This window comes from Pseudomonas sp. R2-37-08W (assembly GCF_003851705.1).
Lineage (GTDB): Bacteria > Pseudomonadota > Gammaproteobacteria > Pseudomonadales > Pseudomonadaceae > Aquipseudomonas.
On the sequence record NZ_CP027728.1, the window covers coordinates 1,383,144 to 2,287,063 of the forward strand.

General features: G+C 59.6%; 853 protein-coding genes, 13 tRNA genes, 3 rRNA genes and 32 pseudogenes (2 of these 901 cut by a window edge). 497 read left to right on the top strand and 404 right to left on the bottom strand.

Annotated elements, in window-relative coordinates; genetic code table 11:
• From C4J93_RS06230 to rimO, 4 genes are all read right to left on the bottom strand, one after another.
• Positions 1-451, bottom strand: partial view of a DUF1456 family protein gene (locus C4J93_RS06230; protein WP_124361554.1) — the 5' portion only. It extends 11 nt beyond the left edge of the window; the window shows 451 of its 462 coding nt (coding positions 1-451); the start codon lies at positions 449-451; its stop codon lies off the left edge, out of view.
• Positions 452-521: 70 nt separating this feature from the next.
• Positions 522-1,232, bottom strand: a complete 711-nt coding sequence (locus C4J93_RS06235) for an rRNA pseudouridine synthase (RefSeq protein ID WP_124366042.1) — start codon at positions 1,230-1,232, stop codon at positions 522-524.
• Between the two features lie 109 nt (positions 1,233-1,341).
• Entirely contained in the window at positions 1,342-1,812 is a 471-nt protein-coding gene (locus C4J93_RS06240) for a GNAT family N-acetyltransferase (protein ID WP_124366043.1), read from the bottom strand.
• 100 nt (positions 1,813-1,912) lie between these two features.
• Positions 1,913-3,253 carry a 30S ribosomal protein S12 methylthiotransferase RimO gene (gene rimO, locus C4J93_RS06245; protein ID WP_124406428.1) on the bottom strand — a complete coding sequence of 447 codons (1,341 nt, stop codon included), beginning with the start codon at positions 3,251-3,253 and terminating at the stop codon, positions 1,913-1,915.
• Between the two features lie 289 nt (positions 3,254-3,542).
• Here rimO and C4J93_RS06250 point away from each other — a divergent pair, with 289 nt between their 5' ends.
• From C4J93_RS06250 to C4J93_RS06260, 3 genes are all read left to right on the top strand, one after another.
• Positions 3,543-5,444: a potassium transporter Kup gene (locus tag C4J93_RS06250; RefSeq protein WP_124361561.1), complete on the top strand. Its 1,902-nt coding sequence runs from the start codon at positions 3,543-3,545 to the stop codon at positions 5,442-5,444.
• Positions 5,445-5,610: 166 nt separating this feature from the next.
• Positions 5,611-6,717: an NADH:flavin oxidoreductase/NADH oxidase gene (locus C4J93_RS06255; protein WP_124366074.1), complete on the top strand. Its 1,107-nt coding sequence runs from the start codon at positions 5,611-5,613 to the stop codon at positions 6,715-6,717.
• A gap of 220 nt (positions 6,718-6,937) precedes the next feature.
• Complete coding sequence (locus C4J93_RS06260; protein WP_124403273.1) at positions 6,938-7,123, top strand: hypothetical protein; 186 nt, start codon at positions 6,938-6,940, stop codon at positions 7,121-7,123.
• Positions 7,124-7,274: 151 nt separating this feature from the next.
• Here C4J93_RS06260 and C4J93_RS06265 read toward each other — a convergent pair whose 3' ends face one another.
• Positions 7,275-8,900, bottom strand: coding sequence for a glucan biosynthesis protein D (locus tag C4J93_RS06265; RefSeq protein ID WP_124366076.1), 1,626 nt, complete (start codon positions 8,898-8,900; stop codon positions 7,275-7,277).
• Between the two features lie 302 nt (positions 8,901-9,202).
• On the opposite strand from C4J93_RS06265, the gene C4J93_RS06270 reads away from it, so the two are divergent.
• The 16 genes from C4J93_RS06270 (at position 9,203) to C4J93_RS06345 (ending at position 26,209) form a co-directional block, all read left to right on the top strand.
• Positions 9,203-9,910: a tellurite resistance TerB family protein gene (locus tag C4J93_RS06270; protein WP_124403274.1), complete on the top strand. Its 708-nt coding sequence runs from the start codon at positions 9,203-9,205 to the stop codon at positions 9,908-9,910.
• 191 nt (positions 9,911-10,101) lie between these two features.
• Positions 10,102-11,724: a methyl-accepting chemotaxis protein gene (locus C4J93_RS06275; protein ID WP_124428867.1), complete on the top strand. Its 1,623-nt coding sequence runs from the start codon at positions 10,102-10,104 to the stop codon at positions 11,722-11,724.
• Positions 11,724-12,236 (top strand): chemotaxis protein CheW, encoded by a 513-nt coding sequence (locus C4J93_RS06280; protein ID WP_124428868.1) that lies wholly within the window; start codon positions 11,724-11,726, stop codon positions 12,234-12,236. The genes C4J93_RS06275 and C4J93_RS06280 overlap by 1 nt, the downstream gene beginning before the upstream one ends.
• Positions 12,233-13,492: a protein-glutamate O-methyltransferase CheR gene (locus C4J93_RS06285; RefSeq protein ID WP_124428869.1), complete on the top strand. Its 1,260-nt coding sequence runs from the start codon at positions 12,233-12,235 to the stop codon at positions 13,490-13,492. The genes C4J93_RS06280 and C4J93_RS06285 overlap by 4 nt, the downstream gene beginning before the upstream one ends.
• Positions 13,489-14,190, top strand: coding sequence for a chemotaxis protein CheW (locus tag C4J93_RS06290; protein WP_124428870.1), 702 nt, complete (start codon positions 13,489-13,491; stop codon positions 14,188-14,190). The genes C4J93_RS06285 and C4J93_RS06290 overlap by 4 nt, the downstream gene beginning before the upstream one ends.
• Positions 14,187-16,448 (top strand): hybrid sensor histidine kinase/response regulator, encoded by a 2,262-nt coding sequence (locus C4J93_RS06295; RefSeq protein WP_124428871.1) that lies wholly within the window; start codon positions 14,187-14,189, stop codon positions 16,446-16,448. The genes C4J93_RS06290 and C4J93_RS06295 overlap by 4 nt, the downstream gene beginning before the upstream one ends.
• Entirely contained in the window at positions 16,445-17,455 is a 1,011-nt protein-coding gene (locus C4J93_RS06300; protein WP_124428872.1) for a chemotaxis response regulator protein-glutamate methylesterase, read from the top strand. Before C4J93_RS06295 ends, C4J93_RS06300 begins: the two co-directional genes overlap by 4 nt.
• A gap of 52 nt (positions 17,456-17,507) precedes the next feature.
• The gene (locus tag C4J93_RS06305) at positions 17,508-18,509 is read left to right on the top strand and encodes a diguanylate cyclase (protein WP_124369850.1); all 1,002 of its coding nucleotides are present in this window, start codon (positions 17,508-17,510) and stop codon (positions 18,507-18,509) included.
• A gap of 643 nt (positions 18,510-19,152) precedes the next feature.
• Positions 19,153-20,248, top strand: a protein-coding gene (gene prfB, locus C4J93_RS06310; RefSeq protein WP_100226016.1) for a peptide chain release factor 2 whose coding sequence is annotated in 2 segments (ribosomal slippage) — positions 19,153-19,224 and positions 19,226-20,248 — 1,095 coding nt in all. Because the reading frame shifts where the segments join, the coding sequence is not laid out codon by codon here.
• A 96-nt stretch (positions 20,249-20,344) separates the two neighbouring features.
• Positions 20,345-21,847, top strand: coding sequence for a lysine--tRNA ligase (gene lysS, locus C4J93_RS06315; protein ID WP_124369851.1), 1,503 nt, complete (start codon positions 20,345-20,347; stop codon positions 21,845-21,847).
• Between the two features lie 165 nt (positions 21,848-22,012).
• Complete coding sequence (locus tag C4J93_RS06320) at positions 22,013-22,729, top strand: TetR/AcrR family transcriptional regulator (RefSeq protein WP_124428873.1); 717 nt, start codon at positions 22,013-22,015, stop codon at positions 22,727-22,729.
• A 36-nt stretch (positions 22,730-22,765) separates the two neighbouring features.
• Positions 22,766-24,043: a flavohemoglobin expression-modulating QEGLA motif protein gene (locus C4J93_RS06325; RefSeq protein ID WP_124361575.1), complete on the top strand. Its 1,278-nt coding sequence runs from the start codon at positions 22,766-22,768 to the stop codon at positions 24,041-24,043.
• Positions 24,044-24,084: 41 nt separating this feature from the next.
• Complete coding sequence (locus C4J93_RS06330) at positions 24,085-24,990, top strand: alpha/beta hydrolase (RefSeq protein WP_124428874.1); 906 nt, start codon at positions 24,085-24,087, stop codon at positions 24,988-24,990.
• The gene (locus C4J93_RS06335; protein WP_124428875.1) at positions 24,987-25,313 is read left to right on the top strand and encodes a hypothetical protein; all 327 of its coding nucleotides are present in this window, start codon (positions 24,987-24,989) and stop codon (positions 25,311-25,313) included. Before C4J93_RS06330 ends, C4J93_RS06335 begins: the two co-directional genes overlap by 4 nt.
• A 166-nt stretch (positions 25,314-25,479) precedes the next feature.
• On the top strand, positions 25,480-25,869 hold the full coding sequence (locus C4J93_RS06340) for a hypothetical protein (protein WP_124428876.1): 390 nt from the start codon (positions 25,480-25,482) through the stop codon (positions 25,867-25,869).
• Between the two features lie 145 nt (positions 25,870-26,014).
• Positions 26,015-26,209: a hypothetical protein gene (locus tag C4J93_RS06345; protein WP_124428877.1), complete on the top strand. Its 195-nt coding sequence runs from the start codon at positions 26,015-26,017 to the stop codon at positions 26,207-26,209.
• 28 nt (positions 26,210-26,237) lie between these two features.
• Here C4J93_RS06345 and C4J93_RS06350 read toward each other — a convergent pair whose 3' ends face one another.
• The 3 genes from C4J93_RS06350 to C4J93_RS06360 all read right to left on the bottom strand — a co-directional run bounded on the left by C4J93_RS06350 (position 26,238) and on the right by C4J93_RS06360 (position 28,122).
• On the bottom strand, positions 26,238-27,023 hold the full coding sequence (locus C4J93_RS06350; protein ID WP_104501912.1) for an OmpA family protein: 786 nt from the start codon (positions 27,021-27,023) through the stop codon (positions 26,238-26,240).
• Positions 27,024-27,079: 56 nt separating this feature from the next.
• Entirely contained in the window at positions 27,080-27,505 is a 426-nt protein-coding gene (locus C4J93_RS06355) for a DUF4398 domain-containing protein (protein WP_124361579.1), read from the bottom strand.
• Between the two features lie 272 nt (positions 27,506-27,777).
• A complete protein-coding gene (locus C4J93_RS06360; protein WP_124366088.1) occupies positions 27,778-28,122 on the bottom strand; it encodes a pilin assembly protein in 345 nt (114 codons plus the stop codon).
• 163 nt (positions 28,123-28,285) lie between these two features.
• Here C4J93_RS06360 and ppc point away from each other — a divergent pair, with 163 nt between their 5' ends.
• The 7 genes from ppc (at position 28,286) to C4J93_RS06395 (ending at position 35,485) form a co-directional block, all read left to right on the top strand.
• Positions 28,286-30,913 (top strand): phosphoenolpyruvate carboxylase, encoded by a 2,628-nt coding sequence (ppc, locus tag C4J93_RS06365; protein ID WP_124361581.1) that lies wholly within the window; start codon positions 28,286-28,288, stop codon positions 30,911-30,913.
• A gap of 280 nt (positions 30,914-31,193) precedes the next feature.
• Positions 31,194-31,841, top strand: coding sequence for an adenylate kinase (gene adk / locus C4J93_RS06370; RefSeq protein WP_124369856.1), 648 nt, complete (start codon positions 31,194-31,196; stop codon positions 31,839-31,841).
• A 90-nt stretch (positions 31,842-31,931) separates the two neighbouring features.
• Positions 31,932-32,618 carry a tRNA (adenosine(37)-N6)-threonylcarbamoyltransferase complex dimerization subunit type 1 TsaB gene (tsaB, locus tag C4J93_RS06375; RefSeq protein WP_124428878.1) on the top strand — a complete coding sequence of 229 codons (687 nt, stop codon included), beginning with the start codon at positions 31,932-31,934 and terminating at the stop codon, positions 32,616-32,618.
• A gap of 160 nt (positions 32,619-32,778) precedes the next feature.
• On the top strand, positions 32,779-33,069 hold the full coding sequence (locus C4J93_RS06380; protein ID WP_124361584.1) for a hypothetical protein: 291 nt from the start codon (positions 32,779-32,781) through the stop codon (positions 33,067-33,069).
• Positions 33,069-33,929, top strand: coding sequence for a DUF72 domain-containing protein (locus tag C4J93_RS06385; protein ID WP_124428879.1), 861 nt, complete (start codon positions 33,069-33,071; stop codon positions 33,927-33,929). Before C4J93_RS06380 ends, C4J93_RS06385 begins: the two co-directional genes overlap by 1 nt.
• A gap of 26 nt (positions 33,930-33,955) precedes the next feature.
• Positions 33,956-34,783, top strand: a complete 828-nt coding sequence (locus C4J93_RS06390) for an oxaloacetate decarboxylase (RefSeq protein ID WP_124428880.1) — start codon at positions 33,956-33,958, stop codon at positions 34,781-34,783.
• Positions 34,784-34,804: 21 nt separating this feature from the next.
• Positions 34,805-35,485: an extensin family protein gene (locus tag C4J93_RS06395; RefSeq protein WP_124430844.1), complete on the top strand. Its 681-nt coding sequence runs from the start codon at positions 34,805-34,807 to the stop codon at positions 35,483-35,485.
• A gap of 3 nt (positions 35,486-35,488) precedes the next feature.
• On the opposite strand, the gene C4J93_RS06400 is transcribed toward C4J93_RS06395, so the two are convergent.
• Complete coding sequence (locus C4J93_RS06400) at positions 35,489-36,109, bottom strand: energy transducer TonB (RefSeq protein WP_124428881.1); 621 nt, start codon at positions 36,107-36,109, stop codon at positions 35,489-35,491.
• Between the two features lie 96 nt (positions 36,110-36,205).
• Between C4J93_RS06400 and C4J93_RS06405 the strand changes: the two genes are divergently transcribed.
• A complete protein-coding gene (locus tag C4J93_RS06405) occupies positions 36,206-36,988 on the top strand; it encodes a class I SAM-dependent methyltransferase (protein ID WP_124428882.1) in 783 nt (260 codons plus the stop codon).
• Between the two features lie 38 nt (positions 36,989-37,026).
• Here the strand turns inward: C4J93_RS06405 and C4J93_RS06410 are convergent, their stop codons facing one another.
• Entirely contained in the window at positions 37,027-37,680 is a 654-nt protein-coding gene (locus tag C4J93_RS06410) for a TetR/AcrR family transcriptional regulator (protein ID WP_124428883.1), read from the bottom strand.
• A gap of 93 nt (positions 37,681-37,773) precedes the next feature.
• Between C4J93_RS06410 and C4J93_RS06415 the strand changes: the two genes are divergently transcribed.
• The 3 genes from C4J93_RS06415 to C4J93_RS06425 all read left to right on the top strand — a co-directional run bounded on the left by C4J93_RS06415 (position 37,774) and on the right by C4J93_RS06425 (position 42,284).
• On the top strand, positions 37,774-38,874 hold the full coding sequence (locus C4J93_RS06415) for an efflux RND transporter periplasmic adaptor subunit (RefSeq protein ID WP_124428884.1): 1,101 nt from the start codon (positions 37,774-37,776) through the stop codon (positions 38,872-38,874).
• Between the two features lie 6 nt (positions 38,875-38,880).
• On the top strand, positions 38,881-41,940 hold the full coding sequence (locus C4J93_RS06420; protein WP_124428885.1) for an efflux RND transporter permease subunit: 3,060 nt from the start codon (positions 38,881-38,883) through the stop codon (positions 41,938-41,940).
• Between the two features lie 128 nt (positions 41,941-42,068).
• A complete protein-coding gene (locus C4J93_RS06425; RefSeq protein ID WP_124366099.1) occupies positions 42,069-42,284 on the top strand; it encodes a hypothetical protein in 216 nt (71 codons plus the stop codon).
• Between the two features lie 61 nt (positions 42,285-42,345).
• On the opposite strand, the gene C4J93_RS06430 is transcribed toward C4J93_RS06425, so the two are convergent.
• Genes C4J93_RS06430 through plsB form a run of 3 tightly spaced genes read right to left on the bottom strand, consistent with a single transcriptional unit; the run spans position 42,346 to position 46,016 of the window.
• Positions 42,346-43,035, bottom strand: a complete 690-nt coding sequence (locus tag C4J93_RS06430) for a DUF4197 domain-containing protein (RefSeq protein WP_124361593.1) — start codon at positions 43,033-43,035, stop codon at positions 42,346-42,348.
• A 22-nt stretch (positions 43,036-43,057) separates the two neighbouring features.
• The gene (locus tag C4J93_RS06435) at positions 43,058-43,459 is read right to left on the bottom strand and encodes a YbaY family lipoprotein (RefSeq protein WP_124428886.1); all 402 of its coding nucleotides are present in this window, start codon (positions 43,457-43,459) and stop codon (positions 43,058-43,060) included.
• Between the two features lie 46 nt (positions 43,460-43,505).
• Entirely contained in the window at positions 43,506-46,016 is a 2,511-nt protein-coding gene (plsB, locus tag C4J93_RS06440; RefSeq protein WP_124369868.1) for a glycerol-3-phosphate 1-O-acyltransferase PlsB, read from the bottom strand.
• A 178-nt stretch (positions 46,017-46,194) separates the two neighbouring features.
• Here plsB and C4J93_RS06445 point away from each other — a divergent pair, with 178 nt between their 5' ends.
• Positions 46,195-46,404: a cold-shock protein gene (locus tag C4J93_RS06445; protein ID WP_124366102.1), complete on the top strand. Its 210-nt coding sequence runs from the start codon at positions 46,195-46,197 to the stop codon at positions 46,402-46,404.
• A gap of 135 nt (positions 46,405-46,539) precedes the next feature.
• Here C4J93_RS06445 and C4J93_RS06450 read toward each other — a convergent pair whose 3' ends face one another.
• The 4 genes from C4J93_RS06450 to C4J93_RS06465 all read right to left on the bottom strand — a co-directional run bounded on the left by C4J93_RS06450 (position 46,540) and on the right by C4J93_RS06465 (position 51,747).
• Entirely contained in the window at positions 46,540-46,917 is a 378-nt protein-coding gene (locus tag C4J93_RS06450) for a hypothetical protein (protein ID WP_124409221.1), read from the bottom strand.
• Positions 46,918-46,971: 54 nt separating this feature from the next.
• Entirely contained in the window at positions 46,972-47,781 is an 810-nt protein-coding gene (locus C4J93_RS06455; protein ID WP_124428887.1) for a putative RNA methyltransferase, read from the bottom strand.
• Complete coding sequence (dapE, locus tag C4J93_RS06460) at positions 47,781-48,932, bottom strand: succinyl-diaminopimelate desuccinylase (RefSeq protein WP_124428888.1); 1,152 nt, start codon at positions 48,930-48,932, stop codon at positions 47,781-47,783. The genes C4J93_RS06455 and dapE overlap by 1 nt, the downstream gene beginning before the upstream one ends.
• A 223-nt stretch (positions 48,933-49,155) precedes the next feature.
• A complete protein-coding gene (locus C4J93_RS06465) occupies positions 49,156-51,747 on the bottom strand; it encodes a glycosyltransferase (protein ID WP_124366105.1) in 2,592 nt (863 codons plus the stop codon).
• Between the two features lie 217 nt (positions 51,748-51,964).
• Between C4J93_RS06465 and tcdA the strand changes: the two genes are divergently transcribed.
• Entirely contained in the window at positions 51,965-52,774 is an 810-nt protein-coding gene (gene tcdA / locus C4J93_RS06470; protein WP_372237484.1) for a tRNA cyclic N6-threonylcarbamoyladenosine(37) synthase TcdA, read from the top strand.
• A 100-nt stretch (positions 52,775-52,874) separates the two neighbouring features.
• On the opposite strand, the gene C4J93_RS06475 is transcribed toward tcdA, so the two are convergent.
• The 25 genes and pseudogenes from C4J93_RS06475 to C4J93_RS06595 form a co-directional block, all read right to left on the bottom strand.
• Complete coding sequence (locus tag C4J93_RS06475) at positions 52,875-53,282, bottom strand: SufE family protein (protein ID WP_124361600.1); 408 nt, start codon at positions 53,280-53,282, stop codon at positions 52,875-52,877.
• Positions 53,279-54,484 (bottom strand): aminotransferase class V-fold PLP-dependent enzyme, encoded by a 1,206-nt coding sequence (locus C4J93_RS06480; RefSeq protein ID WP_124428889.1) that lies wholly within the window; start codon positions 54,482-54,484, stop codon positions 53,279-53,281. The genes C4J93_RS06475 and C4J93_RS06480 overlap by 4 nt, the downstream gene beginning before the upstream one ends.
• Positions 54,485-54,551: 67 nt before the next feature.
• Entirely contained in the window at positions 54,552-55,586 is a 1,035-nt protein-coding gene (dapD, locus tag C4J93_RS06485) for a 2,3,4,5-tetrahydropyridine-2,6-dicarboxylate N-succinyltransferase (RefSeq protein WP_124428890.1), read from the bottom strand.
• A gap of 31 nt (positions 55,587-55,617) precedes the next feature.
• Positions 55,618-55,980, bottom strand: a complete 363-nt coding sequence (locus C4J93_RS06490) for an ArsC family reductase (RefSeq protein ID WP_124428891.1) — start codon at positions 55,978-55,980, stop codon at positions 55,618-55,620.
• Between the two features lie 50 nt (positions 55,981-56,030).
• The gene (locus tag C4J93_RS06495) at positions 56,031-57,134 is read right to left on the bottom strand and encodes a phage integrase Arm DNA-binding domain-containing protein (RefSeq protein ID WP_124428892.1); all 1,104 of its coding nucleotides are present in this window, start codon (positions 57,132-57,134) and stop codon (positions 56,031-56,033) included.
• On the bottom strand, positions 57,115-57,357 hold the full coding sequence (locus C4J93_RS06500; protein ID WP_057975987.1) for an excisionase: 243 nt from the start codon (positions 57,355-57,357) through the stop codon (positions 57,115-57,117). Before C4J93_RS06500 ends, C4J93_RS06495 begins: the two co-directional genes overlap by 20 nt.
• Positions 57,354-57,581: a hypothetical protein gene (locus C4J93_RS06505; RefSeq protein ID WP_124428893.1), complete on the bottom strand. Its 228-nt coding sequence runs from the start codon at positions 57,579-57,581 to the stop codon at positions 57,354-57,356. The genes C4J93_RS06500 and C4J93_RS06505 overlap by 4 nt, the downstream gene beginning before the upstream one ends.
• Positions 57,569-57,889 (bottom strand): hypothetical protein, encoded by a 321-nt coding sequence (locus C4J93_RS06510; protein ID WP_124428894.1) that lies wholly within the window; start codon positions 57,887-57,889, stop codon positions 57,569-57,571. Before C4J93_RS06510 ends, C4J93_RS06505 begins: the two co-directional genes overlap by 13 nt.
• Before the next feature lie 50 nt (positions 57,890-57,939).
• Complete coding sequence (locus tag C4J93_RS06515; protein ID WP_124428895.1) at positions 57,940-58,281, bottom strand: hypothetical protein; 342 nt, start codon at positions 58,279-58,281, stop codon at positions 57,940-57,942.
• Complete coding sequence (locus C4J93_RS06520; protein WP_124428896.1) at positions 58,278-58,613, bottom strand: hypothetical protein; 336 nt, start codon at positions 58,611-58,613, stop codon at positions 58,278-58,280. Before C4J93_RS06520 ends, C4J93_RS06515 begins: the two co-directional genes overlap by 4 nt.
• 49 nt (positions 58,614-58,662) lie before the next feature.
• A complete protein-coding gene (locus C4J93_RS06525) occupies positions 58,663-58,854 on the bottom strand; it encodes a hypothetical protein (protein ID WP_124428897.1) in 192 nt (63 codons plus the stop codon).
• Between the two features lie 50 nt (positions 58,855-58,904).
• The gene (locus tag C4J93_RS06530) at positions 58,905-59,405 is read right to left on the bottom strand and encodes a hypothetical protein (protein WP_124428898.1); all 501 of its coding nucleotides are present in this window, start codon (positions 59,403-59,405) and stop codon (positions 58,905-58,907) included.
• 10 nt (positions 59,406-59,415) lie between these two features.
• A pseudogene (locus C4J93_RS06535) lies at positions 59,416-59,972 on the bottom strand (hypothetical protein).
• A gap of 46 nt (positions 59,973-60,018) precedes the next feature.
• Entirely contained in the window at positions 60,019-60,798 is a 780-nt protein-coding gene (locus tag C4J93_RS06540) for a DUF2786 domain-containing protein (RefSeq protein WP_124428900.1), read from the bottom strand.
• 68 nt (positions 60,799-60,866) lie between these two features.
• Positions 60,867-61,244 carry a hypothetical protein gene (locus tag C4J93_RS06545; RefSeq protein ID WP_124428901.1) on the bottom strand — a complete coding sequence of 126 codons (378 nt, stop codon included), beginning with the start codon at positions 61,242-61,244 and terminating at the stop codon, positions 60,867-60,869.
• A 4-nt stretch (positions 61,245-61,248) separates the two neighbouring features.
• Entirely contained in the window at positions 61,249-61,560 is a 312-nt protein-coding gene (locus C4J93_RS06550) for a hypothetical protein (protein WP_177413527.1), read from the bottom strand.
• 63 nt (positions 61,561-61,623) lie between these two features.
• Positions 61,624-62,781, bottom strand: coding sequence for an RNA-directed DNA polymerase (locus C4J93_RS06555; RefSeq protein WP_164485234.1), 1,158 nt, complete (start codon positions 62,779-62,781; stop codon positions 61,624-61,626).
• A 211-nt stretch (positions 62,782-62,992) separates the two neighbouring features.
• The gene (locus tag C4J93_RS06560) at positions 62,993-63,346 is read right to left on the bottom strand and encodes a four helix bundle protein (protein WP_014717870.1); all 354 of its coding nucleotides are present in this window, start codon (positions 63,344-63,346) and stop codon (positions 62,993-62,995) included.
• Between the two features lie 58 nt (positions 63,347-63,404).
• Complete coding sequence (locus tag C4J93_RS06565; protein ID WP_124428902.1) at positions 63,405-63,992, bottom strand: DUF1566 domain-containing protein; 588 nt, start codon at positions 63,990-63,992, stop codon at positions 63,405-63,407.
• A gap of 118 nt (positions 63,993-64,110) precedes the next feature.
• The gene (locus C4J93_RS06570) at positions 64,111-64,587 is read right to left on the bottom strand and encodes a hypothetical protein (protein WP_124428903.1); all 477 of its coding nucleotides are present in this window, start codon (positions 64,585-64,587) and stop codon (positions 64,111-64,113) included.
• A 57-nt stretch (positions 64,588-64,644) separates the two neighbouring features.
• A complete protein-coding gene (locus C4J93_RS06575; protein WP_124428904.1) occupies positions 64,645-65,010 on the bottom strand; it encodes a hypothetical protein in 366 nt (121 codons plus the stop codon).
• An 81-nt stretch (positions 65,011-65,091) separates the two neighbouring features.
• Complete coding sequence (locus C4J93_RS06580; RefSeq protein ID WP_124428905.1) at positions 65,092-65,406, bottom strand: hypothetical protein; 315 nt, start codon at positions 65,404-65,406, stop codon at positions 65,092-65,094.
• Entirely contained in the window at positions 65,403-65,765 is a 363-nt protein-coding gene (locus C4J93_RS06585; protein WP_124428906.1) for a hypothetical protein, read from the bottom strand. The genes C4J93_RS06580 and C4J93_RS06585 overlap by 4 nt, the downstream gene beginning before the upstream one ends.
• Positions 65,766-66,016: 251 nt before the next feature.
• Positions 66,017-66,529: a DUF1566 domain-containing protein gene (locus tag C4J93_RS06590; protein ID WP_256660157.1), complete on the bottom strand. Its 513-nt coding sequence runs from the start codon at positions 66,527-66,529 to the stop codon at positions 66,017-66,019.
• A 393-nt stretch (positions 66,530-66,922) separates the two neighbouring features.
• On the bottom strand, positions 66,923-67,612 hold the full coding sequence (locus tag C4J93_RS06595; RefSeq protein WP_372238162.1) for a S24 family peptidase: 690 nt from the start codon (positions 67,610-67,612) through the stop codon (positions 66,923-66,925).
• Between the two features lie 194 nt (positions 67,613-67,806).
• Here C4J93_RS06595 and C4J93_RS06600 point away from each other — a divergent pair, with 194 nt between their 5' ends.
• The 36 genes from C4J93_RS06600 to C4J93_RS27085 all read left to right on the top strand — a co-directional run bounded on the left by C4J93_RS06600 (position 67,807) and on the right by C4J93_RS27085 (position 89,235).
• Positions 67,807-68,010 (top strand): Cro/CI family transcriptional regulator, encoded by a 204-nt coding sequence (locus tag C4J93_RS06600; RefSeq protein ID WP_124428908.1) that lies wholly within the window; start codon positions 67,807-67,809, stop codon positions 68,008-68,010.
• Between the two features lie 73 nt (positions 68,011-68,083).
• Positions 68,084-68,506, top strand: a complete 423-nt coding sequence (locus C4J93_RS06605) for a phage regulatory CII family protein (protein WP_124428909.1) — start codon at positions 68,084-68,086, stop codon at positions 68,504-68,506.
• A gap of 149 nt (positions 68,507-68,655) precedes the next feature.
• Positions 68,656-69,321, top strand: coding sequence for a phage regulatory protein/antirepressor Ant (locus C4J93_RS06610; protein WP_124430847.1), 666 nt, complete (start codon positions 68,656-68,658; stop codon positions 69,319-69,321).
• An 11-nt stretch (positions 69,322-69,332) separates the two neighbouring features.
• Positions 69,333-70,109 (top strand): helix-turn-helix domain-containing protein, encoded by a 777-nt coding sequence (locus tag C4J93_RS06615; RefSeq protein WP_124430848.1) that lies wholly within the window; start codon positions 69,333-69,335, stop codon positions 70,107-70,109.
• Positions 70,109-70,870, top strand: a complete 762-nt coding sequence (locus C4J93_RS06620; protein WP_124428910.1) for a replication protein P — start codon at positions 70,109-70,111, stop codon at positions 70,868-70,870. The genes C4J93_RS06615 and C4J93_RS06620 overlap by 1 nt, the downstream gene beginning before the upstream one ends.
• The gene (locus C4J93_RS06625; RefSeq protein WP_124428911.1) at positions 70,842-71,138 is read left to right on the top strand and encodes a DUF1364 domain-containing protein; all 297 of its coding nucleotides are present in this window, start codon (positions 70,842-70,844) and stop codon (positions 71,136-71,138) included. The genes C4J93_RS06620 and C4J93_RS06625 overlap by 29 nt, the downstream gene beginning before the upstream one ends.
• Positions 71,135-71,566, top strand: coding sequence for a VRR-NUC domain-containing protein (locus C4J93_RS06630; RefSeq protein ID WP_124428912.1), 432 nt, complete (start codon positions 71,135-71,137; stop codon positions 71,564-71,566). The genes C4J93_RS06625 and C4J93_RS06630 overlap by 4 nt, the downstream gene beginning before the upstream one ends.
• Positions 71,563-71,880: a hypothetical protein gene (locus C4J93_RS06635; RefSeq protein WP_124428913.1), complete on the top strand. Its 318-nt coding sequence runs from the start codon at positions 71,563-71,565 to the stop codon at positions 71,878-71,880. The genes C4J93_RS06630 and C4J93_RS06635 overlap by 4 nt, the downstream gene beginning before the upstream one ends.
• Complete coding sequence (locus C4J93_RS06640; protein WP_256660158.1) at positions 71,877-73,157, top strand: site-specific integrase; 1,281 nt, start codon at positions 71,877-71,879, stop codon at positions 73,155-73,157. Before C4J93_RS06635 ends, C4J93_RS06640 begins: the two co-directional genes overlap by 4 nt.
• 2 nt (positions 73,158-73,159) lie before the next feature.
• On the top strand, positions 73,160-73,339 hold the full coding sequence (locus C4J93_RS06645; RefSeq protein ID WP_124428915.1) for a hypothetical protein: 180 nt from the start codon (positions 73,160-73,162) through the stop codon (positions 73,337-73,339).
• Positions 73,340-73,418: 79 nt separating this feature from the next.
• Complete coding sequence (locus C4J93_RS06650; protein ID WP_124428916.1) at positions 73,419-73,700, top strand: hypothetical protein; 282 nt, start codon at positions 73,419-73,421, stop codon at positions 73,698-73,700.
• On the top strand, positions 73,697-74,014 hold the full coding sequence (locus tag C4J93_RS06655) for a hypothetical protein (RefSeq protein ID WP_124428917.1): 318 nt from the start codon (positions 73,697-73,699) through the stop codon (positions 74,012-74,014). Before C4J93_RS06650 ends, C4J93_RS06655 begins: the two co-directional genes overlap by 4 nt.
• 3 nt (positions 74,015-74,017) lie before the next feature.
• Entirely contained in the window at positions 74,018-74,371 is a 354-nt protein-coding gene (locus C4J93_RS06660; protein ID WP_124428918.1) for an antiterminator Q family protein, read from the top strand.
• A gap of 226 nt (positions 74,372-74,597) precedes the next feature.
• Positions 74,598-74,915 (top strand): phage holin, lambda family, encoded by a 318-nt coding sequence (locus C4J93_RS06665; RefSeq protein WP_124430849.1) that lies wholly within the window; start codon positions 74,598-74,600, stop codon positions 74,913-74,915.
• On the top strand, positions 74,912-75,289 hold the full coding sequence (locus tag C4J93_RS06670) for a hypothetical protein (RefSeq protein ID WP_124428919.1): 378 nt from the start codon (positions 74,912-74,914) through the stop codon (positions 75,287-75,289). The genes C4J93_RS06665 and C4J93_RS06670 overlap by 4 nt, the downstream gene beginning before the upstream one ends.
• Positions 75,261-75,446, top strand: coding sequence for a hypothetical protein (locus tag C4J93_RS06675; RefSeq protein ID WP_164485220.1), 186 nt, complete (start codon positions 75,261-75,263; stop codon positions 75,444-75,446). The genes C4J93_RS06670 and C4J93_RS06675 overlap by 29 nt, the downstream gene beginning before the upstream one ends.
• A 63-nt stretch (positions 75,447-75,509) precedes the next feature.
• A complete protein-coding gene (locus C4J93_RS06680) occupies positions 75,510-75,689 on the top strand; it encodes a hypothetical protein (RefSeq protein WP_124428920.1) in 180 nt (59 codons plus the stop codon).
• Complete coding sequence (locus C4J93_RS06685; RefSeq protein WP_124428921.1) at positions 75,680-76,054, top strand: HNH endonuclease signature motif containing protein; 375 nt, start codon at positions 75,680-75,682, stop codon at positions 76,052-76,054. Before C4J93_RS06680 ends, C4J93_RS06685 begins: the two co-directional genes overlap by 10 nt.
• A gap of 159 nt (positions 76,055-76,213) precedes the next feature.
• On the top strand, positions 76,214-76,699 hold the full coding sequence (locus C4J93_RS06690; RefSeq protein ID WP_124428922.1) for a phage terminase small subunit P27 family: 486 nt from the start codon (positions 76,214-76,216) through the stop codon (positions 76,697-76,699).
• Complete coding sequence (locus C4J93_RS06695) at positions 76,699-78,420, top strand: terminase large subunit (RefSeq protein ID WP_124428923.1); 1,722 nt, start codon at positions 76,699-76,701, stop codon at positions 78,418-78,420. The genes C4J93_RS06690 and C4J93_RS06695 overlap by 1 nt, the downstream gene beginning before the upstream one ends.
• Positions 78,420-79,691, top strand: coding sequence for a phage portal protein (locus C4J93_RS06700; RefSeq protein WP_124428924.1), 1,272 nt, complete (start codon positions 78,420-78,422; stop codon positions 79,689-79,691). Before C4J93_RS06695 ends, C4J93_RS06700 begins: the two co-directional genes overlap by 1 nt.
• Positions 79,692-79,709: 18 nt before the next feature.
• On the top strand, positions 79,710-80,372 hold the full coding sequence (locus C4J93_RS06705; RefSeq protein WP_078466894.1) for an HK97 family phage prohead protease: 663 nt from the start codon (positions 79,710-79,712) through the stop codon (positions 80,370-80,372).
• Between the two features lie 3 nt (positions 80,373-80,375).
• On the top strand, positions 80,376-81,539 hold the full coding sequence (locus C4J93_RS06710; protein ID WP_124428925.1) for a phage major capsid protein: 1,164 nt from the start codon (positions 80,376-80,378) through the stop codon (positions 81,537-81,539).
• A gap of 35 nt (positions 81,540-81,574) precedes the next feature.
• The gene (locus C4J93_RS06715) at positions 81,575-81,760 is read left to right on the top strand and encodes a hypothetical protein (RefSeq protein WP_124428926.1); all 186 of its coding nucleotides are present in this window, start codon (positions 81,575-81,577) and stop codon (positions 81,758-81,760) included.
• Positions 81,757-82,095 (top strand): head-tail connector protein, encoded by a 339-nt coding sequence (locus C4J93_RS06720; RefSeq protein ID WP_124428927.1) that lies wholly within the window; start codon positions 81,757-81,759, stop codon positions 82,093-82,095. The genes C4J93_RS06715 and C4J93_RS06720 overlap by 4 nt, the downstream gene beginning before the upstream one ends.
• A 71-nt stretch (positions 82,096-82,166) precedes the next feature.
• Complete coding sequence (locus tag C4J93_RS06725) at positions 82,167-82,424, top strand: phage head closure protein (protein ID WP_372238170.1); 258 nt, start codon at positions 82,167-82,169, stop codon at positions 82,422-82,424.
• Complete coding sequence (locus tag C4J93_RS06730) at positions 82,417-82,908, top strand: HK97-gp10 family putative phage morphogenesis protein (protein ID WP_124428929.1); 492 nt, start codon at positions 82,417-82,419, stop codon at positions 82,906-82,908. Before C4J93_RS06725 ends, C4J93_RS06730 begins: the two co-directional genes overlap by 8 nt.
• Positions 82,905-83,273, top strand: a complete 369-nt coding sequence (locus tag C4J93_RS06735; protein ID WP_124428930.1) for a DUF3168 domain-containing protein — start codon at positions 82,905-82,907, stop codon at positions 83,271-83,273. The genes C4J93_RS06730 and C4J93_RS06735 overlap by 4 nt, the downstream gene beginning before the upstream one ends.
• A gap of 59 nt (positions 83,274-83,332) precedes the next feature.
• Positions 83,333-83,824, top strand: coding sequence for a phage tail tube protein (locus C4J93_RS06740; protein ID WP_124428931.1), 492 nt, complete (start codon positions 83,333-83,335; stop codon positions 83,822-83,824).
• Positions 83,825-83,833: 9 nt separating this feature from the next.
• On the top strand, positions 83,834-84,181 hold the full coding sequence (locus C4J93_RS06745; protein ID WP_124428932.1) for a phage tail assembly chaperone family protein, TAC: 348 nt from the start codon (positions 83,834-83,836) through the stop codon (positions 84,179-84,181).
• Between the two features lie 77 nt (positions 84,182-84,258).
• Positions 84,259-84,465, top strand: coding sequence for a hypothetical protein (locus tag C4J93_RS06750; RefSeq protein ID WP_177413528.1), 207 nt, complete (start codon positions 84,259-84,261; stop codon positions 84,463-84,465).
• Between the two features lie 25 nt (positions 84,466-84,490).
• The gene (locus C4J93_RS06755; RefSeq protein ID WP_124428934.1) at positions 84,491-87,199 is read left to right on the top strand and encodes a phage tail tape measure protein; all 2,709 of its coding nucleotides are present in this window, start codon (positions 84,491-84,493) and stop codon (positions 87,197-87,199) included.
• 5 nt (positions 87,200-87,204) lie between these two features.
• Positions 87,205-87,543, top strand: a complete 339-nt coding sequence (locus C4J93_RS06760; RefSeq protein ID WP_124428935.1) for a phage tail protein — start codon at positions 87,205-87,207, stop codon at positions 87,541-87,543.
• A 9-nt stretch (positions 87,544-87,552) separates the two neighbouring features.
• Entirely contained in the window at positions 87,553-88,305 is a 753-nt protein-coding gene (locus C4J93_RS06765; RefSeq protein WP_124428936.1) for a phage minor tail protein L, read from the top strand.
• A gap of 2 nt (positions 88,306-88,307) precedes the next feature.
• On the top strand, positions 88,308-89,120 hold the full coding sequence (locus C4J93_RS06770) for a C40 family peptidase (protein ID WP_124428937.1): 813 nt from the start codon (positions 88,308-88,310) through the stop codon (positions 89,118-89,120).
• Entirely contained in the window at positions 89,098-89,235 is a 138-nt protein-coding gene (locus C4J93_RS27085; RefSeq protein WP_164485235.1) for a hypothetical protein, read from the top strand. The genes C4J93_RS06770 and C4J93_RS27085 overlap by 23 nt, the downstream gene beginning before the upstream one ends.
• Before the next feature lie 22 nt (positions 89,236-89,257).
• On the opposite strand, the gene C4J93_RS06775 is transcribed toward C4J93_RS27085, so the two are convergent.
• Positions 89,258-89,479, bottom strand: a complete 222-nt coding sequence (locus tag C4J93_RS06775; RefSeq protein ID WP_124428938.1) for a hypothetical protein — start codon at positions 89,477-89,479, stop codon at positions 89,258-89,260.
• Between the two features lie 197 nt (positions 89,480-89,676).
• On the opposite strand from C4J93_RS06775, the gene C4J93_RS06780 reads away from it, so the two are divergent.
• The 5 genes from C4J93_RS06780 (at position 89,677) to C4J93_RS06805 (ending at position 97,154) form a co-directional block, all read left to right on the top strand.
• Positions 89,677-89,976 (top strand): hypothetical protein, encoded by a 300-nt coding sequence (locus C4J93_RS06780; RefSeq protein ID WP_124428939.1) that lies wholly within the window; start codon positions 89,677-89,679, stop codon positions 89,974-89,976.
• A 416-nt stretch (positions 89,977-90,392) separates the two neighbouring features.
• Positions 90,393-90,980, top strand: coding sequence for a tail assembly protein (locus tag C4J93_RS06790; RefSeq protein ID WP_124430851.1), 588 nt, complete (start codon positions 90,393-90,395; stop codon positions 90,978-90,980).
• A 58-nt stretch (positions 90,981-91,038) separates the two neighbouring features.
• Complete coding sequence (locus C4J93_RS06795; RefSeq protein ID WP_124428941.1) at positions 91,039-94,764, top strand: phage tail protein; 3,726 nt, start codon at positions 91,039-91,041, stop codon at positions 94,762-94,764.
• A gap of 1,000 nt (positions 94,765-95,764) precedes the next feature.
• The gene (locus C4J93_RS06800; protein WP_124428942.1) at positions 95,765-96,688 is read left to right on the top strand and encodes a hypothetical protein; all 924 of its coding nucleotides are present in this window, start codon (positions 95,765-95,767) and stop codon (positions 96,686-96,688) included.
• Between the two features lie 40 nt (positions 96,689-96,728).
• Complete coding sequence (locus C4J93_RS06805; RefSeq protein WP_124428943.1) at positions 96,729-97,154, top strand: cell wall hydrolase; 426 nt, start codon at positions 96,729-96,731, stop codon at positions 97,152-97,154.
• 52 nt (positions 97,155-97,206) lie between these two features.
• On the opposite strand, the gene C4J93_RS06810 is transcribed toward C4J93_RS06805, so the two are convergent.
• A complete protein-coding gene (locus tag C4J93_RS06810; protein WP_124428944.1) occupies positions 97,207-97,560 on the bottom strand; it encodes a hypothetical protein in 354 nt (117 codons plus the stop codon).
• Positions 97,561-98,059: 499 nt separating this feature from the next.
• Here C4J93_RS06810 and C4J93_RS06820 point away from each other — a divergent pair, with 499 nt between their 5' ends.
• Positions 98,060-99,703: a Na+/H+ antiporter gene (locus C4J93_RS06820; protein WP_124428945.1), complete on the top strand. Its 1,644-nt coding sequence runs from the start codon at positions 98,060-98,062 to the stop codon at positions 99,701-99,703.
• Here the strand turns inward: C4J93_RS06820 and C4J93_RS06825 are convergent.
• From C4J93_RS06825 to map, 4 genes and pseudogenes are all read right to left on the bottom strand, one after another.
• Complete coding sequence (locus tag C4J93_RS06825) at positions 99,696-100,436, bottom strand: M12 family metallopeptidase (protein WP_124428946.1); 741 nt, start codon at positions 100,434-100,436, stop codon at positions 99,696-99,698. The genes C4J93_RS06820 and C4J93_RS06825 overlap by 8 nt on opposite strands.
• A gap of 116 nt (positions 100,437-100,552) precedes the next feature.
• The gene (dapC, locus tag C4J93_RS06830; protein WP_124366112.1) at positions 100,553-101,752 is read right to left on the bottom strand and encodes a succinyldiaminopimelate transaminase; all 1,200 of its coding nucleotides are present in this window, start codon (positions 101,750-101,752) and stop codon (positions 100,553-100,555) included.
• 158 nt (positions 101,753-101,910) lie between these two features.
• Positions 101,911-104,612, bottom strand: a pseudogene (locus C4J93_RS06835) ([protein-PII] uridylyltransferase).
• A gap of 65 nt (positions 104,613-104,677) precedes the next feature.
• The gene (gene map / locus C4J93_RS06840) at positions 104,678-105,460 is read right to left on the bottom strand and encodes a type I methionyl aminopeptidase (RefSeq protein ID WP_005785707.1); all 783 of its coding nucleotides are present in this window, start codon (positions 105,458-105,460) and stop codon (positions 104,678-104,680) included.
• A gap of 376 nt (positions 105,461-105,836) precedes the next feature.
• Between map and rpsB the strand changes: the two genes are divergently transcribed.
• The 23 genes from rpsB to ispD all read left to right on the top strand — a co-directional run bounded on the left by rpsB (position 105,837) and on the right by ispD (position 132,017).
• Positions 105,837-106,574 carry a 30S ribosomal protein S2 gene (gene rpsB / locus C4J93_RS06845; RefSeq protein WP_048719953.1) on the top strand — a complete coding sequence of 246 codons (738 nt, stop codon included), beginning with the start codon at positions 105,837-105,839 and terminating at the stop codon, positions 106,572-106,574.
• 203 nt (positions 106,575-106,777) lie between these two features.
• Entirely contained in the window at positions 106,778-107,641 is an 864-nt protein-coding gene (gene tsf / locus C4J93_RS06850) for a translation elongation factor Ts (protein ID WP_124361608.1), read from the top strand.
• A gap of 211 nt (positions 107,642-107,852) precedes the next feature.
• On the top strand, positions 107,853-108,596 hold the full coding sequence (gene pyrH / locus C4J93_RS06855) for a UMP kinase (protein WP_003172271.1): 744 nt from the start codon (positions 107,853-107,855) through the stop codon (positions 108,594-108,596).
• Positions 108,593-109,150 carry a ribosome recycling factor gene (frr, locus tag C4J93_RS06860; protein WP_124428947.1) on the top strand — a complete coding sequence of 186 codons (558 nt, stop codon included), beginning with the start codon at positions 108,593-108,595 and terminating at the stop codon, positions 109,148-109,150. Before pyrH ends, frr begins: the two co-directional genes overlap by 4 nt.
• Positions 109,151-109,167: 17 nt before the next feature.
• Entirely contained in the window at positions 109,168-109,923 is a 756-nt protein-coding gene (gene uppS, locus C4J93_RS06865) for a polyprenyl diphosphate synthase (RefSeq protein ID WP_057723202.1), read from the top strand.
• Entirely contained in the window at positions 109,924-110,730 is an 807-nt protein-coding gene (locus tag C4J93_RS06870) for a phosphatidate cytidylyltransferase (RefSeq protein WP_124428948.1), read from the top strand.
• Positions 110,727-111,932: a 1-deoxy-D-xylulose-5-phosphate reductoisomerase gene (ispC, locus tag C4J93_RS06875; RefSeq protein WP_124403305.1), complete on the top strand. Its 1,206-nt coding sequence runs from the start codon at positions 110,727-110,729 to the stop codon at positions 111,930-111,932. The genes C4J93_RS06870 and ispC overlap by 4 nt, the downstream gene beginning before the upstream one ends.
• 38 nt (positions 111,933-111,970) lie before the next feature.
• A complete protein-coding gene (gene rseP / locus C4J93_RS06880) occupies positions 111,971-113,323 on the top strand; it encodes a sigma E protease regulator RseP (RefSeq protein WP_124428949.1) in 1,353 nt (450 codons plus the stop codon).
• Positions 113,324-113,397: 74 nt separating this feature from the next.
• Positions 113,398-115,785 carry an outer membrane protein assembly factor BamA gene (gene bamA, locus C4J93_RS06885; protein WP_124369883.1) on the top strand — a complete coding sequence of 796 codons (2,388 nt, stop codon included), beginning with the start codon at positions 113,398-113,400 and terminating at the stop codon, positions 115,783-115,785.
• Positions 115,786-115,830: 45 nt separating this feature from the next.
• A complete protein-coding gene (locus C4J93_RS06890) occupies positions 115,831-116,334 on the top strand; it encodes an OmpH family outer membrane protein (RefSeq protein ID WP_003172279.1) in 504 nt (167 codons plus the stop codon).
• Between the two features lie 3 nt (positions 116,335-116,337).
• The gene (gene lpxD / locus C4J93_RS06895) at positions 116,338-117,393 is read left to right on the top strand and encodes a UDP-3-O-(3-hydroxymyristoyl)glucosamine N-acyltransferase (RefSeq protein ID WP_124369884.1); all 1,056 of its coding nucleotides are present in this window, start codon (positions 116,338-116,340) and stop codon (positions 117,391-117,393) included.
• A gap of 111 nt (positions 117,394-117,504) precedes the next feature.
• Complete coding sequence (fabZ, locus tag C4J93_RS06900) at positions 117,505-117,945, top strand: 3-hydroxyacyl-ACP dehydratase FabZ (protein WP_003172281.1); 441 nt, start codon at positions 117,505-117,507, stop codon at positions 117,943-117,945.
• Positions 117,942-118,718 (top strand): acyl-ACP--UDP-N-acetylglucosamine O-acyltransferase, encoded by a 777-nt coding sequence (lpxA, locus tag C4J93_RS06905; protein WP_124361615.1) that lies wholly within the window; start codon positions 117,942-117,944, stop codon positions 118,716-118,718. The genes fabZ and lpxA overlap by 4 nt, the downstream gene beginning before the upstream one ends.
• 2 nt (positions 118,719-118,720) lie before the next feature.
• On the top strand, positions 118,721-119,860 hold the full coding sequence (gene lpxB, locus C4J93_RS06910) for a lipid-A-disaccharide synthase (RefSeq protein ID WP_124366118.1): 1,140 nt from the start codon (positions 118,721-118,723) through the stop codon (positions 119,858-119,860).
• Positions 119,857-120,489, top strand: a complete 633-nt coding sequence (gene rnhB, locus C4J93_RS06915; protein WP_124428950.1) for a ribonuclease HII — start codon at positions 119,857-119,859, stop codon at positions 120,487-120,489. The genes lpxB and rnhB overlap by 4 nt, the downstream gene beginning before the upstream one ends.
• Before the next feature lie 77 nt (positions 120,490-120,566).
• A complete protein-coding gene (gene dnaE / locus C4J93_RS06920; protein ID WP_124366120.1) occupies positions 120,567-124,088 on the top strand; it encodes a DNA polymerase III subunit alpha in 3,522 nt (1,173 codons plus the stop codon).
• A 152-nt stretch (positions 124,089-124,240) separates the two neighbouring features.
• Positions 124,241-125,188 carry an acetyl-CoA carboxylase carboxyltransferase subunit alpha gene (locus tag C4J93_RS06925; protein WP_016976871.1) on the top strand — a complete coding sequence of 316 codons (948 nt, stop codon included), beginning with the start codon at positions 124,241-124,243 and terminating at the stop codon, positions 125,186-125,188.
• 162 nt (positions 125,189-125,350) lie between these two features.
• Complete coding sequence (tilS, locus tag C4J93_RS06930; RefSeq protein WP_124428951.1) at positions 125,351-126,661, top strand: tRNA lysidine(34) synthetase TilS; 1,311 nt, start codon at positions 125,351-125,353, stop codon at positions 126,659-126,661.
• Positions 126,662-126,934: 273 nt separating this feature from the next.
• Positions 126,935-128,566 (top strand): CTP synthase, encoded by a 1,632-nt coding sequence (locus C4J93_RS06935; protein ID WP_124361620.1) that lies wholly within the window; start codon positions 126,935-126,937, stop codon positions 128,564-128,566.
• A gap of 5 nt (positions 128,567-128,571) precedes the next feature.
• Positions 128,572-129,417 (top strand): 3-deoxy-8-phosphooctulonate synthase, encoded by an 846-nt coding sequence (gene kdsA, locus C4J93_RS06940; protein WP_124366122.1) that lies wholly within the window; start codon positions 128,572-128,574, stop codon positions 129,415-129,417.
• A 156-nt stretch (positions 129,418-129,573) separates the two neighbouring features.
• Positions 129,574-130,863, top strand: a complete 1,290-nt coding sequence (gene eno / locus C4J93_RS06945) for a phosphopyruvate hydratase (RefSeq protein ID WP_017844757.1) — start codon at positions 129,574-129,576, stop codon at positions 130,861-130,863.
• Positions 130,864-131,034: 171 nt separating this feature from the next.
• Positions 131,035-131,313, top strand: a complete 279-nt coding sequence (ftsB, locus tag C4J93_RS06950) for a cell division protein FtsB (RefSeq protein ID WP_057723188.1) — start codon at positions 131,035-131,037, stop codon at positions 131,311-131,313.
• A complete protein-coding gene (gene ispD / locus C4J93_RS06955) occupies positions 131,310-132,017 on the top strand; it encodes a 2-C-methyl-D-erythritol 4-phosphate cytidylyltransferase (RefSeq protein WP_124428952.1) in 708 nt (235 codons plus the stop codon). The genes ftsB and ispD overlap by 4 nt, the downstream gene beginning before the upstream one ends.
• 119 nt (positions 132,018-132,136) lie before the next feature.
• Here the strand turns inward: ispD and C4J93_RS06960 are convergent, their stop codons facing one another.
• Positions 132,137-133,033: a LysR substrate-binding domain-containing protein gene (locus tag C4J93_RS06960; protein ID WP_124366125.1), complete on the bottom strand. Its 897-nt coding sequence runs from the start codon at positions 133,031-133,033 to the stop codon at positions 132,137-132,139.
• 109 nt (positions 133,034-133,142) lie between these two features.
• On the opposite strand from C4J93_RS06960, the gene C4J93_RS06965 reads away from it, so the two are divergent.
• The 8 genes and pseudogenes from C4J93_RS06965 to rpoS all read left to right on the top strand — a co-directional run bounded on the left by C4J93_RS06965 (position 133,143) and on the right by rpoS (position 140,264).
• Positions 133,143-134,255 carry an S-(hydroxymethyl)glutathione dehydrogenase/class III alcohol dehydrogenase gene (locus C4J93_RS06965; protein WP_065880066.1) on the top strand — a complete coding sequence of 371 codons (1,113 nt, stop codon included), beginning with the start codon at positions 133,143-133,145 and terminating at the stop codon, positions 134,253-134,255.
• Between the two features lie 8 nt (positions 134,256-134,263).
• Positions 134,264-135,109 (top strand): S-formylglutathione hydrolase, encoded by an 846-nt coding sequence (gene fghA / locus C4J93_RS06970; RefSeq protein ID WP_124403316.1) that lies wholly within the window; start codon positions 134,264-134,266, stop codon positions 135,107-135,109.
• Positions 135,110-135,163: 54 nt separating this feature from the next.
• Complete coding sequence (gene ispF / locus C4J93_RS06975) at positions 135,164-135,637, top strand: 2-C-methyl-D-erythritol 2,4-cyclodiphosphate synthase (RefSeq protein WP_124428953.1); 474 nt, start codon at positions 135,164-135,166, stop codon at positions 135,635-135,637.
• Positions 135,634-136,691 (top strand): annotated as a pseudogene (truD, locus tag C4J93_RS06980) (tRNA pseudouridine(13) synthase TruD). Before ispF ends, truD begins: the two are co-directional and overlap by 4 nt.
• Complete coding sequence (gene surE, locus C4J93_RS06985; protein ID WP_124361626.1) at positions 136,679-137,428, top strand: 5'/3'-nucleotidase SurE; 750 nt, start codon at positions 136,679-136,681, stop codon at positions 137,426-137,428. The pseudogene truD and the gene surE overlap by 13 nt, the downstream one beginning before the upstream one ends.
• Before the next feature lie 41 nt (positions 137,429-137,469).
• Positions 137,470-138,105, top strand: a complete 636-nt coding sequence (locus C4J93_RS06990; RefSeq protein ID WP_170827533.1) for a protein-L-isoaspartate(D-aspartate) O-methyltransferase — start codon at positions 137,470-137,472, stop codon at positions 138,103-138,105.
• 209 nt (positions 138,106-138,314) lie between these two features.
• Positions 138,315-139,151, top strand: coding sequence for a peptidoglycan DD-metalloendopeptidase family protein (locus C4J93_RS06995; RefSeq protein ID WP_124361627.1), 837 nt, complete (start codon positions 138,315-138,317; stop codon positions 139,149-139,151).
• Between the two features lie 105 nt (positions 139,152-139,256).
• Positions 139,257-140,264 carry an RNA polymerase sigma factor RpoS gene (rpoS, locus tag C4J93_RS07000; RefSeq protein WP_124361628.1) on the top strand — a complete coding sequence of 336 codons (1,008 nt, stop codon included), beginning with the start codon at positions 139,257-139,259 and terminating at the stop codon, positions 140,262-140,264.
• A 208-nt stretch (positions 140,265-140,472) separates the two neighbouring features.
• On the opposite strand, the gene C4J93_RS07005 is transcribed toward rpoS, so the two are convergent.
• The gene (locus tag C4J93_RS07005; protein ID WP_002554837.1) at positions 140,473-140,682 is read right to left on the bottom strand and encodes a cold-shock protein; all 210 of its coding nucleotides are present in this window, start codon (positions 140,680-140,682) and stop codon (positions 140,473-140,475) included.
• 387 nt (positions 140,683-141,069) lie between these two features.
• Between C4J93_RS07005 and dcd the strand changes: the two genes are divergently transcribed.
• Both dcd and C4J93_RS07015 read left to right on the top strand, forming a co-directional pair.
• Positions 141,070-141,636 carry a dCTP deaminase gene (gene dcd, locus C4J93_RS07010; RefSeq protein ID WP_048719838.1) on the top strand — a complete coding sequence of 189 codons (567 nt, stop codon included), beginning with the start codon at positions 141,070-141,072 and terminating at the stop codon, positions 141,634-141,636.
• A 108-nt stretch (positions 141,637-141,744) separates the two neighbouring features.
• On the top strand, positions 141,745-141,945 hold the full coding sequence (locus tag C4J93_RS07015; RefSeq protein WP_124366130.1) for a hypothetical protein: 201 nt from the start codon (positions 141,745-141,747) through the stop codon (positions 141,943-141,945).
• A 21-nt stretch (positions 141,946-141,966) separates the two neighbouring features.
• Here the strand turns inward: C4J93_RS07015 and pdeM are convergent, their stop codons facing one another.
• The 15 genes and pseudogenes from pdeM to C4J93_RS07090 form a co-directional block, all read right to left on the bottom strand.
• On the bottom strand, positions 141,967-142,617 hold the full coding sequence (pdeM, locus tag C4J93_RS07020; protein WP_124428954.1) for a ligase-associated DNA damage response endonuclease PdeM: 651 nt from the start codon (positions 142,615-142,617) through the stop codon (positions 141,967-141,969).
• A complete protein-coding gene (locus tag C4J93_RS07025; RefSeq protein WP_124428955.1) occupies positions 142,617-145,097 on the bottom strand; it encodes a ligase-associated DNA damage response DEXH box helicase in 2,481 nt (826 codons plus the stop codon). The genes pdeM and C4J93_RS07025 overlap by 1 nt, the downstream gene beginning before the upstream one ends.
• 57 nt (positions 145,098-145,154) lie before the next feature.
• The gene (locus C4J93_RS07030) at positions 145,155-145,919 is read right to left on the bottom strand and encodes an ABC transporter ATP-binding protein (protein ID WP_065951958.1); all 765 of its coding nucleotides are present in this window, start codon (positions 145,917-145,919) and stop codon (positions 145,155-145,157) included.
• A 13-nt stretch (positions 145,920-145,932) separates the two neighbouring features.
• The gene (locus tag C4J93_RS07035) at positions 145,933-147,051 is read right to left on the bottom strand and encodes a succinylglutamate desuccinylase/aspartoacylase family protein (protein WP_124428956.1); all 1,119 of its coding nucleotides are present in this window, start codon (positions 147,049-147,051) and stop codon (positions 145,933-145,935) included.
• 9 nt (positions 147,052-147,060) lie between these two features.
• Positions 147,061-147,771, bottom strand: coding sequence for an ABC transporter permease (locus C4J93_RS07040; protein ID WP_124361632.1), 711 nt, complete (start codon positions 147,769-147,771; stop codon positions 147,061-147,063).
• Entirely contained in the window at positions 147,768-148,496 is a 729-nt protein-coding gene (locus C4J93_RS07045; RefSeq protein WP_124369896.1) for an ABC transporter permease, read from the bottom strand. Before C4J93_RS07045 ends, C4J93_RS07040 begins: the two co-directional genes overlap by 4 nt.
• 57 nt (positions 148,497-148,553) lie before the next feature.
• Positions 148,554-149,333 (bottom strand): transporter substrate-binding domain-containing protein, encoded by a 780-nt coding sequence (locus C4J93_RS07050; protein ID WP_122683522.1) that lies wholly within the window; start codon positions 149,331-149,333, stop codon positions 148,554-148,556.
• Positions 149,334-149,643: 310 nt separating this feature from the next.
• Entirely contained in the window at positions 149,644-151,278 is a 1,635-nt protein-coding gene (locus tag C4J93_RS07055; RefSeq protein ID WP_124428957.1) for an ATP-dependent DNA ligase, read from the bottom strand.
• Positions 151,275-152,279: a ligase-associated DNA damage response exonuclease gene (locus C4J93_RS07060; RefSeq protein ID WP_124428958.1), complete on the bottom strand. Its 1,005-nt coding sequence runs from the start codon at positions 152,277-152,279 to the stop codon at positions 151,275-151,277. The genes C4J93_RS07055 and C4J93_RS07060 overlap by 4 nt, the downstream gene beginning before the upstream one ends.
• A gap of 188 nt (positions 152,280-152,467) precedes the next feature.
• Positions 152,468-153,400 carry a transposase gene (locus C4J93_RS07065; protein ID WP_124369104.1) on the bottom strand — a complete coding sequence of 311 codons (933 nt, stop codon included), beginning with the start codon at positions 153,398-153,400 and terminating at the stop codon, positions 152,468-152,470.
• Between the two features lie 423 nt (positions 153,401-153,823).
• Positions 153,824-156,264, bottom strand: a pseudogene (locus C4J93_RS07070) (penicillin acylase family protein).
• Between the two features lie 221 nt (positions 156,265-156,485).
• Complete coding sequence (locus C4J93_RS07075; protein WP_124361637.1) at positions 156,486-156,692, bottom strand: SEC-C metal-binding domain-containing protein; 207 nt, start codon at positions 156,690-156,692, stop codon at positions 156,486-156,488.
• Positions 156,689-157,171 (bottom strand): LEA type 2 family protein, encoded by a 483-nt coding sequence (locus tag C4J93_RS07080; protein ID WP_124361638.1) that lies wholly within the window; start codon positions 157,169-157,171, stop codon positions 156,689-156,691. Before C4J93_RS07080 ends, C4J93_RS07075 begins: the two co-directional genes overlap by 4 nt.
• A 22-nt stretch (positions 157,172-157,193) precedes the next feature.
• Positions 157,194-157,664 carry a YchJ family protein gene (locus C4J93_RS07085; RefSeq protein ID WP_124361639.1) on the bottom strand — a complete coding sequence of 157 codons (471 nt, stop codon included), beginning with the start codon at positions 157,662-157,664 and terminating at the stop codon, positions 157,194-157,196.
• A gap of 4 nt (positions 157,665-157,668) precedes the next feature.
• Complete coding sequence (locus C4J93_RS07090) at positions 157,669-158,166, bottom strand: DUF6231 family protein (protein ID WP_124369902.1); 498 nt, start codon at positions 158,164-158,166, stop codon at positions 157,669-157,671.
• 187 nt (positions 158,167-158,353) lie between these two features.
• Between C4J93_RS07090 and C4J93_RS07095 the strand changes: the two genes are divergently transcribed.
• Positions 158,354-159,112, top strand: a complete 759-nt coding sequence (locus C4J93_RS07095) for a collagen-like protein (RefSeq protein WP_124366140.1) — start codon at positions 158,354-158,356, stop codon at positions 159,110-159,112.
• Between the two features lie 79 nt (positions 159,113-159,191).
• Here the strand turns inward: C4J93_RS07095 and C4J93_RS07100 are convergent, their stop codons facing one another.
• Positions 159,192-159,656, bottom strand: coding sequence for a CopD family protein (locus C4J93_RS07100; RefSeq protein WP_124403325.1), 465 nt, complete (start codon positions 159,654-159,656; stop codon positions 159,192-159,194).
• 99 nt (positions 159,657-159,755) lie between these two features.
• Between C4J93_RS07100 and dinG the strand changes: the two genes are divergently transcribed.
• From dinG to C4J93_RS07130, 6 genes are all read left to right on the top strand, one after another.
• Positions 159,756-161,900 (top strand): ATP-dependent DNA helicase DinG, encoded by a 2,145-nt coding sequence (dinG, locus tag C4J93_RS07105; protein ID WP_124366142.1) that lies wholly within the window; start codon positions 159,756-159,758, stop codon positions 161,898-161,900.
• A gap of 89 nt (positions 161,901-161,989) precedes the next feature.
• Complete coding sequence (locus C4J93_RS07110; RefSeq protein ID WP_124428959.1) at positions 161,990-164,299, top strand: beta-galactosidase; 2,310 nt, start codon at positions 161,990-161,992, stop codon at positions 164,297-164,299.
• Between the two features lie 82 nt (positions 164,300-164,381).
• Positions 164,382-165,527: a serine hydrolase domain-containing protein gene (locus C4J93_RS07115; protein ID WP_124430852.1), complete on the top strand. Its 1,146-nt coding sequence runs from the start codon at positions 164,382-164,384 to the stop codon at positions 165,525-165,527.
• 143 nt (positions 165,528-165,670) lie between these two features.
• Positions 165,671-166,825 (top strand): OmpA family protein, encoded by a 1,155-nt coding sequence (locus C4J93_RS07120; RefSeq protein WP_124428960.1) that lies wholly within the window; start codon positions 165,671-165,673, stop codon positions 166,823-166,825.
• A 27-nt stretch (positions 166,826-166,852) separates the two neighbouring features.
• Entirely contained in the window at positions 166,853-167,500 is a 648-nt protein-coding gene (pdxH, locus tag C4J93_RS07125; protein WP_124361646.1) for a pyridoxamine 5'-phosphate oxidase, read from the top strand.
• Positions 167,501-167,756: 256 nt separating this feature from the next.
• The gene (locus tag C4J93_RS07130; RefSeq protein WP_065886131.1) at positions 167,757-168,221 is read left to right on the top strand and encodes a glycine zipper 2TM domain-containing protein; all 465 of its coding nucleotides are present in this window, start codon (positions 167,757-167,759) and stop codon (positions 168,219-168,221) included.
• A gap of 713 nt (positions 168,222-168,934) precedes the next feature.
• Here C4J93_RS07130 and nhaA read toward each other — a convergent pair.
• Positions 168,935-170,119: a Na+/H+ antiporter NhaA gene (gene nhaA / locus C4J93_RS07135; RefSeq protein ID WP_124428961.1), complete on the bottom strand. Its 1,185-nt coding sequence runs from the start codon at positions 170,117-170,119 to the stop codon at positions 168,935-168,937.
• Between the two features lie 217 nt (positions 170,120-170,336).
• On the opposite strand from nhaA, the gene C4J93_RS07140 reads away from it, so the two are divergent.
• The gene (locus C4J93_RS07140) at positions 170,337-171,431 is read left to right on the top strand and encodes a PLP-dependent cysteine synthase family protein (RefSeq protein ID WP_124366146.1); all 1,095 of its coding nucleotides are present in this window, start codon (positions 170,337-170,339) and stop codon (positions 171,429-171,431) included.
• A gap of 110 nt (positions 171,432-171,541) precedes the next feature.
• Here C4J93_RS07140 and C4J93_RS07145 read toward each other — a convergent pair whose 3' ends face one another.
• The 3 genes from C4J93_RS07145 to C4J93_RS07155 form a co-directional block, all read right to left on the bottom strand.
• Entirely contained in the window at positions 171,542-173,155 is a 1,614-nt protein-coding gene (locus C4J93_RS07145; RefSeq protein WP_124366147.1) for an NAD(P)/FAD-dependent oxidoreductase, read from the bottom strand.
• A gap of 108 nt (positions 173,156-173,263) precedes the next feature.
• On the bottom strand, positions 173,264-173,935 hold the full coding sequence (locus C4J93_RS07150) for a COG3650 family protein (RefSeq protein WP_124361650.1): 672 nt from the start codon (positions 173,933-173,935) through the stop codon (positions 173,264-173,266).
• A gap of 95 nt (positions 173,936-174,030) precedes the next feature.
• Positions 174,031-174,630: a short chain dehydrogenase gene (locus tag C4J93_RS07155; RefSeq protein WP_124428962.1), complete on the bottom strand. Its 600-nt coding sequence runs from the start codon at positions 174,628-174,630 to the stop codon at positions 174,031-174,033.
• Between the two features lie 104 nt (positions 174,631-174,734).
• On the opposite strand from C4J93_RS07155, the gene C4J93_RS07160 reads away from it, so the two are divergent.
• The gene (locus tag C4J93_RS07160) at positions 174,735-175,652 is read left to right on the top strand and encodes a LysR family transcriptional regulator (RefSeq protein ID WP_124361652.1); all 918 of its coding nucleotides are present in this window, start codon (positions 174,735-174,737) and stop codon (positions 175,650-175,652) included.
• On the opposite strand, the gene C4J93_RS07165 is transcribed toward C4J93_RS07160, so the two are convergent.
• The 9 genes from C4J93_RS07165 to C4J93_RS07205 form a co-directional block, all read right to left on the bottom strand.
• Positions 175,640-176,125, bottom strand: coding sequence for a DoxX family protein (locus tag C4J93_RS07165; protein WP_124428963.1), 486 nt, complete (start codon positions 176,123-176,125; stop codon positions 175,640-175,642). The genes C4J93_RS07160 and C4J93_RS07165 overlap by 13 nt on opposite strands.
• The gene (locus C4J93_RS07170; RefSeq protein WP_124428964.1) at positions 176,122-176,898 is read right to left on the bottom strand and encodes a DUF2063 domain-containing protein; all 777 of its coding nucleotides are present in this window, start codon (positions 176,896-176,898) and stop codon (positions 176,122-176,124) included. The genes C4J93_RS07165 and C4J93_RS07170 overlap by 4 nt, the downstream gene beginning before the upstream one ends.
• Positions 176,895-177,773, bottom strand: a complete 879-nt coding sequence (locus tag C4J93_RS07175; RefSeq protein ID WP_124428965.1) for a DUF692 domain-containing protein — start codon at positions 177,771-177,773, stop codon at positions 176,895-176,897. The genes C4J93_RS07170 and C4J93_RS07175 overlap by 4 nt, the downstream gene beginning before the upstream one ends.
• Positions 177,774-177,796: 23 nt before the next feature.
• Positions 177,797-178,093, bottom strand: a complete 297-nt coding sequence (locus C4J93_RS07180) for a DUF2282 domain-containing protein (protein WP_124361656.1) — start codon at positions 178,091-178,093, stop codon at positions 177,797-177,799.
• Positions 178,094-178,267: 174 nt separating this feature from the next.
• Positions 178,268-178,969 carry an ABC transporter ATP-binding protein gene (locus C4J93_RS07185; protein ID WP_065932826.1) on the bottom strand — a complete coding sequence of 234 codons (702 nt, stop codon included), beginning with the start codon at positions 178,967-178,969 and terminating at the stop codon, positions 178,268-178,270.
• Position 178,970: 1 nt separating this feature from the next.
• On the bottom strand, positions 178,971-179,738 hold the full coding sequence (gene livG / locus C4J93_RS07190; RefSeq protein WP_027604424.1) for a high-affinity branched-chain amino acid ABC transporter ATP-binding protein LivG: 768 nt from the start codon (positions 179,736-179,738) through the stop codon (positions 178,971-178,973).
• On the bottom strand, positions 179,735-180,988 hold the full coding sequence (locus tag C4J93_RS07195; protein ID WP_124428966.1) for a high-affinity branched-chain amino acid ABC transporter permease LivM: 1,254 nt from the start codon (positions 180,986-180,988) through the stop codon (positions 179,735-179,737). Before C4J93_RS07195 ends, livG begins: the two co-directional genes overlap by 4 nt.
• The gene (gene livH / locus C4J93_RS07200) at positions 180,985-181,908 is read right to left on the bottom strand and encodes a high-affinity branched-chain amino acid ABC transporter permease LivH (RefSeq protein ID WP_003231100.1); all 924 of its coding nucleotides are present in this window, start codon (positions 181,906-181,908) and stop codon (positions 180,985-180,987) included. Before livH ends, C4J93_RS07195 begins: the two co-directional genes overlap by 4 nt.
• 229 nt (positions 181,909-182,137) lie before the next feature.
• The gene (locus C4J93_RS07205; RefSeq protein ID WP_124428967.1) at positions 182,138-183,265 is read right to left on the bottom strand and encodes a branched-chain amino acid ABC transporter substrate-binding protein; all 1,128 of its coding nucleotides are present in this window, start codon (positions 183,263-183,265) and stop codon (positions 182,138-182,140) included.
• Positions 183,266-183,605: 340 nt separating this feature from the next.
• On the opposite strand from C4J93_RS07205, the gene C4J93_RS07215 reads away from it, so the two are divergent.
• Positions 183,606-183,908, top strand: coding sequence for a DUF2288 domain-containing protein (locus C4J93_RS07215; protein ID WP_124369912.1), 303 nt, complete (start codon positions 183,606-183,608; stop codon positions 183,906-183,908).
• 204 nt (positions 183,909-184,112) lie between these two features.
• On the opposite strand, the gene C4J93_RS07220 is transcribed toward C4J93_RS07215, so the two are convergent.
• Complete coding sequence (locus C4J93_RS07220) at positions 184,113-186,377, bottom strand: bifunctional diguanylate cyclase/phosphodiesterase (protein ID WP_124369913.1); 2,265 nt, start codon at positions 186,375-186,377, stop codon at positions 184,113-184,115.
• A gap of 137 nt (positions 186,378-186,514) precedes the next feature.
• Positions 186,515-186,883 (bottom strand): YkgJ family cysteine cluster protein, encoded by a 369-nt coding sequence (locus tag C4J93_RS07225; protein ID WP_124361661.1) that lies wholly within the window; start codon positions 186,881-186,883, stop codon positions 186,515-186,517.
• Positions 186,884-187,134: 251 nt separating this feature from the next.
• Here C4J93_RS07225 and C4J93_RS07235 point away from each other — a divergent pair, with 251 nt between their 5' ends.
• A complete protein-coding gene (locus C4J93_RS07235) occupies positions 187,135-188,478 on the top strand; it encodes an MFS transporter (RefSeq protein ID WP_124366156.1) in 1,344 nt (447 codons plus the stop codon).
• 165 nt (positions 188,479-188,643) lie between these two features.
• On the opposite strand, the gene rapA is transcribed toward C4J93_RS07235, so the two are convergent.
• The gene (rapA, locus tag C4J93_RS07240; RefSeq protein ID WP_124361663.1) at positions 188,644-191,490 is read right to left on the bottom strand and encodes an RNA polymerase-associated protein RapA; all 2,847 of its coding nucleotides are present in this window, start codon (positions 191,488-191,490) and stop codon (positions 188,644-188,646) included.
• Positions 191,491-191,739: 249 nt separating this feature from the next.
• Here rapA and C4J93_RS07245 point away from each other — a divergent pair, with 249 nt between their 5' ends.
• The 3 genes from C4J93_RS07245 to ccoM all read left to right on the top strand — a co-directional run bounded on the left by C4J93_RS07245 (position 191,740) and on the right by ccoM (position 192,576).
• A complete protein-coding gene (locus C4J93_RS07245; protein WP_124361664.1) occupies positions 191,740-192,081 on the top strand; it encodes an aspartate-semialdehyde dehydrogenase in 342 nt (113 codons plus the stop codon).
• A 73-nt stretch (positions 192,082-192,154) separates the two neighbouring features.
• Complete coding sequence (locus C4J93_RS27090) at positions 192,155-192,316, top strand: hypothetical protein (protein ID WP_090408332.1); 162 nt, start codon at positions 192,155-192,157, stop codon at positions 192,314-192,316.
• 143 nt (positions 192,317-192,459) lie between these two features.
• Positions 192,460-192,576, top strand: a complete 117-nt coding sequence (gene ccoM / locus C4J93_RS27555; protein WP_034096309.1) for a cytochrome c oxidase subunit CcoM — start codon at positions 192,460-192,462, stop codon at positions 192,574-192,576.
• A gap of 247 nt (positions 192,577-192,823) precedes the next feature.
• Here ccoM and C4J93_RS07255 read toward each other — a convergent pair whose 3' ends face one another.
• Both C4J93_RS07255 and C4J93_RS07260 read right to left on the bottom strand, forming a co-directional pair.
• Positions 192,824-194,299: an inorganic phosphate transporter gene (locus C4J93_RS07255; RefSeq protein ID WP_124361665.1), complete on the bottom strand. Its 1,476-nt coding sequence runs from the start codon at positions 194,297-194,299 to the stop codon at positions 192,824-192,826.
• A gap of 334 nt (positions 194,300-194,633) precedes the next feature.
• The gene (locus tag C4J93_RS07260; protein WP_003189295.1) at positions 194,634-194,834 is read right to left on the bottom strand and encodes a hypothetical protein; all 201 of its coding nucleotides are present in this window, start codon (positions 194,832-194,834) and stop codon (positions 194,634-194,636) included.
• 513 nt (positions 194,835-195,347) lie between these two features.
• On the opposite strand from C4J93_RS07260, the gene pcaR reads away from it, so the two are divergent.
• The 11 genes from pcaR (at position 195,348) to pcaC (ending at position 206,310) form a co-directional block, all read left to right on the top strand.
• On the top strand, positions 195,348-196,190 hold the full coding sequence (pcaR, locus tag C4J93_RS07265) for a pca regulon transcriptional regulator PcaR (protein ID WP_124428968.1): 843 nt from the start codon (positions 195,348-195,350) through the stop codon (positions 196,188-196,190).
• A 142-nt stretch (positions 196,191-196,332) separates the two neighbouring features.
• Positions 196,333-197,673: an MFS transporter gene (locus tag C4J93_RS07270; RefSeq protein WP_124366158.1), complete on the top strand. Its 1,341-nt coding sequence runs from the start codon at positions 196,333-196,335 to the stop codon at positions 197,671-197,673.
• 446 nt (positions 197,674-198,119) lie between these two features.
• The gene (locus C4J93_RS07280; protein WP_124366160.1) at positions 198,120-198,977 is read left to right on the top strand and encodes a CoA transferase subunit A; all 858 of its coding nucleotides are present in this window, start codon (positions 198,120-198,122) and stop codon (positions 198,975-198,977) included.
• Positions 198,974-199,756 (top strand): CoA-transferase subunit beta, encoded by a 783-nt coding sequence (locus tag C4J93_RS07285; protein WP_177412742.1) that lies wholly within the window; start codon positions 198,974-198,976, stop codon positions 199,754-199,756. Before C4J93_RS07280 ends, C4J93_RS07285 begins: the two co-directional genes overlap by 4 nt.
• Entirely contained in the window at positions 199,753-200,955 is a 1,203-nt protein-coding gene (pcaF, locus tag C4J93_RS07290) for a 3-oxoadipyl-CoA thiolase (protein WP_177413547.1), read from the top strand. The genes C4J93_RS07285 and pcaF overlap by 4 nt, the downstream gene beginning before the upstream one ends.
• Positions 200,956-200,972: 17 nt before the next feature.
• Positions 200,973-201,677, top strand: a complete 705-nt coding sequence (gene pcaH, locus C4J93_RS07295) for a protocatechuate 3,4-dioxygenase subunit beta (protein ID WP_124369914.1) — start codon at positions 200,973-200,975, stop codon at positions 201,675-201,677.
• 1 nt (position 201,678) lies between these two features.
• A complete protein-coding gene (pcaG, locus tag C4J93_RS07300) occupies positions 201,679-202,245 on the top strand; it encodes a protocatechuate 3,4-dioxygenase subunit alpha (protein ID WP_124428970.1) in 567 nt (188 codons plus the stop codon).
• 186 nt (positions 202,246-202,431) lie between these two features.
• Positions 202,432-203,727 (top strand): MFS family transporter, encoded by a 1,296-nt coding sequence (locus C4J93_RS07305; protein ID WP_065886164.1) that lies wholly within the window; start codon positions 202,432-202,434, stop codon positions 203,725-203,727.
• Positions 203,728-203,737: 10 nt separating this feature from the next.
• Positions 203,738-205,102, top strand: a complete 1,365-nt coding sequence (locus C4J93_RS07310; protein WP_124428971.1) for a 3-carboxy-cis,cis-muconate cycloisomerase — start codon at positions 203,738-203,740, stop codon at positions 205,100-205,102.
• 10 nt (positions 205,103-205,112) lie between these two features.
• On the top strand, positions 205,113-205,904 hold the full coding sequence (gene pcaD, locus C4J93_RS07315; protein WP_124428972.1) for a 3-oxoadipate enol-lactonase: 792 nt from the start codon (positions 205,113-205,115) through the stop codon (positions 205,902-205,904).
• A gap of 10 nt (positions 205,905-205,914) precedes the next feature.
• Complete coding sequence (pcaC, locus tag C4J93_RS07320) at positions 205,915-206,310, top strand: 4-carboxymuconolactone decarboxylase (protein ID WP_124366168.1); 396 nt, start codon at positions 205,915-205,917, stop codon at positions 206,308-206,310.
• Between the two features lie 116 nt (positions 206,311-206,426).
• Here pcaC and C4J93_RS07325 read toward each other — a convergent pair whose 3' ends face one another.
• The 5 genes from C4J93_RS07325 to C4J93_RS07345 form a co-directional block, all read right to left on the bottom strand.
• Positions 206,427-207,326 carry a polysaccharide deacetylase family protein gene (locus C4J93_RS07325; protein ID WP_124428973.1) on the bottom strand — a complete coding sequence of 300 codons (900 nt, stop codon included), beginning with the start codon at positions 207,324-207,326 and terminating at the stop codon, positions 206,427-206,429.
• An 84-nt stretch (positions 207,327-207,410) separates the two neighbouring features.
• Positions 207,411-208,661, bottom strand: coding sequence for an OprD family porin (locus tag C4J93_RS07330; RefSeq protein WP_124428974.1), 1,251 nt, complete (start codon positions 208,659-208,661; stop codon positions 207,411-207,413).
• Positions 208,662-208,842: 181 nt separating this feature from the next.
• Complete coding sequence (gene adeC, locus C4J93_RS07335) at positions 208,843-210,300, bottom strand: AdeC/AdeK/OprM family multidrug efflux complex outer membrane factor (protein ID WP_124361680.1); 1,458 nt, start codon at positions 210,298-210,300, stop codon at positions 208,843-208,845.
• Positions 210,297-213,458, bottom strand: coding sequence for an efflux RND transporter permease subunit (locus C4J93_RS07340; RefSeq protein ID WP_124428975.1), 3,162 nt, complete (start codon positions 213,456-213,458; stop codon positions 210,297-210,299). The genes adeC and C4J93_RS07340 overlap by 4 nt, the downstream gene beginning before the upstream one ends.
• 3 nt (positions 213,459-213,461) lie before the next feature.
• Positions 213,462-214,610, bottom strand: coding sequence for an efflux RND transporter periplasmic adaptor subunit (locus C4J93_RS07345; RefSeq protein WP_124361682.1), 1,149 nt, complete (start codon positions 214,608-214,610; stop codon positions 213,462-213,464).
• Positions 214,611-214,896: 286 nt separating this feature from the next.
• Between C4J93_RS07345 and C4J93_RS07350 the strand changes: the two genes are divergently transcribed.
• Positions 214,897-215,529, top strand: coding sequence for a TetR family transcriptional regulator (locus C4J93_RS07350; RefSeq protein WP_124369923.1), 633 nt, complete (start codon positions 214,897-214,899; stop codon positions 215,527-215,529).
• A 303-nt stretch (positions 215,530-215,832) separates the two neighbouring features.
• On the opposite strand, the gene C4J93_RS07355 is transcribed toward C4J93_RS07350, so the two are convergent.
• The gene (locus C4J93_RS07355; protein ID WP_124361684.1) at positions 215,833-216,888 is read right to left on the bottom strand and encodes an alkene reductase; all 1,056 of its coding nucleotides are present in this window, start codon (positions 216,886-216,888) and stop codon (positions 215,833-215,835) included.
• A 26-nt stretch (positions 216,889-216,914) separates the two neighbouring features.
• Positions 216,915-217,256 carry a helix-turn-helix transcriptional regulator gene (locus C4J93_RS07360; protein ID WP_124361685.1) on the bottom strand — a complete coding sequence of 114 codons (342 nt, stop codon included), beginning with the start codon at positions 217,254-217,256 and terminating at the stop codon, positions 216,915-216,917.
• A 154-nt stretch (positions 217,257-217,410) separates the two neighbouring features.
• Here C4J93_RS07360 and C4J93_RS07365 point away from each other — a divergent pair, with 154 nt between their 5' ends.
• A complete protein-coding gene (locus tag C4J93_RS07365) occupies positions 217,411-217,995 on the top strand; it encodes an ACP phosphodiesterase (protein WP_124428976.1) in 585 nt (194 codons plus the stop codon).
• Between the two features lie 107 nt (positions 217,996-218,102).
• Here the strand turns inward: C4J93_RS07365 and C4J93_RS07370 are convergent, their stop codons facing one another.
• Both C4J93_RS07370 and olsB read right to left on the bottom strand, forming a co-directional pair.
• On the bottom strand, positions 218,103-218,894 hold the full coding sequence (locus C4J93_RS07370; protein ID WP_124428977.1) for a 1-acyl-sn-glycerol-3-phosphate acyltransferase: 792 nt from the start codon (positions 218,892-218,894) through the stop codon (positions 218,103-218,105).
• Positions 218,894-219,649: an L-ornithine N(alpha)-acyltransferase gene (gene olsB, locus C4J93_RS07375; RefSeq protein ID WP_124366177.1), complete on the bottom strand. Its 756-nt coding sequence runs from the start codon at positions 219,647-219,649 to the stop codon at positions 218,894-218,896. The genes C4J93_RS07370 and olsB overlap by 1 nt, the downstream gene beginning before the upstream one ends.
• Before the next feature lie 185 nt (positions 219,650-219,834).
• On the opposite strand from olsB, the gene C4J93_RS07380 reads away from it, so the two are divergent.
• The 4 genes from C4J93_RS07380 (at position 219,835) to C4J93_RS07395 (ending at position 223,132) form a co-directional block, all read left to right on the top strand.
• Positions 219,835-220,908 carry a serine hydrolase gene (locus tag C4J93_RS07380; protein WP_124430853.1) on the top strand — a complete coding sequence of 358 codons (1,074 nt, stop codon included), beginning with the start codon at positions 219,835-219,837 and terminating at the stop codon, positions 220,906-220,908.
• On the top strand, positions 220,905-221,219 hold the full coding sequence (locus tag C4J93_RS07385) for an amidase (protein WP_124428978.1): 315 nt from the start codon (positions 220,905-220,907) through the stop codon (positions 221,217-221,219). The genes C4J93_RS07380 and C4J93_RS07385 overlap by 4 nt, the downstream gene beginning before the upstream one ends.
• A gap of 172 nt (positions 221,220-221,391) precedes the next feature.
• On the top strand, positions 221,392-221,973 hold the full coding sequence (locus C4J93_RS07390) for a YceI family protein (RefSeq protein WP_124428979.1): 582 nt from the start codon (positions 221,392-221,394) through the stop codon (positions 221,971-221,973).
• 1 nt (position 221,974) lies between these two features.
• Positions 221,975-223,132, top strand: coding sequence for a phosphatidylserine/phosphatidylglycerophosphate/cardiolipin synthase family protein (locus C4J93_RS07395; protein ID WP_124369930.1), 1,158 nt, complete (start codon positions 221,975-221,977; stop codon positions 223,130-223,132).
• Between the two features lie 31 nt (positions 223,133-223,163).
• On the opposite strand, the gene C4J93_RS07400 is transcribed toward C4J93_RS07395, so the two are convergent.
• Entirely contained in the window at positions 223,164-226,106 is a 2,943-nt protein-coding gene (locus C4J93_RS07400) for an autotransporter domain-containing protein (protein ID WP_164485236.1), read from the bottom strand.
• Positions 226,107-226,371: 265 nt separating this feature from the next.
• Complete coding sequence (bglX, locus tag C4J93_RS07405) at positions 226,372-228,663, bottom strand: beta-glucosidase BglX (RefSeq protein WP_124366183.1); 2,292 nt, start codon at positions 228,661-228,663, stop codon at positions 226,372-226,374.
• 237 nt (positions 228,664-228,900) lie between these two features.
• Between bglX and C4J93_RS07410 the strand changes: the two genes are divergently transcribed.
• The 4 genes from C4J93_RS07410 (at position 228,901) to C4J93_RS07425 (ending at position 232,379) form a co-directional block, all read left to right on the top strand.
• Positions 228,901-229,512: a LemA family protein gene (locus C4J93_RS07410; protein ID WP_124361693.1), complete on the top strand. Its 612-nt coding sequence runs from the start codon at positions 228,901-228,903 to the stop codon at positions 229,510-229,512.
• Between the two features lie 18 nt (positions 229,513-229,530).
• Entirely contained in the window at positions 229,531-230,292 is a 762-nt protein-coding gene (locus C4J93_RS07415) for a YgcG family protein (protein ID WP_124369932.1), read from the top strand.
• A gap of 31 nt (positions 230,293-230,323) precedes the next feature.
• The gene (locus C4J93_RS07420; protein ID WP_124366185.1) at positions 230,324-230,941 is read left to right on the top strand and encodes a TPM domain-containing protein; all 618 of its coding nucleotides are present in this window, start codon (positions 230,324-230,326) and stop codon (positions 230,939-230,941) included.
• Between the two features lie 220 nt (positions 230,942-231,161).
• Positions 231,162-232,379 (top strand): SAM-dependent methyltransferase, encoded by a 1,218-nt coding sequence (locus C4J93_RS07425; protein WP_124428981.1) that lies wholly within the window; start codon positions 231,162-231,164, stop codon positions 232,377-232,379.
• 125 nt (positions 232,380-232,504) lie between these two features.
• Here C4J93_RS07425 and C4J93_RS07435 read toward each other — a convergent pair whose 3' ends face one another.
• Positions 232,505-233,521, bottom strand: coding sequence for a DUF4917 family protein (locus C4J93_RS07435; protein ID WP_124428982.1), 1,017 nt, complete (start codon positions 233,519-233,521; stop codon positions 232,505-232,507).
• A gap of 123 nt (positions 233,522-233,644) precedes the next feature.
• Here C4J93_RS07435 and yiaY point away from each other — a divergent pair, with 123 nt between their 5' ends.
• The 3 genes from yiaY (at position 233,645) to C4J93_RS07450 (ending at position 236,844) form a co-directional block, all read left to right on the top strand.
• Positions 233,645-234,793, top strand: a complete 1,149-nt coding sequence (gene yiaY / locus C4J93_RS07440; RefSeq protein WP_124428983.1) for an L-threonine dehydrogenase — start codon at positions 233,645-233,647, stop codon at positions 234,791-234,793.
• A 91-nt stretch (positions 234,794-234,884) separates the two neighbouring features.
• On the top strand, positions 234,885-235,559 hold the full coding sequence (locus C4J93_RS07445; RefSeq protein WP_124369937.1) for an NAD-dependent epimerase/dehydratase family protein: 675 nt from the start codon (positions 234,885-234,887) through the stop codon (positions 235,557-235,559).
• Positions 235,560-235,635: 76 nt separating this feature from the next.
• On the top strand, positions 235,636-236,844 hold the full coding sequence (locus tag C4J93_RS07450; RefSeq protein ID WP_124430854.1) for a CaiB/BaiF CoA-transferase family protein: 1,209 nt from the start codon (positions 235,636-235,638) through the stop codon (positions 236,842-236,844).
• Between the two features lie 86 nt (positions 236,845-236,930).
• Here the strand turns inward: C4J93_RS07450 and C4J93_RS07455 are convergent, their stop codons facing one another.
• Positions 236,931-237,419, bottom strand: coding sequence for a DMT family transporter (locus C4J93_RS07455; RefSeq protein ID WP_124428984.1), 489 nt, complete (start codon positions 237,417-237,419; stop codon positions 236,931-236,933).
• Positions 237,420-237,486: 67 nt separating this feature from the next.
• On the opposite strand from C4J93_RS07455, the gene C4J93_RS07460 reads away from it, so the two are divergent.
• Positions 237,487-238,404 carry a LysR substrate-binding domain-containing protein gene (locus C4J93_RS07460; RefSeq protein ID WP_124428985.1) on the top strand — a complete coding sequence of 306 codons (918 nt, stop codon included), beginning with the start codon at positions 237,487-237,489 and terminating at the stop codon, positions 238,402-238,404.
• A 7-nt stretch (positions 238,405-238,411) separates the two neighbouring features.
• On the opposite strand, the gene C4J93_RS07465 is transcribed toward C4J93_RS07460, so the two are convergent.
• A complete protein-coding gene (locus C4J93_RS07465) occupies positions 238,412-238,696 on the bottom strand; it encodes a type II toxin-antitoxin system RelE/ParE family toxin (RefSeq protein WP_124428986.1) in 285 nt (94 codons plus the stop codon).
• Positions 238,686-238,925: a CopG family ribbon-helix-helix protein gene (locus C4J93_RS07470; RefSeq protein ID WP_124428987.1), complete on the bottom strand. Its 240-nt coding sequence runs from the start codon at positions 238,923-238,925 to the stop codon at positions 238,686-238,688. The genes C4J93_RS07465 and C4J93_RS07470 overlap by 11 nt, the downstream gene beginning before the upstream one ends.
• A 100-nt stretch (positions 238,926-239,025) precedes the next feature.
• Between C4J93_RS07470 and fos the strand changes: the two genes are divergently transcribed.
• From fos to C4J93_RS07485, 3 genes are all read left to right on the top strand, one after another.
• Complete coding sequence (gene fos / locus C4J93_RS07475; protein ID WP_124428988.1) at positions 239,026-239,460, top strand: fosfomycin resistance glutathione transferase; 435 nt, start codon at positions 239,026-239,028, stop codon at positions 239,458-239,460.
• A gap of 29 nt (positions 239,461-239,489) precedes the next feature.
• The gene (locus C4J93_RS07480; RefSeq protein ID WP_124428989.1) at positions 239,490-240,131 is read left to right on the top strand and encodes a LysE family translocator; all 642 of its coding nucleotides are present in this window, start codon (positions 239,490-239,492) and stop codon (positions 240,129-240,131) included.
• A gap of 120 nt (positions 240,132-240,251) precedes the next feature.
• Positions 240,252-240,779 (top strand): DUF4142 domain-containing protein, encoded by a 528-nt coding sequence (locus C4J93_RS07485; RefSeq protein ID WP_057723086.1) that lies wholly within the window; start codon positions 240,252-240,254, stop codon positions 240,777-240,779.
• Between the two features lie 70 nt (positions 240,780-240,849).
• Here C4J93_RS07485 and C4J93_RS07490 read toward each other — a convergent pair whose 3' ends face one another.
• Entirely contained in the window at positions 240,850-241,275 is a 426-nt protein-coding gene (locus C4J93_RS07490; RefSeq protein WP_124428990.1) for a low affinity iron permease family protein, read from the bottom strand.
• Between the two features lie 218 nt (positions 241,276-241,493).
• Here C4J93_RS07490 and C4J93_RS07495 point away from each other — a divergent pair, with 218 nt between their 5' ends.
• Entirely contained in the window at positions 241,494-242,234 is a 741-nt protein-coding gene (locus tag C4J93_RS07495) for a GNAT family N-acetyltransferase (protein ID WP_305955294.1), read from the top strand.
• Here the strand turns inward: C4J93_RS07495 and C4J93_RS07500 are convergent, their stop codons facing one another.
• The 6 genes from C4J93_RS07500 to C4J93_RS07525 form a co-directional block, all read right to left on the bottom strand.
• Positions 242,235-242,735, bottom strand: coding sequence for a methylated-DNA--[protein]-cysteine S-methyltransferase (locus C4J93_RS07500; protein WP_124428991.1), 501 nt, complete (start codon positions 242,733-242,735; stop codon positions 242,235-242,237).
• A gap of 99 nt (positions 242,736-242,834) precedes the next feature.
• A complete protein-coding gene (locus C4J93_RS07505) occupies positions 242,835-243,167 on the bottom strand; it encodes a hypothetical protein (protein ID WP_124406521.1) in 333 nt (110 codons plus the stop codon).
• Between the two features lie 196 nt (positions 243,168-243,363).
• Positions 243,364-243,437, bottom strand: a tRNA-Gly gene (locus C4J93_RS07510).
• A gap of 134 nt (positions 243,438-243,571) precedes the next feature.
• Positions 243,572-244,456, bottom strand: a complete 885-nt coding sequence (locus tag C4J93_RS07515; RefSeq protein WP_124369943.1) for an alpha/beta fold hydrolase — start codon at positions 244,454-244,456, stop codon at positions 243,572-243,574.
• Positions 244,457-244,760: 304 nt separating this feature from the next.
• Positions 244,761-245,453: a pseudouridine synthase gene (locus C4J93_RS07520; protein ID WP_124428992.1), complete on the bottom strand. Its 693-nt coding sequence runs from the start codon at positions 245,451-245,453 to the stop codon at positions 244,761-244,763.
• The gene (locus C4J93_RS07525) at positions 245,443-245,655 is read right to left on the bottom strand and encodes a cysteine-rich CWC family protein (RefSeq protein ID WP_124366203.1); all 213 of its coding nucleotides are present in this window, start codon (positions 245,653-245,655) and stop codon (positions 245,443-245,445) included. The genes C4J93_RS07520 and C4J93_RS07525 overlap by 11 nt, the downstream gene beginning before the upstream one ends.
• A gap of 293 nt (positions 245,656-245,948) precedes the next feature.
• On the opposite strand from C4J93_RS07525, the gene C4J93_RS27325 reads away from it, so the two are divergent.
• Together C4J93_RS27325 and C4J93_RS07535 are read left to right on the top strand one after the other, a co-directional pair.
• Positions 245,949-246,302: a hypothetical protein gene (locus C4J93_RS27325; protein ID WP_124361718.1), complete on the top strand. Its 354-nt coding sequence runs from the start codon at positions 245,949-245,951 to the stop codon at positions 246,300-246,302.
• Between the two features lie 145 nt (positions 246,303-246,447).
• On the top strand, positions 246,448-246,882 hold the full coding sequence (locus C4J93_RS07535) for a DUF3757 domain-containing protein (RefSeq protein ID WP_124428993.1): 435 nt from the start codon (positions 246,448-246,450) through the stop codon (positions 246,880-246,882).
• Between the two features lie 4 nt (positions 246,883-246,886).
• Here the strand turns inward: C4J93_RS07535 and C4J93_RS07540 are convergent, their stop codons facing one another.
• Complete coding sequence (locus C4J93_RS07540) at positions 246,887-247,999, bottom strand: enoyl-CoA hydratase/isomerase family protein (RefSeq protein ID WP_124428994.1); 1,113 nt, start codon at positions 247,997-247,999, stop codon at positions 246,887-246,889.
• A 136-nt stretch (positions 248,000-248,135) separates the two neighbouring features.
• Between C4J93_RS07540 and ung the strand changes: the two genes are divergently transcribed.
• On the top strand, positions 248,136-248,828 hold the full coding sequence (gene ung / locus C4J93_RS07545; RefSeq protein ID WP_124369947.1) for a uracil-DNA glycosylase: 693 nt from the start codon (positions 248,136-248,138) through the stop codon (positions 248,826-248,828).
• 14 nt (positions 248,829-248,842) lie between these two features.
• On the opposite strand, the gene C4J93_RS07550 is transcribed toward ung, so the two are convergent.
• From C4J93_RS07550 to C4J93_RS07565, 4 genes are read right to left on the bottom strand one after another with little or no spacing between them, the layout of a single operon-like run.
• Entirely contained in the window at positions 248,843-249,880 is a 1,038-nt protein-coding gene (locus C4J93_RS07550; RefSeq protein WP_124428995.1) for an AbrB family transcriptional regulator, read from the bottom strand.
• Entirely contained in the window at positions 249,873-251,387 is a 1,515-nt protein-coding gene (locus C4J93_RS07555; protein WP_124428996.1) for a tripartite tricarboxylate transporter permease, read from the bottom strand. The genes C4J93_RS07550 and C4J93_RS07555 overlap by 8 nt, the downstream gene beginning before the upstream one ends.
• 1 nt (position 251,388) lies before the next feature.
• Positions 251,389-251,847: a tripartite tricarboxylate transporter TctB family protein gene (locus C4J93_RS07560; RefSeq protein WP_124428997.1), complete on the bottom strand. Its 459-nt coding sequence runs from the start codon at positions 251,845-251,847 to the stop codon at positions 251,389-251,391.
• 60 nt (positions 251,848-251,907) lie between these two features.
• Positions 251,908-252,897, bottom strand: coding sequence for a tripartite tricarboxylate transporter substrate binding protein (locus tag C4J93_RS07565; RefSeq protein ID WP_164484579.1), 990 nt, complete (start codon positions 252,895-252,897; stop codon positions 251,908-251,910).
• Positions 252,898-253,290: 393 nt separating this feature from the next.
• On the opposite strand from C4J93_RS07565, the gene C4J93_RS07570 reads away from it, so the two are divergent.
• Positions 253,291-253,962, top strand: coding sequence for a response regulator (locus C4J93_RS07570; RefSeq protein WP_124366210.1), 672 nt, complete (start codon positions 253,291-253,293; stop codon positions 253,960-253,962).
• Entirely contained in the window at positions 253,955-255,346 is a 1,392-nt protein-coding gene (locus C4J93_RS07575; RefSeq protein WP_124428998.1) for a sensor histidine kinase, read from the top strand. Before C4J93_RS07570 ends, C4J93_RS07575 begins: the two co-directional genes overlap by 8 nt.
• Here the strand turns inward: C4J93_RS07575 and C4J93_RS07580 are convergent.
• Both C4J93_RS07580 and C4J93_RS07585 read right to left on the bottom strand, forming a co-directional pair.
• The gene (locus C4J93_RS07580; protein WP_124428999.1) at positions 255,340-256,161 is read right to left on the bottom strand and encodes an HDOD domain-containing protein; all 822 of its coding nucleotides are present in this window, start codon (positions 256,159-256,161) and stop codon (positions 255,340-255,342) included. The genes C4J93_RS07575 and C4J93_RS07580 overlap by 7 nt on opposite strands.
• A gap of 37 nt (positions 256,162-256,198) precedes the next feature.
• Positions 256,199-257,140: a folate-binding protein YgfZ gene (locus tag C4J93_RS07585; protein WP_124429000.1), complete on the bottom strand. Its 942-nt coding sequence runs from the start codon at positions 257,138-257,140 to the stop codon at positions 256,199-256,201.
• 140 nt (positions 257,141-257,280) lie between these two features.
• On the opposite strand from C4J93_RS07585, the gene C4J93_RS07590 reads away from it, so the two are divergent.
• Both C4J93_RS07590 and C4J93_RS07595 read left to right on the top strand, forming a co-directional pair.
• Positions 257,281-257,535, top strand: coding sequence for a succinate dehydrogenase assembly factor 2 (locus C4J93_RS07590; RefSeq protein ID WP_003189444.1), 255 nt, complete (start codon positions 257,281-257,283; stop codon positions 257,533-257,535).
• A complete protein-coding gene (locus C4J93_RS07595) occupies positions 257,519-257,965 on the top strand; it encodes a protein YgfX (protein WP_124429001.1) in 447 nt (148 codons plus the stop codon). The genes C4J93_RS07590 and C4J93_RS07595 overlap by 17 nt, the downstream gene beginning before the upstream one ends.
• Here the strand turns inward: C4J93_RS07595 and nadB are convergent.
• Positions 257,934-259,550, bottom strand: coding sequence for an L-aspartate oxidase (nadB, locus tag C4J93_RS07600; protein ID WP_124369955.1), 1,617 nt, complete (start codon positions 259,548-259,550; stop codon positions 257,934-257,936). The genes C4J93_RS07595 and nadB overlap by 32 nt on opposite strands.
• A 463-nt stretch (positions 259,551-260,013) precedes the next feature.
• Between nadB and rpoE the strand changes: the two genes are divergently transcribed.
• From rpoE to C4J93_RS07620, 4 genes are all read left to right on the top strand, one after another.
• Positions 260,014-260,595, top strand: a complete 582-nt coding sequence (gene rpoE, locus C4J93_RS07605; protein ID WP_003172477.1) for an RNA polymerase sigma factor RpoE — start codon at positions 260,014-260,016, stop codon at positions 260,593-260,595.
• A gap of 32 nt (positions 260,596-260,627) precedes the next feature.
• The gene (locus tag C4J93_RS07610; protein WP_057723059.1) at positions 260,628-261,215 is read left to right on the top strand and encodes a sigma-E factor negative regulatory protein; all 588 of its coding nucleotides are present in this window, start codon (positions 260,628-260,630) and stop codon (positions 261,213-261,215) included.
• A 16-nt stretch (positions 261,216-261,231) separates the two neighbouring features.
• The gene (locus tag C4J93_RS07615) at positions 261,232-262,191 is read left to right on the top strand and encodes a MucB/RseB C-terminal domain-containing protein (RefSeq protein WP_124369957.1); all 960 of its coding nucleotides are present in this window, start codon (positions 261,232-261,234) and stop codon (positions 262,189-262,191) included.
• Between the two features lie 235 nt (positions 262,192-262,426).
• A complete protein-coding gene (locus C4J93_RS07620) occupies positions 262,427-263,866 on the top strand; it encodes a DegQ family serine endoprotease (protein WP_124361734.1) in 1,440 nt (479 codons plus the stop codon).
• 67 nt (positions 263,867-263,933) lie between these two features.
• Here the strand turns inward: C4J93_RS07620 and C4J93_RS07625 are convergent, their stop codons facing one another.
• Positions 263,934-265,367 carry a M48 family metalloprotease gene (locus C4J93_RS07625; protein WP_124369958.1) on the bottom strand — a complete coding sequence of 478 codons (1,434 nt, stop codon included), beginning with the start codon at positions 265,365-265,367 and terminating at the stop codon, positions 263,934-263,936.
• A gap of 95 nt (positions 265,368-265,462) precedes the next feature.
• Between C4J93_RS07625 and C4J93_RS07630 the strand changes: the two genes are divergently transcribed.
• Positions 265,463-265,702: a sulfurtransferase TusA family protein gene (locus C4J93_RS07630; RefSeq protein WP_124361736.1), complete on the top strand. Its 240-nt coding sequence runs from the start codon at positions 265,463-265,465 to the stop codon at positions 265,700-265,702.
• Between the two features lie 19 nt (positions 265,703-265,721).
• Here C4J93_RS07630 and C4J93_RS07635 read toward each other — a convergent pair whose 3' ends face one another.
• Together C4J93_RS07635 and C4J93_RS07640 are read right to left on the bottom strand one after the other, a co-directional pair.
• Complete coding sequence (locus tag C4J93_RS07635; protein WP_124429002.1) at positions 265,722-266,195, bottom strand: peroxiredoxin; 474 nt, start codon at positions 266,193-266,195, stop codon at positions 265,722-265,724.
• Positions 266,196-266,205: 10 nt separating this feature from the next.
• A complete protein-coding gene (locus C4J93_RS07640; RefSeq protein WP_003189463.1) occupies positions 266,206-266,766 on the bottom strand; it encodes a glycine cleavage system protein R in 561 nt (186 codons plus the stop codon).
• A gap of 262 nt (positions 266,767-267,028) precedes the next feature.
• Here C4J93_RS07640 and dapA point away from each other — a divergent pair, with 262 nt between their 5' ends.
• The 7 genes from dapA (at position 267,029) to C4J93_RS07675 (ending at position 271,667) form a co-directional block, all read left to right on the top strand.
• Positions 267,029-267,907: a 4-hydroxy-tetrahydrodipicolinate synthase gene (dapA, locus tag C4J93_RS07645; RefSeq protein WP_124429003.1), complete on the top strand. Its 879-nt coding sequence runs from the start codon at positions 267,029-267,031 to the stop codon at positions 267,905-267,907.
• 17 nt (positions 267,908-267,924) lie between these two features.
• Positions 267,925-269,040, top strand: a complete 1,116-nt coding sequence (gene bamC / locus C4J93_RS07650) for an outer membrane protein assembly factor BamC (RefSeq protein WP_124361739.1) — start codon at positions 267,925-267,927, stop codon at positions 269,038-269,040.
• 4 nt (positions 269,041-269,044) lie between these two features.
• Entirely contained in the window at positions 269,045-269,803 is a 759-nt protein-coding gene (locus C4J93_RS07655) for an MBL fold metallo-hydrolase (RefSeq protein ID WP_124369961.1), read from the top strand.
• Positions 269,804-269,830: 27 nt separating this feature from the next.
• Complete coding sequence (gene purC / locus C4J93_RS07660; protein ID WP_003172493.1) at positions 269,831-270,544, top strand: phosphoribosylaminoimidazolesuccinocarboxamide synthase; 714 nt, start codon at positions 269,831-269,833, stop codon at positions 270,542-270,544.
• A gap of 83 nt (positions 270,545-270,627) precedes the next feature.
• Positions 270,628-270,717: transfer RNA gene (locus C4J93_RS07665), tRNA-Ser, on the top strand.
• A gap of 121 nt (positions 270,718-270,838) precedes the next feature.
• On the top strand, positions 270,839-271,234 hold the full coding sequence (locus C4J93_RS07670; protein WP_124429004.1) for a nucleotidyltransferase domain-containing protein: 396 nt from the start codon (positions 270,839-270,841) through the stop codon (positions 271,232-271,234).
• Positions 271,224-271,667 carry a DUF86 domain-containing protein gene (locus C4J93_RS07675; protein WP_124361742.1) on the top strand — a complete coding sequence of 148 codons (444 nt, stop codon included), beginning with the start codon at positions 271,224-271,226 and terminating at the stop codon, positions 271,665-271,667. The genes C4J93_RS07670 and C4J93_RS07675 overlap by 11 nt, the downstream gene beginning before the upstream one ends.
• Before the next feature lie 424 nt (positions 271,668-272,091).
• Here the strand turns inward: C4J93_RS07675 and C4J93_RS07685 are convergent, their stop codons facing one another.
• From C4J93_RS07685 to C4J93_RS07695, 3 genes are all read right to left on the bottom strand, one after another.
• The gene (locus C4J93_RS07685) at positions 272,092-273,318 is read right to left on the bottom strand and encodes an MFS transporter (protein WP_124429005.1); all 1,227 of its coding nucleotides are present in this window, start codon (positions 273,316-273,318) and stop codon (positions 272,092-272,094) included.
• A 219-nt stretch (positions 273,319-273,537) separates the two neighbouring features.
• Positions 273,538-273,855 (bottom strand): type II toxin-antitoxin system RelE/ParE family toxin, encoded by a 318-nt coding sequence (locus tag C4J93_RS07690; RefSeq protein WP_124406536.1) that lies wholly within the window; start codon positions 273,853-273,855, stop codon positions 273,538-273,540.
• On the bottom strand, positions 273,852-274,133 hold the full coding sequence (locus tag C4J93_RS07695) for a type II toxin-antitoxin system ParD family antitoxin (RefSeq protein ID WP_177412808.1): 282 nt from the start codon (positions 274,131-274,133) through the stop codon (positions 273,852-273,854). The genes C4J93_RS07690 and C4J93_RS07695 overlap by 4 nt, the downstream gene beginning before the upstream one ends.
• A 333-nt stretch (positions 274,134-274,466) precedes the next feature.
• Between C4J93_RS07695 and C4J93_RS07700 the strand changes: the two genes are divergently transcribed.
• Positions 274,467-275,369 carry a LysR family transcriptional regulator gene (locus C4J93_RS07700; RefSeq protein WP_065886461.1) on the top strand — a complete coding sequence of 301 codons (903 nt, stop codon included), beginning with the start codon at positions 274,467-274,469 and terminating at the stop codon, positions 275,367-275,369.
• On the opposite strand, the gene C4J93_RS07705 is transcribed toward C4J93_RS07700, so the two are convergent.
• Together C4J93_RS07705 and C4J93_RS07710 are read right to left on the bottom strand one after the other, a co-directional pair.
• Complete coding sequence (locus C4J93_RS07705; protein ID WP_124366227.1) at positions 275,361-276,119, bottom strand: substrate-binding domain-containing protein; 759 nt, start codon at positions 276,117-276,119, stop codon at positions 275,361-275,363. The two genes, C4J93_RS07700 and C4J93_RS07705, sit on opposite strands and share 9 nt — an antisense overlap.
• Complete coding sequence (locus C4J93_RS07710) at positions 276,116-277,423, bottom strand: MFS transporter (RefSeq protein ID WP_124369999.1); 1,308 nt, start codon at positions 277,421-277,423, stop codon at positions 276,116-276,118. The genes C4J93_RS07705 and C4J93_RS07710 overlap by 4 nt, the downstream gene beginning before the upstream one ends.
• A gap of 455 nt (positions 277,424-277,878) precedes the next feature.
• Here C4J93_RS07710 and C4J93_RS07715 point away from each other — a divergent pair, with 455 nt between their 5' ends.
• Positions 277,879-278,802 (top strand): LysR substrate-binding domain-containing protein, encoded by a 924-nt coding sequence (locus tag C4J93_RS07715; RefSeq protein ID WP_124429006.1) that lies wholly within the window; start codon positions 277,879-277,881, stop codon positions 278,800-278,802.
• Between the two features lie 81 nt (positions 278,803-278,883).
• On the opposite strand, the gene C4J93_RS07720 is transcribed toward C4J93_RS07715, so the two are convergent.
• The 4 genes from C4J93_RS07720 to C4J93_RS07735 all read right to left on the bottom strand — a co-directional run bounded on the left by C4J93_RS07720 (position 278,884) and on the right by C4J93_RS07735 (position 282,910).
• On the bottom strand, positions 278,884-279,825 hold the full coding sequence (locus tag C4J93_RS07720) for a LysR family transcriptional regulator (protein WP_124366229.1): 942 nt from the start codon (positions 279,823-279,825) through the stop codon (positions 278,884-278,886).
• Positions 279,826-279,963: 138 nt separating this feature from the next.
• On the bottom strand, positions 279,964-281,151 hold the full coding sequence (locus C4J93_RS07725) for a cyanate transporter (RefSeq protein ID WP_124429007.1): 1,188 nt from the start codon (positions 281,149-281,151) through the stop codon (positions 279,964-279,966).
• A gap of 243 nt (positions 281,152-281,394) precedes the next feature.
• Positions 281,395-282,009 carry an NAD(P)-dependent oxidoreductase gene (locus C4J93_RS07730; protein ID WP_124409292.1) on the bottom strand — a complete coding sequence of 205 codons (615 nt, stop codon included), beginning with the start codon at positions 282,007-282,009 and terminating at the stop codon, positions 281,395-281,397.
• 34 nt (positions 282,010-282,043) lie between these two features.
• Positions 282,044-282,910, bottom strand: coding sequence for an MBL fold metallo-hydrolase (locus C4J93_RS07735; protein ID WP_124429008.1), 867 nt, complete (start codon positions 282,908-282,910; stop codon positions 282,044-282,046).
• Positions 282,911-283,015: 105 nt separating this feature from the next.
• Between C4J93_RS07735 and C4J93_RS07740 the strand changes: the two genes are divergently transcribed.
• The gene (locus C4J93_RS07740; protein ID WP_124429009.1) at positions 283,016-283,921 is read left to right on the top strand and encodes a LysR family transcriptional regulator; all 906 of its coding nucleotides are present in this window, start codon (positions 283,016-283,018) and stop codon (positions 283,919-283,921) included.
• Positions 283,922-284,019: 98 nt separating this feature from the next.
• Complete coding sequence (locus tag C4J93_RS27095; protein ID WP_164484515.1) at positions 284,020-284,196, top strand: hypothetical protein; 177 nt, start codon at positions 284,020-284,022, stop codon at positions 284,194-284,196.
• Positions 284,197-284,224: 28 nt separating this feature from the next.
• Here the strand turns inward: C4J93_RS27095 and C4J93_RS07745 are convergent, their stop codons facing one another.
• Positions 284,225-285,103 (bottom strand): helix-turn-helix domain-containing protein, encoded by an 879-nt coding sequence (locus C4J93_RS07745; protein WP_124361755.1) that lies wholly within the window; start codon positions 285,101-285,103, stop codon positions 284,225-284,227.
• A gap of 187 nt (positions 285,104-285,290) precedes the next feature.
• Between C4J93_RS07745 and pobA the strand changes: the two genes are divergently transcribed.
• Positions 285,291-286,475, top strand: coding sequence for a 4-hydroxybenzoate 3-monooxygenase (pobA, locus tag C4J93_RS07750; RefSeq protein ID WP_177413548.1), 1,185 nt, complete (start codon positions 285,291-285,293; stop codon positions 286,473-286,475).
• 66 nt (positions 286,476-286,541) lie between these two features.
• Positions 286,542-288,055 (top strand): annotated as a pseudogene (locus tag C4J93_RS07755) (MDR family MFS transporter).
• 792 nt (positions 288,056-288,847) lie between these two features.
• Here the strand turns inward: C4J93_RS07755 and C4J93_RS07765 are convergent.
• Both C4J93_RS07765 and C4J93_RS07770 read right to left on the bottom strand, forming a co-directional pair.
• Positions 288,848-289,687 (bottom strand): cache domain-containing protein, encoded by an 840-nt coding sequence (locus C4J93_RS07765; RefSeq protein ID WP_124429011.1) that lies wholly within the window; start codon positions 289,685-289,687, stop codon positions 288,848-288,850.
• 71 nt (positions 289,688-289,758) lie between these two features.
• Positions 289,759-290,532: a transporter substrate-binding domain-containing protein gene (locus C4J93_RS07770; RefSeq protein ID WP_124429012.1), complete on the bottom strand. Its 774-nt coding sequence runs from the start codon at positions 290,530-290,532 to the stop codon at positions 289,759-289,761.
• Positions 290,533-290,739: 207 nt separating this feature from the next.
• Here C4J93_RS07770 and C4J93_RS07775 point away from each other — a divergent pair, with 207 nt between their 5' ends.
• The 4 genes from C4J93_RS07775 (at position 290,740) to C4J93_RS07790 (ending at position 293,926) form a co-directional block, all read left to right on the top strand.
• Positions 290,740-291,339 (top strand): class I SAM-dependent methyltransferase, encoded by a 600-nt coding sequence (locus C4J93_RS07775; RefSeq protein ID WP_124361761.1) that lies wholly within the window; start codon positions 290,740-290,742, stop codon positions 291,337-291,339.
• 122 nt (positions 291,340-291,461) lie between these two features.
• The gene (rnd, locus tag C4J93_RS07780; RefSeq protein WP_124370012.1) at positions 291,462-292,595 is read left to right on the top strand and encodes a ribonuclease D; all 1,134 of its coding nucleotides are present in this window, start codon (positions 291,462-291,464) and stop codon (positions 292,593-292,595) included.
• The gene (locus tag C4J93_RS07785) at positions 292,592-292,885 is read left to right on the top strand and encodes a YcgL domain-containing protein (RefSeq protein WP_124361763.1); all 294 of its coding nucleotides are present in this window, start codon (positions 292,592-292,594) and stop codon (positions 292,883-292,885) included. The genes rnd and C4J93_RS07785 overlap by 4 nt, the downstream gene beginning before the upstream one ends.
• A 108-nt stretch (positions 292,886-292,993) precedes the next feature.
• Entirely contained in the window at positions 292,994-293,926 is a 933-nt protein-coding gene (locus C4J93_RS07790) for a D-2-hydroxyacid dehydrogenase (RefSeq protein WP_124370013.1), read from the top strand.
• 107 nt (positions 293,927-294,033) lie between these two features.
• Here C4J93_RS07790 and C4J93_RS07795 read toward each other — a convergent pair whose 3' ends face one another.
• Positions 294,034-294,618, bottom strand: coding sequence for a nitroreductase family protein (locus C4J93_RS07795; RefSeq protein ID WP_124429013.1), 585 nt, complete (start codon positions 294,616-294,618; stop codon positions 294,034-294,036).
• A gap of 153 nt (positions 294,619-294,771) precedes the next feature.
• On the opposite strand from C4J93_RS07795, the gene C4J93_RS07800 reads away from it, so the two are divergent.
• The gene (locus C4J93_RS07800; RefSeq protein WP_003172524.1) at positions 294,772-295,221 is read left to right on the top strand and encodes a YcgN family cysteine cluster protein; all 450 of its coding nucleotides are present in this window, start codon (positions 294,772-294,774) and stop codon (positions 295,219-295,221) included.
• Between the two features lie 13 nt (positions 295,222-295,234).
• On the top strand, positions 295,235-296,455 hold the full coding sequence (locus tag C4J93_RS07805; RefSeq protein WP_124429014.1) for a hypothetical protein: 1,221 nt from the start codon (positions 295,235-295,237) through the stop codon (positions 296,453-296,455).
• Between the two features lie 144 nt (positions 296,456-296,599).
• Here the strand turns inward: C4J93_RS07805 and C4J93_RS07810 are convergent, their stop codons facing one another.
• The 4 genes from C4J93_RS07810 to C4J93_RS07825 all read right to left on the bottom strand — a co-directional run bounded on the left by C4J93_RS07810 (position 296,600) and on the right by C4J93_RS07825 (position 298,774).
• On the bottom strand, positions 296,600-296,950 hold the full coding sequence (locus C4J93_RS07810) for a DUF2892 domain-containing protein (RefSeq protein ID WP_124366245.1): 351 nt from the start codon (positions 296,948-296,950) through the stop codon (positions 296,600-296,602).
• Between the two features lie 67 nt (positions 296,951-297,017).
• Positions 297,018-297,485 carry an RNA methyltransferase gene (locus C4J93_RS07815; RefSeq protein ID WP_053136646.1) on the bottom strand — a complete coding sequence of 156 codons (468 nt, stop codon included), beginning with the start codon at positions 297,483-297,485 and terminating at the stop codon, positions 297,018-297,020.
• A gap of 168 nt (positions 297,486-297,653) precedes the next feature.
• Positions 297,654-298,028, bottom strand: a complete 375-nt coding sequence (locus tag C4J93_RS07820; protein WP_003210675.1) for a YajD family HNH nuclease — start codon at positions 298,026-298,028, stop codon at positions 297,654-297,656.
• Positions 298,029-298,087: 59 nt separating this feature from the next.
• Positions 298,088-298,774, bottom strand: a complete 687-nt coding sequence (locus C4J93_RS07825) for a spermidine synthase (RefSeq protein WP_058419598.1) — start codon at positions 298,772-298,774, stop codon at positions 298,088-298,090.
• Positions 298,775-298,852: 78 nt separating this feature from the next.
• Between C4J93_RS07825 and C4J93_RS07830 the strand changes: the two genes are divergently transcribed.
• The gene (locus C4J93_RS07830; RefSeq protein ID WP_124429015.1) at positions 298,853-299,131 is read left to right on the top strand and encodes a hypothetical protein; all 279 of its coding nucleotides are present in this window, start codon (positions 298,853-298,855) and stop codon (positions 299,129-299,131) included.
• Here the strand turns inward: C4J93_RS07830 and C4J93_RS07835 are convergent.
• Together C4J93_RS07835 and C4J93_RS07840 are read right to left on the bottom strand one after the other, a co-directional pair.
• Positions 299,128-299,601 carry a cyclic nucleotide-binding domain-containing protein gene (locus C4J93_RS07835; RefSeq protein ID WP_124361771.1) on the bottom strand — a complete coding sequence of 158 codons (474 nt, stop codon included), beginning with the start codon at positions 299,599-299,601 and terminating at the stop codon, positions 299,128-299,130. The genes C4J93_RS07830 and C4J93_RS07835 overlap by 4 nt on opposite strands.
• A gap of 68 nt (positions 299,602-299,669) precedes the next feature.
• Entirely contained in the window at positions 299,670-301,712 is a 2,043-nt protein-coding gene (locus C4J93_RS07840) for a S9 family peptidase (RefSeq protein ID WP_124370018.1), read from the bottom strand.
• A gap of 24 nt (positions 301,713-301,736) precedes the next feature.
• On the opposite strand from C4J93_RS07840, the gene C4J93_RS07845 reads away from it, so the two are divergent.
• The 3 genes from C4J93_RS07845 to C4J93_RS07855 are packed head-to-tail and all read left to right on the top strand — an operon-like array spanning position 301,737 to position 303,624.
• A complete protein-coding gene (locus C4J93_RS07845) occupies positions 301,737-302,264 on the top strand; it encodes an MFS transporter (protein ID WP_124366250.1) in 528 nt (175 codons plus the stop codon).
• 30 nt (positions 302,265-302,294) lie between these two features.
• On the top strand, positions 302,295-303,071 hold the full coding sequence (locus tag C4J93_RS07850; RefSeq protein ID WP_124361774.1) for a class II glutamine amidotransferase: 777 nt from the start codon (positions 302,295-302,297) through the stop codon (positions 303,069-303,071).
• Between the two features lie 10 nt (positions 303,072-303,081).
• A complete protein-coding gene (locus tag C4J93_RS07855) occupies positions 303,082-303,624 on the top strand; it encodes a DUF2937 family protein (RefSeq protein ID WP_005786113.1) in 543 nt (180 codons plus the stop codon).
• Between the two features lie 107 nt (positions 303,625-303,731).
• On the opposite strand, the gene C4J93_RS07860 is transcribed toward C4J93_RS07855, so the two are convergent.
• A complete protein-coding gene (locus C4J93_RS07860) occupies positions 303,732-304,646 on the bottom strand; it encodes a LysR family transcriptional regulator (RefSeq protein WP_124429016.1) in 915 nt (304 codons plus the stop codon).
• A gap of 177 nt (positions 304,647-304,823) precedes the next feature.
• Here C4J93_RS07860 and C4J93_RS07865 point away from each other — a divergent pair, with 177 nt between their 5' ends.
• From C4J93_RS07865 to C4J93_RS07875, 3 genes are read left to right on the top strand one after another with little or no spacing between them, the layout of a single operon-like run.
• Positions 304,824-305,564, top strand: coding sequence for a 5-oxoprolinase subunit PxpA (locus C4J93_RS07865; protein WP_124429017.1), 741 nt, complete (start codon positions 304,824-304,826; stop codon positions 305,562-305,564).
• Complete coding sequence (pxpB, locus tag C4J93_RS07870; RefSeq protein WP_124429018.1) at positions 305,561-306,265, top strand: 5-oxoprolinase subunit PxpB; 705 nt, start codon at positions 305,561-305,563, stop codon at positions 306,263-306,265. The genes C4J93_RS07865 and pxpB overlap by 4 nt, the downstream gene beginning before the upstream one ends.
• Positions 306,262-307,170, top strand: coding sequence for a biotin-dependent carboxyltransferase family protein (locus C4J93_RS07875; RefSeq protein WP_124429019.1), 909 nt, complete (start codon positions 306,262-306,264; stop codon positions 307,168-307,170). The genes pxpB and C4J93_RS07875 overlap by 4 nt, the downstream gene beginning before the upstream one ends.
• Before the next feature lie 134 nt (positions 307,171-307,304).
• On the opposite strand, the gene C4J93_RS07880 is transcribed toward C4J93_RS07875, so the two are convergent.
• From C4J93_RS07880 to C4J93_RS07890, 3 genes are all read right to left on the bottom strand, one after another.
• The gene (locus C4J93_RS07880) at positions 307,305-308,483 is read right to left on the bottom strand and encodes a VWA domain-containing protein (protein WP_124429020.1); all 1,179 of its coding nucleotides are present in this window, start codon (positions 308,481-308,483) and stop codon (positions 307,305-307,307) included.
• Positions 308,483-309,328 (bottom strand): MoxR family ATPase, encoded by an 846-nt coding sequence (locus C4J93_RS07885; RefSeq protein ID WP_003189627.1) that lies wholly within the window; start codon positions 309,326-309,328, stop codon positions 308,483-308,485. The genes C4J93_RS07880 and C4J93_RS07885 overlap by 1 nt, the downstream gene beginning before the upstream one ends.
• A gap of 98 nt (positions 309,329-309,426) precedes the next feature.
• Positions 309,427-310,503, bottom strand: a complete 1,077-nt coding sequence (locus C4J93_RS07890; protein WP_124429021.1) for a DUF748 domain-containing protein — start codon at positions 310,501-310,503, stop codon at positions 309,427-309,429.
• A 126-nt stretch (positions 310,504-310,629) separates the two neighbouring features.
• Here C4J93_RS07890 and cysK point away from each other — a divergent pair, with 126 nt between their 5' ends.
• Together cysK and C4J93_RS07900 are read left to right on the top strand one after the other, a co-directional pair.
• Positions 310,630-311,604 (top strand): cysteine synthase A, encoded by a 975-nt coding sequence (gene cysK / locus C4J93_RS07895; protein WP_124429022.1) that lies wholly within the window; start codon positions 310,630-310,632, stop codon positions 311,602-311,604.
• A 139-nt stretch (positions 311,605-311,743) separates the two neighbouring features.
• Positions 311,744-312,679: an aspartyl/asparaginyl beta-hydroxylase domain-containing protein gene (locus C4J93_RS07900; protein ID WP_124429023.1), complete on the top strand. Its 936-nt coding sequence runs from the start codon at positions 311,744-311,746 to the stop codon at positions 312,677-312,679.
• 505 nt (positions 312,680-313,184) lie between these two features.
• On the opposite strand, the gene acnA is transcribed toward C4J93_RS07900, so the two are convergent.
• A complete protein-coding gene (gene acnA, locus C4J93_RS07905) occupies positions 313,185-315,926 on the bottom strand; it encodes an aconitate hydratase AcnA (RefSeq protein WP_124429024.1) in 2,742 nt (913 codons plus the stop codon).
• A 191-nt stretch (positions 315,927-316,117) separates the two neighbouring features.
• Between acnA and rlmM the strand changes: the two genes are divergently transcribed.
• Positions 316,118-317,194 (top strand): 23S rRNA (cytidine(2498)-2'-O)-methyltransferase RlmM, encoded by a 1,077-nt coding sequence (rlmM, locus tag C4J93_RS07910; RefSeq protein ID WP_124429025.1) that lies wholly within the window; start codon positions 316,118-316,120, stop codon positions 317,192-317,194.
• Between the two features lie 21 nt (positions 317,195-317,215).
• Positions 317,216-317,461 carry a sulfurtransferase TusA gene (gene tusA, locus C4J93_RS07915; protein WP_124370025.1) on the top strand — a complete coding sequence of 82 codons (246 nt, stop codon included), beginning with the start codon at positions 317,216-317,218 and terminating at the stop codon, positions 317,459-317,461.
• 107 nt (positions 317,462-317,568) lie between these two features.
• On the opposite strand, the gene C4J93_RS07920 is transcribed toward tusA, so the two are convergent.
• A complete protein-coding gene (locus C4J93_RS07920) occupies positions 317,569-318,972 on the bottom strand; it encodes an MATE family efflux transporter (protein WP_124429026.1) in 1,404 nt (467 codons plus the stop codon).
• A 196-nt stretch (positions 318,973-319,168) separates the two neighbouring features.
• On the opposite strand from C4J93_RS07920, the gene pdxB reads away from it, so the two are divergent.
• A complete protein-coding gene (gene pdxB / locus C4J93_RS07925) occupies positions 319,169-320,311 on the top strand; it encodes a 4-phosphoerythronate dehydrogenase PdxB (protein WP_124429027.1) in 1,143 nt (380 codons plus the stop codon).
• Between the two features lie 54 nt (positions 320,312-320,365).
• Here pdxB and C4J93_RS27100 read toward each other — a convergent pair whose 3' ends face one another.
• Positions 320,366-320,539, bottom strand: a complete 174-nt coding sequence (locus C4J93_RS27100; protein WP_164485237.1) for a PA1571 family protein — start codon at positions 320,537-320,539, stop codon at positions 320,366-320,368.
• Positions 320,540-320,784: 245 nt separating this feature from the next.
• On the opposite strand from C4J93_RS27100, the gene C4J93_RS07930 reads away from it, so the two are divergent.
• A complete protein-coding gene (locus C4J93_RS07930; protein WP_124429028.1) occupies positions 320,785-322,551 on the top strand; it encodes an ABC transporter transmembrane domain-containing protein in 1,767 nt (588 codons plus the stop codon).
• Positions 322,552-322,666: 115 nt separating this feature from the next.
• On the opposite strand, the gene C4J93_RS07935 is transcribed toward C4J93_RS07930, so the two are convergent.
• Complete coding sequence (locus tag C4J93_RS07935) at positions 322,667-324,595, bottom strand: transglycosylase SLT domain-containing protein (RefSeq protein WP_124361789.1); 1,929 nt, start codon at positions 324,593-324,595, stop codon at positions 322,667-322,669.
• Between the two features lie 213 nt (positions 324,596-324,808).
• Here C4J93_RS07935 and C4J93_RS07940 point away from each other — a divergent pair, with 213 nt between their 5' ends.
• Positions 324,809-326,728, top strand: a complete 1,920-nt coding sequence (locus C4J93_RS07940; RefSeq protein ID WP_124429029.1) for an ATP-binding cassette domain-containing protein — start codon at positions 324,809-324,811, stop codon at positions 326,726-326,728.
• Between the two features lie 183 nt (positions 326,729-326,911).
• Here C4J93_RS07940 and C4J93_RS07945 read toward each other — a convergent pair whose 3' ends face one another.
• Entirely contained in the window at positions 326,912-327,352 is a 441-nt protein-coding gene (locus C4J93_RS07945) for a universal stress protein (RefSeq protein WP_104502144.1), read from the bottom strand.
• A 105-nt stretch (positions 327,353-327,457) separates the two neighbouring features.
• Here C4J93_RS07945 and C4J93_RS07950 point away from each other — a divergent pair, with 105 nt between their 5' ends.
• The 7 genes from C4J93_RS07950 (at position 327,458) to C4J93_RS07980 (ending at position 335,844) form a co-directional block, all read left to right on the top strand.
• Positions 327,458-327,895: a hypothetical protein gene (locus C4J93_RS07950; RefSeq protein ID WP_124361791.1), complete on the top strand. Its 438-nt coding sequence runs from the start codon at positions 327,458-327,460 to the stop codon at positions 327,893-327,895.
• 474 nt (positions 327,896-328,369) lie between these two features.
• Entirely contained in the window at positions 328,370-330,517 is a 2,148-nt protein-coding gene (gene fadB / locus C4J93_RS07955) for a fatty acid oxidation complex subunit alpha FadB (RefSeq protein WP_124429030.1), read from the top strand.
• A 29-nt stretch (positions 330,518-330,546) separates the two neighbouring features.
• Entirely contained in the window at positions 330,547-331,722 is a 1,176-nt protein-coding gene (gene fadA / locus C4J93_RS07960) for an acetyl-CoA C-acyltransferase FadA (protein ID WP_124429031.1), read from the top strand.
• A gap of 95 nt (positions 331,723-331,817) precedes the next feature.
• Positions 331,818-332,054 (top strand): DUF1653 domain-containing protein, encoded by a 237-nt coding sequence (locus tag C4J93_RS07965; protein ID WP_124361794.1) that lies wholly within the window; start codon positions 331,818-331,820, stop codon positions 332,052-332,054.
• Between the two features lie 114 nt (positions 332,055-332,168).
• The gene (topA, locus tag C4J93_RS07970; protein ID WP_124366269.1) at positions 332,169-334,790 is read left to right on the top strand and encodes a type I DNA topoisomerase; all 2,622 of its coding nucleotides are present in this window, start codon (positions 332,169-332,171) and stop codon (positions 334,788-334,790) included.
• Between the two features lie 235 nt (positions 334,791-335,025).
• Positions 335,026-335,547 carry a DUF6586 family protein gene (locus tag C4J93_RS07975; RefSeq protein ID WP_124370033.1) on the top strand — a complete coding sequence of 174 codons (522 nt, stop codon included), beginning with the start codon at positions 335,026-335,028 and terminating at the stop codon, positions 335,545-335,547.
• 63 nt (positions 335,548-335,610) lie between these two features.
• Positions 335,611-335,844: a hypothetical protein gene (locus C4J93_RS07980; protein ID WP_124361797.1), complete on the top strand. Its 234-nt coding sequence runs from the start codon at positions 335,611-335,613 to the stop codon at positions 335,842-335,844.
• A 23-nt stretch (positions 335,845-335,867) separates the two neighbouring features.
• On the opposite strand, the gene sulA is transcribed toward C4J93_RS07980, so the two are convergent.
• Complete coding sequence (gene sulA / locus C4J93_RS07985) at positions 335,868-336,341, bottom strand: SOS-induced cell division inhibitor SulA (RefSeq protein WP_065886339.1); 474 nt, start codon at positions 336,339-336,341, stop codon at positions 335,868-335,870.
• A gap of 10 nt (positions 336,342-336,351) precedes the next feature.
• Positions 336,352-336,960 (bottom strand): transcriptional repressor LexA, encoded by a 609-nt coding sequence (gene lexA, locus C4J93_RS07990; RefSeq protein WP_003172575.1) that lies wholly within the window; start codon positions 336,958-336,960, stop codon positions 336,352-336,354.
• 263 nt (positions 336,961-337,223) lie between these two features.
• Here lexA and C4J93_RS07995 point away from each other — a divergent pair, with 263 nt between their 5' ends.
• The 3 genes and pseudogenes from C4J93_RS07995 (at position 337,224) to C4J93_RS08005 (ending at position 342,491) form a co-directional block, all read left to right on the top strand.
• Positions 337,224-337,931: a TetR/AcrR family transcriptional regulator gene (locus C4J93_RS07995; RefSeq protein WP_124370034.1), complete on the top strand. Its 708-nt coding sequence runs from the start codon at positions 337,224-337,226 to the stop codon at positions 337,929-337,931.
• Positions 337,932-338,066: 135 nt separating this feature from the next.
• Positions 338,067-339,077 carry a beta-N-acetylhexosaminidase gene (gene nagZ, locus C4J93_RS08000; protein ID WP_124370035.1) on the top strand — a complete coding sequence of 337 codons (1,011 nt, stop codon included), beginning with the start codon at positions 338,067-338,069 and terminating at the stop codon, positions 339,075-339,077.
• A 109-nt stretch (positions 339,078-339,186) separates the two neighbouring features.
• A pseudogene (locus C4J93_RS08005) lies at positions 339,187-342,491 on the top strand (SNF2-related protein).
• 211 nt (positions 342,492-342,702) lie between these two features.
• On the opposite strand, the gene C4J93_RS08010 reads toward C4J93_RS08005, so the two are convergent.
• From C4J93_RS08010 to mfd, 3 genes are read right to left on the bottom strand one after another with little or no spacing between them, the layout of a single operon-like run.
• The gene (locus tag C4J93_RS08010; RefSeq protein WP_124429032.1) at positions 342,703-345,393 is read right to left on the bottom strand and encodes a DEAD/DEAH box helicase; all 2,691 of its coding nucleotides are present in this window, start codon (positions 345,391-345,393) and stop codon (positions 342,703-342,705) included.
• Between the two features lie 9 nt (positions 345,394-345,402).
• Entirely contained in the window at positions 345,403-345,969 is a 567-nt protein-coding gene (locus C4J93_RS08015) for a CsiV family protein (protein ID WP_124370038.1), read from the bottom strand.
• A gap of 11 nt (positions 345,970-345,980) precedes the next feature.
• On the bottom strand, positions 345,981-349,430 hold the full coding sequence (gene mfd, locus C4J93_RS08020; protein ID WP_124370039.1) for a transcription-repair coupling factor: 3,450 nt from the start codon (positions 349,428-349,430) through the stop codon (positions 345,981-345,983).
• Between the two features lie 340 nt (positions 349,431-349,770).
• On the opposite strand from mfd, the gene C4J93_RS08025 reads away from it, so the two are divergent.
• Both C4J93_RS08025 and sthA read left to right on the top strand, forming a co-directional pair.
• On the top strand, positions 349,771-351,234 hold the full coding sequence (locus C4J93_RS08025; protein ID WP_124361805.1) for a glyceraldehyde-3-phosphate dehydrogenase: 1,464 nt from the start codon (positions 349,771-349,773) through the stop codon (positions 351,232-351,234).
• 431 nt (positions 351,235-351,665) lie between these two features.
• A complete protein-coding gene (gene sthA, locus C4J93_RS08030) occupies positions 351,666-353,060 on the top strand; it encodes a Si-specific NAD(P)(+) transhydrogenase (protein WP_003189670.1) in 1,395 nt (464 codons plus the stop codon).
• A gap of 42 nt (positions 353,061-353,102) precedes the next feature.
• Here sthA and C4J93_RS08035 read toward each other — a convergent pair whose 3' ends face one another.
• On the bottom strand, positions 353,103-353,825 hold the full coding sequence (locus C4J93_RS08035) for a glycerophosphodiester phosphodiesterase family protein (protein WP_124361806.1): 723 nt from the start codon (positions 353,823-353,825) through the stop codon (positions 353,103-353,105).
• Positions 353,826-353,869: 44 nt separating this feature from the next.
• A complete protein-coding gene (locus C4J93_RS08040; RefSeq protein WP_124370040.1) occupies positions 353,870-354,448 on the bottom strand; it encodes a PilZ domain-containing protein in 579 nt (192 codons plus the stop codon).
• Positions 354,449-354,542: 94 nt separating this feature from the next.
• Here C4J93_RS08040 and C4J93_RS08045 point away from each other — a divergent pair, with 94 nt between their 5' ends.
• The 3 genes from C4J93_RS08045 to C4J93_RS08055 are packed head-to-tail and all read left to right on the top strand — an operon-like array spanning position 354,543 to position 357,789.
• The gene (locus C4J93_RS08045; RefSeq protein WP_124366280.1) at positions 354,543-355,793 is read left to right on the top strand and encodes a lipoprotein-releasing ABC transporter permease subunit; all 1,251 of its coding nucleotides are present in this window, start codon (positions 354,543-354,545) and stop codon (positions 355,791-355,793) included.
• Between the two features lie 7 nt (positions 355,794-355,800).
• On the top strand, positions 355,801-356,484 hold the full coding sequence (gene lolD, locus C4J93_RS08050; RefSeq protein ID WP_164484517.1) for a lipoprotein-releasing ABC transporter ATP-binding protein LolD: 684 nt from the start codon (positions 355,801-355,803) through the stop codon (positions 356,482-356,484).
• Positions 356,485-356,544: 60 nt separating this feature from the next.
• Complete coding sequence (locus tag C4J93_RS08055) at positions 356,545-357,789, top strand: lipoprotein-releasing ABC transporter permease subunit (protein WP_124366282.1); 1,245 nt, start codon at positions 356,545-356,547, stop codon at positions 357,787-357,789.
• A gap of 99 nt (positions 357,790-357,888) precedes the next feature.
• On the opposite strand, the gene C4J93_RS08060 is transcribed toward C4J93_RS08055, so the two are convergent.
• On the bottom strand, positions 357,889-359,235 hold the full coding sequence (locus tag C4J93_RS08060) for a heavy metal sensor histidine kinase (RefSeq protein ID WP_124370041.1): 1,347 nt from the start codon (positions 359,233-359,235) through the stop codon (positions 357,889-357,891).
• Positions 359,232-359,912 carry a heavy metal response regulator transcription factor gene (locus C4J93_RS08065; RefSeq protein WP_124361811.1) on the bottom strand — a complete coding sequence of 227 codons (681 nt, stop codon included), beginning with the start codon at positions 359,910-359,912 and terminating at the stop codon, positions 359,232-359,234. The genes C4J93_RS08060 and C4J93_RS08065 overlap by 4 nt, the downstream gene beginning before the upstream one ends.
• A 330-nt stretch (positions 359,913-360,242) precedes the next feature.
• Here C4J93_RS08065 and C4J93_RS08070 point away from each other — a divergent pair, with 330 nt between their 5' ends.
• Both C4J93_RS08070 and queF read left to right on the top strand, forming a co-directional pair.
• Positions 360,243-360,695, top strand: coding sequence for a plastocyanin/azurin family copper-binding protein (locus C4J93_RS08070; RefSeq protein ID WP_372238171.1), 453 nt, complete (start codon positions 360,243-360,245; stop codon positions 360,693-360,695).
• A gap of 66 nt (positions 360,696-360,761) precedes the next feature.
• Positions 360,762-361,592: an NADPH-dependent 7-cyano-7-deazaguanine reductase QueF gene (queF, locus tag C4J93_RS08075; RefSeq protein ID WP_124429034.1), complete on the top strand. Its 831-nt coding sequence runs from the start codon at positions 360,762-360,764 to the stop codon at positions 361,590-361,592.
• A gap of 136 nt (positions 361,593-361,728) precedes the next feature.
• Here queF and C4J93_RS08080 read toward each other — a convergent pair whose 3' ends face one another.
• Both C4J93_RS08080 and C4J93_RS08085 read right to left on the bottom strand, forming a co-directional pair.
• Entirely contained in the window at positions 361,729-361,995 is a 267-nt protein-coding gene (locus C4J93_RS08080; protein WP_124361814.1) for a DUF4404 family protein, read from the bottom strand.
• Between the two features lie 111 nt (positions 361,996-362,106).
• The gene (locus C4J93_RS08085) at positions 362,107-362,715 is read right to left on the bottom strand and encodes an HAD family phosphatase (RefSeq protein ID WP_124429035.1); all 609 of its coding nucleotides are present in this window, start codon (positions 362,713-362,715) and stop codon (positions 362,107-362,109) included.
• A 196-nt stretch (positions 362,716-362,911) separates the two neighbouring features.
• Here C4J93_RS08085 and C4J93_RS08090 point away from each other — a divergent pair, with 196 nt between their 5' ends.
• Complete coding sequence (locus C4J93_RS08090) at positions 362,912-363,601, top strand: VacJ family lipoprotein (RefSeq protein WP_057722960.1); 690 nt, start codon at positions 362,912-362,914, stop codon at positions 363,599-363,601.
• A gap of 62 nt (positions 363,602-363,663) precedes the next feature.
• Here the strand turns inward: C4J93_RS08090 and C4J93_RS08095 are convergent, their stop codons facing one another.
• The gene (locus C4J93_RS08095; RefSeq protein ID WP_124361816.1) at positions 363,664-363,960 is read right to left on the bottom strand and encodes a PilZ domain-containing protein; all 297 of its coding nucleotides are present in this window, start codon (positions 363,958-363,960) and stop codon (positions 363,664-363,666) included.
• 276 nt (positions 363,961-364,236) lie between these two features.
• Between C4J93_RS08095 and rssB the strand changes: the two genes are divergently transcribed.
• Both rssB and rssC read left to right on the top strand, forming a co-directional pair.
• On the top strand, positions 364,237-365,418 hold the full coding sequence (gene rssB, locus C4J93_RS08105) for a two-component system response regulator RssB (protein ID WP_124361818.1): 1,182 nt from the start codon (positions 364,237-364,239) through the stop codon (positions 365,416-365,418).
• Positions 365,418-365,900, top strand: a complete 483-nt coding sequence (gene rssC, locus C4J93_RS08110; RefSeq protein ID WP_003172602.1) for an anti-sigma factor antagonist RssC — start codon at positions 365,418-365,420, stop codon at positions 365,898-365,900. Before rssB ends, rssC begins: the two co-directional genes overlap by 1 nt.
• Positions 365,901-365,975: 75 nt before the next feature.
• Here the strand turns inward: rssC and C4J93_RS08115 are convergent, their stop codons facing one another.
• The 4 genes from C4J93_RS08115 to dusA form a co-directional block, all read right to left on the bottom strand.
• Positions 365,976-366,818 carry an IS3 family transposase gene (locus C4J93_RS08115; RefSeq protein ID WP_305955298.1) on the bottom strand — a complete coding sequence of 281 codons (843 nt, stop codon included), beginning with the start codon at positions 366,816-366,818 and terminating at the stop codon, positions 365,976-365,978.
• On the bottom strand, positions 366,815-367,123 hold the full coding sequence (locus C4J93_RS27330; protein WP_256658866.1) for a transposase: 309 nt from the start codon (positions 367,121-367,123) through the stop codon (positions 366,815-366,817). Before C4J93_RS27330 ends, C4J93_RS08115 begins: the two co-directional genes overlap by 4 nt.
• Before the next feature lie 223 nt (positions 367,124-367,346).
• The gene (tal, locus tag C4J93_RS08120) at positions 367,347-368,273 is read right to left on the bottom strand and encodes a transaldolase (RefSeq protein ID WP_124414132.1); all 927 of its coding nucleotides are present in this window, start codon (positions 368,271-368,273) and stop codon (positions 367,347-367,349) included.
• Between the two features lie 281 nt (positions 368,274-368,554).
• Positions 368,555-369,541: a tRNA dihydrouridine(20/20a) synthase DusA gene (gene dusA / locus C4J93_RS08125; protein ID WP_124429036.1), complete on the bottom strand. Its 987-nt coding sequence runs from the start codon at positions 369,539-369,541 to the stop codon at positions 368,555-368,557.
• 208 nt (positions 369,542-369,749) lie between these two features.
• Here dusA and C4J93_RS27615 point away from each other — a divergent pair, with 208 nt between their 5' ends.
• Positions 369,750-369,881: a BrnT family toxin gene (locus tag C4J93_RS27615; protein WP_372238172.1), complete on the top strand. Its 132-nt coding sequence runs from the start codon at positions 369,750-369,752 to the stop codon at positions 369,879-369,881.
• Between the two features lie 53 nt (positions 369,882-369,934).
• Positions 369,935-370,243, top strand: coding sequence for a BrnA antitoxin family protein (locus C4J93_RS08135; protein WP_124429037.1), 309 nt, complete (start codon positions 369,935-369,937; stop codon positions 370,241-370,243).
• Between the two features lie 144 nt (positions 370,244-370,387).
• On the opposite strand, the gene C4J93_RS08140 is transcribed toward C4J93_RS08135, so the two are convergent.
• The 3 genes and pseudogenes from C4J93_RS08140 to C4J93_RS08150 all read right to left on the bottom strand — a co-directional run bounded on the left by C4J93_RS08140 (position 370,388) and on the right by C4J93_RS08150 (position 373,780).
• The gene (locus C4J93_RS08140; RefSeq protein WP_164485238.1) at positions 370,388-372,784 is read right to left on the bottom strand and encodes a nuclease-related domain-containing DEAD/DEAH box helicase; all 2,397 of its coding nucleotides are present in this window, start codon (positions 372,782-372,784) and stop codon (positions 370,388-370,390) included.
• 635 nt (positions 372,785-373,419) lie between these two features.
• Positions 373,420-373,513, bottom strand: a pseudogene (locus tag C4J93_RS27335) (type II toxin-antitoxin system RelE/ParE family toxin); the annotation flags it as partial.
• 25 nt (positions 373,514-373,538) lie between these two features.
• Positions 373,539-373,780: pseudogene (locus C4J93_RS08150) on the bottom strand (CopG family ribbon-helix-helix protein).
• A 453-nt stretch (positions 373,781-374,233) separates the two neighbouring features.
• On the opposite strand from C4J93_RS08150, the gene C4J93_RS27215 reads away from it, so the two are divergent.
• The gene (locus tag C4J93_RS27215) at positions 374,234-376,228 is read left to right on the top strand and encodes an S-type pyocin domain-containing protein (RefSeq protein ID WP_218566851.1); all 1,995 of its coding nucleotides are present in this window, start codon (positions 374,234-374,236) and stop codon (positions 376,226-376,228) included.
• Positions 376,225-376,497, top strand: coding sequence for a colicin immunity domain-containing protein (locus C4J93_RS08160; RefSeq protein WP_124429039.1), 273 nt, complete (start codon positions 376,225-376,227; stop codon positions 376,495-376,497). The genes C4J93_RS27215 and C4J93_RS08160 overlap by 4 nt, the downstream gene beginning before the upstream one ends.
• A gap of 496 nt (positions 376,498-376,993) precedes the next feature.
• On the opposite strand, the gene C4J93_RS08165 is transcribed toward C4J93_RS08160, so the two are convergent.
• A complete protein-coding gene (locus C4J93_RS08165) occupies positions 376,994-377,755 on the bottom strand; it encodes a hypothetical protein (RefSeq protein WP_124429040.1) in 762 nt (253 codons plus the stop codon).
• A 695-nt stretch (positions 377,756-378,450) separates the two neighbouring features.
• Here C4J93_RS08165 and C4J93_RS08170 point away from each other — a divergent pair.
• Together C4J93_RS08170 and C4J93_RS27340 are read left to right on the top strand one after the other, a co-directional pair.
• Positions 378,451-378,816 carry a DUF6124 family protein gene (locus C4J93_RS08170; protein WP_124429041.1) on the top strand — a complete coding sequence of 122 codons (366 nt, stop codon included), beginning with the start codon at positions 378,451-378,453 and terminating at the stop codon, positions 378,814-378,816.
• 146 nt (positions 378,817-378,962) lie between these two features.
• Positions 378,963-379,181, top strand: a complete 219-nt coding sequence (locus C4J93_RS27340) for a hypothetical protein (RefSeq protein ID WP_124429042.1) — start codon at positions 378,963-378,965, stop codon at positions 379,179-379,181.
• Positions 379,182-379,281: 100 nt separating this feature from the next.
• Here C4J93_RS27340 and C4J93_RS08180 read toward each other — a convergent pair whose 3' ends face one another.
• Complete coding sequence (locus C4J93_RS08180) at positions 379,282-380,469, bottom strand: MFS transporter (RefSeq protein WP_124429043.1); 1,188 nt, start codon at positions 380,467-380,469, stop codon at positions 379,282-379,284.
• 482 nt (positions 380,470-380,951) lie between these two features.
• On the opposite strand from C4J93_RS08180, the gene mqo reads away from it, so the two are divergent.
• A complete protein-coding gene (mqo, locus tag C4J93_RS08185; RefSeq protein WP_124409328.1) occupies positions 380,952-382,598 on the top strand; it encodes a malate dehydrogenase (quinone) in 1,647 nt (548 codons plus the stop codon).
• Between the two features lie 63 nt (positions 382,599-382,661).
• Here the strand turns inward: mqo and C4J93_RS08190 are convergent, their stop codons facing one another.
• Complete coding sequence (locus tag C4J93_RS08190) at positions 382,662-383,498, bottom strand: LysR family transcriptional regulator (protein ID WP_124403444.1); 837 nt, start codon at positions 383,496-383,498, stop codon at positions 382,662-382,664.
• 97 nt (positions 383,499-383,595) lie between these two features.
• Here C4J93_RS08190 and C4J93_RS08195 point away from each other — a divergent pair, with 97 nt between their 5' ends.
• Both C4J93_RS08195 and C4J93_RS08200 read left to right on the top strand, forming a co-directional pair.
• Positions 383,596-384,495, top strand: a complete 900-nt coding sequence (locus tag C4J93_RS08195) for a DMT family transporter (RefSeq protein WP_124429044.1) — start codon at positions 383,596-383,598, stop codon at positions 384,493-384,495.
• A gap of 132 nt (positions 384,496-384,627) precedes the next feature.
• The gene (locus C4J93_RS08200; protein ID WP_124361829.1) at positions 384,628-384,957 is read left to right on the top strand and encodes a YXWGXW repeat-containing protein; all 330 of its coding nucleotides are present in this window, start codon (positions 384,628-384,630) and stop codon (positions 384,955-384,957) included.
• 26 nt (positions 384,958-384,983) lie between these two features.
• On the opposite strand, the gene C4J93_RS08205 is transcribed toward C4J93_RS08200, so the two are convergent.
• The 4 genes from C4J93_RS08205 to C4J93_RS08220 all read right to left on the bottom strand — a co-directional run bounded on the left by C4J93_RS08205 (position 384,984) and on the right by C4J93_RS08220 (position 388,151).
• Positions 384,984-385,379, bottom strand: a complete 396-nt coding sequence (locus C4J93_RS08205) for a PIN domain-containing protein (protein ID WP_124361830.1) — start codon at positions 385,377-385,379, stop codon at positions 384,984-384,986.
• The gene (locus tag C4J93_RS08210) at positions 385,376-385,633 is read right to left on the bottom strand and encodes an AbrB/MazE/SpoVT family DNA-binding domain-containing protein (protein WP_124361831.1); all 258 of its coding nucleotides are present in this window, start codon (positions 385,631-385,633) and stop codon (positions 385,376-385,378) included. The genes C4J93_RS08205 and C4J93_RS08210 overlap by 4 nt, the downstream gene beginning before the upstream one ends.
• A gap of 170 nt (positions 385,634-385,803) precedes the next feature.
• Positions 385,804-387,177 (bottom strand): nucleotide 5'-monophosphate nucleosidase PpnN, encoded by a 1,374-nt coding sequence (gene ppnN / locus C4J93_RS08215; protein ID WP_124361832.1) that lies wholly within the window; start codon positions 387,175-387,177, stop codon positions 385,804-385,806.
• A gap of 149 nt (positions 387,178-387,326) precedes the next feature.
• On the bottom strand, positions 387,327-388,151 hold the full coding sequence (locus C4J93_RS08220) for an aspartyl/asparaginyl beta-hydroxylase domain-containing protein (protein WP_124429045.1): 825 nt from the start codon (positions 388,149-388,151) through the stop codon (positions 387,327-387,329).
• A 274-nt stretch (positions 388,152-388,425) separates the two neighbouring features.
• Between C4J93_RS08220 and fabV the strand changes: the two genes are divergently transcribed.
• Positions 388,426-389,619, top strand: a complete 1,194-nt coding sequence (gene fabV / locus C4J93_RS08225; RefSeq protein WP_124361834.1) for an enoyl-ACP reductase FabV — start codon at positions 388,426-388,428, stop codon at positions 389,617-389,619.
• A gap of 60 nt (positions 389,620-389,679) precedes the next feature.
• On the opposite strand, the gene C4J93_RS08230 is transcribed toward fabV, so the two are convergent.
• Entirely contained in the window at positions 389,680-390,882 is a 1,203-nt protein-coding gene (locus C4J93_RS08230) for an anthrax toxin-like adenylyl cyclase domain-containing protein (protein ID WP_124429046.1), read from the bottom strand.
• A 210-nt stretch (positions 390,883-391,092) separates the two neighbouring features.
• Between C4J93_RS08230 and C4J93_RS08235 the strand changes: the two genes are divergently transcribed.
• Positions 391,093-391,716: an HAD family phosphatase gene (locus C4J93_RS08235; protein ID WP_124429047.1), complete on the top strand. Its 624-nt coding sequence runs from the start codon at positions 391,093-391,095 to the stop codon at positions 391,714-391,716.
• Here C4J93_RS08235 and C4J93_RS08240 read toward each other — a convergent pair.
• The gene (locus C4J93_RS08240; RefSeq protein ID WP_124430856.1) at positions 391,713-392,618 is read right to left on the bottom strand and encodes a LysR family transcriptional regulator; all 906 of its coding nucleotides are present in this window, start codon (positions 392,616-392,618) and stop codon (positions 391,713-391,715) included. The genes C4J93_RS08235 and C4J93_RS08240 overlap by 4 nt on opposite strands.
• Before the next feature lie 103 nt (positions 392,619-392,721).
• On the opposite strand from C4J93_RS08240, the gene C4J93_RS08245 reads away from it, so the two are divergent.
• On the top strand, positions 392,722-393,891 hold the full coding sequence (locus C4J93_RS08245; protein WP_124429048.1) for an aspartate aminotransferase family protein: 1,170 nt from the start codon (positions 392,722-392,724) through the stop codon (positions 393,889-393,891).
• 318 nt (positions 393,892-394,209) lie between these two features.
• On the opposite strand, the gene punR is transcribed toward C4J93_RS08245, so the two are convergent.
• Positions 394,210-395,115, bottom strand: a complete 906-nt coding sequence (gene punR / locus C4J93_RS08250) for a DNA-binding transcriptional activator PunR (RefSeq protein WP_124429049.1) — start codon at positions 395,113-395,115, stop codon at positions 394,210-394,212.
• A gap of 122 nt (positions 395,116-395,237) precedes the next feature.
• Between punR and punC the strand changes: the two genes are divergently transcribed.
• Positions 395,238-396,416: a purine nucleoside transporter PunC gene (gene punC / locus C4J93_RS08255; protein ID WP_124429050.1), complete on the top strand. Its 1,179-nt coding sequence runs from the start codon at positions 395,238-395,240 to the stop codon at positions 396,414-396,416.
• 128 nt (positions 396,417-396,544) lie between these two features.
• Here punC and C4J93_RS08260 read toward each other — a convergent pair whose 3' ends face one another.
• On the bottom strand, positions 396,545-397,378 hold the full coding sequence (locus C4J93_RS08260) for a nucleoside-binding protein (RefSeq protein ID WP_124429051.1): 834 nt from the start codon (positions 397,376-397,378) through the stop codon (positions 396,545-396,547).
• A gap of 157 nt (positions 397,379-397,535) precedes the next feature.
• Between C4J93_RS08260 and C4J93_RS08265 the strand changes: the two genes are divergently transcribed.
• On the top strand, positions 397,536-399,038 hold the full coding sequence (locus C4J93_RS08265; RefSeq protein WP_124429052.1) for a nucleobase:cation symporter-2 family protein: 1,503 nt from the start codon (positions 397,536-397,538) through the stop codon (positions 399,036-399,038).
• 99 nt (positions 399,039-399,137) lie between these two features.
• On the opposite strand, the gene C4J93_RS08270 is transcribed toward C4J93_RS08265, so the two are convergent.
• Positions 399,138-400,070 (bottom strand): proline iminopeptidase-family hydrolase, encoded by a 933-nt coding sequence (locus C4J93_RS08270; protein ID WP_124366314.1) that lies wholly within the window; start codon positions 400,068-400,070, stop codon positions 399,138-399,140.
• A 92-nt stretch (positions 400,071-400,162) separates the two neighbouring features.
• Positions 400,163-400,927 carry a LuxR family transcriptional regulator gene (locus C4J93_RS08275; RefSeq protein WP_124370070.1) on the bottom strand — a complete coding sequence of 255 codons (765 nt, stop codon included), beginning with the start codon at positions 400,925-400,927 and terminating at the stop codon, positions 400,163-400,165.
• Between the two features lie 183 nt (positions 400,928-401,110).
• On the opposite strand from C4J93_RS08275, the gene C4J93_RS08280 reads away from it, so the two are divergent.
• Genes C4J93_RS08280 through C4J93_RS08305 form a run of 6 tightly spaced genes read left to right on the top strand, consistent with a single transcriptional unit; the run spans position 401,111 to position 407,263 of the window.
• Positions 401,111-401,998, top strand: coding sequence for a proline iminopeptidase-family hydrolase (locus tag C4J93_RS08280; protein WP_124429053.1), 888 nt, complete (start codon positions 401,111-401,113; stop codon positions 401,996-401,998).
• Between the two features lie 3 nt (positions 401,999-402,001).
• Positions 402,002-402,949 carry an ABC transporter permease gene (locus C4J93_RS08285; RefSeq protein ID WP_124429054.1) on the top strand — a complete coding sequence of 316 codons (948 nt, stop codon included), beginning with the start codon at positions 402,002-402,004 and terminating at the stop codon, positions 402,947-402,949.
• Positions 402,946-403,797: an ABC transporter permease gene (locus C4J93_RS08290; protein ID WP_124409339.1), complete on the top strand. Its 852-nt coding sequence runs from the start codon at positions 402,946-402,948 to the stop codon at positions 403,795-403,797. The genes C4J93_RS08285 and C4J93_RS08290 overlap by 4 nt, the downstream gene beginning before the upstream one ends.
• The gene (locus C4J93_RS08295; RefSeq protein WP_124429055.1) at positions 403,794-404,750 is read left to right on the top strand and encodes an ABC transporter ATP-binding protein; all 957 of its coding nucleotides are present in this window, start codon (positions 403,794-403,796) and stop codon (positions 404,748-404,750) included. Before C4J93_RS08290 ends, C4J93_RS08295 begins: the two co-directional genes overlap by 4 nt.
• Complete coding sequence (locus C4J93_RS08300) at positions 404,747-405,733, top strand: ABC transporter ATP-binding protein (RefSeq protein ID WP_124429056.1); 987 nt, start codon at positions 404,747-404,749, stop codon at positions 405,731-405,733. The genes C4J93_RS08295 and C4J93_RS08300 overlap by 4 nt, the downstream gene beginning before the upstream one ends.
• Positions 405,734-405,748: 15 nt before the next feature.
• Entirely contained in the window at positions 405,749-407,263 is a 1,515-nt protein-coding gene (locus C4J93_RS08305; RefSeq protein WP_124429057.1) for an ABC transporter substrate-binding protein, read from the top strand.
• A 138-nt stretch (positions 407,264-407,401) separates the two neighbouring features.
• Here C4J93_RS08305 and C4J93_RS08310 read toward each other — a convergent pair whose 3' ends face one another.
• From C4J93_RS08310 to C4J93_RS08325, 4 genes are all read right to left on the bottom strand, one after another.
• Positions 407,402-408,142 carry a YciK family oxidoreductase gene (locus C4J93_RS08310; RefSeq protein ID WP_124366321.1) on the bottom strand — a complete coding sequence of 247 codons (741 nt, stop codon included), beginning with the start codon at positions 408,140-408,142 and terminating at the stop codon, positions 407,402-407,404.
• 183 nt (positions 408,143-408,325) lie between these two features.
• Positions 408,326-408,997 (bottom strand): N-acetylmuramic acid 6-phosphate phosphatase MupP, encoded by a 672-nt coding sequence (mupP, locus tag C4J93_RS08315; protein WP_124361852.1) that lies wholly within the window; start codon positions 408,995-408,997, stop codon positions 408,326-408,328.
• A 4-nt stretch (positions 408,998-409,001) separates the two neighbouring features.
• On the bottom strand, positions 409,002-409,700 hold the full coding sequence (gene ubiG, locus C4J93_RS08320; RefSeq protein ID WP_124361853.1) for a bifunctional 2-polyprenyl-6-hydroxyphenol methylase/3-demethylubiquinol 3-O-methyltransferase UbiG: 699 nt from the start codon (positions 409,698-409,700) through the stop codon (positions 409,002-409,004).
• 29 nt (positions 409,701-409,729) lie between these two features.
• Positions 409,730-411,061: a TRZ/ATZ family hydrolase gene (locus C4J93_RS08325; RefSeq protein WP_124370076.1), complete on the bottom strand. Its 1,332-nt coding sequence runs from the start codon at positions 411,059-411,061 to the stop codon at positions 409,730-409,732.
• Positions 411,062-411,170: 109 nt separating this feature from the next.
• Here C4J93_RS08325 and mtnA point away from each other — a divergent pair, with 109 nt between their 5' ends.
• The 20 genes and pseudogenes from mtnA (at position 411,171) to C4J93_RS08425 (ending at position 436,348) form a co-directional block, all read left to right on the top strand.
• Positions 411,171-412,241 (top strand): S-methyl-5-thioribose-1-phosphate isomerase, encoded by a 1,071-nt coding sequence (gene mtnA / locus C4J93_RS08330; protein ID WP_124429058.1) that lies wholly within the window; start codon positions 411,171-411,173, stop codon positions 412,239-412,241.
• A 425-nt stretch (positions 412,242-412,666) separates the two neighbouring features.
• Positions 412,667-415,321: a DNA gyrase subunit A gene (gene gyrA / locus C4J93_RS08335; RefSeq protein ID WP_124370078.1), complete on the top strand. Its 2,655-nt coding sequence runs from the start codon at positions 412,667-412,669 to the stop codon at positions 415,319-415,321.
• A 231-nt stretch (positions 415,322-415,552) separates the two neighbouring features.
• The gene (gene serC, locus C4J93_RS08340; RefSeq protein WP_124429059.1) at positions 415,553-416,638 is read left to right on the top strand and encodes a 3-phosphoserine/phosphohydroxythreonine transaminase; all 1,086 of its coding nucleotides are present in this window, start codon (positions 415,553-415,555) and stop codon (positions 416,636-416,638) included.
• Entirely contained in the window at positions 416,638-417,732 is a 1,095-nt protein-coding gene (pheA, locus tag C4J93_RS08345; RefSeq protein WP_094952927.1) for a prephenate dehydratase, read from the top strand. The genes serC and pheA overlap by 1 nt, the downstream gene beginning before the upstream one ends.
• A 9-nt stretch (positions 417,733-417,741) precedes the next feature.
• Positions 417,742-418,854, top strand: coding sequence for a histidinol-phosphate transaminase (hisC, locus tag C4J93_RS08350; RefSeq protein ID WP_124429060.1), 1,113 nt, complete (start codon positions 417,742-417,744; stop codon positions 418,852-418,854).
• A gap of 28 nt (positions 418,855-418,882) precedes the next feature.
• Positions 418,883-421,093, top strand: a complete 2,211-nt coding sequence (locus tag C4J93_RS08355) for a bifunctional prephenate dehydrogenase/3-phosphoshikimate 1-carboxyvinyltransferase (protein ID WP_256660185.1) — start codon at positions 418,883-418,885, stop codon at positions 421,091-421,093.
• Positions 421,090-421,779, top strand: a complete 690-nt coding sequence (gene cmk, locus C4J93_RS08360; protein ID WP_124403470.1) for a (d)CMP kinase — start codon at positions 421,090-421,092, stop codon at positions 421,777-421,779. The genes C4J93_RS08355 and cmk overlap by 4 nt, the downstream gene beginning before the upstream one ends.
• Positions 421,780-421,898: 119 nt before the next feature.
• Entirely contained in the window at positions 421,899-423,584 is a 1,686-nt protein-coding gene (gene rpsA / locus C4J93_RS08365) for a 30S ribosomal protein S1 (protein ID WP_124361860.1), read from the top strand.
• A gap of 158 nt (positions 423,585-423,742) precedes the next feature.
• Positions 423,743-424,027, top strand: coding sequence for a hypothetical protein (locus C4J93_RS08370; RefSeq protein WP_124403471.1), 285 nt, complete (start codon positions 423,743-423,745; stop codon positions 424,025-424,027).
• 132 nt (positions 424,028-424,159) lie between these two features.
• Positions 424,160-424,456 carry an integration host factor subunit beta gene (gene ihfB, locus C4J93_RS08375; protein ID WP_003189779.1) on the top strand — a complete coding sequence of 99 codons (297 nt, stop codon included), beginning with the start codon at positions 424,160-424,162 and terminating at the stop codon, positions 424,454-424,456.
• 24 nt (positions 424,457-424,480) lie between these two features.
• Positions 424,481-424,717: a lipopolysaccharide assembly protein LapA domain-containing protein gene (locus tag C4J93_RS08380; protein ID WP_124429062.1), complete on the top strand. Its 237-nt coding sequence runs from the start codon at positions 424,481-424,483 to the stop codon at positions 424,715-424,717.
• A 421-nt stretch (positions 424,718-425,138) separates the two neighbouring features.
• On the top strand, positions 425,139-426,419 hold the full coding sequence (locus C4J93_RS08385; RefSeq protein ID WP_124429063.1) for a Wzz/FepE/Etk N-terminal domain-containing protein: 1,281 nt from the start codon (positions 425,139-425,141) through the stop codon (positions 426,417-426,419).
• 294 nt (positions 426,420-426,713) lie between these two features.
• Positions 426,714-427,934: a hypothetical protein gene (locus C4J93_RS08390; RefSeq protein WP_124429064.1), complete on the top strand. Its 1,221-nt coding sequence runs from the start codon at positions 426,714-426,716 to the stop codon at positions 427,932-427,934.
• Position 427,935: 1 nt separating this feature from the next.
• Positions 427,936-429,183 carry an oligosaccharide flippase family protein gene (locus tag C4J93_RS08395; protein ID WP_124429065.1) on the top strand — a complete coding sequence of 416 codons (1,248 nt, stop codon included), beginning with the start codon at positions 427,936-427,938 and terminating at the stop codon, positions 429,181-429,183.
• On the top strand, positions 429,180-429,965 hold the full coding sequence (locus tag C4J93_RS08400) for a glycosyltransferase family A protein (RefSeq protein ID WP_124429066.1): 786 nt from the start codon (positions 429,180-429,182) through the stop codon (positions 429,963-429,965). The genes C4J93_RS08395 and C4J93_RS08400 overlap by 4 nt, the downstream gene beginning before the upstream one ends.
• A gap of 127 nt (positions 429,966-430,092) precedes the next feature.
• Positions 430,093-431,064, top strand: a complete 972-nt coding sequence (locus tag C4J93_RS08405; protein ID WP_256660186.1) for a glycosyltransferase — start codon at positions 430,093-430,095, stop codon at positions 431,062-431,064.
• 115 nt (positions 431,065-431,179) lie between these two features.
• On the top strand, positions 431,180-432,193 hold the full coding sequence (locus tag C4J93_RS08410) for a glycosyltransferase family 4 protein (RefSeq protein WP_256660159.1): 1,014 nt from the start codon (positions 431,180-431,182) through the stop codon (positions 432,191-432,193).
• Between the two features lie 88 nt (positions 432,194-432,281).
• Positions 432,282-433,229: an NAD-dependent epimerase/dehydratase family protein gene (locus C4J93_RS08415; protein WP_124429067.1), complete on the top strand. Its 948-nt coding sequence runs from the start codon at positions 432,282-432,284 to the stop codon at positions 433,227-433,229.
• Positions 433,230-433,267: 38 nt separating this feature from the next.
• The gene (locus C4J93_RS08420) at positions 433,268-434,284 is read left to right on the top strand and encodes a glycosyltransferase family 4 protein (protein WP_124429068.1); all 1,017 of its coding nucleotides are present in this window, start codon (positions 433,268-433,270) and stop codon (positions 434,282-434,284) included.
• A gap of 76 nt (positions 434,285-434,360) precedes the next feature.
• A pseudogene (locus C4J93_RS08425) lies at positions 434,361-436,348 on the top strand (polysaccharide biosynthesis protein).
• Between the two features lie 28 nt (positions 436,349-436,376).
• On the opposite strand, the gene C4J93_RS08430 reads toward C4J93_RS08425, so the two are convergent.
• Positions 436,377-436,565 carry a hypothetical protein gene (locus tag C4J93_RS08430; protein ID WP_124429069.1) on the bottom strand — a complete coding sequence of 63 codons (189 nt, stop codon included), beginning with the start codon at positions 436,563-436,565 and terminating at the stop codon, positions 436,377-436,379.
• A 15-nt stretch (positions 436,566-436,580) separates the two neighbouring features.
• Here C4J93_RS08430 and C4J93_RS08435 point away from each other — a divergent pair, with 15 nt between their 5' ends.
• The 3 genes from C4J93_RS08435 (at position 436,581) to C4J93_RS08445 (ending at position 439,361) form a co-directional block, all read left to right on the top strand.
• Positions 436,581-437,762 (top strand): acyltransferase, encoded by a 1,182-nt coding sequence (locus C4J93_RS08435; RefSeq protein WP_124429070.1) that lies wholly within the window; start codon positions 436,581-436,583, stop codon positions 437,760-437,762.
• 286 nt (positions 437,763-438,048) lie between these two features.
• The gene (locus C4J93_RS08440) at positions 438,049-438,381 is read left to right on the top strand and encodes a ComEA family DNA-binding protein (protein ID WP_124429071.1); all 333 of its coding nucleotides are present in this window, start codon (positions 438,049-438,051) and stop codon (positions 438,379-438,381) included.
• A gap of 131 nt (positions 438,382-438,512) precedes the next feature.
• Positions 438,513-439,361: a DUF1989 domain-containing protein gene (locus tag C4J93_RS08445; RefSeq protein WP_124429072.1), complete on the top strand. Its 849-nt coding sequence runs from the start codon at positions 438,513-438,515 to the stop codon at positions 439,359-439,361.
• A gap of 7 nt (positions 439,362-439,368) precedes the next feature.
• Here the strand turns inward: C4J93_RS08445 and C4J93_RS08450 are convergent, their stop codons facing one another.
• Together C4J93_RS08450 and eat are read right to left on the bottom strand one after the other, a co-directional pair.
• Positions 439,369-439,536 carry a DUF2897 family protein gene (locus C4J93_RS08450; RefSeq protein ID WP_124361874.1) on the bottom strand — a complete coding sequence of 56 codons (168 nt, stop codon included), beginning with the start codon at positions 439,534-439,536 and terminating at the stop codon, positions 439,369-439,371.
• A 111-nt stretch (positions 439,537-439,647) separates the two neighbouring features.
• On the bottom strand, positions 439,648-441,012 hold the full coding sequence (gene eat, locus C4J93_RS08455) for an ethanolamine permease (RefSeq protein WP_124366347.1): 1,365 nt from the start codon (positions 441,010-441,012) through the stop codon (positions 439,648-439,650).
• A gap of 411 nt (positions 441,013-441,423) precedes the next feature.
• Between eat and kdpF the strand changes: the two genes are divergently transcribed.
• The 6 genes from kdpF to C4J93_RS08485 all read left to right on the top strand — a co-directional run bounded on the left by kdpF (position 441,424) and on the right by C4J93_RS08485 (position 449,495).
• Positions 441,424-441,513, top strand: coding sequence for a K(+)-transporting ATPase subunit F (gene kdpF / locus C4J93_RS08460; RefSeq protein ID WP_003218754.1), 90 nt, complete (start codon positions 441,424-441,426; stop codon positions 441,511-441,513).
• Positions 441,514-441,522: 9 nt separating this feature from the next.
• On the top strand, positions 441,523-443,217 hold the full coding sequence (kdpA, locus tag C4J93_RS08465) for a potassium-transporting ATPase subunit KdpA (protein ID WP_124429073.1): 1,695 nt from the start codon (positions 441,523-441,525) through the stop codon (positions 443,215-443,217).
• A 9-nt stretch (positions 443,218-443,226) separates the two neighbouring features.
• Positions 443,227-445,290 carry a potassium-transporting ATPase subunit KdpB gene (gene kdpB / locus C4J93_RS08470; protein ID WP_124429074.1) on the top strand — a complete coding sequence of 688 codons (2,064 nt, stop codon included), beginning with the start codon at positions 443,227-443,229 and terminating at the stop codon, positions 445,288-445,290.
• A 41-nt stretch (positions 445,291-445,331) separates the two neighbouring features.
• Positions 445,332-445,877: a potassium-transporting ATPase subunit KdpC gene (gene kdpC / locus C4J93_RS08475; protein WP_124409370.1), complete on the top strand. Its 546-nt coding sequence runs from the start codon at positions 445,332-445,334 to the stop codon at positions 445,875-445,877.
• Positions 445,878-445,961: 84 nt separating this feature from the next.
• Complete coding sequence (locus C4J93_RS08480; protein WP_124429075.1) at positions 445,962-448,613, top strand: sensor histidine kinase KdpD; 2,652 nt, start codon at positions 445,962-445,964, stop codon at positions 448,611-448,613.
• Positions 448,614-448,805: 192 nt separating this feature from the next.
• The gene (locus C4J93_RS08485) at positions 448,806-449,495 is read left to right on the top strand and encodes a response regulator (RefSeq protein WP_124429076.1); all 690 of its coding nucleotides are present in this window, start codon (positions 448,806-448,808) and stop codon (positions 449,493-449,495) included.
• Between the two features lie 41 nt (positions 449,496-449,536).
• Here the strand turns inward: C4J93_RS08485 and C4J93_RS08490 are convergent, their stop codons facing one another.
• Positions 449,537-450,574: a patatin-like phospholipase family protein gene (locus C4J93_RS08490; protein WP_124361881.1), complete on the bottom strand. Its 1,038-nt coding sequence runs from the start codon at positions 450,572-450,574 to the stop codon at positions 449,537-449,539.
• Between the two features lie 217 nt (positions 450,575-450,791).
• Here C4J93_RS08490 and C4J93_RS08495 point away from each other — a divergent pair, with 217 nt between their 5' ends.
• The 3 genes from C4J93_RS08495 to C4J93_RS08505 all read left to right on the top strand — a co-directional run bounded on the left by C4J93_RS08495 (position 450,792) and on the right by C4J93_RS08505 (position 452,764).
• Positions 450,792-451,070 (top strand): hypothetical protein, encoded by a 279-nt coding sequence (locus C4J93_RS08495; protein ID WP_003238638.1) that lies wholly within the window; start codon positions 450,792-450,794, stop codon positions 451,068-451,070.
• 45 nt (positions 451,071-451,115) lie between these two features.
• Positions 451,116-451,877, top strand: coding sequence for a CHAD domain-containing protein (locus tag C4J93_RS08500; protein ID WP_124429077.1), 762 nt, complete (start codon positions 451,116-451,118; stop codon positions 451,875-451,877).
• Positions 451,878-451,966: 89 nt separating this feature from the next.
• Entirely contained in the window at positions 451,967-452,764 is a 798-nt protein-coding gene (locus C4J93_RS08505) for an acyl-CoA thioesterase II (RefSeq protein ID WP_124429078.1), read from the top strand.
• Between the two features lie 3 nt (positions 452,765-452,767).
• On the opposite strand, the gene C4J93_RS08510 is transcribed toward C4J93_RS08505, so the two are convergent.
• From C4J93_RS08510 to C4J93_RS08535, 6 genes are all read right to left on the bottom strand, one after another.
• Positions 452,768-453,130: an Mpo1-like protein gene (locus tag C4J93_RS08510; protein ID WP_124429079.1), complete on the bottom strand. Its 363-nt coding sequence runs from the start codon at positions 453,128-453,130 to the stop codon at positions 452,768-452,770.
• A gap of 119 nt (positions 453,131-453,249) precedes the next feature.
• Positions 453,250-453,675, bottom strand: a complete 426-nt coding sequence (locus tag C4J93_RS08515) for an Imm50 family immunity protein (RefSeq protein ID WP_124429080.1) — start codon at positions 453,673-453,675, stop codon at positions 453,250-453,252.
• Between the two features lie 86 nt (positions 453,676-453,761).
• Positions 453,762-454,169, bottom strand: coding sequence for a hypothetical protein (locus C4J93_RS08520; RefSeq protein ID WP_124429081.1), 408 nt, complete (start codon positions 454,167-454,169; stop codon positions 453,762-453,764).
• On the bottom strand, positions 454,166-458,905 hold the full coding sequence (locus C4J93_RS08525) for an RHS repeat-associated core domain-containing protein (RefSeq protein ID WP_124429082.1): 4,740 nt from the start codon (positions 458,903-458,905) through the stop codon (positions 454,166-454,168). The genes C4J93_RS08520 and C4J93_RS08525 overlap by 4 nt, the downstream gene beginning before the upstream one ends.
• Positions 458,906-459,139: 234 nt before the next feature.
• On the bottom strand, positions 459,140-460,621 hold the full coding sequence (locus C4J93_RS08530) for a methyl-accepting chemotaxis protein (RefSeq protein WP_124429083.1): 1,482 nt from the start codon (positions 460,619-460,621) through the stop codon (positions 459,140-459,142).
• 96 nt (positions 460,622-460,717) lie between these two features.
• Positions 460,718-461,524: a TatD family hydrolase gene (locus tag C4J93_RS08535; protein ID WP_124429084.1), complete on the bottom strand. Its 807-nt coding sequence runs from the start codon at positions 461,522-461,524 to the stop codon at positions 460,718-460,720.
• Between the two features lie 237 nt (positions 461,525-461,761).
• Between C4J93_RS08535 and C4J93_RS08540 the strand changes: the two genes are divergently transcribed.
• The 3 genes from C4J93_RS08540 (at position 461,762) to C4J93_RS08550 (ending at position 464,287) form a co-directional block, all read left to right on the top strand.
• Positions 461,762-463,183, top strand: coding sequence for a transglycosylase SLT domain-containing protein (locus C4J93_RS08540; protein ID WP_124429085.1), 1,422 nt, complete (start codon positions 461,762-461,764; stop codon positions 463,181-463,183).
• A gap of 103 nt (positions 463,184-463,286) precedes the next feature.
• On the top strand, positions 463,287-463,721 hold the full coding sequence (locus C4J93_RS08545; RefSeq protein ID WP_124429086.1) for a DoxX family protein: 435 nt from the start codon (positions 463,287-463,289) through the stop codon (positions 463,719-463,721).
• Between the two features lie 257 nt (positions 463,722-463,978).
• Positions 463,979-464,287, top strand: coding sequence for a class I SAM-dependent methyltransferase (locus C4J93_RS08550; RefSeq protein ID WP_124366363.1), 309 nt, complete (start codon positions 463,979-463,981; stop codon positions 464,285-464,287).
• Between the two features lie 17 nt (positions 464,288-464,304).
• Here the strand turns inward: C4J93_RS08550 and C4J93_RS08555 are convergent, their stop codons facing one another.
• From C4J93_RS08555 to C4J93_RS08565, 3 genes are read right to left on the bottom strand one after another with little or no spacing between them, the layout of a single operon-like run.
• Positions 464,305-466,044: a Gldg family protein gene (locus tag C4J93_RS08555; protein WP_124429087.1), complete on the bottom strand. Its 1,740-nt coding sequence runs from the start codon at positions 466,042-466,044 to the stop codon at positions 464,305-464,307.
• 15 nt (positions 466,045-466,059) lie between these two features.
• Complete coding sequence (locus tag C4J93_RS08560) at positions 466,060-466,785, bottom strand: ABC transporter permease (protein WP_124370113.1); 726 nt, start codon at positions 466,783-466,785, stop codon at positions 466,060-466,062.
• A complete protein-coding gene (locus C4J93_RS08565; protein WP_124429088.1) occupies positions 466,782-467,708 on the bottom strand; it encodes an ABC transporter ATP-binding protein in 927 nt (308 codons plus the stop codon). Before C4J93_RS08565 ends, C4J93_RS08560 begins: the two co-directional genes overlap by 4 nt.
• A gap of 239 nt (positions 467,709-467,947) precedes the next feature.
• Here C4J93_RS08565 and C4J93_RS08570 point away from each other — a divergent pair, with 239 nt between their 5' ends.
• Both C4J93_RS08570 and greB read left to right on the top strand, forming a co-directional pair.
• Positions 467,948-468,961: a hypothetical protein gene (locus C4J93_RS08570; protein ID WP_124429089.1), complete on the top strand. Its 1,014-nt coding sequence runs from the start codon at positions 467,948-467,950 to the stop codon at positions 468,959-468,961.
• Positions 468,962-469,086: 125 nt separating this feature from the next.
• On the top strand, positions 469,087-469,560 hold the full coding sequence (greB, locus tag C4J93_RS08575; RefSeq protein WP_065892558.1) for a transcription elongation factor GreB: 474 nt from the start codon (positions 469,087-469,089) through the stop codon (positions 469,558-469,560).
• 45 nt (positions 469,561-469,605) lie between these two features.
• On the opposite strand, the gene C4J93_RS08580 is transcribed toward greB, so the two are convergent.
• Together C4J93_RS08580 and C4J93_RS08585 are read right to left on the bottom strand one after the other, a co-directional pair.
• Complete coding sequence (locus tag C4J93_RS08580; protein ID WP_124429090.1) at positions 469,606-472,116, bottom strand: ABC transporter permease; 2,511 nt, start codon at positions 472,114-472,116, stop codon at positions 469,606-469,608.
• Positions 472,116-472,799, bottom strand: coding sequence for an ABC transporter ATP-binding protein (locus tag C4J93_RS08585; protein ID WP_065885127.1), 684 nt, complete (start codon positions 472,797-472,799; stop codon positions 472,116-472,118). Before C4J93_RS08585 ends, C4J93_RS08580 begins: the two co-directional genes overlap by 1 nt.
• 10 nt (positions 472,800-472,809) lie before the next feature.
• Between C4J93_RS08585 and C4J93_RS08590 the strand changes: the two genes are divergently transcribed.
• The 3 genes from C4J93_RS08590 (at position 472,810) to C4J93_RS08600 (ending at position 474,812) form a co-directional block, all read left to right on the top strand.
• Positions 472,810-473,415 carry an arylesterase gene (locus C4J93_RS08590; RefSeq protein WP_124366369.1) on the top strand — a complete coding sequence of 202 codons (606 nt, stop codon included), beginning with the start codon at positions 472,810-472,812 and terminating at the stop codon, positions 473,413-473,415.
• Positions 473,416-473,472: 57 nt separating this feature from the next.
• A complete protein-coding gene (locus C4J93_RS08595; protein WP_057722836.1) occupies positions 473,473-473,766 on the top strand; it encodes a hypothetical protein in 294 nt (97 codons plus the stop codon).
• An 80-nt stretch (positions 473,767-473,846) separates the two neighbouring features.
• Positions 473,847-474,812, top strand: a complete 966-nt coding sequence (locus C4J93_RS08600; protein ID WP_124370118.1) for a L,D-transpeptidase family protein — start codon at positions 473,847-473,849, stop codon at positions 474,810-474,812.
• A 114-nt stretch (positions 474,813-474,926) separates the two neighbouring features.
• Here C4J93_RS08600 and oprI read toward each other — a convergent pair whose 3' ends face one another.
• Positions 474,927-475,178 carry an outer membrane lipoprotei OprI gene (gene oprI, locus C4J93_RS08605; protein ID WP_003172710.1) on the bottom strand — a complete coding sequence of 84 codons (252 nt, stop codon included), beginning with the start codon at positions 475,176-475,178 and terminating at the stop codon, positions 474,927-474,929.
• A gap of 612 nt (positions 475,179-475,790) precedes the next feature.
• Between oprI and C4J93_RS08610 the strand changes: the two genes are divergently transcribed.
• Positions 475,791-476,072 (top strand): GNAT family N-acetyltransferase, encoded by a 282-nt coding sequence (locus C4J93_RS08610; protein ID WP_003233387.1) that lies wholly within the window; start codon positions 475,791-475,793, stop codon positions 476,070-476,072.
• Positions 476,073-476,134: 62 nt separating this feature from the next.
• On the opposite strand, the gene C4J93_RS08615 is transcribed toward C4J93_RS08610, so the two are convergent.
• Positions 476,135-477,211 carry a 3-deoxy-7-phosphoheptulonate synthase gene (locus tag C4J93_RS08615; protein ID WP_124429091.1) on the bottom strand — a complete coding sequence of 359 codons (1,077 nt, stop codon included), beginning with the start codon at positions 477,209-477,211 and terminating at the stop codon, positions 476,135-476,137.
• Positions 477,212-477,342: 131 nt separating this feature from the next.
• Positions 477,343-477,777, bottom strand: a complete 435-nt coding sequence (locus tag C4J93_RS08620; protein ID WP_124429092.1) for a PilZ domain-containing protein — start codon at positions 477,775-477,777, stop codon at positions 477,343-477,345.
• On the opposite strand from C4J93_RS08620, the gene C4J93_RS08625 reads away from it, so the two are divergent.
• The 5 genes from C4J93_RS08625 (at position 477,776) to cysB (ending at position 481,700) form a co-directional block, all read left to right on the top strand.
• Positions 477,776-478,162, top strand: a complete 387-nt coding sequence (locus C4J93_RS08625) for a thioredoxin (RefSeq protein ID WP_124361899.1) — start codon at positions 477,776-477,778, stop codon at positions 478,160-478,162. The two genes, C4J93_RS08620 and C4J93_RS08625, sit on opposite strands and share 2 nt — an antisense overlap.
• Positions 478,159-479,121, top strand: coding sequence for a putative 2-dehydropantoate 2-reductase (locus C4J93_RS08630; protein ID WP_124429093.1), 963 nt, complete (start codon positions 478,159-478,161; stop codon positions 479,119-479,121). Before C4J93_RS08625 ends, C4J93_RS08630 begins: the two co-directional genes overlap by 4 nt.
• 15 nt (positions 479,122-479,136) lie before the next feature.
• Complete coding sequence (locus C4J93_RS08635) at positions 479,137-480,054, top strand: 5'-nucleotidase (protein ID WP_124361901.1); 918 nt, start codon at positions 479,137-479,139, stop codon at positions 480,052-480,054.
• A 65-nt stretch (positions 480,055-480,119) separates the two neighbouring features.
• Positions 480,120-480,626 carry a universal stress protein gene (locus C4J93_RS08640; protein WP_124403512.1) on the top strand — a complete coding sequence of 169 codons (507 nt, stop codon included), beginning with the start codon at positions 480,120-480,122 and terminating at the stop codon, positions 480,624-480,626.
• Between the two features lie 99 nt (positions 480,627-480,725).
• On the top strand, positions 480,726-481,700 hold the full coding sequence (cysB, locus tag C4J93_RS08645; protein ID WP_124429094.1) for an HTH-type transcriptional regulator CysB: 975 nt from the start codon (positions 480,726-480,728) through the stop codon (positions 481,698-481,700).
• Positions 481,701-481,739: 39 nt separating this feature from the next.
• On the opposite strand, the gene C4J93_RS08650 is transcribed toward cysB, so the two are convergent.
• Both C4J93_RS08650 and C4J93_RS08655 read right to left on the bottom strand, forming a co-directional pair.
• Positions 481,740-482,222 carry a GreA/GreB family elongation factor gene (locus tag C4J93_RS08650; protein WP_124370122.1) on the bottom strand — a complete coding sequence of 161 codons (483 nt, stop codon included), beginning with the start codon at positions 482,220-482,222 and terminating at the stop codon, positions 481,740-481,742.
• Between the two features lie 5 nt (positions 482,223-482,227).
• Positions 482,228-482,596 (bottom strand): hypothetical protein, encoded by a 369-nt coding sequence (locus tag C4J93_RS08655; RefSeq protein ID WP_124366375.1) that lies wholly within the window; start codon positions 482,594-482,596, stop codon positions 482,228-482,230.
• A gap of 132 nt (positions 482,597-482,728) precedes the next feature.
• On the opposite strand from C4J93_RS08655, the gene earP reads away from it, so the two are divergent.
• Both earP and C4J93_RS08665 read left to right on the top strand, forming a co-directional pair.
• Complete coding sequence (gene earP, locus C4J93_RS08660) at positions 482,729-483,862, top strand: elongation factor P maturation arginine rhamnosyltransferase EarP (protein WP_124429095.1); 1,134 nt, start codon at positions 482,729-482,731, stop codon at positions 483,860-483,862.
• A gap of 49 nt (positions 483,863-483,911) precedes the next feature.
• On the top strand, positions 483,912-484,484 hold the full coding sequence (locus tag C4J93_RS08665; protein WP_003172723.1) for an elongation factor P: 573 nt from the start codon (positions 483,912-483,914) through the stop codon (positions 484,482-484,484).
• Between the two features lie 65 nt (positions 484,485-484,549).
• Here C4J93_RS08665 and C4J93_RS08670 read toward each other — a convergent pair whose 3' ends face one another.
• The 4 genes from C4J93_RS08670 to C4J93_RS08685 all read right to left on the bottom strand — a co-directional run bounded on the left by C4J93_RS08670 (position 484,550) and on the right by C4J93_RS08685 (position 487,729).
• Positions 484,550-485,566, bottom strand: coding sequence for an alpha/beta hydrolase (locus tag C4J93_RS08670; protein ID WP_124429096.1), 1,017 nt, complete (start codon positions 485,564-485,566; stop codon positions 484,550-484,552).
• Between the two features lie 25 nt (positions 485,567-485,591).
• Positions 485,592-486,011: an organic hydroperoxide resistance protein gene (locus C4J93_RS08675; RefSeq protein WP_124429097.1), complete on the bottom strand. Its 420-nt coding sequence runs from the start codon at positions 486,009-486,011 to the stop codon at positions 485,592-485,594.
• A 233-nt stretch (positions 486,012-486,244) separates the two neighbouring features.
• Positions 486,245-486,697, bottom strand: a complete 453-nt coding sequence (locus tag C4J93_RS08680; protein ID WP_124429098.1) for a MarR family winged helix-turn-helix transcriptional regulator — start codon at positions 486,695-486,697, stop codon at positions 486,245-486,247.
• Between the two features lie 81 nt (positions 486,698-486,778).
• Entirely contained in the window at positions 486,779-487,729 is a 951-nt protein-coding gene (locus tag C4J93_RS08685) for a LysR family transcriptional regulator (protein ID WP_124409390.1), read from the bottom strand.
• Positions 487,730-487,837: 108 nt separating this feature from the next.
• Here C4J93_RS08685 and C4J93_RS08690 point away from each other — a divergent pair.
• A pseudogene (locus C4J93_RS08690) lies at positions 487,838-488,580 on the top strand (sulfite exporter TauE/SafE family protein).
• Here the strand turns inward: C4J93_RS08690 and C4J93_RS08695 are convergent.
• Complete coding sequence (locus tag C4J93_RS08695) at positions 488,570-489,451, bottom strand: LysR family transcriptional regulator (protein ID WP_124429099.1); 882 nt, start codon at positions 489,449-489,451, stop codon at positions 488,570-488,572. The pseudogene C4J93_RS08690 and the gene C4J93_RS08695 overlap by 11 nt on opposite strands.
• 70 nt (positions 489,452-489,521) lie before the next feature.
• On the opposite strand from C4J93_RS08695, the gene C4J93_RS08700 reads away from it, so the two are divergent.
• Together C4J93_RS08700 and C4J93_RS08705 are read left to right on the top strand one after the other, a co-directional pair.
• Positions 489,522-489,728, top strand: coding sequence for a DUF1127 domain-containing protein (locus C4J93_RS08700; RefSeq protein ID WP_256660160.1), 207 nt, complete (start codon positions 489,522-489,524; stop codon positions 489,726-489,728).
• Positions 489,729-489,773: 45 nt separating this feature from the next.
• Positions 489,774-491,003, top strand: a complete 1,230-nt coding sequence (locus C4J93_RS08705) for a winged helix-turn-helix domain-containing protein (RefSeq protein ID WP_124429101.1) — start codon at positions 489,774-489,776, stop codon at positions 491,001-491,003.
• A 95-nt stretch (positions 491,004-491,098) separates the two neighbouring features.
• Here the strand turns inward: C4J93_RS08705 and C4J93_RS08710 are convergent, their stop codons facing one another.
• Positions 491,099-492,445 (bottom strand): class II 3-deoxy-7-phosphoheptulonate synthase, encoded by a 1,347-nt coding sequence (locus C4J93_RS08710; RefSeq protein WP_124429102.1) that lies wholly within the window; start codon positions 492,443-492,445, stop codon positions 491,099-491,101.
• 125 nt (positions 492,446-492,570) lie between these two features.
• Between C4J93_RS08710 and C4J93_RS08715 the strand changes: the two genes are divergently transcribed.
• The 3 genes from C4J93_RS08715 to C4J93_RS08725 all read left to right on the top strand — a co-directional run bounded on the left by C4J93_RS08715 (position 492,571) and on the right by C4J93_RS08725 (position 495,111).
• Positions 492,571-493,326 carry a spermidine synthase gene (locus tag C4J93_RS08715; protein ID WP_124370132.1) on the top strand — a complete coding sequence of 252 codons (756 nt, stop codon included), beginning with the start codon at positions 492,571-492,573 and terminating at the stop codon, positions 493,324-493,326.
• Between the two features lie 637 nt (positions 493,327-493,963).
• Positions 493,964-494,272, top strand: coding sequence for a transposase (locus tag C4J93_RS27345; RefSeq protein ID WP_256658866.1), 309 nt, complete (start codon positions 493,964-493,966; stop codon positions 494,270-494,272).
• Between the two features lie 8 nt (positions 494,273-494,280).
• Entirely contained in the window at positions 494,281-495,111 is an 831-nt protein-coding gene (locus C4J93_RS08725) for an IS3 family transposase (protein WP_256660187.1), read from the top strand.
• A 112-nt stretch (positions 495,112-495,223) separates the two neighbouring features.
• Here the strand turns inward: C4J93_RS08725 and C4J93_RS08730 are convergent, their stop codons facing one another.
• A complete protein-coding gene (locus C4J93_RS08730; protein ID WP_124429103.1) occupies positions 495,224-496,015 on the bottom strand; it encodes a crotonase/enoyl-CoA hydratase family protein in 792 nt (263 codons plus the stop codon).
• Positions 496,016-496,438: 423 nt separating this feature from the next.
• On the opposite strand from C4J93_RS08730, the gene C4J93_RS08740 reads away from it, so the two are divergent.
• Positions 496,439-498,112 (top strand): DEAD/DEAH box helicase, encoded by a 1,674-nt coding sequence (locus tag C4J93_RS08740; protein WP_124366387.1) that lies wholly within the window; start codon positions 496,439-496,441, stop codon positions 498,110-498,112.
• A gap of 88 nt (positions 498,113-498,200) precedes the next feature.
• Here C4J93_RS08740 and C4J93_RS08745 read toward each other — a convergent pair whose 3' ends face one another.
• On the bottom strand, positions 498,201-498,968 hold the full coding sequence (locus C4J93_RS08745) for a class III extradiol ring-cleavage dioxygenase (protein WP_124370134.1): 768 nt from the start codon (positions 498,966-498,968) through the stop codon (positions 498,201-498,203).
• 103 nt (positions 498,969-499,071) lie between these two features.
• Between C4J93_RS08745 and C4J93_RS08750 the strand changes: the two genes are divergently transcribed.
• Complete coding sequence (locus C4J93_RS08750) at positions 499,072-499,728, top strand: thiopurine S-methyltransferase (RefSeq protein ID WP_124429104.1); 657 nt, start codon at positions 499,072-499,074, stop codon at positions 499,726-499,728.
• 57 nt (positions 499,729-499,785) lie between these two features.
• Here C4J93_RS08750 and htpX read toward each other — a convergent pair whose 3' ends face one another.
• Together htpX and C4J93_RS08760 are read right to left on the bottom strand one after the other, a co-directional pair.
• On the bottom strand, positions 499,786-500,673 hold the full coding sequence (gene htpX / locus C4J93_RS08755; RefSeq protein ID WP_124361920.1) for a protease HtpX: 888 nt from the start codon (positions 500,671-500,673) through the stop codon (positions 499,786-499,788).
• Positions 500,674-500,977: 304 nt separating this feature from the next.
• Positions 500,978-502,189: a pyridoxal phosphate-dependent aminotransferase gene (locus C4J93_RS08760; RefSeq protein WP_065885153.1), complete on the bottom strand. Its 1,212-nt coding sequence runs from the start codon at positions 502,187-502,189 to the stop codon at positions 500,978-500,980.
• Between the two features lie 202 nt (positions 502,190-502,391).
• Between C4J93_RS08760 and msrB the strand changes: the two genes are divergently transcribed.
• Together msrB and C4J93_RS08770 are read left to right on the top strand one after the other, a co-directional pair.
• Positions 502,392-502,784: a peptide-methionine (R)-S-oxide reductase MsrB gene (msrB, locus tag C4J93_RS08765; protein WP_124429105.1), complete on the top strand. Its 393-nt coding sequence runs from the start codon at positions 502,392-502,394 to the stop codon at positions 502,782-502,784.
• A 150-nt stretch (positions 502,785-502,934) separates the two neighbouring features.
• On the top strand, positions 502,935-503,420 hold the full coding sequence (locus tag C4J93_RS08770) for a glutathione peroxidase (RefSeq protein ID WP_124429106.1): 486 nt from the start codon (positions 502,935-502,937) through the stop codon (positions 503,418-503,420).
• On the opposite strand, the gene C4J93_RS08775 is transcribed toward C4J93_RS08770, so the two are convergent.
• Entirely contained in the window at positions 503,413-505,725 is a 2,313-nt protein-coding gene (locus C4J93_RS08775; protein ID WP_124430857.1) for a response regulator, read from the bottom strand. The two genes, C4J93_RS08770 and C4J93_RS08775, sit on opposite strands and share 8 nt — an antisense overlap.
• 167 nt (positions 505,726-505,892) lie before the next feature.
• Here C4J93_RS08775 and C4J93_RS08780 point away from each other — a divergent pair, with 167 nt between their 5' ends.
• Entirely contained in the window at positions 505,893-506,783 is an 891-nt protein-coding gene (locus C4J93_RS08780; RefSeq protein WP_124370138.1) for an ATP-binding protein, read from the top strand.
• Positions 506,780-507,262, top strand: a complete 483-nt coding sequence (locus tag C4J93_RS08785) for a GAF domain-containing protein (RefSeq protein ID WP_124361924.1) — start codon at positions 506,780-506,782, stop codon at positions 507,260-507,262. The genes C4J93_RS08780 and C4J93_RS08785 overlap by 4 nt, the downstream gene beginning before the upstream one ends.
• Positions 507,263-507,292: 30 nt before the next feature.
• Here the strand turns inward: C4J93_RS08785 and C4J93_RS08790 are convergent, their stop codons facing one another.
• The 7 genes from C4J93_RS08790 to C4J93_RS08820 form a co-directional block, all read right to left on the bottom strand.
• A complete protein-coding gene (locus C4J93_RS08790) occupies positions 507,293-510,928 on the bottom strand; it encodes a transporter substrate-binding domain-containing protein (RefSeq protein WP_124429107.1) in 3,636 nt (1,211 codons plus the stop codon).
• Positions 510,929-510,936: 8 nt separating this feature from the next.
• Entirely contained in the window at positions 510,937-511,563 is a 627-nt protein-coding gene (locus C4J93_RS08795; protein WP_124366395.1) for a response regulator transcription factor, read from the bottom strand.
• A gap of 253 nt (positions 511,564-511,816) precedes the next feature.
• Entirely contained in the window at positions 511,817-512,212 is a 396-nt protein-coding gene (locus tag C4J93_RS08800) for a response regulator (RefSeq protein ID WP_124429108.1), read from the bottom strand.
• 167 nt (positions 512,213-512,379) lie between these two features.
• Positions 512,380-513,711 (bottom strand): deoxyguanosinetriphosphate triphosphohydrolase, encoded by a 1,332-nt coding sequence (locus C4J93_RS08805; protein ID WP_124429109.1) that lies wholly within the window; start codon positions 513,709-513,711, stop codon positions 512,380-512,382.
• 162 nt (positions 513,712-513,873) lie between these two features.
• Positions 513,874-514,215 (bottom strand): hypothetical protein, encoded by a 342-nt coding sequence (locus C4J93_RS08810; RefSeq protein ID WP_124429110.1) that lies wholly within the window; start codon positions 514,213-514,215, stop codon positions 513,874-513,876.
• Positions 514,212-514,601: a phage holin family protein gene (locus C4J93_RS08815; RefSeq protein ID WP_124429111.1), complete on the bottom strand. Its 390-nt coding sequence runs from the start codon at positions 514,599-514,601 to the stop codon at positions 514,212-514,214. Before C4J93_RS08815 ends, C4J93_RS08810 begins: the two co-directional genes overlap by 4 nt.
• Positions 514,602-514,605: 4 nt before the next feature.
• Complete coding sequence (locus tag C4J93_RS08820; RefSeq protein ID WP_124361931.1) at positions 514,606-514,920, bottom strand: YqjD family protein; 315 nt, start codon at positions 514,918-514,920, stop codon at positions 514,606-514,608.
• Between the two features lie 345 nt (positions 514,921-515,265).
• Between C4J93_RS08820 and C4J93_RS08825 the strand changes: the two genes are divergently transcribed.
• The 4 genes from C4J93_RS08825 (at position 515,266) to C4J93_RS08840 (ending at position 518,153) form a co-directional block, all read left to right on the top strand.
• Positions 515,266-516,474, top strand: coding sequence for an ammonium transporter (locus C4J93_RS08825; protein WP_124429112.1), 1,209 nt, complete (start codon positions 515,266-515,268; stop codon positions 516,472-516,474).
• A 67-nt stretch (positions 516,475-516,541) separates the two neighbouring features.
• Positions 516,542-516,778, top strand: coding sequence for a glutaredoxin family protein (locus C4J93_RS08830; protein WP_124361933.1), 237 nt, complete (start codon positions 516,542-516,544; stop codon positions 516,776-516,778).
• Positions 516,779-516,853: 75 nt separating this feature from the next.
• Positions 516,854-517,189, top strand: coding sequence for a transcriptional regulator (locus C4J93_RS08835; protein ID WP_124370143.1), 336 nt, complete (start codon positions 516,854-516,856; stop codon positions 517,187-517,189).
• A 73-nt stretch (positions 517,190-517,262) separates the two neighbouring features.
• Positions 517,263-518,153 carry a pseudouridine synthase gene (locus tag C4J93_RS08840; protein WP_124429113.1) on the top strand — a complete coding sequence of 297 codons (891 nt, stop codon included), beginning with the start codon at positions 517,263-517,265 and terminating at the stop codon, positions 518,151-518,153.
• Between the two features lie 53 nt (positions 518,154-518,206).
• On the opposite strand, the gene C4J93_RS08845 is transcribed toward C4J93_RS08840, so the two are convergent.
• Both C4J93_RS08845 and mobA read right to left on the bottom strand, forming a co-directional pair.
• A complete protein-coding gene (locus C4J93_RS08845) occupies positions 518,207-518,428 on the bottom strand; it encodes a YgdI/YgdR family lipoprotein (RefSeq protein ID WP_003189935.1) in 222 nt (73 codons plus the stop codon).
• A 79-nt stretch (positions 518,429-518,507) separates the two neighbouring features.
• On the bottom strand, positions 518,508-519,110 hold the full coding sequence (gene mobA, locus C4J93_RS08850) for a molybdenum cofactor guanylyltransferase MobA (protein ID WP_124429114.1): 603 nt from the start codon (positions 519,108-519,110) through the stop codon (positions 518,508-518,510).
• A 76-nt stretch (positions 519,111-519,186) separates the two neighbouring features.
• Here mobA and moaB point away from each other — a divergent pair, with 76 nt between their 5' ends.
• Both moaB and glp read left to right on the top strand, forming a co-directional pair.
• Positions 519,187-519,726 carry a molybdenum cofactor biosynthesis protein B gene (gene moaB, locus C4J93_RS08855; RefSeq protein WP_048729884.1) on the top strand — a complete coding sequence of 180 codons (540 nt, stop codon included), beginning with the start codon at positions 519,187-519,189 and terminating at the stop codon, positions 519,724-519,726.
• Positions 519,710-520,936: a gephyrin-like molybdotransferase Glp gene (glp, locus tag C4J93_RS08860; RefSeq protein ID WP_124429115.1), complete on the top strand. Its 1,227-nt coding sequence runs from the start codon at positions 519,710-519,712 to the stop codon at positions 520,934-520,936. The genes moaB and glp overlap by 17 nt, the downstream gene beginning before the upstream one ends.
• Positions 520,937-521,186: 250 nt before the next feature.
• Here the strand turns inward: glp and C4J93_RS27350 are convergent.
• Positions 521,187-521,454: pseudogene (locus C4J93_RS27350) on the bottom strand (short-chain dehydrogenase); the annotation flags it as partial.
• Between the two features lie 201 nt (positions 521,455-521,655).
• On the opposite strand from C4J93_RS27350, the gene C4J93_RS08870 reads away from it, so the two are divergent.
• Positions 521,656-521,925: a hypothetical protein gene (locus C4J93_RS08870; RefSeq protein WP_164485239.1), complete on the top strand. Its 270-nt coding sequence runs from the start codon at positions 521,656-521,658 to the stop codon at positions 521,923-521,925.
• Positions 521,926-522,093: 168 nt separating this feature from the next.
• Positions 522,094-522,342, top strand: a complete 249-nt coding sequence (locus C4J93_RS08875; protein WP_124366405.1) for a CsbD family protein — start codon at positions 522,094-522,096, stop codon at positions 522,340-522,342.
• A gap of 289 nt (positions 522,343-522,631) precedes the next feature.
• Here C4J93_RS08875 and C4J93_RS08880 read toward each other — a convergent pair whose 3' ends face one another.
• A complete protein-coding gene (locus C4J93_RS08880; RefSeq protein WP_124366406.1) occupies positions 522,632-522,961 on the bottom strand; it encodes an EscU/YscU/HrcU family type III secretion system export apparatus switch protein in 330 nt (109 codons plus the stop codon).
• Positions 522,958-524,535, bottom strand: coding sequence for a flagellar hook-length control protein FliK (locus C4J93_RS08885; protein ID WP_124429118.1), 1,578 nt, complete (start codon positions 524,533-524,535; stop codon positions 522,958-522,960). Before C4J93_RS08885 ends, C4J93_RS08880 begins: the two co-directional genes overlap by 4 nt.
• Before the next feature lie 200 nt (positions 524,536-524,735).
• Here C4J93_RS08885 and ccmA point away from each other — a divergent pair, with 200 nt between their 5' ends.
• The 13 genes from ccmA (at position 524,736) to C4J93_RS08950 (ending at position 533,725) form a co-directional block, all read left to right on the top strand.
• Positions 524,736-525,371 (top strand): cytochrome c biogenesis heme-transporting ATPase CcmA, encoded by a 636-nt coding sequence (gene ccmA, locus C4J93_RS08890; protein ID WP_124429119.1) that lies wholly within the window; start codon positions 524,736-524,738, stop codon positions 525,369-525,371.
• The gene (gene ccmB, locus C4J93_RS08895) at positions 525,368-526,036 is read left to right on the top strand and encodes a heme exporter protein CcmB (RefSeq protein ID WP_124361944.1); all 669 of its coding nucleotides are present in this window, start codon (positions 525,368-525,370) and stop codon (positions 526,034-526,036) included. The genes ccmA and ccmB overlap by 4 nt, the downstream gene beginning before the upstream one ends.
• A gap of 84 nt (positions 526,037-526,120) precedes the next feature.
• Entirely contained in the window at positions 526,121-526,876 is a 756-nt protein-coding gene (gene ccmC, locus C4J93_RS08900) for a heme ABC transporter permease (RefSeq protein WP_124429120.1), read from the top strand.
• On the top strand, positions 526,873-527,049 hold the full coding sequence (ccmD, locus tag C4J93_RS08905; protein ID WP_057722744.1) for a heme exporter protein CcmD: 177 nt from the start codon (positions 526,873-526,875) through the stop codon (positions 527,047-527,049). Before ccmC ends, ccmD begins: the two co-directional genes overlap by 4 nt.
• Positions 527,046-527,513, top strand: coding sequence for a cytochrome c maturation protein CcmE (gene ccmE, locus C4J93_RS08910; protein WP_124429121.1), 468 nt, complete (start codon positions 527,046-527,048; stop codon positions 527,511-527,513). The genes ccmD and ccmE overlap by 4 nt, the downstream gene beginning before the upstream one ends.
• Positions 527,514-527,516: 3 nt before the next feature.
• A complete protein-coding gene (locus tag C4J93_RS08915; protein WP_124429122.1) occupies positions 527,517-529,502 on the top strand; it encodes a heme lyase CcmF/NrfE family subunit in 1,986 nt (661 codons plus the stop codon).
• A complete protein-coding gene (locus C4J93_RS08920; RefSeq protein ID WP_124429123.1) occupies positions 529,499-530,035 on the top strand; it encodes a DsbE family thiol:disulfide interchange protein in 537 nt (178 codons plus the stop codon). Before C4J93_RS08915 ends, C4J93_RS08920 begins: the two co-directional genes overlap by 4 nt.
• Entirely contained in the window at positions 530,032-530,505 is a 474-nt protein-coding gene (locus C4J93_RS08925) for a cytochrome c-type biogenesis protein (protein ID WP_124429124.1), read from the top strand. Before C4J93_RS08920 ends, C4J93_RS08925 begins: the two co-directional genes overlap by 4 nt.
• Positions 530,498-531,682, top strand: coding sequence for a c-type cytochrome biogenesis protein CcmI (ccmI, locus tag C4J93_RS08930; RefSeq protein WP_124429125.1), 1,185 nt, complete (start codon positions 530,498-530,500; stop codon positions 531,680-531,682). Before C4J93_RS08925 ends, ccmI begins: the two co-directional genes overlap by 8 nt.
• 15 nt (positions 531,683-531,697) lie before the next feature.
• A complete protein-coding gene (locus C4J93_RS08935) occupies positions 531,698-532,093 on the top strand; it encodes a hypothetical protein (RefSeq protein ID WP_124370154.1) in 396 nt (131 codons plus the stop codon).
• 283 nt (positions 532,094-532,376) lie between these two features.
• Positions 532,377-532,943, top strand: a complete 567-nt coding sequence (gene phnN, locus C4J93_RS08940; protein ID WP_124429126.1) for a phosphonate metabolism protein/1,5-bisphosphokinase (PRPP-forming) PhnN — start codon at positions 532,377-532,379, stop codon at positions 532,941-532,943.
• Positions 532,944-533,120: 177 nt separating this feature from the next.
• Positions 533,121-533,309, top strand: a complete 189-nt coding sequence (locus C4J93_RS08945) for a type II toxin-antitoxin system HicA family toxin (RefSeq protein WP_057722727.1) — start codon at positions 533,121-533,123, stop codon at positions 533,307-533,309.
• 11 nt (positions 533,310-533,320) lie between these two features.
• On the top strand, positions 533,321-533,725 hold the full coding sequence (locus C4J93_RS08950) for a type II toxin-antitoxin system HicB family antitoxin (protein ID WP_048729935.1): 405 nt from the start codon (positions 533,321-533,323) through the stop codon (positions 533,723-533,725).
• On the opposite strand, the gene C4J93_RS08955 is transcribed toward C4J93_RS08950, so the two are convergent.
• The 9 genes from C4J93_RS08955 to gcl form a co-directional block, all read right to left on the bottom strand.
• The gene (locus C4J93_RS08955; RefSeq protein WP_124429127.1) at positions 533,722-534,918 is read right to left on the bottom strand and encodes an MFS transporter; all 1,197 of its coding nucleotides are present in this window, start codon (positions 534,916-534,918) and stop codon (positions 533,722-533,724) included. The two genes, C4J93_RS08950 and C4J93_RS08955, sit on opposite strands and share 4 nt — an antisense overlap.
• 239 nt (positions 534,919-535,157) lie before the next feature.
• Positions 535,158-536,162 (bottom strand): sulfate ABC transporter substrate-binding protein, encoded by a 1,005-nt coding sequence (locus C4J93_RS08960; protein ID WP_124429128.1) that lies wholly within the window; start codon positions 536,160-536,162, stop codon positions 535,158-535,160.
• A gap of 96 nt (positions 536,163-536,258) precedes the next feature.
• Entirely contained in the window at positions 536,259-537,083 is an 825-nt protein-coding gene (locus C4J93_RS08965; RefSeq protein ID WP_124429129.1) for an ion transporter, read from the bottom strand.
• Positions 537,084-537,114: 31 nt separating this feature from the next.
• Entirely contained in the window at positions 537,115-537,990 is an 876-nt protein-coding gene (locus C4J93_RS08970; protein WP_124429130.1) for an urea transporter, read from the bottom strand.
• Positions 537,991-538,095: 105 nt separating this feature from the next.
• On the bottom strand, positions 538,096-539,511 hold the full coding sequence (pyk, locus tag C4J93_RS08975; RefSeq protein WP_124429131.1) for a pyruvate kinase: 1,416 nt from the start codon (positions 539,509-539,511) through the stop codon (positions 538,096-538,098).
• A complete protein-coding gene (locus tag C4J93_RS08980) occupies positions 539,501-540,781 on the bottom strand; it encodes a glycerate kinase (protein ID WP_124429132.1) in 1,281 nt (426 codons plus the stop codon). The genes pyk and C4J93_RS08980 overlap by 11 nt, the downstream gene beginning before the upstream one ends.
• Before the next feature lie 191 nt (positions 540,782-540,972).
• Positions 540,973-541,863, bottom strand: a complete 891-nt coding sequence (locus tag C4J93_RS08985) for a 2-hydroxy-3-oxopropionate reductase (RefSeq protein ID WP_124361963.1) — start codon at positions 541,861-541,863, stop codon at positions 540,973-540,975.
• Positions 541,864-542,038: 175 nt separating this feature from the next.
• Entirely contained in the window at positions 542,039-542,821 is a 783-nt protein-coding gene (gene hyi / locus C4J93_RS08990) for a hydroxypyruvate isomerase (protein ID WP_124429133.1), read from the bottom strand.
• 10 nt (positions 542,822-542,831) lie between these two features.
• Complete coding sequence (gene gcl, locus C4J93_RS08995; RefSeq protein WP_124429134.1) at positions 542,832-544,607, bottom strand: glyoxylate carboligase; 1,776 nt, start codon at positions 544,605-544,607, stop codon at positions 542,832-542,834.
• A gap of 254 nt (positions 544,608-544,861) precedes the next feature.
• Between gcl and C4J93_RS09000 the strand changes: the two genes are divergently transcribed.
• Positions 544,862-545,302, top strand: coding sequence for a heme-binding protein (locus tag C4J93_RS09000; protein ID WP_124403553.1), 441 nt, complete (start codon positions 544,862-544,864; stop codon positions 545,300-545,302).
• 135 nt (positions 545,303-545,437) lie between these two features.
• Here C4J93_RS09000 and C4J93_RS09005 read toward each other — a convergent pair whose 3' ends face one another.
• The gene (locus C4J93_RS09005) at positions 545,438-546,043 is read right to left on the bottom strand and encodes a TetR/AcrR family transcriptional regulator (RefSeq protein ID WP_124409418.1); all 606 of its coding nucleotides are present in this window, start codon (positions 546,041-546,043) and stop codon (positions 545,438-545,440) included.
• Between the two features lie 135 nt (positions 546,044-546,178).
• On the opposite strand from C4J93_RS09005, the gene C4J93_RS09010 reads away from it, so the two are divergent.
• Positions 546,179-547,093, top strand: coding sequence for a DUF808 domain-containing protein (locus C4J93_RS09010; RefSeq protein ID WP_124429135.1), 915 nt, complete (start codon positions 546,179-546,181; stop codon positions 547,091-547,093).
• Positions 547,094-547,197: 104 nt separating this feature from the next.
• On the opposite strand, the gene C4J93_RS09015 is transcribed toward C4J93_RS09010, so the two are convergent.
• Positions 547,198-547,986 (bottom strand): VacJ family lipoprotein, encoded by a 789-nt coding sequence (locus tag C4J93_RS09015; RefSeq protein WP_124366425.1) that lies wholly within the window; start codon positions 547,984-547,986, stop codon positions 547,198-547,200.
• Positions 547,979-549,277: a serine/threonine protein kinase gene (locus tag C4J93_RS09020; protein WP_057722697.1), complete on the bottom strand. Its 1,299-nt coding sequence runs from the start codon at positions 549,275-549,277 to the stop codon at positions 547,979-547,981. The genes C4J93_RS09015 and C4J93_RS09020 overlap by 8 nt, the downstream gene beginning before the upstream one ends.
• Positions 549,278-549,512: 235 nt before the next feature.
• Here C4J93_RS09020 and C4J93_RS09025 point away from each other — a divergent pair, with 235 nt between their 5' ends.
• Positions 549,513-549,881: a hypothetical protein gene (locus tag C4J93_RS09025; RefSeq protein ID WP_124409419.1), complete on the top strand. Its 369-nt coding sequence runs from the start codon at positions 549,513-549,515 to the stop codon at positions 549,879-549,881.
• A gap of 119 nt (positions 549,882-550,000) precedes the next feature.
• Here C4J93_RS09025 and C4J93_RS09030 read toward each other — a convergent pair whose 3' ends face one another.
• Entirely contained in the window at positions 550,001-551,554 is a 1,554-nt protein-coding gene (locus C4J93_RS09030) for a glycosyl hydrolase family 17 protein (RefSeq protein ID WP_124429136.1), read from the bottom strand.
• Positions 551,555-551,887: 333 nt separating this feature from the next.
• Here C4J93_RS09030 and C4J93_RS09035 point away from each other — a divergent pair, with 333 nt between their 5' ends.
• The 3 genes from C4J93_RS09035 (at position 551,888) to C4J93_RS09045 (ending at position 554,967) form a co-directional block, all read left to right on the top strand.
• Positions 551,888-552,739, top strand: a complete 852-nt coding sequence (locus C4J93_RS09035) for a glycine betaine ABC transporter substrate-binding protein (protein WP_003233255.1) — start codon at positions 551,888-551,890, stop codon at positions 552,737-552,739.
• 261 nt (positions 552,740-553,000) lie between these two features.
• Positions 553,001-553,312 (top strand): DUF485 domain-containing protein, encoded by a 312-nt coding sequence (locus C4J93_RS09040; protein WP_124361973.1) that lies wholly within the window; start codon positions 553,001-553,003, stop codon positions 553,310-553,312.
• Positions 553,309-554,967, top strand: a complete 1,659-nt coding sequence (locus tag C4J93_RS09045) for a cation acetate symporter (protein ID WP_124429137.1) — start codon at positions 553,309-553,311, stop codon at positions 554,965-554,967. Before C4J93_RS09040 ends, C4J93_RS09045 begins: the two co-directional genes overlap by 4 nt.
• Before the next feature lie 243 nt (positions 554,968-555,210).
• Here the strand turns inward: C4J93_RS09045 and gltA are convergent, their stop codons facing one another.
• Positions 555,211-556,500 (bottom strand): citrate synthase, encoded by a 1,290-nt coding sequence (gene gltA / locus C4J93_RS09050; RefSeq protein ID WP_124361975.1) that lies wholly within the window; start codon positions 556,498-556,500, stop codon positions 555,211-555,213.
• Positions 556,501-556,864: 364 nt separating this feature from the next.
• Between gltA and sdhC the strand changes: the two genes are divergently transcribed.
• The 11 genes from sdhC to C4J93_RS09105 all read left to right on the top strand — a co-directional run bounded on the left by sdhC (position 556,865) and on the right by C4J93_RS09105 (position 570,875).
• Positions 556,865-557,239, top strand: coding sequence for a succinate dehydrogenase, cytochrome b556 subunit (gene sdhC, locus C4J93_RS09055; RefSeq protein WP_124361976.1), 375 nt, complete (start codon positions 556,865-556,867; stop codon positions 557,237-557,239).
• The gene (gene sdhD / locus C4J93_RS09060) at positions 557,233-557,601 is read left to right on the top strand and encodes a succinate dehydrogenase, hydrophobic membrane anchor protein (protein ID WP_003233245.1); all 369 of its coding nucleotides are present in this window, start codon (positions 557,233-557,235) and stop codon (positions 557,599-557,601) included. The genes sdhC and sdhD overlap by 7 nt, the downstream gene beginning before the upstream one ends.
• A 3-nt stretch (positions 557,602-557,604) precedes the next feature.
• A complete protein-coding gene (gene sdhA, locus C4J93_RS09065) occupies positions 557,605-559,377 on the top strand; it encodes a succinate dehydrogenase flavoprotein subunit (RefSeq protein WP_124370170.1) in 1,773 nt (590 codons plus the stop codon).
• Positions 559,378-559,388: 11 nt separating this feature from the next.
• Positions 559,389-560,093, top strand: a complete 705-nt coding sequence (locus C4J93_RS09070; RefSeq protein ID WP_124429138.1) for a succinate dehydrogenase iron-sulfur subunit — start codon at positions 559,389-559,391, stop codon at positions 560,091-560,093.
• A 256-nt stretch (positions 560,094-560,349) separates the two neighbouring features.
• The gene (locus C4J93_RS09075) at positions 560,350-563,181 is read left to right on the top strand and encodes a 2-oxoglutarate dehydrogenase E1 component (protein WP_124361978.1); all 2,832 of its coding nucleotides are present in this window, start codon (positions 560,350-560,352) and stop codon (positions 563,179-563,181) included.
• 44 nt (positions 563,182-563,225) lie between these two features.
• A complete protein-coding gene (odhB, locus tag C4J93_RS09080; protein WP_124429139.1) occupies positions 563,226-564,452 on the top strand; it encodes a 2-oxoglutarate dehydrogenase complex dihydrolipoyllysine-residue succinyltransferase in 1,227 nt (408 codons plus the stop codon).
• A gap of 108 nt (positions 564,453-564,560) precedes the next feature.
• The gene (gene lpdA / locus C4J93_RS09085; protein WP_065949127.1) at positions 564,561-565,997 is read left to right on the top strand and encodes a dihydrolipoyl dehydrogenase; all 1,437 of its coding nucleotides are present in this window, start codon (positions 564,561-564,563) and stop codon (positions 565,995-565,997) included.
• A 204-nt stretch (positions 565,998-566,201) separates the two neighbouring features.
• A complete protein-coding gene (gene sucC, locus C4J93_RS09090) occupies positions 566,202-567,368 on the top strand; it encodes an ADP-forming succinate--CoA ligase subunit beta (protein ID WP_003190011.1) in 1,167 nt (388 codons plus the stop codon).
• Complete coding sequence (gene sucD, locus C4J93_RS09095; RefSeq protein ID WP_048729999.1) at positions 567,368-568,249, top strand: succinate--CoA ligase subunit alpha; 882 nt, start codon at positions 567,368-567,370, stop codon at positions 568,247-568,249. Before sucC ends, sucD begins: the two co-directional genes overlap by 1 nt.
• A gap of 428 nt (positions 568,250-568,677) precedes the next feature.
• The gene (gene brnQ / locus C4J93_RS09100) at positions 568,678-569,991 is read left to right on the top strand and encodes a branched-chain amino acid transport system II carrier protein (protein WP_124361981.1); all 1,314 of its coding nucleotides are present in this window, start codon (positions 568,678-568,680) and stop codon (positions 569,989-569,991) included.
• A 143-nt stretch (positions 569,992-570,134) separates the two neighbouring features.
• A complete protein-coding gene (locus tag C4J93_RS09105; protein WP_124403559.1) occupies positions 570,135-570,875 on the top strand; it encodes a DUF599 domain-containing protein in 741 nt (246 codons plus the stop codon).
• An 83-nt stretch (positions 570,876-570,958) separates the two neighbouring features.
• On the opposite strand, the gene C4J93_RS09110 is transcribed toward C4J93_RS09105, so the two are convergent.
• Positions 570,959-571,216: a hypothetical protein gene (locus C4J93_RS09110; protein ID WP_124361983.1), complete on the bottom strand. Its 258-nt coding sequence runs from the start codon at positions 571,214-571,216 to the stop codon at positions 570,959-570,961.
• A gap of 154 nt (positions 571,217-571,370) precedes the next feature.
• On the opposite strand from C4J93_RS09110, the gene C4J93_RS09115 reads away from it, so the two are divergent.
• The 4 genes from C4J93_RS09115 (at position 571,371) to C4J93_RS09130 (ending at position 575,055) form a co-directional block, all read left to right on the top strand.
• The gene (locus C4J93_RS09115) at positions 571,371-571,817 is read left to right on the top strand and encodes a PaaI family thioesterase (RefSeq protein ID WP_124366432.1); all 447 of its coding nucleotides are present in this window, start codon (positions 571,371-571,373) and stop codon (positions 571,815-571,817) included.
• On the top strand, positions 571,814-572,266 hold the full coding sequence (locus tag C4J93_RS09120; protein ID WP_124429140.1) for a PaaI family thioesterase: 453 nt from the start codon (positions 571,814-571,816) through the stop codon (positions 572,264-572,266). The genes C4J93_RS09115 and C4J93_RS09120 overlap by 4 nt, the downstream gene beginning before the upstream one ends.
• Positions 572,267-572,355: 89 nt before the next feature.
• Complete coding sequence (gene htpG, locus C4J93_RS09125) at positions 572,356-574,260, top strand: molecular chaperone HtpG (protein ID WP_124429141.1); 1,905 nt, start codon at positions 572,356-572,358, stop codon at positions 574,258-574,260.
• Positions 574,261-574,326: 66 nt separating this feature from the next.
• Positions 574,327-575,055, top strand: coding sequence for a dienelactone hydrolase family protein (locus C4J93_RS09130; RefSeq protein WP_124429142.1), 729 nt, complete (start codon positions 574,327-574,329; stop codon positions 575,053-575,055).
• A gap of 100 nt (positions 575,056-575,155) precedes the next feature.
• Here C4J93_RS09130 and C4J93_RS09135 read toward each other — a convergent pair whose 3' ends face one another.
• Positions 575,156-576,022, bottom strand: coding sequence for a pirin family protein (locus C4J93_RS09135; protein ID WP_124429143.1), 867 nt, complete (start codon positions 576,020-576,022; stop codon positions 575,156-575,158).
• 64 nt (positions 576,023-576,086) lie between these two features.
• Positions 576,087-576,503, bottom strand: coding sequence for an OsmC family protein (locus C4J93_RS09140; RefSeq protein WP_124361989.1), 417 nt, complete (start codon positions 576,501-576,503; stop codon positions 576,087-576,089).
• 170 nt (positions 576,504-576,673) lie between these two features.
• Between C4J93_RS09140 and C4J93_RS09145 the strand changes: the two genes are divergently transcribed.
• Positions 576,674-577,666, top strand: a complete 993-nt coding sequence (locus tag C4J93_RS09145; RefSeq protein WP_372238173.1) for an amidohydrolase family protein — start codon at positions 576,674-576,676, stop codon at positions 577,664-577,666.
• Positions 577,667-578,355: 689 nt separating this feature from the next.
• Here C4J93_RS09145 and C4J93_RS09150 read toward each other — a convergent pair.
• From C4J93_RS09150 to C4J93_RS09175, 6 genes and pseudogenes are all read right to left on the bottom strand, one after another.
• Positions 578,356-579,687: pseudogene (locus C4J93_RS09150) on the bottom strand (IS4 family transposase).
• A gap of 122 nt (positions 579,688-579,809) precedes the next feature.
• Positions 579,810-581,030, bottom strand: coding sequence for a beta-ketoacyl-ACP synthase I (gene fabB / locus C4J93_RS09155; protein WP_124366438.1), 1,221 nt, complete (start codon positions 581,028-581,030; stop codon positions 579,810-579,812).
• An 11-nt stretch (positions 581,031-581,041) separates the two neighbouring features.
• Entirely contained in the window at positions 581,042-581,557 is a 516-nt protein-coding gene (gene fabA, locus C4J93_RS09160; protein ID WP_003210552.1) for a 3-hydroxyacyl-[acyl-carrier-protein] dehydratase FabA, read from the bottom strand.
• A 249-nt stretch (positions 581,558-581,806) separates the two neighbouring features.
• The gene (locus C4J93_RS09165) at positions 581,807-583,708 is read right to left on the bottom strand and encodes an ATP-binding protein (protein ID WP_124429145.1); all 1,902 of its coding nucleotides are present in this window, start codon (positions 583,706-583,708) and stop codon (positions 581,807-581,809) included.
• Positions 583,705-584,634, bottom strand: a complete 930-nt coding sequence (locus C4J93_RS09170) for an ABC transporter substrate-binding protein (RefSeq protein ID WP_124429146.1) — start codon at positions 584,632-584,634, stop codon at positions 583,705-583,707. The genes C4J93_RS09165 and C4J93_RS09170 overlap by 4 nt, the downstream gene beginning before the upstream one ends.
• Before the next feature lies 1 nt (position 584,635).
• Entirely contained in the window at positions 584,636-586,768 is a 2,133-nt protein-coding gene (locus C4J93_RS09175; RefSeq protein WP_124429147.1) for a TonB-dependent siderophore receptor, read from the bottom strand.
• 195 nt (positions 586,769-586,963) lie between these two features.
• On the opposite strand from C4J93_RS09175, the gene C4J93_RS09180 reads away from it, so the two are divergent.
• The 8 genes from C4J93_RS09180 (at position 586,964) to C4J93_RS09215 (ending at position 593,116) form a co-directional block, all read left to right on the top strand.
• Positions 586,964-587,989, top strand: a complete 1,026-nt coding sequence (locus C4J93_RS09180; RefSeq protein WP_124361996.1) for an NAD(P)H-dependent glycerol-3-phosphate dehydrogenase — start codon at positions 586,964-586,966, stop codon at positions 587,987-587,989.
• Between the two features lie 10 nt (positions 587,990-587,999).
• Positions 588,000-588,347 (top strand): DUF4389 domain-containing protein, encoded by a 348-nt coding sequence (locus tag C4J93_RS09185; protein ID WP_124429148.1) that lies wholly within the window; start codon positions 588,000-588,002, stop codon positions 588,345-588,347.
• Positions 588,344-588,793 (top strand): phosphohistidine phosphatase SixA, encoded by a 450-nt coding sequence (sixA, locus tag C4J93_RS09190; RefSeq protein ID WP_124403569.1) that lies wholly within the window; start codon positions 588,344-588,346, stop codon positions 588,791-588,793. Before C4J93_RS09185 ends, sixA begins: the two co-directional genes overlap by 4 nt.
• A 72-nt stretch (positions 588,794-588,865) precedes the next feature.
• Positions 588,866-589,309: a hotdog fold thioesterase gene (locus C4J93_RS09195; protein WP_124361999.1), complete on the top strand. Its 444-nt coding sequence runs from the start codon at positions 588,866-588,868 to the stop codon at positions 589,307-589,309.
• Positions 589,310-589,406: 97 nt separating this feature from the next.
• Positions 589,407-590,210: an alpha/beta fold hydrolase gene (locus C4J93_RS09200; protein ID WP_124370184.1), complete on the top strand. Its 804-nt coding sequence runs from the start codon at positions 589,407-589,409 to the stop codon at positions 590,208-590,210.
• Positions 590,207-591,061 (top strand): alpha/beta hydrolase, encoded by an 855-nt coding sequence (locus C4J93_RS09205; RefSeq protein WP_124429149.1) that lies wholly within the window; start codon positions 590,207-590,209, stop codon positions 591,059-591,061. Before C4J93_RS09200 ends, C4J93_RS09205 begins: the two co-directional genes overlap by 4 nt.
• A 102-nt stretch (positions 591,062-591,163) precedes the next feature.
• Positions 591,164-591,982 (top strand): DUF4892 domain-containing protein, encoded by an 819-nt coding sequence (locus C4J93_RS09210; RefSeq protein ID WP_124429150.1) that lies wholly within the window; start codon positions 591,164-591,166, stop codon positions 591,980-591,982.
• A 72-nt stretch (positions 591,983-592,054) separates the two neighbouring features.
• On the top strand, positions 592,055-593,116 hold the full coding sequence (locus C4J93_RS09215; protein ID WP_124362003.1) for an AI-2E family transporter: 1,062 nt from the start codon (positions 592,055-592,057) through the stop codon (positions 593,114-593,116).
• On the opposite strand, the gene C4J93_RS09220 is transcribed toward C4J93_RS09215, so the two are convergent.
• Positions 593,113-594,147, bottom strand: coding sequence for a HAMP domain-containing sensor histidine kinase (locus tag C4J93_RS09220; RefSeq protein WP_124429151.1), 1,035 nt, complete (start codon positions 594,145-594,147; stop codon positions 593,113-593,115). The two genes, C4J93_RS09215 and C4J93_RS09220, sit on opposite strands and share 4 nt — an antisense overlap.
• Positions 594,147-594,962 (bottom strand): response regulator, encoded by an 816-nt coding sequence (locus C4J93_RS09225; protein WP_372238174.1) that lies wholly within the window; start codon positions 594,960-594,962, stop codon positions 594,147-594,149. The genes C4J93_RS09220 and C4J93_RS09225 overlap by 1 nt, the downstream gene beginning before the upstream one ends.
• A 208-nt stretch (positions 594,963-595,170) precedes the next feature.
• Between C4J93_RS09225 and pyrF the strand changes: the two genes are divergently transcribed.
• The gene (pyrF, locus tag C4J93_RS09230) at positions 595,171-595,869 is read left to right on the top strand and encodes an orotidine-5'-phosphate decarboxylase (RefSeq protein ID WP_124366448.1); all 699 of its coding nucleotides are present in this window, start codon (positions 595,171-595,173) and stop codon (positions 595,867-595,869) included.
• Between the two features lie 165 nt (positions 595,870-596,034).
• Here the strand turns inward: pyrF and C4J93_RS09235 are convergent, their stop codons facing one another.
• A complete protein-coding gene (locus C4J93_RS09235) occupies positions 596,035-597,042 on the bottom strand; it encodes an NADP-dependent oxidoreductase (RefSeq protein ID WP_124429153.1) in 1,008 nt (335 codons plus the stop codon).
• 229 nt (positions 597,043-597,271) lie between these two features.
• On the opposite strand from C4J93_RS09235, the gene C4J93_RS09240 reads away from it, so the two are divergent.
• The 4 genes and pseudogenes from C4J93_RS09240 (at position 597,272) to C4J93_RS27625 (ending at position 601,729) form a co-directional block, all read left to right on the top strand.
• A complete protein-coding gene (locus tag C4J93_RS09240) occupies positions 597,272-598,033 on the top strand; it encodes an SDR family oxidoreductase (RefSeq protein ID WP_124362008.1) in 762 nt (253 codons plus the stop codon).
• Between the two features lie 202 nt (positions 598,034-598,235).
• Positions 598,236-599,648: a PLP-dependent aminotransferase family protein gene (locus C4J93_RS09245; protein ID WP_124429154.1), complete on the top strand. Its 1,413-nt coding sequence runs from the start codon at positions 598,236-598,238 to the stop codon at positions 599,646-599,648.
• Positions 599,649-600,643: 995 nt separating this feature from the next.
• A pseudogene (locus C4J93_RS27620) lies at positions 600,644-600,868 on the top strand (HAMP domain-containing protein); the annotation flags it as partial.
• 18 nt (positions 600,869-600,886) lie between these two features.
• Positions 600,887-601,729 (top strand): methyl-accepting chemotaxis protein, encoded by an 843-nt coding sequence (locus C4J93_RS27625; RefSeq protein WP_372238175.1) that lies wholly within the window; start codon positions 600,887-600,889, stop codon positions 601,727-601,729.
• A gap of 36 nt (positions 601,730-601,765) precedes the next feature.
• On the opposite strand, the gene C4J93_RS09255 is transcribed toward C4J93_RS27625, so the two are convergent.
• Together C4J93_RS09255 and C4J93_RS09260 are read right to left on the bottom strand one after the other, a co-directional pair.
• A complete protein-coding gene (locus tag C4J93_RS09255) occupies positions 601,766-602,578 on the bottom strand; it encodes an alpha/beta fold hydrolase (protein ID WP_124429156.1) in 813 nt (270 codons plus the stop codon).
• A 159-nt stretch (positions 602,579-602,737) separates the two neighbouring features.
• Entirely contained in the window at positions 602,738-603,508 is a 771-nt protein-coding gene (locus C4J93_RS09260) for a hypothetical protein (protein WP_164485240.1), read from the bottom strand.
• 358 nt (positions 603,509-603,866) lie between these two features.
• Here C4J93_RS09260 and C4J93_RS09265 point away from each other — a divergent pair.
• The 4 genes from C4J93_RS09265 (at position 603,867) to C4J93_RS09280 (ending at position 604,281) form a co-directional block, all read left to right on the top strand.
• A tRNA-Glu gene (locus C4J93_RS09265) sits at positions 603,867-603,942 on the top strand.
• A 3-nt stretch (positions 603,943-603,945) separates the two neighbouring features.
• Positions 603,946-604,021: transfer RNA gene (locus C4J93_RS09270), tRNA-Gly, on the top strand.
• Between the two features lie 105 nt (positions 604,022-604,126).
• Positions 604,127-604,202 (top strand) — tRNA-Glu (locus tag C4J93_RS09275).
• A gap of 3 nt (positions 604,203-604,205) precedes the next feature.
• Positions 604,206-604,281 (top strand) — tRNA-Gly (locus tag C4J93_RS09280).
• Between the two features lie 69 nt (positions 604,282-604,350).
• Here C4J93_RS09280 and C4J93_RS09285 read toward each other — a convergent pair.
• Positions 604,351-605,841, bottom strand: a complete 1,491-nt coding sequence (locus C4J93_RS09285) for a PLP-dependent aminotransferase family protein (RefSeq protein WP_124429157.1) — start codon at positions 605,839-605,841, stop codon at positions 604,351-604,353.
• Between the two features lie 80 nt (positions 605,842-605,921).
• On the opposite strand from C4J93_RS09285, the pseudogene C4J93_RS09290 reads away from it, so the two are divergent.
• Positions 605,922-607,576, top strand: a pseudogene (locus C4J93_RS09290) (M24 family metallopeptidase).
• A 67-nt stretch (positions 607,577-607,643) separates the two neighbouring features.
• On the opposite strand, the gene C4J93_RS09295 reads toward C4J93_RS09290, so the two are convergent.
• The 3 genes and pseudogenes from C4J93_RS09295 to C4J93_RS09305 all read right to left on the bottom strand — a co-directional run bounded on the left by C4J93_RS09295 (position 607,644) and on the right by C4J93_RS09305 (position 610,802).
• The gene (locus C4J93_RS09295) at positions 607,644-609,383 is read right to left on the bottom strand and encodes a dipeptidase (protein ID WP_124429158.1); all 1,740 of its coding nucleotides are present in this window, start codon (positions 609,381-609,383) and stop codon (positions 607,644-607,646) included.
• Positions 609,384-609,479: 96 nt separating this feature from the next.
• A pseudogene (locus tag C4J93_RS09300) lies at positions 609,480-609,722 on the bottom strand (phospholipase D-like domain-containing protein); the annotation flags it as partial.
• Between the two features lie 453 nt (positions 609,723-610,175).
• On the bottom strand, positions 610,176-610,802 hold the full coding sequence (locus C4J93_RS09305) for an alanyl-tRNA editing protein (protein ID WP_124429159.1): 627 nt from the start codon (positions 610,800-610,802) through the stop codon (positions 610,176-610,178).
• Between the two features lie 92 nt (positions 610,803-610,894).
• Between C4J93_RS09305 and C4J93_RS09310 the strand changes: the two genes are divergently transcribed.
• On the top strand, positions 610,895-611,827 hold the full coding sequence (locus tag C4J93_RS09310; RefSeq protein WP_124429160.1) for a LysR family transcriptional regulator: 933 nt from the start codon (positions 610,895-610,897) through the stop codon (positions 611,825-611,827).
• A gap of 129 nt (positions 611,828-611,956) precedes the next feature.
• On the opposite strand, the gene C4J93_RS09315 is transcribed toward C4J93_RS09310, so the two are convergent.
• The gene (locus tag C4J93_RS09315) at positions 611,957-612,364 is read right to left on the bottom strand and encodes a PA2817 family protein (protein WP_124362017.1); all 408 of its coding nucleotides are present in this window, start codon (positions 612,362-612,364) and stop codon (positions 611,957-611,959) included.
• Positions 612,365-612,439: 75 nt separating this feature from the next.
• Positions 612,440-614,887: an acyl-CoA dehydrogenase gene (locus C4J93_RS09320; RefSeq protein WP_124429161.1), complete on the bottom strand. Its 2,448-nt coding sequence runs from the start codon at positions 614,885-614,887 to the stop codon at positions 612,440-612,442.
• Positions 614,888-614,972: 85 nt separating this feature from the next.
• Here C4J93_RS09320 and C4J93_RS27355 point away from each other — a divergent pair.
• The 4 genes and pseudogenes from C4J93_RS27355 to C4J93_RS09340 all read left to right on the top strand — a co-directional run.
• Positions 614,973-615,135, top strand: a pseudogene (locus C4J93_RS27355) (cysteine protease); the annotation flags it as partial.
• Between the two features lie 108 nt (positions 615,136-615,243).
• Positions 615,244-615,861 carry a glutathione S-transferase family protein gene (locus C4J93_RS09330; protein WP_124403585.1) on the top strand — a complete coding sequence of 206 codons (618 nt, stop codon included), beginning with the start codon at positions 615,244-615,246 and terminating at the stop codon, positions 615,859-615,861.
• A 134-nt stretch (positions 615,862-615,995) separates the two neighbouring features.
• On the top strand, positions 615,996-616,928 hold the full coding sequence (locus C4J93_RS09335) for an ABC transporter ATP-binding protein (RefSeq protein ID WP_124366461.1): 933 nt from the start codon (positions 615,996-615,998) through the stop codon (positions 616,926-616,928).
• A complete protein-coding gene (locus C4J93_RS09340) occupies positions 616,925-617,704 on the top strand; it encodes an ABC transporter permease (protein WP_124370200.1) in 780 nt (259 codons plus the stop codon). The genes C4J93_RS09335 and C4J93_RS09340 overlap by 4 nt, the downstream gene beginning before the upstream one ends.
• A gap of 133 nt (positions 617,705-617,837) precedes the next feature.
• Here C4J93_RS09340 and C4J93_RS09345 read toward each other — a convergent pair whose 3' ends face one another.
• Positions 617,838-618,377, bottom strand: a complete 540-nt coding sequence (locus C4J93_RS09345) for a TetR/AcrR family transcriptional regulator (RefSeq protein WP_124429162.1) — start codon at positions 618,375-618,377, stop codon at positions 617,838-617,840.
• A gap of 91 nt (positions 618,378-618,468) precedes the next feature.
• Here C4J93_RS09345 and C4J93_RS09350 point away from each other — a divergent pair, with 91 nt between their 5' ends.
• The 3 genes from C4J93_RS09350 to C4J93_RS09360 all read left to right on the top strand — a co-directional run bounded on the left by C4J93_RS09350 (position 618,469) and on the right by C4J93_RS09360 (position 622,818).
• On the top strand, positions 618,469-619,653 hold the full coding sequence (locus C4J93_RS09350) for an MFS transporter (protein ID WP_124429163.1): 1,185 nt from the start codon (positions 618,469-618,471) through the stop codon (positions 619,651-619,653).
• Between the two features lie 84 nt (positions 619,654-619,737).
• Entirely contained in the window at positions 619,738-620,886 is a 1,149-nt protein-coding gene (locus tag C4J93_RS09355) for a TDT family transporter (protein WP_124429164.1), read from the top strand.
• Between the two features lie 57 nt (positions 620,887-620,943).
• Complete coding sequence (locus C4J93_RS09360; protein WP_124429165.1) at positions 620,944-622,818, top strand: MFS transporter; 1,875 nt, start codon at positions 620,944-620,946, stop codon at positions 622,816-622,818.
• Between the two features lie 107 nt (positions 622,819-622,925).
• On the opposite strand, the gene sugE is transcribed toward C4J93_RS09360, so the two are convergent.
• From sugE to rdgC, 3 genes are all read right to left on the bottom strand, one after another.
• On the bottom strand, positions 622,926-623,240 hold the full coding sequence (gene sugE / locus C4J93_RS09365; protein WP_124362026.1) for a quaternary ammonium compound efflux SMR transporter SugE: 315 nt from the start codon (positions 623,238-623,240) through the stop codon (positions 622,926-622,928).
• A 105-nt stretch (positions 623,241-623,345) separates the two neighbouring features.
• Positions 623,346-624,311, bottom strand: a complete 966-nt coding sequence (locus C4J93_RS09370; protein WP_124429166.1) for a bile acid:sodium symporter family protein — start codon at positions 624,309-624,311, stop codon at positions 623,346-623,348.
• A 147-nt stretch (positions 624,312-624,458) separates the two neighbouring features.
• Entirely contained in the window at positions 624,459-625,379 is a 921-nt protein-coding gene (gene rdgC / locus C4J93_RS09375) for a recombination-associated protein RdgC (RefSeq protein WP_124357762.1), read from the bottom strand.
• Between the two features lie 158 nt (positions 625,380-625,537).
• Here rdgC and C4J93_RS09380 point away from each other — a divergent pair.
• The 9 genes from C4J93_RS09380 (at position 625,538) to C4J93_RS09420 (ending at position 631,301) form a co-directional block, all read left to right on the top strand.
• A tRNA-Val gene (locus tag C4J93_RS09380) sits at positions 625,538-625,613 on the top strand.
• 19 nt (positions 625,614-625,632) lie between these two features.
• A tRNA-Asp gene (locus C4J93_RS09385) sits at positions 625,633-625,709 on the top strand.
• 177 nt (positions 625,710-625,886) lie between these two features.
• Positions 625,887-625,962 (top strand) — tRNA-Val (locus C4J93_RS09390).
• Positions 625,963-625,981: 19 nt separating this feature from the next.
• A tRNA-Asp gene (locus tag C4J93_RS09395) sits at positions 625,982-626,058 on the top strand.
• 158 nt (positions 626,059-626,216) lie between these two features.
• Complete coding sequence (locus C4J93_RS09400) at positions 626,217-627,128, top strand: LysR family transcriptional regulator (RefSeq protein ID WP_124370206.1); 912 nt, start codon at positions 626,217-626,219, stop codon at positions 627,126-627,128.
• 107 nt (positions 627,129-627,235) lie between these two features.
• Positions 627,236-628,165, top strand: coding sequence for a hydroxymethylglutaryl-CoA lyase (locus C4J93_RS09405; protein WP_124429168.1), 930 nt, complete (start codon positions 627,236-627,238; stop codon positions 628,163-628,165).
• A 25-nt stretch (positions 628,166-628,190) separates the two neighbouring features.
• On the top strand, positions 628,191-629,381 hold the full coding sequence (locus C4J93_RS09410) for a CaiB/BaiF CoA-transferase family protein (RefSeq protein WP_124429169.1): 1,191 nt from the start codon (positions 628,191-628,193) through the stop codon (positions 629,379-629,381).
• A gap of 12 nt (positions 629,382-629,393) precedes the next feature.
• Positions 629,394-629,918: a gamma carbonic anhydrase family protein gene (locus C4J93_RS09415; protein WP_124429170.1), complete on the top strand. Its 525-nt coding sequence runs from the start codon at positions 629,394-629,396 to the stop codon at positions 629,916-629,918.
• A gap of 66 nt (positions 629,919-629,984) precedes the next feature.
• Positions 629,985-631,301: an MFS transporter gene (locus C4J93_RS09420; protein ID WP_124429171.1), complete on the top strand. Its 1,317-nt coding sequence runs from the start codon at positions 629,985-629,987 to the stop codon at positions 631,299-631,301.
• 59 nt (positions 631,302-631,360) lie between these two features.
• Here the strand turns inward: C4J93_RS09420 and C4J93_RS09425 are convergent, their stop codons facing one another.
• From C4J93_RS09425 to C4J93_RS09435, 3 genes are read right to left on the bottom strand one after another with little or no spacing between them, the layout of a single operon-like run.
• On the bottom strand, positions 631,361-632,227 hold the full coding sequence (locus C4J93_RS09425) for a GNAT family N-acetyltransferase (RefSeq protein WP_177413529.1): 867 nt from the start codon (positions 632,225-632,227) through the stop codon (positions 631,361-631,363).
• Between the two features lie 13 nt (positions 632,228-632,240).
• Positions 632,241-633,374: a catalase family protein gene (locus C4J93_RS09430; protein ID WP_372238163.1), complete on the bottom strand. Its 1,134-nt coding sequence runs from the start codon at positions 633,372-633,374 to the stop codon at positions 632,241-632,243.
• Positions 633,375-633,403: 29 nt separating this feature from the next.
• On the bottom strand, positions 633,404-635,212 hold the full coding sequence (locus tag C4J93_RS09435) for a cytochrome c (RefSeq protein ID WP_124429173.1): 1,809 nt from the start codon (positions 635,210-635,212) through the stop codon (positions 633,404-633,406).
• Between the two features lie 245 nt (positions 635,213-635,457).
• Here C4J93_RS09435 and C4J93_RS09440 point away from each other — a divergent pair, with 245 nt between their 5' ends.
• The 4 genes from C4J93_RS09440 (at position 635,458) to C4J93_RS09455 (ending at position 637,803) form a co-directional block, all read left to right on the top strand.
• Positions 635,458-636,198, top strand: a complete 741-nt coding sequence (locus tag C4J93_RS09440; protein WP_124429174.1) for an FKBP-type peptidyl-prolyl cis-trans isomerase — start codon at positions 635,458-635,460, stop codon at positions 636,196-636,198.
• Positions 636,199-636,544: 346 nt separating this feature from the next.
• Complete coding sequence (locus C4J93_RS09445) at positions 636,545-637,000, top strand: YkvA family protein (protein WP_124362037.1); 456 nt, start codon at positions 636,545-636,547, stop codon at positions 636,998-637,000.
• A 96-nt stretch (positions 637,001-637,096) separates the two neighbouring features.
• Entirely contained in the window at positions 637,097-637,435 is a 339-nt protein-coding gene (locus tag C4J93_RS09450; protein WP_124429175.1) for a helix-turn-helix transcriptional regulator, read from the top strand.
• The gene (locus C4J93_RS09455) at positions 637,432-637,803 is read left to right on the top strand and encodes a hypothetical protein (RefSeq protein WP_005786715.1); all 372 of its coding nucleotides are present in this window, start codon (positions 637,432-637,434) and stop codon (positions 637,801-637,803) included. Before C4J93_RS09450 ends, C4J93_RS09455 begins: the two co-directional genes overlap by 4 nt.
• Here C4J93_RS09455 and C4J93_RS09460 read toward each other — a convergent pair.
• The 8 genes from C4J93_RS09460 to C4J93_RS09495 all read right to left on the bottom strand — a co-directional run bounded on the left by C4J93_RS09460 (position 637,800) and on the right by C4J93_RS09495 (position 647,500).
• Positions 637,800-639,563, bottom strand: coding sequence for a bifunctional diguanylate cyclase/phosphodiesterase (locus C4J93_RS09460; protein WP_124429176.1), 1,764 nt, complete (start codon positions 639,561-639,563; stop codon positions 637,800-637,802). The two genes, C4J93_RS09455 and C4J93_RS09460, sit on opposite strands and share 4 nt — an antisense overlap.
• A 118-nt stretch (positions 639,564-639,681) precedes the next feature.
• On the bottom strand, positions 639,682-641,763 hold the full coding sequence (locus tag C4J93_RS09465) for a carboxy terminal-processing peptidase (protein ID WP_177413530.1): 2,082 nt from the start codon (positions 641,761-641,763) through the stop codon (positions 639,682-639,684).
• A gap of 365 nt (positions 641,764-642,128) precedes the next feature.
• Positions 642,129-642,782, bottom strand: coding sequence for an HAD family phosphatase (locus tag C4J93_RS09470; protein ID WP_124366475.1), 654 nt, complete (start codon positions 642,780-642,782; stop codon positions 642,129-642,131).
• A 30-nt stretch (positions 642,783-642,812) separates the two neighbouring features.
• Positions 642,813-643,802 carry an ABC transporter ATP-binding protein gene (locus C4J93_RS09475; protein ID WP_124370218.1) on the bottom strand — a complete coding sequence of 330 codons (990 nt, stop codon included), beginning with the start codon at positions 643,800-643,802 and terminating at the stop codon, positions 642,813-642,815.
• The gene (locus C4J93_RS09480) at positions 643,799-644,599 is read right to left on the bottom strand and encodes an ABC transporter permease (protein WP_124429178.1); all 801 of its coding nucleotides are present in this window, start codon (positions 644,597-644,599) and stop codon (positions 643,799-643,801) included. Before C4J93_RS09480 ends, C4J93_RS09475 begins: the two co-directional genes overlap by 4 nt.
• On the bottom strand, positions 644,586-645,422 hold the full coding sequence (locus C4J93_RS09485) for an ABC transporter permease subunit (protein WP_164485241.1): 837 nt from the start codon (positions 645,420-645,422) through the stop codon (positions 644,586-644,588). Before C4J93_RS09485 ends, C4J93_RS09480 begins: the two co-directional genes overlap by 14 nt.
• Positions 645,423-645,427: 5 nt before the next feature.
• A complete protein-coding gene (locus C4J93_RS09490; protein WP_124429179.1) occupies positions 645,428-646,234 on the bottom strand; it encodes an alkaline phosphatase family protein in 807 nt (268 codons plus the stop codon).
• Positions 646,235-646,423: 189 nt separating this feature from the next.
• On the bottom strand, positions 646,424-647,500 hold the full coding sequence (locus tag C4J93_RS09495) for an ABC transporter substrate-binding protein (protein ID WP_124366480.1): 1,077 nt from the start codon (positions 647,498-647,500) through the stop codon (positions 646,424-646,426).
• Between the two features lie 347 nt (positions 647,501-647,847).
• Between C4J93_RS09495 and C4J93_RS09500 the strand changes: the two genes are divergently transcribed.
• Positions 647,848-648,561 carry a UTRA domain-containing protein gene (locus C4J93_RS09500; protein ID WP_124362047.1) on the top strand — a complete coding sequence of 238 codons (714 nt, stop codon included), beginning with the start codon at positions 647,848-647,850 and terminating at the stop codon, positions 648,559-648,561.
• 2 nt (positions 648,562-648,563) lie between these two features.
• Here the strand turns inward: C4J93_RS09500 and C4J93_RS09505 are convergent, their stop codons facing one another.
• From C4J93_RS09505 to C4J93_RS09540, 8 genes are read right to left on the bottom strand one after another with little or no spacing between them, the layout of a single operon-like run.
• Entirely contained in the window at positions 648,564-649,532 is a 969-nt protein-coding gene (locus C4J93_RS09505) for a metal ABC transporter solute-binding protein, Zn/Mn family (protein WP_124429180.1), read from the bottom strand.
• The gene (locus C4J93_RS09510) at positions 649,532-650,431 is read right to left on the bottom strand and encodes a metal ABC transporter permease (protein WP_124409453.1); all 900 of its coding nucleotides are present in this window, start codon (positions 650,429-650,431) and stop codon (positions 649,532-649,534) included. Before C4J93_RS09510 ends, C4J93_RS09505 begins: the two co-directional genes overlap by 1 nt.
• Positions 650,428-651,171 carry a metal ABC transporter ATP-binding protein gene (locus C4J93_RS09515; RefSeq protein ID WP_124429181.1) on the bottom strand — a complete coding sequence of 248 codons (744 nt, stop codon included), beginning with the start codon at positions 651,169-651,171 and terminating at the stop codon, positions 650,428-650,430. Before C4J93_RS09515 ends, C4J93_RS09510 begins: the two co-directional genes overlap by 4 nt.
• Entirely contained in the window at positions 651,168-652,088 is a 921-nt protein-coding gene (locus C4J93_RS09520) for a metal ABC transporter substrate-binding protein (RefSeq protein ID WP_124429182.1), read from the bottom strand. Before C4J93_RS09520 ends, C4J93_RS09515 begins: the two co-directional genes overlap by 4 nt.
• 19 nt (positions 652,089-652,107) lie before the next feature.
• Positions 652,108-652,668, bottom strand: a complete 561-nt coding sequence (locus C4J93_RS09525; protein ID WP_124429183.1) for a DUF6162 family protein — start codon at positions 652,666-652,668, stop codon at positions 652,108-652,110.
• Positions 652,665-652,976 carry a hypothetical protein gene (locus C4J93_RS09530; protein WP_256658985.1) on the bottom strand — a complete coding sequence of 104 codons (312 nt, stop codon included), beginning with the start codon at positions 652,974-652,976 and terminating at the stop codon, positions 652,665-652,667. The genes C4J93_RS09525 and C4J93_RS09530 overlap by 4 nt, the downstream gene beginning before the upstream one ends.
• Positions 652,977-652,990: 14 nt before the next feature.
• The gene (locus tag C4J93_RS09535; RefSeq protein ID WP_124429184.1) at positions 652,991-653,527 is read right to left on the bottom strand and encodes a thiamine pyrophosphate-binding protein; all 537 of its coding nucleotides are present in this window, start codon (positions 653,525-653,527) and stop codon (positions 652,991-652,993) included.
• Entirely contained in the window at positions 653,527-654,726 is a 1,200-nt protein-coding gene (locus C4J93_RS09540) for a PepSY domain-containing protein (protein ID WP_124429185.1), read from the bottom strand. The genes C4J93_RS09535 and C4J93_RS09540 overlap by 1 nt, the downstream gene beginning before the upstream one ends.
• A gap of 667 nt (positions 654,727-655,393) precedes the next feature.
• Between C4J93_RS09540 and C4J93_RS09545 the strand changes: the two genes are divergently transcribed.
• Genes C4J93_RS09545 through C4J93_RS09560 form a run of 4 tightly spaced genes read left to right on the top strand, consistent with a single transcriptional unit; the run spans position 655,394 to position 659,920 of the window.
• Positions 655,394-656,548 carry a KamA family radical SAM protein gene (locus C4J93_RS09545; protein ID WP_124429186.1) on the top strand — a complete coding sequence of 385 codons (1,155 nt, stop codon included), beginning with the start codon at positions 655,394-655,396 and terminating at the stop codon, positions 656,546-656,548.
• Between the two features lie 30 nt (positions 656,549-656,578).
• Complete coding sequence (locus C4J93_RS09550; protein WP_124429187.1) at positions 656,579-657,946, top strand: acetyl-CoA carboxylase biotin carboxylase subunit family protein; 1,368 nt, start codon at positions 656,579-656,581, stop codon at positions 657,944-657,946.
• A gap of 4 nt (positions 657,947-657,950) precedes the next feature.
• Positions 657,951-658,676 (top strand): 2OG-Fe dioxygenase family protein, encoded by a 726-nt coding sequence (locus C4J93_RS09555; protein WP_124429188.1) that lies wholly within the window; start codon positions 657,951-657,953, stop codon positions 658,674-658,676.
• Positions 658,673-659,920, top strand: coding sequence for an MFS transporter (locus C4J93_RS09560; protein ID WP_124429189.1), 1,248 nt, complete (start codon positions 658,673-658,675; stop codon positions 659,918-659,920). The genes C4J93_RS09555 and C4J93_RS09560 overlap by 4 nt, the downstream gene beginning before the upstream one ends.
• A gap of 47 nt (positions 659,921-659,967) precedes the next feature.
• Here C4J93_RS09560 and soxR read toward each other — a convergent pair whose 3' ends face one another.
• A complete protein-coding gene (gene soxR, locus C4J93_RS09565) occupies positions 659,968-660,408 on the bottom strand; it encodes a redox-sensitive transcriptional activator SoxR (protein WP_124414296.1) in 441 nt (146 codons plus the stop codon).
• Between the two features lie 99 nt (positions 660,409-660,507).
• Here soxR and C4J93_RS09570 point away from each other — a divergent pair, with 99 nt between their 5' ends.
• Positions 660,508-660,873, top strand: coding sequence for an antibiotic biosynthesis monooxygenase (locus C4J93_RS09570; protein WP_124429190.1), 366 nt, complete (start codon positions 660,508-660,510; stop codon positions 660,871-660,873).
• Here C4J93_RS09570 and C4J93_RS09575 read toward each other — a convergent pair.
• Positions 660,862-661,965: a sigma-54-dependent Fis family transcriptional regulator gene (locus C4J93_RS09575; RefSeq protein ID WP_124370233.1), complete on the bottom strand. Its 1,104-nt coding sequence runs from the start codon at positions 661,963-661,965 to the stop codon at positions 660,862-660,864. The genes C4J93_RS09570 and C4J93_RS09575 overlap by 12 nt on opposite strands.
• Before the next feature lie 338 nt (positions 661,966-662,303).
• Here C4J93_RS09575 and C4J93_RS09580 point away from each other — a divergent pair, with 338 nt between their 5' ends.
• From C4J93_RS09580 to C4J93_RS09590, 3 genes are all read left to right on the top strand, one after another.
• A complete protein-coding gene (locus tag C4J93_RS09580; protein ID WP_124366498.1) occupies positions 662,304-662,573 on the top strand; it encodes a hypothetical protein in 270 nt (89 codons plus the stop codon).
• 233 nt (positions 662,574-662,806) lie between these two features.
• Positions 662,807-663,967: a cysteine desulfurase family protein gene (locus C4J93_RS09585; RefSeq protein ID WP_124429191.1), complete on the top strand. Its 1,161-nt coding sequence runs from the start codon at positions 662,807-662,809 to the stop codon at positions 663,965-663,967.
• Between the two features lie 49 nt (positions 663,968-664,016).
• Positions 664,017-665,825, top strand: coding sequence for an aminopeptidase P family protein (locus C4J93_RS09590; RefSeq protein ID WP_124429192.1), 1,809 nt, complete (start codon positions 664,017-664,019; stop codon positions 665,823-665,825).
• A 69-nt stretch (positions 665,826-665,894) separates the two neighbouring features.
• Here the strand turns inward: C4J93_RS09590 and C4J93_RS09595 are convergent, their stop codons facing one another.
• Positions 665,895-666,176, bottom strand: a complete 282-nt coding sequence (locus C4J93_RS09595; protein ID WP_124366501.1) for a hypothetical protein — start codon at positions 666,174-666,176, stop codon at positions 665,895-665,897.
• Positions 666,177-666,343: 167 nt separating this feature from the next.
• Positions 666,344-667,231: a threonine/homoserine exporter RhtA gene (rhtA, locus tag C4J93_RS09600; RefSeq protein ID WP_124429193.1), complete on the bottom strand. Its 888-nt coding sequence runs from the start codon at positions 667,229-667,231 to the stop codon at positions 666,344-666,346.
• Positions 667,232-667,852: 621 nt separating this feature from the next.
• On the opposite strand from rhtA, the gene C4J93_RS09610 reads away from it, so the two are divergent.
• The 6 genes from C4J93_RS09610 (at position 667,853) to mrdA (ending at position 675,228) form a co-directional block, all read left to right on the top strand.
• Positions 667,853-669,389 (top strand): 16S ribosomal RNA (locus C4J93_RS09610).
• Positions 669,390-669,471: 82 nt separating this feature from the next.
• Positions 669,472-669,548: transfer RNA gene (locus C4J93_RS09615), tRNA-Ile, on the top strand.
• Between the two features lie 30 nt (positions 669,549-669,578).
• Positions 669,579-669,654: transfer RNA gene (locus tag C4J93_RS09620), tRNA-Ala, on the top strand.
• A 249-nt stretch (positions 669,655-669,903) separates the two neighbouring features.
• Positions 669,904-672,795 (top strand): 23S ribosomal RNA (locus tag C4J93_RS09625).
• 165 nt (positions 672,796-672,960) lie between these two features.
• A 5S ribosomal RNA gene (gene rrf, locus C4J93_RS09630) occupies positions 672,961-673,076 on the top strand.
• The 16S, 23S and 5S rRNA genes sit together here with 2 tRNA genes alongside, the layout of an rRNA operon.
• A 259-nt stretch (positions 673,077-673,335) precedes the next feature.
• Positions 673,336-675,228, top strand: coding sequence for a penicillin-binding protein 2 (gene mrdA, locus C4J93_RS09635; RefSeq protein WP_124362069.1), 1,893 nt, complete (start codon positions 673,336-673,338; stop codon positions 675,226-675,228).
• Position 675,229: 1 nt separating this feature from the next.
• On the opposite strand, the gene C4J93_RS09640 is transcribed toward mrdA, so the two are convergent.
• Complete coding sequence (locus C4J93_RS09640; protein ID WP_124429194.1) at positions 675,230-675,631, bottom strand: GFA family protein; 402 nt, start codon at positions 675,629-675,631, stop codon at positions 675,230-675,232.
• A 99-nt stretch (positions 675,632-675,730) separates the two neighbouring features.
• Between C4J93_RS09640 and C4J93_RS09645 the strand changes: the two genes are divergently transcribed.
• Entirely contained in the window at positions 675,731-676,198 is a 468-nt protein-coding gene (locus tag C4J93_RS09645) for an SRPBCC family protein (protein WP_124429195.1), read from the top strand.
• A gap of 46 nt (positions 676,199-676,244) precedes the next feature.
• On the opposite strand, the gene C4J93_RS09650 is transcribed toward C4J93_RS09645, so the two are convergent.
• Positions 676,245-678,446, bottom strand: a complete 2,202-nt coding sequence (locus C4J93_RS09650) for a TonB-dependent siderophore receptor (protein ID WP_124429196.1) — start codon at positions 678,444-678,446, stop codon at positions 676,245-676,247.
• Positions 678,447-678,653: 207 nt separating this feature from the next.
• Here C4J93_RS09650 and C4J93_RS09655 point away from each other — a divergent pair, with 207 nt between their 5' ends.
• From C4J93_RS09655 to C4J93_RS09665, 3 genes are all read left to right on the top strand, one after another.
• On the top strand, positions 678,654-681,011 hold the full coding sequence (locus C4J93_RS09655; protein WP_124429197.1) for a DNA polymerase II: 2,358 nt from the start codon (positions 678,654-678,656) through the stop codon (positions 681,009-681,011).
• Between the two features lie 48 nt (positions 681,012-681,059).
• Positions 681,060-681,692 carry a glutathione S-transferase N-terminal domain-containing protein gene (locus tag C4J93_RS09660; RefSeq protein WP_124362074.1) on the top strand — a complete coding sequence of 211 codons (633 nt, stop codon included), beginning with the start codon at positions 681,060-681,062 and terminating at the stop codon, positions 681,690-681,692.
• 151 nt (positions 681,693-681,843) lie between these two features.
• The gene (locus tag C4J93_RS09665) at positions 681,844-682,416 is read left to right on the top strand and encodes a DUF4174 domain-containing protein (protein ID WP_124429198.1); all 573 of its coding nucleotides are present in this window, start codon (positions 681,844-681,846) and stop codon (positions 682,414-682,416) included.
• A gap of 147 nt (positions 682,417-682,563) precedes the next feature.
• On the opposite strand, the gene C4J93_RS09670 is transcribed toward C4J93_RS09665, so the two are convergent.
• From C4J93_RS09670 to C4J93_RS09730, 13 genes are all read right to left on the bottom strand, one after another.
• On the bottom strand, positions 682,564-683,607 hold the full coding sequence (locus C4J93_RS09670) for an acyltransferase family protein (protein WP_124414307.1): 1,044 nt from the start codon (positions 683,605-683,607) through the stop codon (positions 682,564-682,566).
• 22 nt (positions 683,608-683,629) lie between these two features.
• Entirely contained in the window at positions 683,630-685,039 is a 1,410-nt protein-coding gene (gene murJ / locus C4J93_RS09675) for a murein biosynthesis integral membrane protein MurJ (protein WP_124429199.1), read from the bottom strand.
• The gene (locus C4J93_RS09680) at positions 685,039-686,472 is read right to left on the bottom strand and encodes an O-antigen ligase (protein ID WP_124370244.1); all 1,434 of its coding nucleotides are present in this window, start codon (positions 686,470-686,472) and stop codon (positions 685,039-685,041) included. The genes murJ and C4J93_RS09680 overlap by 1 nt, the downstream gene beginning before the upstream one ends.
• The gene (locus C4J93_RS09685; RefSeq protein ID WP_124429200.1) at positions 686,469-687,572 is read right to left on the bottom strand and encodes a glycosyltransferase family 1 protein; all 1,104 of its coding nucleotides are present in this window, start codon (positions 687,570-687,572) and stop codon (positions 686,469-686,471) included. The genes C4J93_RS09680 and C4J93_RS09685 overlap by 4 nt, the downstream gene beginning before the upstream one ends.
• A complete protein-coding gene (locus C4J93_RS09690) occupies positions 687,563-688,780 on the bottom strand; it encodes a glycosyltransferase family 4 protein (RefSeq protein ID WP_124429201.1) in 1,218 nt (405 codons plus the stop codon). Before C4J93_RS09690 ends, C4J93_RS09685 begins: the two co-directional genes overlap by 10 nt.
• An 8-nt stretch (positions 688,781-688,788) precedes the next feature.
• A complete protein-coding gene (locus C4J93_RS09695; protein WP_124429202.1) occupies positions 688,789-690,117 on the bottom strand; it encodes a cellulase family glycosylhydrolase in 1,329 nt (442 codons plus the stop codon).
• Complete coding sequence (locus C4J93_RS09700) at positions 690,107-691,297, bottom strand: glycosyltransferase (RefSeq protein WP_124429203.1); 1,191 nt, start codon at positions 691,295-691,297, stop codon at positions 690,107-690,109. The genes C4J93_RS09695 and C4J93_RS09700 overlap by 11 nt, the downstream gene beginning before the upstream one ends.
• On the bottom strand, positions 691,297-693,288 hold the full coding sequence (locus C4J93_RS09705) for an exopolysaccharide transport family protein (RefSeq protein WP_124362083.1): 1,992 nt from the start codon (positions 693,286-693,288) through the stop codon (positions 691,297-691,299). The genes C4J93_RS09700 and C4J93_RS09705 overlap by 1 nt, the downstream gene beginning before the upstream one ends.
• Positions 693,289-693,302: 14 nt before the next feature.
• On the bottom strand, positions 693,303-694,079 hold the full coding sequence (locus C4J93_RS09710; protein WP_124370249.1) for a polysaccharide biosynthesis/export family protein: 777 nt from the start codon (positions 694,077-694,079) through the stop codon (positions 693,303-693,305).
• A 29-nt stretch (positions 694,080-694,108) separates the two neighbouring features.
• Entirely contained in the window at positions 694,109-695,020 is a 912-nt protein-coding gene (locus C4J93_RS09715) for a glycosyltransferase family 2 protein (RefSeq protein ID WP_124370250.1), read from the bottom strand.
• 1 nt (position 695,021) lies between these two features.
• Positions 695,022-696,482, bottom strand: a complete 1,461-nt coding sequence (locus tag C4J93_RS09720; protein WP_124429204.1) for a mannose-1-phosphate guanylyltransferase/mannose-6-phosphate isomerase — start codon at positions 696,480-696,482, stop codon at positions 695,022-695,024.
• Positions 696,482-697,921, bottom strand: coding sequence for an undecaprenyl-phosphate glucose phosphotransferase (locus C4J93_RS09725; protein ID WP_124362087.1), 1,440 nt, complete (start codon positions 697,919-697,921; stop codon positions 696,482-696,484). The genes C4J93_RS09720 and C4J93_RS09725 overlap by 1 nt, the downstream gene beginning before the upstream one ends.
• Before the next feature lie 412 nt (positions 697,922-698,333).
• Positions 698,334-699,014, bottom strand: a complete 681-nt coding sequence (locus C4J93_RS09730; protein ID WP_124370252.1) for a DJ-1/PfpI family protein — start codon at positions 699,012-699,014, stop codon at positions 698,334-698,336.
• A 91-nt stretch (positions 699,015-699,105) separates the two neighbouring features.
• Between C4J93_RS09730 and C4J93_RS09735 the strand changes: the two genes are divergently transcribed.
• Complete coding sequence (locus C4J93_RS09735; protein ID WP_124429205.1) at positions 699,106-700,071, top strand: GlxA family transcriptional regulator; 966 nt, start codon at positions 699,106-699,108, stop codon at positions 700,069-700,071.
• Here C4J93_RS09735 and C4J93_RS09740 read toward each other — a convergent pair.
• Genes C4J93_RS09740 through C4J93_RS09750 form a run of 3 tightly spaced genes read right to left on the bottom strand, consistent with a single transcriptional unit; the run spans position 700,060 to position 703,578 of the window.
• Positions 700,060-700,971 (bottom strand): alpha/beta fold hydrolase, encoded by a 912-nt coding sequence (locus C4J93_RS09740; protein WP_124429206.1) that lies wholly within the window; start codon positions 700,969-700,971, stop codon positions 700,060-700,062. The genes C4J93_RS09735 and C4J93_RS09740 overlap by 12 nt on opposite strands.
• A complete protein-coding gene (locus C4J93_RS09745; RefSeq protein WP_124429207.1) occupies positions 700,959-702,785 on the bottom strand; it encodes a glycoside hydrolase family 15 protein in 1,827 nt (608 codons plus the stop codon). The genes C4J93_RS09740 and C4J93_RS09745 overlap by 13 nt, the downstream gene beginning before the upstream one ends.
• Positions 702,778-703,578 carry a glucose 1-dehydrogenase gene (locus tag C4J93_RS09750; RefSeq protein WP_124429208.1) on the bottom strand — a complete coding sequence of 267 codons (801 nt, stop codon included), beginning with the start codon at positions 703,576-703,578 and terminating at the stop codon, positions 702,778-702,780. Before C4J93_RS09750 ends, C4J93_RS09745 begins: the two co-directional genes overlap by 8 nt.
• Before the next feature lie 413 nt (positions 703,579-703,991).
• Between C4J93_RS09750 and C4J93_RS27360 the strand changes: the two genes are divergently transcribed.
• Together C4J93_RS27360 and C4J93_RS09765 are read left to right on the top strand one after the other, a co-directional pair.
• The gene (locus C4J93_RS27360; RefSeq protein WP_256660161.1) at positions 703,992-704,789 is read left to right on the top strand and encodes a hypothetical protein; all 798 of its coding nucleotides are present in this window, start codon (positions 703,992-703,994) and stop codon (positions 704,787-704,789) included.
• Between the two features lie 610 nt (positions 704,790-705,399).
• Positions 705,400-706,344: a hypothetical protein gene (locus C4J93_RS09765; RefSeq protein WP_256660162.1), complete on the top strand. Its 945-nt coding sequence runs from the start codon at positions 705,400-705,402 to the stop codon at positions 706,342-706,344.
• A 55-nt stretch (positions 706,345-706,399) separates the two neighbouring features.
• Here C4J93_RS09765 and C4J93_RS09770 read toward each other — a convergent pair whose 3' ends face one another.
• Positions 706,400-707,551, bottom strand: a complete 1,152-nt coding sequence (locus C4J93_RS09770; RefSeq protein WP_124362094.1) for an MFS transporter — start codon at positions 707,549-707,551, stop codon at positions 706,400-706,402.
• Positions 707,552-707,997: 446 nt separating this feature from the next.
• Here C4J93_RS09770 and tssI point away from each other — a divergent pair, with 446 nt between their 5' ends.
• Genes tssI through C4J93_RS09790 form a run of 4 tightly spaced genes read left to right on the top strand, consistent with a single transcriptional unit; the run spans position 707,998 to position 713,778 of the window.
• Complete coding sequence (gene tssI, locus C4J93_RS09775; RefSeq protein ID WP_124429209.1) at positions 707,998-710,016, top strand: type VI secretion system tip protein TssI/VgrG; 2,019 nt, start codon at positions 707,998-708,000, stop codon at positions 710,014-710,016.
• A complete protein-coding gene (locus tag C4J93_RS09780; protein WP_124430860.1) occupies positions 710,016-710,852 on the top strand; it encodes a DUF4123 domain-containing protein in 837 nt (278 codons plus the stop codon). The genes tssI and C4J93_RS09780 overlap by 1 nt, the downstream gene beginning before the upstream one ends.
• A complete protein-coding gene (locus C4J93_RS09785) occupies positions 710,845-711,624 on the top strand; it encodes a hypothetical protein (RefSeq protein ID WP_124429210.1) in 780 nt (259 codons plus the stop codon). The genes C4J93_RS09780 and C4J93_RS09785 overlap by 8 nt, the downstream gene beginning before the upstream one ends.
• A gap of 15 nt (positions 711,625-711,639) precedes the next feature.
• A complete protein-coding gene (locus tag C4J93_RS09790) occupies positions 711,640-713,778 on the top strand; it encodes a lipase family protein (protein WP_124429211.1) in 2,139 nt (712 codons plus the stop codon).
• A gap of 9 nt (positions 713,779-713,787) precedes the next feature.
• On the opposite strand, the gene codA is transcribed toward C4J93_RS09790, so the two are convergent.
• The 4 genes from codA to C4J93_RS09810 form a co-directional block, all read right to left on the bottom strand.
• On the bottom strand, positions 713,788-715,023 hold the full coding sequence (gene codA, locus C4J93_RS09795) for a cytosine deaminase (protein ID WP_124429212.1): 1,236 nt from the start codon (positions 715,021-715,023) through the stop codon (positions 713,788-713,790).
• A gap of 65 nt (positions 715,024-715,088) precedes the next feature.
• Complete coding sequence (gene codB, locus C4J93_RS09800; RefSeq protein WP_124370262.1) at positions 715,089-716,357, bottom strand: cytosine permease; 1,269 nt, start codon at positions 716,355-716,357, stop codon at positions 715,089-715,091.
• 238 nt (positions 716,358-716,595) lie between these two features.
• Positions 716,596-716,952: a 6-carboxytetrahydropterin synthase QueD gene (gene queD, locus C4J93_RS09805; RefSeq protein WP_017736453.1), complete on the bottom strand. Its 357-nt coding sequence runs from the start codon at positions 716,950-716,952 to the stop codon at positions 716,596-716,598.
• Between the two features lie 76 nt (positions 716,953-717,028).
• On the bottom strand, positions 717,029-718,108 hold the full coding sequence (locus C4J93_RS09810) for a patatin-like phospholipase family protein (protein WP_124429213.1): 1,080 nt from the start codon (positions 718,106-718,108) through the stop codon (positions 717,029-717,031).
• A 183-nt stretch (positions 718,109-718,291) separates the two neighbouring features.
• Between C4J93_RS09810 and C4J93_RS09815 the strand changes: the two genes are divergently transcribed.
• The 4 genes from C4J93_RS09815 to C4J93_RS09830 are packed head-to-tail and all read left to right on the top strand — an operon-like array spanning position 718,292 to position 720,883.
• Complete coding sequence (locus tag C4J93_RS09815; protein ID WP_124403649.1) at positions 718,292-718,594, top strand: PepSY domain-containing protein; 303 nt, start codon at positions 718,292-718,294, stop codon at positions 718,592-718,594.
• Positions 718,594-718,905 carry a PepSY domain-containing protein gene (locus C4J93_RS09820; protein ID WP_124429214.1) on the top strand — a complete coding sequence of 104 codons (312 nt, stop codon included), beginning with the start codon at positions 718,594-718,596 and terminating at the stop codon, positions 718,903-718,905. The genes C4J93_RS09815 and C4J93_RS09820 overlap by 1 nt, the downstream gene beginning before the upstream one ends.
• The gene (locus C4J93_RS09825) at positions 718,905-719,573 is read left to right on the top strand and encodes a response regulator transcription factor (RefSeq protein ID WP_124370264.1); all 669 of its coding nucleotides are present in this window, start codon (positions 718,905-718,907) and stop codon (positions 719,571-719,573) included. The genes C4J93_RS09820 and C4J93_RS09825 overlap by 1 nt, the downstream gene beginning before the upstream one ends.
• Positions 719,570-720,883 carry a sensor histidine kinase gene (locus C4J93_RS09830; RefSeq protein WP_124429215.1) on the top strand — a complete coding sequence of 438 codons (1,314 nt, stop codon included), beginning with the start codon at positions 719,570-719,572 and terminating at the stop codon, positions 720,881-720,883. The genes C4J93_RS09825 and C4J93_RS09830 overlap by 4 nt, the downstream gene beginning before the upstream one ends.
• A gap of 62 nt (positions 720,884-720,945) precedes the next feature.
• On the opposite strand, the pseudogene C4J93_RS27630 reads toward C4J93_RS09830, so the two are convergent.
• Positions 720,946-721,041: pseudogene (locus C4J93_RS27630) on the bottom strand (N-acetyltransferase); the annotation flags it as partial.
• Between the two features lie 524 nt (positions 721,042-721,565).
• Here C4J93_RS27630 and C4J93_RS27365 point away from each other — a divergent pair.
• A complete protein-coding gene (locus tag C4J93_RS27365; protein ID WP_256658866.1) occupies positions 721,566-721,874 on the top strand; it encodes a transposase in 309 nt (102 codons plus the stop codon).
• Between the two features lie 8 nt (positions 721,875-721,882).
• Complete coding sequence (locus tag C4J93_RS09835; protein ID WP_256660183.1) at positions 721,883-722,713, top strand: IS3 family transposase; 831 nt, start codon at positions 721,883-721,885, stop codon at positions 722,711-722,713.
• Between the two features lie 144 nt (positions 722,714-722,857).
• On the opposite strand, the gene C4J93_RS27635 is transcribed toward C4J93_RS09835, so the two are convergent.
• Both C4J93_RS27635 and C4J93_RS27640 read right to left on the bottom strand, forming a co-directional pair.
• On the bottom strand, positions 722,858-723,613 hold the full coding sequence (locus C4J93_RS27635) for a methyl-accepting chemotaxis protein (RefSeq protein WP_372238176.1): 756 nt from the start codon (positions 723,611-723,613) through the stop codon (positions 722,858-722,860).
• A 150-nt stretch (positions 723,614-723,763) separates the two neighbouring features.
• Positions 723,764-725,032, bottom strand: a pseudogene (locus C4J93_RS27640) (chemotaxis protein); the annotation flags it as partial.
• A gap of 213 nt (positions 725,033-725,245) precedes the next feature.
• On the opposite strand from C4J93_RS27640, the gene C4J93_RS09845 reads away from it, so the two are divergent.
• The 3 genes and pseudogenes from C4J93_RS09845 to C4J93_RS27650 all read left to right on the top strand — a co-directional run bounded on the left by C4J93_RS09845 (position 725,246) and on the right by C4J93_RS27650 (position 728,422).
• Positions 725,246-726,565 carry a Na+/H+ antiporter family protein gene (locus C4J93_RS09845; RefSeq protein WP_164484581.1) on the top strand — a complete coding sequence of 440 codons (1,320 nt, stop codon included), beginning with the start codon at positions 725,246-725,248 and terminating at the stop codon, positions 726,563-726,565.
• Between the two features lie 177 nt (positions 726,566-726,742).
• Positions 726,743-727,564, top strand: a pseudogene (locus tag C4J93_RS27645) (cache domain-containing protein); the annotation flags it as partial.
• Positions 727,565-727,666: 102 nt separating this feature from the next.
• Positions 727,667-728,422, top strand: a complete 756-nt coding sequence (locus C4J93_RS27650; protein WP_370004746.1) for a methyl-accepting chemotaxis protein — start codon at positions 727,667-727,669, stop codon at positions 728,420-728,422.
• 1 nt (position 728,423) lies between these two features.
• On the opposite strand, the gene yegQ is transcribed toward C4J93_RS27650, so the two are convergent.
• Positions 728,424-729,737 (bottom strand): tRNA 5-hydroxyuridine modification protein YegQ, encoded by a 1,314-nt coding sequence (gene yegQ / locus C4J93_RS09855; protein WP_124429217.1) that lies wholly within the window; start codon positions 729,735-729,737, stop codon positions 728,424-728,426.
• Positions 729,738-729,912: 175 nt separating this feature from the next.
• On the opposite strand from yegQ, the gene C4J93_RS09860 reads away from it, so the two are divergent.
• On the top strand, positions 729,913-730,980 hold the full coding sequence (locus C4J93_RS09860) for an AI-2E family transporter (protein ID WP_124362109.1): 1,068 nt from the start codon (positions 729,913-729,915) through the stop codon (positions 730,978-730,980).
• On the opposite strand, the gene C4J93_RS27105 is transcribed toward C4J93_RS09860, so the two are convergent.
• The 3 genes from C4J93_RS27105 to C4J93_RS09870 form a co-directional block, all read right to left on the bottom strand.
• Complete coding sequence (locus C4J93_RS27105; RefSeq protein ID WP_164484521.1) at positions 730,977-731,153, bottom strand: hypothetical protein; 177 nt, start codon at positions 731,151-731,153, stop codon at positions 730,977-730,979. The genes C4J93_RS09860 and C4J93_RS27105 overlap by 4 nt on opposite strands.
• A 91-nt stretch (positions 731,154-731,244) precedes the next feature.
• Entirely contained in the window at positions 731,245-731,439 is a 195-nt protein-coding gene (locus tag C4J93_RS09865; protein WP_033899765.1) for a hypothetical protein, read from the bottom strand.
• A gap of 231 nt (positions 731,440-731,670) precedes the next feature.
• On the bottom strand, positions 731,671-732,030 hold the full coding sequence (locus tag C4J93_RS09870; RefSeq protein WP_124362110.1) for a hypothetical protein: 360 nt from the start codon (positions 732,028-732,030) through the stop codon (positions 731,671-731,673).
• Positions 732,031-732,186: 156 nt separating this feature from the next.
• Here C4J93_RS09870 and C4J93_RS09875 point away from each other — a divergent pair, with 156 nt between their 5' ends.
• Positions 732,187-733,005, top strand: a complete 819-nt coding sequence (locus C4J93_RS09875) for a shikimate 5-dehydrogenase (protein ID WP_124429218.1) — start codon at positions 732,187-732,189, stop codon at positions 733,003-733,005.
• 148 nt (positions 733,006-733,153) lie between these two features.
• Here C4J93_RS09875 and C4J93_RS09880 read toward each other — a convergent pair whose 3' ends face one another.
• Positions 733,154-733,804: a YceH family protein gene (locus C4J93_RS09880; RefSeq protein ID WP_124366536.1), complete on the bottom strand. Its 651-nt coding sequence runs from the start codon at positions 733,802-733,804 to the stop codon at positions 733,154-733,156.
• 115 nt (positions 733,805-733,919) lie between these two features.
• On the opposite strand from C4J93_RS09880, the gene C4J93_RS09885 reads away from it, so the two are divergent.
• Positions 733,920-734,429, top strand: a complete 510-nt coding sequence (locus C4J93_RS09885) for a DUF1993 family protein (RefSeq protein ID WP_124362113.1) — start codon at positions 733,920-733,922, stop codon at positions 734,427-734,429.
• Positions 734,430-734,493: 64 nt separating this feature from the next.
• Here C4J93_RS09885 and sstT read toward each other — a convergent pair whose 3' ends face one another.
• Positions 734,494-735,714 carry a serine/threonine transporter SstT gene (sstT, locus tag C4J93_RS09890; protein ID WP_124429219.1) on the bottom strand — a complete coding sequence of 407 codons (1,221 nt, stop codon included), beginning with the start codon at positions 735,712-735,714 and terminating at the stop codon, positions 734,494-734,496.
• Positions 735,715-735,875: 161 nt separating this feature from the next.
• The gene (gene nhaR / locus C4J93_RS09895) at positions 735,876-736,778 is read right to left on the bottom strand and encodes a transcriptional activator NhaR (RefSeq protein WP_124362115.1); all 903 of its coding nucleotides are present in this window, start codon (positions 736,776-736,778) and stop codon (positions 735,876-735,878) included.
• A gap of 134 nt (positions 736,779-736,912) precedes the next feature.
• On the opposite strand from nhaR, the gene C4J93_RS09900 reads away from it, so the two are divergent.
• The 4 genes from C4J93_RS09900 (at position 736,913) to mnmH (ending at position 740,173) form a co-directional block, all read left to right on the top strand.
• Positions 736,913-737,164 carry a hypothetical protein gene (locus tag C4J93_RS09900; protein WP_124362116.1) on the top strand — a complete coding sequence of 84 codons (252 nt, stop codon included), beginning with the start codon at positions 736,913-736,915 and terminating at the stop codon, positions 737,162-737,164.
• Between the two features lie 28 nt (positions 737,165-737,192).
• Positions 737,193-737,942 carry a TerC family protein gene (locus tag C4J93_RS09905; protein WP_124362117.1) on the top strand — a complete coding sequence of 250 codons (750 nt, stop codon included), beginning with the start codon at positions 737,193-737,195 and terminating at the stop codon, positions 737,940-737,942.
• A 93-nt stretch (positions 737,943-738,035) separates the two neighbouring features.
• Positions 738,036-739,070, top strand: a complete 1,035-nt coding sequence (selD, locus tag C4J93_RS09910) for a selenide, water dikinase SelD (RefSeq protein WP_124429220.1) — start codon at positions 738,036-738,038, stop codon at positions 739,068-739,070.
• Entirely contained in the window at positions 739,070-740,173 is a 1,104-nt protein-coding gene (gene mnmH / locus C4J93_RS09915) for a tRNA 2-selenouridine(34) synthase MnmH (protein WP_124429221.1), read from the top strand. Before selD ends, mnmH begins: the two co-directional genes overlap by 1 nt.
• A gap of 244 nt (positions 740,174-740,417) precedes the next feature.
• Here mnmH and C4J93_RS09920 read toward each other — a convergent pair whose 3' ends face one another.
• Together C4J93_RS09920 and C4J93_RS09925 are read right to left on the bottom strand one after the other, a co-directional pair.
• The gene (locus C4J93_RS09920; RefSeq protein WP_124429222.1) at positions 740,418-741,473 is read right to left on the bottom strand and encodes a permease; all 1,056 of its coding nucleotides are present in this window, start codon (positions 741,471-741,473) and stop codon (positions 740,418-740,420) included.
• A gap of 57 nt (positions 741,474-741,530) precedes the next feature.
• The gene (locus tag C4J93_RS09925; RefSeq protein ID WP_124370275.1) at positions 741,531-742,232 is read right to left on the bottom strand and encodes a histidine phosphatase family protein; all 702 of its coding nucleotides are present in this window, start codon (positions 742,230-742,232) and stop codon (positions 741,531-741,533) included.
• A gap of 254 nt (positions 742,233-742,486) precedes the next feature.
• Here C4J93_RS09925 and C4J93_RS09930 point away from each other — a divergent pair, with 254 nt between their 5' ends.
• The 3 genes from C4J93_RS09930 (at position 742,487) to hemB (ending at position 745,111) form a co-directional block, all read left to right on the top strand.
• Positions 742,487-743,185 (top strand): glutathione S-transferase N-terminal domain-containing protein, encoded by a 699-nt coding sequence (locus C4J93_RS09930; protein WP_124370276.1) that lies wholly within the window; start codon positions 742,487-742,489, stop codon positions 743,183-743,185.
• Positions 743,186-743,188: 3 nt separating this feature from the next.
• Complete coding sequence (locus C4J93_RS09935) at positions 743,189-744,019, top strand: PhzF family phenazine biosynthesis protein (protein WP_124406814.1); 831 nt, start codon at positions 743,189-743,191, stop codon at positions 744,017-744,019.
• A gap of 117 nt (positions 744,020-744,136) precedes the next feature.
• Positions 744,137-745,111, top strand: a complete 975-nt coding sequence (hemB, locus tag C4J93_RS09940; protein WP_049709018.1) for a porphobilinogen synthase — start codon at positions 744,137-744,139, stop codon at positions 745,109-745,111.
• 88 nt (positions 745,112-745,199) lie between these two features.
• On the opposite strand, the gene C4J93_RS09945 is transcribed toward hemB, so the two are convergent.
• The 5 genes from C4J93_RS09945 to C4J93_RS09970 form a co-directional block, all read right to left on the bottom strand.
• The gene (locus tag C4J93_RS09945; RefSeq protein WP_305955626.1) at positions 745,200-745,649 is read right to left on the bottom strand and encodes a hypothetical protein; all 450 of its coding nucleotides are present in this window, start codon (positions 745,647-745,649) and stop codon (positions 745,200-745,202) included.
• Between the two features lie 235 nt (positions 745,650-745,884).
• Entirely contained in the window at positions 745,885-746,271 is a 387-nt protein-coding gene (locus C4J93_RS09950; RefSeq protein WP_124429223.1) for a hypothetical protein, read from the bottom strand.
• Positions 746,272-746,979: 708 nt separating this feature from the next.
• Positions 746,980-747,414: a hypothetical protein gene (locus C4J93_RS09960; RefSeq protein ID WP_124429224.1), complete on the bottom strand. Its 435-nt coding sequence runs from the start codon at positions 747,412-747,414 to the stop codon at positions 746,980-746,982.
• Between the two features lie 282 nt (positions 747,415-747,696).
• On the bottom strand, positions 747,697-748,011 hold the full coding sequence (locus C4J93_RS09965; RefSeq protein WP_124429225.1) for a contact-dependent growth inhibition system immunity protein: 315 nt from the start codon (positions 748,009-748,011) through the stop codon (positions 747,697-747,699).
• The gene (locus tag C4J93_RS09970) at positions 748,008-752,723 is read right to left on the bottom strand and encodes an RNase A-like domain-containing protein (protein WP_124429226.1); all 4,716 of its coding nucleotides are present in this window, start codon (positions 752,721-752,723) and stop codon (positions 748,008-748,010) included. Before C4J93_RS09970 ends, C4J93_RS09965 begins: the two co-directional genes overlap by 4 nt.
• Positions 752,724-752,958: 235 nt before the next feature.
• Here C4J93_RS09970 and C4J93_RS09975 point away from each other — a divergent pair, with 235 nt between their 5' ends.
• The gene (locus C4J93_RS09975; protein WP_124429227.1) at positions 752,959-754,044 is read left to right on the top strand and encodes a DUF1615 domain-containing protein; all 1,086 of its coding nucleotides are present in this window, start codon (positions 752,959-752,961) and stop codon (positions 754,042-754,044) included.
• Between the two features lie 141 nt (positions 754,045-754,185).
• On the opposite strand, the gene C4J93_RS09980 is transcribed toward C4J93_RS09975, so the two are convergent.
• The 3 genes from C4J93_RS09980 to C4J93_RS09990 are packed head-to-tail and all read right to left on the bottom strand — an operon-like array spanning position 754,186 to position 756,770.
• A complete protein-coding gene (locus C4J93_RS09980; protein WP_124429228.1) occupies positions 754,186-755,367 on the bottom strand; it encodes an acetyl-CoA C-acetyltransferase in 1,182 nt (393 codons plus the stop codon).
• Positions 755,368-755,378: 11 nt separating this feature from the next.
• Entirely contained in the window at positions 755,379-756,038 is a 660-nt protein-coding gene (locus C4J93_RS09985) for a CoA transferase subunit B (protein ID WP_124429229.1), read from the bottom strand.
• Between the two features lie 33 nt (positions 756,039-756,071).
• Entirely contained in the window at positions 756,072-756,770 is a 699-nt protein-coding gene (locus tag C4J93_RS09990; protein ID WP_124362130.1) for a CoA transferase subunit A, read from the bottom strand.
• A gap of 188 nt (positions 756,771-756,958) precedes the next feature.
• Here C4J93_RS09990 and C4J93_RS09995 point away from each other — a divergent pair, with 188 nt between their 5' ends.
• Positions 756,959-757,861 carry a LysR family transcriptional regulator gene (locus C4J93_RS09995; RefSeq protein ID WP_124429230.1) on the top strand — a complete coding sequence of 301 codons (903 nt, stop codon included), beginning with the start codon at positions 756,959-756,961 and terminating at the stop codon, positions 757,859-757,861.
• A 59-nt stretch (positions 757,862-757,920) separates the two neighbouring features.
• Here the strand turns inward: C4J93_RS09995 and C4J93_RS10000 are convergent, their stop codons facing one another.
• The 6 genes from C4J93_RS10000 to C4J93_RS10025 all read right to left on the bottom strand — a co-directional run bounded on the left by C4J93_RS10000 (position 757,921) and on the right by C4J93_RS10025 (position 765,651).
• Positions 757,921-758,250, bottom strand: a complete 330-nt coding sequence (locus tag C4J93_RS10000) for a hypothetical protein (protein WP_057725643.1) — start codon at positions 758,248-758,250, stop codon at positions 757,921-757,923.
• Between the two features lie 527 nt (positions 758,251-758,777).
• Positions 758,778-759,620 (bottom strand): NAD-dependent protein deacetylase, encoded by an 843-nt coding sequence (locus C4J93_RS10005; RefSeq protein WP_124429231.1) that lies wholly within the window; start codon positions 759,618-759,620, stop codon positions 758,778-758,780.
• 8 nt (positions 759,621-759,628) lie between these two features.
• Complete coding sequence (locus C4J93_RS10010) at positions 759,629-760,069, bottom strand: CBS domain-containing protein (RefSeq protein ID WP_124370285.1); 441 nt, start codon at positions 760,067-760,069, stop codon at positions 759,629-759,631.
• A 132-nt stretch (positions 760,070-760,201) separates the two neighbouring features.
• Complete coding sequence (locus C4J93_RS10015; protein WP_124430862.1) at positions 760,202-762,151, bottom strand: DNA topoisomerase III; 1,950 nt, start codon at positions 762,149-762,151, stop codon at positions 760,202-760,204.
• Positions 762,152-762,316: 165 nt separating this feature from the next.
• Entirely contained in the window at positions 762,317-763,939 is a 1,623-nt protein-coding gene (locus C4J93_RS10020) for an MFS transporter (RefSeq protein ID WP_124429232.1), read from the bottom strand.
• 65 nt (positions 763,940-764,004) lie between these two features.
• Positions 764,005-765,651: a GMC family oxidoreductase gene (locus C4J93_RS10025; protein WP_124429233.1), complete on the bottom strand. Its 1,647-nt coding sequence runs from the start codon at positions 765,649-765,651 to the stop codon at positions 764,005-764,007.
• A 129-nt stretch (positions 765,652-765,780) separates the two neighbouring features.
• On the opposite strand from C4J93_RS10025, the gene C4J93_RS10030 reads away from it, so the two are divergent.
• Positions 765,781-766,671 (top strand): LysR family transcriptional regulator, encoded by an 891-nt coding sequence (locus C4J93_RS10030; RefSeq protein ID WP_124429234.1) that lies wholly within the window; start codon positions 765,781-765,783, stop codon positions 766,669-766,671.
• A 151-nt stretch (positions 766,672-766,822) separates the two neighbouring features.
• On the opposite strand, the gene C4J93_RS10035 is transcribed toward C4J93_RS10030, so the two are convergent.
• Both C4J93_RS10035 and C4J93_RS10040 read right to left on the bottom strand, forming a co-directional pair.
• The gene (locus C4J93_RS10035) at positions 766,823-768,169 is read right to left on the bottom strand and encodes a glutamine synthetase family protein (RefSeq protein WP_124429235.1); all 1,347 of its coding nucleotides are present in this window, start codon (positions 768,167-768,169) and stop codon (positions 766,823-766,825) included.
• Between the two features lie 11 nt (positions 768,170-768,180).
• The gene (locus C4J93_RS10040) at positions 768,181-768,738 is read right to left on the bottom strand and encodes a helix-turn-helix domain-containing protein (RefSeq protein WP_124429236.1); all 558 of its coding nucleotides are present in this window, start codon (positions 768,736-768,738) and stop codon (positions 768,181-768,183) included.
• 298 nt (positions 768,739-769,036) lie between these two features.
• Between C4J93_RS10040 and C4J93_RS10050 the strand changes: the two genes are divergently transcribed.
• From C4J93_RS10050 to C4J93_RS10060, 3 genes are all read left to right on the top strand, one after another.
• Positions 769,037-769,495: a transposase gene (locus C4J93_RS10050; RefSeq protein WP_124430863.1), complete on the top strand. Its 459-nt coding sequence runs from the start codon at positions 769,037-769,039 to the stop codon at positions 769,493-769,495.
• Positions 769,496-769,735: 240 nt separating this feature from the next.
• Entirely contained in the window at positions 769,736-770,044 is a 309-nt protein-coding gene (locus C4J93_RS10055) for an RcnB family protein (RefSeq protein WP_124429238.1), read from the top strand.
• An 89-nt stretch (positions 770,045-770,133) separates the two neighbouring features.
• Positions 770,134-771,327 (top strand): MFS transporter, encoded by a 1,194-nt coding sequence (locus C4J93_RS10060; protein WP_124370292.1) that lies wholly within the window; start codon positions 770,134-770,136, stop codon positions 771,325-771,327.
• On the opposite strand, the gene C4J93_RS10065 is transcribed toward C4J93_RS10060, so the two are convergent.
• Together C4J93_RS10065 and C4J93_RS10070 are read right to left on the bottom strand one after the other, a co-directional pair.
• Entirely contained in the window at positions 771,290-771,562 is a 273-nt protein-coding gene (locus C4J93_RS10065) for a DUF1652 domain-containing protein (protein WP_124370293.1), read from the bottom strand. The two genes, C4J93_RS10060 and C4J93_RS10065, sit on opposite strands and share 38 nt — an antisense overlap.
• A gap of 102 nt (positions 771,563-771,664) precedes the next feature.
• Entirely contained in the window at positions 771,665-773,161 is a 1,497-nt protein-coding gene (locus C4J93_RS10070) for a helix-turn-helix transcriptional regulator (protein WP_124370294.1), read from the bottom strand.
• A gap of 214 nt (positions 773,162-773,375) precedes the next feature.
• Between C4J93_RS10070 and C4J93_RS10075 the strand changes: the two genes are divergently transcribed.
• From C4J93_RS10075 to C4J93_RS10110, 8 genes are all read left to right on the top strand, one after another.
• Entirely contained in the window at positions 773,376-773,996 is a 621-nt protein-coding gene (locus tag C4J93_RS10075; RefSeq protein WP_124429239.1) for a hypothetical protein, read from the top strand.
• 200 nt (positions 773,997-774,196) lie between these two features.
• Positions 774,197-774,541, top strand: coding sequence for an FKBP-type peptidyl-prolyl cis-trans isomerase (locus C4J93_RS10080; RefSeq protein ID WP_124366566.1), 345 nt, complete (start codon positions 774,197-774,199; stop codon positions 774,539-774,541).
• Positions 774,542-774,552: 11 nt separating this feature from the next.
• A complete protein-coding gene (locus tag C4J93_RS10085; protein ID WP_124429240.1) occupies positions 774,553-775,152 on the top strand; it encodes a GNAT family N-acetyltransferase in 600 nt (199 codons plus the stop codon).
• Between the two features lie 561 nt (positions 775,153-775,713).
• Positions 775,714-778,419, top strand: coding sequence for a magnesium-translocating P-type ATPase (gene mgtA / locus C4J93_RS10090; protein ID WP_124429241.1), 2,706 nt, complete (start codon positions 775,714-775,716; stop codon positions 778,417-778,419).
• 28 nt (positions 778,420-778,447) lie between these two features.
• Positions 778,448-779,164, top strand: coding sequence for an MgtC/SapB family protein (locus C4J93_RS10095; protein WP_124362147.1), 717 nt, complete (start codon positions 778,448-778,450; stop codon positions 779,162-779,164).
• A gap of 302 nt (positions 779,165-779,466) precedes the next feature.
• The gene (locus C4J93_RS10100) at positions 779,467-780,093 is read left to right on the top strand and encodes a response regulator transcription factor (protein ID WP_124429242.1); all 627 of its coding nucleotides are present in this window, start codon (positions 779,467-779,469) and stop codon (positions 780,091-780,093) included.
• Positions 780,094-780,099: 6 nt separating this feature from the next.
• Positions 780,100-783,714, top strand: a complete 3,615-nt coding sequence (locus C4J93_RS10105) for a transporter substrate-binding domain-containing protein (protein WP_124429243.1) — start codon at positions 780,100-780,102, stop codon at positions 783,712-783,714.
• 133 nt (positions 783,715-783,847) lie between these two features.
• Positions 783,848-784,270: a chemotaxis protein CheY gene (locus tag C4J93_RS10110; RefSeq protein WP_124429244.1), complete on the top strand. Its 423-nt coding sequence runs from the start codon at positions 783,848-783,850 to the stop codon at positions 784,268-784,270.
• A 42-nt stretch (positions 784,271-784,312) separates the two neighbouring features.
• Here the strand turns inward: C4J93_RS10110 and C4J93_RS10115 are convergent, their stop codons facing one another.
• Positions 784,313-785,392 (bottom strand): 3-deoxy-7-phosphoheptulonate synthase, encoded by a 1,080-nt coding sequence (locus C4J93_RS10115; protein ID WP_124429245.1) that lies wholly within the window; start codon positions 785,390-785,392, stop codon positions 784,313-784,315.
• Between the two features lie 616 nt (positions 785,393-786,008).
• On the opposite strand from C4J93_RS10115, the gene C4J93_RS10120 reads away from it, so the two are divergent.
• The 8 genes from C4J93_RS10120 to C4J93_RS10155 all read left to right on the top strand — a co-directional run bounded on the left by C4J93_RS10120 (position 786,009) and on the right by C4J93_RS10155 (position 793,120).
• On the top strand, positions 786,009-786,758 hold the full coding sequence (locus C4J93_RS10120) for a carbon-nitrogen hydrolase family protein (protein WP_124429246.1): 750 nt from the start codon (positions 786,009-786,011) through the stop codon (positions 786,756-786,758).
• On the top strand, positions 786,759-787,196 hold the full coding sequence (locus C4J93_RS10125; protein ID WP_124429247.1) for a GNAT family N-acetyltransferase: 438 nt from the start codon (positions 786,759-786,761) through the stop codon (positions 787,194-787,196).
• 141 nt (positions 787,197-787,337) lie between these two features.
• Positions 787,338-787,703: a helix-turn-helix domain-containing protein gene (locus tag C4J93_RS10130; RefSeq protein WP_124429248.1), complete on the top strand. Its 366-nt coding sequence runs from the start codon at positions 787,338-787,340 to the stop codon at positions 787,701-787,703.
• Between the two features lie 151 nt (positions 787,704-787,854).
• On the top strand, positions 787,855-788,496 hold the full coding sequence (gene uvrY, locus C4J93_RS10135; RefSeq protein ID WP_017530522.1) for a UvrY/SirA/GacA family response regulator transcription factor: 642 nt from the start codon (positions 787,855-787,857) through the stop codon (positions 788,494-788,496).
• A 1-nt stretch (position 788,497) separates the two neighbouring features.
• Positions 788,498-790,321, top strand: coding sequence for an excinuclease ABC subunit UvrC (gene uvrC, locus C4J93_RS10140; protein WP_124429249.1), 1,824 nt, complete (start codon positions 788,498-788,500; stop codon positions 790,319-790,321).
• A gap of 32 nt (positions 790,322-790,353) precedes the next feature.
• The gene (pgsA, locus tag C4J93_RS10145) at positions 790,354-790,914 is read left to right on the top strand and encodes a CDP-diacylglycerol--glycerol-3-phosphate 3-phosphatidyltransferase (protein ID WP_034119069.1); all 561 of its coding nucleotides are present in this window, start codon (positions 790,354-790,356) and stop codon (positions 790,912-790,914) included.
• Between the two features lie 59 nt (positions 790,915-790,973).
• Positions 790,974-791,049: transfer RNA gene (locus C4J93_RS10150), tRNA-Gly, on the top strand.
• Between the two features lie 235 nt (positions 791,050-791,284).
• Entirely contained in the window at positions 791,285-793,120 is a 1,836-nt protein-coding gene (locus C4J93_RS10155) for an integrase arm-type DNA-binding domain-containing protein (protein ID WP_124429250.1), read from the top strand.
• 82 nt (positions 793,121-793,202) lie between these two features.
• Here C4J93_RS10155 and C4J93_RS10160 read toward each other — a convergent pair whose 3' ends face one another.
• From C4J93_RS10160 to mobH, 4 genes are all read right to left on the bottom strand, one after another.
• Entirely contained in the window at positions 793,203-793,874 is a 672-nt protein-coding gene (locus C4J93_RS10160; protein WP_124362157.1) for a hypothetical protein, read from the bottom strand.
• A complete protein-coding gene (locus tag C4J93_RS10165) occupies positions 793,871-795,007 on the bottom strand; it encodes a hypothetical protein (RefSeq protein ID WP_124429251.1) in 1,137 nt (378 codons plus the stop codon). Before C4J93_RS10165 ends, C4J93_RS10160 begins: the two co-directional genes overlap by 4 nt.
• The gene (locus C4J93_RS10170) at positions 795,000-795,977 is read right to left on the bottom strand and encodes a hypothetical protein (protein WP_124362159.1); all 978 of its coding nucleotides are present in this window, start codon (positions 795,975-795,977) and stop codon (positions 795,000-795,002) included. The genes C4J93_RS10165 and C4J93_RS10170 overlap by 8 nt, the downstream gene beginning before the upstream one ends.
• A 223-nt stretch (positions 795,978-796,200) precedes the next feature.
• Entirely contained in the window at positions 796,201-797,928 is a 1,728-nt protein-coding gene (gene mobH / locus C4J93_RS10175) for a MobH family relaxase (RefSeq protein ID WP_124430864.1), read from the bottom strand.
• 240 nt (positions 797,929-798,168) lie between these two features.
• Here mobH and C4J93_RS10180 point away from each other — a divergent pair, with 240 nt between their 5' ends.
• Positions 798,169-798,363: a hypothetical protein gene (locus C4J93_RS10180; protein WP_124429252.1), complete on the top strand. Its 195-nt coding sequence runs from the start codon at positions 798,169-798,171 to the stop codon at positions 798,361-798,363.
• 133 nt (positions 798,364-798,496) lie between these two features.
• On the opposite strand, the gene C4J93_RS10185 is transcribed toward C4J93_RS10180, so the two are convergent.
• Positions 798,497-799,459 (bottom strand): ArdC family protein, encoded by a 963-nt coding sequence (locus tag C4J93_RS10185; RefSeq protein ID WP_124362160.1) that lies wholly within the window; start codon positions 799,457-799,459, stop codon positions 798,497-798,499.
• Between the two features lie 132 nt (positions 799,460-799,591).
• Positions 799,592-799,921, bottom strand: a complete 330-nt coding sequence (locus C4J93_RS10190) for a hypothetical protein (protein ID WP_124429253.1) — start codon at positions 799,919-799,921, stop codon at positions 799,592-799,594.
• A 450-nt stretch (positions 799,922-800,371) separates the two neighbouring features.
• Between C4J93_RS10190 and C4J93_RS10195 the strand changes: the two genes are divergently transcribed.
• The gene (locus C4J93_RS10195; protein ID WP_164484522.1) at positions 800,372-800,782 is read left to right on the top strand and encodes a DUF3742 family protein; all 411 of its coding nucleotides are present in this window, start codon (positions 800,372-800,374) and stop codon (positions 800,780-800,782) included.
• Here C4J93_RS10195 and C4J93_RS10200 read toward each other — a convergent pair.
• The 5 genes from C4J93_RS10200 to C4J93_RS10220 all read right to left on the bottom strand — a co-directional run bounded on the left by C4J93_RS10200 (position 800,775) and on the right by C4J93_RS10220 (position 805,341).
• A complete protein-coding gene (locus tag C4J93_RS10200) occupies positions 800,775-802,313 on the bottom strand; it encodes a conjugal transfer protein TraG N-terminal domain-containing protein (RefSeq protein ID WP_124429254.1) in 1,539 nt (512 codons plus the stop codon). The genes C4J93_RS10195 and C4J93_RS10200 overlap by 8 nt on opposite strands.
• A 10-nt stretch (positions 802,314-802,323) precedes the next feature.
• A complete protein-coding gene (locus C4J93_RS10205; protein WP_124362163.1) occupies positions 802,324-802,632 on the bottom strand; it encodes a hypothetical protein in 309 nt (102 codons plus the stop codon).
• A 3-nt stretch (positions 802,633-802,635) separates the two neighbouring features.
• Entirely contained in the window at positions 802,636-804,018 is a 1,383-nt protein-coding gene (locus C4J93_RS10210; protein WP_124362164.1) for an integrating conjugative element protein, read from the bottom strand.
• On the bottom strand, positions 804,015-804,971 hold the full coding sequence (locus tag C4J93_RS10215) for a TIGR03756 family integrating conjugative element protein (RefSeq protein ID WP_124362165.1): 957 nt from the start codon (positions 804,969-804,971) through the stop codon (positions 804,015-804,017). The genes C4J93_RS10210 and C4J93_RS10215 overlap by 4 nt, the downstream gene beginning before the upstream one ends.
• A gap of 115 nt (positions 804,972-805,086) precedes the next feature.
• Complete coding sequence (locus C4J93_RS10220) at positions 805,087-805,341, bottom strand: helix-turn-helix domain-containing protein (protein WP_124362166.1); 255 nt, start codon at positions 805,339-805,341, stop codon at positions 805,087-805,089.
• Between the two features lie 158 nt (positions 805,342-805,499).
• Between C4J93_RS10220 and C4J93_RS10225 the strand changes: the two genes are divergently transcribed.
• From C4J93_RS10225 to C4J93_RS10235, 3 genes are all read left to right on the top strand, one after another.
• Positions 805,500-805,757 (top strand): LasR-specific antiactivator QslA, encoded by a 258-nt coding sequence (locus C4J93_RS10225; protein WP_124362167.1) that lies wholly within the window; start codon positions 805,500-805,502, stop codon positions 805,755-805,757.
• A gap of 185 nt (positions 805,758-805,942) precedes the next feature.
• On the top strand, positions 805,943-806,191 hold the full coding sequence (locus C4J93_RS10230) for a hypothetical protein (RefSeq protein WP_017529804.1): 249 nt from the start codon (positions 805,943-805,945) through the stop codon (positions 806,189-806,191).
• On the top strand, positions 806,188-806,934 hold the full coding sequence (locus C4J93_RS10235) for a zeta toxin family protein (RefSeq protein WP_124362168.1): 747 nt from the start codon (positions 806,188-806,190) through the stop codon (positions 806,932-806,934). The genes C4J93_RS10230 and C4J93_RS10235 overlap by 4 nt, the downstream gene beginning before the upstream one ends.
• Before the next feature lie 24 nt (positions 806,935-806,958).
• Here the strand turns inward: C4J93_RS10235 and C4J93_RS10240 are convergent, their stop codons facing one another.
• The 9 genes and pseudogenes from C4J93_RS10240 to C4J93_RS10280 all read right to left on the bottom strand — a co-directional run bounded on the left by C4J93_RS10240 (position 806,959) and on the right by C4J93_RS10280 (position 814,419).
• Entirely contained in the window at positions 806,959-809,706 is a 2,748-nt protein-coding gene (locus C4J93_RS10240) for a conjugative transfer ATPase (RefSeq protein WP_124429255.1), read from the bottom strand.
• Positions 809,706-810,122: a TIGR03751 family conjugal transfer lipoprotein gene (locus C4J93_RS10245; RefSeq protein WP_124429256.1), complete on the bottom strand. Its 417-nt coding sequence runs from the start codon at positions 810,120-810,122 to the stop codon at positions 809,706-809,708. Before C4J93_RS10245 ends, C4J93_RS10240 begins: the two co-directional genes overlap by 1 nt.
• A complete protein-coding gene (locus C4J93_RS10250) occupies positions 810,085-811,602 on the bottom strand; it encodes a TIGR03752 family integrating conjugative element protein (RefSeq protein ID WP_124429257.1) in 1,518 nt (505 codons plus the stop codon). Before C4J93_RS10250 ends, C4J93_RS10245 begins: the two co-directional genes overlap by 38 nt.
• Positions 811,592-812,404, bottom strand: a complete 813-nt coding sequence (locus tag C4J93_RS10255) for a TIGR03749 family integrating conjugative element protein (protein ID WP_124429258.1) — start codon at positions 812,402-812,404, stop codon at positions 811,592-811,594. The genes C4J93_RS10250 and C4J93_RS10255 overlap by 11 nt, the downstream gene beginning before the upstream one ends.
• Positions 812,401-813,041, bottom strand: a pseudogene (locus tag C4J93_RS10260) (PFL_4703 family integrating conjugative element protein). The gene C4J93_RS10255 and the pseudogene C4J93_RS10260 overlap by 4 nt, the downstream one beginning before the upstream one ends.
• Positions 813,038-813,451: a TIGR03750 family conjugal transfer protein gene (locus tag C4J93_RS10265; RefSeq protein ID WP_124429259.1), complete on the bottom strand. Its 414-nt coding sequence runs from the start codon at positions 813,449-813,451 to the stop codon at positions 813,038-813,040. The pseudogene C4J93_RS10260 and the gene C4J93_RS10265 overlap by 4 nt, the downstream one beginning before the upstream one ends.
• A 7-nt stretch (positions 813,452-813,458) precedes the next feature.
• Positions 813,459-813,830, bottom strand: coding sequence for a TIGR03745 family integrating conjugative element membrane protein (locus tag C4J93_RS10270; RefSeq protein WP_124429260.1), 372 nt, complete (start codon positions 813,828-813,830; stop codon positions 813,459-813,461).
• Between the two features lie 17 nt (positions 813,831-813,847).
• A complete protein-coding gene (locus C4J93_RS10275) occupies positions 813,848-814,087 on the bottom strand; it encodes a TIGR03758 family integrating conjugative element protein (RefSeq protein ID WP_124429261.1) in 240 nt (79 codons plus the stop codon).
• Complete coding sequence (locus C4J93_RS10280; RefSeq protein ID WP_124430865.1) at positions 814,084-814,419, bottom strand: RAQPRD family integrative conjugative element protein; 336 nt, start codon at positions 814,417-814,419, stop codon at positions 814,084-814,086. The genes C4J93_RS10275 and C4J93_RS10280 overlap by 4 nt, the downstream gene beginning before the upstream one ends.
• Before the next feature lie 328 nt (positions 814,420-814,747).
• Between C4J93_RS10280 and C4J93_RS10285 the strand changes: the two genes are divergently transcribed.
• The 4 genes and pseudogenes from C4J93_RS10285 to C4J93_RS10300 all read left to right on the top strand — a co-directional run bounded on the left by C4J93_RS10285 (position 814,748) and on the right by C4J93_RS10300 (position 817,466).
• Entirely contained in the window at positions 814,748-814,966 is a 219-nt protein-coding gene (locus C4J93_RS10285; RefSeq protein WP_124429262.1) for a hypothetical protein, read from the top strand.
• Between the two features lie 244 nt (positions 814,967-815,210).
• Positions 815,211-815,539 (top strand): annotated as a pseudogene (locus C4J93_RS27370) (hypothetical protein).
• 192 nt (positions 815,540-815,731) lie between these two features.
• Positions 815,732-816,670, top strand: coding sequence for a restriction endonuclease (locus tag C4J93_RS10295; protein ID WP_124429263.1), 939 nt, complete (start codon positions 815,732-815,734; stop codon positions 816,668-816,670).
• A 94-nt stretch (positions 816,671-816,764) separates the two neighbouring features.
• Entirely contained in the window at positions 816,765-817,466 is a 702-nt protein-coding gene (locus tag C4J93_RS10300) for a hypothetical protein (RefSeq protein WP_124429264.1), read from the top strand.
• A gap of 271 nt (positions 817,467-817,737) precedes the next feature.
• Here C4J93_RS10300 and C4J93_RS10305 read toward each other — a convergent pair whose 3' ends face one another.
• From C4J93_RS10305 to C4J93_RS10360, 12 genes and pseudogenes are all read right to left on the bottom strand, one after another.
• The gene (locus C4J93_RS10305; RefSeq protein ID WP_124429265.1) at positions 817,738-818,469 is read right to left on the bottom strand and encodes a TIGR03747 family integrating conjugative element membrane protein; all 732 of its coding nucleotides are present in this window, start codon (positions 818,467-818,469) and stop codon (positions 817,738-817,740) included.
• A gap of 85 nt (positions 818,470-818,554) precedes the next feature.
• Positions 818,555-820,660, bottom strand: coding sequence for a type IV conjugative transfer system coupling protein TraD (gene traD / locus C4J93_RS10310; RefSeq protein ID WP_124429266.1), 2,106 nt, complete (start codon positions 820,658-820,660; stop codon positions 818,555-818,557).
• Between the two features lie 9 nt (positions 820,661-820,669).
• On the bottom strand, positions 820,670-821,185 hold the full coding sequence (locus C4J93_RS10315) for an integrating conjugative element protein (protein ID WP_124429267.1): 516 nt from the start codon (positions 821,183-821,185) through the stop codon (positions 820,670-820,672).
• Positions 821,182-821,730 carry a lytic transglycosylase gene (locus C4J93_RS10320; RefSeq protein WP_124429268.1) on the bottom strand — a complete coding sequence of 183 codons (549 nt, stop codon included), beginning with the start codon at positions 821,728-821,730 and terminating at the stop codon, positions 821,182-821,184. Before C4J93_RS10320 ends, C4J93_RS10315 begins: the two co-directional genes overlap by 4 nt.
• Positions 821,712-822,431 (bottom strand): TIGR03759 family integrating conjugative element protein, encoded by a 720-nt coding sequence (locus C4J93_RS10325; RefSeq protein ID WP_124429269.1) that lies wholly within the window; start codon positions 822,429-822,431, stop codon positions 821,712-821,714. Before C4J93_RS10325 ends, C4J93_RS10320 begins: the two co-directional genes overlap by 19 nt.
• Before the next feature lie 9 nt (positions 822,432-822,440).
• Positions 822,441-823,112: a chemotaxis protein gene (locus C4J93_RS10330; protein WP_124429270.1), complete on the bottom strand. Its 672-nt coding sequence runs from the start codon at positions 823,110-823,112 to the stop codon at positions 822,441-822,443.
• Positions 823,109-823,651: a PilL N-terminal domain-containing protein gene (locus tag C4J93_RS10335; protein WP_124429271.1), complete on the bottom strand. Its 543-nt coding sequence runs from the start codon at positions 823,649-823,651 to the stop codon at positions 823,109-823,111. The genes C4J93_RS10330 and C4J93_RS10335 overlap by 4 nt, the downstream gene beginning before the upstream one ends.
• Before the next feature lie 106 nt (positions 823,652-823,757).
• Positions 823,758-824,495, bottom strand: coding sequence for an ABC transporter substrate-binding protein (locus tag C4J93_RS10340; protein ID WP_124429272.1), 738 nt, complete (start codon positions 824,493-824,495; stop codon positions 823,758-823,760).
• Between the two features lie 52 nt (positions 824,496-824,547).
• Positions 824,548-824,898 (bottom strand): annotated as a pseudogene (locus C4J93_RS10345) (JAB domain-containing protein); the annotation flags it as partial.
• Between the two features lie 244 nt (positions 824,899-825,142).
• Entirely contained in the window at positions 825,143-825,400 is a 258-nt protein-coding gene (locus C4J93_RS10350; protein ID WP_124429274.1) for a hypothetical protein, read from the bottom strand.
• Positions 825,401-825,470: 70 nt separating this feature from the next.
• On the bottom strand, positions 825,471-826,052 hold the full coding sequence (locus tag C4J93_RS10355; protein WP_124429275.1) for an STY4534 family ICE replication protein: 582 nt from the start codon (positions 826,050-826,052) through the stop codon (positions 825,471-825,473).
• A 911-nt stretch (positions 826,053-826,963) separates the two neighbouring features.
• Entirely contained in the window at positions 826,964-827,305 is a 342-nt protein-coding gene (locus C4J93_RS10360) for a helix-turn-helix domain-containing protein (RefSeq protein ID WP_093122754.1), read from the bottom strand.
• A 208-nt stretch (positions 827,306-827,513) separates the two neighbouring features.
• On the opposite strand from C4J93_RS10360, the gene C4J93_RS10365 reads away from it, so the two are divergent.
• Positions 827,514-827,771, top strand: coding sequence for a hypothetical protein (locus C4J93_RS10365; protein ID WP_093122749.1), 258 nt, complete (start codon positions 827,514-827,516; stop codon positions 827,769-827,771).
• Between the two features lie 41 nt (positions 827,772-827,812).
• Here the strand turns inward: C4J93_RS10365 and C4J93_RS10370 are convergent, their stop codons facing one another.
• The 14 genes and pseudogenes from C4J93_RS10370 to C4J93_RS10435 all read right to left on the bottom strand — a co-directional run bounded on the left by C4J93_RS10370 (position 827,813) and on the right by C4J93_RS10435 (position 841,362).
• Complete coding sequence (locus tag C4J93_RS10370) at positions 827,813-829,780, bottom strand: DNA topoisomerase III (RefSeq protein ID WP_124429276.1); 1,968 nt, start codon at positions 829,778-829,780, stop codon at positions 827,813-827,815.
• Between the two features lie 226 nt (positions 829,781-830,006).
• Positions 830,007-830,462 carry a single-stranded DNA-binding protein gene (locus tag C4J93_RS10375; protein ID WP_124429277.1) on the bottom strand — a complete coding sequence of 152 codons (456 nt, stop codon included), beginning with the start codon at positions 830,460-830,462 and terminating at the stop codon, positions 830,007-830,009.
• Complete coding sequence (locus C4J93_RS10380) at positions 830,459-830,977, bottom strand: DUF3158 family protein (protein ID WP_124429278.1); 519 nt, start codon at positions 830,975-830,977, stop codon at positions 830,459-830,461. The genes C4J93_RS10375 and C4J93_RS10380 overlap by 4 nt, the downstream gene beginning before the upstream one ends.
• Positions 830,974-831,729: a PFL_4669 family integrating conjugative element protein gene (locus tag C4J93_RS10385; protein WP_124429279.1), complete on the bottom strand. Its 756-nt coding sequence runs from the start codon at positions 831,727-831,729 to the stop codon at positions 830,974-830,976. The genes C4J93_RS10380 and C4J93_RS10385 overlap by 4 nt, the downstream gene beginning before the upstream one ends.
• A 221-nt stretch (positions 831,730-831,950) precedes the next feature.
• Positions 831,951-833,137 (bottom strand): annotated as a pseudogene (locus tag C4J93_RS10390) (STY4528 family pathogenicity island replication protein).
• Complete coding sequence (locus tag C4J93_RS10395) at positions 833,134-833,682, bottom strand: DUF2857 domain-containing protein (RefSeq protein ID WP_017530160.1); 549 nt, start codon at positions 833,680-833,682, stop codon at positions 833,134-833,136. The pseudogene C4J93_RS10390 and the gene C4J93_RS10395 overlap by 4 nt, the downstream one beginning before the upstream one ends.
• Entirely contained in the window at positions 833,679-835,265 is a 1,587-nt protein-coding gene (locus C4J93_RS10400) for a ParB family protein (RefSeq protein ID WP_124429280.1), read from the bottom strand. The genes C4J93_RS10395 and C4J93_RS10400 overlap by 4 nt, the downstream gene beginning before the upstream one ends.
• Positions 835,266-835,279: 14 nt before the next feature.
• Positions 835,280-835,489: a hypothetical protein gene (locus tag C4J93_RS27560; RefSeq protein ID WP_124362213.1), complete on the bottom strand. Its 210-nt coding sequence runs from the start codon at positions 835,487-835,489 to the stop codon at positions 835,280-835,282.
• Positions 835,490-835,573: 84 nt separating this feature from the next.
• Positions 835,574-836,419, bottom strand: coding sequence for a ParA family protein (locus C4J93_RS10410; protein WP_124362214.1), 846 nt, complete (start codon positions 836,417-836,419; stop codon positions 835,574-835,576).
• 4 nt (positions 836,420-836,423) lie between these two features.
• Positions 836,424-836,648 (bottom strand): AlpA family transcriptional regulator, encoded by a 225-nt coding sequence (locus tag C4J93_RS10415; protein ID WP_124362215.1) that lies wholly within the window; start codon positions 836,646-836,648, stop codon positions 836,424-836,426.
• Between the two features lie 115 nt (positions 836,649-836,763).
• A complete protein-coding gene (locus tag C4J93_RS10420) occupies positions 836,764-837,513 on the bottom strand; it encodes a hypothetical protein (protein ID WP_124362216.1) in 750 nt (249 codons plus the stop codon).
• A 317-nt stretch (positions 837,514-837,830) separates the two neighbouring features.
• A complete protein-coding gene (locus tag C4J93_RS10425; RefSeq protein ID WP_124362217.1) occupies positions 837,831-838,394 on the bottom strand; it encodes a cytochrome b in 564 nt (187 codons plus the stop codon).
• A gap of 98 nt (positions 838,395-838,492) precedes the next feature.
• A complete protein-coding gene (locus tag C4J93_RS10430; RefSeq protein ID WP_124362218.1) occupies positions 838,493-839,947 on the bottom strand; it encodes an aldehyde dehydrogenase in 1,455 nt (484 codons plus the stop codon).
• A 38-nt stretch (positions 839,948-839,985) separates the two neighbouring features.
• On the bottom strand, positions 839,986-841,362 hold the full coding sequence (locus C4J93_RS10435) for an aspartate aminotransferase family protein (protein WP_124362219.1): 1,377 nt from the start codon (positions 841,360-841,362) through the stop codon (positions 839,986-839,988).
• A 212-nt stretch (positions 841,363-841,574) separates the two neighbouring features.
• Here C4J93_RS10435 and C4J93_RS10440 point away from each other — a divergent pair, with 212 nt between their 5' ends.
• Positions 841,575-842,537 carry a helix-turn-helix domain-containing protein gene (locus tag C4J93_RS10440; protein ID WP_124362220.1) on the top strand — a complete coding sequence of 321 codons (963 nt, stop codon included), beginning with the start codon at positions 841,575-841,577 and terminating at the stop codon, positions 842,535-842,537.
• A 66-nt stretch (positions 842,538-842,603) separates the two neighbouring features.
• Here C4J93_RS10440 and C4J93_RS27655 read toward each other — a convergent pair.
• The 3 genes and pseudogenes from C4J93_RS27655 to C4J93_RS10450 form a co-directional block, all read right to left on the bottom strand.
• Positions 842,604-843,128 (bottom strand): annotated as a pseudogene (locus C4J93_RS27655) (methyl-accepting chemotaxis protein); the annotation flags it as partial.
• 381 nt (positions 843,129-843,509) lie between these two features.
• Positions 843,510-844,742: pseudogene (locus C4J93_RS27660) on the bottom strand (chemotaxis protein); the annotation flags it as partial.
• Between the two features lie 102 nt (positions 844,743-844,844).
• Complete coding sequence (locus C4J93_RS10450; RefSeq protein ID WP_124362222.1) at positions 844,845-846,335, bottom strand: MFS transporter; 1,491 nt, start codon at positions 846,333-846,335, stop codon at positions 844,845-844,847.
• A gap of 263 nt (positions 846,336-846,598) precedes the next feature.
• Between C4J93_RS10450 and C4J93_RS10455 the strand changes: the two genes are divergently transcribed.
• From C4J93_RS10455 to C4J93_RS10465, 3 genes are all read left to right on the top strand, one after another.
• Positions 846,599-848,047, top strand: a complete 1,449-nt coding sequence (locus C4J93_RS10455; protein ID WP_124362223.1) for an APC family permease — start codon at positions 846,599-846,601, stop codon at positions 848,045-848,047.
• Between the two features lie 97 nt (positions 848,048-848,144).
• Positions 848,145-849,566 (top strand): aldehyde dehydrogenase family protein, encoded by a 1,422-nt coding sequence (locus C4J93_RS10460; protein ID WP_124362224.1) that lies wholly within the window; start codon positions 848,145-848,147, stop codon positions 849,564-849,566.
• 92 nt (positions 849,567-849,658) lie between these two features.
• Positions 849,659-850,981, top strand: a complete 1,323-nt coding sequence (locus tag C4J93_RS10465; RefSeq protein ID WP_177412824.1) for a hypothetical protein — start codon at positions 849,659-849,661, stop codon at positions 850,979-850,981.
• Between the two features lie 26 nt (positions 850,982-851,007).
• Here C4J93_RS10465 and C4J93_RS10470 read toward each other — a convergent pair whose 3' ends face one another.
• Positions 851,008-851,766, bottom strand: coding sequence for an IclR family transcriptional regulator (locus C4J93_RS10470; RefSeq protein WP_124362225.1), 759 nt, complete (start codon positions 851,764-851,766; stop codon positions 851,008-851,010).
• 291 nt (positions 851,767-852,057) lie between these two features.
• Between C4J93_RS10470 and C4J93_RS10475 the strand changes: the two genes are divergently transcribed.
• From C4J93_RS10475 to C4J93_RS10515, 9 genes are all read left to right on the top strand, one after another.
• A complete protein-coding gene (locus tag C4J93_RS10475; RefSeq protein WP_124362226.1) occupies positions 852,058-853,599 on the top strand; it encodes an acetolactate synthase large subunit in 1,542 nt (513 codons plus the stop codon).
• Positions 853,600-853,610: 11 nt separating this feature from the next.
• Positions 853,611-855,101 (top strand): aldehyde dehydrogenase family protein, encoded by a 1,491-nt coding sequence (locus C4J93_RS10480; RefSeq protein ID WP_124362227.1) that lies wholly within the window; start codon positions 853,611-853,613, stop codon positions 855,099-855,101.
• 27 nt (positions 855,102-855,128) lie between these two features.
• On the top strand, positions 855,129-855,923 hold the full coding sequence (locus C4J93_RS10485) for an SDR family NAD(P)-dependent oxidoreductase (protein ID WP_124362228.1): 795 nt from the start codon (positions 855,129-855,131) through the stop codon (positions 855,921-855,923).
• 12 nt (positions 855,924-855,935) lie between these two features.
• Positions 855,936-856,976: a YCF48-related protein gene (locus C4J93_RS10490; RefSeq protein ID WP_124362229.1), complete on the top strand. Its 1,041-nt coding sequence runs from the start codon at positions 855,936-855,938 to the stop codon at positions 856,974-856,976.
• Positions 856,977-856,987: 11 nt separating this feature from the next.
• Positions 856,988-857,455 carry a VOC family protein gene (locus tag C4J93_RS10495; protein ID WP_124362230.1) on the top strand — a complete coding sequence of 156 codons (468 nt, stop codon included), beginning with the start codon at positions 856,988-856,990 and terminating at the stop codon, positions 857,453-857,455.
• A 15-nt stretch (positions 857,456-857,470) separates the two neighbouring features.
• Positions 857,471-858,073, top strand: a complete 603-nt coding sequence (locus tag C4J93_RS10500) for an amino acid synthesis family protein (protein WP_124362231.1) — start codon at positions 857,471-857,473, stop codon at positions 858,071-858,073.
• A 60-nt stretch (positions 858,074-858,133) separates the two neighbouring features.
• A complete protein-coding gene (locus tag C4J93_RS10505) occupies positions 858,134-859,741 on the top strand; it encodes a bifunctional 3-(3-hydroxy-phenyl)propionate/3-hydroxycinnamic acid hydroxylase (protein WP_124403729.1) in 1,608 nt (535 codons plus the stop codon).
• Positions 859,738-860,517 (top strand): 2-keto-4-pentenoate hydratase, encoded by a 780-nt coding sequence (locus C4J93_RS10510; protein WP_124429281.1) that lies wholly within the window; start codon positions 859,738-859,740, stop codon positions 860,515-860,517. The genes C4J93_RS10505 and C4J93_RS10510 overlap by 4 nt, the downstream gene beginning before the upstream one ends.
• 75 nt (positions 860,518-860,592) lie before the next feature.
• Positions 860,593-861,534, top strand: coding sequence for a helix-turn-helix domain-containing protein (locus C4J93_RS10515; protein ID WP_124362234.1), 942 nt, complete (start codon positions 860,593-860,595; stop codon positions 861,532-861,534).
• Here C4J93_RS10515 and C4J93_RS10520 read toward each other — a convergent pair.
• The 6 genes from C4J93_RS10520 to C4J93_RS10545 all read right to left on the bottom strand — a co-directional run bounded on the left by C4J93_RS10520 (position 861,523) and on the right by C4J93_RS10545 (position 865,907).
• A complete protein-coding gene (locus tag C4J93_RS10520; RefSeq protein ID WP_124362235.1) occupies positions 861,523-862,443 on the bottom strand; it encodes an ABC transporter six-transmembrane domain-containing protein in 921 nt (306 codons plus the stop codon). The two genes, C4J93_RS10515 and C4J93_RS10520, sit on opposite strands and share 12 nt — an antisense overlap.
• Entirely contained in the window at positions 862,431-862,793 is a 363-nt protein-coding gene (locus tag C4J93_RS10525; RefSeq protein ID WP_124362236.1) for a hypothetical protein, read from the bottom strand. The genes C4J93_RS10520 and C4J93_RS10525 overlap by 13 nt, the downstream gene beginning before the upstream one ends.
• A gap of 42 nt (positions 862,794-862,835) precedes the next feature.
• A complete protein-coding gene (locus C4J93_RS10530; RefSeq protein WP_124362237.1) occupies positions 862,836-863,045 on the bottom strand; it encodes a hypothetical protein in 210 nt (69 codons plus the stop codon).
• A 48-nt stretch (positions 863,046-863,093) separates the two neighbouring features.
• Positions 863,094-864,185 carry an ATP-binding protein gene (locus tag C4J93_RS10535; protein WP_124362238.1) on the bottom strand — a complete coding sequence of 364 codons (1,092 nt, stop codon included), beginning with the start codon at positions 864,183-864,185 and terminating at the stop codon, positions 863,094-863,096.
• Positions 864,182-864,910 (bottom strand): response regulator, encoded by a 729-nt coding sequence (locus C4J93_RS10540; RefSeq protein ID WP_124362239.1) that lies wholly within the window; start codon positions 864,908-864,910, stop codon positions 864,182-864,184. The genes C4J93_RS10535 and C4J93_RS10540 overlap by 4 nt, the downstream gene beginning before the upstream one ends.
• Before the next feature lie 169 nt (positions 864,911-865,079).
• A complete protein-coding gene (locus C4J93_RS10545) occupies positions 865,080-865,907 on the bottom strand; it encodes a helix-turn-helix domain-containing protein (RefSeq protein WP_124365135.1) in 828 nt (275 codons plus the stop codon).
• Between the two features lie 185 nt (positions 865,908-866,092).
• On the opposite strand from C4J93_RS10545, the gene C4J93_RS10550 reads away from it, so the two are divergent.
• The 10 genes and pseudogenes from C4J93_RS10550 to C4J93_RS10590 form a co-directional block, all read left to right on the top strand.
• Positions 866,093-867,232: a tyramine oxidase subunit B gene (locus C4J93_RS10550; protein ID WP_124362240.1), complete on the top strand. Its 1,140-nt coding sequence runs from the start codon at positions 866,093-866,095 to the stop codon at positions 867,230-867,232.
• Positions 867,233-867,265: 33 nt separating this feature from the next.
• Positions 867,266-867,688 (top strand): RidA family protein, encoded by a 423-nt coding sequence (locus C4J93_RS10555; RefSeq protein ID WP_124362241.1) that lies wholly within the window; start codon positions 867,266-867,268, stop codon positions 867,686-867,688.
• Positions 867,689-867,746: 58 nt separating this feature from the next.
• Complete coding sequence (locus C4J93_RS10560) at positions 867,747-869,039, top strand: FAD-binding oxidoreductase (RefSeq protein ID WP_124362242.1); 1,293 nt, start codon at positions 867,747-867,749, stop codon at positions 869,037-869,039.
• Between the two features lie 34 nt (positions 869,040-869,073).
• A pseudogene (locus C4J93_RS10565) lies at positions 869,074-869,918 on the top strand (alpha/beta fold hydrolase).
• A complete protein-coding gene (locus C4J93_RS10570) occupies positions 869,915-871,195 on the top strand; it encodes a multidrug effflux MFS transporter (protein WP_124362244.1) in 1,281 nt (426 codons plus the stop codon). Before C4J93_RS10565 ends, C4J93_RS10570 begins: the two are co-directional and overlap by 4 nt.
• Positions 871,134-871,295, top strand: a complete 162-nt coding sequence (locus C4J93_RS27665) for a hypothetical protein (RefSeq protein ID WP_372238177.1) — start codon at positions 871,134-871,136, stop codon at positions 871,293-871,295. The genes C4J93_RS10570 and C4J93_RS27665 overlap by 62 nt, the downstream gene beginning before the upstream one ends.
• 64 nt (positions 871,296-871,359) lie before the next feature.
• Positions 871,360-871,593: a hypothetical protein gene (locus C4J93_RS27115; RefSeq protein ID WP_164485243.1), complete on the top strand. Its 234-nt coding sequence runs from the start codon at positions 871,360-871,362 to the stop codon at positions 871,591-871,593.
• Between the two features lie 233 nt (positions 871,594-871,826).
• A pseudogene (locus C4J93_RS10580) lies at positions 871,827-872,324 on the top strand (RraA family protein); the annotation flags it as partial.
• A gap of 59 nt (positions 872,325-872,383) precedes the next feature.
• Positions 872,384-873,607, top strand: a complete 1,224-nt coding sequence (locus C4J93_RS10585; RefSeq protein WP_256660164.1) for an MFS transporter — start codon at positions 872,384-872,386, stop codon at positions 873,605-873,607.
• 26 nt (positions 873,608-873,633) lie between these two features.
• Positions 873,634-874,366, top strand: a pseudogene (locus C4J93_RS10590) (LysR substrate-binding domain-containing protein); the annotation flags it as partial.
• Between the two features lie 204 nt (positions 874,367-874,570).
• Here the strand turns inward: C4J93_RS10590 and C4J93_RS10595 are convergent.
• From C4J93_RS10595 to C4J93_RS10635, 9 genes and pseudogenes are all read right to left on the bottom strand, one after another.
• A complete protein-coding gene (locus C4J93_RS10595) occupies positions 874,571-874,750 on the bottom strand; it encodes a hypothetical protein (protein WP_124362246.1) in 180 nt (59 codons plus the stop codon).
• A gap of 272 nt (positions 874,751-875,022) precedes the next feature.
• Positions 875,023-876,438, bottom strand: a pseudogene (locus tag C4J93_RS10600) (amino acid permease).
• Between the two features lie 147 nt (positions 876,439-876,585).
• Positions 876,586-877,245, bottom strand: a pseudogene (locus C4J93_RS10605) (ornithine cyclodeaminase); the annotation flags it as partial.
• Between the two features lie 124 nt (positions 877,246-877,369).
• The gene (locus tag C4J93_RS10610; RefSeq protein WP_124406850.1) at positions 877,370-878,221 is read right to left on the bottom strand and encodes a ParA family protein; all 852 of its coding nucleotides are present in this window, start codon (positions 878,219-878,221) and stop codon (positions 877,370-877,372) included.
• 12 nt (positions 878,222-878,233) lie between these two features.
• Positions 878,234-878,449, bottom strand: a complete 216-nt coding sequence (locus tag C4J93_RS10615; protein ID WP_124362248.1) for an AlpA family transcriptional regulator — start codon at positions 878,447-878,449, stop codon at positions 878,234-878,236.
• Positions 878,450-878,563: 114 nt separating this feature from the next.
• Positions 878,564-879,298, bottom strand: coding sequence for a hypothetical protein (locus C4J93_RS10620; protein ID WP_124429282.1), 735 nt, complete (start codon positions 879,296-879,298; stop codon positions 878,564-878,566).
• A gap of 517 nt (positions 879,299-879,815) precedes the next feature.
• Positions 879,816-880,166, bottom strand: a complete 351-nt coding sequence (locus tag C4J93_RS10625) for a DUF3085 domain-containing protein (RefSeq protein WP_124362250.1) — start codon at positions 880,164-880,166, stop codon at positions 879,816-879,818.
• Positions 880,167-880,398: 232 nt separating this feature from the next.
• The gene (locus C4J93_RS10630) at positions 880,399-880,584 is read right to left on the bottom strand and encodes a hypothetical protein (protein WP_124362251.1); all 186 of its coding nucleotides are present in this window, start codon (positions 880,582-880,584) and stop codon (positions 880,399-880,401) included.
• Between the two features lie 1,333 nt (positions 880,585-881,917).
• The gene (locus tag C4J93_RS10635) at positions 881,918-883,057 is read right to left on the bottom strand and encodes a hypothetical protein (RefSeq protein WP_124362252.1); all 1,140 of its coding nucleotides are present in this window, start codon (positions 883,055-883,057) and stop codon (positions 881,918-881,920) included.
• A 1,015-nt stretch (positions 883,058-884,072) separates the two neighbouring features.
• Here C4J93_RS10635 and C4J93_RS10640 point away from each other — a divergent pair.
• The 20 genes and pseudogenes from C4J93_RS10640 to C4J93_RS10735 form a co-directional block, all read left to right on the top strand.
• Entirely contained in the window at positions 884,073-884,840 is a 768-nt protein-coding gene (locus tag C4J93_RS10640; protein ID WP_164485244.1) for a helix-turn-helix domain-containing protein, read from the top strand.
• 11 nt (positions 884,841-884,851) lie between these two features.
• On the top strand, positions 884,852-886,477 hold the full coding sequence (gene sctC / locus C4J93_RS10645) for a type III secretion system outer membrane ring subunit SctC (protein WP_124429284.1): 1,626 nt from the start codon (positions 884,852-884,854) through the stop codon (positions 886,475-886,477).
• The gene (gene sctW, locus C4J93_RS10650; RefSeq protein ID WP_256660165.1) at positions 886,477-887,637 is read left to right on the top strand and encodes a type III secretion system gatekeeper subunit SctW; all 1,161 of its coding nucleotides are present in this window, start codon (positions 886,477-886,479) and stop codon (positions 887,635-887,637) included. Before sctC ends, sctW begins: the two co-directional genes overlap by 1 nt.
• On the top strand, positions 887,630-889,684 hold the full coding sequence (locus C4J93_RS10655) for an EscV/YscV/HrcV family type III secretion system export apparatus protein (protein ID WP_124429285.1): 2,055 nt from the start codon (positions 887,630-887,632) through the stop codon (positions 889,682-889,684). The genes sctW and C4J93_RS10655 overlap by 8 nt, the downstream gene beginning before the upstream one ends.
• Before the next feature lie 9 nt (positions 889,685-889,693).
• Positions 889,694-890,098, top strand: coding sequence for a hypothetical protein (locus tag C4J93_RS10660; RefSeq protein ID WP_124362256.1), 405 nt, complete (start codon positions 889,694-889,696; stop codon positions 890,096-890,098).
• Positions 890,095-891,385: pseudogene (sctN, locus tag C4J93_RS10665) on the top strand (type III secretion system ATPase SctN). The gene C4J93_RS10660 and the pseudogene sctN overlap by 4 nt, the downstream one beginning before the upstream one ends.
• Before the next feature lie 86 nt (positions 891,386-891,471).
• A complete protein-coding gene (locus C4J93_RS10670; RefSeq protein WP_124362258.1) occupies positions 891,472-891,927 on the top strand; it encodes a hypothetical protein in 456 nt (151 codons plus the stop codon).
• The gene (locus C4J93_RS10675; RefSeq protein WP_124362259.1) at positions 891,915-892,913 is read left to right on the top strand and encodes a hypothetical protein; all 999 of its coding nucleotides are present in this window, start codon (positions 891,915-891,917) and stop codon (positions 892,911-892,913) included. The genes C4J93_RS10670 and C4J93_RS10675 overlap by 13 nt, the downstream gene beginning before the upstream one ends.
• Positions 892,910-893,827, top strand: coding sequence for a FliM/FliN family flagellar motor switch protein (locus C4J93_RS10680; RefSeq protein ID WP_124362260.1), 918 nt, complete (start codon positions 892,910-892,912; stop codon positions 893,825-893,827). The genes C4J93_RS10675 and C4J93_RS10680 overlap by 4 nt, the downstream gene beginning before the upstream one ends.
• Entirely contained in the window at positions 893,817-894,488 is a 672-nt protein-coding gene (locus C4J93_RS10685; RefSeq protein ID WP_124429286.1) for an EscR/YscR/HrcR family type III secretion system export apparatus protein, read from the top strand. The genes C4J93_RS10680 and C4J93_RS10685 overlap by 11 nt, the downstream gene beginning before the upstream one ends.
• A gap of 11 nt (positions 894,489-894,499) precedes the next feature.
• Positions 894,500-894,763 carry an EscS/YscS/HrcS family type III secretion system export apparatus protein gene (locus C4J93_RS10690; protein ID WP_124362262.1) on the top strand — a complete coding sequence of 88 codons (264 nt, stop codon included), beginning with the start codon at positions 894,500-894,502 and terminating at the stop codon, positions 894,761-894,763.
• A gap of 3 nt (positions 894,764-894,766) precedes the next feature.
• Positions 894,767-895,542 (top strand): annotated as a pseudogene (gene sctT / locus C4J93_RS10695) (type III secretion system export apparatus subunit SctT).
• A complete protein-coding gene (locus C4J93_RS10700) occupies positions 895,543-896,574 on the top strand; it encodes an EscU/YscU/HrcU family type III secretion system export apparatus switch protein (RefSeq protein ID WP_124362264.1) in 1,032 nt (343 codons plus the stop codon).
• Between the two features lie 89 nt (positions 896,575-896,663).
• Entirely contained in the window at positions 896,664-897,155 is a 492-nt protein-coding gene (sicA, locus tag C4J93_RS10705) for a type III secretion system translocator chaperone SicA (protein WP_124362265.1), read from the top strand.
• Positions 897,148-898,935 carry a type III secretion system translocon subunit SctE gene (sctE, locus tag C4J93_RS10710; RefSeq protein WP_164485245.1) on the top strand — a complete coding sequence of 596 codons (1,788 nt, stop codon included), beginning with the start codon at positions 897,148-897,150 and terminating at the stop codon, positions 898,933-898,935. The genes sicA and sctE overlap by 8 nt, the downstream gene beginning before the upstream one ends.
• Positions 898,936-898,947: 12 nt before the next feature.
• Positions 898,948-900,159 (top strand): IpaC/SipC family type III secretion system effector, encoded by a 1,212-nt coding sequence (locus C4J93_RS10715; RefSeq protein ID WP_124362267.1) that lies wholly within the window; start codon positions 898,948-898,950, stop codon positions 900,157-900,159.
• Between the two features lie 44 nt (positions 900,160-900,203).
• On the top strand, positions 900,204-901,274 hold the full coding sequence (locus tag C4J93_RS10720) for an IpaD/SipD/SspD family type III secretion system needle tip protein (protein ID WP_124362268.1): 1,071 nt from the start codon (positions 900,204-900,206) through the stop codon (positions 901,272-901,274).
• An 8-nt stretch (positions 901,275-901,282) separates the two neighbouring features.
• A complete protein-coding gene (locus tag C4J93_RS10725; RefSeq protein ID WP_124429288.1) occupies positions 901,283-902,986 on the top strand; it encodes a hypothetical protein in 1,704 nt (567 codons plus the stop codon).
• 50 nt (positions 902,987-903,036) lie between these two features.
• Complete coding sequence (locus C4J93_RS10730) at positions 903,037-903,297, top strand: phosphopantetheine-binding protein (protein WP_124362270.1); 261 nt, start codon at positions 903,037-903,039, stop codon at positions 903,295-903,297.
• A gap of 237 nt (positions 903,298-903,534) precedes the next feature.
• Positions 903,535-903,920, top strand: the 5' portion of a protein-coding gene (locus C4J93_RS10735) for a winged helix-turn-helix domain-containing protein (RefSeq protein WP_256660166.1). It continues 226 nt past the right edge of the window; 386 of the gene's 612 nt are visible here — the first part of the coding sequence; the start codon lies at positions 903,535-903,537; its stop codon lies off the right edge, out of view.

Below are 903,920 nucleotides of genomic sequence, written 5' to 3' on the forward strand. Positions count from 1 at the left end.
CCCGCAGCGTCAGCCCCTTGAGGAAGTTGCGCAGCAACTGGTCACCACAGGTGCGGTAGTTGGTGTGACCGAACTTGCGGAACAGCGCGCTCAGCTCCGGCTTGGACACTGGGAACTCGGCAGCCTTGAGGATGGCGTGCATGTCGTCTTCCTTCAATTCGAAGGCCACGCGCAGTTTTTTCAGGATGATGTTGTTGGTCACCGGGGTTTCGATCGGCTGCGGTGGACGGCTTTCGTCCTTGCCGCGCTTGAACATGACCAAGCCATCGAGGAAATGCGCCATCACCTCATCCGGGCAGAACACAAAGCCTTCTTCCTCATCTTTCTTGAGGTAAGTCAGCACGTCTTCCTTGGTTACGTCCATGCCGCCGAGCTTGATGATCTCGACCATCTTGTTGTCGCTGATGTCGAGCATGTAGCGCACGCTGCGCAGTACGTCGTTGTGAATCATGGTGGGCAATCCTGGTTTTCAACGGGGTAGACACTGCCCAGTCAGGCAGTGTCGGGAAAAGGGCACCGGCTTAGAACTTCTCTTTGCCGGACAGGTAACGCCATTGGCCCACGGGCACCTTGCCAATGGAGACGCCACCGATGCGAATGCGCCGGATGGCGACGACTTTCAAGCCAACGGCTTCGCAGAACAGCGCTATCACCCCCGGCTGCGGGTTTTTCAGCGCAAACCGCAGGCGGTTTTCGTTCTGCCAGCTGGCTTTCACAGCCGGCAGCTCCTTGCCTTTGTAGGTCAGGCCGTGGTTCAGGCGGTTGAGGCCGTGGGCCACGATGTCGCCCTCGACTTCCACCACGTATTCCTGCTCGATCTTGGCGGCATCGGCGGTCAACTTGCGCAGAATCTTCCAGTCCTGGGTGAATACCAGCAGGCCGCTGGCCTTGGCTTGCAGGTCGGCACTGGCGGTCAGGCGCAGGAAGTGACCCTTGAGCGGGCGCTTGCTGAAGCGGTGTTCTTCCGACAGGGTCTCGGCGCTGATCGACGCCATGGCCGTCTCGGCATCCATGCCCGCCGGAGCGTGCAGCAGGATGGTCACCGGCTCCGGCACCGTGGCTTTAGCTTCGGGGTCCAGCTCGACCTTCTGGGTGGTGACCTTGAACTGCGGTTCGTCGATCACTTCACCGTCCACCGAGACCCAGCCGCCTTCGATAAACAGCTCAGCCTCCCGACGGGAGCAACCGACCAGTTCGATAAGGCGTTTGGAGAGGCGTATGGGGTCAGTCATGACAAGGGCCGTAACAAAAGGGGGCGGCTATTGTACCTGTGTGGGGCCGGTTAATCCCGGCCCCATTTCAGCGCGGTGCTTTATTGATAAAGCGCGATTCAAAAGGTGGTCAGCCACTGCCTATGTGCTGCTGCTGGCGCAGGCGCATATGCAGCAACGGATAGGGCTGGCCCAGGCCGTCGTGTTCCGTGCGTCCGACCACTTCAAAGCCTTGCTTGAAATAGAACCCCAGCGCCTGGGGGTTCTGCTCGTTCACATCCAGCTCATCGGCATTCATGCACTCGATCGCATAGCGCAGCAATTGCCGGCCCAGGCCCTGGCCTCGAAAGGGTGGGTCGATAAACAGCATTTCGACCTTGCCCGCAGCCACTCCGGCGAACCCGGTGATGCGTTGGCGCGCGTCCTTGGTGCAGATCAGCATCACGGCGTCCAGATAGCGAGTCAGCACCTGGTTTTTCAGGCGCAGGATGTAGCTGTCCGGCAAGAAGTCGTGGGTAGCCCGCACCGAGGCCTCCCAAATGCGTGTCAACTCTGGGTAGTCGCAGGTTTTAGGTGTGTGGATGACCGAATGCTGACGCATGCCCGCGACCCTTTGCCTTATTGGGAGTGATGGGCAAAACGATAGACGTAAAAAAGCCCCGCATCCTGTTCAGGAGCGGGGCTTTTTCATTTTTTTACAATCAATCGCGCTTTTCAGCCCACAAGTCGTACTCGTCGGCGTCAGTCACCGTGCACCACACCTTATCGCCGGGTTTCAAGCCGCTGGCGTCGTCGATAAACACGTTACCGTCGATTTCCGGCGCATCGAAGAAGCAACGGCCAACCGCGCCTTGCTCGTCGACTTCGTCGATCAGCACTTCGATTTCCTTGCCGATGCGCAGTTGCAGGCGCGCCGAGCTGATCGCCTGCTGGTGCGCCATGAAGCGCTCCCAACGGTCTTGCTTGACGTCGTCCGGCACCACGGCCAGGTCCAGCAGGTTGGCCGGGGCGCCTTCAACCGGCGAGTACTGGAAGCAGCCGACGCGGTCCAGCTGGGCTTCGGTCAGCCAGTCCAGCAGGTACTGGAAGTCTTCCTCGGTTTCGCCAGGAAAACCGACGATAAAGGTCGAGCGAATGATCAGGTCCGGGCAGATTTCGCGCCAGTTCTTGATGCGTGCCAGGGTCTTGTCTTCGAAGGCCGGGCGTTTCATGGCCTTGAGCACCTTGGGGCTCGCGTGCTGGAACGGGATGTCCAGGTACGGCAGGATCTTGCCGGCGGCCATCAATGGGATCAGCTCGTCAACGTGCGGGTACGGGTAAACGTAATGCAGGCGCACCCACACGCCCAGGCTGCTCAAGGCTTCGCAGAGTTCGGTCATGCGGGTTTTCACCGGCGCGCCATTCCAGAAACCGGTGCGGTATTTGACGTCGACGCCATAGGCGCTGGTGTCCTGGGAGATCACCAACAGCTCTTTCACGCCGGATTTGACCAGGCGCTGGGCTTCGTCCAGCACGTCGCCGACCGGACGACTGACCAGCTTGCCGCGCATCGACGGAATGATGCAGAAGCTGCAGCTGTGGTTGCAGCCTTCGGAAATCTTCAGGTAAGCGTAGTGACGCGGGGTCAGCTTGATGCCTTGCGGCGGCACCAGGTCGATCAGCGGGTTGTGGTCCTGGCGCGGCGGCACCACGGCGTGTACGGCATTGACCACCTGCTCGTACTGCTGCGGCCCGGTCACCGCCAGCACGCTTGGGTGGACGTTGCGGATATTGCCTTCTTCCACGCCCATGCAGCCGGTCACGATGACCTTGCCGTTTTCCTTGATGGCTTCGCCGATCACTTCCAGGGATTCAGCCTTGGCCGAGTCGATAAAGCCGCAGGTGTTGACCACCACCACGTCGGCGTCCTGGTAAGTGGACACGACGTCATAGCCTTCCATACGCAGTTGCGTGAGGATGCGCTCGGAGTCAACCAGAGCCTTCGGGCAACCCAGGGATACAAAGCCGACCTTGGGGTTGGCTTTTGCGATGGTGGTGGACATGTCTAACCTCGGTATTGAATGACGCCGCCAGTCGGGCACGACACGGCGGTACACGGGCGTTTGTGACGCCTCTGATCAAAAAGTGCGCAATTCTAGCGGCGGGCCACGCACTTGACCAGCTTTATGCAGGGAAATGCGACGAGTGCTGCGCTATGCTTCGCGCCGTTGCGCGTAGGTAAAATCCTAAGGTCAACAAAACGTCTGTTACGTGAAGTAAAACAGCGCATGCTAGGGGCCGTTTGGGCACGTTGTTTATAAAAGACCTCAGGTCAAAGGGCAGGAGTGGTTGATGGGTCAGGCAAGTAGTCAGGCAGCGGGTGCCGAGCATTCAAATGCCAAGCCGATTGGCATGCTGGTGGCAGCGGTTGGGGTGGTGTACGGCGATATCGGCACCAGCCCGCTCTACACCCTTAAAGAGGTGTTCAACGGCGGTTATGGGGTGCAGGTCAACCATGACGGTGTATTGGGGATTTTGGCGCTGATCTTCTGGTCGCTGATCTGGGTCGTGTCGATCAAATACATGCTGTTTGTGCTGCGCGCCGATAACCAGGGCGAAGGCGGCATCATGGCACTGACCGCCCTGGCACGCCGGGCGGCAGGGGAGCGCAGGAAGTTGCGCAGCTTCCTGGTGGTGTGCGGCTTGTGCGGTGCCGCGCTGTTCTACGGCGACAGCATGATCACCCCGGCTATTTCGGTGTTGTCGGCCGTGGAGGGCCTGGAACTGGCTTTCGATGGCCTGGAACGGTGGGTAGTCCCTATCGCGCTGGTGGTACTGGTGGCGCTATTCCTGATCCAGAAACACGGCACTGACCGCATCGGCAAGCTGTTCGGCCCGGTGATGGTGACCTGGTTCCTGGTGCTCGGCGGCCTCGGCGTGTATGGCATCACCCTGCACCCTGAGGTGCTCAGTGCCATGAACCCGATGTGGGCCGTGCGCTTCTTCGAGGCGCACCCCGGAATTGGCGTGGCCATCCTCGGCGCAGTGGTGCTGGCCCTGACCGGGGCGGAAGCGCTGTATGCCGACATGGGTCACTTCGGCCGCAAACCCATCGCCCGCGCCTGGTTCATCCTGGTGCTGCCGGCGCTGGTGCTCAACTATTTCGGCCAGGGCGCCATGCTGCTGGGCGATCCGGAAGCGGCCCGCAACCCGTTCTACCTGTTGGCGCCGAGCTGGGCGCTGGTCCCGCTGGTGGTGCTGTCGACCCTGGCCACGGTGATTGCCTCCCAGGCGGTGATTTCCGGTGCGTTCTCGTTGACGCGCCAGGCGATCCAGTTGGGCTATATCCCGCGCATGCACATTCAACACACCTCCAGCGCCGAACAGGGCCAGATCTATATCGGCGCGGTGAACTGGTCGCTGATGGTCGGCGTGATCCTGCTGGTGCTGGGCTTCGAGTCTTCCGGTGCGCTGGCGTCGGCCTATGGCGTAGCGGTGACCGGCACCATGCTGATGACCACGATCCTGGTGTCTGCGGTGATGCTGCTGCTGTGGAAATGGCCACCGGTGCTGGCCGTGCCGGTGTTGCTCTGTTGCCTGTTGGTGGACGGGCTGTACTTTGCCGCCAACGTGCCGAAGATCATCCAGGGCGGCGCCTTCCCGGTATTGGCCGGGATCGTGCTGTTCGTGCTGATGACCACTTGGAAGCGCGGCAAGCAATTGCTCGTCGAGCGCCTCGACGAAGGCGGCCTGCCGCTGCCGATATTCATCAGCAGTATCCGCGTGCAGCCGCCCCATCGCGTGCAGGGCACGGCAGTGTTCCTCACGGCGCGGCCCGACGCCGTGCCCCACGCGCTGTTGCACAACCTGCTGCATAACCAGGTGCTGCACGAGCAGGTGGTGCTGCTGACCGTGGTCTACGAAGACATCCCGCGTGTGCCTGCGACGCGGCGTTTCGAAGTAGACGCCTATGGCGAAGGGTTCTTCCGGGTGATCCTGCACTTCGGCTTTACCGATGAGCCGGACGTGCCCGAGGCGCTGAAGCTGTGCCATTTGGACGAACTGGATTTCAGCCCGATGCGCACCACCTACTTCCTCAGCCGTGAAACCGTGATCGCCTCGCGCATCAAGGGCATGGCGCGTTGGCGCGAAGCGTTGTTCGCGTTCATGCTGAAGAATGCCAACGGCAACCTGCGCTTCTTCAAACTCCCGGTCAACCGGGTGATCGAACTGGGCACCCAGGTCGAAATGTAAGGCGCTGCAGGGCGGGAGCCGGCAATTGGCTCCCGGTTTACTTCTGAACCGTTTACCTCTGAACCGTTTACCTCTGAACCCTGTGCGATCCGTCGTTGTCGACTAGGCTCTAAGCACCATGAAAGAGAGCCTTGGAGCTTGCCCACAGAACCCGAAGAGGTGCGCCATGAGTCAGCTGCTCGAACCCTACACCCTGCGTCAACTCACCCTGTTGAACCGCATCGCGGTCTCACCGATGTGCCAGTACTCAAGTGAGGATGGCCTAGCCAACGACTGGCACCTGGTGCACCTGGGCAGCCGCGCCGTCGGTGGCGCCGGGCTGATTTTCACCGAAGCCACCGCCGTGACCGCCGATGGCCGCATCACCGCCCAGGACCTGGGCCTTTGGAAAGACGAACAGATCGAACCCTTGCAACGCATTACGCGCTTCATTGCGGCTCAAGGCGCGGTGGCCGGTATTCAGTTGGCGCACGCCGGGCGCAAGGCCAGTACGTATCGGCCCTGGATCGGCAAGCATGGCAGCGTCAAGCCGGCAGACGGGGGCTGGGTGCCGGTCGGCCCATCGCCTATCGCATTCGACCCCCAGCACACGCAACCCACGCCGCTGGACGAAGGGCAGATCCAGCAGGTGATCGCCGATTTCGTCGCCGCCGCCAAGCGTGCCTTGACTGCCGGCTTCGAAGTGGTGGAAATCCATGCTGCCCACGGTTACCTGCTGCATCAGTTCCTGTCGCCCATCAGCAACCAGCGTCAGGACCAGTACGGCGGCTCGTTCGAAAACCGCATCCGCCTGGTCCTGGAGGTCACCCGCGCGGTGCGCGACGTGTGGCCCCAGGACTTGCCGCTGTTCGTGCGCGTGTCGGCCACCGACTGGGTGGAGGACGGCTGGAACCCCGATGAAACCGTCGAACTGGCGCGCCGCCTGAAAGACCTGGGCGTGGACTTGATCGACGTGTCCTCTGGTGGCACCGCCGCCAACGCCGAAATCCCCACCGGTCCCGGCTACCAGACGCGCTTTGCCGAGCGTGTGCGCAAAGAGTCGGGCATCGCCACCGGCACGGTCGGCATGATCACCGAACCGGCCCAGGCCGAACACATCCTGCGCACATGCCAGGCCGACCTCATCTTCCTCGCCCGTGAATTGTTGCGCGATCCGTACTGGCCGCTGCATGCCGACGATGACCTGGGCGGGCGCAAGGCGATCTGGCCGGCGCAATATCAGCGGGCGACGCACCGCGACCAGCCGATTCATGAGTCCGATCTCAGGGATTGATCCTTAGCGTATGCCTGCAGAGCCCACCCTGATCCGGTGGGTTTTTTTGCTCGCCTATATGAAGAAGGCGGATTTAAGCGACGAATGCATGGGAATCGACTGTAGGTATTTATTACCGATCTAATTATTTAAGTTAATACTCTAAAAAAATCCCACACGTAACTGGATTCTTTCTAAGCTTAAGGCAGGAGTATTGGATCGATATCAGGAGAAGTAGTCCATGGCCAAGTCCTATGGTGTAGCGGGTGGGGTGTTATCTTTTCTGACCCGCAGGATGTCCTTGCGTGGCCGCAGATTGAGTTCGGATGAAGTTGAATTGCTGGCGCATTATCGCGCCCTGACCGAGAGCGACCAGGTAGCGATGCGCTATCTGATCGGGGCGATGAAAACCGTGTCGCGGTTCTGAATGACGAAACGGGCTCGCCACGATGCCCGTCAGGCAAGGCGAACACGGTACCTGTGGCGAGGGAGCTTGCTCCCGCTGGACTGCGAAGCAGTCCCATCGTTTGGGGCCGCTTCGCGGCCCAGCGGGAGCAAGCTCCCTCGCCACAGATGGTTCAGGTGTATTTGCGTTTGTCCGGCGCAGGCGGGAAATACTGATACAGCCAGGTTTCGCTCAAGGTGCGGTCCTGAGTGCGGATAAACAAGCGCAGCTCTACCGGCTCCACGCTGTCGCTGGTGGGGTACCAGTCGAACAGAATGCGATAGCCCTTGATGTTATCGAGCACCAACACGCTGAAGTCTTTCACCTCGCCGTGGGAGCAGGTGACCACCGGCTCGATGCCCGTGCCGGGTGGCAAACGGTCCAGGCCGCCGCCCTTGAAGTCCACGGCAAAGCGGCGTGCCCACACCTCAGGGTAATGCTCGCCCGGAGCCCAACCTTCGGTGAACCCACCCATACCTGAACGGGTCGCGTCGACCTGGGCCAGCGGTGTGCTCACCGGCGGCAGGGCGCTCCAGTAGAGCTTGTAGCCGTAGTTGAGCGAATCACCGGCCGCCACCGGCTTTTTCGGGGTCCAGAAGGCCACGATGTTATCGAGGGTTTCGCCGGTGGTCGGGATTTCCAGCAGGTCGATCGAGCCCTCACCCCAAGCGGTGGTGGGTTCCACCCACAGGCTGGGGCGCTTGCTGTACCAGTCCACCGTGTCCTGGTAACTGGCGAATTCGTGGTCGGTCTGTACCAGGCCAAAACCTTTGGGGTTAGTGTCGGCGAATGCGTTGAATTGCAGCTTGGCCGGGTTGTTCAGCGGGCGGCAGATCCACTCGCCGTTGCCGCGCCACATGGCCAGTCGGTCCGAGTCGTGAATTTGTGGGTGGATGGTGTCGCACATCCGCCGCTCATGCGTGCCGCAACTGAACATGCTGGTCATTGGCGCAATCCCCAGCTGTTCGATGGCGGTGCGCGCGTTGATATGCGCGTCGATGGCCATCACTACTTGATTGGCCTGGCAGTCGATATCGAAGCGGTAGGCGCCGGTAGCGCTGGGCGAATCGAGCAGGGCGTAGACCACGAAGCGGGTGGCGTTCTTGTCCGGGGTTTCGAACCAGAACTGCGTGAAGTCAGGGAATTCCTCACGTTTTTTCGCATAGGTGTCAATGGCCAGGCCGCGCGCCGACAGGCCGTACTGGCCGGTGGAGTCCACTGCACGGAAGTAGCTGGCACCGAGGAACGACAGCACGTCATGCCGGTCCAGTTCCGGCGCCTTGAACAGTTTGAAGCCGGAAAAACCCAGATCACCGGTCAGTTGTTTAGTGTCGACAGTGGTTTTTTCATAGTTGAACAGCGAAGGGCGGAAATGCACTTCGCGGGCCTCGCGGGTGTTGGGGTCGACGCTATGCATGCGCACCGGCGTCTTGAAACCCATGCCGACGTGGAAAAACTGCACGTCCAGCTGCCCCTTCAGTTCCTTCCACAACGAGTGGTTGGCGTCATAGCCGATGGCGTTGAAATTCTGTGGCGTCATGGTCGCCAAGGTGGGCGGCAGCACCTGCCGAGTATCTTTATACGCGCTGCCGGCGAGCTGTTTGGCCTGGGCTTTGAGCGTTTCAAAATCGAATGCCACGGCCTTGCCATCGGCGGCACGGTTGCCGGCCCAGGCCTGCGCGGCCAACAGGCCACTGGCCGACAAACCGGTGTAGGCCGCAATGGCCATGGACGCTTTGAGCAAATTCCTGCGGTGCATAGAGACAACCTGTCGTGAGCGAATCCCGCGCCGTTCCTGGCACGTAACGGATCAGAAATAACGGTTCGGACATGCCTTCGGCCAAACGCAACGGACAATAAACAGACGCCGGATAGCTTAAGCGGTTCGATGGTGAAGGAAAAATCATTGATGGCGGGATGATGGCGCCGCTGTGCAACAAGACATTTCTGGTATCAGGGTGAGCGTTACATCTGGAAGCACTCTAGATCGGGGCTTTTTTGCACTTAGTTTTACGCTGGGGGCCTATTGGTCCTACGAACCCAAGTGTCTGGAGGCTACGCATGAATACCCGTGGATTGCTCGATCAGTTGCTCAAGTCTGGTCAGGACATGTTGCAGAACAAGGCTGGCGGCCAGCGCCCATCAGCCGACAAAGGCGCCCTCGGTGGGCTGCTTGGCGGCGGCGGGCTCGGCAGTTTGCTCGGTGGCGCCGGTGGTGGCGCACTGGCGGCCGGCGCCATGGGCTTGCTGCTGGGCAACAAAAAGGCCCGCAAATTCGGCGGCAAGGCTCTGACTTACGGAGGCCTGGCCGCCTTGGGGGTCATCGCCTACAAAGCCTATGGCAATTGGCAGGCGCAGCAGGCCAGCGCGCCCCAGGGTGAGCCGCAGACCATCGACCGCCTGCCGCCAGCCCAGGTCGAGCAGCACAGTCAGGGCATTCTCAAGGCGCTGGTTGCCGCCGCCAAGGCCGACGGCCACGTGGATGAGCGTGAACGCGCGTTGATCGAAGGCGAGTTCACCAAACTCGACAACGACCGCGAGCTGCAAACCTGGCTGCACGCGGAGCTGAACAAACCCCTCGACCCGGCCGACGTCGCCCGCGCCGCCAGCACCCCGGAGATGGCCGCCGAAATGTACATCGCCAGCGTGATGCTGGTGGACGAGGAAAACTTCATGGAGAAGGCCTACCTGGACGAACTGGCGCGCCAACTGAAACTTGAGCCGGGTTTGAAGGTAGAGCTGGAGAAACAGGTACGCCTCAACACATAAGCAGCGCCGTGCATCCATTCAAGTGTGGGGAGAGCAAGCCTCTCCCACATTTAAATCGAGGCTGGTTTGAGCCGCCGCAATGGCGCAGCCCAATACTGGCACCGTTGCCAAAACCCCCGAAAACCATTGATTAATAGACGCCTTCGCTCAGCTATACTCCCCTCCATTTGAATGGCTTGCGAGGAATTACTGTGAAGAACTGGACCCTGCGCCAACGGATTTTGGCGAGCTTTGCGGTAATCATCGCGATCATGCTGCTGATGGTCGTGCTCTCGTATTCGCGGCTGCTGAAAATCGAAACCAGCGAAACCCTGGTCCGGGACGACGCCGTGCCTGGCGTGTTTTTAAGCTCAATGATTCGCAGCGCCTGGGTCGACAGCTACCTGCAAACCCAGGAGTTGGTGGGGATCCACAAAAACCAGGGCGTTTCCGAGGTCGAAAAGCAGGGCTACAAGTCTTTCGAAACACGCCTTGAAAAGTACATGGCCGATTACACGAAAACCATCAGCTCCACTCAGGACCGCAACGAGTTCGATGCCTTCGAAAAAATCCACCAGAGCTACAACCAGACCCTCGCCAAAGTGCTTGAGGCGCAGCAGAACAACAACGCCGCCGAGGCACTCAGGCTGTTCAGCGAACAACTGACCCCCGCCTGGGTCGCCGGCCGCACGAAACTCAATGACATCATCCTCGCGAATAAACAGGTCGCCGACGACGCCACCGACGCCATCGACAGTGCCGTCGAGGCCGCGAAAATCAGCATGGGCGTCTCGCTGCTGCTGGCGATTCTTGCCGCTGCGCTGTGTGGCCTGCTGCTGATGCGCGCAATCATGGCGCCGATGCAGCGCATCGTCGATATCCTCGAAACCATGCGCACCGGCGACCTGAGCAAGCGCCTGAACCTGGAGCGCAAGGACGAGTTCAACGTGGTTGAAACCGGCTTCAACGACATGATGACCGAACTGACCGCTCTGGTTTCCCAGGCACAGCGCTCGTCGGTGCAGGTCACGACCTCGGTGACCGAGATTGCCGCCACCTCCAAGCAGCAACAGGCGACCGCCACCGAGACCGCCGCCACCACCACTGAAATCGGCGCCACCTCCCGTGAAATCGCCGCGACCTCCAAGGACCTGGTGCGCACCATGATCGAAGTGTCTACCGCCGCCGACCAGGCCTCGGTCGCCGCCGGTTCCGGTCAGCAGGGCCTGGCTCGCATGGAAGAAACCATGCACTCGGTGATGGGCGCCGCCGACCTGGTCAATGCCAAGCTGGCGATCCTCAATGAAAAGGCCGGCAACATCAACCAAGTGGTAGTGACCATCGTCAAAGTGGCGGACCAGACCAACCTGTTGTCCCTCAATGCCGCCATCGAGGCCGAGAAAGCCGGTGAGTACGGGCGCGGTTTTGCCGTGGTCGCCACCGAAGTGCGCCGCCTGGCTGACCAGACCGCCGTCGCGACGTACGACATCGAGCAGATGGTGCGTGAGATCCAGTCGGCCGTATCGGCAGGCGTGATGGGCATGGACAAGTTCTCCGAAGAGGTGCGCCGAGGCATGTTCGAAGTGCAGCAGGTGGGTGAGCAATTGTCGCAAATCATCCATCAGGTGCAGGCCCTCGCGCCGCGGGTGCTGATGGTCAATGAAGGCATGCAGGCCCAGGCCACCGGCGCCGAGCAGATCAACCACGCGCTGGTGCAACTGGGCGATGCCAGCAGCCAGACCGTCGAGTCCCTGCGCCAGGCCAGTTTTGCCATCGATGAACTGAGCCAGGTTGCGGTCGGTCTGCGCAGCGGCGTGTCGCGTTTCAAAGTCTGATGAGCGACCTCGCGGCTAAACGCGGCGCCGTCCCGGCAGCGAAAAAGGCGTTGTTCCTGGTGTTCCACATCGGCAGTGAACGCTTTGCCCTCAAGGCGACGGAAGTGGTCGAGGTGCTGCCGCGCCTGCCGCTCAAACCCATCGGCCATGCACCGGTGTGGGTGGCGGGCATCTTCGCCCATCGCGGCGCGCTGGTGCCGGTCATCGACCTGAGCGCCTTGACGTTCGGCGTTGCGGCCCAAGCGCGTACCAGCACGCGGCTGGTGCTGGTCAATTATCAGCCACAGCCCTGGAGCGAAGCGCGTTGGCTGGGGCTGATTCTGGAGCAGGCTACCGACACTTTGCGTTGCGACCCCGCCGAATTCCAGCCCTATGGCCTGGATAACCGCCAGGCGCCTTACCTGGGGCCGGTGCGCGAAGATGCGCTGGGCTTGATGCAATGGATTGGTGTCGCCGAGCTGTTGACCGATGACGTGCGCGCCTTGCTGTTTTCCAGCGAGTTGAGCCTATGAGCAGTGACCCGCGCTTCTGGGCCTTCCTTAAAGAACGCATCGGCCTGGATGTTGCCTCGGTGGGCGAGGCGATCATCGAGCGCGCGGTGCGCCAGCGTTGCCAGTTGTCCCAGGCGCAGACGGCAGAAGCGTACTGGCAACTCCTGCACAGCTCCCATGATGAGCAGCAGGCGCTGATCGAAGCGGTGATCGTCCCCGAAACCTGGTTCTTCCGCTACCCGGAGTCCTTTGCAACCTTGGCTCGCCTTGCCCACGCACGGTTGGCCGAAATCAAGCAGATGCGCGCCTTGCGCATCCTCAGCCTGCCATGCTCCACCGGCGAAGAGCCCTATTCGATCGCCATGGCCCTGCTTGACGCGGGCCTGGCGCCGCACCAATTCAAGGTACAAGGAATGGACGTCAGCCCGCTGTCCGTGGAGCGTGCCCGCCGCGGTGTGTACGGCAAGAACTCGTTTCGTGGCGGCGACCTTGAATTTCGCGACCGTCACTTCACTGAAGACGGCGGTACCTATCGCATCGCCGACCGGGTTCGCGAACAGGTGCGCCTGCAAGTCGGCAACTTGCTCGACCCGGCACTGCTGGCCAACGAACCCACCTACGACTTTGTGTTCTGTCGCAACCTGCTGATCTACTTCGACCAGCCCACCCAGAAGCAAGTCTTCGATGTGCTCAAGGCACTGACCCACGTGGACGGCGTGCTGTTTATCGGCCCGGCCGAAGGCAGCCTGCTGGGGCGCCACGGCATGCGTTCGATTGGCGTGCCGCAGTCCTTTGCGTTCAGTCGGCATATGGAACCGGCCGCACCCGCCCCGGTGTTTTTACCGATGCCGGCACCCACGCCGCAGCGCAGTCCGGCGCCGACAGCGCTCAAGCCGCGCCCGTTCAGTACGGCCGGCACCCAGTCTGCGCCGGTCAAGGCGCCGCCCACGGAAGCCGGCGAGATGCTCAACCAGATCGCCACCCTGGCCAATCAAGGCAAAAGTGCCGAGGCTCGTGCTGCCTGCGAGCGCTATTTGAACAACCATCCGCCGGTCGCCCCAGTGTTCTACTGGCTGGGCCTGCTCAGCGATGTCGCCGGCAGCGCCGTGGAGGCGCAGAGTTATTACCGCAAAGCCTTGTACCTGGAACCGCAGCATCCGCAGGCCTTGATGCACCTGGCCGCGTTGCTCGAGTCCCAGGGCGACAGTGCGGGGGCGCGCCGTTTGCAGGCGCGCGCCGCGCGTAGCGAGCGAGCTGACAGTGAGTCCAAACGATGAGTAGCCCTGACGCGCTCGACACCGCAGGCCTGGACCTGACCCTGGCCGACACCCAAGCCATTGATGACTGCTGGAACCGCATCGGCATTCATGGCGACAAATCCTGCCCCTTGCTGGCAGAGCACATCCATTGCCGCAACTGCTCGGTGTATTCCGCCGCCGCCACGCGCCTGCTCGACCGCTATGCGCTGCAGCAGGACGACCGGCCCGCGCAGGCGGCTGGCGAGCTCGACCACCAGGTGGTCACACGCTCCTTGCTGATGTTCCGCCTCGGCGAAGAGTGGCTGGGCATCGCCACCCGTTGCCTGGTGGAGGTGGCGCCATTGCAACCGATCCACTCGCTGCCTCACCAGCGTTCCCGGGCCTTGCTGGGTGTGGCCAACGTGCGCGGGGCATTGGTGGCCTGCCTGTCGCTGGTGGAATTGCTCGGCCTGGACAGCAGCAGCACCGGCGCCACCGGCGGGCGCATCATGCCGCGCATGCTGATCATTGCCGCGCAGGATGGCCCGGTGGTCGTGCCGGTGGACGAAGTGGATGGCATCCACGCCATCGATGAGCGCACCTTGAACGCCGCATCGGCCTCCGGCACCCAGGCCAGCGCGCGCTTCACCCAGGGTGTCGTGCAGTGGAAAGGTCGCAGCCTGCGCTGGCTGGACGAAGCCCAATTGCTGTCCGCCGTGACCCGGAGCCTCGCATGACCCCCGACCAGATGCGCGACGCTTCGCTGTTGGAATTGTTCAGCCTGGAAGCCGATGCGCAAACCCAGGTGCTCAGCGCAGGCCTGCTCGCGCTGGAGCGCAACCCGACCCAGGCCGACCAGCTCGAGGCCTGCATGCGCGCCGCGCATTCGCTCAAGGGCGCGGCGCGGATTGTCGGCGTGGAGGCTGGCGTCAGCGTGGCCCATGTCATGGAGGATTGTCTGGTCAGTGCCCAGGAAGGCCGCTTGTACCTGCAGCCCGAACATATCGACGCGTTGCTGCAGGGTACGGATTTACTGATGCGCATCGCCACCCCGGGCAATGACGTCGGGCCTGCGGATATTGCCGCCTATGTGGCGCTGATGGAGCGCTTGCTGGACCCGTCGCAACCCAGCGCCATGCTCGCGCCGAAACCCGCGCAGGTAATCGAAGCGCTGGCGCCGGAACCTGAGCCGGCGCCAGCCGTGCCGAGCGAGCCGCCGCGTCAGAGCAAACCGATGACCGAAGGCGGCGAGCGCGTGCTGCGGGTCACGGCCGAGCGCTTGAACAGCCTGCTGGACCTGTCCAGCAAGTCGCTGGTGGAAACCCAGCGACTCAAGCCTTACCTCGTCAGCCTGCAGCGCCTCAAACGCATTCAAAGCAACAGCCTGCGTGCTCTGGATGTGCTGGACGGTCACCTCAAGGTCGTCGATTTGAACCTCGAGGCCCAGGAAGCTCTGGCCGATACCCGCCGTTTGTTGAGCGAAGCCCAGGCGCTGCTGGCGGAAAAAAATGCTGAGCTGGACGAGTACACCTGGCAGGCCGGCCAGCGGGCCCAGGTGCTTTACGACACCGCATTGGCCTGTCGCATGCGCCCGTTTGCCGATGTGCTGACCGGACAGGCGCGCATGGTGCGCGACCTCGGTCGCAGCCTCGGCAAGCAAGTGCGCCTGGAGATCGAAGGGGAAAAGACCCAGGTCGACCGCGACGTGCTGGAAAAGCTCGAGGCGCCCCTGACGCATTTATTGCGCAATGCCGTCGACCACGGCATCGAAATGCCCGAGCAGCGGCTGCTGGCGGGCAAGCCGGCGGAAGGCTTGATTCGCCTGCGCGCGTCGCATCAAGCCGGGCTGCTGGTACTGGAGTTGAGCGATGACGGTAACGGTGTCGACCTTGAGCGCCTGCGCGGCACCATTGTCGACCGGCACCTGTCTCCCGTGGAAACCGCGCTGCGCCTGAGCGAGGAGGAACTGCTGACGTTCCTGTTCCTGCCGGGGTTCAGCTTGCGCGACAAGGTCACCGAAGTGTCCGGTCGCGGCGTGGGCCTGGATGCGGTGCAGCATATGGTGCGTCAATTGCGCGGCGCGGTGGTGCTGGAGCAGACGGCAGGGCAGGGCAGCCGTTTTCATCTGGAGGTGCCGCTGACCCTGTCGGTGGTGCGCAGCCTGGTGGTGGAAGTCGGCGAAGAGGCGTATGCCTTCCCACTGGCGCACATCGAACGCATGTGCGACCTGGCCCCCGAGGACATTGTGCAGCTGGAAGGTCGCCAGCATTTCTGGCACGAGGGCCGGCATGTCGGCCTGGTCGCCGCCAGTCAGCTGTTGCAGCGTCCACCGGGGCAGACCCCTTCGGAAACCTTGAAAGTGGTGGTGATCCGCGAGCGCGATGCCGTGTACGGGATTGCCGTGGAACGCTTCATCGGTGAGCGCACCCTGGTGGTATTGCCGCTGGATGCTCGCTTGGGCAAGGTCCAGGATATTTCCGCCGGAGCCTTGCTCGACGATGGCTCGGTGGTGTTGATCGTCGACGTGGAAGACATGCTGCGTTCGGTGGACAAGTTGCTCAACACCGGCCGCCTGGAGCGCATCGCAAGGCGCAGCCAGCAGGCCACCGAAGCGCCGCGCAAGCGCGTGCTGGTGGTGGACGACTCGCTGACCGTGCGTGAGCTGCAACGCAAGTTATTACTCAATCGCGGTTATGAAGTGGCCGTCGCGGTCGATGGCATGGATGGCTGGAACGCATTGCGCTCCGAGGATTTCGACCTGCTTATCACAGATATTGATATGCCACGCATGGACGGTATTGAATTGGTCACACTCTTGCGCCGTGACAGTCGCCTGCAATCGTTGCCGGTGATGGTGGTTTCCTACAAGGATCGTGAAGAAGACCGACGCCGTGGCCTCGACGCCGGCGCCGACTATTATTTAGCCAAAGCCAGCTTCCACGACGACGCCCTGCTCGACGCCGTGGTTGAATTGATTGGAGGCGCCCGGGCATGAGGATTGCAATCGTCAATGACATGCCGTTGGCCGTCGAGGCGTTGCGTCGCGCCTTGAGTTTCGAGCCCGCCCATGAAGTGGTGTGGGTCGCCAGCAATGGCCTGGAAGCGGTGCAGCGTTGCGCTGAGGTGCTCCCGGATTTGATCCTGATGGACTTGATCATGCCGGTGATGGACGGTGTGGAAGCGACCCGCCAGATCATGGCCGACACGCCATGCCCGATCGTGATCGTCACCGTGGACCGCCAGGCCAACGTCAGCCGTGTCTTTGAAGCCATGGGCCACGGCGCGTTGGATGTGGTGGACACGCCAGCGCTGGGGGTGGGCAACCCCAAGGATGCGGCGGCGCCGTTGTTGCGCAAGATCCTCAATATTGGCTGGCTGATCGGCCAGCGCGGCAGCCGCGTGCGCGCTGAAACCGCGCCGCAGCGCAGCACCGGCAAGCGCCAAAGCCTGGTGGCGATTGGTTCGTCGGCGGGTGGCCCGGCGGCCCTGGAAGTGCTGCTCAAGGGGTTGCCGCGTGACTTTCCTGCCGCGATCGTGCTGGTGCAGCATGTGGATCAGGTGTTCGCCGCCGGTATGGCCGAGTGGTTGAGCAGTGCGTCCGGCCTGCCGGTGCGCCTGGCCCGTGAAGGGGAGCCGCCCCAAAGCGGGGTGGTCTTGCTAGCCGGTACCAACCACCATATTCGCTTGTTGAAAAATGGCACGCTAGCCTATACCGCAGAGCCGGTGAACGAAATTTACCGGCCTTCCATCGATGTGTTTTTTGAAAGTGTCGCCAGCCATTGGAACGGTGACGCCGTCGGCGTACTGCTGACCGGCATGGGGCGCGACGGGGCCCAGGGCCTCAAGTTGATGCGAGAACAAGGCTATTTGACCATCGCCCAGGACCAGAACAGTTCGGCGGTGTATGGCATGCCCAAAGCGGCAGCGGCGATTGACGCCGCTGTTGAAATTCGCCCACTGGACAGAATTGCGCCGCGACTGCTGGAGGTCTTTGCAAAATGATCGAACATCTCCCGCTGTGCTGGTTTGCAGGCAGTAATTCAGGTGACTGCACATGATTGATTTACAACTCGACGGCTTCAAGACCGACGAAAACGCCGCCATGGTGCTGCTGGTCGACGACCAGGCCATGATCGGGGAAGCCGTGCGGCGCGGCCTGGCCCATGAAGAAAATATCGACTTCCACTTTTGCGCCGACCCGCACCAGGCGATCTCCCAGGCGATTCGCATCAAGCCGACGGTGATTCTGCAAGACTTGGTCATGCCCGGCCTCGACGGCCTGACCCTGGTGCGCGAATACCGCAATCACCCGGCCACGGCGAATATCCCGATCATCGTGCTCTCCACCAAAGAGGACCCGCTGATCAAGAGCGCAGCCTTTGCGGCCGGCGCCAACGATTACCTGGTCAAGCTGCCGGACAATATCGAATTGGTGGCGCGCATTCGCTATCACTCGCGCTCCTACATGACCCTGTTGCAGCGGGACGCGGCTTACCGCGCGCTGCGGGTCAGCCAGCAACAGTTGCTGGACACCAACCTGGTGCTGCAACGGCTGATGAATTCCGATGGCCTGACCGGGCTGTCCAATCGCCGTCACTTCGACGAATACCTGGAACTGGAATGGCGCCGTGCCATGCGCGACCAGACCCAGCTCTCCTTGTTGATGATCGACGTGGACTTCTTCAAGACCTTCAACGATAGCTTCGGTCACGTCGAAGGCGACGAAGCCCTGCGCAAGGTCGCCGCCACCATCCGCGATGCCAGCAGCCGTCCTTCGGACCTGCCGGCGCGTTACGGCGGTGAAGAATTCGCCCTGGTGCTGCCCAACACCTCGCCGGGCGGTGCGCGGCTGGTCGCGGAAAAACTGCGCATGGCGGTGGCCGCGCTGAACATCCCGCATATCGCGCCGGCGGAAGGCGCGAGCCTGACCATCAGCATTGGCCTGTCGACCCTGACCCCGGTGCAAGGTACCGATTGCCGCCAGTTGATCATGGCAGCGGACAAGGGGTTGTACATGGCAAAGAACAATGGGCGCAATCAGGTCGGCATCGAGTAACTCAAGGCCGGCTCAGAGCCAAATGTGAGAGGGGGCTTGCCCCCGATGGCGGTGTGTCAGCTCAGGATAAACTGACAGACAGACTGCATCGGGGCACAGGTATCTACACAATTTTGCAGCAGCCTCCGGTAACCACGATGCGAAGCGAGCCGCTCTTGATCTTGATCTTAAGCGCCCCGTTAAACCACGCTGGCCGGAATTCGGCATTGATTTGGAGGGTAAACCGGCAGGGATGCCGGTTTAGCCGCCCCGCGCCATGGATGGCGCGTGGCGGCGGCCCTCCAAATCAATGTCGGATTACGGGCACACCGAGCCTAGGCGAGGTGCCGAGTGGTGGGGCAAGAGCCCTTTTGGTTACTTTTGGGGCTCTTTTCCAAAAGTGACCCGCCGTAAGGGCGGAACCCTAAGCCGCCGTTACCGCAGCAACGGATATGTACTCGCTCTGATCCAACATAATGGTCTGCTGCCAGGCCGCCATCGGGGGCAAGTCGAATCGTCGCACCGCCCCTCCCACATTTAGATCTTCATTGGCCTTGGGATTGTGTACAAATCCGCGCCTTTTCGGCTAGGCGGACTGCCGTTTCCAGGCGTTTGCCGTTATACTCGCCGGCTTTCAAAAGTTCGCCAACGAGTGCTGCCCGCCATGGAAATCAACCCGATCCTGAACACCATCAAGGACCTGTCCGAGCGCTCCGAAACTATTCGGGGGTATCTTTGACTACGATCAAAAGCATGAGCGCCTGACCGAAGTCAATCGCGAGCTTGAAGATCCGAGTGTCTGGAACAAGCCTGAATATGCCCAGGAACTGGGCCGCGAGCGCGCTGCGCTGGCGCAGATCGTCGACACGCTCGACGAGCTGAACACCGGCCTGGCCGACTGCCGCGACCTGCTGGACATGGCCGTCGAAGAAGATGACGAAGGTGCAGTGGGCGATGTCGTCGCCGAGCTGGCCCGTCTCGAGGAAAACCTCGCCAAGCTTGAATTTCGCCGCATGTTCAGCCACGAAATGGACCCGAACAACGCCTACCTGGACATCCAGGCCGGTTCCGGCGGCACCGAGGCCCAGGACTGGGCCAACATCCTGCTGCGCATGTACCTGCGCTGGGCCGACAAGCGCGGTTTCGACGCGACCATCATGGAACTGTCCGCCGGTGAAGTGGCGGGCATCAAGGGCGCCACCGTGCACATCAAGGGTGAATACGCCTTTGGCTGGTTGCGTACCGAGATCGGCGTACACCGCCTGGTGCGCAAGAGCCCGTTCGACTCCGGCAACCGTCGCCATACCTCGTTTTCCGCTGTTTTCGTCTCGCCAGAGATCGATGACAAGGTGGAAATCGAGATCAACCCGGCCGACCTGCGTATCGACACCTACCGCTCCTCCGGTGCCGGTGGCCAGCACGTAAACACCACCGACTCGGCCGTGCGTATCACCCACGTACCGACCAATACCGTGGTCAGTTGCCAGAACGAGCGTTCCCAGCACGCGAACAAGGACACCGCCATGAAAATGTTGCGGGCCAAGTTGTACGAGCAGGAAATGCAGAAGCGCAACGCCGCTTCTCAAGCACTGGAAGACACCAAGTCGGACATCGGTTGGGGTCACCAGATCCGCTCCTACGTGCTCGATGCGTCGCGGATCAAGGATTTGCGCACTAACATCGAACGCAGCGACTGCGACAAGGTGCTCGACGGCGATATCGACGAATACCTGGAAGCCAGCCTGAAATCGGGCCTCTAAAGAACCCTGTAGGAGCGGGGGGGACGCCTAGTCCTTGCCTCGCGATCCCCAGCCGAAGGCTGGGGAAAACGTATCTGTGATGGAATTTCAAAAGACATGAGCGACCAACAACTCGACCCGCAAGCCCTGCAACAGGAAGAAAACTCCCTGATCGCCCTGCGCAAGGAAAAGCTTGCTGCCGAGCGCGCCAAGGGTAACGCCTTCCCCAACGACTTCCGCCGCGAAAACTACTGCGATGCGTTGCAGAAGCAGTACGCGGACAAGACCAAGGAAGAGCTGGCAGAAGCGGCGATCCCGGTCAAGGTGGCGGGTCGCATCATGCTCAACCGTGGCTCGTTCATGGTGATCCAGGACATGACCGGGCGTATCCAGGTCTACGTCAACCGCAAGACCTTGTCCGAAGAAACCCTGGCCTCGGTGAAAACCTGGGACATGGGCGACATCATCGCCGCCGAAGGCACCCTGGCCCGTTCCGGCAAGGGCGACCTGTATGTCGAAATGACCAGCGTACGCCTGCTGACCAAGTCGCTGCGCCCGCTGCCGGACAAGCACCACGGCTTGACCGACACCGAGCAGCGCTACCGCCAGCGCTACGTTGACCTGATCGTCAACGAAGACGTGCGCCAGACCTTCCGCGTGCGTTCGCAAGTCATCGCCCACATCCGCAGCTTCCTGATGCAGCGTGACTTCCTCGAAGTGGAAACGCCGATGCTGCAGACCATCCCCGGTGGTGCCGCAGCCAAGCCGTTCGAAACCCACCACAATGCGCTGGACCTGCCAATGTTCCTGCGTATCGCGCCGGAGCTGTACCTCAAGCGCCTGGTGGTCGGCGGTTTCGAGAAAGTCTTCGAAATCAACCGAAACTTCCGTAACGAAGGCGTCTCGACCCGGCACAACCCTGAATTCACCATGTTGGAGTTCTACCAGGCCTACGCCGACTACGAAGACAACATGGACCTCACCGAAGAACTGTTCCGCGAGCTGGCGCAGCTTGTTCTCGGGACTACCGACGTGCCGTACGGCGACAAGGTTTTCCACTTCGGCGAGCCGTTCGTGCGCCTGTCGGTGTTCGACTCGATCCTCAAGTACAACCCTGAGCTGACCGCCGATGATCTGAACGACATCGACAAGGCCCGTGCCATCGCCAAGAAAGCCGGCGCCAAGGTGCTGGGCTTCGAAGGCCTGGGCAAACTGCAGGTGATGATTTTCGAAGAGCTGGTGGAGCACAAGCTGGAGCAGCCGCACTTCATTACCCAGTACCCGTTCGAAGTGTCGCCGCTGGCCCGTCGCAACGATGACAACCCGAACGTCACCGACCGTTTCGAGCTGTTCATCGGTGGCCGCGAAATCGCCAACGCCTATTCCGAGCTGAACGACGCGGAAGATCAGGCCGAGCGCTTCATGGCCCAGGTGGCCGACAAGGACGCCGGCGACGACGAAGCCATGCACTACGACGCCGACTTCGTACGCGCGCTGGAATATGGCATGCCGCCAACCGCCGGTGAAGGTATCGGCATCGACCGCTTGGTGATGCTGTTGACCAACTCGCCGTCGATCCGCGATGTGATCCTGTTCCCGCATATGCGGCCACAAGCGTAACCGTAGCGAAATCCGAAGCCGCCTTTTATAAGGCGGCTTTTTTATGTGGCGTGTACTCGCGTCAAGCAAACAGCGCCAGGTTTTGTTGATCGGTTGATCGTTCCCACGCTCTGCGTGGGAACGCATCTTGTGACGCTCCGCGTCACACTTAAAAGAGGAAGTGTGGTGAACCGCGTAATGGCTCAAGAAGGCGCCGCCGGCATTGCCGCTGCCGTGGCTGAAAGCGTCCAGTACCAAGGCCGCAAGGCCAGCCGCCGGGGCAGTGAACAACGCCGGCAAGACATTCTCGATGCGGCCATGCGCATCGTGGTCCGCGAGGGGGTCCGTGCCGTGCGCCACCGGGCCGTGGCGGCGGAGGCCGGCGTACCGTTGTCGGCGACCACGTACTATTTCAAAGACATCGATGACCTGCTCACCGACACCTTTGCCCAATACGTCGAGCGCAGCGCTGCCTTCATGGGCAAACTGTGGGTGCGCAACGAAGGCCTGCTGCGCGAGATGGTCGCGTATGGCGATGGCAGCCCGGCATCGCGTTCGCAGCTGGCCGATGACATTGCGCGGCTGACCGCCGACTACGTGCAGCGCCAACTGGCTAACCGCCGTGAATACCTGATGGCCGAGCAGGCCTTCCGCCAGGAAGCCTTGTTGAATCCGCGCCTGGCCGAACTGGTACGCTCCCACCAACAGATCCTGTTGCAGGGCACCGGGCAGTTTTTCCAGGTATTGGGCTCCCGCGAGCCGCAACAGGATGCCAAGGTGTTGACGGCGATTATCAGTCGGATGGAATATCAGGGCCTGTTGGGCGGCCCAGAGCCTCTGACCGGTGACGAGATGCTGGAGATACTCAAGCGTTACATGCACCTGGTATTGGCTTCGGTCTGATACCAGCAAGGCCACGTTTTAAAGAGGAAGCACCGGGTGGACGATTACCAGCAGACGATACGCACCTTGTCCGATCGCATTGTGCTGGCGCAAACGCCGATCCGCGTCCTCGACGCCGTGAAGTGGGACGAGAATATTCGCCAGGGCTTTCTCAAGGCCAAGGGCAAGGCCATGCCCGCCGTGGATCGCGATTACTACCTGAACCGTCCGTTGTCGTTTGACTCCAGTGCGGTCAAGCTGGAATTCCAGAACATCGAGCGCGACATCACCCGCCGCCTCGGCCAGTTCAGCCCGGTAGGGCAGATCATGCGCCGTATGTGCCGGGAGTACCGCATGGTCGTGCGTATGCTCGAAGCCCGTGGCACCGAGGATTTCGGCCTGATTTCCCAGGAACTCTACGGCGCCGCGTCCGACGCCTTCCACGCCGGTGACCCGACCCTGGCCGACCTGGGCCTGATGCTCTCGGACTACCTGAACAATATCGACGGCCGTGGCGACCTCAAGGACGAAGCCAAGACCTTGACCGCCAAGGACGCCGTCGCCTTGCTGCAAACGCGCTTGAACAAAGTGTTCGGCGAGGCCGAAGAAACCATCCGCGTGTTCGAATCCGATGGCATCGTAGCCGACGCGGCGGCGGGCGCCGACTACATCAAGATCCGCGCCGACGCGATGTTCAACGACCGTGACGTGCGCGCCCTGGAAGTGCACGAAGGCCTGGTGCATGTGGGCACCACCCTCAATGGCCAGAACCAGCCGATCTGCACGTTCCTGTCCAAGGGGCCACCCTCGTCCACCGTGACCCAGGAAGGCCTGGCGATCCTGATGGAGATCATTACGTTCGCCTCCTACCCCAGCCGGCTGCGCAAACTGACCAACCGCACCCGCGCCATTCATATGGTGGAGGAGGGCGCCGACTTCCTGCAGGTGTTCGAATTCTTCCGCGAGCAAGGCTTTGAAATGGCTGAAAGCTACGGCAACGCCAGTCGCGTGTTCCGTGGCTCGGTGCCCACTGGCTTGCCGTTTACCAAGGATCTGTCCTACCTCAAGGGCTTTATCATGGTCTACAACTACATCCAGCTGGCCGTGCGCAAGGGCAAGCTGGAACAAGTGCCGTTGTTGTTCTGCGGCAAGACCACGCTTGAAGATATGCGCACCTTGCGCCAACTGGTCGATGAAGGCCTGGTAGTGCCGCCCAAATACCTGCCCGAACAGTTCCGCGACATGAACGCACTGGCGGCGTGGATGTGCTTCTCCAACTTCCTCAACCATTTGAGCCTGGACCGCATCGAGGCGGACTACTCCAATATCCTGTAAGGATGCTGGCTATTTTCAACTCACCCACGAGGCTTCAACGGATGAGAATCCTCGGCATTCTTTGCCTGCTACTCACATTGAACGGCTGCAGCTCCCTGCTGTTCTACCCGGAGCCCGGCCTGCCGTTCACGCCGCAAAAAGCCCACCTTGCGTACCGCGACGTCACTCTCACCACCGCCGACGGCGTAAAACTGCACGCCTGGTGGCTACCGGCCAAGCCCGGCGTGCCACTCAAAGGCACAGTGCTGCACCTGCACGGCAATGGCGGCAATCTGGCCTGGCACCTGGGCGGGAGTTGGTGGTTGCCGGAGCAGGGCTACCAAGTGCTGCTGCTCGACTATCGCGGCTATGGGCTCTCCGAAGGCAAGCCGTCATTGCCGGCGATTTATCAGGATGTGGACGCCGCGTTCAGTTGGCTCGATCAGGCGCCCGAAGTCCGCAGCCAGCCGCTGATCGTCCTTGGCCAGAGCCTGGGCGGTGCGTTGGCCGTGCATTATCTGGCGGCCCACCCCGAGCGCCAGTCCCGGCTCAAGGCCCTGGTATTGGACGGTGTGCCCGCCAGTTATCGTGACGTAGGACAATTCGCCCTGAGCACGTCCTGGTTAACATGGCCGTTGCAGGTCCCTCTGTCCTGGCTGGTGCCCGACGCCGACAGCGCGATCAACGCCATGCCCCGACTGACTGGCGTGCCCAAGCTGCTGTTTCACAGCCTGGATGATCCGATCGTGCCCTTGGCCAACGGTATCCGCCTGTACCAGGCGGCACCGGCGCCCAGGGTGTTGCAACTGACGCGAGGTGGGCACGTGCAGACCTTCGCCGACAAGACCTGGCAAACCGTGATGCTGCGTTACCTGGATGACCCGCTGCACTTCAACGGCCTGCGTCGTCTCGGCGAAATCCCGAATTATCCCCTACCTGAAGCTGACCCATCAGAGAGCCCGCAATGAGTGAAGAGCGCAACATGATCCCGCTGATTCTCACTGGCATCGGCACCATCATCGGTACTGTCGGTTGCCTGTGGTACTACGGCTACCTGCACTTCGCCAAGCCGGAGGATGCGCTGTTGCTCAGCGAATTCACGATGCTCAAGACCGTGCCGGGTGAGGACTACAAAGTCTCGTTGACCCCTGCCGCTCAAGTGGCGCAGTGCATTGATGGCGTATTGGTGATGTTCGACACCGACCAGAAAGGCCTGAGTGGCGTGCTGGTGAATAACAAGAAGCAGGCAGTGCGTTGCATGGGGCAGGAAACTCCGCAGTTGCAGCAGTGAAATATGCCTCCCTACCGTGGGAAACCACCCTCGTCTTTACAGACTATTGATTTCACGCGTGTCAGCCCCTGAGCAGGGCGGAACCATCCTGGCTCACCCACCACTGATTATGCACTGATTGGCAAGGCTGATCGGTCCATTAATTCACAGGTTGGGGTTAGCATTTATGGCAGGAATCAACGGTATCTCGGGCGGCGCAAACATGGGCGGCATGGGCGGCACAGGTGGTATGGGCGGTGCTGGCAATGGCCAGGGAAGCTCCCAAGGCCTCGACCAGAAGATTAAGGATGTACAAAATCAAATTCAGGAACTTAAAACTAAAGGTGCTCAAGGCAACCAGGGAAATAGCGGTGCCGGTGGTGAAGACCCCCTCAAGGCGTTGGAGGAGCTGCTGAAGAAGCTGCTCGCACAGAAGGCAGGTGGCGCGCAGGGCGCTCCAGATACCCAGGGTGGTCAAGGCGCGGAAGATGGCCAAAGCGGCGGGCAGGGCGCGGGCCAGGGCCAGGGCAAGATCCAGCAGCCGGACTATCAAGGTTCAGGCCGAGTCGGCGACTGATCAAAGCCCCTGAGAAAAACCGCCCTTAGGGGCGGTTTTTTATGATGTACCAGATGTCCAGCCGCCGCTCTCGGCAGGAATGCCTGGAACCTTATTTCGTCAGATACCACACAAAGCGTTGTCACTCACACGGTTTGAGGCGAGGATGGAATTCAAGATTCCAGTACTGGAAAATATGCTGATCATGGCAAGACAGCACCTGGCGCTCGAAGAGGAAGCCGCTCGCCGGTACAAGCGCGATAGCCAGATGGATAAGCCGCCGGGTGCGCAGATTCAAATGCCGGCTGACGATACCGGTCGAACCGTCCAGTTCGACGAACCCAAAAAAAACCCACCGTAGGTGGGTTTTTTCATGCCGCTTAAACCAATCAGTTAGCGACGGAAGAACGTGGCTTGACCGGTTGGTTGTCGTTGGAGATGGTCACTTCAACGCGGCGGTTCATTGCACGGCCCGATACGCTGCCGTTGTCGGCAACCGGGTATTCCTTGCCGTAGCCCTGGGTCACGATGCGCGAGATATCCACGCCTTGCTGTGCCAGTGCACGTTGCACAGAAGCCGCACGGCGCTCGGACAGGCTCTGGTTGTACGAGTCGGAACCGGTGCTGTCGGTGTAGCCTTCGACAATCACTTTACGGTCTGGGTTGTCGCGCAGGAACTGAGCCAGCTTGGTGATATTCACCAGGCCGCTGGACTTCAGGTCGGATTTGTTGGTGGCGAACAGTACGTCACCAAAGGTCACCAGGGTGCCGCGATCGGTTTGCTTGGCGTTCAAGCTGTCTTGCAGTTGCTTGATCTGCGCGTCACGGGCGTCCAGCAGGGCGCGGGCACGCTCGTCGCCAGCGTTTTTCAGCTTGGCTTCGGACTCACGCAGAGAAATGGTGTCTTTGGCCACTTCTACACGCTGGTTGGTCAGGTAAGCCAACTGGTCGACTTTCTTCTCGTCTTCCTTGTCGCGGTAGGCCTTGTCTGCCTTGTCCAGCCACTCGCTGGCGTCTTTGGTTTCCAGCGCCGCGAGCTTGGTAGCCTGTGGGTTGGTTTGCAGGGCCGTGAAATTGGTCCGTGCGTTTTCCAGATTTGCGTTCGGCGGGGTGGAGCAGGCTGCCAAGGCAACGCTCATCGCCAACAGGGCAGGGATCATCAATTGTTTACGCATAGTCGTGTCGTCCTTTCAATTCGATATCAGGTGCGATGCATTCAAGGGGCAGCGGCTTACTTCTGCTGGATAGCAGCCGGGCGCATGCCTTCCTTACGCAACTCGTCAACTGCTTTCTGGGAATCCTTCACCGCTTGCTCAGCTTTGGCAGCCTGGGCTTTACGCTCAGCGACACGAGCGTCCCACTCGGCTTGTTCAGCCAACTGACGCGCTTTGTCGTAGTTCTTGTCGTGCATGGCGATTTCGGCTTCTTTGAGCTTGTCCTGGGCCGACTTCATTTCCACGGCTGCAAACTCGGTACCGCCGGCGCTGACCGCGCTGTTGACCGCAGATTGGGTCACTGCGTATTGCTCGGTCGGCGGGTTGCCGGCACAGCCAGCCAGAACGAAGCTGGTGCCGATTGCCAGCGCGGCCAATTTGAGCCCGCGCAGGTGGTTAAACGAGGATTTGGCAGTGCTGGTCTTCATCGTCTTCAACTCCATTGGATAACTCCTGAAAAATCCATCCTGGCGTTCGTTTGCGGGCCCGGCGGTTAAGCACATGACGCCAGTTCAAACGAGCGTTCCAAGTGATGGCTTACTGGCTGTGACCGGATGCTTTTTTCAAAAGTTCAGCGGAGATGGCGATTTGCCTAAAAAAATATCTGACTGAATGGTCAGCATCAGAAAATTGGAACTTTCACCCCGCGCAGCGGTACGCCGGGCCGCTGAAAGGCCCGGAATACAAGGGTTGAATCGGTTTGAATAAGGGAGGATCAGTGCTGCGGTTCGTCAGCACTCGCTGACAAATCATGCAGATAGCGGCGCGACAATGTCAGAAAGCGCGGTGTGGGCCCGACGTCTTCATACAGCGGATCGCCTTCTTCATCGGTGGCAATCACCTGCTGGCCCTTGACGTAGGGAAAGCTGGCTTCCAGCTCTTCGAGGGCGGCGCCGATCAGTTCGCCAAGCAGCTCTTCGGTGTGGCGCTTGGGGTACATCTCGGCGAGGGCAGCCAGCCGCGCGGCGGCTTCTACGTCCAGATGAATCGCGTATTGGGTTTGGGTCAGTCGACCCTTGGCGGTTTCTTCCCAATGCTGGGGCAGGTCTCGAATTTTCATGGCAACCTCAATAATGAGTGACCAGCCACCGGTGTGGATAACCCGGCGACTTAACCTTGAGACTAGCCGCAAGCCGCAAGGTTTAAAGTGTCTTGTCAGAAAGCGCCGCCGACGGCACTCTGGAACACCTGCGCGTCCCGGATTTCTGGCTGGAGATTGGCTGATGAGTGATATCGATGCACGCTTGCGTGAGGATGTTCACCTGCTGGGTGAACTGTTGGGCAACACCATTCGAGAGCAATACGGCGATGCTTTTCTCGACAAGATCGAGCAGATCCGTAAAGGCGCCAAGGCTGACCGGCGCGGCGCGGGCGCTGAGCTCAGCGCGAGCCTGAATCAGCTGCAGGAAGATGAACTGCTGCCTGTAGCGCGGGCCTTTAACCAGTTCCTCAACCTGGCCAACATTGCCGAGCAGTACCAGTTGATTCATCGGCGCGATGAATCGCAGCCGGCGCCCTTCGAGTCCCGTGTGCTGCCGGAGTTGCTGGCCCGTCTGCAAAGCGAAGGCCACAGTGACGAATCCCTGGCCCGCCAATTGGCGCGGCTGGAGATCGAGTTGGTCCTCACCGCCCACCCCACCGAAGTCGCGCGCCGCACGCTGATCCAGAAATATGACGCGATTGCCGCGCAACTGGCGCTGCAGGACCACCGTGACCTCACCAGCGCCGAACGCGAGCAGATCCGTGAACGCTTGCAACGCCTGATCGCCGAGGCGTGGCACACCGAAGAAATCCGCCGCATCCGGCCCACGCCGGTGGATGAAGCCAAATGGGGCTTCGCGGTCATCGAGCATTCGTTGTGGCAGGCCATTCCCAATTATTTGCGCAAGGCCGACCAGGCCTTGCACGCCGCCACCGGTTTGCGTCTGCCGCTTGAGGCCGCGCCAATTCGATTTGCCTCGTGGATGGGCGGCGACCGTGACGGCAACCCGAATGTCACGGCGCCGGTCACTCGCGAAGTGCTGTTGCTGGCGCGCTGGATGGCCGCGGATTTGTATCTGCGCGATATCGATCAGCTCGCCTCCGAGCTGTCCATGCAGCAGGCCAGCCCGGCGTTGCTGGCCCAGGTGGGGGACAGCGTCGAGCCTTACCGCGCCTTGCTCAAACAACTGCGCGAACGCCTGCGCGCCACGCGCCAGTGGGCCCATGCCGCGTTGAGTGGCCCTGCACCGGCACCGGCGCAGGTGTTGCAGGACAATCGCGACCTGCTCGGCCCCTTGGAGCTGTGCTATCAGTCGCTGCATGAGTGCGGCATGGGCGTGATTGCTGATGGCCCGTTGCTCGACTGCCTGCGCCGCGCCGTGACGTTCGGCCTGTTCCTGGTCCGCCTGGATGTGCGCCAGGATTCCACGCGTCACTCGTCGGCCATGACCGAAATCACCGATTACCTTGGCCTGGGTCGCTATGAAGACTGGGACGAAGACACGCGCATCAACTTCCTGAGCAAAGAACTGACCAATCGTCGACCGCTGCTTCCGGGTTATTTCAAACCGTCGGCGGACACCGCTGAGGTGTTGAACACCTGCCGCGAAATCGCCGCTGCACCGGCCGCATCGCTGGGCTCCTATGTGATTTCCATGGCTGGCGCCGCATCGGACGTGCTGGCGGTGCAACTGCTGCTCAAAGAGTCGGGCGTACAGCGGCCCATGCGCGTCGTGCCGCTGTTCGAGACCCTGGCCGACCTGGATAACGCCGGGCCGGTGATGGAGCGGCTGTTGCAACTGCCGGGCTACCGCGCGCGGCTGCACGGCCCGCAGGAAGTGATGATCGGCTATTCGGACTCGGCCAAGGACGCCGGCACCACCGCCGCCGCTTGGGCGCAGTACCGGGCGCAGGAACGGCTGGTGGATATCTGCCGCGAGCAACAAGTGGAATTGCTGTTGTTCCACGGTCGTGGGGGCACCGTCGGCCGTGGCGGTGGCCCGGCGCATGCGGCGATCCTGTCGCAGCCGCCGGGCTCGGTGGCGGGGCGGTTCCGCACCACCGAACAGGGCGAGATGATCCGCTTCAAGTTTGGTTTGCCGGATATCGCCGAACAGAACCTCAACCTCTACCTGGCGGCGGTACTCGAAGCCACGCTGTTGCCACCGCCGCCACCGGAGCCGGCCTGGCGCCATCTGATGGACGAATTGGCGGCCGACGGCGTCAGCGCCTACCGCGCGGTGGTGCGGGAAAATCCGCAATTCGTCGAGTATTTCCGCCAGTCCACGCCGGAGCAGGAGCTCGGGCGTTTGCCGCTTGGCAGTCGACCCGCGAAGCGGCGCGCCGGCGGTATTGAAAGCCTGCGCGCGATTCCCTGGATCTTCGGCTGGACCCAGACCCGCCTGATGCTGCCCGCCTGGCTCGGCTGGGAAGCGGCATTGAGCAAAGCCCTGGAGCGCGGCGAGGGTGAATTGCTGGGGCAGATGCGCGAGCAGTGGCCGTTCTTCCGCACGCGCATTGATATGCTGGAAATGGTGCTGGCCAAGGCCGACGCCGATATCGCCCGCCTCTATGATGAGCGCCTGGTGCAGCCCGACTTGCTGCCATTGGGTGCGCACTTACGCGACCTATTGTCGCAGGCGTGTGACGTGGTACTTGGCCTGACTGGCCAGTCGCAGCTGTTGGCCCACAGTCCGGACACCCTGGAGTTCATCCGCCTGCGCAACACCTACCTCGACCCCTTGCACCTGCTGCAGGCCGAATTGCTTGCTCGCTCGCGCCAACGCGAAGCGGCGCAAGACAGCCCTCTGGAACAGGCGCTGCTGGTGTCCGTCGCCGGTATTGCCGCCGGTTTGCGCAACACCGGTTGAGGTTTTTCGCCTGTTCTCAATAGCTTGCGAATCAACCGCGACGACCGCCCTGAAACGGGCGGTCGTTGTTTGAGGGGGTAGGTTGCGCCCAGGCAAACCCTTTGGCTGACGCATGCCTGGCGCGGGTTTCTCCTACTTTTGGCGGCTTGTGTGGTAAGGGCCTGCTGTGTATCTTGATCAGCCTTTGGCCGTTTGATCGGCCTGGAACCACATTTTTACGAGATTGGCCCCACGCGGCGAATCCGAGCGTCATCTCTATAAAAAATTGAGGAGCACATCGATGCGCGTCATTCTGCTGGGAGCTCCCGGGGCCGGTAAAGGTACTCAGGCAAAGTTCATCACTGAAAAATTCGGCATTCCACAAATCTCCACCGGCGACATGCTGCGCGCGGCCGTCAAGGCCGGCACCGAGCTGGGCCTGATCGCCAAGAGCGTGATGGACAGCGGGGGCCTCGTCTCCGATGACCTGATCATCAACCTGGTCAAGGAACGCATCAGCCAGGAAGACTGCAAGAACGGTTTCCTGTTCGACGGCTTCCCGCGCACCATTCCCCAGGCTGAAGCCCTGGTGAAAGCCGGTGTCGAGTTGGACGCCGTAGTCGAGATCGCGGTTGAAGACGAAGAAATCGTCCAGCGTATCGCCGGTCGCCGCGTTCACGAAGGCTCGGGCCGCGTGTACCACATCGTCTACAACCCGCCGAAAGTGGCTGGCAAGGACGATGTCACCGGTGAAGACCTCGTGCAGCGTAAAGACGACACCGAAGAAACCGTGCGTCATCGCCTGTCGGTCTACCATTCCCAGACCAAGCCGCTGGTGGACTTCTACCAGAAGTTGTCCGCTGCACAGGGCAAGCCGAAATACAGCCATATTCCTGGCGTCGGCTCCGTGGAAGCGATCACTGCCAAGGTGCTGCAAGCACTGAGCTGATGCGTTGATCGGCTGCATTCACGACGGCCCGCTTGCGGGCCGTTGTTGTTTATACTGGCGCACTTTTTTTCGACTTGGACACCCACACCCATGAGCACCCTGCTGGCCCTGGACACCGCGACTGAAGCTTGCTCCGTGGCCTTGCTGCACGACGGCAAGGTAACGAGCCACTACGAGGTGATCCCGCGGCTGCACGCGCAGAAGCTGCTGCCCATGATCAAGCAACTGCTTGAAGACGCCGGAACCAGCCTGTCCGCCGTGGATGCCATCGCGTTCGGCCGTGGCCCCGGCGCGTTTACCGGCGTGCGGATTGCCATTGGCGTGGTGCAGGGCCTGGCGTTCGCGTTGGAGCGTCCGGTTTTGCCAGTGTCCAACCTCGCGGTACTGGCCCAACGTGCGCTGCGTGAGCATGGCGCCACGCAAGTGGCAGCGGCGATTGATGCGCGCATGGACGAAGTCTATTGGGGCTGCTACCGCGAGAGCGCCGGTGAAATGCGCCTGATTGGCGTGGAAGCCGTGCAAGCGCCGGAGTCATCGGTACTGCCCGATGATGCCAGCGGCGACTGGTTCGGTGCCGGGACTGGCTGGGGCTATGGCGAGCGTATGGGAGTGCAGCTGGCGAATCAGGACGCTGCGATGCTGCCCCATGCCGAAGACCTGCTGACCCTCGCGCGCTTTGCTTTCGAGCGCGGCGAGGCGATTGCGGCGGATCTGGCGGCGCCGGTCTACCTGCGCGATAAAGTCGCACAGACCAAGGCAGAGCGAGGGATTATTTGACGCCAGAATTGCGGTAAATCTGCGGCAAATATCGCCAATCGTCAGAATTTGCACCGGGTTTTAAACCTTTTTCAAATTATGTGTTCTAGTTATCACCAGAGCATTTGCGCGCTACGGATCGCGCCACTAAAATGCCATTACTGATAGCGAGTTCGCGCCCATGCGTATTGATGGCTTTTCCTCACAGTCGTACCCAATCAAACGTAAGCCGCGTAAGGCTAACGTTACTGTGGACGACTCCGTCGAGGACTCGCCAGACTTCATTGAAGTCCACTCCGACGCCCAGCCCAGCACCCAAGCCCGCATCAGCGGTCTTCCCGCCCGTCAGCAAGACATGGTCTTCCCCCGCTCCATGAGCAAAAGCGTTGCCACTGCCCTGGCCAGCTACCTGACCACCGCCGGCTTTGTCGAATGGGATATGGAAGTGCTGGGTCTCGATATCCACATCTGATGCGTCTGCCTTACTACATCGGCTGCCCGTCCTGGAGTGAAAACGCCTGGCGGGAATATCTGTATCCCGCCGATGCGCGCTCCAATGATTACCTTGCACTCTATTCTCAAGTCTTCAACGCGGTTGAAGGCAACACCACGTTTTATGCGCGCCCCTCGGTCGCCACGGTGCAGCGCTGGGCCGAGATCATGCCCGAGCACTTTCGCTTCACCGCCAAATTCCCGGGTGATATCAGCCATGCCGGTGACTTGCGCGAGCAGTTGCCGGCGGCGGAAAGCTTCGTCGGCTTGATGAGCCCCTTGGGCGAGCGCGTTTCGCCGCTGTGGCTGCAACTGTCGAAGGCTTTTACCCCGCAGCGCCTCGGTGAGCTGGCCGGATTCCTCGATGGCATCGATCGCCCGCTGGCCGTTGAAGTTCGCCACGAAGAGTTCTTCGCCAAAGGCGAGGCCGAGCGTAGGCTGAACCGCCTGCTGCGCGATCGCGGTGTCGAACGCGTCTGCCTCGATCCGCGCGCGCTGTTCAGTTGTACCTCCACCTCGGCGGCCGTCCTGCATGCCCAATCGAAAAAGCCCAGGGTGCCTCCGCGCCCGGCGGCGCTGACTCTATTTCCCCAAGTGCGCTTTATCGGGCATCCCGAGCTTGAAGCCAACGACCCGTTCCTGAAGCCCTGGGTCGAAAAAATCGCCAGCTGGATTGAAGAGGGGCGTACCCCCTACATGTTCCTGCACACCTCGGACAACCGCCTCGCCGCGCAATTGGCCTTGCGTTTTCACGACCAGTTGATGACGCGTTTGCCAGGGCTCGAGCCGCTGCCGACCTTGCATCGAGAACCCGTCGCGGAGCAACTGGGGTTACTCTAGGGCTTCTTTCCCGCCAGGAGTCAGTCATGGATGCCCAAACCCTTCGCGCCGAAACCTTCAAAGCCTTGCACGAGCGCGACCGTGCCTTTGTCATGCCCAATCCGTGGGACGCCGGCTCCGCCATCATGCTTGCCAGCCTGGGCTTCGAAGCGTTGGCCACCACCAGCGCGGGCTTTGCGTTCAGCCTGGGACGGCCGGATGCGGAAGGCGCGCTGTCGCTGGAAGACACCCTGGGCAATGCCGGAGCCATTGTTCGGGCGACTTCGCTGCCAGTCGCCGCTGACTTGGAAAACGGCTTCAGCGACACCCCCGAAGGCTGTGCCCAGACCATCCTGCGCGCCGCCGCCACCGGTATCGTCGGTGGCTCCATCGAAGATGCCACCGGGGTTGCCGTCGATCCGATCTACCCCTTCGACCTCGCCGTCGAGCGCATCGAGGCTGCCGTTGCCGCTGCCCGCAGCCTGGGGTTTCCCTTCACGCTGACGGCTCGTGCAGAAAACTTTCTGCACGGTCGCCCGGACTTGCCCGACACCATTCGCCGCCTGCAAGCCTACGCCGAAGCGGGCGCCGATGTGCTGTATGCGCCGGGCCTGCGCAGTGCCGAAGAGGTGTTGGCGGTGGTCAAGGCCGTCGCGCCCAAGCCGGTAAATGTGTTGATGTCCGGTGGCCTGAACCTCAGCGTCGCGCAGTTGAGCGAACTGGGCGTGCGGCGCATCAGCGTGGGCTCGGCACTGGCCCTGGCGGCCTATGGCGAGTTTTATCGGGCGGCGCAGGAAATCTACGGGCTGGGCACCTTTACCTTCACCGAGCGCAAGATGCCGTTCGACCAGGCCAATCGATTCTTCAAGGGCTAAGCGGTGCGGTCGATCAGGTGGATGGGCGCGTTGCTGGTGCTCGGCGGCGCGCTGGCCGTGGGCGTATGGCGCGGCTGGGTGCCGTTGCCCCATGAATGGAACCCGTGGGCGCCGCTGGACGTGCGCGCCAGTCCGAACCTGTTGACGCGCTACAAACTGGGGCGGCTGCAGGATGATCCCGCGCTGTGCGACCAGGTGCTTAAAACCTCGGGGTTGCGGGTGAGCCGTCAGGCCGACTCGCGCGCCGACGCCGCTTGCCCGCTGCGCAACACGTTGAGGGTACAGGGCGCAGAGGTTGGCTTGAGCAGCAGCTTCCTGGCCAGTTGCCCACTGGCGGTAGCGTTTGCCCTGTTCGAGCGCCACAGCTTGCAACCGGCGGCTCAGGCGATATACGGCCAGGCGGTGACGCGGGTCGATCACCTGGGCAGTTTTGCCTGTCGCAATGTCTACAACCGCGCCGAAGGCCGACTCAGCCAGCACGCGTCGGCCAATGCATTGGATATCGCCGGGTTTCGCCTGGCTGATGGGCGCCGTATCAGTGTGCTCAAGGACTGGCCGGGGGAGGGTGCTGACGCGCGATTTTTACGTGAGGTGCGTGACGGCGCGTGTCACGCGTTCAATGGGGTGTTGAGCCCCGACTATAATGCCGCGCACCGTAACCACTTCCATCTGGATATGGGCCGCTGGTGGATGTGTCGCTAAGCGTCAGGCGGCCAGGCGCAGGTTGTTGGCGATCAGCGGGCGTGCCCAGTGGTAGTCAAAATCCAGGGCCTTCTGTTGTTCTGCCAGAGCCTGTTCGGTGAACGGAGTCGCGGCCGGTGGCAACAAGTCCAGCTCGAACTCGGCAATCGGCAAGTGCAGCGGGCGGGGTTGCGGCGCTGGGCCCGGCTCAGCGACGGGTTGACCTGCACTCAGGACAATCGGGCGTACCCAGCCGCTTTCGAAATTCTGCTGGCGTTGCTGGGCGATGATGTCTTCATCAGGAAAGGGTGGCGCTGCGGGTGGCAGCAACTCGGTCTCGAATTCGGCAATCGGCAGGAACAGCGGCTCAGGCGGGGCGATCACGGTGTCTTTTACGTCGCACTCGCGCTGGGTGAGGATCTGCGCGAGCAGGTCGGCGCCTTCGCTGGGTTCCACCGCCGGGTCTTTCGGTGCAGTCGCCGTGGCGGCCAGCGCGCCTGGGATGGCACCGAGCTGCTCGGCGAGGGCGCGGGCGAAGAAGTCCTGCCACACATGGCTCACCCCGGCCAGCGCTTGAGTATTGCGCAGGCCGTAGTGGTTGTGGGTCGGCAGTACACCGATAGTTAGGGGAAGAATGTCTGACATTTTTTTCGGTCGACGCTCAGCTCTGGCAAAATACCTGACTGTTGTTTTTATCGGCCGGTGTTTGCCGATCCTTAATATTTTTGAGCGTAGCGATTGATGAGCGAACAACCAGCGGCCAGCCGCATTCGGGTCGAGGCTTTGGCCGAAGGATTCCAAGCCCGCGCCGAGCAGTGGGCGGCGCTGCTTGGCTTGCCTGTGCAACTCGATGATGCGGATTTTTCCCTGCAAGTCGGGGAACAAGGTCTGCAGTTGCAACAGCTCGGGCCTGACGCGCCGGGGCCGGTGCGGGTCGATTTCATCGAAGGTGGCGCGGCGCACCGGCGTTTGTACGGCGGCGGCAGCGGGCAGATGATCGCCAAGGCCGTGGGCATCGCCCAAGGCGTTCGCCCGCGCGTACTCGACGCCACGGCGGGCCTGGGCAAGGATGCCTTCGTGCTGGCCAGCCTGGGCTGCGAGATGAGCCTGGTCGAGCGCCAGCCGCTGATCGGCGCCTTGCTTGAAGATGGCCTGGCACGAGCTGCGCAGGATTTTGAAGTGGCGCCGATTGTGGCGCGGATGCAGCTGCTCAAGGGCAACTCCATCGAGGTGATGTGCAATTGGGCAGGCGAGCCGCCGCAAGTGATCTACCTTGACCCGATGTTCCCGCATCGTGAGAAAACCGCCCTGGTGAAGAAGGAAATGCGTCTGTTCCGGCCACTGGTCGGCGATGACCCGGACGCACCGGCCTTGCTCGCAGCGGCGTTGGCCCTGGCCAGCCACCGTGTGGTGGTCAAGCGCCCGCGCAAGGCACCGTGCATCGAGGGGCCCAAGCCGAGCCATGCGCTGGAGGGTAAATCCAGTCGGTACGATATTTATCCTAAAAAAGCACTCAAGCCCTGAGCTTTAAGCTGCAAGCGCGCTGAACTTGGCGCTTGCAGCTAACCACTTGCCGCTGCCCCTCGCCCATATGCCCGCATAAACAACCCCACCACCTCGTGCACATGCGCCTCGGCGTCCGCCTCGCTCAATTGCCCGCCACAGCCATACAGCAGACGGAAGTTCGCGGTGCCTTTGAGCAGGCAAAAGAAGTGCTCGGCCGCCTTGAAGGGTTTGTCGATGCTCAGGGCGCCACTCTCGTCGATCCGACTGAGCAGACGCTCCATGCCCTGCAACATGCGCATGGGTCCTGCTTCGAAGAAGATCTGCGAGAGTTTCACGTCCTGATTGCCGGTCGTCATCATCAGGCGATGCAGGTTCACCGACTCCTCGCTGTTGATCAGCCGATGAAACCCGCGCGCGATGTTCAGCAGCACCGTTTGCACCGGCATGGCGTCGGGCAGTTCGAAATACATCACCGGCAGTTGTTCCTCGCACTTGGCGACGACGGCGGCAGTGAACAAGGTTTCTTTGTCGGTGAAGTGGCTGTAGACGGTCAGTTTCGACACCCCCGCTTCAAGCGCCACAGCGTCCATGCTGGTACTGGCATAGCCATTGCCCAAAAACAGAACTTTGGCGGCTTCGAGGATTGCCTGGCGTTTTGCCATGTCCTTGGGGCGCCCGGGGCTATTGGTGTTTATAGGATTGTCGGACATTTTCACCTTTAATACTGGACTGGTGAGTTTGGTATTAATAACATACCGGCCAGTATAATTATTCCTAGCATCATTTGCGAAAGGTCCTACAGCATGCGCAGCACTTTCCTGCCCCTTGCGTTGCTTGCCAGCTTGGTCTTCCTGTTAGCCGCCTGCGGCCACGAAGAAGCGGTCCAAACCACCATTCGCCCGGCCATGGTGGTGCAACCCCAGCCTTCGGCGCAGGCGATGGACAGCTATCCAGGTGAAGTGCGCGCCCGCTATGAACCGGATCTGGCCTTTCGCATTGGTGGCAAAGTCAGCAAGCGCCTGGTGGAAGAGGGCGAGCGGGTCAAGGCCAACCAGCCCCTGGCAGAGCTCGACCCCCAGGACGTGCGTCTGCAACTGGAAGCCTCCCGTGCCCAAGTGGCGGCTGCCCAAGCCAACCTGAGCCTGGTGCGCGCCGAGCGTGACCGCTACAAGACCCTGATGGACCGTCAGATGGTTAGCCGGTCCCAGTACGACAATTCTGAAAATCTTTATCGAGCCGGTGAGGCACGTCTCAAGCAGATCAACGCTGAATTCGACGTGTCCAGCAACCAGGCCGGCTATGCGGTGCTGCGTGCGCCCCAGGACGGTGTCGTCGCCAGGCGCGCGGTTGAAGTCGGCCAGGTCGTCTCCGCTGGCCAAACCGTGTTCACCCTGGCCACCGATGGCGAGCGTGAAGTGTTGATCAGCCTGCCTGAGCAGGGCTTCGGCCGTTTCAAGATCGGCCAGCCGGTGTCGGTTGAGCTGTGGAGCCAGCCGGATCAACGGTTTGCCGGGCGCATTCGCGAGCTGTCGCCCGCCGCCGACCCGAAGTCGCGCACCTTCGCTGCGCGGGTGGCGTTCACGGGCGGTAAAGTCCCGGCGGAACTCGGCCAGAGCGCCCGCGTATTCATACAGGTCGACGGTGTGATTCCACTGTCGGTGCCGCTGTCTGCCCTGAGTGCGGAAAACGGCGCGTCGTACGTCTGGCGTGTGCAACCGGATAACACCCTCAAGCGCACACCCGTGCGCATCGGCGCGTTTGGCGAGAAGACCGTGCCGGTACTCGAAGGCCTGGCGCCCACCGACTGGGTGATTGCGGCGGGTGTGCATGTGCTCCATGAGGGGCAGCAAGTGCGCCCGGTGGATCGCGCCAACCGTGTGGTGAATCTGGCGGCCAAGGAGTAGTCCCCGATGGGTTTCAATCTTTCCGAATGGGCGTTGCGTAATCGCCAGATCGTACTGTTCCTGATGATCCTGCTGGCGGTGGTCGGCACTTTGTCCTACACCAAGCTGGGGCAAAGCGAAGACCCTCCCTTCACCTTCAAGGCCATGGTGATCAAGACCAACTGGCCTGGAGCCACGGCCCAGGAAGTTTCACGCCAGGTCACCGAGCGCATCGAGAAAAAATTGATGGAAACTGGCGAGTACGAGCGCATTGTCTCGTTCTCGCGGCCCGGCGAATCCCAAGTCACCTTCATCGCTCGTGATTCCATGCACTCGGCGCAGATTCCCGAGCTGTGGTACCAGGTGCGCAAGAAGATCAGCGATATCCGCCAGACCCTGCCGCCGGATATCCAGGGGCCGTTTTTCAACGATGAGTTCGGCACCACGTTCGGCAATATCTACGCCTTGACCGGTGACGGTTTCGACTACGCCGTGCTCAAGGACTACGCCGACCGCATCCAGATTCAGCTGCAACGGGTGCCGGACGTGGGCAAGGTTGAGCTGCTTGGCCTGCAGGACGAAAAGGTCTGGATCGAGCTGTCCAACCTCAAGCTCGCTACCCTCGGCCTGCCAATGGCCGCTGTGCAGCAGGCGCTGCAGGAGCAGAACGCGGTCTCCACCGCAGGCTTCTTTGAAACCCCGACCGAACGGGTGCAGTTGCGGGTGTCGGGTAACTTCAAGAGCGTGGAAGAGATCCGCAACTTTCCGGTTCGGGTGGGCGAGCGAACCTTCCGCATCGGCGATGTGGCCGATATTCACCGTGGTTTCAATGACCCACCGGCACCGCGCATGCGCTACATGGGCGCCGACGCCATCGGCCTGGCCGTGGCCATGCGTGACGGCGGCGACATTCTGGTGCTGGGCAAGGCCCTGGAGCGTGAATTCGCACGATTGCAGAAGAATCTTCCGGCGGGCATGGAGTTGCGCAAGGTCTCCGATCAACCGGCAGCGGTGAAAACCAGTGTCGGCGAATTCGTCCAGGTGCTGGCTGAAGCGTTGGCCATTGTGTTGCTGGTGAGCTTCTTTTCCTTGGGCGTGCGCACCGGCATGGTGGTGGCGTTGGCGATTCCGTTGGTACTGGCGATGACTTTCGCCGCCATGTACTACCTCGGCATCGGCCTGCATAAAATCTCCCTGGGTGCCCTGGTATTGGCCTTGGGTTTGCTGGTAGATGACGCAATCATCGCTGTGGAAATGATGGCGATCAAAATGGAGCAGGGCTACGACCGGCTCAAGGCCGCGAGTTTCGCCTGGACCAGCACCGCGTTCCCGATGCTCACCGGTACCTTGATCACGGCGGCGGGCTTCCTGCCGATTGCTACCGCGCAATCGAGTACTGGCGAATACACCCGCTCGATCTTTCAGGTGGTGACCATCGCTTTGCTGGCGTCCTGGGTTGCCGCCGTGGTGTTCGTACCATATCTGGGCGAAAAGCTCCTGCCGGACCTGGCGAAGATTCATGCGGCCAAACACGGCACCAACGGTCCTGACCCTTACGGCACGCCGTTCTACCAGCGCGTAAGACGATTGGTGGAGTGGTGCGTACGTCGGCGCAAGACGGTGATCGTCCTGACGCTGCTGTTGTTTATCGGCTCGGTTGCCTTGTTCCGTTTCGTGCCGCAACAGTTCTTCCCGGCCTCCGGTCGCCTGGAACTGATGGTCGACCTGAAACTGGCCGAAGGTGCCTCCCTGAGCAACACTGCCGAGCAGGTCAAACGCCTCGAAACCTTGCTCAAGGAACACGCTGGCATCGGCAATTACGTGGCCTACGTGGGCACCGGTTCGCCGCGCTTCTACCTGCCACTCGACCAGCAACTGCCGGCGGCCAGCTTCGCGCAATTCGTGGTACTGGCCAACACCATCGAAGAGCGCGAAAGCCTGCGCACCTGGCTGATCGAAACCCTGAACGAACAGTTTCCTGAACTGCGTTCACGCGTCACCCGTCTGGAGAATGGCCCGCCGGTGGGCTACCCCGTGCAGTTTCGCGTGACCGGCGAGCACATCGAAGAAGTCCGCGCCCTGGCGCGCAAGGTGGCGACCAAGGTTCGCGAGAACACCCACGTGGTCAATGTGCATCTGGACTGGGAAGAGCCGAGCAAAATCGTCTACCTGAATATCGACCAGGACCGCGCCCGCGCGCTGGGCGTGAGCACCGCCAATCTGTCGAAATTCCTGCAAAGCTCCCTGACCGGCAGCACCGTCAGCCAGTACCGGGAGGATAACGAGTTGATCGAAATCCTCCTGCGCGGCACCGTTCACGAACGCACTGAGTTGTCGCTGCTGCCCAGCCTGGCCGTACCCACCGACAACGGTAAAAGTGTGGCCTTGGCCCAGATTGCAACCCTTGAGTATGGCTTTGAGGAAGGCATCATCTGGCACCGTAACCGTTTGCCTACGGTGACCGTGCGCGCCGATATCTATGGCAAGGAACAACCCGCGACGCTGGTCCAGCAGATCCTGCCGACCCTTGAAGGCGTGCGTGCCGAGTTGCCTGACGGCTATTTGCTGGAGGTCGGTGGCACCGTGGAAGACTCCGCGCGCGGACAGAACTCGGTGAAGGCCGGCGTGCCGTTGTTTATCGTGGTGGTGCTGACCTTGCTGATGCTGCAACTGCGCAGCTTCTCACGCACCGCGATGGTGTTTCTGACTGCGCCCTTGGGCCTGATCGGCGTCACCCTGTTCCTGCTGGTGTTTCGTCAACCGTTTGGTTTCGTGGCGATGCTCGGCACCATCGCCCTGTCGGGGATGATCATGCGCAACTCGGTGATATTGGTCGACCAGATCGAACAGGACATCAAGGCGGGGCTGGCGCCCTGGCAGGCGATTATTGAAGCCACGGTCCGACGCTTCCGGCCGATCGTGCTGACCGCACTTGCTGCGGTACTGGCGATGATTCCACTGTCGCGTAGTGTGTTCTTCGGGCCGATGGCGGTGGCAATCATGGGCGGGTTGATTGTGGCGACGGCGTTGACGCTGCTGTTTCTACCGGCGCTTTACGCCGCGTGGTTCAGGGTCAAGCGGCAATGATTGGAATCTTCGCAAGGAACGTTTCTTAAGGTTTCGCCACTCATGGACTACCTGATTACAGGTATTCAGTCCGACGGATTTCACGCCGTCGGGCCGGATCTCACATCTGATGATTCAAGGAGTGTCCAATGGGATTTTTCATCGGCAAATCGTTGAGCGTTTCTGTCAGCAGCAGCTTCGGCGGCGGTAACTGCGCAAAACCCAAGCCACCTGCAAATGACTGTAATGACAAGTGCAAACCCAAACCCGACTGCCATGGCGGTGGTGGCTCGATCAAGTTCGGCGTAGGCGTGATGCCGCTGGGCGCGGTGATCTTTGGCGGGCTGGCCGGCAAGCTGTTCTGACGGTGCAGTGAGCGGCACCCGAGCAGGTGATCTTCCCCGCCTGCTCGGGTGCATACACTGTCTACAGGGCGCCGAACACTTTCTTGGCAAGGCTGGTGGCGGCAGCTGCCGGATTCTTGCGAATCGTTTCTTCCTGCTGCGCGATCATCTTGAACAAGCCGTCCAGCGCCTGTTCGGTCACGTAGTTTTCAACATTGGCGCTTTTGGCGTCCACCGCGCCAAACGCGGCGGCCTTGCCGGCGAGTGCGTTGTACTGCTGGGCCACGCCGACCTTGTCGGTGGCAGCCTTGACGATGGGCAGGAACTTGGCGCGGATTTGGTCGCGACTGCTCTTGTTCAGGTACTGGGTAGCTGAGTCCTGGCCGCCACTGAGGATGCCTTTGGCATCGGTCACACTCATGTTTTTCACGGCATTGACCAGAATCGGCTGAGCCTGGGTAACGGCGGTTTCCGCCGCTTTGTTCATGCTGGTTTCGAGCTGGGTGACCTGATCGCCCATGCCGAACATCTTCAACTTGTCAGCGACCTTGCCCAGCTTGCCCGGCAAGCCGATCTTCACGTCGGGGTTATTGCTGAAACCACCGGGCGTGCCCAGTTGTTTCACGGCGATCTGTGCGCCCTGGGTCAAGGCGTCCTTGAGGCCGCCGCTGGCGTCGCCCTGGGACAGGCTGCCAAGGTCCAGTGCCATGGCGCTGGTGCCCAGCAGCAGGCCGGTGAGCAGGGCCGTGAGGCGAAGAGGGTTACGGAGCATGGGCGCTTCCTTGTGGTTGAATTCAGTGGGCTGCAGCATCGACGCGCACGCGCAGCGGCTGATGATCCTGGCCGTTGAGCTGTACGGCGTGCCGTTCAGTGGTGATGAACAGTAGCTTGCCATCCACCTCAATGCGAGCGCTGACCGAGTAGCTATGGCCAGGCTTGACCTGCGCCGGGTCATAACTCAGGTGAAACGGCAGCGGCACCTGGCCTTTGATCGGGCCTTTCTGTTCGGCGAGCACCACGGCCGGCGCGTCCATCAGCGACACGTCTTGCAGGCTGACGCTCAAGGTGGCGGTAGGCGGCAGGGCGATGCGTTGCAGGTAGAACACTTCGCCGTCGAGGCTGGCCTTGGGGGTGGGAGACATGGATTGGCAGGCCCCGAGCAGGGCAGTGAGGCCCAGGAGGATGATCTTCTTCATGGTGCAGCTCCTTATCAACGGCGCCGGAAACCGCCCGGCGCCTTGTTCAATCTTGTGGGGATTGCGCCGGTTCCACCGGCTGCTCGGCCGCGCCATCGACGCGATGCAACGCCACTTGGCGGATCGACAAGCGAATGTCCGCCGGCAGTACACGCTTGGCCGCGCCTTCGGCCAGCTCGCCGAGCAGGTCGTGATAGCTCAGCTTGCCGGCTTCATCGCGGCGCAGCACATCTTGCTCCAGCAAGGTCTGGATGAAATGTCGGAAAAGGCTCTTGTCGAAGAATTCCGGGGCATTGAGGCCATGCAGGATCGACAGCCGCTGGGCCATGATCGTGCACAGGTCTTCCAGCTCCTCGGCGCTGATGCTGTTCTGGCCGCTGTTGAGCAGCAGCGAGATCGCCATGTAGAAGCGTTGCAGGGTCTGGGCGATGCTCTTGGACAGTAGCGTCAGCAGCACGAAATGCCGCGAACTCGGCGCCGGGCGCAGGTACACGTTGTTTTCGAAGCGCAGCAGGCCCTGTTCGACGAACGCATCCAGCCATTGGTCGACCACCGCATCCAGCTCCTCCAGAGACCAGCGGATGAACAGCTCCGACTGCAGGTACGGGTAAAGCGCATGGGTGTAGCGCAGGATCTGCTCGCGGCTCATTCGCGAACTGCTCTGGAAGAAACTCGCCAGCAGCGCGGGCAGGGCGAAGATGTGCAGCACGTTGTTGCGGTAATAGGTCATCAGGACGGCGTTCTGCTCATCCAGATAGACGATTTTGCCCAGGGCATCGCTCTGTTCCGACAGCAGCTTCATGTCCTTGACGTGCTTGATCAGCGCCAGGCCGTCGCCTTCCGGCAGGGTGGTATGCGGTGAATAGGGCACGCGGCGCAGCAGCGCCAGGTACAGGTCCAATTGGCGGGCCATGGCCTGCTCATCCAGTGCCAGGCGAGTGGTCGACAGCAGCGCCAATGCCACCAGGTTCACCGGGTTCACCGCAGCGGCCTCGTTCAAGTGGCGGGCCACCTGCTCGCCGAGGCGGTGAGTGGTTTCATTCAGCCAGGCCGGCTTGTAATTCGGGCCCAGTTCCTGAGAGCGCCAATCCGGTTGCTCGTGGTCGAGAAACTCCGCCAGCTTGATCGGCTCGCCGAAGTTGACCGCGACCTGGCCGAAGCGCTGCTTGAGCGCGCCTGCCACTTTGAAAATATCGAAAATCGACTCTTTCTTCTTGCTCGCACCGCGCAGCTCGCCCAGATAGGTACGGCCTTCCAGCACCCGTTCGTAGCCGATATACACCGGCACGAACACGATGGGCATGCGCGAAGAGCGCAGGAAACTGCGCAGGGTGATCGCCAGCATCCCGGTTTTCGGCTGCAGCATGCGCCCGGTGCGCGAACGGCCGCCTTCGACGAAGTACTCCACCGGGAAACCCTTGGTGAACAGGGTGTGCAGGTATTCGTTGAATACCGAGGTGTACAGCGGGTTGCCCTTGAAGGTGCGGCGCATGAAAAACGCACCGCCACGACGCAGCAGGCTGCCGATCACGGGCATGTTCAGGTTGATGCCGGCGGCAATGTGCGGCGGGGTCAGGCCATTCTTGAACAGCAGGTAGGACAGCAACAGGTAGTCGATATGGCTGCGGTGGCAAGGTACGTAGATCACTTCGTAGCCCTGGGCAACCTGTTGCACACCCTCGATGTTATTGACCTTGATGCCGTCGTAGATTTTGTTCCAGAACCAGCTCAGCACCACTTCCAGGAAGCGGATCGCCGTGTAGGTGTAGTCCGAGGCGATTTCATTGCCATAGCGCAGGGCCAGGGCCTTGGCTTTTTCCGGCGAGATTTTCTCGCGCTCGGCTTCATCGGCAATGGCCTGACGCACCAGCGGCATATTGACCAGGCCCTTCACCAGGTTGCGACGGTGGGACAGGTCGGGGCCGATCACGGCGGTCTTCAGGTTACGAAAGTGCACGCGCAGGATGCGTTGGGCCATGCGCACGGTGCGTTCGTGCCCTTTATTGTGCTCGATCAATTCACGCAGGTTGATGGGCGCGGAGAATTGCACCCGGGTCTTGCGACCCAGGATCAGAATGCTCAGCAACCGGCGCAGGCGCCCGGTGACCGCCCAGCTGTCGGCGAACAACAGTTTCCAGGGGCTGGACTCACTTTCGGGGGATTGGCCCCAGAACACGCTGACCGGAATGATTTGTGCATTCTCTTCGGCATGTTCGGTCAGGGTGTTGACCAGGCGCGTCAGGGTGGGTGGTGTGCCGCGCTTGTCCTGGCGGCCGAGCCAATCCGGGTCCGGCGTGAGGTAAAAGAACGCTGCGGGTTCCATCAACGGGCCTACCGAAACCGGCAGCACCGGGCGCGGCAGGCCGGCCTTGGTGCACTCGGTATCGACCACGGCCAATTCGGTCAGGGAGGGCGATTGCAGGACGTAGAACACCGGCCGGCTGCGGTCCAGGTTAAGGGTGAGGGACGACTGGTTGATCGTCTCCGAGCGAACCCAGAGGTACAGCAGTCGACGCAAGGTGCCAAACACCAGACGACGGAACGGGGAGCGGGTCATAGGCGAACTGCTTCAAGTGGAAAAAACCGAGCAGGCGCTCGGGCGGGTAGTGTGCCGTATTCATCGAAAATCGGCAAAAAGCGGCGATGTAAAGTTGGGTTGATGGTTTTTGAACGTGTCTTATACTCGGCAGTTCAACGCCAGCGACTCAATAATAAAAACCAGTGGGAGTGAACAGATGACAACGCGCGAAACCGGCAGTGTGAAGTGGTTCAACGACGCCAAGGGCTATGGCTTTATCCAGCGTGAAGACGGCAAGGATGTGTTCGTGCACTACCGCGCCATTCGCGGTGACGGCCACCGCTCGCTGGCCGAGGGGCAACAGGTGGAATACGCCGTGGTGACAGGCGATAAGGGCTTGCAGGCGGAGGATGTGGTCGGCCTGTAATTTGCTACACCGCCAAACCCATGTGGGAGGGGGCTTGCTCCCGATTGCTGACTATCAGGCACAGAATTCATTGACTGATCCACCGCTATCGGGGGCAAGCCCCCTCCCACATTTGATTGGGTTTGCAACTCGGAATCAGGCGGTTTTCCAGGTGATCTGTTCTTCGCCGTCTGCGCTGATGCGAATCCAGGTGTCGGCGCTGTCTTCACCCTCTTCCTCGACCCAAGTCCCCGGCGCGCAGCGCACTTCAACATTCAATGCGGCAAACGCGGCGCGGGCGCAGGCGATGTCGTCGTCCCACGGCGTCTGATCGCTTTCCAGGTACAGGCTGTTCCATTTGCCGACGGCTTTTGGCAACCAGGTCACCGGCACGTTGCCGGCTTTGCACTTGTAGGTCTGGCCCTTCTGGACCCAGTCGGTGCACGGGCCCAGGGCGGCGCCCAGCCAGGCGGCGATGGCCTTGTAGTCGACGTCGGCGTCCTTCAGGTAAATCTCAATATCGGGTTGGCGCATGGATGTTCCTCGTTGCGGGATTCGAAAATCCATTCGCGGGTGCTGAAAAGTCGGTTATTGAAGCACGAAATAATCGTAGCGCATCGACACGGTCACCTGCAGCGGCTCGGCGGCTTCGATCACCTCGCTGCGGCGCTCGGCGCTCGCACGCCAGCCGTGAGGGGTCATGGCCAGCAGGTTGGCGCGGTCCCCGGGCTCGGCCAGGCACAGTGTGAACTCAAGGGTTTCACTGTGCGCCAGGCCCATGCCATCCGGCACCAGTGCCAGGTGTTTGTCGTCGGAGTATTCGCGCACTTCGTCATACAAGCGTTCGCGCAGCTCCATCAGGTGGCCGCGGGTAGGGCCAACCTTCATCAAACCGCCGCCAGGGATGAGCAGGCGCTTGGCTTCCTGCCAGTCCAGCGGGCTGAACACGCTGGCGAGAAACTGGCAACTGGCGTCGGCCAATGGGACGCGGGCCATGCTGGCGATCAACCAGGTCAGCGCCGGGTTGCGCTTGCACGCGCGCTTGACCGCTTCCTTGGAAATATCCAGGGCGTAGCCGTCGGCGTCGGGCAGGGCATCGGCGATTTGCGCGGTGTAGTAGCCCTCGCCACAGCCGATGTCCACCCAGCGTTGTGGCGCGCGTTCGGCGGCCAGCTCGGCCAGTCGCTTGGCCACAGGGGCGTAGTGCCCGGCATTGAGGAAGTCGCGGCGCGCCTCGACCATCGCCAGGTTATCGCCCGGGTCGCGGCTGTTCTTGTGCTGCACTGGCAACAGGTTCAGGTAACCCTGGCGCGCGCGGTCGAAACGGTGCCCGGCGGGACACGCCACACCGTTGTCCACCGCAGTGAGCGGGGCGCTGCAAAGGGGGCAGGCAAGCATCAGGCGAGCAACTTGATCAGGGTCTGGTAGTAAATTTCGGTCAACACATCGAGGTCGCTGGCGAGGACGCGCTCGTTGACCTGATGGATCGTCGCATTCACCGGGCCCAACTCGACCACCTGGGTGCCCAGGGTCGCAATGAAACGGCCGTCGGAGGTACCGCCACTGGTGGATGCCTTGGTTTCACGCCCGGTGATCGCCTTGATGCTGGCCGATACCGCGTCGAGCAATGCGCCCGGCTCGGTGAGGAACGGCAGACCCGACAGCGCCCAGTCCACATGCCAGTCCAGGCCGTGTTTATCCAAAATCGCTGCGACCCGCTGCTGCAACCCTTCCACGGTGGACTCGGTGGAGAAACGGAAGTTGAACACCGCTGTCAGGTCGCCGGGAATGACGTTGGTGGCGCCGGTGCCGGAATTAAGGTTGGAGATCTGGAAACTGGTCGGTGGGAAGAAGGTGTTGCCGTCATCCCAATGCTCGGCGGCGAGTTCGGCCAATGCCGGTGCGGCCAGATGGATCGGGTTCTTCGCCAGGTGCGGATACGCCACGTGGCCCTGTACACCGCGCACGGTCAGGGTGGCGCCGAGGGAGCCACGACGGCCGTTCTTGACCACATCGCCCACCAGTTTCGTGCTCGACGGCTCGCCGACGATGCACCAGTCAAGGCGCTCGTTGCGTGCGGCCAGGCGCTCGACCACGGCCTTGGTGCCATGGTGCGCCGGGCCTTCTTCATCGCTGGTAATCAGGAAGGCCACCGAACCTTTGTGGTCCGGGTAGTCGGCTACAAAACGCTCCGCCGCCACCAGCATCGCCGCCAGGCTGCCTTTCATATCCGCCGCGCCACGGCCGCAGAGCATGCCGTGTTCGTCGATCAGCGCGTCGAACGGGTCGTTCTGCCAGGCCTGCACCGGGCCGGTCGGCACCACGTCGGTGTGGCCGGCAAAGCACAGCACCGGGCCTTCCTGGTTGCCATGGGTGGCCCAGAAGTTATCCACCTCGAAAATGCGCATCGGCTCGAGCGCAAAACCGGCGTCGCCCAGGCGCTGCATCATCAGCTTCTGGCAATCGGCATCGATCGGCGTGACCGACGGGCGACGGATCAGGTCGATGGCGAGTTGAAGGGTCGGCGAAAGGTCGGCATGGGCCGTCATGGGAGAACTCCGGAAATCGAGACAGCGACGTTCTAATTGTAGGAGCGAGCTTGCTCGCGAAAAACGCAAGGGCTCCGCGTGCATTCAGGGTGCCCGCTTCATCGTTAACGATTTTCGCGAGCAAGCTCGCTCCTACAGTGATGTGTGCAAGGCGTATAAAACGGCCGTTATCTTATAGCAAAACGGCGGCCAGAGGCCGCCGTTTAGTGCATTGCGCAAGTTTTTACACGGCGGTGACAGGCTCTGCCTTCGGCGCCGGTTTCGGCAGCGACGACAAAAACGCCATGATCAGCGCCGCCAAGTACGGCAGCGACTGCACCAGCAACATTACCACCCAGAAGCGCATGTCATTGCTCGGCAGGCCTTGCACCAGGTAAATCCCCAAGGCGGCGCCCCACAACAGCAGCATGATGAACATTTCTTCGCGGGCTTCGGAAATCGCCACCCAGAAGCCGTGGTTATCCGCGTTTTTCGGTGTACGAAAGAACGGAATGCTGGTGGTGAAGAAGCCGTACAGCACCGCTTTGGCGATGGTGTGCGACAACGCCAGGCCGGCCAGGGCCGCGCAGAAGGCATCCTTGAGGTTCACCCCGACCGCACGGCGGTAGAGGAAGATGATCTTGCCCACCTTGAACACGAACAACGCCAACGGCGGGATCGCGAAGATCAGCAACGGCGGATCGACGCGGGTCGGCACGATGATCATCGCCGCCGACCACAGCAGCGCGCCCACGGTGAAGAAAATGTTCATGCCATCGGCCACCCACGGCAGCCAGCCCGCGAGGAAGTGATAGCGCTGGCCACGGGTCAGCTCGGTGCCTTTGCCGCGCAGCAGGCTGGCGGTGTGGCGCTTGATGATCTGAATCGCACCGTAGGCCCAGCGGAAACGCTGTTTCTTGAAGTCGATAAAGGTGTCGGGCATCAGGCCCTTGCCGTAGCTGTCGTGGTAATACGCCGCCGACAGGCCTTTTTCGAACACGCGCAGGCCCAGTTCGGCGTCTTCACAGATGCACCAGTCGGCCCAGCCGAGTTCTTCGAGCACCGAGCGACGGGTCATGGTCATGGTGCCGTGCTGGATGATCGCGTCGCGGTCGTTGCGGGTGACCATGCCGATATGGAAGAAGCCTTTGTATTCCGCGTAGCAGAGCTTCTTGAAGGTGCTTTCGTTCTGGTCGCGGTAATCCTGGGGCGACTGCACCACGGCGATTTTCGGGTCGGCGAAGTGCGGCACCATGTGCTTGAGCCAGTTGGGCGACACGCAGTAGTCCGAGTCGATCACCGCGATCACTTCGGCGTCCTTGGCAGTGTGCGGGATCAGGTAGTTCAGCGCGCCACCCTTGAAACCGGCGAGGGGCGCGACATGGAAGAACTTGAAGCGCGGGCCCAGGGTTTCGCAGTAGTCGCGCACCGGTTCCCATACCGCCGGGTCTTTGGTGTTGTTATCGATGATCAGGACTTCGTAGTCCGGGTAATCGAGTGCGGCCAGGGCGTCGAGGGTCTGTTTGACCATCTCCGGCGGCTCGTTGTAGCACGGCACATGGATCGACACTTTCGGGCGGTAGTCCGATTCCCCTTCGACCGGCAGGAATTCACGTCGGCGTTTGTGGGTCCACACCGCTTCCGCCAGTTCGTGGGCTTCGGTCAGCAGCACGATAAACACACCCAGGGCGCCGAGGGCCAGGAGAATGCCCACGGTCACGCTGAACCAGGTGCTGTATTGCTGGCTGTAGTCGTAGCCGATCCACACCAGCACCGAACCGCACAGGAACGCGATAAACGTCAGGAAGGTACGACCGCGCTGGCGCAGGGCCGAGCCGTCGATCATCAGCAGGGTCAGGGACAGCAGCGCCAGGACCACCGAACCGATGGCCAGCACGCGCCACTGCGGGATTGCGACCACCGGGCCTTCAAAGTTGAATTTCTGCTGACGCGCGGCGTTGAATACGCCCCAATAAGCGCCCGCCGAGCCTTCGTCGCTGACTTTCCAAGGCTGATCGAACGCCTCGATGACAAAGTAGTTGTAGCCCTGGCGATTGAGTTTGTTCACCAGCGTGCGCAGGTAAACCGCCTGGTCGGCAGGTGAGGTTTCATTACCACCGCGCATGCGTCCGTTACTCGGCCAGCCAATTTCCGACAGCAGCAGCGGCTTTTTCGGGAACAGTTTCTTCAGGTCCCGCGCACGGTCGAGTACGTACTGGCCGGCCTTGTCCATGGGGATAAATTCCCAGAACGGCAGGATGTGCGCGGCGATGAGGTCGACGTGCTTGGCCAGTTCCGGGTTTTTTTCCCAAATGTGCCACTGCTCGGAAGTCGTCACCGGAACCTTGACCGCTGCACGCACACGGTCCAGCAGCACGATCAGGTCCTGCGGGGTGATTTCTTCACGGAACAACGCTTCGTTACCGACCACCACGCGCACGACGCTGCGCGAGCTGTTGGCGATTTCGATGGCGCGCTGGATTTCGCGTTCGTTGCGCTCAAGGTCCGGGCTGATCCAGATCCCCAGTGTCACCCGCAGACCGAACTCTTCGGCCAGCTTGGGAATATCGCCCAGGGTGCCGTCGACCGAGTAGGTACGGATGTTGTCCGTCAGCTTGCTCATGATCGCCAGGTCCTGGCGCATCTGGTCGTCAGACGGGTACTGGTTTTTCTGAGGATACTGGCCTTGCTGGAACGGCGAGTAAGAGAACCCGGAGATCTGTTCGGGCCAGTTGGGAGCGGTGACCGGGCGGTTGATCAGCGCCCAGAAGCCAGTGAACAGCGCGGCGATTGCCAGCACGATCACCAGGTTGAGTCCAAATTTACGCGATGCCATGGTTATTTCGGGTTCCAAAGGGTGTGGAACGAAAAGAGGTGTTGGCCTGCACCGAACGGCGCGCATCCTACACCGGCCTTTCCCTGAGCGTACAGCAGACAGAGAAAAGCCGGACGTTAGTCCGCGAATGTTCACCTAAGTTCTTTACTTGTAGCTGGAAGCTTCGAACTTGTCGCGGCGTAGTCCATAATGCGCGCCGGTTTTTAGGGTAATGGTCATGAGCACAGAAGATCCGCGGTTTGCAGGCGTCGCCCGCTTGTATGGCATTGAGGGCCTGGAACGCTTGAAAGCGGCCCATGTGGCGATCGTCGGCGTCGGCGGCGTGGGCTCGTGGGCGGCGGAAGCGATAGCCCGTTGCGGGGTGGGCGAGATTTCGCTGTTTGACCTGGATGACGTTTGCGTCAGCAACAGCAACCGCCAGCTGCATGCGCTGGACAGCACCGTGGGCAAACCCAAGGTCCAGGTGATGGCCGAACGCTTGCGCGGTATCAACCCGGATTGCACCGTGCATGCGGTGGCGGACTTCGTTACCCGCGACACCATGGCCGAGTACATCACCCCGAACATCGATTGCGTGATCGACTGCATCGACGCGGTCAACGCCAAGGCGGCGCTGATTGCCTGGTGCAAGCGCCGCAAGATCCAGATCATCACCACCGGTGGCGCCGGCGGGCAGATCGACCCGACGCTGATCCAGGTGTGCGACCTGAACCGCACCTTCAACGACCCGCTGGCCTCGAAAGTACGCTCCACTCTTCGTCGTGACTATGGCTTTTCACGCACGGTGACCCGCCATTACAGCGTGCCCTGCGTGTTTTCCACCGAGCAGCTGCGCTATCCCAAGCCGGACGGCAGCATCTGTTTGCAGAAGAGTTTTGTCGGCGACGGCGTGAAGCTGGACTGCGCGGGAGGGTTTGGCGCGGTAATGATGGTGACCGCCACGTTCGGCATGGTGGCGGCGACCAAGGCGGTGGACAAGATTGTGGCCGGGGTGCGCCGGCCGTCGGAGCGGGTCAAGCCTGCCTGAAAATGTGGGAGGGGGCTTGCTCCCGATAGCTTAGTGTCAGTCACTGAATAAGTTGACGGATCCACCGCAATCGGGGGCAAGCCCCCTCCCACATTTGGTTTTATGTATGGCTGAGTTCGCGCATGCGCTGCAGGACTGCATTCAAGCCGTTGCTGCGTGACGGTGACAATTGTCGCGACAATCCGAGTTGAGCAAACCATCCGGGCAGATCAACCGCCTGCAACTCAGCCGCCGACAACCCATTCACCCGCGCCAGCAACAACGCCACCAACCCCCGAATCATCCGCGCTTCGCTGCTGGCGGCAAACTGCCAGTGGCCATTGTGCAAATGCCCCACCAACCACACCAGGCTCTCACAGCCCTGTACGAGGTTGGCATCGACCTTATCCTCATCCGCCAAGGCGGGCAGGCGTTCACCCCACTGCATCAGCATTCGGGCGCGTTGTTCCCAACTGCCGACCGACTGAAAGGCTTCCAGCGCAGCCACCGCATCCACCGGCAAGCTCATCGCAGCATCTCCAGCGCCTGGTCCAGCGCTTCAAAGAAGCGTTCCAGGTCATCGGAGTCGTTGTACAGCGCGAGGGACACGCGAATCGCCCCCGACAATTGCAGCATCTTGAGCAGCGGCATCGCACAGTGATGACCGGCACGCACGGCGACCCCCTGCTCGGTCAGCAGGTGCGCGAGGTCGGCGTTATGCACGCCCTCGACCACAAAGCTGACCAGCGCCACTTGCGGCGCGCCGAGTATGCGCACGCCATTGCGCGCTTTTAAGCCGCGCAGCAAATAATCGTGCAGTGCCGCTTCATGCCTGACCACCGCCTGTGGATCCAGCGAAGTCAGGTAATCCAGGGTCGCCCCCAGGCCGATCACGCCGGCTATCGGTGGCGTTCCCGCCTCAAAACCCAGGGGGGCAGGGCGGAAGCTGGCGCTGTGGTAGTCCGTCTGTTGCACCATTTCTCCGCCAAACTGCCAGTGGCGCAGGCGGTGCAAGGCTTCGTGGCGGCCGTAGAGCACGCCGACCCCGTCTGGGCCGTACAGTTTGTGACTGGAAAATACATAGAAGTCGCAGCCCAGAGCCTGCACGTCGTGGCGGCCATGGACAATGCCTTGAGCGCCGTCGATCACCGTCAGCGCGCCGTGGCTGCGGGCCAGCCCGAGCAAGGCGTCGAGCGGCTGCCAGGTGCCGAGTACGTTGGATAACTGGCTGACCGCCAACAGCCGCGTGCGCGGGCCGATCAGTCGGGCGGCGGCGTCAAGGTCGATCACGCCGTCAGCGTCCAGGGGCAGTATCACCAGCGTCAGTGCGCGACGTCTGGCCAGTTGCTGCCAGGGCAGCAGGTTGGCGTGGTGTTCCAGGGCGCTGATGGCAATCTCATCGCCCGCATCGAATAAGTGCTCGAGGCCATAAGCCAGGAGGTTCAGCGCAGAGGTCGCGCCGTGGGTAAACACCACCTGCCCGCTGTCGCCCACATTCAACCATTGCGCAACCTTGCTGCGACTGTCTTCAAACGCCTGGGTCGCATGGGCACCCGGCAAATGCTGGGCACGGTGCACATTGGCTGCGCCATTGGCGTAGTAATGGCTGATTGCATCCAGCAGGGCTTGGGGTTTTTGCGTGGTGGCGGCGTTGTCCAGGTAGGTCTGGTCTTGCCGTTGCAGGGTGGCGATGGCTGGAAAGTCGGCACGCCAGGGGGAGGGCACAAGCATGGGGTTCAAGACTCGTATAAGCGAGCCGCACCCGAAGGTGCGGCCCGCTGGGGCATCGAGTGGCTGCTTAGTTGTGAGCGTGCAGCGCTTCGTTCAGTTCGATGGCCGATTTGTGGGTTTTGCACTCCACGGCACCGGTCTCGGAGTTGCGGCGGAACAGCAGGTCCGGTTGGCCGGCCAGCTCACGCGCCTTGACCACTTTGACCAGTTGGTTCTTCTCGTCCAGCAAGGCAACTTTGGTCCCGGCGGTCACGTACAGGCCGGACTCCACGGTGTTGCGGTCGCCCAGCGGGATACCGATACCGGCATTGGCGCCGATCAGGCAGCCTTCGCCGACCTTGATCACGATGTTGCCGCCGCCCGACAGGGTGCCCATGGTCGAGCAGCCGCCGCCCAGGTCGGAACCCTTGCCGACGAACACGCCTGCCGATACGCGGCCTTCGATCATGCCTGGGCCTTCGGTGCCGGCGTTGAAGTTGACGAAACCTTCGTGCATGACGGTGGTGCCTTCGCCCACGTAGGCGCCCAGGCGCAGGCGGGCTGCGTCAGCGATACGCACACCGCTCGGTACGACGTAGTCGGTCATTTTCGGGAATTTGTCTACCGAGAACACTTCCAGCAGCTCGCCCCGCAGGCGCGCTTCCAACTGGCGTTCGGCCAGTTCGGCGATGTCGATGGCGCCCTGGCTGGTCCAGGCCACGTTTGGCAGCTGCGGGAACACGCCGGCCAGGTTCAGGCCGTGGGGCTTGACCAGGCGGTGGGACAGCAGGTGCAGCTTGAGGTAGGCCTCAGGCGTGGAGGTCAGGGCGGCGTCTTCGGCCAGCAAGGTCGCAACCAGCGGCGTGTGGCTTTCAGCCAGGCGGCTCAACAGGGCGGCCTGGGTGGTGTCGACGCCTTTGAGCGCGTCGGCCATTTGCAGGGCCTGGGTGACGGTGAAGGTAATCGCCTGGTTGCCTTCGGTGTAGCCGAGGATCGGCGCGATGGCCGCGACGATGTCAGCCGACGGGTTGAGCAAGGGCTGTGCGTAAAACACTTCCAGCCAAGCACCTTGGCGGTTCTGAGTGCCGACGCCGAAGCCCAGGCTGAACAGGGAATTGGACATGCTGTTACCTCTACAAAAATGGAAGGCTGGCCTACTTGAGGGCCGCCGAATAACTATCTGGCTTGAAGCCAATCAGGGTTCTGTCACCGAGATCGAGCACCGGGCGCTTGATCATCGAGGGTTGCGCGAGCATCAATTCAATGGCTTTCGACTGATCGAGATCGGCTTTGCGTTCGTCTTCGAGTTTGCGAAAGGTGGTGCCCGCACGGTTCAAAACCACCTGCCAACCGTGCTCGTCGCACCATTGGGTCAAGTGTTCGCGGTCGATACCGGCCGTTTTGTAATCATGGAACTCATAGCTCACAGCGTGCTCATCAAGCCAGGTGCGCGCCTTTTTCATGGTGTCGCAGGCTTTGATGCCGTAAAGATGTAAGTGCTTGATTTCATTGGGCATAAAATCCTCCCCAAAACTTCCCCAATATCGCCCAAAAATTCAGCCACCGATTATGCCACGTCGATCCACTCAGCGCCTCGGCTGTCTCGGTACAGGTCGGTCATAGTGGCCGAACGGTGACCGAGTAGTTTCTGGGCATCACGGCCTTCGAGTTCGTGAAGGCGTGCAGCCAGGGAGCGCTGCTCGTGAAAGGACGGTGGCTGGCGGCCAAAAGTTATCCCCAGCTTCAAGCCTGCTTTGTCGCGCGCCTCCGCAAAAGCAGAGCTCAGCGTGTCCAGCACCAGCGGCTGACCAGCCTTTGCCCGGCCCGAGGCTTGTGCATGGTGCACCAGGTGTTGTGACAGAACGCGGTCGCGGCATTGTTTAATTACAGTGGCCAGATCCAGCCCGACCGACTCGAGGCGAAGCGCGGTGTTGATCCGCAGCCTTGCCCCGGTCTTGGACTGAACGACATGCAGGAAGCCGTCGTGCACGTCCTTGAAAAGCATTGAGGCTATATCGTCCCGGCGCTGCCCAGTCAGCACCGCTAGCTCCATTGCCCTGCGAAGCCAAGGCTTCGTTGCTTCCGCGTAGATCGCCTTCCACAGTTCCAGTGTCAGCCGTTCGCGCTTGATGCTCACCCGCGCCGCCTTGGTCACTTCGACCGGGTTGGCGTCTGCCCACCCCCGCGCCTGAGCCTCGGCGAACACGTCTCGCAACAGCGAGCGCATCGCTCGGGCCATCTGCGCCTTCCCCTCTTTGGCCATGCCCGTCAGGTAATCGGCCACATCCATCGTCGTGATGTCCTTAATCCCCTTCGAACCGAATACTGCCGTGAGACGGTTTAACCGCATGCCCACGTTTTTATTGCTGCTGGCTGACAGCTTCCGCTCGGCGAACAGCTCGCGGTATTCGTCGAGCCATTCCGAGAACAATTTGCCTGGTGCTGGCGGCGGGGTGCTGATGCGCTCGGCAAGCGTTGGCTTGATGGCGTCTGCGTGGTTGGCGGCGACGGCCTCGCGAATGGCCGCCTCCTTGTCCTTGCCAAGGCCGAACACGCGACCACTGACTGGGTCGCGGTAGGTGTAATAAGTGACGCCGTTGCGGGCGTCGGTCTTGCGGTAGAGATTGGGCGGAAGATCCTTTGACCCGGTGTTACGCGGCCTGGGCGCCATTGCGTGCTCTCTCTATTCTGCTGATCAGGCTCCCGCCGACGATCCGTGCGGGCTGCTGATCAGGTTCTTGGTAGTGGGCATCTGACTCTACATAGTAGTTGCGCCCGTGCTTGACCGGTACCGGCGCGATTCGGCCCTCTCGGGCCCATTTGCGCAGGGTGTTGGGGCTCGGTGGCGTCTTGAACTCGGCCGCCGCCCATTCATCCAGGGTGACTTTGCTCATTTTTCTTTCCCTACGACCGCCGTGGGCCGCGCTGTCTTGATGATTTGAACGGCCAGGCCGAAGGTGATGAGCAGCCAGGCGCAGGTGCCGGAGAAGGCGTAGATCAGTGCCTCGGTGGTGCCGGTGGCCAGAAGTTCGGGCCCGGCCCAGAAGAACCAGCCGAGTGTCGCTACCAGGTACAGCAAAGCGCCCAGCAGTATCACGGTGAGTTTCATAGCGAACATGGGGTGTCCTTGCCGCGCTGGGCGGCAGAAGGTGGGTTATGGTTTGCCGGAGTGCTTAGCAAGCTCGCTTTCTTCTTGGCGATGGCGTCAGCGCGCTTCTGGAGAGCGCTGCACTGTTCATCCAATCGACGCCACCCGGCCTCGATGGCTTTGTCCTTGGAGGTGAACAGATCCACCTGGTGGTAGGTCTTCCGGCTCTGGGCTCGCATCCAGCCGTCCGAGCTGTAGATGCCAACGATCTCGACTTTCTTTGGCGCGAAGCCGGCGGTCAGCACCCATGCTTCGTACGGGAATTGGTTTTCAGTCATGCAGATATCCTCGCCCGCCGCTCACCGGCAGGCATGTAGGGGGATTGGGGTTAGAGTTGTGGCGCGAGCAGGTCAGCAACCACTTCGCCGGTATCGTGGAAGTACCAGTCGCTGTCGGTTAGGTTGTTGATCATGAAGGCGGCGAAGCTGTCAGCCGACATGCGCCTCATGATCCGTTCAAACTTCGCCGCCGGACCTTTCCAAGTTGGCTCTGCGCCAACGAGGCGCGCTGCCGCCAGGTTGTGGTGGCCATCCAGCAGAATGCGGTAGTGCTTGCCGCGAATCTCCAGGGTGAATGTCCTGATCACGAAAACCTTGAAGGTGGCAGCCTTTTTTGCAATGACATCGCGGTTTAGATATCGCTGGCTGCTGATCAAAGGGGGCGAGTTCATGGCTGCCAGCGCCTGCCAACGCGAAACACCATCATCATGTTGTGATGGAGGGGCACCTTGAGAACGTGGTCAAAGAACTCACCCTTCCCGGAGATGAACCCTGTCGGCACTTTGCTTTTCGCGGTCCCGAATTCCCGCCAACATTCTTCGCCGCCGTTATTTTCCCAGTAGGCGCGCTCTCGTTTAGAAATATCGTCGTAGGTTTTATAAAACACGGAGCTGTCTGGGATATCGCAGATCCGGCGCCATGCCGGATGGCGCTTGCACCAATCGGCGGCATGCTGAAAAGCTTGTTCGGCAGAGTAAAATTCTTTGGTGCTTTGTTCGCTCATGGCCTTGGCCCCTTGTAGATGAAGACGTAGGCGAACCAGAGGGTGGCGATCATGGCGTAACCTCAGTTGCTTCTACGGCTTCAAGGATCTCGCCGATCTGCACGTTTCTGGAACAGTGGTGGCAGATGCTTGGCACCTCGGCGATGTCAGCAGCCAGTTCTTTGGCTTCTTCTTCGCTTTCGGCTTCAACCTTGACCACAATCGATGCGTCGACGGTCAGGAGCACGCTGTAAGTTTTCATGGGCGAGTTCGTCCTTGCCGCTATAGCGGCTGACTTTGAAGGGGGAGGGGTTACAGAGAGGGGTTGAGGCGTTTCAGCTCGTCGAGGCAGGCGTTCCAGCCTTTGGCTTCATGCCAGGTCGCCATCATCACTTCGGGCAAAGCCTTACGCTCAGGCAGCACCACTGCTGCCTGTTCACCCCGACACACAGCCAGCCGCTTCACCGGATCGAGCGCGCCGTAATTGATGGTTACCGCCGCTACCGGCGCGGGCTGCTCTAGGCCAGAAGACATTTCACCGATAGCCAAGGTCGCAATTTCAAACGGCTTTTCGTGCATAGCTGAGGCCTTGACCACCTCATTGAGGGCGTCTACTGCGTAGGCCAGCTGCGCTTCCAGATCTCGAACCCGTTTCGTGCGCCTGGAAACAGCCGCACTTAGATCGTCAATGGTTTGATCTGCCGTGTTCAGGCTCAACTGCAGGCCATCACGCTCCCTGACCACGATCGAGTGCTTGCCGCGCCAATGCAGGACTGCGTCCAGCTCTTCAACTGTTTGAATTACCTTGCTCATACTCAAAACCTCAATTGTCTGTGCCGGTGTAGGTGCGCCATGGCACCTTCACGCCGTTGACCAGAAAGCCCCAGTCACCACGCCACTTGCTGGTGATGAAGAGGGTGTAGACGCCGCCGGGCGAAAGCTCGTCGATGCGGTGGTATTCGCCGTGGTTGAGCCGCGCGGTGTCGCCGGCGTGCCTATCGATGTATTCGGTGGCCTGGGCACCGACCGGGACGTTCAGACCGGACAGCACAGGGTCTTCGCTGTCGAGCAGGCGTTGCTCGGTGTACCAGCCCTGAAGAATGATCGTGCGGGCGTTCCATGGATGGTCGTGCAGATCCCGGTCTTCATCGGGCCGTATGATGTGGTGCACGCGGAACGACCACGGGCACCACCACAGCGCCGGCTTGTGCGTATCGCGGGAGTAGGGGTTGAACAGCCACCAGCGACCCATATATATCTCGGAGTTGTCGGCCGACATGATGTGCAGATATGGGGTGCGCTGAGCGCGGGCGATGAGCCAGTCGGCAACAGCCGGGCGCGCAAGCAGCTGGCGACGAAGCGCCAGAACAGGTTGATCACGGGGAGTCCTTGCCAGGCCATGCCCGAGCGGTTAAGGGTGGGAAGGTCAGGCGCTTGCGGATAGGAGGAGAGTTTCGTCGCCGCCGCGCGCGAGGCCGGCGTGCAACTCCACCTTTTGACCGGCAAGCATCCCGGCGATCTGGGCGCTCATATCCAGCTCGACGCTTTTACTCTTCCGGGACTCTCTGATGTCTTGGCCGGCAAGGTATTCACTGATCAGCGCCTTGTCCTGCGCCTGAGCCGTGATGAGGTCTTGGCCGGTGCCAAGCTGGCCGAGTGGATCATCATCGGCCTGAGGCACAAGCGCTTTCAGCTTCGACTGAACTTCCCACACCCACGCCAGAGCGAAATGATCACCTGCGGTCTCTGCCGAATACTGACTGCGATGGATGCCAGATCTGACTCCTGAACAGTAGGTCTTGCGGGCTTGCGTGAGCTTGGTGTGCAGTGCCTCATACGCGTACAGGGCGATGTTCTGGGCGGGAGAAACTCCGACGAATGTTGCGCACTCAATGATTTGGCCTTTTGTGGAACACCACGTCCGGCGCCGCAGGGTTGTGCAGCTGAATGCGTCTGCTACAGCGATGCTTAGCTGCTGATCCCACGCCGGTCGACGCTTGGCGCGGAACAGGGCCGATTCAACCTCACCGACGTCGCTCAGTTTCACATCCATTTCGGTAAGCCGGTACTCGCGCATCAACGACTGGGCCTGCCGGAGCGCGGTGGCGGCTTCGTTCTCGTTGGCGCTTTGGGCTAGTGCCAGGCAGTGCTTGATCTTGCGGATCGCCCGCTCGAGTTTCTTTTCGTCGATCTGTTGTGCGGACATAGGGGATCCTAGCCAGGCGGCGTGATTTGTTAGATGGTTTTTATCGGTTTTCAGAGCGAGGGGATGGTTTAGGCCGCGTAGCTCGCCTCGGGAACCCAGTCAGCAAACCCAACCTTGGGCACGCCGGTTTTGGCATTCAGGATCGGCTTTTTCTTTGCGTCTACCAGGACGGCCTTGGTCCTGATCTTCAGGTCGCGGCAGACAATGCTCTTTCGGGCCATGTCCATGAACTGCTGGGCGTACTGGGGGGCATCGAACATCGGCGACAGGCGCACGCATTTTTTACCGGCCATAATCTTCGCCACCTGCACCTCTACCTCCGCCTCCCATTGCGAGACGGTCAGATCGATGCGCTTGCCTCCCTCATTTTTGAAGGTGGGCGTGTACTCTTTGGCCTCTTCGCGAGCCCAGTTCTCGCTCATTCCAAACACTGCAAAAGTGGTCATGGCCTTACTCCAGGCAATCGAGGGCTTTCTGAAGAAGCTTGCTCACCGGCAGCTCTTCGTGCTCGTCGTGATTCATTGCGCGCTTGATGTAGGTGCGAGCTTCTTCGGCATAGTCTCGAAGGCGATCCAGCTCGTCTTCAGCATCATCAGCCTGGCTTTCGAGCATGCGGATATCATCGCGAAGACTTTCAGCCTCAGCACCTGGATCAATGCATTGCGCGGTAAAACGCCGGGTCAGCTCAGCGGCGGCGGCAGGCTCAAGTGCTGCGTAGTGCAGGCACTCTTCGTCGCTCAAAGCATTTGCAGGGATGCTCATGGGGTTATCTCCAAGCGTGCGCCTGCCTCGCTGGCTGGCGTGATTCGTTGATATGGGGTTGGTTTATTTCTTCTGGTAGGTCTTGGTCAGCGCAGCGTTGACACTGTTGCCGCGCTTCAGCACTACACGGGCAAGTGCTGCCCGGTCTTTCTCGCTGTGGCTGGCCTGGCTGAGTAGGCCGAAGTAGCTGTTGGCGGTCTCGCGCAGATCCTCGGCTGGCGCCTCGGCGGTGCGTTTCAGTGCCTGGGCCAGCGATCGCTTGCGGGTGGTTCGGCGCCAAGGCTTGATGACATGACCCACGAAGTCGACGCCGCGATCCACGGGCTGCAGGATCGTCTTCGCGGGGTTCAGCTTGGCGCCGAGCCTGGGCAGGAATGATTCGACCTGGACCAGCCACTGGTTGAGCTGCTGCGGCGGCTCATGCAGGAACACGAAGTCATCGACGTAGCGGATGTAGTGCTTGGCGCGCAGCTGGTGTTTTGCGAACTGATCCAGGGCGTCGAGGTAGACGTTGGCGAAGAACTGCGATGACAGGTTGCCGATCGGCAGGCCGAGGTGGGCGGGTTGGGCCACTAGGCGCTTATGCTGCGGCACCCGATTGAACAGGTGAGCCGGGCTGCGGGTCTCGTAATCCTCGCGTGGGTCGTGCATGAGGATCTGCGTCGCCAGGGCCAACCACCAGGGTTCGGTGATCCTGGCCTCCAGCTGCTTGCGCAGCACGGCCTTATCGATGGCGACGAAAAAGTTTGCCAGGTCGCACTTCAGGTAGAAGATCGGCTTCGACCAGTTCTCGCTGGCGCTACGGATCTTCGATTCAAGGCGCTTGGCGGCGTACAGCGTGCCGCGCCCTGGAATGCATGCACAACTGTCCGCTATGAAGCTGGCGTAGAAGCGCGGGGCCACATGGTTGTACATGAGGTGGTGGACGACGCGGTCCCGAAAGGCTGCCGCCCAAACTTCGCGCGCTTTCGGCCGGGTGACCACGAAACAAATGGATCGGCCTGGTCGGTAAGTGTCGGCAATCAGGTCGTCGTACAGCTCCAGCAAGTTGATCTCCATGTCTTTCTCGAACAGCCTGGCGCTTGCGGAATTCCGCTTGTTGCGCCGGCAATCGTAGTAAGCCTGGACGAGATCCTCGAACTGGAAGGGAGCAACACTTAAATCTGCGGACAGGGCGCGCGAGCCGCTCGTTGTTCTTGTCGTTGTTGTTGAGCCAGCCATCTTCAAAGTCCATGCTGTAGGCGTTGTTGGCGGAGCGCTGCGACCTGTCGAGCTATCTATATCGCCAAGCCGAAGGCAGTGCCGATCAGCTTGGAAACTGCGCAAGACCTACGCGGACGCTTTAGACCGGCGGTTTCTGTTGTGCGCATGGCGGTGACCAGAGGTCAGCGGCTCGACCAGATTTGGCGCACAGGCAAGAGGGCCTTGACCCTCAAGCAGCGGGCGCGGTTGCGGATTTCTTCCAGGCGTTTGCCTGGCGGCCAACTGAGGCCGTCATCATCATTGCCTTGGCGTGCTGCCCCTTGCTGATCAACCCTCTGTTGGTGAGGGCGCGCAGCAAGTAGTTGAGCATCCAGATGCTTTCCAGCAGCAGGTTTATCTGAGGCAGTTTGTCCCTGGTCATGTTGGCCCGGCCGATCAGCACCAGGACCTGCAAGCACTCATCCCGGATCTTCGCCCCGACAACCTGTTTCAGGTCGCGCGGGATATTGCGCACCAGGTCAAGCGAAAGCCCGAGCAGTTCCTCGGCAACCTTGTGGATTTCCAAATCCGTATGCAGCGCCATCCCTGGCCTCCCTGAGAAGCAAGGGCGCTATCGCACCCATGAATGAAGAATTGAATGATCAAATAAACTTTCTGCGGACAGGGCGCGCGAGCCGCTCGAGGTCCTTGGCGATGCTGGTGAGCCAGCCATCTTCAAAGTCCATGCTGTAGGCGAAGTCGGCGGAGCGCTGCGTGCTCGTCCAGTGGTAGGCCTTGGTGAACACGTCCGGCACCGTGATTTCGAGGAAGGACGCTTCACGGCGAGCCATGAGGTAGAAGTCCTTGTGCCCGTCGCGCTCGAAAGCTGCACAGAACTGGGCGGCCGGGTGCGAGGTATCGACGCTTACCAGGTCAGCCGTGTTTGCCTGGCCGTCCCAGGGGCTGTTGGCGCCATTGAGCTCGTCGCCATAGCCGCCCCACTCATGGGCGGCCTCGGCATCGCTGCCGGTCGGAACGATCAGGTAGTAGGGCTTGTCGCCGCCCGGGAACAGGCCGCCGTTCACGCCGCCTTCACCGGGCCAGTATTCGCCTATGGCCGGGATGCTACTTGCAGCAACAGCTGGCGCCGCCGCGATGGCCAGGGTTGCCAGCTTTAGCACCACCCCTTCGTCCGGGCTGCTGATAGTCAGATCTCCACGGGTGTACGTGGTCAGTTCATTGGCGCGCATGAGATGCTCCTGTGAGCGGGATAAGGGTGCAGGTTGCCGGCGCTTCCCGACGTGCTTCCGGTCTGAGCGCCGTCCTGGCGCTCCCGGGAATCACCTGCAAAACGAATGAAGAAATGAATTACTGAATAGGGAGGCTGCGGACAGGGCGCGCGAGCCGCTCGTAGCTCTTGTCGTCGTCGTTGAGCCAGCCAACTCCAAAGTCCATGCTGTAGGCGCTGTAGGCGGAGCGCTGCGTGCTCAGGTGGTGGTAGCGCTCTTCGTTAAGCTCCACCAGTCCATCAGCCTTGGCCGCCATCAGCAGTTGGCCCTCAAGGCAAGATGGGATGAAGCCATCCAACTCCAGGGCCTTCACGGCGATCACACTGCCGGCCTCGGCCATCGCCCGGGTGTTGGCCTCGCCGTCGCTGTAGCTGTCGGCGCCTTCGATCTTCACACCGTACTCGCCCCAAGGGCCACTGAGCTCGTCGGGCAGCAGGATCAGGGCGCGCTCTGTGCCGTTGAGCCAGTAGCGGGTGACGAACACGCCGCCGGCCAGCGGTTGGCCGCGCTCAGGGAGTTCTGCGGCGAGTACTGTTTGCTGTGCTTGCTTGGTCATAGGGTTACTCCGGGTAAGCGCCGCCCTCCGGTTACCGGATGCAGCGAGTAGGATGGGTTATGCTGGTGTTTCGATTTCGTCATCAGGCTCTGGCGGGTCGTCGGCGAGAGACTTCAGGCCAGCGTCCCGGATGATCCGCGACACCTTTTCAGTCACGACATAAGGTGTCGTGACACATTTGAGCATCTGCGCCGCCGTTTCGAAGTCGGCGGCTATCACGTTGCGCAGCAGGGTCTGGTGCACCTCCTGCTGGTTATTGAAGCCGTGCTGCTTCATCAGTCGCTTGAGGTCGGCCTTGAAAATGCCGGCCACCTCAACCGTAAACTTCTCTACGCCCAACGCAGCGTCTTTCGCTGCTGCCTTCTCGCGCTTGCGGCGCTGCTTCAGTGCTTCCGCCGTCGGCTGCTGTTCTTCCTCGGCCATGGCCTACCTCGTCGATTGCTGTCGCCGGTACCGCCAGCCATGTCGGCCGCCGGCGCGCGGCGGTGATTTTGCTGATGCGCCTCATGGGTTGTCGGCGAACCTGAAGCCGTTCTCCTGGGCGATCAGCGTCACGCGCTTGATGTGCATGCCCAGGTTCTTTGCAGCCACGCTGGCTACGACGCCCTTTGCCGCTTCGGCGCGCACGGCGGGTGCCAGCTTGTCGCGCTCTGCCCGCAGCTTCAGCTGGTGGGAGTTGGTGCCGAAGAACGGCGCGTCTGCGCTGACACCTGACGGGATCACTTGCACTGACTTTCCGGAGCCGAAGAACGCTTCCAGCTGCTGGTTCAGGTTGTCGATGATCGAGTGCCGCGGATCCGGCATTGGCTCGCCGATCATGGCTGCGCACCGTAATAGGCGAACAACACAAGCAGCGCCGAGAAGCCGGCCGTCCAGCGCACCATCCGCCAACCGAAGCGTTTCGACGTGGCCTTGGCGGCAGCGAAGAAGTCAGCGTTGTGCTCAAGCTGGTCGGCGTACTGACATGCGCCGTCGTGCCCGGTGCGTGCGCCTCGGGAAACGCCGGTGGACCGCTCCACCACGTCGAACAGGTTCTTGCCGAGCGGCACCACGTTGAAACGGGGCGCCTTCACAGGCTCTTCGCGACCGATCATCGCGTACATGTCCGTGGTGGACATTGCAAACCGATCCCGCAACGCCTGCAGGACCGCTTGTTTTTGGCGAATGGTGTGGTTCATCACGATTCCTTATGGTTGGTTGCGTTTATTCGTCAGCGCCCTGATCGCCTGGTGTGTGCCGGTGGGCCCAGGGGGGGGGAGCTGACGGATAAAGGCGAGGCGTAAAAAAGCCCGATCGGGACCGGGCTTCGATTGCGTCACAAACGCCTCCGTATGTGAGCGCTGGGTGCCTTCGCTGGAAGGTCTTCGGTGTCGTTTACATGGCTGCCAATCCTCCGCGCTGGTTGTTCCAAAAGAACTGAAGAAATGAATTATTGAAGGAATCTGCGGACAGGGCGCGCGAGCCGCTCGTCGTTCTTGTCGCTGATGAAGAGCCAGCCATCTCCAAAGTCCACGCTGTAGGCGCCGTTGGCGGAGCGCTGCGTTGACGAAAGGTAATACCACTCTTCGCTGAACGACTCGGGAGCGAACTGCCAGGCGTGGTGCAACTCGCCAATAGAAGGCAGGTAGAAATCCGAATGACCATCAGCGGTGTAAGCGGTGACCGCGATCGCGGCGGGGTGCTTGCCGTCTCGGCTTATCAGAATCTCGGTATTGGCGCGGCCGTCGTTTCGGCTCGCCGCCTCGACATCCACACCGTAATCGCCGTAAGCGTGGCGCCCCGGCACGTCCTGAGCCGCGTAGATGACGTGGCAAAGGCCTTCTGGATACTGGCGAAGGCCGCCGTAGATGCCGCCCTGCCCGGGCCATACAGCGCCGATTTCAGGGATGGTAACTTGTGCTTGCGCTGCTGCTTGCATGTTCGATTCCTCGTCGGTTGTCATCCCTCTGCACCCTGTTGCCAAGGTGCAGAAGTGATGCTTTCCCTCCTATTGCCGCCGGAAGGGGCGGTGCGCATTGCTTGCCGGGTCACTCACTCAGTTCTGGCGTTTCACCATCGAGCAGCCGCACAAGGTTTTCCCTGTCGTTGGCAGGCTTTCGGGCCTGTCTGCTCGCCGGTCGCCGGTAGAGGCAATGCGGTCTGTTGTATGTTGCGCTGGCTGTTAAAGAGCGGTCAGTGCCCTGAGGCGCTGGCGAGCCCCTGTTAGGTGACTCGATGGACGTAGTTAACCATCGGTTTATTAAGTCGTCAATACCGATGGTTAATTAATTTTCGATAGGCGAAAAAAATCCCGCTCAAAGGCGGGATCTTTTATTTGTGTGGTGAGGCTATAGCTCTACCAGAGGGCGGAAGACCAGAACACACGGCCTATCACCATGATCTCATTCTCAATCATTTCGATGGCAGAATATTCCTCATCGGGATGCTCGTCCCTGTTGAAGCTTCGCATTCGGATGCCGCCCCCTGGCAACCGGTACAACGTCTTTACCCGCAATTGCCCGCCGTGGTCGATCGCATACATCTTGCCGTCAGTAATGGACGTTGTTCCCTGGTCCACGCCTACGGTGCTCCCGTCGGGAAGGACAGGTTCCATGCTATTTCCACTGACTGTTACGCACACTGCATCGGACGGCTGCACCCCTTGTTTGCGGAGTGTAATTTTGCCGAACCTCAGTTTCTGCTTATGAGACTGCTCTACAGCGGTGCGTCCCTGGCCCGCTGAGAGCTCTACTTCCTTTAAGAATGGCACATACACCTCATCGTCATCGAGCGGCGTGTCGTCGTCCCATAAATCGATAGGACCAAGCAGCTCAGCGTTCGAAGTAATAGCGGCGCGCTCTGGAGTTGCTCGCGTCAGCTTGCCTATTTCGGCAGCCAGGCGAGTGCTGAATTTATCAACTGGCTCCTGAATCTGCTCGGACAGTATGGCCGCGAATTGCGCGTTGAGTGGGTTGATCCCTTTGAAATAAAGGTTCACGGCGGCCGGGGTAATTCCAGCGGCATCCGCGATTTTTCTCTGGCTCAAGCCCAACTCCTTCTTTTTTGAAAGAAAGAGTTCGTGCGCCGCCCTGCATTCAGCGAGGCGATCTGGCGGTAAAAGTCGTTTTCTGGTCATTCGATTAATTTATTACCAACGGTTAACACTGAGAAGAAACCATCGGTATTGATAAATACTTAACAGATGGTTAATATCGCGCCATGCATACCAGAGGCGCGACCATGAAAGAGACATCACTTGACGAGTTTGTGGCCGCAAAGGGTCAGTCCGAGGCCGCTCGGCTTTTGAGGATGACCCCGCCCGCAATTCACAAAGCAATTTCTGCGAAACGGACTATCCGAATCCTTGAGCTGGCCGACGGCACGTTCAAGGGCATTGAGACACGCCCGTTCCCTTCGCAACCATCGAGATTTGACGCCGCTTAGTCGCTGATTCGAGAGACAAATGATCGCCGTACCTGGCGGCCGGCACCACGGAAACAAATTTGAGGTTTTACGAATGGAAGATTTCTTGAGGGCTTGCCACACCACCATCAAGGAGAGTGGGGCAGAAGAGTTGGCCGGGAAGATGTGTCTTGCGCATGTGAGCCTGCTGCAGCGCTCGAACCCGGACAACTCTAATCACCACCTGACGATTGAGCATCTGTTCGGCGTCCTGCTGCACACCGGCGACATGCGCCCGCTGATGGCCCTCGCCGACAAGTTTGGCTACGAACTCGTCGCCCGTGAGAAGCCGGCTGCCAAGCCATTGATGGTTGCCCTAGGCCATCTGTCCGCCGAGTGCGGTGACGTAGGTCGCTTGATCTTCGACGCGGCCGCTGACAACCACATCAGCCAGCACGAAAAAGCCCAGGGCGAGAAAGCTATTCAGGAAGCCATTGAAGCGTTGCACATCCTTCGCGAATCGCTGAAGGCCGCCTGAATCGCACGCATAAAAAAACCGCCTGGCAGGGCGGTCCTTTCAACAGCAATAAAACTTGTGGGGCCATTATGAACATCAATACCGCTCCAAGCAATACCCCCAATGTCGCGACACTTTTCCGACCAGATCAAAACGTGTCGCGACACACGATGTCTTCCCGAGAGATAGCCCAGCTCACCGGCAAGCGGCATCCCGACGTGAAGCGCGACATCCAGTCGTTGATCCGCGACCTGAAAGAAGATGTGAGCAGTTTTGCTCACATCTATTTGGACGGGCAAAACCGCAATCAAACCGAATATTTGCTGGACCGTGAGCACACGGATTGCTTGCTGACTGGTTACAGCGCACCGCTGCGGATGGCTGTTGTTCGCCGCTGGCGCGAACTCGAGGCATGCTCGGGCGCCCCGCAAATACCGACGACGCTCCCCGAAGCATTGCGGCTTGCGGCTGACCATGCCGAGGAAAATCTGCGCCTCATTGGAGTCATTGAGCTTCAAGCGCCGAAGGTTGCGGCCATCAAAAGGCTTGCTGCTGCAGAAGGAGCGATCTGCATCACGGACGCAGCCAAGCAACTGGGCATGCCCCCGTCGAAGCTCTTCGACTGGATGCAGGCCAACCGCTGGATCTATCGCCGTGGTGGCTCTGCTCGCTGGGTTGCGGCAGAGCCCCGCATTCGCACCGGATACATGAAGCACAAAGTCACCGCGCTGAAGCCCGACAACGAGACCGGCGTCGAGCGTGCGGTATTCCAACCACTGGTAACACCCAAAGGCCTGACCTACCTGGCCGAAAAGAATATCGGAGCTTCGCTGTGAGCGTTCAAGCAATGTCCTGGGCGCTCTCTCTGCCCACTGAAACCCTGAAAGACTCGAGCGCGCGTCACGTGCTGCTGTGCCTGGCCAACTACGCCGGTTCTAACGGCACTGGTGCCTTTCCATCCGCCTCCACCCTTGCCCAAGACACCGGCCTTTCCGAGCGCACCGTCCGTTACAAGCTGGACGACTTGGAACAGTCCGGGCTCATCACGAAAGGCAATCAAGCCATCGCAGCTGTTCACATTGATCGCCATGACCGCCGCCCAGTTGTTTATGACCTTCAAATATTGCGGGGTGCAAATCCTGCACCCCGTACAAAGCGGGGTGCAGATGACGCGGCGGGGTGCAACCAACAACAGAGCGGGGTGCAGCCTGGAACAGAACGGGGTGCAGAGGCTGCACCCAATCCATCACTTAACCATCAAGGAACCGAAGAGCAGCTGCAGCAGCGCGCCATTGATGCCGCTCTCGCCGAACAGAACAGCGCCGCCATCGAACCGCAGGATGATCGCCAGCGCTTCGCCATGTTCGCCACCTGGGTTCCGAACGAGAAGGGGTTGTCGGATCAAATCACCATCGCCGGGCTTCCTGCCGATGCGGTCCCTGAAGCGGCGATTCGGGCGTTCATGGGGTTCTTCGTCGCTAAGCCAGCAACCATTGATACCTCGGCGGGCTGGTGCTACCGGCTGGTGCAGTGGGTCAAGCGCGAACGCGTCAAAGCTTCGGGGCAGGGCAAGGCGCCCGACTTCGATGACACCAGTTGGGCGAACGATCTGGGGGATCTGTGATGGAAATCAAGAAACCACGCAGCACCGAACAGCTGCTCAGCACGATGGGCAACCTTCCGCCGGTAACGCTGGTTCATCCGAAGCAGTTGCCGCCGGGTACCGCCGACGTCGTGAATGCGCTGTTCAAAGAATTGCAGGCGATTTTCCCGGCCTGGAAACAGGCTTGGCCTGATGCCGAATCGCTGAACGCCGCAAAGCGGAGCTGGATCAAGGCGTTCATCGTTGCAGGAATCACGACCCTTGAGCAGATTCGGTACGGGCTGCAGAACTGCCGGCAGATCGGCGGAGACTTCGCGCCAAGCGTCGGCAAGTTCATCAAATGGTGCCAGCCGACACCCGAGATGCTGGGCATTCCTTCCCACGACAAGGCGTTCCGTGAGGCGCTGGAAAACTCCCACCCGAGCCGTTTTGGTGCGCGCACCTGGTCTCACCCGGCGGTCCGTCACGCTGCCTTGCAGTGCGAGCTGCATAACCTCGGCGAGTTGATCCCGGAGAAGGCCAGCAAGGTGTTTGACCGGGCATACGACATCACTATTCGCCGCCTGGTGCAGGGGCTCCCGCTTGAAGAAATCGCCGTGGGCATTGGTTATGACGGCAACAAGTCGGCCGCCGACCTGGCTTCGGAGCTAACCGAGCGAGTTGCCTGTGCGCAGGTCGCCCGGATGGGTATCAAGACGGATGGCAAGGCTGCCCGCCAAGAGCTGCTGGCCAGATTCAGTATCGGGAGGCGCAATGAGCAAGCTCACGAAGGCCGCGCGTGATCGTGACTGCCAGGTTCGGTTCCCTGGCTGTTCTTGCGAGCCGTCCACTACTGTCCTGGCGCACTACCGCCTGGGCGGCACCTGCGGCATGGGCATGAAGCCGAATGACTTCCAGGCCGCCTGGGCCTGCGGCTACTGCCACGATATCGCCGACGGTCGCCTGCGGGCACCGGTTCAGCTGAGTCGCGATGAGGTTCGGTTGTATCTGGCCGAGGGCGTCATGCGCACTCAGGACATCCTGATCCGTGAAGGGAAGGTGAAGCTTTGAAGCCGTTCACCGTGAAGCCATTCAGTCCGAAGCCCGCGCGCGCCAAGTCAGTGGACCGCGAGGGGCTTGAGCAGGCCGCGCTGATCAAGGAGATCAGCCTGCGCTATCCGGCCGCCGCCAAGTTGATCTACCACGTCCCGAACGGTGGGCACCGGCACAAGCTGGTGGCAATCAAGCTGAAAGAGCAGGGCGTGAAGGCGGGCGTGCCCGACCTGGTGCTGCCGATGGCCCGCGGGGGGTTCTTCGGGCTGTACATCGAATTCAAGGCCACGGCGCCGCATGACGCCGCCGTTTCCCCGGCCCAGGACGCATACCTGCATGCGCTGACCGATCAGGGTTACCTGGCCATCGTCTGCCGTGGGCACTTCGACGCCATTGAGGCAATCAGGGCCTACCTACTCCAACCACAAACGAGGGCCGCCGCATGAGTCATAACTTCAAGCCGGGCGCCCTGGCGCTCATTGTCAATTCAGGCGCTCCCGAAAATATCGGCAAGACAGTACGTCTTGTCGAGTTTGTCGCGCCGCATGGGGAAAGGTTCATACATGAGGGCGTGATGTTCAATCCGCGCCGCGAAGACACCTGGATTGTCGAGTCTTTGGATGGGTCAAAGAATCTTGTCGGCGGTTACATCCAGCGGAACATTATGGTCAGTTCCGGGCCGTGCCGACAGAAATGGCTCATGCCCCTGCGCGGCGACTTCACCCCAGAGCAGCAGAAGTCGCGGGAGGTGTCCGCGTGACCACTGCCGCCGTAAAGATCACTGACGCCGAGATCAAGCGCCAAGCCGCCGGCTCCGCCCGCGATCTGCGCGATACCGACAACCGCGGTCTGTACCTGCGCTTCACCAAAGCCCGTGACCGCGCGTCCTGGTACCTGGTCCAAAAGCGCGAGTGGAACCTGATCGGCAGCTATCCCGACCTGAACACCAAGCAGGTGGTCGCGGCACTCCCGGCCATTCGCCTGCGCCTGGAAGCGGGCGAGGGCTCCAGTCTTTCGAAGTGGGGCACCGTCGGTGAGCTGCTGTCCTGGTATGCCGAGCGTATGGCCCGTGATCGAAACCTGTCGAGCAAGCGCAAGAAAACCGGCGCCTCGGCTATCAAGTGCCACCTGATCCCGCGACTGGGTGACCTTCCGCTGAATGGAGTCGACAAGGCCACGCTGGACAGCCAGTTGATGTGGCCATTGCAGGAGGCGCTTTCCATCGACTACGTGCGGCTTGTGTTCCAGCTGCTGGCCCTGGCCTTCCGCCAGGCGTTCAAGCTGGGCCTGATCGCTTCCAACCCAATGACCGGGATCAAGTTCAGCGACTTCTCCAAGGCCAAGGTCGGCATCAAGCCGTCTCGGCTGCGTGGCGTCCAGCTGCCTGACCTGCTCGAGCAGCTGGCCGACGTGTTCGTCTCTACCCCGCGTGACGCCATGCTGGCTCTGCTGATGCTCTGCCACGGGACGCGCATCGGTGAAAGCCGGTTGACCCAGTGGCCACACATCAGCCTGGCCGAGCGGGAGTGGTTCATTCCAGGCGACCACACCAAGACTGGCGTCGAGCATCACCTGCCACTGACCGAACAGATGATCGAGATCCTGAAGCGTTACCGCGACTGGCAGTACGCCAATGGCTACGACGGCCAGTACGTGTTCCCGGCGCGCAATGGCAAGCCGCTGAGCGAGGGCCAGGCCAGTGCCGTGTTCACACGCCTGGGCCGTGGTGAGTGGACCAGTCACGACCTGCGCAAGGTGGCCCGCACCGGTTGGGCAGATATCGGCATCGACCACCTGATCGGAGAGCTGCTGATCAACCATGCCATGGGCCACAACGTGAAGGTGTACATCCAGTCCGACGTGATGGGGCGCAAGCGTGATGCTCTGGAGAAGTGGCACGCGCATCTAAACCAGCGTGGCTTTGGCCTGATTCACGGGTTGACCGGCGTTAGAACGGGAGATTCCGGTAATTCGCTGGAAGCCACAGAGCATAAGGGCTGCAAGGCCATTCAAGAATCAACCATAGGCGAGGTTTAAAAATGGCAAATCAAGACCTTTTCAAGCCGAGCATCAGCCTCTGGCAGCACTACGTCACCATCATCAGCGTTGCTGGCATGGGCCTGGCGGTCTCGTTCAATTCGGGCTGGGTCGCAGCTATCGTCATCGCGTGCTTCTTTGCCGGTGCAGTTGTTGAGGGCTTCGCTGGGGCGCGCCCATGAAGAAGTCCCACGGCCCAGCGTTTCGCCGCACCTTGATCCCCTTGGAGCACTGCAAATCCTGCAAGGGCGAGGTTTAAAAATGCTGATTCAGATCCTAAAGCGCACCCGACTCGCCGTGAACCCGGCCGATATCAGCGCCATCTTCATCTACATCGTGAATCATGATCCGGTCCTTGAGGTGCGCATGCGGGGTGGAGACAAGTACCGCGTACATCACGAACCTCATTTGCCGAACGGTGACGATGTTTACGAAACCCATAAGCGGTTGCTTGCGGCTCAGCAAGTTAGTGAGCGTGCATTCAGTCCGGCGGAAATATGCGAATTCTTTTGTGTCCCGGTAGCCGAGGTTACAGAGGCATGAATAAGAGCCACGGCCCGGCATTCCGCGCTGCTCAACTCGACCTGGCCAAGTGCCCTGCATGCCGTGGTAGCGCCGTGATCAAGGGTGTCTTCCATGAGCTGGCCTGCGTGCAGTGCAATGCCTCGGGATGGGTCACTGCCGAAACCGGTGAGGCGCTGCCGCTGGAGGTGCTGGTGACGCAACTGAGCATCCGGCTCCAGGCCGCAGACCATCAGTTAGCGCGAATTCGCAAGCCGGCCCCGTCCGGGCCTTCCGCGCAGTACGAACAGAACAACCGCCGCGGCGCCGGCGGCACCAACTACACAGGGGATTGAGCCATGGCCTTCACACCGAGCTTTAAAGAACGCACCGCCGAGGATCTGCTGGAGCATTGGGGCCGCTGGGTGGTACTGGGATCTGGCGTGTCTTGCTGCGCGTCCCGTGAGAACACCATCCTTTCGCCAATGATCACCGACGACGATGCGTTGATGATTGATGGTTTGATGGGCCGACTGCTCAAGCGCTATCAGGAATGCGGCCAGGTGTTGATGAAGTACTACACCACCCGCGACAGTTCGCTGATGGAGGTAGGCAAGAAAATGGGCTTCGGCGAAGAGAAGACGCGCGGGCTCTGGAAGGCGGGTATTGCGTGGATTGACGGAGCTTTAGATATTCGCCGTCAGGCTGCTTGACAGCCCCGGTCCCTGCATATAGATTTCAGTTACTTTGCGGTTTTTCCGCGAGCAAAGCCCGACCCTAGAGTTGGGCTTTTTGCTTTCTACAGTTCATCGAGCCTCGGCATTTGCCGGGGCTTTTTCGTTTTCGGCCCCACCACACCCATTGCTCCGAGCTGGGAGTGCTGCTGGAGCCGGATTTATCACGCTCCCCCAAAGGGAGGACAGCCGGATGTCCCTGAACATGCCTGAGAAAAACCCCGACTTCTGGGCCCAGGTCTGGCTGGTCCTCTCGAACCCACTGTGGCAGGGCGCAATCATGGCCTTCACGATCACACTGTTGCGCGTGCTGTATGACGCCAAAGAGCCCAACTACTGGCGCATCTTCTTCGAAGCACTGCTCTGCGGAGCCTTGAGCCTGTCCGCCAGTAGCATCATCGAGTGGATGAGTTGGCCACCGAGCTTGTCGGTGGCTGCCGGCGGCACCATTGGCTTTATCGGCGTGACCGCGATCCGTGACTTGATCATGCGATTTCTTGGCAAAAAGGCGGACTCACTATGAAGGCGATCGCGGTAGCAATCATTGTCGCCCTGGTTGGCCTTCTGTTGGTCGGCATCCAGCAGCAGCGAGTGGTCGCCCTGCGCGGAGAGGTTGCATTCGAGTCTGGCGAGAAGAAGAAGGCAGTCGACGCAAATGCCGAGAGCCAGGCCACTATCACCACGCTGCGCGCTGAAGCCAAGCGCAACGCCGCGTACACCGCCGACCTGGCCAAGCGAATCAAGGCCAGCGAGAAGAAAGCCGAGAAGGCGAGGAAAGACTTTGAAGATCTCAAGCAGACCAATAAGCCTGTTCGTGACTGGGCTGCTCAGCCTATTCCTGACGGCCTGCGCAGCAAAGCCGGCGGTGGTGACGAAGACCGAGGCCGTAAGAATTGAAGCCCCTGAGCTGATCCCCTGCGAGCGGGTAGACCAGGACGAAGCCGACCTTCGCATCAATGGCGATGTGTGGGAGCTGAAGGACAAGGCCATTAAGTTGCTGGACACCTGTGCCGACCAGGTCGACGCCCAGATCGTTCGTAGCCAGAGCAAGTGAATATGGCCTGCAGCGGATGCGCCGCCCGGCGTGAATGGTTCAACAAGATGAAGAGGCTGGCCTATGAGCGAGCAAGTGTATTGCTTACCGGTCGAGATGCTGGCCGAGATGAGGAAGCAGACCGCGATCCTCGAGCGGATGGAGAGACAGCAGGACCTGTTGATCCAAGCTCTGGCCGAGGATCAGGGTGAAGACCCCGATGCGCCGCCTTCCACCTATATGGATGGAACCCCGTGCCGCTGAGACCGCAGAAGCCTTGCAATGCACAGGGCTGCAACACGCTGACCCGTAATGCTCGGTACTGCGATGATCACGCACACCTGCTCAAGAGTTCGACCTGGGCCAAACCTCGAGAGAGCAGCACCAAGCGTCATTACAACTACAAGTGGCAGCAGGCAAGGGCAGGGTGGCTGGCCAAGCACCCGCTGTGCAGATGTTGTGAGCAGGCAGGCAAGGTGGTCGCGGCGACTGATGTTGACCACATCATTCCGCACAAGGGCGACATGGTCCTGTTCTGGGACCGGAACAACTGGCAAAGCCTCTGTGGTCCGTGCCACTCCAGCAAAACGGCCTCCGAGGATGGTGGTTTCGGCAATTCCCGGCGCTGAAAGCAGAAAAACGGCCGAAAACCAGTGGAAAACAACCAAATGAGAGCGATTCGCGCAGAAAGGGAGGGGGAGGGTCAAAAGTCTGGGCCTTTTTGCTTCTAGACCGCGCCCTCAGTCGTTTTTTTACACCCGCGAAATTAAAAATTCAGGAGTTGCGCGATGGGAGGCACCGCCACGGTCGCCGGCCGTGGTCGCAAACCCAAGCCAACGGCCAAAAAAGCACTCGCCGGAAACCCTGGCAAGCGCGCGCTGAACACAGCCGAGCCGCAGTTTTCCAAGATCACCCAGATCGACCCGCCGGAGTGGTTTAGCCCTCGGGCCGCCACCATGTGGAACATGATTGTGCCGGAGCTGCTGCGCGAGAACGTGGTGGCGATCACGGATCTTCATAACGTCGAAGCTTTCTGCACGGCCTATGACAACTGGCGGATGGCGCAGGAATCTATCCAGCAGAACGGCATCGTGGTTGAGGGTGCGACCGGCGGCCCGATGAAGAACCCCGCACTTACCGCCGCCAACGAGACGATGCGCCAAATGGTGACGTTCGGTTCGATGTTGGGCCTTGACCCGGCCAGCCGCACACGTCTGATCGGCGGCAACAAGGAGAAAGAAACCAACGAATTTGCCAACCTGCTGAGAACCTGATGACCAAATCTGCCCACCCAAATGTCGACAAGGCAATGGCGTGGGGTCGGTCATTGCTTCGCGGTAAGGTCCCGGCGTGCCGTTATATCCGCCAGGCAGTTCAGCGCCACTTCGACGACCTGGCCGCCAGCCGCAAGCGCGGGTTCCGTTACAAGTTCGACCCGGCCAAGGCAGAAAAAAAGCTCAAGCTGATGCAGCTGCTCCCGCACACCAAGGGCGAGTGGGCATTTAAGCGTCAGCTGATCACGCTGGAGCCTTGGCAGCTGTTCGGCCTGGCCGTGACATTCGGATGGGTCAAGAAGAAGGGCGGCCACCGCCGTTTTCGTGAAAGCTACTGGGAAGTGCCCAGGAAGAACGGCAAGTCAGTTGTGGCCGGCGGCGTGGGCATCAGCATGTTCGTTGCCGATGGCGAGTTTGGCGCCGAGGTATACGCCGGCGCGACCACTGAGAAACAAGCATGGGAGGTTTTCAGGCCCGCCAAGCTCATGGTCAGCAAATCGCCGATGCTGATTCAGGCCGCCGGCATCGAGGTGAACGCCTCGAACATGAACATCCCGTCCGACTTCAGCCGCTTCGAGCCGCTGATCGGCAACCCTGGCGACGGTGCATCTCCAAGCTGCGCCATCATCGATGAGTATCACGAACACCCAACGTCGGCCCAGTACGACACCATGCTCACAGGCATGGGCGCCAGGCGTCAGCCGTTGATGTTCATCATCACCACCGCCGGCGCCGACATTGAAGGCCCGTGCTATGACAAGCGCCGCCAGGTCGTCGAGATGCTGGCCGGTACCGTGCCGGACGAAGAGTTGTTCGGCTGGATCTGGACGCTCGATGAGGGCGACGACTGGACCGATCCGAAGATGCTGGCCAAGGCCAACCCGAATCACGGCGTCTCGGTGTTTCAGGAGTACCTGGAAAGTCAGCAGGCCAGGGCCATTCGCTCGGCCCGCTTTGCCAACACCTTCAAAACCAAGCACCTCAACCTTTGGGTGAGCGCCAAGTCCGGCTTCTACAACATGGAAAGCTGGAAGGCTTGCGAAGATACGTCGCTGACCCTGGAGCAGTTCGAGGGGCAGGAGTGGATTGCTGGTTTTGACCTGGCACGAAAGCTCGACATGAACTCAAGGGCCAGGTTGTTCTGGCGCGTCATTGATGGAAAGAACCACTACTACAGCATTGCGCCAAAGTTCTGGGTTCCATACGACACAGCCTTCAACACTGACAACAAGCGGATGGCTGAGCGCTTCCAGGCCTGGATTCACTCCAAGCATCTGGATGTGACCGACGGTGCGGAGGTCGACTACCGCGAGATCCTTGAGGACACCAAGGAGGCGAACCACCAAGCCCCGGTGCGCGAGTGTCCAATTGACCCTCATGGCGCGACAGGCCTGAGCCATGACCTTGATGACCAAGGTTTCAATCCCGTCACTATCACGCAGAACTACACCAACATGTCGGACCCGATGAAAGAACTGGAGGCCGCGATAGAGGCTGGACGTTTCCATCATGACGGCAACCCGATCATGACCTGGTGTATCGGCAACGTTATCGGCAAGAACTTGCCCGGCAATGATGACGTCGTGCGCCCTATTAAACAGGGCGATGACAACAAGATCGACGGCGCCGTTGCGCTGATCATGACGATAGGCCGCATCTTGGCGAACGCTGAGGTGCAAGGTTCTGTCGACGACTTCCTCTCCAGACCGATGAGCATGTAATGGCAGATACCGACTACAGCATCGACCTGCGCACGCGCAGTCCCTTCTGGGCGCGTATGGCGAGCTTCTTTGTCGGCGGCCGCCTGGTTACACCGGAAAAAGGTTCGCAGACTGGCCCCGTGTCAGCCCAGGGTGTAGTGGGTGATTCGGTCGTCAACGATGAGCGTTCGCTCCAGATATCCACTGTATTCGCATGTGTAAGGCTGATATCCAGCGTCACGGCGTGCATGCCCTTGGATGTATTTGAAACAACGGGTGATGACCGCAGGAAGGCGGATCTAAATAATCCTCTGGCGCGGTTGTTGCGTTATAGCCCCAACGCTTTCATGACCGCCTTCGACTTCCGCGTTTCGATGACAATGCAGCTCTGTTATTACGGCAACGCTTACGCACTGATTGAGCGCAACAGCTCCGGGGATGTGATCAGTCTTGTCCCTCTTCTTTCGGCCAACATGGACGTCAGGCTTGAAGGTCGTAAGGTTGTGTATCGATATCGCCGCGACAATGAGTACGCGGACTTCAAACAATCAGAAATCTTTCACCTTAAGGGGTTCGGCTTCAATGGTCTCGTAGGGCTTTCCCCGATCGCATTTGCTGCGAAGAGCGCGGGTGTCGCGGTGGCCATGGAGGATCAGCAGCGAGACTTCTACGCGAACGGCGCTAAGTCTCCGCAGTTGCTGATGACTGGTGATGGCAAGGTTCTCAATAAAGAACAGCGCGCCCAGGTTGAAGAGAACTTCAAGGAGATATCCGGCGGCCCGGTGAAAAAGAGGCTGTGGATCCTTGAGGGCGGTTTTACCACCCAGGCTATTGGTGTGAGTCCGCAGGACGCTGAAACGATGGCGGCTCGTAAGTTTCAGGTTAGCGAGCTGGCCAGATTCTTTGGTGTGCCTCCCCACCTGGTGGGCGATGTCGAAAAATCTACCAGTTGGGGTTCCGGTATCGAGCAACAGAACCTCGGCTTCCTACAGTACGCCCTTGATCCCTACCTGGAGATCTGGGAGTGCAGCATCCTGCGTTGGCTCGTAAAGCCGTCTGACCTAGGCCGGGTTCATGCTGAGCACAACCGCGACGGCCTTCTCAGTGGTGACTCTACCGCCAGGGCGAACTACATGAAAACGCTGGTTGATACCGGCTTGCTGACGATCAACGAAGGCAGGCGAGTTAACAACCGGCCACCCGTTGCTGGTGGCGATGTCGCCACCAGGCAGTCGCAGAACGTACCGCTAACCCAACTTGGCCAAACAAACCCCGCACCTAGCGGGGTTTAGTTTTTCTGGAGCTGCCAAATGTCAAACATCCAAAAGACCCTGGCGTTCGCTGAGGCTGAGATCAAATTCGATTCCGGCGGACGGGCCGGGGTTTTCGAGGGATATGCCAGCGTTTTCGATGTGATCGATTCGGATGGAGACATCATCCTCCCAGGCGCATTTAAAAAAGCCTTGAGCACGCAGAGCCGGCAGGTTGGGATGTTCTTCAACCATCAGACCTACGGATTGCCCGTGGGTAAATGGCAGTCGCTTGAAGAGGACAGCAAAGGCTTGATCGTTCGCGGCGAGCTGACGCCAGGCTTGTCTGTTTCTAACGATCTTCGAGCCGCGATGGAACACAAGACTGTCGAGGGCATGTCTGTCGGCTTCACCGTCATGAAAGACGATTTCGACATGATCGCCACCGGCCGCGCGTTCAAGAGCGTGGCGGCCCTTCGCGAGATCAGCATCTGCACGTTCCCAGCCAATGAACTTGCAACAATCGAGTCCATGAAATCCATGGAGTCGATCACAACTATTCGCGACGTTGAGCACTGGCTGAGGGATTCGGTCGGACTGTCGAAGTCGCAAGCTCTGGGCCTAGTGGCCCGGATTAAGTCCGCAGTTCGGAGCGATTCCGAAGGTGGCGAAATCACCGCGATCCTGGATCGCCTCAAGTCCTTCCCATCTGTAGGAAAATAAACCATGTCCGAATTGGCCCAGATCCAAAAGGCTATTGAAGAATCGCAAAAGAACATGACTGAGCTGTTCGATGCGCAGAAAAAAGAAATCACCGAGACCGGTGCGGTCAGTAAAAAGCTGCAGTCCGATCTCCAAACCGTCCAGGAAGAGCTGACCAAATCCGGCACTCGCCTGTTCGACCTGGAGCAAAAGCTTGCCGCCGGTAACCTGGACAATCCGGAAACGAAGAAGTCCTTCGCAGAACAAACGGCAATCGATCTTCAAAAGTCGTGGGATGGCAAGTCCTCGGGCAAGGTCGACGTCAAGAGCTTCAACAAGCAGCTCGGCAGTACGGCAGGTTCCGCCGGCGCATTGATCGAGCCACAGCGTAATGCCGGCATTTTGATGCCAGGCCTGCGCCGGCTCACCATTCGGGACCTGCTTGCCCAGGGCCGTATCAGCTCGAACTCGCTGGAATATGTTCGCGAGAACATCTTTACCAACAGCGCTGCACCGGTCGCCGAGGGCACGCTGAAGCCCGAGTCCAACCTGACGTTCACCAAGGAAACGGCGAACGTCAAAACCATCGCTCACTGGATTCAGGCCTCGCGCCAGGTCATGGACGATGCTCCGATGCTCGAGTCGTACGTGAACAACCGACTGCTGTTCGGCCTGGCCCTGGTTGAGGAGGGGCAGTTGCTGAACGGTGACGGTACCGGCGACAACCTGACCGGGCTGAACAAGGTTGCCACGGCCTACGACGCAGCGCTGAACGTGACCGGTGACACCCGCGCCGACAAGATTGCCCATGCGATCTTCCAGACCAGTGAGTCTGAGTTTGAAGCCTCCGGCATCATCCTCAACCCGCGCGACTGGCACGCAATCGCGCTCCTGAAAGACGCTGATGGTCGCTACATCTTCGGTGGCCCAGCTGCGTTCGCTGCCAAGGTCATGTGGGGCCTGCCGGTGGTTGCCACTAAAGCTCAAGCCCTGGGCACGTTCACCGTCGGCGGCTTTGATCTGGCATCCCAGGTTTGGGATCGCATGGACGCGACTGTCGAAGTAAGCCGCGAAGACCGCGACAACTTCGTGAAGAACATGCTGACCATCCTCTGTGAAGAGCGCCTGGCCCTGGCTCACTACCGGCCAACCGCAATCATCACCGGTCCTTTCGCAACCGCGGCATAAACGAGGCCGGGGCAGGCAACTGCCCCGTTTGCGTCATGATCAAGATTCGAGCGTTGCGCCAGTTTTCGCACTATCACGCCGGCAACTTTGATCAGTTCGAAGAGCGGTCGGTGACTGATGAGATTGCCGAAGCTTTGGTCGGCATGGGCCTGGCAGAAGAAGTTGAGCCCTCCGGAAAGCCGGAAGGTGGCCCGGCAAAAAAAGCAGGTGGTAAAAAATGAGCATCCCCGTCACCGATCTGCTGCCGATCGCCTTGATGCGCAAGCATCTGCGCGTCGACCATGAAGACGATGACGACTTGATCGAGCTTTACGCTGAATCGGCCCTGGCTTGGGCGCTGTGGTATTGCGACAACCCGGCGCTCAAGTTGGTGGCGGACTTCCCGGCGTCGTTCAAGAACGCGGTGCTACTTTTGCTGGGGCACTCGTACTCGACTCGCGAGGCGGTCGTGATCGGCACCATCACTGCGGAATTGCCGATGGGGGTTGAGTCGTTACTGTGGGCATCCAGAAATTGGCGCGGTGTTATCGACCCTGAGCCGGAGGATGTCCCATGAGGGCTGGCGATCTACGCCATCGGGTTGAGCTGCAGCGCCCGGTTTTCTCACAGGATCCTGTTACGGGTGAGATGACGCCAGCATGGGTTGGAGTTGCAGGCATTTATGCGGCTATTGAGTCGCTTTCCGCGCGCGACTTTCTTGCGGCGGCGGCAGGCCAATCAAAGGTTTCGGCCCGGATCGTAATTCGGTATCGCGCCGGCGTTGATCCGACAATGCGGATTGTCCATCGAGACAAAATCTACAACATCGAGGGCGTCCTAGCGGACCCTAAGAGCGGGCTTGACTATCTCACGCTCCCTTGTAGCGAAGGTGTGAATGATGGCTGACGGTGTTGAGTTTGATATCAAAGGGCTTGATTCGCTTCTGGGAAAGCTCGCTGCTGTCACGTACGACCTCAAGCGCAAAGGTGGCCGATCTGCTCTGCGCAGAGCGGCCCAGCTAGTTGCTGATAAGGCCAAGGAGGGCGCCGAGAAGCTGGACGACTCAGCCACTGGTAGGTCCATCTCCAAAAACATCGCGCTGCGATGGAATGGCCGGCTCTTCAAGCAGACCGGAAACCTCGGCTTTCGCGTCGGGGTGATGAAGGGCGCGGTGCTGGCCAAGCGCGGTGAGCGCCCAGATCTTTCCGCAGCTGGTCCAACCCCCCACTGGCGGCTTCTGGAATTCGGAACGGAAAAGATGCAGGCCTCGCCGTTCATGCGAAGTGCGCTTGCTGACAACATCAACGCCGCTACCGAAACGTTCGTCAGCGAATACGAAAAAGCAATTGACCGCGCATTGAAGCGCGCCACCGCCAAGGCCGCCAAATGAAGTATCCCCCGATTTTTCAAGTTGCCGCCTCGGATCCTGGCGTCACGGATCTGCTGGGAACGAACCCGACGCGCCTTTACCTCTTCGGTCTCGCGCCTGAAAAGCCAGCCGGCACTTATTGTGTCTGGCAGGTCGTTAATGGAGCTCCTGAGAGCTTTCTGGCGGGCCGACCAGATGTCGAGGCCTACGGTCTTCAACTTGATGTTTACGCGCCTACGGCTGCGGCAGCACGCGCCGCCGGGCACGCCATTGAATACGCCATCGAGTTGAGCGCCACGATTACCAGCTACAACGGTGAAACCAAGGACGCGGAGACAGGCCTGTATCGATACAGCTTCGACGTGGACTGGATCGTCCGCCGATAACCAAGCCCCAAACACAGGCCCGCCATGAGCGGGTTTTTTTTCGTCCGCAGGAGACACCTATGTCCATTCTTACCCAGGGCACGCAGGTCTTTGCCCTCGTCCCACCGTTGACCGGTACCGGCCCCTACACCGTTATGGAGGTGGAGTGTGCCACCAGCTTTGACCCGGGCGGCGCGCCGGCTGACCAGATTGAAGATACTTGCCTGAGCGCCAAGGAGCGCAGCTACAAGAAAGGCTTGCGCACTCCCGGCCAGGCTTCCCTGGGTTTGAATGCAGACCCCAACAACGCAAGCCATATTCGCCTGCATCAGCTCTCCGAGGCTGACGGCGATACCAGTATCAAGTGGGCGGTTGGCTGGTCCGACGGCACCGAGCCCCCGACGCTCGATACTGGCGGTGATGACTTCGAATTGCCGGCCACGCGGACTTGGTTTGTCTTCGAAGGGTACGTCTCCGACTTTCCATTCTCGTTCGCGGCCAACACTGTCGTGACCACCACCGCAACCATTCAGCGTTCGGGCGGCTCTGCCTGGATCAAGAAAACCACTTAAGGGCGAAACATGAACCTGACTCAACTGAAAGCTGCCGGCGGTATTGTCGGTGGCGCCATGGTCAAAAAGTCCGTGGTGTGGAAGCACGAGGACGCCAAAGGCAAGCCGGTGACCGACAAATTTTCGATTTTCGTAATGCCGCAGTCCTTCGGCATGATCGAGAAGTTGTTTTCTGCCACCGAGCCCGAAGACAGCCGCAACGCGAAGTACATCGCAACCTGCGTGACGCTCGGCGAAAACGGCGAAGAGCCGATTTCCTACGAGGATGCATTCCGCCTGGCTCCCGGCCTAGGCTGGGCCATCCTCGCCGCTGTGCACCAAGTAAACAACACCGGGGCAGACCGCGCAAAAAACTAACGGCCGCCGATGAGTTCTGGCACGAACTGGTGCTGAACGGAGTCGGCGGTAGAACAGTGGCGGAAGCCAAGGCCAGCATGAGTTACCCGGAGGCTATGGCCTGGGCTGCTTACCGAAACAGACATGGGTCGTTCAATCTGGCAGCCCGCGCCGAGCAAATGGGCGCGCTCGTTGCGCTGCAAGTGAATCGTATGGGCGGCGGCAAAGCTGAGCTGGTCGACTTCATGCCCCACCAAGAAAAAGCAGGCGTCTCGCTCGAAACGGCCATGGCCGAATGGGCGTGACCTGCGCTCCCACAGGAAATAGCCCATGGCTACTCGTTCGCTCGGCACGCTGACGCTGGACTTGATTGCGCGTATCGGTGGATTCGAGCAAGGCATGGATAAGGCCGGCCGCCTCACCGAAAAACGCATGAAGGAGATGGAGGCCCGCGCAGAGGCCGCTGGCAAGAAGATTGGCGGCGCCCTGGCCACCGTCGTCACTGCGACACTGGGTGTTGGCACTGCCTCGCTGGTGATGCTGAAGAACACTGCGGCTGCGACCACCGAGACTGATCGGTGGGCCAAGTCCCTTGGTATCGGCACTACCGTCCTGCAGCAATGGCAGTACGCGGCCGAGCGCGCCGGTCTCAGTGGCGACAAGATGGCCGATATTTTCAAAGATATTGGGGACAAGATCGGCGATGCAGTTATCACTGGTGGCGGCGAGGCCATTGACGGACTCAATAAGCTCGGCTTATCCGCCGAAGAGTTGGCCCGCATGTCTCCGGACAAGCAGCTGCTCGCCATTGCCGACGGCCTGGGCAAGGTCGCAACGCAGTCAGAGAAAATCAATATTCTCGAAAGCCTGGGCAACGATCTTTCGAGAATGCTGCCCCTGTTGGATCAGGGCGGCGAGAGCCTGCGCAAGTATCTGGCGCAAGCGAAAGATTTCGGCATTGCCATGGATCCGGCCCAGATCGCCAGTTTGGTTCGTGCGAACGAGGTGATTCAGGATCTACAGTTCCAGGTCGAAGGCCTGCGCAATGAGTTCGTGTCCGGGCTCGCAAACGTAGACATGAGCCCGCTGCAAAACTCGCTCGACGGTCTTCGCGATATCGTCAAGGATCCGGCCTTCCAGCAGGGAATGGCCGACCTTGCCGCCCTCGTCGTGAAACTGACCGGGGCTGCGGCGAGCGGGTTGGCGCAGCTGCCAAACGATCTGCGCGCGATGGCGAATGACCTGAAGCAGGTCACGTCTTTTTTCTCGACAGACCGTAAAACGCGACACTTCGCCGGCGTATCGGACGAGGAAGCAACCAACCGGTCTTTGGACGCTTACAACAAGTCGCAGGGGGCGCTGAACAAATTCACCACCAACCCCACGCTGTTCGTGGGTGATCTGTTCGGTCAGGACCTGGGTGCAGCCAAGAAAGCGTCCGACGAGCGCCTGGCCAGCTTCAAGGCGTATACCGAGTTGCGCGGCTGGGGAGACCAAAAGCTGGTTGAGGGTAACAAACAGGTTGAGCAGCAAGAGCAAAAAGTCGCGGAGTCTTTTAAGGGAACCACTGCTGCATCATTGAAGCTGCTCGACTCGTACGACCGATTGAACAAGCTGCAACAGGATCGTGCGGCGCTGGTTGCTGCGATGGCCAAGGACCCGGACAACGCCGATCGGTACAGGCGAGCGATTGAAGCGATCGACAAGCAGGTGGCTCAGCTCAACGGCACTACCAAATCCGCCACGGAGGCCCAGAGCAAACTCAAAGCCCAACTAAAAGAGGCTGCCACAGCTTTTGATCAGCTCCGCCAGACCTATGACCCGGTCAACGCTGCAGCCCATGAATTCAGCAAGCAGACAGGACAGATCGCTCTCCTGGAGAAGAACGGGAAAATATCCAAAGAGCAGTACGGCAAGGCGACCGCATGGTTGGCGAGCCAGTTCAACGAGGCGGTGAACTCTGCTACTGGGCTTTCTCAGGCTATGCAGTTCCAGGCTGACTTGGAGCGACAACTGAGCAACCAGCGCGAGCAGTATGCGGCCCAGGCTGCCGCTGTCGGTATGGGTAGCAAGGAATCCGACCGCTATTTGGAGCGTCTTGAGCTTGAGCGGCAGACCAATGACAAGGTTCTGTCGCTGCGCACTGAACTTGCTACAGCCACAACGGACACCCAGCGAAAGGCGCTGCAGGACCAAATCGACCTGACCAATGCGTACCTGCCCAAGCAGGTCGCCGCAATGCAGGAAGGCTGGGCGCAGATGGACTCCGCCCATAGTGACTGGTCCAACGGTGCTAAGAGTGCGTGGCAGGACTATCTGGACAGCGCCAAAGACGTTGCCGGCCAAACGAAGAGCATGTTCAGCAATGCGTTCAGTTCCATGGAAGATTCGCTGGTGAACTTCGCGCTTACTGGCAAGGCCTCGTTTGCTGACTTCACCAAATCAATTCTCGCCGATATGGCGCGCATCGCTACCCGCCAGGCCAGTTCTGCTTTGCTGGGTAGTCTGGTTGGCGCAGCGGCAAGCTACTTCGGTGGTAGTGCTGCTGGTGGTAATGGCATGGCAGCCGGTTCGGCCGGTGCCGTCTCGTCTAACCTCGGGGCATCATCTGCCGGGTACTCGAGCACGTACTTCCCGCAAGCCAAGGGTGGCGCGTGGTCCGGCGGCGTGCAGATGTTCGCCGATGGCGGCGCCTTCACAAACTCCGTCGTCAGCAAGCCGACAGCGTTTGGTATGGCTGGCGGCATGGGGTTAATGGGCGAGGCGGGGCCGGAGGCGATCATGCCATTGACCAGAACATCGAGTGGCGCCCTGGGTGTGCGCGCTGTTGGTGGTGGCTCTGGCGGTGCGGTAGTACCAACTCAAATAAACGTGACCGTGACAGTCGCAAGCGATGGCACGACCAGTTCTACGGCCGACGACTCTGCTTATCAGCAGTTCGGGAAGGATCTCGGCGACTTTGTTGACCAGCGTTACCGTCAATTGATTCGTAAGGATCTTGCGCAGGGCGGCAGCATCAAGCGAGCAATCAGCGGGTAATCAATATGGCGATTGAAACATTCACCTGGTGCCCACGGACTGATCCGCAGGGGCAGGCAAAATTCAGGGTCAGGACGAAGGCTTTCGGCGACGGGTACGCACAATCGGTAAGCGATGGCATCAACAACAAATCGCAATCGTGGCCACTCACCTTCCTCGGTGGCGCTGCGCGCACCAAGCAAATAATGGACTTCATCGAAGCCCATAAGGGGGCGAGGGGCTTTTTGTGGACGCCGCCGCTCGGCGATCTGGGCTTATACAAGTGCGATGGCTACCAGCTCACGCCCCACGGCGCTGAAAACTACACGCTGACCGCCACCTTCGAGCAAACCTTTCAACCATAAGGCCTCAGCATGGCATTGATCACGGACATCCAAAAGCTGGAGCCCGGCGGCGAAATTCGACTGTTCGAAATAGACGGCACCGAGTATGGCGCTGATTACCTAAGGTTCCATGGTCATGCCATCCCGCACACCCCCGAGGAACTGCTGGCTTATGCGGGCTCGGAGCAGGATTTGCCAGCCAAGTCGATTTGGTGGCAGGGCCAGGAGTACGCGGCCTGGCCGGTGCAGATTGAAGGCATCGGCTCCAATAGCGACGGCACCGCCTCTCGGCCAACCTTCGCCGCCGGCAACGTCAGCGGGCGCGTTACGGCGCTGTGCCTGGCCTTCGAGGACATGCTCAAGTTCAAGCTGACAGTCCGCGAGACGCTGGCCCAGTACCTGGATGCGGCGAACTACCCAGAAGGCAACCCAACCGCCGACCCGACTCAGGAGGCGCTGGAGATCTGGTACATCGACCAGAAAACCAGCGAAGACGGCGAGTCTGTGGTCTGGGAACTGTCTTCACCTGGCGAGATTGATAACCACGGGCTGCCCGGCCGGCAGATGACGACCTTCTGCCACTGGGCTATGACCAACGGTTACCGCGGCCCGGACTGCGGCTATACCGGCGCGGCCATGTTCGACGACGAGGACAATCCCACGGATGACCCGGCACTGGACCAGTGCAAGGGCTGTTTGTCGTCCTGCAAGTTGCGGTTCGGCGAAAACAACGAATTGTCATTCGGCGGATTTCCCGCCGTTTCCCTCATCGCCCGGAGCTGACCATGCGCAAGCACATCATTGCGGCCATCCAGGCGCATGCGGCGGCGGAGTATCCGCGTGAATGCTGCGGCCTGCTGCTGGCCGTGGGCCGCGCGCAGAAGTACTTCCCGTGCCGGAACATAGCCACTGAGCCGAACGAAGAGTTCAGGCTTGATCCCGAGGACTACGCGGCGGCGGAAGACTCGGGCGAGGTGATCGGCATCGTTCACTCCCACCCGGACGCCACCAGTCGCCCATCACCGCACGACCTGGCCATGTGTGAGGCCACAGCCTTGCCCTGGCACATCCTGTCCTGGCCCGAGGGCGACATGCGCACGATCACGCCCACGGGCAGTACGCCGCTGCTCAATCGCCCGTTCGTGCATGGTGCCTGGGATTGCTGGCAGGTATGCGCTGACTGGTACCAGCGCGAATGGGGGCTTGAGTTCGAAGCCTTCCAGCGCACCGACGGTTGGTGGGAGAGCGTCGACAACGCCAGCCTCTACGAGCAGCACTACGAGGCAGCCGGCTTCGTGCGCGTCGACCAACCCCTGCGCGGCGACATGATCGTCATGCAGGTTGGCCGGACCGCTCACCCGAACCACGCCGGCATATACCTTGGAACTGATCCGTCGCTGCCTGGTGAGGAGTCAGGTGTTTTCGGCCCGGGCCCGTTCCTGCTGCACCACCTTTACGGTAGGCCGTCCGAGATTATTGTCTACGGCGGCCCTTGGCACGACAGATCACGCCTGATCCTCAGGCACAAAGACGCAAGAAAACCAATATTACGCGGCATGCCCGCAGGAGATACGAATGGAAAAGGCAATTTGCAGTGAAGCTAAGGATTCGAACGGCCAGCCGATGTGGTTGTTGATGCCGGATGGCAGCTTTTTCATCAGTCAGAAGGCTGTTGATCAGGCCAGCATCCAGCACTTGAAACTTAAAAATTAGTTTCCCAGGGCTTCCAAACCACTCAGTCAACAATTGTTGGAAGGTTTTTGCCTGGGAATACCTTTTTAAACACCTCTAGCGGGTAATAGTCACCCACGCCTTGATTGCGGCAGGCATACACGGCCGCTCCGATCCGCTGCATTGCGCTCTCTGGATTGTCGGCCGCCTGGGTGTATGCGAGCGCGAGCACCAAGTTGGTGAGTTGAGAAATTGCGTGTTCTGCGCTTATTTCTTGTTGTGACATTTTGACCTCCAGGTCATAAACGCGCCGATATTGGCGCAACCCAGTCCTTGGGCTTGCAGGCGTGGGACTGGGGAATCCTTGCGTGAAGGCGCAACGCTACTACGGCACGGCTGTGCTCGGTTACTGGCATTCCATCCACGCTGGATGCCTGGCCAGGTCCGGGTTACAGTTGGTGTTTCCCAGTGGAGTTTCTCAGGATGACAATCTCTAGCGTTCGGGCGTCGATGCAGCACGGGGCCGGCTTCGAAATATTAGAAACGCAGTACATGGGCAAAGTACTTCGCGTTTCCGTTACTACAAATGCCAATGACGTGGACACCAAGCAGATAGAGGGTGAGGCCCAAATTCACATGACCCTCATCGAAAAGAGCAAAGCCGTGGATAGAGGCGTCAAGGAAGTTTTAGACGCTGCTAAAAATGGCGACTCAGTCGTCATTCTGTGTCGGAGCGAGACTATCTACAAAGCTGTTTTGGTCCACATTGGATTCAGCGAATAAGGTATATGTCATGCGGATTTTATTGGCTTCAGTCATTGCGGTTTCAGCGCTACTGACGGGCTGCACCACGCCCGGTGACCTTAAAAGCGGAAAGGCTACCATCACTGCCTCCTCGAGCAAGGCGCCGAAACAGTACGCTCTATGCGTCATGCCGAAATGGCAGGATGCACGCTCGGGCGCCACGATGACTGAAACCGCGAGCGGTTACAGGCTGATTGTCGCCACTGATTCGACGGCAGAGGAGCTGCTTGAGGTGAATCGAGCTTCGAATGGCAGTACCGTCGCGCTGTATCAGCGATTGTCTTGGGCACCAGGTTACGGTCGATCAGCAATTGAAAAGGCAGTTCGTGAATGCCTATAAAGAACAACTTCATCAAGCCGCCTTAGGGCGGTTTTTTTATACCTGGAGAAAAGCAATGGCCGCACTCGCTATTGATTATGCGCCTGTAGAAATTGTTCGGCTCGGCGGTCAATTACGCCAGTTCGGAAAAGAGTACAGGCTGGCGGTTCGCACTCCCGCAGAGGCAATTAAGGCTCTTTGCGTGCAAATTCCTGGACTTGAACGATTTATTAGTTCTGCCAAAGAGCGAGGTCTTGAGTTCGCCGTTTTCCGTGGCAAGCGAAATATTGGCGAGGCGGAGATCGGCTATCAGGGCCGTGGAGTGATTCGCATAGTCCCCGTAATTACAGGATCCAAGCGTGGCGGGATTCTTCAAACGGTCGTCGGCGTCGTTCTCCTGGCGATCTCCTACGTCTTTCCGGTGACAGCGCCATATCTAGCACCGGCAGGCATTGGCCTTGTCGCCGGCGGCGTAATTCAAATGCTCAGCCCCCAGGCGGGCGGGCTTAAGACCAGCGCGGCGCCTGAAAACATGCCTGGATACGCCTTCGGCAGCGCGAAGAACACCACGGCGTCCGGTAACCCGGTTCCACTTTGTTACGGCAAACGGCGCGTAGGCGGCGCAATCATCAGTGCCGCTATCTACGCGGAAGATCAGATGTAACGGCACCCGCAGCACATCAGCCGCCCACGAGGCGGTTTTTTATTGCCTGGAGGAAAGCATGGGCGCAGCACGCAAGTTAGACATCCACGGCGCCAAGGGCGGCGAAGAAAAACCCAAAACGCCAACAGAGGCGCCTGACAGTCTGCGCTCTGTCGCCATCGCCAAAATGCTGATCGGCGTAGGGGAGGGAGAGTTCGAAGGTACGCCGACCGCGCGCGACATCTACCTGGATAATACGCCGCTGCAAGACCCCCAGGGCAACATGAACTTCCCGAACGTGAAGTGGGAGTGGCGCACGGGCGCGGTGGATCAGACGTATATCCAAGGCATCCCATCGGTCGAGAACGAAACCACCATCAGCACCGAGCTGCGCAGCGGCACCCCGTGGGTGCGGGCGATCAGTAACACCCAGCTTTCCGCCATTCGGGTGCGCTTCGCCTGGCCTGCGCTCCAGTCCGTGGATATCGCAGGAAATATCAACGGCTACCGGATCGAATACAAGGTCGAGCTGGCAACCGATGGTGGCGCCTATCAGCAGGTGCTCAGCGAAGCTGTCGATGGAAAGACCACGAGTGTGTACGAGCGTACCCGCCGTATCGATTTGCCCAAGGCCACCACAGGCTGGCTGATGCGCATCACCCGTATCACTCCAAACCAGAACAACAATAAAATCTCGGACACGATGCAGATCGCCGGCTTCACCGAGGTGATCGACGCGAAGATCCGCTACCCGAACACCGCGTTGCTCTACATCGAGTTTTCCGCCGCGCAGTTTCGCAGCATTCCGGCCGTAACGGTCGAGACCAAGCTGAAGAAGATGCAGGTCCCGAGCAACTACGACCCCGTGGCACGCTCGTACAACGGGGTGTGGAACGGTACCTTCAAGCAGGCCTGGACCGACAATGCGGTCTGGATGACCTACGACATCACCACGAACGACCGCTTCGGTCTCGGCCGCCGCATCAAGCCTTGGATGGTCGACAAGTGGGAGCTCTACCGAATCTCGCAGTACTGCGACCAACTGGTGCCGGACGGGAAGGGTGGACAGGAGCCGCGCTTCATCTGCAACCTGAACCTGCAGAGCAAGGCTGATGCTTGGTCGCTGCTGCGCGACATCTCTGCGATTTACCGGGGCATGACCTACTGGGCCCAGGGCCAGGTCTTCACGCTGTCGGATATGCCGCGTGCAACCGATTTTGACTTCGCCTACACCCGAGCGAACGTGATCGATGGGAAGTTCACTTACTCGAGCGCTTCAGAGCGCACCCGCTATACCCGCGCCCTGGTCAGCTACGACAACCCTCTGAACAACTACGACACCGACGTCACGGCTGTGACCGATCAAAAGCTGCAGCGGCGCTACGGCGACAACCCACTGGAGATCAGTGCCATTGGCTGTACCCGCGAATCCGAGGCCCAGCGCCGCGGCAAGTGGGCGCTGCTGACCAACTCCAAAGACCGGGCTGTCACCTTCAAGGTGGGGCTGGACGGGCGTATTCCGCTGCCTGGCTACGTTATCCCGATCGCTGATGAGCTGCTGGCGGGCCGCCCCGTGGGTGGGCGCATCTCGGCGGTGAACGGCAAGGTCATCAAGCTGGACCGCGACACCCAGGCCAAGCCCGGTGACCGACTGATCCTCAACCTGCCAGACGGCAAGTGCGAGGGGCGCACCGTGCAACTGGTCAGCGGCCGACAGGTCACCGTCACTGTGGCCTATTCGGTTACGCCTGAACCTGAGCTGGTGTGGGCGCTGGATGCTGACGACTTGGCCATCCCACTGTACCGCGTGGTGAGTGTGGCCCGGCCAGAGCCTGGCGTGTTCGAGATATCGGCGGTTCAGTACGACCCGAGCAAGTTTGCGCACATCGATACTGGCGCGCGGCTGGAGGAGCGCCCAGTCAGCGTTATCCCAATCACCGTCGTACCGGCGCCAGCCAGCGTCACGCTCACGTCGAGCTATGCCATCAACCAGGGCATTGCCATCAGCACCATGAATATCTCATGGCCTGCCGTCACGGGCGCTGTCGCGTACGACGTGGAGTGGCGCAAGGACAACGGGAACTGGATAAAGGTGCAGCGCACGGGTTCGACGAGCGTGGACGTCACCGGCATCTACTCGGGCGCCTACCTGGCCCGGGTACGCGCCGTCAGCGCCTTCGAAATCTCGTCGGTGTGGAAAAACTCCATTCTGACCAACTTGGAAGGGAAGGTCGGCCTGCCGCCGGCGGTGTCGTTCCTGACCACCAAAAGCGAACTGTTCGGGATCAGTATCAAGTGGGGCTTCCCTACTGGCGCCGAGGATACCCAGCGCACGGAACTGTGGTATGGCCCGGCGAACAGCCTGCCGGCGGCAACGAAGCTGGCCGACCTGGCATATCCGCAGGCCGACTACCGCATGCAGTCGCTGCTGGCAGGGGCAACGCTGTTCTTCTGGGCGCGCCTGGTGGACCGTACCGGCAACATTGGGCCGTTCTATCCCGTGGTCAATGGGGTCATGGGCCAGTCCAGCTCGGATGCTGGGGCGATCCTCGAGCAGATCAAGGGGCAGATAGACGAGACGTCGCTGGGGCAGTTGCTGAAGGATCGTATCAACCTGATCGACGGTAACGGCCCTGGCTCTGTCAACGGTCGCATTGAGGCAGCAAAGGACGAGCTGGAGCTGCTGATTGACCAAGTGGTGGATGCGCTCGAATACGTACCGACGAAATCATATGTGCTCAAAGACATCGTGCGCGTGGGGCAGCACCTGTACCAGGCCAATGGCCCGGTGCCGGCGAACAACGCGCCGCCGAACGCTACCTACTGGACCGACATCGGTACGGTGGTGCAGACGGTCAACGCGCTGGTCACCCAGGTTCAGCAGAACTCGGCGACGATCAACCAGCACGGCCAGGACATTACCGCCCAGGCTTCGCAGCTCAACGCAGTGAAGGCGACGGTGAACGATTCTGTTACCGGTGTTACCGCCACGGCCAGCGGGCTCAGCACGCTAAAGGCCACGGTTACCACGCTCGACGGCAAGGTAACCACCACGGCGCAGCGGGTTGATGGCATCTACCTGCAGGTCAACCCGCCACTCCAGGGTGATGACAGCGCCCTGATGGGCTCGGAGGCCAGCTACGTTGGCGTCTGGTCCACTCAGTCCGCCCTGATCGAGGGCGACCTGGTGCAAGGGCAGCGCACGGATGTGGTTGAGGTGAGTGTTGCGAATACCGCTGCCGCAGTCATTGCCGAGCAAACCGCCCGCATCAATGCCGACGGCGCTCTATCGTCCAGCATCGAGACGGTCAAGAACTCGGTCAACGGCAACACCCTGGCCATCCAAACCAACACCACGGCCATTCAGACGGTCGACGGCAAGGTTACGGCGAACTGGTCGGTGCGGATGCAGTACGAAACCGCCACCGGTCTCTATAAGTACGCTGGTATTGGCCTGGGCCTGGAGAATGGTCCGGGTGGGTTGCAGACGCAATTCATCATTGATGCTGACAGGTTCGCCATTGGACAGGCCGGCACCGTGCCTTTTGCTGTACAGGGCGGGCAGACCTTCATCAAGGCCGCGTTCATCCAGGATGGCACGATCACCAACGCGAAGATCGGCAACTACATCCAGTCGAACAATTATGTTGCTGGGCAAACAGGCTGGAAGTTGTTTTTTGATGGGACGTTTGAAATTAACGGCGTCGTGCCTGGGCAAGGTCGCTCGATGATGACGAACCGGTCTTTGCGGTTCTGGGACGTAAATAACGTGAAGCGGGTTCAATTGGGGGATCAAACCGAATGAGTTCCGGCCTTAGAATATGGTCAGCCACGGGAGCGCTTGAGTTTGATACGAGCACGGCAACATACAGGATTGTGTTGTCTGTGCTTGTTTCATATGCGGGCGAGGGGAAGTCAACTAAGACATTTCAAGTGCCGGGGTGCAATGCCAATAACGCCATATGCTTTTTGCTGCCAATCAGTAACGATAATTCACAAATTGCATCTAATAGGCAGCTGGAATGCGAGATGGGGGCGGGAGAGGTTTATGTGAGAAATTTTCTCAAGCCCAGGCAAAATGACTCTTTCTCTAGCGCAACCATGAGGCTGATAGTTGCGAGGTGGGCGTAATGGCTTATGGTCTGCAAGTTGTAAATGACTCAGGGGCGATATCGCTAGACTCGGAATTTGCGCGATTGTGTGTTTTTCACAAGGGAACTTATAACTCAGGCGCTACCGTTACATTTCAAAACGTGGTCGACACACAAGAACCACCACTAATTTTTATCAGGCCTCCAAACAATGGATCACTGATACAGCTAGGTGTTCTTCTAGAAGGCTCAGCTGGGGCGTGGACCGGCGCTACCGTGACATCCGGGCAAGTCCATTCAGGTAGCATATTCGTCGGTGCTTTTTCGTCTAAGCCACTCTCGTCGTACGGGTTGCGGATGTGGGATACCAACGGCAAGCAGATCTTTGACTCCGCTGTTCAGGCGGCAGTATTTACACGGTCTGTGCAAAATTGGACATTTACACACTCGGAGCAAAGTCAGCAAGGGCTTATAACGAATTGGTACTCAGTGCCACTTAGCTACGAGCTTGGCGATTACCTGATGGTAAATAATGCAAGAATGCCAATGATGGCGGGCAACAACGAATCTAGGTCCACAGGGTTGAGATATGACTTCCCTGCAGGTCTTATAAGGTTCAGCGTTACCACCGTAACCAATCCAACATATTTTTCCCTTGCGGCTGTCTTTGGGAAGGTAGTTGCGTAACTCATTACTCCTTTGGAGGTTGACGCAATGGCAAGACAAGAAATCAATTTAGGAACAGCGCCTACTGGTGCTGGTGGGGATACAACTCGCAGCACAGGCGTGAAGATCAACGCAATGACAACAGAGCTGTATTCCAGGACTAACAGCCTGGGAACTGCGGCAAACAAGAATTTCGGCTTGCAAGAAGGCGAGCTTCTCCCTGCTGGTACTTATAGTGGGTTTTATTCGAACAATGCCCCGGCGGTTTACCAAGCCGACAGGCCAGGTGAGCCGGGCCAGGCTGGTGCGTTTTCCCGGCTGGGCGCGGCTGGTTCATCGTCAGGATTGTCGTTCAGCACCGTTATCCGCATTCCGTATGCGCAAGGGTATGAAGCGCAGATATTCATTCCCGTGGCCCAGGGTACCGGCGCTTTGTACTTTCGCACCACGCAAGCTGGCGCGGGTGGCAGTTTTGGCCCGACGTACAGCGTGTATCACACCGGCAACACGACTCGCGGTTCAGGCGGCGCGCTTTCTGCGGCATCGCCGATCCTGCGAATTGCCAATGTCGCGCTCACTGAACGTCGGGACTTGGGCGAGCAGTCATTTGAGCCGGCCGGTGAATGGGGTGTGGCCAACGAAGAAGCCCGCGCCGTTACCGTTGAGCGCCTCGGACTGGGCGAGTACCGGGTGACGGGAAGCCTGGGCCTGGCGCTGGAAGGGTGGCGGACCCACGATCCAAGCTCCCCAGATGGTGGCCGAATGCTAGGTATCACCGATAGCCACCAGGAAGAGGATGGCACGGTCATCATCCGCCTGTTCAAGCAGCGCTGGACGCTCACCGATGACGGAGAGGTGGTGCCGGGCCGAGGCGCGCCGATAGATGTACCGCTGAATAGCTGGATCGACGTCCGGCTGCACATGCCAAGCGCCGAGCAAGGCCCGCCTGAAATGGCAGCCACAGAAGAATGACAGCCCGCCCCGAGCGGGTTTTTTTACGCCAGGAGAAGACATGAACGCATTCGAAAAAGACCGAGACATATTGGCGCGCACCCTGTGGGGAGAGGCCCGAGGCGAAGGTCTAGATGGCCAGATTGCCGTCGCCTGGACAATTCGCAATCGGGTGCTCGACGGCAAATCCAAGTCCTGGTGGGGGGAGGGGTACGCCGGCGTGTGCCTGAAACCATGGCAGTTCAGCTGCTGGAACCAGAACGACCCGAACTACGCCTACCTCAGTGGCGCCAAGCAGATCCCGGCCGGACAGTTCGCTCAGGCCCAGCGCGCAGCTGATCAGGTGATGTCAGGTGCAGTACCTGACCCGACCGGCGGCGCCACGCACTACTACGCCACCACGATGCCAAAGGCCCCGGCCTGGGCGGCGAAGGCCAAGCAGACGCTGCGCCTGGGTCATCACGTTTTCTTCAAGGATGTGCCGTGATTACTTTTGACCAAGCTATGGTCGATATCCTGCTGGGCGAGCCCGGCGTGCGTCAGGGCTGTGGATCCTTCAGCACCCTGAGCTCCGCCAGCAGTCGCTGATTCTCGCGCATGAAGTGATCTCGCTGTCCCGCTACGAGCTTAATGCTGAGCACTCCAGGCTCTGTGAGTGATCCCTTCAGGTCGGAAAGCTCTGCTGTAGCCAGGGCGAGCTGCTGCTCAGCATGGGCCTTCCCAGTCATCAGCAGGTCATTCATCTGGACCAGCCCGGCGATATTTGCCCGTGCTCTACCCAGCATGCGTTCGGTCTCAGCCAGTTCGTCCACAAGAATTGAACACTGGTGCTCGTACATTTCCAAAGGAGTAGGACAGCCAATCCAGTCGTCGGTGTACATGTCAACGTCCATAGCAAATCTCAAATACTGTATGCGTGTACAGTAATCGAGGTGTTTCGGATTTGGGAGTGGTGTTCGTCGGCAGGACGCCGGTGGCGGGATTTCGCGTTCGAGGCTGTTCCCCAAAACGCAACCGTTTGGACCAATGTTTATTGGGTTTAGAAGAGTCGCAAAAGTTGGTGTTTTTGGAAGGTGTTTTTAGGGTCAAGGCCTTGATATTAAAGGCCTTGAGCATTTCTTATGCGGCATCCCAGGCTTTGATGCCGAAAAGGTGCAAGGTTTTGCTTGAAGCGGTCAAGGAATTGCCCCCTTTGGACGAATGAAAAATGAAAGATCGCGGATTATGCCACGCCCAGCGCGTTTCGGCGCCGTTCGTCAGCGCTGTGCGACGTTTGTGCAAAAGGCAGTGCGCCGCATAGCCGGTTACCATAGCCGGGTAATATGGCACTTCAACGGCCAGTTGTTGCCTCATGTGTGTCGTTGCAAGTCGATTGTCTGGGAAACCCGCGTTATGCAAACCGCCTACACCGTTCTTATCCTGCTGATGCTGGTCAGCGTGTCGCGTCTGGTCGGGCGCATCATTCCCCTGCCGCTACCGCTGGTACAGATTGCCGCCGGGGCCCTGCTGGCCTGGCCCACGCTGGGGCTGCATGTGGCGCTGGACCCGGAACTGTTCCTGTTTCTGTTCTTGCCGCCGCTGCTGTTTTCCGATGGCTGGCGCATGCCCAAGCGTGAGCTGTGGCGCCTGCGCGGGCCGATCCTGACCTTGGCCGTGGGGCTGGTGCTGTTTACGGTGGTCGGCGCGGGGTACTTCATTCACTGGATTCTGCCGACGATTCCGTTGCCGGTAGCCTTTGCCTTGGCGGCCGTGTTGTCGCCGACGGATGCCGTGGCGGTATCGGCCATTGCCCAGAACCGCCTGCCCACGCCCTTGATGCACATGCTCCAGGGTGAGGCCTTGATGAATGATGCGTCGGGCCTGGTGACCTTCAAGTTTGCCCTGGCGGCCGCGTTGACCGGGGTGTTTTCCCTGGCCGATGCCAGCCTGACCTTTGTCTTGGTCGCAGTGGGTGGGCTGGCGGTCGGTGTGGCGTTGAGCTGGCTGGTCGGTCGCCTGCGCGCCTGGATGATTGCACGGGGTTGGGATGACCCGGCCACCCACGTTGTGTTCATGTTGCTGCTGCCGTTCGCGGCCTACGTGCTGGCGGAGCGCTTGGGCGCGTCGGGCATTTTGTCGGCCGTGGCGGCGGGCATGATGCAGAGCTGGCTGGACCTGCTGCCGCGTCAAACCAGTACACGCCTGCTCAATCGCAGTGTCTGGTCGCTGCTGGAGTTTGCCTTCAACGGCCTGATCTTTCTGCTGTTGGGCCTGCAACTGCCGGACATCATCAAGGCAGTGGTGAGTCATGAGCCGACGTTGTGGCCGGCCTTGATGTACCGCTGCCTGGACGTGGTTGCGGTCTTCGTGGTGCTGGTGGTGTTGCGCTTTATCTGGGTACAAAGCATTTGGCGGCTGTCAGGCTTGCTGCGTCGTGTGCGTGGGAAAAGCGAGCTGACCCTGGTACCCACGGCGCGATCCTGTTGGCTGCTGACGGTGGGCGGCGTACGCGGTGCGGTGACACTGGCGGGCGTGATGTCGGTGCCATTGCTGCTGGCGCCGGGCCAGGCTTTTCCGGAGCGCGACCTGCTGATCTTTATCGCGGCCGGCGTCATCCTGTTGTCGCTGGTCGCCGCCTGTATCGCGCTGCCGTTGCTGCTTCGTGGGATCGAAAAGAGCCCCGATGAAAAGCGTCACCGGGAGGTTCGCGAGGCCTGGAAAAAAACCGCCGTGGCAGCGATCCATGCGCTGGAGGCTGAAGAACCTGATGAAACCGCAGTGTCGGATGCGGCTCAAGCGGCATTGGCCACTGAGCTCAAGGCGCGATTGATGTCGGAATATCGCCACCAGCTTGAGGTATTCAACGATTCCGCCGAAGCCCAGGCCCTGGCGCTGCAGATGGACCAGCTGGAACGCAAGCTGCGGCTCAAGGGGCTGCGCGCGCAGCGGCTGGAGTTGTACCGTTTGAGTCGGCAACATCAAATTGGCGATGATGTATTGCGCGAAGTTCTGGCGGATCTGGATATGAGTGAAGCGAACTTGGGCAGTGTCAAGTAGTTTGGGCATTGATCATTGCGCGGATGCCGGTACCGAGCAGTTTGCCGAGCAGTGTTTTATCTTCAGGGTACAGTGACTGCACAAAGCTTTTATCGCCTTCAGACAGTTTGAAGTTGCGAGGGATGGGATTTCCGCTATTCAGGTGTGAGGCGCGAATCCCATAGTGCATGATGGATTTGTCATCATAGTTTGAAGTCTTTACCTCTTTGCGCGAGAAGGGGCGGAGGATATCGTTCTTGGCCTTATAGGAGGGTTCTCCTCTCGATGCATATTCGTCATAGACGTTCTGCCTGTTCAGGTCCAATGTCCGATCGGGGTGCTGATGCTCATGTTTGAGGCCGATGGCGTGGCCGAATTCATGCTGGATCGTTGCGGCGACGCTGCTTGGCGAGACTGTGAAGTTAATGCCCATGGTCGGTTCGGATAAAGGCACCTTCTTTGCGTCGGTGCCCACGTTTGACCATCCCGCTCTCGTGCCAGCGTCCGCAGTGATGCGGATATCGCCATTGGGGCTGTTGGTGAACTTGAAGTAAAGATTGGTATGCGGCGCCCATGCGTTGATGTTGTGCTTTACCAACGCTTTTTGTTCTGGGGTCATGTTCAGCAGGGAGATAGTCAGCACCGAATGCTGAGGCCAGAGCTTGTCGGGCATGGCGACGCCGCGCTTACTTCTATTGAGCGGCGCGGTGACGCAATGAGCAGAAGGCGAAGTGGGCGAGATCGTGAGCGTCATGGGGGTTCACCTAAGTGTTTATATGAACTTAGGTGTAAGGTTTGCGTGTTTCTGTTTCCTCGCAATAGTTGCAAGAAACAACGCTGGAAGCCGCCCCGTTGGGAGCGGCTTGCGTCTCAACCGCGGCGCTGGATGAAATCGCGAATCCGCCCAGCCGCTTCGACACATTCGGCCAGCGGTGCAACCAATGCCAGGCGTACACGCCCGGCGCCTGGGTTGAAGCCATCCACTTCGCGGGACAGGTAAGAGCCCGGCACCACCGTCACATGTTCCTCCACGAACAAATCACGGCAGAAAGCAGCATCGTCCCCGTTCACATTCGGCCACAAATAAAAGCCGCCGTCCGGGCTTTGCACATCCAGCACCGGTTTGAGGATCGCCAGCACTGCGTCGAACTTCTCGCGATACAGGTCACGGTTGGCCTGTACGTGCGCTTCGTCCTGCCAGGCGGCGATGCTGGCCAGCTGGGTTTGCACCGGCATTGCGCAGCCGTGATAGGTGCGATACAGCAGGAAAGCCTTGAGAATCTCAGCATCGCCAGCGACAAAGCCCGAACGCAGGCCCGGCAGGTTGGAGCGCTTGGACAGGCTGTGGAACACCACGCAACGCTTGAAGTCCTGGCGACCCAGTTCGACACAGGCGCTCAGCAGGCCTGGCGGCGGGGTTTGCTCATCGAAGTACAGCTCGCTGTAGCACTCGTCGGCGGCGATCACGAAATCGTGCTCATCGGCCAGGGCGATCAGCTTTTTCAGGGTGTCCACCGGAATCAGCGCGCCGGTCGGGTTGCCCGGAGAGCACAGGAACAGGATCTGGCAACGTTTCCAGATGTCTGGCGACACGGCATCGAAGTCCGGGTTGAAACCATTGGTATCCAGGCACGCCAGGTAATGCGGCTTGGCACCGGCGAGGAACGCGGCGCCTTCGTAGATCTGGTAGAACGGGTTTGGGCTCACCACCAGCGCGTCGTCACCGCGATTGACCACGGTCTGGGTAAAGGCGAACAGTGCCTCGCGTGTGCCGTTGACCGGCAGGATATTGCGCGCCGGGTCCAGCCAGCCTGCAGGTACGTTGAAGCGGCGCTCGCACCAGGCGCCAATGGCCTCGCGTAATGCGGGGATGCCCAGTGTGGTCGGGTACACCGCCATCTGGTCCAGGTTGTTGCTCAGCGCCTCAGCCACGAAACTCGGTGATTTGTGCTTGGGCTCGCCAATCGATAGGGCAATCGGGCGTTTGTCCGGGTTGGGGGTGACACTGCCGAGCAGGGCGCGCAGTTTCTCGAATGGGTAAGGCTGCAGCTGGTTCAGGGCGTTGTTCATCGCAAGTCTCGTCAATTCAGTTGTCGGCACGCGGTCTGGTTGCCGGCGAAAATTCAATAGTAGGAGGGGGCTTGCTCCCGATTGCGTTGTGTCAGTCAGCTGATCTTATCTGATCCACTGCTATCGGGAGCAAGCCCCCTCCCACATACGCCGGCGTTTCAAATCGTCAGGCGCGTCAGCGCGACGCCAGGTTCCTGGGTCACGCTCAATTGCTCCACGATCGCATCCTGCAAACGGCGGCACAGCTCAGGGTCGGACAGCGGCTGGTTATCGGCGTCGGTGATGAAGAACACGTCTTCCACGCGCTCGCCGAGGGTCGCAATCTTGGCGTTCTGCAGCGACAGGTCGAACTCCAGGAAAATCCCGCCGATGCGTGCCAGCAGGCCTGGCCGATCCGGCGCGCTCAGCTCCAGTACGGTTACCGGGCGCTGGGCGTCGTTGGAGATCGTCACTTGCGGCGCAAAGGCAAAGTGCTTGAGCTGGCGCGGTACCCGGCGCTGGATGATGGTCGGGTAATCATCCGGGTTGCGCAGGGCTTCGGTCAGGCCTTCGCGGATCTTCTTCACACGCACCGGATTGTCGCCAATCGAGTCGCCTTCGGTGTCGAGCACAATGTAGGTGTCGAGGGTGAACTGGCTGCTGGAGGTGATCACCCGGGCGTCATGAATGTTCAGGTTGAGCTGGTCCATAGCCGCCACGGTCACGGCGAAGAAGTCATGTTGGTCCGGCGCGTAGATGAAGATCTGCGTGCCGCCTTCGAATTCGCGCTGGGTGGTTTCCTTGATCAGGACCAGAGGGCCGCCATCGGCCGGCTGTTGAAGGATGGCGTCGGTGTGCCAGGCGACATCGCCGGCGGTGTGGCGCAGGAAATAATCGTCACCCAGTTGCGACCACAGTTGTTCGACATCGTCCGGGTCGTTGCCGCCGCGCACCAGGATATCCAGGGCCGCGCTTTGGGTGCGGCGAATCTGCTCTTCGCGGTCTACCGGGTTTTCCAGGCCGCGGCGCAGGGCGCGCTTGGTCTCGGTGTACAACTGGCGCAACAGGCTGGCGCGCCAGGAGTTCCATAACGTCGGGTTGGTGGCGTTGATGTCGGAGACGGTCAGCACGTAGAGGTAGTCGAGGCGGGTCTCATCGCCGACGATCTGCGCGAAGTCGTGGATCACTTGCGGGTCGGACAAGTCCTTGCGCTGGGCGGTGGTCGACATCACCAGGTGGTTCTGCACCAGCCAGACGATCAGGCGGCTGTCCCACAACGGCAATTGGTGGCGTTGGCAGAACGCTTCGGCATCCACCGCGCCGATCTCCGAGTGATCGCCATGCCGGCCCTTGCCGATGTCGTGGTACAGGCCGGCCAGGTAAATTAATTCCGGCTTGGGCAGCTTGGCCATGAGCTTGCTGGCCAGTGGGAATTTCTCTGACACCTGGGTGTACTGCAACTTACGCAAGTGCTTGATCAGGTTCAGGGTGTGGGCGTCCACGGTATAGATGTGGAACAGGTCGTGCTGCATCTGCCCGACGATAAAGCCGAACTCCGGCAGGTAGCGCCCGAGGATGCCGTAGCGGTTCATGCGCCGCAGGTTGCGGTGGATGCCGATCTTGCACTTGAACAGTTCGATAAACAGGCTGGTGTTGCGGATGTCATGACGAAACTCATCGTCGATCAGATGACGGTTTTCCCGCAGCAGGCGAATGGTATCGGCGCGCACGCCTTTGATTTCCGGCTGCTGGGCCATCAGCACGAAGATTTCCAGCATGGCGAACGGCGTGCGGCGGAATACGTTGTCGTTGCGCGCCTCGATGTAACCGTCGTGCAGCTGGAAGCGCGAATTGATCGGTTGCGGCGGCGCTTCGTCTTCGGGGCCAGGATCACTTCTTCGAAGTGCTGGATGATCAGGTCGCTGAGCTGGGCAATGCTCATCACCACGCGGTAATACTGCTGCATGAAGCTTTCGATGCTGGTCTTGGCGTCTTCGCCTTCAAAACCCAGCAGGGTCGCGATGGAGCGCTGGTGGTCGAACAGCAGGCGGTCTTCCGAGCGCCCGGCAAGCATGTGCAGGGCGTAGCGTACTTTCCACAGGAACTCTTGGGACGAGGCCAGCAGCGCGTTTTCGCTCTCCACCAGAAAGCCCTCGCCGGCCAAGGCGCGCAGGTTCAGGGTGCCGTACTGGCGACGGGCCACCCACAAGATCGTCTGGATATCGCGCAGCCCGCCCGGCGAGCCTTTGACGTTGGGTTCCAGGTTGTATTCGGTGTCGTTGTATTTGTGGTGCCGCGCCTTTTGCTCGGCACGCTTGGCCAGGAAGAAATCCTTGCTCGGCCACATGTGTGCGGTGTTGGTGACTTCAAGCATGCGTTGGCGCAGGCGCTCGGGGCCGGCGATGGTGCGGCTTTCCATCAGGTTGGTGATGACGGTCAGGTCGGCGCGGGCCTCTTCGGCGCATTCGTCCACCGAGCGTACGCTCTGGCCGACTTCCAGGCCGATGTCCCACAGCAGCGTCAGAAACCGCTCGATGGAATCGCGAAAAATCTCATGGTCGGCGCTGTCCAGCAAAATCAGCAGGTCGATGTCGGAGTAGGGGTGCAGCTCACCACGACCGTAGCCGCCGACCGCCACCAGGGCGATATCCGCCTCGCTGCTCCAGCTGAACTGTTCCCAGGCTTTTTGCAGGATATTGTCGACGAACCAGGCGCGGTCCTCGATCAGCCGGCGTATGTCGCGGCCGCTGCGAAAGCGCCCATCGAGCACCTCGCGGGCCTGGCGGATCGCCTTCTTGAACGCGGCGATAGGGCTTGCCTTCAGCGCCAGTTCGGCCTGGAACTGGCCACGGTCGAAGAGTTCGGGATCCACCTGGGGCATCGATCGGCTTTCCTTTCTATCTGTCAGTCATTCACAACACGCTGTGGGAAAACCTGGGCAAGCTATCAGGCCGAAACGCGTGGGATTGTGTCATCGGCGCGCAGGGTGAAAATCTCGTAGCCGGTTTCGGTGACCAGCAGGGTGTGCTCCCACTGGGCCGAGAGTTTGCGGTCCTTGGTGATGGCGGTCCAGCCGTCGCCCAGCACCTTGGTGTCGGCCTTGCCCTGGTTGATCATCGGCTCGATGGTGAAGGTCATGCCGGCCTTGAGTTCCATGCCGGTGCCGGCGCGGCCGTAATGCAGGATCTGCGGCTCTTCATGGAATACGGTGCCGATGCCATGGCCGCAGAACTCGCGCACCACCGAGAAGCCGTTCTTTTCGGCGTGCTTCTGGATCACTTCACCGATATCGCCCAGGCGGCAGCCTGGCTTGACGATCTCGATGGCCTTGTACATGCATTCCTGGGTCACCTGGGACAGGCGCTCGGCCCAGACCGGCACGTTGCCGACGTGGAACATGCGACTGGTGTCGCCGAAGTAGCGGTCCTTGATCACGGTGACGTCGATGTTCAGGGTGTCGCCGTCCTTCAACGGCTTGTCACCCGGGATCCCGTGGCACACCACGTGGTTGACCGAGGTGCAGATCGACTTGGGAAAGCCTTTGTAGTTCAGTGGGGCCGGGATGGCCTTTTGCACATTGACGATATAGTCATGGCAGATCTGGTTCAGTTCTTCGGTGGTGACGCCGGGCTTGACGTGTTCGGCGATCATTTCCAGCACGTCGGCGGCCAGTTTGCCGGCGATGCGCATGCCGGCGATGTCTTCGGCGGTTTTCAAACTAACGGTCATACAGGCTCTCTCTAGCGCGACGCGCTGAAATCAATACGGTTCACGGGCGTGCGACACTTCGCACACGCCACAAAAAAACGCGATTCTAACAGACGCGGGCGACAAACCATGAGCCCCTGACGATCGCTTCTCTCTATAGAGTGGGGGTGTATCGGCGCCATTCAAAGGGTTGGCGCAAGGAAGCTTGCGGCAAATGTGATTGCGGGTTCCGTTTTCGCCCTTGCTGTGGTATAAAATGCGCCGCTTTCCGGGGATGCCCCGCAGAGCTTAAATCCACACACGTGTCGACACGATGACCTGGGTGCCGGAGGCCTTGAAGCCGCTGGTTGGTCATTGGGATACGTGGAGGCCAAACCCGACTTATTAAGGAACTATCATGTCCCAAGTCAACATGCGCGATATGCTGAAGGCCGGTGTGCACTTCGGTCACCAGACCCGTTACTGGAACCCGAAAATGGGCAAATACATTTTCGGCGCGCGTAACAAGATCCACATTATCAACCTTGAAAAAACCCTGCCAATGTTCAACGAAGCTTTGACTTTCGTAGAGCGCCTGGCCCAGGGCAAAAACAAGATCCTGTTCGTCGGCACCAAGCGTTCCGCTGGCAAGATCGTTGCTGAAGAAGCAGCACGTTGCGGTTCGCCGTACGTCGATCACCGCTGGTTGGGCGGCATGCTGACCAACTTCAAAACCATCCGTGCTTCCATCAAGCGTCTGCGTGACCTTGAAGTGCAAGCCGAAGACGGTACTTTCGCCAAGCTGACCAAGAAAGAGGCGCTGATGCGCACTCGCGACCTGGAAAAGCTCGATCGTTCCCTGGGTGGTATCAAGGACATGGGCGGTCTGCCTGACGCACTGTTCGTTATCGACGTTGATCACGAGCGCATCGCGATCACCGAAGCCAACAAGCTGGGCATCCCTGTTATCGGCGTAGTCGATACCAACAGCAGCCCGGATGGCGTTGACTACATCATCCCAGGCAACGATGACGCAATCCGCGCTATCCAGCTGTACATGGGTTCGATGGCTGACGCTGTAATCCGTGGTCGCAACCACGTTGCTGGTGGTACCGAGCAGTTCGTTGAAGAAGCTCCGGTAGCCGCAGCTGAGTAATTGACGCCCTGGCGTTGACTCAGTAAGCAAAAAGGGGGCTTGGCCCCCTTTTTGCCACCTCGAAAACCATTTGTTGGCGCCCACTTGTGGCGGCGCATCGTTGCTCTGTAACGTGCAGCAGCCTACAACGGATATTCGGGAAGAATTGATCCCCCGTTCGATCGGGTGGAATGGTTGAAAACCTATCCAAGAGGAATTTGAAAATGGCAGCAATTACTGCAGCGTTGGTTAAAGAACTGCGTGAGCGTACCGGCGAAGGCATGATGGATTGCAAGAAGGCCCTGGAAAAGGCCGACGGCGACATCGAAAAAGCCATTGACGACATGCGTGCTTCCGGCGCCATCAAGGCCGCCAAGAAAGCAGGCAACGTGGCTGCTGAAGGCGCTATCGCTCTGAAAGAAGACGGCAAGTCCGCGGTACTGCTGGAAGTGAACTCGCAGACCGACTTCCTGGCTCTGCAGGACGACTTCAAGGCATTTGTTGCCGCCAGCGTTGAAAAAGCGTTCGCCGACAAACTGACTGACGCCGCTCCGCTGATCGAAGCTCAAGAAGCGGATCGCCTGGTACTGGTCGGCAAGGTTGGCGAAAACGTCAACATCCGTCGCCTGGTGCGCGTTGAAGGTGACGTGGTAGGTGGTTACCTGCACGGCAACAAGATCGGTGTTGCAGTTGTCCTGAAAGGCGGCAACGTTGAGCTGGCCAAAGACATCGCTATGCACGTAGCGGCCAGCAACCCTGAGTTCCTGTTGCCTTCGGAAGTTTCTGCCGAAGCGATCGAGCGTGAAAAAGCTGTGTTCCTGCAGCTGAACGAAGAAAAAATCAAAGGCAAGCCAGAAAACATTGTTGAGAACATGGTCAAAGGCCGTATCAGCAAGTTCCTGGCTGAAGCAAGCCTGGTTGAGCAGGCGTTCGTCAAGAACCCTGAAATCAAGGTTGGCGAACTGGCCAAGAAAGCCGGTGCTGAAATCGTTTCCTTCACCTACTTCAAAGTAGGCGACGGTATCGAGAAGCCGGTCGACAACTTCGCCGAAGAAGTTGCTGCCCAGCTGGCTGCCGCCAAGCAATAAGACAGTTTTCAACTGTCGCCCGAAAGAGGCTGCCCGCTCACGCGCGCAGCCTCTTTTCAAATGGGAAGGCGAATTTATTTGGCTTCCCCTCGGAACTGGCTTACAAAGCCGTGTTCCGATGGCGCTGTGATGGCGTCCAGCTAGAGTGAACGCAAGCCGTAAACGGCTCGCCAAGAATTTTTTAAAAAATACGCCGCAGGAGAGATTCGCAATGGCTCAGCAGGGCAGTGGTTATCAGGCTCGCTATAAACGCATTCTACTCAAGCTCAGCGGCGAGGCCCTGATGGGCTCGGAAGAGTTCGGGATCGACCCCAAGGTGCTTGACCGCATGGCGCTCGAAGTCGGCCAACTGGTCGGTATCGGTGTTCAGGTGGGCCTGGTGATCGGTGGTGGCAACTTGTTCCGCGGCGCGGCACTGAGTGCTGCCGGCATGGATCGGGTCACTGGCGACCACATGGGCATGCTGGCCACTGTGATGAACGCCCTGGCCATGCGTGACGCCCTGGAGCGTGCCAATATCTCGGCCATCGTGATGTCGGCTATTTCCATGGTCGGTGTGACCGATCACTACGATCGCCGCAAAGCCATGCGCCACCTGAACGCCAAGGAAGTGGTGATCTTTGCCGCGGGCACCGGTAACCCGTTCTTCACCACCGATTCGGCCGCATGCCTGCGTGCTATCGAAATCGACGCCGACGTGGTGTTGAAGGCGACCAAGGTGGATGGCGTATACACTGCAGATCCATTCAAAGACCCGCATGCCGAGAAGTTCGATCATCTGACCTACGATGAAGTGCTGGATCGCAAGCTGGGTGTGATGGACCTGACGGCTATCTGCCTGTGCCGCGACCACAAGATGCCGCTGCGCGTATTTAACATGAACAAGCCCGGCGCCCTGCTGAATATCGTACACGGCGGCGCAGAAGGGACTCTGATCGAGGAAGGCCAACAATGATCAACGAAATCAAGAAAGACGCCCAAGCGCGTATGCAGAAATCCCTGGAGTCTCTGAGCCACGCATTCGGCCAGATTCGTACCGGCAAGGCGCACCCGAGCATCCTGGGCAGCGTGATGGTGCCCTACTACGGCTCGGACACCTCCATTACTCAGGTGGCCAACATCACCGTAAAAGACTCGCGCACCCTGCAGGTCGTGGCCTTCGAGCGCAACATGCTCGGGGCGGTCGACAAAGCTATCCAGAGTGCCGGCTTGAACCTCAACCCGACCAACCTGGGCGAGTTGTTGTTGATTTCCATGCCTGCCCTGACCGAAGAAACCCGCAAGGGCTTCACCAAGCAGGCGCGCAGCGCGGCAGAAGATGCACGGGTTGCCGTGCGCAACATCCGTCGCGATGCCTTGGGTGACCTGAAGAAGCTGGTCAAGGACAAGGAAATCAGCGAAGACGAAGAGCGCCGTGCCGTTGCCGATATCGATAAGCTGACCAAGGATGCGGAGGCCCAGATCACCAAGGCCACCGAAGAAAAAGAAAAGGACCTGATGGCCGTATAAGGGGTCAGGACGCCTTCATGGAAAAGACCAAGCAGACTGTGCCCTCTGTGGTGCCGCGCCATGTCGCGATCATCATGGATGGGAATAATCGCTGGGCGAAAAAACGCTTTATGCCCGGTGTTGCCGGGCATAAAGCGGGTGTCGATGCGGTGCGCGCTGTCATCGAAGTATGCGCCGAGGCCAAGGTCGAAGTGCTGACGCTGTTTGCCTTTTCCAGCGAGAACTGGCAGCGGCCCGCCGAAGAAGTGAGTGCCTTGATGGACCTGTTCTTCAAGGCGCTGCGGCGCGAGGCCAAGCGCCTCAATGACAACGGCATCAGCCTGCGCATCATTGGTGACCGTTCCCGGTTCCATCCGGAGCTGCAGGCAGCCATGCGTGAAGCCGAGGCTATCACGGCCGGCAGCAACCGTTTCGTGCTGCAAATCGCGGCCAACTACGGCGGCCAATGGGATATCGCCCAGGCTGCGCAGCGACTGGCCCGCGAAGTGCAGGCCGGTCATCTGCGGCCCGACGACATCACGCCCGAACTGTTGCAAACCTGCCTGGTGACCGGCGACCTGCCGTTGCCGGACTTGTGCATCCGTACCGGTGGTGAGCACCGCATCAGCAATTTCCTGCTGTGGCAGCTAGCCTATACCGAGTTGTATTTCTCCGACCTGTTCTGGCCGGACTTCAAACACGATGCCATGCGCAATGCGCTGGCCGATTTCGCTTCCCGTCAGCGTCGCTTCGGTAAAACGAGCGAGCAGATCGAAGCTGGAGCCCGGGTTTAAATGCTTAAACAACGAATCATCACAGCACTGATCCTGCTGCCGATTGCCTTGTGTGGTTTTTTCCTGCTCGAGGGTTCCGGCTTTGCACTGTTCATCGGCCTGGTGGTAACCCTCGGCGCATGGGAATGGGCGCGTCTGGCGGGCTTCAGCGCCCAATTGCCACGCGTGGCGTACGCCGCGATCGTCGCGCTGTTGCTGTTCCTGATGTACATCCTGCCCGATATCGCGCCCTGGGTGCTCGGGGCGTCGGTACTGTGGTGGGCAGTGGCGACGTTCCTGGTGCTGACCTATCCGCGCACCAGCGGTCAATGGTCCAGTGTGGCCTGCAAGTTGGTAATTGGCTTGCTGATCCTGCTGCCGGCCTGGCAGGGTTTGGTGGAAATCAAGCGTTTCCCGAATGGCAACGAATTGATCCTGGCGGTCATGGTACTGGTCTGGGGCGCTGACATTGGTGCCTACTTTTCAGGCCGTGCCTTCGGCAAGCGCAAGCTGGCGCCGGCCGTCAGCCCAGGCAAGAGCTGGGAAGGCGTATACGGCGGGCTGGCCTTGACGCTGCTGATTGCGCTGGCGGTCGGTGTGTGGCGCGACTGGTCGGTAAAAGAGATTTTCCTGGCTCTGTTGGGGACTGCGGTCGTGGTATTCATTTCGGTGGTGGGCGACCTCACCGAGAGCATGTTCAAGCGCCAGGCCGGGATCAAGGACAGCAGCAACCTGCTGCCAGGTCACGGTGGTGTGCTGGACCGTATCGACAGCCTTACCGCCGCGTTGCCGATCTTTGCCGTGTTGCTGTGGATGATCGCTTCGTGAGCCGTTTGCAGCAGGTCACCGTGCTTGGAGCGACGGGCTCGGTCGGGCTAAGCAGTCTGGATGTCATCGCCCGTCACCCCGATCGTTACCAGGTTTTCGCCCTGACCGGCTTTACGCGCATGAATGAACTGCTGGCGTTATGCGTGCGTCATTCGCCGCGCTTTGCCGTGGTGCCGCAGGCCGCTGCCGCGCGAAGCCTGCAGGATGATCTGCGGGCTGCCGGCCTTGCCACCCAGGTGCTGGTGGGCGAGGAGGGGCTGTGCCAGGTGTCCGCGGACGCCGAAGTGGATACGGTCGTGGCAGCTATTGTCGGTGCGGCGGGTTTGCGCCCGACACTGGCTGCCGTCGATGCGGGCAAGAAAATCCTGCTGGCCAATAAAGAAGCCCTGGTCATGTCCGGCGCGCTCTTTATGCAGGCCGTGCGCAGGAGCGGGGCGGTCCTGTTGCCCCTGGACAGCGAGCACAACGCGATCTTCCAGTGCATGCCCGCTGATTTTGCCCGCGGCCTGGGCCAGGTCGGCGTGCGCCGGATTTTGCTGACGGCGTCCGGTGGTCCCTTCCGGCAGACTCCGGTGGATGAGCTGGAGCATGTGTCCCCCGACCAGGCGTGCGCGCACCCGAATTGGTCCATGGGGCGCAAAATCTCCGTGGACTCGGCAAGCATGATGAACAAAGGGCTGGAGCTGATCGAGGCGTGCTGGTTGTTTGATGCGCGGCCTGATCAGGTGGAGGTGGTGATTCACCCGCAAAGTGTGATTCATTCCCTGGTGGATTATGTGGACGGCTCGGTACTGGCGCAATTGGGCAACCCGGATATGCGCACGCCGATCGCCAATGCCCTGGCTTGGCCGGAGCGGATTGATTCCGGTGTGGCGCCATTGGACCTGTTTGCCATCGCGCGCCTGGATTTCCAGGCGCCGGACGAACAGCGCTTCCCGTGCCTGCGTCTGGCCCGGCAAGCAGCAGAGGCGGGCAACAGTGCGCCAGCCATGCTCAATGCAGCCAATGAAGTGGCCGTGGCGGCGTTTCTCGAACGGCGCATCCGCTTTCCGCAGATCGCGAGTATCATCGAGGACGTTCTGGATTCTGAGCCGGTTGTGGCTGTGGATGACCTGGGGGCCGTGTTCGAGGCCGATACAAAGGCTCGGGCCCTGGCCGAGCAATGGCTGGGCCGCAACGCGCGTCAGGCTGTAGGCGGGTAAGCGCCTTCAGGCATTGGATTGAAATGCGGAGAAATTAGATGAGTGCGCTCTACATGATTGTCGGCACCCTGGTTGCTCTGGGTGTGCTGGTTACCTTCCACGAATTCGGCCACTTCTGGGTGGCGCGTCGTTGCGGCGTCAAGGTATTGCGCTTTTCCGTCGGTTTCGGCATGCCGCTGGTCCGCTGGCATGATCGTCAGGGTACCGAGTTCGTGATTGCAGCCATCCCGCTGGGTGGCTATGTGAAGATGCTCGATGAGCGCGAAGGCGAAGTGCCTGCGGACCAGTTGGATCAATCCTTCAACCGCAAGACCGTTCGTCAGCGCATCGCCATCGTCGCTGCCGGCCCGATTGCCAATTTCCTGTTGGCAATGGTGTTCTTCTGGGTCCTTGCCATGCTGGGCAGCCAGCAAGTGCGTCCGGTCATCGGTGCGGTCGAGACGGGCAGTATGGCGGCCAAGGCCGGGCTGGTGGCAGGGCAGGAAATTGTTTCGATTGATGGCGAGCCCACCACAGGTTGGGGCGCGGTCAATTTGCAGTTGGTGCGGCGACTGGGTGAGAGCGGCACTGTCAATGTGGTGGTGCGTGAGCCGGATTCCAGTGCCGAAAGCCCGCGTGAGCTGGCCTTGGACCATTGGCTTCAAGGCGCTGACGAGCCGGATCCGATCAAGTCCCTGGGCATCCGTCCGTGGCGTCCGGCGTTGCCGCCGGTACTCGCCGAGCTGGACCCTAAAGGCCCGGCCCAGGCCGCAGGCCTGAAAACCGGCGACCGGTTGTTGGCCCTTGACGGCCAGGCGCTGGGCGACTGGCAGCAAGTGGTCGACCTGGTACGTGTACGCCCTGATACGAAAATTGTGCTGAAAGTTGAGCGCGAAGGTGCTCAAATCGACGTCCCTGTAACCTTGTCGGTGCGTGGTGAGGCCAAGGCTGCCGGGGGTTACCTGGGTGCCGGGGTCAAAGGTGTCGAGTGGCCGCCATCGATGGTGCGAGAGATCAGCTTCGGGCCGTTGGCAGCGATTGGCGAGGGTGCTAAACGCACTTGGACCATGAGCGTGCTGACCCTCGAATCCCTGAAGAAAATGTTGTTCGGCGAGCTCTCGGTAAAAAACTTGAGTGGACCGATAACCATTGCTAAAGTGGCGGGCGCTTCTGCCCAGTCGGGTGTCGCGGATTTCTTGAATTTCCTGGCTTATCTGAGTATCAGCCTTGGAGTTCTGAATTTGCTGCCCATTCCAGTGTTGGATGGGGGGCATCTGCTGTTTTATCTGGTCGAGTGGGTGCGTGGTCGCCCCTTGTCGGATCGGGTGCAGGGTTGGGGGATACAGATCGGTATCAGTTTGGTGGTCGGAGTGATGTTATTAGCTCTGGTCAACGATCTGGGACGACTGTAACGCTTCGCTGAATTGCGAATCTGCCGCATTTTGCGGCAGTTTGTTTATTGCCAGTTGGAATAAGAAAGGACTTCATGAAACGTCTGCTGCTAACTGCGGTTCTCACCGTATTGATGATCGCCGAAGTTCACGCCGAGTCCTTCACCATCTCCGATATTCGCGTCAACGGCCTCCAGCGGGTTTCCGCGGGTAGCGTCTTTGGTGCCTTGCCGTTGAACGTCGGGGAACAGGCTGATGATCGTCGCCTGGTGGAATCCACTCGTGCGCTGTTCAAAACCGGGTTCTTTCAAGATATCCAACTGGGTCGCGAAGGCAACGTCCTGGTCATCACCGTCGTCGAGCGGCCCTCCGTCGCGAGCATCACGATCGAAGGTAACAAGGCTATCTCCACTGAAGACCTGATGAAGGGGTTGAAGCAGTCGGGCCTGGCCGAGGGCGAGATCTTCCAGCGCGCCACCCTTGAAGGTGTGCGTAACGAACTGCAACGCCAGTACGTTGCCCAGGGCCGCTACTCGGCAAGCGTGGAGACGGAAGTCATCCCGCAGCCGCGTAACCGGGTAGGCCTGAAGGTCAATATCAACGAAGGCACCGTGGCGGCCATCCAGCACATCAACGTGGTGGGCAACACCAAGTTCGCGGATGAAGACCTGATCGACCTGTTCGAACTCAAGACCACCAACTGGTTGTCGTTCTTCAAGAACGATGACAAGTACGCCCGTGAAAAACTGTCCGGTGACCTGGAACGCCTGCGCTCCTACTACCTGGACCGTGGCTACATCAACATGGACATCGCTTCGACCCAGGTGTCCATCACCCCGGACAAGAAGCACGTCTACATTACCGTCAACGTCAACGAAGGCGAGAAGTACAAGGTTCGTGACGTCAAGCTCAGCGGTGACTTGAAAGTGCCTGAAGATCAGGTCAAGTCCCTGTTGCTGGTCCAGAAAGACCAGGTGTTCTCGCGCAAGCTGATGACCACCACCTCGGAGCTGATTACCCGTCGCCTGGGTAACGAAGGCTATACCTTCGCCAACGTCAACGGCGTGCCGACCCCGAACGATGAAGACCACACCGTGGACATCACCTTCGTCGTCGATCCGGGCAAGCGTGCCTACGTCAACCGCATCAACTTCCGTGGCAACACCAAGTCCTCGGACGAAGTGCTGCGTCGTGAAATGCGCCAGATGGAGGGCGGTTGGGCGTCGACTTACCTGATCGACCAATCCAAGACCCGTCTTGAGCGCCTGGGCTTCTTCAAGGAAGTCAACGTCGAAACCCCGGCCGTACCGGGTGTGGATGACCAGGTCGACGTGAACTACGCCGTTGAAGAGCAAGCCTCGGGTTCGATCACCGCCAGCGTCGGTTTCGCACAGAGCGCGGGTTTGATCCTGGGCGGTTCCATCACCCAGAACAACTTCCTCGGTACCGGTAACCGTGTGTCCATCGGCCTGACCCGAAGCGAATACCAGAGCCGATACAACTTCGGCTACACCGACCCCTACTGGACTGCAGACGGTGTGAGCCTGGGCTACAACGCCTTCTACCGCACCACCGACTACAAAGACCTCGACGTCGACGTTGCAAGCTATGCGATCGACAGCCTCGGTGCCGGCGTCAACGTGGGTTATCCGATCAGTGAGACCTCGCGCCTGACCTTCGGCCTGACCGCGCAGCAGGATGAGATCAAGACCGGTGTGTACACCGTGGATGAAATTTTCGACTTCACCCGTCGTGAAGGCGACAAGTTCCTGAACTTCAAGGCGTCTGCCGGCTGGTCCGAGTCGACCCTGAACAAAGGCGTACTCGCGACCCGTGGCCATTCCCAGAGCCTGACTGCGGAAGTCACCACGCCGGGCAGCGACCTGTCGTTCTTCAAGCTCGACTACCGTGGCCAGTTGTTCCAGCCGTTGAGCGATAACTACACCATGCGCCTGCACACCGAGCTGGGCTATGGCGACGGCTATGGTTCGACCAATGGCTTGCCGTTCTATGAGAACTACTATGCGGGCGGTTTCAACTCGGTACGTGGCTTCAAGGACAGCACCTTGGGTCCTCGTGGTACGCCGAGTCGTGGTCAAGCGTTTACTGGTAACCAGGGCACGCAGCCTGACTCGGACAACGACCCGCTTCCGTTCGGTGGTAACGTGCTGATCCAGGGTGGTGCGGAGATTCTGTTCCCGCTGCCGTTCGTCAAGGACCAGCGTTCCCTGCGCACCTCGGTCTTCTGGGACGTGGGTAACGTGTTCGACTCCAAGTGCGAGCAGATCAAAAACCCAAGTGGCTTGAAGTCCAACACCCAGTGCAACGATGTGAGCCTGAGCAATATGGCCAGCTCCGTCGGTGTGGGTGTGACCTGGGTGACTGCGTTGGGCCCGTTGAGCTTTGCTCTGGCCATGCCGATCAAGAAACCGGATAACGCTGAAACCCAGATTTTCCAATTCTCCCTTGGCCAGACGTTCTAAGCGTCTGACCTAAGATAACGACAACGGATTCTGTAGGAGTACATCGTGCGTAAGTTGACTCAATTGGTCCTGCTGGCCACTGTGCTGGTAACCACCCCGGCCTTCGCCGAAATGAAAATCGCCGTGCTGAACTATCAGATGGCCCTGCTGGAATCTGACGCGGCCAAGAAGTACGCCGTGGATGCAGAAAAGAAATTCGGTCCGCAACTGACCAAGCTCAAAACTCTGGAAAGCAGTGCCAAAGGCATCCAGGACCGTCTGGTCGCCGGTGGTGACAAGATGCAGCAAGGCGAGCGCGAGCGTCTGGAGCTTGAATTCAAGCAAAAGGCCCGTGACTACCAGTTCCAATCCAAGGAACTGAACGAAGCCAAAGCAGTTGCTGACCGCGAAATGCTCAAGCAGCTCAAGCCGAAACTCGACAGCGCTGTGGAAGAAGTCATCAAGAAGGGTGCCTTTGACCTGGTGTTCGAGCGTGGCGCCGTGATTGACGTCAAGCCTCAATACGACATCACCCGCCAGGTGATCGAGCGCATGAATCAGCTGAAGTAAACCATGACCGCGACCATCAAGCTCGGCGAGTTGGCCGAGTTCCTGGGGGCCACCTTGCGTGGTTCCCCGGAGAGAGACATTACTGGGCTAGCCACCTTGCAGGAGGCTGGCCCAGCTCAGTTGAGCTTCCTCGCAAATCCTCAATACCGTAAATACCTGGTCGATTGCCAAGCCGCAGCCGTGTTGCTGAAGGCCGCGGACGCCGAAGGGTTTATCGGGGATGCGCTGGTAGTGGACGACCCCTACCTGTGCTACGCGAAAGCATCGCACCTGTTCGATCCCAAGCCTAAGGCGGCTGGCGGTATTCACCCGTCAGCGGTGATCGCCGAGGATGCCCAGGTCGACCCTGCGGCCAGCATTGGCGCCTTTGCCGTGATCGAGAGTGGCGCCCGTATTGGCGCTGGCGTCACCGTCGGCGCGCATTGTTTTATCGGCGCGCGTTGCGTAATCGGTGCCGATGGCTGGTTGGCTCCTCGCGTTACCCTTTACCACGATGTGCGTATTGGGCAGCGGGTGGTCATTCAGTCGGGCGCGGTAATTGGCGGTGAGGGCTTCGGCTTTGCCAACGCCAAGGGTGTCTGGCACAAGATCGCCCAGGTGGGCGGCGTGTTGATCGGCGATGACGTAGAGATCGGTGTCAACACCGCTGTCGATCGCGGGGCCCTGGCCGATACCGTGATTGGCAACGGCGTGAAGCTCGACAACCAGATTCAGATTGCCCACAACGTGCAGATTGGCGATCACACCGCCATGGCTGCCTGCGTGGGGATTTCCGGCAGCACCAAAATCGGCAAGCATTGCATGCTCGCCGGTGGCGTGGGGCTGGTGGGGCATATCGATATTTGCGACAACGTCTTCATCACCGGCATGACCATGGTCACTCACTCGATTACCGAGCCAGGGGCTTATTCATCCGGTACCGCCATGCAGCCAGCGGCTGAATGGCGCAAGAGCGCAGCACGTCTGAGGCAGCTCGACGACATGGCGCGACGTCTCAAACAGCTGGAAAAGCGTGTTGCAGACGTGACCCCTGGCGGTAATGCTTCATCAGAAGGCTGATACCATTTCCATATCAAGTGTGCACAGCCGCTAGACTGCCTCCTTGATTTGCTAGCGGGGCGTGCTTTTAGTCCGCCCGCCCCCAATCTTTATTACAGGCTTCCCCCCGAAATGATGGACATCAACGAGATTCGCGAATACCTGCCTCACCGTTACCCGTTCCTGCTGGTGGATCGTGTAGTGGACCTCAATGTTGAGGAAAAGCGCATTCGTGCCTACAAGAATGTCAGCATCAACGAACCGTTTTTCAATGGCCACTTTCCTGCGCATCCCATCATGCCGGGCGTGTTGATCATCGAAGCAATGGCCCAGGCTGCCGGTATCCTTGGTTTCAAAATGCTCGACCTCAAGCCTGCCGACGGCACGCTTTACTATTTCGTGGGCTCCGACAAGTTGCGTTTTCGCAATCCGGTCACCCCGGGTGACCAGTTGATCCTGGAAGCCAAGTTCATCAGCTGCAAGCGCCAGATCTGGAAGTTCGAATGCCAGGCTTCGGTGGATGGCAAGCCGGTGTGCTCTGCCGAGATCATCTGCGCGGAACGCAAACTATGAGTTTGATTGACCCTCGCGCAATCATCGATCCGTCGGCCGTACTGGCCGCCGACGTTGAGGTCGGCCCTTGGTCGATCGTCGGCGCAGGTGTGGAAATCGGCGAGGGGACTGTCATCGGGCCGCACGTGATCCTTAAGGGTCCGACCCGCATTGGCAAACACAATCGTATCTACCAGTTTTCCTCGGTAGGGGAAGACACGCCGGACATGAAGTACAAGGGTGAAGAAACGCGCCTGGTAATCGGTGACCACAACATCATCCGTGAAGGCGTGACCATTCACCGCGGCACCGTGCAGGATCGGGCCGAGACCACGCTGGGGGATCACAACCTGGTGATGGCCTATGCCCATATCGGCCACGACAGCGTGATCGGCAACCACTGCATCCTGGTCAACAACACCGCTTTGGCCGGGCATGTGCATGTGGACGACTGGGCGATCCTGTCCGGTTTCACCCTGGTGCACCAATATTGCCATATCGGCGCCCACAGCTTTTCCGGCATGGGCACCGCCATCGGCAAGGATGTCCCTGCATTCGTCACGGTGTTCGGCAACCCTGCCGAAGCCCGCAGCATGAATTTTGAAGGGATGCGCCGTCGCGGCTTCAGCGACGACGCGATCCAAGCCCTGCGCCGCGCCTACAAGACGGTTTACCGTCAAGGGCTGACGGTTGAGCAGGCCCTGACCGAACTGGCCGAGCCGGCAGCGTCGTTCCCGGAAGTCGCGGTGTTTCGTGACTCGATCCAGGCGTCGACTCGCGGCATCACCCGCTGACCATGGCCAAGTTGCGTATCGCACTGGTCGCCGGCGAAGCTTCCGGCGATATTCTCGGCGCCGGCCTGATGCGGGCCCTCAAGGTCCAGCACCCGACCATCGAATTTATTGGCGTCGGTGGTCCGCTGATGCAGGCCGAAGGCCTTACCTCCTACTTTCCGATGGAGCGCCTGTCGGTCATGGGTTTGGTAGAAGTACTGGGGCGCCTGCGTGAGTTGCTCGCGCGTCGCAAGCTACTGATCAAGACGTTGATCGAAGAAAAGCCCGACGTCTTTATCGGTATCGATGCCCCGGACTTCACCCTCAACATTGAACTCAAGTTGCGCCAAGCCGGGATCAAGACGGTGCACTATGTCAGCCCGTCCGTGTGGGCGTGGCGGCAAAAGCGCGTGCTGAAGATTCGTGAAGGCTGCGACTTGATGCTGACCCTGCTGCCGTTCGAAGCGCGGTTCTACGAAGAGAAGGGCGTGCCGGTGCGGTTTGTCGGGCATACCCTGGCCGATGCCATTCCTTTGCAGGCCGACCGTGCCGCAGCGCGTACCGAACTGGGGTTGCCCGATGGCCCGCTGGTCGCACTGATGCCGGGTAGCCGGGGCGGTGAAGTCGGGCGCCTGGGCGGCCTGTTCTTTGATGCTGCCGAACGTCTGCAAGCGCTCAAGCCGGGTATTCGGTTTGTGCTGCCGTGCGCCAGCCCGCAGCGTCGCGCACAAATCGAAACACTACTTGAAGGGCGCAACCTACCGTTGACCCTGCTCGACGGTCAGTCGCACCTGGCCCTGGCCGCCTGCGATGCCGTACTGATCGCCTCGGGCACTGCCACCCTGGAAGCCTTGCTGTACAAGCGCCCCATGGTTGTGGCCTATCGCCTGGCGCCGCTGACCTTCTGGATTCTCAAGCGGATGGTCAAGAGCCCGTATATTTCTTTGCCCAATCTGCTGGCCCAACGGTTGTTGGTGCCGGAGTTGTTGCAGGACGATGCTACGCCCCAGGCACTTGCACAGACCCTGCTACCCTTGATTGACGGTGGCGAAGAGCAGACCCGTGGTTTCGATGCTATTCATCGCACTCTGCGGCGTGATGCCTCGAACCAGGCGGCTGATGCCGTGTTGAACTTGATCGGCCATAGACAGGAAGCCTTATGAGTACGCAGATGGGCCTGGATTTCAGCCTGGTTGCACAGGCCCACGAACTGGTCGCCGGTGTCGACGAAGTCGGGCGCGGCCCGCTGTGCGGTGCGGTCGTAACGGCGGCGGTGATTCTCGACCCGAACCGTCCGATCCTTGGCCTCAATGACTCGAAAAAGCTCACCGAAGCCCGCCGTGAAAAACTCTATGACGAGATCTGTGAGAAAGCCCTGAGTTGGCATATCGCTCGAGCGGAAGTGGAAGAAATCGATGCGCTGAACATCCTGCACGCCACCATGCTTGCCATGCAGCGTGCGGTTGAAGGGCTGCATATCACGCCCAGGCTGGCGATGATCGACGGCAATCGTTGCCCTCAGCTGGCGATGCGCGCTGAGGCCGTGGTCCAGGGCGACAGCAAGGTGCCGGCGATTGCGGCGGCATCGATTTTGGCCAAGGTCAGCCGCGACCGCGAAATGGCGGCGTTCGACTTGATTTACCCCGGCTACGGCATGGGCGGCCACAAAGGCTACCCGACGCCCGTTCATCTGGAAGCCTTGGCGCGACTCGGCCCTACGCCGATCCATCGCCGCTCGTTCGCCCCGGTGCGCCAGGCTTATGAGCTGCGCGCGAGCCTCAGCGAGGTGTAGTCGCGAGGCTGATGTTTTGCTCAAGGCCCGGTACAATCCCGGGCCTTGTTGTTTCCACGTTACTGCACAGGATCACTATGCCGGCTTCATTCGTTCATCTACGCCTGCACACTGAATACTCCCTGGTCGACGGCCTCGTACGGATCAAACCGCTGGTCAAGACCCTGGTGGGCATGAACATGCCAGCGGTAGCGGTTACCGACCAGAACAACATGTGTTCCCTGGTCAAATTCTACAAAAACGCCATGGGCGCAGGTATCAAGCCGATCTGCGGCGCCGACCTGTGGCTGTCCAACAAGGATCCGGATAACCCCCTGAGCCGCATCAGCCTGCTGGCGATGAACGGCGTGGGTTATCGCAACCTGACCGAACTGATTTCCCGTGGCTTCATCGATGGTCAGCGCAACGGCTCGATCATCATCGAGCGCGAGTGGGTCGCACAAGCCAGCGAAGGCTTGATCATGCTCTCGGCCGCCAAAGAGGGCGAGATCGGTATCGCGCTGCTCGGCGGCAACCCGCAGGAAGCCGAAGTGCTCGCCCGCGAGTGGATGCAGGTGTTCCCTGACCGCTTTTACCTGGAAGTGCAGCGCACCAATCGCCCCAACGATGAAGAGCACCTGCACGCCGCTGTGGCCCTGGCCGACAAGCTGGGCGCGCCGCTGGTGGCAACCAACGATGTACGTTTTATCAAGAAGGAAGATTTCGAGGCCCACGAGACCCGCGTATGCATCGGCGAGGGCCGGGCCCTGGATGACCCGCGTCGCTCCAAGAACTACAGCGAAGAGCAGTACCTCAAAAGCGCCGAGGAAATGGCCGAGCTGTTCAGCGATTTGCCCGAGGCCTTGGAAAACTCCGTCGAGATCGCCAAGCGCTGCAATATCGAAGTGAAACTGGGCAAGCACTTCCTGCCCAACTTCCCGATTCCCGATGGCATGACCATCGACGAGTACTTCCGCAAGGTGTCGTTCGATGGCCTGGAAGAGCGGCTCAGCGTGCTGCTGCCCAGGGACACCACCGAAGACTACGAAGCCAAGCGCCAGGTCTACGTCGACCGGCTGAATTTCGAGCTGGATATCATCATCCAGATGGGGTTCCCCGGTTACTTCCTGATCGTGATGGACTTTATCCAGTGGGCCAAGAGCAACGGCGTACCGGTCGGTCCGGGCCGAGGGTCAGGTGCTGGCTCGCTGGTGGCCTACGTGCAGAAGATCACCGACCTCGACCCGTTGGAATATGACCTGCTGTTCGAACGTTTCCTCAACCCGGAACGGGTTTCCATGCCCGACTTCGACGTCGACTTCTGCATGGACGGTCGCGATCGTGTGATCGAATACGTGGCCGAAAAATACGGTCGCAATGCGGTCAGCCAGATCATCACCTTCGGTTCCATGGCGGCCAAGGCGGTTATCCGCGACGTGGCCCGGGTGCAGGGCAAATCCTACGGCCTGGCCGATCGCCTGTCGAAGATGATCCCGTTCGAAGTGGGCATGACCCTGGAAAAAGCCTACGAGCAGGAAGAGATCCTGCGCGACTTTATCAAGGTCGATGAAGAAGCCGCCGAAATCTGGGACATGGCACGCAAGCTCGAAGGCGTGGTGCGTAACGTCGGTAAACACGCCGGTGGCGTGGTGATTGCGCCTACCAAGCTGACCGACTTCTCGCCGATCTACTGCGATGAAGAGGGCGGCGGCCTGGTGACCCAGTTCGACAAGGATGACGTGGAGGCGGCCGGCCTGGTGAAGTTCGACTTCCTCGGCCTGCGCACCCTGACGATCATCGACTGGGCGCTCAAGACCATCAACCGCGACCGCGCCAAGGTCGGCGAGGAACCGCTGGATATCGCCTTTATCCCGCTGGACGACAAGCCGACCTACAGCCTGCTGCAAAAAGCCGAAACCACTGCGGTGTTCCAGCTTGAGTCGCGCGGCATGAAGGAGCTGATCAAAAAGCTCAAGCCCGACTGCCTGGAAGACTTGATCGCACTGGTGGCCCTGTTCCGTCCTGGGCCGCTGCAATCGGGCATGGTGGATGACTTTATCAACCGTAAGCACGGCCGCGCCGAACTGGCGTACCCGCACTCCGACTACCAGTACGAGGGCCTCAAGCCGGTACTGGCGCCCACCTACGGCATCATCCTGTATCAGGAACAGGTGATGCAGATCGCCCAGGTGATGGCGGGTTACACCCTCGGCGGTGCGGACATGCTGCGTCGCGCCATGGGTAAAAAGAAACCCGAAGAAATGGCCAAGCAACGCGGCGGTTTCATCGAGGGCTGCGCCACCAACAATATTGACGCGGACCTGGCCGGTAACATCTTCGACCTGGTGGAGAAGTTCGCCGGTTACGGCTTCAACAAATCCCACTCCGCTGCGTACGGCCTGGTGTCGTACCAGACCGCCTGGTTGAAAGCCCACTATCCGGCGCCGTTCATGGCCGCGGTACTCTCGGCGGATATGCACAACACCGACAAGGTCGTGACCTTGATCGAGGAAGTGCGCACCATGAAGCTGCGCCTCGACGCGCCGGACGTGAACGCCTCGGAGTTCAAGTTCACGGTGAACGACGAAGGCCGCATCATTTATGGCCTCGGCGCGATCAAAGGCGTAGGTGAGGGGCCGGTGGAAGCCATCACCGAGGCGCGTCAGGACGGGCCTTTCAAGGATCTGTTCGACTTCTGCGCGCGGGTTGACCTCAAGCGTATCAACAAACGCACCCTCGATGGCCTGATCCGCAGCGGTGCGCTGGACCGTCTCGGCCCGTATTTCCATGATGAGCCGAAGGCTTACCAGGCCAATATCGACCGCAACCGCGCGGTGCTGCTCACCGCCATGGAAGAAGCGATCAAGGCCGCCGAACAGACTGCCCGTACCCATGACAGCGGCCACGCCGACCTGTTTGGCGGACTGTTCGTCGAAGAAGATGCGGATGTGTATGCCAACCACCGCAAGGCCAAGGAGTTGACTCTCAAGGAACGTCTCAAGGGTGAGAAAGACACCTTGGGCCTGTACCTCACGGGTCACCCGATTGACGAGTACGAGGGTGAGATTCGCCGGTTCGCCCGTCAGCGCATCATCGACCTGAAGCCGGCCCGGGATACCCAGACGGTTGCCGGCATGATCATCGCCCTGCGGGTGATGAAGAATAAGAAGGGCGACAAGATGGGGTTCATCACCCTCGACGACCGCTCGGGCCGGATCGAAGCGTCACTGTTTGCCGACGCGTTCCACTCCGCCCAGTCGCTGCTGCAGACCGACGCCATGGTGGTGGTGGAAGGGGAGGTTAGCAACGACGACTTCTCCGGCGGCCTGCGCCTGCGCATCAAGCGCGTGATGAGCATGGAAGATGCGCGTACCAACCTGGCCGAAAGTCTGCGCCTGAAGGTCAAGACCGAGGCGCTCAAGGGCGATCAGCTACGCTGGTTGGGTGACCTGCTCAAGCGTCACCGTGGTGCGTGCCCGGTGACCATGGAGTACACCGGCAACGACGCCAAGGCCATGTTGCAGTTTGGCGAGACCTGGCGAATCGATCCCGCTGACGGCTTGATTCAAGCATTGCGTGACCAGTTCGGCCGTGACAACGTCTTTCTCCAATACCGCTGATGGCCAGGCGCTTGCTTTTCCCTGAAGAGTATTCGCCTGATCTCGGCCAAACATTTAATCTCGACCTAAACGCGCCTCTCCCTTAAGGTAGGGCGCGAATAGACAACCGGCTGGCCAGGCACCCCTTGGCCGTCGACCCAAGACGGACGCTTATGAACCCGAATTTTCTTGATTTCGAACAGCCGATCGCTGACCTGCAAGCCAAGATCGAAGAGCTGCGCCTGGTCGGCAATGACAATTCGCTGAATATCGGCGATGAGATCGCCCGCCTGCAAGACAAGAGCAGCACGCTCACCGAAGACATTTTCGGCAAGCTGACCAGCTGGCAGATCGCGCGCCTGGCTCGCCACCCGCGCCGTCCGTACACCCTGGACTACATTCAGCACATCTTCACCGAGTTCGACGAGCTGCATGGCGACCGCCATTTCTCCGACGACGCGGCTATCGTGGGCGGCATCGCTCGGCTGGACGACCAGCCAGTGATGGTGATCGGCCATCAGAAAGGCCGTGAAGTGCGCGAAAAAGTGCGTCGCAACTTCGGCATGCCGCGTCCGGAAGGCTACCGCAAGGCTTGCCGCCTGATGGAAATGGCCGAACGCTTCAAGATGCCGATCCTGACCTTCATCGACACCCCGGGTGCCTACCCAGGTATCGATGCCGAAGAGCGCAACCAGAGCGAAGCGATTGCCTGGAACCTGCGCGTCATGGCGCGCCTCAAGACCCCGATTATTGCCACCGTGATCGGTGAAGGCGGTTCCGGCGGTGCACTGGCCATTGGCGTCTGCGACCAACTGAACATGTTGCAGTATTCGACCTACGCGGTGATTTCGCCGGAAGGTTGCGCCTCCATTCTGTGGAAAACCGCCGAAAAGGCGCCGGACGCTGCTGAGGCCATGGGCATCACCGCTGATCGCCTCAAGGGCCTGGGGATCGTTGATAAAGTCATTGCCGAGCCACTGGGCGGCGCGCATCGTGATCCGGCTGCAGCTGCCGCGACTATCCGTGCCGAACTGGGCTCGCAACTGGCGATGCTCAAGAAGCTGGATAACGAAGCGCTGCTGGCCCGTCGTTACGAGCGCCTGATGAGCTACGGTCTCTAAGCCGACGCCGTCACTCAATGTGGGAGGGGGCTTGCCCCCGATAGCGGTGGACCCGTCACGAGATTCGGTGACTGACACTCAGCAATCGGGGGCAAGCCCCCTCCCACATTTGCTTTGTGTATGCTTGGCCAACGTATTCCAGGTTTGCGGCGTTACTATCTGATGAAGCCACTCCTATCCGCCAAGCTCCTGCAAACCCTGGCCCCCTGGCGCAACGCCCCGGCCTGGCATGTCGCTTTTTCGGGTGGCCTCGATTCCACCGTCCTGTTGCATCTCTTGGCTTCTCTGACAAACATTCCACCGTTGCGTGCTGTGCATGTTCACCATGGCCTGCAAGCTGCCGCTGACGCCTGGCCAGGTCATTGTCAGCGAGTGTGTGACGGCTTAAACGTGCCCTTGCGGGTGATGCGCGTGCAGGTACAGCCCGGCGCCAGCCTTGAACGCGCGGCCCGTGACGCTCGTTATCAGGCGTTTGCCGAGGTGACCGGGGCAGGGGAGGTGCTGCTCACCGGCCAGCATCGCGACGATCAGGCTGAAACCCTGTTGTTCCGCCTGTTGCGCGGCGCCGGGGTGCGTGGGCTTGCGGCAATGCCCGCGCATCGCGCTTTGGCGCAAGGTCATCTGGTGCGGCCGCTGCTGGACGTCATGCGTGTCGAGCTGGAGGCCCACGCCCAGGCACATCATTTACAGTGGATCGAAGACCCTTCGAACGCTGATCCGCGTTTCTCCCGTAATTATCTGCGGCACCGCGTCTTCCCGGTGCTGGCGCAACGCTGGCCTCAAGTGGTGTCAAGCCTGGCCCGCACGGCTGAACATCTGGAGCAAGCCCAAGGCTTGCTCGATGAGCTGGCCGCCATGGACCTGCAGCGCGCCGATCATCCCTCGCTGTTTCCCTGGTTGCCTTTGCGCTCCCTGGCCCTTGCGCCCTTGCGCGAGCTTTCCGATGCACGCCAGCGCAATGCACTGCGCCATTGGCTGGCTCCGCTGACCCGCCTACCCGACAGCGACCACTGGGCCGGCTGGCATTCCATGCGCGATGCCAAGAATGATGCGCAGCCCCTATGGCGTCTGGCTGACGGCGAATTGCACCGCAGCGGCGAGCGCATCTGGTGGCTGCCCTCTACATGGTCGGAATTTTCCGACGCATCGGTGAGCTGGTCCGATCCGCAAAAACCATTGGAGTTACCCGGCAATGGTCAGTTGAAACTGATTGGCGAGGCGCCTGAAGGTCCGCTGGAAATCCGCTACCGCCAGGGCGGTGAAGTCATCGAAGTGCCAGGCCGTGGCCGGCGCGACCTCAAACGCCTGCTCAATGAGTGCGGCATGCCTGGGTTTGTCCGTGGCAGATTGCCGCTGCTCTATCGGGGCGAGCGATTGCTGGCTGTCCCAACCCTTGCGGGGCTATGGGCCGGCACGCCGAACGACTGGCAATTGCATTGGTTGCCACAGACCTGCGATCAAGGTTTGAGCTGATAGAGCCTTTCCGGTAGACTACGCTCCCTTCTTGATACAACTTCTGTGGATTCGCCTGAATCGCAGCAGTTGCCGATTACCAAGCAGTCTTTGCTGGGCGATTCCAAAAAATGTGTAGCGATCAACGTACCGGTGTTCCATTGCTGGTCTGTCACAACGCGGCGGTTTTTTTGAAAGGTGCACTGTGATTAATGCAGGTGATCGGGGGCTTCGGCCTCTCTTCGCTTTCCCCGGCGGCTCGTACCGCTTTAACGCAGACTTCTAGGGTTTTTCATGACGCGCTACATATTCGTCACGGGCGGTGTTGTTTCTTCATTGGGGAAAGGCATTGCCTCCGCTTCATTGGCGGCCATCCTGGAGGCGCGGGGGCTTAAAGTCACCATGCTCAAGCTGGACCCGTACATCAACGTCGACCCGGGCACCATGAGCCCGTTCCAGCACGGTGAAGTGTTCGTCACCCATGACGGCGCCGAGACCGACCTGGACCTGGGCCACTACGAGCGGTTCATCCGCACGACCATGACCCAGAACAACAACTTCACCACCGGCCGTGTCTACGAGCACGTGCTGCGCAAGGAGCGCCGTGGTGACTACCTGGGTGCAACCATCCAGGTGATCCCGCACATCACCGACGAAATCAAGCGCCGCATCATCAAGGGTGCAGGCGATGCCGACGTGGCGATGGTCGAGATCGGTGGCACCGTGGGTGACATTGAATCCCAACCGTTCCTCGAAGCCATTCGCCAGTTGCGTTTCGAAGTCGGCGCCAAGCGCGCGATGCTGATGCACCTCACCCTGGTGCCGTACATCGCCACTGCCGGCGAAACCAAAACCAAGCCAACCCAGCACTCGGTCAAGGAACTGCGTTCCATCGGCCTGCAGCCGGACGTGCTGGTCTGCCGCTCCGATCACCCGATCGATATTTCCTCGCGTCGCAAGATCGCGCAGTTCACCAACGTTGAAGAACGTGCGGTGATCGCCCTGGAAGACGCCGACACCATCTACAAGATCCCGGGCATCCTGCATTCCCAGGGCCTGGATGATTTTGTGGTCGAGCGTTTCGGCCTGCAGTGCAACGGCGCGGACCTGTCCGAGTGGGAAGCCGTGGTCGACGCCAAGCTCAACCCTGAGCATGAAGTCACCATCGCCATGGTCGGCAAGTACATGGAACTGCTCGACGCGTACAAATCCCTGATCGAAGCGATGAGTCACGCCGGCATCAGCAACCGTACCAAGGTCAACCTGCGCTACATCGATTCCGAAGACATCGAGAACCAGGGCACCGCGCTGCTCGAAGGCGTGGACGCGATCCTCGTTCCCGGCGGTTTCGGCCTGCGTGGCGTGGAAGGCAAGATCACCGCCGTGCAATACGCTCGCGAGAACAAGGTGCCCTACCTGGGGATCTGCCTGGGCATGCAAGTGGCCGTCATCGAGTTCGCTCGTAACGTGCTGGGCTGGAAAGACGCCAACTCCACCGAGTTCGATCACACCAGCGGCCACCCGGTCGTGGGCCTGATCACCGAGTGGGAAGACGCCACCGGTGCCGTCGAAACCCGTACCGAAGCCTCCGACCTGGGCGGCACCATGCGCCTGGGCGCACAGGACTGCCTGCTGGAAGCCGGTTCGCTGGTCCACGACTGCTACGGCAAGGACGTGATCGTCGAGCGTCACCGTCACCGCTACGAAGTGAACAACAACCTGCTGCCGCAGATCAAAGAAGCGGGCCTGAAGATTTCCGGCCGCTCCGGCGACGGCAAGCTGGTTGAAGTGGTCGAGGCACCGGATCATCCGTGGTTCGTGGCCTGCCAGTTCCACCCTGAGTTCACCTCGACGCCGCGCGACGGTCACCCGCTGTTCAGCGGTTTCGTCAAAGCGGCACTGACGCAACATCAGAAGAAGGCATAACCCTGATGGCCCAGAAGATCATTCGCGTAGGCGACATCGAGATTGCCAACGACAAGCCCATGGTGCTGTTCGGCGGCATGAACGTACTGGAAAGCCGCGACATGGCGATGCAGGTCTGTGAAGAGTACGTGCGGGTTACCCAGAAGTTGGGGATCCCCTATGTATTCAAGGCCAGCTTCGACAAGGCCAACCGTTCGTCCGTGACCTCCTATCGCGGCCCGGGCCTTGAAGAAGGCATGCGGATCTTCCAGGACATCAAGCAAGCCTTCGGCGTGCCGATCATCACCGACGTCCACGAGCCCGAGCAGGCTGCCGTGGTCGCCGAGGTCTGCGACATCATCCAGTTGCCGGCCTTCCTGTCGCGCCAGACCGACCTGGTGGTCGCCATGGCCAAGACCGGCGCGGTGATCAATATCAAGAAAGCCCAGTTCCTCGCGCCCCAGGAAATGAAACATATCCTGAGCAAATGCGTGGAAGCGGGTAACGACCAGTTGATCCTGTGCGAGCGTGGTTCGAGCTTCGGCTATAACAATCTCGTGGTGGACATGCTCGGTTTCGGCATCATGAAACAGTTCGAATACCCGGTGTTTTTCGACGTGACCCACGCGCTGCAAATGCCCGGTGGTCGCGCCGATTCCGCCGGCGGTCGCCGTGCCCAGGTGCTGGACCTGGCCAAGGCGGGCATCAGCCAGTCCCTGGCCGGCCTGTTCCTGGAAGCCCACCCGGACCCGGACAACGCCAAGTGCGACGGCCCCTGTGCCCTGCGCCTGGACAAGCTGGAGCCGTTCCTGGCCCAGCTCAAGCAGTTGGACGAACTGGTCAAGAGTTTTCCGACGGTAGAGACCGCGTAAGCGTCGTTTCTCCGGTAGAATTTCCCACGCTTTATGCTCAGGCCCCAGGCCTGAGCCTTGTCGTCTGCAAGCCTGCCCTGTTGTTCCACCCTTGCGGTCGGTCAAAAGATTTCCTTCAGCTGCGTCGTTTTCGTCAACTTTGGAGTGTTTACAACAATGGCAAAAATCGTCGACATCAAAGGTCGTGAAGTTCTCGACTCCCGTGGCAACCCCACCGTCGAAGCCGACGTGCTTCTCGATAACGGCATCATCGGCAGCGCCTGCGCGCCGTCCGGTGCTTCCACAGGTTCGCGCGAAGCGCTGGAACTGCGTGATGGCGACAAGAGCCGTTACCTGGGCAAGGGTGTACTCAAGGCGGTAGCCAACATCAACGGCCCGATCCGTGATCTGTTGCTGGGCAAGGACCCGCTGGACCAGAAAGCCCTGGACCACGCGATGATCAAGCTCGACGGCACTGAAAACAAAGGCAGCCTCGGCGCCAACGCCATCCTCGCCGTGTCCCTGGCCGCCGCCAAGGCCGCCGCCCAGGACCAGGACCTGCCGCTGTACGCGCACATCGCCAACCTGAACGGCACGCCGGGCGTGTACTCGATGCCGGTGCCGATGATGAACATCATCAACGGTGGCGAGCACGCCGATAACAATGTCGACATCCAGGAATTCATGGTGCAGCCGGTTGGCGCCAAGACCTTCTCCGAAGGCCTGCGCATGGGCACCGAGATTTTCCATCACCTCAAGGCTGTGCTGAAGGCCCGTGGCCTGAGCACTGCAGTGGGTGACGAAGGTGGTTTCGCGCCGAACCTGGCGTCCAACGAAGATGCACTCAAAGTGATCTCCGAAGCTGTGGCCAACGCCGGCTACACACTGGGCACCGACGTGACCCTGGCCCTGGACTGCGCCGCCAGCGAATTCTATGAAGACGGCAAGTACAACCTGTCCGGCGAAGGCCAGGTGTTCAACTCCGAAGGCTTTGCCGAATACCTGAAGGGCCTGACCCAGCGCTACCCGATCATTTCGATCGAAGACGGCCTGGATGAGTCCGACTGGGACGGCTGGAAAATTCTCACCGACAAGATCGGTGAAAAAATCCAGTTGGTGGGCGACGACCTGTTCGTGACCAACACCAAGATCCTGAAAGAAGGCATCGACAAGAAGATCGCCAACTCGATCCTGATCAAGTTCAACCAGATCGGCACCCTGACCGAAACCCTGGAAGCCATCCAGATGGCTAAGGCTGCGGGCTACACCGCCGTGATCTCGCACCGCTCCGGCGAAACCGAGGATTCGACCATTGCCGACCTGGCCGTGGGTACCTCGGCGGGCCAGATCAAGACCGGTTCCCTGTGCCGTTCCGACCGCGTGTCCAAGTACAACCAATTGCTGCGCATCGAAGAGCAATTGGCGGGTAAAGCCAAGTACAACGGTCGCAGCGAGTTTCGCGGCTGAGCAGTAAATGGTAAAAAGTCGGCCGATTGCGTCGGAAATCTCACGACAGTGGGCATTTCGGCGCTAATCTGCTGACTGACAAGCACAAGCCTGGTTTATCCAGGCTTCGTGCTATCAGTTGCTGCAAAAGGTTTGCATGACTGTCTTTTTTCACTGGATACCCGGATTTCGATGCGCAGTCCCAATTGGTTGTTCCTCGTCTTGCTCTTGTTGCTGGCTGGCCTGCAGTACCGCCTATGGGTCGGTAACGGCAGCTTTGCGCAGGTGGAAGAGCTGACCCAGCAAATTGCCGACCAGCACGCCGAAAACGAACGCCTGCTGGAGCGCAACCGCGTGCTTGATGCCGAAGTGCTTGAGCTGAAAAAAGGCACGGAGACCGTTGAAGAGCGGGCGCGTCATGAATTGGGCATGGTCAAGGAGGGCGAAACCCTCTACCAGTTGGCCCAATGAACACCGAGTTACCGGCCTTCTGGGCCGTGATTCCGGCCGCGGGTGTTGGTGCCCGTATGGCCGCCGACCGTCCCAAGCAGTATCTGCAACTGGGCGGGCGCACCATTCTCGAACACAGCCTTGGCTGTTTCCTTGACCACCCTGCGCTGCAAGGGCTGGTGGTCAGTCTTGCGGTTGATGATCCCTACTGGCCTAGCCTTGCGTGTGCCGCCGACCCGCGTATTCAGCGTGCGGATGGCGGATCGGAGCGCTCAGGTTCCGTGCTCAATGCACTGCTGCAGCTCAATGCTTTGGGCGCCAGTGATGAAGATTGGGTGCTGGTGCACGATGCAGCGCGGCCCAATCTGAGCCGTGATGATCTCGACAAGCTATTGGGTGAACTGGCTGACGATCCCGTGGGTGGCCTGCTGGCCGTGCCGGCCCGTGACACCCTCAAGCGCGTCGACAAACACGGCCGTGTCGTCGAGACCGTTGATCGTAGCCTGATCTGGCAGGCCTTTACGCCCCAGATGTTCCGCCTGGGCGCCTTGCACCGCGCCTTGGCGGACAGCCTGGTGGCCGATGCGGTGATTACCGACGAAGCCTCGGCCATGGAATGGTCCGGCCAGGCGCCACGCCTGATCGAAGGGCGTTCGGATAACATCAAGGTGACGCGGCCGGAAGACCTGGAGTGGCTGCGGTTGCGCTGGGCTAACCGCAGGTAGTCAGGTGCACCGCGTCGACTTCATCGCAGGCAAGCCAGCTCCCACATTTGATTGGGTTCACAGATCAAAATGTGGGAGGGGGGCTTGCCCCCGATGCGGCCTGGTCAGGCAACAAATAATCACCCGCTGTACTCCGGCCTCCCAGCCAACCCCTCCTTCAAAAAATCCACCAACTTCCTGACCTTCGGCGATAAATGCCGCTGCTGCGGATACAACGCCCACACCGCCGTATTCGGCGGCTGATGCGCCTCCAGCAGCGACACCAGCGCGCCACTGTGCAAGTGCTCCAGCACGTAATAGTCCGGCAACTGGCACAGCCCCATGCCCTGCAGCGCGGCATCCAGTACCGCCTGCCCACTGTTGCAGCGCCAGTTGCCCTGCACCCGCTGGGAAAATTCGCGGCCGTCCTGGGCCAGTTGCCAGATGTCTGAACTGCCGATCAGGCAGTTGTGCCGACTCAATTCCGACAAACTGTGTGGTCGACCATACCGGGCCAGGTAGGAAGGTGACGCACACAAATACATGCGGCGCGCAGCCAGGCGGCTGGCAACCATGCGTGAGTCTTGCAGGCGCCCGAGGCGAATCGCCAGGTCGAGCCCCTCATGCACCAGGTCCAGCGGGCGGTTGCTCAGCTCGATATCGACGCGCAACTGTGGATAGAGCGCCATGAACGCTGTTACCAGCGGCACGATAAAGCGTTCGCCATAGGCCACCGCGCAGGTCATGCGCAACATGCCCTTGGGTTCGCTGGTCAGGTCGCCCACCGCACGTAACGCTTCTTCGCGACCGTCCTGCAAGCGCTGGCAATGTTGCAGGAACGTCTGGCCCGCTTCGGTCAGCGTCACCTTGCGTGTACTGCGATACAACAGGCGGGTTTGCAGGCGTTCTTCCAGGCGCGCCACCTGGCGGCTGATATGGGACGACGAGACCCCCAGGCGCTCGGCCGCAGCCGTGAATTGGCTGCACTCGGCCACGGCGACAAACTCATCGATGCCCTCCCAGCGATTCTCCAGCATGGTTATTGTCCCTGTACGGCAATAATGTTTTGCTTTCGTCTGGATTATTAATCAATCAGCCATGTTTTACACTGATCCAATCAACTTTTACTCCATGGAGAAACCCCGGATGATCAAGTCCCGTGCCGCCGTAGCCTTCGAAGCCAAGAAACCCCTTGAGATTGTGGAAGTCGATGTCGCCATGCCCAAGGCGGGCGAAGTGCTGTTGCGCGTGGTCGCGTCCGGCGTGTGCCATACCGACGCCTACACGCTGTCGGGCGCAGACCCGGAAGGGATCTTCCCGTCGATCCTTGGTCATGAAGGCGGTGCCGTGGTCGAGGCCATTGGCGAAGGCGTAACCTCGGTGGCCGTCGGCGACCATGTAATCCCGCTGTACACCCCGGAATGCGGTCAATGCAAATTCTGCCTGTCCGGCAAGACCAACCTGTGCCAGGCCATCCGTTCCACCCAAGGCAAAGGCTTGATGCCTGACGGCACTACGCGGTTCTCCTACAAGGGCCAGCCGATTTTCCACTACATGGGTACCTCGACGTTCTCCGAGTACACCGTGCTGCCGGAAATCTCCGTCGCTAAGATTCCTAAAGAAGCGCCGCTGGAAAAGGTCTGCCTGCTGGGCTGTGGCGTTACCACCGGTATCGGCGCGGTGATCAACACCGCCAAGGTCAAGCCGGGTGACACCGTGGCCATCTTCGGTCTGGGCGGTATCGGTCTGTCGGCGGTGATTGGCGCGGTGAAAGCCAAGGCCGGCCGCATCATTGCCATCGACATCAACCCGGCCAAGTTCGAAATCGCCAAGCAACTGGGCGCTACCGACTGCATCAACCCGAAAGACTATGACCGCCCGATCCAGGACGTGATTGTCGATTTGACCGATGGCGGCGTGGACTTTTCCTTCGAGTGCATCGGCAATGTCCAACTGATGCGTGCGGCCCTGGAGTGCTGCCATAAAGGCTGGGGCGAGTCGGTGATCATCGGCGTGGCCGGTGCCGGCCAGGAAATCGCCACCCGTCCGTTCCAACTGGTGACCGGTCGCGTCTGGCGCGGGTCGGCCTTCGGCGGCGTACGCGGGCGTACCGAATTGCCAAGCTACGTGGAAATGGCTCAGACCGGCGAGATCCCGCTGGACACCTTCATTACCCACACCATGGGCCTGGAAGACATCAACAAAGCGTTTGACCTGATGCATGAAGGCAAAAGCATTCGTACCGTCATCCATTTCTGAGGTCGGCCATGAGTCTGGAAAACCTGTCCTGCCAGAAAAGCTTCGGCGGCTGGCATAAACGCTATAAGCATCATTCCGCTGTGCTTGATTGCGACATGACCTTCGCCGTCTACCTGCCGCCGCAGGCGGAGCAGGGCGGCAAGCTGCCGGTGTTGTATTGGCTGTCCGGGCTGACCTGCACCGACGAGAACTTCATGCAAAAGGCCGGTGCCCATCGCATGGCCGCCGAGCTGGGCTTGATCATCGTGGCGCCGGATACCAGCCCGCGCGGCCCCGGTGTGCCGGATGACCCGGATAGCGCCTGGGACTTTGGCCTGGGCGCCGGGTTCTATCTGAACGCCACCCAGGAACCCTGGGCCAGGCATTATCGGATGCATGACTATGTGGTGCAGGAATTGCCGGAGTTGGTGGAGGCGCATTTCCCGGCGTCAGACAAGCGGGGCATCAGCGGCCACTCGATGGGCGGCCACGGTGCGTTGGTCTGCGCGCTGCGCAACCCTGGGCGTTATCAGAGCGTGTCGGCGTTTTCGCCGATCAACAATCCGATGGACTGCCCCTGGGGCCAGAAAGCCTTCTCCCGTTACCTGGGAGAAGAGCGCTCGAAGTGGCGCGAATGGGATGCCTGCGTGCTGATCAGCGAAGCGTCGGAACAGTTGCCGCTGTTGGTGGACCAGGGCGATCGCGACGATTTCCTCGCCGTGCAGCTCAAGCCCGAGGCCTTGCAGCAAGCCGCCAAGGCGGCCGGTCATCCGCTGGAACTGCGGCTGCAACCTGGCTACGACCACAGCTACTTCTTTATCGCCAGCTTCATCGATGACCATTTGCGCCATCATGGTCGTGCTTTGCTCGGTTAATGTGAGGCAAAAGTAGGTAGAATCACGCCCTGAATTAAATCGGGGCGTTTTTTTATGCGTATTGGCCACGGCTACGATGTGCACCGTTTCGCTGAAGGCGATTTCATCACTTTGGGCGGCGTGCGTATCACGCACCACCATGGGCTCTTGGCTCATTCTGACGGCGACGTTGTGTTGCACGCCTTGAGCGATGCATTGCTCGGCGCAGCGGCGTTGGGTGATATCGGCAAGCACTTTCCGGACACCGATCCAACCTTCAAGGGCGCCGACAGCCGTGTGTTGCTGCGCCATGTCGTCGGTTTGATCCACGCCAAAGGCTGGAAGGTCGGCAACGTCGATAACACCATCGTGGCCCAGGCGCCGAAAATGGCCCCGCATATCGAATCGATGCGCGCCCTGATTGCCGCAGATCTGCAAATAGAATTGGACCAAGTCAACGTGAAAGCCACCACCACCGAAAAGCTCGGGTTTACCGGTCGTGAAGAGGGCATCGCCGTGCACTCCGTCGCCTTGTTGCTGCGCGCATGAACGAACTTGAGTTGCTGGGCCCGCGTGCCTATGGCGAAGCGTTGGGCAGCGCGGTCCTGAAGGCCACTGCCGAAGATTTCCAGGTGGACGAAGTGCTCGACATCCCGCTGACCGGCGAAGGCGAGCACCTGTGGTTGTGGGTGGAGAAGCGCGGCCTGAATACCGAGGAAGCGGCGCGGCGTATCGCCAAGGCGGCTGGCGTGCCTTTGCGCACCGTCAGCTATGCCGGGCTCAAGGATCGCCAGGCGTTGACCCGCCAGTGGTTCAGCGTGCAATTGCCCGGCAAGGCCGACCCGGACATGCGTGCCGCCGAGAATGACACCCTCAGGATCCTGAAAACCGCCCGGCACCAACGCAAGCTGCAGCGCGGCGCCCATGCGGCCAATGGCTTTACCTTGCGCCTAACCCAGTTGAACGGTGATACCGCCGCCATCGACGCGCGTCTGCAACAGATTGCCCAGCACGGTATTCCCAACTATTTCGGTGCCCAGCGCTTTGGCCATAATGGCGGCAATGTCGTCGATGCCCGTGACTGGGCGGCTCGCAAGGCCTTGCCGGAACAGCGCAATGTGCGTTCGCGGTTGCTGTCCACCGCCCGTAGCTTGCTGTTCAACAAAGTGTTGGCGGCGCGTGTCGCCGACGGCTCCTGGCAGCGCGCCCAAGTCGGCGACCTGCTCGCTTTCACCGACAGCCGCAGCTTTTTCCCGGCCGGGGAGGCTGAATGCAGCGACCCGCGCCTGGCGATCCTCGACCTGCATCCCACCGGCCCGCAGTGGGGGAGGGCGAGTCTCCGGCGAAAGGTCTTACCTATGAATTGGAACAATCTGTCGCCGCCGCAGAAGCTGACCTGCGTGATTGGCTGGTGAATGCGGGAATGAGCCAAGAACGTCGCATTCTGCGGCTGCCCATTGGCGGGTTGACGTGGCATTATCCCGGGCCTGACATTCTGCAATTGGAATTCGTCCTGCCGGCTGGATGCTTCGCCACTGTATTGGTGCGCGAACTCGTTGATCTAGTGCCGGTGGGGCCGACGGACAACCCATGCGTATTCTGATATCAAACGATGACGGTGCCACCGCACCCGGCCTCGCCGCGCTTCATGCTGCGCTGGCGGATTACGCCGAATGCGTGGTGGTGGCCCCCGACCAGGACAAGAGCGGCGCCAGCAGTTCGCTGACGCTCGACCGTCCGTTGCACCCCAAGGTGCTGGCCAATGGCTTTATCAGCGTGAACGGCACCCCCACCGACTGCGTACACCTGGCGATCAACAGCTTGTTGGAGCACGCGCCGGACCTGGTGGTGTCGGGCATCAACCTGGGCGCGAACCTGGGCGATGACGTGCTGTATTCCGGCACCGTGGCGGCCGCCCTTGAAGGGCGCTTTCTCGGCGGTATCGGGTTCGCCTTTTCCTTCGCCTCACGGCAACTGGATAACCTGGCGACGGCGGCGTACTACGCGCGCAAGTTGGTGCAAGCGCACGCGTCCCTGAACCTGCCGCCGCGCACCGTGCTTAACGTCAATATCCCCAACCTGCCTCTTGACCATATTCGCGGTATCCAGCTGACGCGGCTGGGGCACCGTGCCCGTGCGGCGGCGCCTTTGAAGGTGGTCGACCCGCGTGGCAAGGAAGGCTATTGGATCGCCGCGGCCGGCGATGCCGAGGATGGTGGCGAGGGCACGGACTTTCATGCGGTGATGCAAGGCTATGTATCGATTACCCCGTTGCAATTCGATCGCACCTTCAGTGATGCCTTCAGTGGACTTGATGGCTGGCTGGAGGGACTGCGCTGATGGCTCGTGAACAAGACGACCTGCTGCGCCGTGGCATCGGGATGACTTCCCAGCGCACGCGCGAGCGTTTGATCCAGCGTCTGTACGAAGAAGGCTTGTCCAATGCGCAGGTGCTGGAAGTGATCCGGCGCACGCCTCGGCACCTGTTTGTCGACGAAGCCCTGGCGCACCGCGCCTACGAAGACACGGCGTTGCCGATCGGCCACAACCAGACCATCTCCCAGCCTTATATGGTCGCCCGCATGAGCGAGCTGTTGCTGGCCGCCGGGCCGTTGGACAAGGTGCTGGAAATCGGCACCGGCTCCGGCTATCAGACCGCCGTGTTGTCTCAGCTGGTCGAACGGGTGTTCTCGGTCGAGCGCATCAAGGTGCTGCAGGACCGCGCCAAAGAGCGCCTGGTGGAGCTGAACCTGCGTAACGTAGTGTTTCGTTGGGGCGATGGCTGGGAAGGCTGGCCGGCATTGGCGCCCTATAACGGCATCATTGTCACTGCGGTGGCCACCGATGTGCCGCAAGCGCTGCTCGATCAACTGGCGCCCGGCGGCCGGCTGGTCATCCCGGTGGGCTCCGGCGAAGTGCAACAATTGATGCTCATTATTCGCGAGGACGATGGCTTTTCCCGGCATGTGCTCGGGGCTGTGCGCTTCGTGCCGCTGCTGAACGGCCCGCTGGCCTGATCATTTATTTCCAGGCAGTGAATTCCACAGGCGCAGATGTGTCTTACAGCGGGGTCTATAGATTCAACGGGGGAAGGCGCCGGAGTTAAACATGATGAAGTTTTCGTTTCACTCGTGTGCCGGTAAAAAGCCAATGCCCAGTTATACTTGCGTCATCTTTCAAGCCTGATACAGGCGTTAACGTTCAGCCACCACAAAGGGAGCGGCGGGTGAGTCTCACAGGTCCTGCGCAGCGAATGAGTAAAACAAGCTTTCAGCGACTGGTGCTTGGCCTTGTCTTGAGTTCCTTACTGGCAGCCTGCTCGAGCACGCCATCCGGCGGTGCGCGGGTAGTTGACCGCACCAATGCGGCACCGCAGAAGCCGACGGTGACCACCGGCCAATACGTCGTGCGCAAGGGCGATACGCTGTTCTCGATCGCCTTCCGTTATGGTTGGGATTACAAGGCGCTCGCAGCTCGTAACAACATTCCCGTGCCTTATACGATTCATCCGGGGCAGACGATTCGCTTCGATGGCCGCGCCGGTTCGGCGCCCACGGCAGTTGTGACAAAGTCGGGATCTTCGGCTTCTTCTTCGAGCAAAACCACGGTTATCACCAGGCCTGCAGGTACCGCCGCACCTTCGGTGGCGAGCAAGCCGGCACCCGCGCCGTTGCCACCTGCAGGGCCCGCGCCGACCGGTTGGGGATGGCCTTCAAACGGCGTATTAATTGGAAAATTCTCTTCAAACGGCAGTTTGAATAAAGGCATTGATATCGCCGGGGATTTGGGACAGCCTGTTTTGGCTGCGTCTGATGGGACAGTGGTGTACGCCGGGAGTGGTCTACGGGGCTACGGCGAGCTGGTCATCATCAAACACAGCGATACCTACGTCAGTGCCTACGGTCATAACCGCAGGTTGTTGGTTCGGGAGGGGCAGCAGGTCAAGGTCGGACAGACAATTGCCGAAATGGGTTCAACGGGTACAGACCGGGTGAAACTGCACTTTGAGATTCGCCGCCAGGGGAAACCTGTAGACCCACTGCAATTCCTACCCCGTCGTTGATGTGTTGCCAGCCTGTTCCCTCACGTAGAAGGAACAGGCTCCAGCGTTGCCAAGGATAAAGGCGTCGCTTGAGCTTGAGGTCGAACTCACCAAAGGACTATAACAATGGCTCTCAGTAAAGAAGCGCCGGAGTTTGACATCGACGATGAGGTTCTCCTTATGGAGACCGGTATCGCTACGGAACCGATGTCAGATAATGAGGGGGCATCACCACCCTCAGTTCGCACCAAATCCAAAAACTCCTCCGCGTTAAAGCAACACAAGTACATTGATTACACGCGGGCGCTCGACGCGACCCAGTTGTACCTCAATGAAATCGGCTTTTCCCCTCTGCTCACCCCTGAAGAAGAAGTTCATTTTGCGCGTCTGTCGCAAAAGGGCGATCCGGCTGGGCGCAAACGCATGATTGAAAGCAACCTGCGCCTGGTGGTTAAAATCGCCCGACGCTACGTCAATCGCGGATTGTCGCTGCTGGACTTGATCGAGGAGGGCAACCTGGGCTTGATCCGGGCGGTGGAGAAGTTCGACCCTGAGCGGGGCTTTCGCTTCTCGACTTATGCCACCTGGTGGATTCGTCAGACCATCGAACGGGCGATCATGAATCAGACCCGCACGATCCGGTTGCCGATCCATGTGGTCAAGGAGCTCAACGTGTACCTGCGGGCAGCGCGTGAGCTGACACAAAAACTCGATCATGAACCTTCGCCCGAAGAAATCGCCAACCTGCTGGAAAAACCGGTAGGGGAGGTCAAGCGCATGCTTGGCCTGAATGAGCGGGTGTCTTCGGTCGATGTCTCGCTGGGTCCGGATTCGGATAAAACCTTGCTGGACACCCTGACAGATGATCGCCCGACAGATCCGTGCGAGCTGTTGCAGGATGATGATCTGTCTCAAAGCATCGACCAGTGGTTGTCGGAACTCACCGATAAGCAGCGCGAGGTGGTGATTCGCCGCTTCGGCCTGCGCGGCCATGAGAGCAGCACCCTGGAGGATGTAGGCCTGGAGATCGGCCTGACCCGTGAGCGGGTTCGGCAGATTCAGGTAGAGGGGCTCAAGCGCTTGCGCGAGATCCTCGAGAAGAATGGTTTGTCGAGTGAGTCGTTGTTTCAATAAACAACGCTGCTTGAATGCTTGAATGTGGGAGGGGGCTTGCCCCCGATAGCAGTGGGTCAGTCAAGATAGCTATCGACTGATGCGCCGCCATCGGGGGCAAGCCCCCTCCCACATTGTTTTGTGCCTGGCATGTGATTGAATGCCAAATTGCAGGCATAAAAAAACCCCGCTTTTGAGGGCGGGGTCTTTTCGACTAAGTCAGTACAAGTTAGATAACTTGAACTTCTTCAGCTTGCATGCCTTTCTGACCGCGGGTAGCGATGAAAGAAACCTGTTGGCCTTCTTTCAGGCTTTTGAAGCCGTCGGATTGGATAGCTTTGAAGTGAACGAACAGGTCGTCACCGGATTGTGGAGTGATGAAGCCGAAGCCTTTTTCATCGTTGAACCACTTAACGGTACCAGTTTGGCGATTAGACATGGTGTAACTCCTTGAACAAAGTTAACTGCGACTCAGGAAAAGCCCTGGCCGAGACTGAGTGCAAAGAGCAGGAAAAATTCTTGGAGATGGTTGGATCGAAATTCAACATATCGTGTAGAGATTCTCAGTGACACAAGCAACACAGTGACGCCACCTTAACCCTTTTTCCGGAACGTGCCAATGGTATTTCCGAAGGTTTCTCTATTTTCGTGACTGGCGGTGGTATTTATTGTCCCCGAAAGTCGCGCCAAGAGCCCCGGCCCCGTTGGCTGCGGGTAATGGAGGCCGGTGCATTCGTCATTAAAAGTCCTGCGCCCTTTGAACCCCACAGCCGGCCCCGGTAAGATGCCCCACAGAATTTTTTCACCTCGCATTCAGGACACCGCCATGAGCATCAAATCGGACAAGTGGATTCGCCGCATGGCGCAGGAACACGGCATGATCGAACCGTTCGTCGAGCGCCAGATCCGTGGTGAAGGCGACGCGCGCGTGATTTCGTACGGGGTTTCCAGCTATGGCTACGACGTGCGTTGCGCCGATGAATTCAAGGTGTTCACCAATATCAACTCGGCGATCGTCGATCCGAAGAACTTCGACGAAAAAAGCTTCGTCGACGTCAAGAGCGATGTTTGCATCATCCCGCCAAACTCCTTCGCCCTGGCGCGCACCGTGGAGTTCTTCCGTATCCCGCGTGACGTATTGACCATCTGCCTGGGCAAAAGCACCTACGCCCGTTGCGGCATCATCGTCAACGTGACCCCGCTGGAACCCGAGTGGGAAGGCCATGTGACCCTGGAGTTCTCCAACACCACCACCTTGCCGGCGAAAATCTACGCCAATGAAGGCGTGGCGCAAATGCTCTTCCTGCAGTCCGACGAGGCGTGCGAAGTGTCCTATAAGGACCGTGCCGGCAAGTACCAGGGCCAGCGTGGCGTCACGCTCCCACGCGCTTGATCGAAAGCTCCTACGAGTAAAGGGAATTAGTCTGCGGAAATTGACTCTATCTAGGTGTACTGCTTCGGCGCGTGTAAAACGCGTCGAGCCACGCTTGAGGAGTGCCCTATGAAGATCAACCCGCGAATCAGCGCAGAACTAGCCCGGCTTGAACCCAACCAGATTGGTGTTCTGGCCTGGTCCCTGATGGCCGACCCTGCTTATGCGGGCGGCATCCCCGGCCAACCTGACCCGGACTATCCGCAGCAGCCTACCGAACCGGGTGAGCCCACCCTGCCGGATGAGCCGCCTCCCGCACCTGTTGCCTGACCCAGCACGCACGCTTGTGCGTCACTGAACCGGCCAGACCTCATGATCGCCGATAACAAAGATTCGGCGCTCATCGTCCAGCTCCACTGCGTAACCGCCGGTAAAGGCGCCAAATGCCGGCAGCAGGCTGACGCGTTTGCCAATCTGGAAGCACGGCAGGCGCAGGCTCTGCCGGCCCTTGCCGCGCAAGCGGTACACCGGATGGACATGCCCCGCCAGCACATGATGGCTGGGGTGTGCGTCCGGTTCGTGCTGTAGCGCGAATGGCCCTATCAATAGTGGCTCCGTCACCACCTCAATGTTCAGGTCGGCAGGCGGGTCGCCAGCGCGTTGATCGTGGTTGCCGCGAATCAGCGTAATCGGCAACTCAGCGTGGCGCGCTCGCCAGGCCCGGAGCGCGCCCAGGGTGCCGCTGGCATGGGAGCCTGGGCCGTGGAGGAAATCTCCGAGGAAGATCACCCGAGCGCAGGCATAGGCCGCCAGCAACCGATCCAGGCGCTGCAGGTTTTCGCTCGTAGTGCCCTGGGGCACGGGTTGCCCGAGGCTGCGGTAGGCCGAGGCCTTGCCGAAGTGAACGTCGGCGATCAGCAAGTATTGATGCTCCGGCCAGTACATCGCCTTGTCCGCCAGCAACCATACTTGCTCACCCTCAAGCGTTACCGAACACACCATCAAGCTTTCCCTCTGTCCGCGACTTTTTCCAGGTCCTTGACCATCCGCGCAATGCGCTCCGAGAGTTTTTCCGAACTCAGGCTTTCGCGCATTCGCTCCACCAGCAGCGGAAAGGCCAGGGGGGTTGGCCGTTGGATCAGATGCAGGTCCAGCTGCAGCGCCGACAAGCGAAGCAAGGTCTCTTCCAGGCGCTGAATGTCCAGTTCGTTGCGCAGGACTTCTTCCCCTGCCTGGGTCAGCAGCAGGTTGTGCGGATCATATTGTTTGAACACTTCGAAGAACAGGCCGCTGGAGGCCTGCACCTGCCGGGTGCTTTTCGGCGCGCCGGGGTAACCGGCGAACACCAGCCCGGCGATGCGTGCGATTTCGCGAAAGCGCCGCAACGCCAGTTCACCGGCGTTGAGGCTGGCTGCCACGTCCGTGAGCAAATCCTGTGGGCTGAGCAGCGCCTCGGTCAACAACTGGGGCCAGTGCACCTCGGTGGCGCTCAGCAATTCCAACCCATAATCATTGACCGCAATGGAAAAGGTCACGGGTTGCTGCCGGCTGACGCGCCACGCCAGCAGGCTCGCCAGCCCCAGATGCACCTGACGTCCGGCGAAGGGGTAGAGAAACAGGTGCCAGCCTTCACGCGACTTGAGAAACTCCGCCAGCAAGTGATCACGGGTCGGCAGGCCGGACCAACGCAGTTGTGTCAGCAGCAATGGCTGCACCGCCTGCATCTCCGGGCCGTCGAAGCGACCCTGTGCCGCCGCGTCGAAGCGCTCGATCACCGCCTGCGCCAGCTCATTGGAAAGCGGCATGCGCCCGCCATTCCAGCGCGGCACGGCGGCTTTTTTCGCGGTGCTGCGGCGCACGTAGGCGGTCATGTTTTCCACGCGCACCAACTCCAGCAGGCGTCCGGCGAACAGAAAACCGTCGCCCGGCTTGAGTCGCGCAATAAAACCTTCCTCGACACTGCCGAGGTTTTTGCCGCCACCGCCCTTGCTCCAGTATTTCAGATGCATACTCGCATCGCTGACAATCGTGCCCACGCTCATGCGATGGCGGCGCGCCAGTCGCGCATCGGGAACGCGCCAGATGCCCTGTTCGTCGGGCTCTACGCGGCGGTAATCCGGATAAGCGGTAAGCGACAGTCCGCCATGGCGCACAAAGGCCAGGGCCCAGGTCCAATCGGCGTCGGTAAGATCGCGGTAGGCCCAGGCACCGCGGACCTCCGCCAGCAGCGCATCGGGAACAAACCCGCCGCCCAGAGCCATGCTGACCAGATGTTGCACCAGCACATCCAGGGGTTTATGGGGCGATTCGCGGGCTTCGATGCGTCGCTGGGCAATCGCATCCTTTGCGGCGGCGGCTTCCACCAGCTCCAGGCTGTGGGTCGGTACCAGGGTCACCCGTGATGGCCGCCCCGGTGCATGCCCCGAGCGGCCGGCGCGTTGCATCAGGCGCGCCACACCTTTGGCCGAGCCTATCTGCAACACCCGCTCCACCGGCAGGAAATCTACGCCCAGGTCCAGGCTGGAGGTGCACACCACCGCCTTGAGTTGGCCATCTTTGAGCGCACGTTCCACCCAATCCCGGGTCTCGCGCGACAGCGAGCCGTGATGCAGCGCAATCAGGCCGGCCCACTCCGGCCTGGCCTCCAGCAGCGCCTGGTACCAGATTTCCGACTGCGCCCGGGTATTGGTGAACACCAGGCAACTGCTGCTGGCGTCTACTTCGGCCACCACTTGCGGCAGCATTTTCAAACCGATATGGCCGGCCCAGGGAAAGCGTTCGGCAATGGGCGGCAGCAGTGTGTCAACCAGCAACTGTTTGGGCGATTGCCCCTGCACATTGACCCCGCCACCCTGTGGGACCAATACCTCCAGCGCGTGGGCCTGATTACCCAAGGTCGCGGAAATGCCCCAGACCAGCAAGTCGGGGTGCCAGCGTCGCAGCCGTGCCAACGCCAGTTGCAGTTGCACACCGCGCTTATTGCCGATCAGTTCATGCCATTCGTCCACCACCACCATGCGCAGATGCGCCAGGCTGACCTCACTGTCGGCGCGCGCAAGCATCAGCGTCAGGCTTTCCGGGGTGGTGATCAGTGCAGTGGGCTGGCGGCGGGTCTGGCGGGCGCGTTCGCCGCTGCTGGTGTCGCCCGTGCGCAGGCCAACGCTCCAGGGGATCTGCAAGGCCGCCAGCGGCGCCTCAAGCGCGCGTGCGGTGTCGGCGGCCAAGGCGCGCATCGGTGTGATCCACAATACGGTCAGTGGTTCGGCCGGTTCTTTGCGCTTGCCGGTAGCAGGCGCGCGCGTGATGGCGAAACGATTTAGGGCGGCAAACCACAGCGCGTAGGTTTTACCCGCGCCGGTACTGGCATGCAGCAAGCCGGATTGACCGTCCTTGACGGCCTTCCACACTTCTTTCTGGAATGCGAACGCACGCCAGCCGCGGGTGGCAAACCATTGTTTTGCGAAGTCGATGGGTTTTGCCATGCGGCAGCTGACGCTCTGGAGGCTCTATTGCACAGACCCTCCAGGCGTCACAAAGGTTTACTTCAAGTTGCCGCTCAAAAACTGCTGCAGGCGCTCGCTCTTCGGATTGCCCAGCACGTCCGCTGGCGCACCTTGCTCTTCCACCCGGCCTTGGTGCAGGAACAGCACCTGGCTGGAAACCTTGCGCGCAAAGCTCATTTCGTGGGTCACCATGATCATGGTGCGGCCTTCTTCGGCCAGGCCCTGGATCACCTTCAATACTTCACCGACCAACTCCGGGTCCAGTGCCGAGGTGGGTTCGTCGAACAGCATCACCTCGGGCTCCATCGCCAACGCGCGGGCAATCGCTACCCGTTGCTGCTGGCCGCCGGACAGGAATGCCGGGTATTGATCGGCCACCCGCGCGGGCAGGCCGACTTTGTCCAGGTAGCGCCGGGCGCGGTCTTCGGCGTCTTTCTTGCTGCACCCCAGCACCCGGCGCGGGGCCATGGTGATGTTTTCCAGGACGCTCATGTGGCTCCACAGGTTGAAGTGCTGGAAGACCATCGCCAGTCGCGTGCGCAAGCGCTGCAACTCGGCATCGTCGGCCACACGCATGCCGTGGCGGTCGCTGACCATGCGGATGGTTTGTCCGTCCAGGGTCATGGCGCCGTCGTTGGGCGTTTCCAGGAAGTTGATGCAGCGCAGGAAGGTGCTCTTGCCCGAGCCGCTGGCGCCGATCAGGCTGATCACGTCACCGGTCCTGGCCTTGAGCGAGACACCTTTGAGCACCTCATTGTCGCCATAGCTTTTATGCAGGCCTTCAACGGTCAATTTGTACATGGGGCGTGCATCCTCAAGGCGAAAGTAAGTAGCCGCTACGGTAGGCCTCAGTGCCGGCGACATGGCTGATCACCATCCCGGCAGTGGCCATGCGGCGTAGCGAACGGGCGTAAAGCAGGCCGGCATGCTGGCAGTGCACGGGCGTTACGCGGTCAGTGATGGGGTCGATGATTTCGGCGACCAGTTGCCCCGCTTCCAGGTATTCCCCCGGCAAGGCACCGAACACCAGCAAGCCGCCCACGGGTGTGGTCACCGGCTCCACACCCGCCAATGGCGTGGCCGGGTAGGGCAGCGCGGGCAGTGGTGCCGCGTCGCCTTCAATCGCACCGAAGTGGATCAGGTAATCGATGATCGCCTGGCAGTCCAAGGCCGCGAGGCCGTGGTTGACGTCGCCTTGGCCACGCAATTCGACGGTCACGGAAAAGCTGCCCAGGGGGATCGGGAAGCGCGCGCCGAAGCGTTGCCGCAACTGCCACCACACCAGGGTGAAACATTCATCAAAGGACTGCCCGCCGGAGTCGGTGGCCAGCAGGTTGGCCTCCGAGCCCAGGTAACGCGCCAACGGTTCCACCTGTGGCCAGGCCTCGGGCGTGGTGTAGAGGTGCGCCACGGCTTCGAAATCACAATGCAGGTCCAGCACCATGTCGGCATCGCACGCCAGGCGTTGCAGCACCAGGCGCTGGGATTGCAATTGCGTCGATGCGATTTGCGCGGCGAGGGCGTCGGATAACGCGGTGCGGATCAATCGGGCGTTGTGCTGGGGATCATCGCTCAGCGAGTTTTCAACCTGATCGCCGACCGCGTCGCTGAGGTCGACGAACAGGCGATTGAAGTTCTGCCCGCTTTCCAGCTCGTAGCGGCCCAGGGGGATGTCCATCAGCACCTGTTCCAGCCCCACCGGATTGGCGACCGGCACCACGACGATTTCGCTGCGCATGCGCCCGGCAGCCTCCAACTGCGCCAGCTGCGCCTTCAGGTGCCAGGCCACCAGCATGCCCGGCAGTTCATCGGCATGCAGGGACGATTGGATGTAAATCTTGCGGTCGGCCTGTTCCGGGCCGAAATGGAAACTGTGAATCTGCCGCGCCGTGCCAGGCACCGGCGCAATCAGGTCATGTTGCTGATGACGCATGAAAGCTCCTTAATGGCTCGGCCCGAGGAAGGCCAGCCAGCGGCGTTCGGCCAATCGGAACAGGCCGACCAGGGCGAAGGTCACGGCCAGGTAGATCAGGGCGGCGATGCCGAACGATTGAAAGGTCATGAAGGTGGCCGAGTTGGCGTCCCTGGCGACTTTGAGGATGTCCGGGATGGTGGCGGTGAACGCCACGGTGGTCGAATGCAGCATCAGGATCACCTCGTTGCTGTAGTAAGGCAACGAACGGCGCAGCGCCGACGGCATGATCACATAGGCATACAATTTCCAACCGCTCAGCCCGTAGGCCTTGGCCGCTTCGACTTCGCCGTGGGCCATGCTGCGGATCGCCCCGGCGAAAATTTCCGTGGTGTAGGCGCAGGTGTTGAGGGCGAAGGCCAGGATCGTGCAGTTCATCGCATCGCGAAAGAACGCATCGAGCACCGGTTGCGCGCGCACGGCGGCGATGCTGTAGATGCCGGTGTAGCAAATCAGCAACTGGATATACAGCGGTGTGCCGCGAAACAGGTAGGTGTAGAACTGCACCGGCCAGCGCACCAGGCGCCTGCGCGAGACACGGGCGATAGACAGTGGAATCGACACCACAAACCCGATCACCAGTGCCGCGCTGAGCAGCCACATAGTCATGGCCAGGCCGGTGATGTGCTGGCCGTCGCTATAAAGGAAGGGGCGCCAGTATTCCTGCAAAAGCTCGATCATCGCACGGCCTCCCGTGAGCCTGCGGCGTAGCGACGTTCAAGACGACGCAGGACGAAGTTGGACGCGCTGGTGATCAACAGGTAGATCAGCGCGGCGAGTACCAGGAAGTAGAACAGTTGGTAGGTGCTTTTGCCGGCATCCTGGGCGGCTTTCACCAGGTCGGCCAGGCCGATGATCGACACCAGGGCGGTGGCCTTGAGCATCACCATCCAGTTATTGCCGATGCCGGGCAGCGCAAAGCGCATCATCTGCGGGAAGGTCACGTAGCGAAACCGTTGCCCGCGCTTGAGCCCGTAGGCGGTGGCGGCTTCCAGCTGGCCACGGGGCACGGCGAGAATCGCGCCCCGAAAAGTCTCGGTGAAATAGGCACCGTAGATAAAGCCCAGGGTGATGACCCCGGCGCTGAATGGGTCTATCTCGATGTACTCCCATTCCATAACGTCGGTCAGGCCGGTCAGCCAAGTTTGCAGGCTGTAGAAAATCAATAGCATCAACACCAGGTCGGGTACGCCGCGAATCAAGGTGGTGTAGAGCTGGGCGGGGATACGCAGGAAGGGCAGGCTGGAGAGTTTCGCGCTGGCGCCGAGCAGGCCCAGCAACACGCTGACGGCCAGGGACAGCACCGACAATTTAAGGGTCATCCAGGTGCCTTGCAGCAGCAGCGGGCCGAAACCCTTCAAGCTAAACGCGCTCAGCCCGAGGGTTTGCAACAGATCTTCGAACATAAATCAGGACCTATGGCGATAAAAAAGCGCCCCTTCAAAAAAGGGGCGCCCCAGGCATTATTTGCCGCTGTACAGGTTCAGATCGCCAAAGTGTTTCTTCTGAATAGTGGCGTAGGTGCCATCATCGTGTAACGCTTTGATACCTTTATCCAAAAGAGCCTTGAGCTCAGTGTTACCTTTTTTGATACCGATCGCGGTTTTCGACGGCAGCAGCGGGTCATCGATTGCCGCGCTGACTTCGTATCCAGCACCGGCTGGGGACTTCAGAAAACCCAGTTCAGCCTGCAGCATATCCTGCACGGAGGCATCGAGACGGCCGGACGTCAGGTCTGCATATACCTGGTCCTGGTTGGCGTAGGCCTTGGTGGTCACGCCGGCCTTGTCCAGCACAGCCTTGGCGTAGGCTTCCTGGATGGTGCCCTGCTCGTAGCCCACGGTTTTGCCCTTGAGCGACTCCGGCGTCGAGTACCCGGCGCCTTTCTTGAACACCAGCGAGGTTGGCCCCGAGAACAGCTCGTTGGAGAAGTCGATCGCCTTCTCACGTACCGGGGTCACGGTCATGGACGAAATCACACCGTCGAACTTGTTGGCTTTCAGGCCCGGAATCATGCCGTCGAAATCGCTTTCAACCCATTTGCACTTGACCTTCAGCTCTGCACAAATGGCATTGCCCAGGTCGATGTCGAAGCCCACCAGGCTGCCGTCGGCGGCTTTGGATTCGAATGGCGCGTAGGAGGGATCGACACCGAAACGCAATTCCTTGTATTCCTTGGCGGTTGCAACACCTGCAGCCATGCACAGAGCCAGTGCAGAAAGGGTCAGCAATGCTTTTTTCATTATGTATTCCCTGGAAACCAAGATAAGCGCTTGTGGCGCATTTAGGACTGTTACTGAACGGTGTCAGACGGATCCCAAGTAGCAATTTCTGCACCATAGTTCCGAATGATCGTTTTAAAAGGTGGGATGAGGGATTTTTGAGCGTAGGAAATGCCCATTAGTGGGCATTGATAGAGTAGTGCACCATTTAAGATCGAACGGAAATCTAAATGTGGGAGGGGGCTTGCTCCCGATGGCGGTGGATCAGACACAAATGCTGTGACTGACACACCGCCATCGGGAGCAAGCCCCCTCCCACAGTTGATTTGTGTCAGGTCAGTAGATCCTGCAGCGTGGCGAGATTGTCGGCTTCCTCCACCGGTTTGTCCTGGCGCCAACGCAACATCCGTGGGAACCGCACCGCAATCCCGCTTTTATGCCGCTTGGACAGGGCGATGCCTTCGAAACCCAACTCAAACACCATGCTCGGCGTAACGCTGCTGACCGGGCCGAATTTTTCCACCGTGGTTTTGCGCACGATCGCGTCGACCTTGCGCATTTCTTCGTCAGTCAGCCCGGAATACGCCTTGGCGAACGGCACCAGGGTGCGCTCGCTGCCCGGCGGGCCGTCCCACACCGCGAAGGTGTAATCGCTGTACAGGCTGGCGCGCCGGCCATGGCCGCGCTGAGCGTAGATCAACACCGCGTCGACGCTGAACGGGTCGACCTTCCACTTCCACCACAGGCCCATATCCTTGGTGCGGCCCACGCCGTAGAGGCCTTTGCGATCCTTGAGCATCATGCCTTCCACACCCAGGCTGCGGGAGGCTTCGCGCTGCTCGGCCAACGCTTGCCAGGTTGGCCCCTCAAGCAGCGGGGAGGGCAATAACACCGGTTGGTCACACGCTGCGATCACGCTTTCGAGCTGCGCACGCCGTTCAGCCAGGGTGTGGTTGCGCCAGTCGTCGCCCTGATGCTCCAGCAGGTCGTAGGCCAGCACCGCCACCGGCGCATCCTCCAGCACCTTTTTACTCAAATTTTTGCGGCCGATGCGCTGCTGCAGCAGGGCGAAGGGTTGCACCGCGTCCTTCCAGACCACGATCTCACCGTCGATCACCGTGCCATCCGCCAAGCCACTGACCAGGCTGTGCAGCTCGGGGAAACGCTCGGTCACCAATTCTTCACCGCGCGACCACACCCACAGGCGCCCCTCACGCTTGACCAGTTGCGCGCGTATGCCATCAAACTTCCATTCCACCTGCCAGTCGGCGGGGGAGCCGAGCAGGGCATCGAACTGCTCCACTGGCTGCGCCAAGCCATGGGCGAGAAAAAACGGATAGGGCTGACCGCCACGTTGCGCATGTTCGTCGGACGATTCGGCAGCGATCAACTTGAGGTAGCCCGCAGCCGTAGGGCGATTGGACAAGTCGGTGTAGCCCACCAGCCGTTGCGCCACGCGCTTGCTGTCGAGCCCGGCCATGGCGGCAAGCGCGCGGGTCACCAGCAGCTTGGACACGCCCACGCGAAAGCTGCCGGTGATCAACTTGATGCACACCATCAGGCTCGGTTGATCCAGCTGCGCCCACAGCGCAGGCAGGCGTTCGGCCAGTTCAGCGGGCGCAAGGTCGCGCAGCGGCAGCAGTTTTTCTTCCAGCCACACCGCCAGGCCGTCTTCGGAGGTGTAGGTCGATTCGGGTAGCAGCAGAGAAATCGTCTCGGCCAGGTCGCCGACGGATTGGTAACTCTCTTCGAACAACCACGGCTCGATGCTCGCCGCTTGTGTCGCCATATCCCTCAGCAGACGGGTCGGTACCAGTTGCCGCGGCCGCCCGCCGGAGAGGAAGTACACCGCCCATGCCGCATCCTCCGGCGGTGCCTGCTGAAAGTAGTCTTGCAGCGCCGCGAGCTTGGCATTGCTGGAGGTCGTCGCGTCGAGGTTAGCGTACAGCTCGGCGAAGGCTTTCATGCGCTGGCCTCCTCTTCGTCATCGCCATATTCGGTGCTGAAACCCTGGGCATCCAGGCCTTTTTCGCGCAGATGGCGCACCAGTACGCCGACCGAGCCGTGGGTGACCATCACCCGTTCGGCGCCGGTCTGTTCGATGGCCCACAACAGTCCGGGCCAATCGGCGTGGTCCGACAGTACAAAGCCACGGTCGACCCCGCGCCGCCGCCGAGTCCCGCGTAGGCGCATCCAGCCGCTGGCGAACGCGTCGCTGTAATCGCCAAAGCGCCGTATCCAAGTGCTGCCGCTGGTGGAGGGCGGGGCGATGATCAAGGCCTGGCGCAGCAGCGGGTCGTTTTTTTTGAAGTCGCCGGCGTATAGCGTTTCCGGAATGTAGACCCCGGCTTCGCGGTACACCCGGTTCAACGGCTCGACGGCGCCATGGCTGAGGATCGGGCCGATGCTGGCATCGATGCCATGCAGAATGCGCTGGGCCTTGCCGAAGGAATAGCAGAACAGCACGCTGGCTTTGCCGACGGCGATATTGGCCTGCCACCAGTCATTAATACCGGCAAAAATCTGCGCTTGCGGCTGCCAGCGGTAGATCGGCAGGCCAAAGGTAGATTCGGTAATGAAGGTGTGGCAGCGCACCGGTTCGAACGGCGCGCACGTGCCATCGGGCTCGACCTTGTAGTCGCCGGACGCGACCCAGACTTCGCCCTGGTATTCCAGGCGCACCTGGGCCGAGCCCAACACATGCCCGGCCGGATGAAAACTCAAGGTCACACCGTGGTGCACCAACTGTTCGCCGTAGGCCAGGGTTTGCAGGTTGATGTCCTGGCCCAGGCGCGAACGCAGGATGCCTTCGCCGGGGGCGGCGGCCAGGTAATGTTGATTGCCGGTGCGGGCATGGTCGCCGTGGGCATGGGTGATGACGGAGCGTTCCACCGGGCGCCAGGGGTCGATGTAGAAATCCCCGGCGGGACAATAGAGGCCTTCGGGTCGGGCAATGACAAGGTCCATGGGATGACCGAGGAAATGGGCTTATCATTTAGGAGGATATGACGGTGAGAGAAGTTCTATCTGAATGCATGGGTCCAAATGTGGGAGCAACTGTCTTAATGGATTCAATTCAGAAGTCATTTCTCATAGGCAGCAAAGCTCCCACAGCCTTTGGCCGTGCGATGTTGAACGAAATAGCTGCTACCGCGCTAAGCGGTGCGCTCTATCCATTCAGTACGGTCGCGCAGCATCGCGTTCAGGCGTACCAACAAAACGCGCATACAGGCGATCAACGCGACTTTGGCGCATTTCCCTTTATCACGTAGCGCCTTATATCGAGTCCCGAATTCTGGCTGGTCCCGGATGACCACCCAACAGGCCATGTAAAGTGAGCGACGAGCTGAAAACCTTCCGCCACTGATATGACGTGCACCTTTATGCCTTCCGCTGTCGTTGTTGTACGGAGCGAGTCCCGCTAATGCTGCGATAGGGCGTCCGCCAATTTCTCCCAGCTCGGGCAGGTAAGCCATAAGACTGGTGGCAGTAACCAACCCGATGCCTTTGACTGAACACAGTCGAGCCACCTTTTCGCTATCTAGCTCGTTCGCACTTTGACGAATTAGTTGATCTATCGCCTCCACTGCCGTGTTCAAATAGTCGATATGGCTCTGCAATGCAGGCTTTACCGCATCGCAGGAAGCAGTTTTCAGGCGTCGTCTGTCGTCATCTCTTTGCTGAACAAAATGTTCCCGCTGCTGGACCAACGCGCGCAGCTTGTCGTGTTCCGGGCTTGTGATTCGGGCACTTGGCGAGTCTAGAATGGCTGCATAGTGCGCCAGAGACTTTGCGTCTATCGGGTCGGTTTTGGCTTTTTGACCCATCGCTCTGGAAAACTCTTTGGCGCGACGGGGGTTAACGCACATAACCTCAAGGCCGGCAGCCTGGGCCGCTTTGACGACTTTGCGCTCGTAGCCGCCCGTGGCTTCCACCAACACGCGATTAACCTGGTAAAGCATTAGCCAACCGATCAACGCCGGTAACTCTCTTTCAGTGTTGGAACAGCTTACCCCAGCCTCAAGTGAATGAATCCGAACCTCAAGACTGTCTTTGGAAACATCAATGCCTGCAGAACAGGAAAACATGGCCAAATCCTCTTACACTTAGAGTGAGAGCGCTCTGGCTTGGCCCACGCTTGTAACTGTTCGAGGTGGGCTCGTTCAACTGTTCGGGCTCATGTCCAGAGCGGAGAGGTGAGTAGCAGCGTGGGCTCCCACACGTGCTTTAAGCACTCGGGGCATTCAGCTTGCTACTCACCGCTCTCACCCTCAGTCTAATCCTGACTCAAGACACAAGGGGGCTTGCTCCCGATAGCGGTGTGACAGGCGACACATTCATTGACTGAACTACTGCTATCAAGGATCGTTCCCACGCTCCCGCGTGGGAATGCAACCCGTGACGCTCTGCGTCACCTGTGCACGGTAGCTGAAACTCGGCTCGGTTCGCGCGACGCGGAGCGTCGCAAAAGGCATTCCCACGCAGAGCGTGGGAACGATCAGAGCGCCGGGTTACTTGCCGGGTGTCAGGGTCAACCGGGTCTTGCCATACACCTTGTCAAAATTCTGCGGCTGCATCGGGAAGCTCAGGTATTGCGCCTTGAGCGACGGGTCGATGCCGTTGGCATAGTTCGGGCTGGCCGGGTTGCCGGACTGGCCGGTGCCGCCCTGGCCCATCATCGGTTCCGGCTGGCCGAAGTCGACAATCATGCGCAACGCCGACGTCTGGGCCGCATTGAAGTCCTGCCCCCAGCGGTACGGTGCCGGGTTCAGGGTGTTGTGGTCGCCACCACTGGCCAACGGGCCACGGATCACCTGGCCGCTGGTGGTTTTCCAGGTGGTGGTGTGCAGCTTGCCCCATTGCCAGGCCTTGTGATCAGCGCCCAGCAGGCTGTCGCCGGTGCTGATCGTGGCGGCCAGGGTGCGTGCGAGGATCGCCGGCTTGTCTTCTTTGTGCGGCGTACGCGTGTCATCCCACAGCGGGCTGTCTTCACGGCCCAGCAAATGGTCTGCGGTGGCTGAGTAGGACAGGCTGGCGTTGCTGACAAAGGCTTTCCAGCTGGCGCTCTGCTCCGGACCGAGTTTGTCGAGGAAGATCTGTCTGGCGCTCTCTTGCAGGAACAGCTCGTAGAGCGCCGCGTCGGCGGACGTTGGCGCAAGGCGCCCATCGAAGGCCATCAGGCGGCCCAGTGCTTCGCGCGCCTTGGCCTGTTCGGCGGCGGGCAGCGCATCGATTGCCTGTTTCAGCGGCTGGGCCATGCCCGGCGCCTGGAACATGCCCTTGAGTTTGGCGGCAAAGAGGGTGGTCTGGTCGTATTGCATGGCGATCAGGCTGCGGCTGTCATGCTTGCCGGCGTTGGCCAGTTGCGCCAGGCGCTCGCTGCGCTCCGGTGCATCCCAGGAATTGGACAGCTGCATGCCATAGCCGCGCGGTGCGGTGCGCTGGTTGGCGGTGCCGATCCAGCCTTGAGCCGGGTCCTGGTCGTAGGGGTGCAGCATGGCGTCGGCGTAACCGTCCCAGTCAAAGCGCGTATCCCAGCCCGGCGAGGGCAGCAGGCCTTCGCCTTCGCGGCGGTTGGGGAAGCGGCCGGTGACTTGCCAGCCGATGTTGCTGGCGTCGGCGAAGATCATGTTCAACGCAATGGCGCGAATTTCGCGGGTGGCGTCCGAGGCCTTACCGGCGTTTTGCGCGCGGGACAGGTCGAAGAACGCATCCAGGCTCTTGTCGTCCTTCAAATCGGCGGTTTGCAGGGCCAGGCCATAACCGCTGGTGAGGGCCTGGCTGCTGTTGAGCAAGGCACCATGGCGGGTTTCGTACACCACGTCGCGAATCGAGCGTTGGCCTTTGATGAAGAAGGTCTCGTTACGCACACCGGCCGGTAGCCATTTTCCGTTGTTCTCATAGTACAACGCGCTGCCCTGGCGTTTGACCTTCTCCAGGAACAGGTCCTGGGTATCGCCCTTGACCGCGCTCATGCTCCACGCGACCTTGCCGTTGAAGCCCGACAGCAGGGTCGGCAGGCCGGCAATCGACGCGCCGGCCGCCTGATATTTCGGGGCGCGGATCTGCACATAGCTCCAAGGTGACGGCGCTTGCGGCTGGGCGGCGAGATCGTTGGCCAACAGGCTTTTGCCGCTGCGGCTGCGTTGCGGCCCGATGGCCCAGTTGCTGGACGTGGTCATGCCCAGGGCATTGAGGCTGTTGAGTTGCTGGCTGACCGTGTCCAGCCCGGCGAGGCCGGTGATCTGGCTCAGGTTCACGCCCTTGAGCTTATCGGCTTCGGCCAGCGGGATCGCCTCGTCCGGCGCGCTTGGGATAAGCCAGGCGAGCTTGTCGACACCGACTTTCTGCGCCAGCACCAACGACGAAATTTCTTCCTGCAGGTTGCTCGACTCGCTGAAATTCAGCAGGCAGAACAGCAGCGCCGAATCTTCCGGTTTCCAGTACTCGGGCTTGTAGCCGGTCTGGGCCAGGTCTGTCGGCAGCTTGTCGCGGTAGCGGAACAGGTAGGCGTTAACGCCCCGTGCGTAGACTTCAAAGAACCGCTTGAGCCGTGGCGATGAGGCGTTGTACAGCTCGCCGGCGCTCTTTTTAAGGTTGACCGCGCGCATGAAACGGTCGACATCGAGTACCTCAGGGCCGGACATTTCCGCCAGACGGCCCTGGGCCAGCAGCCGCAGGGTGACCATCTGCGTGATCCGGTCGCTGGCGTGTACATAGCCGAGGCTGAACAGCGCGTCGTGGAAGGTGTTGCTTTCAATCAGCGGCATGCCCTGGGCATTACGGCGTATCGACACGTTTTGCGCCAAGCCCTTGATCGGCTGTACGCCGGCCATGGGGGCAGGGTGTCCTGGGTGCTCTGGAGCTGGCAACCGGCCAGGCTTAACGCACTGGCCACTGCCGCGGCAACGCCGAACCGGGGAAGAAAATGTGTAAGGGCTGGCGAGGCCATGGCAAAGCTCCTGCGGGGGTAGCGTCATTAAAGGCGCTACGTTAGTGAGCGCGGCGAAACGACGCAAGCGGGAGTTTTGTAATTACGTGAGTACTCAGGCTTATGCGCAAATCAATGTGGGAGGGGGCTTGCTCCCGATAGCGGTGTATCAGTCGACATAGGCATCGACTGGATGACCGCTATCGGGAGCAAGCCCCCTCCCACATTGGATATTGGGTAGTTTAAGCGCCGTGGCACTTCTTGAATTTTTTCTCGCTGCCGCAGGGGCAAGGGTCGTTGCGACCAACGTCTTTCAAGGCGTTGCGCACCGGCTCCTGGTGAGCGTGGCCGCAGTTCGGGCCGTGGACATGGCCGTGGTCGTGATCATGGTGATCGTGACCATGATCGTGGTTGCAGTCAGGACCATGGACATGGGGTTGCTGAGTCATCGATGTCGCTCCGGAATAAAATCGCCGGGGATTATCTCGCCATTGTGGGCCACCTGCACGTCATTACCGATGAATAATCCGGTTTTCAGCTCGCCTTCCAGGCGATAGGGTACAGGGCGGTCGGGATTCTTCAGCATCTGCACTACATCGCGTATGCGTGGCCACAGGTTGGTGCGCACCGACACCCGGAAGAATTTATGACTGCGCGGCGGCACGGTCAGCCATTCGTTGGACTCACCTTCGGTCAGCACCAGATCGCCAAGGGTGACCTTGTAGATCAGGCCACGCACGGTCAGGTCAGCGTCGTCGCGGTTGTCCACGCGAAAGTAGAGCTTGAACTTCTGCTCCAGCAGCTTGGCCCGCACCACTTCGACGTTCACCAGGGAGACGTGGGGCGGCGGCGAATCGTCTTCGAACCACGAGGCGCAGCCGGTCAGGCCCAGGGTTAACGCCAGCATCAAGCTGAAGGTGCGGAGCATTGGCGTTATCCCTGTCAGGTCGTTAAAAGTAGCTGGAACAGCACTTCTTGAATTTCTGTCCGCTGCCACACAAACATACATCATTACGCCCGGCCTTCACCTCCACCGTCGGATCGATGAAGTACCAGTGCCCCTCGTTCTGTACGAAAGAAGAGCGTTCACGGTGGCTGTGTTCACCAGCACTGTCGTGCCAGCGCGCCGTGAACGTGACGAAGGCGTGCTCCGGCTGGCCACCGAACACCTCTGAGCTTTCCACCTCAAGGCCGAGCCAGGTGCTTTGGGCACTCCAGGCGGCAATCGCGTTGCGGTCGAGGCCCGCTTGTTGCGCCGGCAGGGTGGTGCTCACCAGATAGTCCACCAGGCCCAGCACGTAGGCGCTGTAACGCGAACGCATCAGCGCCTCGGCAGAGGGCGCCGGGTGGCCGGCGTGGTAATGGCCGCAGCAGGCGTCCAGCAGATTGCCACTGCCGCAGGGGCAAATGGATGTACTCATCGTGTTACCACCAATACTTTCCAAAATTTTCCGGATTGGCCCAGAAGCGGGCGTTGAGCCAGTCCGGCACTTGTTTATAGTCAAGCAGATCGTAGGTAAACAGCGTCAGCACCTGCTCATCACGCTGGAAACGCTCACCGGCTTGCAACGCCAGGGAAAAAAAGTCGGTGTCCTTCCAGGCGCAGGCATCCATGTCCACCAGCACCGCGATGCGGCTGGCATTGAGGTTACGGATACCACCCAATAACCTCAGACCCTGGGGTTTGGGCAGGTGTTCAAGGCAATCGACCACCAGCGCCAGGTCAAAACGCTGCGCGGCCAGGTCGGCAGGCAGTGGTCCGGGTTGCGCAACACTGACGAGCACATCGGGGTGCGCCGTTTTAAACGCATCCAGTGCCGGGAAGTGGCTGGCGCCCAACAGCAGCAGGCGTTTGGGAGCGTGCAGGTCCAGCAGCGCAGCCAACGCTTGCTGGGGCGTACGGGCAGAAATTCCAGCGATCATCGCAGATCCTCACATCAGGACCGTAGAGACTAGCGCGCCTGGGCGTGCGGGCCTAGAGCATCAGGGTAATACCGCCGGCACTTGAGTCGTTGCGTGCGAAGTTTTTTGATCCTTCACTGGCAAAGCGCCTCCAGAAGTCGTTACTGTGCGTCCAAAGAAAAATTTGAAAACACTCGGGAGCCCCATGATGCGTAAGGTTTTTCTGCTGGCCCTGTTGGTCAGCCCCGTTGCCCTGGCCCAGAGTGTCAGTGTCGAAACCAACTCGTTGATGCGCCTGCCCAGCAGCACCAGCGTGTTGCAACTGGAGCGCCTGGACGTGGCGGACTACGGCACCCTGCTGATTCCGGCCACCATCAGTCAGATCGCGGTGGAAGAACTGCATCTGGGGCGTGACGCCCGCATCGCCATTGTCCCCGGCAATACCGCGCTGCAGTTGCAGGTGCGCCAGGCGCAACTGGAGCACGGCAGCCAGATCACTTCCCGAGGCGCACCCGGCACTCATGAAAAACCGGCCAAAGCCGGGCGTGACCTGACCTTGCGTGTTAATTCGCTGACAGCCGAAGAACTGTCGGTGGATGCCCGTGGTGGCGCCGGTGCCCAAGGGTATGCGGGCCTGGATGGCGCCAATGGCGTCGACCCAGGTTGCACCTGGGGTTCAGCCGGGCGCGGGTTCAATGGCGATAACGGCGGCGATGGGTTGCCGGGGGCGTCGGGGGCAACGGTGCGTATTGAGCTGCCTCAGGATTTCCCTGGCGACAAGATCAAGGTCTTGGTGGACGGCGGCGCCGGTGGTTTGGCCGGTGTAGCGGGCAAACCTGGCAAGGGCGGGCAGTCCAAGGGCTGCCTGGTGTACCGCGCCGATGGCGGCGACAAAGGCCGGCCTGGGTTGGAAGGGCAGCCGGGGCCGGCTGGGCCTGCGGGGACTGTGACCATTCAACGGCTCTGAAGCGCCGTAGCTTCAAGCTTCAAGTTTAAAGCTGCAAGTTCAAAGCTTGCAGCTTCAGGCTTGAAGCTTGGCGCTGTGCTTAGAACATCGGCCGAGCCGAAGCAATCGCCACCACCACCAGCCCCACAATCAAGTTAACACCCACCAGTTTGCGAATCTGCCCCAATGCAGCCGCGCCCGCCGCCCAATCCTCAGCCGCCACCGCCGCCTTCAACGCCGGAAACTTCAACGCCTGGATGCGAATAAACAGCGCCGTCATCACCAGGTACAAGCCCATCATCACCTGTACATAACGCGGTGCGGTTTCAAAGCCGTTGAAGCGCAGGTGCAGCAGGCCGACGCCGCTGATCGGCAAAATCAGCACCGCCACCCACACCCATACAAAAAAACGTTGAAACACATTTGCCCACAGCTTCAGCCGGGCAGGGCCCTCAAGGGCCGCCATGGCGGCGGGGCGCAGGATCATCCAGGCGAAAAACATACCGCCGACCCAGATCAGGGCGGCCAATACATGCAGGGTGTAAGCGAGGCTAAACGCGGTCATTGTGGTACTCCGTTCTGCGCGGGATTAATTAGCGGGGTATGATAGCGGCCGATCCGAACCACTGAAAATTTATCCAGCGTTTTTTGCGCCCGACTATCCATGATCAGCACTGAACTCAAAACTACGATCCAGGGCGCCTATACGCGTTTTCTCGAAGCCAAGAGCTTGAAACCGCGCTACGGCCAACGCCTGATGATCGCCGAAGTGGCGAAAGTCCTCGGGGATATCGACACTGACGACGAGGGCCGCCGCGCGGGCGAACCGGCGATCGTGGCCGTCGAGGCCGGCACCGGCACCGGCAAGACCGTGGCCTACAGCCTGGCTGCGATCCCCACCGCCAAGGCCGCAGGCAAGCGCCTGGTGATCGCCACGGCGACCGTCGCACTGCAGGAGCAGATTGTCTACAAAGACCTGCCTGACCTGATGCGCAATAGCGGCTTGAGCTTTACCTTTGCCCTGGCCAAGGGGCGTGGCCGCTACATGTGCCTGTCCAAGCTCGATGTGTTGCTGCAGGAAGGCCACGCGCAGACCGCCACGGCCTCGCTGTTCGAAGAAGAAGGCTTCAAGATCGAGGTCGATGAGGCCAGCCAGAAGCTGTTCACCAGCATGATCGAGAAACTCGCCGGCAATAAATGGGACGGTGATCGCGACAGCTGGCCCACCGCCCTGGAAGATTCCGACTGGGCGCGCCTGACCACCGACCACAGCCAGTGCACCAACCGGCATTGCCCCAACTTCGGCCAGTGCGCCTTCTACAAGGCCCGCGAAGGCATGGGCAAGGTTGATGTGATCGTCACCAACCACGACATGGTGCTGGCCGACCTGGCCCTGGGCGGCGGCGCCGTACTGCCGGACCCGCGCGACACCCTGTACGTGTTCGACGAAGGCCATCACCTGCCGGACAAGGCCATCGGCCACTTTGCCCATTACACGCGCCTGCGCTCTACCGCCGACTGGCTGGAAACCACCGCCAAGAACCTCACCAAGCTGCTCGCCCAGCATCCGCTGCCCGGTGACCTGGGCAAGCTGATCGAACAGGTGCCCGAGCTGGCGCGGGAGATCAAGACCCAGCAGCAGTTCATGTTCAGCGCCTGCGAGCAGGTGGCCGACTTCAAGCCCGGCGAAGACGTGGAAGGCCGTGAGCGGCCGCGTCACCGGTTTGTTGGCGGGATGATTCCCGAGCATATGCGCGAAATGGGCATTGAGCTGAAGAAGGGCTTTTCACGCCTGACCGACCTGTTCACCCGTCTGACGGACTTGCTCAAGGAAGGCATGGATGGCGAGGTCAATATCGGCATCGCCAGCAACCAGGCCGAAGAGTGGTACCCGCTGTTCGGTAGCCTGCTGTCCCGCGCCCAGGGCAACTGGGAGTTGTGGACCGCCTTTACCGTCGAAGACCCGGAAGACAACCCGCCCATGGCGCGTTGGCTGACCTTGTCGGAAAGCGGTGCGCTGTTCGATATCGAGGTCAATGCCAGCCCGATCCTTGCCGCCGAAATGCTGCGCCGCAACCTGTGGAACGTAGCCTACGGCTGCCTGGTGACGTCGGCCACGCTGACCGCCCTGGGCACCTTCGACCGCTTCCGCATGCGCGCCGGCCTGCCGAAAAAGGCTGTCACTGCGGTGGTGCCGAGCCCGTTCCACCACGCCGACGCCGGCGTGCTGCGGGTGCCCGACCTCAAGGCCGACCCACGGGACGCGCCGGCGCATACGGCGGCGATCATCCGCGACCTGCCCGGATTGGTGGAAGGCTCGCGGGGCACCCTGGTGCTGTTTTCGTCGCGCAAGCAGATGCAGGACGTGTTTGACGGCCTTGATCGCGACTGGCGTAAACAGGTGTTTATCCAGGGTAACTTGTCCAAGCAGGAAACCTTGAACAAGCACAAGGCGCGGGTCGATGGCGGTGACTCCAGCGTGTTGTTCGGCCTGGCGAGCTTTGCCGAAGGCGTAGACCTGCCCGGCGCCTACTGCGAACACGTGGTCATCGCCAAGATCCCGTTCTCGGTGCCGGACGATCCGGTTGAAGCCGCGCTGGCCGAATGGATCGAAGCCCGAGGCGGCAACCCGTTCATGGAAATCTCGGTGCCCGATGCTTCCCTGAAACTGGTGCAGGCCTGCGGGCGCTTGCTGCGCACCGAGCAGGACCGGGGCACCATCACCTTGCTCGATCGCCGCCTGGTCACGCAGCGCTATGGCAAGGCCATCTTGAATGCCTTGCCGCCGTTCAGGCGCGAAATTTCTTAAGCCACCGTGGGCGAATTCGTCCACTGCGTGGTCTATCTCACTGTATGTCATCAGGCCAGCCATCGGCCGTTTGGGAGAACCTTGTTCGTATGATTCGCACGCTGCCCGCTCTTTTTGCCCTGCTGTTCGCCGCGCCGCTGTTGGCCGCGCCGGCCGGGCAACAAACCCTGTTCAATTTCGTCCGGCCCGCCGATGTGGTCAAGGTGGCGACCCAGGACGCCAGCCTGCCGCAATACAACGCCGAACAAACCCCCGAAGGCGAGGTGCTGCGCCGCATCACCTTCAACCCGGCCGCCGAACCGAGCCTGGTACTCAGCCCGCAAACGGGCGTGTGGGACTGGTCGCAATCGGGCGCCATGAGCCTGCGTATCCAGAGCGCCATGAACTGGGCGTTGACCCTCTACGTAAAAGTACAAAGTGCCGACGGCAAGACCCTGGTCAGCCGCATCGACCTGCCGGCCGGCCCCGCCCAGACCTTGCTGGTGCCGCTGCAAGCCCACTCGCCGCTGAGCCAGGGCATGAAGGCCGGCCCGCCGATGCCCATGACCGTGGACGGCCAGCGTGTGTTGCTGGCCGCCAGTGCCGGGGAAATCGACCGCAGCCAGGTGGTGTCGGTGACGCTGTCGATGATCAAGCCGAATGCCGCGCAAAGCATCCTGCTGGAGCGCTTTGGCGTGCAGGACAGCGAGCCGGTGATGAAAGCTGCCTACAGCGAACTGGTGGACGCTTACGGCCAGTCCACCCGCGCACGTTGGCCGGAAAAAGTCAGCAACGACGAGCAGCTCAAGGCTGCGGCGGCCAAGGAGCAACAACAACTGAAGGTGTGGCTTGCCGAGCGTGACAAGTCGTCCCTGGATCAATACGGCGGCTGGAACAAGGGCCCGGCGTTCGACGCCAGCGGTTTCTTCCGCACCGAAAAGCGCGACGGTCGCTGGTATCTGGTCACACCGCAAGGCCATCCGTTCTACTCGCTGGGTGTCAACACCGTGGCCCCGGACAACAGCCAGACCTACGTGGCCGGGCGTGAGTGGATGTTTGCGGCGCTGCCCAAGGCCGGCGAGCCCTTCGACAAGTACTACGGCAGCGGCGATAACCGCACCGGCAACGGCGCGGGCGAGGGGCGCGGTTTTGGCGCAGGGCGTTGGTATGATTTTTATGGCGCCAACCTGCAGCGCACCTATGGCGCTGAAACCGGCACCGACGGTTTCGACCAGAAGCGCTGGGTGAGCCACACCCTTGATCGCCTGCAAGCCTGGGGCTTCAACACCGTGGGCAACTGGAGCGATCCGGACCTGGCCACGGCCGATCGCGTGCCCTACACCTTGCCGCTGTCGATTGTGGGTGACTACGCCAGCATCAGCACCGGCACCGACTGGTGGGGCGGCATGCCCGACCCGTTCGACCCACGTTTCGCCATGGCCACTGAACGCGCCGTGGCCATTGCCGCTCGCGATCATCGCGACGACCCGTGGCTGATCGGCTTCTTTGCCGACAACGAACTGGCCTGGGCCGGCCCTGGCGACGATGCAAAATCCCGTTACGCCCTGGCCTACGGCACCCTGCGCATGACCACCGACGTACCGGCCAAGCGTGCCTTCCTCAAGCAACTGCGCGACAAATACCGCAATGAAGAAGGCCTGTCGAAGGCCTGGGGTATCCATTTGGCCGGCTGGGAACTGATGGAAGACCCTGGCTTCGAGCCGCCGATGCCTGACCCGGAGCATCCCGAAATCGAGGCTGACTTCAAGTATTTCCAGAAGACCTTCGCCGACGCTTACTTCAAGACCATTTCCGATTCGCTGAAATGGCACGCGCCCAACCAGTTGCTGCTGGGTGGGCGTTATGCGGTGAGCACCCCCGAAGCCGTGGCAGCCTGTGCCCAGTACTGCGATGTGTTGAGCTTCAACATGTACACCCTCAAGCCCCAGGACGGTTATGACTTCGCCGCCCTGCGTGCACTCGACAAGCCGGTACTGATCACCGAATTCAATTTTGGCTCGACCGACCGTGGCCCGTTCTGGGGTGGCGTGACCCAGTTGGCCGCCGAAGAAGAGCGTGGCGCGGCGTACGCGGCCTTCCTCAAGCAAGCCATGGCGGAGCCGTCGATTGTCGGCGTGCACTGGTTCCAGTATCTGGACCAGCCGGTGACCGGGCGTTTGCTGGACGGTGAAAACGGCCACTTCGGCCTCGTCGGCATTACCGACGTGCCCTTTCAGGGCTTTGTCGACAGCGTGCGCAAAAGCAATCTCGCGGCGGTCGACCAGTTGGGTAAGGCGGCCGAAAAGGCCAAGGCGGCCGGCGCGGCACGCGAGAGCGAGGGCGGCCGGGCAGGCCAGGCCGGCAAAGACGCAGGCCAGGGCGCCGGGCACGCCGGCGGGCACTCCGCAAATGGGCATTGATTCGTCGTTGATGGGTTCACAAAACCCCTAATGGCTGGAACAATGTCGGCCACTTTTCATGATGTTTTTCGAGGTCGCTCAGGTGCAGATTCAGGGTCATTACGAGCTCCAGTTCGAAGCGGTACGTGAAGCGTTCGCCGCATTGTTCGATGACCCTCAGGAGCGCGGTGCCGGGCTTTGCATCCAGGTCGGCGGCGAGACGGTCGTCGACCTGTGGGCCGGCACCGCCGACAAGGACGGCGCCGAAGCCTGGCACAGCGACACGATCGTCAACCTGTTCTCTTGCACCAAGACCTTCACTGCGGTCGCTGCGCTGCAACTGGTGGCCGAAGGCAAGCTGAAGCTGGACGCGCCCGTGGCCGAGTACTGGCCGGAATTTGCGGCGGCGGGCAAGGAATCCATCACCCTGCGCCAGTTGCTCTGCCACCAGGCCGGGTTGCCGGCGATCCGCGAGATGCTGCCCGCCGAAGCCCTGTACGACTGGCAACTGATGGTCGATACCCTGGCAGCCGAAGCGCCGTGGTGGACACCCGGCCAGGGCCATGGCTACGAGGCGATCACCTATGGCTGGCTGGTCGGCGAGCTGCTGCGCCGTGCCGACGGGCGCGGGCCTGGGGAGTCCATCGTGGCGCGGGTGGCGCGGCCATTGGGGCTGGATTTTCACGTCGGCCTGGCGGACGAAGAGTTCTATCGTGTCGCCCATATAGCGCGCAGCAAAGGCAATATGGGCGATGCAGCGACACAACGGTTACTTCAAGTAATGATGCGTGAACCCACGGCCATGACTACCCGTGCATTTGCCAACCCACCGTCTATTCTGACCAGCACTAATAAACCCGAGTGGCGGCGTATGCAGCAACCGGCGGCAAATGGTCACGGGAATGCACGGAGCCTGGCCGGGTTTTATAGCGGTTTATTGGACGGTAGTTTGCTGGAAAGCGACATGCTCGAACAATTGACCCGTGAACACAGTATTGGCCCGGATAAAACCTTATTGACCCAAACCCGTTTTGGCCTGGGTTGCATGTTGGATCAACCGCAGTTGCCCAATGCGACATTCGGCCTTGGCCCGCGCGCCTTTGGGCATCCCGGGGCAGGGGGCTCGGTAGGGTTTGCCGACCCAGAGCACGATGTAGCGTTCGGTTTCGTGACTAATACCCTGGGGCCCTATGTACTTATGGACCCACGTGCGCAGAAGTTGGTCGGAATATTGGCCGGTTGTCTATAAACCCCTTGCTGTTTCACAATTTTTTGTTACAAAGACACGTATAAGAAGACGCTGAACGCAATGATGTAACTTCAATGTTCTTTAAGCGTCGGTTTAACGGGGCACCTGGCCCCCCTGGTTTTTTCTCATTTTGTGGATATCTCATGTTATCGAACAAGTCCTTGGCACTGGCGCTGTGCCTCACTATTACCGGCTGTGCACAAACACCACAGAATGATGCCGAAGGTGGGCACTGGTGGTCATTTGGGTCCGATAAGGCTGCTACCAAGGACGCAGTGACCCAAACCGACGCCAAGCCGGACGCCAAGCCCGCTGTCGGCGCCAAGGATTCCGCGCCTGTTGCCGCTGCCGCAGCACCTGCTCCGGCAGCCAAGGCTGACACAGGCTCCAGCTGGTGGCCCTTCTCCACCAAGAGCGCCGACGAAAAGGCCGCCGAGGCCAAGGCCGACCTGAAAGCTGACCTCAAGGCCGCAACCCCGGCTCCGGACGGTGCTCCGGTCGTGGCCAAGACCGATACCGAAGCCCACTGGTGGTGGCCGTTCGACACCAAGCCAAAGCCGCTGGCCAAGGTCGATGTGACCAACGTGCCGATGCCTGATCCGAAAATCACCCAGGCCTGGTTGGACGATTACGAGCCGCGCCTGCGTGCCGCCATCAAGGACAGCAACCTGCAATTGGAACGTCGTGACAACGTGCTGGTAGTGATTGCCCCGGTGGACGGCTCCTACAACCCGAAACGTCCAGCGATGCTGCTGCCGGTGACCCTGGGCCCGTTCACTCGCGTCGCCAAGGCCGTCGAAGCGGATCCAAAGACCGCCGTACTGGTGCTGGGCCACGTGGATGCCACCGGTAGCGCGCCGGCCAGCCAGGCGCTGAGCAAAGAACGTGCGCAGTCGATTGCCTCGATTTTCAGCCTCAGCGGTTTGAAGCAGGATCGCCTGATGCTGCGTGGCATGGGCGACCTGATGCCACGCGCTGCCAACGACAGTTCCCAGGGCCGTGCGCTGAATCGTCGCATGGAAATCATGTTCACTCAGCGTACAACTATGTTGGCGCTGCTGAACAAGTACAACTCGGGCAAGACCCCGCCTGTGGCGGAAATGGTTGCCGTGCAGGATGTTCCTGCACCGGCCCCGGCGGTAAAAGCCCCTGCGAAGAAAGCGCCAGCCAAGAAGGCCGCCGCCAAGCCAGCTGCTAAAGCCGCAAAAAAAGCCCCGGCCAAACCGGCTGCGAAGAAACCCGCTCCGGCCAAGGCCAAGGCTGCTGCACCGGCGAGTAACGACCAGGCGAAAAACTGATCCGTTGAACCAGAAGGATAACGCCGCATGACCCAGGCACTGGCCGATATGCGCCGTGACTACACACGGGACGGTTTGAGCGAGGCCCAGGCCCCGGACGAGCCGTTTGCCTTGTTCCACCAATGGTTCGCCGATGCGGTGAAAACCGAGCAGGCACCGGTGGAGGCCAATGCCATGACCCTGGCCACGGTCGACCAGGAGGGTCGACCGCACTGTCGCATCTTGTTGCTCAAGGGCCTGGATGCGCAGGGCTTTACCTTCTTTACCAACTATCAGAGCGCCAAGGGTGAACAACTGGCGGCGCGGCCATTCGCGGCAATGACCTTTTTCTGGCCGACCCTAGAGCGCCAGGTGCGCATTGAAGGTCGCGTGGTCAAGGTCACGCCTGAAGAATCGGATGCGTATTATCAGGTACGACCTCTGGGCAGCCGCCTGGGGGCGTGGGCATCGCCGCAGAGCAAGGTCATTGGTGATCGCGAAGAACTGCAGGCGCTGCTCAAGGCGACCGAACAGCGTTTCAGCGACACCCAGCCCGACTGCCCCGAGCATTGGGGGGGCTATCGCTTGTTGCCCGAGCGCATCGAGTTCTGGCAAGGCCGCGCCAGCCGCCTGCATGACCGTCTCAACTATCGGCTGCAAGCGGGCCAATGGACGCGCGAGCGTCTGGCGCCCTGAGCGTCCCCTTTCGTCATCTAATTTGAATCATGCCCTTTGCGCCGAAGTCTTTATGCAGGAGACTTCGGCGTTTTCGGCTGTATGGCTACACTGACTAACCACGCTATGGCATGTTTTGGTTAAGCTACCGTTCGTCGAGCTGTGTGGTGCCGACAGCCTGTACTCAGGCTGAATGAAAGCACTTTTCTGCCTGGCTCGCCGTGACAGGCGCCAGGCTGCAGCGTTTAATGAATACCTGTCCTTTGGAGTTGATGCTATGCGTAAGTCCGTTTTACTAGTTGCCTGCTTTACCACCCTGTCATTGCTGTTGGGTGGCTGCGCCTCGAGTCTGACCGGCGACTCGTACTCCCGTGACGAGGCGCGTCGTGTACAGACCGTCCGCATGGGTACCATCGAATCCCTGCGTCCGGTCAAGATCGAAGGCACCAAGACCCCAATCGGCGGTGCTGCGGGTGCGGTCATCGGCGGCGTTGGCGGCAGCGCCATCGGCGGCGGCCGTGGCAGCATCGTTACCGCTGTGATCGGCGCGGTAGCCGGTGGCCTGCTGGGCTCGGCCACCGAAGAAGGCCTGACTCGTACCCAGGGCGTGGAAATCACCGTTCGTGAAGACGACGGCAGCATGCGTTCCTACGTACAAGCCGTGCAGGAAAATGAAATTTTCCGCATTGGCGACCGTGTGCGCATCATGACGGTCGACGGCACCAGCCGCGTTACTCGCTAAAAGCGTAAGCAACAAGTAAAGAAAAACCCCAACCGGGTGACTGGTTGGGGTTTTTTGCCTGTGGGCCTGATCTTTTTAAAAACGCATAAGTTGCAGGCAATAAAAAACCGCCTTAGTAGGGCGGTTTTTTATCGCAAGGCCATTATGAAGCTTGGCTTGCATGCTCACAGAACGCAATGACATGTCGGAATACTACTGTCGGTTGATGCTTCACGCAAGATGCAGCTCTAAGAGGAACTATCGCTTCTGATACTTTTTTTGTCAGAAAAAAATGGCAATAAATATTCCGGGCCACCCTGTGCTTAGTTACACCTTCGAAGGGCCGCTCAGCTAGTATCGACGCCGTTCTACGTTCGTCACTCTGTGAGTCGACGGGGTCAGCAAAAACAAGTTTTCTGGACCAGCCGCCACGGGCTAGTAATCCGTGCCGGATTGATGCGGAGGGCCCGTCAACCCTGCCGCCTCATGGAACGCAATGACAGCATTCGAAGGCTCACATGTTCCGGTAAGTGCGCTGGAGGTAGGCCCAACTCTAGGAGGGCCGAGTATGTCTAAGTTTGCACGACGTACGTGGAACCTCGTAGTGAATGCCCTGCGTGTTTATCACGTATGGGTATTCCTGCGGGACAGCTTTGATGACCTGTAAGGTCTGAGAAGTGGAGCCGCCTCGATTCAGGTCGAGGCGGCTTTTTGGTGTTTGGATGTCACCTCAACTATGAAATAACGGCTTTCTTGCGACTCGCCATCGCCGTCACCGCATAACCAATGCACGCCGCAATTATCGACCCGGTCAGAATCCCCATGCGATCCTCGCCGGCGAACTCGCTGACCCCCGGTACAAATGCCAGTGAGCCGACAAACAGGCTCATGGTAAAGCCGATGCCGCACAGGATCGCCACGCCCAGCACCTGGCCCCAGTTCGCACCGCTGGGCAGTGAGGCGATGCCGGTCTTGATGGCCAGCCAGGTAAGGCCGAACACACCGATGGTCTTGCCGATCAACAGGCCGGCGGCGATGCCCATGGGCACGTGGTGGGTGAAACTCTCAAGGCTGACGCCGGTGAGGGACACCCCCGCGTTGGCGAACGCGAACAGCGGCAGGATGGCGTAGGCCACCCACGGGTGCAGCGCATGCTCAAGGGTCAGCAAAGGCGAAGTTTCGGCATTTTTGGTGCGCAGTGGAATGCAGAACGCCAGAGTCACCCCGGCGAGGGTGGCGTGGACGCCGCTCTTGAGCACGCACACCCACAGGATCAGGCCGATAATCATGTACGGCCCGAGCTTGACCACCCCCAGGCGGTTCATCGCGATCAGGGCGATCAGGCAGGCCGCTGCGCCCGCCAGGGACGCGCCGGACAGGTCGGCGGAATAGAACAGCGCAATGACGATAATGGCACCCAGGTCGTCAATGATTGCCAGGGTCATCAGGAACAGTTTCAGCGACACCGGCACGCGCTTGCCCAGCAGCGCCAGGACGCCGAGCGCAAAGGCGATATCCGTGGCCATCGGGATCGCCCAGCCGGCGAGTGCTGCAGGGTTGTCCTTGTTCAGCGCCCAGTAGATGAGCGCGGGGACGACCATGCCGCCGATAGCCGCTGCGCCGGGTAGTACGACCTGGGACGGTTTGGACAGGTGACCATCGAGCAGCTCGCGTTTGACTTCGAGGCCGATCAGCAGGAAGAACAGGGCCATCAGGCCGTCGTTGATCCATAGCAAGGCGGGCTTGGCGATTTGCAGCGCGCCAACCTGTGTCACCACCGGGGTGTCGAGAAAGGCGCCATACAGGTGCGACAAAGGTGAGTTGTTGATAATCAGCGCCAACGCGGCAGCAGCAATCAACAACAGACCGCTGGCGGCTTCCAGCTGGAAAAAACGGGTGAAAGTGCTTCGCAGAGGCAAGGGATGCTCTCCAATCCAGGTTCAATAGGTGGGTACCCTAACCCGTACCGTTAGTTGTTAAAACAAAAGTTATATTCTTATTTGTTATAAGCGTTGGTCAGAGCGGGCGCTGTTTCAAAGCCTAGCAATTGTGTGTCCAATTGAGTCCTCACTGTATCTGTGTGCAGTGTAGGAAACCCCCTAATATCGGGGCTGAAATTCTTAGAGAAACCTCCTCATGAGCGATCACCGTCCCTGGGCCCGCGAAGCCATTCGTATCATTGAAGCGGATTTCCAGCGCAGCGCAGACACCCATCTGATCCCTTTGCCATTGCCGGGTTTGCCGGGTATCGAGTTGTATTTCAAGGACGAATCCAGCCACCCGACCGGCAGCCTGAAACATCGGCTGGCGCGCTCGCTGTTCCTGTACGCGTTGTGCAATGGCTGGCTGAAGCCGCACGCCCCCGTGATCGAGGCCTCCAGCGGTTCGACGGCGATCTCCGAAGCCTATTTTGCGCGCCTGCTCGGCCTGCCGTTTATCGCCGTGATGCCCGCCACCACTTCCCAGGAGAAGATCGCCCAAATCGCCTTTTATGGTGGCAAGAGCCATCTGGTGCAGGATCCCACGCAGATCTACGCCGAATCCGAACGTTTGGCCCAGGAAAGCGGCGGCCACTTCATGGACCAGTTCACCTACGCCGAGCGCGCCACCGACTGGCGCGCGAACAACAACATCGCCGAGTCGATCTTCCAGCAATTGCGTTTCGAGCAGCACCCGGAGCCGAGCTGGCTGATTTCCAGCCCCGGAACTGGCGGCACTACCGCGACCCTGGGGCGCTATGTGCGTTATCGCCAGCATTGCACGCGAGTGCTATGTGCCGATGCCGAACGTTCGGTGTTTTTCGATTATTACCTGAGCGGCGACGCCAGCCTGCGTCTGGACTGCGGCTCACGGATCGAAGGGATTGGCCGGCCACGGGTCGAAGCCTCGTTTTTGCCCGCTGTGATCGATGCGATGGTCAAGGTGCCGGATGCGCTGTCTCTGGCGGCCATGCATTACCTGGCCGAGCGGTTGGGGCGGCGCGTGGGCGGTTCCAGCGGGACCAACCTGATCGGTGCTCTGGTAGCTGCGCAGCAGATGAAAGCGGCGGGGGAGTCGGGGTCGATCGTGGCGATCTTGTGTGATGGCGGCGAGCGCTATGCCACGACTTACTATGATCAGGCGTGGCTGGCGGCGCAGGGCTATGAGTTGCAAGGGTTGATCGCGGCCGTTGCGGCGAGTGTCGAGCAGGGTGAGCCACTGCCAGCCAGCATCCTGCGTGCCAATATCTGACACGCCGCAAACCAAATGTGGGAGGGGGCTTGCTCCCGATTGCGGTGCGTCAGTCAAAAACCTTCAGACTGACCCACCGCTATCGGGAGCAAGCCCCCTCCCAAATTTTTTCAGGCCTCGATGCCCAGCATATCCCGCGCCAATGCCTCGGCAATCCGGATCCCGTCAACGCCTGCCGACAGGATCCCGCCGGCATAGCCCGCGCCTTCGCCGGCCGGGAACAAGCCTTTCACGTTCAGGCTCTGCATCGACTCGTTGCGGGTAATGCGCAGCGGCGATGAGGTGCGCGTCTCGATACCGGTCAAGACCGCATCGTGCAGCGAGTAGCCTTTGATCTGCTTTTCGAACGCCGGCAAGGCTTCACGGATAGCTTCGATGGCGAAGTCCGGCAGGGCCAGGGCCAGGTCACCCAGGGCTACCCCAGGCTTGTAGGACGGTTCTACGCTGCCGATGGCCGTGGACGGCCGGCCTGCGATGAAATCGCCGACCAACTGTGCCGGGGCCTCGTAATTACTGCCGCCGAGCACGTAGGCATGGGACTCCAGGCGCTCCTGCAGTTCGATACCGGCGAGCGGGCCGCCTGGGTAGTCCACCTCAGGCGTGATACCGACCACGATGCCCGAGTTGGCGTTGCGCTCATTGCGCGAATACTGGCTCATGCCGTTGGTCACGACGCGATTGGGCTCCGACGTCGCGGCCACCACGGTGCCGCCAGGGCACATGCAGAAGCTGTAGACCGAGCGACCGTTCTTGGCGTGGTGCACCAACTTGTAATCAGCCGCACCGAGTTTCGGGTGCCCGGCGTATTTGCCCAGGCGCGCGGCGTCGATCAGCGACTGTGGGTGCTCGATCCTGAAGCCCACCGAGAACGGCTTGGCCTCCATATACACGCCACGGCCGTGAAGCATGCGGAAAGTGTCGCGGGCGCTGTGGCCCAAGGCGAGGATCACGTGCCTGGAGAGGATCTGCTCGCCGCCGTCGATGACCACGCCCTTCAACTGGCCCTCCTCGATCAGGACGTCGGTAACCCGTTGTTCGAAGCGCACTTCACCGCCCAGGGCAATGATCTGCTGGCGCATGTTTTCCACCACGCCGGTCAGACGGAACGTGCCGATATGCGGCTTGCTGACATAGAGAATCTCTTCCGGGGCGCCGGCCTTGACGAACTCATGCAGCACCTTGCGACCGTGGAATTTCGGGTCCTTGATCTGGCTGTACAGCTTGCCGTCGGAGAAGGTCCCGGCGCCGCCTTCGCCGAACTGCACGTTGGACTCGGGGTTGAGTACGCTTTTGCGCCACAGGCCCCAGGTGTCCTTGGTGCGCTGGCGTACTTCCTTGCCACGCTCGAGGATGATCGGCTTGAAGCCCATCTGTGCCAGCAGCAGCCCGGCGAAGATGCCGCATGGGCCGAAACCGACCACCACCGGCCGTTCGACCAAGCCTTCCGGTGCCTGCCCCACTACGTGGTAACTGACATCCGGCGCCGGATTGACGTTGCGATCATCGGCGAACTTGAGCAGCAGGGCGGCTTCACCCTTTACATTCAAGTCGACGGTGTAGATGAAGCACAGCTCCGAGGACTTCTTGCGGGCATCGTAGCTGCGCTTGAACAGGGTGAAATCGAGCAGGTCATCACTGGCGATGCCCAGGCGCTGCACGATGGCGGGCCGCAGGTCTTCTTCGGGATGGTCGATGGGCAGCTTGAGTTCGGTGATTCGTAACATGACAGGATCCGGTAGGCGGCGGGCAAGAAGGCCGGCTGTTTTGCAAACCGGCGATTATAAGCCCCAATGGCGTCTTTCCGTCAGGTTAAAAAACAGCGCAGGACGCAATCAGTCGTCCCGCGAGCCACCAAAGGCTGCGCAACCACGCTGGACCTGGCCGTTGACACGCAATTGGGCGGTCATGTGCTGCAGGCTGCCGCTCACGCTGTCGACGCATCGCTGCGGGGCGACCCACAATTCGATGTGCTGGTTATTGGCGTCGGTCATCAGGTTGAAGCGCCCGTCACCCAGTTGCTCTTCGACATAAGGCACTGCCAGGGGCGGTTGGCCTTCGCGCTCCAGCACCATGCCCTTGGCCGTGACGCTCATCGCCCAGGCCGGCTTATGGCCGTTTGCCCGCAGGATCATGCGCTTGAAGTCCGGGTCGCCACAGGCTGAGGTCGAGCGCTCGACGCGATACAGCTGTTGCAGGTCCACCGAACCCTGGGTGCCGCTGGCAACGCCGGAAAACTTGCCACGCAAATCTGCAAACAACGCGCCCTGCTGACCGGCCAGCGAGGCGGCTTCCTGCAGGATGCTGGTGCCACCGGTGTCGTTGACCACGTAGTTGCGCTGGTCGTTGCAGGGCTGGAACAACAGCTTGCCGTCCACCGCCGTCAATTCACCCTGCATGCGGGTCAGCCCCGCGGTAGACAGCTTGGCGGGCTCGCTGTCGAACATCTGGCAAGCGGCGAAGAAGGGGAACAGGGCTAGCAACGTTAGGGTCGAGGCGGCACGCATTTTCGGTCTCCAGACAAGTGCCGCCACGTTACGCAGGCTCGCGCCGCATCACAAGCCCGTGGCCCAGCTTCAGGCGATTCTTACAGACCTGAAACTCAGCGCACGACAAAGGTCTGACCGGTCTGTAAGCCCTCGACACTTTTTGCATAGGCCAAGGCCACTTCAGCGCCAGCAACCGGTTTGAATCCACGGAAGTACGGCGCATAGCTGCCCATGGCTTCCACCAGCACCGTCGGGCTCACGGCATTAATGCGCAAGCCGCGTGGCAGTTCGATTGCCGCTGCTTTGACGAAGGCATCCAGCGCGCCGTTGACCAGGGCCGCCGAGGCGCCGGTGCGAATCGGATCGCGGTTCAAAATGCCGCTGGTAAAGGTAAACGACGCGCCGTCATTGGCGAACTCCCGGCCGATCAGCAGCAGGTTGACCTGGCCCATCAGCTTGTCCCGCAGGCCCAGTTCAAAGTCGGCTTCGCTCATGTCGCCCAGCGCCACGAAGTTCACGCTGCCTGCCGCGCACACCAGCGCGTCGAACTTGCCGGTCTGCTCGAACAGCGTGCGAATCGAGGCGCTGTCGCTGATATCGACGTGGAAGTCGCCGCTGTGGCGGCCGATGGCGATCACCTCGTGACGCTGCGCCAGCTCTGCCTTGACCGCTGAACCGATCGTGCCGTTGGCACCAATCAAAAGAATTTTCATCGTGCTGCTCCTTCAGGGGCTGGGTGAAGGTTGAGTCTAGGGTGGCTTTTTCAGCGGATAAACCTGCTAATAGGCAACCTTTGGTTTTCATTTGGAAACAAACCATGAGCGAAATGGATGACTTGGCGGCCTTCGCGGTGTTGATCGAAGCCGGCAGTTTCACCGTGGCGTCGGAGCAACTGGGGTGCAGCAAGGGCCAGTTGTCCAAGCGAATCAGCCAGCTCGAAGCGCAGTACGCCGTGGTGCTGTTGCATCGCACCACGCGCAAGCTGAGCCTGACCGCCGCAGGCGCAGCCTTGCTGCCCCAGGCACAGGCGCTGGTGGTGCAAGTTGAGCGTGCGCGTCAGGCCTTGGCCCGACTCAAAGATGATTTGGCCGGGCCGGTGCGTATGACGGTTCCGGTGTCATTGGGAGAAACCTTTTTCGATGGCTTGTTGCTGGAATTTTCCAAGCACTACCCACAGGTGCAGATCGAGCTGGAGCTCAACAATAGCTATCGGGATCTGGCGCGAGACGGCTTCGATCTGGGCGTACGCTCGGGGGCCATCGAGAATGAGCGTCTGGTGATCAAGCCGCTGCTGGCCTGGCACGAGATGACCTGCGCCAGTCCGGCCTACCTGGAACAGCACGGTGAACCGCTGCACCCGGCGGAGCTGGCGGGCCATACCTGTTTGCTCAACAGTCACTACAGCGGCCGCGAGGAGTGGCTGTATCACCAGCAGCATGAGCTGTTGCGGGTGCGGGTCAGCGGCACTTTCGCGTCCAACCACTACAACCTCTTGAAGAAAGCCGCATTGGTGGGCGCCGGTATCGCGCGCCTGCCGTCCTACCTGCTACCGACGGAATTGGCGGAGGGTCGATTGCGCTGGCTGCTGCGCGATTATCAAACGCGCAGCCAGCCGATGTACCTGGTGCACCCCTATCAAGGTGGCCTGCCGCGGCGCACCCAGGTACTGGCCGACTATTTGGTGGACTGGTTCAAGCGCAGCGGCGCGGCCCTGGACCGTCTTCAACGGGAGTGACGGGCGATCCAGTGGTCGATGGACAGCCGGCCCGGGCCCTTGGCCATCAGCAGCAGTAACAGCGCGATCCAGGTGCCATGGGTCGGGTAGGCGTCCGGATAGACAAACAACTGAATGGTCAGGGTCATGCCGATCAAGGCAAGGGCCGAGAATCGCGTGGCGAATCCCAGCAGGATCAGCAGCGGGAAAAAGTGCTCGGCAAACGCTGCCAGGTGCGCGGCGACTTCGGGTGATAACAGCGGCACATGGTATTCGCTGCGAAATAACGGCAGGGTCGAGGCGGCCAGTTTGGGGGCGCCGAGTTGGAAGGTGCCGCTGATCAGATCAATGGCAAACCCTTCGACTTTGGTTTGTCCGGATTTCCAGAACACCGCCGCGATAGAGAAGCGCGCGATAAAGGCGATCAGGCTGTAGGGAATTTTTTCAAAAAGTGCGATGGCCTGTTTCAGCAGGCTGGCGGCGGAATTGTTCATGGCGATACCTTGGGTTCCAGGTGTAAATGAGTAATGGCGTCGTGGCTGATCAACAGCGTCAGGCACCGATGCAGATCGAATTCGGAGGAGGCCTGCAAGGCATGCTCCACCGCCATCTCCAGCCCCGCGCCCTGGTTCAGGCAGTTGATAAAGGCCACCGAGCCGCTGTCGATGGCGAAGACCTTGACCGCCAACCCGTGGCGCAACACCAACGCGTTCTCGGCAGGCCATCCGGCCACGCCAGCGAGGTCGCCGTCCGCTTGGTGCGCGGCCCATACCGTCACGATCGGGTAAGGAGAGCTCAAGGTGGCGAGCGATGGATGCAGCGTCAGGCTCAACCGCGCTACGCCTGCTTGACCTTGCAGATGCTGGAGCACAGCGTGTTGGCACAGCGCCGGAATGTCGGGCGCGTGATAAGCACGCACCCGCAGGCGCTCCAGCCGCGCGACATCCGCCAGGTAGGGCACGCTGGCGGCTGGTGCGAATGCCTGGATAAAGTCGGCCAATGTGCTGCCGTACGCGTTGATCAGCGGGCTGGTGGGCGGGTTGGCCTGGACGAAAACGCCAGCCATGGCGCGGAAAAACTCGTCACCCACCAGCTGCAGCGTCACGGGGTAACTAGCCGCCAGGGCATTGATCAACGAGCTGTGGACGTTATTGCGATACACCGCAAAGCGGCTGGCTGGGTCGGCGCCGTTACTGCTGAACACCCCCTCCGGGCAGGAACCGTGCGCCGCGAGCAGGGCGTCGGTGAACGCGTCCTGAAAGCTCATGACATCACCTGCGACAGATACCATTCTGCGTGCCTGGCCTCGGCGTGCAGCACGCTGAAGCTCGGCACCTGGTTATCCCGTTCGATCAGCGTGGCGACCGGCCCCGTGCGTTTGAGCAACTGTTCGTATAGCTGCCACACCGCAGCATCGATCGGCGCACCGTGATCATCAATGAGCAGCCTGTCACCCAGGCTGTCGGTGTCTTCGGCAAACCCTGCCAGATGTATCTCGCCGACTGCGTGCAAAGGTAAGGCATCGATGTAGGCCAGCGGATCGCGCTGATGATTGATGCACGACACGTAAACGTTATTCACGTCCAGCAGCAACCCGCAGCCGGTGCGCCGAATGACTTCGTTGATGAAGTCCGCTTCGTCCAGGGTGGAGCGTTGGAACTGCACATAAGTGGATGGGTTTTCCAGCAGCATCGGCCGCTTGAGCGTGCTTTGCACCTGATCTACGTGCGCGCAGACATGCGCCAGGGTTTGTGCATCGTAGGCCAGGGGCAGCAGGTCATTGAGAAACACCGGGCCGTGGCTGGACCAGGCCAGGTGTTCGGAAAATGAGTGGGGTTGATAGCGTTCGATCAGCCCGGCCAACCGTGCCAGGTGCTCAGGGTTGAGCGGACCTTCGCCACCGATGGAGAGGCCCACGCCGTGCAACGACAGTGGGTAGCGTTCGCGGATCAACCCCAGATAATGGTGAAAAGGGCCGCCGGCGACCATGTAGTTTTCGGCGTGCACTTCAAAGAAACCAATGTCTGGTGCAGAGCCGAGCACTTCAGTGAAGTGCTCGGTCTTCAGTCCCAATCCGGCCCGACGCGGCAGGCCGGATGCCTGAGCCTGGGAGACGGCTTGCAGGGATGAAAGGGTCATCATCAGTACTCAGGTCGCGCTGGGCTTCAGGACTTTGCGGTGAAAGCAGCTTCCTGGCCGAAACCGGTCGGCGAGGTCGTGCTTGGGGTTTTCAGGCAGGTACCGGCTGGGACCAGTTTCCAGGCGTTGGCCTGGTCCTTGGTTTTGGACGTACCGGCGCACGAGGTGCCAGCGCCGGCGGCGCAGTCGTTCTTGCCGGCCTCGGCGATGCCGAAGCATTTCTGCATGTCGTCGGCAGCATGGGCGGTGGTGGTCAGGGCGGACAGGCTCAGGGTCGAACCGAGGGCCAGGAGGAGGGCGGCAGCGGACAGTTTGGTGGTCATGGAGTATCTCCAGCAGTGGTCGAGTTGGCAGGCTTGATTGCCTGCTTGCACCACTAGAGAGAGGGGGACGAACTTCGTTACAAGCCAGCCGGAAAAAATTTAAATATCACGCAAAGCAAATGTGGGAGGGGTTGCCCCTCCCACATTCTAAAGCCGGTTCATCCAGCAACCGTTTTAACCGCCCAGGTAGGCTTCACGCACCTTAGGATCGGTCAGCAATTGCTCGCCAGTGCCCTGCATCACCACCCGGCCGTTTTCCAGCACGTAGGCCCGGTCGGCGATTTTCAGGGCCTGGTTGGCGTTCTGTTCCACCAAAAACACCGTTACCCCGTCCTTGCGCAGTTGCTCGATGATGTCGAAGATCTGCTGGATGATGATCGGTGCCAGGCCCAGGGATGGCTCGTCCAACAGCAACAGCTTGGGCTTGCTCATCAACGCCCGCCCGATGGCGAGCATTTGCTGCTCGCCGCCGGACATGGTGCCGCCGCGCTGGCTGAAGCGCTCCTTGAGCCGAGGGAACAGGTGCAGCACCTTGTCCATCTGTTCCTGGTAATCACCCTTGTCGGTAAAGAACCCACCCATGGCCAGGTTCTCTTCCACGGTCAGGCGCGAAAACACGCGACGGCCTTCCGGTACCACCGCAATGCTCTTGCGCATGATTTCGGCGGAGTGCTTGCCCACCAGCTCTTCACCCATGTAGCGGATGCTGCCGCTGTGGGCCTGGGGCGAGCCGCACAGGGTCATCAGCAACGTGGACTTGCCAGCGCCGTTGGCGCCGATCAGGGTCACGATTTCACCCTGGCGCACTTCCACGTTGACGCTGTGCAGGGCCTGGATCTTGCCGTAGAAAGTGGAAACGTTTTCGAATTGCAGCATTTTACGCTTCCCCCAGATAGGCTTTGATCACTTCGGGATTGTCACGGATCTGCTCCGGCGTCCCGTCGGCGAGCGGCGTGCCCTGGTTGATCACCACGATATGGTCGGAAATGCTCATGACCAGTTTCATATCGTGTTCGATCAACAGCACGGTGGCATTGTTTTCCTCACGCAACACGCCGATAAGCGCCTTGAGGTCTTCGGTTTCCTTGGGGTTCAAGCCCGCCGCCGGTTCGTCGAGCATCAGGATCCGCGGGCGGGTCATCATGCAGCGGGCGATTTCCAGGCGACGTTGCTGACCATAGGCCAGGGTGCCGGCCGGGCGGTTGGCGAACTCGGTGAGATTGACCTTGTCCAGCCAATACGCCGCGTACTCCATGGCTTCGCGCTCGCTCTTGCGGAACGCCGGGGTCTTGAACAGGCCTGCGAAGAAGTTGGTGTTCAGGTGACGGTGTTGGGCGATCAACAAGTTCTCGACCGCTGTCATGTCCTTGAACAAGCGCACGTTCTGGAACGTGCGCACCACGCCCTTGCGGGCGATCTCGTGACCGGCCAGGCCCTGGATCGGCTGGCCGTCCAGCAGGATACTGCCGCCGCTCGGCTTGTAGAAACCGGTGAGGCAGTTGAACACCGTGGTCTTGCCGGCGCCATTGGGGCCGATCAGCGCGACGACCTGCTTCTCTTTGACGGTCAGGGCGACGCCGTTGACCGCCAGCAAGCCGCCGAAGCGCATGCTCAGATTTTCGACTTTCAGGATCTCGCGGCTCATTTGCGCAGCTCCATGTGTGGACGTTGCATGGGCAGCAGGCCTTGAGGGCGCCAGATCATCATCAGCACCATCATGGCGCCGAACATCAACATGCGGTACTCGCTGAACTCTCGCATCATTTCCGGCAGCAGGATCATCACGATCGCGGCCAGAATCACACCCAGTTGCGAGCCCATGCCACCCAGTACCACGATGGCGAGGATGATCGCCGACTCGATGAACGTGAACGACTCCGGGGTCACCAGGCCTTGGCGTGCGGCGAAGAAGCTGCCGGCGAAACCGGCGAAGGTTGCCCCAAGGGTGAAGGCCGAAAGTTTGATGACTGTCGGGTTCATGCCCAGTGCACGGCAGGCGATTTCATCTTCGCGCAGCGCTTCCCACGCGCGGCCAATCGGCATGCGCAGCAGGCGGTTGATCACGAACAGTGCCGCCAGTGCCAGCAATAGCGCCACCAGGTACAGGAACACCACTTTGCTCACCGGGTTGTAGGCAATTCCGAAGTACTCGTGGAAAGTCTGCATGCCCTCTGCGGCGGTGCGGTCGAACGACAGCCCGAAGAACGTCGGCTTGGGGATGCTGCTGATGCCGTTGGGGCCGCCGGTGATATCGGTGAGGTTACGCAGGAACAGACGGATGATTTCACCGAAGCCCAGGGTCACGATCGCCAGGTAGTCACCGCGCAAACGCAACACCGGGAAGCCCAGCAGGAAGCCGAATGTGGCCGCCATCAGACCGGCGAGTGGCAGGCAGACCCAGAAGCTCCAACCCAGGTAGTGCGACAGCAGCGCGTAGGTGTAGGCACCCACCGCATAGAAGCCCACATAACCCAGGTCGAGCAGGCCGGCCAGGCCCACCACGATGTTCAGGCCCAGGCCCAGCAACACGTAGATCAGGATCAGGGTGGCGATGTCGACTGCACCGCGCGAGCCGAAGAACGGCCAGATCAACGCGGCCACGATCAGGCCGATGATGATGTAGCGCTGGGTGCGCGGCAGGGTCAGGAATTGGCTGACCTTGGGCGACACCAACGGCGCACGGTTGCCCTTGAACAGGGCGCCGACCTGCTGGGTGAACAGCACGCGCAGGAACATCAGCACCGAGCACAGGGCGATGATGGTCAGGGTCACGGGCCCTGTGCCATGCACTTCCAGGTTGATGCCGGCAATGCTCAGCTTGAGGCCGAGTACCGGGAAGGCCACGGCCCACACCAGCAAGGCGCTGAAAAACGCCGATTTAAGATATCTGCTCATACTTTCTCAACCTCCGGACGGCCCAGGATGCCGGTCGGACGGAACAACAACACCAGGACCAACAAGCCGAACGCCACGACGTCCTTGTATTGGTCACCGAAGATATCGGCGCCAAAGGCTTCGGCCACGCCCAGCACCAGCCCACCGAGCATGGCGCCCGGAATACTGCCGATACCGCCCAGCACCGCTGCGGTGAAGGCCTTGAGGCCCACCAGGAAACCGGCGTTGGGGTTGATCACGCCGTACTGCATGCTCAGCAACACGGCGGCGACCGCCGCCAGCGCGGCGCCGATCACGAAGGTCAGGGCGATGATGTTATTGGTGTTGATGCCCAACAGGTTGGCCATCTTGATGTCTTCGGCGCAGGCCCGGCAGGCGCGCCCCAGACGAGAGCGGGAAATGAACAGCGTGAGGCCGAGCATCGCCACCAGGGTGACGACAAAGACCAGGATCTGCATGTAGGAAATCAGCACTTCTTGTGCACCACCGGGGCCGAAGGAGAAGCTTCCCGGGATCAGGTTGGGAATGGACTTGTCCTTGGAGTCCTGGGACAGCAATACGGTGTTCTGCAGGAATATCGACATGCCGATGGCGGAAATCAGCGGGATCAACCGGTTGCTGCCGCGCAAGGGGCGGTAGGCAACGCGCTCGATACTGTAGCCATAGGCACTGGTCACGACGATCGATGCCAGGAACGCAGCGGTCATCAACAGCGGCAGAGAGTGGATACCCATCATGGCCAGCCCGGCAAGGGCGATGAAGGCCACGTAGGAACCAATCATGTACACCTCGCCATGGGCGAAGTTGATCATTCCAATGATGCCGTAAACCATTGTGTAGCCAATGGCTATCAAGGCATAGGTGCTGCCAATGGTCAGGCCATTAACCAGCTGTTGGAAAAAATGATAGATCTCAGGCATTACAGCGCTCCTAAAAACCCGATACGCATTTCACTGGTGGAGTCATGTTCCGGCCCTGCGCTGTGTTCTGTGAGCACATTTGCACAAAGCGTTTGCCAGCGAACCGCTGGTGACGGTTTTAAGATTTTCAGGTGAGCCAGCGCCCGGATCGCGGGTGACATGGCCCATAAACCTCGTAAAACAAAACCCACTGCTTTCACAGTGGGCTTGTTGACCAGTAATGCCTGGCTTACTGAGGGGATACTTCGGTTTTTGGTTTGCCGAAGTGCCATTCGTAGACCACGAACTTGAAGTCCTTCAGGTCGCCCTTGGCGTCGAAGCTCAGCTCGCCGGTCGGGGTCTTGAAGGTACCCGCGTGGATGGCCTCGGCCACCTTGGCGGTGTCTTCGCTCTTGGCAGCCTTGATGCCGCCGGCGATCACTTCGATGGCCGAGTAGGCCGGGAACACGAACGGACCGGTTGGGTCCTGCTTGTTCTGGGCGAACTCTTCAACGATGGCTTTGTTGGCCGGGTCGGTGTCGAAGGATTTAGGCAGGGTCACCAGCAGGCCTTCGGAAGCGCCCTGGGCGATTTGCGAGATGGAGTCGTTGCCGACGCCCTCTGGGCCCATGAACTTGGCGTTCAGGCCTTTTTCCTTGGCTTGGCGCAGGATCAGGCCCAGCTCAGGGTGGTAGCCGCCGTAGTAGACGAAGTCGACGTTGGCTTGCTTGAGTTTCTGGATGATCGAGGAGAAGTCTTTGTCGCCGGCGTTCAGGCCTTCGAAGACGGCAACCTTGGTGCCTTTCTTCTCGAGGGTCTGCTTGACGGCGGTGGCGATGCCTTCACCGTATTGCTGCTTGTCGTGCAGTACGGCAACGATCTTCGGCTTGACGTGGTCGGCGATGTAGTTGCCGGCCGCCGGGCCTTGGGCGCTGTCCAGGCCGATGGTGCGGAAGATCAGCTTGTAGCCACGGGCGGTGATTTCCGGGCTGGTGGCCGCCGGGGTAATCATGATGACGCCTTCGTCTTCATAGATATCCGAGGCTGGCTGAGTGGAGCTGGAGCAAAGGTGACCGACCACGAACTTGACGCCGTCATTGACCACTTTGTTGGCGACGGCAACGGCTTGCTTCGGATCGCACGCGTCGTCGTATTCCTTGGCTTCAAGCATTTTGCCGTCGACGCCGCCCTTGGCGTTGATGTCGGCGATGGCCTGCTTGGCACCCATGAATTGCATGTCGCCATATTGCGTTACAGGCCCGGTCTTGGGGCCGGCAATGCCGATCTTGATGGTGTCGGCTGCGAACGAATGGCCGGCAACCCCAGCCAGGACCATAGCGGCAAACAGTTTGGAAATCTGCTTAGTAGCCTTATTCATAGTGCTCCACTCTTACTGTTGTATTTTTTATAGTTCTAGCGGCCTTGTGAGCTGCAGAACCGGATCAGATATCTCGGATATCCCTCGGCGATGCCCTGGCAACTGTACCGGTACAGTGTAGAGCGCCGGTTGATCGCTTGGAAAGCTGGCTGCTGGGGGCAAAACCGGGTTGTGTCGCTTAAATGAAAGAAAAAGACAGAATTGCGGCGGGGTAATGCCAGCCTTCCGAGCATTCCTTGGCTTTTCCGACACTTTCAATCGCCAGCTTATTTGCTACTGGGTTTTTCCAACTGTGACACGACGTTATGATTGCGCCGATTTTTTACTCAGGTGAACTCCCATGACGCAAGAACCTAGCACCCTCTATGCCAAGCTGCTCGGTGAAACCGCCGAAATTTCCTGGAAGGAGCTCGAACCGTTCTTTGCCAAGGGTGCCCTATTGTGGGTCGACGCCGACCTGGATTTGATCGAAGCGGCCGAAGCGATGGCCGAAGACAATCGCGACAAAGTCGCTGCCTGGCTGGCTGCGGGGAGTCTTGGCGAAGTGTCTGCGACGCGGGCGGTGGACTTGGTCACGCGTGACCCGGGCCTTTGGGCGGTGGTGGTCTCGCCGTGGATTTTGATCCAGGAAAGGGCAGTGTAAGAAACCAGTGAGCCAAATGGGTGCACGGCTCGCGCTTGCGCAAGTGTGTAGCGGAGTAACCGCTTCCCCCGTGATGGCACGTTGCCGTAGAGAAAGGTCACAGGTGACGGTGACGTTAACGTCACGGGAACAGTTGGAGCGCTGGCGTAACGGCTGGGAAATTGTTTCAAGGTATTGGCGCCTGACTACTGGCAGCCTGCCATGTCAGCGGATGGGCCTGACAACTGAAGGCGAACTGATGCACGCCGGGGCAGGTTCCTTTGGCGGCGGAGCCTCTTTATTACCGTCTGCGCTGAATGTGTGGAGCGGGTTGCGTATCTGCATGCCTTGCATGACGCCAATGATGTCGCTGAAGGCCACCGCCGGGCTCAGCAAATAACCCTGAATGAAATCGCAGCCATGCTGCTGCAACAGCTCGAATTGCGCCTGGGTCTCCACCCCTTCGGTCACCACCTCCAAGTGCAGCGTATGAGCCATGGCAATGATGGCCTGGACGATTTCGCTGTCGGCGGTGGACCTGGGTATGTCCTGGATAAACGACCGGTCGATCTTCAAGGTGTTGAGCGGCAGGCGCTTGAGGTAGGCCAGGGATGAATAGCCGGTGCCGAAGTCATCGATCGCCAGGGATACGCCCAACGCGCGGATTTGCCGCAACAGGGCCAGGGTGCTGCTGATATTGCCCATCAACGCGTTTTCGGTGACTTCCAGCTCCAGGCGATTGGCAGCAATGCCTGCAAAGCGCAGGGCCGCTTCGATTTCATCCGCCAGTTCATCACGGGCCAGGTTCAGGGCCGAGCAATTCACGGCCATGGTCAACTCGCTATAGCCGCGATCAGACAACAGGCTCAAGTCATGACAAGCCTGGCGCAATACCCAGTGGTCCAGTTCGGCAATCAAACCGTTATTCTCGGCAATCCCGATAAACCGGTCCGGCGCCAGCAACCCATGTTGTGGGTGCTGCCAGCGCACCAGGGCCTCCAGGCGCGTGACCTTGCCGAGCTTCATGTCGAAGATCGGCTGATAAAACAGCACCAACTCATTGCGCCCGCGCAGGGCCGCGCGCAGTTGCTCTTCAAGTTGCAGCTCAAGGAAAGCGCGGGTTTTCAGGTTGGAACTGAAGAAGTGCAGGCTATTGCGCCCAGCATCCTTGGACTGGTAAAGCGCCAGGTCGGCGGTTTTCAGCAGTTCTTCACAGGTTTGGCCATCGTCGGGAAACAGGCTGATACCGATACTGGTAGTCATGACCATGCGCCGGCCTGCCAACTCGATGGGTTCCTTCATTTTTTGCATGATGCGCTGGGCCATGTGCCGCGCTTCGTCGCGATGATGGATATTGATCAGAATGCAGAATTCATCCCCGCCAAAACGCGCGACCACGTCGGCATGGCTGCGTACCGAGCCTTTGATATGGCTGGCCAGCACGGAAAGCAATTGGTCACCGGCATCATGTCCAAGGCTGTCGTTGATGCGCTTGAAATGGTCGATGTCGAGGAAGATCACCGCCATCATGCCGCGTGTCGCGGTTTTTTCCGCGACCTTTTCCGCAAAGATCTGATTGAAGCCACGCCGGTTGAGCAAGCTGGTCAGCGCGTCGTAATGGGCCACCTGTTGCAGCGAGGCACGGGCCTGGTCCAGCTCGCTGAGCAGTGCGTTGACCCGGCGCAAATCGCGTTCCTTGTGCTGCAGCTTTTTGTCGGCCAACGCTGCGCTGATGCTGCTGCCGATAACCAGCAAGGTGATCGTCGCCACCGACAGGCTCAGTTGCAGCGGATTGTTATCGACGGGCAACGACAGATCCGCGCCGTCCGGTATCAGCATTTGCATGGCCGCCATGCCGGTGAAATGCATGCTCAGGATGCCGGCGCCCAGCACCAGGCTGGCGGCGTATTTGAGCAATTGATGAAACACGCCGGTACCGTCGCGCAGGTAGCTCGACAACAACAACGCTGCCAGGCTTGCGCCGATGGCAATCGCGACCGAGGCCATGAGCAGCCTGGAGTCGAAGTAGGCCTGGGCCTGGGAACGCATGGCTGACATGCCGACGTAGTGCATCAGCGCGATACCCAGCCCCATCCACACTGAGGCCAGCAGGTACTGATGGAGCCGCAGGTGCGCATGACTGAGGGTTTGCATGGCGAACAGCGAAGCGATCAGGGCAATCACCAACGAGGCGAAGGTCATCAGCAATTCGTAATGAATGGCGACGGGGGCCTGGAAGGCCAGCATGCTGATGAAGTGGGTCGACCAGATACCGCCCGCCAGGCAACCGGCGCCCAACCAACACCAGCGACGGCGGGCGGTGGGGTCTTCGACATGACCGACGCGCTCGGCCATGTCCAGCGTGCCAAAGCCGGCCGCGCAGGCGACCAGGTACGCCAGCAGCACCAGAAAGGGGTTATGACTGCAATTGAGTAATAAGTGCCCGTTGTCTGGAAGGTCGGTGAAAAAGTGCAGTCCCAGCCATTCCATAGCGTGTCCCGTCATAGTGTCGCGTCATTGCCTCAGGCGATGACCTATGAGGTCGAGTATAGAAGCCTCGCGGGATTTGCCAGGAATAATGGCACTTTGATACAACTCTTTTTGCATGCCAGTCATAGCGTTTGATGCTAAGCGCTGATGGGCAGATCCAGCTCGAAAAGCGGCTCGTCGAGCGGCGCCAGGCCGAAGGCGGCACGGGCAGCATCGCAATCGGCGTTTTGCACGCCCTGGCTCCAAGAGGCGTCGAACTCGCGGCAGGGGCTTGAGCGCTGTTCATAAATTGAGCAGCGCGTGCCTTTGCCCACTTCACCCTCGAGGCTGCAGCAGCGTGCGGGCTTCTGGTCGGTACCGATCATCGCCACGCGGGTGGGGTTGATCTGCACCACCAGGTCATCGGGCACGGTGCCGCCCGATGAGGCGCACTCGCCCCAGAAGAAAGACACACGAAAGTATGAACAGCAGGCACCGCAATTCAGACACGGACTGGCTTCGGACATGGGCGTCATCGATTAAGGATAGGTAAGGGGGACTGCGGGAAGGCTCGCCATTCTATCCGGGCGCTGGCCATTGGGAAGGGGGGCGCGCACATATATTTTTGTAGGGAAAACCCCGTAATGCCGGGTGAAATCACGTCCTATCAGCTTTACGAATCATTACAGACAAGCGCCGCCAGCCTGACTATGTTGCAGATACCTGAGCAGGATGCAGTGGGCATCGCAGCTCTCATAACAATAAAAGAGACGGACCCATGCAGAACTCGACCCAAGCGGCGAATGCCTGGCGCATTCTGTTCCTGCTGTTCCTCGCCAACCTGTTCAACTTCTTCGACCGGACCATTCCCGCGATCATCATCGAGCCGATCCGCATGGAATGGCACCTGAGCGACTTTCAGCTCGGCATCATCGGTACCTCTTTCACCATCGTCTATGCCATCGCCGGGCTGCCGCTGGGGCGCCTGGCCGACACCGGCTCGCGCAGCAAACTGATGGGCTGGGGCTTGTTTGCCTGGAGCGGGCTGACGGCGCTCAATGGCCTGGCCGGCAGTTTCTGGAGCTTCCTGGTGGTGCGCATGGGCATTGGCATCGGGGAGGCCAGCTATGCCCCCGCCGCCAATTCATTGATTGGCGATCTGTTTCCCGCCCACCGCCGCGCGCGCGCCATGGGCATTTTCATGCTGGGCCTGCCGTTGGGCTTGCTGCTGGCGTTCTTCACCATCGGCTGGATGGTCAAGGCGTTCGACAGCTGGCGTGCGCCGTTCTTTATTGCCGCCGTACCGGGGCTGATCCTCGCGGTATTCATGTTCTACATCAAGGAGCCCAAACGCGGCGCGGCGGAAACGGTGCAAGTGCCCCAGGAACGCGTCGACCGCCCGATCCGCCGCGTACTCGCGGTGCCGACCTTCCTGTGGCTGGTGCTGGCCGGGCTGTGCTTCAACTTCGCCACCTATGCGTGCAACTCGTTCCTGGTGCCGATGCTGCAGCGTTACTTTCTGATGCCGTTGCAGGACGCAGCGGTGGCCACCGGTGTCATCGTCGGTGTGACCGGCCTGGTGGGCCTGACCCTGGGCGGCTGGATTGCCGACAAGATCCATCAGCGGGTCGCCAATGGCCGGCTGCTGTTTGCCGCGTGCAGTCTGATCATCTCCACGCTCACCACCGCCTGGGCATTGCATGCCGGACGGATCGAGATCGGCGTGTTCGTCGCGCTGTTCAGCGTGGGCTGGTTGTTTGCCTATAACTTCTATACCTGCGTGTACACGGCAATCCAGGACGTGGTTGAACCGCGCCTGCGGGCCACGGCGATGGCGTTGTTCTTTGCCGGCTTGTATCTGCTGGGTGGGGGCATGGGGCCGATTGTGGTGGGCGGCCTGTCTGATCACTTTGCGCATGCTGCGATGTATGCGGCGGGGGCCGAGCAGATGACTGAGGCCTACAAGGCTGTAGGTTTGCACGACGCCATGTACCTGATTCCGGTGGCGTTGTTCCTGACCATGCTGTTTCTGTTCCAGGCATCGCGCAGTTTTGTGCGTGATGCCAAGCGGATGAAAGAGGGGTTGAGTGCGGTGGAGGTGCCGGCGTTGGCTACGGCTTGAGACCGAGTTGACGCTATCGGGAGCAAGCCCCCTCCCACACTCGAATGTATTCACAGTTCAAATGTGGGAGGGGGCTTGCTCCCGATGAGGCCCGCAACGCCAACGGTGTTCTCAAGTGAATAAAAAAGGCCCGCATTGCGCGGGCCTCTCTCATTCAGCGCAGGATCAACCCGCGACCAACACCCGAATCGCTTCCAGTCGCAACGCCGCCTTGTCGAGCATGGCCAGGCCTTGCTCGCGCTGGTTGCGCAGGGCGACCAGCTCGCTGTCGCGTACGGTCGGGTTGACCGCTTGCAGCGCCGTCAAGCGCGCCAGCTCTTCGTCGGTGTCTGCCGCCAGGCGACGCTTGGCCTCGGCCACACGTTCGGCGTGACGCGGGGCGATTTTCTCTTCGCCGGCATTGATGCGCGGCGTCAATTGGTCGCGCTGGGCCTGCACGAATTTGTTGGCGCTGGCCCGGGGCACGCTTTCCAACTGCTCGTTCAAGGTCACGAACGACACGCGGCCGGACAGGTCATTGCCGTTGGCATCCAGCAGGCAGCGCAGCGCCGCCGGTGGCAGGTAGCGACCCAGTTGCAGCGAGCGCGGGGCAACCACTTCGCTGACATACAGCAGTTCGAGCAATACGGTGCCCGGCTTGAGCGCCTTGTTCTTGATCAGCGCCACGGCGGTGTTGCCCATGGAACCGGACAGCACCAGGTCCATGCCGCCTTGCACCATCGGGTGTTCCCAGGTGATGAACTGCATGTCTTCACGGGACAGCGCCTGGTTACGGTCGTAGGTGATGGTCACGCCTTCGTCGTCGCCCAGGGGGAAGCTGGCGTCGAGCATCTTCTCGCTGGGCTTGAGGATCAGTGCGTTTTCCGAATGGTCTTCGCTGTCGATGCCGAAAGCGTCGAACAGGGTTTCCATATAGATCGGCAGGGCGAACTGGTCGTCTTGCTCGAGGATGTCTTCGACCAGCGCATCGCCTTCACCGGCACCACCGGAGTTGAGCTCCAGCAAGCGGTCACGACCGGTGTGCAGTTCCTGCTCCAGACGCTCGCGCTCGGCACGGGCTTCGTCGATCAGGGCCTGCCATTCGCCATCGTCGGCGTTTTCCAGCAGCGGCAGCAGGCGCGGGCCGAACTGATGCTGCAAGGCGTTGCCGGTCGGGCAGGTGTTGAGGAATGCGTTCAGCGCTTCGTGGTACCACTGGAACAGGCGCTCTTGCGGGCTGGTTTCCAGGTACGGCACATGCAATTCGATCACGTGTTTCTGGCCGATCCGGTCCAGACGGCCGATGCGCTGTTCCAGCAGGTCGGGGTGCGACGGCAGGTCGAACAGCACCAGGTGGTGGGAGAACTGGAAGTTGCGGCCTTCACTGCCGATTTCCGAACAGATCAGCACCTGGGCGCCGAACTCTTCATCCGCGAAGTACGCTGCGGCGCGGTCGCGTTCGAGGATGTTCATGCCTTCGTGGAACACCGTGGCCGGAATGCCGGAGCGTACGCGCAGCGCGTCTTCCAGGTCCATGGCGGTTTCGGCGTGGGCGCAGATCACCAGGACCTTGGTGCGCTTGAGCATTTTCAGCTGGTCGATCAGCCACTCGACGCGCGGGTCGAAGCGCCACCAGCGGTTGTCTTCCTCGATGTCCGGCTGCGACTGGAAGCTGACTTCCGGATACAGCTCGGCATGTTCGCCCAGGGGCAACTCCATGTATTCATCTGGGTTAGGCAGCGGGTAGGCGTGCAGTTTCCGCTCGGGGAACCCCTGTACGGCGGCGCGGGTGTTGCGAAACAGCACGCGGCCGGTGCCGTGGCGGTCGAGCAGTTCACGCACCAGGCGCGCGCTGGCCTCGCTGTCGCCATCGTTGACGGCGGTAAGCAAGGCTTCGCCTTCATTGCCGAGGAAACCCTGGATGGTTTTGTGCGCGGCGGGCGACAAGCGGCCCTTGTCCAGCAGCTCCTGCACGGCTTCGGCCACCGGGCGGTAGTTCTCGCTCTCGGCGCGGAAGGCGTGCAGGTCGTGGAAACGGTTCGGGTCCAGCAGGCGCAGGCGCGCGAAGTGGCTGTCCTGGCCCAGTTGTTCCGGGGTAGCGGTGAGCAGCAGCACGCCGGGAATCACTTCGGCGAGTTGCTCGACCAGCGAGTACTCGGCGCTGGCTTTTTCTTCGTGCCACACCAGGTGGTGGGCTTCGTCGACCACCAGCAGGTCCCAACCGGCCGCGAACAGCGCGTCCTGAGCCTTCTCGTCGTCCACCAGCCATTCCAGGGCGACCAGCGCCAGCTGAGTGTCTTCGAACGGGTTGGTGGCATCGCTTTCGATAAAGCGCTCTTCGTCGAACAGCGCAACCTGCAGGTTGAAGCGCCGGCGCATTTCCACCAGCCACTGGTGCTGCAGGTTTTCCGGGACCAGGATCAGCACGCGGCTGGCACGGCCCGACAGCAGCTGGCGATGGATCACCAGGCCGGCTTCGATGGTCTTGCCCAGGCCCACTTCGTCGGCCAGCAATACCCGTGGCGCAATACGGTCAGCGACTTCACGGGCGATGTGCAGTTGGTGCGCGATAGGTTGCGCACGCACGCCGCCCAGGCCCCACAGTGCGGACTGCAATTGGCGACTGGTGTGTTCCAGGGTGTGGTAGCGCAGCGAGAACCAGGCCAGCGGGTCGATCTGCCCGGCGAACAGGCGGTCGCTGGCGAGGCGGAACTGGATGAAGTTGGACAGTTGGGTTTCCGGCAGGGTGACCTGTTCGTTCTGCCCGTTGAGGCCGTGGTAAACCAGCAGGCCGTCGACGTCGTCGACTTCCTGCACGGTCATCTTCCAGCCTTCGAAATGGGTGATGCTGTCGCCCGGCGAAAACCTCACGCGGGTGAGGGGCGCATTCCGTAGCGCATACTGGCGGGTGTCGCCAGTGGCCGGATAGAGCACGGTCAACAAGCGGCCGTCCTGTGCCAGAACGGTGCCTAACCCCAGCTCTGCTTCGCTGTCACTAATCCAGCGTTGCCCCGGTTGATACTGCTGCGCCATGCTGCCTGACTCCCGCCGTGAAAAAGCCGACTATCTTAACGGAACAAGGCCTCACGCCCAAGGACTCCGACAAAAAGTACTCTGACAAAAAGTACTCTGACAAAAACTACTGCGTCAGCGCCCAGGCCCGCAGGGCGAATCGACGGGTGGCGGGCACTCATAAGTGTCGACTGGGTCACAGCTTGACCAGCGAATGTTCAAGTCGCCCCAGGGCGCGCCGACAGCCTGTTGATCAGGAGAATCAAGATTATGTTGCCACCCATGCTGCCCGTCAGCGTTGTGCCGGTCACGTCACAACTCGATCCGGTACGCCAGAAGCCGGATATCCCGCCCGTGGTGCCGGTTCAACAAGGCTCCAACGAGAGCACCATCGACCTGAAAAAAGGCGATGCCGAACAATCGACCTTTCTGCTGCGCGAAGAACAGCGCCGTCAGCAAGAGCAGCAAAAGCGTCAGCGTGAAGCCAGCGAGGACCCCGAGCAGCACCTGCCGATCCCCGGTGATCTGCTCAACGCCGACAATACTGTCCCTGTGGCGCCGCTGATTGAAGACGCGCCGCGCCAGGGCCTGTGGGTGGATATCGAGGTTTGATCGCCAGCTGATTTGCCGTCGAGCGGAGGAGGCCGCATTATTGGAACATTCCCGCCATAACGTAAGCCAAGCCATGAGTGATGATGACAAGCTGATCGACCTGAATGCCGAACGCGCCAAGCGTGTGCATGATCTCAATGACAAACGCCTGAATGAAGTGCGCCAGGCGTTTGAACAGGCCATGCCCCTGGGTAAGGCCAAGAAGAAATCGAAGAACAAGCCGAAAAAACGTTGAATCAACTGGCCTCCATTGATGCAGGTCAGTTAGTGCCTTTCTTTACGCCCCGTCGAGGGCGACATTGATCCCCGTCAATTTTCCATTCCGCCTTCTCGATTAACTTAGCCCTATCGCAACAGGGCAAGTGCAGGAGGCCGGTCATGTTTATCGATAATGTGGTATTTGCCGGAGTGCTGACCGTAAGCCTCATGGTGCTGTTTTTTGTAGGGTTTGGAATTTTTATCTGGAAAGACGCACACAAGCGTAAAAAACCCTAAGTCTTTCCGGGTTACAGGGCACGCAAGGCATTTTGGGCGACTTCGGTCGCCTTTTTTTTTGGCCGATCGTTCCCACGCTCTGCGTGGGAATGCCGCCTCGGACGCTCCGCGTCCGCTGTTGAGGCCTGCGCATGGGTGACGCGGAGCGTCACGGGGCGTATTCCCACGCAGAGCGTGGGAACGATCATCAGGGCCATAAAAAAGGTGCGATTCTCGCGAATCGCACCTTGTTCATTGCTGGCTGCTATCAGCTGCCCAGCGCCTTGGACGCCAGCCAGAACAACCCGGCCGAGAGGCCTACGGTTGCCGGCAGGGTCAGCACCCACGCCATCAGGATAGTCTTGACCGTGCCGCCTTGCAGGCCGCTTTTGTTGGCGACCATGGTACCGGCCACGCCAGAAGACAACACGTGGGTGGTGGACACCGGCAGGGCGAAGATATTGGCAAAGCCGATCATGGTGGCGGTGGTAATCTGCGCCGACATGCCCTGGGCATAGGTCATGCCTTGCTTGCCGATCTTTTCACCGATGGTCAGTACCACGCGTTTCCAGCCCACCATGGTGCCCAGGCCCAGGGCCAGTGCGACCGCGAGGATCACCCAGAACGGCGCGTATTCGGTCGTGGCGGTCAGGTCTTTGCGCAGCTTGTCGAGGTCGGACTTCTCACGCGCATCCAGGCCAGGCAGCTTGCCGACTTTCTTCGCGGTATCGTCCAGGCAGAGCAGGTAGCGACGCACTTCAATGCGCTGGTCGGCATTCAACGAGTGGTAGTCGGACACACCTTTGAGCGTGTCAACGAGCGCGTTGATGGTCGGCTCGGTCTGCTGCGGGTTGCACTGGAACTTGCCCGGCAGGTCGTCCTTCACGCTTTTGCCCAGTGCCAGGAACTCGCCGAGGGTGGCGTTGTTGCGCTGGTAGAACTGGCTCAGATGCACAGTGGCGTCGCGGGTCCGTTCGATCTGGTAGGTGGTGCTGCCCAGGTCGAGCACGAACTGCGCCGGCACGATACCGATCAGCACCAGCATGATCAGGCCGATACCTTTCTGCCCATCGTTGGAGCCGTGCACGAAGCTCACGGCCATGGCGGAAATCACCAGGACCAAGCGGTTCCAGAACGGCGGGTGCTTCTTGTCATCAAGCTTGCGGCGTTGGTCCGGGGTCTTGTGCATCTTCGACAGCGGGCGCCACCACTTCAGGCCGATCAGCACCAGGGCTGCGACCAGGAAACCGGCCATCGGCGAGAACACCAGGGACGCACCGATATCGATCGCTTTCTGCCAGTTCACACCGTCAGCCAGGGGAATATCGTTGATCAGGGCGTTGGCCAGGCCCACGCCGAGGATCGAGCCGATCAACGTGTGGGAGCTGGAGGCCGGGATACCGAAGTACCAGGTGCCCAGGTTCCAGGTGATTGCCGCCGCCAACAACGAGAAGACCATCGCCAGACCATGGCCGGTGTTCACATTGATCAGCAACTCCACCGGCAGCAAATGCACGATGGCGTAGGCGACACCCACACCACCGAGCAGCACGCCGAGGAAATTGAACACCCCGGAGAAGAACACCGCCAGGTGTGGCGGCATCGCTTTGGTATAGATGACTGTGGCCACCGCGTTAGCGGTGTCATGAAAGCCATTGATGAACTCGAAGGCGAGGACAAAGGCCAGGGCGAGCAACAGGCTCACTAGAACCCAAGCATCCAGTCCGCTGAATAAATCGATCATGAAGGTTTTCTGACCCGGTCGTAAGGGGGCGCGATTATGCCAGAAAACCTCAGTAATCGATGCATTAGCTGCTCATTGGTAACAATCTACATTGAAAAAAACTGGTTGAAATGGGCGCATCCCAGGGTTTTCGGGGCTTTGGCAAGTCTTTGATTTTTAACGCAGGGGCGTGGAAAGACGCGGTTTCGTCACGAAAATGTCATGTGTGAAACATTTGTATGAAATTTCGTTGGCGGCAGTGGAGCGCCGACCAGCGGCAGCCAATGCGTGCTGCCCCCGGCCGGTGGTGGGCCGCAAAGGCAGCAAAAACCTGAAGACTCAACCCGAGGAGCACTCAGGGCTCTTCGGTCTTGAGTTCCTGCTCGATTTTCTGGATTTCCTGGGCGAATGCCTGGTCCAGCAGGCTGGCGCGCTTGCGCCATGGCTTACGTTCCGGCTCAGGCTGGGCGGCGTAGGTGGTGACTTCCCCGCCGTAAACATCCTTGTAACGTTGCTCCTGGCGCTCAAGTTCCGCGCGCAGTTCATCTTTCGTCACAGTTGTACCTAATTGAGTTGAGTTTAATAAAAGTGCAACGTCATGCCAAAAGGCGGCCTTGGGGTGTACGAACTTGAACAGACTGACCGTGCAAGTTTGAAGTGGGGACCCTAGGTCGCTTTTTCAATCCGATACTTTAATCGACCCTGCGCTCGAGTATGCGGCGCCGGGCGAGCTCTGATCCCAACAGGTAAATTGGGCTGACCTCTGCACAGGCTGCATTATAGCGATGCATGTGAATAACGCTATCGGCATAAAGTTAAAAGTATCAACTTCATATGCGGGTTTTGTTACATCACAACGTAAGTGTTGGCTGAACATATCTATCCATGGTCATCTGGTTTTTCTTCCACAAGGCTTTGAAACAGGCTTGGCCGCTGAAAATTGCGATAATCGAATGATCGTCCGATAATCGCCCAATGTTGCCGGCCCCGTCTTGTACATCTCTGCTGGCGCGGCTAGAAATGACAGCCAGCCCTTCTGTGGTTGAAAACAAGAAAAAGGATCCCTGCAATGAACGATCAATTGCGCAATTCTTTCGCGTCCGTGGCGCCGCCGATCGTGGCCTCACCCGCCAAGCGCATCCAGGCCTTCACGGGTGATCCGGACTTCATGACCTCCCTGGCCCGTGGCCTGGCCGTGGTGCAGGCGTTTCAGGAGCGCAAGCGTCACCTGACCATCGCCCAGATCAGCCACCGCACCGAAATCCCCCGCGCCGCCGTGCGCCGTTGCCTGCACACCTTGATCAAACTCGGTTACGCCACCACCGATGGCCGTACCTACTCGTTGCTGCCCAAAGTGCTGACCCTTGGCCATGCGTATCTGTCATCGACGCCCTTGGCCGTGTCGGCCCAGCCTTATCTGGACCGCATGAGCGAACAGCTTCACGAAGCCTGCAACATGGCGACCCTTGAAGGCTACGACATTCTGTACATCGCCCGTTCCGCCACCACTCAGCGCCTGATTTCCGTGGACCTTTCCGTCGGCGGCCGCTTGCCGGCGTACTGCACCTCCATGGGCCGTATCCTGCTGGCCGCCCTGGACGATGCCTCGCTGCAGGATTATCTCGATCACGCCGACCTGCAAACCAAGACCAGTCGCACCTTGACCACGCCCGAAGCCTTGTTCGAATGCCTGCAACAGGTTCGTCAGCAGGGCTGGTGCATCGTCGATCAGGAACTGGAGCAGGGCCTGCGCTCCATCGCCGTACCGGTGTACGACGCGTCCGGCCAGGTGTTGGCCGCACTCAATGTGAGTACCCATGCCGGGCGGGTCAGCCGCAGCGAGCTGGAGCAGCGCTTCCTGCCGAGCATGCTCAGCGCCAGCCGCGAGCTGAGTACGCAACTGTTTGCCTAAGTGTTCGGTGACCGCACAGATCCCGGCTTGATCGATTGACGCTGTTTCCCCTGGCTCATTAATGTGCGGCAGCGCTCCCAAGCGCTCCAATAATAACGGCGACCCCCGGTCGCTGACCCGCCATCGGTGTGGAATAAAAATAATGAATCAGCCCTCTGTCGGTACCACCTTGGACGTGCAGTCCTTCATCAACGCCCAGCCGTTGTCGCGTTATCAATGGCGTGTGGTGATCCTGTGTTTCCTGATTGTCTTTCTCGACGGCCTCGACACCGCCGCCATGGGTTTTATCGCGCCCGCGCTGTCCCAGGACTGGGGCATCGACCGCGCCAGCCTCGGCCCGGTGATGAGCGCCGCATTGATCGGCATGGTGTTCGGCGCGCTGGGTTCCGGCCCGCTGGCCGACCGCTTCGGGCGTAAAGGCGTGCTGGTGGGCGCGGTGCTGGTGTTTGGCGCCTTCAGCCTGGCATCGGCCTACAGCAGCAATGTCGACCAACTGCTGGTGTTGCGTTTCCTGACGGGCCTGGGCCTGGGCGCCGGCATGCCCAACGCCACTACGCTGCTTTCTGAATACACGCCCGAGCGGCACAAGTCGCTGCTGGTGACCAGCATGTTCTGCGGCTTCAACCTGGGCATGGCCGGTGGCGGGTTTATCTCGGCCAAGTTGATCCCGGCGTTCGGCTGGCACAGCCTGTTGCTGATCGGCGGCATCCTGCCGTTGATCCTGGCCGCCGTGCTGTTGGTGTGGTTGCCGGAATCGGCGCGTTACCTGGTGGTGCGCAACCGTGGCACCGACAAGGTGCGCAAGACCCTGTCTCCCATTGCGCCCGCTATCGTTGCCCAGGCCAGCGCCTTCAGCGTGCCGGAGCAGAAGACCGTCAAGACACGCAACGTGCTCGCGGTGATTTTCTCCGGCACCTACAGCGCCGGCACGTTGTTGCTGTGGCTCACCTACTTCATGGGCCTGGTGATCGTTTATCTGCTCACCAGTTGGCTGCCAACCCTGATGCGCGACAGTGGCGCCAGCATGGAACAGGCCGCGTTCATCGGCGCGTTGTTCCAGTTTGGCGGCGTATTGAGCGCAGTGGGCGTGGGCTGGGCGATGGATCGGTTCAACCCGCACAAGGTGATCGGCACCTTCTATCTGCTGGCCGGGGTGTTTGCCTACGCGGTAGGGCAGAGCCTGGGCAATATCACCTTACTGGCCACCCTGGTGCTGATGGCCGGGATGTGCGTCAACGGTGCGCAATCGGCGATGCCCTCACTGGCGGCGCGTTTCTACCCCACTCAGGGCCGCGCCACCGGCGTGTCGTGGATGCTCGGTATTGGCCGTTTCGGTGCAATTCTGGGAGCGTGGATGGGGGCTACCTTGCTGGGCCTGGGCTGGAATTTCGAGCAGGTGCTGACGGCGCTGGTGATTCCGGCAGCGCTGGCCACCGCTGCCGTGGTGATCAAAGGCATGGTCAGCCATGCCGACGCGACCTGACCTCTGGCACAGCTAAAAATGTGGGAGGGGGCTTGCCCTAATGCCAGTCAGTTAAGAAGTAGCAGGAGCGAGAACTAACTTGTGGCGAGGGAGCTTGCTCCCGCTGGGACGCGAAGCGGCCCCAAACAATGGGACTGCTGCGCAGTCCAGCGGGAGCAAGCTCCCTCGCCACAGGTTCGGTGTCGCCTTAACTGACTGGCATTTAGGGCTTGCTCCCGATAGCGGTGGGTCAGTTGACTAATTCCTGACTGATGCACCGCTATCGGGGGCAAGCCCCCTCCCACATTTGAATTGCGTTGGCTTAGAAGATTAGTACGCAACAATTCGTTCGATAATCGAACACTGAGTCGATTATCGGATTGTTCCACCCATTTCCCCGGCTTAATCTTCAAGCACTTCGGCGCCACCTCAGCGCCTTTTTCGATCAACACCGGGAGCCCAACCCCATGGCTGAAATTCTTACCCTGCGTGATGCGGTCAAGCGCTTCGTGAGCGACGGCGATACCGTCGCGCTCGAAGGCTTTACTCACCTGATCCCTACAGCCGCAGGTCATGAAATCATTCGTCAGGGCAAGAAAGACCTGACGCTGGTGCGTATGACGCCTGATCTGATCTACGACCAGTTGATCGGCGCCGGCTGTGCGCGCAAGTTGATTTTCTCCTGGGGCGGCAACCCTGGCGTGGGTTCCCTGCATCGCCTGCGCGACGCCGTGGAAAAACACTGGCCGCAGCCACTGGAGATCGAAGAACACAGCCATGCCGACCTGGCCAATGCCTACGTTGCCGGCGCCTCCGGTCTGCCGTTTGCGGTGTTGCGTGCCTACGCCGGTTCCGACTTGCCCAAGGTCAACCCGCTGATCAAGACCGTCACCTGCCCATTCACTGGCGAAGTGCTGGCGGCTGTGCCGTCGGTGCGCCCGGATGTCACGGTGATCCACGCGCAGAAGGCCGACCGCAAGGGCAACGTGCTGCTCTGGGGCATTCTCGGCGTGCAGAAGGAGGCGGCCCTGGCGGCCAAGCGCTGCATCGTCACCGTCGAGGAAATCGTCGATGACCTGAACGCGCCGATGAACAGCTGTGTATTGCCGACCTGGGCCCTGACCGCTGTGTGCCACGTGCCCGGTGGCGCGCATCCGTCCTACGCCCACGGCTACAACGAGCGGGACAACCGTTTCTACCAGGCGTGGGACCCTATTGCCCGCGACCGTGGGACCTTTACCGCCTGGATCGACGAATACATTCACGGCACCGCCGACTTCAGTGAATTCCAGGCCAAGCTGGCCACCGCGCAGGAGGCCAAGTGATGGCTTACTCCACCAATGAAATGATGACCGTCGCCGCCGCGCGCCGCCTCAAGAATGGCTCGGTGTGCTTCGTCGGCATCGGCCTGCCGTCCAAGGCGGCCAACTTGGCGCGCCTGACTTCGTCGCCCGACGTGGTGCTGATCTACGAGTCCGGCCCGATTGGCGCCAAGCCATCGGTGCTGCCGTTGTCCATCGGCGACGGTGAGCTGGCGGAAACCGCCGATACGGTGGTGCCTACCGGTGAGATCTTCCGCTACTGGCTGCAAGGCGGGCGCATCGACGTGGGCTTTCTTGGCGCGGCTCAGGTTGACCGTTTCGGCAACATCAACACCACCGTGGTCGGCGATTATCACCAGCCCAAGGTGCGTTTGCCGGGGGCCGGCGGCGCGCCGGAGATCGCCGGTTCTGCCAAGAGCGTGTTGATCATCCTTAAACAGTCGTCCCGCTCGTTTGTCGACAAGCTGGACTTCATCACCTCGGTCGGCCACGGCGAAGGTGGCGATTCGCGTAAACGCCTGGGCCTGCCGGGCGCCGGTCCCGTCGGCATCATTACCGACCTGTGCATCATGGAGCCGGAAGAGGGCACTCATGAGTTCGTGGTCACCGCGTTGCACCCGGGCGTGACCCGTGAGCAGGTGACAGCGGCGACCGGCTGGGCCATTCGGTTTGCCGAGCAGGTCGAGACCACCGCCGAGCCGACGGAGGTCGAACTGAGCGCGTTGCGTGACCTTGAGGCCCGCACCGCGGCCGCCCATGGCCAAGCGCCGGGAGAAGCCTGATGCGTGATGTCTTTATCTGTGATGCTATTCGAACCCCCATCGGTCGTTTCGGCGGTGGCCTGTCCACGGTGCGTGCCGATGACCTGGCGGCCTTGCCGATCAAGGCACTGATGGAGCGCAACCCGACGGTGGACTGGAATGCCGTTGATGAAGTGTTCCTCGGCTGCGCCAACCAGGCCGGCGAAGACAACCGTAACGTGGCACGCATGGCGCTGCTGTTGGCGGGTCTGCCGGAAAGCACCCCAGGCGTGACCCTCAACCGCCTGTGCGCCTCGGGCATGGACGCCATCGGCACGGCCTTTCGCGCGATTGCCAGCGGCGAGATGGAGTTGGCGATTGCCGGTGGCGTCGAGTCGATGTCCCGCGCGCCGTTCGTGATGGGCAAGGCCGATGCGGCGTTTTCGCGCAGCATGAAACTGGAAGACACCACCATTGGCTGGCGCTTTATCAACCCGTTGATGAAGGCCCTGTACGGCGTGGATGCGATGCCGCAGACCGCCGATAACGTCGCCGACGACTACCACATTTCCCGCGCCGACCAGGACGCGTTCGCCCTGCGCAGCCAGCAGCGTACCGCCGCCGCGCAAGCTGCCGGCTTCTTCGCCGAAGAAATCGTACCGGTGCGGGTCGCCCATAAAAAAGGCGAAACCCTGGTGGAGCACGATGAGCATCCGCGGGACACCACCCTGGAAGCGCTGGCCAAACTCAAACCGGTGAATGGTCCCGACAAAACCGTGACCGCCGGCAATGCCTCAGGTGTCAACGATGGCGCTGCCGCGCTGATCCTGGCCTCTGGCGAGGCGGTGAAAAAACACGGTCTCACCGCCCGCGCCCGGGTGTTGGGCATGGCCAGTGCCGGCGTCACCCCGCGTGTGATGGGCATCGGCCCGGTGCCTGCGGTGCGCAAGCTGGTGGAGCGCCTGGGGTTGGCGATCAGCGATTTTGACGTGATCGAGCTCAACGAAGCCTTCGCCAGCCAAGGCCTGGCGGTGCTGCGCGAGCTGGGCCTCGCCGACGATGCGCCGCAGGTCAACCCCAACGGCGGCGCCATCGCCCTGGGCCATCCCCTGGGCATGAGCGGCGCGCGGTTGGTACTGACCGCCCTGCATCAGCTGGAAAAAACCGGCGGCCGCAAAGGCCTGGCGACTATGTGTGTGGGCGTCGGCCAAGGCCTGGCACTGGCGATTGAACGCATCTAACAAGAGAGGATTGCTCCATGAGTGACAAGCCCGGTTACCGGCGCCCGCAAGCGGGCACTCAACCTGATTACCTGCACCCGGCCTACCAGTCGACGAACCTGCGTTCGCCGTCCCAGCCGTTGGTGTTCCTGCCCCATTCGTTGTCGGAAATCACCGGCCCGACCATCGGTGCCGAGCGCATCGATGCCCAGGACAACGACCTCACCGCCCAGCATGAAGGCGAGCCCCAGGGCGAGCGCATCATCATTCACGGGCGTGTGCTGGACGAGAACGGCCTGCCGGTGCCGGGCATCCTCGTGGAGATCTGGCAAGCCAACGCTGCCGGTCGCTACAACCACAAGCGCGACCTGCACGATGCGCCGCTGGACCCGAATTTCAGCGGCACCGGGCGCACCGTCACCGACGCCGACGGCTGGTACCAGTTCCAGACCATCAAGCCCGGCGCCTACCCGTGGGGCAACCACCACAACGCCTGGCGTCCGGCACATATCCACTTTTCGCTGTTCGGCCCGAGTGTGCTGACGCGCCTGGTCACGCAAATGTATTTCCCCGGTGACCCGCTGCTGGAATATGACCCGATCTACAACTGTGTGCCGGACACCCGCGCCAAGCAACGCTTGATCGCCAGTTTCGACCTGGAAAAAACCATTCCTTCCTATGCCCTCGGCTACCGCTGGGACATCGTCCTGCGCGGCCGCGACGCCACGCCGATGGAGAAATGAGATGAGCCTTTACGCAACCACGTCCCACACCGTCGGGCCGTATTACCACATCGGCCTGACCTGGCTTAACCGCGAAGACCTGACCGTCGCCGCCACCCTCGGCGAGCGCGTGGCGATCAGCGGGCAGGTGCTGGACGGCAACGGTGAGGTGGTCAACGACGCCATGCTCGAGGTGTGGCAGGCGAACGCCGCCGGCAAGTACGCCCACCCGGAAGACGAGCAGGACAAAGCGCTGGACCCTCACTTTGAAGGCTTCGGCCGCGTGCCGGTGGATGCCGAAGGGCGCTTTCGCTTTACCACGATCAAGCCGGGCAGCGTGCCGGGGCTTAAAGGCACGACCCAGGCGCCGCATCTGGTCGTGCTGGTGTTTGCCCGAGGGTTGGTGAAGCACCTGCTGACGCGGATTTATTTTGACGGTGAAACATTGAATGGTGATGACCCGCTGCTGGCGTGTGTGCCGGCTGAGCGGCGCGGCACTTTGATTGCCAAGCCGGATGCGGCGGGTGTGCATCAGTGGAATGTGATTTTGCAAGGGACAGATAAGGAAACGGTGTTCTTCGATTACTGAGTTGGCTGGAGGGCCTCATCGGGGGCAAGCCCCCTCCCACATTTTGACTGCGCCGCCTATCAAGTGTGGGAGGGGGCTTGCCCCCGATAGGGCCCTCCCAGGCAACACTGTCCGAAAAGTCTGCTTGCGGAACATGGTTGTTGCAAAGTATGTCTAGGCTATAACCGTTCCCATTGAGTAAAAACCATGACAACAAAAACCAGTCACTACACCGGAGAAGAACGCAGCAAACGGATTTTTGCGATTGTCGGTGCTTCCTCCGGCAACCTGGTCGAATGGTTCGACTTCTACGTCTATGCCTTCTGCGCCATCTACTTCGCCCCGGCGTTTTTCCCCTCGGACGACCCCACCGTTCAACTGCTCAACACCGCGGGCGTATTCGCCGCCGGGTTCCTGATGCGCCCCATCGGCGGCTGGCTGTTTGGCCGGGTGGCCGACAAGCATGGTCGCAAGAACTCAATGATGATCTCGGTGCTGATGATGTGCGCCGGCTCCTTGGTCATCGCCTTCCTGCCCACTTACAAGGATATCGGCGCCTGGGCCCCGGCGCTGCTGCTGGTGGCGCGGCTGTTCCAGGGGTTGTCGGTGGGTGGCGAATACGGCACCACGGCCACCTACATGAGCGAAGTGGCGCTCAAGGGCCAGCGCGGTTTCTTCGCCTCGTTCCAGTACGTGACCCTGATCGGCGGGCAGCTGTTGGCGGTGCTGGTGGTGGTGATCCTGCAACAGATCCTTACCGAAGAAGAGTTGCGTGCCTGGGGCTGGCGGATTCCGTTCGTGATCGGCGCCATTGCGGCGGTGATCTCCCTGTTGCTGCGTCGCACCCTCAAGGAAACCACCAGCAAGGAAATGCGTGAAGACAAGGACGCCGGCAGTATCGTCGCGCTGTTCCGTGACCATGGCAAAGCGTTCATCACGGTGCTGGGCTACACCGCCGGCGGCTCGTTGATTTTCTATACCTTCACCACCTACATGCAGAAGTACCTGGTGAACACCGTCGGTATGCACGCCAAGACGTCCAGCTACATCATGACCGGTGCGCTGTTTCTCTACATGTGCATGCAGCCACTGTTCGGCATGCTGGCCGACAAGATCGGCCGGCGCAATTCCATGCTCTGGTTCGCCGGCCTCGGCACGCTGTTCACGGTGCCGATCCTGCTGACCCTGAAAACCGTCACCAGTCCGTTCCTGGCCTTTGTCCTGATTACCCTGGCCCTGGCGATCGTCAGCTTCTACACCTCGATCAGCGGCCTGGTCAAAGCGGAGATGTTCCCGCCCCAGGTACGCGCCTTGGGCGTGGGCCTGGCATACGCCGTGGCCAACGCGGTATTCGGTGGTTCGGCGGAAGTGGTCGCGTTGAGCCTGAAGTCCATCGGTATGGAAAACACCTTCTACTGGTACGTCACCGCGATGATGGCGGTGGCGTTCCTGTTCAGCTTGCGTCTGCCCAAGCAGGCGGCTTATTTGCACCATGATTTGTAAGGGATGAGCTATGACACTGCGCACGAGCAACCAACTGTTCGACGCTTATTTCACCGCTGACAGCATGGCCGAGGTGTTCTGTGACCAGGGCCGCCTGCAGGGCATGCTGGATTTCGAGGCCGCACTGGCCCGGGCCGAGGCCCAGGTCGGGCTGATCCCGCAGGCCGCCGTGGCACCGATTGCCCAGGCCTGCCTGGCCTCGTTGTATGACGTGGACGCGCTCAGCGTGGCGATTGCCACGGCGGGTAACTCGGCGATTCCCTTGGTCAAGGCGCTGGGCAAGCTGATTGCCGAGGCAGATGCCGGGGCCGAGCGCTATGTGCACCTGGGCGCCACCAGCCAGGATGTGATGGACACCGGCCTGGTGCTGCAACTGCGCCGCGCGCTGGGGTTGATCGAAGCGGACTTGGCGCGCCTGGGCGATGTGCTGGCCGCCCAGGCGCAGCGGCATGCGTCGACACCCTTGGCCGGACGCACCTGGCTGCAGCACGCCACGCCCGTCACCCTGGGCATGAAAATCGCCGGCTGGCTGGGTGCGGTAACGCGCAGTCGTCAGCGGCTGGTCGAATTGAAACCGCGTTTGCTGGTGCTGCAATTTGGCGGTGCGTCGGGCACCCTGGCGGCGCTCGGCGAGCAGGCCATGCCGGTGGCGCAAGCCTTGGCCGCCGAGCTGCAACTGAGCTTGCCCGAACAGCCCTGGCACACACAACGTGATCGCCTGGTGGAGTTCGCCAGCGTGCTGGGCTTGATCGCCGGCAGCCTTGGCAAGCTGGGCCGCGATATCAGCCTGTTGATGCAAACCGAAGCGGCGGAAGTATTCGAGCCCTCGGCGCCGGGCAAGGGCGGTTCGTCAACCATGCCCCACAAGCGCAATCCCGTCGGCGCTGCCGTGCTGATCAGCGCCGCGACCCGCGTGCCCGGTCTGGTCGCGACGATGTTCAGTGCCATGCCCCAGGAGCACGAACGCAGCCTGGGACTGTGGCATGCCGAATGGGAAACCTTGCCCGAGATCTGCCGATTGGTATCGGGTGCGCTGCAACAGGCGCTGCTGCTCAGCGAAGGCCTGGAGGTGGATGCCGCACGCATGGCCCGCAACCTCGACCTGACCCAGGGCCTGGTGCTGGCCGAAGCCGTCAGCATCGTGCTGGCCCAACGCCTGGGCCGTGAAACCGCGCATCACCTGTTGGAGCAGTGCTGCAAGCGCGCCGTCGCCGAGCAGCGCCATTTACGTGCCGTGCTGGCGGACGAGCCGCAGATCACCGCCGAGTTGTCGTCGGCCGAACTGGACCGCTTGCTCGACCCGGCCCACTACCTGGGCCAGGCCCAGACCTGGGTCAGCCGCGCCGTGACCGAACACTTTGGATTGACTGCGTAAGGAGACCGCTGTGGCTTTCGTACAACTCGCCGAGGGCGAACTGCATTACCAACTCGATGGGCCCGTCGATGCGCCGGTATTGGTGCTGTCCAATTCCCTGGGCACCGACCTGCATATGTGGGACATCCAGATTCCGGCGTTCACCGAGCATTTTCGTGTGCTGCGCTTCGATACCCGTGGCCATGGCAAGTCTCTGGTCACCGCAGGGCCCTACAGCATCGAACAACTGGGCCAGGATGTGCTCGCGTTGCTGGATGCGCTGGATATTCAGCGCGCGCATTTTTGCGGGCTGTCCATGGGCGGGCTGATCGGCCAGTGGCTGGGCATCAACGCAGGAAAGCGGCTGCAGCGCCTGGTGCTGTGCAATACCGCCGCCAAGATCGGCACGCCAGAGGTGTGGAACCCGCGTATCGAAATGGTCTTGCGCGATGGCGCGGCGGCGATGGTCGCGCTGCGCGATGCCTCGATTGCACGCTGGTTCACCGCCGATTTTGCCGCCGCCCATCCCCACCAGGCCAAGCAGATCACCGACATGCTCGCGGCCACCTCGCCCGAGGGGTATGCGGCCAACTGCGCGGCGGTGCGTGATGCGGATTTGCGTGAGCAGTTGGCGTCGATCAAGGTACCGACCCTGGTGATTGCCGGCACGGAAGACGCGGTAACACCGCCGGCCGGCAGCCACTTTATCCAGAACCATGTACAGGGCGCCGAATACGCCGAGTTCTATGCGGCGCACCTGTCCAATGTCCAGGCCGGCGCTGCCTTCAGCGACCGTGTCATTGAATTTCTGCTGGGCCGCTGAGGAGCTTTTCGTGGACGAGAAACAACGCTATGCCGAAGGTCTGCAAGTGCGCCGCGACGTGCTGGGCGACGCCCATGTCGAACGCAGCCTCAACGCGCTGACCGAATTCAACAGCGAGTTCCAGGAAATGATCACCCGCCATGCCTGGGGCGACATCTGGACCCGTCCTGGCTTGCCCCGGCACACCCGCAGCCTGATCACCATTGCCATGCTGATCGGCATGAACCGCACCGAAGAGTTGAAGCTGCATCTACGTGCCGCTGCGAGCAACGGCGTGACCCGCGCCGAAATCAAGGAAGTGCTGATGCAGAGCGCGATCTACTGCGGCATACCGGCGGCGAATGCGACGTTTCATCTGGCCGAGTCGGTGTGGGATGAGTTGGGTGTCGAGTCCCGCGAGACCTGACTCTGGAATACAGGCAAATGTGGGAGGGGGCTTGCTCCCGATGACGGTGTGTCAGTCAGCAGATGTAGTGGCTGAACCACCGCTATCGGGAGCAAGCCCCCTCCCACATTCAGGCATCAGCGCATATCGGCATCCCACACCCAATTCCACACCCCCGGCAGATGCACCGGCTCGTTCACATCCTTGACCGTGCGTGCCAGCGCCGCGCGTTGCAGCGCAGCGGTGTCGGTGTAAAACGGCTCGGCGGCGGTAGTCATCCCGTTGATGCGGGCGCTGTCCATCAGGATCTGCAGGTACTCCTGCATATGCCGCGCGGTGTAGCGGTTGATGTCGTGGAAGGTCACCACCACCGGTATCACGCCGTCCACCGTCGGCAACTCGCCCAAGGCTATGCGTTCACGCACCACCGACAGCTGCCGGTACAGGTTGGCGCGGCGGCGCGGGCTGGCGCTGAAGCCCCAGATTTTGCCGTCATTGGCACTCAGGTCGGTCAGTAATACCTGCATGCCGTGGCGCTGGTAGGCGGCGAAGGTGCGGCGGTCGTAGTTCCAGAACGGTGGTCGCACCAGCAGGGGCGGCGTGCCGGTGATGGCGCCAATGTGCGCGGCGCCTTCGGTGAGTGTGCGTTCCAGCTCGGCATCGTTCAGCCAGCGGTGGTTGGTGTGAAACGCCGTGGCCGTATGGAAGGCCAGGACATGGCCGGCGGCGTACTCGCGCTCCATGGTCTTGCGCCCCCGGGCGCTGCCGCCGGAGCGTGCCGCTTCGGTCTGCAGGAAGAACACCGCCTTGATCCCTGGCAGCACCGGGTTGTGCGCCAGGTCGGCCATCACCGAACGGCTCGGGTTGTTGTATCCCGATGCGCTGGGGCCATCATCGAAGGTCAGCAGGAAGCGAATCGGCGCCTGCACTTGCAGGCGCTGTTCGGTCTGCGGCGTCAGGACGATGGGCGAACCAATACAGCCCCCCAGGCTCACGGCCAGGGCCAACACTGCGATGGCTGTAGCGAAGGTTTTCATGCTGTGCGCGTGCCCGAATGAAAGGCCGCTGCTGGGTCGATCAGCAGCGGCAGGCGCGCACCATACAGTAACTGCAGCGCCGGTTTACAGCAGACTTATCGGGTAGCTGACGATCAACCGGTTTTCGTCGAACTCATTGTTGCTGTAGTCGCGACGCATGCTGGAGTTGCGCCAGCGCAGGGTGAGGTTTTTCAGGCTGCCGTTTTGCACGGTGTAGCCCAATTCGCTTTCGCGGCCCCATTCCTTGCCGTCGGTCACCGTGCCGGTGTGCACATTGCTGCCGCTGATATAGCGGTTCATCAAGGTCAGGCCGGGTACGCCAAGGGCGGCAAAGTTGTAGTCGTGGCGCACCTGCCAGGATTTTTCCTCGGCGTTGTCGTAGCTCGCGTTATAGCTGTCGTTGGCCAGGGTGCCGCCGCTGGTGCCGTTGACCCGCATCCAGGCGCTGTCGCCGGTGAGTTTTTGCAGGCCGACATAGAAGGTGTTGCCACCGTAGCGGGCGGATAACAAGCCGGACCAGGTCTTGTTGTCCAGGCTGCCGGCGCGGGCGCTGCCGTCGTCCTTGCCGTAGAAGAACCCCAGGTTGGCGCCCAGGGTCCAGTCGCCCACCGGCTGGCTGTGGATCAGGTTGACGAATTGCTGCCGGTAGATGTCCTTGAGCTGGGCATTCCATACCCCGACTTGCGTGCGTTTGTCGTTGAAGGCGTATTCGGCGCCCTGGAAATTGAAGCGGTCGGAGGTGAACGCAGGTTTGCCGGTCATCGACATGTCGCCCATGCTGCTGTCGTCGCGCGGGCTGTTGGCACGGAACTGACCGCCATACAGGGTCAGGCCCTCGATTTCCTTGGATGTGATTTGCCCACCACGCAGGGTTTGCGGCAGTGAGCGGCCATCGTCCGCGCGCAGGATCGGCAGCACCGGCATCCATTCGCCGACTTTCACCTCCGTCTTGGAAAAACGCGCCTTGAACGCCACGCCCAGGCGACCGAACTCGTCCGCCGGTCGGCCGTCGTGGTCCAGCGGCAATAACTGAGTGCCGCCGGTGCCGCGCCCGCCATCGAGCTTGAGCGAGTACAGGCCCAGCACGTCCACCCCGAAGCCGACCGTGCCCTGAGTGAACCCGGACTTGGCGTCGAAGATGAAACTTTGCGTCCACTCCTGCGCGCCGCCCTGGGTTTTGGTCGGGTTGGTGTAGTTGCGATTGAAGAAGAAATTGCGCAGGTTGAGGTTGGCGCTGGCATCTTCAAGAAAGCCGTGTTCTTCGGCGACCACGGGGAGGGCAAGACTGGCGACCGCAGTTGCCAGCAACAGCCGGCGCGGGTGGAAAGTGCTCATGGTTTCGGACCTGTTGTTATTGGGTTTATGCAGGTGGCGGCCATGGTGCGCGGCGGTGCGGGGGCGATGAAAGTGGGGGAGGGCGGGTTGTGGGCGATGATCGAACGCAAGTTGGTGATAAAAAACCGGCGTAAAAAAAACCGCCTCCGGTGAGGGAGGCGGTTTGTTTACATCGGCGCTATTAGAATAACTTCAGCGGCGGTGCTTCTTCTTTCACAGGCTCGTTCTTCGCGGTCTGCTCGTTCCAGCCACCGCCGAGGGCCTTGTACAGGTTGACCTCGCTGGTCAGCTGCGCCAGGCGGTCGGTGATCAGCGATTGCTGGGCGCTGAACAGTTGGCGCTGGGCATCGAGGAAGGTCAGGTTGCTGTCCACACCGATGCGGTAGCGACGCTCGGCCAGGCGGTAGTAGTCCTGGTTGGCGGCGACGAAGCCACGTTGTGCATCCAGCTGCTGCTTGTAGGTCGCACGCGCGGCGAGGCCGTCGGAGACTTCCTGGAAGCCGGTCTGGATGGCCTTCTCGTAGTTGGCCACGTTGATCTCTTTCTGGATCTTCGAGTAGTCCAGGCTTGCGCGCAGGCTACCGGCGTTGAAGATCGGGATGTTGATCTGCGGTGCGAACGACCAGGTGCCCGAGCCGCCCTTGAACAGGCCGCCCAGGTTCGGGCTGGCGGTACCGGCGCTGGCGGTCAGGCTGATGCTCGGGAAGAACGCCGCGCGGGCCGCACCGATGTTGGCGTTGGCGGCCTTGAGGTTGTACTCGGCCTGAACGATGTCGGGACGCCGTTGCAGCAGGTCCGACGGCAAGCCGGCCGGGACTTCGCTGAGCAGGTCATCCGACAGTGGCTTGCTGGCGATATTCGCCGGCAGGCCGGTGCCCAGCAGCAGGGTCAGGCTGTTTTCGTCCTGGGCCACCTGGCGCGTATAGCGGGCCAGCTGCACGCGGGCGTTTTCCACCGAGGTGCGCGCCTGACTGAGGTCGAGGGCCGAGGCCACGCCGACTTCGTTGCTGCGCGAGGTGAGCTTGAAGCTCTGCTCGAACGCGCCGAGAGTGTCCTGGGTCAGCTTGAGCAGTTCCTTATCGGCCTGCCAGGTCAGGTAGGCATTCGCCACACTGGCCACCAGGCTGATCTGGGTGCTGCGTCGCGCTTCTTCGGTGGCGAAGTATCGCTGCAGCGCTTCTTCACTCAGGCTGCGCACTCGACCGAACAGGTCCAGCTCATAAGAGCTGATCCCCAGGCCTGCCGAGTACTGGCTGGCAATGGTCGATTCGCCGGTCTGCGACAGGCGCGCCGGAGTACGCGAACGGCTGCCGCTGCCGGTGGCCGAGACAGCCGGGAACAGGTCGGCACGCTGGATCTGGTACTGCGCCGCATACGCGTCGATGTTCAGGGCCGCGACGCGCAGGTCACGGTTGTTCACCAGCGCGGTCTGGATCAACTGTTGCAGGGCAGGGTCATGGAAAAACTGCTTCCAGCCTTGCTCGGCAGCAGCCTGGCCCGGCGCCTGGGCCGACGAATACGCCGGCCCCTGCGGGAACTGCGCTGCTACCGGCGCTTCGGGGCGCTGGTAGTCAGGGATCAGCGAGCAGCCACTGAGCACGAATGCGGTGACGGCTAAGGAAAGTAGCGACTTGCTCATTGGCCAGCCTCTTTAGGAGTTTGCTTGGTTTCTGTCTTTTTACGCTCGCCAGCGGAGGACACGGTTGCGTAGAACAATGGCACCCAGAAGATCGCCAGCACAGTGGCCGTGATCATACCGCCGATAACGCCGGTACCGATCGCGTGCTGGCTGCCTGAGCCGGCGCCGGTGGAAATCGCCAGCGGCAATACGCCGAGCACGAACGCCATGGACGTCATGATGATCGGACGCAGACGCATGCGGGACGCCTCGATGGCCGCCTCGACGATGCCCTTGCCCTGCTCGTGGAGCTCTTTGGCGAACTCCACGATCAGGATGGCGTTTTTCGCCGCCAGGCCCACCGTCACCAGCAAGCCCACCTGGAAGAACACGTCGTTGGACAAGCCGCGCATGCTGGTGGCGATCAGTGCACCGATCACACCCAGTGGCACCACCAGGATCACCGCGATCGGAATCGACCAGCTTTCGTACAAGGCCGCGAGGCACAGGAACACCACCAGCAGCGACAGGGCGTACAGCGCAGGCGCCTGGGAGCCGGACAGACGTTCTTCGTACGACAGGCCTGTCCACGCGTAGCCGATGCCGGCCGGCAGTTCCTTGGCAATGCGCTCGACTTCCGCCATCGCGTCACCGGTACTGTAGCCAGGCGCCGGCGTGCCGAGGATTTCCATCGCCGCTACACCGTTATAACGCGAGAGCTTCGGCGAGCCGTAGATCCACTTGCCCGACGAAATGGCCGACAGTGGCACCATTTTCCCGGAGTCGGCGCGCACGTACCATTTGTCCAGGTCTTCCGGCGACATACGGCTGGCCGCGTCACCCTGCACATACACTTTCTTCACACGACCACGGTCGATGAAGTCGTTGATGTAGCTACCGCCCAAGGCGATGGCCAGGGTCTGCTGGATGTCCGAGAGGCTGATGCCCTGGGCGCTGGCTTTCTCGTCATCGACGGTCAGTTCGTACTGCGGCTCATCGTTCACGCCGTTGGGCCGCACGCCCGCCAGTATCTTGCTTTGGGCTGCCGCACCGAGGAACTGGTTACGGGCTGCCATCAGCTTGTCATGGCCGACACCACCCTGGTCTTGCAGGAACACGTCGAAGCCGGTGGCGTTACCCAATTCCAGAACCGACGGCGGCACGATGGCAAAAACCATGGCGTCCTTGAAGGTCTGCATGAAGTAGCCTTGGGCGCGCTTGGCAATCTCGAATACCGACGTGGACGCATCACGCTCGTCCCACGGCTTGAGCATCACGAAGGCCAGACCCGAGCTTTGACCACGACCGGCAAAGTTGAAGCCGTTCACGGTGAACACCGATTTCACGCCCTTGCCTTCGCCTGGCTCGCCTTCCTTGTCATGCAGCAGGAAGGCCCGCATGTCGTCGATGACTTTTTGCGTGCGTTCCGCCGAGGAGCCTACCGGTGTCTGCACCTGGGCAAAGATCACGCCCTGGTCTTCTTCAGGCAGGAACGCGCTCGGAATACGGGTGAACATCCAGATCATGCCGGCCAGGATCAGCACGTACACCAGGAAGGCCGGGATTTTGTGCTTGATCATCGCGCCCACGCCGCGCTCGTACTTGAGTACGCCGCTGTCGAAGGTGCGGTTGAACCAGCCAAAGAAGCCGCGCTTGGGTTGGCCGTGTTTTTCCGGGTCGATTGCCTTGAGCATGGTGGCGCAAAGGGCTGGGGTGAAGATCAGGGCAACCAGTACCGACAACGCCATCGCCGACACGATCGTGATGGAGAACTGGCGGTAGATCACACCGGTGGAACCGCCGAAGAAGGCCATCGGCAGCAGTACCGCCGACAGTACCAGGGCAATACCCACCAGGGCGCCCTGGATCTGGCCCATGGACTTGATCGTCGCTTCCTTGGGCGACAGGTGTTCCTCGGCCATCACCCGTTCGACGTTTTCAACCACGACGATGGCATCGTCCACCAGCAAGCCGATGGCCAGGATCATGCCGAACATGGTCAGGGTGTTGATGGTGAAGCCGAACGCCGCCAGGATCCCGAAGGTACCCAGCAATACCACCGGTACGGTCATGGTGGTGATGATGGTGGCGCGGAAGTTCTGCAGGAACAGGAACATCACCAGGAACACCAGCACGATCGCTTCGACCAGGGTGTGCACCACACCGGAGATCGATTCGGTCACCACCGGGGTCGTGTCGTACGGCACCACGGCTTTCATGCCAGGCGGGAAGAACGGTTCCAGGGACGCCACGGTAGCGCGGATTGCTTTACCGGTATCCAGGGCGTTCGCACCGGCTGCCAGTTTGATCGCCATACCGGAGGCCGGCTTGCCGTTGAACTGTGCACTGATGCTGTAGTTCTGGCCGCCCAGTTCGATACGTGCAACGTCGCCCAAGCGCACTTGGGAACCGTCGGCATTCACCTTCATCAGGATCTTGGCGAACTCTTCAGCGCTTTGCAGACGGGTCTTGCCGATGATGGTGGCGTTCAGCTGGGTGCCGGGCAGGGCAGGCAGGCCGCCCAGTTGGCCGGTGGCCACCTGCACGTTCTGGGCCTTGATGGCGTTGCTGACATCCACCGGGGTCAGCTGGAAGTTGTTCAGCTTGGCCGGGTCGAGCCAGATACGCATGGCGTACTGCGAACCGAACACCTGGAAGTCACCCACACCCGCAGTACGGGAGATCGGGTCCTGGATGTTGGACACGATGTAGTTGGAGAGGTCGTCCTTGGTCATGCTGCCGTCTTCCGACACCAGACCGATCACCATCAGGAAGTTCTTCACCGACTTGGTCACGCGGATACCCTGCTGCTGCACTTCTTGCGGCAGCAGTGGGGTCGCCAGGTTCAGCTTGTTCTGCACCTGCACCTGAGCGATATCCGGGTTGGTACCCTGGTTGAACGTCGCGGTGATGGTCATGCTGCCGTCGGAGTTACTGTCCGAGGCCACATAGCGCAGGTTGTCGATACCGTTGAGCTGTTGCTCGATGACCTGCACCACGGTGTCCTGCACGGTTTGTGCGGACGCGCCTGGGTAGGTCACCTGAATATCAATAGCGGTTGGCGCAATGGCCGGGTATTGGTTGATGGGCAACTTCAGGATCGACAGTGCCCCGACCAGCATGATCACCAGGGCAATTACCCAGGCAAAAATGGGACGGTCGATAAAAAATTTCGACATGGATTACTCCCCTTGACCAGCAGCGGCAGCAGGCGCTGCAGCAGTACCGGCGGGTTTGGCGTTGTCGGCGTCCTTGACCTTGACTTCAATGCCCGGCTTGATGAATTGCAGGCCTTCGGTGATCACGCGGTCGCCGGCGTCCAGGCCTTTTTCCACCAGCCAGTAGGCGCCGGAAGTCCGATTGGCAACCAGTACGCGTTGCTCGACCTTGTTGTCCTTGTTCACGATCAGTGCGGTCGGAATGCCCTTCAGGTCACGGGTCACGCCTTGTTGCGGCGCGAGAATGGCCTTGCTGTTCACACCGGCTTGCAGCTGGGCGTGCACGAACATGCCGGGCAGCAGCACATGGTCAGGGTTAGGGAACACGGCGCGCAGGGTCACGGAACCGGTGGTCTGGTCGACCGACACTTCAGAGAACTCCAGCTTGCCTGGGTGGCCGTAGTCGCTGCCGTCTTCCAGGGTCAGCTTGACCATGGCGGCGTTGTCGCCGGCTTTTTGCAGTTGGCCGCTTTCCAGGTCGCGGCGCAGTTTCAGCATTTCTGCCGAAGACTGGGTGACGTCGACGTAGATCGGGTCCAGTTGCTGGATCACGGCCATGGCATCGGCCTGGCCATTGCTGACCAGCGCGCCTTCGGTCACCGAAGAGCGGCCGATGCGTCCGGAAATCGGCGCGAACACCTTGGTGTAGCGCACATTGATCTGCGCGCTCTGCAGGTCTGCCTCGGCGGTCATGCGGTCGGCGACGGCAGTGTCGTATTCCTGGCGGCTGACGGCTTGCTCATCGACCAATTGCTTGTAGCGATCGGTGATCGACTTGGTCTGGGTCAGCTTGGCCTGGGCGCTCTTGAGTGTGGCCTCATACACCGACGGATCGATCTGGTAGAGCTGCTGCCCTTCCTTCACGTCGGCGCCTTCCTTGAACAGGCGCTTGAGAATGATGCCGTTCACCTGTGGGCGCACTTCGGCAATGCGGTAGGCCGTGGTGCGGCCTGGCAGCTCGGTGGTCAGGGTAAAGGCTTGCGGTTGAATGGTGACCACGCCGACCTGAGGGGTTTGAGCGGGCGGTGCCGCTTCTTCCTTTTTACATCCGCTGAGCAGCGATGCCAGGGCGACGGCAGTGACCAGAGCGGTAACAGCTGGCTTAAGTTGCATGAAGATCCTCGGGTCAGGCGCGCAGGGTGCGCACAAGAAGTGTGGAAGGGTGAAAAACAAGCTGTGAGTAGATAAGTAGCTTGCTACGCAATATACTTACGTTCATGGTTGTTTGTAAACTCTTGACAGGCAGGGCGGAATGTAGACAAAGCACCGTCCAAAGCCTCGATTTTAGTACGTTCGGCGCCCTTGACGGTGTCGTCCCACAATTATTCTGATGATCGTTCGCGTCTATTAACCTTGCGTTAACGATAGTCCCAAGTGTTCTGATTGAGGTTTTACTGCCATGGTTCGTCGTACCAAAGAGGAAGCTCAGGAAACGCGCAGCCAGATCCTCCAAGCTGCCGAGCAAGCCTTTTATGAACGGGGCGTTGCGCGGACCACGCTGGCGGACATCGCCGCTCTGGCGGGCGTGACGCGCGGTGCCATCTACTGGCATTTCAGCAACAAATCCGACTTGCTGCAGGCGCTGCTCGACACGCTGCACGAACCCTTGGACGAATTGGCCCGGGCGAGTGAAAGCGAGGATGAAGTCGACCCGTTGGGGTGCATGCGCAAGCTGCTGATTCATCTTTATCATCAAGTGGCTCTGGACCCGAAAACCCGGCGCATCAACGAGATCTTGTTCCATAAGTGCGAATTCACCGATGAAATGTGTGACATGCGCCGCCAGCGCCAGGCCCATACCCTGGAGTGCAACCTGCGCATCGGCCTGACGTTGCGTAATGCGGTGCATCGTGGGCAATTACCGGAAAATCTCGATACCGCCCGTGCAGCGGTGTGCATTCATGCCTTCATCCAAGGCCTGATCGGCCAGTGGCTGTTGGTGCCTGACAGCTTTCAACTGCATCAGGACGCCGAACGCTGGGTGGATGCCGGGCTGGACATGCTGCGCCTGAGCCCCAGCCTGCGCAATTGAGACAAAATGCGTAATTACGTCCAGTTGTGTCAACAGTAAAGCCTAAGGATGGTCAATCGTCCTTCTGCCTGATTGAAGGGATGACTTTATATACGCGCTGGCGGGCGGTTGATAGGTAGCGGCCTAAGTATTTTGTAGCGATTTTGTTGCGGTTCTGTGAAGCGATGTTTCCAAGGGGCTACACACAGGCAAAATGTGGGAGGGGGCTTGCTCCCGATAGCAGTGGTTCAGTCAACACTTCATTGACTGACAAACCGCCATCGGGGGCAAGCCCCCTCCCACATTGTTCCATGTTTCAGTCAGTTAGATCGGCAGCGTTGGGTAGTCGATATAGCCAACTGGCCCTTTGCCGTAGAAGGTTTCCGGGTGCGGCTCGTTCAGTGGCGCATCGGCCTTCAAGCGTGCCGGCAGGTCCGGGTTGGCAATGAACGGTATGCCGAAGGCCACCGCATCGGCCTTGCCGGCGGCCAGCCAGGCGTTGGCGCTGTCTTTGGTGAAGCGTTCGTTGGCGATGTAGACGCCGCCGAAGGCTTTTTTCAGTTGTGGGCCGAGGCTGTCCGCGCCTTCTTTTTCACGGGCGCAGATAAAGGCAATGCCACGCTTGCCCAGTTCACTGGCCACGTAGGTGAAGGTTTCCGCCAGGTTGGCGTCACCCATATCGTGAGCGTCGGCGCGCGGTGCCAGGTGCACGCCCACGCGGCCGGCACCCCAGACTTCGATGGCGGCATCGGTCACTTCCAGCAGCAGGCGCGCACGGTTTTCCAGGGAACCGCCGTACTGGTCGGTGCGCTGGTTGGTGCTGCTTTGCAGGAACTGGTCGAGCAGGTAGCCGTTGGCGCCGTGGATTTCAACGCCGTCGAAACCGGCGGCCTTGGCGTTTTCGGCGCCGGTGCGGTAAGCGTCGACGATGTCGGCGATTTCAGCGGTTTCCAGGGCGCGTGGGGTCGGGTAGTCGGCCAGTGGGCGCACCAGGCTGACGTGGCCTTTGGGCTGGACCGCGCTCGGCGCCACCGGGGTTTCGCCGTTCAGGTACGACTCATGGGAGATGCGCCCGACGTGCCACAGTTGCAGGAAGATCTTGCCGCCCGCGCCGTGGATCGCCTTGGTCACATTGGACCAGCCGCGAACCTGGTCGTTGGACCAGATGCCCGGCGTGTCCGGGTAGCCCACGCCCATGGGCGTTACGGAGGTGGCTTCGCTGAGGATCAGCCCGGCGGATGCGCGCTGTACGTAGTACTCGGCCATCAGCGCATTGGGCACGCGGCCGGCGTCGGCACGGCAGCGGGTCAGCGGCGCCATGATGATGCGGTTTTTCAGTTCCAGGTCGCCCAGTTTGATGGGGTCGAAAATAGTCGGCATTGGAAAGCACCTTTGTCTCAAGTTGATCAGTGGGTCGTGGGGGCCAGCTCGGCATCGCCGGGGGCGCTGAGTTCGGTGAAGAGCGCGGTGAGGAAGGCTTGGATCACGTCCTCATTGCGTTTGAAAAAATGCCACTGCCCGGCCTTCTGGCTGGTGATCAAGCCCGCCCGTTGCAACGTCGCCAGGTGGGCCGACACGGTCGACTGGGACAAGCCGCAGCGCTGGTCGATCTGCCCGGCGCAGATGCCGTATTCGTGATTGTGCAGTTGCTCGGGAAATTGCACTTTCGGGTCTTTCAGCCAGGTGAGGATGTCTCGTCGTACTGGGTGCGCCAGGGCTTTTATTATGTCGTCGAGGTCGAAGGGCATGGCAGAGGCTCGGTGTCGTAAAACGTTATATCGCGATGAGGCGAACCTTAAATCGTTATATCCCGATATACCAATATGATTTTGCTCTGAGGTCAGTCGAATTGGGTATATCGGGTTATAACGATACGTTGGCGGCGGTGGTAGACTGCGCGCCATGAATTATCTCGCACACTTGCACCTAGGCGGCCAACGGCCTGCGCAACTGCTGGGCAGCCTGTATGGCGACTTCGTCAAAGGCCGCTTGCAGGGCCAGTTCAGTCCCTCGATCGAAGCGGCGATCCAATTGCACCGTTCCATCGACCGCTTTACCGACAGCCACCCGTTGGTAGGGGAGGCGTTGTCGCGTTTCAGCCTGACCCGCAGGCGCTATGCCGGGATCGTGCTCGATGTGTTTTTCGACCATTGCCTGGCGCGGGACTGGGCGCGGTATGCCGACCAGCCGCTGGAGCACTTCACCGCGCAGGTGTACCGCGTGCTGGCGGCCGAACCGCAGTTGCCGGGGCGGCTGGCGCAGATTGCGCCATATATGGCGGCGGATGACTGGTTGGGCTCGTATCGTGAGTTTGCGGTGATGGAGCAGGTGTTGCGCGGGATTTCGCGGCGGTTGACCCAGCCCGAGGAGTTGGGATATGCGATGCAGGAGTTGCGTGTGTTGTATGAGCCGCTGAGTGAGGATTTCCGGTTGTTCTACCCCGAGGTGCAGAAATTTGCCCAGTCCCAACTGACAACGCAAAACTAATGTGGGAGGGGGCTTGCTCCCGATAGCAGTGTGTCAGTCACTGTATGTATTGACTGAACCACTGCTATCGGGAGCAAGCCCCCTCCCACATTTTGACCGTGCCCACTTCAGGCCGCATAGGCGGGGCGAGTGTCTTCCAATTCGGCTTCCGGCAACGGCCCAAACAACGCCCTCTGCACCGCCTGCTGCGCCTGATACGCCAGCGCCGCGCGTTCCTGTCCGGCGCAGGCAATCGGCTTGAGCAGGTGAATCTCCACATCGCCCTGGTCATGGGCAAACAGCCGCATCAGGTGCGACAGCAGATCATCGTCGCCAATGAACGGTGCCAGTGCGTCCACCTCGCCATTGCGCAGATAACGTATCGCCACCGGCTGCAGCGACACGTCCGCATCGATCGCACTGGCCAACAACCGCCCGTGAAACGTGCGCAGGCTGCGACCGTCCGTGGTGGTGCCTTCGGGGAACATCAACAGCGGGTGCTGTTGCTCCAGGTGACGGGTCATCTGTTTGCGAATCAACTGGCTGTCACCCGAGCCACGGCGGATGAACAGGCTGCCGGCCTTCGCCGCCAACCAGCCGGCCACCGGCCAGGTGCGCACTTCGGCTTTGGACAGGAACGACAGCGGCGTCACCATGCCCAGCAGCGGAATATCCGTCCAGGACACATGATTGCTCACCCACAGCATCGGCGTTTGCGGCAACTGGCCGTGCACCGTCACGCGAAAGGGCAGGGCGTGGGTCAACCGCGCCATGAAGAACCGCGACCAACGCTGGCGCCGCACCATCGAATTGGCCACGCCCAGACGCTCGAACAGGCCAAACACACTGGCCATGGTCAAGCCCAGCGCCACCACCAGCAGCACCCGGGCGATGCGCCCGTACACGCGCAGGCGGCCCATCACATGGCTGCCTTGAAGTGACGCGCATAGCGCGGGCACAGCTCATCGCGCTTGAGCAGGATGAACACGTCGGCCACCTGGAAATCTTCATCCCAGCACGGCTCGCCGCAAATCTTCGCGCCCAGGCGCATATAAGCCTTGAGCAGCGGTGGCATTTCGGCGATGACGTTGGACGGCAGGTCCATCGCCGGCAGGGGCTTTTTCGGCTCGGCGCGCAGGTGTTCATTGCACAGGTAGCGCTCGCGCAGACGCTGCATGATCGCGTGGGCCTGAATGCCACCGTCGTGCATCGGGATGCTCGCGCACCCCATCAGGTAGCTGTAGCCGCCCTCGTTGAGCACCTCGGCCAACTCGCCCCAGAGCACCGCGATGGTGCCGCCGTTGCGGTAGGCCGGGTCGACGCAGGTACGGCCGATTTCCAGGATCGGGCCCTGCAAGTGCAGCAGCCCATGCAGGCTGAATTCCTCTTCGCTGTAGAACCGGCCCAAGGTGCTGGCGGCCTGGTGATCGAGCAAACGGGTGGTGGCCACCAGTCGACCGCTGTTTAAGTCACGCACGCCGATGTGGCTGCAGTGAACATCATAGTCATCCATGTCCAGACCCAGTTCCGCGCCTTTCAGCTTGGCGTTGAACTCGCCGCTGAACACGTTGAACCGCAGGGCCTGGGCTTCCTGCAAGGCCGCGGCGCCAACCAGGCGTTCGGCTTGCAGGCGGCGTTCATTGCCGGTGTCGCTGATGCGGGCGAGCTGAGTCATAGCGAGTCTCCGAGTGCCGGCCAGGTTGTGCGGCCAGTCGACTTTGTTGTCCAAACTCAGGCTATGTAGGCTCGGTGTCATCTCCATGAAGTTACGGTGACGGTTGGATGACAGGCCCCTTGTCGTCAATCTGTCATCGGCCTGGATTAGGCTCGCGGGCTTGAATGCCCCTTGAGTTTGCGTCCATGGTCAAAGGCCTGCTGTGCGTTGTCTTGTTATTCATCACCGTGAGTGCGCGTGCTGAAACCTGGCCTGGCCATGACTGGGTGACGGGCAGGTTGATCGAAGGTCCTGCTGTCGACGCGCTGAATGCCTACGCATTCCCGCCCCGTGACGACAACACTCGCCAAGGTATTCGTACCGACGCGCTGTTGGTGATCCGCGACGGCCAGATCATCTATGAACGCTACGCAGCACCCACTAGCGCCAGCACGCCGCACCTGACCTGGTCGGTCAGCAAAAGCCTGATGGCGACCGTACTGGGGGTGGCCTACGGCGAAAACCGCTTCAAACTGAACGACCCCGCCGCGCGCTTTTACCCACCGATGAAGCAGCACCCCAAGGTGACGATGGCCGACCTGCTGCACTGGGCCTCGGGCTTGGACTGGCAGGAAGACTATGAATACGCGCCGCTCAAATCCTCGGTAGTGGCGATGCTCTACACCCGTGGCCGCGGCGATATGGCGCAATTCGCGGCCGAGACCGAGGCCGCCGATGCACCCGGCCAGGCTTTTCGTTACTCCAGCGGCGACAGCAATATTCTGTCGGCCGCGCTCAAAGGCATGCTCGGGCACAAGGCTTATATGAGCTACCCGTGGGAGGCGTTGTTCAAGCCATTGGGCATTCGCACTGCAACCTGGGAAACCGATGCCGACGAGACGTTTGTCGCCTCATCTTATGCCTACCTCACCGCCCGCGATCTGGCGCGGGTCGGGCTGTTGATGGCGCGGGACGGGCGTTGGGAAGAGCGACAATTGCTGCCCAAGGAGTGGGTCGCGTTCAATCGCCAACCCTTCGCCAATTACAAAGCGGGCCAGGATGAAGCCGTGCCAGGCGGGCAATGGTGGCTCAACCTGAGCACCCCCGCACCCTGGCCCGACGCACCGGCCGACACCTTCGCCGCACTGGGGCACTGGGGCCAGGCGCTGTTCGTGCTGCCCGACGAACACTTGGTCATCGTGCGCTACGGCGATGACCGCGACGGCAGCTACCGACATAACGAACTGCTCAAACGCGTGCTGGCGGCGGTGCGATCATGATTCGGCGCCATCCGCTTATCAGCGTTTTGCTGCTGTTGTTGCTCGTGTTGTTGGGCTGGGTGTGGCATGAGCGCATCAACCTGCAAGCCTTTCCCGACATCATCGCGGCGTACACGGCCAAGGAGTATTGCTCGTGTCGCTATGTGGAAAACCAACCCGCCGACTACTGCCGTGGCTATGTGAAGCAATACGTGCCGACCAGCGCTTTCAGTGATAATCCCGAGCGCAGTGAAGTGACGGCGAGTGGGCTGGGACGTACGCACACGGCACGGTGGCTGGGCGATCGTCAGGGCTGTCGCCTGAATCCCTGAAACCCACACATCACCCTTGTGGGAGGGGGCTTGCCCCCGATGACAGCGTGTCAGTCACAGGATGAGTTGCTGACCCACCGCTATCGGGGGCAAGCCCCCTCCCACATTGGATTTGCGCCGTTCGTGAGATTGCGCTTAAGGTTCATCCAGATTTTTTGCCCCATGAGCCTTTATGTTCAATTTCAAACCTTTGGTCTTTGCACTGCTGACCTGTGCCGCTGTGTCTGCCCATGCCGACTGGTACCTGGATAACGAGTCTTCACGCCTGTCCTTCGTCACCACCAAAAACACCGAAATCGCCGAAGTGCAGCGCTTCCTCGTGCTGCACGGCAAGGTCGACAGCCAGGGCGCGGCCCAGGTCCAGGTGGAGCTGGAGTCGATCAACAGTGGCGTCCCGCTGCGTGACGAGCGCATGCGCAAAGAGTTGTTCGAGATCAAGCAGTTTCCCGAAGCGTTGATCAGCACCCAGATCAACCTGCAACCGATCAATGACCTGGCCTCTGGCGCGCAACTGGAGTTGCGCCTGCCGCTGAGCATCACCTTGCATGGCAAGACCCAGACCTACACGGCCGAGCTATTGGCCACGCGCCTGGATGACCGGCGCTTCCAGGTGGTGACCCTGGAGCCGGTGGTGCTGCATGCCGAGGATTTTGACCTCGCGCCAGGCGTGGCCGCGCTGCGCAAGGTCGCAGGTCTTAAATCGATCAGTTTGTCGGTGCCGGTGGGTGCGGTGCTGATCTTTACGGCGCGCTGACGTGGGCGGCGCGGTGTTCCCGTGGCGCAGCGCCAACCGTTTCGAGTTGCTGATCGACGGGCCGAGTTTCTTCCCGCAGATGTTGGCCGGGATTGCGCGGGCTGAGCAGCAGGTCGATCTGGAGTTGTACCTGGTGGAAGCCGGCGCCTGCGCCGAAGCGATGGTGCAGGCGCTGGTGCTCGCAGCTGAACGCGGTGTGCAGGTGCGTTGCCTGTTCGATGATTACGGCAGCCTGGCGTTTACCCTCGGGCTGCGCAAGCGCCTGACCGACGCGGGTGTGGAGCTGCGGTTCTACAACCGCCTGAGCTGGCGGCGCTGGATGCGCAACCTGTACCGTGACCACCGCAAGGTGTTGTTGGTCGACCAGGGTATCGCGGTGGTTGGCGGCACCGGTGTGACGGATGAGTTCTGGACGCCGGGCCAGGACACCGCCGACTGGCATGAAGTGATGGTGCAGATCAGCGGTCCGCTGGTGCTGGATTGGCAGGCGCTGTTCGATCGTCAATGGCACGCCAACGCCGCCCGCCGCGAGTGGAAGCCCGCCACCCACTTTGGTTTGCCGCGTTTGCCCAAGGTGCCCGCGACCGGGCCGGGCCTGGGGCGGGTTGCCTATGCCGACGCCCGTCAGCATCGCGATATCCTGCAGTCGCTGATCCGCGCCTTGAACAGCAGCCAGCAGCGGATCTGGCTGGCCACCCCGTACTTCCTGCCGACCTGGAGCGTGCGTCGCGCGTTACGCCGGGCGGCGGGGCGCGGCGTCGATGTACGCCTGCTGCTCACCGGCCCGCGTACCGACCACCCATCCGTACGTTACGCCGGGCACCGTTATTACCCACGGTTGCTGCGCTCGGGGGTGCAGATCTTTGAATACCAGCCGTGCTTTTTGCACCTGAAGATGGTGCTGGTGGACGATTGGGTGAGCATCGGCTCGTGCAATTTCGACCACTGGAATCTGCGCTTCAACCTGGAGGCCAACCTCGAAGCGTTGGACCCTGAGTTGACGCAGGCTGTGGCTGGCAGTTTCGAGCGCGATTTCGCCCAGAGCCAGGCGATGAGCCTGCAGGCATGGAAGGCGCGGCCGCTGTGGCGGCGGGTGAAGCAGAGGTTGTGGGGGTGGGTCGACAGGTTGGTGGTCAACCTGTTGGATCGGCGAGGGTAGGGTGCCCCCCGCCTTTGGTTACTTACGCGGTTTAGAACTGCAACGAATACTGCGCCGTGATGTTCTGGTCCCGTGAACGCTCGCCGCGCTGTTGGCTGAAAGCCAGGTCCAGCGCGCTGTTGCGGCTCAGGCGTGCGGTGGCGCCCAGCTCCAGTCGTGTGCTGAGCCGATCCAGCGGGGCGCCGTTCACCTTAAAGGTGTAGCCGTCTTCCCAGGCCACTTGAGCCGCCGATTGGCGATCGCCGCCGGCATGGGTATAGGCCAGGCCGCCACGCAGTCTCAACCATGACGGGCCAGTCTGTGCCTGGGCCAAGTCGAGGTTCACGCGCACGCCGCCGGTGGTCAGTTTGACACTGTCGTTCGCGCGTTGGCCGCGCAGTGACGCCATGCCGCCGCGTTCGGTGAAGCCGTCGCTGCGCTGCTGCACAGTGGCCAGTTGCAGGTAGGGCTGCCAATCCCAGAAACCGTGATTGAAGCGATAGTTGGCTTCGGCGAACGCCTGCACGGTACGGTTGGTGTAGTCGGCAGACAGCCGATTCTCCACGCCTGGGAAGCTGACTCGGCGCTTGGTTGCGATCTGATGCTGCGCATAGGCGATGCCGCCGTACAGGCCCAGAGCGTCCCAGGTGTGCCCCACGTGCAGGCCCAACTGGTAGCTGTCGACACTCGCCTTGCCGCGAGCGCCGGCCTTCACGTCGCCAGTGCTGCTGCCCGCAACCATCCCCACGCGTGTGCCTTGTTCCAGCCGGTGATCGAACCCGACCAACAGGCCTGTGCTGCTGTGGGACGCGCGGGCGGTGTTGCTATTGCCTTGCAGTTGGCCGGTCTGGCGTGGCAGTTGCACCCAGGCGCCCTCGCTCAGTGCTTCGGCCTCGGTAGCGCTACGACCATGGGCGTTACGCTGCCGGTCGAGTACGGCTTCACGCACTACCCGGCTGTTTTCGATCAGTGCCGCCTGGGTACTGGCATGCAGCTCGCCGCTCAGTTGGTCCAGGGCCGAGGGGGCCTGCTCGGGGAACAGTGCGGTGAGGCGCTGCAGCAGCGGGGTCGGCGCGGCTTGAGCATCGGCGGCCGTGGCGACGGCGCGTTGGTTGGTGGTGTTTGCCGCAGAAGCCAGTGGCCTTCCACGCGCAAACTCGACCAGCAGGTTATTGGCTTGCTTGACTTGGGACACGCTGAGGAAGGGCGAGAACTCTCGATGGTCGATCGCGGCAAACTCGCCGCTCACGGCACCTTTTGCCTGGAGGATGCTGTATTGCTGGCCCAATGGGTAGGTGCCGGGTTGTGCGCTCAGGTACAGCGTGCCGCCGTTGACAGTGGCCTGGTTATCGACCTGCAGTTTTGCCGGCCGGCCCTGGCCGACCAGCTCGGCCATCAGGGTTGCGCCGGGTGCTTGACGGTAGTCACCTTCGACGGCCAAAGAGCCGTTCAGGCGCAGAACGCCGCCTTCGAGGTTCACATCGCCCTTGAGGGTGTTGTTGCCGGCCAGCTCCAGGATACCTGCGTTGAGCGTGGCCCCGGCAAAGCTGTTATTGCCGCTCAAGCGTAACCAGCCGGCGCCGCTTTTTTCCAGGCGCCCGGGGCCGCTGATATCGTTGCGCCAGTCGTCCCATGCGCCGCCTTGCCATACCACCGCGCCGCCGGCGGGGCGGTCCATGTTTACCTGTGTGTCCACCCGCAGTTGGCCGGGCCCGTCGATGGCTTTTTTCAGATCTATCAGGCCCCAGCCGTACACATCGTCGACGCCAGGCTCACCCAGGTCGGTGGCGGTGGTCAGCAACACATCGCGGATGTGCGGGTTGTCGAGGTAAGGGAAGCGCTCGATCAGCAATGCCAGTGCACCTGTTACGTGAGGCGCGGCGATGGAGGTTCCGGAAGCGGTGAAGTCTGTAAATTCGAGTTTGTCGCCGGTCACTGTAAAGCCGTCGGCGTCGCCTTCGTTGTCGTAGTGGGTTTCGGTGTGTATGGCCCCTGTTACCCCGGCAGAAGTGATATCCGTTCCCGGCGCCGCCAGGCACCAGTCCTTGCTGAAGCCACAGCGGTACGAACCATCGCTCAAGGTCAGCGCCTGGTTGACGTTGACCACGGTCAACCAATAGCGCTCGAGTTCGGCGACCGCGCGCGGCAGACTCGAATGAACCCCAGCAAAGGGTGCTGCTCGTGGTGTTGCGTTGGGGGTAAGTGTATTGCCCGCCGCCCATACCTGGAGCATGCCGTATTTGACGGAGGCGTCGGCTATGGCTCTGAGCTCTGCATAGCTGCGGGTATGGGTTTGATCCAATTCCTCGTCCAGTGCCGCCTCATCTGCCAAGGGGACTGTAGGCCCCCAGCTATGGTTGACGACTCGCACATTTTGCTCGTGCAGTTGGGCGTAGGCGGCGTTGACTGCCTCCGGTGTTGGATGGGTGACGCTGTACGGCCGCACACCGGGGCCGTCCTGGTAAGTGTTGCTGAATCTGCGCAACGCACTCACATTGGCCCCGAAGGCTACGCCATGGGCCCCGGCGCCATTTCGGTTGGCGAGTATGTTGGCGGCCACGAAGGTGCCGTGCCATTCATAGCGAGCTCCTGTGTTTCTAAGATAGTCATCCACTTGTTCGCGGGTGAAATCACCGTTGACGATTTCCTCCTCTAATGCGACCAAGGCTTCAGGCGGCAGAGCCTCAAGCACATGCGCGGCGGAACGATCACCCTCGCTGAAGAAGCAGCCACCGAACAGCACCGTATCGCTTTTACATCCGGGGTCTGCCAGGCGCACGCCGGAATGCGGTTTGCCGGCAAACTCGTCATGGCGCAAGTCGCTGCCGGAATCATAAACCCCCACTTGCACGCCCGCGCCACTCAACCCCCGGGCATAAGCGTAATCGGCACCGATGGCGCCCAGCCCCCAGCTTTTTTTGAACTCATCGCTGCGCCAGCTGGCGGCGTCGTGCAATCGACCCTGTTCGCTGTAGCTCGCGGCTTCAACGGGCATGCCCGGCAGACTCCCGAGCATGCACAGCGCGAGTGCTTTTCGCTTGAGCGCTGAGTAAAAAAGGATGTTGTAAATGGCCCGTGGGACGTTTTTCGTCGGCGACATAGTCCACCTGCACACTGATTTAGGGCAGACAGAGTGCGCGAGCAGGCAGGGGGTGGGATGTCGGAGGAAGCTGGGACTGTGGAACGAAACTTGACTTTATGTCGACGGCGACAGGTGTGGGTGCAAGCCCCCTCTCGCGCGAAAGAGGGGGCTGCGTGGGTTACAGCAACTCGAAAGTCTGCTGCTGCACAGCCTGGGAGTCCAGCCCGATCTGTACATTGAACTCACCCGGTTCTGCGGCGAATTTGAGCTGGCTGTTGTAAAACTTCAAATCTTCCTCGGTAATGCTGAAGTGCAGCGTGCGCTCCTCTCCCGCCTTGAGCATGACTTTCTGGAAGTTCTTCAGCTCTTTCACCGGGCGGATCATCGAGCCGGCTACGTCCTGGATGTACAGCTGCACCACGGTTTCGCCATCGACCTTGCCGGTGTTTTTCAGCGTGACGCTGGCGTCGAGCTTGCCGGTCTTGTTCAGGGTGGTGGACGACAGCGCCATGTCCGACAGGCTGAACGTGGTGTAGCTCAGGCCATAGCCAAACGGAAACAGCGGGCCGGTGGTGTCATCGAAGTACTGCGAGGTGTAGTTGCCCGGTTTGCCCGGCGTGAACGGCCGGCCGATGCTCAGGTGGTTGTAGTAGGTGGGAATCTGCCCCACCGAACGCGGGAAGGTGATCGGCAGTTTGCCCGACGGGTTGTAGTCGCCGAATAGCACGTCGGCAATGGCGTTGCCGCCTTCGGTGCCGGCGAACCAGGTTTCCAGGATGGCGTCGGCCTGTTGGTTTTCCTCGAGAATCGACAGCGGCCGGCCATTCATCAGCACCAGTACCAGCGGCTTGCCGGTGGCTTTTAGGGCCTTGATCAGGTCCCGTTGGCTTTGTGGAATGTTCAGGTCGGTACGGCTGGAGGACTCGTGGGACATGCCACGGGACTCGCCCACGGCGGCCACGACGACGTCCGCATTCTGGGCCGCCTTGACCGCCTCATCGATCAACACTTGCGGCGCACGCTTGTCATCCACCACTTCCGGGGCGTCGAAGTTGAGGAAGTTGAGGTAGTCGACCACTGCCTTGTCGTTGGTGATGTTGGCGCCGCGGGCGTAGATGATTTTGCCTTTATCGCCGATCACGGCGTTCATGCCATCCAGCAACGTCACCGACTGCTCCGGTTTGCCGGCGGCGGCCCAGCTGCCCATCATGTCGATCGGCGCCTTGGCCAGCGGGCCGACCAGCGCGATGGTCGCGGATTTTTTCAGCGGCAGCGTCTGGTTCTGATTCTTCAGCAACACCAGGCTGCGGCGCGCGATGTCACGCGCGTCGGCACGGTGCAGGCGGCTGTCGGCATAGGTATCGGCCGGGTCATCCTCGGCCTTGCCGATGCGCAGGTACGGGTCCTTGAACAGGCCCATGTCGTACTTGGCGCCGAGCACTTCGCGCACGGCGTTGTCGATGTCGCTCTGTTCGATCTCGCCGGACTTGAGCAGCCCCGGCAGTTCCTTGCCGTACAGCGTGTCGTTCATGCTCATGTCGATGCCGGCCTTGATCGCCAGTTTGGCGGCTTCACGCCCGTCCTTGGCCACGCCGTGCTTGATCAGTTCGAAGATCGCACCGTGGTCGCTCACGGCCAGGCCCTTGAAGCCCCAGTCCCTGCGCAGCAGGTCGTTCATCAGCCAGGTGTTGGCGGTGGCGGGCACGCCGTTGATCGAGTTGAGCGCTACCATCACGCCGCCGGAACCGGCCTTGATCGCCGCGTGGTAGGGCGGCAGGTAGTCCTGGTACATCTTGACCGGGCTCATGTCGACCACGTTGTAATCGCGCCCGCCCTCTACCGCGCCGTACAGGGCGAAGTGCTTGACGCTGGCCATGATGCTGTCGGCGTTCGCGGCGCTGGCGCCCTGGAACGCCTTGACCATGACTTCGGCAATGCGCGACACCAGGTACGTGTCTTCGCCGAAGCCTTCGGAGGTGCGGCCCCAGCGCGGGTCACGGGAGATGTCGACCATCGGCGCGAAGGTGATGTCGAGGCTGTCGGCGGCGGCTTCCTGGGCGGCGATGCGCCCGGAGCGGCCGATGGCGTCCATGTCCCAGCTGGAGGCCAGGGCCAGGCTGATCGGGAAAATCGTGCGGTGGCCGTGGATCACGTCGTAGGCGAAGAACATCGGGATCTTCAACCGGCTGCGCATCGCCGCGTCCTGCATCGGCCGGTTTTCCGGGCGAGTGATGGAGTTGAACGTGCCACCGATGCGGCCGGCGGCGATTTCCTTGCGGATCAGCTCGCGGGGCATTTCCGGGCCGATGCTGATCAGGCGCAATTGGCCGATCTTTTCATCGAGGGTCATCTGCTTGAGCAGGTCGCTGACGAAGGCGTCCTTGTCGTCAAGCGCAGCAGGCTTTGTTTCTGCCCATGCGGGGTGGCTGGCCAGAGTGGCAACAAGGCCGAGCAAACACAGCTTCTTCATGAATATCCTTTTTCGGCTCACTGCACAGCGGTCAGGCTGATCGGCCAAAATGTGGGGAGCGTCTATTGTTGTTCGGGTGTTGTTCAGATAAATGCAGCACACTCTGAACTCTTTTTCGCGCTGGGCATCTTTGTAGCTGATTGGCTCGAAGCATTCCAGTGGTGGCGGATTATGCCCCAAGCGCGTGGTTTATAGGGTTAGTCATCACATTCCATCCAGATTGGCAGGAGATACACCATGCAAGCAGCACAAGGTTACCGCTGGGGCTTGAAAGCCGCGGCGCTGTTATTGATCAGCAGCGTATTGAGCGGTTGCGGCATCAACAACATTCCGACCCTCGACGAACAGGCCAAGGCGGCCTGGGGCCAGGTGCAGAACCAGTACCAACGCCGTGCCGACCTGATCCCCAACCTGGTGGAAACGGTGAAGGCCTATGCCGCCCATGAGCAGGACACCCTGACCGCGGTGATTGAAGCGCGGGCCAAGGCCACCTCGATCCAGGTCGATGCCAGCACCCTCGACAACCCGGAAAAACTCAAGCAGTTCCAGCAAGCCCAGGACGGCCTCAGCGGCGCACTCAGCCGTTTGATGGTGGTGTCCGAACGCTATCCGGACCTGAAAGCCAACCAGAACTTCCTGGCCCTGCAATCGCAGCTCGAAGGGACTGAAAACCGTATCGCCGTGGCCCGTCGCGATTTTATCCAGACCGTGCAGGCCTACAACACCGAAATCCGCACCTTCCCAGGCCGCCTGTGGCACAGCGTGATGTACAGCGACTTGCCGATCCGCGCCACGTTTGAAGCCACCAGTGCCGATGCCGATAAGGCGCCGCAGGTGAAGTTCAAATAACGCTGCCTTGAGGTGTCGATGCGTTTATTACGGATAGGCCTGGCGCTGTGGCTGCTGGCCTGCGTGGGCATGGCCCAGGCGGCCCTGACCTTCCCGGCGTTGACCGGGCGGGTGGTGGACAACGCCCAGCTGATCGACCCGGCGGTGCGCCAGCAACTGACGCAGCAATTGCAGGCGCTGGAACAGACCTCCGGTGACCAGATCGTGGTGGTCACCGTGCCCGACCTGCAGGGCGTGCCGATTGAAGACTACGGTTATCAATTGGGCCGCCAGTGGGGGATCGGCCAGAAGGGCAAGGACAACGGCGCGCTGTTGATCGTCGCCCGTGACGAGCGCAAGTTGCGCATCGAAGTTGGCTACGGCCTGGAAGGCGTGCTGACGGATGCGCAGTCCTGGGTGATCATCAACCAGGTGATCGCGCCCAAGTTCAAGGCCGGCAATTTCAGCCAGGGCATCAGCGACGGTGTCGCGGCGATGATCCAGGTGGTGGGCGGTGAACCGCTGGCCGTGCCGGCCCGTGTGGCGGATCCGTGGTCCGCGCCGAAGGACAATCCCGCGCTTTCCATCGGTTTCTTCATCCTGCTGATCGGCGTGTTGTGGCTGTGTCATCGCATGGGCCTGCCGGTGGGCACTATCCTGCTGGTTATCCTCAGCCTCATCGGGCATGGTGGGGGCGGCGGTGGTGGCGGTGGCGGCGGTGGTAGTGGGGGAGGCGGCGGCGGTGGTTTTCGCGGCGGCGGTGGTGGTTTCGGCGGTGGCGGGGCGTCGGGCGGCTGGTAATGACAATAACGAGAAAAGAGCATCTACAACCATGGCATTACTGACTGAACACGAGCAGCGCCAAGTGGCCGAAGCGATCGCCCGGGTCGAGCAACAGACCGACGCCGAGCTGGTCACGGTGCTGGCTGCACGCGCCGATGACTACGCCTACATTCCGTTGCTGTGGGCCAGCCTGATCGCATTGGTGGTACCCGGGGTGGTGCATTACCTGTCGGGCTACCTGACCATGTACACCTTGTTGTTGGCGCAGTGGGCGACCTTCATTGTGTTGTGCCTGCTGTTTCGTCTGCCCAAGGTCACCACCCGCTTGATCCCTCGCTCGGTCCGCCACTGGCGCGCCTCGAACCTGGCACGCCGCCAGTTCCTCGAGCAGAACCTGCACCACACGCTGGGCAGCACCGGTGTGCTGATTTTTGTCAGCGAGGCCGAGCGTTATGTGGAAATCCTGGTGGATGAAGGCATCTCCAAACAGCTGGATGACAGCAATTGGGATGGCATCGTCAAGGCATTCACCCAGCAGGTGAAGCAGGGGCAGACGTTGGCCGGGTTCATTGCCTGCATCGAGGCGTGTGGGGAATTGCTCAAGGTGCATGTGCCGGTGACGCAGACGCGTAATGAACTGCCGAACCGTCTGGTCGTACTCGAATAGCCCAGCCAACAAAATTCCAAATGTGGGAGGGGGCTTGCTCCCGATGAGGGTGTGTCAGCTATAGATAAGCTGGCTGACACACCGCTATCGGGAGCAAGCCCCCTCCCACATTTGGATCTACTTTGGCTGTTGGAACGTACCATTGGTCAAATAACTCCGTGCCCTGGCCAGTTATCCCCCCTAAAATGCCCGGCATTCTTTGTCCGAGGCGCTTTTGTTCATGTCCGTCACCGCTCAACCTGCCAGCCCTGCGCCGGATCATCACGCCCAGTTCATCGAACTGCTGAGCGCAAGCCTGGCGCAGAACGCCTTCATCAAGCTGGTGCTGGCCAAATACGTGGGCACGGAAGCCGAACTGCAGCGGCTGATCATCAAGCCCGTGACGGTCAAGGAGCAGCCCTGCCTGTCCTTCGTATACCGCTACAAGACCCGCGACATTACCAAGAATTTCCCACTGGCGGACGGCGTGGCGGCGATTGCCGAGCTGCTGCCAGCCTCGTTCAAGAACGCACACTTGTTGTCGCTGACGGACGAAGCCCAGCTGGAATACAGCAAGAAGAACAAAAGCTCGCTGTTCAAAAGCAAGCCGCAACAATTGCGTGAGGCGCCATCTGCCGAGCATAACCGCGAGAAAAATCGCTTCCTCGACCTGAGCCGGCCGTTCCTTGCCGATCTGGGCGTGACCGACGCCAGCCAAGCGCTGATCCCGTCGATGTCGCGCAAGTGGAAGCAGATCAACAAGTTCATCGAAGTGTTCAGCCATGCGCTGACAGCCTCGCCGTTGCAGCTGGACCAACCCGTACGCGTCGCCGATTTCGGCTCGGGCAAGGGCTACCTCACGTTCGCGATCCATGACTACCTGCGCAACACCCTCAAGGCCGAAGGCGAAGTGACCGGTGTCGAGCTGCGTCAAGACCTGGTGACCCTGTGCAACGCCGCCGCCGCACGCCTGGAACACCCGGGGCTGGTATTCAAGTGCGGCGACGTGCGCAGCGTCGCGCCGAGCGAGCTGGACGTGATGATCGCCCTGCATGCGTGCGATATCGCCACCGACTACGCGATTCACACCGGCATCCGTTCCGGCGCGTCGATCATCATGTGCTCGCCGTGCTGCCACAAACAGATTCGCCTGCAGATCCAGAGCCCGGTGCTGCTCAAGCCGATGCTGCAATACGGCCTGCACCTGGGCCAACAGGCGGAAATGGTCACCGACAGCTTGCGTGCCTTGTATCTCGAAGCCTGTGGCTATGAGACCAAGGTGTTTGAGTTCATCTCGCTGGAGCACACCAACAAGAACAAGATGATCCTGGCGGTCAAACGCGCCGAGCCGGTGGACACTGCGCCGTTGCTGGAGAAGATTCAGGCATTGAAGGCGTTCTACCACATCACCGAACACTGTCTGGAAACCCTGCTGCGCGCCGATAGTTTCTTGAACTAAGCGCGGGGCCCATGTGGGAGGGGGCTTGCTCCCGATGGCGGTGTGTCAGCCGACACATTCATTGGCTGATCCACCGTTATCGGGAGCAAGCCCCCTCCCACATTTGGCCTTCTTCGTTCACTGGATCAGTGTTCGACTGGCACCGACAGCGCCGGATTACCCAGTGGATGAGTACGCGCGGCAAAGAATTTCAGTTCCATGCCGGTGCCTTGGAATAACTGCGAATACCGCTGCTTCTGCTGGCGAATGAACCCGTCGCTGCGCCCCGATACCGAAATCGCCAGGGTGGTGATGCTGGCCTGGCGGATGGCGTCCACCAAGTGTTTATCCTGCGGCCCCAGGCCATGGCCGAAGATGCACAGCGCGCCTTCGTGGGTGAGCAACTGTTCATAACAGAACGACAGATAATCCGAACTGCGGATGGTCTTGAGCTTCTCGTGCACCGGGCCTTCACTGACGAACAGCGGCACGTCGTCCAGGGTCTTGATCGTGTTGTTGATCGCGAAACCGCTGAGCAACGTGCTGTCGGTGGACGGCAGTTTGCGTGCGGTGCCGTCGAGGTTGCGCACCAGGTGCAGGCCGCCGTGCAGGTACAAAATACGTGTGGCGTCGGTGCGGGTATCGCGCAGGTCGAAGCTTGAGTCGGCGCTGCGGAACAGGTCGTCGATACCCGGCGTGTGCAGGATCGCCCAGTAGTTGAGCAGGTCGTAGTTACTGGTGAAGACCGTAGCGTAGCGAGCCATTTCGGTGTTCAGGGCCGTCAGGGTCGAGGGCTGCACCAGGCGCCAGGGGATGTGCACGGCGTGGATCGTATTGATCAGCGCTTCCTTGATCGCGTAGTAGCGATTGCGTGGCGCCGCCGAGCTGACTGCCAGGGCCTTGTTGACGCGGCTGGTGGTTTTCAGCGCGCCCAGGGCCTGCTCGAAACTGCGGGTTTGCAGCGCGTCGAATACGCTGAGTTCGGATTGGCCCAGGGGTTTTTCTTCCACTGTGCGGGCGTTTTCAAACAGTGAATCGTACGCAAAGTCTTCCCAAATCGTGCGGCTTGCGCCGTTGCCGATCAGAATCCCGTTGAAGTCGATGGCGCCGCGCAGTGCGCTCCAGTCTTCAAGGTGGGCGTCAATATCCTGGAAATCCTTCATTGCGGCGGGTCTACTCGAAATCGGCTGGACGGTGACTTTATCACGAGCCGGCGTTGATCCTGGTCAAGATGCGGCAAGTGGTACCGGTGGATTCTGTGGCTATAAAGCCCCTGAGGATCGACCATGAGCAGCACGTTCTTTATTCCCGCCGTCAATATCATGGGCATCGGCTGCCTGGACGAAGCCATGATTGCTATACGCAACTACGGCTTTCGCAAGGCGTTGATCGTCACTGACCAGGGCCTGTGCAAAGCCGGCGTGGCCAGCATGATCGCCGAAAAGCTGGCGCTGCAGGACATCGATTCGGTGGTTTACGATGGCGCCAGGCCCAACCCCACGGTGGAAAACGTCGAAAAAGGCCTGGCGCTGCTGCAACAGAGCGCCTGCGATTTTGTGGTGTCCCTGGGCGGCGGCTCGCCCCATGACTGCGCCAAGGGGATCGCCCTGTGCGCCACCAACGGCGGGCGTATCGGCGACTATGAGGGTGTCGATCAATCGAGCAAGCCGCAATTGCCACTGGTGGCGATCAACACCACTGCCGGCACGGCCAGTGAGATGACCCGTTTCTGCATCATCACCGACGAAACCCGCCACGTGAAAATGGCCATCGTTGACCGCAATGTCACGCCGCTGCTGTCGGTCAACGACCCGGCATTGATGGTCGCAATGCCCAAGGGCCTCACCGCTGCCACCGGCATGGATGCCTTGACGCATGCCATCGAAGCCTACGTGTCCACCGCCGCCACACCGATCACCGACGCCTGCGCGATCAAGGCGATCGAACTGATCAGCGCCAACCTGCGCCTGGCCGTGCGCGATGGCAGCGACATAGCCGCGCGGGAAAACATGGCGTATGCGCAGTTCCTCGCGGGCATGGCGTTCAACAACGCGTCGCTGGGATTCGTGCACGCCATGGCGCATCAGCTCGGCGGCCTCTACGACCTGCCCCATGGCGTGTGCAATGCGGTGCTACTGCCCCACGTGCAGAGTTTCAATGCCAGTGTCAGCGCCGAGCGTTTGAGTGACGTGGCGCGCGCATTGGGGGCCGATATCAAGGGCGTTACCCCGGAAGAAGGCGCGCAGGCCGCTATCGTCGCGATTCGCGCCCTGTCCCAGGACGTGGAAATTCCCGCCGGCCTGCGCGAACTTGGCGCCAAATTGCAGGATATTCCGCTGCTGGCGAGTAATGCGCTGAAGGATGCATGCGGCCTGACCAACCCACGACGGGCGGATCAGCGTCAGATCGAGGAGATTTTTCGCAGCGCGTTTTGATAGGGGGCAGCTTTGGGCTGCAAGCGTTAAGCTAAAGGTTGAACGCGTTCAACTTGAGCTTGAAGCTTGCGGCTTGCCGCTGAGGTCCCCCATGAGAGTTCTATTATTCGGCGCCACCGGCATGATCGGTCAGGGCGTACTGCGCGAGTGCCTGCTGGCGCCCGACGTGCAGGAAGTCGTTGCCGTCGGCCGCACGTCGTTGACCCAGGAGCACGGCAAACTGCATCAGGTATTGCATAGCGATATGCTGGATTTCCAACCCCTGGAAAATCTGCTGCAAGGCTTTGATGCGTGTTTCTTTTGCCTGGGTGTTTCCTCGGCGGGCATGAATGAAATCAACTACACCCACCTCACTTATGACCTGACTTTAGTCGCCGCCAGCACCCTGGCGCGGCTCAACCCGCAGATGACGTTTATCTATGTCTCCGGCGCCGGCACTGACAGTTCCGAGACGGGCAAGTCGATGTGGGCGCGGGTCAAGGGCAAGACCGAGAACGCCTTGCTGCGCTTGCCGTTCAAGGCGGTCTATGTGTTCCGGCCTGGGATTGTCCAGCCGTTGCACGGTGTGCGTTCGAAGACGCCGTTGTACCAAGCGTTCTATAGCGTGCTCGGGCCGTTGCTCTCGTTTGTACGTCGGATAAAGCCGAGCTGGGTCGTCAGCACCGAGACCGTCGGCCGTGCGATGTTGCAGGCGGTGAGCCGTGGCGCGCCGCAGCCTGTGGTGGAGCAGGCCGAGATCAATCGCTTGGCCGCCGAGCGTAGCTGATGCTGCACAAAAGCCTGGTGTGCTGCGGTTGGATTTTTCCTGCCCGAGTGCTTTAGCCTCGGTGCACACTCCAAGAATAAGAGGTACATCCCATGACGGCCCCCTGAGCGGTATCAAGGTTATCGAGATCGGCACCCTGATTGCCGCGCCCTTCGCGGCGCGGATGATGGCCGATTTTGGTGCCGAGGTGATCAAGATCGAAGCCATGGGGCAGGGCGATCCGCTTCGCAAATGGCGAAAGCTGCACGAAGGCACGTCGCTGTGGTGGTACCTGCAGTCGCGCAACAAGCAGTCCCTGGCCCTGGACCTCAAGTCGGCAGAAGGCTTGAGCCTGATCAAGCAACTGCTCGGCGACGCCGACGTGCTGATCGAAAACCTGCGCCCCGGTGGCCTGGAAAAACTCGGCCTGGGCTGGGACGTGTTGCACGCCCTCAACCCCAAGCTGACCCTGGTGCGTATCTCCGGCTATGGCCAGACCGGGCCCTATCGCGACCGCCCGGGTTTCGGTGCGATCGGCGAGGCCATGGGCGGCATTCGCTACACCACCGGCAACCCGGATTCGCCACCGGCGCGGGTCGGCGTGAGCCTGGGGGATTCGCTTGCGTCGTTGCACGGTGTGATCGGCGCGCTGATGTCGCTGCTGCGGGTCAAGACCGGCCAGGGTGACGGGCAGATCGTCGACGTGTCCCTGGCCGAAAGCGTGTTCAACCTGATGGAAAGCCTGGTGCCCGAATACGACATGCTCGGCCATGTACGTGAGCGCAGCGGCGGTGCCTTGCCCGGTATCGCGCCGTCCAATACCTACCTGACCGCCGACGGCGCCTACGTGGTGATCGCCGGTAACAGCGACCCGATCTACAAGCGCCTGATGACCGCCATCGGCCGCGCCGACCTGGCCGCTGCGCCTGAGTTCGCCCATAACGATGGCCGTGCGGCACAGAGTGGTTTGCTCGACGCGGCAATCACCCACTGGACCAGCAGCCTGCCCATCGAGCAGGTGCTCAGCGCCCTGGAGGCCGCTGAAGTGCCGGCCGGGCGCATCTACTCCGTGGCGGACATTGTCAGCGACCCGCACTACCAGGCGCGGGACATGTTGCTCGATGCCGATTTGCCCGGTGGTGTGTCGGTGAAGATGCCCGGCATCGTACCCAAACTGTCGGAAACGCCCGGCGCGGTGAACTGGCAAGGCCCTGCGCTGGGCCAGCACACCGATGACATCCTCGGCGGCCTGGGCCTGACAGACGCTGACATCCAACGTCTGAAGACCTCGGGAGTGGTGCAATGATCACCGATTATTCCGACCCGATGATTGTGTAGGAGGTCTGCCCGCGCCGGGTTTTCGTGTATCAGCATGGCGGTTCGCTGTGGTCGTCAGCCAGCCGTTGCCAATGCACGGGCCGGCGGCGCGCTGAACTGAATCAGCGCGACGCCGCCGATCAACAGCAACGCCCCCACCACGCGGGGCGTTGTAAGTTGGCGCTCCACTAGGCCGAACAGGCTGAAATGGTCGAGCAGCAATGACGCGAGAATCTGCCCGGCCATCGCCAGGGCAACGAAGCCTGATGCGCCCAGCGTGGGCATCAGCACCAATGCCAGCGAGATAAAGCACACCCCGAACGCGCCACCAGCCCACATCCACAGCGGCGCCTGGGTGATAAAGGCCAGGCTCGGCAAGGGCAGCCGTAGGGCGATGATCACCGGCAGCAACACAATGATGCTTACCAACAGCGAAGCCAGCGTCGCCCACAACGGGTGACCGAGCCCGCGACCCAGGTTGGCGTTGATCGCACTTTGAAACGGCACCACGGCACCAGCGATCACCGCCAGCAGCAACACACCCAGCCAATGCAACGTCGTCATGGCGAATCTCCAAAGGTTTTGCTGGACTCTAGGTTATTCGTCGCGCAAATTTAAATTCCAAGTTCTTATGCCGAGCATGCAGCTGATGAATGATCTAAGGCGCATCGACCTCAACCTGTTGGTGATCCTTGACGTGTTGCTCAGCGAGCAACACGTCACCCGCGCCGCCGAACGCCTGCACCTGAGCCAACCGGCGGTCAGCCACGCGCTGGCGCGCTTGCGTGACCTGCTGGGCGACCCGTTGCTGGTGCGTCAGGGCGGCTCATTGATACCAACGGCGCGTGCGCTGGAGTTGGCTACGCCGTTGGCGGAGGCGCTGGCCCAGGTGCAAGCGCTGCTGGCGCCGAACCGCTTTGATCCGGCGTCGGCCAAACGCCGCTTTCGCGTGGCAATGTCGGACTACAGTGCGGCGATTTTCCTACCGGGGTTGGTGCGCTTGTTGCGCCGTGAAGCGCCGGGCATCGACCTGCAAATCATCCAGGCCAGCCGCGAAGGCATGGTCGACGGCGTGCTCAATGGTGATCTCGACCTGGCCGCCGGGGTTTTCCCTGACATGCCTGCCGAATTGCGGACTACGCCCTTATTCGAAGAGCATTACACCTGCCTGGTCGACCGCGACAGCCTGCCGACGACGGGTGTGCTGGACCTGCCTACCTACCTGTCACGCCCCCATGTCTTGCTGGAAATGCGCGGCAGCGGCACGCCGGAAATCGAGCGTGCGCTGACCGCGATTCGTCAGCGCCGGCATGTGGCCGTCGGCCTGCCGCACTGGGGTGTGGCACCGCAGTTGATTCAGGGCACGGACCTGATCCTGACCGTCTCCTCCCGAGGCTTGTTGAATATCGATCATGCCCATCTGATCGCCGTGCCACCGCCGTTTCATATTCCTTCGTTTGCGTTCGAGTTGGCATGGCATGCGCGACGGGGTGGGGATGCGGGGTTGCAGTGGTTGAGTGGGCGGGTGCAAGGTGTGCTAAAGGGCTGATCAGCTGCTACCAGGAGGTCGGTGGTTGGCGGCGGGTATGAAAAATTCGCATCACCTGTAGTCGCCCTTCACGAATACGGTAAGGGACAATGTAGGGCCACCGGGGCACCACCCATTCACGCGTCCCTGGGACGCGCCCGGTTTTTCCCAGCGCGGGAAATTGCGCAAGGTGTTCAAGCCCGGCCAAAATCGCCTGGACGAATTCGTAGGCGGCTTTGGGGTTTTCTTCAGCAATAAAGGCCGCTTCATCATCCAGGTTTCTGAGGGCTGTCCTCAGCCACTCAACCTGCATTGTTGCGCCATTTTTCAGCGACGGCATTTACCTCGGCAGCCGTCGCGAAATCACCCGCGTCAGCTTCCGTCAGCGCCTTTTGAATCTCTTCGATTTGCCATGCTTCACGCGTCAGGTATTCACGTAACGCGTCAACAGCGAGGAACGATTTGCTGCGACCGGTCGCTTTGGCGAGACTGGCAAGCGTATCAGCGACATCGTCCGGTATCCGCAGGGACATAACAGACATACGAACCTCAATGTAGTGATAGGTAATGCAACATACTACAGTGTCGTCCCATCGATCGATTGTCCCGTTCGTCAGGGGGCTCCTGGAAAAGGAAAAACTTATGCTATCCGGTCTGAATCACCTGACCCTGGCCGTCACCGATCTGCAACGCGGTATCCATTTCTACCATGAACTCTTGCAGCTTCGGCTTGACGCTACCTGGGATAACGGCGCCTACCTTTCGCTGCCTGGGCTGTGGTTATGTTTGTCGCTGGACCCGTTGCGTAACCCGATCCCGGCAGCCGATTACACGCATTACGCGTTGACCGTCGAAGCGCACGATTTCATTCTGCTGGTCGCACGCTTGCGAGCCGCTGGCGTGGGGGAGTGGCGCGACAATCGCAGTGAAGGCGCCTCGTTCTATTTTCTCGACCCCGATGGCCATAAGCTCGAAGCCCATGTCGGCGATCTGGCCTCGCGGCTGCAAGCCTGTCGCGCCAAGCCTTATGCCGGCATGAAGTTTTACCCCCAGCCCGAGAGCGTGCAGAATCCCTGAACCTTTCAACTGCTATCAGAGCCACGCCCATGACCCCATCTTTATTGCTCGCGGTCCTTGCGTCCGGGTTTATCTACGGTATTACGCCCGGTCCCGGCGTGTTGGCGGTGTTCGGCATCGGCGCCGCTCGTGGCCGGCGTGCCGGGGCAGGCTTTTTGGCTGGGCATTTGCTTGGCGATGTGGTGTGGTGCAGCACCGCATTGGTTGCAATTGTGGGCGCTCGGGAAGTTGGCAGCAGTGCGTTTGATGTACTGGGCGTGCTCAGCGGGCTGTATCTGTTCTGGCTCGGCTGGCGTGCGATTCGCACCCAGCGTCGTAGCAGCGAGGCCCCTCAGGGAGCGGCGCGGCATCCGTTCTGGCACGGGATTCTGTTCGGCCTGACCAACCCCAAGGCGTACCCGGTGGCTGTAGCGACATTCACTGCATTGCTCTCCAGTCGTGCCGAATTGCTGACGTGGTCGATGCTGCCATGGCTGATTGTGCTGAGCTTCATTGGGGGTCTGTTGGCCTACGCAATCCTGATCGGCGTGGTCGGTGCCCAACGTGTGCGTACGCTGTATCAGCGTCATGAAATCCTTATCACAAAACTGTGCGGCGTGATGTTTATCGGGTTCGCCATCAACGCGTTGGCGCATGCGTTGCCGGGTCTGTTTGCCAGCAAGCCCGCCTGACTCAACAACGACCGTTCGTCGCACTGGAAAGTTTTTTCTAAACCTTTGCCTCAAGCAAAATTCGAATCCAGGGCGAGGCGCTGTTTCCTCGCATCTATTTTTGCCCTGGAGGAACCCATCATGAGCCGCATGGCTATCCGGTTACGCACCGCCAGTTTCGCGATGCTGCTGGGCCTCGGCGCCAGCAATGCTTTCGCCCAGTCACCTGCCGAATTCATCGAGCAGGCTTCGGCCAAAGGCATGGCCGATATCGAAACCAGTCGCATGGCCCACGCCAGAACCTCGTCCCAAGAGATCAAGGATTACACCATCGAGGTGATCAATGAACGCACCCTGGCCAACCAGCATCTGGCGGCTATCGCTAAAAAGCTCGACTTGCCGGTAGCCCCACGCGAGAAGATCGTCGACAAGGCCGAAACCCTGATGCCCGAACTCAAGGACGGCGACTCCTTCGACGCCGCTTACACCGCGCAGCAGGTCAAGGAAAACGAAGACGCCATCGCCCTGTTCAAGCAGGAAGGCGCGGCGTCGCAGGTGCCAGAGATAAAAGCGTTGGTGGATGAGACCCTGCCCAAGCTGCAGGAGCGTCTGGAAAAAGCCCGCGCCCTGGCATCGACCTACGGCAAGGGGCACCAAGGCGACGGTTGAAGCTCCCTTTGAGTTGAAGCTCCCTTTGAAATGAAAACGGCGGTTGGATCATCTCCAACCGCCGTTTTTTTCAGGCTTGGTTCAAATTTGTTTTCGGCGCCGCCGCGTCGTCGGCGGCAGGGCCGCAACTGCTGTTGAGGTTCACATTGCCGGCTTTGCCGATATCACGATATTCCTGACGTAGCTTTTCAAGCTCCTTACGGTCCAGGCCGTCCAGGCTCAATACGGCGTTCTGCGCATCCTTGGACACACGCAACAGCTCGTCGATCTTGATATGCAGGATGTCATTGTCGCGGTTCTGTGTGTTCTGGATCAGGAACACCATCAGGAACGTGATGATGGTGGTCGAGGTGTTAATGATCAATTGCCAGGTGTCGTTGTAATGAAAGTACGGCCCGCTCAGGCTCCACGCCAGGATCAGCGCCACCGCCGTGTAGAACGTCCGGGGGCTGCCGGCCCAGCGCGACAGGGTTTGGGAGACTGCAGAGAAGTTCATGACCGTTTTCCTCAAGAAGGGTGATGAAACTACTGACAGCAGTCGCTCGCTGAAATTTCTTTTTACAACTTATCGGTCGGACAAAAGTAGAGGTTTTTCTGTCGGGCTTTTAGGAGCGGGCCTACGGCGCTGTGAAACCTTGAGCACAAGACTGGGTTTTTGCCTGGTTATTGTTTATGCACGCTAAAAACGCCCATGACCTATTCGCACGCTATGACTTGACCGAAGCGCATTTTTTTGCGGCGACCTGCGCGATGTATTGTCGACATAGCGCCGGTATCAGCACCTACTTTGCTGAGGAACATTGCGCGCCGTGGAATATGTTGTTTATTCGTCTGGGCAGCGACCCGCTGTGCGAAGCGACGGAGTTACCGCTGGAACTGATCCGCCGTACCTTGATCCCCATTCGTATCGTGATTCCTCAGGAACAGGTCGATGGCTTGCGCGACGTGCTCGCGCAGCTCGGCTTTCAGCCGGCTGAAGAGACCACGGCGATGGTCCTGTCATTGGCGCGCCTTGCTCCATTGATAAACGAGGAAGGTGTGCAGATCAGCCTGACTCGGAACCTGAACGAATGGGCGACTCCGCTCGACAGTGCATTCCTGATAGCGCCCAAGGCGGTCGCGCATTACCAGGCTCGGCACCAGCGATCCCTGGACGCCGGTGAAGCCCTTTATCACTTCACATTGTCTGTGGAGGGGCAGGTGAGCTGTTCGTTGACCTTGTCGTTATGTGAGGGGGAGGCCCGACTGAGTGATGTCGGCACGCGGGTCGGCTTTCGTGGAAGAGGCTACGCCACTCGATTGATTCAAGCGGCCCTGCTTCACGCCTCGGGCCTGGGGGCTCGTCGGTGTTTTCTCGAGGCCTCGACGGCCGCCGTTGCACTGTATGGAAAGCTCGGTTTCCAACGCTTGTTCGATTGCGCGTCCTTTATTCGCGCAGCTGCCCCACAGCCATGATCAGAACGCCAGTTTCGCCTGGCCGCGATTCTCCAGCGTCAACAGATATTGCTTGGCCTCAAGCCCTCCCGCAAACCCGGTCAGCCCGCCCGAAGCACCCACCACTCGGTGACAGGGCGCAATGATCGAAATCGGATTACGCCCATTCGCCGCCCCGACTGCACGCACGGCTTTCGGGTTGCCGATCTGCTCGGCTATCTGGCTGTAGCTGCGCGTTTCGCCAAACGGAATGGTCAGCAGGGCCTGCCAGACTTGTTTCTGAAAGTCGGTGCCGGCGAAGTCCAGCTCCAGCTCGAACTGGCTGCGTGTTCCCGCGAAGTATTCGTTTAGCTGGCGCTGGGCTTCCAATAGCACCAGGCTGTTGTTGGTCTCGATCAATTCACCCAGGCGTACGCGGTTGGCGCGCTCTGTTTGCCACAGGATGGCGCCAAGTTTGCCATGGCGCGCCACCAAGGTGAGTTCGCCGACAGGGGAGGGCATGAGTGTGTATTCACAGGGCATGGGCGGGCTCCTCGAAGGGATGCTGAAGCGTACGACGCTACTGTAAGCCCATCAGGGTATTGGCAAACTACGTTTCTTGCGCTCGAATTTTTCGTGGGCTTAGAAGTTCCAGTAAACCCAATGGCTGACGTAGGAATATACGTAGAGTCGAACGATAAAGTAGAGCGCCATCAGCACGGACGCTGTGCTTAACATTACCAACGACACGGCATTGAGCAGGGTAGCGACCAGGGCGAACACAGTCACGCGTCGGCTGGCGTGACGACGGGCGAACACCACCCCATAGACCGACGCGGCGATTGCTCCGAGCGCCAGCCCCAAGCCCAGGGGAAAGGGTGGCCTCGCCAGTGAGACCAGCAGCGGCAGAACCACCACCCAACCGATCACTTGGCGCAGGATGGGCGGTGGCGTGCATTGGTCAGGCTCAAGCATTGCGATACTCCTGATTTCGCGGGAGGCGACGAGCTGACATCATCACAATACCGGTTCGTTGTCGCAGTAAGACTTTACTGAGCCACCGCCACAAGCGTATCGGCACCTGAACGGCAGGCATAAAAAAACCGGCTCCCAGAGCCGGTTTTTTATGCATCTCCTGTCAGGCATGGCATGACAGGAAAGCCAATTTGAGTGGAGCGGGTAGAGGGAATCGAACCCTCAACTAAAGCTTGGGAAGCTTTCGTTTTGCCACTAAACTATACCCGCTCAAAGCGGCTGACTTTGTACCAGATGTTCAGCTGGATTTGAAGTTTTTCTTCGAAAAAATCGCATGTTGCGCGCGCACCGCCCGCAAATGAGCGGCGCCACTGCAGGAACCCGCTCCTACAGTGGGCCTCACTTCAGACCGCCCATGCATGTTGCGTCTGACCCTGCTGGTAGCGTAACCGACTCACCGGCCGCTGCCCTTTCAAAAAGCCTACCACAGCCTCCCGGCTGTCCCGGCATGCCGCTTTATGCTCCATATCCAGGAAATGCCCCGTGGCCTGGATAGTGCTGAAGCTGCTGTGGGTTATATGTTGCCCAAACAGCCTGGCATCCTCGGCGCTGGTGTACTCGTCCCATTCGCCGTTCAGGAATAGCACCGGAATGTCGATCTGCCTGGCTGCATTGAGGTAACACAAGCGATCGCTGTGAAGCACCTGGCTGATGTGGAAGTGCATCTGCCCGTATTCATGCTCGGCCAGGCTGCTGACGTGCTTGTAGTTGAAGCGCTTGAACAGCGACGGCAGGTGCTTGCCGATGGTGCTGTTGACCAGATGGCCGACGCGGTCGCGGTCGAGGTTGCCGAGGTAGTCGACGCCGCGCTCAAGGTAGTCGCGCATGGGCGCGTTGATCACCGGGGAGAACGAGCTGATCACCGCCTTTTCAATGCGTCGCGGGCGTTGGGCGAGGGCGAACAGGGCGGCAGTACCGCCCCACGAGAACGAGAGCACGTGTTCGGCGGCGAAGCGCTCGATCAGCTCCAGCAGGATCTGGCCTTCGACTTCCTTCGTCAGCATCCGCTCGTGGCGGTTGTGGATTTTGGAACGGCCGGCGTAGGGCTGGTCGTACAGCACCACATTGAATTGGGGGTAAAGGCTTTTCACGGTTTGGGCGAAAGAGGCCGTGGTGGCCATCGAGCCATTGACCAGAATGATGGTCTTTTCAGCGGCATCCGCGCGATAGAACTCCGTGTAAACCCGGTACTGACCCTGTATATCCAACACAGCGATTTCTGGCCTCATGTCGTAAGACTCCTGGCAAGCGGGTAGGGCGCGCAAATGACTTTGCACGAGCTTTATGACAGGTAGGCATACGCCTGGAAGATGAGCGCCCCTGTCGGCCCGATTGCGGTTGGCCGACAGCGGTTGTCAGGGCGGGATGTTTGCCGGGACGGCCCGTCAATCCAGCACGGGCGGGGCAAGGTGTTTCTTGGAGGTTATAGGTGACTCGCCAGTCATATTTCAACGGGTGAGCTTGATTCAAGCACAGACTCGGCAGGTCGCAAGCCGCCTGGCTGGTTTTTTGCCACCAGCGGCTGAACGGTCGTCAGACTTGTCGGATTTCATCGTCAGTCAGGGCTCGGTAATCCCCCGGCGCAAGGGACGGATCCAACTGCAGCGGGCCCATGCGCTCACGGTGCAGCGCGATCACCTTGTTATTGAAGTGCCCGAACATGCGTTTCACCTGGTGATAACGGCCTTCGATGATGCTCAAGCGCGCCGTGGTCGGTCCCAGTAATTCCAGCTCGGCGGGTTGGGTGGTGAGATCTTCAAATGCGAAGTACAGGCCCGCCTTGAATGTCACCGCGTATTCGGGACCGATTTCCTGCGCTGTTTCCACGCGGTACACCTTGGGCAACTTGGTCGTCGGTTGTGTCAGGCGCCGCGACCACTGGCCGTCGTTGGTGATCAACATCAGGCCGGTCGTGTTGTAGTCCAGGCGCCCGGCAATATGCAGCGTGCCTTTGTCCGGCTCATTCAGCAGATCGAGCACGGTAGGGTGTTGCGGATCCGCCGTGGCACTTACGCACCCTTGGGGTTTGTGCAGCATGAAATAGCGCGCCGGTTTGCCCGCCTGCAGCACCTCACCATCAACGCACACCTGGCTGAACTCGCGTACCTCATGGTGGGGACCACTGACCGTTACGCCATCAACGCTGACGCGGCGTTCCACCAACAGCAACCGTACTTGCCTGCGATTGAAGCGCGGCAGGTTGCTGAGGAACCGATCAACGCGCATCAGGGGTGCGCAACTGTTCATCCACTTGGGCGCAACGCGGGCACAGGCAGGCTTTATTGCGCAGTTCGTCAGGCAGCGCGAGGAGTACCGCCGGGTCAATGGTGACATTGAAGCACCAGCACGCCTGGTCAACCGTGCGTGGGTCTGCCAGGGCGCAGTCGTTGACGGCTCCGCAGGCGGGGCAAAGCGTGGGTGTGGTCATGGCAGGGTCAGGCTGTATAGGCAGGTGTGCTCGGCCTTGCACAATACAGCTCGGACGCGCAGCAGGACAATGCCGTCATCGAGAGCGACATGGTATCTGCCTGAAAATGACTGAAACGATCTAGCTTGGGCTCCCGTCGGTTGCCCCTTAAGGACTTGCGTGTTGATGTATCAAGTTGTTACTGAAACGCACCAGATGTTGTTTTTGATGTCAGATATTGTGTCATTCGGCGCAAGCTGGATGCCGCTCTCCAGCGTCGCTGGAGGTGCTCTTCCGCGGTCCAGGAGGCCGCCATGTATCGACGACTGCTGCTCACTGCATTACTCGGCCTGACCTTGTCAGCTTGTGTGCCCTACTACGATGGAGGCGCCACTTACTATCGCTCCGAGGTGTATACCGCACCGGCGCCTGCCTATTACTACGGTGGCCCTCGCTATGACAGGGGCAGCTACTACGCGCCGGCTCCACGTTACTATCCGGCCCCGCGCTATTACTCGGCGCCGCGTTATTACCAACCCGCGCCACGTTATTATCCGAGGTCTGCCTACCGGGCGTATCCGAACCAGGGCTGGGGAGGAAATCGTTGGGGAAACGGCGGTCACGGACGGGGTGGTGAGCATGGCGGTGGGCGCGGTGGTCACCGCTGAAGAAAGGCTTTGAACGAAGCGGCGCATGATGCGCCGCTTTTTTTTGCCTGCCATTCGTCGGCACTGTCAGATTTAACAGCTATCTTTGAGGCTCAAGATCTAATTCACTGCGGGGAACGCTGTGTGCTTGTGAAGGAAAGCCTCTATGTTCAAACAACTGATGTGCGTGCTTTTACTCGTCGGCTGCGTCATGGGCCCGGCGGGGGCAAAGCAGTTTTGTCCGGATAAATCGATGATCCGAAACGTCAAAGGCTACTTTCAATACCAGCAGGATGGCGTGCTCTGGCAAGGTCCCAAGGTTGAGCCTAACGAATATATACATAGCTTTCTTGGCGCTTTATTCACGCCTGAAAAGGGCACTGACCGAAAAAACGGCTACGTGGAAAAGTGCGTTTATGAAAACCAGCGTGAAGAGCTGGTCGTTATGCGTCCTTGCATTTCAGGCGCTGCCGCCACCATGTCGCTGACCGACAGCTTGCATTGGGAGCTCGGCAAGATTCCGTTCGATCAACAGGTTTACGTCTGCCGTGACAATCAACCCGATAATTGCGCATTCACGATAAATGACTCGCAACGATAGGCTGTCAATAATCGGATAAATCTGCCAGAGGATTCCTACCCTCCCAGGCTTTTTCAAAATGCGCCTGCACCACCGCCTCTGGAATTGTGTTGATATCCGGCCAGTGCCAGTGCGGCGCCTGGTCCTTATCGATCAACCGCGCCCGCACTCCTTCGGCGAATTCCGGATGACGGCAGCAGTTGAGGCTCACCGTGTACTCCATCTGGAACACTTGGGCCAACGACAAATGCCGAGCCCGGCGGATTTGCTCCCACACCAGATGGGCGGTCAGTGGGCAGCCTTCGCTCAGAGTTTTGCTGGCGCGAGCCAGCAGCGGATCAGCGTGATCACGCAACTGGCTCAACGCGCGCCAGGCGCAGCGTATGTCACCCACGTCCAGCCAGTCGTCGATCTGCCCACGGCGCGGCAACCATTGCGCTTCGGGTTGCTGGTCGACGGCTTCCTGGGCGAGGGCCTTGAGCAGGCTGTTGAGCTGCATCGCGCTCTGTTCCTGCCAGTTCAGTTGCAGCAGGCCTTCGAGCAGTTCGTCTTGCTGGTCATCGCGCAGGAAACGGTCGGCCAGGCCCAGGTCCAAGGCATCGCGGCCATTGATATGGGCGCCGGTAAGGCCCAGGAACAACCCGAGTTTGCCGGGCAGGCGCGACAAGAACCTGCTGGCGCCGACATCCGGGTACAGGCCGATACTGATTTCCGGCATGGCCAGACGGCTGGTGGGCGTCACGATGCGCACGGACGCGCTTTGCAGCAGCCCCATGCCGCCGCCCAGCACATAGCCGTGGCCCCAACAGATCAGCGGTTTGGGATAGGTATGCAGGCGATAATCGAGGCGGTACTCCGCAGCGAAAAACTGCGCGGCCAGGGCGGGTACTTCGCCGGGTTGTTCGCGACAGGCCTGCGCCAGGCTGCGCACTTCGCCACCGGCGCAAAAGGCCTTGGGGCCATTGCCGCGCAGCAATACGCAGACGATGTTCGGGTCCTTGGCCCAGGCATCCAGGCGATCACCCAAGGCCAAAATCATCGGCAGGGACAGGGCGTTGAGGGTCTTTTCCGCGTCCAGGCTGGCGATGCCGATGCGGGCGCCGTCGCTGCCGGTCAGTTCTTCGAAGTGCAGGTTCATCGTGACCTCAATCGAGAAGGTGAAGGATGAGTATGATCCCTTCGTGGGAAAGCGCCGGTGGTGTGTCAGATCAATTGACAAGCGGGGTCGGCTTTCCTAGGGTTCGCCTCATTCTTTTTTACAAGACAATTCAACTATGACCGATGGCGACCGTATCAAACTCGAACCCAGCTGGAAACACGCCCTGCGCGATGAGTTCGAGAAGCCCTACATGGCCCAGTTGCGCGAGTTCCTGCGCCAGGAACATGCGGCCGGCAAGGAGATCTACCCGCCTGGCCCGCTGATTTTCAATGCCCTCAACTCGACGCCGCTGGACAAGGTCAAGGTAGTGATTCTCGGCCAGGACCCGTACCACGGCCCCGGCCAGGCCCACGGCCTGTGCTTTTCGGTGCAACCGGGCGTGCCGGCGCCGCCGTCCCTGGTCAATATCTATAAAGAACTCAAGCGTGACCTGAACATCGACATCCCCAACCACGGCTACCTGCAAAGCTGGGCCGACCAGGGCGTGCTGATGCTCAACACCACCATGACCGTGGAACGCGCCAATGCCAATGCTCATGCGGGCAAGGGCTGGCAGTTCTTTACCGACCGGATCATCGAGGTGGTCAGCGAGCATCAGCCGCATCTGGTGTTTTTGTTGTGGGGCGCCCACGCCCAGAGCAAGCAAAAGCTGATCGATGCCACCAAGCACCTGGTGCTGACCTCGGTGCACCCGTCACCGTTGTCGGCGTATCGCGGGTTCCTGGGCTGCGGGCATTTCAGTCGCGCCAACAAGTTTCTGGAGCAGAATGGCGAGGCGCCGATCGAGTGGCGGTTGCCGCCGCTCTGAACTGCGAAGAGGATTCAGATTGTTTCCGGCCGGCGGTTCCAATGCCTGAACAACGGCTCCGCCAGAAACAGCACAAACAACAGGCGCATCACCTGCATCGCCGTCACCAACGGCACCGACAGTTGCAAGGTTTCAGCCGTGAGGCTCATTTCGGCAATGCCGCCGGGCATCATGCCCAAAGTCAGGGAGCGCAGGTCCAACTGGGTCAGGGCGCTCAGGCCCACCGCCGCCAGTGTTGCCAGGGCCATGGTCAAGGCGGTGCCGACCAGGGTGCGGCCCATGAACACGGGAGCGCTTCGAAAGAACTGGCGGTTGAAGTGACACGCCAAGCCGCTGCCGATCAGCCATTGGCCGATCTGGCTGCCGCCATCGGGCAGGCCGATATGCAGGTCCCAGACCACACTGGCAGTCGCACTCACCAGCAACGGGCCGAACAGCCAAGGGTTCGGCTGGTGCAAACGCTGCCAGCCCCAGGCCACCAGAGCCCCCATCGGAAACAGCAACGCCAGCCACCGCCAATCCACGGGGGCCGGATGAAACTGCGGCGCGCCACCGTCCAATAAATACTTGAAGATCGCCGGCACGCACAGCACCACTACCAGCACGCGCAAACTCTGCCCCGCCGCAACCCGGCTGAGCACCGCACCATTGCGCGCGCCGAGGTTGACCATCTCGCCGGAGCCGCCCGGCATGCTGGAGAAAAACGCGGTGGCGCGGTCTTCACCGCTGCGGCGCATCAACCACACCCCGACCACGCTCGACAAACTCGTCACCAAGGCGCCGAAGAAGATTAGCCCGAAGTGGCTCATCACCTGTTCGATCACCACTGGCGTGAAGTGCAGGCCGATGCCGATGCCCACCACCCATTGGCCGCATTTGCGCCCGCCGGGAATTTCCGCCAATTGCCAGGGCGTGAGGCAGCGCACCAGGATGATCGCCAGCAACGAGCCGACCATATAGGGCAAGGGCCAGCCGACGAGGCTGGCCAGGTAACCGCCGGCCAGGCCGACCAGCGGTGTTCCCCACCATTGCTTGAAAGTGACCTCAGACATCGGCCACGGCACGACGCTGCAGGGCACGTTTGCGGTAGATGCGCACCAGCGGGAACATCAGCATCAGCGCGGTCAGTACCCAGACGCCGAAGGTGATCGGGCTCGACCACAGGATGTCCAGCGCACCGTTGGAGATCGACAGCGCGCGGCGCAGGTTCTGTTCCATCAGGCCGCCGAGGATAAAGCCCAGCAATACCGGCGACAGCGGAAAGTCGAGCTTGCGCAGGATGTAGCCGAAGATGCCGATACCGACCATCAGGAACAGGTCGAACGTGGTGGCATGCACCGCGTACACGCCAATTGCGGTGATGATGGCGATCACCGGCACCAGCGCCCAGTTCGGCACGGCGAGGATGCGGGTGAAGATGCGGATCATCGGGATGTTGAGGATCACCAGCATGATGTTGGCAATGAACAACGAGGCGATCAGGCCCCAGACAATGTCCGGTTGCTGTTGGAACAGCAGCGGGCCGGGCGTGATGTTGTACAGCGACAGCGCGCCGATCATCACCGCCGTGGTACCCGAACCGGGCACGCCCAGGGTCAGCATCGGCACCAGGGCGCCGCAGGCGGACGCGCCGATTGCGGTTTCCGGCGCGGCCAAGCCACGCATGTCACCTTGGCCGAATGTGCCGCTGGCGCCGGCCAGGCGTTTCTCGGTCATGTAGGCAACGGCCGAGGCCAACGTAGCACCCGCGCCCGGCAGCACACCCATTATGAAGCCGAGCAGGCCGCAACGGATGTTGACTACGAAAACCGAAGACGCTTCCTTCAGGTTGAACATCATCCGTCCTGTGGCTTTGACCGCTTCCTGGCCACGGTGGGTTTTCTCCAGCAGCAGCAGGATCTCGCTGATGGAAAACAGGCCCAGCACCAACACCACGAACTGAATGCCATCGGTGAGGTGGATGTTGTCGCCGGTAAAGCGATACACGCCGCTGTTGGCATCGATGCCCACCGCCGAGAGGAACAGGCCGATCAGCGCCGCCACAAAGGTTTTCAGCGGCTTGTCACCGGCCATGCCGCCCAGGCACACAATCGCGAACACCATCAGTACGAAATATTCCGCCGGGCCGAAGGCAATCGCCCATTTGGCCAGCAGCGGGGCAAACAGCACCATGCCGCAGGTGGCGATAAAGGCACCGATGAACGAACTCCACGCCGACAACGACAGCGCCACGCCGGCCAGGCCTTTGCGGGCCATCGGGTAGCCGTCGAGGGTGGTCATCACGGTGGAGGCTTCGCCCGGAATATTGAGCAGGATCGAGCTGATACGGCCGCCGTATTCGCAGCCCAGGTATACCGCTGCGAGCAGAATCAACGCCGACTCGGGTGGCAGGCCCAGGGCGAATGCGATGGGGATCAACAACGCCACGCCATTGATCGGCCCCAGGCCCGGCAACAGGCCGACCACGGTGCCGATCAGCGTGCCGCACAAGGCGGTCACCAGGTTGTACGGGCTCAGCGCGACGCCGAATCCCTGGCCCAAATAGCCAAAAGTATCCATATCAGTTCTCCAGTACGTCGAGCAGGCCGAGGGGCAGCGGCACATCCATGGCTTTGTCGAACAGCAGGTACAAGCCGATGGCCATCAGGCCGACGATCACTATGCTGGGCATCCAGCGCCCGCCATACAGGCGCGCCATCGGGATGCCGATCAACAGGCTGCTGAGGATGAAACCCAACGATTCGAAGGTGGCGGCGAACACGATCAACAGCGCTACGCAAATGCCGATCTTGACCAGTGTGTCGCGGTCCAGCGCCGGGTCTTCTTCGGTGTGTTGGGTGGGTTGCGGGCGAAACAGCATGTAGATCAGCGCCAGGCTCATCAGCCCGAGCATCAGCAGCGGAAAAGCGCGAGGCCCGACCGGCTCGTAGGAAAACGCCGCCTGATACGGCCAGGCCATCAGGGCGAGGCCGGCGCAGGCCAGCAACAGTACGGCGGCGAAAATGCGTTGTAAGAGCATGGTGAACTCCTGGGCCACACCGCGTGTTTAAACGGGCGTGGCCGCGCGAAAGCGGGGCGTTTACTGGATCAGGCCGAACTCTTTGGCCAGCACTTTGTAGTCAGCCACCTGTTTCTTCACGTAGGTGTCCAGTTCCGGGCCTGTCATGGCGAACGGGAACAGCTCGCGCTGATCACGCAGCTTGGCGAACTCGTCGGAAGCCAGCAGTTTGTCGAACGCATCCTTCCACCAGGCATAGTCGGCATCGCTGACTTTTGGCCCGAGGTAGAAGCCACGCACCACTGGCCAGACGATGTCATAGCCTTGCTCCTTGGCGGTCGGAATGTTCTTCATTTCCGGCTCGTCCAGGCGCTGCTCGGAGAACACCGCCAGCAGGCGCATGTCACCGCTGAGGATGTGCGGCATGGAGTCGGAAATATCGGTGCTGCCCACCTGAATGTGGCCACCGAGCAACGCGGTAGCGATTTCACCGCCGCCTTCCAGCGCGACGTAACGCAGCTCGCGCGGGTTGATCCCGGCGGCCTTGGCAATCAGGGCGGTTTGCATCCAGTCCTGGCTGCCAACCGTACCGCCGGAACCTATCACTACGCTGCCTGGATCTTTCTTCAAGGCTTTTACGAGATCGTCGAGGGTCTTGTAGGGTGAATCACTTTTCACTGCGATGGCACCGTAACTTGTGCCTACCGCTGCGAGCCAGCGCACGGCGCTTTCATCGAAGCGACCGAACTTGCCCTGGGCCAGGTTCAGCAATGAACCGCTGGACCAGGCCACCAGGGTACCTCCATCCGCAGGGCGCTGAGCGACCACCGCGTTGTAGGCCACTGCGCCGACGCCGCCTGGCATGTAGGTCACGCGCATCGGCTTGCTCAGCAGTTTCTGGTTGACCAGCGCGCTTTGTGCCAGCTTGCAGGTCAGGTCAAAACCACCGCCCGGGGAAGCCGGGGCGATGCATTCAGGGCGCTTGGGTTCGTCGGCGGCCAGCAGTTGGCCGGCAAACAGCATGCAGCCGGCGGTAATGGCAACTTTACGCAGTGAAAGGGTCATGGTGATCTCCGTATTTTTGTTATGAGTGGCTTAGCCGCGTGCAATGCTGTGCCTGGCGTTGCGCGAGCGCACGGCCACCGTCTTCGAAGACGGCAAGGGCAGGGTGGTGTGAGTAAGGCGGGAATTTCTTGCAGGCGGGCGAGCCTGGGGCTGTGTCGACAGCATCGTGGTGCACTCCGTTATTGTTCTTATTTTGGCGAAAACGCTTCGAGGCGTTTTTCGGGCGCTACGGGTGAGGTAGCTCGGCGGGCGTAACCACCGTAACTGGATGCTAAAGGGCGAAGCTTTCACTAACCTTTCAGTTGCCTTTCAATGTTTTCGGGCTTCACAGGGCAGGTTGCGCCTGTAAACTGCCCGCCAAAGCGTGGCGTCGCCCACGCCTGCACGAGGTAGAAATTCATGCGTGTCCTTCTGGTTGAAGACCATTTGCAACTCGCCGAAAGTGTCGCCCAAGCGCTCAAGAGCATAGGGTTGACCGTCGACGTATTGCACGATGGCGTGGCTGCGGACCTGGCGTTGAGCAGCGAGGAATACGCGGCGGCGATCCTTGATGTGGGGCTGCCGCGCATGGATGGTTTCGAAGTGTTGGCACGCTTGCGCGCCCGAGGAAAAAATTTGCCGGTGTTGATGCTGACGGCACGCAGCGATGTAAAAGACCGCGTGCATGGCTTGAACCTGGGCGCCGACGATTACCTCGCCAAGCCGTTTGAACTGACGGAACTGGAAGCGCGGGTCAAGGCGCTGCTACGGCGCAGCGTATTGGGCGGCGAGCGCCAGCAGGCGTGCGGCGTGCTGGTGTACGACCTCGATACTCGGCGCTTCACGGCCGGTGGCGAACTGCTGACGCTGACCTCGCGCGAGCAAGCGGTGCTCGAGGCGCTCATCGCCCGGCCTGGCCGCGTGATGAGCAAGGAGCAACTGGCCTCCCAGGTGTTCGGTCTCGACGAAGAAGCCAGCCCGGACGCTATCGAAATTTATGTGCACCGCCTGCGCAAGAAACTCGACGGCCAGCCTATCGCCATCGTGACCTTCCGTGGCCTTGGCTACCTGCTGGAAGCCCGCGATGCATAAGCCCAGCAGCCTGCGCTGGCGCCTGCTGTGGAACCTCGCGCTGTTGCTGGTGCTGCTGATGCTCGCCAGTGGCATGAGTGCCTACTGGAACGGGCGCGAAGCGGCCGACACCGCCTATGACCGCACGCTGCTGGCCTCGGCGCGCACCATTGCCGCCGGCTTGACCCAGGTGGACGGCACGCTCAGTGCCAACGTGCCCTACGTGGCCCTGGACACCTTTGCCTACGACAGCGCCGGGCGTATCTATTACCAGGTCAACGACATCAACCAGAAGCTGATATCGGGTTACGAAGCCCTTCCTGGCCCGCCGCCCGGCACCCCGCGCACTGACGATTACCCAGCCTTGGCGCGGTTCTACGACGCCGTGTATCAGGGCCAGCCTGTACGCGTGGTGAGCCTGCTCAAGGCTGTTTCCGAGCCGAACATGAATGGCATGGCGGAGATCCGTGTCGCGGAAACTGACGAAGCCCGGGTCGCCATGGCCCGTAGCCTGATGGCCGACACCTTGTTGCGCCTGGGCATGCTTGCCATTGGCGCGCTGTTGCTGGTGTGGTTTGCCGTCAGCGCGGCGCTGCGCCCGCTGGAGCGCCTGCGCACGGCGGTGGAAGAACGCCAGCCCGACGACCTGCGGCCCTTGCCGCTGGTAGAGGTGCAGGATGAGTTCGGCCCGCTGGTGCGTTCCCTCAACCATTTCACCGAACGCTTGCGCGGCCAGTTCGAACGCCAGGCGCAGTTCATTGCCGACGCCGCCCACGAGTTGCGTACGCCGCTGGCCGCGCTCAAGGCCCGCCTGGAACTGGGCCTGCGCGCCGAAGACCCGGCCACGTGGCGCACCACCCTGGAAACCGCCGCCCAGGGCACCGACCGTCTCACGCACCTGGCTAATCAGTTGCTGTCCCTGGCCCGCATCGAAAATGGTGCCAGGGCCATCGCCGAAGGCGGCGCGCAGTTGCTCGACCTCAGCCAATTGGCCCGAGAGCTGGGCATGGCCATGGCGCCATTGGCCCACGCGCGAGGCGTTGCCTTGGCGCTGGAGGCAGACGAGCCGGTGTGGCTGCGCGGTGAACCGACGCTGCTCAATGAGTTGCTGAGCAACTTGGTGGACAACGCGCTGGCGCACACGCCCCAGGGTGGCAACGTGATTTTGCGGGTGACGGCGCCAGCGGTGCTCGAAGTCGAAGACGACGGCCCCGGTATCCCGCTGGATGAGCGGGACCGGGTATTCGAGCGATTTTATCGGCGCAGCCAGCAGGGTATGGGGTCGGGCCTGGGGCTGGCGATTGTCGGGGAGATCTGCCGTGCGCACCTGGCGCAGATCAGCCTGCACGATGGCGAATCGGCGGGGTTGAAAGTGCGCGTGAGTTTTATCGCCGGGGATCAGTAGAACATCGAACGTGCTTCATCCAGCTCGGTGCGCAACGTCTCGCTGTAGGGGTCAATCCGCAGCTTCTTCACTGCCGGTACACCCGCCATATCGACGTTCGCCAGTGGGTGTCCGGTGTGGCGGTGACAGTAGAGCACGGCGACCTGCACCACATCGATGTAATCGAGCTGGGCGCAGTCGCGTCCCAGGTTCAGATACTGGCCGGGCAGTTTCGCCAGCATTTCAGGGAAGTCCCAGCCGCTGAGCAGCTTGTCGCCCAATACCGGATGGATGCTGTCGATCACGTGGTTGAGGCTGACCGGGTCGGACAGCAGCTCGTAATGGTCTTCGGCGTAGGTGAGGATCGGCAGCACGCCGATCTGGTGCACCAGGCCGCCGAGGGCCGCCTGGTCGGGCTTGAGTTGGCTATGCCGGCGACACAAGGCATAGCTGACGCCCGCGACCTCCAGGCTGCGGCGCCACACTTCGCGCATTTTCTGTTCGACCACCTCGGAGCGGGCGTGAAAGATCTGCTCCATGACCAGGCCGATAGCCAGGTTGCTGCTGTAATTGGTGCCGAGCCGCGTGATGGCGGTGTGCAGGTCGGTAACTTCCTGAGTTGCTCTGAGCAACGGGCTATTGACCACTTTGATCAGGCGCGCCGACAGGGCGGTATCGCGACTGATCACTTTACTCAAGTGGCTGATGCTGATCTCCGGGTCTTCGGCGGCCTGACGAATTTTCAGGGCCACCTCCGGTAATGTCGGCAGAACCAGGTCATCGTTGTCGATGGCCTTCATCAAAGCCTGTTGGACTTTTTCCGCCAGCTCGTTCATTCATACTCTCTAGGGTGTTGCAAAAAAAGTACGGCGGTTATCGCTGGATCTCACGATCGCGGTCCAGCGCGTAGGGCAGGTCAAGCAGCCGCAGGCCCGGGCCTTCCAGGCTGCCTAAGCGTACGTCGCCATTATCGGCAGCTTCGGCTTGCAGCACGGCAAGAAGTTCAATGGACTGACCCGCTTTTGCCGCGATGACCACTTCGCCGATCGAACTGTTATGGCTCGGGGAAAACAGTGCGGTGCCTGGCTCGGGTAATTCGGTCGCAGCCAGACTCAGGCGGTACAGGCGACGTTTGAGTTTGCCCAGGTACTGCATGCGCGCGACGATTTCCTGGCCGGTGTAGCAGCCTTTCTTGAAGCTGACGCCGCCCACCGCCTGCAGGTTGAGCATCTGCGGGATGAACAGTTCGCGGGTCTGCGGCATCACCTGGCCGATGCCGGCGCGGACCTGGCCCAGCAGCCATTCATTCAGCTCGGCTTGCGGCAGGCTTGCCGCCAACTGGCTGCGCAGCCCTTCGGCGTGTTCGGCGGGTGCCCAGAGTTCAGCGCGGTCGGGCGACACGCGGATGGCGATCAACGTCTCGGTGCGCGCCACGCTGCCGGTCTCGACCGGCAACGCCAGGCCTAGCGCGGCCAGCGCCTGGTCGGCATGCGCCAGGCCGAAACGCACCCAGGCGGCGCTTTCATCGGTGAGTTTGGATTTGGAGAACACTGCGTATTTCTTCAGGTCCGCCAATTGCGGCTCGAGCAGTTCACTGGCCATGGCCAGGAGCACGCCGTCACCTTGTAGCAGGATGCGAAAACTTGACTGCATCCGGCCTTTTTGCGTGCAGCGCGCGCCCAGGCTGGCCTGGGTGTCACTCAGGTAATTGAGGTTGCAGGTCAGTTGGCCCTGCAGGAATTTGGCAGCGTCCGCGCCGCGGACGGCGAGAACGCCTTCGTGGGACAGCGAGCAGAAGAAAGCAGAGTCGGCCATGGGTCATCGCAGGTCAAAAAGTCATGGGTGCATCATAGAGGGGCGCCCGGCAAATGCATAGTTTCCATGGGGCGCGACCAAAGCCGGCTGTCCCGGTGCCGTCGGGCCTGTATACTTGCGCTCTATTTGAGGAGCGTTCCATGGTCGAAGATGTAGAAATCAATCGCCTCTACTGGCACAGCCGTCGCGGCATGCTGGAGCTGGACGTGTTGCTGGTGCCTTTCACCAAAGAAGTCTACGCGACGCTCAACCAGGTAGATCGCGACCTTTACGTACGGCTGCTGGAATGCGAAGACCAGGACATGTTCGGCTGGTTCATGGAGCGCGCCGAATCGGAAGATCCGGAGCTGCAACGCATGGTTCGGATGATCCTGGACCGTGTCCAGCCCAAGTAACCGTTTTGAATGCCGCTGGCAGGCCTCACGGCTGTTGCTGGCGGCGTATCTGTTTGCGCAGCTGTTCGCACTGGGTGCCTGCCTGGTAGTCGATCTGCCGCTTGCATCCCTTGGCATGCTGGCGTGCCTGGCCCACGCCGCCTGGGTGTTGCCGCGGCATGTGTTGCTGACCCACCGCTCGTCGATTCGGGGCCTGCGCCGCGATGAGGATGGCTGGCAATTGTTCAGCGCCGAGCGCGGCTGGCACAGCGTGCAACTGCGGCCTGACAGCCTGGCGCTGCCGCTGGTCGTGGTGCTGCGCTATCGTGTGCATGGTGAACGATGGGTGCGCTCGACGTGCGTGCCTCACGACGCGCAGACCGCCGATATGCACCGGCGCCTGCGCGTACGCTTGAAGTTCAGTCGCCGTAGGTGGCTGGCACCAGAATAGTGTCGCGGGCCTCAGGCAGCATCTGCGGGTAGTCGAGGGTGTAATGCAGCCCTCGGCTTTCTTTGCGCGCCATGGCCGAGCGGATCATCAACTCGGCGACTTGGGCCAGGTTGCGTAATTCGATCAGGTCGCGGCTGACTTTATAGTTGCTGTAGAACTCGTCGATCTCATCCAGCAGCAAACGCACCCGGTGCTGTGCCCGTTGCAGGCGCTTGTTGGTGCGCACGATCCCCACGTAGTCCCACATGAAGCGCCGCAGCTCGTCCCAGTTGTGCGCGATGATCACGTCTTCGTCCGAATCCGTCACCTGGCTGGCATCCCAGCGCGGCAGGGCGGCCGGCACCGCGATGCGCGGCAGTTGTTCGAGGATGTCCGCCGCCGCCGAGCGCGCATATACAAAGCATTCGAGCAGCGAGTTGCTGGCCATGCGGTTGGCGCCGTGCAGGCCGGTGAAACTGGTTTCGCCAATGGCGTACAGGCCGGGCACGTCGGTGCGGCCATGCTGGTCGACCATCACGCCGCCGCAGGTGTAATGCGCGGCAGGTACGACCGGGATCGGGCCTTTGGTGATGTCGATGTTGAAGGTCAGGCAGCGTTCATAGACGGTGGGGAAGTGCGTCTTGATGAAGGCTTCGGGTTTGTGGCTGATGTCCAGGTAGACGCAGTCGATGCCCAGGCGCTTCATCTCATGGTCGATGGCGCGGGCGACGATGTCGCGCGGTGCCAGCTCGGCACGTGGGTCGAAGCGTTGCATGAAGCGTTCGCCATTGGGCAGCTTCAAGTGTGCACCTTCCCCGCGCAACGCCTCGGTGATCAGGAAACTCTTGGCCTGGGGGTGGTACAGGCAAGTGGGGTGGAACTGGTTGAATTCCAGGTTCGCCACCCGGCAGCCCGAGCGCCAGGCCATAGCGATGCCGTCGCCGCAGGCCCCGTCGGGGTTGCTGGTATAGAGGTAGACCTTGGCCGCGCCACCTGAGGCAAGGATGGTGAAGCGCGCGCCGTAGGTGTCGACTTCGCCGCTGGTGCGGTTGAGCACATAGGCGCCGAGGCAGCGCTCGCCGGGAAGGCCCAGGCGTTTTTCGGTGATCAGGTCGACGGCGACGCACTGCTCCAGCAATTCGATGTTGGGGCGTTGGCGCGCCTGGTCGAGCAAGGTCCTGAAAATGGCGGCGCCGGTGGCGTCGGCGGCATGGATGATGCGGCGGTGGCTGTGGCCGCCCTCACGGGTCAGATGGAACTCGAAGCCGCCGTCATCGCTGCCCGCGTGTTCATCGCGGGTAAAAGGCACACCCTGGTCGATCAGCCATTGGATCGCCTCGCGACTATGCTCGACGGTGAAGCGCACCGCGTCTTCATTGCACAGGCCGCCGCCGGCATTGAGGGTGTCTTCGACATGGGACTGTACGGTGTCGGTGTCGTCCAGTACGGCAGCGACGCCGCCCTGTGCCCAGAATGTCGAACCGTTGGCCAGGTCGCCTTTGCTCAGTACGGCTATACGCAGATGGCTGGGGAGGGTCAGTGCCAGGCTCAGGCCGGCGGCGCCGCTGCCGATCACAAGGACATCGTGTTGAAACTGTTGGCTCATTGAATGGATTCCGCAAAAAGCGATCCGAAGAGGAGGCGCAAGCAGGACGCCTGGATCGGCGAATCAAAGGGGCACACGGACCACTAGTATATAGAGGGGTGGAGCGGCACAATAGCCAGGCGTTCGTGGCATTGTGAGATTACGGTGCACAGCACCCGGTTAAACAGCCAGTCAGCGAGCGGGAACTTTTTGCATAAGCCCCGACTCAATAGCAGGTTGCCCGAAAGCTGGGAAAAACGTTGTGTTTATTGGCCCGTCGGGAGCATTGGACGCGTCAGAAAACCGACGAAAAGATTATTCGCGCAGCCGGCGTTGCCTGAGCTGCGTTTTTCGTGTGTGCCAAATCAGTGCGTGCCGGAAACTTGCTTGAAGGGGGAGAACTTTTGCGAAAAGCCCGAGTCTATGTTTACAAGCCTGATCGTTTAGTTATGCAAGCCTCCTTCGAGTACAACGAGGAGTGTTCATGCTAACCCAGGAAGAGGATCAGCAGCTGGTCGAGCGCGTACAACGCGGCGACAAGCGCGCATTTGATCTGCTAGTGCTGAAATATCAGCACAAAATTCTCGGGTTGATCGTGCGGTTTGTGCACGACACCCATGAAGCGCAGGACGTTGCACAGGAAGCCTTTATCAAGGCGTACCGTGCACTGGGCAATTTCCGCGGTGATAGTGCGTTTTATACGTGGCTATATCGCATCGCCATTAATACGGCGAAGAACTATCTGGTGTCTCGCGGCCGCCGCCCACCAGACAGTGATGTCAGTTCAGAAGATGCTGAATTCTATGATGGTGATCACGGCCTCAAAGATCTCGAGTCGCCGGAGCGTGCGTTGCTGCGCGACGAAATCGAGGGAACCGTTCATCGAACAATTCAGCAACTGCCAGAAGATTTACGTACGGCGTTAACTTTACGTGAATTCGATGGTCTGAGTTACGAAGACATTGCGAGCGTCATGCAATGTCCGGTGGGGACTGTAAGGTCACGGATTTTCCGGGCCCGGGAAGCCATCGACAAAGCCTTGCAACCGTTGTTGCAGGAAAACTAAAGACAGCGGCGACAGCCAAGAGAGGAACCGCCATGAGTCGTGATGCCCTGCAGGAATCGCTGTCCGCAGTGATGGATAACGAAGCGGATGAACTGGAACTTCGTCGAGTGCTCAACGCATTTGATGATGCCCAAACCCGTGACACCTGGTCTCGTTACCAAGTCGCTCGGGCGGTGATGCACAAGGATCTTCTAATCCCTCGTCTGGATATTGCTGCGGCCGTTTCTGCCGCGTTGGCCGATGAAGCCGTTCCGGCTAAAGCTGCTCGTGGTCCATGGCGTAGCCTGGGTCGTCTGGCAGTCGCTGCCTCGGTGACCGTCGCCGTACTGGCCGGTGTTCGTCTGTACAACCAGGACGAAATCGCCGGTGCCGAGCTGGCCCAGCAGACTCAGCAACCGGTCATGGCTGGTCCGCAAGTCAAAGGCCCGGCTGTACTGGCTGGCTACAAGGAAAGCTCTGATACCGCCGGCCCTATGGCTAACGGTGTGCTTCAGGGGCAATCCGGCTGGCAGGACCAGCGTCTCCCAGGCTACCTGCGTCAACATGCACAGGAAGCGGCTGGCAAGAACGCTGAAAGTGCTCTGCCATACGCTCGCGCAGCAAGCCTGGAAAACCGCTGAACCGCTAAGGAGCCCTATGCGCGCCATACCGCTCCTTACGCTCTTGTTCAGTAGTTGGTTTGCACTACCCGCCCATGCCGATGAAGCCCAAGACTGGCTGACTCGACTTGGGCGTGCAGAGCAGCAGCAAAGCTTTCAAGGTACGTTCATCTATGAGCGTAACGGCAGTTTTTCTACCTACGATATCTGGCACCTTGTTCAGAACGGTCAGGTTCGGGAGCGGCTATTGCAGCTCGATGGCTCTGCCCAGGAAATCGTGCGGGTAGAAGGTCACACTCAGTGCGTCAGCGGCACCCTTGTCGCCGGCCTGGGCAATTCCCGTGACAGTGCGTCACGTTCGCTGAACCCGCAAAAACTCAATCAATTCTACGATCTGGCCGTTATCGGCAAATCTCGCGTGGCCGGTCGTAATGCAATTATTGTTTCGATCACCCCGCGCGACCCTTACCGCTATGGTTTCGAGTTGCACCTGGATCGTGAAACCGCGTTACCCCTCAAGTCGTTGCTCCTCAGCGAGCAGGGGCGACTGCTGGAGCGCTTTCAGTTTGTTCGATTGAATACGTCCGCCGCTCCCATTGATCGAGACTTGCAGCCCAGCAGAGACTGCACGCCTGTTGCGATTGGCCGCAGCGAGACATCACAAACGCCCGCCTCCAATGCATGGCACCTGGACTGGTTGCCGCCGGGCTTTGAGCTGAGCAGCACTACATCGCGCAAAGACCCCCAGACAAAAACCACCCTCGACAGCTTGATGTACGACGATGGGCTTGCACGTTTCTCGGTATTTCTTGAACCCGCCGACGGCGCAAGTGTGTCGGAAACCCGCACTCAGCTTGGGCCTACGGTTGCGGTGTCGCGGCATGTGAATACGGTGGACGGGCAGATGATGGTGACGGTTGTCGGGGAAATCCCAATCGGCACCGCCGAGCGCATCGCGTTGTCGGTTCGCGGTGAAAAGGCCGCAGCCAATCCGTGAGTCGTTAATCCAGTGTTCATCCTGATCTTTCACCCTGCTGCCATGCTAGGGTGCCTGTCGAGAGCATGAAATGTCTGGATCAGCATTTTCACTTGCAAAAAATCCTTATGTTTTTTATAGGTCAGGGCTTCTCGGCCCTTGCCTTGTTTTGTTCGCGGAACAAAAAATGCCGGGCGCGGTTTCCGGCTTTTTTTGAACCCTGTCGCTCAACCCTGCTCGTCGTAACGGGAGCTGTATGTCGATACCACGTTTGAAGTCTTACCTATCCATAGTCGCCACGGTGCTGGTGCTGGGTCAGGCCGTGCCCGCGCAAGCGGTCGAGCTGCCTGATTTCACCCAACTGGTGGAGCAGGCCTCGCCTGCGGTGGTGAACATCAGTACCACGCAGAAATTGCCGGATCGCAAAGTTTCGAACCAGCAGATGCCCGACCTGGAAGGCTTGCCGCCGATGCTGCGCGAGTTTTTCGAGCGAGGCATGCCGCAACCACGCACCCCGCGCGGTGGTGGCGGTGGCCAGCGCGAAGCGCAGTCCCTGGGCTCCGGTTTCATCATTTCGCCCGACGGCTATATCCTCACCAACAACCACGTGATTGCCGATGCTGACGAGATCCTCGTGCGCCTGGCCGATCGCAGTGAGTTGAAAGCCAAGCTGGTCGGCACCGACCCGCGTTCCGACGTGGCCTTGCTGAAAATCGAAGGCAAAGACCTGCCGGTGCTCAAACTCGGCAAATCCCAGGACCTGAAAGCGGGCCAGTGGGTGGTGGCGATCGGGTCGCCGTTCGGCTTTGACCACACCGTCACCCAGGGCATTGTCAGCGCCATCGGCCGCAGCCTGCCCAATGAAAACTATGTGCCGTTCATCCAGACCGACGTGCCGATCAACCCAGGCAACTCCGGCGGGCCGCTGTTCAACCTGGCCGGCGAAGTCGTAGGCATCAACTCGCAGATCTACACCCGTTCCGGTGGTTTCATGGGCGTGTCCTTCGCGATTCCAATCGACGTGGCCATGGACGTTTCCAACCAGTTGAAGGCCGGTGGCAAAGTGAGCCGCGGTTGGCTGGGCGTGGTGATCCAGGAAGTGAACAAGGACCTCGCTGAGTCTTTCGGTCTCGATAAGCCGGCGGGTGCACTGGTCGCGCAGATCCAGGACGACGGCCCGGCTGCCAAAGGCGGCCTGCGGGTTGGCGACGTGATCCTGAGCATGAACGGCCAGCCGATCATCATGTCGGCTGACTTGCCGCATCTGGTCGGCGCACTCAAGGCGGGCAGCAAAGCCAAGCTGGAAGTGATTCGTGACGGCAAGCGCCAGAATGTCGAGCTCACCGTGGGGGCAATCCCGGAAGAGGGCGCGACCCTGGATGCCCTGGGTAACGCCAAGCCAGGCGCCGAGCGCAGCAGCAACCGCTTGGGCATTGCCGTGGTTGAGCTGACTGCCGAGCAGAAGAAAACCTTCGATCTCAAGAGCGGTGTCGTGATCAAGGAAGTGCTGGACGGCCCAGCCGCCTTGATCGGCCTGCAACCGGGCGATGTGATCACCCACCTGAACAACCAGGCGATCGATACCACCAAGGAATTCGCCGACATCGCCAAGGCGTTGCCGAAGAATCGTTCGGTGTCGATGCGCGTGCTGCGTCAGGGGCGTGCCAGCTTCATCACCTTCAAGCTGGCCGAGTAACCTTCCAGCCCAATAAAAAGCCCCGCCATCGGTGAATGATGGCGGGGCTTTTTTGTGGGCGATGGGTTTAGCTCATCATCCCTTTCACCAGGCGTTCCTGTTCGATCAACTCGCGCTGGCGTGCATCGATGCGCGAGGACAGTGGAAAATTATTGCCTGCGCGGCGCTTGGCAAAGTCCAGTTGCTGGATGGCTTGCTGGAAGTCGCCCACCAGGGCGAAATATTCGGCGCGTGCCTGGTGCAGGCCGATGATATTGCCCGACAAGCCACGGGTCTCGGCGACCTGATACCACACGTCCGGATCATCCGGGCGGGACTTGAGCAAGCCATCCAGGGCTTTCTCTGCATCAGCGGTGCGATTCTGCTTGAGTAGCAGATCTACGCGTACCTGGTTCAGCGGGTAGTTGCTGGGGTACTGGGCAAGCATGCGGTCAGTGCGTTGTTGTGCGTCTGGCATGCGATTGCTGGTGATGTCCAGCTCGATCTGCGCCAGGTTGTAGGTGATGTCGTTGGGCGCTTTGGCCAGCAGCGGTGCCAGGCTCTCCCGTGCTTCCTTGAGCTGGGTGCCCTTGATCTGGGCGATGGCCAGGCCATAACGCGCCACATCGTTCTTCGGGTTCTCGTCCAACTGGGCCTGGAAGCGCTTGGCGGCGAGGCCTGGCGTGTCTTCGTACTTCAATTGCACCCGAGCGCGGATTAACTGATAGCGCAGGCTGTCTTCCTTTCCGCCGGGTTTGGCCTGCTCGGCGCGGTTGCGGGTGTCGGCGATCCGCGATTCCGTCACCGGGTGCGTCAACAGGAATTCCGGCGGCTTCGCGTCGAAGCGGTACTGGCGCATCAGGCGCTCGAACATGGTAGGCATGGAGCGCGGGTCGTAGCCGGCTTTCTCCAGGTTGAGGATGCCAATACGGTCGGCCTCCTGTTCATTCTGCCGAGAGAATCGACGCTGCTCCTGGATCGCGGCGGCCTGGGAGCCGGCAATCGCGGCGATGCCTGCATCGCCAGCGCCGGCTGCGGCAGCAATGATGCCGCCGAGCAGGGCAGCCATCATCGGGATCTGCATGCGCGACTGCGCTTCCACGCCTCGAGCAAAGTGGCGCTGGGACAAATGCGCCAATTCGTGAGCCAGCACTGATGCGTACTCACCTTCGGTCTGGGCATTGAGGAACAAGCCGCCATTGACCCCGACGATCCCGCCGGGTGCGGCGAAGGCGTTGAGTTGTGGGCTGTTGATCAGGATGAATTCCAGGCGCCGGTCATTGACTTGGCTGGTCTCCACCAGCTTGTACACGCTGGTTTCGACGTAGTCCTTGAGCTGCGGGTCGTTGAGTTGCGAGACCTGGCCGCGCAGGTAGGCCAGCCAGGCGCGGCCCAGTTGATATTCCTGTTGCGGCGAGACAATGGCAGAACTGGCGTCGCCAAGTGAGGGCAGCTCGTCAGCGAAGGCCGGGGAGGCCAGCAGGCAGGCCAGCGTCAGCAGGGTAGGGCGCAGGAAAGTCATGCACAAAGCCTTTCGACAAAGAGCTTACTGTAGCCGGACACTGAGCTTCGGACCAGATATTCTAAGCAGCTCAAATGTTTGCCTGGAGTAACACCATGACCGACGCTGTAGCCTTTGACGCCGAACTCGACGCCAGCGGCCTCAACTGTCCGCTGCCCTTGCTCAAGGCCAAGCTGGAGCTCAATCGACTGGCCAGCGGGGCTGTACTCAAAGTGACCGCCACGGACGCAGGCTCCCAGCGCGACTTCCGCACCTTTGCCAAGCTGGCGGGCCACACGCTGGTCCAGGAAGAAGAAGCGGCAGGTGTGTACCGTTATTGGTTGCGCAAAGCCTGATGGCTTTATTGGCTGAAGATCAGCCCTTGTTCAGCGCCTGCGCCGCCGCCAAGACCGCGTCCACATGCCCTGGCACTTTCACGCCGCGCCATTCCTGACGGAGCACACCTTCGCTGTCGATCAGAAAGGTGCTGCGATCCACGCCCAGGTATTCCTTGCCGTACAGCTTCTTCAGCTTGATCACATCAAACAGCTGGCACACCGCTTCGTCCTTGTCACTGATCAGCTCGAACGGAAACGCCTGCTTACTCTTGAAGTTTTCATGGGACTTCACGCTGTCGCGCGACACGCCAAACACTTCGGTATTGGCGGCCTGGAACGCGGCGTGTTGGTCGCGGAAACCCTGGCCCTGGGTTGTGCAGCCTGGGGTGCTGTCTTTCGGGTAGAAATAGAGCACCACTTGCTTGCCCTTGAGGGCCGCAAGGCTGAAGGTCTGGCCGCTGGTGGCGTGGGCTTCGAAATCGGCTACGGGTGTGTCGATGGCTACCGGCATGGGCAAGTCCTTACATGGGGTTCTGTGGGCGCCAAGGCTCGATCAGGGCGTCAAGGTTCAGGGCGTCGGCGAAATCCAGGAACTGGTCGCGTAGCCAACTGATCTGCACGCCGGCCGGCAAGGTCACGGTGAAGGTGGCGTTGAGCATGGTGCCGCCGGTTTGTGGCGCCTGATAGGTGTCGCAGGTCAGGTTCTCCAACTCGACGTTGTGGTCGATAAAGAACTGGCACAACTCGTTGACGATGTCCGAGCGGTAGGCCGAGCTGACATACGCCACGTAAGGCAGGGCCTGCGGGCGATTTTCCAGGGCTGCGCTGCGCACCACGTTAACGGTGAAGTCGTGCTTCTTGGCCAGGCCAGGCAGGCCGGTCTCCAGGCGCGCCAAGGCGTCCCAACTGCCGGAAATCTGCAGCACCAGCGCACTGCATTCGCCATGGCGGGTCAGGCGCGAGGTCACGACGGCGCAGCGGTTTTCATGGCTGGCGCGGCACAGGACGTTGGTCAGCTCCATGGGGTTGGCGCCGAGGGCACTGATAACAAGGAATTGTTCGCGAACTGTGGGGGTGGACATGCAGCCTTCCTAAAGCGATGAGCGGTCGATACCGTCAGAGCTGTATCGATCAAAGGATGAAGGGTAGCGAAAACCGTCGCCAAGGGCTAGGAGGTGGCGTTTTCATTACGTGAACGGCGTGCTTCACCCGGTGCTTTGGCCCAATGATGGCATTGCCCGTCGTTTAGTTACGCCAGAACGCATCGTCGCACGGTACTTCGCTTGTACAAGCATCTTGGCGCCAGTACCATTACGGCTCTCTTTTTCCGGCAGGAGCGGTTGCATGATTGCGGGCAGTATGGTGGCACTGGTCACACCCATGGATGCACAAGGTCATCTCGACTGGGACAGCCTGGGCAAACTGGTGGACTTCCACCTGCAAGAAGGCACCAACGCCATCGTAGCGGTCGGCACCACAGGTGAATCGGCCACCCTCGATGTGGAAGAACACATCCAGGTGATCGAGTTCGTGGTCAAGCGCGTTGCGGGCCGAATCGCCGTGATCGCCGGTACCGGCGCCAACTCGACGCGTGAAGCAATCGAGCTGACCAAAAACGCCAAGAAGGCCGGCGCCGATGCGTGCCTGCTGGTGACTCCGTATTACAACAAGCCGACTCAGGAAGGCCTGTACCAGCACTTTCGCACCATTGCCGAAGCTGTCGACATCCCGCAGATCCTCTACAACGTACCCGGCCGCACTGCGTGCGATATGAAAGCCGAGACGGTGATCCGCCTGTCCACCGTGGCGAACATCATCGGTATCAAGGAAGCCACCGGCGACCTGCAGCGCGCCAAGGACATCCTGGCCGGCGTGAGCAGCGATTTCCTGGTGTATTCCGGTGACGACGCCACCGCGGTCGAGCTGATCCTGCTGGGCGGCAAGGGCAACATTTCCGTGACCGCCAACGTCGCCCCGCGTGCCATGAGCGAAATGTGCGCCGCCGCCATTGCCGGTGACGCCGCGACCGCACGTGCGATCCACGAGAAGCTGATGCCGCTCAACAAGACACTGTTTATCGAATCCAACCCTATTCCCGTGAAGTGGGCGCTGTTTGAGATGGGCCTGATGCCGGACGGTATCCGTCTGCCGCTCACCCGGCTCAGCGAAGCCTGTCACGAACCGCTGCGACAGGCCCTGCGCCAGTCCGGCGTCCTGGTTTAATTGAGGAAGCACTACGCATGAAGCGATTGGCCGGACTTTCCGCACTTGCCTTGATTATCTCCAGCACCAGTGGCTGCGGTTGGGTATGGGGCCCGGAAGGCTACTTCCGTGACCGTGGCAGCGATTACCTGGAAGCGCAAGCAACCAAACCGATGCAACTGCCGCCTGACGTGAGCGTCGCCAAGCGCCTCGACCCGCTGCTGCCGATTCCGCGCAATGTCGCCGACGACACCGTCAAGGGCGAATACGTGGTGCCACGCCCGCAACCGATCACGGCGGTGGCCGATGCCAGCGACTACAGCCTGCAGAAGAGTGGCGACAACCGCTGGATCGTGGCTCAGCGCCCACCCGCCGAAGTCTGGCCGGTGGCCGTGCAGTTCTTCCAGGACAACGGTTTTCGTCTCGACCAACAGCGTCCGCAGACCGGTGAGTTCACCACCGCCTGGCAGCGCGGCAGCGAACTGTCCGCCAACATGGCCCAGCGTCTGCAGGCCAGTGGTGTAGCCGCCGATAACGAAGCCCGTGTGCGAGTACGCATCGAGCCTGGCGTGCAACGCAATACCAGTGAAGTCTATGTGGTCAGCGCCGAGCGTCCTGCCGGCAGCACCGCCAACGTCGATTTCACCAACCGCTCGGTCAATACCGGTGTCGACGCCGCGCTGGTCGACGAGATGCTGGCCAGCATGAGCCGTATCTCCGAGAAGGGCGGCTCGGTTTCCCTGCTCGCCGCACGCGATTACGACACACCGAGCCGCGTCAGCCTTACCGAAGATGGCAGCGGCAACGTGGTGCTGAACCTGGGTGAAGACCTGGATCGTGCCTGGGCCAGCGTCGGTCGCGCGTTGGAGCAGGGTCCTTGGCGCGTTGAAGACATCAACCGCAGCCTGGGCCTGTACTACATAAACGTGGCTGAAAAGGCCGAGAAAAAGGACGACGAGCCAGGTTTCTTCGGCAAATTGTTCGGCAGCCAGCCGACCAAGGAAGAAGTCGAGACCCGCGCCGAGCGCTACCAGGTTCGTTTGAGCAAGGTTGGCGAGAGCGTGCAAGTCACGGTCGAGAAGAACATCAACACCGTCGCGCCAGCTGAAACAGCGCGCAAAGTGTTGGGCGTGATTCAGGACAACCTGGGCTGATCCGATGCGTTTTGCTGTTCTCGGTAGCGGTAGCCAAGGGAACGGCACGCTGGTCGCCCACGACGACACGTACGTACTGGTGGATTGTGGTTTCTCGTTAAGAGAAACCGAGCGGCGCCTGCTGCGCCTGGGGGTTCACCCCGCGCAGCTGAGCGCGATTCTGGTGACCCACGAACATGCCGATCACGTGCATGGCGTGGGTTTGCTGTCTCGGCGCTACAATCTTCCGGTGTACCTGAGTCGCGGCACGTTGCGCGGGATGCGCAAACCCGTTGAACCCGCAGGTTTCCTGGCGGGAGGCGAGCAACTGCAGATCGGTGCCCTGAGCATCAGTGTTGTCGCGGTCGCTCACGATGCCCAGGAACCCACGCAATATGTATTCAGTGACGGCGAGCGGCGCTTCGGTGTGCTCACCGACCTGGGTTCCTACTGCGCCAAGGTGCTGGACGGTTACCGCGACCTCGATGCCTTGATGATCGAGTCCAATCACTGCCGAGACCTGCTGGCTCGCGGTCATTACCCCTACTTTCTCAAGCAGCGGGTGGGCGGCGAACTGGGACATTTGAACAACCACCAGGCGGCGTACCTGGTGTATGAGTTGGGCTGGCAAGACCTGCAACACCTGGTCCTGGCCCACCTGAGCAGCAAGAACAACCTGCCGACGCTTGCCCGGCAATGTTTTGTCGACACCCTCGGGTGCGACCCGGACTGGCTGCAACTGGCCGATCAAGATTCAGGGCTCGACTGGCGACATATCGCCTAGCCCACTTCACTCAAAGCGGAGCCCATCATGGAAAAACGTGAAGAACTCTACCGCGGCAAAGCCAAGTCGGTATACAAGACCGACGACGCCAACCGCCTGATCCTGCTGTTTCGCAACGACACCTCGGCGTTCGACGGTAAGCGCATCGAGCAGCTTGATCGCAAGGGTATGGTGAACAACAAGTTCAACGCTTTCATCATGCAGAAACTCGAAGAGGCCGGTATTCCGACCCAATTCGACAAACTGCTGGGCGACAACGAGTGCTTGGTCAAGAAGCTCGACATGATCCCCGTCGAATGCGTCGTGCGTAACTACGCTGCCGGCAGCCTGGTCAAACGCCTGGGCGTGGAAGAGGGCCTCAAGCTCAATCCCTACACCTTCGAACTGTTCCTGAAGGACGACGCCAAGGGCGACCCGTTCATCAACGAATCCCACGTCGTGGCATTCGGCTGGGGCACTGCTGAACAATTGGCGCGCATGAAAGAGTTGTCCCTCAAGGTCAACGACGTGCTGAGCAAACTGTTCGACGACGCCGGCCTCTTGCTGGTGGACTTCAAACTCGAATTCGGCGTGTTCCACGACGGCTCCATCGTCCTGGGCGACGAATTCAGCCCTGACGGCTGCCGCCTGTGGGACAAGGACACCAAGAAGAAGATGGACAAAGACCGCTTCCGCCAGGGCCTCGGTGATGTTATCGAAGCCTACGAAGAAGTCGCCAATCGTCTCGGCGTACCGCTTTAATCGACGCAAGCATCTGATAGCACGGAAAAAAATCTCAACAGAGCTTTGCTTCCACGAAACAGGCTGTTATGATGCGCGCCGTTGGAGAGATGCCAGAGTGGCCGAATGGGACGGATTCGAAATCCGTTGTACCTTCACCGGTACCTAGGGTTCGAATCCCTATCTCTCCGCCATTATTTATAAACGAAAACCCCCAATAACTTTGATGTTGTTGGGGGTTTTTGTTTTTGTAGCAGAAATGCTCAGATGAATTCTGCTACGGTCATCATCAGCTGATGACAATGTGGGTCGATCATGAATTTTGAAAAAGTGCTCACATATTTACAGACTAATCTTCCAGGCCTGTTGGCTGTGTACGTCTTTGGTAGCCAGGTGACGGGGGAGGCCAATGCTGACAGCGATCTTGACTTGGCTGCGCTGATTGAAGGGAGCATTGACCCGCTGCACTTGTGGCGTCTATCTGGAGAGTTGGCGGATATCGTCAAAGTCCCTGTCGATCTGCTGGACTTGCGTGCGGCTTCGACGGTCATGCAATACCAAATCATAACGACAGGGCGTCGACTCTGGAGTAGGGACAGTCAGGCTGGTATTTTTGAAAGCTATATTCTCAGCGAGAAAACCGCGCTGGATACTGCCAGGGCTGAGCTGCTAGTCGACATTCATAAGGACGGAACGGTATATGGTCGATGATGTACTCATTAACAAGGCTGCCAGCATCGAGCGTTGTGTTGCTCGAGCTCGCGAGGAATACGAAAAAGATCCTGCCAGTTTCGCCACCGATTTTACCCGTCAGGATGCGGCCATTCTCAATATTCAGCGCGCCTGCGAGGCTGCTCTGGACATGGGGCAGCACCTGATTCGTCGTGAGCGCCTGGGCGTTCCCCAGGGCGCTCGTGATGTGTTCGAATTGCTGGCACAGGGCGGATGGGTGAATCCTTCTTTATTGACCAACCTGAAAAATATGGTCGGTTTCCGCAACATCGCAGTGCATGAGTATCAGACGCTTCAGTTGCCGATCACGGTTGCCATCATTACTAAACACCTGGGCGATTTTCTGGCATTCAGTTCATATGTTTTAACCAGGGATTCGGGCCAGCCGCCCGCTTCGAAAGACGCCCCGTAATGCGTTACCGCGTCCGTAGCTGGCAGCTAAACCTCAGTCACCAGATCGGGCGTGTAAGGCAATCGGCTCCGCTCGCCTACAGAGTGCGACGCATGAAGCTTCGGTTTTTTACCCTTTGATTCTGCTGGCGGCTTTTTATCGGTTTCCCGCACCGTTTCCCGTGGCCTCTTCTTCGCCTCGTCCGCAGTTACATATTCCCCTGTGACGGCATCTCGATATCTTGTTGGCATATAAGCTCCCTGAAAGTATGTCGCCACACCAGCGACCTTCTCAGGCTAGTCCAAGGAATTACGCACGCCCGTCTTGCGCTGGGAATTCTCATTACCAGGCTTTTCAATAAGCATGTTCAATAATCATCCACGCTCAAAATGAAAAAGCCTGCTGAACTCACGCTCAGCAGGCTTTTTTCGCGGATTCAACCCGCTCAGGCAGGCTGCGCCACCAGGCTATTACTCACCTTGCGCCCCAGCACCAATACCGTCGCAAAACCACATCCCACCAACACCGTCGCCAGGCTCAACAACACCGAGCTACCCATCTGATCGACAATCCGCCCACCAAAGAACGAGCCCAGGGCAATGATCACCTGAAACAGCGCGACAAACAGTGGCATGCCGCGCTCCACGTCCTTGGGTGCCACGACAAACATCCAGATGCTGGCGCAGGCCGGGAACGCACCGAAGGCGAAGCCCCAGAGGGCGATCAGCATCGCGGCGCCGGTCATGCCGGTGGCGAAGTAGGGGAACAGCGCGGTGCTGGTGCCGATCATCAGCGCGACCAGCAGCAGAGTGTTGCGTACGCTGCGGTTGGCGGCGAAGCCGGCGAAGACGTTACCCATCACGCCCGCTACGCCATACAGCAGCAACAGTGAACCAATCGTCGGGCTGTCAAAGCCTGAACTGTTTTTGAAAAACGGCGCGACATAGGTGTACGCGGCAAAGTGTGCCAAGCCGATCAGCAGTACGGCGATCAACCCGACCCGAGCTTGTGGGTTGATGAACAAGGCCGGCAGGTCGCGGATCTGAATGGCTTTTTCCGGGGTGAGTCGGGGCAGCAGGAAAACCTGCGCCAGCAACACCGGAATGCCCACCAGTGCGGTGACCAGGAAGGTCATGCGCCAGCCCATCAGGCCGCTGAGCCAGGTGCCGACAGGCACGCCCAGTACGGTGGCCAGGGTCACGCCCATCATGATGATTGAGGTGGCTTTCGCAACGCCCACGCCCTTGGGCGCCAGCCGTCCGCTGAGCGCAATGGCCGTGGCCCAGAAGCCGCCAATGCTGATGCCGAGCAGTACACGACCGAACAGCAACAGGTTGAAATCACTGGCGAAGGCCACCACCGAGTTGGCGATGATCATCACCAACGTCAGGCCGATCAGCAGATAGCGACGGTCCATGGTGCCGATGCTGACCGACAGAAACGGCGCGGCAAGCGCTGCCATGATACCGGGCAGGGTTACCATCAGGCCGGCGTGACCGGCGCTGATGCCCAGATCGCTGGCGACATCGTTGAGCACGCCTACCGGGAGAAATTCGCTGGTCACCAAGGCGAATGCGCCCACGGCGACCGAGAGAATCGCCAGCCACTGCTGTTTGACACTTTGTTGGTTATGTTCGGGAAGCCCGCTAGGGGCCTGGCTCGCGCTTGGCATGGGATTGGGTTCCAACAGGAATGTCGCCTGAAGCCAGGCGGGGGAGGGAATTCGGAAGGGATTATAGGAAGCAGTGTGGGCAATCGGGCAGGCGCTCGTTTCGATAGTAATCATCAGTGCCATCGATGTGACGAGGCGTGCACTTATTCAATCAGCGAGAAGAAATACCAAGAGCCTGCTGACCCGTTTTCAGCAGGCTGTTTTATCCAGTGTTGGACGTTAACTCTCATCTCCCTGCAACAACGCCGTGTAGTCTTGCCCGCCGTAAAATATCCCCACTATCGATACCGTTTCGCAGCCAGCCCTCACCCTGAAAGCAATGAGGGTGGTGCGACGATAATGGGTGATGCGCAAGCCTGTCAGCAGGTCGTCACGGCGCAGGCCACGCAAGGGAAACAGGGCAAGGCTTTCACAGTAGCTGACGAGGTTGTCGATAAAACGCGCAGCCACAGGCGGGGAGCCGACATCGCTGATGTAGTCTTCGAGGGCATCGAGTTGCGCCAGGGCTTCAGGCGAAAAGACTACCGAGTAGCTCACGCTTTCCCTGTGCCTTTGCGCTGACGTTTGACTGCCATGTGTTCGCGGACCTGTTCAGCGGATAGCCCGAGCTCAGGCTCAGCCTCGAGGGCGGTCGCTGCCGGAATGACTTCATCCCTCAGCCAGTCGTCCATGGCGCGGTCACGTGCCAGCAGCACGCGCAGTCCGTCGCGAATCACTTCACTTTCGCTGGCATATTCGCCGGCAGCCACCTTGGCCTTGACCAGGGCAGCCATTTCAAGGGGCAACGTGATGCTCATTTGCTGGGTTGAGCGCATTTGGATGTCCGCCAGAGGTGAGTAGGATTCAATCCTACTTGACCATTGGCGCGATGCAAGAAGCAGCTGATCGATGCCGATATCCGGCGTCTCGTCGTCCATCCAGAAGTGATAGGTTTCCATGCGGTGTTGCCTCTCCCGTTGTGTAGGTAAGGCTGCAAGTATTGACCCGTTTTGGCGATTGCGTGGTCTGGGGACGCTGATAAGCTACTGATATGTATGACTTCATATGTGTAACAGAGCTATCTCGGCCAGCTCCCCCCGGCACGCATGGCATCCCACCGGCTCCCATACGATAATGCCCGCCACCCCGACCACTTTGGCCTGCCTCCCGTGATCATCAACTTCGACCTCAACGACCTCCAAGCCTTCCGCGCCGTGGTAGACAAGGGCAGTTTTCGCGGCGCTGCCGAGGCCATCCGGATCTCCCAGCCGGCCCTCAGCCGGCGTATCGAAAAACTGGAATCCGCGCTCGACGTCAAACTGTTCGAGCGCACCACGCGGCGGGTTAGCCTGACCATGGTCGGGCGGGCGTTCCTGCCCCAGGTCGAACGCATGCTCGACGACCTCGACATCGCCTTGATGGGCATCAGTAACGTCGCGTCCACGCGCATGGGCAACGTCACCATCGCCTGCGTGCCGTCCACCGCGTATTACTTCATGCCGCACGTCATCTCCGAATTCCACAAGCTGTATCCGAAAATTCGCCTGCGGGTGCTGGATGCCAGTGCCGGTGAAGTGTGCAATGCGGTGGAGAGTGGCGAAGCGGATTTTGGCGTGAGTTTCAGCGGCAGCCTGGCCGATGAAGTGGAGTTCGAGTTGTTGCTGCAGGAGCGCTATGTGCTGGCCTGTCGTCGTGACCATCCGTTGGCCGCGCGTGAGAGCGTGACGTGGACCGAAGCCTATGAGCATGACTACATCACGGTGGACAAAACCTCGGGCAACCGCTTCCTGCTGGACCAGGCCCTGCGCGGCGTGCGTGTGAAAAAGCCGAGTATCTGCGAGACCCACCACGTGACTACCATGATCGGGTTGGTGGAGGCGGGGTTGGGCGTGGCGATGGTGCCGTCGATTGCGATGCCGGCGTGCGAACACCCGATCCTGGTGAGCGTGCCGCTGGTGGAACCGCAGGTGATGCGCAATGTGGGCTTGATCAAGCGCCGCGGGCGGACATTGCCGCCGGCGGCGCTGGAGTTGGAGCGGCTGGTGCGGGAGATGCCGTTTCGGTCAGCGTGACACCGAGTCCAGGCCGGTGGACTGCACCACCGGTTGAGCTTCGGGCGACGCCATGAACTGCAGCAGCGCCTTGGCCTCTTGCGGATGTTCGGCGTTTACCGGAATGCCCGCTGCAAAACGCGTAACGGACTGCACGTCTTCCGGGATCTTACCTACAAACGTCACGCCCTTGACCGGCAACAATTCCGCCACCTGCTGCAAGCCTACTTCGTAGTCACCCTTGGCCACCTGTTCGCCCACCGGCACCCGTTCGATCATAGTGCCCTTGGCGGGCATGCCGAGCTTTTTGAACAGCTCTTTCTCGACATACACACCGCTGGCGCTGTCCGAATACGCCACTGACTTGGCCTTGCTCAACACGGCCTTGAGTTCGGCATCGGTGCCGATCGATGGTTTGACCGCGCCTTCCTTGACCACCAAGCCAATCCGCGAATCCGCCAGTTCCACGCGGGAGGCGGGGTCGACCTTGCCTTGTTTGATCAGCTCATCCAGGGCGTAGCCGACCATGATCACCACATCGGCGTGTTCGCCACGGGCCAGGCGGTTGGGAATCGCTTCCGGCGCCTTGCCCATGGACGGGCCGAGGATAGTGTCGAGGGTGTCGCCGCTGTGCTTGGCATATTGCGGGCCGAGCAATTTATACGCGGCAGTGAAGCCACCGGAGGTCATCACCTTGAGTTCCTCAGCCTGGGCTGACAGCGCCAGGGCGCCGAGGACCAAGGCCGTGAGGGTTTTGAACAGCGGCTTCATTGTGCGGCCCCCTGCATGACCTGGCCACGGGCATTGGCGCGGCGATACAGCGCCAGGGTAGAACACAGGGCACACAGCGCAGCGAATATCATCCAGTAAGCCGGCGACGCTTTATCTCCGGTGATGTGAATGAACCAGGTGGAGATCGCGGGCGTGAAGCCACCGAACACCGCAGTTGCCAGGCTGTAGGCCAGGGAGAAGCCTGCGACGCGCACTTCTACCGGCATGATTTCAGTCAGCGCCGGGATCATCGCGCCGTTGTACATGCCGTAGAGGAAGGAGAACCACAACAGGGTCTCCAACATATGCGCAAAGCTTGGCGCGTTGACTACGTAGGACAACGCAGGATAAGCCGTAAGAACGGTCAGCACCGTCATGGCCACCAGCACCGGCTTGCGGCCGAAGCGGTCGCTCAGGGTGCCGCCGATCGGCAGCCAGACAAAGTTCGACACCGCTACCAGCAACGTCACCAGCAGCGCGTCGGAGGTGCTCAGTTGCAGCACGGTCTTGCCGAAGGTCGGTGCGTACACGGTGATCAGGTAGAACGCGGTGGTGGTCATGGCCACCATCAGCATGCCGCCAATCACCACGGTCCAGTTTTTCACCAGGGTGGCCATCACTTCACGCATGGTCGGGCGGTGCTTGCGGTTGGCGAACTCTTCGGTTTCCTGCAGGTTGCGCCGCAGCACGAAGATAAACGGAATGATCACGCAACCGACGGCGAACGGAATGCGCCAGCCCCAGTCGGCGACGACGGCCGGCTCCATCCATACGTTCAAGCCATAGCCCAGTGCGGCCGCAACCACAATCGAGATCTGCTGGCTGCCCGACTGCCAGCTGGTATAGAAGCCCTTGCGGCCCGGGGTGGCCATCTCGGACAGGTACACCGATACACCGCCCAATTCCGCACCGGCCGAGAAGCCCTGCAGCAAACGCCCCAGCAGCACCAGCAACGGTGCCCACAGGCCAATGGTTTGATAACCGGGCACAAGCACGATCAACAGCGTGCCGCTGGCCATGATCGACAGGGTCACGATCAAGCCTTTGCGCCGACCCACGTCATCGATATAGGCACCCAGGATGATCGCGCCCAACGGCCGCATCAGGAAGCCCGCACCGAACACGGCGAAGGTCATCATTAATGATGCAAATTCATTGGCGGCGGGGAAGAAGGCAGCGGCGATGTAGGTGGCGTAGAAGCCGAACAGAAAGAAATCGAACTGTTCGAGAAAGTTGCCCGAAGTAACGCGCAGTACGGCGCCTACTTTCGAGGAAGCAGCCGCAGGCCGGGAAGGGCTAGTCATGGTTTTGTGTCTCCAGCGTTCTTTTTAAAGTGCTTGTTTCGCTTAAGACTTGGGATAGTGGCTGACACATTTAGAAATGATAAGTGACAAATTTGGATAGATTGATGCGTCTTGGCTATTAATCGAAAGAGCCGTCGGAATTGTCGGTCCTGTTCTACGCTTGAAGCTGGGTTCAATGCTTACGAATGGGAGGTGGCTATGGGTGAGGAACACAAACAGCACAATGAGCCGGAGCGTGAACGGCCTCGGCAACGACCTGAGGAAGAAAAACCGCAAACCTGGAAGCATCCCGACGATGGGACTGAGCTTTCAGAGCGGGATCAGGAATTCCCTTTGAAACCGTGATGTCAGGGACGACGCGAGCCAACTGTGCAAACCCGATGCGTCGACCGACATAGACGCCGCCCCGTTGCCTTTCTAAACTGCGGCTTGTCTTGGGGAAGGGGCAGGCGCCGATGAATCGCAATGAATTACGCAAGGCCGATATCAACCTGATGGTGGTCTTCGAAGCGCTGATGCTCGAGCGCAACGTGACCCGGGTGGCGGAGAAGCTGTTTCTCGGCCAGCCGACCATCAGCTCGGCCCTCAATCGTCTGCGCACTTTGTTCAATGACCCGTTGTTCATTCGCGTCGGCCACCGCATGGAGCCCACCGCACGCGCCGAAAAAATCATCCAGCACTTGTCGCCGGCCTTGGATTCGCTGTCGTCGGCCCTGAGCCTGACCCATGATTTCGACCCGTCCATCAGCACCATGACCTTTCGTATCGGCCTGTCCGATGACGTTGAGTTCGGCCTGCTGCCGCCGTTGCTGCGGGCTCTGCGCCAGGAGGCGCCGCAGGTGGTGTTCGTGGTACAGCATGTGGATTACTGGCGCATTCCCGACCTGCTGGCCTCCGGCGATATCACCGTCGGCATCACCCAGACCCGCGGCCTGCCTGCGAATGCCAAGCGTAAACTGTTGCGGCATATCCGGCCTTGCCTGTTGCGCGCCGATGCGTCCGACACACCGCTGACCCTCGACGAATATTGCGCACGGCCCCATGTGCTGGTGTCCCACACCGCCAACGTGGCCGGGTTTGCCGATGAATGGCTGGCGGAGATCGGCCGCAAGCGGCACGTGGTGCTGTCGGTGCCGCAATACAGCTCGCTACCGGCGCTGCTCGCCGGCACCGATATGATCGCCAGCCTGCCGGACTACACGGCCCAGGCCATGGCCGCCGGCGGGAACCTGTTCTGCGAGGCGTTTCCATTTGAAACGCCGACCCTGGACTTGTCGATGGTCTGGCTCAGCCACGTCGACACCGACCCGGCAGAACGCTGGATGCGCTCGCGGCTGGAGGCGTTCATGAGTGATCGAGGGCTCGGCGTCCAAGTCTGACCCACCGTTTCGCAAAGAAGCCGCAGGGAGCAACAAGCTGCCAGCGCCAAGCTGACAGCCATCCCGGCATCGCTTGCCGCTTTAACTTGCCGCTTGCAGCTGCTCCTCACACACCTTCACCACTTGCTCGCGAAACCAGGTATTGGCGTTGTCCTGTTCGCTGGTTTCATTCCACTGCATATCCAGGGTGAAGCCCGGCAGACCATTCGGCGCTTCGCAAAACCCGTACGCCGCAGTCGACGCCAGCAGCTTTTGCACGCGGCGGGGCAGGGTCACGATGAAGTCGGTGCCGCTGATCATCTTCAACGCCGCGCTATAGCTGTTGGCCCGCGCGATCACCTGGCGTTTGTGGGCCTGGCGCGCCAGCCAGCCGTCGATCATGTTGGTGTCGGACGTCCAGGGCGTGGGAAACACGTGGCGCCGCTCGACGAAGGCCTGCAGGCTGAATGCCGGTTCCCGGGGCGCCGCGCGTTTATCGAAGACGCATACCAGGTCATCTTCGAGCAGCATTTGGGTCTTGAAGTCTTTATGGGCACGGTGAAAATTGGGGCCGAAACAGATCACCAGGTCGAGGCGGCCTTCGCGCAAGTCGTCGGCGGGAATCTCGGCTTCCAGCTTGCGCACGTTGACGATCACCGGCAGGTCGGCGCGGTCGAAGTTTTTCAGCAGGCGCGGCAGGATCAGCTGTTCGAAGTATTCCGGGGCGCACACATTGAAGGTCACGGCCTCGCGGGTCGGGTCGAAGGCCTGGCCACCGGCGTGGCACAGGTTGATGCTTTCGAGGATTTTCTGCACATGGCCGTACATCGTGGTGGCCTTATACGTCGGACGCATGCCCGCGCGGGTGTTGATAAACAGCTCGTCTTCGAAACTGGTGCGCAGTTTCTTCAGGCTGTAGCTCACGGTGGATTGGCTGACGAACAGCGTCTCGGACACGTCGGTAACGCTGCTCTGGTCGTAGACAGCGATAAACACCATCAAGTCCTGCATATCGAGCTTTCTGAGCAAGTTACTGTTTAGCATCGGTTCCGTCCGTAAAACCCTTTGTACCGAACTCAGTACAAGACTGCGCAAAATGTTAACGGAACGCTCGTACCAATAGAAAGCTCTGTAGGACTCTTCTATGTTTTGGGTGGGACAAAAAGTGTTTACAACACGACCTCAGCGGATATGCCGCGCGTAATGTGCGGGATTGAAGCGCGTGACCATCAGCAGCATCACCGCCACCACGGCCGCCAATGACCACCAGGCCCATTCGAAGCTGCCCAATTGGTCGCGGATCATCCCGGCGATCAGCGGCGAGAGGCCGGCGATCAGGTAGCCGATGCCCTGCACGAACGCGGTCAGGCCACCGGCACGGCGCGGGTTGTCGAGGTGGTCGAGGGACAGGATCAGGCTCATCGGAAACAGGCCGCCGATTCCCAGGCCAAGCAGGCATGGCCACACCAGGCTCAGGTGCTGCGGGCTGAGGATCAGGCCGCAGAAGCCGATGATGATCAGCACCAGCAATACCGCGACCACGCCGCGTTTATCCCGGCGGCGATTGGCGATGGCGGGGGTTGCCAGGCCGGAGACGACCTCCATGGCGGTCAGCAAACCCAGCAGCAAACCGGCCTGCTGTTCGCTCCAGCCTTGCTCGACGTAATACGGCGCCAGCCACGCCAGCACACAGGTGTAGCACGCCGTGCCAAGGCCGAAAAACAGCGCCAGCAGCCAGGCCCGGCGATTGCCGAAAAACGACGCCTGCGGGCCGCTGTCGACCTGCGGCAAGGGCGGCAACGCCGAGCGCTGGGCGTACCAGAACACCAGCCCCAGCAGCGCCAGCCCCGCCCATATCGCAAGACCCATGCGCCAACTGCCGGTGTGCACTTGCACAAAGGGCGCAAACGAGGCGGCCAATGCCGCGCCGCCCATGATTGCGGTGACATACAGGCCCATGAACAACGAAACGTCAGCGTTGAAGCGCGACTTGATCAGCGCCGGCATCAACGCCTGGATCAGCGCGATCCCGATGCCTGCGGCAATGGCGCTGACAATCAGCTCCAGCGCCGAATCCAGCCACAGCCGCGACACTGTCGCCACGCCGATCACCAGCAACGACACCACGATACTGCGGTGTTCGCCAAAGCGCCTGGCCAGGCCCATGCCAAAGAACATCGCCAGGCCCATGCCCATCACCGGCAACATGGTCAGCAAGGCCGCGCTGCTGAAATTCAGCGGCACCTCAGCGCGAATCGACGACAACAAAGGCCCCACGGCCGCCATCGACGGGCGCAGGTTGAAGGCGACCAGCACCACACTGATCATCAGCCACACGGCGGTGGTGGGTTTTGCCTGAACGTTTTCCATGGGCCTGCCTTGAATGAACCAGGGCGCATCAGGCCACGGTGGGCGAGGGCAGGCAAATGAGAAAGTCGTTGGAGCTATTGAAAAAATGCTTTATGCCCCAGCCAATTGCGCAAATGGCCACAGCACTGAGGATTCAATGTGGGAGGGGGCTTGCTCCCGATAGCGGTGTATCAGTTAAAGAGGCTCCAACTGAACCAGCGCCATCGGGAGCAAGCCCCCTCCCACAAGTTTGACCCTGTTGTGTCAGTAGCCAACGGTGAAGCGTTTGCGCGAGTGTTTGGGGGTTTCCACTTCATCGAGCATGGCAATGGCGTAGTCGGCAAAACTGATCGAGCTTGTCCCGTCACTGTTGACCAGCAGATCATCCTGGCCCAGGCGGAATTTACCGGTGCGCTCGGTTCCATCGAACAGGGCCGACGGCGACAGGAAGGTCCAATCCAGCTCCTTTTCCTGGCGCAGCGTTTCCAGGAACTCGGCCCCCGCACTGGCTTCAGTTTTGTATTCAGCCGGGAAGCCCGGGCTGTCGATCACCCGGCTGCCGTCCGGCAGCAGCAGCGAGCCGGCGCCACCCACCACCAACAGTCGTTTGACCCCGGCCTTCTTGACCGGGCCGATCACGGCGCTGGCGGGCAAGGTGGCGAAGTGCGCCGCACTGATCACCACATCGTTGCCGCTCACGGCCTGTTGCAGGGCATCGGCGTCCAGGGCATCGACGCCTTTGGCTGTGACGCCAGGGCGCCCGGCCAGGGTGTCGGTATTGCGCGCGATGGCAGTGACGGTATGCCCACGGCGCAGCGCTTCTTCCAGCAGTTGGCTACCGGCACGGCCGGTGGCACCAATGATTGCGATCTTGCTCATGACGTTCTCCAGTCAGGTCAGGGTTTAAAACCAATTACCACTTCATTTCGCCCTTGGCGACTTTGGCGCTCAATTCCAGCGAGCTTTCGTCGGCGAGGGTCGGGTAACGCTTTTTCATCGCCGCGATCAGGGCGGCGGAATCCTTGGCCTTGGCGGTTTCGATGTCGAAGGCCTTGATGTAGTCGGCGGTGAACCTGACCGAGGCCGGCGATGGAGTACCCAGGTAGTGGCCCGGAATCACGGTGGTCGGCTTCAAGTCTGCAATACGTTGCAAGGTGGTCAGCCAATCCTTGTGGGACTGCGGAGTCTGGGTGTCAGCCATCCACAGGTGAATGTTTTGCGCGACCACCACGCCGCCGACCACGGCCTTGATCGACGGAATCCACACAAAACTGCGATCCGGCTGCGGGCCGTCCAGGCCGATGACTTCCAACTGCTGTCCCTCCAGCGTCAGGCTGTGGCCTTCAAGCACCTGTGGCACAACGGTCTTGGCCGGTTTGTCGGCGCCCATTTTCGGGCCCCAGAACGCCAGCTTGGCGGCGACGGTGGCGTTGATATGGTCGACCACCGGTTGGGGTGCCAGCACTTTCGCCTCCGGGAAGGCGGCGGTGAGGGTGTCGAGGCCGAAGTAGTAGTCCGGGTCGCCGTGGCTGATGTAGATGGTGGTCAGGTGCTTGCCGCTGGCGCGGATGTTCTGCACCAGTTGCTCGGCCTGGCCCTTGCCGAATTGCGCGTCTATCAGGATCGCGTCCTTGGCACCGCTGACCAGCACCGAGCTGACCGGGAAAATCGCGGCTTCGCCGGGGTTGTACACCTCGAGTGTCAACTCTGCCGCCAGTGCGTGGGCGCTGAAGGCCAGGGCGGCGGTCGCCAGGGTCAAGCGTTTGAAGGTTTTGAACATCGGGCAGCTCCTGCCATCGGTAAGGGGTGCACAGAGCTTAGTTGCATAAAACATCACAAAAAATGCGATGCTGGGACATAGTTTGTTTCTGAAATCGGGCAAATCATGGATCGTCTTCAAGCAATGCGCGTGTTTGTCAGCGTGGTGGACCTGGGCAGTCAATCTGCCGCCGCCGATCATCTGGACCTGTCGCGCCCAGTGGTCTCGCGCTATCTGGCCGAACTGGAAGATTGGGTCGGCGCGCGCCTGCTGCACCGCACCACGCGCAAGCTCAGCCTCACGGCCGCCGGCAGTGAAACCCTGCCGCGTTGTCGGCAATTGCTGGAACTTTGCGCTGATATGCAGGCCGCCGTCAGCGAGCCCGATGAGACCCCGCGGGGCCTGCTGCGCCTGAGTGTCAGCACCTCGTTCGGCCAGGCGCAGTTGGGCGCGGCCATTGCCGAATACATCAAACGCTACCCGTTGGTGACGGTCGACCTGCAGATGCTGGATCGCACGGTGAACCTGGTGGATGAGCGCATCGACCTGGCGATCCGCACCAGCAACGACCTGGACCCGAACCTGATCGCCCGGCGCCTGACCGTATGCCGCTCGGTGGTGTGCGCCACGCCGGCTTACCTGCTGGAGCATCCGGCGCCGCAGAAAGTCGAAGACCTGGCCCGGCACAACTGCCTGACCCACTCCTACTTCGGCAAGAACCTGTGGCATTTCGAGGAAAACGGCGAGCATGTGTCGGTGCCCGTACACGGCAATATCACCGCCAACGAGGCCAGTACGTTATTGCGTGTCACGCTGGCTGGGGCAGGGGTGGCGATGCTTCCCAGCTATCAGGCCGGCGACCTGATCCGCAGCGGTGAACTGGTGCGCTTGCTGCCGGAAGCCGAGCCACGGCAGATGAATATCTATGCGGTGTACGCCTCGCGCAAGCACATGCCCTCGGCGTTGCGCAGTCTGCTGGATTTTCTGGTGCTGCGGTTTCCCGAGGCGCCTGCTTGGGATATCGGTCTCTGAGGCGACATAAACGGGCTGAATGGCCTGCAATCATGGCAACTTGCCCGGACTGACCTATGCTTTAAACAGCACCGTATAGATCTGTTCAGAGGTGTGTCATGAGTATTAAAACCAGAAAGTACCTGATGATTTTCAGCCTGTGCGCATTGGCTACCGCGCTGTACGGGACGGCCGCGTATCGCGTGGAACAGACGCGCATGCAGCCCACCTTTGCGATCAGTTGCCATCAGGATATGTGTGTGCCCCGCAGCGGCAGTTTCAGTGCCTTGCGTTGATGCCGGACACGCTGCAAGCCGCCGATGCTTAATGCTGCGGGCTATCGGCCTTCAGCTGCTCGCGAAACGCTTTCGGTGAGAATCCGACCCTGCGGCGGAACAAGCGTGAGAAGTTGGTCGGGTCGGAAAACCCCAGCACTTCCGACATTTCATTGATCGTCATGCTGGTGTACGTCAGCAGGCGCTTGGCCTCCAGCAATTGGCGGTCATGCATGATCTGCAAGGCTGGCTGCCCGCCCAACTCCCGACACGTACCATTCAAGTGTGAGACCGAGATGCCCAACTTGTGGGCCAGGTCTTCAATCTTGGGGTGTTCGCGGTAATGCTGTTCGACCAACTGGGTGAAGCGTCGGAAATATTCACGGCTGCGTGGCACCCTGGGGTGGCGGCGCTGGATCGCCTGGCGGCTGACCCACACCAGCAGCACGCTGACCAGGGCGTGCATCATCATGTCGCGTGCCGGTTGATCGTCGGCGTACTCGTCCTGCAAACGGGTGAACAGGTTGTTGAGGTAATCACTGTCCTTGCCCGCCGGGTAGTTGCCCAGGGCGTGCAGGCCATCGACCGTGCTGCCCAGTTGCGCCTGCAAGTGGCTGACCAGGGGCGCCGACAGGGTCACCACGTAACCTTCGACATCTTCGGAAAAACGAAAACCGTGCACACACAGCGGCGGCAGTACCTGCAGGCTCGCTTCGTTGAGCGTGGTGCGCTGGCCTTCGATTTCCAGGTGTGCCTGGCCTTTGTGCACGTACAGCAGCTGGCAGAGATCCGCGTGCCGGTGGGGTTGGATTTCCCACTGGTATTCCCGACTGCGCCGGGAAATGGTTTCGCAGTGCAACAAATCGGGGGTCGGCCACTGTTGGCTTTCCCCGTAAAGCTTGAAGACCGGAATCGCGGTGTTGGTCATGGTTTCAATCCGATACTCAGGAAGTGGTCGGTAATCGCCCCGATTGGCAAAAAGCGCAGGCTTTGAAACAGTTTTCACCTTCTTATGCTGCTCGCTCAAGTGAAAAATGTCAGCCACACGTCCACTGACAACTCTTTCACTCGTTCGGTTCGAGTGAAGCCTGCAGGCCATAAGAATAATGAAAACGCTGAAAACCCAAGTCGCCATTATTGGCGCCGGTCCGTCCGGACTGCTGCTCGGCCAGTTGCTGCACAATGCTGGCATCCAGACCCTGATCCTAGAGCGCCAAACCGCCGATTACGTGCAAGGCCGCATCCGCGCCGGGGTGCTGGAGCAAGGCATGGTCGACCTGCTGCGCGAGGCCGGTGTCAGCCGACGTATGGACGCCGAGGGCCTGGTGCATGACGGTTTCGCCGTGGCGCGCGATAGCCGACTCACGCACATCGACCTCAAGACCCTGACCGGCGGCCAGTCGGTGATGATCTACGGCCAGACCGAAGTCACCCGCGACCTCATGGTCGCCCGTGCAGCAGCCGGCGCCACGACATTGTATGAAGCCTCGAACGTACGCCCCCATGACCTGAAAAGTGAACGTCCCTGGCTGACCTTCGAGCATCAGGGCCAGGCCTTTCGCCTGGAGTGCGATTACATCGCCGGTTGTGATGGCTTTCACGGCGTGGCCCGTCAGTCGATTCCGCCCGAGGCGCTGCAAGTGTTCGAGCGCGTCTATCCGTTCGGCTGGCTGGGCATGCTTGCCGATACGCCGCCGGTGCACCCGGAGCTGGTGTACGCCAAGCATTCCCGTGGCTTTGCGCTGTGCAGCATGCGTTCGCCGACCCGCAGCCGTTACTACTTGCAAGTGCCCGCGCAGGAGCCCTTGGCCGACTGGTCGGACCAGCGCTTCTGGGATGAGCTGAAAACCCGCCTGCCCGCCGACCTGGCTGAACGGCTGGTCACCGGGCCGTCACTTGAAAAAAGCATCGCGCCGCTGCGCAGCTTCGTGGTGGAGCCGATGCAGTACGGGCGCCTGTTCCTGCTCGGCGACGCCGCGCACATCGTGCCGCCCACCGGCGCCAAGGGCTTGAACCTGGCGGCCAGTGATGTGAACACCTTGTTTCGGATCTTGCTCAAGGTCTATCGCGATGGGCGCGTGGAGTTGCTCGAGCGGTACTCCGCCATCTGCCTGCGGCGGGTGTGGAAGGCCGAACGGTTTTCCTGGTGGATGACCTCGATGCTGCATCAATTTCCCGAGGCGGACGGCTTCAGCCAGCGCATTGCCGAGAGCGAGCTGGATTACTTCATTAACTCCGAGGCGGGGCGCAAGACCATCGCGGAAAATTACGTCGGGCTTCCTTACGAAGCTATCGAATAGCCTGCTATCGTATTCGGCATTCCCGCAGGCTGCCGTTGCCTGCGGGCCCTGCTCGAAGGTTCTGCCGTGACTGCTCTCAATCCGCCCACTCCAACCGTTCCCGCCGTGCGCAGCATCCTCGCCGCGCTGATGCTGGCGATCTTTCTCGGTGCGCTGGACCAGACCATCGTCGCCGTGTCGATGCCGGCCATTTCCGCGCAATTTCATGACGTCAACCTGCTGGCCTGGGTGATCTCCGGCTACATGGTGGCGATGACGGTGGCGGTGCCGATCTACGGCAAACTCGGCGACCTGTACGGGCGGCGGCCGATGATGTTGATCGGCATGGGGCTGTTCACCGGCGCCTCGCTGTTCTGTGGCTTGGCGCAAAGCATGGAGCAGTTGGTGTTGGCGCGGGTTCTCCAGGGCATCGGCGCCGGCGGGATGGTCTCGGTAAGCCAGGCGATCATCGGCGACATCATCCCGCCCCGCGAGCGCGGGCGTTACCAGGGCTACTTCAGCAGCATGTATGCAGTGGCCAGCGTCGCCGGGCCGGTGTTGGGCGGTTATATGACCCAATACCTGTCCTGGCGCTGGGTGTTCCTGATCAACCTGCCGTTGGGCGCAGTCGCCTGGTACGTGGCCCATCGCACCCTTGTGGGGTTGCCGGTGCCACAACGCAAACCGATCATCGATTACCTCGGCACCGTGCTGATGATCATCGGTTTGACCGCTTTGTTGCTTGGTATCACGCAAATCGGCCAGGGCCATGCCTGGCGTGACGATCAAGTGCTCGGGCTGCTGGCCTGTGCGCTGTTGGCGTTGAGCGTGTTCGTATGGCATGAACGCCGCGCGCCGGAGCCGTTGTTGCCCATGCACCTGTTCGTCAACCGCAGCGCGGTGTTGTGCTGGTGCACGATTTTCATCACCAGCTTCCAGGCGATTTCCCTGACCGTGCTGATGCCGCTGCGTTACCAGACCGTGACCGGCGCCGGTGCCGACAGCGCGGCCCTGCACCTGCTGCCCCTGGCGATGGGGTTGCCGATGGGCGCCTATTTCGCCGGGCGCAGGACTTCGGTGACGGGCCGCTATAAACCGATGATCCTCAGTGGCGCGGTGTTGAGTCCCCTGGCGATTTTCGGCATGGCCTACAGTGCGCCTGAGGCAGTCGGGCTGACGTCGTTGTTCATGCTGTTGTGCGGGATTGCTGCGGGGATGCAGTTTCCGACTTCGTTGGTGGGGACGCAGAATTCGGTGGAGCAGCGTGATATTGGCGTGGCGACCAGTACGACCAATCTGTTTCGCTCCTTGGGCGGGGCGGTGGGGGTGGCGTGTATGTCGGCGTTGCTGTTGGCGTTGTTACAGGATGGGAGTTTTGTTCATTTGGCCAGTGGTGCGTCGGTGGGCGAGGGGGCTCTGGCAATGTGCTGCTTGATGGGCTTAACGCTGCGCCTGGGGCGGCGCGGGATGCGTTGCGAGGGGAGTTGGCGGTGACGTTTCGGCATTTGTTGATGGTGAGTGCGGGGGTGTCGTTGTTGGGGTTGGTGGCGGCGGTGGTGATGCCGGATCGGGTGTTGCGGGGGCTTGGGGATAAGCGCTGAGGCTTGGGGGCGTGGCGGCCTCTGGGCCGACCAGGTCGTTGGGGTTGACTGTGTACATATCCGTTTCTGCGGTAACGCCGGCTGGCGGTTCCGCTCTTACAGCGGGTCACTTTTGGAAGGACCCAAAAGTAACCAAAAGGTCCTCGCCCCACCACTCGGTGCCTCGCCTAGGCTCGGCATGCCCTCACTCCGGCTTGAATCCGTGGGCCGCCGCCATGCGCCATCCATGGCGCAGGGCGGCTAACCCGGCGTCCTGCCGGGTTACCCACGGATTCAAGCCTGCGTTCGGCCAGCGTGGTTTAACGGGGCGACTGAGATCAAGATCCAAAGCAAGAGCAAGAGCAAGAGCAAGAGCAAGATCAAAAGATTGCTGACTTCGTCAGCGTCTGAGGAAGTAGAAGCCACACCGCGCACGCTTCAATGATTAGGTCGGCTCGAAGGCCGCCTCGCTTTGCTTTTGCTTTTGCTTTTGATCTAAGCGCCCCGTTAAACCACGCTGGCCGGAATTCGATAGGGATTTGGGGGGTAAACCGGCAGGGATGCCGGTTTAGCCGCCCCGCGCCATGGATGGCGCGTGGCGGCGGCCCCCCAAATCACTGTCGGATTACGGGCACACCGAGCGTGAGCGAGGTGCCGAGTGGTGGGGCAAGAGCCCTTTGGTTACTTTGGGGCTTTTCCAAAGTGACCCGCTGTAAGAGCGGAACCCTAAGCCGCCGTTACCTAAATAACGGATATGTACTCAATAAAACTCACTACTTGGTCGGCCCAGAGGCCGCCACGAAAAACCCCTAATCAGGGACTGTAATACCCCACCGCCACCATAAACCGCCCCGCCTTACGCAAATAAGCATGCTTATTCTCAACCTTCCCCGTCACCGGATTCTTCCACCGATATTTGTACTCCCCCTGATCCTGCTCAGTCATCAGATGAAGAATCGGCTCACCCACAGGCTTCCCATCCGGGTCTTTGACCTTGGCAAAGTCCGTATTGATCAAGCGCAGGTTGGTGCCATGGGCCACATAGCGCCGCGTATCCAGGTCCACCACGAACACGTAGAGATCGTCCTGCAGGAAACCACCCTGCAATGAGTTGATCGCCTTGAGCGTCCCCGCTTCATCCTTCACCAGTGCGTTCACCGCCTTGTTGCGCAGCGCCCGTGCCTGTTCCGGCGTAGCCCGTGGCAGGTAATAGCCGACCGCCAGGATGCGCTCGCCCACGCGCTGGTAAAACACATGCTTGTGCTCGACCTTGCCGTCATTCCAGTTCTGCCAGCGGTAATCGGCCTGCTGGATACCCTGGCCTTCGGGCGCGCTGATAGCTTGCTTGAACGAAGCCTGCAGATCAGGCCCAAGTACCTCGGACACGTCTCGACCGATCAGGGCCGAAGAGGGGCCGCCACTGGCCAGCAGCACGCCTTTGGTATCGACCACGAATACGTAGCGGTCCTGGTCGATGAACTCACCTTGGCGGCTGAAAGCGGCCAATGCCTTGTCACCGTTGCTCTGGTAGTACGCCAGGGCTTTTTCCAGCAGCGCCTTGGCCGCCTGGGCCTCCGCATCCTGGGCCGTGGCGGCGTGCACCTGGCTACAGCACAACAGCAACAGCCAGGTGAATCGCAGCAGTGTGTTCATTTACCGTCCCTCGATTTTATTGGAATGACAAGAGCGTAGACGGTCGGCGAGGGAATCGTGGCGCAAGCTGATCAAGGCGCCGCCAGCCACTGACTGACGATGCCGTCATACACACCGGTCGCCACGCTCAGGTGCAACCATTGGTCGACGTAGCTTTTCCAGGCCACGTCATCGCGCGGCAGCAGGAAGGCTTTCTGGCTGTACTGCATCTGCCGCTCGGGGTTGACCGCGCACAGTCCCGGTTTTTGCTTTTGCTGGTACCGCGCTTCGCTGGCGTCGGTGATCATCACGTCGGCCTTGCCCGCCAGCAGTTCGTCAAAAATCGTCACGTTGTCGTGCAGGCGTATCTGCGCCTGGGCCAGGTGGGTGCGGGCAAACACTTCGTTGGTGCCACCCGCCGGCTCGATCACCCGCACCTGGGGCTGGTTGATCTGTTCGACGCTCTGGTAGCGCTGTACGTCGGCGCAGCGCACCAGCGGGATCTTGCCGTCGACCCCCAGCGGCTGGCTGAAGAAGGCTTTTTTCTGGCGCTCCAACGACACCGAAATACCGCCCACGGCAATGTCGCAGCGTTGCGCCAGAAAATCCGGCATCAGGGTTTTCCAGGTGGTGGGCACCCAGGTGATCGTCGCGTTGAGGCTCTTGGCCAGGGATTCGGCCATGGCGATATCAATGCCTTGATAGTGGCCATCGGCACGCAGCGAGGTGTAGGGCATGTAGTCGCCGGTGGTGCACACCGTCAGCGTGCCACGCTCGATGACCTCGTCCAGGCGCGACGGGCTGGTATCGGCCAGGGCGGTGGTTGCCATGCTCGCCAATACACACAGGGCTAGAGGTGCTTTCATGCGGTCGAATCCTTGGAGCAGGTCGGGTGGTCATTATTGACAGCGCGGGGCAGGGGGACAAGGTGCGTCGCCGGTTTAGCCCTACTGCAATAGCCTCCCGAATCATCAACGGAAGACCCGGAGGGCTTTCGACCTTTTTTTCACGTTGCAGTGGTTAAGCTGCGAACCAAGGTCGTTCTACTTCCGTTATAGCCACATGAGCCCGCGATGTCGTCACAGCCTCCATCCTCCATCGAGACCGAATTCACCGAGCGCCATGACCGTGAGCATGCCAGGGTCTGCGGTGATACTCGTCCGCCCGGGCTGTTGCAGCGCCTGGCCGCATGGCGCGATGCGCGGTTGGTGCGCCATGCGTTGAAGGTCGCCGGGGAGCCGGGGTTGATCTTGGACTTGGCCTGCGGCTCCGGGCGGTTCTGGCCGGTGCTGGGCGAGCACGTCAATCGGGTGATCCTGGCGTCGGACAATTCCCAGCAAATGCTCGACCATGCCCGCACTCACCATCCGGCGGCGTTGCTCAAACGCGTCAAGACATTCCCCGGCTCGGCGTTTTCCATCGGCCTCTCAGCAAATGCGGTGGATTGCATCTTCTGCCTGGAGTTGTTTCGCCATGTGCCCAGCACCGAGGTGCGCCTGGTGTTGCTGCGCGAATTTCACCGGGTCAGTCGCGATACCGTGATTGTCTCCGTGGACGCGCGTACGCCGGTTGAGGAGGAGTTCCGCCAGGCGGGCTTCAAGGTTTTGAATCACCGGGAGTTCCTGCCGGGCTCCAAGCTCTGGTGTGTCTACGTCCTGCGTAAGAGGGGATAACTCCCGCCTGTCGGATTATTCGTCATCTCCTGTCTGAGTTTTCATGGTTGCCTGTGCACTGCGGATGCTCGCAAGCCCCTTTCGCGATATATACTGCGCGCCATTCTTCAAGGGAGAGCCGTGTGGCCATCGATATTCACTGGATCTGCGACAACGATAGCCTCGGCCAGCATTGCGCCGAATGGCAGCAGTTGCCATTCGTCGCCCTCGACACCGAATTCATGCGGGTCGACACCTTCTATCCCATTGCCGGGCTGATCCAGATCGGTGATGGCGTGCGCGCTTACCTGATCGATCCGCTGACCATCGACAACTGGCAACCCTTGGCCGCCTTGCTGGAAAACCCAGGCGTGATCAAGGTGGTACACGCCTGCAGCGAAGACCTGGAAGTGCTGTTGCGCCTGACCGGCAGCCTGCCGGCGCCGTTGTTCGACACCCAATTGGCTGCGGCTTACCTGAACCTGGGTTTCTCCATGGGCTATTCGCGCCTGGTGCAAGCGGTGCTCGATATCGACCTGCCCAAGGGCGAGACGCGCTCGGACTGGCTGCAGCGGCCATTGTCCGACACCCAGGTGAGCTACGCCGCCGAAGACGCCGTGCACCTGGCCGAGGTGTATATCCGCCTGCGCCCGCGTCTGTCGGATGACAAATACGCCTGGGTGCTGGAAGACGGTGCCGAACTGGTGGCCAACCTGCGTCGCGAAGTCGACCCGTACGAGGTGTACCGCGACGCCAAGCTGGCGTGGAAGCTGTCGCGCGCCCAACTCGCCGTACTGCGTGAACTGTGCGCCTGGCGCGAACAGCAGGCCCGTGCCCGTGACCTGCCGCGCAACCGCATCATCCGTGAACACTCGTTATGGCCCCTGGCCAAATCCCAGCCGGATAACCTCGCCGCCCTGGGCAAGATCGAAGACATGCACCCGCGCACCGTGCGTCAGGACGGCCAGTTCCTGCTCGACCTGATCAAGCGTGCGGGCAGCGTGCCCATGGACCAATGGCCGCCTGCCGTGCCTGAACCGCTGCCGGTCGACGCCGCCGCGCTGATCAAGCAACTGCGTGCCCTGGGCCAGGCTGAAGCCGAACGCCTGGACATGGCCCCGGAGCTGATGCTGCGCAAGAAAACCCTCGAAGCCCTGGTTAAAAGTGGCTACCCCGATGGGCCTTACCAATTGCCAGACTCGCTGCGTGGCTGGCGTCGCGAGTTGATGGGCCAGGCGCTGCTCGACAGCCTGGCCACTGCCGGAGAACAGCCTTGAAACGTATCTGCTCCATTTATCGCAGCTTGAAAAAAGACGGCATGTACCTCTACGTCCTCAAAAGTGACGCCCTGGAGCGGGTGCCGGAGCCGTTGATGGTGGCCTTCGGCAAGCCGCATCACGCGTTCGACATGGTGTTGACACCGCAGCGCAAGCTGTCGCGCGAAGACATCGTCGTGGTCCTGGAAAACCTCGACAAGCAGGGCTACCACCTGCAAATGCCGCCGGCCGAGGACGAGTACATCGAACACTTGCCCGAAGAGCTGCTGCGACGCAACGACCCGATGTGATCGGTGGGTGCCCGGTGCCGGGCACATTCTTCAACGCAATCGTATTGAGTTGGCGCTGGCCGTAAGGATGCGGGCGGCCGTCTGTACTGTTTTTGAAAGGTTTGAACCATGCGTGTTCTGATTGCTGAACAGGATCACCCGCTCTACGCCCAATTGCTTCGCGAAGCCGCGCCCGACCTCGAGGTGCTGACCAGCGGCGACTCGGCCGAACTCTCGCGCCTGGCTGCCGATTGCCCGGTGTGGCTGGGCCAGCCGGACCTGCTGGCAACGCTGTTGCGCCAGGGGCATCACCCGCAATGGCTGCAATCGACTTGGGCCGGCATCACGCCGCTGCTGGCTGAAGGCCTGCCGCGTGATTATCGCCTGACCCGTGCGGTCGGTATCTTTGGCCAGGTCATGGCCGAATTTGTCCTCACCTACATGCTCGGTCACGAACGTGAAGTGCTGGCGCGGCTGGTCAGCCAGGTCGAGCGCAAGTGGGACAACCGCTTGGGCCAGAGCCTGGCGGGGCGCAAGGTGCTGGTCGTCGGAACCGGCGATATTGGCCAGAGCGTGGCGCAGTTCCTGCTGCCGTTCGGCGTCAAGCTGTATGGCATCGCCAGCCAGGCCCGCGAGCAGGCGCCATTTATTGAAGTCGCCGGGCTCGAACAATTGGGCCGGCTGGTGGGCGAGGTGGATTATGTGATCAACCTGCTGCCCAACACCCCCGAAACCCATGACCTGTACGACGCGGCCCTGTTCAAGCAATTCAAGCCGACCGGGCTGTTTATCAACGTCGGGCGCGGCGTGGCGGTGGTCGATGCCGATCTGGTCGAAGCCCTGAAAGAAGGGCACCTGGCCGGCGCGGTGATCGACGTGTGCCGCCAGGAACCGCTGCCGCAGCGTCACCCGTTCTGGACGGCGTGGGGCTTGTTGTTGACCGGGCACAGCTCGGCGCCGACTTCGCCGTCGATGATGGTGGAGTTGTTCGTGCAGAACGTGCGTGCCTATCAAGCCAAGCAAGAGCTGCGCGGCGAGGTGAGTTTCGAGCGCGGTTACTGAACCACAGCAGTACGAATGTGGGAGGGGGCTTGCCCCGATAGCGGTGGGCCAGTCAGTACATTGACTAGCTGATACTCCGCCATCGGGAGCAAGCCCCCTCCCACATTTCAGAGACTGAAATCACCCTCCGAAACAAGCTCGCTCAGCGGCTTGCGCGGGCTCGGCGCTTCGCGGCCTTGCAAATACTCCGGCAGGCTCGATTTATCCCCCAGCTTGCCGATGGCCACGGCGGCATGCAGTGCATACCCTTCTGGAATCTTCAGCTCTTTGCGGGTCAGCTCCTGATCGAAGCCGGCCATGCCGTGGGTGTGCCAGCCGTTCAGGCTGGCTTGCAGGGCCAGGTGAGCCCAGGCGGCGCCGGTGTCGAAGGTGTGCCACAGGGCCGGGGTTTCTTCCTTGGCACCGGGGGCGATGAAGTCGGTTTTCGAGGCGATGATCACCAGCGCCGACGCATGCTGCGCCCAGCCCTGGTTGAATTCATTGAGCAGGCCCAGGAAACGCTGCCAATCCGGCGTGTCACGACGGGCATAGAGAAAACGCCACGGCTGCGAGTTGTAGGCCGAAGGGGCCCAACGCGCCGCCTCGAAGAAGCTCAGCAGGATTTCCTGGGGAATGCTCTCGCCGGTAAAGGCGCGCGGCGACCAGCGGTCGATAAACTGGGGGTGGATCGGGTAGTCGGCAACACGGGTCATGAGCAGTTCCTGATCGTCGATTCGGCGCTCAAAACTACTGCGCCGCTACTAGACTGACAAGTGTTGTTACACCGCCAGTCGACAGCGCTTGGCCCCAGGGGGCTTGGGCACTAGACTGGCGGCCTTTTCACCTACCGATACTGATGCAGAGCCATGGCCGCCAAAGTCGAACCTTTCTGGATACGCAAAACCCTCGAACACCTCGACCAGGAGGAATGGGAGTCGTTGTGCGACGGCTGCGGCCTGTGCTGCCTGCAAAAGCTTGAGGATGAAGACGACAACAGCGTCTATTACACGCGCATTGCCTGCAAACTGCTGGACCTGAAAACCTGCCAGTGCACCGACTATCCCAACCGTCGCGCGTCGGTGCCCGACTGCATCCAGCTCACACCCGGCCAGGCCGACCAGTTCAAGTGGCTGCCGCCCACCTGCGGCTATCGGCTGGTCAGCGAGCGCAAGGATTTGCCACTGTGGCACCACCTGGTCTGCGGCGACCGCGACGCCGTGCACCACGAACGCATTTCCCAGTCCGGGCGCATGCTCAGCGAAGGCAGCGTGCCAGAGGACGACTGGGAGGATTACCTGATCTTCCGCGCAGGTTGAACGAGGAATGTGTATGAGGGGGGGATTCAAGCTGGCGACCTCTGCGCTGTTGCTGGCGCTGAGCATGCCGGCGTGGTGCGCGAAGAAAGTCGACCTGGATTACCACGTCAAACTCCTGCCCCAGAGCGATCAGGCCGAGGTGCGCGTGAGCCTGTCCCAGGGTTCCGCCGTGCGCAGCCTGGATTTTGACCTGGGCCAGGACGGTGACTACAGCGACTTCAAGGCCGATGGGCAATGGAAAGTCACTGGTCATCGCGGTCATTGGCAACCCGGCGCCGACAAGGCCAGCCTGACCTACCGCGTACGCCTCACCCACGCGCGCAAGCCGGGCAGCTATGAAACGCGGATGACGCCAGGCTGGGCGCTGTTTCGTGGCGATGACCTGGTGCCCGCCGCACGGCTGGACCAGCAGGACGGGGTGGAGTTGGTCGCGCGGCTGATGTTCGAACTGCCGCCAGGCTGGAAAAGCGTCGAGACCGCCTGGCCGCGTATCGGCAAGAACCGGTTCCGCATCGACAACGTATCCCGCCTGTTCGACCGCCCCACCGGCTGGATGCTCGCCGGTAACCTGGGCAGCCGCCGCATGCGCCTGGGGGAAACCGAGGTCACCGTGACCTCGCCCAAGGGCCAGGGCATGCGGCGTATGGATGTGCTGACGCTGCTGACCTTCGTGTGGCCGCAGGTGGAAGCCGCGTTCCCGCGCCACCCGGCCAAATTGCTGGTGGTGGGCGCCAGCGATCCGATGCGCCGTGGCGCAGTTTCGGCGCGTGACTCGATCTACCTCAACAGCCGCACGCCGCTGGTCAGCGAAGACGGCAGCAGCCCGTTGATCCGCGAAGTGGTGCAGGCCATCGCCCGCTTCAATGACCACGGCAGCAGCGACTGGATCAGCGAAGGCCTGGCCGGCTATTACGCCATCGAGCTGGTGCGCCGCGCCGGGGGCATCACCGATGAACGGTATCAGGCGATACAGGTGCGCCTGGCGAACGAGGGCAAGGACGTGACGCGCCTGCGTGGCGAGCACGTCAGCGGCGCGACGGTGTCACGGGCCGTGGTGGTATTGCAGGAGCTGGACCGAGAGATCCGCGTGAAAACCCATAACAAACGGTCGCTCGATGACCTGGCGCAGGCGGTAATGCGGGCCGGTAGCGTTACCACAAAAGAGTTTGTGCAACTGGCTGAGCGCATCATCGATGGTTCATCCGCCGTGCTCGACAGCAAGCTGCTGCGCTGATCTTCAAGCCATGCACAAAGCAAAATGTGGGAGGGGGCTTGCTCCCGATTGCTGTGGTTCAGTCACTGTATGCGGTGACTGACACCCTGCTATCGGGAGCAAGCCCCCTCCCACATTTGAATCTCTATAGGCCGAAGACCTGGGTCACCCCACGGTTTTCGTGGCTTTCTCAGCTGCCACTTCAGCCTTGGTCTTCAAGTTCTGCAGCTCCGCGCCAGCGCGCTCGATCTTCGTGCGTACGCTGTTCATTTCCTGGCGGCCTTGCTCCAGCTTGTCCTTGAGCGAACTGTGCCCGGTGAAACCCCGAGCCAGCGCCACGCCACCAATCGCCACCTGGATCAGCCCGAAGAGCCCGCCACGGCGCAGGCCTTTGCCTACCATCATCACGCCACCGGCCACCGAGCCGATGCGCTCCCAGCCGTGCACGTTCTGTGTACGCGGGGCTTCAGGCTGCTGATGTTCGATGAAAGGTCGCAGGGTTTTGCTGTCGCTCATGGTCTGTCTCCTACAAAGGCAAGTGTAAGTAGCTGACTGTTCTCGAGGGCCGGATGTTCCCGATATTTCAGTACTTGGGGCCCGAGCGGGTGTTGTTGCCCTTGGCCAGGCGGTCGTAGAGCACCACGTTGACGGTGGCGGCAAGGTTCATGCAGCCAGTGGTCGGAATATAGACGACGTCTTCGCACCAGTCGCGAATGTCTTTATCCAGCGAGCCATCTTCCGGGCCGAAGATATACAGCGCGCGGTCGGGGTGGGTGTATTCGGGCAGCGGGCGGGCGCCTTCCACCAGTTCCACGGCCACCGGGATGCAGCCCAGGGGCAGGATCTTCTTCAGGTCATCAATGCCGATCAGCGGAATGTCGTGGTGGACCTTCTTGGTGTCGGTGATGAAGTCCCGCGCGCGCTCGTAACGCACGCCGGTATAGAACACCGAAGCCACGCCGTAGCAGCCGGCGGCGCGCATCACCGAACCGACGTTTTCAGGGGATTTGGGGTTGTACAGACCGATGCAGCTGTAGCGTTTATTGCCCACGGGGAAGGGTGCCTTGCAGGAAAAAACCGCGATTATACGGTCTTGGATATTGTGGCGCTTGGGCGATCGCTATCGGGAGCAAGCCCCCTCCCACATTTTGATTTGTGAATACAGTCAAATGTGGGAGGGGGCTTGCCCCCGATGAGGCCAGTACAGCCAAAGGTGATCTCAGTCGTCCTTCTTCATCAACCCCGCCAACGCCGCAAACGGGTTGTGCGTGGCCTTGGCAATCGTCGGGCTGCTGGTGGAGCCTTCGCCGAAATACTGCTGGTCGGTATAGCGCGAATGCTCGTTGTCGTGGCAGTACAGGCAGAGCAGTTCCCAGTTGGAGCCGTCCTGGGGGTTGTCGTCATGGTTGTGGTTGCGGTGGTGCACGGTCAGTTCGCTCAGGCGCTTGCCGGCGAACTCACGAGCGCAGCGGCCGCACACGTGGGGGTACATTTTCAGGGCTTTGTCGCGGTAGCCCATTTCCCGGTCGCGCTGGGCGTCGGCGAGGATGCGGTCCAGCTTGGCGGTGTGGGAGGGCGGATTGGTCGAGCTCATCATGGCTCCTGGCTATTGGGTGGTCACGGACAGGTTGATTCTAGCTAATCACAGCGCAATTAGCCCTTGAGCTTTTCCGCAATCCAGATGGTATGCCGCGTGCCCTTGTTGCCGTGGGCAAACACCTGCACTTCCTCGGCCTTGAAACCGGCCTTGCGCAGTTTGTCGCTGAACAGTTTGTCGGCGCTGGCCGACCACACCGCCAGCACGCCCTTGGGGCGCAGCGCTTTGGCGCAGGCGGCCAGGCCGCCGGCGGAATACAGCCAACTGTTGGCCTTCTGCGTGAGGCCTTCAGGGCCATTATCGACGTCGAGCATGATCGCATCAAAGCCCTGGGGCTCGGCCTGCAACACCTTGGCCACGTCTTCCAGGCGGATTACCGTGCGCGGGTCAAGCAAGGGGCGGCCGGACTTTTCGCCCAGCGGCCCACGGTTCCACTCCACCACCCCCGGGACCAATTCCGCCACCACCACTTCGGCGCTCTTGCCCAAGTGCTTGAGCGCCGAGGCGAGGGTGAACCCCATGCCCAGGCCGCCGATCAGCACCCGAGAGCCTGGGCGCCCCGCGACCTTGCGGCAGGGAATTTCCGCCAGGGCGTCTTCGGAACCGTGCATGCGCGTGTTCATCAACTGGCCACCGTCACCGCCCTGAATCTTGATGACAAAATCCTCGCCGTATTCGAACAGGCACAAGGCACCGCCGTTGTCGGGGATCGGAGTGGTGTCCAGCAGAACGAAACGTTTCATGGAAATCTCATTGGGAAGGGCATTCTTGCGCGGTTGGGAGTAGCCTTACGACATTCCGGTCAGGCCATGGAGCCATCGATGAAGTGCAGCATTCTAACGGTCATTGTGCTTGGCGCGCTCACATTGGGTGCGGCGCAGGCGCAGGAGTCGCAAACCGTACCGGTCGCCCCCGCACCCACCCCCGGCGCGCCGGGCACGCCAACGCCCACGTTGTACCCGCAGGTCACGCCGCCCGTCGCGCCCAAGACCAACGGCTCGCCGCCCCTGGCACCCATCGTGCTGCCGGCGCCGCCCAAGGACCAGACCGTGCCGGGCCTGCAGCAGAACGACAGCAAGCCGAAGACGCCTGGCGGTTAAAACTGTTGCGCCAGTAATTGCCCGTCAGCCATGCGCAAACGCTTGGACAGGGCGATGGCAATCGCGCGGATGATCTTGGCCGCCACCCTGGGCGCTTCGTTGAGCATTTTCTCCAGGGCGTCCTTGCCCAGGTTCAGCAGCACACAGTCGGTGGCCGCCATGCAGCTGGCCGAGCGCCGTTCGCCGTCGAGCACCGCCATTTCGCCAAAGGCCCGGCCGCTGCGCAGGGTGGCGATGGTCAGGCGTTGGCCCGCGTGGTTGGTTTTCTGCACCGCCACCTGGCCGCTGTGGAGGATGCACATGAAGGTGCCGGCATCGCCCTCGAGGAAAATCACCTCATCCTGGGCAATGCTGCTGATATTGAAGTAGCCCGCGGCGATATGAAAATCTTCCGGTAGCAGCGGGTCGAACAGGCCGCAGTCCATCAACATGTCGCGGATTTCTTGGTTGAGCAGGGTGGGTTCTGACATAACTGCGATCTTGGTCCATCAATTCGGTAGGCGGTCCTGTGTTCAGACAGGACCGCCTGGCTAAGTTCCTAAATCAGTTCCAGCGCCTTGAAGACAAACGCGTATTCGAGCGCTACGTCACGTAATCCCTGGTAACGGCCGCTCATGCCACCGTGACCGGCACCCAGCTCGGTCTTGAGCAGCAGCAGGTTGTCGTCGGTCTTGGTGTCGCGCAATTTGGCCACCCACTTGGCCGCTTCCCAGTACTGCACGCGGCTGTCGTTGTAACCGGCGATCACCAGCAGGTGCGGGTAGGCCTGGGCCCGCACGTTTTCGTAAGGCGCATACGCCTTGATGCGCGCATACACCTCGGGCTCCTGCGGGTTGCCCCATTCGTCGTATTCGGTGACGGTCAGCGGCAGGTCCGGGTCGAGCATGGTGTTGAGCACATCGACAAACGGCACTTCGGCGATCGCCGCCTGGAACAGTTCCGGGCGCTGGTTGAGCACGGCACCGATCAACAGGCCGCCGGCGCTGCCGCCGCTGATCGCCAGTTGCCTGGCGGTAGTCAGGCCCTGGGCGATGAGGTGTTCGGCGCAGGCGATGAAATCGCTGAACGTGTTCTGCTTGTGTTCCTGCTTGCCGTTGCGATACCAGGCTTCACCCAGTTCGCCGCCGCCGCGCACATGCGCGATGGCAAACGCCACGCCACGGTCGAGCAGGCTCAGGCGTGCATGGGAGAACCACGGGTCGAGGCTTTGGCCGTACGCGCCGTAGCCATACAGGTACAACGGCGTCGGCTTGCCGAGCTGGTCACGCTTGACCACCAGGCTGATCGGCACCTGGGTGCCGTCGGCGGACGTGGCCCACAGGCGCTGGCTGACGTAGTCGTCGGCATTGAATACGCCGAGTACCGGGGTTTGCTTGAGCACCTGTTGAGCGCCGCTGGCCAGTTCCAACTGGCGCACCTGGGCCGGGCGGTTCAGGGCTTCATAGCGCAGGCGGACCTTGTCGCTGATAAATTCCAGGCTGTCCTGTACGTAGAGGCTGTAAGCCGCGTCAGGCAGTTCCACGCGATAGGCCGGCACGCCCTCGGGGTGCACTTCGATCACCGGCAGGCCACCGATGCGCAGGCTCAAGGTCATGGCGCTGGCATTCAGGCTGATGCCGTCCAGCATCACCTCGTCGCTGTGGGGGATCAGGTTCTGCCAGTCGGCTTCGGTGGGCACCGTGCCGGTGTCGGCGGCGACGAACAGCGCGTAATTGATGCCGTCGCGGTTGCTGCGGATAAACCAGGTCCACTGGCCGTTCAGCTGGCCGTGGTCGACATCGTATTCATGGTCTTCTACCCGTGGCGCCAGGCAGGTGAAACCCAGGTGCGGCTGGTCTGCGTCCAGTGCCCAGATTTCGCTGGTGGTCTTGCTGCCCAGGGCCAGCAGCAACTGGCGCTCGGAGCTGGAGCGGTAGCAATGCAGGAAGAAACGTCCGTCGGGTTCGTGGAACACTTCCTGCGCTGCCGTGCCGTCCAGGCGGTAGCGGTAGAGTTTGTGCGGGCGATGGGTGTCGTCCAGTTCGCCAAAGAACAGCGTGAGGCTGTCGTTGGCCCAGGTCATGCTGCCGTCGCAGTTGTCGAACGCCAGTTCGCTGACCTTGTCGGTGGCCAATTCCTTCACGAACAGGGTGTAGATCTCTTCACCGCTGGTGTCGAGGCTGTAGGCCAGGCGCTGATGGTCTGGGCTGATGCTGAACGCGCCGAGGGAGAAAAACCCGCCATTGGCCAGCACGTTCGGGTCCAGCAGCAGCTCTTCGCTGCGCTCATCCACCTGGTTGCTGTCAGCGGCCGGGCGGCGGCAGCGGTAGTGGCGCGCGTATTCGTCACCGGCGGTGGTGCGGGTGTAGTACAGATACGGGCCCCAGGGGGAGGGCAGGGACAAGTCGGTTTCCAGGATACGGCCCTTGATCTCTTCGAACAGGCTCACGCGCAACGCCTGCTGGTCGGCGAGCTGCGCCTCTTGCCAGGCGTTTTCGGCCTTGAGGTAATCGAGGACGTCGCGGCTGTCACGCTCCTGCAGCCAGGCGTACGGGTCTGGGCCTGGGGCCTTGCGGGCAATCGGTGCGGTCGAAATAGGCATGGATAATTCTCTATCGGGCGGACGGTGGCCGGCATTGCAGCCGCGACACGCAAAAGCCGTTATCATAGCCGCCTCTTTGCCAGCCTTGCCATGGACACCATGACCGAGAACGACTATCTGACCGCTTGGGGCCTTTACGCCTTCGCCGCTTTGGGCTGCCTGTTAGTGTGGTGGCGCATGACCCGCTGGATGTGGCGCTGGCTGCGTGAGCCGTTGCAGTTACTGATGGCGGTGCTGTTGCTCAGCCCCACCATCGTCGACCCGATCAAGACCCAGTTCGCGCCGGCCGTGGCGATCACCGCCCTGGACCTGGTGCTCAAGGTCGGCAATAACGCCTGGCGCGCCATCTCCGACCTGTTCATGTACACCATGATCGTGTTCGGGCTGTACATCGTGTTCGTGCTGATCCGCTGGCCCCTCGAGCGCGCCGCCAACGCCCGCCGCGAGCGCAAGGCCGCCACGGATGCCGCGTTGGCCGCCGAGCCGGAAGAAGACGAACCGTTCCATCGCCCGGCGCCCGTCGGTGGCATGCGGGTCGAACCGCGCCTTTAACGTTGTCCGCCCTGCAGCGAGAGCCCTGGCATGTGTGAATTATTGGGCATGAGTGCCAACGTCCCCACCGATATCGTGTTCAGTTTCACCGGGTTGATGCAGCGGGGCGGGCGTACCGGCCCGCACCGCGACGGTTGGGGCATCGCCTTCTACGAAGGCCGTGGCCTGCGCCTGTTCCAGGACCCGGCCGCGAGCAGCGAGTCGGAAGTCGCGTTGCTGGTGCAGCGTTATCCGATCAAGAGCGAAGTGGTGATCGGCCATATCCGCCAGGCCAATGTGGGCAAGGTGAGCCTGGCCAATACCCACCCGTTCGTGCGCGAACTGTGGGGCCGCAACTGGTGTTTTGCGCACAATGGCCAACTGGCCGACTTCACCCCCCGCGCCACCTTTTACCGACCGGTCGGCGACACCGACAGCGAAGCGGCGTTCTGCGACCTGCTCAACCGCGTGCGCGAAGCCTTCCCGGAGCCGGTGGACATCGAGCACATGCTGCCGGACCTGATCGCCGCCTGTGCCGAATACCGCAGCAAGGGCGTGTTCAACTGCCTGCTCAGCGATGGCGACTGGCTGTTTTGCTACTGTTCGACCAAGCTGGCGCAGATCACCCGGCGCGCCCCGTTTGGCCCGGCCCGCTTGAAAGATGTCGACGTGATTGTCGATTTTCAGGCCGAAACCACCCCCAATGACGTGGTAACGGTGATCGCCACCGAACCTCTGACCGACAACGAAAACTGGACCCGCTACGAACCGGGCCAATGGAGCCTATGGCGACGCGGTGAATGCGTCAGCCAGGGCGTTACCGAATAAGGAATCGACCATGTTGCTCAGTTATCTGCGGTTGGTGCTGTTTGCCATTGGCTTGTTGGTCGGTGTGCAAGTGCCGGGCTTCATCAACGATTACGCCAAGCGCGTCGAAGCCCACCTGATCGAGGCCCAGACAGGCCTGCGCGGGTTCGAGTCCACTGCGCAGCAGTTCTTCAACGGTGACATGCAAGCTTTGGTGGCGCATTACCGTGCCAGTGACGATCCGGTGTTCCAGAGCGACGCGAGCAGCCTGGGCGCGATGCTCGACCGGCAGCTCGAGTTGGACAAGCAATTCCAGGCCATGCAAGGCCCCTGGTACATCCGCGCCCTGCAAGTGGCGGTGGCCGCCGATCCGGATATTCGCCTGGAAACCTGGAATGGCTACAGCTACCAGATATTGCTCACGCCCGAAGCCATGGGCTGGGGCCTGGGTGGGGCGATGCTGTTGTCGTTCGGTATCGAATGCCTGTATCGACTGATCGATTGGGTGGTGCTGGGCGGCCGACGCCTGCGCCAGAGCCGGCCGATTGAAGAGCGGGACCTGAAGGGCCTCTGAAATGTGGGAGGGGGCTTGCTCCCGATAGCGGTGGGTCAGCCAAACATATGCTGACTGACACATCGCTATCGGGAGCAAGCCCCCTCCCACATTTGGACCCGGTCCATTCAGTGGCTCAGCACCATCCGCTCTTCGCCGACCTCTTCGGCGTAGCGAGCAACGACCTTCTGGCACAACCCCACAATCTCCTCCACCAATTCCACCCCGACCCGCCACGACACCACCACCTGCAGGTTCGGCAGTTGCTGCGCCATCGGCAGCATCACCAATTCCCCCCGTGCCAGTTCTTCGCTGACCAGCACCGGCGGCAGTGCGCCAATGCCAAAGCCATCGCGCAGTAAGCGGGTGATGGCCGATACCGAGTTGACGCAATTCATGCGCGGCGCGGCCACGCCGTTGGCCTGCATCAAGCTCAACACATCCTGATGGGGGCAGGAGTTTTTCGAGTAGGTGATGATACGTTCCTGGGCCAATTCGGCGAGGGAAGCGTAGTCGCGGTTATAGATCGACTGGCTGGCGACGATCCACGCCATGGGGTGGCTGCCCAGTTCCAGGCTGCGCACGCTTTCCAGGCGCAGCAGGTCAGTTTGCAGGATCAGGTCCAGGAAGCCTTTTTGCAGCTGATCGCTTAAGTTCAATGCGGTATCGGCGACCAATTCGATTTCTACCCGCGGGAACAGGCTCATCAACTCAGCGACCAACGGGCTGAGCCAGGTGTGGATGACAGTGTCCATCGCGCCGATCCGAATCCGTCCGACCTTGCTGCTGGTGGTTTCCAAGGACTGCTTCAAGCCCTGCATGGTTACCATCATCTGCTCGGCATAGTCGAGCACCTTCAAGCCTTCCGGGGTCAGGCTCACGCCACGCGAATCGCGCAGGAACAGCTTCACCCCCAACTCGCTTTCGAGCACGGCAATGCGGCTGGAAATCGACGCCTGGGTGGTGAACAGCTTTTCGGCGGTCAGGCGGAAACTCTTGAGCTTGGCCACCCAGACGAAGGTTTCGAGGAACTTCAAATTCATGGGATCAACTTTTTCTTATGCTTGGATCGGTTTTTATTAGTTGGACGCCGCACCGGGCCAGCGCCAAAAATCGAGTCGTTCCACGATAAGCGTCGTTGGGGTTCAGGACAACATCGTTGCGAGATGTTGGTAAAAGATCCCACACTACAAAAAAACAAAGCCTACAGGAGCGACCCCGTGAGCCGCCTGCTATTGAATTGCGACATCGGCGAAAGCTTTGGCAACTGGACGATGGGTCTGGACGCCGAAGTCATGCCGTTCATCGATTGCGCCAACGTGGCCTGCGGCTTCCATGCCGGCGATCCGAGCATCATGCGCAAGACCGTCAGCCTGGCGCTCAAGCACGGTGTGCAAGTGGGCGCACACCCGGCCTATCAGGACCTGCAAGGCTTCGGCCGGCGCTCCATGAACTACACGCCCGAGGAAATCCAGGACCTGCTGCACTACCAGATCGGTGCGCTGGATGGCATCTGCCGGGCACAAGGGGCGCGCGTCAGTTACGTGAAACCCCATGGCGCGATGTACAACGACATGATGGCCAACCCCGCCCAGCTGCGCGCGGTGATCCAGGCCGTGGCCGCTTACGGCGACCTGCCGCTGATGTTGCTGGCCACGCGCGACAACAGCGCGGCCCAGGCCGTGGGCGATGAATACGGCGTGACCCTGTGGTTCGAAGCCTTTGCCGACCGTGCCTATGACAGCAGGGGCCACTTGGTTTCCCGCCAGTTGCCGGGTGCGGTGCACCACGACACCGAGACCATCGTCAATCAGGCGGTGACTATTTCCCGAGGTGAGGCCCTGAGCGCCAGCGATGGCAGCGCCTTGGTCTTGCAGGCCCACACGTTGTGCGTCCACGGTGATAACGCCAGCTCGGTGGCTGCGGTGCAGCGTATCCGCCAGGCGTTGAAACCAGCATGAAGCCACGGATTGAAGTGGTGGCCATCGACTGTCTGATGGTGCGGCTGTTCGATGTGATTGCCGAAGCCAACATGCCGTGGATGCTCGCCGCCACCCAGCGGTTGCGCAGCGGGTTCGGCGGTGCCTTGGTCGACCTGGTGCCGTCCTACACCACTTTGATGGTGCATTACGACCTCGCCACGCTGGCCCCGGCCGAGGCGCGGGCGTTGATCGACCAGGCGCTGACCGACCTGCAGCCCCAGGCCCAGGGCGGCGGCCGCTGCCATGTGCTGCCGGTGTGGTACGACCTGAGCGTCGGCCCGGAACTGGCCTTGCTGGCGCAGCGCAGTGGGCTTGCGGTGGCTGAAGTGATTCGTCGCCACAGCACTCACCTTTATCAAGTGTTCGCCCTCGGTTTCGCCCCCGGTTTTGCCTTTATGGGGCTGGTGGATGAAGTCCTCGCCACGCCGCGCCTCAGCACCCCGCGCAAACGCGTGACGGCCGGCAGTGTGGGTATCGCCGAGCGGCAAACCGCCGCCTATCCGGTGGTGTCCCCCGGTGGCTGGAACCTGATCGGGCGCACCCCGGCCAAACTGTTCGACCGCGAGCGCGATGGCTACAGCCTGATGCAGCCGGGCGACACGGTGCGCTTCGAGGCGGTCAGCCACGCGGAGTTCGTCGCCCTGGGCGGCGATGACACGCCCTTGGAGGCGCAGGCATGAGCCGCTTGTTGATCGAAGCCAGCACGCCGCTGTGCCTGTTGCAGGATGCCGGACGTTTCGGCGTGCGCCACCTGGGCGTGACCCAGGGCGGCGCGCTGGATTGGGTGTCGATGTCGTGGGCCAATTGGCTGCTGGGCAACGCGCTGGATGCGCCCGTGGTGGAAATCACCCTGGGCGGCTTTACCGTGCAGGCCGAGGACTACTGCCTGCTGGCCTTGGCCGGTGCAGATCTTGGCGCCTTTATCGACGAGCGCGCCATCAGCCCGGGGCGCAGTTTTATCCTGCAAAAAGGCCAGCGCTTGCGCTTTACCCAGCCGTTCAAGGGCGCGCGGGCTTACCTGGCGGCGCCGGGCGGGTTCGATGCGCCGCAGGTGCTGGGCAGCTGTGCAACGGTGGTGCGTGAGGAGTTGGGCGGCGTCGACGGTTTGGGCAAGGCATTGGTCGAAGGCGGGCGCTTGGCTTATTCCGGCACGGGCGGGGCGATGAAGGTGCTGGCCAATCCGGATTTGCAATCCGGTGCCTCACTGGACGTAATCGTCGGCGCCCAAATAGGCCAGTTCAGCGGGCAGAGTTTATTCGACGCGTTCAACACCGAATGGGCGCTGGACAGCCGCGCGGACCGCATGGGCATGCGCTTGCTCGGTACGCCGCTGCACTATCAGGGGCCGTCGTTGATTTCTGAAGGGATTCCGTTGGGCGCGATTCAGGTGCCGCCCGATGGGCAGCCGATTGTGTTGCTCAATGATCGGCAGACCATTGGTGGTTATCCACGGTTGGGTGCGCTGACGCCGTTATCGCTGGCGCGATTGGCGCAGTGTCTGCCGGGCGAGAGAGTACGCTTGGCACCCGTGGTGCAGGAAACCGCGCACCGGCAGCACATCGACTATTTGCGCCGATTCCAATAACACCGCAGTCCAAAATGTGGGAGGGGGCTTGCTCCCGATTGCGGTGGCTCAGTCACAAATGTATAGACTGACACACTGCAATCGGGGGCAAGCCCCCTCCCACATTTGATCTCCTGCAGAGCTTAGATCTTCATTCACTTGGAGAGAAAACGCATACCTTCTTCCAACCCGCGCAACGTCAGTGGGTACATCTGGTCCTCCACCAACTCGCGCACGATCCCCGTCGACGCCGTATAGCCCCAGGTATCCTTGGGATACGGGTTTATCCAGATCAGCTTCTTGTACTTGGCCATAAAGCGCTGCATCCATACATACCCAGGCTCCTCGTTCCAGTGTTCGACGCTGCCGCCGGCCTGGGTGATTTCATAGGGCGCCATGGACGCATCGCCGATAAAGATCACTTTGTAGTCCGCGCCGTACTTGTGCAGCAGGTCCTGGGTGGAGGTGCGCTCCGAGGTGCGGCGCTGGTTGTTTTTCCAGACCGATTCGTACACGAAGTTATGAAAGTAGAAGTACTCCATGTGCTTGAACTCGGTCTTGCAGGCAGAGAACAGCTCTTCGCAGATCTTCACATGGGCGTCCATCGAGCCGCCGATATCGAACAGTAGCAACAGCTTGATGGTGTTGCGTCGTTCGGGGCGCATCTGGATATTCAACAGCCCGGCGTCGCGTGCGGTGTGGTCGATGGTGCCGTCGATGTCCAGCTCCTCCGCCGCGCCCTGGCGGGCAAACTTGCGCAGGCGGCGCAGGGCGATCTTGATGTTGCGCGTGCCCAGTTCCACCTGATCGTCGAGGTTCTTGTACTCGCGCTGGTCCCACACCTTCACCGCCTTGCCCTGGCGCTTGCCCGCGTCACCCACGCGAATGCCTTCCGGGTTGTAGCCGCCGGAACCAAAGGGGCTGGTGCCGCCGGTGCCGATCCATTTGTTGCCGCCGGCGTGGCGTTCTTTCTGTTCTTCCAGGCGTTTCTTGAATTCTTCGATCAGCTTGTCCAGGCCGCCGAGGGACTGGATCTGCGCGCGCTCTTCATCGCTCAGCGAGCGCTCGAACTCCTTGCGCAGCCACTCTTCGGGGATCAGGGCCTGCAGGTGATCGTCGAGCTTTTCCAGGCCGTTGAAATAGGCGCCGAAAGCCCGGTCGAACTTGTCGAAATGCCGTTCATCCTTGACCAGGATCGCCCGCGCCAGGTAGTAGAACTCGTCCATGTCGGCGAAGGTCACGCGTTGTTTCAGCGCGTTGATCAGGTCGAGCAGTTCACGCACCGACACCGGCACCTTGGCGGCCCGCATTTCATTGAACAGGTTGAGCAACATCAGCGATTACCGCGACGGCTCATGAACGCCAGACGCTCCAGCAATTGTACGTCCTGCTCGTTCTTCACCAAGGCGCCTGCCAGCGGCGGGATGGCCTTGGTCGGGTCGCGCTCGCGCAGCACGGCTTCGCCGATATTGTCGGCCATCAGCAGCTTGAGCCAGTCCACCAGCTCGGAGGTGGAGGGTTTTTTCTTCAAGCCGGGCACCTTGCGTACGTCGAAGAACACGTCCAGCGCTTCGCTGACCAGGTCTTTCTTGATGTCAGGGTAGTGCACGTCGACGATTTTTTGCAGGGTGGTGCGGTCGGGGAAGGCGATGTAATGGAAGAAGCAGCGGCGCAGGAACGCGTCCGGCAGCTCTTTTTCGTTGTTGGAGGTAATGATGATGATCGGGCGTTTCTTGGCCTTGATGGTCTCGTCGATTTCGTAGACGTAGAACTCCATCTTGTCGAGTTCCTGCAACAGATCGTTGGGGAACTCGATGTCGGCCTTGTCGATTTCGTCGATCAGCAGGATCACCCGCTCCTCGGATTCGAAGGCTTCCCAGAGCTTGCCCTTTTTCAGGTAGTTGCGAACGTCGTGCACCTTGTCCACACCCAGTTGCGAGTCGCGCAGGCGGCTGACCGCGTCGTACTCGTAGAGGCCCTGGTGGGCCTTGGTGGTGGACTTGATGTGCCAGGTGATCAATCTGGCGCCGAAGGACTCGGCCAGTTGCTCGGCGAGCATGGTCTTGCCGGTGCCCGGTTCGCCCTTGACCAGCAGCGGACGCTCCAGGGTGATGGCGGCGTTGACGGCCAGTTTCAGGTCATCGGTAGCCACATAGGCCTGGGTGCCTTCGAACTTCATCGGTCATTCCTCGAATTCATCAATGCCCGACTATACCGCGCAGCCCCGGCGACTGTGAACGCAGACGGGCTATTCAGTCTCTGAATGGCCGGTCAGGCTCAATCCGCCGTTGGCTTGGGTTGTTCATAACGGGCGTTGAACGCCTGGATGAACCCGTTGCGCAGAATCGCGATCACCGCGGAAAACGCACTGACGTTTTGTTGATGCACGCTGCCGCTCAGCTCCACGCGGGTGGCGAACTGGTTTTTGCGCTGGTTCTTCAACACCGTCTCGCTGGCGCCGACCACAGCCTCCCAGATCGAGCGGAAGATGTTCTTGTCTTTGTTTTCCACGTCCTGCTGCCAGTCGAACACCTCGACATCGCGCAGCAGCGGCTTGATATAACCGCTCAGTTGGCCTTTTTCGGCCTGGGCTTCGACCACCACGTCGCCGGTGCCGGCCTTGAAGTCGAACTTGCCATAGGCCGAGGCGAAGTCATTCATGCGCTTGAGTTGCAGGTCGCGGGCACGGAAGCGGAATTCGAACTCTTCGAAATCGCTCAGTGGGTCAAAGGTGGCGTTGGCTTCCAGAGGCGCCTGGCCTTGCAACAGAGCTTTGCCCTCGAAGCGCGCATCGCGCTTGCCTTTGACGTCCACCACGTTGGTCAGGTTGTAGAAACTGGCGTTGACCCCGGTGGCGTTGAGGTTGACCTTGGGTGTGGAGCTGAAGTTATGAAACGAGATCTTGCCGTCTTCGATGCGCACTTCGTTGAGGGTGATCGGCAGCAGCTTGCGCAGTTGTTCCTGCCAGTCGGTGCCTTTACCGGTCTGGGAGGCCTGCTTGTTGGCGCCACCGTCGACGAAATTGACCTCCGGCCGTACGAAATGCCCTTCGGCCACCACCGCATGGTCGTACCACAGCGAATGCCAGCTCACTGCGAACTCGATCAGCGGCGCCTTGATGAACGGCACCGGTACCTTACCGTCCACCTTGACGATCTGCAGACCATTGATCCGGTAGGCGCCGCGCCATAAAGCCAGGTCCACATCGGCAATTTCGCCACGGTAGTCGCCCATATTGGCGAGCCTTTCATTCAGGTAGTTGCGCACCAGGTAAGGCAGCGCGATGTGCACGGCAACCAGTACCAGCACCAGCCCGGCGAGGGTCCAGAGCGGCCAGCTGTAACGACGTTTCATGGGGCAGTCCTCCTTGCTCGTAGGTGATGGACTGTTGCAAGGGGCGCAACGTTCCTCCGACTGGACGCCTAGTGGCACGAGGCATACCCTTGGGACCTTTCTGGACATTGCCAAATAGGATCCGTCATGAGCCGCATCTTTGCAGACAACGCGCACTCCATCGGTAATACGCCCCTGGTGCAGATCAACCGCATCGCACCGCGCGGGGTCACCATCCTGGCCAAGATCGAGGGGCGCAATCCAGGCTACTCGGTGAAGTGCCGCATTGGCGCCAACATGATCTGGGACGCGGAAAGCAGCGGCAAACTCAAGCCGGGCATGACCATTGTCGAGCCCACCTCCGGCAATACCGGGATCGGCCTGGCGTTCGTGGCGGCGGCACGCGGCTATAAACTGCTGCTGACCATGCCCGCGTCCATGAGCATCGAGCGCCGTAAAGTGCTCAAGGCCCTCGGCGCCGAGCTGGTGCTGACCGAACCGGCCAAGGGTATGAAAGGCGCGATTGAAAAGGCCGCAGAAATTGTCGCCGGCGACCCTGGCACCTACTTTATGCCGGGCCAGTTCGAAAACCCGGCAAACCCTGCGATCCACGAGAAAACCACCGGCCCGGAAATCTGGAACGACACCGATGGCGCCGTGGACGTGCTGGTGGCGGGCGTGGGCACGGGCGGCACCCTCACCGGTGTGTCGCGCTATATCAAGCACACGGCGGGCAAGCCGATTCTGTCAGTGGCGGTAGAGCCGCTCGTGTCGCCGGTGATCAGCCAGGCGCTGGCCGGCGAAGAGATCAAGCCCAGCCCGCATAAGATCCAGGGCATCGGCGCCGGTTTTGTGCCGAAAAACCTCGACCTGTCGATGGTCGACCGCGTGGAGTTGGTCACCGACGAAGAATCCAAGGCCATGGCCCTGCGCTTGATGCAGGAAGAAGGTATTTTGTGCGGCATCTCCTGCGGCGCGGCCATGGCGGCGGCGGTGCGCCTGGCCGAGAAACCGGAAATGCAGGGCAAAACCATCGTGGTGATCCTGCCGGACTCCGGTGAGCGCTACCTGTCGAGCATGTTGTTCAGCGATCTGTTTACCGAGCAGGAAAACCAGGCTTGAGCGCCTTCACCACAGAGCGACGGCGTGTTGATTCAGGTCAGCCGGTTGGCCAAGGCCTTCTGCATAATGGCCCAAATGTTTATCATGGCCGGCTGTTACGTCTGCTGTTGGCCAGGCGCTTATTTCCAGGAGTTGCTGCATGACCTTTTCTTTGGCCGCCAAACTGTCGGTGTTGCTGCTGTTTATCGGCAGCACGCTTTACGTGCACCTGCGCGGCAAGGCCCGTTTGCCGATGCTGCGCCAGTTCGTCAACCATTCGGCGCTGTTCGCCCCGTATAACGCCTTGATGTACCTGTTTTCCGCAGTACCGTCCAAGCCTTACCTGGACCGCAGCAAGTTCCCGGAACTGGACGTGCTCAAGGACAACTGGGAAGTGATCCGCGAAGAGGCCATGCACCTGTTCGACGAGGGCTACATCCGCGCCGCCGAAAAGAACAACGATGCCGGTTTCGGCTCGTTCTTCAAGAAAGGCTGGAAGCGCTTCTACCTCAAATGGTACGACAAACCCCTGCCATCGGCCGAGGCCCTGTGCCCGAAAACCGTGGCGCTGGTCAGCAGTATCCCCAACGTCAAGGGCGCGATGTTTGCGCTGTTACCGGGCGGCAGCCACCTGAACCCGCACCGCGACCCGTTCGCCGGCTCCCTGCGCTATCACCTGGGGCTGTCCACGCCGAATTCCGACGACTGCCGCATCTTCGTCGACGGCCAGGTCTATGCCTGGCGCGACGGTGAAGACGTGATGTTCGACGAAACCTATGTGCACTGGGTCAAGAACGAAACCGATCAAACCCGTGTGATCCTGTTCTGCGACATCGAACGCCCGTTGAGCAACCGTCTGATGACCCGCGTCAATCGTTGGGTCAGCAAACAGCTGGGGCGTGCCACCGCGCCGCAGAACCTCGACGACGAGCGCGTGGGTGGGATCAACCAGGCGTATGCCTGGAGCAAGACCTTCAGTGACAAGTTCAGCGGCCAGGTCAAGCAGTGGAAGCGCAAACATCCCAAGGCCTACCGCATTGCGCGGCCGGTGTTGGCGGTGGCTGTGCTGGTATTGCTGTGGAAGTGGCTGTTCTGATCGGAGCGCGGTCAAAAATGTGGGAGGGGGCTTGCTCCCGATGGCGGTGGGTCAGCTGTAAATGTGCTGACTGACACTCTGCTATCGGGGGCAAGCCCCCTCCCACATTTGATCTGCAGCGTCTTTTAAGTTTTTGGCACAGCACGCCAAGGCCTACCGCATTTCGGCTGTTCGGCTGAGGCCGGTTTTACCAGCTTGAAATGCAGTCAAAATGTGGGAGGGGGCTTGCCCCCGATGGTGGTGGGTCAGCTACAGATAGGCTGACTGACACCCTGCTATCGGGAGCAAGCCCCCTCCCACATTTGATCTGCAGCGTCTTTGAAGTTTTTGGCACAGCACGCCAAGGCCTACCACATTGCGGCTGAGGCCGGTTTTCGCAGCTTGAAATGCAGTCAAAATGTGGGAGGGGGCTTGCTCCCGATAGCGGTGGGTCAGCTGTAAATGTGCTGACTGACACTCTGCTATCGGGGGCAAGCCCCCTCCCACATTTGATCTCCAGTGTTGCTTAAGAGGCGATCAACTGGCGCAGCACGTAGTGCAGGATACCGCCCGACTTGAAGTATTCCACTTCGTTAAGCGTATCGATCCGGCACAGCACCTCAATCTTCTCGCTGCGGCCATCTTCCCGGGTAATCACCAACGTCAGGTTCATCCGGGGTTCGATCTCGGCATTCGTCAGCCCGAGAATATCGATCTTCTCCTTGCCGGTGAGCTGGAGCGACTTGCGGTTCTGGTCCAGCTTGAACTGCAACGGCAGCACGCCCATGCCCACCAGGTTGGAGCGGTGGATTCGCTCGAAGCTTTCCGCGATCACCGCCTTGACGCCCAGCAGGTTGGTGCCCTTGGCCGCCCAGTCGCGGCTCGAACCGGTGCCATATTCTTGGCCGGCGATCACCACCAATGGCGTGCCCGATGCCTGGTATTTCATCGCGGCATCGTAGATCGCCATTCTCTCGCCGGTCGGGATATACAGCGTATTGCCACCTTCCTCGCCGCCGAGCATTTCATTGCGGATCCGGATATTGGCAAAGGTGCCGCGCATCATCACTTCATGATTGCCTCGGCGTGAGCCGTAGGAGTTGAAGTCCCGTGGCTCCACGCCTTGCTCGCGCAGGTAGTGGCCGGCCGGGCTGTCGGCCTTGATGTTGCCGGCAGGGGAGATGTGGTCGGTGGTCACCGAGTCGCCGAGCAGGGCCAGCACGTTGGCGCCCTTGATGTCTGCGATCACCGGCAGCGGCCCGGCGATATCGTCGAAGAACGGCGGATGCTGGATATAGGTGGAATCCTTCTGCCACACATAGGTCGCCGCCTGCGGCACCTCAATCGCTTGCCACTGTGCGTCGCCGGCAAATACTTCGGCGTATTCCTTGTGGAACATGCCCGTGCTGACCTGGGCCACCGCGTCGGCGATCTCCTGGCTGCTGGGCCAGATGTCCTTGAGGTACACCGGGTTGCCCTGCTGGTCATTACCCAGGGGCTCGCTGCTGATGTCGATACGCACCGTACCCGCCAACGCGTAGGCCACCACCAGGGGCGGCGAGGCCAGCCAGTTGGTTTTCACCAGTGGGTGCACGCGGCCCTCGAAGTTGCGGTTGCCGGACAACACTGAGGCGACGGTGAGGTCGGCTTGCTGGATGGCTTTTTCGATCGGCTCTGGCAGCGGCCCGGAGTTGCCGATGCAGGTTGTGCAGCCGTAGCCCACCAGGTCGAAACCAAGTGTGTCCAGGTAGTGGGTGAGGCCGGCCGCCTTGTAATAGTCGGTAACCACTTTCGAACCCGGCGCCAGGGAGGTCTTGACCCATGGCTTGCGTGTCAGGCCTTTTTCCACGGCTTTCTTCGCCACCAGCCCGGCCGCCATCATCACGCTGGGGTTGGAGGTGTTGGTGCAGGAGGTAATGGCCGCGATGACCACGGCACCGTTTTTCAGGCGATAGGTGGTGCCTTCGTATTCGTAATCGGCTTCGCCCACCAGGTCGGCATTGCCCACGGCGACGCCGCCACCGCCTTCGCTTTCCAGGCGGCCTTCTTCCTTGCTGGTGGGTTTGAATTGCAGGTCGAGAAAATCACTGAACGCCTGGCCCACGTTTGGCAGGGCGACACGGTCCTGCGGGCGTTTCGGCCCGGCGAGGCTGGCTTCGACGCTGCCCATGTCCAGGGCCAGGGTGTCGGTGAAGATCGGCTCCTGGCCGGCGTTGCGCCACAGGCCCTGGGCCTTGGTGTAGGCCTCGACCAGCTTGACGGTTTCCACCGGGCGACCGGACAGGCGCAAGTAGTCCAGCGTCACCTCGTCGACCGGGAAAAAGCCGCAGGTAGCGCCGTATTCAGGCGCCATGTTGGCAATGGTGGCGCGGTCGGCCAGGGGCAGATCGGCCAGGCCGTCGCCATAGAATTCGACGAACTTACCGACCACGCCTTTTTTGCGCAGCATCTGGGTCACCGTCAGCACCAGGTCGGTGGCGGTGATGCCTTCTTTCAATTTGCCGGTGAGCTTGAAGCCGATCACTTCCGGAATCAGCATCGACACTGGCTGGCCGAGCATCGCCGCTTCCGCTTCGATCCCGCCCACGCCCCAGCCGAGCACGCCGAGGCCGTTGATCATGGTGGTGTGGGAATCGGTACCCACCAGGGTATCGGGGAAAGCGTAGGTGCGGCCGTCTTCATCCTTGGTCCACACGGTGCGGCCGAGGTATTCCAGGTTGACCTGGTGGCAGATGCCGGTGCCCGGCGGCACCACGCTGAAGTTGTCAAAGGCGCTCTGGCCCCAGCGCAGGAAGGCGTAGCGTTCGCCGTTGCGCTGCATTTCGATGTCGACGTTTTGCTCAAAGGCGTCGGCGTTGCCGAATTTGTCGACCATTACCGAGTGGTCGATCACCAGGTCGACCGGCGACAGCGGGTTGATGCGCTGCGGGTCGCCCCCGGCCTTGGCCACAGCGGCGCGCATGGCGGCCAGGTCGACCACGGCGGGCACGCCGGTGAAGTCCTGCATCAGCACGCGGGCGGGGCGGTACTGGATCTCACGGTCGGACCGGCGCTCCTTGAGCCAGGCGGCGATGGCCTTGAGGTCGTTGCCGGTGACGGTCTTGGCGTCTTCCCAGCGCAGCAGGTTTTCCAGCAGCACTTTGAGCGACATCGGCAGCTTGTCCAGATCACCCAGGCTCTTGGCGGCTTCGGGCAGGCTGAAGTAGTGGTAGGTCTTGCTGTCTATTTGCAGGGTTTTAAGGGTTCTCAGGCTATCAAGGGATGACATTACATGACTCCTTTTGATCCGCACGGCCACGGACCTGACGGGACGAACAGAGCGTTCAACTTAGCGCGATTTTCATTAGCAGGCTAATAACTGGACTCTATGCTCAAGTCCAAGGTTCCGAACTCGGCTATCATGCGCGCGTTTTCATGACAGGTATTGCGATAGAGCAATCCCGTTGCCAGGAGATTCAATTGAACACCCTTTTTATGCACTGCCGCCCGGGTTTTGAAGGCGAAGTCTGTTCCGAGATCGCGGAGCACGCCGCGCGCCTGAACGTTTCCGGCTACGCCAAGGCCAAGACCGGCAGCGCTTGCGCCGAATTCGTCTGCACTGAAGAAGATGGCGCGCAACGCCTGATGCGCGGCCAGCGCTTCGCCGAGCTGATCTTCCCCAGGCAATGGGCGCGCGGGGTGTTCATCGACCTGCCGGAAACCGACCGCATCAGCGTGATCCTCGCCCACCTGCGTGAATTCCCGGTGTGCGGCAGCCTGTGGCTGGAGATGGTCGATACCAACGACGGCAAGGAACTGTCGAACTTCTGTAAGAAATTCGAGGTTCACCTGCGCAAAGCCTTGCTCAACGCCGGCAGGCTGGTGGACGACCCGAGCAAGCCGCGCCTGCTGCTGACGTTCAAGAGCGGCCGCGAAGTGTTCATGGGCCTCGCCGAATCGAACAATTCAGCGATGTGGCCGATGGGCATCCCGCGTTTGAAGTTCCCACGTGAAGCCCCAAGCCGCTCGACCTTGAAGCTGGAGGAGGCCTGGCACCACTTCATTCCTCGCGAGCAGTGGGACGAACGCCTGCATGGCGACATGACCGGTGTCGACCTCGGTGCGGCCCCCGGCGGCTGGACGTGGCAGCTGGTCAACCGGGGCATGCTGGTGACCGCCATTGACAACGGCCCCATGGCCGAAAGCCTGATGGACACCGGCCTGGTGCAGCATTTGATGGCCGACGGCTTTACCTTCGTGCCCAAGCAGCCGGTGGACTGGATGGTCTGCGATATTGTCGAGAAGCCGGCGCGCAACGCGGCATTGCTGGAAACCTGGATCGGCGAGGGGTATTGCCGCGAGGCGGTGGTCAACCTCAAGCTGCCGATGAAGCAGCGGTATGCCGAAGTGAAGCGTTTGCTGGAGCGGATCGAAGACGGCTTCAAGGCACGCGGCATTCGGGTGGAGATCGGCTGCAAGCAGCTGTACCACGACCGCGAGGAAGTCACCTGCCATCTACGCCGGCTGGTGGACGTCAAGAAATCGAGAAAGCACTGATCTCACTGTCAGGAGTGAACTATGAGCGTTGATTTACCCGTCGATGGCACCCTCGACGCCACCGGTCTCAATTGCCCGGAACCGGTGATGATGCTGCACCAGCACATCCGCGACCTGCCTGCGGGCGGCCTGCTCAAGGTGATCGCGACCGACCCGTCGACCCGCCGCGATATTCCCAAATTCTGCGTGTTCCTCGACCATGAACTTGTCAGTCAACAGGAAGACGCCGGCACGTACCTTTACTGGATCCGCAAGAAAGCCGATTGACCGCCAAACCTTTGTAGGAGCGAGCTTGCTCGCGAAAAACCTGAGAGCGCCGCGTTAAACCAGAAGCGCTGCGTTATCGTTAGCGTTTTTCGCGAGCAAGCTCGCTCCTACAGGGCGCGCGTGAGCGCCTTGTCGGCGTGGATGCGCCGGCGTGCACTGCGCGCCAGGCGCACCAGCAACATGCCTGCCGCGCAGCTCAGGCCGACGATCAGGCCTTGCCACAAGCCGCTTGGGCCACTGGGTTCGCCCAACCAGTCGGTCAGCCCCAGGGCGTAACCGACCGGCAAGCCCACGCCCCAGTAGGCGAACAGGGTCAGCAGCATGGTGACGCGGGTGTCCTGATAGCCGCGCAGCGCGCCGGCGGCGGTCACCTGGATCGAGTCGGAGAACTGGAACAACGCTGAGAACACGATCAGCATCGAGGCCAGGTGGATGACCACCGGGTCGGGGGTGTAGATCGCCGCAATCTGCTCGCGAAACACCAGCATCAGGCTACAGGACAGGCAGGCATAGGCCAGCGCGGTGCCCATGCCAACGCCGGCGGCGAAGCGGGCTTCACGCGGTTCGCCACGGCCCAGCGCCTGGCCGACGCGCACGGTGACAGCCATGCTCAGGGAGTAGGGGATCATGAACACCAGGGAACTGACATTCAGCGCGATCTGATGGCCGGACACCACGGTAGCCCCCAGGCTGCCCAGCAGCAGGGCGATCACCGCGAAGATGCTCGACTCGGCAAAGATCGCCACGCCAATCGGCAGGCCGATCCCCAGTACACGCTTGATCACCGCCCATTGCGGCCAGTCGAAGCGCTTGAACAATTCGCTGCTCTGATAGGCCGGGCCCCAGCGGGTCCACCCGGCCAGGCCGAGCATCATCACCCACATCGCAATCGCCGTGGCCCAGCCGCAGCCTACGCCGCCCATGGCCGGCAGGCCGAGATGGCCGTAGATGAAGATGTAGTTCAGCGGAATGTTCAGTGCCAACCCGCACAAGCCCATGACCATGCTCGGCCGCGTACGGCCCATGCCGTCGCTGAAGCAGCGAAACACGTAATACAGCGCAATGGCCGGCATGCCGGCCGCAATGCCATGCAGATAGCCCATGGACGGCTTGATCAGGGCCGGCTCGACCTTCATCGCATGCAGCACCGGCTCGGCGCACAGCAACAGCAGCGCACCCGCGATGCCTACCACCACGGCCAGCCACAGTGACTGGCGCACCAATGGCCCGATTTCGTTGTACTTGCCTGCGCCGTAGCGCTGCGCGACTTTCGGCGTGGTGGCCAGCAGGGTGCCGGTCATCAACAGGTAGACCGGGATCCAGATCGAGTTACCCAGGCCAACCGCCGCCAGGTCCTGGGGGCTGACACGTCCGGCCATCACCGCATCGACAAAGCTCATCGCGGTGGTTGCCAGTTGGCCGATGATGATCGGCAAGGCCAGCGTCAGCAGGTCGCGCACTTCCCGGCTGATGCGGGCGGGGCGGGTGAGGGTAGCGGTGGCAGTGTTCACGTACAGGTGTCCAATAAAAAGGCAGTCGCAAGGACGGCGGATTCTACGCTTTGACGCAATGGTCAGGAAAAAACCTGTGTTGGGGATTTGTAAACAATCGACTAAACACAACAGATCCCTGTGGGAGGGAGCAAGCCCCCTCCCACATCGGATCCTCACAAGGCTGTACACTGCTGATCCGCCAAAGGAGCCTGCCATGCTGATTGTTGCTGACGAAAATATTCCGCTGCTCGATGCATTCTTCCAGGGGTTTGGCGAGATTCGCCGCGTGCCCGGCCGTTCCATTGACCGCGCCACGGTCGAGCAGGCCGATGTGCTGCTGGTACGTTCGGTGACCAACGTCAACCGGGCTTTGCTCGAGGGCACGAAGGTGGGGTTTGTCGGCACCTGCACCATCGGCACCGATCATCTGGACCTCGATTACTTCAGGCAGTCCGGTATCCAGTGGTCCAGCGCACCCGGCTGTAATGCCCGGGGCGTGGTGGATTATGTGCTGGGCAGTTTGCAGACCCTGGCTGAAATCGAAGGCGCCGACCTCAGCCGGCGCACCTACGGCATCGTTGGCGCCGGCGAGGTCGGCGGGCGGCTGGTCCAGGTGCTCAAGGGCCTGGGCTGGAACGTGCTGGTGTGTGATCCGCCACGGCAGATCGCCGAAGACGGTGATTACGTGAGCCTGCAGCAGATCATCGAGCAATGCGATGTCATCAGCCTGCACACGCCGCTCACCAAGTCCGGCAATGGCTCCACCTGGCATCTGTTCGATCGCCAGCGCCTTGCGCAGCTCAAGCCCGGCACCTGGCTGATCAATGCCAGCCGAGGCGCGGTGGTGGACAACGCTGCGCTGCGCGACGTGCTGCTGGAGCGCGAAGACCTGCAAGCCGTGCTGGACGTGTGGGAAGGCGAGCCGCAGGTGGATGCCGACCTGGCTGACCTGTGCGTGCTGGCTACGCCGCATATCGCCGGCTACAGCCTCGACGGCAAGCAGCGCGGCACGGCGCAGATCTACCAGGCGTTCTGTGCGCACCTGGGCCAGGAACCGAGCATTCAATTGCGCGATTTGTTGCCGGCGCCATGGCTGGCCGAGGTGCACTTGAATGCCTCAACCGATCCGGCCTGGGCGCTGGCGACCTTGTGCCGCAGTGTGTACGACCCGCGCCGGGACGATGCGGATTTGCGTCGCAGCCTGGTAGGAACGGTAGAAGAGCAGCGCAAGGCATTCGACCTGTTACGCAAGCATTACCCGGAGCGTCGTGAGATTGACGGCTTGAAGGTGCGCATCAACGGTGAGTCGGCCGTGTTGTCGAACATCGTGACCGCACTGGGCGCGGTCTGCGTTTAAACACCCAATAAAAAACCCGGCCACCTGGGCCGGGTTTGCAAGAGCGTCGGCGCTTCAGCCTTGCTGTGCAGGCTTGACCAGGCGCTGTTCCAGTTCGCTGCAGGCTTGCTGGATCATTTCTTCGGTAATCTGCACTTCGCGGCCCTTGGCATCGATGTACGAGCAAGGCAGCTCCTGCGGTTGGCGGATCACTTCAATTTTGGCATCGCTGCTGTTTTGCAAGGTCATGGCCTGTCTCCTCATCAGGTTGTGTACCTACTTTAATTCCCCCGCGTGACCGAGCTATTACAACTCCATACACGACCATCGGTTCGAACACCCAGTCCACCAGAAACCGGCACATATTTCCAGATCAGTCTTAGACCGATAGCCTCTAGCGGCTTCCATCGGCGGGCATAATTAACCTGACTCATTGCTATTTGCCCAAGTTCCCCCAATGTTGATCAATAGTCTCCTCATTGGTGAAGCCCTAAATGTTCTCAGTCCGACAACGCCGCGCGATTCGCCTGGCCAGCCGCTTCATTGCGCCCTACCGCTGGCAGGCGCTGGGTGCCCTGCTGGCGCTGATCGTTACCGCCGGCATCACCTTGTCCATGGGGCAAGGTATCCGCCTGCTGGTCGACCAGGGTTTCATGACCCAGTCACCGAACCTGCTCAACCAGTCCATCGCGCTGTTCATGGTGCTGGTGGTGGGCCTGGCGGTGGGCACGTTCACGCGCTTCTACCTGGTGTCGTGGATTGGCGAGCGGGTGGTGGCGGACATTCGCCGACAGGTGTTCAACCACCTGATCTACCTGCATCCGGGCTTCTACGAAAACAACCGCAGCTCGGAAATCCAGTCACGGTTGACCACCGACACCACCCTGCTGCAATCGGTGATCGGCTCATCGCTGTCGCTGTTCCTGCGCAATGCCCTGATGGTCATCGGCGGTATCGTGCTGTTGTTTATCACCAACCCCAAGCTCACCAGCATTGTCGTGGTGGCGTTGCCGCTGGTGCTGGCGCCGATCCTGATCTTTGGCCGGCGTGTGCGCAGCCTGTCGCGCCAGAGCCAGGATCGCATCGCCGATGTCGGCAGCTATGTGTCCGAGACCCTGGGCCAGATCAAGACCGTGCAGGCCTATAACCATCAGGCCCAGGACGAGCAGCGTTTCGCCCTGACCGTTGAAGAGGCGTTTACCACCGCCCGCAAACGCATCCTGCAACGTTCCTGGCTGATTACCCTGGTGATCATGCTGGTGCTCGGTGCCGTGGGCGTGATGTTGTGGGTCGGCGGGATGGACGTGATCAGCGGGCGCATTTCCGGCGGTGAGCTGGCGGCGTTCGTGTTCTACAGCCTGATCGTCGGCAGCGCTGTCGGCACCTTGAGTGAAGTGCTTGGCGAGCTGCAGCGGGCCGCCGGTGCGGCGGAGCGGATTGGCGAACTGTTGCAGTCGAGCAACGAAATCCAGGCGCCGGCCAGCGGCAGCATACGGTTGCCGGAACGGGTCAGCGGGCGCATGGAACTGCAAGATCTGCGCTTTTCCTACCCGTCACGGCCAGACAGCTACGCCATCGACGGCCTGAACCTGAGCGTCAACCCTGGCGAAACCCTTGCCTTGGTGGGACCTTCCGGCGCAGGCAAATCGACGCTCTTCGACTTGCTATTGCGCTTCTACGACCCCCAGCAAGGCCGCATCCTGCTCGAAGGGCAGCCGCTGACCGCACTCGACCCGCTGGACCTGCGCCGCCACTTCGCGCTGGTATCCCAGAGCCCGGCGCTGTTTTTTGGCAGCATCGAAGACAACATCCGCTACGGTAACCCGACGGCCACCCGCGAGCAGGTCGAAGCCGCAGCCCGCATCGCCCACGCCCATGACTTCATCCTGCAAATGCCCGATGGCTACCAGACCCACCTCGGCGACGGTGGCCTGGGCCTTTCCGGTGGTCAGCGTCAACGCCTGGCCATCGCCCGCGCGTTGCTGGTAGACGCACCCATCCTGCTGCTGGACGAAGCCACCAGCGCCCTCGATGCCCAGAGCGAACACCTGATCCAACAAGCCCTGCCGCAATTGATGCAGGGCCGCACCACCCTGGTGATTGCGCACCGCCTGGCCACGGTGAAGAACGCCGACCGGATCGCGGTGATGGACCAGGGCAAGTTGGTAGCCGTGGGCACGCATCAGCAGTTGATTGCGAGCAACCCGCTGTATGCGCGGTTGGCGGCGTTGCAGTTCAGTGCAGATCAGCAGCGCCAATAGCATGTGGGAGGGGGCTTGCCCCCGATAGCAGAGTGTCAGTCAGCAATTTGTTGCTGACCCACCGCTATCGGGGGCGAGCCCCCTCCCACATTGGATATTCGGCAGATTCAGTGCCTTATTGGTCGTCGAAGTACCGCTCATGCCAATCCACCAGCGGCTGCGGTGAGTTGAGCTTCTGCCCGTAGATCACCGAATAAGACAGCACGTTCTGCACATACTGACGGGTCTCGTCGAACGGGATGCTTTCCACCCACACGTCGAAACTCAGATGGTCCGCACCGCGTAGCCATTGACGCACGCGGCCGGGGCCGGCGTTGTAGGCGGCGGAGGCGAGCACGCGATTGCCGTTGAATTGGCTGTGCACCTGGCTCAGGTAAGCGGCGCCGAGCTGGATGTTTTTGTCCGGGTCCAGTACCTGGGCCGGGGAGGCGAGGGGAATGCTGAACTTGCGCGCGGTTTCCTTGGCCGTACCGGGCATCAGCTGCATCAGGCCGCTGGCGCCGACGCCGGAGCGGGCGTCGTCCATGAAGGCGCTTTCCTGGCGGGTAATCGCGAACACCCAGCTTGAATGTAGGCCGCGCACCTTGGCTTCGCGCACCAGAGTGTCGCGGTGGGCCATCGGGAAGCGGATGTCCAGGTCGTCCCAATACTGCGCCTGGCTGATCGTGCGGATCGCCGGGAAGTACCACTTCATGTCGTAGGCCAGCTTCGCCTGCGCGACCATTTCGTCACGGTTGAAGTGACGGCTGACGTGGTACCACTCGCGGCGGCCATCGACGATCTGGCCACGGGCATAGAACTCCAGGGCCCGGCGCACGCCTGGGGTATTGCGCACTTTATTGACCAGCGCCTGGCTCATCACCAGCGGCTTGTTGTTCAACTGGTAAGGGGTCTTGGAACGGTCCGCGGCGAGGAAACCGTAGAAGTCGCGTTCCTTGGCCACGTTTTTATACAGCACTAACGCCTGTGGGTTTTTCGGTTCGGCCAATTCCAGGCTGCGTGCCTGCCAGTAGCGCCAGCGGTTGGTGGTGGCCAGATCCTGCGGCAGCTTGCGGGTCAACTGGTACGCATCTTCCCAGCGCGCCAGGCGCAACAGCAGGCGCAGGCGCCATTCGGAGACGGTGTTGTCGCGCAGCTCCGGGTCGTACTTGGTCATCACGTCCAAGGCGCGAGGATCGTACCGGCGTGCCAGGGTCAGGCCGATTTCTCGGGCAATCGAGACTTTTTCGTCACGGGAGAAGTGCATGCTGCTGGCGTAGCCGTCCAGCAGGGCCATAGCCTTGTCCGGATCCTGGCGTGCGAGGCGACGCAGGCCCAGGCCTACGGCGTCAGACATGGCCTCGGTGGCCGGCAGAAAGCGCGACGGGTCGCTGAGCATATCGGGCTTTTGCGCCACGTCGATCATCAGGCGGCCTTGTGCGCCGAGCGTTGGCAGGGTTTTCACCAGGCTGTTGGCCAGCGCGTAGTTGCGCGCTTCGGCGGCGAGCTTGGCGCGGTCCCAGATTTTTTGTTCGGTCAGCTGACCATCAGACGCCCACTGGCCAAAGGTCGCATCACAGGCGGCCGGTTGGGTTTTGCCGGTCATCCACAACTTTTCGGTGGTCTTGTAGCCTTCGGCCTTGAGGTTGTGGGTCAGTTGGAACTGGCCGTGCAGGCAGTCCAGCTCGACGAAATTGAGCTTGGCATCGTAATACTTTTCAAAGGTCTGCCAGTCACCCCGTTCGGCCAGCCAGCGTAACCAGCGCAGCTTCATCCAGTTGGCCTGGGGCAGGTCGCCATTTTTGGCGAGGAACTGTTCGATTTCCTGGTTGCTCGCGGTTTTAAGGCGCGCGGTCAGTTCGTCATAGGCCAGGTACGGCGTCAGCGGGTAGTCGGCCAAGGCCTGGCTGTATTGCATGTACGGGCCGCTGTCACCCTTGGCCAGGGCGCGTTTGGCTTCATCGTAATATTGACGTTGGGTGGTGAGGTCCACGGCCTGGGCAGATTGAACGGCGGTGGCGGAGAGAAGCAGGCAGGATAAAAAGTTGAAAAGGCGACTGCGCATGAGACGTCCGTGCAGAGAAATCACGACTAGCACCGGCACCGCCGACACTGATTGCCCCTAGCTTAGCCTTTTGCCAGCGGCCGGCGAAAGCTTTGCCGGCCGGTTGGTTCAAGTTCGCGGCAAATGTCCTGATGAACGTGTCGGAAGAGAAAATGCTGGCCGCATCCCACCCTCAACTCAGGTAGAATGCGCGCCCAGTTTTTGGAGAAGTGTATGACCCTGCTCAAATTCAGCGATGTGTCCCTTGCTTTCGGCGCTATGCCGTTGTTGGACAAGGTGTCCTGGCAGATCGCCCGTGGTGAGCGGGTGTGCATCATCGGCCGCAACGGCACCGGCAAGTCCAGCATGATGAAGCTGGTAAAAGGCGACCAGAAGCCCGATGAAGGCTCTGTCTGGCGTGCCCCAGGCCTCAAGATCGGCGAATTGCCGCAGGAATTGCCGGTAGCCGACGAGCGGACAGTGTTCGACGTGGTTGCCGAAGGCCTGGACGGCGTGGGCGAATTGCTCGCGCAATACCATCACCTGGCGCAGAACTGCGTCACCGAAGCCGACCTGGACAAGCTGATGCACGTCCAGCAAGACCTCGAAGCCCGCGACGGCTGGCGCCTGCAGCAACTGGTGGACAGCACCCTGAGCCGCCTGCAATTGCCCGCCGACAAGACCCTCGCCCAATTGTCCGGTGGCTGGCGTCGTCGCGTGCTGCTGGCCCAGGCGTTGGTGTCCGAGCCGGATCTGCTGCTGCTCGACGAACCGACCAACCACCTGGACATCGGCGCTATCGCCTGGCTCGAAGAAGCCCTCAAGGATTTCCAGGGCGCCGTGCTGTTCATCACGCACGACCGGTCCTTCCTGCAGAACCTGGCTACGCGCATCCTGGAACTGGACCGCGGCGGCCTGATCGACTGGAACGGCGACTACGCCAGCTTCCTGGTGCACAAGGAAGCTGCACTCTCGGCTGAAGAGACCGCCAACGCCCTGTTCGACAAGAAGCTGGCCCAGGAAGAAGTCTGGATCCGCCAGGGTATCAAGGCGCGCCGCACCCGTAACGAAGGCCGCGTGCGCGCGTTGAAAGCGCTGCGGGTTGAGCGCAGCGAACGGCGTGAACGTACCGGCAAGGCCAATATCCAGCTCGATACCGCCGACAAGTCGGGCAAGCAGGTGATGGTGCTGGAGAACGTCAGCTTCCATCATCCGGACGGCCCGTTCCTGATCAAGGACTTCTCCATGGTCCTGGCGCGCGGTGACCGTATCGGCCTGCTGGGCGCCAACGGTACCGGCAAGACCACCTTGCTCAAGCTGATGCTCGGCGGTCTGCAGCCGACCAGCGGCACGGTGGAAGAGGGCACGCGCATCGACGTGGCCTACTTCGATCAGCTGCGCCACCAGTTGGACCTGGAAAAAACCGTGATCGACAACGTTGCCGAAGGCCGCGACTTTATCGACATCGACGGCCAGAGCCGCCACGTACTCAGCTATTTGGGCGACTTCCTGTTCAGCCCGCAACGTGCGCGTACACCGGTGAAAGCCCTGTCCGGTGGCGAGCGTGCGCGCCTGCTGCTGGCCAAGCTGTTCAGCAAACCGGCGAACCTGCTGGTGCTCGACGAACCGACCAACGACCTCGACGTGGAAACTCTCGAACTGCTGGAAGAGGTCTTGCTGACCTTCAACGGCACCGTGCTGATGGTCAGCCACGACCGGGCATTCCTCGACAACGTGGTTACCAGTACCCTGGTCTTCGAAGGCGAAGGCAAGGTGCGCGAGTACGTCGGTGGTTATCAGGACTGGCTGCGCCAGGGCGGCTCGCCGCGCCTGCTGGGCGTAACCGAGAGCAAGTCCGGCAAGGCCGACTTGACCTCCGCAGTCGTCGCGCCCGTGGCCGCTGCTGCTCCGGCACCGGAAGCTGCACCCACTGCGAAGAAAAAACTCAGCTACAAGCTGCAGCGCGAGCTGGAAGCGTTGCCGGGTGATATCGACGCCAAGGAACAACAGATCGCCGCGGTGGAAGCGGAAATGGCTGACGCGGGTTTCTACCAGCGTCCGGCGGCGGAAACCGCTGCGGTCATCGCTTCCCTGGAGACGTTGAACCAGGAGCTGGAAGCACTGGTTGAGCGTTGGGCCGAGCTGGATGGCTGAATGACCGTCGCGCAATGAAAAAAGCCCGGCGCTCTTTTATGAGCGCCGGGCTTTTTTATATGAAATGCGATCAACATGTGGGAGGGGGCTTGCTCCCGATAGCGGTGTATCAGTCACCAGATGTATCAACTGACAGACTGCTATCGGGGGCAAGCCCCCTCCCACATTGGATCTACGGCGTTCTTACGTATTTTTTACCAGCTTCACCGCCAGCACATCGCACGGCGCACCGTGCAGCACATCATTGGCAGTAGAACCCAGCAACAACGCCAAACCGTGACGACCATGGCTACCCACCACGATCAAATCGCAAGCCTTTTCCTTGGCCAAGTGATGGATTTCCTGGCGCGGTTGGCCGTATGTCAGGTGGCAGTCTTCCTTTTTCAGGTGCGGGTATTTGAGAATCAAACGATCCAGGCGCTCCTTGGCCTGGTCAAATTGTTGTTGCTGCAACTGGGAAAGGTCCATCGGCACGTCACCGCCAAAGGCCATGGCCATGGGCTCGACGATATGCACCAAGGACAGTATGGCGCCATTGGCCAATGCAGATTCCTGCGCGCGCTTGATCACTGGATCGCACTCTTCGGTCAGGTCGACCGCGACCAGAATATGTGTGTAGGGCATGGGGCGTTCCTCCAGGGGACTGCAATAAGTTCAGTATGGCTGCTTTCAAGCGGATGCGGTTGCGTCAGGTCAAATCCGCTCATCTAGAAATTCGGGAGTACACATATGACGGTCTGGATAGTGGTGTCAATCCTTGTGGTGGTCCTGAGCCCTCTGGCATGGCTGCGCCCGTCGCGCCATCAGAGCGGGCGCATGGCCCTGCGTATGGAGGCGCGCCGCATCGGGCTGGCCATGCAACTGGCGCCCCAGGAGTGGCCGCACTGGCTCAAGCAAGAGCCGCCGAGCCCCTGCGCGCAGTATTGCCGGCCACGACGCGGCAGCACGCCGGCCCTCTGGAGTTACTGGCAGTTGGAGCCGGGGGTGTGGGTCAATCAATGGCGCGAGGTCTGCGTGGATGAAAGGTTGTTGCCGTATTTTTCGACGCTGCCGGCCAATGTGTACAAGGTCGAAGCCGACAAGCAAATGATCGCCTTGTATTGGGGCGAGAAGGGCGAGGCGAGCGTGTTGAAGGATATTGATGCGCTGCTCAAGGCATTGGCCTGACGCCGCGCGCTCCTACAAAAACAGGCAATAAAAAGCCCGACATATCATCGGGCTGGAGTTGGCCAGGCAGGCCGGTAAATTCATTTGAGGCATTTGGGTTGCAGCTAGCCTAGCCGCATATCCCATTGCGTACAGCCTTTTCCGACAACTTTTCTATTATTGATCCTGTGAATATTCGAATATTGACGGGTGGCGAGCGGGTGGCCGAGGTTCTGAAATGACTGGAAAGTCGCGTTTTTCCTAGCCTTTGGAGCGATTGACAATTGCTCGGAATTGGATGAAGGTGGCGTACCCAAATCAAACGGGCGTATGAATTGAGCGTTTGTCCTACAGGCGACTCTGACATAACCCCGACTATCGCACTGGCGGGTGTGCCTGGCGGATTGGCGTGAGCATTGATGCAGCTGTCAATGTCCAACCAGAGGCCAGCGTCCGGTGTGTACTGTTCAGCTTCCATATCGTGGAGATCAGTTGATGATTTACGAAGGTAAAGCCATCACGGTTAAGGCTCTTGAAAGTGGCATCGTCGAATTGAAATTCGACCTCAAGGGTGAGTCCGTCAACAAGTTCAACCGTCTAACCCTGAACGAACTGCGTCAGGCCGTAGACACCATCAAAGCAGATGCTTCGGTCAAGGGCGTGATCGTCTCCAGCGGCAAGGACGTGTTCATCGTCGGCGCTGACATCACCGAATTCGTCGACAACTTCAAGCTGCCCGATGCCGAGCTGGTGGCTGGCAACCTCGAAGCCAACAAGATTTTCAGCGATTTCGAAGACCTCAACGTACCCACCGTTGCTGCGATCAACGGTATCGCCCTGGGCGGCGGCCTGGAAATGTGCCTGGCGGCAGACTTTCGTGTCATGTCCGCTACCGCCAAGATCGGTCTGCCTGAAGTCAAGCTGGGCATCTACCCGGGCTTCGGCGGCACCGTGCGCCTGCCGCGCCTGATCGGTGCCGACAACGCCGTCGAATGGATTGCCGCCGGCAAGGAAAACCGTGCTGAAGACGCGCTGAAAGTCGGTGCTGTCGATGCGGTGGTTGCCCCGGACAAACTGGCCGAAGCCGCGCTGAACCTGCTCAAGGGCGCCATCAGCGGCGAATTCGACTACAAGGCCAAGCGTCAGCCGAAGCTGGAAAAGCTCAAGCTCAACGCCATCGAACAAATGATGTCGTTCGAAACCGCCAAAGGTTTCGTGGCAGGCCAAGCCGGCCCGAATTACCCGGCACCGGTCGAAGCGATCAAGACCATCCAGAAGGCCGCGAACTTCGGTCGCGACAAAGCCCTGGAAGTGGAAGCGGCAGGCTTCGTCAAATTGGCGAAAACCTCGGCTGCACAGAGCCTGATCGGCTTGTTCCTGAACGATCAGGAACTGAAGAAAAAGGCCAAGGCCTACGACGAAATCGCCAAGGACGTGAAACAGGCCGCCGTACTGGGCGCCGGTATCATGGGCGGCGGTATCGCTTACCAGTCGGCGTCCAAAGGCACGCCGATCCTGATGAAAGACATCAACGAGCACGGTATCGAGCAGGGCCTGGCGGAAGCCGCCAAACTGCTGGTGGGCCGCGTTGATAAGGGTCGTATGACCGCTGCGAAAATGGCTGAAGTGCTTAACGGCATTCGTCCTACGCTGTCCTACGGCGATTTCGGCCACGTCGACCTGGTCGTCGAAGCCGTTGTCGAGAACCCGAAGGTCAAGCAGGCGGTATTGGCTGAAGTCGAAGCCCAGGTCAAAGACGACACCATCCTGGCTTCCAACACCTCGACCATTTCCATCAGCTTGCTGGCCAAGGCTCTCAAGCGTCCGGAAAACTTCGTCGGCATGCACTTCTTCAACCCGGTGCACATGATGCCGCTGGTGGAAGTGATCCGTGGCGAGAAGTCCAGCGAGCTGGCCATTGCCACCACCGTTGCCTACGCCAAGAAAATGGGCAAGAACCCGATTGTGGTCAATGACTGCCCGGGCTTTTTGGTCAACCGCGTGCTGTTCCCGTACTTCGGCGGTTTCGCCAAGCTGGTCAGCGCCGGTGTGGACTTCGTGCGCATCGACAAGGTCATGGAAAAATTCGGCTGGCCAATGGGCCCTGCGTACCTGATGGACGTGGTCGGCATCGACACCGGCCACCATGGTCGCGACGTGATGGCTGAAGGCTTCCCGGACCGCATGAAAGACGACCGCCGCTCGGCGATCGACGCACTCTATGAAGCCAAGCGCCTGGGCCAGAAGAACGGCAAGGGCTTCTACGCCTACGAGGCCGACAAGAAGGGCAAGCAGAAGAAAGTGGCCGACCCGTCGGTGCACGAAGTACTCGCACCCGTCATCTACGAGCAGCGTGAGGTGTCCGATGAGGACATCATCAACTGGATGATGATCGCCCTGTGCCTGGAAACCGTGCGTTGCCTGGAAGATGGCATCGTCGAGACCGCCGCCGAAGCCGATATGGGCCTGGTGTACGGGATTGGTTTCCCTCCGTTCCGTGGTGGTGCGCTGCGTTACATCGACTCGATCGGTGTGGCCGAGTTCGTTGCCCTGGCTGACAAATACGCTGATCTGGGCCCGCTGTACCACCCGACCGCGAAGCTGCGTGAAATGGCCAAGAATGGCCAGAGCTTCTTCGGTTAAGCGCCCAATCGACTAGAGCGAGAATATTTATGAGCTTGAATCCAAGAGACGTCGTGATCGTCGACTTCGGTCGTACGCCGATGGGCCGTTCCAAGGGCGGCATGCACCGCAACACCCGTGCCGAAGACATGTCGGCGCACCTGATCAGCAAGCTGCTGGAACGCAACGTCAAGGTTGACCCGAACGAAGTCGAAGACGTGATCTGGGGCTGTGTGAACCAGACCCTGGAGCAGGGCTGGAACATCGCGCGCATGGCGTCGTTGATGACTCAGGTCCCCCACACTGCAGCCGGCCAGACCGTGAGCCGCCTGTGCGGTTCGTCGATGAGCGCGCTGCACACGGCCGCCCAGGCGATCATGACCGGTAACGGTGATGTGTTCGTGGTCGGCGGCGTGGAGCACATGGGCCACGTCAGCATGATGCACGGCGTCGATCCTAACCCGCACATGTCGCTGTACGCGGCAAAAGCCTCGGGCATGATGGGCCTCACCGCAGAAATGCTCGGCAAGATGCACGGCATTACCCGCGAAGCCCAGGACGCGTTCGGCCTGCGCTCCCACCAACTCGCCCACAAGGCGACCGTGGAAGGCAAGTTCAAGGATGAAATCATCCCGATGAACGGCTACGACGAGAACGGTTTCCTGAAACTGTTCGACTACGACGAAACCATTCGTCCGGACACCACCCTGGAAAGCCTGGCGGCGCTCAAGCCTGCCTTCAATCCAAAGGGCGGCACCGTGACTGCCGGTACGTCGTCGCAAATCACCGACGGTGCTTCGTGCATGATCGTGATGTCGGCGCAGCGTGCCCAGGACCTGGGCATCCAGCCGCTGGCGGTGATCCGCTCGATGGCCGTGGCGGGTGTGGACCCGGCGATCATGGGCTATGGTCCAGTACCGGCCACACAAAAAGCCTTGAAGCGCGCGGGCCTGACCATCTCCGATATCGACTTCTTCGAGCTCAACGAAGCTTTCGCCGCACAGGCCCTGCCAGTGCTGAAAGATTTGAAAGTACTCGACAAGATGAATGAGAAGGTTAACCTGCACGGCGGCGCGATTGCCCTGGGCCACCCATTCGGTTGCTCCGGTGCCCGCATCTCCGGCACATTGCTGAACGTGATGAAGCAAAATGGCGGTAACCTTGGGGTTGCAACCATGTGCATTGGTCTCGGCCAAGGCATTACCACCGTCTTCGAACGCGTCTAAGCGTTGGGTTGACGGAAGCCGGGGCCCAGTGCCCCGGTTTTTGTTTTTTGGAATTTTTAATTTTTTTTCAATAAATTTTGTAAGAGGGCCAGAGCATGAAAGTCGAACCCGGGCTCTACCAGCATTACAAGGGGCCGCAGTACCGCGTTTTCAGCGTGGCGCAGCACTCCGAGACCGAAGAAGAAATGGTGTTCTACCAAGCACTGTATGGCGATTACGGCTTTTGGGTACGCCCGTTGAGCATGTTCCTGGAGACCGTCGAGGTTGACGGCGAGCAGGTCCCGCGCTTTGCTTTGGTCCAGGCCGAACCCAGTCTTTTTAAAGGGCAATAACGGCGGGTCGCGCAAAATGCTGCGCTTGACCTCACCTTGTTGCCACTATATATAGCGTTGCCGCGACAGGCGCCAACTGCCTTTCACTTCTCGAATTCAGGAATTTTCCGATCCATGGGCAAATCGCTGGTCATTGTGGAATCCCCGGCTAAGGCCAAGACCATCAACAAGTACTTGGGCAACGAGTACGTGGTGAAGTCGAGTATCGGCCATATCCGAGACCTGCCCACCAGCGGTTCGGCTAGCGCCAGCAAGGAGCCTGCCGCCAAGCGCGGCAAGGCGGCCGCGGGCGAAGGTCCGGTGCTCACGCCTAAAGAGAAAGCGCGCAAGCAGCTGGTCTCGCGCATGGGTGTGGACCCGGATCATGGCTGGAAGGCCAAGTACGAAATCCTTCCGGGCAAGGAAAAGGTCATCGAAGAGCTGCGCCGGCTCGCCAAAGATGCCGACACCATCTATCTCGCAACCGACTTGGACCGCGAAGGGGAAGCCATTGCCTGGCACCTGCGCGAAGCCATCGGCGGTGATGACAGTCGCTACAAGCGCGTGGTGTTCAACGAAATCACCAAGAAAGCCATCCAGGAAGCCTTCTCCAAGCCGGGCGAGCTGGACATCGACCGCGTCAACGCCCAGCAGGCGCGGCGCTTCCTCGACCGCGTCGTGGGCTACATGGTCTCGCCGCTGCTGTGGGCAAAAATCGCCCGTGGCCTGTCCGCCGGCCGTGTGCAGTCGGTGGCGGTGAAGCTGGTGGTGGAGCGTGAGCGCGAGATTCGTGCGTTCAACCCCGAAGAATATTGGGAAGTCCACGCTGACCTCGGCACTGCCAAGGGCAACAACGTGCGCTTTGAAGTGGCCCGCGAAAAAGGCGAAGCCTTCAAGCCGCTGAACGAAGCCCAGGCCATGGCCGCGCTGGAGAAGCTCAAGGCCTCCAGCTACAGCATCGTCAAGCGCGAAGACAAGCCGACCAGCAGCAAGCCGTCGGCACCGTTCATCACCTCCACCCTGCAGCAGGCCGCGAGCAACCGCCTGGGCTTCGGTGTGAAGAAAACCATGATGATGGCTCAGCGTCTGTACGAAGCCGGCTATATCACTTACATGCGTACCGACTCCACCAACCTGTCGCAAGACGCGGTGGCGATGGCGCGTACTTATATCGAAAGCGAATTCGGCAAGAAGTACCTGCCGGAGAAGCCAAACGTCTACAGCAGCAAGGAAGGCGCCCAGGAGGCTCACGAAGCGATTCGTCCTTCCGACGCCAACACCGAGCCGAGCAAGCTGAGCGGCATGGAACGCGACGCCGAGCGCCTCTACGAATTGATCTGGCGCCAGTTCCTGGCCTGCCAGATGCTGCCGGCGCAATACCTGTCCACCACCGTCAGCGTGGGGGCGGGCGACTTTGAGCTGCGCGCCAAGGGCCGGATCCTCAAGTTCGACGGTTATACCCGTGTAATGCCGCAAATCGCCAAGCCTGGCGACGACGATGTGCTGCCGGACATGGCTCAGGGCGATACGTTGAAGCTGATCAAGCTCGACCCGTCCCAGCACTTCACCAAGCCGCCGGCGCGTTATTCGGAAGCCAGCCTGGTAAAAGAGATGGAGAAACGCGGCATCGGTCGTCCTTCGACCTATGCGGCGATCATCTCCACCATCCAGGACCGTGGCTACGTGGCGCTGCACAACCGCCGCTTCTATTCGGAAAAAATGGGTGACATCGTCACCGAGCGTCTGTCCGAGAGTTTCTCCAACCTGATGGACTACGGCTTCACCGCCGGCATGGAAGAGAACCTCGATGACGTGGCCCAGGGCGAACGCGACTGGAAGAGCGTGCTGGACGAGTTCTACGGCGACTTCAAGAAAAAACTCGAAGTGGCCGAGAGCCCTGAGAGCGGCATGCGTGCCAACCAGCCGGTCATGACCGACATTCCGTGCCTCACCTGCGGCCGGCCGATGCAGATTCGTACAGCGTCCACCGGCGTGTTCCTGGGGTGCTCGGGCTACAGCCTGCCGCCCAAAGAGCGCTGCAAGGCCACCGTCAACCTGGTGCCGGGCGATGAAATCGCGGCGGATGACGAGGGTGAATCCGAGTCGCTGGTGTTGCGTGGCAAGCACCGTTGCCCGATCTGCAGCACGGCGATGGACGCTTACCTGCTGGATGAAAAGCATAAGCTGCACATCTGCGGTAACAACCCGGATTGCAACGGTTACGAGATTGAAGAGGGCACCTACCGCATCAAGGGCTACGAAGGTCCGAGCCTGGAGTGCGACAAGTGCGGCAGTGAGATGCAGCTCAAGACCGGCCGTTTCGGCAAGTTCTTCGGTTGCACCAACCCAACCTGCAAGAACACCCGCAAACTGCTGAAGAGCGGTGACGCGGCGCCGCCGAAGATGGACCCGGTGAAGATGCCTGAACTCAAGTGCGAGAAGGTCAACGACACCTACATCCTGCGCGACGGTGCTTCGGGCCTGTTCCTGGCGGCCAGCCAGTTCCCGAAAAACCGCGAGACCCGTGCCCCGCTGGTGCTGGAAATCGTACCGCACAAGGATGAGATCGATCCGAAGTACCACTTCCTGTGTGAAGCGCCGAAGAAGGACCCGGATGGTCGTCCAGCCGTGATCCGCTATAGCCGCAAAACCAAGGAGCAGTACGTGCAGACCGAAGTCGACGGCAAGCCTACCGGCTGGAAAGCGTTCTACGACGGCGGCAAGTGGAAGGTCGAGGACAAGCGCCAGGGCGCTTGATAGTCCAATGTGGGAGGGGGCTTGCTCCCGATGGCGGTGTATCAGTCAACATACCTATGACTGATGCATCGCCATCGGGAGCAAGCCCCCTCCCACATTTGGATCTGCCTAATGGCACTTGCAGTTAACGATGACGCGAGAAATCTGATACACAGTGGTGCTCTCAGGTTTTTCGCGAGCAAGCTCGCTCCTACACAGCCAGCATCACGCCTCATTCGTTGTGGAGATTGCCGTCATGGCCAACGAACTCTATACCCGTACCAACCAGAAAATTTACTTCGCGGGGTTATCCCTGGAAGCCCTTGGTCGTGCCGAGGCGGGCAAGGAGATGAATGCCATCGCGCTGGTCCAGGCGGGGCGTGAAGCCGCTCTGTTTCACCTGTACGGCGCCTTGCTGGGGTTATGCCATGAAATCGCCGGGTTCTACCGCTTGCCCCAGGCCGGTTCGCCCCGCGCGGAAATGATCATGGCCCGAGACGTGCTGGAAACCATGGCTATCCCGGAATTGGCCGAACTGGTGGAAATGGCCCAGAGTCCGGACAGTTGGGTAGCACGCCTGCTCAAGGCGCATGCCGACATGTTCCAACCGCCCCGCGTTCCCCATGTACCCAAGGGTGATGTGACGCAGCCATTGATCGTGGCGGTTGCATTGGAGGCGGATGAGCCCAAGCCTTTGAGCCGGCAAGAGCTGGAAAGCTGGCGTCAGGAACTTAAAAAGCTGGCGTTGCGCTTTCGCGAAGGTTTGAGCGAGTGCTGAGCGGGCACGCCTGCACGCGACAACACTGATATAATCCCGCGCTTTCGTGGAGAACAGACTTTTATGCCAACGTCCTTTCTGGAAATTGTTGAACTGCCTGACGGCCGAATCGAGCTGCGTCGGGCCGAGGACGAAGGTTCTCTGGTCATTCTGGACTTTTCCGAAGACGCAAAAGCGTTCCTGCAAGGCCAGCATGTGGAAGTGGCTAAAGCGATGTTGAGCGTTGGCGTGCAAATGGCCGGTCGCCTGGCTGAAGGCGAGCCGGAGAAGGAAGATGGCCCAAAGGTTCTTCACTGAGCCCTGGGTAGTCCGCTCACCTCTTACCCCAGTCGAATATTCAAGCTCTGCGCATCGCCCGTGTGCGCGGCGCTGATCAGTTGCTGCTTGGCCGTTGCATTCAACGGGTTCAGCCAGCTCACCACCGTATGGCTACGTCCCAGGCGCAAGGCTTCGCAGGTCAACTGCTGGGCACTTTGCGCGCCCCGTGGCTGCAGCAACAGAATACGCTCACGGTTGAGGCCGGCATCCCGTAGCCAAGCCTGGGTCAGGCTGGCGGGCGGGGCGATCAGCGTCAACCAGCGCGCGTCCTGCTCCTCACTGAGTTCGCGCAGGATCGGCGCCAGCAGGCTCAAGCAGCTCCCGGCAGCCCCACGCAACGACAATTCACTGAATACCTCAGGTTCGCAGCTCCACGGCGCTTCGACCGTTTCCTTGAGGATGGGCGCAAGGGGTTGAGCCATAAAGGCCTCGAACAGCGACAGTTGTGTGTGTTGTGGGGTGTGCACGAGCTGCATGATGTCTCCTTTAGCGGCGAATGACGCCGACACTCAAGCCTTCGATCACCAGGTCCTGGTCTTTGAGGTTCACTTCAATCGGCGCGAACTCCGGGTTCTCGGCCAGGAGCCAGACCTTGCTGCCTTCACGCTTGAAGCGCTTGACGGTGACCTCATCGCCGATCCGCGCCACGACGATCTGGCCATTGCGGGCTTCGCGGGTGGTGTGAACGGCCAGCAGGTCGCCGTCGAAAATACCCACGTCCTTCATGCTCATGCCGTGCACCCGCAACAGGTAATCGGCGCGCGGATGGAAGAAGGTCGGGTTGATGTTGCAGGATTCCTCGACGTGCTGTTGCGCCAGGATCGGCGCACCCGCGGCCACTCGACCGATGATCGGCAGTGTCGATTCGTCGGCCTTGGCTTCGAAGCCAGGGATGCGAATACCGCGCGAAGCCCCAGGGGTCATCTCGATCGCGCCTTTGCGCGCGAGGGCCTTGAGGTGTTCTTCGGCAGCGTTGGGAGACTTGAAACCCAGCTCCAGCGCAATTTCGGCGCGTGTCGGTGGGTAACCGTTGTCATCAAGGCAGCGCTTGATAAAAGCCAGAATCTCAGCTTGGCGTGGCGTCAGTTTTAGCATGTTGATCGCTCTGTCTTTTTATACAGTGACTGGGATTATATACAGTGGACGGCGCTTGGCAATGATCCTTTTGCGCGACTCCGCTGGACGGTCATCCATCATCCGTATTGGGGGGCGGAGATAGCGCCGCCTACAGGCCATGAAAGATGTGATTAAATAGCGACGAAATAGATGACTGCCCGGCCGGAAAACGGACACGCAGGCTTGACAAGACATACCCTGAAACGTATGTTTCAAACAAGTGTTTGTCAGGCGGAGTAGCCATGGCCCAGTCGGAAACCGTTGAACGCATTCTCGATGCCGCCGAGCAATTGTTCGCGGAAAAAGGATTTGCTGAAACTTCATTGCGGCTGATCACCAGCAAGGCTGGGGTTAACCTCGCCGCCGTGAACTATCATTTCGGCTCAAAAAAAGCCCTGATCCAGGCGGTGTTCTCGCGCTTCCTGGGGCCGTTCTGTGCCAGTCTCGACCGCGAGCTGGAGCGTCGCCAGGCCAAGGCGGATAACAAGCCAAGCCTGGAAGAGCTTTTGGAAATCCTGGTCGAGCAAGCCCTGGTAGTTCAGCCGCGCAGCGGTAACGACCTGTCTATTTTCATGCGTCTATTGGGCCTGGCGTTCAGTCAGAGCCAGGGCCACCTGCGTCGTTACCTGGAAGACATGTACGGCAAGGTGTTTCGTCGCTATATGTTGTTGGTCAATGAAGCTGCCCCGCGTATCCCACCCATCGAGCTGTTCTGGCGCGTGCACTTCATGCTCGGCGCTGCGGCTTTCAGCATGTCCGGGATCAAGGCGCTGCGCGCGATTGCCGAGACCGATTTCGGCGTCAACACCTCCATCGAGCAGGTGATGCGCCTGATGGTGCCATTCCTCGCCGCCGGCATGCGCGCTGAAACCGGTGTGACCGATCAGGCCATGGCCGTGGCTCAATTGCGCCCGCGCAGCAAGTCCACACCCAGCCTCGCCAAGGTTTGACCGCTGCGGGTGTGCGCGGCCGCTTGCATCCGCTAAGCTAGCCGCCATGCCGATTTCAGCTATTTACGCGCAACCCGTCGTGCTTACCGTAACCGGTAGGGATGACGGGTTGTGCGCGTTATTTAAGGAAGGTTTATGACTGCTGCCCTGCAAGGTTCTTTGATGGTCGACGTTGCCGGTACCTGGCTGACGGCCGAGGATCGCCATCTGTTGCGCCAACCTGAAGTCGGCGGCTTGATCATCTTTGCGCGCAATATCGAACACCCGCGCCAGGTCCGCGAATTGAGCGCGGCGATTCGTGCGGTGCGCCCGGACCTGCTGCTGGCGGTCGACCAGGAAGGCGGCCGGGTGCAGCGTCTGCGCCAGGGGTTCGTGCGCTTGCCGGCCATGCGCGCGCTGGCGGATAACCCCAACGCCGAGTACCTGGCCGAACAATGTGGCTGGATCATGGCCACCGAAGTACTCGCCGTGGGCCTGGACCTCAGCTTCGCCCCAGTGCTCGACCTGGATTACCAGCGCAGCGCCGTGGTCGGCACCCGCTCGTTCGAAGGCAACCCTGAGCGCGCCGCCGTACTCGCCGGTGCCTTTATTCGCGGCATGAACAGCGCGGGCATGGCCGCCACCGGCAAGCACTTTCCGGGTCACGGTTGGGCCGAGGCCGATTCCCACGTCGCGATTCCCAACGACGAGCGCAGCCTGGAACAGATTCGCGCCAATGACCTGGTGCCTTTCGCACGCCTGAGCAAGCAATTGGCGGCCGTGATGCCCGCACATGTGATCTACCCGCAAGTGGACAGCCAGCCCGCCGGCTTCTCACGCCGCTGGTTGCAGGACATCCTGCGCGGTGAGCTGCAGTTCGACGGGGTGATTTTCAGTGATGACCTGTCCATGGCCGGTGCCCATGTGGTGGGTGATGCGGCCAGTCGGATCGAGGCGGCACTCACTGCTGGTTGTGACATGGGGCTGGTGTGCAATGATCGCGCGGCTGCCGAGCTTGCACTGACTGCAGCCCAGCGAATGAAGGTCACGCCTTCGACTCGCATTGCGCGTATGCGGGGACAAGCAATTGCCTCGACTGACTACAAACAGGATCCGCGCTGGCTGACAGCCCTTGGAGCGTTGCGAGACGCTCAGCTGATTGAATAAGAAGCTTGATGTAGGCAGCGTCTGAATGCTGTTGGAGCTGTCTCTTACTCTAGTGTGGGAGTCGCCCTGCTTTAAGTCCCGTTACTGGCTGCTGTAGAGTCCTTGTTTGATGAATGATCTAATTGCACGTATCGTCGAATTGGATTGGCAAGCGTACTTTGAACCTCGCTCGCTGGAGCGTGGGTTTGAGTACGCTGGCGAAAATCGTCTTGAAATAAAAGAATTCGGGCATCACCGGCTGATCGCGCATTGCAGGGGCTCTGGACGTAATGTCTACACCCTGTCGATTACCCTGGAGAGTGCAGCATCCCGTCGGCCGGGCATCATCTGTGTGTGTTCTTGCCCGGTGGCGATCAATTGCAAGCACGCGGCTGCGGTCTTGTTTACGTTAACTGTGCTGTACGAAGAGCTGAACGAGCCGAAGAAGCCGGTGGGTGACCGCCTGAGTCCGCAGCTCGAAAACTGGCTCGAAAGCATCCCCAAGCCCACCCCGCCGGGTGAGGCTCAGCCCAAGAACACCGGCACTTGTTTGCTGTACCAAATCACTCCTGATGTTTATTCCAGTGGCTGGTCATTGGAGGTGTATCGGGCGCGCGTGACGAAAAAAGGCGAGTACAGCGATATCAAGCCTCTGCACTCGATGGATGAGGTATTGCGGCGTGCCCCTGGCTATATGCATGAGCTGGATACCCGTATTGGTCGATTGCTGTTGTTGGGCCGATCTTATGGCCACTATGGCAGCAGTTTTCAGTTGGCCGGCGAGATGGGGGCCGAGATTCTCCAATTGGCATTAAAAACCCAGCGCCTGTTTCTTGAGCTGGGCCCAAGACTGGCGCTTAACCCTGGCCCGGCCCGCACCGCTCGTTTCGATTGGGCCGTGATGCCCGATGGCAATTATTTTCCCCGCTGGATCAGCGACGGGCGCGAGTTGGACGAAGTGCTGCCCCTCCAGCCGCTTCATTATCTTGACCTCGATAACATGACGATCGGGGTGGTCGAGCACGGGCTGGAGGAAAATCTGGCCATGCATCTTTGCGGCTTGCCGATGATTCCAGCTGATCAAGTCGCATTATTCAGTCATCGCATCAGCGCGGCGTCCAAGGCGATTCCTCCGCCACGCGAGCTGACCGAGCGCGTCGTGGATGCGTTGGAGCCCCAAGGGTGTCTTACATTGGGAAGCGACGAATCCTACGTGTACAGCCAGGTCGACTATCGGCGGATGCCCGCCCTGGAACACCGCGCCGCCCTGGCTTTTCGTTACGACACAAGCCTGGTCAGCGGCAAGGGCACTGAGGACATCCTGTTTCTCAACGGCACCGAAACCCAACGCATCCAACGCAAGCCCGCAGCTGAAAAAGCCTTGCGCAAGACGCTCACGAAAATCGGCTTTAAAACGGTCAATCGCAAAAGCGGTGCACTGCCTGTCGGTGCAGGAGAGATGTTCGATCTACCCAACGATGAAGCCTGGCTGGCTTTTGTTGAAAGCCAGCTGTCGGTTCTGCGTGAAGCAGGGTGGGAAGTCGTCATTCACCCGGGGTTTTATTACAATGTGGAGGCTGTTGACGGCTGGTACGCGGACATTGAAGAGTCACCCGGTCACGAGTGGTTCAACCTTGAGCTGGGCATTGAGGTCAATGGCGAGCGGCACAGCCTGTTGCCCATCATGCTCGACTTGATGCGGCGTCAACCCAAACTGCTTGACGCCACCTACATGGCCGAACGTGATGATGATGAGCGCGTGTTGGTCAGTCTGGACGCCCGCACTCATATCAAAGTTGCGCTGCCCTACGGTCGTATCAAACCTCTGATGGCGACCCTCGGCGAACTCTACCTGCGCGCGCCTGAAGGCGACGCACTGCGGCTGAGTGCGCCGGATGCGGCAAGGCTCAGTAACCTGGATGCACTACCTCTGGTCTGGCAGGGCGGCGAGCGACTGCGTGATTTCGCCCAGCGTCTCAAGGGCTCCACCCATGCCCAGGTCTCTGCCCCGAGGGCCTGAGAGCCGAACTTCGTGGCTATCAACTCGAAGGCCTGAACTGGATGCAAACGCTGCGCGAGCTGGAAGTCGGCGGGATTCTTGGGGATGACATGGGCCTGGGCAAAACCCTACAAACCCTTGCGCACCTGCTCGTGGAAAAACAGGCAGGGCGATTGCAAATGCCCGCATTGGCCGTAATGCCCACCAGCCTGATCCCGAACTGGATCGACGAAGCCACACGGTTCACGCCACAGCTCAGAGTCCTGGCGCTGCACGGTGCACAGCGTCAGGCTGACTTCATGCGCTTGACCGATTACGACCTGGTACTCACCACCTACGCGCTGTTGCCCCGAGACCTTGAGGTCCTGCAGCCGCAGCGCTGGAGCGTGCTGATCCTCGACGAAGCGCAAAATATCAAGAATCCCAACAGCAAGGCGGCCCAGGCCGCTCGCCAACTGGATGCCGGCCAGCGGCTGTGCCTGAGCGGGACGCCGTTGGAAAATCATTTGGGCGAACTCTGGTCGCTGTTTCACTTCCTGTTGCCGGGATGGCTGGGCGATAGTAAAACCTTCAATCGCGATTACCGCACGCCGATTGAAAAGCACGGCAATGCGCAACGCATGCAGCACCTGACGGCGAGGATCAAACCCTTCCTGTTGCGCCGCAAAAAAGAACAGGTGGCCACCGAGCTGCCGCCCAAGACCGAGATCGTGCACTGGGTGGACTTGAGCGACGCCCAGCGTGACGTGTATGAAACCGTGCGTGTGGCGATGGACAAGAAGGTTCGCGACGAGATCACCCGGCATGGTGTCGCCCGCAGCCAAATCATCATTCTCGAAGCGCTGCTCAAGTTGCGCCAGGTCTGCTGCGACTTGCGCCTGGTCAAGACTGCACCCGTCTCCAAACTGGCCCGGGCCGGTACTGGCAAACTCGGCAGTTTGATGGAGATGCTTGAAGAGTTGCTCAGCGAGGGGCGGCGCGTCCTGCTCTTTTCGCAGTTCACCTCGATGCTGGCATTAATCGAAGAGGAGCTGAAGCAGCGTCAGGTCGACTATTCAATCCTGACCGGTGAAACCCTGGACCGGCGCACACCGGTGAAGGATTTCCAGGACGGCAAGACGCCGTTGTTCCTGATCAGTCTGAAAGCGGGCGGAACCGGCTTGAACCTGACGGCAGCGGATACGGTGATTCATTACGACCCCTGGTGGAACCCGGCCGTTGAAAACCAGGCCACCGACCGGGCCTACCGGATCGGGCAGGATAAGCCGGTATTCGTCTACAAGATGATTGCCCGAGGTACGGTGGAAGAAAAGATTCAGGCGTTGCAATTGGAAAAGGCAGCGCTGGCCGACGGCGTGCTTGAAGGGGGCGCCAGTGCGGGCTGGAAGCTGGAGCAGCGGGATATCGAGGCGCTGTTTGCGCCGTTGCCTGGCTAACGACCGCGGCGGGCCCTAATGCCAGTCAGTTAAGGACGAACACTGTACCTGTGGCGAGGGAGCTTGCTCCCGCTGGGCCGCGAAGCGGCCCCAAAAATGGGACTGCTGCGCAGTCCAGCGGGAGCAAGCTCCCTCGCCACAGGTTACTTTTTACCCTTTCTACTTCTTAACTGACTGGCATTAGGGCTTGCCCGCGATGGCGATCCGACAGTCAGCGCTTTTCCTGCTTATTGGGCAATGGCGCAAATAGCGCCTCGATATCCTCATTACCCAACTGCCAATCCCCGGTCGAACGCCCATCCAGCACACCCGCCGCGAGGTCGGATTTTTCCTTCTGCAAGTGCTGGATTTTTTCCTCTACCGTGCCTCGGGCAATCATCTTGTATACGAACACTGGCTTCTCTTGCCCGATGCGATACGCACGGTCGGTGGCCTGGTTTTCGGTTGCCGGGTTCCACCATGGGTCGTAGTGGATCACGGTGTCGGCTTCGGTCAGGTTCAGGCCGACGCCGCCGGCTTTCAGGCTGATCAGAAAAATCTGCAGCTTGCCGCTCTGAAAGTCCTTCACCGGTGTGCGCCGATCGCGTGTCTGGCCGGTCAGCAAGGCGTAGGCGATTTTGCGCTGCTTGAGTTCAGCCTCGATCAGACTCAGCATCGAGGTGAACTGCGAGAACAGCAGGATCCGCCGGCCCTCGGCAAACAATTCCTCGAGCATCTGCATCAAGCTGTCGAGCTTGCCCGAGCTGCTGCCGCGGGCGGGCAGGGCGGCGTCGTTGACCAGGCGCAAATCGCAGCACACTTGGCGCAGTTTGAGCAGTGCTTCAAGGATGATGATCTGGCTGCGCGCCACGCCCTTGCGGGTGATCTCGTCGCGGACCTTTTTATCCATGGCCAGGCGCATGGTTTCATAGACGTCGCGCTGCGCTTCGTTAAGGTCGACCCAGTGGATAATCTCGGTCTTGGGCGGCAGTTCCGTTGCCACCTGTTCCTTGGTGCGGCGCAGCAGGAACGGCTTGATCCGGCCGTTGAGGTGCTGCAATCGCACCTCACTGGCGCGTTTTTCAATGGGGACGCGGTAATCGCGGTTGAAGCTTTTCACATCGCCGAGCCAGCCCGGCAACAGGAAGTGGAACAACGACCATAACTCGCCCAGGTGGTTTTCCAGCGGCGTGCCGCTCAGGCACAGGCGCTGCCGCGCATTCAGCTCGCGTGCCGCTTGCGCCGCCTTGCTGGTGGGGTTCTTGATGTACTGGGCTTCATCGAGGATCAGCACATGCAAGGGCAGGGCGGCGAGGGTGTCGATGTCCTTGGGCAGCAGTGCGTAGGTGGTCAACAGCAGGTCGTAGTCCTGCAGATTGGCGAAATGTTTCTTGCGCCCTGCGCCGTACAGCGCCTGCACCCGCAATTGCGGAGTGAAATGCGCGGCCTCATCGAGCCAGTTGGGGATCAGGCTGGTAGGCATGACCACCATGCACGGTCGATTCAGCCGTCCTGCATTTTTCTCCGTAAGAATATGCGCCAGGGTCTGCAAGGTTTTACCCAGGCCCATGTCGTCCGCGAGAATCCCACCCACCTCCAATTGGCGCAACGACTGCATCCAGCTCAGGCCTTCCAGCTGGTAAGGGCGCAAGGTTGCATTCAAGCCTTCAGGCGCCACGCAGGTGAAATCCTTGATATCCCGCAGGCGCTGGGCGAAGTTGCGGATTTTCTCGCCGCCTTCCCATTGCAGTGGCAGATCTTCCAGCGCGTTCAAGCGGACCGCATCGGCCTTGGCCAGGCGCAATGTGGTGGTGCCGGGTTCCCGCAGGTAGAACTCGCCGAGGGTCGCCAGTACCGGCTTCAATCGCCCGTAGGGCAGCGCCACTTGCAGCGGACCGTGGCCGTTGGGCAGGCCGGGAATGTTCACCAGGATCAATTCATCGTCGCGGCGCCGTGCGAGTTTTTCCGGGTTGAGGATTTCGGTGTGGGAGCGCATCAAATTCAGCAGGATCGGCAGCAGACTCAGCCGTTCGCCATTGACGATGATGCCCAGCTCCAGATCGAACCAGTCCCGCTCGGGGGCTTCATCGACGCTGGCGTACCAGTCGTCCACCGGGCTGAGGTCAAAACCGAAGTCTTCATCGATTTGCAGCTCCCACCCCTCGGCCCGCAGCGCAGGGGACGCGTTGAGGGTGAAATTCAGCCAGGCGCTGTCATTGACCATCTCGAACAGCTCGCCGGCGCTTTCCGGCAAGGCCTTGCTCTGGCGCGTGGCGATCTTGAACCCGAGCAGGCGCAGGTGTTCGCGATAGGGCTGTTCCAGCTCGGGATGGCGCTTGATGCGCAGGCTCTGGGTTTCCTGGCGCACGATGATATCGGCGTTCTTTTGCCCGCTGACATAGTTGCCCAGATAGTTGAACGACAGCGCCGCGCGATGCTGGATATAACGCTGCATCTTGCCATTGCGCGGTTCGAACGCGCTGAACTCCACACTGGCCAGCCACAGGCGCGGCACAGGGCGCACATCCTCCATGACCACCTGCGGCAGCACCACGCGGTTATCCAATACCGCCTGCAATTTTCCCAGCAGCTCGGCATCCTGAGCCGCCGCCGGGTAGGCCAGGGTTTCCTGCACCTTGAGCAGCACGGCGGCAATATGCTTGCAATTGGTGTGCACCGGGCAGGTACAGCGGCTGTCCACCAGAATCAGCATGCCCTTGGCCGATTCGCGCAACGAAATGGTCTGCCGGTAGACGTTGCCGCCCGAACCTTCGCAACTGGCGGTGATGGTGCTGTCGCCGGATTCGACGATGCGCACCCGATTCTCCAGCGCGTAACGCCGCCCGCGCTCCAGGCTTTGCTCTTTGAAGCGATTGGCCCACGAAGGGGCCAGGGGTTTGGTCAGCGACGCTGTCAGGGGCATGGCGCGGGATCAGTCCTGCATGTCGGGCGGTGGTGCGCTGGGGGGCTTGGCGGTCAGCGAAGTAATCTTGATCAGCAGCGCCAGGTGGCCGCCATCCAGGTAATTGAGCTGGTTGTTCTTGGTGCGCACGTCTTTCTGGCTCAGGTGTTCGCTGGCGATCACGCTGCCGTTGCTGTCGAACTGGTTGATCCAGAAGTCGGCGTCGATGTCAGTGAAGCGACCCAGTTGCAGGTTCAGCACGCCCTCGATAGGAAATTGGCCGAATTGCTCCTGGCCGTCGGTGATCGCGATCTTCACTGGCTGTTCGCCGAGGCTCTGTTCCCAGGCCTTGTGCGCAAGCACGGTGTAGTTGGAATCGGCGCGCAGTTTCTCGACGATATTGCCCAGGCGCGGCGGGCTCATTCGCTCGCCCAGGCGCTGTGCACCTCCGTCCCAGTTTTCCGGGGCGGCGCGGCTGTTGATCACTGGCTCTGCATTCTGGCGCACCAGGATCATCTCCACCTGGTAGGGGCTCTCGGCAAAGGCCGAAGGCGCGAATACCAGCAACAGCAGGCTCAGAATGCGGAACACGCGCATGGAGGCGTCCTTCAAGCAGATTTCGGAATGAGGCGCTCAAACAGCGCCTCCAGGGTATTGAAGCGTTCTTCGGCGCGTTCCATCGGCACCATGAACTTGAACAGCGTAGCGCCTTCGAACTTGTAGCGGTTGGGCTGGCCCTGGATCAGCTTGATCAGCACCAACGGGTCCACCGGCGTTTGCGCTTCGAATTCGATACGCCCGCCTTGCGGCCCCGCGTCGACTTTCTTGATGCCCAGTTGTTCGGCCTGCAATTTGAGCAGGGTCAGGCGCACCAGGTTCTTGGTCGGTTCCGGCAACAGGCCGAAGCGGTCGATCATTTCCACCTGCAAGTCCTTCAGGCCTTCTTCGTCGGTGGCCGAAGCGATGCGCTTGTACAGGATCAGCCGCGCGTGCACATCCGGCAGGTAGGCTTCGGGGATCAACGCCGGCAAGCGCAGGTTGATTTCCGGGCCACCGCCCAACGGTTGGTCGAGGTTCGGCTGTTCGCCCTTGCGAATGGCTTTCACCGCGCGCTCGAGCATTTCCATATAAAGGGTGAAGCCCACGGCCTGGATCTGCCCGCTCTGGCCGTCGCCGAGCAGTTCGCCGGCGCCACGGATTTCCAGGTCGTTGGTGGCCAGCACGAAGCCGGCGCCGAGGTCCTGGGTGTTGGCGATGGCTTCCAGGCGTTTTTCCGCGTCGGACGTGATCTGTTGGCGTGGTGGCGTCAACAGGTAGGCGTAGGCCTGGTGGTGACTGCGCCCGACCCGGCCGCGCAGTTGATGCAGTTGGGCCAGGCCGAACTTGTCGGCGCGTTCGATGATAATGGTGTTGGCGCTGGGTACGTCGATACCGGTCTCGATGATGGTCGAGGCGATCAGCACGTTGAAGCGCTTGTGGTAGAAGTCGCTCATCACCTGTTCGAGTTCGCGCTCACGCATCTGCCCATGGCCGATGGCGATGCGGGCTTCCGGCACCAGTTCGGCGAGGTCGGCGGCGCACTTCTCGATGGTCTTCACGTCGTTGTGCAGGTAATACACCTGGCCACCGCGCAGCAATTCGCGCAGCAGCGCTTCCTTGACCGTGCTTTTGTTCTGCTCCATCACGAAGGTGCGTACCGACAGACGGCGTGCCGGTGGCGTGGCGATGATCGACAGGTCGCGCATGCCCGACACCGCCATGTTCAACGTACGCGGAATCGGCGTGGCGGTGAGGGTGAGGATGTCGACTTCGCTGCGCAGGGCCTTGAGCTGTTCTTTCTGGCGCACGCCGAAGCGGTGCTCTTCGTCGATGATGACCAGGCCCAGGTTTTTGATCCTCACATCGTCCGAGAGCAGTTTGTGCGTGCCGATCACGATGTCGATCTTGCCTTCGGCGAGGTCGGCGATGGCGGCATTCACTTCCTTGGCGGACTTGAAGCGGCTCATCACCTCCACGCTCACCGGCCAGTCGGCAAAGCGGTCGCGGAAGCTGTTGTAGTGCTGCTGGGCGAGCAGGGTAGTCGGCACCAGGATCGCCACCTGCTTGCCGCCATGCACCGCAATGAACGCCGCGCGCATCGCCACTTCGGTCTTGCCGAAGCCGACGTCGCCACACACCAGGCGGTCCATCGGCTTTGGCGCGAGCATGTCGGCGCGCACGGCGTCGATGGTGGTTTGCTGGTCGGGGGTTTCTTCGAAGGCGAAGCCAGCGCTGAAGGTGGCGTAATCGGCTTTCGGGTCGGCGAACGCATAGCCTTCGCGGGCCGCACGGCGTGCGTAGATGTCGAGCAGTTCGGCGGCGACGTCGCGCACCTGTTCGGCGGCCTTGCGCTTGGCTTTCTGCCAGGTCTCGGAGCCCAGGCGGTGCAACGGCGCCAGGGCGTCATCGCTGCCGGTGTAGCGCGCGATCAAGTGCAGGCTGGCCACCGGCACGTAGAGCTTGGCGCCTTCGGCGTATTCCATGGTGAGGAATTCGGCGGCCTGGTTGTCGATTTCCAGGGTCTGCAAGCCGAGGTAGCGGCCCACGCCGTGGTCGATGTGCACCACCGGCGCGCCTTCACGCAACTCGGTGAGGTTCTTGATCACCGCGTCATTGTTGGCGTCGGCGCGTTTTTCACGGCGGCGACGCTGCATCACACGCTGGCCGAACAACGGGCTTTCGGCGATCAGCGCCAGGGCCGGGTCGTCCAGCAACAAGCCTTCGTCCAATGGCGCGATGGTGATCGCCAGGCGCTCTTTGCTTTTTACGAAATCCGGCCAGCTATCGACGGTCTTCGGGCGCAGCTTGAGGCGTTCGAGCAGCTCCAGCAGGACTTCGCGACGCCCGGCGGATTCGGCGGTAAACAGCACGCGGCCGGGGAAGTCGCCGAGGAAGTTGGACAGCGCTTCCAGCGGCTGCGTGGCTTTGGCCTGGATCGCCAGGTCCGGCAGCGTGCCCGCCGGGAAACGCTCGCGGCCGCTGCCGGCGTCCACATCCTGCTGGCTGGCGACTACACGAGGCCAGTTTTTCAGGCGGGCGAAGCAATCTTCCACCGGCAGGAACAGTTCGCCAGGCGGTAGTAACGGCCGGGATGGGTCGACGCGGCGCTCTTCATAGCGGTTGCGCACGTCGTTCCAGAAGTTTTCCGCAGCCTGTTCGATGCCTGGCAGCGAGAACACCTGGGTGTCTTGGGGCAGGTAGTCGAAGAGGGTGGAGGTTTCGTCGAAGAACAGCGGCAGGTAGTACTCGATACCGGCCGGTGTAATCCCGCTGCTCAGGTCCTGGAAGATCGGGCAGCGGCGGAAGTCCACGTCGAAGCGCTCGCGAAAGCGTGCCTTGAAGCGCGTGACCGCATCTTTTTGCAGCGGGAATTCCCGCGCCGGCAGCAGTTTGATCGACTCGACCTTGTCGATGGAGCGCTGGTTTTCCGGGTCGAAGGTGCGCAGGGTCTCGATTTCGTCATCGAACAGGTCGATGCGATACGGCAGCTTGCTGCCCATCGGGAACAGGTCGATCAAAGCACCGCGTACGGTGAATTCGCCGTGTTCGTACACCGTGTCGACATAGCGGTAGCCGGTGGCCTCCAGGCGCGTGCGCATCTGCTCCACGTCGAGTTTCTGGCCGACATCCAGCACCAGGCTGCTGCCCAGCAGGAATTTGGTCGGCGCCAGGCGATGCAGGGCCGTGGTGATCGGCACCACCAGCACGCCGTGAGCCAGTTCCGGCAAACGGTACAGGCTGGCGATGCGCTGGGAAATGATGTCCTGGTGCGGCGAGAACAGGTCGTAGGGCAGGGTTTCCCAGTCGGGAAAATGCAGCACCGGCAAATCGGGGGCGAAGAAGCTCAGCTCCTGCTCCAACCGCTCGGCGCTTTGGCTGTCGGCGGTAAGCAGCAGGGTAAAGCGTTTGGCTGCGCTGGCAGCCTCGGCAATGGCCAGGCTCAGGGCGGCACCGGGCAGGTTGCCCCAGTGCTGTTTACCTGCCGCGGCAGGGAGTAGCGGTAGACGCAGAACGGGCACGGAAGGTTGAGCTCCAAGCGTTGCGACAAAGTCGGTAATTGTAGCGGCCAGAGGTGCCGCCTGTCAGTTGCTGACTGTGCCTATTACGGTTTGTTGGAAATGTAGTGGCTAAGACAAACAATCGTCGGTTTTGACTCAATATGTAGTGCCAAAATACGCGAATGTTTAGGAGGGTTACGGACAAGTCGGGCTGCTCGGCAAACTAGTGGCCTTCTGGAACCCGCGTATTTCCTGGGCTGTAGCGGGGTGGTATTTTTTTGCAAGGGGTTTTTGTTGCCTGTCGCGCATTGCTCAACGGGCGGTCGGGCGACATAATGTAGCCCCTTTTTTCTGCCCCTACATGTGGAAGGTTCCCGTGACTCAGAAGCCCGACCAGTGTCTTGGTGAATGGATCGACCGTGAAGCACTCGCAGAAGCGATGATCCCGCTTATCGGCCAGCTGTACCGCAATAACAATGTGGTGAGCTCGATCTATGGCCGCAGCCTGATCAATCAGTCCGTCATCGCGATTCTCAAGGCTCACCGCTTTGCGCGTCACCGTTCCGCCGACGACAGCGAACTCTCCGTCCACGAAACATTCCCACTGCTCAAGGCCATGAGCGAGCTCAAGCTCGGCGCGGCGTCGGTGGACCTGGGCAAGTTGGCGTACAAATTCCGTAAAGAAGGCGCCGGCCGCAGTGCCGAGCAGTTCGTGCGTGAAGAAATGGCCGACGTGGTCGGCCAGCAAAACGCCGCTGCCCGCAAAGGCACCGACGTTGTGCTCTATGGCTTCGGTCGTATCGGCCGTCTGCTGGCGCGCATCCTGATCGAAAAAACCGGCGGCGGCGACGGCCTGCGCCTGCGCGCCATCGTGGTGCGCAAAGGTGCCGAGAACGACCTGACCAAGCGCGCCAGCCTGTTGCGTCGCGATTCGGTACACGGTCCGTTCAACGGCACCATCGTCATCGACGAAGAAAACAACACCATCACCGCCAACGGTAACCTGATCCAGGTGATCTACGCGAAGAACCCGTCCGAGGTGGATTACACCCAGTACGGCATCAAGGACGCCCTGCTGGTGGACAACACCGGCGTATGGCGTGATGCCGAGGGCCTGGGCCAGCACCTGGCCTGCCCGGGTGTTGACCGTGTGGTGCTGACCGCGCCTGGCAAAGGCAAGCTGAAGAACATCGTGCACGGCATCAACCACACTGAAATCACCGCCGACGACAAGATCGTGTCCGCCGCTTCCTGCACCACCAACGCCATCGTGCCGGTGCTCAAGGCAGTGAACGACAAGTTCGGTATCGTCAACGGCCACGTTGAAACCGTTCACTCGTACACCAACGACCAGAACCTGATCGACAACTTCCACAAGGGCGACCGCCGTGGCCGCAGCGCCGCGCTGAACATGGTGATCACCGAGACCGGTGCCGCCACCGCTGCCGCCAAGGCCCTGCCTGAACTGGCCGGCAAGCTGACCGGTAACGCGATCCGTGTGCCGACGCCAAACGTGTCGATGGCCATTCTCAACCTGAACCTTGAGAAAGCCGCCACCCGTGAAGAGATGAATGAGTACCTGCGCTACATGGCGCTGCACTCCGATCTGCATAAGCAAATCGACTTCGTCAATTCCCAGGAAGTGGTGTCCACCGACTTCGTCGGCTCGCGCCACGCCGGTGTGGTAGACGCCGAAGCGACCATCAGCCAGGACAACCGCGTTGTGCTGTACGTGTGGTACGACAACGAGTTCGGCTACAGCTGCCAGGTGGTTCGCGTGATGGAAGACATGGCTGGGGTTAACCCGCCGGCGTTCCCGCGCTAAGCCTCAGCGATAAATGAAAAAGCCCTGACTGGTTCGGGGCTTTTTTATGCCTGTTGTTTTGTGGTGTGAGTGAGGGCCTCATCGGGGGCAAGCCCCCTCCCACATTTGAACGTATTCGCAAAATCAAACTGTGGGAGGGGGCTTGCCCCCGATAGCGGTGGTTCAGCCACAACCTCTACACCTGACACCCTCAGCACTAAAAAAATAGTTGCTTCATAATGCTCATCCCGAAATCGACGCTGATTAGCGGCCTGTTAGTATGGCAAGACTGGCCTATGACGCGACCAAGGGTTAATGTGCGCGGCGTTGAGCCTTATATAGACTGTGCCCCGGTTCACACACTTGAGCCAAATTGTCCTTCATGCCCGCTGGCCGCGGCATGATTTAGCCAGGCGTCCAACCGTACGCCTGGCCTGTTCTGAGGAGTACGCATGGCTGTCTACAACTACGACGTGGTGGTACTGGGTTCCGGCCCGGCTGGAGAAGGCGCGGCGATGAACGCTGCCAAAGCAGGGCGCAAGGTGGCGATGGTCGATAGCCGTCGCCAGGTCGGCGGTAACTGCACCCACCTGGGTACCATCCCGTCCAAGGCGTTGCGTCACTCCGTGCGCCAGATCATGCAGTTCAACACCAACCCGATGTTCCGGGCCATCGGCGAGCCACGCTGGTTTTCGTTCCCGGACGTGTTGAAGAGCGCTGAAAAGGTCATCTCCAAGCAGGTTGCTTCGCGTACCGGCTACTACGCCCGTAATCGCGTCGATCTGTTCTTCGGCACCGGCAGCTTCGCCGACGAGCAAACCGTCGAAGTGGTCTGCGCCAACGGCGTGGTCGAGAAGCTGGTTGCCAAGCACATCATCATCGCCACCGGTTCGCGCCCGTATCGCCCGGCGGACATCGATTTTCACCACCCGCGTATCTACGATAGCGACACCATCCTCAGCCTGGGCCACACCCCGCGCAAACTGATCATCTACGGTGCCGGGGTGATCGGCTGCGAATACGCCTCTATCTTCAGCGGCCTGGGCGTGTTGGTGGAGCTGGTAGACAACCGCGACCAGTTGCTGAGCTTCCTCGACTCGGAAATTTCCCAGGCGTTGAGCTACCACTTCAGCAACAACAACATCACCGTGCGTCATAACGAAGAGTACGAGCGTGTCGAAGGCCTGGACAACGGCGTAATCCTGCACCTCAAGTCCGGCAAGAAGATCAAGGCCGACGCCTTGCTCTGGTGCAACGGGCGTACCGGCAACACCGACAAGCTGGGCATGGAAAACATCGGGGTCAAGGTCAACAGCCGTGGCCAGATCGAAGTGGACGAGAACTACCGCACCTGCGTGCCGAACATCTACGGCGCCGGTGACGTGATCGGCTGGCCCAGCCTGGCTAGCGCCGCCCATGACCAGGGCCGTTCTGCCGCTGGCAGCATTGTCGACAACGGCAGCTGGCGCTACGTGAACGACGTGCCGACCGGGATCTACACCATTCCGGAGATCAGCTCGATCGGCAAGAACGAACACGAACTGACCAAGGCCAAGGTGCCTTACGAAGTGGGCAAGGCGTTCTTCAAGAGCATGGCGCGTGCGCAGATCGCCGGTGAGCCGCAAGGCATGCTGAAGATTCTGTTCCACCGCGAGACCCTGGAAGTGCTCGGCGTGCATTGCTTCGGCTATCAGGCGTCGGAGATCGTGCACATCGGCCAGGCAATCATGAACCAGCCCGGCGAGCAAAATACCCTGAAGTATTTTGTAAACACCACGTTCAACTACCCGACCATGGCTGAAGCCTATCGGGTAGCGGCCTACGACGGCCTCAACCGGCTTTTTTGAGCGGCTCCGGCCGGTGGCCTGAGCCGGCCGGGGAGACCGATTTCAGTAATTCCCGAGGGTGGCAGTGGCCAAACCGGGAAAGTCTGTAATCAGGCTATCTACGCCGAAGTCGGCGAGCCTGCGCATCAGCGCAGGTTCGTTGACTGTCCAAACGGATACGTGCAGGCCCTGGCGCTGGGCTTTTTCCAGCCGTTCGGGGGTGCACAACGTCCAGTTCAATGCCAGGAACTCACAACCGTAGTTCTGCGCGACCTTCAACGGGTCGAGCCAGGCGTATTCGGCCACCAGCCCGCGTGACAGGTCTGGGGTGAGGTCAACCGCCGCTTTCAACACTTCCCGTGAACTTGAGGTCACTGTGACCTTGTCCATCAGGCCAAACCGCACAGCCATCTCGCGGATCGCCAGCACGGTGGTCGCGGCGCGAGTGCGCGAAGCGCTTTTGACTTCCAGTTGCCAGTGATCGAAGTCGCACTGTTCGAACAACTCTTCCAGGCGCGGGATCGGGCATGGGTTGACCCAGCCTGGGCCGCCTTTGCGTGCGTCCATCTTCACCAGGTCCGCCGCCGAATACTCGACGACTTTGCCGCGCCGGTCAGTGGTGCGCTTGAGGGTGGGGTCGTGGATGACCATCAGCTCGCCGTCCATGGACAGGTGCAGATCCAGTTCGCAGCGGCGCACGCCGTGTTTGAGGCATTCCTGAAAGCTGGTCAGGGTGTTTTCCGGTGCTTCGCCTTTGGCACCGCGATGGCCGTAAATCAGGGTCACAATTGCTCCTTTGCGCCAGGCTCGCTGGCGTCGTGAATACGCATTCAGAGTTCGTCGCTTTGTTCTCGCGCCAGGCGACGTTCCTGCGCCTGTTTCTGCAGGATGTAGCGCGCCAGCAGTTGGCGTTGGGCATCGGTCATGGATTCGAACTCCGTGCCCACGTCAAAGCGCTCGCCCTTGGGGTCGCAATGGGTGACCCGCGCGCGCAGCAACAGGCCCAGGGCCTGGGGCATCAGCACCAGCTTGACCGCCAGGTGTGTGTCCGGGGCCAGCGCCACAGGGTGCTGGAAGTCGATGCCGCCTTCGGAAATGATCACCGGCTGCGGCGCGCCCACCTCGCCGAGCAGGCCGCGAGCCATGACCTGGCTGAGCAGGTCCAGGCGTTTGTTCTGCACTTTGAGGAACGCCGCCAGGCTGCGGTCTTTTTCGTTGATCTGGCGCAGCAGGTGCTGGGCCTCGAATTCGCTGAGGTGCAGTTCACTGAGCAGATTGAACAGCGGCGAATCATCCAGCAACACTTCCTTGCTCGCCGCGTCGGGGGCCGACAGGGGTTTGATTTGGAGTGCGATCATGTCGTCGATACGGTAGTATTCGCGGCGCTCTTCTTCATCTAATGTCGACATGGCGAACCCCAGGTAACGGTAATGGTCTGAGTGTAAAGCTGCTGACCAGACCCCGCCACCGGGACGTCTTCTTTTCCTCCGAACAAGCCCCGACATGTTCAGACCTCTCTTCGTATTTATTGGCACGCGTTACACCCGTGCAAAGCGTCGCAATCATTTTGTGTCGTTCATTTCCCTGACCTCGATGATCGGTCTCGCCCTGGGCGTGGTCGTGATGATTGTGGTGCTGTCGGTGATGAACGGCTTCGATCATGAGATGCGCACCCGCGTGCTGGGCATGGTGCCCCACGCGACCATCGAGGGCGACGCGCCCATCAGTGACTGGCAAAGCCTGGCCGCCAAGGTCAAGCAGAACCCCAAGGTGCTGGCCGTTGCGCCGTTTACCCAGATGCAGGGCCTGCTGACCAATGACGGCAAGGTGCAGAAAATCCTGCTCAATGCCGTCGACCCGGCCCAGGAGCGCAACGTCTCGATCATCGACAAGTTCATGTTGCAGGGCAAACTCGACGATCTGGCGCCCGGCAGCTTCGGCATCGTCATCGGCGACAAGGCCGCTGCCAAGCTCGGTGTGGGCGTCGGCGACAAGCTGACCTTCGTTGCGCCGGAGGTCACCGTGACCCCGGCCGGCATGTTCCCGCGCATGAAGCGCTTTACCGTGGTCGGCACCTTCCACGTCGGCGCCGGCGAGATCGACGGCTACCTCGGCTTGACCAACCTCACAGACCTGGCGCGCCTGCATCGCTGGCAGCCGGACCAGGTGCAGGGCCTGCGCCTGAAGTTCAACGACCTGTTCGAGGCACCGCGCGGCGCCTGGGAAATCGCCCAGCATCTGGGCGAATCGCAGTATTACGCCCGCGACTGGACCCGCACCCACGGCAACCTGTACCAGGCCATCCGCATGGAAAAAGCCATGATTGGCCTGTTGTTGCTGCTGATCGTCGCCGTGGCCGCCTTCAACATCATCTCCACGCTGGTGATGGTGGTGAATGACAAGAAGGGCGACATCGCCATCCTGCGCACCCTCGGCGCCACGCCGGGGCAGATCATGGCGATCTTCATGGTGCAAGGCACGGTGATCGGCGTGGTCGGCACCCTGATCGGCACCGCCTTGGGGATTCTGGCCGCACTGAATGTCAGCGCCGCCATCGCCTTGCTTGAAAAAGTGCTCGGCCACAAGTTTCTCAACGCCGACGTCTACTTCATCGACTACTTGCCGTCCCAGGTTCAGGCCCAGGACGTGTTGATGGTGGGCGGCGCCGCGTTGGTCCTGAGTTTCCTTGCCACCCTGTATCCAGCCTGGCGCGCGGCACGTACCCAGCCAGCACAGGCATTACGTTATGAGTGAATCGGGCATGAGTGAAAAAGCAATCCTGAGCTGCCGCAACCTGGGCAAATCCTACGAGGAAGGCCCGGAATCCGTGGTGGTGCTGGCTAACCTGCAGCTTGAACTCCATCCGGGCGAGCGCGTGGCGATCGTCGGCAGTTCCGGCTCCGGCAAAAGTACCTTGCTCAACCTGTTGGGCGGCCTTGATACGCCGTCCCAGGGCAGCGTGTGGCTGGCCGGTGAAGAGCTGTCCGCCTTGAATGAAAAGGCCCGCGGCCAACTGCGCAACCGTTCGCTGGGTTTCGTGTATCAATTCCACCACCTGTTGCCGGAATTCACCGCTCTGGAAAACGTGTGCATGCCGCTGTTGATCGGCAAGACCGCGATCCCGGAGGCGCGCCAGCGTGCCACGGCCTTGCTGGAGCGCGTCGGCCTCGGCCATCGCCTGGAGCACAAACCGGCCGAGCTGTCCGGCGGCGAGCGCCAGCGCGTGGCAATCGCCCGTGCCCTGGTGAACAACCCAGGGCTGGTGATGCTCGATGAGCCCACCGGTAACCTCGATTCCCACACGGCCCAGGGCATCAAGGACTTGATGCTGGAACTGAGCACCCAGATGCGCACCGCGTTCCTGGTGGTGACCCATGACATGAGCATGGCCCGCCAGATGGACCGAGTACTGCACTTGCAGGAAGGTCATCTGGTCGCTATCTGACCTGTTGCAAGCCCGTTTTTTTGAAACCGGGCTTTTTCATTTTTTCAACGGTGCCCGCGAATGTTCAGACCGTTATCGATTTTCATCGGCACGCGCTATACCCGCGCCAAGCGCCGCAACCGTTTTGTCTCGTTTATCTCGATGACCTCGATGATCGGCCTCGCCCTGGGCGTGTTGGCGATGATCGTGGTGCTTTCGGTGATGAACGGCTTCCAGCGCGAAATGAGCTCGCGCATCCTCGGCATGGTGCCCCACGCCACCATCGTGGGGGTGAACCCGATCGATGACTGGCAGCCGGTGGCCGCCGCTGCAATGAAGAACCCCCAGGTCACGGCAGCGGTACCGTTCACCCAGATGGACGGTATGTTCTCCTACAAGGGCGCGATGCAGCCGATTGAGATCAACGGCGTCGACCCGGCCCAGGAAGGCAAGGTGTCGATCGTGGCCCAGCATATCGTGCGCGGCAAACTGGAAGACTTGAAAGCCGGTGAGTTTGGCGTGGTGATCGGCGACATCACCGCGCGCCGCTTTCGCCTGAACGTGGGCGACAAACTGACCTTGATCGTCCCGGAAATCAGCACCGCGCCGGGAGGGATCACCCCGCGCATGCAGCGTTTGAACGTGGTGGGTATCTTCAAGGTGGGCGCCGAGCTGGACGGCTCCATGGCCTTGATCAACAAGGCCGACGCGGCCGAAATCCAGCATTGGCAACCCAACCAGGTGCAGAGCGTACGCCTGGCGGTGACGGACCTGTACGCGGCGCCCAAGGTCTCGGCCGATATCGCCGCCAGCCTCGGCGCGGCGTATAAGGCGGACGACTGGACCCACACCCAGGGCAGCCTGTTCAGCGCGATGAAAATGGAAAAGACCATGATCGGCCTGCTGTTGCTGATGATCGTCGCGGTGGCCGCGTTCAACATCATTGCCACCTTGATCATGGTGGTGAACGACAAGGGCGCGGACATCGCGATCCTGCGCACCATCGGCGCCACGCCCCGCCAGATCATGGCGATCTTCATGGTGCAGGGCACGGTAATCGGCGTCGTCGGCACCCTGATCGGCGGCGTGCTGGGGGTGATTGCGGCGCTGAACGTGAGCGAACTGGTGGGCTGGCTGGAGCGGGTGAGCGGGCAACATATCTTCAGCTCGGATGTGTACTTCGTCAGCAACCTGCCGTCCGAACTGCAAGGTGGGGATGTGTTGCTGATTTGCTCGGCGGGGTTTGTGTTGAGCTTTCTGGCGACCATTTACCCGGCGTATCGGGCTGCGAAGATCGAGCCGGCGCATGCCCTCAGGTATTCGTAGTATTTGAGACCGCTATCGGGGGCAAGCCCCCTCCCACACTTGGAATGCATTTCAAATGTGGGAGGGGGCTTGCTCCCGATAGGGCTGGCCCAGCCTGCATCAATCCCCCTGGGACAACTCGATCACAAACCGCGTCCACCCCACCCCGGACTCACAAAAAATCCGCCCCCCATGCGCCCGCACTATCGACTGGGTAATCGCCAACCCCAGCCCCGCGTGTTCGCTGCTGCCTTCATGGCGCGCCGGGTCGGCCCGGTAGAACCGATCGAACAACCGCGGTAACAACTGCGCTGGAATGCCTTCCCCGGTGTTCTCAATCGTGAGTGTCACGCCGTCCACCATGCGTACCCGCACTTCGCCGCCCGCTGGCGTAAATCGCAGCGCGTTATCGAGCAGGTTCGACAGCGCCCGACGCAACATACCGCGATCACCCATCGTATGGGCTGTGCCTTCTCGCACCAGGCTGACGTGGGCGTCTTCAGCCAGCAACGCAAAAAACTCCAACAACGCCTCCACTTCATCGGCCAGCGCCAAAGGTTCGCGCTTGGGCACCAGCAAACCGTGATCGGCCTTGGCCAGGTACAGCATGTCGTTCACCAACTGCGCCATCCACTGCAGTTCCTCCAGGTTGCTGTGCAGCGCTTCGCGGTAGTCCTCCAAGGGGCGCGGCTGGGTCAGGATGACCTGGGTCTGGGTCAGCAGGTTCGACAGCGGTGTGCGCAACTCGTGGGCGATATCGGCGGAGAAGGCCGAGAGGCGCTGGAACGCATCGTCCAGCCGGCCCAGCATGGCATTGAAGGTTTGGGCCAGCTCCGCCAGTTCTGCTGGCATTTGCTGTTGCGGCAAGCGTTGCGTCAGGGAATGCGCGGACACGCCGGCGGCGACTTCAGCCACGCGCCGCAATGGCCGCAACCCGCTGCGCGCCGCCCAGGCGCCGAGCAGTGCGGTGGCCAGGGCCGACAGGCCGACGGTCAGCCAGATCAAGCGCTGCATGCGTTGCAGGAAATGCTGGTGGTGGGTGATGTCGAGTATCAGGGTCAATTGCGCCGAGCCGGGTTGGCCAGGGTTCAGCGGCGCGTTATACACCCGGTAGGCGGTGCCAGCGTTCTGCAGGCTATGCAGGCCGGGGGCCTCGGGCAACGCCACGCCCGGCGCATCGTCAAGCCAGCGCTGGCCGGCCGCCGTGATGCGCAAGGCGAGGTCGGGTTGATGGCTGAGGTCGGCGCGCAGTTGGGGTTCGCGCTGGGCGAACGCGTGCGGCGAGTCGACCCCCTGCAACGTGCTGCGCAGCGCCACGAGTTTGCTGTCCAATTGCTGCTGGTCCAGCTCGATGAAGTGCGCCTCGCTGGCATGGTTGAACAGCACGCCGGCCAGCAGCGAGACCACGGCGGTGCAGGCGGCAAACAGCAGCGCCAGGCGGCTGGCGAGGGACAAACGCTTGATCAAGTGAAGCGCTCCTCGAGTACATAGCCCATGCCGCGCACGGTGTGGATCAGCTTGTTGGGAAAGGCGTCGTCGACTTTCAGGCGCAGGCGGCGGATCGCCACTTCGATGATGTTAGTGTCGCTGTCGAAATTCATGTCCCACACCTGCGAGGCGATCAGCGACTTGGGCAGCACTTCGCCCTGGCGGCGCAGCAGCAGCTCGAGCAGGGCGAACTCCTTGGCGGTGAGGTCGATACGCTGGCCGCTGCGCTCGACGCGGCGACGGATCAGGTCCAGGCGCAGGTCGGCCAGTTGCAGGCAGGTTTCCTGCGGTGCACTGCTGCCGCGCCGTAACAGGCTGCGTACGCGGGCGAGCAGTTCGGAAAAGGCGAAGGGCTTGACCAGGTAATCGTCGGCGCCCAGCTCCAGGCCGTGCACGCGATCTGCCACCGCGTCGCGCGCGGTCAGGAACAACACCGGAATGTCCAGGCCGGCACTGCGCACCGCTTGCAGGATTTGCCAGCCGTCGCGACCGGGCAGCATCACATCGAGGATCAATAAGTCATAGTCGCCGGTCAGCGCCAGGTGCTGCCCGCTGATACCGTCGGCCACCAGCTCGGTGGTGAACCCGGCTTCGGCCAGGCCCTGGCGTAGATAGTGGCCGGTTTTCGGTTGGTCTTCGACGATCAGCAGCTTCATTCAGGGCTCTTGGTAGTTGGGTACAGGGCTATGTAGGAGCGAGCTTGCTCGCGAAAAACGCCAACGATACCGTGGGCTGTCTGGCTTAACGTGTTGTGCTTAAGCCCTTCGCGAGCAAGCTCGCTCCTACAAAAAAAGATCGGGCTTTATACCGTGGGTTTCAGGGTATGGGCGCAAGCTGACAAAGTTGTAATCTAGCAGTCAGTTGGCTGGCAGCGAGGCCACCTTAAAGTGCTGGTCAAGCGAGTTACCCATTTTGGAGCGTGAAAGATGGCGTTGCGTACACCTCTGTTCCTGGCCGGCTGCCTGTTGGCGCTGAATTTCGATGCCATGGCCGATACGGCCCACACCTATGCATTCGGCCAGCCGGCGGCCGCTGAAAAAGCCACGCGCACGGTGGAAGTGGTGCTGCAGGACATTTCTTTTTCGCCCAAGTCCCTCGACGTCAAGGCCGGTGAGACGGTGCGCTTTGTGCTGGTCAATAAAGGCCGGTTGCTGCATGAGTTCAACCTCGGCGACGCGGCCATGCACGCCGAACACCAGAAGGAAATGTTACAGATGCAGGCCAGCGGCATGCTTACGGCCACCGGTATGGGAGAAATGGACCACAGTAAAATGGACCATGGCGCGATGAAGCACGATGATCCCAACAGTGTGCTGGTCGAGCCCGGCAAAACCGCCGAGCTGACCTGGAAGTTCTCCAAAGCCACTGACCTTGAGTTCGCCTGCAATCTTCCCGGGCATTACCAGGCGGGCATGGTCGGCAAACTGACCGTTGAGTAAGGCGTTCCTTAAGGGCGCGGGCAAAGGCTGGTAGACTTGTGCGGTTTATTTAGCCAGGTTTCCGCCATGCATCCCGCAGCCGAACATTCGCCGCTGGGCAAGTCCAGTGAATACATCTCCACTTACACCCCTTCGTTGCTGTTCCCGATCCCTCGCGCCGCCAAGTGGGCCGAACTGGGCCTGAGCGCCGAGACCCTGCCTTACAAGGGCGTGGATTTCTGGAACTGCTTCGAACTGTCCTGGTTGCTGCCGTCCGGTAAACCGGTGGTGACCATCGGTGAGTTCAGCATCCCGGCCGACTCGCCGAACATCATCGAGTCCAAGTCCTTCAAGCTGTACCTCAACTCGTTGAACCAGACCGCGTTTGCCGATACGCCGAGCCTGGAAGCCACCTTGCGCGCCGACCTTAGTGCCGCCGCCGGCAAACCGGTGAGCGTGCGCATTCGCAGCCTGGCCGAGATCGAGGCTGAAGGTGTGATGGCGCTGCCGGGTGTGTGCATCGATGATCTGGATATCAACGTCAGCAGCTACGAGCATCCGCGTCCGGAATTGTTGCGCTGTGACGAATCGCGGGTGGTGGAGGAGAGCGTGCACAGCCACCTGCTCAAATCCAACTGCCCAGTCACCAGCCAGCCCGATTGGGGCAGCGTAGTGGTGGAGTACCGTGGCGCGGCGCTGGATCACGCCAGCCTGCTGGAATACCTGGTGAGCTTTCGCCAGCACTCGGACTTCCATGAGCAGTGCGTGGAACGCATCTTCCTGGACCTGCAGCGCTTGCTCAAGCCGGCGAAGTTGACCGTGTATGCGCGGTATGTGCGTCGGGGTGGGTTGGATATCAACCCGTATCGCAGCACCGAAGAGGTGGCGTTCCAGAACGTACGCCTAGCGCGCCAGTAAGCCTGCACACAAAGCAAATGTGGGAGGGGGCTTGCTCCCGATGCAGAGGTTCAGGCACAGATGCTGTGACTGACACTCTGCTATCGGGAGCAAGCCCCCTCCCACATTTTGGATCGGTGCTTGGCTGGCGGGCAGCTTAGATGCCGATGTTGCCCAGCGTTATCACGATGTTGCGCAGTGTCCCGGCAATGCCTGGATGGTCCAGTTCAAAACCTTCCACTGCGCGGTTTACATCGTCAGCGATGCTGGGGGTCTGGGTGGCCGGCTCCAGTTGTAGCTGCACGTCGAATTTGGCAATCAGCTCTTCAAGGGCTTCACGTTTTTCAGCGGGCAACTCTGGATGATCTTCCAGCTGTTTGCGCACGATATCGGCCTGCTGTTGTAACTTCTCGCGATCAGGCATGACATTCTTTCCTTTTATCGATAGTCACTGGCATAGACCGCGGCACGCCGGGAAAGGTCTACGAACTGATCTGTAGATTAATCCACTGCGGCCAACCGTGCATGATCCTTGTCAGGGCTTCTCGCCTTTGAGCCGGCGCAGGCGGATATCGGCCAGGCAGGTGCCGAGTTCACCGAGGTGATCGATCACTGAGTGCACGCCCAACCCATAGAGCGCCACGGTGGCCTTGCCGCGCTTGTGCTCGCGTTCCTTGTCGCTCAGTGCTTGCCACTGCTGCGGCGCGACGCCGCACAGGGAGCCGCAGGAGGCCAGGCCGATGGTCCACAAGCCGGCATTCAGGCCCGATTGCAGCAGGCGCGGCTCGCCGCTGACCAGCACGCAACCGTCCAGACGCGTGATATTCAGCTCCATCAAGGCCTGCCAGCAGGCGTGGGGCGCCGGCCAGCGGATGGCAGAGGGCGAGGCGGCCTTGAGCCAGGCGGGCAGGGTGGCGGCCAGTGACGTAGTGATCGAGGGCGGCAATTCATCCAGCCAGGCGCAGGGCACGCCTTGTTCCTTCAGGCTGCGCAGAATTTTCAGGGCCCCGGGTGTGGTCTGGGAATCGGGGGAAGGGGAGTCGCTGCGCGCCTGGGAACCGAAATCCACCAGGCAGCCACTCAAACCAAACAACACGGCAGTCAACGCGGGGGCAGTGGTGACGGCTATCTCGGCATGCGGCATCTGAACGTCCCTGAAATAGTTACAACGCTATCGGGATGGCATGACAAGTGGATGACACAGGTGGGTATTTGTAGGAATTTTGTCCAAATCATGAAAGTCGTTTCCTTGCGAGTGCCTAAATCGACACTTCCGTCATATACTGACGGCCTTATTCAGGGCATAGCGCCCATGACAGACTATTCAAGGAGCAAAAGCTATGCGCTGGAGCCAGTACTTCGCTCAGCTATCGGTGTGTGCCACCGTCCTGTTGGCCCCGTTCGCCGCCCAAGCAGCGACCGAAGACGACCCATGGGAAAGCGTCAACCGCCCGATCTTCACCTTCAACGACACCGTTGACACCTACGCCCTCAAGCCAATCGCCCAAGGCTATCAGTTCGTCACCCCGCAATTCGTGCAGGACGGCGTTCACAACTTCTTCCGCAACATCGGCGATGTCGGCAACCTGGCCAACAACGTCCTGCAGCTCAAGCCTCACAATGCTGGCGTCGACACGGCTCGCCTGTTGGTCAACACCACATTCGGCGTACTGGGCTTCATCGATGTCGGCACCAAAATGGGGCTGCAGCGCAGTGATGAAGACTTCGGCCAGACCCTCGGCTACTGGGGCGTCGGCAGCGGCCCTTACGTGATGATCCCGTTGCTGGGCCCAAGCACCTTGCGCGATGCGCCGTCCAAATACGTGGACAGCTACACCCAACCGTACCGTTACATGAACGATATCGGCTGGCGCAACAGCACCTTCGGCCTGAACGTGGTCGACACCCGTGCCAGCCTGCTTGACAGCGAAAAGCTGATCAGCGGCGACAAGTACACCTTTATCCGAAACGCCTACCTGCAGAACCGTGAGTTCAAGGTCAAGGACGGCAAGGTCGTCGACGACTTTTAAGCTGAGACGTTTTGAAATGAAAAAGGCGACCTTTGAACGGTCGCCTTTTTTGTGGGCGCATATCAGCGCATTTTCAGGATTCTGAGGCCCAGGTGCTGCTCATCGCCGGCAGCCTTGGTCCACACCACCTCTGTATCGGCCTCAAGGCCCTTGAGTGCGGCGTGCTCTGAATCGATGCGCACGGTGAGCAGGTCACCCACGCTGAACTGGCGAGGGGCCTGCACCTGCATGCCGGAGCTGGACAGGTCCAGGCACACCCCTTCGATCTCCTGTCCGGCGTGGATCAAGGACACATCGGCATCTACCCGCATGCGGATGAAGTCACGTTTTTCGGCGTAGTCGCGCTCGTGTTCGCTCACTGAGTCCATCCTTACTTTGCGTTGTGGTGATGAGCGTTCTTATAACTCCCGGTGATTTGCGGTGTAAAGACGCCCGGCGACCATCGGCATGAGCTTGAAACCCCTCACGGATGGGAGTACCGTCTGCGCCTTAGAAGGGCACCTCTGCTTTACCGTTGTGCATGGGCGAAATCCCAATGCTTTGTAGGACAGAGAGGCTAGAAAGCGAATCCAGTACGTGAGCACGGCCATTGCCGCGCCGCCTACGCCAACCTAATTCTGGCGCCGTTTGCCCACATGCAAAAAACCAGTGCCACGCTGCTGATAATCGATGACGACGAAGTAGTGCGCGCGAGCCTCGCGGCCTATTTGGAAGACAGTGGCTTCAGCGTCCTGCAGGCCGGCAACGGCCAACAGGGTCTCCAGGTATTCGAGCGCGACAAGCCCGACCTCGTGATCTGCGACTTGCGCATGCCCCAAATGGGCGGCCTCGAGCTGATTCGCCAGGTGACCGAGCGTGCTCCGCAGACGCCGGTGATTGTCGTGTCCGGTGCCGGGGTCATGAATGACGCCGTTGAAGCCCTGCGCCTGGGCGCCGCCGATTACCTGATCAAGCCCCTGGAAGACCTGGCCGTGCTGGAGCACTCGGTGCGCCGCGCCCTGGACCGTGCCCGGCTGTTGCTGGAAAACCAGCGCTACCGCGAAAAACTCGAGACCGCCAACCGCGAGCTCGAAGCCAGCCTGAACCTGCTCCAGGAAGACCAGAACGCCGGTCGCCAGGTGCAGATGAACATGCTGCCGGTCAGCCCGTGGACCATTGACGAATTCAAGTTTGCCCACCAGATCATCCCGTCGTTGTACCTGTCGGGTGATTTCGTCGACTATTTCCGAGTGGATGAGCGGCGTGTGGCGTTCTACCTGGCCGACGTCTCCGGCCACGGTGCGTCCTCAGCGTTCGTCACCGTGTTGTTGAAGTTCATGACGACGCGGTTGCTGTTCGAGTCCAAGCGCAACGGTACCTTGCCCGAGTTCACCCCCTCCGAGGTGCTGGGCCACATCAACCGGGGCCTGATCAGCTGTAAGCTGGGCAAGCACGTGACGATGGTCGGCGGCGTGATCGATGAAGAAACCGGTCTTTTGACCTACAGCATTGGCGGTCACCTGCCGATGCCGGTTCTATACACTCCTGACAGTGTGCGTTACCTGGAAGGGCGTGGCCTGCCGGTGGGCTTGTTCAATGAAGCCACCTACGAAGACCACATCCTGGAACTGCCGCCGACTTTCAGCCTGACGCTGATGTCCGACGGTATCCTGGACCTTCTTCCAGAGCCTACACTCAAAGAGAAAGAAGCCGCCTTGCCCCAAAAGGTCAAGTCGGCGGGCGGCAGCCTGGATGGTCTGCGGCAGGTTTTTGGATTGGCCACGCTAGGGGAGATGCCGGATGATATCGCCCTATTGGTGTTGAGCAGGAATCTTTGATGAGTACCGGAAGAATCCAATTCGCCGAGCAAGACGGGACCTTCGTCCTGAAATTTGTCGGTGAAGTGCGCCTGACTCTGTGTTCGGCGCTGGATGCGACGATTGAGCGGATCTTCACAGCGCTGAACTTCTCGGCGATCGTGATCGATCTGACCGAAACCCGCAGCATCGATAGCACCACCCTGGGCCTGCTGGCCAAATTGTCCATTCTGTCTCGGCAGAAGGTTGGCCTGTTGCCGACCGTCGTCACCACCCACGAAGACATCACCCGGCTCCTGCAGTCCATGGGCTTCGACCAGGTTTTCAACATCGTTGACCGCCCGATCCCGTGCCCGGAATGCCTGACCGACCTGCCTTCGCAGGACCAGTCCGAGGAAGTCGTACGGGTCAAGGTGCTGGAAGCGCACAAGATCCTGATGGGCTTGAACGAGTCCAACCGCGAAGCCTTCCACGACCTCGTCAACGCCCTGGAACGCCACTGATCGCTAATTGAAATGCAATCAAATGTGGGAGGGGGCTTGTTCTGGTCAAGTTTTTCCGGACACCGATTACGGTGATCAAGCCGCCTCCTGCTCCATGGCTATTGGCGACAGGTAGTTGTTGTAGCTGTGGAGCCTGATTCGGTTGTATCGCATGAAGAAGCTGGTCATATCCTGCTTGGCTTCTTCAACTGTCATATAGCCCTTGGTGGGCACCCACTCTGATTTGAGCGTCCCGAAGAAACGCTCTGTTGGTGCATTGTCCCAGCACTGCCCTCTGCGGCTCATGCTTTGGGTTATCCCATACTCCAGCAACGCGGACTGAAAGAGCTGGCTGGTGTATTGGCAGCCTTGATCCGAATGAAACATCAAGCCTGCATGTTTGCCTCGAACCTCCACCGCCATTCTCAGCGCCTTGCTAACCAGGTTGGCGTCATTGATCAGAGAAAACGCCCAGCCAACGATTCGGCGGGCGAACAGATCAATGACCACTGCCAAGTGATACCAGCGTTTCCCAACCATTAGGCTGGTAACGTCGCCGCACCAGACTTGATTAATTGCGGTTGGCTCGAAGTTACGCTCAAGCAGGTTCTTGGCCACAAATGCTTCAACGCCTCTAGAGCGATATTGATGGCGGCGGCGCTGTCTGCTGGCCAGATTTGCCTCCGCCATAAGTTTTCCGGCCAGATGCCGACCTACCTTGATCTGCTGGGCCTTCAAGTGCTGAGAGATCATCCGTGCACCTGCGCTTTCTCGGCTTTCGACATGCAGTTGCACGACTTTTGCTCTAAGCGCGTCACGCTTGGTATTTGGCGCTGAGCGACGCTTAAGCCAGTCATAAAACGCGCTGCGGGAAACGCCTAGCGCACTGCAAAGCAGGCTGGTCGGATATGAACTCGACTCCCTCAGTTCCTCGATCAGGAAAAACGATCGGGATCCGACATCAAGAGAGCCGTAGCCTTTTTTAAGATTTCAGCCTCACTCTCCAGGCGCTTGACCTTGGCTCGTAGCTGTTGAAGCTCTCGCTGTTCGTCGCTGATAGCCTTGGTACCTGCCACTGGCTGCCCTTTGTGACGCTCTTTACGAACCTGATCAACCCAGCGGCGCAGAGCCGTAGGGCCAACGTCCATCGATGCACAGACGTCGGGAACTGAGCAGTTATCATCAAGAACCATGCTTGCAGCACGTTGCTTGAACTCGTGGGTGTAGGTCTTTCGCTGTTGCATGGAACCTCCTGATTGGGCGAATCATATCGCCCTTAAGAGGTGTCCGGGATCATTAGGCCAGTTCAGCTTGCCCCCGATAGCGGTGTGTCAGTTATGAACAAGCTGACTGACACTCTGCCATCGGGAGCAAGCCCCCTCCCACAATGGATCTGTGCCTGGCTTGAAATTGGCACAAAAAAGGGCGGCACCCGCCAAGGTGCCGCCCTTTTTGCCGCCTACGCTTTTACAGCTTGGCCGACAACAACGCCTCCAGCTTCTCCTGATCCCGAGCAAACTGGCGAATCCCCTCCGCCAGCTTCTCAGTCGCCATGGCATCTTCGTTGGATTCCCAACGGAACTGCGCTTCAGTCATATGCACCCGCGCTTCACCGGCGTGCCCTGGCGCCAACTTGCGTTCCAGCTTGCCTTCATCGGCCGCCAGCTTCTCCAGCAAATCCGGGCTGATGGTCAAGCGATCACACCCGGCCAATTCTTCGATCTGGCTCAGGTTACGGAAGCTCGCACCCATCACCACGGTCTTGTAGCCATTGGCCTTGTAGTAGTTGTAGATGCGCGTCACTGACTGCACGCCCGGGTCATCGGAACCGGTGTAGTCGTTGCCGTTGGCCTTCTTGTACCAATCGTAGATACGGCCCACGAACGGCGAAATCAGGAACACACCTGCTTCAGCGCACGCCACGGCCTGGGCGAAGGAGAACAGCAACGTCAGGTTGGTCTGGATGCCTTCTTTTTCCAGTTTTTCCGCTGCGCGGATGCCTTCCCAGGTGGACGCGATCTTGATCAGTACACGGTCACGGCTAACGCCGGCCTTGTCGTACAGATCGATCAGACGGTGCGCACGCTTGAGTATCGCGTCTTCGTCAAACGACAAACGGGCGTCCACCTCAGTGGAAATACGGCCCGGTACGACTTTAAGGATCTCCTGGCCAACCGCCACTGCGAAACGGTCACTGGCCAGGCCCACGTCACCGTTGCAGTCCTGCACACATTCATCCAGCAGCTTGGCATAGCCAGAGATCGACGAAGCCTTGAGCAGCAGGGAAGGGTTAGTGGTCGCGTCTTGCGGCTTGAGCTTGGCGAGGGTAGAAAAATCGCCGGTATCGGCTACGACGGTGGTGAATTGCTTGAGTTGTTCCAGCTTGGAAGTCATGGGCGTGCTCTGTCCTGTGGGTCTGATGACATTACCCGAGCGCTGGCAGGCGCTCAAGGGCGCAAATGCGTTAGGTCGTTTGCGAGGGCAACAACCTGAAAACAGCCGTATGAATGGCGGTCGTACTGCTCAATAGGAGGGCAAAACCGCCGCCAGGTTCAACCCAACTGCCCGATAGCGCCTTCATGGCCACACACCGCACCAAATGTGGGAGGGGGCTTGCCCCCGATAGCAACGTATCAGTCAATCCAAAACTATCTGACCCTCTGCAAGCTAACCAGTCACCGCCCTTCCAACAAAGCCCCAGCCTGATCCAACAACGCCAACGGGTCCGCCGCCTTATGAATATCCACCGACAACAACTGCCTGAACCTGCGCGCCCCCGGAAAACCAGTGCCCAACCCCAACACATGCCGAGTAATGTGATGCATCGTCCCACCACTGGCCAAATGCTCAGCAATATAAGGCCGCAACTGCGCCAACGCCTCCGCCCGGCCAATCACCGGCGCCTCACTGCCAAACAACCGCTGATCCACCTCCGCCAACAGATACGGATTGTGATAAGCCTCCCGCCCCAGCATTACCCCATCAAACGTCTGCAAATGCTCCTGGCACTGCTCTAACGTCTTGATCCCACCGTTGAGAATAATCTCAAGCTCCGGGAAATCCTGCTTCAACTGCGCCGCCACGTCATAGCGCAATGGCGGAATATCGCGATTCTCCTTCGGCGACAGCCCCTCCAGAATCGCAATCCGCGCATGCACGGTAAAACTGGTGCAACCCGCGTCCTTCACCGTGCCGACAAAATCACACAGCTCGGCATAACTGTCCCGGCCATTGATGCCAATACGGTGCTTCACCGTCACCGGAATCGACACCGCATCGCGCATCGCCTTCACACAGTCCGCCACCAGGGCAGGGTGAGCCATGAGGATCGCGCCGATCATGTTGTTCTGCACACGGTCGCTGGGACAGCCGACGTTCAAGTTCACCTCATCGTAACCGGCCGCTTCGGCCATACGCGCGCAGGCGGCCAGATCGGCGGGGACACTGCCGCCTAATTGCAGCGCGAGCGGGTGCTCGGCTTCGTTGTGACGCAGGAAGCGCTCGTGATCGCCATGGAGGATTGCGCCGGTGGTGACCATCTCGGTGTAGAGCAGGGTGTGCTTGGAGAGCAGGCGTAGGAAGAAACGGCAGTGACGGTCGGTCCAATCCATCATGGGGGCGACGGAGAAGCGGCGGGAGAGTGGGGCGGATTGTAGGGGCATGGGGGGATCTGAGTTAGCGAGGCGAATGGGGCGTAGTTTATCAGGGATGCTTGCCAGGTACTTGGCGGGTTCTCACGGCTAGTTACTTAATCTCCAGTGACACCTGGAGCGCGTGCCGGTTAGGGTTTCGACGTAAACCTTGTGTTGGCGACTGTTCCCGGCGAGAGACGCTCGCAACGTTTCAGAGCGTAGTCTTCCATTTGCGCTGGTGCGAGCCTTTGAATGGTCTACGGCCTTGATCCTGGAGGATGATCGATTCGACTACGTCGAGTGTCGTTATCGGGCGATGGAGTACATAGGGGATCGGCTTCATGTCGTAGTGTTTACCCGACAGGGGTGACGCGGTCCACGTCATCAGCTTTCGTAAAGCTAACAAACGAGAGGTCAAAAATTATGACCAAGAAACCCAGTCCTGAAATGGTCGATACGGCAAACCCCGAATGGTCGGCCGAGGACTTTGCTAAGGCCAAGCCAGCCAGCGAGGTGCTTGTGGGATTGTTTGGCAAAGCTCAGGCGAAGGAAATGCTCAAGCCAAAGCGTGGCCGGCCAAAGTCGGTAGCCACTAAAGAGCACGTTAATGTTCGTTTTGATGCTGAGGTGCTGGAGAAATTCAGGGCTTCTGGGCCGGGTTGGCAAACGCGAATGAACGCCGCTTTGGCTGATTGGCTCAAGACGCACACACCGGATGAGCTGAAGGCTTAGTGCCGAAGATCATGCCTAAGACAATTAGCCGCCGATAAGGCGGCTTTTTACTGCCTGGTGATTAGCTCTGTCTCGGCAATGGTATAAATAAATTCGTCCCCATTTTCATGTGTTTGCCATTCATAATAGGTGATGCTAATTTTACTAAATTTGTTTTAGTATAAACTTTTCAGTTCGTATATTTCTGATTCCCTTCGCCCCTTTATTGACGATTCCATTATTTTCTAATTTTACAAAAGCATCGTTGATAAAGCCTTGCCATTGAGGGCGCGTGAAAATTTCAAGGTCTTTATTCCAGTCGTACGTTTTTTTTGAAACTTCACCAACTTTGAATTCTGTGCAGTTATTCCTATAGCCGATAGTGAGTTCTCTGATTACCAGTGCCATAGCTACTCTGCCTTCAAGGCTTAATTGAGTAAAAGCCGTTACTAGTTCGTTTTGAGTTGTCTCATACCTACTTTTGTGAAGAGCGCCAATTGCATATATTTGGGAAGGCAGGGAATTAATAACCTCTGCAGGATATTTTTCTCTCATGGTAAATATGTTTATTGTTTTAGTTATTTGGCGTTCGAAATCTGCATCCCGTTCATCGTCAATATGTATGCAGGCGTTGCATGTGCTGGTGGTTAAAACTCCAATTGTATGGGGTGTTAATTCTGAACATGTTTCACAGTGTTTTAACTCTAGATGTTGTGGGTAAGCGCTTTTCTCTGCACCTATCAGGATAATTGTGTTTCTTGAGTCTGGCGCCCATGTGTAGATATTTGGCGTGTTTGAATGGATGAAAAAGGCTTCGAGCAATAACCTTGTAGGTTCGCACGTTTGAACGGGCAATATATAAGCGTGCCAGATTTCTGACCAAGCCATGAAAAAAATATCATTTTGTGGTGTGATTTCAGTAGTTGGTTGGCTTTCAATTAATGTCTGTATCAGTGATTTAGATGCTTCTGATTCGATTTGGTCCTTTTTTTCTAAGTAAAGTACTTTTCCTAGGTTTTCATATTTACCTTTTTTTACATCATGTGCATCTAGAATTACGATGCAGCGTGATGTGGCACGTGAGTATGCGCAAAAGAATTCCGTGTTTGACATGTCAGTAGCTGCTAGTATGACGATAACTGGGCTCTCCAACCCTCTAAAACGCCCTATAGATTCTACTTTCACACCCTGAGGCACTATGCTTTGGTGAACGGCCATGTTAGATGGTGTCAGCACAATTATATGTTGAGGTAATAATCCCTGAGATAGGATTTGATCAATTATTTGACGTAATGTGGCTTTCTGGTTGCCAGTAATTATCTCCGTAAGAGTGTCTTCATCGCTTTGTCTTGAGTTTGTGATGGAGTGAGTTGGTTGTTGGAAGGTTTTTAAGCGCTCACAGACGCGCTTTGGCATCCGAAGACTTTCGGTAAGAAAAAATGCTTGTTGCTGAAGATAACCTTCTATCTCCATTAGGCTCACGGGTTTCTCATACGGGAACGCTTGAGCCGCGTCACACATTACAATGATCTTTTTAGTGGAGAAATGTTTAATCAATATTTCCCAAAATTCTTTGCGGATTACTTGGCCTTCGTCAATAATAAGAGTTGAGTACTCACTTATAAAGCCTCGTCCACAAGCTTTTTTTAGGCTTGTTGCTGCTTGTTTTTCAAACCACTCTGATGTGAAGTCTGCTTTTTCGCCGTTGTATGAAGAGGCCTTTGAACACAGGGAGTATATTGTTGTTGCTTGAGTATTATTATGTTGTATCAACTCTTTTGACAGCTTTTGAGCAAGAAGTGAGTTGAACGTAATGCATAATACTGACTGTCCTGCAGTAGAAAGTCTGCGAGCGGTTTCTACTGCTATAACTGTTTTTCCCGTGCCTGGCCAACCACTAATTAAGAATCTATCATTTTTCAGCGTCCACTCTATGCACTCTTGCTGTTCGGGTGTCAGTCGAAGCCACAGTTTATTGTCGCTGTTTATTCTTGAGTGCCAGCAAGGAGCGTAGCTAGCACTTGGAATTAACATTCCAATAATGGATTCAATAGCGGACTTGCTGATGGGGGTAGCTTGTAAGTTTTTTTTAAAGTAGCTCATAATTGAGCGTATTTTTTCGTTAACCCGATCTAAGTCATTGATGTCCAGTATCAATTTGATAGGGGGTAGATGGTAATTGTCCACCACGCTAGGAGGTAGCTCTGAAGCATTCATTTCTGAGCCAGGAAAAAAATAAGCACGTCCTATTTTAATTCGCACACCGTTGTTTCTTAACCACTCTTGAATGGCAAATATACCACGGTTTAACTGCGCGACCGGGTCGATGCTTGTATTGCTGTAATAAAAGCCCGATGAGTTATGTCCGAGTACTCCACCTTTTACTTCAAGCGCAAGAACGCCAAGGTCAGGGTGCAATATGAGAAAGTCAATTTCTCCAACAGGGCTTTTATTGTCGTGTAACTCATGTATGAATGAAGATAGCCAAGGAATACTATGGATAATTTGGAAGTCGTTGTCTAACTGGTCTTTAAGTAACCGGTAAACAATCGGTTCTGCCACGTGGCTGTCATTGTATTTTGGTCCGTGAGGGGGATGCATTATTGCCATGTGATTGTCCGTATCAATAAAAATACAATGTTAAGTGTGTGTGCTTTTGATTATTGCATAGGTATTATGATTTCCCCTAAGCTCTAAGCTCTAAGCTCTAAGCTCTAAGCTCTAAGCTCTAAGCTCTAAGCTCTAAGCTCTAAGCTCTAAGCTCTAAGCTCTTGCGGTGTGTCAGGCGCTTTTTTTGAATCGTAATCGCTCGACTCTCATCATTGACCAATTCGCTTGAGGAGAGATTCTAGGGGCTAAGTTTTTATCGTCCAGTCAGAAGCTTTTTTATTGGCAATTGTAAATCGTATAGCTACGCTGGATTTCTGAGCTTGCGCTTATGGTCATTCTCATCATTCCTTGGATGGGCGGCAAACGCCGCTTGGCCGGCCGCCTCATCCCGCTGTTTCGCCTCACGAATGCTACGGAGATATCGGGTCGGCCCCTGAGGAATTCCTAGGTTGAATCAGCAGGTCGTCGTGAGATGTGTCTGGGAGTGAATCGTTTGCTCCGGATATCGTGGTCTGACCCCGATACCTGACCCCGATACCCCTCGCGGGTATGTTTACCCGACCTTCGCGTCCCATGGAAGGGAACTAAGCCAGTCTGTCGACGCTGGCGAAAATGGCATCCGAGAAAGTCGCCAGCGGCTTTTGGATTTTCGAGAGCGATATAGTTCGCTTCGTCTTCCAGATTTTTGAGTGCTTTTTCAAGTCACTCAACCCGCGTTCCGACTCCAGCGCCTAGCGCGCATGGCCGCCACTTGGTCATCGGTGGCGAATTTGCCTTCGTTGGCGTCTTTTACCGCCAGCTCAATCTGAGCGGTCAGCGTTTTTTCATGCTCAATGTAGTCGCGAAGAACATCCATCGCAAGTAGTTCGCAGTCTGGCCGGTGGTTTTGGCGAGGTCAGTGAGAGAATTGGATAGGTCTTCCGGCAGATTTAAAGATATTCCAATCATGGCAATCTCGACGATGGACAGTTGAGGCCAACTTATCACCGTGGAGCGCTGGGTTGGATCAGCAAGTCGTCGTGGAGGCTATCTGGGGGGATCGTTTGATTTTCTCTGCCAACTCACAGCCAGAGGTATCGTGGTCTGACCCCGATATCTCCTTCATGGTCACCCCAGCGGTAGCTCGCAGCCGTATCGTACGAATAGACCACTACCGCTTGTCGGTTGAAATATGCATAAGTGCATTTTTGTTGCCTTTGAATACTGTATAGGCATACAGTATTAGGGCGACAGAATGAGAAGCGCAGAAGATGGAATTTTGTCCGTTGAGCTTCTCAAAGACAGAAAGTCCCAGAGCCGAAGCCGTTCGTCAGAGCGTAGTAAGGTAACGGGTGAATCAACCTCCATCCTATTGAGATATACCGAGCATTTATACTGGCCCTAGCGAAAAGGAAATTCACTATGCCTAATGGCGATACGATTTATCTTCCAGAAATTGAAGTCAACGTTATTAATAGATATGAACCTCAGACATTTGGAGGTGGCGGGGGCGATAGCAGCGATTTTTCATTTAGTCCTGCAGGACAGCTAAACATTGCCACAATAATTAATACATACCCACCAATCATTGCTCAAAATGTTAATGATCAAGAGGCAAGCGTTGCAGCAAAACTTCTGTCGATGCCCACTTCTATAGCAGAAAGTATTAACGCCATAGAAAAAAATGAAGACGACTCCGAAAGTGAAGTAGCGCAAATTGAAAAGCACATTCGCTCGGTAGATACGCTAATCGCTCAAAAAACACAGGGGTACGCTGCTCAAAAGGCGGAGGCTGATAAGTACTATTACGGAGACTTCTTTCGTTTCCCCACTATGCAATTTATTAAAAGTGCAATCAGCGGGGGGAGGACAAATTATCCTCCGGAACAGAACTATAGAGAATGGTACGCCTCACTTGAGGCTGCGTATGCTGCGAAATACAGCAACCGCGAGATCGATTATTTGAATGCCCTGAAGCAGAACCTTCAAGCACAGGCTAATCAAGCACGCGCAGACGCCGAGGCCAAACGTATTGCCGATGAGGCGGCAGCTGCGCAAGCCGCAAGGGTTGCAGCTGAGGCTGAAGCGAAACGCGTGGCTGACGAGGCAGCCGCTGCTGAAGCAGCGAGATTTGCGGCAGAGGCGGAGGCTAAGCGTATCGCAGACGAAGTGGCTGCGGCTGAAATCGCCCGTTTGGCCGCTGAGGCCGAAGCCAAACGTATCGCTGATGAGGCAGCCTCCGCAGAAGCCGCGAGGGTAGCAGCAGAGGCGGAAGCTAAGCGGATCGCGGCTGAAGCGGCAGCCACCGAGGCCGCGAGGGTCGCGGCAGAAGCACAACGGGTGGCCCAACAGCAAGCCGCTCGGCAGGCGGTATTCAGGACCGCCGGCACATTGGTCATGCCTGCAAATGCCACCGCGATCACTGTTTCGGGGCAAGGTCTGATTCAAGTCGGTGAAGGTGCTGCCGCCCTGGCCAAGGCTGTTGCCGATGGCATTGCTGAGCTTGGCCGAATCCTTTTAGTAGGTCCGGGCATGTACATTGCTACATTCGTGACGCTAGGTTTGTACTCCAGCCCCACCGCGAATGACGCGCAGGATCGTACACCTGATCGCATCCGTTATGGACTGGGTTTGCCGGCCGAACAGTTGGGGCTTCCTCCAGGCACCGACCTGCAAAGCATCGCGTTGGCTCAAGGCACCATCGAATTGCCATGGCGCTTGACCAACGAAGCCAAGGGTGATCGATCACTCATTTCAGTAGTCAGTGCTGATGGTGTGAATGTACCCCAGGCGGTTCCTGTGCGGGCGGCAACGCTGAATGCCACAACAGGGCTCTATGAGGTAGTCCTCCCCAGTACAATCTCTGCCCAGCCACCGATTACGTTGACCTGGACACCGGCAGCAGCGCCGGGAAGTGAGAACCCATCGAGCACAACGCCTGCGGTCCCTCCAGAAATCCCGGTTTACACCGGCACTACGTTAGAAACGATCACGGTTACGGCTGAGACTTATCCGGGTGTAATCACGACCTCTGAGGACTTGATCATCTGGTTTCCAGCGGATTCGGGTATTGCACCGGTTTACGTGATGTTTAGCGAACCTTTGGATTCGGGGATATTTACGCGTAAACAGCTAGATAGAAAGTTCAAACATGCTAAAAGTTTTGGTATAACGGATACTCGTAAAAATACGGAGACGTTAACAAAGCTCAGGGATGCTATAGATGAGCATCTTGCTGATGCTGATACGCATCCCCAAGGAACTTATCAACGAGAGGAGGGTTCAAAAGTATTCTTTAACCCAAAAACAAACAATGCAGTTATCCTTGATAAAGAAGGAAAATTTGTCTCGGGCTGGAAGCTTGATCCAAACACTCCACAATTTAAAAACTATGTGGAAAAAGGAGTACTACAATGAGTCTCGAACTGATCGACCTCGCAAAGCAGTTTGTAGCTGGCAGCTTATCTGCCGAAGCTTTCGCTGATCCTTATATCTCAAAGTGGAGCGATGAGCGTGATGCGGATAAGCTTAAAGACGATGATGTTAATTTATCAGAGTGTGCATCAAGCATATTTGTACTTGCTGATAGCTACAATCCCGACCTTGACCGCAGGGTGAGCGAACTCGACGAGGACGGTTTGAGAGGTGAGGTGAAAGCGACTTTAGAAAAATTCAAATTAAGTTAATTTCTCAATACCTGTATGGAAAGCCCAGCTAAAGCTGGGCTTTCTATTGTCTGAATATTGCCTCTTTATTAGAATATTGCCACTTTATTACACCTTCTATTCTGACTGGCCAAGTCGGCGAGAGCGTTGGACAGGTCTTCGGGGAGGTTTAGAGAGATCTCATTCATGGCGGTCTCAATGGTGGATCGTTTTGGGGCACTTTACACCGTGGAGCGCTGGCTTGAATCGGCAAGTCATCGCTAGGTGTATCAGGAGGTGGTTCGTTCGCTTTTACTCTCTGATCTTACCGCCGGATGTAGGTCTGACCCCGATATTTTAGGCCTACAGAATTAGCAGTTCTAATCCATCGCTGAAAAGGGTGAAGCTTGTGACCAGAAGCGGTAGATCCATAGCTGGCCATGTCGACAAGTTCTGCGTCTAACTGTGCCACAACAGTATTTACCGTTTTGGGTATAAGACGCAGCCATACGCTAGCTGGGGTGACGCCGCCTGGCTTCTACTGTGGAATAAATGTCCACTCAATTCCTTCGCGTTTGCTCTTCGGGGGCAGATAGTCTGGGAAGCCGACGATGTAGGCAACGCGATGAGTTCCCCTCCATTTGGTCTGAACGTTCGGAGAGCGGCAGAGGACGATGTCCCGAGCGAAGCCAGGTTTTATATCTGAAGCCTTAGGCGCCCGTGAGGAAAGACTGATCCATTTACTATCTTTGCTTTTTAGATTTAGACCGTTTAAAAACAACTTGATACCCAATACCGCGAAGCAGATAAGCGCGGCGGGAAAGAAATACGCAATATAAGCGGTTTTGTTCGCTATTAAACCGTCAGATGTCAGACCGGTGTTACTGAGGTACATAGCTGCAATCATGCCTGCGGCCATTAAAAAGATTCCGAGACATAAAGTTTGCATGTCCGAGTTTTTTGTGATTTTGGCTTGGAGTATCCGCATTCGCAAAACTGGATCAGTAACCGAATCCCAAGGTTTCTCATTGAATCGAGGAAACGATCTATAACCATCCTCGGTCATTAACTTTCTAACTTGATAAGAGCGCCATGCCCATAGGGCAAAGGCCAAAGTAACACATGCTAAGAGTGAGTAGAGCGCGTAATCAGCTAATTCATCAATCGGGAAAAAGACTTTTTGCAGTTCACCTGTAGAGCTATCTAGAGCGATCACTGCTGCGGCGCATGCAGTAAAGGCGTTGCTCGCTAGCAAGGATGTCAAATCAAACAAGCGTGTCAGTAGGGTTTTGGGTTCCATTAATGCGAGAGCTCCATCGGAAAGTAATTCTCATGTTCCATCGATGCATCACGGAGGAAACGAGGGGGAGGAAGGTTTCTCCGTCAAGAACGACCTGTAGGCGCCAGGGTGCTTGAGTGTGAGATTCTCTCATGTGAGGTGGCACATTGCCCACTTATTGTGTCGCACCTCAATAGTAGGCAACTGTATTACCAATATGCGTATGGCGGTTTCAGCTTGCTGAAAACGCCGTAATCGATAGCGAGGCTTCGCCAGAGATAGGTATTGGTGTTACTAAATTGGTACGGGCGAAATGGCTGCTGCTGTAAGGCTTAGTTTTAAAGGCCCTTGCTCTTAATCGTTCCAATCCATCATCGGTGCAACGGATAAAGCAGTCTCTTGTGTACAGGTCTAAATTTCTAGGAAATATCCCACACTCTTCTCGGCTTGCCCCTCAGACCACCCCTAGCTAACCTCCTCAAGCCGCTGCCAATCCAGCGGCCGGATGTGGAAGTCCGACCAAGCTGAAGGCGCTCAATCGCCCATAAACACCTACCGGCGTTTTTTTACGTCTGTATGATTGCTTATGGCGGCTGTGCGCGGGGCACTTCGGTGCGCCGGGTCCTTTAGCCCTGGTCTTCCACACCTGCGTACAGCTGCCACCCCTCATGTGGAAGTGAGATAGGCAGTTCCTTAAACGCTAAAGGAGCTTCGCCATGTACAAGGTCACACCTAATCCGCCTTATGCTTCAAACGCTGCATCTTCTGATCCCAAGCTTCAAGCCGCAGCCCAGCGGGCAATCAATCATCACTTGCCCCCGTCCGACGAAGCTACCCCCGCCGAGCGCCCAAGCAGCAACCTCTTCCTCGTCAACCCAACCATCGACCCCGAAACCCTCCTCGCCAACGCCGCCGAAAACCTAGCATCCGCCAACGAAATGGCCGCCACCCTGGCGTTCGACCTCGACGACTCCCAACGCGCCATCGCCCTGGGCATTCAGCAGTTAATCGAGTTGAGTTCGCTCCTCGTAGACCGAGCCCAAGAACAAGTTGCGCCTGTAATCAAACCAGTCAAAGCCTGACAACCAACCCTGCCGCCTTACCCCAAGGCGGCAACCTGAACTCATGCTGTCTCGCAGCGAAGTTTCATAATTCCCTGTGGCGCTGAGGTCTACGATTCCCTGCAAGAGAGGACCCCAGCGCCTCTAGCCCACAGGAAACTGAGACTATGATTTCGAACCTCGTCAAAGTCGTGATGATCACCGGCACGTTGCTGTTGAGCGCTTGTTCATCTTCACCCGCCGTGAGCAGTGACCCGTGCTTTTCAGGAGGGTGCCAGGCATTCGGTGACCACAGCCCCAGCAAAGCCACCAGGATGAATTTTGGTGGCAGTGGGCTGGGTAGCAGTTATGGGGAGTATGGGTCGGGGTTGTTGCATGATGATTGATGGGGTGGTGGGGCAGTTATTGGTGTATTGACTGGCCTATTGCTATCGGGGGCAAGCCCCCTCCCACATTGGATCTATGATCGGCGCGAGACTTGTGGTGTTAGTTGCCGCCCTTCATGCGCCGCGCAACCAGGTAGATGCCCAATCCGATCAGGGCCGTCACCGCACCGATGTAGCCAGTACTGGTCCAGCCAAACCCCGCCGTAATCGCCATCCCACCAAACCACGGCCCCAGTGCGTTCGCCAGGTTGAACGCGGCGTGGTTGGACGCCGCCGCCAAACTTGGGGCTTCGTGGGCGATGTCCATCAGGCGGATTTGTAACGGCGCCGCCAAGGCGATCATGGTGCCGACGAGGCCGATGCCCAGCAGTACGCTCCACAGCGAACTGGCGGCGAAGGTGAAGAAGATCAGTACGGCCATCGACCACACCAGAATCCAGCCCACCGCGCGAAATTGCATGCGATCGAACAGCTTGCCGCCGGCAATGTTACCGATGATGCCGCCCATGCCAAACGCGGCGAGGCCGAAGGGGATCCATTGCGGCGAAACCTTGGTCACTTCCAGCATGGTTGGCGCCAGGTAGCTGAATACGCAGAACATCCCGGCAAACCCGATCGCGCCGATGGACAGCGCCATCCACACTTGGGGTTTGGTGAAGGCGCGCAGTTCCTTGCGCGGGTCACTGCGTTCTTCATCGTGACGGTGTGGCACAAATTGCCAGACGAGGGCGATGGTGCACAGGGCGATCACGCTGACCAGGGCGAACGCCGAGCGCCAGCCCAGGTGTTGGCCGAGGAAGGTGGCGATGGGGTTGCCGAGCAGCATGGCCAGGGTCAGGCCCATCATCACTCGGGCCACGGCGCCGGCGCGTTTGTCGCTGGGCACCATGCTGGAGGCGACCACGGCGGCGATGCCGAAGTAGGCGCCGTGGGGCAGGCCGCTGATAAAGCGGAAGGCCACCAGCGAGCCGAAGGTGGGGGTGAAGGCGGTGGCGAGGTTGCCGAGGGCATAGAGGCCCATCAGCAATAACAGCATGTGTTTGCGCAGCAGCTTGGCGCCTAGGATCGCCAGCAGCGGGGCGCCGACCATCACGCCCAGGGCGTAGGCGCTGATGGCGTGGCCGACCTGCGGCTCGCTCAAGCCCAGGTTCTGGGCGATGTCGGGCATCAGGCCCATGATGGCGAATTCGCCGGTGCCGATTGCGAAAGCGCCCACGGCCATGGCCGCTTCCATTTTGGCGGCACTGCGCGCGGGCAGGACGTGCCCGGGTGTTGGGTGGGTAGACATGAATGGCTCTGTTTGGATGAGGTGTACGAAAGACAATCGCCGATGCTACGCATGGGACGGTGAGGGTGTCTAGAACAGCCAGGCGCATGAGAGTTCCGGGCCTGTGACCCCAGGTCGCGGCTGGCCGCCTTGACACCTTCGCGAGAAAACCCGCGATTTAAAGGTGTCAATTGGCCAAACGGCGCATAAACGCGGTTTGGCGTGATATTCTGCGCGCCGTCTTGGTCTAGTCTTTCCTTGGTGCGTACACCCGTATACGTCCCAGCGGTTGGCTGTCGCCCAGGTAGCTGAAGCCAATAATGATAAGAAGTCAGCGCAGAAGGGACATAACAGTGAGGTCGATCCATCGGCCTTGTGTGCCCACCCTGCAGTCCTCATGTGAATGTGTAGGCCCCGCGGTACGTTGCCTGGCGTAGCGTGATCGAGGGTCACCCATGATCAGGGGCGGTAGGGCGGATGGCGTTTTATCATAGGTGCTACTGATGTTTAAGAAAGTAAACACTGCCCTGCTGGGGCTGGCTTTGTCGATGGGGATCACGTCCGTTCACGCGGAAGAGGCAAAGAAAGTCGATGTGCTGCTGATCGGCGGCGGCATCATGAGTGCAACCCTGGGTGTCTGGCTCAACGAGCTGGAACCGGGCTGGTCGATGGAAATGGTCGAGCGCCTCGATGGCGTGGCCGAAGAAAGCTCCAACGGCTGGAACAACGCCGGTACCGGTCACTCGGCCCTGGCTGAGCTGAACTACACCCCGGAAGACAAGAACGGCAATGTTGAGATCCCGAAAGCGGTCGAGATCAACGAAGCGTTCCAGATTTCCCGTCAGTTCTGGTCCTGGCAGGTCCAGCAGGGCGTGTTGAAGAACCCGCGTTCGTTCATCAACTCCACTCCGCACATGAGCTTCGTGTGGGGCGATGACAACATCAAGTTCCTGAAAAAACGCTACGAAGCGCTGAAGGCGAGCCCGCTGTTCGCCGGCATGCAGTACTCCGAAGACCCGGCCCAGATCGCCAAGTGGGTTCCGCTGATGATGGAAGGGCGTGACCCGAACCAGAAAATCGCGGCCACCTGGACCCCGATCGGCACCGACGTGAACTTCGGCGAGATCACCCGCCAGTTCGTTGCCCACCTGCAGACCACCCCTAAGTTCGACCTGAAACTGTCGAGCGAAGTGCAGGACATCACCCGTAACGAAGACGGTTCGTGGCGTGTGAGCTACAAAAACCTCAAAGATGGCACCAAGACTGAAACCGACGCCAAGTTCGTGTTCATCGGTGCCGGCGGCGGTGCCCTGCACCTGCTGCAAAAATCCGGTATTCCGGAAGCCAAGGAATACGCCGGCTTCCCGGTGGGCGGTTCGTTCCTGGTCACCGATAACCCGACCATCGCCGAGCAACACCTGGCCAAGGCCTACGGCAAGGCATCGGTGGGTTCGCCGCCGATGTCGGTTCCGCACCTGGACACCCGCGTGCTGGATGGTAAGCGCGTGATCCTGTTTGGCCCATTCGCGACCTTCTCCACCAAGTTCCTGAAAGAAGGCTCGTACCTGGACCTGCTGACCAGCACCACCACCCACAACATCTGGCCAATGACCAAAGTCGGTATTCGTGAATACCCGCTGGTCGAGTACCTCGCCGGCCAACTGATGCTGTCGGATGACGACCGCTTCAAGGCGCTGCAAGAGTACTTCCCGAACGCCAAGCAATCCGACTGGCGCCTGTGGCAAGCCGGCCAGCGTGTGCAGATCATCAAGCGTGACGAAGAGCAGGGCGGCGTCCTGAAACTCGGCACCGAAGTGGTCAGCTCCGCCGACAACTCCATTGCCGGCCTGTTGGGTGCATCGCCAGGCGCGTCTACCGCGGCTCCGATCATGCTGACCGTGCTGCAAAAGGTGTTCAAGGACAAGGTTGCAAGCCCGGCCTGGCAGGAAAAACTGCACCAGATCGTGCCAAGCTACGGCACCAAACTGAACGACAGCCCTGAAGCGGTTGCCAAGGAATGGGCCTACACCGCCGGTGTGCTGCAACTGACCCCACCGCCAGCGATTCCGCAACTGACGGCTCCACAGGCCACCGAGGCTGCCAAGCCTGCGGCTGAGCCAGGCAAGCCGGCGTCTGATCTGGCGCTGTAAGCAACGCTCAAGTAAAAGCCCGCTGAACCGGTGACGGTCAGCGGGCTTTTTTGTGCGCGGCGTTCAGACCCTGAAGTGCCTGACTTGCTCGTACAGATGCAGGGCCAGCGCGTTAGCGGTGTCGCACAGCAGATACAGATGCTGTGCGGGGAGGGCCGGCAGTTGCGTGATTTGCCTCAGCCCTTCTCCCATGCGGCTCTCCTCCATCAGGCCCACGGCCACGCCGCTGCGCACGCAAGCTTCTACCGCTGATGAGTTGGGGCTTTCCAGCAGTACGCGATGGTAAATCCCGTGATCTTTCAGCGCCTGTAACGCCGCCGCGCGGTACGGGCAACCAGCGATAGGCACGGTGATCGGCAGCGGCGCGTTGGGTGGGTAACTGAACTGCTCGGCGGCGACCCACAGCGGTTGCACAGGCCCCAGGCGCTCACCCTGTGCCAGTGGGTGTGCACTGACGGTGATGACCAGGTCCAACTGGTTTGCCGTGAACAGATTCAACAGTTCGCCACTGGTGCGCGCTTCGATTTCCAGTTCCAGCAGTGGGTTGTCGGCGATCAGTCCTGGCAGGAATTTGTGCATGAAGGCGGGTGCGTAGGTGTCGGGCACGCCCAGGCGGATCTTGCCCTGCATGCGCTGGGGCATCAGCGAGATCAGCAGGCGGTCGTGGCTTTTGAGGAATTCGGTCGTTTCGCCCAACAGTTTCCTGCCGTACAGCGTCAGATCCACGCCCTGGTTACTGCGGCTGAACAAGCGTTGGCCTACTTGGTCTTCCAGCTTCTGAATCTGCGTCGTCACGGTGGACGCGCTGCGGTGCACATGCTCGGCTGCTTCGTTGAAGCGGCCAAAGCGTGCGACGGCGTGAAAGGTGCGCAACAGATCGATATTCAGTTGTTTGGCCATGGTTCTACTAATGCGGATTGGCAATGCAGGTTATTCAAATATACAGAAGAGTCCTCCTTCCCTAGCCTTGAAGTCAACTACACAGGCTGGAGGCTGCATGAAGCGATCAACCCTGGGATTGCTGCTCTTGCAAGGGGCGTTTGTTCTGTCATGGAGTTCGGGCTATATCGGCGCGAAGTTGGGCACACAAGGCAGCGGGGCGTTCAACCTGCTGTTCTGGCGATTTTTGTTGGTATCGCTGTGTCTGGGAGCGTTCTTGAACGTCAGGTTGCTGAAGGTGACCTGGGCGCAGATTCGCCATTACGCCATCATCGGCTGCCTGTCGCAGTTTCTGTACCTGAGTTGCCTCTATGTGGCGATCCAGAACGGTTTGCCGCCGGGCATTGCGGCGATCATCGCGGCGCTGCAGCCGTTGATGACAGCCGCATTGTCGACGGGCAGCGCAACTGAGCGCAGCGGCGGCTGGCAATGGGTGGGGCTCATGGTCAGCTTTGTCGGCGTAGCGATCGTGATCGCCGGGCAGTACAGCAACAGTGGCAAAGAAGTTGGCCTGGCCATGTATGGGCTGCCAATGGTCTCGGCGCTGGGGCTGACGCTGGCGACCTTGTACGAGCGCCGTTCGCAGCAGAGCACGCAGGCCGGCTTGCTCATGCCGCTGTTTATCCAATCGCTGCTGACGTTGATCGGCTTCACCGGCGCGGTGCTTTATACCGATACCTTGAGCATTCCCCATGACGTCGACGTACTGGTTTCGATTGTGTGGCTGACGGTGTTTTCCACCTTTGCCGCCTACTTGAGCCTCTGGCGGCTGCTGCGCGTGATGACGGCTACTCGGGTTGCGGCGTTGGTCTATCTGGAGCCTCCAGTCACCCTGGTATGGGCGGCGCTGATGTTCGGCGACGAAATCCATGTTTCGACCTATGCCGGCATTGCCGTCGTGATTGCCGGGTTACTGTTGTTGCGCCTGAAGCGACCGACCGTCGCCTGTACGACCTGAGACCTTGAGGGTTCAGCAATCTGACAGACATCTCCTGTTAAAAAATAACTCAAGCCCAGGCAGGAGCCCGGCTGGAACACAGGGGATTTCTTTCTGATGCAAGTACAGGGCGTTAACGCCCGAGGGTTTTGTATGTTGCTACGTTATGCAGCAATGGCGGCGGTAGTCGTCGCGGCATCCGGGTGTGTGCAAGAGCGCGTCGTGCATGAGCGCCGGCCGGTACAACGTGAGTATGTGGAAGTCGTGGCGCCGCAACCGCCGCCGGTGCAGGTGATCGAAGTCGAGCCGGCGGTGCGCGAAGGTTATATCTGGTCACGCGGTTACTGGCGCTGGGAAGGCGGGCGCTATGTAGCGGTGCACGGCCATTGGGAGCCGGTACGCGTGGGCTATCGCTATGTGCATCCGCATTGGGTGCAGCGCAACGATGGTTATCATTGGCAGGGCGGTGGTTGGGTTCGCTGACCGAGCGGCCCCTCCCAAAAGATGGCCTAGCCGATCCGTTTCATGCCCGCTGCCTTGACCGCATTCAGGTCGAAGGTGGCGGTGTACTCGCAGCCGGCCGCGTGGGCGCAGCGTTCGATCAGGCAGTCGGCGAAGTCTGCTTTGTTCGCAACGAACTTGCGCAGTGCCTGCCAGACGACATCGGCGTGCTCGACAGTGAGCTCGCGCGTATGCAACAGGGTTTCCAGCACCATCACCACATCGCTTTTGGCCGATTGGTAGCAGGCCTGCAGCACCCATACCAATTCCACAAGGGTCACCAGGCTGACAAAGCCCGGTGACGCGGCGCTCAATGATTCAATCAGTCGCGACGCCTTGGCGGATTGAACGGGCTCATCCTGGGTGACATAGCGCACCAGCACGTTGGTATCCAGGCCGATCATCGCGCGTTTGCTCCCTGTGCCGCGATGGCCCGGTTCATGTCCTCGATGGACACGGCAGTGGCAGGCTTGCGAATCAGCCCCTTGAGGTCGGTGACGGTTTTACTCGCGGCGATCATGGAAAACTTGCCGTCTTCCATTTCGACGAACTCCACCCGGTCGCCTGTTTCCAGGCCGAGGGCCGTCCTGACCTGGACAGGGATGGTGATTTGCCCTTTTGAAGTAAGTGTGGCGGTTGCCATAGTGAAGACCTCCATCGTGATGCTCCTTACCTTAGGGTAAGGAGTGATCGAGGACAATATCCGTTGGTCCATAGGGTGCTCGCAGAAGTGGGTGAGTCGGTACTAAAACCCTAGTCCGAACTCTCGATCCCCACACCTGTGATCACGCGCCAAACCGATACAAACTATGACGGCTCGCCGCTGGCTCACTGCACCACGCGGTAACACGGCACATACGCTGCTCCGCCCGGCAATTTCATCCGGTGCTGGGCGACGAAGGCCTTTAGCAGTTCATCCAGCGGTTTCATGATCGCCGGGTCGCCGTGGATTTCGTACGGGCCCTTTTCTTCGATCAAACGAATGCCTTTGTCCTTCACGTTACCCGCCACGATCCCCGAGAACGCGCGACGCAGGTTGGCCGCCAGTTCATGGGGCGGCAGCGCGTGGGTCAGTTGCAGGCTGGCCATGTTTTCGTGGGTCGGGTCGAAGGGGCGCTGGAAGCCTTCGTCGATCTTCAACAGCCAGTTGAAGTGGAATGCGTCGTTGCGCTCGCGACGGAACTGTTTGACCGCCTTGAGCCCTGCGGTCATCTGGCGCGCGACTTCGGCCGGGTCGTCGATGATGATCTGGTAATGCTTCTGCGCCGCTTCGCCGAGGGTCGCGCCGACGAACGCATGCAGTTGTTCCAGATAAGGCGCCGCATGTTTGGGCCCGGTCAGCACGACCGGGAACGGCAGGTCGCGGTTGTCCGGGTGCATCAGGATGCCCAGCAGGTAGAGAAATTCCTCGGCCGTACCGGCGCCGCCAGGGAAGATGATGATGCCGTGGCCGACGCGCACGAAGGCTTCGAGGCGTTTCTCGATGTCCGGCAGGATGACCAACTCGTTGACGATCGGGTTGGGCGCTTCGGCGGCGATGATGCCTGGCTCGGTCAGGCCCAGGTAGCGGCCGCCGGTGATGCGCTGTTTGGCGTGGGAAATAGTCGCGCCTTTCATCGGACCTTTCATCACGCCGGGGCCGCAGCCGGTGCACACGTCGAGGCTGCGCAGGCCCAGTTCGTGGCCGACCTTCTTGGTGTATTTGTATTCTTCGGTGTTGATGGAGTGGCCGCCCCAGCACACGACGATCTTGGGTTCGACACCCGCGCGCAGCGTACGGGCGTTGCGCAGCAGGTGGAACACGTAGTCGGTGATGCCCTGGGAGTTGCTCAGGTCGATGCGCTGGCTGTCCAGCTCGTTCTCGGTGTAGACGATGTCACGCAGGGCGCTGAACAGCATTTCGCGGGTGCTGGCGATCATTTCGCCATCGACGAAGGCATCGGCCGGGGCGTTGAGCAGTTCCAGGCGCACGCCGCGATCCTGCTGGTGGATACGCACTTCGAAATCTTTGTAGGCGTCGAGGATGGTCTTGGCGTTGTCGATATGCGCGCCGGTGTTGAGGATCGCCAGGGCGCACTGGCGGAACAGGGCGTAGATGCTGCCGCTGCCGGCTTCACTCAGTTGCTGGACTTCACGTTGGGACAGGGTTTCGAGGCTGCCCTTGGGGCTGACGGAGGCATTGATCACTTGACGTTGGGGCATTCTGGTTCCTTGAAAGCACAGCCATCGCGTCTACAAAAGGCGCAATGGCTTGAGAATGAGGCGCGCCGTATACGGTCGCACGAGACGGTTATTTACCTCACGCACAAGGCCGAGTGCAAATACCGTCCAGCACCATCATGCCGCAGAACTTACTGGATCAGCTTCCAGTTTTTGTAGAAAACCCGACGCAGGGTGAACACCAGGCCGGCAAACCCCGAGATCACGGCGTTCAACACGGAGGGCACCGGGGTCGGTCGCACAATATCGATGAACAGGCAGTAACGTTTCGCATCGTTCTTGTTAAAGGACGCATGCATCAGCGTGTCATCGAAGATGAACAGCGGGTCGTCGTGCCAGTAGTGCTTGTGCTTGCCCACCTGGATATACACACCCTCGTGATGCGGCGCCGGCGCCATGTTGTAGAGCACGCGGAACATCATGCGCAACGGGCCGAAATGGAAGGACGTCGAGCGGTTCTCGTTGAACACCGAAACGCCGATGGTCTTCACGAATGGCAGTTTCTTGCGCAGTTGCGGGATGTCCAAGGCGGTTTCGATCGGACGACCGTACCACTGGAAAAACAACATGCCGCGTTTCTTCTCGGCCATGCGTGCGTCCAAGTAACCGATGATTTCTTCCTTGCGGGCCATGGCGTCGTCGATGACCTGTTGCAGGTCTTCGCGCCAGGCGGGCGGCAGGTCGTCCAGGGTGTAGACATGACGGTTGCGGCGGCTCAGCAGGTCGAACAGGGTGTTGAACGGCGCCAGGATCCAGGTGTTACGGCCGTTGCCGATGAAATATTTCTTGATGGTAGCGCGGTCATACAGGCCATTACGCAGGAAGTCATACAGACCGCAAACCACCACCAGCAGTAAAAACGCCAGGCTGGTACGCGGAAAATAGGCGATAAACAGTAAAACGCCGAGCACCCAGGCAAGGGATATCAGCTTTTTACCCACGGCATTTTTGCTCATGAAACGCGGCTCCAGGCCTGAAACATAATGAAACAATTTCGTCATGATAGAGCTTTATGGCGCGCGCAGGCGTTTTAAATAGTTCGAAAATTGTGAAGTCGCTGCACAATTTGTTACTGGCCCCAGAGGCAAGCGGGTTTGGGTGGATTGAATTTTGAGAACGGAAGATTTGCGACTATCGTGACGCTTCGGTTTTTCGGACGTCATAGACCGGTACGATTGAAGTTGAATGGCCACCACTGGCCTTCGGCACCTTGGAAGAGGCAGTATTTTTATGATCATCAAACCGCGCGTTCGTGGCTTTATCTGTGTGACCGCTCACCCTGTTGGCTGTGAAGCGAACGTCAAAGAGCAGATCGACTACGTGATTCAGCACGGCGCCATCGAAGGCGGCCCAAAGAAGGTGCTGGTCCTCGGCGCTTCCACTGGTTACGGCCTGGCCGCGCGCATCAGTGCCGCGTTTGGCTGCGGTGCCGACACCCTGGGCGTGTTTTTTGAAAAAGAAGGCGAAGAAGGCAAGTTGAGCTCCGCTGGCTGGTACAACAGCGCGGCGTTCGAGAAGTTTGCCGTGGAAAAAGGCCTGTACGCCAAGAGCATCAACGGCGACGCGTTTTCCGATGAGATCAAGCGCCTGACCATCGACACCATCAAGAAAGACCTGGGCAAGATCGACCTGGTGGTCTACAGCCTGGCCGCGCCACGCCGTACCGACCCGCAAGGCGTGGTGCACACCTCCACCCTCAAGCCGATCGGCAAGGCCGTGACCCTGCGCGGTATCAACACCGACAAGGGCGTCGTGGTCGACACCACCCTGGAGCCTGCCACCCAGGAAGAAATCGACGGCACCGTCAAAGTGATGGGCGGTGAAGACTGGCAGCTGTGGATCGACGCCCTGCGTGACGCCGATGTACTCGCCGAAGGCGCCAAGACCACCGCGTTCACCTACCTCGGTGAGAAGCTGACCCAGGACATCTACTGGAACGGTTCCATCGGCGAAGCCAAGAAAGACCTCGACAAGAAAGTCCTGACCCTGCGCGACAACCTCGCTGCGCTCAAGGGCGATGCCCGCGTGTCGGTACTCAAGGCCGTGGTCACCCAGGCCAGCTCGGCGATCCCGATCATGCCGCTGTACCTGTCGCTGCTGTTCAAGGTGATGAAAGAGCAGGGCACCCACGAAGGCTGCATCGAGCAGGTCTACGGCCTGTTCAAGGACAGCCTGTACGGCAAAGAGCCCAAGCTTGATGCTGACGGCCGCCTGCGCGCCGATCTGGCTGAGCTGGAGCCGAAGGTCCAGGACGCCGTAGCCGCGCTGTGGAACCAGGTGACTGATGACAACGTTAACGAAATCAGCGATTTCGCCGGTTACAAGGCTGAGTTCCTGCGTTTGTTCGGTTTTGAAGTCGACGGCGTGGACTACGACGCTGACGTGAACCCGACCGTCAAGATCAACGGTCTGGTCCAGGCATAAGCGCTATCACTGTGGCGGCTTGATAATCGACTTATCAAGCCGCTTTTTGCTGCTCAGCTGTCAGGCTTGCCTGGAACCAGACAGGCGCTGTTTTGCCAGGGTGAAGTCTGACCGCCTCACATTCACCACCTCTTTCTCCCATAGCGGATTGAGCGGCACGTGATAACCGCTGTCCTTGGCGGTCTTTATCAGCTCAGCCATTTCCCTGCTGTCATGGATGATACTGATCTCATCGAATCTACCTAGTTTTGCCGGCAGGAAGAAAGTCGCCGGGTAGTTTGCTGCCACGTCCGTCGCAGGGCTGCCTGAGTCTGCATTGTGATGGACCACCCGCTCCGCGTCGCCGACCAGCTTTCGATTGATGATTCCGATCATTTCCTCTATTCGCGGCGTGATATTGCCGAGATCGGGGTTTTCCTTGCGGTAGAAATGAGCGGCATTTTCAAAGTCCGCCGATAATTCCCGTGGAACTTGCTGGTAGTGGCTAACCCGACCCCTGAAGACACTGTGGGCGATATCGGGTACCGGCAGCTTATCCTGGGCGCCAAAGTCACTTAGGTGAGGCGCGATCAAGTGCAGGTCATAGTCGGCGGTCAAGGCCTTGCCCTCTAGCTGCTTGGCCAGCACGTGCAGCGCCTTGCCGTTGTGCGTGATCAGATAGTTGTCGTCGCCAGGCGAGGCGGGATGGGCTTGGAACTCATAATGCTGCTGACTTGGCCCGCGAGCGCTCAATTGCAGCGTGCCATCACCTCCGCGAGCTGCCCGCCCAGTGATTTGGCCAAGCTTTACCAGCTCGTCAATGCGATGACGCGAGAGTTTCAAGGGGATCGGGACTGCATGGCCTTGCTCGATGCAGTCCAGGATCTGCGCGTTGGCGTTAGCCACCTTTTCCGGTGACTTGTGCGCGAACTGTTCGAGCTTGCTAAATGCCTGGTCCGTACAGATCAAGCCGGATTGTGGCCCCCAATTGGCACTTTTGCCTTTGATATGAAAGTCCTTGGTGGGGTGCCCAGCTTCTATCAGCCCTGTGGCCACGGATTCGACCGGGCGTATGCCGATGATAGAGTTGGTGGCTGCCGCTATCCGCTGCAAGGGGGCGAGGTGGCTCGACACTATTCCGGTTTGCGCTTTTACCTGGTCGATCAGTGCATGCGGGGCATCGACCTCCGGCGTAGTGCTGGCCTGCACAAGCGCCTGGTTGCGATGCAGTACTTCCAGACTGAGCGCGGAAGGTGATGTTACGGCGGTAATCATGGCAATCATTGGAATACCTCTACGTCACGTTTTTTTGCGACCGCATTGATGATTCCTTTCAGTCATGGATTTCCCTGAGAGCGAAGCTCACCTTAAACGATGCTTTCGGCGATGTGAGTGGGCGTTTCACTTTTCAGAACGGTCCTACCGTGGCTTACCTTTTGCTGTTTGCTTCGGCATGCAAGACTGCGTCATCCATGTGCGCAAACAGGAGGACCCATGACGATTCGTGCAGTCGTGTTTGATTTCGGCGGTGTGTTGTTTGACTGGAACCCGCAACATCTGTACCGCAAGCTCATTGCCGACGAGCAGGAGCGGCAATGGTTTCTCGACAATATCTGCACCCAGGCCTGGAACACCGAACAGGATGCCGGTCGCACCCTCGCCGAAGCCACCCGCCACTTGATTGAGCAACACCCCGAACATCAGAGCCTGATCCAGGCTTATTACGAGCGCTGGCACGAGATGTTGCGTGGTGAGTTGCCCGAAGGTGTCGCAATTCTCACTGCGTTGCATCAAGCGAATATGCCGCTGTTCGGGCTGACCAACTGGTCGGCGGAAACCTTTCCCTATGCCCGCGAGCACTATCCGTTCCTGCAGTTTTTCCGCGATATCGTCGTCTCGGGCCAGTTGAAACTGATCAAGCCTGACCCTGCGATCTACCATGCCAGCCTCGCTCAGGTGCGCGTTCATTTGCCGGATGTCCAGCCTGGCGAAGTGGTGTTTATCGATGACGTCGCGGGCAATGTCGAAGCGGCTGTGGCCCTTGGCTGGCAGGGTATTCACCATGTGTCGGCCGAGCGTACTGCCGCCCATTTGCGCAAGCTGGGGGTGGGCTTCTAGCGCGCCCACTTCTCCATGGCAAAGTCGACGAAGGCGCGCAGCTTGGGCAAGCGGTAACGGTCTTGGCGATACAGCAGATGCATGGGGCGGCTGGACAGTTGATAGCTGGTCAGCAAGGCCACCAACTTGCCGCTCTCCAGGTCCTGCTGCACCAGGGCATCGGCCAGCATGCTGATGCCCATCCCATTGACGGCCGCCTGGCGCAAGCCCTGCGAGCTGTTGATGGTCAATGAGCCGGAGACCGGAACCTCTACCTCGCCGTCCTCGTCGGTCATGCGCCACAGCTTGTCGGTGTCGCGCCAGTTGTCGTTCGCCGGATAGGCGAACGCCAGGCAGTTGTGGTGCCGCAAGTCATCGGGCGTCGACGGCGTGCCGCGTCGCGCCAGGTAATCAGGCGACGCGCAGAGGGTCAGGGTGTAATCCTGCAGTGGCCGGGCGATCAGGCTGGAGGTTCCCAAGTCGCCGAGACGGATTGCCACGTCGAAGCCGCTGTCGACCAAGTCCATCCGCTCATTGCTCAGCACCACGTACAGGTCGATCTGCGGGTAGCGCTGGGAAAATTCGCTCAAGGCCGGCACCAGGCGTTCGCTGCCGAATACCGGTGGCACGGTAATACGCAGGCAGCCTTTGGGCGTTTCGCTGTGGATCTGCTCTGCCAGTAGCTCGGAGTCGGCCACCAGTCCCAACACCTCCAGGCAGCGCTGGTAATACTGTCCACCAAACTCGGTGAGGCTTTGTTTGCGCGTGGTGCGCTTGAGCAGGCTGACCCCCAGGCGCTGCTCCAGCGCGCGCAGGTGATTGCCGACCATGGTGGTCGACATTCCGCATTCCTGTGAGGCGGCAGTCATGCTGCCGGTCTCCACGACTTTCACGTACACCGACATTGCCTGGAACACATCCATTATCAAGCCCTGGTTCAAAGTCATTGCAGGAATGCGCAGTTTATCCAGCACGGGTGGCTAACGATACTGCATCCATCCTCACGATGCACTGGAGCTTGCCACCATGACCGCCGCCTGCCTGATGACCACGTATCAACCTTTGGCCCTGAGCTTCACCCGTGGCCTGGGTACGCGCCTGTGGGACCAGCAGGGCCGTGAATACCTCGACGCGGTGGCCGGTGTGGCGGTGACGAATGTGGGCCACTCCCACCCAAGACTGGTGTCGGCGATCCGCGAGCAAGCGGGCCTGCTGCTGCACACCTCCAACCTCTACAGCATCGATTGGCAGCAGCAGTTGGCCCGGCGCCTGGCTCAGCTATCCGGCCTGGACTGCGCGTTCTTCAACAACTCCGGCGCCGAAGCCAACGAGACGGCGCTGAAACTGGCACGCTTGTATGGCTGGAAAAAAGGCATTGAAGAGCCGTTGGTGGTGGTGATGGAGAACGCCTTTCACGGGCGTACCCTCGGCACCATGGCGGCCAGTGACGGGCCCTCGGTGCGCCTGGGTTTCCAGCGTTTGCCGGGGGATTTTCTCAAAGTCGGGTTTGGCGATCTGGCGGCCCTCGAGGCCATTACTGAACAATTCGGCACGCGCATAGCGGCCGTGCTGCTCGAACCGATCCAGGGCGAAAGTGGCGTGTTGCCCGCGCCCCCCGGCTACCTGAAAGCCCTGCGCGATCACTGCACACGCCACGGCTGGCTGATGATGCTGGATGAAATCCAGACCGGCATTGGCCGCACCGGCGCTTGGTTCGCCTTCCAGCACGAAGGCATTACCCCGGACGTGATGACCCTGGCCAAAGGCCTCGGCAATGGCGTACCCATCGGCGCTTGCCTGGCCCGGGCCGCCGTCGGCCAGTTGTTTACCCCCGGCAGTCACGGCAGCACCTTTGGCGGCAACCCGTTAGCCTGCCGGGTGGGCTGCACGGTGCTGGACATCATTGAAGAGCAAGGCTTGCTGCAGAACGCTGCGCAACAAGGTGCACGACTGCTGGCGCGGTTGCGGGTGGAATTGAGCGAGCATCCGCAGGTAGTGGTGATTCGGGGGCAGGGCCTGATGATCGGCATCGAACTGGCTCGCCCATACCGCGAGCTGGCCCAGCGTGCGGCGCAGGAGCATGGGCTGCTGATCAACGTGACGCGCGGCAAGATCATCCGCCTGCTGCCTCCGCTGACGCTGGATGCCAAGGAAGTCGAGATGATCGTAAGGGCGATCACCCGCCTACTTGAGTAAAACCCGATCAAAATGTGGGAGGGGGCTTGCCCCCGATGGCGGTGGTTCAGTCAGTCCATCTGTCATTGATACACCGCTATCGGGGGCAAGCCCTAATGCCAGTCAGTTAAGGCTTTTTGTAGGAGCGAGCTTGCTCGCGAAAAACGTCAACGATAACGCGTGCTTTCTGAATGAACGCGGTGCCTGTGAGTTTTTCGCGAGCAAGCTCGCTCCTACAGACGGCGGTGTACGCTTAACTGACTGGCATTAGGGCAAGCCCCCTCCCACAGGGGATCTGCGTCACCTTTAAAGGTCATTGCCGTTCAGCCATTCAGCCATTCAGCCATTCAGCCATTCCTGGTTCATGGTTTCGGTATCCCCCAGGTATTCCAACAACCACGTCATGGCCGGCGACAGTTTGTTCTGCGCCCACGCCACGCACGACGGGCTGGCGGGGAAGGGCCGGTGCAGTTGCAGCGCCACCAGCTCACCGCGCTCGATCCACGGTAGCACCTGATGCGCCGGGGCCATGCCGACGCACAAGCCATCGCGCAGGCAATCGAGCGCCGAGGACCAGTTGGGCACCACCAGGCGCCGCTGGTTATCCAGGGTCCAGGTATCGCGCTTGGGCAGGTTGCGTGAGGTGTCGGTCATGCACAGGGAGGCGTATGGGCGCAGTTGATCGTCACTGAGCAGGCCTTCTATCGCCGCCAAGGGATGCCTGGCGCTGACCACGCACAGCCAGTTCAACAGGCCCATGTCGCGGAATGTGAAGTGGCTGGCCACCGGCACCGCGCTGGTGGCACCGATCACAATGTCAGTACGCTCATCCGCCAGGGCATCCCACACGCCGTTGTACACCTCGTACTCCAGCAGCAATTCCACTTCGGGAAACTGCCGATAAAAATCCAGCACCAGTTGCCGACAGCGCTGCGGCTTGACGATGGAATCCACTGCCACCTTCAGTTGCCCGCTCCAGCCATTGGCCACCTGCTGGCACAAGCGCCGTGTGCCGAGCATTTTTTTCATCACGCCGCGGGCTTCGTCTATAAACAGCCGGCCGGCGGGCGTCAGCTCCACGTCACGGTGGCGCCGTATGAACAGCGGCACCGCCAGCCATTCCTCGAGTTGACGCACCGTATAGCTGATGGCCGACGGTACGCGATGCAGTTCCTGAGCGGCGGCGCTGAAGCTGCCGTGGCGTGCGACGGCATCGACCACATCCAGAGAGTATTCGGACCACATGGCGGCTGCCTTCAAAATTATTGATAAGAGTGTCCAATTATTATCGCTTCACAGGAAAACTGTCAGCTTCATAATGGGCGCCAGTCAGCAAATAGTTTGATGGCAGGATCTACAAGGCTTCAATGAAAAATTCTTTTGGTTTCACTTGGTATCTGGCGGGGCTGAGCATGCTCGGTTATCTCGCCATGGACATGTATTTGCCGGCGTTTGGCGCCATGGGCGCGCAACTGCAGATTGGCGCCGGGGCCGTGGGCGCCAGCTTGAGTATTTTCCTCGCCGGGTTTGCGCTAGGGCAGTTGCTGTGGGGGCCGTTGTCCGACCGGCTCGGGCGCAAGCCGGTGCTGCTTACGGGACTGAGCCTGTTTGTGCTGGGGTGCCTGGGCATGTTCTGGGTGCAGACCGCGCCGCAGCTGTGGGCGCTGCGTTTTATCCAGGCGATCGGTGTGTGTTCCGCCGCCGTGAGCTGGCAGGCGCTGGTGATTGATCGCTACCCGGCCGATAAGGCGCACCGCGTGTTCGCCAGCATCATGCCGCTGATGTCGCTATCGCCGGCTCTGGCGCCGCTGTTGGGCGCGATGGTGTTGAATCACTTTGGCTGGCAGGCGATTTTCGGCGTATTGCTGGGCGTGTCGCTGCTCTTGCTGCTGCCGACCGTGTTCCTGCGCAGCGCGCCGAAGCGCCAGACGGACGTACCGGTGCGCCTGGGCTATGCACAGCTGCTCACTTCACGGGTATTTACCGGCAACGTCATGATATTTGCCGCCTGCTCCGCCAGTTTCTTTGCCTGGTTGACCGCTTCGCCATTTATCCTCGGCGGCATGGGTTACAGCCCGAATGACATCGGCCTCAGCTACGTGTTGCCGACCCTGGCGTTTCTGGTCGGCGGCTACAGTTGCCGCAGCGCCTTGCAACGTTTGCCGGGCAAGACCCTGCTGCCGTGGCTGCTCGCGTTCTATTGCCTGAGCATGGTGGCGTTGTATCTGGTTGTAACCCTGACCGTGCCGACCCTTACTACCTTGCTGATTCCGTTCTGCCTGATGGCGCTGTGCAACGGTGCAAGCTACCCGATCGTGGTAGCGAATGCGCTGATGCCCTTTGCGGAAAATTCCGGCAAGGCGGCGGCACTGCAAAATACCCTGCAGTTGGGCTTGTGCTTTCTCGCCAGCCTGTTGGTGTCCTCCATGATCGAGCAGCCGTTATTGATTACGGTGATTGTGATGCTGGCGACCGCGCCGCTGGCTGTGCTGGGTTATTGGTTGGCGCGACCGAAGGGTAATGCTTCCGAACTGGCCAGCGCCTGAGCTGACAATGCGGTAAAAATGTGGGAGGGGGCTTGCCCCCGATAGCGGTGTATCAGTGCCAGCTAGGCTAGCTGACCCACTGCTATCGGGAGCAAGCCCCCTCCCACATTTGTATTGTGTTTCTTCAGTTAGAACGTCACTTCCATATTCACTGTCGGCGTTGAGGTGCGGCTACCTCGGCCACCGTCCACGCCGAACTTGTTATGCCAGTACTCGTAGCCCACGCCCAGGTACAGGTTCGGCTTGACGCTCTTGCCCGGCCGCACCGCCACCATCAGCGCGGTGCGCATCAGGGCTTCCGGCGCAGTATCGCGGCCATGATAATCCTCGCCTTTCTCCCCCACATAATTGATGAAGCCCTGGAATTTCGCCGCGTGGTTGGCGATCTCGAACGGGCGCATCCATGTCAGGTTGAGCATGTAAGTGTCGTCAAAGGTGTGGTTCGATTCCTGCGCGCCGGGAATGCCTGTGTGGTTCTTTTCCTTGTAGTACATCAGGCTCAGGTCCAGCACACCGACGGTATTGAATTTCAAGGTGGGGCCGATGACCAGGGCGCGTTTTTTGGCGGAAGCGAGGTTGTTGTTGCGGTTTGCATCAAAACCCAGCGTCAGCGCGTAATCCTTGACCAGCCCGCTACCCAGCGGCGTGTCGAATACCCGTGAGGCATACAGTTGGTGCCGGTACACCGCGTAGACCTCGCTGCCACCGTGGTCGGTGCCCTTGCGCGGGTCCTTGCTGTCGGAAAGGAATACATCGAGATTCAGAAAATTGCTGCCGTACTGGTAGCCGCTGGCGTGGGTGAAGCTGTAGATGCGCTTGCTGAAGTCGTCAGGGTTGTTCGGGTTGGTGAAGTGCTGGCCGTAGCGAAACCCCAGGCTGTTGTTCATCCATTCCACTGCGACAGCCTCGCCACCGCCGAGGAGGGTCAATGCGACGGTTGCGCCCTGCAATGCCTTTTTCATTCTGTTGGCTCCTTTGGCGTTCTGGCTCATGACGGCCGGATTGTTTTTGTAACGCCGCGGCAGGGTATCTTGTCTGAATGATTGTATACAACTCTATGGACATACAGTCTGAACATTGCATACAGTGAGCGCACAACAAAAACAGAGACCCCTCACCATGACTATCCCGAAGGCGTCACCGCAGCGGCCCGAAGATGAAAATCTAGGCGTCGCCGCCAACATGGCTTACGGCCTGCAGCATGTGCTCACAATGTACGGCGGCATCGTTGCTGTACCGTTGATCGTCGGCCAGGCGGCCGGGTTGTCACCTGCGGATATTGGCCTGTTGATCGCCGCGTCACTGTTCGCCGGTGGCCTGGCCACGCTGTTGCAAACCCTTGGCCTGCCGTTCTTCGGTTGTCAGCTGCCGCTGGTGCAGGGCGTGTCGTTCGCGGGTGTGGCGACGATGGTGGCGATCGTCGGCAGCGACGGGGCAGGGGGCGTGCCGGCGATTCTCGGCGCGGTGATGGCCGCGTCGTTCATTGGTTTGTTGATCACTCCGGTGTTCTCACGCATCACCCAGTTTTTCCCGCCGCTGGTGACCGGTATCGTGATTACCACCATCGGCCTGACCCTGATGCCCGTGGCGGCGCGCTGGGCCATGGGCGGCAACAGCCGCGCGGCGGATTTCGGCAGCATGTCGAATATCGGCCTGGCTGCACTGACGTTGGTGCTGGTGTTGCTGTTGAGCAAAATCGGCAGCGCAGCCATCTCGCGCTTGTCGATTTTGCTCGCGATGGTGATCGGCACGCTGATCGCGGTGTTTTTGGGTATGGCCGACTTCTCCGCCGTCACCCAGGGGCCCATGTTCGGTTTCCCCACGCCCTTCCATTTCGGCATGCCGACCTTTCATGTGGCGGCGATTATTTCCATGTGCATCGTGGTGATGGTCACGCTGGTGGAAACCTCGGCGGACATCCTGGCGGTGGGCGAGATCATCGACACTAAAGTCGACTCCAAACGCCTCGGCAATGGCCTGCGCGCCGACATGCTGTCGAGCATGTTCGCGCCGATCTTCGGCTCCTTCACGCAAAGCGCATTCGCCCAGAACGTCGGCCTGGTGGCGGTCACCGGGGTGAAGAGTCGGTTCGTGGTGGCAACGGGCGGGGTGTTCCTGGTGGTGCTGGGCCTGCTGCCGTTCATGGGCCGGGTGATTGCCGCCGTGCCCACATCGGTGCTTGGCGGCGCCGGCATTGTGCTGTTCGGCACGGTGGCGGCCAGCGGTATTCGCACGCTGTCCAAGGTGGATTATCGCAACAACATGAACCTGATCATCGTGGCCACCAGTATCGGTTTCGGCATGATCCCCATCGCTGCCCCCAGTTTCTATGACCAGTTTCCCAGCTGGTTCGCGACCATTTTCCATTCGGGCATCAGCTCATCGGCGATCATGGCGATCTTGCTGAACCTGACGTTCAACCATTTCACCGCCGGTAACTCGGACCAGCAATCGGTATTCGTGGCGGGGACTGAGCGCAGTTTGTGCTTTCGCGACGTGGCGGCGCTGCGCGATGGGGATTACTACCGGGGTGGGAAGTTGTTCGATGCCGAGGGTAAGGAGATTCCGCTGGTGGCGGATACTTTGAGAAAAGCATCAAAGCCTGAGCCCACCGAGGTCTAAATGTGGGAGGGGGCTTGCCCCCGATGGCGATGTGTCAGCCAATATCTCCATTGGCTGACACACTGCTATCGGGGGCAAGCCCCCTCCCACATTTGGAATCTAGCCAGCCTTGAGCGCCGTGTGCTGCATTGAGCACACCTCATCCAGAAACTTCACCACTGTCCCCATGCACGCCTGGCGTTCTTCCACGTGGGGCATGTGGCTGGAGTCTTCGAACAGCGCCCAGCGCACGTCCGGGATTTCATCCAGGAACGGCTTGACCACCAACGGCGTGGCTTCGTCATGGCGACCGGAAATCACCAGGGTCGGTACCTTGATGGCCGACAGTCGGCCAATCACATTCCAATCCTTCAAGCTGCCAATCACATGGAACTCAGTCGGGCCGCTCATGGCGTGGTACACCGTCGGGTCGGCATCGACCTGGGCGAAGGTGCGCGCCACCTCTTCCGGCCATGGGTTGACGCGGCACACGTGCTGGTCGTAGAAAATCCGCGAAGCCGCTTGGTATTCCGGGTCCTGATAGTTACCGGCGGCCTCATGCTTGAGCAGGGTTTCATGCACACCTTCGGGCAACAATTTGCGCAGCCGATTGGCCTCGCTGACCCAGGTGCGCATGCATGTCGGTGAGTTGGCCGGGATAAAGGCACGCAAGCCCTTGGGTTGCAAAATGGCATGTTCGCTGCCGAGCATGCCGCCCCAGGATTGCCCGAGGATCGCGTAGTTGTCGCTGATTTGCAGGTGGTCGAGCAGGTTGTTCAACTCGTCGAGGAACAAACCGATGGTCCAGAACGAAGAAGGCTTGTCAGGTAAATGCGTCGAGCGGCCGTTGCCCAACTGGTCGTAGTGAATCACCGCATGGCCGCTGGCGGCGACATCCTTGAATGCGTCGACGTAATCGTGGGTGCAGCCGGGGCCGCCATGGATGATCACCAGCGGTGTGCGGCCTGTCGCCAGCTCACCGGTGATGCGATACCACGTCTGATAGGCGCCGAAGGGGGCGTAGCCTTCGCGGACTTTCTCGATGAATTCCATTTCGTACCCTGCTCTGAAAAAAGGATCAGGGCTACGATAGTCTGCACGCAACGTTTAGGTAACTAGCAAAACAGCTAGGTTTTGCCTAAGGATCAATCGTCCAGCAACCGGTAGTGCGTGGCTCGCACCACCGCCTGCACGCGGTTCTTGGCGCCCAATTTGTGCATCGCCGACGCCAGGTGCAGGGTGACCACCGCCAGCGAACGGCTCAATTGCGCGGCGATCTCGGCCGCAGTCAAGCCATCGGCGGCCCATTTCAGGCACTCGCGCTCGCGTTTGGTCAGGTGGATATGCGGGTAGGTGCGCAACGCTTTGTTGAATAAAGGGTAAGCCGCCTCCTGTAACGCATGGCTGATCACGCTGAAGTCCGACAAGGTTTGCTGCGCATCCTTCAATACCGTGCTCGCCGTACCGGTGCGCAGGCCGGTCAACGAGGCGAAGCCACCGCGGGGCAGGTGGATCGGTACGCTGACGCCGCAGGTCAGTTGCTGTTCGTGCAGGTAGGACGAAACGGGTGCATGGCAGGGGTCGATGATCGTTTGCAGGGCAGTCTCGGCCTTGGCCTCATAAGACCAGACAAATGGCGACACACTGTTCAAGGCCAAATGTTGCACCGGGTCGATCTGGTAGAACCCCTCGCTGCACCACAAGGCGTGCCAGTCGGTCGGCGTGTTGCGCAGTTGCAGCACCGAGGGCGTGATCAGCGCACCGTTGAGGTCGATGGGCACCGGCGTGTAGTCGTACACCAGCGCATCGAAGCCCAGCTGTTGGGCAAGGATAAACGTATTGTCCATCTGCTCGTCCAGGCTCCTGCCCGGCATCAGACGACTATTGAAGGCAGTTAGCTTGGCCAGCATCCGTTCTGCTCCCGAATTCATTTGAATCTCCACTTGCTGCAAGTAGAATGCCACGCCCCGGCGAAGGACTGCCAGGCCAAACCTATAAGAAACGCTAGGTTATGGACGCGCGGCATCCTCGGTAGTGTTGACGTGATAAACGGCCACTACCTGCCAGGCCGATACAACACAAGGAATGTATGCATGTGGCGTGAAATAGCCCCCGACCAGCGGTACAACGTGCAAGTCGACGGCCATAATCTCGTGGTCTACAGCTTTGGCGACGGCGATGAGGTGCTGCTGTGCCTCAACGGCGGCCCGGGCCTGCCGTGTGACTATTTGCGCGACGCCCATGGCTGGCTCAAAGAACATAACCTGCGAGTGGTTGCATTCGACCAGCTTGGCACCGGCGCATCAGCCAGACCGAACGACGTTTCCCTGTGGGAAATCCGCCGTTATGTCGAAGAAGTTGAAACCGTCCGCCAGGCCCTGGACCTGGGCCGTGTGCACTTGCTCGGGCATTCCTGGGGCGGTTGGCTGGGCATCGAGTACGCCATTCATTATCCCGATGCGCTGAAAAGTCTGATCCTCGAAAACACCGTCGGCGATATTCCGCACCTGTCCCAGGAGCTTGAGCGCCTGCGCGGCGCCCTCGGCAGTGAAACCGTAGCCATGATGCAGCGTCATGAAGCCATGGGCACCCTCGACCACCCGCAATATCAAGCCGCGATCACCTTGCTCAACTACCGCCACGTCTGCCGTCTGGATGAATGGCCGGAGCCGGTCAAACGCTCCCTCGGCGACTGGAACATGGGGCCCTACGAAACCATGCAAGGGCCCAACGAATTCCTGTATGTCGGCAACCTCAAGGACTGGAACCGCATCGCCGAAATGGCCGACTTGCGCATGCCGATGCTGATCACCACCGGCCAGCACGACGAACTCACCCCGGCCTGTGCCATGCGCATGAAAATGGCGGCCCGGCACGCCGAATTGCACGTATTTCCCAACAGCAGCCATATGCCGTTCTACGAAGAACCCCAGGCGTATTTTCCGGTGCTGCTGGACTTTCTCGCCCGCCACCGAGGCTGACGGATGAACCTGGCCCGCTACCGTTTTGTGTTGTCCCGGCCCCTGCAGTTGTTGCCGGTGCTGTTGGGCATCAGTTTGATCACCTTCGTGCTGGTGCGCTCGATCCCGGGCGATCCGGCGCGTGCGCTGCTGGGCTCGCGCAGCACGCCGGACGCGTTGCTGAAGATCCGCGCCCAGTACGGCCTCGATGAGCCGTTGTGGCTGCAATACTTCTATTTCCTGAAGAACCTGCTCAAGGGCGACCTCGGCCAATCGCTGCTGTACAAGGTCGACGCCCTCAAGCTGATCGTCACCCGCATCGAGCCGACCCTGGTGCTGGTGCTCGGCAGCGTGGTGCTGGCGCTGTTGATCGCGGTGCCGCTGGCGACACTGGCGGCGCGCAATAAAGGCGGCTGGCCCGACACCCTGATTCGCGTGTTCACCACGGTCGGCCTGGGCATGCCGGCGTTCTGGCTGGGCCTGATGCTGATCCTGTTGCTGAGCGTGCAATGGGGCCTGTTTCCGGTGTCCGGTTATGGCCGCACCTGGCTGGACAAGGCCCACCATATGCTGCTGCCGTGTCTGACCATTGCGCTGGCGCTGTCGGCGGTGCTGGTGCGTAATCTGCGCGCCAGCATGTTGGTGGAGCTGCAGGCCGACCATGTCACCGCTGCACGGGCGCGGGGGCTGTCTGAAACCGCTGTGTTCCGCCGCCATGTCGTGCCCAACTCCCTGGTGCCGGCGGTTAACCTGCTGGCAGTGAATATCGGTTGGCTGATCAGCGGCACGGTGGTCATCGAAAGCCTGTTCGCCATTCCCGGCATCGGCCAGTTGCTGGTGCGCGGTATTTTTACCCGCGATTACATGGTGGTGCAGGGCGTGGCGATGGTGCTGGCCTGTGCGACGGTGGTGGTCAACTTCGTCGCCGACGTGGTGACGGTGGCCCTCGACCCACGGGTGAAGATGCAATGAACAGCCGCCCATTGGTCGCCCCCTGGCGCCTGCGCCTGGGTTTTGGCAACGGTCGCCTGACTGCCGCGTGGGGCCTGTTGATACTGTTTGCATGGTTGACCCTGGCGCTGTTCGCGCCGTGGATCGCCCCCTACGACCCCATCGCGCAGAACACCGAGATGAGTCTGCTCGCGCCCGGCATTGCGCACCCGTTCGGCACGGACAACTACGGCCGCGACATCCTTTCACGGGTGATATGGGGCGCGCGCATCGACCTGCAACTGGCGATTGTCGGGGTGATCTTTCCGTTCATGATCGGCACCTTCGTCGGCGCGGTGTCCGGCTATATCGGCGGGCGCTTCGACAGTGTGTGCATGCGCGTGATCGATGTGGTGCTGGCGTTTCCGTTCCTGGTGCTGATGCTGGCGATCATGGCCATTCTCGGGCCTGGGCTGCAGAGCTTTTACATCGCCATGGCGCTGGTGGGCTGGGTGTCGTATGCGCGGTTGATCCGCTCGCAGATCCTGGTGCTCAAGGAAAGCGAGTTCGCCCTGGCCGCCAAGAGCCTGGGGTTTGGCCATGGGCGCATCCTGTTCCGGCATTTGCTGCCCAATGCGCTGTTCGGCTCGATTGTGTTTTCCATGTCCGACGCGGTGCTGGTGCTGCTCAACGGTGCGGCCGTGAGCTACCTGGGCCTGGGCGTGCAACCGCCGACCGCCGAATGGGGGACGATGGTCGCCGAAGGCCAGGCCTTCATCACCACCGCCTGGTGGATCTGCACCTTTCCAGGGTTGGCCATCGTGACCCTGGCCATGGGCTTCAGCCTGCTGGCCGATGGTGTGGCGCAAGTGTTGGGGGCTCGTTCATGAGCCTGCTGCAGGTGCGCGACCTCAGTGTGATCGCCAATAACGCCGGGCGCGAGCTGTGCCTGGTCGACCGCGTGTCCTTTGACCTGGCCGAAGGCGAGATCCTGGGGTTGGTCGGTGAAAGCGGTTCGGGCAAGACCCTGGCGTGCCGCGCGCTGATGCGCCTGTTGCCGTCGCCCAACCTGCGCGTACAAGGCGGCGCAGTGCAACTGGCCGGCCAGGACCTGTTGCGCCTGGATGAAGCCGGCATGCGCACCGTCCGGGGCGGGCAGTTGGGCATGATTTTCCAGAACCCCAGCAGTCACCTGGACCCGTTGATGCGTATCGGCGAACAGATCGCCGAGGGCATCCGCCTGCATCAGGGCGCCTCGAAAAAAGACGCGCGCCTGCAGGCCATCGACGTGCTGCGCCAAGTGGGTATCCCAGACCCACAGGCGCGGGTCGACAACTATCCCCATGAATTTTCCGGCGGCATGCGCCAGCGCGCGATGATTGCGGTAGCCCTGGGGTGCAACCCGAAGGTGCTGATCGCGGACGAACCCACCACCGCCCTCGATGTGACGGTGCAGGCGCAAATCCTGCGGCTGTTGCTCGACCTTCGCGACAAGCGTGGCCTGTCGATCATCATGATCACCCATGACCTCGGCGTAGTGGCGCAAAGCTGCGACTCCATCGCGGTGATGTACGCCGGGCGCCTGTGCGAACACGGCAGCAAATATGAACTGCTCGCCCATCCTCGGCATCCGTACACCGCCGGGCTGATCGATTGCCAGCCGGCCCACAGCAGCGGTCATGCATTGCTGCGCACTATCCCTGGCCAGCCACCGCTGCTCGATGCATTGCCTGACGGCTGCCGTTTCAACCCCCGCTGTCCGCAGGTCGGCCCGCTGTGTACGACGCTGTTGCCGGAAGGCGCACGGCTGGCGTGTCACTATCCCCTCGGAGAACGCCCATGAGTCTGCTGCAGATCAAGGACCTGGAGGTGCGCTTTGCCGCGTCCGGCACTGGCCTGTTCGGGTTGAACAAGCAGTGGGTGAGGGCGGTGAACGGGGTTTCACTGAACCTGGCGGCCGGTGAAACCCTCGGGCTGGTGGGCGAGTCCGGCAGCGGTAAAAGCACGTTGGGACGGGCGATCTTGCACCTGAACCCGATCATCGCCGGGCAGGTGTTGTTTGACGGTGTCGACATGGCCCAGGGCAGCGCCATCGATATTGCGCGGTTGCGCCAGGAAACCGCGATGATTTTCCAGGACCCTTACGCCGCCCTGAACCCGCGCCACACCCTCGGCGAAACCCTCGCCGAAGTGTTGCGGGTGCAGCGCAAGGTCGCCCCGGAAAACATCCGCGCCCGGGTCGATGAGCTGCTCGAGCTGGTCGGCCTGCGGCCCGAATTGGCGTCGCGCAAGCCAGGCTCCCTCAGTGGCGGCCAGTGCCAGCGCGTAGGGATCGCACGGGCGCTGGCGGTGGAGCCGCGCTTGATCATTGCCGACGAATGCGTGGCGGCGCTGGACGTGTCGATCCAGGGCCAGATCATCAACTTGCTGCTGCAATTGCAACAGCGCATGAACCTGGCGATCCTGTTCATCGCCCATGACCTGGCCATCGTGCGGCGCCTGTGCGACCGCGTGGCGGTGATGTACCTGGGCAAGATCGTCGAGGAGGGGCCGGTGGAAGCGGTGTTCACTGCACCGCGTCACCCGTATACGGCGGCGTTGATCGAAGCGATTCCGCAGATTGACCCGCATCGCCCGTTACCGGCGCAGCCGCTGCCCGGCGAACCACCCAGCCCACTGAACCTGCCCACCGGTTGCGCGTTTCACCCGCGTTGCCGGTATGCCCGCGCCATGTGTTCCGTGATGTTGCCGCCCACCCACTCGCTGCATGAGCATCGATACAGTTGCGTGCTTGAACACCCCTTTGATCCTTCCTGCCCATCATGAACAAGGAGTTATGACATGCAATCGCGCCATTTGAAATTGCTCGCCGCCGCCACGCTGACCGCCTGGTCCCTCACTGCCGGCCTGGCCCAGGCCGCCGGCGTCCTGACCATCGGCTGCCGTGAAGACAGCACCACCTTTGACCCGATCAAAAGCGCGCAGAACCGCGATACCTGGGTGTTCGCCAACGTCTACGACACCCTGGTGCGCGTGGATAACCTGGGCACCAAAATGGAACCGGGCCTGGCGCAAAGCTGGGAGATTTCCAAGGACGGCCTGACCTACACCTTTAAACTGCGCGACGCGAAGTTTTCCGACGGTTCGCCGATCACCGCCAGCGATGCGGCGTTCAGCCTGTTGCGCATCCGCGATAATAAGGCGTCGCTGTGGAGTGACCCGTTCAGCCTGATCGACACCGCCAAGGCCAGCGATCCGAAGACGCTGGTGGTCACCCTGAAAACCCCGGCGGTGGCGTTTCTCTCGCAACTGGCCTCGCCAACGGTGTCGATCCTGTCGGAAAAAGCCATGACGGCGATGGGCGAAGACGCCTACTCGGAAAACCCGGTGACCTCCGGCGCGTTCACCGTGGACGAATGGCGCAAGGGCGACCGCGTGATCCTGAAGAAGAACCCGAACTTCTGGCAGGCCAGTAAGGTCAGCCTGGACGGCGTGGAATGGGTGTCGGTCACCGACGACAACACACGCATGCGCATGGTGCAGAACAACGAACTGGACACGGCGATCTTCGTACCCTTCTCCCGTGTCGAGGAGCTGAAGAAAGACCCGAACGTGGTGATCCACGCCGACCCGTCCACCCGCGAAGATCACCTGCTGATCAACCACGCGCACGGCCTGCTGGCCAAGCCGCAGGTGCGTGAAGCGCTGGACATGGCCATCGACAAACAATCGTTGGTAAAGACCGCCACTTACGGTCAAGGCACCGTGGCGTATTCCTACATCCCCAAAGGCTCGCTGTATCACTACGCCAATAACCTGCAGCGCCCGTATGACCCGACGGCGGCCAAAAAGCTGCTGGCAGAGGCAGGCGCCACGGACTTGAAGTTGAACTATGTGGTCAACGCCGGCAATGAAGCTGACGAGCAGATCGCAGTGATCATCAAGGACCAGTTGGCCAAGGTCGGCATCACCGCCAACCTGCAGAAGGTCGACCCGACCCAGAGCTGGCAGATGCTGGTGGACGGTGAGTACGATATTTCGGTGATGTACTGGACCAACGACATCCTCGACCCGGACCAGAAGACCACCTTCGTGCTGGGCCACGACACCAACCAGAACTACATGACCCGCTACCAGAACGACAAGGTCAAGGCGCTGGTGGCACAAGCGCGCATCGAGGCCGACCCGGCCAAGCGTGAGCAGATGTATGTGGAATTGCAGAAACTGGCGAAGCAGGATGTGAACTGGATCGATCTGTATTACAGCCCGTATATCAACATCTCACGCAAGAATGTGAGCAACTTCCTGCAGAACCCGTTGGGGCGCTTCACCCTTGAGGAAGTGGTGAAAAACTGACAAGCGCTGCAATACCAATGTGGGAGGGGGCTTGCTCCCGATAGCGGTGGATCAGCCAATTAATCTGTTGGCTGGCACTCCGCTATCGGGAGCAAGCCCCCTCCCACATTTTGTTCCACTTATGTCTTGTGTCAGGGGTTATTGCGCATCAAACGCCTGCCCATTGATGCCCGCACTGTCCGGCCCCATCAAATACAGGTACACCGGCATGATCTCTTCCGGCGCCGGCCTTTCCATCGGGTTTTCCCCTGGGTACGCCTGGGCCCGCATGCTGGTGCGCGTACCGCCCGGGTTGATGCTGTTGGCGCGCACGGCGGCCACATCCTCCAGCTCATCGGCCAGGGTTTGCATCAAGCCTTCGGTTGCGAACTTCGACACACCGTAGGCGCCCCAATACGCCCGGCCCTTGCGCCCGACGCTGCTGGAGGTGAACACCACCGACGCATCCTGGGACAGTTTGAGCAGCGGCAGCAAGGTGCTGGTCAGCATGAACATCGCGTTGACGTTCACGTGCATCACCCGCATGAAATTCTCGCCGGACAACTGTTCGATCGGTGTGCGCGGGCCGATGATCGAGGCGTTGTGCAGCAGGCCGTCGAGGCGGCCAAATTCCCTTTCGATCATCGCCGCCAGCTCATCGTATTGATGGGGCAGGGCAGTCTCCAGGTTGAACGGGATCACCACCGGCTGCGGCTGGCCCGCCGCTTCGATCTCGTCATACACCTGAGCCAGGTTGGCTTCGGTCTTGCCCAGCAGCAGCACCGTGGCGCCGTGGGCCGCGTAGGTTTTCGCCGCAGCGGCGCCGATCCCACGGCCGGCACCGGTGACCAGGATGATGCGGCCTTTGAGCAGTTCCGGAGGTGCAGCGTAATCAAACATAAATAGCCTCGACAAAATTCAGTATGTGGCCAAAATCCAAACAGTACACAAATCCAAATGTGGGAGGGGGCTTGCTCCCGATAGCAGAGTGTCAGTCACTGCATTTATTGGCTGATCCACTGCTATCGGGAGCAAGCCCCCTCCCACATTGGATCTTCATCGGTCAGTAAGAGCGGTGAGTTATCAGCAACTGCACAGCGCGTTATCCAGCACCTTGCGCAGCTCCAGCGGGTGGTCCACCACCACATCCGCGCCCCAGTGACGGGGGTTGTCATCCGGGTGAATGTAGCCATAGGTCACCGCCGCCGTGCGCGTACCGGCATCACGGCCGGACTCTATGTCACGCAGGTCATCGCCGACGAAAAGCACGCTGGCCGGGTCCAGGTTGAGCAGCTTGCAGGCCAGGAGCATCGGTTCCGGGTCCGGCTTGCTGTTTTTCACGTGGTCCGGGCAGATCAGTACGGCCGAGCGTTCGGCCAGGCCCAGTCGCTGCATGATCGGCTCGGCAAAGCGCACCGGCTTGTTAGTGACCACGCCCCAGATCAGCTTGGCCTTCTCGATGTCTTCCAGCAGTTCGGCCATACCGTCGAACAGTTTGCTGTGCACCGCGCAGTCTTTGAGGTAGCGCTCGAGGAATTCCTGGCGCAGTGCTTCAAAGCCTGGCGACTCCGGGTCCATCGAGAAGGTCACGGCGACCATGGCCCGCGCGCCACCGGAGATTTCATCGCGGATGTGCTGCGGATTGACCGGCGCCAGGCCACGCTCGGCGCGCATGGCCTGGCAGATGGCGATAAAGTCCGGCGCGGTGTCCAGCAGGGTACCGTCCATGTCGAAGAGAACCGCTCGCAACTTCACAGGCTTACTCCTCGCGCAGGGTCTGGATCATGTAGTTGACGTCAACGTCGCTGGCCAGCTTGTAGTGCTTGGTCAGTGGGTTGTAGGTCAGGCCGATGATGTCTTTTACGCTGAGGCCGGCCTGACGGCTCCAGGCCCCCAGCTCGGACGGGCGGATGAATTTCTTGAAGTCATGGGTGCCGCGCGGCAGCAGCTTCATGATGTATTCGGCGCCGATGATCGCGAACAGATAAGCCTTGGGATTGCGGTTGATGGTGGAAAAAAACACCTGGCCGCCGGGCTTGACCATGCGGAAACAGGCGCGGATCACCGAAGACGGGTCCGGCACGTGCTCGAGCATTTCCAGGCAGGTGACCACGTCGAACTGCTCAGGCATTTCCTCGGCCAGGGCTTCGGCGGTGATCTGGCGGTACTCCACGCTCACGCCGGATTCCAGCTGATGCAACTGGGCCACGGCCAGCGGCGCTTCGCCCATGTCGATGCCCATCACGGTAGCGCCACGCTGGGCCATGGCTTCGCTGAGGATGCCGCCGCCGCAACCCACATCCAGCACCTTTTTGCCGGCCAGGTTGACGCGTTCGTCAATCCAGTTGACCCGCAGTGGGTTGATGTCGTGCAGGGGCTTGAACTCGCTCTCACGGTCCCACCAGCGGTGGGCCAGGGCTTCGAATTTGGCGATTTCGGCGTGGTCGACGTTGCTCATGGTGAATCCTCTGAATCTGATAAATCGGTTTATTCGCTGTGCCCGCTGATGCGCTGGCCCCAGGCAATGGCCGTGGCGGTCAACTGTGCTTCATCCATGCGGGTCAATCGTCGGTCGTCGAGCAACTGCTTGCCGGCGACCCAAAGGTGTTTCACGCAATCGCGACCGGTGGCATAGATAAGCTGTGAGACCGGATCGTAGATCGGTTGTTGCGCCAGCCCCGAAAGGTCGAAGGCGACTATATCTGCGGCCTTGCCGACTTCCAGCGAGCCGATCTGGCTGTCCAGGCCCATCGCCCGCGCGCCATTGAGGGTCGCCATACGCAGCGCGCGATGGGCGTCCAGCGCGGTCGCCGAACCAGCGACAGCCTTGGCCAGCATGGCGGCGGTGCGGGTTTCGCCCAACAGGTCGAGGTCGTTGTTGCTGGCGGCGCCGTCAGTGCCTATAGCCACATTGACGCCAGCCTGCCACAGGCGTTCAACCGGACAGAAGCCGCTGGCCAGTTTCAGGTTCGATTCCGGGCAATGAATGACGCTGGTGTTGCTTTCTACCAGCAAAGCCAGGTCATCCTCGCTGATTTGGGTCATATGAACGGCCTGGAAGCGCGGGCCCAGCAAGCCGAGGCGACCCAGGCGGGCCAATGGCCGCTCTCCGGTCTGTTCCACGGCCTGCTGCACTTCGAAGGCGGTTTCGTGCACATGCATATGAATCGCGGCGTCCAGCTCTTCGGCGATCACCCGGATTTTCTCCAAGTTGTCATCGTTGACGGTGTAAGGCGCGTGGGGGCCGAACGTGATCTTGATGCGGGGATGGTGCTTGAGGTCGCCGAACAGCTCGATACCCTGGCGCATTGCCTCATCGGCGCTGCTGGCGCCGGGAATCGGGAAATCCAGGATCGGAATGGCGATCTGTGCGCGCATACCGCTGTTGTGCACGCAGTCGCTGGCGACCTTGGGGTAAAAATACATATCCGAGAAGCAGGTGATGCCGCCTTTGAGTTGCTCGGCGATGGCCAGGTTGGTGCCATCGCGGACGAAGGCTTCATCGACCCACTTGGCCTCGGCGGGCCAGATGTGTTTCTCCAGCCAGGTCATCAACGGCAGGTCATCGGCCAAGCCGCGAAACAGGCTCATGGCCGCATGCCCGTGGGCGTTGATCAGGCCCGGGCTGAGCAGCATGCCGGGCAGCTCGCGCACCTCGCTGGCCTCAAGCTTGAGCGCCGCCGCCCGCGGCCCGATAAACACGATGCAGCCGTCACGAATACCCAGGCCATGCTCCTTGAGCACCACGCCAGCGGGTTCGACGGGGACCAGCCAGGTCGGCAGGAGCAATAAGTCGAGCGGGGCGGCAGTGGGCGTCATCGCAGGCTTCTTCCTGGGCAGCTATAAAAGAAGGGCGAAGTATACCCGAGCGTCCTGGCTGGCGGATCGCTATAATCGGCGGCTTTTGTTCATGAGTACGGGGAAAGGGATGCGCGACCGACTGTTGGCTGCAGAGAAGGTGAAGGCCATCGATTGGCGTGATGGCGTGCTGCACCTGCTCGATCAGCGTGCGCTGCCGGCCCGGGAATGCTGGGTGGCGTGCTCGACCGTCGGCGAAGTGGCCGCCGCCATTCGTTCGATGGTGGTGCGCGGCGCCTCGGCCATCGGCATCAGCGCAGCCTACGGGCTGGTGCTGGCTGCTCGCGAGCGCATGGCCGAAGGCGGCGACTGGCAGGCGGCCTGGGAAGAAGACTACGCACTGCTGGCCGATACCCGACCCACTGCATCGAACCTGTTCTGGGCGCTGAAGTGCATGCGCGACCGCCTCGACCGCCTCAAGCAGCACGCCGACCCATTGGCGGTGCTGGAAGCCGAAGCCATCGCCATCCATGAAAGCGACCGCGAGGCCAATGTGGTCATGGCCCAATTGGGTATGGAGCGGATTCGCAAGCACCAGGGCAACGCCCAGGCGATCCTCACCCATGGCAATGCCGGCGCATTGGCTTCGGGCGGTGTCGGCACGGCCCTCGGGGTGATTCGTGCGGCGTTCCTGGAGGGGCTGGTCGAGCAGGTCTATGCCAACGAAACCCGTCCCTGGCTGCAAGGCTCGCGCCTGACGGCGTGGGAGTTGGCGGGCGAGGGTATCCCGGTGACGGTCAATGCCGACTCCGCCGGGGCGCATATCCTCAAAACCAAAGGCGTGACCTGGGTGGTCGTTGGCGCTGACTGCATCGCGGCCAATGGTGATGTGATCGGCAAGATCGGCACCTATCAGTTGGCCGTGTGCGCCATGCACCACGGCGTGCGCTTTATGGTGGTGGCGTCGAGCTCGACCCTCGACCTGATGATGGCCACTGGCGATGACGTGGCCCTGGAAGAGCGTGATGTGGCTGAGCTGCTGGAGGTGAATGGCCAGCGGCTGGAGGTGCAGGCCTTCAATCCGGTTTTTGACGTCACCCCGGCCGACCTGATTGATGTGATCGTCACCGAGAAAGGGGTGGTGGAGCGGCCGGATGCGGCGAAGCTGGCCAGGTTGATGTGCCGTAAGCGGCTGCATTGAGGGTGGTGGTGTTTGTTGAAGAGCAATCGGGAGCAAGCCCCCTCCCACATTTGATTTGTGAACACAGTCAAAATGTGGGAGGGGGCTTGCTCCCGATTGGCCCTAAAAGTCAATAAAACTTCCGGATCCGCCCCCCAAAAAACAGCACCACCCCATCTCTGAGCCCCTCTCGTCCTCCTCAAGCCTGTCATTCAACAAATTACTAGCCTCCATGCGCATCAGGGGGATAGGTGCGTGGCGGCGATTGTGATAACATCCGGCGGTTTCCAGGGCCGCCCCGAGGGGTTGCCCATAACGTGCAGATCCGTGTCATAACTCGTTGATTTGTCGTAAGTCGTTGTCAGGCACCGTGCCGGCAGCGGCGAGCTTCGTTCGTCCCATCTGGATGTGACGAAGTTTCACCCGAAAAAGGAATCAGGCTTCTCATGGGCGAACTGGCCAAAGAAATCCTCCCGGTCAATATCGAAGACGAGCTGAAACAGTCCTACCTCGACTACGCGATGAGCGTAATTGTCGGTCGGGCACTGCCTGATGCGCGCGATGGCTTGAAGCCCGTGCACCGGCGTGTGCTGTTCGCGATGAGCGAGCTGGGTAACGACTGGAACAAGCCGTACAAGAAATCTGCCCGTGTTGTCGGTGACGTGATCGGTAAGTATCACCCTCACGGCGACACTGCGGTGTACGACACCATCGTTCGGATGGCCCAGCCGTTTTCCCTGCGCTACCTGCTGGTAGACGGCCAGGGCAACTTCGGTTCGGTCGACGGCGACAACGCCGCAGCCATGCGATACACCGAAGTGCGCATGACCAAGCTGGCGCACGAGCTGCTGGCCGACCTGCATAAAGAAACCGTGGACTGGGTGCCGAACTACGACGGCACCGAAATGATCCCGGCCGTGATGCCCACCCGTATTCCCAACCTGCTGGTCAACGGTTCCAGCGGTATCGCCGTGGGCATGGCGACCAACATCCCGCCGCACAACCTCGGTGAAGTGATCGACGGTTGCCTGGCCCTCATCGACAACCCCGAGCTGACCATCGATGAGCTGATGCAATACATCCCCGGCCCGGACTTCCCGACCGCCGCTATCATTAACGGTCGCGCCGGCATCATCGAAGCCTACCGCACCGGCCGTGGCCGCATTTACATGCGCGCCCGCTCGATGATCGAAGACATCGACAAGGTCGGTGGCCGTCAGCAGATCGTCATCACCGAACTTCCGTACCAGCTGAACAAGGCGCGCCTGATCGAAAAGATCGCCGAGCTGGTTAAAGAGAAGAAGCTCGAAGGCATCACCGAGCTGCGCGACGAGTCCGACAAAGACGGTATGCGCGTGGTGATCGAGCTGCGTCGTGGCGAAGTGCCTGAGGTGATCCTCAACAACCTCTACGCTCAGACCCAGCTGCAAAGCGTGTTTGGTATCAACGTTGTTGCGCTGATCGATGGCCGCCCGCGCATCCTGAACCTCAAGGACTTGCTGGAAGCCTTCGTGCGTCACCGCCGCGAAGTGGTCACCCGCCGTACCGTGTTCGAACTGCGCAAGGCCCGCGAGCGCGGCCACATCCTGGAAGGCCAGGCGGTTGCGCTGTCGAACATCGACCCGGTGATCGCCCTGATCAAGGCCTCGCCAACCCCGTCGGAAGCCAAGGAAGCGCTGATCAGCACGCCGTGGGAATCCAGCGCTGTGGTCGCGATGGTTGAACGCGCCGGCGCCGACTCGTGCCGTCCGGAAACCCTGGATCCGCAATACGGCCTGCGCGAAGGCAAGTACTTCCTGTCGCCGGAACAGGCCCAGGCCATCCTGGAACTGCGCCTGCACCGTCTGACCGGTCTGGAGCACGAGAAGCTGCTGGCCGAGTACCAGGAAATCCTCAACCAGATCGGCGAGTTGATCCGCATCCTCAACAGCGCCGTGCGCCTGATGGAAGTGATCCGCGAAGAACTCGAAGTGATCCGCGCCGAATACGGCGACGTGCGCCGTACCGAAATCCTTGATGCGCGCCTCGACCTGACCCTGGGTGACATGATCCCGGAAGAAGAGCGCGTGGTGACCATCTCCCACGGCGGCTATGCCAAGACTCAGCCATTGGCGGCCTACCAGGCCCAGCGTCGTGGCGGTAAAGGTAAATCGGCTACCGGCGTGAAGGATGAGGACTACATCGCTCACCTGCTGGTTGCCAACAGCCACACCACGCTGCTGCTGTTCTCCAGCAAGGGCAAGGTGTACTGGCTGAAAACCTACGAAATCCCTGAAGCCTCCCGCGCTGCCCGTGGTCGCCCACTGGTCAACCTGCTGCCGCTGGACAGTGATGAGTACATCACCACCATGCTGCCGGTCGATGAATACACCGAGGGTCACTTCATCTTCATGGCCACCGCCAAAGGCACCGTGAAGAAGACCCCGCTGGAATCCTTCAGCCGTCAACGCAGCGTGGGCCTGATCGCCCTGGAGCTGGATGAAGGCGACGTGCTGATTTCGGCGGCCATCACCGACGGCGAGCGCGAAGTCATGCTGTTCTCCGACGGCGGCAAGGTCACGCGCTTCAAGGAATCCGACGTTCGCGCCATGGGCCGTACTGCCCGTGGTGTGCGCGGCATGCGCCTGCCGGAAGGGCAGAAGCTGATTTCCATGCTGATCCCGGAAGAAGGCAGCCAGATCCTTACCGCGTCCGAGCGTGGCTACGGCAAGCGCACCGCCATCAGCGAGTTCCCGGAGTACAAGCGTGGCGGCCAGGGCGTGATCGCCATGGTCAGCAACGACCGCAACGGTCGTCTGGTCGGCGCGGTGCAGGTGCTCGACGGCGAGGAAATCATGCTGATTTCCGACCAGGGCACCCTGGTACGTACCCGCGTGGCAGAAGTCTCGAGCCTGGGCCGTAACACCCAGGGCGTGACCTTGATCAAGCTGGCCAAGGACGAAAAACTGGTCGGCCTGGAACGTGTGCAGGAGCCTTCGGAAGTTGAAGATGACGAGCTCGAAGGGGAAGGTTTTGAGGGCGAGGTGATCGCAACCGGCGATGACAACGTCGACGAGCCAACCCTCGATGCAGCCGCAGACGAAGAAGAACCGCAGGAATAAGCGGACACACAGGGGGCGGATGAAGATTCGCCCCCTTGTTGTTTGTCCGGATGGAAATATCGACAGCGATGAAAATCCAACTGTGGGAGGGGGCTTGCTCCCGATTGCGGAGTGTCACCGGCACATAAGCTGACTGACCCACCGCTTTCGCGAGCAAGCCCGCTCCCACACGGGATCCGGTGTCGGCTGATATGTTTGCGTGACTACCACCAGACCAGAGTGAGATTGGATGTGAGCAAGAGAGCCTATAACTTCTGTGCCGGTCCCGCGGCGCTTCCTGAAGCAGTCCTGCAGCGCGCGCAGGCTGAACTCCTCGACTGGCATGGAAAAGGCCTCTCCGTGATGGAAATGAGCCATCGCAGCGATGAGTTCGTGTCCATCGCCACCAAGGCCGAGCAGGATCTGCGCGACTTGCTGAACATCCCCTCCCACTACAAAGTGCTGTTCCTGCAAGGCGGCGCGAGCCAGCAGTTCGCCCAGATCCCGCTGAACCTGCTGCCGGAAGACGGCACGGCGGACTATATCGACACCGGTATCTGGGGGCAGAAGGCCATTGAAGAGGCCTCCCGCTACGGTCATGTCAACGTGGCAGGCACCGCCAAGCCATATGACTACTTCGCCATTCCGGGTCAGAACGAATGGAAACTGTCGAAGGACGCGGCCTACGTGCACTACGTCGCCAACGAAACCATCGGTGGCCTGGAATTCGACTGGGTGCCGCAGGTGGGCGACGTTCCACTGGTGTGCGACATGTCTTCGGACATCCTCTCGCGCCCGATCGATGTGTCCAAGTACGGCATGATCTACGCCGGCGCGCAGAAAAACATCGGCCCGAGCGGCATCCTGGTCAACATCATCCGTGAAGACCTGCTGGGTCGCGCCCGCTCGCTGTGCCCGACCATGCTCAACTACAAGGTCGCGGCCGATAACGGCTCGATGTACAACACTCCGCCGGCGTTCGCCTGGTACCTGTCCGGCCTGGTGTTTGAATGGCTCAAGGAGCAGGGCGGCGTGGCGGCCATGGGTAAGCTCAACGAAGTGAAGAAGCGCACCCTGTACGACTTCATCGACGCCAGCGGCCTGTACAGCAACCCGATCAACCTCAGCGACCGCTCGTGGATGAACGTGCCGTTCCGCCTGGCTGACGACCGCCTGGACAAGCCATTCCTGGCCGGCGCCGAAGCGCGTGGCCTGTTGAACCTCAAGGGCCACCGTTCGGTCGGCGGCATGCGCGCCTCCATCTATAACGCTGTCGACATCCACGCGATCAACGCGCTGGTTGCCTACATGGCAGAGTTTGAAAAGGAACACGGCTAATGTCTGAGCAAGAACTCAAGGCCCTGCGTGTACGCATCGACAGCCTGGACGAGAAAGTCCTCGAGCTGATCAGTGAGCGCGCACGCTGCGCCCAGGAAGTGGCGCGGGTGAAAATGGCGTCCCTGGCAGAAGGCGAAGTGCCGGTGTTCTACCGGCCCGAGCGAGAAGCCCAGGTGCTCAAACGCGTGATGGAACGCAACCAAGGCCCGCTGGGCAACGAAGAAATGGCGCGGTTGTTCCGTGAAATCATGTCCTCGTGCCTGGCCCTCGAGCAGCCGCTGAAAGTGGCGTACCTCGGCCCGGAAGGCACCTTCACCCAGGCGGCGGCCATGAAACATTTCGGCCATGCCGTGATCAGCAAGCCGATGGCGGCGATCGACGAAGTGTTCCGCGAAGTGGCAGCCGGTGCGGTGAATTTTGGCGTGGTGCCGGTGGAAAACTCCACCGAAGGCGCGGTCAACCACACGCTGGACAGCTTCCTGGAACACGACATGGTGATCTGCGGTGAGGTCGAGCTGCGTATCCACCATCACCTGTTGGTGGGCGAGAACACCAAGACCGACAGCATCAGCCGGATCTATTCCCACGCCCAGTCCCTGGCCCAGTGCCGCAAGTGGCTGGATGCGCATTACCCGAATGTCGAGCGCGTGGCGGTCTCCAGCAATGCCGAGGCGGCAAAGCGGGTCAAGGGCGAATGGAACTCGGCGGCGATTGCCGGCGATATGGCGGCAGGCCTGTATGGCTTGACGCGCCTGGCCGAGAAAATCGAGGACCGCCCGGACAACTCCACGCGTTTCCTGATGATCGGTAGCCAGGAAGTGCCGCCCACGGGCGATGACAAGACGTCGATCATCGTCTCCATGAGCAACAAGCCCGGCGCACTGCATGAGCTGCTGGTGCCGTTCCACGACAACGGCATCGACCTGACGCGCATCGAGACGCGTCCTTCGCGCAGCGGTAAATGGACCTACGTGTTCTTCATCGACTTCATCGGGCATCACCGCGACCCACTGGTCAAAGGCGTGCTGGAGAAAATCAGCCAGGAGGCCGTGGCACTCAAGGTGCTGGGCTCTTACCCGAAAGCGGTTTTGTGAGGCTTTAACATGAGTGGCAACTTCCTCGCCCTGGCGCAGCCGGGCGTGCAACAACTGTCGCCTTACGTTCCGGGCAAGCCTGTGGACGAGCTGGCGCGTGAGTTGAATCTGGACCCGTCCAGGATCGTCAAGCTGGCGAGTAACGAAAACCCGCTGGGCCCGAGCCCCAAGGTGCTGGCGGCGATTCGTGAAGAGCTGGCTGAGCTGACCCGTTACCCCGACGGCAACGGCTTTGCCCTCAAGTCGCTGCTGGCGCAAAAATGCCGGGTCGAGCTGAATCAGGTGACCTTGGGCAACGGTTCCAACGACATCCTCGAGCTGGTCGGTCGCGCCTATCTGGCGCCGGGCCTGAATGCGGTGTTCAGTGAGCATGCCTTTGCGGTCTACCCGATCGTGACCCAGGCCGTAGGCGCGGATGCCCGCGTTATACCGGCAAAAGACTGGGGCCATGACCTGCCGGCGATGCTGGCGGCCATCGATGCCCAGACCCGCGTGGTGTTCATCGCCAACCCGAACAACCCCACCGGCACCTGGTTCGACGCACAGGCGCTGGAGCACTTCCTGCAAGGCGTGCCCGAGCACGTGCTGGTGGTGCTGGACGAGGCTTACATCGAGTACGCCGAAGGCGGCGACCTGCCGGATGGCCTGGACTTCCTGGCGGCCTACCCGAACCTGCTGGTGTCGCGCACGTTCTCCAAGGCCTATGGCCTGGCCTCGCTGCGGGTCGGCTACGGCTTGTCCACGGCGGTGGTTGCCGATGTGCTGAACCGCGTGCGCCAGCCGTTCAACGTCAACAGTCTCGCCCTGGCGGCGGCCTGTGCGGCGATCAAGGATGCCGACTATCTGGCAGAAAGCCGTCGCCTCAACGAAAGCGGCATGCAGCAATTGCAGGCAGGTTTCCGCGAGCTGGGCCTGGGCTGGATTGCGTCCAAGGGCAACTTCATCTGTGTCGACCTCGGCCAGGTAGCCGCCCCGGTCTTCCAGGGGTTGCTGCGCGAAGGCGTGATCGTGCGCCCGGTGGCCAATTACGGCATGCCGAATCACCTGCGTGTCACCATCGGGTTACCGGCTGAGAACAGCCGCTTCCTGGAGGCGTTGGCCAAGGTTCTGGCCCGTGGTTGATGTCACTGCATTGCAACCTGCTGTGCCTATGATCGGTCGCCTGGTGGTGGTTGGTCTTGGGTTGATCGGGGGTTCCTTCGCCAAAGGCCTGCGTGAGAGCGGCCTGTGCGGCGAAGTGGTCGGCGTGGACCTGGACCCGCAATCGCGCCAGTTGGCGGTAGAACTGGGGGTGGTAGACCGTTGTGAGGCGGACCTGGCCGTCGCGTGCCATGGCGCCGACGTGATCCAGCTGGCGGTGCCGATCCTGGCCATGGAAAAGCTCTTGGAGATTTTGGCCAGCCTGGACCTGGGCAGCGCGATTCTCACGGATGTCGGCAGTGCCAAGGGCAATGTGGTGCGCGCGGCGCAACTGGCGTTTGGTGAAATGCCGCCGCGCTTCGTGCCGGGCCATCCGATTGCCGGTTCCGAGCAGAGCGGGGTGGAAGCGTCTAATGCACAGCTGTTTCGTCGGCACAAAGTGATCCTGACCCCGCTTGCGCAGACCGATCCTGCGGCCTTGGCCGTGGTGGATCGTCTGTGGCGCGAGCTGGGGGCGGACGTGGAGCATATGCAGGTTGAACGCCACGACGAAGTGCTCGCTGCTACCAGTCATCTGCCCCATCTGCTGGCGTTTGGCCTGGTGGATTCGTTGGCCAAGCGCAACGAAAATCTGGAGATTTTCCGCTATGCCGCCGGAGGTTTTCGCGACTTCACGCGGATTGCCGGCAGCGATCCGGTGATGTGGCACGACATCTTCCTCGCCAATCGCGAAGCGGTGTTGCGCACCCTGGACACCTTCCGCAGCGACCTGGATGCTTTGCGCGATGCGGTGGATGCGGGCGATGGTCACCAATTACTGGGCGTGTTCACCCGTGCGCGGGTGGCGCGTGAGCACTTCAGCAAGATCCTGGCGCGCCGGGCCTATATGGAAACTGCTGTGGACGCCGACGAACTGACGTTCATCGCCAGCCCCGGTGGCCGCTTGAGCGGGCGCATTCGGGTGCCGGGAGACAAGTCGATTTCCCATCGGTCGATCATGCTGGGCTCACTGGCCGACGGCGTGACCGAAGTTGAAGGCTTCCTGGAGGGCGAGGATGCCCTGGCGACGTTGCAGGCGTTTCGCGACATGGGTGTGGTGATTGAAGGGCCCCACCATGGGCGGGTGACGATTCATGGCGTGGGTTTGCACGGCTTGAAACCGGCGCCAGGGCCGATTTACCTGGGTAACTCCGGAACGTCCATGCGCCTGTTGTCCGGGTTGTTGGCGGCGCAGCGCTTCGACAGCGTGCTGACGGGCGATGCGTCGCTGTCCAAGCGCCCGATGAGTCGGGTGGCTGAGCCATTGCGCGAAATGGGCGCAGTGATCGAGACCGGGCCGCAAGGGCGTCCGCCGCTGACCATTCGCGGCGGTCAGGGGCTGAAAGGCTTGAATTATGTACTACCGATGGCCAGCGCCCAGGTGAAATCCTGCCTGTTGTTGGCCGGGCTGTATGCCGAAGGTAAAACCTGCGTGACCGAGCCTGCACCGACCCGCGACCACACCGAGCGCATGTTGCGCGGTTTTGGCTATCCGGTGGGTGTGGAGGGCGCGACGGCGTCGGTTGAATCCGGGCATGCGTTGACCGCGACCCATATAGAAGTGCCGGGAGACATTTCATCTTCGGCATTTTTCCTGGTCGCGGCCACGATTGCCGAGGGTTCCGAGTTGTTGCTGGAGCATGTCGGTATCAACCCGACCCGCACCGGGGTGATCGATATCCTGCGCCTGATGGGTGCGGACATCACCTTGGAAAACCCGCGTGAAGTAGGCGGTGAGCCGGTCGCCGACCTGCGTGTACGCGCGGCTGTACTCAAGGGTATCGAGATTCCCGAAGCGCTGGTGCCGCTGGCGATCGACGAGTTTCCCGTGCTGTTCGTTGCCGCCGCCTGCGCGCAGGGGCGAACCGTACTGCGCGGCGCCGAGGAGTTGCGGGTGAAGGAGTCCGACCGTATCCAGGTCATGGCCGACGGTCTGTTGGCGCTGGGTGTGAAGTGTGAACCGACGCCTGATGGGATTATCATCGACGGCGGCCCGATAGACGGTGGCGACGTGCATGCCCATGGCGATCATCGGATTGCCATGGCGTTCAGCGTCGCGTCCTTGCGAGCGGCGGCGCCGATTCGTATCCGTGACTGCGCCAACGTCGCTACATCTTTTCCGAATTTTCTTACACTGTGTGCCCACGTCGGCATGCGTGTTGCCCAAGAGGCTCAATTGTGAATATCAAAGCACCGGTGATTACTATCGACGGGCCAAGCGGCTCGGGCAAAGGCACGATCGCCGGCATCCTGGCCAAGCGCCTGGGCTGGTGCCTGCTGGATTCCGGCGCGCTGTATCGCCTGCTGGCGTTCGCTGCGCGTAACCATGGTGTCGACCTGACCAACGAAGAGTTGTTGACGAAAATTGCCGCCCATCTGGACGTGCAGTTCATCGCGGCGACCGACGGTCAATTGCAGCGCATCATTCTGGAAGGTGATGAAGTCAGTGACGTGATTCGCACCGAGAGTATCGGCGCCGGCGCGTCCCAGGTGGCGGCTCTGCCGGCGGTTCGCGAGGCTTTGCTGCAACGCCAGCGCGCGTTTCAGGAGCCGCCGGGCCTGGTGGCCGACGGCCGCGACATGGGCACCGTGGTGTTTCCCGAGGCGCCTTTGAAGATTTTCCTGACCGCCAGCGCCGAGGAGCGTGCCCGTCGCCGCTACTTGCAGTTGAAGGGCAAAGTCGATGGTGTTAGTCTGTCGAGTCTGCTAGATGAGATCCGTGCACGCGATGAGCGTGATACCCAGCGTGCGGTAGCCCCGCTCAAGCCGGCGGCTGACGCCATACAGCTGGATTCCACGGAGTTGTCCATCGAGCAGGTGCTGGAACGCATCATGAGCGAAATCGCCATTCGCGATATCGTCGGGTGACCAAGAAGGTTGCAGGGGACCAGTCATAGTCCTGCGGCGCTTCTTTTAATTGAAACTGACCCACACCGTCTGGGGTGTGGAGATGGGCGTATTCTTCGCCCTTATCAACAGGAATTAAAATGAGCGAAAGCTTTGCGGAACTCTTTGAAGAAAGCCTAAAAACCCTGAACCTTCAGGCAGGCTCCATCATCACCGGTGTTATCGTTGATATCGATTACCAAGCTCGCTGGGTAACCGTTCACGCTGGTCTGAAGTCTGAAGCTCTGATCCCGCTGGAACAGTTCTACAACGATGCTGGTGATCTGACAATCAATGTCGGTGACGAAGTTCACGTTGCTCTGGACTCGGTTGAAGACGGTTTCGGTGAAACCAAGCTGTCCCGTGAAAAAGCCAAGCGCGCTGAATGCTGGATTGTTCTCGAAGCAGCCTTCGCAGCTGAAGAAGTGGTCAAGGGCGTTATCAACGGTAAGGTTAAAGGCGGCTTCACTGTCGACGTTAACGGCATCCGTGCGTTCCTGCCAGGTTCTTTGGTCGACGTTCGTCCAGTGCGCGACACCACGCACCTGGAAGGCAAAGAACTCGAATTCAAGGTCATCAAACTCGACCAGAAGCGCAACAACGTTGTCGTTTCCCGTCGCAGCGTGCTGGAAGCAGAGAACTCCGCCGAGCGTGAAGCTCTGCTGGAATCCCTGCAGGAAGGCCAACAAGTCAAAGGTATCGTCAAGAACCTCACCGATTACGGCGCATTCGTCGATCTGGGTGGCGTCGATGGCCTGCTGCACATTACCGACATGGCTTGGAAGCGTATCAAGCATCCTTCCGAAATCGTCAACGTTGGCGATGAGATCGATGTCAAGGTTCTGAAATACGATCGCGAACGCAACCGTGTTTCCCTGGGCCTGAAGCAACTGGGTGAAGATCCATGGGTCGCTATCAAAGCCCGTTACCCAGAAGGCACTCGCGTGACCGCGCGCGTTACCAACCTGACTGACTACGGCTGCTTCGCTGAGCTGGAAGAAGGCGTTGAAGGCCTGGTACACGTTTCCGAAATGGACTGGACCAACAAGAACATCCACCCTTCGAAAGTCGTACAAGTCGGCGACGAAGTGGAAGTTATGGTTCTGGACATCGACGAAGAGCGTCGTCGTATCTCCCTGGGCATCAAGCAGTGCAAATCTAACCCATGGGAAGATTTCTCTGGCCAGTTCAACAAGGGCGATAAAATCTCCGGCACCATCAAGTCGATCACCGATTTCGGTATCTTCATTGGTCTGGACGGCGGCATCGACGGCCTGGTTCACCTGTCCGACATCTCCTGGAACGAAGTTGGCGAAGAAGCTGTTCGTCGTTTCAAGAAGGGCGACGAGCTGGACACCGTTATCCTGTCGGTTGACCCAGAGCGCGAGCGCATCTCCCTGGGTATCAAGCAACTGGAAAGCGATCCGTTCTCCGAGTACGTTCAAGAGAACGACAAAGGCGCCATCGTTAAAGGTACAGTGAAAGAAGTTGACGCCAAAGGCGCCATCATCACTCTGGCCGACGATATCGAAGCGACTCTGAAAGCCTCCGAAATCAGCCGTGACCGCGTTGAAGACGCGCGCAACGTGCTGAAAGAAGGCCAGGAAGTAGAAGCCAAGATCATCAGCGTTGACCGCAAGAGCCGCGTAATCCAACTCTCCATCAAGTCCAAAGACGAAGTGGAAGAGAAAGAAGCTATCCAGAGCCTGAAAGAAGCTCCGGCAGCTGCAACTGGCGAGACCACCATGGCCTCCCTGCTGCGCGAAGCAATGGCTAAGCAGAACTAAGTTCTGTAAAGCTGTAGGAAAAGGGCGACTTCGGTCGCCCTTTTTTGTGCCTGAAATTTGATGAATCAACACCGTCGAACCAAGGCGTTCAGCCTGCGGTCAGAACTGGCTATAGTCTTTTAAAGATATTCCGTGTTACTGATTCGATAAGGATTTGAATGAACAGGATTCTCGTAGTGCTTGCGTTAGTCATACTGGCCGGCTGCTCCAGCACCAGCGCCAGGACCCATGCCAAGAGCGGCGTCAGCGGTATTGAGATCGACTGCTCTGGTCTGGGCAATAAATGGGAGAAGTGCGAAAAACGCGCTGCTCGTGAGTGCAAAATGCAGGGCTACAAAGTCCTCACCCGTTCCAGTGATGCGGCGGATGAAGAGGGCGACTATCCGTTTGGCTGGAATCCCGCTGGCGCAGTGACGCGCACGATGTTGGTGATCTGCAACTGAGGTTTCGATGTGCTCATTGCGGGCGTTTATTTAAGCCGTAGATAAGTTGATATACGGGCTGTTCAAATTCATCAAGTCATGCTAAAACCTTCGAAGCGCTTTTCCTAGCTGCTTGAAAAAGAAGGGAAAAATATGACGAAGTCGGAGTTGATCGAACGAATTGTCACCCATCAAGGGCTGCTCTCATCCAAGGATGTGGAGCTGGCTATCAAGACCATGCTTGAACAAATGTCCCAATGCCTTGCCACCGGAGATCGCATCGAAATCCGCGGCTTCGGCAGCTTCTCCCTCCACTACCGCGCCCCGCGCGTAGGCCGCAACCCAAAGACCGGCCAATCCGTCAGCCTCGACGGCAAATTCGTACCCCACTTCAAACCGGGCAAGGAATTGCGCGATCGGGTGAACGAAGAAGAGGAAGAGGGCGTCTGAGTGTTTTTGGAGTAGGAGATGGTTATGCGTGGGGTTAAGCGCGTTGTTTCAGTGTTAGCGGTGCTGGTTGCTGCGCTGGTGGTGTTGGCGTTTGTGCTCGAGAATCAGCAGGGTGTTGTGCTGTTGTTCCTGGGGTGGAGTACTGCGCAGATGCCGGTGGCGGTGTTTGTAGTGGTGGGGTTGATTGTGGGGATGTTGATTGGGCCGTTGCTCGGTGTTTTTGTGCGTGGCCGGCGTGTTAGGACTGCGACGAGAGAGTAGGAGATCGGGTGCATTTCCACAGCTTCAGAGAGTATTTTATGCGACCGTCTGTCAGATAAAATTTACTCTGTAGCGCCTTTTTTACATTGCTGGATCACATCGATTAGCCACCCTGTTAAGGCTAGGCCCAGCATTTCCGACTGAGTGCTGTCTTACCTATTCAAATCTGCTGACGTCTGACTCCTGTGGCGCCAAAAAATGAGCTATTTTATTGGCTGATTAGGACTTTTCTTACAGACGTGTCAAGTCTTGTAATATGCCAAAGAGATGGCAAAATGGAATCTGTTCTCGATAACGGTCATTTTGTGCGCTCAAAATCTGGCAGAGACGCTGGGTTTTGGCGGTCATCCAATTAGAATAAAAACACGCAAATTGTCTGCATAACGAGCCCGCAGTTTCTCTTTGAAGGCAGGTTTTTGTTGTGAGTAGTAGCCTACGCTCCGCCCTCGTTCCCCAGCATAAAGAATTTAATTCGTTCGGAATTATAAAAAATCTCTGGGATCAGAAAGTCATTATTTTTTTAACTGCCGCGGTGATTGCATCAGCTTTTGCAGCCTATGCATTTTCGGTCACGCCAGTATACAAGGTGAGCAGTATACTTCGGCCTGCTGCGATTAATGAGCTGGATGCGCTCAATCGCTCGGAAGTTTATGTTTTACCGCCTAGCGAGGCACTGGTAAGAGTCGGTATGGCCTTAGAGTCTTATGAGATTCGTATGGGGTTTTTTAGGTCCAATCAGAAATTATTTGAGGGGTTTGTGCGTCCTGGACAAACTCTTCAGCAAGCATTTGAAGAGTTTAATAAAAAATCGATTAACTTAATATTGGCTAATAAAGATAAGGTTGACGCGCTTGGTTCTTATTTGGAGCTTGAGCTAAACTATCCAAAAGGAATAGATGGAGTTTCAATTCTCAATGGATTTATCAAGTATGCAATAGCAAATGAGCGTGATCAGATATCTGCAGACTTGACGGTTATTGTAAATAATCGATTAAAAGAAATTGACGGTAGACTCGCCACAGCCCGCTCAGCTTATGATACATGGAAAGAAGCAAAAATAGCGTCTCTGACTGAATCAGATAACATTCGCCGAGCTCAGTTAAAAGATGAACTTCAGGGGCTGCGTATACAACTTCATAGCTTAAGTTCAAATCGAATTGCTGAGCTGGATGAAGCGATAGCAATTGCCAAAAAACTGAATATCAGAATGCCGGCTTCGCCTACGTCCGTCGGTGATGATGTGCACTCTGGTTCTATCACTATGCGAACAGAAATTAATAATCAGCAGATTCCCTTATATTTTATGGGGGTCAATGCGCTTGAGGCTGAGCGTACGGCCTTGCTACAGCGAAAATCGAATGACTTTACTGAAAGACGTATCGCCCAAATTGCGAAAGAATTAAAGCTGTTGGAGTCTAATCGAGAAATAGAGGTCTTGAAAAGTCGAGTGAACGACGAATTATTTTTGAATGATGTACAGCCATTGCGTGCAGAGAAAGCACGCCTGCTGACGGTAAATAAAGATATGAGTCATCTTAAGCTCGTAGTCATTGACAAACAAGCATTAGAGCCCACCACCCCAATTAGTCCAAATCGCCTTTTGCTCATTACAGGCGGAGGGTTGCTAGGCCTTATTATCGGATGTGCCCTCGCTTTTTTTCGTACGGTCATTCATAGGCTGCGCGATCCGAAAGTTCTGTGAACTCTTCACTCATGATGGAGGCGATTGTTAGCTGAGCCTATGCTCGTTCGGAGGCGAGTGAGTGATCCGAAGTCGATTAATCTGAAGGCAATTTGCCATGTGTTATAATGCCGTATTTTGACTGTAGGCCCAGCAGATGATCCTAGATGAAAGCCTCCGTTGCAGTGTAAAATTGTGCTTTTACTCACTGCGGGCTTATGGCTCGTTTTGGTAGTCCCTTCCTCTAATCGGTACCTGAGAATGGCTCGATTGGTAACCGGCACACGCTTTAGTTGAGCTTATTCTGAGGTCGATATGAAAATTAATAAACGCTACGCGTTCTTGGCAGTGCTTGCGGCCAGCGTACTCGTGACCTTGGGCGATACCAGGAATATTATCGGCTCACTTAACTACTGGTTGTTATGGGGGGGCGTATTTGCACTTGGGATTTATGGTTGCGGCGGACGGTTGAAGCTGACGCCGGAGGGAAGTGCTATCATGCTGGGTTTCACATTGATGGCACTTGCTTTTATGATTTCAGGGGTAGCTAATTCTGATATATATACAGCTTACCAAGGTGTGAAGTTTATAGCGATTTTTATACTGTTTTTGGTGATATACAACTGTTCCAGTTTACTGGAATTTAACGATTTTTACAGGATTGCTTCAATTTCGATTATTGTAGGACTTATAGTATTTGTCTTGTCAAAATATGTGTTTGTTGAGCTCTATGTTCAATTAGGCGATGGCCGCCAAGGGAGCGAGTTTGCCTATCCCGGAGTAATGTGGAAAGTATGTGCTTTTTTTGCGCCTTATATAATTGCAACTCTGCTTTCGACGGGCATGAAAAAAGCATTTTTTTCTGGCGTAATTTTAATTGCAGCGGTGTATATATTGCTGGCCGACTCCAGTAGAACAGGATTTCTCTGGTTTGCGATTGTAATATTATCTTTCTTTCTCTTGCGGTTTTTGATTTTTCCTATCAGGACATTGATGATTGCAATTGTTTGCTTGGTTGCAGGAGTTTGTGTGCTTCTATCTTCAAACTTTGATTTGGCAAATCATGATTCATTGCTTGTTTTAAATCGTTTGCTTGAGGGGGATCCAGTTAGATCTGCCATGATCCAGGACGGCATAAGTAACGTTCAAAAGTGTTTTCCATTCGGTTGCGGATTTGGCAGTTCGTTTAGTGTAGTGGATGGCGAAAATATTGTTATCCATAATGTATACTTAGGTATGCTCGGCGATGTAGGTGTACTCGGCGAGTTAGCACTTTTGTTTTTGATATTAACGCCATTTATTTTTTTCTTTTTGTCGCTCGTGGAGAGTGTCAGTTTAAATAAAAATATTTTCTTTAAGCTTGCCGCTGCGCTAGGCGGACTTTGTTATATTTTTATCATGCTCTTTCATCCGCTGAGTACCGAGATGTCAGAATGGGGTTATTGGATTTTGATGGTGTCTTGGCTTTCTCGTACTTATAAGTATGAAGATTTAAGTTTGAATAAAATAAAACATGACAAGCACATAGGAACATAACGTGTTTACCGTATTTAAAAATATGAGCCTGCTTTTCGTCGTACAGCTTTTTGGGTATTTGGTGCCTATCCTGGAAATACCTGTATTGGCACGTTCGTTGGGCGTTCAGGAATACGGCAAGGTAGTACTTGTCCAATCGATTGCCCTTTTGTCCTCACTTGTTGTGGAGTATGGGTTTTCGTTAAGTGCTGCTCGGCAAGTTTCGTTAGTCAAGACTGATATGTCGACTCTGTCGAAAGTCTTCGGCGAAGTGATGTCTGCAAAAGTTATAATCTCTTCTATCATAAGTTTCATAGCGTTTATTTTTTATACGTTTTTTTATTCGAATACTTTCGAGATTGAGGTTGTAGGTCTGGGTTTTTTGTACTTTTTAGCTTTCGGGTTTAGCCCATTTTGGTTTTTCCAAGGGCTTGAAAAAATTGCACTTGTTGTATTTTTGGAAGTAGCGCTACGTATCTCTAGCCTTTTATGCTTGTTTATTTTTATACGACATCCAAGTGATGCTTTATTTGCATTAGCTATTTTAGCGACATTTGCATTGGCAAACACTCTGATTGGGAATTATATATGTTACCGAGGCGGATGCAGGATTCGGTTTAGCTTGTCAGGCGGGTGGCTTCAGATCCGCAAAGGTTTTCACGTTTTTATATATAAGAGCTCAAATAACATCTTGCTTAGCGCCGGCCCTGCTCTTGTAGGATTACTTTGTGGGAAAGTAGCTGTTTCAGGATATGTTCCTGCCGAAAAAATCATAAGAGGATTTGTAGGGTTTATAAATCCAGTACTCATTGGTTTTTTTCCATATTTAAATAGACAGTATCTTTCCTCAGCAAAAGCTGCATCTAAGCTATCTTGGATCATCGTGGGGCTGATGTTCTTGCTGGGTTGCGTAAGCGCATTGGCCATTTCCGTAGCTGGTGGATTTCTAATAAGCAAACTATTGGGCGCTGATTTTGAGCAGGCAACGACGACGTTGCAGGTTTTTGTATGGATAATCCCTTTCAGAATGGCTAATCAAGCATTGGGCTTATGCATGCTGATACCTCGGGGCATGGATAAAGTCGCTAGTTCTGCGATGCTATTGTTTTCGGTGATGTCTATACTCCTTGCGAGTCTATTGTCAATTAAGTACTACGTTAACGGCATTGTTTTCGGGTTTGTCTTGGCGGAAATTATGTTATGCGTTACGTTACTTATATTGTCTTGCCGGTATAAGCCAGTCACTTATATGGAGGAGCGTACTGAGTGATCACAATTCTAACGGCAACATATAATCGCTATACAACGCTTCCTCGGTTGCTAAAGAGCCTGCGTGAGCAAAGCTCAAAAGAGTTTGAGTGGGTGCTGATAGACGATGGTAGTTCTGATGAGACACAGCATTTTGTCAATGAGCTAAAAGAAACCAATTTAGGTTTCGAGCTAACGGCGGTCAGGCAGAATAATGCTGGAAAGCACGCGGCTATTAATAGCGGAGTGGTGGCAGCAAAAGGAAATTGGATCTTCATTGTCGACAGCGATGACGCACTACTGCCCGATGCTGTTGAAACTGTTTTAGCGTCAGTCGCGGCCGCGACTAGTAGCACAGTTGGTTTGTGCTATCGGAAAGCTTATTTTAGTGGGGAGCTGCTCGGCAATGAGATAAAAACTGCGGAGCCGAGCCTTATCTCCACACCGACGGAAGCCGGTAAATTATTCAAGGGTGATTTAGCTTATATATTTAGAACTGAAGTTATGTCTAAATTTCCATTCCCAATTTTTGAAGCTGAGAAGTTTGTTCCAGAATTATACATTTGGAATAAAATAGGTGATGTGGGAGATGTAGTATTTTTCACGAGAAAAGTAATTTATCTCTGCGACTATCTGGAAGATGGATACAGCCGAAACTTTTCACGCCATTTAAGGGCTAATCCAAAAGGGTTTTTTATTTATTATTGGTCGCAGTTCTTGCGCGAAAAAACCTTGTTTTACAAGGTTAAGAACCTAATTAGGTCTGCCCAATGCCTTTTGTATATGCTTCTAGGGAGGCCTTGATGAACATAATGTTTTTTATCACAGGGTTGGGCATGGGTGGCGCCGAGAGACAAGTCGTGGATCTTGCTGATCGCATGAGTGCGCGGGGCATAATGTCGTTATTGCTTATTTGACGGGCAAGCAGGAAGTGCTTCCTGGGGAACCTAGGGTATCTGTTGTAGCGTTGAATGGTGATAAAACGTTATGTGGGATGGTGCGTGCGATAAATAATCTGATTGATCTAATTAGACGATTTAAGCCCGACGTGCTACATAGTCATATGGTGCACGCGAACTTGATAGCTAGGGTGATTCGTTTCCTTATTAAAATACCTAGGCTTATTTGTACGGCACACAGTTCAAATGAAGGTGGTAAGCTGAAAATGCTGGCTTACCGTCTGACTGATTTTCTAGCTGATCTTACGACAAATGTGAGCCAGGAAGCCGTTGATATACTTATTGCAAAGGGTGCCTCATCTGCCGGGCGTATGATCTTTGTACCTAATGGCATAGATACAGAGCGCTATGTTTTTGATGGGCAAGTGCGTGATCAAGTTCGTGCCAGAGAGTCAATAGACTCTTCTATCAAAGTTGTATTGGCTGTAGGGCGGCTCGTCGAGGCAAAAAACTATCCCTGTCTATTAGACGCATTTAAGTTGATCTTGCAGGATGATGAAAATGTGCGTCTGTGGATAGTGGGCGACGGTCCTTTGGCTACTGATCTGGCGCTCCACGTCAACGAAGCCCACCTTGACGAGAAGATAAAATTTTTTGGACGACGCAATGACGTACCGTCATTTTACTGTGCTGCAGATGTGTATGTATTGTCTTCCGCATGGGAGGGTTTCGGGCTCGTAGTGGCCGAGGCGATGTCATGCAAAACCTTAGTGGTTGCGACAGACTGCGGAGGGGTGAAAGAGGTGCTAGGTGGCAGCGGCTATCTTGTTGAACCGTTTAATCCTGAAGCATTACGTCAGAGTATCACACTAGCACTGAGCCTACCTCCAGAGGAAAAGAACTCGCTAGTCACCTCTGCCAGGTCGAGAGTGGTTGATAACTTTTCTATAGACTCTGTGATTAGTACATGGGAGCGGTTATATACCCAACCAGAAAGCTCATGATTTCTGTTTTCAGCAATTTCCGAACGGTTTTTAGTGAGAATATGGCGACGCGATACGGCCAATCTCTAAATCTAGTAAGTTTGGCTTGGGCTAGGATATAAAAAAGGGACGCAGTGTGAAAATTGTTTATGTCATAACCCGTTCAGACGTTATAGGCGGTGCTAGTGTACACCTCCTTGATTTGGCACTGGGTTCTTTTCAAGCGGGACATAGTGTCGATATCCTCGTTGGTGGCGAGGGCGTCTTTAATTCCCGAGCGCGGGATTTAGGTTTATCGTGCTTCTCATTGAAGTATCTTGTTCGCGAAATTAATCCTGGAAAAGATATTCGCGCCTTTTTTGAGTTAAGGAAAATGCTTTCCAAGCTGAAACCTGACCTCGTCCACTTGCATTCCTCCAAGGCTGGTATTCTTGGAAGACTCGCTGCTAAAAGTCTTGGCTTGCCAGCAATTTTTACGGCACATGGTTGGGCTTTTACAGAGGGAGTGTCTGCCAAGCGTCGTTTCTTATACCGTAATATTGAAAGGATCATGGCCCGTTTTTCAGAACAGATCCTTACGGTTTCTGAATTTGACAGGCAACTCGCCTTGAAGGCTAAGGTAGGCGATGAAGCCAGCGTTCTAACGATTCATAACGGTATGCCCGAGGTCAGTTCTAATATAGTTAGCCTTACCGAGTCTGATAAAGTACGCTTAATCATGGTTGCAAGGTTCGAAGTTCCAAAAAACCAAAAGTTTCTTTTGGAAGCGCTTGCAAAAGTGTCACCAAAGAACTGGGAGCTTGAACTGGTAGGCGATGGCCCTTCGTTTTCTAGCGTTCAGACGTTGGCAGCGCATCTGGGAATAGGCGAGCAGGTGGTTTTTTCTGGGGCTTGTGATGACGTCCCGATTAGGCTTTCGCGGTCGGATGTTTTCGTCCTGATCTCTGACTGGGAAGGGTTGCCGCTGACCATATTGGAAGCTATGCGAACTGGGCTTCCGGTAATAGCATCTAACGTGGGAGGCGTATCTGAGCTGGTGGCAAGCGGTGAGAACGGTTTCGTGGTGCAGCGCGGGGATCAGAAGGGTTTGATGGACGCACTGACGCAGTTGATTAATTCCCCGAGCTTCGAAAAAAACAAGGTCTTTTAGGGCAAAACATATATCGCACAAATTTTACTTTCGATATCATGTTGGATAAAATCCTGAAAATTTACCAGAAAGTGTTAGACAGGGCTAAATGAAAATCCTTATTACCGGTGCTAATGGCTTTATTGGGCGGGCGTTGTCTAAGCATCTTGTTAGTCTAGCTAGATATTCAGTTGTCGGTACTTGTCGCAAACCTTCTGATGTTGCTTCAGATATCCAGATGGTCTCGACGGGGGAAGTAGATGGTAATACGGGCTGGGATCAGGCTTTACAGGGAGTCGACACCGTTATCCATCTCGCAGCACGCGCGCATGTATTAGACGCCGGGAGCGAAGATCCAGTATTGGAATTTGAACGGATTAATGTTCAAGGTGCTGTCAATTTAGCGCAGCAAGCGGTAAGAGCAGGTGTCCGTCGTTTTATATTCATCAGCTCAATTGGTGTCAACGGTTCGGAGACCCATGATGGCGCTTTCACTGAGAGTGATGAACCCAAGCCTCATGCAGAATATGCTCGCTCCAAGTTGAAAGCAGAGCGCGAGCTCTCGGAATTGCTCGCTGGCGAGACCATGGAGCTGATAGTTATTCGGCCTCCGTTAGTTTATGCCGCTGAGGCGCCTGGTAATTTTAATCGTCTGTTAAAATTGATCGCTACGGGAGTACCACTGCCGTTCGCCGCCGTAGAAAATAAGCGTAGCATGATAGCGCTGGATAACTTGGTAGATTTTATTGAACTATGTATTGGGCACCCGTCGGCTGCAAACGAATTGTTTTTAGTTTCTGATGGGACCGATTTTTCCATTAGTGAAATTATCAAGTTGTTGGCGTTGGGTATGGACCGAAAAGAAAGACTGTTCCGCGTTCCTGACGCCTTAATCCGTTCAGTCGCCAGTGCAGTTGGGAAGCGATCGTTATATACGCAGTTGTGTAGATCATTAGTTGTCGATAATAAAAAATCTAGAGCACTATTGAACTGGGCCCCTGCGAGAAAAGCTCATGATGCTTTGGTCGAATCAGGTGAAAGATTCCGTTTATTATAGCGATTAATTTCGAAATTATTGCAGGTAGGGACAGGCAGATGGCTTTCTGGATAGCGATTACTTCAATAGCGAGCTCCATGTTTTTAACCGGATTGTTGCGTCGGTATGCGCTCCAGCGAGATGTGTTGGATATCCCGAATAGCAGAAGTTCACATTCGGTACCGACTCCTCGCGGCGGCGGTGTGGCAATTGTACTAGGGTTTTTAATATCACTGGGTTTAATGCGTTGCTTTGGGCTGATTGATCACGCTTTTTTCCTTGCATCGTTCGTGGCCGGCATAACCGTAGCCGCTTTGGGATTTCTGGATGACCATGGACACATTCCTGCGCGCTGGCGATTATTAGGACATTTTTTTTCAGCAATATGGGCGTTATATTGGATCGGTGGGGTACCGTCGATTACGATTTTTGGATTACCAATCCATCTAGGTTGGATTGGCGGAATTCTAGCTGTTTTGTACGCCGTATGGATGTTGAATCTTTACAACTTCATGGACGGCATTGATGGATTGGCGAGTGCTCAAGCTATTTGTGCTTGCTCTTCCGCCGCTTTTATCTATTGGTTCCTAGGATATGAAGAGCTGTTATGGCCGCCTATTTATTTGGCTTTGGCAACAGCAGGTTTTTTCTACTGGAACTTCCCCAAAGCCCGAATTTTTATGGGGGATGCAGGGAGTGGTTTTCTAGGTATTACATTGGCCATGATATCGCTTGAAGCTGTCTCTTTTTCTTCAACACTTTTATGGGTGTGGCTGATTTTATTAGGCGTATTTATTGTAGACGCGACATTGACATTGCTTCGCAGGCTGGTACGTGGCGAAAAAGTATATGAGGCGCATCGGAGTCATGCTTATCAGTACGCCTCTCGCATTTTTAATGCACACATACCTGTCACTTTGTGCATAATCGTAATAAATTTTATATGGCTTTCCCCAATTGCGTTGCTTGTTGCATTTGACAGGCTTGACGGTGCTACCGGTTTGTTGATCGCTTACACGCCGCTCATCATTCTGGCTCTGAAATTTAAGGCCGGTATTAAAGAAGTAAATTGTTAATGCGAAAATCTTGAGAGCTTGGTGTTGTATATTTATTCAGGTTTAGGTTGTTAGAGCTGCGAGAGGTTTAGAAAATATGAACTCACTAAGATCTAGATTATTAAGTCTCCCGCGTAGATATAAACGTATTCTGCAGGTGGTTACAGACGTTTTTTTAGTTTGGTTTGCGCTTTGGTTAGCTTTTGTCGTGCGCATAGGCCTCGATGAGATGATCAACCCGTTCGTGCTGCATACATGGCTATTTTTAACGGCGCCTATAGTGACTATTCCGCTGTTTATACGTTTTGGCATGTATCGCGCGGTTTTACGTTACTTTGGAAATGATGCGCTGATCGCTATAATTAAGGCTGTCAGCCTTTCCTCGCTTATTATTGGAGTGGTCGTTTATTGGTACAGTAACCATCAAAATGTAATTCCTCGTTCTATCATCTTTAACTATTGGTGGTTAAGTCTGATTATGATAGGAGGATTGAGGTTAGCGCTGCGTCAATTCTTCCTGGGGGATTGGTTTACGGCGGCTCAATATGTGCCTTTCACTAACCGTGATGACGGCTTGCCACGTGTGGCTATTTATGGCGCGGGATCTGCTGGGAATCAGCTAGTTGCGGCATTACGCATGGGCCGCTTAATGAGACCTGTAGCGTTTATTGACGATGATCCTACTATTTCTGACAGGGTAATCTCTGGGCTGCAGGTTTATAAGCCCAAACATATCCAACGAATGATCGACACCACGGGGGCCCAAGAGATCTTGTTGGCGATACCTTCATCGACGCGTGGTCGGCGTCGGGAGATTCTCGGGTTTCTTGAGGGTTTTCCTCTGCATGTACGTAGTGTCCCCGGCTTCATGGACCTTGCAAGTGGGCGCGTCAAAGTCGACGATATCCAGGAAGTAGATATTGCAGACCTGTTAGGACGAGATCCAGTACCTGCACAAGAAAATTTGCTGGAACATTGCATACGGGGCCAAGTAGTAATGGTTACCGGCGCGGGAGGTTCTATTGGATCTGAACTTTGCCGTCAAATCCTCGAGCTGCAACCAACAATACTGATTCTCTTTGAACACAGTGAATATAATTTATACAGTATTATGTCGGAACTGGAAGCGCGCATACTTCGGGATTCGCTGGCGGTAAAATTGCTTCCGATCCTGGGATCTATACGTAACCAGGATAAGTTGGTTGATGTTATGAAAACCTGGCATGTAAATACGGTCTATCATGCGGCCGCTTATAAGCATGTTCCGATGGTAGAACATAATATATCGGAAGGGTTTTTGAATAACGTTATCGGCACGTTAAATACTGCTCAAGCAGCTATTATTTCAAATGTTGCTAATTTTGTACTTGTTTCGACTGATAAGGCGGTGCGTCCTACGAATGTAATGGGGAGCACCAAGCGTCTCGCTGAAATGACGCTTCAGGCACTCAGCCGTGAGTTAGAACCTGCTCTTTTTAACACGACCTCTCTAGCCCTCAATCGTACTCGCTTCACAATGGTCCGATTTGGAAATGTTCTGGGTTCTTCTGGTTCAGTAATTCCTCTTTTTCACAAACAGATTAAGTCAGGTGGGCCCATCACGGTGACTCATCCGAAAATAACCCGGTATTTCATGACTATCCCGGAGGCTGCTCAACTTGTTATTCAGGCAGGCTCAATGGGGCAGGGGGGGACGTATTTGTATTGGATATGGGCGAACCGGTTAAAATCACGGAATTGGCAGAAAAAATGATTCATCTGTCAGGCCTAAGCGTCCGCTCAGAAAAAAAGCCCCTCGGAGATATCGCTATCGAGTTTACAGGACTTCGGCCCGGAGAGAAGCTCTACGAAGAATTACTCATAGGTGACAATGTCGATGCCACGCAACACCCAATGATTATGAGTGCTGATGAAGATTATCTATCTTGGAGCATATTGAAGCCAAGAATAGTGGAATTGCTGAGTGCGATAGAAAGTCATGATTATATTGAGGTACGTAAGTTGTTACGCGAAACTGTGAGTGGCTATGCTCCCGATGGCGAAATTGTTGACTGGTCTTATCAACAAAAAAGACTTGAGTTGTAGTGTGATTTTTGGTTTGGATAACAGCAGATTATGCTGTTATCTCAGCTTTTATGCCTGTATTTTCTTCCCTATGCACCTCTGACAGAATACAATTCACCTGCGGCAACGCACCATGATTTTCCGTGCGCACTGCTCGTGATAAACGGACGGCATAGTTTTCACGCTTCATCATCCATGGAGCGTCTTCAACATAGCCTAAAGCAGGATGGCATTGCATGAGTAATCCTTTTAAATGAAAACTGAATATTCGCTTGAAGTTATTACGCTCACCCTCTCAATTATATTAATGTTCATTGCTTTTTCGTCGATTTTTAGATCGAAAATTGAGAGCGCGGAAGTTCAGCATGAATATAAATTCATCAATGGTCTGCGTGGTCTTGCTGCTATATTCGTATTTGTTAATCATGCGCCGTTTGTGCTAATAAATTTGGGTGTAAAAAATACAGTTTTTTCTGCCTGGGGACAGATTTACCCGAACCTTGGATCTTTCGGTGTGCAGATTTTTTTCTGTATAACAGGCTTTCTTTTTTTTGATAAAGTCATCAAGAGTAAGAATATTGACTGGGGTGATTTTTTTGTATCTAGAATTAGAAGGGTTGCTCCACTCTACTATCTAACATCGATTTTGGTGTTTTTAATCGCAGCTTTTTTTGCAGGCTTTGATTTCCTGGATAAAGAGTCTATTACTACTATTGCGGGTTTAATAACGTTCAATTTCATAGATAACCCGATGAGAATTGGAGGTGTATCTCTTGTACCTCTGAGTTCCGTGACATGGACGTTGGTTCATGAGTGGCGTTTTTATGCAGTGTTGCCAATGTTAGCAATTTTTTACAGATCCCAATATAAGTTTATTATACTGACGGTGGCGATAATTATAGCTGCCATTGACCTGGGCACCTCCGCCGTCGTCTGTTGGGCCTACTTTCTGTCAGGCATGGCAGCAGCAGTTATTCATAAAGCAAACATTACAAGTAGGTTCGTCAAATTTGTTTCTACTGTAGTTGCAATATGCATATTTGTGTGGATGTGCGGGCTGGTTGATGTTCCTGGCTACGGAGCTTTTAGATTTGCTCTGGCAACTACATTTTTCATATGTATTACTGTTTCTAATCCTCGCTTCTTGCATTATCAATTTCTTAACAGGTTAAGTGATATTAGTTATAGTATTTATTTGCTTCACTTGCCTGTACTGTTTCTATCCTTCAAGGTGTTGTCTGTATTCTTTGATTTAGCTGTTCTTGATAAAGTGACCTTTTGGCTTGTGAACTTTGCGACTATTCCCGTTATTGTTGCCTTGTCGACCTTTACCTTCGTTCATGTAGAAAAAAGGTTTATGCGCAAGAAACGGTTAGAAGAGCTTAATGTGCCCAAGGTTGACCGCACCTTGGACAGAACAAATGCCGTGGTGTGAAGATGCTTACCTCAAGCTCTCGCACTCAACTGGGTACTGATGCTTTCGATAACATTCGTATGTAGCTCAATTTCGCATCGCTGGGGGGCACGCCGAATTGGATGATTCGATCATGTGTGGAGAACCAACTCCTTCCACACGGCAGTCCGTTAGCGCCCACACAAAAAACGACTTTCTCTCACATCTTGCAATATCCCCGCTTTGACACTCTCCATCCGTCGCCTAAGGTAGAGAAGCAGCTTCGGAAAAGCTGCTTTTCTCTTACCGATGTCATGGAGCGTCACCAATGCAAAACACCTACATCTCCTCCCTCATCTTCGCCTTCCTCACCAGCCTCTCTGTCGCCACCACCGCAGCCCCGTCCGCTAAACCTGAGGCCCCGACCCCAATCTCCGCACAAATGACCAAAACCGAGCAATCCGCCAAGGTCAACCTCAACGCCGCCGATGCTGAAACCCTGCGACGTGATTTGTTCGGTATCGGCGCCTCCAAAGCGAAGGCGATCGTCGCCTTTCGCGAAAGCAATGGGCCCTTCACCTCGGTGGACGAGTTGCTGGAAGTAAAGGGCATCGGCAAGGCCTTGCTGGAGAAGAATCGCGACAGGCTGGTTATCAACTAAACGACGTCGCCCAGGGGCCGATCAATGATCGGCCTTTTATCATGTGTGTTTTTAGCCCAGCCCTGGCATGAAATGTGGTTACCTCAAGATCATCGATTGTTCAACAGTCACCCTTGATGGAGGTTCGCCCCATGTACAAAGACTATCCAGCCGCTTACCAGGTCAGCAAAGGCTCGGCGTTACAGGTGGATACTGCCTTGTATGAACGTATCCGTGATCGCAAGGATCAGCGCACGCTGATCGAGCAGTTCGAGGTGCCGATACGCACGGGCAGGGCGTGGAAAGTGCCGGCCGGGTATGTGTTCCGGGTGACCACGCCTGTAGGCCCCCAGGTGGGCGACTTCAATGTGTGGAATGCCAATGATCCACGCGAACGCTTGTGGGCGGCGCGCACTCGGCAACTTCAAGGCGCCCACGTCAGCACTCACGACCGCTTGTGGTCGAATCTTCCATTTCTACGGCCGTTAGTCACTATTACAGATGACAGTCTCGCAAGCTACGGCATCGATGAGCACGGCGGGCGCCTGCACGATTTGCTCGGCACACGCTGCGATCCCTATGTAAACCGTATGCTCACTGGCGAGGACTTTCATCACCACTGCCACTCAAACCTGACCCGTGCAGTATTGCCCCACGGTCTGACGGAATTCGATGTGCACGACGTGCTGAATATTTTCCAGTGCACTGGCCTTAATCACGACGACATGTATTTCATGAAAGCCTGCCCGGCGCAGAAGGGCGATTACCTGGAATTTTTCGCGGAGATTGATTTGCTGTGTGCGCTATCGACATGCCCAGGTGGGGATTTGTCGTTGCCGATGTGGGGGCCGGACGCGCAGGACCCGCTGACGGTGTGTCGTCCGTTGGGGGTTGAAATCTACAGGCTGGAGGACGAATTGCTGAGTGGCTGGAGTCAGCCGGAGCGTGCTGCCTATAAGGGGCAGCACGGCTTGCATATCGCTAAAGCTGATTGGGAGTAACTCAAGTTCAGCGATCCTGCGCATCCTTGGCGTCCGCCTGGGCATTGCGCTCGGCCACGCGTTTGCGTTGTTCGTCGGTGAGTTCCACTTTGTTGGCGCTGTCACGCAGCATCATCAACCCACCGACGATCGATCCGATCGCAATTACCATAATCAACCACGCGTACCACGGCATAAGGCTCTCCTTGAGGCAGATAGCCGGGGGAGAATTTTCCCACGGTAATAACTGCTTTGAGTTACGGGCTTTCTGAGTAGTTCATTGTAGGCCCGTTCTGCCTGGTAAACCCTATAGTCCGGTCAACATCGCATCTGCTGGCGCATCGGCGCGGTCTTGGGCGGTCAGTTGGAAGTAGATGAAGCCCACGGCCATGAAACCGAGGAAGATCAGCCCGATCAGTGTGTTGAACCAGGCCATCGCTACCAGGCACACCACTGCCAGAGCCAGCGCGATGCCCGGCACGACGGGGTAACCGGGTGCACGGAAGGTGCGTTCCAGCAGCGGTTCGGTTTTGCGCAGTTTGAACAGGCTGAGCATGCTCATGATGTACATGACGATGGCGCCGAATACGGCCATGGTGATCATCGCGGCGGTCAGGGTCATGCCGCCCAGGTTGATCAGGCCATCACTGTAGATGGCCGCAATGCCGACCACGCCACCGGCGAGAATGGCTCGGTGGGGCGTCTGAAATCGTGACAATTTGGCCAGGAAAGACGGCAGGTAACCGGCGCGGGCCAGGGCGAAGAATTGGCGCGAGTAGCCGAGGATGATGCCGTGGAAGCTTGCCACCAGGCCGAAAAGGCCAATCCAGACCAGCATGTGCAACCAGCCGGAGCTTTCGCCTACGACGGTTTTCATCGCCTGGGGCAGTGGGTCGTTAATGTTCGACAGGGTGCGCCAGTCGCCGACACCGCCCGCGAAGAACATCACGCCCATGGCCAGGATTACCAGGGTCAGAATGCCGCTGATGTAGGCTTTTGGAATGGTGCGCTTGGGATCTTTCGCTTCTTCGGCCGCCATGGCTGCGCCCTCGATGGCGAGGAAGAACCAGATAGCGAAGGGGATCGCTGCAAACATGCCTGCAATCGCCGGGGCACCGAAGGTGTCGGAGCCAGCCCAACCGTTCAGGGCGAAGTTGCTGAAGCTGAATGCCGGGGCAACGACGCCCATGAACACCAGCAATTCGGCGACGGCGAGTACGCACACCACCAGTTCGAAGGTAGCAGCGAGTTTCACGCCAAGGATATTCAGGCCCATGAACACGAAGTAGGCGCCGACGGCGGCGTGTTTCGGGTCCAGCGCTGGAAACTGCACATTGAGGTAGGCACCGATGGCCAAGGCGATGGCGGGTGGGGCGAAGACGAATTCGATCAGGGTCGCCAGGCCGGCAATCAAGCCGCCTTTTTCGCCGAAGGCGCGGCGGCTGTAGGCGAAGGGGCCGCCAGCGTGGGGAATCGCGGTGGTCAGCTCGGTGAAGCTGAAAATGAAGCAGGTGTACATCGCGGCGACCATCAGTGAGGTCACCAGGAAACCCAGCGTGCCGGCCACGCCCCAGCCATAGCTCCAGCCGAAGTACTCGCCGGAAATCACCAGCCCGACGGCGATGCCCCAGAGATGGAGGGTGCCCAAGGTGGGTTTGAGGTGTGTGTTCATTGTGTGGTGCTCCCTGAACGGTTTGGAATGATTCAAGGTGTTGCAGTGGACATGCCAGCCTGAGAATCATTGTCGTAAAGCTGCGCTACTGTCGTTTGGGGGATGGTTTGGCGTTTGAATAGTGGCGACGTCGCACCAGATAAGTGCGAGGGTGTCTTGACTGGCGCCATCGGGGGCAAGCCCCCTCCCACACTTGACCGAGTTGTCATGCCGAGCGCAGATCAACCTGTGGGAGGGGGCTTGCTCCCGATAGCACCCGCCCAGGCGCCGAAATCCCCGTGTAAACCCCGCATAAAGCCACTCTTTACGCCATCTTTACGCCCCACGCCCCGCCTCGCTCTCGTTCCTTTACACCGCTCCTGCGGACAATTGCCTCACACGCGGCACTTGCCGTTAAACGGAGAAACTTCCATGAGCGTTCTGGACGGGGTGTCACTGCTATTGGCCGTGGCGCTGTTCATTTATCTGCTGGTTGCGCTGTTACGCGCGGATCGGAACTAGGAGCAGGCTATGCACAGTTATGACTATTGGCTGATCATCGCCTTCTTCGCCGTGGTACTGGTGCCGGCACCGTTTCTGGGGCGGTTCTATTACAAGGTGATGGAAGGCCAGCGCACCTGGCTGACGCCGGTGCTGGGGCCTGTGGAGAAAGCCTGTTATCGGCTTTCGGGTGTGGACGATCAACAGGAGCAAAGCTGGCAGAAATACATGCTGGCCTTGCTCGCGTTCAACCTCGCGGGCTTTTTGCTGCTGTTTGCGATCCTGATGTTTCAGAACTATCTACCCCTCAATCCGCAGAAATTTCCGGGCCAGGAATGGACGCTGGCCTTCAACACCGCGGTCAGTTTCATGACCAACACCAACTGGCAGAACTACAGCGGTGAAGCGTCCCTGAGCTACCTCAGCCAGATGGTCGGCCTCACTGTGCAGAACTTCGTCAGTGCCGCCACCGGCCTGGCAGTCCTGGTCGCGCTTTGCCGTGGGATCGGTCGCAAATCCTCCAAGACCTTGGGTAACTTCTGGGTCGACATGACCCGCGCCACCCTCTACGGCTTACTGCCGTTATGCCTGGTGCTGGCGTTGTTTCTGGTATGGCAGGGCGTACCGCAAACTTTTGCCCATTACGTTGATGCCGTGACGATGCAAGGCGTGGATCAGGTCATCCCCCTCGGCCCGGCAGCCAGCCAGATTGCGATCAAGCAATTGGGCACCAACGGCGGCGGTTTTTTTGGAGTGAACTCGGCGCATCCGTTCGAAGACCCGACAGCCTGGGCCAACCTCTTCGAAGTGGCCTCGATCATTCTGATCCCGGTGGCCTTGGTGTTTACCTTCGGCCATTACGTCAAAGACCTGCGTCAGAGCCGCGCCATTCTCGCCTGCATGCTGGCCTTGTTCCTGATCGGCGGCGCGACCTCGCTGTGGGCCGAATACCAGCCCAACCCAACCCTGAACAACCCGGCCGTTGAGCAAACCGCGCCGCTGGAAGGCAAGGAAACACGTTTCGGTACCACCGGCACGGTGCTCTGGTCGGTGACCACCACCGCAGCGTCCAACGGCTCGGTCAATGGCATGCAGGACAGCCTCAGCCCTCTGAGCGGGATGGTGGCGCTGGTCAACATGATGGTCGGCGAAGTGATCTTCGGCGGGGTCGGTGCCGGTATGTACGGCATGTTGCTCAACGTGTTGATTGCGGTGTTCCTCGCCGGCCTGATGATAGGCCGCACCCCGGAATACCTGGGCAAGAAACTCCAGGCCAAGGAAGTGCAACTGCTGGTGGTGACCCTGCTGGTGATGCCGGTGGGTGTGCTCGTACTGGGTGCCATTGCCGCCAGCCTGCCAGGCCCGGCCGGCGCCATCAGCAACCCTGGCCCCCACGGCTTCAGCCAGTTGCTCTACGCCTACACCTCGGCCAGTGCCAACAACGGCTCGGCGTTTGGTGGGTTCAGCGGCAACACCGTGTTTCACAACCTGATGCTTGGCCTGGGCATGTTGATCGGCCGTTTCGGCTACATCCTCCCGGTACTGGCCCTGGCCGGTAGCCTGGCGATGAAGAAGACCGCACCGATTGGTCAGAACAGTTTCCCGACCCACGGCCCGTTGTTCGTGACCTTGTTGACCGTGACCATTTTGCTGGTGGGCGGCCTGACTTTCCTGCCGACGCTGGCGCTGGGCCCTATTGCTGAACACCTGAGCATGGGCTTCTAACCAAGGGATATGAAAATGAATATGCCTGTAAAAAATGCGGCCCCGGTCAAACCCCAGGAACCTGCCAAAACCGCGATCTCGGCCCTGTGGCGCGGGGCGCTGGTCCAGGCGTTCGTCAAGCTGGACCCACGCCAACTGCAACGCTCGCCGGTCATGTTGGTGGTCGAGCTGACCGCCATCCTCACCACCGTGCTGTGCTTTGTGCCCGACGCCGCCGTGCCGACCTTCGTGGCCGTGCAAATCGCGGTGTGGCTGTGGTTCACCGTGTTGTTCGCCAATTTCGCAGAAGCCTTGGCCGAAGGCCGTGGCAAGGCCCGCGCCGACAGCCTCAAGGCCGGCAGTGAAGGCTTGAGCGCTCGTCGCAAGGAGTCCGACGGTAGTTTCAAGGTGGTACCGGCCACCAGCCTGCGCAAAGGTGATGTGGTGCGCGTCGCCGCAGGTGAAATGATTCCTGGCGACGGTGAGGTGATCGAAGGTATCGCTGCCGTCAACGAAGCGGCGATTACCGGCGAATCCGCTCCGGTGATCCGCGAATCCGGCGGCGACCGCTCGGCCGTCACCGGCAACACCCGCCTGGTGTCGGACTGGCTGCTGATCCGCATCACCGCCAACCCCGGTGAGTCCACCCTGGACCGCATGATCGCCTTGGTGGAAGGCGCCAAACGCCAGAAAACCCCCAACGAAGTCGCGCTGGATATCCTGCTGATCGGCCTCACCCTGATCTTCCTGCTGGTGGTGGTGACCCTGCAGCCGTTCGCTCACTTCGCCAATGGCAGCTTGCCCTTGGTGTTCCTGGTCGCACTGCTGGTGACGCTGATTCCTACAACCATTGGCGGCTTGTTGTCGGCCATCGGTATCGCGGGCATGGACCGCCTTGTGCGGCTCAACGTGATCGCCAAGTCTGGCCGCGCGGTGGAAGCGGCAGGGGACGTGCATGTGTTGCTGCTGGACAAGACCGGCACCATCACTTTCGGTAACCGTCGTTGCTCGGCAGTGGTTGCGGCGCCCGGTGTCAGTGGTCGGGAAGTGGCGGAAGGTGCACTGTTCGCCTCCCTGGCGGATGACACCGCCGAAGGCAAGTCCATCGTCGAATACCTGCGCGCCTTGCACCCCCAGGCAGAGCCGACGCCGGACGAACTGACTGCGGTCCCCTTCAGCGCCGAAACCCGTTTGTCCGGTGTCGACTATCAGGGCCGCGTATTCCGCAAGGGCGCGGTGGACTCGCTGCTGGCGTTTATCGGCCAGCAACGCAGCGACCTTTTACCTGCACTGTCGCGGGAAATCGACAAGATCGCCCAAAGCGGCGGCACGCCGTTGCTGGTGTGCGCCGATGGCAAATTGCTCGGTGCTATCCATCTGAAAGACGTGGTCAAGCCTGGCATCCGTGAGCGTTTCGCCGAGCTGCGCAAGCTGGGGATTCGTACCGTGATGGTCACTGGCGACAACCCGTTGACGGCCGCCGCGATTGCCGCTGAGGCCGGTGTGGATGACGTGCTGGCTGAAGCTACGCCTGAGAAAAAACTCGCCCGTATTCGCCATGAGCAGAACGACGGCCGTCTGGTCGCCATGTGCGGCGACGGTGCCAACGACGCGCCAGCGCTGGCCCAGGCCGACGTCGGCATGGCGATGAACGATGGTACCCAGGCCGCACGCGAAGCCGCGAACATGGTCGACCTCGACAGCGATCCGACCAAGCTGCTGGACGTGGTGCAGATCGGCAAGGAGTTGCTGGTGACCCGGGGCGCGCTGACCACCTTTTCCATCGCCAACGACGTGGCCAAGTACTTCGCGATCCTGCCGGCGCTGTTCGCCTCGATCTACCCGCAATTGGGCGTGCTCAACGTCATGCACCTGCAGAGCCCGCAGAGCGCGATTCTGTCGGCAATTGTGTTCAACGCGCTGATCATCGTGGTGCTGATCCCGCTGGCCCTGCGCGGTGTGCGCGTGCAGGCGGCGAGTGCGGCGGCCTTGTTGCGACGCAACCTGCTGATCTACGGCTTGGGTGGGCTGCTGGTGCCGTTTGTGGGCATCAAGGCGATCGACATGCTGCTGACGGCGCTGCACCTGGTGTAACCCTGCGGTCTTTTGTGGCCCGATTTATTGAGGATTTGACGATGACTAATACAATCCGCCCAGCCCTGAGCCTGCTGGTGCTCATGACCCTGATCACCGGCGTCGCCTATCCGCTGGTGGTGACTGGCGTCGCTCAGGTTGCCTTCCCGGATCAGGCCAATGGCAGCCTGGTGCGCGATGCCGGCGGCAAGGTGCGCGGCTCCAGCCTGATCGCCCAGGATTTCAGCGGTGACGGCTGGTTCCATCCGCGCCCCTCGGCCGGGGCGTTCGCGACGGTCTCCAGCAGTGCCAGCAACCTGGGCCCGAGCAATCCCGCGTTGGCCACGCGCATCTTCGATGACGCGAATAAACAACAGGTGCCCGGCCAGGGGCCGGTACCGTTAGCCTCGCTGACGACCTCCGGCAGCGGACTTGATCCACACTTGCCACCTGCGGCAATTGCCTATCAACTGGCGCGAGTGGCGGCAGCACGGAATGTGCCGGTGTCGACCTTGCAGCGGATGTTGGATGAACACACCGAAAGCCCGTTGGTGGGGCCGCCGGTCGTCAATGTACTGGCACTGAACATGGCCCTGGAAAAACTCTGAACCCCTGTGGGAGGGAGCAAGCCCCCTCCCACATGTGATTTGCATTGAACCTGACTGCTTTGATACCTGAAGGACACTACCCGCATGAGCGACTCCGGCCGCGCCGATGCCTTGTTAGCCGATCTACCCCGCAACGGCCGTGGCCGGCTCAAGGTCTTCCTCGGCGCCGCGCCCGGCGTGGGCAAGACCTACGCCATGCTCCAGGCGGCCCACACTCAACTGCGCCAGGGCGTCCCGTTGATTGCCGGGGTGGTCGAGACCCACGGCCGTGCCGAGACGGAAGCCTTGCTCAGCGGCCTGCCGCAACAACCGCTGTTGCGCAGCGAATACCGTGGCGTGATGCTCGAAGAAATGGACCTCGACGGCCTGCTCGCGGCCAAGCCCAAGTTGGTGCTGGTCGACGAACTGGCCCATAGCAACGCCCCCGGCAGCCGGCATGAAAAGCGCTGGCAGGACATTCAGGAATTGCTCGCTGCCGGCATCAACGTATTCACCACCGTCAACGTCCAGCACCTGGAAAGCCTCAATGACCAGGTGCGGGGCATTACCGGTGTGCAGGTGCGTGAAACCCTGCCGGACTGGGTGCTGCAAGAGGCCGACGAGTTGCTGCTGATCGACCTGCCATCCCGCGAATTGCTGGAGCGCCTGCGCGACGGCAAGGTGTATGTGCCGGAACAGGCGCGGGCGGCCATTGATGCGTTTTTCACCCAGACCAACTTGATGGCCCTGCGCGAACTGGCCATGCAGACCGCGGCCGCCCACGTCGACGACGACCTGGCCCAGGGTTACCGCCAACTCGGCCAAGCTGCGCCGGCGGTACGTGGTCGTTTGCTGGTGGGGGTCGATGGCGACGCACAGGCCGAACGCCTGGTGCGCCATGCCAGCCGGGTCGCCCAGCGGCGGCATTTACCCTGGAGCCTGGTGCATATCGATAACGGCCACGCGCGCGATGAACAGTCACGGCTACGCCTGCAAAATGCCCAGCAACTGGCGGAGCGTCTGGGCGGCGAGGTGGTGTTGCTGCGGGCGGGCGAAGTGGCCAGGACGCTGATCCAGCATGCCGCCGAGCGCCGCGCCAGCCTGGTACTGGTCGGGCAGTCGCGCATGCGCTGGCGTCGGCGGCTGTTCGGCGGTGGCCTCGCCGCACGCTTGTTGCGCAATGCGCGGGGCTTGGAGATCAACGTGCTCGACAGCGACGACATGCCTGCACCGCCGCGCTTGCCGGATACGCGTGGGCTGCGCTGGTTCGACTATGCCTTGGCCGTGGTGGCAACCGTGGTTGCGGCCGGCTTGGCCTGGGGCGTGTCCAGCGTATTGCCGCTACCGAATATCTCACTGGTGTTTCTCGCGGCGGTCCTGCTGGTGGCGGTGCGTAGCAGTCTGGGGCCTTCGCTGGTGTGTGCGGCGTTGTCGTTCATGACCTATGACTTTCTGTTTATTCCGCCGAATTTCTCCTTTGCCATCCAGCGTGAAGAGGATGTGCTGACCCTGTTGTTCTTCCTGTTGATGGCAGCGCTCACCGGCAACCTGGCTGCGCGCCAGCGTCGCCAGTTGCAGGCGCTGCGCGATACCCAGGAAGAAACCAGCGAGCTGCTCGACCTGTCGCGCAAGCTCACAGCAGCCACGGATCGCCAGGCCGTTATCAGTGCGGCGGCTCACCACCTGCAAGGTTGGAATGACTTGGATGTATGCCTGGTCAATCGCGACGGCGAGGGCGGCTGGACAATCGAGACCGGTGGCCCGTTGACCCTTACCGAAGCCGAACGCGCTGCCGCCGATTGGGCCTGGCAGCACGACCAGCCGGCGGGTGTGGGCACCGGCACCTTGCCGTTTGGGCGTTGGTGGTGGTGGCCGTTGTCGGGCGAAGAGGGGCCCTTGGGTTTGCTCGGTGTCAGTGCCAAGCCGGGCTTGGAGTTGAGCGGGCAACGCCGCCGCCTGCTCACCGCCTTGAGCCAGCCGCTGGCCCAGGCGCTGGCGCGGGCGCAGTTGGGACAGGAGTTGGAGTCGGCGCGTTTGCACGGCGAAACCGAACAACTGCGCAGCGCCTTGCTCGCCTCTGTATCCCACGATCTGCGCACGCCGTTGACCTCCATGCGCGGCAGTATTGACAGCCTGCTGGCGCTGGGCGAGGCGATCCCTTTGGAGGATCGTCGCGAATTGCTCGAAGGCACCCGCGATGAAGCCGAGCGCCTCGACCGCTACATCCAGAACCTGCTGGACATGACCCGCCTGGGCCACGGCGCGCTGAAGCTGGCGCGCGATTGGGTTTCGCCCGGAGATATCGTCGGCAGCGCCCTTGGGCGTTTGCGCGCGGTGCTGGCGCCGTTGCAAGTGAGTATCCATGTGCCGCCGGAGCTGCCGTTGCTCTACGTGCACGCTGCGTTGATCGAGCAGGCGTTGGTCAATGTAATGGAGAACGCCGCACGTTTTTCGCCGCCCCAGGGCCGTTTGCAGTTGAGCGCCGGTGTCGCGGACAACCAGTTGTTTTTCGCCGTGGCCGATGAAGGGCCGGGGATTCCCGAGGATGAACGTGCGAAGATCTTCGACATGTTCTACACCGCTGCCCGTGGTGATCGGGGCGGGCAGGGCACCGGCCTTGGCCTGGCGATCTGCCAGGGCATGGTTGGCGCACATGGGGGGCATATCAGCGTGGCGGATGGCATTGAGGGGCGCGGCACCTGCATCACCCTGTTTCTGCCGCTACAATCTCAGCCGGGCTTGGACACTGACCTTTGAAAACGTATGCCTACTGTGGCGAGGGAGCTTGCTCCCGCTGGGCTGCGCAGCAGCCCCAAAACCATTCGGTCGCGACGCATCACCTGCCTGACTAGTTTGGGAGCGCTTCGCACTCCAGCGGGAGCAAGCTCCCTCGCCACAACAGGTTCGTTTCTACAATGGTTTGTTTTTAATGGATATTGATTAGACACCATGAGCCAGACCGCGACGATTCTAGTCATTGATGACGAACCGCAGATCCGCAAATTCCTGCGCATCAGCCTGGCCTCCCAGGGCTATAAGGTGATCGAGGCCGGCACCGGCACCGAAGGCCTTGCCCAAGCGGCATTGAGCAAGCCGGACCTGCTGGTGCTGGACCTGGGCTTGCCCGACATGGACGGCCAGCAAGTGCTGCGCGAGTTTCGCGAGTGGTCGACGGTACCGGTGCTGGTGCTGTCGGTGCGGGCCAGCGAGAGCCAAAAGGTCGATGCTCTCGACGGCGGCGCCAATGACTACGTAACCAAGCCTTTCGGCATCCAGGAATTTCTCGCCCGTGTGCGTGCGTTGTTGCGCCAGGCACCGGCGGGCGAGTCTCAGGAAGCCGCCCTGAGTTTCGGCCCGCTGACGGTAGACCTGGCCTACCGCCGCGTTCTGCTGGACGGTGCCGAGGTAGCGTTGACCCGCAAGGAATACGCGGTGCTGGCGCAACTGGCGCGGCATCCAGGGCGGGTGATTACCCAGCAGCAATTGCTCAAGGATATCTGGGGGCCGACCCACACCGAAGACAGCCACTACCTGCGCATTGTGGTGGGGCATTTGCGGCAGAAGCTGGCGGATGACCCGACGCAGCCGAGGTTTATCGTGACTGAGGCGGGGGTGGGTTACAGGTTGCTAGGGGCCTAGATCGTTGGCGCCTGCCCTGGCGTCATCGCAGGCAAGCTCGCTCAAGACTGCTCACTCTCATACCGATCCAACGTATCACTGGCAATTTCCCGCCCCAACGCGATCAACTCCGGTGCCTTGTAAAACTCGAAAAAACGGCACACCCGCTTGGGCACGTTGATCAGCACATCCGGCGGGTAGCCGGCGATTTTGTACTGTGCCAATGACGTCTGCATCACCTCGAAACTCTGGTTGATCAGGTCCAGCAGCGACGCAGGCCCGACGTTATCGATAATGAACGAGCCTGTGGCCGACTTGGGCGTGCCGGGTTTTTCCGGCGCGGCGGCGGGTTGCTGGGATTCGGGCTCGGCCGACTCCAGCCATGGGTTGATCTCGGCGGCCTGGGCCTGCAACGCTTCCTGCTCGAGCTTCATCAACTGCTCGGCCTGTTTGCGTCGAAACGGCAGGTGCGAACCCAATGATTTTGCCAGGCTGTTGAAGCGGCTCTTGAATGCCGGCGGGCGCTGGATCACCGGCAAATGATAGTGCTTCTGGTTGGTGGCGTTGAGGTTGACCGCGATGATCAAGTCGCAATGGCTCGACACCACCGGCACGATGGGCAACGGGTTGAGCAAGCCGCCATCCACCAGCATGCGGTTGCCCTGCATCACCGGCGTGAACAGGCTGGGGATCGCGGCCGACGCGCGCATGGCCTGGTGCAGGCAGCCTTCCTGGAACCAGATTTCCTGCTGGTTGGTGAGGTCGGTAGCCACGGCTGTGTAGGGGATGCGCAGCTCTTCGATATTGATTTCGCCGACGATCTTGCGGATCTGCCCGAACACCTTTTCACCGCGAATCGCGCCCAGGCGAAAACTCACATCCACCAGGCGCAACACGTCGAGGTAATCGAGGCTTTCGATCCAGTTTCGGTACTCGTCCAGCTTGCCGGCGGCATAGATCCCGCCGACCACGGCACCCATCGAGCAGCCGGCAATACAGGCGATGTCATAGCCGCGCCGTTCGATCTCTTCGATCACCCCGATATGGGCGTAGCCCCTGGCTCCGCCGGAGCCCAGCACTAAGGCAACACGTTTCTTCATGACCAGATCCTTCGTGAAACAGGTGCCCACAATGCACCCATCAAGGGGGCCGCTACAATCCTCGGTAAGCCTTGGCAATATTTTTCCAGAATCGCGTCTAGGCTCGGGTATGCTCTGGCAATGGGTACTACTGATTTCAGGCTAAGGACAAGGCACTTTTCCCTGTAGGCAACGTCTACAGGCTACGACAGATTTTGTATATTTTGAGGTGTCATCGATGAAAGCCTGGATGTGTGTTCCCGTGATCCTGTTGGCCTTGGCTGGCTGTGCCGGGAAAACCGCGTATCGCGACAGCTGCGGGTCGCAGTTGGATGCCGCCTGGAAAGAACTGGACCTGGCCAAGGCCGAGGGCTTCGCGGGCACCGTCAGCTACTCCAAGGCTTTGTCGTTGTTGACCGGGGCCAAGACCCAACAGCAATTCGAAGCGTTCGAAGGGTGCTCCAACAAGGCCGAGAAAGCGCGCTTCTATATCCGTGAGTCACGCGCCGGGCGTTGATTCGCTAGCCGCGAGTAGGCTGTTTCATCACACAGGGAGGGCAGGATGTCAGCGCTGGTCAATCAGTTGGTCGCTCAGGTCATTGGCCTGCAAGTAGGGTTACTGAGCTGTCAGGCTCGTCTTGCCGCCGTCACCGATGATGAGGCCTTGCATGATCTGCGCACTACCGTGCGCCGCTTGCGCAGCCTGTTGCGCCCCTTGCGCGGGTTACCGGGTGTCGAACAGCTTGAATCGGCCGCCCGCGCGGTCGGCCAGTTGACCACACCGTTGCGTGACCGTGAGGTGCTGGCGGCGTACTTGCAGCAGCAAGGTCATTATGAGGCGGCTGAGCGGCGTCTGCGCCTGCAGCCTGAGGCTTATCGCCAGGTGGCGCAGAGCCTGCAGCTGGCGCACCTGCTGCAGATCCTCGATGCGTTTCCACGGTTTATCCGCGCTTCCCAACGCCAGAAATTGCTCAAGGGCCTGCGCTCGCGCATCCAGAAACGCCTGACCAAGCAATGGAACGCACTCGACCACGCGCTGAAAGACCCCGAGCATGATCGCCACCGTTTGCGCTTGCTGATCAAGCGCGTGCGCTACGCCGCCGAGGCGTATCCCGAGCTGGATAAATTGCCCGCCAAGGCCCTGTCCGGTCTGAAAAAAGCCCAGGGCGCCCTGGGTGACTGGCACGACTGCTGGCAGTGGTTGATGCTGGCCGAGCATCAGGCCGATCTTGAGCCCTTCGTCGCCACCTGGCGTCAAACCATGGCCAAGGCCGAGCGGCAGGCGGACCGGGTTCTGGACAAGCTCAGCGCCGATTGTTTCTGAGCCGGTCCGGCTTTTGGCCGGAATAGGCGCTGTACCTGCGGGGCTTGCTGGTTAAGATCTCTCATTGATTTTCTGGATTCGAGGTCGCCATGCGTTTTAGTGGTTTGCTCGACGCTGCCCGTAACAACCCGTCGGATGTCACCATCCCTGCCGAATGGGCCCAAGGCCGCGCCACCTTTGGTGGCCTGGTCGCCGCGTTGCAATACGAAGCGTTGCGCGCCCAGGTGCCGGCGGAGCGGCCGCTGCGCTCCCTGGCGATCACTTTCGTTGGCCCGGTCGCGCCGGATGTACCCGCTAGCTATCAGGTTGAAGTGCTGCGCGAAGGCAAGGCTGTCAGCCAATTGCTGGGCCGTGTGGTGCAGAACGGTGAAGTGGCGACCTTGGTCCAGGCCAGTTTCGGTGCGCCCCGCGCGTCGGAAATTGACGTCGCGAGCGAGCCGCCACCGGTGTTCAAACATTGGGACGAATGCCAGGAACTGCCCTATATCAAGGGCGTCACCCCGGAATTCATGCGGCACCTGGCGATGCGCTGGAGCGTCGGCGGCCTGCCGTTTACCGGCAATAAATCCCGCGACATGGGCGGTTGGGTAAGGTTGCGTGGGGACGTGAAAGAAGAGCCCCTGACCGAGGCGCACATCCTCGCACTGGTCGACGCCTGGCCGCCGGCGCTGCTCCCGCATTTGAAGAAACCAGCGCCGGGCAGCACCCTGACCTGGACCATCGAATTCATCCAGCCCCTGCAGCACTTGACCACCCTCGACTGGTGCCAATACCACGTCAACATCGAACACGCCCGCGACGGCTACGGCCATGCCGCCGCCGCGCTCTGGAGCCCGACCGGCGAGTTGATCGCTCTCAGTCGCCAGACCGTGGTGGTCTTCGCCTGACCCTCAATGCCGGTGACGCTGGCGCCACGCCCGCCACCAGCCGCCGCTGAGCAAAAAGCGCGGAAACGTCACGAACTGCTCGACCACCAGGCGCTGCACCGCGTCGTTACGATCACTGAACGGCTCGCTCGCCTGGGCTTCCAGGCTGTGGCCATGACGCTGCAGCGCCAGGCCCGCCAAAATGCCGATCACGCCTACGGCAAAACTCACCAGACTCAGGCTGAACACACCGGAAACGATCAACAGAAAGCCGATGATGAACAGCGGCACGGCAATCAGGTGCAAGGCCAGATTGGTCGGGTGTTGATGGTTTTGTGGGTAATTACGCCATTGCCAGGCGGGGAGATTGGGGTGACGTTTGCCCATGGTGGTGAATCCTCTGTCCGTTTAAACAACTTGGATAGAGTGTAGGTTGGGGGGACGGGCCGGCGAATTGGGGATGGCTATGGGGGTCATAGTTGCCGTTAGGTGCGTTTGAGCGTCACCTATGACCAAGTATCTGACCAATCGTGGTCGCCCGGTTCCGGACAGTTCATATACACGGACGGACCGGCTAAAAATAACCACTTGGCCTTAAATTCAATAGAGGCATTTTTCGACTTGGCGGTAAATAAAAAGCCATTATTGTCTTGCTCTATTTTAGCAGCGAAAACTTCTCTCTTCGGAAGGTTTACTATTTTTAAATCGCTTACTTCCAAGCATTTGAGGCCAATTCTGCATGTGTTATAGCCTTTGTTTTTCCATTTTTCAGGTAAGCGATCAGGAAATTCTGGGATGTCAAAACCAATCCCCACGTCAGGTCGATCGTTTTCTATGTTTACTGCATGTATATAAATTTTGCCAATTTCAACTGGGTAACTAAATACTTTGTTGAAAAAGATAGTGTCATCAAGGTTATTCCAGTGTTTCATTTTTTGTTCCTAAATGGGTAATGATCTTTTGTGCCAGGGAGCCCAGCCAGCAGGCGCTTGCCTTTTCGGGTCAGCTCTTGCTTGGCCTAGAGCTCGCTTCGTTCGGCACCTATAGATGCTATCCATCTTTTGTAGAAGCGATGCTGTTCATGTGGATCATTCGTTAGATTTTGATCTTCAAAATCAAATATGTGAACCAAGTCTTCTCGTGTCGTACGTTTTCCGAGGCTCAATTCATAGGCGACCATCCCACCACTCATTTGTGAAGACATGCTTGAGGGCCGGACATTTATTTTCGAGCCTTTACAAAGAAACTGTATGTGTGGGAAGTCAGCCATAACTTTTCCTAAACATATATACATGTCCTCCGCTGTATACACTTTTTCAAAATTATCTGCTTCGGAGAACATTAATTTTGTATGGGCTGAATCGTACTTAAAAGTAACGTACTTTTCTACATTGTCTATTATGGCTTTGATTTTTTTTGTTTTCATTTGATCTCCCTGTTTGGATTCGGAATTGAATAGCCCACGTAGCTACCATCACGCTTAACTGGAGTTACCCCTAAAATGTCGGCTGTATTGATTTTACTTTGTATAGCGATTTCTGCCTCGCTGTCAAAAGGAGCCAATTTCCCAAGCTCTTTGTTGACGTCGCGTCCGGGGATTTTCCGCAAAGCGTAGAGAAATCCTTTTCGAGTTCCGTATCCAGTCGCAAAATCAATTCCTATGAGCGTCGATGGAGAAGTACTGATAAAGTTACTTGGTGGGTTGTTACTATCCAAAGCGTGCAAATACAAGTCATTGCTTTCACCTTTGCTTTTGAAACCATTTTTAAATACATGGTCTGGTGTCTTTTCATCACCCCGATAAAGGTATTTTCCGCCGCTATTGATTGGCTGCTTGGGATCCCCTTTAACTGGAGGCGTAACTGTTGCAGGGTCCTTTACCTCAGACTTCGATCGGCAGCCATCCCCTCCTGGGCAATTATTTAATCCTAGCGGATCCATCCAGCCTGTCGGATTGGGCGCGTACCGGTACGCGTTGATCCCACCCGCCAGCCTCACCGGATCAGGTGTCAGGTAACGACCAATATCCGGATTGTAGTAGCGATGGCGGTTGTAGTGGAGGCCGCTTTCCTGATCGAAGTATTGGCCTTGAAAGCGCAGCGGGTTGTCGACTTTGCCTACGTCGAGGCGGCTGATTTCACCGTAGGCGCGGTAGTGGGCGGACCAGACGATTTCGCCTTCAGGCGTGGTGAGTTCCTGCGGCGTGCCGAGGTGGTCGAGTTGGTAGTGGTAGGGCTTGGTTTCTTCTGGGCCGAAGCCTTCCAGCAGTGCTAATGGGCGGAAGCTGTCGGGTTCGTAGAGGTAGCTGCGATGACGATCCGCGTGGTGCTCAGCGACGATTTTGTCGCCTTGCCAGAAGAACTCCGTGGTAATGCCGTCGACGGTTTTGCTGATGCGCCGACCGAACGGGTCATAGCGATAATTAGCAGTTTGGCCGTTAGGCTTGGTGATGCCGATCAACCGGTGCTGGCAGTCGTAACGGTATTCGGTAACGAGTGAGTGACCCTTGCCACGCCGCTCGCGGATGAGGTTGCCGAAGGCGTCGTAGTCGTAATGATGATCGCCTTGGATCATCAATCGATTACCCGCAACGATGTCCGGCCCTGGCCTGTCTTGCATGAGCAGGTTGCCGGCAGGGTTGTGGCCGAAGCGTTCCTGGACGTCTTGCGAATGATCGGCGCGGGTCAGGCGGTGGAGCGGGTCGTAGCGGTAAAGGTGTTCGCCTTTGCGGGTGTCGTGCAGGCGGGTGAGGTTGCCGGTTTTGTCGTAGTCGTAGTGGCGTTGGTAGAGGTGGTTTTGCTGTTGGGTGACGGCGTGGGTATGTAGCCGGTTTTGCTCGTCGTAGTGGTAGTGGCTGAGCAGTTGGCCTTGTTGGCGTTGGTGTTCGCGACCGCTTTTGAACAGATGCGAGGTGAGCACTTCTCCGTTGAGCTCGACGGTGGCGAGATGACCGCCTTTGTCGTGGTTGAAGGTGAGGCGGTTGTTGTCCGGCAGGCGCAGGTTTTTTAACTGGCCGCAGGCGTCGTAGCCATAGCGCAACGTGCCCCAGCCTTGGTGTTCGGCGGTGAGGCGGTTTTGGCGGTCGTACTCGTAGGCCAGGAACCAGTGGCCGTCGTCGACACTGAGGAGGTTGCCTTGGCGGTCGTAGGCATAATCGACAGCGCTGCCGTCGGGCAGGGTTTTTCTTACGAGGCGGCCGGCATAGTCGCGCTGGTATTGAGTGACGAGCTGACTGCCATCGTCGCCGTATTCGGTTTTCTCCAGTAGGTTGCCGTTGAGGTCGTAGGCGTAGGCGGTGCGTTGGCCGTCAAAACCGGTTTCCTGTTGGATCAGGCCGTTGGGATGGTAGTCGAGCTGGTAGGTTTCGCCGACTTCGTTTTCGATGGCGGTCAGCAGTAAGCGGGCATTGTCGTAGCGGTACTTGACCTGGGTGCCGTCGGCATTGATGCGGCGGCTGATCAGGTGCAGGCCGTCGGCGTATTCGTAGCGGGTGACGTGGCCGAGTTCGTCGCGTTCGGCGATGACTTTTCCATAGGGGTTGTAGCTGAATTCTCGCGTGGCACCGTCCGGCCGTACCAAGCGAGTTAACCGACCTACGCTGTCCCACTGATACTGAGTCAGCGCGCCTTGTTCATCCTCACGCGCAACCTGCCGGCCCAGGTCGTCATAGCGGTAGCGCTTGATCCCGCCATTGGGCAGTTGCTCTTCAACAAGCTGCCCGCGCTCATTCCACACCAAGCGATGGCAGCTGTTGTCGGGGTACCAAACCCCGGTCAGTTGTCCCTGTTTGTCGTAGCTGTAGTCGGTCGCGTTGCCATCCGGATCGATCTGGCGAATGACATCTCCCTGGTCATTACGCTCGTATTTCCAGACCGCCTCACCACGTCTTACAACCCGTACGAAACCGTTGTCATGCTCGTAGGACGTTGTCTCGTCATCCCCCGGAAACAGCGCGACCAAGCGTCCGGCGGCGTCGTATTGATAGGCCGTCACCGCACCCAGCGGGTCCTGCTCGACGGTCAGGCGGCCCTTGTCATCGTAGGATTTGAAGTGTTGAGCGCCGTCGGAATCGATGCGCTGTATCAGCCGCGCCCGCTGGTCATGTACGTAAACTTCCTGGCTGCCGTCGGCGTTATGCACGGTGACGCGACCGTCAGCGCCCCAGACATACCGCGTGTCCATCTGCGAAAAACTGGCCCAATGCCGGACACAGCGCGCTGCCTTGCCAGCGCGTTCCCATTCCCAAAAGAAACTCGCCCCACCGGCCAGCTGGCGCTCAAGAATGACGTGCTGCTCGTCGTACCGATAACGCTCACACTCACCGACAGCGTTGGTCGCTGAAACCAGTCGTCCAGCGCCGTCATAATCGTAGGAAACGACGTTCTGCTCGGTCACCCAAACGAACGGTTCATGCCCCGTGGCGCGATGAACCTGGTAGTCCACCGCCACGATGCGGTCGAATTCATAACGCAACAGAAGCGAACGGCCCACGCCGTTATCCAGCCGCTCAATCCGTCCCAACCGATCCCGGACAACCAACAGCCGGTTGTCATACGCATCGCTGATCGCCGTCAGCACACCGTCGCAAAAGTGGTAGAAACGCGAACCCTGGGCCAACACCAGTTCATCAGGCAACGACCCCAAGTAAATCGCCGCTTCCGCCAGGCTGTTGGTAATCGCCGGCCGAGCAGCCGTCGGCAAGGGCAGGGTGGTTGCGCGATTCTCATGATCGGTCCACACCACCGAATCGCCCACAACCACAAGCCGCTGCGCCAGCGCATGACTCCAGCCAAACCCCAGCCCACAATCCACTTCCACCGCACTGCTGCGATACAAGCGCGTCCACTCGAACGGTAAGACCCCATCCAGCGCGCCATCGGTAAGGGTCAGCAGTTCCTCGCCGGTGACCATCGACACCGGGCAGCCGTGGGTGACGGTTTTATCCGAAGAGTCAGCAGCCTCCCCAGCCGGATTTTTAGACGGGGCAGGCACATCATCCACCGCCTCCTGCCGCACCAACGCCGTACGCTGGGTCTTGCTGCGCACCGCTGGCACCGGGTTCGAAACCAGCGTGTCGCCAGCCTTCAACGGCGCCACCGGCACCGCCTTGACCGGCGTCGCCGCACTGCTCAGCAGCAACGGCTTGGCCGCCTCCACATGCGCTTCCAGCCCAGGCCCCACAACCTGCTTGGCCAGCAGCTCCAACAACGCCCGCGCCCGCCCGGATTTGACCTGGCTGAGCACCTGAGCCCCCAACCGAAGCTGTACCCCAATTCCCCGCGTCGCCCATATCAGCAACAGATTGATCAACACTTCGCCGGTAATCTCACCCAGCAGTTCATACATCTCGGGCGGTGGCAGCATGCGCATCCAGGCCACCGCCGCGGAGAGATAAATGAACAACAGCGGCTCATCACTGAGCACCAGCAAACCCTGGGCGAGCGTGTCTTTACCCAGCTTGAGTAACTGATCCAGTTCGGCTTGGGAGATGTACTTCAACAACCGTTCGCTGTTGGACTTGAGGTTCGCCAGCAGGTCGTACAGCTCGGTAATGTTGTCCCACAGGTTGTAAAAGGCCTTGCCAATCCCGGTTGCAAAGGCCGCTCCCTGTTTCGCGCTGCGCGTGAAGGGCGGGGCTTTTGCAAAATCTGTCCACTGAAGCTTGAAGCGCTCGTTCCATTGCTGGCGCAGTTCAGCTTCCAGCCCGGCGATCACCGACTGGTAGGACGCATACAGCGCCTTGACGTGATCCTTGGAAAAGTTGGGGTAAAAGGTGACCTGGTACTGCTGGTCGCGAGTGCATTCTGGGACTTCAAGAATGCCGCTGGGGCCGATGGTTCGCTGCAGCGACGCGCCAATGGGAGTGCCGTCCTTGGCGATGGCTTGCAGCGTGACCGGCGTGTTGCCGATCGGCACGAACCGGGTGCTTTCGAACAGATGCACCAGGGTCAGCCCACCCTGGGCTTTGCACATGGCGACGGTGCGACTGGGCATGTCGGAAGAGATCGGTGCGATCAGTGCGACGTCTTCCCCGACCTTGAATACCTGCTCCACTTCCAGTGCCGAGCCACTTAAAAAGCTGTCGGCCCAGTCGTCGAACGTATTCAGGCAGTCGCGCAAATTCCGAAGAATGCTTTCAACATCCGGCGCTTCGGGGTCCATGGGGGCCAGCACAAAGCTGGCGATCACCGGAATCAAAAGACGGCCCCGGCGACCTGGGCCCCAACGAAAAAAACCATCTGCACTCCCTCGCACTGTTTGATCAGGCGAGGGACTTTGCAGAGGTTCGTCGGTAAAAGAAGTCGGCGTTATTCGCGGGAGTGGCGAGGAAGTTTCGTCTTAATCTCAGGTAGGCTGTGGCTTGGTCGTAGGAATCGGATTACGGTCTGAACGGTCCTACAGCTTCAACTGCCCGATCGCCTTGCTCAACTCTCCCGCCAACGCCGCCAGTGCATGGCTGGTGGTCGCCGAATCCACGGTCTGCCGTACGGTGTTCTCGGTTACATCACGAATACTCACCACCGCGCGGTTCATCTCTTCGGCGACATGGCTTTGCTGTTCGGCGGCCACCGCGATCTGGGTATTGCTCTCGCGCATCTGCGCCACGGCGCCGGTTATGTCGGCGAGTGCGGCACCGGCTTCCTGGGCCTGTTTTACGCAGTCGTCAGCCTTGAACGAGCTTTCCTGCATGAAGTCCACCGCGTCGCGGGTGCCCGCTTGCAGCGCCGAGACCATGCGGGTGATTTCGTCGGTGGAGCTTTGTACGCGCTTGGCCAGGTTGCGCACTTCGTCGGCGACCACCGCAAAGCCACGGCCCATTTCTCCGGCGCGGGCAGCTTCGATGGCGGCGTTGAGGGCGAGCAGATTGGTCTGTTCGGCGATGCTGTGGATCACCCCGACCACGCTGTTGATTTTCTGGCTGTCTTCGGCGAGTTTCTGGATCATTTCAGCGGTCTGTTGCACGCCGCTGGACAGCCCGGCAATCGAACGTTGCACGCGGGTGACCACTTCCTGGCCGCTGCCGGCGAGGGTGTCGGCGGTTTGCGAGAGGTCGCGGGTGGCACCGGCGTGCTGGGCAATGTGGTAGACGGTGGCGGTCATTTCGTTGATCGCCGTGGCGGCCTGGTCGGTCTCGCTTTGCTGGCCGAGCATGCCGCGCTGCACCTCGTTCATGCTGCTGGCCAGCCGCGCGGCGCCCTCGTCCAATTGTTTGGCAGTATGGGCCACGGTGTTGACCACCCGCTGGTAGCCGGCCTGCATGGCGTTGAAGGCGCTGGCCATCTGCCCGACTTCATCCTTGCAGGCCAGGGGCACGCGGGCGGACAAATCGCCGGTTTTCTCCACATGCAGCATCACGTCCTTGAGGGTGTTGAGCTGGCTGAGCAGGAAGCGGATCAGCAGTTGTGAGGCGCCAAGCATCGCGAGCATCAGGATCGCCACCGCCAGCGCATAGTTGACGAAACGTTCGCCGAACACCTGGCGCAGACTTGGCGCGTAGGCGAGTACGGCGACCTGCTGTCCGTCGGCACGGCGGATGACCTCGGCGCCCACCAGCGGATTGACGCCGAACAATGGCAGGTGACTGAGCTCGATCCAGCCGCTCGCGTCTTGCAGGGCTGAGAGATCCTCGCCTGCGCGTTGTGGGACTTGGCCACGGGTGAAGGTCAGCCAGTTCTCGCCAGTGGGCAGTGGCTTGTCAGCCGGCCAAGCGTTAAGCAATTGCCCCTGGGCCTGGGCCGACACCTGGGACGCATGGCTGCGCGCCTGTTGTTCGAGCTGGACGGCATACAGCACCAGCAGCAGGGTAGTGATGAAGGCCACCGCGTTGACGGCCCAGAATTTGTACTTAAGCGAGATATTGCTAAGCCAGGCACCCATGGAAGGTTTTCTCTGATAGCGGAAACAGCATTGGCAAGGTGCCATTATTGTGCCGCTACTCAGGAAAGCGTTTTTGACATGGGTCAATGCGCCGCATCACTCCACGGCAGGCAGGCCGAAAAAGGCGCGGGCACAGGCGGTGCTGTGCATCGCCAGCTCTTCCATCGTTTCATTGCGATGCAGGGCAACCTCGCGCAGCACTTCGGTCAGGAAGGCGGGCTCATTGCGGCCGTTCTTCGGCTTCGGACGCAGCGTGCGCGGCAGCAGGTAGGGCGCGTCACTTTCCAGCATCAGACGGCCACGGGGAATTTCCCTGACCAACGGGTGCAGATGCGTCCCACGGCGCTCGTCGCAGATCCAACCAGTGATGCCAATGTGCAGGTCAAGGTCGAGGTAGCTGAAGAGCGCCGCTTGTTCGCCAGTGAAGCAATGCACCACGGCGGCGGGCAGATGGTCGCGGTAGTCCTTGAGAATCTCCAGCAGGCGTTGGTTGGCGTCGCGCTCGTGGAGGAACACGGGAAGTTTCAGCTCGACGGCCAGGGCCAGGTGTTCCTCGAGGACTTTTTCCTGCTGTGGGCGCGGCGAAAAATCACGGTTGAAATCCAGTCCGCACTCGCCGACGGCGCGCACGCGTGTTTCGCTGAGCAGATCGCGCAAACGTTGGGCGCTGTCGCGGTTCCAAGCGCTGGCGGAGTGGGGATGGATACCGGCGGTGCTGAACAGGCGTTGTGCGCTCTCATCGAGTTTTACGCACAGTTCCAGGGCCTGCTCGCTGCCTTCGACGCTGGTGCCGGTGAGCACCAATTGTTGCACGCCAGCGGCGTAGGCACGCTCGAGAACGGCCGAGTGCCTCTCGTCGAAACTGGGGTTGGTCAGGTTGACGCCGATATCAATGAGTTGCATGGTGCTATCTCCGCCTGCGGCCGGAAAGCATATCAGAGCTGTAGATTTATAAGAAAAACGAAGAACTACAACGCGTTATCGCTGTCTTTGAACGTCGCAAGCGACATTGTGCCGGGCCCCGTTGCCTCTCACCGTGTCGCCGTTGCGCGCCTTGCCAGCGCTTAAAGCGCTCTGTTTCTGACGCCCAACACCTCGCTTTTCACGAAGGCGTTGGCCAGTATTCTTTCCGGAGAGCGGATGATCCGACCCTCGGCTTTGCTTTTAGTGTGCGTGACGTTGCTGCTGCCCATGGCGGCGGTCGCGCGTCTGGATGGGCCGCTGGAAGTGACAAAGCCCGGCAAGGTGCGTGACCTGGCAGACATTCGTTCCAGTCGCACCCTGCGTGTACTGGTCAACCAGAGCCGTAACAGCTCCGGTGAAGTGCAGGGCCAGGCCATCGGTGTCGAATACCATCGCCTGCGTGCGTTCGAGCAATACCTCAATGGCCATGCCCGTGATGGCCAGCAAATCAACCTCAAGATCATCCCCAAGGCCAAGGAGCAGTTGCTTGGCGCACTGGCCCGTGGCGAAGGCGACCTGGTTGCCCCTGGCGAATTGCTGGACGTGAAGGCCGCGCACAAGATCAGCGCCAGCGCCCCGATTGCCAGCGATGTGCCGTTGTGGCTGGTCGGCGTCAAGGGTGAACGCCGGTTTACCAGGTTGGAGCAGTTGTCGGGCCGCACCCTGACGCTGACCACCGGCAGTGCGGCGGCGGATGCGATCAGCCAGGTCAACCAGAAGCTGGCCCTGCACAAGCAGCCGCCGATCAAGGTGGAATGGGTCGACCCTAGCCTGGCGGTGGAAGACGTGCTGGAGATGGTGCAGGCCGGGATCTTTCACCTGACCATCGTGGAAAAGCCGATTGCCGAACGCTGGTCGAAAATTCTGCCCAAGTTGCGCTTTGACAAGCAGGTGGCCATCAGTGAGCCGGGTGACGAGTACTGGTTCGTACGCCAGGATGCGTCAATGCTGCGGGCGAGCATCGATCGCTTCCTCAAGACCTATCACACCCCCTCCGACCAGGATGTGGCGTTCCAGCGTATCTATCGACGTCTCTATCAAGTGCGCAACCCGTTGGCCCGCGCCGACCGTCAACGCCTGGAGAAACTGCGCCCGATCCTGCAAAAGCATGCGCGCGAGCAAGGCATGGACTGGTTGAACCTGGCTGCGCTGGCCTTCAAGGAGTCTGCGCTGGACCCTGGCGCACGCAACAGCGGTGGTCCTACCGGTTTGATGCAGATCACGCCTTCGGCGGCGCAGCGGGTAGGCGTCAACAATATCGAGAATCTGGACAGTAATGTGCAGGCGGGTGCGCGCTACCTGGCGATGATCCGCCGTAAGTTTTTCGCCAGCCCCAAGCTCAATGAGCGCGAACGCATGGCCTTTGTGCTGGCGGCGTATAACATGGGGCCGGAGCGGGTGCAGGGCATGCGCACCGAAGCCAGGCGCCGGGGGCTCAACCCCAATCAGTGGTTCTTTCAGGTTGAACGCATTGCCATGGAGCAGGTGGGGATGGGCGGCGTCAGCTATGTTAATAGTGTCAACAAATACTATCTGGCGTTCGATCGGGAGCGGGAGTCCCTGGAGCCGCCAGCGCCGAAAGTTGCGTCTCGCAAATAATCGATTTTATCGATGTTGATAAGGCAATTTTTCGGCTTTTATCATTGTTTAAACTGATTAATATAGCGGCCAACCAACCCCTACCTGAAAAAGGATTTACCCCATGAGCCCACTGATTACCCGCGTCCTGTCGACCCGTGCCGGCTACGGCCTGACTGTTCTGCGCATTTTCGTCGGCATTATCTTCGCTGCCCACGGCTCGCAAAAACTTTTCGGCTGGTTTGGCGGCGGTGGTCTGGCGGGAACCGCACAGTGGATGGAGAGCATTGGCCTGGCGCCGGGCACGCTGATGGCCGTGCTGTCGGGTGGCACCGAGTTCTTTGCCGGCCTGGCGCTGATCATCGGCCTGCTTGCACGTCCAGCAGCTTTGGGCCTGACCTTCCTGACACTGGTGGCGATCCTTTCGGTGCACATTCATAACGGGCTGTTCATGGCCAACAATGGGTATGAATTCGCCCTGGCCCTGCTTGGCGGCTCGCTGGCGGTGCTGTTCGAAGGCGCCGGCAAACTGTCGGCCGACCGCGCCATCGCCAACTGAGCGTTTCGCACCTCATGAGAGGCCCGCCCCGTGCGGGCCTTTTTCGTTGCTCGGGATTCTTGACACTGCCCCGCCAGCTTCTCTAGGATGCTGCTCATGCGCCGATTTAAACAGCTAATTGCGGGGCGCCACTGGACTCGATGCAGTCCGACAGAACCATGCACTCGTCAGGAGGCACGGGTCGAAATACCGCTAAAGCGCTGGTTCGGTGTTGCCTCTCACCTGCCCGCAGACTTTTGAGGCAGAGACACGACACGATGAATGCACTACGCCCCCTGATACGCCTGGCCCCGATCACTGCGGACCTGACTCAACGCAACCCGAAAATCCTCCTGGGCGGCAAGCACCAGCCGACGCTGCTGCGTTACCTGGACGGCTGGCCACGTCGCACCGGGCGGCCTTCGGCGTTCTTGATCCAGTTCGTGGAAGACGGCGACTCCCTGGCCCGTTTTGCCAGTAACAGCTTTGACCTCGCGGTGATCCAGGCGCCGAGTGCGGACAACGCCGAAGAAGTGATCCGCCAACTGACGCGGATTGCGCGGCAAGGGCTGATCGCCCGTCGCTGATTTCCAACCCCAAATGTTCAGCTGAAGCCCGCGGGCGGCCATCGGCGTCGACACAGCCAGCGATAACGTACCCAGGCGATCAGGCATAACACCAGCGGTACCGTTACGATCAGCAGCAGCTTCAGGTTCCGCTCGAAGCGGTGCAGCGGCGCGTACGCCTGAGTCTTGAGGGCATGGAGTTCCATGGGCAGGCGCAGGCGCTCTTTGTTGAGCGCTTGCAATTGGGTATTGGTGTCCACGGCCTGGGTGCCCAAGCGTGTGGCCTGTGGATTCAACCGCTGCCACGCTTGCTCGGTACGCTCAAGACGACGTTCCAGTTCTGCGGCCGTTTCCCGATAGGTCTGTGCGGCGGCTTCGCGCATGGGTTCCAGGGTACTGAGTGAATGCGAGGTGAGGCGCGGACGAATATTCGCCAGTTCTGCGGGAGCCGCCAGGTTATCCAGGGTATTCAATACGAACTGCACGTTGCTGTTGGCCGTTGTCTGGCTGACGGCGTCCGCGAGTAAATCGGTATCGGCAACCACCACCACCTCAATTCTGGCAGCCTTTTGTAAGCCTGGCGGCAGCCCCCCGAGACCGTCAGGAAATGCCGAGTAGGCCGGCCCCTCCAGGCGTGTGGCGATCACATGGCGCTGACCTGAGGTGGAAGCTTCGTCGATGAGTGAATCGAACGCCGTCGCTGAAGCGAAACGCCCGGCGTCCAGCAGCGCAGACTGCCGGGAGCTTTGTAGCAGCGGGGTGAACGTCATCCGGCTTTTTCGTGTGCGCAAGAGTGCGCCACTGCTTGATACGCTCAGGCTGTCGAGTTTCCAGGTGCTGACGTCGTGCGCGGTCATTGCCAGGCGTGGCAGTTTCAACCTGGCTGGGTGCAATACAGTAGGCAAGCCTGGACCGAGCGAGGCCGAGGAGGCGTAAAGGCTGTCAACCAACAGCTTGTTCGCGGGCATCCGTATGCCCCATGTGGTCAACAGGCCATCCAGCTCGGAGTCTACCGCTACGGTTTCAGCCCCCATCTCGCTCACCGGGTCGATGAAGACCATCAGCTTGCCGCCGCTTAAGGCAAATTGCTCGATGGCGTAAAGCGTTTGTTTGGCTAGCGCCCGTGGCTGTACCACCATCAAGCTACCTACAGATGGAGGCACCTGGGTAATGTTCGATGCCAACTCCACTAGGTTGAAATGCTCGCGCATTTGCTCCAAAAGGTGTCCGGCGGACTCATTCAACGGCAACCCGGACAGGAGGCCGACGCTGGGAGGCTGGGAGTGCATCAATTTATGGATCAACTGGCTGATTTGATACTCGAGCAACGGCTCGTCGTCGGGGTTGAACGCTTCGATACGTTGCGTGCCCTGGCCGGCACGCGTGCCTATAAGGCCGAGGTATCCCTGTGTGTCATCCAGGCCGAATAAGCTGGCTTTGTAGGCGTCTTCTGAAAAAGGAGTGGGGTCAATAACGTGCAAATTGATCATGCCCTCGGCGGCTGCTTCGAATTCCTGAAGCAAGTCTTCTACGCGTTGGCCGAAGCGTTTCATAATGCGGCTTTTCTTCGGTGCAGTAAGCGAGTTGAAATAATACAAGTCCAGTGGGCTATCAAGTGTTGCGAGCAGTTGCCGCGTGGATGGCGATAAGGTGTGAATTTTCTGTTGTGAAAAGTCCCAGCGAATATCGGGTAGTTTGTTTATCCAGACCAGATTGAATGCCAGGAACAGTAATGAGATGACGATCAATGTCATACCCGTACGAAGAGCGGATCGCATCAGCGACTTTCCTTCTCAGCTGTTTTTATAGTTGAGTGTGACAATGGATGCAGAGAGAAAAGCAAGGATCATGCTGACAAAATATAAACAGTCATGAAGTGTTATTTTGCCGTTGTCCATTGAGCTGAAGCGGGAAATCGGGTCAAGCCTCATCACGCTATCAACTATCCAGATCGGTGCCTGATGTTCAAGTGCATCCAGGATTGAAGAAAGCCCGCTGATGGTCAGCAGCAAGCCCGTCGTCAATAGGAAAATTACAAGGCGCTGGTGCGTGAGTACACAGATAAAACAACCGGCAGCTAGATAACTTCCTGCCAGCAGCCAGCTTGCCAGAAATTGTGATGCGATCACCCCGTTATCAGGCGTTCCAAGATAATGGGCGGCGATCACTATAGGAAAATTCAACAACAACGCAGCACTGCATACCGCCCAGGCTGCCAGGAATTTTCCGATCACCCGTTCTGCTGAGGTGACGGGCAGGGTTTTGATCATGTTGGAAAATCCGGCGCTGTGTTCATCAGACCACATTTGCATGGATAAGCTGGGTATCAGTAGCAGATAGAGCCAGGGGTGCAGCTCGAAAAAAGCCTGCAAGTCGCTGCTGTCTCGCTCCATCCAGCGGTAGGTGTGCAATCCCAGCGCCGCACATAGCACCAGGAAAAACGCCACGCTCAGGTAAGTGATGGGGGTGCTGGCATAACTGGCGAGTTGGCGTTTGAAAATGAGGGGCAGCAGTTTCAAGGCGATACCTCGTGGCTCAGAGGGTGAACGACATCGTTCAAGCGACCTGGCTCCAGATGCAGTGACGTTATGTTCCAGCCGCGATGGGTAATGAGTGAATTGATGGCGGGGAAGATGGCGTGCCCGGGCATGGCCAGAACCGTCACTTTGCCTGGGTTTAGACGGTCTTCTTCGATGCCTGCAACCCCTGGTAATACCGCAAGCGCGAGTAAATCAAGGGGCGGATCCGCTGCGAGTGTCACCGCCTGGAAGTGCCGGGAACTGCGCTGCAAATCCTCTAGCGAAGCGTCGATAATCAATCGCCCGCTTGCGATGACCAGGGCGCGGGTGCAGATGTCGGATAGCCAGTCGTAATGGCGGGAGGCAATGATGACGCTCATTTCCTCGTTAAGGGACTGAACAAGCGCCCTGAATTTGAGCCGTTGCTCGGCGTTCATCCCTTCCATGGGCTCGTCCAGCAGGAGCACGCTGGGTGAATGCACAATGGCTTGCGCAATCGCGACTCTGCGCTTCAAGTCCTGGCTGAGCACATCGATGGGGCAGTTGAGTACGGGGAGTAGCTCCAGTCGTGTGGCGACCCGGTCCATGTGCCTGCGTTTTTCGGCGCCGCTGAACCCTCGAGCGGCGGCAACGAAGTTGAGGATGCTTTTGACCGACAGCGTGTGATGGGTGATTCCCCCTTGAAGCTGGTAGCCAACGGCTTGCCTGGCGAGAACTGAATCGGTCTGGGTACTGAAACCCTGAATACTGATATGCCCACTGGTGGGCTTGATCATGCCGGAAAGCAAATTCAGCAATGTTGTTTTACCGGCGCCATGCTCGCCCAGCAAACCCACGCATTCCTTGCGTTGGGCACAGAACGAAAAGTCGCTGATCACGCTTTTTTTGCCCAGGTACTTTGTCAGGTTGCTGACCTCGATCATAGGATTACCGAATCTATTGGGCGGTGCCTGAAGAAAGTTTTGTTAGTGTGTGGCGGTGCCTTAAAAAGACTACGTTCAATACCCGTGCTTGGGAACGCTGGGTGCACTTAATAAGTAAAGTCCTACGTTTGAGTTGATTACGTACTGAAACAATTGTTGTGTGTTGAGTACTTAATAATGGTCGGATATTTGTCTGATATTTATATAAGGTTTTCTTTTTATAATGAGGCCTGACTGCCATGATGCTTTTACGTACCCTTGTTCTTGAGCGCAGCGGCGAGAATGCCCCGGTCAACGGCGCACTGCTGTGTGGGTTCGCTGTCGAACAGACTGCTTCCAACTTCCTGGTGTATAGCCTTGATGAAGAAGCCGAGCCTGGTCATTCCAGGGTGTATATCGCGGCCTTGCGCAAAAAACTCGAGCGGTATTTCCTTGGCGGCGTCGAGTCCAAAGACGATTTGCAAGTAGCGATGCAAGTCTTCAAGCAAATCCTGATGATGGCGGCGGCATCGGGCAATAAGGACGGTGCCCTCAATGAATCTCAGGTTCCGTTTCATTTCATTGACCTGAAAGGCTGCAGGTTGCCGCCTGCCAGGCCCGAGGACCATCACTCGGTGATCGTCAAGAAAGCGCTGGTGATGAAGGTGATTACATTGGGCATGTCCGCCCCTGCTGCGCCTGCGATCGAAAGCAGCGCAGTCATCGTGCCTTCCATTCGCTTTTCATCGCAAATGGTTGCACCGCCCCGAGGCAAGAGCCAGCCCAAGTCCGCCCCGCCGCCAGTGGAAGAAGCCCTCGTTGAAGAGCCACCTCATTCACCGGTCACGGAACCCGAGATGCCGGAGGTGCCGCAGGTGCCAGCCGAACCCCGAGCGCAGTCCGTTCAGGCAGAACACCTCGAAACCCCGTCGTCCTCCCTCGCTCCGAGAGAGCATACCTCCATGCTCGAGATAGACAGTACGCTGAGCAATCTCGCAAGGGTTGCCCAGGAACTGACGCAGAAAAAACAGGCCGTTACCGAACGCGAAGAGATGCTTGAACAGTGGCAGGCTCGACTGCAACAACAGCAGACCCAGCAGGATGAAAAAAGCCGGGCGTTGGACCAACGCCATTCGCGACTGCAGGAGCAAGAACTGGAGGTGAGTCAAAAGACCGAAAAAATGGTGCTGATGATGTCGCAGCTATCGCTGATGCGACAGCGCCTGCAAGGCACGCTCGTTGAACTGGACCAGGTACTCGATGGACAGGGCTGAGTCGATGAGCCTGTCGATCTGGAAACTTTGCGCCGTTGATTTATCATCGCTCCCCGCCAGACGACGCCAGGGTATGATGCCGTGGCCTGTCGACACTAATGGACATTGCCTGGGGATGTGCGCGTTTGAGTACCAAGCTGATTACCAAAGAAGGCCATGAAGCGCTGAAAAAGGAGCTGGACTACCTTTGGCGTGAGAAGCGCCCGGACACGACGCGCAAGGTGACGTGGGCGGCTTCTCTGGGAGATCGCAGCGAAAACGCGGATTACCAGTACAACAAGAAGCTGTTGCGTGAGATCGATCGGCGGGTGCGCTACCTGCGCAAACGCCTCGAAGATATGCGCGTGGTGGAATACATGCCCGAGCAGGAGGGCAAGGTGTTTTTTGGGGCGTGGGTCGATGTCGAGAACGAGCAGGGCGAGACCAAGCGTTTTCGCATTGTGGGGTATGACGAGATCTACGACCGGATGGATTACATCTCTATCGACTCTCCCATGGCGCGTGCGCTGCTGCGCAAAGAGGTGGACGATGAAGCCATCGTGCAGACCCCCGGCGGTGAGGTGTGCTGGTGGATTACCCGGATTGAATATGTGAAATAGCAACGAATGGCGCTTGCTCCGAGTGGAGCAAGCGCCATTCGTGTTTCAGCCCTCGCGCAGCACCGTCAGCGGGCTGGCGTTCAACGCACGGCGTGTACCGAACACCCCGGCGCCACCGATCAGCACCGCACCGATCACTGGCAGCAGCAACAGCCAGGGGTGAGGGTGCCAGGCCAGATCGAAGGCATAACGGTACAACACCCAGGTCACCAGTTCCGTGCCCAGTGCCGCCAGCAAACCACTGACCGCCCCCAGCAGGCCGAACTCGATGCGCCGGGCCTTGATCAGCAGCCTGCGCTCGGCCCCCAGTGCACGCAGCAGCGCACCCTGGCGGATTCGCTCGTCCAGGGTGGCCTGCAAACCGGAAAACAGCACGGCCATGCCCGCGGCGAGCACGAACAGCAGTACGTATTCCACCGCAAGGGTCACCTGGGCGAGGATGCTGCGCAGCTGCTCCAGCAGGGCCTCGACCTGCAGGATAGTGACGGCCGGGAAGGCTCGGGAGAGGTCGACAATCTGTTGGTCATGCCCAGGCGCCAGGTAGAAGCTGGTCAGGTAGGTGGTCGGCAAATCCTTCAAGGTGCCCGGCTGGAAAATCATGAAGAAGTTGGGCTGGAAGTTGTCCCAGTTGATGGTCCGCAGGCTGGTGACCCGGGCCTCGCGATTCTCCCCGCCGATGGTGAATACCAGATGGTCGTTGAGCTTGAGTTTCAGGCTTTCAGCCACCTTGGCTTCCACCGACACCCCGGGAATGTCATCGCCCGGTTGCGCGGTCCACCAGGCACCCGCCGTCAGTACGTTACCTGGGGGCAAGTCGGCCGCCCAAGTCAGGCTCAGGTCCCGTTGCACGGCGCGATCACCGCTGGAATCCTTGCTGACAATCTCTTGTACGGGTTCGCCGTTGATGCTGATCAGCCGACCGGGCACGACGGGATAGAGCGGTGCCGATTGCGCCTGGACTTCCAGAAGGCGGGCGCCAAAGGCGTCTTTGTCGGCTGGCAGGATATTGAGCGCAAAGTAGTTGGGCGCATCCTTGGGCAGTTGATTCTGCCAGGTGTCGAGCAGTTCACCGCGTAGCAGGGCGATCAAACCCATGGACAACAGGATCAAGCCAAACGCCAGGGACTGGCCGGCGGCGGCCAGTGGATGGCGCAGCAATTGGCCCAGGCCCAGTCGCCACGGCAAGGAGGCGCGCGCAAGTAACCGGCGCAGGCTTTGCAATAACAGCAGCAACAACCCGCCGAGGATCAGTGCGGCTACCACGCCGCCGCCCAATAACGCGAAGGTCAACACCAGGTCGAGGCTCAGGCGCCACATGATCAGGCCCAGGGCAAAGAGCGCCGCCCCATAAACCATCCAGGTGCTCGAGGGGATAGGCAGCAGGTCGCGACGCAGTACCCGCAGTGGCGGCACCCGGCCCAGTGCGGCCAGTGGCGGCAGGGCGAAGCCGGCGAGGGCGACCAGCCCGGTGCCGATCCCTGCAACGGCCGGTAGCAGCCCGCCGGGTGGCACGTCTGCGGGCAACAGATCGTGCAGGAAGTAGAACAGACCAAATTGCGCGAGCCAGCCGAGGAGGGCGCCGGCCAGGCTCGCCAACAGGCCCAGTACGCTCAGTTGCAGGCTGAACAGCAGCATGGTTTCGCGTCGTGACAACCCCAGGCAGCGCAGCAGGGCGCTGGCGTCGAAGCGGCGGCTGGCAAAGCGGTTGGCCGACAGCGCCACGGCTACGCCGGCCAGTAACACCGCCACCAGGCTGGCCATATTCAGGTAACGCTCGGCCTTGCCCAGAGCACCGCCGATCTGCTGGTTACCATCGCGCGAGTCCTGCAGGCGCTGGTTGGCCGCGAGGCCCGGCTTGACCAGGTCGCGATAGGTTTGCAGCGCCGTGCTGCCGGGTGGTGCGCGCCACAGTTCGCGATAGCTCACGCGGCTGCCAGGCTGGACTACGCCGGTGGCGTCCAGGTCCGCCAAGTTGATCATTACCCTGGGTGTGAGGCTGTAGAAATTGCCGGCGCGGTCGGGCTCGTACGTCAGTATGCGTGCCAGGCGCAGGGTCTTCATGCCCACGTCGATGCTGTCGCCGACCTTCAGGTCCAGCGCTGTCAGCAGCCGCGCCTCCACCCAGGCTTCACCGGGTTTGGGGCCGCCGCCTGGGGTTTCGGCGCCAAAGGGCTCACCCGTACTTTTGAGTTCGCCACGCAGCGGATACTGCTCGTTGACCGCCTTGATACTGGAGAGCTGGATGCCGTTGTCCGCAGCGATAACGCTGGAAAATTCGACGATGCGCGCATGATCCAGGCCCAGCTCGGTGCCGGACCTGACCTGCTCGGGGCGGGCCGGCGAGCTGCCTTCGAGTATCAGGTCCGCGCCCAGGAACTCGGTGGCGCGCAACAGCATGGCGCCGTTGAGACGTGCGCCGAAATAGCCGATAGCGGTGCTGGCGGACACGGCCACCAGCAGCGCGAAGAACAATACACGCAGTTCACCGGCGCGGGCATCGCGCAGTAATTGGCGCATGGCAAGGCTGAACAGACGTAACAACGGCAGGCGTGCCATCAAGGCTCCAGGGGCGCGACCATCAGGCCGGCTTCAAGGCGGATCAGGCGTCGGCAACGATGGGCGAGGCGCTCGTCGTGGGTGACCAGTACCAAGGTCGTGCCGCTCTCTTTATTGAGTTCGAACAGCAGGTCGCTGATGCGCTCGCCGGTGTGGCTGTCGAGGTTGCCGGTGGGCTCGTCGGCAAACAGTACGTCCGGCTCGGCGGCAAACGCGCGAGCAATCGCCACACGTTGCTGCTCGCCGCCGGACAGCTGGCGCGGCGAATGGGTCAGGCGCTTGCCAAGGCCGACGCGCTCCAGCAGATGCGTGGCGCGCTCGCGGGCATCTTTGCGGCCGTCGAGCTCCAGTGGCAGCATGACGTTTTCCAGTGCATTGAGGCTGTCGAGCAACTGAAAGGACTGGAATACGAAGCCCACGTGTTCGGCACGGATCCGCGCGCGCTGGTCTTCGTCGAGGCTGCTCAACGCTTGGCCCGCCAGGGTGACTTCACCGCTGCTGGGCAGGTCAAGGCCGGCCAGCAGGCCGAGGAGGGTGGATTTGCCGGAACCGGAGCTGCCGACGATAGCCAGGCTATCGCCCTTGTTCAGTTCCAGGCTCAGTTCGTGCAGGATAGTCAGTTCACCTTCCGCGCTGGGAACCACTTTGCTGAGGTTTCGCGCGGTGAGAATGCTTGCGCCCATGGAGAATCCGATGCGAATGTGGTTTTTGAGTGCTGGCCTGGCCTTGATGTGCATGGCCCAGAACGCAGCGGCGGGTACAGTCCTGATCGTTGGCGATAGTATCAGTGCCGGTTTCGGCCTGGATACCCGCAAAGGGTGGGTTGCCCTGCTGGAGCAACGGCTCAAGCAGGAGGGTTTTGACGATAAAGTGGTGAATGCTTCGATCAGTGGCGACACCAGTGCCGGAGGCCTCGCGCGGTTGCCTGCGGCGCTTGCAGCGCATAAACCGGATGTGGTGGTGATCGAGTTGGGCGGCAACGATGGGCTGCGTGGTCAGCCGCCGGCGCAATTGAAACAAAATCTTGCTTCGATGATTCAGGCGTCCCAGGACAGCGGTGCCAAGGTGCTGCTGCTGGGCATGCAGATTCCGCCCAACTATGGCAAGCGTTACGTCGAAGCCTTCGCCAAGGTATTCGGCGAAGTAGCAGAGGAAAAAAAGGTGCCGCTGGTGCCGTTTTTCCTGGAGGGGGTGGGCGGTCATCCCGACCTGATGCAAGCGGACGGCCTGCACCCGGCAGTCCCGGCCCAGGGCAAGTTGCTGGAAAATGTCTGGCCAACGCTAAAACCGCTGTTATGACGCTTTTCTCCCGGCAGGCTTTCGGCTAAGGTGGCGCCCCCCGATTTGGAGCCCCTGATGTCGCGTCCTGCCTGGTCCCTGTTTAATTACCAACTGATCGAGCCGGACGAACAGCTGGATCTGTTCGCCTGCCAGGAAGTCCGGGTGCATCTGGTGGCGCGTCAACTGGAGTTGGGCGGCTCGATTGACCGCACGCTCTGCGGCACCTTATTGCCGGCGCAGCCGCTCTGGTCCTCGGTGGATCGTTCGATCTTCCAGGACCAGCGGCTGTGCCCGTTGTGCAGGGCGATTCTCGAGTCGCAAAAGCGCGGTACACCGCCGATCTGGCCAGAGCTGCGCTTCGAGCTCTAGCGCGGTCGGCTTGATGCCAGGCGCTCGCTTCACGTATACAATCAGTTTTTTCCTACCGTCGTCTGCGAAGGATTTTCCGGATGTTGTCGCGCCTCTCCGTCGTTACCTGCTGCCTGTCTCTTGCCGCGCTCTGTGCGGCCGGCGCGGCGCAAGCCTTGCAGTTGCCGTTGCCGCCCCCTGGTGAGGACATCGTCGGCCAGGTCCAGGTGATCAAGGCCAAATACGAAGATACGTTTGCCGACCTGGGCACCACGTATGACCTGGGTTATTCGGAAATGGTCGCGGCCAACCCGGGCGTCGATGCCTGGCTGCCAGGTGCGGGGACGGACATCGTGCTGCCGACGCGTTTCATCCTGCCGCCGGGCCCGCGCGAAGGCATTGTGATCAACCTTGCGGAATATCGGCTCTACTACTACCCCAAGGGCCAGAACGTGGTCTACACCTTTCCGTTGGGGATTGGTCGTGAAGGCTGGGGATCGCCCATTGCCCATACCAGCATCATCGCGAAGACGCCGAACCCTACCTGGACACCGCCTGCCTCGATCAAGGCCGAACACGCCGCCAACGGTGACCCGCTGCCCAACGTGGTGCCTGCCGGCCCCGACAACCCGTTGGGCCCGTTCAAGTTCACCCTGGGCACGCCGGGTTATCTGATTCATGGCTCAAACATGAAATTTGGTATCGGCACGCGTACCAGCCACGGTTGCTTCCGTATGTTCAACAACAACGTGTTGGAAATGGCCAGCATGGTGCCGGTCGGCACCTCGGTACGCATCATCAACGACGCCTATAAGTTCGGCAGCGCCGGCGGCAAGGTCTACCTGGAAGCCCATACACCGTTGAACGACGATGGCACGCCGTCGGTGGTCGACAAGCACACGGCGGTGATCAATGCCCTGCTCAAGCGTGAGGATCTGGCCAACAGCCTGCGGGTGAATTGGGATCAGGTGCGTGATGTGGTGGCGGCGGAGGATGGTTTGCCGACTGAAATCGGTGTGCCTGGCGTCGCGCCTGTCGCGTCCAGCGCGCCGGTGGACTTTCAATAAAACCCTGAAGCCGGCGCTCGCTCAAGCCCGCGCCTGCCGTCAAGCGCAGCGGATTTCAGGTAAAAAAAAGCCGACCCATAAATGGATCGGCTTGATAACAACCCCGAGGGATTATTACTTGCGGCTTGCTTTTTCAAGCATGCGCAGAGCGCGCTCGTTAGCTTCGTCAGCAGTCTGTTGTGCTTTTTGAGCAGCAGCCAGCGCTTCATCAGCTTTACGGTAGGCTTCGTCTGCACGAGCCTGGGAGCGAGCTGCTGCGTCTTCCGTTGCAGTCAGACGAGCTTCGGTTTCTTTGGAGACGCTGCTGCAACCGGTAGCCAGAACTGCGGCCAGAGCCAGAGCAGAGAATTTCAGAACGTTGTTCATCGTGTTCCCCTTCAAGGACTTTCTATTAGATGGCTACTGTCTCAGAGTGAGCTAATAGCCGGCGTACATACTACCCATTACTTGTAGTAAGTAAACTGACGTAGCGCAAGAAGCAAAAAAAATTCTTGCACCGAATCTATTTTGGCTAATCTTTTGAAGGTTTGTATAAAAACCCGCCAGATTTTTTCATTCTGCCGAAGATTGGATCCAGGCTGAAAGGGCCGGCCCGCATGCGTCGAGCGGTGTAAACAGATGAAATTTTATATATCCAAGCCGGCACTTCCGTTGCGGTGGGTTGTCTCGCACCGGGCATCTTTCGCTCATCTAGAGGTGACTTTAACGGCGCCAGTTCGTCTCACGCTTCAACTGCCGGCAATGTTCAGGCGTTCGATCACCGGGTGATCGAGGCGCTTTCTAATATTGCACCTGTGGCAGGGGATGACGAGTGTGCCTTGAGCAATTGCTGGATTGGTGCCTACTATTCCCTACGTGCAGGTGTGAGCGCTCAGGGTTTTCTCGTTGTCGAAACCGGCACGGGGTGGCGTAGATGTTCCTTCGCCGGAAAAACATCGGTAAGGTAGGGTCAATATTCAAGACCCGCGAGGAGTAGTGATGAGCGAGGCGTTGTCCATCCACCATGACCAGGCTGGTCATCAGTTCGAGACCAATGTGGACGGTCATCGTGCCTATCTGACCTACATGGACCTCGGGAAACAGACCCTGGATATCTATCGTACGTTCGTGCCCAACGCGTTGCGTGGGCGTGGCATTGCGGCCGCATTGACCGAAGAAGCGTTGAAGTTCGCCGAAGAGTCAGGCTATACGGTCATCCCATCCTGCTCTTATGTGGAACGCTATATGGAGCGCCACCAGCGCCATGCCGCTAAGCTCTGAACGAGCAGCCATAAAAAAACGCCGGGTTTAGCCCGGCGTTTTTGTGTGTGCCTGATTCAGCTTCAGGTGCGTTTGCGATTGGGCAATACGTCCTTGAGCTTGGCGTGCATGCTGCGCAGGGTGTTCTCGGTAGCGGCCCAGTCGATGCACGCATCGGTGATCGACACGCCGTACTGCAAGTCGGCCAGGTCTTTTGGAATCGCCTGGCAACCCCAGTTCAGGTGGCTCTCGACCATCAAGCCGATGATCGACTGATTGCCTTCGAGGATCTGGTTGGCGACGTTTTCCATCACCAGCGGCTGCAGGGCCGGGTCCTTGTTGGAGTTGGCGTGGCTGCAATCAACCATGATGTTGGGCTTGATCCCGGCCTTGTTCAGCGCCTGTTCGCACAGTGCGACGCTGACCGAGTCATAGTTGGGCTTGCCGTTGCCGCCGCGCAGCACCACGTGACCGTAGGCGTTGCCCTTGGTCGTGACGATGGACACGCCGCCTTCCTGGTTGATGCCCAGGAAGCGGTGAGGGCTGGAGACCGATTGCAGCGCGTTGATCGCCACCGTCAGGCCGCCGTCGGTGCCGTTCTTGAAGCCCACGGCCGAGGACAGGCCGGACGCCATTTCGCGGTGCGTCTGGGACTCGGTGGTGCGAGCGCCGATGGCCGACCAGCTGATCAGGTCCTGCAGGTACTGCGGGGAAATCGGGTCCAGCGCTTCGGTAGCGGTGGGCAGGCCCATTTCCGCCAGGTCCAGCAGCAGTTGACGACCGATGTGCAAGCCGTCCTGGATCTTGAACGAGTCGTCCAGGTACGGGTCGTTGATCAAGCCTTTCCAGCCAACCGTTGTACGCGGCTTCTCGAAATACACGCGCATCACCAGGTACAAGGTGTCGGACACTTCCGCCGCCAGCACCTTGAGGCGTTCGGCGTATTCGTGGGCCGCCTTGAGGTCGTGGATCGAGCAAGGCCCGATCACGACGAAGAGGCGGTGGTCGGTGCCGTCGAGAATTTCACGGATGACTTCGCGGCCCTTGGTGACGGTCTGCAGGGCAGCGTCGCTCAGGGGAATTTCGCGCTTGAGCTGATCGGGCGTGATCAGGGTCTCGTTGGATTCAACGTTAAGGTCATTGATCGGTAAATCAGCCATCGTGTTACTCGTCAGGGTCACGGGTGCCGGCCGCCAGCTATCCCCGTGCGGCGGAGCACAGCATGATTTGGATGCAGGGGGGAGGAACCTTAGCGCGTAACAAGGGCCCGCGACAATGGGCAAAGCCCGCTTTAATCCAGCACTGGCTGCACAACCGTCTCATGGGAGAACTCATTGGCGTGGCGCGATACCCAGTCGCGAGCCAAGGCTTCGAGTTGCTGGGGCGTGGGCTCGGCGGCGTCGTGCAGGCGGCAGTAGCGTTCGATCTGGCACACTTGCTCACCCATTCGTGCGCCGAACAGTGCATGTTCGTCGGCAAAACAGATGCCGATGCGATAGCCGGCCTCCACCCTGCGGCACCACGCGACATAGCCTGGATAGCGGGCGTTGGCGCCCAGGGAGGGGATATGCAGGTCGACCGCCGTGCCAGGGCGCCAGGCACGCGGCCAGTTGCAGGCAATGCCACCACGGCCGATAGTGCGCAGGCGTTGGGAGGGCAGGGCAGGAGAGGGACGTTGGATCAACTCGACAGCGACATCATCAGGGTGAGGTAGAAAACGACCCATGTACACGGACTCCGAACACCGTCCAATGGACGGCAGTGGCAGCAGTATAGTGAAGCAACTGGAATTGACCGACCTGGATATCGACCAGCAATTGCTGGGGTTGCCAGGCTGTTCGCTGGTCGTGTTTACCAGTGTCGGTTGTTCCAGTTGCCGCTGGGCACGCCAGCAGTTGCCGGGCTGGCGCTTGCCGGTGGACCGGCTGTGCTGGGTGGATGCCGGGCACAACGGCGGCGCGGTCGAACGTTACCAGATCTTTCATTTGCCCGCGTTGTTCCTAGTGTGCGAGGGTCAATTTCTTGGGCAATTACAGACGCGTCTTACACCGCCCGACCTTGTCGACGCGATAAACCAGGCGCTCACCCGCACACCAGAGGATTTGCCATGACCGCACTTGCACACCCTTCGCCACGCATTGGCATCATTGGCACCGGTGCCATTGGCGGTTTCTACGGCCTGATGCTGGCGCGTGCCGGGTTCGATGTGCATTTCCTGCTGCGCAGCGAATACGCGGCGGTCCGCGAGCACGGCCTGCGCGTCAACAGTAGCGTGCATGGCAACCTGCACCTGCACCCGGTGCAAGCGTATGCCAGCCCTGCCGATATGCCGCCGTGCGATTGGTTGTTGGTGGGGACCAAATCCACCGGCAACCCCGAGCTGGCGCCGACCATTGCCCAGGTCGCGGCGCCGGACGCCAAGGTGGTGCTGCTGCAAAACGGACTGGATGTGGAAGACAGCTTGCGCGAGCACCTGCCGTCGTCGCTGCATTTGCTGGGTGGCCTGTGCTACATCGGCGTGCATCGCGCCGCGCCGGGCGTCATCGAGCATCAAGCGCTGGGGCGGGTCAATCTGGGCTATCACAGTGGCATGGCAGCCAACGATCAAGCGCGCCAGCAAGCGATTGTCGAAGAGGGGGCCGCTCTGTTTCATCAAGCGGGCATTGAATCCCAGGCCATGGCCAGCGTGCATCAGGCGCGCTGGCATAAGTTGGTGTGGAACGTGCCGTTCAACGGCCTCTCTGTCTTGCTGGGCACGGGGACCCGCGCGATGATGGCGGATGAGTCCAGCCGCGCGCTGATTCAAGCGCTGATGGCCGAAGTGGTACAGGGCGCTGGCGCCTGCGGCCATGACATTGCGGCAAGTTACGCCGAGCAGATGTTCGCCATGACCGAAACCATGGACGACTACCTGCCCAGCATGTACCACGATCACGCGCACAAGCGCCCATTGGAACTGGAGGCCATCTACGCCCGACCGCTGGCTGCCGCCAAAGCGGCCGGCTGCGAATTGCCGCGCATGCAGGCGCTTTACCAGGCCTTGAGTTTTATTGATCGGCACACTCGCTGATTCGGGGGCAAGCACATGGCGACAGGATTGAGCGACAAACTGGTGCTGGCGATTTCATCGCGGGCCTTGTTCGATTTGAGCGAGAGCCACACGGTGTACCTCGCCGAAGGGGTGGAGCCCTATCGCAAATACCAGATCGAGCACGAGGAGGAAATCCTCGAACCCGGCGATGCCTTTCCGCTGGTCAAGAAACTGCTGAGCCTCAATGCCAGCCTCGGGCGTGCCCGTGTCGAGGTGGTCTTGGTGTCACGCAACAGCGCCGATACCGGCTTGCGAGTGTTCAACTCGATCCAGCATTACGGCCTGGATATTTCCCGCGCCGCTTTCGTCGGAGGGCGTAGTCCCTATCCGTATCTGGCCGCCTTTGGTTGTCATCTGTTTCTGTCGACCCATGCCGAGGATGTGCGCAGTGCCCTCGACGCCGGTTTTGCGGCGGCGACTATTTTGTCCGGTGGTGCGCGTCGGGCGTCGAGCGAGGAATTGCGCATCGCCTTCGATGGTGATGCGGTGCTGTTTTCCGACGAGTCCGAGCGCGTCTACCAGGCTGGCGGGTTGGAAGCATTCCAGGCCAGCGAGCGCGAGTCGGCGCGCCAGCCGTTGCACGGTGGCCCGTTCAAGGGCTTCCTGGCGGCGCTCAACCTGTTGCAGCGTGAGTTCGCCGATGAGGCCTGCCCGATTCGCACCGCACTGGTCACCGCGCGCTCGGCGCCATCCCACGAGCGGGTCATTCGTACGTTGCGCGAATGGGATATCCGCCTGGATGAATCGCTGTTCCTGGGTGGCCTGGATAAATCCGCGTTCCTGGAAGCATTCGCCGCCGATGTGTTCTTCGATGACCAGGCCGGCCATTGTGAAAGAGCCAGGCAGGTCGTGGCCACCGGGCACGTGCCGCATGGCATCAGTAATGAGTTGAAAATCCAGGGCGAGCGCTGAGTCGTACCCCCTGGGCGCTGCTAAGCTGATTTAATCTCCGCCATCCTGGCAGTCCAGGGGGTTCTATGATTCGTTCGATACTGTACGCCACGGATCTTGGCCTGTATGCGCCGTACGTCATGCAACATGCCCTGGCGTTGGCGCGAACGTTCAAGGCAGATTTGTATGTGATTCATGTGGTGGAGCCCATCGGGTTGTTCGCAGAGTCGGTGTTGCAGAGCTACCTTGATGAAAAGGCGCTCAGCGAATGGCAGAGCCAGGGGCTGAGCACGGTCATGGCAACGATCGAGCAGCGGGTGCTCGACAGCTTTCGCGAGGAGTTGGGGGACGGGGAGCAGGACCTGGAGTTGATTCGTTCGGTGCGGGTGATCCAGGGCGACCCTTGCGAGGTGATTCTCGACCAACTGCATAAACTTTCCGTGGACCTGTTGATCGTAGGGAGTCATAGCCAAGCCAGCGCGGCGGCGACACCGCTTGGGCGTACCGCCGCACGGTTGCTGCAGCTGGCGAGCGTGCCGGTTTACCTGGTGCCGTCGCTGCAACGTCGACGCAGCGATGATATGGATCGGTAAAAAAAACGATAAAAAGTTCTAGATTTATATATCTTACCTTTAATATAGTTATATACCGTCGCTGATACCCGTGGCGTCTATCTGCTTTGAGGGATTCATATGAAGCTTCAACAACTGCGCTACATCTGGGAAGTGGCGCACCACGACCTCAACGTTTCCGCTACCGCTCAAAGCCTTTACACGTCGCAACCCGGTATCAGCAAGCAGATCCGCCTGCTCGAAGACGAGCTGGGCGTTGAAGTGTTCGCGCGCAGCGGCAAGCATCTGACCCGCGTCACCCCGGCCGGCGAGCGCATCATCACCACGGCCGGTGAGATTCTGCGCAAAGTCGAGAGCATCAAGCAGATCGCCCAGGAATTCTCCAACGAGAAGAAGGGCACGCTGTCGATTGCCACCACCCACACCCAGGCACGCTACGCCTTGCCGCCGGTGATCCGTGATTTCATCAAGCAATACCCGGACGTGGCGTTGCACATGCACCAGGGCTCGCCGATGCAGATCGCCGAGATGGCAGCTGATGGCACCGTCGATTTCGCGATCGCCACCGAAGCCCTGGAGCTGTTCGGTGATTTGGTGATGATGCCGTGCTACCGCTGGAACCGTTGCGTGGTCGTGCCCCAGGGGCACCCACTGGCCAAGTTGTCGAAGCTGACCCTGGAAGCCCTGGCGGAATATCCCATCGTCACCTACGTGTTTGGTTTCACCGGTCGTTCGAAGCTCGACGAAGCCTTCAGCCACCGTGGCCTCACGCCGAAAGTGGTGTTCACCGCAGCCGACGCCGACGTGATCAAGACTTACGTACGCCTGGGCCTGGGCGTGGGCATCGTCGCCAAGATGGCGGTCGACACCCAGCTCGATAAAGACCTGGTGGTGCTCGATGCCAGCGAGCTGTTCGAGTCCAGCGTGACCAAGATCGGCTTCCGTCGTGGCACCTTCCTGCGCGGTTTCATGTGCGATTTCATCGAGAAATTCGCCCCGCACCTGACCCGCGAAGTGATGGCCAAGGCGATCCAGTGCCACAACAAGCAGGAACTCGAAGAACTGTTCGACGGCGTTGAACTGCCGATTCACTGATCCGTGTGGCGAGGGAGCCAGCGCCCTCGCCACCGCGCTTTATCTGGCCTCGGTAACCGTGAAATGTTGCCGGGCGCCCGCCACCAGAATCTCTACCTCATCCTCGACACGCTTGCCCAGCAGGCTTTTGCCCAAGGGCGAGCGCGGGGTGATGACGGTTACCGGCTGGCCGACCACTTCAACCTTCAACCCCGCGGCATCCGGCGCCAGGAACAGCCATTGCTGGCGACCGTTCTCGTCTTCCAGGCCCAGCAGCGTACCCACTTCGATCCCGCGTTGGTCATCGTACGCACGCACCTGCAGGTTCTGGCACAGCGCCAGTGACTGCTTGATCTCTTCGACCCGCTTGGCCTGGCCGGCCGCCAGATACGATGCCTCCAGCCCCAAGGTGTCGTACTTGTTTTCTGCGATGTTCTCCTCGTGTGTCGCTGTCTCGTAGGCGGTTTGCGCGGCGCGCTGGGCGATGTCGAGGTCGGCGCAGAGTTTTTCCAGGATCAGCTGGAGGACGGCGTGTTTATTCATGATCTCTAATCGCAGAATTGCAGGACATTGGCTTTGGATTTTTCATTTGGAGCGTTCTGATCCTGTTGCAGCCAGAACTGGCATTTGGGGTTGGCCAGGTTGCGCGCATTGCTTCGGGCCTGGTCCAGGGCTTGTTGCTGCTCCTGTTTTTGCAGGTTCTGCTGGTACTGCTCGAACATACGGTTCGGCGGCTCCGGCGCGACGACGGTCGGCTTACCCAGTTGCTGCACCGCCTGGGCCACGGGTGCCAGGCTCTGCGGGAACAGGTAGCGCGATGCCAGCCAGCTGGTCAGCGCAATGGCGATAAACCCCAGCCACACGCCTGCGGCAATGGCGATACACAGCTTGAACAGCGACAGTGGACGGTCAGACATGATGGCCTCCTGGCAGGCATTGACGGCGTGGCAGCGATTGTCGCACAGCCACTGCGCAGAATAATCGCGATCAAGCCTTCTGCATCGGCGCATTTATGCGGACAATCGAGCCTTTGAGTCGTGGAGCCCGGAATGAAAGCCCGCTGGGATATTTTTTGCAGCGTCGTCGATAACTACGGCGACATCGGCGTGACCTGGCGCCTGGCCCGCCAATTGGTCGCGGAGCACGCGTGCGATGTGCGCCTGTGGGTCGATGACCTGCGCGCCTTCGAGCGCATGTGCCCACAGATCGATGTAAACCTGGCGCAGCAATGGCAAGCGGGTGTGGATGTGCGCCACTGGCCGTTTGACTGGTCGACAACGCCTGCGGCCGATGTGGTGATTGCCGCGTTCGCTTGCCAGCTGCCGCCTGACTACATGGAAGCCATGGCCGCGCGTGAACGCACGCCGTTGTGGATGAACCTGGATTACCTCAGCGCCGAGGACTGGGTGGTGGGCTGTCACCGCCTGCCGTCGGTGAAGTTCAAGGGGGTGCAGAAGTACTTCTTTTTTCCGGGCTTTCGTCCAGGCACCGGCGGGCTGTTGCGTGAGGCGGGGTTGCTGCAACAGCGTCAGGCTTTTCAGCAAGATGCCGATGCGCAGCGACAATTCCTGAAAAGCCTGGGCGTATTTCCGCTTGCCGATGTGCGCCTGATCTCACTGTTCGCCTACGAAAACGCCGGGCTCGGCAGTTGGCTGGACGTGTTGTCGACAGACGGGCGTGCCACTCATCTGTTGGTGCCGGAAGGGCGCATCCTGGGTGACGTGCAGCGCTGGCTGGGCGAGGAGGGGTTGACGGCAGGGGCTGTTCACCAGCGCGGGGCCTTGACTGTGCAAGTGCTGCCGTTCGTGCGCCAGGCCCAGTACGACCTTTTGCTGTGGTGCTGTGACATCAATGCCGTGCGTGGCGAAGATTCGTTCGTGCGCGCCCAGTGGGCCGGGCGCCCGTTGCTGTGGCACATCTATCGTCAGGACGAAGACATCCATCTGGACAAGCTCGATGCGTTCCTCGAGCTGTACACCGCCGCATTGTCGCCGGCGGCCAAGGCGGCGCTGGTTGCACTCTGGCAAGCCTGGAATACCGAGGGGGATATGGCCCAACCCTGGAAAATGCTGCTGGAGCACTGGCCGGAACTCAGCCAGCATGCGCAAGACTGGTGTCTGGAACAGGGCTTGCAGGCCGATCTTGCGACGGCGCTGGTACAGTTTTATGAAAGTTGGATATGATACGCCACCTTGATTTTTGTAAATCCCATCCAAATTTCGGATATATGCAATGAAAACTGGTAAAGAACTGAAACCCGGTACAGTGATCCGTCTCGAAAACGACCCTTGGCTGGTTCAGAAAGCTGAGTTCACCAAGTCTGGTCGTAACAGCGCCATCATGAAGACCAAGCTGAAGAACCTGCTGACCGGTTACAAGACCGAGATCGTCTACAGCGCCGATGACAAACTGGACGACGTGATCCTCGACCGCAAGGAAGCGACCCTGTCCTTCATCAGCGGCGACACCTACACGTTCATGGACACCACCGACTACACCATGTACGAGCTGAACGCTGAAGATATCGAAGCCGTTCTGCCGTTCATCGAAGAAGGCATGGAAGACGTCTGCGAAGCGATCTTCTTCGAAGAGCGCCTGGTTTCCGTAGAGCTGCCGACCACCATCGTGCGTAAAGTGGCCTACACCGAAGGTTCCGCTCGCGGCGACACTTCCGGCAAGGTGATGAAGCCTGCCAAACTGAGCAACGGTACCGAGCTGCAAGTAGCCGATTTCATCGAAATCGACGACCTGATCGAGATCGACACCCGCGAAGGTGGTTCGTACAAAGGTCGCGCCAAGAAGTAATTCTGGCCCTGCCTTACGAACGGAAAAGCCCGACCATGCGTCGGGCTTTTTTGTGCCTGCGGGGTTTACTTCAGGTGTTGCTTGAGTTCGTCCGACGCTTGCAGCAATGCCGAGCGCACCGCCGGTACCTGGCTGACCACGTTCAGCAAACCGTAGTCGTGGATCATGCCGTTGTAGCGTACGGCAGTCACCGGCACGCCGGCCTGATCGAGCTTGCGGGCGTAGGCTTCACCCTCGTCACGCAGTACATCGGCGCCAGCGGTTTGCACCATCGCCGGTGGCAACCCCTTGAGTTGATCAGGGGTGGCTCGTAGTGGCGAGGCGTAGATCTCGGCGCGCTGGTTGGCGTCGGTGGTGTAATTGTCCCAGAACCATTTCATCATGTTCCGGGTGAGGAAGTGCCCTTCGGCGTACTGGTTGTAGGAACCCGTGTCGAAGTTGGCATCGGTCACCGGCCACAGCAGCAGTTGGAACTTGATCGCCGGCGTACCCTTGTCCTTGGCCATCAGGCTGACCACCGCTGCCATGTTGCCGCCGACACTGTTGCCCGCGACCGCCAGGCGCTTGCCATCGACGTTGATCTCTTTACCGTGCTCGGCCACCCATTTGGTCGCGCCGTAGGCTTGGTTGATCGCCACCGGATAACGCACTTCTGGTGACGGCGTGTAGTTGACGAACACCGCCACCGCCCCCGAACCCACCACCAGGTCCCGCACCAGGCGTTCATGGGTGGGGTAATCCCCCAGCACCCAGCCACCGCCGTGGAAGAACATGAACACCGGCAAAGTGCCCTTGGCCCCGGCTGGACGCACAATGGTCAGGTCCAGCGGCTGGCCGTCGACCTGAATGGTCTTCTGGCTCACGTCTGCCTTGGGCAGGCTCAACTTCACCCCGGCCTGGGCACCTGTCAGCACCGCACGGGCCTGGTGGGGCGTCAATTGCTCGATCGGCTTGCCGGTGCCGGCGTTCAGCGCATCCAGGAAACCCTGGGTGCTGTGCTCCACATCACCGCTAGCGGCGAAGGCGGTGCTGATGGACAGGGCAAGCAGGCTGCCGGTGAGCGCTTTAGCAAAGGTGTTCATGGTTTTCTCCGATCTGGGCGCGTGGTTAAACCGTTACGTGCAGGCGCACATCAACGTTGCCGCGAGTGGCGTTGGAGTACGGGCAGACCTGGTGGGCGGCGTCGACCAGGCTTTGCGCATCGTCTTGCGCCAGGCCTGGCAGGCTGATGTGCAGGTCGATGTCCAAGCCGAAGCCACCAGGGATCTGGCCGATGCCCACATGGGCGGTGATCGAAGCGTCATCCGGGATCTTGCGTTTGGCCTGGCTGGCGACGAATTTCAGCGCGCCGATAAAGCAGGCCGAGTAGCCGGCAGCGAACAGCTGTTCAGGGTTGGTGGCCTGGCCGCCAGCGCCGCCCAATTCCTTGGGGGTGGAGAGTTTGACGTCGAGGATGTTGTCGCTGGAGACAGCGCGACCATCACGGCCGCCGGTGGCGGTGGCTACTGCGGTATAGAGCGTTTGCATGGTGTCGTCCTCTGTGTTGTTAGCGCTAAATGTTTGTGCGCTAAGTAGTTGGTGAGATGAATGTATAGCGCTAATGTTTAGTGCGCAAGATAAATTTATAAATATTTTTGGGCGTTGGGAAAACAATGTGGGAGGGGGCTTGCCCCCGATGGCGGTGTGCCAGCCACTCAATGCGTATCTGGCCCACCGCTATCGGGAGCAAGCCCCCTCCCACATGTTCAGTATTTGCTTCTTCAGATTGCGTTCTGCAGGTTGCTGCGCAGGGCAATCAAATCCGCCTGCAGCTTGCGTAGCTGCTCCAGTTCCAGTCCGCTGGCACCCAGGATGCACTGGGGAATACCCGTCGCCCGGTCCTGCAGCGCCCGCCCGGCGTCGGTCAACTCCACCACCACCACGCGTTCGTCTTCGCGGCTGCGGGTGCGGCTCAACAGGCCTTCGGCTTCAAGGCGCTTGAGCAGCGGGGTCAGGGAGCCGGGGTCGGTGAGCAGGCGATTGCTGATTTCACCGACGGTCAAACCATCTTCTTCCCACAGTACCATCATGGCCAGGTACTGCGGATAGGTCAGGCCGAGCGCCTGGAGGAGAGGCTTGTAGACCTTGGTCATCAGCAGCGAGGTGGAATGCAACGCGAAACATAGCTGGTTATCCAGCATCAAGGATTCGCAGGGTGTGGGATTCTTGCTCATGGCGGTGCCTCGAAAAAAGCCTGTATGGGCTGGAATCTAGCGGGCAAATCTTTAATGCACCAGATAATTCTGCCCGGACGGTCAGACCATGGTGCTTCGCAGGGCCAGATCCCAGGGTGGCACCGGGCTGAAACGGGACTTCAGGTATTCCAGCAGCAATCGGCTGCGCGCATTGGGTTGTTGTTCCAGGCGTAGCGCGTAAATGCCGGTGGTTTCCGGGCTGGGCAAGCCGTTTTCACAAAACAGGGGCAAGAGTTCACCGCGCACCAAGTATTCGCTGGCCAGCCATGTCGGCAGGTGTGCAATACCCAACCCCGCCAGGGCGCCGCTGAGCAGAGCTTCGGCATTGTTGGCACTCATACGGATACGGCGAGGGCGGTAGATGGCGCGGCGCCCGTCCAATTCGAAGCGCCAGGCGAACATCGGCGCCAACCCGTCCCAATCCAGGCCGTCATGTTCGCTCAGCTCCCGCGGGTGCGTCGGCGTACCGCGGCTTTTCAGGTAGCCCGGACTGGCGCAGGCGATGCGCACAATACTGGCGAGCGGCGTGGCGATCAGCCGGGTATCGGCAATATGCCCGGCGCGCAGCACCAGGTCGACCTTGCCCAAATGCGCGCCCTGCATATCAACAAAGCTGTCGATCAGATGCAGGTGCACATCCAGCCCAGGGTACACCTTCAGGAAATCTGCAATCACCGGCGCCAGGTGCCGTCGCCCGAAAGCCGCCGGTGCATCCATGCGGATCAGGCCTTCCGGCGCATGGCTCAACGACACGGCTTCGGCGCGCGCCAGTTGCAATTCACTCACAATCCGTCGCGCCCGCTCGGCAAACGCCAGGCCAGCCGGGGTGGGCACCACCGCATGGGTGCTGCGCTGGAACAGGCGGCTGCCGACTGAGTTTTCCAGGCTGTCGATACGCCGCGCCACGGCCGAAGGGGTCAGCGGATGGCGGCGCGCAGCGGCGGAAAAACTGCCGGTTTCGAGTACATCAAGAAACAGGCCCAGTTGGTCGGTGAGGGTATTGGGATTCATCGGCTCATGCTTATGCGAGGTTGGCACAACCATTGTGCGTTGCTGTGCGTTTCCGTGCCAGGGCCGACTGCGTAGCATGCAAGGCTTGGGATGACGGAGTAGCGAGCGGTGTCGGATTTAGCGATGTACCTGGTATTGGGCGCGGCCCTTGGCACAGTGGGCGGCTTGTTTGGCATTGGAGGCGGGCTGATTGCCATCCCCGTGCTGGGGGTGCTGTTCGGCCTGGATCAGCAGATCGCCCAAGGTACTGCGCTGGTCATGGTAGTACCCAACGTGATGCTGGCCCTGTGGCGCTATCACCAGCGCAACCGCATCGAGCTGCGCCACGCCTTGCCGCTGGGTGTGATGGGCTTCAGCTTTGCCTGGCTTGGATCGATCTGGGCGGTAGGCCTGGATGCCGGGGCGATGCGGATTGGGTTTATCGTGTTTTTGGTGGTGCTGGCGGCCTACAACCTGTTGCGCATGTTCACCCGCAACGCACCGCCGACCGCGCAAATGCGCTATTCCTGGCCTTGGTTGGGGGTTCTCGGCGCAGCGTCGGGCGCCATGGGCGGGCTGTTTGGCGTGGGTGGCGCGGTGGTGGCCACGCCGGTGCTGACCAGTGTTTTTGGCACCACCCAGGTTGTCGCCCAGGGCTTGCGTTGGCGCTGCCCAGCACCGGAGTGACGCTGGTCACCTACGCCTGGCACCACCAGGTGGACTGGCTGATCGGCGTGCCGTTGGCGGTGGGCGGCCTGCTCAGTATCAGCTGGGGCGTGAAAGTCGCTCATGCGCTGCCCGAGCGCGTATTGCGTGGCCTGTTCTGCGGCTTCCTGGTGGTGTGCGCGGTGATGCTGACCTTTAAAGTCTGAAGCCTTCGAGGATGTAGTCGGCCAGGCATTCGGTGATGGGCGACGTCATCTGCGGATTGCGCAACAAGCGCAGGTGCATCGACGGCAAGGGTGGGAGGCCTTCGTCGCTGCCGAGTACGCGCAGGTCCTGGGGCACCAGGCTTTCCATGCTGATCATTGCCGCCAGGCCGGCACTGACGACTGCCAGGATCGCCGCGCCGTTGGAGCTGTGATAGGCCAGGCGATAATCCCGTCCGGCCGCATCCAGTGCCGCTCGCGCCCACTGCGTGTAAACGCAGTCTTCGCCGGAAACCGCCAGCGGCATGGCGTCATGCTCGTCCACGCAGAAACACGGCGAGGCGGCCCACACCATGCGCTCAGTGCGCAGGAATTCACCGAGATCATTGCCGGGCTCGCGGCTGATCACGGTCAGTGCCAGGTCCCGGCGCTGCATCAGCACCGTTGACGACTCGCAGTGCAGTTCGATCTGGATCAGCGGGTAAGCCTTGGAAAACTGCTTGAGGATGCCCGGCAGGAAGCGCATCACGTAATCGTCCGGCGTGCCGATGCGTACCAGGCCCACCATATGCGGCTCGCGCAGGGTGTTGAATACTTCGCTGTGCAATTTCAGGATGCGCCGCGCATAACCCAGCAACACTTGGCCCTCGGGGGTCAGCCGCACCTGACGGCCATCGCGTTCGAACAGCTTGCGCTGCAGCACGTCTTCTTCCAAGCGTTTCATCTGCATGCTCACCGCCGACTGGGTGCGGTTGACCAGCTCGCCGGCCCGGGTAAAACCACCCTGATCGGCGATGGCGACGAAGGTGCGCAGCACTTCGGTGTCGATGCTGGGGTACGTGGACAATTGATCAATCTCCGAGATGTGTTTCATAAGAAACATTCGTTGGATTGATCATAAGCCCAGGCACACACTGGCGTCATCTCCACTGGAGGGCGAGAAGATGAAAGGTCAAACAGGTGTTGTATTGATGGCGAAGTGGCCGCTTTCCGGGCTTCTTCATACGATTTCGCGTTGGCAGGCGCTGCATCGTGAACGCCAGATGCTGGCGGGCATGAGCGACGACGCGCTCAAGGATATCGGTCTTAACCGTATCGATGTGGAGCAGGAAATCCATCGGCATTTCTGGGAAGACCCGCTGCGAAAGTAACCGGGAATGCAGTAGGGTAGGACGCGCGTATTCAAGGAGCTACCCATGCCCGCCGTCCTGTCCTTTTCCCTCAAGCAAGCACGACGCATGGCGCTGGCAGCCCAGGGGTTTTCCGGGCGCCAGCCGCCAGCACAGATAAAAGCCGCGCACCTCAACCGTGTGATCGAGCGCCTCGGTGTGCTGCAGATCGATTCGGTCAATGCCGTGGTGCGCTCCCATTACCTGCCGCTGTTTTCTCGGTTGGGCCGTTATTCTCCCTTGATGCTCGAACAGGCCGCCTGGAGCCAGGGGCGGCAGCGCTCGCTGTTCGAATATTGGGGGCACGAAGCTTCGTTGCTGCCCTTGGCGCTGTACCCAATGATGCGCTGGCGCATGGAGCGGGCTAAACAAGGGCAGGGGATCTACGCGCAAATGGCGCGATTCGGGCGTGAGCAGCAGAGCACTGTCCAGCGCGTACTGCGCGCCGTTGAAGAGCAGGGCGCCTTGGGCGCGGGCAGTTTGTCGACCCGCGAGGTGCGTGCCGGGCCCTGGTGGGATTGGAGCGACGAGAAGCACGCGTTGGAATGGCTGTTCGCGGCCGGTCTGGTCACCGTTGCCGGGCGGCGTGGCTTTGAACGCCTCTATGACTTGCCCGAACGGGTACTCCCCGCCGAAATCCTTCAAGCCAACCTGAACGAAGCCGAGGCCCAGCGGGGCTTGTTGTTGCACAGCGCAACCGCCCTGGGAGTGGCCACTGAAAAAGACCTGCGCGATTACTTTCGCCTCGCACCAGTCGACAGCCGCCAGCGCCTGGCCGAGCTGATCGAGGATGGGCAGCTGCTGAACTGCGAGGTGCAAGGCTGGAAGCAGCCGGCGTATTGCTTGCCGGCACCCAAAGTGCCACGCAACGTGCCGGCCAGCGCCTTGCTGTCGCCCTTTGATTCGTTGATCTGGGAGCGTGCCCGTACCGAGCGCCTGTTCGATTTCCGTTACCGGCTGGAAATTTACACCCCGCAACACAAGCGGGTGTACGGCTACTACGTGCTGCCGTTTTTGCACAACGAGCGGATCGCTGCGCGCGTCGATGTGCGCGCCGAACGGGCCAACGGCTGCCTGGCGGTGCATGCGGTGCACGAGGAAGAGCCGGGCCTGGATGACCAGGGGATGTCGGCATTGGCGCTGAACCTGCGGCAGATGGCCGATTGGTTGGGGCTGCAACAGGTCGTGCTCAATTGCCAGCGGCCGAGCGCCGCGCGGTTACGGGTGGCAATGCTCGGCCTGGAGGCTGGTCTTTAGGGCGCCATCGGGGGCAAGCCCCCTCCCACAGGAAATGCATTTCACATGTGGGAGGGGGCTTGCTCCCGATGGCGTCAGTCCAGGCGACAACGTCTTCAGCGTTTAACCTGTTTCAAGGTTTCGGCAATCAAAAACGCCAATTCCAGCGACTGATCAGCATTCATCCGCGGGTCGCAGTGGGTGTGATAGCGGTCCGACAAACCGTCCTCGGTGATCGGCCGTGCGCCGCCAATGCACTCGGTGACGTTCTGCCCGGTCATCTCGATATGAATGCCGCCGGCATAGCTGCCTTCAGCCTGGTGTACCTGGAAGAACTCCTTCACTTCGCCGAGGATCTGCGCAAAGTCGCGGGTCTTGTAGCCGCTGCTGGCCTTAATGGTGTTGCCATGCATCGGGTCGCTGCTCCACAGCACGTGCTTGCCTTCGCGCTGCACGGTGCGAATCAGGCCAGGCAGGTGGTCGCCGACCTTATTGGCGCCCATGCGTGCGATCAGGTTCAGGCGGCCAGGGTCGTTGTCCGGGTTGAGGATGTCGATCAGGCGGATCAGGTCGTCCGGGTTCATGCTCGGGCCGACCTTGACCCCGATCGGGTTGTTCACCCCGCGCAGGAACTCGACGTGGGCGCCATCCAGCTGACGAGTACGGTCGCCGATCCAGAGCATATGGGCTGAGCAGTCGTAGTAGTCGTTGGTCAGGCTGTCACGGCGCACGAAGGCTTCTTCATAGTTGAGCAGCAACGCTTCGTGAGCGGTGAAGAAGCTGGTCTCGCGCAGTTGCGGCGAATCGTCCATGCCGCAGGCGCGCATGAAGGCCAGGGTCTCGTCGATGCGGTCGGCCAGTTGGCTGTACTTTTCGGCCAGCGCGGAGTTGGCAATGAAGTCCAGGTTCCACTTGTGCACCTGGTGCAGGTCAGCGAAGCCACCCTGGGCAAACGCGCGCAGCAGGTTGAGGGTGGCGGTGGACTGGTGGTAGCTCTGCAACAGGCGGTCCGGGTCCGGGACGCGGCTCTTTTCGTCGAAGCCGATGCCATTGACGATATCGCCGCGGTAGGCGGGCAGGGTAACGCCGTCGATGGTTTCATCGTTGGACGAGCGCGGCTTGGCGAACTGGCCGGCCATGCGCCCGACCTTCACCACCGGGCAGCCGGCGGCGAAGGTCATGACGATCGCCATCTGCAGCAGCACCTTGAAGGTGTCGCGGATTTTTGCGGCGGAAAACTCGGCAAAGCTCTCGGCGCAGTCACCGCCTTGCAGCAGGAAGGCGCGACCCTGGGTGACTTCGGCAAACTGACGACGCAATTCGCGGGCTTCCCCGGCAAACACCAGCGGCGGGTAACTGGCCAGGCTCTGCTCCACTTGCAGCAGGTGCGCGGCATCCGGGTACCGGGGTTGTTGCTGGATCGGCAGGGCACGCCAGCTGTCGGGGCTCCAGGGTTGGCTCATCATGCACTCGTTGGGTAGGTTGACGTTCGGGCGTCAATGTTAGCAGCAATTAGTGCGTGACCTGCTGCCGTCGCTTGGCCGACAATCGCGCACTTTGCCCCGCAGCCAACCCGTTAGGAGTAGTGATGAGCGAGGAGCGTGTCGAGCGCCTGCTGGCCGAAGTCCATGATGATTTCGGCATGATCCGTGTATTGGAAGTGGCCGATTACCGTTTTCTCGAATTTGGCGATGCCATCGAGCAAAGCTGCGTGTTCACCGCCGACCCGAGCTGGCTGGAGTATGACTACACCCGCGCCATGTTGGTCGGTGCGTTGTGCCATGAACAGCCGGAGAGCGCGCTGTTCCTTGGCCTTGGCGCCGGCACGCTGACCCAGGCCTGCCTCAAGTTCCTGGCGCTTGAGGACGTCGAAGCCATCGAGCTGCGCCCCGACGTACCGCGCCTGGCGATTGAATATCTGGGCCTGGACGATGATCCACGCCTGTATATCCGTATCGGCGATGCCCTGGAGTTGCTCGACAGCGCCGAATCGGCCGACCTGATCTTCGTCGACCTGTACACCGACGTGGGGCCTGGCGTCGGTCACCTGGCCTGGACGTTCCTGGAGAATTGCCAGAAAAAGCTCAATCCCGGCGGTTGGCTGGTGATCAACCAGTGGGCCACCGATGATGGCAAGCCGCTGGGTGCGGCGTTGTTGCGCGGGTTGTATCACCGGCATTACTGGGAACTGCCGGTGAAGGAGGGCAACGTGATTCTGCTGGTGCCTTCGGAGCTGGATCAGGAGCTGGACCTGGAGGCGCTGTCCGCTCGCGCCGAGGCCTTGGCGCCGCGACTGGGGTATTCGTTGCAGGCGTTGATCAAGGCGATTCGGCCGGCGACCTAGGCGTCTGTTCTGGCGCTATCGGGGCATGGGTATCTACACAATTTTGTAGCAGCCTACGGTAACCACGATGCGAAGCGAGCCGCTCTTGATCTTGCTTTTGATCTAGGCGCCCCGTTAAACCACGCTGGCCGTAATCCGATAGTGATTTGGGGGGTAAACCGGCAGGGATGCCGGTTTAGCCGCCCCGCGCCATGGATGGCGCGTGGCGGCGACCCCCCAAATCACTGTCGGATTACGGGCACACCGAGCCTAGGCGAGGTGCCGAGTGGTGGGGCAAGAGCCCTTTGGTTACTTTGGGGCTCTTTTCCAAAGTGACCCGCCGTCAGGGCGGACCCCTAAGCCGCCGTTACCGCAGCAACGGATATGTACTCGCTCTGATCCAACATCCTGGTCGGCTGTCAGGCCGCCATCGGGGGCAAGTCGAATCGTCGCACCGCCCCTCCCACATTTGGAACGCGGGGCATCAGTCAGATAGCTATAGGCCGCCAGGACGCCACGGGAGCAAGCTCCCTCGCCACAGGTTCAGGGCTACGCCAAAGTTGTGTAGATACCCATGGCTATCGGGGGCAAGCTGAACTGGCCTAATGATCCCGGACACCTCTTAAGGGCGATATGATTCGCCCAATCAGGAGGTTCCATGCAACAGCGAAAGACCTACACCCACGAGTTCAAGCAACGTGCTGCAAGCATGGTTCTTGATGATAACTGCTCAGTTCCCGACGTCTGTGCATCGATGGACGTTGGCCCTACGGCTCTGCGCCGCTGGGTTGATCAGGTTCGTAAAGAGCGTCACAAAGGGCAGCCAGTGGCAGGTACCAAGGCTATCAGCGATGAACAGCGAGAGCTTCAACAGCTACGAGCCAAGGTCAAGCGCCTGGAGAGTGAGGCTGAAATCTTAAAAAAGGCTACGGCTCTCTTGATGTCGGATCCCGATCGTTTTTCCTGATCGAGGAACTGAGGGAGTCGAGTTCATATCCGACCAGCCTGCTTTGCAGTGCGCTAGGCGTTTCCCGCAGCGCGTTTTATGACTGGCTTAAGCGTCGCTCAGAGCCGAATACCAAGCGTGACGCGCTTAGAGCAAAAGTCGTGCAACTGCATGACGAAAGCCGGGGAAGTGCGGGTGCACGGATGATCTCTCAGCACTTGAAGGCCCAGCAGATCAAGGTAGGTCGGCATCTGGCCGGAAAACTTATGGCGGAGGCAAATCTGGCCAGCAGACAGCGCCGCCGCCATCAATATCGCTCTAGAGGCGTTGAAGCATTTGTGGCCAAGAACCTGCTTGAGCGTAACTTCGAGCCAACCGCAATTAATCAAGTCTGGTGCGGCGACGTTACCAGCCTAATGGTTGGGAAACGCTGGTATCACTTGGCAGTGGTCATTGATCTGTTCGCCCGCCGAATCGTTGGCTGGGCGTTTTCTCTGATCAATGACGCCAACCTGGTTAGCAAGGCGCTGAGAATGGCGGTGGAGGTTCGAGGCAAACATGCAGGCTTGATGTTTCATTCGGATCAAGGCTGCCAATACACCAGCCAGCTCTTTCAGTCCGCGTTGCTGGAGTATGGGATAACCCAAAGCATGAGCCGCAGAGGGCAGTGCTGGGACAATGCACCAACAGAGCGTTTCTTTGGGACGCTCAAATCAGAGTGGGTGCCCACCAAGGGCTATATGACAGTTGAAGAAGCCAAGCAGGATATGACCAGCTTCTTCATGCGATACAACCGAATCAGGCTCCACAGCTACAACAACTACCTGTCGCCAATAGCCATGGAGCAGGAGGCGGCTTGATCACCGTAATCGGTGTCCGGAAAAACTTGACCAGAACAAGCCCCCTCCCACATTTGGAACGCATTTCAACTGTGGGAGGGGGCTTGCTCCCGATGAGGCCGGCACTGCCCACTCAAATACCCTTGAACACCCCAGGCCGCTTCTCGATCATCGCCCGCACGCCCTCCTTGGCATCTTCGCTGTTCAGCAACTTGTTCACCATCGGCGGCAACGCGGCGGCCGCCACGGTCTCGCCTTCCTTGTGCGCCAATCGCGCCGACATCAACGTTGCCTGCACCCCAAGCGGCGCCTGGCGCGCGATGCGATTGGCCAGCTCGATGGCGCGGGGCAGCAGGTCTTCGCTGGCCATCACTTCCTGCACCAGGCGCAGGCGCAGGGCTTCATGGGCGTCGAACTCGTCGCCGGTCAGCAGCCAGCGCATCGCATTGCCCCAGCCGGCGATCTGATGAAAGCGTAATGTCGCACCGCCAAACGGAAAGATCCCACGCTGCACTTCCATCTGCGCAAAGCGCGTGTTGCTCGCGCAAAGATTGATGTCCGCCGCCAGCATCAGCTCGATGCCGAGGGTCAGGCAGTAGCCATGGGCTGCCACGATTACCGGTTTATTGACCCTGGGACCGGCGAACACGCCCCAGGGGTCGCAGCCGCCCAGGGGCGGTTGCCAACCTCCCGCCATGACGCCGCTGACATTGGCCAGGTCGAGCCCGGCGGTGAAGTGGTCGCCATGGGCAAACACCACGGCAACCCGCGCGTCATCGTTTCGATCAAAATCGCCATAGGCCATGCTCAGTTCGTTGAGCAGGTCGAGGTCGAAAGCATTGCGCTTTGCCACTCGGTCCAGCCCCAGCAACAGGACATGGCCCTGGAGTTCACGGGTAACGCGGCTGGTGCTGGCTTGATTCATCGGGGTGCCCTCGGGGCGCGGATTGAGGTTTCAGACCAAGGGACAGGCCTGGACAGGTGAACCGTTTAAGCGTGATGACCAATAGGGCCGGGCCTTTGCAAAATAGACCCTGGCGCAGTTATCTGCAAAGGCTGTGACGCAGCGCGGTTTATCGGTGCTTTGCGATAAAAAAAGCTCCCTTTTTCAGCTATTTCCGGTATAGTGCGCGCCGGCCTTTAACCGGGCCGCGTTTAGGTAGCGCAATTCCCCGAAGTCAGCTTCGGCTGCACGTCCGCACAGCGGACTCTTCCTTGACGAATCTTTTTCATTCATTCGTTTTCGCAAATCCCCGCCGACAAAGCAGCCAGGGCGACTCTTGAGTCTCAACACGGCATGCGCAGCTTTGGAGCATGGGTCTTTGCGGATGCACTTAGAGGCAGACCCATGACCCAGGAAACCGGCGGCTTCGCCGCTTTTAATCTTAATCCGAACATTCTCGCCGCCGTCATCGCGACTGGCTACGAAGAACCTTCGGCTATTCAGCAGCAATCGATCCCGATCATCATGGCCGGCCAGGACATGATTGGCCAGGCGCAGACCGGTACCGGTAAAACCGCCGCGTTCGCCCTGCCTATCCTGCACTGCATCGATCCTGCCAAGCGCGAACCGCAAGCCCTGATCCTGGCGCCAACCCGTGAGTTGGCGCTGCAAGTAGCAACCGCTTTCGAAACCTACGCCAAGCAAATGCCAGGTGTAACCGTTGTGGCCGTTTACGGCGGCGCGCCTATGGGCCCACAACTGAAAGCCATCCGTAACGGCGCACAGATCGTTGTCGCCACCCCGGGCCGTCTGTGCGACCACCTGCGTCGCGACGAGAAAGTCCTGTCGACCGTGAACCACCTGGTTCTCGACGAAGCCGACGAAATGTTGAAGCTGGGCTTCATGGATGACCTGGAAGTCATCTTCAAGGCACTGCCACCAACCCGTCAGACCGTACTGTTCTCGGCCACCCTGCCGCAGTCGATCCGTGCCATTGCCGAACGCCACCTGCGCGATCCGCAACACGTGAAGATCCAGACCAAGACCCAGACCGTTACCGCGATCGAACAGGCTCACCTGTTGGTTCACGCTGACCAGAAGACCTCGGCTGTATTGAGCCTGCTGGAAGTCGAAGACTTCGACGCCTTGATCATGTTCGTGCGCACCAAGCAAGCGACCCTGGACCTGGCCAGTGCCCTGGAAGCCAAAGGCTACAAGGCCGCTGCGCTGAACGGTGACATCGCCCAGAACCAACGTGAGCGCGTGATCGACTCCCTCAAGGATGGCCGCCTGGACATCGTTGTGGCGACCGACGTTGCCGCCCGTGGCCTCGACGTTCCACGTATCACCCACGTATTCAACGTTGATATGCCGTACGACCCAGAGTCCTACGTTCACCGTATCGGCCGTACCGGCCGTGCCGGTCGCGAAGGTCGGGCATTGCTGCTGGTCACGCCACGTGAGCGCCGCATGCTGCAAGTCATCGAGCGTGTTACCGGCCAGAAAGTGGCCGAAGTGCGCCTGCCGGATGCCCAGGCCGTTCTCGATGCCCGCATCAAGAAACTGACCAACAGCCTGGCGCCACTGGTGGCTGACGCTGAATCGACCCACGGCGAACTGCTGGACCGCCTGACCGCCGATATCGGTTGCACCCCCCGTGCCCTGGCTGCAGCGTTGCTGCGCAAGGCTACCAACGGTCAGGCACTGACCTTGGCAGCGATCGAGAAAGAACGCCCACTGGTACCGAACAACGCGCCACGCGGTGATCGTCCAGAGCGTACCGGCGACCGTCCGGACCGTGGTGATCGTGAGCGTCGTGCTCCGGTTCCATTGGCTGAAGGCCGTGCTCGTTGCCGTACTGCGCTGGGTGCGCGTGACGGTATCGCTGCCAAGAACCTGCTGGGCGCTATCCTCAACGAGGGTGGCCTGGCACGTGAAGCCATCGGTCGGATCCAGGTCCGTGACAGCTTCTCCCTGGTGGAGCTGCCGGAAGACGGTCTGGAAAAACTGCTGGCCAAGCTCAAAGACACACGCGTTGCCGGCAAGCAGTTGAAGCTGCGTCGCTACCGCGAAGATTGATCCGCCCTTGGGCTGATTGATCGCACATAAAAAATCCCCGACTGGTTCGGGGATTTTTTTTGCCTGGGATTCAGGCAGTGCACCTGTGTTAGCCAAAGCGATAGATGTCCATGCCCAAGGCGCCGAGGGTGAAGCCCTGATGCGCCACGCTGAAATCACCGCCGGCACCTCGCGCAAAGTAAAGCGGCAACAAATGCTCGTCGCTGGGGTGGCTGCGCACTGCATGGGGCGCCAGGAGGCGATAGTCATGCAAGGCTGTTTCGTCACCGGCAGCGAGTTTTTCGACTACCCAGTCGCGAAAGGCTTGCGCCCATGGCGTGATGGTTTCCGGCCCGGCGCGCCAGTCCAGCTCACCGAGATTATGGGTGATGCTGCCGGAGCCGATCAGTAGCACACCTTGATCGCGCAGCCTGCAGAGGGCATGTCCAACCCGGGTTTGAAAAGCCGGACCCATGCGGCTTGGCAGGGAGACTTGCACCACCGGAATATCCGCCGCCGGGTACATCAGCGACAGGGGCACCCAGGTGCCATGGTCGAAGGGCCGTTGGTTGTCTACCTGTGCAGTCAGGCCGTCAGCCTGCAATAACTCGGCAATTTCATTCGCCAGCCGTGGATCACCCGGCGCAGGGTATTGCACCGCAAACAGTTCGCGAGGGAAGCCGCCGAAGTCGTGCCAGGTTTCGGGCGCGGCGCTGCCACTGACCAGCAGTCCGTGGCTTTCCCAATGCGCCGATACCACCACAATCGCCTTGGGCCGTGGCAGCGCGGCTGCCAGGGCCTGCAGCGCCGGGCCGCTGGCACCGGGTTGCAGAGCCAGCATTGGGGAGCCATGGGAGATAAACAGGCTGGGGAACATAAGAAGAGTCCTGAAGATTAATATCGGGCTATCTTCATTCAGATCATTAATCCAGATCTAATATAAGATTTAGTGTCTTTTGATCGATTTTTCGGGGTGATGCATGGACGCAAAAATTTGGCAGGAACGCTGGGCAACCAATCAGATCGGTTTTCATCAGACCGACGTTAATCCTTACTTGCAGCGGCATTGGCCAACGTTGGCTCTGGTCGATGGTGCCAGGGTTTTCGTGCCTTTGTGTGGCAAGAGCCTGGACATGAAGTGGTTGGCGGATCGCGGGCATCGCGTGATGGGTGTGGAGGTGTCGGATAAAGCCGTTGAGGCATTCTTCAGCGAACAGGGACTTACGCCGCAGATCGATCAGAGAGGCGTGTTCAAGGTGTATCAGGCGGGCCTGATCGAAGTGTGGTGCGGTGACTTCTTCGCCCTTGACGCAAGTGCTGTGGCTGATTGCGTGGCGTTGTATGACCGTGCGGCACTGATCGCCTTGCCGCAGCCAATGCGCTCACGATACACCGAGCACCTCGATACCCTGCTGACCCCTGTCTGTGAGGGGCTGTTGATCAGCGTCGACTACGACCAGGCGCAAAGGGCTGGCCCGCCCTTCGCTGTCCCGGATGAGGAAGTGCAGTCGCTGCTGGGCCCGCACTGGAATGTGGTCACGCTGCAAGAGCGGGACATTTTGAGTGAAAGCAGCAAATTCAAGGCGGATGGCGTTACTCGGCTTGATGAGCGTGTTTATCGCCTGACCAGGCGGTAAATCACGCCCACGAAAAAGGGGCGATCCAATCGCCCCTTTCTGTGTTGCCCTGCGCTATCAGCCGCGACGACGCAATGCGTCAATCCGCTCTTCCAGCGGTGGGTGGCTCATGAACAGGCGAGCCAGGCCCTGCTTGACGCCGCCGTTGATGCCGAAGGCGGTCAGGCTGTCCGGCATATGCACCGGCAGGCCTTGTTCGGAGCGCAGGCGTTGCAGTGCGCCAATCATCGCGCTGGTGCCCGCCAGGCGCGCGCCGGCTTCGTCTGCGCGGAACTCACGTTTACGCGAGAACCACATTACGATGGCGCTTGCCAGGAAGCCCAGGACCAACTCGGCGAAGATGGTTGCCACGAAGTAGGCGATACCGCGGCCTTCCTCGTTCTTGAAGATCACCTTGTCGACGAAGTTACCGATGATTCGCGCAAAGAACATCACGAAGGTGTTCACCACGCCCTGAACCAGCGCCAGGGTGACCATGTCGCCGTTGGCCACGTGGCCGATCTCGTGGGCCAGCACCGCCTTGACTTCGTCGGGCGAAAAACGCTCCAGGAGCCCCTGGCTGACAGCGACCAGCGCGTCGTTCTTGTTCCAGCCGGTGGCGAAGGCGTTGGCCTCATAAGCAGGGAAAATCCCCACCTCGGGCATTTTGATGCCTGCTTCTTGAGACAACTGCTCCACGGTTTGCATCAGCCATTGTTCATGGCGAGTGCGTGGTTGAGTGATGATCTGGGTGCTGGTGCTCATTTTCGCCATCCACTTGGAGATGAACAGCGAGAACAGCGAACCGGCAAAACCGAAGACCGCACAGAAAATCAGCAGCTGATTGAGGTTCAGATCAACCCCGTTGGCCGCCATGAACCCGTCGAAGCCAAAAAGGCTCAGGGTGACGCTGGCAATCAGTACGACCGCCAGGTTAGTGGCCAAGAACAGCAGGATGCGCATCATGGTTGTAGAATTCTCCTCATGCTTAATATGTCGCTTACTGCGGGGTATATAAGGTGCGGCATGGGGTGATTCAACCGAGCGACTATTTCAAACTGTGTCCTACAGCGAAAATGTAGCGCCTTGAAGGGATTTTCCCACAACAATTAGCCTTGCCGGTTCGCCGCCAAGCGTGTCGCACCCCCGTTAACGCTAGGGTAGGGCGCCTGGCGCGGTGCTATCACCCCGTTCGAGGTCGCCCGCGCCAGAGAAGTGTTGCCAGATAATCGCTGTACGACCAAATGCAGGTCGTACGGGATCATTTGCGTTACTGGCGATAGGACTTCAGGAAGTTGCCGATGCGACCGATCGCCATATCCAGTTCATCCACGCGCGGCAACGTCACCACGCGGAAGTGATCCGGCCACGGCCAGTTGAAGGCGGTGCCTTGCACCACCAGCAGCTTTTCCGACAGTAGCAGGTCGAGCACGAACTTTTCGTCGTTGAGGATCGGGCAGACTTTCGGATCGATCCGCGGGAACGCGTACAGCGCCCCCATGGGCTTTACGCAACTGACGCCCGGGATCGCATTGAGCAACTCCCAGGTGCGGTTACGTTGCTCCAGCAAACGACCTTGGGGCAGTACCAGATCGTTGATGCTCTGGTAGCCGCCGAGGGCGGTCTGGATCGCGTGCTGGCTCGGCACGTTGGCGCACAGGCGCATGTTGGCCAGCATGTCGATGCCCTCGATATAGCTCTGGGCGTTGTGCTTGGGCCCGGAAATGGCGATCCAGCCGGAGCGGAACCCCGCCACGCGGTAGGACTTGGACAGGCCGTTGAAGGTCAGGCACAACAGGTCTGGCGCCAGGGAGGCGGTGCACACGTGGACGGCGTCATCGTAGAGGATCTTGTCGTAGATCTCGTCGGAGAACACCACAAGGTTGTGTTGGCGCGCCAGTTCGAGCATGCCCAGCAGCACTTCCCTGGAGTACACGGCACCGGTGGGGTTGTTCGGGTTGATGATCACCAGGGCCTTGGTGTTCGGGGTGATCTTGGCCTTGATATCGGCCAGGTCCGGGAACCAGTCGGCCCCTTCGTCGCACAGGTAGTGCACCGGGTGGCCACCGGCCAGGGTCACGGCGGCGGTCCACAACGGATAATCCGGCGCCGGCACCAGCACTTCGTCGCCGTTGTTGAGCAAGGCCTGCAGCGACATCACAATCAGCTCGGACACGCCATTGCCCAGGTAGATGTCTTCAATCCCGACACCTTCGACCTGTTTTTGCTGGTAATACTGCATCACCGCCTTGCGCGCGCTGAACAGGCCCTTGGAGTCACTGTAGCCTTGGGCCGTGGGCAGGTTGCGGATCACGTCCTGGAGGATTTCGTCTGGCGCTTCGAAACCAAAGGGCGCCGGGTTGCCGATGTTCAGCTTGAGGATGCGATGGCCTTCCTCTTCCAGGCGTTTGGCGTGCTTGAGCACCGGGCCGCGAATGTCGTAGCAGACGTTGGCGAGCTTGTTCGATTTGCTGACCTGCATGGTGATGTGATCCTGAAAATGAACGATCCAGACGGCACAGGCACTACCGTACTGTGAATCCCGTGCGGCTCACACCCATAAATACGTTTGAATGGTGATGGCGCGGGTGCCAGACTGGCGTTTTGAAGAGGCGCAATCATACGTGCCGCCTGATCCACGGAAAAGACACAGATCAGGGTTTTTCAGTTGCCGAGGTATACCGATGGAAAAGCTGCAGAAAACCATTGAAGAATGGAAAGCGATGCTCGACCCGGAGCAATACAACGTGTGTCGGCTCAAAGGCACCGAGCGGCCGTTCTCCGGCAAGTACAACGAGACCAAGACCGACGGCGTGTACCACTGCATTTGCTGCAATGAACCGTTGTTCGATTCCAAAGCCAAGTTTGACTCGGGCTGCGGCTGGCCCAGCTTCTACGAGCCGATTGCCGATAACGCGATGGTCGAGATCCGTGACGTCAGCCACAGCATGATCCGCACCGAAGTCACCTGCGCCAAGTGCGACGCGCACCTGGGGCATGTATTCCCGGACGGTCCGCCACCGACCGGCCTGCGCTACTGCATCAACTCGGTGTGCCTGGACCTGGTGCCGCGCTAGGCGAGTACCCGCTCGGTCAAAATGTGGGCGGGGCTTGCTCCCCCACGTTAGGCCTTGGGTTGATTGCACATCATCATTGCCGTCAATTGAGTTGACGCTATTGAATGGCGAGTTACCTTTCTGCTTCTTCCCTTAATCAAAGGCACTGCCATGAGCGACAACTTGCTGAGCATCCCTTGCACCACCATCAAGGGTGAGCAAAAGACCTTGGCCGATTTCGCCGGCAAGGCCATTCTGGTGGTCAACACCGCCAGCAAGTGTGGTTTCACCCCGCAATACAAGGGCCTGGAGCAGCTTTGGCAGCAATACAAGGACCAGGGCCTGGTGGTGCTGGGCTTTCCGTGCAATCAGTTCGGCAAGCAGGAGCCGGGCAATGAAGGCGCGATAGCCGAGTTCTGCGAATTGAACTTCGGCGTCAGTTTTCCCTTGTTCAAGAAAATCGACGTCAATGGCAGCGATGCCCACCCGCTGTTCGTGCAGCTCAAAAAGGCGGCGCCAGGGCTGCTGGGCTCGAAGAACATCAAGTGGAACTTCACCAAATTCCTCATCGGGCGTGACGGCAAAGAGGTCAAGCGTTTCGCCCCGACCACCAAGCCCCAGAACCTGAGCCAAGAGATCGAAGCCCTGCTCAAATGAGACTCGTCGTCTCAGGCACCCACAGGTCCAGCAGGGCCTTGAGTTCCTCGCGGCGAAACGGCTTGGCCAGGTAATCATTCATCCCCGCTGCACGGCAACGCTCACGTTCTTCGGACAGGGCGTTGGCGGTCAAGGCGACGATCGGCAGGTCCGGCCAGCGACCGCTCTGGCGAATCTGCCGACTGGCCTCGTAGCCGTCCATCACGGGCATGTTGCAGTCCATCAACACCAGATCGAAACGCTGGTCCTCAAGGAACTTGAGGGCTTCGCCACCATGGGCGGCCACGATGACCTCGCAGCCGAGCTTGCCGAGCATGCCCTTGGCCACCAGTTGATTGACCGGGTTGTCCTCCACCAGCAGGATGCGCGCACGGTGGCTGAGGGGCGCGGCGTCGATTTGGACCGGGTCCAGAATCGGCTGCGTGTCGCTGCGCAAATTACGCTGCAGGATTTGGTACAGCGCGTTACGGCTCAGCGGGCGGGCTTGTTGCTGCAGCGGCGCCAGGGCCGCGACTTCTTCGCTGGGCATGAAGTTGCCATAGGCAGTCACCACCAGAATCGGCGCGCTGATGCCCGGCCTCAGGCGGAACAGGCACTCCGGGCAGTCGGTGATCAACAGGTCGGGGTATTGTCCGCTCAGGTCGTCCTCCATGGAGTAGCAACGCGGCGCCAACCCCCAGTGGGGCAGCAGGGTCGTGAGCAACTCCCCCAGGCCGCTGCTGTGGTGGGTGATGACGATCACATCGCCCGCCAATGGCACCCGAGCTGCCGCCGGCAGGTGGGTGGGCAACGGCAGGTCGGCGCAGAACTGGCTGCCGAAGCCGACCTCCGAACTGATGCTCAAGCGGCCCTGCATGGCTTCGCAGAGATTATGGGTCAATGCGAGCCCCAGGCCGGTACCGCCGAATTGGCGCGTAATACCAGCGCCGGCCTGGGTGAACGGCTGGAAAATCTTGACCTGGGCATCCTGGGCAATCCCGATACCGGTATCACAGACTTCAATGCGCACTCCGTCGCCGTGGTGGCGCAGGCGCACATCCACCCGGCCGAAGCGGGTGAACTTCAAGGCGTTGGACAGCAGGTTACTGACGATTTGCCGTACCCGCGTCGGGTCGCCAATGACTTGGGCAGCAAACAGCGGGTCGATCAGGCAGGTCAGTTCCACGCTGGGCGCGGCGTTTTGCGACAACAGGTTGGCGGTGTCTTCCACCAGCGAGCCCAGGTCGAACGGGATGCGCTCAAGCTCCAGTTGACCCGCGTCGAACTTGGACAGGTCAAGGATATCGTTGAGCAACTCCACCAATACCTTGCCGGAGTCATGGGCAATGGACAGTTGCTGGCGCTGCTCGGCGTTGAGCGGGCTGTCCAGCGACAGGGCAATCATGCCCAGCAGGCCATTGAGCGGGGTGCGGATTTCATGGCTCATATTGGCCAGGAACGCCGCCCGAGCCTGGGCCATGCCCAGGGCGGTCATCCGCGCTGCTTCCAGCTCATCATTGATCTGGCTCAAGCGTTGGTTGCTGGTCTTGAGCTCAAGGGTGCGCGCAGAAACGATGTCTTCCAGTTGGCCCAGGTATTCGGTGAGACGATCTTCGGCATGGCGACGCTGCTGGATCTCGGTTTCCATGTTTTCGAATTGCTGGTTGGCAACGTTGACCAGCACGCCGATTTCGTCGTGCTCATGCCCTGGCGGGCAGTCCAGGCGCGCCTGTTTGCGCGTGCTCAACGCGCGAATAATGCGCACCAGCGGCTGGGTGAGCATGACGTAGAACAAGCCCAGCAAGATCCCGGTCAGCAGCAGGCTGCGCACAAAACCATTGAGCAACGTGACCTCGGCGCGGCGCAGGAAACGGCTGCCAAACGCGTAGGTATCGACATCAAGGCGCAGCACACCCAGGGATTCGTTGGGCATATGGCTGAGGTACAGGCGGTCTTCGAATTGACGGTTGGCACCGAACAGAAAATCGCTGACGGGTCGATAATGGCTTTCCTTGCGCGGCCGCTCGACGTCGGCCAGCACCATGCCGTTGTTGTCGACCAGCTGTGCGTGGGCAATGGCAGGAGAGTGCAGCAGGCCCAGGGTCAGTTCCTGGGCAAGTTCGGCATCGATGTTGTAGGCGATACGCGAGGCAGGGTTATGGCTGATTTCGATCAGTGAACGTATTTCACGGTTGATGGATGCGTCTTCACTGGCATAATCAATGCCGATTTGGATAAAACTGAGCAAGGTTCCCAAGACGAAACCGACCAGCACAGTCAATCTGGCTTGTTTATAAGACAAGCGGTGGGCGAACTTGATATCCATCGAGTGTTGAACCACTTCACGTTTCCCTTCGCCCGGCAAGCATAGCTGAACATCCCACCAGCGCTGACTTGCCCGGCATAAATCGATTTTCTTGACGCAGCCTTGTGCGGTCTGCCACAGGGTTGCCAATACGCCATCTTTTACAAGAACTTGCCAGAGGAATAGATGTGGATTCTCGATTGAATGCCTTTCTTGAGCGGGCTGACGCCGTGCTGGCGCGCCTGGAGCCCCTGTTACCCGCACCGCGCCAAGCCATCGACTGGAACCAGTGCCTGGCCGCCCGCTGGCAGCGCGAAGGCCGTACAGGCTTCCTGTTGCCGCTGGAAGTCAGCCTGGACATGCGCCTGTCGGACCTGATCGGCGTCGACAAGCAGCGTGAACAGCTGGCGCGTAACACCCAACAGTTTCTCGACGGCTTACCTGCCAACCATGCGCTGCTATGGGGTTCGCGTGGCACCGGGAAATCATCCATGGTACGCGCCTTGCTCGCCCAGCACGCCGAGGCCGGCCTGCGCTTGATCGAAATCGAGCGTGACCACCTGGCCGACCTGCCGCGCGTGGTCGAGCAACTGCTCAAGCTGCCGCAGCGTTTCATCCTGTTCTGCGATGACCTGTCGTTCGATGCCGGGGAAGGTGACTATCGCGTGCTCAAGAGCGTGCTGGATGGCTCCCTGGAGCAGGCGCCGGAAAACGTGTTGCTGTATGCCACCTCCAATCGTCGTCACCTGGTGCCGGAGAACCAGAGCGACAACGACAATTGGAAGCGCGTAGATGGCGAACTGCACCCGAGCGAGGCGGTAGAAGACAAGATTGCCTTGTCCGACCGTTTTGGCTTGTGGCTGTCGTTCTACCCGTTTACCCAGGAGCACTTCCTGAATGTGGTGGAGCACTGGATCGGCGAATTGGCCGGCAAGACCGGCCTGCAGTGGCAGCGTGATGAACAACTCGACATTCTCGCCGTGCGCTGGGCGACCGGGCGCGGTAACCGCAATGGCCGCTGCGCCTATCAGTTCGCTCGTTACTGGGTGGGTCTCAAATTGCTGGAGCGTCAACCATGATCGATTTACAACAGGCCGGCACCGGCCTCGAGGGCTATGCGCTGCTGTGTGCGCAACTGGAGTCGCTGCTGGCGGATGAGCGGGATTTCATTGCCAACAGCGCGCAATTCTCCGCGTTCCTGTTCAATCAGTTGGACGACCTGAACTGGGCGGGTTTCTACCTCAATCGCAATGATGAGCTGGTTCTTGGCCCCTTCCAGGGCCAGATCGCTTGCGTGCGCATCCCTTTTGGTCGTGGTGTGTGTGGTGCCGCCGCGGCGTCCCGGCAAACCCAGCGAGTGGAAGACGTGCATGCGTTTGCCGGGCACATTGCCTGTGACAGCGCCTCGAACAGTGAGTTGGTGGTGCCGCTGGTCAAGAACGGCCAATTGATTGGCGTCCTTGACCTCGACAGCCCGTCGCTGGCGCGTTTTACGCCTCAGGACCAGGCGGGTATCGAACAACTCGCGGCTATTTTCCTGCGCTTGACCGATTGCTGAGCGAGCGAGGCGGGGGCAAGCCCCTGCCTCCTATTGGCCGTCCAGGTCATGCAGTTGAACCTGCAGTGCCCGTTCCAGCTCGAGCATGAGCTTTTCCAGGGATTTGACCCCCGTCTCGATCACTCGCCGATCTTCGTTGCGCGAGCAGGCCTGCTCCAGTGTTTCACACTGCCCGGCCAAGGCATTGGCTTGGACGATGCGTGCGGCCCCCTTGATCTTGTGGGCCTGTTCGATGATGTCGGTGGATGAAGCCTTGCGATCCAGCAGCGCAATGAGTGCCTGACGATCATCAACGCTGCTGGTCAGCAGTTCTTCGAGCAGACGTCGACTCAATTGCGAATCCCCTCCGGTCAGCGCGTCCAGGCATCCCAGGTCCAGCTGCGGGCTCGTGGGTTGGGGGATGATCTGTGCCAACTGCCGTTCCAGCACGGTGAGGCTGATAGGTTTGAACAGGCAGTCATCCATGCCCGCTTCCATGCAGCGTTGTCTTTCCTCCGGTTGTGCATTGGCGGTAAACCCCAGTACCACGCAGTGCGCCAACTGTTCGCGTTGCTCGTACTCACGGATGGAACGGCTCAACTCGTAGCCATTCATGATGGGCATGTTGCAGTCGGCGATCACCAGGTCGAACTGTTCCTGGCGCCAGGCCTGGAACCCGGCGGCACCATGCTCGGCGGCGGTGAATTGATGGCCCAGGTAGCCCAGTTGCTGGCACATCAGCAGGCGGTTCGCCGGATGGTCGTCTACTACCAGCACATTGAGCACCGGGGTAGAGACCGGCTTCGCAGGCGTGTGCTCACCCTGGGGGGTGATCGGATGCAGGCGCGGCATTTTCAGGTTGACGTGCACCTGGGTGCCGACCATGGGCACGCTGCTCAGGCTCAGCTGGCCGCCCATCATTGCGCAAAGGCTGCGGCAGATCACCAGGCCCAGGCCGGCACCGCTTCTGGCCAGGTGCCCGGAATTATCGGCCTGGGCGAACGGCTCGAACAGACGCAGTTGGTCGTCCCTGCTGATGCCGATACCGGTGTCTTCCACGACCAGCTTCACGTCGACCTGTTCCTGGGTCTGGCTCGGTTGCACCTCCACCTTGATTTTCACCTGGCCGTGTTCGGTGAACTTGATGGCATTGCTCACAAGATTGGACAGCACTTGCTTGAAGCGCAGCGGGTCTATGAGGACTTCGATGTCGTTCAGGTCGGGCTTGAACTCCAGTAGCAGGCTGAGGGTTTTCTGGCGCGCAAGACCGTCAAACACGCGTACCACGGACTCGATCACCTCGCGCAGATTGACGCGTTCCGGCGCCAGGCTGAGACGGCCGGACTCAATGCGCGCGATGTCGAGAATGTCGCCTATCAGTTCCAGGAGATCCTTGGCCGAGTTGTAGGCCACTTCTATCGCCGGACGGTCGAGATGCCCTTGGTCGGCCCGCTTGAGCGTCAGTTCGAGCATGCCGATCACGGCGTTCATGGGGGTGCGGATCTCGTGGCTCATGGTGGCAAGGAACGTACTTTTGGCGCGGTTGGCCTCGTCGGCGCGCTCTTTGGCGGCGCGCAGTTCATCGAACAACTGACGCCGTTCACTGATGTCGATCCAGCCGCCGATGATGCCCTGGACTTCGCCAGTGGAATCGCGGTAGGGCAGGATCCAGTGGTAGATCGTCAGCTTCCTCTCCTCGATATGCAGGGTGCGGTCCAGGATCAATGGATTGCCTTCAGCCACCACCCGCAGGTAGTCGGCATGGTACTGCGCTGCTTCGGGCGCGAGGGCCATGCTCATCTGGGTCACGCTTTTGCCGATCACATCCTCCCGCTTGACGTCGAAGGCCTGCAGATAACTGTCGTTGCAGGTTTGCAGCAAGCCATTACGATCGCGTACATAGATGGGGTGCGGTGTTTCGTTGACCAGCGCGCGCATGAATTCGAACTGATCGTTGAGGGCGCGCTCGGCCATTTTTCGTTGCCTGATCTGGCGCCGCATGTAGGCATTCCAGGTCAGGGAAATCAGGAGCAGCAAACCGGTACCGATGACGATTTTGGCAATCAGTTGGTTGTAATTGCGCCAGTAGCTATCGGATTCGACTGTGTAGCCACGCCAGCGACTATTGATCACGCCCATTTCATCCGGGGCGATACTGAGCAGCGCTTTATCGAGGATCGAGCCCAACTCGGTGGCATGGCGAGAGGTGGCCAGGGCGAACGTCGCCGGCGTGGTGCCAATACTCGTGGTGATCTGCAGCTTGTCCCGGAAAACCTTTGAGGACAGGAAATAGTTAGCGATCAACAGTGTGTTCACAGCGCCATCCACTTGCCCTTGTGCAAGCAACTCGGAGGCCCTGAAGGTATCGCCGGTTTCCACCAGTTGAATCTGCGGAAAGTCCTTGCGCAGGATTTCGGCCAGCGGAGTGCCCAGTGTCACCGCCAGGCGCTTGCCCGCCATCTGCTCCAGGTTCAGCGGTGCTCCGGGTTCTTTGCGGGTCAATAGCACGTACGAGTTTTCCAGGTAGGGACGGCTGAAATTCAGCTGCGCCTCCCGTTGGTTACTCGGCACGATCGCCCCGATCATATCGACTTTCTGCGTGGCGACCTGCTCGATCATATCGTCGACTTTACGTCCGCGCTGCACCGCAAAACGCAAGCCGGTCCGCAAGCGAATGAGTTCAAGAAGGTCGGCGGTGATGCCGCGAAAATTGCCCTCCGCATCGAAGAAGGTGAGCGGGGCAAAGGTTTCATTCACGATGACCGTTACCACCGGGTGCGCCTTCAACCAGCGTTCTTCGCGCGGGGTCAGTTGCAGTTTCTCGTCGGTCAGCAAGATATCGCTGCCGGCGCTCCACCGCTTGGCGATGCTATCCCGCTCATTGATGGGCACAGCCGCCAGCACCGTGTCGACAATGCTCAGGAGAACGAGGTTGTCGTGGCGTAGGGCAAAGCTGAAGCCATAGGCCTCATGCTTGCCGAAGTTGGCCATGCGAACGTTTTTGAGGTAGCCCTTGTTAATCATGAAGTGGGTGGAAATCGTATCGCCAAGAAATACATCCGCCTGGTCAAACGCCACTGCATTCAGGGCATTTTGATAGGAGGGATAGGTGCGGATATCCGCCTTGGGGTACAGCTTCTCCACTTCATCGAACGGCAGGTAATGATAGACGAGGCTCAGGCGCAGCCCTTCAAGGCCATCGCTGAGGCTGCGGGTTTCCCCCTCGCGAGTGACCAGTACAGGCTGGTCCACGGCGTAAGGTGCCGACAATGTGAGATTGGGGTTCGCGGCCTCAAAGCCGTTGGAGGAGCCCAGCAAATCGATGTCACCAGCTTCGAGAGCTTGAATGGCGGCCACCCGAGTAGGGTAGCGCAGGACCTTCACCGGTATGGCCAGTGCCTTGGCCAGCAGGCCTGCATAATCTGCGGTAAGGCCTTCGTAATCGCGACCACTGGAGGTGAGGTCGAACGGCGGGTAGTCAGGCGCGGCAGTACCCAGCACCAGTTCGCGCTTGTATTGCAGCCACTGGCGCTGGGTCCTGTCCAGTTGAGTGTTCAGTTGAACGATTCCGGCGCGGCTCAATAAAGTGAAGTGTTGCGGGTCGGTGGAGTCGTCCGCAAGCACGGTAGTGCTGAAGTACAAACCGGCACTCAATATGATCAAATAGTCGTTGATACGGCTGGGCATCCGTTTTCTCACACTAGCGCGTTTCGTTTTGCCATCTCGATGAGCTCGACTAAAGACTGGGCTTTTAGTTTTTGCATTAGTCGCTTTTTATACGTGCTGACGGTTTTATTACTCAGGAACATACCCTTGGCTATTTCTTTGTTGGTGCGGCCTTGTGCAAAAAGTTGCAAGACCATGAGTTCTCGGTCGTTAACAGCCCTGAACAAGTCCAGCTCCTGCGTGTCCATGCCTTCCGTTCCATTTGCATTCAATGCCTGGCTGGGGAAGTAGTTGTACCCGGATAGTACGGCGCGGATAGCACTCAGTAGTTCACTCAGGTCGCCTTCCTTGCAGACGTAACCGTCCGCGCCCGAACGCATGCAGCGCGTGGCAAACAGCGTCGGGCATTGGGCGGTAAGTACCAGGGTTTTCATCGAAGTGTTCATGGCGTTGAATCGACATAGAACTTCGAGGCCGTCAAGTTTCGGAATGCTGATGTCCAGGATTACCAAGTCCGGCAGGCATTCGCGGACCATTTGTATGGCGTCGCACCCGTTATCCGTTTCTCCAACGACTTTGTAACCTTCATGTTCCAGTAACATTCTGATGGCGAGCCGTATAACGGGGTGGTCGTCGATAATAAAAACGGTGTTCATAATCACATTCCATGCAGGTGCAAATAAAGCATTCACATTAGCTCAGAAGACGAGGCAGCAGCATGAAGCGTGGGGGCGACAAGCGCAAAACAGGAAGTTTCCTACACAAAGAAAGGCATAGGCCTACGAGTTGCTAGGTAATTGTGACACTAAGTGTGTGTTTTCAGGGCGGTTGGCGTAGCTAACGGCCACGGGTATTTTGCGACAGCTCTCTCTTTGTTTTTCGCAATTACTAAGGTATAAATTCCTACACTTATAATGGCTGAGTTGAACTCATTAAACGCTCAAGTTCATCTTTATTTAACGGTTTTGATAAACAACCCAGAAGTGGCAGATTACGCTGCGCAGCTTGTGCGGTCAGTTTGAATAATTCCGTCGTTGGTAGCCCGCTCAATAGAATCGCTCGGGTAATAAACTGACCACGGCTGGCGATTTCTACCAACTCAAGTCCGGGCAGGTCGGGCAGGCATTGGTCGCATAACATCAAGTCGAAGGGGAATTCAGACTGGGTCATGGTGCGTATGGCCTGTTCGGCATTTTCGACGGGGGTGAGCTGGTGGAAGCCGAAGCTTCTAAGCAAGCATTGGGTGGCGAGGAGTTGAAAAGGGTGATCCTCCACCAAAAGAATACGAAGGGGATAGTTGGGCATAGAGAGTACACAGTGAGTCAAGCGTCGATGGGAGCGTAGGAACTGCTCGTCTTGTCTGCGATGGCGTGCGTGATTATTCCTCGGGAATATGTACGAATTCGATCAGGCCGCTCTGTTCCCATCGTAGGGCGATTCGTTTCAGGCAACAGAGCGAGTCGATCGAGTCGTTATTGAGGGTTGGAGCGCCCGGTCATCTCTCGAGCCATCTCGGTGGCATAGCTGTCGGTCATGCCGGCGATGAAGTCGATCATGCGCAGGAACGAGGCGTGCAACGGCCAGGCAGGGTCCGGCGCGCTGTTGCCCAGCAAGTCGAGAATGCGCCGGTGCTTGAACGACGGCGTACGCCCGCCGTGCTGCTCCAACGCCGCACCGCAAAAAGCGTTCAGCAGAATTTCCAGGGTGGTGTAGGCGCCGATTTCATGCAGGGTCTTGCGTTTGTCCTGGAAGATTTTCTTGCGCGCCATGTCTTTGGCATCCAGTACGCAACGCTTCGCCGGACCGTGCATATGCTCAACCAGGTCGCCAGGCAGGGTGCCGGCAAGCAGGGCGTCCTGTTGTTCGACGAATGCGCGCGCTGCGGCGTTGGTCAGGTGCTCGATGGCCTTGCCACGCAGGATCGCCAGCTTGCGCCGACGGGAATCCTGCGGGCCCAATTGTCGATACGTCTGCGGCAGGTCATCACCCACCAGGTCGAGCAGCAGTGACTCGACTTCGGCGTACTCCAGCAAGTCCATCTCCAGGCCATCTTCCAGGTCAATCAGCGCATAGCAGATGTCGTCGGCGGCCTCCATCAAGTACACCAATGGGTGGCGGGCCCAGCGTTGCTCCTCCAGTTGAGGCAGGCCGAGTTTATGCGCGATCTGTTCCAGAATCGGCAGCTCGCTCTGGTAGCAGCCGAACTTGTGTTTCTTATAGCCCAGCGAGTCCGCGTGGCGGGCAGTCCAGGGGTACTTGAGGTAAGTGCCCAAGGTGGCATAGGTCAGCCGCGTGCCACCGTCGAATTGATGATATTCAAGCTGGGTCAATACGCGGAAACCCTGAGCGTTGCCTTCAAAGTTGAGGAAGTCATTGCGCTCGGCGTTGCTCATGTCATCCAGCCAGCCGCGCCCGGCGGCCTGCTGGAACCAGTGGCGAATGGCGTCTTCGCCGGAGTGACCGAAGGGTGGATTGCCGATGTCATGGGCCAGGCAGGCCGATTGCACCACCATGCCCAAATCGCTTGGATCGCACCAGTCGGGCAGGGCGCCGCGCAATGTTTCACCGACGCGCATGCCAAGGGAGCGGCCCACACAGCTGACTTCCAGCGAGTGAGTCAGGCGCGTGTGGATATGGTCGTTGCTCGAAACCGGATGCACTTGGGTCTTGCGGCCCAGGCGACGGAAAGCGCCGGAAAAAATAATGCGATCATGGTCTTTGTGAAAAGGGCTGCGGCCCAGCTCTTCAGGGCTGTGCAGGGGCTTGCCAAGACGTTCGCGGGTCAGCAGGGTAGGCCAATCCAAGGCAGGTACTCTCCGTACGGTGAATGACACCTGCAGCTTCCCGTTTCCGCGCGGGCGGGGCAAGTGGAAATCTTCAGGTGGACAGCGGCAAACAACAGGCGCTGACCGCCGTTGCGCAGTTGCCCGGCGGTCAGGTTGTAGCGTGGAGCCAGCGAGCGGGGCTTATTTTCTGCGCGAAGCGCCCTGCATGGCCAGTTTGATCAGCGGGATCAACCCGGCCCCCAGCCGTATCAGGCGCGTCACGCTGCTGATACTGCCGCCCTTGGCGCCCTTGCCGGTAAAGAACCCCATCAGTGTCACCGCCGCCACGCCCCACAGCGGCGCGTGCTTGATGCCCAGGCTGTCTTGCCAGTTGTGACGCAGGTCGCGCACTTTGTGCAGTGGCGCCATCAATTGCTGGGACTCGTGACGGATTTCCTGACGGTGCATTTCCATGCGCAGGCGGATCAACGCCTTGCGCATCTCCCGACGGGACGAGTTTTGCGGGATTTCAGGCAAGCTCATGGCAACAGGCGCTCCCGGTCATTGGCCAATTCTTCGAGGGTGGAGTGGAAGGGCGTGGACTCATCGAACACTGCCGCTTTCAAACGTACCCCGCAGAATGCTGCGGCCAGGCTGTAAAACACGCACAGACAGATGATCCCGGTCAGGCGGTAGCCGGTGTCCCATACCAGGATCATCACCAACGTCGATAGGCCCACCAATAACAGCAGGGCAAACACCAAGGCCAAGCCGGCAAACAGCAGCAGGCTGACCGTGCGTGCCTTCTGTTCCTGTAACTCGATGCCAAACAGTTCGACATGGCTGTGCAGTAAGCCGAGCACGGCAGCGCCCAGGCGGCGGGAGGTGGTACCTGCGCCCTTAGACGAGCTGGATTCGTCGATAGCCATGATATTAACGCCTGGTAGCCAACAGACCGATCAAAAAGCCCACGCCCGCCGCAATGCCGACAGACTGCCATGGGTTGGCCTGCACGTAATCTTCGGTTGCGGTAATGGCCGCCTGCCCACGCTCGCGCAGGGAGTCTTCGGTCAATTGCAGGGTTTCGCGGGCCTTGAGCAGGCTTTCGTGAATCTTGGTGCGCAGCTCATCGGCCTGATCACCGGCCAGGATGGCAGTGTCGTCCAGCAACCTTTCGGTATCGCTGACCAGGGTCTGGAAATCCGCCATCAATATTTCTTGAGCAGTCTTTGCTGTTTTGCCGGCCATGGTTATCTCCGTGTGTGGCTGTTCTGTACGTGTGGTTTCGAGTCGCCGGGTTCGCCGAAGGTTCACTGCGATTGTGTGGTACAGCTTTTGCTTTGCCTTGGTGCGCATGCCCTGGGGCCTGCGCTGAATCCGGGCGGTCGAGGTGAAAACCTTGAAAAACCTTACCCTAATTAACTGAAACTCGCGCAAATACCCCGTCGGGGAGCGCCGGTTGTGTTGATCGCTGCGCTAAAGCAGTTCACGTCCTCTGAAGAAGGACGGCGGCTTTGGTGCCAATTTGGTGCGAGCAACCCCGGCTTGAACCGCTTTGGTGCTGTTTGCCTTGCCGCAGGCCTGCCAACCTCCATGGAAAATCTGCAAAGTGCGGTGGACACCCTTGTCCACAGCTCCAATACCCTGTTCATCCTGATCGGCGCGGTCATGGTCCTGGCCATGCACGCCGGTTTCGCCTTTCTGGAAGTCGGTACGGTGCGCCAGAAGAATCAGGTCAACGCGTTGTCGAAAATCCTCAGCGACTTCGCGATCTCCACCCTGGCTTACTTCTTTATAGGCTATTGGATCTCCTATGGGGTCAGCTTCATGCAGCCGGCGGCGGTGATCAGCGCGGATCATGGCTACGGCCTGGTGAAATTTTTCTTCCTGCTGACCTTTGCCGCCGCGATCCCGGCGATCATATCCGGGGGAATTGCCGAGCGCGCGAAGTTCGCGCCGCAGTTGTGCGCGACGGCATTGATCGTGGCGTTCGTCTACCCGTTCTTCGAAGGCATGGTGTGGAACGGCAACTTCGGCCTGCAAGCCTGGCTGCTCGCGACCTTTGGCGCCAGCTTCCATGACTTCGCCGGGTCCGTGGTGGTCCATGCCATGGGCGGCTGGCTGGCGTTGGCAGCGGTGCTGTTGCTCGGCCCGCGCAACGGACGTTACCGCGACGGGCGCCTGGTGGCGTTTGCTCCTTCGAGCATTCCGTTCCTGGCGCTGGGCTCGTGGATCCTGATCGTGGGCTGGTTCGGTTTTAACGTGATGAGCGCGCAAACCCTCAATGGCGTCAGCGGCCTGGTGGCAGTCAACTCGTTGATGGCAATGGTCGGCGGCACCGTCGCCGCGCTGGTGATCGGCCGCAATGACCCCGGCTTCCTGCACAACGGCCCGCTGGCCGGGCTGGTGGCGATTTGTGCCGGTTCCGACCTGATGCACCCGGTGGGCGCGTTGGTCACCGGCGTGGTCGCGGGGGGCTTGTTCGTCTGGTGTTTCATGGCGGCCCAGGACCGTTGGAAAATCGATGACGTGCTGGGCGTATGGCCACTGCATGGCCTGTGTGGGGTATGGGGTGGCATTGCCTGCGGCATCTTCGGGCAGACGGCGCTGGGTGGGTTGGGCGGTGTGAGCCTGGTCAGTCAGTTGATCGGCACCGCCCTCGGCGTCGCCGTGGCGCTGGGCGGCGGCCTGCTGGTGTACGGTGTGATCAAGCGCGTGTGCGGGCTGCGCCTGAGCCAGGAAGAAGAGTATTACGGGGCGGACTTGTCGATCCACAAGATCGGCGCTATCAGCCAGGATTGATCGGCGCGCCGGTTGCCCAATGTTGGGTTTAGAATGGTGGCGTGTTTTCCATTCGAGTTGATTTGCCATGCTTCCTGAATGCCAGTTGTTCGGCACCCTGGGTTGCCATCTGTGTGAAATTGCCGAAGCCGAAATCATGCCGCTCGTCGAACACGGGTTGCTCGTGGAGCTGGTGGATATCACTGATCCCGACGACTTGACCGAGGTCTACGGCCTGCGGATTCCGGTGCTCAGACGGGTGGACACCGGGGCTGAACTGGATTGGCCGTTCGACACTGACCAAGTGGTTGCTTTCCTGCGCTGACGTTTTAGACCATGGCGGGTTTCCCAATATTACGTTACTGTATGTTTGTACAGCGATTGAATAGAGGGAACGCCCGTGGTGAATGTCGAACAACTGAAAAGCAGCGTCAATCGCATGTCCGCCGACGTCGTGCGCGATGCGGTGAGCGAGCTGCGCCTCGATGGCCTGGTCACGGAAGGCAAGACGCCCTTCAACAAAGTGCATTTCAATACCTGCTTTGCAGAAATCGAGGCGCTGTTCCAGCGTGCCGGTTATCACAAGCAGTTGGACGTGGTGGGTTACCAGGGCTTGCTCTACGCCCTGTACGATCCGGGCCGTTGGGAGGCCGTAGACGTGCTGCGCTGGCTCAAGGAGTTTACCGACGCGGCGAGCGCTTCGAAGGTTTTGCGCACGCAATTGGTCAAGGCCTGAGATCTCTCCTAGGCTCAATCCCGCGCCATGCGGGATAATGCCCGCCTGTTTATTCCAGGCTTTGAGCATCTGCATGTCCACTTCCGGTTTTTCCCCGTCACAGCACCAAGCCAGCACCTTATACCTGCCGCCTGGCCCGTGGGCGACGGTGCTCGATTGCCTGTGCGATCATTTCCCGGCAATCGCCCGTGAACACTGGCTGGACCGCATTGCTCGTGGCCGGGTGCTGGATATCAACGGTCGCTCCATTCGCCTGGACCTGGCGTACAAGGAAGGCCTGTGCATTTATTACTTTCGCGAAGTGCCCAACGAGAAAGTGATCCCGGTACAGGAAACTATCCTGTACGCCGATGAACACTTGGTGGTGGCCGACAAACCGCATTTTCTGCCGGTGACCCCCGCCGGCGAATACGTCGAACAAACGCTGCTGCGCCGTTTGATCCGGCGTCTGGACAATCCCGCCCTGGTGCCCCTGCACCGCATCGACCGGCATACCGCAGGGCTGGTGCTGTTCTCGGCCAATCCCGATAGCCGCGCGGCCTATCAGCAGCTGTTTCCCACGCGGCGCATCGATAAATTCTACGAAGCCATTGCCCCCGCCTTACCTGATCTGGCCTTTCCCCTGGTGCACAAAAGCCGGTTGGTGGACGGCGAACCGTTCTTCCGCATGCAGGAAGGCCCCGGTGCCAGCAATACCGAAACGGCGGTGGAAGTGCGCGAGAAACACGGCGATTTATGGCGCTATGGCCTGTTCCCGGTCACCGGCAAGAAGCACCAGTTGCGCGTCCACATGACTGCGCTCGGGGCGAGCATCTGCAATGACCCGTTCTATCCCAACGTGATCAGGGACGCGGTGGACGACTACGCCAACCCGCTCAAGTTGCTGGCCCAGGGCGTACGTTTCATCGACCCGGTCAGCGGCCAGCAACGCACCTTTCGCAGCGAAATCACCCTGGACTGGTAAACGCCAGAAACGACAAGGCCCGCGCGAGGCGGGCCTTGTGTGCAAGCGCTGGCTTACAGGTCTTTAACGGTACGAACCTGATCTTTGTTGATACGGGTGTGTTTGCCGTCCAACTGTTCGAATTCGTAGAAGCCCGAATCTTCATCGTATTTCGGGGTGTCGACGGCCTGGATTTCGCGACCGTCATTCAGGGTGATCACTGTTGGCGAAGCGCAACCGGCGAGGGTGGCGAGGCCCAGTGCAAGCATGAGAGCGGCGATGGTCCGTTGAGTCATGAGTGTGTCTCCGAGAGAATACTTTTGAAATGCTGACCTTGTGACGTGTGCAACGCCGGCAAAGTTCCTGATGCAAGGCTCATTCTGACACGCCAGCCTGTGGGTGCAACAGCTCGGGGGTATTAAGATTGGCCAGGCGCGGGTCATCGGTGGCGCATTCGAGCGCCACGCCACCCAGTTGCAGGAAAATTTTCCGCGGGCTGCGTTCGCCCGCTTGCCAGGCTCGTTCCACTTGTTCTTTCAGGGCGGTGGGGAGGATGCAGAGCAAGGGTTCCCAGAACTCGCCGTGGCGAATCATCACCGGAACCTGCGGGTTGCAGTGCGCTGTGGCACGCAAGTCGGCCAGCAGTCGCGCATCGATGCGCGGCACATCGCAGGGCAGGATCAGCAGATGCCCATGGCGTGCGGCGAACAGTCCCCCGCGGATGCCGGCAAGTGGCCCGGCAAAGTCCGGGCTGTCATCGCTCACCAGTTGGTCGGCATAGGGCGCATACCGCGCGTGGTTGCGATTGCACGAGATGATCAGGTCGTCCGTCAGCGGCCGCGCCAGGCGTTGCAGGTGCGCAATCAAGGGCTCGCCGCGCCATTCCAGCAGCCCCTTGTCCTGGCCGCCCATGCGTTGGCCACGCCCACCGGCCAACAATAAAATCGAGCAAGGCAGGGGTGAAGATTCAACAGACATGGCGGTTCCGCTGCGGCATGGAAATAGGGGCCTGTGATATAACATCGGGCTGTTCCTTCGACAACCGGACCGTGCCATGAACGCCAAGGCCGATGCGCCCTTCGTACCTCTGAATATCGCTGTATTGACCGTCAGCGACACCCGTACCCTGGACACCGACACGTCGGGCCAGGTCTTCGTCGACCGCCTCACCGCCGCCGGCCACACCCTGGCCGAACGGGTGCTGCTCAAGGATGACCTCTACAAAATTCGCGCCCAGGTTGCCCATTGGATCGCCGAGGACGTGGTGCAGGTCGTGCTGATCACCGGCGGCACCGGCTTCACTGGCCGCGACAGCACGCCCGAAGCGGTGAGCTGCCTGTTGGACAAGCAGGTCGATGGTTTCGGCGAGCTGTTTCGCCAGATATCCGTAGCCGACATCGGCACGTCCACGGTTCAGTCCCGCGCCTTGGCCGGCCTGGCCAATGGCACCCTGGTGTGCTGCCTGCCGGGTTCCACCAATGCGGTGCGCACCGGTTGGGACGGCATCCTGGCGGAACAGCTGGATAACCGTCATCGGCCGTGCAACTTCGTCCCCCACCTGAAACAGGCCGAGCCTTGTGAATCGCGTGGATAAGCCCGGCAAGTCCGGCGCCTTGATGCCGGTGGAAGTGGCCTTGCAGCGTTTGTTGGACATGGCTGACGCGTCGCCGATCCGCGAGCACGAAAGCCTGCGCCTGGCCGAGTGCGATGGCCGCGTATTAGCGCAAGATCTGGTCTCCACCCTCGACCTGCCGCCCTGGCCCAACAGCGCCATGGACGGCTACGCCCTGCGCGTGGCGGACTGGGCCGGCGAACCCTTGGCGGTCAGCCAACGCATTTTCGCCGGCAATGCGCCAGAGCCTCTGGCGGCCGGCACCTGCGCGCGCATCTTTACCGGCGCGCCGGTGCCCCAGGGTGCTGACTGCGTGGAAATGCAGGAAAACGCGACCCTTCACGGCGATGAGCGCGTGAGTTTCAGCGAGCCGCTGCACGCGGGCCAGAACATCCGCCCACAAGGCCAGGAAACCACGGTCGGCGAGTTGGTGTTGCCCGCGGGCACGCGCCTGGGCCCGATCGAGTTGGGCCTGGCCGCTTCGCTTGGGCGCGATCACCTGAACGTGGTGCGCCGGGTGCGGGTGGCCGTGCTGTCGACCGGCGATGAGCTGATCGAGCCCGGTTTGCCGCTGGGGCCAGGCCAGATCTACAACAGCAACCGCCGCGTGCTGTGCAGTTGGCTGACGCGAATGGGCTGTGAAGTGATCGATGCCGGCATCTTGCCGGACGATCTGCAACAGACGCGTACGCGATTGGCCGGCGTGGGCAGCGTCGACTTGATCCTGTCCACCGGCGGTGTATCCGTGGGCGAGGCGGATTTCCTCGGTATTGCCTTGCGTGAAGAGGGCGAGCTGGCGCTGTGGAAATTGGCGATCAAACCGGGCAAGCCGCTGACCTTCGGGCATTTTCGTGGCGTGCCGGTGATCGGCCTGCCGGGTAACCCCGCGTCGACCCTGGTGACGTTCGCCCTGTTGGCACGGCCTTACCTGCTGCGCCGCCAAGGTGTGCAAGATGTTGCGCCGCTACGTTTCAAAGTGCCGGTGGGGTTCGTGTGGCCCAAGCCAGGCAACCGCCGTGAGTATCTGCGCGGGCGTATCGAGCAGGGCCAGGCGGTCATCTACGGCAACCAGAGCTCCGGCGTGTTGCGCAGTGCAGCGTGGGCGCAAGGGTTGGTGGAAGTGCTGGAAGGGACGACCTTGGCGGTAGGCGATCAGGTCAATTTCATTCCACTCAGTGAAGTCCTGGATTGATTTCGCCTACTCAATGTGGGCCATCGTAAAGGCCTGGACTCCATCTACTGCAGATGGAACCCAGGCAACGGCTCACATTATCTTCGCAGTTCACGTTTTTCGCGTTTCTGTCGAGCGAGTGCAAACGCAATAACGCCGAATGCCAAAGCGGTGACACCTGCAATGAGCAGTGGACGATCTCTCCAGCCGCCTTCGATCTTTCTCGTTGATTTCGGGTCGGGCTGTTCCAGCGGTGCGTGAAAGCGAACTTCCTTCAACTTGAGGCGCGCGCCGTCATTGAGCGTCAACGTCAGGTCTTCGATAACGCCAGCGACCCGCCCAGGAAACACCGGGTCTCCCAGCGCGTCGAGTTCGTCGTACAGGAATTTCTGACCTTCAAGCCATCCCACGGCAGTCATAAGCTCGGGGCCCAAGTAGTATTTTCCATCGAGAAAAAACCCCGGGAAATGATGAGTGCGCTCCTGGCTCTCGATTAAATACCGTTCCCCTGGCTTCATGCCGGTTGCTGAGTCGATCATGGTCACATCCTCCATTCACTGGTTAAGCGATAGAGGGAGCGTCTAATTGATCGTTCAATCGAAGTGACCGGGCGCCCGACAATCCAATTGGTCAGCCTGTCGACGCAGCAAAAATTTGAACCGCCCGTGAACGCGCTTACCTAACGAATAGCTTGTGACGAATCGCACAGGCAATTTGCCAATATCGGCATATTCCGAGAGGTGGGCAACGTGGCTAAAGACGAGAAGAAAAGCAAAGGTGAAGGTTCGAAAGCCAGCAAGGAATTGAAAGACAAAAAGTCTTCACCCGCAAAAAAATCCGCAGCGGCATCGGCTCTTTCAAAATCTTCGGAAAAGAAAGACAAGAAAAAAGATGCCGAACCCAAGAAGTCCGTGAAAAAAGCTGACAGCAAGCCAGAAAAGGCGAAGAAGTCAGAGAAGACAGAGAAGAAGTCAGAGAAAGCAGACAAGCCGGCGAAAAAGAAAAAGTGATACCCGCTAGGGCCTCGCGCCCTAGCTTTTCCAAGCTCGGGGCCTTCGAATCCTGAGGTTCATCAACTTTGAACTAATTGTGACGCCTATTCCCCTAACGCTGTGCAGATAACCCCTGGCTTGGGTCGATCCTGAGCTGATCAATGACACGCAAAGGTGTGGTGAATCATGAAGAGTGAACAGGCAGAAGGTGTTGCACAAAAACTCGCCGGCAAGGCACAAAGTGCGGTCGGGAAGTTGTTGGGTGATTCGAAGATCGAAGCAGAAGGTGTTGGACGACAAGCTGCCGGTCAGCTGACTCAGACCTATGGCGACGCGCTGGACAGCGTATCTACGTTCGTTAAAGAAAAACCAGTCGCCGCGCTCGCGATTGGTGCGGTGGCCCTGCTGGTGCTGGACCGTCTGCTGCGCCGCTGAGGTTTATTGGCTTGGTCGATAGCGCAGGTTCAGCACCACATCAGGTGACTGATACGCCGCTATCGGGGGCAAGCCCCAATGCCAGTCAGTTAAGAAGTAGAAAGGGTAAAAAGTAACCTGTGGCGAGGGAGCTTGCTCCCGCTGGACTGCGCAGCAGTCCCATTTCTGGGGCCGCTTCGCGGCCCAGCGGGAGCAAGCTCCCTCGCCACAGGTACAGTGTTCGCCCTTAACTGACTGGCATTGGGGCAAGCCCCCTCCCATATTTGAATCGGTGTTGGCCTGGCTTTATTCAGTAGTCGTCGCCACGTTCCGTCACATCCCGCTCCACCGGCCCCGCGTCGGGGTCATAGCCCACCGGGAACTTGCCCTTCAAGGTCCAGGCAAACGCGATGATTTCGGCGATCGTGCGGTACAACTCCTCCGGAATGCTGTCCCCCAGTTCCATGCGCGCCAGCAGTTTCACCAATTCGGCGTTTTCATAGATAGGCACTTCATTTTCCCGCGCCAGCTTGAGGATCGCTTCAGCCAGGGCCTCATCGCCCTTGGCGGTCAGGGTGGGGGCTTGCTGGCCATCGTACTTGAGGGCGATCGCCTGACGGGGAGGTGAGGGGTTCTTCATGCGGTCTCATCCACCCAGCGTTGTTCCAGTCCGGTTTTGGGCCCGCGCGGCGGGGTGCCGAGGTGGCAATCCAGATCGCCTACGTTAAGCCCGGATGCCACCAGGCGTTCGCGCAGGCTGCCCAGGTGGTTTTCGATCAGGCTGGCGGTAAAGGGCCGTGTCGCCCATAACTGGCTTGAGAGTTTGCCCTGAGTCAGTTGCGCCTGCACCTGCAACGGCCCCAACGGCTCCATATCGAACGCCAGTTCCACGCGCCAGAGCATCTGCTTGGGGTCTTTGCGCTCTTTGCGGTCGGGCTGCTCTTTATCTGCGGGCGGCTCCTCGCGCTGGAATTTCACCTGCAGCGGTACGATGTCCTGCAGGTTGCGCATGGGGATTTCCAGTTGCCAGGTGGTTTGCAGGCGGCCATCGGCGGTGGTGCCGGTCTGTTCCAGGCTTGACAGTTGGTGGCTTTGTAAGCGGGCGATCGCCCCGGCGGCCAGGCGCAAGAGGTTTTCCAGGTCGCCTTCGCCTTCCAGTTTGGCCATCAGCCGCTCCGGCAGTGGGAAACTTGCGGGCGTCTGACGCGCACTGACCTGACCGAGGGTGCCCAACGGGCTGCGCACAAAATTGGGCAATACCTGGGCCAGGGTATTGGCGGCGAGGATGGCATTCAGATTGGTGCTGGCGGGCAGGGCAGGCAGTAGGTCCGCGACCAGGCGCAGCAGCGCGCCCTTCATGTCCAACGGTGGTATTTGTGGATTCTGCCCGGCAAGCAGCTTGGCCTCCAGAAAGGCCCCGCTGTTCTGCACCAGTTGCGCCAGCACCTTGGGATTGCTGACTTGCGCCAGATCAGGCAGCGCCGCCAGTAAACGCTCGGCCGCCCCACGCAGGTCGGCGGAGGTGCTGTCGCCACGGGGCAGGTTTTGCAGGGCCGTAAACACCGCATCCAGCGAGCCTTGGCGACTTTGCTGGGTCGAGAGTTGCTGCGCGACCGCCAATTGGTCCTTCATGCCGCTCAAGGGCACGAAGTTCAGGGTTTGCGCGTCCTGCACCACCGCGCTGAGCAGGCTGCCAACCCGTAACGGCTGCGGGCTTTCCACGGTGAGGGTGGCAGTGGTCATGGCGCTATTGAGCACGCTTACCAGCGAGCGATAGACCGCTGGCTGCGCGCTGCCCTGGGGCAGCAGCTGGGTGGTCAGCACCTTGGCTTGCAGCAGCGTGCCTACCGGCATTTGGGCGGTGTCGATGCGGGTGAGGGCGGCGACATTGGCGCTCAACGCCTGCTGCAGCGAGAGGGTCAGGTTGCCCGCTTGCGTCTGGCCCACGGCCACGTTACTGCCCAACGGTAACGGCTGGGTGCTGCTGGCTTGCACCAGGGTCTGGCGACCGCCATCGAGGGTTAACTTCAACAGCAGCTGAAAAGCTTCGCCGCCTTGTTTAAGCGCGATCACCTCGGCGTTGACGGTTTTTCCGGGCGCGATCAAGCCGGTCTGCGGCTCCAGCAGCTTGAGCAGTTCGCCGGCCGCAGGCAGCGGGGCGGGGCCTGAAGTCGCGGTTGGCGGCAGGGTAGGAAGGTTGATCTCACCGGTCATCGTGCGCATCGTCTCTGGGGAAATTGCCCTCTTTAGAGTAGGGCATCGCATGTATAATGCCGCCCGTCTGCAAAGAGAGCGGTAAAAACCTCACAACTATTTGATCCAGCTCTCTAAAATCGGTCGCCAAAGCCGTTATTGTGCATTTCTCTATAACGGCCGCTGCACCGCCGACTTGAACCGTAAAGGCCCGCGATCTCTTGACCAGCCCTCTTCTTGAAGCCGTAGCGCTTGCCTGTGAACGCGACCTGCGCCTGCTGTTCGAACACCTCGAATTGCGCCTGGCGGCTGGCGACATGGTGCAAATCAGCGGCCCCAACGGCAGTGGCAAGACCAGCCTGCTGCGCTTGCTGGCCGGGTTGATGCAACCGACGGCGGGTGAGGTTCGGCTTAACGGCAAGCCCCTGCATGAACAGCGCACCGAGTTGGCCCGCAACCTGATCTGGATCGGCCACGCCGCCGGGATCAAGGACGTACTCACCGCAGAAGAAAACCTCAGTTGGCTCAGCGCGTTGCATCATCCCGCTGGCCGCGATGCAATCTGGCAGGCCCTGGCCGCTGTCGGTCTCAAGGGCTTCGAAGACGTGCCCTGTCATACCCTGTCCGCCGGCCAGCAGCGTCGTGTCGCGCTGGCGCGCCTGTACTTGCCGGGCCCGCCGCTGTGGATTCTCGACGAACCATTCACCGCCCTCGACAAACAAGGCGTGACCCAATTGGAAGAACACCTGGCCCGGCATTGCGAGCAGGGCGGGTTGGTGGTGCTCACCACCCACCACACCCTGGCGCGCAGGCCCGCCGGTTACCGTGAACTGGATCTGGGGCGGTGCTCGGCATGAGCGTCTTTGCGCTGCTGGTCGCCCGCGAAGCACGCCTGTTGTGCCGTCGCCCGGCAGAACTGGCCAACCCGCTGGTGTTCTTCGCCATCGTGGTTGCCTTGTTCCCCTTGGCGGTCGGTCCCGAGACTAAACTGTTGCAAACCTTGTCCCCGGGACTGGTGTGGGTAGCGGCGCTTTTATCCGTGCTGCTCTCGCTGGACGGGCTGTTTCGCAGTGATTTCGAAGACGGTTCCCTGGAGCAATGGGTCCTTTCGTCGCACCCTTTGCCCCTTCTGGTATTGGCCAAGGTACTGGCACACTGGGCCTTTTCCGGCCTCGCGCTGGTCTTGCTTTCGCCGCTGCTGGCGCTGATGCTGGGCCTGCCGGTTGAATGCCTGCCGGTGTTGCTCCTGTCCTTGTTACTCGGTACGCCAGTGCTCAGCCTGTTGGGGGCGGTGGGCGCAGCGTTGACCGTCGGGTTGAAGCGCGGTGGCCTGTTACTGGCCCTGCTGATTCTGCCGTTGTACATCCCGGTTCTGATCCTCGGCAGCGGTGCTTTGCAGGCTGCGCTGATGGGCATGCCGGCGACCGGTTACCTCCTGTGGCTTGGCAGCCTGGCCGCCCTGGCGGTAACCCTGACACCCTTTGCCATAGCGGCCGGCCTGAAGATCAGCGTCGGCGAATAATGAGGTCTGGTCAGGCGTTACACGCTTAGCCAGTAAAGACCCTAAGCTGCTTGCCACGACAAGCAGCAACCGTGAGAAACAGCAATGAACTGGACCTGGTTTCACAAGCTCGGCTCGCCCAAATGGTTTTATGGCATCAGCGGCAAGCTGCTGCCGTGGTTGAGCGCCGCCGCCGTGCTGCTGATCGGCGCCGGCCTGGTCTGGGGCCTGGCCTTCGCGCCGCCGGACTACCAGCAAGGCAACAGCTTTCGCATCATCTATATCCACGTGCCCGCCGCCATGCTGGCGCAGTCCTGCTACGTGATGCTGGCGGTGTGCGGCATCGTCGGCCTGGTCTGGAAGATGAAGCTTGCCGATGTCGCCCTGCAATGTGCCGCGCCGATCGGTGCGTGGATGACCGCCGTGGCGCTGGTCACCGGCGCGATCTGGGGCAAACCCACCTGGGGTTCGTGGTGGGTGTGGGATGCGCGGCTCACGTCCATGTTGATCCTGCTGTTCCTGTACTTCGGCCTGATTGCCCTGGGCAACGCGATCAGCAACCGTGACAGCGCCGCCAAGGCCTGCGCGGTGCTGGCGATTGTCGGCGTGATCAACATCCCGATCATCAAATACTCGGTAGAGTGGTGGAACACCCTGCACCAGGGCGCCACCTTCACCCTCACCGAAAAGCCGGCAATGCCGGTGGAAATGTGGGCGCCGTTGCTACTGATGGTGCTGGGTTTCTACTGTTTCTTCGGCGCGGTGCTGCTGCTGCGCATGCGCCTGGAAGTGCTCAAGCGTGAGGCCCGCACCAGCTGGGTCAAGGCCGAAGTTCAAGCCAGCCTGGGAGCGCCTGCATGAGTTTTGCTTCATTCAGCGATTTTCTCGCCATGGGCCATCACGGCCTGTATGTCTGGACGGCCTATGGCATCTGCCTCGCAGTGCTGGCCCTCAACGTCGCCGCGCCGCTTCTGGCGCGCAAGCGTTACCTGCAACAAGAGGCGCGTCGTCTGCGCCGGGAGACCGATAAGTGAATCCGTTGCGCCGAAAGCGTCTGTTGATCATCCTTGCCATCCTGGCCGGCGTCGCCATTGCCGTGGGCTTGGCCCTGAGTGCCCTGCAGCAGAACATCAACCTGTTCTACACCCCGACCCAGATCGCCAATGGCGAAGCGCCGGTGGACACGCGCATCCGCGCCGGCGGCATGGTGGAGAAGGGTTCGCTGAAACGCTCCGGCGATTCCCTGGACGTGACCTTCGTCGTCACCGACTTCAACAGAGCCGTGACCATCACCTATCGCGGCATCCTCCCGGACCTGTTCCGCGAAGGCCAGGGCATCGTCGCCCTGGGCAAGCTCAACGCCAACGGCGTGGTGGTGGCCGATGAAGTGCTGGCCAAGCACGATGAAAAATACATGCCGCCGGAAGTCACCAAAGCGTTGAAAGACAGCGGCCAATCCGCGCCTGGCTCAATGCCGGCACCTGCCAAGGAGGGCTAAGCGATGACGTCCGCACTGTTTATTCCTGAGCTGGGCCAGTTGGCGATGATCCTCGCCCTGTGCTTCGCCGTCGTCCAGGCCGTGGTGCCGCTGCTCGGTGCCTGGCGCGGCGACCGCCTGTGGATGAGCCTGGCGCAGCCGGCCGCCTGGGGCCAGTTCGCGTTCCTGCTGTTCGCCTTCGGCTGCCTGACCTACGCCTTCATGACCGACGATTTTTCCGTCGCCTATGTGGCCAATAACTCCAACAGCGTGCTGCCCTGGTACTACAAGTTCAGCGCCGTGTGGGGCGCCCACGAAGGGTCGCTGCTGCTGTGGGCGTTGATCCTCGGCGGCTGGACCTTCGCCGTGTCGGTGTTCTCGCGCCAATTGCCGCAAGTGATGCTGGCACGGGTGCTGGCGGTGATGGGCATGATCAGCATCGGTTTCCTGCTGTTCCTGATCATGACGTCCAACCCGTTCAGCCGCATCCTGCCGCAGGTTCCGATGGACGGGCATGACCTCAACCCACTGCTGCAAGACATCGGCCTGATCGTGCACCCACCGATGCTTTACATGGGGTATGTCGGCTTCTCCGTGGCCTTTGCCTTCGCCATCGCCGCGTTGCTCGGGGGGCGCCTGGATGCGGCCTGGGCGCGCTGGTCGCGTCCCTGGACCATCGTCGCCTGGGCCTTCCTGGGTATCGGCATCACCCTGGGGTCGTGGTGGGCCTACTACGAACTCGGCTGGGGCGGCTGGTGGTTCTGGGACCCGGTGGAAAATGCGTCCTTCATGCCCTGGCTGGTCGGCACCGCGCTGATTCACTCCCTGGCCGTCACCGAAAAACGTGGCGTGTTCAAGAGCTGGACCGTGCTGCTGGCCATCGCGGCATTTTCCCTCAGCCTGCTCGGCACCTTCCTCGTGCGTTCGGGCGTGCTGACGTCAGTGCACGCGTTTGCGTCGGACCCTGCGCGCGGTGTGTTCATCCTGATCTTCCTGCTGTTTGTGGTCGGTGGTTCGCTGACGCTGTTCGCCCTGCGCGCACCGGTGGTCAAGAGCCAGGTCGGCTTTAACCTGTGGTCGCGGGAAACCTTGCTGCTCGGTAACAACCTTGTGCTGGTGGTGGCTGCGTCGATGATCCTGCTCGGCACGCTGTACCCATTGGTGCTGGATGCCTTGAGCGGCGCCAAGCTGTCTGTCGGCCCGCCGTACTTCAACGCCTTGTTCATTCCGTTGATGGGCCTGTTGATGGTGGTGATGGCGGTCGGCATGCTGGTGCGCTGGAAAGACACCCCGGTGAAATGGCTGGCCGGCATGCTGATGCCGGTGCTGCTGGGCAGTGTGGCCCTGGCCGTGATCGCCGGGGTGGCCTACGGCGATTTCAACTGGGCGGTGCTTGCCACTTTCCTGCTCGCGGCCTGGGTATTGCTGGCCGGTGTGCGCGATATTGCCGACAAAACCCGTCACAAGGGCCTGATCAAAGGCCTGCCGACGTTGACCCGCAGCTACTGGGGCATGCAGATCGCTCACCTCGGCATCGCGGTGTGTGCCCTGGGGGTGGTGCTGTCGAGCCAGAACAGCGCCGAGCGCGACCTGCGCCTGGCGCCGGGTGAGTCCATGGACCTGGCCAGTTATCACTTCATCTTTGAAGGCGCCAAGCATTTCGAAGGGCCGAACTTCACGTCAGACAAAGGCACCGTGCGCGTCGTGCGCAACGGCAAGGAAATCGCTGTGCTGCATCCGGAAAAACGCCTGTACACGGTGCAGAGCTCAATGATGACCGAAGCGGGCATCGACGCGGGTTTCACCCGTGACCTTTATGTGGCGCTCGGTGAACCGCTGGGCGACGGCGCCTGGGCGGTGCGCGTGCATGTGAAACCGTTCGTGCGCTGGATCTGGTTTGGCGGTTTGTTGACCGGTTTCGGTGGCTTGCTTGCCGCGCTGGACCGGCGCTATCGGGTCAAGGTCAAGAGCCGGGTGCGTGAAGCCCTCGGTATGGGAGCAGCGGTATGAAGCGTTGGTTGATGGTGTTGCCGCTGGCAGCGTTCCTGGTGGTGGCGGTGTTCCTTTATCGCGGCCTGTACCTGGACCCGGCCGAGTTGCCGTCGGCAATGATCGGCAAGCCGTTCCCGGAGTTTTCACTGCCCAATGTGCAGGGCGACAAGCAGCTGTCCCGCGCCGACCTGTTGGGCAAACCGGCGCTGGTCAACGTGTGGGGCACTTGGTGCATCTCCTGCCGCGTCGAACACCCGGTGCTGAATAAACTGGCCGAGAAAGGCGTGGTCATCTACGGCATCAACTACAAGGACGACAATGCCGCGGCCTTGAAGTGGTTGGCCGAATTCCACAACCCGTACCAGCTGGATATTCGCGATGAGGACGGCAATCTCGGCCTGAACCTGGGGGTGTACGGCGCCCCGGAAACCTTCTTTATCGATGCCAAGGGCGTGATCCGCGACAAGTACGTCGGCGTGATCGACGAAGTGGTCTGGCGCGAACAACTGGCCGCCAAATACCAGGCCCTGGTTGATGAGGCCAGACCATGAAGCGCCTGTTGGCTGCCGCTGTCCTGGCGCTGGGGCTGGTCGGTGTGGCCCACGCCGCCATCGACACCTATGAATTTGCCAACGACGCCGAGCGTGAGCGTTTTCGCGAGCTGACCAAGGAACTGCGCTGCCCCAAGTGCCAGAACCAGGACATCGCTGACTCCAACGCGCCCATCGCTGCCGACCTGCGCAAAGAGATCTTCCGCATGCTGGGGGAGGGCAAGGACAACCAGCAGATCATTGACTTCATGGTCGACCGCTACGGTGATTTCGTTCGCTATAAACCGGCCCTGACCGGCAAGACCGCGCTGCTCTGGTTCGGCCCTGCCGGGCTGTTGCTGGCCGGCGTGGTGGTCATGGCCGTGATCGTGCGCCGCCGCCGTGCCGCGCCTGCCGATGGCGCCGATGCGCTGTCCCCTGAAGAGCGTAAACGTCTCGACCACTTGCTGGACACCAAGACTGATGATTGATTTCTGGCTCGCAGCCGGCCTGCTGCTGTTGATTGCCCTGAGTTTCCTGTTGATCCCTGTTTTGCGCGGCCGCCGCGCCCAGCGTGAAGAGGACCGCACCGCGCTGAACGTGGCGCTGTATCAAGAACGCGTCGCCGAGCTGCAAGTGCAGCAGGACGAAGGCGTGTTGAATGCCGCGCAACTCGATACCGGCCGCGCCGAAGCGGCGCGTGAGTTGCTTGCCGACACCGAGGGCCTGGAAAAACCTCGCGAATCCCGCCTGGGCAAACCGCTGCCATTACTGGCGGCGGTATTGGTACCGGTGCTGGGCTTGGGCATGTATCTGCATTTTGGCGCGAGTGACAAAGTCGAATTGGCCCGTGAGTTCTCCCAACCCCCAGTGTCCATGGCCGACATGACCCGACGCCTGGAACGCGCCGCCGCCGCGCAACCGGATTCAGCAGAAGGGTTGTACTTCCTGGGACGCGCCTACATGGCCCAAGACCGTCCGGCCGATGCCGCCAACGTCTTCGAGCGCACCGTGGCCCTGGCCGGGCGCCAGCCCGAACTGCTCGGGCAGTGGGCTCAGGCGCAATATTTTGCTGACAACAAGCAGTGGTCACCCAAGGTCCAGGCGCTGACCGACGAAGCCTTGAAGCTCGATCCAAAGGAAGTCACCAGCCTTGGCCTGCTTGGTATCGCCGCCTTCGAAGGCCAGCGCTATCAGGAGGCTATCGATTACTGGAATCGTCTGCTGGCGCAACTGCCCCCCGAAGACAATTCCCGTGTTGCGCTGCAAGGCGGTATCGATCGCGCGGCGCAAAAGCTCAGGGAGAGTGGCGGCACTGTCGCGCAAAAAGCCGTGCTGAAAGTACGCGTGGACCTGTCCGCCGAAGTGAAAGCCAAGGCCCTGCCCGGCGACAGCGTGTTCATCTTTGCCCGCGCCGTCAGCGGCCCGCCGGCGCCCCTGGCGGCCAAGCGTGTCAGCGTTGCCGAACTGCCCGTCACCGTGGAACTGGGCGATGCCGACGCGATGATGCCGCAGTTGAAACTGTCCAACTTCCCTGAAGTCCAACTGGTTGCGCGCATATCCCGGGCAGGTGTTCCAACCGCTGGCGAGTGGATCGGCCGCAGCCAACCCCTGGCCAGCAACACCACTGCACTGCAGCAGCTGACCATCGACAGTCCGGATAAGTAATTCGAGGAAGCGCCCATGACCGCATTTGCACGTATCACCCTGCTCAGCCTTGTGTTGGGCCTGAGCGCCTGTGCGGTCCACCGCCCACCTCCTGCACCCTCCGGCCCGACCATCCCGCCGTCCGGCCCGTCGACGCAACCGACCACCAAACCCTCCGGCCCGGTCACTCCGCCGCCGAAACCACTGCCAACCAAATCGCCGACCTTCGCCCCACCTCCCGGCGCCGCCAGCCACTGGGACGGCAAGATGCAGGTCTACGTACTCGACGACCAGCCCGACACCTTCTACCGCCAGCGCACCTACTACCGCTGGAGCAACGGCTGGAGCCGCTCCATCAGCCCGAACGGGCCGTGGGAAGAAACCAACGTGCAAGGCGTGCCGCCAGGGTTGAGCAAGCAGTACGCGCAATGACACAAGGCGACCTTAGGGTCGCCTTTTTCATAACTGCGAAATGCGTACTTCCAAACTCCGGAGTTCAAATGTGGGAGGGGGCTTGCCCCCGAATAGCGGTGGTTCAGTCGATTGATGTCTGACTGACATACCGCCATCGGGGGCAAGCCCCCTCCCACAGGAAATCGCTGCACTATAGCGATTCATTGCTGACCTAGCTGTCGAAGGTTCGCTGGATATACTTTGCTGTACCGGGCAAACCGGTACAGTAGGCCAATCAGTGGGAAAACAAATAGGTGTGGTCATGGCAGGCAGGTTGATCTATCTCATCGGGCCATCGGGTTCGGGCAAGGACAGCCTGCTGGATGCCGCACGCCCACGGTTGGCCGAGCGCGGTTGCCGCATTGTGCGCCGCGTCATCACCCGGTCTGCGGAAGCGGTGGGTGAAGCGGCGTTGGGCGTGAGCCCGGCGCAGTTTGCGGCGATGCAGGCGCAAGGCGAATTTGCCCTCAGTTGGCAGGCCAATGGGTTGTCCTACGGCATTCCCAAGCAGATCGATGAATGGCTGGCGGCCGGGGAGGACGTGCTGGTCAATGGTTCGCGCGCGCACCTGGCGCAAACCCGTGAGCGTTATCCGACGTTGCTGGTGTTGTTGCTGACGGTCGATCAGGTGGTGTTGCGCCAGCGTTTGATCGCACGCGCACGTGAGTCATTGGCCGATATTGAGGAACGCCTGGCACGCAACGTGCGGTTCACCGCCGAACTGATCGCCGGCAATAGCGGGGGCTTGTTCGTGCTGGATAACTCTGGCCCGTTGGAGCATACCGTCGAGCGCTTACTCTGCTGCTTGGGCCAAGGGCACTCAGCCTGAGCCGATGCTGCGTCGAAACCCGCCTTAAATCTCTTTGATATCACCCACCGCGCCACCAGGCGCGCCTTCCGTTGTGCATATTCAGTAAAACAACCGCCAGTCAGACCAGTCAATTCTGTGCTTGAGTAAAGATAACTCTAGAGTTATTTTTATCCGGTCCGAGCCAAGGAGGCGGCGGTGCAAAGCAGGCTATTGATCAAGGAATTGCTGGAAGCGGGTTGGGTGCTGGATCGCGTCACCGGCAGCCATCACATTTTTACCCACCGCTATAACCCGTACACGATCCCGGTGCCTCATCCGAAGAAGGATCTTCCCTTGGGCACCGTCAGAAGCATCAGGAAACGCGCCGGGCTGTTTCAGTTTTAAGGAGAGCATGCATGCAATACCCAATCTGTATCGAATGGGGCGATGACTTCACCGCCACCGGTATCCAGATCCCCGATATTCCGGGTGCTGTCACCGCTGGGGACAGTTTTGAAGAGGCGTATAACGCGGCCGTGGAGGTTGCACACATCATGCTGCAGGAGATCGCCGCCGAGGGCGGAGTGATTCCGATGCCAACCTCAGTCGCCAATCATCATGCCCATGAAGACTACGCCGGCATGGGCTGGGGCATGTTGGAGCTGGATATCTCGCCCTATCTGGGCAAGACCGAGAAGGTCAATGTGACCTTGCCCGGCTATGTCATCCAACGCATCGACCGTTACGTGCGCGAGCATAAAGTCAAAAGCCGCTCGTCATTTCTGGCGGACGCGGCGTTGGAGAAGTTGGTGCGGTCTTAAGCGGTTGCGACCGTCACCTGCCGCGACGCACTGAGGAACCGCAACAACGCCACCAGCGGGAACGCACTGCCCACCAGCATCACCCCCAGCCAACCGCCGTGTTCATACACGCTGCTGGCAATCGCCGAGCCGAAGGCGCCGCCAATGAAGATGCTGGTCATGTACAGCGCGTTCAGGCGGCTGCGGCTTTGAGCGTCGAGGGCGTAGACGGCGCGCTGGCCGAGGACCATGTTCATCTGCACGCAGAAGTCCAGCACCACGCCGGTCACCGCCAGGCCGATCACACTGTACAGCGGGTGCACGAAGGCCGGCAGGAAGCTCAACGCGGCAAACAGCATCGCCAGCAGCGACGCACGGTGGGTGTGGCCGGCGTCCGCCAGGCGCCCGGCGATGGGCGCCGCGATGGCACCCAGGGCACCGACCAGGGCGAACAGCGCGATTTCGCTCTGGGTCAGGCCATGATTGCGTGCCAGTTCCAGTGGGGCAGCGGTCCAGAACAGGCTGAAGGTGGCGAACATGCAACCCTGATAAAACGCGCGCTGGCGCAGCACCGGCTGGTGTCGCAACAGGCTGCCCAGCGAGCCCAGCAATTGGCCGTAGCTGGCGCTGTGGTCCGGCTGGCGCTTGGGAATGGTCAGCATCAACACCACGCTGATGAACACCATCAATGCTGCCGCCGCCATGAACATCGCGCGCCAGCCGAAGTGGTCCGCCACCACGCTGGACACCGGTCGCGCCAGCAGAATGCCAAGCAGCAGGCCACCCATGATGCTGCCGACCACCCGGCCACGGGACTCGGCAGGCGCCAGGTGCGCGGCCAACGGGATCAGGATCTGCACCGACACCGAGCTGAAGCCGATCAGCAGCGACACCAGCAGGAACAGGTTGGGCTGCTCGGTGAACGCGGCGCCCAGCAGGCTGGCGATGGCCACCACGGTGGTGATGATCATCAGCCTGCGATTTTCCAGCAAATCCCCCAGCGGCACCAGGAAGAACAGGCCCAGGGCATAGCCGATCTGCGTCAGCGACACAATCAGGCTGGCCATGGCCGGCGTGAGCCCGATGTCCGGGGCGATCAGTTCGATGATCGGCTGCGCGTAATAGATGTTGGCGACGACGGCGCCGCAGCAAAACGCAAACAGCATGACCATGCCTCGGGTCATGGTGCCGGTAGCGTGGGGGGTAGCATTCATGGGGTTCTCATACAGGCGAAGGACGATGGGATGAGAGAGTAAAGACATCGGCCGGCAGTGAGTAGGTCGCTTGCGGTGATACCTGTCATGCCGCGAAATAATGACGCTACACAAAACCAATGTGGGAGGGGGCTTGCTCCCGATAGCGGTGTATCAGTCAATGCCCGTGTTGACTGACCCACCGCTATCGGGAGCAAGCCCCCTCCCACAGTTTTAGCGCGTATATCCGACCGAAACGCTTACTGGCCGGAGTAAATCTGGTCAAACACGCCGCCATCATTGAAGTGGGTTTTCTGCACCGTGCGCCAGTCACCAAAGGTTTTCTCTACCGACAGGAAGTCGACTTTCGGGAAACGGTCGGTGTACTTGGCCAGCACTGTCGGGTCACGCGGGCGCAGGTAGTTGTTGGCGGCGATTTCCTGGCCTTCGGCCGACCACAGGTACTTCAGGTAGTCTTCAGCGGCCTCGCGGGTGCCTTTCTTCTCGACCACTTTGTCCACCACCGACACCGGCGGCTCAGCTTCGGCGGAGACGCTTGGGTAGATCACTTCGAACTGATCGCGGCCGAATTCGCGGGCGATCATTTCCGCTTCGTTTTCAAAGGTGACCAGCACGTCGCCGATCTGATTGGTCATGAAGGTGGTGGTGGCGGCACGGCCACCGGTGTCGAGTACCGGTGCCTGTTTGAACAGCTTGCCGACGAAGGTCTTGGCTTTTTCTTCATCGCCGCCGTTCTTCAGCACATAACCCCAGGCCGACAGGTAGGTGTATCGGCCGTTACCCGAAGTCTTCGGATTGGGCACGATCACCTGTACGCCATCCTTGAGCAGGTCGGGCCAGTCTTTCAGGGCTTTGGGGTTGCCCTTGCGCACGATGAACACCGTGGCCGAGGTGAACGGCGCGCTGTTGTTCGGCAGGCGGGTGACCCAGTTGTCCGGTACCAGTTTGCCGTTGTCAGCCAGGGCGTTGATGTCGGTGGCCATGTTCATGGTGATCACGTCCGCCGGCAGGCCATCGATCACCGAGCGCGCTTGTTTGCTGGAGCCGCCGAAGGACATCTGCAGGGTCAGCTTGTCATTCGGGTGTTCGGCATCCCAACGCTTCTGGAAGGCGGCGTTGTAGTCCTTGTAGAAATCGCGCATCACGTCGTAGGAGACGTTGAGCAGGGTGACCGGTGCCGCCTGGACGGCGCCGGCCAGGGCCAGGCCGGCGGCCAGGAGAGAGGCGCTGAGGATGTTTTTCACTGCTCATTCCTTGTTGTTCGAGAGAAGGGGTGAGGCACAATGCCAGCGACTATAGCCGGGGCCGCATAGTCGCTTAAAGATTAAAAAGAACTTTGCTTATTCCACTTTCTTAAAGAGATTGCTGCCACAGCGTGAGCAAAACGCCGCATTCGGCTCGTGGCTGTTTTTCTTGCACGCCGGGCAATCGGTTTGCAACTGCTCACCGCGCATGGCGCTCGCCAGTTCGGCGGTGAATATCCCGGTGGGCACGGCAATGATCGAGTAACCGGTGATCATCACCAGCGAGGAAATCACCTGGCCCAGCGGTGTCTTGGGCACGATGTCGCCAAAGCCCACGGTGGTGAGCGTCACGATCGCCCAATAGATGCCCTTGGGAATGCTGGTAAACCCGTGTTCCGGGCCCTCGATCACATACATCAAGGTGCCGAACACCGTCACCAGGGTGCACACGCTCACCAGGAACACCACGATCTTCTGCTTGCTGCCGCGCAGCGCCGCCATCAGGTAGTTGGCCTGCTTGAGGTAGGGGCTGAGCTTGAGTACGCGGAAGATCCGCAGCATGCGGATGATGCGGATAATCAGCAGGTACTGCGCGTCGCTGTAGTACAACGCGAGGATGCCGGGAACGATGGCGAGCAGATCCACCAGCCCATAAAAGCTGAAGGCATAGCGCAATGGCTTGGGCGAGCAGTAAAGCCGCAGGCCGTACTCGATCAGGAAGATGAGGGTGAAGCCCCACTCGATATACGCCAGCACGTCGGCGTAGTTCTGGTGGATCTGGTCGATGCTGTCGAGCATCACGATCACCAGGCTGGCGAGGATGATCAACAACAGGATGCCGTCAAAGCGCCGCCCGGCGACGGTGTCGCTTTGAAAAACCATGACGTAGAGCCGCTGGCGCCAGTCGTTGTTGCTGTCCATAAGTCCCGCCTGAATTGAATATCGGCAAAGCCTAGGGGGATTCGAACGGCCTGTCCATGCGCGGTGTGCGCAGCATTCGCTGGCTGGCGCGCACCAGCCAGCAGCTGAGAATGAACGGCGCGGTCAGCGCCGGCAGGTGCAGCGCGGCAAACCCTGGGGTGAGCAGAATGGCCAGCCCGATGCCGAGCAGCGGCAGCCAGGGTTGGCGCCGTGCCTGGCTCAGCGCCAGGGCGGCGAGCGCCGGGTTGTAGCTGTGCAGGCCGAGCAGGGCACCGCTGGTTTCGCCCAGCAGCAAGGCGACCAGTACGCCGGCGATGGCGCCGAGCAGTGACCACACGGCGGCGCGGCGGTCAGCCAGTAGCACGCCGACGGCGATCAAGGCCCCGGCCAGGGGCTGGTCCAATAGCAGCACTTGCGCCAGGCCGGTGAACGGCGCAGCGAGTACCGTCAGGGTATCGGGCTCGATCAGGGCCAAGGTAGCGGGCGCCATGGTGCCCAGCAACAACCAGCCCAGGCCGACAAAGGGTGCGGTGTAGGCGGGCAGATCCCGCGGTTGGGCGGCGTATTTCAACCACTGCCGCACCAGCATCGCGCTCACACCGCCGCACGCCAGAATCAGCGGCGGCACCAGGGCCGACCAGGCGAAGTGCTGGCTGATCAACAAGCCCAGCAAGACGCCGTTGTAGCTATACAGCCCGGCCTGGCGTTCGGCCTTGGGGTAACCCCGGCGCTGGGCCGTGAGCAAACCCGCGACGCCGCCCAGCAAGGCACCGCCGAGCAACGCCGGGGCGCCGATCAGGATCGCCAGCAGGCACAGCAGGCCGCACAGCGGATGGCGCTGGAGAAAAATCTGGCTGAAGCCGTTGAGCAGGGCTTCGGCCCAGTCGGGGCAGGTGGAGTTGTGCATGGCAGCTCCCTGTAGGAGCGAGCTTGCTCGCGAAAAACCCAAGGGCGCCGCGTGCATTCAGGACGCCTGCGTCATCGTTGACGTTCTTCGCGAGCAAGCTCGCTCCTACAGTAGGGTTTCGATACGCAGCGAGTTGGTCGACCCCAATTGCCCGAACGGCACCCCGGCGGTAATCACCAGCGTATCCCCGCGTTGCGCCATCCCCTGGGCCTGGGCGATCTCCAATGCGGTGGAACACACCTCATCCACCTGGCGCAGCCGATCGTTGACCACCGAGTGCACCCCCCATGCCACGCTCAGACGCCGCGCCGTGGACAGGTTCGGCGTAAGGTTGAGGATCGGCGCCACCGGCCGCTCCCTGGCCGCGCGCAGGCTGGAGGCGCCCGACTCGCTGTAGTTCACCAGCACCGCCACCGGCAGGATGCTGCTGATACGCCGGATCGCACAGCTGATGGCGTCCGACACCGTGGCGTCCGCCCTGGGCCGGCTGACATCCAGCTGGGCCTGATAGTCCGGGCCGTTTTCAACTTGACGGATAATCTTGCTCATCATCTGCACGGCTTCCAGCGGGTACTCGCCCGACGCGGTTTCCGCCGACAGCATCACCGCGTCCGCGCCTTCTGCCACCGCATTGGCCACGTCGGTGACTTCGGCGCGGGTCGGCGCCGGGGAAAAGCGCATGGACTCGAGCATCTGTGTCGCCACCACCACCGGCTTACCCAATTGGCGGCAGGTTTTAATGATGTCCTTCTGGATCTGCGGCACGCTTTCGGCCGGCACTTCCACGCCCAGGTCGCCGCGGGCCACCATGATCGCGTCGCTCAGTTCGGCGATTTCCCGCAGCCGTTGCACCGCCGAGGGCTTCTCGATCTTGGCCATCAGGAACGCCCTGTCGCCGATCAGCTCGCGGGCTTCGCGGATATCTTCCGGGCGCTGCACGAACGACAGCGCCACCCAGTCCACGCCCAACTCGAGGCCGAACGTCAAGTCGCGACGGTCCTTGGCGGTGAGCGGGCTGAGTTCCAACAGCGCCTGCGGCACGTTCACGCCTTTGCGATCGGACAACTCGCCGCCATTGAGCACCGTGGTGTCGATGGCATCGGCATGCTTGGTGAGCACGCGCAGGCGCAGCTTGCCGTCGTCCAGCAACAGCTCCATGCCCGGCTCCAGTGCCGCGATGATTTCCGGGTGGGGCAGGTTGACCCGACGCTGATCGCCCGGTGTTTCATCCAGGTCCAGGCGCAGCGCCTGGCCGCGCACCAGTTGCACCTTGCCCTCGGCAAAGCGCCCGACGCGCAGCTTGGGCCCTTGCAGGTCCATGAGGATGCCCAGCGGGTAGTTCAACTGGCGCTCCACCTGGCGAATCCACTGGTAGCGCTGCGCGTGATCGGCGTGGTCGCCATGGCTGAAGTTGAGGCGAAAGATATTCACCCCGGCTTCCACCAGCTCGCGGATGTCATCGATCCCATCAGTGGCCGGGCCCAGGGTGGCGAGGATTTTGACCTTCTTGTCAGGCGTCATGTTTGGCAGTCTCGAGGATCAGGATGGCGCGGAAGTCGTTGACGTTGGTGCGGGTCGGCTCGGTGACGATCAGCCCGTCGAGCGCGGCGAAATAACCGTAGCCGTTGTTGTTGTCCAGCTCGTCGCTGGCGCTCAGGCCCAGGGCTTCGGCGCGGCGGTAGCTGCACGGGGTCATGATTGCGCCGGCGTTGTCTTCCGAGCCGTCAATGCCGTCGGTATCGCCGGCCAGGGCATAGACGCCGGGCAGGCCTTTGAGGCTGTCGGTGAGGCTGAGCAGAAACTCCGCGTTGCGCCCGCCACGGCCATTGCCGCGCACGGTGACGGTGGTTTCGCCGCCGGAGAGAATCACGCAGGGTGCCGCCAATGGCTGGCCGTGCTGCACGATTTGCCGGGCAATGCCGGCGTGCACCTTGGCCACGTCGCGCGCTTCACCTTCGAGGTCGCCGAGGATCAGCGGGCTGAACCCGGCCTGGCGTACTTTTACCGCCACCGCTTCCAGGGATTGCTGCGGCCGGGCGATCAACTGGAAGTGACTGCGGGCGAGTAGCGGGTCGCCGGGCTTGACGGTCTCCGACGCGGGGTTCTGCAACCAGTTGCGCACCGAGGCGGGCACGTCGATGCCGTAGCGCTTGAGAATCGCCAGGGCCTGTTGCGAGGTGCTCGGGTCGCCGACCGTGGGGCCGGAGGCGATCACCGTGGCCTGGTCGCCCGGCACATCGGAAATCGCGTAGGTATAGACCGTGGCCGGCCACGCGGCCTTGGCCAACCGCCCGCCCTTGATCGCCGAGAGGTGCTTGCGCACGCAATTCATCTCGCCAATGGTGGCGCCGGACTTGAGCAGGGCTTTGTTGATGTTTTGCTTGTCGGCCAGGGTGATGCCTTCGGCGGGCAGGGCGAGCAACGCGGAACCGCCGCCGGAGAGCAGGAAAATCACGCGGTCGTCTTCGGTCAGATGGCTGATCAGGTCCAGCACGCGCTTGGCCACGGCGAGGCCGGCAGCGTCGGGCACGGGATGGGCGGCCTCGACCACTTCGATTTTCTGGCACGGCGCACCATGGCCGTAGCGAGTGACGACCAGGCCGCGAACCTCGCCCTGCCAGCAGTCCTCCACAACCAGGGCCATGGCGGCTGCGGCCTTGCCGGCGCCGATCACGATCACCCGGCCGCTGCGGTCGGCGGGCAGGTAAGGTTCAAGGACTTGCCGGGGGTGGGCGGCGTCGATGGCTGTGGCAAACAGCTCGCGAAGCAGGTGTTGCGGATCGACCGACATAAGCGGGCTCCCGAGGAAATTCTTGTTATTAGAGATGCAACAATCCAGCTATGAAATGAGGGCCAAATGTGGGAGGGGGCTTGCCCCGATAGCAGTGTTTCAGTCACCTCATCCATAACCTGACACACCGCAATCGGGAGCAAGCCCCCTCCCACCTTTGAATGCATTTCAACAGGGGAGAGTGGTGTGGCTTATTTATCGCGAATCGAGAAATTCGCCATATGCTCCAGGCCCTTGATCAGCGCCGAGTGGTCCCAGTTACCGCCACCAAGCGCCGCGCAGGTGCTGAACACTTGCTGGGTGCCGGCGGTGTTCGGCAAGTTGATCCCCAACTCTTTCGCCCCGGCCAGGGCCAGGTTCAAGTCCTTCTGGTGCAGGTTGATACGAAAGCCTGGGTCAAAGGTGCCCTTGATCATGCGTTCGCCATGCACTTCCAGGATCTTCGACGAGGCAAAGCCGCCCATCAGCGCTTCACGCACCTTGGCCGGGTCGGCGCCGTTTTTCGAGGCGAACAGCAGCGCTTCGGCCACCGCCTGGATATTCAGGGCCACGATGATCTGGTTGGCGACCTTGGCGGTCTGGCCATCCCCGTTACCGCCCACCAGGGTGATGTTCTTGCCCATCGCCTGGAACAGCGGCAGCGCGCGCTCGAAGGTCTGCGGTTCGCCACCGACCATGATGCTCAGGGTGCCGGCCTTGGCGCCGACTTCACCACCGGACACTGGGGCATCCAGGTACTGCGCGCCGGTCGCATTGATCTTCGCAGCGAACGCCTTGGTGGCGGTGGGGGAGATCGAGCTCATGTCGATCACCACCTTGTTCGGCGACAGGCCGGCGGCCACGCCGTCGGCGCGCAACAGCACGTCCTCGACCTGTGGAGTGTCGGGCACCATGACGATGATGAACTCGGCTTCCTGGGCGACTTGCTGCGGGTTGGCCAAGGCCACCGCGCCGGCGCTGATCAGTTCAGCCGGGGCCTTGCCATGATGTTCGGAGAGAAACAGTTGGTGACCTGCTTTCTGCAGGTTCGCGGCCATGGGTTGGCCCATGATACCGGTGCCGATAAATCCGATTTTAGCCATGATGAAGTCCTCTTTTTTATTCGATAGGCAGACTTGATGAGGTCTGCCAAACACAGCGGGTCCAAATGTGGGAGGGGGCTTGCTCCCGATAGCGGTGCATCAGTCGACACACCTTTCGAATGAAACATTGCTATCGGGAGCAAGCCCCCTCCCACAGTGTTTTGGGTTGTGTCTGTCAGATGGCGTTGTGGCTTTTGAGCCAACCCAAACCCGCTTCGGTGGTGGTCAGCGGCTTGTACTCGCAGCCGACCCATCCGGTGTAACCGATGCGGTCCAGGTGCTCGAACAGGAAGCGGTAGTTGATCTCACCGGTGCCCGGCTCGTTGCGCCCTGGGTTGTCGGCCAGTTGAATGTGGTTGATCACACCCAAGTGCGTGGCCAGGGTGCGGGCCAGGTCGCCCTCCATGATTTGCATGTGATAGAGGTCGTATTGCAGGAACAGATTGTCACTGCCCACCTGCTCGCGGATCGACAGGGCCTGCGCGGTGGTGTTGAGGTAGAAACCCGGAATGTCGCGGGTGTTGATCATCTCCATCACCAGCTTGATGCCCACCGCCTGCAATTTGTCGGCGGCGTACTTGAGGTTGGCGACGAAGGTTTTCTCGATGGTTTCGTCATCCACGCCGTGCGGCCGAATGCCCGCCAGGCAATTGACCTGGGTATTGCCCAGCACCTGGGCGTAGGCGATGGCCAGCTTGACCCCGGCGCGGAATTCTTCGACCCGGTCGGGGTGGCAGGCCAGGCCGCGTTCGCCTTTGGCCCAGTCGCCGGCCGGAAGGTTGAACAGCACCTGGGTCAGGCCGTTGGCGTCGAGCTGCGCCTTGATCTCAGCTGAGCTGAATTCGTACGGGAACAGGTACTCCACCCCTTCGAAGCCGGCATCGGCGGCCGCTTTGAAGCGGGCAAGGAAATCCTGTTCGGTAAACAACATGGACAGGTTGGCGGCAAAGCGCGGCATAGGGTTCTCCTTAATCGAGCAGGGAAATGGCGGTCGGTGCGTCATTGCCGACCAGGGCCAGGTCTTCGAATTCGTTGACGGCGTTGATCTCGGTGCCCATGGAAATATTGGTCACGCGCTCCAGAATAATCTCAACGATCACCGGCACCTTGAATTCTTCAATCATTTCCTGAGCGCGGCGCAGTGCCGGCTGAATCTGGCTCGGCTCGAACACGCGCAACGCCTTGCAACCCAGGCCTTCGGCAACCGCGACGTGGTCCACGCCATAGCCGTTGAGTTCGGGTGCGTTGAGGTTGTCGAAAGACAGCTGCACGCAGTAGTCCATTTCAAAGCCGCGTTGCGCCTGGCGGATCAGGCCCAGATAGGAATTGTTCACCACCACGTGGATATACGGCAGCTTGAATTGCGCGCCCACGGCCAGCTCTTCGATCATGAACTGGAAGTCGTAGTCGCCCGACAGGGCCACCACTTTGCGGCTCGGGTCGGCCTTGACCACCCCGAGCGCCGCCGGAATCGTCCAGCCCAGGGGCCCGGCCTGGCCGCAATTGATCCAGTGGCGTGGCTTATACACATGCAGGAACTGCGCGCCGGCGATCTGCGACAGGCCGATGGTGCTCACGTAGCAGGTGTCTTTGCCGAACACCTGGTTCATCTCTTCGTACACCCGTTGCGGCTTGACCGGCACGTTATCGAAGTGGGTCTTGCGGTGCAGGGTGGCCTTGCGCTGCTGGCAATCATGGAGCCAGGCGCTGCGGTCCTTGAGCTTGCCGGCGGCTTTCCACTCGCGGGCGACTTCAATGAACATCGTCAGCGCGGCGCCGGCGTCGGACACGATGCCCAGGTCTGGGGTGAATACGCGGCCAATCTGGGTCGGCTCGATGTCGACGTGGATGAATTTGCGGCCTTCGGTATACACCTCCACCGAACCGGTGTGGCGGTTGGCCCAGCGGTTGCCGACGCCCAGCACTACGTCCGACTTGAGCATCGTCGCGTTGCCATAGCGGTGGGAGGTTTGCAGGCCGACCATGCCGACCATCTGCGGGTGATCGTCAGGGATAGTGCCCCAGCCCATCAGGGTCGGGATCACCGGAATGCCGGTCAACTCGGCGAATTCCACCAGCAACTCGCTGGCGTCAGCGTTGATCACGCCGCCGCCGCTTACCAGCAAGGGGCGTTCGGCCTGGTCGAGCAGGGCCAGGGCCTTTTCCACCTGGATGCGTGTCGCCAATGGCTTGGCCAGGGGCAGCGGCTGATAGGCGTCGATGTCGAATTCGATTTCGGCCATCTGCACGTCGAACGGCAGGTCGATCAACACTGGGCCAGGACGGCCGGAGCGCATTTCATAGAAGGCTTTCTGGAACGCGTAGGGCACCTGGCCGGGTTCGAGCACGGTGGTCGCCCACTTGGTCACCGGTTTGACGATGCTGGTGATGTCCACGGCCTGGAAGTCTTCCTTGTGCATCCGCGCGCGGGGCGCTTGCCCGGTGATGCACAGGATCGGGATCGAGTCGGCCGAGGCGCTGTACAGGCCTGTGACCATATCGGTGCCCGCCGGGCCCGAGGTGCCGATGCACACGCCGATATTGCCGGCCTTGGTGCGGGTGTAGCCCTCGGCCATGTGTGAGGCGCCTTCAACGTGGCGAGCAAGGACGTGATCGATGCCACCCACCTTCTGCAAGGCCGAATACAGCGGGTTGATCGCGGCGCCTGGGATACCGAAGGCGGTGTCTACCCCTTCACGGCGCATCACCAGGACGGCGGCTTCGATTGCTCTCATTTTGCTCATGATTTTGGTGCCTCTTGCGTTTTGTAATTGTATACAAGTGGTGTCTGGACAAAGTGTATTCACGGCGAGCTGCGCAGGTCAATGCATTTTATAAACAGACCTTTGCATTCGTCGGAACGGCTTTTTTCGACGTATGGACGGTTTGTTTGGAAATATTGTATACAAAAATAAATGTCATTGTGTTCTATTTGTTCGATCAAGTATCTGATCAAACAGACCTCCACCGCATTCCCAATAAAAAGAAGGACGGCACCATGAGCGCTTTAACCTTGAAACTTGCCACCCAACTGGCCAGCCAGGCCCTGGCAGCAGGCCGCACCATTGCCGCCGCGCCACTGACCATCGCGGTGCTCGACAGTGGCGGCCACTTGGTCACCCTGCAACGCGAAGACGGGGCGAGCCTGCTGCGCCCGCAGATCGCCATCGGCAAAGCCTGGGGCGCGATTGCCCTGGGCAAAGGCTCGCGGCTGCTGGCGCTGGATGCGCAGCAGCGTCCGGCATTCATCGCGGCGCTGAACAGCCTGGGCCAGGGCAGCGTAGTGCCGGCGCCGGGTGGGGTATTGATTCGAAATCAGGACGGCGTAGTGCTGGGGGCGATCGGGATCAGCGGGGATACGTCGGATATTGATGAGCAGTGCGCGATCACGGCGATAGAGGGGGTGGGGTTGATGGCGGATGCGGGGGTGTCAGCTTGAGTATTGAGTGACTGTCAGAACCTCATCGGGGGCAAGCCCCCTCCCACACTTGATTGGGTTTACACATTTGTATTTGAGAATACGGTCAAATGTGGGAGGGGGCTTGCCCCCGATTAGTTCAGGCACCTCGGTGCATCAGTCCGGCTCACACCCCTTGAGCACCAACCGAATAATCGTCTGCGCCGCCGCTTCATAATCCGCTTCATCCAGCTTGGCCTTGCCGGTCACCGCCGAAATCTGCCAGTCGAAATCGGCATAGGTCTGCGTCGCCGCCCAGATGCTGAACATCAGGTGATTAGGCTCGATTTTCGCGATCAGGCCACGGTCCACCCAATGCTGGATGCAGTCGATATTGTGCTTGGCCTGGGCATTGAGCTGTTCGACCTGCTCGGCACTGAGGTGGGGAGCGCCGTGCATGATTTCGCTGGCGAACACCTTGGAGGCGAACGGCAAGTCGCGGGAGATGCGGATTTTCGAGCGGATATAGTTGCTCAACACTTCCTTGGGCTCGCCCTCGGGGTTGAACGGCGTGGAAGCGGCCAGGATAGGCTCGATAATACTCTCGAGCACCTCGCGGTAGAGGTTGTCCTTGGACTTGAAGTAGTAGTAGACGTTGGGCTTGGGCAGCCCCGCCTTGGCGGCGATGTCGCTGGTTTTGGTCGCGGCGAAGCCCTTGTCGGCGAACTCCTCGCTTGCCGCCCGCAGGATCTTTTCTTTGTTGCGCTCGCGAATGGTGCTCATAAACCAGGAACTTCCTTGCCAGGACAGGCGGTCGCGCATGGTAGCACCGGCCATCCGCGGGCCTCAACAATGTGCCCGCAAAGCGTTGCGCCGCGCTATGCTCGCGCCATCTCTCACTTTACGGATACCTGATTCATGGCAGGAAGCAGCTTGTTGGTTTTGCTCGACGATATCGCCGCTGTACTCGATGACGTTGCACTGATGACAAAAATGGCGGCGAAGAAAACCTCGGGTGTGCTCGGTGATGACCTGGCGCTCAACGCCCAACAAGTTTCCGGCGTGCGCGCCGAGCGGGAAATTCCCGTGGTGTGGGCGGTGGCCAAGGGCTCATTCGTCAATAAGCTGATCCTGGTGCCGACGGCGCTGCTGATCAGCGCCTTCGCCCCCTGGGCTGTGACCCCGTTGTTGATGCTGGGCGGCGCCTACCTGTGTTTCGAAGGTTTCGAAAAACTCGCTCACAAGTTTCTGCACAGCAAGGCAGAAGACCAGGCCGATCACGCGCAGTTAAGCGAAGCGGTAGCCGACCCGGCGACGGACCTGGTGGCCTTCGAAAAGGACAAGATCAAAGGCGCGATCCGCACCGACTTCATTCTGTCGGCCGAAATCATAGCGATCACCCTCGGTATCGTGGCCGATGCGCAGTTGACGCAGCAGGTGATCGTGCTGTCGGGCATCGCCATTGTCATGACCGCAGGCGTCTACGGGTTGGTCGCGGGTATCGTCAAGCTCGACGACCTTGGGCTGTGGCTGACACAGAAGCCGGGCCAAGTGGCGCGCAGTATTGGCGGCGCCATCTTGAGTGCGGCACCGTACATGATGAAAAGCCTGTCGGTGATCGGCACGGCGGCGATGTTCATGGTCGGCGGCGGGATCCTGACTCATGGCGTGCCGGTGGTGCATCACTGGATCGAAACCCTGAGCCAGAACACCGGGGCGCTGGCGTGGTTGATGCCGACATTGCTGAATGCGGTGGCGGGGATTATTGCCGGGGCTTTGGTGCTGGTAGTGGTCAGCGTGGTCGGCAAAGGCTGGAAGGCGCTCAGGGCATGAACTAACAGGCATAAAAAAGGCCATTCAATCGAATGGCCTTTTTTGTGGGCGAGAGATGATCGTTCCCTCGCTCCGCGTGGGAACGATCTTGTAAGGGGCGCTGTTTACTCGGCAATCTGCAATTTGCGCGATTCCGTGTAGATATAGCGCACCTTTTCATACTCGAACGGCGAGTTCATCTGGCCGTAGCGGAAGCTGGTCTGGTAGCGCTTGTCTACGGCGCGCAGAGCCCAGATTTCCGGGTGGTTGGAGCTGACCTCGGACACGTTGAGGAAGTTGATCTGCGACTCGGCGGTGTAGTCCACCAGCAAGCCTGCGGTATCGCGCAGGTTCGACGGGCCGAAGATCGGCAGAACGACGTAGGCGCCGCCCGGCACGCCGTAGAAGCCCAGGGTCTGACCAAAGTCTTCGCTCTGGCGCGGCAGGCCCATGGCGGTGGCCGGGTCCCACAGGCCGGCGATGCCGATGGTGGTGTTGACCAGCAGGCGTCCGGTGGTCTCCAGGGAGCGATGGCCCTTGAGTTGCAGCAGGCTGTTCAACAGGTTGGGCACGTCGCCCAGGTTGTTGAAGAAATTGCTCACGCCGGTGCGCAGGAAGCTCGGTGTGACGTAGCGGTAACCGTCCACCACCGGCAGGAACACCCATTGGTCGAAGCGATAGTTGAAGTGGTACACGCGGCGGTTCCACGACTCCAGTGGATCGTAGACATTGAGCGCGGTCAGCGACGAGCGCTCGAATTCACGCTGGTCCAGGCCGGCGTTGAACTTGAGTTTGGTCAACGGTTCCTTGAAACCGTCGGCATCGACCTTGACCGGTTCATGGGCCTTGCTGTTGTCGGCATTGGCCACGCCCGCGCACATCAGTGCGGCAAGCAGCAGAAGATATTTAGCCACGGAAGAACTCCAGCATGGCGTCGGCGTTGACGCGGTAATTGAGGTTGCCGCAGTGGCCGCCCAGCGGGTAGACGGTCAAGCGATCGCCGAAGGTTTTACGCAGGAAACCCAGGTCGCCCGGGCCGAGGATCACGTCGTCGGCGTTGTGCATCACGGCGATCTTCGGGCTGGCGTGCAGGTAGTCCTTGAGCGCATACAGGCTGACCTGGTCAACCAGTTGCAGCAGGCTGCCGCCGTCGGAGCGGGCGCGCCACATCGGGATCACCTGTTCGGTGAGGTAGCAGTCGAAGTCGCACTGCAGGGCACGCTTGAGGAACGGCGTGAGGCTGGTGCCTTCGGTGATCGGGTACTTCGGCGGGATGATCAGGCCGCGACGGTTGATCAAGTCCGAGGTGAAGGCGATGTCGGCAGCGGAAAAACGAAACGAGGTGCCGATCAGCATGGCCATCTGTTCGTTGGTCAGGTGCTGCTTGGATTGCTGGAAGTCGTAGAGCAGGGCGTCGTTGAGGTCGATGTAGCCCTTTTGCTGGAAGTAGCGGGTCAGCTTGCTCAGCACCAGCTCATAAAAAGTAGTGGTGTTGTTGATGCCCTTCACCTCGGTCTGTACCAGCTTGTCGAGGTTGGTGATCGAGGTGTAGAGGTTGACCGGTGGGTTGAGCAGCAGGACTTTCTTGAAGTTGAAGCTGCGACGGGTTTCGTCGAGCTTGCTGACAAACGCCGCGTCCAGGGCGCCCAGGCTGTAGCCGGTAAGGTAGAAGTCAGTGACCGGCAGCGAGGCGTTCTGCGCGCGCACGGCTTGCATCACGCGGTACATGTCTTCGGCGTCTTCCTGGGTGATGCCCGGGGTGGCGAAGCGCGACGCGGCGCTGATGAAGTCGAAGCTGGTCGGCGACGAGAGCTGCACCACGTGGTAGCCGGCCTGGTAATACAGTTTCTTCAGGTATTCATTGATGCTGCTGTCAAACCGCGCACCGGTGCCGGCGATCAGGAAGATCAGCGGCGCGGCGCGGTCCTGCTTGGCAATGCGGTAGGTGAGTTTCTTCACCGCCCAGAAGTTGTCCGGCAGGCTGAACTCGCGCTCGGGACGCATGTTCAAGGTGTAGTCGGATTGATTGATCTCGTCGTCAGTCGGCAGGGTTGGCCGAAGATCGGGCGGCGTGGTGGCAATGGTCGCTTCGAACGGGTTCGTCAAAGGGTAGCCATAGCTGGCCTGGTCGATATCGACGGCCAGTGCTGACGCACTCAAAAAAAGGCTGCCCAGTAAGGCAGCACAGCGCAAGGAACGGAGCATGACTTAATCCCTAGGAGGAAAGGTGCTGAATGAAATTCGCAGGCTATGACCACCGCGTTGCCACCGAAGTGCCAGCCCTCGGCACGAAAAGTCGGAAAAAAACGTCGGAATCGGAGTAATAGCTGGCAGAAGATACACTTTGCCACGCATTGATGAACAGATATCTGCGCAGACACCTTGCTAACGGCCGCCGTGGGATTAAGCTGAGCGCCGTTTTTGCCTATCGGAGTGCCCCATGTCCCGTCGCTTGCCGTTGATCCTGCTGCTTATCGCCCTGCCGTTATGGTTGGCGGCCAGTTACGCTGCGCGTTATGGCTTTATGGAAGACGGGCAGTGGGTCGGCATCTGCGCGGATGAGGCCAGCCGTTGGGAATGCCAGGTGCGTTCGAACCTGGGCTTGATGATTCACTTCAAGGTACTGGGCTGGGCCGCGCTGGTGACCTCGGTGCTGGCGTTTTTCGTGCCGGGCCGGGCGGGATGGAGCCTGGCGGTGCTGGGGCTGGTGTTTGGGCTGCCGGCGCTGGCGTTGTACAACACCACGTTTGCAGTGTTTGCGGTGGTGATTGCGGGGTTGCGGTTGGTCAGGAAGCCTCGCGTCGCCTGACAGGGCAATCGGGGGCAAGTCGAACCGTCGCACCGCCCCTCCCACAGTTGATTGGGTTCACACATTTCCATTTGTGAATACGGTCAAATGTGGGAGGGGGCTTGCCCCCGATGGCGGTGTTAGGACTTGCGCACTCGCAAGCAACGCCACAAAGCTGCAACCATGAGCACACTCACCACCGCCCACCCCCACGCCTGCTGATTCAATAAACCTTCCCGGAACAGCTGCGGCGCAATGCCGGCACCGATGATGAAGGCCAGCAACGCAATCTCCCGACGCGGCCCGCTCACCGGGCGCACCAGGTACACCAGGGCAGGCAACACCAGTGCCGCGCTGGGGAAGCTGCGATAACGCGGGTCAAACACCAGCGCCAGCATCATCACCGCACCGGCAAAGCCGGCAATCGCCACCAGCCAGCCCGCACGTTGCTGCAGCCAGTTGAATGCGCGTTCACGCCAGCCGTCCCTGGCGCTGAGTGCCAGGGCGGCGTGGGCCAGTACCAGCAGGTTCAACACCACCAGCAAGCCTGCCCACACCCATTCATCATTAAAGCGCGCGGTGACGCGAGTCAGTTCGGCCCAGGTGCCGAGGGAGCATGCGGCAATCGCACCCAGCAGCGGCAGTGCGAGGGCCGCGCGGGTTGTGCGCACGCGCCCGCCTAAAACCAACGTGCCCAGCAGAATCATCCCACCAACGCCCAACCACAGCGGCCAGTACGGCACGTTGCTGACCGGCCCGGCGAGGGTGCCCTTGTCCTGGCGATCAGCATCGAACAGGCCCCAATAACCGCCCACTGCGCCTTCACTGGCGCGCTTCCAGGGCTGGTCGAAGGCTTCGATCAGGTTGTAACGCCAGCCATTGGCTTCGGCCATGGCGACAAAACCACGCATGAACTTGGCTTCGTTGACCCGGCTCGGCAAGGCGGTTTCGCGCTGGCGGCCTTCACTGGGCCAGCCGGTTTCGCCGATCAGGATGTCCTTGGGGGCGAACTTGTGGCCGAAGGTCTGGCGTACATCGCCTACGTGCTTGAGCGCCTGGTCGATGCCGGACGGCTCATCTTCCCAGTACGGCAGCAGGTGAATGGTCAGGAAATCCACCGCCGGGGCAATTTCCGGGTGTTGCAGCCAGAACTCCCACACATCGGCGTAAGTGACCGGTTGCTTGATCTGGCGTTTGACCGTTTGGATCAGCGTCACCAGTTGTTTAGCGGTGACTTCCTTGCGCAACAGCGCTTCGTTGCCGACGATCACCGAGGTCACTACGTCCGGGTTGGCATTGGCCGCCGTGATCAACTCGTCGATTTCCTTTTGAGTGGCCACCGGGTCACTGCTGACCCAGGCGCCGGCCATCACCTTCAAGCCATGCTTGCGCGCCATGCCCGGCAAGGCTTCCAGGCCGGTCATGGAATAGGTGCGGATGCATTCAAAGCGTGTGGCCAGCAGGGCCAGGTCGGCGTCCATGCGCTCGGGGCGCAGCTGGAATGGCTGGTCGAACGGCGACTGGTCCTTGTCGAACGGCGTATAGGACGCACATTGCAGCTTGTGGCTGGCGCTCGCCACATCCGGCAGCACCGCCGGCCGGCCGAGGCAATACCAGTAGCCGACGAGGGCAAGCAAGCCAATGAACAAGGCGAAAACATAGGGCAGGGCAGGGAGGCGGGCAGTCGCGGGCATGGTCGGCTTATCTGGGGGAGCAAAGGCGCGCATCTTACCCGTAATTGTCGCGTTCCAGTGGGGCCGCATACTTTTGACATGCAAAGTTCGGGCGGGAACAGGTGGGCAAGTCCTGCAAAGTGGTCTGCTGGCGATGTGATGTCGTTTCTTGCTCAACCAAGGTCGCTGACAGAGCAGGGCAAAGGCCTACGCAGGTTGATGATAAAACTGTCAGTACTCCACTGATGCCTCAGCAACCGGATCGATGCGCGTGAAGGGGGCGCGGTGCACCGTATAACAACAGGTTGACGTCGCTCGGCATTCGTCGGGCGCAGCACTTTCGGGGAAGTACATATGAAGATGCGACGACTCTTGGGCGCAGCTGCCACTCTGGTAGTTGCGATGGGCTCCACACTGGCCAGCGCCGACAGCAAAACCCTGAGCATCGGTTACGTGGACGGCTGGTCCGACAGCGTTGCCACCACCCATGTGGCGGCAGAAGTGATCAAGCAGAAGCTCGGCTATGACGTGAAACTGCAAGCGGTCGCCACCGGGATCATGTGGCAGGGCGTTGCCACCGGCAAGCTCGACGCCATGCTGTCTGCCTGGCTGCCGGTGACTCACGGTGAATACTGGACCAAGAACAAGGATAAAGTGGTCGACTACGGCCCCAACTTCAAGGATGCAAAAATTGGCTTGATCGTGCCGGAGTACGTCAAGGCCAAGTCCATCGAAGACCTCAAGACTGACACCACGTTTAAAAACAAGATCGTCGGCATCGATGCCGGTTCAGGCGTGATGCTCAAGACCGACGAAGCCATCAAGCAATACGGCCTAGACTACAAACTGCAAGCCAGCTCGGGCGCCGCAATGATCGCCGAACTGACCCGCGCCGAAGACAAGCAGGAATCCATCGCCGTCACCGGTTGGGTGCCGCACTGGATGTTTGCCAAGTGGAAACTGCGTTTCCTGGATGACCCAAAAGGAATTTATGGTGCTGCTGAAACCGTCAACAGCATTGGCAGCAAGGGCCTGGAGAAGAAAGCGCCGGAAGTTGCGGCCTTCCTGAAGAAGTTCCAGTGGGCCTCCAAGGATGAAATCGGTGAAGTCATGCTCGCTATCCAAGAGGGCGCCAAGCCTGATGCAGCGGCCAAGGATTGGGTGGCCAAGCACCCTGAGCGTGTCGCTGAGTGGACCGCTAAATAACCCTGCATCTTGATGCAATCCCTTGTGGGAGGGGGCTTGCTCTCGATAGCGGTGTGTCAGCCAGCCAGTTTTCAGCTGACACACCGCTATCGAGAGCAAGTCCCCTCCCACATTAGTTTTGCACCACCTCAAATTTTTCTGTGCTCCAGCAATCCCTCGCTACACTCGATCTACTACTAAGGTCGTCTGGAACCCTTTCCACAGCCGCATACAGTGGATACGTTCCAATAATAAAAAAGCTGTGCTGCGAGGATAAAAACAATGAACGACAGCATTTACCTCTCGATTCAAAACAGCCCGCGTTTCAAGGAGCTGGTCAGAAAAAGAGAAAAGTTCGCCTGGATTCTCTCGGCGATCATGCTAGGGCTTTACTCCGGTTTCATCCTGTTGATTGCCTACGGGCCACACGTGCTGGGGGCCAAGATCAGCCCCGGTTCGTCGATTACCTGGGGCATTCCCCTGGGCGTCGGACTGATTGTGTCCGCCTTCATCCTGACCGGCATCTACGTACGCCGGGCCAATGGCGAATTTGACGACCTGAACAATGCGATTCTCAAGGAGGCTGCGCAATGATTCGGCGTCTATTAGCGGTACTCGGCGCTTCGCTGTTTGCTCCGGCCCTCTGGGCGGCCGACGCATTGACCGGCGAAGTGCAAAAGCAACCTCTGAATGTCTCGGCCATCGTGATGTTTGTCGCGTTCGTCGGCGCTACCCTGTGCATCACCTACTGGGCGTCCAAGCGCAACAAATCGGCGGCCGACTACTATGCGGCCGGCGGCAAGATCACCGGTTTCCAGAACGGCCTGGCGATTGCCGGCGACTACATGTCGGCGGCGTCCTTCCTGGGGATTTCCGCGCTGGTGTTCACCTCCGGCTACGACGGCCTGATCTATTCGATCGGCTTCCTGGTGGGCTGGCCGATCATTCTGTTCCTGATCGCCGAGCGCCTGCGTAACCTGGGCAAGTACACCTTTGCTGACGTGGCGTCCTATCGCCTCGGGCAAACCCAGATCCGCAGCCTGTCGGCCTGTGGTTCGCTGGTGGTGGTAGCGTTCTACCTGATCGCGCAGATGGTCGGCGCGGGCAAGCTGATCCAACTGCTGTTCGGCCTCGATTACCACGTTGCGGTGATCCTGGTCGGTATCCTGATGTGCATGTACGTGCTGTTCGGCGGCATGCTGGCGACCACCTGGGTGCAGATCATCAAGGCGGTGCTGCTGCTGTCCGGTGCCTCGTTCATGGCGCTGATGGTGATGAAGCACGTCAACTTCGACTTCAACATTCTGTTTTCCGAGGCGATCAAGGTTCACCCCAAAGGTGAAGCGATCATGAGTCCGGGCGGCCTGGTGAAAGATCCGATCTCGGCGTTCTCCCTGGGGCTTGCGCTGATGTTCGGTACTGCGGGCCTGCCGCACATCCTGATGCGCTTCTTCACTGTGAGCGACGCCAAGGAAGCGCGTAAGAGCGTGCTGTATGCCACCGGCTTTATCGGCTACTTCTATATCCTCACGTTCATCATCGGCTTTGGCGCGATCCTGCTGGTCAGCACCAACCCGGCGTTCAAGGATGCAGCTGGCGCCTTGCTGGGCGGCAACAACATGGCGGCGGTGCACCTGGCCAACGCGGTGGGCGGCAGTATCTTCCTGGGCTTCATCTCGGCCGTGGCCTTCGCCACCATCCTCGCGGTGGTTGCCGGCCTGACCCTGGCCGGTGCCTCGGCGGTGTCCCATGACCTGTATGCCAGCGTGATCAAGAAGGGCAAGGCCAACGAGAAAGATGAGATTCGCGTGTCGAAGATCACCACGATCGCCCTGGCAGTGCTGGCTATCGGCCTGGGTATCCTGTTCGAAAGCCAGAACATCGCGTTCATGGTCGGCCTGGCGTTCTCGATTGCGGCCAGCTGTAACTTCCCTGTGCTGCTGCTTTCCATGTACTGGAAAAACCTCACCACCCGTGGCGCCATGATCGGCGGCTGGCTGGGCTTGATCAGCGCCGTGGGCCTGATGATCCTGGGTCCGACCATCTGGGTGTCGATCCTGCACCACGAGAAGGCGATCTTCCCGTATGAATACCCGGCGTTGTTCTCGATGATCATCGCGTTCGTGGGTATCTGGTTCTTCTCCATCACCGACAAGTCGGCGGCGGCAGAGAAAGAGCGTGCGCTGTACTTCCCGCAGTTTGTGCGTTCGCAGACTGGTCTGGGGGCGAGTGGGGCGGTTAATCACTAAGGTTGTAGCTGGACAGGAAATACCCTGGTCGAAAGGCTGGGGTATTTTTTTGCCTGGAGATTTGTGGTGCCTGGGTGATGGTCATCGGGAGCAAGCCCCCTCCCACAGTTGACAGAGTTCCAACATGAGAATGCGGTCAACTGTGGGAGGGGGCTTGCTCCCGATAGCGGTATATCAGGCGACCCAAACAAAAACGGCCTCCACTAAGGGAGGCCGTTCTCAGTACAGCATGCAGCTAAATGCTTACTTGCGATCTTCCAGCTTGGTAATGTCACGCGACTCGTAGCCGGTGTACAGCTGGCGCGGGCGGCCAATCTTGTACGGGCTCGAGAGCATTTCCTTCCAGTGGGAGATCCAGCCCACGGTCCGCGCCAGGGCGAAGATCACGGTGAACATGCTGGTTGGAATGCCGATCGCCTTGAGGATGATCCCCGAGTAGAAGTCGACGTTCGGGTACAGCGAGCGTTCGATGAAGTATGGGTCGGTCAGGGCGATCTCTTCCAGGCGCATGGCCAGTTCGAGTTGCGGGTCGTTCTTGATGCCCAGTTCCTTCAACACTTCGTCGCAGGTCTGCTTCATTACGGTGGCGCGCGGGTCGCGGTTCTTGTAGACCCGGTGACCGAAGCCCATCAACTTGAACGGATCGTTCTTGTCCTTGGCCTTGGCGATGAAGGTGTCGATGTTGGACACATCGCCGATTTCATCGAGCATGGTCAAGACGGCTTCGTTCGCACCGCCGTGGGCAGGGCCCCAGAGTGCGGCGATACCGGCGGCGATACAGGCGAACGGGTTGGCACCCGACGAACCTGCCAGGCGCACGGTAGAGGTGGAGGCGTTCTGCTCGTGGTCGGCGTGGAGGATGAAGATCCGGTCCATTGCCTTGGCCAGCACCGGGCTGATCGGTTTGATCTCGCACGGGGTGTTGAACATCATGTGCAGGAAGTTTTCCGCGTACGTCAGGTCGTTGCGCGGGTACATCATGGGTTGGCCCATGGAGTACTTGTAAACCATCGCGGCCAGGGTTGGCATCTTGGCGACCAGGCGGATCGCGGAAATTTCGCGATGCTCGGCGTTATTGATGTCCAGGGAGTCGTGATAGAAGGCCGACAGGGCGCCGACCACGCCGCACATGACGGCCATCGGGTGGGCGTCGCGACGGAAGCCGTTGAAGAAGGTCTTCAACTGCTCGTGAACCATGGTGTGGTTCTTCACGGTGCTGACGAACTGGGCCTTTTGCTCGGCTGTTGGCAGTTCGCCATTTAGCAGCAGGTAGCAGGTTTCCAGGTAGTCCGACTGTTCAGCCAGTTGTTCGATCGGGTAGCCGCGGTGCAGCAGGATGCCATTGTCGCCGTCGATATAGGTGATCTTCGACTCGCAAGAAGCGGTCGACATGAAGCCTGGGTCGAAAGTGAAACGGCCCGTGGCCGTCAGGCCCCGTACGTCGATAACATCGGGACCAACGGTGCCGGTTAAAATGGGCAGCTCGACGGGGGCTGCGCCCTCGATGATCAACTGCGCTTTTTTGTCAGCCATGTGGCCTCCTATTTATGCTTCAAATCATCAGACAGACCCCCACGCAGGGCCCGCACCACTATAGTGAGATAAATTCAGATGTCAATTTGCCTAAAGTCTTGCTCCAGAAGGCTTTAACCGTACTTTTTCGTCGAAATTGCCTGCCATTTACGCCTTTTATCGCGTCAGCGCAATCAGCTATTAGGGTGAGGTGTGCGCGTTGTCATTAGTAACCTAACTGTCTATACTCGGCCACCGACCGCCAAGGGCTTTTGGGCTTGCTTTCATTGGGGGTCGCACTCCCTGGGTGGTGCTTACCTGACCAGTCGCACTCCCCAACAACTTTGCCCTGATTGTTAGGGGCTCTTCAGTGTGAAAAAAAGCCGTGAATAGCCAACGACCTGTAAACCTAGACCTAAGGACCATCAAACTCCCCATCACCGGCGTTACGTCGTTCCTGCACCGTGTTTCCGGCATCATCCTGTTCCTGGGCCTGGGCATCATGCTTTACGCATTGAGCAAATCCCTGGGTTCCGCGGAAGGTTACGCCGAGGTGAAGGCAACCTTGACCAGCCCACTGGCCAAGTTCGTAGCGTGGGGCCTGCTGTCCGCTCTGCTGTATCACCTGGTAGCCGGTGTGCGCCACTTGATCATGGATGCGGGTATCGGTGAGACGCTGGAAGGCGGCCGCCTGGGCTCGAAAATCATCATCGCCATTTCCGTGGTGCTGATCGTTCTGGCAGGAGTTTGGATATGGTAACCAGCGTAACGAATCTGTCGCGTTCGGGCCTCTATGACTGGATGGCACAGCGTGTGTCTGCGGTCGTTCTCGCGGCTTATTTCATTTTCCTGATCGGATACCTCGTCGCAAACCCGGGCATCGGCTACGAGCAATGGCACGGCCTGTTCGCCCACAATGCGATGCGAATCTTCAGTCTGCTGGCCCTTGTGGCCCTGGGCGCTCACGCCTGGGTCGGCATGTGGACCATCGCGACCGACTACCTGACGCCAATGGCGCTGGGCAAGTCCGCGACCGCAGTCCGTTTCCTCTTCCAGGCAGTATGCGGCATCGCGATGTTCGCTTACTTCGTCTGGGGTGTGCAGATTCTTTGGGGTATCTGATTCATGGCTAACATTCCTACTATTTCATTCGACGCCATCATTATTGGTGGCGGCGGTGCCGGCATGCGCGCTGCGCTGCAGCTGGCCCAGGGTGGGCACAAGACCGCCGTGATCACCAAGGTGTTCCCGACGCGTTCGCACACCGTATCGGCCCAGGGTGGCATTACCTGCGCCATCGCCTCCGCTGACCCGAACGATGACTGGCGCTGGCACATGTACGATACCGTCAAGGGTTCCGACTATATCGGTGACCAGGACGCTATCGAATACATGTGTCAGGAAGGCCCGGCTGCGGTGTTCGAGCTGGACCACATGGGTCTGCCGTTCTCCCGTACCGAGCAAGGCCGTATCTACCAGCGTCCGTTCGGCGGCCAGTCCAAGGATTACGGTAAAGGTGGCCAGGCTGCCCGTACCTGCGCCGCGTCCGACCGTACCGGTCACGCGCTGCTGCACACCCTTTATCAGGGCAACCTGAAAGCCGGTACCACGTTCCTGAACGAGTACTACGCTGTCGATCTGGTGAAGAACGGCAAGGGCGAGTTCGTCGGCGTGATCGCCATCTGCATCGAAACCGGTGAAACCACCTACATCCGCGCCAAGGCTACCGTGCTGGCGACCGGCGGTGCAGGGCGTATCTACGCGTCGACCACCAATGCCCTGATCAACACCGGTGACGGCGTCGGCATGGCTCTGCGTGCAGGCGTACCGGTGCAAGACATCGAAATGTGGCAGTTCCACCCGACCGGCATCGCCGGCGCCGGTGTACTGGTGACCGAAGGTTGCCGTGGTGAAGGTGGCTACCTGATCAACAAGCACGGCGAGCGTTTCATGGAGCGTTATGCGCCGAACGCGAAAGACCTTGCTGGTCGTGACGTCGTGGCCCGTTCGATGGTCAAGGAAATCATCGCCGGCAACGGCTGTGGCCCGAACGGCGACCACGTACTGCTCAAGCTCGATCACCTGGGCGAAGAAGTGCTGCACAGCCGTCTGCCAGGTATCTGCGAGCTGTCCAAGACCTTTGCTCACGTTGACCCGGTGGTTGCGCCGGTGCCAGTGGTTCCGACTTGCCACTATATGATGGGCGGCGTGCCGACCAACATTCATGGCCAGGCGATCACCCAGAACGCCGACGGTGTGGACGAGATCATCCATGGTCTGTTCGCGGTAGGCGAAGTGGCCTGCGTATCGGTTCACGGTGCCAACCGCCTGGGTGGCAACTCGCTGCTCGACCTGGTGGTATTCGGCCGCGCTGCCGGCCTGCACCTGGAAAAAGCCCTGACCGACGGCATCGAATACGATGACGCCACCGACGCCAACATCGAAACCGCCCTGGCGCGCCTGAACGCTCTGAACGAGCGCACTGACGGCGAAGACGTGGCAACCCTGCGTCGCGAGCTGCAAAGCTGCATGCAGAACTACTTCGGTGTGTTCCGTACCGGCGAATACATGCAGAAGGGCATCGCCCAGCTGGCCGACCTGCGCACGCGCATCGCCAACGTCAAGATCAACGATAAGAGCCAGGCGTTCAACACCGCTCGTATCGAAGCCCTTGAGCTGCAGAACCTGCTGGAAGTGGCAGAAGCGACTGCGATCGCCGCCGAGGTTCGTAAGGAATCCCGTGGCGCCCACGCTCGTGAAGACTTTGAAGACCGCGACGACGAGAACTGGTTGTGCCACACCCTGTACTTCCCGGGTGACAAGCGCGTAACCAAGCGTGCCGTGAACTTCTCGCCGAAGACGGTGCCGACGTTTGAACCGAAGATTCGGACTTACTAAGGGTGGCTGCCATGTTGAAAGTCAGTGTTTACCGCTACAACCCTGATCAGGACGCCGCGCCGTTCATGCAGGAGTTCCAGGTCGATACCGGTGGTAAAGACCTGATGGTGCTGGATGTACTGGCACTGATCAAAGAGCAGGACGAAGGTTTCTCCTATCGTCGCTCTTGCCGTGAAGGTGTGTGCGGTTCCGACGGCATGAACATCAACGGCAAAAACGGCCTGGCGTGCATCACTCCGCTGTCCGCCGTGGTCAAGGGCAATAAGCTGATCGTTCGTCCACTGCCAGGTTTGCCGATTATCCGTGACCTGGTTGTGGATATGAGCATCTTCTACAAGCAATACGAGAAAGTTAAGCCATTCCTGCAGAACGACACGCCGGCTCCGGCCATCGAGCGTCTGCAGTCCCCGGAAGAGCGTGAAAAACTCGACGGCCTGTACGAGTGCATCCTGTGCGCTTGCTGCTCGACGTCCTGCCCATCCTTCTGGTGGAACCCGGACAAGTTCCTGGGCCCGGCTGCGCTGCTGCAAGCCTACCGCTTCCTGGCAGACAGCCGTGACACCAAGACGTCCGAGCGTCTGGCTTCACTGGATGACCCGTTCAGCGTATTCCGCTGCCGCGGGATCATGAACTGCGTCAACGTATGTCCCAAAGGCCTGAACCCGACTAAGGCCATTGGTCACATCCGTAACATGCTGCTGCAAAGCGGCGTGTAACTGACGTAAAAGCAGGACCGTTGTGCCCGTAAATGCTGCGGCGCAGGCTTCAACCGGCGCCGTAGTTTTAACTTGAGCAGCGACTTACAAAGCCGCGGCTCTTATTTTGAAGAAATGAGACAAGCAGGGGCATTCGGGTTGGTACCCGAACTATCAGCGTGATCCTAAGTGGCTTGTTTTGGTCGCTGCACTTGGCCTTTTGCAAGCAAACTCGGTGTTTTCGCCGGTGGTGTCCCCAAATCGAGGGTGACCAAGCATGCAAGAAAGCGTGATGCAGCGCATGTGGAACAGCGGCTATCTTTCAGGTGGTAACGCTGCCTATGTGGAAGAGCTTTATGAGCTCTACCTGCACGACCCTAACGCTGTGCCAGAAGAATGGCGCACCAAATTTCAGACGTTGTCTTCAGACGGCAACGCTGCCACCGATGTATCGCATGCTGCGATTCGCGATCATTTCGTGCTGCTGGCAAAGAACCAGCGCCGCGCCCAACCGGTTTCCGCCGGCAGCGTGAGCAGTGAGCACGAGAAGAAGCAAGTTGAAGTACTGCGACTGATCCAGGCTTACCGGATGCGCGGCCACCAGGCGGCCCAGCTTGACCCGCTGGGGCTCTGGCAGCGTCCTGCACCTGCTGACCTGTCGATCAATCATTACGGCTTGACCAATGCCGATCTTGATACGACCTTCCGTGCCGGCGACCTGTTCATCGGCAAAGAGGAAGCGAGCCTACGCGAAATTCACGAAGCGTTGCAGCAGACATATTGCCGCACCATCGGCGCTGAGTTCACGCACATCACCGATTCCGAGCAGCGCCAGTGGTTCCAGCACCGCCTGGAAGGCGTGCGTGGCCGTCCGGTATTGTCCGCCGATGTGCGCAGCCACCTGCTTGAGCGCGTGACTGCCGCTGAAGGTCTCGAAAAATACCTGGGTACCAAATACCCGGGCACCAAGCGTTTCGGCCTGGAAGGCGGCGAAAGCCTGATTCCGATGCTCGACGAGCTGATCCAGCGTTCCGGTTCCTACGGCACCAAGGAAGTCGTGATCGGCATGGCCCACCGTGGTCGCCTGAACGTGTTGGTCAACACCTTCGGCAAGAACCCGCGCGAGCTGTTCGACGAGTTCGAAGGCAAAAAGAAGGTTGAACTGGGTTCCGGTGACGTTAAATACCACCAGGGCTTCTCGTCCAACGTCATGACCACCGGCGGTGAAGTTCACCTGGCCATGGCCTTCAACCCCTCCCACCTGGAAATCGTTTCTCCAGTGGTCGAGGGTTCGGTGCGGGCTCGCCAGGATCGTCGTAACGACACCACCGGTGAAAAGGTGCTGCCGATTTCCATCCACGGTGACGCGGCATTCGCCGGTCAAGGCGTGGTCCTGGAAACGTTCCAGATGTCGCAGACCCGCGGCTTCAAGACCGGCGGTACGGTTCACATCGTCATCAACAACCAGGTTGGCTTCACCATCAGCAACCCGCTGGATGCGCGCTCCACCGAGTACGCCACCGACGTTGCCAAGATGATCCAGGCGCCGATTCTCCATGTGAATGGTGATGATCCGGAAGCCGTACTGTTCGTGACCCAACTGGCTGTCGACTACCGCATGCAATTCAAGCGTGACGTGGTGATCGACCTGGTTTGCTACCGCCGTCGCGGTCACAACGAAGCGGACGAACCAAGCGGCACCCAGCCGTTGATGTACCAGCAGATCACCAAGCAGCGCACCACCCGTGAGCTGTACGCCGAAAGCCTGACCAAGGCCGGCGTGCTGGATGATGCGCGTGTTCAGGCGAAAATCGATGAATACCGCAACGCGCTGGATAACGGCCTGCATGTAGTGAAGAGTCTGGTCAAAGAGCCGAACAAAGAGCTGTTCGTCGATTGGCGTCCGTACCTGGGTCACACTTGGACCGCGCGCCATGACACCAGCTTCGACTTGAAGACCTTGCAGGAGTTGTCTGCCAAGTTGCTGGAAATCCCTGAAGGCTTCGTGGTTCAGCGCCAGGTTGCGAAGATCTACGAAGACCGTCAGAAGATGCAAGCCGGCGGCCTGCCGATCAACTGGGGTTACGCCGAAACCATGGCGTACGCGACCCTGGCGTTCGAAGGTCACCCGATCCGCATGACCGGCCAGGACATCGGCCGCGGTACGTTCTCGCACCGTCATGCCGTGTTGCACAACCAGAAAGACGCGGGCACCTACATCCCGTTGCAGAACCTGTACGAAGGCCAGCCACGTTTCGACCTGTACGATTCGTTCCTGTCCGAAGAAGCCGTACTGGCGTTCGAATACGGCTACTCCACTACCACGCCGCAGGCGCTGGTGATCTGGGAAGCCCAGTTCGGCGACTTCGCCAACGGTGCCCAGGTGGTTATCGACCAGTTCATCACCAGCGGCGAGCACAAGTGGGGCCGCCTGTGCGGTCTGACCATGCTGTTGCCCCATGGTTATGAAGGGCAGGGTCCGGAGCACTCCTCGGCCCGTCTGGAGCGTTACCTGCAGTTGTGCGCCGAGCACAACATCCAGGTGTGCGTACCGACGACCCCGGCGCAGATCTACCACTTGCTGCGTCGCCAGGTAATCCGCCCGCTGCGCAAGCCGCTGGTCGTGTTGACTCCCAAATCGCTGTTGCGTCACAAATTGGCCGTTTCGACCCTGGAAGACCTGGCCGAAGGTTCGTTCCAGACCGTTATTCCAGAAATCGATACGCTGGACGCCGCCAAGGTCACTCGCCTGATCCTGTGCAGCGGCAAGGTCTACTACGATCTGCTGGAAAAACGCCGTGCCGAAGGCCGCGAAGACATCGCCATCGTGCGTATCGAGCAGCTTTACCCGTTCCCGGAAGATGACCTCATGGAGATCATCGCGCCTTACACCAACCTCACGAATGTCGTGTGGTGTCAGGAAGAACCGATGAACCAGGGCGCCTGGTACAGCAGCCAGCATCACCTGCGTCGCAGCATCGGCAACCACAACAAGGCTTTGGGCCTGGAGTATGCCGGTCGTGATGCATCTGCTGCACCTGCTTGTGGCTACGCGTCGATGCACGCCGAGCAGCAGGAAAAACTGCTGCAAGATGCTTTCACTGTTTAACGCCTTCGCGCTGACTGAAACCGAATTTTAAGGACCTACAGATAATGGCTATCGAAATCAAAGCCCCGTCATTCCCGGAATCGGTTGCCGATGGCACCGTTGCCACCTGGCACAAGAAACCAGGCGAGGCCGTCAAGCGTGACGACCTGATCGTCGACATCGAGACCGACAAGGTTGTGCTGGAAGTGCTGGCCGAAGCCGACGGCGTGCTGGGCGCGATCGTTGCAGAAGAAGGCGCTACCGTTCTGTCGAACCAGGTACTGGGTTCGATCGAAGAGGGCAGCGCTGCTGCCGCGCCTGCTGCTGCCGCACCGGCTGCCGCTGCCTCTGCTGCCCCGGCCGCCGCTCCGGCTGCAGGTGGCGAAGACCCAATCGCAGCACCGGCTGCGCGTCAACTGGCTGAAGAGAACGGTATCAACCTGGCTTCCATCAAAGGCACCGGCAAAGACTGCCGTGTTACCAAGGAAGACGTGGTTGCTGCTATTGAAGCCAAGAAAAACGCTCCGGCTGCCGCACCTGCCAAGGCCGCTGCTCCAGCTGCCGCCGCGCCTGTATTCGCCGCCGGCGACCGCACCGAGAAGCGCGTACCGATGACCCGTGTACGTGCCACCGTGGCCAAGCGCCTGGTTGAAGCTCAGTCGAACATGGCGATGCTGACCACGTTCAACGAAGTCGACATGACTGAAGTCATGGCCCTGCGTTCGAAGTACAAGGATCTGTTCGAGAAGTCCCACAACGGCGTGCGCCTGGGCTTCATGTCGTTCTTCGTGAAAGCGGCCACCGAAGCGCTGAAGCGCTTCCCGGCAGTCAACGCTTCCATCGACGGCGCCGACATCGTTTACCATGGCTATGCAGACATCGGCGTTGCCGTGTCCAGCGACCGTGGCCTGGTGGTTCCGGTTCTGCGTAACGCCGAGCTGATGAGCCTGGCCGAAATCGAAGGCGGCATCGCCGGCTTCGGCAAGAAAGCCCGTGACGGCAAGCTGACCATCGACGAGATGACCGGCGGTACCTTCACCATCACCAACGGTGGTACCTTCGGTTCGATGATGTCGACGCCGATCGTCAACCCACCGCAAGCTGCGATCCTGGGCATGCACAACATCATCCAGCGTCCGATGGCCATCAATGGCCAGGTCGTGATCCGCCCAATGATGTACCTGGCGCTGTCTTACGATCACCGCCTGATCGATGGTAAAGAAGCCGTGACGTTCCTGGTGACCATCAAGAATCTGCTGGAAGACCCGGCTCGCCTGCTTCTGGATATCTAAAAAGCAGCTGCAGGTCGCAAGCTGCAAGCGCCAAGCCCAAAGCGGCGAGCGGTGCTTTCAACTTGCGGCGTGCGGCTTGTAGCTTGCAGCTAAAAAGGGAACCTTTTTATGACACAGAAATTTGACGTTGTAGTGATTGGTGCAGGCCCTGGCGGCTATGTTGCCGCCATCAAGGCCGCACAACTGGGCCTCTCGACTGCTTGCATCGAAAAGTACACCGACAAGGAAGGCAAACTGGCGCTGGGTGGTACCTGCCTGAACGTGGGTTGCATTCCGTCCAAGGCGCTGCTGGACAGCTCCTGGAAATTCCACGAAGCCCAGGATGGCTTCGCGATTCACGGTATCAACCATGCTGGCGTGACCATGGACGTGCCAGCGATGGTCGGCCGTAAAGCCAACATCGTCAAAGGCCTGACTTCCGGCGTTGCCACCTTGTTCAAGGCCAACGGCGTTACTTCCCTGCAAGGTCACGGCAAACTGCTGGCCGGCAAGAAAGTTGAAATCACCAAGCCGGACGGCTCGGTTGAAGTCATCGAAGCCGAGAACGTGATCCTGGCCCCTGGTTCGCGTCCAATCGACATTCCACCGGCTCCAGTCGATCAGAACGTGATCGTTGATTCGACCGGCGCCCTGGAATTCCAGGCCGTACCTAAGCGCCTGGGCGTCATCGGCGCCGGCGTCATCGGCCTGGAACTGGGTTCGGTATGGTCCCGCCTGGGTTCCGAAGTGACCGTGCTCGAAGCCCTGGACACGTTCCTGCTGGCTGCCGACACCGCCGTGTCCAAGGAAGCCTACAAGACCCTGACCAAGCAAGGTCTGGACATCAAGCTTGGCGCCCGTGTTACCGGTTCTAAAGTCAACGGCGAAGAAGTGGTCGTGACCTACACCGACAAGGAAGGCGAGCAGACCATCACCTTCGACAAGCTGATCGTAGCCGTTGGTCGCCGTCCAGTGACCACCGACCTGCTGGCTTCCGACAGCGGCGTGAGCATCGATGAGCGTGGTTTCATTCACGTTGACGATCACTGCGCAACCACCGTGCCGGGCGTTTACGCGATCGGCGACGTGGTTCGTGGCATGATGCTGGCCCACAAGGCTTCCGAAGAAGGCATCATGGTTGTCGAGCGCATCAAGGGTCACAAGACCCAGATGAACTACGACCTGATTCCATCGGTTATCTACACCCATCCGGAAATTGCATGGGTCGGCAAGAACGAACAGCAGTTGAAAGCTGAAGGCGTTGAAGTTAACGTCGGCACCTTCCCGTTTGCCGCTTCTGGCCGTGCCATGGCAGCCAACGACACCGGTGGTTTTGTCAAAGTCATCGCTGATGCCAAGACTGACCGCGTATTGGGCGTCCACGTGATTGGCCCAAGCGCTGCAGAACTGGTTCAGCAAGGCGCTATCGGTATGGAATTCGGCACCAGCGCCGAAGACCTGGGCATGATGGTCTTCTCCCATCCGACCCTGTCCGAAGCGTTGCACGAAGCAGCGTTGGCTGTGAATGGCGGCGCCATCCACATCGCCAACCGCAAGAAGCGCTAAGCGAGATAATAAGAAACCACGGCGGAGTTGCCCGTCGTGAGCCTTGCGCGCAAGACTCACCGCGGAATATCCGCTGGACGCAGCCTTGCGCAGCTTTACGGGCCATAAGCCCTGCAAGTTGCGCAAGCAGCAGTCACAGGTGGCGCGGCACTCATAATGAGCGCAGCGCCGAATGCGCAGTACCTAACGAAGACGGTAAAAAGCATGAATCTTCACGAGTATCAGGGTAAGCAGCTGTTCGCTGAATACGGCCTGCCAGTTTCCAAGGGCTACGCAGTAGACACCCCGGAAGCAGCAGCAGAAGCTTGCGACAAAATCGGCGGCAGCGAGTGGGTTGTCAAAGCCCAGGTCCACGCCGGTGGTCGCGGTAAAGCGGGCGGCGTTAAGCTGGTTCGCAGCAAAGAAGACGCCAAGGCCTTCGCACAGCAGTGGCTGGGCAAGCGTCTGGTGACTTACCAGACTGATGCCAATGGCCAGCCAGTCACCAAGATCCTGGTTGAATCGTGCACTGATATCGCTAAAGAGCTGTACCTGGGCGCTGTCGTTGACCGTTCGAGCCGTCGCATCGTGTTCATGGCTTCCACCGAAGGTGGCGTGGACATCGAGAAGATCGCTCACGAAACCCCAGAAAAAATTCTGAAAGCCACTATCGATCCACTGGTTGGCGCTCAGCCATTCCAGGGTCGCGAGCTGGCTTTCCAACTGGGCCTGGAAGGCAAGCAAGTTGCCCAGTTCGCCAAGATCTTCGTCGGTCTGGCCAAACTGTTCCAGGATCACGATCTGGCCCTGCTGGAAGTGAACCCGCTGGTGATCAAGGCTGACGGCGATCTGCACTGCCTCGACGCCAAGATCAACATCGACGCCAACGCCATGTACCGTCAGCCTAAGCTGAAGACTTTCCATGATCCGTCCCAGGACGATCCGCGCGAAGCGCACGCTGCCAAGTTCGAACTGAACTACGTAGCCCTGGAAGGTAACATCGGCTGCATGGTCAACGGTGCCGGCCTGGCCATGGGTACCATGGACATCGTCAACCTGCATGGCGGCAAACCAGCCAACTTCCTCGACGTAGGTGGTGGCGCTACCAAGGAACGTGTTACCGAAGCGTTCAAGATCATCCTGTCCGACTCCAACGTCGCTGCAGTACTGGTCAACATCTTCGGCGGCATCGTTCGTTGCGACATGATTGCCGAAGGCATCATCGGTGCAGTGAAAGAAGTTGGCGTTAAAATCCCGGTTGTTGTTCGCCTTGAAGGTAACAACGCTGAACTGGGCGCTAAAGTACTGGCAGAAAGCGGTTTGAACATCATCGCGGCTACCAGCCTGACCGACGCTGCTCAACAAGTTGTCAAAGCTGCGGAGGGCAAATAATGAGCGTCCTGATCAATAAAGACACCAAAGTTATCTGCCAGGGTATTACCGGTTCGCAAGGTAGTTTCCACACCCAGCAAGCCATCGAATACGGCACCAAGATGGTTGGCGGCGTAACTCCGGGCAAAGGCGGCACCGAGCACCTGGGCCTGCCAGTGTTCAACACCGTGAAAGAAGCTGTAGAAACCACTGGCGCTACCGCCAGCGTGATCTACGTTCCAGCACCTTTCTGCAAAGATTCCATCCTGGAAGCGGCATTCGGCGGCATCAAGCTGATCGTGTGCATCACCGAAGGCATTCCTACCCTGGACATGCTGGACGCTAAAGTTAAGTGCGACGAACTGGGCGTTGTCCTGATCGGCCCTAACTGCCCAGGCGTGATCACTCCAGGCGAATGCAAGATCGGCATCATGCCAGGTCACATTCACTTGCCAGGCAAAGTCGGTATCGTTTCCCGTTCCGGCACCCTGACCTACGAAGCTGTGAAGCAGACCACTGACGCCGGTTTCGGTCAGTCGACTTGCGTCGGCATCGGCGGTGACCCGATCCCAGGCTCCAACTTCATCGACATCCTGAAGCTGTTCCAGGAAGACCCGAAGACCGAAGCGATCGTCATGATCGGTGAGATCGGCGGTTCGGCCGAAGAAGAAGCCGCTGCCTACATCAAGGCACACGTGACCAAGCCGGTTGTTTCCTACATTGCTGGTGTGACTGCCCCTGCGGGCAAGCGCATGGGCCATGCTGGCGCAATCATCTCTGGCGGCAAAGGCACTGCAGACGAGAAGTTTGCTGCCCTGGAAGACGCAGGCGTGAAAACCGTGCGTTCGCTGGCAGACATCGGCAAGGCTTTGTCCGAGCTGACCGGTTGGGCTGTCAAGTAAGCCTCGCGCTTAGCTGACGCTTTACCAGCAAAGGCCACCTTCGGGTGGCCTTTGTGCATTTGGGCCGCCCATTTATTGAAATGTACTCGGTCCCATGTGGGAGGGGCTTGCTCCCGATGAAGGTGAATCAGTCACTGATATATTGACTGGCACACTGCCATCGGGAGCAAGCCCCCTCCCACATTTTTGTCTGTATTGCCAAATTAAGTATGAAAACACGACATTGAAATGTCGCTTATCGGACAGTTCGCCCTGCAACAGTGCGTTTGTCAGGCTAATTCTGTACCCTAGCCGCCTCTTTATGCGTGCGCCTCCCAAAAGGAAGCCCCGCGCTGGACCGGTCGGTCCCGATCAGGACCGGCAGCCTTTCCCTCATCCATAGGGAAGCCCTCTCTAAATTCCGATTCAGTAGTGTGGTATTTCCTCAAATGAAAGTGTTGAAAAGCCAGGATATCCTGGCGTTGGGCTTTATGACCTTTGCCCTGTTCGTGGGCGCCGGCAACATCATCTTCCCGCCTATCGTGGGCTTGCAGTCCGGGCCACACGTCTGGATGGCCGCCTTGGGGTTCCTGATTACCGCAGTTGGCCTGCCGGTCGTCACCGTGATCGCACTGGCCAAGGTCGGCGGCGGTATGGATGCGCTGAGCAGCCCGATCGGCAAGATCGCTGGCGGCCTGCTCGCGGCGGCGGCGTACCTGGCGGTCGGGCCGCTGTTCGCCACGCCGCGTACCGCCACCGTTTCGTTCGAAGTGGGCCTGGCGCCGCTGACCGGCGAAAGCCCGCTGGCGCTGTTCCTGTACAGCTCGGTGTATTTCCTGGTGGTGTTTTTCGTGTCGCTGTACCCAGGGCGCCTGCTGGACACCGTGGGGCGTTTCCTCGCGCCGCTGAAGATCATCGCCCTGGCCATCCTTGGCATCGCCGCGTTTGCCTTGCCGGCCGGTGAAGTCGGTGTCGCCACGCCGGAATACGTCGCCGCGCCATTCTCCCAGGGCTTTATCAATGGCTACCTGACCATGGATACCCTGGGTGCGCTGGTATTTGGCATTGTCATCGTCAATGCGATTCGCTCCCGTGGCGTGGAATCGCCCAAGCTGATCACGCGTTACGCGATCATTGCCGGGCTGATTGCCGGCGTGGGCCTGGCGCTGGTGTACATCAGCCTGTTCCGCCTGGGTTCGGGCAGTCATGCCGTGGCCGCAGGTGCCAGCAACGGTGCCGCAGTGCTGCACGCCTATGTACAACATACCTTCGGCTCACTGGGCAGCGGTTTCCTGGCGGTGCTGATTTCCCTGGCGTGCCTGGTCACCGCCGTGGGCCTGACCTGCGCCTGCGCCGAGTACTTCAGCCGTGTGCTGCCGCTGTCCTACAAGACCCTGGTGGTGATCCTCGCGCTGTTCTCGCTGTTCGTGTCCAACCTGGGCCTGACCAAGCTGATCGCGTTCTCCATCCCGGTGCTCACCGCGATCTACCCGCCGTGCATCGTGTTGGTGGCCCTGAGCTTCTGTAAGGATTTCTGGCAGGAGCAGGGCCGTATCGTTGGCCCGGTCATGCTGGTGTCGTTTATCTTTGGCTGCATCGATGCGCTCAAGGGCGCGGGCCTGGCGGATTGGATGCCGTCGCAACTGATGCACCTGCCGTTGAGCGAGCAGGGCCTGGCGTGGTTGGTGCCGTCGGTGATGATCCTGGTGGTGGCGGTGGTGGTGGATCGCATGCTGGGCAAACGCAGCGAAGCCATCGCGTAGTACCGGTTTCAACGCATTGCTGAAATGCCCCGTATCAATCGATACGGGGCATTTTTTATGGGCGTCATGCAGTGTCTTTTTGCTTGAGCTAGCGTCGAACAGGTGACTCAATTCTCAAATGGAAACTGTGAACAAGGGCCCACATGTCGTTTGTCGAAACCAATCAAGTCCACCTGCTTGCTGCCCTATGGTTCATCCTGTGTTGGGGTGGTTATACCCGTTACGCCACCTGGAAGGCCCGCGACACGGCCTGTCTGGCCAGCGTGTTGCATCTGTATCGCGAAGACTGGATGCGCCGCATGTTGCTGCGCGATAACCGCATCGCCGACGCCAGCGTGATCGGTAACCTGGAGCGGAACGCCTCGTTCTTCGCCTCCAGCACCTTGATCATCCTCGCCGGCATCCTCACCGTGCTGGGCGCCTCCGAGCGGGCGGTATCGCTGCTGGCGGATATCCCGATGGTGCAGCAGGCCTCCCAGGGTATGTCGGAGATCAAGTTGCTGTGCCTGGCGCTGGTGTTCGTCTACGCCTTCTTCACCTTCAGCTGGTGCATGCGTCAGTACAACTTTGCCGCAGTGCTGGTGGGCTCGGCGCCGATGATTGGTGAGCGGCATGTGTCGGAGCAGGAGCGCAATGCGTTTGCCTTGCGGGCGGCGCGGGTGATTTCGATGGCGGCCAACCAGTTCAACTTTGGCCTGCGCGCTTATTACTTCGGCATGACCATGCTGGCCTGGTTTGTCAGCCCGTGGTTGTTCATGTTGATGAGCAGCGGGGTGGTACTAGTGCTTTACCGTCGTGAGTTCCATTCCGACGTTTTACAGGTGATGGTGTATACCCCGACGGAGATGCACGTCCCGGATCCGGCAAAAGACAACGTCTCTTGAACGCCGGATAAAACAGCAGGCAAAGAAAAGCCCGCTTTATAAGCGGGCTATCTTTTGTAGCACTACAGCTTTACACCGTGCAATTACTGCTTGGCAGGCTCTGCAGGTGCGGCAGGTGCAGCTTCTTTCGCGGCGGCAGCGTTCGATTCGGCCTGAGCTTTGGCAGCATCGGCGTTTTCTTTCGCAGCGTCGTTCACTTTATCCTGTGCTTTCGCCATGTCTTGCTGAGCTTGCTCAGAATGTGCAGCGGCGTCTTGGGCTTTGTCTTCGGATTTCTTGTCGCAGGCAGCCAGGCCGAGGGCAGCGGCCAGCATCATGGAAATAGCTAATGTGTTGCGCATGGTGTTTCTCCTTATTGAAGATATCTACTGGCCTTTCGAACTCAAGGGGCCAGCATTAGTTCCTTTTGTTCCACAGATATATAAAGCTTTTCGCCAGGAACTTTCCAAATTATTACCTATCCGGCCCACCCACACTAATAAGAATTTAAAAACAATGACCGAAACCCCCTTGTTAGACCGCGCCACTCGCTTTGCTTCGGCGCTTCGCCATTGCCAGGTACTGGGGATTACGGTCCATGCTGCGACGGAGGAGGGCATGACGCTGGTGTTGCCCTACGGCGCGCATATCGTCGGTGATCCCCGCAGCGGCGTCATCCACGGTGGCGCGCTGACTTCGTTGATGGACACCGCCTGCGGCATGGCCACCCTGTGCGTGCTGCCCGAGTTCGAGGTATGCCCGACCCTGGATTTGCGCATCGACTATATGCATCCCGCCGAACCGCATAAACCGGTGTATGGCTTCGCCCAATGCTACCGGGTAACCACCGATGTGATCTTCACCCGCGGCGTGGCCTATCAGGACGATCCGCAGCAGCCCATTGCCCATGTAGTAGGCACCTTCATGCGCATGGGCAAGCACCTCAAGGGGATGCCAGCATGAGTCATCGATTCAAGACCCGCCTGGAGCAAGCACTGGAGCACGGCGATTACGCGGCACTGCTCGGCCTGGTTCCCTACGCAAAGCTGATTGGCGTCGAATGCACGCGCTCAGGGGACGAATTGCTGTTTCGCCTGCCAGCCAACAAGGACAACATTGGTAACCCTATATTGCCGGCGCTGCATGGCGGGGTGATCGCAGGCTTCATGGAACTGTCAGCGGCGTTGCACTTGCTCGTATTTACCGGCGCCCCGGGCCTGCCGAAAATCATCGACTTCTCCCTGGATTACCTGCGCGCCGGCCAATTTCGCGACACCTACGCCACCTGTCAGGTGTGGCGCCAGGGCCGGCGTGTCGCCAACGTGGCGATCACCGCCTGGCAAACCACGCCAGCCGAACCAATTGCCACCGCTCGCGCACATTTCAAGATCGAGGAACCGCCGCGCCCTTGAAATCCAGGTTGGAGCCCCCAACTTTGATGACAACCCGCCGCCAACCCTTTCGGGCGCGGCCATTGCCATCCAATTGGAGTTTGATGACCATGAGTGTGGAAACTCAAAAGGAAACCCTGGGCTTCCAGACCGAGGTGAAGCAGCTGCTACACCTCATGATCCATTCGCTGTATTCCAACAAGGAAATTTTCCTTCGCGAATTGATCTCGAACGCCTCTGACGCTGTCGACAAATTACGTTTCGAAGCCCTGTCCAAGCCTGAGTTGCTGGAAGGTGGCGCCGAACTGAAAATCCGTGTGAGCTACGACAAAGACGCCAAAACCGTCACGCTCGAAGACAACGGTATCGGCATGAGCCGTGACGATGCGATCACCCACCTGGGGACCATCGCCAAATCCGGCACCGCAGACTTCATGAAGAACCTGTCGGGCGACCAGAAAAAAGACTCTCACCTGATCGGCCAATTCGGCGTGGGTTTCTATTCGGCTTTCATCGTTGCCGACAAGGTAGAAGTATTCAGCCGCCGCGCCGGTCTTGACGCCAGCGAAGGTGTGCACTGGGCTTCCAAAGGTGAGGGCGAGTTTGAAATCGCCACCCTCGACAAGCCCGACCGTGGCACCCGTATCGTGCTGCACCTGAAAGATGGCGAAGACGAATTCGCCGATGGCTGGCGCCTGCGCAACATCATCAAGAAATATTCCGACCACATCGCCCTGCCGATCGAGCTGCCGAAAGAACAGACGGCTGCCGAAGGCGAAGAAGCACCGGCCGTCGAATGGGAAACCGTCAACCGCGCCAGCGCCCTGTGGACCCGTCCGCGTACCGAGATCAAGGACGAGGAATACCAGGAGTTCTACAAGCACATCGGCCACGATTACGAGAACCCGCTGAGCTGGAGCCACAACAAGGTCGAAGGCAAGCTGGAATACAGCTCGCTGCTCTACGTGCCGGCCCGTGCGCCGTTCGACTTGTACCAGCGCGAAGCGCCGAAGGGGCTGAAGCTTTACGTACAGCGTGTGTTCGTGATGGACCAGGCGGAATCGTTCCTGCCGCTGTACCTGCGCTTCATCAAGGGTGTGGTCGACTCCAACGACCTGTCGCTGAACGTGTCGCGTGAGATCCTGCAAAAAGACCCGATCATCGACTCCATGAAGTCGGCGTTGACCAAGCGCGTACTCGACATGCTGGAAAAACTGGCGAAGAACGAGCCTGAGAAATACAAGGGCTTCTGGAAAAACTTCGGCCAGGTCATGAAAGAAGGTCCGGCAGAAGATTTCGCCAACAAGGAAAAAATCGCCGGCCTGCTGCGTTTTGCCTCGACTCAAGGTGAAGACGGTGAACAGGTTGTGTCGCTGGCCGACTACCTGGCACGCGCCAAGGAAGGTCAGGACAAGATCTACTACCTCACCGGTGAAACCTACGCTCAGGTTAAAAACAGCCCGCACCTGGAAGTCTTCCGCAAGAAAGGCATCGAAGTGCTGCTGCTGACCGACCGTATCGATGAGTGGCTGATGAGCTACCTCACCGAATTCGACGGCAAGTCGTTTGTGGACGTGGCGCGTGGCGACCTGGACCTGGGCAACCTGGATTCCGAGGAAGACAAGAAAGCCGCTGAAGAAGTCGCCAAGTCCAAAGAAGGCCTGGTTGAGCGCATCAAGGCGTCCCTGGGTGAAGCCGTCAGCGAAGTGCGGGTTTCCCATCGTCTGACCGATTCGCCGGCGATCCTGGCCATCGGCGAGCAGGACCTGGGCATGCAGATGCGTCAGATCCTCGAAGCCAGCGGTCAGAAGGTTCCGGATTCCAAGCCGATCTTCGAATTCAACCCGGCGCACCCGCTGATCGAGAAGCTCGACGGTGAGCAGAGCGAAGAGCGTTTTGGCGACCTGTCGCACATCCTCTTTGACCAGGCGGCCCTGGCCGCTGGCGACAGCCTGAAAGATCCGGCCGCCTATGTGCGCCGACTGAACAAGCTGTTGGTTGAACTGTCGGTTTAACACCGTTGTAGAAAAACCCGCTTCGGCGGGTTTTTTCGTTTTAGCGCACCTCAACTGGAGTGAATCATGAGCCAAGTCATACTACGTTCCGTGGTCTATCAGATTGATGGCCAGACTTATGAAAGCCGCTTGGCGTTCGATGCCAGCCACAAAGGCCCGCTGCCGGGGCTGTTAATGGCGCCGAACTGGATGGGTGTGAGCGCAGGGGCCGAAGAGATCGCCAAGAGCGTGGCCGGCCAAGGCTATGTGGTATTGATCGCCGACCTCTATGGGCAAACCGTGCGCCCTTCGAACGGTGATGAGGCCGGTGCGGCGATGATGCCGCTGAAGAACGACCGTGCCTTGCTGAACAAACGTATGCAAGCCGCCTTCGAACAGCTGCAAAGCCAGACTGAAGCGGCTGTGGATACGTCGAAACTGGCGACCTTCGGCTTCTGCTTCGGTGGCTGCTGCTCCCTGGAGCTGGCCCGTACCGGTGCGCCGTTGAAAGCGGCGGTATCGTTCCATGGCACCCTCGACACACCGAACCCCGCAGATGCGAAGAACATCAAGGGTTCAGTGCTGGTGCTGCACGGCGCCTCGGACCCGCTGGTACCGAAAGAACAACTGCCGGCGTTCGAAGATGAAATGAACGCGGCGGGTGTGGATTGGCAATTGCTGAGCTACGGTGGCGCGGTGCATTCCTTTACCGACCCCGAAGCCAATGTGCCCGGCAAGATGATGTATGACGCCAAGACCGCAGCGCGGGCGTTCCGGTCGATGCATAACTTGCTGGATGAAGTGTTCAAGGGCTGATTTTTTAGTGTCTGTTCGGACGCTATCGGGAGCAAGCCCCCTCCCACACTTGGATTGTGAATACATTGCAAATGTGGGAGGGGGCTTGCCCCCCCGATGACTATCTAACAGGCAACTCAATCCTTTCAGACTCCCCCGGCACCGTCGGCCAATCCCCAGCCGCCCAGCGCTGCTGTGCTTGTTCGATCACCGCCGGATCGCTGGCCACAAAGTTCCAGTTGATCCGCCGTGGCCCATCCAGCGGCGCGCCGCCAAGTATCACCAGGTGGCAGGCACTCTCGGCAGACAGGGTCATCTCCTGCCCACTCGGTAAGACCACCAGGCTGCGTGCCTCCAGAACCTCACCGTCCAACTGCGCGTCACCCTCCAGTACATACACCGCGCGCTCCTCGTGCTCATCCGGGATCAGCAGGGTAGTGGCCGTCTGCATGCGCACGTCGGCATACAGCGTGGGCGACAGCACCGGTACGGGCGACTTGAGACAGAACCCGCTGCCGGCGATCAGGCGCACCTGCACGCCCAGGTTATCGCTGACCGGCAAACTTGCCGCCGGATGATGGCTGTAGTGGCCAGGCCCGGTTTCGTGGTGCTTGGGCGATGCCAGCCACACTTGCAGCCCATGCAGCGTAAAACCACTGGCCTTGACCGCCTCGGGCGTGCGCTCGACGTGGGCAATCGCGCTGCCGGCAGTCATCCAGCTGACCTCGCCGGCCTGCACCACTTGGTCCGAGCCCAGGCTGTCCTTGTGCTGCAAGGTGCCTTCGAACAGATAGGTGAGGGTCGACAGCCCGATATGGGGATGCTGGCGGATATTCATCCCACTGCCCGGCGCGTAACGGGTCGGCAGCATATGGTCGAAAAACACGAAAGGCCCGACGCTGCGGCATTCACGCGAGGGCAGTGGGCGCAGGATAGGCTGGCCCTCGACATCTTCGGGGCGAGGGCGGATCACGGTGAGCGTGGTCATGGGGGCATCCCTGTCTGAGCGGGTTGGATGACGCTGAGCATAACCCGCTCGGACAGAGTTGGCGTTACTGGCTGAAGGCGCCTTCCGAAAGTGTGGTCTCGATGCTGACTTCGGCGGTGGTCATCAGTTTGTGCACCGGGCACTTGTCGGCGACACGGTGCAACTCATCGCGCTGAGCGTCGGTGAGCACGCCCTTGAGGGTCAGCTTGACGTTGAGCCTGTACTTACCTTTTTGCTCTTCGGCGGCGTCGTGGGTAACTTCTACCGTCACGCCGGTGAGCGGAATGTCTTTCTTCTGCGCATAGAGCCTGACGGTCAAGGCCTTGCACGATGCCAGCGCAGCATCGAAGTAATCATGGGGAGAGGGCGCTGAATCGTCACCTCCCAGGCTCTTGGGCAGGTCGGTAAACAGCTCGTGGTTGTTGATAGCGACGCTGTGACGGAAATTCTCAGCGTTCAACGTATTGACGGTAACAGGCATGGCGAACCTCACAAGGCTGTGGATGACGGTCATGCAGTAATAGAACATGCCGACGCCGGGGCGTTCCAGGTTTTTGTCCGTGCTGAACCCTGATGTGTGGCGTAGGGTCTACCCGTATCAGCCCCTATCGAGGTATCACCGTGCTCTGGACCCGTGTGAGTTTTGCCCTGATGCTCGCCGCCAGCAGCCTTGCCGCGCAGGCCCGCGAGTATGCCTACAGCGATGCGCACCTGCATTACGTGGATTTTTTCCAGGAAACCGCAGGCATGGACAAGCTGCTCAAGGCCATGGCGGAGAATCGCATCGAACATGTGATGATTTCCGGCATTCCCGTGGCCAAGAAATGGCATGAGGACGAACCCAAGCGCCCGCGCTATTACGCAGGCGATGACGCCGATGCCTATTGGTACAGCGCCACCGATGTCATCGTCGCCGCTGCGGTCAATAAGCTGACCCCCGAACAGCGCCAGCACTTTCATCCGTTCCTGGCCGGTTTCAATCCAAACGACAAGAACTCCGCTGCCCACATCCAACGCATGCTCGACCTCAACCCAGGGCTGTGGCAGGGCATAGGCGAGGTGTTTACCCGCCACGACGACCTCACCGCGCTGACCTCGGGTGACACACCACGCGCCAACAACGAAGCCATGACGCGCATTTATCACTTGGCGGCGGAGAACGACCTGCCGGTGATGGTGCACTCCAACATCACCTCCAAGCGCGAGCGCAACCCGTTGTACCTGGCCGAAATCGAGCAGCCGCTGCGCAACCATCCGCACACGCGCTTTATCTGGGCCCACGCCGGCACCAGCAAGGAAATCCATCGCCATCAGGTGCAAATGGAGTTCTTGCTGCCCACCTTGAATCGCCTGCTGGAAACCTACCCCAACCTGTATATCGACCTATCGTGGAGCATGCTCACCCCGTATTTGCTGGATGATGCCGGAAAGCCCCGGCCGGAGTGGGTCAAGCTGGTAGAGCGTTTCCCGGATCGCTTTATGCTGGGCTCTGACGTGGTGGGACGCTTCAACAAGCTGGGTAAGGAAATGCGTCGCTTTGATCCCTTCCTTGATGCATTGCCTGAAGACGTTGCCCACAAGGTCGCGCGGGATAACTTTTTGGCCATTCTGCCCAAGTCGCCTCGCGATGAGGGAGCGCACTGATAGCGGGTTTTGGTTTTGTGTAATGACGGAAGGCGCCGTTAACGTACAGCGGTGGCGCGGTTTTTGGTGTAGGGCTGGGGCTGAGGTGGCCCTATCGGGGGCATAGGTATCTACACAATTTTGGCACGCTCCTGAACCTGTGACGGCTCAGGAGCCGAAGCCTCTCTAATTGACGCCCCGCGACCAAAATGTGGGAGGGGGCTTGCCCCCGATAGCGGCCTGACAGCCGACCAGGATGTTGGATCAGAGCGAGTACATATCCGTTGCTGCGGTAACGGCGGCTGGCGGTTCCGCTTTTACAGCGTGTCACTTTTGGAAGGACCCAAAAGTAACCAAAAGGTCCTCGCCCCACCACTCGGCACCTCGCCCCGGCTCGGTGTGCCCGCAATCCGACATTGATTTGGGGGGCCGCCGACACGCGCCATCCATGGCGCGGGGCGGCTAAACCGGCATCCCTGCCGGTTTACCCCCCAAATCACTGTCGGATTGCGGCCAGCGTGGTTTAACGGGGCGCCTAAGATCAAGAGCAGGAGCAAGATCAAGAGCGGCTCGCTTCGCATCGTGGTTACCGTAGGCTGCTACAAAAGTTGTGTAGATACCTATGCCTATCGGGGGGCAAGCCCCCGATGCAGGTGACTCGGTCTCATTCAATGGCCCACAAAAAAGCCCCGAACCAGTCGTAATGCTGTTCACTTAAGCGGAGCAGCATTGCGATCCACTGGAAATCGGGTTTTTGAGATCTTCACCGTCCTCGGCCTTGCAGGTCTGGGGCGGTGATCCAGAAACAAGCTGCCGATACCCTTCCTTAGTTCGGCCAAGCGTCTGCCTGTGGCTGATACCGGATTGGCTGCCGCCATCACGATCAACTGCACGGCGATATACTGGCAAACGGGCTTAAAGCGTATGTCCGACGGAGCTCGACCAAACGCTACCGCTGCTTGACCGGCCTCCCGGCGAATCACGTTGTAAGCGAGTAAAAGCCCCCAGACCTCCTGATAGACCAAGTCGATTTTTTTACTGCGCAAGGTCACGGCATTCTGCTGCATAGAGCTTTTGATATCCCTAAAGCCCAATTCGATTTCCCAGCGTTCCTGATAAAGTTTGGCAACGACCTTGGTGCTGTAGGTGTTGGCTGGTAACGACGTCATGACAGTTTTTAATCTGCCTTGGATTTCATAGCTGACTTCGCGGGCTTCCCAGTGGGTGCCAAGAGCCGGATTTCTCTTTCTGGCTTGCGGTGAGACCTTCATGCGCACCAAGCGGTCGTGCTCGCCGTAACGGATCACTTCTTCACAGACCATGCCTTTTTTGGCGGGAATCAACCAATGACGGTGGGTTCCGGTGTTACTCAGGCTCAACAGCATTTCTGCGCCCTAAAATCCTTTATCGAATAGCGTCACGGAGTGGTCGGGGACTTGCTGCAAAAACTCGTCGGCCAAGCGCATTTCACTGCGCCGGTAAGGCCCTAATTGTGCATCCAGGATTAAGTGCGAACGCACGTTCATCAGCGCTACCAAGCGCATCATGGGGAAGGGAGTCTGACGATCACTGGGCGTATTTCCTGACCCGAAATGATCTCGAAGCTCGGGTGTGTCCGGCGTGCGCAAGAGCGCACCGTCCACCGCGAAGACCTGCAACCCGTGCCAGTCGTCCTCGTCGTAGCGCTCCGAGCCCCATTGAGTGCCGGTTTTACGGAATAACCACTCAACGGGATCGGCCCCTAGTCGCTTGCGGGCTTCAGTGACGCCGCTTCGGGCCAACAAGTGGTCGGAGGCGAGGCCTTGAGCGCAAATGTTCAACCGTCTAGCGACCTCATGGACAGGCTCATCACGAAACAACGCCATGCCAAGCACCAACCAAAGCACCTGATCGGCGGGCAAGCGACGCCGACGAATAGTCGCCTGACTGGATAGATCCAGCGCAGACGCAACCCATTCAATGGGGATGTTCTGGGTGAAAGTGCTTAGGTCGCAGAAGTTGAAAAGGTCGCCGAGGTCGAGCAGGTCCTGTTGAACAGACATAAAAAAATCCGATGCCAGAAGTCTGGCATCGGATTTTCTAGGAAGCCCCGCTTTAGCTCAAATGCTTAAGTGAACAGCATTACGAACCAGTCGGGGCTTTTCATTGGATCAAGCTACAGGCCTTACTTGCCCTGCCAGCGTTTCAGCACCAGGGTGGCGTTAGTGCCACCAAAGCCGAAGCTGTTGCTCATCACGGTGTCGATTTTTACATCTTCAACGGTCTTGGTCAGGATCGGCATATCGGCGACGACCGGGTCGATCTCGTCGATGTTGGCCGAACCGGCCATGAAGTTGCCTTCCATCATCAGCAGGCAGTAGATCGCTTCGTGAACGCCAGCGGCGCCCAGGGAGTGACCTGACAGGCTCTTGGTGGAGCTGATTTTCGGCGCCTTGTCCCCGAATACCGCACGTACGCCTTCCATTTCCTTGGCGTCGCCGACCGGAGTCGAAGTGCCGTGGGTGTTCAGGTAGTCGATCGGGGTGTCCACGGTGGACATCGCCATCTGCATGCAACGGATGGCGCCTTCACCGCTTGGCGCAACCATGTCGTAGCCGTCGGATGTCGCACCGTAGCCGACGATTTCCGCGTAGATCTTGGCGCCACGGGCCAGGGCGTGTTCCAGTTCCTCGACCACGACCATGCCGCCACCGCCGGCGATGACGAAACCGTCACGCTTGGCGTCGTAGGCGCGGGAGGCCTTTTCCGGGGTTTCGTTGTACTGGGTGGACAGCGCGCCCATGGCGTCGAACAGGAACGACTGGCTCCAATGTTCTTCTTCACCGCCGCCGGCGAATACGATGTCCTGCTTGCCCAGTTGAATCTGCTCAACGGCAGTGCCGATGCAGTGGGCGCTGGTGGCGCAGGCCGAGGAGATCGAGTAGTTGACACCCTTGATCTGGAACGGTGTGGCCAGGCAAGCCGAAACGGTGCTGCCCATGGTCCGCGTGACGCGGTACGGGCCAACGCGTTTCACGCCTTTTTCGCGCAGGATGTCCAGCGCTTCCATCTGGTTCAGGGTGGATGCGCCGCCGGAGCCGGCGATCAGGCCGGTACGTACGTTCGACACCTGGTCTTCGCTCAGGCCGGAGTCGGCGATCGCGTCTTTCATGGCCAGGTAGGCGTAGGCGGCAGCGTGGCCGACGAAGCGATAGATCTTGCGATCGATCAGTTCTTCGAGGGGCAGGTCGATGGAGCCGGAAACCTGGCTACGCAGACCCATTTCGGCATATTCCGGGTTGAAGCGGATGCCAGGGCGACTTGCACGCAGGTTAGCGGTGACGGTCTCTTTGTCATTGCCCAGGCAAGAAACGATGCCCAGACCAGTGATAACGACGCGGCGCATGCGGATAACCCTTAAAAGTTGTCAGTGGAAGTGAATACGCCGACCCGAAGGCCTTCGGCAGTATAGATCTCGCGACCGTCGACAGTCACCGAACCGTCGGCGATGGCCAGGTTCAGCTTGCCCTTGAGGACGCGCTTGATTTGAATGTTGTAGGTGACTTTCTTGGCGGTCGGCAGGACCTGGCCAAAGAACTTCACTTCGCCCGAACCCAGGGCGCGACCGCGACCCGGAAGGCCTTGCCAGCCCAGGTAGAAGCCGACCAGTTGCCACATGGCATCGAGGCCCAGGCAGCCCGGCATCACCGGGTCTCCTTCGAAGTGGCAGGCGAAGAACCACAGGTCAGGGGTGATATCCAGCTCGGCGACCAATTCACCTTTGCCGTACTTGCCACCCTCTTCGCTGATATGGGTGATGCGATCCACCATCAGCATGTTCGGGGCGGGCAGTTGCGCGTTACCTGGGCCGAACAGCTCACCGCGACTGCAGCGCAGCAGGTCTTCCCGAGTAAAGGCGTTTTGTTTGGTCATGCGAGCTCCTCAATAATCCCATGCGGCAGGGTAGGGCAAATCTTCCCGAACCGAATGAAGCGTTCATGCCTCATAGCGGTAGCCTACACATAGACTATTGCGTTGTAGTGAAAGTCACAGCGTCAAGGTACTCAATGTACACTTGTTCACTGAAATGTTAAACCGGACCTGTTTATCGGCCCGTTCGGGTGCCTAAGACTGCCGCACTTTCGTCTTCCACGCCAGTCGGACTTGGCTTGAACGCCACAGCTAGTTCACCCAGCGCTGAAGGATTTGCTGCAAATCCGTGCGTTTGAACGGTTTGGCCAGGTAATCGTTCATTCCGGCTGCCAGACAGGCTTCGCGGTCGCCCTGCAAGGCGTTGGCGGTCAGGGCGATAATCGGCAGATCGGCGCAGCCCGGCAGCTGGCGGATGCGCCGGGTGGCCTCGTAGCCGTCGATCAATGGCAGGCGGCAGTCCATCAGGATGGCCGTGAAGATCAGGCTTTCGGCGCTGCGGATCGCCTCGGCGCCATCGGTGGCCAGGCTGACTTCGAAGCCCAGGCTGCGCAGCATAGCCTCGACCACGGTACGGTTAACCGGGTTGTCTTCCACCAGCAGTATGTGCCGCCCGTCGCCTGCACTGGTTTTACCCACGGCGTCCGGGGCGATGGCGGGCAGGCTCTGTTGATCGATAGCCAGCGGAATTTCCAGGGTGAACACCGAACCCCGGCCTTCTTCACTCTGGGCGCGCAGGGTGCCACCCATGCGTTCGGCCAGCGTACGGGCAATCGGCAGGCCGAGGCCGGTGCCGCCGTAACGTCTTGAAATGGAACTGTCGGCTTGCTGGAACGCGTCGAACATTAATTCCAGGCGCTCGGCGGAAATGCCGATACCACTGTCGCGCACGGTGCAGGTGAACCACACCAGTTCATGGTCCAGGGTTTGCCAGTGGGGCTGCACGTGTACCGTGCCGTGCTCGGTGAACTTCAAGGCATTGCCGATCAGGTTCACCAGAATCTGCCGGATACGCGTCGGATCACCGCGCACCCGCAGGGCTTCCATGCCCGATGGAATCGGCAGCTCCAGGGCCAGCCCGCGTTGCTGCGCACTGTGCTGGAACGCCTGGGCGCAACTGCTGATCAGCTCGGCCAGGTTGAAGGAAATATGTTCCAGTTCCAGCGCGGCCCGCTCGATACGTGAAAAGTCGAGGATGTCGTTGATCACCTTGAGCAGATGCTCGGTGGACTCGGAGGCCAGCGCCGCGTACTCGGCCTGCTCTTCGGTCATCTCGGTGGTTTCCAGCAGTTGCAGCATGCCCAGCACGCCATTCATGGGCGTGCGCAGCTCATGGCTCATCATCGCCAGGAAGTCCGACTTGGCATTGTTTGCGCGCTCGGCTTCTTCGCGGGTCTGGATCAACTGGGCCATGGCCTGCTGTTGTTCACGGCTGGCCTGGTTGAGGCCGGCTGCCAGGTTGTTGATGTGCCGCGCCAGATCGCCCAGTTCGGAGTCATCGACAATCGGCAGCGGTGTCTTGTAGTCGCCCTGCTGGATGGCCTTCACCGCATTCCCCATGGCGCTGATCGGCTGCGACAGGCTGGCGGCCAGGCGTCGCGCCAGCAGGCAGGTGAACAACAGCGCGAACAGCGCCAGGACGCCGGCCTTGAACAGGATTTCCTGCTGGCGCTGGCTGAACGCATCGTTGGACATCCCGACGATCACTCGGCCCAGGTAATCCGCGCGCGGCGCCGTGGGTTCGTTGAGATTGTCCTGGAAAAAGTCATTGCCCAACTGGATATGTTGCAAGCGGATCGGTGCCTGGAACACCTTCACCGACAGTGAGCGGTCGTGTTTCTCCGACGGCTGCTCGACGTACACCAGAATGTTCTCGGCGCTGTCCTGAATCTCCAGGAAGCGCACGTGGGGGGTGGCCAGCGTCGCGCGCAGCAGGGTGTCGAGCACCTCGTTGTTGCCGGAAATAACGCCGTACTCGGTGGCCGGCGCCAGTTGGTTGGCGATCAACTGGCCGGTGTGGTCCAGTTCCTGGCGCAAGTCCTGGATACGCACGAAGGTAAAGAAGCTGATCAACAGCAAGGTCAGCAACAGCGCGGGCCCCAGGGTAATGAGCTGGGTGCGGGTGTTGATGTCCCAGCGACGGCGCAAGGTCATGGGCGTCTGTCTCCTTCGGCCAAGCGGGCGGCGACGGCAGCTTCGTCGACCTGTTCGATGCCCAGTGAGCGCGCGACTTGCGGGTTGCCCACCACTTTGAAATGTTCCGGGTAGAGCGTGCGCGGCCAGTTGGCAGGCGGGTGGTCCAGCAGCCGGTCGAGTACCGCGAGCCAGTCAGGCTGGTCGCTGTAAGTGCTGGCCAGGCTCCCAGCGCGGACAAACCCGGCATTGGGCCCCACCAACGGCAATTGCTGGGCATAGCTGCTCAATAACAGGTTCTTGGCGGTTTTAGGGTTGTACAGTTGCGGATCGTCCAGGCCCAGCAGCACGTCGCTGTTCTTGAACAGGGCTTGCAGGGGGCGGCTGTCATTGGTGTTGTCCCAGCGTTGCGGCACGATTTCCAGGCCCAGCGGCGCCGCGTACCGGTTAAGCTCAGGCAGCAGAAATTCGCTGTCGGCACCGTAAAGCACACCGATGCGCCGGGCCTGGGGCAAGATGCTGGCGATCAGGCGCAACTGGCGCGTCAGCGGCGGATCGCTCCACAACAGGCTGATTTTTGCCGGGTGAGCGCCGCCCAGGCGTTGCTGGGCTTGCAGACGGCTGATGCGCAGCACCAGGGTCGGCGGGCCCTGGCTGTCCTGCAAGCGCCAGTCGAGGCCGGGCAGGTCGAGCAGGATCAGGCGGGTAGTGGCGGGCAACTGGCTCGGCGCCGGCAGGTTTTGCAGCAGGGTGAAGGAGACATGGTCTTCGGGGCGCTGCTGGGCGAGGGCCTGTGTAAAGGCTTGGACGCCGGCACCGTCCTCGGCGGCGGTCAGCAGGATTTCCGCGCTCCACACGGGCCTCGTGAACAGCAGGCACGCCAGCAGCAAGCCTTTGCGCCACAGCCTTGAAACGACAGGGAGGGTCATCCGTGACGGGGCGCCCATGTCAGAACTCTAACTGCGCGCTGAAGTAGAGCACATGGCGATGGTCGTAATGGTTGTCGGGCCAGGTGGTCGGCTGGTTATCGAGGCGTTGTTGCAGCATGCCAGCCAGCTCCACGTTGGTTTTGCCCAGGGCAAGGCGCTTGGCCACCCGCAGGTCGACCCGTTCGAAGCGATACTCGTTGAGTGCGTCGTCACCATAGTAGAACAAGGCGCTGGACCAGCCGTGGCCCCATTCGCGCAACCAGCCGGCCGAGCCGCTGTTACGTGCGGTCTGCGCCTTGTCGAGTGGGTTGCTGGTGCTCGCGTCGACATAAGCGTAGGTCAGGCGCAGGCGGTCGGCGTTGCTCACGCGCCAGTCGAATTGGGATTCGGCACCGGTAAAGCGCGAGCTGTTGGCGTTGCTGGCGATGTATTGGTTGTTGCGCAACGGCGAGCTGATCATGTCGGTGATTTCGTCATAGAACAGCTTCACGTCGACATTCAACCCGAGGTCGGCAAAGAAGCCGTTGTAGCCCAGTTCGCGCGAGCGCATCAACTCTTTATCGAGATTGCCCGGGCCGCGTGTTACCACAAAATATTGCCCGGAATTCTGCCCATACACCGGCGAACTGAGGTTGGTGACGCGGTAGCTCCAATTGACGTTGTTCTCGAACATGTCCGGTGAACGGATCGCCTCGGAGTACACCGCCCGCAGGCCGTGGCGCGGGTTGATCAGGTAGTTGACCGCCACGCGGGGTGTCAGCGAATTACCGCTCAAGTGGGTGTCTTCGTACATCGCGCCGCCTTGCAGCAGCCAGTGTTCGCTGGCGCGCCATTCCAGGTGGCCGAACAGGCGCCAGGTGGTGTCGTCCAGCGTTCCGTTGAAGTAGGTGTCGGAGTCGGCGCGGTCGTAGCGGTAATTCATTCCGCTGACCAGGCGCAGGCTGTCGGAGAGGCTGAGGGTGTCTTGCAGCTCCAGGTCGTAGCGGCTTTCCTGGGTGCTTTGGTCGATATCGCCGCACACGCTTTGGCTGGCGCCGTTGCGCCATTGGTCCAGTACCTGGTTGCCCAGCGCCTGCTCGGCGGCGCTGCCGGGCGGGGCGCTACCCTGGCTGAACTGATCCATGTGCCGCGCCAGCTTTTCGGCGTAGTTGGGGTTGAGCTGCCACAGCTGGGTCAGTTCGGGGCTGAACGAGACCTTGGCGTCACAGGCTTTCCAGATCTGCCGACGATTCCATTGCTGGGCCGACCCCTGGATATACAGGCTGTGGTCGGGGTTGAAGTCGAAATTCCAGCGCATTGAGCCCGCGTAGTCCTTGGCGGTGACGTCGGAATTGGTGCCGCCCTCGGTAATCCCGGCGAACACCGGAGTGTAGGTATAGGGACGCTGATTGGTGCCTTCCTTGGCGTCCAGCTGCCAGTCGATGCTCTGTTGCGTATTCAACGTCTGGCTGACGGCCAGGCTGAAGCGGCTGAGGCGGCGGCTGTCTCGGCGGTCGGCACCGGCGGCATCGCTGTCAAAACCATCGTCCTGTTGCCCGGACAGCGACAGGCGCAGGTCGCCGGTTTCCCAGCCCACGCCCTGGCTGGCATAGACATCGTTGATCCCGCCCTCACCGCGGATGACCTTTACCCGCGTGCCCTGGCTGTTGGCCGGTGAACGGGTGAGGATATTGACCACCGCCATCAGCGCATTGGCGCCGTAGCTGACGGTATTGGGGCCACGAAACACCTCAATGCGCTCGATGTCTTCCATGGCCACTGGAATATCGCTCCAGTCCACCGTGGCCAGGCCGGCGCGGTACACCGAGCGTCCGTCGATCAAGACCTGCATGCGCCGTGCATCGCTGGCGCTGGTGCCGTGGTAATTCACCGCCGCCTGGTTGCCGGTGGTGTAGCCGACCATCATCCCGGGCACCAGGCGCAACAGCTCGGCAATGTCACGCGCACCGCTGGCCTTGATCAACTCGCTGTCGATCACGGTCATGCTGCCGGGTACGGCCGCGGCCGATTGCTTGAGACGGGTGGCGGTCAATACCTGCGGCAGCGGTTGGCTGTCGAGGAACAGATCGTCGGCCGACGCACTGGCGCTGCACGCCAGGGTCAACGGCAGCATCAACAGCAGGGATGAGCGGGGAGGAGGGCCCAGGTACACGGCGCGGCCTTGATAATTGCGGATAGCCGCCCATGTTAACTGAGGTGAGGCCTTTTGCCAGTCGTGAGACCTGCAATAACTTCATTCAAGTGTGGCATTTTCCGACAAGCGCACGAATTCACACGGGGGCTGGCCGCAAGCAGGTCGCCCCGTATAATGCCGCCATCGCCACTGGTATGGATTAACGGATTGCATATGACTGAACAGCGCCCTATCGCGGTCCTGGGAGGCGGAAGTTTTGGTACCGCCGTGGCTAACCTGCTGGCCGAGAACGGCCACGCCGTGCGCCAGTGGATGCGTGATCCCGAGCAGGCCGAGGCCATTCGCGTGCATCGGGAAAACCCGCGTTACCTTAAAGGCATCAAGATTCATCCGGCGGTCGAACCCGTTACCGATCTGTTAGCAACCCTCACGGCCTGCGACCTGTGCTTTGTCGCGCTGCCTTCCAGCGCCTTGCGCTCGGTGCTGGCGCCCCACGCCGAACGCCTGGCGGGCAAGCTGCTGGTCAGCCTGACCAAGGGTATCGAGGCGCAGACATTCAAGCTGATGAGCGAAATCCTCCAGGAGATCGCTCCCCAGGCGCGCATTGGTGTGCTGTCCGGGCCGAACCTGGCGCGGGAAGTGGCCGAGCATGCGCTGACCGCCACGGTGGTCGCCAGTGAAGACGAGCAACTGTGCGAGCGCGTCCAGGCGGTGCTGCACGGTCGCACCTTCCGCGTCTACGCGAGTGCCGACCGGTTCGGCGTCGAGCTGGGCGGTGCGCTGAAGAACGTCTACGCCATCATCGCCGGCATGGCCGTGGCCTTGGGGATGGGCGAAAACACCAAGAGCATGCTGATTACCCGTGCTCTGGCGGAGATGACCCGTTTCGCCGTGAATCAGGGCGCCAACCCAATGACGTTCCTGGGCCTGGCGGGCGTCGGCGACCTGATCGTCACCTGCTCGTCGCCGAAAAGCCGTAACTATCAGGTCGGGTTCGCGCTGGGCCAGGGGTTGAGCCTGGAAGAGGCCGTGACCCGCCTGGGCGAAGTGGCCGAAGGGGTCAACACCCTCAAGGTGCTCAAGGCCAAGGCTCAGGAAGTCGGGGTGTACATGCCGCTGGTTGCCGGGCTGCACGCGATCCTGTTTGAAGGGCGCACCTTGAACCAGGTGATCGAGCTGCTGATGCGCGCCGAGCCAAAAACCGATGTCGACTTTATTTCCACCAGCGGTTTCAACTGAGGAACGCGGCATGAACGATTCGAAAGCAGCCCCCAAGTATGAGTCCATTGTGCTGCGCATCCTGTGGATGCTGGTATTTGCCCTGGTGTGGCAGGTGGCGCAGTTCGTGCTCGGCGCCTTGGTGGTGGTGCAACTGATTTACCGGTTGATCTATGGCGCGCCGAACCTGAGCCTGATGAACGTTGGCGACAGCCTCAGCCAGTTCCTTGCGCAGATCGGTCGCTTCGGCAGCTTCCACTCCGAGCAAAAACCCTGGCCGTTCGCTGATTGGCCAACCCCGCGTGCACCGGAAGGTGAAGCCGCGCATAGCGTGCCGCCAGCACCGCACCCGGTACGTGATGAAGAGCCCAAGCTATGAAATTGTGGATCCTGCGCCACGGGCAAGCCCAAGCTCATGCGCGCACTGACGCCGAGCGCAACCTGACCGAGCATGGCCGGGCCGAAGTATTGCGCAGTGCCGCGCACCTGATCGGCCAGCCGCTCAGTGCCATCATCGCCAGCCCTTATGCGAGGGCGCAGCAGACGGCGCAGTTGGTTCGCGAGGCGTTGGGTTTCGAGCCGCCGGTCTGCACGGTGCCGTGGCTGACGCCAGAGGACAGCCCGGCGCAGGTGCTGGAAAAACTCGATACCGATGACAACGTGCTGCTGGTCAGCCATCAGCCCCTGGTGGGCAACCTGATCAGCTTTTTGCAGCACGGTCACTCGCGTCAGCCGCAGCCGATGCATACCGCCAGCCTCGCGCTGTTGGAGGGTGACTTCCCATTGGCAGGGTTGATGAGCCTGGTCAGCGTTGAAAATCCATAAGCTATAGCGCTTATCTGGAATGCTGTTGTGTGTCAGGATTAGGATCGTAATAAAACCAATAAGGACAGTCCCATGAGCCTGTGGCGCACGCAACCGAATATCGAACAGCTCAACGCGAGCCAGAAAAACACCATCGGTGAATTGCTGGATATTCGCTTTGAAAGCTTCGACGACGAATCCATCACCGCCAGCATGGTGGTCGATCACCGCACCCATCAGCCCTACGGCCTGTTGCATGGCGGCGCCTCCGTGGTACTGGCCGAAAGCCTCGGCTCCGTGGCGGCCTACCTGTGCGTCGATGCGAGCAAGTTCTATTGCGTGGGCCTGGAGGTCAACGCCAATCACCTGCGCGGTGTGCGCAGCGGGCGCGTAACGGCGGTGGCCAGGGCCATTCATATCGGCCGCACGACCCAAGTGTGGGACATCCGCTTGACCAACGACGAGGGCAAGGCCAGTTGCGTATCGCGCCTGACCGTGGCCGTGGTGCCCCTGGGCGAACAGCCTCCGGCGCGATAGACATGGCGTGAGTGTCATCATTCCTGGCGGTTACGGTCATTGCCGTGAACGCCAGGCATGGTGACAATCAACCTCTGTTCCTGAAGAGCGCGCCGCTATGTCGCAGCATGTGTTTTTCGCCCACGCCAATGGCTTCCCGTCGGCCACCTACGGCAAGTTGTTCGCGGCCCTGGCTCCCGAATATACGGTGGGGCATCTGCCGCAGCACGGCCACGATCCCAGGTTCCCGGTGGACGATAACTGGCAGAACCTGGTCGATGAACTGATCCACCATCTGCAGCAGCAACCGGAGCCGGTGTGGGGCGTCGGCCATTCCCTGGGCGGGGTCTTGCATTTGCACGCCGCCATGCGCTGCCCGCAGCTGTACCGTGGCGTGGTGATGCTGGACTCGCCGGTGTTGACCCGCGCGGATCGCTGGGTGATTCGCGCCGCCAAACGCTTTGGCTTCATCGACCGCCTGACCCCGGCCGGACGCACCCTGGGCCGGCGTGAGGAATTCACCGACCTGGACGCCGCGCGCGCTTACTTCGCCGGCAAGACCCTGTTTCGCGGTTTCGACCCCGAGTGCTTCGAGGCGTACCTGCAACATGGTCTGCTGCCAGTGGGCGACCGTCTGCGTCTGCGCTTCGACCCCGCGACGGAAATCAGCATCTATCGGGGCGTGCCTCACACCAGCCCCGGCCAGGTGCGCCAGTTGAAAGTGCCGCTGGCGGTGGTGCGCGGCCAGCAGAGCCGTGTGGTAATGCGCCATCATGTCAGCGGCGTAGGTCGCCTGCCCATGGGTGAGATGCTCACCATGCCCGGCGGCCATATGTTTCCCCTTGAGCGACCCCAGGACACCGCGACCTTGATCAAGCATCTGTTTGCCCGCTGGCAGGCCCGTGAGCGCAGCTGCGCATGAGCGCGCCCGTGGAAGAAGTACGCCTGAGCCTGCCGCATATCGAGCTGGCCGCGCATCTGTTCGGGCCTGAAGACGGCTTGCCGGTCATCGCCCTGCATGGTTGGCTGGACAACGCCAACAGCTTTGCGCGCCTGGCGCCGAAGCTGCAGGGGTTGCGCATCGTCGCGCTGGATATGGCCGGGCACGGGCACTCGGCACATCGTCCGGCCGGGGCCGGTTACGCCGTGTGGGATTACGTCCACGATGTGTTGCAAGTGGCCGAGCAACTGGGCTGGCAACGTTTTGCATTACTTGGCCATTCCCTCGGCGCCATCGTTTCCCTGGTGCTGGCCGGAGCCTTACCGGAGCGCGTGACGCACCTGGGGTTGATCGACGGGGTGATCCCGCCGACCGCCCGCGGCGAGAACGCGGCCGAGCGGCTGGGCATGGCATTGCAGGCGCAATTGAGCCTGCAGGGCAAGCGCAAGCCGGTCTATGCGAGCCTGGATCGGGCGGTCGAGGCGCGCATGCATGGCCTCGTCGCGGTCAGCCGCGAAGCCGCCGAACTGCTGGCCCAGCGCGGTTTGATGCCGGTGCCGGGTGGCTATACCTGGCGCAGCGACAGCCGCCTGACCCTGGCATCACCGATGCGCATGACCGATGAACAAGCCATGGCGTTCGTACGACGCGTGAGTTGCCCCACGCAGTTGGTGGTCGCGGCTGACGGGCTGTTGGCGAAACATTCCGAATTGCTTTCACAGCTGCCCTTTACCGTGACGACGCTGCCGGGTGGCCATCATTTGCACCTGAATGACGAGCCCGGTGCGGTTCTTGTTGCAGACTGTTTCAATCGGTTCTTCTCCGCGCCTTGACTTGGCGCGGTCAACTGCCGAGGCTGGGCGGATTGAAAGGGAGTCAACCATGAACCATCTTGAAACCGCTGCGACCCTCCATGGCCACGGCTCATTGATCCGATGAGCCTGGGTAAAGGCTGTATCCGTGCCTTTGGGCTGTGCTGTTTCAGCCCGCTGGTGTTCGCCGCCGATGTAGCGGGAAGCCAGGACCTACCGGCCATTGCCCGCCAGGTGGACGCGCAGATCGTCGACTATCGCCCTGCTGAAGAAAAGGAACGCATCTACCCCATGGGCGCGATCCGCAAGATCAGCGGTCAATTGCGCTCCGAAGCCCAGGCCACCGCACGCGGTCCAACCACTGCGATCACCTACGAGCTGCCCGCCGAGCACAGCTCCAGCGCCGCCTTTACCGCCACCCGCGAAGCCTTGCAGGCTCAGGGCGCGCAGCTGTTGTTCTGGTGCCAGGCCCGCGATTGTGGCGAAAGCAGCCTGTGGGCCAACGAAGTGTTCGGCAACGCCAAGCTGGTCGGGGCCGATGGTCAGCAGGAGTACCTGCTGTTGCGCCTGGCGGCCCCCCAGGACAACTCGCTGGTGGCGCTGTACGGCATCACCCGTGGCAATCGACGCGCCTATCTGCATGTCGAGCAACTGGATGCCAGCACGCCGCTGGGCACTCTTCTGCCCACGTCGGCAACCCTGTTGCGTGAGCTCAAAAGCACCGGCGAGCTGGACCTTCCTGCATTGGGCGCCGAGCCCGACGCCACCTGGTTGACCTTGATTTCCCGTGGGCTGAACCTCGACACCAACCTGCGCGTCAGCCTGACCGGGCCCAGCGCCGAAGCCTGGCGCCAGGGCCTGATCGACAGTGGCGTACGCGCCGCGCGCCTGGAAACCGGCACAGGCAAGGCTGAAGGCCTGCATGTGCATCTGATACGCTAAGCGCCACAGGGCGAACGGACCCGCGCCGTTCGCCTAAGCTGTCTTCCTACATGACTCTTTTCGAGATACCCGATGCTCAATAACGATCGCCTGCTGGTGCAAATCCTGCTGCTGGTGCTGTTCGGTGCCAGCTTCTGGGTCATGGCGCCGTTCTGGTCGGCGCTGTTCTGGGGCGCGGTGCTGGCGTTTGCCAGTTGGCCGCTGATGGTACTGCTGACCCGTGGGCTGGGCGGCCGCGAATCACTGGCGGCCGGTATCCTGACATTGGGCTGGATGTTGCTGGTCGCGCTGCCGCTGGTGTGGCTGGGGTTCAACCTGGCGGACCATGTGCGCGATGCCGTCGTGTTGATCAAGGATATCCAGGTCGACGGCTTGCCCAATGCGCCCACCTGGCTGGGCTCGATCCCGCTTATCGGCGAGCGGCTGGTGGCGACGTGGGACAGCATCGACCAACAGGGCGCGGCGCTGATGCTGAGCATCAAGCCTTACCTGGGCCAGGTCGGCAATTGGTTGCTGGCGCGCAGTGCGCAAATCGGCGGCGGCATTCTCGAACTGACCTTGAGCCTGGTTTTCGTGTTTTTTTTCTACCGCGACGGGCCGCGCCTGGCGATGTTTGTGCACCGTCTGCTGGAGCGCCTGATCGGCGACCGCGCCAGCTATTACATCGAACTGGTGGCCGGTACGGTGCAACGGGTGGTCAATGGCGTGATCGGCACGGCTGCCGCCCAGGCCGTGCTGGCGCTGATCGGCTTCCTGATTGCCGGCGTGCCTGGCGCGTTGCTGCTGGGGGGCGTCACTTTCCTGCTCAGCCTGATTCCCATGGGCCCGCCGCTGGTGTGGATTCCGGCCACGGCCTGGTTGGCGTGGAAGGGTGACTACACCTACGCGGTGTTCCTTGGCGTGTGGGGCACCTTCATCATCAGCGGCGTCGACAACGTGCTCAAGCCTTACCTGATCAGCCGTGGCGGCAACCTGCCGTTGGTGATCGTGCTGCTGGGCGTATTCGGCGGCTTGATCGCGTTCGGCTTTATCGGCCTGTTTATTGGCCCGACCTTGCTCGCGGTGGCCTACAGCTTGTTGACCGACTGGAGCGCCACCCAGGCCCAGGCGCGGCGCGAAGACAAACCGCTTTAAGCCCTCGGCAGCCACACTACGGCGGTCAAACCGCCGCCTGGCGTATCGTCCAGGCTCAGGTGGCCGCCGAGGCGCTCGACCGCTTCCTTGGCAATCGTCATGCCCAGGCCGACGCCGCCGGAATTACGGTTGCGCGAGCCCTCCAGGCGAAAGAACGGTTCGAACACCGCTTCGCGCTTATCGGCCGCGATGCCAGGGCCGTGATCGATCACCCGAATCACCAGGGCGCCGCGGCTGTCGGCCAGCTCCACGCGCGCCGAGCCGGCATAGCGCAGGGCATTGTCGATCAGGTTGTTGAGGCACGAACGCAACGCCATCGGTTGCACCTGCAAGGGCGCGCAGGTGCCGCACACCTGCACATCGCTGCCTTGGTCCTGGGCGTTTTCGCTGAGCGATTCCACCAGCGCCTGCACGTCGAGCCAGTGGCGGGTCTCGCTGGTGCGCTGTTCGTGCAGGTAGCTCAAGGTGGCGTCGAGCATGCCGATCATGTCGTTGAGGTCCTGGCGCATCTGGCCTTGCAGCTTGGTGTCTTCGATCTGTTCCAGGCGCAGTTTCAGCCGGGAGAGCGGCGTGCGCAGGTCATGGGAGACTGCCCCGAGCATGCGTGCGCGCTGGCTGACTTGTTCGCGGATGCGCCTTTGCATCAGGTTGAAGGTTGACGCGGCCTGGCGCGCCTCGCGCGGCCCGGATTCGTCCAGCGGCGGGCTGTCGAGGTCGAGGCTCAAACGCTCGGCCGCCGCGCTCAGGCGCTGGATCGGCCGGCTCAACAGCTTGGCGCCGTACCAGGCGGCGATGATCAGCGAGATGAACTGAAACGTCAGTGGCACCACCGGGCCACCGAACCAGGGGCGCTGATGCTTGACCAGCGGCTTCATCGAGCCATCCGGCTGCTCGACGAAGGTTTCCGGCGGCGGTGGCGGCGGAGGGCCGTAATGATGGAACCAGAAGAACGCCAGCGCATGCGCCAGCACGATGGCCACCAGCAATACGCCGAACAGCCGCCCGAACAACGTATTGAAGGTGGCGCGCATCAACCGATATCCCGCGCGTCGAACAGATAGCCTTCGCCGCGCACGGTCTTGATCAAGTGGGGGGCCTTGGGGTCGTCGCCGAGTTTCTGGCGCAGGCGCGACACCAGCAGGTCGATGCTGCGGTCGAAGGCTTCGATGGAGCGACCGCGTGCGGCATCCAGCAATTGTTCGCGGCTCAACACGCGGCGCGGCCGTTCGATAAACACCCACAGCAGGCGGAACTCGGCGTTGGACAGCGGCACCACCAGGCCGTTGTCGGCCACCAATTGGCGCAACACGCTGTTGAGGCGCCAGTTGTCGAAGCGGATGTTGGCGCGCTGCTCGGTACGGTCATCGCGCACCCGGCGCAGGATGGTCTGGATACGCGCCACCAGTTCGCGCGGTTCGAAAGGCTTGGACATATAGTCGTCGGCGCCCAGTTCCAGGCCGATGATACGGTCGGTGGGCTCACAGCGGGCGGTGAGCATCAGGATCGGAATGTCCGATTCAGCCCGCAGCCAGCGGCACAAGGTGAGGCCGTCTTCGCCCGGCAGCATCAGGTCGAGCACCACCACATCGAAGGTTTCGCCTTGCATGGCCAGGCGCATCGCCGCGCCGTCGGTCACGCCGGAGGCTAAAATATTGAAGCGCGCCAGGTAATCGATCAGCAATTCACGAATCGGCACATCGTCATCGACGATCAGCGCACGGGTGTTCCAGCGCTTGTCGTCGGCGATCACCGCGCCTGGGTGCTCGTCGTTTACCGGGACGGAAGGAGTCTGCATAGTGCGATCATCTGCCTGATTGTTACGGTCAGCATAGGCGCCCAGCCCCATGGCTGGAAGTGCTGGACGGTCGGTCATGCGGCGAGGCTAACGGTGGGGCGTGTTGGGCGCATGTCGTGAATGTATCGGCTTTGAAATAATTGCCGCAAACCGGTGCCTATCAACGTCGAAATCAGTATTTACCGATCATCGGATCCCGCAACGGCGCCGCTTGCGCTACAATCCGCGCCGATTTCGACTTGCCTGAGAGCCCATTCCAATGTCCGTCTGCCAGACTCCTATCATCGTCGCCCTGGATTACCCCACCCGTGACGCCGCACTGAAGCTGGCTGACCAGTTGGACCCCACGCTTTGCCGGGTCAAGGTCGGCAAGGAACTGTTCACCAGTTGCGCGGCGGAAATCGTCGGCACCCTGCGTGACAAGGGCTTTGAAGTGTTTCTTGACCTTAAATTCCACGATATCCCCAATACCACGGCCATGGCGGTCAAGGCAGCGGCCGAGATGGGCGTGTGGATGGTCAACGTGCATTGCTCCGGCGGCCTGCGCATGATGAGCGCCTGCCGGGAAGTGCTGGAACAGCGCAGCGGGCCGAAACCGCTACTGATCGGCGTGACTGTGCTGACCAGCATGGAGCGCGAGGACCTGGCCGGCATCGGCCTGGACATCGAGCCGCAGGAGCAGGTATTGCGCCTGGCCGCCCTGGCGCAAAAAGCCGGCCTCGACGGCCTGGTCTGCTCGGCCCTCGAGGCCCAGGCGCTCAAGAGCGCTCACCCGACGCTGCAACTGGTGACCCCGGGGATCCGCCCGGCGGGCAGTGCCCAGGATGACCAGCGCCGTATTCTGACGCCGCGCCAGGCGCTCGATGCCGGTTCCGACTACCTGGTGATTGGCCGTCCGATCAGCCAGGCGGCCGATCCGGCCAAGGCGCTGGCAGCCGTCGTTGCCGAAATCGCCTGATACTGGATGTGAAAGTGGTCCACTGTGGGAGCGAGCTTGCTCGCGAAAAACGTCCAGGCAACGCGTTCATTCTGAATAAACGCGGGGGCCCTGAGTTCTTCGCGAGCAAGCTCGCTCCTACAAAAAGCCTTAAGGCATGCCCCTCCCACATTTGTCTATCCTGTATCAGCTGACCTTCAGCACCAGCTTGCCAAAGTTCTCGCCGTTGAACAGCTTCATCAACGTCTCGGGAAACGTCTCCAGCCCTTCAACGATATCTTCCTTGCTCTTGAGCTTGCCCTGCGCCATCCAACCGGCCATTTCCTGCCCGGCAGCGGCAAAGTTCGCTGCGTGATCCATCACCACAAAGCCTTCCATCCGTGCGCGGTTGACCAGCAATGACAGATAGTTGGCCGGGCCTTTCACGGCTTCCTTGTTGTTGTACTGGCTGATGGCCCCACAAATCACCACCCGCGCCTTCAGCGCCAGGCGGCTGAGCACCGCGTCGAGAATGTCGCCGCCAACGTTATCGAAGTACACATCCACGCCTTTGGGACACTCACGCTTGAGGGCGGCGGGTACGTCTTCGTGTTTGTAGTCGATGGCGGCATCGAAGCCCAGTTCGTCCACCAGGAACCTGCACTTGTCGGCGCCCCCGGCGATGCCCACCACGCGGCAGCCCTTGAGTTTGGCGATCTGCCCGGCAATGCTGCCGACCGCACCGGCCGCGCCGGAGATCACGACGGTCTCGCCGGGCTTGGGGGCACCTGTGTCCAGCAGCGCGAAGTAAGCGGTCATGCCGGTCATGCCCAGCGCAGACAGGTAGCGCGGCAGGGGCGCGATTTTCGGGTCGACCTTATAGAAACCGCGCGGCTCGCCCAGGAAGTAATCCTGCACGCCCAAGGCGCCGTTGACGTAGTCGCCCACCGCAAAGTTCGGGTGCTTGGAGGCGATCACCTTGCCTACGCCCAATGCACGCATCACTTCGCCGAGGCCGACAGGTGGAATGTAGGACTTGCCCTCATTCATCCAGCCACGCATGGCGGGGTCGAGGGACAGGTACTCGTTGTGCACTAGCACTTGCCCGTCCTGCGGCGTGCCTACCGGGACTTCCTGGAAGGTGAAAGTGTCCCGCGTGGCGGCGCCGACCGGGCGTTTGGCAAGCAGGAACTGGCGGTTGGTCTGGGCAGTCATGGCGGCAACTCTTTAGAAGGGGAGTATGAGTGATAGACAAGGAACCGCCTGTGAGCAAGATTGTTCGAGCCACGCGAATGCTTGCCGATAAACGAGGTTGATAGTCAGCCCGGTGGCCTTATCACCCGGACGCATGCAGCGCCAACCGGCCTTCTGATAGTGCTGACGCGTCGCTACCCTGATTGGCTAGACTCGCTCGACGGCTATCAACCCCCAAAGGACATTCCCCATGAGCATGACGTTTTCCGGCCAGGTTGCCCTGGTGACCGGCGCCGCCGCCGGTATTGGCCGCGCGACCGCGTTGGCGTTTGCCGCCGAAGGCTTGAAAGTGGTGGTGGCCGACCTCGATGTGGCGGGCGGCGAGGGCACGGTTGCGTTGATTCAGCAAGCGGGTGGCGAAGCTTTGTTTGTGCGCTGCAACGTCACCCTGGAGGCGGATGTGCAGCAATTGATGGCGCAGACCGTCGCCGCCTACGGCCGCCTGGACTATGCCTTCAACAATGCCGGGATCGAGATCGAGAAGGGCAAACTGGCTGACGGCAGCCTGGATGAGTTCGATGCCATCATGGGGGTCAACGTCAAGGGTGTGTGGTTGTGCATGAAGTATCAACTGCCGCTGTTGCTGGCCCAGGGCGGTGGCGCCATCGTCAACACGGCGTCGGTGGCGGGGCTGGGCGCGGCGCCGAAAATGAGTATTTATGCGGCGTCCAAGCATGCGGTGATCGGCCTGACGAAGTCGGCAGCCATCGAGTACGCGAAAAAGAAAATCCGCGTCAATGCGGTCTGCCCGGCGGTGATCGATACCGACATGTTCCGCCGCGCCTATGAAGCTGACCCGCGCAAGGCCGAATTTGCCGCAGCGATGCACCCGGTCGGGCGCATTGGCAAGGTCGAGGAAATTGCCAGCGCGGTGTTGTACCTGTGCAGTGATGGTGCGGCCTTCACCACCGGTCAGGCCCTGGCGGTGGACGGCGGTGCCACGGCGATTTAAGACTTCACACTGCAACCTGTTCGAAAAGGACTGGGGGTGTTGTGGGGTGTTTCCATAGCTGGCACAAAGCCGCGATCGAATGTGTATCACCAGGTAAAAAACTCAATAAAATCAATGCTTTAATAAAAATTGAGAACGGGTTTTATTGGGCTTCTGTGCTTAACTGTTTGGGTTGAATACAAACAGTTGAAGTGAGTGGCTCATGGATTTAGGGATTGATCGACAAGCCCCGGTACCGGTGGTGCAGCAAATCATCAGCGCAGTCGCGGGATGGATTCGCGAGCATGGGGTGAGCCCCGGCACACGCTTACCGTCTGTGCGGCAATTGGCCCTCGACAACCTGCTCAGCCAGTCCAGCGTGATCGAGGCTTTCGAACGGATGGTGGCCCAAGGCATGCTGGCCTCGAAAAAAGGCTCGGGGTTCGTCGTGGCGCAACCGGCGAGCGTTCAGGAGAACCAGTGGTACGAAGGCGCCGAACAGGGCTGGGGCAGGTTTACCGACAGCCCTTTAGGCGAGCTCAAACTCAGCTGTGGCTGGCTGCCGGACGCCTGGCGCGAGAGCGATGACATCAGCTACGCGATCCGCGAAGTCAGCCGCACCGACACCGCAGGCCTGTTCAATTACAGCACGCCTCTGGGCCTGCCGGCCCTGCGTGAACAACTGCTCAAGCGCCTGACCCAGATTCAGGTGCCCAGCAGTCTCGACTGCATTCTCACCACCCACGGCGCCAGCCATGCCCTGGACCTGCTCATCCGCACGCTGCTCAGGGCCGGCGATACGGTGGTGGTCGAGACCCCCGGGTATGGCAACCTCTACCGGCAACTGGCGTTTCACGGGGTAACGTTGCTGGAAGTGCCCCGCACGCGCAGCGGCCCGGATATCGAGGTGCTGGAGGCGCACCTGCAATGCCATCGGCCCAAATGCCTGTTCATCAACAGCCTCTATCACAACCCTACCGGCACCAGCCTGTGCCGCGCGGTAGCCGAGCGTTTGCTGGCGCTGGCATGCAGTCGGGATTTTCTGATCATCGAGGAAGACGTCTACGGCGATCTGCAGCATGCCAGTTGCACGCGGTTGTCGGCGTTGCCCCATGATGACCGTGTCATCTACGTCTCCAGTTTTTCCAAGACGCTGAGCAGCGCCTTGCGCGTGGGCTACCTGAGCGCCAGTGCGGCGATCATCGCGCAACTGGCGCAACTCAAGACCCTGACGGGCATCGGCACCTCACGCTTTGCCGAAGCGCTAGTGGCCACTTTGCTGGTCAACGGCGCCTACCGCAAGTGGGTGCAGCGCCTGCGCAAGCGCCTGAATACGCAAATGGCCGCCACCTTGCAGGTGCTGGAGGATGAAGAATGGCAAGTGTTTGCAGTACCCGCCGGCGGCATGTTCCTGTGGGCGCGGCCTGGCGCGCAAAACCCTTCGCGCGTGCAGGCGTGTGCCCGCAAGCTCGGTGTGCTGCTGGCGCCGGGCATGCTGTTCAACCCGGCGGGTGAGTGCTGCGAGTGGCTGCGCATCAACGTGGCCTACGCAGCTGATCCGCGAGCACTGGCGCTGTTTCGTGCCCTGGGGCCCGCCAGATCGACCTCGACCATTCTGAAAACGACGGGTGTGTAGCTTTTTGCCATTATTGTGGCGCCCACGACTTGTGTTCAGTGCCCCGTGATTGCGACTCTCGCTGCTGGTAAGCGGGTTTATGGCATCTGCCATTGCAAGAGGACTCAAGTGCAATGATTTCGGGCGCGCAACGACGTTTCGCCAACCTCGGTATGGCGAAAAAACTGGGCTTGGGTTTTACCCTGGTGCTGCTGCTGACGGCAGTGATAGCGGCCATTGGCGTATGGTCGCTGCAAACCGTTGGCCAGCGCTTCGAAGGCCTTAAGCACATGTCCTCGCTCAACAGTGGCCTGCTCAAGGTGCGCCTGATCGAACAGGATTACGCCTTGCACGCCGACCCCAAGGCTGTTGACGCCCTGCATGAAAGTGTCGACGCGCTGGCCGCGCTGGCGGCCAGTCTCAAGGCCCAGTCCGCTGCCAATGTGCCGGTCATGGCCGATGTCGAGCAAGCCCTGGCAGCCTACCGCAAGGCGTTCGACGAGTTCGTCGAACTGACCCAGGCCAAGGACCTAGCCCTGGAAATGGCCAGTTGGTCGGTGTCCAGCGTGGCCAATAACCTCGATGTGTTGCAGGCCGGCCTGGCGGACGATGGCGCCTATGGCCTGAAGGAAAGCCAGGGTAAGGCGGGTGCCGAGTTTATCGAGCAGGCAGGGCAGGTGAGCCAGGTGTCGCGGTTGATGCTGCAGGCGATGAACGAAGCGCGGCTACGCCTGGATCAGAGCCGCAAGGCCGATGCGGAGGAGTCCGAGCAGGGCAAGATCGAACAGGCCGACCAGGCGCTGGCCCAGGCCGAACAACTGAAAACCTCGGTCAAGGACCCCGGCTACCAGACCGTGCTCAATGAAGTGTCCGGGCATATCGCGGCGTTCAGCGAAAAGCTCGGCGAGTACACCGGGCTGTTGGCCCAGGAAAAACTGGTTTACAAACAACTGCATGATCGCGCCGATCAGGTGGTCAGCCGAGTCAACCTGGCCTATGACGCCGAAGACCAGTCGATGCAGGCGCAGTTGGGCAAAAGCACGCTGCTGATCATCGGTTCATCCGCCCTGGCGCTGCTGGTGGGGCTGATCGCGGCCTGGGTGATTACCCGCTTGATCGTGGCGCCGCTGCGCAGTGTGATCGCAGTGGCACAGCAGATTGCCTCTGGTGACCTGAGTGGGCGCATGGAGGTCAGCCGCCGCGACGAAATCGGCCAACTGATGCAGGCAATGCAGCAGATGGGCAACGGCCTGAGCCATATGGTCAGCGGGTTGCAGGCCGGTATCGAGCAACTGGCCAGCTCGGCGCAGACGCTGTCCAGCGTTACCGAGCAAACCAACGTCGAAGTCAGCAGCCAGAAGGAAGAAACCGAACAGGTGGCCACGGCGATGAACCAGATGACCGCCACGGTGCACGACGTGGCGCGCAACGCCGAAGAGGCCGCGCAAGCCGCACAGACGGCGGATGACAAGGTCGACAGCGGCCAACGGGTGGTGCGCCAGAGCTTGCAGCGCATCGAATTGCTGTCCACGTCCAGCAACAGTGCCAGCGCCAGTATCGAAAGCCTCAGCGCGGAGATCCAGAACATCGGCACGGTCCTGGGCGTGATCAAGAGCGTCGCCGAGCAAACCAACTTGCTCGCCCTGAACGCCGCGATCGAAGCGGCCCGCGCAGGGGAGCAAGGGCGCGGCTTTGCGGTGGTCGCCGATGAGGTGCGGGCGCTGGCCAAGCGCACTCAGCAATCGACCGAAGAAATCGAACGCCTGGTCAGCACCTTGCGCAGCGCGGCGCAGTCGTCGGTGCAGCAGATTCAACAAAGCGGCGAACTGGTGAAGCTGGCGGTCAGCGATGCGTTCGAAACCGAAAGCGCCCTGGGCAGCATTGCAGCGGCGGTGTCATTGATCCAGCAGATGAACCAGCAGATTGCCGCAGCGGCTGAAGAGCAAAGCTCGGTGGCCGAAGAGATCAACCGCAGCGTCACCAGCATCCGGGCAAGTGCCGATCAATCGGCGTTGAGCATGCAAGGCAATGCCGCCTCAAGCATCCAGCTGGCGCAGCTGGGCGCGGAACTCAAGGGCATGGTGGGGCACTTTCGCCTCTGATCGCGGCCGGGGCGCCGCGACCAGTGGAGAAGGCGATCAGGCGTTGTTGGCGAGGAACGTCAGCAGCGCTTCATTGACGTAGTCCGGGTTCTCCCGGCTGGAGATATGCCCGGCGTCGGGAATCAACGTCAGGGCGCAGCCGATCAGCTCGGCCATTTCCTGGGATTCCGCAGGTGGCCGCGGCTTGTCCTGCTCGCCGCACATGACCAGGGTGGTATCGCGATCCAGGCGCGCGAGCTGATCGAGAATGTCTGCGCGGCTGAAGATCAAGCGGCCCAGGGGCACCACGCTGTCCAGCAGGCGTTCCCGGGGGAAATCCTGCAGCGACTGACGAAAGTCCTGATACAGGGCTGATTCGCGGTCGATTTCCGGCCTGAAGAAAATCGGCGCGATCACATCCAGCAGCGTCGGCGGGATGGCGCCGGCGTCTTCGATCATCTTGAACAGCGAGAAGTAATACTGGCGCGTGGCGTCCGGCTCGGCGCCCAGGTAGGTGTCCATCAGCACCAGGCTGTTGATGCGTTCCGGTGCCAGCAAGGCGAGGCGGGCGCCCCACATGCCGCCGACCGACAGGCCCACCAGGTTGACCTGTGAGATGTCCAGCTGGTCGAGCAAAGCCAGGTTGTGACGTGCCAGGTCATCAAGGGACAGGGTTTGCGCAGGCAGCGTGCCCGACTCGCCATGGCCCCACAGTTCAGGGACGATCACACGGTATTGCTGCGACAGCGCTTCGATCTGCGGTGCCCACATGTCGCGGTCCCACAGGTAGCTCGAACCCAACAAGACGACCGGGCCGGTGCCCTGGTCGATATAGTGCAGCGGTTGTCCATCAATCACGGCGACAGGCATAGCAGGCCTCTAACTTCACGGAGTGAGGGGCACTTTTTTACGCTAGTCGGGGCGGGGGGATAGATGCAAACTGATGGCACCGTCATGTGCGGCGCAGGCAGGAGCGAGCAAGCTCGCCCCCGCACTCGGAAGGCCGGCCCGTGACGGGGCCAACGGAACTCAATCGTAAATGGCTTTCTTTTTCCACTCGGCATCGGCGTCGACGACTTTCAGGCCTTCGGTCAGTTCGTTGACTTCGTTCTCGGCCGGCGCGCTGTTGGTCAACACCGTGGAGTTGGCGCGGGCCAACTGCGACTCCAGCAATTGCAACTGTGCGCTGTACAGCACGGGCTCGGGTTGTTTGCGCAGGTACTGCACGCCACGTTCGAACGCCAGGCGCGCCTGGCCCGGCTGACCTTGCTGCAGGGCATGCTGGCCCAGGTTGTTGAAGAACTCGATGTGCAGCAGCACCAGGATATGGCGGATTTCCTTGATCCAGTGCTTGGCCTCGTTGGTCGGCAGAAAGCCGTCCTGGGCTGCACGGGTGACCTGGCCATGCAGTGCTTCGAGCAGGAAGCGCACATCCTTGGCCTTGGCTTCGGTCTGGATCGGCGCGGGCGGGTTGGCCACCGGAATCGATTCGCCCTGGGCGATCATTGCATTCAGCTCGGCGATCCGTGCCTTGAGCGCGGCGCTGGACTTGTTGAGGTTCAGCAGGCGTTGGTTGACGTTGAGTTCCAGGCGGGTCAGCAACAGCTTGAGCGCCGGCGTCATCAACTGGCCGGGAAAGGTCTCGGTGATTTCACCACAGCGACGCAGCCGATCATTGAGCTCGATCTCGGTACGCTTCTTTTCCAGCTTATTGTTTTCCACCACATGGTTCATGTAGCCAATGGCGATCAGTATTACGATCCCGGCTATTACCAGCAGGGTGATCATGAGTGGTGTCACCGGTGTGACCTCTTTATAGGGTTTGCTGTGGAGTGTAGTGACTGCGCTAACCGGCGGATAGGACTGTTCGACCAGTTGCCCAGGTAGTTTCTTCTATATAGGTAAAGTGATCCTGCATGGATGCACATTGCCATCATTTGCCTGTGGCAACTATAGCGCCTTGTGGCGCGTCAGAATATAGGCGCCAGGGCTTAGGCGCAGCAGAATGCCAGCGCAGGCCGCTCAACGGGGCGAAGTCATTGATTTAAATAAATTTATCCTTGGGGGTTGACGACCTTTCAATCCATCCATAGAATGCGCGCCACTTACAGCGTAAAGCACACAGCGAAACGCGGTAGGGAGTGAATGTTGTACGTGTGTCCCCTTCGTCTAGTGGCCTAGGACACCGCCCTTTCACGGCGGTAACAGGGGTTCGAGTCCCCTAGGGGACGCCATATGCGGGAATAGCTCAGTTGGTAGAGCACGACCTTGCCAAGGTCGGGGTCGCGAGTTCGAGTCTCGTTTCCCGCTCCAATTTACAAGCAGTGTGGCCCTCGGGCGGCATTGAGTGAAACCAGGACCACGTCTTCGGACGAGGCCTCTGGGCACTGAAATACACACCATGTGTTTCAGTAGCGTGTCCCCTTCGTCTAGTGGCCTAGGACACCGCCCTTTCACGGCGGTAACAGGGGTTCGAGTCCCCTAGGGGACGCCATTTGCGGGAATAGCTCAGTTGGTAGAGCACGACCTTGCCAAGGTCGGGGTCGCGAGTTCGAGTCTCGTTTCCCGCTCCAATTCAAAGAAAAAGCCACTCAAACGAGTGGCTTTTTTTGTCTGCGAAAAACAGCGCCCACCTCTTGAAGTCATTGGCGCTGAAGGCTGTTGGCCGCTTGGGCCAAGCGCAAGGTGGCTTGACGGATTTCCTCCTGATTGAGCGACGCAAAACCCAACCGCAACGCATTTTCCGGCTGGCCCAGCGGCGAGAACTGCCGACCGCTGCGCACCACCAGTCCGTGGTCCAAGGCAGTCTTTACCATTCGATCTACGTCTATTTCATCCTCGAAACGCACCCACAGTGCCAGGCCGCCTTCGGGCTCGCGCACCTGGATACGAGCGCCCAGCGACTCATGCAGACAGGTCTGCAACGTCTCTCGACGCACTCGATATTCTTTCGACACGCGGCGCAGATGCTTTTTCAATTCACCGTCGTTGATCAGGTCGGCCAGCATCTTCTGGGCGACGGCGTCGGCATCTCCCAACATCAGCGCCGCGTTGCGGTGCAGGGCCTCTATCACGTGGTTGGAGGCCACCACATAGCTGCATCGAAACGTCGAGCCCAGCGCCTTGGACAACGAACCGATATAGATCACATGGCGCTGAGAACGGTCACTGGCAAGCGGCAGGTAAGGGCGCCCGTTAAAGTGGAATTCGTGGTCGTAATCTTCTTCGATAATGCAGAAGTCGTGCAGCGCTGCGAGCGTCAACAGTTGTTGTCGGCGCGCGGCGTGCAGGCTGACGGTGGTCGGGAACTGGTGATGCGGCGTGACATAGATCATGCGCACTTTGTGCTGCTGGCATAGACGGTCGATCTGGTCCGTGCGACAGCCTTCTTCGTCTATGTCCACCGTGACCAGTTGCGCGCCCAACTGTCGAAAAATTTCCCACGCCGGCGGGTAACTCAGACGCTCCACCAGTACCACGTCCCCCGGTGTGAGCAGCAGGCTGGCGCTCAGGCACAGCGACATCTGCGTGCCCTGGGTCAGGCAGATATTGTCGGCGTTGACGGCCAGCCCGCGTTCGCCGCGCAGCATCTCGGCGAGAGCGCAGCGCAGGTGATAGCCGGTGCCTTCGCTGCCGTAGCGTACGGTGTTGGAGGCAAAGCTGTTGCGCAGGGCGTTGCGGTAGTAGCGATGCAGCACGGCTTGCGGCAGCAGGCGGTGGTCGCTGGTGCCATTGTCGAAAAACAGCGCGTCATGCCGGTGGCGTAGCGCGGTGACCTGAGCGTTATGGGCGAAATAGGGTACCTCCGGCTGCGCCAGCAGGGGCGGTGCAAAGGCTTGCGGCGCGCCACCGGGCAGTTGCTTGGGCTTCAACTGGGCATTGACGAACGTGCCGCGACGCGGCTCGCTGATGAGCCAGCCCTTGGTCGCGGCTTCTTCATAGGCCAGGATGACCGTCTTGCGGTTAACGTCGAGCAATTGCGCCATTTCCCGCGTACCTGGCAGCAAGGTGCCGGGCGGCAGGCGCCCTTCGAGAATCGCGGTCACCAGGCCCTCGGCAATCTTGCGGTAGGACGCTTGTGGTGCGTTCTCATCGAGCTTGAGTAAAGGGCGCCATCTACGCATCTGGACCATCTGAAGTATCCAAAACTGGAGGTTCTTATGGGCCCAGTCTAGCGCAACAATGCAGCTTCACATTCTGAGGTCCTGAGCACATGCGCCATGTCATCGAACTGTCCCCCTCGGGGAAAACCTTTGAGGCCGGCGACGAGCTGTTGCTTGACGCCATGCTCGCCAGCGGCCTGTCGGTGCCGTTCTCCTGCCGCCGTGGCGCGTGCGGCTCGTGCAAGGTGATAGTCGCTGAAGGCGAGTATCGGGCCAAGCGCCTGGCACCGGATGCGCCGGTGCCGTGTTACCCACTGGCCGCCAATGAAATGTTGTTGTGCCAGAGCCATGCGTGCTCCGACATGCGCCTGGAAATTCCTGGCTGGTCCCTGGATACCCCGCGTTGGTCATTGATGCTCAGGTACTCGACAAGCGTGCACTCGGACCCGACGTCATCGAACTGGTACTCAAGCCGGATACACCGGTGGTGGCGCGGGCTGGCCAATACCTCAAGTTCCGCCTGGCGGACGGTGACACGCGCTGTTTCTCGATTGCCAACCTGCCTGCAGAGGACGATGGGCGTCTGGTCTTCCAGATCCGCCGGGTCAGCGCCGGGTACTTTTCCGACGGTATTCTGGGTCGCCTGGCGGTGGGTGAGCGCTTGCAGCTGGAAGGACCGTTTGGCGCCTGTACCTGGCAGGACGATGCCGCCACCGCCGTCGTCCTGTTCGCCACGGGCACCGGTTATGCGGGTATCAAGCCGATCCTGTTGAGCGCGCTCAAACAGGATATCGAGGTGACGTTGTATTGGGGCGGCGCGCAGTCTACCGACTTTTATGACAGCGCCTTCCTGGACCAATCGACGCTCGATCATCCACGTTTTCGCTGGCATGCCGTGCGCTCATCCGAGGGCAGGGTGCAGGAGGTTGCGTTAAGCCATGGGCATCACTGGGAAACGGCCCAGGTCTATGCGTGTGGGAACGGCACCATGCTCAGCCAGGTACGGACCCAGTGCCTTGCGGCGGGGTTGCCGAGCCATCGGTTTGTCGCGGAGGCTTTTGTCGCCAGCGGTCGGGCGAATGCTGTAACGGTTTCCCCATCGTTCGACCCGGTCTGGGAGAAAGTCGGCCCGCGTTATTCCCTGGATGGCATGCTGGCGGCGCGAGACAAATCCATACGCGCCCTCGCGGCCATCGTCAGCCAGTTGAGGGTCGGCATGACCACCGGCGAAGCCCTTGAGATGGCCGCCGCACAATTGCAGGCCATGGGCGCGTCGCACACCTGGCATCCCACCTACATCCGTTTTGGCGCCGACACGGTGCGGCCACCTCGCGAAGGCATCGATCGTCAGCGCAGGCTGCGCGCCACGGATATCGCCGTGGTCGACCTTGGCCCGGTGTGGGACGGCTACGAAGGTGATTATGGCGACACCTTTGTATTCGGTGACTCGCCGTTGTACCTGGCCTGTACCACCGCGCTGCATGAAGTGTTCGATGAAACCCGCCAAGCGTGGCTGCGCGGCCTGACCGGGCGCGAACTCTATGACTTCGCCGAACAGTGCGCCGTGGCCAAAGGCTGGAGGCTGGCGCGGAACCTGGCGGGGCATCGCCTTGCGGATTTTCCCCATGCGTTGTTCGAAAGCAAGCAACTGGCCGACCTGGAAATCGCACCGAGTGAGATGGCTTGGGTGCTGGAGATTCAGCTGTGCCATCCCACTGAGCCGGTCGGTGGATTCTTTGAAGACATGCTGATGTTACAGGCCTGAAAAACCCATCTGCAGGACGAAGCAGAGTCCAATGTGGGAAGGGGCAAACCCTTCCCACATTGGATATTCACAGCTTAGGCAACTGGCCGACACGCCCCATCATTTCCGTAACGATCTGCAGGTCCAGCAGGAACTGCTCGACGGTCTTGAACTCACCGTCGGTGTGCCCGGTGTATTTCTGTTCCGGGCGGGCCAGGCCGAATTGCACGCCGTTGGGCAGGTCGTGCACGGAGGTGGCGCCGGCGGATGTGCCGAACTTATGTTGCATGCCCAGGTTTTCAGTGGCCACTGCCAGCAACGCTTTTACCCACTCCCCCTCGGGGTTGCGGTACATCGGTTTATCCAGCGAATAGGTGAAGTTCACGTTGACCTTGGCGTGTGCGTTCCAGGCGTTCAGTTTCTGCTCGAGCTGTGCCTTGAGTGCCTCCGGGGTTTTGCCTTTCGGCGCGCGCAGGTTCACCGCCAGCTTAAAGGCTTTGTCATCCAGGCCGACAAAGGTCGGCGAGGTGGTCAGCGGCCCCATGAAGTCATCGGCAAAGCCCACGCCCAATTTGCCGCCCAGGTAATCCAGGCCCCAGTTGTCCGCCGCATACTTCGCAGCATCGGTGATGTGGTTGTGCTGGAGGGCAATCTTGCCATCGAGGCTGTGGATCAACTCCAGCATACGTGCCACCGGGTTGACCCCGGATTCGGGCTCGGAAGAGTGGGCTGACACGCCGGTGACGGTGAGTTTGACGTTCTTGCTGTCGACCTTGGCGGTCACCTGGAAATTGCCGCCATTGCGCTTGGCATAATCATCCCCGGCCTGCTGCAGGCTGGCCGCTAATTCAGCAGGGTTATCGCTGACCAATGTGGCGACCGATACCGATGGAATCTGGTTGGTGGCCTTGCCGCCGGTCATTGCGATGATCTCCGCGCCCGTGCCTTCACCCTTGCGCACCGGGAAGGTGGCCATGACGGTGCCCGAGCCTTTTTCGGCGATCACCACCGGGTAACCGCCATCCAGCGCCAGGTTGTATTGCGGCACGGGGTTGCGTTCAAAGTAGTAAGGAATGGCGTCACCGGAGGTTTCTTCAGTGGTGTCCACAAGCAGCTTGAACGTACGCGCCAGCGGCAGCTTTTCTTCCTTGATCACTTTCATGGCGTACATCGCCACGACGATCGCGTTCTTGTCATCCTCGGTGCCACGGCCGTACATGCGGTCGCCGATCAGCGTGACCTTGAACGGGTCGAGCTTGGTGCCATCCTGCAGCACCCAGTTTTCCGGCGTCACCGGTACCACATCGGCGTGGGCATGCACGCCGACCACTTCTTTACTGCTGCCTTCCAGGGAAATTTCATACACGCGGTTATCGACGTTACGGAAGTTCAGGTTGAAAGACTTGGCCAGGGCCTGGATTTTGTCGGCTATCTTGAGAAATTCCGGGTTTTTATACTGCGGTAGCCCCTCTACGTTGAACGTCGGGATTTCCACCAGCTCGCGCAGGGTCTCGAGCGCGGCTTTGCCATACTTCACGCGGGTGTAAATGCCCAGCAGGCGGTTGATCTCGTTCTGCTGGTCGGCACTCAGGGTTTTGTTATGGAGAAAGGCGCTGATGGCCGGGGCGATGTCACCGGTCTTGCCCAGGTCGCCTTTGGCCAGCGTGCCGAGGAAACTGCGAAAATCGCTGACCGATGTATCGCTGAAACTCTTCAGAATTGCGGTGTTCTGTTCAGGCGTGATGTTGGCGAGCGCAGCTGGGGTGACGGCTGCAAGGCTGGCAGCGAACAGGGTGGCGGCCGCGAGTTTTTTCAGTGGAAAGTGCATGGTTAGAGGCATTCCTTTGCAGAGAGTGAGTAGGGGTGTTTCTGACCGATAAGGCAGAAACATTTCTACACACTACCATTACCCAGATGCCCCAGGTCAATGCTCGCCAGGATGAGGCGCGGGGTACTCATCCGTCACGTTCAAGGCTCTAGCGTAGGGGCCGTCCCACAATTGCTCATGCAATTGCCCTACGCGCTTGGCCATCGCTTCACTGCGCATCACTACTTCCAGATTGCGCGAATTATCCAGGTAGCCGCCCAACCAGTTGCTGGTACCCACCCACGCTACCTGCCCGTCGATCTCCATGGTCTTGCTGTGGATCACCCGTGCATAGGGGATTGGGGGGTAAACCGGCAGGGATGCCGGTTTAGCCGCCCCGCGCCATGGATGGCGCGTGGCGGCGGCCCCCCAAATCACTGTCGGATTACGGGCACACCGAGCCTAGGCGAGGTGCCGAGTGGTGGGGCAAGAGCGTTTTGCTTACTTTTGCGCTTTTCAAAAGTGAGACGCCGTAAGGGCGGAACCCTAAGCCGCCGTTACCGCAGCAACGGATATGTACTCGCCCTGATCCAGCATCCTGGTCGGCTGTCAGGCCGCCATCGGGGGCAAGCCCCCTCCCACATTTAGGTCGCGGGGCATCAGTTAGAGAGGCTTCGGCTCTTGAGCCGTCACAGGTTCAGGGCCGTGCCAAAGTTGTGTAGATACCCATGCCCCGATAGCAGTGTGTCTGTCAGCTTGTCTGTCACTGATACACCGCCATCGGGGTGTAGAACCGTCCCACATTTGTGAGTGTCAGTTGATTTCGTAGCGCACCGACAATGCGCCTTTCTTCTCCGACACGGCCAGTATCGTCACGTGGCCCACTTCCCCCAGAGCCTGCACATGGGTGCCGCCACAGGCGTAAGCCGGCAGTTCGCCGAAGCCGACTTCGCGTGTGCCTTCATCCAGGGTCATCTGCCGTGAGTAGTCAGCGGCGATCCATTGATTGACTTGCTGTTGGAGCGCCTCGGCGTCCATGGTTTGTGCGGTTTCGCCACGGATAAAGGTGATCTTGCCTTCCCCCGGCCAATGGTGAGCCTTGATCGGCATCCAGCCCAGGCGTTCGCCGGCATTGCCAATCAAATGCCCCGCTGAGTGAAGGCGGCTGTGCAGCGCGCGGCGTTGTGCATCGACCCGTGCAGTGATCGGGCCGGGTTCCACAGCTTGATTGACGTAGTGCACCACATGCTCGGCTTCCTGCATGACGCGCAGCACCTGGCTGTCGCCGAGCCACCCGGTGTCGAATGGCTGGCCGCCGCCCTGGGGATGGAAAATTGTCGACTGCACAACAACGGCGAATTGCTCAGCGTGCGGGGTGCAACTGAGCACTTCCAATTCGGCAGTCAGGTGATCGTGGGTGAAAAACAGGCGCTGGGTCATGGTCGTCTACATCCGCATTCAGGTTCTGCGGGCAGTATAAATACTGCGCTGATAGGTGATAATCCATGCAAATATCAATGGACCTGTGCGTCATGAGCATCAATCTTCCTTTGCCGCTGCTGGGTGAAATGGCGATTTTCGTCAAAGTGGTGGAAACCGGCAGCTTCTCCGAGGCGGCGCGGCAGCTGAGCGTTTCACCTTCGGCGGTGAGCCGCAGCATTTCGCGCCTGGAACAGGCCTTGGCAACCCGGTTGTTGCAGCGCACCACGCGCAAGCTGCGCCTTAGCGAGGGCGGCGAAGAGGTGTTCAAGCGGTGCCAGGAGATGGTCAACGCGGCGCGCTCGGTGATGGAAATCAGCGGGCAATTTACCCATGAAGCCGAAGGCCTGGTGCGAGTCAGCGTGCCCAAGGCGGTGGGGCGGTTTGTGGTGCATCCGCATATGCCGGAATTTCTGCGGCGCTATCCCAAGGTGGATGTGCAACTGATCCTTGAGGATCGGCATGTGGATTTGATCGATGACAATGTCGACCTGAGCATCCGCATCACCGACAGCCCGCCACCCGGTCTGATCGGGCGGCAGCTATTGCCGATTGAACATTTGCTGTGTGCAACGCCGCAGTACCTGGCCGAGCATGGCACGCCCAGTCACCCCCATGATCTGCTGGAGCACAGCTGCATCTACCTGGGTGAAACCCCAGGGGACTCACGCTGGAAGTTCCGCCAGGCCGGCAAGGCGGTGACGGTCGGTGTACGCGGGCGATATGCGGCGAACCACACGGGCGTGCGGCTGGATGCGGTGTTGCAGCATGTGGGGATTGGCAGCTTGCCGTATTTCACGGCGCGACATGCCTTGGAGGCGGGGCAGTTGGTGCAGGTATTGCCGGGGTGGGATTTTATTGCGTCGTATCATGGCGAAGCGTGGTTGCTGCACTCACCGACGCGATACTTGCCGCCGAAGTTGCGGGTGTTTATTGATTATCTGGTGGAGTGCATGGCGAAGGAGCCGACACTGCGCCGCCGTTAAAAATGTGGGAGGGGGCTTGCCCCCGATGGCGGCGGATCAGTGATAGGTAAGCTGACTGACACACTGCTATCGGGGGCAAGTCGAATCGTCGCACCGCCCCTCCCACATTTGGATTGGGTGTTCTGCAAGTCAGTGCTTGCTCTGGTCGTCCGGCATGGCCAGCAGCTGCTTTTCCTGGTTCCAGTCGAACGGTTCGTCGTTCAACTCGGCTTCATGGCGACGCTCTTCCAGGGCCTGGTACAGGTCCAGTTCTTCGTCGGGCATGAAGTGCAGGCAATCGCCGCCAAAGAACCACAGCAGGTCGCGCGGTACCAGGTGGGCGATTTGCGGATAGCGCAGGATGACCTGGCTCATCATGTCTTGGCCAAGGTATTGGCTTTCGATCGGATCGATGGGCAGCAGGGCGCGCAGTTCGTCGAAACGTTCCAGAAACAACAAATGGCTTTCCTCGGGTACCTGTTCGGCTTCGCCGACGGCAACCAGGATGCTACGCAGGTGGTCGAGCAAGACGAGATGATCGGCAACGACGTTGGACACGAGATAAGTCCTCTAAAGCAAAAACGGGCGCGAGAGTATAGGCCTCTCGCGCCCGTTTTTATATGACCGCTGGTATCAGCGGACTTTACCCTCAGCCTGCAGCAGCTCTTCCTTGCTGAAATCATCCACGTCGATCACCTTGCGGCGAGCCGCTTCGGCGTCACGCAGGGTTTGCGCTTCGGCGGGTTGCAGCACGCCAGCGTGCAGCGCGGCGTCGATGGCATGCTCGCCGGCAGTCGGTTTGACTTGCCCGCTCTTGAGCGCGGCGTGCAGTTTTTTCTGCAGCGGATGGCTGGCACCGAGCAGGTTATATGCATGTTGCAGTGCGCCCACCGGGTCTTGCGCCGATTGTGGGCGATAGCAGCCAGCCAGCAGCTCTTCCAGGGTCGGGTCGCCCTTGGCACGGCCGATCACCGCGGCAACCTCGGCATCCAGGGCATCGGACGGCCCGGTATGCCGGCGTCCGAACGGGAACACGATCACCCGCAGCAGGCAGCCGAGGATTTTATTCGGGAAGTTGCTCAGCAATTCATCCAGTGCGCGCTCGGACTGGCCAAGGCTTTCTTCCATGGCCCAAGCGAACAGCGGTTCCAGGTGATCCGGCGAATCCAGGTCGTGGTAACGCTTGAGCGCCGCCGACGCCAGGTACATGTGGCTCAGCACATCACCCAGGCGCGCCGACAGCCGTTCACGGCGTTTCAATTCGCCGCCCAGCAGCATCATGCTCAGGTCTGCGAGCAGGGCGAACGCGGCGGCCTGACGGTTGAGTGCGCGGAAATAACCCTGGCTCAAACGGTTGCCTGGGGCTTTTTCGAAGTGACCGATGCCCAGGTTCAATACCAAGGTACTGGCGGCGTTGCTCACGGCGAATCCGATGTGTTGCATCAACAGCCCATCGAACTCCTTCAATGCCTGGTCATGGTCTTCACGACCGGCCAGGGCCATTTCCTTGAGCACGAACGGATGGCAGCGAATCGCACCCTGGCCGAAGATCATCAGGTTACGCGAAAGGATATTCGCGCCTTCCACGGTGATGAAGATCGGCGCCCCTTGCCAGCTACGGCCCAGGTAGTTGTTCGGGCCCATGATGATGCCCTTGCCTCCATGCACGTCCATGGCGTGGCTGATGCACTCGCGGCCGCGTTCGGTGAGGTGGTACTTGAGGATCGCCGACAGCACCGAGGGCTTTTCGCCCATGTCCACGGCATTGGCGGTGAGCATGCGGGCGCTGTCCATCAGCCAGGCGTTGCCGCCGATGCGCGCCAGGGCTTCCTGGATACCTTCGAAGGCCGACAGCGGCACGTTGAACTGTTCACGTACTTGGGCGTATTGGCCGGTCACCAGGCTGGTGAACTTGGCGGCGCCGGTGCCCACCGCAGGCAGGGAGATGGAACGGCCCACGGACAGGCAGTTCATCAGCATCATCCAGCCCTTGCCGAGCATCTCCTGGCCGCCGATGAGGAATTCGAGCGGAATGAAGACGTCTTTGCCCGAGTTGGGGCCATTCATGAAGGCAGCGCCCAGGGGCAGGTGGCGGCGGCCGATTTCGACGCCGGGGGTGTCGGTAGGAATCAGTGCGAGGCTGATGCCCAGGTCTTCTTCCTCGCCCAGCAGATGGTCCGGGTCATGGGCCTTGAACGCCAGGCCGAGCAAGGTCGCGACCGGACCGAGGGTGATGTAGCGCTTTTCCCAGTTCAGGCGCAGGCCGAGGGTTTCCTTGCCTTGCCACTCGCCTTTGCAGATGACGCCGGTGTCGGGCATGGCACCGGCATCGGAGCCGGCCAGCGGGCCGGTCAGGGCGAAACACGGAATATCGTCGCCACGCGCCAGGCGGGGCAGGTAATGGTTGCGTTGCTCGTCGGTGCCGTAGTGCAACAGCAATTCGGCAGGGCCCAGGGAGTTGGGCACCATGACGGTGGAAGCCAGGTCGCCGCTGCGGGTGGCCAGTTTCATCGCGACCTGGGAGTGGGCATAGGCTGAGAAGCCCTTGCCGCCGTATTCCTTGGGAATGATCAGGGCGAAGAAACCATGGGTCTTGATGTGCTCCCAGGCAGCGGGGGGCAGGTCCATGGCCTGGCCGATTTCCCAATCACTGACCATGGCGCAGAGTTCTTCGGTGGGGCCGTCGATGAAGGCCTGTTCTTCCTCGGTCAATTGCACCTTGGGGTAGGCCAGCAATTTGTCCCAGTCAGGGCGCCCGCTGAACAGTTCGCCATCCCACCACACCGTGCCCGCGTCGATAGCATCGCGCTCGGTTTCGGACATCGGCGGCAGGACTTTCTGGAACCAGCTGAACAACGGCTTGGTAAAGTATTGGCGGCGCAGGTCGGGCAGCAGCAGGGGTACGGCCACGATCGCGATCAGCACCCAGAAAATCAGCAGCAGCCAACCCGGTGCATGGCTCCATGCGCCCATCGCCAACAGGTAAACGGCGACCACACCCAGGGCGGGCAGGGGCGCGGTGCGGCGGTGTGCCAGGTAGGCAATGCCGACCACCAGAACCAGTATCCACAACAACAGCATATTCAATCCTCCGTGAAACCAGGGGCGAAACCACCAGGGAGCTTAGACGGCGTCCGGCCAAGCGGGGTGATCAGGGTGTTACAAGTTGTACTGGGGATACCTGAGTCCCAGCCGCTTCATCGATAGTGACCACCTTGCAGGGGTGGAGTTCGCCGGGAAACATCGCGGAACCCGCGCGGATTTATATGACCAGGCAGTCAATCTCGACGGCGACGTGCATGAGGCGGTGCGTTGCAACCCCTGCACCTTGAACACCCAGGCTTGCCGGGCGGCGGGCAGAGTGATTCAAGGCGCATGTGAACCGGCGTATGCTGCAACGTTCATCAAGCCATGTTCACCAACGATAAGGCGCGGTCATGCTGAAAATCTGGGGTCGTAAAAACTCATCAAATGTCAGGAAGGCACTCTGGTGCGCCGAGGAACTCGGCCTGGACTATGAGGCGATTGATGCGGGCGGCGCTTTTGGTGTGGTCGACACGCCGCAATACCGGGCCTTGAACCCCAATGGCCGGGTGCCGATGATCGAAGACGGCGACTTTGTACTGTGGGAATCCAACACCATCGTGCGTTACTTGTGCGCCAAGCACGCGTCGGACTTTTACCCAAGTGACCTGCAAATCCGGGCCAGCGCCGAAAAGTGGATGGACTGGACCACGTCCACGCTCGCCGATCCCTTCAAGGCCGTGTTCTGGGGCATCGTGCGCACACCGCCGGAAAAACAAAACTGGGACAGCATCAATGCCGGGCGCCAAGCCTGCATCGATGCACTCAAAACGGTCGACCAGGCCCTTGCCGAGCAACCTTACCTTTCCGGCAAAGCCTTCGGCATCGGTGATATTCCCCTGGGCTGCTTCATTTATGCCTGGTTCGAGATGCCCATCGAACGCCCGGCAATGCCCAACCTGGAGGCGTGGTACCAGCGCCTGAAGCTACGTCCGGCCTACCGCAAGGCAGTGATGACCGCGTTGACCTGATACACACTATTAACAAGGGTGACTGTACTTGTGCGGCGCGGGCACGCACCATGCTGGAACACATCGCAGGTTGAACTACCTGCGCTGTGCCCTCATCTATTGTTTCTATTCTTTTCCTTGGTGCGTAATCCGATATGAGTTCCGCTCTGTCCATCCGGCAGCTAACCAAAACCTACGGCAACGGTTTCCAGGCCCTGAGTGGTATCGATCTGGACGTCGCCGAAGGTGATTTCTTCGCCTTGCTCGGCCCCAACGGTGCCGGCAAATCCACCACCATCGGTATCCTCTCGACCCTGGTCAACAAGACCAGCGGCACGGTGAATATCTTCGGCCATGACCTGGACAAATCCCCGGCGGCGCTCAAGCGTTCCATCGGCGTGGTGCCTCAGGAATTCAACTTCAACCAGTTCGAAAAGACCTTCGACATTGTCGTGACCCAGGCCGGTTACTACGGCATCCCGCCGAAAATCGCCAAGGAACGCGCCGAGCAGTACCTGACCCAACTGGGCCTGTGGGACAAGCGCGATGTGCCTTCGCGCTCGTTGTCCGGCGGCATGAAGCGGCGCTTGATGATCGCCCGCGCACTGGTGCATGAACCGCGCCTGCTGATCCTCGACGAGCCCACCGCTGGCGTGGACATCGAGTTGCGTCGTTCGATGTGGACCTTTCTCACCGAGCTGAACGAGAAGGGCATCACCATCATCCTCACGACCCACTATCTGGAAGAGGCCGAGCAGTTGTGCCGCAACATCGGCATCATCGACCACGGCACGATTGTCGAGAACACCAGCATGCGTAACCTGCTGGGCCAGCTCCATGTGGAAACCTTCCTGCTCGACCTGAAAAACAACCTGTCGGCACCGCCGCAATTGTTGGGCTACCCGAGCCGCCTGGTGGACAGCCACACGCTGGAAGTGCAGGTGGACAAAGCCATGGGCATTACGGCGCTGTTCAGCCAACTGGCGGCCCAGAACATCGAAGTGTTGAGCCTGCGTAACAAAACTAATCGCCTTGAGGAGTTGTTCGTGTCCCTGGTGGAGAAAAATCTGGCGAAGGTGGCGGTATGAGTTCCGAACTGCAACCCAACCTCGTCGCGCTGCAGACCATCGTCTACCGCGAAGTGAAGCGCTTTACCCGGATCTGGCCGCAGACCTTGCTGCCGCCGGCGATCACCATGGTCCTGTACTTCGTGATCTTCGGTAACCTGATCGGCCGGCAGATCGGTGACATGGGTGGCTTCACCTATATGGAGTACATCGTGCCGGGCCTGATCATGATGTCGGTGATCACCAACTCCTACGGCAACGTGGTGTCGAGTTTCTTTGGCAGCAAGTTTCAGCGCTCCATCGAAGAGCTGATGGTGTCACCGGTGTCGCCGCACACCATCCTGATCGGCTACACCTTGGGCGGCGTGCTGCGTGGCTTGATGGTGGGTGTGATCGTGACCCTGCTGTCGTTGTTCTTCACCCACCTGCAAGTGCATCACCTGGGGGTCACCATTCTGGTCGTGGTGCTCACGGCGACGATCTTCTCGCTGCTGGGGTTTATCAACGCGGTGTTTGCGCGCAACTTCGATGATATTTCGATCATTCCGACCTTCGTGCTGACGCCGCTGACCTACCTGGGCGGGGTGTTCTACTCCATCACGTTGCTGCCGCCGTTCTGGCAGACCGTGTCCCTGGCCAACCCGGTGCTGCACATGGTCAACGCTTTCCGCTACGGCATCCTGGGCGTGTCGGATATCAAGATCAGCGTGGCGATCACGTTCATGGTTGTCGCTACCATCGTCTTGTATATCGGTTGTGCGCGGTTGCTGGTAAGCGGGCGTGGGATGCGTACGTAACCACTGACGATACGCGGTAAGAAAATGTGGGAGGGGGCTTGCTCCCGATAGCGGTCTGTCAGCCAGCCTTGTACTGACTGACCCAACGCTATCGGGGGCAAGCCCCCTCCCACATTTGGTTTTGTATAAGGCTTTAGGTTTTCAGCGCCAAGTCGATCAGCGTATGCAGCTCTTCAACCGCCAGCGGCTGGGTCGAAAACAGAATTCGAAACACCGTGGGTGCCGCGAGCAGATTGATCAAACGATCCACACTGGGGGCTGGCTGGTCCGGGTAACGGTCAACGATCACCTGCAACTGCCCGCTCAGAATGCTCACGCAATACCCCGGCGTCACGCTGCACTGCACGTCGCGCATCATGTTGCGCCCAGGCTCCGAACTCATTTCATCCAGATATTGTTCCGCCCAGGCTTGCAGGTCGCCGCGCAGGCTGCCGGTGGTGGCCGGCTCGCTGTCCGGGCGCATGCGCGCCAGGGCCACGTCGGCCAGCAGCGCAGAGAGGTCACCCCAGCGCCGGTAGATGGTCGAGGGCGTGACGCCCGCGCGTGTCGCAATCATCGGCACGGTGACGCTGGCGCGCTCATGGGTTTCCAGCAGTTCGCGGACGGCCGAATGCACGGATTCTTGTACCCGGGCACTACGGCCCCCCGGGCGAAGGCCTTCTTTGATCGCCATGGGTAAAACCTTAACACAAAGAATTTGCTTTAAGCGCCGACGGGTAGCACACTCCACAAAAGCAAAATATTAGCTTTAGCGGAGCGTGCCTATGCCCAGCAACCCGTCTCAACGGTCCAGCCTGACATTTCTGGTGATCACCGTACTGACCTTTCTCGCCGCCTCCAGCGCGCCGACGCCGTTGTACCAGGTGTATCAGGACAACCTGCATTTCTCGGCAGCGATGCTGACGCTGATCTTCGGCGTGTATGCCGTGAGTCTGCTGGCGGCGCTGCTGACCGTGGGATCGCTGTCGGATTACATCGGGCGCAAGCCGGTGATTTTCGTCGCGCTGGTCCTGAATATCGTGGCGATGCTGCTGTTTATCAACGCCGACAGCGCCGCCTGCCTGATTGCCGCGCGGGGGCTGCAAGGCTTTGCCACGGGTACGGCGACGGCAGTGTTGAGCGCAACGCTGCTCGACACCGACCGCCTGCGCGGGCCGATGCTCAATAGCCTCGCGCCGATGCTGGGGATGGCCAGTGGCGGTTTGGGCAGCGGTTTGCTGGTGGAATATGCGCCCTGGCCGACCCAGTTGATCTACTTCACCCTGCTCGGATTGATGGTGCTTCAGGCGCTGTATGTGTGGCGCTTGTCGGAAACCGTCAGCCGCATACCGGGTGCCTTGAAATCCCTGGCGCCGACCCTGCACGTGCCGAAGCAGGCGCGCCGGGCCCTGGGCTTGGCGATGCCGTTGAATGTGGCGGTATGGGCGCTGGGTGGTTTCTATTCATCCCTGGCGCCGTCGCTGGTGCGAGCAGCAACGGGTTCGACTTCGCACCTGATCGGCGGCGGACTGGTGGCCGTAATTACCTTGAGTGGCGCAGTGATGATCTACAGCCTGCGCGAGCACCCGGCGGATAAGGTCATGCGCCTGTCTGCGATGTTGCTGGCGGCGGGCGTGGCACTGTTGCTGACGGCTGTGCAAAGCGCCAGCCTGTGGTTGTTCTTTGTCGCCAGTGTGGTGGCCGGCCTGGGTTTTGGCGGCGGGTTCATGGGCAGTGTGCGCAGTATCGTCGGGTTGGCATTGCCCCATGAGCGCGCAGGGTTGATGTCGGCGTTCTACGTGTTGAGTTACCTGGCGTTCTGCTTGCCGGCGCTGCTGGCGGGTAACTTGAGCCGGGAGTTTGGTTTGATCGCTACCACCGATGCGTACGGCGCACTCCTGATTCTGCTGGCCCTGGGCGCTTTGGCCGGAATGCGCTTGCAGCGCTCGCTATATCTGCATAACAGATAACATATAGAGATATTACCCGTTATATAGATATTCGATCCGCTTCTATGATGGCTTCAACCTCATGCGAGGAAGAGGATTGCCATCATGACCTGCCTGACTCCCATCAGCTATAAACCCTTCAGTCACCTGGCCCGTCCCCGGGAAGTGATTCGTCAGTTCACCCCCAACTGGTTTGCCGCGACCATGGGCACCGGCGTGCTGGCGCTGGCCCTGGCGCAACTGCCGGTGGCACTGCCCGGCGTGCATGCCGTCGCCGAAGGGCTGTGGATGTTTACCATCGGCCTGTTCATCCTGTTCAGCGCGCTGTATGCCGCACGCTGGGTGATGTTTTTCCACGAGGCGCGGCGGATTTTCGGGCACTCCACCGTCTCGATGTTTTTCGGCACCATCCCCATGGGCCTGGCGACTCTACTGAATGGTTTGCTGCTGTTTGGCCTGCCACGCTGGGGCAACGCTGTGATCCCCCTGGCCGAAGCCCTGTGGTGGCTGGACGTGGCCATGGCGTTGGCCTGCGGCGTGTTGATTCCGTTCATGATGTTCACCCGCCAGGAGCACAGCATCGACCAGATGACCGCGGTGTGGCTGCTGCCGGTGGTGGCCGCTGAAGTCGCCGCCGCGAGCGGGGGCCTGCTGGCGCCGCACCTGGCGGATGCCCATGGGCAACTGGTGATGCTGGTGACCAGCTACGTACTCTGGGCGTTCTCCCTGCCGGTGGCCTTCAGCATCCTGACCATCCTGATGCTGCGCATGGCCCTGCACAAACTGCCCCACGCCAACATGGCGGCCTCGAGCTGGCTGGCGCTGGGGCCCATCGGCACCGGTGCCCTGGGCATGTTGTTGCTCGGCGGCGATGCGCCTGCGATCTTTGCCGCCAATGGCCTGCCGGGTGTCGGCGAGATGGCCAACGGGCTCGGCCTGGTGGCGGGCATCACCCTGTGGGGTTTCGGCTTGTGGTGGATGTTGCTGGCGGTGTTGATCACCCTGCGTTACCTGCGCGCCGGTATCCCGTTCAACTTGGGCTGGTGGGGCTTTACCTTCCCACTGGGGGTGTACGCGCTGGCCACGCTCAAGCTTGCAAGCCTGCTGCACCTGGGGTTCTTCAGCGTATTGGGCAGTGGGCTGGTGGTGGCCCTGGCGCTGATGTGGCTGATCGTGGCCACGCGCACGGTGCAGGGTGCCTATAAAGGCGAGCTTTTTGTTTCACCTTGCATTGCAGGGCTAGCGAATAAGTAAGCCGGATTAGGTAAAGTCGTGGCCTGATCAATAACAGGCCACGCAGGAACACGGACGATGAGCCACCCCTCACAATTCACCTTGCTGCGCACGCGGCGTTTCCTGCCGTTTTTCATCACCCAGCTCCTGGGTGCCTTCAACGACAACATCTTCAAGCAATCGCTGATCCTGGCGATTCTCTACAAGCTCACCCTCGACGGTGACCGTTCCATCTGGGTCAACCTGTGCGCCTTGCTGTTCATCCTGCCGTTCTTCCTGTTCTCGGCGCTGGCCGGGCAGTTTGGCGAGAAATTCAACAAGGACGCGTTGATCCGCGCGATCAAGCTTGGTGAGATCGTGATCATGGCGGTGGGGGCCACCGGCTTTCTGTTCGATCACCTGGAATTGATGCTGCTGGCGCTGTTCGCCATGGGCACCCACTCGGCGCTGTTCGGCCCGGTGAAATATTCGATCATGCCCCAGGCGCTGCACGACGATGAGCTGGTCGGCGGCAACGGCCTGGTGGAAATGGGCACGTTCCTGGCAATCCTCGCCGGCACCATCGGCGCGGGCATCATGATGTCGTCCACCCATTACGCGCCGGTGGTGGCCGTGGCGATTGTCGGCGTGGCGCTGTTGGGGTACCTCGCCAGCCGCAGCATTCCACGGGCGGCGGCTTCTACGCCGCAATTGCGCCTGGACTGGAACATCTTCACCCAGTCCTGGGCCACGCTGCGCATGGGCCTGGGACAGACCCCGGCGGTGTCGCGCTCGATCGTCGGCAATTCATGGTTCTGGTTCGTCGGCGCGATCTACCTGACGCAGATTCCGGCCTACGCAAAGGAATGGCTGTATGGCGACGAAACCGTGGTCACCCTGATCCTCACCGTGTTCTCGGTGGGGATCGCCCTTGGTTCGATGCTCTGTGAAAAGCTGTCCGGGCGTAAGGTGGAAATCGGCCTGGTACCGTTCGGCTCGTTCGGCCTGACGGTGTTCGGCCTGCTGCTGTGGTGGCATTCCGGCGGCTTCGCGCAGAATGTCCAGCCCAACGACTGGCTTGCGGTGCTCGGCTACGGCCAAGCCTGGTGGGTGTTGTTCGATATCCTCGGCCTGGGCGTGTTTGGTGGCTTTTACATCGTGCCGCTGTACGCGCTGATCCAGTCGCGCACCGCCGAGAATCAGCGTGCGCGCGTGATCGCCGCCAACAACATCCTCAATGCGCTGTTCATGGTGGTCTCGGCGATTGTGTCGATCCTGCTGCTGAGCGTGGCCAAGCTGTCGATCCCCGAGTTGTTCCTGGTGGTGTCGCTGCTCAACATTGCGGTCAATACCTACATCTTCAGGATCGTGCCCGAGTTCACCATGCGCTTCATGATCTGGCTGCTCAGCCATTCCATGTACCGCGTCGAGCACCGCAACCTGGAGCAGATTCCGGATGAAGGCGCGGCCTTGCTCGTTTGCAACCATGTGTCGTTTGTCGATGCGCTGCTGATTGGCGGCGCAGTGCGTCGGCCGATTCGTTTTGTCATGTACTACAAGATCTACCGCTTGCCGGTGCTCAACTTCGTCTTCCGCACCGCCGGGGCGATTCCGATTGCGGGGCGTCACGAAGACATCCAGATCTACGAAAAGGCCTTCACGCGGATCGCCAAATACTTGAAGGACGGTGAGCTGGTGTGCATCTTCCCGGAAGGCAAGTTGACCGGCGATGGCGAGATGAATGAGTTTCGCGGCGGCGTGACGCGGATTCTGGAAGAGACGCCGGTGCCGGTGATTCCGATGGCGTTGCAGGGGCTGTGGGGGAGTTTTTTCAGTCGCGATCCGGATAAGGGGTTGTTCCATCGGATCTGGTCGCGGGTGGTCTTGGTGGCAGGTGAGCCTGTTCGTGTAGAGGAGGCGACACCTGCGCAGTTGCAGGCTGTGGTCGGTGTTCTGCGTGGGAGTGTCAGGTAGTTCTGTGCTGGATGTACTGGCCTCATCGGGGGCAAGCCCCCTCCCACATTTGAATGCGTTCACAAATCAAAAGTGGGAGGGGGCTTGCCCCCGATGGCGGTAGTGGCCTAGGTGGAGATCTTGAGGCCAATAAGCCCGCAGATGATCAACGCCACGCTGGCCAACCGAAACAGCGCCATGGATTCCCCAAACAGGATAATCCCGGCGATCACCGTACCCACGGCACCCACCCCGGTCCATACGGCGTAGGCGGTGCCCAGCGGCAGCTCCTTTACCGCCATCCCCAGCAGGCCAAGGCTGATGGCCATGGCGGCAATGGTCAGTGCGGTGGGCAGGGGCTTGCTGAAACCGTCGGTGTATTTCAGGCCGACAGCCCAGCCGACTTCGAACAACCCGGCAAAAAACAGGATGATCCAGGACATGATGACCTCGCTTCTTCAGGCGGGGTCGTCCCCGGATTCAACGCTCGTTGGCGTCGCGGGGTCGTCCCCGCGAAGCGCTTAGAGTGCCGAACATGCACCCCACGATCAAGTTTGCGGGGTGTTCTCCAGCGCGCGGCGGTCTTCCTTCTCGCTCATGCGGCGAAAGTAGGTCGAGAGCAACGCCCCGGAAATATTGTGCCAGACGCTGAACAGCGCACTGGGCACCGCCGCCAGCGGCGAGAAGTGCGCGCTCGCCAGCGCGGCGCCGAGCCCGGAGTTCTGCATACCCACTTCCAGCGCCAGTGACTTGCGTTGGGCCAGGGGCAGCTTGAACAGTCGCCCGGTGAAGTAACCGAGCAAATAGCCGAAGCTGTTGTGCAGCATCACCACCGCCATGATCAACAGGCCCGACTCGGCAATCTTCGCCTGGCTGGCGGCAACCACCGCGGCGACGATGATCACGATGCTGACCACCGAGACCAGCGGCAGCACCTCGACCGCATGCCGTACTCGACTCCCCAGCAGCCGCTGCGCGACCACCCCGAGCACGATAGGCAGCAGCACCACTTGCAGGATCGACCAGAACAACTCCATGAACGACACCGGCAGCCAGGCCGAGGCCAGCAGCCAGATCAACGCCGGCGTGAGCAGCGGGGCGAGGAGGGTGGTGACGGCAGCGATGGCCACCGACAGCGCCAGGTCGCCACGGGCCAGCCAGGTCATCACGTTGGATGAAGTGCCGCTCGGGCAGCAGCCGACCAGAATCACCCCGACGGCAATTTCCGGCGGCAGGTGAAAGACCTGGCACAACAGCCACGCCACGCCCGGCATGATTACAAAGTGCGCGACCACGCCGAGGGCGACGCGCCAGGGATGGCGGGCCACCTCAGCGAAGTCTTCAAGTTTCAAGGTCAGGCCCATGCCGAACATCACCAGGCCCAGCAACGGCACAATGGCGCTTTTCAGGCCGATGAACCACGCGGGTTCGAGGAAGGCGAGCACCGCGAACATCAGCACCCAGTAGGCGAAGGTATTGCCGACGAAGCGGCTCAGGGCGGCGAGTGCGCGCATGGGATAGTCCTTGTTATAGAAATTTGTAAATGCGGTCGAATGTGGGAGGGGGCTTGCTCCCGATGGCGGTGGTTCAGTCAAAGATACGTTGGCTGACACTCTGCCATCGGGAGCAAGCCCCCTCCCACATTTCGCTCTTCACCCGGCTTAGATGCCTTGTGGCGTCTCTTCACCGCCGAGTGCTTCGATCAGCGCTGGCAGGAACTCGCCGAAGGTCAGCATCATCAGGGTAAAGCTGGCATCCAGTTGCCCCAGGGCTTCGTCGCCGCCGTCCTGTTCGGCCTGGTCCTGCAGCAGGTCTTCGAACTTCAGGCGCTTGACGGTCATTTTGTCGTCGAGCATGAAGGACAGCTTGTCCTGCCAGGCCAGGGACAATTGGGTCACGACTTTACCGGTGGTCAGGTGCAGCTGGATTTCTTCGCCGGTCAGGTCCTGGCGCTTGCAGCGCACGATGCCGCCGTCTTCGTGGGTGTCGCGCAGTTCGCATTCGTCGAGCACGAAGAAGTCGTCGGCGGGTTTCTGGGTGGTGACCCAGTCGGTCATGATCGCCGTCGGTGCGGTTTTCACGGTCAGTGGGCGAACGGGCAGGGTGCCGATCACTTCGCGCAAGGTAGAAAGCAAGTCTTCGGCGCGTTTCGGGCTGGCCGAGTTCACCAGGATCAGGCCCTGTTTCGGCGCGATGGCGGCGAAGGTCGACGAGCGACGAATAAAGGCGCGCGGCAGGAACGCCTGGATGATTTCATCCTTGATCTGGTCGCGTTCCTTTTTATAGACCTTGCGCATTTGCTCGGCCTCGATTTCCTCGACCTTCTCTTTAACCGCATCGCGCACCACGCTGCCCGGCAGGATGCGTTCTTCCTTGCGTGCGGCAATCAGCAGGAAGTCGCCGCTGACGTGCACCAGGGGCGCGTCTTCACCTTTACCGAAAGGCGCGACGAAACCGTAAGTCGTCAACTCCTGGCTTGCGCACGGGCGCGCCAGTTTGGTGGCCATGGCCGCTTCCAACGCCTCGGCATCAACGGGCAGATCTTGGGTCAGGCGATAGATAAGCAGGTTCTTGAACCACATGGGGTGAGTCTCTCCTCTATACAAAGGGGGCATTATTCTCTTGATCACGCCCCAGGCCAACCCTGCGTAAGCCATTGGAAGGGCTGAAAAAAAAGATTTAAGAAAGTGCTTGCCAGACCTGGGGGCGCTCCGTAGAATGCGCGCCACACCGAAACGAAGGGTGATTAGCTCAGCTGGGAGAGCATCTGCCTTACAAGCAGAGGGTCGGCGGTTCGATCCCGTCATCACCCACCATTCGCTTCAAGTGTTACGCGCAGCGGTAGTTCAGTCGGTTAGAATACCGGCCTGTCACGCCGGGGGTCGCGGGTTCGAGTCCCGTCCGCTGCGCCATATTCGGTAACCTGGAACGCTGAACGCCAGGTCACCACAAGAAGCCCGCTCATTGAGCGGGCTTTTTATTGTGCGAAATATGGCAAAAAGTCGTGCGGTAAATTTTTTTTAAATAAACTGCATTTAAATCAAGACATTACGATTTTTTGATGTATGATGCGCCCACACCGAAACGAAGGGTGATTAGCTCAGCTGGGAGAGCATCTGCCTTACAAGCAGAGGGTCGGCGGTTCGATCCCGTCATCACCCACCATTCGCTTCAAGTGTTACGCGCAGCGGTAGTTCAGTCGGTTAGAATACCGGCCTGTCACGCCGGGGGTCGCGGGTTCGAGTCCCGTCCGCTGCGCCATATTCGGTAACCTGGAACACTGAACGCCAGGTCGCCACAAGAAGCCCGCTCATTGAGCGGGCTTTTTTTCGTCTGCACAATTTCGCTGCAATTGCATCCCCAACCACGGTTTTAATAAGACGGTTAAGCTGCGTCGTTAGAACAACGGGAGGGGCGTCATGCAGCACCTGGATCACTTATCCTTGCACTTGTTCATTCTGGTCTGTGAAGAGGGCACGATTGCACGCGCCAGCGAGCGGGCATTCATTGCGCCGTCGGCGGTCAGTAAACGTATTTCCGATATTGAGGCGCGGTTTGGTACGCCGCTGCTGAACCGCAGCAAGCGCGGGGTCGAACCGACGCCGGCGGGGTTGGCGCTACTTCGGCACGCTCGGTCCCTGACGCGGGCCATGGAGCGGCTCGATAGCGAGCTTAGCGAATACGCTGAAGGCGCCCGAGGACATGTACGGGTCTTGGCAAACATCTCATCAATCATGGAGTTCCTGCCCGAGGAACTGTCGGACTTCATGATCGAGCATCCAAGAATCCAGGCAGACATCGAAGAGCGTTTCAGTCCCGACGTGGTGCGCGGGGTAGCCGAAGGCAATGCCGATTTAGGTATTTGTCGACGATCAATGGCCGTGGGCGATCTGGAATTTCTGCCCTATCGCCGGGATCACCTGGCGGTCGTCGTAGGGGCGAACCATGCCCTGGCCGGTCGTACTCATATTGCGTTCGCAGAGACCCTGGCCTTTGATCACTTGGGGCTGTCGGCTTTCGCCACGTTGAATAACTTCATGCGCAGTGAAGCGACGAAGGAGGGCCACGAGCTGCGGTTTCGCTCCTATGTGTCGTCATTTGACGCAGCTTTTCGGCTGGTGCAATTCGGCTTGGGACTTGCCGTATTCCCCCTGGAAGCAGTGGAGCGGTATGCGCGGTTGTTTGACTTGCGGATCATCCCGCTGACCGACGATTGGGCATTGGGTGAGTTTGTTATCTGTGTCCGTGACCGGGATGCACTTTCGCTGTCGGCCCGGCGATTGCTGGACCATCTGCTTTTGCGCGCGACATCGCTTGCGTCCCGCACCTGACTGTATCCGTCGCCGTTGGCGATGGATCACCGCGTAAATGACGTCTTTTTGCTGACTCCCTGGCTCTCTAATCTGAAGGTGCGCTTCAGCCTGTGAGAGCTTTTTTCATGACAACAATAACAATCAACGAAGTCGGCATGCGTGATGGTTTGCAAAGCCTTCAAGCCACTATGCCGACATCCGCCAAACGACAATGGATTGATGCCGCCTATGCCGCAGGTGTGCGGTACATGGAGGTCGCGTCCTTTGTTCCCGCCAAACTGTTGCCGCAGATGGCCGATGCCAAAGCAGTCGTCGCCCATGCCTTGAGTTTTCCGGATCTGGTTGTCACGGTCCTGGCGCCTAACCTGCGCGGCTGTCGCGATGCGCTGGAATCCGGCGCGCACCGTATCATTGCGCCCGTGTCCGTCAGCGCAGCCCACAGCCTGGCCAATGTGCGCCGGACTCCGTTGGAAATGGTCGAAGAGCTGGCGCGAATGTGCCAGTTGCGTACTGAATCCGGCTTGCACAACGTTCAAGTGATTGCCGGCATGTCCGTGGCCTTCGGCTGTACCCGCCAAGGTGATGTGCCATTGAGCGATCTCTGCGCGTTGACCGGGCATGTGTTGCAAGCCGGCTGCGATCTGGTGTCCCTGGGAGACACCACGGGCTACGCCAATCCCGGCCAGGTGGCGACCACCTTGCAGGCGGTTCGCGCCATCGCAGGTGACAAGCTCAGGGCCGCGCACTTCCACGACACTCGAGGCCTGGCGCTTGCCAATAGCCTGGTCGCCGTTCAGCAAGGTATCACCGAACTCGACTCGTCACTGGCCGGATTGGGCGGGTGTCCGTTTGCACCAGGTGCATCCGGCAATACGGTTACAGAAGACTTGGTGTTCATGCTGCAAAGCATGGGCTACCAGACGGGCATCGACCTGGCAGCCCTGATCGCTTCCCGCCATGTGCTCAGCGAAGCACTGCCGCACGAGACGCTCTACGGCTGCATTGCACGAGCTGGCCTGCCACTCAATTACGCATCAGTCGCCGGTCGCTTCTGAACCTGCCAGATCAAGGAGAACCCTAATGTCCAGGCTTCCATTGGACGGCATTCGTGTCGTTGAAATTTCTCACATGGTGATGGGCCCGACCTGCGGAATGATCCTGGGTGACCTCGGTGCCGAGGTGATCAAGATTGAACCGATCCGTGGCGACGGTACACGCCGTCTGCTAGGCGCCGGTGCCGGTTTTTTTCGCACGTTCAACCGCAACAAACAGTGCATCGCCATCGACGTCAATACTCAACAAGGACGAGATGCGGTACTGGAGCTGATCGATACCGCTGACGTATTCATCGAGAATTTCAAGCCCGGCCGCATGAGCGAGCTCGGCTTCGGTTACGCGGCGATTCGAGCGCGTAACCCGCGCATTATCTACGCCTCGCACAAAGGCTTTCTCAACGGCCCCTACGACAATCGCCTGGCCCTGGATGAAGTTGTGCAAATGATGGCAGGCCTTGCCTATATGACCGGCCCGGTAGGCAGGCCTCTGCGTGCCGGCAGTTCGGTGAACGACATCATGGGCGGCATGTTCGGTGCTATCGGTGTGCTTGCTGCGCTCAACGATCGTCATCTCACCGGCGTCGGTCGTGAGGTGCAAAGCGCGCTTTACGAAAACTGCGTATTGCTCGCTGCTCAGCATATGCAGCAATACGCCGTGACCGGCCAAGCGGCTGCACCGATGCCAAACCGTATCAGTGCATGGGCCATTTACGATGTATTCGAGTTTGCCAATGGGGAGCAGATGTTCGTCGCCGCCACGGGTGAAGGTCAGTGGACCGCCCTGTGTCAATTGCTTGGCCAGACCGCGTTGCTGGATGACCAGACCCTTGCTACCAACAATGATCGCGTGCTGCAGCGGCCACGTCTGCTGGCTCACTTGGCTGAAGTCTTTGCCAGCATGGACGCTCAAGCGCTGGCCCTGGAACTTGAGGCCAACAGTATTCCGTTTGCTCCGATTCGACGGCCCGAGGAACTGTTCGAGGATCCTCATCTGCTGCACAGCGGTGGCCTGGCAAATCTTGAACTTGAAGACGGATCGTTCACCGCCATGCCACTGCTGCCGTTGTCCCTGGATGGTGAGCGACTGCAACCCCGTCGATCTATCCCACGCATCGGCGAGCACACCCACAACGTCATGCGTGAACTGGGCTACAGCGACGAACACATTGCCGAGCTGTGTGCCGCCGGTGTCCTGAAAACCGACGCTCAGCCTTGAGGAAGAACTGCCATGGCTATTTATCAATACGACACCCTTATTCCTGTCATTCACGCCGAAACTTTCATCGCGCAAGACGCTACCGTCATCGGCAATGTCACGCTGGCGCAGGGCGTCAGTGTCTGGCCGCAGGCTGTTCTGCGGGGTGACAACGAGCCGATTCACATCGGTCAGCACAGCAATGTGCAGGAGGGGGCGGTGCTGCATGCCGATCCGGGATTTGCGCTGACGGTGGGCGAGGGCGTCACTATCGGCCACCAGGCCATGTTGCACGGTTGCACCGTCGGCGACGGAGCGCTGATCGGGATTCAGGCTGTTGTGCTCAATGGCGCGGTCATCGGCAGCAATTGCCTGGTCGGCGCCGGGGCGGTTGTCACCGAAGGCAAGGTGTTCCCGGACAACTCACTTATTCTCGGCGCACCTGCCAAAGTCGTGCGCGAACTGACACCTGAAGCAATTGCCGGCATGCATCGAAACGCCGCCGACTATGTCGTCAAAGGTCAGGCTTACAAGGCCAAACTTATTCTGATCGGCTGAACCCATTGAGCAGGGTTCCTCAAGAGCCTTGCCTCTCTCCAATAATTACAACAATGGAGAAACATCATGGTTGCCATGACTGGCGAGATCGCGCTTGCGCGCAACGCAGAAACAATCAATGAGCTGCTGCTCTACCGGCGTGTGGCCTGGCGCATCATGCCGCTGGCCATTATCTGCTTTCTCTTTTCCTATTTTGACCGGATCAACATCAGCTTCGCCAAGACCCAGATGCAGCAAGAATTGGGTTTGTCCGACGCGGCGTACGGCCTGGCCGCGAGCATGTTCTTTTTCGGCTACGTACTATTTGAAGTCCCCAGCAGCCTGGGGCTCAAGCGCTATGGCGCGCCTGCCTGGATCTGCCGGATCATGATCTCCTGGGGGTTGGCAACGGCGGCGTTAATGTTCGCCTACACGCAATACACCCTGTACTTCCTGCGTTTTCTGATTGGCGTTATGGAAGCCGGTTTTGGCCCGGCGATCCTGTTCTACCTGGCGTGCTGGTTTCCCAAGAAGCACCTGGCGAAGATGAATGGCCTCTGGTTCCTCGCTGTCCCTCTGGCAGGCGCGGTCGGGGGGCCAGCGGCGGGAATCCTGTTGGGCACGATGGACGGCGTGTTCGGTCTGGCTGGCTGGCACTGGCTGTTCCTGATGTCCGGACTGCCCTGTGTGGTGCTCGGCCTGCTAGTGCTGTGGAAGCTGGACCGAGACATCGAATCGGCCAAATGGTTAAGCCGTAGCGAGAAGGATCTGCTGGCGGCGAACCTGGCGCATGACAAAGTCAACGATAAGCCGGTATTGGGGTCCTTGTGGCGTGTGTTGCTGACCCGGGAAGTCGCGATCATGGCGTTCATCTACTTTGTGATCAAGACAGCTTCTTATGGCCTCAACTTCTGGATGCCGCACCTGATCAAGTCGTCCGGTGTACAGAGTCTATTCTGGATAGGGATGCTTTCGGCGCTGCCTTACATCGTGGCCTGTATCGGCATGATATGGCTGACCCGGCGTTCCGATCGTACGGGTGAGCGCAAGACTTACCTTGTTCTGTGCCTGTTGGCGGCAGCCGTCGGCTATCTGTTGGCTTGCCTGTTCTCGGATTCATCCTGGGCCATGATGGCAGCGCTCGTACTCGCTACTGCGGGTACCTTTATTGCGATCCCGATTTTCTGGACCATCCCGCAATCGACCTTTTCGGGACTGGCGATCGCCACGGGGACTGCGGCGATCAACTCCATCGGTCAACTGAGCGGTATGGTTGCCCCGGTGATGGTGGGGAAAATCAATGATCTGACCGGCTCTACCTACATGGGCATGCTCTCCATCGCACCGCTGATTCTGGTCGCTGGTTTCGTGGTCCTGCGTTACGTCAAGAATCCCGGGGCCTGACCCCGTTATTCAATCCTGCAAGGGATGGTCCGCTGAATCCGCCCGGCAGGCTTTGTGCTTCAGCCGATCGCCTGGGTCACCAGCGCAAACTCGGTGACCCCGGCGCTTGATCGGGGCGGCACACCGCGCACCATCCGTGGCGCGTTATCCACGCAGGGCAGCCCCAGGTTTTCCAGCCAGTCGGCCAACCCGCATGCGGTGGGAATATCGAAACGCACGAACGCACCCGGGATCAACCGAAGAAGGTGAGTGATCAAGTGTCGGGCCTGCTCCGGGTGTTGCGCGACGACGGGGCCAATGAGGTGGCCGCGACCAAATTGGCGCAGCAGGGCGCACCCTTGCAGGTGCCCCTCTACCTCGATGCCCACCACGTGCTCGGCCGTCGGCAGCAGGTCGTTGAGTACACCGGTGCGGTCCAGGCCACTGGCGGCATTGGCCAGTTCGATTACCTTGGGGTAGTCGGCCCGGTTCAGTACGCGACATTGCGCGTGGCGGGTCTCGGGTAGGGGCTCCGGCGTCTGCGGCACGCCCTGATGTTGCTGAATCCGTGCAAATTCAACGAACCCCATGCTGGCGTACAGCGGCGCGCCTGACTCAGTGGCATTGAGGATCGGCGTGCGCGGGCCCACGCTGTCCAGGCACAGATTCATCAAGCGACGCCCGATGCCTTTGCGCTGGTGCTGATGACTGACGATCACCAGTCCGATGAACGAATAGGCCCCCTGATGGCAGGCGAATGCAACGCCCGCCAAGACACCGTCCTGTTCGGCGACGAAGCCTTCGGATGTGCGCTGCACCATCGCCCAGTCTTCCTCGCGGTGCGGCCATTTGAGGTGCACGGACAGTGCATGGGCGGCGGGCATGTCGGCGGCGGTTGCCGGGCGATACAGGTAAGCGCAACTCACATCGGTTTCCTCTGCTGGCATGCAGGCTCCGAGCCTACGGTGCGTTGCGGCTGTGGCGATAATCGCTGACGGCCTCGTACACCGCCTTGCGCAGGCGGTTGATGCCGCCGATGGGGCGGTGTTCTTCCACGCCGAACCAGGGGTTGAATGACTGGTTGTCACAGGCGAGATTCAGCGCGGGCGTGTCGAAGTCCTGCGCCGGAACCCGCACCTTGGCCACGGTTTCAAAAGGGGCGTCGCTTTCCTTCCATTCGATGCTGGTGTCTTCGATGGGCATGAATGTCTGCGGGTTCTGTCGCTGGATCTGCAACACGAAGCACGCCGGTACGCGGTCGGTGGAGAGCTGCTGGTTCAGGGCGCTGCGCAGGAAGTTCGGCAGGTCCAGGTTCTGTTTGGGCAACGTATATTCCGGGCAGCTTTGCGGGTCGGGGGCGACGCGGAACTTGGCGTTGGCCGCACCGAACTTATAAGGCGAAACCGAAAAGTAGGTGGTCTGCGTCGGGCTGGCCGGGGCGGGGGCGAGGGTTGCCAGGGCGATGAACAGGTGACGTATCTGCCAGGTGCGTGGGTCGGCCTTGGGGAAGAACGCCAGCGCTTTCTTGCCATCCGCCTGGGCCCCGATGTTCTGCGCATATTCGGCCACATCGCTGACAAAGAAGTTCGGGTGGCTGAACATCACGAAGTCCTGTTCCGTGCGCGCTTGCTGATCGGCCATCAGCTGTTTGCCCGGTACATCCAGCAGTTTGATGGCCATGCCGCGGGCATCGCGGATGCTGTCGAATTGCGGGTACGCGTTGCCGTTGGACAAGCGCATCGTCGCATGCCAGGTCTTGCCCGGCTCGGCGAATACACCCTGGCGCAAGGCCGGGTCGAGGTCGGCCAGCACGCTGACTTCGGCTTTCACACAGCCGTGGGCCTTGGCATGGGCATCGCGCAGGTAGCGCGTGCCTTCGCGGTGCTGGTCGACGATGCGTACCGCCGTCTGAATGATGCCCTGGGTCATGGCGGCTTCACCTGGAGGGATCTGTTCGTCCGGCGACACCGGGCCGCTGTGCTGCCAGGCGAACCACAGGCTCGCGGCCAGCCATACCAGCAAGCCCAGGCCCACCAGCCACAGCAGTGTTTTGCCAACGAAGGCGCCGAGACGCAGCCAGATACGCGCGAGCATGGAGGATTCCTTGTGGGGTGATCGGATCATCATGGCAACTGTTGCTCCAGCGGGCCGCCCAGCACTTTGAGGTATTCCAGCAGCGCCCAGCGTTCTTCGGGGAGCAAGCCCCGGCCGATCACGCCGTTGCCACGCTGGCCGGCACGGAATTCGTGGCCGCTGTTGTGGTTGCCGGTAATTTTGGTATCGAACACAAAGGCATTCTTGAACGCGTCGGTCTCAAAGCCGAGATGGCGCGGATCATAGTTGAACGTGCCTTTATAGAAGGTGCTGCTGCGTTCATCCTGGGGTGAAAGCAACTGGTAAATCGTCGGCACGGAACCGTTGTGCAGGAACGGCGGGGTGGCCCACACGCCCGCCAACGGCCGGGCTTTGTAAGCACGTAATTCCCTGACCCCGATGGGCAGGCCAAACCCATCCAGGCCGGGGCGTTCGGCAGGAGTCACGCCTGCGGCGCGGTAGGCGTGTTCTTCAACGAGCGCGGTGACATATGCCAGGCCCTGGGCCACGGACAGGTGTTTGGGGTCCAGTGGCTTGGTTGGTGTGGGGTGCAGCTGCACATTGAGCGTGGCCAGTTCCGCTGGATCCCATTGCAGGGCGCTGAGGTCGTAGCGCTGGTCGGCAATGTTGTTGGCGGTGTTGGGGTCGGTGCCGATGTAGTCCACCGCCAGCATCTTCAATTGTTGCACCGGGCGACCTTTGTCCGCGATGGCGCTGGGCACGTGGCAACCGGCGCAGTTTTCCGCGAACAGTGCGCGGCCTCGAGCGGCGAGCGGTTTGTCGATGGCGCCGAACAGGTCTTCGGGCCAGGTGGGCGCCTTGAGGCGCTGCAAGGTTTCTTCGATCAGGTTCAGATCACGCACGCGTACGCTGGACGGGTAGCGCGCGTCGCCCTGCAAAGGCTGGCCGGCAGCGTCGAAGAAGTCCAGGGTCGCGCCCACGCCGAGGGCTTCACCGATATTGCGTGCCATGGGTTGCTGGGCCGAACCGTTCCATTGCACCCAGTCGAAGGTCCAGATATCCCACAGCTGCGGGTAGTCCACCGGGGCGTTGGCGATGCGGTAGTTCTGCGGCGAAATGGCATCGCCGAAGCTGGCATTGGCGATGCGGCCGAAGGCGTCGGTGCGCCCCGGTCCTTCTTCGGTGGGGTAGAGGCCACGGTGGGTATCGTTCCAGGCGACCTTGAGGAACCTGTTCAGCGACTGTTTGAAGTCCCGGCGCAGTTGGCTGTGCTCGGCTTCGTAGCGGTCGCCCAGGACCTGGCGGGCGAAGCGCTCGAACTTCCATGGGCTGTAATAAGTCGCCGCAAGGCTGGCGACCAAGGCCTGGCCGAAACTGCCTCCGCGCAAGGTCGGCACGCTTGACGGCAGCACATGCTGGGCTGAGCCGCCGTCGATGCGCAGGGCCTGGCCCTTGAAGTGCAACTCACCGGTGTGGCAGGCGGCGCAGGTGATATCCAGGTATTCAACGTCGCTGCCGGCATTTTTATGCCGGGCGAAACCTACAGGCAGGTTGCCGGGGTTTTGCGTGGTGGGCACTTGCTTGGGGTCGACCAGGAAACCGAAACGGGCCAGGTACTCAGGCGTGGCAAAACGGCGCTCGGAAAACGGCAGTTCCAGGGCGCTGAACCAGTCGTAGTGCAGGCCTTTGACCTGGGTGCCCTGGGGTGTGAAGTAATAGGTCTGGCGGTCGGCGGCGCTCCATTGATCCTGGTAGTGCACCTGCTCCACGGGCACGTAATCCGGCAGCTTGGGGTTGACGATGTAGTAGAGCACCACGGCCAGAATCAGGCCCAGGGCTGTGAGGATCACGAGCAATACACGGGAAAAAATGCGCAAGTTAACTATCCTTGTCGAGTTATCACGTTGTTATGCCACTACGCCAAGGGTGCGGCAAGTGGCCATGAGCCTGGTAGTGGCCGTCCCACGATCCGTCGCGGGCCTTCATCATGGATGAAATGCTTTTAAACACGTGAACTTATCAGACGTTTCCTGCTCACATGCCGGTAGCCATTGGTCGTGGCCGCCTGATAAGCTCGCGACTTTATTCGAATGCCCTTTTGGCGCATGAACAAGGAAATAGCATGAAACAGCATCGGTTGGCGGCGGCGGTGGCCCTGGTTAGCCTGGTACTTGCGGGTTGTGATTCGCAGACCAGCGTAGAGCTGAAAACCCCGGCGCAAAAAGCTTCCTACGGCATCGGCCTGAACATGGGCAAAAGCCTTGCCCAGGAAGGCATGGATGACCTGGACTCCAAAGCGGTAGCCCAAGGCATTGAAGATGCGGTCGGCAAGAAAGAGCAGAAGCTCAAGGACGACGAACTGGTTGAGGCCTTTGCCGCGCTGCAAAAGCGCGCTGAAGAACGCATGACCAAAATGAGCGAAGAGTCGGCGGCAGCCGGCAAGAAATTCCTCGAAGACAACGCCAAGAAAGACGGCGTCGTCACCACCGCTTCCGGTCTGCAGTACAAGATCGTCAAGAAAGCCGACGGCGCCCAGCCCAAGCCGACCGACGTGGTGACTGTTCACTACACCGGCAAGCTCACCAACGGCACCACCTTTGACAGCTCCGTGGACCGTGGCAGCCCGATTGACCTGCCGGTCAGCGGCGTGATCCCAGGTTGGGTCGAAGGCCTGCAACTGATGCACGTGGGCGAGAAGGTCGAGCTGTACATTCCGTCCGACCTGGCTTACGGCGCACAGAGCCCGAGCCCGACGATTCCAGCCAACTCCGTGCTGGTATTCGACCTGGAGCTGCTGGCCATCAAGGACCCAGCCAAGGCTGAAGCCGCTGCCGCACCTGCTGCACCTGCCGCCAAGAAGTAATCGGCGCTTGAACAGACAACGCCCCGTTTCGACGGGGCGTTGTCGTTTATGGGGTTTGAGGCGTTGCAAACCTCCTGCGAGGCTCGCCAGCTGCCGCACGACGCCACGGCAAATCCAAACGAACGTCCGCAACCTGAAGCAGTCTGATATAAAACTCGAGCACGGGTAGCCGCACACGCCTGCCAAGTCAATGAAATCTTGGGTTTTTTTGATGTGCGCAAAAAACGCCCGATCTGACTGCAAGCCTTGTAGTCCGTGGCTTTCAGCCAGGAAAAAAGGCTCTGTTCACAAGGTTATCCACAATTTGTGTGGATAACCTTTCTGTCGTATGGAACTGGAGTGACACATGAAACCACCCTTCAATTTCACCCGCTTCCTGCCCATGGCCGCACGTCTGCTCGGGCGTGGCCGTTTGCCAACGCTGCTGTTCGCTGTCGCTGCCAAGGGCTCAAGCCAGGGCAATCGCCTGGGCCAGCTCAAGGATGATCTCAAGTTGCTCCAGGCCCTGTGCCTGGCTTACTGGCGCGGCGAGTATCGGGCGATCAGCCCCAAGGCGTTGATCTCGGTGGTGGCGGGGCTGATGTACTTCCTCAGTCCGATTGACGCGATCCCGGACTTTATCCCAATGTTCGGCATGCTCGATGACATCGCCGTGCTGGCATGGGTCATGAAGACCCTGAGCGGCGAGCTGAGCGCGTTTCGTGCCTGGCGTGACGCGCAGCGCCCGGAAAAGCTGGCCGTGGTCGAGCGCCTGCCCGCCACGCCCGAGCTGCTCGCCCGGGAAAATCCGCAAAAAAACTAATGCTATTGACTATCCTCTGCGACCTCTGTGGCTGTTAGGATTACACTTCTAAGGAAAGAACTTACTTAGTAAGTGTTTTTATCCTACGGGGCAGTCATGGATATCCAGATCATTTCACGCAATGGCGAACCCGAATATGCGGTGTTGCCATGGGACCAGTACCAGGCGCTGCTAAAAGCGGCCGGTCAGCAACCCCCCACATTCGCTTCCTCCCCTGCCGCACCCACTGTCACCGACCAGGACCTGCACCCGCTCGCAGCCCTGCGCGGCCTGCGTGAAGCCAAGGGCCTGGCCATCGAAACCCTGGCGCGCACGGTGGGTATCAGCCCTTCGTACCTCGGTTTGATTGAAACGGGTGAACGCCAGCCGGATGCCGCCATTCGCCGCAGCCTGGCCTGGGAATTGGGCGTTGCAGGTTGGAGGGAAGAATCGTGAGCTTACGTATCAGCCGTCAACATTGGGATGGGTTACTCAACGAACTGGACCAGGCACGCCGCCAGCGCCATCTGCTGACCTACCGTGCGCTGCTCGAGCGCTTGCAGTTCCCGACGCCGGCGATGCAGACCCTGGCCGCCGCCCTGGAGCACCTGGCGGCGCTGGACGCCAAGGCCGAGCAGCCGCTGCGCAGCTCGCTGGTGATCAGCCAGGGCGCCAGCCGCTTGCCGCGTACGGGGTTCTTTGAATGTGTGGAGCGCCTGGGGCGTTTCAGCGGGCCTTCCGACGGCGTGGCCGCCGCCTCCTGGCACGCTTCGGAGGTGGTGCGGGTGTTCGAGTACGAGTACCCGGAATCCGCCGAAGCCTAAGCGGGCAGCAGGTCCAGGCTGTCGATCACATGGATGCTGTAGCCGGCCACTGCTTTGGCATGGTGCTTGGCCTGCGACGCCAGCTCCGCCAACTGGCTGGCATCGAGTTGCGCACAGGCCTGTGGATACAAATGCACCACCCCAATCGACAGTGAAAGCAATGCGAACTCCTGGCGTACGCCCTGGCGGTTTAGTGCGACGAAGCAGCCGGCATCGAGGTGCTCGGCGCGGTAGAAGCGCCGGCATTGGGTGTGAAAGTCATCCAGCAGTTGATTGAGGCGTTTGCGCCAGTCCTGTGGGCCCAGCACCAGTAAAAAGTCATCGCCACCGATATGCCCGACAAAGTCGCGGCTGGGATCGACCCGGTCGTTCAGGCACTGCGCCAGGCACAACAGCACCTCATCCCCGCGACCATAACCGTAGATATCGTTGAACGGCTTGAAGCTGTCGATATCCACGTAGCAGATCACCGATTCACGCTGCTGCTGCAACAGACGCGTCAAGCACTGCTGGATCGGCACGTTGCCCGGTAGCAGGGTGAGCGGGTTGGCGTAACGCGCCTGCTGGATTTTCAGCTCGGTGATCAGCTTGAGCACATCGATGACCCGGCCCAGCCCCAGATAATCACCGTTCAAGGTAATGATGAAATCTTCTTCAATGCGTTGCCGCGCGCGGCTGGTCAGTAAGCGGCTGACCTGCTGCAGGGACTGGCTCAACTCGACTGCCAGGAAGTCGTCGCTCATCAGGCGGCTGATGGGTTTGCGGGCGAACAGGTCGGTAGCGAAGGGTTTGAGCAGCGCGTCCGACAGCGAGTGTCGATGCACAATGCCGACCGGGTGGCCGCGGCTATCGAGCACCGCCAGTGAGTTGAGATTGGCCTGGCGGCGGAAGGATTCGAGAACCTGGGCGGTTGCGGTGTTTTGGTCCACCGCCGGCTGTTCATTGAGCAGGGCGCTCAGGTCACTGCCTTCTTCACTGAGGGCGATATTGGCGTTATCCGGCTTGGGCAGCATCAAGCGTGCTTCTTGCGGCGGCTGTTCCTGGGGCCGGCAAAGCAGGTAGCCCTGGACCAGATCGACGCCCATGTCCGTCAATACCGCCAACTCTTCCGGCAGTTCGATCCCTTCGGCGATCACTTGGGCGCGGGATGCCTTGGCGATCTGCATGATCGAGCCGACGAATTCGCGCTTGAGAGCGTCCTGGTGAATGCCGTCGATAAAGTGCCGATCAATCTTCACATAATCCGGGCGCAGCTCCGACCACAACCGCAGGCTGGAGTAACCGGCGCCCAGGTCATCCAGGGCGATGGCAAAGCCCATGTCGCGATAATGATGCAACGCGGTCTGCAACAGCTGGAAATCATCAGTGGGGGTTTGTTCGGTGAGTTCGATCACCACCTGGCTGGGGGCAATCCCGAAGTCGCGTAGCAGCTGCAGCGTACGTTCCGGTTGGTGCGCCGTCTCCATCAGGGATTCCGGCGAGATATTGAGAAACAGCTTGCCCGGCAGCTTTTGTTCGCTGAAGCGTCGGCAGGCGCTCGCACGGCAGGCCATTTCCAGTTCGCTCAGGCGCCCGGCATGGCTGGCGATGGAGAACAGCGCGACGGGGGAATGCAGCGGGCTGTTGGACGGGCCGCGACTGAGGGCCTCGTAGCCGAGAACGCGCCGTTCAGACAAGCGGATGATGGGTTGGAACAGGCTGTGCAAACTGCCTTGAGCCAGGATAGAGCCCAGTGCATCCAGCTGTTCGGTCATGGTCATGGCAATCTCGAGCGAAAAAAAAGGACCGCAGGCGTGAAGCCTGCGGTCCTTTATTTCACGACAGAATGATGTCTATATGATGACACTCCGAGGAGCGATCACATTAAATTGCCATCATTTACTGCTTGGCCACCTGCTTGGTGATTTTCAGGTAGTCCAGCAGGATGCGACCGGTCTCGGCCAGATAGGCGTCGTCTTCCGGCTTGGTTTTATCTGCCTCGGTGGGCAGTGCATCTTCATCTTCTTTCTTCAGCTCTTTGAGCGGCTCTTCGCCCTTGGCCTTGCGGCGCACGTTTTCCAGGACAAGCTGTTGATTTTCAATGTCGGCGTGCTGCTTGCGACGATCCGCCTCGTTGAGGCTGACGGTTTTCTCTTCCATCAACTTCTTGGCCAGGGCCAGCTTGTCGCGGATGAAGACGAACTCGGCGTCCTTGGCGGAGCGCGTGTCGTGGTCAGCTTTGAGCTGGGTCAGGAACGGTTTGAACGGGTCCGACGCCGGCTTGATCGCAGGACGGATGGTGTCCCACGGCATGGCTTCGGGCAGGGCGCTCTCGCCGATTTCCTTGGTGTCGATGATCGACGGGAAGTCGATGTCCGGTAGTACGCCCTGATGCTGGGTGCTCTGCCCGGAAACCCGGTAGAACTTGGCCAGCGTCAGCTTGAGCTCGCCATGGTTCAGCGGCTGGATGGTCTGCACGGTGCCTTTGCCGAAGGTCTGGCCACCGATGATCAGCGCGCGGTGGTAGTCCTGCATGGCGCCGGCGAAAATCTCCGAAGCCGAAGCCGAGAGACGGTTGACCAGCAATGCCATCGGCCCTTTGTAGAAGGCGCCCGGGTTCTCGTCTTCCAGCACGTCGACACGGCCGTCAGCGTTGCGCACCAACACGGTCGGGCCCTTGTCGATGAACAGGCTGGTCAGCTCGGTGGCTTCCTGCAGGGAACCGCCGCCGTTGTTGCGCAGGTCGATGACCACGCCGTCGACTTTTTCCTTCTGCAGTTCCGTGAGGATTTTCTTCACGTCGCGGGTGGTGGACTTGTAGTCCGGGTCACCGGCGCGGAAGGCCTTGAAGTCCAGGTAGAAGGCCGGGATTTCAATCACGCCCAGCTTGTAGTCCTTGCCATCCTGCTTGAGGTTGAGGACTTTCTTCTGCACGGCCTGGTCTTCGAGCTTCACCGCTTCACGGGTGATCGACACGATCTTGCTGGTCTGGTCGTTCGGTGCATTGGTGTGTGGAATCACTTCCAGGCGCACCACGCTGCCTTTGGGCCCGCGGATCAGCTTGACCACTTCGTCCAGGCGCCAGCCGACCACATCGACCATCTCTTTGTCGGCCTGGGCCACACCGATGATCTTGTCGGCCGGGGCGACCTGCTTGGTCTTGTCCGCCGGCCCCGCCGGTACCAGGCGCACGATCTTGACCTGGTCATTGTCGCTTTGCAGGACGGCACCGATGCCTTCCAGGGACAGACTCATGTTGATATCGAAATTTTCCGCGTTATCTGGCGACAGATAATTGGTGTGCGGGTCGTAGGACATCGCGAAAGTGTTGATGTAAGCCTGGAAGATGTCTTCGGCACGGGTCTGGTCCAGGCGCGCCAGTTGATTCTTGTAGCGCTTGGTCAACAGTTCCTGGATGGCCTTGGGCTCTTTGCCAGCGATCTTCAGGCGCAGCACCTCGTCCTTGACGCGTTTGCGCCACAGGTCGTCGAGTGCGGCGGTGCTGGTCAGCCAAGGGGCGTCCTTGCGATCCACCAGAAGGGATTCCTTCTCGGTGAAGTCGAGCTTGTCGATGCCTTTGTTCAGCTCACCCAAGGCGAAGTCCAGGCGCGCTTTGACGCGGTCGAGGTAACGCTTGTAGATAGTGAAACCAGGCTGCAGGTCGCCGCTCTTGAGCAAATCGTCGAACTGGGTCTTCCATTTGTCGAACTCAGTGATATCACTGGCCAGGAAGTAGCTGCGCGACGGATCCAGCAGCTTGAGGTAGCTGTCGTAGATGATCACCGAGCGCGCGTCGTCCAGCGGCGGCTTGCTGTAGTGATGGCGCTTGAGCAACTCGACGACGTTAAGGCTGGCAATCACCTCATCGCGATCAGGCTGAAGGTTGTCCCAGCTATTGGCTGCGAACGTATTGGTCGACATCGACGCGAAGCCGAGACCAATGAAAAGAGCGAGGGCGGTGCTGGGGAACAGATGCTTCATGCTGATTCGACGCGGGGGCAATTGATAACGCATATTAGGCCGTCTTTGAGGGAGCCGGTTCCATATGGTCCGGTCGCATAATGCAAAAAGCCCGGCGCTACTGCTACGGGCTCAGTCCGGACTCACTATGGAGGCACTGTGAAAGCATTGCAAGGCGTTGAGGGTCATGTCGAGCGGTGGAATAGCTCGCTCCTACGTGCGATGTAGGCCAAGTTCGCATTTGTGAGGTGGCAGCGAACTCTCATCGCGTTGAATTTCAGAGTGGGAGGGGGCTTGCTCCCGATGGCGGTGTGTCAGTGAAGAATGTTTCATCTGATACACCGCCATCGGGGGCAAGCCCCCTCCCACATGGGACCCCGGTTGGCTCAGACCCAATGGTGGATCGGCCAGCCGGCATTTTCTGCGTGTTCGCGCAGTACCGGGTCCGGGTTGACCACCTGCGGATGGTCCACCTTGAGCAATAACGGCAGGTCATTGCGCGAATCCGAATAGAAATACGCGCCCTCCAGGTTTTCACCTTCCTGCTCCAACCACGCCAGCAGCCGTGTGATCTTGCCTTCGCGGTAAGTCAGTACGCCTACCGTACCGCCGCTGTACACGCCATGGCTGACATCCAGCTCGATGCCGAGCACTTCGTCGATACCGATGCGCGCCGCAATCGGTGTGACCAGGTGCGTACCCGAGGCGGAAATCACCAGGATCCGGTCGCCATTGGCGCGGTGCCGGGCGATGGTCTTTGTCGCGTCGCTGTAGATCAGCGGCTCGATCACGTCCTCGACCCAGGGTTCCACCAAGTGTTCGATTTCTTCCGGGGTGCGGCCGATCATCGGCTCCAGGCTGAAATCCATGAAATCTTCCATGCGCAACTCGCCCCGGCTGTAGGCCGCCATCAGTTCGTCGTTCCTGCGCATGAAGGATTCAGGGTCGACCCAGCCCAGGCGGCCCATCTGTGCGCTCCATAACGTGGCGCAGTCGCCGTGGATCAGGGTGTCGTCCAGATCAAAAATTACCAATGCCATCCGTCTGCTCTCTCAGTCAATCGTCGCCCGTCAGGCTACTTCACATAGGGCGCTGGGGTCGATGGAAAGTGCCAGGCGCTGGCCGTCCGGATGCAGATCATCGGCGCTGCGGTTGAGCACATCCACCACCAACTCCACGCCACGCGCTTCGATGCGGTAGCGAATCACGTTGCCCAGCAGGCTGTGGCTGCGCACCAGCGCATCGAGTTCGCCGCTGCGGCTCAGTTCGATGGCTTCGGGGCGGATCGCGATGCGCCCGCTGATCGGACGTTGCAGCAGTTGGCTGGCCTTGTCGGCATCCAATAGGTTGTAGTTGCCGATAAAACCGGCTGCGAAGACATCCACCGGCGCGGTGTAGAGGGTCTCGGCATCGCCGCTCTGCACGATCTTGCCCTGGTTCATCAGGAAGATGCGGTCCGACATGGTCAGGGCTTCTTCCTGGTCGTGGGTGACGAAGATGGTGGTCAGCCCCAATTCGCGCTGGATCTGGCGGATCTGCTCGCGCAGGTGTTTGCGAATCCGGGCATCCAGCGCCGACAGCGGTTCATCCAGCAGCAACAGGCGCGGGCGGGTCACCAGGGAACGGGCGAGGGCGACGCGCTGGCATTGGCCGCCGGACATCTGGTGCGGGTAACGGCCGGCCAGGTCCTTGAGCTCCACCAATTGCAGTACATCCTGCACCCGCTTGTGACTCTCGTCGGCGTTGACCTTCTGCATGCGCAGGCCGAAGGCAACGTTCTGCTCCACGGTCATGTTGGGGAACAGCGCATAGCTCTGGAACACCATGCCGATGTGGCGTTTCTGCGGGCTCAGCGGGACGATGTCCTGGCCGTCCAGCAGGATTTTCCCACTGTCCACCGAGGTCAGCCCGGCGATGCAGCGCAGCAGGGTCGACTTGCCGCAACCGGACGGGCCGAGCAGGGTGACGAACTCGCCCTTGGCGATTTCGCAGTTGATATCACTGAATACCGGCGTGCCGGCATAGCCTTTTTGCAGGTGTTGGACGCTGACGAAGCTCATTGGCTTTTGTCCTTGTTCAAGATATTGGCGGCCCAGGTCAGCACCAGCACAAAGAAGAAGTAGGAGATCACGACGGCGCTGGTGAAGTGGCCGCTGCTGTTGCGCATGTTGTTCAGGTACACCTGCAGGGTTTCATAGCGGGTGCCGACCAGGATGTTGGCGAACACGAACTCACCGAACAGGAAGGAGAACGACAGCAGCAGTGCCACCATCAGGCCTTTGCGCAGATTGGGCAGAACCACGAAGATCGCGGCTTGCCAGGTGCTGGCGCCGAGCAGTTGGGACGCGTCCATCAAGTCGCGCAGGTTGATCGCCTGCAGGTTATTGGTGATCGCGCGGTACATGAAAGGCAATGCCACGGTGAAATAGCAGCCGATCAAAATCCACGGGGTGCCCACCATCGCCAAGGGGCCGGAACCGTACAACTGCAGCAGGCCCACCGACGACACCACCGGTGGCACGGCGAACGGCAGCAGGATCAGGATGTTCATCAGCGCATCCAGCTTGGGGAAGTGGTAATGCACCACGAACAGCAGCGGCAGGATCAGCACCACCGAGAGGACCAGCGCGCCCACGCACACCAGCAACGATTGCGCGAAAGCCATCAGGAAGCGCGGGTCGCTCCATAGCTGCGTGTACCATTTCAAACTGAAACCGGCGGGCAGGATGGTGGCCGACCAGCTGCTGGAGATTGAATAGACAAAGGTGCCCACCAGCGGCAGCACCAGGATCAGGAACAGTATGGACACCACCACCCGGTGGTAGAGCGACGCCGGGCCGGCTTCAGCGCGAGACATGGTAGCTCCTCTTGAGCAGCAGTTGATGGACCACCGTGACCACGGTCATCAGCGCCACCAGCACCACGGCCAGGGCACTGGCCAGGTTCGGGTCCAGCGACACGTCGCCGGAAACCAGCCCCGCGATGCGGATCGGCAGCACGTTGAAGTTGCCGGTGGTGAGGGCGTACACGGTGGCGTAGGCACCCAGGGCGTTGGCCAGCAGAATCACGAAGGTGCCGAGCAGCGCAGGCGTCAGGACCGGCAAGCCGATATGCCGCCAGAAGTGCCAGCCATTAGCGCCGAGCAGGGCGGCCGACTCACGCCAGTCTTCGCGCAATGCATCGAAGGCCGGGTACAGCAGCAGCACGCCGAGGGGAATCTGGAAATACGTATAGAGGATGATCAAGCCGGTTTTCGAGTACAGGTTGAAGTCCTCAATGATCCCCGCCTGCTTGAGCATGATGGTGATGCTGCCGTTGAACCCCAGCAGGATGATGAACGCGAAGGCCAGGGGCACGCCGGCAAAGTTGCTGGTCATGTTGGCGAAGGCGGTGACGAAGTTGCGCAGCGGCGAATCGACCCGGCGCAGGGAGTAACTGCCCAGGGTGGCGATGATGATGCCGAAGACGCTGGAGTAGAAACTGATCTCGAGGCTGAACTGGATCGCCTGCAGGTAGAACTTCGAGCTGAAGATACGCGTGAAGTTTTCCAGGCTCCAACCGCTGTCTTCGGTTTGCAGGCTGTTGATCAGCACCCAGGCCAACGGCGCGATTTCGAACACGATAAAGAACAGCGCGAAGGGCACCAGGCACAGCAAGGCCAGCCATTTGCCGCGATTCATGGCATTCACTTGAGCAACTCCCGGCAGACAGGCTTGTCGTGGTGCACGCCGAGCAACTCGCAGACGGTACCGCACAGCTCGGTCTGTTTCGGCGCGGCGTTGGCATCCAGGCTGAAGGCGTCGCCCAGCACAAACAGTGGCACTTCGCGCTCTTCCGGCAGCAGGCCGTTGTGGGAGCGGTCGTTGTTCATGCCGTGGTCGGCGGTGACCAGCACTTGGTAACCGGCGTCGAGCCAGCCCTGCAGGTAGTCGGCGAGAATGATGTCGGCCGAGCGTGCGCTGTTGCGGTACTGCGCGCTGTCGAGGCCGTGCTTGTGGCCGGCGTCGTCGATGTTCATCGAGTGCACCAGCAGAAAGTCCGGCGCGTGCGCAAGGCGCAGGCTTTCGGCGTCGGCCAGCAGGTGGGAGTCCGGGTAGTGGTCATTCCAGTAGAAATGCCCATGCTGGATCGCCAGCGCCTGATCGTCGGTATGACGATCACGGGCGGCGAGAAAGGGGCTGCGGTTATACAGTTCGCTCACCCAGTGGTAAGCCGCCGCTGCGGTGGTCAAGCCGGCATCGCGGGCGTAATGAAAAATGCTGCGCTGGTTGGACAGGCGCGAGACGCTGTTGTGGACGATGCCGCTCAGGATCGGCGCAACGCCGGTCAGGATGCATTCATACAGCGGGCGGGACAGGGCAGGCAGTTCACATTCCAGTGTGTAGAGGGCTGCGCGTCCTGCGCCGACATAGGCCTGCAAATGCCCCATGGCGTGCCGTGCAACCGCGAAGTTCAGGCCGTCGAGCACGACAAGGATGACAGGGTGCTTCATGGGGGAGAGCGCTCCGCAGCAATAGACTTGACTCAATTTCCCTGGAGGAACGAGGTCAAAAGTGTGGGAGGGGGCTTGCCCCCGATAGCAGTGGATCAGCCAATGAATCTGTTGAATGACACACTGCTATCGGGAGCAAGCCCCCTCCCACATTGGATCTCCAGTGGATTTCCAATGTGGGCGACAGGCTTACTTCATCTCTACGATGACCTGCTCGTTCCACAGCTGCGGCAGCTTTTTGGACGTGGCTTCCCAGGCATCGGCATCCTTGATCGGCTGCGGGTTGGCCTTGGTGTACTGCTCACCCGGGATCAGGTTCTTGGCGATGTCAGCCGGCAGTTTCAGGTCGGTTTCGGCGCGGATCGGGCGTGCATTGCCTTTGGCCAGGTTGATCTGGCCGGCATCGCTGAAAATGTATTCGCGCGTCAGCTTGGCGGCGTTCGGGTGTTTGGCGTACTTGTTGATGATGGTGGTGTAGCCGGATTTCACTGAGCCATCCGACGGGATCAGCACCACGTAGTCATCCGGGTTGGCCATCTTGGCTTTATAGCTCAGGCCGTTGAAGTCCCAGACGATACCCACTTCGACTTCGCCTTTTTCCATGGTGGCGATGGTCGGGTTGGACAGCGAGAGGCGACCTTGCTGGGCGATCTTGGTGAAAAATTGCAGGCCCGGCGCGATGTTTTTCTCGTCGCCTTTATTGGCGATGGCGGCTGCCAGCACAGCGTTGGAAGCCTGGGCTGCGGTGCTTACGTCACCCACCGAGACCTTGTACTTGCCGGTTTGCAGGTCGGCCCAGCTGGTGGGCACTTCGGAGCCGTGCAGCAGCTTCTTGTTGACGATAAACGCGATGGTGCCGGTGTAGGCCAGCGCCCAGTGGCCGTCCTTGTCTTTCGCCCAATCCGGCACCTGGGCCCAGGTGGACGGTTTGTAAGGCTGGGTCACTTCCTGCTTCACCGCGATGGGGCCGAAGGCCGCGCCCACGTCGCCGATATCAGCGCTGGCATTGTCTTTTTCGGCTTTGAACTTGGCGATTTCCTGGGCCGAACTCATGTCGGTGTCGATGTGCTTGAGGCCATAGGTCTTGGCCAGGTCTTCCCAAGTCCCTTTCCAGTTGGCCCAGTCATCGGGCATGCCGACGCTGTTCACGGCGCCCTCGGACTTGGCGGCGGCTTCCAGGGTTTTTAGATCGGTATCAGCGGCCATGGCTGCGGTGCACATGGCAATGGTCGAGCCTAACAGTGATGCCAGGAAAAGCTGTTTCATCCGAAGCTCCTTTGGGCGTTTTCAACGCGGCGTTTTATGCAGGCGGTGTGGTTGGTCTAGGTCAGAGCAATACCTGAGCCAATCTAGACGCGATGGATGACAGTTTCATGTCGATGTCGTTTTTGAGGCGCTGATGTCGTTCGGCGCAGAATTAGCGTAGACCATGCCCAAGTGCCCGTAGCGCCTGGACTTGGCCGATGTATTGCAGGGTGTGATGCACGCGGGGGATGCGGCTGTCATCTGTCGGTCATCTGCAATGCCTAGGCTGGCGCAACATTGAGGTGGGACGTTTATGCAGCTTTATGTGCACTTGAATGGTGCTGGTCTAGTCCAGATAGGTAACGTTAATGCGTGACGAGGCAATCAAAGCGGTAACCTCCATCGGGCTGGCACTGCAGGAGCAGATCGACCACGGCCTGTTGCCGCCCGCCAGCAAACTGCCCGCCGAGCGCAAGCTCAGCGAGTTGTTTGGTACCACTCGCATTACCGTGCGGGAAGCCTTGTTACAGCTTGAAGCCCAAGGGCAGATCTATCGCGAGGAGCGCCGAGGCTGGTTCGTCTCGCCGCCTCGGTTGGCCTACAACCTGATGCAGCGCAGCCACTTTCACGCGATGGTCAACGACCAGGGCCGGGTGGCATCGACCCAGGTGATTTCTGCGCGCCTGCAACCGGCATCGGCTGCGGTGTGCGCCTGGTTACAGTTGCCGGCGCTGTCCAGCGTGATTCAGATCTGCCGGGGGCGGCGGATCGATGGGCGGCTGGTGCTGTACGTCGAGCACTACCTGAACCCGCAGTATTTTCCTGGGATCCTGGCGTGCGACCTGAATCAGTCGATGACCGAACTGTATGCGCGCAAGTACGACTTGCACTATGGACGGGTGCGTTTCGAGATCGTACCGACCTCACTGCCGGTGGAGGCCGCCGCTGCGTTGCGCGTATCGGTGGGCAGCCCGGGCTTGCGGATCGCCCGGGTCAACTATGACCAGCACCAGCGCTTGATCGACTGCGACCTTGAGTTCTGGCGGCATGATGCGATTCATGTGGGTGTGGACGTGGTTTGAGGCTATGGCGAGGGTGTGAGTGCCTTGATCACCTGATCCACATTGGTTTCCAGCTCCGTCACCGGGTCGGCACCGTCCACATTCAACACCAGCAGGGTGGCGCCGCCAGCCGTGACCGCCGTTTTCACCGCCTCACTCGGCTGGCGGTGGTGCAGCACCGTCGCCACATCATTGGTTTTCAACTGCGCACTGAGCTGTTGCAGCGCTTCAGGCGTCCAGTCCGCATCCGGTCGTGCATCGGTACTGACCAGTTCCAGGTTCAGGCTGCTGACCAGATAGGCAAAGTGATCGCTCAAGCTGACCACACTCAGGTTATCGGCCTGGGCCAGGCGCGCCTCGCTGTCGGCGGCGAGCTCGAGCAGGCGCTGCTTGAGCGCGGCCAGGTTCGCGTCGATCTGCGGTTTGGCGCCCGGCGCCAGGCGGCTCAGGTCGGCCGCCAATACATCGGCCATGCGCCCCATGTTGTTGCCCGACTGCCACGGTTGGCTGTTCAAGCCATCGCTGACGCCCGGCTGCACGGCGATGCCCGGTAAGCCGCCATCCACCGGGCGCGCGGCGTCGACTTCGACAATGCGGATATTGCTGCGCCGCGCCACGGGGTAGAGCGGGTCGTCCGCCCACAGCGAGCGCAGACCGATGGCGGCATCGGCATCCTGGGCCAGTTGGCTCAGCGCTGGCGCACCGCGCCCGGTGAAGTACGACACTTGCCGCGAACCGGGCAGGTTGGAGGGGGCGGCGCGTTCGAGCTGCACAGCGGTGCCTTTAAGCAGCACGTCGGCAAGGCCGTAGGTGATCGGCAACGAGGCCAGCACCTTGACCGGTTTTACTGTGTTGGGCTTGGTCAGCACGGCATGGCCAAGGCCATGGTTGGCGACGAAGTCCCTGGTTTGAAAGCCATCCACGACGGCGAACGCCGAGGTGCTGATCAGGCAAGTCATGGCCAGGGCCAGTGGGCGAAAGTCAGGGCGCATTATCCAAGATTCCCTTTGAGGCTGGGCACCGTACCGCGCGCGATCGCGGCGAGGGCGAAGGCGATACCGGCGACCAGGATGATTGCGGCGCCGGACGGCACCGGCAGGTCGAAGATGATTGGCAGCAGGATGCCGCACAGGGTGCTGGCGGTCGCAATCGCCACCGACACCCAGAAGAAACCTTTAAGCGACTGGCTCAGCAGCCGCGCCGCCGCCGCCGGGATCACCAGCAGGGCACCGACCAGGATGGCGCCGATCACCTTGACCGCCGCGACGGTGATCAGCGTCACCAGAATCACGAACAGATAGTCCAAGGTCTTCACCGCCACTCCGCGCACCGCCGCCAATTGCGGGTTGAAGCTGGCGAGCATGATGCGGTTGTACAGCGGCAACGCCAGGGCCATCACCAGCGAACCGACGACCGCCAGCACCAGCAGGTCGTTGCCATTGACCGTCAGCACCGAACCGAACAGCACGTTTTCCAGGATGTGCACATTGATCTTGCCGGCCAGGATCAGCAGCAGGCTTGCGCCCAGCGCCAGGGACACCGACAGGAACACGCCGATCAGCGTATCCGGCGCCAGGCCGGTACGGTTGCGCAGGTAGTTGAGCAGGATGCCGAACAGCAGGCAGTAGCCGAACAGGCTGCCATAGGGCCCGGTATAGGGTTCCCCGAGCAGAATGCCCACGGCCACGCCGGTCAGCGCGGCATGCCCGACCGCTTCGGAGAAAAACGCAAAGCGCTTGACCACCACCAGCGTGCCCAGGCCGCCCAGCACCGGGCCGATCAGCAGACCGGCGAGCAGGGCGTTGACCACAAAGCCGTAGGCCAGTGCCTCGGGCAGATAACCGGCAGAGGCCCAGCCCTGGACCATCAGGCGAAACGCTTCATAACTCATTGCGCCAGGCTCCGAGGGTGGGTGGAGAACAGGGTCAGCAGGCGATCGGGGGTGAGCGCCTGTTTCGGCATGGCGTCGAACAGTACGCGGCGGTTCAAGCCGGTCACGCGGTCGGCCAGGCGCCCGACTGCCTCCAGGTCGTGCTCGATCCACAGCACGGTAATCCCGGCCAGTCGCCAGTCATTCAACAGCCGCTCGAACACCTGGATACCAGCCTCATCGAGGGCCGACATCGGTTCATCCAGCACCAGCAATTGCGGCGCCGGAATCAGCCCCTGAGCCAGCAATACCCGCTGGCGCTCACCGCCGGACAAGGCGCCCATGCGCCGCTTGCGCTTGTCCTGCATGCCGACCCGTTCCAGCGCCTCGCCAATCGCACCGGCGTAGTGCCTGGACAGGCCGAGAAACGCCGGTCGCCGCTGGCACATGGCGGCCATGAAATCATCCACGGTCATCGGCAAACCCCGATCGAATTCCAAAGCCTGGGGCACATATCCAATGGTGCCAGGGGTGCCCGGCCACTCCAGGCTCAAGCGGCCTTGGTGCGGCGTTTGCCCGAGCAGGGTCTTGATCAGCGAGCTTTTGCCGCCGCCATTCGGGCCGACCAACGCGTGAATGCTGCCGGGCCGTACCTGAAAGCTCACCTCATCGAGAATCACGGTGCGGCCCAGGGTCAGCGACACCTGGTTAAAATCGAGGGTCGGGCCACAGGCCAGGTTCAGCGGTTGCGCCGCCGTCATGTTCCCGACTCCTGGATCGCGCGAACCACGGTGTTGAGGTTGCCGGTCATTTCCACCTCATACTTTTGCGCGCTGTATTCGCCGTAGGAAATATGCGACAGCGGATACAGCTTGACCCCGGACTCCCGTTGGATTGTGTCGACATAGGAAGACGGGAAATCCATTTCCGAGAAAATCACTTTCACGTCCAGGGCGCGCAGTTCATCGATGGTTTTCTTCAACTGGCTGGGGCTGGGCTCGATGCCGTGGGCCGGTTCGACCACGGCGGTGACTTCCAGGCCGAACTCGCGCAGCAGGTAGTCATAGGCCGCGTGCACCGTGGCCACGCGCAGGTCCGGGTTGGGCGCGCTGGTCAGCTTGGCCAGGGCGTCGGCGCGCATCTGGCGCAGGCGTTTGCCGTAGGCGCGGGCGTTCTGGGTGTAGGTCTTGGCGTTGTCCGGGTCGAGCTTGCCCAGCTCGCGGGCGATGTTGTTGACCTGGGCAATCGACGCACTGATCGACAGGAACGTGTGCGGGTTGACCACCTTGCCCGCACCGCGCGCGGCATTGCCGGTGGCGGCCAGCAAGGGCACGTTGGCGTTGGCTTCTATCACCGGGATGTCCGGGCGCTCGCTGGTGGCGATCATGCGGTCGGCGAAGTCATCATGCCCCACGCCATTGAGCACGATCACGTCCAGGGTGCCGATGCGCTTGATGTCTTCGGCGCGCGGTTCGTAGGCATGGGGGTTGAACCCCGCCGGAATCAGTGGCACCACCTCGGCCTTGTCGCCGACGATGTTGGCCACGTAGCTGTAGTAAGGATGCAAGGTGATGCCGATGCGCAGGCGTTTACCCACCTCGGCGTTCGCCAGGGGCGCGAGCACCAGGCTGAACAGGCCAACCAGCAACAGGCGCAACAGGGGAGATGAAATGGACATGGGCAATCGGTCTTCTCGTTCAGTGGCGGTGCTGGCGGGTCACGCCAGCATCGAATTGCGCGACCACTTGCCGCCAGCCGGCAGCAATCAGCGCCTGGTCAGTGAGGTCGGAGGGGGCAGCCAGGTCGTTGCCACGGTTGAGCCAGATATCCGGCTCGGTGCCCTGCACGCGCATCAACAGCGAACCGCTGGTGCCCGGTGCCTGGCTCAAGCCCAGGTAAGCCGAGGGGGCGAGCAGCTGCCAGCGATGATCGCCACGGCTGACGGAACTGGCGTCCTGGGCAAACGGCGCAAAGCCCTCCTGGGCCAACTGGTCCGGTGTCGGCAGGGCGTTTTGCTCCTGCTGCAGCAAGTGGATTTCATCCAGGGTCACCCGCAGGTCGGCGTAGATGCCCTGTTCGGCGGCGCTCAGGTCGCGTCGCGCATCCAGTTGGTGGCTTGGCACCGCTGCGAGCTCCTGGGTCTCGCTGTGCAAGGCCACCACCGTTCCCGACACCGCCAGGATGATCAGGCACAGCAACAGCACGTAAAGGGTTTCATGACCCGCGCCGGCCGGGCGCACTACTTGTACGGTACTCATGGCGCCTGGATGTCCGCTTGGTCGATTTCCACCACGTGACCGGGGCCGGCATCGAACAGCACATAGAACTCGGCCGCGGGTTTCTTGAAGGTCAGGGTCGAATCCTCACCGAGCTTGCCCGGCACCAGGATGGTCTCGTCGTAGCCGATCACATCCAGGGTCACGCCCGGAGCGCCGCTGCCATCGGAGAACCCCCCTTTGCACTGGATCTGCTCGCCGGGGATTTCCTTGCATTCGCACATCGGGTTGTGGGCGAAGGCCACGTCAGTGAAGCCGGCGCTCAGCACTAGCACGCCAGCGGCGCGCATCAGGCGCTTGAACATCATGGTTTGACTCCTTGCTTGTTCAGCCAGGCAACAGTGGCGGGCGAGGCCTGGCTCAGTGGAATGGAACCCTGGTGCATGCTGCCGTCCCAGCCTTCCATGGTGACCCACAGTTCAGCGTCGACCGGCGTGCGCTCCGGCACCGGCAGGACGGCGCCCATGCGGTAGGGCGTGCCAAAGAAGATCACCCCGGCCGCCCGCAGGCTGCGCGGTTTGCCGATGCGCAGGTAAGTGGCCTTGACCTGCTCGGCGCAGGTGGCGCACAGGGCGGCGTTAAAGGTTTTCATCGGGCCGGCCGGGTCCGGGCGCGGGCCTTCGTTGCGAAATTCCGCGAGGGCCAGGCTCCAGGGGCCGACTTGAACGTCCCCGACGACCCGCTCGCCGATGCCGGCATCGCCGCGAAACAGCGCGGCATCGGCAAAATACTTGGGCATGAACCCCAGCGGCACCAGCAACAGCAGGATGTTTATATGAAAACGCCACTTCAGCCACCCGGCGCGCAGGGGTGAAGAGGGTTTGGTCGCGACCTTGCTCATCAGTGCGTCTCCGAGGTTTCAGCCTGCAGGGCAGGGATGGGCACAGGCGGGCGCTGGGTCTTGGCCTCGCGTTTGAGGGCGTGGAGGGTGGCCAGGGCGGTGCGCTTGGTCCAGATCAGCAAGCCGCTCAGCACCATCATGCTCAGCACCAGGCCGAAGAAGGCCCAGATCAGCTTGATCCACAGGCCACCGAAGTCACCGGTGTGCAGCGGGCGCATGGACTCGGTGACGAACTCCAGCGTGGTGCGGTCGGACAGCAGGTGCGAGACCGCGATTTCACCGCTGTAGGGGTTCAGTTGCGCGGTCTGGAACATCAGCGGGTACCAGCCGCGCCCGCCGATCTGCAGGTGGCTGTAGGCATTGAGCGGCAGGAAGGCAAACGTGGCTTCCAGCCCAGGAATGCGCTGGGTGGCGATCTTGATCGCTTCGTCCAGGGCAATCATCGGGGCAGGCACGCCGGGGGCGGACAGCGGCACCTTCTCCCGGGCAATCACCGGCACGATGGGCTCGCTGGAAATGGAAATCTGATTGTCGGCCAGGGTCGCCTCGATCAGGAACCAGGTGCCGGTAATGGAAATGACGGCGATGAACCAGATCGACCAGATACCGCTCAGGCGGTGAAAGTCACCCCAGAAGATGCGCGCGCCGTGGCGGATGCGCAGGGTCGGGCGCAAAAAGCCTTTCCAGAAACGCTTGTACACCACAAGCCCGGTGACCAATGAGGCCAGCAAGGGCAGGCCGAGCAGCGACACCAGGTACCAACCCCAGCTGTAGCCATTGGTGAACGGCACCAGCCACCAGCCGTGCAGGGCACGGGTAAATTGCTTGAAGTCGAACGATGGGCTGATGCCCTGGATGGCGCCCGTGTAGGGGTTGGCATAGGCCTCGACGGAACGCCCGTCCGGGTAGCTGAGGCCGACGGTCAACGCGAAGTGTGATTCGTCGGGGCGGATAATCGAGCGCACGATGACCTGGGGCTCGTCGCGCTTGATGGCGGCGATTACCTGGTCGAAGCTCAGCGGCTGGGCATCATCCGACGGCTTGGTCGCGCGGATGTCCGGGTTGGCCAGCCAGACGATTTCCTGGCTGACCACCGCCAGGGTGCCGGTGACGCAGACGATCAGTACAAAGAACCAGATGGGCAGCGCCAGCCAGCTGTGTACGAGAAACCAGAGTTTTGAGCGTGACTTCTTCGACATGTGAATGAGGGTCTTGATCGGAGGGGCGATGGAAGCCCGGAAAAGGCCAGTCGTAGCTTTTGCTGACGCGACGGGCTGTATCTAAGTTAAGACGGATGAGAATGAGAAATCCCCAAGGGGGAAATGAAAGAAAATGTTTCAAGGACCCAACGGCGTCGTATGCGCGGGCGATGGTCTTCGGTGATGGCGCCGAGGTTCATAGGGCATGCGAAGCGCAAACTGAAGGCTAAGTTGAATTCGCTGGAGTACGTAGTTGCATAAGTATAAAAATGCACCGGCAAACACCGGAGGATTATTTGTCAGTATTATTTAGATTTTAAATTAACCCATTTTAACCATGAGATACCCCTGTTTACAGGCAGATGAGCGCAGGGCTGGTATAAGTCGGAAAAAAAGCAAAGATATTGTATTGACGGCGTAGAGACCTTCCGCTTAAGTAGGTGTCGGCTTGGAAGTCAAATAACGCTAAAAAGGAAGTTTATTACATGGCCGTATCAGTCGTTCATCCGCACCCTGGAATAATAAACTTATACCGTCCCCGCGCGGCTGATTGAATCATCCCTTTTGATCGCGGCCCGTCGCCCGAGTCGATTGTCATTGTTGCGAATATCGCTGTTCCCGCCAGGGAAAGCGCGCATTCATATGCCTGAACAGAGAGTACGCACTCATGTCAATTTACGATCAAGACATTCATCGCTCAGTACAGTGGCAAGACTGGCGCTGGCAGCAGAAGAATGCGTTGCGTGATGAACCGACACTTCGCGATGCCTGTGGGGGGTGGGGCGAGGACACCACCGCGCATATCGAACACAACCTGCAAGGGCGCAAGATGCAGATCACGCCTTACTACATCGAGCTGATCAAGCGTTCTCTTACCACCGGCGCGGTCACGGACCACCCGCTATGGCGGCAAGTGGTGCCGTATTGGAGCGAGCAGGTCGAGGGTGATTACGATGGCACTTCCGAAAATTGGGAGTTGGGCCATGAAATGAAGACGCCCATCTGCCAGCACAAGTACGACAATCGCGTCATCCTGCGCACCACCAATACCTGCAATGCCTATTGCCAGTTTTGCTTCGAAGCGCTGCGCACGTTGCAGGTGGGCACTGACAAGGCCAACGCCAGCAAGGATTCCTTCATGGAATCGGTCGAGTACATCCGCAGCAACCCGGCCATCGAGGAAGTGATTCTCAGCGGTGGCGACCCGTTGATGCTGGCCGACCGCAAGCTCGACGAGTACCTGGCCGCCCTGCGCGGGATCAGTGATGACTTGCTGATCCGTATTCACTCCCGGGCCCTGAGCTTCAACCCGTATCGCGTGACCGATGAATTGATCGCGATGTTGGAAAAGTACAAGGTCAATGCCTTTGGCGTGCACGTGTGCCATCCGCTCGAACTCAGCCCTGACTTTGCGGTGGCGGTCAAACGCATTCAGAGCGTCGTGCCGATTGTCTTTTCCAATATGCCGTTGTTACGCGGCGTCAATGACGAAGAAGCGACCCTGCATAAATTGTTTATCGATCTTTATCGTCTGGGCGTAAAACCGTATTACTTATATCACTTCATGCCGTTTTCACCCGGTGCGTCGGAATATAAGGCATCGATCAGCCAGGCCATCGCGATCATGGATCGCCTCAAACGGCGAGTGTCTAATATCGCCCTGCCTGAATATGTTCTACCGCACGCGCAAGGCAAATTCACGGTGCCGCTGTTGGACTTTGAAAAACCTGAGAATTTACCGCACTTCGAAGTTCGCGATGGGCAGCGCCATTATCGTTTCCGTAACTGGGAAGGGCAGTGGTGCAGTTGGCAGGATGCCTGAATCAACGTATGGACTGAGGCGGTATAAGTGATGAAACAAGACGCCATTCTTTTTATTGATGTCGATGACAGTATTGCTGTCCGTTATAACTACCGAGAGCCGCATTTTGCGGTTGCCCGTGCCCAGGGCCTGGTGTGCCTGACGGCGGGGGTGACTGGGCGCAGGCATCTGCAACGGCTCAGGGATGATAGTGATGCGGTGTTCCTGCTCGACGCACTCAACGAGGAGGCCATCCTCGACCTGGTTGGCCGGCTCGATGAGCAGTATCAGATTCGCGGAATTTTCTGCCAGGCCGGTCATCCGTCTGCGCAAGGCGAAGTCGGCTGCATCGTGGCACGGGCGTCCCGGCGCCTGGGCCTGGTGCACAGCTGTCCCGAGGCAATTGCCGCGTGCAACAACAAGTTCCTGATGCGCAGGGTACTGAAACAGCACGCCATTCGTTCCGTGCCGTTTGCGCTGTGCAATGACGAACAACAACTCCAGCAGAATGCCGAGCGGGTGGGTTACCCGCTGATCGCCAAACCGCCGTTTGGCGGGGCTTCGGCGTTTATCAAGAAGTGCGCCAATTGGGCCGAGCTGCGCAGCCACTACGCGCTGTTCGTCAGGGATCACGCTGGTGCCGCGTATGCGGATTTCTACGGTTGTGTGCACACCCTGCCGGAAGACGACTGCCAACGGCACGACTACATCCCCGGGCGCAGTCTGTTGTTGGAGGGCTACATCCCCGGTATCGAAGGCAGTGTGGAATGCGTGGTGGCCGGCGAGCGCGTCCATCCGCTGCTGATCAACGAAAAGCTGCTGTTGACCGAGCGCAGTGGCACTGTCCTGGAAAACCTGCTGATTTCCCCACCGACCTCCTTCACCGACAGCCAGTGCGCGCAGATCCGCGAGTACGCCGTGGCGTGCCTGCAGGCGGTCGGCCTGACCAACGCCGTGGTGCATTTCGAGTTCCGCATGACGGAGCAAGGGCCGGTGGTGATCGAGATCAACCCACGCGTGGGCGGGCTCTATGTGAACGCGGCGTTGCGTGACCTGGCCGGTATCGATCCCTACCAACTGTATCTCTCGTTGTTGACGGGCGGGCAGGATGTCACTGCGCAGTTGGAGGCGGGTGCACGCAAGGTGGCCGAGACTGGGCAGCATTACGCGATGCTGGCGATTTACCCGCAGCACAGCGGCCGGTTCGAGGGCATCGAAGGTATGGAGTACCTGGACCGTAACGCAGCGGTGCTGGAGTACGCCCAGCAGGAGTCGGGCCATATGATCGATGCGGACATTGAGGAGCACTATCTGCTCAAGTGCTGGGCCAAGGTCGACGACGCTGCCGACGCCCACGCGCTGCATGACGCGGTCAGTCAGCATCTGCGCGTTATCATCGACAACCCAGTGGCAGGCTAGCGATATGGACATCCCACGAATTAGCGCGCAGTTGCGCGAGCAGCATTACTGCCATCGCCGTGACTTTGGCGAACTGGTCAATGTTGAGCACGCAGAAGAGCAAAGTTTCCGGGCCTACTGGGCCAACCTGGTGCGCGACGAGGCCTTCAAGGCGTACACCCATCGCGAACGGCGGATCCTGCGCTATCGTTTATCACCTTCACGGCAGTTGCAGATCGACAGGAGCACCGCGTTCAAGTCGCCGGTCACCTACGCCGTCAACTATCGACAGGGGGTGAACCACTTGAGCTATAGCGAGGAAGGCTTTATCGAGCATCCACTGATGCGCAAGCTGCTGGCCACCGACCTGGCGGTGATCACGCCGCACCTGGGCGAACAGAGCTACACCATCGACATCCACCAGTTCCGCGTGCGTGCGGATGCGCAAGCGAGCAGCCCCACCACGTCGGGGATTCATCAGGATGGCCTGGATTGGGTGTTCATGCACTTTATCGGCGAGCACAACACCGTGCCGGTGGTGTCTGAAGTGTTCACCGGTGAAGCAGAGCACAGCCGGGTGTTGAATGTGCCCATGGAGCACTTCCTGGAAACCCTCGTGGTCAACGACCGCAGGCTCTACCATCGCGCCGGGGATGTACGGCCGAAGGTCGATTCGACACCCGCGTGGCGCGATATGCTGTTGGTCAGCCTGCGCAGCGTGCCCGCTGATGAAGAGGCGCCGCCCGCATGAGCCTCGATCAACAGCTGTACCTGTCGACCCGCAACGCGCGGCTGATCATTTTTGCTCGCGGCGTTTCGGACTTTGGCGCCTTTCTTAACCTGGTGGCCTTGTCCACCTATGTCTACTGGCTCAGCCAAAGCGTGGTGTTCGTCAGCATCTTCCTGGCGTGCCGCGTCACCGGTGGCATTGTCGCCAGCCTGTTTGGCATCCCGTTTTTCCGGCGCTTTGCCGGGCGCGGCACGTTGGCGGGGCTGGACCTGGCGCGAGCGTTGTTGCTGACGCCGCTGTTGCTGCTGATCCCCACCCATCAACTCAGCCTGTTGCCGTTCATTGCCTTTGGTATCGGCCTGTGCAATTCGCTGTTTGCCATTGGCCTCAACAGTCAGTTGCCCACCTGGGTTGCCCCTGAACAGCGGGTGAACACCAACGCCTGGATCACCTCGGCGGCCGCCACCGGCGCGGTGTTCGGCAGTCTGCTGTCGGGGTTGCTGATTGCCACCGGGGGATTCGAGGCGGTGTTCGCGATGAATATCGGCACCTATGTGATCGCCGCTTGCCTGGTCATGCCACTGCGTGCGTTGTACAGCGTTACCGTCGCCGCCCATCGCGGGCTCTCGGCCGAATGGCGCGAGTTGACCAAGGGGCTGCGCGGCGCGCCGGTATTGGCCGCGATGTTGTTGATCAGCATGCTCGACACCCTTGGCAGCGCGGCGCATAACGTCGGCTGGCCGGTGCTGTCCCAGTACATTTCCCCGGACACGGCCAAAACGGTGATGGGGTATCTGCTGGCGGTCTGGGCCTGCGGCAAGTTTATCGGGGCGCGTATCGCCAGTGCGCTGTTGAAGGGACGCGGCACGCCGAGCATGGAGCGGTTGTTCATGTTCGGCGTGGCGCTGATGTCCAGCGGCTTTATCCTCACGTTCCAGCAAACCGAATTGTGGCTGGCGTTGCTGTTGGTGGTGTGGGCGGGGTTGGGAGACGGGCTGTCTGAAGTGGCGTTGGTCTCGCGTGCGCAAAGTGAACCGGATAGCCTGCGCCTGCCGCTGTTCAGTTTATTGACCCTGATTCAAATGGCGGGCTTCGGCGTGGGGATGCTGGTGGTCGGGCCGTTCTACCTGACGTGGACGCCGGCCCAGGTGATTGTGCTGTTCCATGGGCTACCGCTGACGGCGTTGGTGGTCATGACCCTGTGGCTGGGGTGCACGGCTTATCGAAGCCGGCCGGACGTGTCGGACACACCGCCCACGCGTTGATAGCGACCGGTGGGAGGGGGTGAGCCCCTTCCCACCTGGGTAGCGCCTCAACTGGGTTCAAGCAACTGCGCTCCCGGCCCACGCTCACCGAGTTGGTCACCCTGGTTGCGCAACGGGCAGGCGTCCATCGACAAGCACCCGCAGCCGATACAGCCATTGAGCTTGTCGCGCAGTTGCACCAGCTTGTTGATCCGCTCATCCAGGTCTTCCCGCCAGCGTGCCGACAGGCGTGCCCAATCCTTGGCCGTCGGTGTGCGGCCTTCAGGTAATGCTTGCAGCGCCTCGCCGATGGTGGCCAACGGAATGCCCAGGCGTTGGGCGATCTTGATCACTACCACTCGCCGCAACACGTCACGCGGGTAGCGCCGTTGGTTACCGGCGTTGCGATTGCTTTTGATCAGCCCCTTGGTTTCGTAGAAATGCAGGGCGGTGACGGCCACGCCGCTACGGGCGGCCAACTGGCCAACGGTGAGTTGCTTGTCGAGCATACAAACTCCGATTCATCACTTGACCTTGACTTAACTAGAGGTTTTACCCTGCGTGGCACTGAATCGCAAGATTCTGCCTACAGAGAAAGGGGAGTGTTCATGCAGGTATCAGAGAAGAATCGCAGCTTCACGCAATTGATCGAGTTTCAGATCGATCCCCGCCAGCAGTCTGCCCTGGTGGCCGCCCTGACCCTCCAGAGCGAGCGACTGGCCGAGAACCATGGCGGCTTTTTGAGTGCGAGCGTGCAGGTCAGCGATGATGGGCGGCGGGTGCTCAGCTGCCTGCAATGGCAATCGCGCGAGGATGGCGAGGCGGCGTTCCGGCGCTTCGAGCAGGGCGGCGAAGACCTCTGGACGCTGATCCGGGCGCATCAGGCCAGGGCGGTGACCTTTGATTCGTTCCAGGTGCTGCGCAGTTTTGAGCGCAGCCATGACGACGCCTTGCACTGCCGCCTAAATGGATAGGTGCAGCATCCGCTCGCCCTGCAGGTTTTCCCCAGGTCGGCGCTTGTTGACAGCCAGCTCGCCAATCTTGATCAGGCGCGTGCGCGTGACGTTGCGGCTCAAGCCCAGCAGGCTGGCGGTGTGCACCTGGTTGTAATGACTGAAGCGGTACGCGGCGCGTAACAGCGCATCCTCGACCTTTTCGTGCAGGGCGCCGGCCTGCTCCTCGAACAGCTTTTGAAAGGCGCGCGCCAGCAACGCTTCGGCGCTGTTGTCGGTGCCGTGCTGGCTGTCGTCCTGGCGCTCGATGCGCAGGTTCGACAGGCGCAGATCGTCGCGTTCGATCACGCTGTTGCGGCAGATCAGCAGGGTATGGTGAATCACGTTTTCCAGCTCGCGGATATTGCCCGGCCAACTGTAGCTGCGCAGTTTTTGCTCGGCCTCACGGCTGATGGTGATCGGACCGTAGCCCAGGCGTTGGCTGTAGGCTTCGATGAAGTGTCGGGTCAGCGGCAGGATATCGCCGGGACGCTCGCGCAGGGGGCTCAGCTCCAGGCTGACCACGTCGAGACGGTAGTAGAGATCTTCGCGGAAGTGCCCGGCATTGATGGCCTTTTCCAGTTGCACGTTGGTTGCCGCCAGTACCCGGACGTTGATCGGAATGCTCTTGCGCGAGCCCAGGCGCACCACTTCGCGCTCCTGCAGCACGCGCAGCAGCTTGACCTGAATGGCCATGGGCAGATCGCCGATTTCGTCGAGGAACAAGGTGCCGCCGTCCGCCTCTTCGAACCAGCCCGCCTTGGCGCTGAGGGCGCCGGTAAAGGCACCTTTTTCGTGGCCGAACAGCTCGGCTTCTACGAGGGATTCAGAGAACGCCCCGCAGTTCACCGCCACGAATGGTCGGTTGCGCCGCGCGCTGAGGTTGTGGATATGCCGTGCCACCAGTTCTTTTCCAGTGCCGGTTTCGCCGATGATCAGCACGCTGGCTTCGCTGGGCGCCACTTGCTGGATATGGTCGAGCAGGGCCTGGGATTTCGGGTCTTCGAACACCTGAGCCGTGGCACGGATCGAGGTCGCGAGGGCAGGCGAGGGTGGGAGGGTCAACAGCTGCATGGGCACCTCTCTTAGGAATAGAACGTGGGAATCGGCAGGGCGGGTTCAGCGCCCAGTCATGCAATGCGTGGAATTTGTAATCCAGCGGGCTTTGAGCAGTGCTGTGGCCTGCACGCTGGGGCGTAGGCGGGCAGCATTGCGGTGTTTATAGAGGGATTCTTATATTCCGTAAATTAATCGATTTACATATTTATAGATCTTAAAAGAATATATGGCTGTGCCTATTGAGACTGCCGCAACGGTTGATAGCCACTATCGAGGACGGTGATTTTTCCCTGGGCAGGTGCGGGAGTAGCCTGTGTTCATTGACTCGACACCTCCTTCGCAGGGCTACCGCCATGAACCGTTCACTCGCAATCTCGCTGTTGCTTGTCACCGCTGTCCTCGCTGGATGTGCAACCCATCCGGCGCCTGAATTGCGTCCTTACACGGAACAGGAAACCAGACAGCTGGCGTTGGAAGCGCTGAGCCGCCGCGGATTGTCCTTCGATGACTATCAACAGCAGCGGGCGGCATTGACCGGCCAGCCACAAAAAACCTTTGGTTTTGATCATCAGGGCGAGATGAACGCCGAGCGCAACGTAGCCCTGAAGGATCGGCCCAGTTGAGCGGCGCTGTTGCGGTGAAGAACCCGAGTGTTCCCATAAGGAAACTCGGGTTTTTTGTTTTCATGGCGTGACTTCAGCCTGTTAAGCTGAATTTCAGGAGCGTTCCTACGCACATTTTCATAAAGTGGTCCTTCTATAACGGCATCTGATCAGTTAAACCTGACGACCTCTGTTCTGTTCGATGCCCCCCGCGACACTGTTCCCGGGAACACGCTCTGCGAGTTTTTAACATCATGAATAAACGTCCGTTGTATTTCGACTACGCCGCCACCACGCCGGTGGATGAGCGGGTCATCCAGGTGATGGTTGAGTGTCTGGGTTTCAATGCCAATTTCGGTAACCCGGCGTCCAGTTCCCACGCGTTCGGCCAAGCGGCCCGGCAAACGGTCGAGCAGGCGCGTCACCAGGTGGCCGAACTGGTCGGCGCCCAGCCCGAGCAGATCGTCTGGACCTCCGGCGCCACCGAGTCCAACAACCTTGCACTCAAGGGTGTAGCCCAGGCGCGTGGCGTGGCGGGCGGGCATATCATCACCAGCCAGATCGAGCACAAGGCCACACTCGACACTGCGCGGCAGTTGCAGGAAGCCGGTGTGGCGGTGACGTATCTGGTGCCTGATGCCGATGGCTTGATCAGTGTCGAAGCGGTCAGTGAGGCACTGCGTGAAGACACCTTTCTGGTGTCGCTGATGCTGGTCAATAACGAGCTGGGCACGTTGAACGACATCCCGGCTATCGGCGCACGGGTGCGTGAGCACGGGGCGTTGTTTCACGTGGACGCGGCGCAAGGGGCGGGCAAGGTGGCCATCGACCTGGCGCAGTGGCCGGTGGATTTGATGTCGTTTTCCGCCCACAAGCTTTACGGTCCTAAGGGCATCGGCGCGTTGTATGTAGGACCGCGTGCGCAGCAGAAGGTGTTGGCGCAGATTCATGGTGGCGGGCATGAGGGCGGCTTGCGTTCGGGTACCCTGGCCACTCACCAGATTGCAGGCATGGGCACGGCGTTCGCCCTGGCAGCGGCGTCTTTTGCCGAGGAGAAGGCACAGATTGTGGCCTTGCGTCAGCGTCTGCTGGATCAATTGGCGTCGATCGCGGGTGTGCGCCTCAACGGCAGCCCCACCCAGCGAATCCCCCATACCCTTAGCCTTACGTTCAATGGAGGTGAGTTCAACGCGGCTGCGTTGAGTGCAGGAATTGCCTTTTCGGCCACTTCAGCATGCAATTCGGCCAGCAACGCGCCGTCCCATGTGCTACTGGCCCTCGGGCATGACGCTCGCAGCGCCGGCCGTACCATTCGCCTGAGCCTGGGCCGGTTTACCACCGAGCGGGATATCGACGAAGCGGTACATCTGATCAAGTCGGCACTGGCCAGCGCACCGGCGTTCTGGGCCGTCTGACATTTCCTTCGCAGTGCATAACAATTATTAGCGGTTAGCAGGAGACACAATGACTACGCAGCCTTTGACCCATGGAACGGTTCCCCAGCGCCTGGCGCAAACCCGTGAGCTGATGAGCCGAGAGGGGATTCATGCCCTGCTGGTGCCGTCTGCGGACCCGCATTTGTCCGAGTACCTGCCCGGATACTGGCAGGGCCGTCAATGGTTGTCCGGGTTCCATGGTTCGGTAGGGACGCTGATCGTCACTGCGGAGTTTGCCGGGGTGTGGGCCGACAGCCGCTACTGGGAACAGGCGAACAAGGAGCTCAAGGGCAGCGGCATCGAACTGGTGAAACTGCAACCGGGCCAGCCCGGACCGCTGGAATGGCTGGCTGAACAAACCCCGGAAGGCGGCGTTGTGGCGGTGGATGGCGCGGTAATGGCCGTGGCCTCGGCGCGCACCCTGGGTGACAAGCTGGCGCAGCGTGGCGCGCGCTTGCGTACGGACATCGATCTGCTCAATGCCGTCTGGCACGACCGCCCGGCGCTGCCGAACCAGCCGATCTATCAGCACCTGCCGCCGCAGGCTACCCTCAGCCGCAGCGAAAAACTCGCGGCCCTGCGCGCCAGCCTGAAAGAAAAAGGCGCTGACTGGCATTTCATCGCGACCCTGGATGACATCGCCTGGTTGTTCAACCTGCGCGGTGGCGATGTATCGTTCAACCCAGTGTTCGTATCCTTTGCCCTGATCAATCAACAGCAGGCCACCTTGTTCGTGGCGCTGAGCAAGGTCGATGCCGAGTTGCGCGCTGCGCTTGAGCGCGATGGCGTGAGCGTGCGCGACTACAGTGATGTGGCTGATGCGCTGCGAGCCGTACCGTCCGGAGCAAGCCTGCAGATTGATCCGGCGCGCGTGACGGCCGGTTTACTGGAACATCTCGACGCCGGCGTGACGCTGGTAGAAGGCTTGAACCCCACCACACTGGCCAAGTCGCGCAAAAGCCTGGCCGATGCCGAACATATTCGTCAGGCCATGGAACAGGATGGCGCCGCCTTGTGCGAATTTTTCGCCTGGCTGGAATCGGCCCTGGGACGTGAACGCATCACTGAACTGACTATCGATGAGCATCTGACGGCAGCGCGTGCCCGCCGTCCGGGGTATGTGTCGCTGAGTTTCAACACCATTGCTGCCTTCAATGCCAATGGCGCGATGCCGCACTACCACGCCACGCCAGAAGAGCATGCCGTGATCGAAGGCGATGGCTTATTGCTGATCGATTCCGGCGGCCAGTACCTGGGCGGTACCACGGATATCACGCGGATGGTGCCCATCGGTACGCCGAGTGCAGAGCAGAAACGCGATTGCACGCGGGTGCTCAAGGGCGTGATTGCCTTGTCCCGCGCTCATTTCCCCAAGGGCATCCTGTCGCCGTTGCTGGACGCCATCGCGCGTGCGCCGATCTGGGCCGAGGGCGTGGATTACGGCCACGGTACGGGTCACGGTGTAGGGTATTTCCTCAACGTGCACGAAGGCCCGCAGGTGATCGCCTACCAGGCTGCAGCTGCACCGCAAACGGCGATGCAGCCGGGCATGATCACGTCGATTGAGCCGGGCACCTACCGCCCTGGGCGTTGGGGCGTGCGCATCGAAAACCTGGTGTTGAACCGTGAAGCGGGGACCACCGAATTTGGTGAGTTCCTCAGATTCGAAACCCTGACCTTGTGCCCGATCGACACCCGTTGCCTGGAGCCTTCCCTGCTCACGGCGGATGAGCGCGAGTGGTTCAACGCTTATCACGCCCAGGTGCGTGAACGCCTGAGCCCGTTACTCAGTGGCGAGGCGCTCACGTGGTTGCAGGTGCGCACAGCGGCGATTTGATCGCGGGCTGACTGAGGGCTCCGCGCTGTGCTGTTTTGATCGCGAGCGATCAAGACAGCACTCAGGCGTCTACTTGCAAATGACGATCATGCTGCGACTGGTGTAGCCGGCAGGGTTGAGGCCGAAGGGGTAATCGCCGGGTTCTTCGGCGTTATCGCCGGATTTGGCGATAACCCGATAGCCCTTGGTGCCGCAGGAATCGGCCGCACTGGTGTAGCACTTATCCCAGGAGGAGGACAGGCCCGAGCAGTTGATATGCAGCCCTTTCTTGCCTCGTTTCACTTCTGTTTTCGTGGTTGCGGCACAGCCAGCAATGCCTACGACCAGCAACAGTATCAAAATTCGTTTCATTCCCATCCTTAAATAGCCGCTTCGCAAAAGAAACGAAGCCGGCCTTTACTCGCTCTCGAGCGTAGCGTTCGTGCTGTCCGTGTCGAGTTTCTCCATGAAAGACCTTCGTTTACGACCTAAACATGGCCTAAATGAGCGGTAAATACCAGAGCTGCCTTTTAAAGAGGTCAGTCGGCGGGCACCAGCAGTTTGGATTCGTTGCGCATTGTCAGTGTGGCCCCAACGGAGGCCAGAATGATGCAGGTGATCGCCAGCCATTGCGCGAGCGTCAGGTGTTCATGCAGGAAGAACAGTCCGGAGAGGGCGCCGAATGCCGGCTCAACACTCATCAGGGTGCCGAAAGTGCGTGCGGGCAGGCGAGTGAGCGCAACCATTTCCAGTGTGTAAGGCAGCGCTGTCGATAAAATGGCGACACCGATGGCGATGGGGATCAAGGCGGGAGTCAGCAGCGCGGTCCCTGCGTGCACGATGCCGATTGGCGCGACGAACAAAGCGGCAATCATGACGCCGAGCGCGGCGGTCTGCACACCGTTATCGTTACCTGCCTTTTGGCCGAACAGAATATAAAGCGCCCAGCAGACACCAGCGCCGAGAGCATAGGCGGCACCGATCGCGTCGATGCCACTGCTGGTTTCGCCCGACGGTATCAGCAGGAGTAAACCGACGACTGCGAGCGCGATCCACAAGAAGTCCACTGCCCGGCGCGATGCATACAGGGCGACGGCGAGCGGGCCGGTGAATTCCAGCGCTACCGCAATACCCAGGGGCACGGTGCGCAACGACATATAGAAGAGAAAATTCATGCCGCCCAGCGCCATGCCGTAGACAACTACAGTGCGCAAGGACTTGGCCGTCAGCTTGGCGCGCCATGGGCGTAATAGAAGCAACATGATCACGCTGGCGAAAATCAAGCGCAGGGTGGTGGTACCTTGCGCGCCGATGACAGGGAACATGCTTTTCGCCAGCGAGGCGCCGGACTGGATGGATGCCATTGCTATTAACAGCAGGCCAACAGGGAACAGTATGGACGCCAGGCTGCGGGGTGGGGTGGTCATTGAAGGTTTTCGTCCGAAGTCTTTCATATAAAGGGCAGAGCGCTGATGCGCTTAACGGGCACACAATGCGCAATATACTGCTCAAGTGCAGAGAATTTAAAGAGTTTCGGGCTGTTTGATAGGAAATTCAAATTAAACGTTGACGGCAGATTCTGTGCGCCTATAATTCGCCCCACTTCCGGCGCAGACGAAACGGAAAACTCCTTGGTAAACAACTAGTTAAGTAGTTTTCGGCAGCAGGTTGCTTCAGTCCATCGAAGCCAAAAGGAAGTTGAAAAAGAGGTGTTGACAGCAGCGTGTAACGCTGTAGAATTCGCCTCCCGCTTACGAGAGATCGCAAGCGCAAGTGGTTGAAGTTGTTGAAGAAATCTTCGAAAACTTCTGAAAATAACCGCTTGACAGCAAATGAGGCTGCTGTAGAATGCGCGCCTCGGTTGAGACGAATAGCTCTTAACCAACCGCTCTTTAACAACTGAATCAAGCAATTCGTGTGGGTGCTTGTGGAGTCAGACTGATAGTCAACAAGATTATCAGCATCACAAGTTACTCCGCGAGAAATCAAAGATGTAACCAACGATTGCTGAGCCAAGTTTAGGGTTTCTTAAAAACCCAAAGATGTTTGAACTGAAGAGTTTGATCATGGCTCAGATTGAACGCTGGCGGCAGGCCTAACACATGCAAGTCGAGCGGTAGAGAGAAGCTTGCTTCTCTTGAGAGCGGCGGACGGGTGAGTAATGCCTAGGAATCTGCCTGGTAGTGGGGGATAACGTTCGGAAACGGACGCTAATACCGCATACGTCCTACGGGAGAAAGCAGGGGACCTTCGGGCCTTGCGCTATCAGATGAGCCTAGGTCGGATTAGCTAGTTGGTGAGGTAATGGCTCACCAAGGCGACGATCCGTAACTGGTCTGAGAGGATGATCAGTCACACTGGAACTGAGACACGGTCCAGACTCCTACGGGAGGCAGCAGTGGGGAATATTGGACAATGGGCGAAAGCCTGATCCAGCCATGCCGCGTGTGTGAAGAAGGTCTTCGGATTGTAAAGCACTTTAAGTTGGGAGGAAGGGCAGTTACCTAATACGTGATTGTTTTGACGTTACCGACAGAATAAGCACCGGCTAACTCTGTGCCAGCAGCCGCGGTAATACAGAGGGTGCAAGCGTTAATCGGAATTACTGGGCGTAAAGCGCGCGTAGGTGGTTTGTTAAGTTGGATGTGAAATCCCCGGGCTCAACCTGGGAACTGCATTCAAAACTGACTGACTAGAGTGTGGTAGAGGGTGGTGGAATTTCCTGTGTAGCGGTGAAATGCGTAGATATAGGAAGGAACACCAGTGGCGAAGGCGACCACCTGGACCAACACTGACACTGAGGTGCGAAAGCGTGGGGAGCAAACAGGATTAGATACCCTGGTAGTCCACGCCGTAAACGATGTCAACTAGCCGTTGGGAGCCTTGAGCTCTTAGTGGCGCAGCTAACGCATTAAGTTGACCGCCTGGGGAGTACGGCCGCAAGGTTAAAACTCAAATGAATTGACGGGGGCCCGCACAAGCGGTGGAGCATGTGGTTTAATTCGAAGCAACGCGAAGAACCTTACCAGGCCTTGACATCCAATGAACTTTCCAGAGATGGATTGGTGCCTTCGGGAACATTGAGACAGGTGCTGCATGGCTGTCGTCAGCTCGTGTCGTGAGATGTTGGGTTAAGTCCCGTAACGAGCGCAACCCTTGTCCTTAGTTACCAGCACGTTATGGTGGGCACTCTAAGGAGACTGCCGGTGACAAACCGGAGGAAGGTGGGGATGACGTCAAGTCATCATGGCCCTTACGGCCTGGGCTACACACGTGCTACAATGGTCGGTACAGAGGGTTGCCAAGCCGCGAGGTGGAGCTAATCCCAGAAAACCGATCGTAGTCCGGATCGCAGTCTGCAACTCGACTGCGTGAAGTCGGAATCGCTAGTAATCGCGAATCAGAATGTCGCGGTGAATACGTTCCCGGGCCTTGTACACACCGCCCGTCACACCATGGGAGTGGGTTGCACCAGAAGTAGCTAGTCTAACCTTCGGGAGGACGGTTACCACGGTGTGATTCATGACTGGGGTGAAGTCGTAACAAGGTAGCCGTAGGGGAACCTGCGGCTGGATCACCTCCTTAATCGACGACATCAGCTGCTCCATAAGTTCCCACACGAATTGCTTGATTCATTGAAGAAGACGAAAAGAAGCAGCCCGAAATTGGGTCTGTAGCTCAGTTGGTTAGAGCGCACCCCTGATAAGGGTGAGGTCGGCAGTTCGAATCTGCCCAGACCCACCAATTTTGTGTGGGAAACGCCTGTAGAAATACGGGGCCATAGCTCAGCTGGGAGAGCGCCTGCCTTGCACGCAGGAGGTCAACGGTTCGATCCCGTTTGGCTCCACCACTACTGCTTCTGTTTGTAGAAAGCTTAGAAATGAGCATTCCATTGTTGTGATGGTGAATGTTGATTTCTAGTCTTTGACTAGTTCGTTCTTTAAAAATTTGGGTATGTGATAGAAAGATAGACTGAACGTTACTTTCACTGGTAACGGCTCAGGCTAAGGTAAAATTTGTGAGTCGCTCTTAATTGAGTATGATCGAATTTTCGGCGAATGTTGTCTTCACAGTATAACCAGATTGCTTGGGGTTATATGGTCAAGTGAAGAAGCGCATACGGTGGATGCCTTGGCAGTCAGAGGCGATGAAAGACGTGGTAGCCTGCGAAAAGCTTCGGGGAGTCGGCAAACAGACTTTGATCCGGAGATGTCTGAATGGGGGAACCCAGCCATCATAAGATGGTTACCTTACACTGAATACATAGGTGTATGGAGCGAACCAGGGGAACTGAAACATCTAAGTACCCTGAGGAAAAGAAATCAACCGAGATTCCCTTAGTAGTGGCGAGCGAACGGGGACTAGCCCTTAAGTGGCTTTGAGATTAGCGGAACGCTCTGGAAAGTGCGGCCATAGTGGGTGATAGCCCTGTACGCGAAAATCTCTTAGTCATGAAATCGAGTAGGACGGAGCACGAGAAACTTTGTCTGAATATGGGGGGACCATCCTCCAAGGCTAAATACTACTGACTGACCGATAGTGAACTAGTACCGTGAGGGAAAGGCGAAAAGAACCCCGGAGAGGGGAGTGAAATAGATCCTGAAACCGTATGCGTACAAGCAGTGGGAGCCTACTTTGTTAGGTGACTGCGTACCTTTTGTATAATGGGTCAGCGACTTATTTTCAGTGGCGAGCTTAACCGAATAGGGGAGGCGTAGCGAAAGCGAGTCTTAATAGGGCGTCTAGTCGCTGGGAATAGACCCGAAACCGGGCGATCTATCCATGGGCAGGTTGAAGGTTGGGTAACACTAACTGGAGGACCGAACCGACTACCGTTGAAAAGTTAGCGGATGACCTGTGGATCGGAGTGAAAGGCTAATCAAGCTCGGAGATAGCTGGTTCTCCTCGAAAGCTATTTAGGTAGCGCCTCATGTATCACTGTAGGGGGTAGAGCACTGTTTCGGCTAGGGGGTCATCCCGACTTACCAAACCGATGCAAACTCCGAATACCTACAAGTGCCGAGCATGGGAGACACACGGCGGGTGCTAACGTCCGTCGTGAAAAGGGAAACAACCCAGACCGTCAGCTAAGGTCCCAAAGTTATGGTTAAGTGGGAAACGATGTGGGAAGGCTTAGACAGCTAGGAGGTTGGCTTAGAAGCAGCCACCCTTTAAAGAAAGCGTAATAGCTCACTAGTCGAGTCGGCCTGCGCGGAAGATGTAACGGGGCTCAAACCATACACCGAAGCTACGGGTATCACGTAAGTGATGCGGTAGAGGAGCGTTCTGTAAGCCTGTGAAGGTGAGTTGAGAAGCTTGCTGGAGGTATCAGAAGTGCGAATGCTGACATGAGTAACGACAATGGGTGTGAAAAACACCCACGCCGAAAGACCAAGGTTTCCTGCGCAACGTTAATCGACGCAGGGTTAGTCGGTCCCTAAGGCGAGGCTGAAAAGCGTAGTCGATGGAAAACAGGTTAATATTCCTGTACTTCTGGTTATTGCGATGGAGGGACGGAGAAGGCTAGGCCAGCTTGGCGTTGGTTGTCCAAGTTTAAGGTGGTAGGCTGAGATCTTAGGTAAATCCGGGATCTTAAGGCCGAGAGCTGATGACGAGTTGTCTTTTAGACGACGAAGTGGTTGATGCCATGCTTCCAAGAAAAGCTTCTAAGCTTCAGGTAACCAGGAACCGTACCCCAAACCGACACAGGTGGTTGGGTAGAGAATACCAAGGCGCTTGAGAGAACTCGGGTGAAGGAACTAGGCAAAATGGCACCGTAACTTCGGGAGAAGGTGCGCCGGTGAGGGTGAAGGACTTGCTCCGTAAGCTCATGCCGGTCGAAGATACCAGGCCGCTGCGACTGTTTATTAAAAACACAGCACTCTGCAAACACGAAAGTGGACGTATAGGGTGTGACGCCTGCCCGGTGCCGGAAGGTTAATTGATGGGGTTAGCTAACGCGAAGCTCTTGATCGAAGCCCCGGTAAACGGCGGCCGTAACTATAACGGTCCTAAGGTAGCGAAATTCCTTGTCGGGTAAGTTCCGACCTGCACGAATGGCGTAACGATGGCGGCGCTGTCTCCACCCGAGACTCAGTGAAATTGAAATCGCTGTGAAGATGCAGTGTATCCGCGGCTAGACGGAAAGACCCCGTGAACCTTTACTATAGCTTTGCACTGGACTTTGAATTTGCTTGTGTAGGATAGGTGGGAGGCTTTGAAGCGTGGACGCCAGTTCGCGTGGAGCCAACCTTGAAATACCACCCTGGCAACTTTGAGGTTCTAACTCAGGTCCGTTATCCGGATCGAGGACAGTGTATGGTGGGTAGTTTGACTGGGGCGGTCTCCTCCTAAAGAGTAACGGAGGAGTACGAAGGTGCGCTCAGACCGGTCGGAAATCGGTCGTAGAGTATAAAGGCAAAAGCGCGCTTGACTGCGAGACAGACACGTCGAGCAGGTACGAAAGTAGGTCTTAGTGATCCGGTGGTTCTGTATGGAAGGGCCATCGCTCAACGGATAAAAGGTACTCCGGGGATAACAGGCTGATACCGCCCAAGAGTTCATATCGACGGCGGTGTTTGGCACCTCGATGTCGGCTCATCACATCCTGGGGCTGAAGCCGGTCCCAAGGGTATGGCTGTTCGCCATTTAAAGTGGTACGCGAGCTGGGTTTAGAACGTCGTGAGACAGTTCGGTCCCTATCTGCCGTGGACGTTTGAGATTTGAGAGGGGCTGCTCCTAGTACGAGAGGACCGGAGTGGACGAACCTCTGGTGTTCCGGTTGTCACGCCAGTGGCATTGCCGGGTAGCTATGTTCGGAATAGATAACCGCTGAAAGCATCTAAGCGGGAAACTAGCCTCAAGATGAGATCTCACTGGGACCTTGAGTCCCCTGAAGGGCCGTCGAAGACTACGACGTTGATAGGTTGGGTGTGTAAGCGCTGTGAGGCGTTGAGCTAACCAATACTAATTGCCCGTGAGGCTTGACCATATAACACCCAAGCAATTTGCGTCGGCTCTTTAATCCAGAGCAACCAGATTGCGGTGTGTGAAGACGCAATGAACCGAAAGTTCGAGGCTCGCAAAACACCGAAACCTATCGCATACCCAATTTGCTGAAGCGAGGCCACATGGCCACGACTCAGTACCCGAATTTCTTGACGACCATAGAGCATTGGAACCACCTGATCCCATCCCGAACTCAGTAGTGAAACGATGCATCGCCGATGGTAGTGTGGGGTTTCCCCATGTGAGAGTAGGTCATCGTCAAGATTAAATTCCGAAACCCCATTTGCGAAAGCAGATGGGGTTTTGTTTTGGGCGGTCGGAAGTGCGACGGCTCTCCCAATGCGCACCATCACAGCGCGTTCGCCACCCTTGCCTCACTTTCTCAATGATGAAATAACCCGCCGTTAAGGGAAATCGATACAAAGTGTTTCTGCATTTTTGGTATGGTGCAGCACATTTTCACAAGGATTGGCCTTTATCCGCAGGACGCGGCGTCGACCTTTTTCAACGAGATGCTGTAGAAATGCCCGAACCGATACCCATCAAGGACCACGAAAAAGAACACCGTCTGGTCAATAAGCGTTTGCTCGCCTGTGCACTCCTGGTGATTGGCATCACCTGCGCCCTGGTGGGGCGCATGTACTTCCTGCAGGTCGTGCAATACGACTATCACGCCACCATTTCTGAAAACAATCGCGTTCACGTGCTGCCCATCACCCCTACGCGCGGCTTGATCTATGACCGCAATGGTGTGGTCCTGGCTGACAACCGACCCAGCTACAACCTGACCATAACCCGCGAACGCACCACCGACCTCAAGGGTGAGTTGGACGCGATCGTCAGTTTGTTGCACCTACCCGCCGAAGATCGTGCCGTGTTCGATAAAGCGCTCAAGCAGGCCCGCCATCCGTTCGTCCCTGTCACGCTGTTCTACGAGCTGACCGAAGAGCAGATTGCCGTTCTGGCCGTCAACGAGTTCCGTCTACCGGGTGTAGACGTTGAACCTCAGTTCGTCCGCCACTACCCGCTGGGTGCGCACTTCGCTCACTCCATCGGCTATGTCGGACGAATCAACGAGAAAGAATCCAAGGCCCTCGATTCGGTGGAATACCGCGGCACCCAGTCTATTGGCAAAACCGGTATCGAACGCTTCTACGAGTCTGAACTGCATGGTCACGTGGGTTATGAAGAAGTCGAAACCAACGCCCAAGGACGGGTATTGCGCGTGCTCAAGCACACTGACCCTATCCCAGGCAAAAACATTGTCCTGAGCCTCGACGTCAAGCTCCAAGAAGCCGCCGAAGAGGCCCTGGGTGACCGCCGTGGCTCGGTGGTGGCCCTGGACCCGCAAACCGGTGAAGTGCTGGCCATGGTCAGCAAGCCGAGTTTCGACCCGAACCTGTTCGTCACCGGTATCAGCTTCAAGGAATATGCCGCGCTGCATGACTCCATCGATCGCCCGCTGTTCAACCGCGTGCTGCGCGGGCTGTATGCGCCCGGCTCAACCATCAAGCCTGAAGTGGCCATCGCAGGGCTCGACAGCGGCGTTGTCACCCCGCAAACCCGCGTGTTTGATCCCGGTTACTACCAGTTGCCGGACTTCGATCACAAATACCGCAACTGGAACCACAGTGGCGACGGCTGGGTAGACATGGACGCCGCCATCATGCGTTCCAATGACACCTACTTCTATGACCTGGCTCACAAGCTCGGCATTGATCGGCTGCATGATTACCTGGCCGAATTCGGCCTGGGTCAGAAGGTGTCCCTGGACATGTTCGAAGAATCCGCAGGCCTGATGCCGTCCCAGGCCTGGAAGCGCGCGACACGTCGCCAACCCTGGTTCCCGGGCGAAACCGTGATCCTGGGTATCGGTCAGGGTTATATGCAAGTCACGCCGCTGCAACTGGCCCAAGCCACTGCGCTGATCGCCAATAAGGGTGTATGGAACCGCCCGCACCTGGCCAAGACTATCAACGGCGTGCCTCCGGTGGATGAGAATCCGATGCCCAACGTAGTGCTCAAGGACCCGCGTGATTGGGAACAGGTCAACCACGGCATGCAATTGGTAATGCACGACCCGCGTGGTATCGCTCGGGCCGCCGCGCAGGGTGCCCAATATCGCATCGCCGGCAAGAGCGGTACCGCGCAGGTGGTGGCGATCAAGCAGGGGGAGCGCTACAACCGCAATAAGACCCTGGAGCGTCACCGCGACAACGCCTTGTTTGTTGGCTTTGCGCCAGCCGAACACCCCAAGATCGTGATTTCAGTGATGATTGAAAACGGTGAGGCCGGTGGCCGTGTAGCCGGCCCGGTGGTGCGACAGATCATGGACGCCTGGCTGCTCGACCAGGAGGGTCACCTGAAGCCCCAATATGCGACGCCGGCCAAAGCGCCCGGCGATCCGCACGTTTAAATCACACCTGCCATTCGCCCCAGCGCTCTATGTCGTCATAAGCGAGCCAGGGCACATCATGGGCTGTCCAGATATGCGCGGTGGGCCTGGCGCTCGGATCATCGTCCAGCGTCGCCACCCGCACGATGACGTGGGGCTGGTGCGCGCGCTCGGCGATCAAATGCGAGCCACAGCGCGAACAGAAATGGCGCCGTTTGCCTGGCGATGACTCAAACGACGACAGCAATTCTTCACCGTGCGTCCAGCGAAAGTGCTCGCGCATCACCCCGGCCGTGGCGACAAACGCTGCCGCATGCGCCTTGCGACAGCTGCCGCAATGGCAGTGACTGATGGGCATGTCCAGACGCTCCACCCGATAGCACACACCTTTACACAAGCAACTTCCATTCAACGGTTCAGTCATAACTTATGGCCAGGTCAAGGATGGGGTCATCATCATTGCGCATAACCAAAGGTTGCGCATTGGTCGATGTCGCCTAGTGTTCAATGGAGGAGGTGACTTATGCACGTATTAGATCGCATCGAACGGAAAGTCCTGCTCAACGCATCGCGTAAACACGTCTGGGAAGCGCTCACGAACGCCGAACAATTTGGCGAGTGGTTCGGCATTGCCCTCAAGGGAAAAACCTTTGTTGCCGGAGAACCTATCGAAGCGCCGATCACCTACCCAGGCTACGAACATGTGGTGTGGAAGGCCAGGATCGAACGTATTCTGCCGCAAACCCTGTTTTCCTTCTGGTGGCATCCCTTCGCGGTAGAGAAAGACGTCGACTATGACCAGGAAACCCCGACGCTGGTGGAGTTCACCATCGAGGACCGCGCGCCGGGCATTCTGTTGCGGGTGGTCGAGTCCGGTTTTGACAAGGTGCCCCAGGCCAGGCGCCTGAAAGCGTTCAAGATGAACTCCCGTGGCTGGGACGAGCAAATGGGCAATATCGAAAACTATCTGAACAAGGCCCGGCGAGCCTGACGCGGACGGGCATCATGGCGGATGCCCAGCATCGGCCACCGTGACGTTAGAAATCGATCGTCGCCGACAGCTTCGCCACCCGCGGATCACCCTGGCTGAGGAAACCGCCCTGAGCCGATTCCCAGTATTTTTCGTTGGCAACGTTCTCCAGCGTAGCGCCGAGTGTCACTTCACGTTGATCCAGCGCAAAGGTGTAGCGCGCGCCCACGTCGAAGCGGTTCCAGGCCGGCAGGCTCAGGTTGTTCGCCGCGTCGGCATATTGGCCGCCGGTGCGCAGCATGCGACCATTGAGGCTCACGCCTTGCAGGCCCGGCACGTCCCAATCCACGCCGGCGTTGAGCTGGAATGAAGGGACACCAATGGCGCGGTTGCCGTCGTTGGCACCGTTGAGGGTGCCCTTGAGTTCCGTCTTCATCAGCGTCACCCCACCCAACAGGCGCAGGCCGCTCATCGGTTCGCCGAACACGTTCAGCTCAACGCCCTTGTTGATCTGCTGGCCTTCACGCACATAGCGCGCCGTGGTTGCATCGATCACTTCGGCATAACCCGCGCCAGGCTGTTCGATCCGGTACACACCGAGGGTTGCGCCATAGCTACCCATGTCGACTTTGACACCCGCTTCGATCTGTTTGGAGCGCGCGGGGGCATAGGCCTGCCCGCCGCCGATGATCGTCCGGTCGCCGGATGTGAGCGGCGAGGTCGGGCCCTGGGCCAGGCCCTCGATGCGGTTGGCGTACAGAGACACATGCTCCCACGGCTTGAACACGATGCCGTAGACCGGCGTGGTGATCGATTCGTCATAGTTGGCCGTGCGCGTACCGCTCATGTAGTTGTAACCCTGCACCACCATTTGCTGACGACGCGCGCCCAGTGTCACCAACAAACGGTCATCGAAGAAGCCAAACGTGTCGGATACTGCGGCGCTGCGCACGAAGGTCTTGTCGGTAATGGACGGGTCGCTGAAGTCGGTGCCAGGGGTGTTGCGCGGCGTGTTGAGCGTGGGCGGTGCGCCGGTCACCGGGCTGTAAATGTTGGTCGCGCTGGGTGAGCCGTTGAACACATAAGCGTTGCGCGCCTGGGTCCAAATGCCGGCGAGGCCGACGTTGAGTCGATGGCTCACCGGGCCGGTCTGGAATTTGCCGTTCAAGCCGGCCATCACACTGGCGTTGTCTTCCTCGTGCGCGATGGTCGAGCGGCTAGAGGTGGCATTGCCCAGATTATCGGTCAGGGTAATCGAAGAATATCGGCCCATTTCTCGGCTGTGTTTAACGCCGCCTGCGGCGTAAGCCGTCCAGTTTTCATTCAGGTCGTACTCGGCGCGCAGCATGCCCAAGGTGTCCTCAAGGTTGGTGCTGCTCCAGCTGGGTGCGTAGTTGGTATCCGCCGAAGGTGCATCCGGGACGTGGGTCGCGGTGCCCAGGAACACCGAGTTTCGTCCGCCATTGATGCGCTGCTTTTGATACACAAAATCCCCCGACAGGCGCAACGCGTCACCACGGTAATCCAGGCCGACCGCGAACAGTTTTGAACGCTGGTTTTCGTCGTCGATGCCGGTATCGCCTTCGCGCTGGGACAGGTTGACCCGAGCGCCAAACCGCTCGCCTTCACCAAACCGCTGGCCGATGTCCAGATGCTCGCCCACCCGGCCATCGCTGCTGATGTCGGTGCTGAATCGCCGCAGCGGCACGTCACCGGCGCGCTTGGGTTGCAGGTTCACACCGCCGCCGATCCCCGAACCGCCTGGCGTTACGCCGTTGATGAACGCGTTGGGCCCCTTGAACACTTCCACGCGTTCCAGCGCGTCAGTAGACATGATCTGCCGTGGCAGGATGCCGTACAAACCGTTGTAGGAAATGTCGTCGCCATTCAACGGTAAGCCACGGATCATGAACGTCTGGGCCTGGTTGGCAAACCCCGATGCCTGGCGCACGGACGAGTCATTGAGCAGCACGTCGGCGAGGGTTTCCGCCTGCTGGTCGCGAATCAATTGCTCGGTGTAGGAGGACATGCTGAACGGCACGTCCATGATGTCCTGGTTACCCAGTACACCCAGTTGGCCACCGCGCGCCACTTGTCCGCCGGCATACACCGCAGGCAACGCGTCGGGCGCCGGGGCTTGGGCATCGATGCGCGTCGCATCCAGTTCCAGCGTGTTACCCGAATCTGCATGCGCAGCAACGCTCAGCGAGCAGCAAAGGGCGAGCAGGGTGGGGCGAAAGGGCGCAGCAAGTCGGGCACAGAGGGGCATGATCGATCCTGACGGCGAACCGTCAACTATGAGCAAGGGGGGCAACAACGATGCGCTTCCTCCTTGCGCGGATACGACTCCGGTGCAAATGATAGTGATTGTTATTAATGTAGTGCAACAAATTTGTGAGATCACAGTTAACCTGCCGCGTTTGCCCGGATGCCGAGTAGAATCACTCCCTGAAAGCGATTCCTGAGGTGCGGTACGGTGGATTTACAGCAGGGGTTTGTCCTGACCCGGCATTGGCGCGACACCCCGGCGGGTACGGAGGTCAGCTTCTGGTTGGCGACCGACCAAGGGCCACGGTGTATTCGCCTTCCCGTGCAAACCTCGGTGGTGTTCATTCCCGAAGCCCATCGCAAGCCGCTGGACTGGCTGCTCAAAGGCGAGCGCGATATCGAATTGCGTGGGTTGCAGTTGTGCGATTTCCATCATCGGCCGGTCCTGGGGCTCTACGCCCGGCAGCACCGCCAGATAATGGATATCGAAAAGCGCCTGCGCGCCGCCGGGGTGGATGTCTACGAAGGCGATGTGCGCCCACCCGAGCGCTATATGATGGAACGGTTCATCACTGCGCCGGTGTGGTTCGGCGGCACGCCGGATGCCAGCGGTACGCTGCTCGATGCGCAGATGAAGCCCGCTGCCGATTACCGACCGACCCTGAAACTGGTGTCCCTGGATATTGAAACCACCGCCCAGGGCGATCTTTATTCCATCGCGCTTGAAGGGTGTGGCGAGCGCCAGGTGTACATGCTCGGTCCGCCCAACAACGCCTGCGCGGTGGATTTCAAGCTCGACTATTGCGACACCCGCGCCCAACTGCTCGAACGCCTCAACCAATGGCTGGCCACCCACGATCCGGATGCGATCATCGGCTGGAATGTGGTGCAGTTCGACCTGCGCGTACTCCACGAACATGCCCAACGCCTGAACGTGCCGCTGCTGCTGGGGCGGGGCGGTGAAACCATGACCTGGCGCGAACATGGCAGCCGCAATCATTACTTCGCTGCGGCAGCCGGCCGGTTGATCATCGACGGCATCGAAGCCCTGCGTTCAGCTACGTGGAGTTTCGAGTCGTTCAGCCTGGAAAATGTCGCGCAAACCCTGCTGGGTGAAGGCAAGGACATCTCCACGCCGTACCAGCGCATGGACGAGATCAACCGCATGTTCGCCGAGGACAAGCCCGCCCTGGCGCGCTACAACCTCAAGGACTGCGAGTTGGTCACGCGGATTTTCGAGAAGACCGAACTGCTCAAGTTCCTGCTCGAGCGCGCCAGCGTCACCGGGCTGCCTGCCGACCGCAATGGCGGTTCCGTCGCGGCGTTCACCCATCTCTACATGCCGTTAATGCACCGCCAGGGCTTTGTCGCGCCGAACCTCGGCGACAAGCCGCCCCAGGCCAGCCCCGGCGGGTTTGTCATGGACTCGCGCCCAGGTCTGTATGAGTCGGTGCTGGTGCTGGACTACAAGAGCCTGTACCCGTCGATCATCCGCAGTTTTCTGATCGACCCGGTGGGCTTGATCGAAGGCCTCAAGCACCCCGACGACAGCGACTCGGTGGAAGGCTTTCGCGGTGCGCGTTTCTCCCGCACCCGGCATTGCTTGCCGTCCATCGTCACACGGGTGTCCGAAGGCCGCGAAGTGGCCAAGCGCGAACACAATGCACCGCTGTCCCAAGCCCTGAAGATCATCATGAACGCCTTCTACGGCGTGCTCGGTTCCAGCGGTTGCCGGTTCTTCGATACCCGGCTGGCGTCCTCGATCACAATGCGCGGGCATCAGATCATGCGCCAGACCCGCGAGCTGGTGGAGGCCCAGGGTTATGAAGTGATCTACGGCGACACCGACTCCACTTTCGTCTGGCTCGGCGGCGCCCACTCTCTTGAGGATGCCAGCCGCATCGGCCAGGCGCTGGTGCAGCACGTCAACGACTGGTGGCGCAGCCATCTGCACACGGAATACGGCTTGCAAAGCGCCCTGGAGCTGCAATACGAAACCCATTTCAGCCGCTTCCTGATGCCGACCATTCGCGGCGCGGAGGAGGGCAGCAAGAAGCGCTACGCCGGCCTGGTGGTGCGCGCCGATGGTAGCGAAGAAATGATCTACAAGGGCCTGGAAACCGTGCGCAGTGACTGGTCGCCCCTGGCGCGGCAATTCCAGCAGGAGCTCTACCGGCGCATCTTCCATCGCCAGCCCCATCAGGATTATGTACGCGACTATGTGCGCCGTACCTTGAGCGGCGAACTCGACGAGCTGTTGATCTACCGCAAGCGCCTGCGCCGACCCTTGCATGACTACGAACGCAACGTCCCGCCCCATGTGCGCGCCGCACGCCTGGCCGACGAATACAACGATCGCCTGGGGCGCCCGCGCCAGTACCAGCGCGGCGGCTGGATCCGCTATGTGATCAGCGTCAATGGCCCGCAGCCGCTGGAAGTGCAGCAAGCGCCTATCGACTACGATCATTATGTGACGCGCCAATTGCAGCCCGTGGCTGACGCCATCCTGCCGTTCGTGAACGATGATTTTGCCACCCTGGTGGGCGGGCAGATGGGCCTGTTCTAGGCAATCGGTCACAATCCCCGTTACACCTGAAGCTTAGGAGGAACGCCCATGTACACACTCTATGGCACCGACGAATCCGGCTCCTGCATGATCGAGATCGCCCTGCAGCGCTGTGGCGTGCCGTGGCATCGCGTGGATGCCAGCTCCTGGCATGAAGGCGAGGGCAGCGAAGCCCTCGCGCGCATCAACCCGCTCAAACAGATCCCCACCCTGGTCACCCCCGATGGCCAGGTGCTGACCGAAAGCGCCGCCATCCTGATCCACCTGGGCCTGGAGTTTCCCGACGCGAACCTGCTGGCCGGCAACCGCGCGCAGATCCTGCGCGGCCTGCTGTACATCGCGGCCAATTGCTATTCGGCCATCGGCATCATCGACTATCCGCAACGCTGGCTGGGCGACGCCGGTGAAAGCCTGCAAACGCAACTGACCACCGGCACGCGGCGTTATCTGCATCAGGCCTGGGTGGTGTTCGCCGATCAGTTTGCCGACCAGTTGTTTACGCCCGACAACGTACCCAATGCACTGGGCATCATGGCGGCGGCGGTGTCGCGCTGGGACGAGGGCCGCGAGGTACTCCGCAGCCTGGCGCCGGGCTTTGCCCATGCCCTGGAGCGCGTGGATGCCGACCCGGTCGTGGCGCCCGTGTTCGCCCGGCATTGGCCGCAGTGGCAGGTCTCGTAATCAGAAGAAACAATGCCCCGCCGCCCGCCAATCCCTTGCGGCGCGGGCATCCTGACCTACGCTTCTCAGTGTGGCGTAGGAATCATCCTTGAATTTGACTGTCGCAGACATGAAACTCAAGAACCTTGCATGGAATTCAAAGGAGGTGCGCATGCTCATCCGGTCGCTGACCCTGGCTACCTTGATGGCTTTTACGGGGCCGTTGTTGGCTGCTGATGATAATCCGCTCAAGCTGGAGATGGGCAAAACCCGCCCTCTGGTGGTGGTGGAACTCGATGCGGGTAACCCGACGTTGGCCACGCTCAGGAAACAACTGGAAGAGCCTGCCACCAAGCAGTCTTTCGAAGAGCGCAGCATGGTGTTCTACACCGTGAAGTTCGGCGGCATCGGCGCCGAGGGCGAGAAGTTCGCCAAGGATCCCAAGGACAGCAAAAAGCTCACCCCGCCTGAAACCAATGCACTGATCCGCGCCCTCAAGCTCGGTGTCGGCAGCGGCACCAAGGTGATCCTGATCGGCAAGGATGGCGAGAAGAAACTCGAGAAGACCGTGCCGCCCGATAGCCTCGATCTCAAAGAGTTCTTCAGTGCCATCGACCAGATGCCGATGGCCGAGAAAGAAGCGGCTGCCGCGCCGGAACCAGCGCCCGTTGCACCGGCACCGGCCAAGGGCGCCAAACCGGTCAAACCCGGCAGCAAGCCGGCGCCGCAACCCCTCGACGATTGAAATTCATAGCCCTGTAGGAGCGAGCTTGCTCGCGAAAAACGCCCAGGCACCGCGCTCATTCTGGATAAACGTGGTGGCCCTGAGTTTTTCGCGAGCAAGCTCGCTCCTACATCAGGGCTAACCGCTGCACGTCAGCTAGACGCGCAATCAAGGCTTTGGCGCTTTACGCACCGGAAACGGAAAGTAGAAAAACCGCAGGAATGCCACCCGCTTGATCACTTCCCCGATCAGCAACGGCACCACCACCGCCACCACAAAACCCACGCACGCGGCCATGAACGGATGCAAACCCAGGCGCTCCATCAGGTCGAAGGTCTTGTGCTGGATCTCGCCGTGGAAGATCAACAGGATCAAGGTGGATTGGCCGATGTAGGTCATCGCCCGCGTCAGCAGGGGCGACACCATCAACACCCGCGCCAGCGCCCAGCACAGGTACACACCGATCACCGCCAGCAGGCTGGTCCACAACCAGTGGTCGTAGCGACGCTGCGCCAGGTCCATGGTGTCGTGGCTGTAGAGGAACACAGCGGCGAACAGCACCAGCGAAATCAGCAGGGTCAGCAGCGAGCCTTCATGCCGGCGCAGCCAATCACGCAGCAGGTAGCCGTAGATGAAATAGGTGCTGCTGATCAGGGTCACGTCGAGGCTGAAGGGCAGGCCGGGCAACGTCCATGTTTGTTCGCCGAGGGTGACCGGCACTTGCCAGAACCACTTCAACATCCAGATGCCGAGCAACAGTTGCGCGCCGATCAGCAGGCAAGCGGCCAGCAATGGCAGCTTCAGGCGCTGAATCAGCCGCAGCATCAACCAACTGAACAGGATCGCCACCCAGAAGTGCGGCAAGAACCACAACGCCTGCCATGGGATGGTGTCCACGGAGGCATACAGCACGCCGCCGATATCCCCCAGCAACGGTTGCCCGCGCAGCACATCGCGCACGATCACATACACCAGCATGGTGAAGAAGAACGGCTTGAGCAGGCCATCGGCCTTGCGCACCGCCATCTCCACGAATGGCTGCTCGGGCTTGAAGAACACCCCGGACAAAAAGAAGAACAACGGCAGCACGAACGACGCCAGGATCGGGTACATCAAGTCCAGCGAGGTGGCGACAAACCAGCTGTGGCCATACACGATAATCAGGATGCCAATGCCCTTGGCGATGTCCATTTGAATCCAACGATGCTTCATGTGAGTCTTCCCGAACGATCATTCACGCCTTGCGCCACGGCGTCAGCCACAGCCCCATACCCAGCAACACCACGGCGCCTGCCAGGGTGCTCAGCCCCACTTGCAGCCACACGTCTTCGATTCGAAACAACACCAGCGCCGCCAGCCCCATCAGCGCCGCACTGAGCAGCCATTGCCGCGCCCAGGGCAGGGCGCCGAGCAACGCCTGGCGCTGCATCAGCAGCAGCGCGGTGCAGATCACCCCCGCCAGTGCCGCCAGTGGAATGCCGGCCAAGCCAAACGCAAACGGCAATACGCCCAGCAGCAGCACATTGACCAGGCTGCCGAGCAGTTCACAGCGCAGCGGCTGGCGCGTGTCGCCGGCGGCGTAGGCGTAGCGCGCGAGCAGGGCGTTCCAGGCACCGAATACCAGCGGCACGGCAAACCAGGCGAGCAACAGCGGCAGCGGCGAGTCTGCCGATTGCGCGGGCAGCAGCAGCGCGACCAGGCTCGGCGCCGCCGCCACCAGGCCGACCCCGGCGGGCAAGGTCAGCACGCTGGCGGTTTCCAGGCCACGCTTGAGCAGGGCCAGGCGCTCATCGCCCTGGCGTCGGCTCATCATGCCCAGCAGCACTTGATTGAGGCTCATCAGCGCAATCAGGGGCAGATTCATCAGCTTGCGCGCCAGGTTGACCCAGGTCACCGCGCCTTCCCCCAGCAGCGACGCGACCAGCCGCTCGATCAACGCCAGGCCCTGGCTGGCGCCATTGCTGAGTAACAAGGGGCCGATACGTTGGCCCAACTCCCGCAAAGGCGCGAACGACAGTTGCACGCGCCAGGGTCGCCAGCCCAGGCGCCAGAGCGACGGCAGCAGCGCCAACGGCATCAAGCCACTGCCGACCAAGCACGCCAGCGCGAGGCTATGCGGCTGGCTGGCGGTGCCTGCCATGGCGAGGTACGCCACCGGCGGCAGGTTGAACAGCAGCGAGCCCAACCCCGCCAGCACAAAGCGCTCGCTGGCCTGCAAGGGCACACTGAACAGCGCATGCAGCAGCAGGCCCGGCACGCACCACGCCACGATCTGCAGATTGCCGCCGGCCAGTGCCGTGGCGCTGGCCGCCAACCCCGGGCCGAGCAGTTGCACCAGCCACGGTGCCAATAGCATCAGCAGCAGGCTGGTGACCAGCGCAATCAACAGCAACGCCGGGAACACCACGGCCAGCCAGTCCAGGCGTTCGCCGTCCTTTCTTTGCAGATACAGCGGCAACGCGGCGGCGCTCAACACGCCGCCGGCCAGCGACATGCGCAGCGCCTCGGGCAGGAACAGCGCGATCAGGAACGCATCACTGCGCTCCCCCGCGCCCCAGGCCGCCACCAGCAACCATTCGCGCGCAAACCCCAGGCACAGGCCCAGCAGGGTCGCCACGGTCAGCCATACGGCAGAACCCAGCATCAGGGCCGCGCGCCATCAAGCATCGGCTTGCGAAACGCCAACGCCTTGACCTGGGGCAGGCGCGCCGGGAACAAGCGCCGCGCCTCCAGCACGTTAATCCCCACCATCAGCCAGAACAGCGCGACCATCACCACGGCAAAGCTGAAGTAGTGGTCAAACAAACCGCTGACCAGCGCCGACAGAATCCCGGCGGTGCTGCCCAGCCACAGCGCATTGTCCTTGGTCAGGCGGATCGGGCCCTTTTCCGGCCGGGCTTCACGCCACCAGCGCACGGTGACTGCAATAAACAACAGCATGCCGACAACGCCGGTCTTGTAGATGAAGTTCAGCCACAGGTTGGAGATCCCCAGCAAGTGCGTGCCCGGTACCGGCGGGTCGACCTTGAAACCGATGCCGAACGGGTACGCTGCCACAGCCTGCGGGAACATGCGGTACTCGTCGAAACGCACTTCGGTACTGGCGTTGCTCGTGGAGAAGATGGTCGCCAGGCGTTCCTGCAACGGCGGATAAGCCATCACCAACGCCACGGTCAACGCCGCGCCGATCATCAGTAAACGTCCGGTGTAAGGCACGCGCCGCGTGGCCAGCCACATCAGCACCAGCGCCAGGCTGACCATCGCCCCGCGGCTGCTGGCCAACAGCAACGCCGCCGCGCCCAGGCAGGCTACGCTCAGGCCCAGTGCGCGTTTCCAACCTTGTTCGGTCATGCCGTAGCAGAACGCCAACGGCAGCAGCAGCGCCATGATTCCGCCAATGGCATTCGGGTGCATCCACGGCGAGCCCATGCGTGACGACATGGCTTCCAGGCCGAATTTCAACGTGTCGAAGTTGCCGTAGTTGAGCAGCGCCAGGATCGGCGCAATCCCCGCCCCGGAGCGTGTGCGCACGAACACCGCAATCGACATCACCAGCATCGCCAGGGTGCCCAGCAGCAGGGCGATCACCAGGCTTTCGCGGTGTTTGTAGTCCACCAGCAGCTTGGCCGTGAGAAATACTCCCGAGAGGTTCAGCAACCAACGCAGCCAGTTGGCCACGCCGCTGCTTTCGGCGTGGATGCTGACCTGGCCGACGATAAACGGGAACACGCTGAACAGCATCAGCCACAGCAGCATCTGGTCGGTGGGGCGAAGCGCCAGGCGAGGCGCGTCCGGCAGGCGCGACAGAAAGCCGTGCCACAGCACCGCGCCCCAGGTCAGCGCAAGAATGGCTTCGCTCACCGTACTGCGGATGCCCAGATTAAGCGTGGAGTAGGGCATGAAGGTCGCGACCAGGGCGAACAGCAGCAAGCCCCAGAAGGGAAAGCGCAGGATGGTCACGGCCGCCGCCAGGCCGATCACGGCGAGAAACGCCTTGGCCGGTGACAGCGCCAGGGCGACCACACCGAACAGCACGCCGAAGAGGATCGCGACGAGGCTTGCCAGGGAGAGTCTCATTTCAGTTCCTCGATCAGTTCGGCCAGGCGCCGGCGATAGGCGTGTTGGTTAAAGCGTTCGGCCCAGCGGCGGTGGTGTTCGGGCGTGGCTTCATCGGCGCGCTCACCCAGGTTCAGCATCAACTGGACCAACGCGGGGCCGTCGGTGGGTGAAAAGCGCGGCGCCGACGGCGGGGTGATTTCGTCCAGCGAGGTGCCGCTGGCCACGGCGACCGGGGTGCCGACGCTCAACGCTTCAATCACCGGCAAACCAAAACCTTCCGCGTAGGACGGTTGCCACACACGTGACGCCTGGCGGTACAGCGCCTGCAACTCGGCGTCGGAGACGCCACTCAACGCATGAATCCCCGGCAGTTGGCGCTGGGCTTCGGGCAAGTGCTCAAGGCTGCCCACCAGGACCAGTTCCGGCACGCTAGGGGAGTCGCGCCGCGCCTGTTGCCAGGCATCCACCAGGAACGGCACGTTCTTGCGCAGTTCACGGGTGCCGACCAGCAGCCAGAAGCCTATGGGCAATTGGCGCGCGGACAGGTCCGCCGGTGGTTCATTGAAGCCCTCCACCTGATTGGGCAGGACGCGAACCTTGCCCGCTGCCTGGGGAAACAGGCGTACGGTTTCGTCGGCACTGTACTGGGAGGGCGTCCACACCCGGTCGGCGCTGCGCACCGCGTAGGCAATCGACAGGCGATCGGTGGCCTTGTACACCAGCGCCTTCAGACGGCTGGCGTGGTAGTTGTCCAGGGTGATCTGAAACAGGTCGTGCAGCAGCACCACGGTACGCAACCCTTGAGGCTTGGGCGGTAACGGCAGGCCCATATTGAAGGTGCTGATGTACAGATCGATGTGCTGTTCGCGCAGCGCGCGGGGTAAAAAACCGGCTTCGAAGCGCAGGCGATTCTGTGGCTGGTGCATCGCCGTTTTCGCGCAGCCCCAGGCCGGGCAGTGTGCCTGCAAGCGGGTTTGATCGCCCAGGGGCGCGACGGTAAATCGCTCCAGTTCGATGTCCGGCAGGCTGCGCAGAGCGCTTTCCAGCGCATACACCTGGCGGCTGATGCCCGATTGCGGTGAGGTGCCGACGGTGCGGTAATCCAGGCCTACACGCATGCGGGCTCCTTTTGATTGAGCGGCGAAAGGGTGGCGTACACCTGCTCCAGTTGGCTGGCAGCAACGCTCCAGTCATGGGCTCGCCGCGCATAGGCGCGGCCGGCTTCACCCATGGGCGCGGCGGCTTCGGGAGCGTGCAGCAGGCGCACCACGGCGTCGGCCAGGCCGACGGCAGTTTGCCCGCCCAGATAATCCAGGCCCTCGACCAGGTCCAGGCCCGACACGCCCTGTTCGGTACTGGCCAGCGGCAGGCCGGCGGCCAACGCTTCGAGCACTTTGAGCTTGGAACCGCCGCCATGGCGCAACGGCGCCAGAAACACCGAACAGCTTGATTGCAGACTCAACAGGTTTGGCACAAAGCCCTGCCACTCGATGCGCGGGTCCGGCCAGCGTTCGCGCCAACCGTCGGGCATGCCGAAGCCGCACACGCTCATGCGCGCCTCGGGGCAGCGCTCCCAGACTTTCGGCAGGATTTCATCCAGGGCCCATTCGATGGCATCCACATTGGGGGCGTATTCATAGTTGCCGAGGAACAGCACGCGACGGGTCGAGGGGTCAGGACGGGCGCCGGCGAAGTGATCGCAGTCAACGCCGTTGACCACCACCGGCACCGGTTTACCGGCGATTTTTTCCAGCACCCGCGCATCGCTGTCGGTGACGGCCACCACTTGGCTGGCCTGGCGCATCACGCGACGCTCCCAGCGCGTGTAGCGCCATTGGTCATAGCGAATGAACGGCAGCGCCCAACGCGGCAAACGGTCGTACGTCGCCGCGCCGAGCGCCGACTCAACGTTATGTTCAGTCAACACGAAGGGTTGGGATTTGCGCGCCAGGGCATCTTCGTAAGGTTGGAAGGTATAGGTGTGCTCAATCTGCACCACGTCCCAATGTTCGTTGAGCAGTTGGTTGAACCGGTCCTCCAATTGCCCCGACAGGCCATTCACGCTGGCCAGCAACGGGTAAGGTGCAAACAGCCCGGCCAGCAGGGTTTTCAGGCTGCGCAGTGGCCGACGCGGCAGGATGATCAGCTGCTCGAGAAAGCCTTCCAGCACTTGGCGATTGCTCAGCGACACCGGGTGCTTGTCATGCAAAAGCAACGTGATCCGGTGCCCACGCGCCGCCAGGCTGCGCAGCAGGTGGAACTGGCGCGTCTTGCCGCCGCTGGTGGCGGGCCAGGGCGAATAGGGCAGGATCCATAAAATGCGCATGGCGGGCTTCAATCCCATAACAGAATTTGCAGGTTCGACTTGACCGGGACAGTCAACCCGTTAGTGCCGCTCAGCGGTGTCTGTGTGCCGCGCAACGGGTCATACAGCGTCGCGCTGGCAAGGCCCGGCAAGTGCGCGTTACCGCCACGGGCCGACCAGAAAAACCACAGTTTGCGCCCGTCAGCGCGGGTCCAGCCGATGCTGAACAGGCCGTCGGGCAACTGGTCGGCGGTGGGCGGGTCGCCGGGAGTCAGTCGTGGCCCGCTGACGTCGAGGAAGTTCTTCAACGCGGTGTAGACCGGCTTGGGCTTGGCGTCGATATCGAGCAGGCCGTAGGCACGGTCGCGCACGCTGGCGCGCTGGTCGAGGTCGCTCAGGGTAAACAGGAAGATCTTGTCGAAATCCAGCGCGCTCATCAGCGCCAGGCGGCGTATCACATAATCGGCCTGGCCCTGCTGGGTGATGATGTCCTGGGCTTCTTTGGGGCCGACGTAGTTCGACCAGCCCCACTCGGTGCTCCACAGGGTTTTGACGCCGTTGCTGCGCAGTTTCTGGTTGAGCGCGCTGGTCTTGGCCACGAAGTCGAGGTTGGCCGGGTCGTTGCCCTCGGGCAGTTGCGTATAAGGGTGGTAGGACATGACGGTGTTCAGCTTGGGCACGCCGAGGGCGTCGAGGGCGTCGAGCATGGTCTGACCGTTGGGCATTTCGCTGAAAAACGCCATGCCGGCGGCCACCACCGGTTTGTTCGGGGCGACGGCGCGCAGTGCGGCGGCGGTGGTGCGCAGCAACCTGGCATAACCGGCCGGGTCCGCCGCCGGGCGCCAGAAGCCCAGCAGGTTCGGTTCGTTCCACACCTGCCAGGCGTCGACGCTGGGGTAGCGTTGGGCCAACAGGGCCATGCGGATCGCAAATACATTCGGGTCCTGCGGCGGGTACTGGTCCTGATAGGGCGCACCCACCGGCGCGGTGGTGATAAACGGCGCCGAGCCGACCAGGTAAAACACCGACTTGAGCTGGTTGTCCTTGAGCTTGGTCACCAACTCATCGAGGGTCGCCACCTGGTACCGGTCGGCGGCTGGCTCCAGCCGGTCCCAATGCAAGTCCAGGCGCACCCATTCCAGGCCCAGGTCCTTGAGGCGGTCGATCTGTAGCTGGTAGCGCTCGGGGCTGAACCACAGGAACTGCGCGTTCACCCCGAGGAAATCCTTCCACACCACCACCTTGTTACCCTTGAGCACATGGTTCTCGGCGTCGGCCGGGCGCCCCCAGATAAAGGCGGTCAGGCCCAGGGCCGCGACCAGCGCAAGGGTGGCGAAGTAAGTCCGTTTACGCGTCATACGGGACTCCCGCGATCGCCTGTTCGAAGAGCTGCTTGAAGCGCTGCGCCGTCAGTGGCCACAAGCGTTCGCGGCCGATTGCGCCGGCGCGTTCGGCCCAGTCCTGGGCCAATGTGGGCGTACGGGCCAGGCGCAACAATTGCTCGCCCAGCGCGGCCACAGCGCCTTCGGGGTAGATCGCGCCGTTACCGCTGGCGACTTCCTCGGCGAACGCCCGGGCATCCGAGGTAATCGCCCCACGCCCGCACGCGGCGGCCCAGGACAGCGCGCCACTGGTGCCGCGCTGACGGCCGAGCAGGCCGAGTTTTTTCGATTCGCGATACGGCAGCACCATCACATGGTGGGCCTGGATCGTTTGCGCAATCTCGTCGGCCGGCAGGTTCAGCCGCCAATCGATGGAGCCTGCCAGGCCGAGGTCGGCGATCTGGCGGTTCAACTGCTCCAGGTAATTACCGCCCGCGCCAAACGCCATTTCGGCGGCAGTGCCACCGGCCAGGGTCAGGCGCACACGGTCACGCAATTCGGGGGCTTGCTTGAACACGGCGGCCAGGGCCTGCAACAGGTCTTCAATGCCTTTGCCACGGTAGATAAAACCGAAATACAGCAGGTGCAGGGTGTCCAGCGGCGGCAGCGCCACCGCTGCAATCGCCAGGTTGGCGTGGTGGATCACCGCCACTTTGCCGGCGGGCAATTGCATCCGCTGGCTGAGGCAGTCGGCGCCCAGGCGGGTGAGGGTGATCAGCCTTGTCAGGCCACGGGCGACATGGCGTTCTTCGCGCAGGGTCAACGGGTCTGCCAGCACCACCGCCGCCTGCGGCAACGGGCTGGGCAGGCGCTGCAGCAGGTTGAGCGGGAAGGGCAGGTGCTCGCGCCGCCACACGATGCGCTCGGGGTCATGCACGGTGGCCGTCAGCGGCAGGTTCGGGTAGGCGCTGCGCAACGCGCGCAACGCCAAAAACTCCCCCAGGCGCCCGCCGCCCAGCTCGGCGTGGACCAGGTCCACGCTGTGCCAGTCGAACGCGGCGACGGCCTGCTTGATCGCCGCGCTCGTGCCTTCCACGCCGCTCAACGGTGTCAGCACCGTCACGCCCAGCTGCTCCAATGCCGTCTTGAAATGATTCGCGTAGTCGGCGATCCCATTCTTTTCCGGTGGCAAAGGCGCGAGCAGGGCAATGCGCATCAGAACGCCCCCCGATATTTGGCGATGCTGTGCAGCACTTTGGCCGGCACTTCGAATTTACGCCGGTTGATGATGATGCCATCGACTTTGCCGAACGCCGTATTGAGGATCGACAACGCGTGCTCCACCACCGGCACCGTGCTCTTCTGCGCTTCCACCACCAGCGCGATCAGGTCGGCGCGCCGCAGGTTGACGAACGCATCGCGGTTGTCCAGCAGCGCCGAGGCGTCCAGCAGCACTACTTCGCCCGGCGCTGCGGGCGCCGCCCCGCCGACGCGCACGGTAATGCCATTTTCCTGGAGCAGTTGGCGCAGTTGCTCGACCACGAAGGTCACGCCTTCACCGTGGCGCGCCGAGGTCAGCCCGAGGGTCAGGCCGCGTTCGGCGACGCGGTCCAACTGCAGCAGACCGTACAGCCGGTAGATGCTCGCATTGAACGCATTGGTGCCTTGCGCGGTGCTGGTGTCCAGCTCCGGCAGGGTGGTCCACAGCGGCAGGCCGAACTTGCGTTCCACCAGGCCGCCATCGTGAATGCGCTGGTCGAGCAGGTAGCACAGGTAGATCACCAGCAGGCCGACGACGATGGCAAACGGGATCGCCAGCAACAGCATCAGCAGGGTTTTGGGGAAGATGCGACCTGGGTTCAGGGTCGCTTCCTCGATCACTGCGATGTTGCTGATCTGGCTGTTGTCCAGTTCACGGTCGATGCGTGATTTTTCCAGGTTGTCCACGTACAGCGCGTAGTTACGCTCGGTGGCACTCAGCTCGCGGGACAGGCGCGCCAGCTCCGGTTCAATCTCCAGGGCTTCCTTGCGTTGCGCTTCGAGGTTGACCAGTTGCTTTTGCTGCTGCACCAGTTGGGTGCGCAACGCCAGGTTATTGCTGGACTCATCGAGCAGCACGCGCTGCAAGTGGATTTCCAGGGTATTCGGCGCGCGGTTTTCCGAGCTTTGTACGGTGTTGCTTTCACCGGCGACCTGGGCCTGCATCGCCCGAATCGACGCGTCCAGAGCTTTGACCGGCGGCGCGTTATCGGTGTAGGTGCGCATCATGTCGGCTTTTTCCAGCAGCTTCTGGTTAAGCAAGCGACGCAAATCCTGCTGCTGCGGGTTCAGCGCAATCTGGCGAACCGTGGTCACTTCCTTGGGCTGGGTCTTGAGCTGAGTGCGCGTGCTCTCAAGAGCGCTGTCTGAAGACGCGATCAAGCGCGTGGTGTTGAAGGTTTCGCCGCGCAGCACGTTGATGCGCTCGGACAAATCTTCCAGGCGATCGGTGATGCTCGCCGCGCCGATCTGGTTCAAGTGGGTCAGGATCTGCTGCTTGTAGCTCTTGATCTCGGTGGCGCTGTTGGACACCTGGCCTTCATAGAAGGCATACAGGCTCTTGCGCCCCAGGGCCTGGGTGCGTTCGTTGATGTAGGTTTCGACCCAACTCTTGACCACCGCCTGGGCGATCTCGGGGTCGCTCCACTTGAAGCTGATGTCCATCACCGTGGACCCGGCCGCATGGCTGACTTCGAAGTTCTTCTCCAGGCTCGCGGCGAGGCGTTCCACCGGCGTGGTCTGTTCAATCACGCCCACGGTTTCCAACACCACGCGCACGCCGTCGAACACCGCGCCGATAGCGTTTTTGACGTAGTACTTGGTGCGCTTCCAGACACCTTCCGGCGGCGGCATTTTGTCGATGACTTCCAGGTAATGCTCGGCCACCGCGCGTACGATCGGGCGGCCGGTCAGCAGGCGCTCCTCATCGACAATCGGGTCGCGCTGGGTGCTGGGCATGACCAGCGCCTGGCGGTTGCTGATTTCGATCGGCAGCGTCGAATCACGCCCCGGCTTGACCAGCAGGCGCGCGGTGGATTCGAACTTGGCGGGCAGCAGGAAGGCGCCCAGCAAAATGATCACCAGCGCCGCGATGGCCGCCAGCTTGAACTCATGCCGGAAGATGAAGAACAGGCGCAGAAGATCGCGAAAAGAACGGATCTCGATCATGGGATGTCGCTCCTTTAGTTACTGCCGCCGCTGGTTCGGGTGTAGTTGTAGCCAACCCCGATCGACTTGGTGAATGGGATCAACTGGTTCAGGTAGGTATCCACACCCTGGATGCGCTCGCCCACATTGGATTTGGGCACGAACACCACATCACCGCGTTGCAGGGGCACTTGTTTGCGCCCGTTGGGCCCGGTCTTGAGGTATTGGCTGAAGTCCAGGAAGTAGGCGCGATAGACGCCTTGGGTATCTTCGCGCAGCAGCGCAACCATGCTGGCATTGCCTGCCGGGTTGACCCCGCCGGCGCCGACAATGGCTTGCTCCAGGGTGTTGGCCGAGGCGATCGGCACCGTGGTCGGGTTGTTGACCGCGCCGCCGACGATGATCGAATTGCCCGGCGCCTGGTTGATGTTCACCGTCACCCGCGGCTCGCGATACACCGGCGCAAGCTTGCTGCTCAGCTCGTTCGCCACCTCGGACGGGGTGCGCCGGGCCACCTGGATCGGGCCCAGGAACGGGTAGTTGATCTTGCCGTCGGTTTGCACCGTGTACAGCGTCAGCTCATAGATGGTGCTGACGTTGAACGCCGACAGGGTCGGCATTTCCCCGGCATCGCGCACGATGCGCAACTGATCGCCGATGCGGATGCGTTCCACCGCCGGCGGCAGTTGGGCCAGTTGGTCAAGGGCGCGCTTGCCGTCCTCGACGGTCTTGCCGTCAGGCGCGACGATGCGCGCGGGGGTATTGCAGGCGGCCAGGACCATCATGGCCAGGACGAGCAGGGTTCGTTTCATCAAATAGGACTTCCTGTAGGTCATGATGCTCACCTCCAATAACCGGGGAACATGCTGATGCGCCGCTTGAGGGCGAGGGGTAGCCGGCGTTCCTGCTGGCCCAGCCGATAGCCGAGCAACTTGAACGCGCTGCGCACCAGTACTTCGGGTACGCGGTGCCATGCACCGGCTGCGCGCAATGCCGCGAGTTCAGCCAGTACATAGCGTTTACCTTCACCGCCGGCATCGCCAAAGGCCTGGCGTATCCAGGGTTCGCGACCGTAGAACACGCCAATGTCGAAGTAGCGGTGAAACTCATCCATGAGTCGGTAATCGTGGGAGTGGTACACCTGCGCGGAGGCGGCGTAGCGCACGGTGTAGCCTTCGATCAGCATGCGCGCCGCGACGTAGGCGTCTTCGCTACCGATGACATCGGCGGGGAAACCACCTACGGCTTGCAGGGCGCTGCGTCGGTAAACGGAAAACGAGTCGGAGCTGAAACAGGTCTTGATCCCCAGCTCCGGCGCATCGGCCAGGCGCTTGCTGCGGCTGTGGGCCGGGTAATTGAAGTGGCGCGACTGCGCGCCCAGCACACCGGCGTCGGGGTGCGGCAGCTGGCGACCATAGGCCACGCCGTTGAGCGGGTCTTGCTGCAATTCAGCGAGCAGGTTGGCGAAGGTCTCGGGGGCGGCGGGAATGGCGTCCTGGGTCATCACGATCAAGGCGTCGCCGCTCACCTGTTCGCTGGCCCAACGCCGCGTGCCGCCGTGGTTGAAGGCGCGGGCGTCGATCACCTCGACCCGCGCGCCATATTCGCGAAAGCGCGCCACGGTGTCATCGCTGGACGCGCTGTCGACCACCAGCATCTCGTCCGGTTGCAGGGTTTGCATTTTCAGCGCGGGCAGCAGCCGCGCCAGGTGGCTTGCGGCGTTACGGGTCGGGATGATCAGCGAGGTGCGCATGTCACGGCTTCACTTCGGCAGGCGCACGCCCATAGATGTCATCGAAGCGCACGATATCGTCTTCGCCCAGGTACTCGCCGCTCTGCACCTCGATCATCACCAGGTCGATGATGCCGGGGTTGGTCAGGCGGTGTTTGTGCCCGGCCGGGATGTAGGTGGACTCGTTGGCGTTGATCAGAAATTCGCGCTCGCCATTGGTGATCTGCGCCGCGCCGCTGACCACCACCCAATGTTCGCTGCGGTGATGGTGCATTTGCAGCGACAACGACGCCTGGGGCTTGACCACAATGCGCTTGATCTTGAAGCGGGTGCTTTCCTCCAGCACGGTGTAGGTGCCCCACGGCCGGGTGACGGTGCGGTGCAGGCTGAAGGCCGGGTGGTTCTGGCGCTTGAGCTCGGCCACGATGTAGCGCACGTCCTGGCTGCGGTGGGCGTCGGCGATCAGCAGGGCATCGGGGGTGTCGACGATGATCAGGTCACGCACGCCGACCGCGCCGAGCACGCGCTTGGGCGAGTCGATGTAGCAGTTGTGCACGTCATGCAAAATCGCTTCGCCATTGACCTGGTTACCCTGGGCATCGCTGGGGGTGAGCTGGCGCAGAGCTTCCCAGGAACCGATATCGCTCCAGCCAATGTCGCACGGCACCACGGCCACTTGCGTGGACTTTTCCATCAGCGCCACGTCAATGGAAATGTCCGGCGCGCTGCCGAAGGCGTCACTGTCCAGTTCGCGCTGGCGCGAGGTTTTGTTTTGCAGGTGCTGGCTGTGCTCAAGGGCGGCACGCGCAGCGATCAGCACGTCGGGCGCGTGGGTGTTCAGTTCATCCACCAGGGTGCTGGCCTTGAAGCAGAACATGCCGGCATTCCACAGGTGTTTGCCGCCGTCGAGGTAGGCTTGGGCGGTGGCCAGGTCGGGTTTTTCGACAAAGCGTTTGACAAGGTTGCCCTGGCTCAGCGCTGCGCCTTTTTCGATATAGCCGAAACCGGTCTCCGGGTGGTCGGGTTGAATGCCGAAGGTCACCAGATAGCCGGCGTCGGCCAACTCGCGGGCCTGGGCCACGGCGTCGGCGAATGCGGTCTCGTTGAGCACCAGATGGTCGGCGGGCATTACCAGAAGTTGCGCCTCGCCACCGAAATGTTCCTGCACATGCAGCGCCGCGACGGCGATCGCTGCTGCGGTGTTGCGCCCGAGGGGCTCGAGCAGCAGGTCCAGGGGCAGGTGAGCCTTGTTGACCCCACGGTAGTCATCCAGGGTGCGAAACAGCAGGTCGCGGTTGGTCACCGTGAGCACGCTCTCCACGCCGGGCAGGCGGGCGGCGCGCTGGAAGGTTTTCTGCAGCAGGCTCTGGCCGTCGCGCATGCGCATGAACGGCTTGGGCATGTTCTGCCGGGACACCGGCCACAAGCGCGTGCCCGAACCACCGGAAATGATGCAGGGAATTAATCCGTTGAGGGTATTCATCAATAGACTTCCTTGGTGGAAAGGACGGCCGGGACCGTCATGAAAACGATGTACAAGTCAAACCACACCGACCATTTGGAGATGTACTCCAGGTCGTACTCGACGCGTTTCTGGATTTTGAACAGGGTGTCGGTTTCGCCCCGGTAGCCGTTGATTTGCGCCCACCCGGTGATGCCTGGCTTGACCCGGTGCCGTGAGCTGTATTCGCTGACCGCCACTTCGAAAGGAATGCCCGCCGCCTTGGTGGCGGTGGCGTGGGGCCGGGGGCCGACCATGGACATGTTGCCCTGCAGGACGTTGAACAACTGCGGCAGCTCGTCGATGCTGGTTTTGCGGATGATGCGACCGACTCGGGTGATGCGCGGATCCTGGCGGGTGGTCTGGCGTTCGGCGGTGAAATCGCTCTGGTCGGTGAACATCGAACGGAACTTGAACACGCGGATTTCATTGTCGTTGTAGCCATAGCGGTTCTGGCGAAACAGCACCGGGCCCTTGGAATCGAGCTTGATCGCGATCGCCGTCAACAGCATCACCGGCGACAGCACCACCAGGGTGATGCTCGCCAGCAGCAGGTCTTCGCAGCGCTTGATAAAGGGTGACCACCCTCGCAGCGGCAACTGCGAGGTGTTGAACATCAGGATGCCGCCCACATCGGTGATGCGGCTGTGGCCGTAGCGCAGGGCGGCCATGTCCGGCACCAGCATCACGTTCACCGACATCTGCCGCAGGCGATTGACCAGCCCGTGGATACGCTGCTCGGCGGCCCACGGCAGGCAGATCATCACTTGGTTGACCTGCTCGGCGCGGATCAGCTTTTCCAGGTCGCGGGTATTGCCCAGCAGCGGCAGGTTGCTCAGTTCCTTGGGAATGCGTTCGGTGCGGTCGTCGATAAAACCGATCAGGCCGGAGCGGATATCGCCGTTGCGCTGCAGGTGGTCGGCGACATGCACGGCGGTGTCGGTGAAGCCCAGGATCACCGTGCGTTGCAGGAATTTGCCCTTGCGCATCAGGTTGCGGTACAGGCGCAGCATCACCAGGCGCTCCAGGCAGAACAGCCCGAGGCTGGCGAAGTACCACACCACCAGGTTGCGCGGGTTCAATTGCGGGAACACCTGCAGGATCTGGTACATGAACAGCAGGATGCAGAACGCTGACGACCAGGCCACGATATTGGCGCGCAGGCGCAAGCGGTTGCTGAACAGCTCTTCGGAATAGATGCCCAGGGCCTGGAACAAAATAACCGTCAACACCGCAAAAAACAGCAGCAGCCCCAGGAAATGCGAGCGCATCTCGGCGTCCATCGGGTCGAGGAAAATCGCCAGGACCAGCGGTGGCAAAATGGCGGTCAGGCCATGCACCAACTTGACAAAAACAACAAAAAACTCAACGAAGCCGGCCCGGGTCAGAAACAAACTGACCACTGATGATTTCTCGCGCATACAACCATCCCTCATTGCACACCAAGTTTGCGCCGCAGCTGTTCAACGGAGCAGTCAACGGGCCACATCTGGTTAAAACGCAACCATTCATCCAAGTGAAACCATCCAAATGAAGGAAGTTTTGCGGAGCTAGTGGCTAAAGGAGTTCCTTTTTACGGAACAGTCAATAACTTGACCATTCTGCGAAGTTTGCATTATAGACACGTTAATTAGAGTTTTGTGTGCCATTTTTATGACGGTCGTAGTACTGGCACTTGGGCATCTGGGTGTGATTTGGAGTGTAGGAACAAATGTCAGAATTTTCCTGTTTGGCTGGAAAGGGTTTTTTTGGCGGGGGGTCAGGAAGATGGCAGTTGGCGGGACGCGGAGCGTCCCAGGAGGCGTTCCCACGCAGAGCGTGGGAACCATCCATTTAACCCAGGCGTGCCGCCGCCCGCGTAACAATCTCTGCGCGCACCCTGCGCGATTCTGCCGTGCGCTTGTTGGCTTCCTCCAGCACGTGCCTGGGGGCCGTATCCGGCCGGCCCGCATCAAATGGCGGGGCCGGCGCATATTCGATTTGCAGCTGCACCAATTGCGCCGCCGCTTCGCTGTACAGCTCCGCCGCCAGGGTCAGCGCAAAGTCGATCCCCGCCGTAATTCCACCGCCGGTAAACAGGTTGCCGTCACGTACCACGCGCGCCTGTACCGGGATGGCCCCCAATGGCGCGAGCAAGTCGTGATAGGCCCAGTGCGTGGTGGCCTTGCGACCGCGCAGCAAACCCGCCGCGCCCAGCACCAGCGAACCGGTACACACTGAGGTCATGTAGCGCACGGTTTGCGCCTGGGCCTTGAGGAAGTTCAGCGTGGAGGGATCCTCCATCAGTGCGCCGACACCGGCACCGCCGGGCACGCACAGCACGTCCAGCTTCGGGCAGTCGGCATAGGTGATGGTCGGCGTGAACACCAGGCCGGTGCTCGAGGTGATCGGCGCCAGGTCTTGCCAGACCAGGTGCAGTTTCACGTCCGGCAGCGAACCGAGCACGTCATAGGGGCCGGTAAGGTCCAGTTGCTGGATGCCGGGGAATAGCAGGAAGCCGATGTGCAAGGTCATGAATGAAACTCCAATCAAGGGGGTGGACGGCTTCACTGTAGAGGCCTAGGCTTTGGCGCATACGCCATTGAGCCCACAGATCACGCCAATCATGCCCCGACTCATTCATGTGCTCGCTTTTGATAATGCCCAGGTGCTCGACGTCACCGGGCCACTGCAGGTGTTCGCCTCGGCCAACGACCTGGCTCGCCAGCGCGGTTTGCCTACGCCCTATGTGGTGAATGTGATCGCTGACCAGGCCAAACCGGTGATGACCTCGGCAGGCCTGGCGCTGGTGGCCGAGCCGCTGCCCGCCGTCGATCAGCCATGTGACACCTTGGTGATCGCCGGTGGCTGGGGCGTCTACGGTGCCGCCGAAGACCCGGCGCTGGTGCACTGGGTACGCGAAAAATCCCGGCACACCCGGCGCATGGCCTCGGTCTGCACCGGTGCTTTTCTGCTGGCCGCCAGTGGCCTGCTCGACGGATGCCGCGTGGCTACGCACTGGACGCGCTGTGAGGAACTGGCGCGCAAGTTTCCGGCGCTGACGGTGGAGGCCAATCCGATCTTTATCCAGCAAGGCACGCTGTGGACCTCGGCCGGCGTGACTGCCGGTATCGACCTGTGCCTGGCCCTGGTGGAGGAGGACCTGGGCCGCGCCGTCGCCCTGGACGTGGCACGGCAGTTGGTGGTGTTTCTCAAGCGTCCCGGCGGGCAATCGCAATTCAGCGTGATCTTGTCCCTGCAAAAAAGCGACAGCCGCTTTGCCGAGTTACACGCCTGGATCGCCGACAACCTGACGTTGGACCTGAGTATTGCCACCCTGGCCGCCCAGGCTGGCATGAGCGAGCGCAGCTTTGTGCGCCATTACCGTGCCGAAACCGGCCAGACCCCGGCGCGGGCCGTGGAGCTGATTCGGGTCGAAAGTGCACGCCGGCAATTGGCGGACAGCACCACCTCGATCAAACGCATCGCCGTGCATTGCGGGTTTGGTTGTGAAGAAACCTTGCGGCGCAGTTTTCTGCGGGCCTTGTCGGTAACGCCGCAGGCCTATCGCGAGCGGTTTTCACCGGTGTAGCAACTCCAGCAGCGCCGCCAGGGTGGCCTCGGGCGCTTCCTGGGGAATATTGTGGCCTACGCCGGGCAACACCTGGCGTCGATAAAAGCCGCTGAAATGCCCGACATCGTCGTCCTCTTCCGCGGGCGGCCCCACACCGTCATCGGCACCGCACAGGGAAATGCTCGGCACCGAAATCGGTGGTTGCAGCGCCAATGCCTGCTCGATGAATTCCAGCCCAGGATCCCCCGGCGCATACCCGAAGCGGTGGCGGTAGGAGTGGATCACCACCGCGACGAAATCCGGGTTATCGAACGATGGCGCGGTGTCCCCATACAGGCTCGGCCCGTTCACCCACGACGGTGACCACAACGCCCACAACAGCTGGCACAGTTCGCGGCGGTTGGCGGTCAGGCCGTCCACGCCGCGCTGGGTGTGAAAGTAATACTGGTACCACAACCGATGCTCTGTAGCAGGCGCCCGTGGCTTGGGAGACTTGGCGATGTCCTGAATGTTGTAGCCGTCTGCGCTCACCAACCCACGCACCCGTTCCGGCCACAGCGCCGCGACGATACACGCGGCGCGCCCACCCCAGTCATAACCGGCCAGCGTGGCGCAGGGAATGGACAGCGCATCCATGAAATCCAGCAGGTCCTTGGCCAGTGCTGCCTGCTGACCGGAACGCATGACTTGATCGTTGATAAAACGCGTAGGCCCATAGCCGCGCAGGTACGGCACCAGCACCCGGTAGCCACGCTGCGCCAGTACTGGCGCGATTTCGTCGTAGCTGCGCGGGTCGTAGGGAAAGCCATGCAGCAGGATGACGGGCTCGCCATCGACAGGGCCGTGGGTTTCGTAAGCCACATCGAGCATGGACGTGCGCACGTACAGCAGTGGGGCAGGTGGTCTCAGGGTTGCCATACGGTTTTCTCTCCACTGAGCTTACGGTCCAGAAACGTCGCCGCACTGATCAGCGCCAAATGGCTCAAGGCCTGGGGTGTGTTGCCCAGGTGCCGGGCCTGGCTGTCGAACTCTTCGGCGTACAACCCCAGCGGGTTGGCGTAGCGCAGCAACTGTTCGAACTCCAGGTGAGCCTTTTCCACTTGCCCGGCGCGGGCCAGGCATTCGACGTACCAGAACGAACATGCGGTAAACGCGCCTTCGGTGCCTTGCAGCCCATCGATCTGGCTGTCGTCGTTGCGGTAACGGTAGACCATGCCGTCGCGTACCAGGCTTTTCTCGATCGCCTCCAGTGTCGACAGCCAGCGTGGATCAGTCGCGGCAACGAAGCGCACCAGCGGCATCAACAGCATCGAGCCGTCAAGGGCAGTGCTGTCGATGTGCTGCACGAAATGCCCACGTTCTTCGTTCCAGAAGTTGCTCCAGATGTCTGCATAGATGGCCTGGCGCGTCTGGTCCCAACGCGCGAACGGCGCCGGTAGTGAACGCTTGGAGGCCAGGCGGATCGCACGGTCCAGGGCCACCCAGCACATCAGGCGCGAGTGCAGGAAGTGGTGCTGCTCGCCGCGCATCTCCCAGATGCCGACGTCTTTCTGGTTCCAGATTTCGCAGACCTGGTCGACCACTTCCACGGTGTGTTTCCAACCTTGGTGGGAAATCGCTTCGCCGTATTTATTGACCAGGTAAACCGCGTCCATCAGTTCGCCGTAGATATCCAGCTGGATCTGGTCGAACGCTTCATTGCCCACGCGCACCGGCTGGGCGCCACCATGACCACGCAAGTGGTCCAGTGTGGTTTCCGGCAGTTCCTGGCGGCCATCAATGCCGTACAGGATGTTGATCTTGGTGGTCTGGCCGCAGCAGTCGCTGACCCGGCCTCTGAGCCAGCGCATATAGGCATTGGCTTCTTCGATGAATCCCAGGCGCATGAAGGCGTAGACGGTAAAGGAGGCGTCGCGGATCCAGGTGTAGCGGTAGTCCCAGTTGCGCTCGCCGCCAGGGCTTTCCGGCAGGCCGAAGGTAGCGGCGGCGATGATTGCGCCCTGTTTGCGCGAGGTCAGCAGCTTCAGCGCCAAGGCCGAACGGTTGACCATTTCACGCCAGCGCCCGCGGTAGTTCGATTGGCTGATCCAGCCGCGCCAGAACTTCAGGGTGCGTTGCAGGTAAAGGTCGGTGCAGGCGTTCGTCACGCGTGGATCGTCCTGGCCGCCCAGGACGAATTCGGCGCTTTCGTCCTGGGCCAGGCTGAAGCGGGCCACCGCCACATTCTCGTCCAGCGTCAGCGCGTGGCTGCCGGTCAGGCGCAGGCCAGGCTGGCCGTCAGCGCTGAACACTACGCCGGTATCGCAGGCTGTGGCGTGCGTGTGGGCGCGGGCATAGTCATGGCGCACGGCGCAGCGCAGGTGGAATGTCGCCGTGCCGCTGACCACCCGCACCCGGCGGATCAAGAGCGGCAGGTCGTCGACCTCTTCACTGACGGCCAGCAAATCGGTGACTTCCACTACCGCCGCATCGCTCAGCCAACGGGTCTGCAGCACATTGGTGTCGGGCAGGTAAATCTGCTCGCGGCGCGCATTGGGCAGGTCCGGGGTGAGCTGGAAGGTGCCGGCTTCGGGGGTGTCGAGCAACGCACAGAAAATCGACGGGCTGTCGAATTCCGGCCAGCAGAAAAAATCGATGCTGCCCTGGTCATTCACCAACGCCGCGCTGCGCATGTCGCCAATGATGCCGTGCGCATCGATGGGGCTTTGTGGCTCGTTCTTCAAATCAACCATTGCCACGAAACTCCGGATAAAGGCTCATGCCGCCATCGATGAACAACGTGCTGCCGACCACATAATCGGACGCGTCGCTGGCCAGCCACACCACCGCGTTCGCTACGTCCTCCACATCGCCGACCCGGCCGTAGGGAATCAACTTGAGCAGCTCTTTTTCCGCCGCGCCTTCGGTGGCCGCACGGTTGATTGCCGTGCGAATCGCGCCCGGCGCAATGCCGTTGATTCGAATGCGCTGCTCGCTGACTTCCTGGGCGAGGGTGCGCATCAGCATCTCCACACCGCCCTTGGACGCCGCGTAATTCGCATGCCCGGCCCAGGGAATCAATTGGTGCACCGAGCTCATATGAATGATCTTGCCGGCCGCGCGGGACACCCCAGCGCGCACGCCTTGCCGGTTGAAAATACGCACGGCGGCGCGTGCGCAGAGAAATTGGCCAGTGAGGTTGACGCCGATCACGGTGTTCCAGTCGTCGAGGCTCATGTCGACCAGGTTGGCGTCTTTTTGCAGGCCGGAGTTGGCCACGAGGATATCCAGGTGGCCGAAGGCATCGAGGGTCTGGGCGAACAGGCGTTCGACGTCGGCTTCTTTCGATACATCGCCACCGATGGCAATCGCCCGGCCGCCGTTGGCGTTGATCTGCGCGGCGAGGGCTTCGGCCGGTGCCGCCTGGGAGTTGTAGTTAAGTACGACGGCCGCGCCGGCTTCGGCCAACGCCTTGGCCGCACCGGCGCCGATGCCGGAGCTGGCACCGGTGACCAGGGCCACTTGTTGCTGCAAGGAAATCTGCATCGCCCACCCGCTGTTTAATGAGAGTCTTTTGTGCTGACTGATGCGCGGTGATGGAAGTTCAGCACGCCGCTGTGCATTTGAAAGGGGCGCGGACCAATGCAACTGTAATTTCTGACAGTAGACGCATCTTTATCCTCAAGTGAACGCTACGAGCATTGACGTGCCCGAGGATGGATGTCATGGACATAAGGCGATTTGCGTTGCCGTGGGCAGGGAAATTTCCCGGTTCGCTCTTCGTTACGCAAGACCTCCTTCCTACCCCTAGTTGGATGTTTTCAGCACGTCGAGGAACCTATTGCCATCGCTCTGCCACACAGCAAAGGCCTGCTGGTGCAGACCTGCGCCACGATTCATCCATCGTTGGCAAGGCTGCGGCAGCAAGGTATCGCCCTAACTCAGCACTGGAGTACCCCATGTCGGTATCCGCATCCAATCAAGCGTTCGCCTCATCAACTGACAACCTGGCGCAGACTCGCGCAGACGCACAACCCAGCGCGGTGGCCAAGGCTGCGGGCGCGGCGGGCCCGAGTTTCGAGCAGTCGGCGAGTCAGTCCGGCCCGGTTTTCGACAGCGCAGCGCAGTCGCGCAAACCAGGCTTCAATCCAGGCCCGCCCCCACGTCCCAACCCCACACTGCCGGATCCTCTTTACGGAAAACAGAGCAACGAGCTGTTGGCCCAGGGGCTATTGAATAAATACGACAAGTTCAAACCCTGGTACGCACCGACCGTCACGCCTGAGCATATAAATAATATGGCAGGTCGACCCTTGACCGGGTTTTCGAAGGTGGACGAGAACATCAGGCTTGCCAGGGAATTGCTCAAGCGCCCGGGCCTGATGCAGGCCCTCGATCGAAATGATGGGACGGGGGCTCTGGACAAATCCCTGTCTAAACAAGACATCAGCAAATTCATTCTTTCGTCGAACCCACTCAAGCTTCAAGACGACAGGCAACTTGCCCAGAATGTCTTGAATAACTTCAACGCGTTGAAAGGGCCGTGGTGGAGCGCCGATAGAAACGCCATCGACGTCAACACCTTTGCAAAGTTTGCGTCGCGTCCGCTTTATGGTCATGGACCCACCGACAGCATTACCCAGCTATCGCGAGAAGTCATGGCGCGTTCGGAGTTGAAGGGCTCGATGGATAACGTCTTCGGGTTCCTGCGCGATGGCAAGGTCACCCGGGACGACCTGTATCGGCTCTTGCGCTAATACCTGACCCAATGCGTCGCATCGGTTGGTAAACACTTGGCCAGGGAATCGCTCCACAGTGATGCTGGAACTATTTGCAAGTATTTACCACGAAGAAAGCATCCATTGGTGTGACCCATGGATGCCTTCGTTTACTGGAACAGGTAATGGCCTATGAATTCGACATCATTTGAACCTCGCCAATCTCACTCCCAGTACGCTGTTGCAAACCTGCCCGCTCCGGCAACTACGCTACACGGCCTGGGCTCATCTCAAGCAAAGGGGCTCAATCTCACGTCGTCACCCAAGTTCAGTTTCAAGGCGCCTACGACTGAAGACTTCGATAGGGGCTCGCGAGCCGTAGAGGACGGGCCGGCGCCTCGGTCAGCAGTGTCATTGCTCGAAGCGCTGTGGAGCAAATTGTCACGCCGTCAATGATAGTCAACCCACTGACGTCGCTGGCTGGTCACAAATGTTCAAGGTTTACCGGGAGCAGGCTGGCGGCTTGCCGGAACCATTATTTTTAGGTTGCCACATATTCGATACTTGCCTCGCGCTGACCGTCACAGCGCTTTTGAAGACGGAGCACTCGAGGTCCAAGTAATGCAATCTAAATAAGGTGGGAATCAACATGACTAACGGGATAAATACTTCAGGCTCTGGATTACCGCAGCTGCAGAATTGGACTGCCGGTGCGAATCAGGCGCCTGCTCCAGCCGGTGGTGGTTACGCGCGGCTCAGCGTCGTGGATAAGGCGTTGGGAACCCAGCAACCGCTCGGAACGACCTCGAGTTTTGCCCCCGACAGCTTGATGGTCAATGGCGCCAGCCGGCATTTTGACGGCCAAGGGTTGTACGGCGGAATGTCAAATGTGGGAAATCCCTATATCAGTTCGGACGACCGCCTGCTGGCGACAGATCTGAATAACAACTTTTCCATGCTGGATAAATTCAAGAAAGATGGCCACCTGACCCAGAGCGGACTGCAACAAATTGCCGCTGAAGACGTGCACAAAAGCAGCGTCTCTGAACGCACCATCATGTTGGCCAGGGAGATACTCAATCGCCCCAGGCTCAACGAGGCGATTCTAGTCGACGGCGGTAAAATCACCCCTGAAAGCCTGGCCAATGCATCTGACCTGGTCGTTGGCAACACCAACCCCAATACCCAAAGTGTGGATCCATTCCATTCGAAAACCAATGCACAAGTCGTGCAAGCGTTCAGGGGCATGTTTGATCAACTGCGGGATAAATCCGAAGACTACACCTTCTTTTTCGAGAAGCACCGATACGTCAAGACAGACACACTGATCGAAATGAGCAAAGATCCTGACGAGACCGACAAGAACGGTAATGTCGTACGGGACCCGGCAACTGGGTTCCCCAAGAAAAAATACAGCGAGCAGCAGGTATACGTCGCCAAGAACATTGTTGAGCGACCAGGATTGCTCGACTCCCTGGACAGCAACAAAGCGAACGGCACCAACATTTTTGGGAGCCACAACATTGATGGCTGGCTGAAGAACTACAGCATCGATCGATGGTTGGAAAACGATAAGAAAGAAAAGGGTAACTGAAAGCGTCGCAGGTATGAGCGGGGTGGATAATCAGGCCGCTCATACCGGCGAGCGTTTATACACGCACTATCCTGCCGCTGATCGCCACCGCTGCCAGCAACCCACCGATCAGCAGGAACGCGGTTGCCACGCTGCTGGCATGGGCAATGAAACCGATCACTGCCGGCCCGGCCAATATGCCCGCATAGCCCAGCGTGGTGATGGCGGGCACGGCAATATGTTCCGGCATCACCTTCTGTTTGCCCACGGCGGTATAAAGCACCGGGACGATATTGGAGCAGCCGGCGCCCACCAGCGCATACCCAAGCAGCGCCATTTCCCAGGCGGGGGACAGCGTGGCCAGAAACACACCGGCCGCTGCCAACGTGCCACCGGCCACAATCACCCAGGTAGCGCCCAGGCGCCGCACAATCACGTCACCGGTCAAGCGCCCGGCGGTCATGGTCAGGGCGAATGCCGCGTAGCCGAGGCCTGCATAAGCTTCGTCCAGGCCGCGTTCGGCACTGAGGAACACCGCGCTCCAGTCCAGCACTGCGCCTTCGGCCAGGAAAACGATGAAACACAAGCACCCGATAAACAGCACCACGCCATGAGGAATGGCAAACGCCGGCCCTGAGCTTTCACTGCCATAGGGGAGCAGATGCGGCCTGGCCTTGAGCAGTGCCACTGCCATGATGACGATCACCACCAGGGTTGCCTGCAGCGGCGACAAGCCCAGCCCCAGCAAGCCGGAGACCCCCGCCGCACCGACGATCCCACCCAGGCTGAACAACCCGTGGAAGCCCGACATCATGGTTTTCCCGCTGGCGCGTTCAACGATCACCGCTTGCAGGTTGACCGTCGAATCCACCGTGCCCAGCCCTGCGCCAAACAGGAACAACCCCGCCATCAGCAGCGGAATCGAACTGACGGTGGCCAGCATCGGCAACGCCAGGCAAATCAAGACCGTGCCGGCGGTCAACACGCGCCGGCAGCCAAAGCGTGACGCCAACACCCCGGCCACGGGCATGGCGAGGATCGACCCTACCCCCAGGCACAATAGCAACAGGCCCAGTGTGCCTTCGTTGAGTTGCGCGCGCGCCTTGGCGTACGGCACCAGCGGTGCCCAGGCCGCGATGCCGAAGCCGGCGATGAAAAAAGCGATACGGGTCGACATTTGCTCCAGCCGCCCGGGAACCACGGGAGCGGAAGTGGGGATGGCAGTCATGAATAATCCTTGGTGTTGCGTTCAACGAACGATGTCCGGCGTGACATCCTTGCACATCAGGCCTCGTCGGGCGAGCCGGGTTCCCTTGGGATTCAGTCACGTGACCGCGTTGGCGGCGATAGACCCGCAATGGGACCGCGCATTCACTGGCGTAAGCAATTGCCATGGTGATGTGGGTCAGCTATTTCCTTAATGGATAGTTCTATTTGGAAGTGTCGAAGTAAGAATTTTCTTATTGTTGATAATTCGTTTATTAAACGAATTTCTTATTTTGTAAAAGACACTTCCAGCCTCGTCGTACGAAACTTCTTTTTTATTTTCCAAGGGCCGAATTTTCCCTGAGATCGCTAAGCTTCAGGGCGTTCAGGCGCTTTTTCTCGGCCAGTAATCGGCAGTCAACGAGGAGAGCTTTTAATTAGCGAGTATTGATTGGCGGGTAACAACGGATGGTTGACGCGTTTGTTTCGTCACGTTTCAAATTAATGATTCAAGGCGTCACTGCCCACTTGCAGGTACTCGCCTTCAGCGGCACTGAGTGTCTTGATCAACCGTATTTCATCCAGGTGCAATTCGTCAGCGAAAGCCCTGACCTGGATCTGGAGGCGTTGCTTCATCAGCCGGTCTATCTGTACCTGGGCGAAACGGAGCGAGGCCTGCACGGGTTGGTCTATACCATCGGCCGCGATGCTCCGGGTGCCCGGCTCACCCGTTACCACCTTACCCTCGCGCCTCGCCTGGCCTGCCTTGCCCATCGCCGCGACCAGCGGGTTTTTCAGCAGCGTAGCGTGCCGCAGATGATTGCCAGCGTTCTTGAGCAGCACGGCATCCTGGCAGATGCCTACGCCTTCGAGCTCGGCCCGGTGGTTTATCCGCCTCGGCTCTTTTGCGTGCAGTATGCGGAAACGGATCTGCACTTCATCCAGCGCCTGTGCGAGGAGGAGGGTATCCATTACCACTTCCGCCATAGTGTGGACGCTCATCTGCTGGTGTTTGGGGATGATCAAACCGTATTTCAGCGCCTGCCGATGCAGCGATACTGCTCGACGATCGATCCGCTGGCCGCAACCAAGGGTATTCACCGCTTCGATGTTCGCCTGCAAACCCGCAGCCGGCGAACGGTGCGCCGTGACCACGACTTCGAACACCCATCGCTGCGGTTGCAGGATACCGCCGGCGGTGTACCGGACGCGGCGCTTGAAGACTACCGTTACCCAGCCGGTTTCACCGGCCATGCACGGGGGGCGCAACTGGCGCGTCGCAGCCTGGAGCGACATCAATCCGACCGCCATTACGCGTCAGGCAAGAGCGACCAGCCCCTGTTGCGCAGTGGCCATTTTCTTGAGTTGCAAGGCCATCCGGATACGGTCTGCAACGACCTGTGGTTGATCACCTCGGTGCGTCACGAAGGCTATCAGCCACAGGTGCTGGAGGAAGCGGTAGCCGATACGGACACCTTCGTCGGATATCGCAACCGCTTCATTGCGACCCCCTGGCGTGCGGTGCATCGACCCGCGCTCAAACATCCCAAGCCGTCCATCAACGGCAGCCAAACGGCGACTGTTACAGGGCCTGCGGATGAAGAGGTGCACTGCGATGCCTATGGTCGAGTGAAGGTGCGGTTTCATTGGGATCGCCTGGACCAGACGGATGACAAGAGCAGCTGTTGGGTAAGGGTTGCCTCCGGATGGGCCGGTGCCGGGTTTGGCGCCATGATGATTCCACGGGTGGGCATGGAGGTGTTGGTGACCTTTCTGGAGGGCGACCCGGACCAGCCTTTGATCAACGGTTGCCTGCCCAATGCATCGCACATGCCGGCTTATTCCCTGCCGCAGCACCAGACCCGCAGCGTGTTGCGCAGTCGCAGTGTCCCCGGGGGCGCGGGCAGCAATGAGCTGCATCTTGAAGACCGCCGTGGCGAAGAGCTGATCTACCTGCGAGCCCAGCGTGACCTGGAGCAGCAGGTGGGCCATGACAGCCGTTTGGAAGTGGCTGGTGAGCGCAGTGAAATCATCCGAGGCTTGAGCACGGTGCGTCTTGAGAGCGGAGAGCAGCGCCACATCACGGGAGACCGCAGTATTGCGCTGACGGCAAACGACCATCTGGCCGTGCAAGGCGACAGCCACACCCAGGTGACACAGGTGATGGTGATCGAAGCCGGTCAACAGATTCACCTGAAGGCGGGTGCCAGCCTTGTCATCGATGCAGGCGCGCAGTTGAGTTTCAAGGCCGGCGGCGAGCATTTGCAGATTCAGGCCGGCGGGATTTTCAGCAGCCGGCCCATCACCGTCGGTGGCGCGCCATCCGCTGCAAGGTCGGCCAGCCCTTCCTCTGTTGCGGGCGCTCCCGAGGCTTCCGTTGTGCAAGGCCTCATCATGGACATGGCCCGCCAATTGGACGCGGATTTTTGCCCGATCTGCGAGCGTTGTCGCGAAGGCCAATGCGATTTCGCCGGGAGGGCCGCATGATGCAAGACGTGGCTTACCAATGGATGGCGCAGCAGCAACAGGCGGGGCGTCGTTTATGCCTCATGCTCGAAGCAAATAATGAGAACTGCCAGTCGCTGATGGCGGCTCGCAACCCCTCGCAGTATTGCCCGCTCTATGGAGAAACAGCGGCAGCCGAACTGGCGAGCAAGGGCCCCGTGATCCTGTTATTGGACCGGATGGGGGAGCCTGCGCTGGCCAATCATCTGCAAAACCCGAAGGCAAACCGAGGGTGGCTGGGCAGTTTACCCAGCGACGACCTGGTCGCTGTGACCCGACATTGGCGTGATCGACTGCTGGTCGGGCCAGAAGGCAAAAAGGCCCTGTACCGTTTCCACGACAACCGCACCCTGGCCCGTGCCCTTGCATATCTGCCGGCAGAGCAATGGCCCATCTACCTGGGCCCGCTGACCAGCGTGTGTTACTGGCATGAGGGCCGTTGGTGCAGCCACGACAATCCCGCGCCGGGCGAGTATGCGGTCCCCGATCCCGCGCCCTGGTTGCAGGCGCCCAACCCTCAGGCCGCGACCATTCTGCAGGCCAATATCCTGCGCTACCTGCTGGCCGAGCACAGTGAAGACCTGGCTGCTCTGGTGGAGTTTCACGACCCCAGGATCTGGCTGGCCCAAGTATTGGAGCAGGCCCGAAGCTGGCAATGGCGTTCGCCTGAGCAACTTGAGTTTCTGGTGGTGGGCCGGTTGGAAGAGGCGACTCGGGGCAGTGTCATTCGGTGGCAGCCGTTAGAGGGGGAGGCACCGGGACAGCATTTTGAGCGGGTGCTGGAGCAATGGCGCAAGGAGGGGCTCAAGGATGAGTAGGTGGATAGGACGTGCATTGCTGGCTGTTGGAATGATGTGGCTTACGGGGTGTGCGGGGAAGGCGGCGGATAGCTTTACGCTGGAGGTGGATTTGCCGGCGGGGTTTGCCGTGGTAGGGGACGCTTCATATGCACCCGCATCAGGCGAAGCCTGCAAACTGCCTAGAAGAAATGGCAGGCGTCCTGAGCTCAAAATATTCAAGGCTGCCAGCAAACCCGTCGCCAACAGGGTCAGTTTTGAAGTGCCATTCACGGAGCAAGTAAATGGCTGCCCTTTAGTATTGCGCCGCCTCGTTTTCGCAATTAATGCCAGTTGGGGGCAGCGTTGGTCGGACATCGGAAGGGATTATGCCGTCATCTATTTCCACGATAGCTGGGAACCTGGAATGCCTTTGATGCCTGAGACCGGAGTCCAGGAGCTTCCTGGGCGATGCCAGTGGTTGTTTCGTACCGCTGGCCCTAAGCACGCCATTCTCAAAATCCTTTGGTGCAAATCACTGGATGCTGCTGGAAAACTCAAGAGGGCCCGGCCTGGCGGGCATGTGCACCGTGACGGACTGTCCGGGAAGACGTTAAGAATGGTGTTGGCATTTACAGAGGAAGAAGAACCGGCTGTGGCTGATAACTGGGTAAAGGTTGCCGGTGGCTGGAAGCGCTGCAGGGGCGAAAGCGAGGAGGACCTACTCGCGTTTTGTCGCGGAAATGTAGTCGACTTCAAGGCTTTCAAAATGCCAGATGGCCGCCTATGCAACGTTTATCCAACGTGTAATTAATAATGGAGAAACCTCATGAAACAGAATGCATGGAAGCAACAGTTTTTTATCGACAAGATGCCTGCCTGCCCGTTGCACGGCGATTGGTTGTCCTTTTGCCTGGTAGATGAAACGGGAAACGGCAAGGCCTATGGCGGCCTGCCTTACACTCTCCTGGACAGTGCAGGGCAGCAATATAAAGGGCGTTTGGATGGGAGCGGGTTTGCCAAGCTAGAGGGTATTTATTGTGGCCCGGTAATCCTTTTGATGGACGAGCCTTATTCGGGAGGAGAAGCGCCTTACCGCCGGCTTATGTCGCGGCCTAATTACGCGTTACCCATTACGGAGCTTCAAGTACGCGCAGAGCAAACATGTTTTCAGAACAAGGATGGTCAGCGTGTCGAAAATAACCCGGCACGGCAAAAAGCAGATCGTTTTTATCAGGTGGAGGTAAGCGATCTGGTTCGCTACAAAGCCCACTTACCTCCGCCGTCGTCTGAAGCTCGCCGTCCCACGCACAATACGCTCAGGCTGATGGCGGACCTGGGGTTCGGTCCTCCTGAATCCTTATTCAAGGGGTTGGCGCTATTGCCGAACCAATTTACGGCATTGGAGATTCGTCCTCTACGAGCGCTACGGCCGATCATTTCCACGGATGATCAGTTTTGTGCATTGAACCTTTACCAGCTGGCGCTTATGGCCACATTGAGTTACTGCGAATTTGGCCAGGATCCTCCAACGGGAGGTGGGGATACGGTCAGTTTTCCGCTGAGCCCAAGTATAGGAAACGTGTTTGTAGAGCAGTTGTCGTGTTACCGGGAAGCTTGGAAGTTCGACTCAGAACAAGTGCAGCGGTTTTATCCATTGTATGAAGACGTCGCCTACTCCCGTCGCTTTGAGATTTTGCCCTTTGATCCTCTTTTGTATGAGCGCAATCAACCGCCTGGTGAGCATCCGGAGCGTATACATTTTTTTAACGACGTTGAATCCGGCACTGACACTCAAGCTTTCATCTGTCATCACGATGAGGTTGTACTTATAGCTGTGCGTGGTACGGCCAGTGGCGCAGATGCTTTGCGGGATGCAGATGCTCATCAAGTCCCTTTCGTCGAAGGTGCAGGTAAAGCTCATCGAGGTTTTTACCAAGGATTTAAGGCCCTGTATCATTTTGTCCTGGATTACCTTTCGCGATACCACATTGATCAACGCGTGGTCATCTGCGGCCACAGCCTCGGCGGCGCGATTGCGTTGCTACTTGCTGAGGGGCTGCGCCGCCTCCCGGACGCCAACTACAACATCCTGCTCTACACCTACGGTGCGCCCCGCGCCGCCGATTCCGAATTCACCGCAGGCGCCCGCGCCCTGGTCCATCACCGAATCGTCAACCACAATGATCCCGTCCCCAGTGTGCCGGCGCCGTGGATGAACACCACTGCCAAACTCTGGGTGCCAGGCGCCGTCACCTTATTCAGTGCCCCCACCGCCGGCGGCTTGTTGTTTGCCGCTGGCCTGGTACGCGTCGGTGGGAGTGCCTACCAGCACCACGGTGAACAGCAGCACTTCATGCCGATTAGACTTGCCGATGGCACGCACGCCTCGGTGTTGTGGAAACCTGGCTGTGAGTCGATCCAGGAAGCTGGTTGTAATCGAGCGCTGCAGTTACACGGCGACATGCCCGACCGCGATAACCTGTTGCGGCAACTGTTCCAGGCCAACCAGCACTTCATGACCACCAGCTACATTCCCGCAGCCTGGGCGACATTGCGGCGCTGGCAGCAAACCCTGGAGAGCCAGGGGCCTCTGGTGACCGCGAGGGAATTCGAGCTGCTGGATCGCGCCCTCGAAGACATGCGCGAGCAGTTGAGGACCAAACGCCGCGAGCTTGCCCGATTGCGCCCGGCCAATGACCGTAGCCATGAGCACAACGACGCTTTGAACGCCGAGATCGACCGCTTGCACACCAGCCGCGAGCGCCTGGCCAGCCTGCGCTGGCGCCGCCTCGATGCGCGCGATGTGTACGGTAGCCATGCCCACAGTGCCAATCTGCAACTGGGTCTCAAACGCTGGTTCACTCACCGGGAAAACCGCGCCTTGTCCCAGGTGGCCAGTGTTCCGTCACCCCTCCACAGCGACCGGGGAAAAGCGCAAATACTGGACATCGACGCGATCGTCTAGCTCAGTGCATTACACAAACTCCACCTGCGCCGGCTGACGTTTCATCAGCACCTTGCCGTTGCGGATCGAATACAACGGCAGGCCCTGGCTACGAATCACCTCATAATCACTGTCTGCCGAGAGCACCAGCAGGTTGGCCGGTCGACCGGGTTCCAGGCCGTACCGGTCGCCGAGGGCCATGGCCTTGGCGCTGTTATCGGTGACCAGGTCCAGGGCGTTCTGCAGGTTGCGGTAGCCGAGCATATGGCAGATGTGCAAACCGGCTTCCAATACACGCAGGATGTTGCCGTTGCCCAACGGGTACCAGGGGTCGACGATGGAGTCCTGGCCGAAACACACGTTCATGCCGGCCTCGAGCAGTTCGTTGACGCGTGTGACGCCCCGGCGTTTGGGGAAGCTGTCAAAGCGGCCTTGCAAGTGGATACTTTCGGTGGGGCAGGAGACGAAGCTGATGCCGGAGTGACCCAGCAGGCGAAACAGTTTGGCGCAGTAGGCGTTGTCGTAGGAGCCCATGGCGGTGGTGTGGCTGGCGGTGACGCGAGCCCCCATGTCGCGGCTGCGTGCTTCCTCGGCCAGCACTTCAAGAAAGCGTGAGTGCGGGTCATCGGTTTCGTCGCAGTGGACATCCACCAGGCAGCCGGTGCGTTCGGCCAGGTCCATGAGGAACTTCACCGAGCTCACCCCTTGATCGCGGGTGTACTCGAAGTGGGGGATGCCGCCGATGACGTCGGCGCCCAGGCGAATGGCTTCTTCCATCAGTTCACGGCCATTGCGGAAAGACTCGATGCCTTCCTGGGGAAAGGCAACGATTTGCAGGTCGATCAGGTGCGAGCTTTCTTCGCGCACTCGCAGCATGGCTTTGAGCGCGGTGAGGTCCGGGTCGGTCACGTCGACGTGGGTGCGCACATGCTGGATACCGTGGGCGGCGAGGGCCTGGATGGTTTTTTTGGCGCGGGTTTTGGTGTCTTCCTCCGTGATGGTGGCTTTGCGTTCTCCCCAGCATTCGATGCCTTCGAACAGGGTGCCGCTCATGTTCCAGCGTGGTTCGCCGGCGGTAAGGGTGGCGTCCAGGTGAATATGCGGTTCGACGAAGGGCGGGATCACCAGATTGCCGGCGGCATCCAGGTCGCCGGTCATTAAGGCCGGTATGCTTGTTTGTGCAGTGATGCTGGCGATCCGGCCATGTTCCAGGTGCAGATCATGCAGGCCTTCACGGTTGCGCAGGCGGGCATTGATGATGTGCATGGGCAAGTTCCTCTTGGCTAAATTCAATCAGGCGGCCATCAGGTTACCATTGGCAGTGCTCAGGCTCATGCCGGGGCGTCGGCCAGAGGTTCGCGCACGCGCAGTAAAGCGATGAGCAGCATGTAGGTGAGTGACGCGGCAGCGATCCCCACCAGCGGTGCAACCCAGGGTGAGTTGAACGCCAACAGCGTGCCCACCGCGTACGCCGCCAGCCCGGGCCAATTGAACGCGGGCAGGCGGGCATCCGCCAGGCGTGGGTATTGGCCGCGATAACGGTAGAAGAAGTCCGCCATGATCACGCCGCCAATCGGCGGAATCACCGTGCCCAACAGGATCAGGTACGGCACGAGCATGTCGTACATGCCCAGCAAGGCGAGCAGGGTGCCGATCACTGCACCGGCCAGGGTCACGGTTTTGCGCCGCCGGGTGCGCAGCAGGTTGCAGCCGGCGACGGCGAAGTTGTAGATGGTGTTGTCCTGAGTGCTCCAGATATTGAGCAGCAGCATGGCCATCGCCGCCATGGCGAAACCCTGCAGCAGCAAGACTTCCACTACGTCCGGCTGCTGATAGACGATGGCGCCGTAGGCTCCGATCAATACCATCAGGCCGTTGCCGATAAAAAAGCCGATCAGGCTGGCCAGTACCGCGACCTTGGCCGAGCGAGAAAACCGCGTCCAGTTGGTGGCCTGGGTCGCGCCGCTGACAAAGGTGCCGAACACCAGGGTGATCGCCGTGGACAGGTCCAGCTCGGCGGTCGGCACCACCGCCAGCAGGCCGTCCAGCCCGCCAACCTTTACAGTCGCGACCCACATCGACAGCACCAGCAAAATGCCCATGGCGGGCACCGCGATGTAAGACAGGATTTCCAGCCCTCGATACCCCACGTATGCCGTGGCACAGAACACCAGGCCAAACACCACCATCAATGCCAGCACGCTGCCCTGGCTCAGCTCGAAATACTTGCCCAGTACCACGGCGGCCGTGGCGGTGCCCCAGGCATACCAGCCGATCTGGGTGAAACCGAGGATCAGGTCACTGAGCTTGCTGCCGATTTCACCAAAGCAGAAACGCCCCATCAATACCGAGTTCAAACCGCTCCTGAAGGCGATGTAGCCCAGGCCCGCGGCGTAGATACCCAGCAGCAGGTTACCCAGGGCCACAACGCCGAGCATGTCGGTAAAGCTGAAGGCCACCCCCAACTTGCCGCCGGCAAACATGGTCGCCGTAAAAAACGTGAACCCCAGCAGCACCATGGCCGTGGAGGCCAGGCCCTTGCGCGCATGCAGGGGCACTTCGCTGAGTGGGTAATCGTTACCGGATTCTTGCTGGGTCATGTGCCTTGCTCCCTGAATAATGACGCAGGCCAGTTGCACCGTGCGTGCCAAAACGGCGGCGCGGGTGCATGCGCCCTGGGGCGCCCGGTAGTTATAGCCAAACGCAGGGAAGTCGTCGGCGCAAGGGGAAGTGCTGTCCCATCAAGCGCGAAAGCGGTGCAGCCGTGATACAAATTGGATCAGTGGACGGCAGGCGTAAAAAAACCACCCGCAGGTGGTTTTTTCAACAGTCCAGGACTTACTCGCCGCGATAGATACATCCGCTGGTGCACGTCTCATGGATGCGAATCGCGCTGAGTTCCGGCAGCAAGGGTTTCAATTCAGTCCAGATCCACTTGGCCAGCACTTCGCTGGTGGGGTTTTCCAGGCCGGGGATGTCGTTGAGGTAGTTGTGGTCGAGACGCTCGTAGAGCGGCTTGAAAATCGCCTTGATTTCCGAGAAGTCGCGAATCCAGCCGGTATGGGGATCCAGGTCGCCGCTCAAGTGGATCGCCACCTTGAACGAATGCCCGTGCAGGCGTCCGCATTTATGGCCGTCGGGGACGTGGGGCAGGCGGTGGGCGGATTCGAACGTAAACTCTTTGAAGATTTCCACGGTATTTTCAGCTCGGTCAGGTATCTGGCAGGCGGCGAGTTTAACAGCTTGACCCGTCGCCGCGCATACCGCTGGGTCAAAGTGCTTGCAAACGCTCGCCCAGTCCCCCGTTGTCCGCCAGCTGCAGAAACTCATCGCCCAACCGCCGACTCTCGCTCATTGCCGTCTGCCAGTATTTGTTGCGGCTTTTGTCGTCGCCCACGAAGCGCTTGAAGTCGCTACGGTCCGGCAATTTGCCGTGAGGCAAACGGGCCAGGTAGTCCCTGGACGGTGCCAGCAGCAAGACATCCTGCAAACCCTGTGGATTGCTGCGCCGCCAGGGCAGGCCTTTGTCGAACCAGCCGGGAATGACCCGGTCGGTAAAGTGCGGGTACAACACGATATCGTCGCCGCAGTAGGGCAGGTCGAGGTGGTAGTCCAACAAGCCGCCGTCGCGGTAGGTTCCGGCGCCTGCACCGGGCAGGTCGCGTACGCCCTGCATCACCATGGGAATCGAGCCGGACGCCAGCAGCGCCTGGCGCAGGTTGGCCATTTCCAGTGCAAGGAAGCGCGACGGAAAATCCTTCAGCGGGTGCACCGGGGGCGCCTGGCGGGGGTCGTGGACGATCAGGCGTTCGAAATGCCGCGACAACCGTGCGCGGCCGCGCAGGTTATCGGCGATCACCGAGGACAGGCCCAGGCCCAGCCGGCCTCGGTGGTCATCGGCGAGCAAGCCGTGGCTTTTCACCACCATGATGTTCAGGCGGTAGTCGGGGTTGTCCAGCACCTGTGCATCGCGGCCGGCCAGCAGGTCGTCGAGCATACGCTCGCAGCTCTGGCTGACTTCGGCCATGGTCACGCCTTTGGCAAAACGCTGTTCGTTATACAGGCGGCCCAGGTCGAGCAAGCCTTGCACCGGGTCGGGCAGGCAAGCGCTGGCAAATCGCCAGGAACCGATGGACGCACCGATCAGCGCGCGCTCCCGAGGCGCACGCGCCAGCCAGTCGCCGAACAGCGCCAGGTCAAGGCCCTGAATGCCCAGGGCCTTGGGGCCGCCGGCCGCGCCGGGAAGGATGCCTACGTCAGCAGGCGCAAGGCCTTGCTCACGAATACGGGCGAAGGCGCGCGTGCCGGCCTTGAGCGTCAGGGCGGGGAATTTGATGTGAATGGCGGTCATACACGTCTCGGGCAGGGGCGAGGGTGCTCGCGAAAAACGTTAACGATAATGGTTGTATCCAGAGTAAACAGTATGGCGTGGGAGATCGAAGCGAAATTGCCATGGTGGCAATTCAGTTTCAGTTAAGTTGCCGCGCGTACCGTGATCAGGTGTAGGAAAAACATCCTGAAACGGAGACTCATCATGAAGCGCCTTACAGCGCTGGTCGCCGCCGGTATCATTGCATCCTCGGTCACGCAGGGCTGGGCAATGGACCCCGACAAACCGCTGAAATTGCCTGGCACTGTTACCATTGTCGCCTTCGATCAGCTTGAAGCCACGGCCCTGGCCTTGCATCCGGGTTCCACCTTGCTGGGCACTGACCTGGACGAGGAGTACGGCAAGTACGTCTACCAGGTCGAACTGGAAGATGCCCATGGCCTTGAGTGGGACGTTGAATTGGATGCGCTCACCGGGCACGTTCTCAAGAATCATCAGGACACGTAATGACGCTATATCAACGCGCCGGTAGTCTGGTGCTGCTGGCGCTCCTGGCCTTTTGCTCAAGCCTGGCTGCTCGCGATCTCAATCAGGATGAAGCCTTGGCGCTGCGCCAGCAGGGGGTGATCCTGCCTCTGGAGGACCTGTTGCATACGGCCATGTCACGCTACCCTGGAGCCCGGCTGCTGGAGGCGGAGCTGGAGAAAAAGCATGGCGAATATGCCTATGAAGTGGAACTGGTGACCACCGAAGGCGTGGTGCGCGAAATCAAGCTCGACGCAACCAACGGTACATTGATCAAAGATAAGGAAGACTGATGCGCCTGCTCCTGGTGGAAGACAACGTCCCGCTGGCCGATGAGCTGCTGGCCGGCCTACAGCGCCAAGGCTATGCGGTCGACTGGCTGGCCGACGGGCGCGACGCGGCGTACCAGGGCCGCAGCGAACCCTATGACCTGATTATCCTCGACCTTGGCCTGCCGGGTTTGCCGGGGCTGGAGGTGCTGGCGCAATGGCGCGCGGCAGCCCTGGCCACGCCGGTGCTGGTGCTGACGGCACGGGATTCCTGGGCAGAACGTATCGAAGGGCTCAAGGCCGGCGCCGATGATTACCTGAGCAAGCCGTTTCACCCCGAAGAACTGCACCTGCGCATTCAGGCGCTGTTACGAAGGTCTCACGGGCATGCCAACCAACCGACCCTGCAAGCCGCCGGCCTGCACCTGGACGAAGGCCGCCAGTGCGTGCTGCGCGACGGTGACGAGATCCAGCTCACGGCCGCCGAGTTCCGCCTGTTGCGTTATTTCATGCTGCACCCCGAACAGATCCTGTCGAAAAGCCATCTGGCAGAGCATCTTTATGACGGCGAGACCGAGCGCGACTCCAACGTGCTGGAAGTCCACGTCAATCATCTGCGCCGCAAGCTGGGGCGCAGCGTGATCGAAACCCGGCGCGGCCAGGGTTACCGGTTTGGCGCCAGCCCTGCATGAAATCGATCCAGCGGCGCTTGAGCCTGGGATTGATCAGCGTGCTGGTGATCGTCGGCGTGGTGCTGGCGCAAACCAGCCTGTGGCTGTTCGAAGCCGGTTTGCAGCGTTATCTGGAGGCCGGCCTGCGCAACGACAGCGAAAACCTGCTGGTGGCGCTGGTGCGTGGACCCAACGGCGTACAGTTGGATGAGCATCGCCTGTCGCCCGCCTATCAACGCCCCTTCTCGGGGCATTACTTCCGCATCGATTTTGCCGAAACTCACTGGCGCTCCCGCTCCTTGTGGGACCAGGAACTGCCGACGCTCCCCGAGGCCGGACTCAAGGGCAACCTGCAACTGGGGCCTGAAGGCCAGAAACTGCTGGTATTGCGCTCCGACTACAAACGCTTCGGCCTGCCGATCTCCATCAGCGTGGCGCAGGACTACACGCCGGTACGGGAAAGCTTTCGCCTGATGCGCCAGATCGGCCTGGTACTGGGGCTGGCGGCATTGCTGGTGGTGCTGGTATTGCAACGGATCACCGTGCGCCGCGCCTTGCGCCCGTTGGAAACTGCGCGCAATCAGATTGCTCAGTTGCAGCAGGGCCAGCGTTCGCAACTGGACACCCAGGTGCCGCTGGAGCTGGAGCCGCTGGTGGCGCAGATCAACCATTTGCTGGCACACACCGAAGACAGCCTCAAGCGCTCGCGCAATGCCCTGGGCAACCTGGGGCACGCGCTGAAAACCCCATTGGCGGTGATGTTGAGTGCGGCGTCGAGCGAGGCACTCAGGGATCAGCCGCAGTTGAGCAAGTTGTTGCGCGATCAGCTTGAGCAGGTGCAGCAGCGCCTCAACCGCGAGCTCAATCGCGCGCGCCTGGCTGGCGAAACCCTGCCGGGGGCGTTGTTCGACTGTGAAAAAGAACTGCCGGGGCTGTTGGCCACCCTGAACATGATCCACGGCGAACACCTGGACCTGCGCTACCACGTCGCCCCCGGCCTGCAACTGCCCTGGGACCGTGAAGATTTGCTCGAGTTGCTCGGCAACCTGCTGGACAACGCCTGCAAATGGGCGGATGCCGAAGTACGACTGAGCGTGAGTGAGACGCCGCACAGCTACCTGCTGGCCGTCGAAGACGATGGCCCCGGCATTCCCGAGACCCAGCGTGACCAAGTATTCAGCCGTGGCGCACGCCTGGATGAGCAGGTCGACGGCCACGGTCTGGGGCTGGGCATCGTGCGCGATATCGTCGAGGTGTGGGGCGGGACGTTGCAGTTGCGGGAAAGTGAGTTGGGCGGGCTCAAAGCGTTGATCGAATTGCCCAGGCGGTAGTGCCGATTTAAAAATGTGGGAGGGGGCTTGCCCTAATGCCAGTCAGTTAAGGCGACACCGAACCTGTGGCGAGGGAGCTTGCTCCCGCTGGACTGCGCAGCAGTCCCATTGTTTGGGGCCGCTTCGCGCCCCAGCGGGAGCAAGCTCCCTCGCCACAAGTTAGTTCTCGCTCCTGCTACTTCTTAACTGACTGGCGTTAGGGCTTGCCCCCGATGGTCATAGGTATCTACACAACTTTTTGTAGCATCAGCCTACGGTAACCACGATGCGAAGCGAGTCGCTCTTGATCTTGCTTTTGATCTAGGCGCCCCGTTAAACCACGCTGGCCGGAATCCGACAGTGATTTGGGGGGTAAACCGGCAGGGATGCCGGTTTAGCCGCCCCGCGCCATGGATGGCGCGTGGCGGCGGCCCCCCAAATCACTGTCGGATTACGGGCACACCGAGCCTAGGCGAGGTGCCGAGTGGTGGGGCAAGAGCGTTTTGCTTACTTTTGCGCTTTTCAAAAGTGAGACGCCGTAAGGGCGGAACCCTAAGCCGCCGTTACCGCAGCAACGGATATGTACTCGCCTTGATCCAACATCCTGGTCGGCTGTCAGGCCGCCATCGGGGGCAAGCTGAACTGGCCTAATGATCCCGGACACCTCTTAAGGGCGATATGATTCGCCCAATCAGGAGGTTCCATGCAACAGCGAAAGACCTACACCCACGAGTTCAAGCAACGTGCTGCAAGCATGGTTCTTGATGATAACTGCTCAGTTCCCGACGTCTGTGCATCGATGGACGTTGGCCCTACGGCTCTGCGCCGCTGGGTTGATCAGGTTCGTAAAGAGCGTCACAAAGGGCAGCCAGTGGCAGGTACCAAGGCTATCAGCGACGAACAGCGAGAGCTTCAACAGCTACGAGCCAAGGTCAAGCGCCTGGAGAGTGAGGCTGAAATCTTAAAAAAGGCTACGGCTCTCTTGATGTCGGATCCCGATCGTTTTTCCTGATCGAGGAACTGAGGGAGTCGAGTTCATATCCGACCAGCCTGCTTTGCAGTGCGCTAGGCGTTTCCCGCAGCGCGTTTTATGACTGGCTTAAGCGTCGCTCAGCGCCAAATACCAAGCGTGACGCGCTTAGAGCAAAAGTCGTGCAACTGCATGTCGAAAGCCGAGAAAGCGCAGGTGCACGGATGATCTCTCAGCACTTGAAGGCCCAGCAGATCAAGGTAGGTCGGCATCTGGCCGGAAAACTTATGGCGGAGGCAAATCTGGCCAGCAGACAGCGCCGCCGCCATCAATATCGCTCTAGAGGCGTTGAAGCATTTGTGGCCAAGAACCTGCTTGAGCGTAACTTCGAGCCAACCGCAATTAATCAAGTCTGGTGCGGCGACGTTACCAGCCTAATGGTTGGGAAACGCTGGTATCACTTGGCAGTGGTCATTGATCTGTTCGCCCGCCGAATCGTTGGCTGGGCGTTTTCTCTGATCAATGACGCCAACCTGGTTAGCAAGGCGCTGAGAATGGCGGTGGAGGTTCGAGGCAAACATGCAGGCTTGATGTTTCATTCGGATCAAGGCTGCCAATACACCAGCCAGCTCTTTCAGTCCGCGTTGCTGGAGTATGGGATAACCCAAAGCATGAGCCGCAGAGGGCAGTGCTGGGACAATGCACCAACAGAGCGTTTCTTCGGGACGCTCAAATCAGAGTGGGTGCCCACCAAGGGCTATATGACAGTTGAAGAAGCCAAGCAGGATATGACCAGCTTCTTCATGCGATACAACCGAATCAGGCTCCACAGCTACAACAACTACCTGTCGCCAATAGCCATGGAGCAGGAGGCGGCTTGATCACCGTAATCGGTGTCCGGAAAAACTTGACCAGAACAAGCCCCCTCCCACATTTGGATCGCGGGGCGGCAGTTAGAGAGGCTTCGGCAAGTCGAATCGTCGCACCGCCCCTCCCACATTGGATCCGCGCCAGGATAAGAGTGGTTACACCCTGAACTGATCCATCAACCCCTGCTGCTGATTCGCCAGGCTGTTCAACGCCCGGCTCACCCGCGCCGATTCATTGGCCTGTTCCGACAGCGACTCCGTCACATCCCGAATCGTCGCCACGTTGTGGTTGATCTCTTCGGCCACCGCGCTTTGCTCTTCGGCGGCGCTGGCTATTTGCAGGTTCATGTCGCTGATCACGGTCACGGCGTCACCGATCTGACGTAGCGCGGTGACGGCCTGGCCGACCTGTTCGACGCTGCCTTGGGCTTGGCGGTAGCTGTTGCCCATGGCACCGACCACTTCCTCGGTGCCGCTTTGCAATTGTTCGATCACCACGCGGGTTTCTTCCACCGACTCCTGGGTGCGCCGTGCCAGGTTGCGCACTTCGTCGGCCACCACGGCAAAGCCACGGCCGGCCTCACCGGCGCGGGCTGCCTCGATGGCGGCATTGAGCGCCAGCAGGTTGGTCTGCTCGGCGATGCCGCGAATCACTTCCAGGACCGAGCCGATTTTTTCGCTGCTGCTGGCCAGGCCTTCAACCTGCGCCATGGCCGTACTCATGTCAGCGGCCAGCAAGCCGATGTTGCTGGTGGTCTGATCGATCACGGTCAGGCCATTGCGGGTGGATTGGTCGGCATCGCGGGCGGCTTGCGCTGCCTGGGCTGCGCTACGGGCGACGTCCTGGGCGGTGGCGCTCATTTCGTGGGAGGCGGTGGCCACCTGGTTAACCTGGCGATACTGCTGCTCCATGCCGGCGCTGGTTTCGCTGGCAATCGCGGCGGATCGGTCGGCCGTGCCACGAGCGTCCTGCACCGAGCGTTTGACCTCGGCGATGATCGGCTGCAGCTTGTCGAGGAAACGGTTGAACCAGCCCGCCAGTTGGCCCAGCTCGTCCTGTTTGTCGTAAGCCAGGCGGCGGGTCAGGTCGCCTTCGCCGCTGGCGATGTCCTGGAGCATGTGTGCCACGCCGAGGATCGGCCGGGTCACGCTGCGCGCCATCAACCACACCAGGATCAGACCGACCACGGCGGCCAGCAGGCCCAGCCCGAGTTCCAGCAGGGTGCCCTGGGTATTGTCGGCATCCAACTGGGCCTTGAGCGCCTCGACCGGCGCCACCAGGACTTTTTTCGGCACGTCCAGCAGCACGCCCCACGGCTTGCCGCCGGGGATCGGGGCAAAGGGCGCCAGCACTTTGAGTTGCTGATCGCTACGCAGGCTGCGGGTTTGTGTGCTGCTGGCCAGGGCCATGATCAACTCTGCGCCGTTGGCCGTGTCGACTTGGTCCAGGCGCTGGCTGAGCTTGCTGGCGTCCGGGCTGTAGCCGGCAAGCAAGCCGGTGGGGCTGAGGATGCTGACGTGGGTCTGGCCGTCGTACAGTTTCTGGCTGGCCTGTTGGCTCACGGCCTGCAAGCTGTTGAGGTTGATGTCCACCGACAACGAGGCAATGACTTTGCCGTTGACTATCAGCGGGAAAACGATGCTGGTCATCAGCACGTTCTGCCCGTCGATCACATAAAAGTAAGGTTCGATCACGCACGGCTTGAGGGTGGTGCGCGGGCAGGTGAACCAGGCGTTGGCTTTTTCGCCGCTGGGGCCGACGGAGGTGTCGCTCATGTCGCTTTCGGGCAGCGCCATGGAGGTGATTTTGCCGGGCGTCGGCTGCGACCAGTACAGGGCGAAGCGGCCGGTGTCGTTACTGCCCAGTTCCGCCTGGTTGGCGAACAATTCATCCTTGCCGTCCAGCGCATTGGCTTCGAACACCAGGGACAGGCCGAGCAGGTCGGGGTTGGCCTGGAGCGCAGCCCTGACCTGACGGGTCAGGTCTTCGCGGGTGTCGAAGGCGTCGAGAAAGCGTTTTTCCGCCTGCTCGCGCAAAAACAGCACCTGGCGGGAAAACCCATGGCCGTACTGATAGGCATCCATGAACTGCTGGCGAATGCCCAGCGCCTGCACTTCACCTTGAGCCTCGATGCGCGCCTGGGCGGCCTCATCGAGCATCTGCATGCTGGACGCTTTGACCTGCTCGGAACTCTGCGCCATGCGATACAGCGACAGACCCACCAGCAGGGTCACGATCCCCAGCAGGCAGAGGCCCGCGAGCAGGGTGATTTTCCATTGAATGGAGAGCTGCCTGAGCGACATCGGGACATCCTTTACCTGAATACACATAGAAAATTGTTATCGGCTGCGCTGGTTTTTTCTTTATTCAAACATTCAATTTAACCCTCAAAACGGCGTCGCTTTTTGACATGGCCGCCCGGCTGCTGCAAAGTGCGCGGCCTCTAATAAGACCTCTTTGAGCCCGTACGCTGGCAGCACCTTCAATGGCCGCTGAGGCGCGGGCATGCCGGTCTTTTATGTTTCTGTCTTGAGGTAACCATGATTAACGCTGTTATCGCCGCGGTCGGCACCATGCTGGTGCTCAGCCTGTCCCGCGTGCATGTGGTCATCGCCATCATCGTGGGCGCCCTGGTGGGCGGCTTGACCGGTGGCCTGGGTATCGACGCCACGCTCAAAGCGTTCAACAGCGGTTTGGGCGGCGGTGCGACGGTGGCTTTGTCCTACGCCTTACTTGGCGCTTTCGCGGTGGCGATTGCCAAATCCGGCCTGGCCCATGCCCTGGCGGACAAAGCGCTGTTGCTGGTCGATCGCCAGGAAGCCAGCGGCGGCAATCACGTCAAATGGCTGTTGATCGGCCTGTTGTGGGCGGTGGCGATTGCTTCGCAGAACATCCTGCCGATCCACATCGCGTTCATCCCGCTGCTGGTGCCGCCGCTGTTATACGTGTTGACCAAACTGCAACTGGATCGCCGCCTGATCGCTTGCGTCATGACGTTCGGCTTGATCACGCCCTACATGTTCCTGCCGGTGGGCTTCGGCAATATCTTCCTCAACCAGATCCTGCTGGCCAACGTGGCCAAGAGCGGCGTGGACATCAGCCAGGTCAACGTGACCCACGCCATGAGCCTGCCCGCGCTGGGCATGGTGGTCGGCCTGCTGGTGGCGGTGTTTATCAGTTACCGCAAAAAGCGCGTGTACGACCTTGAGAAAATCGAGCGTGTCGAGCAGGTGGCGGTGCAGTACAACCCGTTGACCCTGCTGGTCGCCGGCCTGGCGATTGCTTCGGCGTTCATCATTCAGCTGTGGCTGGACTCGATGATCATCGGCGCGCTGGCCGGGTTCCTGATTTTCTCGGTGTCGGGCATCGTGCGCTGGCGCGACACCGATGACCTGTTCACCGAAGGCATGAAGATGATGGCGATGATCGGCTTCATCATGATCGCCTCGTCGGGCTTTGCCGAAGTGCTCAAGGCCACCGGTGATGTGCGCTCGCTGGTGGAGGCCTCGGCGGCGTTCATCGGCCATAGCCGTGGGGTAGGGGCGCTGTTGATGCTGCTGGTGGGGCTGTTGGTGACCATGGGCATCGGTTCGTCGTTTTCCACAGTGCCGATCCTGGCCGCGATTTTTGTGCCGTTGTGCGTGCAACTGGGTTTCAGCCCGCTGGCAATCGTATGCATCGTCGGCACCGCCGGGGCCTTGGGCGACGCCGGTTCACCGGCGTCGGACTCCACCCTCGGGCCGACCTCCGGCCTGAATATCGACGGCCAGCACCATCATATCTGGGACACCGTGGTGCCGACCTTCCTGCACTACAACCTGCCGCTGCTGGCGTTTGGCTGGCTGGCTGCGATGACGCTCTGACAGCCGGGCCCATACCTTACTGTAGGAGCGAGCTTGCTCGCGAAAAACGTCCAGATAATGCGTTCATCCAGAATGCACGTGTTAGGGGCGCAGACCTTCGCGAGCAAGCTCGCTCCTACAGAAATCTTGCGTTTGGCCGCTAACCTCTCAAGTCGCCCCTAATAAGAGAGAAAAGCCATGCGTCTGAGCCTCAAGGCCAAAGTCCTGACCCTTGCCATAGTGCCGGTGTTGCTGTTCGCCCTGGTGATCAGCCTGACCACCGTGTGGATACTTCAGGGCCAGGCGCGCAACGAAGTGGATGAAACCCGCCAACGTCTGCTCAATGACGCCAAGGCCACGCTGCACAGTTATGTCGAGGTGGCCCTGACCACCATCAAGCCGTTCTACGACGCGGCCGCCCCCGGTGATACGGCAGCGCGGGCGCAGGTGGTCAAGTTGCTGTCCAACACCAGCTACGGCAAGGACGGTTATTTCTTCGGCTACGATTCCGAGACCATTCGCCTGTTCAAGGGCAACAGCCCGGACGGCGTGGGCAAGAGTTTCAAGGACAACCGCGACCCCAACGGCGTCTACGTCAACCGCGACCTGGTCAAAGTCGGCAAGGACGGTACCCACTACCTGCAATACAGCTCGACCCAGCCCGGCCAGACCGAGCTGGTGCCCAAGCTCGGCTATACCGAATACCTGCCCAAGTGGGACATGGTCATCGGTACCTCGGTCAACCTGGATGGCATCGATGCTCAGGTTGCGGTGGTCGAGGCCAAGGTAGAGAAACGCATGGAAGGCGTACTGTTGAGCATTCTCGGTCTGGCGGTCGTGGTATTGCTGGTGATTGCCGCCGTCGGCCTGCTGGTGGCCAACACGATCCTGCGCCCACTGAGCCTGATGAAGGCCAACCTGGACGATATCGCCGCCGGTGAAGGTGACTTGACACGCCGCCTGGCCATTACCAGCCAGGATGAACTCGGCGACCTGGCCGGCGCGTTCAATCGGTTTGTCGACAAGATCCACGGCCTGGTCCGCCAGATCACCGAAATGACCGCGCAACTCACCGGCCTGGTGAGCCAGGTGTCCGAGCAAGCCCAGCGCTCGGAAACCGCCATGGAACGCCAGCGTCACGAAACCGATCAGGTCGCCACCGCGATCAACCAGATGTCGTCCGCCGCCCATGAAGTGGCGCGCAGTGCCCAGGGGGCCGCCGTCGCCGCGCAGCAGACCGATGCCGAGGGCCAGGCCGCCAAGCGTGTGGTAGACGGCAGCATCGCGCAGATTCACGCGCTGGTGAACGATATCCGCAGCAGCGGTGTGTCCCTCGACAGCCTGCAACAGGACGTGTCGTCGATTGTCAGTGTGCTGGGCGTAATTCGCTCGATTGCCGAACAAACCAACCTGCTGGCGCTCAACGCGGCAATTGAAGCTGCGCGGGCAGGGGAGGCCGGACGTGGGTTTGCGGTGGTCGCCGATGAAGTGCGCGCCCTGGCCAGCCGCACCCAGACCAGCACTCAGGAAATCCAGGGCATGATCGACCGCCTGCAAAAAGGCACCGAAGCCGCCGTGGATGCCATGCGCCGCTCCAGCGATGCCGGGGACGGCACATCGGCCCAGGCCAATCAGGCCGGCGCGTCGCTCGACACCATGGCCCAGTTGATCGGCACCATCAACTCGATGAACGCACAGATCGCCAGCGCCGCCGAGGAACAAACCGCCGTGGCGGAAGAGATCAACCGCAGCGTGCACCAGATTGCCGTGGCGGTGGACAGCGTGGCCGATGAAACCCAGCTCGGCGCCCAGACTTCCCGCAGCCTGGCGGACTTGGGCCAGCGCCTCGGGCAGTTGGTGGGCCAGTTCAGGATCTGACCTACACGTCGCGCATCAGCAAACCAAACGCCAGGTCCAGCTCGGCCGGCAGGGGCACATATACCGTGTGCCCATCCCCCGGCGCTATCTCGATGGCGTCGCCCTTGGCGTTATGCAAGGTGGCCAGGGCAAAGTGAAAGTTGCCGGCCGGCGTCATCAGTTCCAGCTGATTGCCCACGGCAAAGCGGTTCTTCACCTTGACCTCGGCCAGCTCGCCCCGGCGTTCGCCGGTCAACTCACCCACAAACTGCTGGTGCTCGGAGACGGAGCTGCCGTTCTGGTAGTTCTGGTATTCGTCGTGCACATGGCGGCGCAGGAAACCTTCGGTGTAGCCGCGCTGGGCCAGGGATTCGAGGTCGGTCATCAAGCGGCGGTCAAAGGCGCGACCGGCCATCGCATCATCAATTGCGCGGCGATACACCTGGGTGGTGCGCGCGCAATAGAAGTGCGATTTGGTACGGCCTTCGATCTTCAGTGAATGCACGCCCATGCGGGTCAGGCGCTCCACGTGCTGCACGGCGCGCAGATCCTTGGCGTTCATGATGTAGGTGCCGTGTTCGTCTTCGAACGCCGGCATCTGCTCAGTGGGGCGATTGGCTTCCTGCAACAGGAATACCTGGTCGGTCGGCGTGCCGATGCCCAGCGTCGGTTCGAATGCCTGGACGATGTCACCCGTGGCATTTTCCACCGCCGGGGTGGCCTGGTATTTCCATCGACATGCATTGGTGCAGGTGCCCTGGTTGGCGTCGCGCTTGTTCATGTAGCCCGATAGCAGGCAACGCCCGGAATAGGCCATGCACAGGGCGCCATGGACGAACACCTCCAGCTCCATTGCCGGCACGTGTTGGCGAATCTCGCCGATCTCTTCCAGCGACAACTCCCGCGACAGGATCACCCGGCAGATGCCTTGTTGTTGCCAGAACGCCACACTGGCCCAGTTGACGGTATTGGCTTGAACCGACAAGTGAACCGGCATCTGCGCAAAATGCTGGCGCACCAGCATGATCAGCCCTGGGTCAGACATGATCAGCGCGTCCGGGCCCATGGCGACCACGGGGGCCAGGTCCTTGAGAAAGGTTTTCAGCTTGGCGTTGTGCGGCGCGATGTTCACCACCACGTAGAAACGCTTGCCCTGTGCATGGGCTTCCTGGATCCCGAGGGCCAGGTTGGCGTGGTCGAATTCATTGTTGCGCACGCGCAGGCTGTAGCGCGGCTGGCCGGCGTACACCGCATCGGCGCCATAGGCAAAGGCGTAACGCATGTTCTTCAACGTGCCGGCGGGCGCGAGCAGTTCGGGGGCGATCAGTGGGAGCATGGAGGTGTGAGCCGCAAAAGGCGCGAGGGTAGTGCAGGCCTTGGCGTGGTGCATTGACCCACGTCTAGATAAGCCGATCTATGCTTGTTCGATCAACCAGGGCACTCCCAGGTTTCGCTGCGGACTAAGCAACAGGGCCGACACCGGCCCTGTGCTTTTTTGACATGGATCGGACATGAATCAAACCAACCTGCAATTCAAGACCCTGCTGTTACTGCTGGCCCTGGTGACCGTCGCCTTCATCTGGATATTGCTGCCGTTCTACGGCGCGGTGTTCTGGGCGGTGATCCTCGGCATCATCTTCGCGCCCATGCAGCGCCGCCTGCAGCAGCGCTTTGGCTGGAACCGCAACCTGACTTCCCTGACCACCTTGACGGTGTGCCTGGTGATCGCGATTTTGCCAGTGATCATTACCAGCGCCTTGCTGGTGCAAGAGGGCGCCACCCTTTACAAGAACGTCGAAAGCGGCCAGTTGGATGTGGCCGGTTATATCGAGCAGTTCAAGCATTTCCTGCCGCCGTATTTCCAGCACCTGCTGGACCGCTTCGGCATGGGCAACCTGGAAGGGCTGCGGGAAAAGGTGGTGAAAGGCGCGATGCAGGGCAGCCAGTTCTTCGCCACACAGGCGTTCAGCTTCGGCCAGGGCACGTTCGATTTCCTGGTGAGCTTTTTCATCATGCTCTATCTGCTGTTTTTCCTGCTGCGCGACGGTCCGGAACTGGTACGCAAGGTGCGCACGGCGGTGCCATTGGCCGAGCCGCAAAAGCGTCGCCTGCAACTCAAGTTCAATCGGGTGGTGCGGGCCACGGTCAAGGGCAACGTGCTGGTGGCCGTCACTCAAGGTGCGCTGGGGGGCTTTATTTTCTGGTTCCTGGATATTCCCAGTGCGTTGCTCTGGGCGGTATTGATGGCGTTTCTGTCGCTGTTGCCCGCAGTGGGCGCCGGGATTGTATGGGGGCCGGTGGCCGCCTACTTTTTGTTGAGCGGGTCGATCTGGCAGGGCGTGGTGCTGGCGCTGTTCGGCGTGTTCGTGATCGGCCTGGTGGACAACGTACTGCGCCCGATTCTGGTGGGCAAGGACACCAAGATGCCGGACTACCTGATCCTGATCTCGACGCTGGGCGGCCTGTCGGTGTTCGGCCTGAACGGCTTCGTGATCGGGCCGCTGGTCGCGGCGCTGTTCATTTCCTGCTGGGCGTTGTTCGTGGAAACCAAACCGCGCGTCAAGTTACCGTTGCCCTAGGCTTCAAGCCTGTAGTTGGCAGCCAGTTGCAGTTGGGCGTCGGATAACGAAGTGAGCGGGCCGCTGATAGGCTCGCCATCGCGTACTACGTACCAGCAGGCGAGCAAACCCAGCTTGCGAAGAGGGGCGGGAACGGCGCTGCCGATGACGGACATGATCTGAACAGTGGGCATAAGTACCTCCAAACGTTATGGAGGTCACCTTACGGTGCGATCGCGCGTAGGAAAAATCACCTGGCTCGATAGTCAACATCAACGCCAGGCGTCAGTCCACCACCTGGTCGAGCATGTGCACCACTTCCTGTTCGCTGAGCAGGCCCTTGCGCACCAGGTTCTCTGCCAGTAATGCCAGGAACTTCGCGCTGCGGTGGCCTTCCAGGTGCTTGAGTTCGGTCAGGGCGCTATAGACCTTGCTGGAAGTGCAGAGGCCAGCGGTGCGATGCGGATTTTGTGTGGGCATGGTCAATCGTCCGTAATTGTTATTGGGTGGACAGGGTCGATAGTGAAACGGGCTCGTGACACAAACATGACAGCGTTCGTACCGGTCGAGCAATAGGAGATCCCAACCGGATCATGTGGGATTACCGCCCGAGCATTGTCCTCACAACGACCTTGGCAAGATAAATCCAGACGTTCCAGGCAAAAAAAGGCCCCGCGTGTGGGCGAGGCCTGTTGCGTGTACAGCCGTGTGTTACCAGCCGTGGCGGTAGTAGCCGTGGGGCGGGCCATAGTAGCCATAACCCCGTGGCGGGCCGTAATAGACCGGCGCCGGACGGTAATAAACCTGTTGCTGCACGTACACCGGTGGCGGCGGTGCGTAGTAGACCGGCGGCGGGGCGGCATATACCGGCTGCGGCTGGACGTACACCGGTTGCTGCACATAGACCTCACGCGGCTGGCTGGCAACCACGGAGCCGACGACAGCTGCACCGACAAGAGCACCCAACACGGCCGGGCCGCCCCAACCACCACCGTGGGCGGAGGCTTGGCCTGCCATCGCGAGTGCGCCAATAAGCAAGGCGATCCTGGGGACTTTACGCATCATGGTCATTCCTCGGTTAGCCCCTGCGCTTGTGGTCTGCAATCAATAGACTCAAGGATTGTCGCGGGGATACTTTTAAGACAACGTATTTCTGAAAAACAGCACAGCCGATAGGTAAAGGTTGTGTAAGGTCTGTACCGATTTGCTTACTTCAAGGAGCTACCCATGCAGATGAACCCCAACAAGGACACCCAACTGTGCATGTCACTGTCGGCGCGGCCCGGGAATTTCGGCCTGCGTTTCCATAACCATCTGTATGAGCAGTTGGGCCTGAATTTTTACTATAAAGCCTTCAGCACCCAGGATCTGCCCGGTGCGATCGGTGGCATACGGGCGCTGGGCATCCGGGGTTGCGGCGTGTCGATGCCGTTCAAGGAGGCTGCCATCGCTTTAGTGGACGAACTGGACGATTCGGTTCAAGCCATCGATTCCCTGAACACCATCGTCAACACCGGCGGCCGTCTCAAGGCCTACAACACCGACTACATTGCCGTCGAGCAACTGCTGAAAAAACACCAGGTACCGAAGGACTCAAGCTTCGCCCTGCGCGGCAGCGGCGGCATGGCCAAGGCCGTGGCCAGCGCCTTGCGTGACGGCGGTTACGCCAATGGCGTGATCGTGGCGCGCAATGAGGTGGCGGGCAGGGCGCTGGCACGTAACCTGGGGTATGAGTGGCAGGCTGAACTGGGCGGGTTGCGCCCACGCATGCTGGTTAACGTGACACCGATTGGCATGACCGGCGGGGCAGAGGCGGATCAGTTGGCGTTCGAGGCCGATGCCGTTGATCAAGCCGAGACGGTGTTCGATGTCGTGGCGATCCCCGCTGAAACCCCGTTGATCGTGCGCGGGCGTGCCCAGGGCAAGCGGGTGATTACCGGCCTTGAAGTGATTGCGATCCAGGCATTGGAGCAGTTTGTGCTGTATACCGGCGTGCGTCCTACACCGGAGCAATTTCAGGCGGCCGTGGCGTTCGCACGGACCTGACGGTTTAAGCGGGGAGCGATGTAGGAGCGAGCTTGCTCGCGAAAAACTCAAGGGCGCCGCGTTTATCCAGAATAAATGCGTTGCCTGGGCGTTTTTCGCGAGCAAGCTCGCTCCTACAACTGGCAGCATGTTCCAAGTTGGATGCTCGTCAGGCCTGTTCCAACTGCGCCAGGCGTTCTTCCAGCGCCGCAATTCGCGCTTCCAGCTCTTCGATACGCTCGACGCAGACGCCGCCGCCGCCGCGCTCCACCGGGTTACCGCGCGCGGCAATAATCGTTTCGATATCCGCCGGGTCCCCCAGCGCATGGGTATACCTATCCTCGCGCTGCCCCGCCTGGCGCGGCACCAATAGCGCCAGGCCCCGTGCAATAAGGCGTTCGAGTTGGTGCACCACCTGCTCGGCGTCCTCAAAGTCATGCATGCGCCCGCTGCGCGTCAGCAACTCATTGACCGTCTGCGGGCCGCGCAGGAACAGCAGCCCGATCAGGATCATTTGCGCTGGCACCAGTTCCAGCGCCTTGTCCACGCGGTGTTCCCAGCGGTCGGCGCGGCTGCCCATGACCAGCCGGGTATAACCCTGGCCTTCCAGCACGCGCAAGCTCTGGCCGACCTGGCCTTGGCTGAGATTGGTCACCGGTTCCCGGCTGGTTTTCTGGTTGCACGCCAGCACCAGGGCGTTGAGGGTCAGGGGGTAGGTTTCCGGGTTGGTCGCCTGTTTTTCGATCAGGCAGCCCAGGATGCGGATTTCCGTGCTATTCAGGCGCGGCTCAGGCGTGTCGGTGTCGTGCTCGGCGGTCATCGCGCTTTCCCTATGCAGTGAATCCACTAGCCTAAGCCGGAAAAAATAAAAGACAAGCGGCAGGCATGGCTATAATCGTCGCTGGTTCCAACCCTGCCATTACCACGAGACTGACATGACTATTTCCCTGTATGCCGCTTCTATCCCAGTCTTCAAGCAAATGCTCAACGCCCTCAGCGATGTGCTGAACAAAGCCGAAGCCCACGCCACCGCCAAGAACATCGAACCGAACGCTCTGCTGCAAGCGCGCTTGTTCCCGGATATGTTCGCGCTGGTGCGCCAGGTGCAGATCGCCGTCGACTTCGCCAAGGGCGTTTCCGCGCGCCTGGCCGAGATCGAAGTGCCGAAGTACGAAGACAGCGAAGTCACCTTCGCCGACCTGCAAGCGCTGATCGCCAAGGTGCTGGCCTTCGTCGATACCATCAAGCCCGAGCAGATCGACGGCAAGGAAGGCATCGAAATCGTCACCCGCCCAGGCACCCCGAAAGAGAAGCGCTTCAGCGGCCAGTCCTACCTGCTGACCTATGGCCTGCCGCAGTTCTTCTTCCACGTCACTACCGCTTACGCCTTGCTGCGCCATAACGGCGTTGAAGTGGGCAAGCGTGATTACATGGGCGCTTTCTAAGCACCCACAAAAAAGCCCGGGTGCGTTCTTCAACGAACGGCCCGGGCTTTTTTACAGCTGGCGTTCAAGCCAGCCGTTCATCCTTGCCCAGGCACGCCGCCGCGGTAAACAGCACATCGGTGGACGAGTTGAGCGCGGTTTCCGCCGAATCCTGCAGCACGCCGATGATGAAACCTACAGCCACCACCTGCATGGCGATCTCGCTAGGAATGCCGAACAGGCTGCACGCCAGCGGAATCAACAGCAGCGAACCACCGGCCACGCCCGAAGCCCCGCAGGCGCAAATGGCCGCGACCACACTGAGCAGCACGGCGGTGGGCAGGTCTACGGCAATGCCCAGCGTGTGCACGGCAGCCAGGGTCAGCACGGTAATGGTGATCGCGGCGCCGGCCATATTGATCGTGGCGCCGAGCGGGATCGATACCGAGTAGGTGTCTTCATGCAGGCCCAGGCGTTTGCTCAGCGCCAGGTTCACCGGAATATTCGCCGCCGAACTGCGGGTGAAGAACGCGGTAATACCGCTTTCGCGCAGGCACAGCAGCACCAGCGGATACGGGTTACGGCGCAGTTTCCAGAATACGATGGCCGGGTTGACCACCAGCGCCACGAACAGCATGCAGCCGATCAGCACCACCAGCAGGTGGGCATAGCCGAGCAGGGCGCCGAAGCCGGAGGTGGCCAGGGTCGAGGCGACCAGGCCGAAGATCCCCAGCGGGGCAAAGCGGATCACCACGCGCACGATCAGCGTCACACCGTTGGACAGGTCATCGAGCACCGTGCGGGTGGTTTCGCCGGCATGGCGGATGGCAATGCCCATGCCGATGGCCCAGGCCAGGATGCCGATGAAGTTGGCATTCATCAGTGCGCTGACCGGGTTATCGACCACGCTCAGCAGCAGGCTTTGCAGCACCTCGCCGATACCGCCGGGAGCGCTCACGGTGGCGTCATGGGTGGCCAGTACCAGGGACGACGGAAACAGCATGCTGGCAACCACCGCAACCACGGCAGCGGCAAAGGTACCCAGCAGATACAGGAACAGGATCGGCCGGATATGGGTTTCCTGGCCGTGTTTATGATTGGCGATAGACGCCATCACCAGCACGAACACCAGGATCGGCGCGACGGCCTTCAGCGCCGTGACGAACACTTTGCCGATAAACCCGGTGGCCTTGGCGGCCTCAGGCAACAACAGGGCCAGCAGAATCCCGGCGATCAGGCCGATGATAATTTGGGTGACCAGGCTGACGCGCATTAAACGTTGCAGCAGGGAAGGGGCAGCAGTCATAAACAGTTGTCTCTGATTTTTTTAGTAGGGCACAGCATTGCAAGGAGAAAGTACTGTAGGCAGCAGGCGCGAAGTCTAACATGCTGTAGGACGAGTCCCGTTCGCTGCGTCATTCCGTCACCCGCACTGTCGGATTTGGATTCATCGGCGCGGGCGTGTCATCAGGGCAGGGTGGTAAACAGCTCGCGTCGGGCGCCCTCGGTAATCGCCACGATGCCAGGGTGCTTGACCTTGCGCTCCACCGAGATGGCATAAAACGACTCGGTCACCGCGTCGGTCTGGCCGATCAGCGCCACGCCGTATTGGCGCACCACTTCATCGGCGATCACGCTGGGAGCGATAAAGATGCCGCTGCCCGATTGCCCGAAGGCCTGCATCAACGCGCTGTCGTCGAACTCGCCGATGATCCTGGGTTGAATCTGCTGATCGGCAAACCAGCGTTGCAAACGGCTGCGCACCACGGTCTCCGCGCCGGGGATCAACAACGGCGCGCCGTGCAAACACCCTGGGAAATCGCCGCTATGTTGATCAGCCAATGCCTGGGTGGCGAAAAAACTGATGCCACATTCCCCCAGCTTCTGGCTGTAGCCCTTGATGTCCAGGTGCGTGGGCATCGGGCTGTCGGAGATCACCAGGTCCAGGCGCTGGATGGCCAGGTCGGCCAATAACCGTTCGAGTTTGTCTTCACGGCAGGTGATGCGGATCGGTTCGCTCAGCTCCATGGTGGGGGCAATCAGCCGGTACACGATGGATTTGGGCACCACGTCCGCCACGCCGACGCGAAATACAATCTGCTGCTCGTTGGGTTGTGCGCGCAGCATCGCCTCCAATTCATTGCCGGTCTGGAACATTTGCTCGGCATAGGGCAGCGCCTGGCGTCCGGCTTCGGTCAGCTCCAGCTGGCGGCCGACGCGCTGAAACAGTGCGATACCAAAAGTGTGTTCCAACAGGCTGATCTGCCCGCTGATGGTCTGGGGCGTGAGGTTCAGTTGCTCGCAGGCGCGCACGATGCTGCCGGTCTTTGCCACCACCCAGAAGTAATGCAACTGTCGATAATTGAGCATTGCTTTCTACACTTCGTAAAAATCGAAGTATACGCGATAAAAATACGAATTTTCCTGAACTGTTTGCCTGCATAGAATGCGTCGCTATCGCGGGGCTACTATTTGGACCCAAGCGTTCTAACGAGGAATACATCATGAAACTCAATTCCCTGGGCGCGGCTGCACTGCTTGCGCTTTCATTGGTGATGATCGGCGGGTGTGATCAAGTCGAGAAAAGCGCGCAGCAGGTACTGGGCAAAGCCACCGAAACGGCCAAGCAAGCAATCGATGACACCCAGAAAGCCGCCGAGCAGGCATTGAGTGAAGCGACCCAGGGCCTGATCAATCCGCAGAAAAAGGATGATCAGCCAGAAAAAGATGCAGAATCTGATACCCAAGAAACCTAATTTCCCAGCACAACGTCAGGACTGACCTATGGATTATCTTTTACAACTGGCCGCCAGCCCCACCGCCTGGATCGCACTGGCGACCTTGATCGTCATGGAAATCGTGCTGGGCATCGATAACCTGATCTTCATCTCGATCCTCACCAACAAATTACCCGAGCAGCACCGGGCCAAGGCGCGACGCATTGGCATCAGCATGGCGTTGGTGTTGCGCCTGGGCCTGTTGAGCACCATCGCGTTTATCGTGCAATTGACGACGCCGGTATTCGAAGTGTTCGGCCAGGCGTTCTCGTGGAAGGACATGATCCTGATTGCCGGTGGCTTGTTCCTGGTGTGGAAGGCGACCACCGAGATCCATCACAGCATGGACCCGGAGCCCGAAGACAAAGCCAGCGTTGGCAATACGGTTGCCATCGGCTTTGCGGCCGCCATCGGACAGATCCTGCTGCTCGACCTGGTGTTCTCCATCGACAGCATCATCACGGCAGTCGGCATGACCGAACACTTGCCGATCATGATCATCGCCGTGGTGACCTCGGTGATCGTGATGCTGGTGGCGGCAGAACCCTTGGCCAAGTTCATCAACGACAACCCGACCGTAGTGATGCTGGCCCTGGGCTTTTTGATCATGATCGGCATGACGCTGATCGCCGAAGGCTTCGGCGCCCATGTGCCCAAAGGCTACGTGTATGCGGCCATGGCGTTCTCGGCGGCTATCGAGTGCCTGAATATCGCACGGCGTAACCGCCACAAGCGTTTGCTCGCTGCTCGCCAGTAAGCGCTGCACCAAAAGGCCGGCTGGGTTCATATGAGCCCAGCCGGCCTTTTGCTGTCTGCTAGAATCGGCGCACTTGATAGCTTGAGGTCCACCATGAACGAGCCGATTCGCCTTACCCAGTACAGCCACGGTGCGGGTTGCGGCTGCAAGATCTCGCCCCAGGTGCTGGAAGTGATCCTTGCCGGCAGTGGCGCACAGAACCTCGACCCCAACCTGTGGGTAGGCAACGCCTCCCGTGACGATGCGGCGGTGTACGCCATCGACGACGAGCGCGGCGTGGTCTCCACCACCGATTTTTTCATGCCGATCGTCGACGACCCCTTTGACTTCGGCCGCATCGCCGCCACCAATGCCATCAGCGACATCTACGCCATGGGCGGCGACCCGTTGATGGCCATTGCCATTCTCGGTTGGCCGGTGAATGTGCTGGCACCGGAGATTGCCCGCGAAGTCATTCGTGGCGGCCGCGCGGTCTGCGACGCTGCCGGTATCCCGCTGGCCGGTGGGCACTCCATCGACGCCCCGGAGCCGATCTTCGGCCTGGCCGTGACCGGCATCGTGCACAAGCGCCATATGAAGCGCAACGACACCGCCACCGCCGGGTGCAAGCTGTACCTGACCAAACCTTTGGGCATCGGCATCCTCACGACCGCCGAAAAGAAAGGCAAGTTGCGCGAGGAGGATATCGGCCTGGCCCGCGACTGGATGTGCACCCTCAACAAACCCGGTAGCCGTTTCGGCAAATTGGCCGGGGTGACGGCGATGACCGATGTCACCGGTTTCGGCCTGCTTGGTCACCTGGTAGAGATGGCCGACGGCAGCGGCCTCACGGCTCGCATCGAGTATGCAAAAGTGCCCCGTCTGCCGGGCGTCGAGTACTACCTGGAGCAGGGTTGCGTACCGGGCGGGACCTTGCGCAACTTCGACAGCTACGCCAGCAAGCTCGGGCGTGTGCAGGAGCTGCACAAGCGCGTGCTGTGCGATCCGCAAACCAGCGGCGGCCTGCTGATCGCCGTCACGCCCGAAGGCGACGCCGAGTTCCACGTGGTGGCCGCTGAACTGGGCCTTACCCTCGAGCCGATCGGCGAACTGCTTGAGCGACAGAGCAACGCGGTAGAGGTGGTTTGATGGCGACTGACATCACCGATTACCGCGACATCTTCCTCAACGACCGGCCGATGATGGATACCCGCGCGCCGGTCGAATTCACCAAAGGCGCGTTTCCCGGGGTGGTCAACCTGCCGTTGATGACCGACCAGGAGCGCCAACGTGTAGGCACCTGCTACAAGCAGCAAGGCCAACAAGCTGCAATCGTGCTGGGCCATGAGTTGGTGTCGGGGCCGATCAAGGCCGAACGCATCGCGCAGTGGGCCCAGTTCGCCCAGGCCAATCCAGACGGCTACCTGTATTGCTTTCGCGGCGGGCTGCGTTCGCAGATCGTGCAGCAATGGCTGAAAACCGAAGCGGGTATCGAATACCCCCGCGTCGGCGGCGGCTACAAGGCCATGCGCACCTTCCTGCTGGACACGCTCGAGCAGGCCACCGTCCAATGTGATTTCGTCTTGCTCGGCGGCATGACTGGCACCGGCAAGACCGAAGTGCTCGGCCAACTACGCAACGCCCTGGACCTGGAAGGCCACGCCAACCATCGCGGCTCCAGCTTCGGCAAGCGCGCCACGGCGCAACCGTCCACTATCGACTTCGAAAACCGCCTTGCGGTAGACCTGCTGAAAAAGCGCGCGGCAGGCATCGAGCAGTTCGTGGTCGAGGATGAGAGCCGCATGATCGGTAGTTGCGCGCTGCCGCTGCCGTTGCACAAAGGTATGCAGGCGTTTCCAATGGTGTGGCTGGAAGACAGCGTTGAAGGCCGCGTGGAACGCATCCTGCGCGATTACGTGGTCGACCTGTGCGCCGAGTTCATCGGGGTATGGGGTGAGAATGGCCAGGCGATGTTTGCCGAACGACTTACCCAGAGCCTGGCCAATATCCATAAGCGCCTGGGTGGCGAACGCTTCCAGCGGCTGCAGGCGATTTTGCAGGACGCCCTGGCGGAGCAGGCGCGCAGTGGCGCCGTGGATGTGCACCGGGTGTGGATTGAAGGGCTGTTGCGTGAGTATTACGACCCGATGTATGCGTTTCAGCGTGAGAGCAAAGGCGCACGAATCGAATTTGCCGGGGAGCAGGGCGCAGTGGTGGAGTATTTGCGCGAGCGGGCTGCTCGGGTGGCGTGAGTTTCGGATGCCATTGAGCTCACAACAGGTTGAGCCGGTTTCTTCAGTTAATGCCGGGAAACAGGAGTTTTGGCTTTCGAGCGCCGGATGATCCAGTCCAAACGCCGCAGGCCCAATGTGGGAGGGGGCTTGCCCCCGATTGCGGTGCAGCAGTCACCCATTTTTTTAACTGACAGACCGCCATCGGGAGCAAGCCCCCTCCCACACTTGGGTCACGGGGTGCGATAAAGCCTTCACGCAAAAGCTAAAGAATCACCGCCCCGATCAACCCACACACCACTCCCATCAGCATGGTCAGCCCGGCCACCGTCACCAGCACCCGCGCATCGAAATCCTTACGCAGCATCAGCAGCGACGGCAGGCTCACGCTCGGCAGGGTCATCAGCAAGGCGACGGCCGGGCCGGTGCCCATGCCCAGGGTCATCATGGTTTGTACGATGGGAATCTCCGCCGCCGTAGGAATCACGAACAACGTGCCGACAATCGCCAGCGGTACCAGCCACACCAGGCTGTCGGCCATCGCCCCGTCCACATGAGGGAACAGCCAGACCCGCGCCGCGCCAAGGATCAGCACCGCGAGGATATACACCGGGATGGTGCTCCAGAACAGCTGCCACAAGGTCCGTAACCAGCGCACCAGGAAAGCTTCGGACTCAACAGTGCTGACTTCGGCCACAGCCTGCAGCGCCGCTTCCGGCACTTGCTCCGGACGTGCAATGCGCTGCGCCACCATCGACACACCCACCACCAGCACAATCCCTGCCACCAGCCGCAGCGCGGTAAAGCCCCAGCCCAGCACAAACCCCATGAACACCAAGGTGGCCGGGTTCAAGACCGGGTTGGCGATCCAGAACGCCAGCGCCGCACCGACCGATACTTTCTGGCGCCGCATACCCGCTGCGACAGGCGCCGCGCAGCAGCTGCACATCATGCCCGGCAAGGCGAACAGCCCGCCACGCAGGGTCGAGCCCAGGCCGGCGCGGCCAAACAGGCGCAACAGCCAGTCGCGAGGGATCAACACCTGCAGCAGCGAACCGAGGATTACCGCCAGTACGGCGGCCTTCCAGATTGCCAGGAAATACACCTGGGCATAGGCCAGCGCCGCCGCGAGGGGCGAGCTTTGCTGGTCGTTGAGAATCGACGCGCCGATGCTGTGGTTATCGGCCGCGATAAACGCCTTGAGGTAGTAGGGCGACCATTTCACATAGTAGAGGCCGATGCAGGCCACCAGCAGAAACAGCGCAGGTTTGCACCAGAACGACCAGCCCCGGTTGGGCTGGGCAGAAGCGAGGTTGGGCATGGAGATGATCCGCAGATGAGTCAATAGCGGGCATCATACGCGCCTGACGCTCAACCTTCAGGTATCTGCGCTGACCTGGGTCGGATCCGGGCAGGTTTCCTCACCATTATTGAGCCCCTGCTTGTAGTTGCGGCTGAGCAGCGAGGCCTTGCCGTTGTGCCAGGTCAGTGTCAGCACGTACAGCGAGTCATAGTCGTTACCGGACCAGTCTTCGGTGATGGTGTGCTTCTCGCCGGCCGCTTCACTGGCGACTTTGTTGATCAACTCCGGCAGGTAACCGTGGGACCAGGCGGTGTAGATCGTTGCGTTGTGGTACTTGTCTTCGACCAGCTCATCGGCCAGGGCACTGGTGTCGTTCGCGGAAAACTTGATGTTGACCGGCAAACCCAGCTTGATTGCGCTGGGACTGATGGTCATCAGTGGGCGGATATAGCTGTAGGAGTTATCCAGCTCGCCTTCCTCGACATTGCGCGTGGGGTTGGCGGCGAATACGTAATCGGCTTTGCCGAATTTTTCCGGTAATACACTGGCCAGGTTCATGGCGCGGTTCAGGCCTTGGCAATTGAGTTGGCCCAGGCCGCCGGCAGGTTTTTCGCCGTGGCGCAGGAAGACCAGGGTTTGCACGCCGTCCACCGGTTGTGCGCGGCTTTCGCGGGCATCCAATGCCGTGACAATGCCAGCGGTGACCAGCAGCAGCGGTAACATCATGTATGAATGGCGTTTGAATTGTTGCACAAGGCGCAGAGGCTTGATCTTCATTATGGGTTCGAGTCTTCATGCGTCGGGTTAAGGCGGACAGGCCCGGCCCAATGGCGCAGTGTGCGTCCTGGGGGTGTTCCTTGTCGGTATAGCCAGGTGCCTCCATTCACCCTGCGAGCGCATTTAAGAGTGCGCTTGGGCGTTTTGGTTCGCCCGTGTGGGATTCTAGCCAGGCAATGTTGCTTAATGATGACCCATGCAGGGTGGCGAACAGGTGACTATCATGGGGGCTTTCCGCCCAGGGACCTCTTCCGATGAATGCACTTGCCGCTTTCCCGATCAACAGTAAATGGCCCGCCCAGCACCCGGAGCGCTTGCAACTGTACTCGTTGCCTACGCCCAACGGTGTAAAAGTATCAATCATGCTTGAAGAGCTGGGCCTGCCCTACGAGGCACACAAGGTCAGTTTCGACACCCAGGACCAGTTGTCTCCCGAATTCATGTCCCTGAACCCCAACAACAAGATCCCTGCGATCATCGACCCCAATGGCCCAAGCGGGCAGCCGCTGGCGTTGTTCGAGTCCGGCGCGATCCTGATTTACCTGGCAGAAAAAACCAGCCGGTTGCTCTCCGAAGATCCGGCCACCCGCTATGAAACCCTCCAGTGGCTGATGTTCCAGATGGCCGGGGTCGGCCCGATGTTCGGGCAGGTGGGGTTCTTCAACAAATTCGCTGGCAAGGCTTACGAAGACAAGCGCCCGCGTGACCGCTATGTCGCCGAGTCCCGCCGCTTGCTCCAGGTGCTGGAGAAACGCCTGCTGGGCCGCACGTGGATCATGGGGGATGACTACAGCATCGCTGACATCGCCACCTTCCCCTGGATTCGCAACCTGATCGGCTTCTATGAATCGGGCGACCTGGTGGGTATCGCCGATTTCCCCAATGTACTGCGCGCGTTGGATGGCTTTATCGCACGCCCTGCAGTGATCCGTGGCCTGAACATTCCGAGCTGAAGCATGCCGACTTTCGATTTCAAGCAACTGGATGTATTCAGCAGCGTGCCCCTCAAAGGCAACCCGCTGGCCGTGGTGCTCGGCGCCGACAGCCTGACGGACGAGCAGATGGCCGACTTCGCCAAGTGGACGAACCTCAGCGAAACCACGTTCTTGCTGAAGCCCCGTGACCCACGCGCCGATTACCGAGTGAGAATTTTCACCACCTTGCAGGAACTGCCGTTTGCCGGGCATCCAACGTTGGGCAGTTGCCAGGCGTGGTTGCACGCAGGCGGTGTTCCGCGTGGGCAAGAGGTCATTCAGGAGTGCGAAATCGGTTTGGTCCGCATCCGACGCGAAGGCGACGAGCTGGCGTTTATCGCGCCACCGCTGTTGCGTTCGGGCGTTGTCGAGGCGCCGCTGCTGGAGCGTGTGCGCCTGGGGTTGGGCCTGGCCCCCGACGCTATTGTGCGCAGCCAATGGGTGGATAACGGCGCCGGTTGGCTGGCGGTGATGCTGGCTGATCGCCAGGCCGTGCTGGAGGTGAAGCCTGACTATGCGCAACTGCTCGGGTTGGCCGTTGGCATCATTGCTCCTTGCGATAGGGAGGACGCACAGTTTGAGGTGCGCGCCTTTATCGCCGGCGACGGAGCCCAGGAAGACCCGGCCACCGGCAGCTTGAATGCTGGCCTTGCACAATGGTTGCTCAGTGAAGGCCTGGCGCCGGAGCGCTATGTGGTCAGCCAGGGCACGGTCATGGGCCGCGCCGGGCGTATTCGTATCGAGCGCCAGGGTAATGAAGTCTGGGTCGGCGGCGCCGTTGCGGTATGCATCGAAGGCCGTCTACAGCTCTAGATCAATGCAATTGTTACGTGTCGCGCAATACACTGTTGGGCCCTCGGCATTTGTGCTGCGGGTGCTTGGGGCATAAGCTTTGGTCCCAAAGATTTCAGCCATTTTTTCAGGAAAGCCATGACCAGCCAGTTCCCCCAAGCCCGCCCCCGTCGCCTGCGCCGCTCCCCGGAGCTGCGTGGCTTGTTCCAGGAAAGCGAATTCACCCTCAACGACCTGGTGCTGCCGATTTTCGTCGAAGAAGAAATCGACGACTTCGTACCGATCACCAGCATGCCGGGCGTGTTGCGTATTCCTGAGAAAAAACTGGCCGGCGAGATCGAGCGTTATGCCCGTGCCGGCATCAAGTCGGTGATGACCTTTGGCGTGTCCCACCATCTGGACGCCAACGGCAGCGACACGTGGAAAGAGCGCGGGTTGGTCTCGCGCATGTCGTCGATCATCAAGGACGCCGTGCCGGAAATGATCGTGATGTCCGACACCTGCTTCTGCGAATACACCGACCACGGCCACTGCGGCGTGATGCATGGCGCCCACGTCGACAATGACGCGACTCTGGTCAACCTGGGCAAACAAGCCGTGGCCGCCGCCCGCGCCGGCGCCGACGTGATCGCCCCTTCGGCGGCGATGGACGGCCAGGTCCAGGCCATCCGCCGCGCCCTGGACGACGCCGGTTTCACCCACATCCCGATCATGGCCTACTCCACCAAATTCGCCTCGGCCCTCTACGGCCCGTTCCGCGAAGCTGGCGGCAGCGCCCTCAAGGGCGACCGCAAAAGCTACCAGATGAACCCGATGAACCGCCGCGAAGCCGTCCGCGAATCGCTGCTCGACGAGCAGGAAGGCGCCGACGCGCTGATGGTCAAACCGGCCGGCGCCTACCTCGACATCATCCGCGACATCCGCGAAGCCTCACGCCTGCCAGTGGCGGCGTATCAGGTGAGTGGTGAGTACGCGATGATCAAATTCGGCGCCCAAGCCGGGGCGATTGACGAAGACCGCGTGGTGCGCGAGACCTTGGGCTCGATCAAGCGGGCGGGGGCGGATTTGATTTTTACGTACTTTGCGATGGATTTGGCGTTGGCGGGGATTTAAGGGCGCCATTTATCCCTGTGGTGAGCGGGTCGGATTTGCTTGCCACAGGGGTAGGAGGGCGACCTTGTATATTGATTTTGAACAGCGCTCAATTAAATTTTTCGTAATCTTCCGCACCTAATGACTTTAACCATTTCTTGAAGAAATCAATTTGATCCTGTGGGTTGTTTGTTAGGTTTTCCTCTTCATAGTCGAATAAATGGACAATGTTGTCGTTGGTTGCTTGTTGGCCTAAAGTCATTTCGTATGCCACAAGCCCAGCGCTCATCTGAGAGGCCATTCTTGATGGTTTAACGTTTATTTTTGCTCCTTTGCAGAGAAAGGTTATATGCGGAAAATCTGCTCGAATATTTGCGAAGCAGACGTACAGGTCTCTTCCTCTATAAATTTTCTTAAAGTTTTCGGCTTCTGAAAATGTCATGGTGAGTTTTGTTGGGGCATATCTGACGGTGACTTGCTTGTGTTCATTGTTGATTATTACTTTTATATTTTTTGTTTCCATTTTATTTTCTGTTGGGGTTTGGTATGGAGTATTCAATGCGGCTAACCTCCCCTTGGAGCTAGATCAGGTGTTGGCAGAAATTTAAGAACGCCGTAATTCTGTGGTGAGCGAACTTGCTCGAGTGGGGCTGGGCGGCAGCCACTTAACTGGCTACACGGATCTAATTGACTGAGCGGGCCATACTGATTAGTTTTATTCCTTGAGTAAGTAACTGTCGGATTTTTCTATTATGCTCTGTGGCTCAGAGTTTGCTTGTCACATGATCGTCGAGCTAAATTTGCAGTGAATCGGCCCATTTTTTGCGGTAAGAAACCTGTTCGTTGATGTCATTTGTAAGTTCGTTTTCTTCATAGTCGAATATACGAACGAGTTTTGCATCGGAATCACCTATTTGCGTTTCATAAGCAACGATTCCACTGGACATTTGTGATGCCATGGCTGAAGGGTAGACATTTATTTTTGAACCTTTGCATAGAAATTTAATATCACTAAATTCTTTTCTCAATGAGCCAAAGCATAGATAGATATCTGCTTCGCTATACGTTTTTTTCAGTCCGCTGGCAAATGTTATTGAAAGTGTTGCTGTTCTTCCGTCGCATTCTATTGTGGCCGTTTCTCGAGTTGAATTTTTGATTACGAATATCTCTAGTTCTTTCATTTTTCAGCTTCTATTTGGGTTGATTAGTGAGTAGCCCTTATGTGCGCCGTCATCGTTCAACGGAGTGACTCCTATAAGAAAAAAAGTGCGACAGATTTATTTGTTTTTAGGTGACTGCGTAAGATATATGTGAGTTGGCTGTCGGGTGCAAGCTAAAATCTCGCAAAATCAACGTCGCCTCAAATGAAATGCAAGCAATCCAATCCAGCTGTTTTTGAAGTATGTACGTATGTTCGGGTATTTTCGAAAAATACTGCAATGCTTGCATGAGGCTTCTTACTGAAATTGAATATGCGCTGTCGGTTGCGCCGCCAATGAAAATTACATTTTGCTTAGTGGTTGCTTTTATTTTTTCTTCTAGTGAGTTTAGTGCGGCCTGTGATGGGGATGGACCAATATAAGTGTTTATTTGAATAGGTTCCAGGTTATTTAATTTCCTTGGAAAGGACGGTCCCATTTATTTTTTCTACAATTAAATCGTGCTTGAGTTCTGGCAGGATGACGAATTCGATATTCACCTGGTTGAAGTCTTTGACTATTTCGTCGTCAAGATAGCTTATTTTTTGCAAGCCTCTTGGAGGAAAAATGGACAGATCTATTTGTGGTGTGTTTCTTTTGTCGATGATTTCATGATGGAAGTAAATTTCGAAAAAAACAGGTACAGAACTAAAGTTTGCAAGTGGATTAAACGTTGAGAGACATATTTTCTCACGCGGCGAATGGCTTGTTTTTTTCAAGGTTGTATGAATATAGATTAGATGTGGAACCGGTAATTTTCCTGGCTTTCCCCTTTTTCAGGTAAGCGTTGAACTCACGTTTCAAGGTTTCGATGTTTGTATATTTTTTGTACTTGTGCGGTGTTTCGCATGCGTACATGTACAGCCTCCAAGGGTCGAAGCCGTCGACCCTCTCGTCCGGACCATAATCAAAGTCGACACATATTTCAGATAAATAAACTCTGCAACCAACTCCGTGCAGTTCGTAGGTGACTTCATCAACGACCGTCCCGCGTTGCGGGATTTTTTTGGATCGCCATAGTCTGAGGAGATTTTTGGTTCCAAATACGTGCTCAAATAAATCGGTGACCTTTTTTACTTGCGCTAAGTATTCGGTGATCAAGTTTTCTAGAGTTTGAGCGCTCATCGTCTTGGCTTTCCTAGTCTGTCGAGCGTCTATCACATCTTTGTAGTGTTTTTATAAAACTGCTGCCTATCGGATCTTCGGATTTTTTGAGTAATGGCTATCTGGTTGTTAGATGCCTCCTGCCGACTCATGTGCGGCTAAAGCGCCCCGTAGGAATTTAAGGGCATTGGTTAACACTATAGAGAGCGAGCTTGCTCGCGTGAGGCTGCGTAGCAGCCCCATATTCAGTAATAGAGGTTGATTTATTTCGAAAGGTCGAGAGTGTCGATTGGGATTCTGTTTTTATCTGTTGTTTAAGGTCCGGCCGTTTTTTAATACGGAAGCAACATGTCTTAACCAAGTTCTGCCATCGTTCCACTCGTTAGGATAATAGTAGTAGCAGCCGATATCGGAAAACAGATAATCTTGAAGCTCTTGCTCGGTTTTTGGGGTGGAAATTAATTTATCTAGTTCGAGTTGTACTGTGGTCAGTGTTTCATCGGAAGATTCGGATATAAAGAAATTAATTACTTCGTTTGCGCTGTTGTGATCATCAACCCAGTCTTGATTGAAATATCCAGCAAGGAATTGTTGTAATTCGGGATAGTCTTGGTTCATGGGTTTGGAAATCCTGTGTGAATTCGGTAACCATTGTGCATAGTGTTGTCTCTACGAATAATTAAATAAATTTCTTTTCCCGGAACTGGTATTATCGTGTTCTTTCTAAAGCTGGTGCCTATTGGTTCTTTAGTTTTTTGAATGATGACTACCTGATTGTTATTTCCTTTGAGGAAGTTTTGGATCTTGGTTTTGTTATTGTTTAGTACCTCTGTTACGGCGAGCTCGGCTGATGCGCGATCATGAAAAGTAGAAGCCGCAGGGATATGTGGTTCCTGTCTCAAACGATCAAGCAATTGTTCGTGAGTTCTACCGACATGCTTTTCTATCAAATGGCCTCCGGCCGCCTCATGTACGGCTAAACCTCCCCCTGGAACTATTGCGCTGTACGGCCCTTCAGGGCAGTTTGTTTTTTTACAGCTCTGCCCAAGCGGATCCACCCACCCAGTAGGATTGGGCACGTACTGGTACGCGTTGATCCCACCCGCCAGCTTCACCGGGTCAGGCGTCAGGTAACGACCAATATCCGGATTGTAGTAGCGATGGCGGTTGTAGTGCAGGCCGCTTTCCTGGTCGAAGTATTGGCCTTGAAAGCGCAGCAGGTTGTCGATTTTGCCGACGTCGAGACGGCTGATTTCGCCGTAGGCGCGGTAGTGGGCGGACCAGACGATTTCGCCTTCAGGCGTGGTGAGTTCCTGTGGGGTGCCGAGGTGGTCGAGTTGGTAGTGGTAGGGCTTGGTTTCTTGTGGGCCGAAGCCTTCCAGCAGTGCCAATGGGCGGAAGCTGTCGGGTTCGTAGAGGTAGCTGCGATGACGATCCGCGTGGTGCTCAGCGACGATTTTGTCGCCTTGCCAGAAGAACTCCGTGGTAATGCCATCCACGGTTTTGCTGATGCGCCGACCGAACGGGTCATAGCGATAATTAGCAGTTTGGCCGTTAGGCTTTGTGATGCCGATCAACCGGTGCTGACAGTCGTAACGGTATTCGGTGACGAGTGAGTGACCCTTGCCACGCCGCTCGCGGATGAGGTTGCCGAAGGCGTCATAGTCATAATGGTGATCGCCTTGGATTATCAACCGATTACCCGCAACGATGTCCGGTCCTGGCCTGTCTTGCATGAGCAAGTTGCCGGCCGGGTTGTGACCGAAGCGTTCTTGTACGTCTTGCGTATGGTCGGCGCGGGTCAGGCGGTGGAGTGGGTCGTAGCGGTAAAGGTGTTCGCCTTTGCGGGTGTCGTGCAGGCGGGTGAGGTTGCCGGTTTTGTCGTAGTCGTAGTGGCGTTGGTAGAGGTGGTTTTCCTGCTGGGTGACGGCGTGGGTGTGTAGGCGATTTTGCTCGCCGTAGTGGTAATGGCTGAGCAGTTGGCCTTGTTGGCGTTGGTGTTCGCGACCGGCTTTGAACAGGTGGGAAGTCAGCAACGAACCGTTCAGTTCGACGGTGGCGAGGTGGCCGCCTTTGTCGTGGTTGAAGGTGAGGCGGTTGTTGTCTGGCAGGCGCAGATTTTTTAACTGGCCGCAGGCGTCGTAGCCATAGCGCAGCGTGCCCCAGCCTTGGTGTTCGGCGGTGAGGCGGTTTTGGCGGTCGTATTCGTAGGCCAGGAACCAGTGGCCGTCGTCGACGCTGAGGAGGTTGCCTTGGCGGTCGTAGGCATAGTCGACAATGCTGCCATCAGGCAGGGTTTTTCTTACGAGGCGGCCGGCGTGGTCGCGTTCGTAGCGGGTAATTAACTGACTGCCGTCGTCGCCGTGTTCGGTTTTTTCCAACAGGTTGCCGTTGAGGTCGTAGGCGTAGGCGGTGCGTTGGCCGTCAAAACCGGTTTCTTGTTGGATCAGGCCGCTCGGGTGGTAGTCGAGCTGGTAGGTTTCGCCGACTTCGTTTTCGATGGCGGTCAGCAGTAAGCGGGCGTTGTCGTAGCGGTAGTTGACTTGGGTACCGTCGGCATTGATGCGGCGGCTGATCAGGTGCAGGCCGTCGGCGTATTCGTAGCGGGTGACGTGGCCGAGTTCGTCGCGTTCGGCGGTGATTTTTCCGTAGGGGTTGTAGCTGAATTCTCGTGTGGCACCGTCCGGCAATACCAAGCGAGTTAACCGGCTTACGGCGTCCCATTGATACTGGGTCAGCGCGCCTTGTTCATCCTCACGCGCAACCTGCCGGCCCAGGTCGTCATAGCGATAGCGCTTGATCCCGCCATTCGGTAACTGCTCTTCAACGAGCTGCCCGCGTTCGTTCCACACCAAGCGATGGCAGCTGTTGTCGGGGTACCAAACCCCGGTCAGTTGTCCCTGTTTGTCGTAGCTGTAGTCAGTCGCGTTGCCATCCGGATCGATCTGGCGAATGACATCGCCTTGGTCATTACGCTCGTATTTCCAGACCGCCTCACCGCGCCGCACAACCCGTACGAAGCCGTTGTCATGCTCGTAGGCCGTTGGCTCGTCATCCCCCGGAAACAGCGCGACCAAGCGTCCGGCGTCGTCGTATTGATAGGCCGTCACCGCACCCAGCGGGTCCCGCTCGACGGTCAGACGGCCCTTGTCATCGTAGGATTTGAAATGCTGGGCGCCGTCGGGATTGATGCGCTGTACCAGCCGTGCCCGCTGGTCATGTACGTAAACTTCCTGGCTGCCGTCGGCGTTATGCACGGTGACGCGACCGTCATCGCCCCAGACATACCGCGTGTCCATCTGCGAAAAACTGGCCCAATGCCGGACACAGCGCGCCGCCTTGCCAGCGCGTTCCCATTCCCAGAAGAAACTCGCCCCACCGGCCAGTTGCCGTTCAAGAATGACGTGCTGCTCGTCGTACCGATAACGCTCACATTCACCGACGGCATTGGTCGCTGACACCAGTCGTCCAGCGCCGTCATAGGCGTAGGAAACGACGTTCTGCTCGGTCACCCAGACGAAGGGTTCATGCCCCGTGGCGCGATGAACCTGGTAGTCCACCGCCACGATGCGATCCAGCTCATAGCGCAAGAGCAAAGAGCGGCCCACGCCGTTATCCAACCGCTCGATCCGCCCCAATCGATCCCGGACAACCAACAATCGGTTGTCATACGCATCGCTGATCGCCGTCAGCACGCCGTCGCAAAAGTGATAAAACCGAGAAGCCTGGGCCAGCACCAACTCGTCAGGAACCGAGCCCAAATAGATCGCCGCTTCGGCCAGGCTGTTGGTGATCGCCGGCCGCGCCACCGTCGGCAAGGGCAGGGTGGTCGAGCGATTTTCGTGGTCCGTCCACACCACCGAATCGCCCGCCACCACAAGCCGCTGCGCCAGCGCATGACTCCAGCCAAACCCCAAGCCACAATCCACTTCCACCGCACTGCTGCGATACAAGCGCGTCCACTCGAACGGCAAGACCCCATCCAGCGCGCCATCGGTAAGGGTCAGCAGTTCCTCGCCGGTAACCATCGACACCGGGCAACCGTTCGTAACGGTTTTATCCGAAGAAGCAGCAGCCTCCCCAGCCGGATTTTTAGACGGGACAGGCACATCATCCACCGCTTCCTGCCGCACCAACGCCGTACGCTGGGTCTTGCTGCGCACCGCTGGCACCGGGTTCGAAACCAGCGTGCCACCCGCCTTCAACGGCGCCACCGGCACCGCCTTGATCGGTGTCGCCGCACTGCCCAGCAACACCGGCTTAAGCGCTTCGGTGTGCCCCTCCAAGCGAGCTGTGCCGAACTGCGCGGCTATCTGCTCCAGCCACCTGCGCACCCGACGTGACTTGATGCCCGCCAGCACTTTGGTGCTGATGCGCACCACAACCCCCATGCCGGCCGACGCCAGCCCCAATAACAGGGTGATGACGATCTCGGCGCCAATCGACCCGAGCATTTCGTTCATATATGGCGGTGGCAGCATGCGCATCCAGCTGACCAGGGCCGCCAGGTGAACGAACAGCAAAGGCTCATCGCTGAGCACCAGCAAACCCTTGGCGAGGGTCTCGGCACTTAACGCGAGTAATTTTTCAAGCTCGTCCTGGGAAAGGTAATGCAGCAGCTTTTCAGCGTTGGCCAGCGGGTCGGACAACCACTGGAGTAACTGCGTGATGTTGTCCCAAACCGAGTAGAGGACTTCGCCGAAGCCTTGGGCATAAGCGCGGTGCAGCGAGAGGTAGCGCTGGAGAAAATTCGCTTCGGAATAGTTCTTCCATAGCGATTTGAAGGTGGTGTCCCATTCACTGCGCAGCCAGCCTTCCAGTGGCGTGATGACCGACTGATAAGAGGCGTACAGTGCCTTGAAATGCTTGCTGGAAACGTCGGGGTAGAAACTGATCCGGTACCGCTGGTTGCGGTCGCACTCGGTGACTTCGAGGATGCCGCTTGGGCCGATGGTTTTATGAATGGGCTCGCCCAGCGGGCCACCGTCTGGATCGATGCGCTGCAACATCACCGGCGTGTTGCCGATCGGCACGAAGCGCGAGCTCTGGAACATATGCACCAGTGTCAACGTGCCGTTGGCCTGGCATGTAGCGACGGTGCTGCTGGGGAAGATCGAACGGTTGATCGGGGTGACCAGAGCCACCTCATTCCCAACCTTGAACACCTGCTCCACATCCAGTGCCGACGCGCTGAAAAAGCCCTGTGCCCAGGTGTCGTAGTGGTTGAGGCAGCCGCGGAAATCGCTGAGCACGGATTCGACGTCCCGCGTCTTTGAATCCATCGCGGCCAGCACCAGAAAGCCAATGGCTCGGCCGGTTGCTTCGATCATGGGTGGGCCCCATCGATCAGGGCTCTCACTGGAAAAACCATCTGCACTCCCTCGCGCTGTTTAATCAGGCGAGGGACTTTGCAGAGGTTTTCAGGGCAGGGGAGTAGAGCTTATCTGGCGTTAACGTGGGAATTTTCAACCAACGCCGCACCAGGTTCGGCATAGCAACGAACCCCGGTTAGACTTGCCTGTCGATATCCCCATTGCCCGGCCCGCCGTCCACCAAGGAAGCCTCATGTATTCAAGCCGCCTGATCCTCTGCCTCGCCACCTTGCTGGTGCTGGCCGGTTGCGCCACCTCGCGAGGGCCGCAACAACCCGAGCGCAGCGAGGCCGAGGTGAAGGCGCAAATCGTGCGCCTGCTCCCCGCCAAGGTCGCGGACCGCGACGGTTGGGCCCAGGACATCTACACCGCGTTCGACGCCCAGAAGATCTACTCCAGCACCGAAAATATCTGCGCCGTGCTGGCGGTGACCGAGCAGGAGTCCACCTTTCAGGTCGACCCACCGGTGCCAGGCATGGGCAAGATCGCCCAGGATGAAATCCTGCGGCGTGCCGGGAAAGTTCATGTACCGGCGTTTGTCGTACGCAGCGCCTTACAAGTGCGCTCGCCCACCGGCAAAACCTATGCCGAGCGTTTGAACGCCGCACGTACGGAGAAGGACCTGAGCGCGATCTTCGACGACTTCATCAGCGTGGTGCCCTTGGGCAACACACTGTTTGGCGGCTTCAACCCGGTGCACACCGCCGGTCCGATGCAGGTCAGCATCGACTTCGCGCAAAAACAGGCACGGGGTTATCCCTACACGGTGGACGGCACGATTCGCCGCGAAGTATTCACGCGTCGTGGCGGCATGTACTTCGGCATCGCTCATTTACTCGGCTACCCGGTGAGCTATGACCAGCCGCTGTACCGCTTCGCCGATTTCAACGCGGGTTGGTACGCCAGCCGCAATGCCGCGTTCCAGGCCGCAGTCAGCCGTGCCTCAGGCACTGAGTTGACGCTGGATGGGGATTTGATTCGCTATGGTTCGCTGCTGCCCGGTACCACCGAACTGGCGGTGCGTTCACTGGGAGCGAAATTGGATATGCGCAATCCCAGCATCCGTAGCCAGCTGGAGCAGGGTGATCAGTTGGATTTTGAGGACACCACGCTCTACAAGCGCGTATTCGCCCTGGCCGACAAAGCCGCCGGCAAGCCGCTGCCGCGAGCCATCCTGCCGGGCATCGTGCTCAAAAGCCCGAAGATCACCCGCAACCTGACCACGGCCTGGTTCGCCAAGCGCGTGGATGAGCGGTATCAGCGCTGTATGAAACGTTGATCAGGTGCGGCGCGTCGGGCTGAAGCGTTGCCATCGCCGGCAAGCCAGCGCCTACGTGTTGACCGAGTTCTTTCAGGGGGATCGATAAAGAAAAGGCCCGGCTTTTCGTGGAGCCAGGCCCTTTCCATGTTGCTCGTTGAATCAGCTGCGTTCGAGGGCCAGCGCCACGCCCTGGCCGCCGCCGATGCACAGTGTCGCCAAGCCTTTCTTGGCGTCGCGCTTGATCATTTCATGCAGCAGGGTCACCAGAACGCGGCAGCCTGAAGCTCCAATAGGGTGGCCGATGGCGATGGCGCCGCCGTTGACATTGACCTTGTCAGCGTCCCATTCCAGCTCTTTGCCCACCGCCAGGGATTGCGCGGCGAAGGCTTCGTTGGCTTCGATCAGATCCAAATCGCTCAATTGCCAACCGGCCTTGTCCAGGCAGCGGCGGGTGGCCGAAACCGGGCCGATGCCCATGATTGCCGGGTCGACCCCAGCGTTGGCGTAGCTGGCGATACGTGCCAGCACCGGCAGGCCGAGGGCCTCGGCTTTGGCGGCGCTCATCAGCAGCACCGCAGCGGCACCGTCGTTGAGGCTGGAGGCGTTGCCGGCGGTGACGCTGCCGTCTTTTTTGAAGGCGGGCTTGAGCTTGGCCAGGGACTCGGCGGTGGTACCCGCGCGCGGTTGTTCGTCCACCGCAAAGGCCAGCGGGTCGCCTTTACGCTGGGGAATCAGGATCGGCGTGATTTCATCGGCAAACCGTCCGGCTTCGATGGCGGCGGCAGCTTTTTGCTGGGAGGCGGCGGCAAAGGCGTCCTGCGCCTCGCGGCTGATGCCGTACTTGTCCACCAGGTTTTCGGCGGTGATGCCCATGTGGTAGTCGTTGAACGCATCCCACAGGCCGTCAGTGATCATGCTGTCGATCATCTTGGCGTGGCCCATGCGCAAACCGGTGCGCGCGGCGGGCAGTACGTACGGCGCGAGGCTCATGTTTTCCATACCGCCGGCGATGATGACGTCGGCGTCGCCGCAACGGATCGCCTGTGCACCCAGGTGCAGGGCCTTGAGGCCCGAGCCACAGACCTTGTTCAACGTCAGGGCGGGAACGGCGTGGGGCAGGCCGGCGAGAATCGAGGCCTGGCGCGCCGGGTTCTGGCCGCTGCCGGCGGTGAGCACCTGGCCGAGGATCACTTCATCCACTTGCGCCGGGTCGAGGCCGGTCTGCTCCAGCAGGCGACGAATCACCGCAGCGCCCAGTTCAGGGGCCGGGATACTGGCCAGCGAACCTTGAAAGCTGCCCACGGCGGTGCGGGTGGCAGCAACAATCACGACGTCTTGCATGGAATCTGTCCTCACTGGAAATACATTTCTGGAACATGGTCCGGGACGATCAGTTTACCGGCGGTCTTGCTCACAATCTCTTCAACGCTGACGCCAGGTGCGCGTTCCTTGAGGACAAAAGCGCCATTTTCGATTTCCAGGTAGGCCAGGTCGGTGAGCACGCGCTTGATGCAGTTGGCGCCGGTCAGCGGCAGGCTGCACTGGCTGAGCAATTTCGACTCACCGTCCTTGGACGCATGGGTCATGATCACAATGATATTTTCCGCACCGGCCACCAGGTCCATCGCGCCGCCCATGCCCTTGACCAGCTTGCCGGGGATCATCCACGAGGCGATGTTGCCCTGTACGTCCACTTCGAACGCGCCGAGTACGGTGAGGTCCACGTGGCCACCGCGAATCATCGCGAAGGACTCGGCGGAGGAGAAAATCGAGGCGCCGATGCGTGCGGTGACGGTTTGTTTGCCGGCGTTGATCATGTCGGCATCAATGGTTTCTTCGGTCGGGAACGCGCCCATGCCGAGCAGGCCATTTTCCGACTGCAGCATCACTTCCATGCCTTCGGGAATGTAGTTGGCCACCAGGGTTGGAATGCCGATGCCGAGGTTGACGTAGAAACCGTCCTGCATTTCGCGGGCGACGCGTTGAGCCATTTGTTCGCGGGTAAGAGCCATGTCATGAGTCCTTATTGTTCGGGCCGGGGCGGATTACTTGCGCACGGTGCGCTGTTCGATGCGCTTCTCGAAGGTGCCGCAAATGATCCGGTCGACGTAGATGCCAGGGGTGTGGATCTGCGCGGGGTCCAGCTCGCCCGGTTCGACGATTTCCTCGACTTCGACCACGGTGATCTTGCCGGCGGTGGCGGCCAGTGGGTTAAAGTTCTGGGCGGTGTGCCGATAGATGACATTGCCGAAGTGGTCAGCTTTCCAGCCTTTGACGATCGCGAAGTCGCCGGTGATGGACTCTTCCATCAGATAGGGGCGGCCCTTGAATTCGCGGGTTTCCTTGCCTTCGGCAACCGGGGTGCCGACGCCGGTGGCGGTGAAGAAGGCCGGGATGCCAGCACCGCCTGCACGCATTTTTTCCGCCAGGGTGCCTTGGGGGGTCAGCACTACTTCTATTTCACCGCTGAGCAGTTGCTTCTCGAACAGGGCGTTTTCACCGACGTAGGAGGCGATAACTTTGCTGATCTGCTTTTCTTCCAGCAGGATGCCCAGGCCGAAACCGTCGACGCCGCAGTTGTTGGAAACCACGGTCAGGTCACGGGTGCCTTTGCGCTTGATCTCGGCGATGAGGTTTTCCGGAATGCCACACAGGCCAAAACCGCCGGAGAGTACGGTCATGCCATCTTCCAGGCCTGCCAGCGCCTCTTCATAGGACGCCACGCGCTTATCGAAACCTGCCATATGCACCTCGTTATTATTAGTGGGCCAGCCAATGGACCGAGTGTTGCGCTGACTGATTGATTTGTTAAGTTGTTTTTTTAGGTTGATTGGTTTGAAAAACAGCATAATCAGCTCCAAGCGGCAAGTTACAAATATTGTCAGTGGCCGCTTTCTCTTGCAGCTTTCAACTTGCAGCTCGGAGCTAACCTATGACCGTTAAACAGATGCGTGCCTTCCTGGCCGTGGCCCAGAGCCTGAGTTTTGCCGCTGCCTGTGAGCGCCTGCACCTGTCCCAGTCGGCGCTGAGCCTGACTATCAAAGGCCTCGAGGAAGGGCTGGGTGGACGCCTGTTCAGTCGCAATACGCGCAATGTAGCGCTCACGCCTGAGGGCGAATCGCTGCTCCCGCTGGCTCGCCGTTTGATTGCCGACTGGGACAACGCGGAGGACGAACTGCGTCAACGCTTCACCTTGCAACGTGGGCGCGTGACGGTGGCGGCAATGCCGTCATTTGCCGGTAACCTGCTGCCGCCGATCCTGAAGATATTCCGCGCCCGTTACCCGCAGGTGAACGTGACGGTGCATGACCTGATCAACGAGCAGGTGCTGGAGATGGTTCGCGACCGCCAGGTGGAATTGGGCGTAGCGTTCGAACCGTCCGACGGTTCGTCATTGGCATTCACGCCGCTGTACCTGGACCGATTCATTGCCGTGGTATCGGGAGATTCGCCGTTGGCGCAATTGAACGAGATCGACTGGAAAAGCCTGTTGGAACACCCCTTCATTACCCTTCAGCGCCCATCGACCGTGCGGGTAATGCTCGAAGAGCACCTGGGTACCTTGCAGATCAATCTGCCGGTGGCGCTGGAAAGTCATCAACTGGCCACAGTGGGCAAGATGGTTGCCAGCGGCTTGGGCGTCAGCGCTGTGCCCGCATTGTGCGCGCGGCAGATGGAGGAGGCGGGCGCCCATTGCGTCACCTTGACCGGCCCGGTGATCGAGCGGCCCATTGGGGTACTGACCAAACCAGGGCATGAACTGTCGGCGGCGGCGCAGGTGTTGTTTGATATCTTTCAGGATGAAGCGAGGAAGGGACGGTTTCCGACGTTCTGAAGTTCACACAACAAAAGTGGGAGCTGGCAAGCCAGCTCCCACAATAGATCAAGTACTACTTAGTAGTAACGGTCGATCACTTTAACTTGCGAGCTGTCTTTGAAAGAGGCCCAGGCATTGTTAAGTGTGTCGAACACCTGCTCGATAAAGTTGCGATCGGCTGCGGCTTTCTTGCCGACATAACCCTGGCCACGACGGTACATCTTCAGGCGCGCCGCCAGTTCGCGGTGATTGCGGTCGAACTCGGCTTCTTCGGTGTGGGGCGCCAGGCAGTCAAGTTGAACTTCGCCCGATTTGCCAATCCACAGGATATGGTCGTCGAGTGTGTCTTTCTGCGCTGCGAACATCTCAGCCAATTCATCAATAGTTGGTTGGTTGTTCAGATTCATGTGTAAGCCCCTTGACCAGTTGGCGATCTATCAATTGATTCATTGAAACTTCAAGTTGTCTCCGGCTCAGAAAACCGGGCGTCAGTGACGGTCTGCCGAATACGGGCAGGGTCTTGAACCTGATGCATATAGTCTTGCTGATGAACTGCTACGCAATGCTTTCATAACGAAGACAAGCAGCGCTTAAGCTCCTTGTACCGAGCCCCTTCGGGGCCAGTCAGCTTCATCAATCTGCCTTGTGGGCAGTGCACATCCGGAAAAACAGCTCGGCGGTCAGACGAGCCTGTTCAAAACGCGTGTTACCAACACTCCCGATCCGGGAGACGTCTCGATAATGCAAGGACAAAAAGCTTACGTCAACGATTATGTAGTGATTATTTTCAGGCACTACATAAATCGCTGTGAGGGCGGGAAGATGCGGGAAATCGTGACTTGGGCGTCATTTTTTGGGGCGGCTGGTCTCAGGAGTAACTAGTGTTTCCTGGGTGCACATTGCGACTGTAAGTTTTTCGCGAGCAAGCTCGCTCTTACAGTCGTTCGGCCAGCAAGGGCAGTAATTGCTCGCACGACGCTTCGATTTTCACCTGCAGCAGCTCATCCCCACGGGTCTTGCCCAGATTGATCGCAATCACCGGCTTACCCTGTTCCACTGCCGCCTTGCACAGGCGAAACGCCGAGTAAGCCATCAGCGATGACCCCACGACCAGCAGCCCCTCGGCATCGTGCACCGCAGCCATCGCCCTGGCGGCTGTAGCGGGAGCTACGTTTTCGCCAAAAAACACCACGTCCGGCTTCAGCCGTTGGCCTTCGCAATGGGGGCAGCGTGGCACCTGGAAGTGCTCCTCAAGCGTAGGGTCGAGCAAGGTGTCACCGTCAGGCGCTTGCACCGCATGGACGTGCGCAAAGTGTGGGTTGTCGATTTCCATCTGCCGCTGCACCACATCGCGCTCGCTGCGCTGCTGGCAATCCAGGCACAGCACGCGGTGCAAACTGCCATGTAATTCGATCACATCATGGCTGCCGGCCTGGTCGTGCAGCGTGTCGACGTTTTGCGTGATCAGGCCGCTGATGACCTGACGTTGCTGCAAGGTCGCCAGCGCCTGATGGGCCTTGTTCGGCCGGGCCAGGCGCACCCGTGGCCAACCCAGCATTGCCCTGGCCCAATAACGGCGCCGTGCTTGCGCGGTGGCGAGGAACTCCTGGTACATCATCGGCGCCTTGCCCCGGCGCACCCCTTCGCTGTCGCGGTAGTCGGGGATGCCCGATGAGGTGCTGATCCCCGCACCGGTCAGCACCAGGAAGCGTTTTTCGGCCATCGCCCGATGCAAGGTGTCGAGGTGGTCTGCTTGATGGTCCAGCGTGTCGAGCATGGGGCCTCCTATTCGCCGCGAATGTACTGCTCCAGCTGTTTGATCAAGGCCGCTTGTTCAGCAATGGCCTCTTTGACCAGGTCACCGATGGACAAAAGCCCCAGCAATTCGCCGTCTTCCACCACGGGCAAGTGGCGCAGGTGACTGTCGGTCATGATGTTCATGCACGCTTCGACCGTTTTGTGGGGATCTACGGTGATTACCGGCGAACTCATCACTTCATGAACCCTGGTAGTCACCGACGACAGACCCTTGAGGATGAGTTTACGTGCGTAATCGCGCTCGCTGATGATCCCGACCACGGCGCCGTCCTTGACCACCGGCAAGGCCCCGACGTTTTTCTCGGACATCCGCACCAGCGCCTCGAATACGGTGTGGTCCCACTGGATAGTGTGGACGTCCTGGTTCTTCTGGTCCTTGGCTTTGAGTAATTCTGCGACGGTTTTCATGGCGGCCACTCCGATGTTGTTGTTAGTAGTCAGCGATTGCCCCTACAGAATCCTAGACGGGCCACGTTGCAGCAAGGTCCAAAGCGGCGTTAAACCCGTCGAAAAGCGTCATTCGCCGGTTTTTTTTGCGTATTATCCGGCTTTTACCGGCTTTTTCGCCCGTTTGGGGTTGGCCGTCGTCTTGCGTGGCGCGCTCTTGCGCTTGTTTTTCCACGGTGTGGCGCCTTTGCCTGCCGGGCTGGCGGGACCGGTGATGGTCATGCGCATGCCATGACAGCGAGCCACCTGCTTGCTCATCCACGCCGCTTGTTTGGCGACAAACTCCTCCAGGCTCATTTCGCCGCTTTGCACCATATCCAGCGCCTGCTCCCAGATGGCGGTGGTGCCGGGGTCGGCGATGGCGCGAGGCACCGCGTCAATCAGGCTGAAAGCCGCTGCGGTGGCCGACAGCGCCTTGCCGTTCTTCACCAGGTAACCTCGGTCCAGCAGGCCCTGGATGATCCCGGCGCGGGTGGCTTCGGTGCCAATGCCGGTGGTGTCCTTGAGCTTCTGCTTGAGCAGCGGGTCTTCGACCAGCTTGGCGACGTTTTTCATCGCTTTGATCAGGTCGCCTTCGGTAAAGGGCTTGGGCGGTTGGGTCCACAGGTCCTTGAGATTGACCTTGGCCACAGCACAGTCCTGGCCTTGCACCAGCATTGGCAAGGCTTGAGGTGCAGGCGTTTCCCTGCCTTTGGCGGGAGCAAGGGCTTCGGGCAGCGCGCGTTTCCAGCCCGGTTCGATGACAACTTTGCCCACCGCGCGCAACGCCTGGCCGGCACAATCGAAATCCGCCTGGGTACGGTCGTATTCATGGTTGGGCAGGAACTGCGCCAGGTAGCGCGCGCGTATCAGCGTGTAGACCGCACGGTGCTTTCCGGTGAGCTGCCCTACGTCCTTGCCGGCCCCTGTCGGAATAATGCCGTGGTGGGCGCTGACCTTGGCGTCGTTCCAGGCGCGTGAGCGACGATTGGGGTCCATGTAGGCCATCAGCTCGGCCACGGCCGCGTCCGCGCGACCGAGAGCGGCGAGGATCTTCGGCGCTTCGCTGTGCTGGCTCAACGGCAGGTAGCCGCAATCGCTGCGCGGGTAGGTGATGACCTTGTGGGTTTCGTAGAGGGATTGGGCGATATCCAGGGTTTCCTGGGCGCCGAGGCCGAGCTTCTTGGAGCAGATTTCCTGCAGGGTGCCGAGGTCGAAGGGCAGGGGCGCGACCTCGCGCATGCGCTCGGTGCGCAGCTTAACCAATCGCGCACTGGCAGCGCGGGACATGGCGTCAGCGGCGTCCCGGGCCAGTTGCGGATTGAGGCAACGGCCCTGGTCATCGCAGGCATCGTCGACGGCGCGCCATTGGGCAGTGAAGGTCATGCGCTCGTGGAGCAGGTCCACGTCGATGGCCCAATACGCCACGGGTACGAAATCGGCGATGCTGCGGTCACGGTCGACCACCAGGCGCAAGGTGGGGGTTTGCACGCGGCCCACCGGCAATACGCCCTGATAGCCGGATTGTCGCCCAAGCAAGGTAAACAAGCGGCTCATGTTCATGCCGATCAGCCAGTCGGCGCGGGAGCGGCCCAGGGCCGAGTGATACAGGCTGAAGGTTTGCGCACCGGGCTTGAGGGCGGCCAGGGCCTTGCGGATGGAGGCCTCGTCCAGTGCCGACAACCACAACCGCTGGATCGGCCCGCGATAACGGCAATGTTCCACCAGTTCACGGGCAATCATTTCACCCTCACGGTCGGCGTCGGTTGCGATCACCAGTTCCCGGGCTTCCCCCAGTAAGCGCTTGACCACCTTGAATTGGCTGGCGGTCTTGGGCTTGACCTGCATTTTCCATGTTTGCGGGACGATCGGCAGGTCGGCGAGCACCCAGCGCTTGTATTTGGCGTCATAGGCGTCAGGCGGGGCGGTTTCCAACAGGTGGCCGATGCACCAGGTGACTGTGACCCCGTTGCCCAGCCAGCATCCATCGCCCCGGCGGCTGGCGCCGAGCACGGCCGCGATGTCCTTGGCCTGGGAGGGTTTTTCACAGAGGTACAGCTGCATGGTCATCACATCAGATCGGGTTGATGCCTGGCAGGATGCTTAGTCAGAGAGATTTGAGCAACCATTATCTGTATGGATGTACAGCTTATAGTTTCAAGCTACAAGCTACAAGAAAGAGCCGAGTGGCTTTTACTTGCCGCTTGCAGCTTGCCCCTTAAAGCTCATTCAGTTGTTGTCGATATCCACATGCCGGGTTTCCTTGAGGCAGAACAAGCCGACCACCAGGCTGACCCCGGTCACCACCACCGGGTACCACAAGCCGTAGAAAATGTCCCCGGTGTACACCACCAAGGCAAACGATACGGTTGGCAGGAACCCGCCAAACCAGCCGTTACCGAAATGGTAGGGCAGCGACATCGAGGTGTAGCGGATGCGTGTCGGGAACAGCTCCACCATCAGCGCCGCCAGGGGGCCGTAGCACATGGCGGCGATCAGGATCAGTGCCACGATCAGCGCCACCACCATGACCTTGTTGACCTGGGCCATGTCCGCCGAGCTTGGGTAGCCGGCCAAGGTCACCGCGCCGCGCAGTGCCGCTTCATCGAAGCCATCGATACGCACGTCACCGACGCTGACCTGCACCGGCGCGCCGGCTGGGGCGGCGATGCTGCTGTACGGCAGGCCTTGCTTGACCAGGAAGGTCTTGACCTTGTCGCACGGGCTGTCAAAGCGCGCCTTGCCCACCGGGTCGAACTGGAAGGTGCAGGTGGCCGGGTCGGCCAGTACGGTAATCGGTGCCTGGTGACTGGCCTGGTCCATCGCCGGGTTGGTGTAGTGCGCCAGGCTCTTGAAGATCGGGAAATACAGCACGGTCGCCAGCAGCAGGCCGAGCATCAGCACCGGTTTGCGTCCGACCTTGTCCGACAGCCAGCCAAACAGGATGAAGAACGGCGCGCCAATCACCACACTGATGATCAGCAGCATGTTGGCCAGGGCCGGGTCCATCTTCAGGAACTGGGTGAGGAAGAACAGTACATAAAACTGCGCCGCATAGAAGGTCACCGCCTGCCCGCCGTTGATGCTGAACAGCGCGATCAATACGACCTTGAGGTTTTCCCATTTACCGAACGACTCGCGGATCGGCGCCTTGCTGGCCTTGCCTTCCTCTTTCATTTTCAGGAACGCTGGCGACTCGTGCAGGCTCATGCGAATCCAGGTGGAGATGCCCAGTAGCACGATGGAGAACAGGAACGGAATGCGCCAGCCCCACACCTCGAACTGGTCGCCGGTGAAGTAACGGCAGGCCAGCACCACCAGCAACGACAGCAACAGGCCGAGGGTGGCGGTGGATTGAATCCAGCTGGTGTGCAAGCCGCGTTTGCCGGGGGGCGCATGTTCGGCGACATAGGTGGCGGCGCCACCGTATTCACCGCCCAGGGCCAGGCCTTGCAGCATGCGCAGCACGATCAGAATGATCGGCGCAGCGATGCCGATGCTGGCATAGGTCGGCAACAGTCCCACGCAAAAGGTTGCCACGCCCATCAGGATGATCGTGACGAGGAAGGTGTACTTGCGCCCGATCATGTCGCCCAGGCGGCCGAATACCAGCGCGCCGAAGGGCCGCACCACGAAGCCTGCGGCGAACGCCATCAACGCAAAGATGAACGCCGTGGTGTCGTTGACCCCGGCAAAGAACTGCTTGCTGATCACCGCCGCGAGGGCGCCGTAGAGGAAGAAGTCATACCATTCGAACACTGTCCCGAGAGACGAGGCGAAAATGACTTTCTTCGAGTCGTTGCGGGTGCTCGCATGTATCGCGGAGCCCAGGGGTTGAGCATGTTCTGACATCGGGTAGCCCTCACAGTGATTATTTATTGTTGTTCCACTGTCGGCGCCAGGTGCGGCGCCGCTATTCAGATTGCGTGAACCGTTTCTCTCTGCGGGGCGAGGCTCCTTGTGTTCGGTGAAAGGATCAGTTGCGCGGCCTTCTCGGCGATCATCAGCGTCGGTGAGCAGGTGTTGCCGGAGGTAATGCGCGGCATGATCGAGGCATCGGCGATGCGCAGGCCCGGCACGCCATGCACGCGCAACTGCGCGTCGACCACCGCGTCCTGGTCATTGCCCATGCGGCAGGTGCCCACCGGATGGAAGATCGTCGTGCCGATACGCGCCGCCGCTTCGTGCAGCTGTTCTTCGGTTTGCAGGGCGTCACCGGGCAAATATTCCACCGGCTTGAACTGGCTCAGGGCTGGTGCAGCCACGATCCGCCGTGTCAGGCGAATGGCGTCGGCGGCTACGCGCAGGTCTTCGGGATGGCTGAGGTAGTTGGGCCGGATCAGCGGTGCGTCCGCCGGGTTGGCCGAGCGTATGTCGATGCGCCCGCGACTGTGCGGGCGCAGGTCGCAGACCGATGCGGTAAACGCGGGGAACGCGTGCAGCGGCTCGCCAAAACGCTCCAGGGACAGCGGCTGCACATGGTATTCAAGGTTGGCCGAGGTCTGCTCCGGCCCGGAGCGGGCAAACGCGCCAAGCTGGCTGGGGGCCATCGACAGCGGCCCGCTGCGGTCGTACAGGTAGCGCAGGCCCATGCCCATCTTGCCCCAGAGGGTGCCGGCGATCTGGTTCAGGGTGCGGGCGTTTTCCAGTTTATAGATCAGGCGCAGTTGCAGGTGGTCCTGCAGGTTGCCACCCACGCCCGGCAGTTCATGAACCACGTCGATGCCCAACGGCTTGAGCACATGGGCGGGGCCGATACCCGAGCGTTGCAGGATGCCCGGCGAGCCGACGGCGCCGGCGCACAGCACGATTTCCCGGCGCGCTTTCCAGCTCAGTGGCTGGCCGTGTTGGCGCCCGACGACCTGAGAAGCGCGGCCGTTTTCCAGCACCACGCGATCGACCTCCACCTCAGTCAGTACGGTCAGGTTCGGCCGTTGGCGCACCGGTTTGAGAAACGCCTTGGCCGCATTCCAGCGCACCCCGGCCTTCTGATTGACCTGGAAATAGCCGCAGCCTTCGTTATCGCCCTGATTGAAATCGCTGATGTTGGCGATGCCGCTTTGCTTTGCGGCCTCGCGAAACGCATCCAGGATCGGCCACGACAGACGCTGCTGCTCGACACGCCACTCGCCGCCGTCGCTGTGGAATGGCGAGGCGCCGGCAAAATGGTTTTCGCTGTGCTTGAACAGTGGCAATACGTCGTTCCAGGCCCAACCTGGATTACCTTGCGCCGCCCAGCCGTCATAGTCCTGGGCCTGGCCGCGCATGTAGATCATGCCGTTGATGGACGAGCATCCCCCCAGCACCTTGCCGCGCGGGTAACTCAAGGCACGACCTTGCAGGCCAGCCTGGGCTTCGGTCTTGAAGCACCAGTCGGTGCGCGGGTTACCGATGCAGAACAGGTAACCGACTGGAATATGGATCCAGGGGTAGTTATCGCGACCACCGGCCTCCAGCAGCAGCACGCGATGGGCCGGGTTGGCGGACAGCCGATTGGCCAGCAAGCAGCCGGCGGGGCCGGCGCCGACGATCACGTAATCGTATTCAGCAGGTGCAATGGGCATCGGGGGTCTCGCTTGTTTTTCTTATTGGCTCCATCCTAGTTGTTAGTTTTCGTCTTAAAAATGTTAGTTTTTGCCCAGCTGCTGTGCGTTTTTAAACAGCGCTGCCCATGGGTGCGCAACGGAGGCGATATGTTCGACTGGAATGACCTGCGGTTTTTTCTCGAATTGCAGCGCAGCGGCCGTTTGCTCACCGCCGCGCAACGTTTGAAAACCACGCACGCCACGGTGGCCCGGCATATCGAGGCCATCGAAAAAAGCCTCGGTACCGCGCTGTTCGTGCAGCACGCCCAGGGGTATGAGCTGACGCCGGCCGGCGAAGCCTTGCTCAAACATGCCGAAGCCATGGAAAACGTCGCACTGCTGGCGGAAGACGAACTCACCCATTCTGCAGCGCCTCTGGGCAAGATTCGTCTCGGGGTGGCGGAGGGCCTGGGGGTGATGTTCCTCGCCGGTCGCATGGCTGGGCTGTTTGAACGTTATCCCGGCTTGGAAGTGGAATTGCTCGCGGTGCCGCGCTTTGTCAGCATCCTCAACCGCGAAGCGGAAATCAGCATTCACCTGGAACGCCCCAGCGTCGATCAGTTGGTCACCCGCAAACTCACCGATTACCGCCTGGCGCTGTATGCCAGCCGCGCTTATCTGCAGCGTCATCCGCCGATTGAAAAACGCGAAGACCTCGCGGCCCATTCATGGATCGATTATGTCGACGACCTGCTGTTCAGCCAGGAACTGAAATTCCTCAGCAGCTTCTGTCGCAACCCCAAGGTGGTCTTCCACAGCACCAGCGTGATTGCGCAACACCAGGCCGCGCGGTCGGGTTTGGGCATTGCGGTATTACCCTGTTTCATGGCGGCGGGCGATGCGGGCCTGGTGCCGTTGTTGCCGGGGGAGAGCATCCAGCGCAGCTATTGGATCAGCTCGCGTCGGGAGTTGCACAAGTCGGTGCGGTTGCGGGTGTTATGGGATTACGTGGTGGAGTTGTGCGCGCGGGAGCAGAAACTGTTGCTGGGTGAGGGCTGACTGACGAAACCGAATCAAAAGTGTGGGAGGGGGCTTGCTCCCGATGGCGGTGGGTCAGCTTCGAATTTGCTGACTGATACACCGCCATCGGGAGCAAGCCCCCTCCCACATTGGATTTGGGCAGGGGTTTAACTTGGGGCGTGGCCTTCTTCTAAAGAAACCAGCGATATTCCCGCGCAGAAATCTCCTGCTGGAACGCCAGATGATCCTGGCGTTTGTTCTCGCAATACACATCGACGAATTCCGCGCCCAGCTTGTCGCGCACCACCGACTGATGTTGCATGGCGCGCACGGCGTCGAGCATGTCCACGGGGAAATCGGTGCCACTGCTGCGGTCTTCGTTCAGCGGCGCGATGGGCTCCTGCCTGGCTTCAAGGCCATGCTCCAAACCGGCGAGGATCGCGGCCAACACCAGGTACGGGTTGGCGTCGGCGCTGGCCAGGCGATGCTCGATTCGCAGGTTGCGTGGGTCGGACTCGGGGATGCGCACGCACGCATCACGGTCTTCGAAGCCCCAACTGGCGCGGGTAGCGGCGTTGACCGTGCCGCCGAGGCGGCGGAACGCGTTGTGGTTGGGCGAGAAGATCGGCATGCAGTGGGGCAGCAACGCCAGGCAACCAGCCACGGCGTGGCGCAGTGGTTGCTGCTGGTGCGCCGCCAGCACGTTGTTGCCCGCGCCGTCATACAGGCTGACATGCACATGCATGCCACTGCCGGGAAACTGCAGGTAAGGCTTGGCCATGAAGCTGGCGCGGTAACCGTGTTTGAGCGCCACGCCGCGGGTGCTACGGCAGAACAGGGCGGCCCAGTCGGCGGCGCGCAGGCCGTCATCGCAATGGCCGAAATTGATTTCGAATTGGCCCGGGCCGATTTCGGCGGTGATCACCGTGATATCGATGCCCTGGGCCTTGGCGGTTTGTGCCATGTCGTCCAGCACGTCGCTGAAGCGCGACAGCCGCTCGATATGCAAGTTGGGCTGGTCGTCGACATCGTCGCTCAGCGGGTCGCGGGCGAATTGCGGCAGGCCGTCGTCGAGCTTTTTGTCGAACAGATAGAACTCCAGTTCAAACGCCACCACCGGGTGAATGCCTTTGTGGTGCAGGCGTTCCAGCACTTTGGTCAGCACTTCGCGGGGTTCGAATTCGATGGGCGCTTCGGTGCCATCGGAAGTGATCAGCATCTGCCCCAGCGGCTGCGATTCCCAGCTCACCGGCTTCAGCGTACCCGGCACCAGGCGCCGATTGGCGTCCGGGTCACCGTCGTTGAAGCAGTAGTCGCCGATCTTGAACAACCCGCCCTGGGCGCCCAGCAATACGGCGTTCTGCGGCAGCTTCAACGGGCTGCCGGCGGCGACTTTCTCGAGCATTTCCACCGGGTAGCGCTTGCCGTAGAAATGCCCCGGAATGTCCAGGGCGATCAGGTCGACGTAGCGCACCTCGGGGTGGTTCTGGCGGAAGGTCCGTACTTCGGCCAGCAAGGTTGCAGATGGGCTTTTCACGGGTGCAGCTCCTAGTTGTAAACCCACAGCACGCGGGCGGGCAGGTCGGTCAGGTTGGCGTAGCGACATTGGGCGAAACTGGCCAGATGAAAGCTGTCGCCAGGGCCAAGAGTGACCGCATCGGCCTCGCCTTCAACCCACAGCGTCAACTCACCCTCCAGCACAAAACCGGCCTGTTCGGCACGGTCGCTCATGGCCTGCTCACCACTGTTGGCACCGGGTGCCAACAGGCTGTCGAGCATCGAAAACGCGCCGTTCATGCTCGGCGAGACGAGGATGTCGGTGATGCCATTGGCGTAGTACACCGTGCGCCGCTCGCTGGGCCGCGTTACCCAGTCCACCGCCTTGGGTTTGGGCTGGCTGTAGAAGTAAGTGGTAGGCACGTCGAGGGCGTGGCTGATGGCGGTCAGGTCGGCCACGGTCGGGCGCGACAGGCCACGTTCCACTTGGGACAGGAAACCCACCGAACGTTGGATCTTGTGCGCCAATTGCGCCAGGGTGAGTTTCTTGTGCTTGCGCAGGTCGTGGATCAGGGCGGCGAGGGTGGCGAGTTCATCTTGAGGTGTCATGAAATTTAATTCGAATAATTTCATGAAAAATTACAGGATTAATTTCACGTAAGCAACGACCATGGAGGATCATTGTGGGGAGGGAGCTTGCTCCCGCTGGGCCGCGAAGCGGCCCTAATTCGGCCACCGCATTTTTTCAGGTGTGTCCCGGCCGGCTTTTTTGGGGCTGCTGCGCAGCCCAGCGGGAGCAAGCTCCCTCGCCACGGGGAGTGGGGAAACATAATGAAATTGAGTCGTGGAGCGACCTTTCTCGGGCCTGCTAGGTTGAATGAGTCATTCAATCAAAGGGAGCGACGGATTGCTTCAAAGGCCCAACTCTCATTTACTACGGCGAGGTCGTTATTCAGAAGCAGGTCGCGTGTACTTGGTGACGGCCGTGGTTTATCAGCGGCGTCCGGTTTTTGCTGAAATGGCTCTGGGGCGGTTATTGGTTGCAGAGCTCAAACGAGCCCACGATGCAGGTCTGCTTGCTTCGTTGGCCTGGGTCATCATGCCGGATCATCTTCACTGGATGTTTGAGCTGCGTGACGCAACGTTGCCGCAGGTGATGCGACAAGTGAAGTCACGCAGCACGTTGACCATCAATCAAGCCTGTCGTACGAAGGGCGCGTTTTGGCAGAGCGGATACCATGATCGCGCGGTGCGAGCCGAGGAAGATCTTATAAAAATCGCGCGTTACATCATTGCCAACCCCTTGCGGGCAGGGTTGGTCGAGCATATCGGCGACTACTCACTCTGGGACGCAATCTGGTTATGAGTTTGAGTTCCCCGATGTGGCGAGGGAGCTTGCTCCCGCTGGGCCGCGAAGCGGCCCCAATCCATCCACCACGTTCGTTCAGGTATATCTCGGTCGGGCTGTTTGGGGCTGCTGCGCAGCCAGCGGGAACAAGCTCCCTCGCCACAGGGGTTATCGGCGACCGGGTAGTGTTTTCACCTGAATGTTTTCACGCCCCTGCGGTCGGAACCTGGGTACGCACCCAAAATTGAAGGAGCACCCATGAAGTCCAGATCCCTCGTTGCCTGTGTTCTCGTTGCTGCGAGCCTGTCTACCGCCAGTTTTGTGGTGCAGGCCGGCGATACGCCCCAGGAAACCGTGCAGCCTTCCAACATCAATACCCGTGACTTGAAGGAAGGTGACCGCGCCCCGGATATCCTCATGCGCAAGGAGTCGGCCCTCAGCGACTGGAAAAAACGTGGCCTCAAGCAGCCCGAGGAAGAGAGCCAGTGGGCGCGGGTCGGCGATAAATATGTGCTGCTCAAGACCACCAACGGCACCATCCTTGAGATCACACCGGTCAAGAAATAATCCTGCCGCACCACCTGCTCGTGTCACGTTTCTTGCGTTAAGGTAACCGACCGCAATGGTCGCGTTACCTTCAAAGAAAAGAGAGCAGGATGCTTGCCACCATCAAAAACTACCCCCGTACGGTGAATCTGTTGCTGTCCGCCACGTTGCTGCTGACGTTGGCCAAGGCGATCACCTTTCCGTACCTGGTGATCTACCTCACCCGCCACTTTGCCCTCGACATCAGCCAGGTCGGCCTGGTTATCGGCAGCTCGCTGATTGTCGGCTCGTTGCTCAGCGTCTATGGCGGGTTCCTTGTCGATCGCGTCAACAGTTACCGTTTGCTGCTCGGTCTGAGCCTGGTGTTTGTGCTGGGCTTTATCGGTACGGTTGTGGCGCAGAATATCTGGGCGTTCTACAGCTGCCTGATCCTGATCAACCTGGCCTATGCGGTCATCGATATCGCGATCAAGGCCGGCTTCGCCAGCTTGCTGCCCGAGGAGGGGCGCAGCGAAGTGTTCTCGATCAAATATACGCTGACCAATATCGGCTACGCCGTGGGGCCATTTTTTGGCGCGATGGTGGCGAAGCTGGATATCAGCCTGCCGTTTATACTGTCGGCGCTGTTGGGCGTGGGATTTTTCCTGCTGTACTGGCGTTTGGGCGACCGCACATTGACCACCGTCGACGCCACGCAAAAACCGGTGCCGTTTCTCGCCGTGGGCCGTGTGCTGCTCAAGGATCATCGCCTGGTGTGTTTCACCCTCGGTGGCCTGCTCAGTGCGGTGGTATTCGGCCAATTTACGGCCTACCTATCGCAATACCTGGTGACTACCACCACTGCCGAATATACCTACACTGTAATCAGCGCCGTGCTCACCACCAACGCCGTGCTGGTGATTGCCTTGCAGTACCTGATTGGCCGGCGCATCTCGCACCGTTACCTGAGCCAGTGGCTGATCGCAGGTTTGGGCATGTTCATGCTGGGGCTGATTGGCTTTGCGTTGGCCAGCAGCGTGATGTGGTGGGTGCTGGCGATGGCGGTGTTTACCGTGGGGGAAATTATTGTGTTCCCGGCCGAGTACATGTTTATCGACCGAATTGCGCCTGATGCGCTGCGGGGGATGTATTACGGCGCGCAAAACCTGTCCAATCTCGGCGCCGCCTTGGGGCCGGTGTTATGCGGGATGGTGCTGGCCAGCCTGCCGGCGCATTACATGTTTTATATGCTCGGGATGTTTATCGTCGGCGGCGGGGTGTTCTACTTCATTGGGGCGAAGCTGAAGGCAAGTCATCCAGCGTGAGCTTGCCGACGTTGTTGCTTTGCAGCTCATAGCGCAATTCATCCACCATTTTCGCCACTTCCTCCGGGGTCTGCAGCCGTTTGGTGCTGATCCCGGTGACCACCAGATCGACCCGTCCGGTTTCGGCGTCGAATACCTTGAGGGTCAAGGATGCGTCCCGGCACAGGGTGAATTCGCAGGTCAGCGGCGACAAGCCTTCTTCGATGCAATTTCGCAGTTGAGAGAGGGTAAACATGCAGGTTCCTTCAAGGCACAGAGACGATGCCTTAAAGGTTATTGATTAGCCTGCTGCCTCATAAGGCGAATTAGCACTAGCTGCACTAGTGCATTTGCACTCTTAACGTTTGTTCTTTATCCGTACTTCACCGGCAAACAGCCCGCGTTCGCGGGCCCAGACGATGGCCGTACTGCGGCTGTGCACGCCCAGCTTGGAGTACACCGTCGCCACGTGGTTGCGCACGGTGTTGGGTGCCAGCTTCAGGCGCGAGGCGATCTCCTTGTCGGCCAGGCCCTCGCAGATCAAACCCAGCACGTCGCGCTCACGGGCGGTGAGGTCGGTAAAGGAAACGTTGGGCAGGTCAGGGCTGTTGACGCTTTTGGCATTGGCGAGTTTTTCGATCAGGGTCTGGCTGAACCAGGAGGTGTCCTGCATGACTTCCTCGATGGCCGCCACCAGTTCCAGCTCCGAGCGTTTACGTTCGGTGATGTTCATGAATACCAGCAGGTAGCACGGCATGTCCTGGATGATCACGGTGTCGGCCGACACCACGCAGTCGATCACTTCATCGCCTTTCTTGCGCACCTTGAGGTCATGACCTTCCAGGTTTCCGGCTTTCTCCAGGGTCGCGAACAACTGGGCGCCGGCCTGGGGGCTGTCGATGAAGTCGATGTCTTCGATGGATTTGCCGATCAGTTCTTCACTGATATAGCCGGTGATACTCATGAACGCTTCGTTGATATCCACCACCTGGCGATTGGCGGCGTTGCACACCAGGGTTGGCACGGGCGTCAGGCGGAAGGACTTGGCGAAGCGTTCTTCACTCTGGCGCAGGGCGATTTCCGCTTTGCGTCGCGGCTCCAGGTCCATGAACGAGAACAGCATGCAGTCCTCTTCGTTCATGTCCAGGGGCTGGCCGGCGACGATCACCAGCTTGCTGCCGCCTTCGGGCAGTCGCAGCTCTGCCTGCATCTGTGGAATGGTCGAGCCTTGCCCCAGCCGCTCGATAGCCAAGTCCTTGCGTTCGGCCTGTTCGAGCACGTCCAGTTCATACACGGATTTACCGATGACTTGGTCGCGGTTGTAGCCGGTCATCTCCAGGAAGCCCTGATTGACCTTGATGTAGCGCAGGTCGCTGAGGCGGCAGATCACGGCGGGCGCGGGGTTGGCGTTGAAGGTTTTCTCGAAACGCTGCTCGGCGCTCGCCCATTCGGTGGCGTCACTGAGGATCAGCACCAACAGTTCCGGCTCGCCGTGCGAGTCGGTAATCACCAGGCTGCGCAGGCGGTGAACCCAGGTCTTTTCTTCATCGGCCGTAGGAATGACCTCCACGATCACGTCGCTGAACTCATCACCCGCCGCCGCGCGGGCCAGAGGGTAGTTATCCAGTTGCAACGGGTGGTAATTGCGATAACGCAAGGTGAAGCGCTCGGCGTATTCCTGCCCATTGGCGCCCAGCCCCATGACGTCAGTGACGCCGTGCATGGTCAATGCGGCTTCGTTGGCCCAGAGAATGGTCTGGTCGACCTCGGCCAGGATCACGCCGTCGGACAACCCGGAGATGATCTGCTGCAATTGGCGGCGGTTGGTTTCTTTGGCAAGAACATCCTGTGTCATAGGTTCTCCAAGGTGTGGACGCATGGGTTTTACGACATCCCCGGTTCAGGATAGTGCAGAGAAGTTGTCCGGGTGGGAGCGCGAATGAACCAGGCGGGGTAGTGCATACGGGCCCCGTCGCGTGCCATTGGCTTGATATGGTTTGCAGTAAGGACTCCGCCTGTGTGAGCGCGTAAAATGCCGGGATTTTACGCGTTTCACGCAAGGGTGCCCTTTGAGCGCAAGCAAAACCGTCGGACTGTTACTGCTCACTTCCCTGTTGGCGGCGTGCGGCACCTCGCCGCCACGCACGCCCAATGATATCTGCGGCATCTTTCGCGAAAAGGATGACTGGTACGACGCGGCCAAGGTCACGCAAAACCGCTGGGGCGTGCCGATCCAGGTGCCCTTCGCGATCATGTATCAGGAGTCGGGCTTTCGCTACGATGCCAAGACGCCGCGTAAATACCTACTGTGGATCATTCCCTGGGGGCGCGTTTCCACCGCTTCCGGCTATGCCCAGGCCAAGGATGAAGTGTGGAATGACTACCGCAAAAGCACCGGCCGCAGCGGCGCCGATCGCGAGGATTTCGACGACGCCATCGACTTTATCGGTTGGTACATGGACAAGACCTACAGCATCAACGGCGTCTACAAGTACGACGCCTACGGCCAATACCTGAACTACCACGAAGGCTGGGGTGGTTATCGTCAGCGCACCTATGCCAGCAAAGCCTGGCTGCCGCCGGTGGCGAGCAAAGTGCAGGCCCGTTCGCAGATGTATGCGCGGCAGTATGCCGGGTGCAAGGATGAATTGGGGCGAGGGTTTTGGAGTCGGTTCTGGCATTGGTTATAAACGCCGATTACTGGATGCATGCAAATCGAAATGTGGGAGGGGGCTTGCTCCCGATAGCAGGCTGTCAGTCATGATGGGGTGACTGATGCACCGCATCGGGAGCAAGCCCCCTCCCACATTGGATCGCGTGGCCATGACACTTGCAAAACCCACCCGGTTCTGGGAAAACCGCAGCCTTTCACGCCTTCAATGAGAGCCCCATGAGCAACGATGAATTGCAGATCACCGACATCCGCCTGGGCGACGGCAAAGCCGTGGTCAAGGGCGCGCTGATTACCACTCAATACACCGGCACCCTGGAAGACGGCACGGTGTTCGATTCGTCTTGGGAGCGGGGCAAACCGTTTCAGTGCGTGATTGGTACAGGTCGGGTGATCAAGGGTTGGGACCAGGGATTGATGGGCATGCAGGTTGGCGGTATACGCACGTTGTATGTACCGGCGCACCTGGCCTACGGCGAGCGCTCGATGGGTGCGCATATCAAGCCAAACAGCAACCTGCGTTTCGAGATTGAATTGCTGGAAGTGCTGACGCGGGATGATTGAAAGGATTGAATATGGACGTTGATCCACGCGTGTTGCCTGGCTGCTCCCTCGAAGGCATTCGGGTGGTTGAGCTACTTGGTTGTGACGAGGCTGAACTGCAAGATTTTTTTGAACAAGCGCCGGATTACTTCAAGGCGGTTAACGGCGAACCCGCTACCCCGATTGAGGCTCGGGATGAGCTAAACGGCCAATTGCCCGCAGGCTGGCGTTGCAGGCGGATGTACTGGTTGGGTTACCGCGATGCGCAAAACCAATTGGTCGCCGTGGTGAATATCGCCGCAGATTTGCTCGCCGTCGGAGTGTGGCATATCGGATTGTTGATGGTGCATACACGTTGGCACGGCAGCGGGCTGGCGCAGCGGCTGCACGCGGACCTCGAGGCATGGGCGGTGGGGAAGGGTGCCCACTGGTTGCGGTTGACGGTTGTGGTTGGCAATACCAAGGCCGAGCGTTTTTGGCCCAGGCTGGGGTATGTGACGGTGCGCATTCGAGAGGGGATTGCAATGGGGCGGCAGGTGAATAGGGTACTGATTCAGGTCAAGCCGATTGCCGAAAAGGGTATTGATGCCTATCTGGCCTTGGTCGAGCGCGACCGCCCCGGTGCTCCATAGCCTGGAACTTACACCGAGCCCATGTTGCGGGGCTTGCCTGCAAAGGCAGAGTGTCAGGCATGAATTAGTAGCTGACACACCGCCATCGGGAGCAAGCCCCCCCACATTGCTCATTGGTGTGGTCGAGAAAGGGGTTCCTGAACCCATCCTGAAGAAATTTCTTATTCACCATGCGGAAACTTTCCTACGGTTTACTCTGCATAAATCGCGGCGTAAGCTTCGCGCGTTTTCATCAATAGCGGAGACCCTCAGTGGGTACTTGTTCGAGTGACAGTAGTCGGCCGGTTTCAGTAACCGGCACATACTTGGCAAGGTAACGCGCATTTTTTCGATGCCGTTGTCTCGCCAGAAAAGCGAGAAGCGGCATCTCGGCAGCAGCCATTCCTGGCGCCTGCCTGATCCCTCTCATCGACGCTGACCAGCACCCGAGTTGCCTCGGGAGGCTACGGACGCGCCTGCCTTTTACGGTGGGCGGGCCAGGTTCGGCTGCGCCTGTTCGGCAGGCGCAGTGCGGATGGGCGGTACCTGCACGAGGGTTTTTCATCGCGCAGGAGTAACACCATGAACCTCACGCTGCTCAAAGAGTTCTTCGCCGGTTTTCTGCGGACCCGGCATATCGCCCGGCACTTTCGGCGCCTGACGATGCTGGAGACCGTGACCGACGCCAGCGTCAGCCGCGAAGTACCGCCTAGCCTCGCGCAAACCCTGGTGGCCGCAGCCAACGGCAGTGCCGTGCAGCTGCTGGGCATGCTGGGCAGCCACGCCGAGGGTTTGAACACCCAGGAGGCCGACGCGTTGCGCGGGCAGTACGGGCTCAATGAAGTCGAGCACGAGCAGCCGCTGCCTTGGTGGGTGCACGTGTGGCACTGCTATAAAAACCCGTTCAACCTGCTGCTGACGTTGCTGGCGGTGATCTCCTGGCTGACCGAGGACATGAAGGCCGCTTTGGTGATTTTCTCCATGGTGGTGCTGTCGACCCTGTTGCGTTTCTGGCAGGAGGCCAAATCGAACAAGGCCGCCGACGCCTTGAAGGCCATGGTCAGCAACACGGCCACAGTGTTGCGCCGGGACGCGGCCAAGCGTCTTGAGCTGCCGATCAAGCAACTGGTACCGGGCGATCTGATCGTGCTGTCGGCCGGCGACATGATTCCCGCTGATTGCCGCGTACTCAGTGCCAAGGACCTGTTCGTCAGCCAGGCGGCGATGACCGGTGAATCGATGCCGGTGGAGAAGTTCGTCCAGCAGCAGGATGCCCAGGTTCGCAACCCGCTGGACTTGGAAAACATCCTGTTCATGGGCACCAACGTGGTGTCCGGCGCCGCCACGGCGGTGATTCTCGCCACCGGCAACCACACTTACTTCGGCGCCCTGGCGCAACGCGTCACGGCGACCGACCGTGCCACCACTTCCTTCCAGCAGGGAGTCAACAAGGTCAGCTGGCTGTTGATCCGTTTCATGTTCGTGATGGCCCCGCTGGTGTTGTTCATCAACGGGTTCACCAAGGGTGACTGGACCGAAGCGTTGCTGTTCGCGCTGTCGATTGCCGTGGGCCTTACCCCGGAAATGCTGCCGATGATCGTCACCTCGACGTTGGCCAAGGGCGCGGTGTTTCTGTCGCGCAAGAAGGTCATCGTCAAGCGCCTCGACGCGATCCAGAATTTCGGCGCCATGGATGTATTGTGCACCGACAAGACCGGCACGCTTACCCAGGACAGGATTTTCCTGGCGCGCCATGTGGATGTGTGGGGCCAGGAATCCGAGGATGTACTGGAAATGGCCTACCTCAACAGCTACTACCAGACCGGTTTGAAAAACCTGCTGGATGTGGCCGTGCTCGAGCACGTCGAAATCCATCGTGACTTAAAGGTCGGTACCGCCTTCCAGAAGGTCGATGAGATTCCATTCGACTTCAATCGGCGTCGCATGTCGGTAGTGGTGGCGGAGCAGGACCAGCCGCATCTGCTGATCTGCAAAGGCGCGGTGGAGGAGATTTTGGCAGTGTGCAGCACCGTGCGCCATGGCGAGGTCAACGAGGCATTGACGGACGAACTGCTGGCGCGCATTCGCCAGGTGACCGCAGCGTTCAATGATGAGGGCCTGCGGGTGGTGGCCGTGGCCGCACAACCGATGGCGCCAGGTCGCGATACCTACAGCCTGGCGGATGAAAACAACCTGACCCTGATCGGCTATGTGGCCTTCCTCGACCCACCCAAGGAAAGCACCGCGCCTGCGCTCAAGGCCCTGAAGGCCCATGGCGTAGCGGTCAAAGTGCTGACGGGCGATAACGAACGAGTCACCGCAAAGATCTGCCGTGGAGTCGGCCTGGAGCAGCAAGGGCTGCTGATGGGTAACGACATCGAGGACATGACCGACGCCGAGCTGGCCCAGGCCGTGGAAACCACCAATGTGTTCGCCAAGCTCACGCCCAGCCACAAGGAGCGCATCGTGCGCCTGCTCAAGGCCAACGGGCATGTGGTCGGGTTCATGGGGGATGGCATCAATGATGCGCCGGCACTGCGTACCGCGGATATCGGCATTTCGGTGGACAGCGCGGTAGACATCGCCAAGGAGGCCGCCGACATCATCCTGCTGGAAAAGAGCCTGATGATCCTGGAGGAGGGCGTGCTGGAAGGCCGCCGCACCTTCGCCAACATGCTCAAGTACATCAAGATGACCGCCAGCTCTAACTTCGGCAACGTGTTCTCGGTGCTGGTGGCGAGCGCGTTCATCCCGTTTCTGCCAATGCTGCCGATGCACCTGCTGGTGCAGAACCTGCTGTATGACATCTCGCAGATCGCGATTCCGTTCGACAACGTCGACGAGGAGATGCTCGCCAAGCCGCAACGCTGGCAGCCGGGAGATGTGGGCCGCTTCATGCTGTTCTTCGGGCCGATCAGCTCGATCTTTGACATCACTACGTTCGCGCTCATGTGGTACGTGTTCGATGCCAACACGCCGGACCACCAGACCCTGTTCCAGTCGGGCTGGTTCGTGGTGGGGCTGCTCACCCAGACGTTGATCGTGCACATGATCCGCACCCCGAAAATCCCGTTCCTGCAAAGCCGTGCGGCGATGCCGTTGATGGTCATGACGGGCGTGATCATGGCGGTCGGGATCTTCCTGCCGATGGGACCACTGGCGCATTACTTCAAACTGCAGGCGCTGCCGTCGCTGTACTTCGTGTTCCTGCCCGTGATCTTGCTGGCGTACATGGCGCTGACCCAGGCGGTGAAGGGCTACTACATCCGCAAGTTTGGCTGGCAGTAGTTGCCGCAGCAGTCATGGAAGTTTTTATATGCAGGCAATCAACAACATCAACCTCGACTCTCTGGTGGATACCGTCGTCAGCCTCACGGCGGCGTTCCTCCTTGGCGGCTTGATCGGCTTCGAGCGCCAGTACCGCCAGCGCACCGCAGGCTTGCGCACCAATGTGCTGGTGGCGGTCGGCGCAGCGATCTTTGTCGACATGGCCAATCGCTTGGGCGGTGCGGAAGGCGCGGTGCGCGTGGTCGCGTATGTGGTGTCGGGCATCGGCTTCCTGGGGGCCGGGGTGATCATGCGCGAAGAAGGCAATGTGCGCGGGCTCAATACAGCCGCCACCCTCTGGGCGTCGGCCGCAGTGGGAGCCTGTGCGGGGGCCGACCTGATCCTCGAGGCCTTGCTGGGTACGCTGTTCGTACTGGCCGCCAATACGTTGCTGCGGCCGATCGTCAACAACATCAACCGCCAGCCTTTGGACGTAGTCTCGGCCGAGGTCACCAACATCCTCTATGTCATCGCGCGGCGCAGCCAGCAACAGGCGGTCATGGTGCTGTTGGAAGCCGAGCTGGCGCGATGCAACTACCCGGCCAGTGATGTCGACGTAAGGCCGTTCGGCAGCGAAGAAGTTGAAATCGAGGCCACCCTGGCCGCGACGTCGGTCGACGGTGACGAGCTGGATGCATTGGTGGCGCGTATTTCCACCTCCAGCCTGGTGGTGCAGGCGTTCTGGAGCCCGAGTACCACCGACTGACCCGCCCGCCTGAAAGCCCGTCGAGCCAATATCGACTAAGCTTTTTTGCGAGGAAAAATCCTACAAGTAGTCAGGACTATCCCTTCAATCAAAACGTCATTGCATTGTTAAGGTTGGGCACTTACGGCTGGGCGCTCGTTCTCGTTCAGCCGTGATTGCTCGTGATGTTCAATGGAAGGGGCCAGGCTGCGAGCGATTATCGTCCTGAGCGGGTGCAGTACCGTTTGTCGGAACTGTCATTTCTCACAGGTACCTAGGTCCCGGTTGATGTGTAAGGGTACTTTGACAGCCTAGGGGTGTGTATGAGCAAAGCATTAATCGTGGATGACCATCCGTTTATACGTGCGACCGTCAAGCATTTGCTGAAGTTGGAAGGATTCGATGAGATTTATCAGGCGGGTGACGGTGCAGATGCAATGCAATTGGCGCGGGAGCAACGTCCCGAACTGATCATCCTCGACCTGGCGATGCCCAAGCTGGGTGGGTTGGAAGTTATCTGTCGGATCAAGTCCCTGGGCCTGCCGTGCAGGATCCTGGTGCTGACCTCCTACCTGGCCGTGTTTTTTTCCACCCGTTGCATGCGAGCCGGGGCCATGGGGTTTGTGGCCAAGACCGGCGAGCTGGACGAATTGCAAAAGGCTATCAGAGCGATCCAGTCCGGCTACAGCTGTTTCCCAAGCCTGCCTACCAGCTCGGTACGCCGTGACGATCTGCAAGAAACGGAGCGGCAGATGATCGAGTGCTTGTCGGACCGTGAATTGACCGTATTGCAGAAACTGGCCCTGGGGCTGGGCAACAAGGAAATTGCTGAAGACATGCTGCTGAGCCACAAGACGATCAGCACTTACAAAACACGCCTCAAGGAAAAGTTACGTATGTCCTCAGTGGTGCACCTGTCCAAATTTGCCCAGCGCAATCATCTGATCTGATTTGAAATGACCGCCATCGCGTTCAAGCGGTTCGCCACGATCCTCTGGTTGAGCCTGTTGCCCATGGCCGCGATGGCCTTTGACGAGCCCACGGTTTTGCGGCTGTTGGGCCACTCTCGTATTGACCCTCCCGTCGTCACGCTGCAAGAGGCCGACTGGCGCTGGTTGCGCGAACGGCGCACCTTGCTGATGGGGGTGTCCGCTCCCGATTACGCCCCGTTTGACCTGACCAATAACCGTGAGGAGCTCGAAGGCATTACCGCCGATTTTGCAGCGCTGGTCAGCCAGGCCCTGAATATCTCCATTGAAGTTCGGTGTTACGAAACGCGCGATGAAGTGATCGAAGCCCTCAAGCGAGGCGATGTGGATTTCCTCGGCTCGGCCAATGGTTATGAAGCGGCCGACCCGCAACTGGTCCTGTCCCGTTCCTACGCCAATGACCAACCCACCCTGGTGACCCGCACCAGCGATAGCCAGGCGCTGACCGAGGACTTGGCGGGCAAGCGCGTGGCGATGCTCTATCACTATTTGCAACCTGAGGTGGTACGGGCTTTTTACCCCCATGCCCAGGTGGAGTTGTTTTCTTCGGCCTTCGAGGCGATTGGTGCAGTAGCGTTTGGCCGCGCCGATGTGTATCTGGGTGATGCCATCAGCACCAATTACCTGATCCACCGAAACCAGCTCAATATTGTGCGCATGGCGGATTTTTCCACCCTTGAAGTCAACCCGTTCGCCTTTGCATTCACCCGGCAGAATACGCGGCTGCCGCCGATCATCAATGCGGCGCTGGAGGCGATTCCTGCCGGGGAGCAAATGGAAATATTGCGCCGCTGGAGCGGCGGCAACCTCGGTATTGTCGGTGCCGGTCGGTTGCACTTGAGTGCCAGTGAACAACGCTGGCTCCTCAAGCATCCACGGGTCAAGGTCGCGGTGCTGGACAAGCTCCTGCCGCTGTCGGTCATCGATGATCGGGGCCAGTTCGAGGGGCTGAGTGCCGAGGTGCTGTCGCGTATCAGCCTGCGCACCGGTTTGAAGTTCGACGTGGTACGGGGTAGCTCGATACCCCAACAGATCGACCAGGTCAGTGCGGGCGCGGCGGATATGCTGGCGGTCGTGACCCCCAGTGTCGAACGCGCCGAAAAGGTGCGGTTCACCCGGCCCTACCTGACCAACGCCTTGGTGCTGATAACCCGGGGTGATGAACATAGCCCGGTCACATTGGAAGATATGGTGGGTAAACGCCTGGCGATGATCAGCGGCAACGGACTGCGCGATACGATCATGCGGGACTTTCCCGGCGTCGTGTTTATCGATGTGGACAGCGCGGAGCAGGCGATGGCGATGGTAGCCAGAGGCGAAGCGGAGGGGGCGGTCAATTCGCTGATCAGTGCGCGCTATATGATCGCCCGGTATTACCGCGACCGTTTGCGCATCACCAGTACGGTCGGCTCCGAGCCTGCGCGAATCACGTTCGGGGTCAACCGCAGTCAGTTGGAGCTTTATTCGATCCTCGATAAAGCGCTGCTGAGCATCACCCCGCAGGAAATGGATGAAATGATCACCCAATGGCGCAGCGAGGTGATCATCGAAGACAGCTATTGGCTACGGCACCGCAACATGATCATTCAGGGGTTCGGGCTGGCCGCGTTGCTGCTGATCGTCACGTTGAGCTGGGCCATCTACTTGCGCCGCCTGATTCGCAAGCGCGTCCAGGCCGAACGCGCCTTGAGCGACCAGATGCGCTTCATGAGCGTGTTGATCGACGGCACGCCGCACCCGATTTACGTGCGTGACCGGCAGGGGCGATTGATGGCCTGCAATAACGCTTACCTGGACGTATTCGGTTATAAGCTCGAAGACGTGATTGGTAAAACCGTGGTCGAAACCGACGCCGGCAACCTGCCCCAGGCTCAGTCGTTTCATCAGGATTACCTGCGCCTTATGGCAGAAGGCGAGCCGCAGATTCATGATCGAATACTCAAATTGCCCAACGGCGATGCCCTGACCATCTACCAGTGGATGCTGCCCTATCGCGACGGTGACGAGAAAGTGGTGGGCATGATTGCCGGTTGGGTGGACGTCAGCGAGCGCCAACAGTTGTTGGGTCAGCTGCAAGAAGCCAAAGACGAGGCTGACGCTGCCAACCGGGCCAAGACCACCTTCCTGGCGACCATGAGTCACGAGATCCGTACGCCGATGAACGCGGTGATCGGCATGATCGAGCTGGCCCTGAAGAATGCCGAGCGGGGCGTGGCCGACCGGGATGCCCTGGAAGTGGCGTCGGAGGCTTCGCGTGGCATGCTGGAATTGATCGGCGATATTCTCGACATCGCACGGATCGAGTCCGGTCATCTGTCGTTGGCCCTGGAACCGGCCAATCTGTACGAGTTACTGACCTCGGTGGTGCGGGTGTTCGAAGGTCTGGCGCGGGCCAAGGGGCTGGCGCTGCAGGTTGAACTCGATCCGTTGATCGACCGCGTGGTCCTGATTGACCCACTGCGTTTCAAGCAGGTGGTGTCGAATTTGCTGAGCAATGCCATAAAGTTTACCCACGAGGGCGAGGTCAGGCTCGGTGCTCTTGCGGCGTTCGAAGGGGAGCATCTGGAGCTGAAATTCTGGGTGCAGGACACCGGAATTGGCATCAGCGCCCACGACCAGCTGCGCCTGTTCAGCCCCTTTATCCAGGGCAGCAATGGCGAACAGTCGGCACGTAGCGGCTCCGGCCTGGGGTTGGTGATCAGCCGCAACCTGTGCGAAATGATGGGGGGGCGACTGCACTTGAGCAGTGTGCTGGGGCAGGGCTCGCGGGTAGATGTAACGTTGGCCTTGGTCATGACCGCTGTATTGGCGCAGGAGGGAGCGTCGGCAAACCCTCCGGCAGAGCCTCCCGATGCCCTGAGTATCCTGGTGGTGGACGACTACCCGGCCAACCGCTTGCTGCTGGCTCGGCAGTTGAGTTTCCTGGGCCACCGTATCACCACGGCCGAGGACGGGATTCAGGGGCTCGAGCAGTGGCGTGCCGGGCAGTTCGATGGCGTCATCACCGATTGCAACATGCCGTTCAAGAATGGCTACCAGTTGGCACGGGACATCCGCGTATTGGAGCGTGAACGAGGCCTGGTGCCGTGCCTGCTGCTGGGGTTTACCGCCAATGCACAACCCGAAGAGGCCGAGCGCTGTCGGCAAGCCGGTATGGATGGGTGCCTGTTCAAACCCACCGGGCTTGACGATTTGCGCGTGGCGCTGGCGTCGCGCTCCACTTACGCCCTGAGCCCAGAGGCGGCAGCATTTGATTTGAGCACCTTGATCGCGTTGACAGGCGAGGACCATCACGCGCTTACCGAATTGTTGACCCCCTTGCTCGACAGCCTCGAGGCGGACCGGGCGCTATTGCCGACGCTGCAACGCAAGGCCGACTTCGCCAGGCTGCACGACCTCGCCCATCGCGCCAAGGGCGGTGCCAGCATGGTCAAGGCACAGGTGTTGATCGCTCGCTGTGAAGCACTGGAGGCAGCCTGTGAAAGCCAGGACCGCAACGCGCTGGGGGTGGCGATCGGTGAGGTGACGCAGGCGATGATCGCTTTGCATGAGGGGTTGAGTCTCCATTGCAATCAGTCTTGATCCCGATGACGACCATTCGGAGCTTTTGGGAGAAGTCCTACGTGATGGGGGAACATGCCTGATTTTGTCGTCGGGATTTGTCTGGAAAATGGGCCACGCTCACTGACGAGCGCTGCCTGCCCAGGGGCTTGCCATGCCGAACAAAGCACTGACCATTCTGATTGCCGATGATCTGCACTTGCAGCGGCTCTACATCGAAAAGATGCTTAACCAGTTGGGGTATCACCGGATCGTGCCGGTGCAAACCTTCGAAGAAGTCCAGATTCTCACCGCCATTCCGGCCGAACCCTTCGATGTGCTGATCATCAATGCGGGGCTGGCGGCCCATGCGCGTGGGCCCCACCCTCAGGCACGCCATGTATTGATCTACGACAACCTTGACCTGGGTGGTCCCGTCGGCGCAATGCCGACGGTAGCGGTACGCCTGCCGGGCGTACCGGATAACGTCAATCTCGAACATTTCATGGACATCATCGACCCTCCCGAGGCCATGACCGGCTTGCGGGTTTTGCCGTGGCTAAGGGCGCTGTCCCGCCAACCGGTGGTCGGCGTCTAGGCCTACGTAACTGCCCAGGTGGCTTGGCCCGATGACGGCCAATCACTGGGTATGGCTGTGTTCACGAAGGCGCTCGGCGGCACTGCGCAGCAACTGCTCGGTGCCCGCCCAACCCAGGCAGCCATCGGTTACCGACACGCCGTATTTCATTGACGGGCTCAGAGGCTGGCAACCTTCGAACAGGTGGCTTTCGAGCATCATGCCGATCAGCGACGTATCGCCTTGCAAGCGTTGCTCCAGCACCTCGCTGAACACCGCCGGCTGGCGCAACGGGTCTTTGCCGCTGTTGGCGTGGCTGCAATCGACCATGATGCGTGCCGCCACGCTGGATTTGGCCAGGTCGTGTTTGACTCGGGACACGCTCTGCGCATCGTAGTTTGGCCCGCGGTGACCGCCGCGCAGCACCAGGTGGGTGTCGGGGTTGCCTGACGTCCGGATGATCGCCGGATGGCCCTGGCTGTCGACGCCGAAGTGGCGGTGCGAGTGCGAGGCCGAGCGCATCGCGTCACAGGCAATCGCGACGCCGCCGTCGGTGCCGTTTTTAAAGCCAACGGGCATGCCCAGGCCGCTGGCCATTTCGCGGTGGATCTGCGATTCGGTGGTGCGCGCGCCAATCGCGACCCAACTGAGCAGGTCATCGAAGTAGCCGGCGGCCATGGGTTGCAGCAGCTCGGTGGCGACCGGCAAGCCCAGGCGCAGCATTTCGCGCATCAGTTCCCGAGACAGCGCAAGTCCTGCGGCCATGTCGTCGCTGCCATCGAGGTGCGGATCGTAAGCCAGGCCTTTCCAGCCAATAGTCGTGCGCGGTTTTTCGACGTAGGCGCGAATGACCAGCAGCATCTGGTCGCTGACTTCAAGCGCGAGCTTCTTCAGGTTACGCGCGTATTCCAGGGCCGATTGCGGGTCGTGTATCGAGCACGGGCCGACAATCACCAGCAAGCGTGGATCATGACCATTGAGGATGGCGCGCACGGCTTGGCGGTGGGCGTGTACCTGTTCATTGAGGAACGGGCTGAGGGGCAGTTGATGCTTGAGTTCAAGGGCGCTGGGCAGGCGCTGGGTCAGGGCTTCATTGGCGCTGTCCAGGGTGGAGACGGGCAAAGCGGCGACAGAGACGTTCATATTCTAGATTTCCTGGGCAAGCGGCGGGCAATTCCCGCGCGCTTGGCCTACTGGGGTGTTCGACAATTGGCCGTATCGGCTACGTGTGTTGGCTTGCCACCAAGAAGTGACCGGTCGGAGGCGGCAGGCTGTCCCGAACGGAGCTGGCTAAATCGCCATGCAGCGCAAGTGTCGTGGCGGTAATAGGTGATGGTGTTCATGGCGTGATTCCTTTATTTAAGTGTCCGGATCAAAAAAATTATCAGGGCCTGAAAAAACAAAACCCCCGGTCGGGGAGCCGACCGGGGGTTAGATTTCTCTGGCAGGCGACCCCTTGAGTAGTGGGCGCCGATTTCAGGTATCAGGCGCGCCAGCGGCTAAACCAATACCCAAAATAAAAGCTGACCAGTGCGCTCGAACCGTTCACACGGGTAGCCGACACCGAGCGCGATGCGCTGGCAGCGGGGCAAACCTGAGTGTGGGTGAGTTGCAACATGGCATGTCTCCAAATGATGCGGGGAGCTTACTAGAGCGGCGCAGGTGGATTCAATCAGTAATTTCTATCGCATGGGGGGACTTACGGCTATGGGGGGAGTGTCGATATGCTGAACGCACTTAAGATTGCCAGGACGCAACCATGACTGCCTTGACCCTTGCTGCGGCGCAAACCCTTTCCATCGCAGGCGACGTAGCAGCCAACATCGCGCGACATCTTGAGTTCATGCAGGCTGCCGCTGCACAGGGCGTGCAATTGCTGGTGTTTCCAGAGCTGTCGCTGACCGGCTATGAGCCCGCGCTGGCAGCCAAGCTGGCCATTGCGCCTGAAGACCCACTGCTGATGCCATTACGCGAGATGGCCCAGGAGCTGCAGTTGACGGCGGTGGTAGGTATGCCGATCCGCCTGGCGCCACGGGCGGATGTACTGATTGGCGCCTTGGTTCTGGGGGCTGATGGCTCGGTGGCGGTCTACACCAAACAGCATCTGCATCCGGGCGAAGAACTCGCGTTTGCGGCCGGGCAGGGCGGTGCGGCGCTTGAGTGGGGGAAGGATCGTATTGCGCTGGCTGTGTGCGCTGACTTTTCCCACGCCAGTCATCCGCGCCAGGCGGCGCTGGCGGGCGCCACGGTCTATGCCGCAGGCGTATTGATCAGCGAGAGCGGCTACGCCACGGACAGCGCGCTGCTCCAGGGGTATGCGGCCGAGCATCGCCTTCTGGTGTTGATGGCTAACCATGGTGGCCCGTCGGGCGGCTGGGCTTGTGCCGGCCGCAGTGCGATATGGGCGGATGATGGTCGTTTGCTGGCGGCGGTGCCTGGGGTCGGCGAAGCGCTGGCGATTGCCCGTCGCGATGGCGAGCGCTGGGTTGGGCACGTGGTGGCTGTGTAAATGCCTTTCTACCTGCGCGCTGCGACGGAACACGACCTGCCTTTTGCACGATCCCTGACTCACCGAGCGATGGACCGTTACTACGTGCAAAACCAGTTGCTGTGGTCCGACGATGGCTTTGATAGGGCCTGGGCTGCTCGGGAAAACTGGCTGATTTACGCGGATGACTGCGTTGCCGGGTTTATCAGCCTGAGCCGTGATAGCAACGCGCTCTATATCCGCGAACTGCATATGCTCGAGGCCTATCGCGGGCTCGGTGCGGGCACTTGGGTGCTGGAGCAGATGGCGCTCAAGGCCCAAGTGCCTGGCCTGTTGCGTTTAACCGTGTTCAAGACCAATCCGGCCAAAAGGCTTTATCAGCGCACGGGGTTCAGCGTTGTCGGTGAAGACGCCGGATTCTGGCGGATGGAACGCGTTTGTCGCTCAACATCCTGTTGACGGTGCCGTTCCTTGATGTTTCAGCCTGGTCTTGTGCAGGGGTACGCATTGCGGGCATAGTTCAAAAAAACGTTTAATTTGTTTAACGAAGTGATGAGCCTGTCACCTCTTGCGGTGTGCCAAATAGGATCATGCATCCAGATGAGTGGAATCGGTTCGCGTTTAAGGCAAGAAAGAGAGCGACTTGGCCTGTCGCAAAAAGTGTTTGGTGAAATCGGAGGCGTCGAAGCCAACGCCCAGGGCAAATATGAAAGCGGTGGGCGCGCGCCCAAGGCCGACTACTTGTCTCGCGTGGCCAGCAGAGGCGTGGATGTGCTGTACGTGTTGACCGGGACAGCGACGCCGACTCCACTGGAAAATCTGAGCCAGCTTGAAGAAAAAGTGTTGGTTGATTACCGGGCATTGCTCAAGGAAGACCAAGAGGCAATCCGCCGCCTGACGTCGACCCTGGCCGAGCATTCCCTTTCTCGCCATGGAAAAACCAAGCCTGCGCCGCAGGATTCCTGACCTTTTGCCCAGCAAATCCGGCCGTTCGCCGCTCGATAGAGGCGTGCCAAGCGCTCAAACTCCACATATATGACGCTTGCAGCTAGGTCTGCGCCCTGGTTTTTTGCTAAGGTGTTCAGCAACCTATAAGACCATATCGCGAGGTGTCTGCTTGATTAGGGTGCTAGTAGTCGATGACCATGATCTCGTTCGTACAGGCATTACACGAATGCTGGCTGACATCGACGGCCTGCAAGTAGTCGGCCAGGCCGAGTCGGGGGAGGAATCTCTGATCAAGGCCCGGGAATTGAAACCCGATGTGGTGTTGATGGACGTCAAGATGCCGGGGATCGGCGGTCTGGGCGCCACTACCAAATTATTGCGCAGCCATCCGGATATCAAGGTTGTGGTGGTAACGGTGTGCGAGGAAGACCCGTTTCCTACGCGTCTGTTGCAGGCGGGAGCCGCGGGTTACCTCACCAAAGGCGCCGGCCTGGCGGAAATGGTGCAAGCCATTCGCCTGGTATTTGCTGGCCAGCGCTACATCAGCCCGCAGATTGCCCAGCAGCTAGCCATCAAATCCTTCCAGCCCACCAGCGACTCGCCGTTTGACGCGCTGTCGGAGCGGGAAATCCAGATCGCCTTGATGATCGTCGGTTGCCAGAAGGTGCAGTCGATCTCCGATAAGCTGTGCCTCTCGCCCAAGACCGTCAACACCTACCGCTATCGCATCTTCGAGAAACTCGCCATCAGCAGTGATGTTGAATTGACCCTGCTCGCGGTGCGCCACGGCATGGTGGACGCTAGCGCCTGACATGACCACACCGTTTGATCCAAGTGCCTTTCTCTCGACCTGCAGCGGCCGCCCCGGCGTGTACCGTATGTTCGACAGCGAGGCGCGCCTGCTCTACGTGGGCAAGGCCAAGAACCTGAAAAACCGTCTGGCGAGCTATTTTCGCAAGACCGGTCTCGCGCCGAAAACCGCCGCCCTGGTTGCGCGTATCGCCCAGGTCGAAACCACCATTACCGCCAATGAAACCGAAGCGCTGCTGCTTGAGCAGACGCTGATCAAGGAATGGCGGCCGCCGTATAACATCCTGCTGCGTGACGATAAATCCTACCCCTACGTGTTTTTGTCGGATGGCGCCTTCCCGCGCCTGAGCATCCACCGGGGCGCGAAAAAGCAGAAGGGCAAGTATTTCGGGCCTTACCCCAGCGCCGGCGCCATTCGCGAGAGCTTGAGCCTGCTGCAGAAGACGTTTTTTGTGCGCCAGTGTGAAGACAGCTTCTACAAGAACCGTACGCGCCCGTGCCTGCAGTATCAGATCAAGCGCTGCAAGGCGCCCTGTGTGGGCCTGGTGGAGCCGGCGGAGTACGCCGAGGATGTGCGTCACTCGGTGATGTTCCTCGAGGGGCGCAGCAACGCGCTGACCGATGAACTGTCCGGGGCCATGGAGCAGGCGGCCAGTATCCTGGATTTCGAGAAGGCTGCCGAGCTGCGCGACCAGATATCGCTGCTGCGCCGCGTCCAGGACCAGCAGAGCATGGAAGGCGGCACCGGCGACGTCGACGTGATCGCGGCGTTCGTCAACCCGGGTGGCGCCTGTGTGCACCTGATCAGCGTGCGTGGCGGGCGGGTGCTGGGCAGCAAGAACTTCTTCCCGCAAACCGGGATCGATGAAGACGTCTCCGAGGTGATGGCCGCGTTTCTCGGCCAATATTACGTAAGCAGTCCTGAGCGCGACTTGCCGTCGGAGCTGATCGTCAACGTGGTCCACGAGGATTTCCCGACCCTGATCGAGGCGATCCATGAACTGCGCGGTCGCGAGCTGGACATCAGCCACCGCGTTCGCGGCACCCGTGCCCGCTGGCAGCAACTGGCCGTGACCAACGCCGAACAGGCCCTCGGCGCGCGCCTGGCCAATCGACAGCACGTTGCCGCACGCTTCGAAGCCCTGGCCGAAGTGCTCAACCTGGACGAGCCACCCCAGCGCCTGGAGTGCTACGACATCAGCCACTCCAGCGGCGAAGCCACCGTGGCCTCCTGCGTGGTGTTCGGCCCTGAAGGCCCGATCAAGGCCGACTACCGGCGTTACAACATCGAAGGCGTTACCGCCGGCGATGACTACGCCGCCATGCACCAGGCCCTCACGCGGCGCTTCAGCAGATTGAAGGAAGGCGAGGGCAAGTTGCCCGATATCCTCTTGGTGGACGGCGGCAAGGGCCAGTTATCCATGGCCCGCGACGTCCTCAATGAACTGGCCGTGCCCGACCTGATCCTGCTCGGCGTGGCCAAGGGCGCCACGCGCAAGGCCGGTTTCGAGACGTTGTACTTGAATGATGCCGCGCATGAGTTCACTTTGAAGGGCGACTCTCCGGCGCTGCACCTGATCCAACAGATTCGTGACGAAGCCCACCGCTTCGCCATTACCGGCCACCGTGCACGACGCGGCAAAACCCGCCGAACCTCAACCCTGGAAGGGGTGGCGGGGGTCGGCCCGACGCGGCGTCGCGACTTGCTTAAACATTTTGGTGGCTTGCAGGAGCTCTCCCGTGCCAGCATTGACGAAATAGCCAAAGCACCCGGTATCAGTAAAAAGCTCGCTGAATTGATTTATGCCAATCTGCACAGCGAATAGAATGCCTTCTCACCTCGTAGCCAGTTGTGCCGATGAATATCCCTAATCTGATCACCGTTCTACGCGTCCTGCTTATCCCGATTTTTATCCTGCTGTTCTATTTGCCGTATGAATGGAGCTATGTCGCCTCCAGTTCGGTATTCGCCTTTGCCGCCGCCACCGACTGGCTCGACGGCTACCTGGCGCGCCGCCTGGAGCAAAGCACCCCGTTTGGCGCGTTCCTTGACCCGGTGGCCGACAAACTCATGGTCGCCGTGGCCCTGGTGCTCCTGGTGCAGGAACACGGCAACCTGTGGCTGACCCTGCCGGCTGCCGTGATCATCGGTCGCGAGATCGTTGTCTCGGCCCTGCGCGAATGGATGGCCGAAATCGGCGCCCGCGCCCACGTCGCCGTATCGAACATGGGCAAATGGAAAACCGCCGCGCAAATGCTCGCGCTGGTCATCCTGCTGGCCAATCCGTCGGACTTCTCGTTCTGGGTCCTCACCGGCTATGCCTTGTTGCTCATCGCTGCAGGCCTGACGCTGTGGTCCATGCTGCAATACCTGCGCGCCGCCTGGCCCCACCTGCGCACCACCGTTGAAAAGAAATAAACTTTTTTGAATCAAGGGGTTGACGGGTGCTGGGGATTCTATAGAATGCGCATCACCAAGCGGGAATAGCTCAGTTGGTAGAGCACGACCTTGCCAAGGTCGGGGTCGCGAGTTCGAGTCTCGTTTCCCGCTCCAAATATTGCGCTGCAGAGTTCCACTGAATTCTGTAAGTGATTGAAATCAGGGCCTTTAGGCCCTTTTTTCGTTCCAGCGGGAACCACTGAAATCCAGCTCCATCCAGTGCTTTTAAGTCCCGATTTAAGTCCCGAACGAGGATCTTGGATTTGGATGTGCACTGAATCGGTTTTTTGCTGGAGCAGCTTGGATAGCGAGACGAGCATCTGGCCCTGACTCTGTTCAGGAGCTCGCTATGGCACTCTCGGATACGACCGTTCGGCAAGCCCGAATCACCGGCAATGACTACACGATAGGCGACACGGATGGGCTTGCGCTCAACGTGACGGCTCGCGGCGGAAAAATCTGGCGTTTCAGATACTACTGGGCGGGCGTGCAGAAGCGCATGTCTCTGGGTAGCTATCCGCAAATCAGCCTCAAAGAAGCCCGCGTCCGACGTGACGAGGCGCGAGCCTTGGTCGCCCAAGGCATCAATCCCTATGAGCACCGTAAGCAACAGCGTCGTGCTGTTCGTTTTGCGGCAGAGCACACCTTTGAGGCTGTGTTCAATCAGTGGGTGGAGTTCCGTAGGCTGAGCCTGAAGGAAGGGCGCCAGAGTACGCTCTCGCAAATCCTGCGAATCTTCAATAAGGACGTTCTGCCCACGCTCGGTGTGCGGTCTATCTACGATATCAGTCGTCATGATTTGCTGGATTTGCTGAGCAGGATCGAACAGCGCAAAGCCTTAACGACCGCCGAAAAATGCCGGACCTGGTTCAACCAATTGTTCCGCTATGCGCTGGTGAAGATCGAGGGGCTGGAACACAACCCAGCTTCAGACCTTGATGTGGTTGCACTCCCCAAACCTCCGGTTACGCATAATCCATTTCTTCGTATGGACGAGCTCCCGGCATTGATGGCTGCTCTTCGAAACTACGGTGGTGCCAACCAAACTCGGCTTGGCCTTCGGTTGTTGCTGCTGACCGGTGTCCGCACGGGCGAATTGCGGTTGGCAACACCCGACCAGTTCGATCTGGAGAAACGGTTGTGGGTGATACCCGCGGAGGTGGTGAAACAGCTCCAGCTAGCCATGCGAAAGCCAGGTAAGCAGACCCAAAATGTACCGCCTTATATCGTGCCGTTGTCGGTTCAGGCTCTGGAGATTGTGCGTCACTTGCTGGAACAGGTTGTCCCCGCACAACGCTACTTGTTTGCGCATCGAAGCGATCTGAGCAAGCGTATTAGTGAGAACACGCTGAATGGCGCGTTACGCCGGATGGGGTACGCCGATCAACTCACCGGTCATGGCATGAGAGCGACGATCTCGACGGCGCTGAACGAGATCGGATACCCGAAGGTGTGGGTGGATGCCCAGCTTTCTCATGCCGATCCGGACAAGGTGAGTGCGGCCTACAATCACGCGGAGTATGTCGAGCAACGCCGGACGATGATGCAGGACTGGGCGAATCGTCTCGATCTTTGGGGGCAGGGCCAGCTGAAAGCGGCAAGCTCTCCGCTTACCATCCGATTGGAGGGGGCCGCTTCGCTGCCGTCGCTGGAAAACGTGAAAACGAATTCCATTCAATTCAACGGCGCCTTTCCGATGACAACCGTCTCGGCGCCCAAGGCTTCGGTTAGCAACGAACCAGCTCTGATTGTGTCGCACCAGCCGCCTGTCGTACCTCTTTCGGCCCCGACTGAAACGCCGCATAAATCTCACGTGTCTGACATCCAGCGCGAACGCGCCGAGATGCTTGCCATTTATGAGGCCGCTAGTAATTTGCCGTTACTGGTTTTCGCGAAATTGGCTGGCAAATCCCGAGATCAGATCAACCGTGATATCAAGGCTCGCCGTCTGCTGTCCCTGAGCCTGGGGAATCGCGGTCAGCGCATTCCGGATTGGCAGCTTGATCCGTTGCGGCATAAGTTGGTACTCGTATTGCTTGAGCGGTTTCCAGATGTAAATGCTTGGACGCTTTATCGGATGCTCTGTGAGCCCCATGAGCGACTAAAAGGCTTTTCACCTATTGATGCTCTTACTCCCGAAAATTTCAATCAAACTACAAGAAAAGTGGTCCAATGCTTAAGCTAAAAACTGTGGTGCTATATCAACGCGGTGACAAGGACTGCGTCGCGTGCTTGAGTGATGAGCGCTCTTGCTATTAGAGCGCTTGTCAAATAATAAAAATTTCAGATTTTAGAAACTCTATAAGCCGGTTGGAATCTTTTCCTGCGGTTTTGAGCCCTCCATCTCTTGTTATAACAAAGCTCGCAACAAAATCCCGAGTGGTTGATTTAAATGTCAATGCCGATATGTAGTAGGCTCTTCCGGCGATCAACTGCTCAACCGTTTCTTTGATGTTCAATCCGCCAGTTGCAGTGATTTTTGCAGAGGTACCCTCGCCAAGGTCTATCTGCGAAATACTTATTGAGGTGTTTTGGAAATTCGAAGCTAAGAAATTATTGGTATAAGTGAGTTTTCTAATGTCCAAAGAGATGGGTTCGATGGAAAAATTAAAACCACTAGCTTCGCCAAGTTTCATTATAAATGTGTTTAAGTTTCTTCCTGGATTGATGATTTCCAAAGTGTTACTGCTAAAAAATATCTTAAACTGTGTGTCCCTATATACGATTCTGCGGGTGGTTATGGTTTCGCCAAATGGATCTTTTTGGGATTCGTCATATTCAATTCTTTCGATATATCTTGCCTCGATTCTATCCTTACGAAAACTTGAGATTTGAAAACCATCGGAAGAATATTGATTGAACTTTCTCTTGTTGATTTTTGAGTTCAAAGTTTCGGCGTCTAAACTAGAGGAAAACTTGTACCATTTTATTCTGGTCATTGCTCGTCTTCCTTTTGGCTGCCATTGGTGTACGAGGTTTGCTCTGTCTTTAAGTTATGGATCACAATTTGAGCTGTCTGCTCAATTAGTGCAATATACTCTCGTTTTTCATCGTCTTTGAATGATCTAATGCTTTTTGTGTATTCAAGGCTGCTAAAGTTGTAATACCCTTTGATACTGAATTTAAAACCTTCCCCAGTTTCAGGTTTCTCAAATCCAGCAAAAAATTCTACTCGCTCTCTTTTTCCTGAAGTTTTATCGGACCTCCATACGATAGAGGCTATGTAGAATCCTCCGTTTTTGAGATCTTGGTATTGTTTAGAGCTGAGAAGGCTTTCTCCACGTAGTGCTGCGTTTTTTACTACGCCTAACATCTCATCCCGGGCTTCATCACTAATGTCCGCTTCCTCCTCGTCATCGCTAGGCAGATTGTTCTTTGTGTGGCTGGACTCAACTTTTATATTGGTAACATTGCTAAGTCTAAATCCGGGTAGTGATGTGATAAGTCGTGTGAAAAATTCAGTTTTTGCGAGATGTCCCGAAATGTCAATTAGCTCAATTTTTAAGATAGGAATGATTTTTTTCTTTTTTTCTTCTATCCTGTTTGTTAGTTTTTTTGCTATAGATTCTCCTTTGCTGTTTGCTGGGAATCTCAAGATTGTATTTTTTGAATTAACCTCAAACTCAATGTCGGCTTCTTTTTTGATGCGTTGCATCAGTCTGCTTTTGGCGTAGTTCAAGTCGGAATATTCTATCTTTACGGTGATCTTGTTTCCGTCTTGAACTATCTTTACTTTCTCATCCTCCTCAGGACTCTCTTGGAACTCCTTGGCAATTTCCTTGATCTCTTCAATAGTCAGACTTCCATTAAGCGTTTCACTCTTGATTTTGTCACTTCTATTGTTTTGCTCACGCCTAGAGAGCAAAACATTCAGGTCGTAATAATCATGCGGGAGAAGTGAGATTTTTTCTGCAAGATCATCTCTATCTTCATTTGCAGAGTAGAAAATCCCTTTGTCTTTTGCGAGCTCTAAAAGAACGTGTTCAGTTAATCGTTGCTTGGTTGATTTTAGAACGTCAAAAATTTCTTTATCAGTAGCACAATAATAGAGTGGATTTTTTTTATCAGTCATCACGCATACCTATTTCGACCTCTGAAAATGTTTGGGTGGTAGTCGTCATTTGGGAGAATTCTATGCTGTTCAATATTTTTCCGATTTCTCCACCGCCGCAACGTTCCGCATATTCGTCGACAGCTAGCTTGAATTTAGCGTTTGCTGATTGATGGGGGTCAAGAATTTTTATTGTCACTTTGTTTCCGCTGACTAGAACCTGATAATGCATAAGGCAGTCGATCAGGTATAAAAACTCGGCTTGTTCAAAGCCTCGTTTCCTATAAAAGATTACAAAATCATTTTTGGGAGCGTCGGGAACCATAGAGTACTGCATGATGATCCAAGAAGAGGTAAGCATTTCAAGTGTGGCAGCTGGGGCCTTTTCAAGCTTAACGTTTTTTTTGTTTGATAGATGAGGGTAGAAAAATTTGCATTGATTGCGAGATGGTAAGTCTTCACTGCCTCGCATTCTAAGTATTTCATCCTTGACATTGTTAAGCCAGAATATATCCGCAGGGCTTAGTACGACGAGCTTAGAGCCTTTGGGGATGTTGAGCTCTTCGCTTTTTATATTTTCAATTCTTTTGGAGAAATCCGCATCGAACTTCCCATCATGGTTGTAAATAAAAAGCAATCCGCAGATATTTTTTGCGACATGTTCGTGAGTGTATTCAGATTGCCACGGTTGGCTTTTTTCTGCACACTCCAAGCTGTTGGCCAAACTCTTTACGGCCACTTTAACTTTTTCAGTCGTAATTGTTTCTTTCTTGTAGCTTTTTAGGTCGCAGTTGATATAGGTTCGAGCTTGTGAATACGGCTCTTCGTACCAAAAAACAATATCGGTTGGGTGGGTCGAAACGCTATGTTTTTCAGGTTCTTCGCAAGTCCAGTTCCTATCGTGCGGGCCAACTCTGTTCCATAAAAACTCTCCGAATATACCTTTCGAGAGTATTTCCGCCATTTTTGCAATATTAGCTGTCTCAGCCATGTCATTCCTTGATTATTGATTTTAAAATATCACTGTACTGTTTCATTGCTATTGCGTCCATCGTAGTTAAGTCGATTCTAAAGCTCTAGGCAAGTCCGGAGGCGCACGCCTATGAAGTTTCAGGAGTGTGCCGCACGACGGTTCAGGAGGAGGCACTGGAGGCCTATCGGGAGGAGTCTGGAGGGCGCCAATTTTTATGGTGACGTTGTCGAAATCTCTACATTTAGGTACTGCCGGTTATTTCTAGGAACGGGTTATCCTCTGGTAGTTTCTCGAATAGGTAGTCGGGGCTTTGTAAGATATATCCTTGTATTTTCGAGGTTTTTCGTGGCCCCCTCACCGTACATACCCAGATATTCATACCGTTGCCACGCTTTCTATGAACCCTCAGTTTCTCAAACTGCTTCTGCACCCAACGCCATTCTTCGATCTCTTGGCAGGCGCCCAGAGAGATGCCGGGGAACTCCTGCGTATAGCGTTGAAAGAGACCAGGGGTGACCAGAAATACGTTCCCACCCACCGTGTGGATTTTGGCCTTGCTGTCATTGATGATCAGCCTGTGACTCCGGATGCCTTCTTTGACCCAATTCAGGAATGCCTGGCCAGGGTCATCCGACGAGGGATTTGAGATTTCGAGAATGTGTGCTGACGATTCGTCGCTGACCTCAGGCTCTTCCAGCTCGAACATATCCAACAGCGTGCCGAGAGAGTCAGCGTCTTCCATCGCCATGGGATTTGTCAGCGAAGAGCTTTGACGCGATCCATTACTGACAGTCTTAGGCGCTGGAGGTGATGCCGAAGCGTCAGACGGATGGTCATCGGTTACCACGCTCACTGTTCCGCTGAAAGTCTCAGGCCGGTCTTCGTTCCCCCAAATCAGTGCCGGTTGAAGGCGCAGAAAGGTGAAATGCTGCTGCCAATTTCCCTGTGCCACAAGCGCGGTCCAGATGGCTTTTCCTTCCGGCGTGGACTCAACCAATCCGTGCGACTGCAGCTCATCGAACACTGCGAGGTTGGACGAGGGAATGCCCTCAATCGATTGCGACAGTAGATAGGCTCGCAGCTTGTCCGTGACCGTCTTGTTGACGAGCCAGAGCGCGTCCTGGGTCAGCCATCCCGCGGCACCTGGCTGGTTGAGTTTCAGTTCGTGCTGAACCAGATGACGCAATCCGCTGATCAAGTGATGTTGCAGCGAATGAATCGGTGCTTGCAGCGCCTTGCTCGGGTTACCACCGATGTTCTGTGCGGTGGAAACGCGGTCGGCCTGCATCACCAACTCACCGAGCACGCCGGCACGTTCGTACTGGCCCGCCAGGACATACAGCAGATTGGCCCACAGAGGCGGAAATCTACTGAGCCAATCGAGAATTGGCCGGTCGATAATCTGGTTGTAGAGCAAGCCTGCGGCCGCGCCGTGCAAGTGGTAGTCGCGCCCCTTGAGATAGCGGAAACGATACGGCTGATCCAGGGAACCCTGCCAAGGATGCCAAACACGGCCATCCTGGCGTTCGACAAACAGGTCCACGGCAATCTTGCCGATGTCATGGAGCAACGCGCCATAGGCGATGCCAGCGGACCAAGCGTCAGTCTGGGCGGCTTGGTCTTCAGGTGCGGCGCCGGTGGGAAGCAGATACGACTGACGCAATTTCAAACTACAAGCGACCAGTTCCAACCCATGGTCTAGCATGCCGCCAAGATAAGCATGGTGGTGCGTCTCGCTGGCTGGAAGCTGCTGGACCAGCTCAGCGTATCGATGGATCGGATTTAAATAGAGTTGGCTGAATTGCGGATGGGAGAGGGCGGTGTACTGCCAAATGCGATCAAGCAACTGGCGGCGATGCTCGGCGGCTAACAAGCTCTGGGACGATTCGATGGCCAGATACCCATCGGCGACGTTTACGGTTGGTGGCGGAGGAGGTTTTTGCCTTTTGTGCCGAAACAGACTGAGCATCATGGTTCTCCCGGGAACTGGCAGAGTCAGTGGCCTTTTAGCCTTTTAGCCTTTTCGGATAGGGCTCTTACCCTTGACTCCCCATTCCCCTTCCAACCCTTGCCTATCCTTTTGGCCCGTTTCCGTTTGTGCGGCAATCGGAATATCGATTTGTCCTGGTGCCGTTTTATTGGATGCGCGTGCTGGCGCGAAAAAGGAAAGTGTCGGTACACTGCGGTGCGAATTTTATTGGGTATGCCCATGAACCTCACTGACGCCACGCTCGTGCTGCTGCTCGCGGCACGTATCCATGGAACAGACGAAGCCGTCAGGGCCTCGGCGAAGAGCGTGGTCAAGAAGCTACCACGCAGCAAACGTGATCTGATCTACAAGGTGATCGACAGCCGAAGCCCACTCGAGCTGGTGGATTATCTGGCGGAGAACCCGGATACGTAACGGCGTTCTGCGGTTATGGAGTTCCTCATGTTCTTCGGGGCAGCGCCCAGCGGTATGGGGACTTTTCTGGGCATAGAAAAAGGGTCCAACTCGTGTTGGACCCTATGAAGCGTTTGCAGCGGTGAGGTGACGATCAAGCTCCATCGTTGATGCATCGCGAGTCATCCATTACCGCCTGCTTCCGTTGCTGCTCCAGGTTGAGCACATACTCCGAAGCGCATCGGACCTGGCCACTGGCGCGGAAAATCGCGCGGTTGTCAGCCTTGAGCAGGCCGAGCCAGGAGTCGATATAGCCCTCGTGCCGAATCTCTCCCCGTATACCGGCGTAGGCACATAAAAAAGCGGCGCCCATTTCGGCGATCAACTCTTCAAATGCATAGCCTGGCGAGCCGAATGGGCAAGGTGAGATCACGCCTTCACGCTGCAACCGGGAGTGGTGTCCGGTCCAGTGCGTCAGCTCGTGAAGCACGGTGGCGTAGTATCCACCTTGGTCGTGAAACTGCGCTTTTGTTGGCAGTTGGATGAGATCCCTTATCGGATGGTAAAAAGCTTCGTCGGCAGTTCGATGAATGATGTTTGCACCCGAACTTAACAACAGATCTTCCGCAGCGCTGTTGGGGAAGAAGGGATCGCTAGGTGCCGTCTCGAGCAAGGCTTCGTCGTGCGTTTCGAGGCCCTCAGTTTGTTCGATGTTGAACAGAAAATGCGTCCTGAGAATACCAAAGTGAGCGACCTTGGGCTGACCATTTTCGTCAAGCACCGGTTGGCCTGATTCGGTCTGTTCCTCGCGCTCCATCGGCTTGTAGAGCACTGCCAGGGTACTGTGCTCACCCTTACGGATGTGCCCGCCGGCTTTTTTGGCTTGGTTGAAGGTCAGCCAACGATCTTGAGTGAACCCTTGCAGTCTGGCCTCGGTCCAGAGCAACGGTAAATTGATGCCCGAATAGGCGCGCTGTGTGATGGCGTTGATAGGGTAGGGTTGGTGATGACTGACGTCGGCTGAGCCACTGGGGGACCAGGGTTTGATCCAGGGGGCTACGCCTTGGTCTAACGCGGTAACGATCTTATCTGTCACGTCTTGGTAGATATTACGCATGACATTTTCCTCGAGAGAAAACGGAGGAACGCCTTGCCCGTCGGGGAGGGTCCCCGATGGGTGTTGGTTGGATTGGTGCAGTACTGCGCCCAGTTTGAGTGTGGATCGGCGGCCGGGTATGGTCGTTTGTGTTCAGCGTCGATGCTCTTCCGCAAGCGCTATCAGTAACGCGTTAGGTTGGTCTGATGCCTGAAGTAGGCTGAGGCTCAGTCGCAGTAATGGTTCATGATCAGCATCACTCGCCGAGACGAACTTGGCTACCTTAAACACCACGTAAGGTGCGTTTGGATCGGCCAGGTGAGCTTTGAAGGCTGCGCGTACGATGTTGCTCAGCCTATCGAGCTGCAGCTTTTCAGGATGGCTTGAACCATCGATCAATACTGCGTGTTGCCACGCGTCTGGAGTGAATACAATGGGCAAGTGCAGAGTGTTCAGTGCTTCGCTTGTGAATGAGTCGGACATGGGTGCCTCCGTTGATAGCGCGAAGAAACCTGTCCCATAGGGGAAAAAATTTCCCTGCGGTGGGTTGAAGAAAAGCAAGAGGGTTTGGGACGAGCCGAGCTCGAAAGACGCTCGGGAGAGCAGTAGGCGTTCATCACCGCGAAGCGTGACCGTGCGAGCCACCGAACGCTAATCGCACTTGGGGGGAACCATCACCGGAGTGACGTAGCTTTGAAGGCTCTGGCTACCTGGGAAGGTGCTGTCGATAACAGCGATCCGTACCCTCTATGTAACTGGATGATATGGATGGGTCAACGGCCATAGAGGCGCAGGTGCACGAGCTGCGTCTTCTGTCTTCCAGTGAAGAGTTTTTCAACCGAGCAAGCTGATAAACGGTTAAGCATGGGCGGTTTTCAGTAGTAGTCTGTAATTTCAATTTCCACAGGAATACGCTCAGAAGAGGACGCAATCATGTCCGCTCAGCAGCCACTTCAAATCTCCCGCGCACACCGCTGGGCATATGCATGCGGTATGTCGGTAAAACGTGTTTATCGCAGGTTGAAAGGATTTGAATCCCGCGTAGCTAAACGTGCGGCGGCGACAGGTATGCCTGCGGGTGGGCTGTTGATCCGCGGGACCTTTCTGGTTACGAAGCTGGCATTCCTCCTTGGGTTGCTCTTTATCGGTTTCTGGTTGGTCGCTTCTGTCGTAACGATGATTGCTGTGATTGGACTTCTGGTGTCCAAGGCTGCCATTGACACGGATCTTGAAGACAATGACCCAGGTCCAGACTTTTTAGGGGCCAACTCCTATCTAGGTAATTACGACGACGATGGCCATTACATTGGGCATTCCAAATCATCGAGTAGTGATGTCAGATGACTCTTTTCGTAGCACCCATCAACTGATCTGTGCCTTTGCTTGCCGCGCCATGCGCTGCTTTGCTCGCACTTCCTAGCATCCCTTCAAGGCTGCTGCCAATTGAGTAGCCTGCCCAGCTCATGACAACTAGAAATAGTCCTGGCAGAACCAAGAACATCGCCCCCATCACATACTCAATCACCTGCGCCGTGACTGTTCCGTCCATAAAACCGGATGTGGGCAGCGACAGCAGCACCTGATTGGACGCCGACACTTGGTTATACAAGGTGTCGAGCATGCTGGAGTCGACCCAGCGGGCCAACTCCCACCAGAAGGTCAGCATGTGCAGCGTGAACAGCGCGAACGTCACCGTCATGATGGTCTTTAGCTGGTAGGTACTGACCAGCAGGATCAGCGGCAAGCTGATGATGACGCCCATGATCAGGAAAGCCTGCACCATCGGCAGAGCGGCGCGTAGCGCGTTCATCGCCGGGAAATTGCTGAAGGATCCGAGAGCCAGCCCAGTGTTGGTGGCCAGGTTATTAAGCCCCTGATTGATCGACCCGCCGCGAGCACTGGAGCCATAGTCCTGGTACACCTGTCCGGGCGACATGGACATCGATTGTTGGCGCGGGCTGACCAGTTCGCGCAGGGTGGCATCCTCGATCTCGTTGCTTGAGCGGCCAGTCAACCAGCCTTTCAGCTGAGTCAGTAACGAAGGGTCGACTTGCTCGATCAAGCGCTCGCGCAACCCGACACCGCTGTCATTCCACCACTGTTTGCAAGTGGGGTAGCCCGCGCCATTCTCCAGCCGTGGCAAGGAAATATCACGGGTTTCATCGTAGGGCCAACTGACTCGTGGTGTCCGTGAGCGGTCGGTGTCGTAGTAGCCCGGAGTGTCGAGAAAATAGCTTGAGCCGATCCAGGACGCATCATGACTTTGCACCTTGTCCAGCTGTGGACGATTGGTGAACAGCCGAGAGCGAGAATAGCCGTAGCAGTCACGAGTGAAGTCTGCGACTTCCTGCAGCAGTACCTGGTTATCGATGCGCGAACTGTCGATCTCCATGCGCATCTGTCGGATATCCGGTGCACAGGGGATGGAGGAGGTGGCCGCTGCGGTCACTCCTTTACTTAAGGCGTGAACCAGAAACCACCAGATCGGCACGTTGGCAGAGCGTTCGCCGATGGTGTTGAACGTGTTGCCCCAAGCGGTTTCCGCTGGCTTGGCCACACTAATGCCGCAGTGCTGGCTTGCCGCATCATCGAACGCCATTGAGGCAAGGTTCAACGGAAAGACGGGCGCACAGGCGAACAGTACTACGATATAGGCCAGCCATAATCGGTTCTCAATCCGCGGCACAGAGAGCAATCCCTTGTTGCCTTCATCCGCGCCTTGCTGACGGGCCGACAACCACTCTTGCAAGATGATCGCGCCGAAGGGCGCGGCGAATAATCCAGTATCGGACATGACGCTCCAGATACCGTTGTTGATGATCCATGCCAGCAGGGAGAGGTAAAACTCCAGGTAGCTGTTGGTGCTCATGAGCATAGTGGTGACCTCACAATCGAGTGAGCTCGACGCAGGTAAAGAGCAAGAGCCCTAATGTCCCGGCGCGCTTCACGCGCAGTCGGTCCTGTGGTCGATGTTGGTAGCGCCTCAGCAGGTCCCACCAGAGTGCTAATAGGACGCCGTAGAGCAGGGCACGCCACCACCCCAGGTAAGGCCGTATCGATTCCAAGGCATGCTGCCAGACCTCGAAACTGCCCAGCGCAGTGCGGCCGATCCAGGCGACCAGTGCGGCGGCCAGGACCATCACCGCGGCAATGCCCAGGCCTGAAAGCAAAGTGACTAGCGGTGAGCGTTTCATGGCTCACTTGCGCCTGGCGTCAGCGTCGTTGAGTCGCCTAAGTTCGGGGTCGCCTTGCTCGACGGTGCGCGACGCATCGGCACCACCGGCATGCCGGTCGAGGACCAGACTGGCGGTATTGGTGGCGAGCATCTGCCGGACCTGCAGCTCGGTCTGCAGCAGGCGTATTTCGCGCTCCAGGGTGTCGATGTTTTTCGTCAAGGCCGTCTGTGCCGGTTCGGCTGAAGCGATGTTCGGTTCGTGACTGCCTGCCAGCAGCGTGCGCAGCAGCAGGAGCGCCTTATCGAGCACACTGGACAAGGCTGTCTCGCTGGCTAGGCGTCGCGCCAGCAGCTCCTGATCAGGATCATCACGCAAGGCCTCGATCACGCCACGGGTCACCGGCAGCATCGGGCTGGAGGCTTTGGCCAGGTTGTCGGGGGTAGGCGGCAGGGAGCCTGAGAGCAGCCCTTGCAGGGACTTGACGCGTTCGTTGTAGGCTTCCTGGATTAGCGGTGTCAGTCCGCTGCCGGCGGTCGTCCGAAGGGTTTCGCAGGTATCACAGGTCGCGACTTCGCTTTCGCCCAACACGCGAACGGCCCATTCGGACTCTTCCTGGGGGGAGGCCCAGGCCTGGCAAATAGCGCCCCCCAGGCAATCGCCACTACTGATCGAAGCGCTGTCATCCACCGATCGGTTATGTAGCAGGTTGTAGCCCGCACGCACCACATCGGATGTTGCCCGAATGGGCGTCTGCCCAACACCGCCAGCCTTTGAGCCGCCGACCCATGACACCCCATTATTGCCGTTACGGGCCTCGGTGTTTTTCACCGCGGCCACCGCATCACCGCCGGTTTGTTCGAGGTTGCCCTGCATCTCCTGGTTCTTGGCCAATGCGCCCCAGCCGGCTTGGCCGACCTTGTCAGCCATCTTCTCGGCCATGGCCTGGCAGGTCAGTTTGGAACGGTCGAAGTCGATGCGCCCTTGCATCACCCCGTTACTCAACAACTCATAAAGCCCGGGGTTGGCGCGCTGGATGATCAACGCAGGCAGCGACATCACCGCTTGGGTCGCGTTCTGTACAATGCTGCCCATGATCTGCTGGAACCCTTCGGTGACGCCGTTCAACTGGTTTTGCAAGGTGTTGGTGAGGCTCATGTTTCCGCACATCATGTTCGCTTGCCAGGATCCGCCGACACCGAGCCCGTTGGGGCGATAGAGCGAGCTCGGCGAGCCCGCTGCCGAGCCGCCACCGATGGTGTACATCACCCGGTCGTCGAGCACTTCGCCTTGAGTGCCTAGACGGTAATCGTCCTCGGCGGTGTGGGCATGCGTGGCCACGGCGAGCAGTCCGCAGAGCAACAAACTCCTCGGGCCCAACCATGGTCCTGCAAGAAGCCGACTCATGAAGCACTGCCTTCGAAGTCGATGCTGAACAGGAAGGTCTGCCCCTCACGCTTACAGCAGCTATAGGGACGCCACAGCGACCAGGCGTAGCCGCCATCCGTGCTCTGCACCGGATTGCTGGGGAAAATGGCACATGTGGGTTGAACCTGAGGGTAGAGCAACTGCCATTTGTGAGTCGAAGCATCGTTTTCAATTATCGGGCCGGGAGGCCAGTAACCGTCGCGAGGAGCGGGTGTGAGCGGTAAGTACACATGCGGCTGCCAGTTGCGAGTAATGAAATCACCCGCCCGCTGCGCCATCACCGCAGCGGCTTTGAAGTCGTCGGGTTGTACCAGAAATCCTTGCCGGGGATAGACATTGCCCCACATGTTCCCTGCCAGTTGACGACCGATCTCATGGACTCCCGGCAAGAGCGACTCGGGATAAAGGCTTTCAGGGATGCCATGACGCCAGGCCAGTGAGTCCAAAGTGCTCAAGTAGTAGGACATGAACGCAGTGGCGCCGCTGGCGCAGGCGTAGCCGGATTGTGAGGCCAGGCGGGTGGCGGCCCAGCCACCTGGATGGCCGATACCATCAACGTTTTTGAAACGAAGAAGATTGTCGCGCTGGTTATTCGGCGTGATCAGATTACCGCCACCTTCCGCACCGCTGATGGGATAGGAGAGAGCGGCCATCTCAGTCCACGGATTGCTACCGGTGGTGGCATAGCTCGAGATCACTAGTTCAGGAATGAAATGACGAACCTTGGTTGAGGTTTTAACCGTGCAGCCAAAGGGAGTGCAGAGCAACCAGAAGCAGATGCCGACGACCCTGTACTCGAAACAGTCTGGAGAAAGCACAGAGGCGGTAATGCTGACGGTATCCAGCGCCGTACTCGGCCCGGATGCCAGCAGAATGCTCAGCACCAAAGGATGTAACTTCTGGGGCGAAATGTGCGGGCAGGCAGCAGACATGATCCAGGCTCTGGGTGTATGGCCTGGACAGGTTCAATAATCGAGAGAGGGGTGTCAGTGAGAAAGCCGAACGCAGGATTGTCGGTTTACAGATACCTTCTAGATCAGCAGAGGGTCATTCAGCGCTTAGCGTACTAGCAAGCGCGTCAGACTCAATGAGCAACTGATCCGTTTTGATCTCGAAAATGTTGGCGAGTTTGCAGAGTACCAATAACGACGGGTTGCCTACCCCCCGTTCGATTTGACTCACATAGGTACGATCCACCTCGGCCATGAGCGCCAATTGCTCCTGGGTAAGGTTCTTCACACGCCGCATTGAGCGGATGTTTTCCGCCAGTTGCAGACGAAGCTGTTCGTAGTCTTGAGTCATGCGCGCAAACTGCGCCTTGAGGGACTCTCAATCCACGGGATATAGTCTACATTGGCTCTGATTCGGGCTTTTTTGATGCTTAAGCCGAGTGTCAATTTTGTTTCTATGCTGCTTAGAACAGACCGAGCATTAATAAATAATCGAAAGCTAAGGTGTCTATGGACGAAAATTACGTTTCAATTCCGGCGGCGGACGGCTGCCCGAGTCTTCTGACACCGTGGGGCAGCGAATTTGCGCCTATGATCGAACGTGGCGTGCAATGCGCCCAGGCCTGGCTTAATACACCCGGTGACGTACCGCTGTGGTGGGAACTGGCGCAGGCACGGAAGACTTGTCCGGCAGGAGAATCTCAGGATGCTTTCGAAGCAGGATTTTTATTGAGAATTCAGCAACGGCTTCAAGGCGTTTCATCGTAGCCGTGCGGCTCCAACCCTGACGATATGGCCTACACGGGAAAATTTACTGGAAGGTATGGTTCCAGGCTCCATTCCTCTAGAATGGAGATCTGACAGAAGTGACGTTGGTCTGTGATAAACAGATTTACGTAGCTAGGATTCTGATAAGTGCAGATTCTGCACGCTCTGAGAACGTGGAGCGCGATATGAAAGCCGACCAAGTGTTGAGTGACGATCTGGTGAGCCGACTGGAGGGTAAAATCCCAGCCATGGCTGAAGGTGCGATCAATACGGCCTATATCAACGCGCTGGCGGCCGGACGCAGCGTGATGGAAGTCATGGACGGCAAGCTCGTTGAGACGACTGCCGACGGTAAGCACAAGGTTATTCGAGTGGCCAAGCCCAAGCATAAAGTGACCTTGGGCGGGATTATCAAGGTGCACCGCTGCTCATGACCGTCCCTCGGCTGAGGGTGTTTGCCGGCCCTAATGGTTCCGGTAAAAGCACAATGAAAAGTGCCGTCCCTTCCCACCTGATCGGGATCTACATCAACCCGGATGAAATCGAAAAGGCTGCCAAAGAGGGGGGACGCCTGGAGTTCAGCGATTTTCAACTGGAAGTCGAAGGTGACGAGGTTCTCGGCTTTATCAAGGCGCACCGACTGATTCGGTCGACCCAGCTCGTTGAAGAGGCATCCAAAATAGGCTTCAGCAATAACGGCCTGAATTTCCAGTCCGTCGCGATGAACTCCTATTTTGCTTCCGTGCTCTCTGATTTCATCCGGCACAAGCTCCTTGAAGCCCAGTTGTCTTTCACCTTCGAAACGGTGATGTCTAGCGAGGACAAAGTCGCTTTTATGCTTAAGGCAAAAGCGTCGGGATATCGAACCTACCTCTACTTTGTCGCCACTGAAGATCCTGACATCAACATCAACAGGGTCAAGAACCGTGTCGCGGCAGGTGGGCACCCAGTCCCCACGGAAAAAATTGTGCAGCGCTACGGTCGTTGCCTGAACCTATTGCCAGCAGCCATCGCAGCCTCGAACCGGGCTTATATCTTTGATAACTCCGGCGCTGATCTGGTGCTGCTCGCTGAAGTAACGGACGGGACTGACCTTGAATTCAGGGCTGATGAGATCCCTGACTGGTTCATGCAAGCCTACGTGGAGAAGGTGTTCAAGGATTTGCTGCCGGGTTGATCGAAACCTAGGATCAGCTCCGTTTCACTTAATTCCTCGCATCCTATCGATTCGTTCAGCTACCCGGTAAGCCGCCTCCAATTCCGAGCAGCCGGTGCTCTGCATCAGTGTCCAGCGTTCGGCTTTTTCCTCGGGCTCCGTCATGGCCAGGGCGAGATAAAGGCTGGGCGGCACGGCCCGAAACAGCGTTTCGAGCTTCTTCGAGAGCACGACTCCCTCAGTGTATTTTCCGGGCTCCTTACTGGCGGAGAGCAGCAAGGCTTTCTGTGCCGGCGTGAGTTTCTTGAACCGTGCTATTTCTTCGATTTCCGCGGGCGGCATGTTCAAACAAATCCACCATTCGATCATGTTCAGCATGGTCTGCGCGGCGGAAGGAAAGTCGGCAAGGTTTTGCGTCGCCAGCCAGAACCAAGCGCCGAGCTTGCGCCACATCTTCGTGCCCTTGACCACGAATGGCGCCAGCAGCGGGTTTTTGGTGATGATATGGCCCTCGTCGGTGACCATGATGATCGGTCGGCCCAGGTACTGGTCTCGCTCAGCAAGGTTGTTCACGGTGTTCATCAGGCTGATGTAGCTGATGGACATCTGTGCCTCGTAGCCTTCGCGAGCGTAAGTGGCCAGATCGACAATGGTCACATCGCTCTCAGGCCAAGGCGTCCCCTCGCGATCGAACAGTTCACCCTCGAAGCCCTGGCAAAACAGGTCGATGGACTCGCCCATTTCCTGGGCACGCTCACGACGTTTCTCCGGCAAGTGCGGGTCAGCGGCGACGCGCAGCAAGGCATTGCGCACGTCGCGGGTCAGCACCTGGCGATCCGCAGCGACACAGGTATGCGCCGCATCCAAGATGCACTCGCGAATCAGACTGCGATCGGCCCGGCTCAGGCGCGCTTCTTCCTTGGCCTCACCGCCGGTGATCATCAGCCGGGCGGTGATTTCCAGTTCGCCGAGAATATCGCGCTGGTCTTCGCGACTGGGTACCACCTCATCGTCCAGCTCATCGATCGACAGACTCGCGACCTGATCCGGTTGCTCGACCAGGCGCCAAGCATCGACAAAGGGGGCAAGACTGACCGAAGCGCCAGGTTTCAATTGGACCTTGTTGACCGACAGGCCCTGTGTCGCGAAGTAATCGCCCTGCAAGCCGAATGAGTTGCCGGCCTCGACGATAAACAGGCGAGGGCGGTATACGGCCATGACCTGCATCAGTAGGGTGACCAGGGTGGCCGACTTACCGGCGCCGGTGGGGCCGAACAATAGCAGATGGCCGTTCATGGCCCGGTCTAGACGTGACAACGGATCAAAACTCAACGGCGAGCCACCACGATTGAACAAGGTGATGCCCGGGTGGCCGGTACCTGTGTTGCGGCCCCACACCGGAACCAGATTTGCCAGGTGCTGGGCAAATATCAGGCGCGTGTACCAATTGCGTGTGTCGCGAGATGGGTTATAGGTCATTGGCAACCAACGCAGGTAGCTGTTGCAGGCGGCGACCTCATCGCCTTCACGTACTGGTTGCAGCCCCGCGCCCAACAGCGCGTTGGCCAGGCTGACCGAGCGCTGGTGCAATTGCTGTTCATCGCGACCGCGCAGGTAGAACGCCAGGGTGCCGCGGTACAGCTTGTGCTGGCGGCCGATGATCGCGCGGGCTTCTTCGACATCCTGACGGGTCTGGGTCGAGGCCAGGTTTTCACCGATGGCTTTGCGCGCCAGGCGATTCAACTGATCCTCGAGCACATCTTGGGGTTTGACCACCAAGGTCAGACTCATCACCGTCCCTTCGGGTAACTGGTCGAACAGGGCATTCACCGCGTCGCCCTTGCGGATTTCGCCAGTGAGTTGGCCAATCGACGGTGCGCGCCGCAGCTTGTCCACCACCATCACCCGATGGGGCTGACCATCGAAAAACCAGAGTCCGCGCTGCACATCCGAACGCGGTTCGTTGAAGAACAGCCGCTCGGCGAAGTCATGATCGAAGGGCAGTTCCAGCGACTCACCGTCGCCCGACTCTGGATAGGACACGCGGCGGTAGAACGCCTCGGGCGCTTCATCGGTGAGTCTGGGCGCAGGATTGAACCAGGGCAATAACCAGGCATACAGACCTGGGCCATCGACTCGTATCGATTGCACTCCGCACGCCTGCAACGAAGCCGCGACACGTTCGCAAGTTTGTCGCAGCGATTGCACTGGCTTGAGTCCCGCTTCCTCACCGTCAGACTCAAGCCAGCGATAGATCACCAATCGCACCCGACGGTTGTTTCCTCGCCAGGGCAGGCGCGTGACTGCCTTGTCCTCGAACAGGCCGCCAGGCTTGGAGATGGCTTTCAGATGTCGGCGAATGAGTTCCAGGTACGCTTCGGTGAAAACCGTGCCTCGGGCGCTGTCATGAATATAGTCGGTGAGCCGGGTGAGGTAGGGGGTGAAGTCGTTGTCGTCCTGGCAGAAAAACTGCGCCACCCAAGGTGCTTGGTCCAGCTCGTCAAAGCTATCCTGCAGGGCATCCTCAAGGGCATCGCGGGCTGCCGTTAGCCAATCGGGTTCACGCCCTTCGGTGCCGATGGGCAGTAACTCGAACACCGCACCCACAGAGCGATTGTCATCGAGCAGAAAACACTGCTCGGTTTCGAGGTATTCGACCCACGGCAGGTGATCGGTGAAGCTGGGGTTGTGCGCATAGAGTGCGGCGTCATCGGCCAAGGTGGCGCGAGGGCGCAATGGATTGCGCCAAGCTTTCCACGCGGCTGTGCGGTTGCCCGAATCGCCGGTACGCACTACAGGTCTTCCTGACGTTCACCCGGCAGTGCGTACTGCACACGTTGGTAGAACGGAAAGACGGTTGAGTAACCCGGGATCGGTGCCTGCTCGGTACCACTCAGATGCGGATACACGTACAGCACTAGATCGGGATTGGGCAGGCGAGGGAACAAATTGTGGATCTCGTTCGTCGCTGTGCGCGTGTACGGTTCTTGGAGAGAGGTGGAGAAATTCGCCTGGGCCAGCGGACGGCGTAACTGCTGCCGAGCATCCAGTAGTTGCTGCTGAGTGCCTTGCGAACCGGAACCGTTCCAGATGTCCAGCATGGTGTGCTCGCCATGGGGCAAAAGCGTGTCCTTGTTGGTGGAACACCCCGTCAGGACCCAGCAGAGCACGCTAATCCAGGTCAGGCAGAGATGCATGGTCTTTTTCATGGCGAACGCTCCGGCCCTTGGGCTCGTAGTCGATGGTGATCTCATGGTCGAGGTGCAGGGCGACTTGGGCGGCCGGTGGCACGTACACGGCAGCAAAGGCTTCGCCGTACAGTTTGTTGACCCACTCGCGGACGTCGCTGACCCCACCACTGAGAATTGAATTCAGTGCGCTATTGCCACTGCTGCTGGTGACCCCGAAGGCACTGCTGCCCGAACTGATCACGCTGCTGTTGTTCTGCTCATTCCCGAGCAAGGCAGCGACACCCGCGCCGGCCGCAGTGATCAGGCTCTGGCTACCGAGGTATTGCTGAGCGTTCGAGCGGCGCTCGCCGGCAATGCACGGGATGCCATACGGATCGGACAAGTAACCGAGTCCGCCACGAATCTTGTCGGTGTTCGAACTCTGGGTGGTGGAGGCGTTGCGGCTGGCTACTGCCTTCGGCTGAGGCACCGTGCGGATGGTGCCATCGGTAAACACAAAGGTGATCGATTCGACCTGTCCGCGTACGCAAGACAGGGTCCAGTCACCGGAGGCTGTGCCGCTCATCACGGCCCCTGCAACGTCCGGCAGGTCGATGCCATTGGCCGTCAGGTTCTCCGGACCGACCAGTACCTTGAAGGGATAGGGATCATTCACTGTGCCGTCCACCGGGACTCGGCCGATCAGCGCGGTCATCGCGACCGAGCCCATCAGCGTGGCGTTTTCGGGAATCGTGTAGACCGGCTTCGCGTCTTCGGTACGATCAGCGGATCGCGTCAGGTCACGCTCACCCTTGCTGACTGCTCGTAGCTGTTTCTGGCTGCGGTCGATGGTGTTGTCCTTCAAGCCTTCCAGTGAGTTGAAGGAGGTAGGCAGACTGAGTGCGGAGGAGGTCTTGGTTTTGCCTCGGGCATCGGTGGACGGAGCATCCGAGGGTTCAATCCACTGCAGCGCATCGTTGGCAGAATGCCGCCCTTCGAACTGATCTCCATCGCCCGTCTCAAGCCCCAATCCGATCGGCATATCCTTGCCTTTGCCGGTCAACCCCGATAACTGCTCCTGCAATTGCGTCAGCAGCCCACGGGCCTGGTGGCTGTCTTGTTCCGCTTTGAGCCGGGCCTCGTTGGCTTGTCGGCGGCCTTCGTCGACCTGCTGGGTCACGCTGCCAAGCACCGTCTGGATGCGCGAATCGACACTGTTTTCCCGCTCGCGCAGGCGGTTGTTCTCCGTCTGCAGCGAATCGTTGTGTTTTTTCAAGCCGAGCATGTCGCTGCGCATGGCCTTCACCTGGCCGACCAAGGTGGCGACCGTATCGCGTGGGGTGTCGCCAGCAATACCGAGCGACTTAGCTTGCTCGGCGGATAACTGAATGTTGTCCTGATTAGCCGGGTGCGCTGGAGTGGGAGCACTGCCACCCGCGACCCAGCTTTTCAGGATGATCACCACCACGGCCAGCAGCGCAGCCGGCACCAGCCATTTGAGCAATGCATTAGCTTTCATCATCTGCACCTCGCGCAACGGGCGGGAGCAGCACGGCGTGTTCGAGGCCGGCACCGCGAGTGACGAGGTAAGCGATCGTGGTGTCTTCGGCGCTGCCGACAGGTCCGAGGAAAGTATGCTGGAAGGTCGCGGCGAACAGTGTGGCCTGAAGCCGACGAGGATCGAGTTGCACCGTCTCTGAACTACGATTGCGCAACTTCACCGCCGTTACCCAGTAGTCACCGAGTCGCCAGGCGGCGATGGGCGTGCTGGACAGGTTTTCAGTCGGCAGCAAAGTCGGCAGTTCGGTGCGCAGATTGAGCGGTACTCGGCGTACGCCGGGCAGGGACTCCACGGTGCGCAGCGGCGCGTACAGACTTTGCGCGGCGTAGCGCGTCAAAGCGACCGGGATCGGTGTACGTTCTGGAACAGGGACGGTGCTCGATTCAACCCCGCTGGCCTGCACCTGAGCATTCTTGAGAACACGCACGGGCTCCAGCGGTTGATCGCCAGCCGTGGCCGCGATATCCAGGAGGATGATCTCGCCCGTCTTGACCGATTGCAGTTGCAGTCGTGTCGGTGCAATGGCTTCCGACGCGCGCAGGTACAGCGTGCCTCCGGTTGATTGCACGCGCAGTTTATCCTTCAGCGTGGAAGGCACGCCGACACGAACAGCTTCATCGACAAAGACCACTCGTTCCTGATTGATCACCAGTGGGACCGCGAGCGGTAGGCGTTCCCAATGCATCAGTTCGACGGCCTGCGCTGCAGCGCCCGATAGCATCAGTGTGAGGGTGAGTCCCAGGGTAGAAATCCGCTTCATGGCTCACCTCCAGGCAGGGAAATTTTTTGCGGCGTACCCTGATAGCAATCCAGTGCAAGGCCCCACTTATTGCGTTCGGGGTCCAGATCGAAACGCACCACCCGTAACGGATAACGCACGACCACCCGTTTCACCGGTTCGGCGGCGTAATACTCATCAGCGTTGAGGTCGAGTGTGACCAACCAGCTGTCGCGATCAAGTTGCTTGACCCGCAGTTCCGGATCTTCACTGTAGCCTCGGCCTAGAATTTCGTAGACGCCACGCACCCGTTGACGCAGTTCGCCGGCGGCCTTGCGATACTCGTAGTCGCCGTCGAGGAAGGCCTTGCAGGCGGGTGTCAGGTAGGACTGCAAGCCATAGATGGCGCGGCGATAATCCTGCTCGCCATCCGAGGGCCAGCGGTTGAGTTGGCCAAAGATGTATAGGGCAAAGGCATACACATTCTCTGGGGGAACATCCCACCACTTGCGCGTGCTGCCCGAGCGTAGATCAGGGGGACATGCACGGTCAGATCGGTCGGTGCTGAGCGCCAGCCATACCATAGTCCGGCGCTGAGCAGGGCGAGCATCACTATCGCCAGACGCAGGCTGAAGATATGAGCCTGTTGGGCATCGACCTTGTTTCGAAATCGACTCATGGCTGCCACCGAGACAGGGCAGGGCGCAGTCGACGCGAACGGCGAACCGTCCAGGCACCGGAGTGGAGAATCAAACTTCCACGCCCCAGGCGCCAACGGCTGGCGAGTATCCATTCGAGCTTGCGGTACAACCAGGTCTCCGGACGAGCGCGTTTTGCCCGACGCAGTAGCGTGCCCCCGATCAATAAGATCACTGTCATGCCTGCGATCATGCTGGTCGGCGCCACGGCAATCGAGGCGGTGACGATCGCCAGAGGAATGCCCACCAGCAGGCCAATGACGGCACCGGTGCCTAGGGCCACCCACATTTCATCATTGGTTAAACCGCGCAATACGGCTGGATCACGATTGAGTCGCTCTGGCAGAAAGACCAAAGTGCCGTCGGCAAGACGTTCGATAGTGTCGTTCATGCCAACCTCACAGAATCGCGGCAGCCTTGGTGAGGAACCAGATGATGATCACCACCAACAGGGCGCCGATACCAACTACCGCGCCGAGGTCTTTCCAGGTCTTGCGCTGATTTTGGACGTCGGCAAATACTGTCAGGGAATGCCAGGCCACGCCGAGAAACGCGAGAAGGGCAATCAGTAGGCCGAGCAGAATGCCGGCATCGTAGGCGTAGTTTTTGATCGTCTCGATCAATCCGGAACCTTCACCTCGGGAAGGAGCCTCCATGGTCGGTAGTTCTGCAAAAGCTAGGCCTGGACCAAGAACTAGCAGCAGACCGATCAAGCGTTGGCTTGCACGATCACGCAGGTTGTTTTTGAGAGGGGCAAGACACTTGAGCATGATGGCAATCTCCGATGTTAGGACAGGGTGAAGAACATCAAAATCAGCAAGGTGAGCAGTACGCGCGCAACGCTGCCGCCGAAGGCACCAAAGCGCACGCTACCTGTCGCCCAGCCTCGGTAAGCCGTCCACATCACCCAGGCACACCACAGCAAAGCCAGGATGAGAACCAGGGACAGCCACAGTGTCGAGCTGCTCTGTGCCGAGAAGCCGGAAGCGTTTTGAAAGGCGGCGGTCTGGGCGTCAGTCATGCTCATGGCGAGGACTCTGCGGATGGTGTGTCGAGACGGTATTCTCCGACCAACTCAGTGGAGTCGCGGGGTTGAGCGCGAGAGGGTGAGAGATAGTCCTGCACACCCTGGCGGATGCGCTGGATGTCTTGAGTTAGGCGGGGATAGTCGAAGCTATAGCGCTCGGTTGATTCAGCCGAGCTAGCTGTCTGGGCTCTTGTCGCAAGATGTTCGATAGTGTCGAGCTGCTGCAGAATCAGACTCAACTGATCCTGTTCATGAGCAGATGCGGCATAGCTGCCACTATTGAACGTGGTCAGTACGAGCAGACAGCATATTCGGCAAAATACAGTTGGCATGTGGATAGCCCATTTGGTTATGGGGCTAGCATCCAACTGACGAATAGGGCTCAGCAGTAAAAAATACGAAGTACGCGACGTCATTTTATTTCGATACCGGCGCTGACGATGTAGCGAGCTTGTTCCCTGTGTCGAGGTTATGTCGCGGAGAAGGGAAGTGATTGGAGCGCAAATACGAGCTCGATTTATGAGGGCTTACTGAGGTCGTGCAAATGAGTCGTTAAGTCAGTGCAAATACCTCCAGGTGTCAGCGGGTCTGGGAGAAATGGCTCCAGCCAACGGTGTGTTTAACTAGTCTTCCAATACCACTTACTTAAGGATGATCCCCATGTCAGATAACTCTGAAGCCAACATAGCCACAGCGGACGCTCTCACACTGCTCCTGCACAACCAGCACGCCCTAGCAGCCGCCCTTGAAGAGGTGACCAAATGGATCTCAGAGAATGGAGTGGAAAATGTCGCCGTTAACGCAATGGGGGCCATGGAAACGCTCGACCAAAATGCCCGAGCCATCACTGATGCGATTATGCGCCTACGTCAGTTATAGGCATCCTCTAACTCCCGCTACACGCTTGCAGGTACCGAGGTGATTCTGTTGAATCAACCTGTAACCTGTCGCTTTATTCGTTGGATCTGATCATTTGAGATGTGGGGAGTTCGATGCGAATTGACCAGCCTTCTTCCCCACCGGAGAGTAGTGTTCAGGAAACATTCCGGTAGCTGGAAACTGCCTCGCCAAGACTAGCTGTTAGAATTGCACTGGTTTAGTGATCAGGCGCTTGAGAACCAGCATGAACAAAGAATTGACCGAAGAAGAGATGCGCCAAGCCTTGTTCGGCAACGCTGAAATAGCTGCGCCGATGAGCACCGTTCCCGTGGAAAAAATCCAGCCGGACTTCGTTGCCGTGCCCGTATCAAAAGTGGCGAAAAAGAAAGCCCCAAAGCCTTTACCCCAAGGCTTCGGGTAACTCTTCGTGTGAGCAATGAGTTTGAAGGAAGGACGCTTGAGATCGTCCATGAAGCCGATACTCTGAGTACGTTGCTGGCAGAGCAGGAAGCCACCAAAGCAGCCAGGAAAAAATTCCGGTATGTAGAAGTGGTGTCGGTCAAGTCGATGTGAATTATGTTTCCGAGTATGCGGCAAGCCAGAGGTGGACCCTCGCCATGCGCCTGGAGCATCCAGGCGATTCACCTGATAGAAGCATCCTACTGAGTTGATGCTGAGCGTAATGTGACTCATATAAGATACAGGCCTGCACTCCGGCGTGATTGCGTCGGTTTCCAATGGCATCCAACTCGAACCTTGCCCTCCATGTCTAAGACAATCCATCGGTCGATGCTAGGCCTGATAGAAACCCTCGAACAGCAACGTACTGAGTCCTCCAACGCACTAAATTGGAAGGATTTTGAGGATCACGTTCAATATGTTTATCAAACGCTTCTGAGTCTCGGTGGTCACAACATAGTGGTCGCGAAGGATGCTTGTTTGATGGGCCGAGAAGGCGCCGAGTATCAGATTGACGTCTATTACGAGTTTGAGGTGGCTGGGATACGACATCGAGTTGCTATTGAGTGTAAAAATACAAAAAGACGCGTAGAACGCAACGATGTGTTGGCGTTCAAAGCCAAGATTGGTGAGTTTTCTGATGTAATAGGCGTCATCGTTTCTGCCAGCGGTTTCCAATCTGGAGCCAAGGACTTCGCTGAGCGGAACCGAATTTCAGCTTTGAGTATCGAAGAAATCCCCTCAATTGGACAACTGTTGGGAATGCGGCTTCGTCATAACGCAATACCAACCGAACTCAGCGTAGGAACCCCTTTTTGGACTTTCTTTGACTTGGAAACCGGAGCACCGTTTGGGTTGGGGCATGATAAGGGCCTCCATGCATTACTGTTTTGGTCAAAAAAACAAGCCGCTAAATACCATGCTCGCAATCGAGTTGCGGCGAACTGGCAGGTACGCGGGCTGGAGGTACGCCATCTCTTTTCTTATATCCTCGTCGTTGATGCAATGAATGGAAGTTTTGCGACGGCCCCACCGCCAAATCACGCATTTGCTGACGACAGCAACATATTCAGCGATATGCCCCGGCAGATTCTCATCGATGAATACTGTGAGCAATACAAAGAGCTGCTCCGGGTTCGACGCGTGATGCCAGGCGCAACCAAAGGGGGGGACCAAAAAAGACATGACATGGGGAAAATCGAAAGCGGTCTTTTTTCGCCGGTCGCGCCAGGCGGCATGCGGTAAGCGGTAAGCGTCCGGCGAAGTCACCTTCGTTTTCAGCGAGTAAAGAATTCTTAGGAATGGGCGATATAGAGCTATCCATTCCTGGGGAAGCTCAATGTCCTTTCTCTGGCGTCTCGAATCACTCATAGAAGATTGGCTCTATAGCATCAGCCGGTTTTACCAATCAACTCGCAATCGTATGTCCGGTTCGAGTGTAATCGCCCTAGTTTCATTAGCGGCGACGATCGGATCTACCGCCGCTGCCTTTCTGGCATGGGACGCTGCGCGTAACGCCAACCAAGTCTCAGCTGCCTCACAAGCACTGACGCTAAAGTTCTACAATGATCAGATCGCGCTCGGACACCCTTCGATTTCAGTGTTGTCTGGTCAGACCACAGTCTCGGCCGTTCGCCAAAGTGGATATCGGGAAGGTGTCCATGATTATGTGGCAACCTTAATTCTGAGAAACTCAGGACAGCGCGATTCGCCGCGAGCATGGGTTGCGCTCTACGCCGATGCTTTTAGCTCAAATGATCCTCGTGCATCACTCGTAACGCTTCCTAAGGAAACCGACGTTGGTGTTCGACTTCCTATAGGTACATTGTTTGGAGTCGATGAGGATGAAAGTTCATGGTTTATCGCTGTCCTCTACCAGGACGAAGTGCCATCACCAGATATCAGTAGTGCCTCTGAGCTCTCTTCCCCACAGTCGCTGCGCATGGTCTGTGCACCTCCCATTGTCTTTCGAATGACGTCATGGCCTAAGGATCCGGATCAAGATCCCGCAATCAGGGTGTTCTCCTCTGGGGCACCGTGACGGCTGAACAATTATTGTCGCAAGGGTGGGACGGTGGCGAGAAAGCGGCGCGGCGAGTTAAGGCAGTGGGGGGAGGTGATCCGGGCTGCTCATGGCGCAAATGCTTGCATGGATCTGCCCAGTTCCTAGCGGAATACACGAGTACTGAGCAATCAGGTACCAGCAATCAATGCCGCCATCTCCCCCCGTAATCGGTTGTGGCGGCTTTTGGTATTGTCTCAGTATGGCCTAGATCGACCTGAACGGTTTAGTACTCCAGCATTACGTTCTATCAAAGGTATTTTTTGAATGTTGTCGCAGTGATAGCAGTTGCTATTCCGAACATCACCGAGGAAGGTAAAAAGATCGCCATGGGACTGAGCGAAAACGGTAGGGATAGGTAAATAATCCAGGGCACGATTAGCAGCGGTAGCACTGCCCGCTTAGCGCGGTGATAGACAAAGCTGCTTTCTCGCCCCGCGCCAAATTTGCGCAGGTCACGGCGCATTAAACCATCGACAAAACCGGTGAGCGAGGCCAACAAAAATAGTGGTGTGGACAGGACCAGAATGGTCAGGCGCACCAAGAAGGTAAAGGTTACATACACTGCGGCCAGCACGAGATCCTCAATGCTCACGTAGAGCTGGTTGATCCAGCTCCAGAAGCCGTTGCCCTGGCTCGACACCCGTGCCCGCCGGGCAAAATCCGCAAAGCCAGTCTTGACCAACAGCCACTGATTTAGGAGGTCCAGTACTTGAAGGATCATTTGCCCAGGTTGTTTGAGAATGAGTGACGATTTGAAATGGTCGCTCAGCCAGCCCAGTTCATTGAACAGCATGACTTGGCTATGTCTCCAGCCTTGATCCCCCCAGAATAAGAGCAGACCTGCCCACTCGATCAAGATCGAGAACAGTAATGAGGCAATCAACAAACCGATCATGCGCAGGACCAAGCCGATCGCCGAAATAATCAATCCAGGATGCTGGCTCGATTGTGGCGGCGTGTTCTGGACGGAAGTCGCCATTGATAACTCCATTGTGTGTTGCCGCGTTGATGTGGGCACGACTCTATCTGAACCATTTGCTGTTAAATCGAACAACTAGGTTGGGCTATCCGACCTGATCCAGATTGAAGTTTGTAGTTGGTCCACCGCCACCCGTACTCCACCATTGACCCGCCTGCTCGTTGTAAGCCGCCCGCATCATCTGAGTGAGCTCCTGCAGGTCCTTGGGCATGGCGTCGTCGTTAGAAGGTTTCGGTAACGGCATACGAACTTTCCATAGCTGGCCCCCGGCCTGGAAGGAGAACATTTGCCCCTTGGGCAAACTGACGATATGAGCAGGCTCGATCAGCGGCACGCTGGTGCTGCTGACACGGTCCTGTGAGGACGAGGTGAAGTCCGTGTTGGCCTCCGGATCGGAGGTGTCGGTCGTGCCCGAGACCAGGGTCTTGGTCAGCACATTAACCTTGGGCAACTGCTGGGTGAGCAGTTCCGCGGTTGCGGTTTCGCGCACCCGCAGCATCTGTAGGGTGTTGAAATTGCCCACCACCTGGCCGGCCTTGGCGCGGTTGCCTATACGTGCTTCGATATCACTGAGGGTTTGGGTGTAGGCGGTTACCTGGATACCGGCACCGCCCCCTTTGTTGATCAGCGGAATGAACTCATCGCCCATCAACTCGTTGAACTCATCGGCATGCAGGTTGATTGGCAGTTTGTCACCAGCGTTGCCAGATTGAGGCAGCCCATGGTCAATGCCATGCTTGTAGATATGTCCCGCGACCGAGACCAAGTCGGCGAACATTGAATTGCCCACGGCGGCGGCCACTTCGGCATCAGTCAGCGCATCCAGGCCAACGTAGACGATGCCGCGTTTTCGGATGATCTGCATCCAGTCGAAGATCGGCCGCGGGTCATCCAGGTCGGTGTAGTTGGGAGCCAGTAACTGAGCGGTCTTGCCGGTGGTGAGTTTCTCTAGCAGCGGCAGTAGCGAGGCCACGATTTTGTCGAAGTAAGTGCGGTCGTAGCGCACCGCTGAACGCAGTCCGTCCATTACCGGATCAAATACACGCTTCACCGCCAGGTATTGCTCGATGGCCACCACCCGCTTTTCGCGTCCGATCATATGCCGGGGAATGTTCTTCTCGGTGAGCTTGCCTTCGAGCTGGACGATCACTTCCCACGCCTTCGGGTCGGTCTTGGCGAAAAATTGCTGAGCGTATTCGATGAACAGCGCATCGATGTTGACAACATGCCGCTGGATCTGCAGGTAGTCCGGACGCCGGCCCAATTCGATCAAAGCCCGGGCAATGATATTGACGAAACGCCATGCGAACTCACGGAAAGCCGCGGAGTTACCTTCACCACTGAGCTGCCCAGCAATGCGAGATGCCACCTCAGAAATACGTCCGAAACGTCCCACCGCGTTGTAGCGGGCGGAGATTTCTGGCCAGCCCAGATGGAAGACATAAAACTCTTTCTCCCGACCGGCACGTTTGGCTTCGACGTACATGCGCTTGAGCAAGTCGGCATCGCCCTTCGGGTCGAAGACAATCACTACCTCATGTTCAATGCGGTGAATGTCCTGGGTGATGTACACCTCGGCGAGTCGCGTCTTACCGACGCGGGTCGTGCCCAGCACCAGCGTGTGACCGACCCGTTCGCCCAGTGGCAGACTGACTTCCGTTTCATTGGGCTCGACTCCATGCAGCAGCGGCGAGCCACCTACCGGGGGTAAAGGGCGCAACGGATTGAAGGCACTGTCCCAGGCGGTGACACGGGCCAATGTCGAGAGCGGAAACGGTGCATGCTCCAAGCGCTGTTCGAGTCCACGGGCCAGACGGTAATCGGTTGGTTGGTCGACATAGTGGGCGACCGCCGGATCTTGAGCCTCGACCAAGCGCTGGGTGTGCAGGCGCGTCCAGCGAAATCCTCGGCCCATAAACAGACGCTTGCGGCTGACCGGGATTTCCCCACTAGTCAGTTCGTAGCGGGGCAGTCTGCGAATATTGCGCCGATAGCGCAGTACCTCCCAGGCTTGTCGCAGGCGGATCAGACCAAACAGGGCATAGGCCAGCGCAGCAACCAGCCCGATCTCGGGTGACAGGGCCACAGCCCACGGCGAGTACACGCACAACACCGCGGCGGCGATGCAGATCGCTACGGTGTACAACTCCACCGCCGGCCGGAGCTTGGACTCCATCGCATGCTCGGCCATGACCTGGACTCACTGTTCCAGTGAGTTGGCGGTGATCAAGACGGGGTAGTGCTCGATCTGCAAGCGGGTGGCGATGTCGTTACCGTTGACCGGCAGGATGGCGATGCCCGGGGCGGCGGCTCGAATCCGGGCCAAAGCTTCGGTATCGGTTACTTCAACCGCTAGACCGGCTGCTCCCATTTCCTGCAGTTCAGGCGCGCGTTGACGCAACCAAGCCAGTGAGTGGGTATCCTCACCCACCAGGAAAAATGGCCGTAAGCCTGGCATGTTTAGGGCGCGAGACTTGATTTGTCCGGGGCTCAAGTGAGAGCTGCGAACGGGTAATATCCAGGTTTCATCGGCAAACGTGGACAAGTCCGCATGCATGGCCCGACCAGGCTGGAGATTGTTGTTCATGGGCGGCCTGGCAACTTGAAAATGGGGACGGGTGAAGCCGCCAAACTGGTCCTCTGCAACGGATTGTTTCGACTGGGCGAAAGCAGCCAAGAGCAGGGAGAAATAATAGGTAATAGGAATTCGTTTCATTGTGGTGTGCCTTGTTCAGCGGAAGCCTGTAGCCGTGCGAGTTGCCGGGAGAATCCATCGCGGTAACGCGCGGCGGGTAAACCTCCCGCAGGGCGGTGATAACGCCCAGCGGCTGAAACCCAATCACCGGTGACGGCGTGATGCTCTTGCAGCAGGGCGGCAGTCACAGCCAGATTGCGGTAGGGTTCGAGAGCTTCGCAGGGACTGGAAAAGCGTTGTCCGTGATAACCCAGGTTGGTTTGCCCTAGTCCGGCGTCGACCCGCTTAGCGTCATATTGTGTGAGCGCCTGGAGCAAGGCGTGGCATGCGGCCTGGCGAGTGGCGAAACGGTAGGGTGTTCCGGCGATATTCAGGGTCCAAGGCCACGGCAGCAGTCGACCACGGGCGCGAATACCGCTCTCCTGTAAGGCAATTGCGAACAACACCGTAGAAGGGATGTTGGCGTCATGCGCCGCCAGTTGATAAGCCGGAGGCGGAAGTTCGTTAGCCTGAACCGCGTGCACCGTCAGCAGGAGCGCAAGAGCAATCAATCGAGACGTTGCCATTGTCCATTCACCTGTTGAAATGTGACGGGTAATGGTCTTGGGGCGCCCAGGCTGAACCAGCGACCACGGTCATGGTTCAGGGTGATCTGCCGGCGTTGAACCTTGGCCGGATCGATGTCCGCTTGCCGAGCCCAGCTGCGGACGCGTTCATCCTCGCCTTGGCTGCCCACCAGGTAGATATCGAACGCCGTATCACTACTTTGCAGACGCTGCGCTTCGGCGGTGCACGCAGAGCAGTGGTCTTCGACAAACAGAGCTCGGCGCGGCTCTACCGGTGAGCTAGCAGAGGGTGGGGATGCCATACCCTGAACCGGCAATAGCCCCGGAAACAGCTTGGCCCAGGCCGCTGTGTAAGCGTTTTGGTAGGCCAATTCACGCTCGGCGCGTTTGGCCTCCAGTGCTACCTGTAATTCGGCATATCGCTGGCGCTCTTGGTCGGTCTTGGCCTCAACCCCGAGGGCGGTCAACGGATCGAGGTTCGGGCTCCAGAAACCGCGTGGGCCGGCTTGGATCTGTTCGAAGCGTGTCCATTCCTGCTCGGTCAGGCCCCAACTCGCCGCCTGTTCAGAGTCAGAGCGCCCCAAGGGCGTGACCTGCGTGTCCTGGTTCCTTGACGGTGTCGTGACGGGGTTGCCCATCGCAGCGCCTATGGCCAGTAGCGAAGCGAGACAGACGATGGGGAATAGTGGGGCTCTATTCATGATCGCTTCTCAAGGGAGTTGCACTGTCTGGTCTGGCTGAGCAGCCACTGCGAAGATGGCCGCCTTCGGCCCCAGCACTTTCAGTCGCCATGTGCCAAGCTGCTCGCCGTTGTGCAGCAACCGGATATCGTTGAGCGAGCGACTATCAGGAGGCGCGACCGCCAGAAAGCGCTCGCCACCACGCGACTCGACACTCAACACTGAGAATGTCGGCGGGAGCAGGGCAGACTTGGGGCGAGAGGTTTTCTTCGGTTTGGCCGGGGAAGATGTCGGTGGTGGAAGTGTTGGCTGTGGCTTGAGGTCCAGGAGTTGCTGCTCGACGTGCTCAAGTCGTGCGCGTAGCGCGTTCATGTCGGCTGTGGTGGCTCGGTCTGCCAGACCGTCGCGTAGCTCCTGTATCTCTTGTGCCCATTGATCCAACATCGGGTCGAGTGTGTTGGCCTGTTGTTCACCGGAATCTACCATCTGCTTCAGGTCTTTCAGTGCATGCTGCAGCTTCTCCTGCGCGTCTTTGAGATCGCTCGAATCACGTTGCAAGGTTTGCAGGATCTGTAGGTGTTGGGCGTTCGCATTTCCCAGCTCGGTCACGCGTTGATACTGGTTATACAAACCACCACTCAGCCCGGAGGCCGCGAGGCAAAGTAAGCCAACAATGATGGTTTGAAACGTCGAGGCTTTCATGGCCGTGCCTCCGTCTGATGGGACGAGTCTGGTTTAGCCCGCACAATGCTGACATCAGCTTTCTGCTGTTCGAAGCAGACCGAACGGCTGACCTCATCGGTCGTGAGTTGCCAGGCGGAGCCAGCCAATACCTGTAGTGCGCTGCGTAACGGAATCGGGCCGAGCCGGTAATGGGCTGCTGGCAGAGGCCGAGTGAAAAGGGTCTTTACTGGTTCGGTGGCAGGGCAGAGCGAATAACCCGAGCGCTGCAGCACGTAGTGCATCGCCTCCTGTACCGAGGGATTAAGGTTGGACGGTATGTTCACATCAATGATTTGAGCGAGAAGATCACGTTGCTCCGTGGTGGGCTCTGTGCTCACCAGCGTATAGCGACCATAACGGATTTCCGCCGGATGGCTTGCTTCGGTCGCGCCCCTTGATAACTGGGTCCAATTGGAGCCACTGTCGATCTTTGGATTAGTCGGCAATAGGGTGGGGATTTGCGCGCTGCAGGCACTCAAAAAACCCAGCAGACAGACAGGCGTAAAAAAACGCTCCATGAAAAAAACCTCATGTCAGATTCAGTGCAGAACCTGACATGAGGTGAAGGAGCGATTCAGTGAGAAAGTCGATTCAAGGCGGGTCGTGTTAACGCTGAACGCGTAGCTATTCATCAAAAATGGCGAGCGTGTCCAAGACGGCAGCGTCGGGGTCGAAAATCAACAAGCGCACATCCGCCAATGCCGCCAGATACAGTACGTTGACCAAGGCTGCCGGCGTACCGGCATCGAGTTGCTCTTGCCTCAGCGATGAGTAAGAACAACGCTCGATTTTGACCAGGTTATCGTCGGTCCAGGGCGTGCCGATCAGCTTACACCCGACGCCATTGCAGTCCTTCAGGGCAAAGGGTTCGAACAGCAGACCGGATGGTCTGGAGTCGAAATTGCCAGTCCGGCGCTCCAAGTAACGCAATGCTTCTTCAGTGAGGTGTGTGGTACTGATCTCCCAGATTCGACTGTAGTGTCCTGTCTCGAAGCTCAAGCGACGGATCACGGCTTGGGCATCTTCCCGGGAGTACAGATCGCCGACATGATGCCGCTCGTTGAGCATTTCGCCCATCACGGCATAGATCACTTGGCGCACCAGCCCGGTGGACTGACAGCGTTCATCCAACTCATCCGGAATGGATTGACCTTCGCTGATCAAGGCGAAATCTTCATTGAAGATGCAGGGGAACAGCTGCAGTTCATCGTCGGGGAAATGGACCTGTGAGTAGTGCAGGGGGCGAAAGCAGGGAGGGTAGTTGTTTTCGTAGGTGATCAGTAGCAGCCGTTCGATATGCAAGTTGTCGTAACCGCGAGCAAACGGGTTTGAAGCTGGGAGCAGGGCTAGGGTTTGGTTCATGAGGGTTCTCCAGAATTGAAATGAACAAGGCGCCCGTAGGCGCCTGTGAGGGTTAAAGCCAGCCGTATTCGGCAAGGGAGAGCGCACGACCTTCACCCACGATGAAGTGATCCAGTACGCACACGTCGATCAAGGCCAATGCCTCTTTCAACCGAGCGGTCAAGACGCGATCCGCCTGGCTGGGTTCCGTACACCCTGAGGGGTGGTTGTGAACAAAAATGGCGGCCGCAGCGTTATGCGCGAGGGAACGCTTAACGACTTGGCGGGGGTAAACGCTGGCGCCATCAATGCTGCCGTGAAAGAGGATTTCGAATGCCAGCACGCGGTGTCTGGCATCGAGAAAGATCACACCAAAGACTTCATGCTCTTGCTGCGCAAGGTGCAATTTTAGGTAAGCCGCTACGGTATCAGGAGCGCTCAGGTTAGGACCGCGGTTGAACAGTCGACGATCCAGAATATGCAGCGCTTCGTCGATCAGCTCGTTTTCTTGGACAATGCGATCAGCCTCGAAATCCGAGGTCTCAATCAGTGTGAGTTGGGGGCTCATGGCGCTACCTCCGAAGGGAATAATCAGGGGTACACGCCCAAGGGGAGTGGTATCCCCAGTGTGGGTATGGAGTTGCAGGCGTTTGCAGGTGATGCAGGGTTTACAGCCGAGTGTATCGGTGGCGTTGACCGAGCATAGGTGAACCACAACTGTCGCAAGGCAACGGAGAAAAGGCTCTTATGCCCCAGCCGGTTTCGGGATCGAAGTCGGCACTGATGGGCATTAGTCGAACCAGGCCACGATGGAGACCGGCAATGCGTTTCTCGATCTCATCCGTCGTGTAGTAGAGCGATAACGTGCTGTAGTCCTCGTAAGCCGCAGCGAATAGGCAGTCGTCGCAAAGCCAGAAGGATTCCATGTTGGTTCTCCTGTGCTGATTGAAGAAAAGGCGCTCGATCGAGCGCCTTGATTTAAACATCGTGGATTGTTCAGGCGGGCTGAACAGTACGTGTGGCGACACGGCGGGCCGTGCGGGGAGTGGGTGCAGATACTGGTTTAGTCCTGAACTCTGTTGGTTTGCCGATATTCTCAGCTTCGACATCAGCCGACGCTGGGGATGACTCACTGTTTGGCGCTTGCTCAGCAGGTGCTGTTGCTTCCTGCCTGGCGGGCGCTTTGTATTCGAACTTGCCATTGACCTTGATCCAGTCGATGAACAGCAAACGACCTTTCAGGCTGGCGCCAGGTTGGCCTTGTTTATCGCCTTTCTCATAGAGAAATGGGTCGATCCACAGGTCACCAATACGGAACGACAGCAAGACCTTTTTCTCGGCTTTGACGGCGTCCATATAGAGACGAATCAAGCGGTCAGCTTCGCCACCAGCGACTTTGCAATCAAAGCGGGTGTACTCCACTGCATCGGAGGCACCATGCAAGGCTGCGATATCGCAGGCCATGAATGGCTGACCGCGGCGGACCTGTACTTCACGAACACGGTTGAGGTAGCCGATACCGGCGGTGTGCAGGTTGAAGTAAGAGGTCGCTTCTTGGGATTGGTTGGCGTAGGCCATGGTGGTTCTCCTGTTTCAAGGGAAAACGGCGACGCACAGCCCCTGACGGGAAAGTGAGCCCCCGTCAGGGTGGGTAAGATGAAGTCGAGCGATGAACGACTCGCCACCGGCAAGCCGATGACCATCAGAATGAAGCTTCTGGGTGAGTAGCTGTGCAGCAGAGGAGAGTCTGCAGTGGTAACCCGCAGGCATGGAGTAGTCGGCATTCATCACCGCTTAAGCGGCAACCGCGCGAGCTTCCGAACGCTGATCGCACTTGGGTAAACCACCACGAACGTGGCGTAGCCTTGAAGGTTTTGGCTACCTGGGCTGGGCTGTCAACGACAGCGAACCACGCCCTTTGTATAAGCCTGTCACCGGGGAGCGTCAAGACGCTACAACCCGATTTTTTAAGGCCGGAATACGGTGGTAGTCACTGGAATTAAGAAAATGAAAAAAAAGAAGAGTGGGCCTGGCGGTGTGCCAGGCGAGGAAGAGAAAAACCACCTTTGACGGTCTTACGCAGTCGACAAGCTCCTCGCAAAACTTGGTTGAACTGCGCAATGATTCGCCAACCGACCCTTGTCGTGGCCTGGGTCGGAATATGCTGGCACGCATCCGCGCACAAAGGGTGCCCTGTGTTTCCCCGGTGGGCTCCGGGACTGAATACGATCGCCGAAGCGGATGACCACTACTGCCGGGTAGAGGCAACAGTGGTCATCCGCCACCACAATCATGTCGAGCAAAAACGGGAATTAAATTCCGCAGAATAGGAGGCTCCGAACTCGAAGAGTTTGACCGAACCGCGCGGAGCTAATCGGTCTTGGGTCGCCGTTGGCGGTTATCCGAAGCTACTACAGCAGAGAGGTCAACACGACGTCAAGCCTACAGGCCCCCTTCATAAGACGCCACGTTGAGCACGATGAAAGAGGTTACTTACTGCCGAGATGTGCGGCTAATTGTTCGACGGTTGCCAAGATAAAGGCACGGTCGCTTTCTTTCAGTCCACTCAGCAGCCCCGCGATCATCTGGCCTTGGTCATTGGGGCGATTGCTCGACTCCGTCAGCAGTTCATCCATCCGGCAATCGAAAATGTCCGCCAGTTGCATCAGTTTGACCACGGAAAGCTCCACTACACCCCGTTCCAGGCGCGAGATGGCTTCACTACCGATCCCTAAACGTTCAGCCACCTCTTCCTGAGTCAAATTACGCTCGCTGCGGTGCTTCGCGATCATGCGCCCGATTTGGGCTTGGGTTGGATGTTTATGTGCCAAGTGATGAGTTCTCCAGTTCAACCCGAATGGTTGAGCAAAGACCCGTTGACATGAACATCCTTAAGGGTTGAGTATCGACTCATTGGGTTGTTATAGTGACTGAAACAGCTGAGTATCGCGACGTGGTTTCTGTCCCTCCAGGGATCAGAGTCCAGAGTGATTAGTAAGAGCGACGGTCTGAAGGGACCATGTTGAGGGATGGTTGAACATGGAAGATGAGAGAAAGGACGTCATGGATCTGATTTGGGATCGAACACTGGAGCTGTTCATCAAGATTCATGATTGCCCGGATAATCCCGAATACTTCGAACGCCTTGTTCATTGGCTCAACGAAGATCCTGCCCACCTAAAAGCCTTCAACGAACTGGGGCAGATATGGATTTCGACAGGCATCGCTTTGGCCCGTGAGGTCGGACAACCTTTGATCGACTTGGAGCAGGATCAGGCGCCGCTGATGATGCACTGAGCTGTGCACCACCCTAACTTCATGTTGATCTCATCGAACTGTCATGGGCGGCGCGTCTCTTTTCTGAACTGCGTAGTGCCCTTGCAGTTCGGATACTGAGAGCATGACCAGAACGGCCCAGATTTGCCCTTCCGCTTGATCATTGAGGCATTGCAAATGGGGCAGGCCGGGCCGGCTTCGACCGGTATCGACAAGTTGAGCGCTCCACAGTGTTCGACCAACTTAGCAATCCAGTTGGCCTGCTTTGCGACGAACGCCTCCAAGGTCAGGCGTCCCGCTTCGATTTCGTCAAGCGCCTGCTCCCAGATCGCGGTCATGCCAGGATCCGCAACTGCAGCGGGTACCGCCTCGATCAGGGTATGGGCCGCTGCCGTAGCTATTAACGCGCGTTTTTTCTTCAGCAAATAACCGCGATCAATTAACCCTTTGATAATGCCGGCTCGTGTGGCTTCGGTTCCGATACCGGTGGTGTCCCGAAGTTTCTGTTTCAGGCGTGGGTCGTTGACAAGCTTGGCGACGTTTTTCATCGCCTTGACCAGATCACCCTCGGTGAGAGGTTTAGGAGCGGCAGTTCGCATGGATTTGAGTTCGACATTGTCCACTGCGCACTGCGTGCCTTGTTGCAAGATGGGTAAGACTTGGGATTTGTGACTGGGCTCATCCTCCTCGGTGTTTTCGGAGAGCAAGCTTTTCCAGCCCTGGACCAAGATCAGTTTGCCCACAGCGGTCAATCGTTCTTCGCCACACGCCAGTTCGACCTGGGTCCGATCAAACTCATGATGCGGAAGAAACTGCGCTAGATAGTGGCTACGGATCAGTTCGTAGACATGGCGTTCTTGTTCGGACATCCGCACCAGGTTTGCCGGTTCGGTGGTGGGGATAATGCCGTGGTGCGCAGTGACCTTGGCATTGTTCCATGCGCGGGAGCGCAATGATTGATCGAGGTCCTCGAATGCAGGTCTGAGTGCAGGATCCGTTTTGAGCAGGGCGTCGAGTACCGCGGGAGCCTCGTTGAACATATTCTCTGGCAAATAGCGGCAATCGCTGCGCGGGTAGGTGGTGGCTTTGTGGGTTTCATACAGGGCTTGGGCGATGTTCAGGGTTTCCTGGACGCCTAGCCCCAGCTTACGCGAGCAGACTTCCTGCAACGTGCTTAGGTCGAAGGGCAGGGGCGGCTGTTCTCGGAAATGCTCAGTATGTAACGAGAGTACCGAGGCGGACTTCTCGTCGGTGATTGTTTGGACCGCGTGATGGGCAAGCACTTGTTGTAGGCAACGCCCCGACTCGTCCCGTCCTGAGCATGGCGGTAACCACGACGCGATGAATCGCTGGCCCATCGACGATAGGTGTACCTCAACGTTCCAGTAAGGCACCGGGACGAAGCCGGCAATCGCACGATCCCGATCGACCACCAGACGTAAGGTGGGTGTCTGGACGCGCCCCACTGACAAAACTCCGTCGTAGCCTGCCCGCCGACCAAGAAGGGTAAACAAACGACTGAGGTTCATGCCGATCAGCCAGTCGGCACGGCTGCGGGCGAGGGCCGAGTGATAGAGCGGGAAGGTCTCCTGACCAGACTTCAGCGAGGTCAGTGCCCTGCGAATCGATGCTTCGTTGAGTGCGGACAGCCAGAGGCGCTGAACAGTGCCTTGGTACTGGCAGAGCTCCAATAATTCGCGGGCAATCATCTCACCTTCGCGGTCGGCGTCGGTCGCGATGACAATGGTGGTGGCTTCGCTGAGCAGGCGTTTGATGATTTTGAACTGCGCGGCAGTCTTGGGTTTGACCTCCACTTGCCACTGCGCCGGAATGATCGGTAGATGATCCAACGACCAGTTCTTGTACTGAGTGCCGTAGGCTTCAGGCGGGGCCGTCTCCAGTAGGTGGCCGATACACCAGGTGACAGTTGTCTCGGCGCCGATCAGGCAACCATCGCCACGCCGAGTGGCTCCGAGAACCTTGGCGATGTCACGACCCTGGGAAGGTTTTTCGCAGAGGAAGAGGCGCATATAACTACTCCGGATTGAGTTCGGAGCAGCGTTGTTCGAATTAGCAGGGGCGAGATATGAGAAACCTGAATGGCAGGTTCCTCATATTAGTCGGTGAGGGCGGCCTTGAATGGGCTGAAGCTGCTACCTTATTGGAGCGTTCGTAGCTGGGTGGGGGGCTTCATGAGCAGCGAGCAATGGCAGGCCAGGCACTTCGCGAAGGCGCAATTTTTATGCGTGAAGTCATTCAGGCCTTAGGTGATTGCCCTCTGTGTTTCTTGGGTTTCGACGTCGGTGAACTGCCCTGTTCTGTATTTTGAGCGGCCGCCGTTTCACTGGAGCGTTCCCGCATGACCACACTGTGCACCCGGTGAGGCAGGATGCCGACTCGACGGGCCTCGATCTTGAAGGTCACCCGCGCATTGTCTTCGCTGTCCTCCCACTCATCGCGCACCGTACGACCTTCGACCAATACGCGCATGCCTTTCTGGTACAGCGTGCTCCAGTGTTCAGCCTCACGGTGCCAGAGCTCAACCGGCGCCCAATAGCCACCCCGATCTTCATAGCTGCCCTCGCGTGGGATGGGGTTGTCGAAGTACACATTCAGCCGTAGCAAACGCCGTGGCTCGTCATTGCCTGAGGCGAACTCCTGGAAATCTGGCGCACTGCCGATATTGCCTTCGCCGACGAAAAAAGTACTCATCGTGTTTTCTCCACTGCGGGTGTGAACTGGCGCAGCAACTGTTCGGCACTGGCCATTTTGATCGCGCAGGTCGTAGCCTGGCGGTAGAGCGAATGCACCACACTCATTTGCATGTTTAGTGCAATGCGATCGCATTCGAAACGGTGTAATCCCTCGCGTACGGCCTGCTGCAGGGCGTTGTTGCAGATCTGGCGTTCCCAGACCGCTACGCCCATACAGGCGAAGTCACGGGTGCGCCAACGCAAAAAAGAGCTGCCTGCGCTGGTGTTCTGCAGTACCAATCGAATATCCAGCAGTGAGTAAGGGGGCTGTCCGGCCTGCTGCACCACAGCCTCCATCAGGCGACATAATTGCGCCTCGATTTCCCTCGCCACCTGCGCCAGGTGCTCCAACTCCCCCTTACCCTTAAAAGGTCTTAAAAGGCCTTTTAGGGAGGCAGCGTGTTCGAGCTGCCGATAGGCATCCGGTGTCAACGCTTCGAAGGGCATTGGTTGAATCGGGGTCATGGGATTCATGCGTCAGCCTCCGGCTCATTAACGGTCACAGACGGACCGTCCACGTCCTCTGCCAACGCATCAGCGTCATCCACTGCTACAGCACCACGGCGAATGATCGGCGGCGCAAATTGAGAACGGCGATGACCCTCAAGGATGTCCATCGGGGGCAATCCATACTTCTCCACGGCCGCCAGGGCGCGGGCATTATTTGCGGCCATATCATCGCGTGTAACGCCAGCATGTCGATAACGTTGCGCCTGACCGAACAGGCTGCGTAACAGGTGGGCACCGTCGTCGATCCAGGCTTCCATGTCTCTTCGGCCGATCAAAGCCGTGTGATGGGCCAAGAGGGTATGGCGGACCAACGTGTCGTAGTCGGTTAGCAGGTAAACCGCCAGAAAACCCAGCTGACTACCGATGTACAATGGCAAAGTGACGGGGTGGATGTTGAGGTTGTCCCCCATGTCGATCTGTGTCGGCAGGTCCTGTCTTATTCGGTCCAACTGTTGAGTCAGTTCCCGCATCCCAGCCTTTGCCTGCATCAATTTTTCTTCGAGCTGCACGATGGCCCAATCGGCATAGGGATCGTCCTGGGCCGCAGTCTGTTTGATCAGGTTGGTGACACTGATGTAGCCGGCCATCCCCATAATCGAGTGGACGCCTTCACGTGCGGCTCGACCTTGCCAGATACGGGCTGCATGGTGGGTATGCAGGGTCAGGGTGATGCTGCTGCGCAATGAACCCAGATTGAGTTGATAGTGATCGGCCATGGTGTTGTCCTCGCATTGGCTTGGACGGGACGTTGCGACAGATGAGGGTCAAGGACAGCCAAAAAGCTGAATGCGGTCTGTTCGGTTTGGTGAGAGAGGGCAAATGCCTGACGTCTACGTTTATTGGAACTACGCCCAGGCGTTTCCCTAAACGCTCCATGGTTCGGTCCGATATTTTCGTAGATTGGAACTCTATAGATTTGATGCCACTGGCATCAAATCTACTGACGTCCACTGCCTCCACGCAGTTGGCGCAGCTCATTTAGGCACGCTTGGGCGAGTGCTGATGCAGGTTCGCCCTTTTTCGAGATGGCCGCGAGGGGGCGGTTGGGGGCGGTTCTGCGATGGGTGATGGTTCGGCCTGACCTGCCCAAGGACGAAAGTCGCCCTTCAGCGCACGTTGGGCCAAGCCCATCAGATAGGCAGCTGGCTTGCGTATACCACCAGCCGCACAGCGTGCCCCCGCTTCGTTAAGCACCGCCTGCTGATCCGCTGGGTTGAGCTTGTTCAGCGCCACGGCGATGGCCTGACGTTCGCTTGGGTTCAGGCGCAGCGAACTGGGCCAGTGCAGGTTATCCACAGTAGAGGTCGCGCGCGGTACTGTACATTTACTTTCTTTTAATACAGTACAGACAGCGTTCGGATTCCGAACGGTGCTGGAAACGTTAGGGTTCGAGCCTGATTCGGAATCCGAACGAGGGCCTGCACGATTCCGAACGCGGTGATCTTCCCCATGTTCGGAATCGTGGAATGCATCACCGGGTAGCTGATCCAAGCCTTGCTGCGCCCACTGTTCGCCCCAACTGTCCAGCCGCGTCGGTAACCGACCCTGATCGATATTCGTGTCCTGTCGGACCTCCTCCACAATGTGCTGAGCGACAATCCGCACGGCCTTCGTCGCATGACCGAGGGCATGCCCGACCAGTTCTAGATAATCCGGATCCAGCTCCATGGCTTCGGCGGGGGTTAACGGTTCATCGTGCAGAACGTACAAAGAACCTTGTAGCCGCCCGCTGATTTGATCGCGACCGCGGCTCACCAAACTGAGCCAGCGAGTCAACCTAAGCATCGTCAACACACGAGCAATGGTTTCACGCGAGGCTGACGCACTGTAAGGCACGCTCGAGAGGTAAGGCTGCAAATCCTCATAGCGCGGCGTGACCACGCCCTGACCTTGTAGCATGAGGCGAAATACCTGCCAGGCATTTCTTTCCAATGGCGTCAGTCGATTGTCCAATAGCAGCCGACGTGGTACGACTTCGTGTGATTGGCCGCTAAACAGAAAGCCAGCCTGTAGAGCCTGGTTGGAGGGCTGTTCAGTGGTAGGGCGTGCTGGCCAGCGCTCATGCAGCTGCTGTGTGCATTGCTGCAGGACACGTTGCCAGCGACTGGCAGGACCAGCATTCATGTTTTGTTGCTGTACTGGTCGATTTGCTGCCAAACGATGGTCAAGCTGATCTGCTGTTCTTCGGCAAGCATCATCATGGCGTCGAGTTTATCCTCGGTGCCGTCCTCTGTTCGTATTTGGCACCAACGTTGCCACAACGCATGCTCCTGCGCTTCGCTTAAATGTTGGGGGCGGCCTTTACGAGTTTCTATCTTGAGTAGACGTCGACGCATGGCTGTTTCCGAATGCGCCAAGCCAAAACACTGGTACATAATAGTGCTGCTGGCGCCGAGCTTGAGTGCTCGGTTGATCAACCGTTCGTTCTGTTCATCGCGTTCAGCTTGCTCGATCAAACGATGGAGCACCGGTGAGTCAATCTTGACCTCAAGCCAAGGGACAGTGGCATGGGCCAGGCGCGATAGCGTCGTCGGCGGTAAGGATTGCAGCACGAAGATGTCATCCTCACTCAGTCCAAGTGCCTTGCAGCGTTGCAGGTTGCCCAGGCGCAGTTCGTGTAGTACCTGGGTTAGCATGGCTTGATTGAGCATATTGAAGGACAGGTTCATCGCAGCTCCTTCGGTAAGTTGTCTTCAGCGGTGAGCGTTAAATCGATTAAGCGCCGAGCCAGGCGGATCAGGCGAAACAGTTTGATTAACAGACTGTCAGGCAGTCGCTCCAGCCCCACGTCCGTGACTGGTCGATCTGGCAGATAGAGTTGATAGACCCCTAACAACAGTTGCCCGAACAGTGCGGAAGGTATTTGCTTGCGATCTTCCCAGTTCACCTCGTCTTGAGCACGTAGCAGGGCCAGGAGCATTAGGTGAACGCCGGTCGAGCGAGGCGCTGAAAGATCGAGTCGCTCAATGTCCAACGCGAAGCCCAAGCCAAGCTTTTGATCAATGATGCACTCGGCATCTCCGGCATAGGCCGCCATTTCCCGAGCCAGTCCTGCAATGCTTAAACGCAGTTGTTCGGGCGTATCCTGCGTTGGTGCGATGGTCCAGAGGTCGTCGATTGTGCAGGTTTCGAATGAAGACTCCGCTTCGGTAATGATCTCGCGATCGATTTGCTCACGAATCTGTTGAACGCGTGGTAGAGGGCTGACCGCAGGTGAAGCATTTGTTTCGGGTTCTGCGAGCAGTTCTTCTGAAATTGGCTCTATCCTGCTCTCGGCCTCGATTGATTTTGATTCCGCATCGGAGGAGGGCGGTTCTGCCGCGGCTTCATGCTCGCTTGGTGGATGACTGCTTTCTGAAGGCGTGGTGACGATAGCCCCAGGCGTGCGGGCGCCCCGTTGGGTATCGCTCAGCTCCAGGGCCAGCATACGGTAGGACTGTCCGAGCAAGCTGCTCATGCGTTCGAGCAGTTCGTCCTGGATCTGCTCAAGATCAAACGAGTCAGGATCACCATCGAAGTAGCCCATGGTTTCCAGCCAGAACTCTCCAAACGCAACTGTGGCAGTTGGATAACGGTTCCAGGTTCGTTCAGCCTGACTACGTAGACCGATCAGACGCTCTATCTGGGGCTTACCCAACCCGGCATACAGAGTTTGTGGAATGGCGGGTAATAAGTGTTCGAGGGTGTCTAGCATGCGGCTGATATGCGACTGCGAAATCGGATAGCCTCCAGCGGCAAGGCGTCGAGCCAGTTCCCGTTGTGAGAGCTCTGGGCCATCCGACTCAAGCATGGTTTTGAGTTTGGCTACCGCCAGAGCCCGTTCGATGAACGTGAGTTGACCGTGCAGATCGCTTTCAGCCAAATGACCGAGTAGGGCGGTGATTTCATTGCTCCAAGGTCGGAACAGGCAGTGGATCCGAAAGAAACGCTCGTCGCGAGTTTCCTGCCACAGCTCGCCGAGAATTGCCAAGCGCGTATTACCGCCGTTGCGGATGATGAAAGAGGTTTCACCCGGCCGGCGGGTAATCGGTGGCGGTTGATCCAGCCCGCGTTCACGGATCGATGCCTTGATATCGTCATAAAGCGGGTTACGTATGAAGCGTGGGTTGTGTTCGTAGGGACGTAACTGTTCCAGAGTGACCAACATGGGAGTGTCGATGACTGGATCGGACAGTCGCTCCAGTCCAGGACCTTGAGTGAAGTGGTCCTGGCGCAGCTTGTCGGTGATTTCCTCCTGACTGAGCTTCTTCATCGGAACCGCCTCGATTAACGCCGGCTACGCAAATGGTCACCGACCTCGAATTTCACGATTTCGGCAGTCCCTGAACCTTCGAAATGTTGGGAGAGTTCTGCGAGGAACCACACCATGGCCGAGCGCCCCCCTTGCAAACGAAAAACCACGGTGCAGTACTCCTCGCAAGCCGCGTCGCTGGGTCGAATGGAAGGCTGAACAACGATAGGAAACTGATCCAACATTAGAAAACTCCTTACCAAGCCCTGTTGGCTTCAAGGTCGATCAAACAAAAGTAATTGGGTGAAATGCTGATTGGGCAATTTGTTTTATTGAGGTTCCGCACACCTCATTACCGATGAGATCGCTTCGCGCCATTCCGGAAATAATTCGATGGCCAGCGCCTGCATGATTTCTAGCGCAGACTGCGAGCGTCGACGTTTACTCGACGGGCGTGTATCTATTCGGTGGACCGGTAAGCCGAGGGAGGCGGCATTGAGATAGGCCACTCGGTCCGGGATTACGGTGTCTAGCACCGAGATATTGGTAGCCTCTGCGAAAGTCTCGCGCAGGCTTCGGATGATCATCCGGGTGTCCACTCGATTGACGTTTACCTGGTTCAGTAAGAGCCGTAAGGGCGGCGGGTCGATGCCCAGGTGGCGAAACGGCTCGAGCTCACTCAATAGCTTCAAGGTGCCACGGCGCATTTCGCGGGCAGCGAGCATTTCTGGCGTGATGGGAGAGAGGGCGAGATCGGAGGCCAGGATGGCCATCTCCAGCAGTACACTGCGTGCTCCCTGAGTATCGATCAAAAGCAGGTCATAATTGAGACACAACTCGTTGAGCAAATTGTGCAGGCGTAGTCGTCCGTCAGGGGCATGCAGCAACAAGGTGCTCAGTCGACCTTGATCGTCGTTGGAGAAAATCAGGTCGAGACCGACGACTGCAGTCCTAGATATTATTCGCTCAGGTATTGTTAGCTTGAGTGCAATGAGTTCGTACGCACCTGCATGAGCTTTTTGGCTCAATGAGTAATAACTGGATAGGGTGGGTTGGCTATCTAGATCCAACAGCAGAACGCGCAAGCCAGCATCGGCCAACAGACCACCGAGATTGGCCGCTACTGTCGTTTTACCTACCCCGCCCTTAGTGGAAACCACCGATATCACGTGCATCCCCTCACTCCTGTTGCGAAAGGCGTTCTGCAATCCAGTGCTCGATTTCCAGTGAGTCCCAGCCAACTGCGCGCAGTCCGATACGCTTCGCCCGCGGAAACTTGCCTTCCTTCATCAGGTTGTAAATGTGCGCACGTTTGAAGCCGGTTTTTTGTTCAACCTCATCACGTCGCATGATGTGGCGTTGGGGTTGAGGTGCTTCAACTGAGGTGACAGATTGGTTGGACATGCTAGTCACTCCTGGCGCCGATTGGCGCGTGGTGGGAAGTGACATGGATTGAATCGCACAAGGCGGGATGAGTCATTGCATTGCAATCAAGCCTATTGCAACGCAATTGACTGGATCAGTTGTTTTTTTTGAGGCTACGATTGGCCACGGCAAACTTTTCATCCAGCGTGCGCTTGCTGAGGCCGGGCACATCTTTGTGACGAGCGACAATGGCATCAACGATGGCTGCTTGATTCGTGAATACCGAAAGAGGTTTTCCGGCGGGCGAATGGTCCAAGAGAAGGCTGACCAATGCCCCAATGATGTTGTGATAGGTCAGTTCGCTGCGCTCGCTGAGTTGACCATTCGTTTTGGCCAAGGCTTTGAGATCATCTCTCTCAAGTCCAATCGACTGGAGTTCTCCCAAGATTTCTTGAATGAGCTGCTGTTGCGCTTTGAACGCTCTCGATAACTCATCTCGATCTGCTTTCAACGAGAGAAAAGTTCCGAGGCTCACCTTTGCAGGTGCATCCTCACCGGACTCGAATAAAAAACTGGGCTTATGGTCGGGATAATGAATCTCCATCCAACGGCGTAAGTCTGAATGGCGGATGGTAAGCTGATAGGGCTCTACATAGCTTCCCAAAGGAACAGAAATGCCGAGGCAACCATAAGGCAGTTCTCCATTTCGTAAAGCATCACCGATCTTTTCTACGGCTGCCTGAAGACTTGGCCATCGACAAAACAGCTGAGGCAGGTTATTTGGCTGCAGCCAAGCGGCTTTCAATATTTCAGACTCATGATGAATAAGATTACACCAGCGCAGAGCCGCTTCTATGGGCCTATAGAAGAGCTTGGTTTGCGGATTAGAAAAGTTAGTAGGCATCTACTGGTAGACCTCCATTTCTGGATGGATGGGCCTCCCGTAGTACCTTCTTACATCGCGAACCTGCTAATAGCTGATTTGCAGCGACGGATTCACTCAAGTTGACTCGGTGAGGTCATTCCATTTGACTGATTATATTGCCGGCGCAGTTTTTATATCCCGATTTGAAAGTATAAGTTAGTTGGAACAGTTGCAGCGAGGATGTCTTATGCGCTACACCTCGGCCGATATCTAAGGGCACCGACCGGTAGCAACTGTTATTACATGCTCTACAGGGGGGTGGCGCATCCTGTGCTTGCATCGAGAAGGTTATTAATTCATAGCATGCGGCGCAACACATTGTTACGAGGGTCGCGGTCGAAGAGTCGGTGCTTGAGCGCACCCGCGATATGCAGCACGATCAACACCAGCAAGGTATAGGCCAGTACCTTGTGTAGCCATTGGAACACGACAAACCAATCGTCATTCTTTGTCAGCAGCTCCGGCAGGTTCACACCGAAAAAGAATACCCCGTCGCTCATGGTGTAGGTGCTTGACATCGAGTACCCCATCAACGGGACGGCCACGATCAGCACGTACATGGAGCGTTGTACAAACCGTGAGAGGAAACGCTCATGCGCCGCCAGTGTTTGCGGTGGCTGCGGAAGGGCGGGGGTGCGAACACGCAAGGCGATCTGTACTAACACCAGCAGAAACGCCAGCACGCCGAACGATTTGTGCCACGGGTAGTAGAGCGTGTATTTACTCACGACTTCATCATCGAGCCCGGTCATGTGCCAGCCGGCCCAGAGCAGCCCGGCTATGACGACGGCACGCACCCAGTGCAGGATGCGCAGGGACACGGGATACCGATCGATTGCCGTTTGTGTTTGGTTGTTCATCGCAGTCTCTTCATTGATCATCAAGGCGTTGAAAACGCACGATTGAATGCCACCCTCCGCGGCCATGGCCGCGAGGATGGCAAGTGCAGTGACTGCTCTCAGGCAGGCAGCAGCACGGTGATCACTTTCTCCTCGGTGTAGACCAGCGCGCCGCTCAGCCCGCCTTCGCGGCCGATGCCGCTGGCCTTGACGCCGCCCCACGGCAGGTTGGCGTCCAGCGGGCTCCAGCAGTTGACGCCGATGGCGCCGACCTTTACCGCTGCGGCCACGCGGTGCGCGCGCGCTAGGTCGGTGGTCCACACCGTGGCGGCCAGGCCGTAGGCGGAGTCGTTAGCCAGTGCCACGGCTTCTTCTTCGCTGTCGAAGGTGATCACCGTGCCGACAGGGCCGAAGATCTCGTCCTGGGCGATCGTCATGTCATTGCGGGCATTGGCGAAAATCGTTGGGCGTACGAACCAGCCCTGGTTAGGGGTGGATACGCCGCCGGCCAGCAGCGAGGCGCCTTGGTCGATACCGAGCTGGATGTAACGGTTGACGCGATCAAATTGCGCTTTCTTGGCCACCGGCCCCATCTGCACGTCAGGCTGGCGAGGATCGCCGACCTTGACCGCGCGCGCGGCGTCGGCCAGTGCACCAGCGAATCTCTCGGCGAGGCTGCGCTGGACCAGGATGCGCGAGCCGGCTGCACAGATCTGCCCCTGGTTGGCGAACAGGCCCAGGGTGCAGCCGAACAGCGCCTCATCGAAAGGCGCATCGTCGAACACGATCTGCGGGCTTTTGCCGCCCAGTTCGAGTGCCACACGCTTGAACAGCACACCCGCGGTGCGCTGGATCTCACGCCCAGCCTCGGGGCTGCCGGTGAAACTGATCTTGGCCACATGCGGGTGTTCGCATAAGGCGCGGCCTACCTGGGCACCGTAACCGGTGACTACGTTAATCACGCCGTCAGGAAATCCCGCTTCCTGCGCCAGCGCCGCCAGATGCAGGGCCGATTGCGGGGTTTCTTCCGAAGGTTTGATAACCACGGTGCAGCCCGCCGACAGCAATGCGGCGAGCTTCCACACGGTGATCATCAGCGGTGAGTTCCACGGCACGATGGCGCCCACGACTCCCACTGGCTCGCGTACGGTGTACGAGAGGGTCTTGCGACCGAAGTAGCCGCCGGTGGGAATGGTGCGTCCTTCAAGCTGGTTGGCCCAGCCGGCGGCGGCGCGCAGGTTGGCGATAGCGTTGGGCAGGTCCATCCGGCGCGGTTCGAGCGGTGAACGGCCGATGGCGTCGGCGTCCATGTCGGCCAGTGATTCGCTGTCGCGCTCCACCAGGTCAGCGAGTTTCGATAACAGCCGGCCGCGCTGGGCGCCGTCAAGCCGGCTCCAGGCGCCACCTTCCAGCTGGGCGCGCGCCGCTGTCACGGCCCGGTCCACATCCTCGGCGGTGCCGCTTGCGCAACTGCCGTACACCTGTTCGGTCACGGGATTGATAAGGGGGATGCGCGCGCCGTCGCTGGCTTCGAAGGGCGCGCCCTGGATAAAGTGGTTCAGGTGCTGAGTCATGTGGATGTCCATGCGTGATTGTTCGGAGGTGACACGCCTCATGCCTTGAGGGAAGCCAGCGCATCACCAAAGATGTCCAATGCCTTGAAGAACAGCGAGCGTGTGATCGTCAGCGAGGGCATCACACGCATCACGTTGCTGTAGCGCCCGCAAGGGATCATCAGTACGCCATGGTTCATCAGGTAGCCCATGAGTTGGCCAATCTTGGCGCCCTCGAGCGGTGTCTTGGTGGCGGCGTCTTCCACCAGCTCGATACCGATCATCAAACCGCGGCCGCGGACTTCGCCAACGAACGGGCTGTTGAACCCACGGATACGTTCCTGCGCTTCCAGCCCCAGGGTGTGGGCGCGATCGAGCAGACCGAGTTCCGGGTCCTGCAAGATACTGATATTGGTCAACGCCACGGCCGCAGACAACGAGTTGGCGGCGAAGGTATTAGGCATCGAGCCGTCGGGAATCTGGGCGGCGAGGTCCGAACGCATGATCAACCCGGCCATTGGCAAGTCGCTGCCAATGCCCTTGCCGAAGGTCAGCATGTCGGGTTTCACACCGGAGTGTTCGACCGCCCACATCTTGCCGGTGCGGCCCGCACCGGACTGTACTTCGTCAACGATCAGCAACGCGCCGGCGCGGTCGCAGGCCTTGCGCAACAGTTGCAGGAACTCGGGGGAGGGCGGCACGTAGCCGCCTTCGCCCTGCACCGGTTCCACAATCACCGCGGCCACGTCATCGGCGGCGGTGTAAGGACTGTTCAGCAGGTAGTCCACATAGTCGCCAGCAATTTGCTCGGCACTTTTTTGCCTGGTGTCGAAGGGAAAGCGGTAGGCGTATGGGTAGGGCGCGTGAATCACGCCGCCCATCATCGGGCCGTAGCCCTTGCGGTAGGCTGTGCCGGTGGTCAGGGCGCCGGAGGCGTTCCACACGCCGTGGTAGCCGCCGTGGAAGGCGAGGATCTGGTGGCGCCCGGTAATGCGTTTGGCGAACTTGATCGCAGCTTCCAGCGCATCGCTGCCGCTTTGCGTGAAGAACGTGATGCAGTCGCCGCGCAGGCCGTCGGGCGCGATCTCGGACATCTTGGCGGCCAGTTCGGTGCGGCGGGTGCTGTTGATTTCCAGGGCATGCATCAGCACTTCGGACTGTTCGCGGATGGCTTGCACGACTTTCGGGTGGCAACGACCGACGCTGCTGACGCCTACGCCCGCAGACAGGTCGATGAAGGTGTTGCCGTCGGGATCCTTGAAGGTCGCGCCGAACGCGCGGTCCATGGCGATAGGCATGCGGCCGCCGCCACGCGCCATTGATTCGGTGCTCGCCGACAACGCCAGGGCCTCGCGGGTCAGGGGGCCGGGCAGGGTGCTGGAAATAATTCGCGGGGCATCCGCGAAGTGCAGGGATTCTAGTTTGGACTCGATCATGACGCACTCTCTGGGGTAGCGGTTTCAGTGTGTGGATCATTCTCATGGAGTGTCCTTGACCGTTAGCCCGAATCGGCAAATAGATGAATCGGCCGTCCGCAGTTTTCGACAAAGGGGATTTGAGAAGAAATTTCGCGGGATTTGAACTTTGTGCGAATATCGCAAAGGAATGCGAACTAAAAACAAAAATTGGCAGAGGCTTTTCGCACATCATGAGAAACCACCACATAAGCCATTTTCGTGATATCCATGTCCATGCGGCCACCGTTCAGGAGTGGAACCAGGATTACAGCCAGTTAACCGCCGGTCTGGCCGAAAGTTCGCTGATGCAGCTGACCACTGCGCGTTGCCACGTTTTCCGCGAGCAGATCAACCAGCGGGTGGTGCAGCGCGGTGTGGCGCCGCGCGGCAAGATGTGCTTCGCCGTGCCGATCAGCGTGCCGGGTTCGACGCGCATGCAGGGGCGCGAAGTGGATGACAGCAGCCTGTTCTTTCTGCAGGGGGGCGAGGAGTTCATGTTCCATATGCCGATGGGCATGGAGCTGCTGTCCATCACTTTCGAACGCGATTGGTTCGAACAGGCGCTGGCGCAGACGGCGTCGGCCAGTGAGATCACTCGGTTGCTGCGCCAGCCAGTGATCCGAGTGTCCGCCCAGCGCTTCACCCAGGCTCGGCTTCGATTGCTCGCGATGCTTTCCCTGGCTGAGATCGATGACGAACTCGACAGCGTGCGCGAGCAGGGGCTGGAACGGGCCTTGCTCGGTGAGTTGTTGCAATTGCTTACCGACCCGGCCTGTGACAAGCAGCAACGCAGTCCGAGTTCCACGCGCAGCTTCATTGTCGAGAAATGCCACCGGCTGACGACTGCCGAAATGATCAACGTGCCCAGCGTTAACGAGTTGTGCCAACGCCTGCAGGTAAGTCGGCGCACCGTGCAAAACAGTTTCCGCTCGGTAGCCGAGACCACGCCGCTGAACTACTTGCGCTCGGTCCGGCTCAACGGTGTGCGCCGCACCCTGATGTGTACCCTCGCGTCCCACCTTTCGATTGGTGATGTCGCCGCTCAATGGGGTTTCTACCACCTCAGCCATTTTGCCGAAGAGTACCAGACGCTGTTTGCAGAGTTGCCGTCCCACACTCCTCGCGCTGCCATCCCCGTCTGCGCGCGCGCCTGAACACCAGCGCGGCGGTGGAGCTGAGCGTACGCCTGGCCGCGCAGTGCGGTCGATGCCCGCTACGTTCTAGGCGCGGAACTGGTCCATCAGTTTCATTTGCTGGTTGGCCCGTTCGTTGAGCTGACTGCTGATCTGCGCCGACTCGGCGGCCTGTTCAGTCAGTGTCTCGGTCACGCCGCGGATGGTCGAGACGTTGCGATTGACCTCCTCGGCCACCGCGCTCTGCTCTTCCGCCGCGCTTGCAATCTGCAGGTTCATGTCATTGATGACCGTAACCGCGTTGCTGATTTTACCGAGCGCCTCCACGGCCTGATGGATCTGGCTGGCGTTGCTCTGGGCTTGAGTCTGGCTTGAGTGCATGGTTGCCACTACGCCACGCGTACTGGTCTGGATACGCTCAATCACCAAACGGATTTCCTCTACCGAATCCTGAGTTCGCTTGGCAAGGTTGCGTACTTCGTCGGCAACCACCGCAAAACCCCGGCCGCTTTCCCCGGCCCGTGCGGCCTCGATCGCGGCGTTGAGGGCGAGCAGATTGGTCTGTTCGGCGATGCTACGGATCACTTCCAGCACCGAGCCGATCTGTTCGCTGTTGATCGCCAGAGCTTCGACTTCAGTTACGGCCTTGCTGACATCACTGGCCAGCGCGTTGATGTCACGGGTGCTTCGCTCAATGATGGTTATGCCTTCTTTGGACGCCTGGTCTGCGCCCCGGGCCGCCAGGGCTGCGTTTGACGCGCTGTTGGCGACTTCGTGCGCAGTAGCGCTCATTTCGTGGGAAGCGGTTGCCAATTGATCAATCTCGCGAAATTGTACCTGCATCCCTTCGCTGGTCTGGCGCGCGATTTCCGAAGACTGGTCGGCGGTGCCGCGCGCTGCGGTGATGCTCTGCTTGAGCTGCGCGATGGTGGGTTGCAGTTTGTCGAGAAACCGGTTGAACCAGTTCACCAGTTCGCCCAGTTCATCTTTCTTGCGGTAATCCAACCGCTGGGTCAGGTCGCCGTCGCCGCTGGCAATCGCCTTGAGCATTCGAGCGACACTGTTGATGGGGCGTGTCACACCGGAGGCGGTGAACCAGATTAGTAGCAGGCCCAACAACCCTGCGCCGATGGCGACCAGCAGCGACTCCAGTATGTCGCGGGTTTGCGTCTGGTCAAGCAAGGCCTGAAGCTTCATTGAGTCCGCCAGCAGGACGCCCTTCGGCAGGTCGATAGCCACTCCCCACGCCGCCGCTTCGGGCATTGGCGCAACGGGGTAGACAGCGCGAATCAGGTCATCACGTGCCAGCACTACCGGCTTTTGTTGTTTCAATGCGGTGAGCACTGCTTTGCCATCCTCTGCCAAAGGAACGCTGATGTTTTTTCCGATCTGACTCGCGTCCGCGCTGTAAGCGGCAAGTACACCACTGTCGGAAACAATCAGCATGCGCCCTGAACCGTTGAACAGCGTACGCTGAGCATCGCTGGCGGCAGCTTGCAGAGCGCCGAGCGCGAGATCGACCCCAAGGGTGCCGACGACCTTGCCATCGGCGATCAGGGGCATCGACAGCGTGGTCATCAGTTGAACCTGTCCGGCCTGGGTGTCGGCATAAGGGGCCATCAGGCAAGTGCTTCGGGTATCTCGTGGGCAGGTGTACCAACTGTTATAAGGCGTGCCGCTGATGCTCAGTTCGGTTTTCTGCAAGTCGCTTTCAGGGATCAGGATATTCATCGCTTCGCCTGCGCCGCGATTCCAGGCGCTGGCAAACCGTCCATCTTCGTTGGAGGCGCGTGCGGCGTCGTTGGCGAACTCACGGTCTTTTCCATCCAGCGCATCAGGTTCGTAAACCAGCCAAAGCCCTAGAACCTGCGGATTGCGTTCGAACGTCGTCTTGAGCGCCAGGTTAAGTTCCTCACGCAATGTAGCGGCCGCCAACCCCCGCTGGGCGGCCATGGTGCGTAAGTTGGCCGCCTGGTCGGAAAAAGCGCTGATGATCTGCAGGCTATTGCCGAAGACTCTTTGCAGGTTCGTTGCCTGCTCCGCGGCCCTGGCCAGCAGCAGGGTTTCGCCGCTTTCGGTCAGCATCCTGCTGCTCGAGGTGCTGATCAACCGGTTGTTCTGGTTACCCTGATAGAGGTTCATGCCGACGATCAGGCCGATCACGCCAAGCAGGCACAAACCGGACAAGAGGACGATTTTCAAGCGGATGGAAAGGGCGTCGAGCATTTGGCTATCTCACAGGTGAACAGCGTGTTGATCGATCATCGGTTGGTTTGGGACCACCGACTTTTTATTGGATGTGTCACTACATCGGCTGCTGTCACCTATTCATGACAACAGTTTACGTGGCCTGACCAGCAGCGCTGCCATTAGCAACAATGCCGCACAGGCCGCCAGCACGGCGACGAAACCTGCGTCGAACGCCGCACGGGCTAACTCGGTCAGCATCGTGACGTGTTCGGGCGAAGACGTCGCGGCAACCACCAGCGCATCGTCGAGGCTCTCGAAGATCATGGGATTCAGGGCCAGCCATGGCGCAATCGTCTGGCTCGCCGAGTACGTGTAGATTGCCGATAACAGGCTGCCCGCCAGCGTCACGCCCGCGGCGCCGCCCAGTTCAAAGGATACTTCCTCAAGGGAGGCGGCCATGCCGGCTTTGTCGGCGGGCACGCTGAGCATGATCGTGCTGGACGCTGCGGTCAGCGCTGCGCCCATCGTAAAGCCCAGCAGCGCAAGGCTGACGATCTGCACTGGCGCTGCGGCGTTGTGCGCCAGCAAATAGGTGAGCATCGCAGCGGCTGAGAGCAGCAGCGTCCAGAACAGCATACGCTGCTCTCCCAGGCGCGGCAGGTAATGCCCGGCAAGCGGTCCGGCGACGAACGAACCCAGCGGCAGCGGCAGGATGAACAGCGCCGCCTCCAGCGGCGACAGGCCCAGCACCAGTTGCAGGCGCTGGCTGAATACCAGTTCCATGCCGATCAAGGCGGCGGCTGATACCACTGCTGAAATCACTGCATTTCTGAAGCCTGACGCGCGGAACAGCGTCAGATCAAGCATCGGCTGATCGGCACGCCGCTGACGTCGAATGAAAAGCGTCAGAAATAACGTGCCCAAGACGAGCGCAATCAGCATGGCTTCGAAGGAGGGGTGCCGTTTACCCAGTTCCTTGACCGCATAAGCTACGCTGATCAAGCCGATCATGACCTGCAGCGAACCCAGCCAGTCCCAGCGTCTTTGCGCATTCCCCGGGTGATCGGGAATCACTGTCGCTGCGAGCAGCAGAGCCAGCAGCACAATCGGTACATTGATGAGAAACACCGAGCCCCACCAGAAATGCTCCAGCAAAAGCCCACCCACTACGGGGCCGAATGCGGCGCCCCCGGAGGCTACTGAGGCCCAGATACCGAACGCCATGGCTTGCTCGCGCGGGTCGGTAAACGTCAAACGCACCAGCGCCAACGTAGCGGGCATCATCATCGCTGCGCCGACCGCGAGGAAACCACGGGCGCCGATCAATACGCTGGCCGACGGCGAGAATGCAGCGATCAGCGAGAACAGGCCGAAAACGCCCAGGCCACCGATAAACAGGCGTTTGTGCCCAAGGCGGTCCCCGAGGGTGCCCATGCCCAACAACAGTCCGGCGGCGACCAGCGCGTAGATATTAATGATCCAGAGCTTTTGTGACGCCGTGGCCCCTAGCTCTCGTGTCAGTGTGGGCAAGGCGGTATACAGCACCGTCATGTCAATGACGATAAGCAGTAATGCGCTGGAGATTATGGCCAGTATCAGCCAGCGGCGCTTGGAGTCAGTAAAGGGCATGGCTGGCATCCAGAATAGGGGGCTGGACCTAGCATGCCTGAATGCAGAGGGGCTCCGTTATCCCAAATCGGTCCTGAAGGCCGGTATCTGTCGGTCTGATGTGACACCGGCGATGTTACCGATTTGGGATAGCGGGTTGTTCGTGGGGGGGCATAGCATCGAATACAGCGTGCAATCCCAAAAACAAAAGCGCTACCTGGTACCGATAGCGCCTTGATCGGACCTACACCACAGCGACTGCCTCATACAATAAGGTTAAGAACATGAGTCTATCTATCCCGGTCAACAGCTCCACGGAGCTCAAGCGTGGCGCCTTGGGTGTCGGCTTTATCATCTTCTTCGTGATTTCGGCGGCGAGTCCGCTCAGCGTCATCGCAGGAGGATTCCCGATTGGCATCATGCTGGGCAATGGTGCCGGTACCCCGGCGTTGTTGTTGCTCGCCTTGCTGGTGCTGGTGGCGTTCTCGGTCGGCTACACCACCATGGCTCGCCACGTCACCAACGCCGGTGGTTTCTACGCCTTTACCTCGCGTGGCTTGGGTGGCCTGGCCGGAGGGGCGGCGGGTGTGCTGGCGATGTTTGCCTATAACATCCTGCAAGTTGGCCTCTATGGCATGTTCGGTGGTGTGGTCAGTGGCACCATGGAGAGCGTGTACGGCTTGGTGTTGCCCTGGTGGTCCTACTCGCTGATGGCGATGGTCAGCATCGCGATCCTCGGCTATCGCAAGATCGATCTGTCGGCCCGCGTATTGTCGGTGGTGGTGATTGCCGAATACCTGGCGATCCTGACCCTGGATGTCGCGATTCTCAAGACCGGCGGCGACAGCGGTGTCAATCTCGACTCCTTCACCAGCCGGCACGTGTTCAGCGGTACTCCGTCGATCGGCCTGCTGTTCTGCTTCGCGGCCTTTATCGGCTTCGAGGCCACTACGATTTACGGCGAAGAAGCGAAAAACCCACACCGCACCATTCCGATTGCCACCTACAGCTCCGTGCTGCTGATCGGCGGGTTCTACGCGCTGTCAGTCTGGTCGATGGTGGTGGGCGTAGGATCGGATAAAATCGTGCCGATGCTGCAAGCCTTGCAGGACCCGACCACCTTCATCTACGGCATGTCGGACCACTTTGTCGGCCCCTATCTGACGCAAATTATCCGCGTGCTGTTCATGGTCAGCATCTACGCCGGGCTGCTGGCGTTTCATAACGCCGCGGCACGCTATTTCTACGCCATCGGCCGGGACGGTCTGCTGCACAGTTTGCTGGGTACCACCCACCGTGTGCACCAAAGCCCGCATATGGGTTCGGCGTTGCAAAGTCTGATCGCCGCAGTCGTGGTGCTGATCTTCGCCGCCATGGATGCGGATCCGATCCTGCAACTGTTCGCCTGGTTCTCCAACCTCGCCACGCTGTGCGTCATTTTGCTCATGGCGATGACTTCGATCTCGGTGTGTGTGTATTTCCACCGGCATCCCGAACTCAACGTCGGCATCTGGCGGGGGCGTATTCTGCCGATTTTCTCCTGCCTGGCCTTGCTGATGGTGCTGGTGCTGGCGGTGGTGCATTTCGATGTGCTTACCGGCGCGAGCCAGCTCTTGTCCTACGCCTTATGCGCAGTCATTCCAGCGGCGCTGCTGGGCGGGGTTTTTCTCGCCGCGCGACTGCGCAAGGTATCGCCGCAGCGTTTTCTGGCGCTGGGCAGCCACAAACTCTGAGGCATTGAGCGATACCGTCTCACTGCACCTTGCACACTATAGACTGTTCGCTTGCCGGTGTCCGGCAAGGCTCGCCAGCGTTAAAGGAAGATGACACATGCACCACTACAAGATGCTTATCGATGGGGTTCAGGTTGCCGGTGAAAACGGACAGTTCGAGGTGATCAATCCGGCCACCGGCGCCGCATTTGCCCAATGCCCGGCCGGCTCGCTGGCTCAACTGGACGATGCGGTGGCCGCCGCCCAGGCGGCTTTCAAGGAATGGCGTCATGTTTCGCATGCTCAGCGCTGCGAGCGTCTGTTGGCGATTGCCGAGGATATCGAGCAGGGCGCCGATGAGTTGGCCCGGTTGATCGTGCGCGAACAAGGTAAGCCGCTGGAGCTGGCATTTTCCGAAGTCATGGGCGCCGCCGCCTGGACCCGCTATGCCGCCGAACAGCAGATTGGCGTGGAACTGGTGGAAGAAACCCCGACCCAGCGCATTGAGCTGCACCGCAAACCCTTGGGTGTGGTGGCTTCCATCACTCCGTGGAACTGGCCGTTCATGATCGCCGTGTGGCACATCATGCCGGCACTGCGCGCCGGCAACTGCGTGATCAGCAAACCGTCGAGCCTGACGCCGCTGAGCACCCTGCGCCTGGTGGAAATCATTGCGCGGCATGTGCCCAACGGTGTGATCAACTGCGTGACCGGCGAGCAGGGGTTCGGCAGTGCGATCACCTCGCACCCGGGGATCCAGAAAATTGTCTTCACCGGTTCCACCGCCACCGGCCAGAGCGTAATGCGCGGCGCGGCCACCAATCTCAAGCGCCTGACCCTTGAACTGGGCGGCAACGACGCCGCGATCGTATTGCCCAGCACCCCGGTGGAGGAGGTGGCCGAGGAGATTTTTCAGGCCGCCTTCCTCAACATGGGCCAGACCTGCGCTGCGCTCAAGCGTTTGTACATTCACGAATCCCAGTACCAGGCCTTTGCCGATGCGCTCACGCTAATTGCTGAACGCCAGGTGGTGGGTGATGGCTTGGAGCCCGGCGTCAACTTTGGGCCGGTGCAGAACCTCGATCAATTGCAACTGGTTGAAGCCTTGGTCGCCGATGCACGGGCCCAGGGCGCACGGGTGTTGTGCGGCGGCGCACGTCTGGACCGTCCTGGGTTCTTTTATCCGCCTACGTTGGTCGCGGATGTGACCGACGGCCAGCGTCTGGTGGACGAGGAGCAATTCGGACCAGTGCTGCCGCTGATCGCTTACAGCGACGTCGAGGATGTGCTGCGCCGTGCCAACGCCGGTGACATGGGCCTGGGCGGCTCGGTATGGGGACCGGAAGTCGAACAGGCCCAGGCCTTGGCCAGTCGCTTGGAAAGCGGCGTGGCCTGGGTCAACTGCCACGCCCGGATCCAACCGAACACGCCGTTCGGCGGCAGCAAGATGTCCGGCTTCGGCGTCGAGTTCGGCCTTGAAGGTCTGTTGGAGTTCACCGGCCAGCAGTTGCTGTTCGTCAATAAGCGCGCGGGCGAGTAACGCCTCGGCGAACCTGGCGCAGCGCGGCTGCGCCCCTGTTATGCCAATTACCTGAGACAGCCTTTAAAGGCGCACTTCAAGGAGCTTCGATCATGCGGTATCCCTCCACTTCATTTCTCAACGGTACATTGGCCTGTACCCTGACGCTCTGCGCCATCAGCCAGGCCCAGGCCTACGAGCTGTACAGCGATGAGAGCCGCCATTTCAACGCAGACATGACCGCCGTATTCGGTATGTTCAACAGCCGCAAGAACTATGACGGCACGTCGGGTGGCTCAACCTGGCGCGAAGGCTTTATCAAATACGGCTTGAGCGGCGACCAGTCCCTGGCGGGCAACGGCACCGCCTATGGTGCGTTCGCCCTGCTCAGCTCCGCCACTTGGGGCGACGGCGACCCGGCCGGCAACACTCTGGGCACCGAACGCACCACCAAAATCGAAGACGCTTACCTGGGGTGGCGCTCCGGCGATCTGTTCCCGGCATTGGGCCAGGACGGTGTGGATATTTCCGGTGGGCGCCAAGTGGTCAAGCTCGGCAGTGGCTTCCTGATCAACGACGACGGGCCGAACCTGGGCAAGGGCCCGGCCGATGGCAAGCTGAACCGGGGCGGTGCTTACTACCTGGCGGCGCGCCATGCTTTCGATCAGACCGCGTTCCTGCGCTTGGGCGGCAAGGATGGCCTGCATGGCAGCCTGTTGTGGCTCAAGTCCGACAACCGCGCCCAGGCTGAAACCGAAGTGGCCGCCGGTACGCTCGATTACACCACCAAGCCCGGTACCCTGGGGTTGACCTGGGTGCGTGGCATTGATGTGAATGATCGCTGGGCGAGTGATTTTCAGCGCCAGCGCAAGGGTATGAATATCTATAGCGTGCGCGGCGAAGGCGATGCGGGCCTGCCGAACGTCAGCCTGGCATTCGAATACGCCTGGCAGGACAAAGACAGCGGACCGGAAAAAGCCTGGTACGGCGAAGCCGGTTATACCTTTGCCGATGTGGCCTGGGCACCGAAGGTTACCTATCGTTATGCCCGCTATTCACAAAAATGGGATTCGCTGTTTACAGGTCTGAGCTCCGGCTACGGCACCTGGCTGCAAGGCGAAGTCGCCGGCAACTATGCCGGGCCGTTCAACAGCAACACGCGCATCCAGCATGTGGGTCTCAAAGCCACGCCGCTGGAAAACCTGACCCTGGGTGCGTTGTACTTCGACTTCGACACGCTGCGCAAAAGCGATGCGCTGAATCTCAGTGCGCGGGAGCTGGACCTGTACGCCGAGTGGGCCGTCAACCCACACTTGATCATCACGCCGCTGATCGGTCTCTACAAGCCAAAACAGGACTCCACTACGGGCGGAAACCAGGCTGTCGGCAATGGCACCAACCTATACAGCCAGGTGACCGTCGCCGTACCGTTCTGATCCACCCTGGCTGTCGCGCCTCAACTTCAGGGCGCGGCGGCGCCCGGCTGATTGCGCATGTTCTCGGCAATCCGTCGCGTGGTGTCCATCACCATCTCGATCACGGTTTCCTGGCGCAGCAGCCTGAAGCTTTGAGTACTGCCGACGGCGGATAAGCTGCCCACCACTTCGTCCATATCCGGCTGGATGATCGGCGCCGCGATGCCGGTCAGGCCCAGGTTGAGTTCATCGTGGGTCAGGCAATAGCCGTCCTTGCGAATCTTCTTCGTGGCCTTTGCAAAGCTTGCCCAGTCATAGGCACTTTCCGGGTCGCCGGCCATATGTTCTTCGAACAGGCGTTGCAAGCGCCGACCTTTCTGATAGGCGATTAACACCTTGGATTGCGCACCGCGAAAAAACGGCAGCGGGTGCCCGCGCCCGAAGGAGAAGTGGTAAGTGTCAGTCGGTTCGGCGATGTAGGTGTTGATGATGCGCCCGTCATAGAAAACGCTGGCGAACACCGCAAGGCCGGTCTGCGTCGACAGTTCATGCATCAGTTCGCGCCCGGCGAGAAGGATGGGGTCGTACTGGCGCATCATCCAGTCCAGCTCGATCACGCGGGGCCCCAGGCCGTAACTGCCGGCGTCCACGCGCGTCAGCAGCCCGGCGTCACACAGGTCCTTGACGTAGCGATACGCCGTGGCGCGCGACAGGCTCATGCGCTCGGCGATGGTGTCCGGGTCGATCTTCAACGTCTGTGGACCGAACAGGTCCAGGACACTCAACAACTTACTCAGACTGCTCATTTCGTTCCTAGAGAAGGGGAGGCGTGCGGGTAAGCACTATAGGCGAAAACGCCCCAGATCCAATGTGGAGCGGGGCTTGCTCGCGAAAACGGTACTTCAGTGACGGCTGTGTGGACTGACATGCCGCTTTCGCGAGCAAGCCCGCCCCCACACGTCATCACTCTATATTGAGAACGTATTAATTGCACATAATCTCAAAATAAGAGATTTAACTTAAATTAAATCTTGTTATGAGTGTCTTTATATGTGATAAATCTCATCAAAGAAAACGCTCAAGTGAGAGGGCTGACAATGAATGGCGCACAACTAATAGTGAATGCGGCAGCGGCAAGTGGTATCGAATACTGCTTCGCCAACCCGGGAACCACCGAGATTCCGCTGGTGGCCGCCATGGCCAGTGCACCCGCCCTCAAGCCGGTGTTGTCGTTGTTCGAAGGGGTGTGCACCGGCGCGGCGGACGGTTACGGTCGTATCGCCGGCAAACCGGCAATGACCCTGACGCACCTGGGCCCGGGCTTTGCCAACGGCATCGCCAACCTGCACAACGCACGGCGCGCCAACACGCCCATCGTCAATGTGATCGGCGACCACGCGTCATGGCACGTCAATTACGACCCGCCTTTGGCCAGCGACATCCAGGCCCTGGCCGGTACTGTTTCCGGTTGGGTACGCACCTCGCGCACCGCGTCCGGTGTGGGCGAGGACTTGCAGGAAGCCATGCGCGCCGCCTGGCAAGCCAAAGGCCAGATCGCCAGCTTGATCCTGCCCATGGACCTGCAATCCAATACGGCGACCCACAATGGGCAGTTCAGCCCGCTACGTGCGCCGGTCCGGCGCTTTGCCGGCGACCGTATCGAAGCCGTGGCCCAGGCGCTGCGCGATGGCCAGCGCCTGGTCTTCATCGTCGGTGACCAAGGCTTGTCAGTGGCCGGCCTGGAAGCGGCGGGGCGCCTGGCGCAACTGCCCGGCGTGCGGATGTTTGCCGAGACTTTCCCGCGCCTGAGCTACCGCGGCGGCGGCTTGCCCGACCTGGATCGCTTGCCGTATTTCCCGGAAGTGGCAATTGAGATCCTCGAGCAATACGACAAGGTTGTGTGCGCCGGTGTCGTGGAGCCCATCAGTTATTTCGGCTACGAAGGTATTCCGTCACGGTTGGCTGAGCGTGAGCGTCTGCTGTCGCTGGCCGAAGTGGGCGACGATGTGGCCGGGGCGCTGACCGCGCTGGCCGATGCGCTGGATGCGCCGGCCTATGTACCGACGCCGCAGGACATCCAGCTGCCGCCGGGCGAGGCGGCTTTGAGCCCGCAGTCGGTGGGGCAAGTGTTGGCCGCCGCGCTGCCGGACGACTGCATTGTCTCGGTGGAGGGCGGCACCTGCGGCTATCCGTTTTTCACCGCTTCTGCCCGTGCCGCGCGGCACCGTGTATTGACCAATACCGGTGGCGCCATCGGCCAGGGCATTCCGGTGGGTTTTGGCGCCGCACTGGCCGAGCCTGGCAACCGGGTGTTTTGCCTGCAATCGGACGGCAGCGCCCAGTACACCATTCAGACCCTGTGGAGCATCGCCCGCGAGCAATTGCCGGTGGTGATCCTGATTGCCGCCAACCACCGCTACGCGATCCTGCAGAACGAACTGCGCCGTTTCGGCATGACCGAGCTCGACCCGCAGGCGCTCAAGCTGACCGTACTCGACAGTCCGCGTATCGATTGGAAGGCCCTGGCCAAAGGGTATGGCGTGCCGTCCTGCACCGTACACACCAACGCCGAATTGCAACGGGCGCTGGCCAACGCCGCCGCCAATGCCGGGCCTTGCCTGATCGAAATGGCGCTGTGAAGGAGTCGACCATGAACCTGCTCCAATTATTGCCTGCCGTCCAGGCGTTCCTGGACCAGCCCGGCCGCCTGTTTATCGGCGGTACCTGGCAGGACGCCGCCGGCGGTCGTCGCTTTGCCGTGGAAAATCCGGCCACTGAACAGACCCTGACTGAAGTCGCCCAGGGCGATGAGCGCGATGTGAATGCGGCCGTGGCAGCTGCCCGCGCAGCCTTCACCGGCGCCTGGGCCTTGCAGTCACCGGCGCAGCGCGGTTTGTTGCTGTTTCGCCTCGCCGATCTGTTGGACCAGCACCGCGAGGAGCTGGCGCAACTGATCACCCTGGAGAACGGCAAGCCGATCGCCAATGCGCGCGGTGAAGCGGCCAGCGCGGCGAACATCATTCGCTACTTCGCCGGCTGGCCCACCAAGATCGAAGGCAGCACGCTGCCCGTCTCGCCGGCCAGCGGCGCGCCGATGCTCAACTACACCCTGCGCGAGCCGGTGGGCGTGTGTGCGCTGATCGTGCCGTGGAACTTCCCGTTGACCATGTGCGTGTGGAAGCTCGGTCCGGCGCTGGCCACCGGTTGCGTGGCGGTGCTCAAGCCCGCCGAGCAGACGCCGCTGGTGGCGATTCGTCTGGTGCAACTGATTGAAGCGGCAGGCTTCCCGGCGGGCGTGGTCAACCTGATCACCGGCCTGGGCGTCGACACCGGCGCGCCACTGGCGCAGCACCCGGACGTCGACAAGATCGCCTTCACCGGCTCGACCCAGGTCGGTCGGCTGATCGCCCAGGCCGCCACCGGCAACATGAAAAAGGTGTCCCTGGAGCTGGGCGGCAAATCGCCGAACATCATCTTGCCCGACGCCGACATCGTGCGCGCCGCCAAGGGCGCCGCCGATGGGATTTTCTACAACCAGGGCCAGGTGTGCACGGCCGGTTCACGCCTGTATGTGCATGCCAGTGTGCTTGATCAGGTGCTCGAAGAACTGCAGCGTCATGCCGCCGCCCACGTACTCGGCGATGGCCTGGACCCGGCCAGCAGCATGGGCCCGCTGGTGTCCGCGCGGCAATTGAACACCGTCAAGGGTTACCTCCAGCGGGGCCAGGAAGAGGGCGCCGAACTGATCTGCGGCGGCGGCCGTCCCGAACACCTGGAGCGTGGTCACTTCATTGCTCCGAGCGTGTTTTTGGACCGCGCCGAGCGCGCCTGCGTGGCCCGCGAAGAAATCTTCGGCCCGGTGCTGACCGTGATGGCCTGGACCGAAATCGACGAACTGGTGCTGCGCGCCAACGACTCGCCCTATGGCCTTGCCGCCGGCCTGTGGACCCGCGACCTGCGCTCGGCGCACCGCGTGGCCGCGCAGCTCAAGGCCGGCTCGGTATGGATCAATTGTTGGAACGTGGTCGATCCGGCCTCGCCGTTCGGCGGCTACAAGCAATCCGGCTGGGGCCGGGAAATGGGCAAGAACGTGATCGACGCCTACACCGAGACCAAAAGCGTCTTCGTCGATCTCGCCTGAATCGAACAATCACAAGAGGAAATGGCAATGGATCTGGAATTGAAAGGCCGTGTGGCAATTGTGACCGGCGGCGGCATGGGCATCGGCAAGGAAGTCGCACGTTTTCTGTCCGAGGAAGGTTGCAAGGTGGTGATCTGCGCGCGGCGCATGGCGTTCCTGCAACTGGCTGCCGAAGAGATCACGGCACAGACCGGTAATGAAGTGCTGCCGCTGTTCTGTGACACCAATGACATGAAGGCCGTGTCGGAGATGGTCGATGCGGCGTACAAGCATTTCGGCCGCATCGACATCCTCGTCAACGGTGCTGCCGCGCCGTCTGGTGTGGTACGCAATGACATCGAGCACGCCGGCGACGAGGAGTTGCTGTCGGACCTCAACACCAAGGTGATCGGCTACTTCCGTTGCGCCAAGGCCGTGACCCCGCACATGAAGGCTGCCGGCTTCGGTCGCATCATCAACATCGGCGGGCTCACCGGGCGCAGCAGCAAAGTGCTCTCGGGCATGCGCAACCTGGCGATTGCCCACATGACCAAAACCCTGTCCGACCAGCTCGGTCCGTCGGGCATCACGGTCAACCTGATTCACCCCGGCGTGGTGGATACCCCGCATATCCAGGAGCTGTACGAGCGCGAAGCGGTCAAGCAAGGCAAGACCGCGGAACAGGTTGAACAGGCCTACATCGACGCGACGCCGATTCGCCGCACCCTGGCACCGATCGAAATGGGCTGGCTGATCGGCTTCCTGGCGTCGCCGAAGGCTGGCGCGGTAACCGGTGAGTCCATCGGCATCGACGGTGGTTTGACCCGTGGCATCTATATCTGAGGAGTATCAGAGATGAGTAACGGAACCCTTTTAGTCGCCACCGTCGGGCAGGCGGTGATTCGCAGTGCCGACGATGGCAAGACCTGGCATCGTCTGGGCCTGGGGCAAGACCTGGAATTCGACGCGATCACCCGCTCCTTGAGCGTGCATCCCGACACGCCCGAGCGAATCTATGCCGGCACCGACGTGGGCTTGTGTGTCAGCCACGACACCGGTGGGCACTGGCAGCGCGTCGATTCGCCGTTCAACGGCGAGACGGTGTGGAAGGTCGCGGTGGACCCGCAGGATGCCCAGCGGATCTTTGTCGGTACCGGTGCGCCCTCGCGCGCTGTGCTGTGGCGCACCCTGGACGGCGGCCTGAGCTGGGATCGCGCGCCGGTGGAGATCCCGGAATTCTGCGACGGCGTCAGTCGCCCACGTTTGCTGGCCTTCGCCTACGACCCCACCGACCGCAATCAGGTGTGGTTCGGCCTGGAGGAGGGTGGGCTGTTCCATTCCCGCGACGGTGGCGACAGCTGGACTCGGGTTGATGACCGCCTGCTGTGGGACTTCAACTCGGATATCCACAACATCCTGGTGCTGCCCAACCATGGCGAAAAAGTCATCGTGGTGGTGTGCGTCAACGCGGTCTACCGCAGCCTTGATGAAGGCTTGACCTGGACCGGCATTGTTGGCCGGGAAGCGTTCGGCCTGTACTACATACGCGCCATGAACGCGCCGCCGGGCACCGAGGACACGCTGTACCTGAGCATTTCCGACGGCACTCCCGGCACCACCAGCAAAATCCTGATTTCCCGTAACGCCGCCCTCAGTTGGGAGGTATTGCCGCTGCCGCAGCAACCCAACTCCTGCGTCTGGGCCATTGCCTTCAACCCGGCCAACCCGCGCCAGATCGTGGCGGGCACCAAGTATGGGCACTTGTTCACTTCTGACAATGGTGGGGACGGCTGGCAGAAGCACTGGCGTGAATTCAGTGAGATCGCGGATGTGCTCTGGACGCCTGCCGTGGCGCAGATCAAGGCCGGGCATCAATCCATCGTCAAGAAAAACTGAGGAAATCGGTGATGAAAGTCAAAATCCTTCGGACTCACTTATCGCTATTTGTGAGTGATCCTGATGTGTCGGCGCGCTGGTATGCCGACATCCTGGGCATGCACGAAAGTGCCCGGGGCGAAAGCTGGGTCATGATGGCGTTTGGCACCAAACATCACGACATCGCCTTGATTCGTGCAGAACCGGGCGCCCATCAGGGCGGCCTGGGCCTGCAGCACTACGGATTGGAAATCGAAGGTGACATGACCACCTTGCGCCAGCTCTACGGCATGTTGCTGAAGAAGGGGGTGGAGGTGGTGAAAATTACCGATCATGAAATCGGCAACGGCCTGTATTTCAACGACCCCGATTGCAATCGCATGGAATTCTTTCTCGAGACAGAGCATGACGATGCGTGCGGCAAGGCCCGCTTCAAGGCCGCCCGTGCGCCGAGTCGCAACATCACGCTTGACCCCCTTGACCCCCTTGACCCGATTTGAACCGAGGTTCACCTGATGAAAACCGCGAATTTTGCCAGCTATCACATCCGCAAATGGTACAGCTTCATCGAAGAAACCCTGGCCAACGAAAGTGGCCAACTGGCCGATGGCGAGCCGCTGTTCAAATACGCCGTGGCTGCCGTGATCGCCAACCCTTATGCCGGGCGCTACAGCGAGGACCTCTCGCAATTGACTGAGCCGTCGCCGCTGCTGGGCGAAGAGTTCGGCCGGCGCATCAAGGCATTGGCCGGCGCACATGAAATTGTCAGCTATGGCAAGGCCATCCTGGTGGGCAGCGCGGGAGAATACGAGCACGGCAACGCGTTCCTCACCAACCCGGCCGCCGATCCGATCCGCGTCGCCCTGGGCGGTGGCAAGTCGTGGGTGCCCTCGACCGGCAAACGCGGCGGGCCGGGTTCGACCATCGACGTACCGCTGGCCCACAAAGACGCGCTGTACGTGCGTTCGCATTACGACAGCTTCTCCCTGACGTTCGGTGACGGCCCTTCGGCTGATGAGGTAGTGGTGATTTGGGCGTTCGCCACCCGCGGCCGTTTGCATGCGCGGTTGGGCGGCCTGAAGGCCGAGGATGTAAAAGGTATTGACGGGCTGCACTGATAAAGGCGCAGCATCAAGCAGTATTGGATCAAAACCACAACAAGAAAGCGGTGAATAGCGATGAAGCAGGAGAAGACCCAGGTTGTCATCGTGGGCGGTGGCCCCAATGGCATCACGGCCGCGCACTATATGGGAATGTACGGTATCGACTGCATCGTCCTTGAACTGGCCGACGGCATCCTGCCTTATCCCCGTGCCGTGGGCATGGACGATGAGGCATTGCGTGTGTTGCAGGGCATCGGTATCGCCGAACTGGCGGTACGCGACATGATTTGCGATGTGCCGCTGCGCTACTACAACGCGCGCGGCGTGTGTTTCGCCGAGGTCAAGCCAAGTGCTGCCCACTACGGCTGGCCGATGCGCAATATTTTCATGCAGCAACTGCTCGAAGGCACCTTGCGTGAGCATCTCGGGCAGCGCGCCAGCGTCGAGTTGCGCCAGGGCCACGAACTGCTCGAACTTGCGCAGGACGATCAGGGCGTGACCCTGCAGGTGCGCGGTGCCGACGGCGAGACCTACCAGCTTCAAGCCGACTATGTGATCGGTGCCGACGGCGGTCGCTCCACGGTGCGTAAAAAACTCGGTATCGAACTGCTGGGGCTGACCCATCCACGCAAATGGGTGGTGGTCGATACAGCCAACGACACGCTGGACGCACCCTACACCGCGTTGCATGCCGATCCGCAGCGGCCTTTCGTGTGCATCTATTTGCCGTACCAGCAGCGGCGCTGGGAATTCATGCTGATGGAGGGCGAGGACGAAGCGAAAATGTGCGAAGAGGCAACGATTCGCAAGCTGATCCACGGGCATATCGGCGATGCCGTAAACGACCTCAATGTCATTCGCATTCGTGCCTATACCCACCACTCGCGCGTCGCGGCGCGCTTTGTCGAAGGGCGTGTGGCGCTGGTGGGTGATGCGGCGCATATTTCTCCGCCCTGGGCCGGGCAAGGCCTTAATTCCGGCCTGCGCGATGTGGCCAACGTGGCCTGGAAGCTCGCGGCGATTATCCAGGGGCGTGCGGCGCCCTCGATCCTGGCCAGTTACGACCAGGAACGCCGTGGTCACGCCACTGAACTGGTAGCCCTGGCCGACAATATGGGCGCCGTCCTTGGCTTGACCAACCCGCTGATGGCAGGCGTGCGCGACTGGCTGTTCCAGGCAGTCAACAGCGTCGACAACCTGCGTTCGCACTTGCTGGAGTTCAAGTTCAAACCCAAGGCGACCATCACCAAAGGGCTGGTCTATCACGAGCGGGCCGAATTGCGTGAGGATGATCTAGTCGGGCAACTGTTCATCCAACCGAATATCGAAGATGCGCAAGGTCAGCGCCGGCGCCTGGACGAAGTCCTCGGCAACAGCTATGCCGTGCTGGGTTACCGCGTGAATCCGCGCGAGCACCTCAGCGAACCGATGGCGGATTATTGGGCACGTTGGGGCACCTGTTTCATCCAGGTCAACCGGTCGCGCAGCGGCGTGGGCCGAAACCAGCCGTTGACGGCCAGCGACGCCGTGAGTGTGGAGGACGTGGATAACCGCCTGGGCGAATGGTTCTCCAAGGTGCGTGACTGCATCGTGGTGGTGCGTCCGGACCGATTTGTCGCGGCGATTACCACTCCGGAGCGGCTTGATGGCGTACTGCGCAAACTGGCGGAGCAACTTTCATGAGTGGCGCCAACGCACTGCTCGGCCAACTGTACGAGGCCTGGCGCACCGCCCAGCCCATTTCACCGTTGCCGCCCGAGGCGCTGGACCGGCTGGAAGGCTACGGTCTGCAGCTTCAGGGGCTGGCACGGCGCCAGGCCGGCGGCGAGCGGCTGAGCGGTTGGAAGGTCGCCTTTGCAGGCCGCGCGGCGCAAGCGCGCTTTGGCCTCGACGAGCCGGTGTATGGCGGCCTCACGGCGGTCATGGAGGTCGAGCCGGGCAGCACGGTGTCATTTGAGCGGTTGATTCAGCCCAAGCTTGAGGTCGAACTGGCGTTTGTGTTCGGGCGCACGCTGGTAGCGGGCGACTACGGGGATGAGGAGATTCTGGCGGCCATCGCCGAGGTGGCGCCGGCGTTCGAGATCGCCGACTGTCGCTGGCAGGGCTGGCATTTCGGGCTTGGCGCGTTCCTGGCCGATAACGCCGCCGCGGCACTGTACTGTGTAGGGCAGCCTGTGCCGTTCGATCCTGTCCGGCATGCGTGCGTGGCGTATCACTTGGAGCATGAGGGTGTGTATCTGGGCAGCGGCGATACCCAGGACCGAGAAGACAGCCCCCTGTTCAACCTGTGCTGGCTGGTGCGGCGCTTGCTGGCCGATGGTCATCGCGTAGAGGCCGGGCAGGTGGTGCTTTCCGGTGCGCTACTGGCGCCGATGGATATTCACCCAGGCACTTATCATCTGCACATGCTTGGCACGGAACTGGCTTTGGTTTTCCAGGCGGACGTTGCGCCTGTGTAACGCCAACCGATGTCACGGATGACTGAGCCACCTTCAGGCCAAAAGCAAGAACCCGGCCGCCGAGGAATGACGAATATGCTCGCTGAAGTCCGAACCTTCAATGACTCTCAACAGCACGCCGGCTCGATCCAGGGTTGGCAGCAGGTCTATGACCAGCTCGGTCGCGGCTGCCTGACCAGTGAGCTGCGGCAACTGACCGGTGATCGCTTCCAGATCTTCCAGGAGGTGCTGGACAAGCGGGTGGTGCAGCATGGCCGTTCGCCCCAGGGCCGCTTGTGCGCAGCCATGTCACTGGGCAACCCTCCGGTGGTCCAGGGGCAACGGGTAAGCGCGCAAAGCGTGGTGCTGCTGCGTGATGCCGAAGAGTTCGTGCTGCATGCGCCGCAAGGCACGCATTTTTTTGCATTCAACGTCGATGCCGTGCGTTTCGCCAAACTGGCGGCTTTCGAGTTATCCAATGATCAGCTCAAGCGTTTGACCAGCGTGCCCGCGCTTAACGTGGATGAACCGTCACTGCTGCGCATTCGTCAGCGCATTCACCTATTGTTTCGTCACTTTCTGGAACACGCGGACGCCATCAGCCCGGCGTCGGAAAAAATCCTGGAAGATGAGCTGCTCGGTGCGTTCCTCGATCTGTTCACCCACGCAGGCGACGAAGTGCGTGGCCGGCGTGGCAATTTCGCGGTCAGCGCCTATTTGGTCAGACGCAGCCAGGAATTGATCATTGCCAGTGGCGATACCCCGCTGAGCATCCTGGACCTTTGCGAGCAGTTGCGCGTCAGTCGCAGAACCCTGCAGAACAGTTTTCAGGCAGTGACCGGTATGCGGCCAGTAGAGTACTTGCGCAATTTGCGTCTCAACGCGGTCAGGCGACGCCTGATCGCAACCTGCCCGAGCAAGAAAAACGTCGGTGAAATCGCCGTGGCCATGGGTTTTTTTCACCTGAGCCATTTCGCCACGCATTACCGCGAGCTGTTCGGCGAATCGCCGTCGGAAACGCGCAGGTCACCGCGCTGAATCCGCCAGGCCTGGGTCCACCCGCTTGCCGATGTCCTTGAGCCGCGCCAGTTGGTCGATCATCGAAGGCGCTTCATCCAGGCAACTGACGAAGGTCCACAGGTAGGTCATCACCGCGTAGATATGCCCGGCTTTCACCGCTGGCGCCAAGGCCAGTTGGGTGATCGCGACCACGAACAGCAGCGCCGCCAGAATGCCAATGGACAGGAACGCCACTGCTTCACGGTCCGATAGCCCGATGCGCAGCCGCGACAGCACCTGATAGTGGCGGTGCAAGGTATGCGCCCCGACCGTTTCCACCAGGCCGATTTCCTTTTCCAGCCGATTGTTCAAGCGCTCATGCAAGCGTTGGTTGCGCCGCGCGAAGCCCGGCATGAGCGTGACGCATAGCAGCAACGCCAGCAGACAGGCCAGGCCGACCCAGGGCTCGATCACCAACAGCATGCCCGCCGCCCCGACGATCGACACCAGCGCGGTGGCGATTGTCGGCACGTGCTTTTCAAAAAAGTCGACGAAGTCGCGCGCCAGCACCACCCGCGCCGCCGCCTTGGAGGTGCTGTGGCGTTGCAGGCGCTGGTTGAGAATTACCGGTACCGCAAGGTCGGCGTAGATGCGCGTAAAGGTGCGCGTATCCAGCGCCCGCCGCGCCGCGCCAACCACCCAGAAGCCCAATACCACGGCGGCATACCACAATGCACTGGCGGCATCGCCGCGGATGATCGAGTCCACGGCAAACCCGGCGAACAGCGGGTAGGCCAGCAGCAGCGCATTTTCCAGTGCGACCAACGATAAGGTGCCGAACAATTTACCGGGATAGGCCCTGGCGATGGCCTTGAGGGTCTGGCTGGCAGATTGCTGTCCCAGTTTTTTACTTTCTTCGAGCAGAATCGGCGGTGTTACGGATGCCATGGTGCACCTGTGTCGCGCGTTGCGCGTTGATGAAAGTCGCGGGAGATGCCGAGCCGATGACGCGCTTCGTCGGTCATCAACAACAGATCGATCTGGACTTCTTCGATGATGATTTCCAGGGTGATCAGGATGCAGATGGTCGGCGCTGTCAGCAGCCAGTGATAATAGGATTGGGTTATCAGCGATGCACATACGCCCAACAGCCACAGGGCCAAGACACAAGAAGGCGCGTACTTTTGCAGGGGAATACAGAAGCGCTGCACCTTTTTGAGTTTGAATGTGTAGAGCGTCAGTGACGCTTCCAGTTGTTTAAGGGCGATAGGCATCCGCGCTGAATGCAGTGTCGGCATAACAGTTATCCACGTTGGAACGTTAAACAAGGGTGCCAGGCATTACACGGTGTGGCTGATCGCTGCCCGGCGTTCAAGGCCTGGCAGCGTTTGATTGAGCCAGGCGAGATTGACTGCTTCGACTTCCATCCATTCACCTCTGTTGGGGATTTCTTCGCAACTCATGAATGCGATACAACGTCCTTGTAGGTCCAGTAAGGCAAAGTGGCGATATTTAATTGCTCTTTTGAATAAAGAGATACGGAGACGCATGCCATCACCTTGGTGGGTGTTAATAGAGCAAACTTCGCTTCAAGGTTGTCAGGGTTCGATATTCAAAAGGGTTGCCGTTGGCCAACTGAGTTCAAATAAAGTGCCGCCATTTACAAGTGTTCGACAGGCCACGGCGCCGCCATGGGCCAGCGCGATCGAACGCACCACGGCCAGGCCCAGGCCACTGCCGCCCTGGGCGCGGGAACGCGAACTGTCGCCACGCTGAAACGCATCGAAAATAAGGGCGGCGAACGGCTCGTCGACACCCGGACCCTCATCCGCGACCCTCAGGAAATTGCCGCGCTCGTCACTGCCGAGCTGAACGCTGACGTTGCCCGGCGTGGCATGCCGGCGGATGTTGTCCAGCAGTGCCAGCAAGGCCTGGCGGATGCGGGCGGGATCGCAGTGCACGGGGCCCTTGCGCAGGTCCAGCAGCAGGACGAAACCGGCACTGTTCAGGCTGGGTTCGAACAACCGCGCTTCGGCCTCCAGCGCGTCGGCCAGCTCGACATGCTTGATTTCCAGCTTCAGGTAGCCGTTATCCCCCATGCCCACCACGCGCAGATCTTCAACCAGGCGCGTCAACCCTTCGACCTGGCTGAGGAGACTATAGAACTGCGAAGTGTCAGGCTTGAATACACCCTCGGCCAGGCCTTGCAGACGGCCGCGCAGGATGGTCAGCGGGGTGCGCAGTTCATGGGCAATCGCGGCGTTCCAGAAGGCTTGTTCTTCGGCCATGCGTTTCAATCGGTTCGCCATGCTATTGAAGTCATTCACCAGGCGGGCAGCTTCGCCCGGAGAAACGTCTGGCGCCACTGCCCGTGCATCCAGGTCGCCGTCGGCCAGGCTGCGCAGACTGGCCGCCACCGAGTTCAGCGGCATGAGAATGCGTCGGGACAATTTGACGGCCACCGCCACGCCGACGCCCAGGCTGACGCAGGTAATCAAGCTCATCCAGGCCCATTCTACGCCACTGGGCAACCATTCATCCGCCTCCAGCTCCAGCTGCGTCGGGGGCGACAGGGTCCAAAGCAATGCATAGAACACGTAGGTGCCGACGACCGCGAGTGCGATTACACACAGCACCACGGCGGTCATCGACAAGATGATCTGCCGGCTCATGCTGTTGCTGACGTTCATGCCTGGCTCCCGAACCGGTAGCCGACGCCCCGGATGCTGGCCGGCACGCCGCGCATGCCGAGGTCTTCGATCTTGCGGCGCAATTTGCTGATATGGCTGTCGACCGTACGCTCCAGGCTGTCGCTCTCAGGTGAGCAGAGCACCAGCAGTTCGGCGCGGCTGAACACTCGACGCGGCGACTTTGCCAACTGCGCGAGCAACCTGAATTCGGTCACCGTCAGTTGCAACGGCTGTTTTTGCGTGCCGATGCGCACGCTTACCTCATGGTTGTCGATGTCGATCTCGAATGGGCCGACGCGCAGCACACTGTGGCCGCTGCCATGTCCCTGATCGGCGCATCGGCGCAGTACTGCCTGGACCCTGGCGATGACCTCCGCCGGGTTGAAGGGTTTGACGATGTAGTCATCGGCGCCTATGCGCAGCCCCATGAGCTTGTCCATGTCCTGATCCTGGGCCGTCAGCATGATCACCGGCGTGTTGCCGCGATGACGAACTTCCGCCAGCACCATCCAGCCGTCCAGCTTCGGCATCAGCACATCGAGCAGCACCAGATCGGGCTTGAGCGCCTGATGCAGCTCAAGCGCGCGCCGCCCGTCCTGCGCATGCACGGTTTTAAAGCCGGCGCGCTTGAGATAGGCCGCGAGGATATCGGCAATCTCCGGCTCGTCTTCGGCGATCAGGATCAGCGCCTGGTTGGCGCTCGATGCAAGGGATGATTCAGTCATGGTCTGCTCGGTCGATGTGCTATGCCGTGGCTCAATGCTGCAACGGTGCGCAGTTTTTCAGCAACGGATTGGATGATGCCTCATCAGCATGCACGTTCAGCGTAGGGTTTATGGAGAAATGATGGAGACCGAAACTTAATTTCCCGGCGAGGGAAGGGAGGGCGGGGTTTCAGGCGAAGCTGATGCGCTCGTTATAGGCGTTTCGCAGCATTGTGCGTTGGTATTCGCAGGGCGTTGTACTGACCAGTTTCTTGAAGTCGCGCAGGAAGTGCGACTGATCGGAAAAGCCCAGGTCCAGGGCGAGTTCCGAAAACGATACATCGTGCTGGGTATTCAGGGTTTCCAGAGCCGCCTGGCAGCGGATGATCCGGCAGAAGGTCTTGGGTGACAGGCCAGTGTCCTGGCTGAACTGGCGATGAATGCTACGGCTGGTGTAGCCACTGAGGTGTTCAAGCTGTTGGATGCGCAGGTCGCCGCGGTGGGCGAGCGCCTGTTGAATGACCATGGCCGTCAGCTTTGAGGTCCTGCCCATCAAGCGCGGGATCAGGTAGTCGTTGAACAGCTTCATTTGCTCCTGCAACTGCGGGGCCTGGACGATGCTCTCGAAAATGCGCTGGGCAAATGCAGACACTTCCAGCAGGTCCCATTCCTGTTCGGTCAGGTCCTCGGCCAAGACGTTGATGAAACCCGGAATCACCCCCGGCGAAAAGCGCACGCCGAAGTAATGATGACCCTGCAGCAACTGGACCCGCTGCGCCTCCAACGGCGTGCCACAAATCCTCACGCTGGGGCGCGTGGCATCACAGTCGAACACGATGTCCACACAGCCATCCGGGACCGCCAGCAGGTCGGCCGAGTCGGCAACGTCAAAGGCATAGAAATGCGAAATCGCCGGGTGATCGGAAGGCACTACCGAATACCGCGATGAGTTGAGCACGAACCAGGGTTGTTCGTACGCGGTGTGGTGCCGCAGCGTCGGCGCGCACAGGTTGACCATCATAGCACCTTCAAGTGGAGACATCCGGGAATAATCACGCATTTATCGCGCCAGTACGTGCGCGCGGAATGCACCGTGATGTCCGAAATTTACAATACCGCCGAAATTCGCCCGCTGATACTCAAGGTCGATAGCGTGGGAGCAGCGCCTACCGCAGCGATATTACCTCCAGTCCGAGAATAATTATGTCCATTACTACAAAAATAGACTTCATCTACCTGTCCGAGCAGGACATGATCCGCGCTGGCGTGACCGACATGCTCGCCTGTGTGAACACCATGGAAGAGATGTTCGGCCTGCTGTATAGCGGCGACTATCGCATGGCCGGGCCGAACAATGATTCCCACGGCGCCATTGTGATATTCCCGAAGGATTCGCCGTTCCCGAACATGCCCAAGCCCACCGCTGACCGGCGCATGATGGCGATGCCGGCCTACCTGGGCGGCAATTTCTGCACTGCGGGCGTCAAATGGTACGGCTCCAATATTGCCAACCGCGAAAAAGGCCTGCCCCGCTCGATTCTGATGTTCACCCTCAACGACCCCGACACCGGCGCGCCGCTGGCGCATATGTCCGCCAACCTGCTGTCGGCCTATCGCACCGGCGCGATCCCCGGCGTGGGCGCGCGGCACCTGGCCCGCAAGGATTCAACGGTGGTCGGTCTGCTCGGCCCGGGTGTGATGGGCAAGACCACGCTCGCCGCATTCATCGCCGTTTGCCCGCAAATCGATACGTTAAAGATCAAGGGCCGAGGCGAGAAAAGCCTGAACGATTTTATCGCCTGGGTGAAGGAAACCTACCCCCAGGTAACCACGATTAAAGTGGTCGATAGCCTCGAAGAAGTGGTCCGTGATTCCGACCTTGTTACTTATTGTAGCTCCGGTAAGACGGGCGACCCCTCAATCTACCCAATCGTTAAACGCGAGTGGGTCAAACCGGGGGCCTTCATGGCGATGCCGGCATCCTGCTCCCTGGATGAAGGGATGGAGCGTGCCGACGTGCGCAAGGTGCTGGACAACACCGGCCTCTACGAAGCCTGGTTCGAAGAATTGCCCAAGCCTGCCCACCACTGCGTGCCGGTGATCGGGGTGCGTTTCATGGACATGATCGCCGAAGGCACGATGCAACCCGAACAGCTTGAAGACATCGGCAAGATCATTGCCGGCGATGCCCCAGGGCGCAGGAACGATGAAGAAATCATCATCATGTCGGTCGGCGGCATGCCCGTGGAAGACGTGGCCTGGGGCACCGTGGTGTACCGCAATGCAATCGAAAGAGGCATCGGCGTGAAACTGAATCTGTGGGAAACCCCGGAGCTGCGCTGAGCCATTTCCTATACAACTGAAGAGACCTTCGACATGACAAAAATCATCAAGCTCAAGACCGGTTCCCCGTTTGAAGACCAAGCCAGCTATTCGCGCCTGGTGGTGGTGGACAACTGGATCTATGTTTCCAACACCGCCGGCCGTAACCCTCAAACCAAATTGATCCCGGAAGACGTCCTCGAGCAGGCGCACCAGGTCTTCGCCAACATCGAAACCGCGCTGGCCGCCGTCGATGCCAGCCTGGCCGATGTGGTGTGCTCGCGCGTGTTCATCCAAGACCCCAAGGATGTGCCGGCGGTGATGGCCTTGATCGGCGAGAAGTTTCGCGGCGTCGATCCGGCCAGCACCGTTACGTGCCCGCCGCTGGGCTCGACGGTCTACAAGGTGGAATTGGAAGTGACGGCTTATCGCAACGCTTCCAAGGCGCAAGTCGACGTCATTCGCCTGTCGCAGTAACCCGTTACGTGGCTGTGCGCGTGCGCGGCTGACCTTAATTGCTTATCGAGTCTTGATCATGGCCCCGACGATTGCGCCCGTGGATACGTCCACCGTGTTTCCCACTGCGACCTGCGTCGTCATTATCGGCGGCGGCATCATCGGCTTGACGGCTGCACTGACGCTGGCCGAACGCAATATTCCGGTGGTGGTGCTGGAAAAAGGCCGTATTGCCGGCGAGCAGTCCTCGCGAAACCTGGGCTGGGTGCGCAAGACCAGCCGGCACGCGCACGATATACCGCTGGCCCTGGCCGCAGACCGCTTGTGGGCGCAAATGCCCGAGCGGGTGGGCGCGGATGTGGGCTATCGGCAAGAAGGCATCATGTTTGTCGCCCGCAACGACACGCAAATGGCCATGCATGAAGGTTGGCTCAAGTCGGTCGAGCATCTGTCCCTTGATTCTCGATTGCTGAGCAAACGCGAGATCGAACAATTGGTGCCGGGCGGCGAGGGCGACTGGGCCGGCGGGATCTACACGCCGTCCGACGCGCGTGCGGAGCCGACCCTGGCCAGCAGTGCGATTGCCAAGGCGGCCATGGCCCTGGGCGTGGTGATCATCGAGCAATGTGCGGTGCGTACGCTGCAGATGTCTGCCGGCAAAGTCAGTGGCGTGGTTACTGAAAAAGGCGAGATCCGCTGCGATCAGGTATTGCTCGCCGGCGGTATGTGGTCGCGGCGTTTTTTGGGCAACCTCGGTGTGTCCTTGCCGACGCTGGCCTTGACCTGCTCGGTGTTGCGTACCCATCCGATGCAGGGCCCTACTGAAATTGCCGTGGGCGCGCCGGACTTTTCGTTTCGCAAACACAAGGACGGCGGCTTCATCATTACCCAGCGTGGCAAGCTGGACGCCTTCCTGACCCTCGATCACCTGTTGCTTGCCAAGCAATACATGCCGCAATTTCGTGCGCAGCGCAGCGTGTTGAACGTGTCGCTGGGCAAGTATTTTTTCAACGACCTGGCGCTGCCCCGGCGTTGGTCGGCCGACAGCATCAGCCCGTTCGAGCGTGTACGCACGCAAGACCCCGCCGCCAACCCGCGGCTGAACAATGATGCGATGAACAACCTCAAGGCGGCCTGGCCGGTATTCGAGCAAGCCCGGATCGCTCAAGCCTGGGCAGGCACCATCGATGTGACCCCGGATTCCAACCCGGTAATAGGCCCGGTCGCGCAAATTCCCGGCCTGACCGTGGCCACCGGTTTTTCCGGGCACGGCTTTGGTACTTCACCGGCGGCGGGTCACCTGGCGGCGGATATTGTCAGCGGGCACGCGCCCATCATCGATCCCAGCCCTTATCGCTTCGATCGTTTCTAAGTCGATCCAGGCCCTGCACTCACGGAGCAAAATCATGTCCCCAGACAGCCGCTTTTTCACCAATCGCGCCGGCTTGCGTTTGCATTTTTTACGTTGGGGCGACCCGAGCGGCGTGCCGCTGGTGCTGTTGCATGGCTTGCGCGCCTATGCACAGACCTGGGAGTCGTTGGTCGAGGCGTTGGGGGTGGTTATTGCATCTACGCCCTCGACCAGCGCGGTCGCGGGCTGAGTGACTGGGCCCCGGCCGCGAGCTACCACACGCAGTCTTATGTTGAGGATCTTGAGGACCTGATCGCCCATGTGGATCTGCAGCGTTTTGTCTTGCTGGGGCACTCATTGGGTGGGGCTAACGCTCTCGAGTATGCGCGGCAACATCCGGGTCGTTTGGATGGCTTAATCATCGAGGACATTGGCCCCGGCTCCTCAAGCCAAGGCGATGGCGCTGCGCGTATTCGCCGCGAGATGGGCCAGACGCCGTTGCACTTCGACAGTTGGGAGGCGGCCCGCGCATTCTGGAAGGCTTCACGCCCGGGCTTATCGGAGCAGGGCCTAGCGTCGAGGCTGACATATTCGATGCAAAAGTGTGACGGCGTGATTGCCTGGCGCCATGATCAGCAGGGGATCGCCGAGGCACGGCTGAGTATCGAACCGACGGATTTGTGGCCAGCGGTGCGCGCGCTGGATTGCCCAAGCTTGTTCATTCGCGGCAGCTGCTCGGACTTTCTGCCCCCCACGGCGCTGCAGGCGATGAGGGCCAGCAACTCGCACGTGCGGACGGTGGAGGTCGCCGACGCCAGTCACTATGTTCACGACGATCAAGGTGCTGTATTCAATGCGCTAGTTGCAGACTTTCTTGCAAGCCTTGCGCGCTCCGAATGAAGCCCACTTTGCGCTTGGTTGCTCTGCTGGCCTCGCTGACGGCCTTCGTGCCTTTTTCTATCGATACCTACCTGCCCAGCCTGCCGCGGATTGCTGTTGAACTGTCGAGCAGCACTGCTCACGTGCAATATACGATTAGCATTTTCCTCGCTGGCTTGTGCCTGGGCATGTTGTTTTATGGTCCGCTGTCGGACCGCTATGGGCGGCGCCCGTTGCTGCTGGGAAGCCTGGTGCTGTACGGTCTGGCGACGCTGGGTTGCCTGTTTGCTGCAAACATCGAGCAACTCATCGCCTGGCGCTTTATCCAGGCGCTTGGCGGGGCCGGTGCAATGGTGCTGGCCAGGACTGTGGCCAGAGATCTGTACGGCCTGGCGCAGGCCGCGAAGGTGCTGTCCTGGATGCAAATGCTGACGATGATGGCGACGCTGGTCGCACCAATGGTCGGCACCTGGCTGGTACTGATCGATGGTTGGCGCACCATATTCGCCGTGCTATTCCTACTATGTGGGCTGTGCCTGCTGATGGTCAGCGTGGGCTTAGAAGAGAGCCTGTCGCCGCAGGCTCGAAGCACCTCTGTGAAAGCGGCGTTTGCGGCCTATCCGAGTATTCTCCGTCAACCCCGGGCAGTGGCATTGATCCTATGTATGTCACTGACGTTTGGCGGTGTGTTCGCCTTTATCACCGCTTCGCCCTTTGTGTACGTGGAGTACTTCGGTGTGTCGCCGCGCACGTTCAGTGCGCTGTTTGGCCTAAATATTTTAGGCATCATCATGGTGAGCTTTATCAATGCCCACTGGGTCAATCGCCTGGGGCCACCACGTATGCTGGGGTTTGGCGCAGTTGTGGCGGGTGGAGCGGGGCTAGCGTTAATGGTCGCGGGATACACGCAGTGGGTCGGCCTGACCAGTATCGTGTTGTGCCTAATGCTGTACATGGGTGTCACCGGGTTGCTGGGGGCCAATTGCACGGCAAGCCTGATGAATATGTTCCCGACGCAGGCGGGGGCGAGCGTCGCACTGGGGATCTCAATGCAGTTCGCCTTCGGGGGGCTGGCGAGCCTGTGGGTCAGCCGCATAGCGGACGGCACGCCATGGCCGATGTGCCTGGTGGTGGGCTGTTGCGGGCTTGGCTGCCTTTTGGCATACGGCATTGCGCGGTGCGCGCCGGCGATGCCTGCTGACGCCGCATACCCGTTATCTGATCGTTATTGCCGAGATTGCACGGACGAAACCCGGTGCGTTGCTCATCAACACCGCGCACGTCCCGTTGGTGAATGACAACGCGGTGTCCGACGGCCTTGCAGCTGCCAGTTGGGCGGCACCGTGCTGGATGTACTGCACATGGAGCCGCCGCAAGCCGATCGCCCGATTTGCATGATGGCAATCTGAATCACTTCGCTGACGGTCGGAACGTTGCTGCGTTGCCGAATGCGATCCATTGCGTGCCTATCAGCCAAACGACCGCTGCACTGAAGCGGGCGGCGGTTGTTCTCGACCAGATCATGGTCAAAGAGCGGGTGGATGATCTGGAGGAGGAGTTCTTCGCGTTCTGGCGTGGTGACTACTACTACACCGATATTGAGAGGCCTGAATCTGGCGAAGTCGCAGAGCTGAGTCTGGGTAAAGGGCAGAGGCTCGTTTCACCGATGACCTGGCCAGAGTGGCGTGTGGTATGACTGAAGCTGATGCCACCGCAACCGATACCAGCGCTTGATTTTGTACAGGTGGTGCCAAGGCGTATTGGCTGACATGAGGCTTGTGCAACTTTAGCGAGGCGGAAGCAATCAGCCATCCGCTCGAGTTGAATAGCGAGCATCGAGTCTAGATGTGCACCGAGACGATCAGACAGCGCGGTCTCCTGCGTGGAACCCACTTCGGCCACTTGCGAATGCTCGTCACTCAGCACGCGGTCAAAGCCCGTCCGGGCGACAACCTCATGCTGCATTACGCACTGGATATAGCGGAGCCGGGTGATGTGGTGGTCGTCGATGCTGGGGGCGATCTATCCAATGCCTTGATCGGCGAAATGATGGTTGCTTACGCCATCAAGCGCGGTGTCGCGGGTATCGTTATCAATGGCGCGATTCGAGATTCGGCAGTCATCGGCGCGGATGATTTTCCCTTGTTCGCGGCAGGCATTTCACATCGCGGCCCTTACAAGGATGGTCCGGGTGAGATCAACGTGCCCATTGCGATCGATGGTATGGTGATTGAGCCCGGCGATCTGATTATTGGCGATGATGACGGCCTCTTGTGTGTGCCATTCGATCAAGTCGGCGAAGTCTATGAGTGGGCGGCTGCCAAGCATGCCGCCGAGAGCAAGCAGATGGAGCAGATTGCTATAGGCACCAACGACCGTACCTGGGTACTGGAATCGCTGAAGAAAAAAGGTTGCCTGCTGCCGTAATCTGCCATTGATGCGTGCGGGGCGGGCATTACTGTTACTTGTCAATCAGGAGCAATGACTTGCCTGACCCCCACACCACGCACCGTAGTCAGTGGCCTGCATCCGTGAGGGCGCTGGCACATCGCAATTTTCAAATCTATTTTGCAGGGCAAGCCGTTTCCACCCTAGGCAAGTGGGTTCAACAAGTCGCGTTGTCGTGGTTGACCTATCACCTGACAGGCTCGGCGGTGCTGCTCGGCGCTATTACCTTCCTCAGTCTGGCGCCACAGCTGCTGATTGGCCCTTTGGCAGGCGCCTGGACGGATAGGCACGACAAGCGTCGCCTGCTGATTATCGTGCAGACCGTCCTCGCTCTACAGTCCTTGGCACTGGCGATTCTCGCCTATGGGCAATGGATGAACGGCCTGACTATTGCGCTCATGGCTTTGCTGCTCGGATTGCTCAATGCCGTGGAGACTCCGCTCCGTCAGGCGTTGATCGCAAGCTTTGTTCCTGATCCGGCCGACCTGCCCAATGCCCTCGTACTTAACGCCATGTTAATCAATGCGGCTCGCTTTGTCGGGCCACCCTTGGCCGGTGCCTTGATTGCCTTGGCGGGGGAGGCAGGCTGCTTTTTACTGACTGCCCTGGCGTTTCTGTGTCTGCTGATCGGGCTCATGAAAGTGCGCGTGACGCCAAGCCCAAGAGCCAGTGGCTCAACAGGTGAAGTGTTTCGAGAAGGGGTGCGTTATCTCTGGAGAACGCTTGAAGTTCGGCGGTTGATGGTCAGTGTCGTGATTATCAACCTCCTCGCGTCCTGCTATACCGCGTTGCTGCCCATTTTAGCCAAGACAGTTTATGAGGGGGATGCTCGCACGCTTGGGTGGCTATGGGGCGCTGCAGGTGCCGGCGCTTTCCTGGCGACCGTCGTGTTAGCGGTAAGCGGTTCAGCGTCGAGGTTGCAGCATTTTATATTGGCTGGAGCGGTGTTATGCGCAATGGGCTTGCTTGGGCTGGCTGTGCCTGGCCATCTACTGCTGGCGTTAGTGTGTTTGGCAGTCCTCGGGTTTGGGATCACCGTAAGTAATGTGAGCAGTAATATGCAACTGCAAAGTGGCGCGCCCAGCGCACTTCGCGGACGATTCATTGCGTTTTACATCGCATTGCGTTTCGGTTTCGAGGCCATTGGGGGGCTGTTTGCGGGACTAATTGCGGCCCACCTGGGGGCGCCTTTGACGCTTGGCATAGCTGGTGGACTGTTGTTAATGATCGTTATTGGTCGTGAAATCGCCAATCGTGGGTAACGTGCCCTAGGGGCAGTCTGAAATAGAAGCTGGAGCGGGTCTGCGATGACACCCGGCGTATTGCTCAGGGGCAACGGCGCTGGTTGGGGATCGGATTCGCGCCGTCGACGCTGTACGGCGCGCTACCTGAGCTTATCCGACGCCTGCGCAGCGATGGCGGTATCGAGCTGGGCCTGTCGGAAATGGTCATGTTGCAGCAGGTCGAAGCCCTGAAAAGTGGGCGTATCGATATCGGTTTCGGGCGCATCCACATCGACGCCGCCGTGGTGCAAAAAAGTTATACATCAGGATCCCCTGGTCGTGGCGCTGCCCGCCGGGCACCACTTGCTGGGCGCGACGGTAAGCATGGAGCAATTGGCCCTCGAACCCTTTGTACTCTATCCTGGCAATATTCGCCCCAGCTATGCCGATCATGTGCTGCGGCTATCTGCCCGGCATGACTTGAAGGTCCGTGTGGCGCAAATGACCAATGAACTGCAGACCGCCATCGGGCTAGTAGCGGCGGGTATTGGCATTTCCCTGGTACCGGCTTCGGTGCAGCGTTTGCACCGCGACGATATTGGCTACTCGCCCTTGTTGGAACCTTTGGCGACTTCGCCGATTATTGTCAGTTACAGGGCAGGGGATGAGTCGGCGTTGCTGCAGCAGTGCCTGACGTGGATCGCCAAATTAGCTGCATCGATGTCGCTCGCCGCTGAAGTTCAACAGGAGACATCTTCGAGGCACCGGGATGTTGCGCATCAAACATCGGACCTGTAAGAGCGATCTGGAAGTTGGAACGACTTTCATCTGGACTCACATGGAGCGCATGTTCCAGCTCGGGTGCGCTGCTTCTTGGATTACCTTGTCGAACCCTTCCGATACTGAGACAGCGTTGGTTAAGGGGAACTGTTTACAGTGACAGCTAATGAGTACACAATTCAGGCCATAAAGAAACTGTTACATTCTGAAACCCTAAGACTTTCAAGAATTTGGAGGGTGAGTAATGGTCCCGTCCGCTGCGCCATATTTAGCTTCGAGGCCCTTGAACTCCTTGAAGCGAAAGAAAGCGACCTTAACAGGTCGCTTTTTTTGCTCTTTTTTCAGGTGCGGTACCACGGAAATAGCATCCGTGAGCCGCTTTTTTCGTTTTCCGAATTCCACTGAAATCCATCTCCAGCCACGGTTTTCAAGTACGTATTCAAGTACACCGCTGGCACAGCCCTTTACGATTCCTTGTGCATCAACTTTCGGATGGGTCCTTCTACCGCTGGGTTGTATTCCCTTGCTTGATGCGGCCAGGAGTGTTCGGGATTGCGGTGTGTCGCTCAGTCTATCTATTGACCGACACACCGCAATGCTGGGCAAGCAGGCTTATCTGCATTGTCAGTTCGGCGGGTGCTGTTCAGGATTGGCGCAGAGGCCTCGTTAGCAGCTCAACCGAATTGACTTGCCGATTCAACTGCGGTTTTTGGCTTCCTGCTACGTGTCAGCTGATAAGCAATTGCCAGCCATATGAACCACCCCGGCATGACCATCAAGGCAACGCGGGTGTCAGGTCTTAATGCCAGCAGGCACAGAACGAAGCCCAAAAAAGCCAGTGAGAACCATGCCATCGGGACGCCGCCCGGCATCTTGTAAGACGACTTGGCGTGAAGCTCAGGATGCTTTTTGCGATAGGCAATGTAGGACGCGAGGATGGTCGACCACGTGAAGATCACCAGAATCGCTGACACGGTGGAAACGATGGTGAATGCCGTCATGACTTCCGGAACGATGAACAGCACGAGTACACCCGCCAGCATCAACAGGGTGGTGAAGGCCAGGCTCAGCAGCGGCACACTGTTGCCCGACAGTCGCCGAAAAATACCCGGGGCGTTGTCCTGATTCGCCAGCCCGAACAGCATACGGCTGGAGGAGAATAAGCCACTGTTGGCCGATGACGCGGCGGATGTCAGGACCACGAAGTTAACGATGCCGGCTGCTGCGGGAAAGCCGGCGACGAGGAAAAGTTCGACAAAAGGACTTTTTACAGGTGACACCTGTTGCCAGGACGTCACGGCAATAATGCAGCCCAATGCCAACACGTAGAACAGGATGATTCATAGCGGAATCGAGTTGATTGCCTTGGGTAGGGTCCGCTCCGGAGACCGGGTTTCTGCCGCAGCGGTGCCGATCAGTTCGGTGCCGGCAAAGGAAAATATCGCCATCTGGAAGCCGGCAAAGAAACCCAGCACGCCATGAGGGAATGCAGCCTGCTTATCCACCAGGTGGCCCAGGGACGCGGTAACGCCACTGGGGGATACGAACGAGCTGGCAATCAGCACGATGCTCACGCCGATAAGCGTCACCACGGCGATGATCTTGATGATCGCGAACCAGAATTCGACTTCACCGAAAAGCCTGACCGTCAGCACGTTCAGGGCGAACAGTGTCGCGAGCATCCCGATAGCCGGTATCCAGGCGGGCAGGTGGGGGAACCAGTACTGGAAAAAGCCTCCCACCACGACGGCATCGCCGATCACCGCAACGCTCCAGCTCAGCCAATACGACCAGCCGAGAAAAAATGCGGCGCGGGGCCCCAGGTAGGCGCCGGCGAAATCCGCAAAGGTCTTGAAATTCAAGTTGGAAAGCAGCATTTCGCCCATGGCACGCATGACGAAGTAAACGAACAGGCCAATGATCATGTAGATAAGGATGATCGAGGTGCCGGAGAGGGCGATGATCTTTCCGGAGCTCATGAACAAGCCCGTGCCAATGGCGCCGCCCATGGCCATTAACTGGATGTGACGATTGCTGAGCGTGCGCTGCAGCGCAGGCTGCTCAGCCCGCTCTGATGAATTCGATTTCATTTCAAAACCTCTTGATCTTATGTTTTTGAGTTTTGGCAGAAAAGTGGATATCCAGCGCCATTGTCAGGAGGCAATGGCGGGTGACGGTGTTGTTTTATGTGGACAGTGACGGCCCCCAGTTCAAATGCCGGGGGCGTCACTCGCAGGTCAACTGGCCGTGCGCAGATGGGCGGCTTTGGCCGGCTGCTGATCCGGCATCTGGAACAGGTTCTTTATATTTTCAGGCGTGGGGACCAGGTGGATGTGCCGACCGACCTGATGTTCGTGCGCCATCGCCTGCAGGTAGCGAAGCGACGAGAAATCCTCAAGGGCAAAGCCCACGGAATCGAAGACCGTCACCTGTTCATCGTTCTCGCGTCCCTGGACGTCGCCTTGCACGATTTGGAAAAACTCGACGACGGGCGAGTCAGCCTCCAGTTGCTGAATATCACCTTCAATCCGCGTTTGAGGTTCAAATTCCACGATGACCCGGGCGTTGCGCAGGATGTCGGCGTGCAGTTCGGCCTTGCCCGGGCAGTCGCCGCCGACGGCATTGATATGCATGCCGGGCTCGATCATCTCGGGCGTCAGGATCGTTGCGTAGGCCTTGTCGGCGGTCACGGTGGTGACAATGTGCGCGCCCTTGACCGCCTCCTGTATGGAGTCGGCGTGAATCACGTTGATCGTCGGGAAAGCCGCCAGGTTACGCAGCAGCTTGAGTGAGGCATCGCGATCAATATCGAAGATGCGGATTTCGCTGATGCCCAGCATTTCATGGAAGGCAAGCGCCTGAAACTCGCTCTGAGCGCCATTGCCAATGAGCGCGGGTGCCGGTGTGGATCGGCGGGAGGCCGGGCTTGCGCAAGGTCAGTTGCAGGTCGGGGCTGATCCGCACCCACCAGCCCTCGCGCAGCGCCATCAGATCAAGCGGCGCAGGCGGCGCGGCAAACGATTAATGTCCATGCGGGCGTCCTCCACGACCAGTGACCGTGGCGAAACGCTCCATCCAGGCCGGGAACAGTTCACCCGCCAATGCGCGCATTGTTTCCAAAGCAGCGGGGGCAGCGCGGCCTGACGGCTTACGGTATTCGACCCGATGCACCGGCCACTGCTGGGTAGCGGCGCGCGGATAGGCATCAATCGCCGGCACCGCCGTGTGCAGCACCTGGACCCCGCCGCTATGGCCGAACACCTGGCGCAGTGCCCGTTGAATTTGCCGCGCATCGGCCGAGACCGGGTGCACACGGTTGATCAACAACCGCAGCGGCGGCGGCTGGATGCCCAAGTGACGGTAGGGCGCAATATCGTCCAGCAACTGCAAGGTGCCCCGGCGCAGTGCGCGCGCTGCGAGGATCTCCGGGGTCACCGACGACAGCGCCAGGTCTGCCGCCAGCACCGCCATCTCCAGCAGCACACTGCGCGCGCCCTGGGTGTCGATCAGCAGCAGATCGTAATACGCTTCAAAAGTCGGCAACAGGTTGCGCAACCGCAAGCGCCCATCGGGGGCATGCAACAGCAAGGTGCCGAGCTGCCCCAATTCGTCGTTGGAGAGGATCAGATCCAGGCCGGGAATGCTGGTGCGCGACACCAACCGCTGCAGGTCATGCTCGTTCAAGGCCAGCAACTCATAAGCGCCGGCACATGCTTGGCGAGTCAGGGCAAAGTAGCTGGACAGGGTCGGCTGCACATCCAGATCCAGCAGCAACACGCGCAAGCCGGCGTCGGCGACAAAGCCGCCGAGGTTAGCCGCCGTGGTGGTCTTGCCGACACCGCCTTTGGTGGAAATCAGGGACACAACACGCATGGTCATCTCCCCTCAGTTGCGCTCGGCGCGGCGTTCGGCGATCCACTGTTCAACCTCCAGCGAATCCCAGCCCACCGCACGGATGCCCAGTGGAATGCTTTTAGGGAAGCGCCCGGTACGCATCAGAGCGTACAAGTGAGCGCGCTTGAGGCCGGTTTTATGCTCGACATCCACCCGGCGCAGTACCCGGCGCTCGGCGTGGGAGGCTATGGAGGTGTTATCAGTCATGGTGATCACTCCGGAAGGCTTGTATAGGGTGATCGGTATTCAATAGCCTGCCTCAGCCGACGGCTACCGCAACTACGGCGCGTCCCACCGCAAGTGCGGCACCGGCCAGCAGGCTCAAGCGGCCAAGCTGCGGCGAGCGGCCGCGAAATGCTTTTGCATCGTGCGCTCGGTAATACCCACGCGCCCGCCGTGGTAGGTCATGACTGTCTGGATGATCGCCGCGTCACTGTCGAACTGGCTGTAACGCTGGCCACCGGGCGAGCTGCCGCGCAGCGCCGTCAGCAGGCCGCCGATGATGTTCAACAGTGCGGAGCGGCCGCGATCACTGAGTTCCTCGCCCGGCGGCGGCAAACGCCGGACCTCGGCTAAACTACGTTTGAGCAGGGTGTTGCGTTCCTTCAACTGCGCGGTTTTATCAGCGCACATATCGAGCTGCACTTTCAAGGCCGTGTGATTGGCGGACATTTCCTGCAATGCCGCCCGACTCAGTCCACGGCGTTCGGCCGGGCCATACAGGAAACGCGGTTTTTCTTCCGGGTAGTTTTGCTGCATCCACGCCTTCAGATGCACCTCGCATACGCACAGGCCCGGGTCATCGAGTAGGCTCACGTCCCGGCAAGTGACCCCGTGTTTGCCGAAGGGCAGATCACCGTTGTGCAGCCCGCAGTAAAGCCGCTCGCTATTCAAATACAGCGTTGGCCAGCGTGGAAAGTCGTCCTGGGTCGGGCGCAGACGGCTTCCGAGTTGGGCCAGGATCAAGGGTTCGAAGCGGTGCAGGTTGCTCCAGCGGATTGCCGCTTCAATCGGGTGGTAATAGGCTTTGATTAACGGAGTAGGTAGTTTTCGCATGATCAATACCTTGCATGAAAAGTGAAGTCATCAATCAATTCCTAGTTTGGGCGGCCATGCTGACAATGAAATAAACGAGGCGTGTGCCAGCAGCCGTCGCGGGTAGCATCTAACGAAACGGTGGAGTTTGGGGGGCGAAATACCGGCCAATGCCAAATACGCGGCCGGTAGACATGCTCGAAGAGCCGATACCCCTGGCGGCATCTGGAAGTGCAGGTTTTCCAAACGGCAGCGCATGGAAAAGTTGCCGTAGGACCACACCGACGCCAACCGCGAATCCGCGCCGATGCGTGTCAGCGGCCGGTCACCTGGCTCGCCACAGCTATCATCCTGCGGGCGTGGCGGGGACCAGGACGCAACATCGTCTGACGGGGCGCACGGGAATGAGGCAAGAGAATAGGATGACGACTCCATTCGGCACCCTAGGAGTAGAACGAAAATGGGCGCGGTGCCTGGCTGAACCGCAGCGCCCCCGGCAGGCGGGGGCTCAAGGTTTGGTGGGGACATCGGGGTCAGATTAGGGCGTGACGGACCACAGCATCAGGCGGGTCGATGTTGCGGTTAGTTCAAGATCGTCCTCACCGTTGAGGATGCGTGTGAACGCCCCCCACTGAGGATCGAAATATTCCCCGAAATCGTCGCCGCCGAGCTCGTTGCGGGCCAACGCCCACCAGTCGTCGAACGCGTCGATATCGGGATTGCAGCCGACCGCGTAGGCAATCACTTTTTGGCGTCCATCGGCTTGGCGCTCGCCCCGCTCGGCGAGCCAGTAGACACCTTGGTCCTTGACCAAAATGATGCAGCATTGATTGGCGATGGCCTCTACCAGCACCGGCTTCAGATCGCTGCCTTTGAAGAACAATGACATGGAGGTCTCCTTGCAACAGCGGGACCTCCTACCGCAAGGGTGGGCGTCCCTTGGGTTGACGGAAGGATGAAGGTATGAGGCGGCCGATACGCCATTGACGCACCGCGGTCTTGAAGGCTTTGACCGCCTGGGACGTTGCTGGCGATGCCAGCGAACATGGCGGCAGCGTGGTCGGGGTGAGTGGCAGCCGGCATCCGTTAAACCGCATGAGGGACGTACCGGTTTATGGCGGTCAGTACTCATCTAGCAGGAACACTTCGGTAAAGTTCCGGGCTGATTCGGTGAAGATACGGAGGTCGAATCCATCGCCGACGGCGTAGGACGACAGCAGGTAGCCGCCGAGGGCCACGGCCGCACCGTTGTAGCGTCGATGCTCTTCGCGCACATCGTCCCAATCACCGCAGATATGTCGGCGCACATAGGGTAGCGGGTCGAGCCGGTCCTGTCGGATCAGGGCGTCCACAGAGCTGGAAAAGCTCAGGCCGTCCAAGGAAAAACGGGGCTTGGGGGAGCGCACATGGCGCTGCGCAAACACTCCGTGGTGCTGGGTCTCGGTACTTTAGCAGGGCAAATATCCCGACGCGGCGGTCAGCGTCACACTCGCGCCGGGGGAAGGGTGTCGGCCGGCTCTCCGCACGTATCCAATCCAATGGGGACACTTTGTTCGTTGAAGGTAACTGCGCCACTCCTGCTGCGTTGTGCGTTCGGAACGGTTGGTTTCCTTGACCGCAAATAGCAGGTAGCGCACCGCTTCAGGATAACGACGTATTTGGCATGGCGTTTGTTCTTCATGAGGTGCGTGTTGGAACCGTGAGGCTTTTGCCAAAATTATCTAATACATAGCGTTTATCGATGAGGTGATAGCTGCGAAGGCCAACGCTATTTCATCGCGGTCGTGTCTATCAATGCGATACGGCGTGCCGGTAATCGCTTTCAGCGCCGAGAGGACCATTGGCATATTCCGGCATATGCTCGGGTCATCTGCAAATGTCTCAGGCGGGTGAGGATGGCCGTAGGATGTCTGCAACCATGGGGATCCCCTGGGCGCATTGATATCGCCCTTGCTGGCGAATATTGGATCTATGGGCAACGCAGTGGTGCGAGCGATTGCCTGTGGCGATGTAATTATTGTGCGCTACATGCCATGTACGTGCTGGCGAGTTTCCTAGTGCTCTTTTTGGGACTGTCTCGCCGTCAAGACGATTGGTTCAGGGGCTGATCACTGCTGGGGATATATGTCCTAGCGATAATCAGGTTTGTGCATCTGCTTGAGCAGGAGGTAGAACGGCCGGTACGAAAAATCACAGCTCCCGTTATCGTAGATGATCAGGTCCCTTTTATTGTTTGGCTAGGGCAAATGCCTGATGTGAGGCTTTGTTTTAGCCTGGCCCGTACCGAATTGAATCTGCTTCAGCAGTTTTTATCCATTGACCTGTTGCAAATATCTCTAAGCTTAAGTCGAGCGGGGAGAGAAGAATATTTGATTTCAGGTATGTGATTTCCTGACGGGTAGGAGCATTTTTATACATGACGTCTAGTTAGTTGGCCAGCCGTTCTCAGTTGAGATATTTTGCCTTCAATCTGAGTCCGGCCTGCCGCAGGAGCGTAATGGGTGAGCGCGAACCAGGCTGACGCTAAACGATCTTAATCCTGTGGTATACAGAGCTCAGACTGCTCAGACCTCGACGTGCAATCATTCGGTTTTGTGAGTGAAGAAGATATGCCTCTTCAACTCCAATTCTAGCGAAGGCTTAACTGGCTAGTTCAGCTCGTTTTTTAATTAGATTGCTTGAGGTCGTGTCAGGTTTGTGATTTGGCACGTTCGGTAAGCTCAGCGCTTCTTGTGAGAATACATTAAATTTGTCGCTTGATTTAATGCCGGAAATGGCGATATTTATTTCTTTAGCCTTAGCAAGCTGCTCCTGCATAGTGTTTTCAATATTTGATTTTAATTTTAGAATTTTATTGTTTGTGAGTTCTAGGATCGTATTGGTATCGGTGATAACTTTATTTGTCATATGTAACAGCTGTATATGATCGATTCTATCAGCGAGTTCGACCGCATTCTCACGTTGGTTTTGTAGTTCAATAATACTCTTTTCAATAAGATTGGCTTTATATGGAATAGACTGCAGCTCCGAAAAATTTGATTTATATGAGTTTACCAGTGGCTGGGTATTGTCACTAACGAGATCTTCCCTGCGTTCGGCAACCGTAATAACTGAGAGCGCTAAAACTTCTCGGTGATCTAGCAGGCTACTTTCCAGAGTCTTGATTTCGGTATTTTTCCTTGACATCTTCCCCTCAAGCGCTGAAATGCTTCTATCGGCATTACCCCAGGCTGGCGACAGTGAGCCCCGCTCACCATACATGTCGATTATGTTGCTTTTAGTTTTTTGATGCGAAGCTATTTTTTGCTTAATAGCATATTTATCCCCATTCAAGTTATTGATTTTTTCTTCTAGTTTAAGGATGTTGGAAAAACCACTACCCAACTCATTCAAAACCCCCCCAACTTCAGCTCTGAATTCAATACCTATATTGTTGTAAAGAATAGAATTTGAAATTTTCTGCACATGCTCATGGTGCCCATTCATCATTTTCTGCAGTCCAGTCAGTTCATTTTTCGCTTGGGTTATTCCTTTGTTGTATATTTCTACAGCGCTAAGTGCATGCGTCTTCGCAAGATTTGTATTGACCTCTTGAGGCATAAACTGCTTCAGTTCAGGGTGCTTTCCAACTTTCCTCGAAAGTAACTTTACGATTTTTTCGGGAATGTTTTGTGTTTCTTTCAGGCCCTCAGCAATACGTAACGTTCTGCCTGAAGAAATGTTGCCTCCCGTTATATTGTGAAACTTGATGCTGATACGATCTGTGACACTTAGCGACATAAATTCCCACTTGTTCGATTCGTTAATTGATGAGCCAGGCAAGTACTAAACTATTTAAATTTCTCCAATATTTCAGTAATAGAGTTAAGTCCATATGCTTGGCTGTGGCGAAGCAGCATTAAATTGTGTTTTGGGGCCTGGGTAGAGTATAAAGTCGCATAGGTCAGTAAATTCCGTCAGGTATTTTCTATTGTGTCAGCCAAAAAACTTAAAGTTGCATAAAGCGATTCAGCTAGCATTGCTCTTGCGTCTAGTTAAACCTCGGTTTTTAATACCTGCATGAATGATGCGTATGAATGAAACCATCCTTGAGGATGTGGGATTTCTAACGCGGTTCAATTTTTGAGTAGTGCCTTCGCTAAGAGTATGAGACGCTTCTCGATTCAGCAAGGAAATTTCTATATAGTGCATGGAGGTTTCTGTGGGCTCGCATGTTCATAGTAGCACAGGTCTGTGCATAATCACACTTTGGAAAATATGACATCTAACTCCTCGTAACATGTGTCCATTCTAATTTTTTATTCGTGTGCGGAAGGGGTGCGATTGTTCTATTGGTGGAATACGTCCGCTGCAGTTGCAGTTGTGATAACTGCTCCCCTGAGACGTCTGCGTTGAAATTTCTCATGGGGCAAGGGAAATTTCCGAAGCGATTATAGGGGTTTCTCGATAGAGCGGCAGGTATTTGCATGCAATAATTAATGAGCTGGCCGATGGTGTATTGTTAACGTTGCTTATGGCCGCCGTCAGGAGCAACAAGGTGAAAGCTGCCTCTACGGTTAGAGAGCGGTCGAGCAATGATTTAGTAATCTCTTAATTATGTGTTCAGGTTCCCCGGGGAAGAATTGTTTCGTATCTTGCGGATGGGGTGGGGGCAGGTTTCAGTGATGGACGAGCTGGCTAGATCATCATACTTTTTTGGTGTCATCATAATCTACTCAAGTTTTATTGCTGATTAATAAGTATGCTTATGTTTGCTTATGTTTGCTTATGTTTGCTTAGGTTGATGGGTATCAATATGTCTATATATGAAGGTTCTTCCGTACGTACGGGAAGCTCATGGCCTACAGATTTCGCATCGGTCAAAGATGGGCTTTTTGCTTGGCGTTTGACTGTCGGGACTGAAGACATATCCCTAATCAATGTTTCATCTGAGGACGCATGCCAAGAGCACTACAATTTTTCCGCCGGGTGGCACGGCTTGCTGGTCGGCACCGGGTTTGAGGTGATTTGCGGTGCAGGCCATGTGCAGTCTGTGAGCCTCGCTACGTTGGCTCGATTGCAGTTGTTCATTGATCAGTCGGGAGTGCTGCCTGGCGAAGATGTAATTACATCGCAGTCGTTTAATTCTATTGCCCTGGAAATTACCAACTGGCAATCAGATATTGAGTCTTGGTACCTAGAGCAAGGTTGGTGTGCTTCGCACAGTTATTTGCGGTTGGCGGCCTACCTGCGCCGAACGGAGGCCTATGGCTTGGTCAGCTTTTTATGGGGTAGTGGCACCGGTGCCGAAAAGTTGCACAGTTTGGCCAAGCGTTATGGGGTGTCAGTGCCTCATTTTCGCCGCTTATGCCGTCGAGTTATTGGGAAAACCACCAAAACCCAATTGCGTGATTGGCGTCTTGCCCGTGCATTAATGGATTTGACAGAAGGTAAACATACGCTTGTCGAGATTGCTTTGAATCACGGCTTTTCTTCTTCCGCACATTTTTCTCGGGAAATGAGTGAGCTGCTTGGGGTGTCACCGCGAGGCTTGTCTGATATCACCAAGTTGGCAGCTAAATGAACAGTGTTATAATGAAGTTACATACTAGATTAGGCTTGGGGTTTTTGTTTTTTCTAACCTCGGTTACCAGTGTATATGCCGCTGACGGGTACGTTGCGCGGCAAGATAATTTGCGAACCTTTTTTGAGGCCTTCTCAGGCGAGCTGGGGAAGCCGGTGGTCGTGAGTAAAGGCGCTGCACGCCGAACAATTACCGGAGAGTTCGTATTCAAGCAGCCTGAGGTTTTGCTAGGAAAGCTGTCTCGACAAATGGGCTTGGTCTGGTATGACGATGGTCAATCGATCTATTTGTATGAGGCCTCTGAGGCAAAGAGAGCGGTTGTTTCCTTGCATAATATAACAGTGACGAAGCTCAATGCTTTTCTGCGACGTTCTGGCCTGGATGATGCGCGGTTCCCTTTACGCAGCGATGGTCTACGTACTTTTTATATTTCCGGGCCACCCATTTACGTAGATTTGATTAGCCAAGCTGCCAAGCTGATGGATGAGAACAGCTCGGATCTTGAACTGGGGCGACAGCGTATTGGCGTGATTCGTCTGCAGAATACATTCGTCGGCGACCGCTCGTATGCGCTGCGTGACAACAATGTGGTCATTCCCGGTATGGCAACCGTTATTGAGGGTTTGTTGCGTAATGAGCAGCGGGCGGTTGAGGGGGTGGATTCGACCCGACCGGGCTCAACAAAGCTGTCGGATTTTACGCTGAAGGAGCTGGCAGAGAAAGCTCCGCAAGACGCGAGCGAACTGCCCCGTATTATTCCAAGGGAACTAGCGGCCGGGAATATTCGTGTCATGGCTTATCCAGATAATAACAGCCTTTTGGTCAAGGGCTTGCCTGAACAAGTGCGCTTTATAGAAAATCTTGTAGGGGCCCTAGATGAAGAGAAACGCCATGTTGAACTTGCGTTGTGGATTATTGATCTGCAAAAAGAAGATCTTGATCAGTTAGGCGTGAGCTGGCAGGGCTCGGCAAACTTAGGTGGGAATATCTCTGTTTCCCTAAATGGAGGTTCCCTCAGTACCCTAGATGGTCAGAGCTTCGTCGCATCGGTGCTTGCACTGGAGCGAAAAGACCGGGCTCGTGTGGTTTCACGTCCCGTGTTACTTACCCAGGAAAATACGCCGGCCATCTTTGATAATAATCGTACGTTCTATACGCAGCTGATCGGTGAACGCAGTGTGGAGCTGCAGCACATAACGTACGGTACCTTGGTCAGCGTGTTGCCACGGTTCTCTGCTGATAATCAGATCGAAATGTCGTTGAGTATTGAAGACGGCAATGAAGTTAAGCAGGCAGAAAACGGAACCCAAGGTGCTATTTTACCTACAGTAGGGCGCACCCATATTAGTACAGTGGCGCGTGTGCCTGCTGGTAAAAGCCTGTTGGTGGGTGGTTACACTCGAGACGAGAGCGGTGAGCAAATAGGGCGGATCCCTGTGCTCGGTTCTATTCCGTTTATTGGGCGCTTGTTTAGTTATCGGCAGTCCCGGCAAACGAATACTGTTCGGGTCTTTTTGATCGAACCGAAGGAAATCACTTCCCCTCTTGAATCACATGGAGATGTGCTGACTGGGACAGCGAACTCCGGGCGTTGGGGTGCAGAGGATGCCAAGCTTCTGAAGGCGTTAGGCCGCTGATGGTTACCTCTATACCCTCGGCCGGGCGCTCTCCTCAGCATCAACAGCAACTGCATATCAAGCGAGAAAGTCGAGAAGCGAAAGCGCAACAGTCTCAGGCAGCGGCCGAGAATGGAGCTGATTCCCAGATTGAGGACACCTCGCCAGGCGCGCAACTGCAAAAATTTATGCAGAGCGTTGATGAGCTTTCAACAGGGATGCGCAGTTTGTTGAATCGTCGTCGCTTTGAGAGCAAAGGAGAAAGTCTTAGCGATAGTTTTGAGCGTGTACTCGAAGAAGACCTTCTTCCGAGGGTCCAACAGATTTTAAGTATTGCCAAATCGGGCGGGCAGTCGCTTGAACTATTGCTTCAAAAAGCACGTAGCCTGTTCGCTGATGACAGCGACCTGGCGCTGGTTCTGAGTGAATTATTGCGGCGTCGAAATCTGGATAAGGCTCAGCGCAAACAGCTTGAGCAGATGCTGGAAACATTGGTGGCCCAAGCGCCGCCCAAGCGTCTGCGGGCGGGTATCAATTGCGCGTTGAAGGCAAAACTGTTTGGCAAGGCAATGGCTCTCAAGCCGGGTTTTTTGCGCCAAAGCTACCGTGAGTTTCTTGAAAATGAACATGGGCCAGTCTTGGACTATGAAAATTGGATCGCGCTGTATGGTTATACGCAGCGTACCATCGTGCTGGATTTTATCGAGGCGGCGCTGCTAACCGATATAGATGCTCAGGAACCGAGCTGTTCTAAAACTGAGTTTGGCGAGCTACTGAAGAAGCTGAATCAGCTCAAATGCCTACGCTCGGCTGATCTTCTATTCGTGGGACGGATGCTCGGAGACGAAATAACCAGGCGTTACAACGGCTGCGAGTCTGACTGGTTGCTGTTCCTTATTGGCTTGTTGCAGGCGCCCGAAGAGTTGGACGAATTGCTGTATGGAGTGCTAGGGGAGGCGGTGATTCTGGCTGAACCGCATCAACGCGCGGCTTTACTGGGGGCGGTGCGACGCGGATGTTCTCTTTTGCCGCCAGCATTATACGAGGATGACGAGATACCTGGTTTGCTGCAAGAGCGGTTTGAGGTCTTGATGAGCATCGCTTTTGAAACGGAAGTCTTAGCCCGGCGGCGCTGCTGCCCGAAAGTTTATAACGTGGAAGCACTACGCTCTTATGTTTAATTCTTTGCTACGCAATATTCAGTCGCGTCCGGAATTGTTGATCCTGACATTGATGATCATGATCATCGCCATGTTGATCATTCCACTGCCAACACCGTTGGTGGACTTTCTAATTGGCTTGAATATCGTCATTTCCATTTTGGTGTTCATGGGTTCTTTCTATATTGAGAGGATTCTTAATTACTCGACATTCCCTTCGTTGCTGTTGATTACAACCTTGTTTCGCTTGGCGTTGTCCATCAGCACCAGTCGCTTGATTCTCACGCAGGCTGACGCAGGCGATATCGTTGCGTCGTTCGGCCAGTTTGTGATTGGCGACAGCCTAGTGGTGGGGTTCGTCATTTTCTCAATTGTGACGGTGGTGCAGTTCATCGTCATTACAAAGGGTTCGGAGCGGGTTGCAGAGGTTGCAGCGCGGTTTTCCCTTGATGCGATGCCTGGCAAGCAAATGAGTATCGACGGCGATCTTAAGGCCGGGGCAATCACCTCTGACGAGGCGAGCGAACGAAGAAGTGTGCTGGAGCGTGAAAGTCAGCTGTATGGCTCATTTGACGGCGCCATGAAGTTTATCAAAGGCGATGCTATCGCCGGGATAATCATCATTTTCGTCAACTTCATCGGCGGTATCGCCGTCGGTATGGCGCAGCTGGGGATGGACCTTTCAACCGCGCTTTCGACATTCACCATGCTGACCATCGGCGATGGATTAGTCGCCCAAATACCGGCTTTGCTCATCGCTATCAGCGCTGGCTTTATTGTGACCCGCGTCAATGGTGATGATGCGAATCTAGGTCGAAACATTGTTGCCCAGGTACTTGGCCATCCATTTGTGATCGGCGTAACTGCGGTGTTGGCCCTGGCTGTAGGCTTGCTTCCTGGTTTCCCTACACTGACATTTGCCGTACTGGCACTGGCGCTGGGGTTATTACTTTTTTTCCGTCACAGGGCTACGCTCAAGGCGCAGACCGGTATCTCATCCGATTCGGGTACGGCAGAGGGTAGTGCCAGAGAGGAAGGTGCACTGGGTTTGATCGAAGATTTGGAAGCCACTGCGAGTGAAACCGTTCCTCTTATTCTCTTGGTCGCACCGACGCAAATAGAAGACTTGCGCGTGCACCGCCTTGGAGAGCGCATACGTAGCCAGTTCTTTATCGATTATGGAGTGCGTATCCCCGACTTGAGCCTGCGAAGTGTCGAAAATATGCCCGTTGACCAGGTATGTGTACTGATCAACGAGGTGCGCGCAGATCAGTTCGATATTCATTTTGAGCGGTTGCGCGTCCTTAACCATTCTGATGAGCTTGAAGGTCTGGGGCTGGACCTTACGGTGGGTCAGGACAGTAATAAGCAGGTCTCGATTTGGGCGGGGATGGAAGACAAGACACGTCTCGTCGCGCTGGGTTACGACCTGAGGCCTGCCTACGATGAAACCTATCATTGCCTGGTTGCGCTTTTGGCGCGCAACGTCAACGAGTTCTTTGGCGTGCAGGAAACCAAGACATTACTTGACCAGTTAGAAGCTAAATATCCCGACTTGCTCAAGGAAGTCTATCGGCATGCCAGCGTGCAGAAAATCGCTGAAATCCTACAGCGTTTGCTCTCTGAGCGTATTTCAGTACGCAATATGAAGCTCATTTTGGAAAGCATCGCCCACTGGGCCTCTCGAGAAAAAGATGTATTGACGTTAGTGGAACACGTACGTGGGGCATTAGCGCGTTACATCAGTAATAAATTTACCGTGCAGGGTAAGTTGCGGGCCCTGATGTTATCGGCAGACTTTGAGGATGTAGTGCGTAAGGGCATTCGGCAAACGTCAAATGGTTCTTTTCTAAACTTGGAGCCCACCGACAGTGATGGATTGTTGGATCGCCTAGTGCTGTCCATGGATCGAGTTAAAATTCCGCACAAGGATATGGTGATTCTCTGTTCTGTCGACGTGCGTCGCTATATTAAGCGTCTTGTTGAAGCGCGTTATCGGGAATTAGATGTTATGTCCTTTGGTGAAATTTCCGACAGTGTGTCGGTTGATGTTCTACAACAGATATAAGGATAAGTCATGAATTTAGATATTGGTGTGCTCGTACGAGGAGCGTTGGAACATAGTGGCTGTACTGGGGGCCAGATCGGTAATTTTGATGGTTACTCTACTATTGCCTTGGAGCTGGACGGGCTGCCGAGCGTTTATATTGGTTCAGAAAATAATGACTTTTGGATCTGGTCTGAACTGGGTGAGTTTTCTGCTTCCCAGATATCCTACTGTTCGGATGCGCTGCTGACTGAGTTGATGCGTGCTTGCGACTATGCGCGTCCTCGGCAGGCACAGCTGCTGAATCTTGATGGTGTGTTGGAACTGCGAGTATTGCTCGGTGAGATGGCATTGGGCGATCCCCAACATATGGCCGCGGCGCTCGATCAATTCCTAGAAAGTCTTACAAATTGCAGTGAAGCTCTTCGTCGGTGAAGCGTAGCACAATACTGCGCTGCGGCGCTCATCCACAACGAGCCGCGGGGCCGATCCTAGAGGCGCGTTTACGCAATGTGGTTATTGGCGAGCTCTGTGAGGTGCGGCGACACTGGTTGGATGAGACGTCCGTCGCTAAGGCGCAAGTCATAGGCTTTCGCGCGGATACGGTTTTACTGAGCCTGTTGGGTGAAGCGCGAGGTTTATCCCGCGAATCCATCTTATTGCCCACGGGGGGGGCGCCCAGCTCAATTGCAGCGCGCAATTATTGGGCACGGTCATTGATGCCAGTGGTCAAGTTGTCGAACGTCTGTCGGAGCCGGCAAGCGGCAGGGAGAGCGTGCTTCTACCACTGGACGCTGACCCTCCGCCTTACTTTCAGCGCCGATCAGTGCGTGAACCGCTGATAACCGGCATACGCACGATCGATGGCGTTTTAACCTGCGGTGTCGGGCAACGCGTGGGCATTTTTGCATCCGCCGGTTCGGGTAAGACTTCCTTGATGAATATGTTAATTGAACATTGTCAGGCGGATGTCTTCGTCATCGGTTTGATCGGCGAGCGAGGTCGTGAAGTGACGGAGTTTGTCGAGGCATTGCGCCTTTCACCCAAGCGCAGTCGCTGCATAGTCGTTTATGCAACCTCTGATCAAGCATCCGTTGATCGCTGTAATGCTGCGCTGCTGGCAACCACCGTTGCCGAATACTTTCGCGATCAAGGGGGAGGGTAGTGTTGTTCCAAGACTCCATGACACGTTATGCCAGGGCACGGCGAGACCTGGCACTGGCGGCGGGTGAGGCACCCGCTCGGCGGGGTTATCCAGCCTCTGTATTCGATTGTTTACCGCGCCTGCTGGAACGGCCAGGCGTAACAGAGAGCGGTAGCATCACGGCCTTTTGCACGGTACTGCTGGAAAGCGATGACGAACCTGATCCTATTGCTGAGGAGATCCGCTCTATCCTCGACGGTCATATCTACCTCAGCCGTACACTTGCGGAAAAAGGCCAGTACCCCGCGATCGATTTATTACGCAGTGCCAGTCGGGTTGCGGCTCAAGTTACTGATACAGACCATCAGCGCTTGGCAGCGAAATTGCGGGAGATGCTCGGGCGTCTTGACGATCTGCAGATACTGATCGATCTAGGCGAGTACAAGCCTGGGCTCGATGCTAAAAATGATTTCGTCATGGACCGTTCGGAGGCAATACGCGAATGGTTGTCCCAACCTATGGCTGAAGAGTGTGCGTGGAGCGAGACACTGGATAGTTTGCAATGCTTGGTGAGTTGATTTTCCCCAATCAATATCCAATCAAGACTTAAAGCGGCTTGACCCCCCAGTATTAGCTGCCGAGAAAGGCGGATACAGGAGCAGCTGTGAGCCATATTCATGGTATGACCCGCTTGCTGCGAGGTGTGGCGCAGCGCCAACGGCGCCACGAGGCCAACATGGCTCGGATTAGTGAGCGCATAACGCGTCTTTCAAGGCAAGTAGATGAAATGGATGAGCGTGTATGTAGTTTGAAGGCGTTATTAGCTTCTCATGATCCGAGCTCAAAACGGCTGGACAGGGGAGAGCTGTTCGAGGTCCAGCGCCGCCAAGCAGTTATTCGTCGCCAGATGCATGTGCTCGCCTTAGAGCGTTCTCGGTTGCTGGCCGATAAGCAGATAGTAGAACCGGAACTGGCCAACGCCCGTGAAGCGTACCTAGTGTGTGTGAAAAAGCAGCAGAAATACCAACATCGGCTGGTGCAACTTAAGCGTGCGCGTAGGCTCGCCGCATTGTGCCGTGATGAACTAGAACAGGAGGAGCTAACCCCATGGGCGAAGTAAATATCCCCCCGTCCCCCAGCATTAAAGTGGTCCCACTGTCTGTTGAGGGTGACGCTATTGCGGATCAGCTCGACCAAGCTCTAGAGTTCGCAGTTAGGGAGGATGACTTGATAAAAGACCAAGTTGATCAACTGCCGGAAACATTGAGAGCGCTGTTGGCGCATGTCCCTGTTGTCTTCGCGGGCGGCGACCAAAATATGCTGGATAAGGCGCAAAAAGTACAGGTGAGTGTCGATGTACAAAAGAGTCCATTGAGCTCGATAAAAGCACCGGCAAATACGCAAGCACTGGAATCAGATGTTCACCACTCAAAGTTCGCAGTAGATTCGTTCCAACAGGTGGAGAGCCCAGCGCCGCGCTTGAAGTTTCATCGGCCAGCGCTTGAACGTTTTGTAGAGGCGGGCGCTGCCGCCTCTAAGGTGAAAAGGATCGCCGTGGAAAAGCCAGTACATGAGCGAGTTTCGGCAGCGATACCAGTAATGAATGGCCCCGTGGAACGGGCATCGGGTGACCAGGTGGTTATTCACCAAGGCCTCGACGTCTGGAGCTTAGCCACAGCGCAAACCGCGACTAATGACACCCCATCACAACCTGAGCTTGTCCAGTCGATCCCTGCTGCGCGGTCAGGCGCTTACTTGAGTATTGGAAGTACTCCCTCCGAAATCGTCGGGCCTCAGCCGCGTACGCAGCTCCCAGGGGAGCAGCGCATACAAACGGAAGCTGCACCGATCGAAGGGGGGAGCAAACTCGTTTATGAGTTCAACTCTCCAAAAGCGTTTGGCCAAGTGGTGGTGCAACGACAGGAGCATGATTCCGGCATGCGGCTACAGATCAGTAGCAATGATCCAGGGCTTCATCGTGAGCTATTACACCACTTTCCGGCGGCGCGTGAGCCCTCCTGGCGATTGACTCAGGATCAAGGCCAGGGCGGAGGAAACGGGCATCGCTACGAAGAAGAAGAGTCGGCCGAGGAGCAAAGCGGATGAGACAATTGTCCTTGCGTCGTTACGATCCGAAAGAGCGCAACGACGAGCGTCTACTTGCACTTTGGGGTTCTGCTGGTAATGAGTTGAAGGCCGCTTCACTGTGCTCTGCTACGCAGTATTTGCATTTCGAGGCCGAGGCGCTGCAAGGCCGCTGGCGTGGTCTGTTGGAACCCCGTGAATGGCTGGCTGCGGCAGTACCTGGCCTCGCAGGCTATGCGCCGCAGGGGGTAACTAACGAACGTATTGTTGAATTATTTGCTGCATCGCCCCAACCGCTGGACTTGCCGTTTAATGAGTTGGCGATTAAACGTGTTATTTCGTGCGAGATACAAAGAGGAGCGGACTACGGCGTTAAAAAATTACCCAGTATACAGACCCCATTTGGTCAACTTTGGTTATCGGCCTTGCCTGAGATATTCACACCGATGAATAACTCGCTTGAGCACAGACTAACGAAATTATCTTTTCCTATAAGTGTGGTACTTGGCTATACCGACGTGAGTATGCCTATCCTGCGTCGATTGGCTAAGGGCGGCGTACTGTTACTGGCCGATAAGGCGCAATACTTCATCATGGCGGGCCGTCGCCTTGGCCACTTTGATCTAACCGGAGAGGGAATACAGGTGCACACGCTCGAAAAGACACATGAAAAAAACAGGCTTAATCCGGTCGTTGATCTGGGGCATTTACCGGTGCGCCTGGAGTTTGTGCTGCAAGAAAGCGTACTTGACCTCAGCGAGCTGAAAGCACTGAACGAAGGAGGGATTCTGCCCCTCGTGCCAGGTGCTGAGCGGAGTGTTGAGCTGCGAGCCAATGGCCTTCGCTTGGCGCGAGGAGAATTAGTTCAACTCGATGGCAGCCTGGGCGTTGAGTTAATGGAGTTGTTTATTGAAGGTAACGAGCATGTCGAATGACATCTCAATGATTGCACTGCTGTCGTTCGCGACACTGTTGCCATTTCTGATTGCGTCAGGAACCTGCTATATAAAGTTTTCGATCGTTTTCGTCATGCTGCGTAACGCCTTAGGGTTGCAACAAGTACCCTCAAATATGACATTGAACGGCGTTGCGTTGCTGCTCTCGTTTTTCGTAATGATGCCAGTGGTGCAGTCAGCTTATAGCTATTACCAGGAGCACCCGGTTAGTTTCAACAGCGTCGACGCAGTCGTCGAGTTCACCGATACCGGTCTGCAGGAATACCGTGCCTATTTGGAAAAATACACCGATCCTGAGTTAACGCAATTTTTTGAACGCGCCCAGCTTGAGCGAGAGGATCGAGTAGAGAGAGAGCAAGGTTATGCCGACGCCGAGGCGCCGCGTGCCTCTTTATTTTCGTTGTTGCCAGCTTATGCGCTAAGCGAAATAAAAAGTGCCTTTAAAATCGGATTTTATTTGTATCTTCCCTTTGTCATTGTCGATCTTGTAATTTCAAGTATCTTGCTGGCGTTGGGGATGATGATGATGAGTCCGGTAATTATATCGGTCCCGATAAAGCTCATTCTATTCGTTGCATTGGATGGCTGGACCCTGCTTTCCACAGGGCTGATTGGTCAATATCTTGAATTGACTTTTTAGGGAGACGCCCAATGAACGATTTGGTGTTTGTCGGGAACAAAACGCTTTATTTGATCCTCATGCTTTCTGCCCCTCCCGTGATTGCCGCGACGGTGGTGGGGTTGCTGGTTGGTTTGTTCCAGACAGTGACCCAGTTGCAAGAACAGACGCTCCCCTTCGGTTTCAAATTGCTGACGGTCAGTTTATGTATGTTTATGTTGTCTGGCTGGTACGGGCAAACGTTGCTTAACTTTTCTCGTGAAGCGTTCCGCTTGGCGTTGCGCCATACAGGTTAATGTATGGTATTGCCCTTATTCTTCGATTTACATCTCTGGTTGGCCGGGGCGGCCCTTGGGTTTGCACGATTGGCCCCGGTGTTTTTCATGCTGCCATTCCTCAATAGCGGTGTGCTATCCGGTGTGGCTCGTAACGCTGTAATTGTGCTGGTGGCATTTGCGCTTTGGCCGTATTCCGCTGCTGAGTTGCCGGCCATGGATAGCTTGCACTACATGGGGTTGATGCTGCGTGAGGCAGGCGTCGGCGTGCTCCTCGGCTGCTTACTTTGCTGGCCGTTCTGGGCATTGCATGCCCTCGGTTGTCTGATTGATAACCAGCGCGGGGCCATGCTGAGCAGTACTGTAGACCCCGCTAATGGTGTGGATACCTCAGAACTGGCGAACTTCTTCAATTTATTTGCAGCGGCGGTTTACCTTGAAGGTGGCGGCTTGCTGCTGATGGTTGAAACGTTGAAAGCAAGTTATCACCTCTGCGATCCTTTGGGGCATGCCTGCCTGGCCTCCCGCCTGTATTAGGAATGCTTGACGGCTTGGTCACCCGTAGCCTGTTATTGAGTGCACCCGTCGTAACCGTACTATTGCTCAGTGAAGTCGTGCTCGGCTTGTTGTCGCGTTTTGCACCTCAGATGAACGCTTTCTCAGTGTCGCTGACGATTAAAGGCAGTATCGCACTATTGATGGTTCTGTTGTATTTCGGTGCTTACTTGCCAGATGAAATTCTCCGACTCGCTCATAATTCACTTGGGTTTGCTTCTTGGATAGACGCGGGAGTCGATTAAATGTCTGCGTCTTCAAAAACCGAGAAGCCCACAGCAAAACGCCTACGGGACGCCGCAAAGCGCGGCCAGACATTTAAGTCCAAAGACTTGGTGACTACCTGTTTGATGCTGTGCGGCATTACCTTTTTAGTGGGCAGCGTATCGTTGCTGGAATTAATGGCGCTCTACCGGCGCTATATTCAAAGCGGTTTCAGCCTGGCCCCATCGGTCTATATAACGGACCTTGCTTTACACGCGTTTAAAGTTGTGGCGCCTATCATACTAGTTTGCTTGCTTGCGTCCGGCCTGCCGAGTTTATTGCTCAGTGGGTTCCAGTTAGCCTCCGAAGCGCTGAAGTTGAACCTGGGGGCCCTCAACCCAGTAAATGGTTTTAAAAAGCTATTCAGCCTGCGTACCGTCAAGGAAGCGATTAAATCGCTGTTATACCTCATCAGCTTTGTTGTCGCGGTAAGCGTTACTTGGCAGGTTGTACGTGATCGGATTTTTTCGCTCGTCTACGCGCCCCTTGGAGGGCTATTTGCTATATGGGGCAGTCTCTTACTTTCATTGATGCTTATATGGCTTGCCTGCATTGTACTGATCGTACTGCTGGATATGTTGATCGAATATTTCCTGTTCATCAAGGAACATCGAATGGATAAGCAGTCGGTAAAGAATGAGCATAAGGAGCAAGAAGGCAGCCCTGAAACGAAAGGTCGGCGCCGCGAACTGCATCGAGAGTTACTGTCCGAGCAGATCAAATCAGATATACGCAACTCCAAGGTAGTCATTGCTAATCCTACCCATATTGCGGTGGGTATTTATATGAACCCAGAAGTACTGCCCATTCCTTTTATCTCCGTGATGGAAACCAATCAGCGAGCCTTGGCGGTGCGTCGTTACGCTGAAAAAGTGGGGGTGCCAGTGGTGGCTGATGTGGCGTTGGCGCGGCGTATCTTCAAAACGCACACGCGTTACAGCCTGATCAAACTGGACGAGGTCGAGCAAGTGCTGCGGCTGTTGCTGTGGCTTGAGCAGGTGGAAAACGCCTGAGCCCTCCGTATGAGTGATTTGTGAATGAACCAAAAGCTAGAGCTTGGCTTAATGAACCTGTCCGGCGAACCGGCAAAGGAGTTACGTAAATGAGTTCGCAGATGTCAGATGATGACGAAGTAGCAGCGGATGTAATGCAAGCCGTTCTGGAGGGCGCAACCCTGCAGGACCTGCATGGTATTTCAGAAGGGCAAATGGAGAGCCTCTACGGCTATGCCTATGATTTTTACTGTCAGGGACGATTGGAAGACGCGGAAAAGTTTTTCCGGTTCCTGTGCATTTATAACTTTAACAATACCGATTACTGGATGGGGCTCGCCGCTGTATACCAAATGCAGAAGCGCTTCGAAAAAGCCTTGGATATGTACACGGTAGTGTTTGCACAAAGCAAAGCTGATTACAGCTCGATGCTGCATGCAGGGCAATGTCAACTTGCCTTGAGAAGAGTGGGCAAGGCTCGACGATGTTTTGAACTGGTCATTGAGCGAGGAACCGCTGAGTTGTGCGCAAAGGCACAGATCTATCTGGACGCGATGCGCCAGGCTGCAGCTACCAGCGCTAACGAGGATGATGATGAATAATATCAATGCGGTGAGAGATACGCGGGTTGTGGGTGCATACCTGAATCAGGAGCAGCGTGTGGACACCGAGAAAGCAAGTTTCGCCAGTCCGGACTTTGTCCGGCGGGCGCAAGACTCGGCGCAGCAATTGGCGACTGTGGTCTTGGGCCAGTCCACGGAGCAAGGCCGATTTGATCCGTCTGCACCGATGCTGCGTATGCCGGTACAAAATGAAAAAAAAGAAGGCATGAGTTCCCAGGAGCATTTCATGCTCGTGCTCGCGGCTGTCATGGAGCTTGTCGAGGGGGTCACCACGGCTACCCTTAAGCGCAATCTGGAAATCCTGCGATCGTTCGCCGCCGCGCACGCAGAAAGTAGCACCAAGCGTTCCGAGGAGTTTCAAGGCGCCGTGGACGCTGCGTCCGAAGCAATAACGGATGCCGAACAAACTGAAAAAAACCTGAACAGCGCACTCGGCGCTCAGAAAACGGCCCAGGGTGCGCTGGATCATGCGCAAGCCGAATTGGATGCAATGGATCCGGATGATCCGCTGTATGCAGCGGCGCAGGCCAAGCGTGATAACGCAGCCAAGCAACTGAGCCAGGCAAGCGGTCAAGTTAAAGCGGCTACCTCGGCGCACAACGATGCTTTGGTGAAGGCAAATGCCAAGCAGGCTGAAGCTGAAGCACTGAAAGAGCAACTGGAAGGAAAGCAAAGCCTGACAGGGCCAGACAGTGCCAACGCTGAAAAAACCTTAAATAATACCGGGCTCTTGCTTAAGTTGATGTTGAGCGTTGCGCAAATCATGTCGGAGGCGATCGAGGCGGACAACCAGGCGCAGTTTGAACTTAACAAATCAATGAGCAAGGCACGCCAAGCCTATCTGGAGAAAAAGTCCGACGAGTACCTGGAAGAGGTACGCAAGGCCGAAGAAATGCAAAAGGCCATGGGGTGCCTGGGGAAAGTATTGGGTGGGATCCTTACGGCAATTAGTGTCGTGGGCGCGGTATTCACAGGTGGCGCGAGTCTGGCAGTCGCAGCTGTAGGGCTCGCACTCATGGCCGGCGATATGGTGAGCAAGGCACTGTTTGACTTCTCCTTTATGGAGGCCGCACTCAATCCAATCATGGAGCATGTGTTCAACCCTATCGTTCAAGCGTTGGGCAAAGGTATCACCGAGTTATTAAAAGCTGTGGGTGTGGATTCGGCGGCAGCCGAGATGATCGGCATGATTACCGGCGCCATTCTCGCTGCGGCAGCAATGGTGGGCGCTGTCGTCCTGGGCGGCGCTGCTGCCGGCAAAGTAGGGGCGAAGATAGCCCAGAGCAGCATCAAGAAGAGCATTGAGCAAGCCCTTGGCAAATTGATGGATAAGCTGGTACCGGACCTAGTCAAGCAACTCGCACGTGGGGCCGGGCGTGGCATGGGCCAAGCTGTAAGTAAGGTCGGCACCCAGGCGCGTGAGTTTTTTGGGCTCAAGAGTGATGCGGCTTCAATACAGCGATATTCGAAAATACTTGATGGTATGAGCACGGGCGTTCAAACCGTAGGCGCGACCTCTACGGCATCAATGAATGTCGTCAAGGGGCACAGTGAAATGAAGGCTGCTGAAGCCTTGTCTGAAGTTGAGTTGAGTCGCGCGGATATTGAGCAACTTCACCAGATGCTGACTAAATTGATCCAAATGATCCACGAGGCAGTCCAGGACGTGCAGCGTCAGTTTATGAAAGCGATCGATAATCTGGAAAATCAGTTCGCAGTGGCGCACTCAGTCGTTAATAAAATTAACCGTTCGGTTTAATGAGCTTTGTCTATGTCTATTAATATTGGATCCGCCTCTCAAGGGCCCATTGTAAACACCAACGCGGTTGATGCGAGCCGACATAACGAAAGCCGTCTTGCGATCGCTGAGACGCTTTCTTCCGATGCAGTAATCTCTCGTGCACAGGTAACTGTCGAAAATCCGCAAATAGAAAAAATGCTGAACTTCATCAAGGAAGCCGGACTCGCTGAGCTACCCACACTGGCTGAGCAACAAAAGCTCAGGATTGCATTGTATGAGATGGTGCCTGAGGCTTTACGACTGGCCGACAAGCTCGGCCCTAAAACCGGGAATGTCGGGGAAATCAGCCAGGCAACCGAGGTATCCATCGAGAGCGATTTTGCAGAAGCCGTTCGCGCCGCAACTGAGAAACCGGAAAAAACTGAGGCGTTCCTGGACCCGCTGACGCTGACAGGGCGACAAGCGCTGCTGTATCAACTGTTATTGTTTGTCGAGTTCGAGGCGAGGGCCGCCAAAGATAAACAAAAATCAGCCTATGCGATCATGTCTTTCGAACAGATGCTATCAAAGGCGGCGGCCAAAGTTCAAGAAGGTAAACAACTGTTTCATGCGGCCATTGCCAACAGTGCAACGTCGCTTTCGATGACGGTGGGTGGTGCTGTCGCTTCTGCTAAAGCAATTCATACAGAAAGTGTCACGCTGAAAAAGAATAAAATGCCCGCGAATGACCTGGGGCTGAAGATTCAAAATAAGAATCTGACCATTGATTCCGGCGGACTTCAAATTAATCCCCAAGATAATCTTAAATCATTAACTCGTCACAAAGGAGCGGGCACCGAAGAAATGCAACTCGCGCCGAGTGGGCACCAGACGACAACGGAAGAGCGAGCAATCATGAAGCGCGACCTGCTTGATGATCAGGCGCGTGTTAATGAACTGGAGCAGATGCACCAGCAAGTCATGCTCAAAGCGGAAAAGCTAAAGCTGGTAGCGCAAACGCTGATGAGTAGTGGGCAAGTGCTGGGTATGACGATGAACAGCGCACTACAGATTGAAGCCATGGCCCTGCAGGCAGATCAGATGATTAAAGAAGCGGCCAGTTCGGTGATGGGCTCGCTGTCGCAGTCGTCTAGTACGGAAGAAGGCTATAGCCGCGATCTGATCAGGAAATTACTTGAACTTTATGATAGTTATCGAAAAGCAGATGTGGCTGCTTTGAATCATATTGCTAGCAAGATTTAAATTTAACTTCACTATCGGCTGGTATGGTCGAAATTAGGTAACGTATGTCTGATATAGCTGTTTTTACAGGGGCCTCGACGCGCTCATCCAATGTGTATGGGGCAAGTGAAACCGATTCGGTGCGCGCGGATGCGGTTAGCGCCGAATCAACAAGGGGAGTGGAAAGCTGCCGGGCTGAGAACAAAAGCCCCGAGCTTCTGCGCAGTGTACAGTTATGGTCGAATAGCGTCGAGGCACTTCAGCACAAGCTGAGATTGGTTGATATAAATAACGATGATGGCTCTCGAAAGCTGAGGGAATTGCTGGAAGAGGCATTTGTGTCTAAAACCAGTGCGCTGTTAAATCTAAAGAAGGCAATGTATTCTGGTGCTTTTGATTTGGGGAGGCTTGAGGCCTATATAAAACCGATAAATAGCGCGTTGCAATTAAGTTCTATAGGATCGTCAGATATGGGGCGAAGCAGTGAGGTTGAGAAAACTTTGGAGGATAAAATTGTAGAACTTATTGATCAGTTGGATAAAGAATATCAAGCATCTTATTTCTTTATTGTTGAGCAGTACGCTGAATTTTATTCTGACTTTAATGAAAAAATTACAGCAGAGATGTCGCATTGGATCGAGGGTATTGGCGAATCAGAAGTGAGGATCGAATTTGGTGCCATGAAGGTCGCATTGGACGCCATGATCGAAAAGTATAGCGATCAACCTACAGGTGTTTTATATCCACCTCAGGAAGACGGCTATGTAAGTGTCGTAAGCCGCGAAGAAGCGGAGAAATGGCTCTCAGAGCTTGGTTCAGGGGTTATCATTGAGAATGACGACGGCGGATGCATAATAATGATGGATCTTACTCCGTTAAAAAAAATGATAGACATGATGCCAAATCACGGTAGTCATATGGAGCCGGGAGACTGGTTTCGGTTTGACTCAGCGAAGTATTCAGCTTGGCAAACAGCTTTTAGCAGCCAAGAGGAAGAGCTAAAAAATACGCTTCAACAGTTCACAAACAAACTGGACTCTGCAGCAAGCTTGGTGAGAAGTTTTATTCAAACGCTGTCATCAAGCATTAGCGCAATCGAACAGACCAATAATCAGATTATGAGTAATTTGAAGTAGGTGGCTCTATGGAATCAATTTTTCCTTCAAATATCGCCAGACTGTATCCCAGAGATAACTCTTATAACCAAAATTATCTCGGTGGAAAGTTGGCTAGAGGGGTTAATACAGACAAACAAGTAAAATTTTCATCAGGTGCTGGCGCTACAGTGCGTCAACATCAATTAAGAAATTTAGTGGGCGCGGAGTCAGTGGACTCAGTACTTGAAAAGCATAGTAATTTGAAGGGTGCTTTGGATGAGTTAGCGTCAAATTACAGGCGGGCACATTTTTCTCCCGAGGCCAATAGTTGTTACCAGAAGCTTAGCGCTTCGCAGCTGCGTGAAATGAACGATTTGCAGCGGGTGATAATTGTGACTGCCGCCAATATGCCTTCAGTCGCCGAGAAATTACTTAGTGAGCTTAATGCCTTTTTGCAGGATAATGCAGATAAATTAAAAGGGGCAGTCTCGCTTATTGCGTCTGGCTCAAAGTCTGCCTCGCTGGTTGAAAGTTTTGATGCTTTAAAACAGTCTGTGGCGAAGCAGGTGCGTTATGAAGAAGCCAGCGGTTTTTATGCTGATGTTAATAAAAATTTTGGTAAGCCTGCTATCTCTGCATATTTGAAAAATAGGGGGGTTTCGATCCCTACTGATACTGTGTTGCCTGCAGATAAAATCATGAGCCAGGCGGCCGCTGAGACAATGGATAGTCTGAGGAGAACGAATACAGAGGGTAAAACTGGCGGTGTGCTGGATTTTTTTTCACTATCTGAGGTATTAAAGTGCGTAATGACCGAGGTGGATCTTCGCCGTTCACTGATTGAGAAATCGCCGAAAGAGCAGGTGGGCGACGGTGGCTCTGGGACTGATCGCTCGACCTCCGCGCCCGAAAGAAGAGGCCAAAATGCGCCAGGCACACCAGGAATCACGAACTCAAATGTGCAGAATATTAATATTAGCGCAGATTTATTGAGAGCTCTGGCAGGCGCGGCAAATAGCCATGAGCCAACTGCCATAAATAAAAAAACTTCAGATCAGAGCGTGCCTGATGAATCAATACCTGCTGGAACTGATGCGCTAGACACGCCGCAGGACGTTAACGATAAGACGAATGTTGCAGAGCTGAATTCGCTACCGCCGCCGCCGCCGCCGCCGTCGTCGCCGTCACAGTCGCCGTTGAATCGTAAAAGTTCAGTTAGAGCGCTAATTGAAAAGTTTGACGGAGATCGAAATGATACCCTTGATCGGGTGACTCTCAACAGCCCTGAACGCGATAAAAAAAATGATGATGTTGAACTCCGACATAAACTCAATCCAAACTCGCCAGCGAGTGTATTGAGTTTTGGAAATGTAACATACGCACCTTGGACTGATCGGGACTTTAGTAAACGCGGCAGTATTATGCTCGATGCGCGCGAGAGCCTGACTGCGATACTCAAGGCTGTGAGTTACTCTTTGCAGGTTTCTAGTACTGACACGAAGAACCAACGGCATGCTGTTAACCTGCTTAAGCGAGATTTGAGTAACTTTGATGATACCCAAAGTCTTTCCAGTGCCAGTTTTGAGACGTTAAGTCAAATGCTGAACAGCGGCCGCATGAATAAATTTGCATTGGATCTGAAAAGTGGGTTGAAGTCATTTGAAAATAACAATATCAAAATGCGACGTAACTATGAAAGCGTGAGGCAAACAATAGAAAAACTGCAAGCATTATTCACGTTCCTTGAGTGATCAACTTCACGGCTTGTTCAAGCGCAGTAATATGAGGTGGAGGGCGGGGGGTGAATGAAATTGATCCAGTATTTAGTATGCTACGAGCACTATTAGCCTATCACTTCAGACTTGCTCAAGAAAAGATAACTAGCAAGACACTAATTATTGAGCAGCTTATGGCGGATTCGTTAGACTTGATTGATATAGGCTTGCAGTTGAATGAGGTATTTAAAATTGATTTGAATGTGTCGCTGGTAGCGACTAGTCATAGCGTGGAGGATATGTATTTGCACGTTAAAACAGCGCTCGCGCTGAACGAAAATACGTAAAGTAATGCCGTAAAGCGTCTTAAAATAATAAAAAAATCCAATTATGCAACTTAAGCATCAATCATTCTATGAGCCTGTGCGCTACTAGTGCGTCAGAAATTTCTTGTGTCGTACTGGATGTTTCCGGCGCTATTGTGGTCGTTTCTTATCCACCCGGCGCCTTTCTTGCCTCTAGTATAGCTCCATCGATTTTGGGTAGTCGTTTTGGCGGCGCATTATACTGGCGAGGTTAGAAAAGTGACTGACATAGTTAATCCTTCTTTTACTGAAGATGTGGCATTTGGGAAGTGGGTTTGGAGAAAAAACAGAGGTCTTTGGTTAGGCAGTGAGTGTGTTCATTTGCCTCCTAAAGAATCCAGGCTCCTTGAACTATTGCTTGCCTCTGAGGGGCGGGAGCTGAGCAAGGATAGGTTGCTGGATAGTATCTGGCCACATCAGGCGGTGGGGGAGGAGTCTCTTAGCCGTTGTATTTATATCTTGCGCAAAATACTGCGCTCGTCAGATAGCAAAAGTTATATCGCAACCATCTATGGCAAAGGCTATCGGTTTGTTCGGCCTGTTATATCCATACCTGAAACCACGCACTCGATCGCGATTGCGCACTCTGTGAAGTTAACCCCGAA

What these genes read in the sequence shown, in the direction of transcription:
- C4J93_RS06235 (WP_124366042.1), bottom strand. Translation starts at nt 1,232, where the DNA reads ATGACTGACCCCATACGCCTCTCCAAACGCCTTATCGAACTGGTCGGT.
- C4J93_RS06240 (WP_124366043.1), bottom strand. Translation starts at nt 1,812, where the DNA reads ATGCGTCAGCATTCGGTCATCCACACACCTAAAACCTGCGACTACCCA.
- rimO (WP_124406428.1), bottom strand. Translation starts at nt 3,253, where the DNA reads ATGTCCACCACCATCGCAAAAGCCAACCCCAAGGTCGGCTTTGTATCC.
- C4J93_RS06250 (WP_124361561.1), top strand. Translation starts at nt 3,543, where the DNA reads ATGGGTCAGGCAAGTAGTCAGGCAGCGGGTGCCGAGCATTCAAATGCC.
- C4J93_RS06255 (WP_124366074.1), top strand. Translation starts at nt 5,611, where the DNA reads ATGAGTCAGCTGCTCGAACCCTACACCCTGCGTCAACTCACCCTGTTG.
- C4J93_RS06260 (WP_124403273.1), top strand. Translation starts at nt 6,938, where the DNA reads ATGGCCAAGTCCTATGGTGTAGCGGGTGGGGTGTTATCTTTTCTGACC.
- C4J93_RS06265 (WP_124366076.1), bottom strand. Translation starts at nt 8,900, where the DNA reads ATGCACCGCAGGAATTTGCTCAAAGCGTCCATGGCCATTGCGGCCTAC.
- C4J93_RS06270 (WP_124403274.1), top strand. Translation starts at nt 9,203, where the DNA reads ATGAATACCCGTGGATTGCTCGATCAGTTGCTCAAGTCTGGTCAGGAC.
- C4J93_RS06280 (WP_124428868.1), top strand. Translation starts at nt 11,724, where the DNA reads ATGAGCGACCTCGCGGCTAAACGCGGCGCCGTCCCGGCAGCGAAAAAG.
- C4J93_RS06285 (WP_124428869.1), top strand. Translation starts at nt 12,233, where the DNA reads ATGAGCAGTGACCCGCGCTTCTGGGCCTTCCTTAAAGAACGCATCGGC.
- C4J93_RS06290 (WP_124428870.1), top strand. Translation starts at nt 13,489, where the DNA reads ATGAGTAGCCCTGACGCGCTCGACACCGCAGGCCTGGACCTGACCCTG.
- C4J93_RS06295 (WP_124428871.1), top strand. Translation starts at nt 14,187, where the DNA reads ATGACCCCCGACCAGATGCGCGACGCTTCGCTGTTGGAATTGTTCAGC.
- C4J93_RS06300 (WP_124428872.1), top strand. Translation starts at nt 16,445, where the DNA reads ATGAGGATTGCAATCGTCAATGACATGCCGTTGGCCGTCGAGGCGTTG.
- C4J93_RS06305 (WP_124369850.1), top strand. Translation starts at nt 17,508, where the DNA reads ATGATTGATTTACAACTCGACGGCTTCAAGACCGACGAAAACGCCGCC.
- lysS (WP_124369851.1), top strand. Translation starts at nt 20,345, where the DNA reads ATGAGCGACCAACAACTCGACCCGCAAGCCCTGCAACAGGAAGAAAAC.
- C4J93_RS06330 (WP_124428874.1), top strand. Translation starts at nt 24,085, where the DNA reads ATGAGAATCCTCGGCATTCTTTGCCTGCTACTCACATTGAACGGCTGC.
- C4J93_RS06335 (WP_124428875.1), top strand. Translation starts at nt 24,987, where the DNA reads ATGAGTGAAGAGCGCAACATGATCCCGCTGATTCTCACTGGCATCGGC.
- C4J93_RS06340 (WP_124428876.1), top strand. Translation starts at nt 25,480, where the DNA reads ATGGCAGGAATCAACGGTATCTCGGGCGGCGCAAACATGGGCGGCATG.
- C4J93_RS06345 (WP_124428877.1), top strand. Translation starts at nt 26,015, where the DNA reads ATGGAATTCAAGATTCCAGTACTGGAAAATATGCTGATCATGGCAAGA.
- C4J93_RS06350 (WP_104501912.1), bottom strand. Translation starts at nt 27,023, where the DNA reads ATGCGTAAACAATTGATGATCCCTGCCCTGTTGGCGATGAGCGTTGCC.
- C4J93_RS06355 (WP_124361579.1), bottom strand. Translation starts at nt 27,505, where the DNA reads ATGGAGTTGAAGACGATGAAGACCAGCACTGCCAAATCCTCGTTTAAC.
- C4J93_RS06360 (WP_124366088.1), bottom strand. Translation starts at nt 28,122, where the DNA reads ATGAAAATTCGAGACCTGCCCCAGCATTGGGAAGAAACCGCCAAGGGT.
- ppc (WP_124361581.1), top strand. Translation starts at nt 28,286, where the DNA reads ATGAGTGATATCGATGCACGCTTGCGTGAGGATGTTCACCTGCTGGGT.
- adk (WP_124369856.1), top strand. Translation starts at nt 31,194, where the DNA reads ATGCGCGTCATTCTGCTGGGAGCTCCCGGGGCCGGTAAAGGTACTCAG.
- tsaB (WP_124428878.1), top strand. Translation starts at nt 31,932, where the DNA reads ATGAGCACCCTGCTGGCCCTGGACACCGCGACTGAAGCTTGCTCCGTG.
- C4J93_RS06380 (WP_124361584.1), top strand. Translation starts at nt 32,779, where the DNA reads ATGCGTATTGATGGCTTTTCCTCACAGTCGTACCCAATCAAACGTAAG.
- C4J93_RS06385 (WP_124428879.1), top strand. Translation starts at nt 33,069, where the DNA reads ATGCGTCTGCCTTACTACATCGGCTGCCCGTCCTGGAGTGAAAACGCC.
- C4J93_RS06390 (WP_124428880.1), top strand. Translation starts at nt 33,956, where the DNA reads ATGGATGCCCAAACCCTTCGCGCCGAAACCTTCAAAGCCTTGCACGAG.
- C4J93_RS06395 (WP_124430844.1), top strand. Translation starts at nt 34,805, where the DNA reads ATGGGCGCGTTGCTGGTGCTCGGCGGCGCGCTGGCCGTGGGCGTATGG.
- C4J93_RS06400 (WP_124428881.1), bottom strand. Translation starts at nt 36,109, where the DNA reads ATGTCAGACATTCTTCCCCTAACTATCGGTGTACTGCCGACCCACAAC.
- C4J93_RS06405 (WP_124428882.1), top strand. Translation starts at nt 36,206, where the DNA reads ATGAGCGAACAACCAGCGGCCAGCCGCATTCGGGTCGAGGCTTTGGCC.
- C4J93_RS06410 (WP_124428883.1), bottom strand. Translation starts at nt 37,680, where the DNA reads ATGTCCGACAATCCTATAAACACCAATAGCCCCGGGCGCCCCAAGGAC.
- C4J93_RS06415 (WP_124428884.1), top strand. Translation starts at nt 37,774, where the DNA reads ATGCGCAGCACTTTCCTGCCCCTTGCGTTGCTTGCCAGCTTGGTCTTC.
- C4J93_RS06420 (WP_124428885.1), top strand. Translation starts at nt 38,881, where the DNA reads ATGGGTTTCAATCTTTCCGAATGGGCGTTGCGTAATCGCCAGATCGTA.
- C4J93_RS06425 (WP_124366099.1), top strand. Translation starts at nt 42,069, where the DNA reads ATGGGATTTTTCATCGGCAAATCGTTGAGCGTTTCTGTCAGCAGCAGC.
- C4J93_RS06430 (WP_124361593.1), bottom strand. Translation starts at nt 43,035, where the DNA reads ATGCTCCGTAACCCTCTTCGCCTCACGGCCCTGCTCACCGGCCTGCTG.
- C4J93_RS06435 (WP_124428886.1), bottom strand. Translation starts at nt 43,459, where the DNA reads ATGAAGAAGATCATCCTCCTGGGCCTCACTGCCCTGCTCGGGGCCTGC.
- plsB (WP_124369868.1), bottom strand. Translation starts at nt 46,016, where the DNA reads ATGACCCGCTCCCCGTTCCGTCGTCTGGTGTTTGGCACCTTGCGTCGA.
- C4J93_RS06445 (WP_124366102.1), top strand. Translation starts at nt 46,195, where the DNA reads ATGACAACGCGCGAAACCGGCAGTGTGAAGTGGTTCAACGACGCCAAG.
- C4J93_RS06450 (WP_124409221.1), bottom strand. Translation starts at nt 46,917, where the DNA reads ATGCGCCAACCCGATATTGAGATTTACCTGAAGGACGCCGACGTCGAC.
- C4J93_RS06455 (WP_124428887.1), bottom strand. Translation starts at nt 47,781, where the DNA reads ATGCTTGCCTGCCCCCTTTGCAGCGCCCCGCTCACTGCGGTGGACAAC.
- dapE (WP_124428888.1), bottom strand. Translation starts at nt 48,932, where the DNA reads ATGACGGCCCATGCCGACCTTTCGCCGACCCTTCAACTCGCCATCGAC.
- C4J93_RS06465 (WP_124366105.1), bottom strand. Translation starts at nt 51,747, where the DNA reads ATGGCATCGCGTAAATTTGGACTCAACCTGGTGATCGTGCTGGCAATC.
- tcdA (WP_372237484.1), top strand. Translation starts at nt 51,965, where the DNA reads ATGAGCACAGAAGATCCGCGGTTTGCAGGCGTCGCCCGCTTGTATGGC.
- C4J93_RS06475 (WP_124361600.1), bottom strand. Translation starts at nt 53,282, where the DNA reads ATGAGCTTGCCGGTGGATGCGGTGGCTGCGCTGGAAGCCTTTCAGTCG.
- C4J93_RS06480 (WP_124428889.1), bottom strand. Translation starts at nt 54,484, where the DNA reads ATGCTTGTGCCCTCCCCCTGGCGTGCCGACTTTCCAGCCATCGCCACC.
- dapD (WP_124428890.1), bottom strand. Translation starts at nt 55,586, where the DNA reads ATGTCCAATTCCCTGTTCAGCCTGGGCTTCGGCGTCGGCACTCAGAAC.
- C4J93_RS06490 (WP_124428891.1), bottom strand. Translation starts at nt 55,980, where the DNA reads ATGCCCAATGAAATCAAGCACTTACATCTTTACGGCATCAAAGCCTGC.
- C4J93_RS06495 (WP_124428892.1), bottom strand. Translation starts at nt 57,134, where the DNA reads ATGGCGCCCAGGCCGCGTAACACCGGGTCAAAGGATCTTCCGCCCAAT.
- C4J93_RS06500 (WP_057975987.1), bottom strand. Translation starts at nt 57,357, where the DNA reads ATGAGCAAAGTCACCCTGGATGAATGGGCGGCGGCCGAGTTCAAGACG.
- C4J93_RS06505 (WP_124428893.1), bottom strand. Translation starts at nt 57,581, where the DNA reads ATGTTCGCTATGAAACTCACCGTGATACTGCTGGGCGCTTTGCTGTAC.
- C4J93_RS06510 (WP_124428894.1), bottom strand. Translation starts at nt 57,889, where the DNA reads ATGACTGAAAACCAATTCCCGTACGAAGCATGGGTGCTGACCGCCGGC.
- C4J93_RS06515 (WP_124428895.1), bottom strand. Translation starts at nt 58,281, where the DNA reads ATGAACTCGCCCCCTTTGATCAGCAGCCAGCGATATCTAAACCGCGAT.
- C4J93_RS06520 (WP_124428896.1), bottom strand. Translation starts at nt 58,613, where the DNA reads ATGAGCGAACAAAGCACCAAAGAATTTTACTCTGCCGAACAAGCTTTT.
- C4J93_RS06525 (WP_124428897.1), bottom strand. Translation starts at nt 58,854, where the DNA reads ATGAAAACTTACAGCGTGCTCCTGACCGTCGACGCATCGATTGTGGTC.
- C4J93_RS06530 (WP_124428898.1), bottom strand. Translation starts at nt 59,405, where the DNA reads ATGAGCAAGGTAATTCAAACAGTTGAAGAGCTGGACGCAGTCCTGCAT.
- C4J93_RS06540 (WP_124428900.1), bottom strand. Translation starts at nt 60,798, where the DNA reads ATGTCCGCACAACAGATCGACGAAAAGAAACTCGAGCGGGCGATCCGC.
- C4J93_RS06545 (WP_124428901.1), bottom strand. Translation starts at nt 61,244, where the DNA reads ATGACCACTTTTGCAGTGTTTGGAATGAGCGAGAACTGGGCTCGCGAA.
- C4J93_RS06550 (WP_177413527.1), bottom strand. Translation starts at nt 61,560, where the DNA reads ATGAGCATCCCTGCAAATGCTTTGAGCGACGAAGAGTGCCTGCACTAC.
- C4J93_RS06555 (WP_164485234.1), bottom strand. Translation starts at nt 62,781, where the DNA reads ATGGCTGGCTCAACAACAACGACAAGAACAACGAGCGGCTCGCGCGCC.
- C4J93_RS06560 (WP_014717870.1), bottom strand. Translation starts at nt 63,346, where the DNA reads ATGGCGCTGCATACGGATTTGGAAATCCACAAGGTTGCCGAGGAACTG.
- C4J93_RS06565 (WP_124428902.1), bottom strand. Translation starts at nt 63,992, where the DNA reads ATGCGCGCCAATGAACTGACCACGTACACCCGTGGAGATCTGACTATC.
- C4J93_RS06570 (WP_124428903.1), bottom strand. Translation starts at nt 64,587, where the DNA reads ATGACCAAGCAAGCACAGCAAACAGTACTCGCCGCAGAACTCCCTGAG.
- C4J93_RS06575 (WP_124428904.1), bottom strand. Translation starts at nt 65,010, where the DNA reads ATGGCCGAGGAAGAACAGCAGCCGACGGCGGAAGCACTGAAGCAGCGC.
- C4J93_RS06580 (WP_124428905.1), bottom strand. Translation starts at nt 65,406, where the DNA reads ATGATCGGCGAGCCAATGCCGGATCCGCGGCACTCGATCATCGACAAC.
- C4J93_RS06585 (WP_124428906.1), bottom strand. Translation starts at nt 65,765, where the DNA reads ATGAACCACACCATTCGCCAAAAACAAGCGGTCCTGCAGGCGTTGCGG.
- C4J93_RS06590 (WP_256660157.1), bottom strand. Translation starts at nt 66,529, where the DNA reads ATGACAACCGACGAGGAATCGAACATGCAAGCAGCAGCGCAAGCACAA.
- C4J93_RS06600 (WP_124428908.1), top strand. Translation starts at nt 67,807, where the DNA reads ATGAAAGAGACATCACTTGACGAGTTTGTGGCCGCAAAGGGTCAGTCC.
- C4J93_RS06605 (WP_124428909.1), top strand. Translation starts at nt 68,084, where the DNA reads ATGGAAGATTTCTTGAGGGCTTGCCACACCACCATCAAGGAGAGTGGG.
- C4J93_RS06610 (WP_124430847.1), top strand. Translation starts at nt 68,656, where the DNA reads ATGTCTTCCCGAGAGATAGCCCAGCTCACCGGCAAGCGGCATCCCGAC.
- C4J93_RS06615 (WP_124430848.1), top strand. Translation starts at nt 69,333, where the DNA reads ATGTCCTGGGCGCTCTCTCTGCCCACTGAAACCCTGAAAGACTCGAGC.
- C4J93_RS06620 (WP_124428910.1), top strand. Translation starts at nt 70,109, where the DNA reads ATGGAAATCAAGAAACCACGCAGCACCGAACAGCTGCTCAGCACGATG.
- C4J93_RS06625 (WP_124428911.1), top strand. Translation starts at nt 70,842, where the DNA reads ATGAGCAAGCTCACGAAGGCCGCGCGTGATCGTGACTGCCAGGTTCGG.
- C4J93_RS06635 (WP_124428913.1), top strand. Translation starts at nt 71,563, where the DNA reads ATGAGTCATAACTTCAAGCCGGGCGCCCTGGCGCTCATTGTCAATTCA.
- C4J93_RS06645 (WP_124428915.1), top strand. Translation starts at nt 73,160, where the DNA reads ATGGCAAATCAAGACCTTTTCAAGCCGAGCATCAGCCTCTGGCAGCAC.
- C4J93_RS06650 (WP_124428916.1), top strand. Translation starts at nt 73,419, where the DNA reads ATGCTGATTCAGATCCTAAAGCGCACCCGACTCGCCGTGAACCCGGCC.
- C4J93_RS06655 (WP_124428917.1), top strand. Translation starts at nt 73,697, where the DNA reads ATGAATAAGAGCCACGGCCCGGCATTCCGCGCTGCTCAACTCGACCTG.
- C4J93_RS06660 (WP_124428918.1), top strand. Translation starts at nt 74,018, where the DNA reads ATGGCCTTCACACCGAGCTTTAAAGAACGCACCGCCGAGGATCTGCTG.
- C4J93_RS06665 (WP_124430849.1), top strand. Translation starts at nt 74,598, where the DNA reads ATGCCTGAGAAAAACCCCGACTTCTGGGCCCAGGTCTGGCTGGTCCTC.
- C4J93_RS06670 (WP_124428919.1), top strand. Translation starts at nt 74,912, where the DNA reads ATGAAGGCGATCGCGGTAGCAATCATTGTCGCCCTGGTTGGCCTTCTG.
- C4J93_RS06680 (WP_124428920.1), top strand. Translation starts at nt 75,510, where the DNA reads ATGAGCGAGCAAGTGTATTGCTTACCGGTCGAGATGCTGGCCGAGATG.
- C4J93_RS06690 (WP_124428922.1), top strand. Translation starts at nt 76,214, where the DNA reads ATGGGAGGCACCGCCACGGTCGCCGGCCGTGGTCGCAAACCCAAGCCA.
- C4J93_RS06695 (WP_124428923.1), top strand. Translation starts at nt 76,699, where the DNA reads ATGACCAAATCTGCCCACCCAAATGTCGACAAGGCAATGGCGTGGGGT.
- C4J93_RS06700 (WP_124428924.1), top strand. Translation starts at nt 78,420, where the DNA reads ATGGCAGATACCGACTACAGCATCGACCTGCGCACGCGCAGTCCCTTC.
- C4J93_RS06705 (WP_078466894.1), top strand. Translation starts at nt 79,710, where the DNA reads ATGTCAAACATCCAAAAGACCCTGGCGTTCGCTGAGGCTGAGATCAAA.
- C4J93_RS06710 (WP_124428925.1), top strand. Translation starts at nt 80,376, where the DNA reads ATGTCCGAATTGGCCCAGATCCAAAAGGCTATTGAAGAATCGCAAAAG.
- C4J93_RS06715 (WP_124428926.1), top strand. Translation starts at nt 81,575, where the DNA reads ATGATCAAGATTCGAGCGTTGCGCCAGTTTTCGCACTATCACGCCGGC.
- C4J93_RS06720 (WP_124428927.1), top strand. Translation starts at nt 81,757, where the DNA reads ATGAGCATCCCCGTCACCGATCTGCTGCCGATCGCCTTGATGCGCAAG.
- C4J93_RS06725 (WP_372238170.1), top strand. Translation starts at nt 82,167, where the DNA reads ATGACGCCAGCATGGGTTGGAGTTGCAGGCATTTATGCGGCTATTGAG.
- C4J93_RS06730 (WP_124428929.1), top strand. Translation starts at nt 82,417, where the DNA reads ATGGCTGACGGTGTTGAGTTTGATATCAAAGGGCTTGATTCGCTTCTG.
- C4J93_RS06735 (WP_124428930.1), top strand. Translation starts at nt 82,905, where the DNA reads ATGAAGTATCCCCCGATTTTTCAAGTTGCCGCCTCGGATCCTGGCGTC.
- C4J93_RS06740 (WP_124428931.1), top strand. Translation starts at nt 83,333, where the DNA reads ATGTCCATTCTTACCCAGGGCACGCAGGTCTTTGCCCTCGTCCCACCG.
- C4J93_RS06745 (WP_124428932.1), top strand. Translation starts at nt 83,834, where the DNA reads ATGAACCTGACTCAACTGAAAGCTGCCGGCGGTATTGTCGGTGGCGCC.
- C4J93_RS06750 (WP_177413528.1), top strand. Translation starts at nt 84,259, where the DNA reads ATGAGTTACCCGGAGGCTATGGCCTGGGCTGCTTACCGAAACAGACAT.
- C4J93_RS06755 (WP_124428934.1), top strand. Translation starts at nt 84,491, where the DNA reads ATGGCTACTCGTTCGCTCGGCACGCTGACGCTGGACTTGATTGCGCGT.
- C4J93_RS06760 (WP_124428935.1), top strand. Translation starts at nt 87,205, where the DNA reads ATGGCGATTGAAACATTCACCTGGTGCCCACGGACTGATCCGCAGGGG.
- C4J93_RS06765 (WP_124428936.1), top strand. Translation starts at nt 87,553, where the DNA reads ATGGCATTGATCACGGACATCCAAAAGCTGGAGCCCGGCGGCGAAATT.
- C4J93_RS06770 (WP_124428937.1), top strand. Translation starts at nt 88,308, where the DNA reads ATGCGCAAGCACATCATTGCGGCCATCCAGGCGCATGCGGCGGCGGAG.
- C4J93_RS27085 (WP_164485235.1), top strand. Translation starts at nt 89,098, where the DNA reads ATGGAAAAGGCAATTTGCAGTGAAGCTAAGGATTCGAACGGCCAGCCG.
- C4J93_RS06775 (WP_124428938.1), bottom strand. Translation starts at nt 89,479, where the DNA reads ATGTCACAACAAGAAATAAGCGCAGAACACGCAATTTCTCAACTCACC.
- C4J93_RS06780 (WP_124428939.1), top strand. Translation starts at nt 89,677, where the DNA reads ATGACAATCTCTAGCGTTCGGGCGTCGATGCAGCACGGGGCCGGCTTC.
- C4J93_RS06790 (WP_124430851.1), top strand. Translation starts at nt 90,393, where the DNA reads ATGGCCGCACTCGCTATTGATTATGCGCCTGTAGAAATTGTTCGGCTC.
- C4J93_RS06795 (WP_124428941.1), top strand. Translation starts at nt 91,039, where the DNA reads ATGGGCGCAGCACGCAAGTTAGACATCCACGGCGCCAAGGGCGGCGAA.
- C4J93_RS06800 (WP_124428942.1), top strand. Translation starts at nt 95,765, where the DNA reads ATGGCAAGACAAGAAATCAATTTAGGAACAGCGCCTACTGGTGCTGGT.
- C4J93_RS06805 (WP_124428943.1), top strand. Translation starts at nt 96,729, where the DNA reads ATGAACGCATTCGAAAAAGACCGAGACATATTGGCGCGCACCCTGTGG.
- C4J93_RS06810 (WP_124428944.1), bottom strand. Translation starts at nt 97,560, where the DNA reads ATGGACGTTGACATGTACACCGACGACTGGATTGGCTGTCCTACTCCT.
- C4J93_RS06820 (WP_124428945.1), top strand. Translation starts at nt 98,060, where the DNA reads ATGCAAACCGCCTACACCGTTCTTATCCTGCTGATGCTGGTCAGCGTG.
- C4J93_RS06825 (WP_124428946.1), bottom strand. Translation starts at nt 100,436, where the DNA reads ATGACGCTCACGATCTCGCCCACTTCGCCTTCTGCTCATTGCGTCACC.
- dapC (WP_124366112.1), bottom strand. Translation starts at nt 101,752, where the DNA reads ATGAACAACGCCCTGAACCAGCTGCAGCCTTACCCATTCGAGAAACTG.
- map (WP_005785707.1), bottom strand. Translation starts at nt 105,460, where the DNA reads ATGACCGTTAGTTTGAAAACCGCCGAAGACATCGCCGGCATGCGCATC.
- rpsB (WP_048719953.1), top strand. Translation starts at nt 105,837, where the DNA reads ATGTCCCAAGTCAACATGCGCGATATGCTGAAGGCCGGTGTGCACTTC.
- tsf (WP_124361608.1), top strand. Translation starts at nt 106,778, where the DNA reads ATGGCAGCAATTACTGCAGCGTTGGTTAAAGAACTGCGTGAGCGTACC.
- pyrH (WP_003172271.1), top strand. Translation starts at nt 107,853, where the DNA reads ATGGCTCAGCAGGGCAGTGGTTATCAGGCTCGCTATAAACGCATTCTA.
- frr (WP_124428947.1), top strand. Translation starts at nt 108,593, where the DNA reads ATGATCAACGAAATCAAGAAAGACGCCCAAGCGCGTATGCAGAAATCC.
- uppS (WP_057723202.1), top strand. Translation starts at nt 109,168, where the DNA reads ATGGAAAAGACCAAGCAGACTGTGCCCTCTGTGGTGCCGCGCCATGTC.
- C4J93_RS06870 (WP_124428948.1), top strand. Translation starts at nt 109,924, where the DNA reads ATGCTTAAACAACGAATCATCACAGCACTGATCCTGCTGCCGATTGCC.
- rseP (WP_124428949.1), top strand. Translation starts at nt 111,971, where the DNA reads ATGAGTGCGCTCTACATGATTGTCGGCACCCTGGTTGCTCTGGGTGTG.
- bamA (WP_124369883.1), top strand. Translation starts at nt 113,398, where the DNA reads ATGAAACGTCTGCTGCTAACTGCGGTTCTCACCGTATTGATGATCGCC.
- lpxD (WP_124369884.1), top strand. Translation starts at nt 116,338, where the DNA reads ATGACCGCGACCATCAAGCTCGGCGAGTTGGCCGAGTTCCTGGGGGCC.
- fabZ (WP_003172281.1), top strand. Translation starts at nt 117,505, where the DNA reads ATGATGGACATCAACGAGATTCGCGAATACCTGCCTCACCGTTACCCG.
- lpxA (WP_124361615.1), top strand. Translation starts at nt 117,942, where the DNA reads ATGAGTTTGATTGACCCTCGCGCAATCATCGATCCGTCGGCCGTACTG.
- lpxB (WP_124366118.1), top strand. Translation starts at nt 118,721, where the DNA reads ATGGCCAAGTTGCGTATCGCACTGGTCGCCGGCGAAGCTTCCGGCGAT.
- rnhB (WP_124428950.1), top strand. Translation starts at nt 119,857, where the DNA reads ATGAGTACGCAGATGGGCCTGGATTTCAGCCTGGTTGCACAGGCCCAC.
- dnaE (WP_124366120.1), top strand. Translation starts at nt 120,567, where the DNA reads ATGCCGGCTTCATTCGTTCATCTACGCCTGCACACTGAATACTCCCTG.
- C4J93_RS06925 (WP_016976871.1), top strand. Translation starts at nt 124,241, where the DNA reads ATGAACCCGAATTTTCTTGATTTCGAACAGCCGATCGCTGACCTGCAA.
- tilS (WP_124428951.1), top strand. Translation starts at nt 125,351, where the DNA reads ATGAAGCCACTCCTATCCGCCAAGCTCCTGCAAACCCTGGCCCCCTGG.
- C4J93_RS06935 (WP_124361620.1), top strand. Translation starts at nt 126,935, where the DNA reads ATGACGCGCTACATATTCGTCACGGGCGGTGTTGTTTCTTCATTGGGG.
- kdsA (WP_124366122.1), top strand. Translation starts at nt 128,572, where the DNA reads ATGGCCCAGAAGATCATTCGCGTAGGCGACATCGAGATTGCCAACGAC.
- eno (WP_017844757.1), top strand. Translation starts at nt 129,574, where the DNA reads ATGGCAAAAATCGTCGACATCAAAGGTCGTGAAGTTCTCGACTCCCGT.
- ftsB (WP_057723188.1), top strand. Translation starts at nt 131,035, where the DNA reads ATGCGCAGTCCCAATTGGTTGTTCCTCGTCTTGCTCTTGTTGCTGGCT.
- ispD (WP_124428952.1), top strand. Translation starts at nt 131,310, where the DNA reads ATGAACACCGAGTTACCGGCCTTCTGGGCCGTGATTCCGGCCGCGGGT.
- C4J93_RS06960 (WP_124366125.1), bottom strand. Translation starts at nt 133,033, where the DNA reads ATGCTGGAGAATCGCTGGGAGGGCATCGATGAGTTTGTCGCCGTGGCC.
- C4J93_RS06965 (WP_065880066.1), top strand. Translation starts at nt 133,143, where the DNA reads ATGATCAAGTCCCGTGCCGCCGTAGCCTTCGAAGCCAAGAAACCCCTT.
- fghA (WP_124403316.1), top strand. Translation starts at nt 134,264, where the DNA reads ATGAGTCTGGAAAACCTGTCCTGCCAGAAAAGCTTCGGCGGCTGGCAT.
- ispF (WP_124428953.1), top strand. Translation starts at nt 135,164, where the DNA reads ATGCGTATTGGCCACGGCTACGATGTGCACCGTTTCGCTGAAGGCGAT.
- surE (WP_124361626.1), top strand. Translation starts at nt 136,679, where the DNA reads ATGCGTATTCTGATATCAAACGATGACGGTGCCACCGCACCCGGCCTC.
- C4J93_RS06990 (WP_170827533.1), top strand. Translation starts at nt 137,470, where the DNA reads ATGACTTCCCAGCGCACGCGCGAGCGTTTGATCCAGCGTCTGTACGAA.
- rpoS (WP_124361628.1), top strand. Translation starts at nt 139,257, where the DNA reads ATGGCTCTCAGTAAAGAAGCGCCGGAGTTTGACATCGACGATGAGGTT.
- C4J93_RS07005 (WP_002554837.1), bottom strand. Translation starts at nt 140,682, where the DNA reads ATGTCTAATCGCCAAACTGGTACCGTTAAGTGGTTCAACGATGAAAAA.
- dcd (WP_048719838.1), top strand. Translation starts at nt 141,070, where the DNA reads ATGAGCATCAAATCGGACAAGTGGATTCGCCGCATGGCGCAGGAACAC.
- C4J93_RS07015 (WP_124366130.1), top strand. Translation starts at nt 141,745, where the DNA reads ATGAAGATCAACCCGCGAATCAGCGCAGAACTAGCCCGGCTTGAACCC.
- pdeM (WP_124428954.1), bottom strand. Translation starts at nt 142,617, where the DNA reads ATGGTGTGTTCGGTAACGCTTGAGGGTGAGCAAGTATGGTTGCTGGCG.
- C4J93_RS07025 (WP_124428955.1), bottom strand. Translation starts at nt 145,097, where the DNA reads ATGGCAAAACCCATCGACTTCGCAAAACAATGGTTTGCCACCCGCGGC.
- C4J93_RS07030 (WP_065951958.1), bottom strand. Translation starts at nt 145,919, where the DNA reads ATGTACAAATTGACCGTTGAAGGCCTGCATAAAAGCTATGGCGACAAT.
- C4J93_RS07035 (WP_124428956.1), bottom strand. Translation starts at nt 147,051, where the DNA reads ATGCGTCATCAGCAACATGACCTGATTGCGCCGGTGCCTGGCACGGCG.
- C4J93_RS07040 (WP_124361632.1), bottom strand. Translation starts at nt 147,771, where the DNA reads ATGATCGAGCTTTTGCAGGAATACTGGCGCCCCTTCCTTTATAGCGAC.
- C4J93_RS07045 (WP_124369896.1), bottom strand. Translation starts at nt 148,496, where the DNA reads ATGTTCGAAGATCTGTTGCAAACCCTCGGGCTGAGCGCGTTTAGCTTG.
- C4J93_RS07050 (WP_122683522.1), bottom strand. Translation starts at nt 149,333, where the DNA reads ATGAAAAAAGCATTGCTGACCCTTTCTGCACTGGCTCTGTGCATGGCT.
- C4J93_RS07055 (WP_124428957.1), bottom strand. Translation starts at nt 151,278, where the DNA reads ATGAAAGCCTTCGCCGAGCTGTACGCTAACCTCGACGCGACGACCTCC.
- C4J93_RS07060 (WP_124428958.1), bottom strand. Translation starts at nt 152,279, where the DNA reads ATGGACCTTGTCATTGCCCGACCCGAAGGCCTCTATTGTCCCGCCGGG.
- C4J93_RS07065 (WP_124369104.1), bottom strand. Translation starts at nt 153,400, where the DNA reads ATGTTTTCCTGTTCTGCAGGCATTGATGTTTCCAAAGACAGTCTTGAG.
- C4J93_RS07075 (WP_124361637.1), bottom strand. Translation starts at nt 156,692, where the DNA reads ATGACTCAGCAACCCCATGTCCATGGTCCTGACTGCAACCACGATCAT.
- C4J93_RS07080 (WP_124361638.1), bottom strand. Translation starts at nt 157,171, where the DNA reads ATGCTCCGCACCTTCAGCTTGATGCTGGCGTTAACCCTGGGCCTGACC.
- C4J93_RS07085 (WP_124361639.1), bottom strand. Translation starts at nt 157,664, where the DNA reads ATGAGTACATCCATTTGCCCCTGCGGCAGTGGCAATCTGCTGGACGCC.
- C4J93_RS07090 (WP_124369902.1), bottom strand. Translation starts at nt 158,166, where the DNA reads ATGATCGCTGGAATTTCTGCCCGTACGCCCCAGCAAGCGTTGGCTGCG.
- C4J93_RS07095 (WP_124366140.1), top strand. Translation starts at nt 158,354, where the DNA reads ATGCGTAAGGTTTTTCTGCTGGCCCTGTTGGTCAGCCCCGTTGCCCTG.
- C4J93_RS07100 (WP_124403325.1), bottom strand. Translation starts at nt 159,656, where the DNA reads ATGACCGCGTTTAGCCTCGCTTACACCCTGCATGTATTGGCCGCCCTG.
- dinG (WP_124366142.1), top strand. Translation starts at nt 159,756, where the DNA reads ATGATCAGCACTGAACTCAAAACTACGATCCAGGGCGCCTATACGCGT.
- C4J93_RS07110 (WP_124428959.1), top strand. Translation starts at nt 161,990, where the DNA reads ATGATTCGCACGCTGCCCGCTCTTTTTGCCCTGCTGTTCGCCGCGCCG.
- C4J93_RS07120 (WP_124428960.1), top strand. Translation starts at nt 165,671, where the DNA reads ATGTTATCGAACAAGTCCTTGGCACTGGCGCTGTGCCTCACTATTACC.
- pdxH (WP_124361646.1), top strand. Translation starts at nt 166,853, where the DNA reads ATGACCCAGGCACTGGCCGATATGCGCCGTGACTACACACGGGACGGT.
- C4J93_RS07130 (WP_065886131.1), top strand. Translation starts at nt 167,757, where the DNA reads ATGCGTAAGTCCGTTTTACTAGTTGCCTGCTTTACCACCCTGTCATTG.
- C4J93_RS07140 (WP_124366146.1), top strand. Translation starts at nt 170,337, where the DNA reads ATGAGCGATCACCGTCCCTGGGCCCGCGAAGCCATTCGTATCATTGAA.
- C4J93_RS07145 (WP_124366147.1), bottom strand. Translation starts at nt 173,155, where the DNA reads ATGTTACGAATCACCGAACTCAAGCTGCCCATCGACCATCCCGAAGAA.
- C4J93_RS07150 (WP_124361650.1), bottom strand. Translation starts at nt 173,935, where the DNA reads ATGCGTGCCGCCTCGACCCTAACGTTGCTAGCCCTGTTCCCCTTCTTC.
- C4J93_RS07155 (WP_124428962.1), bottom strand. Translation starts at nt 174,630, where the DNA reads ATGAAAATTCTTTTGATTGGTGCCAACGGCACGATCGGTTCAGCGGTC.
- C4J93_RS07160 (WP_124361652.1), top strand. Translation starts at nt 174,735, where the DNA reads ATGAGCGAAATGGATGACTTGGCGGCCTTCGCGGTGTTGATCGAAGCC.
- C4J93_RS07165 (WP_124428963.1), bottom strand. Translation starts at nt 176,125, where the DNA reads ATGAACAATTCCGCCGCCAGCCTGCTGAAACAGGCCATCGCACTTTTT.
- C4J93_RS07170 (WP_124428964.1), bottom strand. Translation starts at nt 176,898, where the DNA reads ATGAGCTTTCAGGACGCGTTCACCGACGCCCTGCTCGCGGCGCACGGT.
- C4J93_RS07175 (WP_124428965.1), bottom strand. Translation starts at nt 177,773, where the DNA reads ATGATGACCCTTTCATCCCTGCAAGCCGTCTCCCAGGCTCAGGCATCC.
- C4J93_RS07180 (WP_124361656.1), bottom strand. Translation starts at nt 178,093, where the DNA reads ATGACCACCAAACTGTCCGCTGCCGCCCTCCTCCTGGCCCTCGGTTCG.
- C4J93_RS07185 (WP_065932826.1), bottom strand. Translation starts at nt 178,969, where the DNA reads ATGCTGCAATTCGAAAACGTTTCCACTTTCTACGGCAAGATCCAGGCC.
- livG (WP_027604424.1), bottom strand. Translation starts at nt 179,738, where the DNA reads ATGAGCCGCGAGATCCTGAAAGTCGAAAATCTGAGCATGCGCTTCGGC.
- C4J93_RS07195 (WP_124428966.1), bottom strand. Translation starts at nt 180,988, where the DNA reads ATGAGCAGATATCTTAAATCGGCGTTTTTCAGCGCCTTGCTGGTGTGG.
- livH (WP_003231100.1), bottom strand. Translation starts at nt 181,908, where the DNA reads ATGCCTGAGATCTATCATTTTTTCCAACAGCTGGTTAATGGCCTGACC.
- C4J93_RS07205 (WP_124428967.1), bottom strand. Translation starts at nt 183,265, where the DNA reads ATGAATAAGGCTACTAAGCAGATTTCCAAACTGTTTGCCGCTATGGTC.
- C4J93_RS07215 (WP_124369912.1), top strand. Translation starts at nt 183,606, where the DNA reads ATGACGCAAGAACCTAGCACCCTCTATGCCAAGCTGCTCGGTGAAACC.
- C4J93_RS07220 (WP_124369913.1), bottom strand. Translation starts at nt 186,377, where the DNA reads ATGGAATGGCTGGGACTGCACTTTTTCACCGACCTTCCAGACAACGGG.
- C4J93_RS07225 (WP_124361661.1), bottom strand. Translation starts at nt 186,883, where the DNA reads ATGTCCGAAGCCAGTCCGTGTCTGAATTGCGGTGCCTGCTGTTCATAC.
- C4J93_RS07235 (WP_124366156.1), top strand. Translation starts at nt 187,135, where the DNA reads ATGCAGAACTCGACCCAAGCGGCGAATGCCTGGCGCATTCTGTTCCTG.
- rapA (WP_124361663.1), bottom strand. Translation starts at nt 191,490, where the DNA reads ATGGCGCAGCAGTATCAACCGGGGCAACGCTGGATTAGTGACAGCGAA.
- C4J93_RS07245 (WP_124361664.1), top strand. Translation starts at nt 191,740, where the DNA reads ATGTTGCCACCCATGCTGCCCGTCAGCGTTGTGCCGGTCACGTCACAA.
- C4J93_RS27090 (WP_090408332.1), top strand. Translation starts at nt 192,155, where the DNA reads ATGAGTGATGATGACAAGCTGATCGACCTGAATGCCGAACGCGCCAAG.
- ccoM (WP_034096309.1), top strand. Translation starts at nt 192,460, where the DNA reads ATGTTTATCGATAATGTGGTATTTGCCGGAGTGCTGACCGTAAGCCTC.
- C4J93_RS07255 (WP_124361665.1), bottom strand. Translation starts at nt 194,299, where the DNA reads ATGATCGATTTATTCAGCGGACTGGATGCTTGGGTTCTAGTGAGCCTG.
- pcaR (WP_124428968.1), top strand. Translation starts at nt 195,348, where the DNA reads ATGAACGATCAATTGCGCAATTCTTTCGCGTCCGTGGCGCCGCCGATC.
- C4J93_RS07270 (WP_124366158.1), top strand. Translation starts at nt 196,333, where the DNA reads ATGAATCAGCCCTCTGTCGGTACCACCTTGGACGTGCAGTCCTTCATC.
- C4J93_RS07280 (WP_124366160.1), top strand. Translation starts at nt 198,120, where the DNA reads ATGGCTGAAATTCTTACCCTGCGTGATGCGGTCAAGCGCTTCGTGAGC.
- pcaH (WP_124369914.1), top strand. Translation starts at nt 200,973, where the DNA reads ATGAGTGACAAGCCCGGTTACCGGCGCCCGCAAGCGGGCACTCAACCT.
- pcaG (WP_124428970.1), top strand. Translation starts at nt 201,679, where the DNA reads ATGAGCCTTTACGCAACCACGTCCCACACCGTCGGGCCGTATTACCAC.
- C4J93_RS07305 (WP_065886164.1), top strand. Translation starts at nt 202,432, where the DNA reads ATGACAACAAAAACCAGTCACTACACCGGAGAAGAACGCAGCAAACGG.
- C4J93_RS07310 (WP_124428971.1), top strand. Translation starts at nt 203,738, where the DNA reads ATGACACTGCGCACGAGCAACCAACTGTTCGACGCTTATTTCACCGCT.
- C4J93_RS07325 (WP_124428973.1), bottom strand. Translation starts at nt 207,326, where the DNA reads ATGAAAACCTTCGCTACAGCCATCGCAGTGTTGGCCCTGGCCGTGAGC.
- C4J93_RS07330 (WP_124428974.1), bottom strand. Translation starts at nt 208,661, where the DNA reads ATGAGCACTTTCCACCCGCGCCGGCTGTTGCTGGCAACTGCGGTCGCC.
- adeC (WP_124361680.1), bottom strand. Translation starts at nt 210,300, where the DNA reads ATGAGCAAGTCGCTACTTTCCTTAGCCGTCACCGCATTCGTGCTCAGT.
- C4J93_RS07340 (WP_124428975.1), bottom strand. Translation starts at nt 213,458, where the DNA reads ATGTCGAAATTTTTTATCGACCGTCCCATTTTTGCCTGGGTAATTGCC.
- C4J93_RS07345 (WP_124361682.1), bottom strand. Translation starts at nt 214,610, where the DNA reads ATGCAACTTAAGCCAGCTGTTACCGCTCTGGTCACTGCCGTCGCCCTG.
- C4J93_RS07350 (WP_124369923.1), top strand. Translation starts at nt 214,897, where the DNA reads ATGGTTCGTCGTACCAAAGAGGAAGCTCAGGAAACGCGCAGCCAGATC.
- C4J93_RS07355 (WP_124361684.1), bottom strand. Translation starts at nt 216,888, where the DNA reads ATGCCGACTATTTTCGACCCCATCAAACTGGGCGACCTGGAACTGAAA.
- C4J93_RS07360 (WP_124361685.1), bottom strand. Translation starts at nt 217,256, where the DNA reads ATGCCCTTCGACCTCGACGACATAATAAAAGCCCTGGCGCACCCAGTA.
- C4J93_RS07365 (WP_124428976.1), top strand. Translation starts at nt 217,411, where the DNA reads ATGAATTATCTCGCACACTTGCACCTAGGCGGCCAACGGCCTGCGCAA.
- C4J93_RS07370 (WP_124428977.1), bottom strand. Translation starts at nt 218,894, where the DNA reads ATGGGCCGCCTGCGCGTGTACGGGCGCATCGCCCGGGTGCTGCTGGTG.
- olsB (WP_124366177.1), bottom strand. Translation starts at nt 219,649, where the DNA reads ATGACTCAGCTCGCCCGCATCAGCGACACCGGCAATGAACGCCGCCTG.
- C4J93_RS07380 (WP_124430853.1), top strand. Translation starts at nt 219,835, where the DNA reads ATGGTCAAAGGCCTGCTGTGCGTTGTCTTGTTATTCATCACCGTGAGT.
- C4J93_RS07385 (WP_124428978.1), top strand. Translation starts at nt 220,905, where the DNA reads ATGATTCGGCGCCATCCGCTTATCAGCGTTTTGCTGCTGTTGTTGCTC.
- C4J93_RS07390 (WP_124428979.1), top strand. Translation starts at nt 221,392, where the DNA reads ATGTTCAATTTCAAACCTTTGGTCTTTGCACTGCTGACCTGTGCCGCT.
- C4J93_RS07400 (WP_164485236.1), bottom strand. Translation starts at nt 226,106, where the DNA reads ATGCCCGTTGAAGCCGCGAGCTACAGCGAACAGGGTCGATTGCACGAC.
- bglX (WP_124366183.1), bottom strand. Translation starts at nt 228,663, where the DNA reads ATGAAGAAGCTGTGTTTGCTCGGCCTTGTTGCCACTCTGGCCAGCCAC.
- C4J93_RS07410 (WP_124361693.1), top strand. Translation starts at nt 228,901, where the DNA reads ATGCAAGCAGCACAAGGTTACCGCTGGGGCTTGAAAGCCGCGGCGCTG.
- C4J93_RS07415 (WP_124369932.1), top strand. Translation starts at nt 229,531, where the DNA reads ATGCGTTTATTACGGATAGGCCTGGCGCTGTGGCTGCTGGCCTGCGTG.
- C4J93_RS07420 (WP_124366185.1), top strand. Translation starts at nt 230,324, where the DNA reads ATGGCATTACTGACTGAACACGAGCAGCGCCAAGTGGCCGAAGCGATC.
- C4J93_RS07425 (WP_124428981.1), top strand. Translation starts at nt 231,162, where the DNA reads ATGTCCGTCACCGCTCAACCTGCCAGCCCTGCGCCGGATCATCACGCC.
- C4J93_RS07435 (WP_124428982.1), bottom strand. Translation starts at nt 233,521, where the DNA reads ATGAAGGATTTCCAGGATATTGACGCCCACCTTGAAGACTGGAGCGCA.
- yiaY (WP_124428983.1), top strand. Translation starts at nt 233,645, where the DNA reads ATGAGCAGCACGTTCTTTATTCCCGCCGTCAATATCATGGGCATCGGC.
- C4J93_RS07445 (WP_124369937.1), top strand. Translation starts at nt 234,885, where the DNA reads ATGAGAGTTCTATTATTCGGCGCCACCGGCATGATCGGTCAGGGCGTA.
- C4J93_RS07455 (WP_124428984.1), bottom strand. Translation starts at nt 237,419, where the DNA reads ATGACGACGTTGCATTGGCTGGGTGTGTTGCTGCTGGCGGTGATCGCT.
- C4J93_RS07460 (WP_124428985.1), top strand. Translation starts at nt 237,487, where the DNA reads ATGCCGAGCATGCAGCTGATGAATGATCTAAGGCGCATCGACCTCAAC.
- C4J93_RS07465 (WP_124428986.1), bottom strand. Translation starts at nt 238,696, where the DNA reads ATGCAGGTTGAGTGGCTGAGGACAGCCCTCAGAAACCTGGATGATGAA.
- C4J93_RS07470 (WP_124428987.1), bottom strand. Translation starts at nt 238,925, where the DNA reads ATGTCTGTTATGTCCCTGCGGATACCGGACGATGTCGCTGATACGCTT.
- fos (WP_124428988.1), top strand. Translation starts at nt 239,026, where the DNA reads ATGCTATCCGGTCTGAATCACCTGACCCTGGCCGTCACCGATCTGCAA.
- C4J93_RS07480 (WP_124428989.1), top strand. Translation starts at nt 239,490, where the DNA reads ATGACCCCATCTTTATTGCTCGCGGTCCTTGCGTCCGGGTTTATCTAC.
- C4J93_RS07485 (WP_057723086.1), top strand. Translation starts at nt 240,252, where the DNA reads ATGAGCCGCATGGCTATCCGGTTACGCACCGCCAGTTTCGCGATGCTG.
- C4J93_RS07490 (WP_124428990.1), bottom strand. Translation starts at nt 241,275, where the DNA reads ATGAACTTCTCTGCAGTCTCCCAAACCCTGTCGCGCTGGGCCGGCAGC.
- C4J93_RS07500 (WP_124428991.1), bottom strand. Translation starts at nt 242,735, where the DNA reads ATGCCCTGTGAATACACACTCATGCCCTCCCCTGTCGGCGAACTCACC.
- C4J93_RS07505 (WP_124406521.1), bottom strand. Translation starts at nt 243,167, where the DNA reads ATGCTTGAGCCTGACCAATGCACGCCACCGCCCATCCTGCGCCAAGTG.
- C4J93_RS07515 (WP_124369943.1), bottom strand. Translation starts at nt 244,456, where the DNA reads ATGAGGCCAGAAATCGCTGTGTTGGATATACAGGGTCAGTACCGGGTT.
- C4J93_RS07520 (WP_124428992.1), bottom strand. Translation starts at nt 245,453, where the DNA reads ATGCGCGTTGATCGGTTCCTCAGCAACCTGCCGCGCTTCAATCGCAGG.
- C4J93_RS07525 (WP_124366203.1), bottom strand. Translation starts at nt 245,655, where the DNA reads ATGACCACACCCACGCTTTGCCCCGCCTGCGGAGCCGTCAACGACTGC.
- C4J93_RS27325 (WP_124361718.1), top strand. Translation starts at nt 245,949, where the DNA reads ATGTATCGACGACTGCTGCTCACTGCATTACTCGGCCTGACCTTGTCA.
- C4J93_RS07535 (WP_124428993.1), top strand. Translation starts at nt 246,448, where the DNA reads ATGTTCAAACAACTGATGTGCGTGCTTTTACTCGTCGGCTGCGTCATG.
- C4J93_RS07540 (WP_124428994.1), bottom strand. Translation starts at nt 247,999, where the DNA reads ATGAACCTGCACTTCGAAGAACTGACCGGCAGCGACGGCGCCCGCATC.
- ung (WP_124369947.1), top strand. Translation starts at nt 248,136, where the DNA reads ATGACCGATGGCGACCGTATCAAACTCGAACCCAGCTGGAAACACGCC.
- C4J93_RS07550 (WP_124428995.1), bottom strand. Translation starts at nt 249,880, where the DNA reads ATGTCTGAGGTCACTTTCAAGCAATGGTGGGGAACACCGCTGGTCGGC.
- C4J93_RS07555 (WP_124428996.1), bottom strand. Translation starts at nt 251,387, where the DNA reads ATGGATACTTTTGGCTATTTGGGCCAGGGATTCGGCGTCGCGCTGAGC.
- C4J93_RS07560 (WP_124428997.1), bottom strand. Translation starts at nt 251,847, where the DNA reads ATGCTCTTACAACGCATTTTCGCCGCCGTACTGTTGCTGGCCTGCGCC.
- C4J93_RS07570 (WP_124366210.1), top strand. Translation starts at nt 253,291, where the DNA reads ATGCGTGTCCTTCTGGTTGAAGACCATTTGCAACTCGCCGAAAGTGTC.
- C4J93_RS07575 (WP_124428998.1), top strand. Translation starts at nt 253,955, where the DNA reads ATGCATAAGCCCAGCAGCCTGCGCTGGCGCCTGCTGTGGAACCTCGCG.
- C4J93_RS07580 (WP_124428999.1), bottom strand. Translation starts at nt 256,161, where the DNA reads ATGAACGAGCTGGCGGAAAAAGTCCAACAGGCTTTGATGAAGGCCATC.
- C4J93_RS07585 (WP_124429000.1), bottom strand. Translation starts at nt 257,140, where the DNA reads ATGGCCGACTCTGCTTTCTTCTGCTCGCTGTCCCACGAAGGCGTTCTC.
- C4J93_RS07590 (WP_003189444.1), top strand. Translation starts at nt 257,281, where the DNA reads ATGGTCGAAGATGTAGAAATCAATCGCCTCTACTGGCACAGCCGTCGC.
- nadB (WP_124369955.1), bottom strand. Translation starts at nt 259,550, where the DNA reads ATGAGCCAACAGTTTCAACACGATGTCCTTGTGATCGGCAGCGGCGCC.
- rpoE (WP_003172477.1), top strand. Translation starts at nt 260,014, where the DNA reads ATGCTAACCCAGGAAGAGGATCAGCAGCTGGTCGAGCGCGTACAACGC.
- C4J93_RS07610 (WP_057723059.1), top strand. Translation starts at nt 260,628, where the DNA reads ATGAGTCGTGATGCCCTGCAGGAATCGCTGTCCGCAGTGATGGATAAC.
- C4J93_RS07615 (WP_124369957.1), top strand. Translation starts at nt 261,232, where the DNA reads ATGCGCGCCATACCGCTCCTTACGCTCTTGTTCAGTAGTTGGTTTGCA.
- C4J93_RS07620 (WP_124361734.1), top strand. Translation starts at nt 262,427, where the DNA reads ATGTCGATACCACGTTTGAAGTCTTACCTATCCATAGTCGCCACGGTG.
- C4J93_RS07625 (WP_124369958.1), bottom strand. Translation starts at nt 265,367, where the DNA reads ATGACTTTCCTGCGCCCTACCCTGCTGACGCTGGCCTGCCTGCTGGCC.
- C4J93_RS07630 (WP_124361736.1), top strand. Translation starts at nt 265,463, where the DNA reads ATGACCGACGCTGTAGCCTTTGACGCCGAACTCGACGCCAGCGGCCTC.
- C4J93_RS07635 (WP_124429002.1), bottom strand. Translation starts at nt 266,195, where the DNA reads ATGCCGGTAGCCATCGACACACCCGTAGCCGATTTCGAAGCCCACGCC.
- C4J93_RS07640 (WP_003189463.1), bottom strand. Translation starts at nt 266,766, where the DNA reads ATGTCCACCCCCACAGTTCGCGAACAATTCCTTGTTATCAGTGCCCTC.
- dapA (WP_124429003.1), top strand. Translation starts at nt 267,029, where the DNA reads ATGATTGCGGGCAGTATGGTGGCACTGGTCACACCCATGGATGCACAA.
- bamC (WP_124361739.1), top strand. Translation starts at nt 267,925, where the DNA reads ATGAAGCGATTGGCCGGACTTTCCGCACTTGCCTTGATTATCTCCAGC.
- C4J93_RS07655 (WP_124369961.1), top strand. Translation starts at nt 269,045, where the DNA reads ATGCGTTTTGCTGTTCTCGGTAGCGGTAGCCAAGGGAACGGCACGCTG.
- purC (WP_003172493.1), top strand. Translation starts at nt 269,831, where the DNA reads ATGGAAAAACGTGAAGAACTCTACCGCGGCAAAGCCAAGTCGGTATAC.
- C4J93_RS07670 (WP_124429004.1), top strand. Translation starts at nt 270,839, where the DNA reads ATGAATTTTGAAAAAGTGCTCACATATTTACAGACTAATCTTCCAGGC.
- C4J93_RS07675 (WP_124361742.1), top strand. Translation starts at nt 271,224, where the DNA reads ATGGTCGATGATGTACTCATTAACAAGGCTGCCAGCATCGAGCGTTGT.
- C4J93_RS07685 (WP_124429005.1), bottom strand. Translation starts at nt 273,318, where the DNA reads ATGCCAAGCGCGAGCCAGGCCCCTAGCGGGCTTCCCGAACATAACCAA.
- C4J93_RS07695 (WP_177412808.1), bottom strand. Translation starts at nt 274,133, where the DNA reads ATGCGCTCAACCCAGCAAATGAGCATCACGTTGCCCCTTGAAATGGCT.
- C4J93_RS07705 (WP_124366227.1), bottom strand. Translation starts at nt 276,119, where the DNA reads ATGAAGCCGCTGTTCAAAACCCTCACGGCCTTGGTCCTCGGCGCCCTG.
- C4J93_RS07710 (WP_124369999.1), bottom strand. Translation starts at nt 277,423, where the DNA reads ATGACTAGCCCTTCCCGGCCTGCGGCTGCTTCCTCGAAAGTAGGCGCC.
- C4J93_RS07715 (WP_124429006.1), top strand. Translation starts at nt 277,879, where the DNA reads ATGAATCGCAATGAATTACGCAAGGCCGATATCAACCTGATGGTGGTC.
- C4J93_RS07720 (WP_124366229.1), bottom strand. Translation starts at nt 279,825, where the DNA reads ATGCTAAACAGTAACTTGCTCAGAAAGCTCGATATGCAGGACTTGATG.
- C4J93_RS07725 (WP_124429007.1), bottom strand. Translation starts at nt 281,151, where the DNA reads ATGGAAAACGTTCAGGCAAAACCCACCACCGCCGTGTGGCTGATGATC.
- C4J93_RS07730 (WP_124409292.1), bottom strand. Translation starts at nt 282,009, where the DNA reads ATGAGCAAGATCGCAATCATTGGTGCCACCGGCCGTGCCGGTAGCCAA.
- C4J93_RS07735 (WP_124429008.1), bottom strand. Translation starts at nt 282,910, where the DNA reads ATGTTCAAAACCTTCAAACGCTTGACCCTGGCGACCGCCGCCCTGGCC.
- C4J93_RS07740 (WP_124429009.1), top strand. Translation starts at nt 283,016, where the DNA reads ATGGATCGTCTTCAAGCAATGCGCGTGTTTGTCAGCGTGGTGGACCTG.
- C4J93_RS27095 (WP_164484515.1), top strand. Translation starts at nt 284,020, where the DNA reads ATGAGTATTAAAACCAGAAAGTACCTGATGATTTTCAGCCTGTGCGCA.
- C4J93_RS07745 (WP_124361755.1), bottom strand. Translation starts at nt 285,103, where the DNA reads ATGACCAACACCGCGATTCCGGTCTTCAAGCTTTACGGGGAAAGCCAA.
- C4J93_RS07765 (WP_124429011.1), bottom strand. Translation starts at nt 289,687, where the DNA reads ATGAACACACTGCTGCGATTCACCTGGCTGTTGCTGTTGTGCTGTAGC.
- C4J93_RS07770 (WP_124429012.1), bottom strand. Translation starts at nt 290,532, where the DNA reads ATGAAAGCACCTCTAGCCCTGTGTGTATTGGCGAGCATGGCAACCACC.
- C4J93_RS07775 (WP_124361761.1), top strand. Translation starts at nt 290,740, where the DNA reads ATGTCGTCACAGCCTCCATCCTCCATCGAGACCGAATTCACCGAGCGC.
- C4J93_RS07790 (WP_124370013.1), top strand. Translation starts at nt 292,994, where the DNA reads ATGCGTGTTCTGATTGCTGAACAGGATCACCCGCTCTACGCCCAATTG.
- C4J93_RS07795 (WP_124429013.1), bottom strand. Translation starts at nt 294,618, where the DNA reads ATGACCCGTGTTGCCGACTACCCGATCCACCCCCAGTTTATCGACCGC.
- C4J93_RS07800 (WP_003172524.1), top strand. Translation starts at nt 294,772, where the DNA reads ATGGCCGCCAAAGTCGAACCTTTCTGGATACGCAAAACCCTCGAACAC.
- C4J93_RS07805 (WP_124429014.1), top strand. Translation starts at nt 295,235, where the DNA reads ATGAGGGGGGGATTCAAGCTGGCGACCTCTGCGCTGTTGCTGGCGCTG.
- C4J93_RS07810 (WP_124366245.1), bottom strand. Translation starts at nt 296,950, where the DNA reads ATGAGCGACAGCAAAACCCTGCGACCTTTCATCGAACATCAGCAGCCT.
- C4J93_RS07820 (WP_003210675.1), bottom strand. Translation starts at nt 298,028, where the DNA reads ATGAGCTCGACCAATCCGCCCTCCCACACCGCCAAGCTGGACCGCATC.
- C4J93_RS07825 (WP_058419598.1), bottom strand. Translation starts at nt 298,774, where the DNA reads ATGAAACGTTTCGTTCTGCTGGACACCACTCCGATCCCCGACAACGGC.
- C4J93_RS07830 (WP_124429015.1), top strand. Translation starts at nt 298,853, where the DNA reads ATGAAGTGCAGCATTCTAACGGTCATTGTGCTTGGCGCGCTCACATTG.
- C4J93_RS07835 (WP_124361771.1), bottom strand. Translation starts at nt 299,601, where the DNA reads ATGTCAGAACCCACCCTGCTCAACCAAGAAATCCGCGACATGTTGATG.
- C4J93_RS07840 (WP_124370018.1), bottom strand. Translation starts at nt 301,712, where the DNA reads ATGCCTATTTCGACCGCACCGATTGCCCGCAAGGCCCCAGGCCCAGAC.
- C4J93_RS07850 (WP_124361774.1), top strand. Translation starts at nt 302,295, where the DNA reads ATGTGTGAATTATTGGGCATGAGTGCCAACGTCCCCACCGATATCGTG.
- C4J93_RS07855 (WP_005786113.1), top strand. Translation starts at nt 303,082, where the DNA reads ATGTTGCTCAGTTATCTGCGGTTGGTGCTGTTTGCCATTGGCTTGTTG.
- C4J93_RS07860 (WP_124429016.1), bottom strand. Translation starts at nt 304,646, where the DNA reads ATGAATTTGAAGTTCCTCGAAACCTTCGTCTGGGTGGCCAAGCTCAAG.
- pxpB (WP_124429018.1), top strand. Translation starts at nt 305,561, where the DNA reads ATGAAGCCACGGATTGAAGTGGTGGCCATCGACTGTCTGATGGTGCGG.
- C4J93_RS07875 (WP_124429019.1), top strand. Translation starts at nt 306,262, where the DNA reads ATGAGCCGCTTGTTGATCGAAGCCAGCACGCCGCTGTGCCTGTTGCAG.
- C4J93_RS07880 (WP_124429020.1), bottom strand. Translation starts at nt 308,483, where the DNA reads ATGTTGCTCAACCTGTTCAATGAAATGCGGGCCGCCAAGGTGCCGGTG.
- C4J93_RS07885 (WP_003189627.1), bottom strand. Translation starts at nt 309,328, where the DNA reads ATGAAGTTCGAAGGCACCCAGGCCTATGTGGCTACCGATGACCTGAAA.
- C4J93_RS07890 (WP_124429021.1), bottom strand. Translation starts at nt 310,503, where the DNA reads ATGAAACGTCGTTACAGCTGGCCGCTCTGGACCCTCGCCGGGCTGGTG.
- cysK (WP_124429022.1), top strand. Translation starts at nt 310,630, where the DNA reads ATGAGCCGCATCTTTGCAGACAACGCGCACTCCATCGGTAATACGCCC.
- C4J93_RS07900 (WP_124429023.1), top strand. Translation starts at nt 311,744, where the DNA reads ATGACCTTTTCTTTGGCCGCCAAACTGTCGGTGTTGCTGCTGTTTATC.
- acnA (WP_124429024.1), bottom strand. Translation starts at nt 315,926, where the DNA reads ATGTCATCCCTTGATAGCCTGAGAACCCTTAAAACCCTGCAAATAGAC.
- tusA (WP_124370025.1), top strand. Translation starts at nt 317,216, where the DNA reads ATGAGCGTTGATTTACCCGTCGATGGCACCCTCGACGCCACCGGTCTC.
- pdxB (WP_124429027.1), top strand. Translation starts at nt 319,169, where the DNA reads ATGCTGATTGTTGCTGACGAAAATATTCCGCTGCTCGATGCATTCTTC.
- C4J93_RS27100 (WP_164485237.1), bottom strand. Translation starts at nt 320,539, where the DNA reads ATGACCTTGCAAAACAGCAGCGATGCCAAAATTGAAGTGATCCGCCAA.
- C4J93_RS07930 (WP_124429028.1), top strand. Translation starts at nt 320,785, where the DNA reads ATGTTCTCAGTCCGACAACGCCGCGCGATTCGCCTGGCCAGCCGCTTC.
- C4J93_RS07935 (WP_124361789.1), bottom strand. Translation starts at nt 324,595, where the DNA reads ATGCGCAGTCGCCTTTTCAACTTTTTATCCTGCCTGCTTCTCTCCGCC.
- C4J93_RS07940 (WP_124429029.1), top strand. Translation starts at nt 324,809, where the DNA reads ATGACCCTGCTCAAATTCAGCGATGTGTCCCTTGCTTTCGGCGCTATG.
- C4J93_RS07945 (WP_104502144.1), bottom strand. Translation starts at nt 327,352, where the DNA reads ATGCCCTACACACATATTCTGGTCGCGGTCGACCTGACCGAAGAGTGC.
- C4J93_RS07950 (WP_124361791.1), top strand. Translation starts at nt 327,458, where the DNA reads ATGACGGTCTGGATAGTGGTGTCAATCCTTGTGGTGGTCCTGAGCCCT.
- fadB (WP_124429030.1), top strand. Translation starts at nt 328,370, where the DNA reads ATGATTTACGAAGGTAAAGCCATCACGGTTAAGGCTCTTGAAAGTGGC.
- fadA (WP_124429031.1), top strand. Translation starts at nt 330,547, where the DNA reads ATGAGCTTGAATCCAAGAGACGTCGTGATCGTCGACTTCGGTCGTACG.
- C4J93_RS07965 (WP_124361794.1), top strand. Translation starts at nt 331,818, where the DNA reads ATGAAAGTCGAACCCGGGCTCTACCAGCATTACAAGGGGCCGCAGTAC.
- topA (WP_124366269.1), top strand. Translation starts at nt 332,169, where the DNA reads ATGGGCAAATCGCTGGTCATTGTGGAATCCCCGGCTAAGGCCAAGACC.
- C4J93_RS07975 (WP_124370033.1), top strand. Translation starts at nt 335,026, where the DNA reads ATGGCCAACGAACTCTATACCCGTACCAACCAGAAAATTTACTTCGCG.
- C4J93_RS07980 (WP_124361797.1), top strand. Translation starts at nt 335,611, where the DNA reads ATGCCAACGTCCTTTCTGGAAATTGTTGAACTGCCTGACGGCCGAATC.
- sulA (WP_065886339.1), bottom strand. Translation starts at nt 336,341, where the DNA reads ATGCAGCTCGTGCACACCCCACAACACACACAACTGTCGCTGTTCGAG.
- lexA (WP_003172575.1), bottom strand. Translation starts at nt 336,960, where the DNA reads ATGCTAAAACTGACGCCACGCCAAGCTGAGATTCTGGCTTTTATCAAG.
- C4J93_RS07995 (WP_124370034.1), top strand. Translation starts at nt 337,224, where the DNA reads ATGGCCCAGTCGGAAACCGTTGAACGCATTCTCGATGCCGCCGAGCAA.
- nagZ (WP_124370035.1), top strand. Translation starts at nt 338,067, where the DNA reads ATGACTGCTGCCCTGCAAGGTTCTTTGATGGTCGACGTTGCCGGTACC.
- C4J93_RS08010 (WP_124429032.1), bottom strand. Translation starts at nt 345,393, where the DNA reads ATGCCCCTGACAGCGTCGCTGACCAAACCCCTGGCCCCTTCGTGGGCC.
- C4J93_RS08015 (WP_124370038.1), bottom strand. Translation starts at nt 345,969, where the DNA reads ATGCGCGTGTTCCGCATTCTGAGCCTGCTGTTGCTGGTATTCGCGCCT.
- C4J93_RS08025 (WP_124361805.1), top strand. Translation starts at nt 349,771, where the DNA reads ATGTGGAAGGTTCCCGTGACTCAGAAGCCCGACCAGTGTCTTGGTGAA.
- sthA (WP_003189670.1), top strand. Translation starts at nt 351,666, where the DNA reads ATGGCTGTCTACAACTACGACGTGGTGGTACTGGGTTCCGGCCCGGCT.
- C4J93_RS08040 (WP_124370040.1), bottom strand. Translation starts at nt 354,448, where the DNA reads ATGTCGACATTAGATGAAGAAGAGCGCCGCGAATACTACCGTATCGAC.
- C4J93_RS08045 (WP_124366280.1), top strand. Translation starts at nt 354,543, where the DNA reads ATGTTCAGACCTCTCTTCGTATTTATTGGCACGCGTTACACCCGTGCA.
- lolD (WP_164484517.1), top strand. Translation starts at nt 355,801, where the DNA reads ATGAGTGAAAAAGCAATCCTGAGCTGCCGCAACCTGGGCAAATCCTAC.
- C4J93_RS08055 (WP_124366282.1), top strand. Translation starts at nt 356,545, where the DNA reads ATGTTCAGACCGTTATCGATTTTCATCGGCACGCGCTATACCCGCGCC.
- C4J93_RS08065 (WP_124361811.1), bottom strand. Translation starts at nt 359,912, where the DNA reads ATGAAGCTGCTGATCGTCGAAGACCAACCGAAAACCGGCCACTATCTA.
- C4J93_RS08070 (WP_372238171.1), top strand. Translation starts at nt 360,243, where the DNA reads ATGGCCGATACGGCCCACACCTATGCATTCGGCCAGCCGGCGGCCGCT.
- queF (WP_124429034.1), top strand. Translation starts at nt 360,762, where the DNA reads ATGCATCCCGCAGCCGAACATTCGCCGCTGGGCAAGTCCAGTGAATAC.
- C4J93_RS08080 (WP_124361814.1), bottom strand. Translation starts at nt 361,995, where the DNA reads ATGCCTGATCGCGAGAAGTTACAACAGCAGGCCGATATCGTGCGCAAA.
- C4J93_RS08085 (WP_124429035.1), bottom strand. Translation starts at nt 362,715, where the DNA reads ATGCCGCATGCCGAGATAGCCGTCACCACTGCCCCCGCGTTGACTGCC.
- C4J93_RS08090 (WP_057722960.1), top strand. Translation starts at nt 362,912, where the DNA reads ATGCGCTGGAGCCAGTACTTCGCTCAGCTATCGGTGTGTGCCACCGTC.
- rssB (WP_124361818.1), top strand. Translation starts at nt 364,237, where the DNA reads ATGCAAAAAACCAGTGCCACGCTGCTGATAATCGATGACGACGAAGTA.
- rssC (WP_003172602.1), top strand. Translation starts at nt 365,418, where the DNA reads ATGAGTACCGGAAGAATCCAATTCGCCGAGCAAGACGGGACCTTCGTC.
- C4J93_RS27330 (WP_256658866.1), bottom strand. Translation starts at nt 367,123, where the DNA reads ATGCAACAGCGAAAGACCTACACCCACGAGTTCAAGCAACGTGCTGCA.
- tal (WP_124414132.1), bottom strand. Translation starts at nt 368,273, where the DNA reads ATGACTTCCAAGCTGGAACAACTCAAGCAATTCACCACCGTCGTAGCC.
- dusA (WP_124429036.1), bottom strand. Translation starts at nt 369,541, where the DNA reads ATGCCCCTACAATCCGCCCCACTCTCCCGCCGCTTCTCCGTCGCCCCC.
- C4J93_RS08135 (WP_124429037.1), top strand. Translation starts at nt 369,935, where the DNA reads ATGACCAAGAAACCCAGTCCTGAAATGGTCGATACGGCAAACCCCGAA.
- C4J93_RS27215 (WP_218566851.1), top strand. Translation starts at nt 374,234, where the DNA reads ATGCCTAATGGCGATACGATTTATCTTCCAGAAATTGAAGTCAACGTT.
- C4J93_RS08160 (WP_124429039.1), top strand. Translation starts at nt 376,225, where the DNA reads ATGAGTCTCGAACTGATCGACCTCGCAAAGCAGTTTGTAGCTGGCAGC.
- C4J93_RS08165 (WP_124429040.1), bottom strand. Translation starts at nt 377,755, where the DNA reads ATGGAACCCAAAACCCTACTGACACGCTTGTTTGATTTGACATCCTTG.
- C4J93_RS08170 (WP_124429041.1), top strand. Translation starts at nt 378,451, where the DNA reads ATGTACAAGGTCACACCTAATCCGCCTTATGCTTCAAACGCTGCATCT.
- C4J93_RS27340 (WP_124429042.1), top strand. Translation starts at nt 378,963, where the DNA reads ATGATTTCGAACCTCGTCAAAGTCGTGATGATCACCGGCACGTTGCTG.
- C4J93_RS08180 (WP_124429043.1), bottom strand. Translation starts at nt 380,469, where the DNA reads ATGTCTACCCACCCAACACCCGGGCACGTCCTGCCCGCGCGCAGTGCC.
- mqo (WP_124409328.1), top strand. Translation starts at nt 380,952, where the DNA reads ATGTTTAAGAAAGTAAACACTGCCCTGCTGGGGCTGGCTTTGTCGATG.
- C4J93_RS08190 (WP_124403444.1), bottom strand. Translation starts at nt 383,498, where the DNA reads ATGGCCAAACAACTGAATATCGATCTGTTGCGCACCTTTCACGCCGTC.
- C4J93_RS08195 (WP_124429044.1), top strand. Translation starts at nt 383,596, where the DNA reads ATGAAGCGATCAACCCTGGGATTGCTGCTCTTGCAAGGGGCGTTTGTT.
- C4J93_RS08200 (WP_124361829.1), top strand. Translation starts at nt 384,628, where the DNA reads ATGTTGCTACGTTATGCAGCAATGGCGGCGGTAGTCGTCGCGGCATCC.
- C4J93_RS08205 (WP_124361830.1), bottom strand. Translation starts at nt 385,379, where the DNA reads ATGATCGGCCTGGATACCAACGTGCTGGTGCGCTATGTCACCCAGGAT.
- C4J93_RS08210 (WP_124361831.1), bottom strand. Translation starts at nt 385,633, where the DNA reads ATGGAGGTCTTCACTATGGCAACCGCCACACTTACTTCAAAAGGGCAA.
- ppnN (WP_124361832.1), bottom strand. Translation starts at nt 387,177, where the DNA reads ATGCCCCAACGTCAAGTGATCAATGCCTCCGTCAGCCCCAAGGGCAGC.
- C4J93_RS08220 (WP_124429045.1), bottom strand. Translation starts at nt 388,151, where the DNA reads ATGAGCAAAAATGCCGTGGGTAAAAAGCTGATATCCCTTGCCTGGGTG.
- fabV (WP_124361834.1), top strand. Translation starts at nt 388,426, where the DNA reads ATGATCATCAAACCGCGCGTTCGTGGCTTTATCTGTGTGACCGCTCAC.
- C4J93_RS08230 (WP_124429046.1), bottom strand. Translation starts at nt 390,882, where the DNA reads ATGATTGCCATGATTACCGCCGTAACATCACCTTCCGCGCTCAGTCTG.
- C4J93_RS08235 (WP_124429047.1), top strand. Translation starts at nt 391,093, where the DNA reads ATGACGATTCGTGCAGTCGTGTTTGATTTCGGCGGTGTGTTGTTTGAC.
- C4J93_RS08240 (WP_124430856.1), bottom strand. Translation starts at nt 392,618, where the DNA reads ATGGATGTGTTCCAGGCAATGTCGGTGTACGTGAAAGTCGTGGAGACC.
- C4J93_RS08245 (WP_124429048.1), top strand. Translation starts at nt 392,722, where the DNA reads ATGACCGCCGCCTGCCTGATGACCACGTATCAACCTTTGGCCCTGAGC.
- punR (WP_124429049.1), bottom strand. Translation starts at nt 395,115, where the DNA reads ATGTGGTCCGAATACTCTCTGGATGTGGTCGATGCCGTCGCACGCCAC.
- punC (WP_124429050.1), top strand. Translation starts at nt 395,238, where the DNA reads ATGAAAAATTCTTTTGGTTTCACTTGGTATCTGGCGGGGCTGAGCATG.
- C4J93_RS08260 (WP_124429051.1), bottom strand. Translation starts at nt 397,378, where the DNA reads ATGAAAAAGGCATTGCAGGGCGCAACCGTCGCATTGACCCTCCTCGGC.
- C4J93_RS08265 (WP_124429052.1), top strand. Translation starts at nt 397,536, where the DNA reads ATGACTATCCCGAAGGCGTCACCGCAGCGGCCCGAAGATGAAAATCTA.
- C4J93_RS08270 (WP_124366314.1), bottom strand. Translation starts at nt 400,070, where the DNA reads ATGGAATTCATCGAGAAAGTCCGCGAAGGCTACGCCCCCTTCGGCGCC.
- C4J93_RS08275 (WP_124370070.1), bottom strand. Translation starts at nt 400,927, where the DNA reads ATGCTGGCCAAGCTAACTGCCTTCAATAGTCGTCTGATGCCGGGCAGG.
- C4J93_RS08280 (WP_124429053.1), top strand. Translation starts at nt 401,111, where the DNA reads ATGTGGCGTGAAATAGCCCCCGACCAGCGGTACAACGTGCAAGTCGAC.
- C4J93_RS08285 (WP_124429054.1), top strand. Translation starts at nt 402,002, where the DNA reads ATGAACCTGGCCCGCTACCGTTTTGTGTTGTCCCGGCCCCTGCAGTTG.
- C4J93_RS08290 (WP_124409339.1), top strand. Translation starts at nt 402,946, where the DNA reads ATGAACAGCCGCCCATTGGTCGCCCCCTGGCGCCTGCGCCTGGGTTTT.
- C4J93_RS08295 (WP_124429055.1), top strand. Translation starts at nt 403,794, where the DNA reads ATGAGCCTGCTGCAGGTGCGCGACCTCAGTGTGATCGCCAATAACGCC.
- C4J93_RS08300 (WP_124429056.1), top strand. Translation starts at nt 404,747, where the DNA reads ATGAGTCTGCTGCAGATCAAGGACCTGGAGGTGCGCTTTGCCGCGTCC.
- C4J93_RS08305 (WP_124429057.1), top strand. Translation starts at nt 405,749, where the DNA reads ATGCAATCGCGCCATTTGAAATTGCTCGCCGCCGCCACGCTGACCGCC.
- C4J93_RS08310 (WP_124366321.1), bottom strand. Translation starts at nt 408,142, where the DNA reads ATGTTTGATTACGCTGCACCTCCGGAACTGCTCAAAGGCCGCATCATC.
- ubiG (WP_124361853.1), bottom strand. Translation starts at nt 409,700, where the DNA reads ATGAGCAACGTCGACCACGCCGAAATCGCCAAATTCGAAGCCCTGGCC.
- C4J93_RS08325 (WP_124370076.1), bottom strand. Translation starts at nt 411,061, where the DNA reads ATGACGCCCACTGCCGCCCCGCTCGACTTATTGCTCCTGCCGACCTGG.
- mtnA (WP_124429058.1), top strand. Translation starts at nt 411,171, where the DNA reads ATGCGCGACCGACTGTTGGCTGCAGAGAAGGTGAAGGCCATCGATTGG.
- gyrA (WP_124370078.1), top strand. Translation starts at nt 412,667, where the DNA reads ATGGGCGAACTGGCCAAAGAAATCCTCCCGGTCAATATCGAAGACGAG.
- pheA (WP_094952927.1), top strand. Translation starts at nt 416,638, where the DNA reads ATGTCTGAGCAAGAACTCAAGGCCCTGCGTGTACGCATCGACAGCCTG.
- hisC (WP_124429060.1), top strand. Translation starts at nt 417,742, where the DNA reads ATGAGTGGCAACTTCCTCGCCCTGGCGCAGCCGGGCGTGCAACAACTG.
- C4J93_RS08355 (WP_256660185.1), top strand. Translation starts at nt 418,883, where the DNA reads ATGATCGGTCGCCTGGTGGTGGTTGGTCTTGGGTTGATCGGGGGTTCC.
- rpsA (WP_124361860.1), top strand. Translation starts at nt 421,899, where the DNA reads ATGAGCGAAAGCTTTGCGGAACTCTTTGAAGAAAGCCTAAAAACCCTG.
- C4J93_RS08370 (WP_124403471.1), top strand. Translation starts at nt 423,743, where the DNA reads ATGAACAGGATTCTCGTAGTGCTTGCGTTAGTCATACTGGCCGGCTGC.
- ihfB (WP_003189779.1), top strand. Translation starts at nt 424,160, where the DNA reads ATGACGAAGTCGGAGTTGATCGAACGAATTGTCACCCATCAAGGGCTG.
- C4J93_RS08380 (WP_124429062.1), top strand. Translation starts at nt 424,481, where the DNA reads ATGCGTGGGGTTAAGCGCGTTGTTTCAGTGTTAGCGGTGCTGGTTGCT.
- C4J93_RS08390 (WP_124429064.1), top strand. Translation starts at nt 426,714, where the DNA reads ATGAAAATTAATAAACGCTACGCGTTCTTGGCAGTGCTTGCGGCCAGC.
- C4J93_RS08415 (WP_124429067.1), top strand. Translation starts at nt 432,282, where the DNA reads ATGAAAATCCTTATTACCGGTGCTAATGGCTTTATTGGGCGGGCGTTG.
- C4J93_RS08420 (WP_124429068.1), top strand. Translation starts at nt 433,268, where the DNA reads ATGGCTTTCTGGATAGCGATTACTTCAATAGCGAGCTCCATGTTTTTA.
- C4J93_RS08430 (WP_124429069.1), bottom strand. Translation starts at nt 436,565, where the DNA reads ATGCAATGCCATCCTGCTTTAGGCTATGTTGAAGACGCTCCATGGATG.
- C4J93_RS08435 (WP_124429070.1), top strand. Translation starts at nt 436,581, where the DNA reads ATGAAAACTGAATATTCGCTTGAAGTTATTACGCTCACCCTCTCAATT.
- C4J93_RS08440 (WP_124429071.1), top strand. Translation starts at nt 438,049, where the DNA reads ATGCAAAACACCTACATCTCCTCCCTCATCTTCGCCTTCCTCACCAGC.
- C4J93_RS08445 (WP_124429072.1), top strand. Translation starts at nt 438,513, where the DNA reads ATGTACAAAGACTATCCAGCCGCTTACCAGGTCAGCAAAGGCTCGGCG.
- C4J93_RS08450 (WP_124361874.1), bottom strand. Translation starts at nt 439,536, where the DNA reads ATGCCGTGGTACGCGTGGTTGATTATGGTAATTGCGATCGGATCGATC.
- eat (WP_124366347.1), bottom strand. Translation starts at nt 441,012, where the DNA reads ATGAACACACACCTCAAACCCACCTTGGGCACCCTCCATCTCTGGGGC.
- kdpF (WP_003218754.1), top strand. Translation starts at nt 441,424, where the DNA reads ATGAGCGTTCTGGACGGGGTGTCACTGCTATTGGCCGTGGCGCTGTTC.
- kdpA (WP_124429073.1), top strand. Translation starts at nt 441,523, where the DNA reads ATGCACAGTTATGACTATTGGCTGATCATCGCCTTCTTCGCCGTGGTA.
- kdpB (WP_124429074.1), top strand. Translation starts at nt 443,227, where the DNA reads ATGAAAATGAATATGCCTGTAAAAAATGCGGCCCCGGTCAAACCCCAG.
- kdpC (WP_124409370.1), top strand. Translation starts at nt 445,332, where the DNA reads ATGACTAATACAATCCGCCCAGCCCTGAGCCTGCTGGTGCTCATGACC.
- C4J93_RS08480 (WP_124429075.1), top strand. Translation starts at nt 445,962, where the DNA reads ATGAGCGACTCCGGCCGCGCCGATGCCTTGTTAGCCGATCTACCCCGC.
- C4J93_RS08485 (WP_124429076.1), top strand. Translation starts at nt 448,806, where the DNA reads ATGAGCCAGACCGCGACGATTCTAGTCATTGATGACGAACCGCAGATC.
- C4J93_RS08490 (WP_124361881.1), bottom strand. Translation starts at nt 450,574, where the DNA reads ATGAAGAAACGTGTTGCCTTAGTGCTGGGCTCCGGCGGAGCCAGGGGC.
- C4J93_RS08495 (WP_003238638.1), top strand. Translation starts at nt 450,792, where the DNA reads ATGAAAGCCTGGATGTGTGTTCCCGTGATCCTGTTGGCCTTGGCTGGC.
- C4J93_RS08500 (WP_124429077.1), top strand. Translation starts at nt 451,116, where the DNA reads ATGTCAGCGCTGGTCAATCAGTTGGTCGCTCAGGTCATTGGCCTGCAA.
- C4J93_RS08505 (WP_124429078.1), top strand. Translation starts at nt 451,967, where the DNA reads ATGCGTTTTAGTGGTTTGCTCGACGCTGCCCGTAACAACCCGTCGGAT.
- C4J93_RS08510 (WP_124429079.1), bottom strand. Translation starts at nt 453,130, where the DNA reads ATGGGCAAACGTCACCCCAATCTCCCCGCCTGGCAATGGCGTAATTAC.
- C4J93_RS08515 (WP_124429080.1), bottom strand. Translation starts at nt 453,675, where the DNA reads ATGAAACACTGGAATAACCTTGATGACACTATCTTTTTCAACAAAGTA.
- C4J93_RS08520 (WP_124429081.1), bottom strand. Translation starts at nt 454,169, where the DNA reads ATGAAAACAAAAAAAATCAAAGCCATAATAGACAATGTAGAAAAGTAC.
- C4J93_RS08525 (WP_124429082.1), bottom strand. Translation starts at nt 458,905, where the DNA reads ATGGACCCCGAAGCGCCGGATGTTGAAAGCATTCTTCGGAATTTGCGC.
- C4J93_RS08530 (WP_124429083.1), bottom strand. Translation starts at nt 460,621, where the DNA reads ATGGGTGCCTGGCTTAGCAATATCTCGCTTAAGTACAAATTCTGGGCC.
- C4J93_RS08535 (WP_124429084.1), bottom strand. Translation starts at nt 461,524, where the DNA reads ATGCAACTCATTGATATCGGCGTCAACCTGACCAACCCCAGTTTCGAC.
- C4J93_RS08540 (WP_124429085.1), top strand. Translation starts at nt 461,762, where the DNA reads ATGATCCGACCCTCGGCTTTGCTTTTAGTGTGCGTGACGTTGCTGCTG.
- C4J93_RS08545 (WP_124429086.1), top strand. Translation starts at nt 463,287, where the DNA reads ATGAGCCCACTGATTACCCGCGTCCTGTCGACCCGTGCCGGCTACGGC.
- C4J93_RS08550 (WP_124366363.1), top strand. Translation starts at nt 463,979, where the DNA reads ATGAATGCACTACGCCCCCTGATACGCCTGGCCCCGATCACTGCGGAC.
- C4J93_RS08555 (WP_124429087.1), bottom strand. Translation starts at nt 466,044, where the DNA reads ATGCGATCCGCTCTTCGTACGGGTATGACATTGATCGTCATCTCATTA.
- C4J93_RS08565 (WP_124429088.1), bottom strand. Translation starts at nt 467,708, where the DNA reads ATGATCGAGGTCAGCAACCTGACAAAGTACCTGGGCAAAAAAAGCGTG.
- C4J93_RS08570 (WP_124429089.1), top strand. Translation starts at nt 467,948, where the DNA reads ATGATGCTTTTACGTACCCTTGTTCTTGAGCGCAGCGGCGAGAATGCC.
- C4J93_RS08580 (WP_124429090.1), bottom strand. Translation starts at nt 472,116, where the DNA reads ATGGCACGCCTGCCGTTGTTACGTCTGTTCAGCCTTGCCATGCGCCAA.
- C4J93_RS08585 (WP_065885127.1), bottom strand. Translation starts at nt 472,799, where the DNA reads ATGGGCGCAAGCATTCTCACCGCGCGAAACCTCAGCAAAGTGGTTCCC.
- C4J93_RS08590 (WP_124366369.1), top strand. Translation starts at nt 472,810, where the DNA reads ATGCGAATGTGGTTTTTGAGTGCTGGCCTGGCCTTGATGTGCATGGCC.
- C4J93_RS08595 (WP_057722836.1), top strand. Translation starts at nt 473,473, where the DNA reads ATGTCGCGTCCTGCCTGGTCCCTGTTTAATTACCAACTGATCGAGCCG.
- C4J93_RS08600 (WP_124370118.1), top strand. Translation starts at nt 473,847, where the DNA reads ATGTTGTCGCGCCTCTCCGTCGTTACCTGCTGCCTGTCTCTTGCCGCG.
- oprI (WP_003172710.1), bottom strand. Translation starts at nt 475,178, where the DNA reads ATGAACAACGTTCTGAAATTCTCTGCTCTGGCTCTGGCCGCAGTTCTG.
- C4J93_RS08610 (WP_003233387.1), top strand. Translation starts at nt 475,791, where the DNA reads ATGAGCGAGGCGTTGTCCATCCACCATGACCAGGCTGGTCATCAGTTC.
- C4J93_RS08615 (WP_124429091.1), bottom strand. Translation starts at nt 477,211, where the DNA reads ATGGCTGATTTACCGATCAATGACCTTAACGTTGAATCCAACGAGACC.
- C4J93_RS08625 (WP_124361899.1), top strand. Translation starts at nt 477,776, where the DNA reads ATGTACACGGACTCCGAACACCGTCCAATGGACGGCAGTGGCAGCAGT.
- C4J93_RS08620 (WP_124429092.1), bottom strand. Translation starts at nt 477,777, where the DNA reads ATGGGTCGTTTTCTACCTCACCCTGATGATGTCGCTGTCGAGTTGATC.
- C4J93_RS08630 (WP_124429093.1), top strand. Translation starts at nt 478,159, where the DNA reads ATGACCGCACTTGCACACCCTTCGCCACGCATTGGCATCATTGGCACC.
- C4J93_RS08635 (WP_124361901.1), top strand. Translation starts at nt 479,137, where the DNA reads ATGGCGACAGGATTGAGCGACAAACTGGTGCTGGCGATTTCATCGCGG.
- C4J93_RS08640 (WP_124403512.1), top strand. Translation starts at nt 480,120, where the DNA reads ATGATTCGTTCGATACTGTACGCCACGGATCTTGGCCTGTATGCGCCG.
- cysB (WP_124429094.1), top strand. Translation starts at nt 480,726, where the DNA reads ATGAAGCTTCAACAACTGCGCTACATCTGGGAAGTGGCGCACCACGAC.
- C4J93_RS08650 (WP_124370122.1), bottom strand. Translation starts at nt 482,222, where the DNA reads ATGAATAAACACGCCGTCCTCCAGCTGATCCTGGAAAAACTCTGCGCC.
- C4J93_RS08655 (WP_124366375.1), bottom strand. Translation starts at nt 482,596, where the DNA reads ATGTCTGACCGTCCACTGTCGCTGTTCAAGCTGTGTATCGCCATTGCC.
- earP (WP_124429095.1), top strand. Translation starts at nt 482,729, where the DNA reads ATGAAAGCCCGCTGGGATATTTTTTGCAGCGTCGTCGATAACTACGGC.
- C4J93_RS08665 (WP_003172723.1), top strand. Translation starts at nt 483,912, where the DNA reads ATGAAAACTGGTAAAGAACTGAAACCCGGTACAGTGATCCGTCTCGAA.
- C4J93_RS08670 (WP_124429096.1), bottom strand. Translation starts at nt 485,566, where the DNA reads ATGAACACCTTTGCTAAAGCGCTCACCGGCAGCCTGCTTGCCCTGTCC.
- C4J93_RS08675 (WP_124429097.1), bottom strand. Translation starts at nt 486,011, where the DNA reads ATGCAAACGCTCTATACCGCAGTAGCCACCGCCACCGGCGGCCGTGAT.
- C4J93_RS08680 (WP_124429098.1), bottom strand. Translation starts at nt 486,697, where the DNA reads ATGAGCAAGAATCCCACACCCTGCGAATCCTTGATGCTGGATAACCAG.
- C4J93_RS08685 (WP_124409390.1), bottom strand. Translation starts at nt 487,729, where the DNA reads ATGAATCCCAATACCCTCACCGACCAACTGGGCCTGTTTCTTGATGTA.
- C4J93_RS08695 (WP_124429099.1), bottom strand. Translation starts at nt 489,451, where the DNA reads ATGAAACACATCTCGGAGATTGATCAATTGTCCACGTACCCCAGCATC.
- C4J93_RS08700 (WP_256660160.1), top strand. Translation starts at nt 489,522, where the DNA reads ATGAAAGGTCAAACAGGTGTTGTATTGATGGCGAAGTGGCCGCTTTCC.
- C4J93_RS08705 (WP_124429101.1), top strand. Translation starts at nt 489,774, where the DNA reads ATGCCCGCCGTCCTGTCCTTTTCCCTCAAGCAAGCACGACGCATGGCG.
- C4J93_RS08710 (WP_124429102.1), bottom strand. Translation starts at nt 492,445, where the DNA reads ATGAGCCAACCCTGGAGCCCCGACAGCTGGCGTGCCCTGCCGATCCAG.
- C4J93_RS08715 (WP_124370132.1), top strand. Translation starts at nt 492,571, where the DNA reads ATGAGCGAGGAGCGTGTCGAGCGCCTGCTGGCCGAAGTCCATGATGAT.
- C4J93_RS27345 (WP_256658866.1), top strand. Translation starts at nt 493,964, where the DNA reads ATGCAACAGCGAAAGACCTACACCCACGAGTTCAAGCAACGTGCTGCA.
- C4J93_RS08730 (WP_124429103.1), bottom strand. Translation starts at nt 496,015, where the DNA reads ATGAATCAAGCCAGCACCAGCCGCGTTACCCGTGAACTCCAGGGCCAT.
- C4J93_RS08740 (WP_124366387.1), top strand. Translation starts at nt 496,439, where the DNA reads ATGACCCAGGAAACCGGCGGCTTCGCCGCTTTTAATCTTAATCCGAAC.
- C4J93_RS08745 (WP_124370134.1), bottom strand. Translation starts at nt 498,968, where the DNA reads ATGTTCCCCAGCCTGTTTATCTCCCATGGCTCCCCAATGCTGGCTCTG.
- C4J93_RS08750 (WP_124429104.1), top strand. Translation starts at nt 499,072, where the DNA reads ATGGACGCAAAAATTTGGCAGGAACGCTGGGCAACCAATCAGATCGGT.
- htpX (WP_124361920.1), bottom strand. Translation starts at nt 500,673, where the DNA reads ATGATGCGCATCCTGCTGTTCTTGGCCACTAACCTGGCGGTCGTACTG.
- C4J93_RS08760 (WP_065885153.1), bottom strand. Translation starts at nt 502,189, where the DNA reads ATGCAGGTCAGCAAATCGAACAAGCTCGCCAACGTCTGCTACGACATT.
- msrB (WP_124429105.1), top strand. Translation starts at nt 502,392, where the DNA reads ATGGAAAAGCTGCAGAAAACCATTGAAGAATGGAAAGCGATGCTCGAC.
- C4J93_RS08770 (WP_124429106.1), top strand. Translation starts at nt 502,935, where the DNA reads ATGAGCGACAACTTGCTGAGCATCCCTTGCACCACCATCAAGGGTGAG.
- C4J93_RS08775 (WP_124430857.1), bottom strand. Translation starts at nt 505,725, where the DNA reads ATGGATATCAAGTTCGCCCACCGCTTGTCTTATAAACAAGCCAGATTG.
- C4J93_RS08785 (WP_124361924.1), top strand. Translation starts at nt 506,780, where the DNA reads ATGATCGATTTACAACAGGCCGGCACCGGCCTCGAGGGCTATGCGCTG.
- C4J93_RS08790 (WP_124429107.1), bottom strand. Translation starts at nt 510,928, where the DNA reads ATGCCCAGCCGTATCAACGACTATTTGATCATATTGAGTGCCGGTTTG.
- C4J93_RS08795 (WP_124366395.1), bottom strand. Translation starts at nt 511,563, where the DNA reads ATGAACACCGTTTTTATTATCGACGACCACCCCGTTATACGGCTCGCC.
- C4J93_RS08800 (WP_124429108.1), bottom strand. Translation starts at nt 512,212, where the DNA reads ATGCCCAACTATCCCCTTCGTATTCTTTTGGTGGAGGATCACCCTTTT.
- C4J93_RS08810 (WP_124429110.1), bottom strand. Translation starts at nt 514,215, where the DNA reads ATGAGCTTGCCTGAAATCCCGCAAAACTCGTCCCGTCGGGAGATGCGC.
- C4J93_RS08815 (WP_124429111.1), bottom strand. Translation starts at nt 514,601, where the DNA reads ATGGCTATCGACGAATCCAGCTCGTCTAAGGGCGCAGGTACCACCTCC.
- C4J93_RS08820 (WP_124361931.1), bottom strand. Translation starts at nt 514,920, where the DNA reads ATGGCCGGCAAAACAGCAAAGACTGCTCAAGAAATATTGATGGCGGAT.
- C4J93_RS08825 (WP_124429112.1), top strand. Translation starts at nt 515,266, where the DNA reads ATGGAAAATCTGCAAAGTGCGGTGGACACCCTTGTCCACAGCTCCAAT.
- C4J93_RS08830 (WP_124361933.1), top strand. Translation starts at nt 516,542, where the DNA reads ATGCTTCCTGAATGCCAGTTGTTCGGCACCCTGGGTTGCCATCTGTGT.
- C4J93_RS08840 (WP_124429113.1), top strand. Translation starts at nt 517,263, where the DNA reads ATGTCCACTTCCGGTTTTTCCCCGTCACAGCACCAAGCCAGCACCTTA.
- C4J93_RS08845 (WP_003189935.1), bottom strand. Translation starts at nt 518,428, where the DNA reads ATGACTCAACGGACCATCGCCGCTCTCATGCTTGCACTGGGCCTCGCC.
- mobA (WP_124429114.1), bottom strand. Translation starts at nt 519,110, where the DNA reads ATGTCTGTTGAATCTTCACCCCTGCCTTGCTCGATTTTATTGTTGGCC.
- moaB (WP_048729884.1), top strand. Translation starts at nt 519,187, where the DNA reads ATGAACGCCAAGGCCGATGCGCCCTTCGTACCTCTGAATATCGCTGTA.
- C4J93_RS08875 (WP_124366405.1), top strand. Translation starts at nt 522,094, where the DNA reads ATGAAGAGTGAACAGGCAGAAGGTGTTGCACAAAAACTCGCCGGCAAG.
- C4J93_RS08880 (WP_124366406.1), bottom strand. Translation starts at nt 522,961, where the DNA reads ATGAAGAACCCCTCACCTCCCCGTCAGGCGATCGCCCTCAAGTACGAT.
- C4J93_RS08885 (WP_124429118.1), bottom strand. Translation starts at nt 524,535, where the DNA reads ATGACCGGTGAGATCAACCTTCCTACCCTGCCGCCAACCGCGACTTCA.
- ccmB (WP_124361944.1), top strand. Translation starts at nt 525,368, where the DNA reads ATGAGCGTCTTTGCGCTGCTGGTCGCCCGCGAAGCACGCCTGTTGTGC.
- ccmC (WP_124429120.1), top strand. Translation starts at nt 526,121, where the DNA reads ATGAACTGGACCTGGTTTCACAAGCTCGGCTCGCCCAAATGGTTTTAT.
- ccmD (WP_057722744.1), top strand. Translation starts at nt 526,873, where the DNA reads ATGAGTTTTGCTTCATTCAGCGATTTTCTCGCCATGGGCCATCACGGC.
- C4J93_RS08915 (WP_124429122.1), top strand. Translation starts at nt 527,517, where the DNA reads ATGACGTCCGCACTGTTTATTCCTGAGCTGGGCCAGTTGGCGATGATC.
- C4J93_RS08920 (WP_124429123.1), top strand. Translation starts at nt 529,499, where the DNA reads ATGAAGCGTTGGTTGATGGTGTTGCCGCTGGCAGCGTTCCTGGTGGTG.
- C4J93_RS08925 (WP_124429124.1), top strand. Translation starts at nt 530,032, where the DNA reads ATGAAGCGCCTGTTGGCTGCCGCTGTCCTGGCGCTGGGGCTGGTCGGT.
- ccmI (WP_124429125.1), top strand. Translation starts at nt 530,498, where the DNA reads ATGATTGATTTCTGGCTCGCAGCCGGCCTGCTGCTGTTGATTGCCCTG.
- C4J93_RS08935 (WP_124370154.1), top strand. Translation starts at nt 531,698, where the DNA reads ATGACCGCATTTGCACGTATCACCCTGCTCAGCCTTGTGTTGGGCCTG.
- phnN (WP_124429126.1), top strand. Translation starts at nt 532,377, where the DNA reads ATGGCAGGCAGGTTGATCTATCTCATCGGGCCATCGGGTTCGGGCAAG.
- C4J93_RS08950 (WP_048729935.1), top strand. Translation starts at nt 533,321, where the DNA reads ATGCAATACCCAATCTGTATCGAATGGGGCGATGACTTCACCGCCACC.
- C4J93_RS08955 (WP_124429127.1), bottom strand. Translation starts at nt 534,918, where the DNA reads ATGAATGCTACCCCCCACGCTACCGGCACCATGACCCGAGGCATGGTC.
- C4J93_RS08965 (WP_124429129.1), bottom strand. Translation starts at nt 537,083, where the DNA reads ATGGACAGCAACAACGACTGGCGCCAGCGGCTCTACGTCATGGTTTTT.
- C4J93_RS08970 (WP_124429130.1), bottom strand. Translation starts at nt 537,990, where the DNA reads ATGCACAACTCCACCTGCCCCGACTGGGCCGAAGCCCTGCTCAACGGC.
- pyk (WP_124429131.1), bottom strand. Translation starts at nt 539,511, where the DNA reads ATGACGCCTGACAAGAAGGTCAAAATCCTCGCCACCCTGGGCCCGGCC.
- C4J93_RS08980 (WP_124429132.1), bottom strand. Translation starts at nt 540,781, where the DNA reads ATGTCGGTCGATCCGCAACACCTGCTTCGCGAGCTGTTTGCCACAGCC.
- C4J93_RS08985 (WP_124361963.1), bottom strand. Translation starts at nt 541,863, where the DNA reads ATGGCTAAAATCGGATTTATCGGCACCGGTATCATGGGCCAACCCATG.
- hyi (WP_124429133.1), bottom strand. Translation starts at nt 542,821, where the DNA reads ATGCCGCGCTTTGCCGCCAACCTGTCCATGTTGTTTACCGAACAGGAT.
- gcl (WP_124429134.1), bottom strand. Translation starts at nt 544,607, where the DNA reads ATGAGCAAAATGAGAGCAATCGAAGCCGCCGTCCTGGTGATGCGCCGT.
- C4J93_RS09000 (WP_124403553.1), top strand. Translation starts at nt 544,862, where the DNA reads ATGAGCGCTTTAACCTTGAAACTTGCCACCCAACTGGCCAGCCAGGCC.
- C4J93_RS09005 (WP_124409418.1), bottom strand. Translation starts at nt 546,043, where the DNA reads ATGAGCACCATTCGCGAGCGCAACAAAGAAAAGATCCTGCGGGCGGCA.
- C4J93_RS09010 (WP_124429135.1), top strand. Translation starts at nt 546,179, where the DNA reads ATGGCAGGAAGCAGCTTGTTGGTTTTGCTCGACGATATCGCCGCTGTA.
- C4J93_RS09020 (WP_057722697.1), bottom strand. Translation starts at nt 549,277, where the DNA reads ATGCTCCGTTCCTTGCGCTGTGCTGCCTTACTGGGCAGCCTTTTTTTG.
- C4J93_RS09025 (WP_124409419.1), top strand. Translation starts at nt 549,513, where the DNA reads ATGTCCCGTCGCTTGCCGTTGATCCTGCTGCTTATCGCCCTGCCGTTA.
- C4J93_RS09030 (WP_124429136.1), bottom strand. Translation starts at nt 551,554, where the DNA reads ATGCCCGCGACTGCCCGCCTCCCTGCCCTGCCCTATGTTTTCGCCTTG.
- C4J93_RS09035 (WP_003233255.1), top strand. Translation starts at nt 551,888, where the DNA reads ATGAAGATGCGACGACTCTTGGGCGCAGCTGCCACTCTGGTAGTTGCG.
- C4J93_RS09040 (WP_124361973.1), top strand. Translation starts at nt 553,001, where the DNA reads ATGAACGACAGCATTTACCTCTCGATTCAAAACAGCCCGCGTTTCAAG.
- C4J93_RS09045 (WP_124429137.1), top strand. Translation starts at nt 553,309, where the DNA reads ATGATTCGGCGTCTATTAGCGGTACTCGGCGCTTCGCTGTTTGCTCCG.
- gltA (WP_124361975.1), bottom strand. Translation starts at nt 556,500, where the DNA reads ATGGCTGACAAAAAAGCGCAGTTGATCATCGAGGGCGCAGCCCCCGTC.
- sdhD (WP_003233245.1), top strand. Translation starts at nt 557,233, where the DNA reads ATGGTAACCAGCGTAACGAATCTGTCGCGTTCGGGCCTCTATGACTGG.
- sdhA (WP_124370170.1), top strand. Translation starts at nt 557,605, where the DNA reads ATGGCTAACATTCCTACTATTTCATTCGACGCCATCATTATTGGTGGC.
- C4J93_RS09070 (WP_124429138.1), top strand. Translation starts at nt 559,389, where the DNA reads ATGTTGAAAGTCAGTGTTTACCGCTACAACCCTGATCAGGACGCCGCG.
- C4J93_RS09075 (WP_124361978.1), top strand. Translation starts at nt 560,350, where the DNA reads ATGCAAGAAAGCGTGATGCAGCGCATGTGGAACAGCGGCTATCTTTCA.
- odhB (WP_124429139.1), top strand. Translation starts at nt 563,226, where the DNA reads ATGGCTATCGAAATCAAAGCCCCGTCATTCCCGGAATCGGTTGCCGAT.
- lpdA (WP_065949127.1), top strand. Translation starts at nt 564,561, where the DNA reads ATGACACAGAAATTTGACGTTGTAGTGATTGGTGCAGGCCCTGGCGGC.
- sucC (WP_003190011.1), top strand. Translation starts at nt 566,202, where the DNA reads ATGAATCTTCACGAGTATCAGGGTAAGCAGCTGTTCGCTGAATACGGC.
- sucD (WP_048729999.1), top strand. Translation starts at nt 567,368, where the DNA reads ATGAGCGTCCTGATCAATAAAGACACCAAAGTTATCTGCCAGGGTATT.
- brnQ (WP_124361981.1), top strand. Translation starts at nt 568,678, where the DNA reads ATGAAAGTGTTGAAAAGCCAGGATATCCTGGCGTTGGGCTTTATGACC.
- C4J93_RS09105 (WP_124403559.1), top strand. Translation starts at nt 570,135, where the DNA reads ATGTCGTTTGTCGAAACCAATCAAGTCCACCTGCTTGCTGCCCTATGG.
- C4J93_RS09110 (WP_124361983.1), bottom strand. Translation starts at nt 571,216, where the DNA reads ATGCGCAACACATTAGCTATTTCCATGATGCTGGCCGCTGCCCTCGGC.
- C4J93_RS09115 (WP_124366432.1), top strand. Translation starts at nt 571,371, where the DNA reads ATGACCGAAACCCCCTTGTTAGACCGCGCCACTCGCTTTGCTTCGGCG.
- C4J93_RS09120 (WP_124429140.1), top strand. Translation starts at nt 571,814, where the DNA reads ATGAGTCATCGATTCAAGACCCGCCTGGAGCAAGCACTGGAGCACGGC.
- htpG (WP_124429141.1), top strand. Translation starts at nt 572,356, where the DNA reads ATGAGTGTGGAAACTCAAAAGGAAACCCTGGGCTTCCAGACCGAGGTG.
- C4J93_RS09130 (WP_124429142.1), top strand. Translation starts at nt 574,327, where the DNA reads ATGAGCCAAGTCATACTACGTTCCGTGGTCTATCAGATTGATGGCCAG.
- C4J93_RS09135 (WP_124429143.1), bottom strand. Translation starts at nt 576,022, where the DNA reads ATGACCACGCTCACCGTGATCCGCCCTCGCCCCGAAGATGTCGAGGGC.
- C4J93_RS09140 (WP_124361989.1), bottom strand. Translation starts at nt 576,503, where the DNA reads ATGCCTGTTACCGTCAATACGTTGAACGCTGAGAATTTCCGTCACAGC.
- C4J93_RS09145 (WP_372238173.1), top strand. Translation starts at nt 576,674, where the DNA reads ATGCTCGCCGCCAGCAGCCTTGCCGCGCAGGCCCGCGAGTATGCCTAC.
- fabB (WP_124366438.1), bottom strand. Translation starts at nt 581,030, where the DNA reads ATGCGCCGCGTCGTTATCACTGGTCTGGGCATCGTTTCTTGCCTGGGC.
- fabA (WP_003210552.1), bottom strand. Translation starts at nt 581,557, where the DNA reads ATGACCAAACAAAACGCCTTTACTCGGGAAGACCTGCTGCGCTGCAGT.
- C4J93_RS09165 (WP_124429145.1), bottom strand. Translation starts at nt 583,708, where the DNA reads ATGACCTTGCGCCGTCGCTGGGACATCAACACCCGCACCCAGCTCATT.
- C4J93_RS09170 (WP_124429146.1), bottom strand. Translation starts at nt 584,634, where the DNA reads ATGGGCGCCCCGTCACGGATGACCCTCCCTGTCGTTTCAAGGCTGTGG.
- C4J93_RS09180 (WP_124361996.1), top strand. Translation starts at nt 586,964, where the DNA reads ATGACTGAACAGCGCCCTATCGCGGTCCTGGGAGGCGGAAGTTTTGGT.
- C4J93_RS09185 (WP_124429148.1), top strand. Translation starts at nt 588,000, where the DNA reads ATGAACGATTCGAAAGCAGCCCCCAAGTATGAGTCCATTGTGCTGCGC.
- sixA (WP_124403569.1), top strand. Translation starts at nt 588,344, where the DNA reads ATGAAATTGTGGATCCTGCGCCACGGGCAAGCCCAAGCTCATGCGCGC.
- C4J93_RS09195 (WP_124361999.1), top strand. Translation starts at nt 588,866, where the DNA reads ATGAGCCTGTGGCGCACGCAACCGAATATCGAACAGCTCAACGCGAGC.
- C4J93_RS09200 (WP_124370184.1), top strand. Translation starts at nt 589,407, where the DNA reads ATGTCGCAGCATGTGTTTTTCGCCCACGCCAATGGCTTCCCGTCGGCC.
- C4J93_RS09205 (WP_124429149.1), top strand. Translation starts at nt 590,207, where the DNA reads ATGAGCGCGCCCGTGGAAGAAGTACGCCTGAGCCTGCCGCATATCGAG.
- C4J93_RS09210 (WP_124429150.1), top strand. Translation starts at nt 591,164, where the DNA reads ATGAGCCTGGGTAAAGGCTGTATCCGTGCCTTTGGGCTGTGCTGTTTC.
- C4J93_RS09215 (WP_124362003.1), top strand. Translation starts at nt 592,055, where the DNA reads ATGCTCAATAACGATCGCCTGCTGGTGCAAATCCTGCTGCTGGTGCTG.
- C4J93_RS09220 (WP_124429151.1), bottom strand. Translation starts at nt 594,147, where the DNA reads ATGCGCGCCACCTTCAATACGTTGTTCGGGCGGCTGTTCGGCGTATTG.
- C4J93_RS09225 (WP_372238174.1), bottom strand. Translation starts at nt 594,962, where the DNA reads ATGGGGCTGGGCGCCTATGCTGACCGTAACAATCAGGCAGATGATCGC.
- pyrF (WP_124366448.1), top strand. Translation starts at nt 595,171, where the DNA reads ATGTCCGTCTGCCAGACTCCTATCATCGTCGCCCTGGATTACCCCACC.
- C4J93_RS09235 (WP_124429153.1), bottom strand. Translation starts at nt 597,042, where the DNA reads ATGACTGCCCAGACCAACCGCCAGTTCCTGCTTGCCAAACGCCCGGTC.
- C4J93_RS09240 (WP_124362008.1), top strand. Translation starts at nt 597,272, where the DNA reads ATGAGCATGACGTTTTCCGGCCAGGTTGCCCTGGTGACCGGCGCCGCC.
- C4J93_RS09245 (WP_124429154.1), top strand. Translation starts at nt 598,236, where the DNA reads ATGGATTTAGGGATTGATCGACAAGCCCCGGTACCGGTGGTGCAGCAA.
- C4J93_RS27625 (WP_372238175.1), top strand. Translation starts at nt 600,887, where the DNA reads ATGGTCAGCGGGTTGCAGGCCGGTATCGAGCAACTGGCCAGCTCGGCG.
- C4J93_RS09255 (WP_124429156.1), bottom strand. Translation starts at nt 602,578, where the DNA reads ATGCCTGTCGCCGTGATTGATGGACAACCGCTGCACTATATCGACCAG.
- C4J93_RS09285 (WP_124429157.1), bottom strand. Translation starts at nt 605,841, where the DNA reads ATGGTCCAGATGCGTAGATGGCGCCCTTTACTCAAGCTCGATGAGAAC.
- C4J93_RS09295 (WP_124429158.1), bottom strand. Translation starts at nt 609,383, where the DNA reads ATGCACTTTCCACTGAAAAAACTCGCGGCCGCCACCCTGTTCGCTGCC.
- C4J93_RS09305 (WP_124429159.1), bottom strand. Translation starts at nt 610,802, where the DNA reads ATGACCCAGCGCCTGTTTTTCACCCACGATCACCTGACTGCCGAATTG.
- C4J93_RS09310 (WP_124429160.1), top strand. Translation starts at nt 610,895, where the DNA reads ATGAGCATCAATCTTCCTTTGCCGCTGCTGGGTGAAATGGCGATTTTC.
- C4J93_RS09320 (WP_124429161.1), bottom strand. Translation starts at nt 614,887, where the DNA reads ATGCTGTTGTTGTGGATACTGGTTCTGGTGGTCGGCATTGCCTACCTG.
- C4J93_RS09330 (WP_124403585.1), top strand. Translation starts at nt 615,244, where the DNA reads ATGCTGAAAATCTGGGGTCGTAAAAACTCATCAAATGTCAGGAAGGCA.
- C4J93_RS09335 (WP_124366461.1), top strand. Translation starts at nt 615,996, where the DNA reads ATGAGTTCCGCTCTGTCCATCCGGCAGCTAACCAAAACCTACGGCAAC.
- C4J93_RS09340 (WP_124370200.1), top strand. Translation starts at nt 616,925, where the DNA reads ATGAGTTCCGAACTGCAACCCAACCTCGTCGCGCTGCAGACCATCGTC.
- C4J93_RS09345 (WP_124429162.1), bottom strand. Translation starts at nt 618,377, where the DNA reads ATGGCGATCAAAGAAGGCCTTCGCCCGGGGGGCCGTAGTGCCCGGGTA.
- C4J93_RS09350 (WP_124429163.1), top strand. Translation starts at nt 618,469, where the DNA reads ATGCCCAGCAACCCGTCTCAACGGTCCAGCCTGACATTTCTGGTGATC.
- C4J93_RS09355 (WP_124429164.1), top strand. Translation starts at nt 619,738, where the DNA reads ATGACCTGCCTGACTCCCATCAGCTATAAACCCTTCAGTCACCTGGCC.
- C4J93_RS09360 (WP_124429165.1), top strand. Translation starts at nt 620,944, where the DNA reads ATGAGCCACCCCTCACAATTCACCTTGCTGCGCACGCGGCGTTTCCTG.
- sugE (WP_124362026.1), bottom strand. Translation starts at nt 623,240, where the DNA reads ATGTCCTGGATCATCCTGTTTTTTGCCGGGTTGTTCGAAGTCGGCTGG.
- C4J93_RS09370 (WP_124429166.1), bottom strand. Translation starts at nt 624,311, where the DNA reads ATGCGCGCACTCGCCGCCCTGAGCCGCTTCGTCGGCAATACCTTCGCC.
- rdgC (WP_124357762.1), bottom strand. Translation starts at nt 625,379, where the DNA reads ATGTGGTTCAAGAACCTGCTTATCTATCGCCTGACCCAAGATCTGCCC.
- C4J93_RS09400 (WP_124370206.1), top strand. Translation starts at nt 626,217, where the DNA reads ATGCAGCACCTGGATCACTTATCCTTGCACTTGTTCATTCTGGTCTGT.
- C4J93_RS09405 (WP_124429168.1), top strand. Translation starts at nt 627,236, where the DNA reads ATGACAACAATAACAATCAACGAAGTCGGCATGCGTGATGGTTTGCAA.
- C4J93_RS09410 (WP_124429169.1), top strand. Translation starts at nt 628,191, where the DNA reads ATGTCCAGGCTTCCATTGGACGGCATTCGTGTCGTTGAAATTTCTCAC.
- C4J93_RS09415 (WP_124429170.1), top strand. Translation starts at nt 629,394, where the DNA reads ATGGCTATTTATCAATACGACACCCTTATTCCTGTCATTCACGCCGAA.
- C4J93_RS09420 (WP_124429171.1), top strand. Translation starts at nt 629,985, where the DNA reads ATGGTTGCCATGACTGGCGAGATCGCGCTTGCGCGCAACGCAGAAACA.
- C4J93_RS09425 (WP_177413529.1), bottom strand. Translation starts at nt 632,227, where the DNA reads ATGCCAGCAGAGGAAACCGATGTGAGTTGCGCTTACCTGTATCGCCCG.
- C4J93_RS09430 (WP_372238163.1), bottom strand. Translation starts at nt 633,374, where the DNA reads ATGCTCGCGCGTATCTGGCTGCGTCTCGGCGCCTTCGTTGGCAAAACA.
- C4J93_RS09440 (WP_124429174.1), top strand. Translation starts at nt 635,458, where the DNA reads ATGAAACAGCATCGGTTGGCGGCGGCGGTGGCCCTGGTTAGCCTGGTA.
- C4J93_RS09445 (WP_124362037.1), top strand. Translation starts at nt 636,545, where the DNA reads ATGAAACCACCCTTCAATTTCACCCGCTTCCTGCCCATGGCCGCACGT.
- C4J93_RS09450 (WP_124429175.1), top strand. Translation starts at nt 637,097, where the DNA reads ATGGATATCCAGATCATTTCACGCAATGGCGAACCCGAATATGCGGTG.
- C4J93_RS09460 (WP_124429176.1), bottom strand. Translation starts at nt 639,563, where the DNA reads ATGACCATGACCGAACAGCTGGATGCACTGGGCTCTATCCTGGCTCAA.
- C4J93_RS09465 (WP_177413530.1), bottom strand. Translation starts at nt 641,763, where the DNA reads ATGAAGCATCTGTTCCCCAGCACCGCCCTCGCTCTTTTCATTGGTCTC.
- C4J93_RS09470 (WP_124366475.1), bottom strand. Translation starts at nt 642,782, where the DNA reads ATGGCATTGGTAATTTTTGATCTGGACGACACCCTGATCCACGGCGAC.
- C4J93_RS09475 (WP_124370218.1), bottom strand. Translation starts at nt 643,802, where the DNA reads ATGAGCTTCGTCAGCGTCCAACACCTGCAAAAAGGCTATGCCGGCACG.
- C4J93_RS09480 (WP_124429178.1), bottom strand. Translation starts at nt 644,599, where the DNA reads ATGTCTCGCGCTGAAGCCGGCCCGGCGTCGCTCTACCACCGGGTGGTG.
- C4J93_RS09485 (WP_164485241.1), bottom strand. Translation starts at nt 645,422, where the DNA reads ATGAATCGCGGCAAATGGCTGGCCTTGCTGTGCCTGGTGCCCTTCGCG.
- C4J93_RS09490 (WP_124429179.1), bottom strand. Translation starts at nt 646,234, where the DNA reads ATGAAGCACCCTGTCATCCTTGTCGTGCTCGACGGCCTGAACTTCGCG.
- C4J93_RS09495 (WP_124366480.1), bottom strand. Translation starts at nt 647,500, where the DNA reads ATGAAACAGCTTTTCCTGGCATCACTGTTAGGCTCGACCATTGCCATG.
- C4J93_RS09500 (WP_124362047.1), top strand. Translation starts at nt 647,848, where the DNA reads ATGCGTGACGAGGCAATCAAAGCGGTAACCTCCATCGGGCTGGCACTG.
- C4J93_RS09505 (WP_124429180.1), bottom strand. Translation starts at nt 649,532, where the DNA reads ATGCGCCCTGACTTTCGCCCACTGGCCCTGGCCATGACTTGCCTGATC.
- C4J93_RS09510 (WP_124409453.1), bottom strand. Translation starts at nt 650,431, where the DNA reads ATGAGTTATGAAGCGTTTCGCCTGATGGTCCAGGGCTGGGCCTCTGCC.
- C4J93_RS09515 (WP_124429181.1), bottom strand. Translation starts at nt 651,171, where the DNA reads ATGACGGCGGCGCAACCGCTGAACCTGGCCTGTGGCCCGACCCTCGAT.
- C4J93_RS09520 (WP_124429182.1), bottom strand. Translation starts at nt 652,088, where the DNA reads ATGTCCATTTCATCTCCCCTGTTGCGCCTGTTGCTGGTTGGCCTGTTC.
- C4J93_RS09525 (WP_124429183.1), bottom strand. Translation starts at nt 652,668, where the DNA reads ATGAGTACCGTACAAGTAGTGCGCCCGGCCGGCGCGGGTCATGAAACC.
- C4J93_RS09530 (WP_256658985.1), bottom strand. Translation starts at nt 652,976, where the DNA reads ATGCGCGCCGCTGGCGTGCTAGTGCTGAGCGCCGGCTTCACTGACGTG.
- C4J93_RS09535 (WP_124429184.1), bottom strand. Translation starts at nt 653,527, where the DNA reads ATGAGCAAGGTCGCGACCAAACCCTCTTCACCCCTGCGCGCCGGGTGG.
- C4J93_RS09540 (WP_124429185.1), bottom strand. Translation starts at nt 654,726, where the DNA reads ATGTCGAAGAAGTCACGCTCAAAACTCTGGTTTCTCGTACACAGCTGG.
- C4J93_RS09545 (WP_124429186.1), top strand. Translation starts at nt 655,394, where the DNA reads ATGTCAATTTACGATCAAGACATTCATCGCTCAGTACAGTGGCAAGAC.
- C4J93_RS09550 (WP_124429187.1), top strand. Translation starts at nt 656,579, where the DNA reads ATGAAACAAGACGCCATTCTTTTTATTGATGTCGATGACAGTATTGCT.
- C4J93_RS09555 (WP_124429188.1), top strand. Translation starts at nt 657,951, where the DNA reads ATGGACATCCCACGAATTAGCGCGCAGTTGCGCGAGCAGCATTACTGC.
- C4J93_RS09560 (WP_124429189.1), top strand. Translation starts at nt 658,673, where the DNA reads ATGAGCCTCGATCAACAGCTGTACCTGTCGACCCGCAACGCGCGGCTG.
- soxR (WP_124414296.1), bottom strand. Translation starts at nt 660,408, where the DNA reads ATGCTCGACAAGCAACTCACCGTTGGCCAGTTGGCCGCCCGTAGCGGC.
- C4J93_RS09570 (WP_124429190.1), top strand. Translation starts at nt 660,508, where the DNA reads ATGCAGGTATCAGAGAAGAATCGCAGCTTCACGCAATTGATCGAGTTT.
- C4J93_RS09575 (WP_124370233.1), bottom strand. Translation starts at nt 661,965, where the DNA reads ATGCAGCTGTTGACCCTCCCACCCTCGCCTGCCCTCGCGACCTCGATC.
- C4J93_RS09580 (WP_124366498.1), top strand. Translation starts at nt 662,304, where the DNA reads ATGAACCGTTCACTCGCAATCTCGCTGTTGCTTGTCACCGCTGTCCTC.
- C4J93_RS09585 (WP_124429191.1), top strand. Translation starts at nt 662,807, where the DNA reads ATGAATAAACGTCCGTTGTATTTCGACTACGCCGCCACCACGCCGGTG.
- C4J93_RS09590 (WP_124429192.1), top strand. Translation starts at nt 664,017, where the DNA reads ATGACTACGCAGCCTTTGACCCATGGAACGGTTCCCCAGCGCCTGGCG.
- C4J93_RS09595 (WP_124366501.1), bottom strand. Translation starts at nt 666,176, where the DNA reads ATGAAACGAATTTTGATACTGTTGCTGGTCGTAGGCATTGCTGGCTGT.
- rhtA (WP_124429193.1), bottom strand. Translation starts at nt 667,231, where the DNA reads ATGACCACCCCACCCCGCAGCCTGGCGTCCATACTGTTCCCTGTTGGC.
- mrdA (WP_124362069.1), top strand. Translation starts at nt 673,336, where the DNA reads ATGCCCGAACCGATACCCATCAAGGACCACGAAAAAGAACACCGTCTG.
- C4J93_RS09640 (WP_124429194.1), bottom strand. Translation starts at nt 675,631, where the DNA reads ATGACTGAACCGTTGAATGGAAGTTGCTTGTGTAAAGGTGTGTGCTAT.
- C4J93_RS09645 (WP_124429195.1), top strand. Translation starts at nt 675,731, where the DNA reads ATGCACGTATTAGATCGCATCGAACGGAAAGTCCTGCTCAACGCATCG.
- C4J93_RS09650 (WP_124429196.1), bottom strand. Translation starts at nt 678,446, where the DNA reads ATGCCCCTCTGTGCCCGACTTGCTGCGCCCTTTCGCCCCACCCTGCTC.
- C4J93_RS09660 (WP_124362074.1), top strand. Translation starts at nt 681,060, where the DNA reads ATGTACACACTCTATGGCACCGACGAATCCGGCTCCTGCATGATCGAG.
- C4J93_RS09665 (WP_124429198.1), top strand. Translation starts at nt 681,844, where the DNA reads ATGCTCATCCGGTCGCTGACCCTGGCTACCTTGATGGCTTTTACGGGG.
- C4J93_RS09670 (WP_124414307.1), bottom strand. Translation starts at nt 683,607, where the DNA reads ATGAAGCATCGTTGGATTCAAATGGACATCGCCAAGGGCATTGGCATC.
- murJ (WP_124429199.1), bottom strand. Translation starts at nt 685,039, where the DNA reads ATGCTGGGTTCTGCCGTATGGCTGACCGTGGCGACCCTGCTGGGCCTG.
- C4J93_RS09680 (WP_124370244.1), bottom strand. Translation starts at nt 686,472, where the DNA reads ATGAGACTCTCCCTGGCAAGCCTCGTCGCGATCCTCTTCGGCGTGCTG.
- C4J93_RS09685 (WP_124429200.1), bottom strand. Translation starts at nt 687,572, where the DNA reads ATGCGTGTAGGCCTGGATTACCGCACCGTCGGCACCTCACCGCAATCG.
- C4J93_RS09690 (WP_124429201.1), bottom strand. Translation starts at nt 688,780, where the DNA reads ATGCGCATTTTATGGATCCTGCCCTATTCGCCCTGGCCCGCCACCAGC.
- C4J93_RS09695 (WP_124429202.1), bottom strand. Translation starts at nt 690,117, where the DNA reads ATGACGCGTAAACGGACTTACTTCGCCACCCTTGCGCTGGTCGCGGCC.
- C4J93_RS09700 (WP_124429203.1), bottom strand. Translation starts at nt 691,297, where the DNA reads ATGCGCATTGCCCTGCTCGCGCCTTTGCCACCGGAAAAGAATGGGATC.
- C4J93_RS09705 (WP_124362083.1), bottom strand. Translation starts at nt 693,288, where the DNA reads ATGATCGAGATCCGTTCTTTTCGCGATCTTCTGCGCCTGTTCTTCATC.
- C4J93_RS09710 (WP_124370249.1), bottom strand. Translation starts at nt 694,079, where the DNA reads ATGAAACGAACCCTGCTCGTCCTGGCCATGATGGTCCTGGCCGCCTGC.
- C4J93_RS09715 (WP_124370250.1), bottom strand. Translation starts at nt 695,020, where the DNA reads ATGCGCACCTCGCTGATCATCCCGACCCGTAACGCCGCAAGCCACCTG.
- C4J93_RS09720 (WP_124429204.1), bottom strand. Translation starts at nt 696,482, where the DNA reads ATGAATACCCTCAACGGATTAATTCCCTGCATCATTTCCGGTGGTTCG.
- C4J93_RS09725 (WP_124362087.1), bottom strand. Translation starts at nt 697,921, where the DNA reads ATGCGCGAGAAATCATCAGTGGTCAGTTTGTTTCTGACCCGGGCCGGC.
- C4J93_RS09730 (WP_124370252.1), bottom strand. Translation starts at nt 699,014, where the DNA reads ATGACCTTGCACATCGGCTTCCTGCTATTCCCCGGCATCCAGCAACTG.
- C4J93_RS09735 (WP_124429205.1), top strand. Translation starts at nt 699,106, where the DNA reads ATGCCCCGACTCATTCATGTGCTCGCTTTTGATAATGCCCAGGTGCTC.
- C4J93_RS09740 (WP_124429206.1), bottom strand. Translation starts at nt 700,971, where the DNA reads ATGGCAACCCTGAGACCACCTGCCCCACTGCTGTACGTGCGCACGTCC.
- C4J93_RS09745 (WP_124429207.1), bottom strand. Translation starts at nt 702,785, where the DNA reads ATGGTTGATTTGAAGAACGAGCCACAAAGCCCCATCGATGCGCACGGC.
- C4J93_RS09750 (WP_124429208.1), bottom strand. Translation starts at nt 703,578, where the DNA reads ATGCAGATTTCCTTGCAGCAACAAGTGGCCCTGGTCACCGGTGCCAGC.
- C4J93_RS27360 (WP_256660161.1), top strand. Translation starts at nt 703,992, where the DNA reads ATGTCGGTATCCGCATCCAATCAAGCGTTCGCCTCATCAACTGACAAC.
- C4J93_RS09765 (WP_256660162.1), top strand. Translation starts at nt 705,400, where the DNA reads ATGACTAACGGGATAAATACTTCAGGCTCTGGATTACCGCAGCTGCAG.
- C4J93_RS09770 (WP_124362094.1), bottom strand. Translation starts at nt 707,551, where the DNA reads ATGACTGCCATCCCCACTTCCGCTCCCGTGGTTCCCGGGCGGCTGGAG.
- tssI (WP_124429209.1), top strand. Translation starts at nt 707,998, where the DNA reads ATGGTTGACGCGTTTGTTTCGTCACGTTTCAAATTAATGATTCAAGGC.
- C4J93_RS09780 (WP_124430860.1), top strand. Translation starts at nt 710,016, where the DNA reads ATGCAAGACGTGGCTTACCAATGGATGGCGCAGCAGCAACAGGCGGGG.
- C4J93_RS09785 (WP_124429210.1), top strand. Translation starts at nt 710,845, where the DNA reads ATGAGTAGGTGGATAGGACGTGCATTGCTGGCTGTTGGAATGATGTGG.
- C4J93_RS09790 (WP_124429211.1), top strand. Translation starts at nt 711,640, where the DNA reads ATGAAACAGAATGCATGGAAGCAACAGTTTTTTATCGACAAGATGCCT.
- codA (WP_124429212.1), bottom strand. Translation starts at nt 715,023, where the DNA reads ATGCACATCATCAATGCCCGCCTGCGCAACCGTGAAGGCCTGCATGAT.
- codB (WP_124370262.1), bottom strand. Translation starts at nt 716,357, where the DNA reads ATGACCCAGCAAGAATCCGGTAACGATTACCCACTCAGCGAAGTGCCC.
- C4J93_RS09810 (WP_124429213.1), bottom strand. Translation starts at nt 718,108, where the DNA reads ATGACCGCCATTCACATCAAATTCCCCGCCCTGACGCTCAAGGCCGGC.
- C4J93_RS09815 (WP_124403649.1), top strand. Translation starts at nt 718,292, where the DNA reads ATGAAGCGCCTTACAGCGCTGGTCGCCGCCGGTATCATTGCATCCTCG.
- C4J93_RS09820 (WP_124429214.1), top strand. Translation starts at nt 718,594, where the DNA reads ATGACGCTATATCAACGCGCCGGTAGTCTGGTGCTGCTGGCGCTCCTG.
- C4J93_RS09825 (WP_124370264.1), top strand. Translation starts at nt 718,905, where the DNA reads ATGCGCCTGCTCCTGGTGGAAGACAACGTCCCGCTGGCCGATGAGCTG.
- C4J93_RS09830 (WP_124429215.1), top strand. Translation starts at nt 719,570, where the DNA reads ATGAAATCGATCCAGCGGCGCTTGAGCCTGGGATTGATCAGCGTGCTG.
- C4J93_RS27365 (WP_256658866.1), top strand. Translation starts at nt 721,566, where the DNA reads ATGCAACAGCGAAAGACCTACACCCACGAGTTCAAGCAACGTGCTGCA.
- C4J93_RS27635 (WP_372238176.1), bottom strand. Translation starts at nt 723,613, where the DNA reads ATGGAGCAGCAGTATCGCCAGGTTAACCAGGTGGCCACCGCCTCCCAC.
- C4J93_RS27650 (WP_370004746.1), top strand. Translation starts at nt 727,667, where the DNA reads ATGGAACGCCAGCGTCACGAAACCGATCAGGTCGCCACCGCGATCAAC.
- yegQ (WP_124429217.1), bottom strand. Translation starts at nt 729,737, where the DNA reads ATGCTCCCACTGATCGCCCCCGAACTGCTCGCGCCCGCCGGCACGTTG.
- C4J93_RS09860 (WP_124362109.1), top strand. Translation starts at nt 729,913, where the DNA reads ATGAATCAAACCAACCTGCAATTCAAGACCCTGCTGTTACTGCTGGCC.
- C4J93_RS27105 (WP_164484521.1), bottom strand. Translation starts at nt 731,153, where the DNA reads ATGCCCACTGTTCAGATCATGTCCGTCATCGGCAGCGCCGTTCCCGCC.
- C4J93_RS09865 (WP_033899765.1), bottom strand. Translation starts at nt 731,439, where the DNA reads ATGCCCACACAAAATCCGCATCGCACCGCTGGCCTCTGCACTTCCAGC.
- C4J93_RS09870 (WP_124362110.1), bottom strand. Translation starts at nt 732,030, where the DNA reads ATGACCATGATGCGTAAAGTCCCCAGGATCGCCTTGCTTATTGGCGCA.
- C4J93_RS09875 (WP_124429218.1), top strand. Translation starts at nt 732,187, where the DNA reads ATGCAGATGAACCCCAACAAGGACACCCAACTGTGCATGTCACTGTCG.
- C4J93_RS09880 (WP_124366536.1), bottom strand. Translation starts at nt 733,804, where the DNA reads ATGACCGCCGAGCACGACACCGACACGCCTGAGCCGCGCCTGAATAGC.
- C4J93_RS09885 (WP_124362113.1), top strand. Translation starts at nt 733,920, where the DNA reads ATGACTATTTCCCTGTATGCCGCTTCTATCCCAGTCTTCAAGCAAATG.
- sstT (WP_124429219.1), bottom strand. Translation starts at nt 735,714, where the DNA reads ATGACTGCTGCCCCTTCCCTGCTGCAACGTTTAATGCGCGTCAGCCTG.
- nhaR (WP_124362115.1), bottom strand. Translation starts at nt 736,778, where the DNA reads ATGCTCAATTATCGACAGTTGCATTACTTCTGGGTGGTGGCAAAGACC.
- C4J93_RS09900 (WP_124362116.1), top strand. Translation starts at nt 736,913, where the DNA reads ATGAAACTCAATTCCCTGGGCGCGGCTGCACTGCTTGCGCTTTCATTG.
- C4J93_RS09905 (WP_124362117.1), top strand. Translation starts at nt 737,193, where the DNA reads ATGGATTATCTTTTACAACTGGCCGCCAGCCCCACCGCCTGGATCGCA.
- selD (WP_124429220.1), top strand. Translation starts at nt 738,036, where the DNA reads ATGAACGAGCCGATTCGCCTTACCCAGTACAGCCACGGTGCGGGTTGC.
- mnmH (WP_124429221.1), top strand. Translation starts at nt 739,070, where the DNA reads ATGGCGACTGACATCACCGATTACCGCGACATCTTCCTCAACGACCGG.
- C4J93_RS09920 (WP_124429222.1), bottom strand. Translation starts at nt 741,473, where the DNA reads ATGCCCAACCTCGCTTCTGCCCAGCCCAACCGGGGCTGGTCGTTCTGG.
- C4J93_RS09925 (WP_124370275.1), bottom strand. Translation starts at nt 742,232, where the DNA reads ATGAAGATCAAGCCTCTGCGCCTTGTGCAACAATTCAAACGCCATTCA.
- C4J93_RS09930 (WP_124370276.1), top strand. Translation starts at nt 742,487, where the DNA reads ATGAATGCACTTGCCGCTTTCCCGATCAACAGTAAATGGCCCGCCCAG.
- C4J93_RS09935 (WP_124406814.1), top strand. Translation starts at nt 743,189, where the DNA reads ATGCCGACTTTCGATTTCAAGCAACTGGATGTATTCAGCAGCGTGCCC.
- hemB (WP_049709018.1), top strand. Translation starts at nt 744,137, where the DNA reads ATGACCAGCCAGTTCCCCCAAGCCCGCCCCCGTCGCCTGCGCCGCTCC.
- C4J93_RS09950 (WP_124429223.1), bottom strand. Translation starts at nt 746,271, where the DNA reads ATGAAAGAACTAGAGATATTCGTAATCAAAAATTCAACTCGAGAAACG.
- C4J93_RS09960 (WP_124429224.1), bottom strand. Translation starts at nt 747,414, where the DNA reads ATGAGCGCTCAAACTCTAGAAAACTTGATCACCGAATACTTAGCGCAA.
- C4J93_RS09965 (WP_124429225.1), bottom strand. Translation starts at nt 748,011, where the DNA reads ATGAACCAAGACTATCCCGAATTACAACAATTCCTTGCTGGATATTTC.
- C4J93_RS09970 (WP_124429226.1), bottom strand. Translation starts at nt 752,723, where the DNA reads ATGATCGAAGCAACCGGCCGAGCCATTGGCTTTCTGGTGCTGGCCGCG.
- C4J93_RS09975 (WP_124429227.1), top strand. Translation starts at nt 752,959, where the DNA reads ATGTATTCAAGCCGCCTGATCCTCTGCCTCGCCACCTTGCTGGTGCTG.
- C4J93_RS09980 (WP_124429228.1), bottom strand. Translation starts at nt 755,367, where the DNA reads ATGCAAGACGTCGTGATTGTTGCTGCCACCCGCACCGCCGTGGGCAGC.
- C4J93_RS09985 (WP_124429229.1), bottom strand. Translation starts at nt 756,038, where the DNA reads ATGGCTCTTACCCGCGAACAAATGGCTCAACGCGTCGCCCGCGAAATG.
- C4J93_RS09990 (WP_124362130.1), bottom strand. Translation starts at nt 756,770, where the DNA reads ATGGCAGGTTTCGATAAGCGCGTGGCGTCCTATGAAGAGGCGCTGGCA.
- C4J93_RS09995 (WP_124429230.1), top strand. Translation starts at nt 756,959, where the DNA reads ATGACCGTTAAACAGATGCGTGCCTTCCTGGCCGTGGCCCAGAGCCTG.
- C4J93_RS10000 (WP_057725643.1), bottom strand. Translation starts at nt 758,250, where the DNA reads ATGAATCTGAACAACCAACCAACTATTGATGAATTGGCTGAGATGTTC.
- C4J93_RS10005 (WP_124429231.1), bottom strand. Translation starts at nt 759,620, where the DNA reads ATGCTCGACACGCTGGACCATCAAGCAGACCACCTCGACACCTTGCAT.
- C4J93_RS10010 (WP_124370285.1), bottom strand. Translation starts at nt 760,069, where the DNA reads ATGAAAACCGTCGCAGAATTACTCAAAGCCAAGGACCAGAAGAACCAG.
- C4J93_RS10015 (WP_124430862.1), bottom strand. Translation starts at nt 762,151, where the DNA reads ATGCAGCTGTACCTCTGTGAAAAACCCTCCCAGGCCAAGGACATCGCG.
- C4J93_RS10020 (WP_124429232.1), bottom strand. Translation starts at nt 763,939, where the DNA reads ATGTCAGAACATGCTCAACCCCTGGGCTCCGCGATACATGCGAGCACC.
- C4J93_RS10025 (WP_124429233.1), bottom strand. Translation starts at nt 765,651, where the DNA reads ATGCCCATTGCACCTGCTGAATACGATTACGTGATCGTCGGCGCCGGC.
- C4J93_RS10030 (WP_124429234.1), top strand. Translation starts at nt 765,781, where the DNA reads ATGTTCGACTGGAATGACCTGCGGTTTTTTCTCGAATTGCAGCGCAGC.
- C4J93_RS10040 (WP_124429236.1), bottom strand. Translation starts at nt 768,738, where the DNA reads ATGACACCTCAAGATGAACTCGCCACCCTCGCCGCCCTGATCCACGAC.
- C4J93_RS10055 (WP_124429238.1), top strand. Translation starts at nt 769,736, where the DNA reads ATGAAGTCCAGATCCCTCGTTGCCTGTGTTCTCGTTGCTGCGAGCCTG.
- C4J93_RS10060 (WP_124370292.1), top strand. Translation starts at nt 770,134, where the DNA reads ATGCTTGCCACCATCAAAAACTACCCCCGTACGGTGAATCTGTTGCTG.
- C4J93_RS10065 (WP_124370293.1), bottom strand. Translation starts at nt 771,562, where the DNA reads ATGTTTACCCTCTCTCAACTGCGAAATTGCATCGAAGAAGGCTTGTCG.
- C4J93_RS10070 (WP_124370294.1), bottom strand. Translation starts at nt 773,161, where the DNA reads ATGACACAGGATGTTCTTGCCAAAGAAACCAACCGCCGCCAATTGCAG.
- C4J93_RS10080 (WP_124366566.1), top strand. Translation starts at nt 774,197, where the DNA reads ATGAGCAACGATGAATTGCAGATCACCGACATCCGCCTGGGCGACGGC.
- C4J93_RS10085 (WP_124429240.1), top strand. Translation starts at nt 774,553, where the DNA reads ATGGACGTTGATCCACGCGTGTTGCCTGGCTGCTCCCTCGAAGGCATT.
- mgtA (WP_124429241.1), top strand. Translation starts at nt 775,714, where the DNA reads ATGAACCTCACGCTGCTCAAAGAGTTCTTCGCCGGTTTTCTGCGGACC.
- C4J93_RS10095 (WP_124362147.1), top strand. Translation starts at nt 778,448, where the DNA reads ATGCAGGCAATCAACAACATCAACCTCGACTCTCTGGTGGATACCGTC.
- C4J93_RS10100 (WP_124429242.1), top strand. Translation starts at nt 779,467, where the DNA reads ATGAGCAAAGCATTAATCGTGGATGACCATCCGTTTATACGTGCGACC.
- C4J93_RS10105 (WP_124429243.1), top strand. Translation starts at nt 780,100, where the DNA reads ATGACCGCCATCGCGTTCAAGCGGTTCGCCACGATCCTCTGGTTGAGC.
- C4J93_RS10110 (WP_124429244.1), top strand. Translation starts at nt 783,848, where the DNA reads ATGCCGAACAAAGCACTGACCATTCTGATTGCCGATGATCTGCACTTG.
- C4J93_RS10115 (WP_124429245.1), bottom strand. Translation starts at nt 785,392, where the DNA reads ATGAACGTCTCTGTCGCCGCTTTGCCCGTCTCCACCCTGGACAGCGCC.
- C4J93_RS10120 (WP_124429246.1), top strand. Translation starts at nt 786,009, where the DNA reads ATGACTGCCTTGACCCTTGCTGCGGCGCAAACCCTTTCCATCGCAGGC.
- C4J93_RS10125 (WP_124429247.1), top strand. Translation starts at nt 786,759, where the DNA reads ATGCCTTTCTACCTGCGCGCTGCGACGGAACACGACCTGCCTTTTGCA.
- C4J93_RS10130 (WP_124429248.1), top strand. Translation starts at nt 787,338, where the DNA reads ATGAGTGGAATCGGTTCGCGTTTAAGGCAAGAAAGAGAGCGACTTGGC.
- uvrC (WP_124429249.1), top strand. Translation starts at nt 788,498, where the DNA reads ATGACCACACCGTTTGATCCAAGTGCCTTTCTCTCGACCTGCAGCGGC.
- pgsA (WP_034119069.1), top strand. Translation starts at nt 790,354, where the DNA reads ATGAATATCCCTAATCTGATCACCGTTCTACGCGTCCTGCTTATCCCG.
- C4J93_RS10155 (WP_124429250.1), top strand. Translation starts at nt 791,285, where the DNA reads ATGGCACTCTCGGATACGACCGTTCGGCAAGCCCGAATCACCGGCAAT.
- C4J93_RS10160 (WP_124362157.1), bottom strand. Translation starts at nt 793,874, where the DNA reads ATGACCAGAATAAAATGGTACAAGTTTTCCTCTAGTTTAGACGCCGAA.
- C4J93_RS10165 (WP_124429251.1), bottom strand. Translation starts at nt 795,007, where the DNA reads ATGACTGATAAAAAAAATCCACTCTATTATTGTGCTACTGATAAAGAA.
- C4J93_RS10170 (WP_124362159.1), bottom strand. Translation starts at nt 795,977, where the DNA reads ATGGCTGAGACAGCTAATATTGCAAAAATGGCGGAAATACTCTCGAAA.
- mobH (WP_124430864.1), bottom strand. Translation starts at nt 797,928, where the DNA reads ATGCTCAGTCTGTTTCGGCACAAAAGGCAAAAACCTCCTCCGCCACCA.
- C4J93_RS10180 (WP_124429252.1), top strand. Translation starts at nt 798,169, where the DNA reads ATGAACCTCACTGACGCCACGCTCGTGCTGCTGCTCGCGGCACGTATC.
- C4J93_RS10185 (WP_124362160.1), bottom strand. Translation starts at nt 799,459, where the DNA reads ATGCGTAATATCTACCAAGACGTGACAGATAAGATCGTTACCGCGTTA.
- C4J93_RS10190 (WP_124429253.1), bottom strand. Translation starts at nt 799,921, where the DNA reads ATGTCCGACTCATTCACAAGCGAAGCACTGAACACTCTGCACTTGCCC.
- C4J93_RS10195 (WP_164484522.1), top strand. Translation starts at nt 800,372, where the DNA reads ATGTCCGCTCAGCAGCCACTTCAAATCTCCCGCGCACACCGCTGGGCA.
- C4J93_RS10200 (WP_124429254.1), bottom strand. Translation starts at nt 802,313, where the DNA reads ATGCTCATGAGCACCAACAGCTACCTGGAGTTTTACCTCTCCCTGCTG.
- C4J93_RS10205 (WP_124362163.1), bottom strand. Translation starts at nt 802,632, where the DNA reads ATGAAACGCTCACCGCTAGTCACTTTGCTTTCAGGCCTGGGCATTGCC.
- C4J93_RS10210 (WP_124362164.1), bottom strand. Translation starts at nt 804,018, where the DNA reads ATGAGTCGGCTTCTTGCAGGACCATGGTTGGGCCCGAGGAGTTTGTTG.
- C4J93_RS10215 (WP_124362165.1), bottom strand. Translation starts at nt 804,971, where the DNA reads ATGTCTGCTGCCTGCCCGCACATTTCGCCCCAGAAGTTACATCCTTTG.
- C4J93_RS10220 (WP_124362166.1), bottom strand. Translation starts at nt 805,341, where the DNA reads ATGACTCAAGACTACGAACAGCTTCGTCTGCAACTGGCGGAAAACATC.
- C4J93_RS10225 (WP_124362167.1), top strand. Translation starts at nt 805,500, where the DNA reads ATGGACGAAAATTACGTTTCAATTCCGGCGGCGGACGGCTGCCCGAGT.
- C4J93_RS10230 (WP_017529804.1), top strand. Translation starts at nt 805,943, where the DNA reads ATGAAAGCCGACCAAGTGTTGAGTGACGATCTGGTGAGCCGACTGGAG.
- C4J93_RS10235 (WP_124362168.1), top strand. Translation starts at nt 806,188, where the DNA reads ATGACCGTCCCTCGGCTGAGGGTGTTTGCCGGCCCTAATGGTTCCGGT.
- C4J93_RS10245 (WP_124429256.1), bottom strand. Translation starts at nt 810,122, where the DNA reads ATGAAAAAGACCATGCATCTCTGCCTGACCTGGATTAGCGTGCTCTGC.
- C4J93_RS10250 (WP_124429257.1), bottom strand. Translation starts at nt 811,602, where the DNA reads ATGAAAGCTAATGCATTGCTCAAATGGCTGGTGCCGGCTGCGCTGCTG.
- C4J93_RS10255 (WP_124429258.1), bottom strand. Translation starts at nt 812,404, where the DNA reads ATGAAGCGGATTTCTACCCTGGGACTCACCCTCACACTGATGCTATCG.
- C4J93_RS10265 (WP_124429259.1), bottom strand. Translation starts at nt 813,451, where the DNA reads ATGAACGACACTATCGAACGTCTTGCCGACGGCACTTTGGTCTTTCTG.
- C4J93_RS10270 (WP_124429260.1), bottom strand. Translation starts at nt 813,830, where the DNA reads ATGCTCAAGTGTCTTGCCCCTCTCAAAAACAACCTGCGTGATCGTGCA.
- C4J93_RS10275 (WP_124429261.1), bottom strand. Translation starts at nt 814,087, where the DNA reads ATGAGCATGACTGACGCCCAGACCGCCGCCTTTCAAAACGCTTCCGGC.
- C4J93_RS10280 (WP_124430865.1), bottom strand. Translation starts at nt 814,419, where the DNA reads ATGCCAACTGTATTTTGCCGAATATGCTGTCTGCTCGTACTGACCACG.
- C4J93_RS10285 (WP_124429262.1), top strand. Translation starts at nt 814,748, where the DNA reads ATGTCAGATAACTCTGAAGCCAACATAGCCACAGCGGACGCTCTCACA.
- C4J93_RS10295 (WP_124429263.1), top strand. Translation starts at nt 815,732, where the DNA reads ATGTCTAAGACAATCCATCGGTCGATGCTAGGCCTGATAGAAACCCTC.
- C4J93_RS10300 (WP_124429264.1), top strand. Translation starts at nt 816,765, where the DNA reads ATGTCCTTTCTCTGGCGTCTCGAATCACTCATAGAAGATTGGCTCTAT.
- C4J93_RS10305 (WP_124429265.1), bottom strand. Translation starts at nt 818,469, where the DNA reads ATGGCGACTTCCGTCCAGAACACGCCGCCACAATCGAGCCAGCATCCT.
- traD (WP_124429266.1), bottom strand. Translation starts at nt 820,660, where the DNA reads ATGGCCGAGCATGCGATGGAGTCCAAGCTCCGGCCGGCGGTGGAGTTG.
- C4J93_RS10315 (WP_124429267.1), bottom strand. Translation starts at nt 821,185, where the DNA reads ATGAAACGAATTCCTATTACCTATTATTTCTCCCTGCTCTTGGCTGCT.
- C4J93_RS10320 (WP_124429268.1), bottom strand. Translation starts at nt 821,730, where the DNA reads ATGGCAACGTCTCGATTGATTGCTCTTGCGCTCCTGCTGACGGTGCAC.
- C4J93_RS10325 (WP_124429269.1), bottom strand. Translation starts at nt 822,431, where the DNA reads ATGAATAGAGCCCCACTATTCCCCATCGTCTGTCTCGCTTCGCTACTG.
- C4J93_RS10330 (WP_124429270.1), bottom strand. Translation starts at nt 823,112, where the DNA reads ATGAAAGCCTCGACGTTTCAAACCATCATTGTTGGCTTACTTTGCCTC.
- C4J93_RS10335 (WP_124429271.1), bottom strand. Translation starts at nt 823,651, where the DNA reads ATGGAGCGTTTTTTTACGCCTGTCTGTCTGCTGGGTTTTTTGAGTGCC.
- C4J93_RS10340 (WP_124429272.1), bottom strand. Translation starts at nt 824,495, where the DNA reads ATGAACCAAACCCTAGCCCTGCTCCCAGCTTCAAACCCGTTTGCTCGC.
- C4J93_RS10350 (WP_124429274.1), bottom strand. Translation starts at nt 825,400, where the DNA reads ATGGAATCCTTCTGGCTTTGCGACGACTGCCTATTCGCTGCGGCTTAC.
- C4J93_RS10355 (WP_124429275.1), bottom strand. Translation starts at nt 826,052, where the DNA reads ATGGCCTACGCCAACCAATCCCAAGAAGCGACCTCTTACTTCAACCTG.
- C4J93_RS10365 (WP_093122749.1), top strand. Translation starts at nt 827,514, where the DNA reads ATGGAAGATGAGAGAAAGGACGTCATGGATCTGATTTGGGATCGAACA.
- C4J93_RS10370 (WP_124429276.1), bottom strand. Translation starts at nt 829,780, where the DNA reads ATGCGCCTCTTCCTCTGCGAAAAACCTTCCCAGGGTCGTGACATCGCC.
- C4J93_RS10375 (WP_124429277.1), bottom strand. Translation starts at nt 830,462, where the DNA reads ATGAGTACTTTTTTCGTCGGCGAAGGCAATATCGGCAGTGCGCCAGAT.
- C4J93_RS10380 (WP_124429278.1), bottom strand. Translation starts at nt 830,977, where the DNA reads ATGAATCCCATGACCCCGATTCAACCAATGCCCTTCGAAGCGTTGACA.
- C4J93_RS10385 (WP_124429279.1), bottom strand. Translation starts at nt 831,729, where the DNA reads ATGGCCGATCACTATCAACTCAATCTGGGTTCATTGCGCAGCAGCATC.
- C4J93_RS10395 (WP_017530160.1), bottom strand. Translation starts at nt 833,682, where the DNA reads ATGAACCTGTCCTTCAATATGCTCAATCAAGCCATGCTAACCCAGGTA.
- C4J93_RS10400 (WP_124429280.1), bottom strand. Translation starts at nt 835,265, where the DNA reads ATGAAGAAGCTCAGTCAGGAGGAAATCACCGACAAGCTGCGCCAGGAC.
- C4J93_RS27560 (WP_124362213.1), bottom strand. Translation starts at nt 835,489, where the DNA reads ATGTTGGATCAGTTTCCTATCGTTGTTCAGCCTTCCATTCGACCCAGC.
- C4J93_RS10410 (WP_124362214.1), bottom strand. Translation starts at nt 836,419, where the DNA reads ATGCACGTGATATCGGTGGTTTCCACTAAGGGCGGGGTAGGTAAAACG.
- C4J93_RS10415 (WP_124362215.1), bottom strand. Translation starts at nt 836,648, where the DNA reads ATGTCCAACCAATCTGTCACCTCAGTTGAAGCACCTCAACCCCAACGC.
- C4J93_RS10420 (WP_124362216.1), bottom strand. Translation starts at nt 837,513, where the DNA reads ATGCCTACTAACTTTTCTAATCCGCAAACCAAGCTCTTCTATAGGCCC.
- C4J93_RS10425 (WP_124362217.1), bottom strand. Translation starts at nt 838,394, where the DNA reads ATGAACAACCAAACACAAACGGCAATCGATCGGTATCCCGTGTCCCTG.
- C4J93_RS10430 (WP_124362218.1), bottom strand. Translation starts at nt 839,947, where the DNA reads ATGACTCAGCACCTGAACCACTTTATCCAGGGCGCGCCCTTCGAAGCC.
- C4J93_RS10435 (WP_124362219.1), bottom strand. Translation starts at nt 841,362, where the DNA reads ATGATCGAGTCCAAACTAGAATCCCTGCACTTCGCGGATGCCCCGCGA.
- C4J93_RS10440 (WP_124362220.1), top strand. Translation starts at nt 841,575, where the DNA reads ATGAGAAACCACCACATAAGCCATTTTCGTGATATCCATGTCCATGCG.
- C4J93_RS10450 (WP_124362222.1), bottom strand. Translation starts at nt 846,335, where the DNA reads ATGCCCTTTACTGACTCCAAGCGCCGCTGGCTGATACTGGCCATAATC.
- C4J93_RS10455 (WP_124362223.1), top strand. Translation starts at nt 846,599, where the DNA reads ATGAGTCTATCTATCCCGGTCAACAGCTCCACGGAGCTCAAGCGTGGC.
- C4J93_RS10460 (WP_124362224.1), top strand. Translation starts at nt 848,145, where the DNA reads ATGCACCACTACAAGATGCTTATCGATGGGGTTCAGGTTGCCGGTGAA.
- C4J93_RS10465 (WP_177412824.1), top strand. Translation starts at nt 849,659, where the DNA reads ATGCGGTATCCCTCCACTTCATTTCTCAACGGTACATTGGCCTGTACC.
- C4J93_RS10470 (WP_124362225.1), bottom strand. Translation starts at nt 851,766, where the DNA reads ATGAGCAGTCTGAGTAAGTTGTTGAGTGTCCTGGACCTGTTCGGTCCA.
- C4J93_RS10475 (WP_124362226.1), top strand. Translation starts at nt 852,058, where the DNA reads ATGAATGGCGCACAACTAATAGTGAATGCGGCAGCGGCAAGTGGTATC.
- C4J93_RS10480 (WP_124362227.1), top strand. Translation starts at nt 853,611, where the DNA reads ATGAACCTGCTCCAATTATTGCCTGCCGTCCAGGCGTTCCTGGACCAG.
- C4J93_RS10485 (WP_124362228.1), top strand. Translation starts at nt 855,129, where the DNA reads ATGGATCTGGAATTGAAAGGCCGTGTGGCAATTGTGACCGGCGGCGGC.
- C4J93_RS10490 (WP_124362229.1), top strand. Translation starts at nt 855,936, where the DNA reads ATGAGTAACGGAACCCTTTTAGTCGCCACCGTCGGGCAGGCGGTGATT.
- C4J93_RS10495 (WP_124362230.1), top strand. Translation starts at nt 856,988, where the DNA reads ATGAAAGTCAAAATCCTTCGGACTCACTTATCGCTATTTGTGAGTGAT.
- C4J93_RS10500 (WP_124362231.1), top strand. Translation starts at nt 857,471, where the DNA reads ATGAAAACCGCGAATTTTGCCAGCTATCACATCCGCAAATGGTACAGC.
- C4J93_RS10505 (WP_124403729.1), top strand. Translation starts at nt 858,134, where the DNA reads ATGAAGCAGGAGAAGACCCAGGTTGTCATCGTGGGCGGTGGCCCCAAT.
- C4J93_RS10510 (WP_124429281.1), top strand. Translation starts at nt 859,738, where the DNA reads ATGAGTGGCGCCAACGCACTGCTCGGCCAACTGTACGAGGCCTGGCGC.
- C4J93_RS10515 (WP_124362234.1), top strand. Translation starts at nt 860,593, where the DNA reads ATGCTCGCTGAAGTCCGAACCTTCAATGACTCTCAACAGCACGCCGGC.
- C4J93_RS10520 (WP_124362235.1), bottom strand. Translation starts at nt 862,443, where the DNA reads ATGGCATCCGTAACACCGCCGATTCTGCTCGAAGAAAGTAAAAAACTG.
- C4J93_RS10525 (WP_124362236.1), bottom strand. Translation starts at nt 862,793, where the DNA reads ATGCCGACACTGCATTCAGCGCGGATGCCTATCGCCCTTAAACAACTG.
- C4J93_RS10530 (WP_124362237.1), bottom strand. Translation starts at nt 863,045, where the DNA reads ATGCGTCTCCGTATCTCTTTATTCAAAAGAGCAATTAAATATCGCCAC.
- C4J93_RS10535 (WP_124362238.1), bottom strand. Translation starts at nt 864,185, where the DNA reads ATGAACGTCAGCAACAGCATGAGCCGGCAGATCATCTTGTCGATGACC.
- C4J93_RS10540 (WP_124362239.1), bottom strand. Translation starts at nt 864,910, where the DNA reads ATGACTGAATCATCCCTTGCATCGAGCGCCAACCAGGCGCTGATCCTG.
- C4J93_RS10545 (WP_124365135.1), bottom strand. Translation starts at nt 865,907, where the DNA reads ATGGTCAACCTGTGCGCGCCGACGCTGCGGCACCACACCGCGTACGAA.
- C4J93_RS10550 (WP_124362240.1), top strand. Translation starts at nt 866,093, where the DNA reads ATGTCCATTACTACAAAAATAGACTTCATCTACCTGTCCGAGCAGGAC.
- C4J93_RS10555 (WP_124362241.1), top strand. Translation starts at nt 867,266, where the DNA reads ATGACAAAAATCATCAAGCTCAAGACCGGTTCCCCGTTTGAAGACCAA.
- C4J93_RS10560 (WP_124362242.1), top strand. Translation starts at nt 867,747, where the DNA reads ATGGCCCCGACGATTGCGCCCGTGGATACGTCCACCGTGTTTCCCACT.
- C4J93_RS10570 (WP_124362244.1), top strand. Translation starts at nt 869,915, where the DNA reads ATGAAGCCCACTTTGCGCTTGGTTGCTCTGCTGGCCTCGCTGACGGCC.
- C4J93_RS10610 (WP_124406850.1), bottom strand. Translation starts at nt 878,221, where the DNA reads ATGCGTGTTGTGTCCCTGATTTCCACCAAAGGCGGTGTCGGCAAGACC.
- C4J93_RS10615 (WP_124362248.1), bottom strand. Translation starts at nt 878,449, where the DNA reads ATGACTGATAACACCTCCATAGCCTCCCACGCCGAGCGCCGGGTACTG.
- C4J93_RS10620 (WP_124429282.1), bottom strand. Translation starts at nt 879,298, where the DNA reads ATGCGAAAACTACCTACTCCGTTAATCAAAGCCTATTACCACCCGATT.
- C4J93_RS10625 (WP_124362250.1), bottom strand. Translation starts at nt 880,166, where the DNA reads ATGTCATTGTTCTTCAAAGGCAGCGATCTGAAGCCGGTGCTGGTAGAG.
- C4J93_RS10635 (WP_124362252.1), bottom strand. Translation starts at nt 883,057, where the DNA reads ATGTCGCTAAGTGTCACAGATCGTATCAGCATCAAGTTTCACAATATA.
- C4J93_RS10640 (WP_164485244.1), top strand. Translation starts at nt 884,073, where the DNA reads ATGTCTATATATGAAGGTTCTTCCGTACGTACGGGAAGCTCATGGCCT.
- sctC (WP_124429284.1), top strand. Translation starts at nt 884,852, where the DNA reads ATGAAGTTACATACTAGATTAGGCTTGGGGTTTTTGTTTTTTCTAACC.
- sctW (WP_256660165.1), top strand. Translation starts at nt 886,477, where the DNA reads ATGGTTACCTCTATACCCTCGGCCGGGCGCTCTCCTCAGCATCAACAG.
- C4J93_RS10655 (WP_124429285.1), top strand. Translation starts at nt 887,630, where the DNA reads ATGTTTAATTCTTTGCTACGCAATATTCAGTCGCGTCCGGAATTGTTG.
- C4J93_RS10660 (WP_124362256.1), top strand. Translation starts at nt 889,694, where the DNA reads ATGAATTTAGATATTGGTGTGCTCGTACGAGGAGCGTTGGAACATAGT.
- C4J93_RS10675 (WP_124362259.1), top strand. Translation starts at nt 891,915, where the DNA reads ATGGGCGAAGTAAATATCCCCCCGTCCCCCAGCATTAAAGTGGTCCCA.
- C4J93_RS10680 (WP_124362260.1), top strand. Translation starts at nt 892,910, where the DNA reads ATGAGACAATTGTCCTTGCGTCGTTACGATCCGAAAGAGCGCAACGAC.
- C4J93_RS10685 (WP_124429286.1), top strand. Translation starts at nt 893,817, where the DNA reads ATGTCGAATGACATCTCAATGATTGCACTGCTGTCGTTCGCGACACTG.
- C4J93_RS10690 (WP_124362262.1), top strand. Translation starts at nt 894,500, where the DNA reads ATGAACGATTTGGTGTTTGTCGGGAACAAAACGCTTTATTTGATCCTC.
- C4J93_RS10700 (WP_124362264.1), top strand. Translation starts at nt 895,543, where the DNA reads ATGTCTGCGTCTTCAAAAACCGAGAAGCCCACAGCAAAACGCCTACGG.
- sicA (WP_124362265.1), top strand. Translation starts at nt 896,664, where the DNA reads ATGAGTTCGCAGATGTCAGATGATGACGAAGTAGCAGCGGATGTAATG.
- sctE (WP_164485245.1), top strand. Translation starts at nt 897,148, where the DNA reads ATGAATAATATCAATGCGGTGAGAGATACGCGGGTTGTGGGTGCATAC.
- C4J93_RS10715 (WP_124362267.1), top strand. Translation starts at nt 898,948, where the DNA reads ATGTCTATTAATATTGGATCCGCCTCTCAAGGGCCCATTGTAAACACC.
- C4J93_RS10720 (WP_124362268.1), top strand. Translation starts at nt 900,204, where the DNA reads ATGTCTGATATAGCTGTTTTTACAGGGGCCTCGACGCGCTCATCCAAT.
- C4J93_RS10725 (WP_124429288.1), top strand. Translation starts at nt 901,283, where the DNA reads ATGGAATCAATTTTTCCTTCAAATATCGCCAGACTGTATCCCAGAGAT.